We start from the raw sequence: 646,858 nt of genomic DNA, 5'->3' as shown, positions 1-646,858 counted from the left end.
CCGCCCAGCCCTTCGTGCTCAATACGCGCGTAATCGCCGCCGTCAGCGTGGTCTTCCCGTGGTCAACGTGACCAATGGTCCCCACGTTGACGTGCGGTTTTGTACGTACAAATTTTTCCTTCGCCATTGGTTCATCGCCTCCGCAGGTTTTTTCTCGTCCTTCTTCAACATAACACCCACTATGTGGATGCGAGAGCCGACGGTCGGACTCGAACCGACAACCTGCCGCTTACAAGGCGGCTGCTCTGCCAATTGAGCTACGCCGGCATATTGCGCGCCCGAGTATATCACAGGCGCAAGGCTTGTCAAAGCAAAAATGGGATTGCCAATTCAGCAGTATAGTGAAGGTCTGCTTGCTTGTCAAAATGTTTTGTGAAAAAGAACACAGAGGGGGAAGTCAAAGAAGCCCCCTCTGGTGTGCGTGATGGAGCCCAGAGGGGGCGTGGTTCATTCAGGCGCTTTTTTGGAGCAAGTGGTGGCGAAAGGGGACAAAACGGTCTTCTTGCAGAACGGGGGCGACGTCGAACACGTCCAGGCTTGCGCAGAAGTAAACATCTTCGCCATACCCCAGGTTGAACAGATGGGTGGCGCTGGGTGTGCGCAAGAAGATGGAGGTGGCGTGTTCTTGCGAAAGGTTTTCTTCCGGGACGGCAACGCCCAGTTGGTAGAGGTGACGGGCAATAGCGCGCGCGCCGACATAGTCTTCTTCGGCGTGCTCTTCATCTTCGCCGGCGGCGACAAGGTAGATGGGGCGCTGCGTTTGCTCGGCGGCTTTGAAGGCGGCACGGGCTACCGCTCCGGCGTTGAGTGTGGTGCCCATGAAGAGCATGGTGGCGCCTGTGCGCGCCGCTTGCACGATGCGCGTTCCGTTGGTAGTTGTGAGGACGAGTGTACGCCCGATGACATGTGCGCGTTGGCGGTAGAGCTCGCTGGGAGAGTTCCCAAAGTCAAAATCATCGGGCTTGACGGCATTGCGTTCGCCGGCCACAAGATACCCGTGGCGCTGGGCAAGGGCGCGCGCTTCTTCGAGTGACCCAACGGTGATGACGGCTTGCGCCCCAATGGCCAGTGCGGTTGCGGTGGTGGCACTGGCACGCAGTGCGTCAATGACAACAGTGATAGCTTGGTGGGCGGCGGCTTCGCGAGCGCCTTTTTCGCCGAAAACGATATATGCGTTTTGAGTCATTTTGACACCCATGGATTTGATTTGATGAACATGCGTTTCAATGCCAACCGGTCATGTTCGGCGGCATAGTCAATCCCAATGCGTGGCGTCCGGGCGACGTGGTCGTCGGGGATGGGAGCGCCTTCTTCAAACCAGAGATGCCGGCTTGTGATGCAATCATGCCCGGTGAATGAACGGTCAATGTTGAGGGCGATGCAGAGTTTGCCGGGACCGTTGGTGAGGTCGTAGCGCCGACGTACCGGGCGATGGCGTTCCAGGATTTCGACGCCTTCCAGCGGTTCAGCGGCGCGAATGAGCACTGCGGCGCCTTGTCCCACGCCCTCCGTGACAATGTTGAAACAATGGTACTTGCCATAAATCATGTACACGTAGGCGTGTCCCGGCGGCCCGAACATGGGCGCGGTGCGTGGCGTAGGGCCGCGGCTGGCGTGGTTGGCTGTATCGCCGTCGGGTGTGTAGGCTTCGGTTTCGACGATGCGCAAGCGGGCGACTGTGCCATCTGGAAAGCGTCGAACCAGGATGCGCCCCAGAAGGTCACGGGCAACGACAACGGTGTCTCGGTCGAAAAAATCACGTGTTAAGCGTGCTGTTTGCATATGCCTTTCAAACAAAAAAACCCCAGCAGGCCCCTTCATTGGGTGCTGAGGTGTGTCAGACGATGACGGTTTGGCTCTTACGCCTTCATTCTACTCAAAGGCGGCCATGGTGGCAAACGGTTCAAGTTTCTTCCGAAGGGGGGATGAGCCGCTCGGCGCGTTGGCGTACAAAACGGGCTGCCGCCAAGCTGATGGCAAGCATGAGAAAGGATGGAATTAGCAACCATGGATTGAACCGGGGGACAAATCCGCGAAATTCGCCTTCGATGGAAGCCCCAAGCCAGGCGATGCTGATGGTGCCGGGAATGGAGCCAAGGAAGGTTGCCAGTGCGTAAGCGGGGAACGAAAGATGTAGAAAACCGGCGAGATAATCAAGGAGGTCTTGGGGAAAGACCATAAAACGCATGATGAGAATCGTTTCAAAGGTGCGGCGTCGGAGTGCGTTGAGATAGAGCGAGATGCGTTCAAAGGCGTCTGATTCAAGGAATGCGCGCCCGAAAAAACGCCCCAGGAAGTAGCCAATCATCCCCGAGGCGTTGTTGCCGGCCAGCGCAATGAGTGTTCCCCAAAACGGCCCGAACAAGTACCCGGAAAGCGCGGTGAGGAAGATGGCGGGGAATGCAATCAGCGGGCGCAGGGTGTAGAACACCATGAAAGCGAGCAGCCCCACCTCGGTTTCGCGCACCCACTTGGCAAGTAGATGGGCTGTTTCAGCAGGATGCAGCCCGTTGCGTGCGGCAATGCCCCAGTAGGTGAAAATAGCCGCTCCCCAGAAGAAAAAGGCAATAATGCGCGAGCGGTGACGTTGCCAGAGTGATTTGCTGTTGTTGAGGGCTATTTTGGACTCGTTCACGCGTGTGAATGTAGCACGGAAGTGCCTGGCGCGTCAAAATGTGTCTCTGGATGGGGGCGATGATGTTAGCCGCGAATAAATTTCACCTGTGCCCATTCACCCTGTTTGACGTAGTACACACGGACTTCGCCACTTTGAAGGTGTTCTGCACGCTGTGCAATGAACGTTTCGCCCTCGAATTCGAGCGCAAATTCGGGCGAATTGGGGACAAAGCCGTCGGCAAAAATACGTTGTTGGAGAGCGGCGTTGGGGTTGAATTCAATCACCTGGCGGGCATTTGCTTCAGCCAGCAGGATATCGGCGAATGAAGATGCTGGGGGTGGGGGCGTTTCCCACGGCATGGTGCGCACAAAGAGGCGTTGTGCGGCTTCTTCACGGAGTGCATGAACGGCGGGCAAAATGTTTTCGGGGTAATCGCCGCCGGCTATTTTGTTGTACCACCATGCGGCATTGGCGAAGGAAAAACTGTTTTTCTCGTAAATTTCGATGAGCCACATACAAGCGCAGAAAAACGAGGGGTGCCATGTCTCACGAAATCCGCGAAAAATCTCCATGTTGTAGGTGGCGTGAAGGTCGCCGGTGATGCGTGGATAGCCGGGGATAGTGGCGTCACCGATTTCGTAACCGGCTTCGGTGCCCAGCAGGGGGAGAGAGTAGCCCAATGTGGTGCGGATTTGCTCGTCATACCATTCGTATTCTCGGAAGGTTACGCTGAGTGTTTCGGTGGCAGGTTCGTGGGGTGGGATGTTGTGCGGGCGATTATGGATGGCGACAGCACTTGTGGTGAAGTCAGATTGCAAGTTGCGTTCGCGGATGAGGTGCATCAGGCGGCTGAACATGATGCGGGCGTCGCGGTTGCCGCCCGGGCTGAGGCTGGGAATGAGGGGGATGCCCTGGACGCCCGCGCGCAGGGCGGCAGTGGTGATTGTTTCGAGATTGCGCTCTATTTGGTCGAGCAGTTGTTCTTCCAGGTTGCCGCGATGCCAGGCGGTTGATTCCCATTCGAGGAAAAGATTGGGCTCGTTTCCCCATTCGATGTAGTGGGCGCCGTGTTCCAGGAATTGTTGCACAACCTCCGTAGGCGCCACGTAGTGTGGATGCGGGCGGTCGGTCCACAGGCGGACAATCGTTTCGATGCCGGCTTCGACAAGAGCATCCAGGAAATCGAGTTGGGCGGTGCCCCCTGCCAGCAATTTGAACCAGCGAATGCCGTATTCATCGTGCAACATGCGGGCGTATTCGCGCATAATGTGGCGTTTGTCGGCGTCGGTGAGGCTTTGAATGGCGCTTTTCCCTGAGAAGCGCACGCGCCACGCTTCGGACATCCAGGGTTGTTCGTATGCGCCGCTTGAACTGTGGAATCCCCAGCCGTTGTCGTTAGGCGGTCGGGGGTATGCGGCAAGGCGGGTGTATGTGGTTGTCATGTGACACATCCTTATGGAGCGTGATGCCACGAGGCGACGGAGCAAGAGAAACGCCTGGGCAATCAGGCAGGCGCGTGCGATGAATAGGTTTTCAAGGCGATACCGTGTTCGCCAAGAATTGTGCGGAGTGATTGTTCCGCAGCGTCAAGGCGGGCTTCGGCTTCTTCGGCGGTGGGTGCCCGTGTCGCCAAGAGGAGGCGGAATGTTGTTTGGGCTTCAAAGGCCGCCGCTCTTGATTTGACATAAACGTCGCGATGTTGGCGCTGGACGATTTGCAAGAGAGGCGCAAGAACCGATTCATCGCGTACAGCGGCTTCGTAGTGGCGCTCACGGTAAGCGTGGAGTGGGACAATCTCACCAAGGCGGGGAATGAGTTCTTGTTCTACCATGGGGCGGTTCTCGCGTGGTGGGCCGGGCAAGGCACAGACCCACGTGCGATCGCCGATGTTGATGAGCATACCGGGGGCTGTACCAACCGTGTTGCGCAGAGGGATAGCGCCCCGTGGCAGACGCGCCATTTTGCGACGTTCGGGCGTCAAATCGGGATGAGGGACTTCCCCGGCTTCATAGAGCGCGCGATACCGTTCGGCAACCATGGCGAGCGCCTCGGGGTGTTCTTCGAGTGGGCGGTTCAGTGCCTCGGCAAGAATCGCCATGGTTTGGTCGTCTTCAGTGGGGCCAAGCCCGCCGCAGGTGATGACAAGGGCTGCCTGGCGCAAGATAGCGCCGCGTACCGCGGCTTCAATATCATCAGGCACGTCGCCCACGATAACCCCTTGTTCGACGACACCACCAGCTTGCGTGAGGCGCTTACAAAGCCAGGAGATGTTTTTTTCTTCGACGATACCGAGCAAGAGCTCGTTGCCGATGGCAATGCATTCGATGTGTTTCATGAGCGTACCGGTTCACACAGGACGTGGTAGTAGGCGAATTTGCTTTTTGGCAGAATCAGCGGCTCCACTTCGATAATGCGATATTGCTTGCCTTTCAGTGTGACGATTTCACCCACTTTGGGTTCGCTATCGCGGTACATCAGGTCAATTTTTTCATCGCTGTTGCGAATCATATAACTGATTTGATACGTGATGGCTGGCATAAAACCACCCCAAATAAAACCTGTTGATCAAAAAACTGTAATGTTGTTGTACCTTGTTCCGCCTGATATGTCAATCTTACGAGGAAAATAGGAAATTTGGGCTACATAGGAACAAAAGAGGGCTTGTCAAGCCATCTCTTTATCAGTAGTATGCCCCGTAGTTGATCCCTTTTTCGGAGGAAAACGATGCCCACTTCCATTCAAATTGGCGTGATTTCAGATACACATGGACGTCTGCATCCATCAATACCATACCTTTTTCGTGATGTGGCGTATATTTTGCATGCCGGCGATATCGGCAATGCCAACATTATTCACGCGCTCGAGCAAATTGCGCCGGTTTATGCGGTCACCGGCAATGTGGATTGGGGAACACGCCTTGAAGAAGAGTTCCCGCGGACGTTGAGTTTGTCTATCGGTGGTGTTGATATTTACATGACGCATATTGGTGGGCAGCCGCGCACATGGTTCTATGGGTTGCCGCTCCCGCATCCTCGGGTTGTTATCTTTGGGCATACACATGAACCTCTACTGGAGGAGCATCAGGGTATTTTGTTTCTCAACCCGGGGACGGCGGGGCAACCGCGATATGGGGGGGGATTGAGTGTTGCACGGCTGACAATAGAGAAGGGTCAGCCGTCAGCGGAAATTATTGTGCTGGATGAAGGCGGAATGGTGGATGCGTTGTGAAGTGTAAATTGGGGATAGATAAAACGCTTGGGAGGGGGTAGTGTGTTTATCGGGTGGGTATTTTACTTTTTCATTTTGATACTTTCAGGTGGAATGACGCTTGCGGCTGCCATCTTTGTGTGGCGGCGCCATATGACGGGGGGGATTCGGATCTTGGCGTTGGTGTTGGGGTTGCTGGCGTGGTGGTCGTTCACGTATCTTTTAGAGCTGAGTGTTCCCCAGCCCACCATGCAGCTCTTTTTTGCCAAAGCCAAATATCTGGCCATTGCTACTGTTCCCCCGCTTTATTTCTTCTTCGTTGCTGCGTATTTTTATCGCATTGAGTGGCACCCATTTCGCTTTTCTACGCTGGTTTTTTTGGGCATCCCCATTATCACAATACTTTTGATATGGACGAATGAATGGCACGCTCTTTTTTGGAGTACCATTGAAGAAGTGAATGTGTGGGGGCGCTTTGTACTTGAAAAACATGCAGGCCCCTGGTATTCAGTACATTCCGCTTATTCTTACTTCACCATTGTTGTGAGTTTAGTAGCGATTGTGTACCGTATGCGGTTTTTGCATGGGGTATATCGCCGCCAAGCCGTATGGGTGTTTGCGTCTTCCTTCTTTCCTCTGGTTGCAAATGTATGGTTCAACTTCACGTATAAAGCCACGGTTCTTGATCCCACGCCCGTTTTGTTTTCGGTGAGTGCTCTGTTGATTTTTGCGGGGATCTATAAAAGCCATTTCTTGGAAATCACTCCGTTGCCTCAAGAATTATTGGTCACTTCGATTGAAGATGCATGGATTGTCGTGGATACGCAAGGCCGCATTGTTGATTTTAACGAACCAGCACGCATGTTTCTGCGAGATGATGCTTTGGGGAACTTGCTTGAAGAAGGACTCATCTGGTCTTCTGCCGTATCAATTCCTTTGGCAGAAAGTGAGTGGAAAGAGGAACGCCAATGGCGTGATGGATGGTTTGAACTTCATCTCAAGCCCTTTACAACGAACAGTGGTGTATTGGCGGGCTACATTTTGACCATTCGCGACATCACCGAACGTAAAGCGCGCGAAGTCTCTCAGCAACGCGCTTTGGAATTGGAACGCGAGCATCACCATCTTGCTGAACTCTTGGTTGAATTCAACACCCGCTTGATGGCGGCAACATCGTTGCAAACGTTGGGGCAGGTGATTGTTGAAGAGGCAAGCCATCTTTTTCATGCCGACTGTGTATTGTTGTGGCTGTATGAAGACGAGACAGTAGTGCATTGGTTTACCTATCCTGAAAACACACTTGCTTTGTCGGCAGGAGATTTTTTGTTTCCCAAAGCCCAACTCACCGAACTTTGGGAAGGCCATCAGCAACCACGTTTACCGTTGGTTTCTTTTGTGTCCTACTTACCGCCACGTTTGCAAATGCACATTTCAGATATTGTGACACGGTTTGCACCGCTTCTGCTCATTCCCATACAGAGCCAACGCCATGATGGGTTTTTGTTGGTGACGCGACGCGCGTATGCCGAGCAAGCGTTCAGCGAAGCCGAACTCGAAGCCGCTGTGATTTTGACAACGATCTTGAACACAGGGCTTGAGAACATTGAACTTCTTGAACAACGCTCTCGTCACATTCAACGCATGCAACGCCTGATGGCGCTGACGAGCCAATTCCTTACGCCGGCTTCAGTCCAAGAGGTGTTTGCACGGATTGGCAATGGCGTACAGATGCTAACGGGGTTGTCTTGTGTAGGCGTGGCAACACGTGATGAAAACGGCGCTTTTCGTTTTACATGGGCGCAGAATATGCCTTTTTCACTTGTAGAACGTTTGGAGATGTGGCTACCACGCCTCCATAAAAACAATTTGCCGTATCGTGTGTTCTCCCGTGACGATATCCCCGATCTCATTGCACATTTTTCACAGCTGCATGGACTGATAGCGTGGCCATTGGTCTATCAAGAACAACTTGAAGCCATTGTTGTGGCGGCGGCTTTTCAGCCAGTGACGTGGCCGGATGAGTTGGATGAGGTTCTCTCAATTTTCATGCGCCAAGCCTCGATTGCCTTGCAAAACGCATACTTGTGGACAGAAACAAATCTGCACAGCATGCATTTAGCGGCCCTCAATGAAGCAGCGCGTGAGATGAGCCGCACATTAGATCGCCAACGTTTGCTTGATTACATTTTGGAACAAGCAGTCAATGTTCTGGCGTGTGAAGCCGGTACGCTTTTTTTGATTGATGAGCAGACGCAAGAAATTATTTTTGCTTCGACACTCGGACCTGTTGCCGAACACTTACGTGGACAGCGCTTACCACCGGGTACGGGGGTTGTCGGGCAAGCGATTGAGCAACGCCGCGTAATTATCCAGAATGACGTGCAGGCGACCAAGGCGTGGTTTCACCAGGCAGATCAGGCGACAGGTTTTGTGACGCGTGCCTTGCTTGTGGTGCCTTTGATTGCTCAAGAGAAGGTGATTGGTGCATTGGAGGTGATCAACAAACAACAGGGGCTTGGGTTTACGGAACAGGATGAACATTTAGCGGTTTCGTTTGCAGCACAGGCGGCGGTTGCCCTAGAGAATGCCCGTTTGTTTGAAGAGATTCAACGGCAAGTGCGCGAATTGCAGCTCTTGCACAAAGTGGCAGCCATTTGTGCCGCCGTCGGTTCCGAAGATGAGTTATATACCAAGGTGACACAAACATTGCGCGAGGTTTTTCCGCATATCAGCAACCTGGGGATTTTGGTGTTGGATGCTGTGCATGGCGTTTTGCGCTTGCATGATTCATACGTCTTCCAATCATCTCCCCCCAAGCAGGTGATTGTGCCGGTCGGAGAGGGTGTGACAGGCTGGGTTGCATTGACGGGACGTCCATATCGGAGCGATGATGTTTCACGGGAAGCCAGTTATCTCAAAGTGGAAGAGCGTGTGCGCTCTGAGTTGGCTGTTCCCATCATGGCGGGGAAGACCGTGCTCGGTGTGATCAATCTCGAAAGTGCGGAGCCAGGCGCATTTGATGAACGCCAGGAACATGTCATGCGCATCATCGCCGACCAGATGGCAACGGCTGTTCAACGCTTGCGAGCTGCGGCGCGCGAGCGTGAAAGCGCGGTGCAGCTCCAAATGATTTATGAACTGGGGCGACGTCTTATTACGATTCTCGACCCGGATGTCTTGTGTCGAGAAGTAACGGCGCAAATTGCATCAGCGCTTCAATTTGACCAGGTAGCGATTGGCACGCTTGATGAGGATAGCGAAACAATTCATATGCGAGCGGTCTATACAACTACCCCTGATGGGCCTGTGATTCCGAAGCGCGTGCCGGTGGGAGAAGGCACGCTGGGCGAGGTTATTCGGTTTCGGCGGCGCATCACGATCACTCGCCCACTTTCAAACCACCTGCATCCTATCCAAACTGAAATTGCACTACCGCTAGAATCGCATACGGGCATTTTGGGCGTTCTCTTTGTTGCTCGACGTGGCGCAAACTCTATTTCGCATGAGACGGCCAAATTGCTCTCCATTTTGGCAGACCAGGTGGCAACAGCCTTACATAACGCTATGCTCTATGAAGCTGAGCGGCGAGCGCGTCATGTGGCTGACACATTGCGTATGGCCAACCTGGCTTTGACGGAAAGCTTGAAGATAGATGTGATTGTGCAAACGTTTTTGGATTATCTTTCACGAATTGTGCCCTATGAAGAGTACCTTGTTGCCTTGCGTGATGTCGATCATCAAGTGGTTGTCCATGTTGTTTCGCAAGGATTGAAATTTCAACGCGGGCAAGTTCTCTATCGCGCGCTCAATCGCCAACACATGGCAGAACAGCCTACGCTTGTATCAACAGCGTGGGGTGAAGAACTCAGCGAAACACGATGTTGGCTGTATGTTCCATTACAGTTTGGGGCGTATCATATCGGAGCATGCTTGCTCGGTATGCCACAGTCATACACATTGGATGAAAACGATAGAGACGTGATTGCTGCGTTGGCTGCGCAAGCCGCTTCAGCATTGCAAAATGCCTTCATGGCAACAACGGACGAATTGACGGGGTTGATGAATCGGCGCGCCTTTTTCGAGCAGGCACGGCGTGAGTTCAAGCGCGCCAAACGGTATAACAAGCCGCTTGCGGCGATTATGATTGACCTTGATCACTTCAAGCAGGTGAATGATACGTATTCGCATGCGGTGGGTGACCAGGTGCTTTCAGAGGTCGCATTGCGCATTCGCGAAACAGTGCGGACACTCGATATTGTTGGGCGGTACGGTGGCGAAGAAATTGCCGTTGTAGCGCCCGAAACATCACTTGAAGGGGCGATCCAATTGGCGGAACGATTGCGCCAGAATATCGCGCTGGAGCCAATCGAGACATCGGCTGGCCCTATTCGGGTGACGGTGAGTGTGGGCGTTGCCGCTTTGACGCCTGAAATGATGTTGCTTGAGCAATTGTTGCACGCTGCTGATGAAAAATTGTACGTAGCGAAAGCGGAAGGGCGCAATCGTGTTTGCGCCTAATCAAGCGTGGTACTCTGTCGTGGAAGCCGCCGAACTACGTACGGTTATGGGTGGCTTTTTGCATGGCAAGCGTAAATGTACATAACACGTGAGGTGGATGCATGGTGCACGGTATGGAGCAGGCGGCATCTGGATTGGAAAAGCGAGGCGTTTTTCAAGGGGGCAAGAGTATCATCACGGATGGCAACATAATCGGGAGCATAGTGGGCGAACGCCCACAGCGCAAGTAAATCGTAATTGGTGTCATAGAACATTAGATTGGCGAGTTCGGGTTGCAGTAATCCGGCAAAATCAATCATGCGGCGTTGCGCATAGTAGCCAATGATACCTACTTCAAGTGTCCCGATCGTGGCTTCGGGGGCGGTGTGTGTAGCGAGCCATTGACCGGTCTGCGTGTAAAGACCGATGCGCCAATCGCGTGATGTGCGATCGTGCCACAAGTAGAGCATGTTCCAGCAGGCAAGGATGATGAAAAACGCAGTGTGCCATTGCCGGGGAACACGCCTGAGGACAAGCGCGAGACCGGCGCCAATGGCAACCGCCGCTCCCAGCATCAGTGGGACATAATACCAGAAGTAACGGCTCACATGCAGAATGGCATACCCCATACCATGCAGCGCACTCCATATGACGAAAACGCCCCACATTCGTGAAGCGGGTTTCCACCACATCGCCAGAGCCCCTATGAGAAGCAGGAGAAGCAAGAGCGCCCCGACAGGGGTTTGTGTCATCTTGGTCAGAAGATTGATTGCCCCCTCTGTGAAAGATTGGCTAATGGCCATGCGGGCTTGGGCTTGCTTGGTGGCGAGCGTGGCGGGAAAAGGACTGCCGTAGAAAAAAGCCGCCCAACCGTGCCAAAGTGCCAGGGGGGTGCTCAACAGGGCAATGGATGTAAATGTGAGTTTGCGATGTGCAAATGCGTGAACCCCAACAAGAAAAGCGAGCAAAACGGCATCGGTGCGTGTCAATACCGCCAGTGCAAGAAGCAGGCTGGCTGCATGCATCTGCCCACGCGTGTAGGTGCGAATAGCGGCTAGCGCAAACAGAATGAGCATGGGCATTTCGCAGCCAAGTGCCTGGCGCACATAAGGAAGGAGGGGGAAGAGAAACATAGCACTGAGCCCGATAAGGGGAGTGCGCCATTGCCGTCCAAGTTGTCCAAGCAGAGCGGTGCTCAATGCGAGCGCAAGCGCGCTGAGCAGTATCGCGCCTTTGGGCAGATCGAGCCCCATTTGCGCGAGTGGCGCAAGAATAATCGCCCACAATGGGCTTGTGGTGCTGAGCAGATGTTCGCCGGGCGTATAGACGAGACCATGCCCGTGTGCGAGGTTCTGGGCATAGCGGTAGGTCACAAATGGATCGTCAAACGACCAGTCGCCGTACCAGGTTGCCAGCATCAAGAAAAGAGCACCGCCCCAAATCAGCGGTAAGCGGTGCTCAATATGTTTTGTCCGCGTGGTCATCATGCTTGCTAATGGATGATATAGAGTGGCGCAAATGCGATGTCAATCGTGTTGCCTGTGTATGGAAGTGGTTCACCGAACATGTCAAGCACGTTGGTTGTATTCGGTGGCAGTACCCATGTAACTGGCGTCCCTTCTTCTGTGCGCCATACAATGTCCACCAAAGCGCCATTCGCCGCTTTGAAGCGATAGCCTTCAACGGGAGGCGATGAGATATCCGCGATGAATGTCCCGCCATAGAGTTGTTGGCTCATCTGCTGGATGGCTCTATATGCCAGCGTGGGGGTGTTTCCCGGCAAAAGCCCGCCGTAGCGCCAGCCAGCACCGTTGAGAGTGTACCAGTACACAGCATCAATATCGTGTGCCCATGCGCGTGTGTAAAGCCGAACAGCATAGACGGCTTGCGCTTGTTCGCGTTCTTCCGTGAGACAATTGGTTTGAGCTTCGTTGCATAGCAAGGCGCCTTCATTCATGATGATACGTTTACCGCTGATTCCATACGTGCTCATGATGTCCTGCAAAAAGGCCAATTTCCCCAATGTCGCGCCACCAAACGATTGCCATACTGCATGATTGAGGTCCCAATCGGTGGAAATTCCGTTCCAGGCTGTGTAGGAATGATAAGCAAGCGTATCGAAGTATTGACCACCCCCATATGCCAGAATCCCCTCGAAAAACGTACCGGCTTCTGGGCACCATGGGTCGTTAGGAGGTAAATTGTGTATGGGATTGCAGCCAAGCAGAAGCCCTCCGAGAACGACTTCGGCGTCTGGGTCGGCGGCTTTGATGGCGGTGTAGGCTGTTTTGAGGACTTTGACATACCGTTCAGCCCCGAAGTAGGGTTCTGTTTTGGTGAAATCCCCAAAACAGCCCCACTCAACGTATTGGCTTGATGGATCAACATTCGTCGGGGCATCGGGTTCGTTCCAAATTTCCCAACTGTTGATGAAATAAGGCGCGTTTTTATACCGATTGACCATATCAGTCACAAAGCTGGCAAATTCATCCAAAGACTCATCGCGAATAGGGCCACAGTAGGAATAGGGCTGGGCTTGTGCCCAGAGGGGGGTGCCGAAAAGCACAACGGTCGTTTGCATGCCCGGAACAGCAGCCAGGTTTGCCAAATCAGCGTCAATCTGCGCAAGATACGTTTCGTCATAGGTGCCCTGAGTGGGTTCGATACGGTCCCAGCGCATGTTGTTGTAGCGCATGCGTTGGATGTGGGCGTCTTGGGCATATGCCAGCACCTGCGGAGTGGCGCCATTACGAGTAATTTCGGCTCCCCAAATGCCGGCAGGCGGTGGCCACTTGTGCATAACGGCGGGCAAGAATTGTGTAGTTGGTATTGATGTGGCATGCGAGAAGCGCGAAAAGGTCCCCATGACAAGAATGGTCAATATGCTAAATAATAAAAAAAATATACGACGCATGATGTTTATTCTCCTTTAGAATGAGCGATAGAACCTTGTTCCTAATAATACGAAATGAGCGAATGAATACCAAGTATGAAAAAGGTCCCATAGAGCAAAAGTGGCACCAACCACCACCGATGAATGGGGCGTTGCGAATGGAGCCACCACGCCCAACTGCCTGTCAGAAGGAGTGTTGAGATTGTGATGGCTGGATAGACGTAGCGCGGTGCGGGCATTGAGAACACACCAAGGAATTGGTATTGCAGTGGCCATACAAGAGCGATCCCCCAAATGCCGGCGCCAACCAGCCCCGCATACAAAAGAACGGCTTTGCGCAGGGTATTGGGTTGACGAATCCACCACCATATCCCGCTGAGACTGCTCAGCCCAAACCAGGCGAAGATGAGCCAGCGCCACAGTGTGCCTTCAATGGTGATATGCCCCCACGCAAAACGCCCCATGTAAGCATGCAAGAGGAAGGGAAGAACCTGGGTGATGATCAGTGTGCTGCTCGTGCGCACATCGAACAGCATCCCCAATGCTGTTCCCGGATAGTACCGCCGTGCTGTCAGCCACTCTTCAATTGCCGGACGCAAGCGCGGCCATGCAGCTTCGGCGGAACCGTTGCGAATGAGGTTTTCAAAAGAGGCGTCGCCCCATACGCCACGCTGCGCCGTCTCATCCAGAAACTGTGGCGTGATTGTGCTCGGGAATTGCCCTTCTACCAGCACCATACCATCGAGCCAGAGCGTCAACGGTGGTGTATTGCGAGCGCCGGATTGCTGGATGACATAATGCAAACGCGCGGCTTCTTCGGGCACTGTGGTCGTCCAGGCGTAGAAACGGGGTTCTGTAGAAACATCTACAGCCTCGGCTGGGAGCGTATGCAATTGAATCGAACCGGCCGGGCTCCACGCCAGTGTTGGCATCTTCACACGTGCCGGCTCACTGGCCCACATGAAAGCGCCAATGGTGACGGTGCGTCCCCGAAGTGCCTGAATGCGCTCTTCGGAAACGATGGGGTTGAGCAGGGAAACCTGCGCGCCCGGCTTCAGGTCAATCCGCAAAGCCGCTGAGCCCAGCGGAGCGTTGACGGTGGTATCGCGCAGGCCTGGGGTACTCTGGTTCGGAATGGTGTAGCGCAAGCGGTGCCAGTGTGCCGCATCACCCGTGGTGAATACAAGGGCGGCGGTTGCTATACCTGCTATACCCACCAACAACGCCAACCATCGCCAGCGCCAGCCGCGCCGCCCCCACCATGCCATCACGCTTGCCAGCAGGAGAAATGGCAGCGCAACGAACGCGGTGCTTTTTGTGTAGAAAGCGGCAGCGGCAAACGCAATTGCTGCCACGATATGCCACACTTTCACTTGCTCAGTAAAGAAAGCTGATGTTGCCCATATGAAAAGCGTCAACACAAAAATCGCGCCCACATCATTGTTGACAGCCGTCATAATGTCGGGGAATGGCGGCGTCAGCAAAACACCCACCGGTACTAGCCAGCGTAGCGGATGATGCTCGGGCGTAAGCAAGCGGATAAAAGCGGCGCTCGCCAGTACCGTTCCCACGAACATCAACAATGACACAAGGCGCGCTACACGGAGTTGTGAAACAACATCCAAATGGCGCACCAAGCGCAATGGTAGCGCCACAATGCGGTAGTAAAGCGGCGGATGGTGCAATTCAAGAATGCCGATTGAGAGGGGGTTGGCGTCGCTGAGCAAATTTGGCGGTTGCAAAAGGGGTGTGTAAAAATCATGCACCACCATCGAAGCGGCTGTTTCGCGGCGCATGGTGCTATCAACCGCCTGGTCTGCCAGCTTATCCGGGCGATTGGCAATCAGCCACGCATATTCAAAATGAGTTGGCTCGTCGTAATGTTGCCAGGGGGGGATCAGAAACAAAAACAAAACACCCACGCAGAGCGTGAGCGGCGTCAGCCATACCAGCAAAGAGTGCTCAAAACGTTTCAGTAAAGTTGACATAACAACTTCCGTACTCGGGTTGGGGTGAAGCAGTACGCATTATACGAGATGCCCTTGCGAGCGACAAGCACTTGGGGAAGCATATCATGCAGAGCCGTTTGACAAGAAGGCGACGCTGATTATGGTGCCTTGCCTGACCCCTTTTCATAAAACGATGCGGATATTTTGATTTATGCGCCAAACGCTTCGCACACGCTGGAATCTGGTTGTTGGTTTGCTTGGAAGTTTGATTTTGCTTTTCGCCCTCTGGCGAGCGGGTGCGCCTGCCTGGCTCCTTTGGGCGTACAACATCGAACGCGCCGGCTACGCGCTGGATAGAGCGCTGGTGTGGCCTGAGCCCCGTCTTTCGGATTCACTCCCCATGCTCGCCGCCGATGCCGATGAAGCAACGCTTCGCACCGCCCTGGCGCACCTTGCTGCCGCCATGCGCTGGCGACCCGACCATTTTCATGCGTATCGGCTCGCTGGGCATCTCTACGCTGCGCAGCATGATTGGAGACACGCCGCCGAATCGTTGGCGCAAGCCGCCCAACGCGAACCGCGCAACCCGTTGCTCCCTTGGGAAGAGGGCCTGATGTATGAGCAGATGGCGTTGGCGGTGGAACGCGCCCCGCGCGAAGCCATGTTGGCGCACTTTGCAGCGGGAACAGTTGAAGCACCAGCCGCGCCGCTCGATACGCCTTTCTGCCAGGGGAACGATCTGCGCACATGCTACGTGGGGCGTACAGAATGGGCATTGCCGCCGGCACATGTGGCTGGTGCTTTGCCCGAAAGCGCTCCCGTCCTCTTCACGCATCCCCCTGTCAAGGTGCGCGCCGAATTGACCATCCCCACGCAAACGCCCGCCCTGCTGTTTCAGCATGGATTGGCGCCCGAAGCCAGAGACTACGGCACGGACGGCGCAACCTTCCAGGTGTGGGTGGAAACGCCTGATGGCGCGACGATGGTGTACGAACGCACCGTTGACGGGGAAACCGCCCGCCGCGGCTGGGTTTGGGGCGTTGCAGACCTTTCACCCTGGGTGGGACAGACGGTCACGGTGGTGCTCGTCAGTGGACCCGGACCAAGTGGGAATACGCAGGGCGATTGGTACGGGTGGGGCGATTTGGTGCTGACAACACCCCGTGCGGCACGCTATGCACAACAGGCGCCGCGTGCCCAGATGCGTGCGGTCTGGTTGGCGGCTGGGTTTACCCCCGATTACCTTGTTCAGCGGGCGTTGGAATCGTTGACCCGCCTGCAAGACCCCGCCGACGCCCGCCGGTGGGCGGCGCGTATCATCGCCCTTGACCCCACGCAGCCGCACGGCTACTCCATCATGGCGGACGCCTACGCTGCGGAGAAGATGTGGGCGGCGGCAGCCGCCTTCTACCGTGAAGCCGCCCAACGTGCGCCTGACGTGCGCGACCACATCTACAACGCCGCCCGTATGGAAATTGAGTTGGGCAACCTCGAAACGGCGGCCAACCTGCTTGAACAGACGCCCAACCTGCCGTTGGGCGCAATGCCGCGCAGCGTCATCCTCTACGAATTGGGGAACCTCTACCGCACGCGCTTGCGCGACCCCGAACGCGCGCTCCAAGCCTACGACCGCGCGCTTGAATGGCGTGAGTGGGGGGACCGCCCCAATCTTGAGGCTGAAACACACGTGCAACGCGGCAACGTCTTGCGGCAATTGCGCGACTACGAAGCCGCGCTGGCTGCTTATCGTGCGGCGTTGGCGCTCAACCCCGAACACTACTGGGCAATCGTGGGCGAAGCCCAAGCCCTGCATGCTTTGGGGCAAAGTGATGCCGCCCTTGCACGCCTCGATGCCGCCATTGCGCTCAACCCCAACCAGGCGTATGCCTTCAACGTCAAGGGGGATATTTTGCGAGCGTTGGCGCGTATTGACGAGGCGCGTGCCGCCTATCAGGCCGCGCTTGAACGCGACCCCGACAACCGCGCGCTCCAAGACAAACTCAACGCGCTTGAAAATCAATCCTCGCCCTAAGACGCACAGTTTCCTTGACACCCTGCCAATCGCGGCTACAACATACCTGACAAGACAATCGCATACCGGTGTTGTGAAGCCCACAGCACCGCACCTTCGGGGCAGGGTGAGCCTGCACACAGATGTGCATGGCAATTCCCGACCGGCGGTATGTTCGGCGGCGACCGAACGAGCCCGCGACCCGCGCAAGCGGTGGATCCGGTGAGAGGCCGGAGCCGACGGTATAGTCCGGATGGGAGAAGGTGGCGGCGCGGCAGGCGCATTATGCCTGCTGAATGGGCGTGCGTTCAGCCATTCCTGCATGAATGGTTGTTTGGCCTTTCCTTTCCAACCAAGGCCGAACGCATGCCGCGACGCACCTGTTTTTATGTTGACATAAAACCCGCACTCCGAAGGTGAGCGCGGGTTTTTGCATAAGGAGCAACTATGCATGCACAACAGCCGTCTGAACCATTCATGCGCCGTGCGCTGGCGCTTGCCGAGCAAGCCCGCGGGCGCACCAGCCCGAACCCCATGGTGGGGGCGGTGCTTGTGAAAGATGGGCGCATTGTGGGCGAGGGCTATCACCGCCGTGCCGGGGAACCGCACGCTGAAATCGAAGCGTTGCGGGCGGCTGGTGAAGAAGCCCGCGGGGCGACGCTCTACGTCACTTTGGAGCCGTGTTGCCATTATGGCCGGACGCCGCCCTGCACCAACGCGCTGATTGCAGCCGGCGTCGCCGAAGTCCACATGGCGATGCTGGACCCCAACCCACGTGTGGCGGGGAAAGGGCGTGCCGCGTTGGAAGCCGCCGGTATTCGCACAACTGTGGGGCTGTGCGAAGATGAAGCCCGCGCGCTCAACGCGGCGTTCATCAAATGGGTGACGACTGGCCGCCCCCTGGTGATTGCCAAATTCGCGATGAGCCTGGACGGCAAAATAGCCGCCCACACGGGGGATGCGCGTTGGATTTCGGGGGAAACTTCGCGAATCTACGCGCACCACCTGCGCAACGAAGTGGATGCGATTTTGGTGGGCGTGCAAACCGTCTTGGCGGACAACCCCCGTTTGACCACACGTTTGCCCAACGCGACGGATGTGCGCCACCCTGTGCGTATCGTGCTCGACAGCCGTGGACGCGCGCCGCTGGATGCGGAGGTGTTTCAGCCCACGTTGCCCGGCCGCACGCTTGTGGCAACCACTTCCGCCATGCCGGCGTCGCACCGCGCGGCGCTTGAAGCCCAGGGCGTAGATGTGCTGGTTTGTCCGTCGGTGCATGGGCGTGTGGCGTTGCCCGCTTTGCTGGATGAACTCGGCAAGTGTGAGATAACGTCATTGCTTGTGGAAGGCGGGGGGACGGTGCTGGGCAGTTTCTTTGACGCCGGTTTGGTGGATGAAGTCGTGGCGTTTATCGCGCCAATGGTGATTGGCGGCGAGCACGCCCCCCAACCGGTTGGCGGGCATGGCGTTGCGCGCGTAGCCGACGCCTGGCGTTTGGATGACCTGCGCGTAGAGCGCTTGGGAGACGATATTTTGGTGCGTGGACGTGTTCGGCACCCCCACGCCGAGAACGAATAACCAAGGAGGCGACATGTTTACTGGCATTGTTGAAGAAGTCGGGCGTGTTGTGGCTATTGAGCATCACGAAGGGCGCTCGGTGCTCACAGTTCAGGCGCAGACCGTGCTTGAAGGCACCCGAATTGGCGATAGCATCGCCATCAATGGCACGTGCCTTACTGTGACGGCGCTGACCCCGACTACTTTCACCGTCGAGATGGTGCCTGAAACATTGCGGCGCACCAACCTGGGCGATTTGGTCGTAGGAAGCGGCGTCAATTTGGAACGCAGCCTGACGCCGCACTCGCGCATGGGCGGGCATTTTGTGCAAGGGCATGTGGATGGAACAGGCGAGGTGCGCCATATCCGCACCGAAGGGGATTCGCGCGTGGTGCTGTTCAGCGCTCCCGAAAACGTGCTTCCGCACATCGTCCCCAAAGGGTTTATCGCGGTGGATGGCGTCAGCCTGACCGTTGTCGAACGTTTGGATGATGGGTTTAGTGTGGCGTTTATTCCCCACACCCTCGCCCATACCATTGCTGGCGAGTATCGCGAAGGGACGCGCGTCAATCTCGAAGCCGACATTCTGGGCAAGTATGTCGCCAACATTGTGAAACAGTACATGACACAACCCTAAACCAACCAGTTTCAGGAGGCATTCCTATGGCATTCGCATCAATCGAGCAAGCGCTTGACGCGCTGCGCAATGGCAAAATGATCATTGTGGTAGACGATGAAGACCGCGAAAACGAAGGCGACCTGGTGATGGCCGCCGAAAAAATCACCCCCGAAGCCGTCAATTTCATGGCAACGCATGCCCGCGGCTTGATTTGCGTGGCGTTGCCGCCTGAGCGTGTGGACGCCTTGCAACTCCCCCCCATGGTCAGCGGCGAAAACACATCGCCCATGGAAACATCGTTCACGGTAGCGGTGGACGCCCGCTATGGCATCACCACGGGCATTTCAGCCGCCGACCGTGCCCACACCATTCGCCTCTTGGTGGACCCCAACACCCGTCCGGGCGACCTGGCGCGTCCCGGCCACGTCTTCCCCTTGCGGGCGCGTCCCGGCGGCGTGTTTGAACGCCCAGGGCATACCGAAGCCGCCGTAGACCTGACGCGCCTGGCTGGGTTGACGCCGGGCGGGGTGATTTGCGAAATCATGAACCCCGACGGCACCATGGCGCGCCGCGACGACCTGGAACGCTTTGCCGCCGAACATGGTTTGCTCATCGTCACCATCCGCGACCTCATCGAATATCGTCGTCAGCATGAACCCCCCTTGCAGCGGGTGGCCGGCGCACGTTTGCCCACCCCCTACGCCACCTTCCGCATTTTTGCCTACCAACCGCGCGAAGGGGGACAACCCCATTTGGCGCTGGTGCTGGGCAATGTGACCGATGGCGCGCCCGTCCTCACGCGCTTGCACTCCGAATGTCTCACCGGCGACGTGTTTGGCTCGCTGCGGTGCGATTGTGGCGAGCAGTTAGACCGCGCCATGCGCGCCGTGGCCGCCGAGGGACGCGGCGTGATTCTCTACTTGCGGCAAGAAGGGCGCGGCATTGGCTTGTGCAACAAATTGCGCGCCTACGCCCTGCAAGACGAAGGGCTGGACACCGTGGAAGCCAACGAGCGGCTGGGGTTTCCACCAGACGCCCGCGAGTATTGGATGGCGGCTTACATGCTTGACGATTTGGGCGTGCGCCAGGTGCGCTTGCTCACCAACAACCCCCAAAAAGTGGCCGCCCTGGAACACTACGGCTTGACGGTCGCCGAACGGGTGCCCCTGGAGATTACCCCCAACGCGGAAAACGAGCGGTACTTGCGCACCAAACGGCAGAAGATGGGGCACTGGTTGCAGGCTTTCTCGCCCAAAACGCATCTCTCAAATTTTTGAAAACAGATTGGAGGCAACCGTGGCACGCATTGACGAAGGCACACTTTCCGGCACTGGGCTCAAAATTGGGGTTGTGGTGGCGCGTTTCAACGACTTCATTACACGCTCCTTGCTTGACGGGGCTTTGTCCGCTTTGCGGCGGCATGGCGTGGCTGAAGAGGATATTCACGTGGTGTGGGTGCCGGGGGCTTTTGAAATTCCCGTAGCGGCGTACCACATGGCGCGCACTGGTCGTTACCATGCGTTGGTCTGTTTGGGGGCGGTGATTCGCGGCGCAACGCCCCACTTTGACTACGTAGCCGGCGAAGCCGCAAAAGGCATTGCCGCCGTGGCGCGCGAGACAGGCGTCCCAACCATCTTTGGCGTCCTCACAACAGACACCATCGAGCAGGCTATCGAACGCGCGGGGACGAAAGCCGGCAACAAAGGCTATGAAGCCGCCGTCGCGGCTATCGAAATGGCAACGCTCATTCAACGCTTGCAAGCCTGAACATCTTGCCGCCACCCACCCCCGGCAGACCTGGCGCAGTTTGGAAACGCGCCAGGTCTGCGCGTTTCTGGGACAGGCGCATCCACCACACGCCCGACTGATTGACGGTTCTCATTTTTTGATTAGGCTAAATTTCACTCAAAGAGACACCTAGGCGGGGGCTGGTGCATGACCGTATTGACCGAAGCCATGCAAGATTACCTCAAAACGATTTGGCGGCTTGCGCATGAAGAGAACGTGCCCGTCACAACAACCGCGTTGGCGGATGCGTTGGGTGTACGGCCTGCCAGCACCACCAACATGCTCAAGCGGCTGGCGGCGCTGCATCTGGTCAAATACGAACCGTACCGGGGCGTGGAATTGACCGAGGCAGGCGAAAAAGTGGCGCTTGAAGTCGTGCGGCATCATCGCCTGCTCGAACTCTACCTGACCGAGGCGCTGGGTTTTCCCCCGGATGAAGTGCATGAAGAAGCCGAGCGCCTTGAACATCACATCTCCGAAGCCTTTGAGCAAGCCATCGCCGAGCAGTTGGGGCATCCCACCCACGACCCCCACGGCGACCCCATCCCCACCCCCGATTTGCGACTTGTTTCGCGGCCGGCCCGCCCACTCAGTGAACTGGACGTTGGGCAAGAAGGCTACATTCGGCGTGTGCGTATCAGCGCCCCCGAGCGTGTGGAAGCATTAGCGGCGGAAGGCGTTGCGCCCAACGTGCGGGTGCGCGTCCTCGATCACCGTGAACAGGCTTGCGTGGTGCAAATTGTGGTGAGTGGGCGTGAGGTGGTGATTGTTCCCGATGAAGCCTGTGATGTCCTCATCGAACCGCTTCCAGAGGTAGAGAATGAAGAGGGGTGAGGCTTGTCATTTGTGTGGTCTCCTCCTTCTGATAGAATACACAGGCACTGTTTGTACCCATTTGCTGCTCAGTGATTTCCGACACGAAGAAGTGTCTTTGTACGTTGTGGTACTGCAATCACACTGATGAAAGGAGTGACACATGACCAACCAAACCGTCCAGATTAACAAAGGGCTTGAAGGCATTGTTGTTGCCGAAACCGCGCTCAGCAAGGTTTTTGGCGAAGAAGGTCGCTTGATTTATCGCGGTATCCCCATCCAAGAGTTTGTCGAGAATGATGCGCTGTACGAAGAAGTGGTCTATCTCCTCTGGAATGGCAAGTTGCCCACCAAGGCTGAACTTGATGCATTCATGGCTGATTTGGCGAGCAAGCGGGCGCTGCCGGACACCGTTGTGAACCAGATTACCCAATTCCCCAAAACCGCTGACCCTATGGTCGTCTTGCGCACGGTCGTTTCCATGCTGCACATGTATGACGAAAACCCGGACGACCTTTCGCCGGAAAACCTGCGCCGCATCGGCTCGAACCTGCTCGCCAAATTCCCCACGATTTTGGCAACCTTCCACCGCTACCGCCAGGGGCTTGACCCTGTCGCGCCGCGCACCGACCTGACCCACGCGGCAAACTACCTCTACATGCTCAATGGCAAAGAACCCGGTCCCCGCTCGGTGGAAGGGGTGAATGCCTACCTGGTCTTGCTGGCCGACCATGGTTTCAACGCTTCGACATTCACCGCGCGTGTGGTGGCCGGCACGCAGGCCGACATGTACGGTGCGATTACCGGGGCGGTGGCGTCGTTGAAGGGACCGCTCCATGGTGGGGCGCCGACTGCGCTGGTGAAACAGATGGAAGAGGTGGGCGACCCTGCCAATGCCGAAAAGTATGTTGAAGAAGCGTTGGCCGCCAAGAAGCGCATCATGGGCATTGGGCACCGCGTCTACAAGACCTACGACCCGCGGGCGCGCATCCTCAAGCGAATGGCTGAAAATATCGCCAAGGAAACGGGCAACACCCGCTGGTATGAATTGGCCGCCGCGATTGAAGCCGCCGCTTTGCCGCGTCTTGAAGCCAAGCGGCTCTACACCAACGTGGACTTCTACTCGGTGCCGCTCTTGCTGAGCCTGGGCTTGCCGACCGACATGCTCACGCCGACCTTCGCGGTCAGCCGCGTGGCGGGCTGGGTGGCGCACCTGCTCGAACAGTACGCCGACAACCGTCTCATGCGCCCGCGCTCCTTCTACGTGGGACCGGAAGAAGCGCACTACGTGCCCATTGACCAGCGTGGCTAACAACACGAGTTTTCGCGTACCAAGCGGGGTGGACAACTTGTTCACCCCGCTTTTTGTTCATCACGATGTGCATGGCTTGTTCTCCTCTACGCGCCAGTGACACCTTACACCTTGCCAGCATGCCAAATGTCAGATATAGTGAGAGGCGGTTGTGCAGGATTTCACGGATACTTGCCAAATTTTCACAATGCGTATACTGTCGGCACGTTGAAAGCCCCACATTCCCAAATCACTGTTTGCCGGTCAAGTTGGCGTCCTGACAAATGCTTGTTTGTGCAAAATGGCACGTTCATGTATGATGGCCGCCGACTTTGTACCGGTTTTCACATACGGTAACGCGAGAGGAGGATGTTGATGGCGCACGAACAGGCACAGCCGTCGGACGGTATCAAGCCGCTGACGCGACGTGAGTTCCTCAATTACGTCTGGCTTGGTTCGTTGGGTGTCTTCTTTGCCGAAATTGGCGGCATGGGGTTGCTTTTTGCGTTCCCGCGCTTCCGCGAGGGTGAATTCGGTGGTGTGTTCAATTTGGGTCCTGCCAGCAACCTGCCGCCGGTCGGAAGCGCCCCCCAAGCCAACACCAAAGGGAAGTTCTGGTTGGTGCATCTCGAAGAAGGGGTGCTTGCGCTCTACGTTGTGTGTACACACCTCGGGTGTCTTTACCGCTGGCAAGAAGCGCAAAACCGCTTCATCTGCCCCTGCCACGGTTCGCAGTTCCAGAAAGATGGGACGTATATCCAGGGTCCGGCGCCGCGTAGCCTCGACCGCTTCGTGGTGCGCATGCTTGACGCGGCTGGGAATGTGCTGGCCGAGACCGACCGTGTGAAGAAAGGTCCCGTACCCGTTCCAAGCCCGGATGCGATTGTGACTGTTGATACCGGCGATTTGCTGCGTGGCGATCCGCACTAAGCCGGTGAGTCGTGAGCCCGTTTGCACTGACGCAACTCTCTGAACGCTGATGAGGAGTGAACACTATGCTTGGGTTGCAAGATTTGCGTAATCTGCCCAACGACTTGCAGCGCAAAATGCGCGAATTGCGCGAGCAAGATTGGGAACAGGTCGCTCGTGAAAAGATTGACGAGCGGGTCCGCATTATTACGGCGGGGATGGATATTGAAGAATTGCGCGCCGTTTTCCGCGGGGACCCGCCGACTGAGAAACCCAACCCGCGTTTCAAGGTGCATACCACGTCGTTCCTCATGCACATTCGCCCGCGCTACTACCCGCGCGCCGCGACGTGGTTCACGCACACGTTCCGCTTGGGCTTCCTCAGTGCGTACATGTTCTTCATTGAAATTGTCACCGGTCTTATCTTGATGGTCTACTATGCGCCGACGCCTGACACGGCGTATAGCAACATGATTAACATTCTGAGCAACGTCTGGTACGGCGAGTTGCTGCGCGATATGCACCGCTTGGGTGCGGAGTTGATGGTCGCCGTTGTGGCGTTGCACATGTTACGCGTATACATGACCGGTTCGTACAAAAAGCCGCGTGAATTCACCTGGCTGACGGGGGTTGTGTTGCTGGGGATTACGCTCTTCCTCTCGTTCTCCGGCTACCTGCTCCCGTGGGACCAGTTGGCGTTCTGGGCGGTGACCATCGGTACGTCGATGGCGGACAAGACGCCGCTGATCGGGAAGGAAGTCAACCTCTTGTTGCGTGGTGCGCCGGACATTGGCGCCGGTGGTCTCTTGCGCTTCTATCTGATGCACGTGCTCTTCTTGCCCTTGCTGGGGATTCTCTTCACCAGCATTCACTACTACAAGGTCTCGCGCGAACACAGTATTTCGTTGCCTGCTCGTGTGGAAGAAGGCGATTTGGACCCCGACGAAAAGCGTTGGGCGACGGAGCGCATCAACCTCATTCCTGACTTGCTGACGCATGAATTGTTCCTGGCAATCCTCGTCGTCGTGCTGATGATGGTCTCGGCGGCGACGTGGTACAGTGCGCCGCTGGAAAGCCGTGCGCAGCCCAACGTTACGCCGTTGGATACGAAAGCCCCCTGGTACTTCTGGTGGTTGCAGGGGATGCTCAAACTGGGCGACCCCACCTGGATGGGTGTGATTCTGCCCGGCCTGATTGTGCTCTTGTTGGCGGCTGTGCCCTACATTGATAACAACCCCTACCGTCTGGCGAAGCGCCGCCCCATTGCTGTGGCGCAAGGGGTGCTGGCAACAATTGCCATTCTCATTCTTTCGTACATGGGCTTGCCGCGGTGGGGCATTGAAACGCCGCCGGCAACGCGCATCATCCAGGATATCGCGCCGCAGGAAGGTGTTGGTCCGTTGCGCGAATTGGGCTATGCAGGTGTACCGCTTGGTACGTTTGACACCGACACGTACCAACTGCCGCCAAACCCAACTGAATTCGACCTGCTCTTTGCCGAGTTCCAGCGCCGTGTGAAAGAAGCACCGCTGGTGGCGCCGCACGGTGAATGGAAGATCGACTTGTGGCAGCCGACCTTGAAGCGTGTCCATATGGAAATCTCATGGACCAAAGTGGATGACGACGGCAACATTGTCTATGATGAAAACGGCAATCCGGTGCGCGATACGTACACCAAGACGGTCTTCCTGCACCAAAACACGAAGCACCACTAGGACAATGGAGTAGCACAATGTCAATGGTACGTGTCCAAATTACACTCGGGATTTTGCTCACAATTGTCGGATTGCTTGTGGTGGCTTGGGTCGGCGTGAACGAGCCCAAGCGCATGGAAGAAGCAACAGCCAGCTGGGAAGCCCGCCGTATTGAATACGGGGCGGAGCTCTTCGAGCGTAACTGCACCTCGTGCCACGGTGTTGATGCGCAAGGGACGCCTGGCTTGGCGCCGCCGCTCAACAGCCGTGAATTGCTTGAACAGCGCGCCGCTGAAATGGGCTGGCCCGGCGACGCCTTTGGGTACATTGTGAAGACGGTGGAAGGTGGTCGTCTCATCTCCAGCCGCCCCGATCAGTATGTGGGGAACATGCCCAAGGGCGATATGGCGATGCCGCCGTGGGGTGAACAGTTTGGCGGCCCGTTGACCCAGTTTGACATTGAAAACATCGCGCTCTTCTTGCTCAACTTTGAAGAGTTCACGCCAGAACAGCAGGCGATGATTGAAGCCGCTCAGCAAACCGAAGCAGGTGGTGAAGAAGCCGCCGGCGGCGAAGCAAGCCTCGAAGAACGCGCTGTGCAAATCATGGTGAATAACGGTTGTGGCGGCTGCCACACCATCCAGGGCGTTGCCGGTATGGTGGGGGCTGTCGGTCCGGAGTTGACCAAGATTGGCGCCGTGGCGGCCGAGCGCATTGCCGACCCCAACTACGCGGGTGAAGCCACCACGCCTGAAGAGTACATCCATGAATCTATCGTGAACCCCAACGCTTTCGTGGTGGAAGGGTTCCCGGCGAACGTGATGCCGCAAAACTTCGGCGAAACGCTGAGCGAAGAAGACATCAATACACTGGTTGAATACCTGTCCAGCCTGAAGTAATGACCGAAACCCTGCCTGGGCGCATGAACAGAGCTTGTTGATGCGCCCAGGCTTTCATCGCGATGGGAGTGGTGAGAGTGACGACCATGGAACGCAATCCCAAAGACGTGGTTCGAGACCTGATTCCTGATTACGCCGCGGATATTCTCGCCGAGGATGAACTCCTCGCGCAGACGGTGCTCGTCACGACGTGGGACAAACTCATCAAGAACCTGGATGCGCTCTACAACTGGGGGCGCAAATCGTCCATTTGGCCGATGACGTTCGGCTTGGCGTGCTGCGCCATTGAGATGATTTCAACCGCGGCCTCGCGCTACGACATTGACCGCTTTGGTGCCGGCTTGTTCCGCGCGACGCCGCGCCAGGCGGACTTGATGATTGTCTCGGGGACCGTCACGAAGAAGATGGTGCCCATCATCATCCGCCTGTACAACCAAATGCCTGAACCAAAGTACGTTATCGCCATGGGCGCGTGCGCCACGGGTGGCGGTCCGTTCAAAGAAGGCTACAACGTCGTCAGCGGGATTGACAAGTTTATTCCCGTTGATGTCTATGTGCCGGGGTGCCCGCCCACACCGCAGGCGCTTTTGCAAGGCTTGATGACCTTGCAAGCCAAACTTGATGGGCAGAGCATCAAACATGCTCCCTGGTACCGTAGCCCGCTGAGCGAACCCGTGCCGCCGCCCTTGCTGGGGCCCGATATTGTGGACCCGCGCCAGATTCCCGTGCTGGCGGAACGTATTGACCAGCAGGAAGAACCGCAGCGCAAGCCGCCCAAGAAACTGCACCGCGTCAAGGTCGCTGAAATTCCTCAGCGCGAACTTGAAGTGACGGAAAAGGCGGCGCACTTTTTGCGCGAGCGCTTTGGCGACCAAGCCTTCAAGCAGGAAGGCAACGCCCTCATCGTCGAGCCGAACTATTTGCAAGACGTTGCCAAAGCCCTGCGCGATGACATGGGCTACGACTACCTCGCCAACTTGACCGCCGTTGACTACATTGACGAGGGCAAAATTCAGGTGGTCTATCACCTGTATAGCATTCGCAATGGCGGCGGTCCGCACATCTACCTCAAAGTGGATACCGACCGCGACGACCCGCAAGTGCCGTCGCTGGTGCCTGTGTACGGGGGTGCCGACTTCCAGGAACGCGAAGTGTACGACATGTTTGGCGTGCGCTTCTTGGGGCACCCCAACCTGCGCCGCATCCTGCTCTGGGAAGGTTTCGATGGCTTCCCGCTGCGCAAAGACTGGCTGGAAGCCTACTACGAGCAAGACCACAAGCCCTATGATTCACGCTGGCCGGAAGGCCACCATCGTGCCGCTGAAGACCGCAACATCTGGGGGCGCAATGTGCGCTATCCGGGGGACTTTGACCCCGAAGCGTGGAACCCCATGCGCGAAGACGTGATGGTGGTGCAACCCGAAGAACTGGCGCGCCTGGATGAAGTGCGCTCCGAGAAAATCATCGTCAACATGGGGCCGCAACACCCCTCGACGCACGGGGTTTTCCAGATGCGCGTCTTGCTCGACGGTGAAACGGTGGTGGACCTGGAGCCGGTGATGGGCTTCATGCACCGCAACCACGAGAAAATCGGCGAACGCAATGCGTGGCTGATGAACATGCCCTACACCGACCGCCTGGACTACCTGGCGCAGATGGGCAACAACTTCGGCTACGCGATCACCGTCGAGAAATTGCTTGGCGTGGAAGTGCCCGAACGCGCCGAATACATCCGCGTCATTATGGCGGAGCTGAACCGTATTCAAAGCCACATGTGGTCAATCGGCTTCTTGCTGAACGACCTGGGCGCGTTCTTCACGCCGTCGCTTTACTGTATCGAAGAGCGCGAAATGATTCTCGACCTCTTCGAGATGGTTGCCGGTTCGCGCTTGATGGTCAACTACTTCCGCTTTGGCGGCGTGGCGCACGACCTGCCCGAAGAGTTCTTGCCGCTGGCGAAGAAACTGGTGTACGAACGCTTGCCGCGCGCCATTGAAGAACTCGACCGCTTCTTGACGACCAACGAAATCGTGCAGGTGCGCACCAAGGGCATCGGCGTGCTCTCTGCCGAGCAAGCCATCAACCTCAGCACGTCGGGGCACATGCTGCGCGCCAGCGGCGTGAAGTGGGACTTGCGCCGCAACGACCCGTACAGCATCTACGATCGCTTCGACTTTGAGATTCCGGTGCTCTACGGTGGCGACATCTACGATCGCTACTACATCCGTATCCTCGAAATGTGGCAGAGCCTGCGCATCTTGCAGCAAGCCCTCGAACAAATTCCCGAGGGCGAAGTGCTCGCCGGGCAGAAGAAGTGGAGCATCCGCGTGCCCAAGGGTGAAGCCTACGGCCACGTTGAAAACCCGCGTGGTGAGTTGGGCTTCTACGTGGTGAGTGATGGGGGCAGCAACCCCTACCGCTACCACGTGCGCAGCGGTGCGTTCATCAACCTGACCGCGCTCAGCCACATGGCGAAAGGCTACAAAGTTGCCGACTTGATTGGTATTCTGGGCTCGATTGACATCGTGCTCGGGGAGGTGGACCGCTAATGTTTGGCTTCGATTTCGGTTTCAACTTCTTGAAGGGGATGGCGATTACGGCGAAACACTTTTTCGCCACCTACGTGCAAGACATCAAGACGATGGGCAAGTGGGACCCGCCGAGCGCCAACCTGGAAACGGGTATTCCCGCTGAGATTACGGGCTACATCACCACGCAGTACCCGGAACAGCGCCTGCCCGTGCCTGAGCGGTTCCGCTACAACCCGATGCTCATCTACGAGCAGGAAACGGGCGATATTCGCTGCACGTCCTGCGGGATTTGCGCCAAGGTGTGCCCGCCGCAGTGTATCTGGATCGTGCAGGCCAAAGATACCGCCGGGAAGACCATCCCGCAGTGCCAGGAGTTCTACATTGACACATCCATTTGCATGCAGTGCGGGTTCTGCGCGGAGTATTGCCCGTTCGACGCCATCAAGATGAACCACGACTACGAAATTTCGTCCTACGAACGCCATGAGTCGTGGGTGCTGGATATGCAGGAGTTGCTCGTCAGCACGCGCTACTACGCGGCCACCCACCCCACAGCGTGGGAACGCGAAGAAGCCGAACGCGCCGCCAAAGAGGCTGAAAAGTCTTCGGTTGAACGCTAAACAGAACCACAAAGGGGTGGCAAACATGATGAGCCACCCCTTTTTTAAGCATGGATGTGAATGAGGAGAGCCGACAATGAACCCATATTTGGCAATAGGGTTGTTGTTGCTGGTCAGCACGGTGTTGGCTGTGCTGATTATTGTGTTGGGCGAAATCATTGGTCCCGACCACCCAACACGGCGCAAACTTAGTCCCTATGAATCGGGGATGGTGCCCATTGGGCGCGCGATGCAGCGCATGCCCATCAGTTTCTATCTCGTGGCAACGTTGTTTATCATTTTCGATATCGAAGCCATTTTCTTGTTCCCGTGGGCGCTGGTCTATCGGAAACTGGGTGTGTTTGGTGTCCTGGAAATGTTGCTCTTTATTGGATTGTTGGTTGTAGGGCTGGTGTACGTTTGGAAAAAAGGAGCGTTGGAATGGGAGAACTGAACCCGAATACCGAACCCATGTTGCTGGACCCCAACAAGAGTGGCGCGCCGGGGATTGTGCTGACAACGCTTGACCAGGCTGTGGCGTGGGCGCGAGCCAACTCTATTTGGCCTATGCTCTTTGGGTTGGCGTGCTGCGCCATCGAGATGATGTCGGCGCAGTCAAGCCGCTATGACATGTCCCGCTTTGGGATGGAGTTGATGCGCGCCTCGCCGCGCCAATCGGACTTGATGATTGTCGCCGGGCGTTTGAGCCGCAAAATGGCGCCCGTGTTGCGCCGCCTGTACGACCAGATGCCCGAGCCGAAGTACGTGATTGCGATGGGCGACTGCGCTTCGTGCGGCGGTATCTTCAACAACTACGCCATTGTGCAGGGTGTGGATGAAATTGTGCCGGTAGATGTCTATGTCGCCGGTTGTCCACCGCGCCCCGAAGCCCTCATTGACGGCGTGTTGCAATTGCAACGCAAGATTGCACGCCAACGCACGGGCGAAGTGCTGCATGTGGGTCCGATTGATATTCGCAGTGAGTGATACGACCGTTTGACAAGCCACATGCACAAAACGCCGTCGAAGAAGGGGCGATTCGACGCAGGTATGCGGCGACGCCCCTTTTTTATCGCCGAAAGGTGGTCATCACAAGTTGCGCTCTTTGCTGTTTTCTGACAGAATAGGTGGCCGCCTGCATGTGATAAAATGCACAAGCACCGCTGGTTTTGTTTTCAGGTGTGCCGAACTTCGCATTCAAGACAAGGAGTGTGCGAATGGATCGCACGGACATTGAGACGACAAAAGAGCCAACCACCGCAGACCTGGTGCGCGAAGCGTTCGGCGATGCCGTGCTGGACGTGACCGAGCGCCTGGGGGAAACAACCATCACGCTGACGGTGAAAGCCTTGCCGGACGTGGCGCGCTGGCTTCGTGATGAACGCGGTTTTGAGATGTGCGTTGACGTCACGGCGACCGATCATCCGCAAGAAAAAGAACGTTTCCGCGTGGTCTATCACTTGCTTTCACTCAGCCGCCGCGAACGCCTGCGCCTGGCTGTGCGCGTGGGGGGCAAAAAGCCGACTGTCCCCACGTTGACAACCGTTTGGCCTGGTGTGAATTTCTGCGAACGTGAAGTGTACGATATGTTTGGCGTGCACTTCGACGGGCATCCCAACCTCAAACGCATTCTCATGCCCGAAGATTGGGATGGTCATCCGTTGCGCAAGGATTACCCGCTGGGCTACGAACCGGTGCAGTTTACGCACAACTTTGAAGAGATTGACCAGAAGAAACCATACGCAAAATCCTGATAGGGTGAAAGAAGGGAGCCACCTATGGGCATGCTCCAAAATGCTGTCAATTGGTTGTTAGGGCGCGACCAGCGCGGTGCATGGGAACTGCACGAGGAAATGCGCGAGCGCCAATTGGAACAGATGCTCATTCCGACGTGGGAAGAGGGCGAACGTGGTCCCCGTATGTTGCTCAACATGGGGCCCCAACACCCTTCAACGCACGGTGTGTTGCGCCTCTTCCTGGAACTGGAAGGCGAGCGCGTTGTGCGTGTTGAGCCTGATATTGGCTTTTTGCACACGGGGATTGAAAAGACGTTCGAGTACAAGAAGTACGAGCAGGGCGTGACCCTGACGCCGCGCACCGACTATCTCTCAAACGTGTTCAACACGTGGGCGTACTGCATGGCGGTGGAAAAACTGCTGGAAGTGGAAATCCCCCCGCGTGCTGAATACGTGCGCGTCATCATGGGTGAGTTGCAGCGCATTAGCAGCCACCTGGTCTGGTTGGGGACGCACGCGCTCGATATTGGCGCGATGAGCGTCTTCCTCTACGCCTTCCGCGAGCGCGAAATGATTCTCGACATTTTCGAGATGGTCACCGGCGCTCGCATGATGATGTCCTACTTCCGCCCCGGCGGCTTGGCGTGGGACATTCCCGAAGGGTTCGAGGAAGTGGTGGCGTCGTTCATTGACCTGATGCCCTCGCGCATTGATGAGTATGAAGCCTTGCTCACCAACAACCCCATTTGGCGCGAACGCACCCAGGGCGTGGGCGTTGTTGACGCCGAAACGGCTATGGCGATGAGCGTCACAGGGCCAATTTTGCGTGCGACGGGGGTTGCGTGGGACCTGCGCAAGACGATGCCCTACTCGGTCTATTCAGAATTTGAATTTGATGTCCCGGTGGGCACGCATGGCGACGTGTTCGACCGCTATCAAGTGCGCCTGCAAGAAATGCGCGAAAGTATCAAGATTATTCGCCAGGCGCTGGACAAGTTGCCGGGTGGTCCTCATCGTGTGGATAACCACAAGGTTGCGCCACCCCCCAAAGAAGAAATTTACCTTTCGATGGAAGCCCTCATCCACCACTTCAAACTCTGGACAGAGGGCATGCTGGTGCCGCCGGGTGAAGCCTACGCCGCGATTGAAGGGCCGCGTGGCGAAATTGGCTTCTACGTGGTGAGTGATGGCAGTGCGCGCCCGTATCGCGTGCATATGCGCTCACCCAGTTTCAACAACTTGCAAATCATCTCGCACATGGCTGAAGGGGGATTGGTGGCGGACTTGATTGCCATTATCGCCAGCCTGGACCCCGTGTTGGGTGAAATCGATCGGTAGAAATTGGTGGATGCCATGAACAACTTGTACCAAAAACACCGCGAAGAAGTTGAAGATATTTTGAGCCGGTATCCCGAAAAGCGGGCGGCTGTGATGCCGTTGCTCTGGCTTGCCCAGGAGGAATACGGCTACGTTTCCAAAGAAGCCATGCGTGAAGTCGCCCAAATTTGTGAACTCGACCCCACCGATGTGTATGCAGTGGCGCACTTCTACTCGCTCTATTTCAAAGAGCCGGTAGGGAAGTACGTCATTCGCTTTTGCACCGATATGCCGTGTGCCTTGGTGGGTTCGGAGCAGGTGTACCAGTATTTGCTGGACAAACTGGGTATCAAAGATGGTGAAACGACGCCCGACGGCTTGTTTACCGCGCAACAGGCGGTCTGTTTGGCGGCGTGCGGGGCAGCCCCTGTGATGCAAATCAACTTCCAATACTTCGCGAACCTGACGCCGCAACGCATTGATGAGATTTTGGACTTGGTACGCGCCAACGGTCTGCCGCCCAATGGGCCGTTGCGCTTTGAGCCACGCGAAGAGTCGTCGGACGCCTGAGAGGGAGCGCCATGGAACAAGTTTACTTGTTGTTGCGACACCGCGAGATTCCGAACATTGACCAGTACGATGTGTACGTGGCGCATGGCGGCTATGAGGGATTGAAAGCCGCTTTGGAAAAAAGCCCGGATGAAGTGATTGACATTGTCAAACAGTCCGGCTTGCGTGGGCGTGGTGGTGCAGGGTTCCCCACCGGCGTCAAATGGGGCTTTGTGCCCAAAGATGTGTTCCCCAAATACCTGGTTTGCAACTTTGCCGAAGGGGAACCGGGGACGTTCAAGGACCGCGAGATTGTCGAAAACAACCCGCACCAGCTCATCGAAGGGATTATCATCGCCGCGTACGCTATTCAAGCCAGTACCGCATACATTTACCACCGCGGCGAGTTCACCTATGCCGCCGCGCAGTTGCAGAAAGCCATTGCGGATGCCGAAGCCCACGGCTGGCTGGGTGAAAACATTCAGGGGACTGGTTTCAGTCTGAAAATTCACCTGCACCGCGAAGCCGGCGCTTACATTTGTGGGGAAGAAACGGCGCAATTGAACAGTATCGAAGGCTATTTGGGACAACCTCGCTTGAAGCCGCCGTTTCCGGCTGTTGAAGGCTTGTGGCGCAAGCCGACCGTCATCAACAACGTGGAAACGCTCTCCAACTTGCCGGGTATTTTGCGCCATGGGGCCGATTGGTATCGCCAGTGGGGCACCGAAAAGAACCCCGGCACGCGTATTTACGGCGTCAGCGGGCATGTGGTGCGCCCCGGCTTGTACGAGCTGCCCACCAATGTGACCGCACGCGAACTCATTTTTGAGCATGCGGGCGGTATCTGGAAAGGGCGTGGCTTCAAAGCCTTCATTCCCGGCGGTGTTTCGGCGCCGATTTTGACCGAAGAACACCTCGATACCCCGCTGACGTTCGACGACTTGGCCGCTGTTGGCTCGATGGGGGGCTCTGGCGGCGTGATTGTGATTGACGACCACACGGATATGGCGTGGCTCACCTACAAGATGGTGGCCTTCTATCGCCATGAATCGTGTGGGAAGTGCAGCCCATGCCGCGAAGGGACCTACTGGCAAAAGATGTTGCTCACCCGTATTGTCAGCGGGCGTGGGACACGCACCGATATTGAATTGTTGAAGCAGGTGAGCGACCAGATGACGAACAAATGCTTCTGCCCGCTGGGTGAGTCTTCGCGTGGTGTGGTACAGGCGGTGTACAAGTACTTTGGCGATGAAATGTACGTGCACGCGAAAGATATTCCGGTTCTCCAAACCGAGCAACGGTCTTAGAACAAGACATGGTCAATGGAACAGAGAGTGCCATGAGCGAACAAAACCTTGTTACCATTTACATTGATGGACAACCCGTTCAAGCGCCCGCCGGTACCCCAATTGTCGAGGCGGCGAAGGCGGCTGGTATCGAAATCCCCGTCTTTTGCCACCATTCCAAGTTGACGCCGGTGGGGATGTGCCGCATGTGTCTGGTGCGCGTCGGCACGCCTGCGCGCACACGCACGGGCGAGCTGGAATTGGACGAAAACGGCAACCCCGTCATTCGTTGGTTCCCGCGCTTGATGACCGGGTGTACGACGCCGATTACCGAGGGCATGCACGTTGAGGTCAACATTCCCGAAGTGCAGGATGCATGGCGGGGGACGCTCGAATTCTTGCTGACAAGCCACCCGCTTGACTGCCCGGTCTGCGACAAAGGCGGCGAGTGCCCATTGCAAGACCTCACGTTCGCCTATGGGCCCGACCTGAGCCGCTTCTATAAACCCTACAAACTGCACTTTGAAAAGCCCATCCCGCTGAGCGAACTCATCTGGCTCGACCGGGAACGCTGTATCTACTGCTCGCGCTGTATTCGCTTCTGCGATGAGATTGCCAACGACCCCGTGCTCGATTTTGCCGACCGTGGGCGTGGGCAACACATTGTGAGCGTGAGCGATGTCCCGTTTGATTCGTATTTCAGCGGGAACACAACCGACATTTGCCCGGTTGGCGCGTTGACGACCGAAGATTTCCGCTTCAAGGCGCGTGTGTGGGAGCTCAACAATGTGCCGAGCGTCTGCCCGCACTGCCCCGTGGGGTGCAACATTGTCATTGGCGAACGCGCGGGCGATATCAAGCGCATTATGCCGCGCCAAAACGAGTGGGTGAACGAAATCTGGATGTGCGACAAGGGGCGCTTTGGGCACCACTTTGTGCGCGCCGAAGACCGGTTGACCACGCCGCTCATCAAGGGCGAAGATGGGCAATTCCGCGAAGCCACCTGGCCCGAAGCGTTGGACTACGTCGCCAATCGGCTTTCGGCGGTGATTGCGACCGAGGGACCGTTGGCGGTGGGTGGTATTGCCGGTGGGCGCGCCGCCAATGAAGATTTGTACCTCTTTGTAAAACTGTTCCGCGATGTGCTGGGGTCGCCGAACATTGACCACCGCATTGCCTGGCCGGTGGGCACGGGTATCGAACAGGCTGTTGCCGAAGTGGGGCTGACCAGCGAGTCGAACCTGAATGCGCTGGGCAAAGGCGCAACCATTCTCATGCTGGGGACGGATGTCAACGAAGCCCAGCCGGTCACCTACTTGCGTGTGCGCAAGGCGCGCCGCAGTGGCGCACATGTGGTGGTGGCGCAAGCACGCCGCGTCAAAGAACATGCCGAAGCCACACACACGCTCGACTATCGCGTCGGCGGCGAAGCCCACGCGGTGGTGGCGTTGCTGAAAGCGGTGCTTGCGCGCCTGGATGAACCTTTTGGCGCATACAAGAAACTCGACGGCAAAGATGACGTGCTCGCCGCGCTTGAAGCGCTTTCGCAAGAAGACTTGCTGGCGCAAGCCGGGCTCACCGCCGAAGCGGTTGAAGCCGCCGCCGAGGCGATTGCTTCCGCCGAGCACCTGGTGGTGATGGTGGGGCGCGAAGCCCTGGTGGGGGCTGGTGTGAACGCGACAACGCTGGTGGATGCTGTGGTTGCGTTGCTGACGGCAACCGGTAAAGCAGGGCAACCCAACAGCGGGTTGGTGGCGCTCTGGCCGCACAACAACACGCAGGGCGCGAACGATATGGGCGTGTTGCCGCACTTGTTGCCCGGCTATGAACCTGCTGAAGCCATTGGCGCTGACATTGACGCCATGTTGACCGGCGCCGCCGGGCTCAAAGCCATGTACATCATGGCCGCCGACCCCGTGCGCGACCGCCCGTCGAGCCGTGCCGTGCTTGAAAACCTCGACTTCCTGGTCGTGCAAGACCTCTTCCTGACGGAGACGGCGCAACTGGCGGATGTGGTGTTGCCGGCGGCGGCGTTTGCCGAACGCGATGGGACTTACACGTCCTATGAACGCCGTGTCCAGCGTTTCGATGAAGCGTTGGAACCGCCGGGCGACGCTATGCCCGACTGGTGGATTTTGGCGCAATTGGCGTCGCGTTTTGATGCGGCCTGGCCGCTTTATACGCTCGCCGATGATGTGATGCAGGAGATTGCCAAGCAGGTCAAACGCTACAAGAAGATGACCTATGACAATCTCGAAGGCGAGCCGGTTGTGTGGAGCACGACCGCCGACCGCCACCACATCTACACGGGCACGGCGACGCTCAACTCCTGGTTTGGGCGGCAGTGGGAAGTGGAAGCCGAAGCGCGGCGGCCAAAGTTTGCGTTGCGCTGGCATGATTTGCAAGCAGTGGAGGATGCCGAAGGCTTCCGCGTGGTGCCGCAAACGCGGCTCTATGATAACGGCACGCTCATTCGCCGCAGCACCTTGCTTGACCAGCGCCGTGCACGCCCCGAAGTGGTGTTGAGCGCGGCGGACGCCGAGCGCCTGGGTGTGCAGGATGGCGATGTCGTGCGTCTGGTACGCGATGGCGTGCAGGTTGAAGCCCCTGCGCGTATTGGAAAAGGCGTGCAGCCGGGTGTGGTCGTCGTGCCGGTGGACGTAGATGGTACTGAATGGAACGCTTTGACGGGGGGCGGTTTGGAAGCCCCTGTGGTTCGTCTTGAAAAGGGAGCGCAAGCATAACGCGCAGGTGAGACAACAAATCAGGTGAGGCACCATGCTGGCCGATTTCATCGAGACCATTGTGAAAATTATCGTCGTTGTGGTTGTGCTGCTCACGGGCTTTGCCTACATGACCTGGTTCGAGCGGCGTGTGATTGCGCGTTTACAGGTGCGCATTGGTCCTAACCGTGTGGGGCCTGAGGGCTTGTTGCAACCACTGGCGGATGGGGTGAAACTCTTCTTCAAGGAAGACATCATCCCCGCCGAAGCCGATAAAGTGCTCTACTTGCTGGCGCCCGTGCTGGCGGTTGTGCCGTCGTTGCTGGCGGCGGCGGTGCTGCCTTTTGGTCCCGACATCACGCTGTTTGGGCGCACCATTCACCTCTACATCGCCGACATCAACATTGCCTTGCTCTACTTCCTGGGGCTGGGATCGCTGGGTGTGTACAGCGTGGTGTTGGCCGGCTGGGCGTCGAACAACAAGTATGCCTTGCTGGGGGGCTTGCGTGCGTCAGCGCAGATGATTTCCTACGAATTGGCGATGGGACTGTCGGTGCTTTCGATTGTCATGCTGGCGGGCTCCTTCAGCCTGGTGGATATCGTCAACGCGCAAGCCGGTGGGCGCTGGTTCGTGCTGATGCAACCGCTGGCGTTCATCATCTTCATTATCACGATGCTGGCGGAAACGAAGCGCGCCCCGTTCGACTTGCCGGAAGCCGAACAGGAATTGGTGGCTGGTTTCCACACCGAATACAGCGGGATGAAGTTCGCCCTCTTCTACATGGGGGAATACATCGGCATGATTGTAATTAGCGGCGTTGCGGTTTCGCTCTTCCTGGGCGGCTGGCGCGGTCCGTTTGCCGAGCAGATTCCGCTGTTGGGCGTGCTCTACTTCTTCCTGAAAGTGGCTCTGTTCATGTTCTTCTTCGTCTGGATGCGCGCCACCTTGCCCCGTTTGCGCTACGACCGCTTGATGCAATTGGGATGGAAAGTGTTGTTGCCGCTTTCGCTGGCGAATGTGGTCATCACGGCGTTGGCGGTGGTGGCGCGTGATACGGGATTCTTTGGCCTGTTGGGATAGCAATACTCGTGGTCTTTTTCTCCGCCTTGCGAAAGGTGTGCAAGAGGCGTACACGAGTCATTCAAGAAGGGAGTTGGCACAACCATGATTGGAGCAATTTTTGAAGGGCTGCGGACAACGTTCAAACAGATGTTCCGCAAGCCGATTACAGTGGAATATCCCGATATCAAACGCCCGGTTTTTGAGCGTTTTCGTGGGCGGCATGAATTGAAACGCCACCCGAATGGGTTGGAGCGCTGCATTGGGTGTTCGCTCTGTGCAGCGGCGTGCCCCGCGGACGCCATTTTTGTGGAGCCGGCTGAAAACACGGATGAAGAACGCTATTCGCCGGGTGAACGCTACGCCAAGCGGTATGAAATCAACATGCTGCGCTGCATTTTCTGCGGTTTTTGCGAAGAAGCGTGCCCGGTGGATGCGATTGTGCTTGAGCACAATTACGAGATTTCGAGTTATACGCGCAAGGCGATGATTTACACGAAAGAGATGCTTTTGGTGCCGCCGCCGCCGGGGGTGCCTGGGACGCCGCAAAAAGGTCCCGCACCGCGTCCGCAAGATATGCCGCACCCGGTGCATAACCCGCAACGTGTGGACCGTGTGCCGCCTGGTGGGTTTGTGACAACCTACGTGCCCACCAGCCTGCTGGACGAATACGACCTGACGCCGGATGTGGTCTTGCACCCGGTGCCGGACCCTGAAGACGATGAGAACGCGGAGGGCTAACCGATGAGCGGCGCGGAACTCTTCTTCTACGTGCTCGCAGTGTTGGCGATTACATCGGCGTTGGCGATGGTCTTTACGCCGCGCCCTGTCTATGCGGTGCTCTTCATGGTGATGAACTTCATAGCGGTGGCATTGCTCTACCTGCAATTGGAAGCGCCCTTTTTGGCGGCGGTGCAAGTGCTGGTCTATGCCGGCGCGATTATGGTGCTCTTCTTGTTCGTGGTGATGTTGATGGGTCCTTCACCGGCGCCGTTGTGGGAGCATATTCCCGCCCAACGCCCGCTGGCGTTGTTGTTTTCGCTGGGGTTGTTGGGTGCGCTTGTGGCGGCTATCCGCAACGGAAGTTTCACCCAGTTGACGGGGACGATGACCGAAGCCATTGCCGCCGCCGGTGGGCAATCGCAAGCCCTGGCGGAACACCTGTACAGCCGCTACTTGCTGCCGTTTGAATTGACTTCGCTCATCTTGCTGGTTGGGATTTTGGGTGCGGTGGTGCTGGCACGGATGCCGCGCCGCAAGAAAACAACGACTGACTGAACTGCTGATTTCAGGCGATTTGTGTAGGGAGACCAGACCATGCCTGTACCGGTTGAAAACTACCTGCTCTTGGGAGCCGTCTTGTTCGTGATTGGCATGTTGGGCGTGTTGTTGCGCCGCAACGCCATTGTGATTTTCATGTCTATCGAATTGATGCTCAATGCCGTCAACCTGACTTTTGTGGCGTTGGCGCGCCACCTGAATTCGCTTGATGGGCAAGTGTTCGTCTTCTTTGTGATGACGGTGGCGGCTGCCGAAGTCGCCATTGGGTTGGCGCTGATTGTGGCGATTTTCCGCTCGCTGGGTACATCGGACGTGGACGACGCGCACATGTTGCGTGGCTAACAACGAAGATGACATAAAATTTCGACGAAACAGGTTGAGGGAACCATGGCAACACTTGTGTGGTTGATTTTGCTCATACCGCTGGCTGGCGTTGTCGCCAACCTGGCGTTGGCGAAGGTGCTGCCCAAGCGCACCGCGGGTTGGTTGGCGACGGCGGCTGTGGGCGTTTCGTTCGTCCTTGCGGTGGTGCTCTTCATGCAAGTTCGGGGTGTGCTGGAAGAGGAGCATGCCTTTTTGACCGAGCCGCTCTACACATGGGTGCTTGTGGATACGCTCTATGTACCCATTCAACTGCTTGTTGACCAACTTTCGCTTTTGATGGTGTTGGTCGTGACAGGGGTGGGCTTCCTCATCCATGTCTATTCAAATGGGTACATGGCGCACGATGATGGCATTCGGCGCTACTTCGTTTATTTGAACTTGTTTGTCTTTTCCATGTTGCTGCTGGTGTTGGGCGCCAACTATGTGTTGCTTTTCACCGGTTGGGAACTGGTCGGGTTGTGTTCCTACTTGCTGATTAGTTTTTGGTACACCGACCCCAAGAACGCCGCCGCCGGGCGCAAAGCCTTCATTGTCAACCGCATTGGCGACTTTGGCTTTGCACTTGGCGTTTTCCTGATTTGGACGACGTTCGGCTCGCTGGTGTATACCGATGTGTTTGAAGCCGCAGGTACGGCGGCGCCGGCAACCTTGACGCTGATCACCTTGTTGCTCTTTGTGGGAGCCACCGGGAAGAGCGCGCAACTTCCGCTCTATGTCTGGTTGCCTGACGCGATGGCTGGTCCCACGCCTGTTTCGGCGCTCATCCACGCGGCAACCATGGTGACGGCGGGCGTCTACATGATTGCCCGCTCACATGCGCTCTACGCTGCCGCGCCTACAACACCGTTGATTGTGGCAACGATTGGCGCACTGACGGCGATTTTTGCCGCCAGTATTGCCATCACGCAACTGGATATCAAAAAGGTGCTGGCGTATTCGACGGTCTCACAGTTGGGCTACATGTTCCTTGCCGTAGGCGTGGGGGCCTATGTGGCTGCGATTTTCCACCTGTTCACCCATGCCTTCTTCAAAGCGTTGCTCTTCCTCGGTTCGGGGAGTGTGATTCACTCGATGGAACATGCCGCGCATGAAACGGGTGAGCACATTGACCCGCAGGATATGCGCCACATGGGCGGCTTGCTGAAACGCATGCCCCAAACGGGGTGGACCTTCCTCATTGGTGCGGCGGCGCTGGCCGGCTTGCCGCTGACATCGGGGTTCTTCTCGAAGGATGAAATTTTGGCGCAGACTTTCTTCGGCGGGCATACGGTGCTCTACCTGATTGGCGCTATTACCGCCTTCCTGACCGCGTTCTACTCGTTTCGCCAGTTCTTCATGGTCTTTACGGGAGAGCCGCGCAGCAAAGCAGCCGAACACGCACACGAATCGCCCGCCGTGATGACCGTACCGCTGATGATTCTGGCGGTCTTTGCGCTGGGTGCTGGGCTTGTGTTCGGCTTACCGCTTGAAAACGGCGCGATTCATCACTGGTTGGAACCGGTCTTCCACGATGTGCTTGAGCACCACGAGGGCGGTAATCCCATGCTGTTGATTGCCATTTCGTCGGTGATTGCTCTGGCGGGGGCGGGCTTGGCGTATGCCATCTATGTGCGCCGCGCCGCCGACCCCGAGGCATTGGCGGCACGCTTCGCGCCCCTGTATCGCCTCTCGTACAACAAATTCTACGTGGATGAACTCTATGGCGCGTTGTTCGTGCGCCCCTTCTTTGCGCTGGCGTCGTTCCTGGCGTTTGTGGTTGACAAACTGGTCATTGACGGTGCTGTGAACGGGGTTGCAACCGTGTTGCGCTTGGCAAGCGAAATCTTGCGGCGGTTGCAAATGGGGTACGCTCGCGCCTATGCGTTGACGATGGCGCTGGGCGTGCTGATTCTGGTGGCCTACTTCTTGAGTGGTGGTTTCTAACGTGCTGAAGAATCCGTCGAATAGAGGAGACGATAGAGAACGATGAACCAGTTTGGATTGCTTTCGGCCATCATCTTCGTTCCGTTGCTTGGCGCATTGCTCATTGCCTTGCTGGTGCCACGCAACCGCATGGATTGGGTGCGTGGGTTGGCGTTGGGCACTGCGTTGGTCGAACTTGTTCTGACGCTATGGCTCGTGGCACGTTTCGACCCCACGTCGGCCGACTTTCAATTTGTCGAAACCCATTCGTGGATTTCGCTCTTTGGCGGCAACGTCACGTTTCTGTACCGTGTGGGGGTTGACGGGATTAGCCTCTGGCTGATTCCACTCACGGCGTTGCTGACAGTGGTGGCGATTTTGTTCTCGTGGGGGAGCATACAGACACGCGAGCGCGAGTACTATGCGCTCATGTTGCTGCTCACCACGGGAATGATGGGCGTTTTTACAGCGCTCGACATGTTCCTTTTCTACATCTTCTGGGAAGTTGTGCTCATCCCCATGTACTTCCTGATTGGGATTTGGGGGTCGAAGAACCGCATTTACGCGACTGTGAAATTCGTGCTCTACACTATGGCGGGGTCGGCGTTGATGCTGGCCGCCATCATCGCGTTTGCCTGGATTTTGGTGCCTTTCACCCAGCAACTCACCTTTGACCTGACCGTCTGGAAGCAGGCGGTACAATCAGGGTTGTGGGATGCCGGCATTGTCAGCGACCGCATGGAAACGCTCATGTTCCTGGCGTTTGTGCTGGCGTTTGCCATCAAAGTGCCGCTCTTCCCCTTCCACACCTGGTTGCCCAACGCCCACGTTGAAGCGCCGACCGCTGGTTCGGTCATTCTGGCGGGCGTCTTGCTGAAAATGGGGACCTATGGCTTCGTGCGGTTTGCGATGCCTTTGTTCCCGCAAGCCTCACAACAGTTCGCGCCCATTCTGGCGGGGCTTGCGATTGTGGGCATTCTCTATGGGGCGGCGGTGGCGTTCGCCCAACGTGATATCAAGAGCCTGATTGCCTATTCTTCGGTGAGCCACATGGGTTTTGTTGTCCTGGGTTTGGCCGCGATGAACCCGCAAGGCGTGAGCGGTAGCATTTTGCAAATGGTCAACCACGGTTTGAGCACGGGGGCGCTCTTCTTGCTCATCGGCATGATTTACGACCGCCGCCATACACGCGAAATGTCGGAATACGGCGGTTTGTGGAAAGTCGTGCCGGTGTACGCCATCTTCTTTTTGATTGTGGCGCTCTCAAGCCTGGGCTTGCCTGGGTTGAATGGGTTTGCCGGTGAGTTCATGATTCTCATTGGGGCTTTCCGCGCGAACCAGTGGTGGGCGGTGTTTGCCACCTTTGGTGTGGTGTTGGGGGCGGTGTACATGCTCTGGCTGTACGGCAACGTCTTCTTTGGCCCCATCACCAAGCCGGAAAACGAAACGTTGGCTGACTTGAACAAACGCGAAATCCTGGCGCTTGTGCCGCTGGTGGCGCTTATCATTCTCATTGGTGTTGCGCCGCACATTTTTGTCGAACCCATGCAGCCCAGTGTCGCACGTCTGTTGCAGGAAGTGGGCGGCACCGTTTTGACGATGCGGTAAGCCATGCGACCGACGACGTCTCGACAGGGCAAATTTGAAGGATACACGGTGAAGGAACTATGAACGACTTCTTCGCACTTGGCTGGGAAGCCTTGGGACCATTTTTGCTGGTCTGCGCTACGGCGCTCATTGTCATGTTGAGCGATTTGTGGCTGGAAGATGACGAGCGCGAATGGCTGGCATATTTTTCGCTGGCGGGGCTGGCCGGGGCGTTCATCATGGCCGTACGGCAGTTCCTGCTGGTCTCAAATGTGCAGCAGCCTTCTCTGGCGTTCAACGATATGATTATTTGGGATCGCATGTCCAGCGGTTTTCATGTGTTGCTGGTTGGCGTGGCGTTTGTAGCGATTTTGTTGTTGCCGCGCTACCTGGCCGACCATGACAATCTGAACCGCGGTGAATTGTATGCGTTGATGCTTTTCTCGGTTGCGGGGATGATGCTGTTGGCAAGCGCCCGCGACTTGATTGTTATTTTCCTGGGTATTGAATTGCTCAGTTTCCCGCTCTACATTCTGGCGGGCTTTGCGCGCCCCCGTGTGGATTCAGAAGAAGCCGCGCTCAAGTATTTCTTGCTGGGGGCGTTTGCGAGTGGGTTCTTGTTGTACGGGATTGCGCTCATCTATGGCGCGGTTGGCTCCACCAATCTGGGCGTCATCAGCACGACCTTCACCGTGCTGGGCGTTGGCGAAACGCTCACCAATACGCTGTTCCTGATTGGGCTTGCGCTGATGCTGGTGGGGTTTGGCTTCAAAATTTCGCTTGCGCCTTTCCACCAGTGGACGCCTGATGTGTATCAAGGTGCACCGACGCCCATTACGGCGTTCATGGTGGCGGCAACAAAAGCCGGTGGCATGGTGGCGCTGATGCGTGTGTTGTATACGGCGTTGGTGCCTGCCGCCGACTTGTGGGTGCCTATTCTGGCCATTCTCGCCGCTGTGACGATGACATGGGGGAACGTGGCCGCGCTTGTGCAAAGCAATATCAAGCGCATGCTCGCGTATTCCAGTATTGCGCACGCCGGCTACATGCTGATTGGCGTGTTGGCTGGCTCGGATATTTTTGTGCTGCTCTACCTCTTGGCATATGCCTTGATGAACCTGGGGGCGTTTGCCGTCATTCTCGGCTTGCGCAAGGGTGAAGACGACGAAGTCCTTGAATTGGACGATTTCAGGGGGTTGAGCAAGACCTATCCGGTGGCGGCGGTGCTCCTCAGCCTCTTTTTGCTCAGCCTGGCGGGGTTCCCCCCGACGGCGGGCTTTTTCACCAAATTCATGATTTTCAACGCTGGTATCGCCGGCAACTTGCAGTGGCTTGTGGTTGTGGCAGTGCTCAATAGCGTGGTGTCGGTATTCTACTACGCGCGTGTGATTATCAAGATGTTCATGCAGGAAGCCGAAGAAAACCTTGCCGTCTCGTGGTCGCCTGATTGGATGCTTTCGGTCGCGTTGGCGTTGACCACGACTGGCGTACTGGTGCTTGGCTTCTACCCCGCGCTGATTACGGATGTCTTGCTCGAAGGAAGCAACGAGAATTTGCTCGTGCGGGGAATTTCGCTGGCGGTTTCCGTGTTGTTGGTCTTGATTTTGATTGGCATTTTCAGCCTGCGTACCGCCACGCATGAGTTGGAAGAAGAAGGCGAGGAAGTCGCCTGAGGTGGGCTGTGTGCTTGTAAATCGTTGAGCCACACAGCCGCAAGGGAGACGAAAACGGGCGCTCATGTGAGCGCCCGTTTTTTTCTGCTTAGGCGAGGCGTTCGACGGCCAGCGCCGTGCCGCCGCCTGTTCCGTGGCAGATGGCGGCGAGCCCAAGTGTTTTTTCGTGATGGCGGAGTGCGTTCAGCAATGTCACGACAATGCGGGCGCCGGATGCACCGATGGGGTGACCAATCGCGACGGCGCCGCCGAGGACATTCAGGCGCTCGTACGGTACGCCCAACATGCGGTGGAAGAGGATGTTGTTGATGGCAAAGGCTTCGTTGTTTTCAAATAGGTCGAAATCGTCAATCTGCATGTTCAAGCGGTTGAGCAGGTTGCGCACAGCGGGGATGGGGGCTTCGGGGAAGCGCCATGTTTCACCAGCCGCCCATGCGCCGCCGAGAACCCGCGCAATGGGGGTGAGCCCATAGCGTTCGACGGCTTCTGCACTGGCAAGCACCAATGCCGCCGCCCCGTCCGAAATCTGGCTGGAATTGCCGGCGGTGAGCACGCCATCTTTGCGGAAGGCTGGGCGCAGTTTCGCCAGCGTTTCGGTAGTGGTTTCGGGACGGATGCCTTCATCCCGATCAACAAGGGTTGTGCCTTTGCGTGTGCTGATTTCGATGGGGGCGATTTCGTGGGCGAAAATGCCGTTTTCAGTAGCGGCGTGGGCACGTTGTTGTGAGAGGGCGGCGATTTCATCCAATTCTTCACGGGTGATGCCATGTTCCGCCGCCAGGCGTTCAGTTTGTTCGCCCATTGCTTCCCCCGTGGTCGGGTCGGTGAGCCCATCGTAAAGCAAGATGTCCACCAGGTTTTCGGGAGCACCTAACAAGAATTTGTATCCCCAACGGGCACGGTGGGAGAGAAAGAAGCCGGCTTGCGACATGGATTCCACGCCGCCGGCTAGAGCAAGGTCGGCTTCACCAGCGCGGATGAGCATGGCGGCGTTGTACAGCGCCATCATGCCCGACGAGCAGACCATATCCACAGCGTAGCCGTCCACTTCTTTGGGAATGCCCGCTTTGAGCGCGGCTTGACGGGGAATCAATTGCCCATGCCCGGCACGCAGGACATTCCCGAAGATGTAGATATCGAGATGTTCAGGGGCGACGTGCGCGCGTTGCAGCGCGGCTTGCATGGCATGCGCGGCGAGGTCGCTGGGGGAAAAGTCTTTCAGCAGACCGCCGAAACGCCCAATGGGGGTTCGTACGGCGCTGACGATGTAGATGTCTCGCATGCGTCTTCCTCCTCATCGAGAGATTGCTTCGGTGCGGGTTGATGATGCGCGAGGGGCGCGAAATTGGCAAATGCCGCGCTGGGGAAACTAATGCGATTCTAACGAGGGGCGGGTATGTTCGTGCAGGAAATACGCGAGAGGAGGCGGCGGTATGAGCACGTATCAGGAAGTAGCGCCGTTTTTGGAAGGTGTGGGGCTTTTGAAGGAGGTGGCGCAGCACGCGCCGCGCCTGGAAGGGGTCCCGACGGGGGTTGAAGGGCTGGATGCGCTCTTTTTCATCACCGAGTGGCAGGACGGGAAGCCGGTCAAGCGCTCGTTGGGCGGGATTCCGCGGTATAGCGTGATGCAGGTGACGGGGGTTTCTGATACGGGCAAGAGTTTGCTTGTTGAACAATTTGCTGTTGAGCAGGCGCGGCGCGGTACGTCGGTGGTGTTTGTCACACTGGAAAGCCCGGCGCCGTTTGTGGCGGTGGGCTTGAAACAACGTGCGCAGGCCATGGGGGTCTCCTTTGGGGATGTTGAATCGCATATCGTGCTGGTTGATGGAGCAACGTACTCCGTGTTGCGTACAGATGTGCCCACGTTGCTCAGCACATTGGCGCATGCTATTCGCACCTATCACGCCGAAGCCGTGGTGATTGACTCCATTACCGGTTTGTATGAGTCCCGCGAAATGATGGCGCGCGACATTGTGCGCTCGGTGTTCAACTTTTTGAAGAAATGGCGGCAAACGGGGTTGCTTGTTTCGCAAAAACGCAGTGGGCATGATGCGCTGACAGCCGAAGCCGCGGGGGGCTACGCGGTGGGGCATATTTTGGATGGCTCGCTTGTTCTCGCAAAGCAGACCGTGTTGACGGCGTCGCAGGCGCGCCAGTTTGGCGTGCCCATTGGCGAAACGGTGCGCTTGTTCCGCATTGATGGGTGTCGGCTGGCCGGGCACGATTCGCGCACGCATGTATTGGAGATTACTGAGGAGGGGTTGGTGCGCATTGGCCCACCGTTGCAGGAGATTGTGGGGTGAATGAGCGATATCTTGAACGAGGAGGGACGCTATGGTGGTCGTGCAACCGAATCAACCGGAACGTGATGTTGATGCGCGCGCGTGGGCGGTCTTTACCAAAGCGATTGAGTTGGTAGGTGGCCCGCGCGGATTGATTGAGCACCGACGTTTAACCTGGTTGCCGAGTTTGATGGAAGCGGCGTATGCTGTGGTGTTGCGCGAAGAAGCGCATAAGAGCGTTGATGAGATTGCGGCGTTTTTGGGGCTGAGCACGCAGGCTGTGCGGTTGATGCTCCAAGCCTCAACGGATGCGGTGTTGGAGCGTTTGCAAGGTGAAGGGGAAGAAGACTCTCATCGCACACACGTGGCGGGAGGATTGGCGAAACTTGCGTATCAGGCGTTGTTGCGCGAAGCACCTGAAACGCCATAAGCGAGATGTGCATACCACCGCCAGCGCACCCAAGTGGTGCGCTGTTTTTATTCCCCAGCCAGGTCACTTCTGAGACGTGAGAACGTCAAGCGGTCCCAAAAACGCTCGCGAAAGAAATTCGTATGGCGGTGGCGACCTTCACAGAGAAAGCCGCACTGCTGCAACACATGAACCGCGGCCTGATTTTCCGCCAACGTTGAGGCTTCAAGGCGTTCCAGCGTGGTTCGTGTGAATGCAAACGTGCAGAGTGCCCGTAAGGCTTCTGTGGCGTACCCTTTTCCCCAGACAAGCGGGTTGAGTTCGCACCCGACTTCGGCGCGCCAGGGAGCGTTGGGCGCAATACGCAAGCCGATTGTGCCAATAAGCCCCTGTGGATGGCGTGTTTCGATGGCGAGTTGATACGTTGTGCGTGGGTGTTGGGCGGCCGCGTTCATGCACCGCCGAACGAACTCTTGCGCGCTGGTGGGGGTGTGCTCGGTTTCCGGGTAGAAACGTTGATAGCGCGCGTCGCGCCGATATGCGAGCACGAGTTCCCAATCGTCGGGTTGAAAATCGCGCAGAATGAGGCGCGCTGTTTCAAGGTGCATAAGAATTCTCCATTTGGTGTTTTCGTCAGCATGGAGTAGGGTTGGGATTTACCAAATAAGGCGAAGGAGAGAAAGATGGGGACCCCACGTGATATCTTACACTATAACCGTGAGGCCTGGAATCGCGAAGTGGCGCAGGGCAACCCGTGGACGATACCCGTCTCGGCGGAAGAGGTGGCGCGGGCTCGCCGGGGGGATGTGCGCATTTTACTCACCCCTTCGCGTTTTGTGCCGCGCAGTTGGTTTCCGCCAGAGTGGGAAGGTGTGCATGTGCTTTGCCTCGCCTCTGGGGGTGGGCAACAAGCCCCGCTGTTGGCTGCGGCTGGCGCGCAGGTGACCGTGCTGGATAACTCACCGGCGCAACTGGCGCGTGATGAAGAGGTGGCGGCACGCGAGGGATTGACCATTCGCACCGTGTTGGGGGATATGGCGAATGTGCACATGTTCGCTGATAACACATTTGACCTGATTGTACACCCCGTTTCCAACACATTCGTTCCCGATGTTCGCCCCGTATGGCGTGAGGCGTACCGCGTCCTGCGCCCTGGCGGGGCGTTGCTGGCTGGATTTACAAACCCCATTTGCTATTTGTTTGACGAAGCGGACGAAGCCGAGGGGCGTCTTGTGGTGCGTTATGCTTTGCCGCGTCAGTACATGCCTCCTGAGTCGGAAGGTGGACCGCTGGAGTGGAGCCATACGTTGGACGACCAGATTGGCGGGCAATTGGAGGCGGGGTTTCTGTTGGCAGGCTTTTTTGAAGACCGGTACGACCCGGCTGAAGATTTGTTATCAGCATTTACGGCAACGTTTATCGCGACGCGCGCGATCAAACCCAACTGGTAGGGAGGCGGGAGCCAAAAGCCCCCGCGTTCCCTTAGAGAAAAGTCAGCACGCCATCCTGGACGACGATTGTCTCATCCAGCCAGACTGTGGGGCGATACAGGACCATGTCCATGTGAACAGCGCTTTGGGTTTGCCCCCCGTAGAAGATGTTATCGCCCAAAGCAATATGCACGTTCCCGCGCGCCTTCTTTTCTTCTTCAAAATCGCCGTTGTGTAAACTGTTCGGGTTGAGTCCAATCCCAAATTCGGCAATGTTATCGGCGTTCTCAACCTCTTCCACAATACGGCGCAACTCAGCGGCGGCTTTGCCGCCTTCTATTGTCACTACACGCCCTTGTTTTACGGTCAATCGCACAGGTTCATCGGGAATGCCGACATGGCAAATGGGACCATCTACCACGATGACGCCTTCTGCTGTGCCTTCATTGGGACCTTGCGAGACTTCTCCGTCGGGGAACGCGGCTTCTTGCCCGGGCTGGGTAGCAAATCCACATTCAATGATGGGCGCCGCGTTGCCGATGTTGGCGCGGATATCTGTGCCAAGGGGGGTTGTGACGCGGATGGTGCGCGCCTGTTGCCAGATAGCCGCGAGCCGCACACCTTCGGCGTGCAGTTGTCGGTAATCCGCAAGGGCACCCCCACGTGTAAAATGTTGCATGGTGCGCATAACCATCGAGATGGCGCGTAAGCGCCGCGCGTTGTAAAGCACTTTGACGGCTTGGGCGTAGGTGGGCGCACCGCTTGCGCGTGTCAGGCCAATCATGCAATCAACTTCTTCAAGGCTTTTGGCGATGGCGGCGGGGAGTTCGTTGGCTTGTTTGTATGAGCGGCTGGGCATGATGGAGATGACATATTCGCCGCCAAGGGCGTCAACCTCGTTCGCGAGCGCATGCGCCATCTCCATTTCGCTGTCGCGATCGCAGATAATCATCACACGTTCGCCGGGTTGAACAGCCAACAATTCCCGAATGATGCGTCGGGCGCTTTCTTCGGGTGAAAGAGAACGCATGCGGCACCTCCTTCAGCACACATTGCGCAGGTTGTTCTTTATCAAAGAAAACCCCGGCGCGCGGGAAAGATACGTTTTTCTTTGCCAAGTGAGAAGCAATGTGCCTCAGGAAGCAGTGAGTTCATCCAATATCGTTTTGATATAGTTCACAATGCGCTGGTTGTCGGCCGAGCCGTAAAGCATTTGCGCCGCGAGGTGTGGGTCTATTGGCGTGTTTGGCATGCTTTTCATCAACAAATCGAGCAGGCCTCGGTCGCATTTGCGAAGCAGGTCGGACGCATTGTTGATGCCCGGCGCGAACGAGACGCGCCGCGACCAGAGGGGTTGGTCTTCTTTTTCGGGGGGCGCGAATTCAAAACAAAACGTGTGGAACAATTGATGGACGATTTCATTGGCAATGGTCGGTGAGATTGGCGATTGTTGCTCTTTGGCAAAGGTTTTGAACGCCTGACTCAGTTCCAGCAGCGAGGTGTTGGGGTGTTGTTGAGCGAATTTGTAGAAGAGCAGAATTGCCTTGGGGCGGTCTGGGTGCGCTGACATGCGCACTTTGTGCGCGATGGCGTTGAGATACGTTTCGACGCCGTTTTTCTTTTCGCTTAGGGTTTCTGTCCCGTTGGCGGTGGGTTTCTTTTCCAGCAAATCATCGTAGTAGTGGAAGGTGTCGCACGCGCTGATGAGCAACAAAGCACTGGTGGCACGTACACCAATCCCCACAACCGTTTTGCCGCGCAGACGCAGATAGTGCGCCAGGTCGGTAAAGTCGCTATCTCCCGATGCGATGATGGCGTGGGTGAAGGGGGTTTCACCACGCGCCGCCAGGTCAACGGCGTCAATCACCAGGCGAATATCGGCGGCGTTTTTGCCGTGGTAGCTCGCCACATGCACGAGGTCAAACCCCAACGCCAGCAAATCTTGCTGGGCGTGGGTGTAGTTGCTCCAATCAGCATAGGCGCGGCGGACGATGATGCGTCCGTAGGTTTGTGCAGCGTCGTAGATAATGCGCCAGTTGATGGGGGCGCCAATATGCTCATTCACACTGCGAACGATGTTTTCATAGTCAATGAACAGGGCTACAAGCGGGTGAGCGGTTTCCTGAGATGTCATGAAATGCCTCGGCGGTCGTTTTTGGAAAAAATAGTCTTCGTCTTGTGTTGTTTGTCAATTTTATGCAAGCATACAGCGTTCAGGAAACCCGATGGGGGGCTGTTCGACGAAGGGCATGCGGCGTCTCATCCGAGGTGTGTTTCAAGCGTCATGGCTTGTTTCTTCTGCGGGGGATGGTTGGGGATAGACCGGGCGATTTTTCCACGTGGCGCGGCGTGTCATGGCTTGCCCGAGAGAGTGGAACGCAATTAGGGTTGATGTGATGTGAATCAAGGGGAAGAGCCAGACGACGCAGGGGTGCAATCGGAGCCGACGCGCCGTTATCAGCCAGAGCAAAGCCGCGATGAGAATGCTGGTGAGCGCTATTGTGGTTGAGAGGGGTGCGTGAAATATCCATGCCGCGGCGAGCATGCCCCAAGGACCAATGAAAACCAGCGTGAGCCACAACCAGATGAAGAGATACACGCTGAGCCGCCGACCAAATGCGGCGAACAGGTTTTTGCCAAAGCCTTCCCACACGTCGCGGGCTGAGCGATACATGCGGCATGAAGCGACGGCTGTACCGTCCCACAATGCCCAGCGCAAGCCCAGGCGGGCGACATGGCGCGCCAGTGCCATATCTTCGGCGACTTCTTGGCGCACCACCGCATGCCCGCCTACACGTTCATAGGCGGCGCGCGGCATGGTGAGCACTTGCCCAATTGCCGCCGCACCAATGGGGAAATGAAACCGCTGTGCCACCGCCAGCGGAAAATGCGTGAGCAGACTCCAGGGAATCAGAGGCACGCTCAATTTTTCGGCCAGTGTGCGCGTTTCCTGTCGCGGAAAGACCGAGAGCAGGTGTGCCTGGCTTTCGATGAGAGCGGCGACCAGATGGCTGAGCATGGTGGGCGCGTGCCATGTATCGGCGTCAATGAAAACCAGTACGTCCGCAGTGGTGGCGTGTGCGAGTTGCCAGCACGCCCATGGTTTTCCCAGCCAGCCGGGAGGCAAAGTCTGGCCGCGCAGCACGGTGAGGCGTTCTGTCCCGTGTGCCAGGTTCTGCAAAATCTCAGGCGTGGCGTCTGTGGAATTGTCATCAAGCACGTAGATGTGGGCGTCTGGATATGTTTGCGCCAGTAGGGAGCGCACACATCGCTCGATTGTGGCGGCTTCATTCCGTGCCGGAACAAGCACCGCAACCGATGGGAGGCTTTTCGGGGGAGACGCTGTTTCCAGCCGCCGCAGGGTCAGCGCGTTGGCAATGGTGTTTGCCAGAATGAGCAGCAAATAGGCGAGAATGCCCGCTTGTTGCCCATACCACGAGAGGAGAAAGGCGCCCCATTCATGCATGGCGTGGCTCTTTCCGCAATCCAGCGCGCATGTCGTGGCGATACATCCATGCCAGCCAGGCGGCGTGGATGCCGAGAAGCACCCATAACGCCGTCTCCCATTGTTGCCAAAGTCCAAACGCGGCTAGCGTGAGCAAGCCCATTTGAACAGCCCACCCGTCGCGCAAGCGCCAGCCGAGCAGTGCGATGGTGACACCCATGCCGAGCGCCAGCGCGCCAAGGGCGTAAGGCGTCAGCCCAGCCCAGACGCCGAAAATTGTCGCTAACCCTTTGCCGCCGTGCCCACGCAAGAAGGGCGAAAAGGCGTGCCCAAGTGTTGGCGCGAGGGCGATTGCCACCAGGGAAAGACCGCCCCAGCCGCCGTATGTGCGCGCCAACCAGACGGGCAGCCACGCTTTGGCAACATCCAACGCCAGCACAAGAACACCCAGCCGCCGACCGCCGGCTTTCCATGCATTGGTTGCGCCGGGGTTGCCGTCCCCCACAGTGCGCGGGTCAATTCCCGCCAGCCGCCCAAGCCAGACGGCGAAGGGAAGGCTGCCGAGCAGAAAGGCGAACGAGATGGCTAGCAGGCGCATAACGTGCATGTCTCTTGATACATTCAACTGTGTTGAAGAAGCCTGGCGCGTCTGGCTATTGCACGCAAGCGAACCTGAGAGGCGTCTGCAATGGCTAATACCAGACCGAACGTGATGAGAACGTTTGTCAGCAAGAAGAAGGTGGCTTCTTCCAGTGGCAAGCCGCCCCACAGGTGAATGCCAAAGGTTTGTTCAGGGCTGATTTCCCAGATGCCAATGGCGATGGCGAGGGCGTCGGCGGCGCAGAGAAAGAACGTCGGCAGGAGAATGCCGAGCGCAACCAGCCGAATGTGCGTGCGCAAAATATCGCCCCCGAACCAGACTTGGAGCATGATGGGAGGGAGCGCCCAAACGAGAATAAGCGCCATGTAGGTCGCTTCGCGCACGTTGAGGATGAGCCAAGCCGCGCTGAGTATCCACAACGCCCCCAACACACCAAGCGGGAGCAATCGCCAGAGTGGCGCTGTGCGCCATGCGCTGGGGTGTGGTATGCGCCGTGCAAGCCAGAGAACCCACAAGCCTGTCAGGACGGTTTGCAGAACGAAAAAGGTGTATTCTTCAATGGGCACATACCCAATGGTGATACCGGTCACCAGTGCGGGATCGTACCACCAGACACGTGTAGCGACCAGATAGTTGTCCCACGGTGTGGTGTAGGTGACGGCAATGAGAATCAGCGCAAGCAATGCTCGCCAGGGCGAGAAAGCGTTGAGCGATTGAGGGAGCGATACCCCTTTGCGCATGTCCCGCCAGTGCAGTGCGGACAGGATGAGAATGGGCAGAATCAGAAACCGAAGCAGAAAACCAAAGTACGTCATACGCGTCTCCGTATGGTGAGATAGAAATCGGGATGTGGTTCGAGTGTAGCGCCCATGCGTGGGCGTACATGCTGGTGTGTTGGCTCAATGTCGAAACGTTGCAGAATGCGCGCCAGGATGAGCCGTGTTTCAAGCATGGCGAACGCCCCGCCAATGCAATTGCGTGGGCCGCCGCCAAAGGGCAGGTATGTAAAAGGCTGTGGGCGGAAGTCAGATTGCCAGCGTGTTGGCTGGAAAACGTGTGGCGCTTCCCACATGGCGGGATGTCGGTGGACGAGGTAGATGCTTACCATGACGCGCGTTCCTGCTGGAATGCGATACGCTCCCAAAGTGATATCGGCGGCGGTGAAGCGATTGCCGACGTGAATGGGCGGATAGAGGCGAATGCTTTCTTTGCTCGTTTGGTCGAGGCGCACAAGCGCGTTTGCTTTTTCCGGCGTGGGTGGCTCTGTGCCCAGGACGGTGCGCACGTCTTCAACGACCTTGGCCAACCAGTCAGGATGGCGTGCCAGCAACCACAACGTCCATGCGAGATGGGCGGTGCTGGTATCGTGTCCGGCAATGAGCATTGTCATCATCTGGTCGCGCACCAGGTCGTCATCATCGAGATGCTGGATGAGATGCGTCAGCAGGTCGTCCGGTGGAGAGGGGGTGGCACGGCGGCGAGCAATCAGGGCGTAGAGATGCGCTTCAAGTGGTTGGATGGCGCGCGGCAGGTTCGGCGCTCGCCCACGCACAACCCACACACCGGGCCCGATGTACGCCAACGCCCGCAAGATGGGCGTCCAGAGGGTGTTGAGTTCTTCCCACGAGAGGGTGTGGCTGAAATAGATCTCCTCGAAGACCAGAAGCGCGATTTTGCGCATTTCTGTCAATGTGAGAATGCGCCCCTTCGACGGCCAACGGTCAAGCGCGCGGTCTGTGGCGGCGATGATGGCGTCAGCGCGCGGCAGGAAATGGTTGCGGCGACTGCTCGGCGCTATGACGGCGTGCAGGCAATCGTGTTCAGCGCCGTCTGTCACCAGAATGCCGCGACGCAGCAGGCGCATTACTGGGTCGTCTTCTGGGCGCCAGAGAAACTGATGGCGTTGTGTGGTCAGAATGTCGCGGATGAGTGCAGGCGATGCCACAACAACCGGACGAAAGTGCGGCAATGTCAATTGAAAGATATCGCCCAATTGGGCGTGTACGTGTTCCAGAATGGGCAAAATACCACTTAGCCCGTGGCGAAGGTGCGCCAACGCCCGCAAACCGTCGCGCGGACTGAGGTCGGCGACGGTGGGGATGGGGCGCGAAGTCGTGGATGTGGTCATGGTGAATGCCCTTGTGTGGTTGATTCGCCCTGTTTGGGTGTGAAGTGGTTGATGTTCAACAGAACGTTATGCCACATTTGCCTGCGTATGATTGACATGCTTTCTCACAAAAGTTCGGGTGGCAACGGCGCAGGAACGACACCTGGGTAAAGCATGTGCAGAAGATTGAGCACCTTGTACGTGATGTTATGGTCAAAGGCGTAGATCCCCTCATATCGGCGGCTTTGCCCAATTTCCTTGGCGAGGAGCGTCATCGAAAGGCCGGGGCCATAAGCGACCACGAACCAATACGCTTCCAAAAATGAGCCCCCCGTGTCAATGATGGTCGTGTGAGGCAGTGTGGGGGCTGGCGCGTCAAGTGCTGCATAGAGCCAAAGGTGATTGAGAACACGAACCAGGTTGTGGTAGCGAGGCGCCTGGTCGGAAAAGCGCGACATGTATTGAAACGAGACATGCAGGTCAGCACTAGGATGATCGGCGGCTGTATCTTCGATGATGTGACTGATAACAGTCATCTTGTTTACATCGAACGTGTAGCGAAAGGCTTGCGATAGTGATTCGCTCGTCAAATCCGTTGGCGCTGTATCTGGTAAGGCGCTTTGCAATTGTTCCAGGAAACGCCGAAACAAGCGTTCTTGTGGGTGTTGCATGATAGTCTCCTGCATGATCATCAGGCTGGTGTAGCGGCGCGGGTGTGGGTGGGCATGGGGGCGTGCGCCGTTTCGCCGATCAGCGTATCAACGATTTTGGCGGAAGAGACCACGCCGGGCAAGCCGGCGCCTGGGTGTGTGCCCGCCCCGACGAAATAGAGGTTGGGAATATCTTCCGAACGGTTATGGGGACGGAACCACGCTGATTGGGTCAGAATGGGCTGGATTGAGAAGCCTGTGCCCAGGTAGGTATTCAGCGCGTTTTGAAAATGGCGCGGGTCAATCATGCGCTCCGTCACGATGTGTTTGCTCAGGTCGGGCAAATAGTTTTCTTCCAAAAAGCGCATGATGGCGTCGCGATACGGGCGTGCGGTGGTTGCCCAGTCAATGTCAGCGCCAAGATGTGGCACAGGTGCAAGCACGTAGAAACTCTCATGCCCCTCAGGCGCAATGGATGGGTCGGTGAGTGTGGGCATGTGCAGGTAGAGCGAAAAATCTTCGGGGAGTGTTTTGGCGGCAAAAATGTCGCGCAACAAGCCTTTGTAGCGTTCGCTCAGGATGATGTTGTGGTGTTTGAGCGGCGTGTCGCGATAGAGGCGGTTGGTGCCGAAGTAAATCACCACCAGCGACATGCTGTATTTGGTGAGATGTTTGTAGCGAAAATCTGAATTGCGCAGGCCGCGATGTTCGGGTGCGATAAGGTTCATGTACGTAAAGGGGACATCTGCGTTTGAAACCACATGGTCGGCGTGGAAGGTGCGCCCGTCTTTGAGCCGCACGCCCACAGCGCGGCGGTTTTCCACCAGGATTTCATCCACTTCTGCGTTGTAGTAGATGCGCCCGCCCAATTCTTCAATCAACCTGACCAGCGCATTCACGAGCGCAACCGTGCCGCCTTTGGCATACCAGATACCCCACTCGCGCTCCAGATAATGAATCATGGCATAGATAGATGAGGATGTGAACGGATTGCCGCCAATCAGGAGTGGGTGGAATGTGAAACAGCGGCGCAAAAATTCATCCTGGATGAATTGTGAGACGTAACCATAGACAGAGCGGTACGATTGCAATTTGATGAGGTCTGGGGCGACGCGCAGCATGTCGCTGATGTGCAGGAAGGGTTTATCCGCTAGTTCCACAAAGCCTTTTTGGAAAATGGCTTTGGTGGTGGTGATGAAGCGACGATAACCCTCTTTATCGGCTGGATTCCATTGCTCAATCTGGGAGAGTATGAAATCCATATCACCGTTGTAGTCGAAATAACGCCCTTCGTGGTTGAAGATGCGATAGTAGGGCTCAACGGGAATAAAGGTCACGTAGTCTTCACGGCGACGCCCCGCCAGTTCAAAAATCTCATCAAACAGGAAAGGCGCCGTAATGACTGTGGGGCCACCGTCGAACATGAAGCCGTCTTGCTCTACAGCGTAGGCGCGTCCGCCGGGTTTGTCCAGCTTCTCGAAAATGACCACATCATGCCCGCGCGCGGCGAGGCGTGCGGCAGCCGCCAGCCCCCCAAAGCCTGTACCAATAACAATTGTGCGTGGTTTCGTTGACATCATCCTCTTCCTCTCAGGTGGTTGGTATCATTTTCGCATAGCGATTGGTGTAGGCGCGCCATGCAATACCCGGCAACATGCGTATTTTGCGCGTGTCCGAAATATGGGCGCGGCGTGTAAATACGTCGTAGTCGTGCGCTTCGATGTCGTCCAGAATGGCGCGATAGAGTTCCGCGGCGGCGGCGACGGCGAACCGCCCGTCGCGGTGCAAGAAAGCAATCCCGGGCAACGATTCCGCATAGAGGCGGTGGGCGCGTGCAATTTGGTAGCGCATGAAGGCGCGCCAACGCTCATCAACACGTCCCGCGGCGATATCATCTTCTTTCAGATTGAAAGCCGCGAGTTCTTCTTGCGGGAGATAGAGTCGCCCTTGCGCCCAATCCTCAGCGATATCGCGCAGGATGTTGGTAAGTTGCAGGGCTACCCCCAGTTTGATGGCATAGGGAATAGCGGCGGTACTTGTATAGCCGATGATGTGCATGGACATCAACCCCACAGTGGACGCCACGCCGTAGCAGTAGTGCGCCAGGTCTTCAAACGTGGCGTAGCGCGTGATACTGAGGTCTTGTTCGAGTGCTTCCAACAAATGCTCCGCATAGAGCGGGGGAATCATGTAGCGATGGCGAATATCGTACCATGCGACGAGGACGGGATGCTCTTGGGTGGGTGGCTCGCGCAAAGCGTTGCGCCAGGCGTCCAGGTGTTCGCGCCGATTCTCTTCGAGTGTATCCACAATGTCGTCACTGACACGGCAGAACGCGTAAAGTGCACGGATCGCGCGCCGTTTTTCGGCGGGCATGAGCGCTGTGGCCGTATAAAACGTGCGACTGTTGAGGCGTGTAATGGTTTCGCACGCGGTGTAGGCTCTGCCTGTATCGTACCGCAGCGCAGCGGTACGCCGAACAGGCAAATGCTCTTCGAGGGCTAACATGGCCTTGCGGAGCAGGGATTGCTCCCAGGAGTGGTCAACAGTTGACATAAAACGCTCCTTTCTCATCAGGCGCGGTTGGTTGAAGGCGTGATGGATGAAGCCAGCCGTTGCAGGCTTTTCCAGCCGCCATAGAGACCCAAAAACAGCACGTAGAAGAGGAAAACCAGCCCGTACTCGACGACAGGGATGCGCAGCACTTCATTCATGCGGGCGAGGTCGCCAATGGCGAGGTAGAAGCCAACCGTGATGAGAACAAACGCGAGCGCGAAGAGGCGGCGCAGGCGAGTGCTGAGCCCCAACCCGTGCATTTGCGTGAGGATAATGAGTGCCGTGAACCCGAAGAGGAACATAGGCCACAAGCCCTTGCCTTGTTCAATTGCGACCAGTGTCCCATGGAACAGCACCAGCACTTCAAGCAGGAAGGTCCAGTATCGGTTGAGGTGGGCGCGATGGAAAATAAGCACCGATTGTGAGAGCAAGACGAACATGTAGAAAAAGCCGATAAGATGCCCAAAAGTGTTTTCCATGGGGTGATACCAGAATGTGTAAATGAGCGCCCACGAGAACAGGTAGCCGTGGTAGCGCCGAATAACGTCTAAAAATGCTTTGTGGAAGCGCACTTTTTTGCCCCATACGAGCCCACGGCGCGGGGTTTCCAGAATGAGAATGAAAACGAGCATGAGAATGACGGAGCCTTGGGACGTTGCCTCGTGGACTGAAATGGCGAGACCGTCGTACCAGAGTTGTGTTTGCACCCAATGAAGCGCAAAACCGGCCAGATTGACAATAACCATAGCCCAGTTGAACCAGCGGAATCGCTTGCTGTATGTCGGGCGTTGTCGCTGGGCGATGAAAATCAGCCCCCACACGGCGATATTGTGCAGGGCGTACCCCACCCATGAGGTGATATACGCGGCGGTGGTGGGATTGCGTGTTTGCCAGGGGTAAAAGAATGAACTGTATTTGACGCCCACGATGTCAAACCGTGTGTGCAGAGCGCCCGCTGTGAGCCAAATAATGGCGGTGAGTGCCGTGGACGCCAGCAGAAGCGGCACAAAAGGGATGAATTGTTGCCGTGAAAGACGCATAAGCATTGCTCCTTTGAGCGGTTGATGTGGCAACTATAGCGTGTGTCCTTTTTTTGTCAAGAATTCTCTGGTCAATTCATGGTCGTAATAACCAAAATTGCGGAAACGCTTCTCTGAATCTTGGACAATCTATTGACAAGTGCGGGGCTTTTCTTACAATTTCCCAATCAGCCTGAACATTCAAGCGGGGTTTTCTATGTACGACACGACACCGACCTACAATTTGAAAGCCGTTGTGCAACGCACAGGCGTCAAGCCTGATACGTTGCGCGTATGGGAGCGGCGTTATGGGCTTCCCAAGCCGCACCGCAAGCCGAGCGGGCACCGTCTCTACTCGGAATATGATATTGCCGTGGTGGAGTGGTTGCGGGCGCGGTTGGAAGAAGGGATGCGCATTAGTGAAGCGGTCTCTTTGTGGCAGCAGATTGAACGTGAGGGAAACGACCCCCTGCATGTGATGCCTGTGCATCGGTTCGACGCCCAACCGCCCGTGCGACGACCTGCAGGGCATTCGCAACTGGATGCGTCGGTGCAAGCCTGGCTCGATGCCGTGCTCAACTTTGACGAACAAAACGCCGAGGCGGTGTTGACGGAAGCGTTTGCCCTCTATCCGCCGGAAACGGTCGTGCTGCAACTCATTCGCCCGGCATTGCATGAAATCGGCGAACGCTGGTATCGCGGCGAGGTGAGTGTGCAACAGGAACATTTTGCCTCGGCGTTGGTCAGTCGGCGGCTTTCGGCGATGATGGCAACCATGCCGCCGCCTTGGGAGCCGGGAAGCCTGTTGCTGGCGTGCGCCCCCGACGAACTGCACAGCCTTCCCCTCTTGATGCTGGCGTTTCTGTTGCGGCGCCATGGCGTGGCGACGGTCTATTTGGGCGCGAACGTCCCCGCCGACCGCTTGATGCAAACATATGAGCGTGTTCGCCCTCGTCTTGTGGTGTTGACGGCGCAACATCTGACGACGGCGGCGCGCCTTGCTGATGTGGCGGAACTTCTGGCATCTCGCAATGTGGTTGTGGCGTATGGCGGGCGCATCTTTGCCCAGGAGCCGCTGGCGCGGCGTTTTATTCGCGGGCTCTTTTTAGGTGAAAGTATGGAAAGCGCCTTGGCGCATCTGCTGGATTGGGTGCGCCATACGCCGGCATTGCCCAACGTGCCGGCGTTGCCGCCCACTTATCGCGAGGCATGGCATCATTTTCGGGCGCAACAGCCCTTCATTGCCGCTGATGTGATCCGGGCGCTGCAAGCCGACGAACATATGCGCGCATTGCCCATCTCGGCGCTCCAAAGCGCTGTGTATTTCTTGGGCGGCGATCTTGAGGCCGTTTTGCGCCTGGGAGATGTGCAAATACTGGGAAGCGAGTTGGAATGGGTAGAGACGTTGCTGGTGTACCACAACATTCCGCGAGATGCGTTGTACCATTTCTTGCGAATGTATCAGCAGGCGGCACAACACCACCTGGATGAGCGCGGGCAGATTGTGATTGAGTGGTTGCAAAAGGTTGTGCATGCCCTGGCGGCATGATTTGACACCCTCACTGAGACGTTTACAATGCGGCCATCAAGCAACCCAAGGTGCGAGGGCGCACGTTCCAGATGGAACGTGCGTTTTTTTATTGCCATGACCACATATGCAACACCGACAATTCAGACACATGCCGCCGCACACATGATGATGTGCATGTGTTGCATGCATGGCGTTTGCCATGCTTCCCCCTGTTGGTGTTGCCTCTCGCCACGTTCGTAAGCCCATCCCCTGAAGAGACCGACAAGACACCAGTCAGGAGGAAGCCACGATGCCGCTTGTGGCGCATTCGCGCTTGCCAACATTTGAAGACCTTCGCCGTTATGGACAGGACGTGCTCCCACTGGAACACGCCCTTCATCAGGATATTCGCGAGTTGCATATCGGCTTGCTCAATATGATGCCCGATGCCGCTTTGCAGGTGACCGAGCGGCAGTTCATGCGCTTGATTGGCGGGTGCAACAAGATTGTGCAGTTTTTTGTGCACCCGTTTACTGTGCCGGGGTTGCCCCGTTCGCCGGAGACGCAAGCCTACATTGATGCGTACTACGAAGATTTTGAGACGTTGAAAGAAGAAGGACTGGACGCGCTCATTATCACAGGCGCGAATGTCACCAATCCCTCGTTGGAGCAAGAAGCCTTTTGGGAGCCTCTGGTGGAGGTGATTTCGTGGGCGAGCGAAAACGTAACGTCCATTTTGTGCTCATGCCTGGCGACACATGCGCTCATCAAATATTTCTACGGCATTGACCGCCAGCGTTTGCCGCGTAAGCGGTGGGGCGTCTATTCGCATCGTATCACACGCCGCCACCCCTTGCTTGCCGACATCAACACCCGTTTTGACGTGCCCCATTCGCGCTGGAATGAAATTACACGCACGCAATTTGTGGGCGCGGGGTTGGTGGTTCTTGTTGAAAGCGCCGAAGCAGGCGTGCATATGGCGGTCAGCCCGGACCATTTGCGGTTCATTTACTTCCAGGGGCACCCCGAATACAACACCAACAGCCTGCTCAAAGAATACAAGCGCGAAGTCTTTCGCTACGTGCGCGGCGAGCGCGATGACTACCCGCCGCATCCTGAAAACTACTTCCCGCCTGAAGCCGCCGCCATCGCCGACACCTACCGCGCCGCCGTGGAACTTGCCAAACGACGCGGCACACAGCCGCCCCCCTTCCCCGAATCGGCGCTCTTGCCCTATCTCGACAACACATGGGGCGATACCGCCAAGGCGATTTTCAACAACTGGCTTGGGCTGGTCTATCGCGTGACGGATATTGACCGCCGCAAACCGTTCAAGCCCGGTATTGACCCCGAAGACCCGTTGGGCATTCGCCACCTGCAAGAGCAGGAGAACAACGGCTATTAGCGAGGGCATCCCATCCCGTTCAAACGGGGTGTATGTCGAAAAAACAATTTACACAAGGAGGCTTGCATGCGCGACGAAACCATTTCCATTCACGGCGGTTGGGACCACGACCCCGCCACCAAATCCATCGCCGTGCCCATCTACCAAACCGTGGCATACGCGTTTGATGACGCGGCGCATGGTGCGGCACTCTTCAACCTGGAAGTGCCCGGCAACATCTACACCCGCATCATGAACCCCACACAGGCGGTGCTGGAAGAGCGTGTGGCGCAACTGGAACACGGTATCGCCGCCCTCGCGACCAGTGCGGGCAGCGCCGCTATCAACTACGCCATCCTCACCATCGCCGAAGCCGGCAGCAATATCGTCAGTGTGCCGCTGCTGTATGGTGGGACGTACACGCTCTTTTCCGGCATGTTGCCCAAGCAGGGCATTGAAGTGCGCTTTGCCGAAGACGACCGCCCCGAAAGCCTGGAAAAGTTGATTGACGAAAAAACCGTTGCCGTCTATTGCGAAAGCATTGGCAACCCCGCCGGCAACATTGTGGATATTGAGGCGCTCGCCGAAATGGCGCACCGCCATGGCGTCCCCCTGATTGTGGACAACACCGTCGCCACACCCGTGCTCATCAAGCCGATTGATTACGGCGCAGACATCGTCGTGCACTCGCTCACCAAATACATGGGCGGGCATGGCACCTCGCTTGGCGGCATCATCGTGGACAGCGGCAAATTCCCCTGGGCGGAGTATCCTGAAAAGTACCCCATGCTCACCCAACCCGAACCCGCCTACCACGGCGTTGTGTACACCGAAGCATTCGGTCCCGCCGCGTACATCGCGCGCGCCCGCACCGTGCCGTTGCGCAACACCGGCTCCGCTATCAGCCCGTTCAACGCCTTCCTGATTTTGCAGGGCATCGAAACCTTGCCGTTGCGCATGGAGCGCCATACCGAAAACGCGCTTGCCGTGGCGCAATACCTTAAAGAACATCCCTACGTCGAATGGGTGCACTACGCCGGCTTGCCCGATTCCCCCTACTACGAACTGGCGCAGAAATACACCAACGGTCGCCCCTCGGCGTTGCTCTCATTCGGCGTGAAAGGCGGCTACGAGGCGGGCGTCAAATTCTACGACGCGCTCAAACTCTTCAAGCGGCTGGTCAACATCGGCGACGTGCGTTCGTTGGCTGCGCATCCCGCTTCCACCACGCACCGCCAGTTGAGCGAAGAAGAGCAACGCGCCGCCGGCGTCACCCCCGACATGATTCGTCTCTGCATCGGCATTGAGCACATTGACGACATCCTGGCGGACCTGGAACAGGCGCTGGAAGCCTCACAAAAATAGTTGGTCTGCTGCAGAAAAGAAACGCCGCGGCAGGCATTGCCTGTCGCGGCGTTTTGCGTTAGGCGTGGTGGGCTTAGGCCGGCGTGGGCGATTGCACCAGTTGCAGGAAATAGCGGTGGAACCGCGTATCGTCCGTCAATTCGGGGTGGAAAGCGGTGCCCAGCAAATGCCCCTGTTGCACCGCGACAATGCGCCCATCGTCAAGTGTTGCCAGCACATCCACGCCCTCGCCCACCTGTTCGATCACCGGCGCACGAATGAAGACGGCCGGGAAGGGACGCCCACGCTCTTCTTCCTCGGCAACCGCATCCAGCGCGGGCACAGCCAACTCGGTCTCGAAACTGTCCACCTGTCGCCCAAAGGCGTTGCGCTGTACGCGCACGTTCAACCCGCCGAAAATCGGCGGTTCTTCCCCAATGTCGTTGGCAAGCGCAATCAGCCCGGCGCAAGTGCCCCAGACGGGGTGGTGTTGGGCGAACGCGCGTATCGGTTCAATCAACCCGTGGGCGCTCGCCAGGCGGCGAATAGTGGTGCTTTCGCCGCCTGGAATGATGAGCGCGTCCAGCCCTTCCAGTTCTTCCGCGCGGCGCACCTTGCGCGGGGTGGCCCCCAGGCGCGTCAGCATCTCCTCATGCTCGCGAAAACCGCCTTGCAGTGCCAGAACGCCAATCGTTGCCATACCTACCACCCTCGCGTTGCCAGGCGTTCATCTTCCGCCAACTTGCTCACGTCAATTCCCGGCATGGCTTCACCCAGCCCGCGCGACAATTCGGCGAGCATAGCGGGGTCGTCGTAGTAGGTGACGGCTTGCACAATGGCTTTGGCGCGCTCGAACGGGTTGCTCGATTTGAAAATGCCGCTCCCCACAAAGACACCGTCCATGCCCAGGTGCATCATCAGCGCGGCGTCGGCGGGGGTGGCAATCCCCCCGGCGGCAAAGTTCACCACCGGCAGGCGTCCCGTTTCGGCGACTTCTTTGACGAGTTCGTAAGGCGCGCCCAGGCGCTTGGCTTCGGCATAGAGTTCGTCGGGGCGCATGGCTTGCAGGCGGCGAATTTCGCCCATGACCGTGCGGGCGTGGCGCACGGCTTCCACCACGTTGCCGGTGCCGGCTTCGCCCTTGGTGCGAATCATCGCCGCGCCTTCGGCAATGCGGCGCAAGGCTTCACCCAGGTTGCGCGCCCCACAGACAAAGGGCACTTTGAATTGGTGCTTGTCAATGTGGTTTTCTTCGTCGGCGGGGGTCAACACTTCGCTTTCGTCAATGTAGTCCACCCCCAGCGCTTCCAGGATTTGGGCTTCCACAAAGTGCCCAATGCGGCATTTCGCCATCACGGGAATGCTGACCGCTTCCATGATTTCGAGGATTTTTTCGGGGTCAGCCATACGCGCCACACCGCCTTCCTTGCGAATGTCGGCGGGGACACGTTCCAGCGCCATCACCGCGCAGGCGCCCGCTTCTTCCGCGATTTTGGCTTGCTCGGCGGTCGTCACGTCCATAATGACGCCGCCTTTCAGCATTTGCGCCAAACCGGCTTTGGCACGCCATGTTCCTGTTTGTGCAGACATTGGCTCCTCCTCAGGGTCTGTTTGGGCTGTCTTGTCAGCCGCGCGCAAGTATAGCGTTGCTATCAGGAGAGACAAGGGCGCGGTGGTCGTGGGCGTTTGAGAGGGTGGTATCTTACGGAGGCGCCCTCTGTGGGGTGTGGCTTGCTTGATATGTTCAGCGAGGCGAGGAAACGCCCAACGCGCGGCGCACGGCGGGCGCAACTTTGGTGCCCAACAGTTCGATGGCGTGCAACACTTTTTTGTGTGGAAGGGTGCCCACTGTCAGTTGGAGAAGAAAACGCTCATGGCCGAAGAGTTCATGCTGGTAGAGAATTTTCTCGATGACCTCTTCGGGCGTGCCTACAAAGTTCGCGCCGTGCAGGGTGCATGACGCATCGAATTGCGCGCGGGTCATGGGAGGCCAGCCACGTTCGCGCCCGATGCGGTCCATTTGCGCTTTGTACGCGGGGAATGCTGTGTCGCGGGCGTCGCGTGTAGTATCCGCCAGAAAACCATGCGAGGCGATACCAAAGATGGGGGTGTGCCCCGCGCGGCGCGCCGTTTGGCGATAGAGGGCTGCCAGTGGTGCAAAACGGGCGGGCATGCCGCCGATAATGGCGAGGATGACGGGAAGCCCCAATGTGCCGGCACGCACCACAGAGGGGGGTGAACCGCCAACCGCCACCCAGACGGGCAAGGGGTCTTGCACCGGGCGGGGGTAGATGCACCGGTCTTCAATTGGTGGGCGGAATCGTCCCGACCATGTGATGCATTCGGATTCGCGGATGCGCAAGAGCAAGCGCAATTTTTCATCAAAAAGGGCATCGTAATCGTTCAAGTCGTAGCCAAAGAGGGGAAACGATTCAATGAACGAACCGCGCCCCACCATGATTTCTGCGCGGCCATTGGAGATGAGGTCCAGCGTGGCGAACTGTTGGAAGACACGCACCGGGTCATCCGAACTGAGCACAGTGACGGCGCTGGTGAGACGAATACGGCGTGTGCGCGCCGCCGCCGCTGCCAGCACAACAGCCGGGGCGGAGATAATGTAGTCGGGGCGGTGGTGTTCGCCCAGCCCGAAAACATCCAGCCCAACTTCATCCGCCAACTTGATTTCTTCCAGCAAGCGGCGCATGCGCTCTTGCGGGCTGATGAGCCGCCCGGTTTCGGGGTCAATCGTGCGTTCGCCGAAACTGTACAAACCGATTTCCATGTGGGCGTCCTTTATTTGTCGTTTGGAATATCATTTTGGTAGCAAATACCGTTTTTGACAAATTGTTTTTTTCCTGCTGGCATAATAAGCAGCCGCTTGCTCTTACAGCGCCCGCCTCTACGATCCCTGGGCGGGGGTGTGGCTCACGCGGGAGCCCTTGCCCGGCGATGCGTGGCGACCGAGGACGTGGCACCGGTATGCTTTCGTCCACGCCAACCCTGTCAATTGGGTGGATGCGTATGGCTATTGGCCGGCCTGGCTGAACAGGCGGACGGTGGCTCTGGGGGCGGCGATGGCGGCGGCCGGTGGAGTGCTGGCGGGGTCGGCGGCTATGTGGGGTGGGATGTCGGTGGGGCTGAACCCCTATCTCTCGCCGCAAGCGCGGACGTGGGGGCAGCGGACGGCTGTGGCGGGGGCATCGTTGCTCACACTGAGCCTCTACGGCGGCGAGGCGGTGCGGGCTTGGGGCGCACAGGTCCAAGTCAGATGTGCGCAGGGCCTTGCCCGTAATCGTGTCTCGCCAGTGCAAATCGGGCGTGCAAGTGAAGAGTACGTCGAGGGGTTACTCCAGGAGATGGGGGAACCAATCTTACGACGACATGCGTATTTCACCACTCCCGAGGGGAAGCGCGCTTTTATTGACTTTGAGACAGAAAACTACCTCATCGAGGTCAAAAACCTGTCGCGCCCTACTCTCTCATCCAGATTCGTTGAACAAGCGGGGAAGTACCTCGAAATTTCTGAAGAAATCGGCAAACCGCTACGGTACTACTTCACCAACCAGCCACCCAACGAGTCGATGATCAAATTGTTCAAAAAATACGGCATTGAGTGGTACCATATCCCAATGCCGTAAATTGCCAGGATGGGAGGTTGTTATGAAGCGGGAACGTTTCGACTGGGACAACTTTGAGAATGTGGGGTTGACCTTTTGGGTGGTCAAGCCCTTTGACGCGCCGGAGGTGGCGGAGGCATTTTTGAAGATCTTAGAGCGATATGGCTACGCTCCGGACCGTATAAATACGGGCTGGACCGGGGAGCGGTGGCTCAAGCTGTCGCAGCACCTGGAGGAGTATTACCGGGCGTGGCGCGAAGTTCCTCCAAAGGAAGTTGTTAAAGTCTGCCTTCTCCGCCGCACCCTTTATCCCCGTGGTCGGATAATGGTGGATATCAATGCTACAGGTTCTCTTCCTTTTGACACTATTGATGTGTGTCTGGAGGCGGACTACTTTCGAGAAGAGGGAGCCCAGCGGAATTTCTTAGAGCTGGGGAAAGCGCTGTACCGACTTGTGAGCCCTGCCTATGGGATAGTTGAGTTCAGCTCTACACTACACGCAAAGACCGGACCGATGAACCTCAGGCGAGGGTTGCCGGGGATTTTTTGGGGGAACTTTCTGGGGCCTGAATATGTGGAGCTGATGGGGAGGAAGAAGTTGGAGGAGGTGGCGAAGAGGTTGCCTGTGGAGGTAGAATGGATGAAGGATGGAGGGGTTTTACTCACCTTGGGGGGGTGTGTGCTGGATAGTGGCACATCCGAGAAGCTTGCTTTGGCGGAGGAGGTAGAGCGGTTTTTAGGGGAGGAGTACTTTTCCAAGACTTCGCCGCCCAAGCCGTTGTCCTTCACCTGGCAGGATCTTCTGGAGGGGAAAGTATCACGAGAGGAAGCGCGAAATCACTTATTTCCTCCGAAGCCCAGGCAGGGGAAGGTGCCGGCATTTCGGTTTCAAGAGCTGCGACAGAAGCGGCGGGAGGAATGGAGGCGGTCGGGAGGGGTAACGGTGAGGGAGCTGATAGAGGAGTTAGGGTTGGAGTTGAAAGGACCTGGGGGGGTGATAGCGGTAGATGCTTCTACGGGGAAAGCCTATCACCTGTTGCCGGAGGAGATCTTGGGGGAAGATGAGAGTGATGAGGGAGAGAGTACAGATACATCTGAGTCTGATTAGTTGGGGTTATGTGGGTGAGTGATGGTGTGTCGAAACCGAAGAAGTGCGTGGGGTAATGGTTAAGTAAGAGGGTGTTTGTTCCTTCATTAACGGTACCCATGGTGGTTCCTGCCAGCCCGTGGCAACTGGACGGACCCGCACAACCACTACACCTTCCTGGGCAAAGAATGGGACGAGCACTTAGCGCTCTACGAATTCGGCGTGCGGTTGTATGACCCCTGGGCCGGCGTATGGCTCACGCGGGAGCCGCTGCCGGGGGATGCGTGGCGGCTACGTGTGGGGCCGTTGCTGTGTGGCACGGGAAAGCAACAGGGTGTTGAGCCGATGCAAACCTTGACAGCCCAGAAATTGGCCCACCGCATTTGTGCTCTAGCGAACCTCTAACCGATACGTTGCACAGAGATGCCGCCAGTTGTGCCACACATGTGCACGCACTTCATCCACCGAAAGACCACGCAGGGCGGCAAGGTGCGTCAGTACGCCGTGCAGATGGTGCGGCATGCCTGTTTCGCCTGTGAGCCAGGGAAGACCGCCGGAGTTGTCTGTTTCGGTGAGCAGTTGACCGAGGGGAATACGGCGTGCAATGGCTTGAATGTGTGGGGTGTATGGCAGTTCGACGCCGATAGTGAAAACATGCCCGTCGGCGATGAGGTCGTCGAGCACGTCAAGCGGACCTGAATACCAGTGGATGATGGCGGGAGTGATGCCGAACGCCCGCAAATTGTCGCGGATTTCGGCTTCCGCGCCTTTGGTGTGCAGGTTGATCAGGAGATGCCGCGCAGCGGCGGCTTCCAGAAAGAGATGGAAAATGCGCCGCTGAACGTCAAGCGTGTTCGGCGGTGCCCACACTGTGTCCAGTCCGATTTCGCCGAAAAGCGGCGCCTCGGCAAGGTGGTGAAGCCATGTGTGGCGTGTCTGCCAGGCGGTGGCGGCGTGCCACGGGTGCACGCCAAAAGCCGGCATGACCCAGGGAGAACGGGCGGCAATGGCACAGGTGCGGGCATATGATGCGGCGTCCATGCTGACGGCGATGGTGAAGATGCGCTGGGCGGCAAGCGCCGCTAGCACGGCGGGCAGGTGGGCGTCGTCGTACTGGTCGAGATGGGCGTGAGCGTCGAGGAGTGGTGGACGATTGCGCCGCATGGCTCACGGTTCCAGGTTGAGTCCGTACAGGTCGCCAAACTTGGCGTAGAGGTAGCGCAACAGCGGTTCAACGCTCAGTGGTTTGCCCGTGGCGCGTTCGACCAGTTCGAGCGGTAGGTATTTGCGCCCGTGGCGGTACACGTGTTCGGTCAACCAGCCGCGCAGGGTGTCAAATTCGCCCGCGGCGATGTGGTCTTCGATGTCGGGGTGCGTTGCCTGAATGGCTTCAAAGAGTTGGGCGCCGATGATGTTCCCCAACGCATACCCCTGAAAACGTCCACCAATGAGGGCGTTGTACCAATGCACGTCTTGCAAGACGCCCACTTTGTGATTGGGGGGACGCACACCCAGAAATTCTTCGTACATGGCGTTCCATGCTTCGGGCAATTCAGCAATGCTGAGGCTGCCTTCCAGCAGTTGTGCTTCCAGTTCAAAGCGAATCATGATGTGCAGATTGTAAGTGACTTCGTCGGCGGTGACGCGGATGAAAGAGGGTTCGACCACGTTGATGGCGGCGTAGAAATCATCGAGCGGTACGTGTGCCAGGTGGTCGGCAAACAGGCGCTGGAAACGGGGGTAGTAGTGCTCCCAAAACGGGCGGCTCCGCCCGACACGGTTTTCCCACAGGCGCGAACTGCTTTCATGCACACCCGACCACGCGCCGCGTGCGAGCGGTGTGCCTTCATAGCGGGGGGAGACGTTTTGCTCGTAGATGGCGTGCCCCGATTCGTGCATGGAGGGGAAGAGGGGGGCGTTCAGGTAGTCGGGGGTGAAGCGTGTGGTGATGCGCACATCGCCATGTGAGAGGCGGATGGCGAAGGGATGCGCCGTCAGGTCGTGGCGTCCACGTTGCCAGTCATAGCCGAACGCGGTAAGGACGTCGTGCAGAAATGCCATTTGCGTGTCGAAATCGTAGGTGTGTGCCAGAAAATCGGTGTTGGGGCGCGGGGCGTCGGCGATGGCGCGTACCAGAGGCACCAATCCGCGCTGCAACGTGTCGAACAAGGCGCGAATCGTCGCGGTGTCGAAACCCTCATCGCTTTGCTGGATGAGGGGGTCCATGGGGTGGTCGTAGGGTGCGAGGTAGTCCGCCATGCGGCGGCTGAAATCGAGCGTTTTTTCGAGGAAGGGTTGCACCGTGGCAAACTCGCCCGTTTGGCGGGCTTCCCCCCAAGCCTGGCGGCTGGCGCTGAGGTGGCGTGACATTTCGGCGACAAAGTCGGTTGGAATGCGGCGGCGGCGGTCATACTCGCGGGCGACATAGCGGATGAGCGCGGCGTCGTCGTCATCGTAGGGCAGGGTTTCGGCATAGGGCACGAGCACGTCGAGCCACTCCTGGATGTGCGGCGCGGTAAACTGTTCTTGCCAGAGACGGCTCAGCGTGGCGATGTGGCGACTGCGGGCGCTCGCACCGCCTTGGGGCATGTACGTCACCTGATCCCAGCGAAGCAAACCAACGGCCCCCCCCAAGTCGCTCAGAAATTGCAAGTGTGCTTTGAGTTCAGCCAATACAGCCTGCGGCGTTGGCATCCTCAACTCCTTGTGGTTGGTTGTGTGGTTTTGTGTGTACTCAACGCAAATGAAGGGGGGAATTAGGCCTGATTTTTGCTCAGTATGTGGTTTCGCGCCCTGCAATCATGAGCGTGAGGGCGAGTGTACGCCCTGCATGGCGCAATCGTTCGACGTCGAGCCGTTCGATGGTGTCGGCTGGTGTGCGGGCGGTGGCGTCCCACCCTTGCCAGGCAAGCGCCACGGTTGGGGCTTCTTGTCCGCCGACGCGGAAATCGCGTTCCTCGAAGACAATGCTCAAATCCACGTCCTCGCGGGCGCGTGCAGAAGGGGCGTTCATCAGGTCAGCCGCGCGTTCGACGAGGCGCGCCAGGCGCTCGCTCCCACCCGCCGAGATTTCGAGCGCATTGCCTGTCCCATCGCCAACGGGTCCGATGTGGAACACGGCTTCGGGCTGGAAAGTGCCATCGAAACCATATTTGGCTTTGAGGAATTGGCTCGGTTCGATAGGCGGCACTTGCCCACCTTCCAGCCCTTCGTTGCTGTACGCTACAAAGAGGATGGTTTTGTAGGGCTGATAGCCGCTCTCTTGCAACACGCGCGCCGCTTCGAGCATGACGGCGACGGCGCTGGCGTTGTCGTTGGCTCCGGGCACAATCTCGCCGTCGGGCGCCAGGGCGGGGCCATCGTATTTCGCCATGACGAGCAGCATCTGGTTGTCCAGGTCGTCGGATGTGCCGGGAATGTAGCCCACCACATGCGCAACGGGCACGTCCTCGCGGATTTCGCCTTCCACACGGATGTGGACGGTCGGTTGCAGGTCGCGCGCCACAATTTCGTCAAGCCCCAGCGTGGTTTCAGCGCGGCGGTACTCATCCACCGTGAAGCCTGTTTCCGCCAACAGGCGGTTCGCCAGCGCTTCGCTAATCCAGAGCACAGGCGCATCTTGCCCGACGCGGCGTCCCGTGCCGAAGAGTTCCACCACCGGGTCGCGCGGGGAGAGGGTGGCGCGGCGTTGGAGATCGGTTTCATCTTCGGCGACGACCAGCACACCCGCACGTGGAATGAAGCGGGCGTATTCGAGGTCGCGCTGGTTGACCACAAGCAGGATGTCGTCGGAGAAATCCAGATTTTCTAGCGCGGGAATACGCTGGCGGAAGAACGTGCCTTGCGCGGTCAACTCTCCCATAAGGAGCAGGCGCACGCGCCCGTGGGCTTCACCCAGGTTGCGGAACCGGTCGGGATATTCGGCGTAGTCGCGGCGATAGCGCGGCGGTGCGCCGCCGTCTTCAATGGTCAGCGTGGGAATAGCGGTCAATTGCTCGTAGGCGCGTTTGCGCGGCTGGAAGAACGTCAAATCTTCGCCTGCGGGTTGCACACCCACACGCGCAAACTGTTCAGCGATGTATGCCGCCGCGGCGTCCAGCCCTTCACTGCCCAGTGCGCGCCCTTGCCATTCAGGAGCGGCAAGGCGATCGGCGTGTGTAAAGGCGCGCGAAGCGTCAAAAGTGGCGGCCTGGCGTTTGTAGAAGGCGACCGCGCCTGTGTTGGCTTGCACCCAGTTGATGGTCAGCACAACTACAATCGCCAGCGCCAGTGTGTAGCGGTTCAACACGCGCGAAAACGAGACGCCGACCTCTTCGATGAGGCGGCGCACGCCTTCGCCCAGCAGATTGAAGGCGAGAATCGCTACGAAAATCGCCAGCGCCGGATAGAGCGCCATCCACGGGTAGGCGCGTGCGTAGAGGCGCACATTGGCGAGCAGCGCGCCCCATTCGGGCACGTCGGAGTAGTGGTAGAGTGGGGCGGCGATGTCCAGTTCGGCGAACGCCCCACCGCCGATGAAGATACCGATGAAGCCGAGTTCGCCCAGCAGCATGAGCACCGCCCCCATTTCGAGCGCGGCGATTGAGATGAGCATGGGCACAATGTTGGGCACAATGTGGTTCAGCACCAGACGCGGTACACGCAATCCCGCCGCCACCGCACTTTCGACGAAGGGTTGCGGTTTCAGGCGAATGACGTGCGCGCGCACCTGTTGCATGATTTCACCCCAGCCCACCAGGCTGAGCCCAACGATGAACGCGAGCATGCCTTGCCGAATCCCCACGGCGAGAATAGCGAGCATGGCGAGCAGGAGGCTCGGCATGGCGGCGAGCAGGTCGGCAAGCCCCACAATGAGCGCGTCGCTTCGACTACCGGCGCGCCAGCCGGCGAAAAGCCCCAGCACCACCCCCACAACCATGCGGATGAGCACCACAAGCAGCGCCAGCGTGAGCGTTTGACGCGCCCCCGCCACGACCAGGCTCATCATGTCGCGCCCCAGGGCGTCGGTTCCCCAGGGGAATTCGTCGTCGGGAGGGAAGGGGGGCACGCGCATTTCGCCGTTTTCAAACGTTAGCCCGCGGGTGGTGTAGGGGCTGTGTGGTGCGAGCGACGCGCCGAATAGCGCCACGTAGCCCAAGCCCAGCACGAGCACCACGCCCAACAGAAGCGGCACGTTGCGCAGCGTGCCGCGTATCCAGGCGCGGCGTCGCGCCGCCGCGTAGGTGTCTGTGGCGGGTTTGTGTCCACGGGCGGCGAGGATGGTGGAAATGCGGTGTGGGGTGGCGTCGCGGCTGCGGAGGCGGTCGAACAGAGTGTTGTTGAGTATGAGGTCGCGCAGGTCGGCAAGAAGGTCGCGCAGACCGTCGCCCCAGCCTGCGCCGCGCGTCGTTTTGCGTTGTTGGCGAGCCTGTTCACGTACACGGGGGTCAATCCAGCGGTAGAGCAGGTCGAGCGTGCCGTTGACCGCCAGGATGAGCAGGCTGAGCGCCAGCAGGAGTACAACCGTCAAGGTATCGTCGTAGCGAGCGATGGATTTGAGCAAGGTGAAGCCCACACCAGGCCAGCCGAAGAAAAACTCAACCACGGGCAGGCTTGCCAGCGCGTAGCGGAGTGAGACGCCCCACGTGGTGAGGATGGGAATAGCGGCGTTGCGCCAGACGTGACGCCAAAACACCTGGCGCTCCGAAAGCCCCTTGCTCCGCGCCACCTGAACGTAGTCCTGGCGCAGGGTGTCGAGCAACGCGAGGTAGGTAACGCGGCTGAGTTGGGCAATTGGGCGGGCGGCGAGCACAAGCGCAGGCAGCACGATATGGCGATCCCAGCCAAAACCGGCCACGGGGAAAAGCGGCGTGCCTTGCCATTGCGCCCAGCGAATCATCAGCAATTGCAGCAACATGGCGATGAAGAAACTCGGCGATGAGACGCCAATAAGCGCCCCCAGCATGACCATGAGCGACCAGCCGCGTTGGCGTCGCCAAACCGCCAGCCAACCGAGTGCAATCCCCACCACGCCGGCGGTGAGCAACGCCGCCGCCAACAATCCCACACTTTTCAGCAGGGCGTCACGGGCAACGTCGGCGACGGGGACAGGCGCCAGTGTGATGCTCCCCGCGCGTGTTTCGCCGAAATCGCCGCGCAAAATGTGCGTAGCGAGTTCCCACGTGTGCGGCGTCGCCTCGCGGATGGCTTCGATGGGGGGCGTGCCGCGTGCCATGGCAAGCCCCGTCACGGTGATGAAGATAATCGCCAGCAGGAGCAGCCCGACACGCGCAAGGCGAGCGAGGAGCAGGAAAAGGCGTTCAGCACGTGTATCGAGCAGCAAGCCGGTCTTGCTCAGTATCTTTTGGCGCATGGTGTTTGGTGGGGAATTTGATTGCCAGCCGCGGGCGAGTATAACCGGTTTGCCCAACAAGAGAAATCGGGGTGCACACTAGGAAATTGTTCCTCTTGCGCTTTGCTGTGCCAGGCATGTATCATCTTTGCGGAACGGTTTTTGTTTGCTCTTTTGATACGCTATTTTGGGCACATTTGCATACAATTGCATTGGCTAAATTGACGAAAAAACAAAAACTTATACCATTTTTCGCGTATCCAGGTGTGTACATCATAAACAAACGATGGAGCCGACGATGTATAAGATATTGCTTGTTTCACCCAACAGCGAGCCCTTTCTGACCTTGCGTCGTGCGCTGGAAGAAGAGTCTTTTCGTGTCGTTGCGGTTTCCTCGGCGGAGGAAGCCCTGGAAGTGTTCAACCGCGATTTTCTGGACGCCGTGCTGGTGGCGAAAGATGACCTTTCGCTCGAGGCGTGCCGCGAAATTTGCGAAGTTGTCAGCACGCATTCGCGGTTGCCGGTTCTGGTGCTTGTTGACCACGATGAAGAGGCAACCGTGGTCGAGATTTTGGCGGCGGGCGCTGATGATGTTGTCGAAAAAACGCGCACAGCCGAAATTGTGGCACGCTTGAAGAAGTGGCTGGTGCGGCTCAACGTCCCGCAACCCCGCGTGGTGCGCTTGCCCGAAAGCAACGTCGAGATTGATTTGACGCGCCGTCTCGTGTTGCGGGATGGGCGGCGCTTGCAGTTGTCTCCCACCGAAGAGCGCTTGCTCTTCTACCTGGCGGAAAATGTGAACGTGCCACTGGCGCATGACCAGTTGCTGGAGCACGTGTGGGGGCACCGCGACGCCCAACGCCAGAACTTGAAACTCTACGTGCTCTATCTGCGCCGTAAGTTGGAACCCGACCCTGACAACCCAATTTACTTGCGCAACATTCGCCGTGTGGGCTATGCGCTCATTGGCGAGGCGGAGGAGACGGAGGCGAGCGACGAGCCAGCCACTGAGCCACAAACGCCGTAATCGCCTCGCGCGGTTGTTGTTGCACGTCGAACCAGTGGATGCGTGGGTCGTCAAGCCGAAACCAGCCATACTGTTGCCGAATAAACCGCCGTGTGCTGCGCCCAATGAGGCGCAGCACTTCGTTTTCATCGGTTATCTCCCCCCGCACGTAGGCAACCACTTCTGGATACCCCAGACTTTTCATGGCGTCGGACGTTTCGGGCGTGTAGCCCGCCGCCACTAAACGCCGTACTTCGTCCACCCAGCCCGCTTCCCACATGGCGCGGATACGGGCGTCGGCGCGGGCGTAGAGGGCGTCGCGCGGCATGGTCAAGCCGATGCGCAAGATGTCGTAGGGGGGCGGCTCGCGCCCTTGTTGGGCGCTGAACGGTTCACCCGTGGCTTCGATGACTTCCAGCGCGCGGATGACGCGCCGCACATTGCGGGGGTCAATGTTGGCGGCGGCTTCGGGGTCGAGGGCTTGCAGGCGGGTGTAGAGCGCTTGCGCGCCTTCGCGCGCCGCCAGGGCTTCCATCGCGCGGCGAAACTCGGGGTTGGGCGGCACGCGCGGGATACGATAGCCTTCGAGCACGGCGCGCACGTACAGACCGGTGCCGCCAACCAGCAGCGGCAACTTGCCCCGTGCGGTGATGTCGGCAATCGCGGCGTAGGCGCGGTCTTGAAAATCCGCCAGCGTCATTTGCTGGTCGGGCGTGAGAATGTCAATGAGATGGTGGCGGGCGGCGGCTTGTTCTTCGGGCGTGGGTTTGGCTGTGCCGATATCCATGCCGATGTAGAGTTGGCGCGAATCGGCGGAGACGATTTCGCCGTCAAAGGCTTGCGCCAGCGCAATGGCGGTTGCCGTTTTGCCGACGGCGGTCGGTCCGACAACCGCAATCAGCGGCGGCAGGTGGGGCTGTTCGTCGCTCATTCCACCAGCACCTCGCGCGGCAGGAGTCTCTGCAAGGCTTCGATGAAGGCGGTATAGCGGGCTTCATCGTCAGGAGTGGGGTTGGGGTCGCACAGGGCGGGCGGGCTGACAACCAGCATGATGCGCCCGTCGGGTTGTGTGTTGAATTTGACGCGCCCCACGACACGGTAGCCGCGATCGCGTTCGCGGGCGTCGGCGGGTGTTGCGGCGAGCGGTGCGGCAAGGTTGTAGGTCGCGAAACGCCCGTTCCAGCGCCGCATGAGGAACACCAGGTTGAGATGGGCGCGCGCCGCGGCGGTTTCCAGATAGTCGCGCAGAGTTTCGGCGTCAATGTTGTGCAACAGATACGTTTGCTTGCTCATCGGTTCAGACTTCCACAAATCGGTAGAGTGTGATGCGTTTGAGAACGTTGCGCGCGTCCAATTCTACGGCAACCAGGTCAATGCGCCAATCAACGGGCTGGTCGCCCAGGTGTTCCGCCAACCAGGCATGCGCGGCGGCGCGCACACGGGCGGCTTTGCGGGGGGTGAAGGCCTCTTCGGGAGCGCCGAACGTGCGCCCGCGGCGGGTTTTCACTTCCACAAAAGCGTAGCCGTCGGCGTCGCGGGCGACGATGTCGAGTTCGCCCTGCCGACACCGCCAGTTGCGCGCCAGAATGTCGTAGCCGTGGGCGCGGAGATGGTCGCAGGCGAGTCGTTCGCCAATTTCAGCCAGGTGTGCGCGGCGCATGGGCTATGCCTCGCGTTCCACGAGATGTTGCGCGGCGGCGAAGGCGGCTTCGTACACGTCGCGCACGGGCACGTTGTGGGCTTCCGCCAGGCGGCGGCATTCCTCAAATTCGGGCATTGCGCCCACGGTGCGCCCGTTCAGGTGTTTGCGTTTCACGCGCACCGCCCCGTAGGGGGTTTGTACCGTCTGAAAGTCGCGCGCGGCTTCGTAACGGCGCACGTCGTGCACGCGCACGCCCAGCGTGGTGGTTTCGCGCAGCAGCAGGGTGGCGAGCCGGGCTTCGTCGGCGGCGCGCGCGAGCACCTGCACCACTACCCCAGGGCGCCCCTTTTTCATCTGCACAGGCGTGAACCAGACGTCGAGCGCGCCGGCGGCGAGCAACCGTTCGGGCAGTGTGCCAAAGAGTTCGGGGTTCATGTCGTCAATGTTGGTTTCGAGCAGGCGCAGGGGACCCTCGTCGTCGGATGCGCCCAGCCAGAGGCGCACCACGTTAGGCCAGGGGAAGGTTTTTTGCCCTGCGCCGTAGCCGACGCGCTGGATACGCATGGGGGGCTGTTCAAAGCGAGCGAGATGCGCCAGCAGCGCCGCGCCGGTGGGCGTCACGAGTTCGCCTTCGCCGGGCGCGGGACGTGTCGGGGCGTTGACCGCCGCAAGCAGTTCCAGCGTGGCGGGCGCGGGCAGGGGGATGCGCCCGTGGGCGGTGTTCGCCCAGCCATGCGCCAGGGGTACGGGAGAGGCGTACACTTGCGTGATGCCCAGCGCGTGGAAGCCCGCCACCACGCCCACGATGTCAATGATGGCGTCCAGTGCGCCGACTTCGTGAAAGTGCACCTTTTCAACCGCGATGCCGTGGACGTGGGCTTCGGCTTCCGCCAGGCGGGTGAAAACACCAATCGCGCCCTGCTTGACCGCTTCGGGCAGGTCGGCGGCTTCGATCATCGCGCGAATGTCGGGCAGGTGGCGGTGGTGGTGTTCTTCGTCGGTTTCCACATGCACCAGGGTGGCGCGCAACGCCCCCCGCTGGACGGATTCCGCCCACACCCGCCACTTCTCGCGCGGCAGGTGCAGGCGTTCCACCGTCGTGCGCAAAGCGTCGAGCGGCCAGCCCACGTCCACGAGCGCGCCGAGCAGCATATCACCCGAAACGCCCGCTTGGGCGTCAATGTAGGCTAGCATGGTTAGCGCATTGAGGCGATGAATTGGTTGAGGGCTTCTTCGTCCCACGCTGTGCTGGGGCTTATCACCAGAAGGAAGGCGGGACCATTGTTGCCTGTGAACGAAACGAACGCCATGCGCATGGCTTCTCCTGATTCGGCGTCTGTGCCCTCAAAGATGAGCATGGTGCGTTCCTCACCCCGAATGGTGACGGTGCGTTCCTCCGTCTGCTGAACGCCCTCCATGCGTCGCCCGACTTGCCCCTCGACGGTCGTGCGGGCGGTCTCGGGGTCAAATCCGGCGTCGTCAGGAGCTTGTGCCAGCACAAAAAGCATGCCGTCTTGTTCGTTCGTGGTGGGCGCAATCACAACATAGGTGAAGAGGTTGGCAACGCGGAAGCCGAATTGTTCGGAGTAGCCGGACGGCAAGGTGTAGTCGGTGATGCTGTGCGCCATGGTGCGCGCTTGGTCGGGGTCTGCCACCACATCAAATTGGCGTTTGAGGAAGAGATAGCCGCCAAAGAACGCCAGACAACAAATTGCGAGCGTGATTCCGACAATAATCAGAGCAATTTTGACGGTACGGTTCATGTGTTCCTCCTTCTGTGTGCGTCATGAGATGGGTTTACGCGTCCGAATGTCATCACGCGCCACGTGGATGGCGTTCATTGAACCGCGCTGGTAGCCCGCCAGGTCGAGCGTGACGAAGCGATACCCGGCGGCGCGGACGCCCGCCACAATGGCTTCACGTTGTTCGATGGCGCGGAGCAGTTCATCGGACGCAAGTTCAATACGCGCGATTTCGCCATGATGTCGCACACGGAATTGGCGGAAGCCCAGCGCCACCAGCGTATCTTCGGCGGCTTCGATTTGGCGCAGCAGGTCGGGCGTGATGGGCGTGCCATGGGGCACACGCGAGGAGAGGCACGCCATGGCGGGCTTGTCCCAAATGCGCAGACCGAGCGCGCGGGCGATGGCGCGCACTTCGGGCTTGGTGATGTTGGCTTCCAGGAGCGGGGAGCGCACGCCTTTTTCGCGGGCGGCTTGCATGCCGGGGCGGAAGTCGCCCACGTCGCTGGCGTTCGCGCCGTCGAGGATGGCGTTCCAACCTTCCTCGCGGGCAATAGCGACCAGGTGGCTGTGCAAGGTGGATTTGCAGAAGTAGCACCGATTGACGGGATTGGCGGCGTAGTTGGGGTTCAGGTGCTCGTTGGTTTCCACAAGGCGGTATGCCGCGCCGATTTCGCGGGCGATGGCGATGGCTTCTTCGAGTTCACGGCGCGGATAACTGGGCGAAACGCCAATGCAGGCGAGCGCCTTGTCGCCCAGTTGTTCATGCGCCACAGCCAGCACCAGCGTACTGTCAATGCCGCCTGAGTAGGCGACGAGCGCAGAACCGCACGCGCGGATGATGGCGCGCAGATGGTCGAGTTTGGCTTGCAGGTCAGGCGCAAGTGTCGTGCTTGTCATAAGAATGCTCCTCGTGGGTGTCGGGTGTGGGACAGCGGCGGTTGATGAGCGCCGCCATGTAGCCGGCGCCGAAGCCGTTGTCAATGTTGACTACGGCGATACCGCTGGCGCAACTGTTCAGCATGGTGAGCAGCGCCGAAAGCCCGCCAAAATTGGCGCCGTAGCCCACCGACGTGGGGACGGCAATCACCGGGCAATCCACCAGCCCCGCGACCACGCTCGGCAGGGCGCCTTCCATGCCCGCCACCACCACGATCACGTTGGCGCGGCGCAGGGTGGGGACGTGCGCCAGCAGGCGATGCAGTCCCGCCACGCCGACGTCGTAGATGCGGTGGGGGGCGTGCCCCATGAGTTCGAGCGTGCGGGCGGCTTCTTCGGCAACGGGCAAGTCGCTTGTGCCTGCGGCGACAACCAGCACGCCCGGACGGCGCGGGGCGTCCGGCTGGCGGTCAATCCAGACCAGGCGCGCGGTTTCATCATACTGGGCGTCGGGCAAGACGGCGCGCACGGCGTCGGCGTGTTCGGTGGTGGCGCGTGTGCCCAACACCCGCGGATTGCGGGCGGCGAGCCGCGCGAAAATTTCCGCCACCTGTGCGGGCGTTTTCCCCGCACAGTACACCACCTCTGGAAAACCGACGCGCAAGGCGCGGTGATGGTCGAGCGTGGCGAAGCCCAGCGTTTCAAAAGGAAGCGTGCGCAACGCTTCCACCGCCTCATCTACATTGATGGTGCGGTCAGCGACATGTTGGAGTAATTGGCGAAGTTCTTGTTCGTGCATAGCTGAGAGCATAGACGGAGTAGGCGCTTTGTCAAAGGGGCTTTTTCTTTTGACACGTTCCGCGCTTTTTGGTATCGTCTGCGTGCTGTTGTCAAATTGTGCCGTGGTAGCCTGAAAAGAGGAGCCCTTTCGCAGACGGTAATCCTATGGACGACAGTAGTCAGCAATTTCAGAACGAACACGCAACCCTGTGGGTGCGCGGTGAAGGCTACGAAGCAAGCCGACCGAGTGCAGACACCCCAGGGCAACTGTGTCAACCCCGTGAATAGCCTCTGACCGACGCACCGGGGTTGACCCGGTTGCCGTCGGTCTGTTTGCCTCGTCTCTGCCGACCTTCACCTCGCCGGTCGGTTTTTTGTTTTCCGCGCCGCACTGCGCCCCCGCACAACTTCATAGCGCAGGAGGTGTGCCATGGTGGATGCTCTCATCATTGACGATGCGCTGGCGTTTGTGCGCGCATTGTTGGAGCAGGATGACGTTGCCGCCGCGGCGGCGTACTTGCGCACGCTGCACCCTGGCGAGGCGGCTGAAGTGTTGGCGCGCTTGGATGACGAGGCGCAACAGCGTCTCATTCGCCATCTTGATGACGCCTGGCTGGCGGATTTGCTCGAACACATGGACGAAGACGAGCAGGCTGATGTCATCGAGCACATTCGCGCCGAGCGCCTGGCGCACGTGCTGGATGATGTCGAGCCGGACGTTGCCGCCGACGTGTTGGGGGAACTTTCGCCCGAACAAGCGGGCGTGGTACTGGCGCACATGGAATCGGCGGATGAGGTGGCGCCGTTGCTGGAATTTCCCCCCGATACGGCTGGGGGGTTGATGAACCGCCCCGGTCCCATGTTGCGCCGCCACATGACCGTTGCCGAGGCGTTCGAGTTTCTACGCACACACTACCGTGACGAGCGCGAGTTGTCGTATCTGTATGTGCTTGACCGCCACGGCAAATTGGTGGGCGTGGTGAGTTTGCGCGCGCTGATTCTCGCCGACCCCCATCAGACGATTGGCGAGATTATGAACCCCAACGTGATTACCGTGCGTGCGGACGCCGACCAAGAGGAGGTCGCCGATTTGTTCACGCGCTATGGCTTCTTGGCGTTGCCGGTGGTGGATGAAGAAGACCATTTGCTGGGTATCATCACGGTGGAGGATATTCTGGACGTGGTGCAAGATGAAGCCACCGAGGACATTTACCGCCTGGCGGGGATGGATGAAGACGCCGAACTGTTCAGCCCGATTCGCGAAGCCGCGCGCACACGGCTTTTCTGGTTGATGGTCAACCTGCTGACTGCGTTCCTGGCGTCGGCGGTGGTGTCGCTTTTTGAGAGCACGATTGCGCGGGTGGCCGTGTTGGCGACGTTCATGCCGATTATTGCCGGACAGGGGGGCAACGCCGGCATTCAAACGTCCACCATTGTCATTCGCTCGCTGGCGCTGGGGCGCTTGGAACTGGATGAAGTGTGGAAGGCACTGCGCTACGAGGTGATGCTGGGCTTCATCAATGGCGTGGTGATTGGCCTGGTTGTTGCCGTGGTGGCGGTGCTTTGGAAAGGCAACCCGATGTTGGGCGTGGTCATCGGCGTTGCGATGGTGGGCAACATGCTGGTGGCGGCGCTGGCGGGGGTGCTCATTCCCTTCACGCTGCAACGCCTTGGGCGCGACCCGGCGTTGGCGTCGGGCATTTTCCTGACGACGGCGACCGATGTGTGCGGGTTCTTCTTCTTCCTGGGGTTGGGAACGCTTTTGTTGCTCTAAGGGGCGTCAAGACTAACAACATTCCAATGTTTTGCTAACGTGTTTCTAACGGCGATGCGGTTTTGAAAAAAGCGAACAGGTTGGACGATGGCAGTGCGTACCACACTCTGAAAGAAAGGAGGTGATGGTATGCGTATCCTGGCGTTGGCCGACCTGCGCGGTGCGACGGAACGCATTCCGCAAGTGATTGACCTTGTGCAACGCGAAAAGATTGGAGCGGTGGTCTTCGCGGGCAACATTTTGGGCAAGCATGAACGCGTCGAAGCCTACGAAAAGGCGTTAGCCGAAGGCACACCAGTGCAGATGGATGAAGCGTATCTGCGCACGCTGGAAGATCAGGCGGTGAAAGAATTTGAAGCCTTCTTTGATGAAATGGGCAAACTGGATGTGCCGGTGCTGGTTGTGCCGGGCTATCTGGATGCGCCGCTGCGCCTCTACCTGCAAGCGTCGCTGAACCATGAAGTCGTCGAGCCCAATGTGGACATGATTCACCGCTCGTTCAAGCCGCTGACGTCGTGGGACCTGGTGTTTGCGGGCTTTGGCGGCGCGATTGCCGACGATACGCGCGAAGACCGCTACGCGCTGGTCTATCCGGCGTGGGAAGTGCTCTTCGGGCTGGACTTCTTGCGAAGCCTGTTGCCGAAGTACACGCCGGTGCTGATTTTTGCGACGCCGCCGCGCCGTGGAGACATTGACCTGGATGGCGGCAAGCACATTGGGCATGAAGTCATCAACGATCTCATCAAGACCTATGCGCCGGCGTATGCGTTCGTGGGTGGTGCGCCCGAAGGGCGTGGAACGGTTGAAATTGGCTCGACGCTGGTGGTGAACCCTGGCGCACTGCGCGACGGGTCCTACGCGATTGTGGACACGAAGACGGGTGATGTCATCTTCGGGCAACTGCCCGAACCCGCGATGCAAACCGCCTGATCTCCTTTCGTCATCGTCATCACCGCGTAGCCTCGCCGGGCTACGCGGTTTTTTTATGCTTCCTCGTCGCCTGTCTCGTGGCGCTCTTCCTCGCGCTCCAACTTCGCCCAGAGTTGATGCCCCGGTTTGCGGCGAATAGGCACGGGCGTGTGCAGGCGTTGGGCGTCGTCGAGCACCCAGGCGTAGAGCGGGCGACCACGGGCGTAGGCGTTCAACACGTCGGGTGTCGCGTGATGCTTTTCGATGTGGGCGTGCAACTCCTCAGGCGAGAAGGGACCGAGGGTGTCGCGCAGGGTGGCGGTGCCGATGACACGCCCTCCGCTGATGATGCCGATGCGTCCGCGGATATGCGTGGGGCGGGTGCGGATTTCCCACGTTTTCTTGCCGTCCACAACCAGGCTGGCGTAGGGTTCGCGGATGAAAAGCCCCAATTCGGGCAAGTCGTCGGCGCGGTAGAGCGTCCCGTAGCCGGCGAGGATGACGGCGTCGGGTTCGAGCACATGCAGGAGTTCCGGGCGGTGCGTGACCAGCACCAGCGTCATGCCCAGGCGGCGCGCCAGTTCGGCAACCTTGCGCCCTACGCGGCTCGCGGTGCGGGAGTCTAGGTGGGCGGCGAATTCGTCAATGATGAGCAGATTGGGGCGATGGGCGAGCGCCCACGCCACCTGCACGCGGGCTTTCTGACCGGTGGAAAGCGTAGCATAGGGCGCGCGGAAGAGCACGGCGTCGGCAAGCCCGGCGGCGTTGAGGATTTCAATGGCTTCGGTGGTGTCGCCTGTGAGCGTGTAGATGGCTTCGAGCACGGCTTGCGTGCCGAGCGCTGGTTCGGCTTCGTTCGGAATGAGCGCTTGCAGGCGCACATTGTCGGGCATGTGAATTTCGCCGCTGTCCGGCTGGTAGAGCGGCTCGGTGCGCCCGGTTGCCGCCCCAATGAGCAGGCGCAGAAACGTGGTTTTTCCACTTCCAGACGCCCCCACAACGGCGTTGATGGTTCCCGGTTCAAGCGTGAGTGTGGCGCGGCGGAAAATATGCGTCTCAATATCGCGTTCTTGGACGCCAAACGCGGCAAGCGCTTCGCGTACCGGTTCGGACACCCCCTCAAGGTTGAGCGTGTGGTGATAGGTTTTCGTCACCTCGCGCAGCACGATGGCGCTGCTGAGCGGTTCGACCGGGCGCAGGTGCGAATGGTAGAGTCGCCCGCCGTGCGTGCGCGCCACTTCATCCGTTTGCAAAAAGCGCTGGATAGCGTTTTGCGCGGTTTCATCGAGCGGGAGGTAGAGCGTCGGACGCCCCGACGCCGTTTCAAAGAGAAAGACAAACCCCGCTTTTTCCATGAACGGGTGAAACCGCGCCATTTGCGCCACCGTCTCAATGGCGCGTTTGCGTTCGCGCATGTCGGGGATGCGGCGTTCACGCACCCAATCCACCATGCACCGGATGGCTTGCACGCCCAGCCCGTCGGCGCGGTAGTCGGGGTGTATCACGACGCGCGCCAGCCGTGCCACGGGTGAACGGGCGTTGGCGAGCGCGCGCCCTTGTTCATCCCACCAGGCTTCGGGGGGCACATGCTGGTTGGGGTGAAACGGATGGTCGAACCATTCAGGCGGGAAAATGCGGCGTCGGATATCGCGGTCAAGCGTGCCGTCGGGACGCCGCCGATGCAGCAGCGGAAGCGGTGGGTCAACGCGCACATAGCCCACGATAGACGGTTCGTAGGGTTGGCGGTCAAGCAGTTCAAGCAGCAAAAAGCGCGAGGCGCGGGTGGCGTCGCGCAGGTCGAGGAAGCGCATGGGACCATGCCCGTGAGGACAGTCGGGGCGTGCGTTGGCGGCTTGCTCCGCCCCACAGCGTTCACAATGCCAGAGCGCCAGCAGGCGCTCCCGCGAGGCGTAGTGGTACTGTTCCAGTTCCACAATGGCGGCGTAGTCGCGCTCGTAGCGCGCTTCACGGGCGCGCAACCGATAGGTGTAGAGCAGGCGGTCGGAGAAAAGCGAGCGTCGTTCCAGCGTGTAGGTGCGTTCAAACAGCGGCCAGACACGCGCGCGGCTCGTGCGCAATGCATACTCATCAAATCCCGGCGTTGTTGTCTCCGCGCTCAGGCGCACACGTTGCCCTACACGCAGCCATTGCGCAACCGTCCCCGCCATGGGAAGCCGATACGATACGCCCTCATCCGTTTCGACAACGACGAAGCCCGCATACCGGTAGGTGGCGCGTTTCAGTTCAATCGCTTGAATGCGTCCACGGTGAGGTGTGGATTGGCTCGGCATGGTCTCTCTCCCCTCAGTTGTTCTGGTTCATGATGCGGAGAATGGAGAGAACAGGCAAATATCTCGCGTTCGCCGCTCACCCCATTGAGTGAGAGCGGGGCGCAACCCGGCGCGTGGTGATTGACAAACGCCCTCGAGATGTTTATACTGTACACCACTCATCAAAACAGAAGTGGTTGGTTTGTTCAACATGGTGTATCAAGTGCGTTCGCTCAACAACCGATACCCTCGTCGCCCTCGCATGGTCGCTCCAGACGATGTGTCTGGTTAGGCGTGCTTGGGCGAACGCAAGAGCGCGGTAACCAACCCCCCAGACACAGCGTCTGGGGGGTTTTTTCATACCCCGGTGTGCCGTTGCGATGGGGCTACGCTGCCGGGTGGCAACCATCAACCAATCAAGTGAGGGGGTTCCATGATTCGAGCAGGCGTGTTAGGCGCAACTGGATACACAGGGTTTGAATTACTCCAATGGCTGGCGTACCACCCCCATGTGGAGATTGCCTTCGCAACGGCGCGGAGCGATGCCGGCAAACCGTTGTCCGCACTCTACCCAACCGACCTTGACATTCAGTTGCAGGCGGTTGAAGACGTTTCGTTGAGCGACGCCGATGTGCTCTTCCTCTGTTTGCCGCACGGTGCGGCGCAAGAATGGGCGCAGCGCGGGCTGGATGCCGGCGCGGTGGTGATTGACCTTTCCGCCGACCACCGTTTGCATGATGCGGATGTCTACGCGCGCTGGTACAACCAACCGCACACCGCGCCCCATTTGCTTGCCGAAGCCGTGTACGGGTTGACCGAATGGCGGCGCGAAGCGTTGCGCCAGGCGCGGTTGATTGCCAACCCCGGTTGCTACCCCACCAGTATTTTGCTGGCGGTGGCGCCCTTGCTGAACGCCGGCTTACTCGACGGCGCCACCATCATCGCCGACAGCAAAAGCGGCGTCAGCGGCGCCGGGCGTTCGCCCAAACTCGGCTCACTCTTCGTCGAAGTCAATGAAAACCTGAAGCCGTACAACATTGGGCACGTCCATCGCCACGTCGCCGAAATCGAGCAGGAATTGCACGCCCTCGCAGGCGACCACGCGCCGCGCGGCATTGTCTTCTCGCCGCACTTGCTCCCCGTCTCGCGCGGCATTCTCAGCACCATCTACGTCCCCTGGCCGCAAGGGCTCAGCGCCGACGACCTGCGGGCGCTCTACGCCGAAACCTACGCCGATGAACCCTTCATCTGGCTTTTGCCCGAAGGCGCAACCGCCACGCTCGCGCACACCGTGCGCACCAATCGCTGCGCCATCAGTCTGCACCCCGTGCCCGAACGCGACCAACTCATCATTGTGAGCACGATTGACAACCTGGTGAAGGGGGCGGCCGGGCAAGCCATTCAGAACATGAACGTGCGTTTTGGCTTTGATGAGCGCGCCGGATTGATGCCCGTGGCGCGTGCGCGCGTGCAGGAGGTGTAGCATGCTCGTTCTCAAAATCAGCGGGCACCAACTGGACGATGGCGCGTTTTTGAACCGGCTGGCGCGCACCGTCGCGGCGATGCCGACGCCGCCCGTCATCGTGCATGGTGGGGGGCGCGGCACAACCGACCTCGCCGCCCGTTTGGGGATTGAAAGCCGCTTTGTGGAAGGTTTGCGCGTGACCGATGACGCCGTCCGCGATGTGGCAGTGATGGGCATGGTGGGCACCGCCAGCATGCAACTGGTGCAGGCGCTGGTCTGCGCCGGCGTCCCCGCGCTGGGGCTGAGCGGCGTGGACGCCGGTTTGGTGCGCGTGCGCAAATTGGAGCACCACGCCGGCGATTTGGGGTGGGTTGGTATCCCGACGGAGGTTGCCGCCGACCGATTGCAGGCGCTGCTTGGCGCGGGGTTTGTGCCCTGCCTCGCGCCCATCTCGTTAGGTGAAGATGGGCACATTTACAACGTCAACGCCGACCACGTGGCGCAAGCCGTCGCGTCCGCCCTGCATGCGGACGCCCTGGTCTTCTTGACCAATGTGCGCGGCGTCATGCAGGACGACCGCGTATTGACGCACCTCACGCCCTCGGTTGCCGAACGGCTCATCGCCGAGGGCGTTATTGTTGGCGGCATGATTCCCAAAGTGCGCGCCGCGCTTGCAGCGCTTCAAGCCGGCGTGCGCGCCGTCTTGATGAGCGACCTGGACGGCGTGGAAGCCTTCCTGCGGGGCGAGACCGCCGGCACACTTGTGCAAGCCGATGAGGAGCAACAATCAACAGAAGGAGCAGCCCAATGAACGCCCAGGACATTATCGCGCTGGAACAAACCTACCTTGCGCCCACCTACAAACGCGCGCCTTTTGTGTTGGAGCGCGGCGAAGGCGTCTATCTCTACGACACCGAGGGGCGGCGCTACCTTGATTTTGTGGCGGGGATTGCCGTCAACGCGCTGGGGCATGCCGACGCACGCATGGCGGACGTGCTGGCGGAGCAGGCGCGCCAACTGGTTCACGTGAGCAACCTCTACCACACCGCGCCGCATGCCTTGCTGGCGCGTGATTTGTGCGAAGCGAGTTTCGCCGACCGGGTCTTTTTCTGCAACAGCGGCACCGAAGCCACCGAAGGGGCGTTGAAATTTGCGCGCAAGTGGGCGCGCACCACTTCCGGGGATGATGAGAAGTACGAAATCGTGACCTTTTCGCACGCGTTCCACGGGCGCACCATGGGTGCGCTCAGCGTGACCGCCAACGAAAAATACCGCAAGCCCTTCGAGCCGCTGATTGGCGGTGTGCGCCGCGCTGAATTCAACAATCTGGAAAGCGCCCAAGCCGTGATTGGCGAGAAGACCGCCGCGGTGATTGTCGAGCCGGTGCAGGGCGAGGGGGGCATTCAGCCCGCCACGCGCGAGTTTTTGCAGGGCTTGCGCCGCTTGTGCGATGCCTACGGCGCGGCGCTCATCTTCGACGAGGTGCAGTGTGGGCTGGGGCGCACCGGTACGCTCTGGGCGTATGAGCAGTACGGCGTTGAGCCGGACCTCATGGCGCTGGCGAAACCCTTGGGCGGGGGCTTGCCCATCGGCGCGATTTTGATGCGCCAGACCATCGCCGACGCCCTCGCGCCGGGCGACCATGGCAGCACCTTCGCGGGAAGCCCGCTCATCACCGCCGTTGCGCGTGATGTGTTCAACCGCATTCGCGATGCCGCCTTTTTGGCGCATGTGCGCGATGTGGGGGCGTACCTGGGCGAGCAGTTGCGGGCGGTCGCGGCGTCCAGCCCGCTGGTGCGCGAAGTGCGCGGCCTGGGGTTGATGTGGGGCGTGGAATTGGTGGAGCGCGTCGCGGCGGCGGATGTGGTGGCGGCGTTGTGGTCGCATGGCTTGCTGACCGTGCCCGCCGGGCGCAACACAGTGCGCTTCTTGCCGCCGCTGATTGTGGAGCGCACCCATGTAGATGAAGCCGTTGCAGCCTTTGCCACCGTGTTGGCGCATGAAGTTACCGCGTGAAATGCATTTCAACTATTTGCCACGAGCGGGCGAACGCATACATTTTAGAAAGGACGGGGGGCGATGATTACCATTCGCAAAGCACGTATTGAAGACGCACCGGCCATTGCCGAACTCATCAACCATTACGCCATGCAAGGGCTCATGCTCCCGAAGTCGTTGTTGCAGGTGTACGAGCAACTGCGCGAATTCGTCGTCGCCGAGGATGAGGACGGCACGATTGTAGGGTGCGGTGCGCTTCGCCTGATGTGGCACGATTTGGCCGAAATCCGCTCGCTGGCGGTGGCCGAATCGGCGCAGGGGCAGGGCGTTGGGCGGCGTCTTGTCGAAGCCTTGCTCGATGAGGCGCGCGAATTGCAGTTGGCGCGTGTGTTTGCGCTGACGTACCAGGTTCAATTTTTTGAGCGCTTGGGGTTTCAAGTCGTGCCGATGCACATTTTCCCGCAAAAGGTCTGGCTGGATTGCAAAATGTGCCCCAAGCGCAACCGGTGCGACGAAGTCGCCATGCTCCTGGTGCTGGATGAAGAGCGTGCCACACGTGCGGCGGATGAAACCGCATCATCGCTACCTGTGTCGCCCTGGCAACCCAACCTGATATCGGTGGAGGTTCGCACGTGATGCCCGCACGTCCCACATTTGAAGATGAATTTGCCAAAGCGCGTCGCCTGTTCGCGTCCGACGAGTTGGACGACCCCGCCGCGGTGCGTGAAATCGCCCGCCAGGTGCGCCGTCTGGCGCGCACGCCCGAACAGGTGGTGCGCGTTGTTCTGCTGGAAGCGCGCTGGCTGGTAGAAGCGGGGCGCTTCGCCGAGGCGTTGCTGGTGCTGGATGAGGCGCAGGGGCGGGTGTATGAAGACGACGTGCTACGGGCGGATGTGCTGGCGTTGCGGGCGCGCATTTTGGTGCAACAGGGGCATTTGCTGGCGGCTACGCAAACCGCCCACACCGCGCTGGAATACAACCCGGCGCATGTGGAGGCGCGCCTGGCGTTGGCGGATGCCTTCTTGCAGTTGAATCAGGTTGGGCACGCCATCACCTTGTATCATGAAGTCATCCCGTTGCTGGATGATGAGGCGGCGCGGGCGCGCGTCCATCTGTTGCTGGCGCGCGCGTATCGTGCCGCTGGTCTGCCTGTGCTGGCACGCTTGCATGCGCAGCGGGCTGTGGAGATTGCCGACCTTGCCCCGCGTGAACAGGCGGCGGCGTTCTGGTATCGCGTCTCCAGCCTCGACCGACGGCTGTTCTGGTTGACGCTCGTGGCGGTGGTGCTTCTGCTGGCGACCGGTCTGCTGGGGCGCATTGACCTCTGGCTGGCTGGGTTGGCGGCGGTGCTGGTGCTCATCACCGTGGGGAGTATCACCTGGATCAGCACGCCCACCTTTGAAGACGCCCAACGCGCAGGGCGTTTGTCCGAACAGCGTGTCCAGCGCTGATTGTTGCTGTTGGTTCAACCGCTCCCATCGTCTGGTGAATGGGGGCTTTGAGAACAACCCGGAGTGCACATGCTCAATCCATTTGTCCCGCCGGAGGCTCTCTGGGAACGCTTGCTGAGCACTTTCCCATCCGCAACCGCACCAACGTTGGTGCACCGCGCCTATGATGTCGCTTCTCGCGCCCACACCAACCAGCGCCGCAAAGAAGGCACCCCCTATCTCGTGCACCCCTTGCGGGTGGCGCTCATTCTTGCCGAAGAACGCGGTCTGACCGACGCCGAAATGGTGGCGGCGGCGCTTCTGCATGATGTGGTTGAAGATTCGGCGTTCACGGTTGAGGATGTGGCGGCGCAGATTTCCCCGACGGTCGCCGACCTGGTGCGCTGGCTGACCAAGCCGCCGGCTGAAAACGGCGACACCGAAGCCCGCGACGCCGCCTACTTCACCGCCCTGCTCGACGCCCCGCTGGCGGCGCGCCTTGTCAAACTGGCTGACCGCCTCGACAACGTGCGCTATCTGCACACAGCGTGCAACCCGCGCTGGGCGCGCGCCTACCGCGCCGAAACGCGCCGCTGGGTGTTGCCGATTGCCGACCGCACAGACGCCTGGTTTGCGACGCATTTGCGCACGTATGCTGGCGATGAGACGCTCCAACCGTGGGAAACGCGCGCGACACGCATTCTCTACACCGCCGAACCGTGGTTGACGCTCGTGGCCGATACCATCGAGCGCGAACCCGACGACCCCGCACCGGTTGAGGACTTTTACCGCGTGAAATCGCCGGAGTACGTGTTGGTGGTGCCCCGTTTTGCCGATGGGCGGTATCTCACGTTGCGGCAGTATCGCCACGGCGTGGGGTGTATTTTCCGCCAGTTTCCCGCCGGTGTGGTGGATGCGGGTGAAACGCCGCGCCGCGCCGCCGAGCGCGAATTGCTGGAAGAGACCGGCTACATTGCGGAACGGTGGGTTTCGCTGGGCGCGTATGTCGTGGATGTCAACCGTGGGAGTGGTCGGGCGCATTTCTACCTTGCCGATGGCATTGTGCCCTATCAGGGTGAACGCCCGCCCTCGGATGATTTGGAAGCCCACGAAGTCGTCATCTTGTCGCGTGAAGCCATTGCCGCGCAGGTGACGCTAGGCACGTTCCACAGCCTGGCGTGTGTCGCGGCATTTGCGCTGGCAGAACAAACTCGATAGCACCATTTTTCAGCAAAAGAGGAGGAAGCATGGCCGGCAAAGAACAAACCGTCAATAAAGTCGTTCTCGCCTATTCGGGCGGGCTGGATACCAGTGTGATTGTGCCGTGGCTGAAAGAAAACTTTGATTGTGAAGTGATTTGCTTCTGCGCCGATTTGGGGCAGGGGGAGGAACTGGCGGGGTTGGAAGAAAAAGCCCTCGCCAGCGGCGCCGATAAAGTCTATATCGAAGACTTGCGCGATGAATTCCTGACCGACTTCATCTTCCCCATGATGCAAGCCGGCGCCATTTACGAGCGCAAGTATCTGCTGGGCACGGCGGCGGCGCGCCCGCTGATTGCCAAGCGCCAGGTGGAAATTGCCGAACTCGAAGGGGCGGATGCCGTGGCGCACGGGGCAACCGGCAAGGGCAACGACCAGGTGCGCTTTGAACTCACCTACAAGGCGCTCAACCCCAAATTGAAGGTCATTGCCCCCTGGCGGCACCCCAAATGGCACATTCGCAGCCGCGAAGATGCGCTCGCCTATGCGCGTGAGCATGGCGTGCCCGTGCCGCACACCGAAAAAAGCATTTACAGCCGCGACGCCAACTTGTGGCATATCAGCCACGAAGGCGGGTTGCTTGAAAACCCGTGGAATGAACCCGAAGAAAAAATGTATCAGTGGACGGTTTCGCCCGAAGCCGCGCCCGATGAACCGGAGTACATTGAAATTGACTTTGTGGAAGGAGTGCCCAAGAAACTGAACGGGCGCGCCCGCGGTCCCGTGGAGTTGATGAAGGAACTGAACGAAATTGCCGCCCGCCACGGTATCGGGCGCGTTGACCTGGTGGAGAACCGCCTGGTGGGGATGAAGTCGCGTGGGGTGTATGAAACGCCCGGCGGCACCATTCTGTACGCCGCGCACCGCGAACTGGAATCGCTGACGCTCGACCGCGAGACCATGCACTTCAAGGATATGATTGCCATCAAGTACGCTGACCTGGTGTACAACGGGCAGTGGTTCACGCCGTTGCGTGCCGCGCTGGATGCGTTCGTCGCCAAGACGCAAGAAAACGTCACGGGGACGGTGCGGCTCAAACTCTACAAGGGCAACATTATCATTGCCGGGCGCAAAGCGCCGCGCAGTCTCTATCGCGAAGATTATGCCTCGTTTGGCAAAATGGACGTGTACGACCAGAGCGACGCCGAAGGCTTCATCAACCTGTTCGGGTTGCCGCTCAAAGTCGAAGCGCTGGTGGATATGGAAGGCGGCGCGCCCAACAAGTGGCGTGCGCCCGATTACAGCAAATTCAAGCGCGACTAATCGCGTCTGTCCCTGCGGCGGTGGGGCTTGAGCACCCACCGCCGCTGCTTTGGTCAACTGTCAACCCCAACCCCAAAGGAGAGAGGCATGTTGAAGCGAAGTTTGGCCGGCCTGGGGGCTTTGGCGGTAGTGAGCGGCGTTGTGTGGCCCCGCCGACGCCGCCTGCTGGCGAACTGGCTTGACCTTCCCCCACCTCGCTACGATGTTGGCGTTGAGCGTGGGCTGGTGGTCCCCATGCCCGATGGCGTGCGGCTCTATGCCGACCGCTACTACCCCAAAGCGCAAGGCGCATTCCCCACCATTCTCATCCGCACACCCTACGGACGCCGTCCTGTGGGGATTTCGGGCTTGTTCATGGGGTTTGCGATTGAGCGCCTGGTGGAGCGGGGGTACAACGTGGTGGTGCAGGATGTGCGCGGGCGCTTCGATAGCGAGGGCGAATTTACGCCTTTCTTCCAGGAAGCCGCCGATGGCCGCGCCACCCTTGAATGGATTGCCCAACAACCCTGGTTCGAGGGCAATCTGGCGACATGGGGCGCGAGTTATCTGGGCTACACCCAATGGGCGCTGGCGCCTGATGCACCGCCATACTTCAAAGCCATGGTGCCGATGATTACCTCGGCGAGCGCCCGCATTTTTGTGGAGCGTGTGTTTGGGCTGGAAGTGTTGTTGCGCTGGCTTGTCTTGCTGGCGTTGCCCACACGTGGCCGCTTGCCGCTGTGGGAATCGCTGGCGCTGATGTTGCGCGCCGGGCGCATTGTCAAAGAAGCGGTGTGGCACTTGCCTGTGGGCGAAGCCGACCTGGTGGCTGTTGGCGAGCCGGTACCGTTCTTCCGTGAGTGGATGCAGCACGAAGATGAAAACGCCCCCTATTGGGAACCTGTCCAGTGGGGGCGGCGCATGGAGCGCGTGCAAGCCGCTGTGCATTGGATTGGCGGCTGGTACGATTTCTTCCTCTACACCATGCTGCGCGACTATCGCCAGATGCGGGCACTTGGAAAACGCCCCTACTTGACCATTGGTCCCTGGCACCACCTCTCGAACGATGGCATGGTCCTGCGTGTGCGTGAATCACTCGCCTGGTTCGATGCGCATTTGAAGAACGACCCGCACGCCTTGCGCGAAAAGCCGGTGCGCGTCTATCTCATGGGGGCGGAAGAATGGCGCGATTTCGACGATTGGCCCCCGCCGGAAGCCCAACCGCGCCGCTTCTACCTGCACCCCGACCGCACGTTGCGCCCCAACGCACCGGAGGAAGACGCCTTCCCAAGCACCTATCGCTACGACCCCGCCGACCCAACGCCGGCGATTGGTGGGGCGCTCTTCGACCCCTCGGAGGCTGGACCGCGGGATAACCGCGAATTGGAGGCGCGGCACGATGTTCTACTCTTCACGTCGCCGCCGCTGGACGCCGACCTGGATGTGATTGGCGATGTGCGCGTGGTGCTCTACGCGCGCTCCTCTGTCTCACACACCGACTTTGCGGCGCGTCTCAACGATGTTCACCCGGACGGCACGTCCTACAATGTGTGTGATGGCTTGTTCCGCGTGACGCCTGAAGTGGTCGAGCAGGTGGATGAAGGTTTGTGGCGGATTGAGATTGACTTGTGGGGCGTGGCGCACCGCTTCAAAAAAGGACACCGTTTGCGCCTGGTCATTGCCAGCGCATTCTTCCCGCGTTTCAATCGCAATCTGAATACCGGCGAACCGGTGGCGACGGGCACGCGCATGGTGGTCGCGGAGCAGTATGTCTACCATGACAAGGCGCACCCGTCATATCTGGAAGTGTCTGTGGTTGAATCCTGAACGATGAGAACAGGAGGCGCTATGCGCTACATAACCGATGTGCCGGGATTTCGTGCGTGTGGGGTGCATGCCGGCTTGAAGCCAGACGGCGCGCTTGACATGGCGTTGATTGTCAGCGACCGCCCTTGCGTGGCGTCCGCTGTGTTCACGCAGAACCTTGTCAAAGCCGCGCCGGTCCTCTTCGACATGGCGCTCCTGCAACGCACGCGCGATGTGCGCGCCGTCGTCGTCAACAGCAAGAACGCCAACGCTGTCACGGGCGAGCAAGGGCTGCGTGACGCCGCCGAAATGGCGCGCCTGACGGCGGAGGCGCTGGCGTTGCCTGAGGAGAGCGGCGTCTTTGTGATGAGCACCGGCGTGATTGGCGTGCCGCTGCCCATGAACAAAATCGCCTATGGCATTACGCTCGCCGCCCAAATGCTCGATGCAACGCCCGAAGCGGCGCAAGCGGCCGCCCGCGCGATTATGACCACCGACACGCGCCCCAAAATGGCTTCGGCAACATGCACGCTCGACGAGAAGACCATCACGCTGGCGGGAATCGCGAAGGGGGCGGGCATGATTCACCCCAACATGGCGACCATGCTGGCGTTCATCGTGACGGATGCGCTCATCACGGCTGAAGCCCTGGATGCTGCGCTGCACTACGCTGTTGAACGCTCGTTCAACGCCATTAGCGTGGACGGCGATACGAGCACCAATGACACTTGCCTGGTGCTGGCAAACGGGGCGGCGGCGAACGATATCATCACGCTGGAAAGCCCCGCGTTTCCCACGTTTCGTGATGCGTTGACCGAGGTATGCATTGCATTGGCCAAGCAAATCGCGTTTGACGGCGAAGGCGCCACCAAGCACGTCACCATTCACGTGCGCAATGCCGGTAGTTTCGAGGCGGCGCGCCAGATTGGGCGCACCATCGCCACCTCGCCGTTGGTGAAAACGGCGCTCTTTGGGCGCGACGCCAACTGGGGACGTGTGCTCGCTGCGGCTGGTCGGGCGGGCGTGCCGTTCGACCCCGACCGCGCCAGCCTCTGGTTCGGCCCGTTGCAGGTGCTTGCCAATGGCAAACCGCTGCCGTTTGATGAAGACGAAGCCTTGCGCATTTTGTCAGAAGTTGACATAACAATAGACCTGGATATTGGCGGCGAACCGGGCGACGCCACCGTCTGGACGTGTGATTTTTCGTACGATTACGTTTCCATCAACGCCGAATATCGCACATGAAGCGGCCAACACCGAACGCATAACACAAAGGAGTGAAGCATGGAATACCGCGCCTTGGGACGTACCGGCCTCAAAGTCTCCGAACTTTGCCTGGGCACAATGCAATTTGGCTGGACGGCGGACGAAGAAACGTCCTTTGCCATTCTGGACGCCTTCTACGAAGCCGGCGGCAACTTCATTGATACCGCCAATGTCTATTCACGGTGGGCGCCCGGCAATCCGGGAGGCGTTTCCGAAGAAATCATCGGGCGCTGGATGAAAGCCCGCGGCAATCGGCGGGAGATTGTCCTGGCGACCAAAGTGCGCGGACGCATGTGGGAAGGTCCTAATGGCGAAGGGTTGAGCCGCGCGCATATCATGCAGGCGGTGGAAGATAGCCTGCGCCGCCTGCAAACCGACTACATTGACCTCTATCAGGCGCATGCGTTCGATGCCACCACGCCCATCGAAGAGACCATGCGCGCCTTTGAAGACCTGGTGCGGCAAGGCAAAGTGCGCTACGTGGGCGCGTCCAACTACCCGGCGTGGCGGCTGGCGGACGCCGTCGCGGTGAGTGAGCGCCACGGGTGGGCGCGCTACGAGTCGCTTCAACCGCACTACAACCTGGTGCACCGCGCCGAATTTGAGCGCGAACTCAAACCATTTTGCGAAGCGCACGGGCTGGGCGTCATCCCGTACAGCCCTTTGGCGGCGGGCTTTCTGACCGGCAAGTACCAGCGCAACGCCCCCTTGCCGCCGAGCGCCCGCGCGGATAGCGTGCGCCGTCGCTACTTTGAGAGCGAGACCGCCTGGAATGCACTTGAAACGGCGCAAGCCATTGCCGCCGAACGGGGCGTGAGCGTCACCCAAATCGCGCTGGCGTGGCTGTTGACCCAACCGGTCATTACAGCGCCCATTATCGGCGCGAACAGTGTCGCGCAGTTGCAAGAAAGCCTGGGCGCGGCCGGCTTGCGGCTTTCCCCCGAAGAAATGGTGCGCCTCAACGCAGCCAGCGGCGGCGAATTTCATTGGAACGATGCGTAAGCCATGAGCCCGAACATCATGCACCCGAACCACATTCGCCTTTCCCGCCTGTTGTGGCAGACTTTGCGTGAAGCGCCCGCCGACGCCGAGACGCCGGGCTACACCTTCTTGCGGCGGGCGGGCTATGTGCGCCCGCTAGCCAACGGTGTGCTGGCGGAATGCCCGCCGGGGCGTCGCATGCGGTTGCGTCTGGAAGCCGCCTTGCGGGAGATGCTAGCCACCTGGGAAGCGGCGGAGGTGGCGGTTTCGTCCTTCGCCCCCTCGGTGACGGAGGAGTTGCTGGCTTTGGCGCGGCACGCGCTCCATTCGTATCGCGACATACCGCGGCTTTTCTTCCACTTTGCTGCCCGCCGCTACGCCGATGCCCGCCCCGGCTGGGGATGGTTGCGGGCGCGTGAGCGTGTGGGGCTTGAACTGCTGGCGCTGGAAGCCGACGAACCCGATGCGCGGGCGCGTGCGGAGACGTGGCGCGCCGCGTGGCTGGCGTGGTCGGCGCAGATGGGCGTCTCCGCGCTTCTCACTGTGCGCACCGCGGTGGCGGCTGGCGATGGCGAGGCGGATGCCTTCGTGGCGCTGTTCCCGGATGGCGATGAAACATTGCTCATGTGCCCTGCCTGCGGTGATGTGGCGACCCGTCAGGTGGCGACGTTTCGCAAGCCTGAACCGCCTGCTGAAAGCGCGCAACCGTTGCAAAAAGTCGCGACGCCCGGCACAAACACCATTGCCTCGCTGGCTGCGTTCCTCAATGTGCCCCCCTCGCGCACGGCAAAGGTGGTCTTTTTCACAGGCCAACCCACCCACGCCGACGAGGAGAAACTCGTCATGGCGCTGGTGCGCGGCGATATGGACGTCGAACCGCAGAAGGTAGCGCGCGCCGCTGGGATGAAAGCGTTGCGTGCGGCGACGGAAGACGAAATCCGCGCGGTGGGGGCTGAACCGGGGTTTGCCTCGCCCATTGGCATTCAGCGCGAGCAGGCGGTTGTGGTGGTGGACGACCTTGTCGCCCAATCTCCCAACCTTGTCTCCGGGGCGAATGAACCCGATGCGCACTTCCTCAACGTCAACGTTGGGCGCGATTACACGCCCGATGTGATTGCCGACATTGCCGCGGCGGGGGAAGGCGCGCCGTGCGCGGTTTGCGGCGCGCCGCTTCGGCTGGCGCATGGGCTGGAAATCGGGCGGGTTGAACTGCTGGGCGCGTCCTTGCCTGAGCGGGCGGGGGTGGCTTTTTTGACAAAGGAAGGCACGCCGCGCACACCGTTTCTGGTGCGCACCTGGCTGGACATTCACCGCATGATGGGCGTGCTCGCGGAGCAACACCACGATGCGCATGGGCTGTGTCTGCCGCCTGCCGTCGCGCCGTATGATGTCTACCTTGTGCGTTTGGGGCACAACGACCCCGATGTCGAGGCGGTTGCCGAACAGGTGGCGGCGACGCTGGTGCAGAGCGGCCTGTACGTGCTGGATGATGACCGCGATGTGCGCGCCGGCGTCAAATTCAACGACGCCGACCTGGTGGGGGCGCCGGTGCGGCTCACCGTGGGCGCGAAGGCGCTCAAACGGGGGGGCGTCGAGATGAAAGTGCGCACGCACGAGGATGTGCGTCTGGTTTCGCCCGAAGGTGTGGGGGAAGCCGTGCTGGATGCGCTGGCGACCTGGAAGCCAAGGGGGCAGGTTCATGACGGTTGAGGAAATCGCCGCCGACATTCTGGCGGCGCTGGAAGCGTTGACTGTGGAGGATGTTTGGGACGCCACCGGTGCGTCCTGTTTCTTTGCCACAGAACCGGCGCAAGCCGCCGACTTGCTGATTGAACGGGTCTTGCTACCCTACGAAACGCGTCTGCGGCAATTGGCGCGCGAGGGGCGCGAGGCGGAAGCCGATACGCTGCTGGAAGGCGTGTTGCGCGCCCTCTCTCTGTTTGAGCGTGAATCGCGCGCGCCGTTCAAGGCGTGGGTGTTGAATCTCGAAGCGACGTATGCGCCGCGTTTTCGGCGCGCCCGTGAAGGACGGTTCTAGCACGGTATTGCTGGGGGGAAGTGGGGGAGCATGGCAAACTGGCGGGAGCGAGCCCGCGCATGGGGGCTGTTGGGGCTGTTGCTGGGTGTGCACGTCTGGGCGCACCTGCACTGGATTTGGACGAACGTCACGCCGGTGGGCTACGATTTGGGAGGACACCTTGGGCGCACTCTTGAGGTGGCTGATGTTCTTTCCACGCTCACACCGCGCACGTTGTTGCAGGCGTTCACGCTGACGGATTACCGGCCGCCGCTGCTCTACGTGCTGGCGCAGCCGTTCTACTGGCTGTTTGGCGTTTCGATGGATTCGGCGCAGTACCTGAACGTGGTGCTCTTTGTGGTGATTGCGCTACTGACCTACGACCTGGGGCGGCGCGTGTTCGATGAGTGGACGGCGTGGCTGGCGGTGGCGCTGGTGGCGTTCTGGCCGCTGACGGCGGCGATGACGCGGCTGTTTTACATGGAGAACCTGCAAACGGCGGCGTTGCTGCTGATTGTGTGGAGCCTGTGGCGCACGCAGGGGTTTCGCTCGCGCAGGTGGAGTGTGATATGGGGCGTGGCGCTGGGGCTGGGGATGCTGGCGAAGTGGACGGTGCCGCCGTTGGCGGCGCTGCCGGTGCTCTGGGCGATGACGCGTGCGGGCGTCTGGTCGGCTGTGTGGCGCGGGGTGCGTCGGCCGCGGCTGGCGTGGCGCGCGCTGGCGGTGGGATGTGTAGGCGGCGCGGTGGTGACGCTGGCGCTCTATGCGCCCAACCGCGACCTGGTGGCGGGGTTGCCGCTGGGGGCGTGGCTGGCGGTGGCGTGGTTTGTGTTGTGGGCGTGCGCGTTCTATGCGTTTGCGTTGCCCCCGTCGCCGGCGGCGAACGCGGTTGGGGGGCTGTTTGTGGGGGCGGCGTTGGCCAGTATCTGGTATCTGGGGCGCATTGATTTCCTCAACGAACTGATGGACGCCGCGTTTGGCACGTATGGCGGCAACTACGATGCCTTCAACCCGCTGCGTCTGCGGAATTACACGCGCTATTTTGGCTACCTGGTGCGCGAACATTGGGGCGTGCTGGGGACGCTGGTGGTCGCGCCGGTGCTGGTGTGGCGTTGGTGGCGTGAACGCTGGCGGCTGAGCCGCGATGCCGAGGGAGCGCGCCTGCTCTGGCTGACCGTGCTGTCCGCCTATATCGCGCTCTCGCTTCCTTCGCAAGAAGGGGTGCGCAATTTGGTGCCGCTGTTGCCCGTGCTGGCGCTGTTGGCGGCGGGGGCGTTGCGGGGCGTACCGCGCCGTTGGGCGCAGGGCGTGGCGCTGGTCTGGCTGGCGGTCTTTGGCGTGCAGTGGGCGATGATCACCTTTGACGGGGCGGCTGCGTGGCGCACGGCTTTGCCCCCCGTCTGGGCGGAAAGTGGTGCGGCGCAACCACCCGCCAGCGGGTTGAGCGACCCCGGCTACTGGATTGCGCCGGACGTGCTCAGCACGATGACCACCACCACACCGGATGTAGACCCTTTGGTCTTTGGCATGCTCATCAGTATGCCCAATATGAACCGTGGGCATTATCGTTATCTCATCCACACCACCTATCCACAGGTGGAATTGCTCGCGCTGACCGATGACGGGCGGGGTGGATGGCCTGGGGCTGTGCGCAGTCTCTGGCTTTTGACGAAAGACGGCGACAACGACGATGTCGAATCTGAGGGACAACGCATTTTGCGCGAAGTCTACGCCAACCCGGACGGCCTGTTTCCATTGGTTTTTGAAGCGTTCAAAACGTATCCTTTGCCCAACGGCGAAACCGCGACGCTGTGGCGGCGCACACGTGGGCATGTGGTGATGCCGAAATTTGCGCCGACGCCGGAAACCGCGCCGGCGGCGTCACGCCTGGCGGCCTGGCTGGATGGTCATCCGCTGATGGTGGGCACGCTTGAACATGGCATTTGGCTGGCGGTGGCGCTCGACCTCGCGCCTGAGCGGGTTGTGTTGCCTGATGCGCCGCGCGAAGAAACGCGAACGCTCTTCAGCCTGCTCATGCCGGGGCAGGAGCAAGGCGTGGCATGGCTGAGGAGCGATTATGCGCCCGTACACACCGAGTGGCTTGACGTTGATGGCATGTGGAGTATCTGGCAGATTTGGGCGCGCCTCGATTTCGACCGTGAGCCCCAGCCGCTGGACGCCACGGTTGGCAATGTGCGCTTGCGCGGCTGGCGTGCGCCGAGCATGCGCCGCGCGGGGGAAGCCGTGCCGCTGGTGCTTGACTGGCAGGGCGAGGGCGCGGGCGTGCGCGCCTCGTTCCGCCTGCTGGGCGAGGATGGGCGTCTGCTGGCGCAGCACGACGCTGACATGACCTCATCGCCCCTGCGGAGCGGCTTGTTTGTGCCGCCGGAGACGCCGCCGGGGGCGTATCAACTGGGGGTTGTGCTTTACGACGCCCAAACAGGCCAGCCGCTGGACGCCGACCAGCCGCTGGTGGTGCTGGGAACGGTACACATTGAAGCCTTTGAAGGGGACAACTGACCTCATGCCGGAGCAGAAGCCAACAATGTGGAGTGAAAACCGGCTTGCGCGTTGGGGAAGCCTGCTGGTTCTGCTGGGTGTGCATGTCTGGGCGCACCTGCACTGGATTTGGACGAACGTCACCCCGCTGGGGCGCGACGCCGGCGGGCACCTCTGGCGCACGCTGGATATGGCCGACGTGCTGACCACGCTCACACCGCGCACGTTGTTGCAGGCGTTCACGCTGACGGATTACCGGCCGCCGCTGCTTTACGTGCTGGCGCAGCCGTTCTACTGGCTGTTTGGCGTTTCGATGGATTCGGCGCAGTACCTGAACGTGGTGCTCTTTGTGGTGATTGCGCTACTGACCTACGACCTGGGGCGGCGCGTGTTCGATGAGTGGACGGCGTGGCTGGCGGTGGCGCTGGTGGCGTTCTGGCCGCTGACGGCGGCGATGACGCGGCTGTTTTACATGGAGAACCTGCAAACGGCGGCGTTGCTGCTGATTGTGTGGAGCCTGTGGCGCACGCAGGGGTTTCGCTCGCGCAGGTGGAGTGTGATATGGGGCGTGGCGCTGGGGCTGGGGATGCTGGCGAAGTGGACGGTGCCGCCGTTGGCGGCGCTGCCGGTGCTCTGGGCGATGACGCGTGCGGGCGTCTGGTCGGCTGTGTGGCGCGGGGTGCGTCGGCCGCGGCTGGCGTGGCGCGCGCTGGCGGTGGGATGTGTAGGCGGCGCGGTGGTGACGCTGGCGCTCTATGCGCCCAACCGCGACCTGGTGGCGGGGTTGCCGCTGGGGGCGTGGCTGGCGGTGGCGTGGTTTGTGTTGTGGGCGTGCGCGTTCTATGCGTTTGCGTTGCCCCCGTCGCCGGCGGCGAACGCGGTTGGGGGGCTGTTTGTGGGGGCGGCGTTGGCCAGTATCTGGTATCTGGGGCGCATTGATTTCCTCAACGAACTGATGGACGCCGCGTTTGGCACGTATGGCGGCAACTACGATGCCTTCAACCCGCTGCGTCTGCGGAATTACACGCGCTATTTTGGCTACCTGGTGCGCGAACATTGGGGCGTGCTGGGGACGCTAGTGGTCGCGCCGGTGCTGGTGTGGCGCTGGTGGCGTGAACGCTGGCGGCTGAGCCGCGATGCCGAGGGGGCGCGCCTGCTCTGGCTGACCGTGCTGTCCACCTATATCGCGCTCTCGCTTCCCTCGCAGGATAGCGAGCGCAACCTGGTGCCGCTGTTGCCCGTGCTGGCGCTGTTGGCGGCGGGGGCGTTGCGGGGCGTACCGCGCCGTTGGGCGCAGGGCGTGGCGCTTGTCTGGCTGGTGGTCTTTGGCGTGCAGTGGGCGATGATCACTTTTGACGGGGCGGCTGCGTGGCGCACGGCTTTGCCCCCTGTCTGGGCGGAAAGCGAGTTTGCGCAACCGCCCGCCAGCGGATTGACCGACCCCGGCTACTGGATTGCGCCGGACGTGCTCAGCACGATGACCGCCACCACACCGGATGTAGACCCTTTGGTCTTTGGCATGCTCATCAATTCGCCGACCATTCACCGTGGCCCGTATCGCTATCTCATTCGCACCACCTATCCGCAGGTGAAATTGCTCGCGTTGACTGAGAATGAGGGCGAAGGATGGGCGGGAACGGTTCGCAGTTTGTGGGTGCTCACCAAAGACGGCGACAATCACGATGTCGAACCGGCTGGGTTGCGGGCGTTGCGCGAGGTGTATGCCAATCCGGATGGCTTGTTCCCGCTGCTCTTCACCGCCGTGAAAACCTATCCGCTTCCAAATGGTGAAACCGCCACGTTGTGGCGGCGCACCGTGGGCGATCCGGTCATTCCGCCGCTCAGCCCCTCGGAGGAAACGGCGTCCCATGCAGCCGCCTTTGCGGCCTGGCTGGATGGTCATCCGCTGATGGTGGGCACGCTTGAACAAGGTATCTGGCTGGCGGTGGCGCTCGACCTCGCGCCTGAGCGGGTTGTGTTGCCTGATGCGCCGCGCGAAGAGGCGCGAACGCTTTTCAGCCTGCTCGCACCGGGGCAGGAGCAAGGCGTGGCGTGGCTGATGAGCGACTATGCGCTCGTGCATACCGCCTGGCTTGATAGCGGCGTCTGGCAGATTTGGGCGCGCCTCGATTTCGACCGTGAGCCCCAACCGCTGGACGCCACGGTTGGCAATGTGCGCTTGCGCGGCTGGCGTGCGCCGAGCATGCGCCGCGCGGGGGAAGCCGTGCCGCTGGTGCTCGACTGGCAGGGCGAGGGCGCGGGCGTGCGCGCCTCGTTCCGCCTGCTGGGCGAGGATGGGCGTCTGCTGGCGCAACACGACGCCGACATGACCTCATCCCCCCTGCGGAGCGGCTTGTTTGTGCCGCCGGAGACGCCGCCGGGGGCGTATCAACTGGGGGTTGTGCTTTACGACGCCCAAACAGGCCAGCCGCTGGACGTCGACCAGCCGCTGGTGGTGCTGGGCGCACTACGTGTTGAACCACGCTGACAAAAGGAGGCGGGCATGGGGTTGAAGGTAGCCTTTCAAGGGGAGCGTGGCGCGTACAGCGAAGGCGCGTTGATGCAATACTTTGCGCCGACCGGTGAAGAGGTGGAGCCGGTGCCCTGCTCCTCGTTTGAAGCCGCGTTCGAGGCGCTGGCAAGCGGCGCCGTGGACCGTGCTGTGTTGCCCATTGAAAATTCGCTCGCGGGCAGTATTCACCGCAATTACGATTTGCTGTTGCGGCATACGGATGTCCACATTGTGGGGGAAATCAACTACCGCGTGCGGCACAACTTGCTGGCGCTTCCCGGTGTGCGGCTGGAAGATGTGCGGCGCGTGCTGAGCCACCCGCAAGCGCTGGCGCAGTGCGAGGGGTTTCTGACCCGCATGCACCTGGCGCGCGAAGCCACATACGATACGGCCGGCAGCGCCAAGCGCTTGCGCGAAGAAAACCTGCGCGACGCCGCCGCCATTGCCAGTTTGCGGGCGGCGGAAGTGTACGACCTTGTGGTCCTCGCCAGCGACATCGAAGACGACCCCGAGAACTACACACGCTTTTTGGTGCTGGCGCGCGAACCCGCGCCGCCGCCGCAAGGCGTACCGGCGAAAACCTCGATTGTCTTCTCGCTCAAAAATGCGCCCGGTATTCTTTTCAAGGCGCTTTCCGTCTTTGCCTTGCGCGATATTGACCTGACCAAAATTGAAAGCCGTCCGTTGCGTGGCCAGCGCTGGCAATACATTTTCTATCTCGATTTTGCCGCTAGCCTGGCTGATGAAAGCGCCCAAAACGCGCTGCGCCATTTGAGCGAGATTGCGCCGTTCTTGCGCGTGTTGGGCTCTTATCCACAAGATACAACCAACTGAGCGACTGAGCGGAGTGCGTCATGAAACTCTGGGGTGGACGTTACGATGTTGATACCGATGCCTTGATGCACAAACTCAACGCCTCGATTCGCTTCGACCAGCGTTTGTGGCGTGAGGATGTGCAGGGAAGCCGGGCGTGGGCGCAAGGGTTGCACCGCGCCGGCTTGCTGACCGATGAGGAACTGGCGGCGTTGTTAGAGGGGCTGGCGCAGATTGAAGCCGAGTGGGAAGCCGGCACGTTCGCCCTGCACCCCGATGATGAGGATATCCACACCGCCCACGAACGCCGTTTGCATGAATTGGTGGGAGCGGTTGCCGGTAAACTGCACACCGGACGGAGCCGCAACGACCAGGTCGCCACGGATGTGCGCCTCTACGTGCGCCGCCAACTCGACCAACTGGACGCGGAAATTCGCACCGTGCAGGCGGCTTTGTTGGCGCAAGCCGAGCAGCACATTGACCTTCTCATGCCTGGCTATACACATTTGCAGCAGGCGCAACCCATTCGGTACAGCCATTGGGTGCTCAGTTTCTTCTGGATGTTGCAACGCGACCGCGAACGCCTGCGTGATGCGCGCTCCCGCGTGAACGTGCTCCCGTTGGGCAGCGGGGCGCTGGCGGGGCATAGCCTGGGCGTTGACCGCACCTTCTTGGCGGAACAGTTGGGCTTTGAGGCGGTCTCCCCCAACAGCCTTGATGCGGTGAGCGACCGTGATTTTATCGTCGAAGTGCTGGCGGCGGCGGCGTTGCTGGGCGTCCACCTGAGCCGCCTGGCGGAAGACCTCATCATCTACGCCACACGCGAATTTGGCTTCGTGCGGCTGGACCCGCGCTACACCACGGGATCGAGCTTGATGCCCCAAAAAGCCAACCCCGACGCACTGGAATTGGCGCGTGGCAAAAGCGGGCGGCTCATTGGCAACCTCACCACGTTGTTGGTCGTGCTCAAGGGTTTGCCGTCCACCTACAACAAGGATTTGCAGGAAGACAAAGAACCGTTGTTCGACACACTGGACACGCTACACGACCTGCTGCCAGTCATGGCAGGCGTGATTGAGACCATGCAACCGCAGCCTGAGCGTATGCGCGCCGCCCTCGACGACGCCATGCTGGCGACCGACCTGGCTGACTACCTCGTGCGGCAGGGCGTGCCTTTCCGGCAGGCGCACCACCTGGTGGGGCGCGCCGTCGCCGAAGCCGAGGCGCGGGGTGTGCCTTTGCGGGCGTTGCCGCGTGAAGTCTATGCACGCATTCACCCGGCATTGGATGCCGACCTCTCGGTGGTTTTCGATGTGGAACGCGCCGTAGATGCCAAGCAAGCCATTGGCAGCACCGGGCGGGACGCCGTGCAAGTCCAAATCGAAAATGCGCGTCGCGCTTTGCAAGCCACATGAGGAATGTCATCTCATCTTTGTGATAAAATGCACGGGCTGAATTTGACGCCTTTGGCAACTGCTTGTAACATGGGGAACCGTCATCGGCTGTACACCCTATGAGTATCCCTGACAGAAGAAAGTGGGAGACTTGAACCATGCAAGGACATTTTGACTTCTTTGCCTTGCTCATCTTCTGGGCAATTTTTGGTCTGATTTTCACAATTGGCCTCACGCAGTTGGCAATTCGCCTCGAGTCACCTGATGGCGGCGAGGAACACTAAGAAGGAGGCAGAGGACAATGTCGCTCGAACGATTGCTTGATCCCTGGTACGCTAGTCTGATCGTTACGCTGACGTTGATGGCGTTGTTGGGCGTGTATGCGCTTTTCGATCGCTTTGTGCAGTGGCTGAAATCCTGAACTGTTTGATGTGTACGCCGTTCTCAAAAGCGGGCGAGCGTTGCCATATCGGAAAAGCCTCGCCTGCTTTTGTTTCCAAATGTAGGATGTCAAGGAAATCTTCTCAAGGGGAGAAGGAAGACATGTGGCAGACTGTACGACGGAGAATGCGCGTTGTGAGTGCGCTCTTGGGCGTACTGACCGCGCTGGTGTTGGTGCCTGCGCAAGCCCTCGCTGACGAGCCGCCCTGGTTCATTGCTCCGGCCTCGGAACAGGCGTCGCTGGTGGCGCGCTTGTTCAATATCGAACTGGCGGTGGCGACGGCGGTTGCTATCATCATCTGGTCGCTGATTTTGTTTGTGTTGGTGCGCTATCGCGCCCGTGAAGATGGGACGGATGAGACGCCGAAGCAGATTCACGGCAATAACGCGCTCGAAATCACCTGGACGGTGGGCACGGCGGTAGTGCTCCTGTTCGTGTTCGCCGTCTTCTGGCAGACGATGAATGCGCTTGCCGCAACGCCTGATGACGCTATGGAAATCAACGTCTATGGCAAGCAGTGGTGGTGGGAATTCGAGTACCCTGCTTACACCCGCGAAGGCAGTGATGAACCGGTACGTACCGGTAACGAGCTCTACATTCCGGCGGGCGTGCCGGTCAAGTTCAACCTCTACTCGGATAACGTCATCCACAGCTTCTGGGTGCCGCGTCTCAACGGCAAGACGGACGTCATCCCCGGGCAGGTGAACACGACCTGGTTCCAGGCGGATGAACCGGGTGAGTATCACGCGCAATGTGCGGAGTTGTGTGGGGTGCAGCATGCCGGTATGCGCTTCAAGGTCTATGCGTTGCCGCAGGATGAATGGGAAGCCTGGATTGAGGCGCAGCGCAAGCCGGCTGTGGAGCCGCAAAGCGAGTTGGCGCAGCGTGGGGCGCAGCTCTTCCTGGCGAAAGGGTGCGCCGGTTGCCACACGATTTACGGAACAAACGCCGCCGGGCGTGTCGGCCCCGATTTGACGCACTTTGCCAGCCGCCACACTGTGGCCGCTGTCTTGCCGCAAACGTCGGCCAATGTGGGGCTTTGGGTGCAGAACGCCGACCTTGTGAAGCCCGGCAATATCATGTGGCAGACCATGAAGAACGTTCCGCTGAGTGCGGATGAAGTTGAAGCGCTGACGGCCTACTTGTTGAGCCTGAAGTAACGGTAGGGGGAGAGTTATGGCAACACGTACGGAACCAATTGCCCGCCCAAGTACGTTGGCAACGTGGTGGGATACCATCGTCGAATGGGCGACGACGGTTGACCACAAGAAAATCGGTATTCTGTACATCCTGGCTTCGATGGGCTTTTTCCTCTTTGGTGGTATCGAAGCCTTGATGATTCGCACGCAGTTGGCTGGGCCGGAACTGCGCTTCATTCACCCGCAACTCTACAATGAAGTGCTGACCATGCACGGCACCACGATGGTCTTCCTCGTCGTGATGCCGATTTTGACCGGCTTCGGGAACTACTTTATCCCGCTCATGATTGGCGCGCGCGATATGGCGTTCCCCCGCTTGAACATGTTGGGCTTCTGGCTCTTCGTCTTTGGTGGGATTTTGCTTTACCTCAGTTTCCTCAGCGGCGGAGCGCCGGATGGTGGGTGGTTTGCATACGCCCCACTGACTGACGACACCTTTTCGCCCACGCATGGCATGGACTTCTGGATTCTGGGCTTGACGGTCACCGGCATCGCTTCGATTACTGGTTCGATTAACTTTGTCGTCACGATTCTGAACATGCGTGCGCCCGGCATGACGCTCAACCGCATGCCGCTCTTCGTCTGGACCACGCTGGTGACGGCGTTCTTGATTCTCTTTGCCTTCCCCAGCCTGACGGTTGCGACTATCTTCCTCTTCTTCGACCGCAACTTTGGCACGGGGTTCTACTCGCCGGAGATGGGCGGTACGCCGTTGCTCTGGCAACACCTGTTCTGGTTCTTTGGGCACCCTGAAGTGTACATCATGATTTTGCCTGCATTCGGGCTGATTTCGGAGATGATTCCGGTCTTCTCGCGCAAGCCCATCTTCGGGTATGCCGCGGTGGTCTATGCTTCGGTGGCGATCGGTTTCATTGGGTTCACGGTCTGGGCGCACCACATGTTTGCCGTGGGCATGCCGCCGGTCGTCACGGCGTCGTTTGGTGCGGCGAGTATGATTATCGCTGTGCCGACCGCCATCAAGATTTTCAACTGGGTAGGGACGATGTGGGGCGGTTCGCTGCGCTTGCGCACCCCCATGCTCTTCGCCATTAGTTTTGTGGCGATGTTCCTCATCGGTGGTCTGACGGGGATTTTCCTGGCGACCGTGCCGGTTGACTGGCAGTTGACCGACTCCTACTTCGTTGTGGCGCACTTCCACTACGTGCTCTTTGGTGGTGCGTTCATGTCCATCTTGGGCGCGGCTTACTACTGGTTCCCGAAGATGACCGGGCGCATGATGGATGAGCGCCTTGGCTTCTGGAACTGGTTGCTCATTTTCGTGGGCTTCAACCTGACCTTCTTCCCCATGCACATTCTGGGGTTGGATGGCATGCCGCGCCGCATTGCCACCTATGGCGCCGGTCTGGGGTGGGACTTCTGGAACTTTGTCTCGACGGTCGGCGCATTCATGATTGGCGTGGGCATGATTATCTTCTTCATCAACTTCTTCCATAGCCTGCGCAACGGCCCCGAAGCGGGGGATAACCCGTGGGAAGGCTGGACGCTGGAATGGGCGACCGCCTCGCCGCCGCCGGCGCACAATTTCGATGGCCTGCCGCCCATTACGAGCCGCCGCCCATTGTGGGATGTGAAACTCAACCGCGTGCTGACGCCGGAAGAAGTGAAGGCGCGCCTGGTGAAAGATGAGCACATCCACCTGCCGCCCCCCTCGGTCTGGCCGTTGGTCGTGGGCTTGGGCGTGGTGCTCATCGCCGCTGGCATGATTTACACCTACGTGATCACTGTGCTTGGCGTTGTGACGTGGGTGATTGGCGTGCTTGGCTGGATTCAGCAGAAAGGGTACTAAGAGACCGTATGCCCTGGCGGATGCAAACCGTCCGCCAGGGCGATGCCAACGTTTGTTGATTGAAAACGGGAAACGTGTGGGGTTTGACTATGAGTGCACACACACAAACAGAACATCACACCACACTCGGGCTTGACCACCGCAAATTAGGGTTCTGGGTGTTTTTGGCGTCTGAGTGTGTCTTCTTCATGTCGTTGATTATCACGTTCATCATCTACTCGGGGCGTCCACAAGAGGGGCCCACGCATGAAGTGCTGAACATTCCGCTGACGGCGTTCAACACGTTCGTGCTGTTGACGAGTAGTCTTTCGATGGTGTTGGCGGTAGATGCCACGCGCCGTGGCGACAAGCGCCAGATGCAACTCTGGTTGCTGGCAACGATTTTGATGGGCTCTTTCTTCATCGGCGTGCAAGTCTTTGAGTATCGCGAATTGATGCACGAAGGCTTGACGCTGACCAGCAATCTCTTTGGCATGAGTTTCTACTTGCTTACCGGTTTCCACGGGGCGCACGTGACCTTTGGCATTCTCTGGTTGATTGTGGTCTTCATCAAGTCTTTCGGCGACACATTTGGCCCCCACAACGATGTGCCCGTGGATATCATGGGGTTGTACTGGCACTTTGTGGACCTCGTGTGGGTCTTCTTGTTCCCGATTGTGTACCTGATCAAGTGGTAAGGAGCGGCACATGGCGAAGCATTCTGCGGCGAAAACCGAGAAACACGAAGCCCATCCGAACTACTGGCTCATCGGTATCGTGTTGGCGGTCTTGACGGTGCTGGAATTGACCGTCACTTCCAATTGGTTCATCACCACGTTCAGTTTGAGCCAGGTTCTCACGGATTTCTTGCTCCTGGCGTTTGCCGTCGCCAAGGCTCTGTTCGTGGTGGGGTATTACATGCACCTGAAATTTGATAGCCGTATCTTCACGGTGATGTTCTCGATTGGCATTTTGTTCGCGCTTTTGCTCTCGACGACCTTCATGTTGTTGTTCTGAAACAGGAGCCATGCAAGAAATTTCACTGCCCTGGACAATCTGGCTGACCGACTGGCGCTTTGAGCCGGTTCCGATCGCCGCGGCGATTTTCGCCGTGGCGTTCTACTACCTGGCGGCGCGCCGTTTGGGACAGCGCAATCCTCATCATCGGCTGACCGTGGGACAACAGGCGGCTTTTTGGGGCGCCGTTGGCTTGACGCTTTTCACGATTTTATCGCCGCTTGATACCATCGGGGAACTTTACTCCTTCACCGTACACATGGTGCAGCACTTGCTGATGATTATCCCCATTCCGATTCTCCTGCTTTTGGGGGTGCCGGAATGGTTGGCTGCGCCGCTCTTCCGTCTGCGTCCGGTGGATTGGGTGATGCGCGTCTTGACACAGCCCATCATCGCCACTGTGCTCTTCAACCTGGTGTTTATGGGCTGGCATATCCCACGTTTGTATGAACTATCGTTGACCAACTACACAGCACATGAACTTGAACACCTGATGTTTCTCACTACGGCGCTCTTCTCCTGGTGGCCTATCATGGGGCCGCGCTACCAGTTGCGCACGCCGTTTCTCAAAATTGCGTATGTGTTCGTGCAAAAATTGCCCCCCACCATTTTGGGCGCGATTTTGGTCTTTGCCGAAGCGCCTTTGTACGCCACCTACGCCAACCAGACGGCGCGCTTGTGGGGATGGACGCCACTCCTCGACCAGCAAATCGGCGGCGTGGTGATGTGGATTCCGGCGGGGATTGTCTATCTCATCATCTTGTCGGTGGTCTTTTTCCGCTGGATTGGCAATGAAGAAGCCGAAGGGATGGAACAGCAAGGGACGTTTGCCTGAACATTTGATTGGTGCAACGAAGCCCCTTCACGCTGATGAAGGGGCTTTTTGTTTCAAAAAGCATGAGGTGAGGCAATGATTCGCAAAATTGCGCTGTTTACTGGTGGTGGTGATGCGCCGGGATTGAATGCCGTGATTCGGGCGGTGACGCGCACCGCTGTGCTCAATTATGGATGGGAAGTTGTCGGTATTCGTGATGGCTTGGATGGCATTCTCTCGGACCGTGATGATGGATTGATGCCTCTGGACCCCCACGCCGTCAGCGATATTTTGCCGCTTGGCGGCACGATTTTGGGCACGGTCAACAAAGCCGACCCGCGGTTGTACGTGGTGAAAGATGGGCGTGTGGTGGTGACCGACTGGGCGAAGAACCGCATTCGCACGCAGATGGCGCGTTTTGGCATTGACGCCATTGTGGCCATCGGCGGCGATGGCACGATGACGATTGCCGCCCAGTTGTTTGAGGCGGGCATTCCCCTGGTGGGTGTGCCCAAAACAATTGACAACGACCTTGTCGGCACGGAGTTGACGTTCGGGTTTGATTCGGCGCTTGATGTAGCGACCGATGCGCTCGACCGCCTGCGCACAACGGCGCGCAGCCATCGGCGGGTGATGATTCTGGAAGTGATGGGGCGCAACGCTGGCTGGATTGCGTTGCATGCGGGTATTGCCGGCGGGGCGCACGTGATTCTCATCCCGGAAATTCCCTTCGCCGTGGAACCGATTTGCGCGGCGTTGCAAGCCCGTTGGGCGCGTGATGCAAAATATGCGCTTGTGGTGGTGGCTGAGGGGGCGCGGCTTGCGGATGGTGCGCCCATGTACCATGAAATTGGTGGGCAAAAGCGGCTGGGCGGCATTGCCGACTGGCTGGCGCACCAAATCATCGAGCGTTGCGGCTTTGAGGCGCGCGCCGTGGTGCTGGGGCACATTCAGCGTGGTGGGTCGCCCAGCGCCTTCGATCGCATTTTGGCGACCCAGTACGGTGCTGAGGCGGTGCATTGCCTGGCGCGCGGCGAGTTCGGGGTTGTGGTGGTGTTGCGCTGTAATGACATTCGCACGGTGCCCTTGCATGAGGTCATTGGGCGGCAAAAGTTAGTGCCGGTGGATGGGACACTGGTGCGCGTGGCGCGTGGCTTGGGTATTTCGTTTGGCGACCCCGCCGAGTTGTCATAACTTCTGGCATTGTGATACAAAAAACCGCCCCCATATGCGGGGGCGGTTTCTGTTGGCACGCTCTGTTAGCGAATGAGGAAGACTACCTCGACGCTGTAGAAGAACGAGAGTTGCCCGCTTTGGATGGGGACACTGCGCGTTTCGGCAAAGGCGGCTTGTTCAACAAAGATGGGACGCCCCACATTTTGCTCGCGGATGGTGAGCACCCCCACCAGTTCCACATTCGCCAGTGTGGCCAGGTCGCTGGCGCGTTGATAGGCGTCTTGCATGGCGGCGGCGCGCGCCTGGCGTTCCAGATCTTTGGCATTGCTCACTCCAAATGAGACACCTCCCACGCTGTTCGCGCCGGCTTCGAGGGCGGCGTCCAGGACTTCGCCCACGGCGTTAATGTCGCGCACGGTCACCATGACGCGGTTGACCACGCGGTAGCGAATTTGCGGAGTGGGGGCTTCACGTTCCACGTCAAGCGGTGTGCGCTCAATCGGTTCTTCTTCCGGATAGATGCTGAATTCGACCGTGCGAATGTCCTCTTCGGCAATGCCCGCATTCAGAAGCGCTTCCAGCACGTTCGCCATGGTTTCGTTGTTTTCGGCGACAGCGTCGGTGGCGCTGGCGTTGAGCGTGACCACCCCCAGCGTGATGGTGGCGAGGTCGGGGCTGGCTTCTACTTCGCCCACGCCTTGCACAGTCAACGTGCGTTCGCTGGTGGTGTCAACGGTTTGCGTCAGGGGAATGACGGGGCTGAGTGTGAAAACGGGCGTGACGGTAAGGCGCTCGCTTGCAGTGATGGCGCTTGTCGTCGTCAGCGGTGCGGTACTGGTGACGGTTTCTGTCGGGGAAACGGTCGGCGTGGTCTCGATGCGCTCAGTTGTCGTCAGCGGCGCCGTTTCTGTCAGCACGGCGGTGGGCGTCGTGGGGATGGGCGTGCGCGTTGGGCGGAAGGTGGGCGTGGCTGTGGCTTGGGCGACAGGCGCCGCCAGCGCGCGGTGTCCCGCCAGCAACAGCGCAACGACCAACAGGCTGCCCAGGATTGGAATGAGCAAAGGTGTACGTCGCATACATGCCTCCTTTTGTGAGTCGGTCGCCTAAACGCAATACTTCATCTTATCACGGCTCTGCCCGGGTGACGAGTTTAGCGCACTACGAAGGGCAGAAACACTTTGGGTCTTTCTGGCAGCGGTGTTTCGCACCAGGTCAACACGGCTTGCATGTTGGCAAGGCGGTCTTGTTGGGTGGAAAGCGCTTCAAACGAGAAGCCCCAATACATGGTGCGGTAGGTCGCCGTTTGGCGCTGAACCGCGGCGGGACCCTTTTCCGACATGTACACCACATTGGCGTCCAGTGTCGGTGTGATGGTGTCGCTCCAATTGTGCGAATTGATAGCCGTGTAGTCGAGTGTGTAGGTACCCAGTGGACCAAAGATGTTGCCTTGCCCAATGACTTCCGAATAGTTAACGTCGTCCACAATCCCGGCAACGCCGAGATAGTTCTTCATGAAGAGCGTCAACTGGCGCGCCCAATGGTAATCTTGACTGCTCATAAAGAGACAGCGATTGCCGCTTTCCAGCCAACTGCTCAGCGCCGCTTCGCTCGCCTCGCTGGGACCCGTGGGGCTTCCAAAGGCGTCGCCGCTGAACCAGATGACAACGGTGTACGGTGCTAGGTCTGCACTGGTGGGCTCATTGTCGGATTGCGCTGTGTCCCACACGTCAAAGGAAACTCCCAGCGTTTCCAGCGTGGACGTGTAGAAGGCGCGCATATCTGGGTCGTTGTCGTCATCATCCACCAGCAGGATGGGCGGCGTGGTTTCTGTGGTGAAGGTGAAAACGTCCGAGTACGCGCCCTCGCCGCATGGGTTGGTATTGCGCACGCGCCAGTAGTAGGTGGTGTCGTAGTCCAACGCCGTGGCGAGTGTGTGGCTTTGGACGCCTGGGGTGATAGTGGCGGTATAAACTGGTGTTGCAAAAGTCGCGTCAGTCGCGATTTCGATGAAAGCGCCGACGGCTTGCGAGCCGTCGTTCCAGGTGAGCGTGGGCTTGCGTGGGATGGATGTGGCGCCGTTGGCGGGAGCAAGCAGGGTAGGCGCTTCGGGTGGCGCGGTGAACAGGGCCAGTTGGACGGTGGTGGTGTGCGTGGATGTGGGCGCAACCCCCACGATGTCGAGCGTGTAAGCGCCGAACGCCGCCGCGGCGGTGTTGCTGATGGTCAGGGTGCTGCTGGCTGTCGGGGTGATGGGGTTGGCGGAGAAGAGCGGCAATGTGCCGGATGGCGCGCCGGAAACGCTCAGTGTCACGGGGTCGGCGTAGCCGAGGATGGAGAAGGCGGTGATGTCGTAGGTGGCGCTTTCTGGCGCGCAAACGGCTTGCTTGGGCGGTGTGGCTTGCAACACAAAATCGAACGTTTGGGCGCAATTGTAGCAGACCAGCGCAAAATCCTGGTCGGTGGCGTCGCCCTGGTTGGGAACGCCATCGCCGGCGATGTTGCTGGCGGTGATGGTAATGCTCAGTGCGCTGCTTGTGCCCGCCGGCAGGCGAATCACCTCGTAATTGTTGACGGTGTCGGGCGCACCACCGGGCGCGCTCCATTGCCCGTTGAACACGTTGCCGCGGTAGAGCGTCCCATCAACCAAGACTTCGAGGTCCAGGTCATTGACCTGCGGACTGGTGCCCAGAGCGCCGGGCGCGTCGGTGTAGTTCAGCACAATCACCACCGGCTTGGTGGGGTCGGCGACAGCGCCGTGCAGGGTCCATGTTTCACCCGTGGCGTTGAACAGCACGCTTTGGTTGACGAAGAGGCGCGGCGTCGCGTCGAAAGCCATTTCAAGATTGGGCATGCCATACCCCTGGGCGTTGCTCGGCAGCGTATCATTCGCCGCAACGCCGGTCAGATAGGTAGTGTGCGCCATGATGTAGGCTTTCAACAGGGCGGGGCTGGGTGTGGGAATAGCGTGCACATGTTGCAGCCAATAGTAGACCAACGACGCCACACCTGCGACGGCGGGCGTCGAGTGGCTGGTGCCGGATGAAGCAGCGAAGATGGTTTGCCCACTGGGGCGGTAGGCGTCGCAGACGCCGCTTCCCGTGTAGCCGGGGTGGGTGCTGGCGGTGCCTTGAACGTGTGTGCCGGGGGCGACCACTTCGGGCTTGGTGCGGTTGCCCGGCGCTGGACCGCGGCTGGAAAAATCGGCGATGTCCATGGCGTTGTCGGCGCTGGTCGCATCGGTAAAACAACCGTCAACCCATGTGCCGTCCTCATCGTCGGGGCGCACATTTTCGCTCGCGCCGACAGTGAGCACGTTCTTGGCGTTCCCTGGCGAGCCAATGCTCCCGCTCTCTGGACCACTGTTGCCGGCGGCAAAGATGAAGAGCATCTCTTGGTTGCCCGGTTCGGTCAAATCGGCGTCGCGTGTGCCGATGTCAAAGGCTTGCGCCGAAGCGTCGTAGGTCGTGGAACAAGTGGGACAGCCCCACGAATTACTGCTGATATGCGCGCCGCTATCCTGCAGGTGCTTGATGAGCCCTGTATCGCTGTTGCCGCAGGCGCTCAAATCAAAATAGGGCGAAAAAACGCGAGTAGCGGCAAAGCGCCCATAGGGGTTGACACCCAGCCCGCGTTGAAATCCAAGCGGGTCTCGGTAGGGGAAGCCGGCGCGCGTGTCGTAGCCGAACGCAATACTGGCGTTGATATGCCCGTGTCCGTCGAGACCGCCGCCGTTCGGCGCGGATGTACAGTTGGCAATGTAGACCGCGCGGCTGGGGTTCGCCGCTTGCCCGAATTCGTGCAGTGTTGGGTCGCCGGTGTCAAGTGTGCCGTCGCCCACGCCGTCATCCACAATGTCCACAATGGGGTAATCGGCGGGGTTCTGGCTGAAGCCCAGGCTATCCAGCCAAGCCAGGTAGCCTGGACCGGTGGGCGCGCTTTGGTCGGCGGTGAAGTGTCCCGCAATCAGTTGGGTTTGCACTTCGTCAAAACGCTCACGCGGCAAATATTCTTCCACCCACATCACATCGGGCATGGCGGCGATCGTCGCGACATCGTCCAGATGGACATCCAGCGTGGCGTTGGCATACTGCAAGACGGGCGTCCACTCGCTGAGGCGGCGCACCGCCAGCGCGTCAATCTGCTTTTGTGTCTGCGCCGCGCCGGCATGGCGATAGAGTTGCACCGTGATGGTGACGATCGTCTCCGCGGCGGGCGTTTGTTCCAGCCGCGTGAGCAATACAGGCGCTATTTTGAAGTAGGGTTGGTGCGGCATGGAGAATTGCAGAATCTCGCCTTCGCGTGCCAGCGCATCCAATCGGGCGCGCGCGGCTTCGTCCGCCCACACAATGTAGCCGTTTTGCGCCACGTAATGCACAGGGGTAGCGCCCACTTTTTCCAGCGTTGCCAGCCATTCATCCTTGATGGGTCCCACAAATTGCACCAGGTGAAGCGCAGCGCCTTGCGAAGCGGTGGGGGCGCGCCACGCTGTCGGCACAGCGGCGGTGGGCGCGCGGGGGTCGAGCGCGCCGTTGGCAAACAGCAGTGGGGGCGCTTCATTCAGAATGCGCACGCGCTGACGTTCCGCGGGCGGCAAGGTTGCCAGCACCTGCGGACGGACTTTGTAGAGCGCAAACGCGCCGTATTCATGCCAGAGAATGACGCCGTTTTGCGGAGTGGCGAAAATCTCTTTGGGCGCAAAAACGCGCACAAATGTTTCATCGGAGGCATGCGCGTGCTGATTGGGAAGATAGACCGTCAGCAGAATCCCCAGACACAGGACAAAAAGAGCAAGCGCAAGGGCTGGGCGCGAACGCATATCAAACTCCCGTTTGTTGGTTGTGCTTGTGTGGGGAGCAAGAGTGTAGCAAAAGCGCCTATTTCGGCAACGGTGGATGAAGAACCGCATCAGGAGGTGAAGCAATGAAGCAGGTGCTTGTTGGGTTGGATATCGGGGGAACAAAACTGATGGCGGCGGCGATGACGCCCGACGGCGAGGTGATTGCCCGCGCGCGCCGTCCCACGCCTCACGCGCTGGATGAAGGCATCGCAGCGTTGCATGACCTGATCGAGCAGGTGCGCGCCGGCGCGGCAGTGTTGGCGATTGGTGCGGCGATTGGCGGTCCCATTGATCCCGCGCGTGGGGTTGTCTCGCCGTTGCATCAGCCCGAATGGCGCAACGTTCCCCTCAAAGCCCTCATGGAAGCCCGTTGGGGGGCGCCTTTCCGCGTGGAAGTGGACACCGACGCGGCGGCGCTGGCTGAATACGAAGCCCGCCCTGTGCCGCGCCTGCTCTATCTCACAGTGAGCACGGGCATGGGCGGCGGGTTCGTCGTTGATGGGCGGCTCTATCGTGGGCGCAATGGCGCGCATCCCGAAGTGGCGCATCAGGCCGTTCCGGCGCGCTGCCGCTTTCCCGAACGGGTGATGTGCGAGTGCGGCGTACCCGATTGCCTGGAAGCGCTGGTTTCGGGCAATGGTATTCGACGCATCTACGGCAAACCTGCTGAACACCTCACCAACGAAGAGTGGGCGGAAGTCGCCTACCATTTGGGGCAAGGCTTGCGCAATGTGGCGACCATTCTCGCCCCCGATGAGATTGTGCTCGGCGGCGGTGTGGCGTTGGGTGGGGGGGAACGCCTGCTGGCGCAGGCGACGGCTGTCATGCGGGCGCACATGCGCCTGGTGCCGCCGCCTCTGGTGCGGTTCAGCGTGTGGGGCTACGAAACCGCGTTGCGCGGCGCGTTGGTGCTGGCGCGGCAGGCGTGGCGGGCTTAGGCGTCCTTCCAGCGCGGGTCGAACCAGTAGGCGAGATATTTCCACTCGCCCCATTCATCGTACACACGTTGCAGGTCGGCTTTGGAGGGGGGCGGCTCGCCTTTGAAGAAGGTGCGCACCACAAAATCGCGGTAAATGCTGTCAAACGGGACTTCGTCGTAGCGCCCAATGAGCATGAGCAGGGTTGCCGCCGCGTAGGGACCGATGCCGCGCAAACTGAGGAGGCGCTTGCGCAGTTCGGCGGTGGGCGCTTCGCTCGTTCGCCAGGCTTCGATGTCAAGGGCGCCTTCGGCGACGGCGCGGGCGATTTCACGCACGGCGGCGGCGCGGTAGCCCAGCCCGCACGCTTTCAGCGCCTCGTCGGATGCCTGCGCCAGTGCCTGCGGTGTTGGAAACGTGGGCGTGTGTGGGGCAAAGGTGGGGCGTTCGCCAAATGCCTCGACCAGACGTTGCACCATGCGTTTGGTCTGCGCCCAGCGGGTGTTGGTGGTGCAAATCGTCTTGACGATGTCCTCAAATAGGGTGGGAGAACGCAATAAGCGCCCCCCGCCCCGCGGAAACGAGCGCCACTCAGGATGTTCGGCGATGCGGGCATAGAAGGGGCGCAAATCTTCGTCCAGGCGCAGGCAGGTGCGCACCACCCGCTCGCACGCCGCGCGTTGGGACGGGGTGAGTGGTGTGGCGCTTTCAACCGTCACATGGACGCCGTGAGGGATGCCGCGCATGTGCAAGACAACGTGGGTGCCGTCGAGCAGGCGCTCCACGCGCACCAGCCTTTGCGTTGCGTCGTCCCAGGTGAAGGGCGAAAGCACCGCCCAGCCGTGCGCTGTGCAGGTGTGCACAAAATCAAAGGGCGTCGCGGCGTGCAGTCGGAATGTCTCCGTCGCCATGCTCATGGGGTTTGTCCTGTTTCAGTTGGTGGGCGGCGCAGGTGCACACGGAACCAGCGCAGGCGCTCCCATTCGGGATGCGGTGTGCGGAAATCCTCAAAGCGGACGATGCGCAAGCCGTGTTCGGTGAAGGCTTCGACTTCATCACGGGTGAGCGGCCAGGGCGGTCCTTCCACCACCGTTTCGGGCTGGCGTCCAAACGTGATGACGAGGAGCGAGCCGCCCGGCGCCACAAAATCGGCGATGCGGGCGCGCGCTTCGGCGCGTCTCTCGGCGGGCAGGGCTTGCAGGGTGAACGTTTCCAGCACGAAATCGAACGCCTGCGACCACTCGGCGGGCGGGGCGAACAGGTCGGCTTGGACGTACTGCACGGGGGAGTTGGCGAACGCCTCGCGGCACCAGGCGATGGCCGTCGGCGCACGGTCGAACGCCACCACCTTGAAGCCATACGCGGCTAACGCCTCGGCGTCGCGCCCCATGCCGCACCCCACCACCAGCGCCCGCTTGCCCGTACCGTCCACCTGCTCGCGGGCAAGCCATTCGAGCAGGCGGTCGTGTGCGCCCGTGCGGTTCCACGGCACGCGCGAAGGGTCGCCCGCGGCTTGGCGGTAAACGTGATCGAACCAATCTTGCTCTTGCGTCATAAGCGCTTCCTTTCAGTCAAGCGTGAGGGTGCCCAAAATCGCCATCTCCGCACCGCTCGTGGTGGACAGGCGTTCGAACGTGGTGGGGTCGTACCAGAGCACAACCAGTGTGTACTCGCCGGCGGGCGCGTCGGGCGGGGGCGTGAGCGTGTAGGTGTCCACCACGTGGGTCGCGTCGGGCGTCCACCGCGAGGTGGGATGAAAGCCGTAGAGCGGCGGGTGGTCGTCCTGCGCCACGAGACGCCCTTCGGCGTCCAGCAGTTGCACCGAGGCGGTCCAATCGCGCGTGGGGTGGGCGTCGGCGCCCCAGTAGAGTTGAATGGTGAACGGTGCGCCGCGCGCCGCCTGCGCGGGAAGCGGGTCGGCGCCTTTCAGCACCAGCCCATCATGCCAGCGGTGCGTCAGCCCCACAGGGGGCGTTGGCGGGGCTTGCCCAATCCAGAGCCACTCAAACGCCAGCCGTTCGCCCTGCGGCGTCAGGGTCAACGGGTCGTACACCACGGCGTCCAGGCGGTAGTAGTCGGGCGGCAACCCATCCAGCGCGATGGTTTTGGCGTCGAGCAAGGGCAGGCGGGGGCGTTCGTTGGTGGCAATCAGCCCGTTGGCGGGGGCGCTATCGGCATGCGCCACTTCTTGCCCGTCGCGGCGCACTAGTTTCAGCGACGTATGCCACGCGGTTGCGGTCTCACGCGGGAAATCCCAGAAGAGCAGAACGTGCAAAGGCGGCGGGGCGGGGCGCTCGGTCGCCGTGCGCTCGAAACGGCGCAGGGTGAAATCGCCGCTTTGCAGGTTGGGTTCGCGGGCGACGGTGTAGGTGGGCGGTTCACGCCAGCCCTCGGCAAGCGCCACACGCAGCCCATCGGGAAAAGTCTGCTGGAGCGTGAATTGTTCCATCAGCAGGCGTTGTGTGGGCAGGCGGTAGCGCGTGCCAATTTGGTGTCCATCGGCGACAAGCCAGAAGCGTCCCCCCGCGCGCAGGAGCGCTTCCAGCGCTTGGGGCGTCTGGATGAGCGGCGCGCCCACCCAGCGGTCAACAACCGCGCCATCGCGTTCGATGACATACGGCTCGAAACCATCTTCGCGAAAGTAGTAGTCGCACGTGCCGAACGTGTAGGCGCAGACTTGCACCAGCGGCGTCAAAATGCGGTCGCCCGGTTGGCGGTGCTCGGCGACGAAGTGGAACGGGCGTTGCCAATCGGTGCCGATGGTGTGGGCGGCGTTCCATGCGGGCGTCCAGAGCGGGGCGGCGATGAAGAGCACCCATGCCCCAAACACCGCCAGGCGCAGGCGCGGGCGCGGCATGGCGTTCAACAGCCACCACATGCCCAGCATGGCCGCCAACACCCAAAACGGATCAACAAAGAGCATGTAGCGCACTTCGCGCCACGAGGTGCCCGCCAGAAAGACCAGAAACGCCAGCGTCGTCAGCGGGAAGAGGGCGAGAAAGAGCACCAAACGGGCGTGCAAGGTGGGCATGCGGCGCACACGCAGCAGGGCGAGCAGGCTTGCCAGTGCAAAGGGCAGGCTCAGCCAGAGGTAGGGGGGGCTGGTGTAGAAGGGGCGATAGACGCCCCACTTGTCCGCGACGTCGGCGAACGGTTCCAGGTAGGGTTTGGCGGTGCCGCCCAGCCCAAGCGGGGCAACGGCTTGCAGGTTGGCGGCGAGTTCAACGCCCCCGCGTGCCAGCACGGCGGCAATCAGCGCCACTTGCACCCAAACGGCGGCGCGCGTGCGCCAGTAGGCTTTGCCACCCGCCAGCGTCAACCCCATAAGCAGGGGGGGATAGAGCAGGACGGCTTCTTCGTGGGCGAAAAGCGCCAGCCCAAAGGCGATAGCCAGCCCAATGTGAGCGCGTGGGCGATGCGGCGCGCGCGCGCTTTTCCAGGCAAACATGCCCACCAGAAACGTTGCCAAAATAAACAACCCGTAGAACCGCACGCGCGGCACATTGACAATCGCCGCCGGGTGTAGGGCAAGCACCAGCCCCGCCGAAAGCCCCACGAGCCGATGGGCGGCGCGTTCGCCCCAACGCATGACCAGCACCAACAGCAACAACGCCAGGACGATGCTCCCCGCACGCAACAGGGGGATGTGTTCGCCGAACGCATAGCGCAGGGGCGCAAGGGTGTACCAGGCGGCGAGCCCGCGCTGGTGGAACAAGCCGCTGGGGAATGTGGGCAACACGTGGTCGGTCAGCCCGCGCAGCGCCAGAAGTTCAAAGTATTCATCTTCAACAGGATGACTGCCAAACGCATAGGTAAGCCGCAACCAGGCGGCAAGCCCCAACACCAACGCTTCCGGCCAGCGGCGCAGCCATTGCGCCACATGCTTAGTTGCCAAACGCGACCTCCTGCCCAACGCCCTGCTCGCATGCCCGTTCGTACACCAGCGCCGCCAGCGCCACGTCCCATAGCGCAATCCCCTGCGACTCAAAGAGCGTGATGGCGTCGGGTGAAGGGCGACCATGCGTCAACCCGGCGACCACGTCCGCCAGTTGGCGCACTCGTTCCCACGCCAGCGCGTTGCGTTGGTAGGCTTGCACCAAATCCCCCGACTCGAAACGCGCCTGCTGAACGTCGTCCACGAAGATGGCGTCGGCGCGGCGGATGGCGTGATGGTCGAGTTCGGCGCGTATGGCGGCGTTCGAGCCGGCGGCGTTGATGTGCGCTCCGGCGGGAATGAGCCGACCGTCAAAGAGGGGGTCGCGGGCGTTGGTGATGGTGGTGATGATGTCCGCCCCATCCAGCGCGGCTTCGGGTGATGCGACGGCGTGCACCGCCACGCCCAGACGCTCGCGCATGCGTGCGGCAAAGGCTTCACGCCGTTCGGGTGTGCGGCTGAAGACGCGCACCTCGCGCAAGGGGCGTACCTGCGCAATCGCTTCCAATTGCGTTTCAGCCTGGTAGCCTGCGCCGAAGAGCGCCAGCACGGCGGCGTCGGGGCGAGCCAGGTATTTGGTAGCGACACCGCTTGCCGCGCCGGTGCGCAATTGCCCCAGGCGGTCCGCTTCGATGATGGCGAGCAACGCGCCGCTTCTCAAATCGTACAGGTTGACGGTGAAGCGTGCGCCTTCGCGGGTGGTGGTGTAGGCTTTGAAGCCCCAATAGCCACGTTCAACAAGCGCCGCCCCCATCAGGTGCAGAATGCCGTGCGGTTGGCGAACTCGTCGGCGGGGCTGATTGACGCCCGTGCCGCGTGCTTGTTCGATGAAACTCGCTTCGACGGCATGCAGGGCGTCGCGAATGGTCACCAATTGGTGCACGTCGCTTTCGCGGAGAAGGCGTGTCATGGCTCACCTACCTTGTTCAAAAAGGGCTTGCAACCGGATACGCCACGAGTATATGCGTCTCACTGAATTTGTCAGATAGGCCGACATGGCTTTCCCGCTTTGTTGGGAATATGGTAAGATGAAAGACGCGGGCTGTTGTCTGCGTGCGAGTATGCACCCACGAACGGAGTGAGCAGATGCGTGAGAACGAGTACACCCCCGAGGAAGTGCAGGCCATCTTGAAACGCGCCGTCGAGTTGGACGACCACCGCGAACGCTTTTCGCGCGATGAGTTGCTTGCCATGGCGCGCGAATTGGGGCTTAGCGAAGAAGCCGTGCTCGCCGCGGAGCAAGACGTGCGCCCCACAGGCAAAGCGGCTGAACTGGCGCAGGCGCGTCAGGAATTTATCGCCGAGCGCCGCCAGGAATTCAAGCAGCACCTGGTTGCCTATGTGTGCGTGAATGCGTTTTTGTTTGTTATCAACCTGCTTACTGCGCCTGATTTTTGGTGGTTCATCTTTCCGCTGTTGGGATGGGGAATGGGGCTGGCGATGCAAGCCTTCGAAGTCTCGCAGACAGAGGGTCCCAAATTCGAGGATGCTTTTGAACATTGGTACACCCGCCGCTATGTGAAAAAGCGCCTGAAACGCACAGCCGTTAGCCTGATTGAACGCGCCGTGGATTCGCTGGCGCTCCCTTCGGATTCGACTGACACCCACAAATGACGCACAGAGACAGAAATGCCTATGCCCATTCAGATTCTACCGCCTGATGTCGCCAACAAAATCGCCGCGGGTGAAGTCGTTGAACGCCCCGCGAGTGTGGTCAAAGAACTCATCGAGAACGCGCTGGACGCCGGCGCCACGGATATCCGCGTGGAGATTGCCAAAGGTGGGCAGAGCCTCATCCGCGTGGCGGATAACGGTTGCGGCATTCCCGCCGACGAGGTGGAATTGGCGTTCCAGCACCATGCCACCAGCAAAGTCGCCGACGCCGACGACCTCTTTGCCATTCAGACCCTGGGGTTTCGCGGGGAAGCGTTGCCCAGCATTGCCGCCGTCAGCCGCGTGACGATGCTGACGCGCCCGCGCGAGCAAGCCGCGGGCGTGGAACTGCGCCTCGAAGGGGGGCGGGTGGTGGCGCGGCGCACAGCGGCTGCGCCGGCGGGCACAATCCTCACCGTTGAAGACCTCTTCTTCAACGTGCCGGCGCGGCGCAAATTCTTGCGCACGGTCGCCACCGAAACCAGCCTCATCGCCGAAATCGTCTCGCATTATGCGCTGGCGTACCCCGACCGCCGCTTCACCCTCATCAGCGAGGGGCGGACTGTGTTGCAAACCGCCGGCAGCGGCGACCTCAAAGACGCATTGCTCGCGGTCTATGGGCTGGATGTGGCGCGGCACATGCTCATTCTCAACGAACCGCCCGACCCCCAAACGGGCATTGGCGTCTCCGGGGCGATTGGCGGACCCGCATTGCATCGCGCCAATCGCAAGTACATCATCTTTTTTGTGAATGGGCGCGTCGTGCGTAGCCCCATGTTGACCACCGCCATTGCCCAAGCCTATCAGGGCGTGGTGCCAACCGGGCGGCATCCCTTTGTGGTGCTCAACATTCACGTACCGCCCGACCAGATTGACGTCAATGTGCATCCCCAAAAACTCGAAATCAAATTCGCGCGGAGCGATGAAGTGTTCCGCGTGGTGCAGCGGGCGGTGCGTCGCCTTCTGGTGGAGGAAGCCCCTGTGCATCAGTTTTCACGCACCATCGAAGTGTTGGACGAACCCGAAACGCCGCCGGCTCCCACGCAACCCCCTCTCAGCACCGATGAGGACGATATGCGCGTCCAGTTGTTCACACCGCCCCCACCCACGGGGCGACCTACACGCACAGCATGGACGCCGCCCCCGCCCACGAACAGGCCGCACACCCCCACCCCAACCCCGCCGCCCGAAGCGGGGGGCACAAAGTTGCCGCCGCTGCGCGTGCTGGGGCAAACCATGCTCACCTACATCATCTGCGAAGGACCCGACGGGCTTTATCTGATTGACCAGCATACCGCGCATGAGCGCGTGTTGCTGGAACGTCTGCGCAAACAGCGCGCCCAGCAAGCCGTCCCATCACAACGCCTGTTGCAGCCGCTCACAATCGAATTGACGCCGCAACAAATGGCGGTGGTCGAAGAACAGCGTGAGGCGCTGCTCCACCTGGGGTTTGATGTCGAGCCTTTTGGCGGCTTGACCGTGCTTGTGCGCGCCATTCCCGACGTGCTCAAAAACCGTCCCGACCCAGCCGCGGCGCTGGCGGAAGTCATTGACGGCGCGATTCACGACCGCAGCGGTCTCAGTTGGGAGGACCGGCTGGTGATGTATGCCGCGTGTCGCGGCGCGGTCAAAGCCGGCGACCCGCTGACGCATGAGGAGATGGTGGACCTGATTCGCCAGTTGGAACAGACCGATTTGTCGCGTACCTGTGCGCATGGACGCCCCACCGTTGTGCGCTTGAGCGTTGAGCAACTGGAACGTGAATTTGGTCGCCGTTGAGCAAGGAGGGAATGTCATGGCGGTACATATCTTGCAACCCGACCAATGCTTCTTTCGCGACCGACGCCATGCCGGGCAGGTATTGGCGAACGCACTGGCGCGCCTGGTGGATGAGCCGCCCGTGGTGGTAGGCATTCCGCGCGGCGGCTTGGTGGTTGCCGCTGAAATTGCCCGCGCCCTGAACGGCGAGTTGGATTTTATCACCCCACGCAAATTGGGCGCGCCGGGCAATCCCGAACTGGCGATTGGGGCGATCACGGAGCGCGGGCATATCATCCTCAATGACGAAGCCCTGGCTTACCTGAGCGTCCCGCCCGAGTACATCGAGCAAGAAGCCAAACGCCAACTGGCGGAAATTCAGCGCCGCAACCAAACGTACCGTGCGGTCTTGCCGCACCGCCCGCTCACAGGGCGCACCGTCATCGTCACCGATGATGGCGTGGCGACCGGCAGCACCATGCGCGCGGCGCTCGAAAGCATTCGCCTGGAACGCCCCGCCCGCCTGCTGTTGGCGTTGCCCGTCGCCCCCTACGACACGTTTCTCGACCTGGCGCGGCATTGCGATGAGGCGGTTGCGGTCTGTGCCCCGCGGGCGTTTTTAGGTGGTGTTGGCGCTTACTACCAGGATTTTCACCAGACCAGCGACGCCGAGGTGCTGGCCATTTTGCGTGAATTTGCGCCGCCGACTTCCCAGGTGTAAGTCTGTGCGCAAGAGCAAAGGAGGAAAACATGTGGCGCACATGGTGCACGGCGTTCGGATGGTTCGCCGTGCTTTTGTGTGTGTGCGTGGGGGGCGTTGTCTGGTTGGCACAGCCGACGCCCGCACAACCGGCAAGCGCCGCCTTGCCTTTTTTCGACACAGGTGATTTTGCCGGCTCGGGGACGTGTGAGGCGTGCCACAACGGTTTGGTGGACGAAGCCGGGACGCCTGTCGGTATTCCCGACGATTGGCGGGCAACGATGATGGCCAACTCGGCACGCGACCCCCTCTGGCAAGCGCGTGTGAGCGTCGAAGTCAGCCGCACACTCGCTATCAGCCCCACTATCGAAGCGACATGCGCACGTTGCCACACCCCAATGGCTTCCGCCCAGGCTGCGGTTTCAGGTGAGACGGTCGCTCTGCTGGGGGATGGCTTTCTCAACCCCGATCATCCTTTGCACGCCGCCGCCCTCGACGGCGTTTCATGCACCCTTTGCCACCAAATTATCTCCGATACCTTCGCTGCGCCGGGAGATGGGAATTTTGTCATTGATACGGGCACATCGCCCCCCGACCGCCTGCTCTACGGCCCGTTTGATAACGTGCTTGCCGACCCCATGCGCCAGATGGTGGGGTTTACGCCCGTGTTGGGGGAACAGATGGAAGACGCCGCGCTCTGCGGAACATGCCACAACCTGACAACCACAACCGTGCGTGCTGATGGGACGCCAACCGGTCACCAGTTCCCCGAACAGCGCACCTACGACGAATGGGAAGCCAGCGCCTTTGGCGACGGTGTTGGGGATGATGACCAATCGTGCCAGGCGTGCCACATGCCCCCCGCCGAAGGCAGCGTGCCGCTCGCCTCTATCCCCAACGACCTGCCGCCGCGCGCCCCCTTCCACCGCCACACATTCACCGGCGCCAACGTCTTTATGCTGCGCATCTTGCGCGACCACGCCGACACGCTTGGTGTGCCCGCCAGTGTGGAGCAGATGAACCGCGCCATTACGGAGAGCCTTGGCTTTTTGCAAAGCGAAACCGCACACCTGCATGTGCAGACTGCGCTGGTGAGCGATACTCTTGTGCTGACCGTCACCGTGCAAAACCTGACGGGGCATAAGTTCCCCAGCGGCTACCCCAGCCGCCGCGCGTGGTTGCACGTGGTGGTGAGCGATACCACCGGCGCGCCGATATTCGAGTCGGGTGCGCCATTGCCGGATGGACGCATTGCCGGCAACGATGCCGACCAGAACGCCGCCCAATTCGAGCCGCATTACACGCTCATTACCGACACCACGCAGGTGCAGGTATACGAATCCATCATGCAGGACGCCGACGGCAACGTCACCTACACGCTTTTGCGCGCCGCGACATACGCGAAGGATAACCGCCTCTTGCCGAGGGGGTTTGATAAGGCGAACGCCCCTGCCGAGATTGGCGTCTATGGCGCGGCGCAAAGCGACACGGATTTTGTGGGGGGAAGCGATAGAGTGGTGTACCGTCTGCCGGGGAATGGTGATGCGCTCTATCAGGTGCGCGTCGCCTTGCTCTATCAGACGCTTGCCGCGCCCTTTGCCGATGACGTGCTGGCAACAGAAACGCCCCAGAGCGCGGCGTGGCGCGCATTGTACGAAACCGCCGACCGCCAGCCTGTTGTGATTGCTGAGGCGCGGGGCGTTGCCGCGCGCTATCAGACGTGGCTTCCTTTGGCGGTTTCACCGTAGGCAAAACGTAGGAGAAGCGTCAAGAATGGTCTATGCACTTTGGCGTACACTGAGAACGTACTTTCTCCTCCTTGCATATGCCCCGACAACGGCGTCGGGGCTTTTGTATTTTCCGCGAATTGACTCCTTTTTTACCAGCCCTTGCAACCAAAAACCGGGGATTGGCGTATTCATCACGCCCTTTTCAGTCAAGCAACTGCAAAAGGAGGTGTGCGATGCGCCGATGGGGATGGCTTCTCGTGGCTCTGAGCGCCTGGCTTTTGGTGGCGTGTGGTGGTGAAGCGTCCACCAATGAAGCCGCCGGCGAAACAGCCGCTGCACAGCCAACCGCCACAGCGCCAACGCCCACCCTGCCAGCACCTACCGCCACGCCCACGCCCGAACCAACCCCGCTCCCGACGCCGACGCCGACCACCGCGGAGGCGTCCGCTGAGCGTCCCATGTTCCACCTGCCCACCGACCTGGCGGATATTCAGGATGCGCGCTTGCACTACGTGGTGCGCGTGCGAGTGGAAGAAGGCAACCTGCCGCAAGTCGAGCAGAACGATGCCGCGCTGGTGGAGTGGACGATGGAATTGACGCGCGAGCCGCCCGCGCGCCATATCGTCATGGAGGGCATGTTGGCGGCGTTGGGCGCGGCAATGACGGGCAATGAAGCGCCGCAGGTGGAACTTATCCAGGTTGAAGACCAGATGTGGGTGCGCGTGGGCGACCAGTGGCTTCTCGCCGCCCAGCAAGAACCGCCCTCTGTTGACCAGGATTTGGAAAGCGTTTTGCAAATCACCGCGCTGGGCGACCTTGAACCCCAGGAACGCGTCACGGTCAATGGGTTTGAAACTGTGCGCTACCATACGGAGTGGAACGCTGCTGTGATTGACGAGCCGGCAACGTTCGGCTTCCTTGATTCGTTTTTAGCAGCGTTTGGTGCACGTGAGGATGTAGACATTCAGCCTGAGCAGGTGGTGCTGGATATTTTCGCCACGGATGACGATTTGATTGTCAAGGCGGTCTATCAAATTCAGCACCACGTGACGCAAAACGACCAGAGCGCCACGCTTGTTGAAGAGATTGTGTTTGAGGTGCAATCAATCAATACCGGCATTACCATTGAACCGCCGGCGGATGCCGCCGCAACCACGCTGGACATTCCCTTGCCCGAAGGGGCGACGTTGCAATCCATGTTTGCGGGCACGTATGTCTATGTTGTGCCGGGCGCGACGCTAGACGATGTTGTGGCGTTTTACGATGAAGCGTTGCCCCAAAATGGCTTCACGATTACCCAGCGTGTCGTGATGAGCGGACAGGGTGGGTTGCTTCAGGCGGAAAAAGAAGGGCGCGTGTACCAGATTGTCATCGGGGCTGATGCGGAGGGGCAAACGAGCATTACGCTGTTGCAGAGCGAATGAACGCATTGCGTCAAAAAAGGCGGCTCCAGAGCGCGAGCCGCCTTTTTGTGTGCTTGTCGAACGGGTTAGCCGCGCCCCCGCAAGGGGAGAATAGCGCCGTTGATGTCGGCGGCGGCTTCGGACGCCAAAAACAGCAAGACAGCCGCCAGACGCTCCGGCGCCACCCATGCGCTGGTATCGGCGTTGGGCATGGCGCGGCGATTGGCGGGGGTGTCAATGATGCCGGGGGCGACCGCGTTCGCTGTGATGCCGGTGCCGCGTGTGTCGGCGGCGATCGCACGCACCAACGTTTCCAGCCCCCCTTTGGCGGCGGCGTAGGCGGCGACATGCTTGCCGGGCGCGTGCCCGTGGAGACTGCTCACGAAGAGCAAGCGCCCAAAATCGTGTTCGTGCATGAGTGGGAGCGCGGCGCGGGCAATCAGAAACGCCGAGGTGAGATTGAGCCGCAACATGCGTTCCCATGTCTCGATCTCAATTTCGGGGAGCGCCTTGCCGCCGGCGTAGCCGCCCACCAGGTGAACCACTACGTCCAAACGCCCAAAATCCGCTTTGGTGGCTTGCACCACTTCGGCGGCTGCTTCGGGAAGCGTCACGTCGGCGGTCAGTGCCAGCGTGGGCACGGCGAGCGAATCCGCCAGCGCCTCGACGGCGTCGGCGTGGCGCGCCGCCAGCGCCAGGCGATAGCCGTGGGCGGCGAAGGTTTCCGCAACCACGCGCCCCACACCGCCGGTTGCGCCTGTCAGCAAGGCGACCCGGTTCGTCATGGCAAAAAGCCTCCATTCGCAAAAACGCGGTCCAGCACCATGGCGAGGAAGAGCAACGCCAGATAGTTGTTTGAAAAGCGATAGAGTTTGTTGGCGCGGCTTTTGCTTGGGGAGCGCCAGAGCACAATCGTCTGGCGCAAGAATTCGCCGCCCAGGATGAGGGCTGCCGCACCGTAGAACAGGCTCAAATCGCCTGTCGCCACCGGCAAGAGCGTGATGCCGACCAGTACGATGGTGTAGAGCACCATTTGGCGGCGCGTTTCATCTTCGCCGAAAACGACCGGAAACATGGGCACGCCGACACGTTCGTAATCTTTTTGCACCAGCAACGTGAGCGCCCATGTGTGCGGCGGCGTCCAGAAAAAGATGATGGCGAAGAGAATGAACGCCAAAAAGTCTAACTCGCCGTGGACCGCCGCCCAGCCGACCAGTGGGGGGATGGCTCCCGCGCCGCCACCAATGACGATATTGTGCGGCGTTGCGCGTTTGAGGTAGCCCGTGTAGATGCCGGCGTAGTAAATAGCGCCCAAAAGCGCCAACCCGGCGGAAAGCCAGTTCACAAACAGGCCGTACACCAGGACAGACGCGGCAACAGCACCCACGCCAAAGAGGAGCGCATGGCGTGGTGGCACACGGTTGCGCGGGAGTGGGCGCTGGCTGGTGCGGCTCATCAACGGGTCAATGTCACGGTCAACAAATGAGTTGATGGCGTTTGCCCCGCCGGCTGCCAGCGACCCGCCAATGAAGACCCAGAAAAGCAGGTCGAGCGGCGGGGCGCCTTCGGCGGCAATGAACATAGCGCCGATGGTTGTAATCAACAGCAAGACAACGATGGTGGGTTTGGTGAGCCGCCAATAATCGCCGATATGCGGACGCGCCGCAGGGGGCGCGTCACTGACGGGGGCGGCTTTCAGTTGTTGGGTCATGCGACAGGCTCTCCGCACTTGTTTCCGTCTATTTCAATCCAGCCAAAAATTCGACAAGGGCGTCCAGTTGCTCGGGGCTGAGCGAATCCTTGAACGTTTCAGGCATAACAGGGGCGAACCCTTCAACCACATAGGCTTTGGGGTTGATGATGGATTCGCGGATGTATTCTTCCGGCGTGGTCGCTTCGCCCGTGTAATTGGGGTCGGCGATGCGGTCAGCCGCTACGCTGCCGATGTGTGTCAGTTCGGGACCAATAGCGCCCGCCATACCGCTGACGCCTTGAATCGTGTGGCAACCACCGCACCCCTGGCTAATCATCAAGTCGGCGATGTCAGACGGCGCACTGACGCTCGCCGACGGGGCTTGTGTCGGTTGGGGCTGACTGGTGGTCTCTTCCGACGACGTTGGTGCTGTGGCTTCGCTCTCGCTGGGTGCAGGCGCCGCGGCGACAGTCGGAGCCGCTTCACCTGAGGGGTAGAACCAGAGCGCCCCTGCGATGACCAGCCAGAGTACAAGCCAGCCGCTGATGATCGAGACGACGGCTTTGTTGGCTTCCAGGATGTCTTGCAAACGAGGACCACGCGGCTCTTTGCGCGAAATGAGATTGAAGAGGTCGCTCAGGAGCGGCACGTACACGCCATTCAGCCAGAGCATGATGATGAGCAACAAGCCCACCAGCAGGGCAACGACCGTCAGCAACAAGAGCGCCAGGGCGATCATGCGCAGTGTGGGGTCGGGTTGGGCTGCGCCGCCAATGCCAGGCAAGCCGCCCGAAGCGTAGCCAAGCGCAAGCGCCAGAACCCACAGCGCGGCCCAGCCGCCCAGGATGGCTTTGACTTCCCGCTCACCGAGAATCTCGGTGATGGACGGGGCTTCGTGCTTTTTGCGCCCCAGCAGGTGGAACAGCGTGCTCAGCCCGGGCAATTCTGCGCCGAGCGCCCAAAACACAAGCCCAATCAGCAGAAACGTGGCGAGGCTGACAACGAGCAAAACCGCCGCCGCCACGGCAAGGAAACGTCCCAAAACGATGTTGCTGGCGAGAATGACCGCCAGCCCTTCACCAGACGAGGGCACAGCGTGAAGCGATGCGAGTGCCAAGGTTCCCATAGCGCAATCAACCCCCTCACAGGAAAAATTGAACAAGGACACGCACGAGTGTATCAAAGCCACACTCGCCTGCCAACTGGTCGGATGGGCAGTTTTTGGAATACGGGTGCATTGTACTGTGGCTTGCCAGAAGGTCAATTTTGTGAAGAAAAGGACAAATGTTTACGCCTCTTCGTCCACCACGATTTGCAGAAGGTCATGCAAGGTTAGAATGCCGGCAAGCCGACCGTTTTCATCCACAATGGGCAAGGGGTTGATGCGCGTATCCACCATGACGCCAATCGCGGTTTCCATATCGTCGTCCGGGGTGATGCGTGCCGGTAGTTTGGTCATCAATTGTTCGGCGGTGACCGCCAGCACACGCCGCAACTCTTCGTTGTAATGCCGCGGGTTCTCCAAATAGATGCGGGCGTCCATGATTTGGATGTAGCGCGGGTAGTGGGGGCGGGTGTGCCGTGTGATGATGTCGTACTCGGTGACCACCCCCAGCACCACGTTGTTGGCGTCCACCACGGGCACGCCGCTGAAATCGTGGTCGCGCAAGAGGCGGGCGACTGCACCGACGGGGGCTTCTGGTCCCACGGTCACCACGTTTGTCACCATCAGGTCGCGGACTTTCATGCAGAACCTCCTTGGTTGTGTTGTTGGCGTTGCCGGTCGCGTTCGGCTTCAATCTGTCGAATCTGTTCTTCATCAAAGCCGAAGTAGTGCGCCAGTTCATGCAGGAGCACGTCTTCAACGAGTTGCGCAATGGCGTCGGGGTCGCCGTGCGCTTCGCGTTCGATGGGTCCCTGAAAGAGGGTGATGATGTCGGGCGGGGCGAAGGTGTAGCCGTGCCCACGCTCGGGCAGCGGAATGCCCTCGTACAGCCCCAACAGCGTCTCATCGGGGCGCAACCCCATGCGGCGCAAAAGCGCCGGGTGCGGCTCGCGTTCGACGACGATTTCAACGTTGTCGAGTGCGGCGCGGAAGGTGTCGGGAAGCCGAGCGAGCGCGTGTGTGATGAGTTGCTCGAATAGCGTGCGGTTCATAAAAGCGTTGGGTGGTGGTTGGTTGATGCTGATGAAGTGTAGAAGGGGGTGTGAGGGGCGTCAAGTTTGGCGGGGAAAAGCGTGGGGCAATCCGCAAAAACCGCGTCGCTTTGCTCGGCTGGTGGGGTTATTCGTCGCGCTTGCTCTGTTTTTGTGCGTCGCGGATGCGCGGGGTGTGGCGGTCGAACGCTTCTTCAATGTGGCTGGTGAGATAGCGCGCGTAGATGGTGGTTGTGGTGGTGATTTGTTCGTGTCCGAGAAAGTCTTTCACCACTTCGGCGGGGACGCCTTCGTTGAGCATTTGGGTGGCGCGCCAATGGCGGAACGTGTGCGGGCTGATGTGGTCCAGCCCGTGGGCGCGGGCGGCTTTTTTCACGATGTTCCAGATGCTTTGCGGGGTGAGCGGCTTCCCCTGGTTGCGCCCATGCGAGATGAAGAGGTGGCGGCTTTGAACACCGAAGGCTTTGCGCTGTTCCAGATACGCGCGGATAGCGGCGCGCGCTTCGTCTGAAAGGAAGAGGATGCGCTGTTTGTCCCGTTTCCCGACGACGAGCACCCGCTTGGCGCGCCCGTCCTGCACGTCTTCGCGGGTGAGCGCCGCCACTTCGCTGAGCCGCCCCGCCGTGGAAAAGAGCGTGTAGAGCAGGGCGCGGTTGCGATACCGTGCCAGAATTTGCGCGCGGTGGCGTGGCGTGTCGGGGGGCGGCAGGTCGCTCATGTCATCGTAGTAGGTGACGATGAGCGGCAGTTCGGGGGTGTGTTCGATGGCGGGATAACGCAAGCGGTCGCCCATGGTCATGGCGTCGCGCAGGGCGGCGTTGGCGCGGTCGAGTGAGAAGGAGAGCGCGTCTTCGGCGCGCAGAAAGCGCAGGAAAGCGCGTGCCGCAGCGAGATAGGTGCGGATGGTGAGCGCGGCGTAGCGGTCGGCGATGTGGTGGTAGAAGTCCGCCAGCACGTCCGCCCAGAGGTCGCCAACGGTTTCAACAGGCGGCGTTTGGCTTTCCAGAAAGGCGCGAAAGGCGTTCAGCCCCGTGCTGTAGGTGTGGTGGGTGCGCTCACGGCGCGCCAGCCGCGCCAAAAAGGCGGCGATAGCCGTTTCCAGGCTGGTGGTGGGCTGGATGGTCATGGCGTTGCTCCCCTTGCGGTTTCGATGAGCAGGGCGATGAAGCGTTTGGGTCCATGCACGCCAATCGCCAGCGTTTGCTCAATGTCGGCGGTTTTGCTTGGTCCACTGATGAAGACCAGGTTGGCGGGCATGTGGGTGGGGCGGTGGTGTTCCGCCCAGGTGAAAAGGTCGGTGGTGAGTTGGTCGCTGGTGAGGACGGCAATATGCACAGGCGGCAACAACGAGACCAGGCGGCTTTTGCCGCGCCCGCTTTGCACGACCACGGTGCCGGTTTCGGCGAGCGCACACTCGGCGGCGGTGATACCGACGTCGGCGTGGGCGCAGAAGGTGCGCAGGGCGTTCTGGTCGTCGCCCACGATGTGCCACTCGATGGGGCGCTGAGCGTGTTCGGGCAACGCCAGGCGGCGCAACAGCGGTTCGTCGTTGAGGGCGACACGGTTGGCGTGGATCTCGTCCAGCAGGGCGAGCAGGCGGGTGCGCGCTTCATCGTACGTGGCGACGCGGATGACTTCGCCCCCCGCGGCGGTGAGCGCCTCGGTGAAACGGGTGCTCAGGTCGTCGAAATGGCGGCGAGATTGCCACGGTTCTGGATGTTGTGTCGCGCGCAGATGGCGGCGCAAACGGTTCAACATGCGGTTTCGGGCACTCATCACACCTTCCTTTTGAGTTGTGTTGGCTCAGCCGCGCCGAAAAAAGCCACGAGACGCCCCACACGGGTGGCGTTCATCCAGCCAGAAGCGCACCATGTCGGGAAAACGGCGCGCCCAGGCGCTTTCGTTGTGTTCAGCCCCCTTTTCTTCGATGTAGCAGAGCGTCTGACCGCGCGTGTAGCCTTTTTGTTCCAGCACATGCACCAGACGGCGCACGAGTTTGACGTACCGTCGCGAGTAGGGGCGCAGCAGTGGGATGTCGGTGCGGCGGAAAGCCAGTTCGCGCGTGCCCACGTCCACATAGAGCAGACCGGGGACTGTGCGGGCGTGGTGCACCCAGTCAATAAGCGCCCCGTCGGCGAATTGCAGGGCGGGGCTCATCACGCCCGCAAAACCGAAAATGTGCGGCGCGGAAAAGAACGCATAGAGGCTGATGAAGCCCCCCAGCGAAGAACCCGCCACGCCCGTGGCCTCCCGTTCGGGGCGTGTGTCAAAGTCGGCGTCAATCAGCGGTTTGACGGTTTCGGTGATGAAGCGCACATAGGCGTCGCCGCGCCCACCGGAGCGGTGGCGTTTGTCGTAGAAGGGACTGTATTCGTCACGGCGGGCGTCGCCGGCGTTGGGAATGCCGACCACAATGGCTTCCAGCCCGTCGGCGGCGAGGCGTTCCATGGTTTCGTCCACGTGCCACTCGCCGACAAACGATGTCGCGGCGTCGAAGAGGTTTTGCCCATCGTGCATGTAGAGCACGGGGTAGCGTTTGCCGCTCCCGTAAGAGGGCGGCAGATAGACGAGCAAATGGCGCTCGTTCTGCAACTGCGGGCTGTAAACTGCGGGGCGTACCAGCACGCGCCCGCTTACGGTGTGCGTCGTGCCGAAGATCTCTTCGTAGGGTCGCCATTCGTTCATGCGTCGGCTCCTTGGGTGGCGAGCGTGGGGGCGCTTTGCCAAAACGCGCGCCCAGCGCCGAATTGTTCGCGAATGTACGCCACGGCGCGCCCCACGCCGTCTTCCGCGCGAATCTGCTCGCCCAGATGGGCGGCGGCGTCGCGCATGGTTTGGTTGTGGACCACGTGCAGAAGCGCCGCCGTCAGGCGGTCGGTGGTCAGGTGTTGGCGCGGGATGGGACGGGGTCCCACGCCCAGCGCCTGGATGCGGCGCGCCCAAAAGGGTTGGTCGGCAAAGTGGGGAACGCCAATGGTGGGGACGCCGGCGCGCAAGCCTGCGGCGGTTGTGCCGGCGCCGCAATGGTGAACCAGCGCCGCCATGCGCGGGAAAAGCCAATCATGGGGCACTTCATCCACCAAAAAGACCGTGTCGGGGACGTCGTGGGGTTGCAACCCAGCCCACCCACGCGCCAGCACGGCACGCACACCCGCGCGCTGCACCGCGTCGAGCACCATGTTGGCGGTTTGTTCCGGGTTGGGGTCGGGCATGCTGCCAAAACCGATGTACACGGGCGGCGGTCCGTCCGCCAGAAAGGCGTCCAGGTCGGCGGGCGGCGTGTAGGTGTCGGCTTCCAGCAGGAACCAGTAGCCGCTGGTGCAGACGTGCGGCGGCCAATCGGGTGGTGGGGGCACCACCAGCGGGCTAAACCCATTCAGCACAGGACCACGTGCGATGTGGGCAAAGGGCGGCTTCCACGAGTAGGGCGGCAATCCCATGATGTCGCGGCGCGCGCGGTTGATGAGGCGGTGGAAAGGCAGCCAGAAGGCGTATTCCCACGCGATGTGTGTGAGCAGGTTGTAGCGCCGACAGATGAACGCGGCTTTGCGGCATTCAGGCGCAGCGACGGATGGGTAGAAGCGCGTGCGCAGCACCGGCTGGACGGGGGCGAAGATGGCGGGTAGGCGGCGCGCTTCGGCGGCGTTCAATCCCGCAAGCCCCAGGATTGCCGCGATGACGGCGTCGGCGTCCTGCGCGGCTTTCCACACGTCGCGCATCATTTGTTCGATGTAGGGCACGCTCAACTTGTAGAAGCGGTAGAAGAAGCGCACGGGGTTTTGCCCCGAACCAACCCATGCTTGCCCACGCTGGCTGAGCAGTTCCTCGCGGGGGTCGCTGGCAACGGGGGCAAAATCAAGACCATGACGGCGGACAAACGCCTCAAACGGGCGGTGTGTGGCAATTTTCACCGCGTAGCCCGCGGCTTGCAATCCTTTGCCCAACGCCACATAGGGCTGGATGTCGCCGCGTGAGCCGAGTGTCACAATCAAAATGCGCATAAGAAACCCTCGCGTGTTCGAGATGGGCTGTGATGATTGTATCGCAAGGTGGCAAAAATGGGTAGGCCTGGCCGACCAGTGCGACCGACCAGGCCTGATGGTTGCTTATGCGCCTAAATCACGGCGGTTGACGGCGGCAACCCCCAACACCAGGAAGATGGCGCTGAGCAGTGCAAAAACGCCCAAATCGGCGGCGTGGACGCCTGAGAAGAGCGGTTCGTGCCCGCGGTAGTAGTAGAAGAGCGAGAGCGGTTGCAGGCGTTCAGCGGTTTCGCTCAGAGCGGCGAACGAGTTGATGAAGTAGGAGACGACCGCGATGAACGCCGTCACCCCCGCAGCCACCAGCGTGTTGGCGGTCGCGTTGGCGATGAACATGGCAAGCGTCCCCAGCGTGATAATCAGCCCGTACAGGTGCAGGCTGACGGCGACCAGGCCGCTTGTATTCACCTCGAAGTTGTAAAGCACCGCCGCTAGCCATACCGCCAGCCCCACCACGCCGACGAGCAGCGCCGTGGCGACGAGCATGGCGGCGTATTTTTCGAGCACCACGCGCGTGCGGCTGACGGGGTTCGCCAGCAAGAGGTCAATCGTTTTGGCTTGCTCTTCGCCGGCGATGATAGACGTGCCAAAACGGATAGTGTAGACCATGAGCACGAAGGGCATGAAGAGCAGATAGAGTTTGGCGTCCAGATACCCTTCGGGCGAAGTAAAGCCCGCCATTTTCCCAAAAAGGGCTTCCATGTAGGGCGGAAGTTCGTTGACAAGGTTGTTGAGCGCTTCCTGATTGCCGGCGACCAGCGTGGGATAGAACGAAGCCGTGTAGAATGTCAACCCACCCAGAGCAAGCATCCAGTAGAGCAACGTGCGGCGACGCTGTACGAGCGTTTGGTAGAAAATCCACGGCACAAATGTCGTGCGTTGTTTTGGTTGAACTGTGGTTGTCATCATGCCACCCCCAAATCTCGCCGGTTGATACCGACAACACTCAATGCCACCAGCCCAATCGCCACCCCAACCAGGACGGCGGCGTCGCCCCAATTCAGCCCGTTGAGGATGGGATGGTTGTGCTGGTAGTAGTAGAAAACAGAAAGCCACTGCAAGCGTTCCAGCGTTGTGCTCACGTCGGCGTAAGCATAGATGAAATAACTGCCCAGCGTGAACAGAATGGTTGCGCCAAGCGCGCGGTGATAGTCGCCCAACCATGCACCCGCGGCGAGCGCCACATAGCCCAACACGGTTGCCAGCAGGGCCAGCGCCAGCGCGGCTTCGAGCGTGCGGCGCATGTCAATGGCAAGGTCGAACAAGGCGTTGGCGGTGGCAACACCCACGACGACGACCAGCGCCAGGAAGAAGGCTTCGGCGGCGATGGCGGCGGCGCCTTCCAACACGTGGCGCGTGCGGCTGATGGGGTTTGCCAGCAAGATGTCCAGCGTGCCGCTGCGTTCTTCCCCCACCACAACGGCAAGCCCTTGCCCGATGGTGACGATGGCGAAGAGGAAGGGCAGGAAGAAGTTGAAAAGTTCAATGTCGAAGAAGCCCGCGGCGCTGGAGAGGCTGGCGATATCGCCCACCAGGACACGGAGCGAGGCGGGCACGTTTTCAAACATTTGCAGCAAACCCTCATTTTCGGCGAGGATGGGATAGAAGCCGCCGATGTAGAGAATCAGCAGGAAGATGGCAAGCCCCCATGCCGGCAGACTGCGGCGGCGGTCGTAAAGCGCCTTGTTGAAGACGGTGGTGGGAAGCGTGCGGGCGCTAAGCATGTTGCACCTCCTTCTCCGGCGTGGTGCGGTAGTAGGCCATGAAGACTTCTTCCAGGCTGACCTCGTGGCTCACCACGTCTTCCACCGTGTAGGATGCGACGGCTTTGATGATGGGGTCTACTTGCCCCTGAACGGTGAAGCGCACCGTATGCGAGTTGTATTCCACATTCGTGACGTTGGGCAGATTGTCGAACGCGCCATGCGGCACAGGCTCGGCAAAGCGGAACTCGATGCGCCGCAGGGCGCGCTGTTTGAGCGTGGCGATATCCTGCACGTCCACCAGCTGCCCATCGCGGATGATGCCCACGCGCGTGCAGACCCGTTCGACTTCGGGCAGGATGTGCGATGAGAAAAAGATGGTGCGCCCTTCGGCGCGCACTTCGTCAATCAGGCGGTAAAATTCCTGTTGCATGAGGGGGTCTAGCCCGCTGGTGGGCTCGTCGAGAATCAGCAGTTTGGGTTTGTGCATGAAAGCCTGGATAATACCCAGTTTCTGCTTGTTCCCGCGCGAGAATTGCCCAATTTTGCGGCTCATGTCGAATTGGAAGCGTTCCGCCAATTCTTCCACATACGCCCAATCCACACCGCCGCGCAGGTTGGCGAAGAAGCGCAACAGCTGGTCGGCGCGCAGGTTTTCGTAGAGGGCGAGTTCGCCCGGCAGATAACCCACCTGGCGGCGAATTTCAATGCTGTGCTCGCGTGTATCCAGCCCGAACACCTTTGCCCAGCCCCGCGTTGGGCGAATAAAATCGAGCAAGAGGCGGATGGTGGTCGTTTTCCCCGCCCCGTTGGGACCGAGATACCCAAACACTTCGCCTTCTTCGATGGTGAGTGTCAGCCCTTCTACACCGCGATGTTTCCCGTAGTACTTCGTCAGGTCTTGCATTTGGATGATGGCGCTCATGGCTCAACTCCTTTGTGTTGATTGGTGCGTTTCCTCGTTTTCCGACAGGTGGTCGGGAAACCATGCTGATACAATCGTCTCCAGGTTAAGGTGGAGCGTGCCGACGGACATGCCCAACACGCGCTCCATGCTCCGCTCGTAGGCGCGGGCTTTACGGTGCAACCAGCGCACCGTTTCAGGTGTGTGGTCGTTGGCGAGCAGGGCACGGGCGAAGGCGTCGCTGAACTCGCGTGCCATGGTGAGCACGATGGGGGCGGTGGCTTCGGGGTCTTCTACGTCGAAGTGCCCTTCGTCAATGCCTTGGCGGATGATAGCCGACAGGAGCGGTGCTTCCATTTCCAGCGCGGTGCGGTAGATTTGTTCACGCCAGATGGCGTTTTCGGGGCGATACATGACTTTGGCGATAGAGAGAATGAAATCGCGATGCTCAATTTTCCACTGGTTGCCTTGCAAAAAGAGCAAGCGCAACTTGGAAGGGGCGTCAATGGTGGAATCGTTGATGAGTGGCTCGAATGTGGCGAGCACAGCGCGACTGCGCCGCTGGACGACCGCGTCCAGCAAGTCGAGTTTGGAAGCGAAGTGATGATAGAGCGTGCCTTTGGCAATACCGACCGCCTTGGCGATGTCGCGCATGGAGGTAGCGTCATACCCTTTTTCCATGAAAAGGGCTTCAGCGGTATCCAAAATGGCGTCGATACGTGTTGCGGCGCGTTTGGTTGTGGTTGATTCGCTCATCATTTCATCCTGCACAGCATTGAATTGGTAATTTCTCGACCGACCGCCGGTCGGTTTTCTGTACGCAGGGTACACTTGTTGGGTTGCCATGTCAAGGCGTGTCGTGGAAAATAGCCGCTGTTGGTTCGTTTGATGCCGGCATTGAGTGCATGGACAACAGGAGGAAGCCATGCCGTTCACACCGCTGCATTTTGGGCCGGGGTTGGCGTTGAACGCCGCCGCGCCGCGCGCCGTCAACTGGCCGGCGTTTTGCCTCGCCAATATCATCATTGACGTGGAACCGGCCTACTTCATCTTGACGCACAACCCGCCTTTGCACCGCACCATGCACACTTTGGGCGGCGCAACACTCGCGTTCGGCGCGACGGTGCTGGCTTGGACGCTCATTCGCCGTGGAGGGAAGCGCGCGCAGGTGCCCAATTGGGGCGACTGGCGGGGCGAGAATCAACGCGCGGTTTGGCTGGGCGCGTTGCTGGGGGCGTATTCGCATGTTGTGTTGGATGCGTTTCTGTACAGCGAGATGCGCTTGTTGTGGCCTTTGGGCGAGGGGAATCCGCTTCTGGGGGTGGTTTCATTTGCGACCGTTTACCTCTTTTGCGTGCTGATGTGGGGTGTGGGACTTGGATGGTGGTGCGTGCGTTGGGCGAAGCGTGCGTTGGCGTAGGCGTGGGTATGTTCGCCGGCGTTCAGCCTGCTTTTGCTTTTCTCAACCTCTGATACAATCGCCCTCAGCGGGGAGGGAAAATGATGACAACCGCCGACCCAATTTGGCATCTCGTCAACCAGCGTATTTTTGATGTCTCGCCCATTGGCATTCTGGTAGTGCGCGCCGATGGGACGATTGCCCATGCCAATCAAGCCGCTTGCCGCCTCTTTGGCTATGCGCCGCATGAATGGGCGCACCTGACGGTGGAAGACCTTTTGCCGCCCGAAGCGCGCGAGCAACATGTGCGGCATCGCGCCACCTACATGACAGCGCCGCGCACGCGCCCCATGGGAATCAACCTTGACCTGGAAGCGCTTCGGAAGGATGGCACACGGTTCCCCGTCGAAATTGCACTCAGCCATACCGAGTTGAATGGCGAGCGTGTTGTGCTAGCGTTCATCAGCGATATTCGCGCGCGCAAAGCCGCCGAAGAGGCGCGTGAGCGCTACGCCCAGCGACTACGCACACTCTATGAGATTGAGCATGCCGTCTTGGCGGCGCATTCACCAACCGAAGTGGCGACGCTGGCGCTCAAAGGAGCGGCGTCGTTGCTTCCCCACGCCGATTTTTTCGTCTTCCTGTTTGATGAAACCCGACAGGAAGCCGAGACACTGGCCACGTATGAAGGCAGCGGTACGCCTTTGCCTTTCCGCGCCGGCGAGCGCATTTCGCTGGCACACCCTGTGGAGGCGCACACGCCGATTGCCCCGCCTTTGCCCCAACAGGAGATGCGCCCCTATCTGGGGTTGCCGCTGCTGGTCAACGATACCCTGGTGGGCACACTGAATATCCTTGGCGCGCCCGGCACCGATTTTGGCGAAGCCGAGATTGAGACCTTGCGCGAAATTGCCGCTATGCTCGCCATTGCCATTCAGCAAGCCCAACTGCGCGAACAACTGCGCGCGTATGCCGCCACGCTGGAAAAACGTGTTGCCGAGCGCACTGCACAAATTGAGCGTCGCCGCCGCATCGCCGAAAGTTTGCGCGACCTGGTGGAGGCGCTCAACCGTGGGATTGCCCTGCATGCGTTGCTGGCGCGTGTTGTTGAACAGGCGAGCCGCTTGCTCCACAGCCAAGCCGCCGTCATTTTTGGCTACGACGCCGACCAGCGCTGTTTGAATGTCCTCGCGGTGCACAATTTGCCAGACGAAGTTGCCTGTTTACAGGTGCCTGCCGGCGCGGGCGTCTCCGGACGTGCCAGCCAGAGCGGCGAGGTGGTAGTCTTGCATGATATGCAGCAAGCCTTTGAAGCGTTTTTGAGCCATACCGCTTCCCTTTCGCCCGAAGCCCGGCGTGCGTTGCGCGAGGTGGTGGATTCTTTTCAAACGGCTGTCGCATTGCCGCTCATGGTCGAGGGTGAACTGTTTGGCACGCTGGCGTTGTATTTCACAACCCATCTGACGCTTGACGACGAAATGCTGGCGTTACTGCGCACCTTTGCCGACCAAACAACCCTCATTATCGAAAACGCCCACTTGCGCGAACGGGTTGAACGCGCTGCGGTGGAAGCCGAGCGCAACCGTATTGCGCGCGACTTGCACGATTCAGTCACGCAGACGCTCTTCTCGGCGAGTATCCTCGCCGATGTGATTCCACGCATTGCCGAGCGCAACCCCGACGAAGCATGGCGGCGGCTGGAAGAATTGCGCCAATTGACGCGCGGCGCGCTGGCGGAAATGCGCACGTTGTTGTTGGAACTGCGCCCGCAAGCCCTGATTGAAGCGCCTGTGGAGCGTATCTTCCAGCACCTTGCCGATGCCGCCGCCAGCCGTGGGCGGTTGCACATTGAAACGCACCTGGTCCCCGTGGAGATGCCCACCGATGTCAAGGTGGCGTTGTATCGTATTGCGCAAGAGGCGTTGAATAATGTCATCAAGCATGCCCACGCCACCCACGCCACACTTGCGCTCACCACGCAAGGCGATACCATCATCTTGCAAGTCGCCGACAATGGCCGCGGGTTCAATCCCGAGCATGTGCCGCCGACCAGTTTAGGGTTGGGGATTATGCGGGAACGCGCCGCGGCAATCGGAGCGTTGTTCCACGTGGAAAGCCAGCCGGGGGAAGGGACAACCGTGCGTGTGCATTGGTCGCCCTCAACGCCAACCGATGCATGAAGGGGAAGAAGTGGACGATGTCTGAGCCAATTCGTGTGTTGATCGCCGATGACCATACTGTGGTGCGAAGCGGGCTGAGCGCGTTGCTCAGTGTTTTTGACGATTTGGAACTGGTTGGCGAAGCGCGTAACGGGCGCGAGGCGATTGAACTCGTCGAACGCCTGCACCCCGATGTGGTGCTGATGGATATGATCATGCCCGAACTGGACGGCGCTCAAGCCACCGCTGTGATTCGCAAGCACTATCCAGACGTGCAGGTGGTCGTGCTCACCAGCTTTCGCGACGATGAATTGGTGCAGAAAGCCCTTTCCGCCGGCGCCATTGGCTACCTGTTGAAAGATGCCACTGCTGACGAACTCGCGGATGCCATTCGCAACGCGGTGGCGGGGCGTGCAACGCTCGCCCCCGAAGCGACCCAGTCGCTCATCCGCCAAACGTTGCAGGGGACGCGCCGGCTGGGCGACGACTTGACCGAACGCGAGCGCGAGGTCTTGGCGCTGATGGTCGAGGGGTTGAATAACAACGAAATCGCCCAGCGGCTGGTGGTGAGCCGCTCAACAGTGAAGTTTCACGTTAGCAACATCCTCTCCAAGCTGGGTGCTTCCACACGGACCGAAGCGGTTGCCATCGCCTTGCAAAACGGATTGGTTTCATAAACCGCGCTGCAACGGCTCTGTTGAAAACTTATTCAAATCTTCATTGTGCCACCTGTCCACCTGTCCAGGTGATAAACTGCACGCTTGCATGGTGACATTTGACGCCTCGCAGCCTACATTGTCCGTTGTCGAATCAACAAGGCGTCATAAGGTGTGTCCCGTGCTGCAAATCATCCTGGCTGATGACAACCCGAGAGTGCGTGCAGCGGTTCAACTGCTCTTTGAGCAAACGGGGCTTGCGCGCATTGTGGCAGAAGCTGAAACCTTTGATGAACTGCAAGCCCTGTTTGCAGACGCAGAACTCACATTCGATGCTATCCTGCTCGATTGGGAATTGCCCGGGATGATACAATACGATGGTACAGTCTCAGATGCGTTTTTGAAATTTCTGAAAGAACGATATGATGCGTATATCATCGTGTGGAGTAGCCATCCCGGTGCAGCGCAAGCGGCTTTGCAGACAGGTGCGGATGCGTTTGTCAGCAAGGGCGAACCTGTCGATAGCCTCGAACACATTTTGCGCATGCTGGCAAACGACACCAACGCTCATGAGGAGTCAGCATGACGGCGACAACAATTACCCCCTCACAAGTGGAATGGCACCAGCGGCCACTCGTGCGCTGGTTGTTGCTTGGTGGGGCGGTGTTGTTAGTGGCGGCGGTGGCGTTTGCCCTCTTTCAGCCCATCACCGTGGTGCCGCGCATTGCCCCCTCGCCGGCCTTTGTGTTGACCGACCAGAATGGCGAGACCCTGACCAGCGAAGACCTGCGCGGCGGCTTGACGCTCATCACGATTACATACGCGGATTGCCAGCCGCCATGCCCACAGACTGACACCCTGATGCGCTCGATTCAAGAGGCTTTGCCCACGATTGAGGAGCCTGTGGTGCCCATGCGCCTGCTTTCCATCTCGATTGACCCACGCGATACGCCTGAGCGGTTGCGTGCGTATGCGGAGCGGGTGGGGGCGGATGGCGAAACGTGGCACATCGCTACGGGCGACCCGGTGCAGCTGAAATATGCCCTTGGCGATGGGTTTCGCATCTACTACGAAGTGCGCGACAATGACGAGATTGTTTTTGAGCCGACCTACGTCTTGGTGGATAGCATTGGTTTGATTCGCGGCATCTACCAGTATGAAACCGCCCAAGCCGACATTATTCGCCGTGATATCCAGCTCATTCAGGATGAGATTCGTAACAGCAAGGGGGCGGCCAAGTTGGTGTATGAAACCGCTCACCTGTTTTTGTGTTATCCCACGTATTAGCGTATTCGCCAGCGCAGGTTTCCCCGTGCGCCGGCTGCAAGCAACGAATTGAAGGAGGAGGCTATGAGCGAAAAGGATTTGGAACAACAAAACAGTGCTCATGAAGAACATCCTGATACTCGTGGAACGCTCGCTTTGTTGTTGGGCTACATGGCGCTGATTGTCGCCCTGTGGAGTTATGCCTACATCTTGCTCTTGCAACGAGGAGGGTAAGCCATGCCTATTGAACGCAGTGAACGGTTGTTCATCAACTTGTCTATTCTCATGCTGGTGATTTTCTTCATTGCTGTTCTGGTGTCGGCGTTCATTGGTGGGTTGCAGGTTCCCGCGCCTGCCGGCACGATTGACCCGGCGGCGATCAACCAGACGGCGCCCTTTGACAATCCAGGCGTGCGCGAACTGGTGCCGGGCAAGCGCTATGAAGTCGTCATGATCGCGCAGACGTGGGCGTTCATTCCGGGTGAAATTCGTGTGCCGGCGGGGAGTGAAGTCACGTTCCGTATCACCTCGCGCGACGTGATTCACGGTTTTGAAATCACAGGTAAAAACGCCAATGTGATGCTCATTCCGGGGCAAATCTCGCTTGTCAAAGTGAAGTTCGACAAACCCGGTGAGCACTACATCATTTGCCACGAATACTGTGGCATTGGGCACCAGACCATGTATGCCAAAATTATCGTCGAACCTGCGCCGCAGGCGGCGAAGTAAAGGAGGAGGAGGAGTATGCACCAACGAGAATTTGCCCGCGATGATACGTACATCAAATGGCAACTCGGGCTGGGCTTTGCGGCGCTCTTTTTGGGCATCCTCATGGGGCTCTTCCAGGGGCTCGACCGCATGGGGATTGACCTGTACAAGTATGTGGGCTTGAAGAGCTACTATCAGGGGTTGACGATTCACGGTGTGCTGAACGTCTTGGTCTTCACCACGGCGTTCAACGGTGCGTTTCTGCCCTACGTGACAATGCGCTCGCTGAAACGCCCCATGGCAATCAAGGGCGGCTCTGCGATCGCCTTCTTCCTCATGTTGGTGGGGGTTTTGCTCGCCGCCTGGAAGATTCTGGACAACTCGTCCACGGTCTTGTTCACTTTCTACCCGCCCTTGCAAGGGCATCCGCTCTTCTACCTGGGGCTGGTGTTGGTGGTTGTGAGCTCGTGGGTGACCTTCTTGAACATTTTGCTGACCACCCGCGCCTGGAAGCAAGACCACCCCGGCGAACCGCTGCCGTTGCAGGCGTTCATCAGCCTCGTGACCTACATCATGTGGTTCATCGCTTCGCTGGGTGTGGCTATTGAAGTGTTGGTGCTTATCCTGCCGTGGTCGCTTGGCATTGTTGAAAAGACCGACCCGCAGTTGGCGCGTACCTTCTTCTGGTTGACCGGCCACCCGATTGTGTACTTCTGGCTGTTGCCGGCGTACCTCTCGTGGTACACCATGTTGCCCAAGCAGGTGGGGGGCAAAATTTTGAGCGACCCGCTGGTGCGCCTGGTTTTCATCCTCTTCTTGCTACTTTCGACGCCGGTCGGGTTCCACCACCAATACACCGACCCCGGCGTTCCGGCTGGGTGGAAGGCGATGCACGCGCTGCTGACGTTCTCGGTCTTCTTCCCCAGCATGATTACCGCCTACAGTGTGGTGGCTTCGCTGGAAATTGGCGGGCGTAAAGCCGGCGGCAAAGGCCTCTTCGGCTGGATTTGGAAGCTGCCCTGGGGCGACCCCGTGGTCACGACACAGCTGCTGGCGGGGTTGGGCTTCTTCCTCGGTGGCGTCTCCGGGCTGATCAACGCCTCGTACAACATCAACATGGTTGTGCATAATACCGCCTTCGTACCGGGGCACTTCCACCTTACGATTGGTACGGCGGTGACGTTGACCGCCATGGGGATTATGTACTGGCTGTTGCCCGCCCTGACCGGCAAGAAGCTGTGGGGGCGCGGCTTGGCGTTGGCCAATGCTTGGCTCTGGTTCCTTGGCGTGCTGATTTTCAGCCGCGGCCAGATGGCTGGTGGGTTGGAAGGCATGCCGCGCCGTACCTGGATGGCAACGGCCACCTACTTGCAGTTCATGGAAACGTGGGATATTCCCAATAAAATGACCGCTGTTGGCGGGGCGCTCATGTTCCTGGGTGGCATGGCGTTCTTCGCCGTGATGGTGGGGACGCTGTTCTTCTCGCGCGAACGCGCCAAAGTAGAAATGCCTACCGCCGAGGCGATTATCGGGCCTGAAAAGGGGAGCCCGCTCTTCACCAAGCGACTCGATGTCTGGACGGTGGTGGCGATTGTGTTGGTTTTGATTGCCTACGTGCCCTATCTGGTCAACTACCTGGGCGACGCCGCCTTCGTCGCCACCGGGCAGCGCGTCTGGTAAAGGAGGTTTCTGATGGAAGACCGCCGCATTCAACTTTCGACCGGTTCGTTCGCCATGTTGGCCTTTCTGACGGTGTTCCAAATAGGGCTTTCGGGCGCGTTCGTCGTCTATGTGTTCAGTGAAGCGCTGAATGGGCGCGCCGCATTGATGCCGTTGATTGGCGCTGTCTTGGTTGCCCTTGTGGATGCCTATCTGCTCTATTGGCTTATCCAACTGGCCGGCCATTGGCAACCAACCGAAGAAGAATAAACCCAACCACTTGGCAGAAGCGACCAAAACAAACAGGCGACAACACTGTCGCCTGTTTGTTCTTTTCTTTGCAGATTTCATCTTTTTGCTAAGGATAGGCGCTCTCTCGTTTATCTCTTTGCAGGTTTCTGGCTATACTTTTTTACGCGAGCCGTTTTCTTTTGAGGAATTACCTTTATGAATTTAGCCCAAGATGGGCTTACCGGAGCGTATCAGCGTGATGGGTTGCTCCCTGTATTGGAGCATCTTGTGTCCAATGCGCTGGCATATGCACCGTGTAGCCTCTTGTTCATTGATATAGATTACTTCAAGAGCATCAACGATGCGTTTGGGCACAAGCGCGGCGATGATGTCTTGCGCATCGTGGGGGCGACAATTCGCCGCCACATTCGTGAGGACGATTTTTTGTTTCGCTATGGCGGTGATGAATTGGTGCTGGTGTTGCCGCAAAGCACCCGGCAAGATGCGTTTCAATTGGCACAGCGTTTACTTGCTTACTTTCAGACAACCCCTATTCCAGGGACACCCCCTTTGCGTATCAGTTTGAGTATCGGTATTGCCACTGTTCCCGATGAAGCGACAACTGCGGAAGACCTTTTGACCGTTGCCAATCAGCGTTTGCACATGGCAAAAACAAACGGGCGTGCGCAAATCAGCAATGTTGATCATCAAACCCACCTGTTGCCCTCGCATACGCCACCGCCGCCGCTCCCTTCCGCCACCCAAGAAAACTTCCGCGCCTTTTGTCATGCGCTTGGCGTCAATGCACGTGCAACCTTGGGCGTGCAAACGAGCGAAGCCGAAGCGCGCTTTCTCTTTCGGGCACTGACGCCGATTGCCGCTGCGGAAAAAACGCTTTTGTTGATGATTGAAGGTGCACCCAGTCGAAGGATGCGCCTTTTTGGGGCGCTCGCACCGCTGACAGCGCCGCACCCGCCACCGCCTACCCCCGCCGATTTGGCTGCTTTCTTGCATGCCAGGGCTAAGCAGCACAACGCCGATGCGGTTGTCCTCTTCGTTCTCCATGCTGATGCGCTTGATACAGGCACAGCCGCCTTACTCGCCGATCTCGATCCATTTATGGCGGTCCCGCTGGGGGTGATGTGGCATACAACGGGCGATGCACACCGCCGCCCAGGCGCACAGCTGCAACTTGAACACCTCACGGCGAGAGAAGTCCAGCACTGGCTAGAAGGGCTCTTCCAGCAACCTGTTGATGCCGATGTGACCACCTTTTTGCTGGAAAAAAGCGCTGGGTGCCCTGTTCTCCTGGAACATTGGTTGCACCTTTGCCTGGACAAGCACCTGTTCGTCTTTGAGCAGTCCCGTTGGCGATTGATCCACACGCTCCCGGCGAATCTCGTACATCTCGCTCATCGTGTTGGCGAGCGTGGACCCTCTGCCGCATCTCAACGCACACCTGCCCTTCCCCCCTCGCCGCCGCTCTTTGTGGGGCGTGAAGCAGAACTTGCACACTTGCAAAGCCTTTTTCAACAACCAACCGTGATTGCCGTCAGCGGGGCGGTTGGCAGTGGCAAAACAACTCTTGTGGCACAGGCGGCGCGTGAAAATGCGCACATGTTTGACCAGGTGCTCTTTTTCTTGTGTGAACCAACCGAAACGCCGGAGACCCTGTTTGCGTCGCTCTGCGCGGCATTGGGCGCACCATCCATAGCCTTTTTTGATGATATTCAAACGCTTTTGCGCCACACTCGCCTCTTGCTCATTCTTGATACACCCCCCGCATCGCTTGAAGAACATGCGTTTTGGCGTCAGTTGCTTCATCGTCCACTGAACAGCGTGATCGTCGTGATTGGAGCAGACCTTCCGCACATTGCCTGGCGGGTTGATATCGAAATGCAAGGATTACCGCTTCCAGCGGTGCATACGTCATTTGAGCAGTGGAGACATGAACCCTGCCTGTGGCTGCTGCGCAGTCTCATTCAGCAGGTTGAGCCGACGTTTGAGATAACGCCTTCAAATATCGCATTGCTTGTGCAAATAGCGCGCTTGATGGACGGCATTCCCCTGGCATTCGAGGCTGCCGCTACATTGCTTGCGAAGCATGGCGTTCACTTTCTGGAAACGTGGGTGGAACAGTTGTTGGACCACCCGCAGGAAATGTCTCCGCTCACCTCAATCCAAATGCACATGCTCAACCGGCTTACCCTGCAGGAGCAAACCACTTTGCAGGGGCTTGCGCTCTTCAACGGCGTTTTTGACCATCGGGCTGCCCGGCATGTTGTGGGCGTTTCCCCCTTTTTGCTTGAAGCGTTTTACCGCGAGAGTTTTTTGCAACGCCCTTCCCCCGGCGTCTATGAACTCAAACCATTTTTGCGGCTTTTGCTGCGTCGGCGGTTTCACCAGACGCCTGAGAAATGGCTGCATTTTCAACAGGCGCTGGTGCAATTTTACATAAACAAAGCGCCGTTGCGTTTGCATGATATGCGTACCAGTGCATACCGCTCCGGGTTGGCGTGGGTGCAGCATCGGTTGACTGATATTGAGCAGATTTGGGCATTTGCGATTGAAACGGCGCAGTATGAAGCCTTGATTGCGCTGGGCGACCTCATGTACTTTTACTTCGACTACTTGAACCATTTTGCGAAGGGACGCGCTTTTTTTGCGAAAGCGTTGCTCCTTCCTGCTGAAACGCCCATAGCCAGGCAGGCACTCAGCGTTGTCCATGCACGATACGCTATTTTTTGCCGCCGTTTGGGGTTGTATGAAACCAGCGAACAGCATTTACACACCGCGCTTGAGTTTGCTCGTCAGACGCAGAGTGTGCGCGAACAGGTGTTTTGCCTCAACCACCTCGGCTATGTTTGCATGCGCCGCGGGACGTATGATGAGGCACTTGCCTATCTGGAAGAAGCCAAGCGCTTGCTCTCTCTCGAACCGGATAGGCACTTGCAAGGCGTTGTCTTCAACACGCTGGGCATGGTGTTTGAAAGCATGCAGCGCTATGAGCAAGCGCAATGGGCGTTTTTGCGAAGTTTGGCGCTCTTTTGTCGCCATGAAGATGTGCGCGGTGTGGCGTTTGCCCTGAACAACCTCGGCATTGTCAAGGAAATGGTGGGCGATTATGATCTCGCTGAACAGTGCTATCGGAACAGTGAAACCATTTTCGCACAGTTGGGCGACCACTGGGGGCGTCAATTGCCGTTGCTCAACCTGGGAGATTTGGCGATAGCACGCAACCAGTTGGAAGAAGCGCGCCGTGCTTATGGAGAAGCCGTCAGAAGCATACGCAAATTCGTCAACATGCCGCGTTTGTATTCGCTGATGAGTTGTGTCGCCGCATTGCTGGAAAAAGAAGGGTATATCGAAGACGCCATCACGTTGCACCTTTTCATTGCTTCACAACCCCCGACTGTTGTAGATGCCACCCATCATGCACGCTCCCGGCAGGCTTTGCGCGCCCTCTCCCAAAAGTGCCCCACTGTTCACATTGATACGAGCAAATCACCCGCCGTTCTGCGCCTTGAAGCGTTGTATGTGCTGACCAACCGTTTCCCACCGGAGCAAAAGTGATGCGCACGATAACCTTGCTTGATGGCGCCATGGGCACCATGTTGCAACAAGCCGGTTTGCCGCCCGGCACGCCTGCCGCGCTCTGGACGTGGACGCACCCGCTGGCGGTGCTGCGCGTGCATCGCGCCTATGTCGCCGCCGGCGCGCAGGTGCTCCTCACCAATACCCTGACAGCGCAACGCCCCTTCTTGGCGCCGTATGGATTGGCGCGCCAAGTGGACGCGCTCAATCGGCGTGCTGTGGCGCTCGCGCGGCGTGCCGCAGAGCAGGCGTCCCAGCCTGTGCGTGTGGCGGCTTCCCTGGGGCCACCGATAGACGAACAGGAAGAAGCGTTGCAAGCCCTTCTTGAACAAGCGCAGGCGCTGGTGGCGGCTGGTGCAGATTGGCTGTGGCTGGAAACACAGGTGGCGCTCGCCCCGCTTGTGCGTCTTGTTGACCGTTTGAGCATGTTCGCCCCATGCCCTATCGTCGTCACGTTCAGTTTTCATGCTAACGGGTGTACGGTTGATGGGGCGTCTCCCCGCGAAGTCGCGCAGACCTTGCACTCGCTGGGGGTGTTCGCGTTTGGCGCGAATTGCGGCGCAGGTCCCCGCGAAACGGAGCGCGTGATTGCCGAAATGGCCGACGCGACGCCCGATGCGCTGCTCGTCGCCAAAAGCAATGCCGGCTTGCCCCCCACCTATGCCACACCAGACGAGATGGCGGCGCACGCTCGCCGTGTTGCGCGGCTGGGCGCCCGCTTGATTGGCGGCTGCTGTGGCACAACACCGGCGCACCTGGCGGCTATGGCGCAGGCGCTGGATATGGGCATTGCGCAGCAACAGACATGACAAACATCAATTGACAAAAGACGTTGAACCTGCGAGCATAGCCGCGTGTGCAAAGGCTCTTTCACCGAACCATACTGAAAAAGGAGGCAACGATGCCCGTCGTCAAAACCAAACCCGTTCCAAGCGACCTTGAAATCGCGCAGTCTGCTGAACTCATCCCCATTCGCGACCTCGCCGCGACCTATGGCTTGGAAGAGGATGACCTTATCCTCTACGGCAAGTATAAAGCCAAGGTCCATCTCGACGTTCTTGAACGTTTGCAGAACCGCCCCGATGGCAAATACATCGTTGTGACGGCGATTACCCCCACACCGCTGGGTGAAGGCAAAACCACCACATCCATCGGCTTGGTGCAAGGCTTGGGGCAGTTGGGGCACAAAGCCGCTGTCTGTATCCGCCAACCCTCGATGGGTCCCACTTTCAGCATCAAGGGGGGCGCAGCCGGTGGCGGCTATTCCCAGGTTGTGCCCATGGAAGATTTCAACCTGCACCTCACGGGCGACCTGCACGCGGTCAGCGCCGCCCACAACCTGTGTGCCGCGGCGCTGGATGCGCGCATGATGCACGAACGCAACTACCCCGGCGACCGCTGGGCGAAGCGCACGCGTAGCGAAAAACATCCCAACGGCTTGCCGCGCCTGAACATCAACCCCTACACCATCACCTGGAATCGGGTGGTGGACGTCAACGACCGCGCTTTGCGCAACATTGTGGTGGGGTTGGGGGACAAATGGGACGGCTACCCGCGCGAGGCGGGGTATGACATTTCGGTGGCGTCCGAAGTCATGGCGATTCTCGCACTTGTCAATGGCAACAATTACCGCGAAGCCTTGCGCGATATGCGCACACGTATCGGGCGCATTGTGGTGGGCTACTCCTTCGAGGGCAAACCCGTCACCACCGAAGATTTGGGCGTCGCCGGCGCCATGACCGTGTTGATGAAGGACGCCATCCACCCCAACATCTTGCAAACGCTTGAAGGGCAACTTGCGTTCGTGCACGCAGGACCTTTTGCGAATATCGCCCACGGCAACAGTTCCATCGTTGCCGACAAAGTCGCCCTCAAACTCGCCGACTATGTCGTCACCGAAGCCGGCTTTGGCTCCGATATCGGCATGGAAAAGTTCTTCGACATCAAGTGTCGCGCATCCGGCCTGACGCCCAACGCTGTGGTGCTTGTGGCGACCATTCGTGCCTTGAAAATGCACGGCGGCGGTCCCAAAGTGGTGCCTGGCTACGAATTGCCGCGCGAGTACGTCGAAGAAAACCTCGAATTGGTGGAAAAAGGCGCCGCCAACCTCGTGCGCCACATCGAAATCGCCAAACTGTACGGCGTGCCGGTGGTGGTGGCTATCAACCGCTTCCCCACCGATACCGACGCCGAAGTCGCGTTGGTGCAAAAAATCGCGACCGACGCCGGGGCGCTGGCGGCAGTACCAACCACCCACTGGGCGGACGGCGGCGAAGGCGCGCGTGCCTTGGCGGAAGCCGTCGTCCAAGCGTGTGAGCAGCCGTCCAACTTCCGCTTTTTGTACGACCTCGACCTGCCGATCAAGGAGAAAATCCGCATCATTGCCACACAAGTCTATGGTGCGGCGGATGTGGAATTCAGCAGCGAAGCCGAACAGCAAATCAAAGCCTACGAGCAAAGCGGCTTCGGCAACCTGCCCATCTGTATCGCCAAAACGCACCTCTCGCTTTCACATGACCCCACGCTCAAAGGCGCGCCGCGTGGCTTCATCTTCCCCATCCGCGAAGTGCGCGCAAGCGTAGGGGCGGGGTTCATTTACCCGCTTGCCGGCGAAATGAAGACCATGCCCGGCTTGCCCGCAACACCCGCGTTCATGAATGTGGATATTGACGAGGATGGCAACGTGGTCGGCTTGTTCTAGTCTCGCCTCTTTTCAGAAGCCCTGACCGCTCCGTGATTGGTCAGGGCTTTTCTATTTGCAAGCGAAGGCATGACGCTTACACTTCGCAGCGCACACTTTTTTTCAAGGAGAAACGGCATGGCCTACTGGTGGCAAAAAGGCATCATCTACCAGATTTACCCGCGCAGTTTTCAGGATAGCAACGGGGATGGCATTGGCGACCTTCCCGGCATCATCCAGCGCCTGGATTATCTCGCCTGGTTGGGAGTGGACGCTATCTGGATTTCGCCCTTCTACCCCTCGCCCATGGCGGACTTCGGCTATGACGTGAGCAATTATACCGACGTGCATCCCATGTTCGGCACATTGGACGATTTCGACCGACTTGTCGAAGAAAGCCACCGTCGCGGTTTGCGTGTCATCATTGATTTTGTCCCCAACCATACATCCGACCAGCACCCATGGTTTCAGGAATCACGATCATCGCGCGACAACCCCAAGCGCGATTGGTACATCTGGCGCGACCCCGCCCCTGACGGCGGACCGCCAAACAACTGGTTGAGCCGCTTTGGGGGCGGTTCAGCCTGGGAATACGACGAACGCACCGGGCAGTACTACCTGCATTCCTTCCTCAAAGAACAACCCGACCTCAACTGGCGCAATCCAGAAGTGCGCGCAGCCATGCTCGATGTCTTGCGCTTCTGGTTGCGCCGGGGTGTGGACGGTTTCCGCGTGGATGTTTCTTTTCGCGTGATGAAAGACCCCTTGTTGCGCGATAACCCGCCCAACCCCAATTGGCGTGAAGGCATGGACCCCGCCGACCGCCTCATTGAGCGCTATTCCATGGATTTTGCGCCCGACATTCATCAATTCAACCGCTGGTTGCGCCAAACAGTTGAAGAATTTGGCAAAGATAAAGTGCTCATTGGCGAAATGGATTTGCCGTTTGAACGTATGGCGGCGCATTATGGGAAAGGGGATGAACTGCATTTGCCTTTCAATTTTCGCTTGCTCTTTTCACCCTGGAAGGCCGATGTTGTGCGACAACTGATTGACGAGTATGAACGTGTCTTGCCTGCACACGCCTGGCCGAATTGGGTGCTTGGCAATCATGACCAGCCGCGTATTGCCAGCCGTATTGGGCGCGAGCAAGCGCGTGTCGCCGCCATGTTCCTGCTCACAGTGCGCGGCACTCCGACCATGTACTACGGTGATGAAATCGGCATGGAGAATGTGCCCATTCCACCCGAACGAGTGCAAGACCCCTGGGAGCGCCTCGCGCCTGGCTTTGGGCGCGACCCTGCGCGCACGCCCATGCAGTGGGATGACAGCCCCAATGCGGGATTTTGCCCCCCAGGTGTCGAACCGTGGTTGCCGCTTGCCGAAAACTATCGCACCATCAACGTTGCCGCCCAACGCCACGACCCAACATCCATGTTGACCCTGACGCGGGCGCTGATTGGCTTGCGCCGCGCCGCACCGGCGCTCAACAGGGGGAGCATTCGCACACTTGACGCCCCCGACGGCTTGCTGGCCTACTTGCGCGAAGCGCCAAATGAGCGGTATCTCATCGTGCTCAACTTCACCGACCAACCCCAGGGTGCACTCCTGCCTGAAGCCTTTTCCTCGGCGAATATCGTGCTCTCCACCTATCTCGACCGCAACGAACTGGTGACCAACCGGGAATTGCGGTTGCGCCCGAACGAAGGCATAGTGGCTATGGTTTGAAAACGGGGGAGAAGGTGTGGCACAATCAAAAAAGCACCGACACGCAGTCGGTGCTTTTTGCTTCGTGGTGGGCTTACTTAGTGGACGCGAGTCACATTGACCGCGCGCGGCCCCTTGTCACTCGTTTCGATGCCAAACTCGACGGTTTCGCCTTCATCGAGATTGCGGAAGCCTTCACCTTCGATAGCGCTGTAATGCACGAAGATGTCGCGGCCACCGTTCTCAGGGGAAATAAAGCCGTAGCCCTTCTCACGGTTGAACCACTTGACGGTCCCACGTTGACGTTCGCTCATAAGACGTACTCCTTTTGTACTGAAAAGTTGGTGAAACGAGGACGCGTGCGGGGCCTCTAACAAAAAAGGCCAGCGCAGGCTGGCCGATGTAAGTCGAAACACCGCGGTACTGCGTCCAACGGGCACCACTATAGCATGAAGGGGTGAATCTGTCAAAAGCAATAAAAAAACGCCCCCGCAAAGCGAGGGCGTTTCTGAGCGTTCGGCATTACGCACGGCTAACGTTGACCGCGCGAGGCCCCTTGTCGCTCGTCCCAATGTCGAACTCGACGATTTCGCCTTCATCGAGATTGCGGAATCCGTCGCCATCAATGGCGCTGTAATGGACAAAGATGTCGCGGCCACCGTTGTCGGGGGTAATGAAACCATACCCTTTTTCACGGTTAAACCACTTGACGGTTCCACGCTGACGGTTACTCATAAGACTTGCTCCTTTGAAATGGAAACTTGATAAAACGTGGGACGAAGTACGTGGGGCCAGAAAACAAAACAACCGGCTGGCGCCGGTGCTGTACTGAAACTCCTGTACTGCATCCAACAAAAACAAGTATACACCCTTTTGTGTTTCTGTCAAATGCGCTCAAACACCTGGCTTGCTTGCTCGGCGCATGTACGTCATTGCCAGAATTGGATTGCGCGATACAATGGCAAACAGAGCGAAAGCCGAGCAACGACGAAAGGAGCATGAGATGCCATTTTATCGTCTTGCCGACCGGGCAACGCGCGATTTAGCCCCGGGTGTGGTTTTTCGCAGTTTTTGGGGCGACCAGATGACGGTGACCGTGGTGGAGTTTGAGCCGCATGCCGCCGTCCCCGAACATCGTCATCCTGCTGAACAGACGACGATTGTTATTGAAGGCAGCCTCATTTTCACGCTTGATGGTGAAACACGCACGTTGCGCCCCGGCGAGCTGGTTGTGGTGCCGGGCAATGTTCCTCATGCCGCAAAAGCGGGCCCCGAAGGTGCAAAAGTTGTAGATGCGTTTAGCCCTGCACGTCCAGAGTTGCATGGGGAATGAAAGGAGAGAGCCGTTTATGTTGAAAGCCTTGCAACGCTTGTTCAAGCAAGAACCGGAGGCCCCCACGGATGCGTTTGTAACTGTTGTGTCTGGTTTACCGCGTTCGGGGACTTCGATGATGATGAAAATGCTGGAAGCCGGCGGCTTGCCCTTGCTGGTGGACAATATCCGCCAGGCGGATGAGGACAACCCCAAGGGGTATTACGAGTTTGAGCGCGTCAAAGCCTTGCCCAAAGGTGATGTGGAATGGGTTTCACAGGCTCAGGGCAAAGCCGTCAAGATTATTTCGGTGCTGCTTCAACATTTGCCTGAAACGTACCACTACAAAATCATCTTCATGCGCCGCGACCTGGAAGAGGTGCTCCGTTCACAGCGCAAAATGCTCATCCGCCGCGGGCATGACCCCAACGAGCAGGATGACGATAAGTTGCGCGAACTCTACACACGCCACCTGGCGCAGATTGAAACGTGGTTGGCGCAACAGCCCCACATGGATGTTTTGTATGTCCCGTATGGCGAGATGGTTGCTCATCCACAGCCTTTTGCCGAAGAGGTGAACGCATTTTTGGGTGGGCATTTGGATGTCCAAGCCATGGTGGAGGTCGTTGACCCGACGTTGTATCGCAATCGAAAGCAGAATGCTTGAGACCAACGGTGGGTTGAGGTTTTGAAATCTTGCCCGCCGTCGAGTATGATACGCATTGAACAACCGACTGACACCGACGAGGAAGTACGGTGACGGATATCTTGCAAGCAGTTGCCGCAGGTCTGCCACTTTTTGCCGATTTGAATCGCGCTGATGTGATTTTGTATGAAGTGCAGCCTGGCGGCTCTTTTTTGGCAATTGAACATGCACGCCCACATTCGGTGCCGCCTGTGCATACCGTCTCTTTGGTTGGTCGGCAGGTGTCGCCTGGTGAGCAGGAGGCGCTGGATGAAGCATTCGCGCAGGAGCGCCCTGTTATTCGCCCGCGTGAACAACAGGGCTTCCGCTCGCATATCGTCCAGGAAGCCGTCCCTATTTTTGAGCAGGGGCGCATTGTGGGGGTGCTCTCTATTGAAAAAAGCCTCATTGAATTTGAACGCCACTTGACGCGCTCTTGGGTCTTTCGGCGCACGCTTTACGATTTGCGCGATATGCTTGTGCGGGGGCGGTTGAGTGGTTTGCAAGATATGTCGCCCTTTCGAGAGACCGACGGCTTGATGGTTGTCAATGAAAGCGGGCGCATTATCTACCTGAGCGGTTTGGGAACGCATTTGTATCGTCGGTTGCAGTACACCGAAGAACTGGTTGGACGCCATATTGAAGAACTGCAAACCGCCGACCCTGAATTGGTGATGCGCGCCTTTGAGCAGCGGTTGCCTTTTGAAGATGAGCGCCAGGAAGGGGACCGCATTTGGATTCGTAAAGTGATTCCGATTGTGGGGCCGCGCTGGCGCATGCGGTGGCCGGTGCGCCATTGGCAACCCACGCCCGTAGGACCCTGGAAGCGCCGCGTGGTGCTCATGGCGATTCACGATGCAACCAGCGCGCGCCGCAAAGCCGAACAGCAAGCGGTTCAGCGCGCCATGGTGCAGGAAATTCATCACCGCGTGAAGAACAATTTGCAGACGATAGCCTCGTTGTTGCGCATGCAATCGCGCCGCGTGCAGGACCCCCAGGCGCGCCAAATTTTGCAGGAAAGCACCAATCGTATCCTCAGTGTTGCCGTGGTGCATGAGTTTTTGTCTCAGCATGAGGGGATTTCTATCAATTTGCGTGATGTGGCGACGCGGATTACCCATCAAATGCAAGAAAGCGTCATCGCCCGCGAGCAACCTATCTCGTTCCGCGTTGAAGGGGCTTCCATTTTCTTGGCGCCGCAGCAGACGACGATTTGCGCGCTCGTCATCAACGAATTGTTGCTCAACGCACTGGAACATGGCTTTGAAGGGCGTGACCAGGGCGAGGTGGTTGTGGTTTTAGAAGATGAAGGGCATGATGTTGTGCTGCAAGTGCGCGACAATGGCGTAGGGCTTCCGCCGGACTTTGACTTGGAGCAGAGCAGTAGCCTGGGGTTGCAAATCGTTCGCACTGTGGTACAACAGGATTTGCGTGGGACGTTTCGGCTGGAAAACAATGCTGATGGGGAAGGCGCAACGGCGTTTGTGCGGTTCCCGAAAGCATTGCCGCAACATGACGATGAATTCTAAATCAAAATGCGTGGGGAGGATGAGCCTATGACTCGCAAACGTGTGGTGATTGCAGACGATGAGTCGATTATTCGCATGGACCTCAAAGAGATGCTCACGTCGCTGGGCTATCTCGTGGTGGGGGAGGCCAGCAACGGGCGTGATGCTGTGCGCCTGGCGCGTGAGTTGAAGCCTGATATCGTCATCATGGATATCAAAATGCCCGACATGGACGGCATTGAAGCGGCACGCATTTTGACGGAGGAACGCATTGCCCCGGTGGTGCTGTTGACGGCGTTCAGCCAGCGCGATTTGATTGAGCAGGCCAAAGAAGCCGGCGTGGTGGGCTATCTCATCAAACCGTTCCGCGAAAGTGATTTGACGCCCGTCATCGAAGTGGCGATGGAGCGTTTCCGCGAATTCCGCGAATTGGAAGAACAGGTGCAAGATTTGAAAGAGGCGCTGGAAACGCGCAAACTGGTGGACCGCGCCAAGGGGATTTTGATGGACCGCGACGGTTTGAAGGAAGCCGAGGCGTTCCGCCGTATTCAAAAGATGAGCATGAACACGCGCCGCCCCATGCGCGAGATTGCCGAAGCCATTATTTTGACATACGAAGCGGAGCAGGCGGAAAAGAAATCCTGACGGTTTGTCGGGTTGGGCGAGCTGAGTATACTCTCGCCCGCTTGGGGACGTGGCGGAATTGGCAGACGCGCATGACTTAGGATCATGTGCCGCAAGGCGTGGGAGTTCGAGTCTCCCCGTCCCCACTTGGCAACCTTCAAGCGTTTGAGAACCCCCGAAGGCGTCTTCGGGGGTTTTTGTTCATCAATCGAGCAGGTGCCGGTCAAACGCCGTCAACAGGGGGTATCATGCTTGGCAACAGATTGCGTATCGCCCGCCTTTTCGGCATACCGATTTACCTGGATGGGTCATGGCTCATCATTTTTGCGTTGGTTACCTACTCGCTTGCCGCCAGTTATTTCCCAAGCCTCTATCCGCGCTGGTCGTCGTTTACCTATTGGGGTGTGGCGCTTATCACCAGCGTGCTTTTTTTCCTCTCGGTGCTTGTTCATGAATTGGCGCATAGCCTTGTCTCGCTGGCGTTGGGGCAACGGGTGCGCGGAATTACGCTTTTCATCTTTGGCGGCATTGCCGAAATTGAAGAAGAGCCGCCGCGGGCGCTTTATGAGTTTTTGGTGGCGGTCGTGGGGCCCCTCACGAGTATGGCGATTGGCGTTGTGTCCCTCTTTGTGGGATGGGTGATTTTTTGGTGGCTGTGGCCTGTGCAGACCGTCCATGCGGTCTTGCGCTACATTGGCGTCCTCAATGTTTTGCTGGCGGTGTTCAACTTGTTGCCCGGCTTTCCGCTGGATGGCGGACGCATTTTCCGCAGTCTTGTCTGGGCGTTGACCGGTTCCTATCGGCGCGCGACGCAGATTGCCACAACAGTGGGCGAAGGGCTGGCGTGGCTCTTCATCATTGGCGGCGGTATTCTGGTGTTCAGCGGGCATGTGTTCGATGGAATATGGCTGGCGTTCATTGGCTGGTTCATTTTGAGCGCCGCGCGGGGTACGATGCAAGCCGTGGAGATGCGCCGCTTGTTGGAGCCGGTGCCTGTGGCGCAGTTGATGCGCACCACCTTGCCCGTCGTGGTCCCTTACCTGACGCTGGATGTGCTGGCAGATACAATTTTGAACACGGGACAGCGCGCTTTTTTGGTGCGCGACCCCCAAGAAGGACCACTTGGGATTGTGACGCTGAGCGATGTGCAGGGCGTGCCGGCTTCCCAACGGGCGGAGATGCGCGTTGCCGATGTGATGACGCCCTTCGATGCGCTGTTGACCGTCAAGCCGAGTGATTCGCTCTGGCAGGCGCTGGAACTCATGGCAAAGCATGATGTGCACCAGGTGCTGGTTGTGGATGAAACCGGCGAGATTGTCGGCGTGGTGCGCCGCAACGATATTTTGCGTTTCTTGCAATTGCAGGCTGAAACTCGTTTTGGAAGACCGGATGCCTCATGAATGTTGATGTCATAGACGTGAGCAAAACGTTCAATGATGAACCGTATGCCGCTGTGGGTCCCGTGACGTTGCACGTGCCTTCAGGGCAATTTGTCGCGTTGGTCGGACCGAGCGGCTGCGGTAAATCCACACTCCTGCGGCTCATTGCCGACCAGTTTCCGCCGACGACGGGCAAAATCTTGCTGGATGGACGCCCCCCGCGCGAAGCCCGCCGACGCAAGGCGATTGCCTGGATGGCACAGCAACCCGCCTTGTTCCCGTGGGCGACCGTTTTGGAGAATGTGCGGCTGCCATTGCGCGTCAATCCGACCGCGGAGCAGCATTCCCTTTCGCCTGAGGCGTTGCTGGAAATGGTGGGGTTGTCTGACTATGCCGAGGCGGCGCCGCAAACGCTCAGCGGCGGTCAGCAACAACGTGTCGCCCTGGCGCGCACGTTGGCAACCGGCGCGCGGCTCTGGCTCATGGATGAACCGTTTGCCGCCCTCGACGAGTTGACGCGCGAACAGTTGGCGGATGATGTCCTGCGGTTGTGGGAAGCGTTTCGCCCGACGGTGCTGTGGGTGACTCACCATGTGCCCGAAGCGGTGCGCTTGGCGGAGCGTGTGGTGGTGTTGAGCGACCGACCGGGACGCATTCGGGCGGATATCCCAATAGCCTTGCCGTATCCGCGTGATGAAACGACGCCCGAAGCGGCGGAGATGGTGCGGCGCATTCGGCAGGTCTTGCGTGAGGAGAAATCAGCAGGTGGGTGAGGCGATGTACCTGTTTGTGTACGGCACACTCCTGAGCGACCAACCCAATCACAGATTGTTGCGCCCTTTTATTGACCCGGAGCAGACGCTTACGGCTGTTTTGCCGGGCGCAGTTTTGCATGATGCCGGCGCATACCCGATGGCTGTGCGCGGCGTGGGGCGCGTGTTGGGCGAAGTCGTGTGGGTGCGCCCCGAATGTGCGGATGAGGCGCTCGCGCAATTGGATGCGTATGAGGATGTGGCCGGCGGGCTGTACACACGTGAAACGGCAACCGTCATCACGCCATGCTGCGGCCCGATTGTGGATGCTTGGGTCTATTGGGGCAACCCACACATTGCGGCGCGCTACCCGCGTATCCCTTCCGGCGATTGGCGCGCCCATGTGCGCCGCAAGCGGTTTTCCTGAAAGAACGAACACGCCCCCGTGAGTGGGGGCGTGTGGTTTATTCGCGCGATTTGGCGAGTTGTTGCAGCCGATAGAGCAGATTCAACGCTTCCAGCGGTGAGAGTTCATCCACGTTGATCTGTTTCAACTCTTCTTCCACGGGCGACGGCTCCGGTTCGGCAAAGAGCGGCAATTGCGTCGCCCCCGCCACGAGCGAGCGCACACGTTCGCGATGTCCACCCGGCGCGCGAGCTTCGGCTTCCAGGTCGGCGAGAATTTCTTGCGCCCGTTTGATGACGCTGCGCGGCAAGCCGGCAATCGCCGCCACGTGGATGCCATAACTGCGGTCGGCGGCGCCGGGCACAATTTTGTGCAGGAAAACCACGCGCCCTTCTTCTTCCACCACCGCGACATTGTAGTTGCGCACGTGCGGCAGGCGTTTTTCCAGCTCGGTGAGCTCATGGTAATGCGTCGCGAAGAGCGTGCGACTGCGCAGTTTGGGGTTGTTGTGGATGTACTCCACCACCGCCCACGCAATGCTGATACCGTCGTACGTGCTGGTGCCGCGCCCGATTTCGTCCAGCACCAACAGCGAGCGATTGGTGGCGTGGTTCAGAATGTTGGCTGTTTCCACCATTTCCACCATGAAGGTGCTTTGCCCACGGGCGATTTCATCGTGCGCCCCCACACGTGTGAAAATGCGGTCCACCAACCCGATGTCGGCTTCGTCGGCGGGAACGAATGAACCAATTTGCGCCATGAGAACGATAAGCGCAACTTGACGTAAATACGTGCTTTTTCCCGCCATGTTGGGACCGGTGATGATGTGGATAAACGCCTCGCCGGAGATTTCCGTATCGTTGGGGATGAAGGGTTCGTCCTTCATCATCACTTCGACGACAGGATGCCGCCCGTTGACAATGCGGATGGCGTCGCCGTCGTGCAGGCGCGGGCGCACATAGCGGCGGCGGACGGCGACTTCGGCAAGCGCGCTGAACACGTCCAGCCGTGCCAGCAGGCGGGCGGTGCGGAGCAGGCGCGGGGCTTGCGCCGCCACCTGTTGCATGACTTGCTCGAAGAGGCGGTTTTCAAGGTCCAACTGGCGCTCTTCGGCGTTCAGCACCAGTGTTTCGTACTCCTTCAACTCCGGCGTGATGTAGCGCTCTGCGTTGACCAGGGTTTGCTTGCGGATGTACTCGTCGGGCACGAGGTGCGTGTTGGCTTTGGTGACTTCGATGTAATAGCCAAACACCTTGTTGTAGCCCACCTTCAGCGATTTGATGCCGGTGCGCTCCCGTTCGACCTGTTCCAGGCCGGCAATCCACTCACGGGCGTGGCGTGATTTTTCGATGAGGTCTTGCAATTCGTTGGAGAACGAGGGGCGAATGAAGCCCGTTTTGGCGCGTGTGCTGGGTGGGTCGTCCACCAGCGCGGCGTCGAGCAGGGCGAGCACGTCTTCGGCAACGTCCAGCCGCTCGGCTTCCAGCGGCTTGGGCACAGGGCGTCCGAGGCTTTGCTGGCGTTCGGCAAGGTCGGCGACGATGGCGCGCACGTCGGGCAAACGGCGCAAGGTTTCGCGCATGGCGCCTAATTCGCGGGGGGTTGCCAGCCCGCTGACTACGCGGTTTGTCAGGCGTTCCAGGTCGCCAATGGTTTTGAGGGTCTCGCGGAGCGCCATGCGCTGTTCGGTCTGTGTGTAGAAGGCTTCGACCGCGTCGAGTCGTGCTTCAATAGCGTCGCGGTTGAGCAAGGGTTGGTTGAGCCAGCGGCGCAGCAGGCGGCCGCCCATGGGCGTGTGGGTGGCGTCGAGGACGTTGAGCAGGGTGGTGCGCTTTTTCTGGTCGCCGATGCTTTCGGTCAGTTCGAGGTTGCGGCGTGTGGCGGCGTCCAGGGTCATGAAGTGGTCGGTGCTGTAGGTGTAGAGTTGTCGCAGTTGCGCCAGCGCGTTGCGCTGGGTTTCTTGCAGATATTGCACAATCGCCCCCGCCGCCCGAATAGCCGCGGGCTTTTGCTCGCACCCGAAGCCGTCGAGCGTCCGCACTTCAAAATGATTGAGAAGCGCCTGGCGCGCCGTTGAGGTCTCCCAATGCCAGGCGTCGTACTCGGTTGTGCGGAAACCACCCTCGCGGCGTTCGGCGGGGCGTGCGCCCTTGATCATGCGTTCGCGCTCGGCGGGCACCAGCACTTCGGCGGGTTGCAGGCGTTCGAGTTCTTCTTGCACGCGGCGTTCCAGTTCGTCGAGCGTTTCACCCACAATTTGCGTGACGGCGAATTCGCCGGTGGTGATGTCCACATACGCCAGCCCTGCGCGTGTGTGCTCCGGTTCGCGGATGAGGGCGACGAGGTAGTTGTTGCGGCGGGCGTCGAGCATGTCGGGTTCAATCACCGTGCCCGCCGTCACCACGCGCGTGACTTCGCGCTTCATAAGGGTACGCCCATCGGCTTCGCCAACCTGCTCGGCAATCGCGACTTTGTAGCCTTTTTCAATCAACTGGGCGATGTATTGCTCGGCGGCGTGGTAGGGGACGCCTGCCATAGGCACGCGTTGCCCTTTGGCAACGTTGCGGCTGGTGAGCGTCAATCCCAGTTCACGGGCGACGATTTCGGCGTCGTCGTCAAAGGTTTCGTAGAAGTCGCCCAGCCGGAAGAAGACGATGGCGTCCGGATATTGGGCTTTGATTTGCAAGTATTGGCGTCGGACAGGTGTCACTTTGGATGTGCTCATGGGCTCGTTGAATGTGTGTGGTTGGTTGTTTGGCGATGCCTCATATCGTATTGGCTCTGGCGTTGCTGGCAAGCCAACACAAAAGCGGGAGCGCTGTGGCTCCCGCTTGGTGGGCATGTGGGCGCGGGCTCAGCCGCCCGCGGCTTGCACCAGCCAGGTTACCGTTTGTGGGAAGAGAATGGTGATGATGAGCGCCGCACCTTGCAGGAACATGAAGGGAATCGCGCCCTTGTGAATGTCAATCGTTTCAACTTCTTCCGGCGCCACGCTTTGCAGATAGAAGAGCGAGAAGCCCACCGGCGGCGAGATAAACGCCATGTTCAGGTTGATGGCCATCATCACACCAAACCAGACGAGGTCAACGCCCAGTTCCATCGCGGCGGGCACAAAGAGCGGCATCGCGATAAACGAAATTTCGATGAATTCCAGGTTGATGCCGAGCAAGAAGACGGCGATGTTCGCCACGATGATGAAGCCCCAATAGCCGCCCGGCAGGTTCGTCAGCAGTTGGGTGACGTAGCGTTGCCCGCCAAGCCCGTCAAAGACCAGCCCGAAGTAGGTTGACGCAAAGAGAATCATGATGACAAGTGCGGTAATGTTGGCGGTGGATCGTGCGGCCTCTTTGATGAGTTGCCAAGAGAGATTGCGGTTGAGTGCGGTCAGCAACACCGCCCCAGCCGCACCGACGGCGCCCGCTTCGGTGGGCGACGCAATACCGAAGAAGATACTCCCCAACACGGCAAAGATGAGCAGCAACGGCGGCATCATCACAAAGAGCACGCGGCGCACCAACGCCCAACCGCGCACCGTGCGGGCTTCTGGGGGCAGCGGCGGGGCTTTTTCGGGTTGCAGGAAAGCAATCACCAGCACATAGAGCGCGTACAAACCCGAAAGAATCAGGCCGGGGATGAGCGCCCCCAGGAAGAGATCCCCCACTGAGACGCCAATCTGGTCGGCGAGCACCACCAGCACCAAACTCGGCGGGAGCAACTGCGCCATCGTCCCCGACGCCACAATCACACCCGTGGCGAGTTTGTGGTCGTAGCCGTAGCGCACCATCACCGGCAGCGAAAGCAGCCCCATGACAATCACTGTCGCGGCAACCACCCCCGTCGCGGCGGCAAGCAACGTCCCCACAATGACCACCGCCAGCGCCAGCCCGCCGGGGAGTGGGCCCATGAGAATGCCAATCGTTTCCAGCAATTGCTCGGCCAGCCCCGACTTCTCGAAGACGGCGCCCATGAAGACGAAAAAGATGATCGCCAGCAACGTAAAGTCCGACATGGTGCCAAACCAGCGGTTTGGCAGCACACGGAGCAAGTTTGTATCCAGTGCTCCCACCAAAAAACCAATCACGCTGAACAGAATGGCGGTTCCTGCAAATGAAAAGGCCACCGGATAGCCAATCATCAACAGGAAGAAGAAGAACACGAACATGGAAAGGGCGATCCAACCAAAAACGGGATTGACAGGCATAGTTGGCACCTCGGGTTGTGATTGTTCAAAGCCGATTATTCAATGCGCAACGGTTCTTCGTGTTCTTCCGGTGCGCCGATAGCCAAAATCCGCTCGTTATCGGTGATGACGCCGTACAACTTGATGAGTTCGGAGATTGTTTGCAACAGCAACGTCACAAACGCCACGATGATCATCGTTTTCAGCGGCGCACGGGGCAGCCCGCCGGGGTCGGGTGAGGTTTCATTCAAACGCCACGAGAAGAGCACAGGGTCAATGGTAACGTAAATGCCAAGAATGGTGAACGGGATGAGGAAGAAAATGTGCCCCCAGAAGTCAATCAACGCCTGGCGCTTTTTCGGCCATTTGGCGTAGAGGAAGTCCACGCGCACGTTGATACCATGTTTCAGAATGTAGGCAAAGCCAAAGAAGAAGACCAGCGAGAACAAATACCACTGCAACTCGATGTAGAGGTTGGAGGAGAGTTGCGTTTCCATGAAGCGCCCGAGATAGCGTGCAACGACGTTGTAGAAGCCGATGATGACCGTCAGGATGACTAGCATTTGTGAAAGCCAGCCCAAGGCTTCGGAGAGCGCGTCCACGGCTTTGACATACCATTCAATGAAGCGCATCGCTGCACCTTCCTTAGCATGTTTGCTCGTTGACAGGTGTGCCCGTTCACCATCTGGGGAAACCGCGCCCATCATACAAAATCTTGTGTGCGATGGCAAGCGTGTGGCTTGTTTTTCGGAGCGTGAACATACAGGCGCATCGGCTTGCCTCTTCCGCTATCCTGGCTATGTTCATTCTGTTGGCGGAGCAGCAGACAAATCACCCATGATGAGGAGAAGAAGCCAATGCCATCATCGTTGCGACGTGGAAAAGGCAAGTTGGAGATTGATTGGGAAGAGATGGAAGCCATCGAAGCCGAGCACCGCGCTGGACGGGGCTTGTTCGGCGGCGACCCCTACTTGCGCCATGCCCGCAACCCGCACGTTCCCCCCGAACCGGCGCGCTGGTTTTGCCTGGCGCAGGCGTCGGATGAGCATCGGGCTCGTTTGCGCGATTTCCTCACCAGCGCCCCGTCGGAGTTGGAGATTGGCGCGGGGGATGGGCGTTTCATCGTCGAATGGGCATCCATGCATCCTGAGCGCCATTTTCTGGCGTTTGAAGTGCGCGGGCGGCTGGTGCACACCATGTACCGCGCCATTGAAGAGCGCGGCTTGACCAACGTGTGGGTGTGCGATGATGACGCCCGCGCCGCTATCCCCGAGATTGTGCCGCCGGGTAGTATCGAGGTCATCCACATTCTCATGCCCGACCCCTGGTGGAAACAGCGGCACGCGCGCTGCCGCCTCTTCAGCCTGCATATGCTCAGCATTCTGGCGCAGGCGCTCAAACCGGGCGGCATTCTGCGCTTCGAGAGCGACGTCGAAGGCTACCCGGAGTTTCTGGATATGCTCATCGAGCGCCATCCCGACTTTGAACCGCACGACCCGGCGTTGGCGGAACGGTTCGCCAATATCCCGCTCACCACACGCCAGCAATGGTGTGTGGAACATGGCGTGCCCATCTTTCGGCGTTTCTACCGCCGCCGTGCATCAGGCGCGCCGGCAGAAGCGCAACCGTGATACACGTTGCTCTTTCAGCCTACTCGTTGTATCTTTTGCCCGCTTTGCCTTGACAATCAACCAGCGAACCATCGCGAGGTGAAACCTATGACACAACCCAAAGATCCCTTTGGCTGGTCAAAACGTCCGTACCCCCGCTTGTTCATTCCGGGACCCACAGAAGTGCGCCCGGAGGTCTTGCAAGCCCAAGCCGAATTGATGATTGGGCACCGCACCAAAGACCTGGAAGACCTCTTCGCAGCCATTCAGGCGCAATTGCGCCGTCTCTATGAAACAAAGTACCGCGTCTTCGTCACCGCGTCGTCCGGTATGGGGCAACAAGAAGCCGCCATCCGCAACGGGGTGCGCGACCACGTGATTTGTTTCGTCAATGGGGCGTTCAGCAAGCGCTGGTCGGAGGTGGCGGCAGGCTGCGGCAAGCGAGTGACCCGCGTTGATGTGGAATGGGGGCAAGCCATTACCCCCGACCTGGTAGCCGACGCCCTGCGCACACATGGACCCGCCGACGCCATCACCGTGGTCCACAACGAAACCAGCACGGGCGTGCTCAGCCCCGTCGGCGAGATTGCCGCCGTCGTGCGGGAGATTGCTCCTGACACTTTCATTTTCGTGGACGCGGTCAGTTCCTTTGCCGGTACGCGCATTCCCTTCGACGAATGGGGGCTCGATGTCTGCCTCACGTCGTCGCAAAAAGCCCTTGCCTGCCCGCCGGGCTTGGCGTTGGCGGCGGTGAGCGACCGTGTGTTGGAACGCGCCAAGACCATTGAAGGGCGCGGCTGGTACTTCGACTACCTGTTGCTCGAAAAGTACCTGCAACGCAACACCACCCCCTCAACGCCGGCGATTTCCCTGTTGCGCGCCTTGCATGTTCAACTCACCTACATTCTCGATGAAGAAGGACCCGCCAACCGCTACGCCCGCCATGCCGAACTGGCCGAAATGACCCGCGAATGGGCGTTGTCGCGGGGGTTTGGCTTGTTCGCTGCGGAGGGCTATCGCTCGCCCACGGTGACAACCGTTGCCAACACGCGCGGCATTGACGTGGGCGCGCTCAACACATTCTTGAAATCGCGCGGTATGGTCATCTCCAACGGGTATGGCGATTTGAAAAACAAGACCTTCCGCATCGCCCACATGGGGGATACAACGCGCGAAGAAATGCAGTACCTGTTAGAAACGATTGACGAGTTCCTGGGTGGCTGAAACAACACCCATCCCTTCAATCGCATAACGCCAGAACAAGGAGGTTGCATGAGCGAGCAAAGACGCCCGCGTGTTTTGATAGCCGATCCAATCGCCGAAGAAGGCGTGGAACTGTTGCGCCAGTACTTTGACGTGGACGTGCGCGAAGGGCTGACGCCCGAAGAACTGGAAGCCATCATTCCCAACTACGAAGCCCTGATCGTGCGGAGCGCAACGCGCGTTACATCGCGCATTATCGAGGCCGGCCGTCGGCTGCGTGTGATTGGGCGTGCCGGCACCGGCCTCGACAACATTGACGTGAGCACCGCGCGCGCGCTGGGGGTGGAAGTGCTGAACTGCCCCGGCGCAAACAGCGTCGCCGTCGCCGAACACACCATCGGGCTTATGCTGGCGTTGGCGCGCCACATTCCCGCCGCCGACCACAGCATGAAAGAAGGGCGCTGGGAGAAAAAGCGCTTCAAGGGCACATCGCTGGATGGGAAGACGCTGGGCATCATCGGCTTTGGGCGGATTGGTCGCCAGGTGGCAAAGCGCGCCAAAGCGCTGGGAATGCGTGTCCTGGTCAACCAGCCGCGGCTGACGCCCGAACTGGCGCTTGAAGCCGGCGTGACGCCGGTTGATCTGCCCGACCTGTTGCGCGAAAGCGACTTCGTCAGCCTGCATGTGCCCTGGCGGCCTGAAAACGAAAACCTGATTGACCGTGAAGAACTCGCCTTGATGAAGCCCACCGCCTACCTGATCAACACAGCACGCGGCGGTATCGTCAACGAAGAGGCGTTGCTCGAAGCCCTGAATGAGGGGCGTATTGCCGGCGCGGGGATTGACGTCTTCAAGGAAGAGCCGGCGCTTGACCACCCGCTGGCAAAACATCCCAAAGTGGTGGCGACCCCCCACATTGGCGCCAGCACCGTCGAAGCCCAAAAGAACGCCGCCATCGAAATCGCCGAGAAAATCATCGAATTTTTGGGCGGTACGGGGAGCGTCGCCGAAACGCTTTCCCTGCAAATGGTCGAACTGAGCAAGGTCGTGCCGCATGAAGGCGTTGACCCCAAGCGCGTTGAACGTCTGGCGCGCGCTATCGAAGCCGACGGCCGCCTTGCCAACCCGCCCGTCGTGGCCGCCTGGCAAGACAAATACATCGTGCTTGACGGCGCGACCCGCACCACCGCGCTCAAAGAACTGGGCATTCCGCACATCGTCGTGCAAGTGGTGGACCCCAACCGCGCCGACGTGGCGTTGCACACCTGGTATCATGTGGTGAGCGGACCGTCTGCCGAAGCGTTCCTCGACACCATTCAGCGCGTTCCCGGCTTGGTGCTGGAACCGGTGGCGGACAAAGCCACCGCCGAAAGCGCCCTGCGTGAGCGCCAGGCGCTTGCCTACCTGGTGTTGCGTGATGGGCGCCACTTGCTGGCACGCCTGGCGGACGAAACCAGCGACGCGCTCGACGTGCTCAACGCCATGGTCGAAGCCTACACCGACTGGGGCGAAGTTGACCGCACGTTGACCACGGACATGAACACGCTCACGCGCACCTATCCCGAAGCGGTCGCCCTGGTTATCTTCCCGCAGTTTACACCTGATGAAGTGCTGGCGATTGCCGGGCGTGGGCGGCGCTTGCCGCAGGGCATTACGCGCTTTGTGATTCCGGGGCGCGTCTTGCGCCTCAACGTCCCGCTTGACGTATTGCGGAGCGATGAACCCTTGCCCGCCAAACGCCGCTGGCTCGACCAGTTCGTGCGCGAAAAATTGGAGCGCCGTCGTGTGCGCTACTACCAGGAACCGGTGATTTTGCTGGAAGATTGAACGCCCATGAAAGGATGAAGCATGGCGTTTTGGCGCGTCGAAACCTACACAGTCGCCTTTGCTCGTGAAACAACCGAGCAAATCGGCGCGGTTCGCGTGCGTCAACAAGCACCGTGGGAAGCCGAAGTGGCTGACGTTAGCGTCGTCTCGCCGCACGCTTCGGCTTCCCCCTTCGACCACTTTGAAGCGTTGACGGCGCAGTTGGCGGAGCACGGGTGGCGTCCGCTGGTGTGCGGGGCGTGTGTCCACTTCCGCCGCCCTTTCGATGACGCCCCCGACAACTGGAAAGGCGTCTGCACGTGGGGCGAACCGGAAGACCCCGTCTACATCCCCACGCCGCGCGCGCTCCTCGCCCCCGCCTGTCATCGCTTCATGTTTCGCGAGACGCCCATGGAGATTGTGCCCGCCGATGAGCCGATTGCCGCCTCGGCGTCTACACGCGCGGATACCGAAGCCACCATCGCCATTCAAGCCTCGGACGCGCCTCACGCCTCGCTTTGGCAACGGTTCTGGCAGTGGGTCAAGCGTCTCTGGCAGTCGCCCGCCCCCGCCGAAGAACCCTTTTCGCATGTAGGACCACGGTGCCCAACGTGTGGCGTGCACACCGTGGTGGACGCTCGTTTGACGTGCGGCGGTGGGCAAACGGCTGTCGTCTGCACGCTCTTCCACTGCACCCACTGCGAAACAACCTTTTTCGACACCTGGAATGAAGCGCTCGTCGAAACAGCGCCCCAAGAAGCCGCCCGTCTCTACGTCATCCCCCCTTCACTGGCGAACGTGGCGGTGCGAATGTGGCGCTCATGTGCGACGCCCCACAACCACACATGCGATTGTCAGGCGCACCGTTGGTTTGCCCACTTTGGGCAGTTCTTGTATCAAGAAGGCCGCCGTATCGAACCCCGAACACATGTGTCCACAATCTGAAACAGTGCGGAGGAGGCAACGATGCCCTACGGATATCACGGAACGATTTTGCACGTCAACCTGACGACCGGCGAATACCATATCGAACACCCCAATGAGGCGGTGTATCGCACCTACATGGGGGGCAGTGCGCTGGGGCTCTGGTACATCCTGCGCGAGGTCAAGCCCGGCACCGACCCGTTGGGTCCCGACAACGTGTTGACGTTCAGCAACAGCGTGCTGACTGGAACACCGGTACACGGACAGAGCCGCACCACCGCCAATGCCAAAAGCCCCCTCACCGGCGGCATTGGCGATTCACAGGCGGGCGGCTTCTGGCCGGCTGAACTCAAATTTGCCGGCTTCGACGCCATTGTCATTCGCGGGCGCGCCCCCAAGCCGGTCTATCTCTGGCTGCATGACGGCGCCGTTGAACTCCGTGACGCCACGCACTTGTGGGGGCTCGATACGGGCGAAACCATGCAGCGCATTCGCGAAGAACTGGGCGACCACCGTATCGAAGTGGCGGCGATTGGTCCCGCCGGCGAAAACCTGGTGCGCTATGCCGCCATCATGAACATGGCGAACCGCGCTTTTGGGCGCACAGGCATGGGCGCGGTCATGGGTTCCAAGAACCTCAAAGCCATTGCCGTGCGCGGCAAGCAGCGCCCCGCCCTGTTCGACAAAGACCGCGTGCTGGAACTTTCACGCTGGGGGCGCGACCACGTGGAAAACATCGGCGCGCTTGCCAAATACGGCACCTCGGTTGTGGTCAAGGCGCAAAATTACGTGGGCGGCTTGCCCACGCGCAACTATTCGCGCGGCGTTTTCGAGCATGCGAAAGAGATTTCAGGCCAAACCATGTACCACACCATCCTGGTTGACCGCGACACCTGCTATGCCTGCGCCACCAAATGCAAGCGCGTCGTCGAAGTCAAGGAGGGACCGTACACCGTTGACCGCTTGTACGGCGGTCCCGAATACGAAACGATTGCCACATTCGGCTCTTACTGTGAAGTGGGCGACCTGAAAGCCATTGCCAAAGCCAACGAACTCTGCAACCGCTATGGGTTGGATACCATCTCCGCCGGCGCGACCATCGCCTGGGCAATGGAAGCCTTTGAGAATGGCGCGCTCACGCTGGAAGAGACCGACGGCATCGAACTGCGCTTTGGCAACGCCGACGCCATGTTGCAGGCGCTGGAAGCATTGGCGCACCGCCGCGGCACGCTGGGCGATTTGCTTGCTGAAGGGTCGGCGCGCGCGGCGCAGCGCATTGGGCGGGGCAGTGACGCCTTTCTGATTACGGTGAAAGGGCAAGAAGCGCCCGCGCACATGCCCCAAATCAAGCGCAGTCTGGGGCTCATCTACGCCGTCAACCCCTTCGGCGCCGACCACCAATCCAGCGAGCACGATACCTCGTACATGCCCAAATCCAGCAAGCGCGACCTGGAACGCCTCGCCATGCTGGGCTTGACCAGCCCGCAAGACCTCGACGCGCTCAACCGCGAAAAAGTCGAATTTGCGCTCAAAACGCAATACTTCTACTCGGCGCTCGACACGTTGGGCTTGTGCCAGTTTGACTGGGGACCCGCCTGGCAACTCTACGGTCCCGAACACCTTGCCGACTACGTCAATGCCGTGACCGGTTGGGACGTGACGCTGGATGAACTGATGACCGTGGGGCGGCGGCGCTTGAACATGTTGCGGGCGTTCAACGCGCGTGAAGGCATTGGGCGCGACGCCGACAAACTGACGAAGCGCCTGCACCAAATGCTCACTGACGAACCCAACAACGGCTTGCAAATCACCCCCGAAGAACTTGAACAAGCCAAAGACCTTTACTACGAAATGGCGGGTTGGGATACGCGCACCGGCTACCCAACCGCCGAAACCCTGGCGGCGCTCGGTTTGGAGTGGATTCCAGGGTTGCCTTGACCAACCAACACCAGAAGGAGCCTTCTATGCCAACGTGGGGTGTTCACACAACCGCCATTCATGCCGGTGAAGAAGAAGGGGTGGCCGACGTTGCGCCACCCATTCATGTTTCCAGCTCGTTTCGGTTTTCATCGGCGGAAGAAGCCGCCCAAGCCTTTGAAGTCGAAGACCGCTACATCTACACACGGTGGAACAACCCCACCATCAACCAGCTCGAAGCCAAGGTCGCGGCGCTTGAAGGCGGCGAAGCCGCGCTCGCGGCGGCGTCCGGCATGGCGGCGGTCAGCACAGCCGTGCTCACTGCGGTGCAAGCCGGCGACCACGTGGTCGCCAGCACGGGGCTCTACGGCGGGACGCTGCACTTCCTGCGTGAAACGTTGCCGCGCTACGGCGTGGCGGTTTCATTCGCCACCGCCACCGACGTGAGCGCCTTTGAATCTGCCTTGCGTCCCGATACGCGCCTCATTTACCTTGAATCGCCCAACAACCCCGCGTTGGAACTCAACGACATTGCCGCCATCACAGCGCTGGCACGCGAGCGGGGCATTCTCACCATGATTGACAACACCTTTGCCACGCCCATCAACCAGAAGCCGCTGGCGCTGGGCGTGGACGTCGTGGTGCACTCCGCCACGAAGTACTTTTGCGGACATGGTGATGCGCTCGGCGGCGTGATTGTCGGCGCGCGCGACTTCATCGAGCGGGCGCGCAAGGAGACCCTGCGCCACTTTGGCGGCAACATTTCGCCTTTCAACGCCTGGCTGATTGCGCGCGGCATGCAGACCTTGCCGTTGCGCGTGGCACGCCACAACGAAAACGCCCTGCGCCTTGCCGAATGGCTCGCCGAAGACCCCCGCGTCGCCTGGGTGCGGTATCCGTGGCACCCCTCGCACCCCCAGCACGACCTCGCCCGCCGGCAGATGCCGGGCGGCGGCGGCGGTGTGGTGGTCTTTGAAGTCAAAGGGGGCTTGCAGGCGGGTATGCACCTGCTCGACCGGGTACGCCTGTGCACACAAGCCGCCAGCCTTGGTGATACGCATACGCTCATCTCGCACCCGGCGAGCACGATGCTGGCGCATGTCCCGCCCGAAGTGCGCCGTGCGGGCGGCGTCAGCGATGGGCTGATTCGGCTGGCGGTGGGCTTGGAGGACGTGGAAGACATCATCGCCGACCTGGACCAGGCGTTGGGAAAAACGCCTTGAACCGTTCCGCGAGAAGTGATTGGAGACCGACGATGGTCAAAGAGAACCTGTTTCGTCTGTTGGCAGAACTTGTCGCCATCAATTCCGTCAATCCGACGTTGGCGCGAGGACCGGGGGAACGCGCCATCGCCCAAAAAATCAGGGAGCACCTCACTTCTTTGGGCATATCGCCCGACGTGAACACCTTTGCCCCCAAGCGCGCCAATGTTGCGGCGGTGGTGCCGGGGCGTGGTGAAGCCCCGCCCTTGCTGTTGAACGCCCACATTGACACGGTGGGCGTGGGTGGCATGCCCAACCCGTTCACCTTGCGGCAAGAAGGCGACCGCTGGTACGGACGCGGCGCGTATGACATGAAGGGCAGCGTCGCGGTGATGCTGGCGCTGGCGGAAGCGTGGGTTGCGTCGCCGCCGCCCGGTGACATTTACCTGACCTTTGTCGCCGACGAGGAAGACCGCAGTTTGGGGATGGAAGTGCTCATTCGCGAATGGTTGCCGCGCTACGCCCCGCCGGCGGGGGCGATTGTGCTGGAACCGACCGAAGAGCAGTTGGGCGTTGCACACAAAGGGTTCGCCTGGCTGGAAATTGAGGTGCAGGGGGTTGCGGCGCATGGCAGCCGCCCCGATGAAGGCGTGGACGCCATTTTGCCGCTTGGGTTGGCGTTGAACGAGTTGCGCGCCATTCAGGAGGAGTTGGCGCACCGTGCGCCTCATCCGCTGTTGGGGCGCGCCTCGTTGCATGCGTCCATCATCGAAGGGGGCGAGGCGTGGTGTGTCTATCCCCCGCGGGCGCGCCTGGGGTGGGAGCGGCGCACCTTGCCGGATGAATCGCTGGATGAGATTCGCACCGAGTTGGAACGTGTGTTGGCGGCGGTGTTGCGTCCACCGAGCCGCCACACGGCGCTGGCGCGTGTGGTGTTTGCGCGTCCCCCCCATCAGGTGAACCGCACGGCGTGGCCTGTGCGCTTGCTCAAAGCCGCAGGGGTTGAAGAAGAAGCAGGCATGGCCTACTGGACCGATGCGGCGCTCCTGCGCGAAGCCGGTATCCCCACCGTGCTTTATGGTCCCGCCGGGCATGGTGCGCACGCCGACGATGAATGGGTGAGCGGCGAAAGCCTGGTGCGTGTGTATGAAACGCTGCAACGCGCGGCAGCACAGATGGCGGAGGTTTCAGCATGAGCCGCGCGACGCCGATTTTGGGCACGCTCATCTACTGCGTTCGCGATGGACGGGTGTTGATGCTCTACCGCCATAAAGAGCCTAACCTGGGGTTGTGGGTTGCGCCGGGGGGCAAAGTCGAGCATGGCGAAGCGCCGATGGAGTGTGCGCGGCGCGAACTGCTTGAAGAAACAGGGTTGGTGGCGCATTCGCTGACCTTTCGCGGTCTGGTCACCGAAGTGTCCCCGCGCCCCGATTGGCATTGGATGCTCTTCATCTACGTGACGCATGACTTTTCGGGCACAGTACAGGCGGATGAACGCGAAGGGCGCTTGCGGTGGGTGCCGATTGAGGACATCGCCGCGTTGCCGCTTCCCCAAGCCGACCGTGTTTTCACCCCCCACGTGCTCGATATGCAGGCGCCGTTCTACGAAGCCAAATACATCTACGACGACGAACTGGCATTGGTGGAGGTCATCGAATATGGCAAGTAGTTTGGCGGGGGCGGGCGTCGGCGCGCTGGATATCGTGCTGGCCGCCTTGCCTATCCTGGCTGTGCTCTTGCTGATGACGTTGGCGCGTTGGAACGCGTTGCGGGCGGGTTTGGCAGGTTGGGCGATTGCCAGCCTGGTGGGCGTGTTGCGCTTCGGTGCGACGCCGCTGCTCATTGTGGTTTCACAGGTACGCGCGGTTTTTCTCAGCGCTTATGTGCTCTACATCATTTGGGCGGCGTTGCTCTTGTACCACGTTGTGAATGAAGCCGGTGGTATTCGCGCGATTAGTGAGCATGTGAGCCATCTCACCAGCGATGAGGTGATGCAATTTTTGCTGTTGGCGTGGGCGTTTGCCAGTTTCTTGCAAGGGATTACCGGCTTTGGCGTTCCCACGGCGGTGGTGGCGCCCTTGCTCATCGGGTTGGGGTTCGACCCGATGGCGGCGGTGGTCGGTACAACGCTGGCGCATGGCTGGGCGGTCACGTTTGGCAGTGTGGCGTCAAGTTTCTACGCGATGCTTGCCGTGACCGAGGTAGACCCGCACGCCTTCGCGGCTTCATCGGCGTTTTTGCTGGGCATTGCCGCGTATGGCTGCGGTGCAGTGGCGGCGCATGTAGTGCGCGGCTGGCGCGGTATGGCGCGCGCGTTTGTACCGCTTGTGCTCATGGGAAGCGCCATGGCGCTTGTGCAGTATGCGCTGGCGGTGGCGGGTTTGTGGAACCTTGCCGCGTTTGGCGGCGGGGCGGCGGGCGTGATTGTGGGGGCGCTTTGGGCGTGGTGGCGTGCGCCGGCGCGTCCGCTGCACAGTGACGAGCGCCCCGCCATGCCGCTCTGGTTGGCGGTCAATGCGTATCTGTTCTTGCTGGTGCTCTTTTTGCTGGTGACATTCATCACGCCGTTGGGCGATTGGCTCGACCGCGTGCAACTCACCGTCAATCTGCCGACGGTGGAAACCGCGCGCGGCTGGGTTGTCGAAGGCGGGCGGGCGCGCCCCATCAGCGTGTTCGGGCATGCCGGGGCGATTATCACCTACGCGGCTGTGCTGGCGGCGCTCGTGTATGCGCGCCTGGGGTGCTACACGTCGGGCGTCACGCGACGCATTGCCCGCCAGGTCTGGCGCAGTGGCTTGCGAAGCACGGGCGGCATTCTCGCGATGGTGGGCATGGCGCTGGTGCTCGACCACACCGGCATGACGTACACCCTGGCGCGCGGAATTGCCGCGATTGTGGGGCGCGGGTTGCCGCTGGTAGCACCTTTCATTGGTGCGCTCGGCGCCTTCATGACCGGCAGTAATACCAACTCCAACGTGGTGTTTGGTCCATTGCAGGAAGAAATGGCGCGCGTGTTGGGATTTGCGCCGGCGCTGATTCTGGCGGCGCAAACGGCGGGCGGCGCTCTGGGCAGTGGGCTTGCCCCCGCCAAACTCATCGTCGGCGCGAGCACAGCCGGTTTGGCGGGGCAGGAGGGGCGTTTGTTGCGCGCCACATTGGGGTATGGTATGCTCCTTTTGTTGTTGGTGGCGGTTGGCGTGTTCTTTCTCGCATACTGACTTCACAAAGGAGGTGCGTATGGCGGACAAGGTGGTCTATCGCAGCCATGTGCGGATCGAGCGGGTGAAAGGACCATTACGCCGTGCCTATTTGCCCGTCGAACCGGACCCCGTCTTCTTTGGTGTGCATTCTGAAATTGCCGAGCACTACGGTGTTGACCAGAACGTGCACGAACCGCACGCCACCACGCTTGATTATCTGGTGGCGGCGACCGCTGGGTGACTGACCGGTACGTTTGGCGGCGCGCTGGAAGCGCGCGGAATCCCGGCGGGTGAAGGACGGTTGGTTTCCGAATGTGTGGGTGAGATTGAGAAAGATGGCAACGTGCTGGTGGTGCGGCGCATTCATGTTCGCTACACGCTGAAAGCGGCGCCCGAACATCACGCCACAGCCGAGCGTGTGCATGGTTTTCACGCCGATTATTGCCCGGTTGCGCGCACCATTCGCAATTGTGTGCAGATTACCACTGAGTTGCATATTGAGCCGCTGGAAGCATAGAAGCGGCGAACACAAAGCGCCTCTCACTCAGCGAGAGGCGCTTTTTTTTGTGTCAGGATGAATGCGCTAGCGGGACGTCGCGACGCGCCACGCCCATTCACGCGCCAGCGCAGCGTTGCCGCGGAGAGCGGTCTCCACATCGGCGATGCGAATGTGTTCCATGTTGGTGTGCGCCAGGCGGTCGTCCCCCGGCCCAAAGCCGATGACGGTAAGCCCCGCTTTGGCAAAATGCCCCCCGTCGGTGGCGAATTGCCACACATCCACGTGGGGGGTGTGCCCAAGAGCGTCGGTGAGCACGTGGGCGGCGGCGCGCAAAGCGGGATGGTCGGCGGGCAGGGCAAAGGCGGGGTTATCGGCGGGCAACAGCATGCGGAGCCCCGTATAACTCGCGACTTCGTGGGTGCGCACCAGAATGTCGGCTTGCGCGCCGGGTACGGCGCGGGCGGCTTCTTCCGCCAGGGGGCGCAGGCGGGCGCAAATCGTTTCGGCGGTTTCGGCGGGGATATTGCGCCAGTCAATCGTCAGCCACAGTTCGCCGGGAATAACGTTGCTGCTGGTCTGGTCAATGCGGATGAGGGTGGGCGTGGCGCTGCTTCTGCCCAGGTCGGGGTGGGTCTGCATGGGCAATGTTTCCAGCGCCAGCAGAAAACGCGCCGCCACAAAATGGGGGTTGACGCCTTCGGCGGGCATGCTGGCGTGGGCGCTGCGTCCGCGAATATGCAGAATCACCTCGGTGCGCCCACGATGACCGCGGCGCAATTCGTTGCGGCTGGGTTCGCCAACCACGATGAGCGGCGGTTGCAGGTGGGTGAGCAGGTGGCGCGCACCCAAACCGCCGATTTCTTCCTGCACCACGGCGCTCACGTACACATCGCCGGGGGGCGGGGTGGGGTCGTTTTTCAAGCGCGCCACACCGTACACCTGCGCTGCGAGGGGACCTTTGATGTCCACCGTGCCGCGCCCCCACACCGCTTCATCGTGAATCTCGCCGCCGTAGGGTGGAAACCGCCAGCCAGCGGGATCGCCGGGGTCCACATGGTCGAGGTGCGTGTTGAACATGACGGCGGGGGCGTCCCCCCGTCCACGAATACGCCCAATCACGTTGCCGGCGGCGTCCACAAACACTTCATCGTAGCCCAGGCGCTCCATTTCAGCCTTGACGAGCGCGGCGAGGTCGGCTTCATGCCCCGGCAAACTGGGGGTTTGCACCAGGCGTTGCAGAAAAGCGATGCAAGCGGCAAGATCGTGCATGGGTGGCTCCTAGCGGCGCGGCACAATGCCGTTGAGCGTGGTGATGTGCAAGCCGCGGCGTTCCAGTTCGTCCAGGTAGATGTTGATGCCGATGGCGTCGCTCGCAATGTGCCCGGTGACGATGAGGTTGCCGCGGGCTTCGTTTTGCAGTTTCACCAGTTCTTGCGGGGCGATGTGGATATAAATCACCGTGTCCACGCCGTGCTCAAAATAGGCGCGCGCGACAGCCGCCCCGCCGTTGGTGAGCGCCCCATGCGCGACCACCACACGCCCGGCGGGGGCGTCGGGGTCGCCCAGGCGAATGGCAACGCGGGTGCGGGCGGCTTGAAATTCTTTGAAGGTGGCGCTGAGGTGCGCGGCAACTTCCGCGACGGTGGCTTGCGGGTTCGTGCGGAGCAGTTCATCCACAGCGCGCTGCATGGCGGCGCGTCCCAATTCATCGAGTGGGCTGTGGATGTTGAGGAAGGGCATGCCCAGCAGGCGCGCCGCCCCACTGACGCGGTCATAATTGGCGGCGTGGGCGGCAACCCGCAACAGGTCGAGCCGTTCATACACCGCTTCTTCGGCGACCATGCGAGGAACACCGGCGGCGACCATAAGGTCAATATGGCGCTGATAGACTTGCCAGCCGGTCAATTCGGCTTCAGTACCGCGAAAGTGGTGCGCCAGCACGCAATCGTAGCCGAGTTGTTTGGCAAGCAGCAGGTCGCCTGTGTCAATATCCAGCCCGACGAGAATGCGTTGAATGCGTTCGCCGGGCACGAAAATACCACAATCACCGGGGATACTCTCCATGCCCGCCATGTCGAGAGCGATTTGCATGAGGGTGTCCGTCGTGATGGCGCTCATAGGCTTGCTCCTTCTCTGGATTGAGTTCGGTTGGCGTGGTTGTCTGTGGCGGCGGCGCGATTATGCGCCAAAGATGGGATGCGTCAAGGTGCGGAATGTATGCCCGAAAAAGACAAAAACGCCCGCCACTGTGGAGAGCGGCGGGCGGAAGAGCGCCGACATTTTTACAGACCGCGGTAGGTCCAGAGGCGATTGGCGCCAAAATTCCAGAAAAGCACCAGCCCAATGGCAATGGCTTTGGCAAGGTTGTAGTCCCACGGGTGGGGAATGTGAGTGCCCAAGAGATGCAGAACCATGGTGAAAATGGCCTGATTCAGCAACAACCCAATCAGGTTGACGGTGAAGAATTGCCCCAGTTGCGTCGTCACCGGGCGCGAACGGCTTTCGGGAAACGACCAGAGACGGTTCCAGGTGAAGTTGCTGATGACGGCGGCGGTGAATGAGAACGGATTGGCGACAAGCGGCGAAAGCCCCGCAACGAGCACGAGCAGGTTCAGCACACTAAAATCTACAACCGCCCCAATTGCGCCAACGATGGCGAATTTGATAAAGCGTTTGATTTCGCGCCGATTTTCCCAAGCCAATGCAACCAGTTTCTGCGTGCTGATGATGCTCGATGTGTTGTCCATCGGTTTCCGACCTCATTTGACATAAAATTTGGCGACATGCGCCGAGCCGCCGAGATTATACGATGTTTGTTCGGGGTGGCAATTCGCCAAACCGACGAGCCGCGGGTGGGCGGCGCCCAAAGAGTGCCCCTTTGCAGGTCTTGGTTTTGCGATACAATTCGGGCAAGGTCCACTGAGGTTGAGGGCAAGGAGGAGTCTCATGACGGATACCGTTCACCATTCGTTGACCGCCGAACAAGCCGCCGAGCCGTCCAATCGCCTGGCGAGTTTCAATCCGGCGACGGGTGAGGTGTTGGGCTACGTTTCACTGATGACGCCGGAAGAGTTGAACGCCACGATTGAAGCCGCCGCCGATGCGGCACGCATTTGGGGGCAAACGTCGCATGCCAGCCGTCGCGCGTACTTGCAGCGTTTGCGCCGTGTGTTGTTGCAAGAAAGCGATGCGTTGGCGCAGTTGATTGCGTCTGAACAGGGCAAGACCCCCGGCGAAGCCTACGTGACCGAAATCTTTCCCTCGCTGGCGTATCTCAAATGGCTGGAAAGCGACGGTTTGAATCTGTTGCGGAGCCGCCGTGTGTCGCCCAGCCATCCCGTTTTTGGGAGCAAACGCATGTACTACCGCTACGACCCGTTGGGCGTGATTGGCATTATTGCCCCCTGGAACTATCCCTTTGGCATTCCGTTCATGCAGTTGGTGGCGGCGTTGGCGGCGGGGAACACCGTTGTGGTGAAGCCATCGCCTTTTACGCCTTTGGTGGGGCAAAAAATCGCCACCATTTGCCGCGAAGCCGAGTTGCCCGCCGGTGTGGTCAACGTGGTGCATGTGCGCGATGAACATGCGCCGCTCATCGTTCAGCACCCCCTTGTGGATAAAATCGTCTTTACCGGGAGCGTCGCCACCGGGCGGAAAGTCATGGCGACCGCCGCGGCTGGCCCCAAAGATGTGGTGCTGGAATTGGGCGGAAAGGACGCCGCCATTGTCGCCTACGATGCCGATTTGGAGCGTGCTATTCCCGGCATTACGTGGATGGCGATGGAAAACGCCGGGCAAACGTGCGCTTCGGTTGAAATCGCGTTGGTGCACCGTGCCGTGTACGATGCGTTTGTGAATGGCGTGGTGGATATCGTGCGCGGCTTGCGTGTCGGCAACCCGCTGGACCCCAACACAGACGTTGGGCCGTTGAGTAATGCGCGGCAGTTGCAAATTGTGGAAGAGCAGGTGCAGGATGCGCTGGCCAAAGGGGCGCGGGCGTTGGTGGGTGGGCACCGTTTGGAAGGGCCGGGCTACTTTTTCGCCCCCACCGTGCTGGTGGATGTCACGCCTGATATGCGCATTGTGCAGGAGGAAACGTTCGGCCCTGTGCTGGTGGTTCTACCGGTGGCGAGCATTGAAGAGGCTATCGCCTTTGTAAATAGCATGCCCTTTGGCTTGACGGCAAGCGTCTGGACGCAAAGCCCAGTGCTGGCGCATGAAGTAGCGGCGCGCTTGAAGGTGGGGGCGGTCAACGTGAACGACCACGCTTGCCAGTGGGGCGAACCCAAAGCCACGTGGGGAGGCGTCAAATCAAGCGGTTTTGGCCGCGTGATTGGGCCGTATGGCTTGTACGAGTTGGTCAATATCAAGTTCGTGACGGAGGAGTACCGCGAAAAGGCGCTTGAAGCGTGGTGGTACCCCTACGACAAGAACGTGCCCGCGCTCATGTCCGATTTTGCGCAGGCGCTGTATGGTCCCGTCATCAAGCGCCCGCTGGCGCTGCTGAAACTCATGTTCAACCGTCGGGCGCGCGAGCGTGTCAATTTTGTGGAATATGTGCGCCATTTGCGCACGTGGTTCTGAAAAAAGCCAACATGTGTACAACCAGCCAGGTCATTGAGCGACCTGGCTGGTTTTTTTAGCCCTTCAGCACAATGCGGCGGAAGCGTTCGGCGTACCGGTAGATGGAACCGGCGGCATATTCGCGACTGCGGGCTTCGATGCGTTCGCGCAAAGTGGCGGGGTCGCCGATTTGGCTTTGGTGCGCGAGCAGCGCGCGGATTTTGCGGTCGAGCACAGGTTCGATATCCACCCAGAAGTTGGGCTCGTTCGTGGGCGTCATAAAAACATCCAGCACTTTGTGGGGGGCTAAGCCCTCGGCTTCATGCTCAGGAAAATTCAGGCGGTCACGCGCCAGCGGGAAAATAGCGTCGAGTGTGGTATCGCCGACGGCGCGGTGGTCGGGGTGGTTGATGCGCGTATTCCCGATGAAGCGGGCTGTGGGGTCGTGCGTGATGACCACGTCGGGGCGATACAGGCGAATGAGCCGCACCAGGTCGCGCCGCAGTTCGATGGTGTTATAGACTTCGCCGTCGGGATAGCCCAGGAAGACGCATTCTTTCACCCCCAGAATGCGCGCGGCTTCGCGTTGTTCTTGCTCGCGGAGACGCACAAGCCGCTCCCACGTCATCTCCGGGTCACCCGAACCTTTGCTCCCATCGGTGACGATGACGTAGGTGATGTCTGCGCCGGCGTCCGCCCAGCGGGCAATGGTGCCCCCCGCGCCAAATTCGGGGTCGTCGGGGTGCGCCATGATAACGAGCACACGTTCGGGTGATGGGAAAGGGCTCCACATGGTTGCTTGCCTCCTTTGCTTGTTGTTGACATAAAAACTCTCCGGCGCGATGTGAAAACGCCGGAGAGTGACATATCGCGGCATTGAATGGTTAGCGCGGCACGTTGTGCCCGTAGAGCGCGTTTTCCTTGGTAATGCGCTCGATGCCCTTCATGTAGGGGCGCAACACTTCGGGAATGAGAATGCTGCCGTCTTCTTGCTGGTAGGTTTCCATGAGCGCAATCATCGTGCGTGGGATTGCCAGCCCCGAGCCGTTGAGCGTATGCACATATTCGGGGCGCGCCCCCGGTTCGCGGCGGAAGCGAATATTCGCACGGCGCGCCTGGAAGTCCATAAAGTTCGAGCACGACGAGACTTCGAGCCATGATTGCATGCCGGGCGCCCACATTTCGATATCGTACTTGACAGCGGCTGTGAACGAGAGGTCGCCGGTGACGATTTGCACGCGGCGGTAGGGCAAGCCCAGCAACTCAGCCACTTCCTCGGCGTTGCGAATGAGGCTTTCCAACTCATCCATGGACGTTTCAGGCTTGACAAACTTCACCATTTCCACCTTGTCGAACTGGTAGAGGCGTTGGATACCGCGCACGTCGCGCCCGGCGCTCACTTTTTCGCGGCGGAAGCAGGGCGTGTACGCGACGTGGTAGATGGGCAGCATGTCGCCGTCCAGCACTTCATCGCGGTACAAGTTCGTCACAGGGACTTCGGCGGTAGGAATCCACCAATAATCTTCTTCGATATCGCGGAAGAGGTTCTCGCCAAACTTGGGCAAGTTCCCTGTGCCCACCAGGCAGTGCCCACGCACCATGAAGGGAGGATAGACTTCGAGATAGCCATGTTTTTCAATGTGCAGGTCGAGCATGAATTGAATGAGCGCGCGGTTCAGTAGCGCTCCCAACCCTTTCAACACAAAGAAGCGCGACCCACTGATTTTGACGCCGCGTTCAAAGTCAATAATGCCGAGTTCTTCCCCCAATTCCCAGTGCGGCTTGGGTTCAAAGTCAAATTCGGGAATGTCGCCCCAATACTTCACGGGTTTGTTGTCTTCCTCGCTGGGCGAAACAGGAACCGATTCATGCGGCAGGTTGGGCACACGCAGGAGCAGGTCGTTCAGTTTGGCTTCCACGGCTTCAAGTTCAGGTTCCAGCGCTTCAATGCGTGCGTTGATTTCGCGCACGCCTTCAATGCGTTTTTGGCGCTCTTCGGGGTCTTTCGTGCGCCCAATGGCTTTCGATTCGGCATTGCGCTGGGCGCGCAGCGCCTCAATTTCGGTGAGCAACTCACGGCGGCGCTGGTCAAGTTCCAAAATTTCGTCAATAATTTCCGTCGGTTCAAAGAGTTTGCGTAAACCTTCTTTGACGTATTCCGGGTTTTCGCGAATGAGTTTCAAGTCTAACATACATTCCTCCTCCTTGCGTGTTCGGTTGCGCAACAAAAAACGCCCGCCCTTTTGCAGGGCGAGCGCTGGCTCGCGGTGCCACCTGCCTTCGCTACGCCCTCGCGGGTCGTAGCCTCGGCGAGTCCATCGGGACTCTCGCGCGATAACGGGCGCACCCGGCACCACTTCGCCGACCAAAGGTCGTTTTCGTGGGCAACTCGGGAGGGGATTCCGGCGAATCTGCCACCGTCTCGCACCACCCGACGGCTCTCTGAAGGTCAGGGTTCGCCGTACTCGTCTCCGTCATCGTTTTTGCGTTGTCTGATTGTGGGTGCCATTATAGGCGGGGGAGGAAGGCTGTGTCAAATCGTGCTGGCGGGGTTGAGGTTCCTCTTTTTCTTGAACAAAAAAGGCTTTGACACCCCTTTGTGGGTATGATACCATGCGAGACAACCTCCTTATAAGCAAACAGCAAGTTGGAGCCTTATGAGTGATTTCCGTGTACGATTTTGGGGTGTGCGCGGTGCGTATGCGGCGCCGCACTCGATTGAATTTGGTGGTATGACGCCATGCGTTGAAGTCATTGCCGGTGAGCATCGTCTCATTTTTGACGCTGGTTTGGGCATTATCCCCCTCGGACGCACGATTCTCCCCAATGAGTTGGACGTGACCATTTTTTTAAGCCACCTGCACCGCGACCATATCGAAGGGTTTGCCTTTTTTGCGCCTTTGCGCTACCACAATACGACGGTGCGGGTCTATGGCCCGCGCGTGTTAGGGCGGGAACCGTTACAACCGTTTTTGGAAGCGCAATTCCAGCCGCCAACGTTTCCGCTCTTTTTAAACACCATGCCGGCACGGCGCGAAGTTTATCATTTGCGCCACGGGAATATCTATCGGTGGCGTCCCGGGTCTGGTGTTCCGGATGTGTTTGAAGCGCCTGCGCAACAGGCGTTTGATCCTGAGGATGTGGTGGTGCGCACAATTTACAGCACCGCTCACCCGCAAGGCGTTTTCCTTTTTCGTGTGGAGTGGCGGCATCACAGTGTGGTGTACGCCACGGATTTTGAAAGTTATGCCGGTGGCGCGCGTGCGCTCATCCGCTTTGCCGAAGGAGCGGATATTCTGATTCATGACGCCAATTACACCGAAGAAGAATACATGAATCCGTATTTTTCGCGTCAAGGGTGGGGGCATAGCACGCCGCGCATGGCGATTGAAACAGCGCAGGCGGCGGGGGCAAAGCGTGTGGTGCTGTTCCACCACGACCCCCAACATGATGATGAGTTTTTGTTGGAGATGGAACGCCAGGCGCAAGATATTTGGGATGGCGCTGTTATGGCGCGTGAAGGCATGGTGCTTGACGTTTGTCCCTGAGGGGCAACGGTGCCCCTCAATCAAAATCAACACAACGACGAAGGAGTGAATCACGATGGCTGAACAATACGACCTTTTAGTGTTAGGCGCTGGCCCTGGTGGCTATGTGGCTGCCATTCGTGCGGCGCAAAATGGTCTCAAAGTCGGGTGTATTGAGCGCGAAAATCTGGGGGGCGTTTGCCTCAACTGGGGATGTATCCCCTCCAAGGCGCTCATCAAGAACGCGGAGTTGGTCTCGCTGATCAACAACCGTGCCAAGGAATTTGGGTTCTCGTTTGATAATTTTGTTGCCGATTATACCAAGGCGATTGATCGCTCGCGCCGTGTGGTCAAACGCCTGACGGGCGGCATTGGCTTCCTCTTCAAAAAGTATGGTGTGGAACACATTCAGGGCACCGGCCGCCTGGTGGACGCCAACACGATTGAGGTGGATGGTACGCGCTATACCGCCAAGCATATCATCATTGCCACGGGTGCGCGCGCGCGTACATTGCCCGGCATTGAAGTTGATGGCGAATATGTGCAGACCTACCGCGAAGCCATTGTGGATAAACGCGTGCCGAAGTCCATGGTCATCATTGGCGCGGGCGCGATTGGTATGGAATTTGGCTATGTGATGAACGCCTATGGCGCCGATGTGACCATTGTGGAATTTTTGCCGCGCTTGTTGCCTCTGGAAGATGAGGAAATTTCCAAAGAGGTTGAAAAGGCCTACAAGAAACAGGGCATCAAGTACATGACGAGCAGCAAAGTCACGTCGGTGGTGCGTGAAGGGGATATGCTCAAAGTCACGGTGGAACCCGCCCAGGGTGGTGGGGATGCGACCGTGCTGGAAGTGGAGCGCGTGCTGGTGGCGGTTGGCATTCAGCCGAACACGGCGGGGATTGGGCTGGAAACCGTTGGTATTGCCACCGATGAGCGCGGCTTCATTCAGATTGATGACTACATGCGCACGAATATCCCGCACATTTTCGCCATTGGCGACGTCACGGGGAAATTGCCGCTGGCGCACGTCGCCTCGCACCAGGGGATTGTGGTGGCGGATTATCTCGCGGGCAAGCATGTTCACACGCTCGATTACACCATGATGCCGCGCGCGACCTACTGCAACCCGCAAGTGGCGAGCATGGGGTTGACCGAACAGCAAGCGCGCGAGCAGGGCTACGATATCAAGGTGGGCAAGTTCCCATTCAGCGCCAATGGCAAGGCGTTGGGGCTGGGCGAAGGCGAAGGGTTCGTCAAGATTATTGCCGATGCCCGTATTGGTGAAATCCTGGGCGCGCACATGGTGGGTCCCGAAGTGACTGAATTGATTGCCGAGTTCACCATTGCGCGCGAATTGGAAAGCACACCGCTGGAAATCGCCGACGCCGTTCACCCGCACCCGACGTTGAGCGAAGTCATTGCCGAGGCGGCGCTGGCAACCGAAGGCAATCCGATTCACTTCTAACGCAACGGAGAGAGGAGGATGACGATGATTCAACCAGGAGAGATGGCGCCAGACTTTGCATTGCCCGATCAGGATAAAAACGTGCACAAGTTGAGCGATTACCGCGGCAAACCGGTGGTCTTGCTCTTCTACCCGCTGGATTTTAGCCCCGTGTGTAGCAACGAGATGGCGTGTTTCCGTGATGCGCTGAGCGTGTTCAACGATTTGGATGCGCAGGTGTTCGGTATCAGCGTGGACAGTGTGTGGGCGCACAAAGCGTTTGCCGCCCAGCAGGGTATCGAATTCCCCTTGCTGGCGGATTTCCACCCCAAAGGCGACGTGTGCAAGAAGTATGGCGTCTATCTGGAAGACAAGGGGATTTGCGACCGCGTGGTGGTCGTGATTGACCCCGAAGGTCGCGTGAGTGAGGTTATCCACGTCGGCATTCCCAACGTGCCGGATGTGGAGCAGGTGGCAGAGGCGGTGAAAAAGGCTGCCGCCGCGACCGCCTGAGAGGCATATTGACGAAGCAAAACGCCCCGCATGTGCGGGGCGTTTTTGCGTTGGGTGTGCAGGCTAGCACGATTGGTTGAAGCCGCAATTGATGAGGTCGTACCAGACCGTGCTGAGCGTTGTACCCAGAAGCGAGAGCGCAATGATGACGACGATAGCAACCAGCACCAGAATGAGAAGGTATTCGACGAGTGCTTGCCCCCGCTCCTTTTGCTCTGCCTGCCACACCGCGAAAAGGGATGGAATGAAAGTAAACATAAATCCTCCTCGATAATCTTCCACCTTTTCGGCATGGACAGATGCCAGATGCGGCTCGCACGCTCAGTATACACCACAAAACGCCATTTGTGAATAGGCGGAAACGCTAACTGTCGCGTTTATTTGGAACATGCTCTGTGGTCAGCGTGCGAGCAGGGGCAACCAATGGCGATGCCAGCGCGCTTCGGTCATGATGCTGAAGGTGAAGGTGCTGGCTTCGCTTTCCACACCCAGACGAGTGGGCTGTGCTTCGCCGTCGGCGGCGGTGGCGGGCACCACCACGGTGAGCGGCACCGATACCGTTTCGGATGGGGCGAGCGTCACGGTGGGGCTGAGCACGCTTGCCGCCCATACTGTGCTGACGACGGTGATGGTGTACGTGTGCGAAGTGGTATCCTGGTTGGTGATGGCGAGTGTGTGATGTGCCGTTTCACCGGGAAAGACGGGTGTGTCCGCGGTAAAGGTGAAGCCTGCTGGCAAAACGCTATCCACAAATACCGCTGAAGGGACGCCCCAGTCGCCGTTGGCGTTTTGGGCTTCGATGAAGATGGTGTGGCGTCCCAACGTCCAGCCGTCGGTGTCAACGTGCGCCAGGGCGAGTTCGGTCGGCGAGTCGAACAGACCATCTACTGCAGTCATGGTGTAGGTTTGTGTACCTGTTATCCATGAGGGGGCGTCAATGCTGTATCGCACAGCGGCGATGGCGGGAGGTGTGGTCTGGTTGGCGGTGCGTGTGGTGTCGGCGGTGGCTTCAATGCGCAGAATATCGCCGGGGGTAAGCGTGATGGTGTTGGTCATGACACCGTTTAGCAGAATCGTATGCACTTCTGGGCCGGCCGGCGTTTGATAGGGGCGGCGTGCCGCTTTGAAGCCGTAGAACAGGGCGGGCAGGTTTTCGGCAAGGATGGTGTTTTCAAAGTAGGAACAGGCTTGGAAGAATGTGGTGCCAATTTCAAAGGTGTAGGCGGCAACGCCCAACTCACCATACGCCCAATCGTCGGTGGTGCCGTCGGCGATGTAGAGACATTCCGCCGGCTGGCAGACCTGATAGCCGGTGTAGTAGCCGAATTTGTCGCCCAGGCGGCGCAACCCTGCGGCGTTGGGGGCGGGCGCGCTGGTGTAGCCCCACGGGTAGAGTACCAGTTCGCTGTAACTGTGGACGGTGATGAACAGTCCCGTTGTGTCGGGTGGTGCGGCGTCGGTGTCGGCGGGACCGCGTTGGTCGGGCAGGACGGAGGCGACGTAGTTCTGGATGGCTTGCGTTTCCGGTTCCGAGGCGGGGGTTGGACCGCGGTATGTGGACGAGCAGGCATACCCGCTTGAGCCAGCGCCCCTCCATTTGAAACTACTGTTGCGGTTGAGGTCGGTGCCGTAGTACGGGAAGGCTGTGCACCCATTGGTGTTGTTGGTATTCTTGCGCCAGAGGTATCCCGCTTCTGCCTGTTTGCGCCCGTCCGGGTTGGCTTGGGGAATGATGTGGAGTTCTCCGTAGTCCAGCAACCAGGTCACGTCGGGGTCGGTGCCGTAGCGTTGTACGAGGTCTTCGACGAAGCGCATGACGAGTTCGGCGGTGGCATATTCGCGGGCGTGGATGGCGCTCATGAGCACAAATTTGAATTTGCCGCCCGGCGGGGTGACGTTCTGATTGGTGATGACGGCGGCGAGGATGTCGTACCCGTTCGCACCACCTGAGGTGGTCTTTTCCCACGAATCGCCGATGTCGAGCACGCGCACCAGTGAAGGATGCGCCGCGGCGAGGTCGAAAAGCGAGGCGTGTGTTTCTTCCACCGTGCGATAACAGGGATACCCCGGAATGCCACTGGTTTGCCCCGCGAGCGGGCGGTTTTCCATTTGGGCTTGGGCTGTGAGGTCGGGGAGAATGCGCACAGTGTAGCCTTCGGCGCGCAGGTCTGCCAGTTCCTCAGGCGAAAGCAGGGCGGGGACTTGTCGGCGCGCATGGTCAACTGTTTCAAATAGGTCGTAGCGCGCCGCCAGACGGTTCAGGTCGTCGCGGTCGTGGAAGGTGATGAGCGCCACAATGGGAGCGGCGGGGGCTTGGGCGGTTTCATTGGCGAGTGGGGGGCGCAGGGTGTGCAGTGCCCCCCACAGCAACATACCGACAAGGGCGGTGCCGAGCACAAGCGCGGCAGAAAAAAGACGGGGCGCACGGGACATGTGTTGCTCCTATGTTTCGCGTTGAACACGACTGCCTTCAGGTCCTTTGGTGACGATGAGGCGCACAGGGAACATATCTTTGAGTTCTTCGATGTGGGTGATGACGAAAATGCGTTCAAATTCATCTTTGATGGCGTTGATGGCTTCCACCAGGCGTTCGCGTCCGGCGGCGTCTTGCGAGCCAAAACCTTCATCAATGAAGAGCGTTTGCAAGCGCGCGCCCGAACGCTGCGCCAGCAAGCGACTGAGCGCAATGCGCAACGCAAAATTGACGCGGAAGGCTTCGCCGCCGCTGTACAGTTCGTAGGGGCGTTCACCGGCTTCATCGCCGATGATGATGTCGAGCGTTTCGATTTTGGCGTCTTTGGATACAAGCGCGCGCTGGCTTTCCAACCGCACCCACATGCGCCCATTCGTCATGATGTCGAGCAGGCGGTTGGCTTCTTCTTCGATTTCGGGCAGGATGGCTTCGATAATCAGGGCTTGCACGCCTTTTTTGCCGAATGCTTTTTGAAGTTCCTTGAACGCATGGAGGCGTTCTCGCCAGGTCGCGCGTTCCTTTTTCAGAGCTTCGAGCCGCTCGCGCTGTTTTTCCGCCGTTTCCAGTTTTTGGCGGGCGGCGCCCAATTTGCGTTCAGCGTCAATGTGTTGCTGGTGCAAACGTTCCAGGCGCTGGCGGGCTTCGTTTTTCTGCTTTTCGATATCGGGAAGCTGGCGTATTTCCTCGCGCAAGGCGGCGACTTCGGCGGCTTGGGTTTCGATTTGCTTGGTGAGGGTGGCCATGTTGTCGCGCAACGATGCCAGCAATTCACGGTTGCTCGCCAGGCGTTCTTGTGCCGAATGCAGGTCGCGCAATTGGGTTTCGGCGTCGGCAAGTGCGCGCACTTTTTGGCGCGCCTTCTGGTGTGCGGCTTCGTCATAGCCTAACTCGGCGATGCGTTCCAGCACCTGGGCAAGTTGGGCGCGCTGTTCCTGCGCGTATTCTTCGCGTTCGAGGCGCGCGCGGAGCTCATCGGCCTGGGCTTGCACCGTATCCAGCTCCGCCCGTTCCGCGCTGGCGATTGCCGCGGCGGGGTCGTCTTGGTTGAGTTGTGCCTGGCGTTCAGCGAGCTGGCGCTCCAATTCAGCGAGGCGTTTGCGCGCTTCGGCGACGCGCTGCAAGTTGGCTTCGGCTTGCGCGAATTGTTTTTGCCAGCGTGGGCGTTCGCTTTCAATCTGCTGGCGCAGTTGCTTGCCTTGTTGTGTGATGGCGTCCAGTTCGTGTTGCAGGTCGGTGATGCGCTGTTTGTTGGCGGCAATGGCTTGTTCCGCCCGTTCGATATCCAGGCGTGTCTCCGCTATCACACGTTCACGGTGTTCAGGGGCAAGCGGCTGCCGGCAGACGGGGCACGTCGCGCCCGCCTGGCTTTCGAGCAATTGCAAGCGTTCCTGCAAGTCGGCGATGTGTTTGCGCAAGTGCGCGTTTTCAGCTTCCAGCTTGCTGATAGCGGTTTGGCGGTCCTGGTAATGCTCGCGTAGCTGTTCGCGTTCCTCGTCGAGGGCTTGCAGCTCGGCGAGTTTGGCTTCGGCTTTGGCGCGTTGCGCTTCGTAGTCGGATTGGTGCGCCAGAATGGCGTTTTGCTGTTCGATTTCGCGCGCCAGCGAGGCGGCTTCGGCTTCCAGTTTGCTGATGGCTTCGGCGATGCGCCGGTTGAGCTCGTGGATGCGCCGCTCAGTCTGGCGGAGCTGGTCATCGAGGGCGCGGCGTTCTTGTTCGATGCGCCGTTCGAGGGTGCGTTGTTCCTGTTCCAGGCGGCGCAAGGCGTCCAAACGCTCGTTCCAGAGGGCTTCTTCTTTGCGCGCGGCTTGCAGGTCCTGGTAGCGTTTTTCAATCTCCTCGCGCTGGGCGAGCAAGGCTTCATCCGCCTGGATGCGCTTTTCGACGTTGCGGGCGCGTTCTTGCAGCGTGTTGTAGCGGGCTTGGGACTCTTTGAGTGTGCGCTCTTTTTCGGTGAGGGCTTCTTTTTTGTTGACTAATTCGTTCCACTGCGCGAGCAGGCGTTGGTGTTCGGCGTCGGCTTCGGCTTTTTGCGCTTTCAGGCGTTCCAGCTCACGCTCAATGCGTTGCACTTCCTCGCGCAAAGCGGGAATACCGGCGATTTCACTTTCGACCTGCTCAATCTCGCGTTCGCAACGGACGACTTGCAGCTCCGCATCGCGGGCTTTTTCTTTGGCGCGCGTTTCGAGCTCGTCGTACACGCTGAGCCCCAAAATATCAGCCAGAATCTCTTTGCGTTCGGCGGGCTTGCGTGTCGTAAATTCATCAGCCCGCCCTTGCAGAATAAAAGCGGAATTGATGAAGGTATCGTAGGAGACTTTGAGCAGTTTTTCGATTTCGTTTTGGGTCTCGCGCAGTTTCGAGCCGCCGATATTGACCCACGTGGTCCCATTGTGCAGCTGGAGTTCCAGTTGGCTTGTTCCGCGCCCTTCCATGTTCCGTATGCGGATGATGCGGTAGCGCTGCCCATCCAGTTCAAACGTGAACGCCACGCGCATATCGGTTTGCCCGCGCGTGATCAAATCGTTGTCTGACTTGGCGCGCGATTTGCCCCATATCGCCCATGTGATGGCGTCCAGAATGCTGGATTTGCCGTGTCCGTTGTCGCCGATGATGGCGGCGAGATGAATACCCTCGAAGTCAATCGTGGTAGTGCCGCGGTAGGACATGAAGTTTCGCAGTTCAAGCGCAATGGGAATCATACGGCTATCCTTCAGGTGGGTTGGTTGGTTGCTCGTGTGCGTGGGGCATGATAGCACGAAGGCGCGTCAGCGAAAAAGCAAAAAACGTGGAATGCCGTGCGTTGGCGTTCGTTTGCGGATCAGGTTTGGTCTGAGGAAGCGGCGCGCCGAAGCGCCGCGGCGACACGTCGCGCCTGGGGAGTGTTTGAGGTCATCCAGCGGCGCAAGATGGCGCGGCGTTCTTCCCGCGTGAGAAAGTAGGCGTCGCCCACTTCGCGGCGGGCGCGCTGGGTGGTGTGGAAGATGCTCACGGCGGCGGCGACAGAGATGTTGAGGCTCTGCACGAAGCCGTACATGGGAATGATGAATGTGCCATCCGCCAATGCCACGGCTTCATCGCTCACACCGTCGTGCTCGTTGCCGAAAAGAAGCGCCACGGGTTGGCGCAGGTCAATCTCCTGGATGGGGGTGGCGTGCTCATCAAGGCGGCTTGCCAGTACGCGGTAGCCGCGGTGCTGCATGGCGCGGATGGCTTCTTCGATGGTCGCGTAGTGATGCAGGGAGAGCCATTTGTCGGCGCCCTGCGTGACGCCCTGGCTGGGTTGCCAACCGCCGCGCCCGGCGACGATGCCGATGTTTTGCACGCCAAACGCCTCACACGAACGGAGCACCGCCGCCTGGTTGTGTCCATCGTCCACGGCTTCAAGCAGCACGGCGATATGGCGCGTGCGTTGACGCAGCACGGCGTCCATTTTGAGGGCGCGCTCAGGCGTCAGCAGTTCCCACAAAATGCGGTCGCTTTCGTCGAGAATGCCCTCGTTGACCAGTTGTTCAAACAGGGCGGCGCGTTGTTCTTCAGGCGTCATAAGGCTATCTCCGCGTGTTGATGAGTGGCTACCAGCATCCTATGGAAAGCCTGCTTTGCGTCAATTTTGGCAACCAAACAACTGTTTGTTTGAATTTGGCGAAATCGGCAAGTTGGCATAGACTAGGTGTATCTCCACTGGCAACCACTGCATGGCATTTGGGGAGGGGAAACATGCAAGAAAAACCCTGGCTAAAGTTCTACGATGAAGGTGTACCCGAAAGTTTGACGTATCCCGGCTACACATTGGACACCTTTCTTTCCGACAGCGCTCGTGATTTTCCCCACAACACCGCTATCATCTTCTACGGCACCAAAATAACGTACCGTGAATTGAATGAGGCCGTCAACCATTTTGCCGCCGCGTTGCAACATTATGGCTTGCAAAAGGGCGACCGTGTGGCGGTGATGATGCCCAACTGCCCGCAGTACGTCATCGCCTATTATGGCACACTCCGCGCGGGGGGTGTTGTTGTGCCGACAAACCCCATCTACACCGCCCACGAGGTTGAACACCAGTTGCAGGACAGCGGCGCCCGCTTCATTGCAACGCTGACCATGAGCCTCAAGACGGTACGCTCGGTGCTGCACAAGACGAACGTCGAGCATGTCATTGTCGGCAATATCAAGGATTATTTCCCGACGCATCTGCGAGTGCTTTTCACCTTGTTCAAGGAAAAGAAGGAAGGGCACTACGCCGACATTTCGGACATGCCCAACGCATCGTGGTTCACCGATTTCTTGAAAGTGGGGGCGTCGGCGGTCTTGCGCCCCGCCGGCGTGACCAAAGACGACCTGGCGGTGTTGGGGTACACGGGCGGGACAACGGGGGTTCCCAAAGGGGCAATGCTCTTGCACCGCAATTTGGTGGCGAATACGTTGCAGGTTTCTGCATGGATGCCAGGATTGGAAAAAGGGCAAGATTCGTGTTTGGGCGCGTTGCCGCTTTTCCACTCCTACGGCATGACCACCATCATGAACCTGAGTATTGCCAACGCGGGGACGATGATTCTTGTGCCGAACCCGCGCGATATCCCCTTCTTGCTGAAGATGATTGACAAGTACAAACCAACGCTCTTCCCCGGCGTGCCGACACTCTACACGGCGATCAATAACCATCCTGACACGCCCAAACATAACTTGAAGTCTATCAAGTATTGCATCAGTGGTGCCGCGGGCTTGCCGCCGGAAGTGCAGCGCAAGTTTGAAGAACTGACGGGCGCGAAATTGGTTGAAGGTTACGGCTTGACCGAAGCCAGCCCGGTTACGCATGCGAATCCGCTGAATGGCACGCGCAAGGGGGGGAGCATTGGCATTCCCTTCCCCGATACACTGGCGAAAATTGTGCATCCTGAAACGGCGGAGCCGTTGCCGGTGGGTGAGCCTGGCGAGTTGATTATTCACGGGCCGCAGGTCATGGCGGGGTACTACAACCGCCCGGATGAGACGCTGCAAACGTTGCGGAAGGATGAAGAAGGGCGGGTTTGGCTGCACACGGGCGACATTGCCCGGATGGATGAAGATGGGTACTTCTACATTGTAGACCGCAAGAAAGACCTGATTATCGCCGGTGGGTACAACATTTATCCGCGCGAAGTGGAGGATGTGCTCTATGAGCATCCCGCCGTCCTCGAAGCCGCTGTGGTGGGTGTGCCGCATGAATATCGCGGCGAGACGGTCAAGGCGTTCATTGTGTTGAAGCCGGGCATGCAGGCGACGGCTGAGGAGATTGAGCAATTCTGCCGCGAGCGCCTTGCGCCTTACAAAGTGCCCAAACTGATTGAGTTCCGCGATGAGTTGCCCAAAAGCACCGTGGGGAAAGTGTTGCGGCGGGTGCTTGCCGAGGAAGAACGCAAAAAGTTTGAGGCGCAGAAGAAAAATATGGCTTAGGCTCATACCCGTAGCCACCTTGTTTGTGCCTCATGCGGCGCGCTTTTCAGGCGCGCCGTATTTTTTTAAGAAATTCACGCCATACTTTTTTGCGTAGTGTTTCACATTTTTTTGGCGTCTCACTATAATTGGAGTTATGCCGCTTCTGCAACGGTGTGCGAGCGATTCAATGGTTGTCAGGTTGCATAGGAGGCGGTATATGCTGTTGAGGCGTGGTTTGTGAGAAAAAATTGAGAGAGGAGGATTCTGATGGCCCGTAGACTTGAACTTCATTTGACGCCGGAACAACGTCGCGAACTTGAAGATATTCGCGACAACCACCCGTTGCGCTACATGCGCGAACGCGCCGAAGCGTTGCTCAAAATCGCCGAAGGAAAATCCGGGCGTGAAGTCGCCTTGAAGCACTTGCCCAAGGAGCGCCAGCCGGATACGGTGTATCGCTGGGTGCATCGCTACCAAAAAGAAGGTGTGAAGGGCTTGTTCATTCGCCCCGGACGGGGTCGCAAGCCGAAGAAGCGCAAAGACGCCTGACGCATTTTATGGATCCAGCCTTTCTTGCCGAAGTGCGCCACATTCTGGACGATGCGCGCGTCTCTACCGGTGAGTCGGTGCGCGCTCTCCATGCACGCGACCAATCGTCCCATGCCGCGTGTTTGCCGGACCTCGTTGTCTGGCCGCAGACGACCGATGAAGTTAGCGCGCTTGTTGCATGTGCGGCGCGTTTTCGCGTGCCCGTGGTTGGGTGGGGTGCCGGAAGTAGCCTGGAAGGCAACCCCATTCCACTTGCAGGCGGTATGGTGATTGACTTCACTTACATGAACCGCATTCTTGCGCTCCATGCCGCCGATTTTCAGGTTGTTGTGCAACCTGGTCTGCTCTACAAAGACATGAACCGCACCCTGGCCCGCCACGGGCTTTTCTTTGCACCCGACCCCGGCGCCAATGCCAGCATCGGCGGCATGATTGCGAATAACGCCGCCGGCACGCGCACCGTCAAATATGGTGCAACGCGCGATAACGTGCTCGCCCTGGAGGTGGTGCTGGCGGACGGCTCGGTGGTGCATACGGGCTCGCGCTCGGTCAAACAATCGGCGGGGTACGACCTCACACACCTCTTCATCGGTTCAGAGGGAACCTTGGGGTTGATTACCGCCGCCACCTTGAAACTGGCGCCGCTCCCCGAACAGTTCAGCGCCGCCATTGCCTCGTTCCCCACAACGACCGACGCCGCCAATGCCGTGTATGCCATCATGGGCTCAGGCATTGTGCCCGCCGCGCTGGAATTGCTCGATGCGAGTGCGATGCGCTACTTTCTGCTGAATACGCCGCTTGATGTACCCATAGCGCCAACTTTGTTGATGGAATTCCACGGTGCGACCGAAGCCGCCATTGCCAGCGAATTGGCGCTTGTGCGTGAACTGTGTGCCGATATGGGAGCCACCACGTTTGTCTCCGGTGTGGGGCGCGATGAGCGTGATCGCATTTGGCAGGGGCGGCATCATCTGTTCCATGCCATGGTGCAAACGCATCCCAGCCAGCCTTATCTCATCACTGATGTGGCTGTGCCCATTTCACACTATCCTGAATTGGCGGCGTTCATTGCCGAATTGCTGGACACCATGGCGTTGGATGGTGCGCTGTTTGGGCATGCCGGCGATGGTAATGCGCATACGGTTGTCTTTGCTCCTTCGGATGATGCGGAGACCCTTGCGCGGTTGCAACACTTCAACGACCAGGTGGTTGAAAAAGCCCTCGCGCTCGAAGGCACATGCACGGGGGAGCATGGTGTCGGCATTGGCAAGCAAAAATACTTGCTTCGCGAATATGACGAAGCCACGTTGACGCTCATGGCGCTTCTCAAACGCACCCTTGACCCGCATAACATTCTCAATCCCGGCAAGGTTATCCCCTCTTCATTTCTCCTCTGAACAGGCTTGATTGGTTGTGCCCCTCGCGTCTTCATTTTAGAATACCGCGCGTTGCCAACCAACCGCTGAAAGGCGTCGGCTTGTATGCGTGTGCGGAAACCCTTGTTGCTGGGCATCTTCTTGCTCTGTGTGGGCGTGGCGTTGCTGGTGTGGAACGCCAGCATGCCCGCTGAGACCGTGCAAGGCTGCTTGGATTGCGTGAAAACGCCGCCCCCTTCGCACATGCGCGTGCTGGTGTTCAACATGCTGCATGGCTTTCCAGACGGCAAAGCGCGCATGGCGCGCGCCGACCTGCTCATCCAGACAGTGCAGGCGCTCAATGCCGATGTGCTTCTCCTGCAAGAAGTTTCCCATACACGTCGTGATGGGTTGCTTGCCGAATATCTTGCCGAACGGCTCAACATGAATTGGGTTTATGCGCGCGCTAATGGCAACCTGGCGTGGATTGGATTTGAAGAGGGCGAAGCCATTTTGAGCCGTTTTCCGCTGGAAAACGTGCGCATGGTTGAACTGCTTCCGCAAGATGATTTTTTTGAGCATCGCATTGCGCTGGAAGCCACTGTGCGCACACGTGGGGGGCTTTTGCGTTTCGTCAGCACACACCTCACCAATGGCGACCCCGCCGTCAACCAGGCACAAGCCGACGCCCTGCTTGCCTTCGTGGCATCCGTGCCTACGCCGGCTGTGATTGGCGGCGATTTCAACGCGCAACCTGCAAGCCCGACCATGCACCGCCTGCGGGCTATGTGGCGGATGATGCCGCCGCCGCCTTCGGTGCCCACGTGTTGCGTGGATGTGTTCGGCGCTCCCGATGTGGAGACGTTCACCCACCGCATTGATGTCGCTTTTCTCTTTCAGCCGCCGCCTCGTTGGCGTGTTTTGGGGGGAATGCGTACACTGGACACGCCTCATTGGACGGGGGAACGCTGGCTGTGGGCGTCTGACCACGCTGGTTTTTTCTTTGATCTTGCAACTGACAAAACGGAGTAAGGCTTATGCTAGTCCCTCAATTGTTTCTGGCGCGGGGCGGATTGAGCGTTTCGCGCATTGTGCAGGGCATGATGAATTTGGCGTCCTGGAATTGGACTGTGAAGGAACGCCGCGCTTTCATCGAATTTTGCCTGGAACATGGCATCAGCACGTTCGACCATGCCGATATTTATGGCGGGTACACCTGTGAAGCGTTGTTTGGCGAGGTGTTAGCCGAAGCGCCGCATTTGCGCCAACGTATGCAGATTGTGACGAAGTGCGGCATCAAACTAGTGGCGCCGGCACGCCCCGAACATACCATCAAGCATTACGACACCTCACGCGCGCATATCATCGCTTCGGTTGAAAACTCGCTCCGCGCGCTCCGCACTGATTACATTGATTTGTTGCTCATTCACCGCCCCGACCCACTCATGGACGCCGATTTGGTGGCTGAAGCCTTTGCCCAGTTGCATGCCCAGGGGAAAGTGCGCTTCTTTGGCGTCTCCAATTTCACGCCTTCGCAATTTTCGTTGTTGCAGTCGCGTGTACCGTTTCCATTGCAAACCAATCAGGTTGAATGGTCGCTCCTGCATCTCGACCCGATGTTTGACGGCACGTTCGACCAGGCGCAGGAATTGCGGCGTGCGCCCATGGTCTGGTCGCCTGTGGCGGGAGGGCGGCTCTTCCGTGGCGAAGATGAGCGCGCGCGCCGTGTTCGTCTCGCGTTGCATGGGCTGGCGGCTGAAATGGGCGTTCCACCCGATACGGTCGCCCTGGCGTGGCTGTTGCGTCATCCGGTGCAGGCGGTGCCTGTGTTGGGCACGGGCAACCGCGAACGCATTTTGAACGCGGTGCGCGCCTGCACGCTGAACCTGCCGCGCGAAGATTGGTTCGCTTTGCTGGTGGCGTCGCTGGGTGAAGATGTGCCGTGAAGGAGGGGGAGCGTGCCTGTTTGTCCCACTTGTGGGAATACGGTTGAAGCGCATACCACCGTCTGCCCCTTTTGTGAGCGGCGTATTCGCCAGCGTGGGGGGCGCAAGCGCCGCCCCGCGTCCCCTGTGCACGTTGTCAACCTTGAAGCAGGTATGCCATCGTCGCAGGAAGCCCTGGTACGGTTGCGCAATGCGTTGAACACGGCGCGCCAGCGTGGCAAGAAGGTGGTGAAAATCATCCACGGCTACGGTTCGCACGGCGTTGGGGGTACATTGCGCCATGTCGTGCGGCGTGAATTGAACGCCCAGGTGCGCCGCGGGGTGGTGCGTGTCGTCATTCGGGGTGAGGATTTTCACGCCGCCAACCCCTCGCTCGATATGGTGCTCGCCATGTATCCCGCACTCCGCAACGATCCTGATTTCAATCATCGCAATGAAGGCGTCACATTGGTTGTGTTGTAGTGAAGCGTCCAAGCAGACACCGTATGCGCATTCCAACACGCAAGGTCGGGCATGCCCACCATGCCCGACCTTGTATGAGGAGGATGGGGGAATTATGGAAGCCCTCGGTGTTTTAGGAAGTGGCTTCTTGGAGATCGTGAATCATGGGAGCGTAGTGCGTATTGGCGCCAGAGATGAGCCCCTTACGCAGACACCAGACATGAAATGTTTCGCCTGGAAAACGTGTTTGCATGTATTCACGCACAAGGCTTGCAATCAACAGCCCTGCTTCTGAACACGGAACTCCTTTTTGCCAGCGTTCATTGAAAGCCCCAAAAAGCCCCGGTTCACCGCCGATGTAAATATCCATGCCTTCGACAATCTCGCCATTGACACGTATTTTCTTCCCAATAAGTCCAATTTGCCCCGTGTGCGGTCGTCCGCAAGAGTTGGGGCACCCTGACGCGTGAATGTGAAATGTTCCTAGAATGTGTTTGACTTCCTCACCTAATTCAGCATCGAGGTATTCCACCAGCTCGCGCGTGCGATCTTTGGTTTCGATGAGGGCGAATGGGCAATACGTGTTTCCAGTGCATGCCACCAATCCGCGCCGAAATGGAAGCGGGTTGGGGGAGAGGGTTCGCATCAACGGGTCGGCAAACAGGAGGGGGAGATTGGCTTCTTCTACATGGGGAATCACGATGTTTTGTTCGGGTGTGAGACGGATCTCGCCTGTACCGTATTGCTCGGCAAGGTTGGCTACTGCATAGGCTTCATCCAAGGTCAAGCGGCCTGTGGTCACGTTCAACCCAACGTAGTAGCGCCCGTTTTTTTGGCGATGAAGCCCAATGTGGTCGTTTTGCGCATGGGCATGTGTCAATTCACAACCGGCAGTTTTTGGGGGAAAGGGCAGCCGAGCGATCACCGCTTCCCGGAAAGCGGCAATGCCCATTTCATCAATCACAAACTTAAGGCGGGCTTTTTTGCGCTGCTGACGATTGCCGCGTTCACGGAAGATGTCGAGGATGGCGAGGCAAACGGGCATAACTTGTTCAGCCGAGGGTTCAACAAAAATATCGAGCGGCCATGCGCGTTGGGTTCCCCACGAACCCATAGCACCACCAACCCACACGTTGAAGCCATAGGTGCGCCCTTGCAAAGCGGGGGTAAAGGCAATGTCATTAGTTTCAGCGTGCGTACAGTTATCGCGGCACCCAATGATGGTGATGTTGAATTTGCGAGGAATATCGGCATAGCGCCAGTTGCCGACAATAGCGTCTGTAATAGTTTGCACCAAAGGGCGCGTGTCAAAGACTTCATCATCGGTTAGCCCCGCAACAGGGCAAGTGGTGACATTGCGCACGTTGTCGTGGCCGGTTTGCATGGTCGTCAATCCGACAGATTGCAGTCGTGCCAAGACCTCTGGCACATGTTCCATGCGTATCCAGCGTAGTTGCACTTGTTGGCGAGTTGTGATGTCAATCACATCACGGCCGTAATCGCGGGTGATGTCGGCAAGGGTGCGCCATTGGGCCGCTGTGAAGCAATGTCCTTGCAAAACGCCACCTGGCACGCGTACACGAATCATGAAATAGCCAGGAGTAGGTGGACGATAGAAGACGCCGTACCATTTCAGCAAATCACGTTCATCTTCAGGTATGGCTTCCCATCCTTGTGCAGCCCATTGCATGACACGTGCCCAAATCGCTTCAAAGCCGCCAACATCAGCTTTGAGTTCTTCAATCGAACGTTTTTGTTTCTTGCTCATGGCAACCTCCCATTGGTTGGTACCGATTGACGGCAGCAGTCTACCAGCAAAAAGTGAGAGAATTCAATACCACAAGTAGACCAATTTTGATAAGTAAGAAATTGGAAGCAGTAAACCATTTGTTCCGTAGGAAGTACTTTTTTCGATTTTGTATTCCCCGCTTGTGTTATCCTTGTGCAGAATGCTAGGGATGATTTGTGCATGTTCTTTGTGTATTTGCCCACTTTGGTAAAACCATCATCATTTCATCCACTCTCAAACAGGAAGAAAAAACCATGACGCTCATCATTGGAGAACACCTGGCGCTCTCGTATGGTGCATTTGATATTTTCGACGATGTCAACGTGCAGGTTCCGCCTCGCGCGCGTATTGCGCTGGTTGGTCCCAACGGCTGCGGCAAGAGCAGTCTTGTACGCATCCTGGCGGGCGAGCAAACGCCGACACGTGGGCGGGTCAACCGTGCGCGCACGCTTCGCATAGGGTATTTGCCGCAATTGCCCGATTTGCCCCCCGATGAAACACCACTTGGGTATGTGCGGCGTGCATTCGCTCACCTGGATGAACAGGCGGCGCGTCTGCGCCTTCTGGAACAGGCGCTCGCCGAGCGCCCCGACGACGACGCGCTGCTGACCACCTATGCAGAAGCACAAGCCGCTTTTGAGGCGGCGGGTGGGTACACCTACGAGGCGCGTATTCGCCACATGTTGTTGGGGGTGGGGGTGCCCGAAACGCTGTTCGATACCCCGTTGGCGCATTTGAGTGGTGGGCAACAAACGCGCGTGGCGCTGGCGCATGTGCTTGCCGCCGCCCCCGATGTCCTCTTTCTCGACGAGCCAACCAACCATCTCGATGTCGATGGTGTGGAATGGCTGGAAACGTTTCTGACGGCGTATGAGGGGGCGTTGGTCTTTGTCGCACACGACCGCGCCTTTATTGACGCCGTGGCGACAACAGTATGGGAGTTGTCACATGGGCGTTTGCGCGAATACAAAGGCAATTACAGCGCCTATGTTCGCCAGCGCGCTGAAGCATTGGCGCGTGAACAAGCCGCCTACGAACGCCAGCAGGCGGAGATTGCGCGCACCGAAGCTTTTATCCGCCGCTATATCGCCGGTCAAAAGTCGAAGCAGGCGCGCGGTCGGCGCAAACAGTTGGAGCGCATGCAACGGCTCGACCGTCCGCCAACCTACCGACCGCCGCGCTTGCGGTTGCCGCCCGCCGAGCGCACGGGGGATATGGTGCTGGAACTCAATGACGTGGTAGCGGGCTATGCCCCTGATGCGCCCCTGGTGCGCACGGGCGTTCAGCGTATCACACGCGGCGAGCGCGTGGCGCTGGTGGGACCCAATGGAAGCGGCAAAACGACCCTTCTCCGCACAATTTTGGGGGAAGTGCCGCCGTTGAGTGGGCGCATACGTTTAGGGGCGAAGGTGCGTATCGGCTATTTTGCGCAAACACATGCCCACTTGCGCCCTGATGAGACCGTGTTGGCACACATTCTTCACGAAGGGCTGACATACGAAGCGGCGCGCGCTTTGCTGGCCCGGTATCTTTTTGTGGGGGATGCCATTGAGAAACGTGTCAGCGACCTGAGCGGGGGGGAACGGGCGCGCCTGGCGCTGGCGCTTTTGGCGGTGCAGAACATCACCCTTCTCCTGCTCGACGAACCCACAAACCACCTCGATATTCCCTCACAGGAAGCCTTCCAGGCCGCCCTTGAAGATTTTGAGGGGACGATTCTCTTTGTCTCTCACGACCGCTATCTCATCGAAGCGCTTGCCGACCAGGTGTGGGCGATTGCCGATGGGCAACTCTGGCAATTTGAAGATGGATGGCCAGCGTATCGTGCGTGGTTGCGCGAACAAGCGCGCACCGCTCCCACGGAGCGCGATGGTGCGGCTGAATACGAAGCCCGCAAAGCGGCGCGTCGTGCCGCCGAGCGCGAACGCAGGGCACGCCGGCGACTGGAAGAAGCACAAGCCGCCGTCGAGACGCGCATGGCGGCGCTGGAAGAGGAACTGGCGGCGCTCAGTGCCGCGCTGGCAGCGGCGAGCGAGCAGGGAGATGCGGAGGCGGTGGCGCGTTTGGGTGAAGAGTACGCGGTGGTGCAGGCGGCATTGCATGCCGCTGAGGAAGAGTGGCTGCGGCTTGCCGAGACGCTGGAAGAATAGGCGGGGGAGGGAGGCGTTTTTTGTCGCACCCTTGCCCTAAAATGAAGCAACGATTAAATTGGTGTGAGGAGTAAAGAATGCGGAGAGGCGTGCATGCAAATCAAACTCCATTTATCGGTTCAAACATCACCGCTTTTGCTCCCTGTACACTATAACCAAACCGTCCAGGGGTTCATCTACCATCACTTGAGTGCGAGCATTGCTGAATATCTCCACAATACTGGCTGGCGTGATCAAAAACGGCGCTTTCCTCTGTTCACATTTTCCCGACTGTTTGGAGCGTTTTCGCGGCGGAATGGTCAACTGGCTTTTGAAGAATCTGTTTTCTTCTATGTGGCTTCACCTGCGACAGACGTCTTGCAATCGTTGGCTTCACATCTTGTCAGGCGTGAGACTGTGCGCCTTGGGAAGAGTGAGCTTTTGCTGCATTCGGTGGAAGTCTTGCAGCCGCAACCGCTCTCACGGCCATTGTTGCTGAAAGCACTGTCGCCAATTACAGCGTACAGCACGCTGACCGCGCCCGATGGACGCCGCAAGACGTACTACTACACGCCCAAAGAAGATGAGTTTGGCGCACAAGTGCTTGAAAATTTGCGCAAAAAGCTGCGAGCATGGACGGGTGAGGATATTCCCCCCGACGGGGCAACGTTCCGGCCTGTGCGGGTGAGTAATCGCAACCTTGTGGTGGCGCGCTACAAAGGCACCATCATCAAAGGCTGGACGGGTATCTATGAGTTGGATGCCCCGGAGCCATATTTGCGGATGGCACTAGATGCTGGATTGGGGGCAAAGAATAGCCAGGGGTTTGGGTTTGTGCAGGTGTGGGAGCCGGGGCGGAAGCGGGTGCGTGAGAGTATGGAGTAAACAGTGAAGCGCTGAAAGAAACTCGTAGGAGGTCATGATGCTTCGTGCTTTGCGGGTTCTTGGTGTCATTTTGGGTGGACCACTGGTATACGATCCTGTGAAGGCAGATCAAGTGGTTGCCCTAGAGTTTGATGCACAAGGTCGATATCTGGAGGCCAAGATCTATCCCTTTAACGAGCAGGACTTGCCTCGTTACTTGTATAAAAATGCCAAAGGCAGCAATCCGCCCACGCTCACGCCCACTTTGCTTCTCAATCGCACTTCTATCCAGAAAAGCCTGAAGAATGCGCGCAATGCGTACCGAAAACTGCGCGACCTGAATCCCAGCCTGCCCGATTTGGAATTGACGAACGAGGCTCTCTGGCCTGTCATGGCCGATCATATCGCTCAGGTCATTGAGGGTCTTCGTAAGCGAGAGCGCGTGCTTCTCACCGTGCGCATTGACGGGCAATGGATGGGGGAGCGGGAGGATATCCGCCAAGCCCTGCTGGCCAAATTCCGAGAAGAAGGGCGCGAGAGTGTGGCATTGGGTACATGTGCGATATGTGGTGAAGAGAAGGAGGTCAGCGGCGACATTTCGCCCTTCAAATTCTACACCATTGATAAGCCTGGCTATGTGGTGGGGGGCTTCGACAAAACCTTGGCTTACAAGGCCTTTCCTCTCTGCTACGACTGTCGCGATCTCATTCAGCGGGGTCGCCAGCATGTAGAAGCGAATTTAACCTTCGCCTTTGCTCCGAGCATTCGCTATTTGCTCATTCCGGATTTCATCTTTGGCGCGGAGGCTGTACGTCGGGATGTAATGGACATCCTCATCGAAGACCGCGAGCAACGCCAGCAGCGTTTGCACACTCTGAGCCGTCAGGAGGTCAGGCGTATTACTGCGGACGAGGAAGACATCTTGGACCTGCTCAGCCAGGAACGGGATGTGATGACCTTCCACTTCCTCTTTATGAGTCGTCAGCAGAGCCGCGAAGCAATTGACCTATATGTTCAAGATGTGTATCCCTCACGACTGCGGGCTTTGTTACAGGCCAAGAGCACGGTGGACCGCATCCTGCGCCTTCCCAGAGAAGATGGCACGTGGCGGGAGTATGACTTTACCTATACTATCCTGTATCGTTTCTTCTCTAAAGCTGACCCTAATAAACGAAACCCCGACCTACTGCGCCATTTCTATGACCTGGTGGATCGTACCTTCCGCGTCGCGCCGGTGTCGACTCGCTACCTCATTCCCTTCCTTATGCTTCAAATTCGCCATGATGTGGTCACACCCGACCGCCGCGACCAGGGGCTGTATCGTTGGACTATCCTGGATGCCTTGGCTGCGCTGTTGTTCGTACAATTAACTACCCAAAAGGAGGTGCTTATGTCGGACCAAAATCCTACCACATTAGAAGACTTCCTGAATAGCCTGCCTGCGCTGGACAGCGACCTCAAGAAGGGCTTGTTCCTCTTGGGTGCGCTCACGGAGCGCTTGTTGCGGGTACAAAGCCAAGAGCGGGGCAACGCGCCTTTCTGGAAGTCTCTCAAAAGTCTCAAAATGACTGAGACGGACTTGAAGGGGCTCTTGCCCAAAGTGCGCAACAAGTTGCAGGAATACGACCGGTTCCGTGGGGGCGAGGATATGCTCTTTCAAAAGGCTTCGGCTTACTTTGCCCAGTCCCCATCCCCTTGGAGGATGAGTGTAGACGAACTGAACTTCTACTTTGCCCTGGGTATGGGACTGTTCCCTAAAGTTGCTCAATTTATTTACACCAAAAAGGAGGAGGTTGAAGCATGAATACACTCCAGAATCGACACGAAATCCTGTTCTTGTACGATGTCTCGTGGGCCAATCCCAACGGCGATCCCATGGACGAGAATAAGCCCCGCGTTGATGAAGAAACAGGCATCAACATTGTCACTGATGTGCGGCTCAAGCGTACCGTGCGAGATACCCTGATGGAGTTAGGCCACGAGGTTTTCTTGCGGGAGGAACGTACCGAGGATGGCAACCGCAAGACCAAAGAAGATATCATGGCGTATTACGACAACGACCCCAAGAAGGTGCTGGAGCGATGCGTTGATATTCGCCTGTTCGGTGGCACCTTTGCCATCAAGGGCGATGACCAAAACGCGTTCTCCTTGACCGGGCCGGTACAGTTCAAGTTCGGGACCTCTCTGCACCGGGTGAAGGTGGAACTTATCAAGGGGACCAGTATTATGCCCTCAGCCGCGGACAAGCGTCAGGGCACTTTCACCGAGGTCTATGTGGTACCTTATTCCCTTCTCGCTTTCTACGGTGTGGCCAATGAAAAAGCCGCCGAGGCGACACACCTCACCGAGGATGACCTTGACGCCATGTTCAAAGCGCTGTGGGTAGGGCATAAGGCCGGGACTGATGTCATTACCCGCTCCAAGTTTGGCCATGAGCCGCGGTTGCTGGTGGATATCGTCTACAAGCCCGACGCTCTGACGCATATAGGCGAATTGAATAAATTAGTAGCCTTCCGCAGTGAAAAGGCTGATGAAGCCATCCGCGATATCAGCGAAGGTGTGCTGGACTTGAGCGGACTGGCCGAGAAGGTGGCCAAGTACAAGGACAAGATTGAGAAAGTACGGGTGCTGGTAAGTGACCGGGTGCGCGTGGCGCCGGCTGTGGAGGCCGTGTTCGCCGAAATTCCGGTAGAACCCTTCCCGTGGAGTGATGAAACATGAAAGTAGTTGTCTTTGACCTCTGGGGCGATTACGGTCACTTTCGCCGCTTCTTCACCACCTCCTCGCCGCTGACCTACTCCTTTCCCCCACCCACTGCGGTGCGGGGGATTGTGGGGGCTATCTTGGGCTTGGACAAGGATGAGTATCTGGTGGCTACCGCAGACCTAGCCGTCGGCGTGCGGGTGCTCGCAGCGGTCAAGCGGGTGCGCTGGGGGCAGAACCTGATTTTCACTAAAGGAAGTGGAGACAAGTTCGATCCAACCCTTTTTCGAGATCGCAAGGGCGATCAGAACAAGACGTTGCGCACCCAGGTCAAGTACGAGTATCTGAAAGCGCCTCGTTTCCGCCTCTATGTGGGTGGTGACGCCGTACTCCTGGATGAATTGGCAGCCTTGCTTCAGGAGCACCGCACCCACTATACCGTTTCTCTGGGCCTTTCGGAGTTGCTGGCCGATTTTGCCTACGTGGGTACATATACCGCTCGACAACTTCCACCGGGAACCTACGACCTGAGTACGGTCTTTCCTGCAGAGGTCTTGGATGCTGAACATGGCTTGCAAGAAGCCCTGCACCCCGGCATCAAACTCGCCAAGGAACGGGTAGCCATCTACTTAGCCCCAGACCGCACGCCCTTGCTCTACCAGGATGTAGTGCTGGACATGGGTGGTCGGCCGGTTCGAGTCACGGTGAAAGAGCCCGTGTATCAATTGGACAGTGAGGAGGTGGTGTACCTATGGCCTCCGGCCTCTACTCGCATCCCGGCATCCCGTTAGAAGACCACAGCAACCGGGTGCTGGCTCTGGCCCGTGCCTTACTGAACGAAGCTGCGCCGGCGTGGTGGCAAGATGCGCGCCGGCGCAGCCTGCTGGAAATGGCCGTCGCCCTGCACGACTTTGGCAAGGCAACAATGTTTTTCCAGGAGGCTTTGCAGGGGGAGCGGCGCAAGGACGCCTTTACCCGACACGCGCGGCTTTCGGCCCTGTTCTTCCTGCACCGCGCCACCGCGTGGTTGGGCGAGGAAGCCGAGGGCCATTGGCTCCCGCTCCTTTTCGCCTACCTGGCCGTCCTGCGCCACCACACAAGTCTGAAGAACGTAGCTGACGAACTGCACCCTCCCGACGAAGCTGAGCGGGAAGTGCTGGAAGCCCAAATCCAGGCTATTCCTGCGGACAAGACCAATGCCTATCTGGCCGCGCTAGACCTGCCTGAGGAGATCCAGGCTGTCCTGACCTTTTCCCCCGAAGCATTCCAATCTTGGCTCGGGGATGAAGCCTCAACCCTTTTCCGCACCTGGCGAAGACGGTGGCGTGGTTGGAAGAGGGAAACCCAGGACGCGGAGGGCTATTGGGCTTTCCTGACCGGCTTCTCTGCATTGTTGGACGCAGATAAGTTAGAAGCCGGGGCTAAAGGGTACCTGCCCTCACGGGGGGATGTACCTTCGGATGCAGTAGATTGCTACAAGGCGCGGGTTTTCGGTCCGCCTTCGGTGGAGGGGCTCAACGCAATGCGGGAGCAGGCGTACCGTGAAGTGCTGGCCGGACTCCGTTCCCCAGACCATCATCTGTACACCATAACTTTGCCCACGGGGATGGGCAAGACACTGACTGGTATGGCTACGGCTTTGAAATTGCGCGACTTGGTGCGCGAAAAAACTGGACAGGCGCCTCGTATCATCTACGCGTTGCCTTTCCTTTCTATTATTGACCAAAACGCAGACATTCTGGAGCAGGTGCTGGCTGTGGCTTTGGGGCTCACAGAAGGGGAAGCACCTTCCGCGTCTTCTCCCGACCCCTGCGACCCGGAAGATCGCGGCAAAGGCCTGGTGGAAAATCGCCTGCTTATCAAGCATCACCACTTGGCCGATGTGCAGTATCGGGTGCAAAACAAGGATGCAGATAAAATCGAAGAAGCCGTGCGCGAATTGGACTATGCGGCCTCCCGGCTTCTTACTGAGGGCTGGCACTCTGAAATCGTGGTGACAACCTTTGTGCAGCTTTTCAACACTTTGTTGGCCTGGCGCAACGCTGCGGCGCGGCGGGTGAACAAATTGCACCATGCTATCCTGCTCCTGGACGAGGTGCAGGCTTTGCCCGCGGTGTATTGGCCTTTGGTGCGTAATCTGTTGACCGAGGCCGCAGAACGTCTCGGGGCGTATGTCATCCTCATGACCGCGACCCAACCCTATTTGTTGGAAGATGCTCACGAATTGGTGCCCAATCCTCACGCTTATTTTTCGGTTCTGGACCGACTGGATGTGCATATTCATCTGGAACGCCGGACTCTAGAAGATTTCGTGGCCGATTTCGTGCCCGAGCGAGGGAAGTCCTACCTCTTCATGGTCAACTCCATCGCCGCGGCTCAGGAATTACACAGCTTGTTGGAAGATGCTTTAGACGAGGATGTCGCTTTTCTTTCCACCGGCGTGACGCCTAAGGAACGCCTGGAGCGTATCCGCGCTCTCAAAGCCGGGCGCTACCGCTTTGCGGTCTCCACGCAACTTTTGGAAGCCGGAGTGGATGTGGACTTTGATGTCATCTATCGAGACTTGGCTCCCTTGGATTCGCTGGTGCAGGCCGCGGGGCGATGTAACCGTAACCTGCGTGCAGGCCGACGGGGGCAATTTCACATAGTGCACTGGATAGACGACAAAGATTGCTCCTACGCGCACCGGATTTACGACCCTGTACTGTTGGCCCGTACGCAAACTCATCTGGAGGGGCATACCCATCTGCGGGAGCCGGAGTTTCTTGACCTACTGCGGGATTACTTCCTGGATGTGTGGGAAACAGGTATTCCATGGGATGTAGCCGACGCCCTGTGGGAGGCCGTGTGCACGTTGCGCTTTGACGGCGAGAAAGACAAAGCCTGCGTGCTTAAGGCTAAAGAGGCACCGGGGGCGTATCTCAGCCAGTTCTGTCTGATTGAGCAACAACCCTACAAGTGGGATGTCTTCGTGCAGGTGGACGAGCGGGCGGTAGCCGTGTGGAACGAAGCCAAAGCCATCCTTCGTGCCCTGCGCCGCGACCATGATGTGTGGAAGGCGCGGGAGCGCTTCGCCCGTATCAAGCCTTGCTTTTACCAGTATGTTGTCAGCGTGGCCCTCAAGCCCGAAACCGCGCCCCACTGGGACGACGACTTACGCATTTACGTGGTTCAACAGGATGTGAGGGATGTCTACTACGATTCCGTAACTGGCTTCAAGCGGGAACAGGAAGCCGGCGGTGTGTTTCTGTAGATATGCTTGGAGGTGTCCTATATCCGACCAACAACCTTGGTACGATGAAGAAAAAGTGGCCGAAGTCGTGCTCGCGTTGCTTTACCTGAATTTGTGGTACGATGGCAGGCCGCCGCTGGCGTATTGCCGGGCATGGAAGAGCCTGCCTTGGGAGCCATGGACCGTCTGTATGAGCAGGGGTACATCAGTGACCCGCGCTCCCGGGCGAAAAGTGTCGCTTTCACACCGGAGGGATTGCACCAAGCTCGTGAGGCGTGCCGCCGTCTCTTTGCTCGGCCAGAAGCGGAGATGCCCGCCGCCGACTGTCTCCAAGCCCACTTATACGGTGTACCTGAAGAAGAACGATCCGCAAAAATAAAAGAACTTGAAGAATCTGCTCGCTCCAAAAAGAAAAAGCGCCGCTAACTGTTCCACGTTTTCTTGGATAGACGGCTGTTGAGGAGGGTATTTGATGTCCGACCGCATCACCGGCACCCTCATTTGGTATGCCATGATTTGTGAGCGCGAAGTCTGGCTTATGGCCCATGAAATTGAGCCGGATCGTGATGATGCGCGGCTAGAGTGGGGGCGTTTTTTGGGTGAAATGAGTTATCCGCGCAGTCGCAAGCGCGAAATCAGTCTCTCGGGAATGCGTTTGGATGTTGTTGAGCGTCGGGGTACTCGGCTTGTAGTGGGTGAAATCAAAGCCTCATCTCGCTTTGTGGAGGCTACACGTATGCAGATGCTCTTTTACCTTTGGCGGCTGCGCGAGATGGGCGTGGAGGCCGAAGGGGAATTGCGCTTTCCCGAAGAACGTCGCCGCGAGCGCGTGGTGCTGGATGTTGATGCTGAGGCACGTCTGGCGGAGGTCTTGGCGCGTGTGGAGACCATCTTGGAACAGCCTCTGCCACCTGCGGCGAAACGCATTCGCTACTGCCGTGCTTGTGCGTATCGTGAGTTTTGTTGGAGTGACGAGGAGGATTGACATGGGGCAGCGCTTGTATGTGCTTTCCAGTGGGCGCTTGCGACGCCAGCAGAACACATTGGTGCTGGAAACTGATGAAGGTAAACGATTCTTCCCCGTGGAACAGGTGGATGAAATCCATGTCTTCGGCGAAATAGACCTCAACAAGCGTTTACTCAGTTTTCTTACACAGCAACGTATTCCGGTCCATTTTTACAATTACCATGGGTATTATATCGGTACTTACTATCCGCGGGAACATTACAACTCTGGCTATATGATTCTGCGCCAGGCTGAGTATTATTTGGATGAGTGCAAGCGCCTCGATTTAGCGCGGCGATTTGTAGATGGGGCTTTGTTCAATCTTTACAAGGTTGTTCGTTACTATCGAAACCGAGGAAAGCCGCTGGAAAATGTAGAATCATCTATTGAAAGCCACCGTTCACGCCTTGATGACCTCCATGATATTGCTGCCTTGATGCAAGCAGAGGGGCAGGCACGCGAAGCCTACTATAGCGCGTTTGACATTATTTTGGACGATCCTGATTTTGCCTTTGAGCAACGTTCTCGCCGTCCTCCGCGCAATCGCATCAATGCATTGATTTCTTTTGGCAATTCTCTTCTCTACACAGCCGTACTTTCCGAGATTTATCATACGCATCTGGACCCACGTATTGGCTTTTTGCATGCAACAAACTTTCGCCGTTTTTCTTTAAACTTAGATGTGGCTGAAATTTTTAAACCTGCTCTTGTTGATCGTGTTATTTTTAGCCTTGTGGCAAAGAAGCAAATTCAAAGTCGGGATTTTAGTGAAGAGTTAGAGGGTTTGTATCTCAATGATCGGGGACGACGTGTTTTTTTAGAAGCGTGGGAAAAGCGATTGGCAAGCACATTTCGACATAGAGGGCTTAGACGGAATGTTTCTTATCGTCGCGCCATTCGATTGGAGTTGTATAAAATCGAGAAACATTTGATGGGTGAAAAGCCATACACCCCGTTTCATTTGCGTTGGTGAAAATGAGAGGATTACACAAAATTGGAAGGAGTGCCTTTGGCAATGCCGATCTCCTCTCGGCGAACATCTTTGGGAGAGCGTATTGTATAAAAGAGCACGCTATCTTCATCTTCCTCAATCACCTGTCGGATTTCAGATTTCAGGCGTTTGAATTGCGCATTGGTGAGCGAGCCTTCCATAACGGAGTTTTGCACCCACGTTAAATATCGTCGGCCAATGTGAAGCACTTTTGAGACACGTTGGACGTTGACATCATAAACCATGATCACATACATTTTTGGCTTTCCCCCTTATGGTCGAAGTCGCTAAAGGATAGATTGGAGACATTTTCACGGAGTTGGTTGGATACAGGGATGTCGTCGAAGTGAAATAGTGCTTGAAGCCTATGAGATAGACGACATGAAGAGTGTAGAAAAAAGGCTTTGGAATGCAAATTTATTTGACAAAAACATTTTTCTCAAGTATTTTGCCTCTCGAGCGGCATGTCAAATCTACGCAAATTTTGGTTTTTAGCCTACCTATGAGGGATTGAAACGGGCAAACAGGGCAATGGGATGGCGTGGAGTGGACGGCGTTTTTAGCCTACCTATGAGGGATTGAAACGACACCTCCACGACCACATCTGTTTGAAGATTGGAAAGTTTTTAGCCTACCTATGAGGGATTGAAACGCAACAGGAACAATGGAGCGGTTGGGGAGAGGTGTATGTTTTTAGCCTACCTATGAGGGATTGAAACAAGACATACTGGGACATCATCTTCCACCGGATCGGGTTTTTAGCCTACCTATGAGGGATTGAAACAAGACGGGATGCGCGTGCGCCGCGTCCAGGTGGCGCTGGTTTTTAGCCTACCTATGAGGGATTGAAACAAGGACAAACAATCGGCATTGCTGAGGCTGGGCGCAGTTTTTAGCCTACCTATGAGGGATTGAAACGGGCTGGTTTCGCTAGCAATCGGCGGGCTGCGAACGGGTTTTTAGCCTACCTATGAGGGATTGAAACTTGCTTCACTTTGGGCGCGCGAGGTGCGGCGTGTGCGTTTTTAGCCTACCTATGAGGGATTGAAACACCACAAGCAGCGCCGTTGAGGTGCGATACAAACGGTTTTTAGCCTACCTATGAGGGATTGAAACCTCCTGTCTCTTGGCTTAGTAAGTATCCTACTCATGTTTTTAGCCTACCTATGAGGGATTGAAACTGGCTTTGGTTTCCGGCTTTGCTCCTGGTAATTGTGTTTTTAGCCTACCTATGAGGGATTGAAACTCAAGAGCCAAAAAGGATTGCGAAGCCACAAAATCAACCGTTTTTAGCCTACCTATGAGGGATTGAAACGAAAAGGTAAAATGGGTGGTCAATCGAGAGGAAAAGTTTTTAGCCTACCTATGAGGGATTGAAACTCGAGAACCCCAACATGGTGTCAGCAAATGAGTTTGTTTTTAGCCTACCTATGAGGGATTGAAACGAGCAAAACATACACGATTACAGTAGTGGCGCGTGGTTTTTAGCCTACCTATGAGGGATTGAAACATAACCTGATGGTGGCGATACCGCAAGAACGTTGAGGAAAGTTTTTAGCCTACCTATGAGGGATTGAAACATGCGTTGCAACGCGCATTGTGGCCGTCAGCGTTGAAGTTTTTAGCCTACCTATGAGGGATTGAAACCCGATACGCCTCAGCAAGGGCGACAATAGCATCATGTTTTTAGCCTACCTATGAGGGATTGAAACCTCGACCAAAACATGTTCATTGACGCGCTTATGCATTGTTTTTAGCCTACCTATGAGGGATTGAAACGTCGGAATCAAATTCGTCGAGACCGTCTTCGAGCATGGTTTTTAGCCTACCTATGAGGGATTGAAACCGCTCATACGGCAGCGTCTCAACGACCTGTATGACCGTTTTTAGCCTACCTATGAGGGATTGAAACTACCACGCGGCAAAAGGTGGCACGTATTCGACCAACGTTTTTAGCCTACCTATGAGGGATTGAAACAAATCGGAACACTCGCGCCGTCCAACGGATAGTTTGAGTTTTTAGCCTACCTATGAGGGATTGAAACGTGTTGACGTGATGCCGTGGCTTCAAGGGATTGTGGGGGTTTTTAGCCTACCTATGAGGGATTGAAACAGGCGCGTAAAAGCCCTCTTTTGGCGCTTGCTTCCACGTTTTTAGCCTACCTATGAGGGATTGAAACGTCGCCCGCCGAATGGGCGCGCGAGTTGGAAAAGGGTGGCGTTTTTAGCCTACCTATGAGGGATTGAAACCCTGACAGCACAAAGACAAGCCATGCGCGTCGCGACGGTTTTTAGCCTACCTATGAGGGATTGAAACTATGAGGAATGGCGCTGGTTGGTCGCCGACGTATCGCGTTTTTAGCCTACCTATGAGGGATTGAAACCCGTGAAAATGAAGCCGAATTCACTACAATGGTTCACGTTTTTAGCCTACCTATGAGGGATTGAAACCAAATACGCCGTGGCACCAGCCACAATGGTGAATGGTTTTTAGCCTACCTATGAGGGATTGAAACGGGCTGAGCGAAGTGCTGACGGTGGACAAAATGGGCGTTTTTAGCCTACCTATGAGGGATTGAAACCCGCGCGTATCGCGCGCGCAGCAGGGAAGGTTTCCCTCGCGTTTTTAGCCTACCTATGAGGGATTGAAACTTTTCGTTCCGCGCTTTCTTCTCCTTGACATTTTCGTTTTTAGCCTACCTATGAGGGATTGAAACCGCGCCCAACACCACACGCACGCCGGCCGCGCGGCCGGGTTTTTAGCCTACCTATGAGGGATTGAAACACCACACACGCCGCGGTCGAGCATCGAGGTTGTAAAGTTTTTAGCCTACCTATGAGGGATTGAAACTCTGGCTCCGATGGTGAAAACTGAATGAGGAGGGACGTTTTTAGCCTACCTATGAGGGATTGAAACCCCAGCCGGCTCTGTTTCTTCGTGGCGAAAATTCTTGTTTTTAGCCTACCTATGAGGGATTGAAACTAACCAGTCGAAATGCTGGAGGGACGCTAGCGTGAGGAACGTTTTTAGCCTACCTATGAGGGATTGAAACGTCTCTCTCTACCACCAACACCTAGCACCGCCGGCGCAGGGGCGTGAGTATGGGTATGTTGACACGGAGACGCTCATGCGCGGGCGGATTTGTGTAAAATGGTGCAATGATACAATCTTCCATGTGTTTGTCCCGTTTATTACCAACCCATAACAAAGGAGGCTCTCTGTGAAACGTCGTATCTTGTTCGCAATTTTTGTATTGGGATGCGCCTTCGTCCTTACACGAGGCGCCTTGGCGGGCGGGGGTGCGGGGAAGACGTTGTATCTTCCGCTGATCGCAGCGCCTCAACCGTTGGAGTACATCATATCAGGGGATGATGCCATTGCAGGAAGTCACTATCAAGAGGGGCGTACAAAAGAAGAAGCAATAAATCCACCATTCCATAACTATAATATCCCTTGGGCAACGGACACTGGCTTTGCTGGCATTGAGATGTTCTACTTCCCAGATCCTCTTTATGAATTTTACCGCTCGTTTTTAGAGGTAAGTCTCCCCGACCTTTCTTGGCAACCTGACTCAATGGCAATCACTTGTAATTCCGTCTGGTTTGCCGCGATGTACCCTGAACAAGCAACGCTCTCTATCCACAAGGGGACATGGGCTGGCTCCCTTCGGGATGTGGAGGGGCAAGTAGATGCTGTCAAATACCACTGGGATAAATTTGAAAATACACCTCTTCAGCAATTCCAATTGGGTCCTGATGACTCAGTAACCTATCAGTACACTTACGAGATCAATAATCTGAAAAAAGATATTGTTGACAGCGACGGACGCATGCGGCTTGTCTTCCGGTTCCACAATGAACTGGATTGGGACGCGAGGGTTGATCAGGAGATACGATGGGGATGCGACATATCCACTATTACATTACGACGGTCTTCGCCCTAATCCTTGTTTTCCACAGTAATGTAGCGATGGCGCAAGGACCAGTATACACCCCTTACCAGTTTGAAACTTTCAATGGTGGGGCGTGTACCGCTGGTTGGGCGGTCGAGAGAATACAATCAGTAGATTGCACAGGCGATACAGTTTTAGTTGACAGTGACATCACAAAGCGCGAGAACACGCGCCTGTGGCGCAACGACCTGTTTCCAGCGCCGGGGCAACCCTGGGCGCTGGAAGTCCGGTACCGGTACCCGTCTCTCCGCGGGTACGGGACGGACGCCCTTGTCGTGTTCGAGGCCGCCTACAACGGTGAGCAGTCTTGCGTTTTTAGCCTACCTATGAGGGATTGAAACCCATCAAACACTCTTATGCCTCTTCTTGTTTACCCTCACCAGATACCCAGCCCAACCCACTTCACGCTTGCCCCTAGCACCAAGCGTTGTACCATGTGCCATCATGCAGTGAATGTAATGAATGTGTGGAGGGGGAGAGACAGCGTGAATACAGCCTATGTTTGGCTTCTCTTGGGGGCATTGGGGGCTGGGGGATTGGTCGCTGGCGGCATGGCGCTCCAAGCAGGTCTCTCTGCGCGATACCTCTCTCGCCTGTTCGCGGGAGTCCTTGTTGGCATGGCGGTGGGCGCGCGTTTGGGGGCTGTGCTGGGCGCCGGCGGTGAGTGGCGAGCATTTCTACGCCCCGATTGGATGATGGGAAGTGCGCATGGTGCACTCATAGGTGCGCTGGTGGCATGGTGGTTCGCAGCGCCAGGGCGTGATAGGTGGAAAATCGCCGATGCGCTGGCAAGCGGTGCGTCGGTGGCATTGGCGGTTGGCTGGTTGGGTATGTTGCTCCACCCGGTGGTGTATGGAAGCCTGTGGCGTGGCGGCATGCTACTGCCTGACGCAGCGGGTATCGAAAGTGCGCGGTTCCCCTTGGCGCTGGTGGCAAGTGCGTGGTACGCGATTGTGGCGCTTTTGCTCGTCGGTATTTGGCGTGTGCAGAGGCATTCAGGGTTTGCTGCCTGGGTATGGCTTGTGGCGTTCGGCGCTCAGCACGCCCTGCTGGGATTTGTGCGTGGCGATGCGGGTGTTTGGATTGGCATGTGGCGTGTGGAACAGGTGATAGGTGTGGTCGAAGCAGGCGCAGGCTTGCTTATGCTGGCTGTTTGGCGTTGGCGGCTTCAACGCCATTGATTGATCGCCTGCTCGCCTTTTGCACCGCCTGGCGCGTTTGCTTCCAGAACATACCCCCACCCCCTCAAACCACTTTCCCCGCTTTTGGTTGCTTCCTCTTCACTTGAAAACCATGCGCAATTGGCAGACACTTCACGTTTGGTATAATTCGCGCCGTTCTCGTGAGGAGGAGGGAGGTATGCGGACAGTGCAGGTGCACCTGGACGACCGTGTCGAAATGCGAAAACCGCATCCGTGTGGCGGGCGCACGTGGCGCATTGTGCGCGTGGGCGCCGATATCGGCATGGTCTGCGAAACCTGTGGTCGCCGTGTGCTCATTCCGCGCGATGTGTTCAACAAGCGCGTCAAGCGCGTGCTTCCCTCGCAGGATGAAACAGCGACTGGGGGCGTATCGTGACGCACGAGGAACAAGACGCCCCACAATCGTACCGCGATTTGCTGCGTTTGCGTACATTCCGCACACTGTGGATGAGCCAAACGCTCTCGCAAACAGCGAAGAACGGCATCCACTTTGTGCAGGTGGTCATGATTGACCGCCTGACGCATTCAAGTAGCCACGTCGGCATCATGATTCTGGCGTTTACCATCCCCGCCGTCATTTTCAGTGCGCTTTCCGGCATTGTGGTTGATCGTTTTTCGCGCAAGCGCATCATGATATGGAGCAACGCGCTGCGTATCCTGACGGCGTTGAGTTATGTCTTTGCGTTGACCTTTTTGCATGGGCGTTCACTTTTGCTCTGGATATACCTCATCACCTTCTGCTCCTCAGCATTGGGACAGTTTTTTGGTCCGGCATTGGCGGCGGTTATTCCGCAACATGTGCCCAAACGCGCGTTGTTGCTCGCCAATTCGCTCTTCAATATCACACTCATCGCCACCCAAATTTTTGGCTTGTTGGTCGTCTTCCCCCTTGTCATCAAAGTGGGGCAAGCATTATTCGGCGTTGATGGCGGGCTCAAACTGGCCTTTTTAGTCATTGCGCTGATGTACGCCATTGCAACCTGGCTTTTGACCACCATCCCACCCGACCAGCCGCCGCGCCTGGTGGGCGGAACCGCCTCTTGGCGCAAAACCGTGCGCGATTTCCGCGAGGGCTGGGCGTACATTCGGCGTCTCCCCGTTTTGTGGGTGCCGCTCATCAACCTTACGCTGACAGCGCTCACCATCATGATTATGGCGCTGCTCGCGCCGGGATTTGCTGCGCGTGTTCTCCATGTGAACCAGGAAGACGCGGTCTACATTTTTGCTCCCGCAGGCGCTGGGTTGTTCCTTGGTACAGTGCTGATTGGGCGCTACGGGGGGCGTTGGCGGCGCGAAACACTTTCCAACACGGGGTTGGTGCTGATTGGCGTGGCGCTGGGGGCGTTGGGGCTAGCCGGCTGGCAAGCGCAGGCAGCGCAGCGTCTGGTGATTTTGATGACGAGTGCGATTTCCTTTGTGTTGGGTGGCGGCTTTGCCATGGTGGGCATTCCGTCCCAAACCATGTTGCAAGAACGCACAACGCCTCACATGCGCGGGCGGGTGTTTGCAGCGCAGTTTATGGCGGCGAACATTGTGGGCATGCCGCCGATGTTGCTGGCTGGTTGGCTAGCAGACCACTTTGGTATTCCCACGGTTGCGGTTCTGGTGGGCATTCTCGTGCTCGTGGTAGCCACCATCACGGTGGCGCTGGCGCACCGCTACCACTTTGTGCCGACGGGCATAGCCGGTTTCGGGCGTGATGGTGCGCTTCCACCACACGCCACAGGCGCAACGAGCGCTGATGTAGGTTGGGAAACAGAAGTGAAGCAAGAGGCGAAGCGGGAGTTATAATGAAGCGAGTGTTATTTTTGATAGCCGATACCGGCGGCGGGCATCGTGCAGCCGCTGAGGCGCTGGTAGCCGCTTTGGAACAGGTGGCTGAGCCGGGTGCGGTGGCGTGCCGCATTGTTGATTTTATGAAAGAGACCGCGCGCGCACCGTTCAATCGCGCCGGCGACATGTATGGGCCTGTGGTGAATTATGCGCCCTGGCTGTGGGGGCTGTCATTTTATGCAACCTATCCGCGCCCGGTGCGGTGGATAGGGACAACGTATATCGAGAAAGTGTATGGGGCGGGGCTGGCGCGGATTTTCCGCGAAGAACGCCCCGATATTGTCGTCAGCGTACACGGCTTGGCGACAACGGCTGTGGCGCGCGTGTTGCGCCGTGTGGCGCCGCAGACGCCGTTTGTCGTCGTGGTGACTGATTTGTCGGTGGCGCACCCCTTTTGGTTTTGCCCGGACGCCACCGCCTACTACGTGCCCAGCCAGGATGTTGCTGCGCGTGCACGCCGATATGGCGTACCGGCGTCGCGGATTACGGTAGCCGGGCAGCCTATTCACCCCCGTTTTGGTGAACCGCAAGGCCATCCAGCAGACTTGAAACGGGCGTTTGGGCTTCCCCCCGACCGTCCGCTTGTGCTCATCATGGGTGGGGGTGAAGGCACAGGACCTCTGCGAGCGCAGGCGGAAGCGGTGGCGCAAAGTGGTTTGCCGCTCAGCCTGATGGTGGTGTGTGGGCGCAACAAACGGCTTTACCGTCGTTTGTCCGCGCAAGAATGGCCGCTTCCCACGGTCGTGTGTGGCTTTGTGCGGGATATTCCAACCCGCATGGCGGCGGCGGACGTGTTGATTACCAAAGCGGGGCCTGGCACGATTGCCGAGGCGCTGACGGCGGGGCGACCATTGCTCATTGGCGAGTACATACCCGGTCAAGAAGCGGGGAATGTCTCCTGGGTGGTGGATGGCGGCGCGGCGTTCTACACGCCCAAGCCATCTGATATCATCGCAGCGTTGCATCAGTTGTTTGATACGGCCGGGCGTCCAACGCCGCGCTATGAAGCCATGGCGGCACATGCACGCCGCATGGCGCAACCTGACGCGGCGCTGACGATTGCCCGTGGACTGCTTGATCTTCTGGGAGATAGACCTGCGCCTACGCCGTCGGCGGCGGCTGTATGAGGCGCACCAATTCTTCAATAATTGCCGCTTCATCTGGGGTGGGTGTGGCGTCCAGCGTGGCGAGAATGGCGTCCAACGCCTCGCCGCGCATGGCGCGTATCGTCATTTCCACGCTTTCGGCGAGCGCCGGCGGGTTGTATCCCCCTTCTAACAGTGCCACAACCGGCGCGCCCAATGCCTCCGCGTAGCGCATCGTTTCCTGTGCGAGCCAGGCAAACCCCGCTGTTGTAATGCGCATGCCGCCAAGCGGGTCGGTGATATGCGCATCGTAGCCGGCTGAAACCAGAATCAAATCGGGCTGGAATGTGTGGAGCGCTGGGGCAAGCAGGCGCTCCCATACCAGCATGTAGCCTGCATCCCCCATACCCGCCGGCAAGGGCACATTCAGCGTAAAGCCTTTCCCCGCGTCAGCGCCTTGCTCGCGCCAATGCCCGGTGCCGGGGTAGAAGGGGTATTGGTGCACCGAGAAGAAAAAGACAGTGGGGTCGGTGTAGAAAATCTCTTGCGTGCCGTTGCCATGATGCACGTCCCAATCGAGAATGAAAATGCGCGCCAGCCCATGACGCTGCGCATGGCGAGCGGCGATAGCAATGTTGTTGAAAAGGCAAAAGCCCATCGCTTGGTCGCGGGTGGCGTGATGACCAGGGGGGCGTACAAGCGCCATCGCGCGTTTTGTTTCGCCCGTTGCCACCGCTTCCACAGCGGCACACGCAGCGCCTGCCGCACGGCATGCGGCGTCGAATGAAGCAGCGTTGACATACGTGTCGGGGTCGAGATAGACCAGGCGTTGCATGGCTGCAGCGCGCAGGGCGGCTTGTTCCACCTGCATGATGTGGCGCTGGCTATGAACGGCGGCGATATGCTCGTGGGTCGCGTCGGGGGGCTTCCGCCAGTGAAGATGGGGCGCCAAGCCCACCTGTTCCAGGTGGCGGCGAATGGTTTGCAGGCGTTCCGGGCGTTCCGGGTGGTGCGGCGCGGCGTGCGCCAAAAAAAGGTCGTCATACCAGACAGAGACGGGGTACATGGCGCATCTCCTTTTCTTTGACATCCCCACACCATCGGACTAGGCTATTTCTACACCCCATTTGATTGTGGAGCAAAATCATGCATATCGAGCGGCTCTCTCCCAACGAGGCTGTTGGGCATATTTTGATGCATAGCGTGGTGGACGCCGAGGGGCGCAAAGCCATCAAGAAAGGCACGCGGCTGACGCCTGAGCATGCCGACCGCTTGCATGCGTTGGGTATCGAAACGGTGGAAGTCGCCGTGCTCGCTCCTGATGATGTTCACGAAGATGCAGCCGCTGAGCGTCTGGCGGCTGCGCTGGCAACGCCCACCATTACCATGACGCGCGGCGTGGGCGGGCGCATCAATCTGCAAACGCGGGTGCTCGGGGTGCTGCGTATCGAGCCCGCGCGATTGTTGGCGCTCAACGCCATCTATGGCATCACCCTGGCGACGCTCCCCAATTACGCCGTAGTCGCGCCCGAACGTGGCAGACAGCAGATTGCGACTTTGAAAATTATCCCCTACGCGATTCCGAACGATTTGCTGGAAGCGGCCGAACGGCTGGCGCGTGCCACGCCGCGTATTCTCGATGTACACCCCTTGCCTCACTGGCGCGTGGCATTGCTCATCAGCGGCGACCCCGCAGCGCATGCCCGCTTGCAGCGCCAATTTGAACCGCCGACCAGAACGCGCGTGCAACAGTTGGGAAGCGACCTGGCGACGGTCGTTTGTGTGCCGCACACCGAAGAGGCTATCGCTGAAGCGGCGGGGGCGTTGCTGGCGACGCACGATGCGCTTGTGCTTGCCGGGCAAACCAGCATCATGGATTGGGACGATGTGGCATTGCGTGCGTTGCGTGCTGTGGGGGCAGAGGTGGCGGTACACGGCGCGCCGGTCGAGCCTGGCAACTTGCTGGCGCTGGCGTACTGGCACAGCAAGCCGATTGTGTGTGCGCCGGGATGCGCCAAGAGCCTTTCGCGCAATGTGGTGGATTTGGTGCTACCACGCTTGTTCATCGGCGAACGGTTGGGACCGCGCGAGGCGGCTGCGCTGGCAATGGGCGGCCTGTTGCGTGAAGAGCGGCGCTCGGTGGCAAAAGCGGAGTCGAATTTGTCATAAATTCAAAAAGCGAAATACACACGCGGCGCATGTTCAGGTGCGCCGCGCTTTTTTTGGGTGTGGTTGTTCAGGTCAATACAAAAGCACCAACTTGGTAAAGGTCATACAGAATTCCAAAATCAGAAGTAGGCTGAAAAAGAGCATGACGCGCTCACTCCCCAGGCGTGTGTTGAGCCATGGTCCAAGACGCGCGCCCAACAGGACGCCGGGAAGAACCATCAACCAGAGGTTGAGCGGGAGTGTATCGAGGAAGAAAAGCGCAAAGATGAAGGGAAGCGCCGAAGTGACGCCCATCGTGACAATGCTGGTGACGGTGGCATGTTGAACATGTGTGCGGTAGAGCCAGGTCAGCGCTACGAAAATCAACACGTCAATCCCCACACCGATGTAGCCGGTGAGCATTCCGCCAATGATGCCCACGAGGAAGAGCGTGGGTATCATCCAGCCGCGCAGGCGAAACGGTATTTGGTTGACGTGCAGGTCTTTGCGGGCGCTCCAAACAATGTAGAGCGCCAAGCAAAGCCCGAATGTGCTGAAAAGCAACCGCACAGCACGCGCCGACGTGAGCGGGAAGACGAAGAGCGCCAGCAGAACCCCTACCCACCCGCCAAGCGTGACCAATACCACAGCAGGCTTCAGAATGGCTTCGGGGGCCTTGCGCGACCAGTTGAAGGTGCCAAAAATACCCATCCCAAATGTTTGGGTTGCGACTGAAAAGGCAACGGCGTTGACGGGCGCCACGCCAAGCAGGACAAGCGTTGGGAAGAAGACGATGCCGCCCCCCGCGGGGGTGGACATGGCGACTGTGGCGGCGACAATGCCCAGAAAGGGCATGAACCAGACGCTGGCCAGTTCGGCAGGGCTGACGCGCCCTTGCGCAAGAAACGCAATGATGAGCAAGGCAATGCCGCTCAAGGCGATGAGTTCAAAGCGGTATGTGGCTGCGCTTTGTGAAAGACGTGTACGAACAGGAATAGTTGTAGCGGTTGCAGACATAACGGATCATCCTTCGTTGAGGGTTGTGTGGGAAATGTGCGCACGTGTTCAAAGTATATGCGGCGAGGATGTTGAAAGTCAAGGGGTGCGAAAAAAAACAGTGTTTTGGATTGATTTTAAGCAAGTCACGAATAGGCGCTTTCGCCGATTCGTACATCGGTCAAAACGCTCATACTGGGAGCAAAACAAAAAAGCGCGGCAAAAACCGGGGTTCTTGCCGCGCATGTGAAGCGGATATGCGATTTATGCGCTTGCCGGGGCTTCTTCCGGCTGCTTGATGGCTTCCAACGCAATCTCGATTTCCACTGTTTCGCCGACCAGCCAACCGCCTGTTTCCAGCGCCACGTTCCAGTTCAACCCAAAGTCCTTGCGGTTGATTTTGGTTGTGGCGACAAAGCCCAGGCGTTCATTGCCCCACGGGTCTTTGTACGGACCAGCCACTTCCACATCGAGCGTCACTTCGCGCGTTGTATCTTTGATGGTGAGGTCGCCGATGACGCGGTAATGCGTGTCATCTACGCGCTCAATGCGCTTCGATTTGAAGACGATTTCAGGATACTTTTCGGCGTCGAAGAAGTCCGGCGAGCGCAAGTGATTGTCGCGATCTTCCACGCCGGTATCAATGCTGGCCACGCGGATGTGCGCCTCGGCATACGATTGTTCGGGGTTTTGCTCGTTCAGGTCCAGCCGCACATCGTAGTCTTTGAACGAACCGCGCACCTTGGCAATCATCATGTGGCGCACAGCAAATTCAATGTGCGAATGTGTCTTGTCAACGATCCAGCCCATAAGTCACCTCCGTGTAGAAAAAATTTGATGGTTGATGGATGGAAAATGAATGCGGCGGTTTCAGGCCGCCGCACCACCGGTTTGTTGCGTGTGTTGAACCGCTCCATTACGCTCAAGCCAGATGATGTAGGCCGCCGCGAGCAAGAGCACGATGTTAACGATAATGTTTGCATAAGCGCCGATCATCACGTTGGTAGCGGCTGCCCCAAGCATGATAAGACCAGTCAGCGCAGCGGCGTACACACGCGTGCGTGCAATCCACAGCCCAATCGCCGCCGCCAATTCAGCCACGCCAATCAGGTACATGAACCAGAGCGGATACCCGGCGGCTTCAAAAATTTGCACCTGCGATTCATGCCCAATCAGTTTGGTGATACCCGCCATCAGGAACATCAGTGTGATAAGACCCATCGCGCCATAGCGCAGATAACGTTGCCACTTCATACCGCCTCACCTCCTTTCGTACTTGGTTTGTTTTTCCATTTCACAGCATACACCTTCACGTCCTTGGGGGTGTCCTTTTTGATGTCCTGTTTGGTGTCCTCTATTTGCCGCATGCAAGGGACGGCATACCATATGTGCTGATTTTGAGTTGGGACAAGGACGCTTATGACGCCAACACTGCGCAATTGGCACACGCTTTCGGAACCTGCTTTGCGTGAACTGGTGGACAACGCGATTTATGGAGTGACGTACGGCATGGGGGCGGGCACAATGCTCGCCGACGCTATTCGCCCGTTTTTGGTGCTCGCCCTGACACCGGGCGTTTCGCGTGAGCAGGTGGCGCGGTTGTACCGTGTTTTGTTAGAAGAAGTGTTGCCGACGTATCAGCAACTCCGCATTTTCGACCCTTATCACCGTTTGCGGACGACCATCAATGAAATTGGGCGTTTGCTGGCTGAGGTGAGCCGCGAAAGTCTCAACGGTGAATATCCGTTGATTGTGGACGCACTGGCGGATTTGATCGTCAACGCATGGGTATTGCACGAGCCACATCTGGCTGAGGGGGTGCTCGAACGCCTTTCGCCCTACACGCGGCTGGCGGTACTTGAAGCGGCTGAGAGCGCCATGCAGAAGAAACCTTCGGAAGCGTATTGAGCACGCCAAACCAAAAACGGGACGCCTCGTGTGGCGTCCCGTTTTCACTTCCCGGCGCGTGGCTCAGGCGCTCAGCGGGGGGCGGAACTTGTAGCCGTACACAATCAGGCCGCGTTCACCGTCTTCCCGAATTTTGCGCACGACCATTTCAACCGGCATGCCAATGTACACTTCATCCGGATTGACGTCGGTCAACTGTGCGGTGATGCGCACACCTTCTTCCAAATCAATCAGCGCCACCACATAGGGCACGTAATCCTCAAACCCTTCGGGTGATTGATAGACCACCGAATAACTGTACACCGTACCGCGCCCCGAGAACGTGTAGGGTTCCATGTCGCGGCTGCGGCATGCGCGGCAAACGGGGCGCGGGGGGAATGCCAGCGTCCCACAGCGGGCGCAGCGGCTTCCTTCGAGTTTGTACCGTTGGTTGCGTAATCGCCAATGGCGCGGAATATCCATCTCCGTCCTCCTTTTACTTGCGTTCCAGGCGTTCCAAAATCGTTGTCACCACTGTGGCGCCACTGCCGCCGATGTTTTGCGCCATGGCATATTCGACGTCGTCTACTTGCAGCGCTTCGGGGGCTTCGCCGCGCAGTTGCAGGGCGGCTTCCACCACTTGATAGATACCGGTGGCGCCGACCGGATGCCCACGCCCTTTCAAACCGCCAAATGTGGCGATGGGAATACGCCCCTCGCGGGTGATTTCACCCTCGTTCGCCAGCCGCACAGCGGTGCCGGGTTCGGCAAAGCCGCTGGCTTCCAGCGAGAGCGCCGCCATGATGCTAAACGCGTCATGCACTTCAAAAACCCGCACTTGTTCGGGTGTGATGCCGGCTTTGCGGTAGGCTTTGCGCGCGCTGCATTCCACCCCACGCAGCCAGAGCGGATTGGCGCGGTTGTCGAGAGCAATCGTATCCGTTGCCACTTCACACGCCGCCACGCGGAGAGGCTTGTCGCTAAAATCAAACGCCATGTCAGCCGGCATGATGACCACGGCGGCCGCCCCGTCAGCAATCGGGCTGGAATCGAGCAGATTGATGGGGCTGGCAATCATCTTCGCGTTGGCGTACTGCTCACGGGTGATACGGTTGCGGAACATGGCGTTGGGGTTGTGTGCCGCATTGGCGTGGGCGTTGATGGTGAAGGCGGCAAAATCGTCTTTGTCCACGCCGTATTCATACATGTAGCGTTGCATGAGCAGCGCATTGATGGCCACGAACGAAAGCCCCATTTCAGCCTCGTAGTCGCCGTCGGAAGCCATAGCGAGTGCGTTGGTGGTGCAGCCGCTGGTCATTTCGGTCAGTTTTTCGACGCCGACGGCGATGGCGATGTTCACCGCCCCTGATTGCACCGCCAGCACCGCTTGGCGCAATGTGGCGGCGGCTGAACCGCACGCGGCTTCCACCTTGACGGCTTCGATCCCTTCCAAACCGGCGTAATCGGCGATGAGCGCCCCCAAATGTTCTTGCCCGCTCAACTTGCCGCTCAGCATGTTGCCTACGTAAAGCGCGTCGGCGCGTTCAATGTGCGCGTCCGCCATGGCGTCAAGCACGGCTTCAACGGCCAGGTCGCGCACGCCTTTGTCCCAATGCTCGCGCACGGGGGTTTGTCCAATACCGACAATCGCTACATCACGCATGATGCTCCTCCCTCCCTAGTACACCTTCACTTTTTTGCGCCAGCGCATGTAGGTTGCGTAGTCAACAGGCTGGCGGCGTTCGATATAGGTGCGTGTACGTGGCGCACGGTCGCGCACCTCTTCAATGCGCTCGGTGACGATGAAACTCATGGCGTCGCTTCCCGCACCGGAACCAAAACTGACAATGAGCAGGCGGTCGCCGGGCTTGGCTTCGTCCAGGGCGGCGGTGAAGCCCAGCGGCGAAGCGCCCGCGTAGGTGTTGCCGATGACGGGCGCCAACAAGCCGGCGCGAATTTGTTCACGAGTGAAGCCCAGTTTTTTGGCGGCGCGTTGGGGGAATTTGCTGTTGGGCTGGTGGAAGACAGCGGCTGCAAAGTCTTCCGGTTTGAGCCCCAGTTCATCCATCAGCGCCTGCGCGGCGTTCAACACGTGGTGGAAGTAGGCCGGTTCGCCTGTGAAGCGGTTGCCATGCTCAGGGTACTTCTGGTAGGCGCGGCGGAAGAAGTCCGGTGTGTCGGTGACATAACTGATAGAGCCTTCCAGCACCGCGATGGCTTCTTCGGCGGGGCCGAAAATGTACGCCGCGCCGCCGGCGGCCGCCGTGTATTCGAGTGCATCACCAGGGCGACCTTGCGCGGTGTCCATCCCGATAGCCATGGCATAGTCGGCCATACCGCTCCCGACAAAACCGATAGCGGCTTGCATGGCTTCGGTGCCGGCTTTACAAGCAAACTCAAAGTCGGCGGCGTTGGTGTACGGCGCAATGCCCAGTGCCTGCGCCACAATGGTACTGGTGGGCTTCACCGCATAGGGGTGCGATTCGGAGCCAACCCAGACCGCGCGAATCAACTCCGGCGCAATGCCCGCACGGCGTAAAGCATTTTGGGCGGCTTCGATTGCCATTGTCGCCGTGTCCTCATCAGGACCAGGCACGCTTTTGCTTTCAACGGGGAGCACTGCGTTTTGCCCTCCCCGCCAGACATCGGCGATGGCTTCGGCGGCGAGCCGATAGCGTGGCACATACGCGCCATAGCCGATAATGCCAACATCTCGGTTGGGCTTCAATTTGCGTGTCATCTCTTCTAACCTCCTTCTTGCCAGGGCATACAAAAGCCCGGCCTGGCCGGGCAACCTGCACTTGATACCAAGTATAGCCAACTTTGGCTTTCAAAAACTACCGCTTCGGCAAAATAGAGAGATTTTGGAAGTGATATATTTCACAAATAACCCACATGGATTATTGGATTTTTTGGGGTGGGCGAAGTGGAAAACAGCATGCGCGCTCTTTGCGCACTCTTTTCAATGAAAAAGTGGGTTGGCATCATCGCCAACCCACTTTTACCGAGTCTCTTGCACGCTTGAGCCGTGGTTTACTTCTCCCACGAGAACTTGCGCACAAACGCCGGCATGTTCTTGACCGCCTCGAATGTCATCAAACGATCGCCCGCGTAACTGTCAAACCAGGCGCTATCATCCATGGGGGCGCTCAGCAACCACGGGCAGAACGCAAACAGGTAGTCGGGGAGTGGTTCTCCATTGCTGAGAACACCGGTTTGGAACCAGCGAAACACCTCTACATGGTAATCGCGGTGCATGTTGGCATCAATCGGGGGATAGTGCGCGTCCTGGTCGTTGCCAATACGCCAGCCCCCTTCGCCGACGATAATCGGCGGCACAAACCCATAGCGATCTTGAAACTGTTGGGCAAAGAAACGCCACCCCAGAACACTGTGGATATCCAGGTCGTACTCGGGGGGATGGTTGTTGCCGTATGAATGGGCGACAAAGAAGAAGCGCCCCAGCACTTGTTGCCCGCCGCGGCGTTCCAGTTCGTCCAGCGCGCGGTCAAGCCATTCCTGGTTGATAAATTGCCACCCGACGAAGCCGCCGGCGTTGTACACTTCTTCGGTTGCATCCATCAGGTTGCCGATGAAGTCATCCCACTCCGGTTTGCCGCCGTGTTCATACCATTCCTGGTCGAGGCTTGGCTCGTTGTAGATCTGGAAGTAAGGCGGCAACCCGTATTGCTGAACAATCTGCACATCACGTGCCCAGCCGCCTTCATAGGCTTCATACGGGCGCAGCATCTTGCGCCAGACGGGGATAATGCCCGCCGCCGCAAACTTGGGCGCCGCCATGTGGAGAATGTTCTCGTCGGCATACAACACCAGCGCCCAGCGCATTTTCATGGCTTGCAAGCGTGCAATATCCCGATCCATTTCTTCTGGTGATGGATACGGGTTGCGCGAAAGATGGATACACATCCCGTTGTCGTTCACCGGGCGAGGCCATTCAGGCAAGGAAAGCGCCGGCAAGTCGGTGCGCAGCGTCAGCAGCTCAGGCGTCGGTGTTGGTTTGGGGCGGCGCGTGGGCGTCGGTTCCGGGGCTGGATACGCCTCCGAACCGGTTGCATCGCGCGTAGACTCCGTGTTGACCAGCGGCAGATAGACTTCTGTATCGCTTTCCGCCAACGGTGTTGGCGGGCTCATCGGTGATGGCGTTATTGTCGGGACAGGGGTAATCGTAGGGGGAATTGACGTTGCTTCTCCCGTGGTTTCCGCCAATTCCAGTGGTGTTTCGGTTGTTGGGGTTGCGGTTGCCTGGCATGCCAATGTACCCAATGCCAAAACAACAAGGAACGTCAAAGCCCAAACATGGCGCATAGAGTCAACCTCTGTTTTCGTTTGTTGGTTCACACATCAGGGGGAATTGTGGTGAAAAGCGCTTCTTTCTCCAAATGGTTCTTCTCTTGCGGGGCGTGCTGGGCAGGAATGGGCTTGGTGAAGGGCACAAGCGGCGTGAAGGCGTGAGAGGAATAGATGCGCCAATTGTTGACATTACTACTCAACTATGATAGGATTTTGACACCATTTTGTGGGCTTTTTCACAGAATCTGTCAGCTGAAGCAAGAGGCAAGCGCCCATGAGAAATCACATCGTTGAACTTGTCGAGGTCTCCAAATCTTTTGATACAGAAGGACCAGCCGCTGTGAACAATCTCACCTTGAATGTTTATGAAGGTGAGGTGTTGGCGTTGCTTGGTCCGAGCGGCTGTGGCAAAACAACCACCCTGCGCCTGATTGCGGGCTTTGAGCAACCGGACACTGGTATCATCCGTGTGGGCGACCGTATTGTGGCTGGGCCGGGGCGTTGGGTGCCGCCAGAACAACGCGGCATTGGGATTGTGTTTCAGGAATATGCGCTTTTCCCGCACATGAGCGTCGCGGACAACGTGGCGTTTGGGTTGCATCGGTTGCCCCGTGCTGAACGTGAGCAGCGCGTGCGCGAAGTGCTGGACTTGGTGGGGTTGGGCGAATATGCCTCGCGGTATCCTCACGAGTTGAGCGGTGGACAGCAGCAACGTGTAGCGTTGGCGCGCGCCCTGGCGCCTCAGCCGGTTGTGGTGCTTTTGGATGAACCGTTCAGCAATCTCGATGCCGATTTGCGCCAGTACATGCGCCACGAGGTCAAGCGCATTTTGCGCGAATGGGGAAGCACCGCCATCTTCGTCACGCATGACCAGGAAGAGGCGCTCTCTGTTGGGGACCGCGTGGCGGTGCTGAACGCCGGACGCCTGGAGCAAGTGGGCACGCCGGAGTACGTCTTCCATCATCCGGCGACGCGCTTTGTGGCTGATTTCCTTGGGCTGGCGGACTTTTTGCCGGCACGCTCTACCCAAGATGGCTTGGAAACCGAGATTGGGTTTGTGCGCCAACCTGTGCCGGGCGAGTTGGGGCGTGCGTTGGAAGTGATGATTCGCCCGCACGATGTGCGTTTGCGCTTTGCACCCGAAGGGCGCGGTTTGATTGTGGGACGTCAATTCCATGGCGATTGTTATGTGTACGCGGTGCAACTTCCGTCGGGGCGTATCGTGCATAGCGAGCAGGACCACACGGTGGATATGCCGGTGGGGACGCGCGTGGACGTGTTGCTGGATGCGGGACACACGCTGACTTGTTTTGAAGGCGAACGTGCTATCTTGTGCCCGCAAGAATGCGAGTTGCCGGCGCTGCGTGTGCAGCACCAGACAGAGCCCTTGGCGATGCCGCCTGTGGAGATGCACGCGCCGCGTTGAAAGACCTGAAAAGCGAAAAAGCGGAGCCGCAAAGGCTCCGCTTTTTTGATGCACCCGCAATGCGGGGTTTAGGCTTCGTCGCTTTCTTCTTCACCCGAACGTTGGGCGAGTTCACTGTCGAGCATGAGCAAGGCGGCGCGGTCGTCGCCCGCCATTTGCAAGCGGTCCACAATTCGCCCGACGGTGTCTTCTTCTTCGACTTGTTCTTCAATAAACCAGTCGAGATGTTTCATTGTGGGGTAGTCTTCATGCTCGGCGGCGAGTTTGTAAAGCGCGTGAATGGCTTGCGTCACGTGCTGTTCGTGCGCCAGGGCTTGCTTGAAGATGTCGAGCGGGCTGCCAAATTCTTCGGGCGGTGCGGCGATGGCTTTCAATTCCACTTGGGCGCCGCGTTCCAGCATGTATTTGAGGATGCGCATGGCGTGTCCGTATTCTTCTTCGCTTTGCGCATACATCCAGCCGGCGAACCCGTCAAGGCTCTGGGCTTCAAAATGCGCCGCCATTGCCAGGTAGAGATACGAGGCGTAGAACTCGCGGTTGATTTGCTCGTTCAAAGCGTCTTGGATGGCTTTTTGCATGGGAAACTCCTTTGGGGTTGGTTGACAGCGTCGTCATGTATGATAGTCGGGTTTCGGCAATGAAAAAACGCATGAAAAAAAGGCGAGAAGCGCCATTGCTCCCCGCCTGCTCAAAGAGCGCGCGGTCTGGTCAATTCAACGAAACCGCGCCTAAGGGAGTGTCAATCAGTTCAGGCATGGCGTTTTTGCGATAGCGTTCAGCCATTTCTTCCAGCAAGGCGATTTCATGCCGCAACATTTCAATTTCGGTGAGAAGAAGTTGCCGCAGGCTGGGAATGGCGAGCAAAAATTCCTTGATGTTGCCGGGAAGTTGGACGGCAATCGCCGTGAAAAACGCCACAGCCAGCGGCGCTTCGGGAATGTTTTGGCGTGTGAGCGGCTCGCCCTGGATGGCTTCGAGCAAGCCGAGATAGGTGAGCAGGCGGCGACGCACGTCAGCGGTCAGGGTGTGCAGCATATCGTGCTCGGTTTCTTCAAGCGGGAATGGCGCGATGTAGGCATGCGGGTACTCACCGTGGGCGCGCACACCTTCCACCCAGATGCGTTCTCCCCCAATGATGGCGCATTTGAGGACGTCGGTGTCAACCTCTTCCACCTGGGTCACATAGCCGGCTGTGCCGACCCGCGGCCAGCGTTGGGGGATGCGCCCGTGCCGGGCATACACAACCGCCATCGGCGATTCTTCCCGGTAGCATTGCTCCACGATGGCGCGCGCCGAAGGCGGCACTTCAGTCACGTGAACCATGCCCGGAAAGAGGACGGTCTCACTGGGGTGGAATGGAAGTGTGGGAACCTGTGCCATACGACAACCTCCTACTTGGACGACTTGTTTTCGGAAAGGGGCTGTGGCGCCCCACCGTGAGCATACACACACAGCATACGCGCCGGGCAATCGCTGCATTGCGGACGGCTGGCGCGGCAATAGTCACGGGCGAGCCGCAACATGTTGATGTGAAAGGCGCGCACGGTGTCAGTCTCCGCAGGGATGAAGGCTTGCAGGATGTCGTGCGCACGGGCGGCGTTGACACCTGGCGGCAATATGCCCACCCGTTGCGCCACGCGGTGGATAGCGGTGTTGATAGGAAGCGCCGGGCGTTGCAGAGCGAACAACAACACGAGCGATGCTGTGAGTGGTCCCACACCGGGCAAACGTGCTAGCCAGGCGCGCGCCTCTTCCAGCGGCATGGTGCGCAGATGTGACAAGTCGAGCGAGCCATGCTCTTCGAGCAAGGTGGCGATGAGCCGTTGCAGGCGGCGCGCTTTTTGATGCGCCAGCCCGGCGTGCCAGATCGCCCCGACAATCTCGGTTTCGGGGGCGTCGGCAAGCATTGCCCAGTCCGGGAAGCGGGCGCGGAGCGCCGCAAACGCCTGCTCTTTCTGTGGTGATGATGCGTGTTGGGCGAGGATGACCCGAATGAGATGTTCGAGCGGGTCGCTCGGTTCAGAAGGGGCTGGAATGCCGTATTCTTCTTCCAGGAGGCGGCGAAGCGCTTCGGTGCGTGCCGCGTAGTCAAAAGCCGAAATCATGTGTAACGTGAAACGTCTTTCCTGATTCTGTCCCCTGTATGGGTTGGATTGGCTCGCGTACCCAAAAGCGTAGTCAGAAATCGCGCGATTGCCAAATACGCCAGACCTGCCGAAGTTGACGCCTCGACAGGTCTGGCGGCTATGGTGCGCCGTTCAGAGCCCCAAGCGTTCGCGGAAATAGGGAATTGTGCGGCGCAAGCCTTCTTCCAAAGAAATTTTCGGTTCCCATCCCAGGATACGGCGCGCTTTGGTGATGTCCGGCTGGCGCACTTTGGGGTCGTCCACCGGCAAAGGCTCGAACCGAATGCCGGCGGTGTTGCCCGTCATTTCGTTGATGAGTTCAGCAAACTGCAAAATGGTCATTTCGTGCGGGTTGCCGATGTTCACCGGTTCGACTTCATCGCTCATCAGCAGGCGGTAAATGCCATCAATGAGGTCATCCACATAGCAGAAAGAGCGCGTTTGCGAGCCGTCGCCATAGACGGTGAGCGGTTCGCCGCGCAAGGCTTGCGAGATAAAGTTGGGAACGACGCGCCCATCGTTGATGCGCATGCGTGGACCGTAGGTGTTGAAAATGCGCACAATGCGCGTATCTAACCCATGCGAGCGGTGATACGCCATGGTCATGGCTTCGGCGAAGCGTTTGGCTTCATCGTACACCCCACGTGGCCCGATCGGATTGACGTTGCCCCAGTAGTCTTCACTCTGGGGGTGGACGAGCGGGTCGCCGTACACTTCACTGGTTGACGCGAGCAGATAACGCGCGCCTTTGGCTTTCGCCAGCCCCAACGTTTTGTGCGTGCCCAGGGCGCCGACTTTCAGCGTTTGAATGGGATAGCGCAGGTAATCCACCGGACTGGCGGGCGACGCAAAGTGCAAAATGGCGTCCAGGGGACCATCAATAAAGATGTAGTTGGTCACGTCATGTTTGATGAAGGTGAAGCGGTCATGGCCTGCGAGGTGGGCGATATTGGCGGTGTGCCCGGTAAGAAAATTGTCCATGCCAATCACTTCGTGCCCTTCGGCAAGAAACCGGTCGCAAAGATGTGACCCCAGAAAACCGGCGGCGCCGGTAATCAATACGCGCATGTGATTCGTCCTCCTTGGTTTGGTTCGGAGGAAGATTGTACGCCCTCATATCACGCTGACAAATTCGAGCGCAGGTGTCTGGTTCAGGAAACTTGCTTTTGGAAGGCGCTTTCAGTACGATGCATATCGCATCGTCCCCGTGCGTTTTGGTCTTTTCCTGCAAACTGAACAACTCAAATAACATGCAAAGGAGCGTGCGTATGGTGCAAACACAAACCCCCGAAACGCGCCCGATGACCGAAGAGGGCGATTTTCTCCAACTCAAAGGCGTTGACCACATCCATATTTGGGTGGGGAACGCCAAACATGCCATGTACTATTGGTGGAAAGGCTTTGGGTTCAAGCCGGTGGCCTATTCCGGGCTGGAAACCGGCAACCGCGAATTTTGTTCCTACGTCCTCGAATCGCGCAAAATCCGCATTGTAGTTTCATCTGCATACCATGCCACAAGTGAAATTGCCGCCCATCACCTGTTGCATGGCGACGGCGTGAAGGTGGTGGCGTTCGGCGTGGACGACGTGGAGCACGCCTTCCGCGTCACGACGGAGCGCGGCGCACGCCCGGCGTGGGGTCCCCGTGAAGAGCACGACGACTTTGGCGCCTACCGCACCGCCGCCATTCACACCTACGGCGACACCTTGCACGTCTTTGTTGACCGCTCCGATTACACAGGTCCCTTTGCCCCGACGTATCAGCCCATCGAATACGAAGCCGACCACGCCGGTTTGGCGGCGGTTGATCACATTGTGGGCAACGTGCAACTGGGCAAGATGAACTACTGGGTGGACTTCTACCATCGCGTGATGGGCTTCCGCCAGATTTTGCACTTCGACGATGAAGATATCAGCACCGAGTATTCGGCGCTGATGTCCAAAGTGATGAGCGATGGGAGCGGGCGTATCAAAATGCCCATCAACGAGCCCGCCGAAGGTCGCCGCAAGAGCCAGATTGAAGAATACCTTGATTACTACTACACCCCCGGCGTTCAGCACATTGCCATGCTGACGGACGACATTATCGAAACGGTGAGCAAACTGCGCCGCAACGGGATTGAATTCTTGCGCGTGCCCGATACGTACTACGATATTTTGCCTGAGCGCGTGGGTGAAATCCGCGAGCCGCTGGACGCCATCCGCGAATTGGGCATTCTGGTTGACCGTGACGATGAGGGCTACCTGTTGCAAATCTTCACCAAGCCTTTGCAAGAACGCCCCACGCTCTTCATCGAAGTCATTCAGCGGCGTGGCAGCCGTGGGTTTGGCAAGGGGAACTTCAAGGCGTTGTTTGAAGCCATCGAGTTGGAACAGGCGCGGCGCGGCAACCTCTGAACCGGGGCGCTCATGGGCATGTGAGGGCTTGCGTTTGACAGAATGCGCGGATTGCGTATCCCCAACGTGTGCAGGGCGCAATCCGCGCGCCCTCTTTTCGTGTCAACCACCACTACATGAGGGAGTGAGCCATGAAATTTGTGAGTTATCGCCGCCTTCCGCATGGCAAGCGCTCGCGTGCCGGCTTGTTGATGGGCGACCGTGTTGTGGATATTGCCGTTGCCTGGGATTGGGCGCGGGCGTTTGGGTATGATTTGCGCCCCCCGGCGCCCGTCACCATGCTTGATTTCATTCGCCGTGGGTATGAGCGGTGGCATGAACTGTTCGACGCCCTTGATGATGTGCTCGAACAGAGCGATAGCCGCCATATGTCCACGCAGGAAGGCGTCTTGGTGCAGTCTGTGAGCGATGTTGAATTGTTACCGCCCTTGCCGAATCCCACCAGCCTGCGCGATTTCTACGCCTTCGAGCAGCATGTCAAAACCGCCTACGCCAACCGCGGGCGCGACGTTCCCCCGGAGTGGTACGAAATTCCCGTGTTCTACTTTTCCAACCACCAAGCCATCATCGGACCAGATGCGCCGGTTGTGCGTCCCAAGCGGAGCCGTGCGCTGGACTACGAACTCGAAGTGGCGGCGATTATCGGCAAGCCGGGACGCGATATTGCGCCCGAAGACGCGATGGACTACGTGTTCGGCTTCACCATCATGAATGATTGGTCGGCGCGGGACTTGCAAATGCAGGAAATGCGCGTTTTGCTGGGACCCGCCAAAGGCAAGGATTTCGCCACCTCGCTGGGACCCTGGATTGTGACGCCCGATGAACTGGCTGATGTCGCCACAGACCGCCCCGGCGTGTATGACTTGACGATGGTGGCGCGGGTCAACGGGGAAGAACGCTCGCGCGGCAACTGGAAGGACATTTACTATTCGTTTGGCGAGATGATTGCGCGCGCGTCTGAAGATGTCTGGCTCTATCCCGGCGATGTCATCGGCTCTGGCACGGTGGGCACAGGGTGCTTGCTGGAAATCACCCGCGCGCAAGGCCCCTGGCTGGAACCGGGCGATGTCGTGGAACTGGAAGTGGAGCGGCTGGGCGTCTTGCGCAACCGTGTCGCCGCTCCTGATGAAACAACCGACTGAATGAAAGGAGGCAACGATGCCTTTCTATCACCGCTTGGGGGAAATCCCGCAGAAGCGGCATGTGCAATTCCGCAAGCCTGATGGCGGCTTGTATCGTGAAGAAGTCATGGGGCTGGAAGGCTTTTCGGGAATCCAATCCATCTTGTACCACTACTTTTTGCCGCCCCGCGTCAAACATATCGAAGATTTGGGGCCCGCGTTGCCCAACTACGTGGATTTTGGACCGCTTCGCCACCGTGCGTTTGCCACAGCGGACATTCCCGCCGGCGGGGATGCGCTTTCGTCGCGGCGCGTGCTCATGGGCAACGATGACGTGCAACTGGGGGTGAGCCGCCCAACGGAGAGCATGACCTACTTTTACCGCAATGCGCAATCATACGAAGTCTGGTTTGTGCATGAGGGCGAAGGGGTTTTGCGGTCGCAGTTTGGGCGGCTTGAATTTATGCCCGGCGATTACATTATCATTCCGTTCGGCGTGACCTGGATGATGGAACTGACCACGCCCGAAGCGCGTTTCTTCACCATCGAAGCCCCCTCGCAAATCGAACCGCCGAAACGCTATCGCAACAAGTATGGGCAATTGCTGGAACACGCCCCCTATTGCGAGCGCGACTTCCGCGTGCCGCAAGTGCTTGAAACGTTCACCGAGCGCGGCGAGTTTGAGGTGCGTGTCAAGGTGCGCAATCGTCTCACGCGCCACATTCTGGACCATCATCCCTTTGATGTGGTGGGCTGGGATGGGTATCTCTACCCCTGGATTTTCAACATTCACGATTTCATGCCCATCACTGGCAAAATTCACCAGCCGCCGCCTGTTCACCAGACCTTTGAAGCCTTCAACTTTGTGGTCTGCTCGTTTGTGCCGCGCCTGTACGACTACCACCCTGAGGCGATTCCAGCGCCCTACAACCACTCCAACGTCAATTCCGATGAAGTGATTTACTACTGCGAGGGCAACTTCATGTCGCGCAAGGGGATTGAGCGGTGCGATATTACACTGCACCCCTTTGGCTTGCCGCATGGTCCACAACCCGGCGCAACCGAAGCCAGTATCGGCAAAACCAGCACCGAAGAGTTGGCGGTCATGGTGGACACGTTCCGCCCCTTGCAGGTCACAGCGGACGCGCTCGAATTGGAAAAGGAAAACTACTGGGCATCCTGGCTGGAAGGAGACGGGACCTGATGGAGCGCAACGCACACGACATTCCCTGGCGTTCGATGTACAAACTCCTGACGGGCGCTATTGTTCCGCGACCCATCGGCTGGATTTCCACCGTTGATGTGGAAGGACGCCCCAACCTGGCGCCCTTTTCGTTCTTCAACGCCATTTGCTCCAACCCGCCGCATGTGCTGTTTTGCCCCGGCGTGCGGAGTACTGACGGCGCGCCCAAAGACACCTTGCGCAACGTGCGCGCAACGGGCGAATTTGTGGTGAACATTGTGACCGAGGACTTGCTCGACGCCATGAACCTCACTTCGACGGAGTTGCCCCCTGATGTGGACGAATTCGCCTATGCCGGGCTGACACCGATGCCGTCGGTGGTGGTGCGCCCGCCGCGCGTGGCGGAAAGCCCGATTCACTTTGAGTGCCGTGTGGTGCATATCTACGATGTCGGGCACGAACCGGGGGCGGGGAGTGTGGTGATTGGTGAAGTCGTGCATGTGCATGTCGCCGACGATCTCCTGCTCGACGGCGACAAAATTGACATTCGCGCCCTCAAACCAGTTGGGCGCTTGGCGGGGGGCGAGTACTGTCTCGTGCGCGAGATTGTGCACGTTCCGCGTCCCCCTTCACGCATTCGCCCTTCGCATACTTGAGCCGCGGTTTACTCGTTGGGCGCTCGCCGATACACAGGGTGCGAGCGCCCAAAATACCTATCGAAGATGTAGTGTGTTTCAACCCACGCCGTATAGGCTTCTAGTTTTTGCAGGCGCCCGCTCCAAAAGGCAATCAGTGCCGGCTTGAACGTGCTCCTATTCGCCTCTTGATGGCGGCATGCTATACTCCCCGCCGCCCATGTCAACCTGACAACACGGAGAAGGTGTATGGATCTTGTGCAAGCCATCATTTTAGGCATCGTGCAGGGGGCAACGGAATTTATCCCCATTTCAAGTAGCGGGCATTTGGTGCTTGTGCCCTGGTTGTTGGGCTGGGAAGACCCCGGCTTGACCTACGATGCGATTGTACACTGGGGCACATTGTTGGCGGTGCTTTCCTTTTTCTGGCGCGATTTTTGGGAGATTGCGCGCAATTTTTTGAGCGGTTTGGTACGCGGCCAGGTGTGGGGCGACCAAACGCGCCTGGGCTGGTTGCTCATCGTTGGCACACTCCCCGCAGCAGTGATTGGTCTGTTGCTGGAAAGCCAATTTGAAGCGCTGTTTGGGAAACCGCAATGGGTGGCGCTCTTCCTGATGGGAACGGGATGCTTGCTCTGGTTGAGCGAGCGCTGGCGACAATCGGGCAAAACTTTGTCCGACATGGGGGTGCCCGATGCGCTGGTGATTGGGTTCGCGCAAGCCCTGGCAATTACGCCCGGCATCTCTCGTAGCGGCAGTACCATCGCGGCGGGCTTGCTGCGTGGGCTGGACCGCGCAACGGCGGCGCGTTTCAGTTTCTTGCTGATGGCGCCCATCGTGTTTGGCGCTGGGGCGAAAAAAACGCTTGACTTGCTCAGCGCCGGTGTGGACAGTGCCACCCTGCTCCCTGTGGGGCTTGGGTTTCTTGCCGCAGCGTTCACCGGCTATGTGAGCATCGGGTTTCTGATGCGCTATCTGCAGCGCGCGACTTTGCACCTGTTTGCCTACTGGTGTTGGGGCTTTGGGCTTTTCTGCTTTGTGTTGGCGCTGTGGCGTGGCGGGTGAGCGCTCTGCCTGAAAAGAGGGGTGTGTATGCCGGTGGAGACACTGAACACGATAACTCGCAATGAATTTCTAGCGATTGTGCTGTTTTATGCGCTCGCCTGGTTTGTCGCGCGTTTCTCGCGGCGCATGGCTGGGCGTGTGGCGCGTATGCGGCGCTTGCATCCCTACGCGCGCCCGCAGCGGCTGGATACGCTGGAAGAACTGATTGCGAGCCTGATCTCACTTGTGGCGTTTGTCGCGGCGACCATTGCATCGCTGGCGCAGTTTGTCAGCGCCGATACGCTTGTGTGGGGGATTGGCTTGTTCAGCGCCGCGTTTGGGTTGAGCGCCCGCCCCATTATCAGCGATTTTATGGCTGGCATCAGTTTTTTGTTTGAAGACACGTTTGCCGTGGGCGAAAAAGTCGAAGTTGTCGGCATTGAAGGCGTCATCGAGCAGGTGAATGTGCGCACCACCTGGATTCGGGGGCGGCTCGGCGAGCAATACGTTGTGCCCAATGGCGAAATTCGTATCGTGCGCAATTTCAGCCGCGGGCAGTTTTCCAATGCCTCAGTGCGCGTGCGTATCCCCAGCGAGCATCTGGAAGAAGCCATCACCGTGCTTGAAACGGCGGCGGAAGAAGCGTTCCAGGCGCTTCCGGCGCTTCTGGAACCGTGGCGCGTCATTGCCGAGGAAACGACGCTGGGCGAAACCGCCGAACTGCTGGTGCTTGCCAAAGCCGAATATGGGCATGGCGCCGAAGTGCGCCCGCGCCTGATGGCGTTCATCCAGCGTAAATTGGCGGCGGCTGGCGTCCCGTTGAAAGGCTGACTTCAAAGAAGTGCAATCAGCACAATCGCCAAAATGGTGAGCAGCAACAGCACCACCAGACACCCAACGGGGTCGAGGAGTTGCATGCCCACTTGCGCACTTGTGGAAACGCCGCCGTGAAACGGCTCAGTCAGCAGGATGAGCATGAAAATGGCAATGGTGATAAGCCCGGCGGGGGTCAGCACAATTTCAAGCAGGCGGGGCATGAGCCGCGAGAGCAAGGGCGAAAACCACTCGTCCCATTGCAAGACCAAAATCGCCGTGCAATAAAACGGCACGGTCATCCCAATCGTCCAGTAAGCGCAACCGCGCATCCAGGCAAAGCGTTTGCGTCGTTGATACATCCTCATCGCCTCGGTCGTTTCTTCAAGTGTGCGCGTGTTTGTTATAGCAGAAGGGCGCGCGCTTGCCTATTCAGCACTCCATGCTTCCAGCAAGAGCACCAGCCCAAAGAACAACGTCACGCCGCCCAGGCATCCCAGCCCGACAACCGGGAACCAGAGCGTCAGCCACGAAGCCAGCATGGCCTCTTCGGGGGTGTCGGGATTGTACACCACATCCACCGTTTGCCCCACGTGCGGCGCGAATGCGCGAAAACCGAACCCGCTTGTCTCCTGAAATTGCACACGCTCCCCCGAGGCCGTCGTAAATTCCACCACGGGGTGCCACACAATGTTGCCATCCTCGTCATCCTTGACCTCCGCCACCAGCGCCACAACTTGCCCTTCTGTGCGGGCATAGGTCGCCAGCCGATTGTGTGTTTCATGGTACCAGCGCCACCCATGCCGGAGCAGTAGTGCTCCCAACACCAGCAAAATCAGCCCAATCCAGGTGACGGGTTTCGTCAGCGGGATGCGCCTCAACATCAAGAGAACTCCTTTGGATAGACGAGCAGCACGTATGCAAAGTAGCATTGCCCATACGCTTGTGCAAGTAGAGCGCAAAACACCTTCGTGCCCCCGCGGGGCAAGGTGTAGCACAACCGGCATGCCAAAAAGCACCCCCGCTTTGTTCACTTTTTCACATTCTTGAGTGAATTACTCAGCAACAAGGCATTCTGGCAAAGTGGCTTGTGGCACTTGTAGAATGGTCGTATAATGGCGGCTGCATTGCTCTATCCGCTCACAACAGACTCCAAAGGAGGAAGCGCATGGTACAAAGTGGCCTTCGTCTGTTAGTGAAGGAAGGCCTGCGGTACCGAGGGCGTGAAGGCCAGTGGGCTTGGCTCTTGCATCGCCTCACCGGTATCGGGGTGTTCCTTTTCCTCGCGTTGCACATTTTCGATATTTTCTTGATGAGTTTCGGCGAAGACGTTTTCAACGAACTCGTGTTCCTCTATCACCAACCGTGGGCGCGTATCGGGCACATTTTCCTCTTCTTCGGATTGCTCTTCCACGCGTTCAACGGCATTCGCATCACCATTATGGACTTTTGGCCGTCGTTGTGGCGCTATCAGCGCCAGGGCGTCTGGATTCAGACGGTCATTTTCCTGGCGGTGTTCATCCCGTCCACCATTGCCATCCTGATTGAAATTCTGAGCCACTAAGGAGGCTGTCCATGTTTGAAGCACTGACCTCCGTCCGTTCGGCCGAACAGCGCATGGAGCGGTCGAGCAACTTTGAGTTGTTCGCCTGGTTCTTCATGCGTGTGAGCGGTATCCTGCTGCTTCTGATTGCAGTGGGGCACCTCTTCTACATGCACTTTGTGGTGGGGGTAGCCAACATTGATTTTGCCCTGATTGCGGAACGCTGGGAAAACCCCCTCTGGCGCATTTACGATACGTTCTTGCTGGTGTTTGCGTTCACGCACGGCACAAACGGCATGCGCTACATCATTGATGATTACTTCCGCGGTGGTGTCCGCGTCACGCTGAAAATCTTGCTCTACTTGCTCTACTTCGCGCTTATGCTGATGGGCTCATATGTCATTTTTACGTTCCGGGCCTAACCGAGAACGCCTAGGAGGAGAATTCTATGTCGACATTCCAGTATGATGTGCTCGTGATTGGTGCCGGCGGTGCCGGTTTGATGGCGGCTTTGTACGCCTCCAAATCCGCCAACACCGCCGTGCTGAGCAAACTGTATCCGACTCGTTCGCACACAGGCGCTGCCCAAGGTGGTATCAGCGCCGCATTGGGCAACCATGAAGAAGACCATTGGGAATGGCACGCCTACGACACCGTCAAGGGGTCTGACTACCTGGGCGACCAGGATGCCATTGAAATTATGTGCCGCGAGGCGATTGATGTGGTCATCGAGTTGGAGCACATGGGCTTGCCCTTCGACCGCACACCCGAAGGGAAGATTGCCCAGCGCCCCTTTGGCGGCCACACGCGCAACTATGGTGAAGCCCCTGTGCGCCGTGCATGCCACGCCGCCGACCGCACCGGCCACATGATTCTGCAAACGCTCTACCAGCAGTGCATCAAGCACAATGTCAACTTCTTTGATGAATTCCAGGTGCTTGACCTCATCATCGAAGATGGCGTGTGCAAAGGTGCGATCGCCTATGAGATTGACACCGGCGAAATTCACACCTTCCACGCCAAAGCCGTTATCCTGGCGACTGGTGGATGGGGCAAGTGCTGGTCGGTGACGAGCAACGCTTTCACGCTCACGGGCGACGGGGCGGCGATTGTGCTGCGCCACGGCGTGCCGCTTGAAGACATGGAATTTTTCCAGTTCCACCCCACCGGCATCTGGAAGATGGGGATTCTCATCACCGAAGGGGTGCGCGGTGAAGGCGGTATCCTGCGCAACAACCTGGGCGAGCGCTTCATGGAACGCTATTCGCCCACGCTCAAAGACCTTGCCCCGCGTGACGTGGTTTCACGTGCGATTTACATGGAAATCCGCGAAGGGCGCGGCATTGACGGCAAGGACTACGTCTATCTGGACGCGACGCACCTGGGGCGCGAACGCATTGAGAAGAAACTGCCCGACATCGCCGACTTCTGCCGCACCTACTTGGGCATTGACCCAGCCGAACAACCCATGCCGGTGCAACCGACGGCGCACTATGCCATGGGTGGCATCCCCACGGATGTGGATGGGCGTGTGATTGTGGATGCCAACAACACGCCGCTCTATGGGCTCTACGCCGCTGGTGAGGTGGCGTGTGTCTCGGTGCATGGCGCGAACCGTTTGGGCACCAACTCGCTCCTCGACCTGGTGGTGTTCGGTCGCCGCGCTGGTATCCACGCCGCCGCCTTTGCCAACGAAATCGAATTCCAGCCCATTCCCGACAACGCTGATGAGCCGACGCGCGAATTGGTGGAGCGTGTGCGTACGCACGACGGGGATGAAAATGTGGCGACCATCCGCGCCGAAATGCAGAAGTTGATGATGAACAACGTGGGGGTTTTCCGCACGGAAGAACTGCTGACCGAAGCCGTCGAAAAATTGAAAGAACTGAAAGAACGCGCACGCAACATCTCCATCCAGGACAAGGGCAAGCGCTTCAACCAGGACTTGCTGGAAGCCATCGAACTCTACAACCTGCTCGACCTGGCGGAAGTGACGGCGCTCTCGGCGCTCAACCGCACCGAAAGCCGTGGGGCGCACTCGCGCGAAGATTATCCCGAGCGCGATGACGAAAACTGGTTGAAGCATACGCTTATCTACCGCGAAGAAGATGGTTCGTATCGCTTCGATTACAAGCCCGTCACGATTACGAAGTTTGAACCCAAACCGCGCGTGTACTAGCCTGCGAGGAGTGAACTATGGCTGAGACCATCAAGGTGAAACTGCGCATCAAGCGCTTCAACCCCGAAAAGGACAAAGAACCGTGGTGGGGGGAATACGACGTTGAAATGGACCCCACCGACCGTGTGCTCGACGCCTTGCACTACGTGAAATGGCACATTGACGGGACGCTCACATTGCGCCGCTCCTGCGGGCATGGTATTTGCGGCTCGGACGCCATGCGTATCAACGGCGTCAACCGCCTGGCGTGCAAGGTGCTGCTGCGCGACGTGGCGCCCGTGGTGACGGTCGAACCCATTTTGGGCTTGCCCGTCATCAAGGATTTGGTGGTGGACATGGAACCTTTCATGGCGCAATATCGTTCAGTCATGCCGTACTTTGTCAACGATGAGCCGCCGCCGCCGCGTGAGCGTCTCCAATCGCCTGAAGAGCGTGCCGTCTTTGACGATACGACCAAGTGCATTTTGTGCGCGTGCTGTACCACGTCGTGCCCCTCGTTCTGGGCGCGTGGCGAATATGTGGGGCCGGCGGCGATTGTGCAAGCGCACCGCTTTATCTTCGACAGCCGCGACCGCGCTGCGGCGCAGCGCCTGGAAATCCTCAACGAACCCGATGGCATTTGGCGCTGCCGCACGGTGTATAACTGCACGAACGCCTGTCCGCGTGAAATCAAGATCACCGAGGCAATTGCCGAAGTCAAGAAGGCGTTGCTGTTCAGCCGCCTCTAAACCTGTCGGCGAGGCACGCCAAACACCCCCAGCACATGTTGGGGGTGTTTTTTTGTGCGCAACCCCCGGAGAGCAGGACTTTTGTCTGGGTTGAATGATACAAATGTTTATTGAAAAAGCAGGAAGAAAGATTTATACTGAGACTGGTTCGTCTTCTTGTGCTTCTTTGTGATGCATATTCAAGCGCACCCCAAACAACCTGAAAGGAGTAAGGTATGCGTTCCCCCCACATTCAACGATTCGTTTTCCTCTTGGTAGGTGGTTTTTTGCTCACATGGCTGGTCACTCTGTGGGCGCCTTCCGACGCCAGCATTGCCGCCAATCCTGGTGACCTGGTGCTGGCAAGTTCGGGTGTCATTCAGCCCGGTCAGACGTTGACATTCCCTACGTATATCAGCACCCCGGCAAACTTGCGTTTGAAGGTGTGGGGTGGAAACCCCAACGATGCACTGGACCTTGTCGCAGGTGGTGATACTTGGTCGGTGCAGAGTGGTGAAACGGCTTGGCGGTCGTTGATACTCACCAATGGAGGAACAGTGCTCTTGCAAAACGCCACTGCCGGGGCGCTCAATTACTCGCTCACCGTATGGGTGGAGGATGTGCTGCCCTCGTTCGCGGATGGCGTCACGGTTTGGGAAGGCACCGCGCAGAATGACGGCGTGCAATCCACAATCCGCGTCAATGCGCCGCAAAGTGGGCTCTATGCTTTCACGCTGGAAGCGCCGCAAGGGGCGTATCGTTTTATTGTTGATGAAACCTATGTCCAGAAGCATGTGGTCAGCGGCGCCGAACCGTCGCCAAGTGATACGGTCTACTATCTGGAAGCGGGCGTGCATACGTTCCGTATCGAACAACAGCCCGCCCAACCCATGAGTACCTGGCGAGTATCCGTCTCGTTTGCAGGCGGTGCTGACACGCTTCCGTGGATGGAGAGCGGGCATGAGATTGGCGGGAGTGGCAATTTTGCCACGGAACGCATTCCGCTCTTTGTGCCTGAGGGGGCGGATGTGAACATCCGCTTTGAGGTGGAAGGTCATTCAGGCGACGCGCTACAATTTGTGTTGTTCAATGGCGCTACGCCTGTGTACACATCAACAGACGTGTATGGCGGGGAAACAAACTGGGCGACAACGCATCTTGACAGTGGGCTGAACACCTTGGTCGTCCAGGCGTTGGAGACAAACACCGCCGGGTTGACCTACACCGCTACAGTCGATGTGCTTCCCTCGACGGCATACACATGGAGCGGACGCACGTATGGGGCAACTGCCCGCCCTTACAACGGACATTCCATCATCCGCCTGACGTTCCCCGAAAGTGGTTTGTACGATTTTGATTTGACGTCCACGGCGGGACGGTATCAGTTCTTCTTGGATACAATGTACATTCAGAAGACCATTACCGACTCGCTCACGTCGTTCCGCGCCTATGTGCCGGCGGGGACGCACACGCTCGAACTCTGGCAAGACCCGAACGAACCGGTCAATGAATGGTCTGTGGCAGTTGCCGCCAGCGGCGCACAGCATGACACCTTGCCCTGGATGGCTGTCGGCGGTAGCCTGGGGGGCAGTGGAAATGTGTTCAGTGAAGAATGGATCCCCCTCTATGTCCCCAGTGGTGGAGCGATCAACGCACGCATGACGGTTGACGGTGCTATGGGCGATAAAGTGTACGTGCGTGTTTATGCCGCCGATGGAACCACCCTCCTTTATCAAAGCCAGGCGATTTATGGCGGGGAAACGGTTTGGCAAACATTCCCCATTACGGATGGCTTGCAACTGGTGAATGTACAAGCGGATGGGGCGAATACGCAACCCATCACCTATCAGATAGACGTGATGGATGTGCCTACCATTCCATCAATGTTTAGCGGCGTTGCCGATAGCAATGGCATGGCTTCGCATGTGCAGTTCCAGGCGCCGGTTGATGGGCTCTATGAATTTACGCTTGTCACCACAGAAGGTTCGGCGGCGTTGCAATTCCCCAGCGGATTGACACGTCGGCAGACCAATGCGCCCAACACGATCACGACCACGTTGCGCATTGAATTCACGGCGGGGTATTACACGTTCCAGGTGGTGCAAGACCCCATGTTCACGCGCACTGTCTGGGCAGTGAATGCCGACCTCGTGTCGAGCAGTCAAGCGCTCACAATTACGAGTGTATCGCCTGTTGCCGCCGAACCTGGGGTAACCACTACACTTACGGTGAGCGGGAGCGGCTTCTTGCCTGGTGCGCAGGTGGTCTTGCTGGATGCTGCCAACACGCCGATCACCGCGACAAACGTGGTCTATGTGAGCGCCAATCAACTCAAAGCCACCTTTGCGCCGTTGCCCAGTGGGCTCTACACAGTCAAAGTGGTCAATCCTTCCGGCGCAAGCGCCATGCTTGAACATGCATTCGCTGTGATGCGGCGGCTCTTCTTGCCGGTGGTGCTTCGCTAAAACGCCCTAAACCGCCAAACGAAAAGCCCGCGCCATGTGCGCGGGCTTCTGTTGTTGAGGGTCAAATCTCATTAGCGGCGGTATTGCTCAACGTTCTGCTGATGTTCTTCAAGCGTTTTGGCAAACACATGTGTGCCGTCGCCGCGTGCGACAAAGTAGTAGTAATCCGTCTGGGGGGCGGTAGCAACTGCACGCAGTGCCGCCAACCCCGGATTGCAAATGGGGGTTGGTGGAAGCCCCGGATACTTGTAGGTGTTGTAGGGAGAATCAATCTCCAGGTCATCCAGGTAAAGAGGCGTCTTCCACCATGTTTGGGTCTCTTCCTGATAGCCGAGCGCGTATTGCACCGTCGGGTCGGCGTTGAGCAGTGTCCCGTCGCGCCAGCGGTTCTCAAATACGCTGGCAATCAGCGGTCGTTCTTCGTCCACCACGGCTTCACGTTCGACAATGCTCGCCAGCGTCACCGCTTCGTAAATCGTCATCCCTTTTTCTGCAATGGCGGCGCGCAATTCGGGCGAAAGCCGTTGCCCAAATGTGCGCAACTGCATTTCCACGAACGATTGCGCAGTTGTTTCATCAGGAATAACACGGTAGGTGTCCGGAAAGAGGAAGCCTTCCAGTGGCGCGTCGGGCGGCGCATCGGCCAGAAAGTCAAACGTGGCGCGGTATGGTTCCACGCTTGCCGTCGCCGCCAGATACTCGCCCGCCGAGACAAGTCCTTTGGCTTCCAGCAGTTCCGCGATTTGTTCGCGCCGCCAGCCTTCTGGAATGGTGACTAACACCTCTTCCACACGCCCTTGCTGCAACGCCTGAATGAGTTCATCCATCGTCATATTGCGGCGCAACTGGTATGTGCCCGCCGCCAATTTTTGGTCAGCGCCCCGATAGACGAGCAGGCGGCGGAACAATGTCGCATCGGTGATCAGCCCTTCATCTTCAAGCCGTTGGGCGATAGTGAGCGCGGTTTCCCCCGGTTCAATGGTGAAGACCACGGTCGAATCATCGTTGCTGGCTGGTTGGGTGATTTTATCCCGATTGAGCGCCAGATAGAGCCCGGTGAGGCGTTGTTCCAGTGATTGGGGTTCATTTTCGGCAGCGGCGAGTTCTTCCTCGGTCAACACGCCTTCGACCGTGCTGGGGGGCGGCACAAGAATCTGGGTGAACACCAGCAGGACAACCATGCCAAGCGTGACAACAGTCGCCACCACAATTCCCATTCCCAAGAGGGCACGTGCGCGGCTTACTTTGCGCTTTTGGGGCGCAGGAGCGGTGGATGGTGGTGTCGCCGGCATGGGGGCGGTGGGCGGTGTGCGACGCCCACGTGCGGCACGCCGCAAGGCGAGTTCTTCATCTTGCAGGGCGGCGCGCTCACGGTGGAGATCGGCGATTTGGGATTCAATTTCGCGCAGGTGGGCGCGCTCCTGTTTGGATGAAGCATTGCGCAATTCGGCGGCGGCTTTCGCCAGGACGGCAAGTTGCTGTTGAATCTCGTGCAGGCGTTGCTGGATTTCGGTCAAGCGTTCCTGATGGCTCATCTGTTCATTGCTCCGACTCAATGGACTTGGGGATGACGCGCTCAGCGCCTACTCCCTGATGCTCGAAGTAGTGTTCGAGCATTACCGCAGCGGCAACAGCATCCAGTTTTTCGCGACGGGCTTTTTGCGTGGTGCCGGCGGCAATCATCTGCTGTTGGGCGTCTTTGCTGGTGTACCGTTCATCCCACAAATAGACGGGAATATCAGTTTGCGCCGCCAGGACTTCGGCGAAGGCGCGGCATTGGGCGGCTTGCTCGCCCTCGCTGCCGTCGGTGTTCAGCGGCAACCCCACGATGATTTTGGCGGCTTGTTCGGCGCGTGCGAGTTCCACCAGCCGCGCGATGAGCGATTCAAGCGAGCCGTGCGGCAGTACAGCCACGGGGCGGGGCGCCATGCCCACGCCCGCGGCAACGCCGACGCGCCGTTTGCCGTAATCCACCGCGAGGACGACCTCGTACGTCATTGCGAAGCCCCTTGCTGTTGTGGTGGAAGCGCCGCCACGCGCACGTAGATGCGCAGAGGCAGGTAGGGCATGCGCCCCCATCCCGCCGGGCTGATTTCGATGCCGGGGTCGGCGGCGAGGGGAAGACGGTTCTTCAAAACCACTTCGGCTTCCTCAATGGGCAGACCACGCACCAAATCGCGCACCATGTTGCCGTCAATGCGGGCGGCGGTAAAGCCTTCGACTTCGGCGGTGAAACGCGCCTGGTCGCTCGACAGGCGCTCGCCGTCCACGATGCGCACGGCGAACCCTTCCGCCAGCAATTCGCGGTCGGCGGGGACGTTTTCGCGCAGCACGGGGCGCGCCAAAAACTCCACGTCTTCCTGGCGCACAATCAAGCCCTCCACCCGCAGGCGGTAGAGCAACGTGAGGGTGTCGGCTTGCTCATCCACCAGATGGTCGAAGGATTCGGTCACGGCGTCGAACGTGAGCGTGTTGGGGATGAGTAGGTAGCCTTCGGGAATTTGCTTGGCGATTTCCGCCGTCCCCTCTTGTGTGAGGCGTTGCACCACTTGTTCGCGCAATTGGTCTTTGTCGGCGACCGTCACCGTTGCGACCTGTTTGACTGTGCCCCCGCTGGTGGGGTTCGTGTTGAAAACACGCAATGCCGAGGCAAGCGGACCTTCCACCTGGTTGATGAGCAGCGCCCCCACATTGCCGGTCAGGCCGGGGTTAAGCGCCTCGATGGGGACGGTGATTTGCCCATTGGCGGGCACAACCACATCTTCCAGCGTTTGGAAGCGCACAGGAACGGCGGCGCTGGTGCGCACAATCGTGCCGCGCGGAACCGTCACATCTTGCGGCAGAAGGTTCACGAGCGTGACTTCGCCGCGTGCTTTGGCGTCGGGAACGTCGCGGCGGCCGGTGGTTGCCATTTGCCCCGTGCCTTCCACGATGATGGAAAAGCGCTCGGCGGGGACGACCATTTGACTGCGCACCGGTCCTTCGGCGTCGGTGTCGGCGGTGGCTTCAAAAGGAATGGTGAGCAGGGATTGCTCCGGCACCAGCGTAATTTGGGCGCTTGGCACAAGCAACAGCGCCCCCGCCGCCAGAACAATCAGCAAGCCAAGCACCAGACCAATCAGAACAAAGCGGTCTGCCCAATTGGCGGGCGCGCCGATTTGCTCGCGTCGGGCTTCCAGGGCACGGTGTCCTGTGAGCCATTCGGTGCTCAGTGGCGTTTCATGCCCATTGGCGGGCGTCTCGAAAGTGGGGCGCGACCAGCGGTGCGCTTTTTGCGCGGCTTCCACCGAGCGGAACACCGCCAGATGAATCGCTTTGGCGCGGTCGCGAATATCGGGGTCGCGTGTGGCGATAGCAAGTTCAAAGCCGTTTTCATAGGCTTGGCGGGCGAGCACTTTCAGGCGGACTTCGTTGCGAAATGCCGGATGCTGGCGTGGGACATCCAGAATCACACGGTCAGCCTGAACGCGCGTGAGCAGACTGCGCACGCCGTGAAAATCTTCATCCCCTTGCAGGTGGATGACTTGCTCGCTTTTGGTGCTTTTGGCAACTGGTTGTGGTGGTCTCTGTTCGGTGCTCATATTCGTTCCTGAAAACCCAATGTTGTCTGAAGAATCAGCCTACATATTTTGATGACTCTTGGATTCTTGCCAAAACATCTCCAACACATCGGCTTCGACGGTCTCAGGTTCGCGCGCCATTTCAGCGGCAAGCGCGGCAATGTTCACCCATTCGGGACCCGTGAGCAAGCCGTACATGTCGTACAGGTGTTGCAATCGCGCCGGTTTGAGCACGTCGAACACGGGCGTTCCCGCAAAAAGCCTGTGCGGCCAGGCGTAGGCTTGCAGTGCGTGCAAGAGGGCGGGCAAGCGCGCCCCCCCGCCATAGACCCACACGCGCGACGGGAGCGGTTCTTTGCCGGCGAGGATGCGCAGGTTGCTCTGAAGCGTTTCCAGCCAGTGTTGGAGCGCCTGAGGCAAGGCGCTTTCGAGAAACGCACGCCCTTCTTGCGACCCCAAACCGCGCATGTAGCGCTCGAAAGCCGCCCAGGCGGCGCGGGGGGGTAAGGGGCGTGGCCAATCAAGTGCGGCGGCGATGTGCGCCAGCCCGTGTGGCATGGATGCGAATGCGGTAATGCGCCGTTGTTCCACCAGAGCGACGTCGGTATGCTGGACGCCTACGTCAATGAGCACAGCGTCCGAGTAGGGTTGTTGCGCGGCGACAACGTGCGGCGCGGCTTTGACCGCTTCCAGTTCCAGCCCCACGCGGGCAAAAATCTCTTCGAGGGCGTCCAGCCCGGTGGAAGGCCAACACCAGGCGTTGAGCGCGAGCACCAGTGTGGTGCCCCCGCGTGAACCCCAACGCTGTACCGGCAGCAAATCAAGCAAGAGCCCGACAAGTTCGGCGTCGAAGATGGTATGGCGCACCTGTGTTTTCATGCTTTCGGTGCGTGCATAGGCGTGAACCTTGGCGGAGAGCCGCGCGATGAGAGGGCGCAGTTCGTCTATGTCCAGCGATTCAGCCGGCTTGGCGCGTGTCTGTTTTTGCACAAAGAGCGACCCTTTCAGCCACGCGCCGCTGATGACGGCTTGCCCATAGTCGGCGACGACGGGTTGTTGTGTGAGGGTGTGCGCGTGGTGTTCGGCGTCGGTGAGCGCCTGGTCGCTCAGTGAGGAGAGATGGTTGGGCGAGAGGGTTGGGGTTTCGCCCAAAAGTGCGGCGTTTCCCGATGCCGTCCCGTTTCCCAAGACCAATGCGCCTTCGGGTGTGAGCGAGACCAACAGAGCACGCGCGCCGCTCGACCCAAAGTCGAGCAGCGCGCGGCGGTTGTGCGGTGTGCTTTGCAAAAGCGCGGCTTTGGGAAGCCGAAACAGGTGTTGGTCAGCCACGGTGTTTGCGGATTTCTTCTGGTACGTTGGCAAGGGCTTCGCTCAGTTTTTCGGTGAAGCGCCCACCGGCTTGCGCCATGGTGGGGCGACCGCCGCCGCCACCGCCGATGTAAGCGCCGAGTGCTTTCACCAGGTTGCCGGCGTGCAGGTTTTCACGTTCCACCAGGTCTTTGCTGATGGTGGTCAGAATCATCGGCTTTTCATTGACGATAGCCCCCAGCACGATGACAGCCGACGGCAGTTTTTCGCGCAGGCGGTCGGCGAGGTCGCGCATGTATTCGATTGTGGGGGCGTCCACTTCAGTGGCGAGCACCGGAATCCCGTCCACATCCACCACGCGCGCCGTCAGTTCGTTGACTTGGGCGGCGGCGAGTTTGCGGCGCAGGTCGGCGATGGTTTTTTCCTGCTCGCGCAGTTGGGCTTGCAGTTTTTCAACACGTTGCGGAAGTTGCTCGCTTGGCGTGTTGAGTGCGGCGGCGAGGTCATCCCACGCGTTGAGCCGCTCGCGGATGAAGGCGGCGGCTTTGCGCCCGGTCAGCGCCACAATGCGGCGCACGCCGGCGGAGATGCTGCTTTCGGACGTGATGACGAACGGGCCAATTTGCCCCGTGCGTTCCACATGCGTCCCGCCGCAGAGTTCGCGCGAATACCAGGCGCGGGTGTGCGGGTCTTCAATGCTGACCATGCGCACAGTCTCGCCGTACTTTTCGCCGAAGAGGGCGATAGCGCCCTGGTTGAGGGCTTCTTCCAGTGGCAGGTAATGCCAGTCCACCACTTCATCGGCGATGATGTTGGCGAGCACTTCCTGCTCGATGCGTTGCAGTTCCTCGCGCGTGACGGGTTGCAGGTGCACAAAGTCAAAGCGCAGGTAATCAGGCGCGACAAGCGAGCCGCGCTGTTCGGCGTGTTCACCCAGCACGTTGCGCAAAGCGCGGTGCAGCAAGTGGGTGGCGGTGTGGTTGCGCATGATGTCCCAGCGGCGATCCACGTCAATGCTTGCGTAGGCGGGGTCGCCCACGTTGATCGCGCCAGCGACCACAGTGCCCAGATGCACCCAGAGGTTGGGGCGGGCGCGGCGCACGTCGTGCACCAGCACGCGCCCGTAGTCGGTTTCGATGACGCCCGTGTCGGCGACTTGCCCACCCCCTTCGGCGTAGAAGGGCGTTTCGCTGAGCACCAGTTCCACTTCGTCGCCTTCAGCCGCCGATTGCACCGCTTCACCATCTTTGACGAGGTAGAGAATGGTGGTTTCGACGTTGGTCAGGCGCTGGTAATCGTAGCCGACAAATTGCGTGGCGGGCAGGTCTACCGTGCGGTAGCGTTCCACAAGTTCGTCCACGTTGAACGTTTCATGGGCGCGGGCACGGGCGCGCTGTTCCGCCATGGCGCGGTCAAACCCTTCGCGGTCAATGGTGAAGCCGCGTTCCTCGGCAATCTGGCGCGTCAGGTCGTAGGGGAAGCCGTAGGTGTCGTAGAGACGGAAGGCTTCCTCACCGGGGATGACGCGCGTGCCTTGCGCTTCCAGGTCGGCGAGCAGGGCTTCTAGGCGCGCCAGCCCGTTGTCGAGCGTTTGGCGGAAGCGGTCTTCTTCCTGCGCCACCACTTCCAGGATGAAATCGCGCTTTTCGGCGAGTTCGGTGTAGTGCCCGCCGTACTCCTGAATGACGGTCTCGGCAAGGTCAGCCATGAAGGGTTTTTCAAAGCCGATTTGCTTGCCGTAGCGCATGGCGCGCCGCATGATGAGCCGCAGCACATAGTTGCGCCCACTGTTGCCGGGCAACACACCGTCGCCAATGAGGAAGGTGGTGGCGCGGATGTGGTCGGCAATGGCGCGGTAGCCGACAATGTGCGCGTCACGTTCAGCGTCGCTATGCCCCAGCAGGGTTTGAATGCGGGTGATGATGGGCATGAAGAGGTCGGTTTCGTAGTTGTTGGTTTTGCCCTGCACCACCGAGGTAATGCGTTCCAGCCCCATGCCCGTGTCAATGGACGGTTTGGGAAGGGGCGTGAGCGTCCCGTCCAAAGCGCGGTCGTACTGCATGAAGACCAGGTTCCAGAGTTCCAGGTAGCGGTCGTCGCGGTTGACGCCTTCGGGCGTCATCTCTTCGATGGGACCCCAGTAGTAGTGAATTTCGGAACAGGGACCGCATGGACCGGTGTCGCCCATTTGCCAGAAGTTTTCTTCTTTGCCGAAGCGCAAAATGCGTTCCGGCGGCACATGGCGGGTCCAGTATTCAAAGGCTTCGTCGTCGTCCAGGTAAATCGTCACCCAGAGACGGTTTTTGTCGAGTTGCAGCACATTGGTGAGGAAATCCCAGGCGTATTCGATGGCTTCTTCTTTGAAGTAGTCGCCAAAACTAAAATTGCCCAGCATTTCAAAAAATGTGTGGTGGCGCGGCGAGGGTCCCACGTTTTCCAGGTCGTTATGCTTGCCGGAAACGCGCATGCACTTTTGCGCGGATGTGGCACGGGTGTAGGGGCGCTTTTCCAGCCCCAGGAAAACGTCCTTGAATTGGTTCATGCCTGCGTTTGTGAACAGCAACGTGGGGTCGTTTGCCGGCACCAAAGATGAACTGGGCACAACTTCATGCCCACGCTCCTTGAAATAATCGAGAAACAATTGTCGGATTTCGTGGCTGGATTTTGGAACGCTCATTGGCTCACCTGCGTTTTCTCTTCTTCTTATGCCGGAATTTTGGGAAAGCGGCACGATTGTAGAAGCAATGTGCCGAGAAGGCAAGTATTTTTGGGAAGTGCGGATGAATGGTGTCAGGGATGCGGTGAGTGGGGGTGTTTCACACATTGGTGTGCTATTGACGCCAGTCAAAAACGGGGTATCGTAAAGGCGACGCCCCACAACAAACGAGAGCAAGTGCCTATGGATGCGCAAACGATTGCTCACAACCTGCAAATGGTGCAAAACCGCATGGCGGAAGCGGCTGTGCGTGCCGGGCGTGCGCCAGAGGAGATTACGCTCGTGGCGGTCACCAAAACCCATCCGCCTGAGGTTGTTCGCCTGGTGTATGAACTTGGCGTGCGCAATGTGGGGGAAAACCGCGTTCATGAAGCGCTGGAAAAACAGGCGGCGCTTGCCGACCTTGACGACCTGCGCTGGCATATGATTGGGCATGTGCAAAGCCGCAAAGCGCGCGATGTGGTGGGGCGTTTCGTGCTCATCCATTCGCTCGATTCGCTCAAACTGGCGCGGCGCTATCAGCGCATGGCGGAGCAGTACGGGGTTGAGCGGGTGGATGTGTTGCTGGAAGTCAACGTGAGCGGCGAAGCCAGCAAGTACGGTTTTCCCGCCGTGCGCGAAAGTGATAGGCTCGCCCTCGAAGACGCCGTGGCGCAGATTCTGGCGTTGCCGGCGCTGCGTGTGCATGGGCTGATGACCATGGCGCCCTATGTTCCCGATGCCGAACGGGTGCGCCCTGTGTTTCGGGCGGCGCGCCAATTGCGCGACCGCCTGGCGCGCCGTTTTCCACATGCCAGATGGGATGTGCTTTCGATGGGCATGAGCAACGATTATGAAGTGGCTATTGAAGAAGGCGCAACCGTGGTGCGCATTGGCACCGCGATTTTTGGACCTCGCCTTGTCAACGAACCCAAACAGAAAGAGGCTGACGCATGATTGTCCAACTCATTGATACCATCTTCAACTTGATTTACTTGCTGATTTTGTTGCGAATTTTGCTTTCGTGGTTGCCCGCGTTGGGGGTACGGCTTGACCCATACAACCCGATTGTGCGCCTCATCTACCAGCTCACAGACCCCATTTTGGAGCCGTTTCGGCGCATTATTCCACCGCTGGGCATGATTGACATTAGCCCGATTGTGGCCATTTTGGTCTTGCAGTTGGTGCAAACCTTGCTCATCTCGCTCTTTGCGGGGTACTGATGATGGACCTGCCGTTTGCGCGTTCGGACGGTGACGGTGTGTTGTTGACGGTGCATGTTCAACCGCGCGCCGCGCGCACACAGGTCGCCGGCGTCCATGGCGATGCGCTCAAAATTCGTTTGAACGCGCCCCCCGTGGATGGGCGCGCGAATGATGCGCTGTGTGCGTTTCTGGCGGAGATGTTTGGTGTACCGCGGCGCGCCGTCGAAATTGTGCAAGGCGACACAGCACGCCGCAAAATTGTGCGTATTGAGGGCGTCACCCTGCAAGATGTGGGCAATTGTCTGGCGTGAGGGAACATTTGCCGCCGCGGGTGCGTTGTATGCGTGCCAATCAACCAACCGATATGGAGGGTGACGCATGTGGAAGCGACGTTTTCTTGTGGCGAGTTGTCTGGTATGGCTGATGGGGCTTGCAGCGTGTGGCGGGGCTGAACCATCCGAACCTGTTTCATCGCCCACGACGGAAGCGCCTGCGCCAATGCCGCCGGAGCGGGGGCTGGAAGAACAGCCGCCCGCCCTGGTGATTCAAGCCGCTTTGGAAGCCGTGGCGAGTGTGAGCGGCGTCAGTACGGCTGAATTGCAGGTTGTTGCGACCAAAGAAGTCGAGTGGCCGGATACCTCTTTGGGATGTCCGAAGCCCGGCGAAATGTATTTGCAGGTGATCACACCGGGCTATTTGGTGCGCGTTCAAGCGCCTGATGGAACCGAGTACGAAGTCCATACGGACGCTACGGGTGATACGGCTCTGCTTTGTTCACCCAACGCTGACGACGCCACGCGCGGCGGATTGGATACGACCACCGAGTTGTCCCACCTGACGACGACGGAATTTGCCTTGAACGTGGTCGCGCAGTGGTTGGGGCTTGAATCACGCGAGCAGTTGCAGGTGCTGGAACAGGAAGAGGTCGAATGGCCGAATACAGCATTGGGGTGCCCACGCCCGGACTACGCATACGCCGAGGTGATTGTGCCGGGTGAGCGTTTGCTGGTGCAAGCGCCTGATGGGACACGCTATGAGGTGCATTTGGGGCAAGATGGGCACATGGTTGTGTGTGATGAGGCACAGACCCCGCTCTATGAGACAACGTTGTTTGCAACAACAGATGTGGAGGGGAACATGAACCTTTCAGCAGAAGCGCGCCCCGCCTTTGAAACGGCGTTGAATGCTTTGCAAAGTGAGGGCTTCAACGTGGATGCGTTGACGCTTGAATCGTGGGAAGCCGTCACGTGGCGGGATAGCAGTTTGGGATGCCCACAGCCGGATATGATGTACGCGCAGGTGTTGACGCCGGGGTATCGCTTTGTGTTTAGCGACCGCGATGGCAATGTGGTGTACGTTCATACCGACAGCGGCGCGAGGGCGGTTGTGTGCGAAAAGCCTGCCGAAAACGGCGCGTTGCCGAACGAATAAAAAAGCGCTTCGGGAAGCAGGCAAAAGCCCTGTCAGGTTGTCCTGACAGGGCTTTTTGATGGCTGCATGGGCACTGCGCCGGTGTGAGCGTTCACCCAGCGCTGCACGTATCGAAAACCAGCGCCCCCGCGCCGTACAAGCCGGCGTCATCCCCCAGCGCCGCCGGCACGATATCGAATGTGTCGCGGTATGGCTTCATCACGTGGTCGCGGGCGCTTTGCCGGGCTGGTTCGAGCAGGAAATCGCCGGCGTTGCTGACGCCCCCGCCCACGATAATGCGTTGGGGGTTGAACACATGCACCAGCAGCGCAATGCCCACGCCCAGGTAGTGGCCGGCGCGTGCCAGCACATGGCGCGCGGTGGCGTCCCCTTGTTGCGCTGCCTGCACCACTTCAACAGCGGTCAGGGGACCATCGTGGTTGGCGAGTAGGCTTGGCCAGCCTCGTTTCAAGGCGGCTTCGGCTTCGCGGGCGATGTTCGGACCACTGGCAAGGGCTTCGAGGTGGCCGCGCTGACCACAGCCGCACAGTGGACCATCGGGGACGATGGGCATATGCCCGATTTCGGCGGCCATGCCATGCGCCCCTGTGAGCAGACGGCCGTTGCTGATGATGCCGCCGCCGATGCCGGTGCTCACCGTGATGTAAATGATGTCGTCCAGTCCTTTGCCGGCGCCGTAGCGGTATTCGCCCAACGCGGCAAGGTTGGCGTCATTCCCCAGAAAAACGGGCAAACCCAACAACGCCTGCAAACGTTCCGCCAGCGGAACGTCCGCCCAGCCGGGAAGATTGGGCGGGCTGGCGACGACGCCCCGCTTTTCATCCACGGGACCGGGTGCGGTGACGCCGACACCCATGATTGCTTGTCCGGGGGCTGTGCCCATCACTTCACGCACAACGTCGGCGATGCGTTCGATGACGGCGTCGGGTCCCCGTTCGGCTTCGGTACGGACACGTGTGCGCGAAAGCATTGCTCCTTCGGCGGTGAAGAGGGCGGCGCGCAAATGCGTTCCGCCAAGGTCTACGGCGACGGCGAGTGGGGAAGGTGTTGGTGCCATCGTGAGAACTCCTCTCATCCAGTTTGGTTGCGTTGTTGTACAAGCGTGTGTACGGCGTCCAGAATGAGATGCGCGAGGGCATCTTTGGGCATCGGTTCAAGTGGGCGCGGTTCGCCGTGGCGTGAAATGAGGGTCGCCTGTACGCGCCCATCTCCAAACGATTGTGGCACGGGATTGGCGATGATGAGGTCGAGCCCTTTGCGTTCCAGTTTCTGGCGGGCGTTTTCGATGAGGTGGTCTGTTTCAGCCGCCCAGCCGACTACAACGAGACGGGCGGGGCGTACCTGTTTCACGTCGGCGAGAATGTCGGGGTTGCGCACCAGGCGCAAGACCAGGTCGTCATCGCTCTTCTTGATTTTTTGCGCGGCAACGTCGGCGGGGCGGTAATCGGCGACGGCGGCGGCCATGAATAGGGCGTCGGCGTCTTGAATGGCGTTCAGGACAGCCTCGCGCATATCGCGCGCGCTTTCCACCGGAATCAGGGTTGCGCCTTCGGGGGTGGGGATGTGGCGCGCGGTGCTAATCAGGGTGACGTGTGCGCCGCGGTCGAGAGCGGCTTCGGCAACCGCATAGCCCATCGCCCCCGATGAGTGATTGCTAATGAAGCGCACGGGGTCAATGGCTTCGCGCGTGCCCCCTGCTGTGACCACGACGCGCCGCCCCGCCCAATCTTGCGGGGTGAGGGTGCGCCGCAGTGCGGTGAGAATGCGCTCAGGTGCGGCAAGGCGTCCGACGCCGCTAGCGCCTGAGGCGAGGTAGCCCGCTTCGGGTTCGACGATGCGCACGCCGCGTTCGCGCAAGGTGGCGATGTTGGCTTGTGTGGCGGGGTGTCGCCACATGTTGGTTTCCATGGCGGGCGCGACAATGATGGGGCACGTTGCCGCCAAGGCGGTGGTGGTCAGCAAATTGTCGGCAAGCCCCAGTGCGAGTTTGGCAATTGTATTGGCTGTGGCGGGGGCAATCAAGAGCGCGTCGGCGGTTTTGCCCAACGTCACATGCCCGATGTCGGTTTCCGCCATCAACGAGAACATGTCGGTCAGGACGGGGCGGTGCGTTATCGCCTGGAATGAAAGCGGTTGCACCATTTTGGTCGCCGATTCGGTCATGATGACGTCAACATGCGCCCCGCTTTGCACCAGTGCACTCGCCAGCGCGACGGCTTTGTAGGTTGCAATGGAACCCGTAACGCCCAGCACGATATGTTTGTCGGCAAAAACGTTCCTTGGCATGTGCTCACTCCAATTCTCCAACGCTGGATGGTCATCATTGTGGCAACAAAAGGGGGAAAAGACGTGCGCCGTTGCGTTGACGTCATAGCATTCTTCTGATACTCTCGCAGATACTACCACGTGTGTGTCAAGCGTCAATCAAAGAGGATGAATGTATGGCGACAATTTACATTTCACTTGGGAGCAACCAGGGAGATTTGTTGTACAACCTGCAACGCGCCAAAGAAGTGTTGCAACACCGGCAATGGGTGGTGCTGGATGTTTGCTCGCCCATTTATGTGAGCGAACCATGGGGGAAAATCAACCAGCCCTGGTTTCTCAACCAGGTCTGCCGCGCCCAAACAGAATTGAGCCCGCGTGCACTGATACGGTTCTTCCGCGCGATTGAATACGATATGGGGCGCCGCCACGATGAGGAAGAGCGCTGGGGACCACGCATCATTGACATTGATTTGCTGGATTACGATGGACGTGTTGAGAAAGACCACATTGTTGAAGTGCCTCATCCGCGCTTGCATGAACGCCGTTTCGTGCTTGTGCCGCTGAATGATATTGCGCCCGACTGGCGGCATCCTGTGCTGGGGAAAACAGCCGCCGAACTGTTGGCGGCGTGCCCTGATACGAGCAAGGTTCATCCGCTGTAAGTTGGAGGCATAGGGGAATTGGGCATGAAAGCAGCCTGGGATACATGGCTCTCGAATCTGCATTGGATTTCAGAACGGGTTCTGGCAAAGGAAGGTGAGGTAGAGGAACCGGAACTCCTTTCTCCAATCCCCCTCGCGCACGTTGAGGCGTTTCATTCCTTTACTGGCGTATCTCTTCCCGAAGACTTTGTAGAGATGGTGACACAATTTGCTGGTGGCTTTTGGTTTGCTTGGTCGCTGGATGAGACGCCTTGCTTTTTGAATCGGAAATTTCCTTGGAATGGAGGCAATTGGGAAGCGCCCTTCATTGGTGTTTCTCAAACAAAGTCTCTCATGGAAGTGTATAGCGAGTTTCAAGATGAATTTCTCACCGGTCCGGCCAATTGGATTTATCGCTCTGAATTTGATGACCACGAAGATATTCTGTTGACGAGAAGCGTGTTGCGATATTGCTTCCCTCTGTATTCATTCTATGGCGGGGGTGCTGATTTTCTGGTATTGCGGTTTGATACAAAACCATGCCAGATACTCTACTTAGACCACGAATGGGGCTACTCTGTGAGTGGACGAGCAATAGTGGGGTATGGCTTCTCAGATTTTATGACCACATGGTCAAATCTGGGCTATCCTGCAATTGACAGAGACTCAGTCTTTTTTGATGAGGAACAAGGAGCAATCAGCGATAAAACTGAAAGCGCCCAAGCGTGGGTCAGGTGGCTCAATGAGTAAATGAGTAGAGCCGTTCCAGTTCGCTGCTCCGTATCATATCGCTAAGCGGCCAATTGGGAGAAGAAAGAGAAGAGATCTAGAAGAAAAATTGGATGGCGAGGACGCATAATCTGTGAGATGGAGCACCTGGTTTAGTGCGGCTGGCGCTCAAAGGAGAGGTATTCCAGCGCCAGCCGAATCGTCTGCACGTGAATATCCACGGTCTCTTCAATCGGAACGGCGTAGCCCCCCGCCATGACGACGACAACGGGCAAGCCCGCGCGGCGACAAAACGAAAACACCATGCGGTCGCGCTGGGCAAGCCCCTGTTTGCTGAGCGCCAAGCGCCCCAAGCGGTCGCCCACAAAAGGGTCGGCGCCGCTCACGTAGAAGACGATTTCCGCGTTTGCTTCCTCAAAAGCGCGTGTCAAGCCACGTTCAAGGGCTTCAAGGTAGGCGTCATCTTCTGTGTTGTCGTCAAGTGCGATGTCCAAATCACCATTGATTTTGCGAAAGGGGAAGTTTTTGGCGCCGTGGATGGAGAACGTGTACACCGTGGGATCGTCGGCGAAAATGGCGGCGGTGCCATTCCCCTGATGCACGTCGCAATCCACCACCAGCACGCGCTGTACCACCCCTTCCGCCTGCAACGCGCGCGCGGCAACCGCTACGTCGTTGAAGACGCAGAACCCTTGCCCCTCATCCGCGGTGGCGTGATGCGTGCCCCCCGCCAGGTTGATGCCCACGCCATAGTGCAGTGCCACATGCGCCGCGGCGACAGTCGCGCCGACTGAGCGGCGCGAGCGTTCGACCATTTGCGGCGACCACGGAAAACCGATGCGGCGAATTTCTTGACGGCTGAGCGTGCCATGCTGCACACGGTGCACATAGTCGGCGGTGTGGGCGCGCATCAGCATCTCATCGGTCGCCGCCGGGGGGACGGCAAGTCTGTCGGGCGGGATGATGCCGTCGGCGATAACCCGTTCGCGCAAGAGGCGGTATTTTTGCATGGGGAAGCGGTGCCCTTCGGGCAAGGGCAAGACGAAGGTATCGCTGTAATAGGCGATGGGCGGGCGTCTCTGGTTCATTCGTCCAAACCGCGCAAATGCTCGATGCTGTTGTGGAAGTGAAGCCGCCAGCGTTCGCGATAGGGGTGGTCCACATGCTCGAATTTGCTGACGGCGGTATTGTGCACCCACACTTCGCAATGCCGCCAGGGACCAATGTTGAACACGTGGTCGAATACGGCGTCAAAAACGCCGCCATGCGCGACAATGACGATTGTTTCGCCGGCGTGCCGTTCGACGGCTTCTTCGATGAACATGCCCACGCGGGTGCGAAAATGCATGTACGATTCAGCGTCGGCGGTGGCTTTCATCGTGGGCGAAAAGGGGCGCGCACTCGACCAAAAGTCGGCATACTCGCGGGGCAAGGCGTGTTCCGGCCAAGGTGTGTGGTCGAGCCGGTTGTTGCCAATTTCGCGCAGGCGGTCGTCGAAGCGGATGGGCAGACCGTAGGCGCGTGCGAGTGGTTCGGCGGTTTCGCGGGCGCGTTTCATGGTGCTGGCGTAGAGCGCGTCAATATGGGGCGCTTGCGTGGGAAGCCAGCGGGCAAGCGCTTCGGCTTGCCGACGTCCCAACTCGGTCAACGGCTCATCGCTGTTGCCATGTTCCCATTCTTTCAGATTTACATAACTTTGACCGTGGCGTACAAGATACATGTACATTGAAAAAACTCCTCTCACGACTGAATGACAAGCGGCAAGTATGCCAAGAGTTGCGCGAGCGGCAAGTTCGCGTGCTAGTTGTCGTCGGCGATGCGCCAGGGGCGATACCAGGGCACCATTTGTTGCTGAATATCGCGCCGCAAATAGGCATCGAGGGCGTACAGTGCACGCCCCATCTCGGTGGTGTAGGTGACGTACACGGTTGAGGTGTTGTCGAGCGTCACGCGCCACGGGAGCGGGATGGGGAGTTGGGACAAGGCGCCGTAGCGCACGGTGCGGTCGGTGGTTTTGATTTCGACGCCGTAGAAGGGGTAGTTGTCGCTTGCAAGCAGGACGGCGCGATAGGGTTCGTCAAGCAAGGGAGCGTAGGCGGCGGCGTTGAGCAGGTTGTTCAGGGCGGGGGCGGGGATGGTGATGGGGACTGTTTGGGTCATGGCGTTTGCGCCTGTGCCAACGCTGTATGTGGCGGTGCCTGTTGCGCCTGTTTGGGTGATGCTGAGTGCAAAGACGCCCTGGATTGGTGATTCCTCGGCTTGCCCGCTCCATGTGTGGGTGATGATGACCGTCTCGGCGAGTGTTGGTTCAAAAAGTGGAAGCGGCACAACACTTTCATGCTGCCAGGGGAGCGGTGTGCCGTTTTCATCCACCTTTTGAAGCACAAAACCAAGCGTGTTCTCATCACCGAGCGGGGACGCAAAGAGAAGCAGGTTCCCCTTGCGTTCGACCGGTACAGGCGCGTTTGAGCCGTCGTCCAGGAAGAGCATGGCTTGCGTGTTGGCGCTCAACGTGCCGGTGAACACGCCCGCCTCGCCCCCAAAGGTGGCGTAGCCGTCCGGGTGGATGCGCATTTGCCAGACGGCGCGCGCGCCGGGCATTCCCCACGTCCCAATGAGGTCGTTGGGCAGGGGGGCGGGGTCGCCTTCTGGGGGCAGGATGCGTTGCTGGGCGTCGGTTTTTGCCAGCACAAAGGCGGGTTGGCGCTGGGTGTCGGGGGTGCGGTACACGTACATGCGGTTGTTCTCGAACGTGGCAAAGTAGGGGTCGCTGAACCCGTCGTCCAGCGCGAAAATGCCGGCGTCATCGTTCGAGACCAATTGCATGTCAATGGTGGTCTCGTCGGCGTGCATGGAGACGGTGCCGTCAGGGGCAATCTCCAAGGCAAACGTTTTTTCGCTTGGCGAGACCCACGTTCCCGGAATGTGGTCGGGAAGTTGGCTGGTGGCCGGTGTCTGGCTTGGTGCGGGGGTGGGGGTATTGAGCGTTTCTGGCGGCGTGCTGCACGCGGTTAGTGTGATGATGGCGAGCAGAAAAATGGTTGTCCAGAGACGGTACATAAACGTTCAACTCCTTCTTTCTGGGTGAATGCGGGTGGCAAGTGTAGTCAGAGCGCGTATGTGAGCAAGGGAACAACAACAAGCGACCTTCCATACTGGTGGAAGGCCGCTTTGAAGGAGGAGGGAAGCCGTTTTGTTAGTGGTCGTGGTTGTGCTCAGTTGTTTCGTCGGGAGCGGAGGCGCGGCGCAGGGTGTCGGCGTCTTTGGCGCGTAAGGCGTCAAAGGTCATCACCATGCCCCCGTGTTCGTTGGCAAAGGCTTCCGCGCGTTCACGTGTAGCGAACGCCGCCAGCCCATAGCCCATAGGCGTATGCAGGGAAGAAGCGTGGACGTAGAAGGCTTCTTCGGCACGCAGCCATTCTTCGGTGTCGTAGTCGTGTACCCACGCGCTGGCAATCTGCGGCGAATGTTTCTGCATGTGCAGAAGCATGTCGCCAATATCGTCGAAACGGTAGGATTGCCCGTCTTCGGTGATGTAGGCGGCGGCAAAACGTTTCTCTTGAATGAGCATGTGGCATTCATCGCACGGGTCTTCGCCGTAGCGGATATCGGGCGGTTGGTCGGCGGCAACCCCGCCGCCACACGCTGTGAGTGTCAGCAGAATGAGCCAAACGCTCCACAAGAAGCGCATAGTGCCTCCTAAATGATGTCGCGTTGTTTGAACATGGTGTACGAAAGCGTCAGCGGGATGATGGTCCAGGCGATGAGGATGCTTGCGAGCAGCCATGTCAGGCGGTCGCCGTAGGTGCGCATTGCATACAAGCCCGCGGGTCCCAGCACGTCGAGGTTGGTTTGTACAGCCATGATGGCGCTCAACTTGAAGACCTGCAACGGGTTGGCAATGATGAGCGTGAACAGCGTGCTCAGCGGAAGCGTGCGGATGAATGCTGTCCCCAGCACGCCCAAGTCGCCGACGAACACCAGCAAGAGCCAGATGAACATGGCAACCCCGACGGCGGTCGCGACGCGGCGGCTCAGGACTGAAATCAGCAAGCCGACGGCAGCCATGCCAATCGCCAGAAGCATCGCCAGGAAGACCATCACGGCATAGGCGCGCACATTGTGGCTATTGCCGCCCCAGACCAAAATCAGCGCACCGATGCCAAACCCAAGCGACAAGGTGGCGCAGAGCGCCAGGCTCAGCCCGACAAACTTCCCGAACAGGACTTCGCCATGCCCGATGGGGTACGCCATGAGGTAGGCGAGGGCGCCTTGTTCACGTTCGCTGGTCAGGCTCATCGCGCCCAGCGTCAGCGCCATGAGCGGGACAATCAGCAGCACCAGATTGATGAGGGTGGCGGTGGTGCGCCCGAAACCCGCCAGCCCTTGCCCGCGCGCGCCTACAACCCCAATCCAGGCGAACCCGACGGTGAGCAGGGTGAACATGGCGGCAAACAGAATGAACCAGCGGTTTTGCAGGGCGTCGCGAATCTCTTTTTGGGCGATCAACCCGAAACTTTCTCCGTCGAACATGGATGGTCTCCTTCAATCATGCTGCTCGTTGTGGAATGCCCATTCCAAAGAAAAGTCGCGCACGTCGATATTGGCATGGAGCAAGGTTTCGAGTACAGTGGCTTTTTGCAGAGCCGGCACAAAGATTTTGATGCCGTGGCTGTTCATGGACGCCGTAAAGCCTTTGGCGTGCAAAACCTGGATGGCCTGCTCAATATGATGCGGTGCGACGTACACGCGGAGCAACAGTTCATGCCCAATTTCGGCGGCTAGCCGATGCGGTGGTGCATCGGCGACCAGGCGGCCGCTTTCGAGCAGGAGCACCCGGTCGGCCAGCGTTGCCACTTCTTCAAGGCGGTGGGACGTGTAAACGAGTGTTTTGCCCGCCGCTTTCAGTTCGTGGAGCAGGTGCATGAAGTCGTCGCGTGCGCGGACGTCCAGGTTGGCAGTGGGTTCATCAAGCAAAAGCAACGGGGGGTCGCCGACGAGCGCCAGAGCAAGCGCCAGACGCTGCTTCAGCCCCCCGGACAACTCGCCCACGCGCTTTTCAAGGTGGGGACGTAGCGCAAGACGGTCGAGCAAGGTGTCGGGAATGACCGAGGCTTTTTTCAGGCGTGCGTAAAAGATGAGCGTGTCGGTAACGCTCATGTTGGCATGGAACGATAATTCTTGCGGAACAAACCCCAGCAGGCGGCGTGCCTGACGCCCGTGCGTGCGAATGTCATAGCCGCCGATGGCGATGAAGCCCTCAAAGTGATAAAGCCCGAGCAAACAGCGCAAAATGGTGGTTTTGCCTGCGCCGTTCGCGCCCCAGAGGGCAACGGACTCACCTTCGTGAACCTCGAAGGAAACGGCGTCAACGGCTGTGAGGGCGCCAAAGCGTTTGGTCAAATCCTGGACTTGAATCATGGTTGTCTTGCTCCTATACACCCACCTGTGCGATATGCAGGTGTGTTTGTTTTCGGCGTGGCATGGCTACCAGCATGATACCACCGGCGATACTCAGCAAACTGACCCCCAAAAGGAGCATGGGGATGGGCGAAGGCGGCGGCAATGCGGGGATACCTTGCGGGAAAGAGGGTTGCATACGTGGTTGGGTGTCCTCAAATTTCGGTTGTGGCTGGACAAGCGGAGCGACGCGCGCGGCAAACTCAACGGCTTGCATCACCGGGCTGTAAAGCAGAATGCGTGTTTCGGGCTTGCGCTCCGTTAGATTTTCAAAGAGCCGTTGCGCCCGGTACGGCACATCGCCAATGCCGTCGTTGTTCGCATCAAAGCCGGCGTAATCGCTCCAATAATTGCCTTGCCAGGTATTACCGCTCAAATCGCCGCCACTTCCCCCCTCAATTGCCACTTGCTGTACATTTTCGATAAAACTATTGGCATAGAACTCGTTGCGCTTGACCGAGGGGAGCATTGCCACGCCAATATCGTTGTACGCAAACACGTTGTGCGCAAAGCGCATTGTGCTATCCACTTCGCGCGGGGAATTGTCCAAGAACGCGCCAATGCGATTATCGGCAAAAATGTTTTCTTCAATGATGGCGTCATCCATATCTTTGAGCCCGACGCCATACCCGCTTGGTCCCCGGTTGCTTTCGATGCGGTTGTGATGCAGATGCAGGCGGCGACTGTACATCAGGAACGCGCCGACAGAGTTATGGCGCAAAATGTTGCGGCTGACGTCGGCGTCATCGCAGTACATAAAGTGCAAGCCGTATCGCCCATCTTCAACAATGTTTTCGCGTACCAGGAGATGCTCCGAATACCAGAGCACAACATCGCGCCCGCGGCTGACGCGGTTGCCTTCGATGGTGGTGTTGTGGCTGGACCAGACACGAATGGCGTCGCCGCGGCGTGGCAAATCAACCTCTTTTCCAACGAATGTGTTGGCGCGGATAACGCTGTTATGGGCTTCGCGCAAATAGACGCCGAACAGGATATTTTCAAAGCGGTTGTTTTCGATGACGGTGCGCGGGGCTTCCGATTCGATGCCGGCGTTCTCTTCATCGAGCGAGGAGCCGCTGTTGCGAATAACAAACCCGCTGATGGTGACATCGGGCGCGCTGATTGAGATGATGCTGCCCTGGTTGAGGCCGTCAATCACCGGCCAATTGACGCCGCGCAGTGTAAGCGGCTTGCTAATTTCAATGTGTCCTGTATAGGTGCCGCCATGCACTTCAACAAGCGCCCCCTCAGGAGCCGCATCGAGTGCGGCTTGGAGATCGTGCCATGCCCCGCCTTCGCCGCCTACAATGATGGTGGCGTCGTCAGCGAGGGTGGGGGGGAGTGAAAAGCGCCCACCCAGCACGATGAGAAAAATGGTGTAGAAGACGAGGCGCAAAGGCTTCATGTTCTTGACCTCATTCACGCATTGTTTTTTTGCGGCACCTGGTTGGCGCGTTGCATTTGTTCAACAAGCGGTTTGTAGGCTTCACGATGGAAATAAAGCCCCGCTAGAATCAGGATGGAAGCCAGGAGTGCCAGGTAAAAGCCGTTTTCAAAGGTGGCGATGGTTTTGAATTGCCCCACATAGCCTTCACCGTAAATGGGCGGCACAAAAGGTTTGATGGCGTTCCGCAGCGGGGCGTGTGGGTCCAGGTTCTGCCCAAAGTTGCGCATCCAATAGTACATGTCTGCTATAAAAATGAAGGGGAACAGCAGGGCAGGAAGTGAGAGCAACGCCGCATATTGATTGTGCACATAAATCGCCGCAATCACGAGGAGCGAGATGACGCCCACAATGAAAATGCTCAGAGATCGTTCAAGCGAGGCGGCTTCTTCGAGTGGGCGCATGCCAATGTAGTGGTTGAGTGTGTCAATTTCTTGCACGTCGCCTTCCAGCCGATTGACGTACACATATACCTGAAGCCCCTGCGGATATTGCGGCGCAAACAGTTTCAGCCGCCAGTATGGCTGAAAGATGGAAACAATCAGGACGAACGCCGCCAAGCCCAGCAGAACCGTGGGGAGCAAAAAGCGCAAACGCTCTTGTTCCAATACTTCACGTGGTGGGCGCGGTCCCAACAGTTTTTCGATTTCGGTCATTGTTGCCTCCTCAGCATCAAGGGGTATGGCTCACCCCTGAGATTTCGCGTGAAATGTTTTTCACACGAAACCTCAAGCGTGAGATGGGGGCGGCATGGCTTGCCGCCCCCGTTTGTGTGCGCTTATGGCTGCACCAACAGGTAGCCGGTCATTTCCAGGTGGAGCGCCGAGCAGAACTCGGTGCAGTAGTAACTGAACACGCCATCTTCGACGGCGTCGAATTCAAAGGTGACAGTTTCGCCCGGCTCGATACTCAGGTTGATGTTGTACCCCGGCAGCGCGAAGCCGTGCGTGGCGTCCTTGGCGCGTTCGATGTTGGTGATGTGCCAGATGACGTGGTCGCCTTTCTTGATTTCGATGTGCTCCGGTGTGAAGTGGCTGCGCACGGCGGTCATCCAGATTTCAACCGTGTTGCCATTGCGTTCCACGCGTTCTTCACCCGGCATGGTCGCATAGGGCGACTTCGATTGCGTGTGCGGATCCCACCCAACTTCGGGGTAGACTTCCCACGCATGCAGTTTGTCGGCTTTGATCATTTGCGCGTAGTGCGGTTCGCCAAGACCGATGGGCATGTCGTACAGCAGTTGCATTTGCGTGCCGGGTTGCGAGATGTCAATCAACTGGAAGTTTTGCGGCAGGAGCGGACCGACGTTTACAAAGCGGTCAATCGCCCACTTATTGAGCGCCACGAGGTATTTGCCGTCCGGGTCCACCGTGTCGCCTTCGGCGGCAACCAGGTGCCCGATGTTGTAGTTCACCGGAATCTTGCTGACAAGCGTCCACGGTTCATCGGGGTTCTTTTCGGCGTAGTCGCCGCCCAACGTCCAGCGGGCAACAGCGCTATCCAGGAAGAGGCTGGTGTAGGCGTAGCCCTGGTTGTCAAATTGCGTGTGCAGCGGACCCAAACCGACTTCCACTTGCGCTTCCACCACATCATCGAAGTTGAGAATCGGCACGCCGTACTCGTCTGTTTCCGTCGGGCCGGCTTCAATCGCCTGCATGATTTTCTCGAAGGAATAGACCGTCACATGCGGGTCAAGTTTCCCAGAGACGACGAGATAATCACCGTTGGGCGCCACATCAACGCCGTGCGGGCTCTTGGGTTCAGGCGCAAAGAAGAGCACCTTTTCGGCGGTCAACACATCCAGCGGCAAGACCTTGAAGCCGTTGACTTCTTCGTATTTGCCGGCTGCTACCAGTTCAGCGGCTTTGTTCAGGTTGATGATGTGCAGGTAGTCCATGTCGCGTTGCGATGCGCCGGCTTCAAACGGCGGGTTGCCTTCTTCCACACCACCGGTGGCCATTTCGGTGTTGAACGAGTTGCAGAAGACCCACCCATCGCTGACTTTCTTGCCGGCGTCGCACAGGTCTTGCCAGTAGGGCGGCAGTTCAAGCGCGAAGGATTCTTCTGGGAGGATGCGCCCGCTTTCGCGGTCGAACTTCCAGAAGGTCACCATGCCGCGGTATTCTTCAGCATACTGGTCGAGGCTGGCGTATTTCCACCCCAACGGTGCGGCGTATTGCCCACCTTCGATGACCCAATCCGTGTTGGGGGTTACCATGGTGCCGCCGTGGTCGTTCAGCGCGATGGGGTTCTTGACAATCTGCTTGGTTTCAAAGTCGCGCAGGTCAATCACAGCCACGCGCGCATTGGCTTTATCGTTGATGAACAGCCAATCGCCGTCGTAGTCACCATTGGTTTCGCTCAAAGCGGGGTGGTGGGTATCAGCCCACAGCACATCACGCCCATTGACGCGCCCCTCTTCGAGCACTTTCATTGTGGATTCGGCGCCATACCCCCACCCTTGCCACGGTTCGGGTGTGAAGACGCCAATCACTTTGAGGAGGCGCATGGAGGGCACGCCAATCACGAGCACCTGCCCGGAGTGCCCGCCCGAGGAGAAGATGACGTATTCGTCGGGTTGACCACTGGGGACGTAGGTTTTCAATGCGGCGACGACATCGTCAGGCGAAAGCCCTCTCGCTTCGGCAATCGCCTGGGCGTCACCACTGAGGGCGACTTGCCCCGTTTGCGCTTCGGTGGTCGGTTCAGCGGTTGTTTCTTCCGCCGGATTGCGGATGATAAGGAAGACAACCGCCAGCACCGCAACCACCACCAACGCAGCGACAAGGTACGGTGTGTACTTCTGGCGAGAATCTTGGACAGTCATACCTTCCACTCCTTGGTGTGTGTAAATTGGGTTGCTGAGGACATGCCTCACCTATCTACTGTATCCGCTTGACGGCACAAGCAGTTTGCGCTAGCGCAAATTGGGGGGCTGATGAATGTCATCAAACAGGTATGAAGAATGTCATGCGGAAAAAGAGAAGGCAGCCACCGATGTGATGGCTGCCCAGTACAAGGAGGAGAAGGATATGAAACAGCGCGGTTGCGCCTAACCGCCCACGTTGAGGCTTTCGAGTTCCACCCCGTTTGGTCGCACCGCGAGGGTGATGGTAGCGACGGGGGTGCCAATGGTAATGGTAAAATGCCCCAATGTGCGCATGTTCACGCGCACCGAGGTGATTGTTTGTCCCGAAAGTGTTTTCAACGCCCGATTGATGGATGCAAGTTGCGAACTTGTTTCACGCCCCTGCGGGGTTTGTCGAAAAATCTCGGTGAAGAGCCGCTCGCCCTCGGCTGTATAGAGCCGACGTGAGCGTCCGGACATGAGCGACGCCCCCAGAATTTCACCCAACAAGCCCTGGAGTTCAGGGGGCACATGCCCCGTTTCGACATGTTGCCCTAAGCGGTCGAGTACGCTGCGCCGTTCAGGCGGCACGCTTGGAAAGTACGCCGCCACTTCGCGCAAAACAAGATCGCGCGCGTCGGCTTCGATAAACAGGTCTGGTGTGGATGTCTCAGTGGTGGCCATTGCCGTTCGCTCCTAAAATCGCATGCACTTCATGTTCAAATCCGCCAGTCTCGATGGGGCAGTGGATACCGCACTCTTTGGGCGCGTTTGTTTCCCACCACCACCGCCCGGCGCGGTTGTCTTCGCCCGGCTGAATGGGGCGCGTGCAGGGGGCGCAGCCGATGCTTGTGTACCCTTGATCGTACAGCGGGTTGTAGGGCACGTTGTTGGCGCGCACATATTCCCACACTTCCTCTTCCGTCCAGTCGGCAAGCGGGTTGATTTTGACGATGGCGTTGTGGTCGTGGTCGAGTTCAACTTTGCGGATCGCCGCCCGCGACGCCCATTGATCGCGACGCAGCCCGGTAAACCACGCGTCCACGTCGGCGAGCGCTCGCAACAAGGGCTGCACTTTGCGGATATGGCAGCAGAGCAAGCGCAGTTCCACGCTTTTGTAAAACCCGTTGAAGCCAAACGCATTGACATACCGTTCAACTTCGGCGGCGTCCGGGAAGAAGGTTTCAAAGCGCGCTTCCGGGTAGCGTTCGCGTACTTCTTCGATGAAGGCGTATGTTTCTTGCGGCAGGCGCCCCGTATCCACGGTGATGACGCGCACATTGGGGCGAATGCGGTATGCCATGTCGAGTACCGCCATCCCATCAATCTGGAAAGAGGTGACGATGGCGACGCGGTCGCCAAACGTTTCCAGCCCCCAGCGGATAACGTCTTGCGGCTCCTGGTCGTCAAGTTCGATGGCGATTTCGCCCAATTCCAGGTCGTCGAAAGTGATTTGCGGCATCTGACTCCTCCTCACGGTTGGTTTTGTGGCTCAGCCACCTGCAAGCGCCGGCAAAATGACGATGTGGTCGCCCGGTTTCACAGGCGTATCCCATCCTTGCAGGTAGCCAATTTCTTCTTCGTTGACATAAATGTTGAGCAATGGTGATTCGCCTTGCCCGTTGGCTTCCACGTATTCGCGCAGGTCGGGGTAGGTTTTGCCCACATGAGCAAAGACCTCGCGAATGGTACGCCCTTCGGCGCGGATGATGTTGGCGCCGCCGCTCAGGTGCAGCAGCGGACCGGGCACGCGGACAAGAATGGCGCGTTCGTCGTCTTCGGTTGCGGGAGGGGCGCTCTCAATTTCGCCCAGCGCGATAGCCTTCAACTCTTCATCGGTGTGGGCTTGGGCGAATTCGTAGAAGGTGAAAGCAGCATCGCCCCCGCGCGCTTCGCGTTCGTGTAGCCAGGCGCGTACCAGCCGCACGACCGCCGGCGTGGTTTCCGCGTCGGGCAGGCGGCGGATGATGGGCTTCCCGATGGCGGTACGGATACCCAGCCCACCGCGCAGGGTGATGTCGTAGGCGTGAATCAGTGAGCCGTCGGGTTGGCGTGCCATGGTGCCTTGCAACCCGATGTCGCCCACCCAGTGGTGCGCGCAGGCGTGGGGGCATCCATCGAGGTGGATTTTCAGCCCGCGAATGGCATCGCCAAATTCCTGGTCCAACACTTCCAGGATTTCTTTCAGTTTTTCCTTGGTTTCCGAAACCGAGTAGTTGCAGAATTGATGGCTGGTGCAGGCAATCGAAGTGCCGTATGCCTGGTTGATCGTCACAGGCAATCCCACCTCGGCGAGTTGTTCAGCCAGCCATTGCGTGCGCTCTTCCGGCACATAGCCAATGATGAAGTTTTGCTGGCGGGTGAAACGAATGTCGCCGCCCACCTCTTCGACGATATCGGCGACGCGCTGCATTTGGTGGCTGTAGAACCATCCCATGGGGACGGGGACGCCCACGTAATTGTAGCCTTCTTGCTTTTGGGGGTGGATTCCCAGGTGATGCTCTTCACCTTCGGGAGATGGCGCTTCGGCGTCTTCCAGCCGATACCCGAGGCGCTCTTCCACCATCTGGCGCACTCCCTCGGGGCCGTAATCATCCATCATGAATTTGATGCGGGCTTTGGCGCGGCTACGGCGGTAGCGCAAGTTTTCCTGCCACACGTCGGTAATGGCGCGCAAAACGTCAATGGTCTTGTCCACGGGGACAAAAACCCCCAGGTCGCGGGCAATGCGCGGCAGGATGGAAAGCCCCCCGCCGACGCGCACCGTAAAACCGGGGCGCCCATCTTTGATGACGCCGATCAGGGCAATATCGTGAATTTCGGGCGCGTTGCACTGGAAGCGGCACGCCGAGATGGTGAATTTGTGTTTGCGGGGCAAGTTCGAGTAGTCGGGATTGCCGTAGAAATAGCGCGCCACCTCCTTGATGATGGGTTGCACGTCGAACAGTTCATCGCGGCTGATACCCGCCACCGGGCAGCCGGTTACGTTGCGCACGGTATCCCCTTCACCGCCGACGGTCGTCAAACCGGTTGCCTGAATGGCTTCCAGAACCGCCGGCAAATCATCCAACCGCACCCAGTGCAGTTGAATGCCCTGGCGTGTGGTCAATTCGGCATAGCCGCGCCCGTATTGCTCCGCGACCTTGGCAACGCCGCGGAGTTGCTGTGGGGTGAGATGCCCACCGGGGACCTTGATGCGCACCATGAACGTCCCGATTTTGGGTTTATCGTGCGTAAGCCCCCACCAGTTCAACAAGACGATATCCTCTTCGGGCACGGCTTCGTAGCCCTTGGCGATCATGTCGGGCAGTTCGTTGATAATGTCAAGCGGGAATTTTTCCTGCTTCAGGCGTTCAATGCTGTTGCGTTTGAGCACCTCTTCCCATGTGGGAATGGGCAGGGTTGAGGGTGTGGTTGTCATACAAAATCCTCCGCACGTGTTGGTTGGCTCGTGTCAACAAACAAAACGCCTCCGCATGGTGCGGAGGCATGGGCGCTGCCTGCCAAGGGTATGAAAAAAGCCCCCGCACCGGTTGGTATCGGGGGCCTTGAGCGCGTTTCAGGCCAATGCTCGTGGTGTACCGTGCATCAGCCGCGCGGGCGTCGAGGCCCCCGCTGCGGACAGATACACAGACACATGTTGTTGATGCTTTGCAAAACGAGCATGGCGTTTCCCACGGTTTGGCTTATCTGTTTGTTGACGGTGCATAAGATAGCAGAGTACCAGGCGCATGACAAGCCCCTTTTGGGCGTTTGGGATGGTCCATCTGGTCCATTTTGCGTTTTCATACTTCTAGAATGTATCAGTGTTCGTGCCTTTCAGTTGCCGAACAATTGGGGTATACGCTCAAAGTGCTTTGGCGCGCAGTGGCGGTTGCGCTGGTGGTTTTGAGGCTTATTCCTCTTTTTCATCGTTCAAGATGGTGGGCAGGAATGGTTCATTCAGCACCGGCAAGGGGTCTTCAATCTCGAAATGCAGGCAAGCGTGCGCCTGGTGCAACGCGGCTTCGACCTCTTCCGGCGTCTCGCCGCGCGCAAAAATAAAGCCGAGATAACTCTCCCCTTCGGGAAGGGGAACCAGCGGGTAGTGCAGCCGCGCGGTTATCACAACATCTTCAATCAGCGGGACGGCTTTGGCTTCTTCCACGCCGCGGTATCCGCGGAGAATGCCCGCGCGCGGGATGGGAATCATCATCACACCGGCAGCCCCCGGCGCTTGTTCGAGCGGGGGAAGGGGAAGCCCCGCCGCGTGGCACAGGACAACCTCTTCCAGACAGACGTCCACCCCGAATTGCAGAATGCTGGAACAGAGCCCCCCGATGGTGCGCCCCGCGGCTTCGATGAGCCAAACGCCCTCGTCGTTGATGCGTAATTCCGCATGCACGGGACCATGCCGCAAACCAAGCGCGCGGACGGCTTGTTGCGTCGTCGTGTGGATGGCGGCTTGTGTTTCAGCTGGCAACCGCGAAGGTGTGACATAAATGGTTTCTTCAAAGAAAGGACCTTCCAGTGGGTCGGGTTTGTCGAAGATAGCCAGAATGTGCAGCACGCCGTCAATCAGCAAGCCGTCTAGCGCGACTTCCACACCGGGCAGATACGTTTCAATCAGGATATTGCGCTCGCCGGGCAGCGTCTCCGTCGCGGGCAGCAAGCGCCGCAAGCGGTTGAACGCCGCCACAAACGCCTCCGGGTCGTCGGCGCGAATCACCCCCCGACTGCCCGACATCAGCAAGGGCTTGACCACCACCGGATACGCAACCTCTTGCGCTAGGCGCGTCGGGTCATCGTCGGCGTGAACCAGGCGAAACGCCGGCACAGGCACTCCCCCTTCCGCGAGCAGCGTGCGCATGACGTACTTGTTGCGCGCCGCCAGCGCGGCTTTGGGGTCGTTGCCGGGCAAGCCCAGGCGGGCGTTGGCATAAGCAGCGACCAGGGTCCCGCTATCATCGGTCGCCAGCACAGCGTCGAGCGGGGTGTGTTGGGCAAAGGCGGCGATCTCGTCAGCCGCCTTCTCAGGGTGGCGAAAATCAAGCGCGAGCGGCACATTCCACATCTCCGCCAGTTGGGGCGGCAAATCCACGCCATACACCAGGTCAATGCCGAGTTTGCGCGCCGCGGCGGCAAAACTTTGCGCGCGATACGTGTGTGGCGTCACCAAAAGCAAAATTCTGGGCACGATTCTTCCTCCGTCTGGTGGTCTTCTGTCTGCATTGTATTCGATGCGCCGACAGGCGCGAAACCCGCCCATCGCGTTGGGGCTTTGTCGAGAAGTGGGGCTTTGTGCTATACTCCAGCAGCGCCGATTGACGGCGTATTTTTGTGTGGAACGACGGAGGCGAAAGCGTGATTTTCAAGCGTGCCAAAAGCATTCGGGAAAGTCTGGCGAAAACGCGCCAGAGCGTCTTTGGGCAGGTTGCCGGCTTGTTTGGCGCCGGCGATATTGACGACATTTTTTGGGAAGAACTGGAAGAATTGCTGATTCAGGGCGACGTGGGCGTCAAAACCACGTTGCACCTTGTGGAATGGTTGCAGGAACAAGTCGAAGAACGCAATTTGTGGCGTACCGACCAGGTGCGCGAGTTGCTTCGCCAACGCATGGTGGAAATTTTGAAGGAAGCCGAGCAACCCTACTTGCCGGGCCAGCGCATGCTCAACGTTGTGCTGGTGGTAGGGGTCAACGGTTCGGGCAAAACCACCACGATTGGCAAATTGGCGAAGTGGCACAAAGACCGCGGCGACCGTGTGGTGTTGGCGGCGGCGGACACCTTCCGCGCGGCGGCGATTGACCAGTTGAAAATCTGGGGCGAGCGTGTAGGGGCGGACGTCATCGCCCACCAACCGGGAAGCGACCCCGGCGCCGTCGTTTTCGACGCCATCCGCACCTCATTCGGGCGGCGTGATGCCAGCGTAGTGATTATTGACACCGCCGGACGTTTGCAGACGCAGTACAACTTGATGCAGGAACTCGCCAAAATCAAGAACATTTGCGCCAAGCAAGTGCACAAAGCGCCGCACGAAACCTTGCTGGTGCTGGATGCGAACACCGGGCAAAATGCGCTCTCGCAGGCGCAGAAATTCAAGGAAATTGCCGACGTGAGCGGTGTTGTGCTCACCAAATTGGACAGCACCGCCAAAGGCGGCATGGCGCTTGCCATCGCCTATGAACACGGCTTGCCTATCAAGTGGATTGGGACAGGCGAAGCCGTGGAAGATTTGCAGCCGTTCAACGCCGAAGAGTTTGTGGATGCCCTCTTCGGCGAGAATGGGGCCTAAATACTCGCAAGGAGGAGAGACGATGAGTGAATTGAACACACTCCTTGAAGAGACGCAGGCCCGCATCTTTGGCATCCTGGAGCGTCTTTGACATTCCAGCCAAAGAAGCGGAGTTGACGCGTCTCGAACAGGAAGCCGCACAGCCTGAATTTTGGGACGATCCCCAGTCGGCGCAGGAAACCATGCGCCGCCTTTCGGCGCTGCGCGACCAGGTGACGTTTTGGCGCGAGATGGAGCGCCGCGCCCGCGACGCTGAGGAGTTGCTCGTCCTCGCAGAAGAGGATGAATCGCTTTTGGATGAAGTGCGTCAGGAAATCGAATCGCTGGCGCAGGAAGTGGATCGCCAGGAGTTCCAGTTGGCGCTGAGCGGTCCGCACGACCGCGGCGATGCCCTGCTTTCGATTCACGCGGGCGCAGGCGGCACCGAAAGCCAGGACTGGGCGGAAATGCTCTTGCGCATGTACACGCGCTGGGCGGAGTCGAAAGGGTATTCGGTTGAGATTGTGGATATGACCGAAGGGGAAGCCGCCGGCATCAAATCGGTGACGATCGAAGTGCGCGGCCCCTACGCCTATGGCTACCTCAAAGCCGAGCGCGGCGTACACCGCCTGGTACGCATCTCACCGTTCGACGCCCAGAAGCGCCGCCACACTAGTTTCGCGCTGGTGGAAGTGATGCCCGTGATTGATGACGACATCGAAATCGAAATCAAGCCTGACGATATCGAGATTCAGGTCTTCCGGGCGGGCGGTGCTGGTGGTCAACACGTGCAGAAGAACAGCACGGCTGTCCGCATTATCCACAAACCCACGGGCATTGTGGTGCAGTGCCAGAACGAGCGTTCGCAGACCCAAAACAAAGAGACGGCGCTGCGTGTTTTGCGTGGTCGGCTCTATGAGTTGGAACGCAAGAAGCGCGAAGAAGAACAAGCCAAACTCAAAGGGGAACATACCAGCGCCGAATGGGGCAACCAGATTCGCTCGTATGTCCTGCACCCCTACCAGATGGTCAAAGACCACCGCACAGGCGTTGAAGTGGGGAACGCCCAAGGCGTGCTGGACGGCGACCTTGACCCCTTCATTCAGGCGTGGTTGAAAGAACAAGTCAACGCGGCGTAATGGCTTGCGCGGTCGCCCCTGGTGCTGACTGAATAGGGGCGACCGCGTTTTTTTGAAAAATGGAGCGCGTGAGCCATGCGGTTCGATATTTTTACGCTCTTCCCGGAAATGTTTCGGGGACCACTGGACGAAAGCATTATCAAGCGGGCGCGTGAAGCGGGCCTTGTGGAGATTCATCTGCACAACATCCGCGACTACGCCACCGACAAGCACAAGATGACCGACGACACGCCCTATGGCGGCGGCGGCGGCATGGTGATGAAGGCGGAGCCCATTTTCCGCGCTGTGGAAGCCGTGTTGGGCTTGCCCGAAGTGCGCGCCGATGCACCGCTGGAAACGCCGCCTTGCCCCATCATCTTGCTGACGCCCCAGGGACGCCCTTTCACCCAGGCGGTGGCGCAAGAGTTGGCGCAGCATGAGCGTGTGGCGCTGATTTGTGGGCGCTACGAGGGGTTTGATGAGCGTGTGCGGCGCTATCTGGCAACGGACGAGTTGACGATTGGTCCTTACGTGCTCAGCGGGGGCGAATTGCCCGCCATGGTGGTAGTGGACGCCGTGACGCGCTTGCTCCCAGGGGCGTTGGGCGACCCCACGGGCGCGCAAACGGATTCTTACGCCATGGGCTTGCTCGAACATCCGCACTACACGCGCCCCGCAGAGTTTCGCGGATGGGGTATCCCCGACGTGCTGACGAGCGGGCACCATGCGCGGGTGGCCGAATGGCGACGCCAGGAGGCGTTGTTGCGCACGTTGGTGCGCCGCCCGGAGTTGCTGACGCCTGAGACACTGACCGACGACGACCGCCGTTTGTTGGCGTTGCTCAAAGAGCGCCTGGAAACGGTGCTTGCCGAACAATAACGCCCCACATGTCCCGTGGGGCGTTTGGGCTGTTCGCGCTCAGGTGGGCGTATTGCCGAGGATGGCGTCGCCCATGGTTTCCCAGAACCGTTCACGCAAGAAACCGCCACGCCCCCCACGCATGACAGCCACCACTTCCGCCATGATGGCGAGTGCAATTTCCTCCGGCGTTTCCGCGTTCAAATCCAGCCCGATGGGGGCGTACACTTCGCGCAGGTCGTCCACCGAAAGCCCATGTTGCGCCATGCGCTGAAAGCGTTCGGCGTGCGTTTTGCGGCTCCCAATCGCGCCGACGTAGCCCGCCCCTTTGCCCACTACGCTTTTGAGGGCTGGTTCGTCAATTTTGGGGTCGTGCGTCAGGATGACGAACGCTGTGCTTGGTGTGATATTCAGTTGCTCGACGGCTTTGTCAGGCCAGAGGGGGATGATGGCGTCGGCATGGGGGAAACGCTCGCGGTTGGCGAATTTGGTGCGTGGGTCAACAATCGTGACGCGATAGCCCAGCGTTTTGGCGAACGTCGTCAGCGGGATGGCAATGTGAACGCCGCCAAAGATGACCAGATGGGGCGGCGGCAAGAAGGGTTCGATGAAAACACGCGCGTCGGCTTCGGGGTAGTCGCGTGTTTCGCGGCGATTGGCGGCGAGCAGGGCGAGCGCATCACGCGCGACGGCTTCATCAAGTGTGGCGGAACCGAGCGTGCCCGTGCGTTCTCCGTTCGGCCAGACGAGCATTCGCGCACCGGGGCGCCCCTCATCCAGCCGCAAGGTGTGCACCACCGTGCGCCCTTCGGCGACGGCGTTTTCAAGCAGGCGTTGAATGCTCATGAGGCTTCTCCTTCGTCCGACAACGGTTCCACCCACACCTCAATCGCGCCGCCGCAGGCAAGCCCCACATCCCACACCATGTCGTCGGTGATGGCGTAGCGGAGCAGGCGGGGTTGCCCCGTTTTGATGACGTCGAGCGCGTTGGTGAGGACATCGCCTTCCACACAGCCGCCGCTGACACTGCCCACCAATTCGCCCGTTTCGGAGACAGCCAGCCGTGCGCCTTCGCGCCGCGGGGCTGAGCCTTCGGCTTTGACAACGGTGGCGACGGCGATTTTCTTCCCCTCGGCACGCCAGCGTTGAATCGCGTCCAGGATTTCACGCATGGGACCCCTCCTTTGTGCGCTTCACCTGTTGCCGCCTGACGGGGCGGGTCTCGCCGACCGAGGCGAGCAGGTCTGCCAGTTGTTCAAGGCTGGCGAGGTTGTGCACAGGCAAAAAGTCGTCCACGTAGGGCAACGCAGCCGCCATGCCGCGTTGGATGGGTTCGTAGTTTTCCATTCCCAACAGGGGGTTGAGCCAAATCACGCGGTGGGCGGTGCGCTGTAAACGCGCCATTTCGTGCGCCAGCATGCTCACGTCGCCCCGGTCCCACCCGTCGCTGATGATGAGCACCACAGCGCCGCGCCCCAGCACACGGCGCGCCCATTCGTAGTTGAACGTTTTGATAGCGTCGCCGATGCGTGTGCCGCCCGCCCAATCTTCCACCGCTTTGCCGACGGCGTCGAGCGATTCATCAACGTCGCGGTGGCGCAGGTGGTGGGTGATGCGCGTCAGTCGTGTACCGAAGACAAACACCTCGGTTTCAACCTCTTTCAAGCCGTGCGTGAGCGCATGGGCAAAGTGCAGCAACATGCGCGAATAGCGTTCCATCGAGCCGCTAATGTCGCAGAGGATGACCAGCGGGCGCGGTTCTTCGCGGCGTTGGCGATACGCCAGCCGCACGGGTTCGCCGCCAAAGGTGAGATTGTCGCGCAGCAGGCGGCGCAGTGATGGAACGCCTTTGCGGGCGGGCTGGTAGCGCCGTGTGCGCCGCATGCCCAATTTCCAGGACATGGCGGCAATGGCGCGCTTGGCTTCCTGAATTTCCTCCCACGTCATTTCTTCAAAATCTTTCTGCCGCAGGCGTTCGGTGGGGCTGTATGTGAAACGGCGTTCGATGCGAATCACCTCTTCGCCCTCATCGCTTTCTTGCTCATCGCCCGCAGGGGGTTCGGCGGGCAAGCGCAGGCGTTTGAGCCGCGTCGTTCCCGATGTGGTGGGTGTTTCGGAAGCCGCCATGCGCCAAAAGAGCGCAAAGGCTTCGTCGAAAATGGGCATATCCTCGCGGCGCGTGATGAGCAGGGCGCGCGCGGTGTAGTAAAAATCGCGGCGGTTGGTGATGGGCACATGTTTGAGCGCTTCCACAAGGTCGAGCACTTGGCTGAGACTGACGCCCACCCCCATGCGGCGCAGAAGGCGCGCAAAGCGCAAGAGATGACCGAGCAAATAGCCGCGCGGTGCGTTGGGGGTAGTGGGTGGGCGTTTCATGCTTCCTGCTCCGTGACGGTTTTGTTCGCGCCACTTTGCGCCTGAATGCGCTCCACCAGTTCCGCCAGCGGACCGCGTTTCACCAGTTCGATGTCGTCCTGGTATTTGAGCAGCAGCCCCAACGTTTCTTCCACCACCGGCAAATCGAGTTGCTGGGCGTCCAGTTCGACAAGCGCGCGCACCCAATCCAGCGTTTCGGCGACGCCCGGCAACTTGTAGAGGTCGAGTTGGCGCAGTTGCTGGGCGAATTGCACCACTTGCTGCGCCAGGACGATGGGGGCGTCGGGCACTTTCAGCCGCACGATGTCATACTCTTTTTGCGGTGATGGGTAATCAATCCAGTGGTAGATACAGCGCCGTTTGAGCGCGTCGTGAATTTCGCGCGTGCGGTTCGATGTGATGACCACGATGGGGGGCTCTTCGGCGCGAATCGTACCGATTTCGGGAATGGTGATTTGGAAGTCGCTCAGCAGTTCCAGCAAGAAGGCTTCAAATTCTTCGTCGGCGCGGTCGAGTTCGTCAATGAGGAGCACGGGCGCGCCGCCGTCGTGGCTCAGTTCCAGGGCTTGCAGGAGCGGGCGTTTGATCAGGTAGGCTTCGCTGAAAATGTCGTGTTCGATGGCGGCGGCGTCGGTTTGCCCCGTGGCTTCCAGCGCGCGAATGTGAAGCAGTTGGCGCGTGTAATTCCATTCGTAAATGGTGCTGTTGACGTCCAGCCCTTCGTAGCATTGCAGGCGGATGAGCGGGCGTTCGAGCAGGTCGGCGAGTGTTTTGGCAATCTGCGTCTTGCCGACGCCCGCCTCGCCTTCCAGCAGAAGCGGCTTGCGCAGACGCAGTGTCAGGAAGAGCACCGTGGCGAGGGCGCGGTCGGCAACGTAGCGGTGCTCCAACAGGGCGTTTTGCAATTCATCAATACTTTTGAAATCGCGTGCAGGCATAGGGCTCTCTCTCACATGTCGGCTTTCATGCTGAAAAGTATACCTGCGAGAATGGGTTTCTCCCAAAAATCAACTGCTTTTCTGGGGGGGGCGGTAGTGTTTGAGAATGGCGCGCGCCACTACACGTTTATGCACTTCGTCCGGTCCGTCGTAGATGCGTGCGGCGCGTTCATGGCGATACCAGAACGCCAGCGGGGTGTCGTCGGTCATCCCCAGCGCCCCATGCACTTGAATGGCGCGGTCGAGCACGCGTTGCAACACGCCCGCCACGTAGAATTTGATGGTTGAGATGGCGACACGCGCCCCGTGCGAGCCATGCGCTTCGACTTGCTCGGCGGCGTCCAGCACGAGCATGCGTGCGGCGTCAATCTCGGCGCGGCTTTCGGCAATCCATTCTTGCACGGTTTGCTTGTCGGCGAGCGTTGCGTCGTGTGAGATGCGGCGCTGAACGGCACGGCGGCACATGAGGTCGAAAGCGCGTTCGCAGATGCCAATCCAGCGCATGCAGTGGTGAATGCGCCCTGGACCAAGGCGTTCCTGTGCGAGGCGGAAGCCCTCGCCTTCGGGACCAAGCCGGTTCTGTACGGGGACGCGCACGTTTTCCAGGCGGATTTCGCCGTGGCTCATGTAGTCTTCGCCGGCTTCACCCATGACGGGGATGTTGCGCACCAGCGTAAAGCCTGGTGTGTCGGTGGGCACGATGATTTGGCTGGCGCGGCGGTAGGGGTTTTCTTCATCGGGGTTGGTGATAGCCATGACGATGGCGAATGCCGCGCCGTCGGCACTGCTGGCAAACCATTTGTGCCCGTTGATGACGTACTCGTCCCCGTCGCGCGTGGCGAGCGTTTCCAGCCAGACGGGGTTTGAACCGGGGCAATTGGGTTCGGTCATGGCGAAACAACTGCGGATTTCCCCCCGAATGAGCGGCCAAAGCCAGCGTTCTTTTTGTTCGTCGGTCCCGTGGAGCAAAAGCAGTTCCATGTTGCCGATGTCGGGCGCTTGGCAGTTGAAGACGTAATGCCCCAGCGGTGTGCGTCCCAATTCCTCGCTGATGCGTGCAAATTCAGGCAGTGAAAGCCCCAGCCCCCCATATTCGCGGGGGAGATGCGGCGCCCACAAGCCCATTTCCTGCACTTCGCGCCGTTTGGCTTGCAATTCCGGCAGGATGGCGCGAAACCCTTCGTGCAGGAAGCGGCTTTCCAGCGGAATCAACTCGCGTTCAACAAAATCGTGAATGGTGGCGAGCATTTCTTGCAGGTTCATGCGGTTGCCTCCTCTTGGGGGTCGTTTTCGTCTTTGTCGCTCTCGGGCGCGCCTTTGGGGGTGTCACTTTGCTCGTCGTCTTCTTCGGCGGGGTGAGCGCCCCATTCTTCTTTCTTCTCCTCTTCCTCTTCGTCCTCACGGTGGAAGCGCTTGTCATACGTGGCGCGTTTGCGGGCAAATTCGGTCAGTTTCTCGACCAACAGCGCGTTGAACGTGCCTTCGGGGTATGCGCCGTGTTCATCGGGTGTGCCGGCGGGCATGTCGAAGAGCAGTTCGATCACGTCTTCCAGCGTTTCGACCGCGTAGATGTGGAAGCGCCCTGCTTCAACTGCCTGCACAACCTCGTCGCTGAGCATGAGATGGCGCACATTGGCGCTGGGGATAATGACGCCTTGGTCGCCGGTCAATCCGAGCGCGTTGCAGATGGCGAAAAAGCCTTCGATTTTTTCATTGACAGCGCCAATCGGCTGGATGACGCCGAATTGGTCAATGGAGCCTGTGACGGCGAGCGACTGTTTGGCGGGAACATTGGTGATGGCGGAGAGCAGGGTGCAGAGTTCCGCCACAGACGCCGAATCGCCCTCGATGCCGTCATACGATTGCTCGAAGGTGAGGCTGGCGCTGAACGCAAGTGGAATTTCGTTGGCGTAGCGCCCGTTGAGCAAGCCCAGGATGGTGAGCAAGCCTTTGTTGTGGATAGGACCCGCCATGTTGGTTTCACGATCAATGTCCACCACATTGCCGTGCCCAATCCAGACGCGGGCGGTGATGCGCGAGGGGTGCCCGAAAGCGTAGCCCCCCACTTCGCGCACTGCCAAGCCGTTGAGTTGCCCCACCGCTTTGCCCTGCACCTGGACGCGGGTCAGCCCGTCCAGGATGTCGCGCCAGACGGCGTCGCGGTAGCGGGCGAGCCGTTCTTCACGTGCGGCAAGGGCGCGCTGAATGTGGCGTGTGTGAATGTGGCGCGCGTTTTCTTGCGCGGCGTGGTAGTCGGCTTCTTGCAACACGTCTTCGACGTCGCGCAGTTGGGCGGAGAGGCGTTGGGCGTCGCCCGCCCAGCGTGCGCTGGTTTCGATGAGCCGCAGCACGGCGGCGCGGGTGGCGGGGCGCAGGCCGTTTTTCTGCACCAGGGTGGCGATGAGTTTGGCGTACTGTTGTTCCATTTCCGGCGTGCGCGGCATATCGTTTTCAAAATCGGCGACGACTTTGAAGAGTTCGCCAAAATCATCGTCTATGTCGCGCAGGAAGTAGTACAACCCGCGTTCGCCCAGCAAGATGACTTTGGTGTTGAGCGGGATGGGGTCGGGTTCGAGCGTTTTGGCGGCGTTTCGGTCCAGCATGGCGTCGGGCGTTTCGATGTGGATATGCCCATGCCGCAAAGCGCGTTTGAGGGCGTCCCATGCGTAGGGTTCGTGGAAGAGGTCGTCGGCTTCGATGAGCAGGTAGCCCCCGTTGGCTTTGTGCAATGCGCCGGCGTGAATCATGGTGAAATCGCTGATGATGGAGCCGTTCTGCATGATTTGGTCAATGCGCCCAACCAGTTGGAAGTAGGATGGGAACATGAGCGTGACGATGGGGGCGCCCTGTTGTTGGCTGTTGTCCACCAGCACATTGACGGCATAGCGACGCAGGAAGAGTTGTGTTTGGAGCGCCTCAGCGCCTTCGGTGGTGAATGGGTCGCGTGCGCCGATGTTCAGCAGGGTGGGGATGTGCTCGAGCATATCGCGTTTGACGGTGTCCAGATAGTCGAGCACGTCGGGCAGGTCGGCGTATGCCTCGCGCAGGTCGTCGAACAAGGGGGTGAGGGTGACTTCGGCAACCTGGCGCATGAGGGCGCGTTCCTGTTGGCGGAATGTGCGTTGCCAGGCTGGAATTTGCACAAGCAGTTCTTCAAGTTGGGCTTCGATGTCGGCTTGCGCCTGGCGCAAGCGTTCTTGCTCCTGTGGCGGAAGTTGGCGGTACTGTTCGGGGCTCATCACGTCCCCTTCGTGGATGGGGACGATTTCCAGCGTTTCATCGCCTTCCACAATCGCCAATCCTTGCGCATTGGCGGCTTGTTGCAGGTCCTGAAAAGCGCGACGCCGTGGGGCGTCCACTTCGCGTTCCAGGCGTTTGCGCAGTTGGCGATATTCGGGGCTTTCAAAGGCGGCGACGAGGGCGGGCAAGGCTTCGTCGAGCAGGCGGCGCATGTCGTTGGCGAAGCGCGTGGCGCTTCCGGCGGGGAAGCGCAGGGCGCGCGGGTGGTCGGGAGCGTGGAAGTTGTGCACGTAGGCCCAATCGTCGGGCGTGGGGGCGTTCTGAGCACATTGGGCGAGGAATTGGCGCACCAGGCTTTCTTTGCCGCTCCCTTCAGGACCCATGACGTAGATGTTGAAGCCGGGGCGTTGAATACCCAGGCCAAATTCAACAGCGCGGATGGCGCGTTGTTGCCCGATGAATTCGCGGATGGGGGGGATGTCATCGGTTGTTGAGAAGGCAAAGTTTGCGGGCGTGCAGGGCGTGCGTAAACGGTCGGGTGAGAGCCGATATCGTGAGATGTTGGGCGTCTCCATGGCTGGCTCCATTTGATGTTGGTTGTTTGGGGCGTGTGAATGTGTTCATGATACTGTGGGTTGTAGGGTGTGGCAAAATGGGTTATGCGCGTGTGCGAATGGCGCTTTGTCGCATGAGCGGCGGGCGGAAATAGTCCAGAATGCCCATTGTGTTTTGCGATGGATGGGCTACAATAGAAGGCAGACCGTGTCATTCATGTTGCGCCTTTGTGCGGGAGAGGAGCATGCCATGAATATTCAGCAATGGCTGGAAAAACTGCGCAAGTTGATCGAGCAAGCGTTGACGCCTTCCCCAAAACCAACCCCCGTGCGTGTGCCAACCCCTGTGCGGCGTGTGCGCAAGCGGTAGGTGGGTTTGTGTATGTGGCATGAGCCCTTTGGCGATGTTTCCTCGGCTTTTGTACGGCACACCGAAGGAACGAGCAATTGGCACCTGATATGGAGAAGCGGAAGGAATCCACTCGCCAGATTTGGGCGGGGATGTTGTGCTGATGAGAACGTTGCTTGCTCTGTCATCTTTGCGTATTCTCTTCCTCGATACCAAGAAAAGGCTTGATGCACATGTCTATGATTCTCCTATTTCAGCCAATGAATGAAGAAAACGCACGTTTTGTGCTCAGTTGGCGCTACGAAGCCCCCTACGATATTTACAACCCAGACTCCGATGATGTGAGTGAAGATCTCAAAATTTTCCTCGATCCGAAGAATGCCTATTACAGCATGACTGATGAGCAAGGGAATGTTGTTGCGTACTGTTGCTTTGGACCAGAGGCGCGGGTAAAAGGTGGGGATTATCGCTCTGACGCTCTTGATGTTGGGATGGGCTTACGTCCAGATCTGACAGGGAAGGGGAATGGTCTCTCCTATGTAAAGGCAGTCATTGATTTTGGCAGGCGAACATTTTCGCCGAGTGCCATGCGTGTTACGGTAGCCGCGTTTAATACGCGAGCGTTGAGAGTATGTGAGAAAGCGGGGTTTGAAGTGAAGCACGTCTTTCGCAGAGAAGATGATGGCGAACGGTTTGTTGTCCTTGAGCGAATGATGTAGCTGAGTAGCACATGTTATTGCGTTTCTTATGGAGAAGACGTCGCTGTGCCGTGGACGCCTTCAATAGAAATTTTCCCCAGCTACTCACCCCGAAGGTCTCAGTAAAATTTTGCGTGCTCCCCGTGTGGCGGCGTGTTCGTAAGCCCGGACGCCTGCGTCCAGTGGGTAGGTGGCTTCGATGAGTGGGCGCACATTCACCAGGCCTTCCCCCAGCAGGCGCAACGCCGTGTCAAACGGTCCGCACCGTGACCCCACGATCGTGATTTCATCAACCACAATGTCGGCAAGCCAGAGGTCAAGCCGCTCTTTGAAGGTGCTTTTGAGCACAAAGACCCCGCGCGGACGTACCAGCGCCCTCGCTGTGGCGAACCCCGACGGGTTGCCTGTGACTTCGACCACCATGTCAGCCCAGTGGCGCGGCAGTGGCAGGTCTTCTCCCTCATGCACCAGGTGTGTCTGAACCCCTGTGCCCTCGAGGAGCGCGAGTTTGTGGGCGTGATGCCCCAGAAGGTGCACATTTGCCCCCGTGAGTCGCAACACCTGCGCAATCAGGAGCCCCAGTTTGCCGTCGCCGACGATGGCAATGTTCCACGTGGGCGCAACGTGCACCTGTTCAAGAATTTCGCAGGCGGCGGCAACGGGTTCGGTGAACACGGCCACGTCGTCGGGCATGCTGTCGGGCACGCGGTGCAGGTTTTCCACGGGCAAGGTCAGGTATTCGGCATGCGCCCCTGGATGGTTGACAATGCCCAGCACGGTGCGGTTGGGGCAGTGGCGTTGCATGCCGCGGCGGCACCAATCGCATGCGCCGCACCCTAGATTGATTTCGCCGACAACACGCGCCCCGATAAGCGCTTCATCGGGGGCTTCTACCACCTCGGCGACGAATTCATGCCCCGGCACGCCCTCAAAGCCATAGTAGCCGCGTTGCAATTGCAGGTCGGTATCGCAGATGCCGGCCAGGCGCATGCGCAAGAGCGCGTGATGGGGCGGGCGTTCGGGCATGGGCATGTCGCGCACGCTGACGGTGCCGTTTTCCAGAAAAATGGCTTTCATCGGGCTTGCTCCTTGGATTGATTGAGACGCAAAGCGCCTGGAAACTATCCAGGCGCTTGTGTGGGCTGTGCGATTGCGTTGATCGTCAAGCCGCGGCGGCTTTCCCGTTGGCGCGCCCAGGGATGAGTCGTTTCAATTCGCCTTTCTCCCAAGCGACCAGCAGAGGCGCGGCGATGCAAATCGAACTGTACGTCCCGCTGACAAAGCCAACAATGAGCCAGAAAATGAATTGGCGGATTGTGACGCCGCCGAACAGGAGAATGGCGGTCAGTGTGAAGAGCGCCGTCAACTGCGTGTTGATCGAGCGGTCAAGCGTCTGGATGACGCTGTGGTTGACGACCTCTTCAAACGGCGCGAGCCGGTATTTGAGGCGGTTTTCGCGCACGCGGTCGAACACGACGATGGTATCGTGCACCGAGAAACCAATCACCGTGAGCACCGCCGTCAAGAAGAGCGCGTCCACTTCCCAGCCGAAGAACTTGCCCATGATGGCGGCGGTCCCAATCACCACCAGCGCGTCGTGTACGAGCGCCACGATAGCCGTCGCGCCGTAGCGGAAGGGGTTGGGCACGTTGCGGAACGCAAACGCCAGATAGAGCAAGATCCCCACCGAAGCCATTGCGACGGCGAGGATGGCGCGTTGCGTCACCTCCGTCCCGACGGCGGGCCCCACCGATTCAAACCGCTGTTCAACAAGCGGCCCATACTTTTCTTGCAAGGCGTCCAGAATGGGGCGGCGCTCTTCGGGTTGCAGGGGCGGAAGGCGCAGCAGCAAACCGCTTTCGCCGACAGTTTGCACAATCGCGCCTTTGTAGCCCATCTCTTCAAGCATGCTCACCACGTCAGCGGGCTGGATTTCGGTTTGCAAGTTCGTGAACTCGACTTCCAGGAGTGTACCGCCGGTGAAGTCAATCGCCAGGCGCACCCCCCAGACGAGCATGGCGAGGATGCCCAGTCCCAACACGATGGCCGAAAATGTGAAGAAAAATTTGCGTTTACCGATAATGTCCCACACGGGTATCGCTCCTTTGCCGTTTTAGACAGTTTCGCCTTCTGCGGGCGAGTAAGTGTCGGTTTCGTCTTCGTCTTCTTCGTCGGTGTCGTTCGTTGCAGGGCGGTCGAGCAGAATCATTTGGTCGGCAACCAGTTCGATGCGATACTGGCGTTGCCCTTGTGAATCTTCCCAACTGCGTGTTTGCAGACTTCCTTCAATGTACACGCGCTTGCCCTTGCTGAGCAGACGGGCGCAGATTTCAGCCAGTTCGCGCCAGGCCACCACGTTGAACCATTCGGTCGCGTGATGGCGTTCCCCATCGGGCGTGGTCCACTGGCGGCCGACGGCCACACTGAAATTGACCACCGGGGTTCCGTTGGGGGTGTAGCGCAATTCAGGTTCACGCCCGACATTACCGATAATCATAACTTTGTTCAATCCGCGAGCCATACCTGAAAACTCCTTCCATTGCGTTCGTGTTCATCCGAATGTCTCTTATACACCGTACCACCACTCGCGGGTCACGCGCCCCAGCCCCATGACGGTTTCGAGGAAGATGCGCGTGACAAAGATGGCTGAGAAGAACGAGACGATCACACCGATAGCCAGTGTGACGGCAAAGCCTTTCACGATACTGGCGCCAAATGTTGCCCCAAACCAGAACAGAATGGCGCAGGTGATGAGCGTTGAGAAGTTGGAATCGCGAATGCTGGGCCACGCCCGCCGAAAACCAATGCGTGCGGCGGCGCCCAGCGATTTCCCGCTGCGGAGTTCTTCTTTCATACGCTCAAAGATGAGAATGTTGGCGTCCACCGCCATACCAATCGAAAGAATGAAGCCGGCGATACCAGCAAGCGTCAGCGTCACGGGAAGAAGTTTGAAAAGCGACAAAGAGACCGCGCCGTAGATGATGAGCGCCAGGTTGGCGAGCAAGCCGGGCAGGCGGTAGTAGAGCAGCATGAAGATGGCCACCGAAATGACGCCAATCAAGCCGGCCAGCACACTGCGCTGCACCGAGTCTTCACCCAGTGTTGCGCCAACAGTGCGCACCTGCACAATTTTGAGCGGCACAGGCAAGGCACCATAGCGCAACTGGATTTCGAGTGCACGGGCGCTTTCCAGCGTGAAGTTCCCTTCGATAATGCCCGACCCGTTTGGAATTTCATCACGGATGACGGGCGCACTGATTACGCGCTTGTCGAGCACAATTGCCATTACCCGCCCCACATTGTTGCGGGTAAACTCGCGCAGTTTTTGTGTTGGCTCGCCGTCTTTGAATTTGAAGGAGACCACGGGTTCGTTTGTTTCAGGGTGGAACCCAACCGACGCCGTTTCCAGGTCAGCCCCGGTGAGGATAGTGTGGTACACTTTGGTACCCTCAGGCACATCGGCGGGCGGTTCGGGGTAGTCGGTGACGACTTCTTGCCCCGGCACGAGCGTATCCGTACCGGCGTCAATGAATTCAAGCAAACCGGTTTGCCCAAAGGTGGCGATCACCTCGTCGGGGTTTTGGACACCGGGAATGTCCACCACAATGCGGTTGTTGCCGGCAACCTGAATAATCGGCTCGGTCGTCCCGAGGGCGTTGATACGGCGCTCGATGATTTCACGGGCGGCTTCCATGCGGTCGCTCGACACTTCGGTCCCTTCCGGGACATCGGCTTCAAGCACCACGTGAAGGCCGCCGGCGAGGTCGAGCCCGCGCCGATAACTCACATCACGTGAAAAAATAACTTCGCCAGTCAATGGGTTTGTAATAGTGAGCGTGGTTGTTGATGGGAGTGCCAGCCAGATGGCTGCAACACCAATGAGGGCAATCAACAGCAATTCAACCAAACGTTCGCGTGTCATACCGGGCTTCTCTCGCTCCTTCGATTGGGTAGTCTGTAGCGGGCGCCACAGCCGCACGCGATTATAGGAGGTGAAGGAACTCTGTCAAAGCCTGTTGTCGGTATGCCGAATGTGGTGAAATTCGTTCTAGCAGGACATTTGGGAGCGTTCCCACTATGACACATGGCATTTGACACTTGGTTATGGGAACGTGTACACTTTGCTTGCCCGCGTAGCCTGCTGTTCCCCATCCTACACATGGCGTTGTATGTTGATTGACCTGAAAAGGAGGAGTGTATATGCGTATCAAATCCCGGAAGTGGTCATTTTTGGCTGTTTTGCTGGTGGCGTTGATGGCTTTGGCGGCTTGTGGTGGTGGTGAAGAAACCACCCAAACCGAAGAGCCCGCCGAAACATCCCCCACAGCCACAACCGCCCCCGCCGAGAGTGGCGGTGAAAGTGGCGGTGAGATGGCCGGCGAAGGTTCGTATTACGAACGCGCGTTGGCCGGCGAGTTCAAAGGCACTGTCGTCACGATGACGGGGCCGTTCACCGATGAAGACGCCGTCAAGTTCAACGAGTCGGTGCGTGAATTTGAGGAAGCCACAGGGATTGACATCCAATACGAAGGCTCCAAAGAATTTGAAGCCACCATTTCAATCCGCGTGGAAGCCGGCGACGCCCCGGATATTGTGGACTTCCCGCAACCTGGCTTGTTGGGCACGTTCGTCAAGCAGGGCAAAGTGGTGGACGTGCGCGAATTCCTGAGCGAAGAGTACCTGCAACAGCAGTACAACCAATCGTGGCTGGACATGGCGACGCTTGAAGGTCCCGATGGGCCTGTGATGGCGGGTGTGTGGCACCGCTTCAACGCGAAGAGCCTGGTCTGGTATCCGAAGGATGATTTCGAGGCAGCGGGCTATCAAATTCCGACGACGTGGGATGAATTGATTGCGTTGTCGGACCAAATCAAGGCGGATGGGGATACGCCGTGGTGCATTGGGATTGAATCCGGTGCAGCGACGGGGTGGCCGGCGACGGACTGGATGGAAGACATCATGCTGCGCACAACGTCGTTGGAAAACTATGACAAGTGGGTGCGCGGCGAGTTGCCGTTCTCCTCGCCGGAAGTGAAGCGCGCCGCTGAATTGATGGCGCAAATCTGGTTCACGGATGGGTATGTGTACGGTGGCCGTGCGGCGATTGCCACGACATTCTTTGGTGATGCGCCCGCGCCCATGTTCGAGGAACCGCCCAAGTGCTGGCTCCACCGCCAGGGCAACTTCATTACCTCGTTCTTCCCCGAAGGCGTGCAGGCGGGCGTGGATTACGACTTCTTCTACTTCCCGCCCATTGATGAAGAGTACGGCAAACCGTGGTTGGTGGCCGGCGACATCATGGCGATGTTCAACGACCGCCCCGAAGTGCGCGCAGTGATGGAATACTTCACGCGTGGTGAAGCGCTGAAAGGGTGGCTGGCGGCTGGTGGCGCGCTGTCGCCGCACAAGGATGCACAGATTGACTGGTACGGCGACCCCGTGGAGCGCCGCATTGCCGAATTGGTGCAGGAAGCCACCGCGTTCCGCTTTGACGGTTCGGACTTGATGCCGGGCGAAGTCGGCGCTGGTTCGTTCTGGAAAGCGATGACCGACTGGGTCTCCGGCACGGTGGACCTGGATACGGCGCTGGCTGAAATTGATGCGTCTTGGCCGCGCTAAGCACACATGACCGGTGGGGCGACCTTGCGCGCAAGGCCGCCCCACCTGCAACATTGTGGGGGAGTTTATGAGCACACAAGGCGAAATACGCAAAACCCCGCTGGATTGGCTGGTAGCGACGTTTGGGCGTTTGGCGGTTTCTATTGTGATCCCCATTGTGGTGTTTGGGGTGATGATTTTGGGCTTCCAGTGGTTGCGGGCACAAACGCCGTCATCCAACACGCAAAAGGCGTTGTTGTCCCTGGTGGCGATTGTGTGGGGTGTGGGGGGAACCGCCCTGTTGTACGTCGTGATGAATTTTGTGGTGGAAAGTTTGCCGCCGAATTTGATGCGTTTGTTGCAGCCGTATGTTTTTGTCGGGCCGGCGATGGCGATTTTGGGATGGTATTTGGCGGTGCCGACCATTCGCACCTTTTGGTTGAGTTTGCACGACCGCACCGGCGAAAAATTTGTTGGCTTGTCCAACTACGTGGCGGTCTTTACCGAGCGCGCCATGTTTGAGGCGTTTCGCAACAATTTGTTGTGGATTCTGTTCGGCGCGACATTCACGGTGGTGTTTGGGTTGATTATCGCCGTGCTTGCCGACCGTAGCCGCTTTGAAAACATCGCCAAGTCGCTCATTTTCATGCCCATGGCCATTTCCATGGTTGGGGCGGGCGTCATCTGGAATTTTATCTATGAAGTGCGCGACATCAACAGCCCCCAAATTGGCCTGCTCAACGCGATTGTTGTAGCCCTGGGGGGCGAACCGCAAGCGTGGACGGCGCTCATTCAGCCCTGGAACAATCTCTTTTTGATTGTGGTGATGATTTGGATGCAAACCGGTTTTGCCATGGTCATTTTCTCGGCGGCTATCAAAGGCATTCCCGATGAGTTGCTCGAAGCGGCGCGTGTGGACGGGGCGAACGAATTACAGGTCTTCTTCCGTATCATGTTGCCGTACATCAGCGGCACCATCATCACAGTGCTGACAACGGTGGTCATCTTCGCGCTCAAAATCTTCGACATTGTGCAGGTGATGACCGGCGGGCAGTTTGGCACGCATGTGATTGCGACACAGTTTTATCGGCAGGCGTTTACCAATCAGAACAAAGGATATGCCTCGGCGATTGCCATTGTGTTGTTGATAACCGTCATTCCGGTGATGATTTACAACCTGCGGCATTTTAGCGAAGAGGAGGCGTTCTAATGGCGGCGCAACAACCGGTTTTGAAAGCACGCGCGCGGCGCCGCAATTGGCGAAAATTGTGGGGGCAACTTTTCGTCGAAGCGTCGCTGTTGTTCCTTGTCGTGTTGTGGACCATTCCCACACTGGGGGTGTTTATCTCCTCGTTCCGCACGCCGTGGGATATCCAAACCTCGGGCTGGTGGACGGTATTGCCGCACCGCGAATGGGTGGTGGTCGAGGAATTCCCCAAGCCTGAGACGGTTGACCCCGACGGTGTGATGGAGATTGCCGGCGCTGTCGGCACGTTCGATGAATTTCGACAGGGCATTGAAACACCGGACGGCCGCCGCGTGATTTGGATTGGCAACAAGCGCCTGGGCAAAATTCAAATTCAGGAATTGCGCTGGACGATGCGCACCGATTTTACGCTGGACAACTACCGCGCGGTGCTGCTGGGGAAAACCTTTGAATTCAAGGCGCCGGATGGCAGCACCATCACCGTGCAGGGCGACAATTTGATTGGCGCTTTTCTGAACAGCCTCACGGTGGCCATTCCATCCACCGTCATCCCGATTTTGATTGCAGCGTTTGCCGCCTACGGTTTCGCCTGGATGAATTTCCCCGGTCGGCGGGTGCTCTTCATTATTGTTGTGGCGCTTTTGGTGGTGCCCTTGCAAATTGCGCTGGTGCCGATTTTGCAAGACTACGTCAAACTCAACCTCAACGGGACCTTTTTGGCGGTCTGGCTGGCGCATACCGGTTTTGGGCTTCCCTTGGCGACGTATTTGCTCTTCAACTACATTCGCAGTTTGCCGCGCGACATTCTCGAATCGGCGTTCATTGACGGCGCGTCGCATTTCACCATCTTTACGCGCCTGGTGCTTCCGCTTTCTGTGCCGGCGCTGGCTTCTTTCGCCATTTTCCAATTTCTCTGGGTCTGGAACGATTACCTGGTCGCGCTGGTGTTTATTGGCGCAAAACCCGATGTCCAGGTGCTCACGATGCGCATTGCGGAGATGGTGGGGTCGCGCGGGAACGACTGGCACTTGCTGACAGCCGGCGCCTTTGTATCCATGATTTTGCCGCTGATTGTCTTCTTCTCGCTTCAACGCTATTTTGTGCGCGGCTTGCTGGCGGGCTCGGTGAAGGGGTGACGTTTCGGAGCAATAACAACGGGTGCCGACGGTTCGGCATGGAGAAAGTGTGCCGAACCGTTTTTTTTGGTATCAAAAGAAACCGCTTTCATATCTGTTGAATGACGTTTCCAATCAACCGAAAGGAGAAGAGGCATGCGCTTGACGTTTCCTGATGGATTTTTGTGGGGTGTTGCCGCATCGGCGTACCAGATTGAAGGTGCGGCGCGCGAGGATGGACGTGGTGAAAGCATTTGGGACCGCTTTTCCCACCAACCCTATCGTACCCTGAACGGGGACACTGGCGACGTGGCGTGTGATCACTACCATCGCATGCCCGAAGATGTCGCCATGATGGCGGAGTTGGGGATTCCCTGCTATGGCTTTACGGTGGCCTGGCCGCGTATTTTGCCGGAAGGGCGCGGGCAGGTGAACCAGAAGGGGCTGGACTTCTACAATCGCCTGGTGGACACCCTGTTGGAGCATGGCATTCGCCCCAAAGTGACGCTTTTCCACTGGGATTTGCCGCAAGTCTTGCAGGATGAAGGTGGTTGGCCCAACCGCGACTGTCCCGATTGGTTTGCCGACTATGCGCGTGTGGTGTTCGACGCGCTGGGCGACCGCGTTGACCTCTGGGCGACGATCAATGAGCCCTGGGTGGCGGCTTTCATCGGCTACGGCATGGGCATTCATGCGCCGGGCATTCAGGATGCGGCGCAGGCGTATCAGGCGGCGCATCATCTCAACCTGGCGCATGGCAAAGTTGTGCAACTCTTCCGCCAGGGGGGCTACAAGGGCGAAATTGGCTACGTGCTCAATCTCAACGGCTTGTTGCCGGGGAGCGACCGCCCGGAAGACATTGAAGCCACCCAACGGTTGTACGATGAAACCCACAGTTTCTTCCTCGACCCCGTTTTTCGGGGGACGTATCCCGAAGCGCTTTTCTCGTGGCTGGGGACCCAAGCGCCCGACGTGCGCGACGGCGACCTTGACATCATTCACACGCCGATTGATTTCCTGGGCATCAATCACTACAACACCGATCTTATTTTTTACGATGTGATGAGCACCCATTGGCTAAAAGTGCGTTCTGTTCCCTATTCCGCGCCGGGGTGGGGGCAAACTGAGATGGGGTGGGGGATCAACCCGCCGGGCATCAAACGTGAGATTATGAACGTGGTGGAACGGTACGACAATCCCAAAATCATCATCACCGAAAACGGGTGCGCCATGCCCGATGAGCCGGATGAAAATGGCTTTGTCGCCGACTGGAACCGTATTTTCTTCCTCAAAGCCCATTTGCAGCAAGTGCACGAGGCGATCCAGGACAGTGCGAACGTGCAGGGGTATTTTGTGTGGAGCATTCTGGATAATTTTGAATGGGAGCGGGGGTACAGTCGGCGCTTTGGGTTGGTGCGGGTGGAATATGAAACGCTGCGCCGTATTCCCAAACAGAGCGCGTATTGGTACCGTGATGTCATCCGCGAGAATGCGCTGACCATTTGACGCTTTTCTTGCCGTGCAAACATACACAACCGGTGGGGACCTCACCCCACCGGTTTTTTGGTGGCAAGAGTTTGAAAACAAAAAACGTATTGCTTTTTGGCAACAAAATTGTTATACTCTAAAAAGCATGAACTGGTGGCGTGTATGCACTTTGAAAGGGTGAGCCATGTCTGTGCGATTCCCGGAAACAGACCCCCTCGAACTTCGCGAGATTGTGTACCGACGCTACTGCGATGCGTGCCACCAACACGACCCCGCAGCGATTGACTTGTGGGACCCCGTCTGGCGCTTGACCGAGCAGGCGCATGGTGAACAGCGCTACGCTGATGGTTTGCCCTACATCCTTCATCCGCTTGGTGTGGCGCACATCCTGCTGGATTGGAATGTGGAGCCGAGCGTGGTCCTGGCCGGTTTGTTGCATGACATTCGCAAACATCCCGCTTTCAAAAAACCCGAAGAATGGAACATCCCTTCGCCGGAAGTTGCTGAACTGACCAAGAAAGCCAACGAAATTGCTTCCAAAGAGCCGCTGGCGCACTACGCCTCGCATGAGGAGCACCGCCAGGCGATTTACCACAATTTGTTGGAAGACATTCGTGTTATTCTGATCCGCATCGCAAGCCGTTTACATAACTTGCGATTTTATCGTTCATTGAGCGATGATGTGTGCGATTTTACCCAACGCAATACCGAAGAACTCTTCTTGCCCCTTTTGCGCCATTTGCGCATGTGGAACGTCTATTCCGAAATGGAAGAACGCGCGTTCCAGATTCGCGACCCCCAGGCGTTTGACCATCTGAGCGAATTGGTGGCGAGTGTGCGTTTTGAGTTGGAACCGCAGGTTGCTGAGGTTTGCGCGATACTTCACGAGCGCATCGCGGCAGTGTTGGCTGAGATTGTCGGTGAAGCGAGCATTGGCGAGCAGTTGACGGTTGCGCCACGTTGGGAAAACGCGCATTACATTTATCAACGCCATTTGCAAACCAGACGACGCGAAGTCCGCACACGCGAGGCGCTGGATACGCGCTGGCTTTACCATATTCGGGTGTTGGTGCCCCAACCGTGGATGGCGTATGTGGCACTCATGGAAATTCACCGCTGCTATCCGGCTTTGAGTGGTGATTTTCGCGACCATTTGGCGCGCTCACCATCGCTTTTGTATACACGTTTGCGCACGGCTGTGACGGTTGAAAACCTGCACACGTGCCGCATTTTCATCCAAACGCCGAACCTGTGCGCCCTCAATCAGTTTGGGATTACCGCGCCACCCGTCTATCGCGCGTATCAAACCGGCATTCTTCCCGAAGATTGGGCGCCTATTGAACAGGCGGCGCTCGCTGATTTTTTGAAGGCGCTCAAAGGCAGTGCTGTGCGGGCAAACGAGGTTGTGGTGTTTACACCGCAGGGCGAAGCGCACCGCTTCCCGGTGGGGGCAACCTTGTTGGACTTCGCGTATGCGGTGCATACTGAGCTGGGGCGGCAAACCAGCGGGGCGACCGTCAACGACGGCCGCAAAGTCGGGCTTGACTACGAGCTCCAGCATGGCGATATCATCCACATTCATCGCGATGAAAACCGCCAATATCCTGATGAAGAATGGTTGCAGTTAGTCAAAACCGAGCGTGCTCGACGGAAAATCCGCGCCCAACTGAACAAACGCCCCGAACGCATTGGTGAAAAACGCCTCGAAAATGCGCTCAGGCGCATGGGGCGCTCCTTCGACCGCCGTTTGCAAGCCCAAGCCGCAACGCTCGCCCGCACGTATGGCATGCAATCGCTTGACGATTTGTATCGCGCCATTGCCGCCAATCATCTCAACGCCCAGGAAGTCGCGCGGCGCATCTGCTATCCTGAGACAGCCCCCGCTGTTTACCGCTTCGACCTTGACCCAAGCGAAAAGGAGCATTACCGCGATTGGGGCGAGCCGGTGTACCGCTTTGCTGAATGTTGCCACCAGCGTTTGCAAGAAGATATCGGCAAGGCAGAGCGGAAAATATTGCCCTTTGTCGGCGAAATCCGCTCGTCGCGCCGTGTGATTGTGCATAGTATGCGCTGCGAACTTGCCGCGCATATTCCCCCCAATCGCCGTGTGCGCCTGGTCTATCACCGCGCCCATGACGCTTTGCAGGAAGTGACATTCACCGTCACGGCAAGCCTGCCGGCGGCGGCTTTGGTTCACCGCATTGCACACGAGGCTGAAAAACACGCGCTCGCGTTGACAAACTTGCGGTTGGAAACACAGACGCCGGGCATTACGCGGCTTGTGTTTACTTTGCAAAGCGACAGGGAGCACGCACTCTTCCATTTTTATGAGCTTGTACGCACGTTGGAATACGTGAACACCGTGGAAACCGATACCCCCTTGCTGGATGAGCGCATCGAGGAGCACAGGCGCTTTGCGAATACCGCGCCCACGTTGCTACGCATGCCGTTTAGCGCCAGTCGTCCTGTGGACAATCCGAACTATTTTGTTGGGCGCAAGCAAGAATCCAGGAAAATCGAGCGCTATCTGTGTTCAGAAAAAGCGCCCGGCAGCCTGCTCATTCACGGGCCGCAACGCATTGGCAAGACATCTTTGCTGAAGTATTTGGCGCATTTGCCTGGGTTGCGGCGCATGTACACGCACGTTTTCGTTGACCTGGCGCGCACAACCACCCATTCCCCCGCGGCGTTTTTGCGCTTGTTGTGCCGCGAAATCAAGCGCCAGGTGCCCCAAGTCAGCACCACGCCCGCTTTGGGGCACGGCGAAGAGGTGTTTGAACGTTTCTCGGAATGGCTGGAACGGGATGTGTTGCCGCGCGCCCAATACCCTTTGCTGGTCAAACTCGATGAGTTGGGCGTCTTTGTGGAATGGAGCCAGGACGAGGCGACCAGTGCGGCGTTTTTCAACTGGTTGCGTTCGTTCATCCAGCATGAAGAACGCATCGCATTCATTCTGGCGACTAGCGACCGCATTGTGGAACTCCTCAAGCATGTGGGCGTGTATAACCTGCTCAACGTAACCGACCACATCGCCCTGACCGTTCTCTCCCAGAAAGAGGCGCGCGCCCTGATTGCGGAACCGTTGCATGGCGAAGTCTTTTTCTTCACCGGCGCGCTGGAAATGTTGGCGCGTGAAACCGGCGGGCATCCCTTCTACCTGCAAATTTTGGGCGCAAAACTGGTAGACTATCTCAACCAGCAGAAGCGGCGCAAGGTCTCGGAAGCCGATGTCGAGCACATCATTGAGGCTTTTGTACGAACATCGAATGGGGCGCAGTTCTACCATCTCTGGAATCGGCAAGATGATGTACAAACGCTTGTGCTGGCTATCCTCGCCGCCGACCGTTTGCGCCAACCGTTGCCCTTGCACACCATCGTGGGGCGTTTGCGGCAACAAGCCCCCGATGTGAGCGAACAGCGCATTGCCGAAACGCTGAGCCTGCTTGTCGAACGCCAAACGTTGATCCGCATTCAATCCACCTCGAAGAGCGATGTGGTGTACATCTTCCAGGTGCCCCTCTTTGGACGGTGGTTTGCCCGCACCTATCCGCTAGACCTGCTCTTGCTCAAACGACGTCAAAAAAACAGGGCTTTCTGAGTGAAGGAGTTTTGTATGGCACGAACACCTGCGTTGTTCATTCGCAATCCATATGCTGAAAACCGACCGGCGTCGCCCGAAATGTTCTACGGGCGCGCCGCCGATGTGCGCTGGATGATTGAGCGCCTTGCCAAACCCTATCCCGATAGTTTGGCAATCGCCGGACCGCGCCGGATTGGCAAGACCTCGCTTTTGCATTATGTGCGGCACGCCTTTCAACATCCCGATATCATTGATGAAAAAGTCACCACTGAATGGGCGGCGTATCGCAACCTGCTTGCGCTTGGCTGGCCTCATCTGCACGTCTATGTTGACGCCAGCCGTCTGCTTCATTCGCAGGATGATGGCGACGAAACCACCGCCCCCCGTTTTTGGCGCATTTTGCTGCGGGCGTTGTTGCACACGTGCGAACAGCACCATGAGCATCTCGATATCGAATTGCCGGCGTGGGAAACAGTGGAAGAATCCGACTGGCTTGCCGAAATACTGGAAGACGCCCTGGACACATTGGCGTTGCGTGAGCGGCGGGTCATCTTTTACCTGGATGAGGTCGAAAAAAAGAGTTTCCCGGTTGAAGTGGGGCAGGTGTTGCGTTCGTTTGCCATGCAATATGGCGCGGCGTTTGTCATCGCCAGCCACCGCTCGCTGCTTGAATGGTTGGACGATCCGACAAATTACAATTCCCCCTTCTACAACATGCTTTCCTACCGCTACCTGCGCCCGTTGCCGTCTGATGAAGCCTACACCTTGCTCACCGACCCTGGGCGGCGCGAATTGTCGCCGACATGGATGGCTGACCATGAACCGCTTCTGGCGGCGCTGGTTGAAGCCACAGGGGGGCATCCTTCACTAGTGAAACTGGCGGGTGAGCGGTTGTGGGACCTCTCGGTGGTTCAACAACGCGCCACACTCTCACTTGAAGAAGTGCTCAACCATGTGCGTTTGCAAGGCGAACCAACTTTCATGAGCATTTGGAACGCGCTTGATGAATCGGAGCGCGAAGTCGTGCGGATGATTGCCCAGGGCGAGCGGGAAGCCTGCTCACCGGACCATGCCCGTGTGTGTGAAATCCTGCGCCGCGATGGCGTTTTGGTCGAGACGGAGCAAGGTTGGCGTGTTTTCAGCCCATTGTTCGCCGAATACGTGCGCGATATGTCCCCGGTTGAGCAGGAAAGCGCCTTGCGTTTGGAAGAAATGCAGGTGTATGTGGCGCATGCAGAAACCCCGATTGCGCTGACCAAGACGGAGCATCGTTTGCTGGCGTTTTTGCTCGCGCACCGTGGGCGCACCTGTTCCCGCGAAGCCATTTTGGCGCATGTGTGGAACAAGCACGAAGATAACAAGGTGCTGGATGTGACGATTCAGCGGCTTCGGCGTAAAATTGAGCCCGACCCGCGCGAACCGCGCTATTTGATAACAGTGCGTGGTGAAGGGTATCGGTTGGACGCCTGAAAGGGCAAACAGAAGTCAACAAGCATCGGAGCGTGACCATTGACCACAGCGTTTATTGTTGGTGTGTTGATTGCCTGGCTCGTCATTCGGTGGAGTGTCCAATGGTATTTTGAACAACGCGGTTGGGTGACGGTTGAACCCCTGACCCCGCCGCGTGTGGTGGTGCGAATGGTTGAACGCGCCCGCCTGCTTCCCGAACGCGCCGCCCAGCGTTGGCTGCGTCTCCCGGCGGCTTCACCCGTGCTCCCCCAGGAGCAGGTGCTGGATGCGGATGTGCTCGCCGAAGAAGTCGCGCCGCCGCCCACCGACGAAGAGGCGGCTTCCGCCGCGTCGGTGATTGAGATTGTGGAAGAGGCGAGCGAAGAGCCAGCCGCCCGCGTTGTGACGCCGCCCGCGCCCGAGCCTGCTGTGCATGCAGTGGACGAGGGCGAACCGGCTGAGGATGAGCCGCTTACGCTCACGCCGTCTGAATCACCCGCAGACGCCGCCGAGTCTGTTCCGGCGCCGCTCTTTCTCTACGTGGAAGCCTATTGCCCAACATGCCGCACCCAGCGCCCGCTGGTTGACCCCGAGGAGACAGCGCCCGATGATGAGCATAAGGGCGTGCGGGGGCTGTGCCCCATTTGCGGCGGGGAGCTGTTTGCCACGCTCTGAATGGAGCGCGTGAGAGTGGCGAAAAAAGGCGGTGCGCCCAGCAATCGCACCGCCTTTCTGTTTTGCGGTGTTTGCTTCTGTTTACGCCCGTCAAACCTCAATTCCGAAGAGTGTGCGGAGAAGGTAGCCCACAGCAAAACTGAACGCCGCCACGCTGAGACTCAGAACGCTCATTTCGAGGAAACTGCGCTTGAAATCGCCGCCTTGCGCCACGCTGACGTAAAAGTTGAAGAGCGCGATGATGCCAATAGCGAGTGTCAGCGTCAAGATCAGGCTGATGATGTAATGCAAATTGAACAAGTACGGCGAAATCAGCACAGCCACTGTGAAAAGATACGCCACGCCGGTGTAAAACGCGGCTTTGAGTGGGTTTTTCCCGCTCTCCGGTTCGGCTTTGGTGGAAAGGTATTCGGACGCCGCCATCGAGAGCGCGGCGGCGATGCCGGTAATCAACCCCGTCAGGGCGATGAGTGGCCCATTTTGCAACGCCAGGGTGAGCCCAGCCAGCGCCCCCGTCAATTCAACCAGGGCGTCATTCAAGCCGAGCACAACTGAGCCGACATAGTGCAAGATATCTTCATCGAGCATGGCAAGCAGTTCTTCTTCATGCGCCTGTTCTTCTTGCCAGATGCGCTCGGCTTCGGGAAAGATGCGCGCCAATTCCGCGTAGGCGGCTTGGGATTTTTCCTCGCCTTGTTCCATCAGCCGCAAGGTGAATGTGAGCCCCAGAATGCGCCCCAGCAGGACATAGAGCCAGACTTTGAAGCGGTGCGGTGGCACCTCAGTGCCGCTCAACGCCCGCCAGGTCTCGTAATGCGCGCGTTCCATCTCGGCGATGCGTTGCAACGTGGCGCGGTTTTCTGCGTCGCGTGTTTGTTGCGCCAGGCGCGTGTAGATGTGATACTCGGTGATTTCATCACGCTGCCGTTCGAGCAGTTTTTGACGCACGTCTGTGGGTATCTCGCGTGGCATGATGCGCCTCCTGTGTTGGGTTTGCGCGGGGATTGACTAGAAGTGCCGCCAGCCTTTGGGTTCAAGCGGTGTTTCGCACCCGTCGGGGGTGCGCACGAGACACCCCTCTTCGGCGGGGCGAATTTCACCAATAACCGTAATAGGCGTACCGGTGGTTGTGAAGACGCGATGCGCCACACTTTCAACCGCGTGCGGCGCAAGTGTGAAGCAGAGTTCGTAATCTTCGCCGCCGTGCAAGGCAAGATGCCAGGCCGGCGTGTCAATGTGCGCCGCCAATGGTCGCAGGGCGGGTGAAATGGGCAAGCGTGCCGCGTCAATGCGCACACCAACGCCGGATGCGCGGCAGAGGTGCATGATGTCGCTACTCAGTCCGTCGCTGATGTCGAGCATGGCGGTGGCGTGGCCGCTCGCAGCAATCAAGCGGCTTTCGGCCAGGCGTGGTGTGGGCGTGCGAAAGCGGTTCAGCAAGGGGCGGCGGCTCTCTTCATCCAGCGGCAGGGTGGGGTTGAGCAGGAGCTGCAGGCCGCCGGCAGCGTCGCCGAGCGTGCCCGTGACGCAGAGCAGATCGCCGGGGCGCGCACCACGGCGCAAGAGCAGATGCCGACGTGCGACACGTCCCAGCACGGCGATGTCAATGACAAGATGCGCACCTTTGCTCATGTTGCCGCCAACAATCGCCACGCCCGCCGAAGCCGCGAGGCGTTGCATGCCGGTGTAGAGGGCTTCGATGAAGGCCACGGGGGTTTCCGGCGGCGCCACCAGCGAGACAAGCGCCAGCCAGGGTGTTCCGCCCATGGCGGCGATGTCGCTCAGGTTGACGGCCAGCGCGCGGTGCCCCAACGCTTCAGGGGTGAGGAAGTCGCGCTGAAAGTGGATGGCTTCGACCTGAGCGTCAATGGTAGCGAGCAGGCAGGTCTCGGCGTCCCAACGCAAGACGGCGGTATCGTCGCCGATGCCGACGATGATGTCATCGGCGGTGGGCACACCGACAATGCGGGCAATGTGTTCGATCAGGTTGAATTCGCCAATGTCGCTGATACGGTGGTTCATGGTTCTTGCGTCTCGTTGCGTGGTGGGGGAGATGCTACAACAGTCGTGAGGAAAGGCAAGCGGGGAGATCAACACAGCAGAAAAAAGCCGGGGAAGGGTTCTTCCCCGGCCTCAAGAAGAGCGGGTGGCGGCATGCTTATCCTGCCTGATGGAAACGTTATGACTTGCGCCGCCGCAGCCACAAGCCGCCCAGTGCCAGCGATACCGCCCCCAACACCGCCGCCAGCCCGCCGCTGCTGCCGCGGCTGCTGGCTGTGAGGCTTTGCAGGGTAACGGCTGTCGGCGTGTTACCATCTCCCACCAATGTCCACGGGCTGAACGCAGTGACATTGTTCACATCCACGCAGTTATTCACCGGGTCTGGCGTTGTTGCTTGTGCCACCCAACTGCCGCTGGTCTCATCCCAGCGGTAGGCGGTGATGGTGTTTTCGTCAGTGACGCCGGAACTGGTGAGCTCTGCGGCCGTGTAGCAGAGACGCAGCTTGACATCAAAGGAACTGCCGGTCGCCGTCAGCACCCAGATGACGGGGAACTCGCCGCTGGTCTGGCTGCCGCCGGGATACACCCCCGCCCGCTTGAGCACATTCACCTGCCCTGGCGAGCCGCTGTTTACCTGTGTCACGCTCACATTTGTGCCGCCGATGTTGGTAGCCGGGAAACTGTTGGCGTAATAGCTGGTCTCATTGCTTTGCAGCTCAAAGGCGCCGATGTCGCAGTTGGTGTTGACTGGCCGGGTGAAGCCGCGCTGGTCCTGGGTGAGGCCGCCGCAGGAGCCGGCAGGGATAGCATCCAACGCCGGACTGCCGTCCACCAGGGAATGTGTTTTGGTCTGACCGCCGTTCAACGCCAGCACCGGATTGAGGATACTGGCCAGCGCCACATTTGTGCCGTCGCTGGTGGCGGTAATGTCGGTGCAACCGGCTCCAGAACAAGGCGTGAAACCATCGAACGCCTGGCCGCTGTTCTCCCCGCTGTGGCCAAACAGGTTGTAGTTGTTGGCATTGAAAGTGTCCGAGTTATAGATTTCATTTCCGCTGCTTGCAGCCGTGTTGCCGGAGATCAGGCTGCGGTTGAGCGTCAGTGTGCCTAAGTTCTTGATGCCGCCGCCGCCCCAAACGCCCCTATTACCACTGATGGTGCTGTTGCTCACCGTTGCCGTGCCAACCTCGCTGAAGATGCCGCCGCCGAAGGTGGCCGAATTGCCGCTGATGGTGCTGTTGGTCACCGTCAGCGTGTCACCGTTGCAGATGCCGCCCCCGTTGGTGGTGGCCGAATTGCGGCTGATGGTGCTGTTCGTCACCGTCAGCATGCTATCGTTGAAGATGCCGCCGCCGAAGAAAGCCCTATTACCACTGATGGTGCTGTTCGTCACCGTCATGTCACCGTAGTTGTGGATGCCGCCGCCGAAAGAATTGTTGGCCGAATTGCCGTTGATGGCGCTGTTACTCACCGTTGCCATGTAATTGCTGTAGATACCGCCGCCGGTGTTGGTGGCCGAATTGCCGCTGATGGTGCTGTTGGTCACCGTCAGCGTGTCACCGTTGTAGATGCCGCCGCCCAGATTGGCCGAATTGCCGCTGATGGTGCTGTTGTTCACCGTCAGCGTGTCTTCGTTGTCAATGCCACCGCCGTCGCCGCTGGCCGTATTGCTGCTGATGGTGCTGTTGCTCACCGTCACCGTGCCATTGTGGTTGTAGATGCCGCCGCCGTAGTAAGCCGAATTGCCGTTGATGGCGCTGTTACTCACCGTTGCCATGTAATTGTTGTAGATGCCGCCGCCCTTGTTGGTGGCCGAATTGCCGCTGATGGTGCTGTTGTTCATCGTCAGCGTGTCTTCGTTGTCAATGCCACCGCCGTCGCCGCTGGCCGTATTGCTGCTGATGGTGCTGTTGCTCACCGTCACCGTGCCATTGTGGTTGTAGATGCCGCCGCCGTGCTTGGCCGAATTGCCGCTGATGGTGCTGTTCGTCACCGTCAGCATGCCATCGTTGAAGATGCCGCCGCCGTTGCCATCGGACCCACTCCCATTGGCATTGCCGCCGGTAATGGTGGCGTTGTTCAGCGTCAGGTCGCCGGTGTTGGCCACATACAGCACGTGGTACACGCCGTTGTTGCCGTCAATGGTGTGGCCGTTCCCTTCTATGGTGATCTGGCTGGTGATGTTAGGAAGGGCACTCGTCAGCGTCACGTCCGTTTGCAGGGTAATGGTGTCCGCACCGCTGCCGTCCACGCACCCATTCCCGGCTGCATTGTCGTTGTTAGCCGAGGTGATGGCTTCCGCGAGGGTGCAGGTTGTGCCATCCACGGTGATGGTGGCGGCGTGGACGGGTGGGGCCAACGGCCCGGCCAGCGCCAGCAGCAGCGCCGCCCCCGCCAGCGTGGTCGCCAGCTTCTTTTGCCAGGCACGCCGGGCTTTGCGCGGCAGCGCCCGCAGCTGCCGGTAGTAGTAGACCACGCGGCGCAGGAAACGTTCCCACTGTTTGAGCAGGATGGCTGCCAGCCAGGGGTTTTGGGCTTGCGCCACCTGCGCCCGCCATGCCGCCAGGGCGGCTTGCAGGTCTTGCGGGGTGGGGTTGGGTGGTTTTCGAGACATGAGAAACCTCCTTGAATAGATCTTGTTTGTATCCCCTTCCCGACAATCCGGGGTGGGGATGGACACACATCATTGGGGCAGTGGGACAGGGTGTACCGTGCCCCTACCTACACCGATGACGATTTCAACGGCGGCGGCACATCGGCCAGCGCCGCATCGGGAACGACATAGGACGTCATCACCAGCGGGTCGTTCCATTCCAGCAGGTCTGGATAGCGGGCAGGCAGCACCTGCACGGCGAAAATCTCCTGCACCCCTTCCTCGAAGCGCAAAAAGGCCACCGTCTCGCCGGTCTGGATGTTGACCACCCAGACGCCGCAGACGCGCTCTTCCAGTCGTTCCACCAGGGGGATGCCGCTGAAAACCGCGCTCTCCCGCACCTGCGAGAGGCCGATGAAAGCCAACGGGCCGACGAAATCAATGCCGCGCGTAAAGCCGGGCAGTTTGGTGATGGTGTGCCAGGTGCGGTTGGGCAAATCCACCAGCGCCAGGCTCCCCTCGCCCGATTCCAGCAGCCAGAGTTGGTTGTTGTAGAGGCGGGGAGAATGGGGCATGGAGAGGCCGCGTAACAGCACCCGGTTTTGGGCCACATCCATGAGGATGCCGCCGTCTTTCTTGTTCTCGCGCCAGCCGCCGGGGGTGTCGGTTTCACCCAGGGCGGTGACGTAGGCGGGGCGGCCGTTGACCATGCACAGCCCGTTGAGATGGCAGCGGTCTTCCGGGGCCAGCGCCGTCACAAAGTGAGGCCGCCAAACAGGATTGAAACTGTGGTCGGGGTCGAGGGTGCAGAGGGTGCAGAAGCGGGTGTTGACCACCCAGAGCTGCCCGTCGGCGTCGTAGGCCATCTCGTGGATGTCAATGTCGCCGGTGATGTGAATTTGGCGGGGCAGGTAGGCGGCGTCGTGTCTGCCCTGGGGTTCCACTTTGGGCGCCACAGCGGGGACGTTGCGGTACGTCCAGACGGTGTTGGCGCCGCCGATGGACAGGCTGCCGTTGCGCGGGTTGTGGGCGATGCCCATCGGCTTGTGGAAGCTGCGGAAGTGGGTGTTGAGGCCGCCATCCGGCTCGGCGCGCACGAGGATGACGTGCCCCGCCTGGTAGGTGGAAACGGCCAGGCTGATGCCCAGTTGGGTGAGGATGGCGGGCAGGTTGCTGGTGAAAACGCTGCGCAAGGGGTGTTGAGGCGGCGTATCTGCAGAGTGCTGGGACATATACCCTCCTCTTTCATCATAACAATCGATACACAAACAAGGCGCCTCACGCCATTTTGTTGGTTGATGTGGAGCGCCTTGTGACAAGACGAGAACAATGCTCAGGGTGATGCTTCCAGTACCAACTCAACTGTGGTGAATTCCACCATATCCTCGGCGCCATTGCTATTCGTGCTGGATGTGGGGGAAAGCACGATCTGATAGGGTTGTCCACCAGCGGCATTTGCAAAGAACCGTTGCAAGGAATCGGTGATGTCGAGCGATGTTGGCGTGCAGTCCGTTATTGTTCCCAAACGTTCCAGAACCGGTATGTTGGCGGGGTCGGACAGTGTGTTAGGATCGAAAATGTTGTATGCCGAACTGTAAACATCAATGCCGCCCAGATGAGTAAACGGATCGCCATTGAGCACTGCGCACGCTACTTCAAGGTGGGCGTTGTGAATCGTCGGCGATTGGATATCGGCCATGCCAAAATCAAGCAGCGTGATCCATGTGCCGTCGAGTGCGTCGTCGCCGACCAGGTAGGATGCCGAGCTGTTGGGAGACGCGGGAGCAAGCAGCAGACTGCCGCTATTCGCCGCGTTCGCGTTCACAACCAGTGTTTGTGGTGCTGGCGCCGCGCTTTCCTCGCCGGCAGGAATTGCTGATGATGCCAGGTTGGGGACGCATTCAAATGTATTCAGCATGAGGCTGTACAGGTCTCGTTGAAGGTCTGCCAGCGGCTGGTTGGCCGGGATTTCTTCGCGGAACCCCAACTGCACGATGGAGTTGCCACATCGCACATAAAAGGCGCGGTACATGGCGTCGAACTGGAAGTACTGCACCCAGAAAGCCGGTTCATTGTCGAGCAGCATCACGCCCACGCGGCTTTCGTCAATGACACCATCCTCCGAAACGGGGAGCGATCCTGTGGGCCCGCCTTGCTGTTTCTCCTCCTCCCAGAGGCGGAGCAAATACTCGCGCGCCCACGTTTCCGCCACATACCCCGCTGACGTGTTGTCCATCTCGAACGTGGCCATATCCAGCGCGTAGGCGGGGCCGGTGTATGTCCAGTCTGCGTCTGCTGGGCGAACGGCGACGTCAGGGCCAAGAATCGTGACGCCGGAGCCGTCTTTGGAGGGCACGACCTGCGCGGTGGCGGGGTACGCAATGCCGAAGAGGCCGTTTTCACCGCTGTACACACGCAGCGTATAGCCCATTTCGCTTTGCGCGCTGTTTTGCGACAGTGTCGTCAGCAGCGAGGGGGCGTCTCCATCGTGACACCAGAACCCCTCTTTGAGGAAGGTGTAGAGGGCTTCCTGAATCGAAAACAAGGGGTTGGTCCCCGCGGCGGGCTCATCGCTGAACTGGAATTGCAGCTGCACAACCTGGTTGGGGCAGGCGACATAGAAGGCGAGATCCAGCATGCCGAAAGCGGCGTTTTCCACGAACATGGCCGGTTGCCCACGCACGACAGAGGGGTGCAGATTTTCTTCAATCAGACGACCGTCTTCGGTGACTGGGTAGATCTCGGGAGGCGTCAAGCCGCTGGTTTTGGCTTCTTGCCAGGATTGCAGCAAGAAGTTGCGCGTCCAGGTTTCCACATCCACGCCTTCGGGATTGGGGAAGGGGGTTACCGTCAGGGTATAGCCCGGCCCCTCGTACAACCAATCCACATCGGGGGCGCGGACGGCCAGCATGGGTCCCACAATGGCGATGCTATTTTCGACCATCGTCGAGCGGATTTCCGCGCCGGGTGGATAGACGATGGAGAATCCATTGCCTGTGTAAACGTTCACTTCGTAACCGGACGGTTCGGTGCCCAATGGTTGTTCAGCCTCAGCCGGCGTAGGGGAGGGGGAGGCTGGCGGTGGCGGTTCCGTTGGCGCCGGGGCGGATGTGGCGGCGGCGGTTGGCTCGCTGGCTTGCGTGGGGATGGCGGTTGAGGCCGGCTCCGCCGGTTCGCTTGTGGATGGCGTTGCGCCGCTACATGCGGCCAGCCAGAGAGTGAACAAAAGCAGCACGGCGAGAATGCGTTGTGTGGTCATTGTACCTCCTTTCAGTGTGGAAGGGGGCGGGGAACAATCCCCGCCCCCAGGTTTGATGTTTTCAGGAAGGCGCTGTTCAGGGCACCCAGATTGCGTGGACGTCCCACTCCTGTGCCCGAACCTTTCCGTTATCCTGGCTATCTCTTCGCTTCACTCACAACACGCTTGCAAGTGATGGATGGTTATTGTCGTCGCTTGCGTACAAGTGCCAGAGAGACGACGCCGAGCAGTACGGCGCTCATCCCCACCAGCGGCCAGGTATTGGAAGCTCCGGTGACATGCGCCTCAAAGTCATTCAAGGTGACGGCCGTCGGCGACGTCCCCGCATCCAGCGTGCCCAGGGTGAAGTTGCTGCCCAGCAGGGAGACATCCACGCCCAGGAACTGCACCTGATCGCCAACAATGGCGGTGGCAGTGGCGATGTCGCTGAACTGGCCGGTGGTACCGGTGCGCTTCAGCAAGCGGTAGTTGCTGGCTGGCCCTGCTGGGGACTTGCCGTTGCCCATGCCGCCTTCGCTGAAGTCGAAGATGATGTCCACCAGGCAGGTGCCGGGGGTGGCGCAGTCCACGCCGGCGGTGTTGTCGGTGACGTCGATGTAGAAGGAACGCGCCCAGCGCTGTGGGGTGGGGGCTGTCGCCCAGTCGCCGGTGGTGGGCAGGTCGGTGGTGACGTTGCTGTTGGCAGCCACGTTGTGGCCGAAGAGCAGCCAGTCGCCGTCGTCGTTGAGGAAGGTGCGGTCTACCACGATCATCCCGGCGGCGTGCGCCTGGGTGTGCTTGTTGCCGCCGTACTGCCCGATGCCGGCCACGTCCAGGTCGAAATCGCCGTTGGCGTTGTCATCGCCGTCATAGACATCGTTGGCGGAGAGGGCGACGTTGTACTTGGCGCTCAGGTAGTTTTCCACCAGGATACGTTCCGTATCGTTGAGGGCGGCGGAGAAGACGATGTAATCCCCGATGTAGGCGTTGAGGTAGGGGTCAACAGTGTAGATGGATTTGCCAATGTAATGCTGGCTGATGGTTCCCACATCTTGGGGAGTCAAGGTGTAACCTGACCCTGAAGCTTCCGATGCTCCGTTGCGCCAGCCCTCGCCGTTGGGGACACCCCACACGATATCTACTATCTGACCACTGTTTGCAGGCAGGGCGTTGTTGAAGGTCAGTCGTTCTTCGTTGGGTTGGCCACTCGTTGTAATGGCAAAGCGGGGAGTGTTTGTTGTATCGTTACGCGTGGTGACGAAGCCATTGTATGTGGTGTTCGACCCGAAATCCCACAACCGCTGCCAAGCGTTGCCGCCATTCCACTGAAAAGCAGTGAAGAAACTGAAGGCGGTCTTCCCCTCGATGACGCTGGCAGGGATGTTCAGGTAATCGTTGCTGCCATCGAACTGCACGGCGGGTTGATTGTTGAGGCTGGCAAGACTGGTGACGTGTGTTGGCTGAGAGGTGGCACTCCCTTGTGTCACATCAGCACCATGGCCGGACTGGTCGGCCCAGGTACTCACGCTGCTGCCGCTGGTGGTCACGCCCGCATCGGCCTTCAGCCACAGCTCCAGCGAACTGCTGCCGTTGGTGATGCCCACGCCGCCGGGACCGTCCCCGCCGCCTACGCCAGGGGTGACGAGTGCCGCGGCGTCTGTTTCGTAGGCGCCGATGTCGCAGGTGGCGGTGCCATCACCGTTCCCATCGGTGGGGCGGGCTGCGCTGCGCTGGTCGGTGGCTGGGCAGCCGGTGTTGGTCCCGGCGTCGATGGCCGGGGAGCCGGAGAGCAAGGGGAAGACCTGTTTGCCGGGGCTGCCAAAGTCGGTCAGCGCGCCCAGGTTGGGGTCCACGCCGATGATGTTGCCGTTTACGCCATTCGTCAGGTCGCAGGCATTGGTGCTGTCTTCGATGATGTTGTTGGCCGAGCTGGGGGCGATAGAACTGCCGTTGACGTTGACGCAATCCCCGCCGGCGGTGCTGTTGGCGATGATGACGTTGGTCAGCGTGGGGCTGCTGCCGTTGTCGTTTAACATCCCGCCGCCGGCGGTGGTGGCGCTATTGCCGGAGAAGGTGACGTTCGTCAGCGTGGAGCTGCTATTGTAGTTTAACATCCCGCCGCCATATTGGGCGCTGTTGGCGGAGAAGGTGACATTGGTAAGTGAAGGAGTACTATTCCATGCTGTGAGTCCACCGCCGCTACCGCTAGCTGTATTGCCAGAAAAAGTAACGTTTACCAAAGTTGGATTGCTATTATCGACGTTTTCCATTCCACCGCCGTTGGTGGCCGAATTACCAGCGAAGGTCACATTGGTAAGTATGGGGCTACTGTTGGGATTGTTGTTCATCCCACCGCCGAAGGTGGCGCTGTTGCCGGAGAAGGTGACGTCCGTAAGCGTGGGGCTGCTGTTGTTGTTGTACATCCCGCCGCCGAGAAAGTTGGCGCTGTTGGCGGAGAAGGTGACGTTGGTCAGCGTGGGGCTGCTGTTGTCGTTGAGCATGCCACCGCCGTTTTGGTTGGCGGTGTTGCCGCGGAAGGCGGTGTTGGAGATGGTAACGGTGCTGGTGTAGTTGGCCATGGCGCCGCCATCGTTGGTAGCGGTGTTGGTGAGGAAGGTGGTGTTGGTGATGGTGACGGTGCTGGTGTAGTTGGCCATGGCGCCGCCATCGTTGGTAGCGGTGTTGCTGAAAAAAGTGGTACCTGTGATGGTTGCGCTCCCCAGGATGTTTCTCAGCCCCCCTCCATAGGTGCTGGAATTAGCCACGAAAGAAACATCAACGAGCAGACTATTGCCGTCGGGCGCGTTTTCCATCCCCCCGCCGGCAATTGCCGCACTATTTCGGGTGAAAGTGACATTGATCAATGTAGCGTGGCTATTGGTGCCATTCCACATGCCGCCACCGAATGAGTTGGCGGTGTTGTCCCTGAAGACCACATTCGTAAGTGTGGCGTTGCTTCCCTGGTAATTGTACATTCCCCCACCGATGTCTGCGGTATTACTATCGAAAATGATATTATTTAGCGTGGGGTTGCTTCCCTGGAAATTGTACATTCCCCCACCGATGACGGCCAGATTGCCAGAAAAGGTGAGGTTCGCAAGGGTGGGGTTACTGCTGTTCGAGTTGAACATTCCTCCGCCAAGGTGATTTGGATTGCTCCCCTCCGCTTTTCCTCCGGTAACGACAAAACCATCCAGCACGGCGGTGTTGTCTACACCGTCACCAGTGACGACGTGATAGGCGTTGTTGCCCTGGATGTTGGCCGTGTCGGTCACCACGCCGTTGGCGTCGGTCGTGTCGTTCTTGTCAATGTCGCCGCTAAGAACGGTGATGTTAGCCGCCGGGTCGCGCTGGTTGCGGGCGGTCTCCGTCCCCGCAAAGCCACCGTAGAGCGCCACGCCACTTTTGAGTCGGAAGGTGCTGTTGCGGTCATCGTTGGTCTGCCCAGCGCCTTCGTCGGGGTAGTAGACGCCGGCCGCCACCCAGATTTCGCTGCAGGCGGTGTCGGCCAAGGCGTCTTGCACGGTGGTGTAGGCGTCGGTCCAACTGTTGCCGTTGGCCGCGCCAGTGGCATCGGCGTCTACGTAACAAAGGGGGCCGTCGGCGGCATGCACCGAGCCGGTGGAAAGGGAGATGAGTCCCGCGAGTGCCAGAAGGAATACGAGTGATATTGATAGGAAAAACAAGAAAGAGCGTTTCATGAAATGTGTCTCCTTTCTGATTGCTGATTGTGTCGCACGAAAACCTCCTTTGACGGCTGTTCTGCTTCACAAAAGATTTTCCATCGCCCACCTCCTTGCTTTTGCCACTTGGTGCATCCCGGCCTACTGCGTTCCCGTGCATCGCGCATACCCCTGTCGCCCAGACGGCATGGCATGGGCAACGAGTTGCTGGAATTGGGCTTGCGTGGCATCATTGTAGCAATTCAACCGTTACAAAAGCGTCACAAAACGCTGTGGTATTCCGCCTTTTTTCGATTTGGAGTGAATGAGAACCATGTTGCGTTGCACTTTGTTTGGCCATTTGCATGTATGGTGGAATGACGAGCCAATCGCCTTACCAACCAAAAGCGCGGCGGCTTTGCTGGCGTATCTCTTATTGGAACGCGAAACGCCCCAACCGCGCGAACAGATAGCCACCTTGCTTTGGCCTGATCTGCTTGAGGAGAAAGGGCGGCGCAATTTGCGGCAAACCCTCTTGCGCTTGCGCAAGGTGTTGCCCGAATCGTGGGATGGGTATGAAGCTATTTTGACGCAACGCAATACGCTACAGTGGAATCCCAACTATCCCATTGATGTTGATGTCTTCCGCTTCGACGCCCTCATGTGCGATCTGGAATCCGCATTGCCGACGTGGGATGCCCCAACAACATACCGCGCACTGGAACTGTTGAAACGCCTGAGCGACCTTTACACCGGCAACCTCTTGCAAGACCTCGACTTGTTGAATGACTTCTATGCAGCGTGGCTTCTCCCGTGGCGCCAGAAGTATCAGCGGCAAATAATGACGGTGTTGGCGCGTTTGGCGGAGTACGAGGCGCACGTGGGACGTCTGCACCGCATGGAGGCGTTGGCGCGCCGCCAGCTGCTGATAGACCCCGAAAGCGAGGTGGCGCATCGCCAATTGATGCGTGCTTGGTTGGCGCAACAAGAAAATGCGCGAGCAGTGCAGCATTACCAAACCAACTTTGGCGAGGATGGAGAGGTCTCTCTTCCACCTTCAGCCGCACTGCAACACCTTTACGAGCAAGGGGTGTCGGCGCTGACCAATGAAACGCACATCGTGCGCCCCATTCCGCACAATCTCCCCGCCGAGATGTCTCCCTTTTATGGACGTGAGGAAGAAAAAGAAGACTTACTGATGCGCCTTGCCGCATCTGACTATCGTCTCATGACGATTACCGGCTTGGGAGGGGTGGGGAAAACACGGCTGGCGCTCACCGTTGCGCGCCAATTTGTTTCAGCGTTCGCCGCTATTGAGCCGCGTTTCCCCGGTGGCGTCTGGTTCGTTTCGCTGGTGGATGCGACGACATCGGACCACGAAACGCTTGCCGACTTCCTCTTGCATGCCATAGGCAGACCCACTCGCGCGGATGAGTCGGCGTTTGATACACTGGTTGAATATCTGCAACACTCTCCAACATTGTTGGTACTTGACAACCTGGAACACTTGCCGGGAATACAGCATTTCGTTTCCAGGCTTCTGGAGGCTGTCCCCCACCTAAAAATTCTGGCGACATCGCGACGACCGTTGGGGGTATTCATCGAAACCGTTCATTTGCTCGAAGGGCTCCCTGTGCCGCGCACGCCGGATGAGCGGACGTCGAGCGTGGCGCTCTTCCTTGAACGTTTCCAGCGTGTCGGCGGGAAAGTGGATGATGCAGCCGAAACACGGACGCTTGTGGCGCACATTTGTAACGCACTCGAAGGGTGGCCGCTCGCCTTAGAACTGGCGGCTGGTTGGGGCAATCGCCTGGCGTTGCCTGTCATCGCCCATACCGTCGCAAATACGCTTGATGTATTGCGAACCACAATGCCCGATATACCTGCTCGCCAGCGCAGTATCGAAGCCGTGTTGCAGAGCACATATGCCCTGCTCACCCCCAATCAACAACACATTTTGCAGAGCTTTGCCATTTTTCAAGGCGGTGCAACAGCAGAGGCACTTGAAGCAATCGTAGGGGCGCGTTTCGAAGACCTTGCACTTCTTGTTGATCGCGCGTTATTGACTCATCGGGAAGAGCGCTACACCGTTCACGAACTGATTCGCCAGTTTGCCGCTCGCCATTTGGAACAAAGCGACGCTCGCCAGACGATTGAACGTGCGCATGCGACCTACTATCTTCAGTGGCTTGTGGCCCAGCAAAAGACGCTATTTGGGGCGCAGCCATCGTTGGTTGTCAAACGCATACGGCTTGAGCGGTACAACATCGAACGCGCATGGCGTTGGGCGGCGACACATGGCGAAGACGCCTTGCTGGCGAAAGCATTGCCTGTGCTGGTGCGTTTCTATCAGTTGAGCGGCTTGTTGCTGGAGGGCGAAGCCCTGTTGCAACAAACCGTTGCATCTGTTGCACACACATCTTTGGCGCGCGATATGTATTTGGCGTTGGCGCACTTCTACATACAACGTGGCAAACACCAAGAGGCGAACACCATTTTGGAAACCCTTCTGGCGGATGCACCGTTGACCAAACACCAGCGGGCACAGTGGGCATTCTTGAAAGGCAAAATGCTTTACTTCCAGGAGCCTGTGTTGGCCAAATGCCAACCATTTTACGAAGAGGCGGTGCAATTGGCGCAGGAGGTTGGCGATACCTATATCATTCTCAGAAGCTTGCTCTCTCTTGAAATGTTGCGGAACTACGATGGGCATTTTATGCCGCGCATTCTCGAACTTGTACGCAGTGTGGATGATATCTTGCTCAAAAGAGATGCCGCTGTGTTTTTGGGCGCTGTGGGCATTCAGAACCGGCGTTACGCAGAAGCCCTCATGCACTGGCGCGAGGCATTGCGCATTTCGATTGATTTGGCAGATGAATACATGATGGCCCTTTTATACAACAACATTGGCGACGCCTTGCGAGAACAGGGAGATTTTCCCGCCGCGGAAGCCTCTTTTCGCCAAGCACTGCAGAGCGCTGAAAAGCATCATTTTCTTGCGCTGCAAGGCAATGTCTTTGAAGGATGGGCGCGATTGTGTGTCTTGTGGAAGAAATATCATCGTGCGCTCCAATTGGCACAGCACGCGATTCGTCTGGCTGAGATGGTTGAGGAGGAGTGGGTCTATCTTACAGCATTAGCTACGCAGGGGCATGCCTATGCCGGCTTACGCGAATGGCAGCGGGCACGAGAGGTGTATCAACAAACCGTACAGTATCTGGAAACCTACCCGCAAGTGGCATTGGAAGGCCTGGCGGGCTTGGCGTATGTCAGTTGGAAGCAGAAGGACCGCGACGCCGCCACAGCGTTTGTGGACCGTTTCTTGCAGATAGCCGAACAGACGCCGATTGCCGGCTTTGCAAGCCCGGAACTCAGTTACAAACGTGTCGCCATGATCTTGCGCGCGCTGGGGCGTTTAGAAGAGAGCCGTCGCCTTCAGCACTCCATCCAGTGGGTCTCCTACTCCGAATCTGATATTGCCTAGCAATTTTTTGACAACACCGCCGACAATGCATATACTCGCCCACACAATCGCATTGGCGAAAGGCTGTGAACCGGAAGAGTAGCACGTGAGCGCGCGCCAGAGAGGTGGACCTGTCTCCTGAGGAGACTGTTCTGGAAGTCCACTCGCAAGCGGCACGTGTGAATGGGCCGGGGAGCCGCCAGCCTCAACGCTTGCGGGCAAGTAGGGCTGGCCGGGTGCGCCGCCGTTATCCGGCGAGGGTATCGTTCGCTGCGCCGTGTTGGCGCGCGAGCCGTACCTGAAACGAGTGGGGCTGGCTTTCACAAACGCGCTCACGAGCGCGTTTTTTCGTTTCCAGCCCAAGAGGGGTGGCACCGCGGGACTTTCAACGTCTCGTCCCCAGGAGGGGATGAGACGTTTTTTATTGGCATGAACCCAAAAGATGAGGAGGTGCTTGTGGACCACTTGACACGTGAGGCGTTTTACGCACTTGCCCAACAAGGCGTCCTAGTGCCGGTCTATCGCGAATTGCCGGCGGATTTGGAAACTCCTGTTTCGGTCTATCTCAAATTGCGCGGTGATGCGCCCAGTTTCTTGCTGGAAAGCGTCGAGAAGGCCGAGCAGGTCGGGCGCTATTCCATTTTAGGCGTCAATGCGCGCCGCCGCCTTGTGGCATACGCAGATGCCGTGGACGTGTTCGATAATGGGCACAGCCGCCGCATCCCGCTGGAAGAAGGACGCGATGCGCTGCACGTCGTGCGCGACGAACTGGCGCGCTACCAGCCTGTGGCTCCCTTGCACACGGTGCGCCACGACATCCCCCGTTTCTACGGTGGGGCGGTGGGCTACGTCGCCTATGACATGGTGCGCGCCTTTGAGCGTTTGCCCGCCACCGCCCGTGATGAACTGGGCACACCGCTGGCGTCCTTCCTCATCACCGACACCTTGCTCATCTTCGACCATGTGCGCCACCGCCTGCTGGCGTTCGCCAACGCGCATGTGCCCCCCGGCACCGACCTGGATGCCGCCTACGACGAAGCCGTGGCGCGGCTGGACGCGCTGGAAGCCCGTGTGCGCGCCCCCTTGCCGCCGCTCCCGGCGCCGCCCGGTCGCTCTGGCGAAGATTTCAGGCTTCATACCACGCAAGCGCACTTTGAAGCGGCGGTACGCCGGGCGAAAGAATACATCGCAGCCGGCGATATCTTCCAGGTGGTGCTCTCCCAACGGCTTTCGCGCCGTACCCTCGCCGACCCCTTCAGCATCTATCGCGCCCTGCGTCGCCTGAACCCGTCGCCCTACATGTTCTATCTCGACTTTGGCGGCGACCCGCGCCTGGCGCTGATTGGGTCATCGCCGGAGATGCTGGTGCGCTTGCAAGATGGCGTCGCTGAGACGCACCCCATTGCCGGCACCCGCCCGCGTGGGCGCACCGAGGAAGAGGACAAAGCCCTGGAAACGGAACTGCTGGGCGACCCCAAAGAGCGCGCCGAGCATGTGATGCTGGTGGACTTGGGGCGCAACGACTTGGGGCGCGTCTGTGTGCCTGGTACCGTGCGCGTGCCCGACTTCTTCACCATTGAACGCTACTCCCACGTGATGCACATTGTGAGCCGTGTGGTGGGCGTCCTGCGACCTGAAAAGGATGCGTTCGACCTCTTCCGCGCCACCTTCCCGGCGGGAACCGTGAGCGGTGCGCCCAAAGTGCGCGCCATGGAAATCATCGAAGAACTGGAAGGCGTGCGGCGTGGTCCTTATGCCGGGGCGGTGGGATACTTCGGCTTCAACGGCAACATGGATACTTGTATCACCATCCGCACCATCCTCATGTTGGGCGATACCGCCTACGTCCAGGCGGGCGCCGGCGTGGTCGCCGATAGCGACCCGACCCGCGAATGGGAAGAAACCTTGCACAAAGGGCGCGCCTTAGGCGTCGCCATCGAAATGGCGGAACAAGGCTTGTAAACACCCACAAGGAGGGCGGCATGATCCTGGTCATTGATAACTACGATTCGTTTACGTACAACCTGGTGCAGTACCTGGCTGAATTGGGGGCTGATGTGGTGGTGCGCCGCAACGACGAAATCACGCTGGATGACATTCGCGCGATGGCGCCCACGCATATTGTCATCTCCCCCGGACCGGGCGACCCCTACGATGGCGGCGTTTCCATGGATGTCATTCGCACTTTCCACCAAACAACCCCCATCCTCGGCGTCTGTCTGGGGCACCAATGTATCGTCGCGGCGTTTGGCGGCAAAGTTGACCGCGCGGAGCGGCTCATGCATGGCAAAACCAGCCAGATTTACCACGACCGCCGCGGCATTTTCGCAGGCATTCCCAGCCCCTTCCAGGCGACTCGCTACCACAGCCTGGTGGCATACGAACCCCTTCCTGAGTGCCTTGAAGTCACCGCTTTCACGGCGCGGGGGGAAGTGATGGCGGTGCAGCACAAAACATACCCGACGATTGGCGTACAATTCCACCCCGAAAGCATTCTCACCGAATACGGGCATGATTTGCTGCGCAACTTCATCACCCGCTATCGCCCGTTGGAATCGGCGGCAAACGCCGGCGCAACCCGCAAACCGTCAAATGAGTGAGGAGGGATGCCATGAGTGAAGTGGTGCGCACAGCCTTGCAAAAGGTGCTCGATGGTGAATCGTTGGGGGCGGTGGAAGCCGAGCAGGTCATGGACGCGATCATGCACGGCGAAGCCACGCCCGCACAAATTGCCGGCTTTCTGGTGGCGCTTCGCATGAAAGGCGAGACGGTGGACGAGATTACGGGGTTTGCGCGTGCCATGCGGCGCGCCGCTGTGCAGGTGCGCCCCTCGCGCGAGGATGTGATTGACACATGCGGAACGGGCGGCGACCGCGCCGGCACGTTCAACATCTCCACAACTACCGCGTTTGTTGTGGCGGGGGCGGGGCTGGCGGTAGCTAAACATGGCAATCGCAGCGTATCCAGCCGCTCCGGAAGCGCCGATGTGCTCGAAGCCCTGGGCGTCAACCTCGATTTGACGCCTGAGCGCGTGGCGCAAGCCATTGACGAAATCGGCATTGGCTTTCTCTTCGCGCCCAACTTGCACCCCGCCATGCGCCACGCCATTGGTCCGCGCCGCGAACTCGGTGTGCGTACCGTTTTCAACGTTCTGGGACCGTTGACCAACCCCGCCGGCGCGCGCGCCCAGTTGCTGGGCGTCTTCGATGCCGGGCTGACCGAGATGCTGGCGCGTGTCTTGCAGCAGTTGGGCAGCCGTGCGGCGTTTGTTGTGCATGGCGACGGGCTGGATGAATTGACCACCACCGCCCCCAATCGCGTCAGCCGCTTTGGCACGCCCGACGCCAACGGCTCGGTGGTGACGGAGACGCTCGACCCGCGCGACGTCGGGTTTACGCCCGCCCCGCTGGAAGCCCTGCGCGGCGGCGACCCGCAAGAGAACGCCCGCATTTTGCGTGCTATTCTGGCAGGTGAAGACCGCGGACCGCGCCGTGATGTCGTGCTTCTCAATGCGGCGGCGGCGCTGGTGGCGGGTGGTGTGGCGTCCGACGTGCGCGAAGGGGTGGAGCGAGCGGCGGAAAGCGTTGACAGTGGCGCCGCCTTGCGTACACTGGACGCGCTCATCGCCTTCAGCCAACGGGTTGGTGTGTAGCGACTGGCAAGAAGTGGAGAGAAGCGGAACGATGGCACCCAAAACCATTTTGGAAAAAATTGTGCGCTGGAAGGTGGATGAAGTTGAGCGGCACCGGCGGGAACGCCCGCTGGCGGAAGTGCGCGCCGAAATGATGCTCGCGCCGCCCCCGCGCGATTTTGCCGCCGCCCTGCGCGGCGACCATGTGGCGCTCATTGCCGAGGTCAAACGGGCGTCGCCCAGCAAGGGGTTGTTGCGCCACCAGTTCGACCCGGTGGCGCTCGCGCGCACCTATGACGCCGAAGGAGCGGCCGCCGTGAGCGTCCTCACCGACCAGCACTTTTTCCAGGGCAACATCGGGCATTTGCAGGCGGTACGCCAGGCGGTGCGGTTGCCGGTGTTGCGCAAAGACTTCGTCATAGACCCGTACCAGATTTACGAAGCGCGCGCCGCCGGCGCGGATGCGGTCTTGCTGATTGTCGGCATTCTGGGCGATAACGACCTGCGCGATTTCTACGCCCTCATTCGCGAATTGGGCATGGAAGCCCTGGTGGAAGTGCATAACGAAGCCGAACTCGAACGCGCCCTGGCGATTTCACCGCGCGTGATTGGCGTCAACAACCGCGATTTGCGCACCTTCGAGGTGGATTTGGCGACGACCGAACGCCTGCGCGCACACATTCCCGACGACGTGTTGCTCGTCGCTGAAAGCGGCATTCACACCCGCGCCGACGTGGAACGGGTCGCCGCCATGGGCGCTGACGCGATTCTGGTGGGAACATCGCTGATGCGCGCCAAAAACGTGGCGCAAAAAGTGCGCGAGTTTGTTGGTGTGCCCAAGCAGAAACATGAAAAGTTGACATAACGCTCAACGTCGAGAAGGAGGAACATCGGTATGAGCAACAAAGTCCGTGTCTTGTCGGGGATTCAGCCCTCTGGGCGTTTGCACCTGGGCAACTACCTGGGGGCGATTCGCCAATGGGTGCAGGGGCAAGATGAAAAAGAAAACTACTTCTGCATTGTTGACCTGCACGCCATCACCGTCTGGCAAGACCCTGACAAGTTGCGCGCCCAAACGCGCGAGTTAGCCGCATTGTTGCTTGCCTGTGGCATTGACCCGCAGAAAAGCACGCTGTTCATTCAGAGCCACGTGCGCGCCCATGCTGAAACGCAGTGGATTTTGGGCTGTGTCACACCGCTGGGCTGGCTCTACCGCATGACGCAGTTCAAAGCCAAATCCGAAAAAGAAAAGCAGGAAAGCGTCAGCACGGGGTTGTTGACTTACCCCGTTTTGCAGGCGGCTGATATTTTGCTCTACGATGCGGATGAAGTGCCCGTGGGCGAAGACCAGAAACAGCACATTGAATTGACGCGCGACATTGCCCAGCGCTTCAACCATCTCTACGGCGAGACCTTCAAGTTGCCCAAGGCGGTCATTCCCAAGAGCGGCGCGCGCGTCATGGGCTTTGACGACCCGACCAAGAAGATGAGCAAGAGCGAAGTTGGCGAGTATCACGCCGTCTATCTCACCGACTCGCCCGACCGCATTCGCAAAGTTTTGCGCCGCGCCGTCACCGACTCCGGGCGCGAAATCATTTTCAGCGATGCGCCCGAAAAAGCGGGCGTGAACAACCTCTTGCAAATCTACGAATCGCTGACCGGCAAGAGCCGCGAAGAAATCGAAGCGCACTTTGCCGGCAAGGGCTATGGCGATTTGAAGAAAGAAGTCGCCGAAGTCATCATCGAGGCGCTGCGCCCCATTCAGGAACGCTACCAAGTCTATGCACAAGATCCCGCCGAATTGGACCGCGTGCTGGCGATTGGCGCAGAGCGGGCGCGTGCCGTCGCTGAACCCAAAGCCGAAGAGGTCAAGCGCCGTGTGGGCTTTGTCTTGCCCAAGGCGTAAAAACAATCACAAGCAAGGAGGCTTTTCATGGAAGGACAAGGTGGATTGTTGAGCGGAATTATCGCCGGCGTGATTGCACTGGCTATCGTGTTGACGCTTTGCATTGTTGGCACACTGTTGCTGTACGGTTCGCAAGTTCTGGGGCAGTGAGCGATGCGCATACCAACGCAGCGTGCTGAACGCACCTTCATCAAAATATGCGGCTTGACCAACGAGGATGATGCGTTGGCGGCTGCCGAAGCGGGCGCAGACTTTTTGGGCTTTGTTTTCTACCCCAAAAGCCCGCGCTACGTCACGCCTGAAACGGTGGCGCGAATTGTCGAAACAGTTCGCGCCACCTACGGCGCAGACGCCCCCCGCTTTGTGGGCGTCTTTGTGGACGAAGCGCCTGAGCGCGTGCGTGCCATTCTCGATACCGCCGGGCTTGACCTGGCGCAGTTGCATGGGAGCGAACCCCCCGCCGAAGTGCGCATGCTCGCACCGCGCGCCTTCAAAGCCATTCGCCCGCAAACCCGCGGCGATGCCGAAGCCACCACCGCCGCGTATGCCCACGTCATGCCGCGCGAGGCGCATGTGCCCCAATTCCTCATGGACGCCTACCACCCCTGGGAAGTGGGCGGCACCGGCATTGTCGCCGATTGGGCGGTGGGGTTGGTGCTGGCGCGTTCCTACCGCCTTTTGCTGGCGGGTGGGTTGACGCCTGAAACCGTCGGCGCCGCCATCGCACGTGTGCAACCGTGGGGCGTGGACGTGTCGAGCGGTGTGGAGCGCGAGAAGGGGCGCAAGGACCACGCGCGCCTGCGCGCCTTTGTGGAAGCCGTGCGTACCGCCGACGCCGCGCTGGCTGAGCAGCAAACCGACCAGGAGTGAGGGAAGCCTATGCGCGATGCATCGTGCATTTTCTGCCGCATTTTGGCGGGCGAAGCCCCCGCCCATGTGGTGCACGAAGACGAGTTGGTCATGGTTTTCCTGGACATCAATCAGGCGTCGCCGGGGCATTTGCTGATTGTGCCGCGCGTTCATGTGCCCTACTGGTGGGAATTGGACGAAGCGCACGCGGCGCATATGGGCGTCATTGCGCGCCCACTCATGCAGGCACTGCGCGAGGCGTTGCAACCCGACGGCATCAACATTTTGCAGAACAACGGGCGTGCAGCGGGACAAGAAGTGTTCCACGTGCATATGCATCTCATCCCCCGCTGGCAGAACGATGGTCGTCTCGGTAAACCGCCCAAGTATGAACCCCAGGAAGTCATGGCGGAACGAGCCGCGCGCATTCGCGCCGCGTTGGCGAACATCCGCCAGGCGTAAGTGGCAAGGGCGCCGCTTCTTCCTCAGCCAGAACGCCATCCAACAGAAAGGAGTTTTCCATGACTGAATGGCCGCAAGGACCGCGCTTTGGCCCCTACGGCGGCGCGTACATCCCCGAAACACTGGTGCCGGCGGTGCGTGAACTCGAAGCCGCCTACGAAGAAGCCCAAGCCGACCCCGCCTTTCGCGAGGAATTTCAGACGTTGTTGCGCACCTATGCGGGGCGTCCAACCCCGCTGACGCCTGCGCGGCGGCTCAGTGAAGCCCTGGGCGGCGCCAAAATCTACCTCAAACGCGAAGACCTCGCGCACACCGGCGCACACAAAATCAACAACGCTTTGGGGCAAGCATTGCTCGCCAAGCGAATGGGCAAAACGCGCATCGTCGCCGAAACAGGCGCCGGACAGCATGGCGTTGCTACCGCCACCGTGTGCGCCTTGTTGGGCTTGGAATGCGTGGTGTACATGGGGGCTGTGGATATCGAGCGCCAGAAACTCAACGTCTTTCGCATGAAACTGCTGGGCGCGGAAGTGCGCAGTGTGGACGCCGGCAGTCGCACGCTCAAAGATGCCATCAACGAAGCCATTCGCGACTGGGTGACCAATGTGCGCACCACCCACTACCTGCTCGGCTCGGCGTTGGGACCGCACCCCTACCCGCGCATCGTGCGCGATTTTCAACGGGTGATTGGCGATGAAGCCCGCGAGCAAATTCTTGCCGCCGAGGGACGCCTGCCCGATATGCTCATCGCCTGTGTGGGCGGCGGTTCTAACGCGATTGGGCTTTTCTACCCCTTCATCCAGGACGAAGGGGTGCAGATGGTGGGGGTTGAAGCGGGCGGTGAAGGCATTGAAAGCGGAAAACACGCCGCACGCTTTGCCGACCCCAAGATGGGGCGTGTCGGCGTCTTGCACGGGACGCAAACATACGTGTTGCAAGACCCACACGGGCAAATTGCGCTTACGCATAGCATCTCGGCGGGGCTTGATTATGCCGCGGTGGGTCCCGAACATGCGTGGTTGCGCGAAACGGGGCGCGCCGAGTACACCTACGCCACGGACGACGAAGCCCTGGACGCCTTGCAGCGTCTGAGCGCGCTCGAAGGCATCATCCCCGCGCTGGAAAGCGCCCATGCCGTCGCCGAAGCCATCAAACGCGCGCCGACCATGCGCCCCGACCAGATCATGATTGTCAACATCAGCGGGCGGGGCGATAAAGACATGCACACTGTTGCCGCGGCTCTGGGGGTGGACGTATGAACCGTATCACTGCTACATTCGACCGTGTTCGCCGTGAAGGGCGTGCCGCGCTCATGCCCTTCATCACCATGGGCTACCCTGAGTTGGAAAGCGCTCTCGACCTTGTGCCCGCGCTGGTTGAAGCGGGCGCAGACCTCATCGAATTGGGCGTGCCGTTCAGCGACCCGCTGGCGGACGGCGCAACAATTCAGGCAACGTCGCAACAGGCGCTGGAAAACGGCATGACGTTGGCGCGCTGTCTGGAACAGGTGGCGGCGTTGCGTGCGCGGGGCGTGGAAGTGCCGTTGATTCTGATGGGCTATTACAACCCCATCTTGCAAATGGGGGTGGCGCGCTTTGCCGAAGAAGCCGCCCGCGCAGGGGCTGACGGCGTCATTGTTCCCGATTTGCCCCCCGAAGAAGCCGACGAATTACGCGCCGCCTTGCAGGCGCAGGGCGTGGCGCTCATCTTCTTGCTGGCGCCAACTTCGGATGATGCGCGTGTGTGCCTGGTTGCCGAGCGCGCCCAGGGGTTCATCTACCTGGTCTCGCTGACGGGCGTCACCGGTGCGCGCGACCAGTTGCCGCCCGACCTGGCGGATTTTGTGGCGCGGGTGCGCCGCGCGACCGATTTACCGCTGGCGGTGGGGTTTGGTATCTCGCGCCCGGAGCAAGCCGCCATGGTGGCGCAGATTGCCGATGGTGTGATTGTGGGGAGTGCGTTGTTGCGCACCATTGGCGCGGCTGACGATGCGATTGCCGCCGCGCAGGCGTTTGTGCGCCAATTGCGTGAAGCGGTCGGGACGCCTGCACGTTCGTAAGGCGCAAAAAAAGGGGGCGATGCTTCGCCCCCTTTTTCTGTGTGGCTGAGCGGTTTACGCGCTCTGTTCCCCCGATTCGTCCGACGGCTGTTCCTCAGTCTCGGCGGTCTCCTCTGCATTGAGCGGTCCCGTGAGCGCGTCGGCTTCGGCGCTCACGTCGGCGATCAGGTCGCCTGTGGGGGCAATCTCTTCCTCTGGAACTTCGTATGCTTCGATGCGCTTGGCTTCCGCCTCGCCGGGCCATTCACCTTCGGGGCGCAAGACCGTCGGCTCAGGCGCGGGCAACACCGGATGCCGGCGCGTCTCCTCAATGGCGTGGAAGCGTTCTTCGATGGTTGCGCCGCTCTGGTAATCAAAGTGCAGCAAATCGTGGAAAATGTGGCTGCGCATGGTGCGGCGTGGCTGGGCGCTGCCCGTTTCCCACAGATGGCGGAGTGCCGCAAAATCCCACGCCGCACTGACGACGCCTTCGGCTTTGGGCGAACCGACTTCGACGAGGATGCCGTCCGTGCGGGGCGTGAGTTCCACAGGCGCCACAATGCCGGATTTGCCTTCAAACGTATCGCCGATTTCGGGGGTAAATTCGTTGTCGCCGATGAGGAAGGCTTGCGCCGCAAAAATCTGATTTTCTTGCGCGCGCGCGTTCAGCACAATGCGCATGCGCTGCCATTCGGCGGGGGTTGTCGCCAGGGCGGGGTTTGCCAGCGCGACAACGCCACGGTAGGCGAGCGCGCGGGTGAGTTCGGGGTAGAGGATGTCGCCCCCCAGGAGCACGCCCAAGCGCCCGAACTCGGTTTCAAACGTGTTGAGTGTGTCGCCGGGCATGGCGTAGGCTTCATCCATGGGGTCCAGGTGGAATTTGGCTTGCCAGCCCAGCAAGTCGCCCGTGCGGTCGAACACGGGGCTCATGGCGCGCACCTGCCCATCTTCATCTTGCAGGTAGAGCGAGCCGCCGACGAGATAGACGGCGTGCTCGCGGGCGGCGGCGCTGAGCAGTTCCACATACGTATCGCGCATGACGTCGCTCTGTTCAGCGATAAGCCGCGGAAGGACCGCCGGCAAGCCGCCCAGTATTTCCGCTGCGCCACCGCTGAGCGCCCCCACCAGTTTCCCCCAAAAACCACGCCCGCCAATGGCTTTTTTCACCAAACTGCCGCGCAACCCGCTTGCCAATGGAATAGCCAACATGAGGCCGAATTGTTCGGGAAGGACGGCGAGGTCGGCGCCTTTGTTGCGCACCAGCCGCAAATAGCGTTTCAGTTCGCTGCGCACCTCGTCGGCGTCGGCGAGCCGCCGCCATGAAGCCTGGACAACCGCCGCGGTGATGTGGGTGTTCATGGGGGCCTCCTCTCGTCTGTTGCTCTTTCGATGTTATGCGTAGAATAGCATTGAACAAAATCAATGCCAACACTTTGGAGCGAGCCTGCATGAATGCTGAAATCATCACCATTGGAACGGAGTTGTTGTTGGGGCAGATTGTGGACACGAACGCCGCCTGGCTGGCGCAGCGTTTGGCGGCGTTGGGGGTCAACCTCTATTACAAAACCACGGTGGGGGATAATCGCGAACGCATTGCCAACGCCATTCGGCTGGCGATGCAGCGCGCCGATGTGGTGTTGACCACGGGCGGATTGGGTCCCACGGTGGACGATATGACGCGCGAAGCGATAGCCGATGCGACGGGACGCCTGCTTGTGCGCGACCCTGAGTTGGTGGCGCACATTACCGCCCTGTTTCGGCGCTGGGGGCGCGAGCCAAGCGCCAACAATTTGCGTCAGGCGGATGTGCCCGAAGGGGCGCAGGTGTTGCCGAACCCCATTGGGACGGCGCCGGGCTTGCTTGTGGAACACGACGGGCGTTATGTGATTGCCATGCCGGGCGTGCCGCGCGAGATGAAGCGCATGATGGATGAGCAGGTCGCGCCCTTTTTGCGCCGGTTGGTGGGTGAAGATGTGGTCATCAAAATTCGCGTGTTGCACACGGTGGGCGTGGGCGAAAGCCTGATTGATGAACAGATTGCCGATTTGGAAGAGGGCGCGAACCCCACGGTGGGACTGGCGGCGCATAGCGGGCAGGTTGATGTGCGCATTACCGCACGCGCCCCCAATGAGAAGCAAGCCGATGTGATGATTGCCCAGGTGGAGCGGGTGATTCGCAAGCGGCTGGGCGATGCGATTTATGGCGCGGACGATGAGACGCTGGAAGGTGTCGTGGCGCAGGCGCTGGCGCGTTTTGGGCGCGGCGTGGTGATTGAAAGCAACACGCGCGGCGAGATTGCGGCGCGGTTGCGGGCGGTCGCGCCCGAGGTGGTGCAAGCCGCCGAGGTGGTTCAGCCTGAGGCGGTCTCGTGTGCGGAAGCGGAGCGCTGGGCGCAGGATGCGCGCGAGGCGCACGGCGCGGCGTGGGCGCTGGTGGTGCTGGGCACAGCAGGCGCGAATGAAGGGTTGTACGGTGAGCAGCGTGGCGAAACGGTGGTCGCGCTGGCGCTGGGCGAGCAGGTGCATTGCAAGGCGTTGGGGCTGGGCGGCGCCGATGAGCACTCGCTCAGTTGGGTGCGCAACCGTGCGCTTGATGTTGTGCGCCGCACGCTGCTGATGGCTTCACCATGAGCGTGGCGGGGGGACGGCGGGCGTGGCGTAGGGACCGTTGGCGAGGTCGTCGAACCAGCCGCGGTACGCGAGCACGTCGTACGAAAAGATGGCGTGCCCCGGTGCGCCCGCCGCGCGTGCGGCTTCGATGCGTTGCGCCAGGTCGGCGAAGTCCGTCATGTTGTAGCCGCCGATGCCGGGATAGACGTGGCGACCAGCCGCGGCGTTGAGATGGTCGTGCATGAGCGCCACCCATGTGTCGTAGGTGTCTGAATAGCCGCCGTAGAGCATGGGCATGATGGCGTCAATCACGCCGCTTGCCAGCCAGCCGTGCGAATCCTGGAAGTAGTGATCGTAGCCAAACCAGGCGGCGCCGGGGAGCAATCCGCGGTCGGTGTAGTAGGGCCAGACGGCGGCGCTCACCCACGCATTGGGGCGGTAGGTGCGCGTGGCGGCGTAGGTTTGCGCGACCATCCAGGTGATGCGGTCGCGTTGCCATTGGTCGCGGGCGGCGGTATGGGTGTCGCCTGCGGCGGCGTTGCTGTACGGGTCGAACGAGTACGATGGACCGGGGTAGCGGATGAAATCGAGATGCACGCCGTCCACTGGATAGCGCGCCACGATGTCGGTGATGACGTTGAGGATGTGTTGTTGCACTTCATCCACGCCGGGGCTTGCCCAGAGATACTCACTCCATTGCAGGGGCATGGGGGTGCCGCTGGTGTCGTGTACGCGCCACTTGTACCCCATGCCATAGACGCCGGGATGGGCGTTGTAGTCGGGGCCGTAGGTGAAGGTGTCGAACATGTGCGCCGGTGTTGTGGCGGGCGGCGCAAGGTCGCCTTGCCCTTCAGGCGGTGGAAGCCACGCCGGATAGGTGTTGACATACGCATGGACTTCGATACCGCGGGCGTGCGCTTTTTCGATGAGGTACGCCAGCGGGTCCCAACCGGGGTTTTGCCCCAGTGTGGCGGCGTAACTCCCCGTCAGCCGCGCCGACCACGGCTCCAACCCTGGGGTGTAGAAGGCGTCGCCATTCCCGCGCACCTGGAACAAAATGGTGTTGAAGCCGGCGGTGGCGATGTTGTCGAGGGCGGTATCCAGGTCGGCGGGACCTACAACACGGGCGGCGCTGGTCCAGTCGAAGCGCGTCAACCAGATGGCGCGGCGTTCCACCATGGCGGCGGGGGCGTCTTTGCGGACCAACGGCAGATAGACGGCGGTGTCGGTAGCGCCGAGCGGCGCATGGTGCGCGTTGAGCGAGGGGGTGGGTGGAGCGGGGGCGCGGTAGGACGCGGCAAGCGGCTCGCTCAGCGCGTTGGCGAGCCGGAAAAAAGCCTCGTTGCGCCCCATGACGCCCGCCGCTTGCTCGAATTGCTCTTCGGGCGTCGTCGCCTGGGGGGCGGGCGATTCAGCGCGTGTGTGGATGTGCGGGGTGCTGATGATGAACAGCACGCCGCAGAGGAACAGGACGGCTTTCCAAAGGGCGTTAGGCTTCATCGCTGACGTCCACCAGTTTTTGACCACGTTCCACCACGTCCCCCGGCTGGCAATAGAGTTTGGTCACGATGCCGTCCGCGGGGGCGGTGATGCGCAGTTCCATTTTCATCGCTTCCAGAATGATCAGCGGCTGACCGGCTTGCACGGCTTGCCCCTCTTCTACCAGCACACTCACCACTTGCCCCGGCATTTGTGCTTCCAGGCTTCCCCCGCCTTGTTCGCCCACACGTCGTTTGCGTTTGCTGGCGAGTTGCCGCAGGTGGTACGTTTCACCGTCCAGGGCGACGTAGCGGTTGCGGTTCTGGCGCGCCGTCACGATGTCGAGGTGGCGCCCTTCAACGATGGCGCGCAGGCGTCCCGTTTCGACAAGCGCGGCTTCGACCGTGTATTGACGGTCGCCAATCGTGATGCGAAACGTTTCGCCCAGCGATTCGATGCGAACGGTGTAAATCTCGCCGTTGTATTCGTAATACCGTTCCATGATGGTATCCCCGTCTCTTGGCTCGTGTTTGGTTCTACATGTTCAGCATGAAAAGTTGATGTGTTGCGATGCCGGCGGCTGTCGAATTTTCTTCATCTGCCGAACCGGTCGGCAATGTTCCACGGGCTGTAGGGGTCGCCTGTTGGGTCGGCGGCGGTGGACGCCCCCGAGACCGGCGATGCTTGTTCCAGAAAATCGGCAAGCACGGCAGCGATCAGCACGTCGTCGTTGATGGGGGGGCATGTCTGTGTCCAGGGGAGCATGGTTTTTTCCACCCAATCGGTTGTGACGCGCCCATGCTGGAAATCCGGGTGGTGGAGCACGTCGAGCAGAAAGGGGATGTTGTGGGTGATGCCCAGCAGGGTGTAGTCGCGCAAGGCTTGTTCCATGCGCGCGATGGCGTCGGTGCGTGTTTCGCCCCACACGATGAGTTTGGCAATCATGGGGTCGTAGTAGTGGGTGATGGTGTCGCCCGTGCCCACGCCGGTATCCACACGCACCCAGGGCGTGGACGGTTCGACGGCTTTCAGAATGGTGCCGGTGGCGGGCAGAAAGCCGTTGGCGGGGTCTTCGGCGTAGATACGGCATTCGATAGCGTGCCCATGCTGACGGATGTCGCTTTGTGTGAAGGGCAGGCGTTCGCCGGCGGCAATACGCAATTGCCACTTCACGAGGTCCAGCCCAACGACCAGTTCGGTCACGGGGTGCTCGACTTGCAGGCGTGTGTTCATTTCCAGAAAGTAGAAGTTGCGGTCGGCGTCCACAAGGAATTCAACCGTGCCCGCGTTGACATACCCGACGGCGCGGGCGGCGGCGACAGCAGCCGCGCCCATGCGTTCACGCAGCGCCTCATCGAGCAGGGGGGATGGGCTTTCTTCGATGATTTTTTGGTGGCGGCGCTGGACGGAGCACTCGCGTTCGCAGAGGTGCAGTACCGTGCCGTGGGTATCCGCCAGCACTTGCACTTCGACGTGGTGCGGTTCGCGCACGTATTTTTCGAGATAGACGCGCCCGTCGCCAAAGGCTTTTTGGGCTTCGCGCTGGGCGGCTTCGATGGCGTCGCGCAGGGTGTTGGGGTGTTCAACGATGCGCATGCCTTTTCCACCACCACCGGCGGCGGCTTTCACCAGGATGGGGTAGCCGATGCGCTCGGCGGCGGCGGCGTAGTCTTCAAACGCGCCACCGCCTTGGTAGCCGGGGACGACGGGGACGCCGGCGCGCTGCATGGTTTCGCGCGCGGCGGTTTTGCTCCCCATGGCGCGGATAGCGTCGGGCGGTGGACCGATGAAGACCAATCCGGCGGCGTTGACGGCTTCGGCAAAGTCGGCGTTTTCGGAGAGGAAGCCGTAGCCGGGGTGGATGGCTTGGGCGCCGGTTTGCAGGGCGGCTTCGATGATGCGCTCGCCGCGCAGGTAGGAATCAGTAGCGGGGGCGGCGCCGATGTGGACGGCTTCGTCTGCCAGAAAGACGTGGCGCGCGTGTGCGTCCGCGTCGGAATAGACGGCGACGGTGCGCACGCCGAGTTCACGGCAGGCGCGAATGATGCGCACGGCAATTTCGCCGCGGTTGGCGATGAGAATTTTCTCAAAAGGTGGGTTCGTCATCGTTGACTACTCCTCTTTTGTCGTTCACGGGTGCGGTTCGTGTTGCAAGGTGGGTGTGCCGTGAATCATTTGCATGAAGCGCGGAACCTGGGCGGCGATGACGTCGCGCTTGCTGAACAGGCGAAAGAGCGAACCAACCCCGCCGTATTCAAACGTGATGGTACGCGGTGTGCCCCAGCGCCCCTGGCGGATGTTGTCCAGCGCCCAGGCGAGCAAGTCCCATTCGTTGTCGGTCATCGCCATGTGGTCAACCCATTGCTCGCCCGTCCAGTCCACGTGGACGTTGGTGTTTTTGAGCAGGCGCTCGTAGGTCTCTGTGTCCAGCCACATGATGCCGGTGATGTGCAATTCGCGCAGGCGTTCAACCGGCAGTTGCGAGATGTAATCGCGGGGGGGGATGCCCAGGGTTTGGGCGGTAATCCAGGCGTGCGAGAGGTCGAGCAGGAAGCCGCAATCGGCGTCTTCGACCACGCGCCGAATGGTGGCTGGTTCGACAACGGCGCGGCGCAGGGGGCTTTCGTGCGGCTTGTGCGGGATGTTTTCGGCGATGACGCGCTCGCGCCCCCAACGGGCGACCAGCGTATGCAGATGTGCGCGCAAGGCGGTTTCGGCGTCGGCTGGGCTGACGCCGCTCTCGTCGGGCAGGTGGAGATGGGTGTTGACAAAGTAGGTGTCGGTGGTGTTGAGCCAGTGCGCGATGTCATCGGCACGGGCGTTCAGGTCGTCTGCCGTCAGCCCGGCGTGCAGTGGAAAATGCACATAGGTCGGGGCGAGTTGTTGGGCTTGGGCAATCAAATCAGGCCAATCGGGGCATTTGAACATGTCGAAGGTGATTGCCCCTTCGGTGTAGAGTTCTGCGGCTTCGGGCGAGTAGTTGATGGCAAACTGCATAGTGTTATGCGTCCTCTTCGTTTTCTTCTGCTGAAAGTTCTGGTTCTGCTTTGGGCGGCAAAATGAGCCGCGCGCGACGCACAGCCCGCCCGTCCATTTCCACCACTTCAAAAGTGATGCCTTGCCATTCGACACGGTCGCCTTCCTGGGGCACGCGTTCCAGCAGCGCCATGATGAGCCCGCCAACCGTGTCCACGTCCTCATGTTCAATGTCAAGGTCAAAATGCTGGTTGAGTTCGTCCAGCAGAAGGTCGCCGCGCACAAGGATGACGCCTTCTTGCTCGATTTCGTAGGGGGCGGTTTCGCGCTCGCGCTCGAATTTGTCCACAATTTCGCCGACGACTTCTTCCATGAGGTCTTCCATGGTAATCAAGCCGGCGGTGCCGCCGTATTCGTCCAGGACGATGGCGATTTGGGTGCGGGCTTCGCGGAAGCGGATGAGCATATCTTCCAGAGAAAGCGACTCGAAGACGAAGAGCGGCTTGCGTTTCGTGGCGATGTCGCGCAGGTTGAAGGGCGGTTGCGGTTTGGTGGCTTCGTAGCGCGCCAGGTCTTTGACGTAGAGAATGCCAACGATGGTATCCAGCGTGCCTTCGTACACGGGATAACGGGAATAGCCGGCTTCGCAGATGAGCGAGACGACTTCGCCGTATGTGGCGTGCACGGGAATGCCGACGATGCGGGTGCGCGGCGTCATAATCATGCCGACAGTCCGCTCGGCGAAGTCGAAGATGTTTTCCAGGAAGAGTTGTTCGGCTTTTTCAAAGATGCCTTCGCTCTCTTCAACGATGTATTCAAGTTCTTCGATGGTCATCAGGCGTTCGTGGGCGCTGGCGGCGGGAATGCCCAGCGCGCGGGTGATAACGGTGCCCAGTGTGTTGAGCACAAGGATGAGCGGCTTGAAGAGCAGTTCCGTCAGGCGCATGGGCCAGACAAGTTGGAGCACGGTGCGCTCGGCGGTTTGCAGTGCTAGCGATTTGGGCACCATTTCGCCGATGACGACGTGCAGGTATGTCAGAAAGCCGACCGACACAACGGTGGCGATGGTGTGGGCAGCGGGTTCCGCGAGATGCCCCAGGTGTTCGAGGGGACCTACGAGCCAGGCGGCAAGTGTATGCTCGCCATACATGCCCAACCCCAAACTGACGATGGTGATGCCCACCTGGGCGGTGGTGATGTAGCGCGTCTGGCGTTCGGGGTCGCGCAGAACGCTGAGCACCCAGCGCGCCCGTGGGTCGCCGGCTTCGGCGCGTTGGGCAATGCGGGCGCGAGGCGCGGCGACGATGGCGAATTCCGCCGCGACAAACAAGCCGTTGAGCACGATGAGGATGGCGATAATGAGAATGGGCACAAGGTAGGTCATCATGGGATAATGTCCTCAACTTTTTGGAGTTCGTCGTCGTCAAGTGGGATGCTCAGTTGCAAGACTGTGTGCCCTTCCATTTTTTCAATGCGCGCTTGCTTCTCGCCCAATGGGATGAGTTCGCCTTCCTGGGGAAGACGCCCTAATTGCCACAGCACATAGCCGGCGATAGTGTCCACTTCTTCATCATCGAGATAGAGGTCAAGCCATTCGTTCAGGTCGCTGATGAGCACGTCGCCGCGCACGAAGAGCCGTTTGTGCTCCTTGTCCACAAAAACCGGCGGAATTTCGGTGTCGAATTCGTCCTGGATTTCGCCAAAGATTTCTTCGAGGATGTCTTCCAGCGTGACCATGCCGGCGGTGCCGCCATATTCGTCGAGGACGATGGCGACGGATTCGTTGCGGTTCTGCAAGCGCAGGAAGAGTTTTTCCACGTCCATGCTTTCGGGCACCATCAGAACGGGTTGCATGATGTCAACGCCGCGCGCGTTGGGGCGTTCGCGCTTGACGCAGTAGAGCGTTTTGAGGTGTACCAGCCCCACGATGTTGTCAATGGAGCCTTCGTAGAGCGGCATGCGTGAGTAGGGCGACGCCGCCAGTCGCTCAAACAGTTGCTCCACGGTCAACGAGGCGGGCGCGGCGAGAATGCGTGTGCGCGGAATCATCACCTGCCGCGCGTTGAGTTCGCGCAGACGCAGGGTGTTCAGCAGCAAATGGCGTTCAACTTTGTCGAGCACGCCGCCTTCGCTGCTTTCTTCCACCAGCATGAGCAGTTCGTCGGGCGAGTGTAGGTGGCTGGCGGATTCGCTGACGGGTTCTTGCCCTATAAGACGCAAGAGCAGGTTGCCGCTTCCGTTGAAGATGATGATGAGTGGGCGGAAGAGATGCAACGACCATTGCAAGGGCACAAAGGTGGCCAGGGCGAGGCGTTCCGGGTATTGCACGGCGATGTTCTTGGGCACCAGTTCGCCAAAAATGACCTGGGTGATGGTCAGCACAATCAAAATCGCCGTCGCCGAGATGGAGATGGCGGCGGCTTCGCTTTCAACGCCCACTTTGAGTAAGAGGTCGGCGACGATAGGCGAGAGTTGCGCTTGCCCGTAGTACCCCAGCACGAGGCTTGAGACGGTGATGCCCAACTGGCATGCGGCGACCACGTTGTCGAGGTTGCGCCGGTCTTCGAGAAAGCGGTGCAGGCTGGCGGCGAGGCGGTTGCCTTCTTCGGCCATTTGGGCAAGCCGTGAGTGGCGGGCGCTGACAAAAGAAAATTCGCCCGCCACGTACAGGGCGTTGATCGCTATCAAAATGGTGAGAATACTGAGTGTGATAAGGATGTTCATAGTGTCGTTGGCTACGTTCCTGCTTTGGTTTGAAAACAGATTTACATTCGGAAAACACCGTAGGTTGTTTCTTCGATGGGCGCATTCAGACAGGCTGAAAGCGCCAGCCCCAGCACGCGGCGCGTGTCGGCGGGATCAATGATGCCGTCATCCCAAAGGCGGGCGGTCGAGTAGTACGGGTTGCCTTCGCGTTCGTACTTCTCCAGGATGGGACGCTTGAAGGCTTCCTGTTCTTCGGGTGTCATGAGCGGCTGACCGCGCCGCGCCAGTTGGTCTTGCTTGACGGTGAGCAGGACGTTGGCGGCTTGTTCGCCCCCCATCACGCTGATGCGGGCGTTGGGCCACATCCAGAGAAAACGGGGGTCGTAGGCGCGGCCACACATGCCGTAGTTGCCCGCCCCAAATGAGCCACCGATGATGACGGTGAGTTTGGGGACGGCGGCGTTGGCGACAGCGTGCACCATTTTGGCGCCGTCTTTGGCGATTCCGCCATGCTCGTATTCTTTGCCTACCATAAAACCGGTGATGTTCTGCAAAAAGAGCAGCGGTATTTTACGAATGGTGCAGAGTTCGATGAAATGGGTGCCTTTGAGCGCCGACTCGCTGAACAGCACCCCGTTATTGGCGATGATGCCGACGGGATAGCCGTAGATACGGGCGAATCCACAGACCAGCGTTTCGCCGTAGCGTGGTTTGAATTCGCGAAAGCGGCTGCCGTCCACAATGCGCGCAATCACTTCGCGCACGTCGTACACTTCTTTGAGAGTGCGCGGCACGATGCCGTAAAGTTCTTCGGGGTCGTAGAGTGGGTCTTCTGGCGGCGCAATGTCCAGTTCAACCCGTTTGCGCCGATTCAGGTTTTCGACGATGCCGCGCGTGATTTCGAGCGCGTGTTCATCGTTTTCGGCCATATAGTCGGCGACGCCTGAGATGCGTGTATGCACGTCAGCGCCCCCCAATTCTTCGGCGCTCACTTCCACACCCGTAGCGGCTTTGACCAGCGGCGGACCGCCCAGGAAGATGGTGCCCGTCCCTTTGACGATGACGGTCTCGTCGCTCATGGCGGGCACGTATGCCCCCCCTGCGGTGCATGAGCCCATGACGACGGCAATTTGCGGGATGCCTTTGGCGCTCATGCGCGCCTGATTGTAGAAAATGCGCCCAAAGTGCTCGCGGTCGGGGAAGACTTCATCCTGCATGGGCAGATACGCCCCCCCTGAGTCCACGAGGTAGATGCAGGGCAAGCGGTTTTCTTCGGCGATTTGCTGGGCGCGCAGGTGTTTCTTGACCGTCATGGGGAAGTAGGTGCCCCCTTTGACGGTGGCGTCGTTGGCGACAATCATCACTTCTTGCCCTGAGACGCGCCCAATGCCGGTGACAATGCCGGCGGCGGGAGCCTGGTTGTCGTACATGTCCCACGCCGCGAGCGGCGACAGTTCCAGGAATGGCGAACCAGGGTCGAGCAGGCGCTCGATGCGTTCACGCACGAAGAGTTTGCCTTGTTCGCGGTGGCGTTCGTGGGCGCGGGGCGGTCCACCTTTGCGGACTTGCGCCAGCCGCGCGTTCAACTCGGCCACCAGGGCGCGGTTATGTTCGGCATTAGCTTTGAAACGCTCATCATTTGGGTTGATGTGTGATTCCAGGACTTCCATGAGACGATATCCTCCGGCGTCGTTGCCTTGGGTTCGGATGCGTGCCAAAGCATACCGTAAGATGGCGTTCTCTTCAAGCAGGGAGATTGGTGGTATTGCGTCAGGTGAGTGGCTGGATGAGCGTGGGGTCGTCGTAGCGTGGGTTGTTGACGCGGCGCGAAACGGGGTAGGCGGTCATGCGGTCGGCGGGGTAGATGGTGGTGAGAATCAGGCGGAGTTCATCTTCGGGCGTGGCGGGGTCGAGCCAGGCGGCTTCGTGTTCCGGGTGCAGGATGAGCGGCATGCGGTTGTGGAGTGTGGCGACGAGGTCGTTGGGTTGTGTGGTGAGAATGGTGAATGTGTCGAGCGGTTCGCCGGTTTGCGGGTCGTGCCAGCGTTCCCAGAGACCGGCAAAGGCAAACAAGCCGCCGTCTTTGAGTGCGATGCGATAGGGTTGTTTGCCTTCGGGGGTTTTCTTCCATTCGTAGAACCCATCAGCGGGCACGAGGCAACGTCGGCGACGTGCGGCGGCGCGAAAACTCGGTTTGCTGAAGATGGTTTCGGCGCGGGCGTTGATGAGACGGTTGCCAATACGCGGGTCGTCCGCCCATGAGGGAATCAGCCCCCAGCGGAGCAGGTCTATCAGACGCTCCTCCTGCCAGCGCACAACGGGCAAGTGCTGCGACGGCGCGGCGTTGTAGCGGGGTTGCCAGGCGTCGGCTTGGGGAAACCGCGCTTGAAAGCGTTCGGCAATTTGTGTCGCGTCGGCGGTGAGCGTGTAGCGTCCGCACATGATGATGGCTCCGCTGGTTGGTTAGGCGGCGAGTCTGTTCAGCAGAGCAGTATAGGCGGCTTCGTTCGCCCAGACAATTGCTTCGAGTTCATCACGTGTGAGCCAAGTGCGGATGCGCCCGTCGGGGAGTTCCTCCCACCGCACGCCCACGGGTCCGGTATAGTCCGCCGGAAACTCGACCACCAGCAGAGCGTCGGGGTGGTGCAGAAAGGCGGCGCGTTGCACAAGCGCATGATGCAGGTCGGCAAGGTGTTCCAGATAGGCGATGCCTTCATCGGTGGGGGTTTTTTCGAGTTGGCGATCGAGCAGGGTGATGTAGTGTTCGAGTGTCGCAATGCGTTCCGCCAATGTCTGGTTTTGGAGTTCGGCAACGAGTGCGTCCCATGTCGGTACCTGTGCCATACCTACCTCCTTTCACAATCGTGAATGTCCATGACAGAGGCATTGTACAGCACAGGTGCGACAGATTTTGCACGGCGTCAATCGCGTTCGTCTTCTTTTTCGATAGAGAGAGCAATCAGGAGCCCATTTTCCCGCCGGGCACGCACTTTGACTTCATCGCCAACGCCGGGGTTCTTCTTGATGTCGGTTTCGTTGGTCACGATGAGGGTGTAGCCGTCAACGATCCATGTGCTGCCGTTGATGCTTTGCACCGTACCCTCGAATTCAATTTCATCGGGCTCATCATCATCCTCGTCCGGCGGCTCAGGTGTTTCAGTTGGTTCGGGTTCTTCGGTTGGCTTGGGCGTCTTCGTCGGCTCAGGCTCTTCGGTTGGTTCAGGTGTCTTGGTAGGCGTTGTATCGTCGTCATCGTCCTGTTCTTCTTCAACTTCAATGCGAAGTGCAACCCACGCGCCATTTTGCAGGCGGGCGTGCACTTCCACGACGTCGCCCACACCGGGTGAACCGCGCAGGTCGGTGGTGTTGGTGACCAGAATCGTGCGACCGCCGACGACCCATGTTGCGCCGTTGATGCTTTCCACAACACCTTCAAACTCGATTTCCTCGGCGGCTTTGGGTGTTTCGGTGGGCTTAGGTGTGCGTGTTGGTTTCGGCGTCTCGGTGGGTTTGGGCGTGCGGGTTGGTTCCGGCGTCTTGGTTGGTTTGGGTGTGCGGGTTGGTTCGGGCGTTTCGGTTGGTTGTGGTGTCGGTGTGGCCGCCGGGCGTGTGGGCGTGGCGGTGGGCGCCGGCGCCGCGCCGCCGGGTTCGCCTTCATCGCCCAGTGTAGGGGTGGGTGAACGCACAATCGGCGGTTGGGGGAGCGTGGTTTCAATGTCCTTGATGGTTTCAGGCACGTTGGCGGGCGCAGTGGGCATTTCCGCGCTCAATTGTTCCAGTGTTGCCAGTTCATCTTGCCAGCGTTGCAAGAGTTGTTCGCGCTCGCTTTCGCTCAACGGCGTGGCGAGTTGCACGGTTTTTTCGACTTCGCGCCGCGCGGCGTCCAGCAGCGCGGGGTCGGGGGCTTGCCCACGTTGCAGCAGTTCAATGGTTTCTTGCAGGCGACGTTCGGCGCGCAAGGCGTGAGCGTTGGCGCGTTGTTCGGGGGTGATGGCGGTGATGAGGCGCACCCATTCGCTGAATTGCTTGACGGCGTAGAGTGGTTCGCCCGGCAGACTGTCGGCGGCGATGCGGTCGGCGGTGATGGTTGAGGCGATGAAGAGCGCCACGAAAACAGCCGCGGCGGCGAGCCAGCGCCAGCGTGGGAAGGGCAGGACGCGCGCCGCTTGTGATGGGGCGCTTGCCTCGCGCTTGGCGTGGGCGGTTTGCACCACGCGCTCATACCCGCCGTGAAACGCTTCCGGCGAGAGGCGGGGCTTGGGGGTTTGTTGCAGGTCGAGCGCCAGTTCAAGCAGCGGCCGCAACTCATCCGCATACTCCGGATAGCGGGCGAGGCAGGCTTCCAGCGAGTCGCCTGCTTCGATGGCTTGTAAGCATTCTTCAAAGATATCTTCAATCGGTTTCATGAGGCATTGCCACCCAGTAATGTGCGCAAATTTTTGATAGCGCGATATTGCAAAACTTTCACAGCCCCTTCGGTTTTGCCCATGATGCGCGCCGTTTCGGCGATGGAATATTGCTCAATAAATCGCAATAGAATGACCTGGCGTTGCTCCTCAGAGAGCGCATTCAGACGTTTGAGCAGATGCTCATTTTCCAGTTTGCGTTCAACCTCTGCGGCGATGGATGGTTGTGGTGTATCCAGGTGTTGCAGGTCGTTGGCGTTGATGTTTGCCTGGCGTTGTTGCTTGCGTATTTCATCAATCATCAAGTGATGTGCGATGCGATACAGCCACGCCGAAAAAATGGCGATGTTATCACGCGGCGCAATCGTGTATTGCCCGATGCGCTCGATAAGGCGCACGAATACTTGCGACGTCAGGTCTTCGGCGAGCGCAACATTGCCGGTTTTAGACAGCAAATAGCGATAGATACGGTTCGCATATCGGCGGTATAACTCGCCGAATGCTTCCGGGTCGCCTTCTTTTTGCGCGCGTTGCAAGAGCGCCACGAGTTGTTCTTCGTTGAGTCCTGCTTCGTGATCAGTCATGTGTTCTTCGGGACCAATGTCTGTGTGTAAAACGAAACGGTGAGGACAAAAGTTACGCCCAATGTTGAGCGTTTTTTGTGTTGTGTAGGCGGTGCAGGCAATTCTACCATTTTGTGCCTTGTGGTACAATCTCCCGTCGGAAGTCGTCAAACAAAAGGGGAATGTCCATGACCGCAGAACGAACCACGACTGACAAGCCGCGGTTGATTTTCCTGGGCACGCCGGTATTTGCCGTGCCCAGTTTGCAGCGTTTGGCTGAAACGGGCGCGTATGACATTGTGCAAGTCATCACGCAACCCGACCGCCCGGCAGGGCGTGGGCGCAAATTGCGACCGTCACCCGTCAAGGAAGCGGCGCAGGCGCTGGGGCTTCCCGTCTGGACGCCGGAAACCTTGAAGACGCCGGATGCGGTGGCTTATGTGCGCGACCTGGCGCCGGATGTGGCGGTTGTTGTGGCGTATGGCGAAATTTTGCGCCCCAACGTGCTGGCGATTCCGCCGAAAGGGTTTCTCAACGTGCACGCGAGTTTGTTGCCCAAGTACCGCGGCGCGGCGCCCATTCAGGCGGCGATTTTGAACGGCGACCGCGAAACGGGCGTCTCGATTATGTTGCTGGATGAAGGGATGGACACGGGACCGGTGTTGGCGCAACGTGTAGTGCCCATTGCGCCCGATGAGACCGCCGGCACGCTGAGCGAGAAACTGGCGCAGGTGGGGGCTGAGTTGCTGGTGGAGACGTTGCCGCGTTGGTTGGCGGGTGAGATTGAACCACGCCCCCAAGACCATTCGCAAGCGACGGTGACGCGGCTCATCAAGAAAGCGCATGGACGCATTGACTGGACAGCGCCCGCGGTGCAGATTGAGCGCCAGGTGCGGGCGTTCACGCCCTGGCCGAGCGCCTTCACCACATGGGACGGGCGTTTGCTGAAAGTCATGCGGGCGCGCGTGGTGAACGCCCCCGCGCATGACGCCGAACCAGGCACGGTGGTGGCGCTTGACGAGGGGCCGGCTGTGGTCACGGGCGAGGGGCTTTTGTTGCTGGAAGAAGTGCAGTTGGAAGGCAAGCGTCCCACAACGGGCAAGGCGTTTTTGCAGGGATACAGCCAGATTGTGGGCGCGCGGCTTGGAGCGGATGCCAACGAATAGGTGCGAGGCACTGGTATGACAAAACGCTACGAATCATGGGGAAAATATCCGAAGCACCAGCCGGCGTTGGTGCACCGTTTACGCTGGCATACAGAGACACCGCCGTTTGAGCGCTTCGGCCGACCAGTGCTCGCTTACGGTTTGGGGCGCAGTTATGGCGATGTCTGCTTGAATGACAACGGCGTCCTGCTTGATACGGCGCGTATGGCGCACTTCATCGCGTTTGACGCCGAGCGCGGCCTGTTGCGATGCGAGGCGGGGGTTTCGTTGAAGCAAATTTTGGATCTGGTGGTGCCGCGCGGTTGGTTCTTGCCGGTCACACCGGGCACGAAGTATGTGACGGTGGGCGGCGCGATTGCCAATGATGTGCATGGCAAAAACCACCACCGCGAAGGCACGTTCGGGTGCCATGTGACGCAGTTTGAATTGCTGCGTTCCACTGGGGAGCGGCTCATCTGTTCGCCCACGCAGAACAGCGACCTCTTTCGCGCCACAATTGGCGGCTTGGGGTTGACGGGGCTGATTACGTGGGCGGAAATCAAGTTGCGTCCTATCAGAAGCGTCTACATTGAGATGGAGCGCATTCGTTTCGGCTCTCTGGATGAATTTTTCGACATTTCGGCTCGCTCCGATGCGCGTTTTGAGCATACAGTGGCCTGGCTGGATTGCATTGCGCAGGGCACGTCTTTGGGGCGGGGTGTTTTCTTGCGCGGCAACCACAGCGAAGAACCGGGACCGCTGACGCCGTCCAAAGAGCCGAAGTTGTATGTGCCCTTTGACTTCCCTTCGTTTGTGCTCAACCCGCTTTCGATGCGCGCCTTCAACACCTTCTACTACTACATGCACACGCCGGCGCGCTCGCACAAACGGGTCCACTACGAACCGTTTTTCTACCCGCTGGATGCCGTGCGGCGCTGGAATCGCATTTATGGGCGGCGGGGCTTCATTCAGTACCAGTGTGTGGTGCCGCCAACCGACCGCGTCGAAGTGATGCGCGAACTGCTCACCGTCATTGCACGCAGTGGGCGCGCTTCGTTCCTGGCGGTTTTCAAGGAGTTTGGCGATGTTGCTTCGCCGGGCATGCTCTCCTTCCCCCGCAAAGGGGTGACGCTGGCGCTTGATTTCCCCTTTGAGGGCGAGGCGACTTTGCGGCTGTGCGAGCAGATGGACGCGATTGTGCGTGAAGCGGGCGGGGTGCTCTATCCGGCCAAAGATGCGCGGATGTCGGGTGAGGATTTTCGCCGCTTCTATCCGCAGTGGGAAACGTTTAGCCGCTATGTTGACCCGGCGTTTTCGTCCAGTTTTTGGCGGCGCGTGACACGGACGTAAAAGAAGCAGAACAAAGGAGAACAACCCTCATGGCGAATGTCTGCATTGTTGGAGCGACGTCGGCGATTGCGGAAGCCACCACACGCCATTTTGCGGCGCGGGGTGATCGGCTGTTTTTGGTGGGGCGCTCGCCCGACAAACTGGCGATGATTGCCGACGATATGCGTGTGCGCGGCGCGGCGCAGGTGGAAACCTTCCTGCTCGATGTGAACGAGATTGAGCGCCACACCGAGATGCTGGACGCCGCCGAAGCCGCCCTGGGTCCGCTGGATGTGGTGCTGATTGCGCACGGTACATTGCCCGACCAGCGCGAATGCGAGCGCAGTGTCGCCAAAACGCTGGAAGCGTTTCAGACGAATGCGGTGAGCACCATTGCGCTGCTGACCGAGATTGCCAACCGCTTTGAAGCACGCGGGCGCGGGGTGATCGCCGTCATCAGTTCCGTGGCGGGCGACCGTGGCCGCCAGAGCAATTATGTGTACGGGGCGGCGAAGGGCGCGGTCAACATTTTCACGCAAGGCTTGCGCAACCGCCTGGCGAAGAAAGGCGTGGCTGTTGTGACGATCAAGCCGGGGTTTGTGGATACCCCCATGACGGCGCATTTGCCCAAGAACGCCCTGTTTGCGTCGCCTGAGCAGGTTGGCGCGCGCATTTTCAAAGCCATTGAACGGCGCGAAGATGTCGTCTATGTGCCCTGGTTCTGGTTTGTCATCATGACAATCATTCGCCATATTCCCGAACGGCTTTTCAAGCGGCTGAATTTGTAAAGAAAGCGAGGTGCGTATGCGTGAGCCATTGTGGGTTGTGGATTTGGGGCGTATTCGCTATGGCGAGGCGCTCGACCTGCAACGCCGTTTGGTCGCCACCAAAATCGCCCAGCGCGAGACGCCCGATGTGCTCTTTGTGCTCGAACACCCGCCGGTCATCACGTTGGGGCGCAATGCGCGCGAAGAAAATATCGTCACACCGCGCGAGACGCTGGAAGCGATGGGGTTCGACATTTTCCATGTCGAACGGGGCGGCGATGTGACCTACCACGGACCGGGGCAATTGGTGGGGTATCCTATTCTGGATTTGCACCGTGTGCCCAAGCCTAAAGATGTGGGATGGTTTGTGTGGGCGATGCAAGAGGCGGTCATTCGCGCCCTGGCGCGCTACGGCATTACGGGCGAACGCATTGAGAAGGTGATTGGCGTGTGGGTGCGGGGGCGTGAATTGCCGCCGCTGGATGATTCATTCGACGAAGCCACCCGTGCGGCGTTGGCGGCGGCGGTGACGCAGTTCAGCGACCGCAAGATTGCCGCCATTGGGGCGCGTATCAAGGAATGGGTTTCGTACCACGGTTTTGCGCTCAACGTCAACACAGATTTGCGCCACTTTGACTTGATTGTGCCTTGTGGGTTGCGCGACCGTGGGGTCACGTCCATGCAGGCCGAATTGGGGCGTGAAATTCCCATGGGTGAAATCAAGCCTGTGGTGGCGCGCACGTTTGCCGAGGTGATGGAGCGCGAGATTGAGTGGCATACGCTTGATGACGTGGTGCCGTTTTTGGCGAGTGAACCCATTCATGGCTAGAATTTTGGGCGTGCTCGATGAGCATATGCGACGAAGAGGAGGGTGAACACAACGATGTTTTTCTTCAACCCGATGTATTTTCTGTTTGCATTGCCGGCGTTGTTGCTCGGGTTGTATGCGCAATACAAAGTGCAAAACGCCTTTGCGCGCTATTCACGTGTGCGCACCGTGCGCGGGTTGACCGGGGCGCAAGTCGCCCGTTATTTGCTGGATGCGCACGGTTTGCACCATGTGCGTGTGGAGCGCGTAGGGGGCATGTTGACCGACCACTATGACCCGACCAGCAAGGTGCTGCGGTTGAGCCCGCAGGTGTACGATGCGCCCACCATTGCCGCAGCCGGGGTTGCGGCGCACGAAATGGGGCACGCTTTGCAGGATGCCACCAACTACGCACCGCTGGCATTGCGCAGCGCGATGGTGCCGTCGGTGCAGATTGGGTCGTGGTTGGGTCCCATTCTTTTCGTGGTGGGGCTGTTGATGGCACGCCCAACGCTGGCGTGGTTGGGGGTGATTCTCTTTGCGGCGGTGGCGGTGTTTGCGCTGGTGACGTTGCCCGTCGAGTTCGACGCCAGCAACCGCGCCAAGAAGTTGTTGCAGCAAACCGGGTTGCTGCTGCCGCAGGAGATGGAAGGCGTGAACGCTGTGCTGAATGCGGCGGCGCTCACGTACGTCGCCGCGGCTGTGCAAGCCATCAGCAACTTGCTCTACTACGTCTTTTTGCTCCAATCCACCGACCGCGACTGAGTGGGGCTGAACAGCAAAACAGCCGCCCACAATGGGCGGCTGTTTTACGTTTGGGAGCATGCTAGTAGCGCGTTTTCAACGCCCGTTCGATTTGGCGTTGCGCTTCGCGTTTGGCGATGGCTTCGCGCTTGTCGTATTTCTTCTTGCCCTTCGCCACGGCAATTTCCAGTTTGGCGCGGTTGCGCTTGAGGTAGAGCCGCAGGGGGACAATGGTCACCCCTTCTTGCGCGACTTTGCCCGCCAACCGCCCGATTTCGCGTTTGTGGAGCAGCAGTTTGCGGGGGCGCTTGGGGTCGAGATGTTCATGGGTGCTGGCTTTGTCGTAGGGCGAGATGTGCATGTTTTCGACCCACGCTTCGCCGTCTTTGATGCGCACATAACTATCGCGCAAATTCACCCGCCCGGCGCGAATGGATTTGATTTCTGACCCTTTGAGCACCAACCCCGCTTCATAGGTTTCAAGGATGAAGTAGTCGTGATGGGCTTTGCGATTGACGGCGATGGTGCGTTCTCCCTTGCTCATCGTCATTGCTCCAATTGGTGATAGAGTTCTTCCAATGCGCGGTCCAATTGTGGGTCGCGCTGGTTGCTTTCGTCTTCCGGCGTGCGTTCGACAAAGATGTCCGGGGTGATGCCTTCCCCGTGGATGGCGCGCCCGTTGGGGGTAAACCAGCGGGCAATGGTCACACGCAGGCTCGACCCATCCGAGAGCGTGTAGGGCGCTTGCACACTGCCTTTGCCGAATGTTGTTTCGCCCACCAGTGGCGCGCGCTGGTGGTCTTGCAGGGCGCCGGCGACGATTTCGCTGGCGCTGGCGCTGCCATTGTTGACCAACACCACCAGCGGCCCTTCAACCCAGATACCGCCGGCTACGGCGCGGTGTTCTTCTTCGCCAAATTTGCCGCGTTCAATCAGCACCAGGCTGTCTTCCGGCAAGAATTGGCTGGAAACCCGAATAGCCTGGCTGAGCAAGCCACCGGGGTTGTTGCGCAAATCGAAGATGAAGCCTTGCGCCCCTTGGTCGCGCAGGTCTTGTATGGCGGCGCGCAGTTGGTCGGTGGCTTTGGCGTTGAACTCGTTCAGTTTGACATACCCCACCGGCGGGTGCGTCTCGCTTTCGATGAGGCGGGCTTCCACAGTGGGAATTTCGATACGGTCGCGTACGATGGTTACGTCAAAAGGTTCGCCGCCGTCGCGCTGGATGGTGAGCGTGACGCTACTGCCACGGGGTCCGCGAATAAGCGCCACGGCTTCCATGAGCGTCAGCCCGCGGATAGACTGCCCGTCCACCGCCAGCACCACGTCGCCGGGGCGCAAGCCGGCCGCTTCGGCGGGACTGTTGGGGATGGGCGCAACGATTTCGAGCAGGTTATCGGCATTCATGCGCACGGTCGCGCCGATGCCTTCAAATTCGCCCTGGATGTCTTCTTCGAGCATTTTGGCGTGCTCGGGATTGACGAACGTGGTGAATTGGTCGCCCGTGGTTTGCAGCACACCGCGAATGGCGGCATAGGTGATTTCTTCCTCAGGCGGCAATTCACCGTAAAAGTGCTCCCGAAGCAAGCCCAGCGCTTCCCAAAAGACTTTCAGGTCTTCGGGTTCAAATTCTCCGTCGTAAAAGCCGTGGGCTTCACCGTTTTCGATGACACGGTTGTCGGCGCGTTGGCGGTCGAGCAGGGCGTTGATGTTGCCATACGAAACCCAGCCGCCGATGAAGCCGCCGACGCTGAGAAAGAGCCCAAGAAAGCCAATTACCAGAATGTCAATGAGGCAACTGCGTTGCTGTTTCACGGTTTTTTGCTCCTACCGACCGGTTGTTTCGTTCAAAACGTCAATCGCACGCAGGAATTGCACGTCTTCTTGTGCGTTGGGGTCTTCATCCACCCAGATGTCGGGTGTCAGCCCGTCACCGCTCAGGTCGGTGCCGTTGGGCGTGAGCCAGTGTGCGATGGTCACGTGCAGACTGGCGCCGTCGCTCAATTCAAATGGAATTTGCACCGTGCCTTTGCCGAACGTTTGCGTGCCTACCAGTTTCCCACGCCCGTGGTCGCGGATGGCGCCTGCCACGATTTCGCTGGCGCTGGCACTGCCTTCATTGACCAGCACCACAAGCGGTATGTCGGTGGCAAGCCCCCCTTTGCGGGCTTCAAAGGGTGTGCGACTGCCGTCTTTGGCTTGTTGATAGACGATAACGCCTTCATCAATGAATTCGCTGGCAACGGCAATGGCGGAATCGAGCAAGCCGCCGGGATTGTTGCGCAAATCAATGATGAGGCGATCAGCCCCCTGGTCTTTCAATTCGCCAATGGCTTTGCGCAGTTCTTCGGGCGTGCGTGCGCTGAAAAAGGAAATGCGGATGTAGCCCATGCCGTCTTGCCCTTCGACCATTTGCCACGCGACTGTGGGATCGGGGATGCGGTCGCGCGTCAACGTGATGTCGAAAGGTTCATCGACGCCGGGGCGGAAAATCGTCAGCGTCACTTCTGTGCCCAGGGGACCGCGAATCATGTTGACGACTTCGTCCAGCGGCATGCCGGTTACTTCAACGCCATCTACCGCTATGATGATGTCGTCGGCGCGCAAGCCGGCGCGGGCGGCGGGGGTGTCGTCAATCGGCGCGACAATCACAATGCGCCCCTGTTCGTCCACGCTGACATACGCCCCAATGCCGCCAAACTCGCCTTGCAATTGCTCTTGCTCGCGTTCGGCGGCGCGCGGTTCAATCAGCACGGTGTTGGGGTCGCCCAAGGTTTGCAAAACGCCGCGAATGGCGCCATAAGTGGCGGTTTGGTCGTCCGGCAAGTCGCCAAAATACTCTCGTTTGAGGATTTCCCACGCTTCCCAGAAAATGTTGAAGTTGGGCGGCGCTTCGGCGGGCGTTTCCGCCGAAACGGTGATGCTTGGCGGGAGAATGCCGGCTGATTCTGCCACACCACGAGCGGCAAAACCCAATCCGAATGCAATCACAACGATGAATGCCGACAAGGTGGCAATGAGAATGATGCGCAATGCCTTTTCCATAAAGCGATTTGCTCCCTGCGTTGGTCTTGGTGGGGGTTCATTATAGCGAGGTGTCGCACTTCTGCCCAACGATACCGATGCAAAACTGGTCATTTGACCAGGGCATAAACGCTTCTTTTGGGTTGGTTCATGCGCTATGGTGTATGATATACTTGGCGTTGCGAAGGTAAACGCGCGTGGAAAGGAGGCGGAAATGTTTCGTCGCTTGCTGATACCGCTGGATGGTTCGCCAACGGCGGGGCGCATTTTGTACTATGTCGAGCATTGGTTTGCGCCCCAGGATGTTGTGCTGGAACTGGTGCGAGTAGTGCCGCCCTATCGCCATTCGCTGGCCAGCACCGACACGCTAACGCCGGTGGCTGTTGCGCACCAGTACGAGGAAGCGCAAAGTTATCTGCAACAGGTGGCGGGCGAACTGCGCGAAAAGGGGTACACGGTCAACGTGCATATTCTGGAAGGCGTGCCCGCGCTCGCCATCAAAAGCGCGGCTGACCGTTTGGAGGTGGATGCAATTGCGATGACGACGCACGGGCGCACGGGGTTGGCGCGTGTGCTGATGGGGAGTGTGGCGGAGGATTTGGTGCGCCATGCCCACGTGCCCATTTTCCTGGTGCGCATGCAACCTGAGATGGAGCGCCATGCCAACATTCGCCGTATCCTGGTGCCGCTGGACGGTTCAGACCTGGCGGAACGTGAACTGCCCTACGCGGTGGCGCTTGCCAAGCAATTTGGCGCGACGATCTTGTTGCTTGAAGTGGTCGAACATCACCCTGAGCGCGAATTGGACATTTTGCCCCACCATGAAGGCGAGGAGCACGAGGCTTCGTTGGGTGTCGCCAAAATGTATCTGGAACGCCATGTCGAAGCGTTGCGTGCGCAGGGCATGGCGGCGGATTTGCTCCTCAAAATGGGCAAGCCTGCGCCGGAAATTGTCAAAGTGGCGTATGAGCATGAGATTGACTTGATTGTGATGAGCACACACGGCTATACGGGCTTTTCACAATTGATATTGGGCAGTGTCACGCGCGAGGTGTTGCGTACCGCCCCCTGTCCGTTGCTGGTGCTGCCGCCCAAATTGAACGCAACACCATCCGACGCTGAGCAGGAGGAAACACCCGAACCTGAAGCCTAGTCGGCAAGCGGCGATTGATGCCCCCACGGAGCACCGGCGTCTCCGTGGGGGTTTTGTTTTGGGGAGAAAACACCCCCGCTCGCGTCGCGCGTTTCAGAACCAATCCGCTTTGTGCATGTACATGGGGGGCACATGCGCGGCTTCATCAAGGCGCGCGCAGAGTTCCGCCGATGCGTGCCATCGCCCAAGCAAGCGTGCGTGGCGTGCCGAGAGTGCCCCGCTGTACCAGCCCGCCAGTGTGCTGATGTCTGTGCGCACGGTGGGCGAGGCGTTGCTCTTTTCAACAGTGGCGCGCCCCTCGGCAATGTGCAGCCGCCAGGGACCGCGGTTCTCCGGCAGGATGGGGTCGTCAACTTCGAGAATGCACTCAACGGTGGTGTGGTCGCGGTATGGGCGGTGGGCGAGCGCCAGCGGCACGTGCACCAGCCGCACCATGAAACCGCTCAGCAAATCCGCCATGCGGCGGTAGATGAATTCCACATGGTCGTTTTGCATGGTGCCGGCTTCCGGCCAGAGATGGGGCAGGGGGCAGTCGAGGGGGGCGTTGTATTCGATGGTGAAGATAGCACCCCGTTGGGCGGCGAGGAAGCCGACCAGTCCACGCCACGCCCGTTCACTGTTCCACACCCATTCTTGAATGATGAGCCGACGGGGTTTTTCCAACGTGTAGATGAGATACCCTTCGACGGCGTCTTCCACCTGAAAGAGAACGAGAAAATCGCCCTCGTGGGGGGTGTACGCGCGTTCCCACTCCGCGGGCGTGCGTGAAAGCCACCCGTGGGCTGCTTTTTGGCGGCGTGCAGTGGCGTAGCACGCCTGAAGCGCGGGAAGGTCGTCTTGCGTGCCGGCGCGCACGTGGTCGCGTTCTGCATAGTGGGGGATGTCGGCGGGCGAAAAGCGCAGGAACAGTTGGCGGTTGGCGAGTTCGTAGCCCAATGCGCGGTAGAAGGCTTGCGAGAAGGGGGCGAGGAGCGAGAGCGGTGTGCCCTTGGCGCGCATTTCGGCAAGCATGCCGCGCATGAGCGCCGATGCGTAGCCGCGCCGCCGATGAATGGGGCGCACGCCCACACTGGCAATCAGCGCCGTGGGAATATCCGCCCCGCACAGGCTCAATGCCCGCTCGAAAACAGTGAGCACGGCGACAAATTCGCCGTGCTCTTCCCACACACGCACATGCCGCCAGTCGAATCGTCCACCTTGCAGGTAGCGCACGGCGTAGTCGGCAACCGTGCGCTCAAAGGCTTCCGCCTGAACGCGGGCGGCGGCGTTGATTTCAATCGGTTGAATGGTGCGGTACATATGCCTGACTCCCTTGTCAGATGGTTGGGCGTGTTTTACGACTGGCGAACCAACTTCGGGTCGGGTTGCGCCATGATGTCCGCGATGGGGCGCAACATGAGCCACCATTGCTCGCGCGGGCGTTCGTGTTCGCGGTCAATCATGCGCTCGAAGTCCGCCATGTCGTGGAATTGGACGTGGCCGCCGGTCAGCCCGATGAACGCCGCGGCGGGGATATGTTTTGCGGCTTGTTCGATGAGAAACTCAATACAGCGGGCGGCCAGGCGGGCGGCTTGCACACGGTCGAACGGCTTGGGGTCGCCGCCTTGCTGAATGTGCCCCAAAATCGCCTGACGCACGTCAAACAGGTCGCCCCCTTCTTCCTCAAACAGCGCACACATGAATTGGGTGGTGTAAATCGGGTTGGCAAACTCATTCCGAATGAGCAGGCCGATGCGCTTGCCGCTGAGGAAGCCGGTGCGCAGGTCTTCCAGGTCGCGTTGCAAGTCGGCCAGTTTGACGCCCTCTTCGGGCAGATAGACCCGCTCCGCTCCTGTCGCCAACCCACTCATGAGCGCCAGGTAGCCGCAGTGGCGTCCCATGACTTCCACCACAAACACGCGGTTTGTCGCCACGCCCGATTGCTTGATTTTGTCCACGTTTTCCACGATGTTGTTGAGCGCGGTATCCGCGCCGATGCTCAATTCGGAGCCGGGTAGGTCGTTGTCAATGGTGGCGGGCAGGCAGACGATGGGAATGTTGAGCGCCGGGTAGTTGGGGCGTGCCGAATAGAGTTTGTAGGCGGCTTGGTAGCCGGCGAAGCCCCCAATAACGAGAATGGCGTCAATGCGGTGGCGTTCGATGTTGCGGGCGATGGCGTAGAGTTCGCCGCCTTCGGGGATTTTGCGGCTTGTGCCCAGTTCAGCGCCGCCCATGGGCGCCCAGCCGTTGACGCTCATCCACTCCATTTCGCGGAAGTCGCCGTCAATCAGCCCTTGAAAGCCGTTGCGCACCCCAACAACTTGATGCCCCTTGTCCAGAGCGATGCGGACAGCCGCGCGCGCGGCGGTGTTCATGCCGGGGGCGGGCCCGCCGGCGTTGAGGATGGCGATGCGCAGCGGGGTTTGACCGGGCGGTGGCGGGTGGGGCAACGACCGCACGAGTGTGCGTACAATGCGGAAGGCTTCTTTGAAACTGGGACCGCGCAGTTCCATGGCGCGATCATACTCCTGGGCTTTGATGGCTTCATAGACGGCGCGCGTTTTTTCGAGGGCTTCGCTCAACGGGGTGAACGAGACACGGTTGCCACGCAAGCCGACGACAACCGGCTCTTCATCGCTAGTCAGGGTGCGCAGATGGTTGACGGCGTGGTAGCCGAGAATAGTGCCGAGGTTGCGGTCGAAAGCACTGGGCGACCCACCACGCTGGACGTGTCCCAAAATCGTGGTGCGCACTTCTTCTTGCAAGCGTTCTTCGATGACCTGGCGCACGTATTCGCTGGTGATGGGGTTGCCGTTGCGGTCGCGTGCGCCTTCGGCGACAACGACAATGCTGTCGCGGCGACCAATGGCGCGCCCACGCCGCAAGACGTCGCACATTTTGTCTTCCCAATTTTCGACGTTGGGCGGGCTTTCGGGAATGAGCACCCAGTCCGCCCCGCTGGCGAGCGCGCCCATGAGGGCGAGGTAGCCGCAGTTGCGCCCCATGACTTCCACCACAAACGAACGCTGGTGGCTGGCGGCGGTGCTGGTGATGGCGTCAATCGCGTCCACGATGCGGTGCAGGGCTGTGTCCGCACCGATGGTCATATCACTGCCAAACATGTCGTTGTCAATCGAGCCAATCAAGCCGGCGATGCGCAGGCGCGGGTAGCGTTCCGCGGGACCTTCAAGCGCGCCGGCTTCGACCAATTCGGCGACGAGTTCCGGCCATTCTTGCCACAAGACATGTGCGCCCGTCAGGCTGCCGTCCCCGCCAATCACCACCAGGTTGTAAATCTCATGCTGGATGAGGTTGAGAACGGCCTGGCGGCGTCCTTCACGGGTGCGAAACTCGGCGCTGCGGGCTGTGCCGATGATGGTGCCGCCCTTGTGCAGGATGCCGCCCACGTCGTACCAGGAGAATTGTTTGAAGAACCGTCCGCCTTCGACAAGCCCTTTGTACCCTTCATAAATCGCCCACGATTCGCCACCGCAGGCAATCGTGGTGCGAACAACGGCACGCACGGCGGCGTTCATGCCGGGGGCGTCGCCACCGCTGGTAAGGACACCAACACGGAAGGGAGTCGTCGAGTGAGTCATGTGTATAGGCCTCCTTCTTCGATGATTGGGTGTTGAATGGATGAAAACGACTCGAGGACCCCTTCGTCCTGAGGATTAGCGATCGTTTTGTTCCCAGTAGGCAAGGGCGTTGGCAAGCCCGACCGCGCTCCAATGCCCTCGCACGCGGATACGGTGTAAGGTCAACAATGTGTCTGTGGAATGGGTCATGCCACCTTCGGTGGTGACAGCCGCCCAATAGTGCGCCGACCGAACAAGGTCAATGATGTGTTGGTTGTAGCGCCCACTTGGGTAGGCAAAGGCTTCGGGCCTGAACCCAAGTTGGTTGGCAATAGCTTCGCTTGAACCGAGAATTTGCCAAATCAAGTAGTCATCATCTTTGCCGCGCAAATCCACGTGGTCGCGGGCGTGTGAGCCGATTTCCATGCCGGCGGCGTGCATTTCGCGCAGTTGGTCCCATGTCATGTAGCCGGGGCGTCCGGTGTCGGGGTTGTTGGTGACGATGAAAAATGTGCCCACGTAGCCAAATTCTTGCAGGATGGGGAAGGCGTTGGTGTAGTTGTCTTCGTAGCCGTCATCAAAAGTCAGGATGATGGGCTTGGGCGGCAGGGGGGTGCCGCGCGTAAGGGCGTAGACCAGGTCGTGCAGGGTGATGGTTTGGTAGCCCTGCGATTTCAGGTAGGCGAGGTGTTCGCGAAACCGCTCCGGTGGAACGCTCAAATCGCGGCGAATGGCGTTCGAGCCGGGCGGGGGTGTGCTGATGTAGTGGTACATGAGGATGGGCACGCGCACGGTGCGCGGTTGCCCATCCGGTGTTGGCCAGGGGGTGGGCGTTGGCGTCGGTGTAGCGGTGGCGGTGGGCGTCAGCGTGGGACCGGGGCGGCCGCCTTGCCCATTCACCAGCAGGAAGTCCACGTCAATCACTTGCCGCCCGCCGCTGTCCGGTTCGCATGGTTCGGCGTCGGTCTCGACGGTGAGCACGGGCGAGATGTGTTCCCCCGTTTGGGGATGCACAACGGCGACGAACCAGCGCCCCGCTTTCGCGTAGCCATCAAGTACAACGTCCCAATACCCGTCCGGCTTGGTGGGGTCTTCCCCTGAGGGGAGTGAAAGCACGCCGTCGCTCCCTTCCCACCAGACATGCACGCGAATGCCGTTGAGCAGGCGCGTCTGGTCGCGAATGACGCCCCGAATCATCGTCACGCCGCAGTTGGGGGCGGTGGTGATGCCGGCAACGTCGAACGCCAGCGGTGCGGGTGTCGGGGTGGCGGTTGTCGTCGGCGTTGGTGAGGGGGTGGGGGAACGGGTGGGCGTCGCCGACGGCGTTGGCGTTCCTGTTGGGGATGGGGACACGGTCAGCGTCGGCGACGGGGTGCGTGTCGCCGTGGGTGTTGAAATGTCGGCTAACGCATGACCGCACGCCGCCAACGTCAGGAGTATGCCAAGGAGCGCTATCCACCCAGCATGTTTTGCCATTTACCGCTCCGGGTCAATGGCGTAGAGCACCGCCAGCAGTTGGTCGTGGTCGCTTTTGAGCAGGGCGGCAATGGCGCGGGCGGCTTCTTCCAGCCAGGCGTCGTCGTTGCCGCGCAGGGTGTAGACGTGGCGAATGTGCGCGGCGAGCACCTGGTCGGCGGGGGTCTGGCTTTCGAGCCGAATGAGCAGGCGGAGATAGTCAAAGCGTTGGGTGAACGCGAGCACTTTCTCCGGTTCGCACGGATAGACGCTGTGATGCAGGGGGGGCGGCATGGGGGGGAGTGTTTGGCGAATGCTGCCGTTGTCGTTCCAGCCGACAAAAGCGGCGTGGAATTCGGTATGGAGCAGGCGCTTCAATTGCGGGTGCGACGCATAAACGGCCTCATCACGGGTTGTGGCGTCGGCGCGGCGGACGGGGCGGCGTGTGCTGTCAATCCCGTGGGTGGTGCCGAATGTCACAATGGCGTAGCAGTCGTCGCGCCCTTCGCGCAGGGTTTTGACAAGCGCCCCAAGCGGCGGCGATTGATGCAGTTCCTTGCTTTCCGCCACAAAGCCCAGGCTGTTGGTTTCGATGATTTCCCCCAAGTATTCCACCACTTATACCCCCCGCAAACGTTTGTGCATGGATTTGGCGCTCCATTGTATGGAAATCTGATAGCGCGCCAACTCTTCTTCAATCAGATTCAGAATGTTTTGGCGGTCCTGCGTGCTGAGGACGGCGCACTCATGCGCTTCGTGCAGGGCGGGCGGGTAGGGTGGTTGCGAGCCTGAACGGCGGCATTGGTCCCAGAGCGCGGCATGTGTCAGCGCGAGCAGGTCGGGGTCTTGCGCAACCCAGTCGGGAATTTCAACGCGGGCGATTTCTTCTCCCGTGTGCATGTAGAAGAAGCGCACTTCATGCTCCCGATAGTGCTTCAAAATTTGCGATTCGCTGGCGAAGAGGATCGAGCGTTCGCCGGGCGAGAGATGGCGGCGCATGAGCGCCGCGTCGCGGATGCGTTCCAGACTGCGGCAAAGGGCGAGGGGACCCTCGGTTGCGGGCGGTGTGGGCGGACGGCAACAGGTTGTCTGGCGGGCGCAAATGGCGATGCGGAGCAGGTTGGTCAGCTCATAACTGCCGGAGTCGCTGATGTAGCTGGCGACGGGGATGTGCTGCTCGGCGAACCAATCCAGCACCTGCAAGTACTCTTCCAGGAGCGGTTTGCGCACCTGGTCGGGCTCGGTTTGGATGGTCCACAAAATCAGCGTGCCGTCCAGCAGGGCGACGATGGGCGTATCGGGAATGCGGTGCCGCGCCTCTTCGACGGCGCGGCGCAAGGCGTGCAGTTCGGCGATCGCCATGCGGGCGCTCAGGCGACTGCCTTCCACGGGGTATTGGCGCGCCTCGCCGTCCAGATAGAGGTCTTCGGTCTGGTAGTAGAGCGTCGTCTCGGTTTCGAGTTCGCATTGCGCCGTGCCGCCGTATTCCAGCCAGACCATGCCCGTGTTGATGACATAAAATTGGATGGAAGTGTGGCGGTCGGGGGGCATGTTGGAGCCGTCGGCGGCGGCGACGATGAAGTGATGGGGCGGGGGTGGGGCGGCTGTTTTGGCGTCGAGTGGGTAGGTGAGCGGGCGCGCCACCAGCCAGGGCAAGCGCTGGGTGGTGGATTGGGCGTCGCGCGCGGCTTCAATGGTGTCTTCGTCCAGGCTGTTGAAGAGCGCGATGGCTTCATCCAGAATGGCGCGTCGGTCGGGTAGGTCTGTGCGCAATTCTTTTGCCAGGCTCTGAATGTGTTGCGAGAGACCTTGGAAATTGATGGGCATACCCTTCTCCTCTTGTTGTCAGGGGTTTGCCCATCAGTATACGAATGCCTGCGACAATGCGCGAGTGGAGCGCGCGCCTTACGCCTGTGCAGTGGGTTGGGCTTCATCGGCGACGGTCTCGTTGTCCGTTTCCGCCTGGTCGGCGGCGGGGGTGCTTTGCGCCCAGCGCCAGACGGGCAGCGTAAACGTGAATGTGGAACCGACGCCCACTGTGCTTTCAACTTCGATGCGCCCGCCGTGCATTTCCACCAGATGCTTGACAATGCTCAGCCCCAAACCACTGCCCCCGACCTTGCGCGTGTCGGAAGCGTCCACCATGTAGAACGCCTCGAACAATTTGGGGAGATGTTCTGCGGGGATACCAATCCCCGTATCTTCGACACGAATGCGCACAAAGGTGCGTTGGTTTTCTTCCACCAGGTCGGTGATGACGTGGATATGCCCTTCTTCGGTAAATTTGGCGGCGTTGGAAAGCAGGTTCAGCAGGATTTGGCGAATGCGCAGCGTATCCCCATAGACATGCGGCGGTTCGCCAAAGTAGATGGCGCGGCACGTCACGTTCTTGTGCGCCACGTGGGGCTTCACCATTTCAAGCGTGAACTCGATTTCTTTCTTGATATCCACTTCGCCCAGGTCGAGCTTGAATTTGCCCGCGCTGATGCGCGAGAGGTCAATAATGTCGTTGATGAGCGTCAGTAAGTGCTGCCCAGACCGGTAAATGAGCTCCACGTCTTCGCGCTGGCGGGGGGGGAGCGGTCCATCAATGCCGCGCAAAAGCACTTGCGCAAACCCGATAATCGAGTTGAGCGGGGTGCGCAGTTCGTGGCTCATGTTGGCGATAAATTGCGATTTCATCTGGTCGGCTTCGGCAAGGCGTTGTGCCAACAGGTGTTGCCGGTGGTAGAGGCTGGCATGTTCAAGCGAGATACTGAGGCGGTCGGCGAGTGATTTGAGCAGGCTGGCGTAGGCGGCGCGCATGGTTTCATCCAGCTGGTTGCTGCGGATTTCCAGTGCGCCCTGGATACCTTCTTGCGTCACGACCGGCAAAAAGAGAATGTGTTGCTGATTGACGTCAATCCAAAAGGCTTTGCGCTGGCTTATGGCGCGATGCACATGTAGAAACCGCCATGAGGCTTGGGTATGGGGGGCGTGGTGGGATGTGTCGGGCGGGGTGGTGCTTGCCATCAAGTCAACCTGCCCCGTGTCGAGCAGGCGGTAGAAGCCTACCCATTCGGCGTCGAGTTCGCGGTGAATGAGGGCGATGGCTTCACGCACGAGTTGGCTTTCGTCGAGCGTTTGCCCCAAATGCCCCGTCATGTCCAGGACTTTGCGGTTCAACATGACGAGCCGTTGCAGGCGTTCGGTCATTTGGTTGAAGGCGTGCGCCAGGGCGCTCAGTTCGTCTTGTCCGTATACGGGGACGCGCTTGCTCAAATCGTTGTCGTGGGCGATGGCAAGCGCAGTTTGCTGAATGGCGCGCACACGGGCGGCGACTTGCTGTGAAAGCCATACCCCGGCAGTGAGCGCGACCAGAAAGCCCAGGATGGAGGCAAGCGGCAAGGTGACAAATATCCGCCAGACGGGGGCGAGAGCGGCATTGCGTTCTTGCAGGAAAAAGACAACCCACCCTAACGAGGCAATCGCCTGGCGCGAACTTGGGTCGTAGGTGCCCACAGGCTCCGCGGCGACAAGGTAGGTGGTGCCCCCTATCTGGACGCCCGTTCCATCCCCGTTTTGGCGGAAGGCGCGCAGCAAAGTGTGCTCGGCGGTGGCGGGGATGTTCAGGGGCACGAAGCCTTGGGGCTCGGCGACGATGAAGCGCCCGGAAGGTTGCCACAGCCCCATTTTGCTGTGCGGTACGGGGGCAAATGCGCGGGTTTCCACCAGCACGCTCATGTCCACGTGGGCGGCAAGTGCACCGTTGACCAGTGCTTGCCGCCGCCCATAGATGGGGACGACGATGAGCAGTGTGGTGGGCGTATCGGTGTTGCGCATGAGGAGCGCACCGCGCCCGTTGTTGTACACAAGCGGCCACCACGTCTGGATGGGCTGGTTTTCCAGGAAAGCGGTTGTCCCGATGACGAAGCGCCCCTTGGCGTCGAGCAGGGCGATGTCGAGCATGTCGGGGAATTGGTTGCGGAAGGTGTAGAGTTCCTGCAACGCGGTTTCTTGCACCGCGGGCGCGTGGATAGGCTGGTTGGCGCGTTCGGCGGCGGCCTGGATAGTTGGGTTGGTGCTCAACGCCTGCAACAGGTCGGCTTGCTTGGCGAGCAAATCCCCCACGGTTTGCGCCCGAATTCGCGCCGACTCATCGAGATTGTCCACCGCCGTCGCCACCAGGTAGCGTTGCAAAGCCACGAAAATGATGCCTGTGGAAAGCAAGAGCGAGCAGAAAGCAACGCCCACAAAGCCGAGAACAAGTTTGCGGCGCACACTGCCGGCGAGCCAGAACGTGCGCAGATGACGAAACGGGTTCATACACGCCTCAGCGTTCCTCGATTGTTTCTGATGCAAGCAAATCAACAATGGAAACGCCCACCAGCGCCCCGCTCCCATCGAAAACCGTTCCTTCCACCTGGTTGGCAAAGCGCTCGCTGACCAGGGCATAGAGTTGGTCGGTGAGTGGGATGTAGCCGACTTGCAGGCTGGTGATGGGGGCGTGTTGCAGGTAGAAAGCGACGAACGCCGCCAGGGCGGGGTTGGCGTTCAAACGCTCTTTGTTGACATAAATGAAGATGGGGCGTGAAAGCGGCTGGTAGAGCCCGCGCGAAACGGTTTCGGTGTTGGGTTCGATACAGCCATGCCCGTTGTCAATCGAGAGCAGTTTGAGTTTGTCGCGGTTCTGGTCGTAGTAGGCGTATCCAAAGAAGCCCAGCGCGTTGGGGTCTTGCGCGACGCCTTGCACCAATTTGGTGTCGTCTTCGCTCCCAAAGTAGTCCAGGCGGCTTTCCCCTTCAACGCCCACGATGGCTTGCGTGAAGTAATCGTACGTTCCTGAGTCAAGTCCAGCCCCATATAGCGAGAGCGGGCGGTTGGGGAAGGTGTCGCGTATGTGCTTCCAGTTGGTAATGACGCCTTCCGCCTCGGGCGCCCAGATGCGCCGCAATTCTGCCACCGTGAGGCAGATAGCCCAATCGTTGCTGGGGTGTACCACCACCGAAAGCCCGTCGAACGCCACAGGCAACTCGATGAACGTCACCCCGTTTTCGCGGCACATTTGCCATTCGTGGGCGTCAATGGGGCGCGATGCGTCCGAAATGTCGGTGGCACCCGCGCAAAATTTTTTGAAGCCGCCCCCCGTTCCTGAAATGTGGACGTCCACCTTGACCGCGGGGTGGCGGGCTTTGAATTGGTCGGCAATCGCCTGGCTGATAGGGGCGACTGTGCTTGAACCGTCAATGAGGATACTGCCCTGCAAGGCACTGGTTGGAGAAGGCGAGGGGCGCGAGGTGTTGGGCGCTGTACACCCGATGACAAGCAACAACATGCAGATTGCAAGAAGGCGAAGACCGTATGGCATGGTGGCTGCTCCTCTGCTTGGTCTTACACGATACCAAACAGCACCATACAGCCACTTGGTTAAGGCAAGGTTAGCGTTGTTTTAAGGGTTTTTGATGGGGCGTTGCGTGGCGGTGTGATACTCATGACAAGTATCATGCGCGGGATGTGTTGCCTGGCACTGGTCTTTGCTTGTGAAGTATTGCACAATATGGTTGCAATACTTGAGTAGAGTATAACCGCAAGCAACGGAAGGAGTGAGCGACGATGAAACGCATTGTGATTTTGGGGGCGGGAACAGCGGGCACGATGCTGGCGAATCGGCTGGCGCGGATGCCCGAGATGGACGATTGGCGCATTACTGTGGTTGATGCCACACGCGAGCACTACTATCAGCCGGGCTTTCTGCTGTTGCCCTTTGGGGTGTACGGAAAGGACGATGTTGTGCGCCCCAAACGCTACTACCTGCCGGCGGGTGCGGAACTGATTTTTGCCGAGGTGGACCGCATTCGCCCCGATCAAAAGGTGGTGGAGTTGATGGATGGGCGCAAAGTGGCGTATGACGTGCTGGTGATTGCCACCGGTTCGCACATTCACCCCGAAGAGACGCCGGGGCTGATGGAGCATGAGTGGCACAAGACGATTCACACCTTTTACGATTTTGAAGGAGCGGTGGCGTTGGCGGACGCCCTGCGCCATTTCAAGGAAGGTCGCCTGGTGTTGAACGTGGCTGAAATGCCCATCAAGTGCCCGGTGGCGCCGCTCGAATTTGTCTTCCTGGCGGATTGGTACTTTACGCACCGCGGTTTGCGCGACCGTGTAGAGATTGTGTACACAACGCCGCTTCCGGGGGCGTTCACAAAGCCGAAGGCGACCGAGATGCTGGGGACGATGCTTGAGGAGCGCGGTATTCGTGTTGTGCCTGAGTTCAACGTGATGGAAGTTGACCCGGATGCGCGGATTTTGCGCTCGTATGACGAGCAAGAAGTGGAATACGACTTGTTGGTTTCCATTCCGGTGCACATGGGGGCGGACGCCATTGCGCGTTCGGAGATGGGCGATGAGTTGAATTTCGTGCCCACGGACCGCCATACGTTGTTGGCGAAGGGCTACGATGACATTTTCGTGCTCGGTGATGCGACCGATTTGCCGGCGTCCAAGGCGGGGTCGGTGGCGCATTTCGAGGTGGATGTCTTCATGGAGAACTTCCGCCGGTATCTGGATGGGCTGGAGCTGTTGCCTTTGTTCGATGGGCATTCCAACTGCTTCATCGAGACCGGCTATGGCAAGGGTGTGCTGATTGATTTCAACTATGACGTGGAGCCGTTGCCGGGCATGTTCCCGTTGCCGGGTGTGGGACCGATGCCGTTGCTCAAAGAATCGCGCGTCAACCATTGGGGCAAGCTGATGTTCCACTGGATGTACTGGAACATTTTGCTGAAAGGGCGTGAGTTGCCCATTCCGGCGCGCATGAGCATGGCCGGCAAGCGGTTGTGAAAGGAGGCAGACGATGACAGTGCAACCGCCGACAACGGTTGAGGAACGGTTGGAGCGCCTGGAAACCCGCCTGGAGCGCCTGAGTGAGCAGTTCGAGAGGGTTGCCGAGCGGTTGGATGTGGTGGTGGAGATGGCCGAGCGGCAACACGCCGCGGCGCTGGAGCGGCAGGATTTGGCGCGGGCGTTGCAGCCGGTGATGCACGATGCCTATGCGGTGCTGGTGGATGAGCTGAGCGATATGGAGCAGGTGCTCACACAGGAGGAACTCATCACACTGGTGCGGCGCCTGGCGTGGAATGTGCGCAATCTGAACCGCGCGTTGGATGCGCTGGAAAGCATGGCCGACCTGGCGGATGCGATGGGACCGATTGTGCATGATGCGTATGGCGAGATAGCGCGGTACGCTGAGGAGGCGGACAAGCGCGGCTATGTGCCGTTCCTGCTCGAAATGGGGTATGTGGTCGATCGGATTATCACCGGCTTTACGCCGGAAGATGTACGCCAGTTGGGCGACCATGTGGTGTTGATTTTGAACACCGTCAAGCAGTTGACGCAACCGCAGATGATGCGTTTGTTGTCGCAGTTGACGAGCAGTTTGCAGGAAGCTGAGCAACAAGTGTCGGAGATGCCAACCGATTTGCGTTCGCTGTTGCGCATGATGCGCGACCCGCAAGTGCGGCGCGGGTTGGCGGTGGCGCTGGCTGCATTGCGTGGCATGGCGCCGCAGGATGACAACGGCAGTACTGGCAAGTGAAACCGAATCAAACAGGAGGAAGAACCATGACAACCAAGACATTGGCCGACTTGAATGTGCAGTTGGATGCGGAAGGGTTCCTGGTGAACCCCAACGATTGGACGCCGGAAATTGCCGAGGTGCTGGCGCGCGAGGAAGGCATTGAATTGACCGACCGCCATTGGGAAGTGATCAACTTCGTGCGCAAGTATTACGAAGAGCATGGGGAACCGCCCACTCTGCGCGCCATTACGAAGCAATCGGGTGTCCCCACCAAGGAGCTCTATCAGCTGTTCCCGAAAGGTCCCGCCAAGAAAGTGGCGCGCATTGCGGGGCTGGGCAAACCGAAAGGCTGCATCTAGGCACTCGTTGAGACGCAGAACAGGAGGGATACCATGAGTGAAGACCGCAAGATGGCGATTATCGTCTCCAAAGGGACGTTGGACATGGCGTATCCGGGGTTGGTGTTGGCAAACGCCGCCCGCATGCTGGGGATTGAGGTCAAGTTGTTCTTCACCTTTTGGGGGATGGATGTCATTAACAAGAAGACCGTTGACCACTTGAAGGTGGCGCCGGTCGGCAACCCGGCGATGCACATGCCGCAGCTGGCGGGGGTGTTGCCTGGTGCGACAGACCTGGCCACAACGATGATGAAGAAGCAGATGGAGAAGCTCGACTTCCCGCCGGTGCGCGAGTTCCTGGAAATGGTGCATGATGCCGGGGCGGAAATTTACGCCTGCCGGATGGCGGCGGACATGATGGGCTTGACGAAGGAGGATTTGGTGCCGCAGGTGGATGACATTGTCGGGGCGATGGAGTTCCTGGAAATGGCGGAAGGGGCGCAAATCATTTTCATCTAAGCCATGACGCTCTGGCAGACAAGGCGAACGGGGCGCTTGTGTAGCGCCCCATTTTGCGTCTCAAGAGATGGTGTGGGATGACAAATCGTTTTGGATGTTGTCAAGCCGGTTGAGCAGGAATTGGGCGTCCAGTTTTTCGGCCAAGGGGCGCGCTTGGGAAAGATAGAGGTTGGTAAATTTGGTGTCGCCCATGTGATGCGCAATCTCTGCCGCCTCGGTGAGGAAGAGGGCTTTTTCGTAGTCGTCGGGTGCGAGGTCTATCGCCATTTGCAGCTCTGCCAGTGCGTGGTGGTATTTGCCTTGAGCGGCGGCGAGCAAGCCTTTCAGGCGATGATGGTACATGCGCGGGAGTTTGGAGCCGCCGACACTTGGTTCTGCCTGGAGTATTTTTTCAGCTTGCTCAAAAAGATGTTGGGCTTCATCGATCCATCCGTTTCGCAGGGCAATTTCGCTGAGCACATGATGTTTTCGGCATACCAATGTTGGGGTAATTTCGGGAATATCGGCTGATGCTTCAACCGCCTCTGGAATTTCATTGCAGTACAAGTGCAATTGAGTTTTGTTGAGTAAAGCAATGGCGAGAAAGTGTTGGTGGTTGATGCGTTGCGCAAGTTGAATGGCTTGCGCGAGGAGAGTTTGAGCTTTTTCAATCTCTCCCAAGCGATACCACATTTGCCCCAAATTGATTTTAACAGCCGTTACACCTTCCAAATCACCAAATTCAAGCAGGATTTGAAGCGCTTCTTCAGAGACGGTAAGCGCTTTTTGCCAATTTCCTAGAGCATTGTAGCACGCACCGAGGTTTACAAGTGTTCGTGCCACGGTGTATTTAGCGTTCAAATGTTGCTGTATTTGGAGGGCTTGTTCGAGATAATGTGCGGCTAAAGCGATATCGCCTTTGGAAAAGACAAGAGGTCCCAAACGACGCAATATTTCGGAAGAAAGCAAATCATCTTCTGCCGTCATAGCCAAAGCCAATGCCGATTGCAACCATTGTTCCGCTTCTTTGAAAAGCCCCTGGCGGTGGTACGTCAACCCCAAATCACTGCAAATGCGTGCTTTTTCGAGCCGTTCTGCATTGTCACGTTCGCGCTCTTCGAGAAGAGCGTAGGCTTGTTTGAACCATTCGATGGCTTCACTATATTTGCCGCGCACTTCTGCGATACGGCCTTGCAGACGAAGAACCTCAGCTTTGAGGCGCGGCGGTGCTTCCGGCATTTGCTCTGTAATGTGGAGAGCTTCTTCATACAGCGAGGCGGCTTGTTCATATTGTCCTGTGGCGAAGAAGGCGTCGCCCAGAGTGATTGCCAAATATCGCTGAGTAAGCAGGTCAATATCGGATGATTGTGCCAGTGTGTGGGCTTGCGAGAGAAGGGTAATGGCTTCTCGTTTGGCGTGTTGTTGTGTTGCTTCTGTCCCGGCTTTCAGTAAATACTGAACGGCCTGTTGAGCATGCGCACCTTGCTGGTAATGCGTTGCCAGATAGGCCAAACGCCAGGGATGTTCGATAGGCCAGAGATGTTCAATCGTTTGGGCGATGAGCAAGTGCCATTCACTGCGAATAGCGGGGGCGAGTGACGTATAAATAGCTTTTTCGATGGCGTGTGCGCGAAAGACCCATGTATTTTCAACAGGTTGCAGGAACCCCCATGCTTGCGCCGTTTCCAGCTCTTGGCGAAGATCATTGACGGCGAGTCCTTTGCGTTCGATGATTTTTTCCAGCACCGCGATATCTATGGGTGAACCAATAATGCTGGCGACCTCGACAAGGGTACGCACTGACGGGGGGAGATGGGGTAGTCGGTGAAGGAAAATCTCGCCAATAGTGGCCGGTAAAGGCGTCTCTATCTCACGGATACCGAGCTGAAAATCTTCAGCGATAGATTGAATGTAGAGAGGGTTGCCTTGCGATTGGGTAAGAAGTGCTGTGATGTACGCAGGTGAGATAGATGGGACGAGTGTCTGGATGAAGGCAAGCGCCTCTTGTTCTGAAAAAGGTGCCAGGACAATCTCTTGGATATTTGCTTTTGTATGATGTCCCTCTGCCAATGTCACAAGACGTTCCCAGCCTTCTGGCCATGTTGTGCCGAGGAAACGGACAGGCGCAAGAGGTTCAAGTGATAATGAAGCGCTTAGAAAATCCAATGAGACGTCATCGGCCCATTGCAAATTCTCTACAATAATGAGCAATGGCCCCTGTTGCGTAATAGCTTTGACAATCTGGCGAAGCGCCCAAAAGAGTTGATGTTTGAGTTGGTCTGATGGAAGTGTAAAAAGATGGGTGTACGTTTTTTGGTCGGGACTATGGAGGAGATAAAACAGCGCAGGACGTACAGATTCCCATTGATCACCCAGCAATGGAGCAAGACGTTTCTCAATACCCTCTGTAGAGTGCTGTGAGAGGGATGGAGTTGGAATTTTCAGGAATGAACGCAGTAAAGCTGAAATCAGCCCCAAAGGTATATTTTGGGTGATGGGAAATGCGCTCCCGCGAACGATGGTCGCAAAAGCCGCTGCATTTTCGGAGACGGCGACGTCAACCAGGGCCGATTTGCCAATTCCTTCTTCGCCAACAAGGAAAAGGCCGCGCACCTCATGAGCCTGATTGGTTGGCTGGAGAAAGGATTGAATGCGTGCCTTTTCGTTTGCGCGATACAAGGTTGCTTTTTGCTGGTTCATATTTGCTCAATCACAGGTGTTGGCCGTTTGCTCGCCCCGCAACTGGGCTCAGTAAAGGCTATCATATCTTTTACAATAAAAAGAGCAAGAAGAAAAGTCTATAAGCCATTAGTCCTATTGGGCCACAGGAAAAAAGAGAAGGCCACCTTACCAAAGGTGGCCTTCGTGCTTCTCGCTAAAATTAGGGCGATGGCAAGACGCCAATGGTGACGCCGAGGAATGCCCACTCACCTAAGAATGCCCATTCGCTCGGATTGATTTGATTGCCTAAGAACGCCCATTCGCCGAGAAATGCCCATTCTCCCAAGAATGCCCATTCGCTTAGAAGTGCTGCATCTCCTAGCAACGTGGTATCACCTAAAAATGCCCATTCACCGAGGAATGCCCACTCACTTAAGTCAACATAATCGCCTAAGAATGCCCACTCACTATTGTAAGCATATTGTCCAAGGAATGCCCATTCTCCCAAGAACGCCCATTCACCAAGGAATGCCCACTCACCTAAGAATGCCCATTCGCTCGGATTGATTTGATTGCCTAAGAACGCCCATTCGCCGAGGAATGCCCATTCTCCCAAGAATGCCCATTCATTCAGATTGACTTCATCGCCTAAGAACGCCCATTCACCGAGGAATGCCCATTCACTCAGAAGCGAGTAATCGTTCAAAAATGCTTCATCGTGGAGAAAATCGTAATCTCCCAAGAACGCCCATTCACCGAGAAATGCCCATTCACTCACGAAAGAGTAATCGCCAAGCCACGTATATTCACCATTATAGGTCGAGATGGTTCCATCCCAGGCCAGATACGGATATTCAGTTTTCCCAACGATGAAGTAGCCTTGTTCCGGCGTGTACGCTGTCGGGCCCAAGTAGTGTGTGCCGTCAATGACAGCGTCAGCAGCTGCATCCATGCCTTGGTTGGCTACGAAGGGAACGTCGGGTGCGAGGACGGCGAGCAACGCATTCACGCGGCCAGCGCCTTGTTCCCAAACACTGTACAGGTGTTGGCCATCAATGCGAATTGCACGTTCGGCGGTGCGCATCAAGCGCCCTTTCACCTGGTCGTTGGTCAGTTCGGGGTGCTGTTGCAAAATGAGCGCCACAACACCGCTGACCTCAGCCGTTGCCATTGAAGTCCCCGAAAGCGGGTAGTACTTCACATGCGGCACTTTTTTCCCGGCGAGGCGGAAATGCCCCTTGACAGCATATTGCCCGGATTCGGTCTCGGTGAGCGAGGCGTCAACAGGCATCGGCGCGTAAATTTTCACACCGGGCGCGATGACGTCGGGCTTCACAAAGCGCGATTCCGTCGGGCCGCGCCCTGAGTAGTCGGTCAATTCAGCGCGCCCACCAGCCGCGTGGATGCCTTCACGGTACGCCCCAACGGTAATGACGTAAGGCACGTTGCCGGGAGCGGTAACGCTCAGTGGCTCGGGGCCGTTGTTCCCCGCCGCGGCGACAACCACAATGCCAGCCGCCCAAGCACGCATGACGGCCTGGTTCAGCGGGTCAATCCAGTAAGGCCCTTTGACGTCACTGGTAATCGAAAGGTTGAGGACGTCAATGCCGTACACGTCCTTCATGGAGACGATCCAGTCAATGGCGGCGATGACGTCAGCATACGTGCCGGCGCCGTCCGCCCCAATGGCGCGTGCAATCACCAAGTTGGCTTCCGGCGCGATACCGGCAAACTTTTCATCCGCCACGTCATCGTCCAGCACGTCGGCGTTGGCAATGATGCCGGCGACATGCGTCCCGTGACCGACGGGGTCCTGGCTCTTTTTGGCGTCGGGGTCAACAAAGTCTTTGTAGAGGACGAATTGCCCGGTCTTCTTGTTTTGATAGAAGAGACTGCCATCGTTCGGCGCGCCTTCGGGGCGGCCTTTCATGGATGGTTTCAGTTTGGGGAATTCCGCCAACCCGGAGTCCACAATGGCGACAGTGACACCACGCCCCGTGATACCCGCCTGGTGCAAGGGATGCACCACCAACGTATCGGATGGCGTGTGCAACGTCTCGCCCTTTTCATCATCGTCGTCATCGTCATCCTTGTCGGCAGGGCGGGCGGCAATGCGCACAGTGGTGTTTTCCCAAACCGATGTGATGCCCGGCGTTTGACGCAAGGCCTCTACGCGGTCAGGCGCAATACGCACAACGACCGCATCAATAATGCCAAGTTCGCGGACAATATCACCCCCTGCCAGAGCGGCCAAGGTAGCGGCTTCATCCGCGCTTCCGGCCTGGACAATAACCTCGACGGGTTCGGTCGCAGTGACCGACGGTGCAGGAAAGCGCGTTGGTGCGAGGAAGAGCAACAACGCCAATGCAAAAAGTAGTGATAGCCTGAGACGCTTCATTGAAGACCTCCTATTTAGTTGTGTAAACGACGTGGAAAGAAACGACAAATGGGGGGGAACGACCAAAAACGGCTTGCAACACAACAGGTAGATTGTTATGATGCGTATGCGCTTGGAAAATGTGTTGTGTTATACGGCGTTTCATCCTTTGTCTCCCTTCGGCAGCCCGGCCGCCATAGCGCATGTTTGCGCCGTAGGCCCGAGACTTTGCGCCTCCACCTTTCGGCGGATTTGCCTTTTCGGGGATCAATTCACGGCACTTGCAGTATACAGGTTATTTGAAATATGCCAAATGGTACCCGAGTACTATTTGGGGAAACAAACGCGCCTCACGCTATGAAAAGGACGCCGTCGGCCAGAGGGATGGCGCGTGTATTGGCGGGCGAGCGACCAGAGGGGTGCTGAGACTGAGAGAGGCGGTAGCCTGTGGCGTCATGCGCGTGTACGGGACCGTGCGGTGTTTCAATGGTGAAGGGAACGCCCCATTCAGCGACGCCGCGCATGAAAAAGAAAGCGTGTGCGGCGCTCCATGTGTGCGGAATGTGAAAGTGGTCTGGCTGTGGCCATGCTTCGTATGTGGCAAGGCTTTCGTCTTGGGGTGTTGGCGTCAAGTGCGGCCATGTGCGTACAACATGCGCCAAAAGCCGCCCCCCGACGCGGGCGCATGTGCGTTCTATTATGGAAGCGCGCTGCCCTTCTACGATGGCAATGGCTTGTTGCGCGACAAGCGCGCCGGCGTCAAGATGTTCAGTCATCACATGAACACTGACGCCCGTCAAACGTTCGTTCGCCCGAAACGTCCAGAACAGCGGCGCTGGTCCTCGATGGCGGGGCAACAGGGAGGGGTGAACGTTGAGCGCCGCGCCGGCGGGAAGCGCCAGCAGGGCGCGTGGAAGTCGTTGGTCAAAGCAGGCGACGCAGAGAAAGTCGGGATGGAGGGCGGCAATCTGTTCGGCAACGGCGGGCGCGGTGCTTTGGTGCACTTGCCAAACGGGGATGCCATGTTCCCAAGCCAGCGTGATGATGCTGGGCGTAACGGGGCTGGTGAGGAGCGGAAGGTCGCCGACGGGGGGCGGAGGGGAGAGTGGGATAAACGGCGTCGCTTCAGGCGTGGCGTGCCCGACAAAAACGCCCACCACGTGAATGCCGGCGTGCAGTAACCCGCGCAGCACCTCGTATGAAAACGTTCCACGCAATCCCATGAACACGACACGCGGCGGTTGCCATCCCAATTTGGTTGCCCTCCTGTTCGCCTCTATAATGCCCCTACGCCCAAATGTTGATTTCAAGAAAGCGAGGATGTACTATGCCACCACTTGGAAAATTCTTCAATCGCGATGAAGACGAACAAAAGCCATCGCAAAGCAGCGAAACACCGCAGGCTGAGGAGCGCGAACCCGGCTTTGTGCGTGTTGATGAACAGGGTCGGCGCATTGTCTTTTGCGCCAAACTGCGCCGCGAATTGCCGGGCTTGGCGCGGCCACCGTTTCCTGGTGAATTGGGCCAGCGAATTTATGAACAGGTCTCCCAAGCCGCGTTTGATATGTGGCGCGAACATCAAACCATTCTCATCAACCATTATGGGTTGAACCTTGGCGACCCCATGGCGCGCGAATTTTTGCGCGAACAAATGGAATACTTTCTCTTCCACGATGTCCAAATCATGCCCGAAGAGTGGATTCCCGAAGACCAACGCGGTACGGCGGCGCCTCCTGTGAAGGGTGCGGCTCCACGCAAGAAGTAGCCATGTCCACCAATCCTGTTTCGTCCCCAGCCCGGCTCTCGCAAAACTGGCGTGCGCCGGGCGCCGTTTTGTTGCTTTCGTGCTACGAATTGGGACACCAGCCCTTTGCGCTGGCGTCGCCGTTGGCGTGGCTGCGTGCCGCAGGGTATGCCCCGCGTGCCGTGGATACAGCCGTGGAGCCGCTGCCAGATGCGTACATCGAAGAGGCGTTGTTCGTGGCGATTTCGGTGCCCATGCATACCGCCATGCGGCTGGGCGTCTCCCTGGCGCGGCGCGTTCGCGCGGTCAATCCGCAGGCGCATATTTGCTTCTTTGGGCACTACGCCCTGCTCAATGCCGAGCATTTGCTGGCAACTTGCGCGGATAGCGTGATTGGCGGTGAGTACGAGACGCCTCTGGTGGCGCTTGTCCAGGCGCTGGAAGCCGGCGAGACGCCGCCCGCTGCGGTGCGCACAACGCCTCAGGCGCACCTTGTCCGCCAGCCATTCCTGCGCCCCGAGCGCACCTCCCTGTCGCCGTTGACGCGCTACGCCCATTTGCGCGTTGGCGACCGCCTGGTGCCGGCGGGCTACACCGAAGCCACGCGGGGCTGCAAGCATACCTGCACGCACTGCCCCATTACGCCGGTGTATGGCGGGCGCTTTTTCGCTCTGCCGGTGGATGTGGTGCTCGCCGACATCGAGCAGCAAGTGGCGGCTGGTGCGCGCCATATCACCTTTGGCGACCCCGATTTCTTCAATGGTCCCACGCATGCCTTGCGCATTGTGCGCGCCTTGCATGCCGCCTTCCCTGATGTGACGTTCGATGCGACGATCAAGGTTGAGCATTTGCTCAAACATGCCGCGCTTCTCCCGGAATTGCGTGCCGCGGGGTGTGCGTTTATCGTCTCGGCGGTCGAATCATTGAGCGATGTGGTGCTGGCGCGTTTGCAGAAAGGACACACACGCGCCGATGTCTTCGCGGTTTTCGACCTTATGGAAGAAGTGGGTATCCCCTTGCGCCCCTCCTTCCTGCCCTTTACGCCCTGGGCTTCATTAGATGATTACATTGAATTGGTTGAATTCATTCATCGGCGCGGGCTGGTGCCCCATGTGGACCCTGTGCAGTTGAGCATTCGCCTGCTCATTCCGCCGGGGTCGCCGCTCATCCATGCACCGGACGCCTCTTTGTGGCTGGGCGAACTGGACGCCGACGCCTTCACCTACCGCTGGACACATCCCGACCCGCGTATGGACGCCCTGGCGGAGCGGGTGTCGGCGGTGGTGCAGCAAGCCGCGCAGGCAGGCGAACCGGCGGAAGCCACCTTTGCGCGTATTCGCGCCCTGGCATACGAAACCGCCGGGCGCCCGCTGGAAGAAGACGACCCCGAAACCCACCAGCGCTTTCCGGTCGTTCCCGGCTTGACCGAAGCCTGGTATTGCTGAGCGGAACCCCTCGCGGACCCGGAGGGTTCGCAAGAGCAGTAAAAAAGCCCCGCCAGGGGCTTTTTTTGTTGAGGCAGGGATACAAGTAGTGCTCTGTAAAGCCTCTTTTCGCCGATTGACACCCAAAGAGCGCCCACGTATAATCGCTATACCGTTGCGCCCGTGCATCTTTTCTTTTGTACCCGTTCCCTCTGTTTCCACAACCCAATGGCCGTCGAAAACAACCACATATCACAGCAATGGAGAGCGTTCTATGATTCGCATCAATGGAGAGCATATCGTTCCCGGTCCGCGCGAACGGGTGTACGCCCTTTTGCAAGACCCCGATTTTCTCGCGCAGGCGATTCCCGGCGTCAAGAACTTGCAGCGCGTGGATGATACCACCTACGAAGCCGAACTCACGTTGGGCGTCGGACCTATTCGCGGAACTTTTCAAGGGCGTGTGCGCCTTGCCGACCAAAACCCGCCTGAATCGTTTAGCCTGCATCTGGAAGGGCAAGGTTCGGTAGGGTTTGTCAAGGGCGTGGGGCGCATCACGCTGGAAGAAGTCCCCGAAGGCACGCGGCTGGTCTATGAAGGCGAAAGCGAAGCCGGCGGGCGTATTGCGCAGGTTGGGCAGCGTCTCATCCAGAGTGTTGCCCGCAAAATGATTAGTGACGGCTTGAAAAAACTGGATGAAGCTGTGCAAAGTGCCTGAACATGACAAAAGCAGGTGAAAGGGGGTGAGAGTCGGAAGAACTTTCCCATACCGCTGTCTTGTTCGTTGTGCCGTTTGTTCCCCAAATCAACCAAAGGAGGTTGCGGCCATGCAAATTACACTCACCGTCAATGGGCAGAGCCACACCGTAGATGTCCCCCCTCGCATGCTGCTTGTGCACTTGCTCCGCGACGTGCTCGGACTGACGGGTACCAACATTGGATGTGATACCAGCCAATGCGGCGCGTGTACCGTCTTGCTGAATGGCAACGCCGTCAAATCGTGTACGGTCTTGGCGGTGCAGGCTGACGGTGCAGAGGTGCTGACCATCGAAGGCTTGAGCCAGAATGGGGAATTGCACCCCTTGCAAAAAGCCTTTTGGGAAGAGCACGGGCTCCAATGCGGTTTCTGCACGCCCGGCATGATTATGACCGCCTACGATTTGCTCCAAAAGAACCCATCCCCCACAGAGGAGGACGTGCGCCACGGGTTGGAAGGCAACATTTGCCGTTGCACAGGCTATCACAACATTGTGAAAGCCGTGTTGCGCGCCGCCCAAGAGATGTGAGAAAGGAGGCCCCCTCATGACAACCACAACCCGTATTCTTGGTAAAGCCATCCGTCGCCGTGAAGACCCCGCGCTGGTGACCGGACGCGGCAAATACACCGACGACCTGCGCTTGCCCAACATGGTGTACGCCGCCATTTTGCGCAGCCCCTATGCTCACGCTCGCATCAAGTCCATTGATACCAGCAAAGCCAAAGCCCTTGACGGTGTTGTCGCCGTTTTCACTGGCGAAGATGTCGCCGCAAGCGGCATCCCCGGCGTTGTGCCGGTGGGGTGGCTCTTACCCAACCTGAAAACGCCCGCGCATCCCATTTTGGCGCAAGGCAAAGTGCGCCACGTGGGGGAAGCCGTTGCCGTCGTCATCGCCAACGACCGCTACACCGCCCACGACGCGCTCGAACTGATTGAAGTGGAGTATGAGCCGCTTCCCGCCGTAGCCGACCCCTACAAAGCCGTCCAGCCGGGCGCGCCCGCCGTGCACGACGAAGCCCCCGACAACGTTGCCTTTGACTGGGAGATTGGCGACAAAGCCGCAACCGACGCCGCTTTTGCCCAAGCCGCCCACGTGGTCTCGCTCGATTTGCGCAACAACCGCCTCGCGCCCAATGCGATGGAAACGCGCGGCGCACTCGCCGATTTCGACCCAGCGAACGAGAAACTCACGCTCTACATGACCAGCCAGAACCCCCACATTCACCGCTTGCTCATGTCGCTGGCTTCCCTGGGGTTGCCCGAACACAAAATCCGTGTCATCGCGCCCGAAGTGGGGGGCGGGTTTGGCAGCAAAATTCACCACTACCCGGAAGAAGCCATCATCTCGTGGGCTTCCATGCAGTTGGGGCGCCCCGTCAAATGGCAAGCCACCCGCTCCGAAGCCTTCATGACGGACGCCCACGGTCGCGACCATGTGACCCACGCCGAACTCGCTATTGACGCCGACGGCAAAGTCATCGGCTTGCGGGTCGAGACCTACGCCAACCTTGGCGCGTACCTTTCGACGTTTGCGCCTGCGGTGCCCACCTACCTCTACGGCACGCTTCTGTCGGGTGAATACGAAATCCCCAACATCTACGCGCATGTTGTGGGCGTCTTCACCCACACCACGCCGGTGGACGCCTACCGCGGCGCTGGTCGCCCCGAAGCCACCTTCGTTGTCGAGCGGTTGATGGCGCTGGGCGCGCGCAAAATCGGCATGGACCCCGCCGAATTCCGCCGCCGCAACTTCATCCCGCCTGACAAGTTCCCGTACCAGACGCCCGTTGCGTTGCAGTATGACAGCGGCAACTACGAAGGGGCGTTGAAGAAGGCGCTTGAACTGGTGGACTACGAGAACCTGCGCGCCGAACAAGCCAAAGCCCGCGAGCAAGGGCGCTACATTGGCATCGGTTTTTCCTGCTACATTGAAGCCTGCGGGCTAGCGCCGTCGGCTGTTGTCGGTTCGTTGGGCGCACAAGCCGGGCAGTGGGAAAGCGCCGTGGTGCGCGTCCACCCCACCGGGAAGGTGACGGTCTACAGCGGTTCTTCGGCGCATGGGCAGGGGCACAAAACCACGTTTGCCCAAATTGCCGCCGAAATTCTGGGCGTGAACTACGAGGATGTGGAAATCGTCGAAGGCGATACGGACACGGTGCAGTATGGTTGGGGCACGTATGGGAGCCGTAGCGCCGCTGTGGGTGGGAGCGCCATTGCCGTCAGCGCCCAAAAAGTGGTTGAAAAAGGTAAGAAGATTGCCGCCCACCTGCTGGAAGCCGCCGAAGATGACATTGAATTTGACGCGGGAGCCTACTTTGTGAAGGGCGCGCCCGACAAGTCGGTCACCATTCAGGATGTGGCGTTGCAAGCCTATCTGGCGCACAACTTGCCGCCCGGTATCGAGCCGGCGCTCGAAGCCACCACCTTCTATGACCCCGCCAACTTCGTGTATCCATTTGGTACACACATTGCCGTCGTCGAAGTGGATACCGATACCGGGCAGGTGAAACTCCTACGCTACGTCGCGGTGGACGATGTGGGCAACGTCATCAACCCGATGATTGTCGAGGGGCAAATCCACGGTGGCATCGCGCAAGGTGTGGGGCAAGCGCTGTTCGAGGGCGTTGTGTACGATGAAAACGCCAATCTGCTCACCGGCTCATTGATGGACTACGCCTTGCCCAAGGCGAGCCAACTGCCCTCCTACGAACTTGACCGCACTGTCACGCCCTGCCCGCACAACCCGTTGGGCGTGAAAGGCGTCGGCGAGGCAGGCACAATTGCTTCGACGGCGGCTGTGGTCAACGCCGTGATGGACGCACTGGCGCCCTTCGGTATCGAGCATATTGACCCACCGTTGACCGCCGAAAAAGTCTGGCGTGCTATTCAAGCCGCGCAGGGCAATGGGAACTAAGCAAGGAGGGGCACCATGTATCCACCAACCTTTGACTACGTCCGCGCGAACAGCGTGGAAGAAGCCGTCCAACTCTTGCAAGAACATGGCGACAACGCCAAACTCATCGCCGGAGGGCACAGCCTGATTCCCGCCATGAAATTGCGCCTGATGGCGCCGGCGGTCCTCATTGACATTAGCCGCCTGGGGCTGGATACCATCATGGTGGACCGCGGCTACGGTTTGCGTGTGGGGGCGCTGGCTACCCACCATGCGATTGCCAGCAGCGACGAGGTGCGCCAACTTGCCGCCGCCCTGGCGGAAGCCGCCTCGGTTGTGGGGGATGTGCAGGTGCGCAACCGCGGCACGATTGGCGGCAACCTGGCCCACGCTGACCCCGCTTCGGACTTGCCCGCGGCGGTGCTGGCGCTGGGGGGTGAAATCCACGTGACGGGACCCAACGGAAGCCGCACCATTCCGGCGGATGAGTTCTTCCTGGGGCTGTTCACCACCGCGCTGGAACCGAACGAAATCATCACCAACATTGGCTTTCCCAACATTGGGTTCAAGCAGGTGCGCAGCGCCTACGTGAAATTCCCGCACCCCGCTTCGGGGTATGCCGTGGTGGGGGTGGCCGCTTGCCTTGAAATGGACGGTGAGACGATTACCACCGCCCGCGTTGCCGCCAACGGCGCGTTTGACCACGCCACCCGCTTGACGGCGGTTGAAGACGCATTGACGGGGGCGACGCTGTCGGCTGAGACGCTCAGCGCCGCCGCCGAGAAAGCCGCCGACGGGTTCAGCACGGACGACTTCATGGCTGACCTTTTCGCTTCGTCGGAGTATCGCGCCCACTTGTTGAAGGTGTACACCAAGCGCGCATTGCTCCGTGCGGCGGGGTTGGCGTAAAGCATCCGCGCACGCAAAAGCGCCTCGGGGGTTATTTCCCGAGGCGCTTTTTGTTTGGCAGAAGAAGGGCATCACCTTAGTTCAGCGTTCGTCGGCTTCCAGATTCTGACAATGGGGAAAGGTTTCTCCTCGCCTGGGATGGCAACCATATCGTTCTCGGTACACCAGCCGTCGAGGGGCGTTTCCAGCGTGTCAAACAAGGCGTGCGGCAAGACGATTTCATTCCCACGGCTCTGGCGTTCCAATTTGGCGGCCAGGTTGACCGTGCTCCCAAAGTAGTCGAGTTGACCGTTGAGCGTCACCACCAGGGCGGGGCCGCTGTTCAATCCCAAGCGCAGGCGGAGCGGCCAGTCGGTATGGCTGGCGTTGTAGGCTTCAATGTCTTGCAGGATACCCAAGGCGGCTTGTAGCCCCATTTCGAGATTGGGGAAAGCGCCCATAATCGCATCGCCAATAGTTTTTACCACCGCGCCGCCAACGGCTTCAACGTTGCGCCGCAGAATGTCGAAGTGTGCCGCCACGCGGTCAAATGCGGGACCATCGCCCACCTGGCGATAATAGGCCGTTGAGCCGCGCAAGTCGGTAAAGAGGAGCGCGACTGATGAAACATGGATTTGCATGCCTTTGCGCAGCGATTCAAACGGAAAGAGGTCGCGGAAGGATTGCAAGGTGAGTGCGCGTGCGGCGGTGAGCGTGTAATCCGCCCAATGCAGGCGCTCAATGCCGATGAGGTGCGGTTGCGTGTCGCGGTTGGTGATAGTCAGTGTGACACGCCCTTCGTCCAGGTGAATATGCGCGGGGTTGAGCGCGGCGGCGAGGACAAAGTTTGCCTGCGTGCGTGGTGAGGGGGCGTGTTCGTCGGGCGGGCTGACAATCAGGCGGGATTGCCAGGGGCGCGGTGTTTGCCATTCTTCAAATGAATGGATGGCTTCGCGCCAGTCGGGGTGTGTGGGCCAACGCAAGCGGTATTCGCCCGCTTCAAGGTCAATCTCAATTGTGCGCGTTTCGCCGGGGGCAAGCCATTGTTGCGCCAGCAAGTGGGGCGTGTTGCGTGGTCCCCCTACGCAGTAGACGGGCACAACCACCTCACGCACGGTGGGGTGTGGGCGGAAGGTGACTTGCACAGCATGCTCAAAGTCGGCTTCGTACACAATGCGGCAGTAGGGGCAGTGGGCGTGTTCTTCCAACTGGCGCAGTTCATTGAGGCTCACAGGTGTGCCGTGGCAAGCCGGACAGGCGACGTCCCATTGCAGTTCGAGCAAGCCGACACGTGAAGCGTGGAAGAAGAGGTTGATGACGCTTTGCTCGTCTGCTTGCCAGCGGCGGGCGTACAGAATGGGATGCATGTGGGCAAGTTCGGCGTCGGTACCGGTGCGGATGAGTGTTTTCAGGCGTTCGACCAGCGCGGCGTCGAAGCCAAGTTCGACAAGGCGGGCGGCGAGTGTGTCGAGCAGGTCGGGGGCGCGCACTTTCGTGCGTGCTGGAAGTGGCGCGCGTTGGGGCGTCTCGGCGGCGCGTTGTGCCAGGTCGTCCAGCAGGCGAAAGGCGCGCTCAAAGCGCACGCGGCTGATCAGCCCGATTTGGATGGGAATAGCCAGGTAGCCCAGAGGGTTCGCCGGTTCGGCTTCAACAGTGTAGGTCAGCAGGCTCCCCCCTTCCTGGGTTGGCGCAAGCCGCAGGGTCACCACCATGCGCGCGACGGGTCCGCGCCGATAGGTTCGCACGATCCGAAACCAGTGCGGGCTTACCCACTCGAAGGGGGGTTCTTCCCATTCAATTGTTTGCCCAAAAATGCGCATGCGCAAAAGATGCGTGGGCGCTTCAACACTCTCATCATCTGCAATTTCAACCGCCGGCACCCCCGCCAGGGCGTTGAAGCGGTCGGTATCGCTCACCAGCGGCCAGAGCCGTTCAGGTGACGATTGCAGATGCCATTGCCAGGTGTAGGTGAAAGCCATGTGTTCCTCTTCCTTCATCAAAAACGCCACACGATGAGGTGTGGCGTTTGTGGCGTTTGGGGTGTGTGTGCTGTTTACTCGGATTCATCCAGAAAGCGCTGGGCGGCCGCCGCCATTGCCTTTTCGACGGGTGGTTGGGCAAAGACGGTTTTGAGTGGTTCGGCAAGCCAGGGATAGGTCTCGGTAATCTCTTTGCGTAATTGCTTGATCGTCGCGAGGTTAGCATCCGGCTTGCTCAATTCAACTTCCAGCGCGGCGAGCCGTTGAAGAATGGTGTTGCGTTCATCCTGCGGGATGGCGAGTTGCTGTTGAACAAGCATTTCAAGCGGTGTGAAGGCTTGTTCGACGGTTTGGGGACCCTGTTGGGCGGCGGGTTGTTGCTGTTGTTGCGCACCGCCCTGGAAGGATTGTCCGAGCAATTGCGCCATCATGGCGCCCAACCCCGCCCCAGCGCCCAAGCCGAAACCGGCACCCGCCAGCCCGGCGCCCAAGCCGCCTTCGCCGCCTTCACCGCCGCCGCCACCCAGCGCTGCGTCGCCGAGGGCGCGGGCGGCTTTGAATTGCAGGTAGGCTTGCATGTCGCCAATGGCGCCCATCGCGGCGCGTTCATCCATGGCTTTCTGGGTTTCTTCGGTCGGCGTGATGCTTTCGAGGAAGAAGCCGCGCAAATCAAGCCCCACGGCGCTGAAATCGTCGCGTAGTTTGGCGCGCATGGCGGCGTTGATTTCATCAAATTGGCGGGCAATCGAAAGGATGCTGTTGGTGATGCTGGCGATAAGGTCGGTAAAGCGTGAGACGATGACGCTGCGCAGATACTGCTCAATGTCGCGTGTGGTGTAAAGCCCCTGCGTGCCGACAATCGCGTTCACAAAGAGTTGCGGGTCGGCGACGCGCATGGCGTAGCGCCCGAAGGCGCGCAACTGCACCATGCCAAATTCGCTATCGCGCATGGGGATGGGTTGGGGCGTGCCCCATTTCATGTCGGTAAACTGCTTCAGGTTGACGAAGACGACTTCGGCGCGGAAGGGCGATGTGCCCCCAAAAGGCAGCCCGATGAGAGTGGTCAGCAGGGGCAGGTTGGCGGTGGTGAGCGTGTGCCGCCCCGGCCCAAAAACGTCGAGGGCTTTCCCATCGCGGAAGAAGACAGCCGCCTGGCTTTCACGCACAATCAACTGCGAGCCGAGGCGAAATTCGCCCGAACCATCTTCGGGAATGCGTTGGACGATGTCTTTCCCTGTGGGGTCAAACCATTCGATGACACTCAAAGCCATGTGAAACTCCTTTCAATTTGAGATGCACGGTGTTGTGCAGACCTCAGAGCGGCACAACATGTTCAACAGTTGGTTTTCTCCTTAGGCCTCGTCGGATGGTGTGGGGTGATGCGGTGGTGGCGTCTCGTTGGGTTCTTCTTCAGCGCCTTCGCCTTCGCCTAACGTCTCCACCAGGTGGCTCCGCCGGTCGAAGATGTGGTGCAACTCGTCAATCGTGTTCAGCAACGCATGGGCGCGTTCACGGGCTTGTGCGCCCAGCCCAAACTGCGCAATCAGGTCGCCCAATTTTTCAACCCCTTTCGCCAATTGCAGGTCGAATTCGTACAGACGCCGCAACTCGGCGTCGTCGAACTGCTTGACGCGGTCGAAAAAGCCCGTGTAGCCGTAGGTCGCTGTGCGCAGGCGGTCGCTCAGGTGTTGCAAGCGGGTGATGACCTTGTCGAGCACTTCCATGGTGGCAAAATCGCCCTGGCTGAGCAAGCGGTCTTGCACACGCGAAAGCCGTTCGACCTGGCTACTGAACGCTTCGGCAATCGCCTGGCGCAATTCACGGTCGGCGTCACGACGATACTCGCGTTGGGCGTAGCCTTTGTAGCCGGGTATTTTTTCCATCAGGTCTTCTAATTGCTGGCGAAAATCGCTCATTCAATTCCTCCTTTTATTGGCTCGTGAAAACGGTTGTCCCGCAGTATGGGCATTCCACAACGCCGCGTCCCGCCAGTTCCAGGCGTGCGCCGCAGTTGGGGCAAGTGCTGTTCGTCAGTAAATCGGCGGCTTCGCGGGCGTAAAGCACACCTTCGTCCCAATCAATATAGCCGCTGAAGAGCCGCTTGCCAACCAGGTCGCGCACGTCTTGGCGGATGGTGGCAAGCGGGGCGTTCAGTTCGAGCGCCGCCTCGCGCAAGGAGACTTTGCCCGCTGTTTCCACCATGTTGAGCAACGCGCGCTGGCGGGCAACGTTCGCCATCTCAGCGCCTTCCCGCCGTGCGCGCATGAGAATGAAACCACCGCCGCCGATGAAAATCAGCGCGACTGGGGTGATGAGGATGAGCATGAACAAAAGCCCCGAAAGGCGCAAATGGCCTTCTTGCATGTTGGCGATGCCCCACAGGAGCGCACAGCCAAAGAACAGAACGCCCAGAGCGATGAGCGTGGACCCCAAAATCAGGCCGGTTGTGTTTGATGAACGCATGGATGCTTGCTCCTTGTGTTCGTTGTGATGAGGATGGAGCGGCTTAGCCAAAGCCGCCGCCGCCACCACCGCCACCGCCGCCGCCACCACCGCCGCCCGAAAAGCCGCCGCTGCCGCTGCTGCTGGGCGACGACGTCAAGGCGCTGGTGCTGGATTGAATCATCGAAGCGATGCTCGTGCTCAGCGATTGCAGACCGCGCCCCATGCTCTCGCTTGTGCGCTGCGGCGAAAAGGACCCCGGCGAGCCGCCGAGAGAAGAATCTGCTGGCGAAAAATCGCTCTCGGTGCCCCAATCGTGACGGTGGTGATGGTGTCCATGCGCAACCCACCAGCGGGGCGGGGGCGCGTCGAGTGTAGCGATATGTCTGAGAAATTGCTTGTCAAGACCAAAGGCAATCGCATAGGGGAGAAAATCTTCCCACTTTTGGGCAAGTTGGGCTGTATCACTATACCGTTTGATGTTTGCGAGATAGCGTTGGAAGGCTCGCCAACGGGCGGCTGTTTCCGCACCTTTGGGCGTTTTCCGCACGATGTTGGAGGATGCGAACGCGCCGACAATCAATGTAAAAAAGAGGGCGGCTGGAATACAGAAAAGTGCGGGCATGCTCACAACCATCATCGTATTGCCTATGAGAGCCAGCAACGTGCTGATCATCATTGCGGGAAACGTAATAGCCAAGAAAAGGGTGCTTTTCCGTGAGCGAACTTTTTGGGGAGATTCTGGAAAAAGGCCTTGCTTGACGGTTTCCTTATACATGGCGTCGTAGATGGATGGTAAAGATTTGTAGAAGCGGTTGCGCAACGTGGAGAGATGGCTAATGGTTTTGCCCTTGAAGAGGCGGCGCACCAGTTGTTGCTCGAATGGGTACATTGGTTTGCTTCCATCAACGAGGTGGAATGTGACGTCTGTGGATGTGAGCAACCCACCCAAACGTGACGTTTGGTTTTCTTCGATGGAGATGATGCCGCGCCGCGCCAGGTCGAAAATGGTGGCAATGACGTCTTTGATGTCCGCCTTTTCATCCAGAAGTGTGCCCACGATACCAGGGGGAAGATCGTCGGGCGGCTCGGTGATGTATTCGGCGAATTCTCCCACTTCGGGGTCGCGCCCTTTGGTGTACCACCATACGATGGAAAGCACGGTGCCACCCGCCAGAATCAGCAACGCCAGCACAATCGAGCCGACGTTGATGATGGGCGCAAGGGTGCGCCAGCGGTCTTCATTGCGTTGCCATGCCGCCGCTTCGCCGGCGACAATGCCATGCGGAAACTGCACGCGCACTTCAACTTCTTGACCGCCAGGAATGTTGGAGGCTTCAAAGCGCACCGTGTTCCCTTCGACGGTGTAGGTGGCGGGGTGTCCATAACTGGCAATAGGGCCAGGGGTTGCGCCTGCGGGGAGGCGAACCGTGATGCGACTTTCCAGCATGGGCGCCTTGCGGTCGGAATAGACGGCTTTCCACCAGAGTTGGTCACCCTCTTCGTAGTAGCGCAAGCCGCCGATGACGCGATAGCGGAGCACGATGGTGTGTTTGCCAATGAGTGGCTCATCGAAGTGGTATTCAATGTGGAAATTGTTGCTGTCTGTGTAGAGTGCGTCAATATCAAAATCATCCAGGGGCTTTCCATCAACGCTGACGGCTACGTCTTCGATGCTTTCAAGGCGATTGGTCGGAATGTCGCGATAGCCGTATGTGAAAGTGCCGTTCTGGAACCACACAACGTTGGTTTCGGTGACGATGAAATCGCCGGAGGGGAGCACTTCAATGTCCACGTCGAACCGTTCCCAGATGACGCTTTTGCTTTGGGCGTGCGCCGGCGTGCCCATCAGGAGAAGCACCACGAGCGCAACAAACAACAAGACAAAGCGGCGTGCAATTGACATAAAAAGACCCCTGTTCTGCGAATGCTATGGCAAGATTGTATCGCTGAATGGAAGGATATGAAAACGGGCGCTGATATGGATACGCAACGAGCCGTGTCTGGTTGCAGCGTGCTGGAAAATCCGCTCAGGGCGACGGGTTCAGAGGGCTAGCCGGGGTGGCGGCTCAGCCAAAGCCGCCGCCACCACCGCCGCCGCCGCCCGAAAAGCCGCCACTCTTGCCGCCGGGCGACGAGGTCAAGGCGCTGGCGCTATCTTGTATCATCGAAGCCTTGTATCATCGAAGTGATGCTTCTGCTCAGCGATTGCAAGCCGCTTCCCATGCTGTCGCTCGCCTGTTGCATCGAAAAGGAGCCCGATGAACCGCTGCGGGAAGAACGTGTTGACCAAAAATCGCCCTCGGTGTCAAGACGATCTCGGTGTCGTCTCCGACGAGCCCACCAGCGGGGCGGGGGAGCCTCAATGGTGGAAATCTGCTTGAGAAATCGCCTGTCAATTCCGAAAGCAATTGCATAGGGCAAGAACGTTTCCCATTTGTCAGCAAGTTGGAATGTATCACCATACTGTTCGATATTTTGGAGGTAGCGCTGGAAGGCTCGCCAACGGGCGGCTGTTTCGGCGCCCTTGGTCGTTTTGCGAACAAGGTGAGGCAAGATGAAAAGACTGACAAACGCTGTGGGAAACAGAGCCATTGGAATACAGAAGAGCGTAGGCAACTGTGGGCTTCTGTCTCCAGCAGCCACAAGAATGGCGCTTGAGATACCACACATTGCCAGCATAATGAGCATGATGACCCAAAATGCTTTTATACGGGTTTTTTCAGGCGTCTGGGGAAAAAAGCCCAGGTTGACGACTTCCTCATAAAACGCCTTGTAAATTTGGGGCAACTCTTTGTAAAAGCGGTTGCGGAGCGATGAGAGTTGAACGCTCGTTTGGTCTTTGAACAGACGGCGCACCAGTTGTTGCTCGAATGGGTACATTGGTTTGCTTTCATCAACGAGGTGGAACGTGACGTCTGTGGATGTAAGCAACCCACCCAAATGTGACGTTTGGTTTTCTTCGATGGAGATGATGCCGCGCCGCGCCAGGTCGAAAATGGTGGCAATGACGTCTTTGATGTCCGCCTTTTCATCCAGAAGTGTGCCCACGATACCAGGGGGAAGATCGTCGGGCGGCTCGGTGATGTATTCGGCGAATTCTCCCACTTCGGGGTCGCGCCCTTTGGTGTACCACCATACGATGGAAAGCACGGTGCCACCCGCCAGAATCAGCAACGCCAGCACAATCGAGCCGACGTTGATGATGGGCGCAAGGGTGCGCCAGCGGTCTTCATTGCGTTGCCATGCCGCCGCTTCGCCGGCGACAATGCCATGCGGAAACTGCACGCGCACTTCAACTTCTTGACCGCCAGGAATGTTGGAGGCTTCAAAGCGCACCGTGTTCCCTTCGACGGTGTAGGTGGCGGGGTGTCCATAACTGGCAATAGGGCCAGGGGTTGCGCCTGCGGGGAGGCGAACCGTGATGCGACTTTCCAGCATGGGTGCACTGCGGTCGGAATAGACGGCTTTCCACCAGAGTTGGTCGCCCTCTTCGTAGTAGCGCAAGCCGCCGATGACGCGATAACGGAGCACGATGGTGTGTTTGCCAATGAGTGGCTCATCGAAGTGGTATTCAATGTGGAATGTGTTGTCTTTGAACTCCGTATCAACAGCGCTCTCATCCAGAGGCTTTCCATCAACGGTGACAGCCACGTCTTCGATGCTTTCAAGGCGATTGGTGGGGATGTCACGGTAGCCATATGAAAAAGTATCATTCTGGAACCACACAACGTTGGTTTCGGTGACGATGAAATCGCCGGAGGGGAGCACTTCGATGTCTACGTCGAACCGTTCCCAGATGAGGGTTTTGCTTTGGGCGTGCGTCGGCGTGCCCATCAGGAGAAGCGCCACGAGTGCAACAAACAACCAGATAAAGCGACGCAAAGTTGGCATAAACGCACCTCTGTTCCGCGAATATGTTGGCAAGATTGTATCGCTGAATGGAAGGATATGAAAGCAGGCATGGCATGGATACGCAACGAGCCGTGTTTGGTTGCGGGGGGCTGGAAAAGTCGTTCAGGGCGACGGGTTCAGGGGTTCCAGTCGGGGACCGTCCGGAGTATCAAGCACGCGCCAGCCGTGGGCGGCAATCTCATCACGCAGGCGGTCGGCTTGCGCCCAATCTTTGCGAGCACGCGCTGCCTGGCGTTCTTCCACAAGCGCCAGCACATGCGCAGGTGGTGTTGGCGGTGCGGCGGCGGGTGTTGGTGGAAGAATGCCTTGCGGCCAGGGAAGCGGCGCGGCGGGTGGATGCCAGCCCAAACGATGCAGAGCAATCGTGCTTCCCGAAGGGAGATAGGTGGCGCTGTGCGGTTCGATGAAGCAGGCAGACCCTTTTCCCAGCACGTGTGCCTGCCTGTCGCGGGGCGTGATGAACAGGGCGGTGTGTTCATCAAGTCCCAGAATGGTTGTTGGAGGCGAAAGCATGCGGCGGAGTCTGGCGAAGCGGGCGCGCCCCATGAAACAGTGGCTTGTGTCGAGCGTGTGGCCGCCTTCGCGGTTGTTCCAGTGCGGAACAACGACTGTTCGCCCGCCATAGAGCGCGAACAAGTCAAGCCCGATGTGCCAGTGGAGCGGATGCCCCGCCTTGAAAATTTCGTACACAGGAAGCGCGAACGTCCCCAGCGCGATGGCGGCGGCACTGGCGGCAACCAGCGCCGCCCCGCGTGTGTGTGCGGCAAGCACCGTCCGCCAGGCGAGCGAGCCAACCAGATGGCGCACCGCGTAGGTGGGGCTTCCGGCGCCGGCGTAGATGAGGTCGGCGTTGGCGATGCGTTGGGCATGGGCGGGGTCGTTGGTGCTGAAATCCCCTTCGCGTTGGCGGGCGGGGATGATGTCAATGTCGGCGATGAAATCGGCGAGCCGATGGTCGAGGTAGTCGGCGACGCGCTGCGCGACGTGGCGGCTGTTGGGTTCAAAGCCGGCGGGTGTTTCGAGAATCGCGACGCGCGCGCGCCGCCCCAAGTGCGCGAAAAGAGCCGCCCACGCGGCACGGTTTCCGGGGGCGGTTTCGCCAGAACCAAAAAGCAGAAGCGGCCCTGCTTGCGTTGTCATGGTGCGGTTTCTACCCCATGTTGTGCGGCAACAGCGTGCAGAAAGCGTGCCGTCGCTTCGAGGATGATGGCTTGCTGTTCTTCCCGCGAAATGCGCGCGACGCCGTCGCCCGGTTGCGGTCCATACCAGCCAAATTGAGCGTGATTGCCCCCCTCAATGACCACCCACTCGGTCTCCGGCGGAAGCAGTTGGGCAGAGGCTTCGATGCCTTCACGCCCCCCGTCTTCGGTGCCGTAAATCGAAAGCACCGGGAAGTCCGTCCAGTCGGCGATGGCGTCGCTTTCAGCGGGGTACGATGCCCACAAAACCAGGCCGGCCACTTGCTGTGGGTGGGTGCGCGCGAACCGCACCGCCATGGCGCCCCCCAGCGAATGCCCGCCAATCACCCACACTTCAATTTCGGGATGGGCGGCGATGATTTCCTCGGCTTTGTTGGGGGCGAAGAACGCCAGATTGAGCGGCATTGGCGGAATGACCACCAGCCAGCCTTCTTCGGCAAGTCGCCGCGCCGGCGGTGCATAGGCGCGCGGGTCAACGTGCCCGCCGGGGTAGAGAATGAAGCCCAGGCGGGGTTGCGACGTTTGAGGAATGAACGTGAACCATGGCGTGGTTTCCACGTGCACGTTCGTATCGCTTTGCAAAGCGGCTTCGGCTTCCGGCATAGCGGGCAGGGGATTGAGCGCCCAGTAGAAGAAGCCGGCAACGGCAATGAGAAGCCCAGCGATAAGCAGCAACAAAAGCCGTTTTCCCCATGTTCGCATATGATTCACCTCGTTGGTTGTGATGAGAGCAGCATGTGTGTGTGCACTGTGATACCGCATTCCGCCAGAATGGTTTCGGCGACGCGCCACCCACCAAGCGCCACAGCCGGAACGGATTGCCCCGGAAAGATGCTGTCGCCCACCAGCCAAAGCCCCGCCGCCAGTTTGGGACGCCAGCCGCGCCACAGATTCGTTTGCGGCCACCCGCCAACCCACCCGTGAAAGCGCCGCGTGAAGCGCTGGAACGTGATGGGCGTGCCGGGCAACAGAATCTCGATGGCGTCGCGTAGACCCGGGATGAGCCGATTGGCGGTGTTGAGCAAGCGTTCGGTGTACGCGGCTTTGCGCGCCTCATACGCGGTTTCGTCACGTTGGGCGAGTTGCCACCAGGGTTCAAGCGCCGTGTGGGTGCTGATGGTGATCGCCCGTTTGCCTGCGGGGGCGCGTGTCGTGTCCCACGCGGGGCTGATGGAAAGAAACATCGAGCGCCCTTCGCCCAACGGTTCGCCACTCACTATTTGATGGTGCAGGGTTTCCAGTGGGGGGATGACCGCTTCGTCCACCCCTACGTAGAGCATGAACGCCCCCCAGCCGTCGCGCGGTTGTGGCGGCAAGCGGCGCAACCGGTGCGGCATTTCTTCCTCTGCAAGCATGCGCCGCACGTTCCACGGTGGCACGTTGAACACAACATGCCTGGCGCGCACTACCATACCCCGATGTGTGCGAACATGCCAGCCGCGTGGCGTTCTGTGGACGTGTTCCACCGTGTGGCGCGTGGAGAGTTCGCCGCCGAATTGGCGCAAGGCGTTCGCCAATGTTTCGGCGACCGTGCCTACGCCGCGTGGCAGGTGCCCGGTTCCAATTCGCGCCAGGTCGAGGGCGGCGGCGCCAAAGAGCGCGTTGGCGTGCCTTGATGTGGTTTGTGCGCTAATCAGGAGTTGCGCATCCACCAGCAAGCGGTGCAAAGCGGGCGAACCATGCAGACGTGCGGCGACCGTGCCGAACGCATCTTGAAGCAGTGTGCGCCATCGTGCAGGCGGTATTGTCTGCACCCACTTGGGCGCTATCTGCGCCAAACGCGCCCATTCGTGCGGTGTTGCGGGCGGCCATGGTGGATGATACTGCGCCAGCGCCCAGACGGTATCGGCGGTGGCGGTTTGCCATTCCCAAAACGGGCGTACCGCATCGCCGAAGTGGTGCGTGAGTTCATCCAGCCAGGCGTCGGGGGCGTTCCAGCGTAGGAGCGGGGGGCGCTGTGGCAGATGAACCGCCATGGCGGCGGTATCCAGATGCACAGGCCACGTGATACCCAGGCGTTTGCCCAGCATATCGAGCGGAGCGCCCGGCGCAAACCCGCCCACGAGCGTTGCGCCCGCGTCGAAGCGGTAGCCGCGATGGTAGAACGTGCCCGCACACCCACCGACGTACACATGCGCTTCCAGCAGCGCCACACGCAGCCCGGCTTGCGCCAGCAGTGCGGCGGTCGTCAAGCCGCCAACGCCGCCGCCTACCACCACCACGTCGTACGTGTCATTCATGAGCGCACCTTCCTCAGGAGTATGCTCAGTATGGCGGCGCTGAGCAGGCTCACCCCAAAGAGCGTGGCGAAGATGGTGCGTGCGGGCAAGGGGTTCGCTGCGAGCGCCTGTTGCGTCGCCCAGGCGCGATACTGGAAGAGCAGCGGTTGCCCCCACCAGATGAGCCGCCCCACAAGCGCCCAAAAAGGATGGCTGTGGAACGCCGCCTCGATGGTGTCGCGGACGCGCGTGGTGTGGGCGTCAATCGGCTCGAAGGTGTGGCGGTGTATCCATTGCCGAAAAGGTCCACGCACTTGTTCGTCGGTGAATCCCCGCGGCCCAACATGGCGGTGGCGCGCGACCCAGCGCACTGGCAAGGGACCTAGCCAGAGCGTAAATTCCGTGGTGGAGCCGTCGGCAAGCGGTTCGGCGTGGTGAACTTGCACAGGCAACAGCGGCGGCGTCAGGCGGCGGAAGGCGTCGGGGGCGTAGTGGAACGCCGCCACCTGTTCGAGTGGCGCATGAACGATGAATGTGTGTTCAAAACGGTGTGTCATGCAGCCCCTCACGCCTGCTTGGAGAGCAAATCGCGCAAAGCCTGTTCCACCTCTTCAAATGTGAACGAAAAGCCGGCGTCGAGCAGGCGTTGCGGCACAGCGCGTTGCCCATCCAGCAAAACCGTCGCCATTTCGCCAAAGAGCAGTTTCAGCGCCAAAGTGGGAACAGGCATAAATGCAGGACGGCGCAGGACGCGCCCTAAGGCTTTGGTAAATTCGGCGTTGGTCACGGGGTTGGGGGCTGTCAGGTTATAGGGACCGTGGGCATCCTCGTGCTCGATGAGGAAGCGGATGGCGCGCACTTCATCGCGGATGTGAATCCACGGGAACCACTGACGCCCACTCCCAAGCGGTCCACCCAACCCGAATTTGAAAGGCGGCAACATGCGCGGCAGTGCCCCGCCTTCGGTGCTCAGCACAACCCCTGTGCGCAGAATGGGGCGACGCACGCCGTGCGCTTCTACCGCAGCGGTTGATTGCTCCCATGCGACGCAGACGTCGGCAAGAAAGTCATTGCCGGGCGGGTGGTCTTCGGTGATGATGTCATCGCCGCAGGGACCGTAGTAGCCCACAGCAGACGCCTGTACCACCACGCGTGGTTTGCGTGCGGCGGCTTCCACCGCTTGCACCACAGCGTGCCCCGCATCGAGACGGCTTTGGCGAATGCGCCGCTTGCGTTCCGCCGTCCAGCGTCCGCCGGCGATGTTTTCACCCGCCAGGTTGACAATGGCGTCTGCACCGTCGGCGAGCGCCCCCCATCCTTCGGCGGTGCGTCCATCCCACCGCTCGGCTCGCACCCCCTGGGGCAGGCGTCCGGTGTAGCGTTCCGGCGTGCGTGAGAGGATGATGACGTCGTGCCCATCGCGCGCCAGGTCGGCGGCGAGTGCGCGACCAATCAAACCTGTGCCACCCGTAATCAGGATACGCATGGATGGTACTCCTTTCGTTGGCTAATTTCAGAAACAAACGGCGAAAAACTCTCTCGCCTTGTTTTCAATTATGGGGGGCGTGCGCCGAAAAGCAAGACAAAAAAATGGCAGGCTTTCAAAGCCTGCCATGTGAAGAGACAAAAGAAGAAGTGATTATTCTTCGATGGAGCGAATGTAGGCGACGATATCGTACAAATCCTGGTCGGTGAGCGACGGGTTGCCGCCTTTGGGCGGCATGGCGACACCGGTCGTGTTGGCGGGGTCGCTCGTGTCACGCCCTTTCTTGATGAATTCGACCAGTTCGTCATCGCTCAGCCCTTTCACGAATTCGCTGGAGCGCAGGTTCTTACCCAATCCTTGAATCCCGCGCGCATCAGGGCCGTGGCATGCCGCGCACGATTGCGCAAACAATTCTTCACCCTTCTTGGGGTCGCCTTGCATGGCGCCGGCGCTTTCGTTTTGCGTTGTGCTTTCTTCGGATGTCGCTTCTTGGGAGGTTGTTTCTTCCGTCGTGGATTGGCTTTCACTTGTTGAAGATGTACTACTGCCACCGCCGCAAGCGGCCAGAGCGAGCATCAACAGAAGCAGCATGGTGAACAAAAGAGTCTGTCGAATACGCATGAGATTCTCCTCCTGAATCGAGTTTGTGTTGCGTTGTCAGTGTACGCGCACGGGCCTCGTGGTTCTTTGCGCTGGCGCAAAGATTGTGAGAATTGGCACAAGAAAACAGTGTAAAAGTGAACCACGTGTTTGGCAAGAGGGAGTGTCATCGATACAGTATGATTTCTGTCATATCAAAATAATCACAGAAAGAGAAGTATGGCTCGAATTCGATTTTTGGTTGTTCTTCTGGCGCTGCTGATGAGCGCATGCCGTAGCGAAGTGGCGTCATCCCCGCCCACCGTGCTCCCACCGACGGCGAGCCCATCCCCTACGCCATCCCCGCCTGCACCGTTTACGCTACTTTTTTCGTCCGACCGCGATGGCGCTGGTGGTGTTTATGCACTTGATGCCGCCAATGGAGAACCGCGCCTCATTTTTACGGATGCGGCGGGGGTATGGGATCCCACGCCGTCGCCTGATGGTCGCCGTCTCATTCTCACCGATTACAGCCGTGAGAACGGCGATTTGGTGCTCATGACGCGCGAGGGGCTTTTGATAAGCCGCTTGACGACGCACCCCGCTGATGAGTATTGGCCGGCGTGGTCGCCTGATGGGCGATGGGTGGCGTTTGTTTCCGAGCGTGACGATGGGCAAGACCTCTACCTGCTTGATGTGCCGGCTTGCCTGGGCGGGGCGTGCCGCCCGCAACGGTTGACCGCCGACAGCCCGTTGTGGCGGCACCGCTATCCCGCGTGGTCGCCCGATGGAACGCTCGTTTTTGCCGGCTTGGGGCACGACGGACTGGAAGAACTCTATCGCCTGGATGTCGCCACAGGAGCGATGACGCCGTTGACCGCATGGCCGTTCAAAGCCTCGCAACCGGCGGTGGCGTCCGATGGCACCATCGCCGCAATTGTCTGGCAAGAAGCGCCCACCTACTCGTTGGCGCTCATCCCACCTGAGGGGGGGACGCCGCGCCTGCTCTTCACGTCGGCGGCGTGGTTGGGCGCTCCCGCCTGGACGCCGGACGGTCGGGCGGTGCTCTTCACCATGTGGAACGGTGCGAGCCATGACATTTACCTGCTGCCGCGCGAGGGGGGCGTTCCCCAACAGTTGACAACCGCCTGGGCGTGGGATGATACGCCCGTGGCGGTTTCGGGGGGAATCGCCATCCCCGTTGAACGCTCTGCGGAACCGTTGCCGCCGCCCACGCGCCGCGTGATGTGGGGGGCAAACGTTGCCGACCTGAGCAACGCCTATCTCCTGCACGATTTGGGCTTTACGTGGGTCAAAGGGTTTGCCGACTGGAACCGCGCCGAGCCGGAGCAGGGCGTGTTTGTCTGGCGGGATATCGAAAACACGGTGCAGGCGGCTGAACGGGCGGGCTTGCGGTTGTTATTGCGTGTGCACAATACGCCAGAGTGGGCGCGCCCGGCGGAAACGCCGCCCAATACGCCCCCGACTGACATGGCGCACGTCGCCGACTTCATGACGACGCTGGCAACGCGCTATGGGGTGCGGGTGGCGGCATACGAAATCTGGAATGAGCCCAATTTGGCGTTTGAGTGGGGCAATCAATGGCCTGAACCGGCACGCTACGCCGACATGGTGCGGCAGGCGCAACAAGGCTTGCAGCGGGCGCAAAGCGATGCGCTGCTGGTCGCGGGGGCGGTTGCGGTGAGCGGCGATGGAAGCGACCTTGCGGTGGGCGATTTGGACTTTCTGCGGGCGTTTTACGCGGCTGGGGCGCGTGGCACATTCGACCGGCTGAGCACGCACCCCTACGGCTTTGGGCAGCCGCCACAGTTGCCGCCTGAGATGGGGTTGGGGCTTCGGCGGGCGGAAGAGGCGCGCGCCTTGATGGAAGCCATGGGAGATGCGGAAACCCCCATGTGGCTGACCGAGATGGGGTGGGTGCTGGATGCGCCCGCCTGGGATTTGGGCGAACATGAGCATGGGGTTGTGCCGCGTGATGTGCAAGCGCGCTACTGGTGCGATGCGATTGCTTTCATTGACCGCGCATGGCCTTGGGCTGAGGCGGCTTTCCTCTTCAACCTGGATTTTAGCGTTGTTCCCTGGTATCCCGCGGGGGAACAGATGCGTTGGTACGCCTTGCTCAACCCCGACCGTTCGCCGCGCCCGGCGTATAGCGCCATTCGGCGCTGCATGCGAGAATGACGCCCGGGTTGCACACGCCAAAAAGCCCCGCTCTGTTCAAGAGCGGGGCTTTTGAGGGGGAGAATGGCTTACGATGTGAGGCGGCGACGATAGGCCAGAAGCGTGCCGCTTGCCAGAAGCAGAACCAGCGCGATGGCTGTTGAGCGGCTGGGGGGCGCGGTGGTTGTCGCTTCTACGCTTGTGCTCTCGAACGAATCCAGTTGCACAGCGGTTGGGTTGCACGAGGCGTTATCCGGCGCGACAGGACCATCAATAGGACCACGTTCAAACGTGCGTCCGGCTTTCACCAGCGCCGAGGCTGTGCCGTTTTGCACTATACCGCCATCTGTGCGTTCCAGTGTGAAGATGAACAGGTGCGTTTGCCCTGTGCTGGGTCCACGTTGCAACACATCCCACTTGATGCCAATCGCCCCGGTGGAGCCGTCATAGCCTTCGCTGACTTCGTAGTCGCGTGCACGGCAAACAAAGGGCGACCCATCGCATTGGTCATCTGTCCCGATCATGTAGGTTGTGGGCGTCGTGATGGTGGCACCATCGGTAGGGGAAACAAGTTTGTAAGCCGCTGCACAATATTCCAGCACCCAATGGCTGATTTCGTTCTTTTCCACGGCTTCGATGCTGTCGGTGGGGGCGGATGGACGGGTAATGGCATAGACCCATGTCCCTTGTGAGCCGTTGGGGATAAATTCAACGAGTTGCACTTCGTACTCTTTCAGCGTGATGGGGGTGGCGTAGGCCGTCGCGCCGATGAAGAAAAGAATGGTGATCAAGAACAGGCTGATAAACGGAATGCGTTTCATGAGTCAGGCTCCTTGTCAGAGTATGATTTCCAAAATGAAGGATGCCCTTAGCCTATCAGACTGAGCCGCTTTTTTCATCGGCTAAGCCGACAAAGTGTCATAGAAAAAACGCCAGACATTTTGGGCGAAAAAGTGGGCTTATTTTGCAGGGAGTTGTTTCAATGACATCCAACAAAACACTATCGAACAAGGAGAGCAAAATAGGCGGAAAGTGCTATGGCAAATCAGGCGGTGTGGGTTTCGTGCAAGACCCCGCCGCGAAAACAAAAAACCTGCCAGGTCGCTCCTGGCAGGTTTTGAGAGTACGGCGCCGATTCTAGGCAGATGCGCGTGCTTGAATGGTATCGTAGAAAAGCGGCAATGGTTCCACCGGCGTATCTGACCAAGAGAGCGTCGCCAGCAGGCGCTCTTGAGTTGGAGCAATCTGCTCCTCTGTACGCGCCAGAATGGTGAAGAGCGGCTCACCACGCTCAACGAAATCGCCGACTTTGTGGTGGACCAACACGCCGACGGCGTGGTCAATGGGGTCGCCTTTCTTCTCGCGCCCCCCGCCCAGCAACACAACCGCCATGCCAACATCACGCGCCTTGATGCCGGCGATATAGCCCGCTTGGGGCGCTTGCACCACCGCCTTGATGGGGGCTTGTGGGAGAATGGTCGCGGGCGTTTCGACAACGCGCACATCACCGCCCTGCGCGGCAACCATCTGCTTGAACTTTTCCAGGGCTTTGCCTGTGCGCAAAAAGTCTTCCGCCAGCGCATAGGCGGCGTCAAACGTCTCCGCTTTCTCGCCCAGCAGGAGCATGTGAGCGGCAACGGTGAGACAGTGTTCGGTAAAATCGCGGGGTCCGTTGCCTTGCAGCGTTTCGATGGCTTCCTGCACTTCAACCGCGTTGCCGACGGCTGCGCCCAGCGGCTGGTTCATATCGCTGATGAGGGCGGTCATATCGCGCCCATTGCGTACCCCAATCTCCACCATCAGCGTTGCCAGTTCGCGCGCGGCTTCCAGCGTTTGCATGAACGCCCCATTGCCGACCTTCACATCCAGCACAATCGCGTCCGCCCCGCCGGCCAACTTTTTCGACATGATACTGCTGGCAATCAGAGGAATGCTGTCCACCGTGGCGGTTGCGTCGCGCAGAGCGTAGAGTTTGCCGTCGGCGGGAGCGAGGTCGGCGGTTTGCCCGGCAACAACCAGCCCAATCTCCGCCACCTGGCGCATGAATTCCTCATGTGTCAACCCCACGCGGAAACCGGGGATGCTTTCCAACTTGTCGAGCGTGCCGCCTGTGAAACTCAACCCGCGCCCGCTCATCTTGGCCACCGGCAACCCCGATGCCGCCACCAGCGGCCCAACCACGAGCGTGGTTTTATCGCCCACCCCGCCAGACGAATGCTTGTCCACCGTGCGCGGTGCGATATGGTGCAAATCGAGCACTGCCCCGCTGTGTGCCATGGCGCGCGTCAGCGTGGCTGTTTCGCGCGGCGTCATGCCACGGAAGAAAACCGCCATCGCCCATGCCGCAGCCTGATAGTCGGGGATAGTGTCGTCCGTGTAGTGCTGGATGAACCATTCAATTTCGGCGTCCGTCAATTCATGCCCATCACGTTTTTTGGCGATGATATCCACCGCTCGCATAGAGACCTCCTTGTCTTTTCGTTCACATCAAAACCGTCTTAGTCTAGTATGCAAAAAAGTCGTCAAAACCGAAATGCACCGCGCCAATTTGATATGCCGTTCGCTGCTGATATAATCCCCGCTGGTGCTTTTGAACGAACGCGCTCACCCCGTGCAATGGCGCACGATAGAAAGGAGACCCACATGGATATCAATGTGAAGTTCTTTGAGGAACTGCCTCCCATCGTCCCTGAACCCGGCAAACGAACGCGCAAGCCTCCCTGGTTGAAGGTGCGTGCGCCGGGCGGCACAAACTACCGTGATGTAGCGGCGCTCATGCGCCAGCACAAACTGCATACGGTGTGCGAAGAAGCACGTTGCCCCAACATCGGCGAATGTTGGGAGAATCGTACAGCCACGTTTATGCTCTTGGGTGATGTGTGTACGCGAGCGTGTCGTTTCTGCGCCGTCACCAAAGGGCGCCCGCAAACCCTCGATTGGGAAGAGCCGTTTCGTGTCGCCGAAGCCGTCAAGACGTTGGGGTTGCGCCACGCCGTGGTGACCAGCGTCAACCGGGATGATTTGCCCGATGGCGGCGCCATCATCTTCGCGCTCACCATTCGCGAAATTCGCAAGGCGCAACCCGGTTGTGGCATTGAAGTGCTCGTCCCGGATTTTGAGGGCAACCCTGAGGCTGTGCGTACCGTCGTTGAAGCCGCGCCCGACATCTACAACCACAACATCGAAACCGTGCCGCGTCTGTACCCGCGTGTGCGCCCCAAAGCCAAGTACCGCCAGAGCCTGCAAACGCTCGAATGGGCCAAGGCGTGGGGACCGTCGGGTATGCTTACCAAAAGCGGCCTCATGGTCGGGTTGGGCGAAACAATTGAAGAAGTCATCCAGGTCATGGCTGACCTGCGCGACAGCGGTGTTGACATTGTGACGATTGGGCAATACCTGCGCCCCAGCAATTGGCACTTGCCGATTAAGCGCTATGTGCGCCCTGAGGAGTTTGCCGAATTGAAGCGCATTGGCTTAGAAATGGGCTTCAAACATGTCGAAAGCGGCCCATTGGTGCGCAGCAGTTATCATGCCCATGAACAGAGTGCCGCCGCCGTCTGCCGCACGAGTGCATAACCTTCAGCCATCAGAAGAGGTGCCGGGAAAATTTTGAGAACAGGAAGGAGTGACCATGCCTCGAAAGACCAAAAAACAGGAAGTTGTTGTCCCCGCTTCGCTCGACGAAGCCCGTTTGCTGGCGATGTATCGCCAGATGGTGCTCATCCGCCGTATTGAAGAAGAAGCCGCCGAAGCCTATCAGCGTGGTTTGATTGGTGGGTTTTTGCACCTCTACATTGGCGAGGAAGCCACCGCCGTTGGTTCAATCAACGCCCTGCGTGATGACGACAACATCGTCGTGCACTACCGCGACCACGGACACGCGCTCGCGCGTGGCTGCACCGCCCGCGAAGTGATGGCGGAACTGATGGGGAAAGTCACCGGCCTTTCCAAGGGCAAAGGCGGCTCAATGCACATGGCCAAACGCGAACGCCGTTTGTGGGGGGGCTACGCCATTGTCGCCGCCCAATTGAGCCTCGCGGCAGGTATCGCTCTCGCCGACCAATACGCCGGCGAAGACCGCGTGACCATCTGCTATTTTGGCGACGGCGCGACGAACAACGGCTATTTCCACGAATCGCTCAACCTTTCGGCGGTCTGGAAATTGCCGGTGATTTGGGTTTGCGAAAACAACAATTACGGCATGGGCACGCGCGTTGACCGTGCGTCGGCCGTCACCGAAATGTACCGCAAAGCCTGCGCTTACGATATTCCCGCCGAACAGGTGGACGGGCAGAATGTGTTGGATGTGTTCGAGGTGACGCAACGCGCCGCCGAACATGTGCGCAGCGGCAACGGTCCCTACTTCATCGAAGCCCGCACCTACCGTTATCGTGGGCACTCCATGGGCGACCCCGAACGCTACCGCAGCAAGGAAGAAGTCGAAGAGTGGTTGAAGAACGACCCCATTCGGCGCTTTGCGAACATTCTGCTTTCGCTGGGTGTCGAACAGGAGCGCCTCGACGCTATTCATGCCGAAGTGGAAGAAGAAGTGCAAGACGCTGTGCGCTTCGCTGAAGAAAGTCCGGAGCCGCCGCTGGAAGTGCTTTATGAGGATGTCTATGCCAACCCACCGGCGGGCGACCCGTTCATCCTGTAAGTCCAGCCTGACAACCAAGACCACCTGTGGATTTGAGAGGGAGAGACAATGGCACAAATGACTTATCGTGACGCTGTGCGTCGCGCGTTGATCGAAGAAATGGAGCGCGATGAGCGCGTTTTCATCATGGGCGAAGAGGTTGGCGTGTGGGGCGGTACGTTCGCCGTCACACGTGGCATGTATGACATGTTTGGCGAAAAGCGCGTGCGCGACACGCCCATTAGCGAATTGGTGATTGCCGGTGCGGCTGTGGGCGCGGCGATGAACGGGTTGCGCCCCGTCGCCGAAATCATGACCTTCAACTTTGCCTTGTTGAGTCTGGACGCCATCATCAACCACGCGGCAAAAGTGCGCTACATGTTTGGCGGGCAATTCGATTGCCCCATGGTCTTGCGCACAACGTCCGGGTGGGGGCAACTCTCGGCGACCCACTCGCAAACGTTTGAAAACTACGTCGCGCATGTGCCCGGCCTCAAAGTCATCATGCCCGGCACCCCCGCCGACGCCTACGGGTTGCTCAAAGCCGCCATCCGCGACCCCGACCCGGTGATTTTCATCGAACACACCCACCTCTACCGCGTGCGTGGCGAAGTGCCTGATGAGGAAGTGGTGTTGCCGATTGGGCGTAGTGAAGTCAAACGCGAGGGGCGCGATGTGACCATCGTAGCCTACTCGCGCATGTTGCACGAAGCGCTCAAAGCCGCCGACGAATTGGCGAAAGAAGGTATCGAGTGCGAAGTGGTGGATATTCCCACGCTGCGCCCGCTGGATTTGCGTCCGGTTATCGAAAGTTTCAAGAAGACGTACCGCGCCGTCCTGGCAACCGAGCAATGGTTGGGGTATGGTGTGGATGCAGAAATTGCCGCCCAGATTTACGAACACGCTTTCGATTACCTGGACGCGCCCATCAAGCGCGTGACTGCGCCGCCTGTCCCGTTGCCCTACAACAAAAACCTTGAGTTGGCGGCGATGCCGGATAAAGAGGATATCAAGCGAGCGGTATTGGAGGTTTTGCGCTAATGGCCTATGTAATTTGCGAACCGTGCATAGGCGTCAAAGATGCCGCCTGTGTGGATGTCTGCCCGGTGGACTGCATTTACGAAGCCGAAGACCAGTACGTCATCCACCCGGACGAGTGTATTGACTGTGGCGCCTGCGAGCCGGTTTGCCCTGTGCAGGCCATTTTCTTCAAGGATGATGTGCCCGAAGAGTGGCACGATTTCATCGAGAAGAACCGACGCTTAGCCAGCGAGATAACGGGGCGGTAGGATTGCCATACCAAGCGCCGCACTTCACATAAGGAAGTGCGGCGCTGTTTTTTTTACCCTTTCATCTGACGAATAGGGGGATCTCAAAAAATTATGAAGTTGAAGTGGACGGAAGGTGCTTCTTGATAATCTCATCCATAAATCTTACAAATTCTTGATCAAATTGCTCTCCGCAGATTTGCCATGCACGTTGAAAGTTCTCTCTTTTTGCATAGTCTTCCATGTATTGGCGCCACCCCTCCCATTGACGTTGTTTTATCTCTGTGGATTGATCTGCATACAAAAGATAGGCACGTTCAAGAATAGAAATGAGAATCGAGAACGCGATTAGTTCTTTTTTTTGTGTTTCAAAATTAGGGGATGAGTTATTTGATGGAGACACATCTGTGAATTGGTGAATTTTTTCATCTGGAACGTCAAATATATCCAATTCAGGGTGTTGCAAACAAAGGTACAGAAATTCCAGATATTTGTTGTCTAATGCGTCATAGGTGCCGTACTCGCGGTCTCGTTGCTCTTTTTGAATCGCTCGTTTGTATTGCAAAATAGCGATTGGAAACCCCAAAAAGACTGTTGCGTTGGCTAAAAATTCTACAACACTTTTCCAAAATTCGAAGTTCATAAAAACCTCCTTGAAAATTCATTGTAAAGCATTGTTTGGGGAAATCGAGAGAGCAATCTCGCACATAATGTGTTTACGTTCGAAGTGTTTGTTGGTTGCTGGAGGACGTAAACAGTTTACTGCCACAGACGATGGCTCGCAAAATCGATATCGCATGGCTTGTCCTCCATCTTCAAGGCGATATAATGCTCGTCTGGATGCTGACGCAGCCCACTTTTGGAGCAATGGCGCTCCCCCTCTTGAAGTATCCAAAATCCAAAACAGGAAGGAGGAAAACCCTTGGCAGTCGAACTTACGTTGCCGAAATTGGGCTTTGATATGGAAGAAGGCGCCATTGCCGCGTGGCTGAAAAACGAAGGCGACCCCGTCAAAAAGGGCGAAGTGGTCGCCGAAGTTGAGACTGACAAAGCCACTGTGGAAATGGAAGCCCCTGCTGATGGTGTTCTTTTGAAGATTCTCGTTCCCGCTGGTCAGGTGGTGCCTGTCAATACGCCGGTGGCGCTGATTGGCGAACCGGGTGAAGCCGTTGAGACCGCGGCTGCCCCCACGCCTGCTGTTGCCGAAGAAACCGCGCCAACTCCTGAGCCGGCGCCCGCTTCTGCACCGGCGGTTGCACCTGCTGAAGAGGTCAAAGCCACCCCGGTCGCCCGCCGCCTTGCCGAAGAACACGGCGTGGATTTGAGCCGCGTGCAGGGCACCGGACCCGGCGGCCGTATCACCAAGGAAGACGTGCAGGCGCACCTGGAACAGGCTGATGAACCGCCACCGCCGGATGGCGTCAAAGCCAGCCCCGCCGCGCGTCGTCGCGCCCGCGAGTTGGGTGTGGATATTCGCCAGGTGCCGGGAAGCGGCCCTGACGGGCGTATCGTCATCCGCGATGTGGAAGCCTTTGCCGAACGCGCTGCGGCTGTGGTGGAAACACCCGCCCCAGCCCCGACGCCTGCGCCGACTGCGCCCACCGCACCGGTAGTGCCTGTTCAGCCCATTGGCGCGGCGGAAGAAATCCCCTTGACGCGCATGCGCCAGCGGATTGCCGAAGTTATGACGGCGAGCAAAGCACCCGTGCCGCACTTCTACGTCACGATGAGCATTGACATGGATGCGGCGATGGCGCTGCGTCAGCAAATCAATGCCACACTCGCCGACGAAGGTATCAAGGTCAGTGTCAACGATATGATTGTGAAAGCCGCTGCGCTGGCGTTGCGCAAATTCCCCAACATCAACGCCAGTTTTGCAGGCGACAAAATCATCCGGCATGGGGATGTCAACGTGGGGATTGCCGTCGCCGTCGAAAGCGGCTTGCTGACAGTGGTAGTGCGCAACGCCGACCAAAAATCGCTGAGCCAGATTGCCGCCGAAGCGCGCGCCAAGGTGCAACGCGCCCGCGAGGGCAAAGTCCAGCCTGACGATATCGGCGGGAGCACCTTCACCGTGAGCAATCTCGGCATGTACGGGGTGGATTCGTTCGTGGCGGTCATCACGCCGCCCGAAGCCGCAATCCTCGCCGTGGGCGGTGTGCAGAAAGTGCCTGTGGTGCGCAACGACGAAATCGTGGTGGGGCAGGTGCTCAAAGTTACTCTCTCCGCCGACCACCGCGTGACCGATGGCGCGGAAGCCGCCGAGTTTCTTGTGGAATTCAAGCGCTTGCTTGAAAACCCAATGCGCTTGATGCTCTAACCGTTGAAGCCAAGGCGGGGTCGTTCACAAGACCCCGCCTTTTTTATGCCGGCGTTGCTTTGAGCGCCTTTCGGCGTTTTGATAGGTGGGGCGATTGCGAGAATCCCCCGACTTCTGTACAATAAGCGCCGCACAAGCAACGGCGCTTGGTGTGAAATTCAGACAAGGAGGTTTGAATGACTGAATACGTGGCTCTTGATGCCCAAACCAAAAGCCTCGCGTTTGACCACCGCGAACTTGGCCTCTCTGATGATGATGTCCGCCGCATGTACGAACTGATGTTGCTCGGTCGCCGTTTTGATGAACGCTGTGAGATTCTGCAACGCCAGGGGAAAGCCCACTTCCACATTTCGGGGCAAGGGCAAGAAGCCGCCCAAATTGGCGCCGCGATGGCGTTCATCCCCGGCAAAGACTGGTTCCACCCCTACTACCGCGATCTGGCGCTGCTGCTTGCCATCGGCGTGCCGCCCCGCGAATTGATGCTGGGCTGGTTTGCCCGTGCAAACGACCCCGCCAGTGGCGGCCGCCAGATGCCGGCGCACTGGGGCTATCGCCCGCTCAACGTTGTGACGGCGTCTAGCCCTGTTTCGACGCAAATCCCACAAGCCGCTGGGATTGCCTACGCCCACAAACTGCGTGGCGAAGATGCCGTGACCTACGTCAGTTTTGGTGAAGGCGGTTCGAGCAAGGGTGATTTCCACGAAGGACTCAACTTCGCCGCCATCCACAAAGTGCCTGTGGTCTTTGTCTGCATGAACAACGGCTATGCCATCTCCGTTTCCGCGAACAAGCAGATGGCGATTGAAAACGTGGCGGATCGCGCCGCCGGCTATGGTATGCCCGGTGTGGTGGTGGACGGGCAGGATATGCTGGCGGTTTACAAAGTCATGAAAGAAGCGGTGGATCGTGCTCGCCGTGGAGAAGGTCCCACGCTCGTTGAATGCAAGACTGTCCGCCTCAAAGCCCACTCCTCGGATGACGACGACCGCCTCTACCGCTCCCGTGAAGAAATCGAACGCCTGCGCCAGGAAAAAGACCCCCTGGTGCGCGCCCGCGCCTATTTGCTGGAGCAAGGGCTGGCTGATGACGCCTGGTTCGAGGAAATCGAAAAGAAAGTCATGGATATCGTCAACGATGCCACCGATTGGGCTGAAGCCCAGCCACTCCCGCGTCCCGAAGATGCGATGAAACACGTCTACTGGGACCGCTAAGCCCACGATGATTTGGCAACCAAATGAAGGCGAGCAATGAGGCTCGCGGATGAGAGATTGGAGGAGTGAGAATGCCAGTGAAAAGTGTGCTTGAAGCGATTCACGACACGCTTTGGAACGCCATGGAAGCCGACGAGCGCGTGCTTGTCATGGGCGAAGACGTGGGCGCGAAAGGCGGGGTCTTTCGCGTCACCGCCGGTTTTCTGGAACACTTTGGTGAAGAGCGTGTCATTGATACGCCGCTCGCCGAGTTGGGGATTGTCGGTGTGGCGATTGGCATGGCGTTGAACGGGTTGTTGCCCGTTGCCGAAATCCAGTTTGCCGACTTCATTCACCCTGCCTTTGACCAGATTGTGAACGAAGCCGCCCGCATTCGCTACCGCTCCAACGGCAATTGGGAATGCCCCATGGTCATTCGTGCGCCCTACGGTGGAGGGATTCACGGGGCGCTCTATCACAGCCAATCAGTTGAAGGCTTTTTCACACACGTGCCGGGCTTGAAAGTTGTCGCGCCCAGCACTCCTTACGATGCCGCCGGCTTGCTCTGGTCGTCCATTCAGGACCGCGACCCGGTGCTCTTCCTCGAACACAAGAAGACCTACCGCCTCATCAAGGGCGAAGTGCCCGATGGTTTATTCAGCATTCCCATTGGCAAAGGCCAGATTGTGCGCGAAGGGGAAGATATCACCGTGATTTCCTACGGGATGATGCTCCACCACACGCTGGAAGCCGCCGAGCGCGTGGCAAAAGACGGTATCAGTGTCGAAGTGGTGGACCCGCGCACGTTGCGCCCGCTGGATGAAGACCTCATCCTCTCGTCGGTCAAGAAGACCAGCAAAGTGCTCATTGTTCACGAAGATAACGGCTTCATGGGCTTTGGCGCGGAAATCGCCGCCCTGATTGCCGACCAGGCGTTTGAGTGGCTGGATGGCCCGATCAAGCGGCTGTGTGGTCCCGAAGTGCCCGCCATGCCCTACAACGACCCACAAGAACACTGGTTCTTGCCCAACCCGGACAAAATTGAAGCCGCCATTCGCGATTTGGCAGCCTACTAATCCTGCAATGATGGGGGAAGAACGATGGCAACACCAATCAAAATGCCCCAATTGGGCGAAAGCGTAACCGAAGGAACGGTTGGCAAGTGGCTGAAAAAAGTCGGCGAGCATGTCGAAAAGTATGAGCCGCTGCTGGAAGTCATTTCCGACAAGGTGGATACCGAAGTGACGTCCACCGTGTCGGGTGTTGTGCTTTCGATTGAAGTGCCCGAAGGTGAAACCGTGCCGGTGGGCACAGTTTTGGCCTGGGTTGGCGAGCCGGGCGAAAAGCCGGGTGAGAATGGCAGCGCGCCTGCCGAAGCGCCCGCTGCACCCCAGCCCGCGGCGGCGTCAACTTCTGCGACGGCGCCCAAACCTGCGGCTGACAAGTCCGCCGCACAGCGCATTTCGCCAGTTGTGGCGCGCCTTGCCGCTGAACACAACATTGACCTTTCGCAAATTCAAGGCAGTGGGCGCGGTGGGCGCATTACCAAGAAGGACGTGTTGCGCTATCTCGAAGAACGCGAGAAAGCCGCCGCCCAGCCCGCACAACCTGCGGCGCCGCAACCCGCTGCACCACCGCCGCCAAAACCCGCGCCTGCACCTGAACCGCCCGCACCCTTGCCTATGACCACCGCCGCCGACGTGCCGTTGCCGTCCGGCGAGGGCGAATTGGTGCCGTTGACGCCGATGCGCAAGGCGATTGCCGAGCACATGGTGCGCAGCAAACATACATCCCCGCACGTGACGACCGTGCACGAAGTGGATTTGAGCCGCGTGGTGGCGCACCGCAACAAACACAAAGCCGCCTTTGCCGCCGAAGGCGTGCGCCTGACCTACACGGCGTACTTTGTCGAAGCGGTGGCGCAGACGTTGAAGAAGCACCCCATGGTCAACTCGACGTTTACCGACCAGGGGATTTTGCTCAAACGCGCCATCAACATTGGCGTGGCAACCGCCGTACAAGAGGGCAAAGGCTTGCTTGTGCCGGTGCTCAAACATGCCGACGAACTGAGCCTGAAAGGGATTGCCCGCGCCTTGGGCGACCTGACCGAGCGCGCCCGCTCCGGCAAACTCACGCCCGATGATGTGCAAGGCGGCACCTTTACCATCACCAACTACGGCACGAACGGCGCGATTATTGGCACGCCCATCATCAACCAGCCCCAAGCGGCTATTTTGGGCGTAGGGGCGATGCAGAAGCGCGTTGTGGTGGTGGAGCAAGACGGCATGGATGCCATCGCCATTCGCCCCATGGCCTACCTGACCTTGACCTTCGACCATCGCATTCTCGATGGCGCCGCCGCCGACGCCTTCATGCGCGATTTGGTCGCCTACTTGCAAAACTATCCGCTGTAATCGTGACATGCGACGCCCCCACTCGTGTTGGTGTGAGTGGGGGCGTCGGTTTTTGACGTTTGTTTGACGAATGCCCTACGCATACGATACAATGCACCCGTCTTCGTCCAGCAGCCCATTTGCAAGTCCTGCAACATGTACCCAGCCGTCCTTTCAAACTTTTGGGATGTCCCGCTTCGGCGGAAACAATCGAGGCTACCAAACAAACACGTGAAAGGAGAGGGAGGCTTATGAAACGGCGCGAATTCCTGGAACTGGCGGCGAAAGGCGCCCTTGGCGTTGGTGCGCTTGGATTGGTGGGGTGTAATGCCCAACAATCTGGAAGCACTGAAAACGCGCAGGAAATCCAGCAGGAAGCAGCCAACGACAACGCGTTGCCGGAATTGGAATGGCAAATGGCAACGTCGTGGCCCCCGTCGCTGGACACGATTTATGGCGGGGCGGTTATCTTCGCTGAACGTGTGACTGAATTGACGGGGGGGAAATTCCGCATTCAGGCGCGTGCGGCGGGTGAACTCGCGCCGGGGCTCCAGGTGCTTGACGTTGTCGCGCAGGGGGCTGTGCCGATTGGCCACACGGCATCGTACTACTATGTCGGCAAGACGCCGGCGGTCGCGTTTGGTACGTCGGTGCCGTTTGGGTTGACGGCTCAGCAACAAAACGCCTGGCTGTATGAAGGTGGTGGCCTCGATTTGCTGCAAGAACTCTATCGCGAACGCTTCAATGTCATTCAATTCCCGGCGGGGAACACCGGCGTGCAAATGGGGGGCTGGTTCCGCAAGGAAATTAGCACGCCTGATGACATGCGCGGTTTGAAGATGCGTATTCCCGGCTTGGGCGGGCAGGTGATGGACCGCCTGGGCGTGACGGTGCAGGTGTTGCCTGGTGGCGAAATTTTCCAGGCGTTGCAAACCGGGGCGATTGACGCCGCCGAGTGGGTGGGTCCTTACGACGACGAAAAACTGGGCTTGCACAAAGCCGCCAAGTTCTACTACTACCCCGGTTGGTGGGAACCCGGCCCAACGCTGGAAGTGCAAGTCAACCTGGATGAGTGGAACAAACTTCCCGATGTGTATAAAGCCGCCATCCGCACGGCCGCCTTTGAAGCCAATATGGTGATGCTGGCGCGCTACGATGCCCGCAACAATGAAGCGTTGCAGCGCTTGCTCAACGAAGGCGTCGAATTGCGCCCGTACAGCGATGAGATTTTGAAAGCGGCTGAAGAAGCGGCCTTCTCGTTGTATGATGAATTGTCGCAACAGGACGCCGACTTCAAGAGCATTTTCGAGCAGTGGAAGCAATTCCGCGAAGGGATTTACCGCTGGCACAGCACCAACGAAGTCTCGTTTGCGAAGTATTACAGCAAGCCGTTTACTGGCTAATCGGCTGGAGACGAGCAAAGGCGGCAACCATGCGTTGCCGCCTTTTTTGCTTTCTGGAGGTATTGTGAGAGGGTTTGGCGCACCTGAACACTTCTAGTATACTCCCACTGTGTATCAATCAAATGCAAGGAGGCATATCATGGCAATCAACGCACGCGTCTCTTTCAAAGGTGGGATGAAATTTGAAGGTACGGCGAATTCAGGCCACACCGTGCTGATGGACGCCGCCGAGGGGAAATTGGGTGGCGAAAACGCCGGTTTCCGTCCCATGGAGTTGATGGCGATTAGCATGGGGGGGTGTACCGGCATGGATGTGGTGTCGTTGTTGCGTAAAATGCGCCAGGACTTTACCGATGTGCAAATTGAAATCAACGCTGAGCAGCGCGAGGAGCACCCCCGCCACTTTGTCAAGGTCGAATTGGTGTATCATGTGTGGGGGCGCAATCTCGATCCGGCGAAGGTGGAAAAGGCTGTCTCACTCTCCTACGAACGCTATTGCCCGGCGATTGCCACAGTGCGCCATGTAGCTGAAATCGTGTACCGTGTTGAGATTCACGAAGTGGCTTGAAAGCCTTGAAGGGTGAGGGGCGCTATGCCGAACGAGATTTGCTACACGCCAATTGGCTTCGTTGAAAATGAATTTGAGACGTGGACGCCTGTGGATGTTTTGCGCAATACGACCATGCGCATTGTTCTCAACCCGGATGTTGTGGATGGGTTGCTCGGCATGGCGCCCGGCATGTATATCGTGGTGCTCTTTCATTTTCACCAGATTGATGAAGTTCGCTTGCAGCTGCATCCCCGCGACGACCCTGAACAACCGTTGCGCGGTGTTTTTGTGACGCGCACGCAGTATCGCCCCAACCCAATTGGGATGACGGTGGCGCAGGTCGTCGCCGTTGAAGGCAATGTGATAACGGTTCGCGGTTTGGATGCATTGAATAGAACGCCTGTGCTTGACATAAAACCATTTGTCAGCGATTTCGATACGGCAGTGGATTTCTTCTGAGAAGGGGCGCGCCGCGGTGAGGGGAAAAGCAAACCAGCCGGGTTTTGACGCCCGGCTGGTTTTTGCGTGGGAAGGAGGCCTGCTTTACAGGTCCAGGTTTTCAATCACCCCGGCGGCGCCCATACCGCCGCCAATGCACATGGTCACCAGCCCATAGCGGGCTTTGCGGCGGCGCAATTCGTTGATGATTTGCACCGTCAGTTTGGCGCCGGTGCAGCCCAACGGGTGCCCCAATGCAATCGCGCCACCGTTGACGTTGACCTTTTCGAGCGGCATTTCCAGCTGGCGAATGACCGCCAGCGATTGAGCGGCAAAGGCTTCGTTCAGCTCAATGAGGTCAATGTCGTCCATGGTCAGGCCGGCGCGTTTGAGCGCTTTGGGCACCGCCGCTACCGGACCAATCCCCATGATCTCAGGCGGCACACCGCCGACCGAGAAGCTCACCACGCGGGCAATCGGCTTCAGCCCCAGTTCTTCGGCTTTTTCGCGCGTCATCAGCAACACTGCCGCCGCGCCGTCGCTGGTTTGCGAGGAGTTCCCCGCGGTGACTGTGCCGTCGGCGCGGAAGACGGGGCGCAAGCGTGCCAGTGCTTCCAGGCTGGTATCGCGGCGTGGGCCTTCGTCGGTGTCAAAGACTTTTGTGCGCACCACGCGCTCGCCGTCGGGGGTCACGCTGACCTCTTCGACCTCGACGGGCACGATTTCATCTTTGAACTTGCCTTCGTCAATGGCTTTGATCGCCAACTGGTGGCTGCGATAGGCGAATTCGTCTTGCTCTTCGCGGCTGATGCCGTACTTTTCAGCGACTTTTTCCGCCGTCAACCCCATGCTGATGAAGGCTTCGGGGTAGTGCAGCGCCAGGTGCGGGTTGGGGGCGAAGTAATGCCCTGTCATGGGCACCATGCTCATGCTTTCCACCCCTCCCGCAATAACCACGTCGGCGCTCCCGAATTCGATGGCTTGCGCCGCCATGGCGATGGTTTGCAACCCGCTGGAGCAGAAGCGGTTGACGGTGATGCCGGCCACGCTGTGCGGCAACCCCGCCCGCATGACGGCAACGCGCCCGATGTTCAACCCTTGTTCGCCTTCGGGCATGGCGCACCCCATGATAACGTCTTCGATTTCGGCGGGGTCGAGCTGGGGCACGCGTTCCAGCAAGCCCTTCAGCACGTCGGCGGCGAGATCATCCGGCCGCTTGGTGCGCAACGAACCGCGGGGCGCTTTGCCCACTGCGGTGCGAACGCCAGCGACAATCACTGCTTCTCGTTTGCTCATAGGTTCACTCCCTTCGTTCACACCTGTTCGTTGTCAATGTTAGTTGCGCAGCGGTTTGCCCGTTTGCAGCAGGTGCATGATTCGTTCGAGCGTCTTTTGTTCGCCTGTCAGCGAGAGGAAGGCTTCGCGTTCAAGGTCGAGGATGTATTGCTCGGGCACCCACTGCGGACGGTCGAGGTCGCCGCCGCTGAGGACATACGCCAGTTTGCGCGCGATGTGCGCGTCGTATTCGCTGATGTAGTGGCCTTCCAGCATGCCGTAGATGGCGGTGTGCAGTGCCGCCAGGCCGCGCTTCCCAAGTGCATAGACGCGGGCGGTTTCGCGTGCCGGTGGTACGTAGCCACGCGCCACCAATTCGAGCACGGCTTTTTTCGCTTCGCCGATGCGGTAGCGGTCGTTCATCACCACGCGGTCGCAGGGCGAAAGGAAGCCGAGTTCGCGACCATGCACGGCGCTACGGGCAACGGTTGCCATGCCGATGGTTTCAAACACTTTGCGCAGGAAGGGGAAGGGGTCAACGTACTGGGTATCCTGCACGGCAGGGTTGACAACGCGGCGGAGCATTTCTTTGCACCCACCACCGGCGGGAATCAACCCCACACCCAGTTCAACAAGGCCAATGTACGTTTCCGCCGAGGCGACCATCAAATCGCCGTGCATGGCGACTTCGGCGCCGCCGCCCAGCGTCAAACCGTGTGGTGCGGTCACAACGGGTTTGGGCGCAAAACGGAAGCCCATGAGCAGGTCTTGCAGGTTCTTGACGGCTTGTTCAATCTGGTCGAATTGCTTGGACGCCGCCGCCATCCCAATCATGGCGACGTTGGCGCCTGCGGAGAAGTTTTCGCCCTGGTTGGCGACAACCAGCCCCACCCACTCGTCTTTTTCGAGCAGATCGAGCGCGCGGTAGCCCATTTCGGCGATGGCGTCATCGAGGGCGTTCATCTTGCTGTGGAATTCGAGCAAGAGCACGCCGTCGCCCAGGTCAATCAGGCTGGCGCTATCGTTGCGGGCGAGTTCCTTGCCGCTGTGCCGCAGCGCATTCAGGTTGACCACGCGGGCGTCGTTTTCGATGGGCTTGTAGGTCTTTTCGTAGAGGTCGTAGTAGGCGACATTGTCGCCTGCTTCCCACTGGTAGAAGGATTCGTAGCCGGCGGCGAGCATTTCCTTCACCCAGTCGGCGACCACATGCCCGCGCTGTTCGGCCAGTTCAGCCACGTAGCGCGTGCCGATGAGGTCCCACAACTCGAACGGACCACGCTCCACGCGGAAGCCCCAGCGCATGGCGCGGTCAACGTCAATGATGCGGTCGGCGATTTCGGGCACACGGCGGCTGGCGTAGGTGAGCATGGCCAGCGTGGTTTCGGTGATGAATGTTGCGCCACGGTCTTCATCGGCGGCGGCGAAAATCTGGCGGAAGCGTTCGCCGATGTCTTCGATTTTGCGCACCTTGCCGACGATGTCGAAGCGCGGGTTCTTGGGTTCTTCGTATTCGAGCGTTTGCAGGTTGATGGGCCAGAAGCGTTTCTTCTTGTCGGGGTTGTCGGTCTTCTTGTAGAAGCCTTGCCCGGTCTTGTTCCCCAGCCAGCCGCGGCGCACCATTTCAGCCAGCGGCTCAGGCACTTTGAAGTATTCGCGCATTTCGTCGTCGGGCACGGCTTTGTAGAGGTTTTCGGCAACGTAGTTCCAAACGTCAATCCCCACTAGGTCCGCCAGCCGGAAGGTTGCCGTTTTCGGGTTGCCGATGATGGGTCCGGTCAGCGTGTCCACTTCTTCGACGGTGTAGCCATGTTGCAGAGCGTAGTGGACGCGGTATTGCCCGGCGAATGTCCCAATGCGGTTGGCGATGAAGTTGGGCGTATCTTTGGCGATGACCACGCCTTTGCCGAGGATGTTTTCGGCAAACCAGGTGATGCGTTCGACCACCGCGGGATCAGTGTCGGGGGTGGGGATGACTTCAAGCAGGTACATGTAGCGCGGCGGGTTGAAGAAGTGCGTGCCCAGGAAGTGCGCGCGGAAGTCGTCGCTGCGCCCCGCGGCAATCTTGTGAATGGGAATGCCGCTGGTGTTGCTGCTCACGATGGCGTCGGGTTTGCGGGTCGCTTCGACACGCGCCATCAAATTCTGCTTGATTTCCAGATTCTCGATGACGGCTTCGACAATCCAATCCCCCTCGGCAACCCACTCCCAGTTGTCTTCAAAGTTCCCGACGGTAATGAGGTCGAGCACTTTTTCGCTGAAAAGGGCGGGTGGGTTGCTCTTCTTGATGCGCTCCAACCCCGCGTTGACGATGCGGTTGCGCACTTCGGGCGATTCGAGCGTCAGCCCTTTGGCTTCTTCTTCGGGTGTCAGCGAGGTGGGTGCAATGTCGAGCAGGTAAACGGGGATGCCTGCGTTGGCAACGTGAGCGGCAATACCGCCCCCCATCGTGCCAGAACCGAGAACGACCACGCGACGGATTGGTTTAGGCATAGGTCTTCTCCTCTGTGTCCCTGTGGTTGACGGTTGAACGACGAACGACGTTTGTTGTTCGGCGATGTGAGGGGAAACCAAACAATCGTTTGGTTGATAGTATGCCTGAGAATGGCGTTGGCGTCAAGTCGGTGTGTTGGGCGTGGTGAGCACGGGGTGCTTTTGGTGTTTCTAATGGTGTATATAAAATTTCGTGTAGCCAAAAATCTATCCCAACAACAATAAACAACCAAAGTTAACATAAAAAACCAACCGGTCGCGCCACGCGATCGCATCGCATTGCAGAGGCATTTTATGAAGACATTGCTATGCCTCTAAAACTTATTCTGTGCTATACTTTTCCAAGCCAACAAAACCAAGAAAGCGGTGAGCAGTATGAACATGAAAAAAGACCCTTACGGAAACATTGACGTGATTGTCGTCGGTGGGGGACTTGCTGGCTCAGAAGCAGCCTGGCAGCTCGCCCAGCGCGGCGTGCGCGTGGCACTCTACGAAATGCGCCCCGTCAAATCAACTCCCGCCCACGTAACAGACCGCCTGGCGGAACTCGTTTGCAGCAACTCCTTAGGCGCACAAATGATTGACCGCGCCTCAGGACTTTTGCAAGAAGAAATGCGCCGCATGGGCTCACTTATCCTCGCCGCCGCCAACAAAGCCGCTGTTCCTGCGGGCGGTGCATTAGCCGTTGACCGCGAAGTCTTCGCCGAAACCGTTACACGCTTGCTCAGCGAACATCCCCTCATTGAAATTCGACGCGAGGAAGTCACTCGCATCCCAACCGAACGCCCAACAATCATTGCAACGGGACCACTCACAAGCGAAGCTCTGGCTGAAGACATCAAGCGCATTACCGGCGAGGAATACCTTTACTTTTACGACGCTATGGCGCCCATCGTCGAAGCTGATTCAATTGACATGAGCATTGCCTTTCGTGCTTCCCGCTACGGGCGAGGCGAACAAGAAGAAGGCGACTACATCAACTGCCCCATGACAGAGGAAGAATACAAAGCCTTCGTCAAAGCCTTGCTTGAAGCCGAGACTATTCAGCTACGTGACTTTGAACGCGAAGACCCAAAATTCTTTGAGCGTTGCTTGCCCATTGAGGAAATGGCACGCCGCGGCGAGCAAACGCTTGCCTTTGGTCCCATGCGCCCCGTAGGGCTCATTGACCCACGCACAGGTGAACAACCCTACGCCGTCGTGCAACTCCGCCAAGACAACATCGCCGGCACGCTGTACAACATGGTTGGCTTCCAGACCAACCTCAAATGGGGCGAACAAGCGCGCGTTTTCCGCATGATTCCCGGCTTGCAAAACGCCGAATTTGTCCGCATGGGGCAAATGCACCGCAACACATTCATCAACTCGCCCGTGTTGCTGGAACCAACCATGCAGTTCCGCAAACGCCCCGACCTCTTCTTCGCCGGGCAAATCACAGGCGTGGAAGGATACGTCGGCAATGCAGGCACCGGTTTAGTTGCAGGTATCAATGCCGCGCGGCTTGTGCAAGGTAAAGAGCCCATCGTGCTCCCACGGGAAACAATGCTTGGGGCGCTCTGCTGGTACGTCACACACGCCGACCCCAAAGAGTTCCAACCAATGAAAGCCAATTTTGGCATTCTGCCGCCACTTCCCAAGCGCATCCGCAACAAACGCAAGCGCAACGAAGCCTACGCCAAGCGCGCTCTTGAAACATTGGAGACCATCCTGCCCGAAATCCAACCCGTACCGACAGACCACATCATCACCGGGAGCGAAGTCTCCAACCCGCAGGAGTAACTGCATGCAAGATTGGCGCACGCTCCTCGTCGCTCTGACACTGACCTTGAGCCTGGCAGTTGGCTGCCAGGCTCAACCATCTTCTCCACCTCGTCCCAAAACGTTCGATAGCGAGCGCGCGCTCGCATACGCCAACCAACAATGCGCATTTGGACCACGCCCAACCGGTTCACCCGCTATTCAAAAAACGCGCGCCTGGTTGCGTGAGACCCTTGAAGCGCAAGGCTGGAGCGTTCGCGAACAACGTGGTACATTCCGCGGCGTCGAAATCGTCAACCTTGTTGCCACACAAGGCGCAGGACGGCCTATCCTCATTGGTGCGCACTACGACACCCGCCCCCGCGCCGACCGCGACCCCGCCAACCCAGAAGGCTGGATTTTAGGAGGGAACGACGGCGCCAGCGGTGTCGCCGTTCTGCTCGAACTCGCAACAGTGCTCGATGTTCCTGACAACCTGCAAGTACAGCTCGCTTTTTTCGACGCTGAAGACCGCGGCGACATTGACGGCTGGCCTTTCTCCGTTGGCGCCGAACAATTTGCCGCAAACCCGCCCACACCACAGCCAGAAGCCGTCATCATCCTTGACATGATTGGCGACCGCGATTTGCAAATCTACCGCGAACGCAATTCCGACCCCACCCTCACCGATACACTCTTCAACATTGCCGACGAACTCGGGTATCTCGACAACGGCTTCTACAACGAACCCCGCTGGACCATCATTGACGACCACCTTCCCTTCATTCAACGTGGCATCCCCGCTGTTGACCTGATTGACTTCGATTACCCTGCATGGCACACGATGGACGATACCTGCGAACAGCTCAGCGCCGAAAGCCTTCACAAAGTCGGACGCGTTATTGAAACGTGGGTGGAACGCGGCGCACCATACGCGCTCGAACAATAAAAAAAGCCCCGCCGGTATCCCCAGCGGGACTTCCATGCATTGCAAAACCTGCTCTCACAGCGGTTCGACCGCCACAGCACAGACCTTGTAATCCGGAATTTTCGCTTGCGGGTCAAGAGCGTCAATCGTCAACTCGTTCGCCGCAGCCTCTGCAAAGTGGAACGGGATAAACACCACACCACGCGGCGAGCGCGCCGTCACCGCTACCCGCACAACAATCTCGCCACGCCGCGAGCGCACCCGCACACGCTCACCATGCTTGACCCCCAACATAGCGGCATCCTCAGGGTGAATTTCCACCGTCGCCTCAGGGTAAATGTCATCAAGCTTGGAGCGCCGTGTCAGCGTGCCGCCATGCCAGTGGTAGAGCACACGCCCTGTTGAAAGAATGAAGGGGTATTCGTCATCAGGCAACTCAGCTGAGGGGCGATACTGCAAAGGCACAAACTGCCCCCGTCCGCGTGGGAATGTTTCAGCGAACAAATAGGGTGAACCGGGATGGTCGGGCGTTGGGCATGGCCAGTGAACACCCCCCTCGCGAGCAATACGCGCATACGAAATCCCCTGGAAGGGCGGCGTCAGCCGAGCCATCTCATCCCAAATCTCCTCAGGCGACGCAAAAGCAAAACCGGCACTCCTGGCACGCCCCAATTTCTGCTCAACCCGACGCGCCAACTCACACAAAATCACCCAATCATCCCGCGCATCCCCCGGTGCAGGCACCGCCCGACGTACACGCTGCACTCGCCGGTCCGAATTCGTAAACGTCCCATCCTTTTCAGCAAAACTGGTCGCAGGCAACAAAATATCGGCGTAAGCTCCTGTTTCGTTCAGGAAAATATCCTGCACCAACAAAAACGGTAAATTCTCAATGATATGCCGCGCATGCCGCAAATTCGGCTCACTCATCATCGGGTTTTCACCCATGACATAAAACGCCACAATATCGCCCGCCTCAGCGGCAAACGCCATCTCCATCGTCGTCAAGCCGGGTTGGGGATTGAGCGACACCCCCCACGCCGCCTCAAACCGTTCTCGCACAGCATCATCGTCAACCCGTTGATAACCGGGGAACACATTGGGTAACCCACCCGAATCAGAGCACCCCTGCACGTTGTTCTGCCCACGCAACGGATTGAGCCCAGTGCCTGGACGTCCAACATGCCCCGTTAGCAACGCCAGATTGGCAAGCGCCAGCGCATTCTCAGTCCCGTGGACGCTTTGGCTAATCCCCATGCCCCAGTAAATCGCCCCTGCCTTGGCGGTTGCATAAAGCCGCGCCGCTTCCCGAATATGCTCAGCAGGCACGCCTGAAATACGCTCCGCCCACTCCGGCGTACATTCCATAATGGCTTCAGCGTATGCCTCAAAGCCTTCTGTACGCGCCTCAATGAACGCGCGGTTATACAACCCCTCCGATACAATCACCTGCGCCATCGCCTGAAAGACCGCCACATCCGTGCCGGGACGCTGACGCAGCCACAACGTAGCAAACTGCGTCATCTCAATGCCGCGTGGGTCCACGACAATCAACTTCGCGCCGTTGTGAACCACCGCCTCGCGCATGAACGTGCTGATGACGGGGTGAGTTTCGGTTGTGTTGGAACCTGTCACGATGAAAACATCGAGGTGCTTCATCTCGGCAATCGAATTCGACATAGCGGACGAACCGATTGCCGTTTGCAACGCCACCACCGACGCCGCATGGCAAAGCCGCGCACAATGGTCAATGTTGTTCGTCCCCAAGACAGCCCGCACAAACTTCTGGAAGACATACGTATCTTCGTTGGTTGCCTTTGCCGAGCAGAAGGTGCCAATCGCATCTCCCCCACGTGTGCGTACAATCTCCGCGAACTGTTCCGCCGCCAGGTCAAGGGCTTCATCCCACGTCGCTTCACGAAAACCGTCCAGCCCCATAGGATGCCGCGGCAGCACGCCAAACTCTTTGCGAATCAGCGGCGTGGTAAGCCGCGAGGGATGGTGAACAAAATCAGTGCCAAAACGCCCCTTGACACACAAACGCCCTTCATTGGGCGCGATATCAAACGGCGCACTCACACGAAAAATGCGCCCCTGACGCACATGCAAATCAACCTGACACCCCACACCGCAGTAGGGGCACGTTGTCCGAACCATCTGCTCGGCTGAGAGCATACCTCTTCCTCCTTTCGCGCCCAGACGCTACAAGGCACTCCCTACTTTGCCGCCACCTCATCATCCGGTGCAGATACCTGCACCTCGTCGAGCCATTCGACGACACCAGTCCCCAGATGATAGAGCGCCGGCAAAATGTGCAGGCGTCCATCCGCCACTGCCTGAGCAATCGCTTCACTACGGGCGGGAAGTTCCGCCACCACGCGGCGTGCATGCACCATCACCACTTCATCCACCGAATCCGTTTCAGCCGCCTCAACTGACGGCTGAATGGCATCCACCAGCGCCTCCAAAGCAGGAGTAAGCACATTGCCTTGCACGGCGGCTTGTACAGCACCACACTGTGTATGCCCCAGCACAATCACCAGCGGCGTTTGCAATGCCAGCACAGCATACTCGATACCCGCCAGCGCATACGTATCGGGAATGTTGCCGGCGCTACGCACCACAAACAGGTCGCCTACCCCCTGGTCGAACACAACCTCAGGCGGCACACGCGAGTCAGCGCATCCCAGCACCACCGCCTTGGGGGATTGCCCACGCGCCAACCTCATGCGAGTGGCTTCATCCTGGCGGGGGTGGCGCAATGCGCCTTCCATAAAACGCCGGTTGCCTTGCTTCAAGTCGCGCAAAATGGCGTGAATATCCATCTGGCTCACTCCTCTTTTCGGCGTTGTTTGCGTTTGCGTTTCTCTTGATGAAGCGCTTCAAATGAAACGCCTTGTTCCAGCAAATACTCATCCAGTCCCTTCAACGCCCCTGTGGGACAAACCCCCACGCAGTTCCCGCAAAACACACACGTCGTTTCAGGCATAGGCGCGTTGAAAAAGGTCGCAATATGCGTGTGAAAACCACGCCCACCAAGCGAAAGCGCATACGTGAATTGCATATCATCACCGCAGGCTTGCACACAGCGCCAGCAAAGAATGCACTTCTCGTAATCGCGCACGTAGAAGGGGTTGTCATCGTAGAAAGGTGCTTCACGCCGCGCGCCGTCTGCAAAGCGCTGTGCATCCACACCTAGTTGCGCATCATACCGCACAACCTCAGGCGTTTCACTCAGATCAACCGCCGAGTGAAGCAATTCCAGAATGGTACGCCGCGCCCGTTGCACACGCTCGCTTGCTGTATGAATCACCGCCCCTTCGCGCACCTGCGCCACACAGGCGGGCACAAGCGTGCGCGCCCCTTCCCACTCCACCACACACAAGCGGCAGACGGTAGGCGGCGTCATGTGTGGGTGGTAGCAGAGCCGTGGGATTTCAATGCCCAGTTGCTCCGCCGCCTGCAAAACAGTTGTGCCGGCGGGAACCTGCACGCTTTGACCGTCAATCGTCAAAGTGATTGTTGACATAAACACACCTCACACAATCTCATACCCACGCAACTGCACCCAACTCGCAATGGCCGACGCTGCCGTTTGTCCCAAACCGCAAATCGAGGCGTCGCGCATTGTCGCCGCAAGGTCGTTGAAGCGGGGAAGGTCTTCCATCAGAACACGCCCCGCTGCTTGCCAGCGCTGGACCATCTCCCATTGGCGCTGTGTTCCCAACTGGCAGGGGTAGCACTTCCCACACGATTCATGCGCGAAGAAGCGCCCAATACGTGCCAGCACATCCAGCATGGGGACGCGGTCATCAAAGACAATCACCGCGCCCGAGCCGAGTGTTGCCCCAATCGCGCGCAAGGCGGATGGCGTGAGTGGGGTATCCAGCGCGTCGGGCGATATAAACGTGCCCGCCGCTCCCCCCAGCAGAATCGCTTGCACATTGCGCCCGTCAGCAACGCCCCCCGCCATCGTGAGCAACTCGCGAAGCGTTGTTGTCATGGGGGCTTCATAGACACCCGGACGCGCCACATTGCCGCTCACGCAGAACAATTTTGGACCAGGGGCGTCCTCATTTCCAATCTGGCGAAACCACGCCGCCCCATGCTGGACAATATGCGGCACATTGGCAAGCGTTTCCACGTTGTTGATGACGGTCGGCTTGCCAAACAACCCCTTCTCAGTTGGGAACGGTGGCTTCTGGCGAGGCATGCCGCGTTTTCCTTCGATACTTTCAAAAAGCGCCGTCTCTTCCCCGCAAATATACGCCCCCGCACCACGACGCACCTCAATATCGAACGCAAACCCGCTTCCCAGCACGTTCTCGCCCAAATAACCGGCCGCACGCGCCTGTGCCACAGCGTTTTGCAGTCGCTCAAACGCTTCGCGGTATTCACCGCGCACGTAGATGAACCCTTTTTGCGCCCCAATCGCATACCCGGCTATGGTCAGCCCCTCAACAATTGCGAAAGGGTCGCCTTCCATCAGCACACGGTCTTTGAACGTACCCGGCTCACTCTCATCAGCGTTGCAGACCACGTAGCGCGTGCGTTCCGACTGACGTGCGGCGCTTTCCCACTTTACCCCGGTGGGGAACGCCGCACCGCCACGCCCAAACAACCCTGACGCTTTGACCTCGGCAATGACGGCTTCCGCCCCCACATCCAAGGCGCGGCGCAGTGCCGCATACCCGCCGTCCGCCTCATACGCGGCAAGGTCATCGGGGTCAACCCGTCCGACGCGGCGGAGCAACAGGCTTGCTGCATCACTAACCACGTCCGGCGGGGGAGCAGGCGTATCACCAAGCAACGCCGCTTGCACGTTTTCGGGCGTCAGCTCACCCACCGGCACGAATCCACGCAACGCAGCCGGCGCACGATCGCACTGTCCCAGGCAGGGGTGAACCTCAAGCGTAAAGCGTCCATCAGGGGTTGTTTCGCCCGGCTGAATGCCGAGCAAGCGGCTGCACGCCTCCACCACAGCGGCGCTCCCACGCGCAAAACACGCGACATCATCGCACACGCGGAGCACGAGTTTGCCAGTGGGCGTCGTGTACAGAAGCGCGTAAAACTCCACAACACCGTACACGTCCGCCAGCGGAACACGCAACGCCTGACCAATCGCAGCGCACGCATCGGGGGGCAACCAGCCTATACGCTCTTGTGTCTCAATGAGGCAGGGAAGCAAGCCGGCGCGCCCATACGGTTTCCAGCGGTCGAGGATATCGTCGAGTGCCACTCTCGCAGATTCGAGCATACATGCCTCCCAGCGGCTTTTGAACGGGGACGAGTGTGCCAAGTATACGAAAAGCCACTTTGAAAGACAAGCCTCGAACAAACCTTGTTGCCAGCGCCAGAGTGCGTATAATCGGACCGCCCAAGAGAGGAAATCAACACCCATACCAGGTGCAACGAAGGAGCAATACCATGACGACCAAACCCGCACGTGTTCGCTTCGCGCCCAGCCCAACCGGCTATTTGCATGTTGGCGGGGCGCGCACCGCTCTGTTTGACTGGTTGCTGGCACGCAAAACCGGCGGTCAGTTCATCCTGCGCATTGAAGACACCGACCGCAAGCGCTATGTCCCCGATTCTCTCGAAGACATCAAAGAAAATTTGCGCTGGTTAGGCTTGCAGTGGGATGAAGGCCCCGACGTTGGCGGCCCCTATGGTCCTTATTTCCAGAGCGAACGCCTGGAACACTACCGCCGCGCCGCAGAAGACCTCATCGCCAAAGGATGGGCGTACCGCTGCTACTGCACGCCTGAGCGACTTGCCGAAGTCCGCGAAGCACAACAAAAAGCGGGCAAAGCCCCCGGCTACGACCGTCATTGCCGCTTCCTGAGCGATGAAGAGCGCGCCCAACTGGAAGCCGAAGGGACGCCCTACGTGGTACGCCTCAAAGTGCCGCTGGAAGGCGAAACCGTTGTGAATGACCTCATCCGCGGCGAAATTCGCTTTGAGAACAAAACGCTTGAGGACGTGGTCTTGCTCAAAAGCGACGGCTACCCCACCTACCACCTCGCCGTGGTGGTGGACGACCATTTGATGAACATCACCCACGTGCTGCGCGGCGATGAGTGGATTCCCAGCGCCCCCATCCATGTCATGTTGTACGAAGCCTTTGGGTGGGAACAACCGCAGTGGGTGCATTTGCCGCTCATTCTCGACCCCAGCGGCAAAGGGAAATTGAGCAAGCGCAAAAAGAAGAATCCCGACGGTACCGAAAGCGAAAACATGACACTCGTCCGCGAGTTTCGCGAAGCGGGCTACCTGCCCGAAGCCATGTTCAACTTTATCGCTCTGCTTGGTTGGGCGTACAGCGGCGATGAAGAGATTTTCACGCCTGAACAAGCCATTGCGAAATTCGATTTGAAGGACATCAAAAAATCGCCGGCAGTGTTCTCCTACGAAAAACTTGAATGGATGAACGGCGTGTACATCCGCAAATTGTCGCCTGAAGAGTTGGCGGAACGCATTGTGCCCTTTATGCAAAAAGCCGGCTTGAACGTCACCGCTGAGCAGTTGGTGCCGCTGGTGCCGGATATCCAGGAACGCATCAAGACCCTCGCCGAAGCGCCCGATATGCTCGATTTCTTCTTCCGCGACATCGAAACACCGGCGCCCGAAGCGCTCATCCCCAAGAAGTTGGACGCCGAGGGGACACGCCGCGCGTTAGAAGCCGCGCGCGCTGTGCTCGCCGAAGTTGAATGGACGCATGACGCGATTGAAGCCGCCTTGCGGCAACTGGCGAAAGACCTTGGCTTGAAGGCGGGGCAACTGTTCCAGCCAATCCGCATCGCCATCACCGGCAAGCGCGTGGCACCGCCCTTGTTCACCACGATTGAACATCTGGGACGCGAGCGCGTTCTCGAACGCCTGGACCGAGCCATTGCTGTTTTGTAACTGTTTTGTAAGAACCAAAAGCGGGGGTTGATATACCAACCCCCGCTTGCTTTCTTCCCGGCACACCAACCCTTGAACAAGGAGCCTGCACAATGTCGGACAGAGACACATTGCTTTCCACCCTACTCAACCGCCGCCCTTCGCCGCTTGGCGAGATGATTCCCGAACCGTTCGTCGTACCCCAGTACGATGGATACAGCGTGGCGAACGCCACGGCAACCTTGGGCGCCATCCTCGGCGTACCACTCGGCACTATGCCCCCGCTTGACACAGCCTACTGGCACTCCTTGCTGGCTGACGGCGTGGACCGCATCATCTTCCTCATAGTGGACGCGCTCGGCTGGCAACGCATGGAGCAGGCGCTGGCGGAAGACACCCAAACCGCCGCCTGGTTGGATGAACAAGGCGCACTTGTCCGCCCCATGACGGCGCTCTTCCCCAGCACCACCACCGCTACGACACTCTCACTCTGGACAGGCGTCCCGCCGGCGCAGCATGGCATCCTGGGCTACTTGCAATGGTTGCGCGAGTTTGGCATTGTCGCCAACATGATTGGGCTCAAGCCCTGGCTGGGCGCGTTTGACGGCACACTCATTGACGCAGGTCTCGACCCCGCCAACGCTATTCCTGTGCGCAACATCGGGCATACGTTGCTCGCTTTTGGCGTCGAAACGCACATCCTCATCGGGGCGCACATTCTCAACAGCGGCCTCAGCCAGATTACGTTCAACGGCTTACCCAAAGAACGCATGCACGGTTATGCCAGTTTGGGCGATTGTGTGTCGCTCGTCCGCGAGATAGCCGAAAAGACGGCTGGGCATCGCGCTCTCATTGGCGTGTATTGGCCTGATTTTGACACATTGAGCCACATCCATGGTCCCGCCCCGCGCCATTGGGACGCCGAGTGGGCTATGTTCGCCTACATGCTGCGCACCCAACTGGTCGAAGCCCTCTCGCCATCAGCGCGGCGGCGCACATTGCTTATCATCACCGCCGACCATGGGCACAACACTGTCACGCCCGACAAGGTGATCAACGTCAACGATCACCCCGACCTGGCTGAATGCTTGCGCATTCCGCCGACAGGCGACTCACGTGCGCCTTACCTTTTTGTGCGCGAGGGGATGAAAGCAAAAGCGCGCGCCTACATTGAAAGCGCGATGGGGCATGCCTTCCACGTGTTGGACGCACAAGAAGCATTGCAAGCCGGATTGTGGGGACCAGGGACGCCCATGGTGGAAGTGCCACACCGCATGGGCGACCTTGTGTTGCTCGCGTATGACGGCTATGCGCTTGAATACCGCCAACGCGAGTTCTTCCTGGTGGGACGCCACGGGAGCCTCTGGCCGGATGAAGCCATCGTCCCGTGGATGGCGCTGCGGCTCGACGCCTAGCAACAAAAAGAGGGTATTGGATTGAAGGCTCAGCCGCTTTCAGTCCGATACCCTCTTACTTGGCGCTTTTGGCGTCTTTGTAGCGGTACACAATGCGACCACGTTCAAGGTCATAGGGCGAAAGTTCCAGGCGTACCCGGTCGCCAAGCAAGACGCGAATGTAGTTCTTGCGCATCTTGCCCGACAAGTACCCTAGAATGGTTTGCCCATTGTCCAGCTCAACGCGGAACATTGCATTGGGCAATGCTTCCACAATCGTGCCGTCCACATACAGTTTATCGTCAGCCATACTTCCTCCTCCTTGCAAATGCCTTGCAACTTTTAGTGCCACGGTGTCGGGCGAATATCAAACGTCTCTTCACTTTGCAACGGCGTTTCTTCCGTCACCTCCAACGTTTCAACAATCGCGTTGGGTGGTCCTCGACGAGCCCATGCAAGCAAGCGTTCCACCGCGTCAGCGTCACCTTCGGCAACAAACTCAACGCGACCATCAGGGAGATTGCGCACCCATCCTACAACACCAAGTTGGCGCGCCTGGCGTTGCATGGTTGAGCGAAAGAAGACACCTTGCACACGTCCGGAAATGTACCCATGGACACGCCGCCGCGTGGACATACTTGTCTCCCCTGGCTCGTCGGTTCACCAACCGACATTGTACCACAAAGTGACTGTTTGGGGCAATAATTGCCGCCGCATTCCATAGTGTAGCGCTTCACCCGAAGCGCCTTCGCAGGTCTGTGCATCTTATCACAATTGACGCGTCTCTGAACCTGTGATATGCTAACGCGGGTTTTATGGGGGGAGATGTGCGACCAACCTTGATTGTCGTAACAGCCCATCCCGATGACGAAGCGTTTGGCTTTGGTGGAACGCTTGCACGGTACGGCTGGCAACGTGTGCGAACAGTCCTGGTGACGTTGACAGACGGCGCAGCCGGGCAAACCGGCGGGCTTGTTCCACAAGCCAATCTGGCGGCGCGACGCCAAGCTGAACTTTACCATTCTGCACGGATTCTTGGGGTGAGCCACGTAGAGCAGTGGGGCGCCCCCGATGGTGCGTTGAATACGGTGCCGCCGGAGTCCCTGGTGGCGCGTTTGCTGGCGCTTTTTCGCGCCGAGCGTCCCGCCGTCATCGCGACTTTTGGGCCTGAAGGCGGGGGCAACCAGCACCCCGACCACCAGGCGGCATCGGCGCTGGTGACAGCCGCATGGCGACGTTGGCGAGAAGACGCCCCTCAAACGCGGCTGGCCTACATTACAGTAGCGCCTTCGGTGGCAGAGCAATCCGATATCCCGTATTCGCACGCACATGTGCGCGTGGACATAAGCGCCGCCCTTGCCGTCAAACGTGCAGCGTTTTACGCACATCGCACCCAAAAAGGCGACCGTGCCTACTACGAGGCGTACCAGCAGGCGCAAGGTCCATTTGAGTGGTTTCATCTCGTGGACGAAACGCCGCCTGCTCGTTGGAACGATTTGTTTACCAATCTACCTGTGCAACCCAAAGAAGCACCGATTACATTCCTGGCGGAGGAATCCGAATGAACACAGTCATTCGTGCCAACTTGCAACGTTGTTTGCGTAGCCCATACCTGCGCGAAGACCAGTTGAAGCGCCACGAAATTGGAACCGAATTGGCCGCTGCTCGCGAACTGTACGAACAAGCCAAAGCTTCGTTTGAAGCGGAGGACACAACCACCGGTATGAAGCAGGCGTGGGGCGCGATGTTCCGCGCTGGGCGCGCCCTTGTGTACGCTGCCGGCTACGACTTCGACGGTCTGCGCTGCATGGAAGTTGTCCTTGAAGCGCATTACCTGGGCAACGGTTTAGAAGCGGCTGATTTTGAAGCGTTCCGTGCGGCTCAAAAGTTGCATGGGTCTCCCGAAGAGGCGCTTGCACGTGCCAGCGCTTTTATTGACAAAGTCAAGCAGATTTTGCAAACGACTCAGACGGCCTGAGCGCCAACAGGCCGCAAGAGCGATTGGGACAACGAGGAGGAGAGACGGTGAGTCAGTACGCACGCTGGTTCTACGACATTGAGCCGAATAGCCGCTTCGTCGTGCAAGAACACCTGCGCCAGGCGTTTTGGTTTGCCGGTGCTGGTACGCTCTGGATAGAGGTCACCCGCGCCGAGGAGCCATACCAGGCGGTGGGGTATTGGAACAACACCAAGTTTTCGATGGAATGGGAGCGCGCCCGCCGCTTGACGTTGCGCGCGCCAAAGCGCTTGCCTGAAATCGAAAAGATTTTGACGCTGCTCATCACGTTCGAGCCACTGGCAACCTACCGCCGCGGCGAGGAATATGTGACTGAGTGGGTCATTCGCTCGCAAGATCGTATTGAACGCTTGAACGCATTGCGCGCCGACGAGGCTGTGCAAGACCTGGAAGAAATCGCACCAGTGCCTGCCTGAGCCAACCAATAACAAAATAACGCGCACACACGACGAGCCTGTTTCCGAGGACAAAGGCGCCTTCCCCACAGGGGCAAGGCGCTTTTTTTGTGTCAACAACCAAATGTAAAGGAGCTGAGCATGGGAACACTGAACCTGGGGAAAATTCGTGCGTTGTCGCAGTTGTCCACCCCGCAAGGTATTTTCACCATGACGGCGTATGACCACCGTGGTTCGCTGGTCAAATCGCTTGGGAAAGCCCTGGGGCGCGATGTTTCTTTTGAAGAGGTCGTCTTTTTCAAAAGTGAATTGACTCGTGTGCTGGCACCACTTTCCAGCGCTGTGTTGATTGACCCCGAATATGGCGCGGGGCAAGTTGTGGCCAACCGCACGTTGCCAGGGCAGTGCGGCTTGCTGGTAACCTACGAAGAAACCGGCTATACCGAGGGAGACAAGGGCGGGCGTGTGACGACGCTCTTGCCCGACTGGAATGTCTGCAAAATTCGCCTGATGGGCGCGCAAGGCGTCAAAGTGTTGCTTTACTATCACCCGGACGCGCCCAATGCCGCCCAACAAGAAGAATTGGTCGTGAAAGTGGCTGAGGAATGTACACGTTGGGAATTGCCGCTCTTCCTCGAACCGATCTGCTATCCGCTTGACCCCAACGTCAAGAAAAGCGACCCCGGCTTTGCCGCCGAGCGCCCCGATATTGTGATTGAAAGTGCGCGCCGCCTGGTGCCGTTGGGGGTGGATGTGCTCAAAGCGGAGTTCCCCACCGACGCCGCCCATGAACAGGATGAGAGCCGTATGGCTGCCTACTGCCGCCGCCTGACGGAAAGCATTGAAGCGCCTTGGGTGTTGTTGAGCGCCGGCGTGGACTTTGAGACCTTCGCTGAACAGGTGCGCATTGCATGCCAGAATGGCGCTTCGGGCTTTTTGGCGGGACGCGCCATTTGGAAGGAAGGCGTCGGGTTGGAAGGACAGGCGCGCCGCGAGTTTTTGGAAACGACCGCCGCCGACCGCCTGCGCCGCTTGGGGCAGATTGCTCTCGCGTATGGGCGTCCATGGCAAGCCGCCTATGCAACCCAACTGGCCGCTTTCGACTTGCCCGCCGACTGGTACAAGACCTACGGAACGCCACTTTGCGAATAACCCCATTGAACCGGCGGGACGGGGAACAATGAAATCCCCGCCCCGCCGGCATCCACCGTTTTACCCACGCAACGCTTCACGCTGATTTCACCCCGCTCCCCTTGCCAACGCAGCTAAAAGTCATGGTGGGAAAAGGCTTTCACTCGCGCTTTCCTATTGTTCGCCTATAATTCGGCCATGTGAAGCCGAATTGGAGGAGCTGCATGACTACACCCGACATGGAACAACAACACGAGACATCGGACACAATGGCAGACAAGCCCACACTTGACCCGCAACAGGAACAACTCTTGGCCGATTTTTTAGGCTACGAGCCGCGCGAGAGTGAGCAAGTTCCTGAGGGATACCGCAGCGGGTTTGTGGCTGTGGTGGGGCGTACCAACGTGGGGAAGAGTACGTTCATCAACACAGCACTACGCCAAAAGGTTTCGATTGTCTCGCCCAAGCCGCAAACCACGCGGCGGCGCATCCGTGCGATTGTCACCCGACCGGACGCGCAAATTGTCTTCGTAGACACACCGGGTATTCACAAACCGGTTACCAAACTGAGCGAGTTCATGCTCGAAGAAGCCTACGACTCTCTGAGCGACGTGGATGTGATTCTCTTCATGGTTGAAGCCACGACGCCGCCCCGCGAACAAGACCGCGAGCTGGCGGAGCGCATTCGCGCCGCAGGCAAGCCTACCATTCTCGTCATCAACAAAGCCGACCAAATTGATATCTCGATTGCTAAAGAGCGTGCCGAACAGTACCTTGCGCTGGGTGAGTTTCAGGAGTGGTTCCTCACCTCTGTGCTGGATCCCGAGAATGTGGACAAAATTTTGGATGCGATCGTAGCACATCTGCCGCCGGGCCCGCCGCTCTATCCGGCGGAGCAGGTGACCGACATCACCGAACGCGAATTGGCGGCCGAATTGGTACGCGAAGCCGCCTTGCACATCCTGCGCGAAGAAGTGCCGCATTCGATCGAAGTGCAGATAGAAGAGTTTCGTGAACGCCCCAATGGCGTGATTTATATCGCCGCCACCATATTTGTTGAACGCGACTCGCAAAAGAAAATCGTCATTGGACGTGGCGGAGAAATGCTCAAACGCATTGGCTCTCTCGCGCGCCAGGAAATCGAAGCTGCTTTGGGAACGCGTGTCTATCTGGAATTGTGGGTGAAAGTTCGCAAGAAATGGCGGCAGGATGAAGCCTGGCTCAATCGTTGGGGCTACAAAGTCAAGCGGAAGAAGCGACGGTAGAGGGCAATAACATGTTCACCCTCCATCTCGAAACAGATACGGGGCAACCGTGTCCATACCGGTTCACCAAAACGGACTCCAAGTTCTTCTGTGCCTATGTTTTCTTTGAGCATCTATGGGAAGTTGGAAACGATCCAGACGTTGTAGGGATGCTAAAAGAGCACTTTGATCTTGATATTGAACCCTTGTTGAAAGTGGCATCAGAAGACATGAGTCTTGAGGACTGGTTGGCTGAAGGCTATGGTGATGAAGCGGAATGGCGCAAGCAGATGGAAATGAATAGAGCTGCTTGGCAATCTCCTCAAGAATTGATTCAATGTCTTCAGGCATTCATTCAAGCCCTGGACAATTCACCCGACGTTTTCTCTAGACTTGGCGTTTCCGAGCCATACTTTGTAAAAGGATACTTCAAACAGGATTTGACTGATCTCCTGCGTATGGTTGAATGGGCGCGCGACTCTGGCGCCAGATACGTCCGTTTGTCTATGGGATAACTAAACCAGCGCATCCGGCTGACGCTACTCCGCTGCGCCTCGCGGCGCGGCTGATGCGTAGGCTGTGAAGTGGAGGAAGTCTAAAATGGCGCATATTTTTCAGCTGAATATCAGCAAGGGGGGCGTGCCCAAATTGCCCATGCGTGAGGCACAGGTCAATTGGCTGGGCGTGCTCGGCGACCTGCAACGTGATACCGAACACCACGGCGGTCCCGAACGGGCATTGTGCCTCTACGCGCTGGAACGAATTTTGGCGCTCCAATCCGAGGGGCATCCGGTTTTCCCCGGTGCGCTTGGTGAAAATATCACCACCGTCGGTCTCGAATGGGACCAGGTGACGCCGGGCAGACGCCTGCGCTTGGGTGATGAAGTCGTGATTGAAATCACACGCTATACCACACCGTGTGAAACCATCGCGGCCTCGTTCCACGATGGGCGCTTTGTGCGCGTCTCGCAAAAAGTGCACCCCGGCTGGTCGCGCGTCTATGCGCGGGTGCTGCGCCCGGGACGTGTGCAGGTGGGTATGCCGATTGAGTTTGTGTGAGGAACATATGGAGCCGCGCTACCACGCTGAGCTGATTCATGATGCCTTGGGGCCCTATCTCTCGCTTGACGACCGCCGCATCATCATCCGCGCGAACATTATGCAGGACTTTCTCGGTCCTGTTGGACATCCAGAATATCATTTTGATGCTTCACGCTTTGCGGATGGAGTGCTTTACATAAAATCACAGCGTGAGAAAGCGGTAGCAGCGCTGGTAGGGGAGGGGAACCGTAAAGCCGCGTTGCAGGCCTTTGGACGCTTGCTCCATGCGTGCCACGATTTCTACGCGCATTCCAACTGGGTGCGATTGTGGGTTGCCTCTTGCGGTGGCGTGGAACAATGCAACCCCGAAGATACGCCCATTTGTGAAGACCCCCTCAGTGTGCCTGAGCTGCAATCTGGCAAGGGGAGCGTCTTCTGGCATATCGCCTACCGTCTGCCGTTCGTTGGCAAGCATATCAAGCGCTTCTACTTGCCGCCCGATTCGCACGAAGCCATGAATCTGGACCATCCAGGGCAAGGGGTGTTGTTTGCTTATGCCATGGCGGCGGCGCGTAAACATACCGTTGCCGAGTTTGCGCATCTCCTGCGGGCGTTGCACGCGGCCGGCGGCGATGAAGCCGTGGCGCGGTTCACAGGAAGCGCACCCGAACGGTTCTACACACTCATGATGAAAGAAGTGGGAGGGTTTGCATGACGATTTACAACGACGCGTTGAGCACCTACATTAGCAACCTCTTCGCCGCCGAAGATGACGTCCTGCGTCAAATTCGCGCGAATATCGAAGCAGCAGGGCTGCCGATGATTACCATTCGCCCTGAAGAGGGGCGGTTCTTGCAATTGTTAGTGATGCTTACCGGCGGGCAACGCGTGCTTGAGATTGGCACGTTAGGTGGGTATAGCGGTACATGGCTGGCAAGAGGGTTAGCGCCTGATGGGCGGCTTTGGACGTTGGAAAAGTCGAGCAAACATGCAGAAGTGGCGCGCGCAAACTTCGCACTGGCGGGGGTGAGTGAACAGGTTGAAATTGTGGAGGGGGATGCACACCAGTTGCTGCCCAAAATGGCGGTGCATGCGCCGTTCGATCTGGTATTTATTGACGCCGAAAAAGAAGGCTACGCCGATTACTACGCCTGGGCGGTTGAGCATGTGCGGCCGGGGGGTGTGATTGCCGCCCACAATGCGTTTGCGCAAGGGCGCATCGCGAGCGAGCCGGAGAGTGAAGCCGCGCGGAACATGGATGCGTTCAACCGCATGGTCAGCGAGGATAGTCGTGTCGAGGCAACGATTTTTCCGGCAGGCGACGGCACGCTTATTGCGGTACGCCGCTGAGATTCAGAAGAAAAACGGTATTGGTGGAGAGGAGAGTGCGGCTTACTTCGCCGCACTCATTTTCCATCCAACTTATTTGAGATAATCTTTATTATCTAAAATAACAAAATATACTCAAAACGCCAGCTTGCATTGTCCAAAAACATACGCGAAACCGGTTTTGCAACCATAGCATACTTGCACCAAATACGTTGACACACCGCGTAACTTGTGGTATCTATCTGCCCCATTCGCGAACCTATTCTTGAAAAAGATGAGGAGCATATGCCAGAGCGAGCACACGAACGAGAACGCTTGCTGGAAGAACGCCGCACACTCCTACACGAAATCGAGCGCATAGAAGCCTTTTTGCGCTCCGAAGTCGAATTTGAGCCGGAGGAAGGCGACCCTGACCTTATCGAGCGCGATAAAGCGGCTTCGCTGTTGGCGAGTTTGCAAGAACGCTTGCAGGAGATCGAGGACGCATTGGAACACATCGAAGAAGGCACTTACGGCATTTGCGAACGTTGCAAGCAACCTATTCCGGCGGAGCGGCTTGAAATCATGCCCGAAGCGCGCTACTGCGTAGCCTGCCAGGAAATTATCGAGCGCCAACGGAGGCGTTCGAGTTTCTAAACTCCAAGCAGAGGGTTGGCCTGCAGGCGAACCCTCTTTTTATGGAAAGAAGCAAAAAGGAGCCCGAAAAATGCAAGGAGCCCGAAAAATGCAAAATGTACACGAATCGCAACATCCGCTTATCAAACACAAACTGACCCGCCTGCGAGACCCACAAACGCATCCGGTTGAATTCCGCGAACTTGTTGAAGAAATCGCGACATTACTCGCCTACGAGGCAACGCAAGATATTCGCACAACCCCCGTGCGCGTCCCCACACCGCTCAATGTCGAAGCGGAAGGCGTCGAAATCGCCGACCGCATCGGGCTGGTACCCATTCTGCGCGCCGGTCTCGGCATGGTGAGCGCCTTCCTGAACCTCATGCCGATTGCGCAAGTCTGGCATCTGGGGCTCTATCGAGACGAAGAGACGCTCGCCCCCGTCGCCTACTACAACAAACTGCCGCCCCGTGCCACTGTGGACGTGGCAATCATCCTGGACCCTATGCTGGCAACAGGTGGTTCGGCATCGGCGGCGGCGACGGTGCTCAAAGAGTGGGGCGTGCCGCGCATCAAGTTTGTGGGGCTGCTTGCCGCCCCGGAAGGTATCGCCCACCTGCATACCGAACATCCCGACGTCAGCATCTACGTCGCCCACATTGACGACCACCTGACGCCCGAGCCACAACGCCCGGACGACCCGCCACGCGGCTTCATCGTGCCTGGGCTGGGTGATGCCGGCGACCGTCTCTTTGGAACGGGGCAATGACCTTTTTCATGCTCGTGGTGGTTGTGGTGGGCATGCTCGGAAGCCTGCTCACCACGCCCCTTTTCATGCGCTTGGGCGAACAGTGGGGATTGGTGCAAGCCCCCATGCGTGACCGAGACATTCATACGCGCCCCGTACCGCGTATTGGGGGCTTGGGTATGCTTGTGGGCTTTCTCATCGCCGTCATCGTCGCCGTCTGGCTGCCCGTCCCTCGCACCGACCCCAACGAGTTTATTCGCCTGCGGGGTTTGATTCTCGGCGCGTTGCTGGCGGCGCTCATCGGCTTATACGATGACCGCTACGAACTGCCGCCCAAACCGCAACTTCTAGCGCAAATTGGGCTTGGGATGGTCGCCGCCTGGCATCTCATCTTCATTGAAGTCTTTCGCAACCCCTTCACAGGCGAACTTATCGGCCCCTTGCCCTGGTGGATTGTCTGGCCGCTGACCATTTTCTGGTTCACAGGCACCCTCAACACCATCAACTGGCTGGACGGGCTGGATGGGCTCGCCGCAGGCGTCGTTGCCATCGCCAGCGCGGTTTTTGCCGCACACATGATCCGCCTGGGACAATACAGCGTTGCGCTCTTGGCATTGGCGCTTCTGGGGGCGACACTGGGTTTTCTGCCTTACAACTTCAATCCGGCGCGCACGTTTATGGGGACCACAGGCGCGTACTTCCTGGGCTATACGCTGGCGGCATTGGGTATCATGGCGGGGGCAAAAGTTGCTACCTTTTTGCTCGTGCTCATCATCCCCATTCTCGACGTCGCCTGGCAAATCGTCGCACGTATTCGCCAGGGGCGTAGCCCCTTCCACGGCGACCGAGGACATCTTCACCACCGCCTCTACGATGCGGGGTTCTCACAGCGCCAGGTTGTTCTGACTTATTGGGGCATCTGCGCGCTCTTCGGCACACTCGCCCTGCTGCTGCCTACACCGGTCTTCAAACTTCTCGCGCTTAGCATCGTCAGCCTTGGCGCCCTGGCGTTCTTCTGGTATCTCGCACGTCGCCAAACAAACGAGGCGGGGCGCTAACCCCGCCTCGTTCTGCTCACACTCCCCTCCTTTGCACCGTGTCACGCACCATTCGGTTCAGGAGTTATGTCAATTTGCGTTTCATCCGGGACGTCAGGGAGTGGCGCATCAAAATAGACCATCTCCCCACTTGTCGCACTGCGATAAATTGCTTCAATAATTTGCACGCCCATCAATCCCTGTTCAGGTGTGACGACAGGGGCTTCGCGTCCCAGACAGACATCCACAAAATGCTGCAATTCCAGCAAGTGGGATGACGTTTGGCTCTCTGGAATTTCGGGTTCCAGCTCCATGCGCGTTCCAAACAATTCACCCCGCACACTGAGCACCTTCTGGTTGCGGCCACTGTCGGGGTTGTGCAGCTCAGCAGCGCCCCGCCGCCCTTCAAGCCGCATGTAGATATCATCCTGCTTGCCCAATTGCGAGACCCACGAGACTTCGAGCATCATTGCGGTCCCATTCTTGAAGCGCACGAGGGCTGTTGCCGCATCTTCCACCGGGTACGGGCTTTCCTGCATCGGGGCAACGAGCGCGCTGACATCCTCATCTTCCGGCTCGGCAATGCCTGTGAAAATCGCGCCCATCACAGACGCCGGTTGGGGGAAATCGAGCATCCACAGCCCCAAATCAAGCATCACCAGCCCAATATCCCAAAGCGGCCCGCCGCCCGCCTGGGCTTTGCTGGTGAACCAACTACTCAACTCCGTGGCGTTTGTGCCACGCAACCATCCCGTTTTGAGATAATAGACGTCCCCAAGCGCACCCTGCTCAACCATCAGTTTGAGCGCCCGCGTATCGTTGCGAAAACGGTTGTTCATCCCCACAAACAGGATAGCGTTGTTCGCGCGGGCGGCTTCGATCATCTTCTGCGCCCCTTGCGTTGTCAACGCCATCGGCTTTTCCACGAGCACATGCACGCCCGCTTCCAGGCAACCAATGGCAATCGCAGCGTGCAGGTAATTGGGCGTACAGATACTCACAGCGTCAAGGTCGGCATGCTTGAGCATATCGCGGAAGTGGGTGTACACCTGCGGGATGCCAAAACGATCGGCGACGTACCGCGCACGACGCCCGTTGACATCGCTCAGCGCCACCAACTCCACTTCGGGGATACGCAAATAATTGGGGATATGGCCATGCACTTCGTGAGTAGCAATGGCACCGACACCAATGACACCTACACGCAACTTTCGAGTTCCCATGTTTTCACCTCTCCATCCTGTTTTCTGCGAGAAAGTTGCGCGGTCGGTCGCCGTTGATCGGCCGCGTTGGACGTTGTTCCAGTGAATAAAACACTTCGCTTGTCTGAAAGATACGAACAGCCTATTTTGCAATTTTCTCTAATTTGGCAAAACTCGCCAGCAATTTTTTGATACCCTCGGCTTCAAACGCCACCGTGACCTCTTCATCGCCGCTGCGTGTGCGTGTGCTGGATATGACAACCCCTTCCCCAAACTTCGGATGCCGCACACGGTCGCCTGCGGCAAACGAAAGGCTGGCTTTCTCAGCACGGGCGGTTTCCTGGCGTTCCACCTTGCGTTGTTGCAGGCGTGCATCGTGGGGTGAACGTGTGCTACTTGGTCGCGGGCGCGATGCCGTTGTTCTCCCGATGCCCAATGTGCCCTGGCGTGGTGCGCTTTTTCGCGGGGTTGCCAGCAATTCAGCCGGAATATCCCGCAAAAAACGCGACGGCTGGCGCGTCTCGTAGCCGCCCCATGTCTGGCGGCGGAAGGCATAGAGCAGATAGAGTCGCTCTTTGGCGCGCGTTATGCCAACGTAAAAGAGCCTGCGCTCTTCATCAAGGGCGTCTATTTCATCCGTGCTGCGGCTATGTGGAAGCAGGTTTTCCTCGACGCCTGTAATGAACACAACTTTGTATTCAAGCCCCTTGGCGGTGTGCAACGTGAGCAACGTCACAACGTCGCGGTTTTCATCAATCGTATCGGCGTCCGAAACCAACGCGACTTCTTCCAGAAAGTTGGGAAGGCTTTGCGCGGGATCGGCATACGAAAACTGGTCGGCGACAGCCAGCAATTCTTGCACGTTTGCCCAACGCTCTTCAGCATCATCTTCGTTTTCGCTCAGGTTGCGATCCACATACTCGCGATAGTTGATGCGCCTAATGACCGCTTCCAACAAATCCACTGCGTTCATGGTGTGGCGGACGCGAATAAAGTCACGCAGCATGGTGTAAAAATCAACCAACACATTTGCGGCGCGCGTGCCAAACGGGGGTGGAATATCGGGCAAGAAGGGGGAGACCGCTTCGTCTTCTTCTGTGGCAACGCCCTCACGTGACGCCGCCAGCACTTGCAAGGCGGTATAAACGGGCACGCCTAACTGGTTCGCCCATGCCACCAGCGTTTCCCAGGTGCGCGCGCCAATACCACGCGGCGGCACATTGATGACGCGCTCCATGCTCACGGCATCAAACGGATTGTGAATAAGTCGCATGTACGCCAGCAAGTCCTTCACTTCACGCCGTTCGTAGAAGCGCGTTCCCCCGACCAGCACATAGGGCACGCCACTGCGCACAAAGGCTTCTTCCAGCGCACGCGATTGGGCATTCGTGCGATACATGACGGCTATGTCGGCGTAGCGTGCTGCACCCTGTCGCACCAAATTGCGGATTTCACGCACTACAAATTGCGCTTCTTCAACCTCATCATACGCCTCGTGCAGGACAATCGGCTGACCACGCCCTTTGTCTGTCCAAAGTTTCAGCGGCTTGCGGTGCCGATTGCGCCGAATAACGGCTTGGGCGGCGTCGAGAATGGTTTGCGTGGAGCGGTAGTTCTGTTCCAGCAGGATAGTGCGCCGTTCGGGGAAGTCCTGTTCAAAGCGCAACACGTTGCGGTAATCCGCTCCGCGCCAGGAGTAAATGGATTGGTCAATGTCCCCCACAACGAACACATTGCGGTGGGTTTCACCCAGCAGGCGCACCAGTTCGTATTGGGGCATGTTCGTATCCTGAAACTCATCAATGTGCAGAAAATGCCAGCGCCGCCGCAAGCGTTCCAACTCGGCGGGCACCTCGCGCAAGAGGCGCACCGTCAACAAGAGCAAATCGTCAAAGTCGAGCGCGTTGGCTTGTTGGAGCCGTTCCTGATAACGGGCATACACCCGCGCCGCTACTGTCTCCCAATAAGAGGCGGCGTTTTTTTCCATAGCCTCAGGCGTCAAAAGTTCATTTTTCGCCCGCGAAATCGCCGCCTGTACCGCCGCAGGGCGATACGTCTTCTCATTGAGATTGAGGTCCTGAATGATAATTTGCTTGACCAAACGCCGCTGGTCATCGGTATCGTAAATCACGAATGAATTTTCGTAGCCCAAATGGTGAATGGAACGACGCAGAATGCGGGCGCAAATGGCGTGAAACGTGCCCAGCGTCACCCCTTCAGCGCGATTGCCGAGCAACTGCTCCAATCGCGTGCGCATCTCGCGGGCGGCTTTGTTCGTGAACGTGACCGCCACAATCGAATACGGTTCAATCCCCGCCACCTTCACCAAGTATGCAATGCGGTGCGTGAGCACGCGCGTTTTCCCGGAACCGGGTCCCGCCAGCACGAGCACCGGCCCCTCGATGGCGGTTACCGCTTCGCGTTGCTGTGGATTCAACCCATCAAGCAAATCCGTCATTCTGTCAACCCTTTCGCTTGCTTCCTGACTTTCATATATGAACCAAAGACGCCACAGTGCGGCGGCATAAAAAAAGCGGGGGCTTTCAGGAGATGTGGCACCCCGCTTGGAAAACAGCCCAACTTAGATGATGGTTTCAACAAACACCACCGCAGGCGTCTCACGCATGTTGAGGCTCTCCCCTTCCAGCCGCTGCACCACAAGCCACGGAGCAACAACCCCCACAAGCCAGAAGAAGAGCAGCGCCACAATCACCAAACGAATTTTGGCGCCTGTTGAAAGATACGCAAACCATTCGATCGCTTGATCCCAGAGATGCGTTGAGAGCCCAGCAGACTCGCGGTCAAAGACCAAAGCGTTCGCGGCGCGCGCGCCAGGGCTTGCACGTTCACTGTCTTGCAGTAATGGCGCGGTCTCGTTCTTCTGCAACCGTTGCAGGCGTGCGCTCAACGTGCGGCTCAACGACAAGGCAATGTGTGGATGGCGCTCCAACATTGCCTCGAAATCAGGGCGCGGCATGGCATACACAATCACATCGGTGATGGTTTGCGCCGTTTCAGCGTGTTCGCTGCCCGTCAGGAGCGCTGTTTCGCCCAGAAAACCGCCAGGGCGCACAATCGTCACTTTGCCGCGCGAATTGGTCACGCGCACTTCGCCTTCGTACACCAGGTAGAAGGCTTCAGGCCATTCACCTTGATGATAAATGAGTGTGCCCGCCGGATAGACTTCACGGCGCAATGTGGCTTCGATCGCTGCGAGCGCCTCATCATCCAGCGCGAAAAAGAGAGGAAACATGCGCAGGAACGATTGTTGTTCAGGGGACGCCGCTTGCTCCTCACTGAGCAGACTACGCAACAAAAAGCTGACACGGCTTCCCAGTTCATTATGCCGCGCCATCAGGCGCTCGAACGTCTCTTTGGGCAAACACCAGAGCGTGCTCGCTTCAACAGCACGTATGGTTTGCGTCAAAGGACGCCCCGTCAGCAAAATGTTTTCGCCAAATGTTGAACCTTCCTCATACTCGGCGAGCACCTTCCCATCTTCAATCACTTGCAACCGGCCACGGTGCAAAATGCAGAGGGCGTTGAGCGGCTCTTGCGGAGACGCCAGGACTTCGTTGGGTTCCACGTGTTCGACAATGAGTGAACGAATGACGTCATCCAGCACGTCCAGCGGCAAATCTGCAAACAAATTGGTTTGTTGCAGCGCATCACGGGCGGCAATGCGGTCAATCGTTTCAGCTTCGGGTTGCTGGCGTCGGAAGATATCCCGCAAGAGCGGATACCGCTCTACAAGGTCGAGAAGCGCTTCACGCTCAATTTTCCAGAGCTGCACATCGCCGTCAGCACGCGCAACCGCGCCGTAGGTGCCGCCACGCAAGACCGCTTCGACGCCAATCCAATCCCCCTGTGCCGCATAGCGGAAAGGGTCGGTGTCATTCGGGTTGATGGAAACAAGGGCGACGCGCCCTTCGCCAATGGTGTAGGCGTAGCGGGCGGGGGCGTTGGCCTGGAACACCAGTTCGCCATGTTGCTTGGTTTCAAGTTGCATCTGCTCAGCCAGGGCTTCCAGCACATGCACGGGTACGTCTTCAAAAAGCGACGACTGTTGCAGAAGCGTCGTCAGGTAGGTCTTCGTATCGCCAATCGGCTGTCCCAGGAAACTCCCGACCTTGATGGCAATCAGGGGGTGCATTTCGATGATATCCAGCCAATCGTTGCGCGACAGCACCCAGACATCCAAATCGGTGGCGGCTTCGCCGCGCACTTCATACGGCAACCCCAAAATCATGTCAGTTTCGCCGGCCAGATTGGCGGGACCAAGGTTGGCGATGATACGCCCATCCTCAACGTTGATAAGTCGCAGCAATCCAGACCGCACGACGTACATCGCCGTCGCCGGTGCGCCCTGTTCAAACAGGATATCGCCCTGGTGAAAACGTTGCAGGTGCATATGCGCGGCGATGACTTGACGCTCTTCGTCAGTCAAGCGGGAAAACAAAGGCGCATTTTTCAAAAAACGCTTCAGCACGTGACCATCTCCTTTTCTGCTGGGGCGGATTTAGGGTGCAGGCGACACACGACGAAAACGCACAACCCACCCGCGTATGGCGGTTGCCGCTTCTTCTGTCGAGAGCTGACTGCATTTTGCGTTCTCTGATGGCATTGTCAAGTCCAGCGCCACTTCACTTTGCCCCTGGTCAACGCGCACAGTGTAGCGGCTGCCGGCAACTTCCAGGTCGGCATAGCCGGGGTTGTCGGGTTTCAAGCCGGTGAAGAAGCGTTGCGTATCGGTCTCGCTTTGCGCCAGCAAGGGAACGCCGCTGAGCGGCTTCCCGTCGGCGTCTTCCACATACACCACAAGCAAAGGCGCATCACCGGGTTGCTCGGCGCATGTTAGCGGCCGCCGTTCGACAACCACCCACTCGTAGCGTCCTTGTACGGCTTCCGCCGAGGGAGACGGCTGGGGCGTCGCGCCCACATCAGGCGATGGTGTGGGGGATGGCGTCGGCGTTGGTGTCGGGGTTGCGGTATGCGCTAACGCACGCAAAACGGGCGTATCGTATTCCAGCGCCACCGCCAATTGCGCCAGACGGCGGGCTTCTTCTTCGCGCCCTTCGCGCAGGGCTTCATCCACCAGGAGCGTGAAGATAGGCGTCGGGTTGGTCAGGTTGAGAGCGGCAAAGCGTTCGCGGGCTTTGCGCAAATCATGCTCATAGGCATACGTGTCCGCAATCAGAAAAAGCATATCGCGCCGCACATCAGGGCGCAATTCAGCGGGCGATTGGGTGCCGGGTTGGGGGGCAAGAGGACCCCACGCCAGCAGAACCCCTACGCCGAACCCGGCAAGAAGCAACCAGAGCCACCAAAGCGTTTTGAGCAACCTTACCATGTGCGTTGAAACTCCACTTCCCATGAGTAGAAGCCCGGGCACAACTGCCCGCGTTCTTCTTGCAAGCGGCAATCGTCTTCGCTCGTGCAGTAGCCTGCGGCAATCAAATCGGCATACGAGGGCGTCATGTTGTTGAGTTCGCGCGTTTCCTCACTGCGGTAGGTGCGTCCCTGCACGTCGCCAACCACACGCACCCAATACCCACCGGACATGACAAACTCGGCGTTCCCCGGTTGCCCCTCTTTCGAGCCGCTCACCAGCACAAAACGCCCATCTTTCCAGCGCACTTCAACGCGCACCCCATCCAAGGGGCGCCCCTGCGCATCACGCACGCGCACATAGAGAATGTTGCGCCCCGGACAACCGCCGTTTTCTTCTTTGGGAACCAGACGCGCCATGCGCACCACAAAATCAAGCGCGGGCGTTGGTGTGGCGGTGGGCGCAACGCGCGTTGCCGCTGGTGGGCGTGGGCGCGCTGTGGGTGTGGGCGGTGGTGTGGCGGTAGGAATGGGCGTCGGCGTTGCGGTGGGCGTAGCCGTTGGCGAGGGGGTCGGTGTCGGCGTAAACGTTGGCGTCGGTGTGGGCGTGATTGTTGGTGTGGGGGTGGGCGTCGGCGTAGCAGTCGGCAAATACATCGCCATCTCAGGCGGGAGTGCGCCAAAGGCGCGCGCCAGCGCCGCCAGTGCCGGCGCAGCGGGGTCGTTTTGGGCGGCGGCTTCCTGCACATGCAGACGCAACGCCGAAGGCGCCGTCTGGAGCCAAATCAACCGTTGCCGCGCTTTTTCAGTATCACCATTCAGCAAGAACGAAATAGCGGTCATGCGGAGATAGTCGGTACGATACTCGGCGGCAAGGTCGGCGGGATAGACATTTTCATACGTCACAGGGTTTTGGACTAACCCATAAAAAAGGCCGGCGCTCAGCCCAATAGCAAACAGAAGCAGCCCAAATGCAGCGCGCCGTATCAAGCCAGGCATAGATGTTCACACATGTTGTTGGTTTTGAGGTTCGCCATCTTTCCACTTTGCGATACAATGCAGATTCAAGAAGGTGCAGCACAGTATAAAATGAAGCCCTCGCGCGTCAAACGAGTTCTATGACCCAATTCTGGCTTTGGCTCCTGCTGGCGTACATCCTTGTCCGGCTGGGAGTGCGCACGACAACCCAACCCCACCCAACAACTGACGATCGCCCGCTCGTGGAAGCCGCACAAGCAGGCGACCTTGACGCGTTCAACCAACTGGTGGGGCGCTACCAGCGGTTGGCGTACAACGTCGCCTACCGCATCATGGGGGACGCCGACGCCGCCGCCGATGCAACGCAAGAAGCGTTTCTCGCCGCCTACCGCAAACTGGACACCTATCAGCCCGGCACATCGTTCAAGGCGTGGTTGTTGCGAATCGTCACCAACAAATGCTACGATGCGCTGCGTGCGCACAAACGCCGTCCCACGGCTTCGCTGGACGCCCTGCTGCTTGACCCTGACAAACCAGACCGCCCTTTTGAACAGGTGGCGCCTGAGCGTCCCGATGAAGCCGTAGAACAGCAAGAATTGCATGAATTGTTGCAAGCCCTTTTGCTTACCCTGCCACCCGACCAGCGGGCGGTGCTCGTCTTGGCCGACATCCAAGGCTACAAGTATCACGAAATCGCCGAGATTCTGGGCATTGAGATTGGCACGGTGAAAAGCCGCTTGTTCCGCGCACGCCGCAAAATGCGCGACGCATTACGAGAACATGAGGAACTTTTACCGCCTGCGTATCGTTTTCAAAACAGGCCCTAGAAGCAGAGTTGAAACAAGCCATGCACATCAATCCAGAAACATTGTCAGCCTATCTTGATAACGAAGTGAGCGCAGAAGAGCGCGAAGCGATTGAAGCCCATCTCAGCGCTTGCGCCGAGTGTCGGCGCGAACTCGACGAACTGCGCTGGACCGTCAGCCTCATGGCGCAGTTGCCCGAAGTGCGTGAGCCGCGCCCCTTCTACGTGCGCCGCGCCGACCTGGAACCGGCGCGCCCGCGTTGGCAAACCTGGCTGGCGGCCTGGCGTCCGCTCTTCCGCGTTGCCAGTTATGCAGGCACTGCCATTGTTCTGTTGTTGCTGGTGCTCAACGTGCTATCGCTCGCCACGCCGATGGCAGAAGCGCCCATGCCCACGGCAATGGAAATGCAAATGGACATGCAAGCAGAATCCGCGCCGGCTGAAAAAGCCGCCCCGCCGGCTGGGGAAGCCTTCATCACCGCAGAAGAAGAAAGCGCCGCTGAGGCGTCGGAAGAAAGCGGTATCGAAAGCATGCAGGCGGAAGAAGCGCCCTCGGCGTTGACACGCACCATAACCCAAACAGGAGCGGCTGGAAGCGCTGCAAGCGCCGACATCGCCGCTGCAAGTGCTACCCCCGAAGCCGCACCATCAGCCCCACCCCCAACGGTGGAGAAGCCCTTGCTCGCGCTGCCGCGCTTGACGCTTGCCGCACTCCTCTTTACCCTTCTCGCGGTCATCCTCTACCAAGGGAGCAGCCGATGGGCACCGCCAAACCGCTAACCAATCGCGACGTTGTGCGCATTCTGCGCGAAATTGCCGCCCTGCTTGAAATCAAGGGCGAAAACCGCTACCGCATTCTGGCCTACCAGCGCGCCGCTGACGCCATCGAACACCTGGGGCGCGACTTGCATGCGCTCTGGCAAGAAGGGCGGCTGGACGAGATTCCCGGCGTCGGTGAAGCCATCGCCGCCAAAATTGACGAACTCTTTCGCACTGGGCGGCTGGAATACCTCGAACGCCTGGAACGTGAGTACCCTCGCACACTTATCGAACTCCTCGACGTACCCGACCTGGGTCCCAAACGGGTGCGCACGCTTTACGAGCAACTGGGCATCACGACGTTAGACGAACTGGAACAAGCCGCCCGCGACGGTAAACTGCGCACACTGCCCGGCTTTGGCGCGAAAACCGAAGCCAAAATCCTCGAAGGCATTCAGCGCTTGCGTCGGCGGAGCGACCGCACCTTGCTGGGGGTTGCCCTGCCGCGCGCCCTCGACATCGTGCAGACCCTGCGCGAACAGGTCGGCTCGGCGCTGGTGGAGATTGAACTCGCAGGGAGTTTGCGGCGACGCAAAGCCACCATCGGCGACATGGACATCGTCGCCGCCGCCCACGACCCCGACGCTGTTATGGAAGCGTTTGCCGCCTTGCCGCAAGTGGCTGAGGTCTTGTGGCGCGGAAGCACCAAAACGCGCGTGCGCCTGCACACAGGCGATGAAGTGGACTTGCGCGTGGTGGCGCCTGAACGGTGGGGCACGGCGCTGCAATACTTCACGGGAAGCCAGGCGCACAATGTCCGCCTGCGTGAGATGGCGCTTGCCCAGGGATTGAGCCTGAGCGAGTACAGTTTCAAACGCGAAGATGGCAGCGAGATTCTCTGCGCACATGAAGAAGAGGTGTACGCCACGTTAGGGCTGGCATGGGTTCCCCCGGAATTGCGCGAGGATTGGGGCGAAATCGAAGCCGCCCGCATGGGGACGCTGCCCAGACTGGTGACGCTCAACGACATTCGCGGCGACTTGCACATGCACACCACCGCCAGCGATGGACGCCTCTCACTGCGCGAGATGGTTGAAGGGGCGCGGCGGCGCGGCTACGCCTACATCGCCATTACCGACCACTCGCAAAGTTTGGGCATGGTGAACGGGCTGGACGTTGAACGTCTGCGCGCCCAGCGTGCTGAAATTCGCGCCCTGCAAGTCGAATACGATGACATCCTCATCCTGCAAGGGGCTGAGGTCGAAATCAAAGCGGATGGCACCCTCGATTACCCGGATGATGTTCTCGCTGAACTCGACATTGTGATTGCTTCACTGCACACCGCCTTGCGCCAACCGCGCGAGCAGATTACCCAGCGCCTGCTCAACGCCATTCGCAACCCGCATGTGGACATCATCGGGCATCCAACCGGGCGGCTTTTGCTCAAACGAGATGGCGCCGACCTCGATATGGACGCTGTTTTGCAAGCCGCCGCGGAAACAGGCACCGTGCTGGAAATCAACGCCTCGCCTGAACGGCTCGACCTCGATCCCGTCTATGTACGCCAGGCGATTGCACGCGGCTGCCTGCTTGCCATTGACACCGACGCCCACCATACGGACGATTTCGCAAACATGCAGTACGGCGTCTGGCAGGCGCGGCGTGGCTGGGCGGAAGCACGCCACATCCTCAACACCCGTTCGCGCGAAGCGTTTGAAGCGTGGCTGGCAAGCAGGCGTGCATCGTGAAACAGCAGACGTCGCACGCAAAACCGACAGCCGACACGAGACCTATGCGCACATCGAAAACATCCACATTCAAGTGGCCGACGTTTCCTGTGCTCGCCGCGCTCTTTGTGGTGCTCCGCCTGCTCATGGCGGTCATGTACCGCCCCGGCGGCTATCTGCGCCCATTCCCGGCGATTGGACAGCTGGGGGGGAGTGCGTTCGACTGGCGCGGTTGGCTGCTGTACGGCGTTTCACCGCTGGAATGGTTGGTGCGCTCGCTGGGAAGTCATGCCTTCTCGTCCGAATTGGCGCGCCAACTTGCTTTCACCACGTTCACCTTGCCCTTCGAGCTGCTGACGCTGTGGTGCATTTACGCCCTCGTGCGCGACCACCTGACGGAACAACGCGCGCGCCGTGCCGCCTGGGTTTGGGGGGCGTTCTGGTTTCCAGTGTGGCTTTGGCTCACCAGCCTGAACGCTGTCGGCGCAGGGCTGGCGTTGTTGGCGCTCTGGCTAGCGCCCCGCCGCCGAGATGTGGCGGTGCTGGTGGGCGTGCTGGCGGCGCTCTGGATGCCGTTTGCGCTGGTCTTCTTTGCATTTCTCTGGGCGACGCGCCAGATGCGACATACCCAACGTTGGGCGCTGACCGCTGTTCTCCTGGCACCGTTCATTTTCCTGCCGCCACAGGAAGAACATCTGCTCATGCTCCTGGCGGCGGTTGCGGCGGGCGGCGCGGGCGCATGGGCGGTGATACTCGCGGCGCTGTTGAGCCTGCTCTTCGTTCTCCACCAGCCCATTGCACCATTCCTGCTCTCGGTTGAATCGCGCACGCTGCCACTGCTCACGGGCGGCATGGTGGCAGGCATGGTAGGGCTTCAAGCCGTGTTGCTGGGGCGCGCCTGGCGGCGTCATCGCGTGATGCAATGGAGCGCCACCGTTGCCTGCGCCGTGATGGTGGGGGTGTTGCTCCTCAGTGCGGGGATTGGGGCGGTTGAATGGCGTGCAACAGCGCGCGCTGAATCACCCTACAGCGATCTGCTTGACACCCTGGCGGTTGCGCCCGCGGGATACGTTTTGCTCGGCTCACATTCGCTCTACGAAGCGATTTACCCCTTCACGCCCTCGCGCCATGTCGTGCGTGTGGTGAGCGAACGCAACGCCGACACACTTATCGCCACCATTCGCGCCCGCCCTGGTCCGGTTTGGATGCTGGGGCACCCCCTTGAACACGAGGCGTGGCGGCGCGTCTTCGACCAGCTGGCGGCGGAAGGATACATCACACCGGGCGCATGGTACGACACACTGCGCCTCGAAATGCTGACGCTTGTCCCGCCGGATACACGCACCCAACCAGACGTCGCCTTTGCCGACGCCACCACCCTGCGCGAAGCCGCCTGGCGCAGCACCGTATCGCCGGGCGACATGTTGTCGGTTGAATTGGTCTGGGATGTCCCCGAACATGCCATCGAGAGCCTTGTTTTTGTGCATGTTCGCACGCTTGAGCATGAAACAATCGCGCAAATAGACCACCGTCCTGAGTGGACGGCGGGGCGTGTGATTCAGAAAGTCGCCGTCCCCCTTCCACCGGATGCGCAAGCAGGCACCTATCGCCTGGTGGTTGGGCGGTACATTCCCGCCACGGGCGAACGGGTTTTGCTGGCGGACGGTGCAAGCGAATATGAACTCGGCACCATCACGATAGAAGCCACTGGCAAATAAGGAGTGCGTGCGATGGATATTGAACACCTTTCATTGGAAGAAGCGCGCGAACGCGCTGAAAAACTCCGCAAGCTCATTGAATACCACAACTATCGCTACTATGTTCTCGATGCACCCGAAATCAGCGACGCCGAATATGACGCGCTGATGAACGAACTGCGCGCCATCGAGGAAAAATTCCCCGAATTGCGCACACCCGATTCTCCAACACAGCGCGTGGGGGCACCCCCGCGTGACGAGTTTCCCAAGGTGACGCACGCGATTCCCATGCTCAGCCTCGCAAGCGTGTTTCACGAGGAAGATGTGCGCAAGTGGTACGAGCGCGTCTTGCGGCTGAGTGGGCGCGAGCAGGTGGATGTAACCGTCGAACCCAAAATTGACGGTCTGGCTATCAGCCTGACCTACGAAAACGGAGTGTTGACGTTGGGGGCCACCCGTGGAGACGGGACGACCGGCGAGGATGTGACGCCCAACGTGCGCACGGTGAAGCAAATTCCGCTGCGCATTCCTGTGGAAGGCGAGCGCCGTCGCCTGCATGATGACATGCCCCCCTTCCCAGAAGTGCATGAAGCGCCACCGCTCATCGAAGTGCGCGGCGAGGTGTACATGCGCAAAGATGACTTCGAGGAACTCAACCGCCGCCAGCAAGAGAAAGGCGAACCCACTTTTGCCAACCCGCGCAACGCCGCCGCGGGCTCGCTGCGCCAGCTTGATAGCCGCGTGACGGCGCAACGCCCGCTCAGTTTCTTTGCTTATGGTGTGGGGCGCGTCGAAGGCGTGACGTTGCGCACGCAGTGGGACGTGTTGGGGTATCTGGGCGCGCTGGGTTTTCCCATCAACCCAGACGCACGCCACTTCGATGATTTTGAGGCGGCGCTGGCGTATGCCAAAGCCTGGATGCAACGCCGCGAGGAGCTTGACTACGAAGTGGACGGCGTTGTTTTCAAAGTGAACGATTTGGCGCTGTGGGAAACGTTGGGCGTTGCCGGGCGCGAACCACGCTACGCCGTCGCGTTGAAATTCCCGCCCAGCGAAGCCGTGACCATTCTGAAAGACATCGTAGTCACGGTGGGGCGCACAGGGCGGCTCGTGCCCAACGCCGTGCTCGAACCAGTTGAAATCGGCGGGGTGACTGTGAGCCATGCCACGCTCCACAACGAAGACTACGTACTCGAACGCGATTTGCGCATTGGCGACCACGTGGTGGTGCGCCGCGCCGGCGATGTTATTCCGCAGGTGGTGCGCCCCATTCCTGAATTGCGTACCGGCAAGGAAAAACCGTGGCGCATGCCCAAAACGTGCCCGGCGTGTGGAGAACCGGTCACGCGCCCCGAAGGCGAGGTGGATTATTACTGCACCAACGTTGCCTGTCCCGCGCAATTGGTGCGGCGCGTCGAACACTTTGTCAGTCGGGGGGCGATGGACATTGAGGGGTTTGGTTCAAAGCAAGCGCAAAAATTCGTCGAATTGGGGCTTTTGCACGACCCCGCCGACATTTACTACCTGACCAAAGAGCAGATTTTGCAAGTGGAAGGCTTTGCCGAAAAAAGCGCCGACAACCTGTTGCGCGCTATCGAAGCCAGCAAGACGCGCGGGCTGGCGCGCCTGCTCTTCGCCCTGGGTATTCGCTATGTCGGCAGCACGGTAGCGCACCTGCTGGCGCGCCACTACCGCACACTCGACGACATCATGCAAGCCCCGCAAGCCGAATTGGAGCAGATCGAGGGCATTGGTCCCCGCACAGCCGCCAGCATTGTGGAATGGTTCAGCCATGAGCCCAACCGCAACATGATTGAAAAATTGCGTCGGGCGGGCGTTTCATTCCAAAGCCTGGAATACGTCGCGCCTGAGGAAGCCCAACCGCGCCCGCTCGAAGGCTTGACGTTCGTCATCACTGGAACCCTGCACAGTATGACGCGCGAAGAAGCCAAAGCGCGGCTGGAAGCATTGGGCGCCAAGGTCGCCAGCAGTGTGAGCCGCAAAACGTCGTACCTCATCGTCGGCGAAGAGCCCGGTTCAAAATTGCAGAAAGCCCAGCAATTGGGCGTGCCCACAATTGATGAAGCCACCTTCCTGCGCCTGTTGGAAGAAGGGCGCGACGCACTCCCTTGACAGGACGAAACAGGGGCGGTCTCTCAGGAGCCGCCCCTCTGTTCAATCACCATGTGGCGACCAAAACGCCACATGCCCCGTACCGACCCATCGCGGCGGGGCGGATTCCCCTACCGGTTGCACCCAAATGCCGTTGCGCTCTCCTTCTACCTCACCCGCGAACACAAAAGCGCGCCCATCCGGCGACCAAAATTGCGTTGTGCGGGCGTACTGGTCGAAAAAGCGCACATACTCGCTCGCATAGACGCCGCCCGGTCGGAAGCGCGCCGCGGTGGGGTAAGTGCGTTCGCCATCCCAGATGTGCCAGCGAAACCAGACCGTCGCCGGTGTTTGCCACAACACACGCTGCAAACCGGTTTCGGGAGCCGTCGGCGGGGGTGGGTGTTCGTCAACCTCGTAGCGCAAGAAAGCCAGGGTGCGCCCATCCGGCGACCAGAAAAAAGCCAGCACGGGCGCGGCGCTTACCTCGCGCAAAACACCAGCCTGCCGATTCAACAACCACAAGGGGCCCAGCGTCGGCAGTGTGGACGAGGGCGCAGTGGGAATGTAGGCGATTTGCGTCCCGTCTGGCGAAAAGGCGAAGGTGATACGTCCGTCAAACTCGCTCACGCGCGACGTAGTGCGTTGATTGCGATCACGAATCACCAGGCGCGGCGATTCCGCCGATAAGACCGCATACGCCCACAGCTGGCCGTCGTCGCTCCAATCAGGGGCGGCAAAGCGCCCTTCTGTATGCGCGAGCATCGCTTCATGCCCCTGCATGTCCAGGAGTACAAGACGGCGGTCAATGTGCGCCAGGAGTTCGCGCCCATCCGGTGACCAATCGAAATAAAACGGTTGTCCGCGCGAGAGCACTCGCTTGTCGCCATTTTCTCGGTCAATCAACACCAGCGACAAGCCGCTGACATCGTCGGGAAGCAATACCGCGATGGCGTCGCTTGTCGGACGCCAGGCGAGGTACACCGGCACAGCGGGCAGAAGAACATCATGGCGATCACTCCCATCAGCGCGGGCAATGCTCAATGCGGGTGAATAGCCATCATGCTCCGGGTATTCGCTCACCCACGCCACCCAACGCCCGTCCGGCGACCACATCGGCTCCTGGCGGAACAGCCCATGCGGGTCGTCTTCTGTGAGCGTGCGCACATCGCTCCCGTCAGGTCGCATGGTGCGGATATGCCCATCGAAATCGAGCACAAGTAGCCGCCCTGGCGGCGTATCGGGTTGAAAACGTGCGCTGCGTTGCCACCACCACGCCCCAAGTGCCAGGCTCGCAAGGATGACCACACAGCTGGCTACAAGGGTAAACGCCATGAACACCGTTATGTAAAGTCGTCGCATAAACTTGCACGCATTCTTTGGTTTATGTCAATTGCATTCTTCGCTACGGCATTGTAGCACATGTTGCAAGGCGTGCCATAGCCGGGCTTCGCTTGCTTGTCCGTTTCTCGCTATAATGCCGGCGGAACAGAGCGCGAGGAGGGACCTATGCCATCCCAAACGGTCAACGTGATACGCTGGACGGAAAACGAGCCGCCAACAGAAGCAACACTCCGTGAGCGTATGACGCGCGAGGGGTTGCATCCCTACCGGTGGGGCAATGCACCGCATGACGTGTACGGTGTGCATAGCCACCCCTACCACAAGGTGATTTACGTGGTGCGTGGGAGTATCACCTTCCACCTTCCTGAGACGGGGGAAGACATCACACTCCGCGCCGGCGACCGCCTCGAATTGCCCGCGGGCGTTCGCCATGCCGCAACCGTTGGCCCCCAAGGCGTTGTCTGTTTGGAAGCGCACCGATGAGCATCATGCGCCGTCTTGCCTTCATTGTTGGCGCAGGTCTCATCGTCGGGCTGGGTGTGTGGGCGTGGAAAACAGCCGCCTGGCAGGGCGTGCGTCTTCTGTGGCAGTGGCAACGCGCCACATCGGACTTGAACCAATTTGCCGTCCACGCCGGCATGCGGTGCGGCGACGCACCCATGCGCATCCCCACCGACGGCCTGATTGTCTTCGGCTGGGGCGATAGTTTTCGCCCCGGACACCGGCACACCGGATTCGACATCTTTGGACCGGGAGATGAAGAGGGCGTTGTGCCCGTTGTTGCCGCGTATGACGGTTACCTGACACGTGAGAGCACATGGCGCAGCGCCGTGATTATTCGCCATGAAAATGTGCCCGGTGCTCCCACCCCCGTCATCTGGACGTACTATGCACACATGGCATCATCAGATGGCGAGACATCCTTCATCGCGCCGGCGTTTCCACCCGGTACACATGAGCGGTTTGTGGAAGCGGGAACGCTACTCGGCTATCAGGGGCGCTGGTCGGGGAATCCACGCCAGCCGACAGGCTTACATTTGCATTTTTCAGTTGTGAAGAGCACACCCAACGGCGGTTATGCCAACGAAACTATTTTGGAAAACACCTACGACCCCGCTCCCTTTTTGGGCGTAGAGAAGCAAAATGACCTGTGGGTTTGCCAGGCAGGTGAATCACGGCGGTGAACAGCGCCTCAGGAGGTATCTATGATTGTTCTTGAACGGCTGATGATCTTCATGATTGTGGGCGCGCTTTCCATTCTCTTCCTCATTTGGATTGTGAGCCAATTGCAACAGCAAGAAGCGAGCGATGGAACCCTCTCACCGGCGCAGTTGCGCAATCGTCTGCGCGAAGCCATCAACCGCCGTCGTGCCGATGACGTGCGCCAGATTCTCGAAACAGCACTCCCCGTCTGGCCATTGCGCGCCGCCCTGATCGAAGCCAGCAACGAATTGATAGCGCTCAGCAACGCCGCCCGCCTCGCCGCCGAAGCCGGCGTTCCAACCGACCTGGTGCAACGCGCTGAAGCCGAAGCGCACCGTGCCTTGGAGGGAGTTGTGGAGTTAGCGGTGCGCACACGCACCGTTGCCGCTCAGGGCGTCCACTATGCCGACATTCGCGAGACCGCCGAGCAAGAAGTACACGACCTGCGCGAGTTGGCGCGTGTTGCCGCAACCGCGCGCGCGGCGCTCGCCCGCCTGACATTGACCGAGGGGCGCAGCGACCAGGAAACGCTGCGCCAGGCGGAGCAAGAATTGCGTCTGTTGGAAACAACCGCCAAAGCATTGAGCGGCGATTTCTGAGCAGATGGCGCTTCTTGGGTTAGAAAACATACTCCCCGACACTATGCCGCTCGCTTGACAAAAGCCTGAACTCGCGCTATTGTCAAGACACCAACTGAATATGGCACCTTCGGGGCAGGGTGAGCCCGCACCGTGATGTGCGTGGCAATTCCCGACCGGCGGTATGTTCGGCGATGACCGAACGAGCCCGCGACCCGCGCAAGCGGTGGATCCGGTGAGAGGCCGGAGCCGACGGTATAGTCCGGATGGGAGAAGGTGGAGCCAGGCAGCAACCGCGTGCCTGTTGTGTTGGTTGCCTTTGCAACCAGCATAGCAGGATGGTTGGAGATACCTGCATACCCGAAGGCCTTTTGTGGACTTCGGGTGTTTTTTTGAGGAGCGGGTATCACATGCGCGGTTGTTGGTTCTTCGTCCCTGCCGCCCGAAGGTCAAGACTTCGGGCGTTTTTGTTTGCTCGGAAAAGGATGAGCGATATGGTGGAATGGCAACGCATTGCTTTCGTGGATAGCCGAAAACGACAAGCGCGAGAGAGCCAACGTCAAGCGATTGCTGCACCAGCGACAATCGGGGTGTTGGGCATTATCGTTGCCTGGCAACTGCTCGTCTGGATTGGCGATTATCCGACTTTTATTCTGCCGGAACCTGCGGCGGTTTTTCGCAAATTCGCAGAAACCATCACAAACGGGCTGTTGTGGCGTCATCTGCGATTGACACTCTTGGAAGTGCTTTTGGGCTTTGCCCTCGGCTTTTCGAGTGCGACGGCATTGGGGTATTACTTGGCCCACCACCGACGCGCTGAGCATATGATCACCCCCTATCTCGTTGCGATGCAAGCCGTTCCTGTGGTGGCTATTGCACCGTTGCTGGTCATCTGGTTCGGGTTTGGCTTGCTGAGCAAAGTGCTGATTTGTGCGCTCATCGTCTTCTTCCCTGTACTCATCAACACGATTGTGGGGGTGCGCTCTGTACGCCGCGAATGGCTTGACATGATGCACGTTTGGCACGCTTCACGCTGGGAAACGTTCCGACTGGTGGAAGTACCGGCGGCATTACCGGTCTTGTTTGGCGGGTTGAAGTTGGGCGTTACGTTGGCTGTAGTGGGCGCCGTGGTTGGTGAATTTGTAGGCGCGCGTGAAGGGCTGGGGGCGCTCATCAACATTGCGCGTGGCGGCTTGTACGATACAACGTTGCTATTCGTCGCCTTGTTCACGCTCGTTGCGATGGCGCTGGCACTCTACGGAAGCGTCGTCTGGCTGGAACAGCGCGTGCGCTGGTGGTAAATTCATCACATCGAAGGAGCAATGCATCATGCGCAGTCGGTTATTGGCGAGTTTAGCGATTTTGCTGTTTACCGCGTGGGTGGTTGCGTGCAATCAGCAAGCAACATCCAATGAAACAGAAGAACAATCGGCAGCCACGCCAGTCACGTTGGCGATGGGCTTTATCCCAAATGTCCAATTTGCTCCTTTTTACGTCGCGCATGCAAAGGGCTATTACGCCGAAGAAGGCATTGACTTGACATTTGACTACGGCATGGAAAATGACCTCGTCCAGTTGGTTGCGGCCGATGAATTGCAATTCGCCATTGCGAGTGGCGACCAGGTTATTTTGGGGCGCTCGCAAGGATTGCCTGTGGTGTACGTCATGGAGTGGTATCGTCGCTACCCTGTGGCGGTCACTTCAATTACGCTTGATTTGCAACATCCCAAGGATTTGGAAGGGCATACATTGGGGCTCCCTGGGCTTTTTGGGGCCAATTACATTGGCTGGCTGGCAATGGCTTACGCCGCTGACGTTGACCAGGACCGCGTGCACCTTGAAGCCATTGGGTTCAACCAGGTGCCCGCACTCATTGACGGTCAGGTGGACGCCGCCATGGTGTATGCGACAAACGAGCCGTTGCAGTTGAAGTTGCAAGGGTATGACCCGAAGACGCTCTACGTCAGTGATTACATTGACCTTGTGTCGAATGGGTTGATTACGAATGAAAAGAGTATCGAGACGCGCAGTGAACTGGTTGAAGGTATGGTGCGCGCCTCGCTGCGCGGGTTGGCTGATACACTCGCCAACCCCGATGAAGCCTTCGATATTGTTGTGAAAGAGTATGTGCCCGAAGCCGGCGGCGAAAATGCCGAGATTCAACGGGCTGTGTTAGAGGAAGCCCTCTCTTTCTGGCAGTCGGAAACGTTGGGGGCAAGTCGCCCCGAAGCGTGGCAGGCGAGTGTCGAATTCATGGCGGCCGCCGGCTTGATTGATACGACGCCGAATGTTGAGACGTTGTTCACGAATCAGTTTGTGGACACGGCGTCGGTTTCGCTACGGCGATAACTGCTCGCGACTGGGGGGACGTGAGCAGTTGTCGTACGGGGGCGCGGCTGGGGGGACGCGCCCCCGTCTTGCTATACGACCATTTCACATATGGGGGGGAACATGTTTGAGACGCTTTATCCGCGGCGGATTGTGAGCTTGGCGGCAGAAGTGCCTGCTATTTTGCAGGCGTTGGACGAGTTTCACCGCCTTGTGGGCGTGAGCGTCTTTGCGACGTACCCACCCGATGTTGAACATCTTCCGCACGTCGGCGGTTTTTCAACCCCAAACGTGCGCCGCATTCTTGATTTACGCCCGGACCTTGTCATTACTACCAGCGATATTCATGCCGAAGTGACGGCTGAGCTTGTACGCGTGGGTGTACAGGTCATAAGCCTCAACCCCCACCGCCTGGAAGATGTGTATCGCAACATTTTGCTGATTGGTGGACTGGTTGGGCGCATGGAACGGGCGCAATGGGTGGTGGCGCGTATGCAGGCTGACCTTGCCACGTTGGCGCGCTCGCTGGGGCTTGCTGCGCCGGTGCGCGTTTACTTTGAAGAGTGGCCGGGGCCTATGGTGAGCGGTATTGGCTGGGTGAGCGACTTGATTCACCTGCTGGGCGGCGAAGATATTTTCCGCGATCGAGCGGTGCACGCCAAAGCGGCGCAACGTGTTGTAACACCTGAATTGGTGCGTGAGCGCCAACCCGATGTCATTTTTCTTTCATGGTGTGGAAAGCCGGCGGATACCGCCATCCTGCACAGACGCCCCGGTTGGGAAGCCATCCCGGCTGTACGTGAGAACCGTATCTTTGAGATTCCTTCAGATGTGATTTTGCAGGCGGGCCCACAATTGATTGAGGGCGCCCGCATGTTAGCGGACGGCCTGCGTACAGTCTCGCAGGTTCTTCACGTCCATCGCCAGTCAATTCAGGAGTAGGGTGGGAAGGAAGGTATGAAACGGCCAAACTTCTTTATTATCGGAGCGCCGAAATGTGGTACAACATCGTTGGCGCGCTGGCTGGGAGAGCATCCGAACATTTACATGTCGCCCATCAAAGAGCCAAATTTCTTCAACGAAGAAGGTCCCAATGTTGTTTCTTCGCTTGAACAGTATGAAGCCTTGTTTGCCAAAGCCAATGAAAGCCATCTTGCCGTGGGGGAAGCTTCAACGCATTATCTCTTCTCACGCACAGCCGTGCCCAATATTCTGGCATACGCCCCTGAGGCGCGGTTCATTGTATGCGTGCGCAACCCTGTTGAGATGGCACCCGCACTCCATGCCGAGCGCGTTTGGCAACGGAAAGAGACAATTGGTGATTTTGAGCAAGCGTGGCGGTTGCAGGCAGCGCGGCGTGAAGGACGACATATTCCACCAACAGCAAAAGGACACCCGCATGTTTTACAATACGGCGAATATTGCCGCTTAGGAGCGCAATTAGAACGTCTCTACACACACGTTTCACCTGAGCGTGTGTGTGTCATTGTTTTGGACGATATGGCGCACAATCCGCGCCGTGTTTACCAGCACGTGCTCGCTTTTCTCAATCTCCCAGATGATGGCAGAACAGATTTTCCCGTGTACAATCGCCGCAAGCAAGTTCGTTCCGTATGGAGCAACATGGCCATCCACACACTGGGGCGTTTCAAGCGCAGGCTGGGAATCCGGCAAAGTCTGGGCATTGGGCGTGTATTGGTGCGTCTCAATCACTCGAAAACGCCACAAGCGCTTTCGCCCGTCTTGCGTGCTGAATTGTGCACCTACTTCCATGATGATATTTTGCTTTTACAGACGCTTCTGCAACGTGATTTGCGTGATTGGTTATGTGCTTCCTAGGAGAAGACGCGCCACCTCTTCACTCACGCGCTGCCAGTTCATTTGCTCTTCCACCCAACGCCGACCGGCTTGCCCCATGGCGCGACGTTTTTCCGGCGATTGGAGCAGGTCAATCGTGTGCCTTGCGACAGCCTGAACATCGTTGGGGGGTACAACCACCCCTGTGATGCCGTCACGTATGGCTTCCGGCATGCCGCCGCTCCGTGCGGCAATTGTGGGGAGCCCGCTCGCCGCGGCTTCCAGCAGGACAATTCCAAACCCTTCAATGTTGCCGCCTTCTTCACGCGAGAGCAGTGCAAAAATATCGGCTTCGTGGTAGATGCGGGGCAGTTCTTCATCGGGAACATACCCGCGAAACACAACCGCCTGCTCCACCCCATACTGGCGCGCCAGCGCTTCCAAACGGGGGCGGTCTGGACCAGTGCCGGCAATCAGATAGCGCACTTTAGGAACCGCTTGGCGAATATGCGGCAGGGCGGTGATGAGTGTATCAAGCCCTTTGTACGCATGGAGGCGTGAAACGGTGAGGATAGTTGGCGGGTGTGGGACTGGTTCCGCAGGGGGATGAAAGCGGTTGGGGTCGGTACCAAGGTGGACGACACGCAGTGGTGCATGCACCCCATGCTGGCGGTAGCGCGCCGCGAGAGCGTGTGAGTTGGCAATAATGCGTTGCGCTTTGTTGATAAGTGCGACGAAAAGCGGGAAGTGCCAACGCCCACGGGCGGCGAGAAAATCAGCGCCGTGGATGATGAGTGTGAACGGACGACGTGCGAGCCACGCCGCAAGAAGCAAGCGGGGATGCGCATGCCCTATGACGAGATATTCAGGTTGGACGGCTTGAAGCGCACGCCAGAATGTCCACGGGTGCGTGTTGGGAACGACGAACCGCTCCCATGGTTCGTGGGACGTGTTGGCGGCAACCGGTGTGATGACGGTAAGGCGCATACGCGATGACCAGCGCGCGGCCATTTCGCCCAGCCAGGTCTGAACGCCCCCCGTGGATGGGGGAAAATCAAACGTGAGGATGGCAACATGTGGTTTGGCTTTCATCCCAAGTACCCTAAATCGCGCAATTGCTTCTCGATGTACGCCTGATCCTCTTCACTGAATGCCTCTCCCGCGCCTTCATGGACGGCCGTGGCAGCATACGTCACTGGACGACGTCGAATCGCGCTTTCTTCTGTGAAAAGGTCTAGCAGGACACGCCCGTCCATCTCCTCGGGCACGGGGAAGCCCAGCATGTGCAAGACGGTAGGCGCAATGTCCATCAAGCCCCCTGCTGCGCTGCCGGCCGCAATGCCAGGTCCATGGGCGACAAGCACGCCTTCGGGTGTGTGGTTGGCGCTGCGCACCGGGTTGAGGTCCCACATGCCGGCTCCCACTTCGGCCATGACATCGGTGCGGTAGTGGTCAAGCGCCACAAGCATATCCGGAGCGTCGAGCATGTAGGGTCCTTCGTACACTGCTTCTTTGCGAATGATGTGCGCTTCGAGCGGTTGGGTTGTATCAGGCGGTTGGAGTGCTCGCAAGCCGGCCTCGATTTCGTCGAGCAAGCGTTCGGCTTCTTGCCCCGGCTCGACAATGCCTTGTGGGTCGCGCCCTTTGAGGTTGAGGTAGAGCGCGCCTTCATCGGGGCAATAGGCGCGCGTGCGCGACCAATCAACGGGCAGGTGGTTCAGACGCACCAATCCTTGCGTTTTGGTTCGCACGTAGGCGTGCCGCACGGCGTTGGAAAGAGCCCGTTTCTTGAAGGGGGCTGCCAGGCGCCGGAAAGTTTCCGAATGATGGTTCAGCCAGAACAAAGGCGCCGCCGCCCGCCCAAGCAACCGTGTACGCCACGTGAGCCGTCCCGCTTGGGGTTTTTCTTTCAGCACAAGATAGCCTTGCTGCATAAGCCATTCGTTGAGGTAGAACACGCGATGGGTGGGACCAAAGCCATGGTCGGAAACGATGAAAACCCAATCGTCGGGTGTGATGAGGTCGAGCAGTTGCCCGACGGCGTCATCGTGGGCGCGGTAAATATCGAGCAAGGCGTCGCCCAAGCGTGCGGCGTGCGCCGGGTTGTGCTGAGGGTGTGTGGGGTCCATGTGTTTCCAGAATTGATGGCTGGCGCGGTCGAGCGGGCTGAGCACAACAACCCCGACTTGCCACGGCGTAGTGCGCAAGACGTGCAAAGCGGTTTGCGTGTGCAGGCGCAGGATGCGCAAGCGTTCTTGCCGCATTAGTTCGTCATTGTCACGGGCGATGGGATGGGGGCTGAGAAACTCGAACGGTTGCCCCAGGATGGCGTCAATTTCGCGGCTGAGCGCCGGCGGATGGGTATAGACCAGCGAGCCGTGATTGGCAGGGGCTGGCCACCCTGAGACCATGACGCCATGCAGGGGGCGCGGGGGGAAGGTGCCGGGCAGGTGAATCACGGCGGTTGTGATACCGGCTTCGCCCAGGTAGTCCCAGAAGGGACGTGTGCGGCAGTAGGTGAAGTTGGCAAACGTGTAGTCGTACGTGCCGGGCAAGCGTTGGCTGAAGCCAAAAACGCCAAGTTTGGCGGGGTTGGTGCCGGTGGCAAAGCAGTACCATGCGGGAATGGAACGTGGCGGGGTGATGCTTTGCAACACGCCAAATTTCCCCCCCTCAATCAGCCGCGCGAGATTGGGGAGTTCGTTTTGCCATTGGCGAATGAGGTGGGGTGAAGCGCCATCAAGGCCAATGATGAGAATGCGACTCATAGGAACTTCCTTTCGTCGTCGTTTTGCCATGCGCGATATTGCCCCACGACGTCAGCCATGCTTTTCATGTACACAATGAAAGCAATGCGTGGATCGGTTTGCACAAGGTGCTTCCCCAGTCGCAAGGTGCGTTTGATGCTACGCAGGGCAATGCGCACGAGTGAAGGGGCTTTGCCGCGCTTCTTTCCAAAGTCGTACGCGCCAATACCCCGGTAAATATGCCTGCGCCATGCTGAACCGACTGTCTCAGTGTGGTAGTGGTCCACTTTCAATGGCAGATAAAGCAGTTGATACCCCTGCTCGCAAATACGCCATTTGAGGTCGGTATCTTCAGCCGCTGCACTGGTAAACGTCTCGTCGAAGCCGCCAACCGAGAGAAGCACTTCCCGACGATAGGCGGCGTTGTTGGTGCCAAAGCCAGGGACTTCAAACCCGCCTTTTTGGGGAGCAATATGTCGTCCTTGCCACCGTTGGGCACGCATGAACTGCTCCGCCTGTGCGAAAATATCTTTTTCAAGTATTTCGTCAGGTGCTTCCTGATACCCTCCAACGCCAACAACATCAGGATGTTCTGTAAACGCCTCTGCTAACGTTTCCAGCCAGTATGGGGGGACACGGCAATCATCATCTGTAAAGGCAACAATATCACCGCTAGCGGTCTGGATGCCGACATTCCGTGCAGTTGCAGGACCGCTTCTCTGCGGAAGTCGAATGTAACGCACGGTTGGGAATTCTTTCGGTAATGTGTGCGGTGTTTCGTCCGATGATGCGTCGTCAACAACAATGATTTCATAGGCCGGATATGTTTGCTCCTGTAAAGCCTGCAAGCACTGACGTAAAAGCGTATAACGGTTGTAGGTCGGGATGACAACAGAAAAACGAAGGTCTGGCATTTTTCACCTTCTCTGCAAATGTGCTTGAAAATGCGCCAACAGACGTTCCCCATGCGCTTCCCACGAGAATTCCAGAGCGCGTTGGCGTGCGGCACGCGCCATTGCCTGGCGTTCAGATGGGTGGGCGCGCATGTATTCTAGCGCGTTGGCCACTGCCATGCTGTCACGAATGGGGACGATCAGCCCTTCCTCACCATGACGCGCGACTGCACCAGCGTGTGGCGTCGTGATGACGGGAAGCCCGGATGCAAGGGCTTCGTATGTGACCAGTGCGCTTCCTTCCTCAATTGTTGGAAACACGAAGACATCCGCCTGTTGATACAAGGGACGTGGGTCGCGAACATGTCCAACCCAGCGGATTGTGGGGTGGTGGGCGTAACGTTGCAGCAAAGGTTTGATTCCAGCCACCGGCCTCCCGACGATAAGAAGTTCCGCGTCACGCCAGCCTAATCTGTCCCACGCCTCCAGCAAATAGTGAATACCTTTGCGCGTTCCCACCTGTCCAACAAAGAGTGCACGAAAAATACCATCATCCGGGCGCTGGTGCGCCGGCTGAAAGCGCTTGGTATCCACACCGTAGGGGTTGACGAAAAGCCGTTCGCTGGGAAATCCGTACTTCTGGAACGTGTCGGCGACAAACTGCGAGGGCACCATAACAGAATCAGCCGCTTCAAATTCCGCTAGCGCGCGTTTTTGCATGTGTTCGGGGGGCAGCGCGCCAATACCAGTACGTTCGTATTCTTCTACGAAAAGAGCGTGGCGAAACAGGGGATGAGAAGACGCCCAATGTACGATTGTTTTCATTCCCTTGCTTTTGGCCTGGTGCAACGCCTGAAGACCAAATCCTCCCCATACGAGAAAAACGTCAGCCGGGGCAAAATGGCGTGTTGACCAGCGGTCATACAACATGTTGTGCAGGTATGCGATACGGCGGGCAGGATCATAAAGAGCAAGGCGGCGCAACATGCGGGAAGGCCAGCCCATTGCTTTGATGATGTTGGCTGGTATGTCAGATGGACGGTATGCACCGCATAGCAAGCGGATGAGTGAATTGTGTTGATACAACGCACGTGCTTCGTGATATGCAGTCGTACCAATTCCTCCACCGGCAAAGGTCATGCCAATGGAATAGAGAACGTTCATTGTGTTTACTCCAAATAACCAAGATTGCGCAGGCGTTCCAAAATCGCCTCGTCAGCCTCCACAGCAATCGCCTGTGCCCCACTGGATGAAGACTCCGCCTCGGCATATTCAACCGCGGGGGGTTCCAGGAAAGCGGCTTGCAACACGTTGCCACTCAATCCCGTCGGCAGTGGTAGCCCCCAACCCGCCAGCAAGGTGGGAACAACGTCCACAATCTCCGCAGATGGAAGACGGCGCTGTTGCGCGATGCCGGGTCCCGCCAGCACGAAAATGCCATCGGGTGTGTGTGTGCCGTATTCGCGTGTATCGGGGATGGGGCGCACGGGTGGGTCGCTGGGGAAGCCGGTGATCATGTGGTCGGACCACCTGGCTGGGATGAGCACAAGGTCGGGTGGAAGGTCGTCCGGGTTGGCGTCGGGATAGGCGTCCTCGCCAAAGAGGACGTCGGCGAAGAGAGGTTCGCCATGCTCATCGCGCGTCTCCAGAAGCGCGGCGCGCACCTGGGCGCGAAGGCGGTTGAAGGCGTCGGGCGGGACAACGCCTCCGGGCTGGCGACCTTGCAGGTTGATGTAGAGCGGTCCCATGCCTGTCAGGGCATAGACCTGGGTGCGCGACCAGTCAATCGTCTCGTAACTCGTGCTGAGGCGCGGCTCATAGCACACAAGTGGCCACGACAGCAGACGCCGCAGGTGTGCAGGAAGGCGAGACCATGCACGGGCAAGATGACGCCCCACCAGCGGCAGACGCCGCCAAAAGCGGGGCGCGATTTCGGGGCGGAAGGCAAGCCACCCCCGTTCGGCAAGCAGGCGGTAGAGGGCAATGTAGCGCCAGGCGGGGGTGGAGCCGTGGTCGGAGACGAGGCAAATGAGCGTTTCATCATCGGTTTCGTGCAGAATGCGCCCCAACGCCCGGTCGGCGGCTTCGTAAATGCGCGCGATCATGGCGCGTTGTCGTGTGCGATGGTTGATTGAATCGGTGGCGGTGAAGACGGTGAAGAGCAAGTCGGGGGCTTCGTCGCGCCAGAAGCGTGCGACAAATTCGCCCTGTTCCTCGGTGAGCGCCACCCACTCTTGCGCGAAGGCTTCCAGGTCGCCCCGCGGTTGATGGGGGTTTTGCTGCGCCATAAGGTCAATTTCGCGTTTGAGGATGGTGTAAGGGCGGCCGGCTTGCGCCCATTCATTCAAAACGCCACGCGGCCAGGTCGCCTCTTCAGATTCAAGCGGGGTATCGAAACCGCCCACCAGCCAGCCGTTGAGCGGGCGCGCCGGGTAGGTCATGGGCACGTTGAAGACGGCGGCGCGTTTCCCAAAGCGGTTCACCCAGTGCCAAAGCGGTATGCCACGATAGGCGGCCAGGTTGGTGGGGCGGCGCGTGTAGGTGCCCGGCGCCAGTTTCGCGCCGTCGAAAATGCCTGTACGTGCGGGGCTCAGCCCGGTGACAAGAGAAGGCCAGGCAATGTTGGTGAAGGGCGGAATGGTGGAGCGCAGTGTGGCGTGCGCGCCACGTTCGAGCAGACTTGCCAGATGCGGCAAGCGCCCTTCCGCCAGCAAGGGTTCGATGTAGTCCCAGGTGGCTCCATCCCAGCCAATGATGAGCGCACGTTGCGGCTTCATGCGTTGCTTGTCCTTTCGTCAATCAATGTACCCAAGTTGGCGGAGTTGCTGTTCGATATCACGAATTTCATCAGGCGTAAAGTCGGGACCGCCCGCAATCTCGCCGAAGGTGGCGGGCGTTTCACCCCGCTTGATGGGGGTTTGTTCCAGCACGTCGGGTTGTAGCGCGTCGGTCAGGACGCGCCCGTCCATGTCGGGGGGGATGGGATGCCCCAGCAGGTAGAGCGCGGTGGGCGCGATGTCTGCCAGTGTGGCATGCGCCACAACGTCGCCCCGCCGAAAAGCGGGACCATACGCGATGAAGACGCCGTCGGGTGTGTGCCCGCCTTCGATACGCCCATTGTGCGCGCTTGGGCGGGTGGTTGGGTCGTAGAAGTTGGTCAGTTCGAGCACAATGTCGGGTCCTTGGGCGGCAAAAGCGCCGTGATACAGGTCGCGCCCCTCGTAGATGGCGCGCACGATGGGCTTGCCGGTGATGGGGTCGCGGTCGGCAAGCAGAAATTCGCGCAAGCGGGCGATGGTTTCGTGCGCCTGGTCTTCATCGAGCATGCCATGCCCGAAACGCCCCCGACGGTTCAACCAGAGTTGCAAGCCAAATTCAGAAGGGAGCACGAGACTACGGCGCGGGTCTATGGCGCTGTGCGTGGGCAACAGGCCGCCGGCGGCTAGCGTCTGCTTGACCAGTTTGGCTTGCCCCGGACGCAGGCGTTTCACCAGTTCTTTGAAGAAGGGCGTGGATGTGTAGAGCCGCATAGCCCAGCGCATGGCCCATTCGTTCACGCCGGCGAGCAGCGGCGCGCGTTTGTAGCGCACGAAACCGCCTTCCACAAGGCGGCGGAAGGTGTACTGGCGGGGGTAAACAGAGCCAAAGCCGTGGTCGGACATGATGAGCACGTTGGTCTCCGGTCCCACCCAGTCGAGCAGGTCCCCCAGCAAGGCGTCGCATTGTTCGTAGGCTTGGAAGAAGGCCTCGCGAAAACGCTTGCCTTCTTCGCTCGCATAGTTTGGGTGCAGCGGGTCGGCGAAGGTCCAAAAGATGTGCGCGAGGTTGTCGGTGATGCCAAAGACGACGAAGAAGAGCGCCCAGTCGCGTTCACGGACGAGGTGGCGCAGCAGACGCCGCCGCCCTTGCATGATGTCGCGCCACTCTTCGACAATCGCCATACTTCGGTCGAAACGGTGGCGGGGGAGCGCCAGGCGGATTTCTGCGCGCAGGTCGGCGGGCGTTTCTTCGGCGAGAGTGGGGGGCCAGGTGAACGGTGTGCCCGCCGTGCGCGGTGTGCCGTAGCCGGTCATCATGATGCCATTGAACGGGCGCGGTGGGTAGGTGAAGGGCACGTCCAGAATGATGGACGGCTGGTCGGCTTCGGTGAGCAGGTCCCAGAGCCGTTTTTCGCGGTGGCGGTCCGCCCGCACGGGAGACGTGGCGTAGGTTTGCGGGTCGAACGTCTGAAAGTCGAAAATGCCATGCTTGCCGGGGTTTTTCCCCGTGAAGACGGTTGTCCAGGCGGTGGGCGTAATGGGGGGCTGTACCGATTGCAAGACGCCATGCGTGCCCTGTTGCAGGAGGGTCGCCAGCACGGGCAAACGCCCGGCCTCGGCAAGCGGTTTGATGATGTCGAACGTGGCGCCATCCAGCCCCACGATGAGCAGGCGTTGTGTGTTCATGCTGTCCATCCTCGGCGTTTGATGATGCGCCAGGCTTCTATCAGTTCATGCCGTTCAGCGAGCCAGAGAATCAGACCGTAGAGCAGTGTCCCCAACACGGTTTTGCCCGCCAAACTGCCCCATGTCGGGAAGGTCTGCCACCAGGCGGCTGTCAGCCAGAGCGTCAGCGCCGCCAGTGCCACGGCAACAGCCGGCCAGAAAAAGAGCACACGGAGCGAGTAGGTAATGATACGGCGCGTGGCGATGAAGAGCAAGAGTGTGCCCACCAGTACCATGATGTCGGCGGCAAGGGCGACGCCTTCGATGCCGAAGCGACTGCCCAAGAGGGCGACGAGAGGGACAAAGCAGCCCAGTTGCACGAGGCGCACACGCGTCACCTCTTCGGGACGCCCAACCGCCAGGAGTAAGCGGTTCGCGCCAACGACGAGCGGGTCGAGTATGACATAGACGATCATCAGTTGGAAGGTGGGCACCATGGGCAACCAGCGCTCGCCGATGAAGAGTCGCACGAACTCATTGGCGTTGAAGATGAAGAGGATGCCGAACCAGAATCCAAAGCGCACGATGGCGCTGTTCATGCGAAAGAAGGCGCGCGCCAGGCGGATGGGGTCGTGTTGCAGACGCGCGAAGATGGGGTAGAAGACGCTCACGATGGGGTTGGCGACAAGGCGGCGCGGATAGCGGGCGAATTCGTAGGCTTTGCTGTAATAGCCGAGCGGGGTTTTCCCCAGGAAGGTGCCCGTCCAGAAATCATCGAAACGGTCGAGCAGGAAGTTGAGGTTGGTGGACAGCCAGACGGCGCGCGAGAAGCGCCAAAACCAGCGCGCTTTCTCCCCATCCCAGCGCAGGCGTGGTTGATACGTGCGAAACAGCCACCAGACGCCAACGGTGCGGACGGCGTGCCCGGCGGCGCGTTCAACAACAAGCGCCCAGATGCCCGCGCCCCACCAGGCTGCGAGCGGGGCGCAGATGGTCATGGCGATAGATGCGCTTATGTCAAGCAAGGCGAGCGCCCGAAAGGCGAGCGCCCGGTTGAGCAGGGTTTCCTGGGATGCGTTGATGGAGCGAATGGCTTCGATGGCGATGAATGCCCACAACACGGGGGCGAGCGCAGGCATGGCGGGATAAGCGCGGGCGATGAGCGGCGTCAGCAGGGCGAGCGCGCCCAACGGGATGAGGTTGGCGAGCAGGCGCAGGGTGAAGTAGGTGTCAAGCCAGGCGTCGTCGGCGTCCTGGCGGTGGATGATGGCGCTATCAAGCCCCAAGGCGGTGAGGGTTGTGCTCAGGTTGAGGAAAAAGAGCGCCAGTGTGGCGACGCCAAAGTGCTCGGGCAAGAGCAAGCGGGCGAGCAAAACGGCACGCGCGAAGCCCAGCAGGATGGTGACGGCGGATGCGGCGATGCTGTAGATGGAGCCGCGAATTGCCGTTTTGCCCATGCTCTGGTCGGGTGGATGAGATGCCATAGCGTGCCGTTCGTTGTGTGCCCAAGATTGTTGATGCGTGCGGCGCAGAGAATACGAAAAATTGCGGAGATGCCAAACGGTCAAGCAAGGGGCAAAAGAAAGAGCGAGGCGTCAATGGACACCTCGCTGTGAGCGTCAATCCCCTTGCGGGGATTAGGGCTTTTCAGACGGTGGAAACACACGAAGGTGAACTTCACGAGGTGATTTGGTTTCAATCCCCTTGCGGGGATTAGGGCTTTTCAGACCTATGAAGAAGCGGGTTGGAAGGTCTCTAATAAGTATTAGTTTCAATCCCCTTGCGGGGATTAGGGCTTTTCAGACGATGCTTCCATCCGCACGATACCAGCGCGGGCCAAAGTGTTTCAATCCCCTTGCGGGGATTAGGGCTTTTCAGACATGAAGAAGTCGCCACTAATTGGGAAAAGTTCCTTGACGTTTCAATCCCCTTGCGGGGATTAGGGCTTTTCAGACGACATCACAAGTGAAATGAATTCAGATTCAGAAAATATGTTTCAATCCCCTTGCGGGGATTAGGGCTTTTCAGACTTTATATAGTCTTAGTCGGGGGATTATAGAAAACAATAGAGTTTCAATCCCCTTGCGGGGATTAGGGCTTTTCAGACGTTGCGGCGTTGCCAGCCATAAGCATTATACATTGCCGTTTCAATCCCCTTGCGGGGATTAGGGCTTTTCAGACTCTATGTGTGCTGTGATTGGCGGAGTTATCCCGTGCTTTGTTTCAATCCCCTTGCGGGGATTAGGGCTTTTCAGACGTTCGGACGTTGTGAGTATGGTAAAAGAGATGCAAGAGTTTCAATCCCCTTGCGGGGATTAGGGCTTTTCAGACGTATCGCCCGCAAGCACACATTGCGTAATTGTGCTCTGTTTCAATCCCCTTGCGGGGATTAGGGCTTTTCAGACCATGAAAGCCGTCGAGGAGGGTGGAATCAAAGTTTACGTCCGTTTCAATCCCCTTGCGGGGATTAGGGCTTTTCAGACTGTACGGATGTGCTATGGGCGTCGCCCGCTCATCCGCTTCATCTGTGGCACAGCATACAAGAAAATGGCGCGTTTGTCAACCCCCAAAACCATGCCAAATACCGCTCCTTTTTCCAGGAAGTTGAACGTTTTCAGACCCCCTCAAAATCGCCCCAAAAATCGCCCCGTTTCAGGGGGGTCTGACAGAATTTGGTCGCGTTCAACTATTTGCCTGGCTAATTGCGTTGCTAAATAATCAAAAGCCCCGGTCCGTCTGTGGGGCGGGCGACGCCCAGGTAGAGAATTGTGCCCTGGCAAGCGCCGCACAGCCGATAGAACCGCACGCTATCCTCGCCGGGGTCAATGATGGCGGAGAGTTCGCGTTGCAGGCGCTCCAAATGGCGGGCGGTGATGTGCATTTCAAAGACCGAGTATTGCACGCGCTCGCCCCCATAATCCAACAAGGTTTGCGCAATTTTGAGCCGCCGCCGGTCGTCCGGGATGTCGTAACTGACAACAACAAACATGGTCTTGCTCCACTGCTAGACGCGAAACGGCTGAAACATGGCGTTTTCATCTTCATCCGTCAAGACACGCGCCAGTGCGTAGGCTTCGAGCAGAAAAAGCCGCCGATACGTCACCTGCTCGCCGGTTCCGGGATGCTTGAACGCTTGCGTCAAGCGGTGTTCCAGTTCCCGAATGTAGCGCCGCTTGCCCTCATCTCCCAGTACAACCGGACGGACGGGGTCGTCACTCGTGGTGAAGTCGTCCAGCCGTACCACCTCGTTGTTGATGCAACGCAGAACTACCGAATCCACAACCAGCGGGCGAAACGGCTCCATGAGATCGAGCGCCAGGCTGGGGCGGTTATACGCCATTTGATGCAAAAACCCGACGTAGGGGTCCAGCCCGGCGGTGAGCACCGCCCCCAGAACGTTCTGCTGGAGAATGGTGTAGCCAAAACTGAGCAACACATTCACGGGGTCGGTGGGCGGGCGTCGGCGTCGCCCTTCAAAAACCCACCCCTCGTTCAAGAGCAAGCGAAAGGCGCGAAAATAATGCCCGGTGGCGCTTCCTTCCACGCCCAGCAGGCTGTTGAGCGTGCGACAGCGCGCCGCCTGCTCGTGCGCTTGCCCCAACGCCTGTACGGCGTTCTGAATCTCCGCTTGAATCGCCGGGCGACGATAGCCGTGGCGTTGCAAGAGCCGCCGCATGTGGTGAATTTTGGCTTGCACCAGCCGCCGCGCCACTTCCAGCGCAAAGCGTTCATCGCGGCTCCGCGTGACCTGCGCTACGCGCAACAAACCGTTGCCGCTTTCCGCCCCCACCAGGCGACCATAGAAGCGCCCGCGCCGGCTCAGCAATACAACCTCGATCCCTTCATCCAGCAGCAATTTGAGCGCCGGTGTGGTGATATCCACATTGCCGAACACAATAACCTGGCTCACCTGCAAAACCGAGACGCGGGCGAGCACCTCATCATCGCGCACAACCAGCAGGCGGCGCCCCTCACGCTTCAAGCGTGTGCCTTGTTCGAGCAAGTAGAGCGGGTGTTTCATGGCGGTAGATGCTCAGCGCGTACGAACCTGCCCCATGCCGGTTGTCGTCTGTACACCAACGCCCCCGAAACGGGCGAAATCCGCCAGCAGATTGAAGACGCTCACCCAATACACGTCGTAACGCAGGGCAATGTAGGTCGCTTCTCCAATAGCGCCGATACGCAGCGCCTTGTTCTTCTGGTCCACCGGGCGGCTTTGCAAGCGGTAGCGACTCACGGCGATACATTCTTCGGCGAAGCGGCGCATGTCGGCGCTCAGCGCGATCGGCGCAAACGCATTCCACCGCTCCACCAGACTGCCGAACACCAGACCGGGCAGGGGCAAGGTAATCTGCTTTTCCTGCGAGCGAAACGCGGTCGGGCTGGCAAATTCTAGCGTGATGCGTTTGCGCAACGCCGAGCGCCCTTGCAGATACGTTTGCACCATTTCCGCGTATGACTGACGCCCCGCCCAGCCCGTCGGGTCTTCTTCGGGGGTGTCTGTGGTGCGCACAACGCGGAACGTGTGGCGGTCGAGTTCCCACGTTTTGGGCGGGTTGTGCAGCAGGGCAAGGTCGAGCGCTTCTTCAACCTCGGGTGTCAGCCCGGTGATGCGCACGAAATAGGTTTCGCCGGGGCGCACCGGCATTCCTTCGCGCGTGCGGCGTGCGCCCCACAAGAGCGAGCAGGTAATCGGCTTGGGACCGTCGCCGTCGTGAATCTGCGCCGCCAGATTCTCATCAATACGCGCAATGGCGCGCAGCGCCGGGCGTAATTGGCACGCCCCAGGTCGCGGGGGAGCACTGCTTCGGTTTCACTTTCCAGCATGAGCGTAATGGCAATCGGCATGCGCTTCCCCTCTTTAGATGTCGAGTTCGTTTTGCTCATTCAAGTGCGGGAATTGGGGCGCGTCAACATGCACTTTCATCGCCTCGCAGGTCTCTTCAATGAAACCCTGCAACACTTCGCGCACCTTACGCCATTTTCTTTCGGAAAGCGGTTCGGTGCCGTGCGCCAGAATAGAGGCATTGCGACGTTTGAGCGCGTTCAAAATTTCCTTCTTCTGCTGGGCGAACGCCCGCCCAAGCGGGTCGTCCAAATCGTGCAGAAGGTCATACGCCCGCATGAGCGCCAGGCGCACCTTGCCGTCCTCATCACGCAGCGCCTCGTATTTGGCGCGCAGAGTCTCAGGCAAGCGCGCCACGTCAATATCGCCCGTTTCCTGCCCATATTCGCGGCGCAGGCGAATTTGCGCCAGCATTTCCACCGCACGGTAGAGCCGCGCCACGGCGTCATCGTAGCGCCCACTCTCGGCGCGGCGTTCCGCGTTGCGCAGCAGGTCGAAGACCGGTTCATACTCCGAATGCTTGCCCTTGCCCTGCAACGCCAGCAAAAAGCGCCAGACAGGACCCAGCGTTTTGGCGTGGGGGCGCAACAGTTCTTCCGCGCGGGCATGGTCGAAGCGGTCCCACGCGTCGAAACCGCGGCACAAGGCAATCCAGTCGCGCAGGAGTTGTTGCAGAGGCACAGAGAGCGGGGCGCTTTGCAACAACGCCCGAATGAGATTTTCGGCGGCGCGGTACTCGTAGGTGTTGAAGAGCGCACGCACCTCTTGCAAGCGGCGGCGGGCGCGCACTTCGCCGATGTTCACCAGCCCGGCGATTTCGGTACCGTCAGCCACGCGCACCAGGTCGGTACGTGCGCCCTTGACAAGCGAAACCTTCCAATTGCCGTCGAGCGCCGCCAACACCAGCGAAACGGACATGGTTTTGGTGCCGCCGGTGTAATCCACAATATGCTCCGCGTCCGGGAAACGGGTCGCCACATCGGCGAGCGCCTGGCTCATTTCAGCATAGCATGTACTGAGCGAATCGGGGTCGGTGAGTTCAAGGATTGCGTACTGCTCCGGCGAGAGCCCTGCCTGCTTGACGATAGCGGGCAAATCCTCGCCGTTGTATTGCCTGCAAGGGCGCCCCTCGCCGTCCACGGTGGCACGGCTCTGCGCCGAGGCGATGAAATAGACAAAGTCGGGCATATAGTCGCGAATGGCGGCGACAATGGGCTGGCATGAGCCGCCAACCGTACAGACCAACACACGCGGCATAGGCTTCTCTCCTTGCATTGCATTGGTTCAGTCTTCTTTGGGCAAGAGTGTCACCACACACCACCCTAGCGGTGCGCGGGCTTCTTCGTGTACACGCCCCGAGGGGTCGCGGTCAATGTGCACCGCCACCCGGCGGCTTTTGGGGAAGGGGTCGCCATGCTGGCGCTTGCCACGGGCAAGCCTGTATTTGCTGATGATCTGCTCCATAAAGCGTTCATCGCGCGCCAGGCGCGAGCCGAACGTTTTGGTTTCCCAACCAGTGCCCCACCCCAGCGCCACGACAAAACGGTTGGAACCCTGCACTTTGGCGACCTGCTGCGCCAGGCGTTCATAAAACTGCGCGACATGGTCGCCGCCGCGAATGTTCTTGAACCATTGCACTTCGCGCTTGATATGGTCGAGGGCGTGCTGATTGACGATGTCCGGCAGGTTGGTGAGCCATTGGCGCGCGCTGGCGCGGAGTTTTGCACGGTGCGCCCAGTCGTCGAAAAGCGCCAGGTCAATCTTGATGGTGAGCCAGCATTCCGTGCGTGGGCGCAAGGCTTCCACAGCAATGGGGGCAGCCAGTCCGCCGCCGCGGTTCAGCACACGCACATTCGCCACCATGAGCGTGGACGCATCGAGCGGGTCGCTGTCGCTGATATGCAGGGCGCGCATCCAGTCATGGTTGGGGGACGCGCCGAAAATCTGTTTTTCAAAGGGTTGTCCCGCCCACTGCTTCTTGAAGCCCAACTCGCGGGCGTTGGCGCGCATGCCCATTTGCCCCCAGGCGTACCAGCCCAGGGCGGTGCGCAAGGCGCCTTTCACGGTGGTGCCGGGCAAATAGGGGCGATCGAAGGGGTCTTTCAACTGCTCGCGCAGTTCCGCACCACGCTGCTCCGAACGAGGGACGCCCCGCATCACGTAGCGAAAGAAGGGGCTATCGGGCGTGTAATCCTCGGGGCGCAACAATTGCGCGGGCGGCACACGCATCAACTTTTCGACGATGTCGGGGTCTTCGACGTCCTGCACGTCGAGAATGGCGTCGTGGTTGAGCCGCCACGAATGCCCTTTGTGGACGGCGTAGTCGTAATCACGCATGAGGGTCACGCCGCTGCCAATGTGAAGCGGTGAAATCAGGCGCACGTGTGCATCGTAGATGAGATACTCAGCCATGTGAACCCTCCTTGTGTGGTGGCACGCCCAACGCCACAGCCACGCCGTAGCGATAAACCGGGTGCGGAATTCCGGGCGTCCCCTCGTTTGCGCCGTAAGTCGGCTGAACGTTGGCGACCGCGCCCATCACCGCCCCCGTCGCGCGAACGAGGCTGCCTTCGCGAATCATCACCAGGCTTTTACGGCGCTGGTCGGGCGCGTCGAACGTGTGCACCCAGCCGCGGACGGTGGTGATGGCGTAGGCGGTCTGTCGGTCGGCAAGGACGTTGGCTTCGAGTTCGGATGTTTGCGGCAGGTAGCGGCTGAGCAGCCAGGCGCACATGCCTTCCTTGGCGTCCGGCAGGTTGACGGGTGGGGCTTCGCTGAGCGTGAATTGCCCATATCCGCTACTGCGTTCGCCACCCAGCCCGTTGGTTTGCAGAAGGTCAAGCGCCGAGCGCACCAGTTCACGGAAGGTTTGCCCATCCTCGGCTTCGGAAACGGGCATGTCGGCGTTTTGCCAGACGATACCGAACCAGAGCCCGCACCCTTCGGCAAACCGCACCGCCCCGACGTGGTAGATGTTCGAGGCTGAGCGAATGCGGTCAATCGTCACGCGCGGGATACGGTGGTGCGTCCAGACGGGGAGATAGCGCAAGGCTTCCAGTGGGCGCTTGCGCCGCTGTGCTTTATCCAGAAAGCGAAACGCAGGCGGCAGTTGTTCGACTTCTTCCTTGCTGAGCCAAAGCGTATCGTGTTGCAAGGAAACGCCTTGGGCGGCGTTCCCCTGCTCATCGAACAGCGCGTCATCCAGCGGCTGTTGCTCAATCAGCCAGCGGCGCACCAAGCCTTCGGAAAGGTAGCGCAAGCGTTTGATGGCTTTGCCGCGCTGGCGGATCGTCTGCCACCCGCTCTGCGTGAACAGCACCGCGGGGTCAACGGGCATCGGGTAAAAGCGCACGTTGCCCACGCGCGGAAAAGCAGAGGTGAGCAGAAAAGGCGGCGATTGTTGGGCGCGCGCCACAAGCGCGGGTGGGTCGTAGCCCATGAGCCGCCATGTCGCCACCAGCGCACTGAACAGCGTATCGGCGGGCACTGCGGCGCTGCTTTCTTCCAGGTTGATCCCCCGCGCGCCCAGGTGCAACCCGCCGGAAAAAGCGAGGTGGAAAGGGTGAATGGTCGGCATAGGAGTTGGCTCCTTTTTCGTTGGCGCTCAGGCGTTCAACTTCGCGGAAATCGTCTGTATCACCTTGTCCAGGTCTTGCACAAACGCTCCCAGGTCGCCGTATTCTCCGAGCATCTCTGCTTCGCCGATGTAAGAGGCGCCGCCGCGCCACGCGACTTTGATGTTTTGGATGGCGATTTTCCCTGCGCCGCGGCTTCCCTGCCCGCCCAGGTAGTCGTCCTCCAGGAGTTGCAATCCCTCGGCGAGCACCCGCAGGCGTTGCACGTCCTTTTGGGCGTCGCATCCTGCCCCGTCGTAGATGCTGTAAACCAGTTCAGCGGGGCTGAAGACCGTGCCGGCGGGGACGCGCTCCATCTGGCGCGGGTTGGCGGCTGATGTAACACGGTCAATCGAGACTTCGGTTTTGACTTCGGTGTAGGGAAGGTCGGTGTTGGCTTTTTCAAGCGCCTCAGCAGACTGATCGCTCATGTGCACGTCGCGGACGACCAGGCGGGTGGGGGTGCCAAAATTGCGTTCGCCGGGCACGCCGAACACCTGGCAGATGTCGCATGTCGCGTATTCTTTGTCGGTCTGGCACGAGTGAATGAAACCCTGCCCAATACGTTGGTTTTGGGGTTTGGCGTGGTATTTTTCCAGCAGACTGCGCATTTTGCCTTTCAGACTACTGCCGGGGACGTAAGGGCGATTGGTCAGCGGGTCGCGGATGACGGTTTTATCCACGCCGCCAATTTCGATCCCGCTATCGGAGCCGCCAATGTGCAACCCCGTTACGGCTTCCAGGTCGAATGTGATGAAGAGGCGACCGCGCAAGTGGATGATTTTGTCACTCATGGCATGCTCCTTTCGCGATTAGTTTCCACCGTAGGCTTTGTGATAGGCGAGAATGGCTTCAAAGAATTCGACAAAACGCTGAAAGCGGTTGTTTTTTTCATCTTCATCAGATGCCGCCAGCACCTGGTCAATAGCGGCGTCGAGCACTTCGCGGAGCCGTTCAACACCTTGTCCGCGTTCGCGGCGCGCGCGGTAAGCCATTTTGGGCTTGAGCAGAATCAGGCGGCGGAGGGCGCGCTCGCGTTGGGCGTTGCCGCTCTCCCACGTCGCCTGAATACTGCGCACCTCGCCAAAGATGGCGCGGATTTGGCTGGTGGAAAGCGCACGGCTCAGTTCCTTGCCCAGCGTCTCCGCCGCTTCAATCAGGGCTTTGGCGCCGGTTTGAGAGTGGTCGGTGATGATGGTCTTGATGGTTTCGATAGGGATACTTGGGCTTGGGGACTGCCGTTGGCGGTTCATGAGACCTCCTTTGCCTCGGCTTGGTTGTTTTGTTTTTCAACTCGCAATATATCAACCCAACGCGCCGCCAAACCAATGCGGCTTGTCAGGCTGTAATCGGCCTGGAATGTACGACGTAGTTGTTCTACATTTGCCCCTGAAACGTGTTTTTCCATGCGCTTGAGGGTGTACACCATGCGCCAGGTCCAGGGGCCCCAGAGCGTTTGCGGCAAGCCGTTGCGTGCAGTGGTGCTTTGCGAACGCTGCCACGCCTGGCGTGCTTCCATGTAGAGCATGTACGATTCGATGAGCCGCCGCACGAGCGACTTGGGCGCACCCTTTTGCAAAGCGTCTTCGAGAAAGTGCATGAGTTGATGCACCGTCTGGAAGCCCGGTTGGCATTGCGGGTCGGTGCCAAAGGTTGACCAGGGCAAGGCTTCACCCAGGAAACAGAAGGCGTTTTTCTGGCGCGGATGGGTGCCGTCCGTCCAGCGCAGCCGCTTGGCGGCTTCTTCGGCGGCGCCGGCTTCTTCCGCCGCCTGGTAGAGTGGGTATTTGCGGGGAACCAGCACCATGCCGCCGCTCGCGTGAATGCCGGGGTGGCCGCCCGTGTAGGCAGTCAGGTCGGCGCGCACGCGGATGGCGAGTTCCACAACCGCATCCCACGCCCCCACAAAGAAAAGGTCATCGCCGCCGGAGTAGATGGCGTAGAGGCGGTCGCCAAACTGCGCCTGCATACGCTCGGCAATCGTCCCGACCCAGCCTTCAAAGTAGAGGCTGACGGCGAAACTCAACCCCGCCACGCGTGAAAGCGTTGCCGCATTGCCAAGCCCCTCGCGGAAGAGCGTCCCCAGGTTGTCCACGTCCATCCGCAAGACCCCCAACCGCTTGATGCCGCGCGCCTGATGCGCCAACACGCTGAACGGCTTGACGCGGTCGGCGGGCGGCAGACCGCGCTTTTCGTCGTCCGGGAACGAGGCATCGGCTTCCAACGCCTGGCGCTCTGCGGCTGTGAGAATGGGTGTGGTGTTGACCAGCAAACGCCGCCCGACGGCTCGGCGCGGGTGGGGCGTGAGGTCGGTCAGGGTGGCGTCTTTGAGCGCAAGCGCGACCTGGTAGGTCTCGTTTGTGGGGGCGGGAAGGGAGAGCGCACCGTTCTGGCGCGCGAGCACGCTGGCTTGCAGACCAAACGCACCGAGTACGTCCTTCCACGTGCCCGCCGGCTCAGCCAGATTGAGGCTCGTGTCGGTTGCCGGCTGAACCGTCAGCAAGAGCACTTCGGCGCGCCGCAGGTTGTCCCCCAGGTCTTCAAACGCCAGGCACGCCGGGCACTTTGTGACGGCTGAATCACCGGAACCGTCTTTCTTGACGTTGGGATGTTCCTCGCCGCACACGGCGCAGACCGTTTCTTCATTGCCGCCATGCCCCAGTGGCTGGAAAAGGTCCGCCACTTCCGCTGTGCTGAGGTGGGCAAAGCGGCGTCGTTTGGCGCGTTGCAAGCGTTCGTGCAGATGCCCCCATGCGGCTGAGAGGTGAGGACCGGCGATGAAATCACGCACGCGAAGCGGATAGCCTTCCACAGCCACGTCAAGCGCGCCGCGGTGGTGTTGAAGAAGCGTGCGGGTGATTGCCTGACGGAGGCGGGGAATCTGTTCGGCGTCGGTGGGGCGTGCCAGCAAGTAGAAGTTGCCGCCGCCAACATAGATGATGTTGGTGATGGGCAAATCCAGTTCGCGCAGGATGAAGCGCGCCAGCGCTTCCCCCAGGAGTTGCAAGTAGAACGAACGCCCACGCAAGCCGGGCGTGGCGCCGCGGGCGGTGATGGTGTAGATGAAATCCTGCACGCCGCTGATGTCCCCCCCAATAAGCAAGGCGGCTTCATCATCCACCGTCTCCGGCGCGTTCAGCCATTCTCTGATGCGGGCGTCGTCCGCATGTGCCAGAACGGCGGCAAGCGCGCCGGTCATGCGGCTGTGGTCGTACAGGCTGATGTCGGGAATGCTCTTGTAGTAGGCTGACGGAACCGCCCACAAGTAGCGCATCAAGAGCGCTTGCAGGCTTTCGATGTAGGCGTCGAGCGAGCCCCCCTCGGCGAAAGTCTCGCGCAGGGTGGCGGCTTCGCGCTCAAATTCTTCCCACATGGTTTCGTAGCGCCGCTCTGCTTCGGATGTGGGGAGCGGTTCAGCGGGAAAGAATTCGCTGGTGAGGTCAAGCGGCTGAAGCGGCCAGTACGCGCCTTCGGGGTTGGGGTGCTCCTCTCCATCGAGACGCACGCGCGTGAAGATAGAGCGCAGTTGCATGGGATGCGTCTTGCGCGATTCATCGTCGCTGTTCGTCGCGCGTTCCCCCGCCGAGAGATGGTCGGCGAGTTGGACGATACGGTCTTCGCGTGTCTGGGGGCGGTGGTGATTGCCTACGGGACCGATGACGGCTTTGCGCCAGGGTTCGGGCACAAACGTTTCAGCGAACCAGGCGCTGAGCATGGCGTGTTTGTAGCCAAACTCACGGCGGGCTTCTGCATCCCACATGCGATTGCCGCTGACACCTGCACGCAGAGCAAACTTGCCAATGTCGTGCAGAAGACCGGCGAGGGCGAGGAGATGCTGCGAGGGCGTTGCAGACATGGTTTTTTCTCCTTGTACCGTCTTTTTGGGTGGCTGTTGGAGAAAGGTTGGTGCTGGTTTGTCGGTTGGTGTATTCAGAAGAGAGTGCCCGTAGTGTACAAGATTTGGGGGGTATTTGCAAGCGGTTTATTGCAAACAGGTAAGATTGGTTGAAAAAATGGGTCTCATAGTGTGGCGTGTTCAACAAAGTAAAAGGGGGCATGATGTCAAGCATTCGTGTGTATGGGGCGTTGTGGTGTCCGGATTGCCGTCGGAGCAAGGCGTTTTTGAACGAGCACCAAATTGCGTATGAGTGGATTGATATTGAAGAAGATGCAGACGCACGGCGGTACGTGGAGACCTTGAACGATGGCAAGCGCATTATCCCGACCATTGTTTTCCCGGACGGGAGTTATCTCGTTGAGCCGTCGAACGCTGAGTTGGCGCAAAAATTGGGGTTGAAAACGCAAGCGAGTCGGCAGTTTTATGACCTTATTGTCATTGGCGGGGGACCTGCAGGGTTGACGGCGGCGCTGTACACCGCCCGCGAGGGAATCCGCACGCTGGTGATTGAAAAAGGCAGTTTGGGAGGCCAGGCGGCGACCACGCAAGAGATTGAAAACATGCCGGGCTTTCCAGATGGCATTAGCGGGCAGGCTTTTGCGGAACGGTTAGCGCGCCAGGTGGACCGGTTTGGGGTTGAAGTGCTGCGGGCGCAGGAGGTTCGCACGATTTTGCAGGAGAGCGAGCGGCATCGTTCTGTGAAGACGAGCGACGGCAGTTTGTATGGCGCGCATCTGATTTTGATTGCAACGGGCGCGCGGTATCGCCGTCTGGATGTGCCCGGAGAACGTGATTTTATTGGCGCGGGTATTCACTTTTGCGCGACGTGTGATGGTCCGTTCTACCGAGGAAAACCGGTTGTCGTCGTTGGTGGGGGGAACAGTGCCGCAGAGGAAAGTGTCTTTCTCACCCAATTCGCTTCGGAGGTGACACTGCTGGTGCGTGGCGAGGCGCTCACAGCGAGCAAAGTGGCCGCCGACAAGGTGTTGGGGCACCCCAAGATTCGGACATATTTTCATCACGAGGTGCGGGCGTTTCATGGCAAAAGTGGGAAACTGGAAGCCGTTGATGTTGAAGATACGCAAACGGGTGAAAGAAAAACCCTGACGCCTGCGGCGGTCTTCGTTTTTATTGGGCAGCAACCCAACAGTGAGTTTGTGCGTGAGACGCTCGTGCTGGACGCCCGCGGCTTTATTCTCACCGGGCACGACCTGGAGCACGCCGTGGCGCATCTGCCGCATCGCCCGGAACCGCTCGAAACGAGTATGCCGGGCGTGTTTGCCGCGGGTGATGTGCGGGCGGGGAGCATCAAACAAATTGCGGCCGCCGTCGGTGAAGGGGCGGCCGCGGCGCTCTTCGTGCGTAATGCGCTCAAGACGATGTGAACGCAGCAAGGATGGCTTGCACCAGTCCCTCGATGGTGTGCTCTTCCGCTACGACGTCAACGCGGAGCCCCTCTTCGCGGGCGGTTTGGGCGGTGATAGGCCCAATGGCGGCTACCAGCGCGGTGCCGGCGATGGTGCGCGCGTCTTCGCGCCCCAATGCGGCGACAAAGTTGCGGGCGGTGCTGCTACTGGTGAAGGTAATCACGTCCACGCCGCGCTTCAATTCGGCTAACACGTCGGGCGCGGGAGTGGCGGGGATGGTGCGGTAGGCGGTCACCTCGACGACCTCAGCGCCCGCGGCTTGCAACCCTTCGCGGAGCGCGGCGCGTGCGATGTCGGCGCGTGGAAGCAGGAAGCGCAACCCCGCCGGGTTGGGGATGGCTTCCAGCAATGCCTCGGCGACGTACTGTTCGGGCACAACGTTCACCGGGACGCCGCGCGCTTCCAGGGTGGCGGCGGTCGCGGGACCAATGGCGGCGATGTGGCGCGCGGCGACGGCTTCGGCGGGGATACCGAGCACGCCAAGGCGCTGCCAGACGTGTTCGACGGCGTTCACGCTGGTGAAGACGAGCCAATCGTACGTTTCCAGGCGTTGCAATTCGGCGTCCAGGGCGGCGTAGTTGTCGGCCGGTGGGACAATGGCGATGGTCGGAAATTCAATCGGGATTGCGCCGAGTGCGCGCAAACGTTCGCTCAGGGCGCTTGCTTGTTTGCGTGAGCGTGTGACAACGATGCGTTTTCCTGTGAGCATGGTCTTCCTCTCAGGCGGTCGGCGTTTCTGCTGGTCTACCAAACCCCAGGGCAGCGAGCGCTTTTTCGGCGGCTTCGATGCCCTGGCGTGTGCAGTCTGGCAAGCCCGCGCCGCGCATACCACTGCCGACGACGGCAATCCCCGCCGGCAAGGTGCGTTCAATGGTGGCGACACGATCCAGATGTCCAACGTCGTATTGCGGGCGGGCTTTCTCCCACCGCTGGACGTCGGTCAGCACCGGTTGGGCTTGAATGCCGAGCAGGCGGCGGGTATCGTCGAGCACCTGTTGCACGAGTGCGGTATCGTCGAGCGAGAGTGCGGCTTCGCGACCGTCGCCGCCGACGAAGGCGCGGAGAAGGACGTAGCCATCCGGCGCGCGCCCTTCAAACTTGCTGGAAGCAAACGTGTAGCCCGTGACGGTCTGCTGTTCGATGCGCGGCACAAGCGCGCCGCTCGCGTCAAGCAGCGTGTGGGGCACATCTTCCCGGCGGAAGCCCAACACCACACTTGCGCTTGACGCCATGCGGATGCGGTGCAGGTGTTGGCTGGCGTCCGGCGCAATGGATTGCAAGAGACGCGCGGTCGCAGGCGGTGGTGTGGTGAACAGAACCTGTTTTGCGGTGATGGTTGCGCCTGTGCTGAGTGCGAGTGTGTAGCCAGCCTGATGAGACGCAACCGCACTCACGGCAACACCGATGTTGAGCGCCTGCGGGTCTAAAACGTCTTGCAGGGCGTCCACCAGCCGCCCCAAACCTGAGCGCAGCGTCAAAAACGGTGAGCGATGACCACGCCCAGCGCTCCGCCCGCTTCCACGTTGTCGGCGGGCACGCCACATTGCCCGGATGAGACTGCCATGCGTGCGTTCCATCGCCCGCAATTGCGGGAAGGTGGCTTCCAAACTCAGCCGGTCGGGGTCGGCGGAATGAATGCCCGCCATGAGCGGGCCGGCGAGCCGTTCCAGCGCTTCACGCCCCAGGCGGCGGCGCACAAAATCGCCTACGCTTTCATCCGCCTCATCGCGGCGGGGCGGAATGAAGAGGTCGAGCCCCATGCGCATTTTGCCGGGCCATGACAGGACCGGCGAGCGCAAAAAGGGCATGAAGCGCGTTGGCACGCCGAGGAAAATGCCTTCGGGTGCCGGCACCAGCCGCCCATGGCGCACCAGGTAGTAGCGCGTGGTGCGGGGCGCGATGAGTTCATCTTCCAAGCCCAAGGCGCGCACAAGAGTGAGCAGGTGAGGCTTGGTGGTCAGAAACGAATCAGGTCCATGTTCGATAAGAAAGCCATCCTGAGTGCGCGTCGTGATTTTGCCCCCCAGACGCGGCGCGGCTTCTACCAGCAGGTAGCGCACAGGCAGACCCGCCCGGCGCGCTTGTTCCAATCGCCAGGCGGCGGCAAGCCCCGTCATGCCGCCGCCGATGATGACAACGTCATACATTGGTTCGTTCATCGTCTGCTTTCTCAGCATCATTCACGGTTGCGCAATCGAAGATATTATGAAGCCTCATCGGCAAACGCCAAGGGCACGGTGAACGATTGCAAGGCGCGCCCCTCTGACGAGACGAGTTGAACACGCAACCAGGCCTTTGCAAGGTCTACATCGCCCACATGCTCCAAGGCGACAAAAACCGGAAAAGCATCCCCCGGCAAGACATCGCCCGGCGGGGTGATGAGAATCTCGGTTTCTGCATGCCTCACACCATCCGCTTCCAGGCGTACCACCATCCCTGTTCCAGCCTGCCACGGTTTCGCCGTCTCAACCAGCAAACGCACCCACAGCGTTTCATCCCCTTGAATCGCATAGCCGCGCAAGGTTATCGTGTCGCTGAGTGAAAGGGAGAGCGGTACATAGCCTTCAGCGCGCGTGTAAATGCGCCGTTTGCCGTGCGCATGCGTCGCTTGCAGTTCATAGCCCGCCGACTGCACCCATTCCAAAACACCCGGCATATCTCGCAAGCGGTCTGTCCAGAAGACAACGTAATCGGGGCGTTCCTGCGCGAGGAGCGCTATCAGTGGTTGGGTGTCTATTTCGCCGTTGCGCAGCCAGCGCCGCTTGGACAAGTTGACCAGCGAGGGCGGTGGAGAGTGTCCGCTCAAAAAGACGAACATGGGGTCATCGCTGACAATGGTTGTCCCCGGCGGCAACTCTGCGCGCCAACGCGCGGCATACTCCATCGCATCGCGACGCTTATCATCCAAATCCCCAACCTGATACGCCTGCCAAAAGAAAGGTGTGCCATCCAATAGCGCCACGCCAATCAGCAGACCCACCCACACAGGCGCCTGCCACGCCTGCCGAAGAGGAAGCCGCTCAAACAGATATGTGAGCCCCAGCGCAAAGAGCACTATTGCCGACGGCACCAGCACCAGTACCAGATGTGAAAACAGGTCGGGGTAGGGGGCGAACATCAGCACAAACGCCGCCAGCGTTGCGGTGAGCGCCAGCACAGCATGACGCTGTTTTGACGCGCCCAACGCGGCAACCCCCACGCCAACGGATGCAACCGGAATCAGAAGCATGCGCCACAGGTGCTCGCCTGTCACGATTGCCCAGATTTTGAGCAGATTCGCCGCGGGATTGGCATCCCCCCCTGCGCCGGCATTGAAAAGCAACACTTGTTCAAGAAAAGCCCGCAAGGGCACATTCACCAGCACAAGCCCCACAACACCCAATGCGCCCAATGCCAGCGTCATCAAGCGTTGCCAGCGGCCATTGCGCGTTCCCCACGCCAGCACAACCAGCCCCACGCCGAAGGGGAGCGCGGTTGGTTTGGTCATGAGCGCGGCGCCCAACAACGCGCCGGCTACCAGCGCGGCTTCGCGACGGTGCGGCCAACGCATCAAGACCCACAGCGCCCATAAGCCGCACGCAGCGACAGGCATATCAGCCAGGACGGCGCGGCTATCCCGAATGAAAATCGGTGTTCCCAACAGCAAGAACGCCGCCAATGCCGCTGTACGCCATCCGCGGAGACGTTCCGCCAGCAAGATGGTCGCCAGCAGCGTGAGCGTACTCCACGCGACAGCCAACGCCCGCGCGACCGTTACGTCTTCTCCAAACAGGCGGAACAGCGCACCGAGTTCCCAAAACAACAAAGGGGGGTAGTTCCACCACATCGGGTCGTAGAGTGAAACGCCACGCGCGACTTCCCGCCCAGTGAGAATAATGACCGTCTCATCCCATGACCAATCGTAGGCGGCATGGAAACGCCACGCCCACATCACAAAGAACAGCAAACTCCCGAATGCAAGCGCGGCAAACACCCACGCTGACCAACGTTTCACGCTCATGGTACACGCTCGACTGTTCCAAGTTGAATGGCGTCGCCCACTGTTGTGCCGTTTTGCTGTACCGGCAGACGTTGCAAGGTGGCTTCATCGTACATCCCGGCTAGCAAGGTGTACGTTCCCGTCGGGGCGGTGTCGGGGATGGTGAGTGTGTATGTGTCCACAATCACCTGCCCCGGTTGCCAGAGTGTGGTCGGCAAGAACCCTTCCAGCGGGACCTGGTCGTCTTGGGTGAGGAGCGAACCATCCGGTCCAAGGAGATGTACAAACCCCTTGAACGACGTTTCCGTGGACGCAAGCACCTTCCAATGCAAGCGCACCTGCACCGTTGCGCCAACCGGCAATGCTTCCAACGGTGCGCCCTCGGCGTCGGTAAGGTCCCACCCCTGCAACGCGGCAAGCGTCCCGACTTGCGGGGCGGGCGTCAACTCGTGGGTAGGGGGTGGCGGTGTGCCCACTTGCAGCGTATCCACCACCAGCGTATCGCCAATGGGCGCGCCTGTTTTGACATCCACCGCCGGCAAATGCTCGAATGTTTGCGGGTCGTAGAAGGTCAATTCGATACGGTACACCCCCGGCGGTGCATCGGCGGGAATGGTGAGTTCGTGCCCATCCGGCCAAACATCGCGCACAACCCACTGCGACGTAGGCGACCCCCAGGGCCATCCTTCGTCGCGCACAAGTTCGCGACCGTCCGCGCCCACAATGCGCACCAGCACATTCAGGTTGCGCTCAATCGGCGCAATGCTCTGCAAGTAGAACGTGGCAATGAAGGTCTCGCCGGGTTGTACCTGCGTGGGCGTTTTGTAGGCAATCAGGCGGATTTTGCCGCCCCAATCCGTGAAACGTGGACGCCCCACAGCGAGATAATCCGGCGGGGGCGCATCGCGCACATCGTAGATACGCGCATATTCCAGCCCGTCAATGACGACGACATGCTCCGGCGTCTGTTGCTCAAAATAGGTCAACATCTCTTCCGAGGGCAGACGGCGCTGCCACTGGTTGGCGTAGGTGACCACGTAGTCGGTACTGAGCCATTGCAGGATATTGGTCACGTTGGCGTTGAAACGGAGCGGCATCGGTTCACCGACGAAGTAATACGAAAAAGGTCCGTCCATGTACCACGCCGTGACGCGCATCTGCTCAGCGTTCGGTTTGGCGTTGAGGTAGCGTGCGGCGGCGTCCAGCCCTTCTCCCCAGCCAATCAGCATCACATCGGGCGCGCGGCGCGCCCCGCCCAAAAGCGGGTTGTAATAACTGAGATAGTACGGATATGTGGCGACGGTGCCCACGGATTGCGCCAGCACCAAAGCGCCCACAAGTGCTGCGGCGCGCTGTGGATGGCGCGTGAAAACCGGTTCAAGCAGAGACCACCACCCCAATGCCGCCAGCGCCGCCATGAGTGGGAAGACGGGAAGCAAGTAGCGGTCGAATTTCTTGGCGCCCAGGGTCATCAACAGCGCGAAAGCCAGCGCCGCCAGAAGGAGCCACGCCGCAGCCGCCCGTCGCTCAGCCCGTGCAAACACGCCTTGCCGACGCACCGCAAACAGGCTTGCCAGCAGCAGCCCCAGCAAGACCACCGGCGTCTCGCGCCAGAGGTAGTTGACGGGATAGAAGAGCCAACCGGGGTCGCCTTCATACACGCGCCCCATGAAGTAGGTGGGATTGAGGTGCCCTTCCTCGGCGTACGTGGTGGCTGTGCCAAGCACACGCGCCACACTCTCGAACGGCGCGACCCAGAGCGCAGGCCACAACGCCACGACGACCGCCAGCCCTACCAGCCCCCACACCACGCCGCGCCCCAGCGCACGGCGCAAGGCAGCCGGTGGCGAATCGGTTTCACGCCAGGCGTCCCACAAAACCACCAGCCCGGCAACTGGGATGAGGAACAAGCCGGGCGATTTGGTCAACCACGCCAGACCGGCAAAGACGCCCGCCCAGACGAGGTCGCGGCGGCGGTGTCCATCCAGCACGTAGGCGAGCAACGCCGCCAGCGCCGCCAGCACAAAAGAGGCCAGCAGCGCATCCAGGTGCAGCACCCGCGACAAGCCGACGTGGAAGGGTGAAAGCGCCACCAGCGCCACAGCGAGCGCCGCCGGTGCATCCCCCAGCACGCGGCGCAGGAAGAAGAACGCCCCCACGAGCGCCGCCGTGATAAAGAGCACCACGAACAAGCGCCCCGCCACCAGCATGTCCAGCGGCTGATAGCCCTGTTCGCGCAGGAAGGGCTCGATTTCCTCATACTTCCACCCAAAATAGCCCGGCGCGTCGTGCGCATACGCAGGGTAGCGTGTGAGAAAGCCCAAGGTCCCCGCCCACATCACCGTGACGCCGGGATGTTCGCGTTGGAAGGTTTGGGCAAAGTCGGCGTGCGTGATGGCGTAGTAAAAATTCGCCGAACGCGCCAGCCACTTGCGCTCATCGGGCGTCACAAACTGCCCAAGCCGCGGCAAGCGCGGCAACAGGATGAGCACGCAGAGCGCCAGAGTCATCCAAAGGGTGCGGCGTTGCAGGTTCATGGCGCTTCAACCGTAATCGTGGTCAGTTGGTAGTAATTCCCCAATGGCTGCCCATCTTCGGTGAAGAAGTCCAGGCGATAGCCTTGCTCGCGCTGGTACATGCCCGTGATGAGCGGATAGGTGCCCGGTTGCGCATCGGGGAAAATCGGAATGCGATAGCGGTCAACCACCATCTCATTGGGCTTCCATTTGCTGGTGGGGAATTTGTCGCATCCGGGCTCGCCGTCGCGCTGCCCAATCATCTTGCCGCCTTCAAAGTCAATCACCTGATTGAAGACCGTGAAGTGCTCAAATAGGTTTTCGGTCGTGACCCAGTAGAGCGTCAGGTTGAGAATGTCGCCCGGTTTGGCGGTTGTGCGGTCAATGCTAAACCCTTTCAGCCAAATGCTGTCGCCCAGCCGCAGGTTGAGCGGGTGGTCAATGACGGGCAAGATGGTGGGATCGTCCAGCGGAAAATCGGGCGCGGAGAGCGTGTTATCGAAAAAGGCTTCCACGTCTTCCACATAGAACGTTTGCGGCTCGATGGGCGTCTCGCTCTTGCGATAAATTTCCATGCGCGGCTGATCGTTGATGATGACCGTCCCGAACAACTGATATTCGGTTTGCAATTTTTCGTGCAACAGCCGCCGCTCTTCATCTCCCTCTGGTTCGAGGTTATCAATGAAGAAGAAAACCGTGTGGTCGCGCAAACAACGCTCTTGCCCGCGTGTGTACCAGTCGGGCACCCAGGCTTCCTTCTCGTTGGTTTCGTAAATATCGTTCAACACCCCTTGCGCATAGAGCGTCCCGACAACTTTCCAGCCATTGCGCAGGGGAAAACCAAACAGCGCCTTATCGTCCGGCTCATCGTACACAACCCAGAAGCCGGGGGGGCGGTTTTCGTGCCATGTGCGCAAAATTTCAACTTGGTTGTAGATGAAGTAGAAATAGGCATACGCGCCAAAGACCGCCACCGCCAGCGTTGCCAGCGCCACGCCCAAGCCTGCGGCGCGTTGCGTCCCCCAGCGGGCGCGCACGGCGTGAAACGCGCGTTCCAGCACAAAGCCGTTCAGCAGTGCCCAGGGCATGAAGAAAATGTAAACGTGCGAGCGCGGCTTTTCGGTCAGGAAAATGGCCAGAATCATCGCCGCGCCGAACCAAATCCACAAAATGCGTTCTTCGCACCGCATGCGCGGCATGAGCCACGCCAGCACAAACGCCCCGGCGAAGAAGAGCACGGTATAGTCGCGCCCGCCCACCGTCAGCCAGGTGGGGTTGACGCTGCTCACTGCCATGCCCGCCACGAGCAGCAGCGAGGGCAACAGCGCTTTGCGCCCCAAGCCCCGCCAATACGCCAGCACCAGCCCGATCACTGCCAGCCCAATCATGAGCACGACGTAGTAGGTGGTGCTGTACACGGTGGTGCGCAGGAAGAAATCCGCCAGATTGTTGTAGGGGAATTCGCCGCCGATACGTCGCTCGGTCAGGTAGGTGTAGGTGGCGGCAAAGTTGGGGTGCAGAACGAAAGGCACGTAGAAAAGCGCCAGCACTATCGCGCCCGCCAGCAGGGCGGGCACCAGTTGGCGCACAATGTTCAGCAGCGGCTCGCGTTGCCAGAGCAAGACACCCACAAAGAGCAGCGAAGGCAACGCCGCCATCACGGCTTCATAGTGCGAGAGCAAGCCGGTGGCGAGAATCAACGCCGCCAGCAGCCAATACCGCGCACGCTCGGCGGCGATGCGCGTGGTGCGGTACATGATGAGCACAGTGAGCACGGTTGTGAGGAAAACCACGCTCTGGTATTGCACAATGCGCGAGAACCCGATGAAGTAGCCATCCAGCGCGAGCAACATCGCCGCCGTCCAGCCGGTGATGGGACCGAACAGCCGCCATCCCAGCAGGAAGAGCGCAAACAAGCCGGCCAGGTTCGCCAGTGAGAAGGGCAAACGGGCGGCGGCTTCGTTCAAATGCCCGCTCAAAGCGTACACGTTCGTCGGGAGCACGATTTCGGTCGGTCCCTTCTTGTGGATGAGCAGGACTTCTTCGTACCCTTGCAAGACGCCGGCGGCGCGCAAAGCCGCCCGTGCTTCATCCCCCTGAAACTCGGAATAGCCCAGGTTGGGAATGCGGAAGAACGCCCCCACGAGGAAGAGCGTCGCCATGCCAGCCAGCACCCAGCGGCGGTCGGCTGCCTGCCAGAGCGGCGCCCAATTTGGGGACATATCCGGGGCGGCAAAGAGGCGTTCGCGCCGCCAGATGGCAGCCAGAAGAAGCAGGGTCAGCGTGGTGTAGGCGGCGATCATCTGCCAGGCTTGCAAGCCGCCGGGAAGATACGAAAGCAAAAGTGTGAGCACAACTGCGATACCGTAGCCCGCGGCGATGCTGTAGAGTGTGCGTTCCCACCAGTCGGGGCGATTGTCTCCCCCGCCAATCAGCCACTCCACCAGCAAAGCGCCGGGGACATACGCCGTCACGACCAGCACCGCCAACGATTTCAACGCCAGCGGGAGCGGCGCAAAGATGATGGCGTATGAGACAAGCAGAAGAGCGGCAACAATGCCCGCCAGAGTTCCGCGTTTCATTGGCTTCTTTCCCCCTTCATAGCAATGCGCCGTCTGACAAGAGCAGGCGGCGCAAAATCGCAGGCGATGATAGCATACAGCCCCAATGAGGCAAAGCATTGAGACACGACCACCAACTTGCCCTTCTCTCAATCTGTGATACATCTTTGTTGCAAGCCCAAATTTCCCCCCGACAACCATACGCAGAGACGGACGGTGTCATGGAGATACCAAACTTGCGCCATTTGCATGGCATGCTTTGTTCCGCACATCCAACGAATGGGGTGTGGAACCATCCTGACATATGGACGCATCCTTGTTTTGGCGCACCTCCACGTACAAGGAACGCGCCGAGGCACTTTCGAGCCGCGCCTTTACCCGCTCCTCCGAGTTGTCCTCCTTCCACCTATCGGCCTACTTTCATTACCCGCCCCTATCCCATCACTGTTGCCCCTCTTGATGCACTAATTCCCGCACATTCGCCCTCCCGGTTTTCCTCACCCCGACGTACTCCTTTCGCACTGACGCCTCCACACACCTTCTTTTCCAGCGGCGGCATAAGAGATGACGGCAAGACTCTGCGCAAACATCACAGCAAGGTGCGTCATGCGGTATCGCTTGCGCTTTTCGATCGTGAAGACATGCCCCCCGCACGGCAATGTATCACACACAAGAGAGGGTGAATGATGAAATCACTTCCTTTTTTCAAACAGATGCTGATATTGTTCAGCGTACTCTGGCTATTTTCTCTACTCACATTCTCCACACCTTTCACACAAGCCGCTTCCAGCACCATCGTCATCAGCGAAGTCCAGTATGACCCCTCGGGGGCCGAACCAGGCAGCGAGTGGATTGAACTCTACAATCTTGGGGGAACGACGCTTGATTTGAGCGCCTACAAACTGGGCGACGAAGAAACATTCGGTGGCGGCGAAGGTATGTACATTTTCCCATCTGGGTTCACCATGGCGCCGGGGCAAGTTGTTGTGATTGCCAACAAAGCCGCCGACTATTTCGCGCTCTTTGGCACCAAACCCGACCTCGAGTTTGTGGAGAGCGATGCCACCGTTCCCAACATGACAAAATACAGCGCATGGGCAAGCGGCAGTGTCGCCCTTTCCAACTCCGGTGATGAGGTGCTGTTGCTGGATGGCAACGATGCGCTGGTTGATGCGGTCTCGTGGGGCTCGTCCACATTTGCGTTCAACCCCGCTGCGCCTGATGTCCCCGATGGGCATTCGTTGGAACGCAACCCCGCCGATAACGACACCGACAGCGCCGCCGATTGGCTCGACCAGGCGACCCCCAACCCTGGCAGTGTTGTGACCACAGGCAACGCCACGCCAACACCGCTTCCCACGGCGACGCCAACCCCCACCGCCACTCCGCAAGCCACTCCCACACCCGCCCCAGGGTGCGGCAAAACATCAACCTACACCGCTATCTGGGAAATTCAAGGGAGTGGAAACACCTCGCCGCTGGTGGGACAAACGCTCAGCAATGTGCGCGGAATCGTCACAGCCGATTTTCAGAGTGGCACGGGTGGTCCCAGTGAGCCGCGCGGCTTTTTCATTCAGGCACATGAACCCGATTGCGACGCCAACACGTCTGATGGTATTTGGGTCTATACCAGCACATCTGTGAAGACCATCAGCGTGGGGGATTTGGTGGAACTGGACGGCGCAACCGTTGTCGAATACCAGGGACCGGCATCCTTCCGCTGGGATGAGACGCTGACAGAACTTGACTGTCGCACAGGTTGTACCGTCACCACCATTCAAGCCAATTATGGCTTGCCACCGGTGGAAGAATACGACCCGCCCGCGGATGATGCGCTTGCCGCCGCTTACAATGAAGCCCGTGAAGGCATGCTCGTCCAGGTGAGCACAGACGCAACGGTGATTGCGCCCGTCAACCAGTACAACGAGATGGTCATGGTACGCGGGACAGGTGCTGACCGCCTGCACCATGACGCGCCGCCTTTTGGGCATCGCATCATCGTGGATGGTGACGGGGTCAGTGCTGCGCGGTGTGGGGTTGATGGGCTGGGCTACATCAAAACGTTCGATACGATCGTGTACAACCCCGCCGCCGGGCAGAAGGTGTACGGTCCGCTCACGTACAATTTCAACACGTACAAAATCCAGCAAGATGACGATACCGCCTGCGTGGTTGCTACCGCCGGTAACGATACATCCTACGACCCCGCCGACAACCCCGCTCCCGCTGATGACGCCAACACGCTGACGATTGCCACGATGAATGCGTGGAACTTCTTTGACACCACAGACGACCCATACAAAAGCGATACGGTGCTCACCCAAGCCGACTACGACCGCAAATCCACCAAAATGGCGCAACTGATTTGCAACACCGCCGGGCTCAATCGTCCGCTCATCATCGGCTTGCAAGAAATCGAAAACAGCACCGTCCTTGCCAAACTCGCCAACGACATCGCCGCGACCTGTGGCGTCACGTATGAGTACTACACCATTCCCGGCCCCGACAACCGCAGCATTGATGTGGGGCTGTTGACACGCGCTGACCGCGTGACGGTGCTTTCAGTGCGCGAAGAACAAGGCTGCTCTGCGACCAATTGGGGCATTGATTACGAAACCGGCGACCAGTTGCCAGCCGTGACATGCTCCGGAAGCACGCCCTACTACCTCTTCAACCGCCCACCGCTGCACCTCGAAGCCCAAATCACGCTTGGTGGTGCGCCGCGTACGATCCATGTCATCGTCAACCACTTCAAATCGAAGTTGAGCAGCGCCTCATGCTCGACAGCCGACTGCACCGACCGCCGTGTGGAACAGGCGCAGCATGTGGACACGCTGGTTGATGCACTCCTCGCCGCCGACCCGAACGCGAACATCGTTGTCCTGGGCGACTTGAACGACTACTACAACTCCGCTCCGCTTGATGTTCTCGATAAAACCAGCGGCGTGCTGACGAATGTGTGGGACGACGCCCAAGGTCCTCCATCCACAGGACAAGGAAGCATTACACGGTATAGTTACATCCACGACGGCATTGCCCAGACGTTCGATCACATCCTGGTTTCGGATGCGCTCAATGCCTTGCCGCGCATTCTGTCGCCGCGTCATGTGAACGCCGACTGGCCTGGTTCGCACATCAGTGATACGAGCATGTACCGCTTCTCCGACCATGACCCCGTGCTGGTCGCCTTTGTTTTTGGGACGGCGACACCAACGCCAACGCCGCCCCCCACCTTCACACCCACGCCTACCCCAACACCCACGGCGACGCCAACGCCATCACCCGCCAGCACACTCCACGTTGGCGACCTGGACGGCAACAGCACCCGCAACAATCGGAAGTGGAGCGCCACCATTACCATTACTCTGCATGACAGCAACGAAACGCCGGTTGCGAATGCTCTGGTCAGTGGCGTATGGTCGGGGGCGACGAGCGGCACAGCCAGTTGTACAACCGATGCCGCCGGACAATGCACGGTGAGCGTCTCGAACCTGTCGCGCAAGCAGAAAAGTGTCACCTTCTCAGTGACGGACATCAGCCACGCGACGCTTTCCTACAATGCCCTCGACAATCACGACCCCGACGGCAGTAGCGACGGGACAAGTATCACCATCGCGAGCCCATAAACACGCCTTCCCCACACACAGAAGCGGGCGAAGATCTTCGCCCGCTTCTTGCTGTTGGCGAGGGGCTTCCCCTCACACCACGCCTTCCTCACGCAAGCGCGCCACCTCTTCGGCGGAAAGCCCCAGCCAATCATGCAACACCGCTTCGCTGTGCTCGCCCAACAGCGGCGGCGGAGCGCCAATCTCGGCGGGCGTTTCCGACAACTTCGCTACCGGTCCCAGCAGGTCCAGCAAGCCGGCGGTGGGGTGCTCCACTTGCTGCACCATCCCACGCGCACGCACCTGTGGGTCGTTCAGCGCCTCGGCGACGCTGTTGATAGGCGCGACCGGGATTTTGTGCGCCACAAGCAAATCAATCCATGCCTGGGTTGGGCGGCGGCGAAAGACCTCGCGCAAACGCGGCACCAGTTCATCCCGATACGTCACGCGGCCGGGGTTCGTCTGAAAGCGCGGGTCTTCCCACAGTTCCGGGCACCCCGCCACGTCACAAAAGCGTTGATACTGGCTGTCATTGCCTATGCCCACAGCCACGTACCCATCCGCCGTGGGAAAGACCTCATACGGCACAATGTTGGGGTGCGCGTTGCCGTACCGCCGCGGGACTTCCCCGCTCACCAGGTAGTTTTGGGCGACGTTGGCAAGCCAGGCGACTTGGGCGTCCAGCAGCGCCACGTCAATGTACTGTCCTTCACCCGTGCGGTCGCGGTGGCGCAACGCCGCGAGAATGGCTGTGGCGGCAAACAGGCCGGCGGTAATGTCCACAATCGCCACGCCCACTTTGTGCGGTTCCCCGTCGGCGGGACCCGTGATGGACATGATGCCCCCCTGCGCCTGGATAATGAAGTCGTAGCCGGGGCGGTCGCGGTAGGGTCCCGTCTGGCCGTAGCCGGTGATACTGCAATAGACAATCCCCGGATTGACGGCGCGCACATCTTCATACCCCAAGCCCAGCCGCGCCATCGTCCCAACCTTGAAGTTTTCGATGAGCACATCCGCGCGCGCGGCAAGATCCAGTGCTATCTGACGCCCCTTGGGGTGTTTCAGGTTGAGCGTGAGACTGCGCTTGTTGCGGTTCACAGAGAGAAAGTAGGCGCTCTCGCCGCCCGCCCAGGGCGGTCCCCAGTGGCGGGTGTCGTCGCCGCGATGGGGGACTTCAACCTTGACGATTTCAGCGCCGTAATCGCCCAGCAGCATGGTGCAAAACGGACCCGCCAACACGCGCGTGAAATCCAGCACGCGCAGACCATCCAGTGCGCCCATGTTCACGCTCCAAACGTTTCTGGAACTTCAACCGCCACCACTTCCCCCCGCGCCGTCAGCACGCCGTCGGCGTACAACTCGGCGAGGACAACCACCTTGCGCCCGCGAATCTCTTTCGCGCGCCCGCGCACTTCCAGCGGCACGCCCAGCGGTGTGGGTTTGAGAAAGTCCACCCGCAAAGAACCGGTGACGAAGCGGGGCGGCGGCTCGCGTGTCAGGTCAATGCCGCGCGCCTCGGCGGCGAAAATGGCGGCGCTCCCCGTGCCGTGGCAATCAATCAGCGAGGCGATAAGCCCCCCGTACACGTAGCCCTCAATGGCGGTGTGGTAGGGTTGCGGCGTGTAGCGTGTGATCGTCTCATCACCTTCGCGGTAGGTCTGGAAGTGCAAGCCGTGCGGGTTCAGGCGGCCGCACCCATAACAGACAGCGAACGGGTCGGGATAGAGGTCTTGAATGGCGGTGGGTTCAGACATTGGAACGCTCCTCGTTGTGCGTTGGTTGGTCAATAAAGCGAGCGCCTTGCTGGTCGAGCCAGCGCGGCAACTCGCGGATATCCTCCAATTCGGCGTAGCGCGGGCTGGTTGGGCGTTCGGCTTGCTCATGTTGCCAGGTAATGTGGTACGGAATGTGTACGGCGTAGCCGCCGATTTCAAGCACCGGCACAATGTCGGAACGCAGGGAATTGCCGACCATGAGGAAATGTTGCGGGGCAATGCCGTGTTCCTGCAAAATGGCGCGGTATGCCTCAGGCGTTTTTTCGCTCACCACTTCGATATGCTGAAAATAGCCCGCCAGCCCCGAACGGGCGATTTTGGTTTCCTGGTCGAACAGGTCTCCTTTGGTGATGACGAGCAGCGGGAAGCGGTTGGCGAGCGTGGCAATCACCCGCTCCACCCCCGGCAGAAGTTCCACCGGCGCGGCAAGCATCTCACGCCCAAAGTCAATCAGGCGTTGAATATCGCGCGCGGGAATGCGCCCGTTGGTCACTTCAATGGCGGTTTCAATCATCGCCAGCGTAAACCCTTTGACGCCGTAGCCAAAGATTTTGAGGTTGCGCACTTCGGTTTCGTAAAGCCGCCGCTCGACTTCTTCGCGGTCGCAGTAGGCGGCGAGCATGTCGAAAAATTTTTGCTGGGTCATCGAGAAGATGGTTTCGTTGTGCCAGAGCGTATCGTCGGCGTCGAAGGCAATGGCTTGCAACTGCATGGTTCCTCCCTGTCGAAACTGGATTTGCCGCGGAAGTATGCTATTGCGCATCGGCGGAATGGGCAATTTGAGAAAGCGCAGCAGAGGAGAACGCCGCGCCCCGCCAAAACAACAACAGACCGGCTTGGGGTCGCCGGTCTGTTGCGCGAAGGTGAGGCGGTTGGGTCAGGCGTGCCAGGGTGTGCCCCACGCGCCGGCAAACGCCACGTCGCCCAACGGGCGGCGCTGGCGCGGCGCGGTTTCATACGCGCGCAGAGGCTCCGGCAACTGCGCGGGGTCGCCCGGATACCCCAGCGCCACCACAACATGCGGGTGGTAGCCTTCGGGAATGTTGAACGCTTCGCGCAGACGGTCGCGGAAGAAGCCGCCCATCGGGCGCGCCGCCAGCCCCAGGGCTTCGGCTTGCAGCAACAGGTTCTGCACCGCCATGCCCAGGTCGAACAGCGCCGACCCGTTTTCGCGTTCCGCGCCTTCGGGTTTGATAGCCGCCACGCCCACGATGAAGAGCGGCGCATGTTGCGCCCACGCCTGGTTGCCTTCCATCAAGGTGTCGAAAATGCGTTGCCAGGCGTCGGGGTGCTGGTCTTTGGCGGCGACGATGAAGCGCCACGGTTGGGCGTTGAACGATGAAGGCGCAAGGTGCGCCGCCTGCAACAGCGTTTCGATCGTCTGGCGGTCAATCGGGCGCGTGGGGTCATACGCCCGCCGACTGCGTCGGTTGGCAATCACGTCCAGTACACGCACGGGTGTTGTGGTTTGTGTCGTCATGAATTTTTCCTCCCAACAGGTTTCTCTGTGCAGAGCAGAGCCTACACAAAACCAGAATAGGCGCACGTGTCCCCGCACCCGTCCTTGCGCGCGTCCTGCATGGTGTCGCCGAGCCCCCTTTTTTCTTGACAGACGCCCTTTTGCGCGTATCGTGCAGGCTGAGCGGCTTTCGCGCCGCCAATCTGTGCCAACAACGCTCAACCCGTGTGGAGGCTGACACCATGCATCTCGCGCCGCGCTTGAACCGCATGCCGCCGTACTTTTTCGCACGTGTGGCGGAACGCATCCGCGCCGTGGAAGCCCAGGGACACCGCGTCATCAACCTGGGCATCGGGAGCCCCGATTTGCCGCCGCCCGATTTCATCATCGAGGCGATGATTGCCGCCGCCCGTGAACCCGCCAGCCATCGCTACCCATCCTACACCGGTTCGCCCGAACTGCGCGAAGCCATCGCCGGCTACTACGCCCGCCGCTTTGGCGTTGCGCTCGACCCCAACCGCGAGGTGTTGCCGCTCATCGGCTCGAAAGAGGGGCTGGCGCATGTGCTCATGGCGCTGGTCGGCGACGGCGACCTGGTGTTGGTGCCCGACCCTGGTTATCCCACCTATCGCATGGGCACGTATCTCGCGGATGGGGTCTTTGAGACGGTGCCCCTGCGCCCCGAACTGGGCTTCTTGCCCGATTTGGACGCCATTCCCGAAGAGACGTACCGCCGCGCTGTGGCGTTCTGGGTGAATTACCCCAACAACCCCACCGGCGCCACCGCCCCGCGCGAGTTCTACGCGCGGCTGGTGGACCTAGCGCACCGCTACAATTTTGTGGTGCTCAGCGACAACCCCTACGCCGACATTACGTTTGACGGCTACCGCGCCCCCAGTTTTCTGGAAACGCCGGGCGCGAAAGAGGTGGGCGTGGAATTCAACTCGCTCAGCAAAACGTACAACATGGCGGGGTGGCGTGTGGGCATGGCGGTGGGCAACGCCGAGGTGATTGCCGCCCTGCTCCGCGTCAAAAGCAATGTGGACACCGGCATCTTCTACCCCCTGCAAGCCGGCGCGATTGCCGCCCTGACGGGACCGCAAGAGTGGCTCGCCGAGCGCAACGACATCTACCGCCGGCGGCGTGATGTGGTGGTGGAAGGCTTGCGCGCCGCCGGCTTTCAGGCAGACCCGCCCAAGGCAAGCCTCTACGTCTGGGCGCGCATCCCCGAAGGGTGGACCAGCGAGGCGCTGAGCACACACGTACTCGAAACGGCGCACATCTGGCTGACGCCCGGCATTGCGTTTGGTGAACACGGCGAAGGGTATGTGCGCGTCGCGCTGACCACCGACGCCGAAACGCTGGCGCGCGCCATGGAGCGCGTTGCGCAGGTGTTGTCGTAAGCCAACGAAGCCCCAATCAGAAGGAGGCAAGGTATGACGCAACCCGTTATCATCATCACAGGCGCTTCTCGCGGCATTGGTGAAGCCACCGCCTACTGGCTGGCGACCCAAGGCGCGCGTCTGGTGCTGGTCGCCCGCAGTGACGCACCCCTGCAAGCCGTTGCGGAGCGCGCCAAGCGTCTGGGCGGTGAGGTGCTGATTGAGAGCGCCGACGTGTCGGACCCGAACGCCTGCGCCAATGTGGTGGAACTGGCGGTGCAGACCTTCGGGCGTCTGGACGCTGTGGTGAACAACGCCGGCATCTTGCAGCCGGTCGCCCGTATCGCCGAAGCCGACCAGGTGCAGTGGAAGTACAACATCGAGGTCAATTTGCTGGGCGTGTTCTACATGTGCCAGTGGGCAATCCCCCATCTGCGCGAAACGCAGGGGCGTATCGTCAATGTGAGCACCGGCGCCGCCATTTCGCCCATCGAAGGGTGGAGCGCCTATTGTGCGTCCAAAGCCGCCGCACTGCACTTCACGCGCGTGCTGGCGCTGGAAGAACCGGCGATCACCAGCGTTGCCCTGCGCCCCGGTGTGGTGGATACGGAAATGCAGGCTGTCATCCGCCAGGAAGGGCAGAAAGCCATGCCGCCCGAACGCTACGCCTACTTCAAACAACTCAAAGAAAGCGGCCGCCTTGCGCCCCCCGAAGAACCTGCACGGGTGATTGCCTGGCTGGCGTTGCATGCGCCCGCCAGCGTGAGCGGCGAATTCATCGAATATACCGATCCGCGCTACGCCGAGCCGGCGCGTGCGCTATTTGGCGAAACGCTTCCCCAATCGCTACAATAAAGGAAGCGAACCGGTGAACAGGCAAGACATGGAGGGATATGGCTCAACAATACTACGTACCCAACCAACCCGAACGCGCTTTTCTCGTTGGGGTGGAACGCAAAGGTGAACAAGGCCTCTGGACGATTGAGGATTCGCTCGAAGAACTGGCGCAGTTGGCGCGCACGGCGGGCATGGAGGTGGTGGGGCGCACCTGGCAGCGGCTCGACCACCCCAACCCGGCAACCTACATCGGCAAGGGAAAGGTGGAGGAACTCAAACTGGCGGTTGCCGAAACCGGCGCGCGTACGGTGATTTTTGATGATGAACTCTCCCCCGCGCAACAGCGCAACCTTGAACGGGCGCTGGGGGAAGACATCAAGGTGATTGACCGCACGGTGCTCATTCTGGACATTTTCGCCCAACACGCCCGCACCCGTGAAGGGCAGTTGCAGGTGGAATTGGCGCAGTACCGCTACCGACTTCCCCGCTTGACCCGCATGTGGACGCACCTTGCCCGCCAGGCGGGTGGGCGCGCCGGCGGCGCAACCGGCGGCGTGGGGTTGCGTGGTCCCGGTGAAACGCAGTTGGAAGTGGACCGGCGCGAGATTCGCCGCCGCATCACCCACTTACAGCGCGAACTGGAAGCCGTTCGTGCGCACCGCGAGCAGTACCGCCGCCGGCGTCGCCGCGAGGGCGTGCCTGTGGTGGCGTTGGTGGGCTACACCAACGCGGGCAAAAGCACCTTGCTGAATGCGCTCACCAACGCCAATGTGCTCGCCGAAGACAAACTCTTCGCCACACTCGACCCCACCACGCGGCGCGTGCGCTTGCCCGAAGGGCGCGAGGTGCTTTTCACCGACACGGTCGGCTTCATCCAGAAACTCCCCCCCGATTTGGTCGCCGCCTTCCGCGCGACGCTGGAAGAAATTCACGACGCGCACATTCTCGTGCATGTGGTGGACATCAGCCACCCCATGGCGGCGGCGCAGATTGAAGCGGTGGAAAGCGTGCTTGACGATTTGGGCGTCGCCCACAAGCCCATCATTCAGGCGTGGAACAAGATTGACCGCGTCGCCGACCGGGACGCCATCGAGGAAGAAGCCGCCCGCGACCCCGATATCGTGGTGATGAGTGCGCGCACAGGCGAAGGGCTGGACCATCTGCTTGAACGGGTGCAGGGCGTCTTGCAGGATCTCTTTGTCGAAGTGGACGTCCTGCTGCCCTACGCCCACGGTGCACTTCTGCATGAAATCCATGAGCAGGGCACGATTGAGTCCGAGGAGCATACCGCCGACGGCACGCGCGTGCACGCCTACGTGCCGGCGTGGCTGGCGGCACGCCTGACCGAAGCCACCCGCAACGCCTGAGCACAACATTTTGCCAGGCAAATAGTTGAACGCGACAAAGTTCTGTCAGACCCCCCTGAAACGGGGCGATTTTGGGGGCGATTTTGAGGGGGTCTGAAAACGTTCAACTTCCTGGAAAAAGGAGCGGTATTTTGCATGGTTTTGGGGGTTGACAAACGCGCCATTTTCCTGTATGCTGTGCCACAGATGAAGCGGACAAGCGGGCGACACCCATAGCACATCCGTACAGTCTGAAAAGCCCTAATCCCCGCAAGGGGATTGAAACACACTTGGAATGTACCGAGGAACTTCTGTGTATCTTCGTCTGAAAAGCCCTAATCCCCGCAAGGGGATTGAAACCCACGCAAGGAGCGTCCACAACTGGCTGGGGCGTTGCGTCTGAAAAGCCCTAATCCCCGCAAGGGGATTGAAACTCTACCAGTGGCGGCGGCGTATCATCCACAACAGAAAAGTCTGAAAAGCCCTAATCCCCGCAAGGGGATTGAAACCCAGGATTACTAGCCAAACGTTCGATAACGGGTTTGTGTCTGAAAAGCCCTAATCCCCGCAAGGGGATTGAAACTACGAGGGGCGCGATTGGTCTTCGTGGACTTCTGGTCGGGTCTGAAAAGCCCTAATCCCCGCAAGGGGATTGAAACTTCGCCCGCGACGTGTACCTTATCCAACGCAAGGTGGGTCTGAAAAGCCCTAATCCCCGCAAGGGGATTGAAACCGTCGCGCATGACGACGGTGACGGTTTTGTCGCTAAGGTCTGAAAAGCCCTAATCCCCGCAAGGGGATTGAAACAAAAGTTGTAGTCTTCAGTGACGTTGCCGTACACGTAGTCTGAAAAGCCCTAATCCCCGCAAGGGGATTGAAACCTTCACGGGCGCCACGAGGTACAAATGCGACGAATAGGTCTGAAAAGCCCTAATCCCCGCAAGGGGATTGAAACTTTAGTCCTCCGACTCTTCTATTTTCTCTGAACCAACTTCGTCTGAAAAGCCCTAATCCCCGCAAGGGGATTGAAACTAAATAATGATAAATTTCTGATTGTCGGGGACCTTCTCAGTCTGAAAAGCCCTAATCCCCGCAAGGGGATTGAAACTTCGGCGATGTCAGAAGCTGAATTTTCAGCAAGGAAAGGTCTGAAAAGCCCTAATCCCCGCAAGGGGATTGAAACTCCATCCGGGGCTTTTCCCAACATACCGCTACCATCCGTCTGAAAAACCCTAATCCCCGCAAGGGGATTGAAACGGATGTTTCCTTGTTGCTTATTCTGTGCATAGTCTTCGTCTGAAAAACCCTAATCCCCGCAAGGGGATTGACGCACACCACTTCCCCACTCCTCACGGCGTATAACCCGCCAGCAGACCACATCGTCAACCTGCAACAGCAGTTTGCTCCTCTCACGATATTACCCAGCCACAGAACCGCGCCTGCCGGTGCGGGTTGCAGTGGGGTATAATGAAAGAGAGACAAACGCGACGCCGGACAAGCAGCCGGGGCGCTCGCGGTGCTGCTGCGGGTTGCGGGCGTGCAGACTGCTGAACGTCGAAGCCCTGCATGCGGCGAGGGGAAACGCGGCAACAACAACCGAAAGGAGGAAGGTGTATGGAATCGCAAGGGTTGAGCCGTGTGACCATGTACGTGCCAAACGGCACGCCGGAAGATTTGCTGTTGGCTAAAATCTTCGAGCATACCGAGGTGCTGGCTGCTTACGCCTCTGATTGGATGGCAGCGGCGTTATGGGGGTGGGTGCCGCCTGAGTGGGCTTACTTGCGTGTCGCCGCCGTCGGCGTGGCGTATCAGCCGGAAGTCTTCGAGGCGTTGCAAACGCTCTGGCAGCACATGGAGGCACGCTTCAAATCGTTGCTCCCCTCGCCGGAAGAATTGAAACAAAAAGATAGCGAATTCAGGCAAAAGCCGTAAAGCCCCGCACAAAAAGAAAAAGGCTCCTGCACGGAGCCTTTTTTGCGTCTCGGCGCTGGTGCTCAGGTGGAGGTGTGGGGCGTCTGCTTGCGTACCGCCGCCCGAATCGCTTCGGCGACCACCTCAACCACCGCGTTGCCCAGCGTGTTCACATCCATCACCGCCTCGCCCGCCGCCAGCACAAACGCCGTATCCCCATCGTGCGGACCATGCGCGTACCGCACGGCGAGCGCCATCCCATCATGGGCGCGTTGCGCCAGCCGGTAGCAGGTGAGTTTGTCAAGGGCGGCGTTGGTCGCCACGACAACCAGCGTGGTGTTGGTGCCGGGCAAAGGCGGCACGCGGAAACGCCGCAGGGGGTCTTCCTCAGCCAGCCAGCGCCCATCCGGCGCGCGCGCCCCCGCCAGAATACGCCCGTCGGCGTCCACCACATCGCCCACCGGGTTGACAACCGCCGCCGCTCCCACAACTACATCCCCCAGATGGAGCGACGCCATGCCAAACCCACCCGGCATCATCGCCTCGAACCCCGCCCATTTGCCCACGCTGACGCCCGCGCCCGCCCCCACACGTCCTTGCGGCACATCGTCCGCCCGCGCCGCGAGGCACGCCGCATACCCCATCGCCGCATCAGGGCGACGCGCACCGCCGTTTGCGAACAAGTCATACACCACCGCGGCGGGCACAATGGGCACACGCGCCAGAGGCGTTGGATAGCCAACGCCCCGCTCTTCGAGATAGCGCACCACGCCATCCGCCGCCGCCAGTCCGAACGCGCTTCCCCCCGTCAGCAGAACGGCGTGCACTTCCTGCATCCCCTTCTCCGGCGAAAGCAACGCCATCTCGCGCGTGCCGGGCGCCAAACCGCGCACCTCGGCGCTCCCCACCGTGTTGGGTGGGCAAAGCACCACCGTGCACCCCGTCGCATGCACCTCATCGGTGGCGTGCCCCACCCGAAAACCGGGGACGTCGGTCAACGAGCGCCCAAACTTAATCTTCATGGCGTGGTGCCTCCGAAACAACCGGCGACGGGCGTTGTGCAATCGCCAGCAACGCCGCCAGCGTCTCTTGCCACCCTTCCCGACGGTGCCAATCGAGCAACGCCTGCATGCGCTGCAAGCGCAACCGTTCAAAGCGTTCCCGGTCGGCGGGGTCGTCGCTTTCACGCAGGCGGGCGTATCCATGCGCCGCTTCCCACGCCTGCACAAAAGCGTGCGCCGCATCGGTGCGCTCCACCAAATGCCCCAGCGGGCGGAAATCCGCCGTCCAAATGGTGATGGTGGGAATGCGCGTAATGCCCTCGGCGGCATAGGCTGCACGCAAATCGCTATACTCGGAGCGCACGAAGATACGCCATTCCAGCCCCGGCACCGCTTCAACCAGCCGCGCCACCAGGGGCAACGTCGCCACCACATCAGGGCAGAAATCCTCGGCGAGCGCCGTCAGGTAGAGTGTGCCCCCGTGCGCTTGCACCGCCTCGGCGAACGCGGCGCGCACATCCTCAGGGATACGCGCTTCCTCATACAGGCGGCGAATGCGCTTCTGGTTCTGCTGCATCTGTTCGACAAAGGTCTCCCACGTATCGCCTTCGTGGAACCGTTCCAGTCTCATGAGGGTTTGCAACATCGCTCGCTCCTTTCATCGTCTGAATCGTCGCCGCAGATTCCATTCTAATCAAGACCACGCCGCGGCAACTTGGGGCATTTGTCATCCCCCAAAAACTGAGATAGCATCGCCGTAATCCAGTCAGAGCCAGGCAAAAAAGGAGGTCCCCCCATGAACCAGCCCACACTGCTTGTACTCGCCAGTTATTTCAAGGGTGAAGCGTTTCTCGAAGCCGCCAAAGAAGCGGGCGCATACGTCATTTTCATCACCAACGAAAAATTGGCGAACAAACCCTGGCCCCACCATGCCATTGACGAATTCCACCTTATGCCCGACATCCACAAACAGCCCGACATCACCTACGCCGTCGCCTATCTCATGCGCCATCACCAGATTGAGCGCATCGTGCCGCTGGACGATTTCGACGTGGAACTCGCCGCCGACCTGCGCGAACACTTCCGGCTCAACGGGTTGGGGTGCAGTCAGGCGCGCTACTTCCGCGATAAACTCGCTGAGCGTATCCTCGCCCGCGAGCATGGTTTCTTTGTGCCGCGCTTCACGCCCGTTTTCAACGACGCTGCCGTGCAAGCCTTCATTGAAGAAGTGCCGCCCCCCTGGATGCTGAAACCCCGCTCATCGGCGGCGGCAATTGGCATTCGCAAAATTGAGTCGCCCGAACAGTTGTGGTTCGCGCTGGAAGATTTGGGCGACGAGCGGTCGTTCTTCCTGCTGGAAGAATTTCTGCATGGCGACGTGCACCACGTGGACGCCCTCACCGCCGACGGCAACATCCTGTTTGCCAAAGCCAGCCGCTACGGACGCCCCCCCTTCGAGGTGGCGCATTTTGGCGGGGTCTCCACCACCACCACCCTGCCCGACGACCACCCGGACGCGCAAGCCCTGCTGGAATGGAACCGCCGCTGGATTGCCGCCACACAACTCCGCAACGGCGTCACGCATACGGAGTTTTTGAAGCGGCGCGACGATGGCAACTTCTACTTCATCGAAACCGCCGCACGAGTGGGCGGGGCGCACATCGTCGAACTGCTGGAAGCCGCCACCAACTTCAACCCCTGGCGTGAGTGGGCGCGGCTGGAAGTGGCGCTGGCGCGTGGCGAGCCGTACACACTCCCCGCGCTGCGCAACGACCACGCCGCCCTCGTCATCTGCCTGGCGCGCCAGCAACACCCCGACCTGAGCGCCTACAACGCCCCCGAAGTGGTGTGGCGCGCAAAGGAAGAATACCATGCGGGGGTTATCCTCGCCTCGTCCGATTATGAGCGCATCTGCCGCCTGCGTGACGAATACGCCGACGGCTTTGCGCGCGATTTTCTGGCGGTCGCTCCGCCGCCTGAAAAGCCAACCGCCTAACCAACCGACGGAGAAAGTCTTGCGCTATGAAGAACACATCAGCACTCCCACCGACATTCTGCCTTCCGGCGGCGCTGCGTCCCGCCGGTCCATTTGGGCAACTTCCTCGCCCAGTACGCATTCGCGACGTTCAGACCGAAAACTACCGCATTCGCACCTTCATCCTTGACACAGCATTGCCCCACGCTCAGCCGGGGCAATTCGTCATGGTCTGGTTGCCGGGGCATGAAGAAGCCCCTTTCAGCCTTGCCTACCATCACCCGCTCACGCTCACCATCGCCGCCGTGGGACCCTTCACCCACGCCCTGCACCGCCTGCAACCAGGCGACACCCTTTGGGTGCGGGGTCCCTACGGGCGCGGCTTCACGCTCGAAAACGGCGCGCGCCCGCTCCTGGTGGGGGGCGGCTATGGCGTTGCGCCGCTGGCGTTTCTGGCGGAAACCCTGCTTGCGCAGGGGCAACAGCCGCACGCTTTCATCGGCGCACGCACCGCGTACGACGTGATCGGCGTGGCGCGGTTCGAGGCGCTTGGCGTCCCCGTCACCATCACCACCGAAGACGGTTCGCGTGGGCGGCGCGGGCTGGTGACCGAAGCGGTCGCCGAAACGCTTGCCGCCGGCGAAGGCGACGCCATCTACGGCGTGGGTCCTCACGGCATGCTGCATGCGCTGGCGGCGCTGGCGCAGGCGGAGCATGTGCCCGCCCAACTCTCATGGGAAGCCTACATGGGCTGTGCCATTGGCTTGTGCGGCATGTGTGAACACGACGGCACACTGCTCTGCGTTGAAGGACCTGTGCGCCGCATTCCCCCCGCCTGAACCAACCAACCTTGCGAAGGAGCGCAACCATGCTTGGCATCGTTGCCGTCAATGGGTACATCCCGTACTATCGGCTCCCGCGCACCGCTGTGGGCGACGCCTGGCGGCTTGAACAGGCGCGCGACCTGCTCATCGGCGAGCGCGCCGTCGCCGCCTTCGATGAAGACACCATCACCCTGGCGGTTGAAGCCGCCCTGCACACCCTGGAAGACCGCCCCACCGACCAGATTGGGGCGCTTTTCTTCGCTTCAACCACGCCCGTTTTTCTGGAAAAAAGCAACGCCGCCGTGGTCGCCGCCGCGTGCGACATTCCCGCCACAACCACGTTCGATCTCACCGGCACGCTCCGCAGCGGCACCTCGGCGCTTGCACTCGCATTCGATGCTGTACTGGTGGAGCGCACACCGCAGGCGCTGGTTGTCGCCGCCGACATGCGCCCGGCCGAACCCGGCACACTCGCCGACGCCATCAACGGCGACGGCGCGGCTGCTCTGCTGGTGGGTGAGGGCGACAACGTCATCGCCGAACTGATTGCCGAAGCCCACCTGAGCGCCCCCGTGCTGGACACGTGGCGGCGCACACAAGACCGCTACCTGCAAAGCGACGATGAAGCGTTCGCCCTGCAAACCGGCTACATGCGGTACATGAACGAAGTGGGCGAACGCTTGCTGGCAAACGCCAACATCACCCCCGACCAACTAGCCGGCGTGGCGCTCTACGCGCCGGACGGGCGCGCGCTCATGCGGCTCGCCAAGCGTTCGCCCTTTGGGGTGGCATTGGCGCGCATGGGCATGGCGTCGCCTGCGGCGGTCCTGCTCATGCAAGCGGGCAATCTGGGCGCGGCGTTCGCCATCGCTCAACTGGCGCTCTTGCTGGAAAACGCCCACCCCGGCGACTTCATCGCGCTGGTGGGCTACGGCGACGGCGCAGACGCCTACCTCTTCCGCGTGACGGACGCCGTCGAGGCGTGGCGTCCACGCCGCACTCTGCGCCACTGGCTGGCACGCAAGGGCGAAATCACCTACACACTGGCGCACGCCTTCCGCGAAAATTGGCGCGACAAGCCCCTCTGGCCGCCCACTGCCGAACCGTGGACATCGCTCCCGCTGTTGCACCGCGAACAAGCCGAATTGCTGCGCTTCTACGCCCAACGTTGCACAACATGCGGCGCGGTCTGGTGGCCGCATCGCCCCAACTGCTACGACTGCGGCGCGCAAACAGGCTTTGAAATGGTGCGGCTCTCGCGGCGCGGCACGGTTGCCAGTTTCGTGGCGGAATGGGCGGTTCCCACCCCGCTGCCGCCGCTGGGCATGGTCACTGTGGATACGCCCGAAGGCGCGCGCATCACCACCCAATCCACCGACGGCGACCCGCGCGCGTTCGCCCTGGGCGACGACGTCGAGTTTGCTTTGCGGGTTTTCCACACCGCCAAGAATGTGCCACACTATTCCTGGAAAGTGCGCAAAGCGTGAGCGCGAGAGAAAGGAGCAGACCATGAGCGGACGAACGAGCGACGCCCTGCGCGACAAAGTGGCGATTATCGGCATGGGGTGCACACGTTTTGGCGTGTTGCAAGACAAAAGTTTTGCCGAGCAAGGATTGGAAGCGGTCAACGAAGCCCTGGCGGACGCCGGCATCGAAAAGGAGCGCATCGAAGCCGCCTGGCTGGGCACTTTCGAGCCCAACATCGGCGGCAGTTTTCCGGGCTACGCGGGTGATTTTGTCGCCGATATTCTGGGCATGCCCGGTCTGCCCGTCACCCGCGTGACGAACTACTGCGCCACGGGTATGGACGCTCTGCGCAACGCAGCGTTTGCCGTTGCCGCCGGCATGTACGACGTGGTGCTGGTGCTCGGCAACGAAAAAATGCGCGACGTCGCCTCGCGCGACAGCCTCATTCGCCAGGTGGTCACGACTGGGCATCCCATCGTGCAGAAGGGGTTGACCGCGCCGGGGTTGTTTGCGCTCATGGCGCGCCGCCACATGGAAACCTTTGGCACGACGCGCGAAGATTTGGCGCTGGTCGCCGTCAAGAATCACTACAACGGCAACCGCCACCCCAAAGCCATGTTCCACAAGGAAATTACCGTGGATGACGTGCTCAACGCGCCGATGATTAGCGAGCCGCTGGGGCTGTATGACTGCACGCCCACCAGCGACGGCGCCGCCGCCGCCATCCTTTGCCGCGCCGACCTCGCACCGCAGTTGACCGACGAATATATTCTCATCGAGGCGATTGAAATGGCGACCGTCACCGGGCATCGCTACGGTCGGCGCAGTGAGTCGCTCATCGGCTTCGAGGCAACGCAGATTGCCGCGCAACGCGCTTACGCGGTGGCGGGCATTGACGACCCGCTGGCGGCGATTGATGTGGCGGAAGTCCATGATTGCTTCACCATCACGGAGATTTTGAACTACGAGGATTTGGGGTTCGTGCCCAAAGGAGAGGGGGCGCATTTCATCCGCGAAGGGCGTTCATCGCTCGAAGGTGATTTGCCCGTCAATCCGAGTGGTGGGCTGAAATGCTTCGGGCATCCCATTGGCGCCAGTGGTGTGCGCATGACCTACGTGATTTACGAGCAACTGCTGGGGCGCGCCGGCGCAACACAAGTGCCGACCGAGCGCAACGGGCGCGGCCTGGTGCACAACCTGGGTGGTCCGGGCTCGGTTTGCGTTGTGGGGTTGTATCACCGTCCATAAAAGGAGAAAACGATGACACGTTTGCTCGAACAGCAGGTGGCTATCATTACCGGTTCCGGGCGCGGCATTGGCGCCGCCGCCGCGCGTTTGTTCGCTCAACATGGTGCGCGCGTTGTGGTCAACGACTTGGAAGCCGAACCCGCAGAGCAGGTTGTGGCGGATATTCGCGCCGCGGGGGGTGAGGCGATTGCAGTGCCGGGGGACGTAACCGCGCCGGATTTCCCCGAACGCATTGTTCGGGCGGCGGTGGAGACCTTCGGCAAACTCAACATTCTTGTCAACAACGCGGGCTACACATGGGACGGCGTGATTCACAAGATGAGCGATGAGCAGTGGCAAGCCATGCTGGACGTGCACGCGACTGCACCCTTTCGGCTCATTCGTGCCGCCGCCCCCTTCATGCGCGACGCCGCCAAGCGTGAACTTGCTGAAGGGCGCATGCCCGAACCGCGTTGCATCATCAACGTTTCGTCCACGTCGGGCTTGCATGGGAACGCCGGGCAAGCGAACTACGCTACCGCCAAAATGGGCATCGTTGGCTTGACGAAGACGGTTGCCAAAGAGTGGGGACCGTTTGGCATCCGCTGCAATGCTGTGGCGTTCGGCTTCATTGAAACTCGTCTCACACAGAGCAAGGAAAAAGGTGAGACTATCGAAGTGCACGGCAAGCATGTGCCGCTGGGCATTCCCGAACACCTGCGCCAGATGGCGACCATGCTCATCCCGCTGGGGCGTCCCGGCACCCCCGAAGAAGCCGCCGGGGGCATCTTGTTGCTGGCGTCTCCCTTTGCGGCGTACATTACCGGGCACGTGTTGGAAGTGACCGGCGGTTACGGCATTTGACGCGCATGCGCTGAACACCTGGCGGGGCTTGCGCAGCCTCGCCAGGTCTCTTTTTCCATGATGACGTTTCATCCGCTTTCAATGCCAATTCCCCTTTGTGAGCCCCTTGACAAGTACACACTACCCCAGTATTCTATATGACACCTGACACCCCTTGAATAGTGACAAATGACACAAGGAGAGCGCCTATGCCCTAGCCATCGCCTTCCTGCGACCTGTGCATCATCTCCTTGCTTCGCGCCCCAATGGTCGCCCGCTCATGTTGCGTTCTGCCAACGGTAATCAACTGTGCAAGGAGCGTTCACTGATGAACTACGCCTTTTTGATTGACCAGCGAAAGTGCATTGGGTGCCATGCGTGTAGTACCGCCTGCAAGTCTGAAAACGAGGTGCCGCTGGGCGTGTACCGCACGTGGGTGAAGTACGTTGAAAAAGGCGCGTTCCCCGACGTGCGCCGCTATTTTCAAGTGACCCGCTGCAACCACTGCGCCAATCCCCCCTGTGTGCGTATCTGTCCTGTGGAAGCCATGTATCAGCGCGATGACGGCATCGTTGAATTCGACCCGCGCGTTTGCATTGGGTGCAAAGCCTGTCTGCAAGCCTGTCCCTACGACGCCATCTACATTGACCCTGAAAGCGGTACCGCCGCCAAATGCCACTTCTGCGCGCATCGCATCGAAATCGGACTCGAACCGGCGTGTGTGATTGTGTGCCCTGAGCAAGCCATCATCGCCGGCGACCTGGACAACCCCAACAGTGAAATCAGCCAGATGTTGCGCCGCTATCCGGTGAGTGTGCGCAAGCCGGAACAGGGCACAGCGCCCAAACTTTTCTACATTGATGCTGATGAGGTGACGCTGACGCCTACGGCTTCGCACATTCCGGGTTCGTTCATGTGGGCTGAGGTGGTCAGCGACCAGGCGCGCGCTATTGACGCCACCGACGACCCGCACTTCGCGCCGCAGCCTGTGCATACGCATACCCCCAGCGGCTTCACGGTGCGCACCCCCGCCGAACAGGGTATCGGGGCGGGCGGTCCGATTGTGATTGGTGGGCGGCAGGCTGAACACATGGTGCAAACCGCTTACAACGCGCAACACAAAATCCCCTGGCACTGGCAAGTGCCCGCGTATCTGGTCACCAAGGGGATTGGGAGCGGTGTTTTCATGCTGTTGGCGCTCCTTTTTGGACTGGGCGCGGTTGACTTTCACCGCCCCATCGCCTTGCTGGGTGGGTTTACCTCGCTGGTCTTCATCGGGCTGACCACCTTGTTGCTCATTCTTGACCTCGAACGCCCTGAACGCTTCTACACCATTCTGACGCGCCCGCAATGGAAATCGTGGCTGACGCGCGGCGCGTTCATTCTCGTGGGCTTCACGCTCGTGGTGGGCGTCTGGTTTGTGTTGGAAGGAAGCGCCGCGCTGGGCATGGGCACCGACCGCGCGGCGGTGGCGCTGCGTCCGCTCTTCCTCTGGGGTGGCTTTGTGCTGGCGGTGCTCACGGCTATCTACACCGCCTTCCTCTTTGGGCAAGCCGAAGGGCGCGACTTGTGGCAAAGTACGCTTTTGCCGGTGCATCTCGTGGTGCAGGCGCTGATGGTTGGTAGCGGCACGCTGCTGCTACTTGGACTGTTCGTCACGCTTCCCGCCGCCATGCAGAGCGCGCTGGCGTGGACGTTTGTCCTTGCATTGGCCGCTGACCTCTTTGTCACGCTCTTTGGCGAGTTCGGTATGCCGCACGCTTCGGAAGTTGCCGCACGTGCTGCGCATGAGATTCGCGCGGGGGCGTATCGTCGCCACTTCTGGCTGGGGGCGATTGGATTGGGGCATGGCGTGGCGCTGCTGCTCGCCGTCGGCGCGATGCTGCTCGGTAGTCCCTCGTTGCCCTTGATGGCGCTCGCCGCACTCGCCGCTATTGCCGGCTTGTACGCCTTCGAGCATGTCTTTGTGATGGCACCGCAACAGATTCCAAACAGTTAGTGGAAGGGAGCCAAGCGCTTATGAAGCGACAACATCATTCTGAACCCGTTGTGCGTGCGACGATGGAAGGACTGACAAACTACCCGCCCACCGACCGCTGGGATGAGTGGGTGGAATACGACCCACGCGCCTGGCCTGAGCGCCACACGCGCCGCTACATGCTCATCCCGACGGTCTGTTTCAACTGTGAGAGTGGGTGCGGTTTGCTTGCCTATGTAGACAAAGAGACGCTGGAAGTGCGCAAATTCGAGGGCAACCCGGTGCATCCGGGGAGCCGTGGGCGCAATTGCGCCAAAGGACCCGCGACACACAACCAGGTGTACGACCCCGAACGCATCCTCTACCCACTGAAGCGCGTCGGCAAGCGGGGTGAAGGCAAGTGGGTGCGTGTGACGTGGGATGAAGTGCTGGACGACCTCGCCGAGCGTATCCGTACCGCTATGCTCGAAGATCGCCACAACGAAATCATGTATCACGTGGGGCGACCTGGACATGAGGGCTTGATGGAGTGGGTGCTCTTCGCCTGGGGGCTGGATGGGCACAACAGCCATACCAACGTCTGCTCGTCGGGCGCGCGCGCCGGGCTTGCCTTCTGGATGGGGTTCGACCGCCCCTCGCCTGACCATGCGAATGCGCGTGTCATTTTGCTCATCAGTTCGCATCTGGAAACGGGGCACTACTTCAACCCTCACGCGCAGCGTATCATGGAAGCCAAGATGAAGGGCGCGAAGCTGGTTGTGTTCGATACGCGCCTCTCGAACACAGCTAGCCTGGCTGATGAATGGCTCTCGCCCTGGCCCGGCACCGAAGCCGCCATTCTGCTGGCAATTGCCAACTATCTGATCCAGACCGGGCAGTACAACCGTGATTACGTGCGCACCTGGGTCAACTGGGAAGAGTACCTCAAGCACGAGCACCCCGACGCGCCGCGCACGTTTGAAACCTTCGAGCAGAAATTGAAGGAAATCTACGCCGAATACACCTTTGAGTATGCCGCCCGCGAGAGTGGTATCGAAGCCGAGTGCATTCGCCGCGTGGCTGAAATCGTGGCGGATTGCGGCGGTCGTCTGGCAACGCATATCTGGCGCAGTGCCTCGGCGGCTAACCTGGGCGGGTGGCAAGTGGCGCGTTGCCTCTGGTTCTTGAATGTGTTGACCGGTTCGGTGGGCGTCGAAGGGGGGACGTCGGCGAACGCGTGGGACAAGTGGGTGCCGCGCCCGCATAAACTTGCGCCACACCCCAACCGCTGGAACGAACTCACCTGGCCGAAGGAGTACCCGCTTTCGTTCTACGAGATGAGCATCCTTTTGCCGCACTTCCTGAAAGAAGGGCGCGGCAAACTCGATGTCTACTTCACACGTGTGTACAACCCCATCTGGACCAACCCGGACGGCATGTCGTGGCTGGAAGTGCTTACCGACGAAGAAAAAATCGGCCTGCACGTCTGCTTGACGCCCACATGGAGCGAAACCGCCTGGTTTGCTGATTACGTCTTGCCGATGGGGCATGCGTCAGAGCGGCATGACATTGTCAGCCTTGAAACCCACGGTGGGCAGTGGATTGCCTTCCGCCAACCGGTGCGCCGTGTTGCGATGGAAAAGATGGGGCAACAAGTCGAATACACCTACGAAGCCAACCCCGGCGAGGTCTGGGAGGAAACCGAGTTCTGGATTGAGTTGTCGTGGCGCATTGATCCCGATGGCGCGCTTGGGATTCGCCAATACTTTGAATCGCCCTATCGTCCCGGTGAGAAAATCACGGTTGAAGAGTATTTCCGCTGGATGTTCGAGAATACGGTTCCCGGCTTGCCCGAAGCCGCCGCCAAAGAGGGACTGACGCCGATGGAGTACATGCGCAAGTATGGCGCATTTGAAATTCGCAAAGGTGTGGACGCACCGCCCTACCGTGAAGTTGACCCGGCGTTGCTGGCTGACGCGACGGTGGACGAAGAAACGGGTATCGTGTATAGTCGCGCCGAAGCGCCTAAGCCGCTGCACATGACGCCGCATCCGGCTTTCCCTGGTGATGAGCGCGGCAAGCCCGTAGGTATCAAGATTGGCGACAAGGTTTTGCGTGGGTTTGATACGCCTTCGCGCAAGCTGGAATTTTATTCGCGCACGTTGGCTGAGTGGGGCTGGCCTGAGTACGCTATTCCTACCTACATCAAGAGCCATGTTGCGCCCGAAGTGGTCAGTCGCGAGCAAAATGAGTTTGTCTTGCTTTCCACGTTCCGCTTGCCTACGCTCATTCACACACGCTCTGGTAATGCGAAGTGGCTCTACGAAATCAGCCACAAGAACCCTGTTTGGATTCACCCCCAAGACGCCGAGCGGCTGGGTGTGGAGACGAACGACCTGGTGCGTATCACCACCGAAATCGGCTATTTTGTCGCCAAATGCTGGGTCACGGAGGGGATTCGTCCCGGGGTGGTTGCTTGTTCGCACCACTTGGGGCGCTGGCGCATTCATGAAACGGGGATGGAACGCTGGTCGTCTGCACTGGTTGAACTGACGCAGCCTGCTGGGGGACAATGGCAAATGCGCCAGAAAGAGGGCGTGCGCCCCTTCAAGAGTAGCGATCCTGATTCGGAGCGCATCTGGTGGAGTGATGTGGGAGTCAATCAGAACCTGACGTTTTCGGTTCACCCGGACCCGATTAGTGGTATGCACTGCTGGCATCAGAAGGTGCGTATTGAAAAAGCGCATCCGGGCGACCGCTACGGTGATATTTTCGTGGATACGAAACGCGCCCATGAGGTGTACCGTCAATGGCTGGCGATGACGCGCCCCGCCGACCAGGTATCGCCCGATGGGACGCGCCGTCCGTACTGGCTGTTGCGGCCTTTCCGCCCGACGCTCGAAGTATACAAACTGCCCGAAGATGAGGCCTAACCATGCGCGTACACTCGGATACGACTGCGCGGGCAACGGTGTTTGCGACGCTGGCTAGCGTCTGGCTTGCCGAAATTCGCCCTGATGACCTGCCGACGCTGGCGGCGCTTCCCCCACTGGTGGAGGCGTTGGGTGAACCAACTTCAGACCGCCTGACCGACCTGGCGGTGGAGTATCAGCGTCTTTTTGGCTTTGATGTGCCGCCTTACGAAAGTGTCTTCCTTGACCCGTCGGGGTTGCTGATGGCGCCTGCGACGGCACGGGTTGAGGCGACCTATGCTCGTTTGGGGTGGCAACCGCCTCGTGCGCGGGTGGGCGCTGCCGACCATGTGGGGCTGGAACTGGCGCTTGTGGCGGATCTGCTGGGCGCTGGGCGTGTTGAAGCGGCGGTGCAAGTTGTTCATGAGCATCTTGCGTTTTGGGCGCCCCTGCTGGTGTTGACGATACGGCGGCTTGCGCCTGATCGTTTCTATGCAACGCTTGCGGAAGAGACCCTAGGGGCTCTGTTTGAGTTGCTGGATGCCTACACGCCGCCGCAAACTGTGGCGTTGCCTCTGTTGCCGCCCCCGCCCCGCTACGAAGCGAATGGGCTTCCCGAACCTGATGTTGATGAAGTCGCTGGCCCGGGGTTGCGGGAACTGGTGCGCCGGTTGCTGACGCCACGGCGTGCTGGGCTTTTCATCATGCGCGATGATATCAGGCGGTTGGCGCGTCAACTTGAATTGCCCGTGGGGATGGGGACGCGTCAGATGATGTTGGCGACACTCTTTCGCCTGGCGGGGCAGTATGATGAAGTTGAGGCTTTGCTGGCGGGGCTGCGTGCTTTACTTGATGAAAGTGCGCAAAGTTATGTCGAGTTATCGTCTCGTACGCCCGTCTGGCGGTTGTATGCGGATTGTTGGCTTCAACGTGTTGAGGAGACGGTGCGACTTTTACGCTCTGCGTGAGGGTTGGCGTTGGTGTGGAAACAGGGGCGGTACATGCGGTGTCGCCCCTGTTTATTTTGGTGTGTCGGGTGGGGCGTCTGCAAGGTCGGGGATGTTGGGATTGAAGCGCCAGCGTCGCGGGCCCAAGCGTTCCAAACGCCCGCTTGCAAGCCAGCGGCGATAGCGTGCGACCATGAGCTGCGAGAGAATGCGTTCGCTAGTGGGGTTGCGTGGGCGTCTGCCTGGCTGGCGGCGGTCTTTGGCTCTGAGAAGACGGCGGCGGAATTCGGCGCGTCGTTTTAGGTGTTCTTTATAGCTCGTCATGGTTTGATTGTGCTTTGTGAGATTGGTGTTTTAAATGTTTGTCTTGGGTTTTATTGTATGTAAAAGCAAAGTAAAAGGCTAGTTCTTTCTGTGGAGCCATATTGGCTACACGAAAAAGGTGGCGCACACTGTGTGTGCCACCTTCGCATCCAAACGTACACAACGCCTATTCGTCGCCATTCTCCACAGGCAACCCCAACCGCTTCCACTCGTTGATGCCACCCATCAAGTTCATCACCTGCTCAAACCCATGCGCCTGCAAAATTGAAGCGGCAATCGCCGAACGACCGCCTGAACGACACTGCACCACGATAGGCTTTTCACGCGGCAACTCATTCACATAGCGCGGCAAATACCCCAGCATGATATGCTGAGCGCCCGGAATACGCCCATCTTCGTGCAATTCGGCTTCACCGCGCACATCCAGCAGCACCACCTCGCCGTTCAGAACAGCGTCCGCCACTTCTTGCGGCAACGCCACTGCATACTTTTGCAATGGCTTGCCCTGCGCAAGCCACTGCTCCACCACCTTGGGCGAGAAGAAGCCCGCCACGTGATCCAGACCGATGACAATCAGGTCGCGCACAATGGCTTCCACCGTCTCTTCATCGGCAATCAGGTAAAAATCGCGGTCGTAGGGCAAGAACCAACCCGCCCAGGTCGTGAAACTGTTGTCGTAGGGAATGTTGAGCGTACCAGGGACATGCGCGCCGGCATACGCCACCGCCGGACGTGTATCCACGACAGGCGCGCCGCTCGCCAGGACCGCTTCCAGCCGGTCAAAAGGCAAATGCTCCGGTTGGGGCAAGGTATGCAACACCGGCCGCTCTTCCTTATTCAGCTTTTTCATCATCGCGAAATAGGCCGGCGGTTCGGGCTGGTCGGTCAACAGCCAGCGCACAAATTCATCTTCATCCGTGAAGCGCAAACCAGGGTTGAAAAGTTTTTCATACCCCACCGTACTGGACGGAATCGCCCCCAGCCCTTTGCCGCAGGCACTTCCCGCGCCATGCGCCGGCCAGACTTGCAGGTAATCCGGCAGCTGCTTGAAACGCTGCAACGAGCGGAACATCTGACGCGCGCCCGCTTCAGACGTGCCCTGAATGCCGGCGGCTTTTTCCAGCAGGTCGGGGCGCCCCACCGCCCCCACAAACACAAAGTCGCCTGTGAAAATACCCATCGGCTCAGACGCCGCCGCGGTGTCGGTGAGGATGAAGGAAATATGCTCAGGGGTGTGCCCCGGCGTGTGCATCACCTCGAACTTGATATTCCCCACCATGAAAGTATCGCCATCCTTGACAAGCGTGTGGCTGTATTGGGGGGCGTAGGTGTACTTCCAGTTTTCATCGCCCTCATCAGAGAGATAAAGGTGCGCCCCCACACGCTCGGCCAATTCCCGCGCGCCCGACAAAAAGTCGGCGTGGATGTGCGTTTCGGCGGCCGCTACAATGCGCATACCTTCGGCTTCCGCGGCGTCAATGTACTTTTCAACGTCGCGCTCCGGGTCAATCACAATGGCTTCGCCCGTCGCTTGACATCCGACCATGTACGACGCAATCGCCAGTTTGGGATTGTAGAAGTATTTGAGCAACATCGCTCGCTTCCTTTCCTTATGCCAGCCCCTTCAACATGCCCGCCCAGTACATTTCCGGCAAAACGTACTTTTTCAGCACGTACATAGTGTACCGTTCCTGGCTCTGATCAAAGGGGAAAGATTCCTTCGGCTTCCCTTCGTAGTCAAATTCAGCCAACACCAACCGCCCGTAGCCTGTCACCAGCGGGCACGAGGTGTAGCCATCGTAGCGCGCCGACGGCGCTGCACCATCCATCACGGCTTGCGCCAGCAAATGCATCGTGCTTTCAAGGGCATCCAGCCGCGCCATGATCGCATCAAGACGGTGGGTCATACCGGGGTCATGCGTGGGTGGAGACATGCGCACCTCCTTTTCTTCCTCCTATTGATACTCTCCACAAGTACTGTATCAAGCCGCATGACGAATGTCAAGGGATACGAGTGACATTCGTCATACTACGCACCGTAAACTTGACACACTCACTCAAATACATATACTCCCTACCAGTAATCGAAAGGTGAAAGGAGGCAACTCTCATGAGTGTGCAATCATCTACCAAGGTCGTCGCTCGTGCAGTCGAAGACGTGTACGCCGATTTGCTGGCCGGCAATGTGCCCGTCATTCTCGACGTGCGCAATGCGGATGACTTTGCCCGCTGGCACATTGAAGGGCGCAAAGGTACACGGGTCATCAACATCCCCTATTTTGAATTCATTGAAGATGAAGAAGGCAGCATCGCCAAAGTGCCTACCGGTGCGCCTGTGTTGGTTGTGTGTGCCAAAGAAGGTTCATCGCAGTTTGTGGCGGAATTGCTCGCCGAGCGCGGTATCCCCGCTTCGTACCTGGCGGGCGGTATCAACGCATGGGGCAACTTCTACGATACGCGCCCCATCCTGGAAGCTGACTATGGGCGCATCATCCAGATTTCGCGCCCCGCGCGTGGCGACCTGGCCTGGTTGGTGGTGAGCGACGGCGAAGCCGCCGTGATTGACCCCCTGCGCCACATCGAACATGTAGACGCGCTGCTGGCGCAGGAAAACGCGACGCTGGCGCACATCTTTGACACGCACGTGCACGCCGACCACATCAGCGGCGGCCCTGCGCTGGCGGAAAAGTACCGCGCCCCGTACTACATTCACCCATACGACGCCATTCACCCGCTGGACATGTTGCCGGCGAAGTACGCCTACACGCCGCTCGCCGATAACGACACCTTCACCGTCGGGCGTTTCACCGTGCGCGTCATCTGGTATCCGGGGCACACGCTGGGGCAGGTGAACTACCTTTTCACAGCCCCCACAGGCGAAACGTTCCTCTTCACCGGCGACGGGATTTTCCTGCAATCCTTCGGTCGCCCCGACCTGGGCGGACGTGGTGAAGAGTGGGCGCCTATTCTCTACGAAAGTATGTTCGAGAAACTGCCGCGCTACATCAACGAGCAGACCTGGATTTTGCCCGCGCACTTCGCCTCGCTGGATGAGGACGACGGGCAAGGGCGCTTCTACGCGCCATACGGGCAGGTGCTGGAAACCAACACTACCCTGAAAGAAGCCGGCCAGATGTCGCGCGATGAATTTATCGCCTGGATTCTCAACAATCTGCCGGTCTTCCCCGAGCAATACGTTGAAATCAAGCGCGTCAACATCGGCATCTCGACGCCGGATGAAGAAACAGCCAGCGAATTGGAACTCGGCAAGAACATTTGCGCGCTTGCCGACGCCTACGCTGAAACGAACGCATAACTTGCACAGGAGGGAAGCATCATGACCCAAAACATTGAAATCACGCAAGAACTGGATGTCCGCGGGCTGAACTGCCCCATGCCACTGGTCAAAAGCCGCAAAGCCGTCAACGCTCTGCCGGTGGGTGGCGTCTTGAAGGTGGTGGCAACCGACCGCGGGAGCGTCAAAGACTTCCAGGCATGGGCGAAAACCGCCAAGAACATCGAACTCGTCGGGCAAGAAGAAGTCCAGCAGGATGGGCAAACGCTCTACATCCACTACTTGAAGCGCACGAGTTGAACGGGGGGACCTGATGACCGTTCAAAACCAAGCCACACAACTGAATACGGAAGACCTGTTGGCGCGCATCGCCGAACTGGAAACGCGTGTTGAAGCGCTGGAACAAGCGCCGGCGCAAGACATCGAAGATCGCCTCGCCATGGTGGTCTTCTCCGGCGACCTGGACAAAGCCCTGGCAGCCTTCATCATCGCTACCGGCGCCGCCGCCATGGGATTGGAAGTCTCCATGTTCTTCACTTTCTGGGGGCTGAGCGTTGTGCGCAAAGGGCGCTCGTTTGAGGGCAAAAACGCCATTCAGAAAGCCTTTGGCGCACTGCTGCCCGCCGGCGGCGACACCTTGCATCTCTCGAAGATGGACTTTTTCGGCGCCGGAGCCGCCCTCATGCGCAAAATCATGCGCGAAAACGACGTCACCTCACTGGACGAACTGGTCGCCCTTGCGCAAGACCTGGGCGTGCGCATGGTGGCGTGCGAAATGTCGCGCGAGTTGCTGGGCATTCGCGATGATGAATTGCTCGACGGGCTGGAACTGGGCGGCGTTGCCACCTTCATCGGCGACGCCAGCCGCTCGAAAATCACCTTGTTTATCTGACAACCACGAAACGCTTTCGCGGAGAGAGGCAAACATGTTCCGACGATTTTTTCAACCTGCCGTCACGATTCCACAAGTGCGCCCACAGGAGGTTGCCGAGGCGCTGAAAAACGGCAACGCACCTGTCATCATTGACGTGCGCACCGTGCAAGAATGGGCCGAAGACGGCCACATTCCCGAAGCCCGACATATTCCGCTCTCACAGTTGGGCGCACGGGTGAACGAAATTCCACGCGACCGGCCTGTCGTCATCGTCTGCCGTTCAGGCAACCGCAGCCAAATGGCGTGCGAAGCCCTGGCGCGTGGCGGCTTCGACAACGTGCAAAACCTGGCGGGGGGCATGATCGCATGGAAACGCGCCGGTCTGCCCACCGCTTACGGTGAGGAATAAGAGATGGCAGCATCACTGAGTTGCGTTGTCTATCGCGTCAACGATGAGATTGTGCTGGCGGGGCAACCACAACCGGAGGAAATGAGCCGCTTGCGTGAGCAAGGTTTTCGCAGTGTGCTCAACATCCGCACCGACGCCGAACGGGGTGCGGAAGAAGGGCGCAACGCCGAAGCCGCCGGGCTTGCCTACGCTTTCCTACCGCTGCCCGCCTACGAGTTGCGCCCTGAACATGTGCGCGCCTTCGGCGAGACGATTCGGCGCTTGCCCAAGCCGATTTTCTTCCATTGTCGCACCGCCTCGCGCACGGGGTTACTCTGGCTGTTGCACCGCCTGCTCAACGACGGCTGGCCGCGCGAAGCCGCCGAAGCCGAACTGCGCGCCGCCGGCTATGACGATGACGCGTTCGAGGTGTTCGAGTTTTGCGTCGAAGACTTTTTTGAGCGCCTGAACGAAGCGCAACAATCCACACGTTGACGTGTGGCGTCTCGCGCATCAAAAGGGCGGCCCTGCATTGGGTCGCCCTTTTGAATGCTGATTCTCGCATACAAGGAGTGTTGACTATGCTGTCCCAACCCATACGTTGGCTTCCCATCACGCAATGGATTCGCACCTACACCCGCGACGATTTTGTGAACGACCTCATCGCCGGCGTCATCGTCGCGATTATGCTGGTGCCGCAAAGCATGGCCTACGCCATGCTGGCGGGGTTGCCGCCCGAAGTCGGGTTGTATGCCAGCATTGCGCCGCTGGTGGTGTATGGTTTGCTGGGCACCAGCCGCGCCCTTGCCGTGGGGCCCGTCGCGATTATGTCGCTCCTCGTCGCCTCAGGGCTGACGCCGCTGGCCGAGCCAGGGAGCCCCGAATACGTGCAACTGGCGCTGGTGCTGGCGTTGCTCGCCGGGCTTCTGCAAATTGTGATGGGCTTGGCACGGCTGGGGTTCCTGGTGAATTTCCTGAGCCACCCTGTGCTTTCGGGCTTTACCAGCGCCGCCGCCATCGTCATCGGCTTTAGCCAGGTGAAACACCTGCTCGGCGTCTCTGTCCCCCGCTTGCCGCATTTCTACGAACAGGTGGCGGCGACACTACGCACTTTGCCAGAAACCAACCCCACGACATTGGCGATTGGGCTGGCAAGCATCGCGATACTCTTTACGTTCAAAACGTGGGGGGCAACGTTCTTTCGGCGTCTGGGCTTCTCAGAACAAGTCGCCCTCATGCTGAGCAAGACGGGTCCGCTGGTTGTGGTGGCGCTGAGTACGCTGCTTGTCTGGGGGCTGAGATTGCACGAGCGCGCCGGCGTGGCCATTGTCGGCACCATTCCCCAAGGCTTGCCGCCCTTTGGGCTTCCACCGCTGGACCTCACGCTCTGGCAAACGCTTCTGCCAACAGCACTCACGCTGGTCTTTGTCGGATACATGGAAAGCATCTCGGTTGCCAAAGCGCTCGCCAGCAAGCGGCGCGAAAAGGTGGACGCCAATCAGGAGTTGCTGGCGCTCGGTGCGGCTGACATTGCCGCAGCGCTCACTGGTGCTTACCCTGTGGCGGGCGGCTTCGGGCGCTCGGTGGTCAACTTCATGGCGGGGGCGCGCAGTGGCATCGCTTCCATTATCACCGCCGCGCTTATCCTGCTGACTGTGCTGGCGCTGACGCCGCTCTTCTACTTCCTACCGCGCGCCGTTCTGGCGGCTATCGTCATCGTGGCGGTCAGTACGCTCTTCGACGTTCACACGCTCAAACACACCTGGGCGTACAACAAAGCCGACGCCGTGGCGCTGATAGCAACCTTCCTCGCTGTGCTGATTGTCGGGGTGGAAACAGGTATCCTTGTGGGCGTCGCCGTGACGATTGCGCTCTACCTCTGGCGCACCAGCCGCCCCCACGTGGCCATTGTGGGGCGTTTGCCGGGAACGCAAATTTACCGCAACATTGCCCGCCACAAGGTGGAAACATGCCCGCATGTGCTGGCAGTGCGTGTGGACGAAAGTCTCTACTTTGCCAACACGCAGTTTTTGGAAGATTTGGTACTCTCGCTGGTGGCGGACAACCCCGACATCCGCGCCTTTGTGCTGATTGGCACGGCGATCAACTTCATTGACGCGAGCGCGCTGGAAACGCTGGAAGACCTTGCCCATCGTTTGCGCGATGCGGGTGTGGAAATGCACTTCGCCGCCATCAAGGGGCCCGTCATGGACCGTTTGCAGGCGGTCGGGTTTGTGGACGCCATCGGGCGCGACCACTTCCACCTGCACACGCACGACGCCATGCGGGCGTTGGGGTGTGTTGCAGATGAAGATGAAGACGAACAACCCTTGCAACCTGTGGAGGCAGCCGCATGAGCAAGCAGATTGTTGTCATCGGAGGAGGACCCGCAGCCATTGAAGCGGCGCGCACAGCCGCCCACCACGGCGCACACGTCACCCTGGTTGCCGATGCACCGCTTGGCGGACGCGCCGGCTGGCACAGTCTTCTGCCCAGCAAAGTCTGGTTGCATGCCGCGGAAACAGCACGCGCCGCGCAGGCGCTGGGCATGGCGACAAGCGCCCGCCCTGCAGAAGCGCATGTGCTGGCGCACATCCGCATGGTGGCGCAACGCTGGAACGAAGCACGCGCGGCGCGTCTGGCCGCGTTGGGCGTGCAAACCATCACCGGCGTCGCCGCCTTCACCAGCCCCAACGAGGTGGTTGTGCGCAACGCCGACGGGGAAGCCGTCGCCCGCTTGCAAGCCGATGCGTTCATCCTGGCGACGGGTTCGGTGCCCATCTTCCCCCCGGAGATGCGCCCGGATGGAAAACGCCTTATCGCGCCGCGCTTCATGTCCCACCTGGAACACCTGCCGCGCTCCATCATCGTCGTTGGCGGCGGCGCGACGGGGAGCGAGTTCGCCTATCTCTTCAACGCGCTGGGCGTCGAAACCACGTGGGTGGTGGACGAGCAAGGCGTTCTGCCCATGTTCGCACCGGACGCCGGCGCCACCCTGGCGCGCACACTGGAAGCACGCGGCGTGCGCCTGGTGGCGGGGCAACGCGCCGTGCGCGCCTCGAACGAAGGCGACCATGTGGTCGTCACACTCGCCGATGGGCGCACACTCACCGCCGAGATGGCGTTCATCGCCATCGGACGCCGCCCCGACACCGCCCGCCTGGGGCTGGATGCGGCGCAGATTACCCTGCGCGAAGATGGCGCGCCACACGTGGACGCCCATCTGCGCACCAGCCAGCCGCACATCTTCGCCGTGGGCGACGTGACGGGGCGCCCGATGATTGCCAATCGCGCCATGGCGCACGCCCGCCACGCCGCGCTGACCGCGCTGGGGCACGACCTGCCCCCCTTCCGCGAAGCGCTGGTTGTTTTCGCCATTTACAGCGAGCCGCAAGTCGCGCAAGTGGGTCGGGTTGAAGGAGACGGGCTGGCGCGGGTGCGTATCCCCTTCAACACAGCCCTCAAAGCCGCCTTGCTGAACACGGACGAGACGCCGGGATTTCTCGAAATCACCTTCACGCCGGACGACAAGCGCCTTGTCGGTGGGGTCGCCGTTGGGCCGCACGCCGCGGACGCACTGACGCCCATCATGCAGGCCATAGCGGCCAACGCCACCATCCACGATCTTGCCGCGCTCTTCCCCGCCCACCCCACCATCTCGGAATTGGCGTTTGAAGCGGCGCGGTGGGTCTAACGCGCACGCACGCAAGCCGAACCGACGCACTCACAAAAGTGCGTCGGTTTTTTGTTTGCAGAACAATCCCATTGACAAAAGCCGCCCGCTTGCTATGGTTCATTTTTGCGACAACAACTCGAAGGATTGACGCATGCGCATTTGGGACATTCACCCCGGCTATCTCGACCGTTCGCGTTTGTTGGGCGAACACCGCGAACTGCATGGTTTGGCGTCTATTCATCTGCACAACAAAAAAGGCTACGCAGCGCACCCCGAAACAAAGCGCTGGCGCGAGCATTTGGGGGCGCTGGCTGTGCGGCATGGCTGGCTGGTTGCAGAACTGGCCTTGCGAGGCTACCGCCACCATTCTCCCCTTCCAATTCCACCCAACCCAGCCCATTGGCCTCCCTACTTGGACGCCCCCAGCGCGCAAATCACGCTGTTGCGCGCCAAATACGCCGGGCAAAGCCAGGGGCGCATTCCTCTACCGGAGCACCCACAGCAAGCCTGGGCGCAACACAAGTATTCAATCCTCGCCCGCGATCCCAACGCCTACCGCGACATTGGCAAGCGGCTCGTCAATGCCCGCCACGAAGACCTCGCCCCCTTGCTGGATGAATTGACCGACCTCATGCGCCACCCCCCATCAGCGGGGGGCGTTCTCAACGCGGTTGAACACATGTGGGGGCACGTGCGCAAACACGCAACACCCGAAGAGAAGCAACACGCCCAAACCAGTCCCGCGGCGCGGCTCGCGTGCACCCAGCGGCTGGCTCAGGTGCAACACGAAACCTATCTCTGGCATTCGACGGCGCTCAGCGAAATGCGCTTCTGGCTCGATTTTTACGCCGAGACATCCGACACCTCGCACCGCACCCATTGACACGACGCGCTTTGCCTTTCTGCAACACATATGCCATAGTTGAAACATGCCCGCCTTTCAACGCCAAATCCCATCACGCCGACGTTTAGAGAAATGCGCCATGCGAGCCAAATCCAACTCACCCTTCATCACCCCATGCAGACGTTGCGAAAGGCACATCCATGTTGCACATCCGTTTGTTTGGGCAAATCGAATGCATGCTTGATGATACACCTGTGCCGCTCCCCCCATCGGCGCAAGCCTTGCTCGCCTATCTCGCCTTAGACCATCACCGCGCCCACCATCGCGAACACCTGGCAACCCTCTTCTGGCCGGACATCCAATCGCACTATGCACGCACCAACTTGCGCAAAACGCTCTGGAAACTGCAACAAGCCCTCGGCGACACCACCGCCCTTGACATCGAACACGCCACCATCGCCCTGAACTGCGCCCACGTGCGCATAGACAGCGACACCTTCGCGCAAGCGTTTGAAGCATGCCGCCGCCAAAACGGCTCCATACTCGACGCCCAGCAAAGCATACTCGCCCGCCACGCCATCACGCTCTACCGCGGCGATCTACTCGAAACCATCTACGCCGATTGGTCGCTCGTCCCGCGCGAACAGTACCGCCACATGTACCTTGTGCTTCTTGAAAAGATGCTGGCGCACTGCGAACAGATGCACGCCCTCAATGAGGGCATTCAATACGCCCATCAACTTCTGCAACAAGAACCCGCCCATGAACGCACACACCGCACCCTCATGCGGCTGTTCTACCTCTCGGGCAACCGTACCGCCGCCCTGCGCCAATTTCTCCTTTGCCGCCAGATACTCGATACAGAATTTCAAGCCGCCCCCGCCCAAGCCACACAAAACCTGGCTGACGCCATCCGCCAGGATGACGCCGAAACGGTTCGCCGCTACGCGCTGGAAGAACGAACCCGCTTTGAAGCACAGACCCACGCCACCGCCGAAGAGTTGCGCGCCCTTGAAACGCGCCTTCAAGCCTCGCTCAACGACGTGCGCCGACAACTCGCCCGCTTGCGCGACGTCGCTCCCCCCGCCAAAGACTAAGCCCAGCGCGCAAAAGCCGTTCGCGACCTGTCTGATGACAGGTCTTTTTTTCTGCCACCCCAACAGGAACGCTGAGGGAACGCAAAAAGAACTCTTTGGGAACCCCCGCCTGCTATACTTGCCCTACACATGACCCCACCCAGCCACAACACACGAAAGTTGTCCGTCATGAACCACGAAGAACAAGCCCACCATACATTTGTCATCCGCATGTGGCTGGAAGGGACGGACGAGCAGACCTGGCGGGGCACGATTCAACACATTCCCAGTGGGCTACGCCGCCCGGTACACACGCTTGAAGACATCACGCAGTTCATCAACACCCTGCTTCACCTGTCAGACAACAACTCGGCTTCGGAGCAATCCTAGTGGCTACCTATCGCGCACTCATCGGCATAAGCGAGGCAATTCTGGCGTTGTTGCGTATGCGCTACGACCCGGCGGACTTCGCCAACGACCTCGATTTCGCCATTTACACAGCCGAAAACTTCCGCTCACCCATGAACGCCGGCGTCTCCATCTTTCTCTATCGCATCCTGCACAACGGCACATACCGGGCGCCCGCCGGGCGCATTGGGAACAACGGCGAACGGTTCCGCACCGACGTGCCGGTGGATTGCCTCTACTTGCTCTGTGCGTGGGGGCGGCAAGCATCGCTCCAACAGGCAGTCGCCGGCTGGCTGCTTCGCATCATGGAAGACCATCCGATTCTGCCTGCTGGATTGCTGAACGCCGTCACGCCGGGCATTTTCGCCGCCGATGAAGCCGTGGAACTCACGCCGGGCGACCTGCCAACCGAAGACATGCTGCGCTTTTGGGAAATTCTGGACACTCACCGCCTGCCCATTCTGTTGCCCTATGTGGCGCGCGCCGTGCGCATTGAGTCGGAATTGCAACTCTCCACCGCCGAACTGGTGCAGGAACGACTGTTCAACCTTGGTATTGAAGCGGAGTAATCCCACATGCCGCCACTTGACCCCGACAATCCACGCCTTGTTGAAACCGTCCACCGTTTCACAACATTGGGCATCCGCTTTCGCGACGCCACCACCAGCGGCATCGTCGGCGATGGCCTCTCCGCCACCGCCTGGCCAGCGACCGCCACCACCGCCCGCCGCACCGCCTTTCGCACCTCAGGGCACGCCCTCGCATTCCGCGGTCTTCCCGGTCTGGCGTCGGTTGAGTATCCCGACGGCTCACCCGCACCGACCCCGCGCGATTACATCATCGAAGTACGCGACGCCCGCCGGCGCTTCCTGCCGGTTGCCATGCGCATCGCCCTGCCCCTGCCATACGGCGGTTTGTACCGCCCCGGCGGTGTCGGCACCCCCGCCGACTTCTACCTGTTTTCATCACCCGCCCGTGCCCCACTCCCGGCGGTGGCCATTGTGCACGCCACACTGGAAGACGCCGCACACAACACCCCCGCCGCATGGGCTATGCTGGAAATCGCCATCAACGGTGAAACGTTCTATGGGTTCAGCCACACCAACGGGCAGGTGCTCGCCATGTTTCCCTATCCCGCCTTCACCGCACCGCCTGAGCATGGTCCCCCCGTCGCCGGCACAATGCAGACGTGGGCGCTCACCGTGCGCGTGCGCGCCGCGAGCACATTGCCTACTCTACCGGGGACCCCCCTGCCCGACTTCGCCGCGATGAGCACCCAGCCCTTTGCAACCATCGAAGCCACTGACGGCGGAACGCCCCAAAACAGTTTGAACGCCACATTGACGTTCGGCGAACCATTGACGTTGCAGACCGCGGGGCGTTCGACGCTTCGCATTCATACGTAAACCATAAGCCGTAAATGACCAACCTTGAAGGAGGCCTCTCATGCCCGAGTATCTTGCCCCAGGTGTGTATGTCGAAGAAGTCAGTTTTCGCGCCAAAACCATCGAAGGCGTCAGCACCAGCACAGCCGGTTTTGTAGGACCCGCGCGCTTCGGTCCGACGCAAGGCGAACCGGAACTCCTTACCAGTTTCGCCGATTTTGAGCGCATTTACGGCGGGCTTGACCCGCTGACCTTTGGAAGCGCCACAGTGCCCAACTATCTCGCCCACGCCGTGCGCGCCTTTTTCGATGAAGGCGGCGCGCGCTTGTACGTCTCCCGCGTTGCCAACAGCGCCACATCAGCCGACACCACCATCTCCGACCCAGACAGCGGGGGGAATGACATCACATTGACAGCCCGCTACCCCGGAAGCGGCGGCAATGTGACGGTGACATTCACCGCCAAACTCGGCAACAACATCCTCACCAGCGACGGCACAAACAATCTCGCACCAGGCCTGCGGGCGCATGATACGGTCTATCTGGTAGATGCCAGCGACAACGACTCGACAGATAGCAGCCCCACCTTCGCCACCGGTGTCTATTACGTTGAAGAAGTCGTCAGCGCGGGCAGCACCACCATCCGCTTTCGGCAAGCCGGCGATGACCCAAACACCGCACCCACACTTGACGAACTGGCCGCCAACGATGAAATCCACATCATCACCGTCAACGTCGAAATCACCACCCCCGGCGCGTTCCCCCGCACCGAAGGCTGGAGCGGGCTCGCCCCCCACCCGGCACACGCCAACTCGCTCAGCAATGTGTTCGCCGGCACGCTCAGCAGCCGCCTGGCGCAACTCACCGTCCCCATCATTTTCGCTGGTCCCGCAAGCGGCGACCTGGTGGTACACACGCTGTTTGGGCAGGGCACATCTCCCAACACGATCGAAGACACCTTCGGCGATAGCACCGCCACCGACGCCGACCGCCGCTACATTGTGGACCTGAGCGGCGGCACGGATGGGAGCCGCCCCACAGCAGCCAATTACCAGGGCACCGGTGACGACGACCCCGCTCTCAAAAGCGGCTTGGTCGCGTTTGAGGATATCGAAGATATCTCGATTGTCGCCGCGCCGGGCGCAACATACGATTATGTCAATAGCGCCAGCGACATCGAGCAGACCGTGCGCCATCTCATCTCGCACTGCGAACGCATGCGCTACCGCGTGGCGGTTCTGGATTCACCACCCAACCAGGCTGTTTCCGAAATCCGCGCCTACCGCAACCGCTTTGATTCCAAGTATGCCGCGCTCTACTACCCGTGGGTGCGCATTGTGGACCCCGTGACAAACGCCGAAGCCAACATGCCCCCCAGCGGTTTTGTCGCCGGCATCTATGCTCGCAACGATATCGAGCACGGCGTGCACAAAGCCCCCGCCAATGAAGTCGTGCGCGGCGCCATTGGGTTCGAGTTCATGCTGAACAAAGCGCAGCAAGACGTGCTCAACCCCGAAGGCGTCAACTGTTTCCGCTATTTCCCTGGGCGCGGCTATCGCCTCTGGGGCGCACGCACCATCTCGTCCGACCCCGAATGGAAGTATGTGAACGTACGTCGCTACTTTGCGTACCTTGAACGCTCCATTGACGAAGGCACGCAGTGGGTTGTCTTCGAGAACAACCACGCACCGCTTTGGGCGAACGTGCGCCGCACCGTCAGCGATTTTCTCTTCAACGAGTGGAAATCGGGGCGCCTGATGGGTGAAAAACCCGAACACGCCTACTTTGTGCGGTGCGACCGCACCACCATGACCCAAAACGATATTGACAACGGACGGCTCATCTGTCTGGTAGGCGTCGCGCCAGTACGCCCGGCCGAATTTGTCATCTTCCGTATCGGACAATGGACCGCCGACGCCAACGCCTGATACCTCAATCGAATGAAGGAGCAACCTCATGGCTGAATTTCGTGAACGTCCGTATAACCAATTCAATTTTTTGGTGGATTTGGGCACGGGCGATACTTCAAGCGCACAAGCCGGCTTTCAGGAAGTGAGCGGGCTCGGCATGGAAATCACGGTTGCCGAATACCGCAACGGCAACGAGAAAGACAACGCCGCCCGCAAAATTACCGGCATGTACAAAGTGCCCGACGTGACACTCAAACGGGGCGTCATCGGCGCACTCGACCTCTACGAATGGCTTGACCAGGTGCGCAACGGTGATCAGGCGCAACTGCGCAACGTGACCATCCAACTGCTCAGCGAAGACCGCGCGACGGTCGCCATGGAATGGCGGCTCATCAACGCCCGCCCCATCAAGTACACCGGTCCTTCCCTCAATGGCAAAGGCACCGACGTTGCCATCGAAGAACTGGTGCTGGCGTGCGAACGCATTGAACTGGCATAATCGAGGCAATCTCATGGCGACACGTTTGCCGGGGCTTTACTTTCAATCAATCACCCCACCCAGTGCGGACATTCTCCCCCGCATGGACATCGCCGCTTTTGTCGGGCTAGCCGCCAGCGGTCCACTGCACATCCCTGTGCTTGTGGAAGACCCCGCGGAGTTTCGCGACATTTTCGGCGATGACCTCATGCTGGCGTTTGACACCACACGTGATGAACCCCTGCGCACCCACCTGGGCGCGGCGGTGGAAGCCTTTTTCTACAACGGTGGTCGTCGTTGCTGGGTGGTGCGTGTCGCCGAGACGCCCACCACCAACATCTACCCTGTGCCCGGTCTGGTGGCTGCCGATACCCACCTGCCCATACGCCTCGCGGCGCGCTCCGGCGGGGCATGGTCGGACGACCTGCGCACAGGGGCGGTGCTCTCTCCCTTCACCATGCCGCTCGCCGCCCTCACGCTCGCCGGCGGGCAGACAACCCTGGTGCTCACCACCGCTCCGCACACCATTCAACCATTCGACCTGCTGGAACTGCGCGCGCCGGCGTCCGACGGTTCCACCCTTGTTGGATTCTGCTTCGCCGAGCAGATTGATCGCAACGCCGCCACGCAAACAGTCGAAAGTGGCGCAGCAGCGTGGTTCCGCTACGGCACGTGGCCAACCGCACACAGCACCTTTGGCACGCCCACCAGCGCCACCTGGCACCACCCCGATGGGGAACGCACCATCTGGGACGGCACGGGCGCCGCGGTGCTTGACATCGCCGACGAGGAACTGCTGTTCACATGCCCGCTTCCCCCCGATTCGATTCCCGACCGCCTGCACCTCATCCGCCTGAACGGCACGGGCGCTACACTGCTGGCGGTTGTGGAAGACGTGAGCATTGACCGCGCAGCGCATACGCTCACGCTTGTCGCCACACATCTCTTTTGGCCGCTGGATGAAAACGACGCGCTCGCCCTCACCGCCAACTGGGGCGTCAGCGTTCAACCGCTTGTCAGCCGCCTGCGCTTTCACCTGCACGCCTGGCGGCACGACGGCATCATCGGCATGATTGAACAGTTAGGCTTTCACCCCAACCACCCCCGCTACTGGGGGCATCTCCCCACCGACGACGCGCTGTTTGCCTGGCCAACCGGTGAACCAACCAGCCGCACGGCCACCCCACTCGACGACGACGCCCGCATGCCCCGCTTCCCGTTCGCCGGTCTTGCGCCGCACACCCCCGCCCTGCCGCTGGGCATGGCTCGCGCACCCACCGCCGCCGACACCTTGCCGCGTCTCGTTTCGCCGTCTGAACCGGACAGCCTCACACGCAACGGGCTCGCCACACTGGACGCCACCCTCTTTTTCGACCCCGACATGGCAATACACACCACCACGCGCCTGCTCGCCGAAGCCGAACAACGCTTCTACTTGCAACCGCCGCCACCCTCACGCCCCTTTGCGCCTTTGTTGGGATTGCACAGCCTGCTCCCCATCAGCGAAGCCACGCTCATCGCCGTCCCCGACGCCGTGCAACCGGGGTGGGAGCATCACACCATCCCCGCCCCCACCGTGCCGCCGGCGCCGGAGCGCCCCACACTGACGCCGCTGGAAACCCCCGGCTTCTATCGCCTCGATTGGCCTGCAAGCGCTGAGGCAAGCGGCTACATCGTCGAAGAAAGCGACACACCCACCTTCGAGCGTATCACGCACCGCGCACACCTCGCCGGTGATAGCCCCACCATGGAACGCTATCTCGCGCCCGATTGCCCGGTGCGCCGCTTCTACCGTGTGCGTATGCTGAGCGAAAACGACACCAGCCCCTGGTCGCGCACGCTGGTCGCCGATGTGCCGTCCAAGCCCTTTGTCGCCTGCACACCCCCCACCATGCCCGAAACGACACCGCGCCTTGTCTGGCCGACGCCCGCCGACGGCACCTATCGCATCGAGTGGGATTCCATTCCCAACGCCGAAGCCTACGAATTGCAAGAAGCCGACGAACCGCTCTTCCTCACACCCAGCATCCTGCTTGACGCCGACGCCACGGAGATGACCCTGCCCCGCCGTCCGGCGCAAACCCTGTTCTACCGTGTGCGCGCCCGTCGCGGGACAACCGTGGGGCTTTGGTCGGCGACGCTTGTTGTGCCAGCCGACGACACGAGCCAGTGGCGCGCACGCCCCCCATCAAGTGAAGGCTTGCTCGCCGTGCAACGCGCGCTCTTGCGCTTCTGCGCCGCCCGCGGCGACCTCTTTGCCGCGCTGAGCCTGCCGCGCGGCACACGCGCCCAGGAAGCCCTGACATACACCGCCCGCCTGCAAAGCCCCACCGACACCGCCACCTTTGGCGTCGCGCCCATCGGCTTCGACGAAACCGCCACGCTCAGTTTTGGCACACTTGTTCACCCCTGGCTCTGGCAACAACGCGACACCGACACCCACCTGCACCCGCCCGACGGCGTGGCGCTCGGCGTCCTTGCGGAGACCGCCCTGCGCGATGGGGCGTGGCGTTCGCCCGCCAACCGTCCCTGGCGTACCGTTGTGGCGCTTGAACCGACCTTCTCCCGCGCCGAATGGGGCTTGCTCTATCCCGCCGCCGTCAATCTCGTACACCGCGACGCCCGCGGCTTTCTCACCCTGAGCAACGAAACCCTCTTTCCGGGCGACGACCTGCGCGCCATCCATGTGCGCCGCCTGCTCAGCCTCATCCGCAAGATTACCCTGCGCGAAGGCGAAGAATACGTTTTCGAGCCCAACACGCCGGGCTTTCGCCGCCGCGTGCAACACCGTTTCGAGCAATTGCTCTCGCACCTGCACCGGCGGGGGGCGTTTCGCGGCACCCAAGCCGCCGACGCTTACCGCGTCATCACCGACGGGCGCATCAACACGCGCCAAAGTGTCGAAGCCGGGCGCTTCATCATCGAACTGCGCGTTGCCCCCGCCGCCGCGACCGCCGTCATCATCGTGCGCCTGGTGCAACACGACCGGCGCACCACCATCACCGAGGAGGTTTGACTGTGGCGAATAAAGCAAACGAGACGGTCATGCCGCCTTTCACCACCTTCAATTTTCTGGTGGAACTGAACGTCGCCGGGCGCAGCAGCCCGCTGTGCAGTGCCGCTTTTGCCGAATGCAGCGGATTGGAAATGAGCATGGAACTCAAAACCATTCGCGAAGGCGGCAACAACACCCAGCCCATCCATCTGCAAGGCAAACTCTCGTATGGGCAACTGGCGCTCAAACGGGGCATGACCACCACCTTCGACCTCTGGACATGGTTTGAAGACGTGTTGCAACGCAAAGGCGACTGGTGGAACGTTTCCGCCCAGGTTGTCATGCTGGGCTCAAATCGGGAACCGGTGGCAACGTTTGTGCTGACCGGTTGCCGACCGGTGCAACTCCGCGCTCCCGCCCTGAACGCCAAAGAGGGGCAAATCGCCATCGAAGAGATGACGATTGCCTATGAAACCTTGCGATTAGAACAGTAGAGGCACGCCATGCCAGCCCCACCCAACATTACCAAAGCCGAGTTGCGCGAAATCGAATGGGATAGCGACCGCAATCCCAGCGAAATCAACAAAGAGAAGACCGTCAAGGTACAGTTCAACCCCGAAACCTTGCGCGTGACGTTTTCCGCCCAACGCTCCGGGGGCGACCAGAGCGGTGGGGCTTCATCGCAGTTCCTGGGCACCGGCACCACCAAACTTTCGCTCGACCTCTGGTTCGACGTGACAGTGCCCACGCCCGAAGGCACAAAAGACCCCGCCGCCCCCGCGGATGACGTGCGCCGCATCACCCAGCGCGTGGCGTACTTCATCACGCCGCAAAAAAACGGCGACCAGTGGGTGCCCCCCGGTGTGCGTTTTGTCTGGGGAACGTTCATTTTCGACGGCATCATGGAATCGCTCAACGAGGAACTCGATTTCTTCTCCGAAGAAGGCAAGCCGTTGCGCGCCAAGATGAGCATCACGATTGGGCGCCAGGACGTTTATTTTGAATTCGCCCCCGCCGATGAAAGCGCCCCCGGCACGACGCCCCAAACGCCCGCCAAGTCGGGGGATTCCATCCAGCAGATGGCGGCGAACGCCGGCAAACCCGGCGACTGGAAAAACATCGCCAGCGCCAATGGCATCGAAAACCCGCGCCAGGTGCAACCGGGGCAATTCGTAAATTTGAACGCCAAAACCAAAGGCAACCGCACATAACCCCCAAGCGAGGCGAACCATGCCAGTCATCATTGATGATTTTGAAGTCCTTGTCGCGCCCAGCAGCGCCACACCCGAACCAGCCGAAGAAAGCACAGCGCAACCGCCGCAGTCATTCACTCCGCGCGACATTCAAGATGTAATTGAGGCCATGCACGAGCGTGAAGCACGCTTGCGCGCCCACTAGAAACAGGCAACCATGACCACACGACCACCACCCACCAATTTGCTCTACGCGGCGCGCCCCACCATCTTCATTGACGAGCGCGAAAATCCGGCGCTGTCAGCCGGTTTGCTTACCATGCGCATCGAAGAAAACGAGGAAGGGCTGGCGCATTGCGAACTCACCTTTGGCAACTGGGGCACCACCGGCGGCGAGGTCGGGTTTCTCTACTTCGACCGCGCTCTGCTCGATTTTGGGCGCACCATCAGCATCACTGCCGGCGACGGCGACGCCCAAGCCGAGATTTTTCGGGGACGCATCAGCGCGCTGGAAGGGCGTTTCCCGCAACAGCGCCCCCCCGAACTGACCATCTTTGCCGAAGACGCCTTGCAAGCCTTGCGCATGACACGCCGCACACGTGTCTTTGAAGAGATGAGCGACGGCGAGATTGTGAAACGCATCGCCGGAGAGCACAGCCTGCAACACAACGTTTCGCTGAGCGGTCCCACCCACAGCGCCATCGCGCAACTCAACCAAAGCGATCTCGCCTTCCTGCGCGAACGTGTCCGCGCCGTAGGCGGCGTCCTCTGGGTTGAAGACCAGACGCTTTTTGCCGCCCCGCTCGCCGAACGGGACGCCGGCACCGTCGAACTCACGTATGGGCAACGCCTGCTCGAATTCACCGCCCTTGCCGACCTGGCGCACCAGCGCACCGCCGTTCACGTCCACGGCTGGGACGAACAAGCCAAAACCAGCATCAGCGCCACGGGGCGCACCACCGCCCTCTCGGCAGACCTCAGCGGCAAAACCGGCGGGTTCGACCTGCTGGAAGAAGCCTTCGGCGCACGCGAAGAGCATCTCGTCCACCACGCCGCCGCCACGCAAGCCGCTGTGGACGCGCTCGCCGACGCCGCCGCCGTGCGCACCGCACGCCGCTTTGTGCGCGGGCGCGGGGTGTGCGAGGGCGACGGGCGCATCCGTGTGGGGGCGCATCTGAAACTTAACGAAATCGGCGCCATGTTCGAGGGCGTGTACGACGTGGTGGAAGTCCGTCATACGTTTGACGGTGTGGAAGGCTACCGTACCGCTTTTGTGGTTGAACGTCCCGCGATTGGAGCATAAGCATGGGCACTTTCTGGACCCCCAACACCGATACCGACCCACGCCTGCCCGCCGGCTTGGGCGGGCGCTTCTACGGCATCTACCCCGCCGAGGTGGTAGACATCGCCGACCCCAACGGGCAAGGGCGCGTGCGCGTGCGCCTGCCCTGGGCAGGCACCCCCGGCGACACCGCCTACGAAGCATGGGCGCGGCTGGCAACACTCATGGGCGGCAACAACCGCGGCACCTGGTTCATCCCCGACGTGGGCGATGAAGTCGTGGTCTGTTTCGAGGCGGGCGACCCTGCACGCCCCTACGTTGTCGGCGCACTCTGGAACGGTCAAGACGCCCCACCCGAAAGCATGGATGGCGTCGGCGAAAACAACATCAAAACCATCCATTCGCGCAACGGCGTGCGCATCCGCATTGACGATAGCAGTGGGCAAGAATCCATCACCATTGACACGCCCGGCGGGCAAAAAATCGTTCTGCAAGACGGACCTGGCAGTATCACGATGAGCGACAGCAACGGCAACAGCATCACCATGGACGCGGGCGGTATCACCATCAGCGCCAGCGCCAAAATCACCCTGCAAGCCGCCACCATTGACATCAGCAGCAGCATGATCAATGCCAGCGTTCCTTTTTCCGATTTCAGCGGCGTGCTCAAATCGAGCACGCTCATCACCAACAGCGTTGTGAGCAGTAGTTATACGCCCGGCGCAGGCAACATCTGGTAGCGAGGCACTGTATGCAAACACCCGTCCGATGGATGACCGCACCGCCGCTCTGGCCGTCGCTGGTCGCCGACCACAACCGAGACGCGCTCGCGCGCCCTATGCTCCTGCGCTTTGCCAGCGACACCTTCATGCAAGACCTGCAACGCCTGCTTGCCGAAGCCCCGGAGACGCTGGCAACCTATGAAGCCGTCCCTGAAAGTTTCCAGGCGCGCCCTGCGGGCACCGCCCCCGATGCGTGGGTTTCGCCGCCGCCCCCCATGCTCAAACTCTACCAGCCGGCGCATGGGCATTTCTACCTGGTGGCGGTCAGCCTGGTGTGCGAGCGCCCCGGCTTGCCCGACCGCACGGTCGCCCCGCCGCAGGGCGAACGTATGGGCTTTGTCCTGCGCCGTGTGGTCAATGGGCAAGAACACGCCCGCCTTGGACAAGGCACAGACGCCGCCTGGTTCCCCATTGAAAGCGGCAGTGAAACAACGCTCCTCGATGGTGAAGAACTGCGCCCACTGGTCGCGATGCCCGTTCAACAAAACGGACGCACACGCCGCCTGTTGGTGGGTTTTCTCCCCACCGCCGAACAAGAAACCCTCGACGGTGCGCCCGCCCTTCCCGCCACGCCACCCCCAGACGAAGAAGACCCACGCATGACCGCCTTCAACACACGCATCATCTCGGCGCTGGAAACACTCGCCCAAGGCGGCAGTGCGCTTCCCGATGACGCCGCAGAAACCGCATCACTCTTTGCCCTGCTCGACCTGCTCGACTTCTTCATGCTCGAAATCCCCACCCTGCATGAAGCCATCGTCTATGGGCATCCGCCGGACGCGCACACCGCCGAACGCGCCCTGTACGACAAACTCGCCAACGCGGACACGAACGAAGACGGCGTCGGCGACGGCTGGCGCATTGGTGGAGCATCCTGGCTGGACGCCCTGCAAACCGTCTGGGAACACAAAGATGAACTCAACACGAGCGGCGCCATCACAGGCACCGCCTACGACCTGCGCAACAGCACGCCGCCGCTTGAGACCATCATCAACGAGTTGCCCGCACTGGTCGAAGCCGCGTTGCCCGTCCAACCCATCACCGCCCATCTCGCGCTCGGCACCGTCACAATCGCTCCCCCGCCGCACTACATCGTGCGGTGTGTGTACGAACGCCCAGGCTGCCAACCGCTCCCCTTCACCCCCACCGACCCCGCCCAGGCGGACGCCCTCGCGCAGCACACACGCGAAAGAACGGTCAGCGCGCCTAGCGTCCCATTCACCATTGCCGCCTTCTTCGACCCCGACGCCCCCATGCGCCCGGTGCGCATCACCATGCCCGATACCAGCCTGCAAAACCTGCGCAAATACCAGCAGAACGTTTCAATCGTCCTCTCCAAAAAATTACGTCAACAAATCTGCCAGTTGAGCGGCGTTTCGATGAGCGACATCGAAGACGGCGACCTCAACGACTGTGATACCGGCTTCAACATCGGCATGATTTGCAGCATGTCCATCCCCATCATCACCATCTGCGCGCTGGTGCTGCTGCTCATTGTCGTCAATCTGTTGAACATCGTCTTCTGGTGGCTGCCCTTCTTCAAAATCTGTATTCCCGTTCCCACCGCCGAAGACTAACGCCACACAAAGCGCATTGCGTTCGTCCAAAAGGAGCACCTATGAACACCGCCAAACTTTTCGGAAAAGGCATCAGTTTTCCCCCACGCATTGGGGAAGACGGGCGCATGGTCTGGTCCGAAGGTCCTCAAAACATCCGCGAAAACATTCAAGTCATCCTGCTCACCGACTTGCGCGAACGGCTTATGCGTCCCGGTTTTGGCGGCGGACTGCGCACATTCCTGTTTCAGCCCAACATTACCAGCACCCACCGCCTCATCGAAGAACGTGTGCGCCAGGCGCTGGCACGCTGGGAGCCGCGCATCCGCGTTGAGCAAGTGCTGGTACAAGAAGATGAAAACGACCCGCAAACCGCCATCGTCACGATCGAGTACAGCCTGGTGGCAACCCAGGCACGCGACCGCGCGACGGTTGGTCTGCATCTGGGATAAGAGGAGCGTTCTATGCCGCTGTCCATACCGAATTTAGACGACCGTTCATTTGAACAAATTGTGCAGGAAGCGATTGCCCGCATTCCTGTGCACACTCCGGAATGGACGAACCACAACGAAAGCGACCCCGGCATCACACTGCTGCAACTTTTCGCCTTCATGACGGAAAGTTTGCTCTACCGCAGCAATCAGATTCCTGAGCGCAATCGCAAGAAGTTTTTAGCGTTGCTTGGGTTGGGTGTGCAACCTGCCCAAGCCGCGCGTGGGTTTGTGCAATTCACCAACACACGCGGACCGCTCGCGCCGCTCACCCTTCCCGAAGGGCTGGAACTCTACGCCGGCAACGTCCCCTTCCGCACGCAGAACGCGCTCGCCGTCCAGCCGCTGGAAGCCCAGGTCTTCTACAAGAGCCGCCTGCCCGATACGCGCATCGCTGAAATTGAAGCCATCTATGCGCCGCTCTTTGAAAGTTTCCTCGAAGAAGGCGTCGAACTCGCCTACTACGAAACCAAACGCCTCGAACCGCCCAGCAGTCAAGCCGTCATCCCCGCCATTGACATCGCCGCCGACACCGTCGGCGAAGCCCTCTGGATTGCCCTGCTCGCCCGCGACGCCGACCAGGTGGAGACCACCCGCGCCGTCATCGCCAACAGCACGCTCACGCTGGCTGTTCTGCCGGCGCTTGACGCCACGGAACGCACACTGTACCCCGCCCGCACCGACGGGAGTGGACAATCCCACGCCGCCCTGCGTTTTGAAATTCCCAACGTGCCCGCCGATGGCATGTTGCCGACCGACCCCGCGTTGCGCGTCGCCGCCTATCGCGAACTCGACGCCCGCCCCAGCACCGACCTGCTGGCGGAAGCGGGCACTGTCCAACTGGTCTTGCCCGAAGCCAACGCTTTGCGGCTCTGGGCCAATCTGGAACCAAGCGAACAAGGCACGGGCGACTTTCCTCCCGCCATTGAAGATACTGACATCGCCGAGCGCATTGTGACATGGATACGTGTGCGCATCGCCGACGACGCGGTCCCCGCGGGGGGACAGGTACAAGCGCGCATCTCCTGGCTGGGCATCAACAGCGTGCCCGTGGTGCAGTACGCCCGTATCGTGGGCGAAGTGCTGGGCGTCGGCAATGGCGAACCTGACCAGCGTGTGCAACTGAGCCAAACGCCTGTTCTGCCCGATAGCCTGGTGTTGACGGTGGGGGGCGAACGCTGGGAGATGATTGATGACTTGCTCGCCGCCGGTCCCGAAGTCTCAACCGGACCGGTCAGCCTGCTGAGCAGTTATGCCGAAAGTGGCGCGACACCGCCACCCGTCAATGTCTTCACCCTCGACCCCGAAAGCGGGCTGATTCAATTCGGCACAGGCGTGAATGGGCGGCGTCCGCCTGTTGGGGCGCGCATTCAAGCGACATACGACTACGGCGGTGGGCGGCAAGGCGTTGTCGGGATTGGCGCCATCAACAAGGGGGCGCTTCTGCCCGCGGGGGTGAAGGTGAGCAACCCCATTCCCACATGGGGCGGCGACGACCCCGAAACGGTGGATGAAGCCGAGCGGCGTATCCCCGCTTTCTTGCGCCACCAGGACCGCCTGGTATCCGCCGCCGATTTCAGCGACATCACCGAACGCACGCCCGGCGTGGACATTGGGCGCGTGGACGTTCTGCCGCTCTTCCACCCCGACCGCCCCACCACCACATCCGCGGGCGTCGTCACGGTCATGGTCATTCCCAAATACGATCCGCTCTATCCCGACGCGCCACGCCCCAACAAACTCTTTCTCGATACCGTCTGCGCCCATCTGAACCCGCGCCGTCTCGTCACCACCGAAGTCCATGTGCGCGGTCCCATTTACAAGCGCCTTTGGGTTTCCGTCGGCGTCAACGTGATTGCCGGGCGAGACATCGCCCCCGTCCACGACGCAGTACGCCAGGCGGTGCGCACGTTCCTCTCGCCGCTGGTGGGCGGTTTCGATGAAACCGGCTGGCCGCGCGATACGCAAGTGGACACCAACACCTTGTTGGCGGTGGTCGCGCGGGTTGACGGCGTGCAATCAGTCAACGAAGTGCAATTGGGGCTGGAAACCGGCGGGGCGCTGGACAGCATCGCCATGCAGGGGCTGGAACTGCCGCACCTTGTCGGCATCAGTGTAGCGTCGGGGAGCGCCCGCCCGCTTGATACCGTGCGCGGCACCACACCCCCCGGCGACGGCGACTCGCCGCGCCTGTTCCCGGTGCCGGTTGTTCCCGAAAGTTGCTAACATCAGCAGGTGATTCATGGACGCAAACCAAACTCGTTTTCATCTCATATTCGGCGCCGATGATTGGCAACCTCTCATCGCCGATGATACGCTCTTGTGGGATTTCGCCCGCCAAAGCGTCACGCTGCATCCGCTCGTCTTCCGCTTTCCACAGCCGCCGGGCGACCCTGTGCTGCACGCCGCCGACCGCCGCGACGCCGCGCAAGACCGTTTCGGCAACCGCTACTGGATTGCCGACGACGGGCTGAGCATCCGCTATCAGGGGGCGCACGCAACCGGTGAAGAAATGTTCTGGCCGCGCGAGACGCCCACTGCCGAGCCGCTCCCCGGCGCGTTCAAACCGGCGACGCCGCCCCCTTCCCCACCACCGCAACCGCTCAGCGGCATGGCTATCACCCACAGCCACTACCTCGTTGTGGGAACGCTCGCCCCCGCGGGCTTGCTCATTTTCGACCTGCATGCGGGTGGTCCCCCCATGCCCACGCTTTGGCCGTCGGCAATTCCCTTCGCCCCCTTCGATATGGCTGCCGCCCCCGACGGCGGGCTCTGGATACTCGACCGCGAACACAAGCGGCTCTGGCATCTCGATTGCTTCCTGCGCGTCGTCCCCGCCGGCGGCGATTCCGAGCAACTTGCGCCCCCCCACAGCGACACTTTCCGCCCTAAAGACGCCCCGCCACGCGAACACCCCGCCGTACATTTTCCGGCGGGTATCAGCATTGCGCTTGCCGCCCCCGTTGAAGAAGGCGAACCCATCGCCGTGGACGTTTTGCCGGACGGCACCGTTCTGCTTCTGCTGGTAGACGACGCCGCGGGGCAAAGCGTGCTGCGCCGTCTGCGAAACGGCACGCCGGTTGGCGACGACATCTCGCTCACCGAGGTGCTTGCTTCCTTCCTGGATATCGAAGGCGCAACAACCTTCACCGCCTACGACATGGTGTTTGTTCCAGAGACAAGCGAGATTGCAGGCGTGAGCGTGGGCACGCTCTTTGTGGTGGACGCGGGCGGCAACCAGGCGTTTGCCTTTCGGCTGGAAGCCGCACACGACGAATGGGCGCTGGCTGTCGAACCATTCTACTACCCCATGCGGCTCTACAATGGGCGCGCCCTCATTGCGAACGAACAAGACGCCTTCTATCAAAACACCGCCTTGCGCTGGTTGCCGCTGGCGCACCAACCGCGCCCGCGCTATGAACGCGAAGGCGCACTGCTCACCCCTGTTTTCGACGGCAAAACGCCTGATTGCGTCTGGCATCGGCTCTATGTGGACGCCTGTCTTCCCACAGGCACACATCTGATGGTAGAAGCCCGCGCAGCCAATGATGAAACCAGCCTCGCCCAGCAACCTTGGCAATCCCAGCCGCGGCTTTACAAGCGCAATCGGCAACCCGGCACCGACATCCCCGGCTATCACCCCTACGCCCCCGACGCTGTGGATGAAGCCGGTACATGGGAACTGCTTTTCCAAAGCGTGGCCGGACGCTACATGCAAATGCGGCTCACCTGGCAAGGCGACGGACGCCACACGCCCGCCGTCAAGGCGGTGCGGGCGTATTACCCCCGTTTTTCGTACCTGCACGCCTACTTGCCCGCCGCCTACCGGCTGGACGACACCTCAGCCCACTTTCTCGACCGCTACCTCGCCAACGTCGAAGGCATGTTCACCGTGCTGGAAGACCACATCGCCGCCGTCCATCGCCTGATGGACACCCGCACCGTCGAAGCCGAGTATCTCGACTGGCTAGCGTCCTGGCTGGGCGTTGTGCTTGATCCTGCGTGGGATGACGCCCGCCGCCGCCTGTTCCTGCGCCATGCGGTGGCGCTCTTCAAACAGCGCGGCACCGTCCCCGGCTTGATTCGCATGTTGCGCCTGGCGCTGGACGCCTGCCCCGATGAGACGCTCTTCACCGAAGACGTGGCGGCTTGCTCCATTTCACCCTGCGCCCCCAACGCCTACGACCCCGAAGCCGTGCGCGTTGTCGAACAATTCATGACGCGCACCATCGCCGGCGTCCACTTTGGCGACCCCGACGACCCCGCCGAGGCGGAGACGCTCACCACCGACGCCATCGAAGCGGCGGCGCATCGCTTCACCGTGCTCATCCCGGTACCGTTCGACCTCGCAGACGACGAGCAAGCCCAGGCTGACCGTCTGGCGCTGGCACGCCGCATTGTCGAACAGGAAAAGCCGGCGCACACCGTTTTTGAAGCCAAACCCCATTGGGCACTGTTCCGCGTAGGCGAAGCACGCCTGGGGCTGGATACCCGTCTCGACCTGAGCAGTCGTGACGGGGCGATTTTGCTGGCGCAAACCTACCTGGGGCGTGGACGGCTGGGGGCATCCACCCCCTGGACCATATTCGACGAGATTGGCCGCTACCCTCTCTCATGAAATCGGCGGTGCGGGGTACGCCTTGCACCAACAAGAAAACTCGGAGGCTTGTATGAGTACGAACACAACCATCACCAGCCCGGCGCTTGACCCCTTCAAACGTGTGAAGTACAGCACGGGACTCATCCTTGGCGTGGATGAATTTGAACAAGAGCAGTACTACCTCATGCACCGCGACGATCTGCACACCCGCCTTCTGCACGGCTACGGCACCGTTTGCGGCTTGCAGGTGAGCATCACCCCCAGCGACGATGGCCCCCAAGTGCAGGTCAGCGCCGGCGCGGCGGTGGATACCCACGGGCGGCACATCTGCGTCTCGGAAACCCAATGCGCCTCGCTCAATGGGTGGCTCACCGCCAACCGTGACGCCGTCGCCGAAGAAGAGACGTTTTCGCCGCCCGGAACGTTGACGCTGCATGTTGTGCTCTGCCACCGCGAATGTGAAACCGACAGCGTGCCCGTGCCCGGCGGTCCTTGCCGCTCACAAGAAGAAAGTTTTATCGCCTCGCGTATCAGCGATGACTTTGAACTGCGCCTGCAAACGAACGCCCCCGCCCAATTGCACGAAGACGCCGCACGCCAGTTTGGGGCGCTCCTTGCCCACATGGAAATCGCCGACGAAGCGCCCGCCTACCTCACCGCCGACGCCATGACCGAATTGGTGCGCGGTCTGATTGAAGGCGCACACCCCGAAGAAACGCTCTACCTGCGCCCCGACGAAGCATGCGACCTGCTGGCGCTCGCTGCCCGCGTCTGGACGACCGACGTGCGCCCCCAGATGATGGGCGCGGCCTGTTGCGGCACGCCCGAAGAAGCCTGCATTTTGCTGGCGACACTGCACATCCCGCTGGATGAAGCATGGGGCATCGCAGGCGACATCACGGTGGATGAAAGCCAGCGTCCGCTCCTGCTCAGCACACGCCTCTTGCAAGAATGGCTGCTCTGCGGGCGTCAGGCGCACTATGAACGCCGCGACGTGCGCGAATTTGCGACGCTCCTCACACCCAAACCCACGCTTGTGCGGCTGTGGGTACATCAACCCACGCTGATTGACTTCGGAGAAGACGCCGTCGAACTGTTCGTTGACGAAGTCGCCGTGCCCATTGACAGTATCACACGTCATAATGGGGTGAATGTCTTTGACCTGGAATTGCGCGTTGAAGAAGAGCAAGTACTTGAAGAAGGGCAGCGCCTCACATTGCGGTTGGATAGCACCGCTGTGGACGTGCAAGGCGATTGGGAAGATCTGCTCGACATGTTGATTGACCAACGCATTGATTACCTCAACCGCTCGCCCGAAAACCATCTCTTTGTGTATGGTGTCGCCCATCTCGCCGCCAACGCCATTCAACATGGCGACGCCGCCGGCGGCGACCTGCGCGGCACGTACCCCAACCCTACCGTGCGCGCACTGCAAGGCAACCAGGTATCCACCCAATCCCCTAGCGAAGGCAATGTCCTCATGTGGGTGAAACACGCCAACGGCACAACCTCGTGGACGCCATCCCCTCTGCCCGAAGGTGAAGGTGGCGCGCAACGTCTCAACGACCTGGAAGACGTGGACGTCAGCAATGCCACCGACGGGCAAATTCTCGTCAAACGCGGCGACATGTGGCTTCCCGGTAATATTCCCCAGGGCAGCACAGTGGAAGGCGCATTCGTGCAAGTCCCCTCAGACGCCGGCGCCTATGCGATTGTGGCAGCGGGTATTTTCAACGACCAGGGGCAGGAGATACGTATCCCCTACAACGCGCTGATATCTAAGCCGCAGGGGAACGGCTTGCACTTGCTGACGTTCGAGCGGTACAAAGACCTTTTCGAGAAGGAAGTTGTTTTCATCGTCAAAGGCACGATTGTGGAACCGCTCGATCCCGCGGGAAGTCGCACCGCCATGACTCCTTCACCTGTTTTTATTGTGCGTGAGATGACGATTGAAGGCATCCTCATCGAAATTCGCGCCGCCGCTTTGACAGCCCAACGTTTGCAAGAAGCCATGCAAAGCGATTTTTCACTCGAAGGCAATCTCCTTGAAACCGAACATCCCACGGGACTTATGTTCATGGTAGAGATTAGCGCCTACGGTGATGGGGTGAAAGAGATTCTGGCCTAATCATTGGAACTTGAAGAACGGAGCCTGCCATGACCTATTTACTGACTCCTCTGCTCGACAACGGCATCGAGCATACCAATTTTTTCGACGGGCGCTTGCTAACCGCCTCAGCCTTGCAAATGGAGCAACACGCCACGCATCACCACCAGCGGGCGTTGGGCAACGCTATTGGCGATGGGGTGGCGAATGGGCTCTTTGTGGCGCTCCTCAACAATAGCGCTGCAATCCCGCAAGTGAAGGTGGCGGCGGGGTTGGCGGTGAACCGTGAGGGGCAAACCCTGCGCTTGCCAACAGAGGCGACACTCACGCTTCACCAACAACCGAAGACAAGCCCGCCGACCAGTGAAAGTGGACTTTTCCATGTCTGCCAACCACCTAGCACGGCGACGCCGACCGCCACAAGCAGTCTCTTTGTGCTGGCTATCAGCCCCGCCGAGGGGTTTCGCGGGCAGGTGGCGCTTGAAACACCTGTACCAGCCGGCGCACCCAACGGCTGTGGCGCGGATAAAGTGGTGGAAGGTGTAATGTTTCGTCTCGTCAATGTGCCGCTGAGCGCGCTCACCGATGATGTAGAAGAGCAACTGCAACTCGCCAGGCTCATGCAAAGCGACGCCGCGGCTGACCATTCTCTGTTGCGCAACTGGGTGGCGCATTTCCTGTTCGGCACACCCACCCTGCTGGCAATGCCGGAAGACCCCTGGAGTGTACTGGGGACTACCAGCCTCACACCCCACGGGGGCGCGTTCGAGCGCCTGTGGGGTGCAGGAAGGTTGCAAACGTGCGATGTCCCGCTCGCGCTCATCTTCTGGACGGCAAGCGGCGTGCAGTGGGTGGATAATTGGGCGGTACGTCGTCCTGTAATGCGCCTGTCAGGCGACCAACGCCGCTTGTTGGCGGAAGGAATGCCCGCCACGTTGGGAGACCTCATGGCACAGCAATTCCAGGAGCATGTTGCCTGGCTGTTGCGCCCCCCTGTTACGGTGCGCACAGACTTCATCAAAACACTCTTTCGCTACATGCCGGCTGCCGCCATGATTCCATTCATTGTCCCCCAAGAAGGAGAGCAGGCGCCTGTCGAAAATGAACTTCAACCGAATGACGACCTGGTATTTGAGAAAAAAGAAAAAGAGATTGCCGCACATGCCATTGCGGTAGAAGAAGCTCACGCCAAAGCACGCCTTGATACGGGCATGATTGGCCGCACGTCCACTCTCGGCGCATTCGACGTCGGACACCCGGTTGACTGGCAAGCGGAAATCGCTCAACTGCAACTGCGCCTTCGACAAGCCAAAACACTCAACCTCACCCTCAGTGGTCCCAAAAACCGCGGTTTCGAGCCATTCGCCTTTTTCGCCACCCTGCTCGACCCTGACCAGTATCAGGTTATCCCCGGTGCGGTATTGCATCGCTTGCTTCATGAAGGCTTTCAGCATCCCCCCATTGACGTGCACGCACTGGAAAAACCCGATGATTTCAATCTTTACCTTGTCAACGAAAACTGGCAGGCGGTGCAACGCCTGGAAAACGTGCAGTTCTACGCCATCGTTGGGCATCAACATCTGCCGCCTTTGCCCGATGCACTCATTCAACGTGCCGTGAGCGCCACCGTGCAAATCGTCAAGCCTGTCATGGAATCTGTGGCTGCCGATGCACCGGTCGAACATGTCGAAGACATTGGTCCCAAACGCGCCGAGGCGCTGAAAAAACACGGCGTTCAAACCGTACGCGACCTCGCCAACACCTCTGTGGAAGAAGTCGCACGTATTCTCAACGTAAAATCCAAAACAGCCACCAAGTTTGTGCGTGAAGCCCAACGCCTGCTGGAAGAAAACCGCCTGATTGGTGAAACGCCTTCCGTCGCATTCAAAGGCTTTCGGTTCGGTAAGCGATAAAAGCAGTAGCCTTGTGGCTACACGAAAGAAAAAGTGAGCACCATGCCATCACCCGCCGACAACCATATCCACCACCTGCACGTTCACAACGCCCCCAACGACACCCCTCACGTGCGGCTCATGCTGCGCCGTGTGCTCAACGAAGCCGTCGAAGCGCCCCCCACCCTGCCGCCGCGCGCCATCTTGCTCGTTCCGCGCCTTGCCCCCGATGAAGCCCTGCCCTTGCACGATACGCAACACGCGCACCGTTGGGCGGCACACGTGCGCACCTTGCTCGCCGACCTTGCCGCCCGCGCTCAATCCCCCACCGCCGGGCGTATCCCCACCAACGCGCCGGCGCTCATCCTGCGCGACCGCGCGGAATGGTTGGCGCTCACCTTGCTCATCGCCGCCGGGCTGGAACCGCCCCCCACGCGCTTCCCAACACTGGCGAACGCACGCCGCCGCTCACCCAGCGCGTGGCTTCAAAACGAACCGCGCCTCGCCCCAGCGGCGCTGGCACGCCTGCACGACTGGCGCAAACGCGAGGCGCTTCTCGCCACTCTCACCCCCACCGAAGCCGAAACCACGCTCCGCGCCATCGCCGCCGCCTGGGGCGTACCCCTGCCCGCCAAGCACCTTGCCGCCTATGCCGCGCCCATCGCCCTGCTTGAATGCGCCGCCCTGCTCGCGGCAACACCTCACCAGGCGCACCACGCCGCATGGCACAGCGCCTTGCACATATGGTGGCTCGCACATGCCGCTGAGAACGAACAAGAGCCGACGCCCAATCTCGCCGCCGCTCGCTCGACATTTCCACGTACCACCGCCGGGTCGCACGAAGAAGCGCACGAGACGCCTGCACAGCACACATCACCGCCTGGCACACCACCACCCACCCAGCCAGACACTGCGCCCACGCCCATGCCCGAACACCAACCCAAAGAAGCGCACGAGACGCCCGCACAGCACGCGCCATCGCCCGGCGCACCCACCACCACACTGCCCATCTGCGCCACCCACAGCGCCGGCGTGCTCTTTTTGCTGAACCTGTGCGCCTGGCTCGACCTGCCGCACAGCGCCCCCATCGACCTCACGCTCTGGGCGTGGGTGGACGTTTTCGCGCGCGCCCTGCTTGCCCCCCACACAGACGAGCACGACCCCATCTGGCTCTGGTTGGCGGAGATGGACGGGCGCGAACCAGGCACACTCCCCGGCGCGACCCTGCCGCCGCTCGACACATTCACCCTACCCCCCGCCTGGCTCGATACGCCCGCCGCACTGCACTGGCACGCTGACACCGATACACTCGCCCTCTTCACCGCCGACGGGCTTTGGCTCACTCACACCCCGCGCACACACGCGCCGCCCGCTCTCCAGGCGGCGCAACTCGCCCGCCCCTACGGCGAACGCCCCCGCGAGCACGCTACACCGCCGCCCCTCTTCGATACGCCCGCCGCCTGGTGGCAACGCCTCAACCCAACCCTGCGCGGGTGGCTGGGTCGCGCCATGCCCTTCATTCGCCGTCTTTGGGACACACGCACCGACCACACACCGCCGCCCGCCATTCTCCAAAGCCCGCACCTCGCGCACATCTACACCACCGCTACCCATGTGGACGTCATCTGGCCAATGGATGCCGTTTCGCTGCCGGCGCGTCTCGCTGGGCTGGATGCCTCGCCCGGCTGGTTGCCCACGGTGGGGCGTGTTGTGACGTTTGAGTTTCGATAAGGAAAAACAGATGCCAGCACAAACCGTTTTTCAGCACATACAGCGGACACCGCGCAACCATTTCGCGCTCTGGTACTTCGCCGCCGCGTACACCATGCTCGCCGACTTGCACATGCTCGCCGGTGAAGCCGGCTTGCGCGCCTGGTTCGAGCCCTACCCGTTTCTGCACCAATACCTGGACGAAATGGCCGCCTTCATGCCCGACGACCTGACATGGCAAGAAGGGCACCACTGGTGGCAACGCGAACTTGCGGCATGGGCGACCGACACCCCCGCCCCGCTTCCCCTGCAACGGCTCGCCACGCATCCGGCATGGAACGCAACGACCCTGCTCGCGCTCGCCTTTCTGGGCTTGTCCGAAGAAGATTCACGCTTTGGTACGCTCTTCGCCCAAGTGCAAGGCAGCCCCGCCTTGCGACGCCCAACCGTCGAAACGGTGGGGCGCGCGCTCTCCACTGCTTCCGCCGCGCCCGATGGTGGGTGGGCGCTCTGCCGCCCCATTGTCGAAGCCGGCCTCGCCGACATCACCAACCCCGACGACCCACGCGCCGAATGGATGCTGCGCCCTGTTCCCTGGTTGTGGGACGTAGTGCGCGGCGAACCGCCCGAAACCGAGCATGAATGGCTCGCCTGGCACGCCGCCGACACGTTTCCCGCCCCCAATGCGCTCATCCTGCCCGAACGCACCCAAACCGCCGTCGCCAACCTGCGCACCATGCTGCATGAAACGCCGCACCTGAGCATTGTCGTGCGCGGCATGCCCGGAAGCGAACGCCTGCCGCTTGTAGGGGCGCTCGCCCGCGAACAAGGATACGGCGTTGTTGTTGTCAACGCCGCCGACCTGGACAAAACCCGCCGCCGCCAACTGGCAACCTTCTGCCGCATGCAACACGCCTGGCCTGTCCTGCGCGCTGAACTGCCGCCGGGTGAACGTCTGCGGCTCGACGCCCTGCCCGGCTACGCCGGCACGGTCGGCATCATCGTGGGTGCTGTGGGCGGCATCGAAGGCGCTTTGCTCGCCCGCTCAGTCGGGCTTCACATCCCCCCGCTGCACGCCAACGAACGCCGACGCTACTGGCAACAGGTACTCGACGGCACACCAGTGGACGACCTCGAAACCATCGTGGAACGCTTCCATCTTCCCGGCGGCTATATCCGCCGCATTGCGCCGCTGGCACGCCACCAGGCCGCCCTCAATGGGCGCAACACCATCACCCCCGCCGATATTCAACACGCCAGCCGCACCCTCAACCGCGAAGTGCTGGACACCCAAGCCACACGCCTTGACGCAAGCGGCGGCTGGGCGCATCTTGTCGTGACCGAAAGCACCCGCGAACGCCTGTTTGAACTCGAACAACGGTGCCGCCACCGCGAACACCTGCTGGCGCACCTCGCCCCCGTGTACGCAGGCAGCAATCGGGGGGTGCGCGCCATGTTCAGCGGCGCCAGCGGCACCGGCAAAACATTCGCCGCCCGCATTCTCGCCGCCGAACTCGGCATGGACATCTACCGCGTGGACCTTTCCGCCATCGTCAACAAGTACATCGGCGAAACGGAGAAGAACCTGCATCGCATCTTCACCCACGCCGAAGCGCTCGACGTCATCCTGCTGTTGGATGAAGGCGACGCCCTGCTCGGCAAGCGCACCAACGTTGCCAACGCCAACGACCGCTACGCCAACCTGGAAACGAACTTTCTCTTGCAACGCATGGAGACGTTCGGCGGCATCGTCATTGTCACCACCAACGTCGCCGACCAGATTGACACCGCCTTTCAGCGCCGCATGGACGTTGTCGTCCACTTCATCCCCCCGGACGCTGTGGCGCGCTTGCGCATCTGGGCGCTCCATTTGCCAGAGACCCACCAGGTCAGCGACGCCTATCTCCACCGCATTGCCACCGCCTGCGCCCTCACCGGGGGGCAAATTCGCAACGTGGCGCTCAACGCCACCCTCGCCGCGCTGGATGAAGGCGCACCCGTGAGCGAACGCCATCTCGCCCACGCGCTCGCCGCTGAATACCGCAAAGCCGGCGGGATTTGCCCGCTGGATGAAACCGGCGAAGTGCGCGCCGCTGTGGGCGTGGAAACGTTCATGAATACGTTGGGACACAACGGCAATGGGCGCAGTTGACGCCCCGCCATTCACAGGAGGCATCTATGCCTGAACAAATCCGTACCCACAAACCCGCTTCACCCACCCGCCATACCGCACACACCCAAGCGCCGCGCTCGCGTGCGCGGCATACACCGCTCACCCTGTTCACCCAAGCCCCTTTGCAATTTCGGTTGCGCGTAAGCCAGCCCGGCGACCGCTTCGAGCGTGAGGCCGACGCCGCCGCCGACCGCGTGGTCAACGGGCAACCAGCCCCGCCCATCACTCCTTTGCATGGCGTCGTGCGTCAGCATCAGGCGGAAGAAGAGGAAGAAGCGCAAGCCAAATTGGTACAACGCCAACCGATGGAAGAAGAGGAAGAGACGATACAAGCCAAATGCACCTGTGGCGGTGGTCCCGGCTGTGCCTGTGGCGGCAACACGGAACGTGACGAAGCCGTCCAGCGCGCGCCCGCGCCCCCCATCGCGCAAGCCACGCAAGGCGGTCGCCCACTCGACACCCACACCCGCGCCCGTTTCGAGCCGCGCTTCGGCGCTGATTTTCGCCAGGTACGCATCCACACCAGCGAAACCGCCGACCAGAGCGCCCGCGCCTTGAACGCGCTGGCGTACACCCGCGGCAATGACATCGTCTTTCGCAAAGGCATGTATGCGCCCGAAAGCACCGCCGGGCAACGTCTGCTGGCGCATGAATTGACGCACGTGGTACAACAGCGAGGCGGTTCACGCGCAGTACAGCAACAAGCCATTCAGCGCAAAGTGGTTGACGCCCGCGTCAGTTGCCACGGCTACCCACGCACATACCCGATTTTCACCATCATTGGCACGACCGACCCCGTCGGCGTCATTCGTGCGGCTGACAGCCGCGCTATCACCCTGTTGACCAATGTCATTGATGAACTGACGCATATCCGCAACGCCATTATCGGCGGAGAAGAACCCAATTGGCCGCTTATCAGCGACGGCTTGGCGGACGCTATGCGCCGCTACCTGCGCCTGGACGCCAACAATGCCGCCGTCTGGCGCGGGACTGGTCCTCGAACCGTCTTCATGGCTATTCGCTGGTTGCGCAACATTCGCCGCACCCTGCAAGGCGGTTGGCTCCGCTACACGTGCATCGGAACTGATTGCGAGGCGGACGATTGGGCGTACACCTATGTAGGCGTTCATCGCCTCTACCTGTGCCGCCACTTCTGGACCGACACGCTGGACAATCAGGCGCTCACGCTCATTCACGAAGTTTCACACATCTACTATGGCACCGATGACGTTGGCGGTGGCATCGGCAACGCCCACTGCCTGGAACAATTCGTCACCGAAGCCAACGGGCTTGCCGTTTCACCCGGCTTTATCGGCAGTTGCCGCACATAAACATCCAACCGCAAAAACTGAACCATGCCAACACATGCCCGCACCACCCAATCCAAACGCCGCCGCCCACATCTCCCCAAACCCGCCGCCCAACGCGAAGCGGGGACACAACCGGCGCCACGCACGCCCGCAGCGACCCTGAACGCCCCCCCAAGTCTGGGCATTGTTCAGCGCATAGCCATCGTGCAACCGGCGCATGACGCCTACGAGCGCGAAGCCGACGAAGCCGCCGCCCGCGTCCTCGATGGGCGTTCCGCTGGGCGGCTCTCCGCCGTTACGCCTGCACCCCCCGCTGACCCCGCCGACGCCCCACCATGGCGACTTGCGCCCACATCCGCCCTCGCCGTGGACGAACGCGCACTCCGCCCCCCCGACGCCGGCGAAGCCCTGCCCGCCCCCCACCGCCGCCGCCTCGAACGCGGCTTTGGCGTCTCCTTGCGGCATGTGCGCCTTCACAACAGCCCCGCCGCCCGCCGGCAAGCCGCCGCCCTCGGCGCGCGCGCCTTTACACACGGCGAGCATATCTGGCTCGGTCCCAACGCATCCCCCCACGACGCCCATCTGCTCGCCCACGAAACGGCGCACGTGGTGCAACAGGGCGCCGCCCCCCGCGACCACGCGCCGCCCCCAACACGCCCCCCTGTCATTCAGCGTTTGTTTGGCATCAGTTGGGACGACGTGGCGGGCGTCGCCGGCGCGGTGTACGACAACACGCTGGGCGTGGTGGTGGACGCCGCCGGGCAGGTGCTCGAATGGACAGGCGACATGATTTGGACGCTCATTGAAAAAGTCGCCCCCGACGCGCTTGTTTCGCTTCTGCGCGAAATCATGGAGAAAGGCATCATCGGCTTTCTCACCGAGAAGGTGCGCGCCGTTTTCAACGCCTTGTTTGGCGGCATTGAAGACCAAAGCGGTACGCTCGCCTCGCTCTTTGCCTTTTTCGGCATGCTCTTCACCAGCATGCAAACCATTCTGGCCGGGCTGCTCAGCGGTGATTGCGAACCACTTTTCGGGGCTGTGCGCACCCTCATCGAAGTGGTCAAAAACCTGGCAAGCGACGCCTGGGACGCCATCAAAGATTTCTTTGCCCCCGTGGGGGATTTCTTCGCCGACCTGTGGAAGAAACTCGGCGCGCCCCTTGTGGAGTGGATTGGTGACGTCGCCGGCGATATTTGGGACGAGATCCAACAAATTGGGCGCGACTTGTGGGCGTGGACGGAACCCGTGCGCGACGCTGTCGGGCGCGCCTGGACCTGGATCAAGGAGCAACTTGGTTTTGGCGGCACCGGCGAAGGTGAAAGCGAGGGCGGGCTGGTGCAGTGGATCACGGAGAAAGCCGGCGAAGCATGGGACGCCATCAAAGAAACGCTCGCCCCCGTGCTGGAGCCCATCCAAGGCTTCATCGCCAAAGTGCAAGCCCTCCTGCCGCTGGACGCCATCCAGAACTTGCGCGACACCGCCGAATCCTTTGGCAACGACGCCGCCGACGCCGATGACGGGCTGGGCGGTCCCGAAGACATGACCCAAAAACAGGATATGTTGCGCGAGCGCTTGCTCCCCGCCATTCTCAACGGCATGAACGCCATTGTCGCCGCCATCGGACGGGCGGGGGCATGGGTGCAAAGCACAATTGGCGACATCGCCGGCACCGTGCTCGGCATGTTCCAATCCATGCGCGAAAGCGAGTGGCTGCGTCCGCTTGTCGGTCTGCTGGGCTGGGTTGAACAAGGCGTGCAATCCCTCGCCAACTGGGCTATCGAGACGGTTGGGGCGTTCTTCAACGGGCTGACCCAAGCCATTCAATACGCCAAAGGCTTCGTCAAGCCCGTCTTGAACATGCTGCGCAAACTTGTCGCCGTCGTCAGCGACGTCATTGGCGCCTTGCCCGACCTCATTTTGGGTCCCTTCTGGCGGCTCATTCCCGAATGCGTGCGCAACGTTGTCAAAGACTTCGTGGTCAACCACATTCTCAGCCACGTGCCCTTTTTCAGCGCCCTGGTCGAAATCAAGGACATCTGGGGGCGTCTGCTTGGGTTTGTCCAGCGTGTACTCATCAAAATTTTTGTGGACGGCGACATTCTCGGCGCCGCCTGGCTCATTTTCAAGGAACTGCTGAACCTTGTCGGCATTCCCGCCGACCTCGTGGTCAACATCGTGCGCAACGCCATCGTCGCCTGGGCGGACATCGTGCTCAATCCGGTCGGCTTCCTCATCAACCTGGTCAAAGCCATTGGGCGCGGCTTCCTCAACTTTTTTGAGAACATCACCACACACCTGCTCCAAGGCTTTACCACCTGGCTATTTGGCTCGCTCTCCGAAGCGGGCATCAGCCCACCGCAAGATTTGAGCCTGCGCTCCATTCTGACATTCGTGCTCGAAGTGTTGGGCATCACCCTCGACAACGTTCTTGAACGATTGGCGCTCAAAATTGGGCGCGAACGGGTTGAACGGCTGCGGCGCATGCTAGACGTCGCCACGGGGGTGTGGGCGTGGGTGCGGCGGCTGATTGAAGAAGGACCTGCAGCACTGTGGGAATTCGTGCAAGAGAAACTGAGCGACCTGTGGACCATGGTCATGAGCAGCGCCATCGGCTGGATTACCGACCGTATCATCAAACAAGCCTCGCTCTGGCTTGCCAGCCTGATTGACGTGAGCGGCATCATGCCCATCATCAACGCCATCATCGCCATCTACCGCGCCATTCAATCCTTCATGGCCTACCTGCGCGACCTGCTGGAAATCATCAACACGGTCTTCCAGGGCATTGCCAACATTGCGCGAGGGGTGATTGATGAAGGGGCGGCGTATGTTGAAAATGCGCTGGCGCGAGCGCTCCCCGTCGCGATTGGCTTTCTCGCCAACCAGTTTGGATTTGGCTCTCTGGGGCGGCGCATCGCCGAACTGATTGCCGCAGTGCGCGAAAAGGTAGAGGCGGCGATTGACTGGCTCATTGACAAAGCGATCGCCGGCGGGCGCGCCTTCCTGGACATGCTTTCACGCGGGGCAACCGCCGTGCGCGAAGGCGTGGCGGCGATTTTCGAGTGGTGGAAAACGCGCAAAAAATTCCGTCAGGGGGATGAAGAGCATACGCTCTACTTTGAGGGCGAAGACGAAAACGCCAAATTGATGGTGGCGAGTACACCACGCACATTGTCCGCCTATGCCGGCGTCCTTGGTGAGAAAGGCGTTGACGAAACACTCGTCAAACGTGTTCAAAAACTGGTCACCGAAATTGACACTCTCAAATTCAAACTGCTTGCCGATGACCGCAAGAAAGACAAGAGCATGGGCAAAAAGCGCGGTGAACAACTCTCCCAAAAACTGACTGAGCTTGCCCATACGCTCGCCGAAGTGAACCCTGATGATGAGACACGTCCACCATCAAAAATTCAGTATGAAACCGATAACTTAGGCATAAGCGGCAATGTTGTGGGCAAAAAGATGGTTGCCAAACCGCTCAGTATCAACCCCGGCGGACATGCAGGCAGTCAGCCACGCGAAAAAAGCGTTCTTTGGGAAGCCCTTGGTAAAAATAAAGAGCGCCGCAGACGTTTCTTTGTCCGTGGGCACTTGCTTAATCACCACGTCTTTGGACCGGGAACGAACGTCAACCTGACGCCAATTTCGGGACAGCTCAATACAACGATGGAAAAACAAGTTGAAGACAAAGTCAAACACCTTGTGCTAGACAAAAACAAAGTTGTTCATTACGAAGTCGAAGCCGATTATGGAACTCCTCCTGAGGGCACTGCTGTTGTTCCAGAAGAAGCGAAACTCGCCGGCAAACTCACATTTACACTTCGAGAAATGACAAAAAAGAAAAATGCAAAAGGCGACAAGCCCGAAGATTGGGAAGACGGCCCCAAAATTGCTGTACCAGCCGATCTTACCCACAAACTCCCAACCTGATGTTCTGCGTCGGCTACACGTCCTGTTGGCGCATGAACCAATACGCCGCCATCGCCATCGAAATCAAGTAAAATGCGGTCAGCGCCATGAACGGAATCGTCACAAACCCAAAGTAGTTCACATACTTTACCGTGCAGGGCACCCCCGCCTTGCACGTCCCCGTTTCCGTCAACACCCCAATTTGCAGCAAATAGTGGTACGTCGAAACAAACATCCCCAGCACCGAAAGCGGCAACACGTAGAGTGGAAGTCCCTCATCGCGGCGCAGAATCCCCACCAGGATAATCGCCACCAGTGGGTACATGAGAATGCGCTGATACCAGCAGAGCGTGCAAGGAATAAACCCGCGCACCTCGCTGTAATACAAACTGCCACTCATCGCCGTCAACGCCACAATCCAGGCAAACAGGGGAAGAAACGCGCGCACACGTGCACTGTTCATTGCTCTTTGCTCCTTTGTTGTCAGAGATGACGGCGGAAGTATATCGCGAAGCCACCGCCTGCAAAATCACCATCCTACACCCAAGCGCCACCTTGACTTTTCAGCATTCTGTTGTGAAATAGAGCCCACATCATCCAATGGCGAACACAAGGAGTACCTATGGTGGATCTCAACCAGCTCAACGAATATCAGCGCAACCGCCTGGAAAAAGCCGAACGCTTGCGCGAACAGGGCATTGACCCGTACCCACTGCGCACGCGGCGCACCCACACCAGCCGCGAAGCGATCCAGGCGCTGGAAAACGCCCCATCCGAAGACGAAGCGCCGCGCGTCATCGTCGCGGGGCGCATCGTTGCCTTGCGCGTCATGGGCAAAGTCACCTTCGCCCACATCGAAGACCGTGACGGGCGCGTGCAACTCTTCTTCCAGCTGAACACATTGGGCGAGGACGCCTACACGCGCGTGAAGAAGCTGCTCGATTTGGGCGACATCATCGAAGCCGAAGGCGTCATGTTCCGCACACGCACCGGCGAACCAACCGTGCGCGTTGAGGCGTGGCGCATGCTCGCCAAAGCGCTCAACCCGCCGCCCGAAAAGTGGCACGGGCTGAGCGACGTCGAACAACGTTATCGCTACCGCTACGTGGACTTGATGAGCAATCCCGACGTGCGGCGCATCTTTGAAACCCGCAGCCGCATGATTCGCGCGGTGCGCCGCTTCATGGATGAACAAGGCTTCCTCGAAGTGGAAACGCCCATCTTGCAACCGGTGTATGGCGGGGCGGAAGCTGAACCCTTCATCACCCACCACAACTGGGCCAAGCGCGACCTCTATTTGCGCATCGCTCCTGAATTGTACCTGAAGCGCTTGCTGGTGGGCGGTTTTGAGCGGGTGTACGAAATTGGCAAGAACTTCCGCAATGAGGGCGTCAGCACCAAGCACAACCCCGAACACACCGCCATGGAAGCCTACCAGGCGTATGCCGACTACAACGACATGATGAACCTCGCCGAACAGCTCTGGTATCGCGTCGCGCTTGATGTGCACGGCACCGCGCAACTCCCTTACGGTGAGCATGTGCTTGATTTCACCCCGCCCTGGCCGCGCATCACCCTGCGCGACGCCATTCTGGAACGCACCGGGGTGGACATCAACGCCGCGCGCACGCTCGACGCCCTGCGCGACGCCATCCGCCAGCGGGGCTTGCGTGTGGATGAAAAGCCCACCTGGGGCAAACTGGTGGATGAATTGTTCAGCGAGTTCGTGGAACCGCACTTGATTCAACCCACCTTCATTGTGGATTACCCGCGCGAGATTTCACCGCTCGCCAAGCAAAAACCCGACGACCCCGACACCGTGGAACGCTTTGAGCTCTTCATCGCGGGGATGGAAGTGGCCAATGCGTTCAGCGAATTGAACGACCCCGTGGAGCAGGAGCGCCGCTTTGAAGCGCAGCAAGCCAACCGCGCCGCCGGCGATACCGAAGCGCACCCCATGGATGAGGATTTTGTGAACGCGCTCATGTACGGCATGCCGCCCGCCGGGGGGATCGGTTTCGGTATTGACCGTTTCGCCATGATTTTCACCAACCAGAAGAGTATCCGCGAGGTGATTCTCTTCCCCACGTTGCGCGAGCGCCACGAAGAGTCGACGCACGAAGAAGAGGCGTAAGCCCCGAGCCGTGAACGCAAACGCCGCCCCGCATGGTGCGGGGCGGCGTTCTTCCGCCAGACGTGCTACCCTTCGCGCGAAAGGCGGCCTTCGCGTTTGGCGTAGCGCTCAGCCACGATGAAGAGACGCACCCCCAAAGGCACTGAAACCACGCCGGCAACCATCAAAGGCCAGATGGACGACCAGAGCGCGCTCAGCGGCGCACCTTCCAGAATGGCTTGACGCATGCCCTCCAGCACATACGTAGCCGGCGAAAGATACGAAAACGGTTGAATCCACTCCGGCAACACGCTCACCGGATAGTAAATCCCCGACACGAGCAAGAGCATCGCCTGCACCACGTTGGTCATCTGCGCTCCCCGTTCAGGGAAGAGCAGAGGCAGAATGGCCGCCATAATGCCCACGCCAATGAACGAGACGCTCCCCAACACCAGAATCACGGTCGCCGCGCTCATGTTCGCACGGCTCAAATCCAGGTCAAAGAAGACTACCACCGTGAAGAGGATGATGGCGGTGTGAAAAAGCCCATACACCAGCGAGAAGAGCGTGGTTCCCACCAGGTGGGTGAAGCGTGAAATGGGCGCCATCAGCGTGTATTCGATGGTGCCTTCCCACCGCTCCCAGGCAATCATGTCCGAGACAATGCTGAACACAACGCTCAGGAAATGCCAGACGAGCGTCCCAATCAGCAAGTACATGACCATGCGCTGGGTGTCAATGGGCTGCCCCGAAATCTCAGACGCCCCCGCCCCAATGAAGGTCACCGCCAGCGAGTTAGCGATACTGTACGCCAACCAGACGACTTCCCAGCCCCAATAGCGCTTCACCAGGTTGAAATTGCGTTCAACAAAGGCATATGAGGCGCCTAATTCGCGCCGCAATACGTGATTCATGCCACACCTCCCACCACGACCTCTTCTTGCTCTTCACTCAGGGCGCGCCCCGTCAACGCCATGAAGACATCTTCCAGCGTAGGCTCATGCCCATTCTGGCGTACCAGCGCCTTCAATTCGGCGGGGGTGCCCTCCGCGACGATACACCCGCGGTCAATGATGGCGATACGGTCGCACAGTCGCTCGGCTTCGTGCATGTCATGCGTCGTCAGGACAACGGTGGTCTCATACACATCGCGCAACTCGAAGACGAACGCCTGCACTTCGCGCTTGGAGCGCGGGTCCAGCCCGGTTGTCGGCTCGTCGAGCAAGAGCAAACGGGGGCGCGTGAGCAACGCGCGCGCCACCGCCACCTTCTGCTGCATCCCCCGCGACATCTTTTCCATGGGGCGGAAGATGGCTTCTTTTTCCAGCCCCAGGCGCGTCAGCGTCTCGATGATTTCACGCCGCGCCTCTTTGGCGTCCAGACCATACAGCCGCGCCCCAAACATCAGGTTTTCCATTGGTGAAAGCTTCTTGAAAAACGACGCTTCCACCGAAACGCGGTTGATCAGTTCCTTGACGATACGCTCTTCGCGCACCACATCATGCCCAAAGACGCGAATGGTGCCGGCATCGGGAATGAGCAGGGTGGAGATACACCGAATGAGCGTTGACTTGCCCGAACCGTTGGGTCCCAAAATGCCATAGATTTCACGCGGCGCGACGCGCAAAGAGACATCTTTGAGCGCCACAACCTGCTCCACTGCTTTTTTCGGCTGCCACGGCCAGCGGCGGCCACTCTCTTTCTCGAAAACTTTGCGCACATGTTGCACATCCAGCGCACACGTTGCTGTTGTCATAGCCCAAACTCCTCATCTTTGTATGACTGTTCAGCATGCCCGCGGCAAAGAAAAAACCGCGAGCGTCTGTTCTTCAAGGCTCGCGGCGGTCTGAGACGAAAAAGCCGCGGACCTTGCAGCGCCCGCGGCGGTTGACCTCACAGTGAACGGTCAGCCGGCAGGCGCACAACTCCCATCAAGAACAAAGGCATTGACGATGTTGTCCTGTTTCACCATTTTGCACCTGCCTTGAAAAAGCGACTTGAAACATTTCAGGTTGCCGTAGGTTAGCATGGCTTACTGTACTTCCAAACAGGGCGCTTGTCAAAACCCTGCATGCCGTCTCATCCCCATGCGCAACTAGCACATTCCTCCTATTTTTGGCGCCATTTTGAACCATTTGGCCTCGAAAACAGACTCATAAGTAGACGCAGGCAATAATTTCCCCACAACAAGGCCAACCTGCGTCAAAGAAACATCAAGCAAGTTGATTCAGAAAGGAGTGCAGTATGAAGCGGTTTGTGAAGGTCTTTTTTGCCCTGGGGTTGTTGCTGGCACTGGCAACAACGGTGTGGGCGGCAACAATCATCGTTGATGGTGACCGTGAAGCAACTTGGTCATCAATTCCTGTTGGGCAGCCTGATGCAAACGAGGGGACTATTAGCGATGACGTAGACATTAATTTAGTTAAGTGGACAAATGATACAACGAATATGTATTTTATGATTGATACGCAAGGCACACCTAGGTTGAGTAGTGGTTTTAATCCTACTCGTGTGTATATTTGCCTTAATACAGATAATAATACAACCACTGGAAGCACATATAACAATTGCAACAATCAAAGTGGTTTTGATAGATATATTCTTATAAATGGTGCTTCATCAGTAGAGGTATATGATGGAAGCTTTAATTTAATTTCAAATGGCACATTAGGCTATAACACTTCTGCCACCACTCCTGTTATTGAAGTCAGTGTTGCACTAAGCGACCTGGGCTTTGGCCCTGGCAACTGCCCGTCACAAGTTCCGACAGTTGTTTACTATGATAACGGTACAACCGACCCCGACGACAATACACCTGATAGCGGCACATTCAACACCAACTGCGGTTCTCCCACCGCCGTCACGCTGGAAACCTTTGGCGGCACCGCCACAGGCACGGATACCCGTCTCTTGCTGGCGGGCGCGCTGGCGGGGCTCTTCACCCTGGCCGGCGGTTGGCTCGTCTGGCGACGCCGCTAACCACTTGCAGCACACCCATTGGGGGGCAACCGCCCCCCTTTTTGTTTGTCACGCCGCCCCATGTTTGCTACCATCTGCCCCGCCACCACCAAACACCAGACCAGAGGAGCCAACCTGTGCCGCCTCACGAACGGTCAAACGACGAATGGCTTGCCGACTTGCGCGGTCCCAACCGTGACGCAGCGCTTGCCGACTTGCGCGCCGTTCTCCTGCGAGGGTTGCGCTTTGCATTGGACCAATCGGGCAACCTGCGCGACACCGACCTGGAAGATTTTGCGCAAGAAGCGCTTCTGCGCATCCTCGATAACCTGGATTCATTCCGCGGCGAAAGTCGTTTCACCACATGGGCGCACAAAATCGCCGTGCGTGTCGCCTTTTCAGAACTCCGGCGGCGGCGTTGGAAAGATGTTTCGCTCGATGAGTGGCTGGAACAGAGCGAAGGCGATTTCACGCCCCAATTGCTCGCCGATGAAAACGCCACCCCCGAAGAGGTTGCCGTCCAGCAATCGCTGTTGGACGCCATCGCGCGGCTTATGCGTGATGAGTTGACCGAGCGCCAGCGCAAGGCACTCGTTCTTGTCGCTATACGGGGTGTGCCGATGGAAGAAGTGGCGCGGCGCATGAACACCAACCGCAACGCGCTCTACAAACTTCTGCACGACGCCCGCAAGCGGCTCAAGCAGGCTATGGCGCGTGAAGGCATCAACCCGCAAGAAGTGATGCAGCTTTTTGAACGCACACCGTAAGAAAACCCCATGAACGCTCCCTCTAAGCAAAGAGAAGCAAGAGGAAAAAGCGAGGCTGTATGAACTGGTGGACGCAATTTTGGAACCGTATACGTGGGCGCCAACAAACCACCCGGCAGGCGCTTGTCTTGCATGCTGACACGTTACGCGGCATTGTGCGCAGCATTTTCACCACAGAAGAACGCGAGCTGACGTGCGATGAGTGTTTCGAGCAGCTGGACACCTTCGCCGAGCTGGTGCTGGTTGGGAAACCCATTCCCGAAGCGCTCAAACTGGTGGAAGCGCACCTGGAACGCTGTCACGATTGCCGCGAGGAATTTGAAGCCCTCATGGCGGCGCTCCGCGCAGCGTGAAGCCGGATGGTGCGCGCGGGAGAAGGCGTTTGCCGGCTTCCCCCACGCGCACGATGCGGTTCTCACACACCTGCGGCAACGATGCGTTCAAAAAGTGCATCGTATGCCTGAATCTGGGTGCGCCAATCGAAGCGCCGCATGGCACGGCGCAGAGGTTCATCCACACGCGGCACGCCTGTTTGCAAATAGGCGGCCAATTTTTCCACCAACGCCTCACGGTCGGAGTAGAAGACCGCTTCGCTGTACGCCGGCGGAATGTACTCCGGATACGCCAGCGCCTTCGGCAACACCGGGAAACACCCCGCCGCAATCGCCTCAATCACCGCCAGGCCAAAAAATTCGTGGATGGCTGTGCTCACCACCAGGTCGGCGCGGCGCAACAACGCCCGATAGCGCGCTGTTTCAGCGTAGCCAAAATGCACAATCCGGTCGCGGAACCGTTCACGCGCATCCAGAAACTCCTGCGGCTTCAAGCGGAAACTTTCCCCCGCCAACGCCAACCGAAACGGCACACCACGCTCCGCAAGGCGGTCCAGCGCCCAAAAGAACGTTTCGGGTCCCTTGTCGTATTCCCAACGTTGATTCCAGAGGATGAGCGGCGGCTGGCTCCCGCGCGGCGGAAGGTCGTCGGCGACGCCCGGCGGCTCCGGTTCGTCAATCCAGCCCAAATCAAGCCCGGGATGCAAAACGACGCTCCGCGCCCGCACGTCTTCGATGGTTTCCAGGTTGTTGTAGTCGGGAAAATGTTTCAGAAGACGAGGCAATTCAACGAAGAATTCATCACGATGATAGGCGGAATTGAACGCCACCGCGTTGGACGCCAGCGCCGAGACGTAATTGATCCAGCCATAGTGCAAATCGCGCTTGGTGCCGGGGGGAAACGGGTAGGTGAGCTGGTTCTCGTGGAAGTAGGTCAGCACGGGGGTCTGCGCCGTGCGTGCACGGGTAAGCGCCAGAAGCGTAGTGACATCGAGCATGTCCGTCGCCACAATGAGGTCGGGCATACGTTCACGCGCCAGAATGTTGGGCGCCAGCGTTACCGCCGCGCCATGCATGCGCCATTTCCAGAAGCGCCCCGGAAGCGTCAACAACTCCACGGTGTGGGCGCTGTACCGCTGGACGCCCCGCGCCCACACCGCATGCGACCCCATATCGTACGGCTCAATCAGCAGAACGTGCATGGGCTAGCGTGGAATGCGAATTTCTTGCCCCACAACGATGCGGCTGGGGTCTTCAATCTCGGGGTTGGCTTCCAGAATGGCTTCCACCGTCACGCCAAATTCCTGGGCAATCTTAGCCAGCGTATCCCCCGACTGCACCACATAAACCTCGAACTCAGGCTCTGGCGTGGGCGTGTGCGTCGGCGTGGGCGTGGCGGTCGGCTCAGGCGTGGCGGTTGGTTCGGGTGTAGCCGTGGATGTGGGCGTGAGCGTCGCCACTGTTTCCACGTCCGGCACGCCAAGCGGCGTTACCGTCATTTCAGGGCGCACTTTGGGCGCTCGCGCGGTGCGCCACCCAAGTTGAACAACCAGCCCAACCACAAAGCAAAAAAGCCCCACAACCAGAGCAAGCGCCAACACGGAAAGACACCCTCGCGGGGTGATGCGAGCCTCTGTGCGCATAGCCAATCCTCGATGTCATGGTTTTTCTACGGGGGGCTAGCATACAAGCAAAGCGATTTTTCGACAACATGCCGCTTACATGTGGGAAAAAACCGGCGGACTTTCGCCCCGAAAACAACACATTGTAGTAGTACCGTGGTACTATCGAATTGACACACTCTTGTTTTATAATCGTTTTGGGAACGTTCTCTATTGGCTCTCAAAATCGTTCCCTTTTGGTTGCGGCCGACACTTCCGCCGTCTGCTTCCCCCCATTCCATCAACTGCCGGACAACTGAATAGGTTCAAAGGAGAGAAGGCATGATACGTCCACGTTTTGCGTGTCTACGTGTTGTTTGGGTTGTCAGCGCCCTGGTTGTTGCTTTCTGGCTCTGGGCGTCGCCGCGCCCTGCGTTCGCCCAAGGGCCTACGCGGACGGTTGCCGTACACCTGTTTGAATGGCGTTGGGAAGACATCGCGCTCGAATGTGAGCAGTTTCTCGGACCGAAAGGGTTTGCCGCTGTGCAAGTTTCCCCACCGCAGGAACATGCCATCGTCACCTCATCCGACGGGGGACCTTACCCCTGGTGGCAACGGTATCAACCCGTCTCGTATCAACTCGTCAGTCGCAGCGGCGACCGGCAGGCGTTCATTGACATGGTTCAGCGGTGCCACGCCGCCGGTGTGGACGTGTACGTGGACGCTGTCATCAACCACATGACGGGGCAAGAAAGCGGCGTCGGCTCGGCGGGTTCCACCTACACCCACTACGATTACCCCAACTATGCGCCGTGGGATTTCCACTACTGCGGCACACCGGGCAACGAAATTCAGTCGTACAGTGACCGCTACCAGGTGCAAAACTGCGAACTGGTCAACCTGGCCGACCTCAACACCGGTTCGGAATACGTGCGCAACACGATTGCCGCGTACCTGAACGACCTGGTGAGCATTGGCGTGGATGGCTTTCGCATTGACGCCGCCAAGCACATGAACACGAACGATATTGCCGCCATTCTCGCGCGTGTGAACGGCTCGCCCTACATCTATCAGGAAGTTATCGAAGCCGCGGGTGAACCCATCACGGGCGACGAATACTTCCAAAACGGCGACGTGACCGAATTCGATTACAGCACCTCGCTGGGCAACGTTTTCTTGCATGGACAACTCTCGTGGCTCTCCTCGTTCGGCGAAGCATGGGGGTTCATGCCCAGCGATAAAGCCCTGGTTTTTGTGGATAACCACGATAACCAGCGGGGGCACGGCGGCGGCGGCGACGTCGTGACCTACAAGAACGGCACGCTGTACGATCTCGCCAACGTCTTCATGCTGGCATGGCCTTACGGCTACCCGCGCATTATGTCGAGTTATGAGTTCTCCCACCGCGACCAGGGACCGCCGTCGTACAGCGACGGGACCACCAAGCCCGTCCACAACCCGGACGGCTCGCTCAACTGCTTTGGCGCTGAGTGGAAGTGTGAACACCGCTGGCGTCCCATCGCCAACATGGTTGAATTTCGCAATGTGACAGCGCCGGCGTTCTACGTCAGCAATTGGTGGACCGACGGCTACAACCAGATTGCGTTCGGGCGTGGGGATTTGGGATTTGTGGTCATCAACCGCGACACGTCGAAGTGGCTTTCGCAAACGTTGCAGACAGGCATGCCCGCAGGGACGTACTGCGACGTGATCAGCGGCGAACGCAACGGCAGCAGTTGCACCGGCAACACCATCACGGTCAACGCAGACGGCACAGCGTCGTTCTCGGTGCCGCCGATGAGCGCCGTCGCCATTCACGCCAACAGCAAAGTGAGCAACAGCGTTGCGGTCACGTTCGACGTGTACGCGACCACGTATTGGGGGCAAAATGTCTATGTCGTGGGCAACATTCCCGCACTGGGGAGTTGGAACACCGCCCAGGCGGTGCCGCTTTCGGCAAGCGCCTACCCACGCTGGCGCGGCACCGTTCAACTACCTGCAAACACGTGGGTCGAATACAAGTACATCAAGAAGGATGGCGGCTCCGTCGTCTGGGAAAGCGGCGGCAATCGCACATTCACCACACCATCAGGCGGAAGCCTGACCCGTACCGACACCTGGCGCTAACGCGCCGCCTTCTTCCCCCCTGCTGAACGCAAAACGGGGCGGCTCACCACCGCCCCGTTTGCTTTGCGCCGCTGGCGCTGGCTGTTAGAGCACCTGCAACGGGCGCACATCCCATTTGGCTTCGCGCATGGCACGAATGCCATTGACGGCGGCTTGCGCCGCGCTGAGCGTGGTCAGCAGGGGGACGCCGTAGCGCACCGCCGCGACGCGAATGGAACGCCCATCGTCGTGGGCGGTCGCCCCAAGCGGGGTGTTGATGATGAGGTGAATCTCGCCACGGCGGATGAGGTCTACCACATGGGGGCTGCCTTCGCTGACTTTGTTGACCGGTTCCACCGGCAAGCCAGCGTTGGCAAAAAACGCCGCCGTGCCGCGCGTCGCCAGCAAGCGAAAGCCCAGGCGGTGCAGGTCGCGCGCGATTTTGAGCGCCGCCCCCTTGTCAAAATCGTTGACGCTGATGAAAACCGTCCCCTCGGTGGGCAAGCGGTCGCCTGCCGCCAACTGCGCCTTGCTGAACGCTTCACCAAACCGCCAACCAACGCCCATCACTTCACCCGTACTGCGCATCTCCGGCCCCAACAGGGCGTCCACCCCCAGGAACTTCTTGAAGGGCAAAACCGCTTCCTTCACGAAAAAGCCCGGCACATCCGGCTCGCGCGTCAGCCCCAATTCTTCCAGCGTATGCCCCACCATCACCAACGCCGCCAGCCGCGCCAGGGGCACACCGGTCGCCTTGCTCACAAACGGCACGGTACGGCTCGCGCGCGGGTTCACTTCCAGCACATACACCTCATCATCCTTGATGGCATACTGCACGTTCATCAGCCCACGCACCCCCAACGCCAGCCCCAGGCGCTCGGTGTAATCCCGAATGCGGCTCAGGTGGAAGTAGGAAATCTTGTAGGGGGGCAACACACAGGCGGAATCGCCGCTGTGGATACCGGCTTCCTCAATATGCTGCATCACACCGCCAATCACCACACGCTCGCCGTCGGCGACCGCGTCCACATCCACCTCATACGCATCTTCCAGGTACTGGTCAATCAGCACCGATTGCCCCGGTGCGGCTTCAAACGCCGCTTCGATGAACTGCGCCAGGTGCGCCTCGTCGTACACAATCGCCATGGCGCGCCCACCCAGCACATACGAAGGGCGCACCACCACGGGGTACCCAATCTCGGCGGCGACGCGCTGCGCTTCTTCCAGCGAACGCGCCACACCCCACGCCGGGCTGGGAATGCCCAACTCTTTCAACAGCGCCCCAAAGCGCCCACGGTCTTCCGCCAGATGAATGGCGTCCGGCGGCGTGCCGAGAATGGGGATACCCGCTTTGTCCAGCGCTTCCACCAGGTTGAGCGGCGTCTGTCCCCCAAACTGCACGATGACGCCTTTGAGCGGCTGTTCGCGTTCGCAAATGTTGCGCACGTGTTCGGGCGTCAGCGGCTCAAAGTAGAGGCGGTCGGACGTGTCGTAGTCCGTGCTTACGGTTTCAGGGTTGCAGTTGACCATGACGGCTTCATAGCCGTCGTCCTGCATAGCCCAGGCGGCATGGACACAGCAATAGTCGAACTCGATACCTTGCCCAATGCGGTTGGGACCACCGCCCAGAATGATGACTTTTTCGCGCGTGCTTGGCGGCGCTTCGGTTTCGACTTCGTAGGAACTGTACAGATAGGGCGTGTAGGATTCAAACTCGGCGGCGCAGGTATCCACAACGTGATAGGTAGGGGCGACGCCTTCCGCCAAACGGCGCTGGCGCACCGCTTCGCCGCCATCGGCGGGGCGGGGCGTGACGGCGTCCAGCGCGGGGGTTTCGAGCAGCCAGGCGATGTGTTCATCGCTGAAGCCGTAGCGCTTGGCGACACGCAACACCTCGGCGGGAACGTCATCCAGGCGCGAATACTGCACCAATTCGCGTTCCAGCGCCACCACCTGCGCTAACTGGTAGAGCCACCAGCGGTCAATGCTCGCCGCCTGCGCCACCTCATCGGGGGTGTGTCCGGCACGCAGGGCTTCCCACAGCGCCCACATGCGCTCGGCGCGCGGCACCGCCAGCGATTCCAGCCGACCATCCCAGACGCGATAGCGACCGGTTGGGTAGTAAGGGCGCGGCAAATCCAGCGACTGCAACCCTTTGAGCAGAGATTCCTTGAACGTGCGCCCTATCGCCATCACTTCGCCGACGCTCTTCATTTGCGGTCCCAGTGTTGGGTCAACGCCGGGGAACTTCTCGAACGCCCAGCGTGGGATTTTGGTCACCACGTAGTCAATACTCGGCTCGAACGCCGCCACCGTGGTGCGGGTAATGTCGTTGCGGATTTCGTCCAGCGTGTACCCCACCGCCAACAACGCCGCAATCTTGGCAATGGGGAAGCCCGTCGCTTTGCTAGCCAGCGCCGATGAGCGGCTCACGCGCGGGTTCATCTCAATCACGAGCGTGCGCCCATCCGCCGGATTGACGGCAAATTGCACATTCGAGCCGCCTGTTTCCACGCCCACCGTGTGCATGACGACGCGCGCCATATCGCGCAGGCGTTGATATTCGCGGTCGGTGAGCGTCATGGCCGGCGCAACGGTAATGCTATCGCCTGTGTGAACCCCCATGGGGTCAATGTTTTCAATGGAACAAATCACCACAAAGTTGTCGGCGCGGTCGCGCATCACTTCCAATTCGTACTCTTTCCAGCCGAGCACGCTCTCTTCCACCAGCACGGTATGCACGGGGCTTTCGCGCAACCCGAATTCGACTTTGTCCACAAACTCCTCTTCGTTGAAGGCGATACCACCGCCGCTGCCCCCCAGCGTAAACGAGGGGCGAATCAGCAAGGGGAAGCGCCGCCCCGTTGCGCGTTCAATCTCATCGGCCACCTCGAAGGCTTCTTCCAGCGAGCCCACCATGCGCCCCAGCGGGACTTCCAAACCGGCGTCAACCATGGCGCGGCGGAAGCGTTCGCGGTCTTCGGCGAGCCGCACGGCTTCCAAACTCGCGCCAATCAGTTCGACGCCGTAGCGTTCCAGCACACCTGATTCGGCGAGTTGCACGCCCAGATTCAAACCGGTTTGCCCCCCCACCGTGGGCAACACCGCATCCGGGCGTTCGCGTGCGATGATGGCTTCCAACACGTCGAGGCTGAGCGGTTCAACGTAGGTGGCATCCGCCAGTTGGGGGTCGGTCATGATGGTGGCGGGGTTGCTGTTCACCAGAATGACGCGATACCCCTCACGTTTGAGCACTTTCACGGCTTGCGCGCCGCTGTAATCAAACTCGGCAGCCTGCCCAATGACAATCGGTCCTGCGCCGATGACCAGAATGCTTTGAATGTCAGTCCGTTTTGGCATGGTTACTCCTCGCGCGTCTTTTGATATTCGCCTGGCACGTTTTCTTTGGTTTGCCGGTGAGCGGCCATCAGCCGCACAAATTCGGCGAACAGGTAATCGGCATCGTGAGGACCGGGGGCGGCTTCGGGGTGGTACTGGACGCTGAACGCAGGCAAGGTCGTATGGCGCAACCCTTCACAACAGCCATCGTTCAGGTTGACGTGGGTCACCTCAACATCAGGGGGAAGGCTCTCCGGGTCAACCGCGAAGTTGTGGTTGTGGGCGCTGATTTCAACGTGCCCGGTGCGCAGGTATTTCACCGGCTGATTGCCGCCGTGGTGCCCAAATTTGAGGCGATAGGTGCGCCCACCCAGCGCCTGCCCTAAAATCTGGTGCCCCAGGCAAATGCCGAAGATAGGCACACGCCCCAGCAGGGCGCGGGTCGCTTCGACCGCGTAGGGGAGCGCCGAGGGGTCGCCGGGACCGTTGCTGAGGAAAACGCCGTCCGGGTTGAGCGCCAACACCTCTTCAGCCGGCGTATGCGCCGGGACGACGGTGACGCGGCAACCGTGGCTTGTGAGGCGGCGCAAAATGTTGCGCTTGATACCAAAGTCATACGCAACGACGTAGAAGGGGCGCGCGGGCGCGGCATCGCCGTGCGCCTGCCACTGGCGAAACTCCCAGGCGTCGGCGGTTGGCTCGGTCCAGTGGTATGCCTCGGCGCAGGTGACGGTTTGCACCATATCCACGCCATCCAGCCCAGGCCAGGCGCGCACTTCTTCCAGCAAGTCGGCGTCAGAGCGGGTGGCGTCTGTGGTAATCAGCCCCCGCAAACTTCCTTTTTCGCGCAGGCGGCGCGTGATAGCGCGTGTGTCAACGCCCTGAATGGCAACAATTTCCTGTTCCGCCAGCCAAGCGGACAACGAAGCGCGGGCGCGCCAGTTCGAGACAACGGGGCTGTACTCACGTACAACAAAGCCGCGCAGGAATGCGCGGCTCGCCTCGTCATCTTCGGGCGTTACGCCCGTATTGCCAATGTGGGGCGCGGTCATCACCACAATTTGCCCGGCGTAACTGGGGTCGGTGATAATCTCCTGGTAGCCGGTCATGCTGGTGTTGAAAACGACTTCGCCCACCCGTGTGCCTTCAGCACCAAAGCCGTACCCATGCCAGACGCTACCGTCTTCGAGCACGAGGCGAGCCGGGGGACCCTGTTCCCAAACGTGTGGCATCTCACCCTCCTCTGTCAGTTTGCACAAAAAAAGGCCACTTCGCGTTGGGGACATTCCCACGAAGTGACCGCATCATCGCCGGATCGGGGGCGATTGTAATCAGGTTTGGGGTGGGGGCAAAATTGAAAGCCACACTCACCAGGTGCGCCGGGCGTTTTGCATCACTCCCGCTCGCTATCCACCAGCGGCTTGCTCATCACCAGGTACTCGGTTCGATAGCCCAGCGATTCATACAACCGCCGCGCGGCAATGTTGTTCACTTCCACACTGAACCCCATCTCATGGTCGCCCCGTTGACGGCAGAGGCGCTCGGCTTCAAGCATGAGCCGCCGCCCAAGACCGCGTCGGCGGTGCGCCGGTTCGACAAAAATATCGTAAATGTAGCCCCGTTTGATACCGGTGAAACTGTCGCGGGCTTCGCCCACCCACAGATGCCCCACATTCTCGCCCTGCTCATTCTCGGCAACGATGAGATAATGCCAGCCGCCGCTGTTCAAAATGGCGCGCGCCGTGGCGTCCGTTTCACGATAGACCTGTTGGGGGCTTGTGCGGCGGCGCAGGTGTTCGGGCAATGTGCCCCATGAGCGTTCCGCCAGGCGTCGAAGCGCTATCGTCCAATCCTGCTCGTTTCCTTCCCGCAGGCGGTAGGTCGTCATGCTGCACCTCCTCACCACTCTTCAATCGAACGACGCCCAGCGTAGCCCACATGCTCCTCATGCCAGTAGAGGATACGCGGCTCGCCATATTGCCAGCAAAGATAGACCCGCTGACCATGCCGCTCGGCGGGAAAATCAATCAAGCCGCTATTGACATCACGCACCACGACGCCGAAACGTTGAATGCTCTCCACCAGCATTTGCATACGGCGAAAGCGGTCTGCCATTTCGGTCGCCGAGCGGCTTCCCCCTTCGCCTTCCGCCCCTTCGACAATCGCCAGCACTTCACTTCGATGGTGCAGAATCTCGCCGCGCAGTTTCAGCAACGCCTCCACACGTGGACGCAACAGCGGCAATAAGGCATTGGCTTCTTCCACAGTAAACGTTTTCACGGCGCTCGCTCCTCGTTTAGCCAGGTTGTTTGTGTCCAAGCCAGGAATTCCGACGCCGGCGCGGGAAACGCACCGGCTTGCGTTGCCAACCACATTGTACCTTCCGCCGGGGCGGCGTACCACGCCAACCAGCCGTCGGGGTGCGCCCCCCCCATCTCCGTCAACGCCGAAGCGTAGGCGTCGCGCGTCAAAAAGCCGGCGTTGGCGCTCAGCCATGCCGCGCGACGGGCGGCGTCATCCAGGTACGCGGGTTGGTCGGAGACCGCCATTGTTGCGGGCAATGCCGTCGGCGCCACAAGCATCGCATCGGCCGTCTCGACGGCAAACATGCGCCCCGAAAAGAGCACGCGCAGCGCACCCTCGGCATCCACCGCCAGCAGGTCGCCGCCCACCAGTCGGGGCGTTCCCAAAACGATTTCGGGGACATCTTCGTGCGTGTGTGCAGCGGAGAGCGCCGCCTGCACGAGAACCTGCGGCGGTGCGCCCGCCACGGCACGGTCTTGCGTCGGCAAGGGCGCCCACCCAATGGTCAACCCGCCATCCTGCATGCCCACCTGCACCCCCACCCAGCCGGGCAACGCCACCCCCAGGCTGGCGCGCCCCGCCGGCGGACGACGGACGACGACAAGCCCATAGGGCGCAGACGGCGGTGCAGAGAGATACCCCCCCGCCAGCCATTCACGGGTCGCGTTCACCTCGCCCCCCGCCGCCCAGAGCACCCCCGCCAAAGGCGCTTGCACAGGGGAAACCAGTGGGCGCGTCGGCCAGGGAGCAGGCGGTTCGGGCAGAGGGCGCGCCGCCAAAGCCATCTCCGCATCCACGCGGAAAGGCGGCGACCAGCGCGCCAGGTCGGCGTGCAACGCGGGCGGGTCAATCAACATGAACGGCCACGCATTCAGCAGAACAACATCGTGCAAGGCAATACCCGCCCCAGCCGCTACGCCGCGGGCTTCTTCCTGCGCCCAAGCCGGCCATGCCGAAAAGGAAGCCCGCGCTACACGCAGAAGCGTTGCCCCGTCCCATCCGGCGTCCAGCAGAGCCGGATAGACCACATCTTGCAGCAGCCCGCGCAACCGCGCCCCCAGCAGCACGCCTTGCTGAACCCCCATCTCGTAGGGCGCGCCCTCCAGCACGAGCACCAGCCAGCCCTCACGTGTCAGCAAACGCCCCTGCTCGAACGCCAGTGCGCCGTCGGGGAGCGGTGTCGGCGGTGGGAACAAGGGCGTCGTCATAGGCGGCCAGACCAGCAACGCCAGCGCCGCCACAACCAGAATGCGCCCCAGCGCCCCTTTCACCATGCTCATGCGTCTTGCACCAGGTGGGTGTATTTCAAGCCGCTGCCCGTCAAAAAGAGCACCACGCGCTCATCGGGGGCAATCCAGGCGTCGCGCACAAGGTGTTGAACAGCCGCCCACGTTGCCGCGGCTTCGGGCGCGACAAAAACGCCTTCTTGTGCGCCAATCTCGCGTTGCGCAGCGCGAATCTCATCGTCCGAAACGGCCACCGCCGTGCCGCCGCTTTCGCGAATGGCGCGCAAAATGAGAAAATCCCCCACAGCCGCCGGTACGCGCAGCCCATCGGCAATCGTAGCCGCGTTCTCCCACGGCTCCGCCGTGTCAGCCCCCTGCTGAAAGGCGCGCACAATCGGCGCACAGCCGGCGCTCTGCACACTCACCATGCGCGGGCGCTTGTCGTCAATCCAGCCCAGGGCTTCCATTTCGGCAAAGGCTTTCCACATGCCCACCAACCCCGTGCCGCCGCCGGTCGGATAGACGATGACATCGGGCAAACGCCAGCCGAATTGTTCCGCCAGTTCGTAGCCCATCGTCTTTTTGCCTTCAACGCGGTAGGGTTCTTTGAGTGTGGAGACATCAAACCAGCGTCCTGCGGCAACGCCTTCGCGCACAAAACGCGCCGCATCCGTAATCAGCCCCTCAACCAGCGTAACTTCCGCGCCCAACGCCCGCATCTCCGCCACAAAGACGGGCGGCACGTCGGCGGGGGCGAACACATGCGCCGGAATGCCCGCACGCGCGGCATAGGCGGCAAGAGCGCTTCCAGCGTTGCCGGCGGTGGGAATGGCCAGCCGCGAGACGCCCAGTTCGGCGGCGCGTGAAACCGCCATGCACAAGCCGCGCGCCTTGAAAGAAGCCGTCGGGTTCAGCCCTTCATCTTTGGCGTAGAGGTGAGTCAGCCCAAGCCGCGCCCCCAACCGCTTGAAGGGGAGCAAGGGCGTAAACCCTTCGCCCAACGTCAAACGGTAAGCGGGATCGCGCACAGGCAACATCTCGGTGTAGCGCCACAAAGTGGGTTCACGCCCGCGCAACGCCTCGCGGGGGAACGCTTGGCGCGCCGCTTCGAGGTCGTAGCGTGCCAGCAAGGGGCGCTCACAGGCTGGGCAGAGGTTCCACAAGCGGTCGGCGTCATACGTCGCGCCACACCAACCGCATTCCAGGTGTGAAAGAAACGATGTTCGTTGCATAGCCCTTCTCCGAGGCAAACGCTACGCATCACTCTTGCTTGAAACGCTTGCGCAAAAACGCCAGCGCGGGGCGGTCAATGCGCCTCTCGTCGGGGTGCCAGCGCATTTCCAGGTTTTCGGTGCCCATGAGCGCATCCAGCGCCTCGCGCACTTCGCGCGTCAAAGTACCGACAACCTCGCCGGTGTAATGTCCGGCGCGTTGGGCAATGCGCACCAACTCGCGGATGAGGTCTTCGGTCAACGGCTCTTGTTCCGATTCGGGAGATTCGCCAAAGTAGAGCGTATGCAAGTCGTAGAGTTCGCGCAAGCGGTCAATCGGGCGCTCGTGGTCGTCCACGCGCAAATCAACCGCCACATCGTTGAAACCGCCGTAGCCCGCGCCGGCACGCACCACCAGCAGCCCCGCCGCCTGTTGCCCGCGGCGGTCGCCCCCCATGGCTTGCCCCGCCGCCAACGCTTCAATCAGCCGCAAGGGGAATTCGGAGCGTGAATCGCGGAACGTTTCAAACATGGCGTCCACCACCTGTGGACCGGCCAAAATGTTGCCTTGGCAGGCAAAATGGTCGCCCACGCGGTGCCCCGCCCATGGGTAGCATTCATCACCGGTGAAGGCCGCCGCGCGTCCTTCGCGGTCAACCACCCCCACCTGGCGTTTTGCCCGTCCGGGGTCGCCCGCCGTCAGCGCCGCAATCGTCTCCTCGGCGCTCATTCCCAGGCGCATCATGTGCAACCCCAGCGGACCATAGCGCAAATTCGCGTACGATTGCGTTGCCACGGCGCCGGCTCCCGCTTCGGCATAGGGCACCACCGCACCCGCCGCCAAAAACTTGGACTGCACAGCCACCCCCCAGGATTGAGTTTCGGGGTCGTAGGCGACAATCGAAAAAGTTGAGAGGATTGGCATGGCACACTCCCTTGTGTCGGTTGGTATGGCGGTATCAATACGATACCAGCAATGCAAACGCATGGCAATCACAAGAACAGCGTTCAGGTGCGACGCAACCAGACAGCGGCGTGTACGTATGGGGTTTGTGTATGCGCATTGAAAAAAGGGCGAAAATCCTGTATGATGAACATGGTTCCATCACATCACACCTTTCGCCCCATACCCAAGCCACACTAAACGTATCAAACCGAAGGAAAGGAGACGCATTATGGGTCTGTTGTCGCAGTTTATGACGATTATCCGCGCCAAAATCAGCCAACTTCTGGAAGGCGCCGAAGACCCCGCCGCTACGCTTGATTACTCGTATCAGCGGCAACTGCAATTGCTGCAAAACGTCAAGCGCGGCCTGGTGGAAGTGGTGACATCGCGCCGCCGCTTGGAACTGCAAGCCGAAAAACTGCGTGAAAAAATCACCAAACTGGAAGACCAGGCTCGCCAGGCGCTGGCGGCTGGCCGTGAAGACCTGGCACGCCTGGCATTGCAACGCAAACAAACCGCCGCCATGCAACTGGCCGACCTGGAACAGCAAATTCAGCAATTGGCCGCTGAGCAACAACGCCTGCAAGACGCCGAAGCCCGCCTGGAAGCGAAGATTGAAGCCTTCCGCACGCGCAAGGAAACCATCAAGGCGCAGTACAGCGCCGCCGAAGCCCAGGTGAAAATCAACGAAGCGGTGACCGGCTTGGGCGAAGAGATGGCCGACATCACCATGGCGATTGAGCGCATTGAGAGCAAGACCGAAGAGATGAAAGCGCGTGCTTCGGCGATTGACGAACTCGTTTCGATTGGCGCGCTGGAAGATTTCACCGGTGAGGACGCCATTTCGCGCGAACTGCGCCAGCTGAGCGCCGGGCAGAGTGTGGACGAAGAACTTGAAGCGTTGCGCCGCCAGCTGGAAGCCCCCGCTGAACCGCCCCAACTGACGGATGGAGAGGAGGCCTAACCATGATTGTGCGCATTTCGACTGTAGGGCAGTACCGCGTGAGCGATGAGACGCTTGCGCGACTGAACGAACTGGACAACGACCTGGTGGCGTCCATTCAAGCAAGCGATGAAGCAACGTTCCGGCAGAAGTATCAGGCAATGCTCGAACTGGTGCAACGCGAAGGGGAGCCTGTGAGTGCGGATGAAATTTTGCCCAGCGACATCATTCTTCCCCCGCCTGACCTCTCGCTGGAAGAAGCGCGCGCGCTCTTTACCGGTGAAGGGCTGGTGCCCGGCTGAGCCACAAGGGGACGGGCAGAAGCAAACGGCGGCTACAAAGCCGCCGTTTTTGTTTTGCGATGGCAATGTGGTTTGTTATGTCAAGTTGAGTGTCAGAGCAAAGAGGAGGGCGGCATTGGGCCAAGCGAACCAGTGACGTGAGGTTGGTTGCCCCGTTGCAGGATCGCGCGCTTCCGGTAGCCCCCCATCGGCAAAAGCAGTGGCTTGCACACGCGCCAACACCCGCCTGATACGCCCTGCATCACCCATCAAGCGTGCTAACAACAGTTCTTGCGCATCACCCAACGGCCACGCCCCCGGCGTATGGCGCGAGCCCAAGCCGCCAAACGGACCATCGGCAAAGCCTTCATTCGCCGGCGAAAACGCAAAGGCCATCGTTGCCTGCCACACAGGATCGTTTGGCGAGCAAAAGCCCCACACTGGCGCCAAGAGAGTGGGGAAGTCATTGGCATCGTGATAAATGTGCACACGTCCAACAGCATCGGCCGCATACGCGAACAGTGTTTGCCCACGCCATTCCGTGGTGAACGTATCCCGAATGGCACTCGCGAGGTCTTCCCACCAGAGCGGTGGTGACGGTAACGGGAATTGCTGTGCCAGCCCCGCCAGGCGAGAAAAGGTGTACCACAGCAAAACAAGGCTGGAAAAATGGTAGGGTAATGGCATGGGGTCATCAGCAGGCGTTTCATCTGTGGCCACAAACGGAGCACCAGGTGCACGGCGTCGCTCAATTGCCGCCAAGACCTCAGCCACCACTGGCGCATACCGGGCTGCCAAAGCAGTCTCACCAGTCTGCTCCACCAAGTCCACCAATTCGAGCAAGGGATAGCATTGTTGATCGAGTTGGAAGACGGGATCTTTGATTCGCCCATTGCTGAGATAGGAGCGTCCCCAATACCCTTGCGGACGCTCCGCACGTTCAAAAAGCCAACGCACGTGAGCGGAGAGTATCTCTTCGCGCTGGGGCGCATTGCTTTGCCAAAGGGCTTGCATCAAGTAGTACGCGTCCCTTGTCCATGAAAGTGGCAAGATCATGTGGTCGGTCAACAGACAACAGGTGTCGTCCAGTGGCACAGCACAACAGGCTAAGGGATACGCTACAGCACGGTGCAAGCAAGGCGGCGAGTCCACATCTTCCTTGGGCACTTGCACGCTCAACCAAAAACGTCGCCAATGCGTTCCTGTTTTCTCTAGTAGGGGGATCACTTCTGCTATCGCTTGGCTCGCCGTCGTAGTGACCTCACCTTGCCCCAGCGTAAACGCTACTGCAAGTATTCCTTGCCCATTCGTTATTGGGCATAGGCCTTCCGCTCTCACGTGCACGCGTGTCGATTCAGATTGCATCTCCAATGTAGGCGAATGGCTGAATGCTATTGCAGATTCCATCTGTAAAACGGGGGAGACCACATGCAACAAAGGCGCTTCCCATGAGGCAAAAAGCGTGGCGTCAACCTCAGGCAAGATTCCCCCTTCTGTTAGCTGAGTCATCGCAGCACGCGTCAAACCAAGTGTGCCTGTCCAACGATATGGCCATTGCTTCACGTCCGCTGCATATGCTTCAAGCACCCAAACTTGGAGACAGAGGGCTTGTTCAACTGGCGGAGCAAAGGTGTAGCCACGCACTCGCCCGTGTGGCGTCTCCATCTCCACAACTGGAATTACATCCGCCAATAACCCAACACGCAGATTTTGGGCGGCTCCCCATTCCAGGCCAAATGTGGGCGCCTCGGGAGACGCCAGCCACGCACGATACGCACGTACTCGCGTTTGGTCATACCGCCATGTATCGGGGAAGGCTGCTACAGCCCCCAAAGAGACCGTGCCATGCACGGCATGGGCTGTGTTGATAGCCAACAACCGCCCATCATACGCAACGCTGAGAGCAACGCGTCCATTCCCCGTATCAAGCGGCTTGTAGGGGCGAGATTGATCAAGCCATCGGACATCTGTCCAGCGCATGGCGTCAACATTCATGCAGTTTCAGGGGGAGGTGAAAGCAAAGCCTGACCACTTTCACTATCAAACCAGCGCACTTTTTCAGGAACAAAGCGCAGCCAAATCGTCATTCCGGGTGAAAGGGATAGGTCAGCCGGCACATTGACTTTGAGCAAGTGCCCGCCACACTCTACCGTCAACAAATTATGCGAACCCAATGGTTCAACAACAGCCACCTCGGCCGGCAACCAATGCTCTTTGCGCTCGGTAGTCACTTCGATATTTTCAGCCCGAATACCAATTTCCACACGGTCTCCATGTAAGGCACGCCGCACTTCATCCGGAATCGGGATTTGCACATCACCGATGGAGGCGGCGCGCTGGTCATCTGTCAGATGCACACGCAAAAAATTCATTGGCGGATTGCCAATAAACCCACCCACAAATTTGGTGGCAGGATAATCATATACACGCGTTGGCTTGTCCAGTTGAATCAAGCGCCCGGCATTCATCACAGTAATGCGATCCCCCATGCTCATAGCTTCGACCTGGTCATGGGTCACATAGACAACCGTTGTCTGCAAACGGTTAAACAAGCGTTTCAGCTCGGCACGCATTTCCAGGCGCAACAAGGCATCAAGATTGCTCAGCGGCTCATCCATCAACAGCACATCAGATTGTACAGCAATCGCACGCGCGACCGCCACCCGTTGCCGCTGTCCACCGCTCAACTGGGCCGGATACCGTTCCAACAACTCCTCAATATGCATCAAACGTGCCGCCTCGTGAACACGCTCGTCAACAACGTGTTGGGGGGCCTTCTGCATTCGCAACCCAAAGGCGATATTCTCAAACACGGTCATGTGTGGAAAGACGGCATACGATTGAAACACCATCGCTATACGACGCTGGCGTGGCGGCAAGTACGTCACATCCCGCTCGCCGATAAAAATACGGCCCGACGTCACATCCTCTAACCCGGCAATGCACCGCAAAAGCGTGGTCTTACCACACCCACTCGGGCCTAACAGTACCAAAAACTCCTGGTCCTGGATATGCAGATCCACATCGTTTACGGCAACAACCGTGTTGTTGAATACTTTACGAACCCGTTGAATGCGAATATCAGCCATGTTGTGAGCCTCCCCCCTTTATTTCACCACTCGTCCCCAAAGGTTGAAGAGATACCGGCGGATAAAGAGCATGAAAATCAACGCTGGCAACATCAAGAAGAAACCACCCGCGAACTGGAACGGCAATGGTGATTCAGTGAGAACCGCCAGCACATGCGCCGGTAGCGTGCGATTGCGCAATGTCAAAATCGAAGCCGCGAAAACCTCGTTCCATGAAAGGACAAAGGTAAAAATTGCGGCTGCCGCTAACCCAGGCAACGTGAGGGGGAGCGAGATACGCCGAAAAGCGCCAAAGCGGCTGCACCCCAATGTCATCGCAGCTTCTTCCAATTCCTTGGGGACCCCGGCAAAGACGCTTGCCGTCACCAAAATGGTGAATGGTAACGCCAGCGCGGTGTGCATCAACGCAACGCTGAGGACTGTATCATACAAACCGATGTTCAAAAACGTTACGGCGAGAGGGACTGATAAAATGACGATAGGGAATGCACGCGTCGAAACAATGAGAATACGAAACGTATCACGTCCACGAAAAACATACCGCGCCAAAGCGTAACCAGCCGGCGCGCCTACAGCCATAGAGAGAACCAAAGTCAACAACGCGACAACAACGCTGTTGCGCATGGCTTCAACCGTACCGGTGAACCCCAAAAAGAATTGCAGTGTGTCTGTTGAAATGGGATTTGGGAAGAATGGTTTTGGATACGCCCGCACCCCTTCCCGCGTACTGAATGCCATGACAGTAATCAGGTAAATCGGCACCATCACCCAAGCAGCCATGATGGTTGCCAAGGCATAGACAAACAATCGGCGAAGAGAACGCTGCCACTTCATAGCACCATCTCCTCAGGTGTGCGCAAAAAACGCAAATACAGCGCAGTCGTCGCGATTGAAAGAATCAAGATCAAGCCTGCATAGGCTGCCGCAACATGGGGATTACGTAAACTTACATACCAGTCAAAAGCCTCTTTGGCGAGTACAGTTGCCCCACTTCCAGCTAATGCCACCACAACAGCAAAGGCTTGAAAAGCGAGAATCGTGCGCAAAATAAGCGCGACCTGCAAACTCGGTTTCAACAAGGGCAAAATGATTTTCGTCACACGATCATAGAGACCGGCGCCAAAAACCTCGGCGGCTTCCATGTATTCATTGGGAATAGATTGCAAACCAGCAACCAGAATCACCATCACAATGGCTGTCGCTCGCCACACCTCAGCTAACACAATTGCAGTGATAAGCCAAAAACGCTGATTCGGGGCTAGAAAGATGAAAGGGCGATCCAGAATACCCAAGTATTGCAAAATGGTGTTGAGATAACCGCGCTGAGTGAAAATAGCGAACCAAATGATACCAGCTGCAAGGTCAGAAATCGCCAGTGGAACAGCGTAAAAGTAGAGGAAAACGCTCGATCCTTTCAATTTGGCATTGACCAAAAGCGCCATGACAACCGCGAAGAAAAATTGCAAAGGTAAAATCGCTACAATGAGGAGAAGCGTTGTGCGCAGCGCTTCACCAAAACGGGCATGCGTCACCATCGTGCGAACAAACTCCAACGTAAAGGCGCCACTTTCATCCACAAGCGCCAAACGCAATGCCTGAAGCATAGGCCACGCAAAAAAGAGTAGTAAATACACAAAAGAGGGAATGAGCAACAGATACGGTTCCCAACGGCGAATTTTGTACGACCAGTGTAAATCGCGAACAGGGGCATGTTCAGTCATGAATGATTGCCTCCATCTGGTCAAGTCAAAGACAAAAGGGCCGGCTTATCCTTAGAAAAACCGGCCCTTGTTGTCCACATGAACTTACTTCACCTGGCAAACACCATCGCTTGGCGGATCGGGTGGCCAGCAGGGCGCACCGGCTGTATTGAGAATCTCTTGCAATTTGTCGCCTTCTTCTTGCAGCACAGTTTGAATGTCTTCACCATTGATGATAATGCGCAAGAACGTATCCTTGTACACCTGGTTGAAGGCATTGTTCTGCTCACCCAACCCCACTGGCAACAACGCGGGTAAAGCATCCGGTGCGGCGGCCTGTTTCGCAACCGCCTCACCCTCGGCGCGAATGCCTACATCAATATCCTCAGGCAAGTCGCCCGCTACCACCGGGAAGAAGCCAATTTGACGCAACGTTTCGGCCTGAACCTCTGGCGTGGTCAGGTATTTGATGACCTCTTCCGCCCCAGCCTTGTTGGGGGCAGATTTCGGAATTGCCAATCCGGCCAGCACGGGCATGAAACCACGCCCCTTCGGTCCAGCAGGAGCAGGGAACGCCACAAAGTCATCCGGACGCTCACGGAACGCTTCGATGAGGCGCGCAGTATGGTCAAACGCCACCCAAACCTCACCACTCAGCAACGGCTCCTGCATGAAGGAGTAGGTAGTTGATTGCGGATTGGTGTACTTCCAAATTTCGCGGAACTGTTCCCACATTGCCACCGCTTCAGGTGAGCGGAAGCCGGTGACCATTGTCCCCGTGTATGAAGGATAGAGATACCCTTCCAGGAAGCGGTGGAGCAAGCCTTTATCACCCGCGGGGAAACCAAGCTTCGCTTCGCCCGTTGCCTCGTAAATGTTTTTGCCCCATTCGAGCAGTTGTTCCCACGTCAGCGCATTGATATCAGCACCTTCGGGCAAGTATTGCAATGCTTCTTTGTTCGCAGCAAAAATGTACGTTGCCTGCATCCACGGGATGTACTTCTGCTCGGTGGTCCCCAATTTCCCCAATTCGACAAATTGGTCAGGGAAACCGCGATCGGAAAGCTCGTTCAGAAGGGGTGTCAAATCGTCAAGCTCGTTCGTCAGTGCGGCAAAGTCGCCATGCAAAGCCCCCAACAGGCTGACTTCCCCTTTGCCGGTCTGCACCTCGGATTTCACACGGTCAATGAAAACACCAGTGTCTTCAGCAATGAATTCGACTTCAACGGGGGCATTCGCAAGAATGTTGTTGCGCATTTTCTCCTGTTCTTCAACAGGACGCGCCTGGGTTGAGAGGAAGATCACAGGACCGGTTGAGGTTTGCTCGGTTTGACTCGTTTCGCCTGTTTGCTCTTCCGACGGTTCTGATTGTCCGCCGCCACAGGCACCAAGCACGAGTGCGAGCAGGACAATAAGGAACAGCGGTAGCCAACGTTTCAGATGTTTCATAGGTTCTCCTCCTTAGTAGAACTCTCTGCTGGCTTCTGCTTCACCTCCTGTTTGTGTGGAATTGGAGTCGCATTGTGAAGAGCTAAAAAGATGGCTATTGCAGTCGTTTTTATTCTAACAAGCGCTTTCGGCGCTGTCAATCGTCATCTGCCCGGCCGTGAGCACCCCACGCAAGCGCCCAATCCCCCATACACTGGCGAGTGTCGCGATTGTCAACGCCACCTCGACCGCAAGCGTAGACTCCGTGAGCCGCAAAACCGCCAGCGCCAGCAGGTTGAACAGTCCATGCCAGCCCACCGCCAGCCAGACGAGGGCGCGGCGTTGCTGACGCACCGCATGCACAACCAGCAAGGTAAGCGCCACGTGGAGCGTCATGGCAAGAACACGCTCCCACAATCCCAGCAAGGGCGCCCAGGCGGGGAGTGTGCGCACTGCTTCGATTTGCTGGCGCACGGCGTCGGCGTCCTGGGGGGCGAGTGCGCTAAGTTGCGCCAGAATCGTATCGCCCATGAGCAGCAAAACGAGCGTCCCCAGCACATTCAAACCGACCAGCACAATGGCTTCGATGCCCCCATGCCCCAACCCGAACATAACGCCTTCACGAAAATCGCGCACACGCTTGGCCAAATACTTCAAGAAGAACCAGCGCCCCCACTCCTCGAACAGCCCCGCCGAGAAACTGAGCACCACCGCATTGAACGCCCACACAGCAGGCGATGATGGCGAGACATCCACATCGCGCAACGCCATCGTCAGCAGGGTGAGCAAGGGCAAGCGCAAGATGAGTTGCGAAACGGTGAAAGTCGCCACGCCAAAAAACCAGGCTTGCCACGTTGCGCCGCTTCGCCGCCGCCACCAAAACGCCACGGCGAGCGGTCCGAGCACCACGCCAACGAGTTCAACCAGAAAGAAGAGTAGCAGCATAGATATCTCCCATGAAGGCTAAGCCTGGTTTGCCAACAGGCTCATGCATCCGCGAGCGCTTCAAGCAAATCGCCCGTCTCAACGCGCGTGTCGGGCGTGACGAAGGCGGCCACGTTGACTCGCAGGAGCAGAACCGCAGCCAGCATAATCCCCAACGCCTCACACGCAAAGACCGTTGCGTATGCCGCGGGGAACGCTTCAAACAATGCTACCGCGCCATCACGTAGCAACCCGCCCGCTGTGATGCCTCCACCTCGCGCCAACAACTGAATGACCGTCCAGAGCGCCAGGTAGGTGCCCGCTTCTTCATCGCGGCTCATGGCCATCAGCAACGCCACGCCACCGACGGTGAAGACGCCAAACGCCAACCCGAAGATGAAGAGCACAACCGGAATGAGCGCGGCGTGCCGCGTGTAGGCGACAAACGCTAACGCGACCAACATCACCGCCATGCCAACCAGCCCCCACAGCGTCGTGCGTGTATGCTGGTGCGGCAACCAACGGCGGGTTGCCGCCAGCGTTGCCATCATCGCCAGCAAGACACCCGTGCCCCAGTAGGCGTTGAAGCGTGTGGTATCGCCCACACTCAACCCAAACACATCACCGCCAAACGGTTCGAGCACGCCATCTTGCATAAACGCGAAGAAGCCCGACACCCCCAGAAACAGCGCATAGCGGCGCGTCGTTTGGTCGCGCCAGAGACGCGCCAATTGGCGGCGCAGTGTGCCCAGCGTCGGCGGGGCGGCCTGCGCTGGTGTGGGCGCTTGTGCGCCGCGTCGTTCTTCGCGCCAGATGGCAACGAACCAGAGCACACCGGCGCCGATGACCGCCACCCAGATGAGGCGCGTGAAGGTATGCGGCTCATAGGAAGGGAGCAAACGCGCATAGGCAATCGGCACAAAGGCAAAACTCGCCACCAGCATGAATTGCACAATCCCCATGACCTTGCCGCGTGCATGGTACGGGGCGCTGTCATGCACGAGCGCCAGAAACGGCGCGCCCGAAATGAGCGTGCCGGCGCCGTAGAGCAAGAACGCCAAGAAAGCGGGCAGCCAACTCGCCCACGCACGGGGAGCGGCGGCAATGGTGAAGGTCGCCCACGGCAAAAGCAGAAGCGAAACGAGCATGAGTGCGCGCCCCAGCCAGATGTAGGCGGTGCGATAAAAGCCCAACAGCGGGCGTGTATCGGAGAGATACCCCGCAAGCAGGCTCAGCGGCGCGAGCAAATAGCGCAGGCTGGTGAGCAGGCTCACCGGCGTCGCCGGTACGCCCAACTCGACCACCAGCAAACGATTCCAGACCGCGGACGTGATGAGGTCGGTCAGTGAGGCGCCCGCGTAAAACAGACCGAGTTTGAACGCATGGGTGAGACGGAAACGTTGAGGTGTGCCCATACTTGCGCAAATCTCCTCATTGTTATCGAAAAGTGCGCGCAAGTATAGTCAAAATACGGGCAGAAGCAACGCCCTGTTTTCATTCGGAAAAACGCAACACTTCAAAACGGTACAGGTCAACCGGCGTTCCAGGGCGAATACCGGCTTTTTGCATGGCAATGGCAACTTGCGTTTCGACGTCGTCCACGCCGGGCAAGTCGGGCAAGAGCAAGCCGCGCAGAAGCCCCTGCTGAACAATCACGCCGTAGCGGCGCGGGTCCAGGTCGTCAAGCGAGGCCACACGTTCGGGGGGTGAAAGAACGTCCACTTTGATGCGCAAATTGGGCAATTCACTCGGATGCACAGGCACAAAACGGGGGTCGCGCAGGGCGGCGGCAAGTGCGTTCATGGCGATTTCTTCCGCCAATGTGGCTTGGGTTGGTTCAACCGTGCCCACACACCCACGCAGTTCGTCGGTATCGCGTTTATGCAAAGAGACGAAAGCCCCGGCGCGCGCCGGCAAATCGGGCGGCAAGGCAATGTCGGGCACATGAATGACACCGTCGTTGTAGAACCGTTCCAGTGTTTCGCGCGCAATTTGGACGGTCGGGTGTCCAGCGCTCATAGGCTATCCTCCTTCGATGGGTGCATATCGAGAATGCGCAAGGTAATGCCATCATACAAGAGATTGGCGCTGGTATCAATCGAATAGACAATATCCACAAACGGTGGCATGCCTGCGCGCCATTGTTCAGCCTGATTGAACGCAATAGCCGACCAGGTACGCCCTTGCTCGTCGCGCAGGCGCAGGCGAATGTGGCGTTCATCGTGCCCGACAAGAGTAGGCAGTTCCACCTGCAAACGTGTGGCAAGAAAAACGGGAGCGGGGTTGCCCTCGCCAAAGGGTTGCAAGCGCTCAAGCCAATCGAGAAGTTCCGGGGTAATGTGGTGCGGCGCGAGCGGCGCGTCAATGGTCAATACCGGTGTGATGTCAATTTTGGAGAGCGAAAGCGCCAGATGTTCGCGCAGGCAAGCCATGAACGCTTCGGCGTTCTCCGCGGCGACACTGACGCCAGCCGCGGCGCTATGCCCCCCATAGCGCCTGAGCAGGTGCGCGCATTCATCCAGCACGGCGGTGATGTTGAGATTGGGAAGGGGATTGCGCAACGAGCCACGCCATTCATCCCCCTCCGCATGCAAGACCAGCGCCGGGCGGTGGAAGCGTTCCGCCAAACGCGCGGCAACCAGCCCCATGAGCCCTGGATGATACGATGCGCCGGCAACCGCAATGAGCGGGCTGTCGTCGTCCCCCAGGTGCGCCAGGGCTTCGGCTTCGAGGGCGTCGGTGCGGCGGCGGCGTTCTGTGTTGATGGCTTCCAGACGGGCGGCGAGGTCGGCGGCTTTGGCGGGGTTGGTGGTGCGCAGAAGGTGGTAGGCGAGCATCGCGTGGTCGAGCCGTCCGGCGGCGTTGAGCCGCGGCACAACAACAAAAGCCAGGGCTTCGGCGTCGAGGGTGTGGGCGGCGCGGCGCGCCTGTTGCAACAACGCCAAAACGCCCGGTCGCGGGGCGGTGCGCAGGCGCTCCAAGCCTTCGGCCACCAGCGCGCGATTGAGCCCACGCAATGGCACGATGTCGCCCACCGTGCCAATCGCCACCAGGTCGAGCAAGGCATCGGCGGAAAGCGATGCGGACGGCGCTTGCGCCAACAGCGCGGAGGCCAGCATCCAGGCCACGCCCACGCCAGCCAGTGTGGGGTCGCCGGGGCACTCATGACGGCGCGGGTTGACAACCGCCACAGCAGGCGGCAGGGTTTCATCGGGAATGTGGTGGTCGGTGATGACGATGTCCACTCCCAGGCGTGCGGCTTCTGCGACGGCCTCATGCGCCCGAATGCCGCAATCCACACTCACCACCAGCCGCACGCCATGCTGGGCCATGCGCCGAATGGCGTCGAGGTTCAGCCCATAGCCTTCATCCACGCGGTGGGGAATGTACACATGCACCTTCGCCCCCAACGCATGCAAGGTTTGCCCCATGAGCAAGGTAGAAGTGATCCCATCCGCGTCGAAATCGCCATGCACCACAATATGCTCGCCAGTGGCGATAGCGTGCTGAATACGTTCCACCGCACGGGGCATGTCCGCCATGCTGAGCGGGTCGAACGGCGGGCGCTGGTGCGCCAAAAAACGCTGCACGGCGGCGGCGCTGCGCACGCCACGCCGATGGAGCAGGCGCGCTATCAGCGGCGGCAGGTCGCCCAGTGCGGCAAGGTCTTGTTCGGGCGGCGTGTACACCTGCCAGCGGGCGGGCGGCTTCATGCGTACACCTGCAAAATCTGGTAGAGGGTGGTGCGCTCGGCGGGCACGCGCCCCAAATCGCGGATGAGGCGCTGGAACGTTGCCGGGCTGGTGTACGTACCGGCGGTGGTGCCGGCGGCGCTGGAAATGCGTTCATCGTGCAGCGTACCGCCAAAATCGTTTGCGCCGGCGCAGAGGCACATTTGCGCCATTTTGTAGCCCAGTTTCACCCACGACACCTGGATGTTGGGAATATCGTTGTTGAGCATCAACCGCGCCACAGCGTGCATTTTCAAATCTTCCATGCCTGTGGGACCGGGGCGTGCGCCGTCTTCCAGATAGAGCAATGTTTTTTCGTGAATGAAGCCCAGCGGGACAAATTCGGTGAAGCCGCCGGTTTCACGCTGAATGCGGCGCAACAAATCCAGATGGCGCGCCCAATGCGCGGGTGTGTCAATGTGTCCGTACATGATGGTCGCCGTGCTCCGCAAGCCCACGCGGTGCGCTGTTTTGATGATGGAAACCCACGCTTCGGCGCTCAATTTGTTGCGCGTGAGGCGGCGGCGCACATCCGTATCCAAAATTTCGGCGGCGGTGCCCGGAATACTGCCCAAACCGGCATCTTTGAGGCGGCGCAAAAAATCTTCGTGCGATATCCCCAAGCGCGCGCTCCCGTACTGAATCTCGAACGGTGAAAAGGCGTGGATGTGAATCTCCGGCACGGCGGCTTTGATGGCTTCGACCAATTCAAAGTAGATGGTGGCGGGGAGTTTGGGGTTCAGCCCCCCCTGCATACAGACTTCGGTACAGCCCCAGGCGCGGGCTTGGCGGGCGCGCTCGACGACTTCCTCGATGGAAAAGGTGTAGGCTTCGGGGTCATGCAGCGGCTTGCCAAATTCGCAAAACCGGCACCCTGTGTAGCAAACGTTGGTGAAATTGATGTTGCGCGTCTGAACGTATGTAATCACGTCGCCCACGGTACGGCGGCGCAGTTCATCGGCAACCGCCACAAGCGCCCACAGGTCAGCCCCTTGCACGCCGAACAGATATTCACCTTCTTCGACTTCAATTTCGCGCCCTTCAAGCGCCTTCTCCAAAATATACGCCGTTTGCGGTTGAATGGTGCGGAACAACGCCTCGAATGAAGAGACTTCAAACATGGGTCGGCTCCTCTCTGCCAATTGTCAACGCCCTTTGCATGGCTAGTTCGTGCTGGTCTGGTGTTTACGCCATTGCATGCTGATAGCGTTCAATGTGCGCCCGCATCCGTGGGTCAACAAATTCATGTCGCGCGGCAAATTCGGGATAGATGGCGAGGCGTTCATGCAAAGAAAACCCAAACGCCGACGTCACTTGCGCCAATTCGGTCAATTTGGGCCAGGGCGCTTCAGGGTTGATGTGGTCGCGCGTCACGGGCGAGACGCCCCCCCAGTCGTTGATGCCCGCCAACAGGTACATGCCATAGGCGTCGGGTGTGAGGTTAGGCGGCGCTTGAATGTTCATCTCGCCGCCCAGGATGAGACGCGCCACGGCAATCGTGCGCATCATGTCAAACGCCGAAGGTTCAGGGTGGTTGGCAAAGCGAATGTCCGGCTTGGCGCGGAAGTTTTGGATGATGACTTCCTGGATATGCCCATAGGTGGCGTGAATGTCGGCAATCGCGAAGAGGGCGTCCACCCGTTCTTCGGGGGTTTCGCCAATGCCGATGAGAATGCCGGTAGTGAAGGGGATGCGCAGTTCACCGGCTTCACGCAGCATTTGCAAGCGCACAGCGGGCACCTTGTCGGGGCAGCCATAGTGCGCCTGCCCACGCTCCAACAGGCGCTCGCTCACTGATTCCAGCATGATGCCCATGCTCGCACTGATGGGGCGCAGCGCCGCCATTTGCTCGCGTGTGAGAATGCCGGCGTTGATGTGCGGCAACAGCCCCGTTTCTTCCAACACGAGTTCCGCCATGGCGCGCAGATACTCGAACGTGGATGCGTAGCCCAGGCGGGCAAGGTCTTCACGGGCGCGGGCGTGGCGCTCTTCGGGCTTGTCGCCCAGGCTGAACAAGGCTTCTTTGCACCCATGCGCCGCCCCCTGCCGCGCCACCGCCAGCACTTCATCGAGAGTCATGGTGTGGGCGCGGGGGTCGTTGGGGGCGCGGGCAAACGTGCAGTAGGCGCACTTGTCGCGGCACAAGTTTGTGAGCGGGATAAAGACTTTGCGCGAGTAGGTGATGCGCCGCCCCTTCATGCGCGTGCGCAACGTTGCCGCCGCCTGAAAGAGTGCCAGGGCTTCTTCGCCGGTTGCACGAATCAGGCGATAGGCGGTTTCACGGTCAATAGGGGCGCCGCTTTCCAGTTGTCCCAGAAGTCTGAATGGTGTGATGCTCATTTTTCATCCTGTGAAGGGAGATGATTGCGATGTTGCAAAACCGATTGGACAGCGGGGTGTGTTTCGGGCAAATCGCGCCGCAAAATAGCCAGGGCGCGATCGTAGTAGGCGCGGGCGTCGTCAATGCGGTTCTGCATGGCGGCGACGTGCCCCAACCCCACATAGACACCCACCAAGCCCTTTTCATGGCCGGCTTCTTCATACGCAAAGAGCGCACGCCGAAAATGGCGCGTCGCGATGTGGGGTTGCTGGCGCTGCAAGGCGATGTTCCCCAGCCGCACATGCATCGCGCCTACGCCGCGCACGTCTCCAATTTGGCTATAAGCGGCAAGCGCGCGCACAAAATGGTGGGTGGCTTGTTCTGGCTCGCGGCGCTGCAACGCCTCGTCGCCTGCGGTGTGGTGCAAACGGGCGATTTCGGCAAAGTCGCCCCGCGCCTGCGCTGCACGCAAGGCGTGCTGAAACGTGGCTTGGTCGGTCATAGGTTGCTCCTGCTGATTGGCTGATGTGATGCATGGTAGCACGTTTGGGCGCGTCGAAAAGTTGATTTGGCGCGCTGTTTGGCGGAGTTTGCAACTTTCTTCAAAATTGAAGCGTAGTCAAGTGAAGGGTGTATGAATGCCAACCGTGAAAAGAGGAGGTAGACGATGAGCGAGGAACGCCGGGACGAACAGCAAAACAAGATTGATGTGGTCGCCGAATTGCGTGAGTTGGGTCAGCAAATTGGTGAAGCGATGCAAGCCCTGGCGGATGAGTTGGAGGATTTGGTGGAGGATGTGGCGAAACGCGAGGAGGTGCAACGCTTGCGCGAACAAGCCGCAAAAGCCGCTGAGCGTGTACGCGACCCCGAAACGCAAGAAAAATGGCGGCGCGAATTGGTGGAAACCTTCCGCGACTTCTCCGAAAGCCTGACAGCGGCGCTGGAACGTGTCCGCGCCCAACGCGCTGCTTCCGGTGAACGCGCCGCCGATACCGCAGCATCCGAAGGGGAAGGCGCAGCCGTCGCCAGCGAGACCAAAGCCACGCTTGAAGAGGTTGCACGGGCGGCGGAGACGTTCGCGGCCGGCGTTGCACGAGCGATGAGCGCATTGCTTGGCAAAGCCGCCGAAACGCTGAGTGAATTCGCTGAACGGACCGGGCAACGCGAGGTCAAGCCATCGGCTGAGGAGACAACACCAGCACAGGATGAAGAACCACAAGGCTAAGCCGCTACGCCCTCCCATCAAACCCGAGGCGCTTCCGAGTGCCTCGGGTTTTTTGTGGCACTCTCACGTATCAGACGTGTTCTTTTCTGCGCCATTCAGGGCATCTGCAAACATCTGGCGCTCCACCAACACCGCCACCTCTCGCCAAATGTCTTTGGCTGATTGAGCGGGACGCTTCACGTCAGATTGAGGGATCCGCACATGTGCACGAAGCACATGTGCTGTTGCATCCATCATATCGGTGGGGATTTTCGCCAAAAGATGCACTATTTGCATTTGCTCATCTCTTGTCGCTTCATGCCACAGCACGACCAAGGCCACCAACACTGCCATCCAGCGCATGGCCTCATCCGTGATGAGACGGAAACCACCCTGCGAAACAAAAAGATAGAGGCTGAGCATGGCTTCCTGCCAACGTTGCTGCAAGGCGAGGGTGTGCGTATAGCGCAACAAAAGGCGCATACGGGTTGCATAACTGATTCGCTGGTAGGCGTCTTGTATAATCTGAGCGTAGAGCGCCGCGGCTTGTTCATACTCTTGCCAGATGAGAAGGAGACTGCCCATCTGTTCATACAACTGGACGCGCCCATACACATGCCCCAAGCCTTCCACATACTGAATGGCACGCAAAAACCATTCGCGCACGGATAAGATATAGCCATCTTCTTGATGCAATGCATGCAACAACGCCGCTGCCTCAACAACCTCATGCGGGGCGATACCCTGCAAAGCCGCCTGAAATGCCTGCTGTGCCAGAGAGGCCGCCGACTCTGTATGCTGGTTGTGCAATGCGGCGCGCGCCTTCAAAAGGAAAAACCGGGCGCGCATATGCAGCGGCATTTCTGGATGGGGCTTCAAGGTGGACAAAATGGTCTGCACCTGTCCATGCGCCCCCATCGCCCACAATGCTTCCGCGCGTGTCAGCAATGCATCTTCCAAAAGCGCCCCCCGCAGAAAAGGCGCGGCTTCTTCCAACAAGGGCAATGCGGCTTGTGGTTGGCGCATGTGCAGCAACATACGCGCACGCCAAACGTGCAAATGTGCCTGCTGAAAAGGTGAGGCGACTTGTGCAGCCGCGCGCATAAAAAGGTCGGCGCCTTCGGTGACATTCCCCGTTGTCAAAAACCAACGCGCAAGGCGCTCAATCACCTGCGCCGCTTCTTCATCATCAAGCCAGTCAACATGGAACAACAACCACTTCCAAAACGGCGCATCAAGCGCCATGGCTCGCAACCAAGCCTGGGTCTGCTCCGCGTGATAGTGTTGCGGCGGAACGGGAAGCGCCCTGGCGCCACGCTGGGCTATCAGGCGGCGGTATTCTTCCATCTGCTCAGGGGACGCATGTTGCGCCTGGATATAGTCGCGAAACATTTCGTGCATGACGGCGCGTTTTCCAACCACGTGCAAAAACGCTCGCTCGACCAAGGCGGAGAAAAAAAAGGGCGTCACGTGGATACACTCTTGAAGCAACTGCGATGACATAGGGACAGGCGCTGCCGCGAGAAGCCGCAAAAACGTATGTTCTTCGGCTGAAAATTGCTCCCAAAGAAAATTCAATACAGGTGTTGGCGAGGGGCGCGCACCTTGTTTGCAGGTCTGCAACATGGCATGCCACTCATCAGGGGTGTGAAAATCCACCCACATTGCCAAAAGCCGAATGAGGAAAGGGATACCACGTGTACACAAGACAAGGTCGCGCCAGAGTTGCCACTCTTTTCCAAATGCGAAACGCTCATATGCGTCGCGTGCTTCGTGGATGAACATCAAAACAGATTCAGCACGATCAATCTCGTGCAATACGGCGGTCTCAGGCGGCAAAGCAAAGGGGGGCAGGAAAAAGACAAACGCTCCGGGCACATCAAGCGGCTGGCGGGCAAGCGCCAGAATGCGCACCTGGCTCAGATGGGCCTGCAAACGGGCAAGCAGCGAGGGGACCTCTTCGTGAATATCAGCCCCATCAATGACAAGGAGAGACGTATGCTCCGACAAGAGCATATACACTTGCCGCCACACATCATCTGTATCAGGTTGAATGCCAAGCGCATGCAGAATGGCATACGGCAGTTGGTGGGCGTCTACACACTCGTGCATATCAACGAAGATGGCGCGCCAACCGGTTTGCACCACCAATTCGCGGGCGAATTGCTTTGCCAGGCGCGTTTTGCCAATACCGGGGGGACCAACCAGGGAAACAAACGCGTGGTTTTGCACCTGTTGCGTCAGGTGTTTGATTTCAGATGCGCGCCCAATGAACGTATTTGCTTCAACAGGTATGGAATTTTTTGTGGGTTCAGCAAACAAAAGCGACTTCAAAGAAGCATCTAAAGAGACTTTGGTAATATAGGGCGAAGCAACCCAATGTTCGCCATTGAAGGCTAAAAGCCCATAGGCGGAGAGTGTTTCCAAACATGCAGAGGCAGCGGCGGGTTTTCCCCCACTTTCCTGAAACAGCCACTCAACAAATGCGTGCTCTGGTTCGTGCAAGAGCGCATGTCGCAACCATACCGTCAGACCTGCCTTTGATAACGGTGCGAGGGTCACGCTCTCGCGCAAGTGAGCCTGTTGCCGGAGAAGCCGAAGCGTCATCGGCGCGGCTGGCGCGTAGGCGATAGCCACTTGCGGGATAGTGCTCTCGAACAAAGAGACGAGAGAGCGCACCGAGCCGGAATCCAGCATATGGGCGCCGTCAATCGTGATGAAGAGGCCTTGGGCGTGCTTATCACGCACAAATGCTTCAATTGTTTCGGCAACGTGATGCCGCCCCAAAAACGTATCCGCCAGTTTGGGGATGCGTTGCTGTGCCGAGAGAAACGCGCCGTAGATACGGTGTCGGCGTGGTTCATGCGCGTGAATATGAAGCGTTGTGTAGCCTTGCAAGCGTGCGAGTTTAGCGGTTTCTTGCAAAAAGCGGGTCTGCCCGCAGCCGGCTTCGCCGTGTACGGCAAAAAGCCCACGCCGTGCCTGGGGCATTGCCTGCAAAAAAGCGCGAAAAGCGCTCATCTGGGCATCACGTTCAATCAAGCGACTGCTGGCGTAAAAGCGCGCTGAAACAGTTTCCGCGTCCTGCTCTGGTCCCACCAATTGCGCCCGCCCACGCCGCTTGGCTTCATAATGCCGCGTATCAGCCACTTGCAACAACGTTTCGACCGTGTCAGCGTCATCTGGGAAGAGCGCCAAGCCGATACTGACCGAGAGCGACAGAGGGGGTGTCCCTGGAATCGGTGTTTCGGCAACACTGGTCAGCATCCGCTCTCCCAACACACTCGCTTCCGACGGGGAGAGCCCTTCAGCCACAACAACAAACTCATCGCCGCCATAGCGGCAGAGGATATCTCCGCGTCGCAACACGTGGCGAATGCGGCGAGCAAATTCGCGCAAGGCTTCATCGCCGCGTGCATGTCCAAAGGAATCGTTGATCACTTTGAAGTGGTCAAGGTCCATCAAAAACAAAGCCAACGTACTGCCGGCTGCTTTGCAAACATCAAGTTGCTGAGGCAATATCTCGCGCAAAAATACCCGCGTATATGCTCCTGTCAATGCATCAATCATGAAAAACCTTTCTCTTTCATATGCGCTAAACGCCACAAACGCAATAAGACTTCATCAAACAGTGCATCCACTGTTGGAGGTATCTCGTCAGATGGTTCAGATGCTGCCAGAATATGCGCAACACGCGAATGCACCAGATGAACAGAGCGCGTATCCATGGTCAGCGCGCGCGCCAATTGTCTGGCTTCATCGTGATGCCCTGCACCTTCAAATAAACACGCAATACCAGCCAAAACTTCGTTGCACATGACCCAAGCATGTATTTCACGCGCCAGTATGAGTGCGCGATACCACTCAAATGCCGCTTGGGCAAAATCCCCGCACAAACGATGAATATCAGCGATAGTATCCAGCACACTCACGATACCACTTCGATAATGAATCTGTTCCGCAAGCGCCAGCGACTCCTGCGCCATTTTCAATGCGTCTTGCAATTTTCCCTGGTGGTATAACGCACTTGCCAAGTTGTTCAATGTGGTTGCCCGAAATCGAACATCTGACTGCTCCTGCTCAAGCAGTGAGAGGACTTGCCGCAAATAATGCTCGGTTTTTTGAAAATCCTGACGCAAAAAATAAATACCACTGAGTGCAGTAATCAAACGCATGCGAATCTCAAGATGCCGAGCAACATAGTCAGACGCAAGCAATCTGTGCGCTAGCTGCTCACTTTCATCAAATCGCCCTTCTCCCATCAGGTAGAACACGCGATTGATGCCGAGCTCGATATGGAACCCCGTCCGCTTGTTGTTCTCCTCCAATGTTGCCGGCGTCCATCTTTGCAAGGCTTGTTCGGTAGCATCAAAAAGTCGAAGCGCTTCCTGAGCATTCCCAAGACGATATTCTAAAATCGCCTTAAAGTACAAAACCATTGCCTGCATTGAAACGGGAAATTTTTGCTTTTCCTGGAGAATATACTCAACACTTTGTAACATCTTCTGCATAAAATCCAAACGTTCATACCCCCCCAAATACCGCATAAGGGGCTCAAAAGCGGGATCCCACAACGCCACCTTTTGATGAGCATGCGACCATTCCCATGCAGCCACAATATCAGGCAAAACATACTCAATTTGTGGAAGTTTTAAATGCTCTTTTGTGGAAATATGTGTTTGCACGAAGGCCGCAAAGTATTCTGCATGGCGTAAGCGATACATTTGCATATCCCGTGCAAAGGCGGGGGTTTCCCGAATAATTTGGCGTAGAACATAATTCAATTTGAAATATCCTGGGGCTACACGATAGACCAGGCGATGCGCTTCTAACATTCGCAAACGAAAGGGGCTAATCCCTACAATACGTTGCGCCGCTTGCGCTGTAAACGCCCCTTCAAAAACAGCCAAGCCCTGCACGATATCGCGAGTCGGCTCATCTAAAATATGACGCCAATAATACAAGTGGGCATCAACCAAATGCGCGAGTATCGTTTGCTCAGCATCGGGAGTTCCCTCTCCCTCAAAAGCGATACGCTCTCCACTCAGCAATTCAATAAAAGCCGTCATACCTTTTTGTTCGATATACGCGCCCCATAGTTTCAACAAATCAGGTGTGATAGAGGCAACTTGCATGGCTGTTTTCAGCCATTCACTGGTACGTTCGGGAAATGGCGCACCTTGCAGCTGTTCCAAAAAGAAAACGCCTTCTTCTGGCGTCAACGTCTGAACGTTGAAAAGATACCAGTCGCCGGGCACACTCGAAAGCTGTCTTGTTTCCACGAAGATACGAGCGCGAGGCAAAAAATTGCCAAGCCACTCCAAGAAAGCGAACGTCTCTTCCTGTGTTCCAGAACCATTGAGGAGAGCAACAACACCATCAAAATGTTGTACCTCCATAGGCAACAAATATCCCAACGGTTCTTGTCGCAAGCGCATATACGCCGCGTGTATGACGTTCGCACGCATCTCAGGAGAAGCAGAAAAAGGCAAGGCGCATTCCAACAAAGCCTTCTGCTCACGCTCAGCAATCTCACGCGCAACTTGCGCAAGCAACATGCTCTTGCCAACCCCTTTTGCCCCACTGACAACAATACGTTTGTGCGTTTCTCCAAGTGCACTCAGAGCATGAAACGCGTTGAGCGCAATAAATTCCTGCTCTGAGGAACTGTTTGGCACAATCGGTTCAGAAATGCTGCGCGTCTCCCACTGCTTCAAAGCATATTGCACGCGGCGCGCGGTGATAGCCGGCAAGCCTTCTCGACGACGGCGCTCATCAAGTGGGTGCCCCGTGCGAAGAATCTGGGCAAACGCTGCGACGTTTTCCAAAGCGCCTTCTGTGAGTGTGTAAATAGGGGTACACCATTCTACTGCTATGTTCCCAAATTCGGCTACAAGCACCTCTTTGAGTACATCAGGAGCAAGCGGCTTGGTCTGAACCCGCACGTGTGCTGGAAATACAGGCCGTTCTGGGGAGAGGGTTCGTGTGGTCAGTATCCGCAACCGTGAAGGCGATACCAACTCCAAGAGTTCAAGTAAACGGTGAGCACTGGCGGCATCTATATGCTCAATCTGCTCAATCACAAAAAGCACAGGGGTTGTCTGTTTTTTCACCCAAGCGTATACGTCATCTATGCCGAAGAGTGGTTTCTCTCCAGCCTGTTCCATCAACTGAAAAAGGAGCGCATATTGCCTGGGCTGTGCCGCTCGGAGTGCACGCGCATGAAGCAGACGCCAACCAGATTGTACCGCCATGCGCGCCAGCATGGTCGCCAAGCGTGCATATCCACTTGCTTTTGCTCCTTCAATTTCAAAAATTGGGCTCCGTTCACTGAGCAACCACACACGAAAACGGTTGACGGCTTCCTCATGCGCTCGAAGCCACGCCGCTTCAAGCATCTGGCGAAAAGAATGGTAGCCGTCTCGCGAGACAACTTGTGCACGCCCCGCCTGCTTTGCGCAAAACGTGCGTTCATCCGCCAGGCGCAATATCTGCTCAAGCGTGTCGCCCTCTTCTGGAAAGAGGGCAAGCCCCATGCTCAATGTGAGGGAAATCGAGCGGCCATCCACTACAAAGGGGGTTGCCTGAATCTCCGCTAACACCCGCTCCGCCACCAGGTGCGCTTCTGACAAGCCAATTCCGGGCATCAGCAGCACAAATTCATCGCCCGCATAGCGCACAAGCACATCGTTTTGCCGCACGCTGGCACCCACAACAGATACAACGTGCCGCAACACCTCATCGCCCACGTGGTGCCCAAAAGCATCGTTGATACTTTTGAAGTAATCAATGTCGAAGAAGCAGAGCGCTATATACCCTTGCGACGCCAGGGTTTGCCAGAGTGCAGGCAACCCTTCACGCGCATATGCTCCGGTAAGAGTATCACGTGGGATAGGTTGGTTCAAACATGTACTGCTCAGCATAGTCGTTTCTCAAAAAATTCTGACCAATGCTCCGTGCGAATTTCGCGCCGCGTGCGGCTCACCCCCCGCAAAACCAGCGAATGCGTATGCCGCACATGGCGGCTATACACAACACCATCAAGCAGAGGACCGTCAGTAATGCCCGTTGCCGCAAAATAGACATCATCCGACTGGACGATATCGGCGCAAGTAAACACGCGTTTCAAATCCAAACCCGCCGCGGTCACGGCTTCATACTCGGCTTTCGTCTGCGGCGCCAGACGCCCCAGCATGCCTCCGCCCATGGCGCGCACCGCGCAAGCTGCCAACGTGCCTTCGACAACACCCCCAATCCCCATCAGCACATCCACGCGGTCATCAGCCAATGCCGCCAGAATCGCCCCAGCCACATCGCCATCGCTACGCAGCATGATATGCGCCCCGGCAGAGCGAATTTCGGCAATCAAATCGTGGTGGCGTGGACGGTCCAGCACGAAAACAACCAGGTCGCCCACTTGCTTCCCTTTCGCGCGCGCAATAAGCGCCAATGTCCAGGCGGCGGGTGCGTCCAGGCATTCCGGCACCAAAACAGAAGCGGCTTCGTGATTGACGATCAATTTTTCCATGTAAACCGCGGGGCGCGGACGCCACATCGTTCCATATGGTGCTATGGCGGCAAATGAAAGCGCTCCAGGCAAGCCCTGTGCCACCAATTTGCGACCATCAATGGGGTCAGCCACCACATCCATCTTGGGACCGTCTCCCGTTCCAACACGGCGGCCAGTCGCCAAGGGGGATTCTTCCCCCGTTTTGCGCTCTTCCCCCAGCAAAACGTACCCTTCCATCTCAACGCTGTTCAACACATCGTACATCGCATTGGCCGCCTCGGCATCCGGGGTGACGATATTTCCCTTCCCCATCCAGGCGCCGGCAGCCAAAGCGGCGGCTTCGGTCGCGCGTACCAGTTCCAGCCCAAAATTGCGTGCTTCAGGCTTCATACCTTTATCTCCTCTACATCGGCAATGTTGAAGGCTTCGAGCAAATTCGCGGCTTCCCACGCTAGCATACCGCCTTCTAGCATCAACAAATCCGTGTAGCCATATTGTTGCAACAACGCCGCGGCACGTGGGCTACGCCGCCCCATGCGACAGACAAGCACCAGCGTGCGATCGTGGGGCAGGTCAGGCACTTCGCCAGCCAGCAAATGCGAAAGCGGCACAAGCAACGCACCGGGAATATGCCCTCGGCGGAATTCGCGCGGCTCACGTACATCTACCACAAGCGGCGGTCTGTCTGTGTGCAATAAATCCCACAATGTGGCTGGGTCAACCGCAGGAATCTGGACCGGTTCTATCTCGCGAGCACGCTCAGCAATCTCCGTATCTACAATAACTGAACGTGGCAGGTTTTGGCATTCGCGAAAAACGCGCACCGGGCACTCATAAATGCACACATTGGGGTCAAGAGCATGGTAGAACAAGGTATGAATTGCGGTACGCTCCCACAAAATATGGTCTTCGCCAATCGTTTCCAAAAACTTGGTGGACTCCAACACACGCAATAAGGGGCGGCGCACGTAGGTCAAATAGACATCGCCCCCCTGGGCGCGCATTTTCTCGACAAGCCGCTCCAACATGTGAATACCGCTAAAATCGGCCACATTGACTGTGTGCATGCGCAACAACAAAAAGCGTTGCGAAGGGTGTTCCGCCAGATGGCGTTCAATGGCTTCTTCGATGTGATTGACCGCGCCAAAATAGAGGTCGCCATGAATATCCAGAATGCCCAACTGCGGGCATTGCGGTCGGGAATCATCTTGCACCAGGCGGCGAAATTCGGGGTCGGGAATGACGGCGTGGACCACCGGGGCGCTGGTTTTGATGATATAGTGGGCAAATGAAAGCAAAATCCCCAGCAAGACGGCAAACTCCAAACGCAAAAAAATCGTCCCCAGCAGGGTCGAAAACAAAATCACGGCATCTCCGCGCGCCCCGCGTGCGATACGCCGAATTTCAGCAAAGTCTATCAGGTTATACGCCGTCACCATCAACACACCGGCAAGCGCCGCCATCGGGACAAACGCCACAAATGGCGTAAGGACGAAAATGGCCACCAGCATGAACAAGCCGGCGAAAATCGAAGCGAACGGGCTTTTGGCGCCTGCTTCCAGGTTGACAGCCGAACGCGAAAAGGACGCCGCCACCGGATACCCCGAAAACAAGCCCGCCGCAATGTTGGCGAGCCCCTGTCCTACAAATTCCTGGTTGTTGTCAATCCGTTGCCCCGTTTGGTTGGAGAGCGCCTGACCAATGGCTGCGGCGCTCACCAAGCCAATAGCAGCAATCGCCAACGCACCGGTGGACAACTCCGAAATCAAATCGAGGCGCAAGGGGGGAATGGTGAGCGGGGGCAATGAGCGCGGTAAGTCGCCCACAACCTCAACACCGAGTGCTTCCAGATGAAACGCCAGCACCAATCCCGACGCAACAATCATGGCGATCAAAGGCGCCGGCAAACGGCGGTTGAGACGTCGCACCAGAAGAATGAGCACAATTGAGCCCAGACCAATGGCGGCGGTTGGTAGGTGTGTATCAGGCAAGTGAGTGAGGATATTCAGCAATGTTTGAACAATGTTCGCCGATTGAAAATGCAAACCCAGCAAAGGGCGCACTTGCTTGACGGCAATCAACACACCGGCGCCTGCTGTGAACCCTACAATCACCGAATACGAAACGAAATTGACCAGCATCCCCAGGCGCGCCAGCCCCAGCGCCACTTGCAACACGCCCGCCATAATCGCCACCAAACCAGCAGCCTGAATGTAGAGCGCAGAACCGGGGTCAGCCACAACGCTGAGCACCGAAGCCGTCAACAGCGCAATCGCGTTCGCCGGCCCGGTTTGAATTTGACGTGAAGAGCCCCACAATGCCCCAACGATAGAACCCACAACAGCAGCATACAGCCCCATTTGGGGCGGCAATTCGGCAATAAGCGTAAAGGCGATGGCTTGCGGGAGCATAATCACGCCGACCGTCAAGCCTGCGATGAAATCATCGCGCAAATGGCGGCGGTCATATGAACGAACAACATCAAGCGGATGCGCGAGATACTTCAAAGGCTGCGTCAAAGAGGGCATAAAAACAACTCCTTACATCTTTGGGCTCGCACCCGTATGATACGAAAAGCCTTCCCCATCCCCAAACAATACACGCTCTTTGTCATACTTCTGCGGCCACCGCCACACAATCAGCCCCAACAGCCCAAAAACCAGTTCGCACCAAAAGAAAGCGCTGCGCACATAGCCACGCAACCAATCGCGGCCATGGCAGTTGAACAGCCCCACACCGAGATGACGGCGGCTCAGCGGGTAAAATAGTTGCACACCATCACCAGTGCCAACCACATCTTGCACAATGTGGAGACACGCCGCGCCGCCCAGCACCAAAATACGTTCTTGCAAAGCCCGGTTTCGACGGAGCGTTGCCCACGTGTACCCCAACACGAGCCACGCAAGATGAAACAGCGGCGTATGCGTCGGCCATTGATGATGACGAATCTCTATGCGCCGTTCTCGCCACCAATACCAGAGAAGCCCCACAGGCAAGTCAATATCCGGCAAGACGCCCCCCAGCCCACCCAAGCGCCTCACTTCAGCGGCAGAAAGATGCCGCACCCGCGGCGCGATCCATCGCCCCCAGAGAAGACCAGCTCCAACATGTCCAAATGGCAACATCGTGCTTCTCCTCTTTTCGGCTTGTCTTTGTTCAAGAACTGGATATGCTCACAAGCAAGCATACACGACACGAAAACCTTGCGCCATGGTACCAAGTCACCTGCTCAAACAACAACCTCTTTTCCGGCAGATTGATGAACGTGCGTTAGAGGATATTCTCCAGCACGCGCATACGCGCACACTTGAAAAAGGCGCGTTTCTCTTTTATCAAGATGACCCAGCCACCGCGTTTTACATCGTCGAACGTGGTCGCATTCGCCTTTCCCAACTTTCCCCTGAAGGGCAACAAGTCATCGTCCGCTTCCTCACAGAAGGCGAAGCCTTTGGCATTGTGGCCGTATTGAGCAACATTCCCTATCCGGTCGCGGCAGATGCGGTGGAAGAGACGACCTTGCTTGGTTGGGAAGGCGAAACATTTCGCCACCTCATGCTCAAATACCCGCAACTTGCCCTCAACGGGATGCAGATTATGGCGCAGTATATGCGCGAAACCATCGCCCGCCTGCGTGAAATCACGACCGAGCGGGTTGAGCAACGCATTGCGCGCGCCTTGTTGCGCCTGGCGCGCCAAATGGGGAAGAAAACCCCCGACGGAATTCTCATTGACATGACACTCACCCGCAAGGACGTTGCTGAAATGAGCGGCACAACGTTGTACACCGTAAGCCGCACGCTCAGCAAATGGCAAGAAGCCGGTTTCATCCAGAGTAGCCGCGAGCAGATTTGCATTTGCAATCCCCACCAACTGGCGCAAATTGCGGAAGATTGGGAGGCCTGACGCTCACAAAAAAAGGGCTTTCCAGAAGTCAGAAAGCCCATGAAAAGCCGCTACTGCTGAATTGGTCAGGCGGCATCCGATTGTGAACGCCGCCACCAAACGATCGCCCCCGCTACCACCACCGCCGCCGAGCCGACGCCCCATTTGCGCCAGGCGCCGCCAGAAACGGTGGGCGCTTCTTCAACATCAAGCGCATGCAGGGCGTCATCATCGATACGCATCAATTCAGCACGCAACTGAGCGCGAAACGCCGGATTCGCTTTCGGTAAGCGCCCAAAGAACCATTCCAGCAACTCAATGAGCGCAATCCACTCGCGCAATTCGCCCGCTTCCGCGGGGAACAGACGCACCCACTGGCGTCGTGCAGTGCGGGATTGTGTGTGTAATTGGTCAGAAAGCCAATCCAGTACGTCGCTCATTTGTACCTCCCATCACCACTTCCAATTCTTCGGGCGCCGGTTCGGCCGGCGTCAGAAACGCGCCAATCACCCCTGGTCCGCCATGCACCGCGACCGCCGGCGTCAAGCCGCCAACCACGCAACGCACCGCATTGACCCGCGCCTCAATCTGTTCCTTGAGCCACGCGGCTTCTTCCGGCACGCCGGCATGCGCAATCCCCACCCAGACCGCACGGTCTTCCGGCGTTACCGCGCGCGCCACGCGTTCCACAATTTCGGCCAATGCCCGTTTGCGTGTGCGCGTGCGCCCATCGGCAATCAAGCGCCCATCCTTGAGCGAGATAATCGGTTTGACATTGAGCATAGCGCCTAAGGCATGCTGCAACATCGAAACCCGTCCACTCAAACGCAAATAGTCGAGCGTCTTGGGGGTCAAAGCCAGAAACGTATGCTCACGTCGCCACATCAAACGCGCCATAATCGCATCGAGCGCCGCGCCCTGTGCCGCCTGTTCCAGGGCATCCCACACCATAAACCCCAGCCCAAAGTGGAATGCGCGGCTATCGAACAGCAAAATATGCCGATCAGGGCATTCCGCCGCCGCCAATTCTGCTGAACGAAAAGTCCCGCTCAGAAATGAGGAAAGGTGGATGGAGAGAATCGGCACATCGGGCGGCAACGATTGATACACTTCAACAAATTGGGCGGGTGTGGGTTGCGAAGTTTTGGGAATCATGCGCGTTTGTTCGACGCGCGCAAAGAGGTCTTCCGTGCTGATATCCACAATCTCGCGAAACCCTTGTTCGCCAAAATGCACCCACGTAGGCACCCGCACAATCGGATACTGCTCGAAAAAAGCATCGGGGAGCACACACGTTGTATCAGTTACGATGTTGAGTCGTTGTTCCATGGGCGCTTCCTCACTCCACGCTGTTGCACTTGCTTGCGTAAAGCACGCAAGGTCCGATTGTACAAGGCTTTGACAGCCCCTTCTGTGCGTCCCAACACCTTCCCAATCTCGACGTTGCTCATCTCTGCATAAAACTTCAAAAATAACAACGTTTGTCGGTCTTCAGGCAGACTTTGCAGCAAATCATGAATCAACCGGAAGACTTCTTCCTGCTCCAACCCGCGTTCCAAATGCTCTTCCTGCTTTTCATCCCGCGCCCCCCACAGGGGCAAATCATCCAACGAAAGAAAGCGGCGCCGTTTCTGGTCGCGATGCCAGTTCGCCACCAAATTGTGCGCAATCCGAAAAACCCACGCACCAAAAGGGGCGTTTGTTGCTTCATAGCGTGGAAGCGCCTTGAGCATGCGATAAAAGACCCGCGCCGTCAGGTCTTCGGCGTCTTCATGGTTGCCAACGCGGTAGTACATGTATTGATACACGCGATCAAAGTAGAGATCGTACAACTCGCCAAACGCCTCGCGGTCGTGCTTCGCCCGCTCTACCAACGCACGTTCTTCCTCGAACGAAAGTTCCTTTTTCTGTGTCGAAGGGGTCTGCTTGTTCATAAAAACACGTCGCCACCTTTGCAGTTACGACTGTTTTACCAACCAAGATACAAGGCTAACGCATCCCGGCTCTCCCAGAAACCGAAAAGCCCTATCGCAATCAACAATACGCCCGAAATGTATTGAAATGGGCGCTCATAGCGGACCAAAAAGCCAATCATCTGGCGCTGACGAGCACGCCCCAAAGCGGCCAGCACCAACAAGGGTAAACCAAACCCCAGCCCAAAGATACCGAACAGCGCCAATTGGCGTACAAATTCCCCTACCGTGAGGCTGAGCGCAAAAATTGAAACCAGCAAAGGGCCACTACACGGCAACGCAATCGGACCATACAGCACGCCATACACAAACGCTGACGCGTAAGGATTGCGCAACACCGGCACTTGAATGGTTGCCACCCACGAAAAGACGTTTCGGCCGGTCAGTAATAACGCCCCCAGGACAATCAACACCACATACGCCAGCGGGGTAATGAAGACGAGCGCGCGCCCAACCGAAACCTGCAAAGCCGCAATCAGCGCCCCTAAGGCTATCATCATGGAAAGGACGCCCAGCAACACAAAAATACCAAGCACAAAGGTATTGGCTGGTTGGCGTCCTTCGCGCCCATGCCCGCCCAAATACGCCAGAAAGCCAGGATAGAGCGGCAACACACATGGGCTAATGGTTGCCAACAACCCGGTTGAAAACGCCGCCAGAAATTCAGCCATTGGAGTCTCCTTGTAACCATGCTACAATGCGCGGCAACTGTAGCATGAAGCCAACGCATTGCAAACATATGAACGAGCGCACCATGTCTTCGCACCACGCTATTCATCACATTTTGCTGATTTTCCTGGACGGTGTCGGGCTCGCGCCGCCGCATTCCGACAACCCTTTCGCTCACACCCCATTGCCCAACCTCCAACGACTTTTTGGGGAACATTTCACGCTCGCCCCTGCGCTCAAACCGGCGATGACAGGGCACGTGGCCACATATGACAACGTCCACCTTTTCGCACTTGACGCCCAACTCGGCGTACCGGGCATTCCACAAAGCGGCACCGGCACCACCACACTCCTGACGGGCGCAAACGCCGCTGCGTTGTTGGGCAAGCATGCAGGGCCATTCCCACCCGCCGCTTTGCGTCCACTTCTGGAAAACCAAAACATCTTCACGCGCCTGCGCCATGCAGGCTACGAGGTTGCCTTTGCCAACGCCTTTCCCCCCTTTTATCTTGAACGCGTCGCGCGGGGGCGCGCCCGACGGACAACGATGACCCAAGCCGCGCTTGCCGCCGGCCTTTCTTTGCGAAGCGCAGATGAAATGCTCCAAGGCGAAGCCCTTTCGGCATTCATCACCAACCATCACTGGCACGCCGCACATCCCGCCATTCCCCTGCTTTCACCCGAAGAAGCCGGCAAGCGGCTCGCCCACCTGGCGCAACAAACCACATTCACCGCGTTTGAACATTTTACCACCGACCATCTCGGACACCGCCGCGATATGGCCGCCGCACGCCAGCATGTCGCTCTTCTTGACGCCTTTTTGGCCGCCGTGCTCGCACACACCGACGATGAGACCCTCGTGATCATCGTGAGCGACCACGGGAACTTTGAAGACCTTTCCACGAAGCATCACACGCTCAATCCGGCGCTTTGTCTGCTGAAAGGCGCTGTTCCGTTTGAACCGCACAGCCTGATAGACGTAACGCCGCTCATTACGCACACGCTTGGCGTTGAATCTCCGCTGCACCCACCATACCAACCATAAAAAAAGCCCACCCGTTTCCAGGTGGGCTTTCGCATGATTCACCGATGAATCAATATTGGCGGCGCTGCTGCGCGCGCAACATCTTTCGGCGCATTTTGCGGAGCGCTTTCTTGCGCTCTTTGCGGCGCTGCTCGCTCTTGCTAATGTACCAGCGTTTTTTGCGGTACGTGCTGAGGATACGCGCCTGCGCGACTTCCTTGCGGAAACGCTTCAACAGGCTATCTGGGCTTTCGCCCGGGCGAAGACGCACAGTCACTGACGCAACACCCCCCTTCTGTCGTGAATTTTTTCCTCTTACTCGGCTGCTTCTTCTTCAGCCGAGGAATTGGCATCTTCGGTTTCTTCCGACGTTTCGGGCGTTTCAGGCGTTTCGACTTCCTCAGTGGCCGTTGCCGCTTCCGTGGTCGGTGTTTCTTCCGCCACAGGAGACGCCTCTTCACTCATTTCGGCGCTTGCTTCGCCTTCTTCTTCATTGGCGCGTTTCAGGCTTAGGCCAATGCGCTGGCGTTCCGTGTCAATGCTAATGATGCGCACCTGCACGCGCTGACCACGATGCACGATCTCGCGCGGATGCCCCACATTCTTGTCATCCAACTCTGAAATGTGGATAAGCCCTTCAACGCCATCTTCAATGCGAGCAAACGCACCAAATTCGGTCAGGTTTGTAATCTCGGCTTCGACGACATCACCCACCGAATACTTTTGCGTCACCTGCGACCAGGGGTCGGGTTGCAAGCGTTTCAAGCTCAACCCAATGCGGTCATTCTCACGGTCAACCTTGAGGATATACACCTCAACTTCCTGCCCGACTTCAAGCACATCGCGCGGGTGTTTCACACGGTGCCATGCCAGCTCGCTCACGTGAATGAGGCCATCCGCGCCCCCCAAATCCACGAATGCGCCAAACGGCTGCAGATTGGTCACAACCCCCTTGCGCACATCGCCAGGCTGAAGCGTTTCGAGCAGCTTTTCTTTCTCTTCCTGCTCCACTTCGCGCATGGCGGCACGCTCGGAGAAAATCAAGCGGCGGCGGCGGGCGTTCACTTCCACCACTTTCAGCTTGAGCCGTTTGCCAACCAGGCCTTGCAAACGATCCTGGAAGGACTGCCCCGCACCGCTCACCAATTGGGACGCAGGCACGAAACCGCGCAGCCGACCAAAGGGGACAATCACACCACCTTTGTTGTAGCTGATGACCTCGCCTTCAAAGATTTCGCCGCTTTCGGCCATCTCTTCAGCGCGCTGCCAATCCTCTTGCATCATCGCCAGATTGATGGAGACGATACGACGCCCCTCATCGTCCTCTTTGGCCGTGACAAAGACGCTGACCGTATCTCCGATCTGGATAGCGTCCAAATCTTCGCGCGGCATCTTGTCAATATCGCGCGAGGTGACCACGGCTTCTCGTTTGAGGCCGAGGTCAATCAAAATTTCCGAATTGGATTTGCGCACAACAACGCCTTCGACGATATCACCAGGTTCGGGCTCGCGATAGTCGTACTCCTCTTGTTCGAGGTACTGCCACATCGGAGATGACTGCTTGTCGTTTTGCTGCGCGTCTGTAAACTCACTCACGTGTACTCTACTCCTTCTTAGGATTTGCGCTCTACCGCCTGCGTGCCCTTTGGTTTGGCAAGCAAAACGCCCGCGAAATCCAAAACGGAGTGCGGGCGGTGAAAGAGCAATGCGCTGTCTCTCTGAACAAAAAACGCGTCTGGTCTTTGACGCGCATCAATGGTGCACCTGTGGTGCTATCGCAAATGGCGTCCGTGAGTACGCATTGTGAATGCTCCTTCACCAACCTGCAGCCTCAACCCAAGAGCAAACCACATCGGTAAAGCAAGAATGGTGTTCGCATTATACAAAATGAAAGGAAGACTGTCAAACACAAAATTTTTTCACTCCCCCTCTGCCTCGCGCCCACTTTCAACGTGTCCTAACAAACGTTTGTAATGCGGTGCAAAGTTGAATTTGACAGTTTCAAGGTTTGGTGTACAATGCGGTGCACGTTGCAGCCCACTTTGGCATATTTCCCCCCATTCGTATCCATAGACGAGATACAGACACATAGACGGTATGCAGGGTAGCATCTCAATTCTGTGAATCTGCGCACGCTGGCGTGTTCTGGCGTGCCTAGGTTTCCTTTTGGCTATCGGCACCGGTCAACGCCTCTTCCAACACCCCACCCCGGTGTGATAAGCAAGTTGTGCATAGCGTGCACATCCAGAAAGGGGGTGATAGCGAGCATAAAGGCATCAGTCGTCTCCACACTTTCTTTCGTCGTTTGTTGTGTCTGTCAACTGTCAAGTGTGAGGAAAGGAGCGTCTTTACGATGCGAGTTCCACTCCGTGCTTTTCTTCTTGCCGTGCTTACCCTGCTCACCGTTGCACTCTTCTCGAATGCGGCATTGGCCGAAGGACCAACATTGGGCAAAGGTGGCGTCTCCATCAGCCCGGTGGACGGAAGCGCTGTTGTCCGCAAGCCAACGCTGAACGCTCGTACCATCCCCAATGACGGTCTCGCGCCGGTTGTGGGATTAGACCAACCCAATGTGATTCCCGGACGCTACATTGTCGTCTTCAAGGACAATGTCAGCGTGCAGGCGGCTCGCACCGAGCGTGCCAATGTGGAACGCATGGGTGCGCGTATTGACGTGGAATACAGCACGGTGCTGCGCGGCTTCGCCGGGAATTTGCCTGCTCAGGCGCTGGAAGCGTTGCGCCGCAACCCGAATGTGGCCTACATTGAAGCCGACCGTGTTGTCTCCATCAACGATACGCAAACCAACGCCACCTGGGGGTTGGACCGTATTGACCAGACCAACCTGCCGCTGGACGGCACGTACACCTACAACTACACCGGTTCGGGCGTGAACGTGTACGTCATTGACACGGGCGTCCGCAAGTCCCATGTTGAGTTTGGCGGGCGCGCCTACCATGGCTACTCGGCTATCAATGACGGGCGCGGTTCGGACGACTGCAACGGGCACGGCACGCACGTTGCCGGCACCATCGGCGGTGCGACCTACGGTGTGGCCAAGAATGTGCGCATTTACGCCGTGCGTGTGCTCGACTGCAACGGTTCCGGCACGAACTCCGGTGTGATTGCCGGTGTGGACTGGGTGACGCAGAACCACATCAAGCCCGCGGTGGCGAACATGAGCCTGGGCGGTGGCGCTTCGACGGCGCTGGATAACGCGGTGCGCAACTCGATTGCCGCCGGTGTTGTCTATGCCGTGGCTGCCGGGAACGAGAACACGGACGCCTGCACGAAGTCGCCGGCGCGTGTGGATGAAGCCATCACGGTCGGTTCAACGACTTCGTCGGATGCGCGCTCGTCCTTCTCGAACTACGGTACCTGTGTGGACATTTTCGCCCCTGGCTCGAACATCACTTCGGCCTGGCACACCAGCGATACGGCAACCAACACCATCAGCGGTACGTCCATGGCGACGCCGCACGTGGCGGGTGTTGCCGCGCTCTACCTGGAAAGCAATCCTTCGGCCAGCCCGGCAACGGTCAAAGCAGCCATCTTGAACGGGGCGACCAGTGGCGTGTTGACCGGGATTGGTAGCGGTTCGCCCAACCTGCTGCTCAACTCGCTGCTCACCGGTGGTGGCGGTGGCGGCGGTGGCGGCGGTGGTGCGCCCTGCTCCGCGTGTGAATACTTCACCGGCACGCTGACCGGTAGCGGCGATTACGACTACCAGCCCAACGGCACGTACTACTACAGCGGTTCCGGCTACCACAATGCGTGGCTGGAAGGTCCTGCCGGTACGGACTTCGACCTCTACCTCTGGAAGTGGAACGGGTGGAGCTGGACAACCGTGGCGAGCTCGACCAGCTCGACCTCGTCGGAGAGCATTAGCTACTATGGCTCTTCGGGGTACTACGTCTGGCGCATCTACTCGTACAGCGGTTCCGGCACCTATGAATTCTGGCTGGATCGCCCCTAATCGGTCGTAAAGACGCGCAAACCGCCCCACGCTTGTGGGGCGGTTTTTTGTTCCGCCTGCTGTTTTAGTGTGCGCCTACCGGCTTGATGCGGCAAACGCCGCCGAGCGCCCGCGGTAAAGATAGCGCCCCGTGCCCGGTTCACCGCGAAAATCATCACCATCCACCAGCAAGCGCCCCCGCGAAAAGACTTTGACCGGCTTGCCTTGCACTTCCACCCCTTCCCACAAGTTGTAATCCACGTTCATGTGGTGGGTGCGCGCACTGCGCACATGGCGCACGGTGGGGTCCCACAGCACCACGTCGGCGTCGCTGCCGGGGGCAAGCGCGCCTTTGCGTGGATAGAGCCCGAAAAGTTTGGCGGGGTTTGTGGCGGTCAGGGCAACAAACTGCGACGGGGTCAGGCGCTCTTGCATGACGCCGTCGCTGAACAACAGCAACAACCGGTCTTCGATTGCAGGCACACCGTTGGGAATTTTGTCGAAACGTTCGCGCCCGAGCGTTTTTTGGGTGGCAAAATTGAAGGGGCAATGGTCGGTGGCGACGACGGCGAGCGTGCCGTCAGCCAGCCCACGCCACAGGGCGGCGCTATCATCGCGCGTGCGAAACGGCGGCGAGCAGACGAATTTCGCGCCTTCAAAGTCGGGACGCGCCAAATCATCAATGGTCCAGTAGAGATACTGGATGCACGTTTCGGCAAAGGCGCGTGTTCCGCGCTGTTGGGCGTGGGCAACGGCTTGCAAAGCTTCGCGCTGCGTGAGGTGGACGATGTAAATCGGCGCACCCGCCATTTCGGCCAGACGAATGGCGCGGTGGGTCGCTTCGGCTTCACATTCCGGGGGGCGCGTGCGCGCATGCCAGATTGGCTCGGTATGCCCCGCGGCGATGGCTTCGCGCACGAGGATGTCTATCACGTCGCCGGTTTCGGCATGCACGATGGGCAGCAAGCCCAGTTCGGCGGCGCGCCGACAGACGCGGAAAAAGTCGCCGTCGCTCAATTGATAGACGCCTTTGTAGGCAAGAAAGAGTTTGACGCTCGACACGCCCCAGGCGGGCAACTGCCCCATTTCGTGCAGGACCGCGTCGGTGGGGTCGGTGATGGAGACGTGGAAACCGTAGTCAATGATGGCTTTGCCTTCGGCGCGGGCGTGCCAGGCGTCCAACGCTTCGCGCAGGGTCTGCCCGCGCGCTTGGTTTGCAAAATCAATGTGCGCCGTGGTGCCGCCAAAGAGGGCGGCGACTTGCCCCGTGTAGAAATCGTCGGCGGAGACGGTATCCCACGAGTAGAGTTCCAGATGGGTGTGAACGTCAATGCCGCCCGGCATAGCCCACAAGCCGTCGGCGTCGAGAATCTCCGGGCGAAGTTGGGGCCCAATGCGTTCGGGCAAATTCCGCCCGACCGCGGCAATCTGTTCGCCTTCGATGAGCAGGTCGCCTGTGGCGTCATCGGCGGCGGTAATCAGGCGTGCGTTCCGAATGAGGTAAGCCATGGGTACACTCCGTGGGTTCTCTTTCAGGTGCGAAACCACAACGGCGGCTGGTCGTCGAACGACGCGGGCGTTTCACGGCTGAGCGCCGCCAGAACGCCCCAGAGCGCCGCCACGCCCGAGGACGCCCCCACAGCCGCCAATGCTTCAACCCGTGCAAAGGGAACCGTGGGCAACGTATCGAGCAGGGCGTTGAGCGGTTCATACCCCCAACCCGCTCCCGCTTCGCGCAGGAAATGCGCCGCCAGTGGTGTGGTGGCGCGCAAGTGGTGCGCCAGCGCCCGCCACACAACACGAAAGCGGGCGCGGTCGTGTTCGTCGCCACTGGCAAGGGTGACGAGCACCGCTTGCAAGAAATCATCGCCCGCGGGCGTCAAGCCGTTGCCGTAGCCCACCAGCGGCGAAAGCGTGGCTTCGGCAGTGTGGACGGGGTAGCGGTGAATGGCGGCGAGCACGTGCGACCACTCGGCTTCCAGGCGCTCGAAGAAGGGGTCGTCGGGCGTATCCAGGCGCGCAATGGCAAGCGCCAGGTCGGCGGCGGCGGATTCCCGCGCGTGGGGTGTCAACATGCGCGGTTTGGGGCGCGGGTTCCACCATTCGGTTGGCCAGGCGACTTTTACGCCTTCCCCCACCAGCCCCGTCGGCGTCACGGCAATGCTTGCGCCTTCACGCCACTGCGGCAAGCGGGCGACAACCAGGCGAAACGGACCAGCATAGGCGCGCGTGGTGACCGCCAGCAAGGGACGCCCGCGCTGCGCTTCGAGCAAAAGCGTTTGGTCAAAACGGGCGACAACGTGCACATAGGGGGGCGAGCACGCCCGCATCCAGCGACGCAAAGGCGCGCCCGCCCGTTCGGCTCGAATGATGGCTATTTGCTCAACGTCATCGGTCATGGCTACTCATCGGTGAGAAGAATGAAACGCCCCCACATGGAAGCGCATTCCATGCCCTTGGGCAACAAAGCGGCAACATAGTAGCGTCCGCTGGAAAGATGTGCAATCGCGTTGCCCAGGTTTTCGGCATGCACAATGCCTTTGGGGAACAAGTTGAGGTGGGTATCCTGGTAGTACTTGTCCTGCGGATACACCTCGTCCCAATCTTTCCCATACTTGCGGCGGGCGATTTCGCGTGCTTCTTCAAACACTTGCGGATGCCACAACCGCTGAATGGTGTTCATGGGGTGGTCCTGACTCACAGCGTCAATGCCAATCCACTTGATTTTTTTGCTCACCGCCCAGTCGGAAAAGTCGGGCGATGGACCGGGGTGGCGCGTCATGTAGCGAAACTCATCGGCGTCCGGGCTATTCCAGCCGTACTTGTGCCAGCCCGTTTTGATGAGCAGAATGTCGCCTTCGCGCACTTCGACCACGCTTTCAATCATTTCGGGCGTGTAGATTTCGAGGTCGCTCATGAGGTGCGAGATATCCGCGAGCGCCGCGGGACCAATCCAGTAGTCAATGGGGACTTCGCCGATAGTGCGCCCGTTCGCCCAGAAGTGTTTTTCACCGTCCATGTGGGTGGCAAGGTGGAAACTGGCTTTGCAAATGGCTTCGTTGCGCCCAAAGCCGAGTTTCTGCCCGCCCACGCGGCGATGGTAGCGCACGCTCAGCGGCTCGTAATTCGCCCATTGGGGCGTCTGGACGCTGAAGGGCAAGGTGAGGTCGTGTACGGTGGCGTTATCGAGCAGGTCGAAGAACGCTTCTTCGTCCATGTCGGCGGGTGGACGATACGCAATGACGCGCGTCCACGAGGAAGGCACTTCCATGAAAGGCAAGGGGAGCGCCAGAATGTAGGCGCGCTGGTTCAGCAATTCGTCAATCTGCCCAACAACGGCTTCGAGCAAGAGCACGTGGTTTTTGGGCAAATCCTGGTGCATAAGGCGATAGTACTCTTCGGGCGGGAAGAGTTCGTCCCACGATTTGCCATACTTTTCGCGGGCTTTGGCTTCGGCTTTCTCGAATTCGCTGGCGTGCATCCAGCGAATAGGCGTGTTCATGGGGTGTTCGGCGCTCCCGCAATCGAAGCCGACGATTTTCAACTGCATGTCAATCGCCCAGCGGTAAAATTCGATGGATGGGCCGGGGTGGCGCACCAAAAAGCCGAATTCCTTGTTTTCGACACCGCCCTGGGCGTTCGGGTTGGGAATGTCGGGCTGGTCCCATGAATAGCGATGGAAGCCGGTGTTGACAATGAGGATATCGCCTTTGCGCACGTCGGCGCGGCTGGTAATCATCTCAGGCGTGATGATGTCGTACTCGCCGACAAGGTCGGAGATGTCCACAATCACGCCGCGCCCCATCACGTCGCGCAAGGGAACGTCGGCGAGGGTGCGACCGGCGGAAAAGAAGGCGCGTTCACCCACCAGATGCGTGCCGACGGTGTTGCTCCACTGAATGAGTTGCCCGTTTGCGCCTTGCCCGCCCCCATACGCGCCAGTGATACGCTTGAAGAAGTGAATTTGCAAAGCATGGTCGCCGGGGAAAGGCGGTGTGAAGATGCTCAAGCCCTGCGTCAGGTCGTACACAGGTGCCCGTGCAAGCGTTTCGAGAAGAGATGATGCTGTCATGGGAAACCTCCTTTTGAATGATTGAAACACGTCTCTGGAAAACAGCCTCAACGGGCTTCGCTAAAACCCGTACCGTTCCGCAAACGCCACAAGCGCCGCCTCGAAAATCTCCATGGGGGGGCGCACCAGCCCCGCGCCAATCTGCCCAACGCCCGCTTCCTTGTGAGCAATGCCGGTATTGACGCGCGGCGCAATGCCCGTCTCAACCACCTTGCGGATGTCCGTGCCGGTTGGCGTACCGCGAAAATCAAGGTAGGGAATGGTGAAGTACTTATGCTCCGCCACGGTAATCTCGTACATTTCCAGCGTGGCGTTGAGCGCATCTTGCGGCGTACCGCTCACAAAGGTCACAATCGCGGGCGCGGCCGCCATGGCATAGCCGCCAATGCCCGCGGTTTCAGTAATGGTGCTGTCGCCAATGTCGGGATTGGCGTCTTCGGCGGTGAAACCGGGGAAGTAGAGCCCTTTGGGAATTTGCGCCGGCGCGGTAAACCACTGATCGCCCAACCCGCTGACGCGAATACCAAAGTCGGTTCCGTTGCGCGCCATCGTCGTCACCAGCGTGCTGCCTTCCACCCCATGCGCGGCGTCCGCCATGGCTTTGCACGCCGCCATCACCGGGTTGAGCACGCTCAGCGCATTCTCGCCGATGAAGCGCAACACCTCGGCGAGTTGGTCGCTATCGGTGGCAACCGCCGCCAAATGGGGCGCCAGCGCCTTCAAAAAGAGGATCGAGCCCGCTTTGTTGCGGTTATGCCCCTCGTCGCCCATGTGCAACGCTTCGGCAATCAGCGCCTTTATGTCAATTCCACCGCTGCGTTCAATCGCCGCGCGCAGCATGGGCGCCATCACGTCTTCCATCCAGCGCAAGCGCGCCAGCACGTCATCGCTGTATGCGCCATAGCGCAGCACCTTGCCATAGCCTTCGTTCATGTTTGAGTAGGCGATGTTGCCATGCGTCTGGTTTTCGACGATGTAGACCGTCATGGACGGCGATGTCACCCCCGCCATGGGACCAACGGCGTTGTGGTGGTGGCACGGTTCCAGGTCAATCTCGCCGCGCTCCATCATGGCGATGGCTTCTTCTTCGTTCTGCGCCAAGCCCTCGAAAAGCAACGCGCCGATAATCGCGCCACGCAGCGGACCACTGGCGCGCTCCCACGTAATCGGCGGTCCAGCATGCAAGAGCAGGTTGTCGCGCATGCCGGGGATGACGTCGCGGGCTTTGCCCATGCCCACCAACACGGGGCGCGCTTCCATCATCCGTTCGACGGCTTCCGCATTGGCTTTTTCAATGTCAATCATGGCTCACTCCTTTGTGTTGTTCGTTCGGTTCGTTCTACTTGCCATGAATCAACGCCCACACCTTCTGCGGCGAGAGCGGGATTTCGGTCACCTCGAAAGCGTTGTCGAACGCATCTTCCAGCGCCTGCGCAAACAAGGGCCCCACAGGAATGGCGCCGGCTTCGCCCACACCTTTCGCACCCAAGGGATTCCAAGGGGAAGGGGTCTCCACATGCGCCACGTCTATGGGCGGCACTTCCATGGCGGTTGGCACCAGGTAATCCATAAAGGAAGCGGTGAGCAACTGCCCGCTTTCATCGTACACAATCTGCTCGTAGAACGCGTTGCCGATCCCCTGCGCCACGCCGCCATGAATCTGTCCTTCAACGATGAGCGGGTTGATGACGGTGCCGCAATCGTGGACGACGACGTATTTCAGAATGTTGACGAAGCCCGTTTCGGGGTCGGCTTCCAGGAGCATGGCGTGCACACCGCTGGCGGTTGAACCACGCGGGGGACCAAAATAGCGCGTGGCTTCCAGCCCCGGCTCCGTGTTGGGCGCTACCGCGCCGCGCAAGGGGTTGGCTTTCACCGCCAGGTCGCCCAATGCCAAGGCGCGGTCGGGCGCCCCACGCACGAACACCTTGCCGTCAGCGAGTTCCAAATCCTCAGGCGCAACTTCCAGTTCCTCGGACGCCAGTTTGAGCACCTTTTCGCGCACGGCTTTGGCGGCTTCGTAAATGGCGCTGCCTGCCACCACCGCCCCACGGCTTGCGAACGTGCCCGTCCCCCAGTGAAACTCGGCGGTGTCGCCCGTGACAACGGTGATATCCTCCACGGGGACGCCCAATTGCTCCGCCACCACCTGCGCAAACGAGGTGAAGTGCCCTTGCCCCTGCGTACCGACGCCCGTCGCCACAATCACTTTCCCGTTCGGCTGCACCTGCACGCGCGCCCCTTCGTACGGTCCAATGCCCGTACCTTCCACATACGCCACAATGCCCAGCCCCACATGCCGCCCTTCGGCGCGGTAGCGGGCTTTTTCCTCTTCCAGAAAGCGCCGATAGCCAATCATCTCCATGGCTTTGTCGAGCGCGGGTTCGTAATTACCGCTGTCATAGACCAGCGGCGCAAAGTCCTGATAGATGATTTGGTTGTCCCAGGGGAACGCATCGGGCGGAATGAAGTTTTTGCGGCGAATCTCGGTGCGGTCCATTCCCAACTCGCGGGCGGCGATATCGAGCAGGCGCTCCATCACAAAGACGCCATGCTGCCGCCCCGCGCCGCGGTACGGCGTGACGATGGCTTTGGTGGTGAAGACGGCTTTGAATTCGGAGTAGTAGTGCGGCACCACATAGGGACCGAGCAAGGTGCATTGGGCGTTGAGCGGCACAGTCAGCCCATAGGGGATGTAGGCACCCGTATCGTGCAGAAAAGAATCCCAGACGCCCAGGATTTTGCCTTCGCGCGTGAGCGCAATTTTGGCTTCATGAATCTGGTAGCGCTCCTGCGTCATGGCGAGGAAGTTCTCGCGGCGGTCTTCAATCCACTTTACAGGACGCCCCAACTGCACAGACGCCCACGGGATGAGCACTTCTTCCTGGTAGAACATCATGATTTTGGGGCCAAATCCGCCGCCGATGAAGGGCGCAATCACCCGCACCTGATGTTCTGAAAGCCCCAGCATCCCCGCCAGCCCGTTGCGGATGGGAATGGGGGCTTGCGTTGTATCCCACACGGTGAGCGTCTGCATCCGTGTATCCCAATGCGCCACAATGCCGCGCGTTTCCATGGGGGCGGCGTGCCCGTGGTCGTAGAAAAAGCGCCGTTCGATTATCAGGTCAGCCGCGGCGGCGGCTTCTTCCCAATTGCCTTTTTCCTGAATGACATGCGCGGCGATATTGGTGCCTGCATCTTCGTGCACCAACGGGGCGTCGGGGGCAAGGGCGGCTTCGACGTCCACCACCGCGGGCAACGGCTCAAAGTCAACGTCAATCCGTTCGAGCGCGTCTTCGGCAATGTAGCGATTTTCGGCAATCACCAGCACGATGGGTTCGCCCACAAAGCGCACTTTGTCTTTGGCAAGCGGCACTTGCGTGCGCTTGTTGAAGACGGGCATTTTGTGCACGGGCGGCGGCGGCACCAACAGCGGACCAGGTTGCCAGTAGTCGCCGAGGTCTTCGGCGGTGTAGACCGCCACAACGCCGGGCATGGCTTTTGCCGCCGACACGTCAATGCTGCGAATGCGCGCATGGGCGTAAGGGCTGCGGTAGAAGGCGGCATGCAGCATGCCGGGCAAGTCCACATCATCCACAAAGAGCGCCCGCCCAGTGAGCAGTTTGGGGTCTTCGTTGCGGCGAACGGGTTTGCCAAAATAGCGTGTTTCACGTGCAGTCATCGAACGCCTCCTCATGCCTCTTGGGGGGCGTGCATCAGGCGGCACGCCAGTTTGACGGCTTCAACAATGTGCTGGTAGCCCGTACAGCGGCAAAGGTTGCCCGCCAGCGCTTCGCGAATTTCCTCATCGGTGGGGTTGGCGTGCGTTTCCACGAAGGGGAGCAGGCTCATCAAAAAGCCGGGCGTGCAGTAGCCGCATTGCAGGGCGTGCGCTTCGCGGAAGGCTTGTTGGAGCGGGTGCAGGTGTTTTTCATCCGGGGCGAGTGCTTCCACGGTGGTGATGGTGTGCCCATCGGCTTGCACCGCCAGCATGAGGCACGAACGCGCCGGTTCGCCATCAAACAAGATGGTACATGCGCCACACACCCCATGCTCGCAGCCGACATGCGTCCCAGTCAATCCCAGGTCGTGGCGCAAGAAGTCGCTGAGCAAGCGGCGCGGTTCCACTTCGCGCCGATAGGTTGTGCCGTTGACCGTCACTTCAATTGTGAGTTTTTGCATGGTTCACCTCATCACTCGGTCGTCTGTGCCAGGGCGTCGTGCAGGGCGCGCGCTGTGAGCACTTGCGCCAGGTGGGTGCGGTACTCGGCGCTGGCGTGCACATCGCTCGATGGTTCAATATCGTTGGCGACGGCGTGCGCGGCTTCACGCAGCAGTTCTTCGCTTGGCGTTGCACCGTCCAGCAAGCGCATAGCGCTTTCGGCTAACACGGCGGCGTCGTGCACGCCAAACAGCGCCACGCGCGGCGACTGAATGCGCCCCTCAGCGTCCAGCCGCAAGGTGAGCGCCACCCCCGCCAGTGCAAAATCGCCATGACGGCGCGCCACTTCGCGGAAGGCATAGCGTGTGTCGGGCGTCATCGGCGGAATGCGGATTTCGGTCAGGATTTCGTCGGGTTCCAGGGCGGTCATGAAAAGCCCAAAGAAGAAGTCGCGGGCGGGAATGGTGCGTTCGCCCCGATGACTCCGCGCCACCAGCGTCGCATCCAGCGCCAGGCAGACCGCGGGCAGTTCGGCGGCGGGGTCGCAATGCGCCAGGCTTCCGCCAATTGTGCCGCGCGTGCGGATTTGGGGGTGCGCGACAAAGGGCATGGCGGCGGTGATCAGCGGCGCATAGCGTGCAATGTGTTCGTGACGTTCGAGCGTGCGCTGGCGGGTCATCGCCCCAATGCGCAACACGCCGTTGGCTTCCACAAACGCCAGTTCGCGCACAGGGTTGAGGTCAATCAGCACCGCAGGCGAGGCAAGGCGAAAGTTCAACACGGGGATGAGGCTTTGCCCACCGGCAAGCAGTTTCGCGTCCCACCCGTGGGTTGCCAGCGCGTCGAGGGCTTCCTCTAACGAATGTGCGGCAACATACTCAAACGGCGGTGGTTTCATAAGGCAATCCTCCATGGACGATATACGTTTGCGCTTTTCTAACAGACTTTACACAATGAAGCGGCTCGCTGTGAGGTTGTGCGGACGAACTATCAACCCAACCGACTTCGGGAAGTGCTATGACCCAACAACAATCCTACGACCGCTATAATGAACCGTTTGCGTCGGTGTACGCCGTCGCCGACGTTTTCGACCACCTGGGGGTGGCGTATGCGCTGGGCGGTGCGTGCGCACGCCTGGCGTATGGCAGCCACCCGCGAGAGGTGGATGAAGCCGTTTTTTTCGCCGAGATGCGCCCTGAGCAGAGAGCGGCGTTCGAGGAAAAGGCGCAAACGCTTTTCCATGTTGAAGTTGAACGCTCTGAGCCAGCCCAGCCGCCCCGTTCCCTGCGTCTGAAACGGCTGGCGACACTTTTCGACGTGCGCATTTGGCTGGCGCGCCCCCCATTTGAGACCGAAATTCTCGCGCGGCGTCGCGAGCACGGTTTAGGGCGGCGGCGCTTGGTTTGGCTTGTCAGCCCCGAAGACGCCATTCTGAGCAGTCTCCACTGGTACAACCGCAGCGGCGGCGAGCAGATTGCCTGGTGGGACGATGCGGTGGACATGCTTCACACGCAGGGCAACACGCTCGACCGCGCCTATCTCGAAACGTGGGCGCAACGGTTGGGGCTTCGCACGCTTTTGCAAGCGGCGCAATAGTCCACGCCCCCTGTTCAAGATGGGCGTTTTTTCATGCGTTCCAGGATGGACATAAGCCGCTCGTTGCCCCCTGCGGGCGGTCGCCAGTCAACCCACACCACCGGCACATCCTGGGCTTCCATGCTCTGATAGAACGTTTCGATGCCGACATTGACGGCGGCAAACGGTTTTTCGATGCGCGCCAGGTCAACGGGACGGATACGATGGTGCAGTGTCAGCCGCTGTACCAGCGCCCCCGCCCAGCGCACCATATCGGCGTTGGTGGGGAAACAGCGCGCCCCTGCCTGTTCAAACATTGCCACCTGTTCCGCGTACTTTTGGGGGTCGTCGTCGGTGCCAACCACCACCACGCCCACATCCAAGCGCCGACCAGCCGATGCGGCGGCGGCGCGCACCCGTTCCACAGCCGGCGCCAGTTCTGCCGCGGGGTTGGGATGCGCCCCGTAGCCCAGCACCACATCCAGCAGGATGACGGCGACAGCGGGGTCAGCCGCTTCACGCTCCAGGAAGCGGATGCGCAGGTCGTTGTCAATCATGGGGTGCAAGCGCCCCACGGTAAACTCGTCCGCGCCCAGGTCAAGCACGGTATGTTCGCGCGTGGTGGTAGGGTCGTCGAGGGCGTAGGCTGGATCGAGCGGTGCGTTGGAATAGACGGCGGGCAGGTAGCCGCGCAGGAGCAAGAGCGCTTCGTAAGCCAGTGTGCCCCCCGAAAACAAGCCGCGCAAAAAGCGTTGTTCCGCGGCAAAGCCGGCGGTGTCGGGCGGTTCTACCGTGGCGGTGGTCTCTTCGGCAAGGCGCACAGCCTGCTCGGCGGTTTCAGCCAGGGTGCGCGTGAAGAACAGGTTGCCGTCCTGTGCGCGCGGCGCATTGTAGCCGATGAAGTTGATGACGGTCGGCTTGCCTGTGGCGCGCGCGGCACGCAGAACCTCTTCCACCACAACGGGGTCGGGGGGTTTGGAGACGAGCACAATCACACGTGTGTTGGGGTCGCGGGCAAGCAGGTCGAGCGCCTGCAAGGTGGTGATCGCCCCAACAGCGGCGCTCAGGTCGTGTGTGCCGGTGCCAAACGCGTGCGTCAAGCCGCCGCCCAGGCGGTGAATGCGCGTGCTCACTTCCTGCAAGCCCGTTCCCGCCGCTGCAACCATGCCAATCGGGCCACGGCGCACCTTGTTGGCAAAGCCCAGCCCCACACCGTTGACAATCGCCGTCCCGCAGTCGGGTCCCATAACGAGCAGCCCCTTGGCGGCGGCGTCGCGTTTCAGCGCAATCTCATCATCCAGCGGCACATTGTCGCTGTACAGGAAGACGTGACGGTTGAGCCGCAAGGCGTCGCGCGCCACACCCGCGGCGTAGCGCCCAGGCACAGAGACGAGCACCCATTCGGCTTCGGGCAACTGGCGAAGGGCGTTTTCCAGCGAGCGAGGGCGATAGAGCGATTGGGTTTGCGCCTGGCGGCGTTGGAGCAGGGCGTCCACGCGCGAGAGCGCCGCGCGCGCCGCCTCTTCACTTTCAGCACGGATGGCAATCACAAGGTCTTCGGGGTTTGCGGAGCGGGCTTCCTCGGTGAGCAGGTTGTTTTGCGCCAAAATCTCCTTGTTGGCGTCTGTCCCCATCACCACACCCGCGTCGAGGACACCCGGCTCATCGAGCAGGGCGCGCTGCAACTGCATGAGGACCACGGAGTCGTAGTACGCTCCTTTGCGAATTTCAATTTGTACGTGAGACACTGAATCGCTCCTATTCTTTCACATACGGCTCACCAAGGGCTTGGGGGCGAGCCGCGCCCCAGCGTGTGCGGAACCAATCGGTCGAAATGAGCACCAGCACGAGAATGGTCACGATAAACGGGACTGTGCGCCAGATGTAGCGCGAGAACAAGCCGGGGAGCACCAATTCGGGGTTGAGCGACAATTGCCAGAGCGTGCCAAAGAGCACAGCGCCCCCCAACAGCAGGATGGGGTTCCACATGGAGAAAAAGACCAGTGCCAGCGAGATGAAGCCCCACCCCATGAGGAAGTTGTAGTTCCAGACGGGGTTGTAGTAGAGCGCGTAGAGCGCCCCTGCGAACCCCGCCAGCGCCCCGCCAAAGACCGTGCAGGCGTAGCGGATGCGCGTCACGCTGACGCCGGAGACTTCGGCAACGTCGGGCGTTTCGCCCACCGAGCGGATTTCCAGCCCCCAACTGGTTTTGTTCAGCACAAACCAGACGACAACCACCAGCACAACGGCGACGAAGAAGAAGGGCGAAATGCCGAAGGTGGTGGGCAAACGGTCCAGCCCCAGCGGTCCCGTGTAGGCGCTGCCGATGTAGGTGGTGATGCCGAAGCCGAAAATCCAGATTCCCATGCCGCTCACCACCTGGTCTACCCGCAAGGTGACGGAGAAGAACGCATGCACCAGCCCCAACAACGCCCCCACCAGGACGCCCACAGCGAACCCCAACGCATAACTGCCGGTGGTTTTGGTGGCGATGAAGCCCAACGTCGCGCCAAACAGCATGATGCCTTCAACGCCGACATTGAGCACGCCACCGCGCTGGTCTACCAATTCGCCCACACCGGCGAAGGTGAAAATCATCGCGGCTTCAAGACTGCGCAAGAAAAAAGCGAGCATGTGCTTCCTCTCTCATGGACGGTCTATAATGAAGCGATAGCGGTAGAAAAACTGAAACGCCACGAGAATAATCATCAGCACCCCCATGAGGGCGTAATCCACGCCAAAGCCGAGGTGCAATTTTCCTTGGGCAAACCGCCCGCCAATGGAAAGCCCACCAAACAAAAGCGCCACGGGCAACGTCGCCAACGCATTGCCCTGGGCAATCAAGCCGCAAATAATGCCGAAGAACGCCAAATCGCCGATGGTGTTGTAATCGCGGGCAATTTTGTAAACGCCGGGCACAGCCGCAAAGTAGTGGTACGCCGCCAAGCCGGCAATCGCCCCGCCCAGCAGGAAGACCACCAGCGAAATGCGCGTGATGTTCACGCCGGCATAGCGTGCCGCTTTGGGACCCAACCCCACCGCGCGGATTTGGTAGCCCAGGCTGGTGCGCCGAAAGAGCACATCAATGCCGACCGCCAGCACCAGCACAAAAAAGATGGTAAAGGGCACACCCGCCACCATCGGCGCCCGCAAAGATGTGGGCAAGGTAAAGCCTTCTCCACGCCCACCGGGGTTCATGAAAATGCCCCCGTCCTTGATGGTGTGCGAAACAACCCAAAACGCGATGAAGTTGAGCATCATCGTGACCACAATCTCATTGACGCCCCAGCGCCCTTTCAGCCAGCCGGCAATGCCCCCCCACAACGCCCCGCCCAGCATGGACGCGCCAATCATCAGCGGCAACACCACCCAAGGAGAAAGGGGCGTGTCGGGCGAGGCTTTGCCGCCGAAAAGGTACACCACGCCGTAGCCTGCGAGAGCGCCGATGTAGAGTTGCCCCGTCATGCCAATGTTCCATTCACCCGCCCGCAAGGGCACGATGAAGGCATAAGTGCACAACGCCAGAAACACAAAACGGCTCAGCGAAAGGCGCAAACCGTTCGGGTTGAAGAAAGCATACCGGAAAATTTCGCCATACGCCTGCCGGGGGCTGACGTCGGCGAACAGGAAGACGAAGCCAAACAGGAAAAGCCCCACCACCAGCGCCAGCACCGAGAACAGGGCGGCTTCCCATGCGGGCAACGTCGTGCGTCGAACAATGCGGATACGATAGCCTGCCAGTGTCATGCGTTCGTCCTCGCTTGACCGCCGGCAATCATGGCGCCAACCGTTTCCTTGTCGGCGCGCTCGGCGGGAATGAGTTGCACAATGCGCCCCTCATACATCGGCGCGATGATGTCGCTGAGCATCAAAATCTCGTCCAGTTCCTCGGAGATGAGAATGACCGCCGCACCTGCGGCGCGGGCGTCCAGCAAGCGACGTTGGACGAATTCGGTGGCGCCAATATCCAGCCCCTGCGCGGGGAGATTGGCTATCACCAGTTTGGGGTTGCGCGACAGCACGCGCCCCATGATGACTTTCTGCAAGTTCCCCCCCGAAAGCGTTTTGGCTTTCACGTCCGGGCTTGGCGTCACCACCTGGTAGGTCTCAATGATGGATTCGGTCAGGGCGCGCAACTTCTTTTCGTTCAGAAACCCCCGCTGGACGTAGGCGTCATCCCAGTAGTAGTTCAGCGCGACGTTTTCCACCAGCGTAAATTCGCCAATCGAGCCTACTTCGGTACGTTCGGCGGGGGTATAGCCAATCCCCAACCGCCAGCGTTCCAGCACCGAGGCGTTGGTGATATCCCGCCCCAGAAAGCGCACGCGCCCCTGTTCCACCGGGCGCAAGCCTGCCAGCACTTCCGCCAGTTCATGCTGACCGTTGCCGGCGACGCCGGCGATTCCCAACACCTGCCCCGCGCGCAGGCTGAAAGAGACCCCATCCAGGGCAATCCCCCCCTTGTCATTGCGCGCCGTCACATTTTCGACTTCGATGACCACGTCGCCCGGCGTTGCGGGGGGCTTTTGCACGTCAAACAAGACTTCGCGCCCGACCAGCAATTGCGCCAGTTCGCGCTCGTTCGTTTCGCGCGTGGGGAGTGTCGCCACAACCCGCCCACGCCGCAGAATGGTCACGCGGTCGCTAATGCGGAAAATGATGGGCATTTTGTGGGTGATGAAGGGCACCACGCCCAGGTTGTTCTCCGTCATGCGTTCGATGGCTTCCAGCAAGCGGTCGGTTTCCACCGGCGTCAACGCCGAGGTAGGCTCATCCATGATGAGGATGTGCGCCCCACGGTAGAGCGCCTTCACGATTTCGACCGCCTGTTTCTCGCCTTCGGTGAGTTGCCACACCCGCGCGTACAGGTCGAGTTTGAAGCCGTAGGTTTCGGCAAGCGCGGCAATCTCCTCGGCGGCTTCACGCTCGTTCAAGAGACCGCGCGCCTTGGGGTGCCCCAGCAAGATGTTTTCCAGCACGGTATGCGCAGGCACCAGTTTGCGGTGCTGGTGCACCATGCCAATCCCATACCGGATGGCATCTTGCGGTGAATGGAAACGCACGGGTTGCCCACGCAGTTCAATTTCGCCCTCGTCGGGTTGGAGCAAGCCGAACAGAATGCTCATGAGCGTGGTTTTCCCCGCGCCGTTTTCCCCCAGCAAGGCATGCACCTCTTGGGCGCGAATCTCGAAATCCACATGGTCGTTCGCGACCACGCCGCCGGGGAAGCGTTTGGTAATGCCCCGTGCGCGGAGCAACACCTCGCCGGGCTGTACGTTTGCCCAAAACGTTTCAGCGAAATCTTCCACAGGTGTGCGACGTTTGAACATGGCTTCTCCTACTCGTTGGTCAAAACCAACGCCCCCATGCCAGGCAACAGCATGGGGGCGTCGCGCATGCTCATTCGAGGATGGTGATACCCGCCAGGTCGAAGTTGAATTTGGAGAGCAGCCAGGCGTCATCGGGCATCTCGTCCGCCGGCTTGACCACTTCACCCGCCGGCGGCACGCTCGCGCCTTCCAGTTCCAACCCCGTCCCATTGCTGACAAATTCATGCGCGAAGAAGGGGTCCCACACGCCTTTCATCATCTGGTCGCGGCGCGCCGCCACCAGGTCAATAATCTCTTGCGGAATCAGGTCGCGAGCGTTGGGGCTAATCGCGTCCACCCCGACTTTGCCATCATTCATGATGTCCACCGCGGCAATGCGTGTGCCGTCCGCCAGCACCATCTGGTCATCCATCCCCAGGTAGAGCACGTTGATGGGTTGCCGGTCACGCGCCAGCCAATCCTTGACCATGCGGTCGTAAATCACTTCCCAGCGCGTATCGAACGAAACCGCAACCGTCTCCAAGCCGCCCCAGCCGTATTCGCCGACAATGTCCATATCCTTGCCGACGTACCAAATGCCCTGTTCGACCGCAACGTCCAGCGGCGAGCCGGAATCGGTTTGTTGGGTGAGCACGTCCACGTTGTACTGTTCCACCAACGTTGTGGCAATGTCCCGCTCTTCTGTGGGGTTGTACCAATCGCCCACATACTTGACGTAGATGTTGACTTCTTTACCCAGCAACGCCGCCGCATCTTGCACACCCAGCGTAAACCCGGCCTGACGGCGAATCACCTGCACCGAGGGGAAGGCGGAGACAACGCCAATGTTGCCGGTTTGCGTGAGCGCGCCGGCAATCAAGCCTTCGAGATAGAGCGCCTGATACTGCCGCGGGAAGAAGCGGATGAAATTGGGGCGCGTCGTCAAATCGCTGGCAATCACCGAGCCAAAATAAACGTCCGGGTACTTATCGGCGAGTTCGACGAGCGGCAAGCCCATAAACTCGGCATTACCCACAACAATGTCAGCCCCTTCGCCTGTGATGAGTTCTTCGGCGAAAGGAACGGTGCTGTCGGGACCCACTTCTTCGCGGTACACATATTCCACAGTGGGATATTTTTCCGCCACGCGCTTGCCGGCGCGGTGGTGCGCCCCCGACCAGGTGGTGCCTTCGATAACGCTAAAATGCTCAATCGCGAGCGTCGCCACCGATTCCATGGAAGGCGCACTTTCCTGCGAAGAGGCTTCTCCCGACGATGAGGCTTCTTCCCCCCCACTGGAAGAACCGCCGCACATGGTGGTCGTCAATGCCACGAGCAACAAGAGGAACAACACGGAAAAACGGCGCAAAGTTGAAGCAGAAGAAATGGCACGCATAGCAGGCTCCTTTCATTTATGACAAGAGACAGGCACACCCGGAGGCAAAACGTACGGCCACGGCGAGAATGTAGTGTTTGGTATGCTAACAAAGATACAAACGGCTGTCAATCTCAAAACATTTCTTGCAAACAGATATAACCTTATCTTTTATGGCCCAAAAGGCATATGGACAGATCCCGCAAAGCGTTTTATACTTTTGCCAACCCGGTTCCAGAATGAAAACTCGCTCAAAGGAGAACGAAACGCGTATGAGCGACGCCAGATTGCTTTCATCACAAATGAACACCCCCGCGACATTCTACCGCATTTTGATTGTTGACGATGACCCTTTCATTTTGGAATTGGTGCGTCGCAAACTCGAACAATCGGGGTTTGATGTGTTGAGTGCCGTATCGGGCAAAGAAGCCCTTGCCCTGATTCAGCAAAAAGGGCTTCCGCACCTGGCGTTGCTCGATATCAACATGCCTGAAATGGATGGCTTTGAGTTGAGCCGGCGCTTGCAGGAATTCAGTGATGTGCCCGTCATTTTCCTGACAGCCGTTGACGAAGAGGATACGATTGTCGAAGGCATACGGCTTTTCGCCGAAGATTACGTGACCAAGCCTTTTAGCCCGCGCGAATTGGTAGCGCGCATTGACCGCGTGTTGCGCCGTATCGGCGATTTTCGCTATACGCTCAATCCCATCATCCAGGTGGATGAGCATCTGGCGATTGACTTTGGGCATCAACGCGCGTTCGTGAACGGTAAAGAAGTGCCGCTCACCCCAACCGAAACCAAGTTGCTGCACATTCTCATGCGGAACGCCGGGCGTCCTGTTTCGTACGATTTTCTGATTCGCCGCCTCTGGCCTATGGAAGACGTCTTTGAAGATTCACTCCGCGTTCATGTCCATCGCTTGCGGCACAAAATCGAACCCAACCCATCAAAGCCGCGCTACATCAAAACCGAACGTGGTATTGGCTATCGTTTCGCCGTCGAACCCGACTAATTTTCCCGCAGCGCCGGTTCTTCCTCAACTATCTTTGCTTCCCCCTGTTGTAATAGGTGTTGTAATACTCCCCACGCATACTCCATATATCTCAACATACAACCCAATTGAGGCGGATTATGCCGGTGCATGCCCTGCTTGAAACATTGGCGGAAACACTTTCATTTGCCTACATTCGCTTTACACCACAAGGGGCAAAAATTGAAGAAGGTGGTGAACCCCATTTGCTCCCCCCAGGTGAAACCCTGGCGGCATGCGCTCCATTTGTTGCTCAAAAACCCGATTTGCTGATGATGGCGCGCCGTGGTCGCCCTGTGCACATGGTCGTTCCATCGGGGGCGCCACCCGAACATCGCTGGCTCGAATACACAATCCGCTACGTTGAAGAGCCGCGATCCTGGCTGCTCGTGGTGCGCGATATCACCGAGCACGAACGCCTTCGTGAGCGCATGACCGCCCTGCGTGCCGAACACCAGCGCATCCAGGACGATATCGGCGAATACCGCATCGCGCTGGAACGTGCACGCCGCGGCCAGGAAGCCCAACACCGCCACAAAACTTTGTTTCTGGCGGCGCTGGCGCACCAACTGCGTTGGCCGCTCACCATCCTCAACGGCACCATCGAAATGCTCCTCGACGGCGATTTCGGGCCGCTCACCCCAGAACAGAGCCGCCCGCTCCACGCCGCCCAACAAGGGCTTGAGCAACTGAACACGCTTGCCGCCCGTTTGCTCGATCTCACCCGCCTTGAAGCCGAGCGCCTGCATTTGCTGATTGCGCCCGTGGCACTGAAAGACGTGCTCACAATACTTCACGACATCTGGCATCCCCGATACGCGCAAAAAGAGCAAACGTTTGAAATCATCCATCCGCCAACATTGCCGACGCTCTACGCCGACGCGCGCCGCCTGACGCAAATGCTGGATGAACTGCTTGACAACGCCTGGCGGCATACGCCAGCCGGCACACACATTACCCTTCACGTTGAACCAACCCCGGACGCCCAGATTCGCTTTGTTGTACGCGACACGGGTCCCGGTATCCCTGACACCATGCGAGCCCACATTTTCAACCCATTTGCGCAAGTCGCGCAGAAGCACTCTCTCCTGGCGCTCCATGAAGGCGTTCATCTTGGGCTGTATCTGACATACCGGCTAGCGCAATTGCATGGCGGCACGCTCGACGTGCAAAGCAGCCCCACGGGCACAACATGCACACTCCGGCTTCCACTTCGCAGCACGCGCCACGCGGCTGTTTCCACACGCCAAAGCGCATAAAAATCATCACTCTAAAAACGCAGGCGGGCGTCGCATGACGCCCGCCTTTTTCATGTGCCGCTTCAACGCTTTCAACGCTCAGGGACCGTTGTTCCCAATCAGCGGGAAGTAGTACACGTACCAATCCTGCAAATAGACCCAATCCATGCGGAATGTCCCCACGCTGTTTTGCGGCATGCGCAGCCCATAGCCCGAAACAGCCGAGAGCGTCAAACCGTCATTGGGCGCGCCAGCCGGCTGTGTGGCGCTCCGCGTAAATTGCGAGAACGGTATCACCACCCGGCGCCAGCCCGGTGTGTCATCCACAAAATGCGCCTCGAACCGTTCGGCGGTATCCGCGGCGCCATACACGCGAATGTAATCCACTTTCAACTCTTGCGGGAAGGGCATGGACGGGTCAATGTCGCCGCCAAAGTTGCCGCCAATCGCCATGTTCAGGATGAGGAAGAATGGGTGGTTGAAGACCCACTCGTTGGGCGCAACATCCGCCGGCGTCGCATTGTGGTAGTTGATACCGTCAACGTACCAATGAATTTCATCCGGTCCCCATTCGACCGCAAAGGTGTGGTAGTCGGACGCCACGGTGGTCGTAAAGGCGTAGGTGTTGCCAAAACCGGCGCCGCCCGAATACCCAGGACCGTGAATCGTGCCAAAGACTTCGTTCGGGAAGCGGCTCACGTACTCCATTATGTCAATTTCGCCGGACTGCGGCCATCCCACTTCGCCAATGTTGGTGCCCAGCATCCAGAAAGCCGGCCACAAGCCCGCGGGTCCATCGGGCACTTTGATACGCGCCTCGATACGCCCGTACTTGAAAGCCTGCTTCTGCGCTGTTACCAGACGCGCCGAGGTGTACTCGCACGGACCATACCAGCAAAGCGGCGCGTTATTGGGATCGGTCGGTTGCAGGGAAATCACCAGGTTGCCCTGCCCGTCGGTGCTCGCATTCGCGGGGTCGTCTGTGTAGAATTGGAACTCACCATTGCCCCACCCCGGAATACCGTACATGGTGCCATCCCCAATTTCATGCGTCCAGATATTGGGGTTGGGCGGCGTTCCCGCCGGGTCGTTGAATTCATCGCTCCACACCAGCCCCCAATCGCTCGGCGCCACATCGCCCGTCGTCACCGCCGGGTTGTCCAGCAATTCGACGGTATAGGTTTCACCGCTCCCCGTGCCATAGAACCAGAAACTCAACGCCTCGTATTCGCTCCAATCTTGCGGTTCAACAAAGCGGCGCGTCAGCACAGCGGGGCTGTTCGTTGTGTCATACGCCACTTCCAACAGCCGTTCGTAGGTATCCTGCTCGGGGCGCGCCTCAAGGCTCCCGCTCATCACCTCGGTGACAGTAAGTGTCAACGTGCCACTGATTTCAAACGGGTGCCAGCCTTCAAAGTCATCCACCAGCGCCGGGTCGGTCGGCTCATCATCCTCAATCGTCACCATCGCCCGCGCGGCAAAGCCCAAATCGGCGTTGATAGCGTCGCGCAAGTTGAGCATGAGTGCGCGTGAACCGTCATCCTTGGCGTTATCCAGCGTGGGCACAGTAAACGTCATAACGCTCTGCCCCGGCGCAAACGTCAATGTCCCACTCACCGGCACAAAATCGCGGTAGGGGCGTGCCGTGCTCTCCGCCGTCACATACGTCACGGTGACGGTCTCCGTGGTCGTCACGCTCAGCGCAACCGTCACCACCGCCGTCTCCCCTTCCGTGACCGTATAACTCGTGTCGGCAAACGCGACTTGCAGCGGAATTGCCGTAGCCACTTTGCCATACAGCGTTACATCATCAACGTAGTAGGTTTGCGTGCCCATGTCCACCGAGCCATAGCCGCCGACCGCATAGCCCCACACTTCGGTCAACGTCAGGCCGTCGTTGGGCGCGCCATTGCCGATTTCTTTGCGCGCAAAGTCGCTAAACGGCACCTGGAAGAACTTCCAGCCCGTGAAGTTGTCCACAATGCTGTATGACCAGCGTTCGGCATCGTCAGTCGTCGAACCGGGGTTGCGGTTGTCCAGAATGTCGAAGAAGAGCGTCCCGCCGGTATTGTTGCCGTAGAGCCAGAAGCAAATGCCCTCATACGACGACCAATCTTGCGAGACCCATGTGTCTGCCGCATCGTTGGTGAAGGCGTGCGTGTACCCAGCCCACTGCCCGGCGCCAATCGTCACATCCAATTGCAACACCGTATTGCTGATGACCGCGCCCGGCACCTGCGAAGGCGGGTTCTGCGTCAGCGTAATCGCCGCCGCCGCACCGGGAGCGTTCCACGTCACATACCCAACGCCAATCCCGTTGCTATCCTGTCCCGACGGCAACGCGCTCTGCTCAAAATCATCCACAACCTGCGTGCGCACTAACAATCCAACATCATCAACGTAGTAGGTTCGCGTGCCCATGTCCACCGAGCCGTAGCCGCCGACCGCGTAGCCCCACACCTCGGTCAGCGTCAGGCCGTCGTTGGGCGCGCCGTTGCCGATTTCTTTGCGCGCAAAGTCGCCAAACGGCACCTCAAAGAGTTTCCAGCCCGTGAAGTTGTCCACAATGCTGTATGACCAGCGTTCGGCATCGTCAGTCGTCGAACCGGGGTTGCGGTTGTCCAGAATGTCGAAGAAGAGCGTCCCGCCGGTATTGTTGCCGTAGAGCCAGAAGCAAATGCCCTCATACGACGACCAATCTTGCGAGACCCATGTGTCTGCCGCATCGTTGGTGAAGGCGTGCGTGTACCCAGCCCACTGCCCGGCGCCAATCGTCACATCCAATTGCAACACCGTGTTGCTGACCACCGCGCCCGGCACCTGCGAAGGCGGGCTCTGCGTCAGCGTAATCGCCGCCGCCGCACTGGGGGCGTTCCACGTCACATACCCAACGCCAATCCCGTTGCTATCCTGTCCCGACGGCAACGCGCTCTGCTCAAAATCATCCACCAGCGTGAATTTTGCGCCACCGGTTGCCGGCGCATCATTGTCCACAATCGTGACGGTCACCGCGGAGCGCACCCCAAGTTGCACACCTTGCGGATTGCTCAACAGCACCGCCAACGTCTCGTCGTCCTCTGTTTTGGTGTCATCCAGTGTGGTGAGAACCACCGTTTTCTCGGTCTCGCCCACACCAAACGTCACCGTGGTGGAAAGCGGCACATAATCCACGCCGGCGAGCGCCGTACCATCCTGGCTTTGCACCGTCACGGTGACGGTTGTCGTCGGCGGTGTGTTCAAACCGAGCGTCAACGTAATCGGAAATCCTTCACTGCCGCTATACGCATTTTGCACAAAATTGACCGTAGGCGTCACGTTGCCGTCGCCAAACAAGAGCACGTTATCAATGTAGGTTGTACGCGTACCGCCAGGCAACGCCAGCGCATAGGCTTGCACATCGGTCAGCGTCAGGCCGTCATTGGGGGCACCCGGCGGCTGATAGGCATAATCACGGAAGAACGCATCCCACGGAATGCTGATAAACCGCCATCCATCGAAAGCATCCACAAACTCATAGGCAAAGCGTTCAGCGGTATCACCGGGCAAATTCGGGTCGGGGTTGTCGCTCAAAATCACCCGATACGTTTGCCCGCTGTTGCTTCCCCAGAACCAGAACCCCATACCATTGTAGGCGCTCCAATCCTGGCCACCGAGGTTATTCCCCGTGCCGGCGCCCCACCCCGCCGAGTTGTACTCAATTTTGAGCACCGAATTGGGGTCCAGCCCTGGCACGGTGTTGGTGGTCACCACGGTTGTGTTGATGAACGTCCCGTTCTGGTAATCCCCGTACTGGAACCACGTCCCAGGCAAGCCGCTTTCAAAGTCGTCAACCCCCTGAATTTTCACCAGTCGCACATCGTCCACATAGACCGTCGCCGATGTGCCAACCGGCAACGCCAGCGCATAGGCTTGCACATCGGTCAACGTCAGGCCGTCATTGGGGGCACCCGGCGGCTGATAGGCGTAATCACGGAAGAATGCATGCCACGGGATGAGGATATGCCGCCAGCCCGCGCTCGTATCCACAAACTCGTAAGCAAAGCGTTCGGCGGTATCACCGGACGCATTCGGGTCGGGGTTGTCGCTCAAAATCACCCGGAACGTCGCGCCGGTTGCCGCGCCTTTGAACCAAAACGCCAATCCATCGTAGGCGCTCCAATCCTGGCCACCGAGGTTATTCCCCGTGCCGGCGCCCCACCCCGCCGAGTTGTACTCAATTTTGAGCACTGAATTGGGGTCCAGCCCTGGCACGGTGTTGGTGGTCACCACGGTTGTGTTGATGAACGTCCCGTTCTGGTAATCCCCGTACTGGAACCACGTCCCAGGCAAGCCGCTTTCAAAGTCGTCAATGAGGGGCAATGCTGTTGTTGGAGCGGCTTGGGCGCGCGGCGTGGCGTCCGGTTGCCAGAGCGCCAACACGCCAACAAGGGCAAACAAGACGGCAAAAACGAAGAAACTCGTCAAACGATACCTCTGCTGCATACGAAACTCCTTTTTCTGTCAGTTGCCATGCTTTCGGTTGCCGATGGCAACGTTGCGCCCCAGACAAATATGAAATCGATTTCACACGCGAATAAAAAATTTTCACCCACTCATCCTGAAAGCGTTTTCATAATATTGTGAAAAGAAATGTGAAACGGCTTTCATGGCTGTTCACAAGCGTATCACATCGTCAAAAAAACGTCAATCGGATAAAACGCCTATTTTGGGGCATCCTGAGACCATACACGCAAAAAAGCCGCCCCTGACTGAAGGGCGGCTTTTCCATGCACGACGCCATCGCCGTTATGGCGTGGTCGGTTGCGTTTCGTTCGCGCCCTCTTCTGGGGCGGGTGTTGGCGTCGGTTGGGGCGACGGTGTTATTTCTTGCGTGAGCACCGGTGTGAAAATCTCGCTCGGCAAGATAAACTGCCCCGACCCCACAATCAACGGGAACTCGCCGTTCCATGCCTGCACCGACTGCCAGGCAATCACAGCTTCGCTGAGGCTTTCCGCAATCAAGCGGTTGGCTTCCGCCTGGGCTTGCGCCTGAATGAGAATCGCCTGGGCTTCGGCTTCAGCTTGCAGACGGCGCGCTTCGGCTTCACCCTGGGCAATCCCGATACGTTCGAGGCGCTGGCGTTCGGCTTCCGCTTCGGCTTCGATAATCAAGCGTTCCTTGTCAAACTTGGCTTGCTCGGCAAGGTTTTTCTTCGTGATGATGTTTTCGGCTTCGATTTGCTTCCGCTCGACCGCGGCTTTGTACTCATCCGTAAATTGAATGGAGCGCAAGCCGAAGAAGGTCAATTCCAGCCCCGCACGTTCAAACTCGTTGCGCAACTTTTCGGCAATTTCTTCCTGGGCAAGTTCCACATTCCCCGAATAGAGATCGCTGGCGGGGTATTTTTTCAATGTGTTGCGCACCACCACGCGGCTCGCCGCCTTGACCACGCGCTCAACCACCTCTTGCTCGGTGCCCAAATTGCGCAAAATGTCAGGCGCTCGTTCGGGGCGAATACGGAAGCGCACGGTGTAGCGGGCGCGAATTTGCTGCCCGTCGGACGTAGCCGTATCCACTTCAAAGTCGCGATAGTCGGCGTTCGACGTTTGCGGGTTCTCCGACGTCTCGTAGATGATTTCTTGCGTGCGGTAAATCACAACTTCATCAATGAACGGTGTTTTGAAGTGCAAACCGGGGTTGAACACGCCCACAATATCCCCAAAGCGTTTGACAACCCCCACCGTTCCGGCTTCGATTTGAACAACACTGTCCGCAAACGCCGTCAATCCCAACACCAGCAAGACAACCCCCAAAAATGCGCTCATAATTAAGCGGATATTGATGGGTTTTTTCTGGCGCTGTTGGAGCGAGACCAAAACAACCGTAATAAAAACACCCAGAAACACCGCCATAAACAAAAAAGACATGGCTCTGGACATGGAAGCCTCCTTTTTTCGGTGATTGCAAATCAGTAGCGGCAAAGAAAAGTACGTGGACGAGATGAGCGGGTTGCACATACGCATGGTAGCAGAACGTGGCGCATTGGAGAAACAGTGGACGTGCGTCTGTTGAGTGCCATTGCATGCTCTTTGTTTTCGCGGTGTAAAGCGATATACTATACGCCGCTGTGTGCAGATGAATGAAAGGATGACGCCCCATGAGTATCGTGGATATCTGCCCAACGTGTGGAGCCGTCAACGAGCCCAATGTCACGTTTTGCGGCGCTTGCGCAGCGCCTTTGCACGCGCCGCTGGCGGAACGGAAATCGGCGCTGCCGACAAAATGGTCGCCGCCCACTTCGGCTGTGGCGCTTGGCGCAACAGTGCTCACGTTGCGGGTGGGGCAATGGCTCGTCAAACGAGCGTGGGATACCTGGTTGGCGCGCCGTGAGACGCGCACGTCAACCGCCATTCAGCCAAAATCCCAATCTGCAGAAGCGCCGCTCAAAACAACCTTGCATATCCGCCGACGGTGGGCGTGGGGCGACCAGAATGGGCTGCGCGAATGGGGCGAGGAAGATATCATCATCGAATAAGCATGCAGGAAGACGAATCTCAAACGGAGTTGTTCAATGAAGCGAAAACCATTGGTTGCCCTCGTTGGTCGCCCGAATGTCGGGAAATCAACGTTATTCAATCGCCTGATTGGCGAGAAAAAAGCGATTATTGAGGACGTGCCAGGCACAACGCGCGACCGTGTGTATGGTGAAAGCGAGTGGGTTGGGCGCACATTCAATGTGGTTGATACCGGCGGGCTTGTGCTTGCCCCCGAAGACGATGACGCCTTCACGCCGCATATCCGCGAACAGGCGTTGATGGCGATGGATGAAGCCGATGTGATTGTCTTCATGGTGGATGGGAGCGAAGGGTTGACCGCCGCCGATGAAGAGGTAGCGGAACTCCTGCGCCGCACCGACAAGCCCGTTGTGCTTGCCGTCAACAAAACCGAAAACGAAGAACGCCGCCTCAACGCCGCCGAATTTTATGCGTTGGGGCTTGGTGAACCAATCGAAATCTCGGCGTTGCATGGCATGGGCACCGGCGACCTGCTGGATGCCGTGGTCGCCTACTTCCCGCCCGGCCGCCTGGACGCCTTCGATGAAGAAGAGGACGACAGTGTGCGCATTGCGATCGTCGGGCGTCCCAATGTGGGGAAATCAAGCCTGCTCAACCGTATCCTGGGGCAAGAACGCTCCATTGTCAGCGAAGTGCCCGGCACGACACGCGACGCCATTGACACACGCATTACCTACTACGGCCGCCCGATGACGCTGATTGACACGGCGGGTATTCGCCGCCGTGGGCGTATTGAGCGCGGTATCGAAAAATACAGTGTCTTGCGCTCCATGCGCGCCATTGACCGCGCCCATGTGGCGTTGCTGGTGATTGACGCCACCGAAGGCGTCACCGCCCAAGATGCTCACGTGGCGGGCTACATTTTAGATGCCTACAAAAGCGTGATTGTGGTTGTCAATAAATGGGACCTGATTGAAAAAGATACCTACACCATGCTGGAATACGAGCAACGTATCCGCGCGGCGCTCAACTTCATGGATTATGTGCCGCTGATCTTTGTTTCCGCCAAAACGGGGCAACGGGTCACCAAAATTCTGGATCTCGCTCTGGCTGTGTACGAAGAACGCTTCAAGCGCATCCCGACGGGTGAATTCAACCGCTTACTCACTGAGGCGCAAGCCCGCCATGCCCCGCCCAGTGAAGGACGACGCAAACTGCGCATCAAATACGGTACCCAAGCCGAGGTTGACCCGCCCACATTCGTTCTGTTTATGAACCATCCCGACCTGATGCATTTCAGTTATGCGCGCTATCTCGAAAATCAGATTCGTGAACGCTACACCTTTTTAGGCACGCCCTTGCGTTTCCGTTATCGCGGTAGCGACGCCCAAGAAGACCAAAAGCCCAAGAAAAAAGCGCGCGCCAAAAAACGCTAACCAGACGTGGAGACGAGCACAGGCGAGCGCCACCGCTTTGCGCTCGCCTTCTTTTTTCATGACATGCCCACTACCAGGACAAGGAGGAAACAATGAGTGCCGTTGTTTCAGTTTTGCTCATTGTGGTGCTTTCTTACTTCATCATCCGCATCGCGGCGGTGGCTCTCACGCTGACGGGTGTGGCTGAAGATGTGGCCATCTTCCAAGCGACATCCGCCTTTACCGGCGTAGGCTTCACAACCAACGAATCCGAGATGATTGTGGACCATCCCGTCCGCCGCCGCATCGCGCTAACGCTCATGTGGATTGGGAACATCGGGATTGTCACGGGTGTTTCCTCGCTCATGCTGGCATTTCTCGGCGTAAGCGGACGCACACAGTTGGAACGGATGGGAATGCTGGGGGGTGGTCTGGCACTTCTCTGGTATCTGGCGCATAGTCGGCGGCTGGAGCGTTTCATTTCACACGCCATCGAGGTCGCACTTTCTCGCTGGACTGACCTGGATATACGCGATTACGCGGCGCTTCTGCGGCTCTCAGGCGAGTATGAAATTATCGAACTCTTTGTGGAAGAGGGCGATTGGGTCGCGCACAAGACCTTGGCGGAATTACAACTCAACGAGGAAGGCATTCAAGTTCTGGGGATTGTGCGACCGGATGGCACGTATGTCGGGGCGCCTACCGGACGCACGCGCATCCTGCCCGGCGATACGCTCATCCTCTACGGGCGCGCTTCCCTGCTGGCGGAGTTAGACGAACGCATCCAGGGCGCGATGGGTGATCGCGCGCACGAAGCGGCATGCTCCGAACAACAACTCATCCTGCAAGCGCAAGCCCAAGCCGACCACTATTCGGATTACTCGGAAGAAGCGGCCTGAGGTTCACGAGCGGCGCAACACCATTGCCAGCGCATGCTTCAAATCTTCCAGCGCCTGCTCGCGCTCGGTTTCGTCGGCACACGCCACAATGCACGATTCAATGTGCGCTTCAAGCACCTTGATGATGACTTGATTCATGGCCGCTTTCACGGCGGACATTTGGACCAGCAGGCTGTTGCAATCCTCATGGTCGGCAAGCATGCGCCGAATAGAGCGCACATGCCCCTCAATACGTGCAAGGCGTGCATCAATGTTTTTTTCCTGCTCGGGTGAAAGGTAAACAGCGCCCGGTTCAGGTGTCGGCATCGTTCCTCCTCAACACAACAATGAGCGACGGCTTTTCTCCGGCAACAGCCGGTCATCCCTCCACCCCGTTTGCTCGGCGAGGTGGGGGAAGAGCATCCAGCAAACTTTGCGAACCAAGTACCGCAAACTGTGCTTCAACCTGCGCCGGGTCATACCGCAGCCCGAGGCGCGTGAAGTTGTATTCGATGGTGGGGACATCATCCACCAGGCGCGCCAGGCGCAGGCTCAGCAGCGCCATATCACGTCCAGCCTCCAATTTACGGCGCACCGCCGGCGAACAATCGTCCAGATGGGCGTAGATAGCGTCCAGCGTGGGGAAGCGCTGCAACAAGCGGGCGGCTGTTTTCTCTCCAATGCCCCGCACGCCGGGAATGTTGTCGCTGGGGTCGCCCACCAGTGCTTTGAAGTGCGCCACTTGTTCGGGACGAATGCCCCAGCGCTCGTACAGGCGTTCAGGCGTGTAGCGTTCCGCCTGTTGCAGGGAACGGGTGGGATAGAGCAACTGCACACGCGGGTGCAACAAGGCGAACATATCCCGGTCGCCGCTGACAATGAGCACATGGGCGTCGCTGCGTTCGATTATCTGGCGCGTCAGTGTCGCCAACACATCATCGGCTTCGTAGCCTTGCGCGGTGTACAGTGGAACATCCAGGGCTTCCAGCAAAGGGCGCAGCCGTTCGACCTGCTCCGCCACGGCGGGGTCAATGGTCTGCCGCCCTTCCTTGTAAGCGGGGTACATCTCTTCACGAAACGAATGGTCCAGGTCGAAAACAACCGCCACGGCGTCAGGCGCTTCGCTTTCCAACAAGCGAAACAACATCATCAAGAAGCCATAGATGAGGTTGATGGGTCGCCCCTGGGTATCGCGGAAGGTTGGCGGAAGAGCGTAAAACGCCCGAAAGGCCAACGAGTGCCCATCAACAAGCAAGATGGTACGCGGTGGGCTGGTCATTGCATCTGCCGCCATTCGTCCAACAACTGCCGCGCCGTCAATGCCAGGTCGGCGCGGCGCGTGTTTTTGATACGGTGGGCACTCTCGCGCAGCCAAGCGGTTTGGGTTTCATTGCCGCCTTGGAGTTTGTGGAGCACGTGATACGCGCGCTCGGTACGCCAGGCGCTCGGTTTCGTCGTTGCCAGGTGCAGCAATAGCGGCTCGACAACCGCTGTGCCGATATGCACCAACGCTTCCGCCGCCAGCCAACGCACGCCTGAATGCGCATCGGCGAGCGTTTCCAGGAGCAAGGGAATGGCGCGCTCGTCAGCGGTATGGCTGAGGACGCGGGCGGCAAGCCGGCGCACCTGGGCGTTGGTTTGGGTGCGCAACAAGTCCAGCATGGCGGGGACGACCTGGCGCCCCAACGCGATGAGCGCCTCGGCGGCTTCGCCCGCCACAATGCTCTCCTCGGCAAGTAGCGCCGTCAAATCGGGGATGGCGCGCGGGTCGGGGTCGGCGATGAGGCGGCGCACGGCTTGCAAGCGCGTTTTGAAGTCGGGTGCATACAGATCTTCAACATGTGGGGATGGAGAAGAAAGATCGTCGGCGAGGGGCGCGTGTTCGGGCAACCCCTCGCCGGACAGTGTCAGCAGCACGGCTTCAAGCATGGTCTCTTCGTCTTCTTCGGCAAGCGCTTCAAGCAAGAGCACGCGGGTCGCGGCGCCTTCGTTTTCGACAAACGCCAGCAAGGCGTGCAAGGCGCTCTCGTCGCCTTCGGCAATGCGTTCGAGCAGGTCGAGCACGTCCTCACGGCTCAGGCGCTTGCGGCTCATGCGGGCACCAGTTCAACAAATTTGCGTTTGCCAACGCGCAGAACGTGGCTTGCTCCGTCAGGTTGAACGGTGTAGTCAATATCGGTAATGCGCTCGCCATCCAGGCGCACGCCCCCCTGTTGCACAAGACGGCGCGCCTCGCTTTTGGATGACGCCAGCCCCAATTCGACGATGAGGTCCACAATGTTTTTGGGTTCCGGCAATGTGTGGCGCGGCATTTCATCGGGCAATTCGCGCTGTTGGAAGACCGTCACAAAGTGCTCTTCGCCACGCCGTGCGCCTTCTTCGCCGTGGAAAATCGCCGTCACGTTGCGGGCAAGCAACATTTTGACATCGCGCGGGTGGCGGCGTCCGGCTTCCAAATCGGCAAAAATGGCGTCAATTTCGGACGGGCTGAAGGTGCTCAGCAGTTCAAAGTAGGTCCGCATCACGTGGTCGGGAATGCTCATCAGTTTGCCGTACATGTCTTCCGGCGTCGTATCCACCGGAATGGCGTTCCCCAGGCTCTTGGACATCTTCATGTGCCCGTCCGTGCCGGGCAAAATCGCCGTCGTGAGCATAATTTGCGGCTTCTGCCCAAAGACTTCTTGCAATTTACGCCCCGCCAGAATGTTGAAGGTCTGGTCGGTGCCACCCAATTGCACGTCGGCTTCGAGCATGACGGCGTCGTACCCCTGCATGAGCGCGTAAAAGAATTCATGCAGGTAGATGGGGTCGCCTTTGGCGTAGCGCTTGGCGAAATTATCGCGTTCGAGGAATTGCGCCACAGTGAAGTTGCTGGCGAGTTTGATCACATCGGCAAACGTCAGTGATTGGTGCCACTCGCTGTTGTAGCGAATGACCGTGCGCTCCGGGTCGAGAATTTTGAACGCCTGCGTGGTGTAGGTTTTGACGTTGGCTTGCACCTGTTCGGGCGTCAGCTGGGGGCGTGTTTTGTCCTTGTCGCTTGGGTCGCCAATCAAGGCGGTAAAATCGCCAATCAGGAAGATAGCGGTGTGCCCAAGTTGCTGGAATTGCGCCAGCTTGCGCATGGGCACAGTATGCCCCAAATGCAGGTCGGGAGCGGTGGGGTCAACCCCCAAATAGACGCGCAACGGCCGCCCTTCGGCAAGGCGTTCACGCAGTTCGGCTTCCATGCGTTCGCGGGTCTGTTCATCGCCAAATTGCGTCCCCTGCATCAGCAGGCGTACTTGCTCGTCAACAGAAAGGCTCATTGTGATTTCCTCATGCTCGGATTGGTTGGGTTGCTTTGACAGACCGACAACATCAAAACCTGCCAGGCTGGTCTCCGCCTGACAGGTGACATTGCGGTCAAATGAGCGCCCCGGGAGGGACTCGAACCCCCGACCAACGGCTTAGAAGGCCGCTGCTCTGTCCGCTGAGCTACCGGGGCACAGGCGGCGCGATTATAGCACACCTTTCAAATCGGTGGTAGTTGTCGGCGTTTGGCATGCACGGTTTTCGTCGCCCCGCCCCCGTTTTCGTCTGGGCGTCAAGCGGTGTGCGCCTGTGCCTGCACAAGCGGCAAAAGGCGGTCTTCCACAATGCGCCGCCACGTAAACTCGCGCAACATGCGCTTGCGCAAGCGAAGCGCGCGGTCGTTGCGTAAGGCTTCGGCAATTTCAGAGGCGACCTGTTCGGGCGGCGTTTCGGGAGCGAATAAGAAGGCATCAGGCGCGACACTTTCATGGAAGGGGGGCAAATCGGTGGCGAAAATCGGCAATCGCAACAATCCCGCTTCCAGCACTGGAATGCCAAACCCTTCCTGCTTGCTGGTGAACATGAGGGCATCGGCGACCTGGTAGAGCGCCGCGACTTCTTCATCGGTTGGTTCAACGCCCGCTTCGTAGGCAAAATGCGCCGCTTCGGTGATTCCCAGGCGTGCCCGCAATGCCAGCAATTCCTGAAAGTAGGCTTGATTGGCGGGATTGTGTGGACCAGGCGGTCCCGTCACAATCAGCCGCGCATCTTCGCCCGTGTGTGCGCGCAACGCCGCCAGCCATTCCAGCGCCCGCTCAATCTGTTTGCGCCGCGTGATACGCGCGGGAAGCAGGAAGACGACATCCGCCCGCCAAAGCCCCCACTGCTCAACCAGGGTGGCGATGCGTGGGGGCAAGCGCCACAACGTGGACGGTTCGACCCCCGGCGGCACAACCGCAATGCGCGCTTCATCCACGCCATACAGCCGCGCCAAATCGGTGCGCTGGGCGGCGCTGACGGTCACATGCCGCACGCCGGGCCAGGGGCGGCGCAACAACTCCCACGGCTCGCCCGGATGCAGTTCTGGCAGATACTGCGGGCGCAACCAGGCAAAATCATGATGCCAAGCAATCCACGGTGGTCCTTCGCCCGCCAACACCATGCGATAGACGGCGGTCGTCAGCGCCAGGTTTTTGTGCAAGGTGAAGAAGTTATGTCCAATTACCACATCGTACCCGTGCAATGTGGTGCGCAAGGCTTCGCGGATTTCGGCCACCAGCGGCTCAAAGTCGTCGGGAATGTCGCCGCGTGCCAGCGCCGCATTGAGCGCCTCGATACGCGCCCCCCGCGACCCCACTTGTGGGACGTGGTGGAAGACCATGCCGGGCAAGCAAGCCTCGCCGCGCCCCGCCACCACCACCACTTGATGCCCCAAAGCGAGCAATATGCGCGCGTGGTGAAAAATCGTCAGTTCGACGCCCCCCACAAACGGCGGTCCTGCGTAATGCACCATGCCAATCCGCATTGTCAATCTCTCCGCTCGTTCGTCATCTAAAACGATGCCAGCACCTGGCGCAGTTTTTCTTCCAGCACTTCCAGCGAAAAATGTTGCCGCGCAATCTCGAAGTTCTTTTCCGCCATCATGCGCACGACATCCGGCTTTGCCAGGAGTTCGCGCGTCATCTCGACCGATTCTTCACTCACAAACCCGTCCAACTCGATGAATTCAAACCCCAATGGGCGAATATCAGCGTTATAGACGGGATACCGGTTGACCACAATCAATTTTTTGAAGTAAATGGCTTCCAGCAAGGCGTTGCCAAACCCTTCGTAGATGCTCGGATAGGTGACCAGGTCGGCGTGCACGTAGGCGTCCCAGAGCGAATACCGCTTTTGCCCCTCTTCCATCGTCCGCTCAGGGCGAATGAGATGGTCAACCAGGCGCATATCCACGCCCATCATCTTCGCTTCACTTTGCAACCAGCGCCAATAGTCCAAGCCCTCATCCGTCGCCGAATGGGTGATCACCAATTTGGCGCGTGGATTGCGCAAACGATGCACCAACTCAATCGCCATCTCGATGCCCTTGCGCCGAATAATGCGCGTGGGTTGGAGCACAAACAAATCCTCATCCGCCAGCCCAATCGCCTGCCGAAAATCACGGTTGTACTCGTCAATGCCCGGCGGCGGCGTCGAGTAGTCGAACACATTGGGGATAACCACAGATTCAATGCCGCGCCGCGCCAGCAAGCGCTTTTGGGCAATGCTGTTGATGACCACATGGCGAATGGTGGGCAATCGCGCAGGGAAGTTTGTATCCAACAGGCGCAGAATACGCGCCGCCTGATAGCGGTCGCGCTCCCAATAGAAATCGTGATGGTGCGCAATGGTGTTGATGCCCAATTCCGCAATCAAGCCGGTGAGCGCCACGCCAAGCGGCAAGTTCATCGGAATGGTCAAGGCGTTCTGCACAATGATGAGATCGAGTTTGTTTTTGCGGATGAAATCACGCAACGGCGGTCGAATTTCATCCGCAATACGGTAAATGTCGTCAATGACTTGCTCAGGGGATTCATCGCCGTTGGGACCAAATGCACGCCGTCCTAATGACAAAATGGACTGATGGTTGAAGTGCAACAACGGGATGAGTGTACCGCCGGCGGCATAGCCCCCCAATTCCCCCGCGCAGTAAAACGTCTCGTGTCCCATGCGGCGCAGGACTTTGTCCCATTTTTCGACTTCCAGCGAAACGCCGTCAGTGCCGTTGAGGCGCGTTGAAATGAAGCCAATGCGCATAAAACATCTTCTCCCCGAAGTCGTTTTGGTTGGCGCGCTGAACAACATACCATGCGCTCACGATTGAGCAAATCCCGAAAACCGGCGAACACATCGCTTTGCCTCTTGTAGTCTTGCCCATTTGCGATACACTGCTGGCGCGATTCCATCCAGAGAGGAGGGACCAATGCCTGGCAAGTATTACGAAGACCTGGAAGTCGGTCAGCGTATCAAACATACGCTGGGGCGCACCATCACCGAAGCCGATAACACGCTCTTTTGCGCCCTGACGATGAACACGCAACCGCTCCATCTCAACGAAGATTTTGCCGCCACCACGCCCTTTGGACGCCGTATCGTCAACGGCATTTTCACCATGGGGCTGGTGGTTGGGTTGACGGTGCCCGAACTGACCGAAGGCACGATCATCGCCAACCTGGGCTACGAACGTGTGGTCCACCCCAAACCGGTCTTTCACGGTGACACAATTTATGTCGAGACAGAAGTGCTGGACAAACGTCCATCCAAGTCGCGCCCGGAATGCGGTATTGTGCGGCTCAAGCATATCGGGCGCAACCAGCACGGCGAGATCGTGGTGGAACTTGAACGCACGGTCATGTTCAAACGCCGCCCAACAGAACCAACCGAAACAGGAGCATAAACGATGATTCGCATTCGACGTTCTCTGCTCTTCATGCCCGGGAATGAAATGCGCAAAATTCTCAAAGGGGCGCAACTCGGTCCCGACGCCGTCATCATGGATATCGAGGACGGTGTCGCGCCAGACCGCAAAGAGGAAGCCCGCCGCACCATTCGCGAAGCACTGGAAACGGTGGACTTTGGGCAAACGGAGCGCCTGGTGCGTATCAACCCCATCGGGTCGGGGCTGGAAGTGGATGATTTGCGTGCCACCGTTGGCGGGAAACCCGACGGCTATGTCATCCCCAAAGTGGAAAGCGCCGAACAGGTGCGCTGGGTCAGCCGCTGGCTCGCCGCCGCCGAGCGACGCCACGGCTGGGAAGTCGGTTCCATCCGCCTGGTCTTGCTGATTGAGACGGCGCGCGGTGTGCTCAACGCGGCTTCCATCGCCGCCGCAGACGACCGTATTGACGCGCTCGCCTTCGGTTCGGAAGATTACGCGGGGGACGTCGGCGCGATACGCACGCGCGAGAGCCTGGAAATTCTCTACGCGCGGAGCCACGTTGTCACCGCCGCCGCCGCGTATGGACGCCAGGCGATTGGCACGGTCTTCATTGATTTGCACGACCTGGACGCTTTCCGCGCCGAAGCTGAGTTTGAACTGCAACTGGGCTACACCGGCAAGCTAGCCATTCACCCGCGCCAGGTGCCCGTTATTCACGACGTTTTCACCCCCTCGCCCGAAGAGGTGGAACGGGCGCGCAAACTGCTCGAAGCCTTTGAAGCCCACAAAGCCGAAGGGCGCGGCGCGTTCGCCTACGAAGGCAAAATGGTGGATATGCCCATCGTGCGCGCCGCGCAATGGGTGTTGGCACGCGCCCGCGAGCAATAACCCCATGCCGCTCGACTATTTGCGCCGCATTCGCTCGCGTGTGGGACACCGCAAAATCCCGCTGGTCTATGCCTCGGCCTGCGTCGAAGATGACGCAGGCCGCTTGCTCTGGCAACAACGCGGCGATTTCGGCTGGTGGGGGTTGCCGGGCGGCGTGCTTGAATATGAAGAAGACCTGGAAACCTGCGTGGTGCGCGAGGTGTACGAAGAAACAGGCTTGCACGTAACGCCGACGCGGCTGGTCGGCGTCTATTCATCGCCCGATTACGACGTGCGCTACCCCAACGGCGATGAAGTCCAGCAAATCACCTTCTGCTACGCCTGCCGCCTCATCGGCGGCACGTTGACCAGCGACGGCGACGAAACGCGCGCCCTCGCCTGGTTTGCGCCGGATGAGCGCCCCGCCACTGCGCCCTGGTACATCGCCATGGCGCGCGACTGGGCGGCGCGCCTGCCCACGCCCACATTCGACCGTGGAAGCCCCGGCCGCGCCGTTGGTGAAGCGGAGATGCACACGCTCCGCCGATTGCTGGGCCCCATCGGCCTCATTCAGCCCCGCGCCGTCGCCGCCGTGTGGGATACGCAGGGGCGGCTGCTGCTCTACCGCCGCCGCGAGAGCGGCTTGTGGGCGCTTCCCAGTGGGGAGATGCACCTGGGCGAACGCCTCGACATGACGGCGGTCCGCACAACCACCCAACAAACCGGCGTGCTCGCCGAACCCGCGCGCCTGTTGGCGGTCTATTCCAACCCGTCCGAGTGGACAGTTCGCCATGAAAACGGGTGCGAAACGCGCTTCATCACGCTGCTCTTTGCCTGCCGCGCCGTTCACATTCCTCCACCACCCCACGCGCCGGAGGTGGCGTTTTTCGCTCCCCACGCCCTTCCCCCTCTCGATACCCGTTTTGGCAACGCCCGCCTGGTCCAGGACGCCGTCGCACAGGGGTCAATCTAGCCGCTCAACCCACAATACCGAGACCACCGCCTGCCCCAACACGGCTTCGCGGTTGCCCGCATAGCGCAAACGCACGGGACCATCGAAGGGGGCGCGGGCTTCAAGGCGCATTTCCACCCCCGGACGCAACCCCAACGCGCCCAAATAGCGCAGAATCTCGCGGTCGTGCGTGCGCACGCGGCTCAAACGCAATCGCCGCCCAACGTCAACGCCCGCCAACGGTTCGTCATTCAGTGGCGGCATTTCGCCTTCTGGTGTGGGGATAGGCTCGCCGTGTGGGCAACGTGTGGGGTGGTTGGTCATCTCCGCCATACGCGCTTCCAGCACATCATCCACGCCCTGTACAAAACGGTCTGCAAGGTCGTGTACTTCATCCCATCCAAACCCCATCACGTCCACCAAAAAGACCTCTGTCAGCCGATGCCGCCGAATGCAGGGCAACGCCGCTGCGACACCTTTCGGCGTCAGGCGCACGCCTTTGTAGCGCACATGCTCCACCAATCCCGCCGCTTTCATGCGCCGCAACATCCGCGCCACCGCCTGGGCGGACACGTTGAGCGAGTACTCCAATTCCGACGGCGGCACAAAAGCGAACGTCTCCTGCAAGCGAAAAATCTCCGATGCGTACAAGCACATCCCTTCGGTAATGTCCGGATGGTTGCACATTGTAATCACCCTCGTTGAAACGCTGTTTTCAACCAGGTTGTGAAGAGAATCACAACTTGGGGCCTTGAACCCTGATGCCGCGCAGTATAAACTTTCCCGCGTAAGTTGACAAACTTACTCAACAATAGAGAGGAGGAGCGTTGTGTGAGCCATCATCACCGCCTTGCCTACGTGGATGAACATCGCTGGGTGGCACTCTGCCGACATGGCGTCCTACACATTCGCTGGAACTATTTTTCGTTTCACTTGCCGCTTTCGGGGTTTCGCCACTTGCTCACGGTTCTGGTGGAAGGCACCAGCAAGCCTTTTGACGGTCCCGTTGAGCAAGAAGCGTATCGCCTGCGTTTTCGGGATGACGGGCTGTTTCAACTCCACGTTGGCATGCTCGTCTGCTGGTTTTCCGTGATGGACATGATTTTGTTTCGCAACATGTTGTTGCTCGCCAATGGGGCGCTCGCCCAAACAGACCTGGTTGAAGATACAACCAAAGCGCCGCCCATTGATTCGCTGCTCAACATTCCATTTTCAACAAACTAACACCATTCACGCAAAGGGAGGACTGACATATGGCACTCAAAAAACATCTCGCACTGCTGACATTCATCATGCTGTTGATGGCGCTGACCGCGTGCGGTGGTCAATCGCAAGAGCAACCGCCTACCGAAGCGGAGCAGGCGCAGACGACGGAAGAAACAAGCGCAACGCACACCGAAGAAGGCGAAGCGCATGAGGAACACGAGCACGAAGAATTGAGCGAAGCCAAAACACCCGCTGAAACCGTTGTGCGCCTGATGCAGATGAAAGGGCACCTCACCAGTAGCCGCGAACTTTGGGAAATGAACGATCCCATGGCTGCCGCCCACGCCGCCCACCCCAAGAGCGAACTGTACCACGTCGTCGCCTCGGCGCTTGCCGAAGCGGGCGTTGACACTGACGCCTTCCTCGCCGCCCTCGACCCCCTGCCGCAACTTGTCGCCGAAAGCGACGACCGCGAAGCGGTTGCCGCCGCCTACGACCGCGCTTTCGCCGCGATTGACGACGCCGCGCGCACGGTAGCGGGCGACGCCTGGAACACCCCCGACTTCACCGCGGAAGTGATTGCCGGCTTGTTGGAGGGCGTCGCCGAAGAGTACGCCGAATCTGTGCAAAACGGCGAACTGACCAACACCGAAGAATACCAGGACGCTTACGGCTTCTTGCAGGTGGCGCGCAGGCTTTACGAGACCATCGCCGCCGACGCCCAAGCCCGCAATGCCGAAGAAGCCGAAGAAATCGCCCATGCGCTGGATGAATTAGCCGAGTGGCTGCCCGCCGTCCAACCGCCCGCCGCTGTTGTGGAAGGCGTTATGGTGGCAAATGCAAGCAAAGAAGCCATCGCCGAGTTGAGCGAACTCTACGGCTTCCAGGTTGTCGAAGCCAGCGATACGGAGTTGCTAGTCTTCATCCACGACCAGATCGAAGCCGCCATCGCCGCCTACGAAGCGGGCGACAGCGATAGAGCCTACGAACTGGCGGCGTCCGCCTACCTGGACGGTTTCGAGCACCTGGAAGGGAAGTTGCTGCAAAAAGACCCCGAACTGGTGGAAACGGTCGAAGTCCAATTCAAAGACCTGCGCGACAAGATCCAGGCGGGCGCTCCGGTGAGTGAACTGGAAGCCCTTGAAGACGCCATCGAAGAAAACCTGGCACGCGTTCGCGCTGTTCTGGCGGAAGAAAACGGTGTTGACACCAACTAACGACACACCCGTTCTCACCAACGGCTCACCTCTCCCCTCTCGCGTTGGGGCGGCACAATGGCGTGTCGCCCCCTCACCGTTGACAGAACAACCAGAGGAGGCATTGTCATGTTCAAACGGTTCATGCACATCGTGTTGCTGGTGTTGCTGATGGCACTCTCCGCCACGCCCGCCGCGGCGCAAGGCGGCACGCCCACCGTGGACGTTGCCGCCGAGTTGCAAGCCATTGACACGCTGTTGGTGCAAGCCATGCGCGCCTACCGTACAGGCGATTATGAAGAAGCGTATCGTCTGGCACGCGCCGCCTATCTGGACCACTTTGAGGCGGTTGAAATCCCCCTGCGTGCTGTGGACCCCGATATGACACTGGAACTCGAATACCAATTCGCGCAAATGCGCAACAAAATGAAAGTCGGTGCGCCGGCTGAGGAGGTTGAAACGCCGCTGGAAGCCATCCGCGACGGGCTAGACCGCATTGAAGCCATGTTTGCGGACAACGGCGCCATCACGCCAACGCTGATTTTCAGCGCGGCGTTCGTCATCATCTTGCGCGAAGGCATTGAAGCCGTGCTCGTGCTGGCAGCGTTGCTCGGGTATCTGCGCCAGGTGCCGGGCGGCGCGGCGCACCGCCGCACACTGCTCATGGGCGTAGGGCTGGCGCTGGGGGCGACGCTCGCCACATGGGCGCTCTTCCGCTTCATCTTCAACGTCGCCCCCGTCACGCGCGAACTGCTGGAAGCGGTGGTCTCTTTCCTCGCGGTCGGCCTGCTCTTCTGGACGACGTTCTGGCTCTCGCGGCGGCTCGATCATCGGCGCTGGCTCGAATTTTTGCAAGCCCGCGCCTGGGAAGCCCTTTCAGGTGGGCGCACCACGGCATTGCTTGCGCTGGGGTTCACCGCCGTGTATCGCGAAGGGCTGGAAACCGTGCTCTTCTATGAAGTGCTCTTCAGCCTGGGACCCCACACGCAACAACATGTGGCGTATGGGCTGGCGCTTGGGCTGGTGGTGCTCGCGGTTGTGGCGTGGTTCATTCTGCAATCCGGTCGCCGCCTGCCGCTCGGCACATTCTTGCGCGCCGCTGTGGTGATGATGGCGTTGCTCTCGGTCTTCGTGGTGGGCAAAGGCGTGCGTGAATTGCAAGAAGCCGGCTTCCTCGACGCCACCCTGCTCACGCAACTGCCGCGCCTGCCCCGCACGCTCGCCGAATTCACCGGCTACCACCCCACGCTGGAAACCATCAGCGCCCAACTCGCCATGCTCACCGTGTACGGCGTCGGCTGGCTGGTGGAACGCTGGCGGCGCGCCCGCACTGTCTCACTCGTACGCGAGGAGGTCGCGTCATGAACGGGGCTGAGGCACGCACGCCCGTGCGCCACCTGGTGCAAACCGAATGGGAAACGCTCGCCCTCGACGGCGCGCAAACCGAGCGGCTGGTACACCTCGTACCGCTGGCAACGGACATTGTCATGCATGTTCTGGAACGCTTGCTCAACGAAACCATGCCGGAGGAGGTGAAGCATGACGCGCGTCCGCATTGGTATTGACGTCGGCGGGACGTTCACCAAAGCCGTGGCGGTGGACGCGCATACCCTGCACCTGCTTGGGCAGGCGCTCGTCCCCACCACACACCACGCGCCCGAAGGGGTAGCGGCTGGCGTTGTGGCGGTTCTGCGCCGCCTGCTGGAACGCCACGCCATCGTGCCCGAAGACGTGGCGCTGGTGGCGCACAGCACCACGCAAGCCGTCAATGCGTTGCTGGAAGGCGACACCGCCACCGTGGGCATTCTGGGCATGGGGCGCGGGCGCGACGTGCTGGAAGCCGCCAAACGCACCCACATCGGCGACATCACGCTTGCGCCGGAACATACATTGCAAACCCGACACCTCTTTGTGGAAACCACCCACGGGCTGACACGTGAAACCGCCCGCCAGGCGATTCAACAGTTGCAAGCGCAAGGCGCCGAAGCGATTGTCGCCAGTGAAGCGTTCAGCGTGGAAGACCCCACCCACGAAAACCTGGTGCTCGACGTGGCGGCGGAAATGGGCGTTCCCGCGGTCGCCGCCCACCAGATGACAGGCGCCTATGGGCTGGAAGTGCGCACGGTCACGGCAGCCATCAACGCGGCGCTCTTGCCCAAAATGCTGGAAACCGCGCGCCATGTGGAACAGGGCTTGCGGCAGTACGGCATTCATGCGCCGCTCATGCTCATGCGCGGCGACGGGGGGCTAGCCGACCTTGCGACCATGCGCCAGCGCCCGATTCTCACGCTCTTTTCGGGTCCCGCTGCGAGTTTGGCGGGGGCGCTGCTTGCCGGGCGCGTGGTCTTCGGTGTTTTTCTGGAAATCGGCGGCACCAGCAGCAACATCAGCCTCATCCGCCACGGCATGCCCACCATGCACTACGTGAAGGTCATGTCACACCCCACCTGCGTGCAGGCGCTCGACGTGCGCGTGCAGGGTGTTGCGGGCGGTTCGATGATTCGCAGCGGCGCGCGCGGTTTGGTGGACGTTGGTCCCCGCTCCGCGCACATCGCCGGACTGCCCTACGCCTGCTTCGACCCTGCAGTGCTCGACGCCGCCCACCTGCGGCTGGAAACCTGCTCCCCCACCCCCGACGACCCCGACGACTACGTTGTGCTTGCCGATGAGCAAGGTCGCCGCTGGGCGCTGACGCTCACCTGCGCCGCCAACGCGCTGGGGTGGGTGCCGCGCGGGGCGTATGCCGA

At 59.3% G+C, this 646,858-nt stretch carries 551 protein-coding genes, 3 tRNA genes, 4 pseudogenes, 3 CRISPR repeat arrays, 3 riboswitches and 1 other annotated feature (1 of these 565 only partly in view); of the genes and pseudogenes, 294 read left to right on the top strand and 264 right to left on the bottom strand.

Going from position 1 to position 646,858, the window contains the following annotated elements:
* The 8 genes from SE16_RS15315 to SE16_RS04825 form a co-directional block, all read right to left on the bottom strand.
* Nucleotides 1-127, bottom strand: a 127-nt coding sequence (locus SE16_RS15315; RefSeq protein ID WP_236693746.1) for a GTP-binding protein, incomplete at its 3' end; no start/stop codon positions are given.
* Nucleotides 128-194: 67 nt separating this feature from the next.
* A tRNA-Thr gene (locus SE16_RS04855) sits at nucleotides 195-267 on the bottom strand.
* Nucleotides 268-451: 184 nt separating this feature from the next.
* Nucleotides 452-1,186, bottom strand: a complete 735-nt coding sequence (locus SE16_RS04850) for a 2-phosphosulfolactate phosphatase (protein WP_054491800.1) — start codon at nucleotides 1,184-1,186, stop codon at nucleotides 452-454.
* Complete coding sequence (locus SE16_RS04845) at nucleotides 1,183-1,782, bottom strand: DNA-3-methyladenine glycosylase (protein WP_054491801.1); 600 nt, start codon at nucleotides 1,780-1,782, stop codon at nucleotides 1,183-1,185. Before SE16_RS04845 ends, SE16_RS04850 begins: the two co-directional genes overlap by 4 nt.
* Nucleotides 1,783-1,903: 121 nt before the next feature.
* Complete coding sequence (locus tag SE16_RS04840) at nucleotides 1,904-2,635, bottom strand: TVP38/TMEM64 family protein (RefSeq protein WP_054491802.1); 732 nt, start codon at nucleotides 2,633-2,635, stop codon at nucleotides 1,904-1,906.
* Nucleotides 2,636-2,700: 65 nt separating this feature from the next.
* Entirely contained in the window at nucleotides 2,701-4,059 is a 1,359-nt protein-coding gene (locus SE16_RS04835; protein ID WP_054491803.1) for a hypothetical protein, read from the bottom strand.
* Nucleotides 4,060-4,121: 62 nt separating this feature from the next.
* Nucleotides 4,122-4,952, bottom strand: coding sequence for a competence/damage-inducible protein A (locus tag SE16_RS04830; RefSeq protein WP_054491804.1), 831 nt, complete (start codon nucleotides 4,950-4,952; stop codon nucleotides 4,122-4,124).
* Entirely contained in the window at nucleotides 4,949-5,155 is a 207-nt protein-coding gene (locus SE16_RS04825) for a hypothetical protein (RefSeq protein ID WP_054491805.1), read from the bottom strand. Before SE16_RS04825 ends, SE16_RS04830 begins: the two co-directional genes overlap by 4 nt.
* A gap of 186 nt (nucleotides 5,156-5,341) precedes the next feature.
* Between SE16_RS04825 and SE16_RS04820 the strand changes: the two genes are divergently transcribed.
* Both SE16_RS04820 and SE16_RS04815 read left to right on the top strand, forming a co-directional pair.
* The gene (locus SE16_RS04820) at nucleotides 5,342-5,845 is read left to right on the top strand and encodes a metallophosphoesterase family protein (protein ID WP_200907163.1); all 504 of its coding nucleotides are present in this window, start codon (nucleotides 5,342-5,344) and stop codon (nucleotides 5,843-5,845) included.
* A 42-nt stretch (nucleotides 5,846-5,887) separates the two neighbouring features.
* On the top strand, nucleotides 5,888-10,342 hold the full coding sequence (locus tag SE16_RS04815) for a GAF domain-containing protein (RefSeq protein WP_152918000.1): 4,455 nt from the start codon (nucleotides 5,888-5,890) through the stop codon (nucleotides 10,340-10,342).
* Nucleotides 10,343-10,386: 44 nt separating this feature from the next.
* On the opposite strand, the gene SE16_RS04810 is transcribed toward SE16_RS04815, so the two are convergent.
* The 3 genes from SE16_RS04810 to SE16_RS04800 form a co-directional block, all read right to left on the bottom strand.
* Nucleotides 10,387-11,805 (bottom strand): hypothetical protein, encoded by a 1,419-nt coding sequence (locus tag SE16_RS04810; protein WP_054491807.1) that lies wholly within the window; start codon nucleotides 11,803-11,805, stop codon nucleotides 10,387-10,389.
* A gap of 8 nt (nucleotides 11,806-11,813) precedes the next feature.
* Nucleotides 11,814-13,121 (bottom strand): glycoside hydrolase family 5 protein, encoded by a 1,308-nt coding sequence (locus tag SE16_RS04805; protein WP_161804508.1) that lies wholly within the window; start codon nucleotides 13,119-13,121, stop codon nucleotides 11,814-11,816.
* Nucleotides 13,122-13,276: 155 nt separating this feature from the next.
* Nucleotides 13,277-15,202, bottom strand: a complete 1,926-nt coding sequence (locus SE16_RS04800; RefSeq protein ID WP_054493051.1) for a glycosyltransferase family protein — start codon at nucleotides 15,200-15,202, stop codon at nucleotides 13,277-13,279.
* A gap of 172 nt (nucleotides 15,203-15,374) precedes the next feature.
* Here SE16_RS04800 and SE16_RS04795 point away from each other — a divergent pair, with 172 nt between their 5' ends.
* The 27 genes and pseudogenes from SE16_RS04795 to SE16_RS04670 all read left to right on the top strand — a co-directional run bounded on the left by SE16_RS04795 (nucleotide 15,375) and on the right by SE16_RS04670 (nucleotide 45,372).
* Nucleotides 15,375-17,195, top strand: coding sequence for a tetratricopeptide repeat protein (locus tag SE16_RS04795; protein ID WP_054493052.1), 1,821 nt, complete (start codon nucleotides 15,375-15,377; stop codon nucleotides 17,193-17,195).
* Between the two features lie 88 nt (nucleotides 17,196-17,283).
* Nucleotides 17,284-17,443, top strand: a riboswitch (FMN riboswitch).
* A 178-nt stretch (nucleotides 17,444-17,621) separates the two neighbouring features.
* The gene (gene ribD, locus SE16_RS04790; RefSeq protein WP_054493053.1) at nucleotides 17,622-18,752 is read left to right on the top strand and encodes a bifunctional diaminohydroxyphosphoribosylaminopyrimidine deaminase/5-amino-6-(5-phosphoribosylamino)uracil reductase RibD; all 1,131 of its coding nucleotides are present in this window, start codon (nucleotides 17,622-17,624) and stop codon (nucleotides 18,750-18,752) included.
* A 13-nt stretch (nucleotides 18,753-18,765) separates the two neighbouring features.
* The gene (locus SE16_RS04785; RefSeq protein WP_054493054.1) at nucleotides 18,766-19,368 is read left to right on the top strand and encodes a riboflavin synthase; all 603 of its coding nucleotides are present in this window, start codon (nucleotides 18,766-18,768) and stop codon (nucleotides 19,366-19,368) included.
* Between the two features lie 26 nt (nucleotides 19,369-19,394).
* Nucleotides 19,395-20,627: a bifunctional 3,4-dihydroxy-2-butanone-4-phosphate synthase/GTP cyclohydrolase II gene (locus SE16_RS04780; RefSeq protein WP_054493055.1), complete on the top strand. Its 1,233-nt coding sequence runs from the start codon at nucleotides 19,395-19,397 to the stop codon at nucleotides 20,625-20,627.
* Between the two features lie 19 nt (nucleotides 20,628-20,646).
* Nucleotides 20,647-21,117 carry a 6,7-dimethyl-8-ribityllumazine synthase gene (gene ribH, locus SE16_RS04775; RefSeq protein ID WP_054493056.1) on the top strand — a complete coding sequence of 157 codons (471 nt, stop codon included), beginning with the start codon at nucleotides 20,647-20,649 and terminating at the stop codon, nucleotides 21,115-21,117.
* A gap of 168 nt (nucleotides 21,118-21,285) precedes the next feature.
* Nucleotides 21,286-21,972 (top strand): metal-dependent transcriptional regulator, encoded by a 687-nt coding sequence (locus SE16_RS04770; RefSeq protein ID WP_060687274.1) that lies wholly within the window; start codon nucleotides 21,286-21,288, stop codon nucleotides 21,970-21,972.
* 142 nt (nucleotides 21,973-22,114) lie between these two features.
* Entirely contained in the window at nucleotides 22,115-23,263 is a 1,149-nt protein-coding gene (locus SE16_RS04765) for a citrate/2-methylcitrate synthase (RefSeq protein ID WP_054492146.1), read from the top strand.
* 354 nt (nucleotides 23,264-23,617) lie between these two features.
* On the top strand, nucleotides 23,618-24,172 hold the full coding sequence (locus tag SE16_RS04760) for a QcrA and Rieske domain-containing protein (protein WP_054492144.1): 555 nt from the start codon (nucleotides 23,618-23,620) through the stop codon (nucleotides 24,170-24,172).
* Nucleotides 24,173-24,237: 65 nt separating this feature from the next.
* Nucleotides 24,238-25,866 carry a cytochrome b gene (locus tag SE16_RS04755; protein ID WP_054492143.1) on the top strand — a complete coding sequence of 543 codons (1,629 nt, stop codon included), beginning with the start codon at nucleotides 24,238-24,240 and terminating at the stop codon, nucleotides 25,864-25,866.
* Between the two features lie 17 nt (nucleotides 25,867-25,883).
* Entirely contained in the window at nucleotides 25,884-26,744 is an 861-nt protein-coding gene (locus SE16_RS04750) for a c-type cytochrome (protein ID WP_054492141.1), read from the top strand.
* Between the two features lie 62 nt (nucleotides 26,745-26,806).
* Nucleotides 26,807-27,982 (top strand): annotated as a pseudogene (nuoB, locus tag SE16_RS16690) (NADH-quinone oxidoreductase subunit NuoB); the annotation flags it as partial.
* 168 nt (nucleotides 27,983-28,150) lie between these two features.
* Nucleotides 28,151-29,293, top strand: a complete 1,143-nt coding sequence (locus SE16_RS16685) for an NADH-quinone oxidoreductase subunit D (RefSeq protein WP_054492154.1) — start codon at nucleotides 28,151-28,153, stop codon at nucleotides 29,291-29,293.
* Entirely contained in the window at nucleotides 29,293-29,895 is a 603-nt protein-coding gene (locus tag SE16_RS04740; protein ID WP_054492140.1) for a 4Fe-4S binding protein, read from the top strand. The genes SE16_RS16685 and SE16_RS04740 overlap by 1 nt, the downstream gene beginning before the upstream one ends.
* Nucleotides 29,896-29,971: 76 nt before the next feature.
* Complete coding sequence (locus tag SE16_RS04735) at nucleotides 29,972-30,328, top strand: NADH-quinone oxidoreductase subunit A (RefSeq protein WP_054492139.1); 357 nt, start codon at nucleotides 29,972-29,974, stop codon at nucleotides 30,326-30,328.
* Nucleotides 30,329-30,345: 17 nt separating this feature from the next.
* A complete protein-coding gene (locus SE16_RS04730) occupies nucleotides 30,346-30,861 on the top strand; it encodes an NADH-quinone oxidoreductase subunit B (protein WP_054492152.1) in 516 nt (171 codons plus the stop codon).
* Nucleotides 30,862-31,091: 230 nt separating this feature from the next.
* Complete coding sequence (locus SE16_RS04725) at nucleotides 31,092-31,628, top strand: NADH-quinone oxidoreductase subunit C (protein WP_082374018.1); 537 nt, start codon at nucleotides 31,092-31,094, stop codon at nucleotides 31,626-31,628.
* A gap of 123 nt (nucleotides 31,629-31,751) precedes the next feature.
* On the top strand, nucleotides 31,752-32,948 hold the full coding sequence (nuoD, locus tag SE16_RS04720; RefSeq protein ID WP_369688596.1) for an NADH dehydrogenase (quinone) subunit D: 1,197 nt from the start codon (nucleotides 31,752-31,754) through the stop codon (nucleotides 32,946-32,948).
* 15 nt (nucleotides 32,949-32,963) lie between these two features.
* On the top strand, nucleotides 32,964-33,497 hold the full coding sequence (gene nuoE, locus SE16_RS04715; protein WP_054492138.1) for an NADH-quinone oxidoreductase subunit NuoE: 534 nt from the start codon (nucleotides 32,964-32,966) through the stop codon (nucleotides 33,495-33,497).
* Nucleotides 33,498-33,508: 11 nt separating this feature from the next.
* Nucleotides 33,509-34,783 (top strand): NADH-quinone oxidoreductase subunit NuoF, encoded by a 1,275-nt coding sequence (gene nuoF, locus SE16_RS04710; RefSeq protein ID WP_054492137.1) that lies wholly within the window; start codon nucleotides 33,509-33,511, stop codon nucleotides 34,781-34,783.
* A gap of 32 nt (nucleotides 34,784-34,815) precedes the next feature.
* Entirely contained in the window at nucleotides 34,816-37,506 is a 2,691-nt protein-coding gene (gene nuoG / locus SE16_RS04705) for an NADH-quinone oxidoreductase subunit NuoG (protein ID WP_054492136.1), read from the top strand.
* Nucleotides 37,507-37,540: 34 nt separating this feature from the next.
* A complete protein-coding gene (nuoH, locus tag SE16_RS04700; protein ID WP_054492135.1) occupies nucleotides 37,541-38,566 on the top strand; it encodes an NADH-quinone oxidoreductase subunit NuoH in 1,026 nt (341 codons plus the stop codon).
* A gap of 72 nt (nucleotides 38,567-38,638) precedes the next feature.
* Nucleotides 38,639-39,286: pseudogene (gene nuoI / locus SE16_RS04695) on the top strand (NADH-quinone oxidoreductase subunit NuoI); the annotation flags it as partial.
* A 3-nt stretch (nucleotides 39,287-39,289) separates the two neighbouring features.
* On the top strand, nucleotides 39,290-39,823 hold the full coding sequence (locus SE16_RS04690) for an NADH-quinone oxidoreductase subunit J (RefSeq protein ID WP_054492134.1): 534 nt from the start codon (nucleotides 39,290-39,292) through the stop codon (nucleotides 39,821-39,823).
* A gap of 39 nt (nucleotides 39,824-39,862) precedes the next feature.
* Nucleotides 39,863-40,168, top strand: coding sequence for an NADH-quinone oxidoreductase subunit NuoK (gene nuoK, locus SE16_RS04685; RefSeq protein WP_054492133.1), 306 nt, complete (start codon nucleotides 39,863-39,865; stop codon nucleotides 40,166-40,168).
* 45 nt (nucleotides 40,169-40,213) lie between these two features.
* Nucleotides 40,214-42,133, top strand: a complete 1,920-nt coding sequence (gene nuoL / locus SE16_RS04680) for an NADH-quinone oxidoreductase subunit L (protein ID WP_054492132.1) — start codon at nucleotides 40,214-40,216, stop codon at nucleotides 42,131-42,133.
* Between the two features lie 42 nt (nucleotides 42,134-42,175).
* Nucleotides 42,176-43,720, top strand: a complete 1,545-nt coding sequence (locus tag SE16_RS04675) for an NADH-quinone oxidoreductase subunit M (RefSeq protein ID WP_054492131.1) — start codon at nucleotides 42,176-42,178, stop codon at nucleotides 43,718-43,720.
* 59 nt (nucleotides 43,721-43,779) lie between these two features.
* The gene (locus tag SE16_RS04670; protein ID WP_054492130.1) at nucleotides 43,780-45,372 is read left to right on the top strand and encodes an NADH-quinone oxidoreductase subunit N; all 1,593 of its coding nucleotides are present in this window, start codon (nucleotides 43,780-43,782) and stop codon (nucleotides 45,370-45,372) included.
* 88 nt (nucleotides 45,373-45,460) lie between these two features.
* Here the strand turns inward: SE16_RS04670 and phaA are convergent, their stop codons facing one another.
* On the bottom strand, nucleotides 45,461-46,654 hold the full coding sequence (phaA, locus tag SE16_RS04665) for an acetyl-CoA acetyltransferase PhaA (protein ID WP_054492129.1): 1,194 nt from the start codon (nucleotides 46,652-46,654) through the stop codon (nucleotides 45,461-45,463).
* Between the two features lie 151 nt (nucleotides 46,655-46,805).
* Between phaA and SE16_RS04660 the strand changes: the two genes are divergently transcribed.
* The gene (locus tag SE16_RS04660; protein WP_054492128.1) at nucleotides 46,806-47,675 is read left to right on the top strand and encodes a KaiC domain-containing protein; all 870 of its coding nucleotides are present in this window, start codon (nucleotides 46,806-46,808) and stop codon (nucleotides 47,673-47,675) included.
* Nucleotides 47,676-47,706: 31 nt separating this feature from the next.
* Entirely contained in the window at nucleotides 47,707-48,084 is a 378-nt protein-coding gene (locus SE16_RS04655) for a hypothetical protein (RefSeq protein ID WP_054492127.1), read from the top strand.
* Between the two features lie 47 nt (nucleotides 48,085-48,131).
* On the opposite strand, the gene SE16_RS04650 is transcribed toward SE16_RS04655, so the two are convergent.
* Nucleotides 48,132-48,671, bottom strand: coding sequence for a GNAT family N-acetyltransferase (locus SE16_RS04650; protein ID WP_054492126.1), 540 nt, complete (start codon nucleotides 48,669-48,671; stop codon nucleotides 48,132-48,134).
* Between the two features lie 75 nt (nucleotides 48,672-48,746).
* On the opposite strand from SE16_RS04650, the gene SE16_RS04645 reads away from it, so the two are divergent.
* Complete coding sequence (locus SE16_RS04645) at nucleotides 48,747-49,514, top strand: class I SAM-dependent methyltransferase (RefSeq protein WP_054492125.1); 768 nt, start codon at nucleotides 48,747-48,749, stop codon at nucleotides 49,512-49,514.
* A gap of 31 nt (nucleotides 49,515-49,545) precedes the next feature.
* Here the strand turns inward: SE16_RS04645 and SE16_RS15305 are convergent, their stop codons facing one another.
* From SE16_RS15305 to SE16_RS04595, 10 genes are all read right to left on the bottom strand, one after another.
* Entirely contained in the window at nucleotides 49,546-50,523 is a 978-nt protein-coding gene (locus SE16_RS15305; protein WP_054492124.1) for an aminopeptidase, read from the bottom strand.
* A gap of 105 nt (nucleotides 50,524-50,628) precedes the next feature.
* A complete protein-coding gene (locus SE16_RS04635; RefSeq protein WP_054492123.1) occupies nucleotides 50,629-51,627 on the bottom strand; it encodes an NYN domain-containing protein in 999 nt (332 codons plus the stop codon).
* Nucleotides 51,628-51,768: 141 nt separating this feature from the next.
* Complete coding sequence (locus tag SE16_RS04630) at nucleotides 51,769-52,959, bottom strand: glycosyltransferase (protein ID WP_054492122.1); 1,191 nt, start codon at nucleotides 52,957-52,959, stop codon at nucleotides 51,769-51,771.
* Entirely contained in the window at nucleotides 52,952-53,545 is a 594-nt protein-coding gene (locus tag SE16_RS04625) for a glycerol-3-phosphate acyltransferase (protein WP_082374011.1), read from the bottom strand. The genes SE16_RS04630 and SE16_RS04625 overlap by 8 nt, the downstream gene beginning before the upstream one ends.
* 14 nt (nucleotides 53,546-53,559) lie before the next feature.
* The gene (locus SE16_RS04620) at nucleotides 53,560-54,354 is read right to left on the bottom strand and encodes a lycopene cyclase domain-containing protein (protein ID WP_054492120.1); all 795 of its coding nucleotides are present in this window, start codon (nucleotides 54,352-54,354) and stop codon (nucleotides 53,560-53,562) included.
* On the bottom strand, nucleotides 54,351-55,667 hold the full coding sequence (locus SE16_RS04615) for a cytochrome P450 (RefSeq protein ID WP_054492119.1): 1,317 nt from the start codon (nucleotides 55,665-55,667) through the stop codon (nucleotides 54,351-54,353). The genes SE16_RS04620 and SE16_RS04615 overlap by 4 nt, the downstream gene beginning before the upstream one ends.
* A 104-nt stretch (nucleotides 55,668-55,771) precedes the next feature.
* The gene (locus SE16_RS04610) at nucleotides 55,772-56,317 is read right to left on the bottom strand and encodes a DICT sensory domain-containing protein (RefSeq protein WP_054492118.1); all 546 of its coding nucleotides are present in this window, start codon (nucleotides 56,315-56,317) and stop codon (nucleotides 55,772-55,774) included.
* A 20-nt stretch (nucleotides 56,318-56,337) separates the two neighbouring features.
* Nucleotides 56,338-57,873 carry a phytoene desaturase family protein gene (gene crtI, locus SE16_RS04605; protein ID WP_054492117.1) on the bottom strand — a complete coding sequence of 512 codons (1,536 nt, stop codon included), beginning with the start codon at nucleotides 57,871-57,873 and terminating at the stop codon, nucleotides 56,338-56,340.
* A gap of 13 nt (nucleotides 57,874-57,886) precedes the next feature.
* Nucleotides 57,887-58,852: a phytoene/squalene synthase family protein gene (locus SE16_RS04600; RefSeq protein WP_054492116.1), complete on the bottom strand. Its 966-nt coding sequence runs from the start codon at nucleotides 58,850-58,852 to the stop codon at nucleotides 57,887-57,889.
* A 17-nt stretch (nucleotides 58,853-58,869) separates the two neighbouring features.
* Complete coding sequence (locus SE16_RS04595; RefSeq protein ID WP_054492115.1) at nucleotides 58,870-59,892, bottom strand: hypothetical protein; 1,023 nt, start codon at nucleotides 59,890-59,892, stop codon at nucleotides 58,870-58,872.
* 196 nt (nucleotides 59,893-60,088) lie between these two features.
* Between SE16_RS04595 and SE16_RS04590 the strand changes: the two genes are divergently transcribed.
* From SE16_RS04590 to SE16_RS04580, 3 genes are all read left to right on the top strand, one after another.
* Complete coding sequence (locus SE16_RS04590) at nucleotides 60,089-61,420, top strand: MerR family transcriptional regulator (protein WP_054492114.1); 1,332 nt, start codon at nucleotides 60,089-60,091, stop codon at nucleotides 61,418-61,420.
* Between the two features lie 271 nt (nucleotides 61,421-61,691).
* Complete coding sequence (metA, locus tag SE16_RS04585; protein ID WP_054492113.1) at nucleotides 61,692-62,786, top strand: homoserine O-succinyltransferase MetA; 1,095 nt, start codon at nucleotides 61,692-61,694, stop codon at nucleotides 62,784-62,786.
* A gap of 66 nt (nucleotides 62,787-62,852) precedes the next feature.
* Entirely contained in the window at nucleotides 62,853-64,130 is a 1,278-nt protein-coding gene (locus tag SE16_RS04580; RefSeq protein ID WP_054492112.1) for an O-acetylhomoserine aminocarboxypropyltransferase/cysteine synthase family protein, read from the top strand.
* Nucleotides 64,131-64,203: 73 nt separating this feature from the next.
* Here SE16_RS04580 and pdxT read toward each other — a convergent pair whose 3' ends face one another.
* The 3 genes from pdxT to SE16_RS04565 form a co-directional block, all read right to left on the bottom strand.
* A complete protein-coding gene (gene pdxT, locus SE16_RS04575) occupies nucleotides 64,204-64,809 on the bottom strand; it encodes a pyridoxal 5'-phosphate synthase glutaminase subunit PdxT (RefSeq protein ID WP_054492111.1) in 606 nt (201 codons plus the stop codon).
* Nucleotides 64,810-64,811: 2 nt separating this feature from the next.
* Nucleotides 64,812-65,699, bottom strand: a complete 888-nt coding sequence (gene pdxS / locus SE16_RS04570; RefSeq protein WP_054492110.1) for a pyridoxal 5'-phosphate synthase lyase subunit PdxS — start codon at nucleotides 65,697-65,699, stop codon at nucleotides 64,812-64,814.
* 154 nt (nucleotides 65,700-65,853) lie between these two features.
* Nucleotides 65,854-66,891: an LLM class flavin-dependent oxidoreductase gene (locus SE16_RS04565; protein WP_054492109.1), complete on the bottom strand. Its 1,038-nt coding sequence runs from the start codon at nucleotides 66,889-66,891 to the stop codon at nucleotides 65,854-65,856.
* A 112-nt stretch (nucleotides 66,892-67,003) separates the two neighbouring features.
* Here SE16_RS04565 and SE16_RS04560 point away from each other — a divergent pair.
* The 3 genes and pseudogenes from SE16_RS04560 to SE16_RS16680 form a co-directional block, all read left to right on the top strand.
* Nucleotides 67,004-67,747: pseudogene (locus tag SE16_RS04560) on the top strand (hypothetical protein); the annotation flags it as partial.
* 22 nt (nucleotides 67,748-67,769) lie between these two features.
* A complete protein-coding gene (locus SE16_RS04555) occupies nucleotides 67,770-68,834 on the top strand; it encodes a hypothetical protein (protein WP_054492257.1) in 1,065 nt (354 codons plus the stop codon).
* Between the two features lie 108 nt (nucleotides 68,835-68,942).
* Complete coding sequence (locus SE16_RS16680) at nucleotides 68,943-69,218, top strand: RHS repeat-associated core domain-containing protein (protein ID WP_152918038.1); 276 nt, start codon at nucleotides 68,943-68,945, stop codon at nucleotides 69,216-69,218.
* Here the strand turns inward: SE16_RS16680 and SE16_RS04550 are convergent.
* The 3 genes from SE16_RS04550 to SE16_RS04540 form a co-directional block, all read right to left on the bottom strand.
* Nucleotides 69,204-69,977: a TatD family hydrolase gene (locus SE16_RS04550; RefSeq protein ID WP_054492256.1), complete on the bottom strand. Its 774-nt coding sequence runs from the start codon at nucleotides 69,975-69,977 to the stop codon at nucleotides 69,204-69,206. The genes SE16_RS16680 and SE16_RS04550 overlap by 15 nt on opposite strands.
* Nucleotides 69,978-69,980: 3 nt before the next feature.
* Nucleotides 69,981-71,507, bottom strand: a complete 1,527-nt coding sequence (locus SE16_RS04545) for a carboxypeptidase M32 (protein WP_054492255.1) — start codon at nucleotides 71,505-71,507, stop codon at nucleotides 69,981-69,983.
* A gap of 79 nt (nucleotides 71,508-71,586) precedes the next feature.
* The gene (locus SE16_RS04540; protein WP_152918035.1) at nucleotides 71,587-75,165 is read right to left on the bottom strand and encodes an ABC transporter permease subunit; all 3,579 of its coding nucleotides are present in this window, start codon (nucleotides 75,163-75,165) and stop codon (nucleotides 71,587-71,589) included.
* A 277-nt stretch (nucleotides 75,166-75,442) separates the two neighbouring features.
* On the opposite strand from SE16_RS04540, the gene SE16_RS04535 reads away from it, so the two are divergent.
* Nucleotides 75,443-76,171, top strand: coding sequence for a response regulator transcription factor (locus SE16_RS04535; protein WP_054492253.1), 729 nt, complete (start codon nucleotides 75,443-75,445; stop codon nucleotides 76,169-76,171).
* On the opposite strand, the gene miaA is transcribed toward SE16_RS04535, so the two are convergent.
* From miaA to larB, 7 genes are read right to left on the bottom strand one after another with little or no spacing between them, the layout of a single operon-like run.
* Nucleotides 76,107-77,081 carry a tRNA (adenosine(37)-N6)-dimethylallyltransferase MiaA gene (gene miaA / locus SE16_RS04530; RefSeq protein ID WP_054492252.1) on the bottom strand — a complete coding sequence of 325 codons (975 nt, stop codon included), beginning with the start codon at nucleotides 77,079-77,081 and terminating at the stop codon, nucleotides 76,107-76,109. The two genes, SE16_RS04535 and miaA, sit on opposite strands and share 65 nt — an antisense overlap.
* Nucleotides 77,078-77,443: a hypothetical protein gene (locus SE16_RS04525; RefSeq protein ID WP_060687269.1), complete on the bottom strand. Its 366-nt coding sequence runs from the start codon at nucleotides 77,441-77,443 to the stop codon at nucleotides 77,078-77,080. The genes miaA and SE16_RS04525 overlap by 4 nt, the downstream gene beginning before the upstream one ends.
* A 4-nt stretch (nucleotides 77,444-77,447) precedes the next feature.
* Nucleotides 77,448-77,810: a YraN family protein gene (locus SE16_RS04520; RefSeq protein WP_054493989.1), complete on the bottom strand. Its 363-nt coding sequence runs from the start codon at nucleotides 77,808-77,810 to the stop codon at nucleotides 77,448-77,450.
* A gap of 3 nt (nucleotides 77,811-77,813) precedes the next feature.
* Nucleotides 77,814-78,986 (bottom strand): nickel pincer cofactor biosynthesis protein LarC, encoded by a 1,173-nt coding sequence (gene larC, locus SE16_RS04515; protein WP_054493988.1) that lies wholly within the window; start codon nucleotides 78,984-78,986, stop codon nucleotides 77,814-77,816.
* A gap of 2 nt (nucleotides 78,987-78,988) precedes the next feature.
* On the bottom strand, nucleotides 78,989-79,555 hold the full coding sequence (locus SE16_RS04510; protein WP_054493987.1) for a hypothetical protein: 567 nt from the start codon (nucleotides 79,553-79,555) through the stop codon (nucleotides 78,989-78,991).
* A 21-nt stretch (nucleotides 79,556-79,576) separates the two neighbouring features.
* Nucleotides 79,577-80,434 carry an ATP-dependent sacrificial sulfur transferase LarE gene (larE, locus tag SE16_RS04505; protein ID WP_054493986.1) on the bottom strand — a complete coding sequence of 286 codons (858 nt, stop codon included), beginning with the start codon at nucleotides 80,432-80,434 and terminating at the stop codon, nucleotides 79,577-79,579.
* The gene (larB, locus tag SE16_RS04500; protein WP_060687292.1) at nucleotides 80,409-81,212 is read right to left on the bottom strand and encodes a nickel pincer cofactor biosynthesis protein LarB; all 804 of its coding nucleotides are present in this window, start codon (nucleotides 81,210-81,212) and stop codon (nucleotides 80,409-80,411) included. The genes larE and larB overlap by 26 nt, the downstream gene beginning before the upstream one ends.
* 411 nt (nucleotides 81,213-81,623) lie before the next feature.
* Between larB and mgtE the strand changes: the two genes are divergently transcribed.
* Together mgtE and SE16_RS04490 are read left to right on the top strand one after the other, a co-directional pair.
* Nucleotides 81,624-82,967: a magnesium transporter gene (mgtE, locus tag SE16_RS04495; protein ID WP_054493985.1), complete on the top strand. Its 1,344-nt coding sequence runs from the start codon at nucleotides 81,624-81,626 to the stop codon at nucleotides 82,965-82,967.
* Nucleotides 82,968-83,096: 129 nt separating this feature from the next.
* Entirely contained in the window at nucleotides 83,097-83,897 is an 801-nt protein-coding gene (locus SE16_RS04490; protein WP_054493984.1) for a metallophosphoesterase family protein, read from the top strand.
* 53 nt (nucleotides 83,898-83,950) lie between these two features.
* Here SE16_RS04490 and SE16_RS04485 read toward each other — a convergent pair whose 3' ends face one another.
* Nucleotides 83,951-86,167, bottom strand: a complete 2,217-nt coding sequence (locus tag SE16_RS04485) for an ATP-binding cassette domain-containing protein (RefSeq protein ID WP_054493983.1) — start codon at nucleotides 86,165-86,167, stop codon at nucleotides 83,951-83,953.
* Between the two features lie 412 nt (nucleotides 86,168-86,579).
* On the opposite strand from SE16_RS04485, the gene argC reads away from it, so the two are divergent.
* From argC to SE16_RS04375, 23 genes are all read left to right on the top strand, one after another.
* Nucleotides 86,580-87,629 carry an N-acetyl-gamma-glutamyl-phosphate reductase gene (argC, locus tag SE16_RS04480; protein WP_054493982.1) on the top strand — a complete coding sequence of 350 codons (1,050 nt, stop codon included), beginning with the start codon at nucleotides 86,580-86,582 and terminating at the stop codon, nucleotides 87,627-87,629.
* A gap of 1 nt (nucleotide 87,630) precedes the next feature.
* The gene (gene argB, locus SE16_RS04475) at nucleotides 87,631-88,422 is read left to right on the top strand and encodes an acetylglutamate kinase (RefSeq protein WP_082374428.1); all 792 of its coding nucleotides are present in this window, start codon (nucleotides 87,631-87,633) and stop codon (nucleotides 88,420-88,422) included.
* Nucleotides 88,419-89,627: an aspartate aminotransferase family protein gene (locus SE16_RS04470; protein ID WP_054493981.1), complete on the top strand. Its 1,209-nt coding sequence runs from the start codon at nucleotides 88,419-88,421 to the stop codon at nucleotides 89,625-89,627. Before argB ends, SE16_RS04470 begins: the two co-directional genes overlap by 4 nt.
* A gap of 63 nt (nucleotides 89,628-89,690) precedes the next feature.
* Complete coding sequence (locus tag SE16_RS04465; protein WP_082374427.1) at nucleotides 89,691-90,245, top strand: N-acetyltransferase; 555 nt, start codon at nucleotides 89,691-89,693, stop codon at nucleotides 90,243-90,245.
* Nucleotides 90,245-91,060, top strand: a complete 816-nt coding sequence (locus tag SE16_RS16145; protein ID WP_054493980.1) for a tetratricopeptide repeat protein — start codon at nucleotides 90,245-90,247, stop codon at nucleotides 91,058-91,060. Before SE16_RS04465 ends, SE16_RS16145 begins: the two co-directional genes overlap by 1 nt.
* 69 nt (nucleotides 91,061-91,129) lie before the next feature.
* Complete coding sequence (locus tag SE16_RS04455; RefSeq protein WP_054493979.1) at nucleotides 91,130-92,257, top strand: NUDIX hydrolase; 1,128 nt, start codon at nucleotides 91,130-91,132, stop codon at nucleotides 92,255-92,257.
* 29 nt (nucleotides 92,258-92,286) lie between these two features.
* Nucleotides 92,287-93,561 carry an argininosuccinate synthase gene (locus SE16_RS04450; RefSeq protein ID WP_060687266.1) on the top strand — a complete coding sequence of 425 codons (1,275 nt, stop codon included), beginning with the start codon at nucleotides 92,287-92,289 and terminating at the stop codon, nucleotides 93,559-93,561.
* A gap of 87 nt (nucleotides 93,562-93,648) precedes the next feature.
* Entirely contained in the window at nucleotides 93,649-95,367 is a 1,719-nt protein-coding gene (locus tag SE16_RS04445) for a CocE/NonD family hydrolase (protein WP_082374429.1), read from the top strand.
* A gap of 21 nt (nucleotides 95,368-95,388) precedes the next feature.
* Entirely contained in the window at nucleotides 95,389-96,591 is a 1,203-nt protein-coding gene (gene argJ, locus SE16_RS04440) for a bifunctional glutamate N-acetyltransferase/amino-acid acetyltransferase ArgJ (RefSeq protein ID WP_200907449.1), read from the top strand.
* A gap of 39 nt (nucleotides 96,592-96,630) precedes the next feature.
* Nucleotides 96,631-97,614: an aldo/keto reductase gene (locus tag SE16_RS04435; RefSeq protein WP_054493977.1), complete on the top strand. Its 984-nt coding sequence runs from the start codon at nucleotides 96,631-96,633 to the stop codon at nucleotides 97,612-97,614.
* Nucleotides 97,615-97,617: 3 nt separating this feature from the next.
* Nucleotides 97,618-99,303, top strand: coding sequence for a proline--tRNA ligase (locus tag SE16_RS04430; protein WP_060687264.1), 1,686 nt, complete (start codon nucleotides 97,618-97,620; stop codon nucleotides 99,301-99,303).
* On the top strand, nucleotides 99,293-99,631 hold the full coding sequence (locus SE16_RS04425; RefSeq protein ID WP_054494089.1) for a hypothetical protein: 339 nt from the start codon (nucleotides 99,293-99,295) through the stop codon (nucleotides 99,629-99,631). Before SE16_RS04430 ends, SE16_RS04425 begins: the two co-directional genes overlap by 11 nt.
* 30 nt (nucleotides 99,632-99,661) lie before the next feature.
* The gene (locus SE16_RS04420) at nucleotides 99,662-102,130 is read left to right on the top strand and encodes a glycosyltransferase family 39 protein (protein ID WP_060687261.1); all 2,469 of its coding nucleotides are present in this window, start codon (nucleotides 99,662-99,664) and stop codon (nucleotides 102,128-102,130) included.
* Nucleotides 102,131-102,155: 25 nt separating this feature from the next.
* Entirely contained in the window at nucleotides 102,156-104,597 is a 2,442-nt protein-coding gene (locus SE16_RS04415) for an ArnT family glycosyltransferase (protein ID WP_060687259.1), read from the top strand.
* A gap of 15 nt (nucleotides 104,598-104,612) precedes the next feature.
* The gene (pheA, locus tag SE16_RS04410) at nucleotides 104,613-105,455 is read left to right on the top strand and encodes a prephenate dehydratase (RefSeq protein WP_054492933.1); all 843 of its coding nucleotides are present in this window, start codon (nucleotides 104,613-104,615) and stop codon (nucleotides 105,453-105,455) included.
* Nucleotides 105,456-105,475: 20 nt separating this feature from the next.
* The gene (gene argH / locus SE16_RS04405; protein ID WP_054492932.1) at nucleotides 105,476-106,849 is read left to right on the top strand and encodes an argininosuccinate lyase; all 1,374 of its coding nucleotides are present in this window, start codon (nucleotides 105,476-105,478) and stop codon (nucleotides 106,847-106,849) included.
* Nucleotides 106,850-106,986: 137 nt separating this feature from the next.
* Nucleotides 106,987-107,112, top strand: a complete 126-nt coding sequence (locus SE16_RS16560; protein WP_268753472.1) for a hypothetical protein — start codon at nucleotides 106,987-106,989, stop codon at nucleotides 107,110-107,112.
* A gap of 259 nt (nucleotides 107,113-107,371) precedes the next feature.
* On the top strand, nucleotides 107,372-108,430 hold the full coding sequence (gene coxB, locus SE16_RS04400; RefSeq protein WP_160316981.1) for a cytochrome c oxidase subunit II: 1,059 nt from the start codon (nucleotides 107,372-107,374) through the stop codon (nucleotides 108,428-108,430).
* A gap of 16 nt (nucleotides 108,431-108,446) precedes the next feature.
* On the top strand, nucleotides 108,447-110,276 hold the full coding sequence (gene ctaD, locus SE16_RS04395; protein ID WP_054492930.1) for a cytochrome c oxidase subunit I: 1,830 nt from the start codon (nucleotides 108,447-108,449) through the stop codon (nucleotides 110,274-110,276).
* 89 nt (nucleotides 110,277-110,365) lie between these two features.
* Nucleotides 110,366-110,953: a cytochrome c oxidase subunit 3 gene (locus SE16_RS04390; RefSeq protein WP_054492929.1), complete on the top strand. Its 588-nt coding sequence runs from the start codon at nucleotides 110,366-110,368 to the stop codon at nucleotides 110,951-110,953.
* Between the two features lie 10 nt (nucleotides 110,954-110,963).
* A complete protein-coding gene (locus SE16_RS04385; protein ID WP_054492928.1) occupies nucleotides 110,964-111,272 on the top strand; it encodes a cytochrome C oxidase subunit IV family protein in 309 nt (102 codons plus the stop codon).
* Between the two features lie 10 nt (nucleotides 111,273-111,282).
* Nucleotides 111,283-112,107: a cytochrome c oxidase assembly protein gene (locus SE16_RS04380; RefSeq protein ID WP_054492927.1), complete on the top strand. Its 825-nt coding sequence runs from the start codon at nucleotides 111,283-111,285 to the stop codon at nucleotides 112,105-112,107.
* Between the two features lie 75 nt (nucleotides 112,108-112,182).
* Nucleotides 112,183-113,280: a 6-phosphofructokinase gene (locus SE16_RS04375; protein WP_054492926.1), complete on the top strand. Its 1,098-nt coding sequence runs from the start codon at nucleotides 112,183-112,185 to the stop codon at nucleotides 113,278-113,280.
* 65 nt (nucleotides 113,281-113,345) lie between these two features.
* Here SE16_RS04375 and SE16_RS04370 read toward each other — a convergent pair whose 3' ends face one another.
* Nucleotides 113,346-114,338, bottom strand: a complete 993-nt coding sequence (locus tag SE16_RS04370; RefSeq protein WP_060687256.1) for an SIMPL domain-containing protein — start codon at nucleotides 114,336-114,338, stop codon at nucleotides 113,346-113,348.
* 74 nt (nucleotides 114,339-114,412) lie between these two features.
* Complete coding sequence (locus SE16_RS04365) at nucleotides 114,413-118,078, bottom strand: S8 family serine peptidase (RefSeq protein ID WP_054492923.1); 3,666 nt, start codon at nucleotides 118,076-118,078, stop codon at nucleotides 114,413-114,415.
* 104 nt (nucleotides 118,079-118,182) lie between these two features.
* Here SE16_RS04365 and SE16_RS04360 point away from each other — a divergent pair, with 104 nt between their 5' ends.
* Nucleotides 118,183-119,037 carry an ROK family protein gene (locus SE16_RS04360; protein WP_054492922.1) on the top strand — a complete coding sequence of 285 codons (855 nt, stop codon included), beginning with the start codon at nucleotides 118,183-118,185 and terminating at the stop codon, nucleotides 119,035-119,037.
* Here SE16_RS04360 and SE16_RS04355 read toward each other — a convergent pair.
* The 4 genes from SE16_RS04355 to SE16_RS04340 are packed head-to-tail and all read right to left on the bottom strand — an operon-like array spanning nucleotide 119,034 to nucleotide 123,860.
* Nucleotides 119,034-119,927 carry a DNA-3-methyladenine glycosylase family protein gene (locus tag SE16_RS04355; protein ID WP_060687255.1) on the bottom strand — a complete coding sequence of 298 codons (894 nt, stop codon included), beginning with the start codon at nucleotides 119,925-119,927 and terminating at the stop codon, nucleotides 119,034-119,036. The genes SE16_RS04360 and SE16_RS04355 overlap by 4 nt on opposite strands.
* A gap of 2 nt (nucleotides 119,928-119,929) precedes the next feature.
* Entirely contained in the window at nucleotides 119,930-120,571 is a 642-nt protein-coding gene (locus tag SE16_RS04350) for a class I SAM-dependent methyltransferase (protein ID WP_054492920.1), read from the bottom strand.
* Between the two features lie 12 nt (nucleotides 120,572-120,583).
* Entirely contained in the window at nucleotides 120,584-122,911 is a 2,328-nt protein-coding gene (locus SE16_RS04345) for a hypothetical protein (RefSeq protein WP_152918099.1), read from the bottom strand.
* The gene (locus SE16_RS04340) at nucleotides 122,901-123,860 is read right to left on the bottom strand and encodes an ornithine cyclodeaminase family protein (RefSeq protein ID WP_054492918.1); all 960 of its coding nucleotides are present in this window, start codon (nucleotides 123,858-123,860) and stop codon (nucleotides 122,901-122,903) included. Before SE16_RS04340 ends, SE16_RS04345 begins: the two co-directional genes overlap by 11 nt.
* A gap of 176 nt (nucleotides 123,861-124,036) precedes the next feature.
* On the opposite strand from SE16_RS04340, the gene SE16_RS04335 reads away from it, so the two are divergent.
* The 5 genes from SE16_RS04335 (at nucleotide 124,037) to SE16_RS04315 (ending at nucleotide 130,215) form a co-directional block, all read left to right on the top strand.
* Nucleotides 124,037-124,564, top strand: a complete 528-nt coding sequence (locus SE16_RS04335) for a 2TM domain-containing protein (protein WP_054492917.1) — start codon at nucleotides 124,037-124,039, stop codon at nucleotides 124,562-124,564.
* 21 nt (nucleotides 124,565-124,585) lie between these two features.
* Nucleotides 124,586-126,382 carry a DNA mismatch repair endonuclease MutL gene (gene mutL / locus SE16_RS04330; RefSeq protein ID WP_161804507.1) on the top strand — a complete coding sequence of 599 codons (1,797 nt, stop codon included), beginning with the start codon at nucleotides 124,586-124,588 and terminating at the stop codon, nucleotides 126,380-126,382.
* 16 nt (nucleotides 126,383-126,398) lie between these two features.
* The gene (locus SE16_RS04325; protein WP_054493620.1) at nucleotides 126,399-127,082 is read left to right on the top strand and encodes a phosphoribosyltransferase; all 684 of its coding nucleotides are present in this window, start codon (nucleotides 126,399-126,401) and stop codon (nucleotides 127,080-127,082) included.
* 29 nt (nucleotides 127,083-127,111) lie between these two features.
* The gene (locus SE16_RS04320; protein WP_054493621.1) at nucleotides 127,112-128,809 is read left to right on the top strand and encodes a multiheme c-type cytochrome; all 1,698 of its coding nucleotides are present in this window, start codon (nucleotides 127,112-127,114) and stop codon (nucleotides 128,807-128,809) included.
* 215 nt (nucleotides 128,810-129,024) lie between these two features.
* Nucleotides 129,025-130,215 carry a hypothetical protein gene (locus SE16_RS04315; protein ID WP_054493622.1) on the top strand — a complete coding sequence of 397 codons (1,191 nt, stop codon included), beginning with the start codon at nucleotides 129,025-129,027 and terminating at the stop codon, nucleotides 130,213-130,215.
* A gap of 65 nt (nucleotides 130,216-130,280) precedes the next feature.
* Here SE16_RS04315 and SE16_RS04310 read toward each other — a convergent pair whose 3' ends face one another.
* The 13 genes from SE16_RS04310 to SE16_RS04250 form a co-directional block, all read right to left on the bottom strand.
* Nucleotides 130,281-130,979, bottom strand: a complete 699-nt coding sequence (locus tag SE16_RS04310) for an SDR family NAD(P)-dependent oxidoreductase (protein WP_054493623.1) — start codon at nucleotides 130,977-130,979, stop codon at nucleotides 130,281-130,283.
* Nucleotides 130,976-131,905: a heme o synthase gene (locus tag SE16_RS04305; protein ID WP_060687252.1), complete on the bottom strand. Its 930-nt coding sequence runs from the start codon at nucleotides 131,903-131,905 to the stop codon at nucleotides 130,976-130,978. Before SE16_RS04305 ends, SE16_RS04310 begins: the two co-directional genes overlap by 4 nt.
* Nucleotides 131,906-131,933: 28 nt before the next feature.
* Nucleotides 131,934-133,013: a c-type cytochrome gene (locus tag SE16_RS04300; protein WP_054493624.1), complete on the bottom strand. Its 1,080-nt coding sequence runs from the start codon at nucleotides 133,011-133,013 to the stop codon at nucleotides 131,934-131,936.
* Nucleotides 133,014-133,175: 162 nt separating this feature from the next.
* Nucleotides 133,176-133,634, bottom strand: a complete 459-nt coding sequence (locus SE16_RS04295) for a CBS domain-containing protein (protein ID WP_054493625.1) — start codon at nucleotides 133,632-133,634, stop codon at nucleotides 133,176-133,178.
* Nucleotides 133,631-134,044 (bottom strand): metallopeptidase family protein, encoded by a 414-nt coding sequence (locus SE16_RS04290; RefSeq protein WP_054493626.1) that lies wholly within the window; start codon nucleotides 134,042-134,044, stop codon nucleotides 133,631-133,633. Before SE16_RS04290 ends, SE16_RS04295 begins: the two co-directional genes overlap by 4 nt.
* 127 nt (nucleotides 134,045-134,171) lie before the next feature.
* Nucleotides 134,172-135,170: a tyrosine-type recombinase/integrase gene (locus SE16_RS04285; RefSeq protein WP_054493627.1), complete on the bottom strand. Its 999-nt coding sequence runs from the start codon at nucleotides 135,168-135,170 to the stop codon at nucleotides 134,172-134,174.
* Nucleotides 135,167-135,820 (bottom strand): LutC/YkgG family protein, encoded by a 654-nt coding sequence (locus SE16_RS04280; RefSeq protein ID WP_054493628.1) that lies wholly within the window; start codon nucleotides 135,818-135,820, stop codon nucleotides 135,167-135,169. Before SE16_RS04280 ends, SE16_RS04285 begins: the two co-directional genes overlap by 4 nt.
* A 27-nt stretch (nucleotides 135,821-135,847) precedes the next feature.
* The gene (locus SE16_RS04275; RefSeq protein ID WP_054493629.1) at nucleotides 135,848-136,729 is read right to left on the bottom strand and encodes an alpha/beta hydrolase; all 882 of its coding nucleotides are present in this window, start codon (nucleotides 136,727-136,729) and stop codon (nucleotides 135,848-135,850) included.
* The gene (locus tag SE16_RS04270) at nucleotides 136,726-138,045 is read right to left on the bottom strand and encodes a glycosyltransferase (RefSeq protein WP_054493630.1); all 1,320 of its coding nucleotides are present in this window, start codon (nucleotides 138,043-138,045) and stop codon (nucleotides 136,726-136,728) included. Before SE16_RS04270 ends, SE16_RS04275 begins: the two co-directional genes overlap by 4 nt.
* Before the next feature lie 105 nt (nucleotides 138,046-138,150).
* Nucleotides 138,151-138,990: an ABC transporter permease subunit gene (locus SE16_RS04265; RefSeq protein WP_054493631.1), complete on the bottom strand. Its 840-nt coding sequence runs from the start codon at nucleotides 138,988-138,990 to the stop codon at nucleotides 138,151-138,153.
* Nucleotides 138,990-139,808, bottom strand: coding sequence for an ABC transporter permease subunit (locus tag SE16_RS04260; RefSeq protein ID WP_054493632.1), 819 nt, complete (start codon nucleotides 139,806-139,808; stop codon nucleotides 138,990-138,992). Before SE16_RS04260 ends, SE16_RS04265 begins: the two co-directional genes overlap by 1 nt.
* Nucleotides 139,801-140,712, bottom strand: a complete 912-nt coding sequence (locus SE16_RS04255) for an ABC transporter ATP-binding protein (RefSeq protein WP_054493633.1) — start codon at nucleotides 140,710-140,712, stop codon at nucleotides 139,801-139,803. The genes SE16_RS04260 and SE16_RS04255 overlap by 8 nt, the downstream gene beginning before the upstream one ends.
* Before the next feature lie 3 nt (nucleotides 140,713-140,715).
* Nucleotides 140,716-141,447, bottom strand: a complete 732-nt coding sequence (locus SE16_RS04250; RefSeq protein WP_054493634.1) for a TetR/AcrR family transcriptional regulator — start codon at nucleotides 141,445-141,447, stop codon at nucleotides 140,716-140,718.
* Between the two features lie 169 nt (nucleotides 141,448-141,616).
* Between SE16_RS04250 and SE16_RS04245 the strand changes: the two genes are divergently transcribed.
* From SE16_RS04245 to SE16_RS04190, 13 genes are all read left to right on the top strand, one after another.
* Entirely contained in the window at nucleotides 141,617-142,111 is a 495-nt protein-coding gene (locus tag SE16_RS04245) for a metal-dependent hydrolase (RefSeq protein WP_054493635.1), read from the top strand.
* A gap of 83 nt (nucleotides 142,112-142,194) precedes the next feature.
* Complete coding sequence (locus tag SE16_RS04240; protein ID WP_054493636.1) at nucleotides 142,195-144,270, top strand: GAF domain-containing protein; 2,076 nt, start codon at nucleotides 142,195-142,197, stop codon at nucleotides 144,268-144,270.
* Nucleotides 144,271-144,287: 17 nt separating this feature from the next.
* Complete coding sequence (locus SE16_RS04235; RefSeq protein ID WP_054493637.1) at nucleotides 144,288-144,926, top strand: response regulator; 639 nt, start codon at nucleotides 144,288-144,290, stop codon at nucleotides 144,924-144,926.
* Nucleotides 144,927-145,086: 160 nt separating this feature from the next.
* Nucleotides 145,087-145,491, top strand: coding sequence for a response regulator (locus tag SE16_RS04230; RefSeq protein ID WP_054493638.1), 405 nt, complete (start codon nucleotides 145,087-145,089; stop codon nucleotides 145,489-145,491).
* Entirely contained in the window at nucleotides 145,488-146,192 is a 705-nt protein-coding gene (locus tag SE16_RS04225; RefSeq protein ID WP_054493639.1) for an SCO family protein, read from the top strand. Before SE16_RS04230 ends, SE16_RS04225 begins: the two co-directional genes overlap by 4 nt.
* Nucleotides 146,193-146,255: 63 nt before the next feature.
* Nucleotides 146,256-146,405 carry a cytochrome c oxidase subunit 2A gene (locus SE16_RS15695; protein ID WP_152918169.1) on the top strand — a complete coding sequence of 50 codons (150 nt, stop codon included), beginning with the start codon at nucleotides 146,256-146,258 and terminating at the stop codon, nucleotides 146,403-146,405.
* A 3-nt stretch (nucleotides 146,406-146,408) separates the two neighbouring features.
* Nucleotides 146,409-146,900 (top strand): cytochrome c oxidase subunit II, encoded by a 492-nt coding sequence (locus tag SE16_RS04220; protein ID WP_054493640.1) that lies wholly within the window; start codon nucleotides 146,409-146,411, stop codon nucleotides 146,898-146,900.
* Between the two features lie 15 nt (nucleotides 146,901-146,915).
* A complete protein-coding gene (locus tag SE16_RS04215) occupies nucleotides 146,916-148,559 on the top strand; it encodes a cbb3-type cytochrome c oxidase subunit I (RefSeq protein ID WP_054493641.1) in 1,644 nt (547 codons plus the stop codon).
* A 12-nt stretch (nucleotides 148,560-148,571) separates the two neighbouring features.
* A complete protein-coding gene (locus SE16_RS04210) occupies nucleotides 148,572-148,808 on the top strand; it encodes a hypothetical protein (RefSeq protein WP_054493642.1) in 237 nt (78 codons plus the stop codon).
* A 177-nt stretch (nucleotides 148,809-148,985) separates the two neighbouring features.
* Nucleotides 148,986-152,342, top strand: a complete 3,357-nt coding sequence (locus SE16_RS04205) for a diguanylate cyclase (protein ID WP_060687250.1) — start codon at nucleotides 148,986-148,988, stop codon at nucleotides 152,340-152,342.
* The gene (locus tag SE16_RS04200; RefSeq protein WP_054493645.1) at nucleotides 152,342-153,172 is read left to right on the top strand and encodes a homocysteine S-methyltransferase family protein; all 831 of its coding nucleotides are present in this window, start codon (nucleotides 152,342-152,344) and stop codon (nucleotides 153,170-153,172) included. Before SE16_RS04205 ends, SE16_RS04200 begins: the two co-directional genes overlap by 1 nt.
* Nucleotides 153,173-153,264: 92 nt before the next feature.
* Nucleotides 153,265-155,064, top strand: coding sequence for a formate--tetrahydrofolate ligase (locus tag SE16_RS04195; RefSeq protein ID WP_054493646.1), 1,800 nt, complete (start codon nucleotides 153,265-153,267; stop codon nucleotides 155,062-155,064).
* A gap of 117 nt (nucleotides 155,065-155,181) precedes the next feature.
* The gene (locus tag SE16_RS04190) at nucleotides 155,182-156,771 is read left to right on the top strand and encodes an alpha-amylase family glycosyl hydrolase (RefSeq protein ID WP_060687248.1); all 1,590 of its coding nucleotides are present in this window, start codon (nucleotides 155,182-155,184) and stop codon (nucleotides 156,769-156,771) included.
* Nucleotides 156,772-156,848: 77 nt separating this feature from the next.
* Here SE16_RS04190 and SE16_RS04185 read toward each other — a convergent pair whose 3' ends face one another.
* The gene (locus tag SE16_RS04185) at nucleotides 156,849-157,064 is read right to left on the bottom strand and encodes a cold-shock protein (RefSeq protein ID WP_054493911.1); all 216 of its coding nucleotides are present in this window, start codon (nucleotides 157,062-157,064) and stop codon (nucleotides 156,849-156,851) included.
* A gap of 208 nt (nucleotides 157,065-157,272) precedes the next feature.
* Nucleotides 157,273-157,485 (bottom strand): cold-shock protein, encoded by a 213-nt coding sequence (locus tag SE16_RS04180; RefSeq protein WP_054493912.1) that lies wholly within the window; start codon nucleotides 157,483-157,485, stop codon nucleotides 157,273-157,275.
* 268 nt (nucleotides 157,486-157,753) lie between these two features.
* On the opposite strand from SE16_RS04180, the gene SE16_RS04175 reads away from it, so the two are divergent.
* The 8 genes from SE16_RS04175 (at nucleotide 157,754) to SE16_RS04140 (ending at nucleotide 163,437) form a co-directional block, all read left to right on the top strand.
* Nucleotides 157,754-158,083, top strand: a complete 330-nt coding sequence (locus SE16_RS04175; protein WP_054493913.1) for a cupin domain-containing protein — start codon at nucleotides 157,754-157,756, stop codon at nucleotides 158,081-158,083.
* Nucleotides 158,084-158,099: 16 nt separating this feature from the next.
* Complete coding sequence (locus SE16_RS04170) at nucleotides 158,100-158,729, top strand: sulfotransferase family protein (RefSeq protein WP_054493914.1); 630 nt, start codon at nucleotides 158,100-158,102, stop codon at nucleotides 158,727-158,729.
* An 89-nt stretch (nucleotides 158,730-158,818) separates the two neighbouring features.
* On the top strand, nucleotides 158,819-160,276 hold the full coding sequence (locus SE16_RS04165) for a sensor histidine kinase (protein WP_054493915.1): 1,458 nt from the start codon (nucleotides 158,819-158,821) through the stop codon (nucleotides 160,274-160,276).
* A 27-nt stretch (nucleotides 160,277-160,303) separates the two neighbouring features.
* Entirely contained in the window at nucleotides 160,304-160,900 is a 597-nt protein-coding gene (locus SE16_RS04160) for an ANTAR domain-containing response regulator (RefSeq protein WP_054493916.1), read from the top strand.
* A 43-nt stretch (nucleotides 160,901-160,943) separates the two neighbouring features.
* Nucleotides 160,944-161,025 (top strand) — tRNA-Leu (locus tag SE16_RS04155).
* 102 nt (nucleotides 161,026-161,127) lie between these two features.
* Entirely contained in the window at nucleotides 161,128-162,279 is a 1,152-nt protein-coding gene (locus tag SE16_RS04150; protein ID WP_054493917.1) for a site-2 protease family protein, read from the top strand.
* Nucleotides 162,276-163,031, top strand: coding sequence for an ABC transporter ATP-binding protein (locus tag SE16_RS04145; protein WP_054493918.1), 756 nt, complete (start codon nucleotides 162,276-162,278; stop codon nucleotides 163,029-163,031). The genes SE16_RS04150 and SE16_RS04145 overlap by 4 nt, the downstream gene beginning before the upstream one ends.
* A 4-nt stretch (nucleotides 163,032-163,035) precedes the next feature.
* The gene (locus SE16_RS04140) at nucleotides 163,036-163,437 is read left to right on the top strand and encodes a gamma-glutamylcyclotransferase family protein (RefSeq protein ID WP_054493919.1); all 402 of its coding nucleotides are present in this window, start codon (nucleotides 163,036-163,038) and stop codon (nucleotides 163,435-163,437) included.
* Between the two features lie 37 nt (nucleotides 163,438-163,474).
* Here SE16_RS04140 and mutS read toward each other — a convergent pair whose 3' ends face one another.
* From mutS to SE16_RS04125, 3 genes are all read right to left on the bottom strand, one after another.
* Nucleotides 163,475-166,141, bottom strand: coding sequence for a DNA mismatch repair protein MutS (gene mutS / locus SE16_RS04135; RefSeq protein WP_060687246.1), 2,667 nt, complete (start codon nucleotides 166,139-166,141; stop codon nucleotides 163,475-163,477).
* 129 nt (nucleotides 166,142-166,270) lie between these two features.
* Entirely contained in the window at nucleotides 166,271-167,617 is a 1,347-nt protein-coding gene (locus SE16_RS04130; RefSeq protein ID WP_054493920.1) for a TRAP transporter large permease, read from the bottom strand.
* Nucleotides 167,618-167,652: 35 nt separating this feature from the next.
* Nucleotides 167,653-168,228 carry a TRAP transporter small permease subunit gene (locus SE16_RS04125; RefSeq protein WP_054493921.1) on the bottom strand — a complete coding sequence of 192 codons (576 nt, stop codon included), beginning with the start codon at nucleotides 168,226-168,228 and terminating at the stop codon, nucleotides 167,653-167,655.
* A gap of 225 nt (nucleotides 168,229-168,453) precedes the next feature.
* Between SE16_RS04125 and trmB the strand changes: the two genes are divergently transcribed.
* From trmB to SE16_RS04070, 11 genes are all read left to right on the top strand, one after another.
* Nucleotides 168,454-169,227, top strand: coding sequence for a tRNA (guanine(46)-N(7))-methyltransferase TrmB (trmB, locus tag SE16_RS04120; RefSeq protein ID WP_054493922.1), 774 nt, complete (start codon nucleotides 168,454-168,456; stop codon nucleotides 169,225-169,227).
* Nucleotides 169,228-169,314: 87 nt separating this feature from the next.
* Nucleotides 169,315-170,430, top strand: a complete 1,116-nt coding sequence (locus SE16_RS04115) for a pyridoxal-phosphate-dependent aminotransferase family protein (protein ID WP_054493923.1) — start codon at nucleotides 169,315-169,317, stop codon at nucleotides 170,428-170,430.
* Nucleotides 170,431-170,478: 48 nt separating this feature from the next.
* On the top strand, nucleotides 170,479-172,236 hold the full coding sequence (locus tag SE16_RS04110; RefSeq protein ID WP_054493924.1) for an NAD(P)-dependent oxidoreductase: 1,758 nt from the start codon (nucleotides 170,479-170,481) through the stop codon (nucleotides 172,234-172,236).
* A gap of 21 nt (nucleotides 172,237-172,257) precedes the next feature.
* Nucleotides 172,258-173,160 (top strand): hypothetical protein, encoded by a 903-nt coding sequence (locus tag SE16_RS04105; RefSeq protein WP_054493925.1) that lies wholly within the window; start codon nucleotides 172,258-172,260, stop codon nucleotides 173,158-173,160.
* A gap of 21 nt (nucleotides 173,161-173,181) precedes the next feature.
* A complete protein-coding gene (locus tag SE16_RS04100; RefSeq protein ID WP_060687244.1) occupies nucleotides 173,182-175,077 on the top strand; it encodes an aldehyde ferredoxin oxidoreductase family protein in 1,896 nt (631 codons plus the stop codon).
* Between the two features lie 26 nt (nucleotides 175,078-175,103).
* Nucleotides 175,104-176,279 carry a trans-sulfuration enzyme family protein gene (locus tag SE16_RS04095; protein ID WP_054493926.1) on the top strand — a complete coding sequence of 392 codons (1,176 nt, stop codon included), beginning with the start codon at nucleotides 175,104-175,106 and terminating at the stop codon, nucleotides 176,277-176,279.
* A 32-nt stretch (nucleotides 176,280-176,311) separates the two neighbouring features.
* Complete coding sequence (locus tag SE16_RS04090; protein WP_054493927.1) at nucleotides 176,312-177,454, top strand: M20/M25/M40 family metallo-hydrolase; 1,143 nt, start codon at nucleotides 176,312-176,314, stop codon at nucleotides 177,452-177,454.
* On the top strand, nucleotides 177,451-177,927 hold the full coding sequence (locus tag SE16_RS04085; protein ID WP_054493928.1) for an NUDIX hydrolase: 477 nt from the start codon (nucleotides 177,451-177,453) through the stop codon (nucleotides 177,925-177,927). The genes SE16_RS04090 and SE16_RS04085 overlap by 4 nt, the downstream gene beginning before the upstream one ends.
* Nucleotides 177,917-179,476, top strand: a complete 1,560-nt coding sequence (locus SE16_RS04080) for an L-lactate permease (RefSeq protein ID WP_060687242.1) — start codon at nucleotides 177,917-177,919, stop codon at nucleotides 179,474-179,476. Before SE16_RS04085 ends, SE16_RS04080 begins: the two co-directional genes overlap by 11 nt.
* 19 nt (nucleotides 179,477-179,495) lie before the next feature.
* Entirely contained in the window at nucleotides 179,496-179,699 is a 204-nt protein-coding gene (locus tag SE16_RS04075) for a hypothetical protein (protein WP_054493318.1), read from the top strand.
* Nucleotides 179,700-179,975 (top strand): OsmC family protein, encoded by a 276-nt coding sequence (locus SE16_RS04070; protein WP_082374295.1) that lies wholly within the window; start codon nucleotides 179,700-179,702, stop codon nucleotides 179,973-179,975.
* Between the two features lie 66 nt (nucleotides 179,976-180,041).
* On the opposite strand, the gene SE16_RS04065 is transcribed toward SE16_RS04070, so the two are convergent.
* The 3 genes from SE16_RS04065 to SE16_RS04055 all read right to left on the bottom strand — a co-directional run bounded on the left by SE16_RS04065 (nucleotide 180,042) and on the right by SE16_RS04055 (nucleotide 182,704).
* Nucleotides 180,042-181,226: a M20/M25/M40 family metallo-hydrolase gene (locus tag SE16_RS04065; protein WP_060687240.1), complete on the bottom strand. Its 1,185-nt coding sequence runs from the start codon at nucleotides 181,224-181,226 to the stop codon at nucleotides 180,042-180,044.
* Between the two features lie 9 nt (nucleotides 181,227-181,235).
* Nucleotides 181,236-182,075, bottom strand: coding sequence for a hypothetical protein (locus SE16_RS04060; RefSeq protein WP_060687238.1), 840 nt, complete (start codon nucleotides 182,073-182,075; stop codon nucleotides 181,236-181,238).
* A gap of 164 nt (nucleotides 182,076-182,239) precedes the next feature.
* A complete protein-coding gene (locus SE16_RS04055) occupies nucleotides 182,240-182,704 on the bottom strand; it encodes a GtrA family protein (protein WP_054494232.1) in 465 nt (154 codons plus the stop codon).
* A 199-nt stretch (nucleotides 182,705-182,903) separates the two neighbouring features.
* On the opposite strand from SE16_RS04055, the gene SE16_RS04050 reads away from it, so the two are divergent.
* The gene (locus SE16_RS04050; protein WP_054494230.1) at nucleotides 182,904-184,541 is read left to right on the top strand and encodes an aldehyde dehydrogenase family protein; all 1,638 of its coding nucleotides are present in this window, start codon (nucleotides 182,904-182,906) and stop codon (nucleotides 184,539-184,541) included.
* Between the two features lie 55 nt (nucleotides 184,542-184,596).
* Here the strand turns inward: SE16_RS04050 and SE16_RS04045 are convergent, their stop codons facing one another.
* Together SE16_RS04045 and serS are read right to left on the bottom strand one after the other, a co-directional pair.
* Entirely contained in the window at nucleotides 184,597-185,313 is a 717-nt protein-coding gene (locus SE16_RS04045; RefSeq protein WP_054494228.1) for a PIG-L deacetylase family protein, read from the bottom strand.
* Between the two features lie 91 nt (nucleotides 185,314-185,404).
* Nucleotides 185,405-186,712, bottom strand: a complete 1,308-nt coding sequence (gene serS, locus SE16_RS04040) for a serine--tRNA ligase (protein ID WP_054494227.1) — start codon at nucleotides 186,710-186,712, stop codon at nucleotides 185,405-185,407.
* A 51-nt stretch (nucleotides 186,713-186,763) separates the two neighbouring features.
* Nucleotides 186,764-187,007 (bottom strand) — a binding site (T-box leader).
* Between the two features lie 170 nt (nucleotides 187,008-187,177).
* Here serS and SE16_RS04035 point away from each other — a divergent pair.
* From SE16_RS04035 to SE16_RS04025, 3 genes are read left to right on the top strand one after another with little or no spacing between them, the layout of a single operon-like run.
* Nucleotides 187,178-188,068, top strand: coding sequence for an MBL fold metallo-hydrolase (locus tag SE16_RS04035; protein WP_054494225.1), 891 nt, complete (start codon nucleotides 187,178-187,180; stop codon nucleotides 188,066-188,068).
* A 55-nt stretch (nucleotides 188,069-188,123) separates the two neighbouring features.
* A complete protein-coding gene (gene lpdA, locus SE16_RS04030; RefSeq protein ID WP_054494223.1) occupies nucleotides 188,124-189,518 on the top strand; it encodes a dihydrolipoyl dehydrogenase in 1,395 nt (464 codons plus the stop codon).
* Between the two features lie 24 nt (nucleotides 189,519-189,542).
* Nucleotides 189,543-190,010: a redoxin domain-containing protein gene (locus SE16_RS04025; protein WP_160317059.1), complete on the top strand. Its 468-nt coding sequence runs from the start codon at nucleotides 189,543-189,545 to the stop codon at nucleotides 190,008-190,010.
* 63 nt (nucleotides 190,011-190,073) lie between these two features.
* On the opposite strand, the gene SE16_RS04020 is transcribed toward SE16_RS04025, so the two are convergent.
* From SE16_RS04020 to SE16_RS04005, 4 genes are all read right to left on the bottom strand, one after another.
* Nucleotides 190,074-190,268, bottom strand: a complete 195-nt coding sequence (locus SE16_RS04020) for a Flp family type IVb pilin (protein WP_054494219.1) — start codon at nucleotides 190,266-190,268, stop codon at nucleotides 190,074-190,076.
* Nucleotides 190,269-190,409: 141 nt separating this feature from the next.
* Nucleotides 190,410-192,443: a M14 family zinc carboxypeptidase gene (locus SE16_RS04015; RefSeq protein ID WP_082381970.1), complete on the bottom strand. Its 2,034-nt coding sequence runs from the start codon at nucleotides 192,441-192,443 to the stop codon at nucleotides 190,410-190,412.
* Nucleotides 192,444-192,452: 9 nt separating this feature from the next.
* Nucleotides 192,453-195,182 (bottom strand): AAA family ATPase, encoded by a 2,730-nt coding sequence (locus SE16_RS04010; RefSeq protein ID WP_054494215.1) that lies wholly within the window; start codon nucleotides 195,180-195,182, stop codon nucleotides 192,453-192,455.
* Between the two features lie 119 nt (nucleotides 195,183-195,301).
* The gene (locus tag SE16_RS04005) at nucleotides 195,302-196,027 is read right to left on the bottom strand and encodes a TrmH family RNA methyltransferase (protein WP_054494213.1); all 726 of its coding nucleotides are present in this window, start codon (nucleotides 196,025-196,027) and stop codon (nucleotides 195,302-195,304) included.
* A 173-nt stretch (nucleotides 196,028-196,200) separates the two neighbouring features.
* Here SE16_RS04005 and SE16_RS04000 point away from each other — a divergent pair, with 173 nt between their 5' ends.
* The 6 genes from SE16_RS04000 (at nucleotide 196,201) to SE16_RS03975 (ending at nucleotide 202,210) form a co-directional block, all read left to right on the top strand.
* Complete coding sequence (locus SE16_RS04000; protein ID WP_054494211.1) at nucleotides 196,201-197,916, top strand: long-chain-fatty-acid--CoA ligase; 1,716 nt, start codon at nucleotides 196,201-196,203, stop codon at nucleotides 197,914-197,916.
* A gap of 249 nt (nucleotides 197,917-198,165) precedes the next feature.
* A complete protein-coding gene (locus tag SE16_RS03995; RefSeq protein WP_054494209.1) occupies nucleotides 198,166-198,447 on the top strand; it encodes a helix-turn-helix domain-containing protein in 282 nt (93 codons plus the stop codon).
* 8 nt (nucleotides 198,448-198,455) lie between these two features.
* Nucleotides 198,456-199,844 carry an FAD-binding oxidoreductase gene (locus SE16_RS03990; protein WP_054494208.1) on the top strand — a complete coding sequence of 463 codons (1,389 nt, stop codon included), beginning with the start codon at nucleotides 198,456-198,458 and terminating at the stop codon, nucleotides 199,842-199,844.
* A gap of 84 nt (nucleotides 199,845-199,928) precedes the next feature.
* Nucleotides 199,929-200,834: an endonuclease/exonuclease/phosphatase family protein gene (locus tag SE16_RS03985; RefSeq protein WP_054494207.1), complete on the top strand. Its 906-nt coding sequence runs from the start codon at nucleotides 199,929-199,931 to the stop codon at nucleotides 200,832-200,834.
* Nucleotides 200,835-200,839: 5 nt separating this feature from the next.
* The gene (locus SE16_RS03980; protein WP_054494206.1) at nucleotides 200,840-201,748 is read left to right on the top strand and encodes an aldo/keto reductase; all 909 of its coding nucleotides are present in this window, start codon (nucleotides 200,840-200,842) and stop codon (nucleotides 201,746-201,748) included.
* Between the two features lie 12 nt (nucleotides 201,749-201,760).
* The gene (locus SE16_RS03975) at nucleotides 201,761-202,210 is read left to right on the top strand and encodes a Smr/MutS family protein (protein ID WP_054494205.1); all 450 of its coding nucleotides are present in this window, start codon (nucleotides 201,761-201,763) and stop codon (nucleotides 202,208-202,210) included.
* 112 nt (nucleotides 202,211-202,322) lie between these two features.
* On the opposite strand, the gene nirA is transcribed toward SE16_RS03975, so the two are convergent.
* A complete protein-coding gene (gene nirA / locus SE16_RS03970) occupies nucleotides 202,323-203,957 on the bottom strand; it encodes a hypothetical protein (protein ID WP_054494204.1) in 1,635 nt (544 codons plus the stop codon).
* Nucleotides 203,958-204,232: 275 nt separating this feature from the next.
* Here nirA and SE16_RS03965 point away from each other — a divergent pair, with 275 nt between their 5' ends.
* From SE16_RS03965 to cas1b, 9 genes are all read left to right on the top strand, one after another.
* Nucleotides 204,233-206,128: an ABC-F family ATP-binding cassette domain-containing protein gene (locus tag SE16_RS03965; RefSeq protein WP_054494234.1), complete on the top strand. Its 1,896-nt coding sequence runs from the start codon at nucleotides 204,233-204,235 to the stop codon at nucleotides 206,126-206,128.
* A 93-nt stretch (nucleotides 206,129-206,221) separates the two neighbouring features.
* Nucleotides 206,222-206,992 carry a CRISPR-associated endoribonuclease Cas6 gene (gene cas6, locus SE16_RS03960; RefSeq protein ID WP_054494203.1) on the top strand — a complete coding sequence of 257 codons (771 nt, stop codon included), beginning with the start codon at nucleotides 206,222-206,224 and terminating at the stop codon, nucleotides 206,990-206,992.
* Between the two features lie 37 nt (nucleotides 206,993-207,029).
* Nucleotides 207,030-208,775, top strand: coding sequence for a TIGR02556 family CRISPR-associated protein (locus tag SE16_RS03955; protein WP_054494202.1), 1,746 nt, complete (start codon nucleotides 207,030-207,032; stop codon nucleotides 208,773-208,775).
* The gene (gene cas7b / locus SE16_RS03950; RefSeq protein WP_054494201.1) at nucleotides 208,772-209,692 is read left to right on the top strand and encodes a type I-B CRISPR-associated protein Cas7/Csh2; all 921 of its coding nucleotides are present in this window, start codon (nucleotides 208,772-208,774) and stop codon (nucleotides 209,690-209,692) included. Before SE16_RS03955 ends, cas7b begins: the two co-directional genes overlap by 4 nt.
* Nucleotides 209,689-210,465, top strand: coding sequence for a type I-B CRISPR-associated protein Cas5b (cas5b, locus tag SE16_RS03945; RefSeq protein ID WP_054494200.1), 777 nt, complete (start codon nucleotides 209,689-209,691; stop codon nucleotides 210,463-210,465). The genes cas7b and cas5b overlap by 4 nt, the downstream gene beginning before the upstream one ends.
* The gene (locus tag SE16_RS03940) at nucleotides 210,426-212,927 is read left to right on the top strand and encodes a CRISPR-associated helicase/endonuclease Cas3 (RefSeq protein WP_054494199.1); all 2,502 of its coding nucleotides are present in this window, start codon (nucleotides 210,426-210,428) and stop codon (nucleotides 212,925-212,927) included. The genes cas5b and SE16_RS03940 overlap by 40 nt, the downstream gene beginning before the upstream one ends.
* 156 nt (nucleotides 212,928-213,083) lie before the next feature.
* Nucleotides 213,084-213,332 (top strand): DUF6429 family protein, encoded by a 249-nt coding sequence (locus SE16_RS16330; protein WP_201782261.1) that lies wholly within the window; start codon nucleotides 213,084-213,086, stop codon nucleotides 213,330-213,332.
* 46 nt (nucleotides 213,333-213,378) lie between these two features.
* Complete coding sequence (gene cas4 / locus SE16_RS03935; RefSeq protein WP_054494198.1) at nucleotides 213,379-213,891, top strand: CRISPR-associated protein Cas4; 513 nt, start codon at nucleotides 213,379-213,381, stop codon at nucleotides 213,889-213,891.
* A gap of 1 nt (nucleotide 213,892) precedes the next feature.
* On the top strand, nucleotides 213,893-214,885 hold the full coding sequence (gene cas1b / locus SE16_RS03930) for a type I-B CRISPR-associated endonuclease Cas1b (protein ID WP_054494197.1): 993 nt from the start codon (nucleotides 213,893-213,895) through the stop codon (nucleotides 214,883-214,885).
* 11 nt (nucleotides 214,886-214,896) lie between these two features.
* Here the strand turns inward: cas1b and cas2 (SE16_RS03925) are convergent, their stop codons facing one another.
* On the bottom strand, nucleotides 214,897-215,160 hold the full coding sequence (gene cas2, locus SE16_RS03925) for a CRISPR-associated endonuclease Cas2 (RefSeq protein ID WP_054494196.1): 264 nt from the start codon (nucleotides 215,158-215,160) through the stop codon (nucleotides 214,897-214,899).
* 230 nt (nucleotides 215,161-215,390) lie between these two features.
* Nucleotides 215,391-217,956: a CRISPR direct-repeat array (repeat unit 30 nt; unit sequence GTTTTTAGCCTACCTATGAGGGATTGAAAC).
* A gap of 168 nt (nucleotides 217,957-218,124) precedes the next feature.
* On the opposite strand from cas2 (SE16_RS03925), the gene SE16_RS03920 reads away from it, so the two are divergent.
* The 5 genes from SE16_RS03920 to SE16_RS03895 all read left to right on the top strand — a co-directional run bounded on the left by SE16_RS03920 (nucleotide 218,125) and on the right by SE16_RS03895 (nucleotide 223,018).
* A complete protein-coding gene (locus SE16_RS03920) occupies nucleotides 218,125-218,847 on the top strand; it encodes a hypothetical protein (RefSeq protein WP_054494195.1) in 723 nt (240 codons plus the stop codon).
* Nucleotides 218,848-219,341: 494 nt separating this feature from the next.
* Nucleotides 219,342-220,037 carry a prolipoprotein diacylglyceryl transferase gene (locus tag SE16_RS03910; protein WP_152918129.1) on the top strand — a complete coding sequence of 232 codons (696 nt, stop codon included), beginning with the start codon at nucleotides 219,342-219,344 and terminating at the stop codon, nucleotides 220,035-220,037.
* 178 nt (nucleotides 220,038-220,215) lie between these two features.
* The gene (locus SE16_RS03905; RefSeq protein WP_054493197.1) at nucleotides 220,216-220,434 is read left to right on the top strand and encodes a DUF951 domain-containing protein; all 219 of its coding nucleotides are present in this window, start codon (nucleotides 220,216-220,218) and stop codon (nucleotides 220,432-220,434) included.
* Nucleotides 220,431-221,849, top strand: a complete 1,419-nt coding sequence (locus SE16_RS03900) for an MFS transporter (RefSeq protein WP_054493198.1) — start codon at nucleotides 220,431-220,433, stop codon at nucleotides 221,847-221,849. Before SE16_RS03905 ends, SE16_RS03900 begins: the two co-directional genes overlap by 4 nt.
* Nucleotides 221,849-223,018, top strand: coding sequence for an MGDG synthase family glycosyltransferase (locus SE16_RS03895; protein WP_054493199.1), 1,170 nt, complete (start codon nucleotides 221,849-221,851; stop codon nucleotides 223,016-223,018). The genes SE16_RS03900 and SE16_RS03895 overlap by 1 nt, the downstream gene beginning before the upstream one ends.
* On the opposite strand, the gene SE16_RS03890 is transcribed toward SE16_RS03895, so the two are convergent.
* Entirely contained in the window at nucleotides 222,993-224,042 is a 1,050-nt protein-coding gene (locus tag SE16_RS03890; RefSeq protein ID WP_082374277.1) for a histone deacetylase family protein, read from the bottom strand. The genes SE16_RS03895 and SE16_RS03890 overlap by 26 nt on opposite strands.
* 80 nt (nucleotides 224,043-224,122) lie before the next feature.
* Here SE16_RS03890 and SE16_RS03885 point away from each other — a divergent pair, with 80 nt between their 5' ends.
* Nucleotides 224,123-225,145 (top strand): molybdopterin-binding protein, encoded by a 1,023-nt coding sequence (locus tag SE16_RS03885; protein WP_054493200.1) that lies wholly within the window; start codon nucleotides 224,123-224,125, stop codon nucleotides 225,143-225,145.
* 72 nt (nucleotides 225,146-225,217) lie between these two features.
* Here SE16_RS03885 and SE16_RS03880 read toward each other — a convergent pair whose 3' ends face one another.
* From SE16_RS03880 to SE16_RS03870, 3 genes are all read right to left on the bottom strand, one after another.
* Nucleotides 225,218-226,141, bottom strand: a complete 924-nt coding sequence (locus SE16_RS03880; protein WP_054493201.1) for a sulfite exporter TauE/SafE family protein — start codon at nucleotides 226,139-226,141, stop codon at nucleotides 225,218-225,220.
* A 243-nt stretch (nucleotides 226,142-226,384) separates the two neighbouring features.
* Nucleotides 226,385-226,930 carry a YceI family protein gene (locus SE16_RS03875; protein ID WP_054493202.1) on the bottom strand — a complete coding sequence of 182 codons (546 nt, stop codon included), beginning with the start codon at nucleotides 226,928-226,930 and terminating at the stop codon, nucleotides 226,385-226,387.
* A 60-nt stretch (nucleotides 226,931-226,990) separates the two neighbouring features.
* Nucleotides 226,991-227,374, bottom strand: coding sequence for a DoxX family protein (locus tag SE16_RS03870; protein WP_054493203.1), 384 nt, complete (start codon nucleotides 227,372-227,374; stop codon nucleotides 226,991-226,993).
* Nucleotides 227,375-227,539: 165 nt separating this feature from the next.
* Between SE16_RS03870 and SE16_RS03865 the strand changes: the two genes are divergently transcribed.
* Nucleotides 227,540-228,028 (top strand): hypothetical protein, encoded by a 489-nt coding sequence (locus tag SE16_RS03865; protein ID WP_054493204.1) that lies wholly within the window; start codon nucleotides 227,540-227,542, stop codon nucleotides 228,026-228,028.
* 63 nt (nucleotides 228,029-228,091) lie between these two features.
* Here the strand turns inward: SE16_RS03865 and SE16_RS03860 are convergent, their stop codons facing one another.
* The 5 genes from SE16_RS03860 to SE16_RS15915 all read right to left on the bottom strand — a co-directional run bounded on the left by SE16_RS03860 (nucleotide 228,092) and on the right by SE16_RS15915 (nucleotide 232,518).
* Nucleotides 228,092-228,490 (bottom strand): Zn-ribbon domain-containing OB-fold protein, encoded by a 399-nt coding sequence (locus tag SE16_RS03860; protein WP_054493205.1) that lies wholly within the window; start codon nucleotides 228,488-228,490, stop codon nucleotides 228,092-228,094.
* Between the two features lie 13 nt (nucleotides 228,491-228,503).
* A complete protein-coding gene (locus SE16_RS03855) occupies nucleotides 228,504-229,670 on the bottom strand; it encodes a thiolase domain-containing protein (RefSeq protein ID WP_054493206.1) in 1,167 nt (388 codons plus the stop codon).
* A 15-nt stretch (nucleotides 229,671-229,685) separates the two neighbouring features.
* Complete coding sequence (locus SE16_RS03850) at nucleotides 229,686-230,747, bottom strand: hydroxymethylglutaryl-CoA synthase (protein WP_054493207.1); 1,062 nt, start codon at nucleotides 230,745-230,747, stop codon at nucleotides 229,686-229,688.
* Between the two features lie 293 nt (nucleotides 230,748-231,040).
* A complete protein-coding gene (locus tag SE16_RS03845; protein WP_054493208.1) occupies nucleotides 231,041-232,333 on the bottom strand; it encodes a hypothetical protein in 1,293 nt (430 codons plus the stop codon).
* Between the two features lie 29 nt (nucleotides 232,334-232,362).
* Nucleotides 232,363-232,518 carry a hypothetical protein gene (locus tag SE16_RS15915; RefSeq protein ID WP_161804506.1) on the bottom strand — a complete coding sequence of 52 codons (156 nt, stop codon included), beginning with the start codon at nucleotides 232,516-232,518 and terminating at the stop codon, nucleotides 232,363-232,365.
* 74 nt (nucleotides 232,519-232,592) lie between these two features.
* Here SE16_RS15915 and SE16_RS03840 point away from each other — a divergent pair, with 74 nt between their 5' ends.
* Nucleotides 232,593-233,744: an ABC transporter ATP-binding protein gene (locus SE16_RS03840; protein ID WP_082374278.1), complete on the top strand. Its 1,152-nt coding sequence runs from the start codon at nucleotides 232,593-232,595 to the stop codon at nucleotides 233,742-233,744.
* Between the two features lie 68 nt (nucleotides 233,745-233,812).
* On the opposite strand, the gene SE16_RS03835 is transcribed toward SE16_RS03840, so the two are convergent.
* From SE16_RS03835 to SE16_RS03820, 4 genes are all read right to left on the bottom strand, one after another.
* Nucleotides 233,813-234,322 (bottom strand): ferritin, encoded by a 510-nt coding sequence (locus SE16_RS03835; RefSeq protein ID WP_054493209.1) that lies wholly within the window; start codon nucleotides 234,320-234,322, stop codon nucleotides 233,813-233,815.
* 130 nt (nucleotides 234,323-234,452) lie between these two features.
* A complete protein-coding gene (locus SE16_RS03830; RefSeq protein WP_054493210.1) occupies nucleotides 234,453-235,124 on the bottom strand; it encodes an LON peptidase substrate-binding domain-containing protein in 672 nt (223 codons plus the stop codon).
* Between the two features lie 11 nt (nucleotides 235,125-235,135).
* Complete coding sequence (locus SE16_RS03825) at nucleotides 235,136-235,849, bottom strand: endonuclease III domain-containing protein (protein WP_054493211.1); 714 nt, start codon at nucleotides 235,847-235,849, stop codon at nucleotides 235,136-235,138.
* A 153-nt stretch (nucleotides 235,850-236,002) separates the two neighbouring features.
* The gene (locus SE16_RS03820; RefSeq protein ID WP_060687234.1) at nucleotides 236,003-236,938 is read right to left on the bottom strand and encodes a UDP-glucuronic acid decarboxylase family protein; all 936 of its coding nucleotides are present in this window, start codon (nucleotides 236,936-236,938) and stop codon (nucleotides 236,003-236,005) included.
* A 200-nt stretch (nucleotides 236,939-237,138) separates the two neighbouring features.
* Between SE16_RS03820 and hppD the strand changes: the two genes are divergently transcribed.
* The 6 genes from hppD (at nucleotide 237,139) to SE16_RS03790 (ending at nucleotide 243,080) form a co-directional block, all read left to right on the top strand.
* Nucleotides 237,139-238,266 carry a 4-hydroxyphenylpyruvate dioxygenase gene (gene hppD, locus SE16_RS03815; RefSeq protein ID WP_082374280.1) on the top strand — a complete coding sequence of 376 codons (1,128 nt, stop codon included), beginning with the start codon at nucleotides 237,139-237,141 and terminating at the stop codon, nucleotides 238,264-238,266.
* Nucleotides 238,267-238,397: 131 nt separating this feature from the next.
* Nucleotides 238,398-239,408: a fumarylacetoacetate hydrolase family protein gene (locus SE16_RS03810; protein WP_054493212.1), complete on the top strand. Its 1,011-nt coding sequence runs from the start codon at nucleotides 238,398-238,400 to the stop codon at nucleotides 239,406-239,408.
* Nucleotides 239,409-239,424: 16 nt separating this feature from the next.
* Complete coding sequence (locus SE16_RS03805; protein ID WP_054493213.1) at nucleotides 239,425-240,591, top strand: homogentisate 1,2-dioxygenase; 1,167 nt, start codon at nucleotides 239,425-239,427, stop codon at nucleotides 240,589-240,591.
* The gene (locus SE16_RS03800; RefSeq protein WP_054493214.1) at nucleotides 240,591-241,226 is read left to right on the top strand and encodes a flavin reductase family protein; all 636 of its coding nucleotides are present in this window, start codon (nucleotides 240,591-240,593) and stop codon (nucleotides 241,224-241,226) included. The genes SE16_RS03805 and SE16_RS03800 overlap by 1 nt, the downstream gene beginning before the upstream one ends.
* A gap of 228 nt (nucleotides 241,227-241,454) precedes the next feature.
* On the top strand, nucleotides 241,455-242,270 hold the full coding sequence (locus tag SE16_RS03795; protein WP_054493215.1) for an undecaprenyl-diphosphate phosphatase: 816 nt from the start codon (nucleotides 241,455-241,457) through the stop codon (nucleotides 242,268-242,270).
* A gap of 27 nt (nucleotides 242,271-242,297) precedes the next feature.
* Nucleotides 242,298-243,080, top strand: coding sequence for a mechanosensitive ion channel family protein (locus tag SE16_RS03790; RefSeq protein WP_054493216.1), 783 nt, complete (start codon nucleotides 242,298-242,300; stop codon nucleotides 243,078-243,080).
* Nucleotides 243,081-243,082: 2 nt separating this feature from the next.
* On the opposite strand, the gene SE16_RS03785 is transcribed toward SE16_RS03790, so the two are convergent.
* Both SE16_RS03785 and SE16_RS03780 read right to left on the bottom strand, forming a co-directional pair.
* Nucleotides 243,083-243,424 (bottom strand): hypothetical protein, encoded by a 342-nt coding sequence (locus SE16_RS03785; RefSeq protein ID WP_054493217.1) that lies wholly within the window; start codon nucleotides 243,422-243,424, stop codon nucleotides 243,083-243,085.
* Nucleotides 243,425-243,490: 66 nt separating this feature from the next.
* Nucleotides 243,491-243,946 carry a DUF3592 domain-containing protein gene (locus tag SE16_RS03780; RefSeq protein ID WP_054493218.1) on the bottom strand — a complete coding sequence of 152 codons (456 nt, stop codon included), beginning with the start codon at nucleotides 243,944-243,946 and terminating at the stop codon, nucleotides 243,491-243,493.
* Nucleotides 243,947-244,230: 284 nt separating this feature from the next.
* Here SE16_RS03780 and sdhC point away from each other — a divergent pair, with 284 nt between their 5' ends.
* The 5 genes from sdhC (at nucleotide 244,231) to SE16_RS03755 (ending at nucleotide 249,956) form a co-directional block, all read left to right on the top strand.
* Nucleotides 244,231-244,626, top strand: a complete 396-nt coding sequence (gene sdhC, locus SE16_RS03775) for a succinate dehydrogenase, cytochrome b556 subunit (protein WP_054493219.1) — start codon at nucleotides 244,231-244,233, stop codon at nucleotides 244,624-244,626.
* Nucleotides 244,627-244,637: 11 nt separating this feature from the next.
* Nucleotides 244,638-245,027, top strand: a complete 390-nt coding sequence (locus SE16_RS03770) for a succinate dehydrogenase hydrophobic membrane anchor subunit (protein ID WP_054493220.1) — start codon at nucleotides 244,638-244,640, stop codon at nucleotides 245,025-245,027.
* A gap of 26 nt (nucleotides 245,028-245,053) precedes the next feature.
* Nucleotides 245,054-246,784, top strand: coding sequence for a succinate dehydrogenase flavoprotein subunit (gene sdhA, locus SE16_RS03765; protein ID WP_054493221.1), 1,731 nt, complete (start codon nucleotides 245,054-245,056; stop codon nucleotides 246,782-246,784).
* 29 nt (nucleotides 246,785-246,813) lie between these two features.
* A complete protein-coding gene (locus SE16_RS03760; RefSeq protein ID WP_054493235.1) occupies nucleotides 246,814-247,512 on the top strand; it encodes a succinate dehydrogenase iron-sulfur subunit in 699 nt (232 codons plus the stop codon).
* A gap of 215 nt (nucleotides 247,513-247,727) precedes the next feature.
* On the top strand, nucleotides 247,728-249,956 hold the full coding sequence (locus SE16_RS03755) for an IPT/TIG domain-containing protein (protein WP_054493222.1): 2,229 nt from the start codon (nucleotides 247,728-247,730) through the stop codon (nucleotides 249,954-249,956).
* Between the two features lie 71 nt (nucleotides 249,957-250,027).
* Here SE16_RS03755 and mltG read toward each other — a convergent pair whose 3' ends face one another.
* From mltG to alaS, 5 genes are read right to left on the bottom strand one after another with little or no spacing between them, the layout of a single operon-like run.
* Nucleotides 250,028-251,491 carry an endolytic transglycosylase MltG gene (gene mltG, locus SE16_RS03750; protein WP_054493223.1) on the bottom strand — a complete coding sequence of 488 codons (1,464 nt, stop codon included), beginning with the start codon at nucleotides 251,489-251,491 and terminating at the stop codon, nucleotides 250,028-250,030.
* Nucleotides 251,492-251,495: 4 nt separating this feature from the next.
* A complete protein-coding gene (ruvX, locus tag SE16_RS03745; RefSeq protein ID WP_054493224.1) occupies nucleotides 251,496-251,954 on the bottom strand; it encodes a Holliday junction resolvase RuvX in 459 nt (152 codons plus the stop codon).
* On the bottom strand, nucleotides 251,951-253,537 hold the full coding sequence (locus SE16_RS03740; RefSeq protein ID WP_060687232.1) for a baseplate J/gp47 family protein: 1,587 nt from the start codon (nucleotides 253,535-253,537) through the stop codon (nucleotides 251,951-251,953). The genes ruvX and SE16_RS03740 overlap by 4 nt, the downstream gene beginning before the upstream one ends.
* Nucleotides 253,538-253,576: 39 nt before the next feature.
* Nucleotides 253,577-254,845 carry a hypothetical protein gene (locus tag SE16_RS03735; RefSeq protein WP_054493226.1) on the bottom strand — a complete coding sequence of 423 codons (1,269 nt, stop codon included), beginning with the start codon at nucleotides 254,843-254,845 and terminating at the stop codon, nucleotides 253,577-253,579.
* Entirely contained in the window at nucleotides 254,838-257,501 is a 2,664-nt protein-coding gene (gene alaS / locus SE16_RS03730) for an alanine--tRNA ligase (RefSeq protein ID WP_054493227.1), read from the bottom strand. Before alaS ends, SE16_RS03735 begins: the two co-directional genes overlap by 8 nt.
* Nucleotides 257,502-257,723: 222 nt before the next feature.
* Here alaS and SE16_RS03725 point away from each other — a divergent pair, with 222 nt between their 5' ends.
* From SE16_RS03725 to SE16_RS03710, 4 genes are all read left to right on the top strand, one after another.
* The gene (locus SE16_RS03725; RefSeq protein WP_054493228.1) at nucleotides 257,724-258,476 is read left to right on the top strand and encodes a YggS family pyridoxal phosphate-dependent enzyme; all 753 of its coding nucleotides are present in this window, start codon (nucleotides 257,724-257,726) and stop codon (nucleotides 258,474-258,476) included.
* Nucleotides 258,473-258,742: a YggT family protein gene (locus tag SE16_RS03720; protein ID WP_054493229.1), complete on the top strand. Its 270-nt coding sequence runs from the start codon at nucleotides 258,473-258,475 to the stop codon at nucleotides 258,740-258,742. Before SE16_RS03725 ends, SE16_RS03720 begins: the two co-directional genes overlap by 4 nt.
* Before the next feature lie 2 nt (nucleotides 258,743-258,744).
* Nucleotides 258,745-259,035, top strand: a complete 291-nt coding sequence (locus SE16_RS03715; RefSeq protein WP_200907304.1) for a DUF167 domain-containing protein — start codon at nucleotides 258,745-258,747, stop codon at nucleotides 259,033-259,035.
* Nucleotides 259,036-259,102: 67 nt separating this feature from the next.
* The gene (locus tag SE16_RS03710) at nucleotides 259,103-260,155 is read left to right on the top strand and encodes a hypothetical protein (RefSeq protein WP_054493231.1); all 1,053 of its coding nucleotides are present in this window, start codon (nucleotides 259,103-259,105) and stop codon (nucleotides 260,153-260,155) included.
* 91 nt (nucleotides 260,156-260,246) lie between these two features.
* Here SE16_RS03710 and SE16_RS03705 read toward each other — a convergent pair whose 3' ends face one another.
* The gene (locus SE16_RS03705) at nucleotides 260,247-261,212 is read right to left on the bottom strand and encodes an ROK family protein (protein WP_054493232.1); all 966 of its coding nucleotides are present in this window, start codon (nucleotides 261,210-261,212) and stop codon (nucleotides 260,247-260,249) included.
* Between the two features lie 14 nt (nucleotides 261,213-261,226).
* Nucleotides 261,227-262,441: a bifunctional phosphopantothenoylcysteine decarboxylase/phosphopantothenate--cysteine ligase CoaBC gene (coaBC, locus tag SE16_RS03700; RefSeq protein ID WP_060687230.1), complete on the bottom strand. Its 1,215-nt coding sequence runs from the start codon at nucleotides 262,439-262,441 to the stop codon at nucleotides 261,227-261,229.
* A gap of 155 nt (nucleotides 262,442-262,596) precedes the next feature.
* Here coaBC and folK point away from each other — a divergent pair, with 155 nt between their 5' ends.
* On the top strand, nucleotides 262,597-263,085 hold the full coding sequence (gene folK, locus SE16_RS03695; RefSeq protein WP_054493320.1) for a 2-amino-4-hydroxy-6-hydroxymethyldihydropteridine diphosphokinase: 489 nt from the start codon (nucleotides 262,597-262,599) through the stop codon (nucleotides 263,083-263,085).
* A gap of 24 nt (nucleotides 263,086-263,109) precedes the next feature.
* On the top strand, nucleotides 263,110-263,814 hold the full coding sequence (locus SE16_RS03690; protein ID WP_054493321.1) for a hypothetical protein: 705 nt from the start codon (nucleotides 263,110-263,112) through the stop codon (nucleotides 263,812-263,814).
* A 131-nt stretch (nucleotides 263,815-263,945) separates the two neighbouring features.
* On the opposite strand, the gene SE16_RS03685 is transcribed toward SE16_RS03690, so the two are convergent.
* The 13 genes from SE16_RS03685 to SE16_RS03625 form a co-directional block, all read right to left on the bottom strand.
* The gene (locus SE16_RS03685) at nucleotides 263,946-264,881 is read right to left on the bottom strand and encodes a histone deacetylase family protein (protein WP_054493322.1); all 936 of its coding nucleotides are present in this window, start codon (nucleotides 264,879-264,881) and stop codon (nucleotides 263,946-263,948) included.
* Nucleotides 264,878-265,519 (bottom strand): histidine phosphatase family protein, encoded by a 642-nt coding sequence (locus SE16_RS03680; RefSeq protein ID WP_054493323.1) that lies wholly within the window; start codon nucleotides 265,517-265,519, stop codon nucleotides 264,878-264,880. Before SE16_RS03680 ends, SE16_RS03685 begins: the two co-directional genes overlap by 4 nt.
* Nucleotides 265,520-265,593: 74 nt before the next feature.
* A complete protein-coding gene (locus SE16_RS03675; RefSeq protein WP_060687228.1) occupies nucleotides 265,594-266,853 on the bottom strand; it encodes a hypothetical protein in 1,260 nt (419 codons plus the stop codon).
* A gap of 136 nt (nucleotides 266,854-266,989) precedes the next feature.
* A complete protein-coding gene (locus SE16_RS03670; protein ID WP_054492467.1) occupies nucleotides 266,990-267,484 on the bottom strand; it encodes a nitrous oxide reductase accessory protein NosL in 495 nt (164 codons plus the stop codon).
* Between the two features lie 8 nt (nucleotides 267,485-267,492).
* Nucleotides 267,493-268,326, bottom strand: a complete 834-nt coding sequence (locus SE16_RS03665; RefSeq protein WP_054492468.1) for an ABC transporter permease — start codon at nucleotides 268,324-268,326, stop codon at nucleotides 267,493-267,495.
* A gap of 12 nt (nucleotides 268,327-268,338) precedes the next feature.
* On the bottom strand, nucleotides 268,339-269,214 hold the full coding sequence (locus SE16_RS03660; RefSeq protein ID WP_054492469.1) for an ABC transporter ATP-binding protein: 876 nt from the start codon (nucleotides 269,212-269,214) through the stop codon (nucleotides 268,339-268,341).
* A 13-nt stretch (nucleotides 269,215-269,227) separates the two neighbouring features.
* Nucleotides 269,228-270,658 carry a nitrous oxide reductase family maturation protein NosD gene (locus SE16_RS03655; protein WP_054492470.1) on the bottom strand — a complete coding sequence of 477 codons (1,431 nt, stop codon included), beginning with the start codon at nucleotides 270,656-270,658 and terminating at the stop codon, nucleotides 269,228-269,230.
* 14 nt (nucleotides 270,659-270,672) lie between these two features.
* A complete protein-coding gene (locus SE16_RS03650) occupies nucleotides 270,673-271,353 on the bottom strand; it encodes a hypothetical protein (RefSeq protein WP_054492471.1) in 681 nt (226 codons plus the stop codon).
* A gap of 122 nt (nucleotides 271,354-271,475) precedes the next feature.
* Nucleotides 271,476-273,524: a Sec-dependent nitrous-oxide reductase gene (gene nosZ / locus SE16_RS03645; protein ID WP_082374133.1), complete on the bottom strand. Its 2,049-nt coding sequence runs from the start codon at nucleotides 273,522-273,524 to the stop codon at nucleotides 271,476-271,478.
* Nucleotides 273,525-273,749: 225 nt separating this feature from the next.
* Complete coding sequence (locus tag SE16_RS03640; protein WP_054492472.1) at nucleotides 273,750-274,229, bottom strand: hypothetical protein; 480 nt, start codon at nucleotides 274,227-274,229, stop codon at nucleotides 273,750-273,752.
* Nucleotides 274,216-275,007, bottom strand: a complete 792-nt coding sequence (locus tag SE16_RS03635; protein WP_054492473.1) for a phosphoadenylyl-sulfate reductase — start codon at nucleotides 275,005-275,007, stop codon at nucleotides 274,216-274,218. The genes SE16_RS03640 and SE16_RS03635 overlap by 14 nt, the downstream gene beginning before the upstream one ends.
* Before the next feature lie 30 nt (nucleotides 275,008-275,037).
* The gene (locus SE16_RS03630) at nucleotides 275,038-276,966 is read right to left on the bottom strand and encodes a MoaD/ThiS family protein (RefSeq protein WP_054492474.1); all 1,929 of its coding nucleotides are present in this window, start codon (nucleotides 276,964-276,966) and stop codon (nucleotides 275,038-275,040) included.
* A gap of 474 nt (nucleotides 276,967-277,440) precedes the next feature.
* The gene (locus SE16_RS03625) at nucleotides 277,441-278,721 is read right to left on the bottom strand and encodes an ATP-grasp domain-containing protein (RefSeq protein ID WP_200907214.1); all 1,281 of its coding nucleotides are present in this window, start codon (nucleotides 278,719-278,721) and stop codon (nucleotides 277,441-277,443) included.
* Nucleotides 278,722-278,888: 167 nt separating this feature from the next.
* On the opposite strand from SE16_RS03625, the gene ftsY reads away from it, so the two are divergent.
* From ftsY to trmD, 3 genes are all read left to right on the top strand, one after another.
* Nucleotides 278,889-279,818, top strand: a complete 930-nt coding sequence (gene ftsY, locus SE16_RS03620) for a signal recognition particle-docking protein FtsY (protein ID WP_200907215.1) — start codon at nucleotides 278,889-278,891, stop codon at nucleotides 279,816-279,818.
* A gap of 22 nt (nucleotides 279,819-279,840) precedes the next feature.
* Nucleotides 279,841-280,936 (top strand): peptide chain release factor 2 gene (gene prfB / locus SE16_RS03615; protein WP_369688603.1). Its coding sequence is split into 2 segments (ribosomal slippage): nucleotides 279,841-279,897 and nucleotides 279,899-280,936, totalling 1,095 coding nucleotides; the frame shifts between segments, so codons are not numbered across the junction.
* Between the two features lie 75 nt (nucleotides 280,937-281,011).
* On the top strand, nucleotides 281,012-281,794 hold the full coding sequence (gene trmD, locus SE16_RS03610) for a tRNA (guanosine(37)-N1)-methyltransferase TrmD (protein ID WP_054492476.1): 783 nt from the start codon (nucleotides 281,012-281,014) through the stop codon (nucleotides 281,792-281,794).
* Between the two features lie 39 nt (nucleotides 281,795-281,833).
* Here the strand turns inward: trmD and SE16_RS03605 are convergent, their stop codons facing one another.
* The 6 genes from SE16_RS03605 to SE16_RS03580 all read right to left on the bottom strand — a co-directional run bounded on the left by SE16_RS03605 (nucleotide 281,834) and on the right by SE16_RS03580 (nucleotide 288,902).
* Nucleotides 281,834-282,619, bottom strand: coding sequence for an XdhC family protein (locus SE16_RS03605; protein ID WP_054492477.1), 786 nt, complete (start codon nucleotides 282,617-282,619; stop codon nucleotides 281,834-281,836).
* Nucleotides 282,616-282,945 (bottom strand): XdhC family protein, encoded by a 330-nt coding sequence (locus tag SE16_RS03600; protein ID WP_054492478.1) that lies wholly within the window; start codon nucleotides 282,943-282,945, stop codon nucleotides 282,616-282,618. Before SE16_RS03600 ends, SE16_RS03605 begins: the two co-directional genes overlap by 4 nt.
* A complete protein-coding gene (locus SE16_RS03595) occupies nucleotides 282,938-284,149 on the bottom strand; it encodes a vWA domain-containing protein (RefSeq protein ID WP_054492479.1) in 1,212 nt (403 codons plus the stop codon). The genes SE16_RS03600 and SE16_RS03595 overlap by 8 nt, the downstream gene beginning before the upstream one ends.
* Nucleotides 284,146-285,087 carry an AAA family ATPase gene (locus tag SE16_RS03590; protein WP_054492480.1) on the bottom strand — a complete coding sequence of 314 codons (942 nt, stop codon included), beginning with the start codon at nucleotides 285,085-285,087 and terminating at the stop codon, nucleotides 284,146-284,148. Before SE16_RS03590 ends, SE16_RS03595 begins: the two co-directional genes overlap by 4 nt.
* 69 nt (nucleotides 285,088-285,156) lie before the next feature.
* On the bottom strand, nucleotides 285,157-286,350 hold the full coding sequence (locus tag SE16_RS03585; RefSeq protein ID WP_054492481.1) for an acyl-CoA dehydrogenase family protein: 1,194 nt from the start codon (nucleotides 286,348-286,350) through the stop codon (nucleotides 285,157-285,159).
* Complete coding sequence (locus SE16_RS03580; protein WP_054492482.1) at nucleotides 286,347-288,902, bottom strand: Lon protease family protein; 2,556 nt, start codon at nucleotides 288,900-288,902, stop codon at nucleotides 286,347-286,349. Before SE16_RS03580 ends, SE16_RS03585 begins: the two co-directional genes overlap by 4 nt.
* A 561-nt stretch (nucleotides 288,903-289,463) precedes the next feature.
* On the opposite strand from SE16_RS03580, the gene SE16_RS03575 reads away from it, so the two are divergent.
* Nucleotides 289,464-289,949: a GNAT family N-acetyltransferase gene (locus SE16_RS03575; protein WP_200907216.1), complete on the top strand. Its 486-nt coding sequence runs from the start codon at nucleotides 289,464-289,466 to the stop codon at nucleotides 289,947-289,949.
* An 84-nt stretch (nucleotides 289,950-290,033) separates the two neighbouring features.
* On the opposite strand, the gene SE16_RS03570 is transcribed toward SE16_RS03575, so the two are convergent.
* From SE16_RS03570 to secD, 4 genes are all read right to left on the bottom strand, one after another.
* Nucleotides 290,034-291,005 carry an MDR/zinc-dependent alcohol dehydrogenase-like family protein gene (locus SE16_RS03570; protein WP_054492483.1) on the bottom strand — a complete coding sequence of 324 codons (972 nt, stop codon included), beginning with the start codon at nucleotides 291,003-291,005 and terminating at the stop codon, nucleotides 290,034-290,036.
* A gap of 85 nt (nucleotides 291,006-291,090) precedes the next feature.
* A complete protein-coding gene (gene secF / locus SE16_RS03565; RefSeq protein WP_054492484.1) occupies nucleotides 291,091-292,020 on the bottom strand; it encodes a protein translocase subunit SecF in 930 nt (309 codons plus the stop codon).
* A 21-nt stretch (nucleotides 292,021-292,041) separates the two neighbouring features.
* Complete coding sequence (locus tag SE16_RS03560; protein ID WP_054492485.1) at nucleotides 292,042-292,449, bottom strand: single-stranded DNA-binding protein; 408 nt, start codon at nucleotides 292,447-292,449, stop codon at nucleotides 292,042-292,044.
* A gap of 45 nt (nucleotides 292,450-292,494) precedes the next feature.
* Nucleotides 292,495-293,850: a protein translocase subunit SecD gene (gene secD / locus SE16_RS03555; protein ID WP_054492486.1), complete on the bottom strand. Its 1,356-nt coding sequence runs from the start codon at nucleotides 293,848-293,850 to the stop codon at nucleotides 292,495-292,497.
* 278 nt (nucleotides 293,851-294,128) lie between these two features.
* On the opposite strand from secD, the gene SE16_RS03550 reads away from it, so the two are divergent.
* The 7 genes from SE16_RS03550 to SE16_RS03520 all read left to right on the top strand — a co-directional run bounded on the left by SE16_RS03550 (nucleotide 294,129) and on the right by SE16_RS03520 (nucleotide 305,040).
* Nucleotides 294,129-295,547 (top strand): ABC transporter substrate-binding protein, encoded by a 1,419-nt coding sequence (locus SE16_RS03550; protein ID WP_060687226.1) that lies wholly within the window; start codon nucleotides 294,129-294,131, stop codon nucleotides 295,545-295,547.
* A 67-nt stretch (nucleotides 295,548-295,614) separates the two neighbouring features.
* Nucleotides 295,615-296,736: a carbohydrate ABC transporter permease gene (locus SE16_RS03545; RefSeq protein ID WP_054492487.1), complete on the top strand. Its 1,122-nt coding sequence runs from the start codon at nucleotides 295,615-295,617 to the stop codon at nucleotides 296,734-296,736.
* Nucleotides 296,736-297,869: a carbohydrate ABC transporter permease gene (locus tag SE16_RS03540; protein ID WP_054492488.1), complete on the top strand. Its 1,134-nt coding sequence runs from the start codon at nucleotides 296,736-296,738 to the stop codon at nucleotides 297,867-297,869. The genes SE16_RS03545 and SE16_RS03540 overlap by 1 nt, the downstream gene beginning before the upstream one ends.
* Before the next feature lie 135 nt (nucleotides 297,870-298,004).
* Entirely contained in the window at nucleotides 298,005-299,354 is a 1,350-nt protein-coding gene (locus SE16_RS03535) for a GH1 family beta-glucosidase (RefSeq protein ID WP_060687224.1), read from the top strand.
* 166 nt (nucleotides 299,355-299,520) lie between these two features.
* A complete protein-coding gene (locus SE16_RS03530) occupies nucleotides 299,521-302,934 on the top strand; it encodes an HD domain-containing protein (RefSeq protein ID WP_054493129.1) in 3,414 nt (1,137 codons plus the stop codon).
* Nucleotides 302,935-302,949: 15 nt separating this feature from the next.
* Nucleotides 302,950-304,386, top strand: coding sequence for a winged helix-turn-helix domain-containing protein (locus SE16_RS03525; RefSeq protein WP_054493130.1), 1,437 nt, complete (start codon nucleotides 302,950-302,952; stop codon nucleotides 304,384-304,386).
* 39 nt (nucleotides 304,387-304,425) lie between these two features.
* The gene (locus tag SE16_RS03520; protein WP_054493131.1) at nucleotides 304,426-305,040 is read left to right on the top strand and encodes a hypothetical protein; all 615 of its coding nucleotides are present in this window, start codon (nucleotides 304,426-304,428) and stop codon (nucleotides 305,038-305,040) included.
* A 90-nt stretch (nucleotides 305,041-305,130) separates the two neighbouring features.
* Here the strand turns inward: SE16_RS03520 and SE16_RS03515 are convergent, their stop codons facing one another.
* The 6 genes from SE16_RS03515 to SE16_RS03490 form a co-directional block, all read right to left on the bottom strand.
* Nucleotides 305,131-306,012 (bottom strand): VIT1/CCC1 transporter family protein, encoded by an 882-nt coding sequence (locus tag SE16_RS03515; RefSeq protein ID WP_054493132.1) that lies wholly within the window; start codon nucleotides 306,010-306,012, stop codon nucleotides 305,131-305,133.
* Between the two features lie 36 nt (nucleotides 306,013-306,048).
* On the bottom strand, nucleotides 306,049-307,062 hold the full coding sequence (gene thiL / locus SE16_RS03510; protein ID WP_054493133.1) for a thiamine-phosphate kinase: 1,014 nt from the start codon (nucleotides 307,060-307,062) through the stop codon (nucleotides 306,049-306,051).
* Between the two features lie 157 nt (nucleotides 307,063-307,219).
* A complete protein-coding gene (locus tag SE16_RS03505; protein ID WP_060687222.1) occupies nucleotides 307,220-309,655 on the bottom strand; it encodes a beta strand repeat-containing protein in 2,436 nt (811 codons plus the stop codon).
* 107 nt (nucleotides 309,656-309,762) lie between these two features.
* Nucleotides 309,763-310,866 (bottom strand): TIGR03032 family protein, encoded by a 1,104-nt coding sequence (locus tag SE16_RS03500; RefSeq protein ID WP_054493135.1) that lies wholly within the window; start codon nucleotides 310,864-310,866, stop codon nucleotides 309,763-309,765.
* A gap of 101 nt (nucleotides 310,867-310,967) precedes the next feature.
* On the bottom strand, nucleotides 310,968-312,893 hold the full coding sequence (locus SE16_RS03495) for a hypothetical protein (protein WP_060687220.1): 1,926 nt from the start codon (nucleotides 312,891-312,893) through the stop codon (nucleotides 310,968-310,970).
* 182 nt (nucleotides 312,894-313,075) lie between these two features.
* On the bottom strand, nucleotides 313,076-316,573 hold the full coding sequence (locus SE16_RS03490; RefSeq protein ID WP_054493287.1) for a choice-of-anchor Q domain-containing protein: 3,498 nt from the start codon (nucleotides 316,571-316,573) through the stop codon (nucleotides 313,076-313,078).
* 295 nt (nucleotides 316,574-316,868) lie between these two features.
* Here SE16_RS03490 and SE16_RS03485 point away from each other — a divergent pair, with 295 nt between their 5' ends.
* The 11 genes from SE16_RS03485 to trpA all read left to right on the top strand — a co-directional run bounded on the left by SE16_RS03485 (nucleotide 316,869) and on the right by trpA (nucleotide 328,904).
* Complete coding sequence (locus tag SE16_RS03485; protein ID WP_054493288.1) at nucleotides 316,869-320,018, top strand: AfsR/SARP family transcriptional regulator; 3,150 nt, start codon at nucleotides 316,869-316,871, stop codon at nucleotides 320,016-320,018.
* 444 nt (nucleotides 320,019-320,462) lie between these two features.
* Nucleotides 320,463-321,959, top strand: a complete 1,497-nt coding sequence (trpE, locus tag SE16_RS03480; protein ID WP_407922986.1) for an anthranilate synthase component I — start codon at nucleotides 320,463-320,465, stop codon at nucleotides 321,957-321,959.
* Between the two features lie 20 nt (nucleotides 321,960-321,979).
* Nucleotides 321,980-322,597: an anthranilate synthase component II gene (locus tag SE16_RS03475; RefSeq protein ID WP_054493290.1), complete on the top strand. Its 618-nt coding sequence runs from the start codon at nucleotides 321,980-321,982 to the stop codon at nucleotides 322,595-322,597.
* An 11-nt stretch (nucleotides 322,598-322,608) separates the two neighbouring features.
* Complete coding sequence (gene trpD, locus SE16_RS03470) at nucleotides 322,609-323,649, top strand: anthranilate phosphoribosyltransferase (RefSeq protein ID WP_060687218.1); 1,041 nt, start codon at nucleotides 322,609-322,611, stop codon at nucleotides 323,647-323,649.
* Between the two features lie 31 nt (nucleotides 323,650-323,680).
* Nucleotides 323,681-324,493: an indole-3-glycerol phosphate synthase TrpC gene (gene trpC / locus SE16_RS03465; RefSeq protein ID WP_060687216.1), complete on the top strand. Its 813-nt coding sequence runs from the start codon at nucleotides 323,681-323,683 to the stop codon at nucleotides 324,491-324,493.
* A gap of 30 nt (nucleotides 324,494-324,523) precedes the next feature.
* Nucleotides 324,524-325,534, top strand: a complete 1,011-nt coding sequence (gene trpS / locus SE16_RS03460) for a tryptophan--tRNA ligase (RefSeq protein ID WP_054493292.1) — start codon at nucleotides 324,524-324,526, stop codon at nucleotides 325,532-325,534.
* 27 nt (nucleotides 325,535-325,561) lie between these two features.
* Entirely contained in the window at nucleotides 325,562-325,684 is a 123-nt protein-coding gene (locus SE16_RS16555; RefSeq protein ID WP_268753476.1) for a hypothetical protein, read from the top strand.
* A gap of 3 nt (nucleotides 325,685-325,687) precedes the next feature.
* Nucleotides 325,688-326,404 (top strand): phosphoribosylanthranilate isomerase, encoded by a 717-nt coding sequence (locus SE16_RS03455; protein WP_054493293.1) that lies wholly within the window; start codon nucleotides 325,688-325,690, stop codon nucleotides 326,402-326,404.
* Nucleotides 326,405-326,413: 9 nt separating this feature from the next.
* On the top strand, nucleotides 326,414-326,845 hold the full coding sequence (locus SE16_RS03450; RefSeq protein WP_054493294.1) for an HIT family protein: 432 nt from the start codon (nucleotides 326,414-326,416) through the stop codon (nucleotides 326,843-326,845).
* 59 nt (nucleotides 326,846-326,904) lie between these two features.
* On the top strand, nucleotides 326,905-328,104 hold the full coding sequence (gene trpB / locus SE16_RS03445; RefSeq protein ID WP_054493295.1) for a tryptophan synthase subunit beta: 1,200 nt from the start codon (nucleotides 326,905-326,907) through the stop codon (nucleotides 328,102-328,104).
* The gene (gene trpA / locus SE16_RS03440) at nucleotides 328,101-328,904 is read left to right on the top strand and encodes a tryptophan synthase subunit alpha (RefSeq protein ID WP_054493296.1); all 804 of its coding nucleotides are present in this window, start codon (nucleotides 328,101-328,103) and stop codon (nucleotides 328,902-328,904) included. Before trpB ends, trpA begins: the two co-directional genes overlap by 4 nt.
* Before the next feature lie 54 nt (nucleotides 328,905-328,958).
* Here trpA and SE16_RS03435 read toward each other — a convergent pair whose 3' ends face one another.
* On the bottom strand, nucleotides 328,959-330,242 hold the full coding sequence (locus SE16_RS03435; protein ID WP_054493297.1) for a nitrilase-related carbon-nitrogen hydrolase: 1,284 nt from the start codon (nucleotides 330,240-330,242) through the stop codon (nucleotides 328,959-328,961).
* Between the two features lie 89 nt (nucleotides 330,243-330,331).
* Between SE16_RS03435 and SE16_RS03430 the strand changes: the two genes are divergently transcribed.
* Nucleotides 330,332-331,513: a CinA family nicotinamide mononucleotide deamidase-related protein gene (locus SE16_RS03430; protein WP_054493298.1), complete on the top strand. Its 1,182-nt coding sequence runs from the start codon at nucleotides 330,332-330,334 to the stop codon at nucleotides 331,511-331,513.
* On the opposite strand, the gene SE16_RS03425 is transcribed toward SE16_RS03430, so the two are convergent.
* The 11 genes from SE16_RS03425 to SE16_RS03375 form a co-directional block, all read right to left on the bottom strand.
* Nucleotides 331,505-332,992: a glycoside hydrolase family 10 protein gene (locus tag SE16_RS03425; RefSeq protein ID WP_060687215.1), complete on the bottom strand. Its 1,488-nt coding sequence runs from the start codon at nucleotides 332,990-332,992 to the stop codon at nucleotides 331,505-331,507. The two genes, SE16_RS03430 and SE16_RS03425, sit on opposite strands and share 9 nt — an antisense overlap.
* Nucleotides 332,982-333,473: a biotin/lipoyl-containing protein gene (locus tag SE16_RS03420; protein WP_054492340.1), complete on the bottom strand. Its 492-nt coding sequence runs from the start codon at nucleotides 333,471-333,473 to the stop codon at nucleotides 332,982-332,984. The genes SE16_RS03425 and SE16_RS03420 overlap by 11 nt, the downstream gene beginning before the upstream one ends.
* A gap of 92 nt (nucleotides 333,474-333,565) precedes the next feature.
* Complete coding sequence (gene accC / locus SE16_RS03415) at nucleotides 333,566-335,077, bottom strand: acetyl-CoA carboxylase biotin carboxylase subunit (RefSeq protein WP_054492339.1); 1,512 nt, start codon at nucleotides 335,075-335,077, stop codon at nucleotides 333,566-333,568.
* Between the two features lie 24 nt (nucleotides 335,078-335,101).
* Complete coding sequence (locus SE16_RS03410) at nucleotides 335,102-335,968, bottom strand: multinuclear nonheme iron-dependent oxidase (protein WP_054492338.1); 867 nt, start codon at nucleotides 335,966-335,968, stop codon at nucleotides 335,102-335,104.
* Nucleotides 335,969-335,972: 4 nt separating this feature from the next.
* Nucleotides 335,973-337,334: a hemolysin family protein gene (locus SE16_RS03405; protein WP_054492337.1), complete on the bottom strand. Its 1,362-nt coding sequence runs from the start codon at nucleotides 337,332-337,334 to the stop codon at nucleotides 335,973-335,975.
* Nucleotides 337,331-338,671 carry a hemolysin family protein gene (locus tag SE16_RS03400; RefSeq protein ID WP_054492336.1) on the bottom strand — a complete coding sequence of 447 codons (1,341 nt, stop codon included), beginning with the start codon at nucleotides 338,669-338,671 and terminating at the stop codon, nucleotides 337,331-337,333. Before SE16_RS03400 ends, SE16_RS03405 begins: the two co-directional genes overlap by 4 nt.
* 41 nt (nucleotides 338,672-338,712) lie before the next feature.
* Nucleotides 338,713-340,323: a carboxyl transferase domain-containing protein gene (locus SE16_RS03395; protein ID WP_054492335.1), complete on the bottom strand. Its 1,611-nt coding sequence runs from the start codon at nucleotides 340,321-340,323 to the stop codon at nucleotides 338,713-338,715.
* 100 nt (nucleotides 340,324-340,423) lie between these two features.
* Complete coding sequence (locus SE16_RS03390; RefSeq protein ID WP_054492334.1) at nucleotides 340,424-341,095, bottom strand: SOS response-associated peptidase; 672 nt, start codon at nucleotides 341,093-341,095, stop codon at nucleotides 340,424-340,426.
* A 21-nt stretch (nucleotides 341,096-341,116) separates the two neighbouring features.
* Entirely contained in the window at nucleotides 341,117-341,497 is a 381-nt protein-coding gene (locus tag SE16_RS03385; protein ID WP_054492333.1) for a hypothetical protein, read from the bottom strand.
* A gap of 77 nt (nucleotides 341,498-341,574) precedes the next feature.
* The gene (locus SE16_RS16325; protein WP_060687213.1) at nucleotides 341,575-343,059 is read right to left on the bottom strand and encodes a DUF5666 domain-containing protein; all 1,485 of its coding nucleotides are present in this window, start codon (nucleotides 343,057-343,059) and stop codon (nucleotides 341,575-341,577) included.
* Entirely contained in the window at nucleotides 343,056-343,643 is a 588-nt protein-coding gene (locus tag SE16_RS03375) for an RNA polymerase sigma factor (protein WP_054494091.1), read from the bottom strand. The genes SE16_RS16325 and SE16_RS03375 overlap by 4 nt, the downstream gene beginning before the upstream one ends.
* 167 nt (nucleotides 343,644-343,810) lie before the next feature.
* On the opposite strand from SE16_RS03375, the gene fmt reads away from it, so the two are divergent.
* The 5 genes from fmt (at nucleotide 343,811) to SE16_RS03350 (ending at nucleotide 348,436) form a co-directional block, all read left to right on the top strand.
* Entirely contained in the window at nucleotides 343,811-344,788 is a 978-nt protein-coding gene (fmt, locus tag SE16_RS03370; protein WP_054494092.1) for a methionyl-tRNA formyltransferase, read from the top strand.
* A gap of 15 nt (nucleotides 344,789-344,803) precedes the next feature.
* Nucleotides 344,804-346,117, top strand: a complete 1,314-nt coding sequence (locus tag SE16_RS03365) for an FAD-binding oxidoreductase (protein WP_054494093.1) — start codon at nucleotides 344,804-344,806, stop codon at nucleotides 346,115-346,117.
* A 29-nt stretch (nucleotides 346,118-346,146) separates the two neighbouring features.
* Nucleotides 346,147-346,884: an SDR family oxidoreductase gene (locus SE16_RS03360; RefSeq protein WP_054494094.1), complete on the top strand. Its 738-nt coding sequence runs from the start codon at nucleotides 346,147-346,149 to the stop codon at nucleotides 346,882-346,884.
* Between the two features lie 16 nt (nucleotides 346,885-346,900).
* Entirely contained in the window at nucleotides 346,901-347,692 is a 792-nt protein-coding gene (gene lipB / locus SE16_RS03355; protein ID WP_054494095.1) for a lipoyl(octanoyl) transferase LipB, read from the top strand.
* A 72-nt stretch (nucleotides 347,693-347,764) separates the two neighbouring features.
* Nucleotides 347,765-348,436: a zinc metallopeptidase gene (locus SE16_RS03350; RefSeq protein WP_201782260.1), complete on the top strand. Its 672-nt coding sequence runs from the start codon at nucleotides 347,765-347,767 to the stop codon at nucleotides 348,434-348,436.
* Between the two features lie 61 nt (nucleotides 348,437-348,497).
* Here SE16_RS03350 and smpB read toward each other — a convergent pair whose 3' ends face one another.
* The 3 genes from smpB to SE16_RS03335 are packed head-to-tail and all read right to left on the bottom strand — an operon-like array spanning nucleotide 348,498 to nucleotide 351,457.
* Complete coding sequence (smpB, locus tag SE16_RS03345) at nucleotides 348,498-348,959, bottom strand: SsrA-binding protein SmpB (protein ID WP_054494097.1); 462 nt, start codon at nucleotides 348,957-348,959, stop codon at nucleotides 348,498-348,500.
* A gap of 2 nt (nucleotides 348,960-348,961) precedes the next feature.
* Entirely contained in the window at nucleotides 348,962-350,227 is a 1,266-nt protein-coding gene (locus SE16_RS03340) for a S41 family peptidase (protein ID WP_054494098.1), read from the bottom strand.
* Between the two features lie 12 nt (nucleotides 350,228-350,239).
* Nucleotides 350,240-351,457 (bottom strand): S41 family peptidase, encoded by a 1,218-nt coding sequence (locus tag SE16_RS03335; RefSeq protein ID WP_054494099.1) that lies wholly within the window; start codon nucleotides 351,455-351,457, stop codon nucleotides 350,240-350,242.
* Nucleotides 351,458-351,650: 193 nt separating this feature from the next.
* Here SE16_RS03335 and SE16_RS15685 point away from each other — a divergent pair, with 193 nt between their 5' ends.
* Nucleotides 351,651-352,589 carry a universal stress protein gene (locus SE16_RS15685; protein ID WP_054494100.1) on the top strand — a complete coding sequence of 313 codons (939 nt, stop codon included), beginning with the start codon at nucleotides 351,651-351,653 and terminating at the stop codon, nucleotides 352,587-352,589.
* A 93-nt stretch (nucleotides 352,590-352,682) separates the two neighbouring features.
* Here SE16_RS15685 and SE16_RS03325 read toward each other — a convergent pair whose 3' ends face one another.
* The 7 genes from SE16_RS03325 to SE16_RS03290 all read right to left on the bottom strand — a co-directional run bounded on the left by SE16_RS03325 (nucleotide 352,683) and on the right by SE16_RS03290 (nucleotide 362,948).
* Nucleotides 352,683-353,888 (bottom strand): GNAT family N-acetyltransferase, encoded by a 1,206-nt coding sequence (locus SE16_RS03325; RefSeq protein WP_054494101.1) that lies wholly within the window; start codon nucleotides 353,886-353,888, stop codon nucleotides 352,683-352,685.
* 35 nt (nucleotides 353,889-353,923) lie between these two features.
* Complete coding sequence (locus SE16_RS03320; protein ID WP_054494102.1) at nucleotides 353,924-356,167, bottom strand: 6-phosphofructokinase; 2,244 nt, start codon at nucleotides 356,165-356,167, stop codon at nucleotides 353,924-353,926.
* Nucleotides 356,168-356,242: 75 nt separating this feature from the next.
* Complete coding sequence (locus SE16_RS03315) at nucleotides 356,243-357,622, bottom strand: polysaccharide deacetylase family protein (protein WP_161804505.1); 1,380 nt, start codon at nucleotides 357,620-357,622, stop codon at nucleotides 356,243-356,245.
* Nucleotides 357,623-358,219, bottom strand: a complete 597-nt coding sequence (locus tag SE16_RS03305; RefSeq protein ID WP_060687208.1) for a hypothetical protein — start codon at nucleotides 358,217-358,219, stop codon at nucleotides 357,623-357,625.
* On the bottom strand, nucleotides 358,220-359,428 hold the full coding sequence (locus SE16_RS03300; protein WP_060687206.1) for a DNA double-strand break repair nuclease NurA: 1,209 nt from the start codon (nucleotides 359,426-359,428) through the stop codon (nucleotides 358,220-358,222). It abuts the gene before it with no gap.
* A 78-nt stretch (nucleotides 359,429-359,506) separates the two neighbouring features.
* Nucleotides 359,507-361,906 carry a HAMP domain-containing sensor histidine kinase gene (locus SE16_RS03295; RefSeq protein ID WP_060687204.1) on the bottom strand — a complete coding sequence of 800 codons (2,400 nt, stop codon included), beginning with the start codon at nucleotides 361,904-361,906 and terminating at the stop codon, nucleotides 359,507-359,509.
* Nucleotides 361,907-361,913: 7 nt separating this feature from the next.
* Complete coding sequence (locus SE16_RS03290; protein ID WP_054492861.1) at nucleotides 361,914-362,948, bottom strand: PstS family phosphate ABC transporter substrate-binding protein; 1,035 nt, start codon at nucleotides 362,946-362,948, stop codon at nucleotides 361,914-361,916.
* A 245-nt stretch (nucleotides 362,949-363,193) separates the two neighbouring features.
* On the opposite strand from SE16_RS03290, the gene sqr reads away from it, so the two are divergent.
* The 4 genes from sqr to SE16_RS03270 are packed head-to-tail and all read left to right on the top strand — an operon-like array spanning nucleotide 363,194 to nucleotide 366,016.
* Nucleotides 363,194-364,423, top strand: coding sequence for a type III sulfide quinone reductase, selenoprotein subtype (gene sqr / locus SE16_RS03285; RefSeq protein WP_054492862.1), 1,230 nt, complete (start codon nucleotides 363,194-363,196; stop codon nucleotides 364,421-364,423).
* A gap of 13 nt (nucleotides 364,424-364,436) precedes the next feature.
* Nucleotides 364,437-365,177: a DUF1641 domain-containing protein gene (locus SE16_RS03280; RefSeq protein ID WP_054492863.1), complete on the top strand. Its 741-nt coding sequence runs from the start codon at nucleotides 364,437-364,439 to the stop codon at nucleotides 365,175-365,177.
* A gap of 26 nt (nucleotides 365,178-365,203) precedes the next feature.
* Nucleotides 365,204-365,518: a TusE/DsrC/DsvC family sulfur relay protein gene (locus tag SE16_RS03275; protein ID WP_054492864.1), complete on the top strand. Its 315-nt coding sequence runs from the start codon at nucleotides 365,204-365,206 to the stop codon at nucleotides 365,516-365,518.
* A gap of 33 nt (nucleotides 365,519-365,551) precedes the next feature.
* Nucleotides 365,552-366,016, top strand: coding sequence for a DsrE/DsrF/DrsH-like family protein (locus SE16_RS03270; protein ID WP_054492865.1), 465 nt, complete (start codon nucleotides 365,552-365,554; stop codon nucleotides 366,014-366,016).
* Nucleotides 366,017-366,076: 60 nt separating this feature from the next.
* Here SE16_RS03270 and SE16_RS03265 read toward each other — a convergent pair whose 3' ends face one another.
* The 3 genes from SE16_RS03265 to SE16_RS03255 form a co-directional block, all read right to left on the bottom strand.
* Nucleotides 366,077-368,695: a tetratricopeptide repeat protein gene (locus SE16_RS03265; RefSeq protein WP_054492866.1), complete on the bottom strand. Its 2,619-nt coding sequence runs from the start codon at nucleotides 368,693-368,695 to the stop codon at nucleotides 366,077-366,079.
* Between the two features lie 181 nt (nucleotides 368,696-368,876).
* Nucleotides 368,877-371,054: a S8 family peptidase gene (locus SE16_RS03260; RefSeq protein WP_082374209.1), complete on the bottom strand. Its 2,178-nt coding sequence runs from the start codon at nucleotides 371,052-371,054 to the stop codon at nucleotides 368,877-368,879.
* 157 nt (nucleotides 371,055-371,211) lie between these two features.
* A riboswitch (cyclic di-GMP riboswitch) is annotated at nucleotides 371,212-371,300 on the bottom strand.
* Between the two features lie 83 nt (nucleotides 371,301-371,383).
* A complete protein-coding gene (locus tag SE16_RS03255; protein WP_060687202.1) occupies nucleotides 371,384-372,286 on the bottom strand; it encodes a methionyl-tRNA formyltransferase in 903 nt (300 codons plus the stop codon).
* 74 nt (nucleotides 372,287-372,360) lie between these two features.
* Between SE16_RS03255 and SE16_RS03250 the strand changes: the two genes are divergently transcribed.
* The 6 genes from SE16_RS03250 to SE16_RS03225 all read left to right on the top strand — a co-directional run bounded on the left by SE16_RS03250 (nucleotide 372,361) and on the right by SE16_RS03225 (nucleotide 378,761).
* Nucleotides 372,361-372,798 (top strand): oxidative damage protection protein, encoded by a 438-nt coding sequence (locus SE16_RS03250; RefSeq protein ID WP_082374148.1) that lies wholly within the window; start codon nucleotides 372,361-372,363, stop codon nucleotides 372,796-372,798.
* Nucleotides 372,799-372,800: 2 nt separating this feature from the next.
* On the top strand, nucleotides 372,801-374,222 hold the full coding sequence (locus SE16_RS03245) for a CUAEP/CCAEP-tail radical SAM (seleno)protein (protein ID WP_054492557.1): 1,422 nt from the start codon (nucleotides 372,801-372,803) through the stop codon (nucleotides 374,220-374,222).
* Between the two features lie 253 nt (nucleotides 374,223-374,475).
* Complete coding sequence (locus SE16_RS03240) at nucleotides 374,476-374,919, top strand: SRPBCC family protein (protein WP_054492556.1); 444 nt, start codon at nucleotides 374,476-374,478, stop codon at nucleotides 374,917-374,919.
* A 109-nt stretch (nucleotides 374,920-375,028) separates the two neighbouring features.
* Nucleotides 375,029-375,487: a (2Fe-2S)-binding protein gene (locus SE16_RS03235; protein ID WP_054492555.1), complete on the top strand. Its 459-nt coding sequence runs from the start codon at nucleotides 375,029-375,031 to the stop codon at nucleotides 375,485-375,487.
* A gap of 16 nt (nucleotides 375,488-375,503) precedes the next feature.
* Nucleotides 375,504-377,873 carry a xanthine dehydrogenase family protein molybdopterin-binding subunit gene (locus tag SE16_RS03230; protein WP_054492554.1) on the top strand — a complete coding sequence of 790 codons (2,370 nt, stop codon included), beginning with the start codon at nucleotides 375,504-375,506 and terminating at the stop codon, nucleotides 377,871-377,873.
* A 15-nt stretch (nucleotides 377,874-377,888) separates the two neighbouring features.
* Nucleotides 377,889-378,761, top strand: a complete 873-nt coding sequence (locus SE16_RS03225) for an FAD binding domain-containing protein (RefSeq protein WP_054492553.1) — start codon at nucleotides 377,889-377,891, stop codon at nucleotides 378,759-378,761.
* 71 nt (nucleotides 378,762-378,832) lie between these two features.
* Here SE16_RS03225 and SE16_RS03220 read toward each other — a convergent pair whose 3' ends face one another.
* The 12 genes from SE16_RS03220 to SE16_RS03165 form a co-directional block, all read right to left on the bottom strand.
* Nucleotides 378,833-380,719: a DUF5939 domain-containing protein gene (locus SE16_RS03220; RefSeq protein ID WP_054492552.1), complete on the bottom strand. Its 1,887-nt coding sequence runs from the start codon at nucleotides 380,717-380,719 to the stop codon at nucleotides 378,833-378,835.
* 74 nt (nucleotides 380,720-380,793) lie between these two features.
* Complete coding sequence (locus tag SE16_RS03215) at nucleotides 380,794-381,990, bottom strand: SPFH domain-containing protein (protein WP_054492551.1); 1,197 nt, start codon at nucleotides 381,988-381,990, stop codon at nucleotides 380,794-380,796.
* A gap of 81 nt (nucleotides 381,991-382,071) precedes the next feature.
* Nucleotides 382,072-382,635 (bottom strand): hypothetical protein, encoded by a 564-nt coding sequence (locus SE16_RS03210; RefSeq protein WP_054492550.1) that lies wholly within the window; start codon nucleotides 382,633-382,635, stop codon nucleotides 382,072-382,074.
* A 13-nt stretch (nucleotides 382,636-382,648) separates the two neighbouring features.
* Nucleotides 382,649-383,182, bottom strand: a complete 534-nt coding sequence (locus tag SE16_RS15680; protein ID WP_054492549.1) for a hypothetical protein — start codon at nucleotides 383,180-383,182, stop codon at nucleotides 382,649-382,651.
* A 43-nt stretch (nucleotides 383,183-383,225) separates the two neighbouring features.
* Nucleotides 383,226-385,067 carry a DUF2207 domain-containing protein gene (locus SE16_RS15910; protein ID WP_060687199.1) on the bottom strand — a complete coding sequence of 614 codons (1,842 nt, stop codon included), beginning with the start codon at nucleotides 385,065-385,067 and terminating at the stop codon, nucleotides 383,226-383,228.
* Between the two features lie 248 nt (nucleotides 385,068-385,315).
* A complete protein-coding gene (locus SE16_RS03195) occupies nucleotides 385,316-387,055 on the bottom strand; it encodes a DUF2207 domain-containing protein (RefSeq protein WP_060687197.1) in 1,740 nt (579 codons plus the stop codon).
* 123 nt (nucleotides 387,056-387,178) lie between these two features.
* Nucleotides 387,179-388,216 carry a CysS/YqeB C-terminal domain-containing protein gene (locus SE16_RS03190; RefSeq protein ID WP_060687194.1) on the bottom strand — a complete coding sequence of 346 codons (1,038 nt, stop codon included), beginning with the start codon at nucleotides 388,214-388,216 and terminating at the stop codon, nucleotides 387,179-387,181.
* Nucleotides 388,213-388,977 (bottom strand): alpha/beta hydrolase, encoded by a 765-nt coding sequence (locus tag SE16_RS03185; RefSeq protein ID WP_054494106.1) that lies wholly within the window; start codon nucleotides 388,975-388,977, stop codon nucleotides 388,213-388,215. The genes SE16_RS03190 and SE16_RS03185 overlap by 4 nt, the downstream gene beginning before the upstream one ends.
* Before the next feature lie 5 nt (nucleotides 388,978-388,982).
* Nucleotides 388,983-390,515, bottom strand: coding sequence for a phytoene desaturase family protein (locus SE16_RS03180; RefSeq protein WP_054494105.1), 1,533 nt, complete (start codon nucleotides 390,513-390,515; stop codon nucleotides 388,983-388,985).
* The gene (locus tag SE16_RS03175) at nucleotides 390,512-391,051 is read right to left on the bottom strand and encodes an SRPBCC family protein (protein ID WP_060687192.1); all 540 of its coding nucleotides are present in this window, start codon (nucleotides 391,049-391,051) and stop codon (nucleotides 390,512-390,514) included. The genes SE16_RS03180 and SE16_RS03175 overlap by 4 nt, the downstream gene beginning before the upstream one ends.
* Before the next feature lie 8 nt (nucleotides 391,052-391,059).
* Nucleotides 391,060-391,980 (bottom strand): TIGR01777 family oxidoreductase, encoded by a 921-nt coding sequence (locus SE16_RS03170; protein WP_054492040.1) that lies wholly within the window; start codon nucleotides 391,978-391,980, stop codon nucleotides 391,060-391,062.
* A 153-nt stretch (nucleotides 391,981-392,133) separates the two neighbouring features.
* On the bottom strand, nucleotides 392,134-392,601 hold the full coding sequence (locus SE16_RS03165) for a c-type cytochrome (protein ID WP_054492039.1): 468 nt from the start codon (nucleotides 392,599-392,601) through the stop codon (nucleotides 392,134-392,136).
* A gap of 198 nt (nucleotides 392,602-392,799) precedes the next feature.
* Here SE16_RS03165 and SE16_RS03160 point away from each other — a divergent pair, with 198 nt between their 5' ends.
* A complete protein-coding gene (locus tag SE16_RS03160) occupies nucleotides 392,800-394,761 on the top strand; it encodes a cellulase family glycosylhydrolase (RefSeq protein WP_054492038.1) in 1,962 nt (653 codons plus the stop codon).
* Between the two features lie 68 nt (nucleotides 394,762-394,829).
* Here the strand turns inward: SE16_RS03160 and SE16_RS03155 are convergent, their stop codons facing one another.
* Nucleotides 394,830-395,561, bottom strand: coding sequence for a hypothetical protein (locus SE16_RS03155; protein WP_054492037.1), 732 nt, complete (start codon nucleotides 395,559-395,561; stop codon nucleotides 394,830-394,832).
* Nucleotides 395,562-395,877: 316 nt separating this feature from the next.
* The gene (locus SE16_RS03150; RefSeq protein WP_054492036.1) at nucleotides 395,878-397,200 is read right to left on the bottom strand and encodes a thymidine phosphorylase; all 1,323 of its coding nucleotides are present in this window, start codon (nucleotides 397,198-397,200) and stop codon (nucleotides 395,878-395,880) included.
* Nucleotides 397,201-397,383: 183 nt separating this feature from the next.
* Here SE16_RS03150 and lipA point away from each other — a divergent pair, with 183 nt between their 5' ends.
* Genes lipA through SE16_RS03130 form a run of 4 tightly spaced genes read left to right on the top strand, consistent with a single transcriptional unit; the run spans nucleotide 397,384 to nucleotide 400,665 of the window.
* On the top strand, nucleotides 397,384-398,316 hold the full coding sequence (gene lipA, locus SE16_RS03145; protein ID WP_054492035.1) for a lipoyl synthase: 933 nt from the start codon (nucleotides 397,384-397,386) through the stop codon (nucleotides 398,314-398,316).
* Nucleotides 398,317-398,371: 55 nt separating this feature from the next.
* Complete coding sequence (gene pdhA / locus SE16_RS03140) at nucleotides 398,372-399,397, top strand: pyruvate dehydrogenase (acetyl-transferring) E1 component subunit alpha (protein WP_054492034.1); 1,026 nt, start codon at nucleotides 398,372-398,374, stop codon at nucleotides 399,395-399,397.
* 48 nt (nucleotides 399,398-399,445) lie between these two features.
* Nucleotides 399,446-400,417, top strand: coding sequence for an alpha-ketoacid dehydrogenase subunit beta (locus tag SE16_RS03135; RefSeq protein ID WP_054492033.1), 972 nt, complete (start codon nucleotides 399,446-399,448; stop codon nucleotides 400,415-400,417).
* Nucleotides 400,417-400,665 (top strand): 4Fe-4S dicluster domain-containing protein, encoded by a 249-nt coding sequence (locus tag SE16_RS03130; RefSeq protein WP_054492032.1) that lies wholly within the window; start codon nucleotides 400,417-400,419, stop codon nucleotides 400,663-400,665. Before SE16_RS03135 ends, SE16_RS03130 begins: the two co-directional genes overlap by 1 nt.
* A gap of 91 nt (nucleotides 400,666-400,756) precedes the next feature.
* On the opposite strand, the gene SE16_RS03125 is transcribed toward SE16_RS03130, so the two are convergent.
* Nucleotides 400,757-401,287 (bottom strand): hypothetical protein, encoded by a 531-nt coding sequence (locus tag SE16_RS03125; protein WP_054492031.1) that lies wholly within the window; start codon nucleotides 401,285-401,287, stop codon nucleotides 400,757-400,759.
* 279 nt (nucleotides 401,288-401,566) lie between these two features.
* Here SE16_RS03125 and SE16_RS03120 point away from each other — a divergent pair, with 279 nt between their 5' ends.
* The 7 genes from SE16_RS03120 (at nucleotide 401,567) to tsaA (ending at nucleotide 408,959) form a co-directional block, all read left to right on the top strand.
* On the top strand, nucleotides 401,567-402,964 hold the full coding sequence (locus SE16_RS03120; RefSeq protein WP_054492030.1) for a 2-oxo acid dehydrogenase subunit E2: 1,398 nt from the start codon (nucleotides 401,567-401,569) through the stop codon (nucleotides 402,962-402,964).
* A 176-nt stretch (nucleotides 402,965-403,140) separates the two neighbouring features.
* The gene (locus SE16_RS03115; protein ID WP_054492029.1) at nucleotides 403,141-404,175 is read left to right on the top strand and encodes a thiamine pyrophosphate-dependent dehydrogenase E1 component subunit alpha; all 1,035 of its coding nucleotides are present in this window, start codon (nucleotides 403,141-403,143) and stop codon (nucleotides 404,173-404,175) included.
* 71 nt (nucleotides 404,176-404,246) lie between these two features.
* Nucleotides 404,247-405,230 (top strand): alpha-ketoacid dehydrogenase subunit beta, encoded by a 984-nt coding sequence (locus tag SE16_RS03110; RefSeq protein ID WP_054492028.1) that lies wholly within the window; start codon nucleotides 404,247-404,249, stop codon nucleotides 405,228-405,230.
* Between the two features lie 24 nt (nucleotides 405,231-405,254).
* Entirely contained in the window at nucleotides 405,255-406,568 is a 1,314-nt protein-coding gene (locus tag SE16_RS03105) for a dihydrolipoamide acetyltransferase family protein (RefSeq protein WP_054492027.1), read from the top strand.
* Nucleotides 406,569-406,798: 230 nt separating this feature from the next.
* The gene (locus SE16_RS03100) at nucleotides 406,799-407,950 is read left to right on the top strand and encodes a TRAP transporter substrate-binding protein (protein WP_060687190.1); all 1,152 of its coding nucleotides are present in this window, start codon (nucleotides 406,799-406,801) and stop codon (nucleotides 407,948-407,950) included.
* Nucleotides 407,951-408,089: 139 nt separating this feature from the next.
* Nucleotides 408,090-408,518: an OsmC family protein gene (locus tag SE16_RS03095; protein ID WP_200907512.1), complete on the top strand. Its 429-nt coding sequence runs from the start codon at nucleotides 408,090-408,092 to the stop codon at nucleotides 408,516-408,518.
* 24 nt (nucleotides 408,519-408,542) lie between these two features.
* Entirely contained in the window at nucleotides 408,543-408,959 is a 417-nt protein-coding gene (gene tsaA / locus SE16_RS03090; RefSeq protein WP_054494301.1) for a tRNA (N6-threonylcarbamoyladenosine(37)-N6)-methyltransferase TrmO, read from the top strand.
* An 84-nt stretch (nucleotides 408,960-409,043) separates the two neighbouring features.
* On the opposite strand, the gene SE16_RS03085 is transcribed toward tsaA, so the two are convergent.
* Both SE16_RS03085 and SE16_RS03080 read right to left on the bottom strand, forming a co-directional pair.
* Complete coding sequence (locus SE16_RS03085) at nucleotides 409,044-410,234, bottom strand: acetyl-CoA C-acyltransferase (protein ID WP_060687188.1); 1,191 nt, start codon at nucleotides 410,232-410,234, stop codon at nucleotides 409,044-409,046.
* Nucleotides 410,235-410,273: 39 nt separating this feature from the next.
* Nucleotides 410,274-412,703, bottom strand: a complete 2,430-nt coding sequence (locus SE16_RS03080) for a 3-hydroxyacyl-CoA dehydrogenase/enoyl-CoA hydratase family protein (protein ID WP_054494299.1) — start codon at nucleotides 412,701-412,703, stop codon at nucleotides 410,274-410,276.
* Nucleotides 412,704-413,078: 375 nt separating this feature from the next.
* Here SE16_RS03080 and trmFO point away from each other — a divergent pair, with 375 nt between their 5' ends.
* Together trmFO and SE16_RS03070 are read left to right on the top strand one after the other, a co-directional pair.
* Nucleotides 413,079-414,482 carry an FADH(2)-oxidizing methylenetetrahydrofolate--tRNA-(uracil(54)-C(5))-methyltransferase TrmFO gene (gene trmFO, locus SE16_RS03075; RefSeq protein WP_235472435.1) on the top strand — a complete coding sequence of 468 codons (1,404 nt, stop codon included), beginning with the start codon at nucleotides 413,079-413,081 and terminating at the stop codon, nucleotides 414,480-414,482.
* A gap of 4 nt (nucleotides 414,483-414,486) precedes the next feature.
* The gene (locus SE16_RS03070) at nucleotides 414,487-415,389 is read left to right on the top strand and encodes a M28 family peptidase (protein ID WP_054494297.1); all 903 of its coding nucleotides are present in this window, start codon (nucleotides 414,487-414,489) and stop codon (nucleotides 415,387-415,389) included.
* 54 nt (nucleotides 415,390-415,443) lie between these two features.
* On the opposite strand, the gene fdhF is transcribed toward SE16_RS03070, so the two are convergent.
* From fdhF to nuoF (SE16_RS03050), 4 genes are read right to left on the bottom strand one after another with little or no spacing between them, the layout of a single operon-like run.
* On the bottom strand, nucleotides 415,444-417,543 hold the full coding sequence (gene fdhF, locus SE16_RS03065) for a formate dehydrogenase subunit alpha (RefSeq protein WP_200907511.1): 2,100 nt from the start codon (nucleotides 417,541-417,543) through the stop codon (nucleotides 415,444-415,446).
* Between the two features lie 41 nt (nucleotides 417,544-417,584).
* Nucleotides 417,585-418,193, bottom strand: a complete 609-nt coding sequence (locus tag SE16_RS03060) for a carbonic anhydrase (RefSeq protein WP_054494295.1) — start codon at nucleotides 418,191-418,193, stop codon at nucleotides 417,585-417,587.
* A gap of 5 nt (nucleotides 418,194-418,198) precedes the next feature.
* Nucleotides 418,199-418,897, bottom strand: a complete 699-nt coding sequence (locus SE16_RS03055; RefSeq protein ID WP_054494293.1) for a 2Fe-2S iron-sulfur cluster-binding protein — start codon at nucleotides 418,895-418,897, stop codon at nucleotides 418,199-418,201.
* Nucleotides 418,898-418,906: 9 nt separating this feature from the next.
* A complete protein-coding gene (gene nuoF / locus SE16_RS03050; protein WP_054494291.1) occupies nucleotides 418,907-420,625 on the bottom strand; it encodes an NADH-quinone oxidoreductase subunit NuoF in 1,719 nt (572 codons plus the stop codon).
* A 170-nt stretch (nucleotides 420,626-420,795) separates the two neighbouring features.
* Here nuoF (SE16_RS03050) and gltX point away from each other — a divergent pair, with 170 nt between their 5' ends.
* Nucleotides 420,796-422,274 (top strand): glutamate--tRNA ligase, encoded by a 1,479-nt coding sequence (gene gltX / locus SE16_RS03045; protein WP_054494289.1) that lies wholly within the window; start codon nucleotides 420,796-420,798, stop codon nucleotides 422,272-422,274.
* A 92-nt stretch (nucleotides 422,275-422,366) separates the two neighbouring features.
* Entirely contained in the window at nucleotides 422,367-423,668 is a 1,302-nt protein-coding gene (locus tag SE16_RS03040) for an alkaline phosphatase family protein (RefSeq protein ID WP_054494287.1), read from the top strand.
* A 55-nt stretch (nucleotides 423,669-423,723) separates the two neighbouring features.
* Here SE16_RS03040 and infA read toward each other — a convergent pair whose 3' ends face one another.
* Nucleotides 423,724-423,957 (bottom strand): translation initiation factor IF-1, encoded by a 234-nt coding sequence (infA, locus tag SE16_RS03035; protein WP_054494285.1) that lies wholly within the window; start codon nucleotides 423,955-423,957, stop codon nucleotides 423,724-423,726.
* A 32-nt stretch (nucleotides 423,958-423,989) separates the two neighbouring features.
* Nucleotides 423,990-424,283 carry an acylphosphatase gene (locus SE16_RS03030; RefSeq protein ID WP_054494283.1) on the bottom strand — a complete coding sequence of 98 codons (294 nt, stop codon included), beginning with the start codon at nucleotides 424,281-424,283 and terminating at the stop codon, nucleotides 423,990-423,992.
* 191 nt (nucleotides 424,284-424,474) lie between these two features.
* On the opposite strand from SE16_RS03030, the gene SE16_RS03025 reads away from it, so the two are divergent.
* The 12 genes from SE16_RS03025 (at nucleotide 424,475) to SE16_RS02970 (ending at nucleotide 433,225) form a co-directional block, all read left to right on the top strand.
* Nucleotides 424,475-425,212: a PIG-L deacetylase family protein gene (locus SE16_RS03025; protein WP_160317065.1), complete on the top strand. Its 738-nt coding sequence runs from the start codon at nucleotides 424,475-424,477 to the stop codon at nucleotides 425,210-425,212.
* Nucleotides 425,209-425,625 carry a hypothetical protein gene (locus SE16_RS03020; protein ID WP_054494279.1) on the top strand — a complete coding sequence of 139 codons (417 nt, stop codon included), beginning with the start codon at nucleotides 425,209-425,211 and terminating at the stop codon, nucleotides 425,623-425,625. The genes SE16_RS03025 and SE16_RS03020 overlap by 4 nt, the downstream gene beginning before the upstream one ends.
* A gap of 47 nt (nucleotides 425,626-425,672) precedes the next feature.
* On the top strand, nucleotides 425,673-426,080 hold the full coding sequence (locus SE16_RS03015; protein ID WP_054494278.1) for a hypothetical protein: 408 nt from the start codon (nucleotides 425,673-425,675) through the stop codon (nucleotides 426,078-426,080).
* Nucleotides 426,081-426,200: 120 nt separating this feature from the next.
* Nucleotides 426,201-427,211: a tagatose 1,6-diphosphate aldolase gene (locus SE16_RS03010; protein ID WP_054494276.1), complete on the top strand. Its 1,011-nt coding sequence runs from the start codon at nucleotides 426,201-426,203 to the stop codon at nucleotides 427,209-427,211.
* A 203-nt stretch (nucleotides 427,212-427,414) separates the two neighbouring features.
* The gene (gene era / locus SE16_RS03005; RefSeq protein WP_200907510.1) at nucleotides 427,415-428,455 is read left to right on the top strand and encodes a GTPase Era; all 1,041 of its coding nucleotides are present in this window, start codon (nucleotides 427,415-427,417) and stop codon (nucleotides 428,453-428,455) included.
* 11 nt (nucleotides 428,456-428,466) lie between these two features.
* A complete protein-coding gene (locus SE16_RS03000; protein ID WP_054494274.1) occupies nucleotides 428,467-428,949 on the top strand; it encodes a hypothetical protein in 483 nt (160 codons plus the stop codon).
* 85 nt (nucleotides 428,950-429,034) lie between these two features.
* Nucleotides 429,035-429,493, top strand: a complete 459-nt coding sequence (locus tag SE16_RS02995; RefSeq protein WP_054494272.1) for an MOSC domain-containing protein — start codon at nucleotides 429,035-429,037, stop codon at nucleotides 429,491-429,493.
* A gap of 7 nt (nucleotides 429,494-429,500) precedes the next feature.
* Entirely contained in the window at nucleotides 429,501-430,190 is a 690-nt protein-coding gene (locus tag SE16_RS02990) for a hypothetical protein (RefSeq protein WP_054494270.1), read from the top strand.
* A complete protein-coding gene (locus SE16_RS02985) occupies nucleotides 430,187-430,825 on the top strand; it encodes an O-methyltransferase (protein ID WP_060687185.1) in 639 nt (212 codons plus the stop codon). The genes SE16_RS02990 and SE16_RS02985 overlap by 4 nt, the downstream gene beginning before the upstream one ends.
* Before the next feature lie 264 nt (nucleotides 430,826-431,089).
* On the top strand, nucleotides 431,090-431,440 hold the full coding sequence (locus tag SE16_RS02980) for a TraR/DksA family transcriptional regulator (RefSeq protein WP_054492377.1): 351 nt from the start codon (nucleotides 431,090-431,092) through the stop codon (nucleotides 431,438-431,440).
* 88 nt (nucleotides 431,441-431,528) lie between these two features.
* Nucleotides 431,529-432,188: a uracil phosphoribosyltransferase gene (upp, locus tag SE16_RS02975; RefSeq protein WP_054492378.1), complete on the top strand. Its 660-nt coding sequence runs from the start codon at nucleotides 431,529-431,531 to the stop codon at nucleotides 432,186-432,188.
* The gene (locus SE16_RS02970; protein ID WP_054492379.1) at nucleotides 432,185-433,225 is read left to right on the top strand and encodes an MraY family glycosyltransferase; all 1,041 of its coding nucleotides are present in this window, start codon (nucleotides 432,185-432,187) and stop codon (nucleotides 433,223-433,225) included. Before upp ends, SE16_RS02970 begins: the two co-directional genes overlap by 4 nt.
* A 41-nt stretch (nucleotides 433,226-433,266) precedes the next feature.
* Here SE16_RS02970 and SE16_RS02965 read toward each other — a convergent pair whose 3' ends face one another.
* The 5 genes from SE16_RS02965 to SE16_RS16130 all read right to left on the bottom strand — a co-directional run bounded on the left by SE16_RS02965 (nucleotide 433,267) and on the right by SE16_RS16130 (nucleotide 440,733).
* Nucleotides 433,267-434,427 carry a Gfo/Idh/MocA family protein gene (locus SE16_RS02965; RefSeq protein WP_054492380.1) on the bottom strand — a complete coding sequence of 387 codons (1,161 nt, stop codon included), beginning with the start codon at nucleotides 434,425-434,427 and terminating at the stop codon, nucleotides 433,267-433,269.
* A 121-nt stretch (nucleotides 434,428-434,548) separates the two neighbouring features.
* Nucleotides 434,549-436,864, bottom strand: a complete 2,316-nt coding sequence (locus SE16_RS02960) for an ATP-dependent helicase (RefSeq protein ID WP_054492381.1) — start codon at nucleotides 436,862-436,864, stop codon at nucleotides 434,549-434,551.
* A gap of 123 nt (nucleotides 436,865-436,987) precedes the next feature.
* Entirely contained in the window at nucleotides 436,988-438,895 is a 1,908-nt protein-coding gene (locus tag SE16_RS02955) for a cyclic nucleotide-binding domain-containing protein (RefSeq protein ID WP_054492382.1), read from the bottom strand.
* Nucleotides 438,896-438,925: 30 nt separating this feature from the next.
* Entirely contained in the window at nucleotides 438,926-439,756 is an 831-nt protein-coding gene (locus SE16_RS16135) for a hypothetical protein (protein WP_152918048.1), read from the bottom strand.
* Nucleotides 439,750-440,733, bottom strand: coding sequence for a hypothetical protein (locus tag SE16_RS16130; RefSeq protein ID WP_054492384.1), 984 nt, complete (start codon nucleotides 440,731-440,733; stop codon nucleotides 439,750-439,752). The genes SE16_RS16135 and SE16_RS16130 overlap by 7 nt, the downstream gene beginning before the upstream one ends.
* Before the next feature lie 119 nt (nucleotides 440,734-440,852).
* Here SE16_RS16130 and SE16_RS02940 point away from each other — a divergent pair, with 119 nt between their 5' ends.
* From SE16_RS02940 to ligA, 5 genes are read left to right on the top strand one after another with little or no spacing between them, the layout of a single operon-like run.
* Complete coding sequence (locus SE16_RS02940) at nucleotides 440,853-441,539, top strand: RNA polymerase sigma factor (RefSeq protein ID WP_082374115.1); 687 nt, start codon at nucleotides 440,853-440,855, stop codon at nucleotides 441,537-441,539.
* A gap of 20 nt (nucleotides 441,540-441,559) precedes the next feature.
* Nucleotides 441,560-442,297 (top strand): anti-sigma factor family protein, encoded by a 738-nt coding sequence (locus tag SE16_RS02935; RefSeq protein WP_054492385.1) that lies wholly within the window; start codon nucleotides 441,560-441,562, stop codon nucleotides 442,295-442,297.
* On the top strand, nucleotides 442,276-444,024 hold the full coding sequence (gene polX / locus SE16_RS02930) for a DNA polymerase/3'-5' exonuclease PolX (protein ID WP_054492386.1): 1,749 nt from the start codon (nucleotides 442,276-442,278) through the stop codon (nucleotides 444,022-444,024). Before SE16_RS02935 ends, polX begins: the two co-directional genes overlap by 22 nt.
* Nucleotides 444,025-444,068: 44 nt before the next feature.
* On the top strand, nucleotides 444,069-445,721 hold the full coding sequence (locus SE16_RS02925) for a hypothetical protein (RefSeq protein WP_054492387.1): 1,653 nt from the start codon (nucleotides 444,069-444,071) through the stop codon (nucleotides 445,719-445,721).
* Between the two features lie 12 nt (nucleotides 445,722-445,733).
* On the top strand, nucleotides 445,734-447,833 hold the full coding sequence (gene ligA, locus SE16_RS02920; RefSeq protein WP_054492388.1) for an NAD-dependent DNA ligase LigA: 2,100 nt from the start codon (nucleotides 445,734-445,736) through the stop codon (nucleotides 447,831-447,833).
* Nucleotides 447,834-447,875: 42 nt separating this feature from the next.
* On the opposite strand, the gene SE16_RS02915 is transcribed toward ligA, so the two are convergent.
* A complete protein-coding gene (locus SE16_RS02915; RefSeq protein ID WP_082374116.1) occupies nucleotides 447,876-449,174 on the bottom strand; it encodes a TolB-like translocation protein in 1,299 nt (432 codons plus the stop codon).
* Nucleotides 449,175-449,321: 147 nt separating this feature from the next.
* Here SE16_RS02915 and SE16_RS02910 point away from each other — a divergent pair, with 147 nt between their 5' ends.
* The 7 genes from SE16_RS02910 (at nucleotide 449,322) to SE16_RS02880 (ending at nucleotide 455,104) form a co-directional block, all read left to right on the top strand.
* On the top strand, nucleotides 449,322-449,639 hold the full coding sequence (locus SE16_RS02910) for a cupin domain-containing protein (RefSeq protein WP_054492390.1): 318 nt from the start codon (nucleotides 449,322-449,324) through the stop codon (nucleotides 449,637-449,639).
* Nucleotides 449,636-450,340 carry a M23 family metallopeptidase gene (locus SE16_RS02905; RefSeq protein WP_054492391.1) on the top strand — a complete coding sequence of 235 codons (705 nt, stop codon included), beginning with the start codon at nucleotides 449,636-449,638 and terminating at the stop codon, nucleotides 450,338-450,340. The genes SE16_RS02910 and SE16_RS02905 overlap by 4 nt, the downstream gene beginning before the upstream one ends.
* 21 nt (nucleotides 450,341-450,361) lie before the next feature.
* Nucleotides 450,362-450,958 (top strand): hypothetical protein, encoded by a 597-nt coding sequence (locus SE16_RS02900; RefSeq protein WP_054492392.1) that lies wholly within the window; start codon nucleotides 450,362-450,364, stop codon nucleotides 450,956-450,958.
* Nucleotides 450,959-451,059: 101 nt separating this feature from the next.
* Nucleotides 451,060-451,219: riboswitch (FMN riboswitch) on the top strand.
* 212 nt (nucleotides 451,220-451,431) lie between these two features.
* The gene (locus SE16_RS02895) at nucleotides 451,432-452,238 is read left to right on the top strand and encodes an ABC transporter permease (RefSeq protein ID WP_054492393.1); all 807 of its coding nucleotides are present in this window, start codon (nucleotides 451,432-451,434) and stop codon (nucleotides 452,236-452,238) included.
* Nucleotides 452,239-452,266: 28 nt separating this feature from the next.
* Nucleotides 452,267-453,286, top strand: a complete 1,020-nt coding sequence (locus SE16_RS02890; protein ID WP_054492394.1) for an ABC transporter substrate-binding protein — start codon at nucleotides 452,267-452,269, stop codon at nucleotides 453,284-453,286.
* A 102-nt stretch (nucleotides 453,287-453,388) separates the two neighbouring features.
* Entirely contained in the window at nucleotides 453,389-454,207 is an 819-nt protein-coding gene (locus SE16_RS02885; protein WP_054492395.1) for a cobalamin-binding protein, read from the top strand.
* Nucleotides 454,208-454,222: 15 nt separating this feature from the next.
* On the top strand, nucleotides 454,223-455,104 hold the full coding sequence (locus SE16_RS02880) for a sulfotransferase family protein (RefSeq protein WP_054492396.1): 882 nt from the start codon (nucleotides 454,223-454,225) through the stop codon (nucleotides 455,102-455,104).
* Here the strand turns inward: SE16_RS02880 and SE16_RS02875 are convergent.
* From SE16_RS02875 to cas10, 16 genes are all read right to left on the bottom strand, one after another.
* The gene (locus SE16_RS02875; protein WP_054492397.1) at nucleotides 455,090-456,154 is read right to left on the bottom strand and encodes a glycosyltransferase family 4 protein; all 1,065 of its coding nucleotides are present in this window, start codon (nucleotides 456,152-456,154) and stop codon (nucleotides 455,090-455,092) included. The two genes, SE16_RS02880 and SE16_RS02875, sit on opposite strands and share 15 nt — an antisense overlap.
* A complete protein-coding gene (locus tag SE16_RS02870; protein WP_054492398.1) occupies nucleotides 456,151-457,830 on the bottom strand; it encodes an alkaline phosphatase family protein in 1,680 nt (559 codons plus the stop codon). Before SE16_RS02870 ends, SE16_RS02875 begins: the two co-directional genes overlap by 4 nt.
* A complete protein-coding gene (locus SE16_RS02865) occupies nucleotides 457,827-458,723 on the bottom strand; it encodes a glycosyltransferase family 2 protein (RefSeq protein ID WP_054492399.1) in 897 nt (298 codons plus the stop codon). The genes SE16_RS02870 and SE16_RS02865 overlap by 4 nt, the downstream gene beginning before the upstream one ends.
* Before the next feature lie 3 nt (nucleotides 458,724-458,726).
* A complete protein-coding gene (locus SE16_RS02860) occupies nucleotides 458,727-459,842 on the bottom strand; it encodes a glycosyltransferase family 4 protein (RefSeq protein ID WP_235472325.1) in 1,116 nt (371 codons plus the stop codon).
* A gap of 29 nt (nucleotides 459,843-459,871) precedes the next feature.
* The gene (locus SE16_RS02855) at nucleotides 459,872-461,479 is read right to left on the bottom strand and encodes an alkaline phosphatase family protein (RefSeq protein ID WP_060687183.1); all 1,608 of its coding nucleotides are present in this window, start codon (nucleotides 461,477-461,479) and stop codon (nucleotides 459,872-459,874) included.
* Between the two features lie 18 nt (nucleotides 461,480-461,497).
* The gene (locus SE16_RS02850) at nucleotides 461,498-463,147 is read right to left on the bottom strand and encodes an alkaline phosphatase family protein (protein ID WP_054492736.1); all 1,650 of its coding nucleotides are present in this window, start codon (nucleotides 463,145-463,147) and stop codon (nucleotides 461,498-461,500) included.
* Entirely contained in the window at nucleotides 463,144-464,610 is a 1,467-nt protein-coding gene (locus SE16_RS02845) for an oligosaccharide flippase family protein (RefSeq protein WP_054492737.1), read from the bottom strand. The genes SE16_RS02850 and SE16_RS02845 overlap by 4 nt, the downstream gene beginning before the upstream one ends.
* A gap of 132 nt (nucleotides 464,611-464,742) precedes the next feature.
* A CRISPR array of direct repeats spans nucleotides 464,743-465,609; the repeat unit is 37 nt; unit sequence GTTTCAATCCCCTTGCGGGGATTAGGGCTTTTCAGAC.
* A 227-nt stretch (nucleotides 465,610-465,836) separates the two neighbouring features.
* On the bottom strand, nucleotides 465,837-466,115 hold the full coding sequence (gene cas2, locus SE16_RS02840; RefSeq protein WP_054492738.1) for a CRISPR-associated endonuclease Cas2: 279 nt from the start codon (nucleotides 466,113-466,115) through the stop codon (nucleotides 465,837-465,839).
* A 15-nt stretch (nucleotides 466,116-466,130) separates the two neighbouring features.
* Nucleotides 466,131-467,147, bottom strand: coding sequence for a CRISPR-associated endonuclease Cas1 (gene cas1, locus SE16_RS02835; RefSeq protein WP_054492739.1), 1,017 nt, complete (start codon nucleotides 467,145-467,147; stop codon nucleotides 466,131-466,133).
* A 12-nt stretch (nucleotides 467,148-467,159) separates the two neighbouring features.
* Nucleotides 467,160-467,846, bottom strand: a complete 687-nt coding sequence (cas6, locus tag SE16_RS02830) for a CRISPR-associated endoribonuclease Cas6 (RefSeq protein ID WP_269082725.1) — start codon at nucleotides 467,844-467,846, stop codon at nucleotides 467,160-467,162.
* Nucleotides 467,847-467,987: 141 nt separating this feature from the next.
* Nucleotides 467,988-469,229: a TIGR02710 family CRISPR-associated CARF protein gene (locus SE16_RS02825; RefSeq protein WP_054492741.1), complete on the bottom strand. Its 1,242-nt coding sequence runs from the start codon at nucleotides 469,227-469,229 to the stop codon at nucleotides 467,988-467,990.
* 27 nt (nucleotides 469,230-469,256) lie between these two features.
* Nucleotides 469,257-470,384, bottom strand: coding sequence for a type III-A CRISPR-associated RAMP protein Csm5 (gene csm5 / locus SE16_RS02820; protein ID WP_054492742.1), 1,128 nt, complete (start codon nucleotides 470,382-470,384; stop codon nucleotides 469,257-469,259).
* On the bottom strand, nucleotides 470,377-471,549 hold the full coding sequence (gene csm4, locus SE16_RS02815; RefSeq protein ID WP_054492743.1) for a type III-A CRISPR-associated RAMP protein Csm4: 1,173 nt from the start codon (nucleotides 471,547-471,549) through the stop codon (nucleotides 470,377-470,379). Before csm4 ends, csm5 begins: the two co-directional genes overlap by 8 nt.
* A gap of 27 nt (nucleotides 471,550-471,576) precedes the next feature.
* On the bottom strand, nucleotides 471,577-472,380 hold the full coding sequence (gene csm3 / locus SE16_RS02810) for a type III-A CRISPR-associated RAMP protein Csm3 (protein WP_054492744.1): 804 nt from the start codon (nucleotides 472,378-472,380) through the stop codon (nucleotides 471,577-471,579).
* Nucleotides 472,381-472,398: 18 nt separating this feature from the next.
* Nucleotides 472,399-472,839 (bottom strand): type III-A CRISPR-associated protein Csm2, encoded by a 441-nt coding sequence (csm2, locus tag SE16_RS02805; RefSeq protein ID WP_054492745.1) that lies wholly within the window; start codon nucleotides 472,837-472,839, stop codon nucleotides 472,399-472,401.
* On the bottom strand, nucleotides 472,836-475,442 hold the full coding sequence (gene cas10, locus SE16_RS02800; RefSeq protein WP_054492746.1) for a type III-A CRISPR-associated protein Cas10/Csm1: 2,607 nt from the start codon (nucleotides 475,440-475,442) through the stop codon (nucleotides 472,836-472,838). Before cas10 ends, csm2 begins: the two co-directional genes overlap by 4 nt.
* A gap of 203 nt (nucleotides 475,443-475,645) precedes the next feature.
* On the opposite strand from cas10, the gene SE16_RS02795 reads away from it, so the two are divergent.
* Nucleotides 475,646-476,869: an FAD-dependent oxidoreductase gene (locus tag SE16_RS02795; RefSeq protein ID WP_054492747.1), complete on the top strand. Its 1,224-nt coding sequence runs from the start codon at nucleotides 475,646-475,648 to the stop codon at nucleotides 476,867-476,869.
* Here SE16_RS02795 and SE16_RS02790 read toward each other — a convergent pair.
* Genes SE16_RS02790 through SE16_RS02770 form a run of 5 tightly spaced genes read right to left on the bottom strand, consistent with a single transcriptional unit; the run spans nucleotide 476,856 to nucleotide 485,988 of the window.
* Nucleotides 476,856-477,620: a uroporphyrinogen-III synthase gene (locus SE16_RS02790; RefSeq protein WP_054492748.1), complete on the bottom strand. Its 765-nt coding sequence runs from the start codon at nucleotides 477,618-477,620 to the stop codon at nucleotides 476,856-476,858. The genes SE16_RS02795 and SE16_RS02790 overlap by 14 nt on opposite strands.
* 10 nt (nucleotides 477,621-477,630) lie before the next feature.
* On the bottom strand, nucleotides 477,631-479,070 hold the full coding sequence (gene hemG / locus SE16_RS02785; protein ID WP_054492749.1) for a protoporphyrinogen oxidase: 1,440 nt from the start codon (nucleotides 479,068-479,070) through the stop codon (nucleotides 477,631-477,633).
* 44 nt (nucleotides 479,071-479,114) lie between these two features.
* On the bottom strand, nucleotides 479,115-480,911 hold the full coding sequence (locus SE16_RS02780; protein WP_054492750.1) for an ArnT family glycosyltransferase: 1,797 nt from the start codon (nucleotides 480,909-480,911) through the stop codon (nucleotides 479,115-479,117).
* Nucleotides 480,908-483,427: a glycosyltransferase family 39 protein gene (locus SE16_RS02775; RefSeq protein WP_054492751.1), complete on the bottom strand. Its 2,520-nt coding sequence runs from the start codon at nucleotides 483,425-483,427 to the stop codon at nucleotides 480,908-480,910. Before SE16_RS02775 ends, SE16_RS02780 begins: the two co-directional genes overlap by 4 nt.
* The gene (locus SE16_RS02770) at nucleotides 483,424-485,988 is read right to left on the bottom strand and encodes an ArnT family glycosyltransferase (protein WP_054492752.1); all 2,565 of its coding nucleotides are present in this window, start codon (nucleotides 485,986-485,988) and stop codon (nucleotides 483,424-483,426) included. Before SE16_RS02770 ends, SE16_RS02775 begins: the two co-directional genes overlap by 4 nt.
* A 665-nt stretch (nucleotides 485,989-486,653) precedes the next feature.
* On the opposite strand from SE16_RS02770, the gene SE16_RS02765 reads away from it, so the two are divergent.
* Nucleotides 486,654-489,593, top strand: coding sequence for an endonuclease/exonuclease/phosphatase family protein (locus tag SE16_RS02765; protein ID WP_161804504.1), 2,940 nt, complete (start codon nucleotides 486,654-486,656; stop codon nucleotides 489,591-489,593).
* A 72-nt stretch (nucleotides 489,594-489,665) separates the two neighbouring features.
* Here SE16_RS02765 and SE16_RS02760 read toward each other — a convergent pair whose 3' ends face one another.
* From SE16_RS02760 to SE16_RS02745, 4 genes are all read right to left on the bottom strand, one after another.
* The gene (locus tag SE16_RS02760; protein WP_054493425.1) at nucleotides 489,666-490,853 is read right to left on the bottom strand and encodes a CaiB/BaiF CoA transferase family protein; all 1,188 of its coding nucleotides are present in this window, start codon (nucleotides 490,851-490,853) and stop codon (nucleotides 489,666-489,668) included.
* A 2-nt stretch (nucleotides 490,854-490,855) separates the two neighbouring features.
* Nucleotides 490,856-491,326, bottom strand: coding sequence for a PaaI family thioesterase (locus SE16_RS02755; RefSeq protein ID WP_054493424.1), 471 nt, complete (start codon nucleotides 491,324-491,326; stop codon nucleotides 490,856-490,858).
* Nucleotides 491,319-492,059, bottom strand: a complete 741-nt coding sequence (locus SE16_RS02750; RefSeq protein WP_054493423.1) for an HAD family hydrolase — start codon at nucleotides 492,057-492,059, stop codon at nucleotides 491,319-491,321. The genes SE16_RS02755 and SE16_RS02750 overlap by 8 nt, the downstream gene beginning before the upstream one ends.
* A gap of 165 nt (nucleotides 492,060-492,224) precedes the next feature.
* Nucleotides 492,225-492,827: a nitroreductase family protein gene (locus SE16_RS02745; RefSeq protein WP_054493422.1), complete on the bottom strand. Its 603-nt coding sequence runs from the start codon at nucleotides 492,825-492,827 to the stop codon at nucleotides 492,225-492,227.
* Nucleotides 492,828-493,048: 221 nt separating this feature from the next.
* Between SE16_RS02745 and SE16_RS02740 the strand changes: the two genes are divergently transcribed.
* From SE16_RS02740 to SE16_RS02725, 4 genes are all read left to right on the top strand, one after another.
* On the top strand, nucleotides 493,049-494,209 hold the full coding sequence (locus SE16_RS02740) for an LL-diaminopimelate aminotransferase (RefSeq protein WP_060687176.1): 1,161 nt from the start codon (nucleotides 493,049-493,051) through the stop codon (nucleotides 494,207-494,209).
* A 33-nt stretch (nucleotides 494,210-494,242) separates the two neighbouring features.
* Nucleotides 494,243-495,043 (top strand): SDR family NAD(P)-dependent oxidoreductase, encoded by an 801-nt coding sequence (locus SE16_RS02735; protein WP_054493332.1) that lies wholly within the window; start codon nucleotides 494,243-494,245, stop codon nucleotides 495,041-495,043.
* 38 nt (nucleotides 495,044-495,081) lie between these two features.
* A complete protein-coding gene (hflX, locus tag SE16_RS02730) occupies nucleotides 495,082-496,392 on the top strand; it encodes a GTPase HflX (protein WP_054493333.1) in 1,311 nt (436 codons plus the stop codon).
* A 228-nt stretch (nucleotides 496,393-496,620) separates the two neighbouring features.
* Nucleotides 496,621-497,702: direct repeats of the CRISPR family, unit length 37 nt; unit sequence GTCTGAAAAGCCCTAATCCCCGCAAGGGGATTGAAAC.
* 283 nt (nucleotides 497,703-497,985) lie between these two features.
* Nucleotides 497,986-498,303 (top strand): hypothetical protein, encoded by a 318-nt coding sequence (locus SE16_RS02725; protein WP_054493334.1) that lies wholly within the window; start codon nucleotides 497,986-497,988, stop codon nucleotides 498,301-498,303.
* Between the two features lie 62 nt (nucleotides 498,304-498,365).
* On the opposite strand, the gene SE16_RS02720 is transcribed toward SE16_RS02725, so the two are convergent.
* Together SE16_RS02720 and SE16_RS02715 are read right to left on the bottom strand one after the other, a co-directional pair.
* The gene (locus SE16_RS02720) at nucleotides 498,366-499,304 is read right to left on the bottom strand and encodes a P1 family peptidase (protein ID WP_060687174.1); all 939 of its coding nucleotides are present in this window, start codon (nucleotides 499,302-499,304) and stop codon (nucleotides 498,366-498,368) included.
* Complete coding sequence (locus SE16_RS02715; RefSeq protein WP_161804503.1) at nucleotides 499,294-499,914, bottom strand: thioredoxin family protein; 621 nt, start codon at nucleotides 499,912-499,914, stop codon at nucleotides 499,294-499,296. Before SE16_RS02715 ends, SE16_RS02720 begins: the two co-directional genes overlap by 11 nt.
* A 165-nt stretch (nucleotides 499,915-500,079) precedes the next feature.
* Here SE16_RS02715 and SE16_RS02710 point away from each other — a divergent pair, with 165 nt between their 5' ends.
* The 8 genes from SE16_RS02710 (at nucleotide 500,080) to SE16_RS02675 (ending at nucleotide 511,456) form a co-directional block, all read left to right on the top strand.
* On the top strand, nucleotides 500,080-501,279 hold the full coding sequence (locus SE16_RS02710) for an ATP-grasp domain-containing protein (RefSeq protein WP_060687172.1): 1,200 nt from the start codon (nucleotides 500,080-500,082) through the stop codon (nucleotides 501,277-501,279).
* A gap of 26 nt (nucleotides 501,280-501,305) precedes the next feature.
* On the top strand, nucleotides 501,306-502,097 hold the full coding sequence (locus SE16_RS02705; RefSeq protein WP_054493673.1) for a ferredoxin reductase domain-containing protein: 792 nt from the start codon (nucleotides 501,306-501,308) through the stop codon (nucleotides 502,095-502,097).
* A gap of 29 nt (nucleotides 502,098-502,126) precedes the next feature.
* Nucleotides 502,127-503,569: a zinc ribbon domain-containing protein gene (locus SE16_RS02700; protein ID WP_054493672.1), complete on the top strand. Its 1,443-nt coding sequence runs from the start codon at nucleotides 502,127-502,129 to the stop codon at nucleotides 503,567-503,569.
* A gap of 22 nt (nucleotides 503,570-503,591) precedes the next feature.
* Nucleotides 503,592-504,797: an acetyl-CoA acetyltransferase gene (locus tag SE16_RS02695; RefSeq protein WP_054493671.1), complete on the top strand. Its 1,206-nt coding sequence runs from the start codon at nucleotides 503,592-503,594 to the stop codon at nucleotides 504,795-504,797.
* Nucleotides 504,798-504,809: 12 nt separating this feature from the next.
* Complete coding sequence (locus SE16_RS02690; RefSeq protein ID WP_054493670.1) at nucleotides 504,810-505,640, top strand: SDR family NAD(P)-dependent oxidoreductase; 831 nt, start codon at nucleotides 504,810-504,812, stop codon at nucleotides 505,638-505,640.
* Between the two features lie 307 nt (nucleotides 505,641-505,947).
* Nucleotides 505,948-507,618, top strand: a complete 1,671-nt coding sequence (locus SE16_RS02685; protein WP_200907379.1) for a 4Fe-4S dicluster domain-containing protein — start codon at nucleotides 505,948-505,950, stop codon at nucleotides 507,616-507,618.
* 20 nt (nucleotides 507,619-507,638) lie between these two features.
* Nucleotides 507,639-510,509 carry a molybdopterin-dependent oxidoreductase gene (locus SE16_RS02680; RefSeq protein ID WP_054493669.1) on the top strand — a complete coding sequence of 957 codons (2,871 nt, stop codon included), beginning with the start codon at nucleotides 507,639-507,641 and terminating at the stop codon, nucleotides 510,507-510,509.
* Between the two features lie 2 nt (nucleotides 510,510-510,511).
* A complete protein-coding gene (locus SE16_RS02675; RefSeq protein WP_060687170.1) occupies nucleotides 510,512-511,456 on the top strand; it encodes a TorD/DmsD family molecular chaperone in 945 nt (314 codons plus the stop codon).
* Between the two features lie 51 nt (nucleotides 511,457-511,507).
* Here the strand turns inward: SE16_RS02675 and SE16_RS15665 are convergent, their stop codons facing one another.
* The 3 genes and pseudogenes from SE16_RS15665 to SE16_RS16675 form a co-directional block, all read right to left on the bottom strand.
* Nucleotides 511,508-511,759: a hypothetical protein gene (locus SE16_RS15665; protein ID WP_152918171.1), complete on the bottom strand. Its 252-nt coding sequence runs from the start codon at nucleotides 511,757-511,759 to the stop codon at nucleotides 511,508-511,510.
* A 166-nt stretch (nucleotides 511,760-511,925) separates the two neighbouring features.
* A complete protein-coding gene (locus tag SE16_RS02665) occupies nucleotides 511,926-513,353 on the bottom strand; it encodes an MBL fold metallo-hydrolase (protein ID WP_054493667.1) in 1,428 nt (475 codons plus the stop codon).
* A gap of 16 nt (nucleotides 513,354-513,369) precedes the next feature.
* Nucleotides 513,370-513,567, bottom strand: a pseudogene (locus SE16_RS16675) (pyridine nucleotide-disulfide oxidoreductase); the annotation flags it as partial.
* Between the two features lie 302 nt (nucleotides 513,568-513,869).
* Here SE16_RS16675 and SE16_RS02655 point away from each other — a divergent pair.
* The 30 genes from SE16_RS02655 to SE16_RS02515 all read left to right on the top strand — a co-directional run bounded on the left by SE16_RS02655 (nucleotide 513,870) and on the right by SE16_RS02515 (nucleotide 552,113).
* Entirely contained in the window at nucleotides 513,870-515,075 is a 1,206-nt protein-coding gene (locus tag SE16_RS02655) for an MBL fold metallo-hydrolase (RefSeq protein ID WP_054493665.1), read from the top strand.
* 21 nt (nucleotides 515,076-515,096) lie between these two features.
* A complete protein-coding gene (locus tag SE16_RS02650; protein WP_054493664.1) occupies nucleotides 515,097-515,354 on the top strand; it encodes a sulfurtransferase TusA family protein in 258 nt (85 codons plus the stop codon).
* 13 nt (nucleotides 515,355-515,367) lie between these two features.
* Nucleotides 515,368-515,946 carry a DsrE/DsrF/DrsH-like family protein gene (locus SE16_RS02645; protein WP_054493663.1) on the top strand — a complete coding sequence of 193 codons (579 nt, stop codon included), beginning with the start codon at nucleotides 515,368-515,370 and terminating at the stop codon, nucleotides 515,944-515,946.
* Between the two features lie 34 nt (nucleotides 515,947-515,980).
* Nucleotides 515,981-516,337 (top strand): rhodanese-like domain-containing protein, encoded by a 357-nt coding sequence (locus SE16_RS02640; protein ID WP_054493662.1) that lies wholly within the window; start codon nucleotides 515,981-515,983, stop codon nucleotides 516,335-516,337.
* 3 nt (nucleotides 516,338-516,340) lie between these two features.
* Complete coding sequence (locus SE16_RS02635) at nucleotides 516,341-516,811, top strand: beta-lactamase hydrolase domain-containing protein (protein ID WP_054493661.1); 471 nt, start codon at nucleotides 516,341-516,343, stop codon at nucleotides 516,809-516,811.
* Nucleotides 516,812-516,897: 86 nt separating this feature from the next.
* A complete protein-coding gene (locus SE16_RS02630; protein WP_054493660.1) occupies nucleotides 516,898-518,673 on the top strand; it encodes a SulP family inorganic anion transporter in 1,776 nt (591 codons plus the stop codon).
* Nucleotides 518,670-520,010 (top strand): FAD-dependent oxidoreductase, encoded by a 1,341-nt coding sequence (locus SE16_RS02625; RefSeq protein WP_054493659.1) that lies wholly within the window; start codon nucleotides 518,670-518,672, stop codon nucleotides 520,008-520,010. The genes SE16_RS02630 and SE16_RS02625 overlap by 4 nt, the downstream gene beginning before the upstream one ends.
* Nucleotides 520,011-520,143: 133 nt before the next feature.
* Complete coding sequence (locus SE16_RS02620) at nucleotides 520,144-520,875, top strand: DUF1722 domain-containing protein (RefSeq protein WP_054493658.1); 732 nt, start codon at nucleotides 520,144-520,146, stop codon at nucleotides 520,873-520,875.
* A 161-nt stretch (nucleotides 520,876-521,036) separates the two neighbouring features.
* Entirely contained in the window at nucleotides 521,037-521,933 is an 897-nt protein-coding gene (locus tag SE16_RS02615) for an AfsR/SARP family transcriptional regulator (protein WP_054493657.1), read from the top strand.
* A gap of 168 nt (nucleotides 521,934-522,101) precedes the next feature.
* Nucleotides 522,102-522,302: a hypothetical protein gene (locus SE16_RS02610; protein WP_054493656.1), complete on the top strand. Its 201-nt coding sequence runs from the start codon at nucleotides 522,102-522,104 to the stop codon at nucleotides 522,300-522,302.
* Nucleotides 522,302-522,889, top strand: a complete 588-nt coding sequence (locus SE16_RS02605; RefSeq protein ID WP_054493655.1) for a DUF4255 domain-containing protein — start codon at nucleotides 522,302-522,304, stop codon at nucleotides 522,887-522,889. Before SE16_RS02610 ends, SE16_RS02605 begins: the two co-directional genes overlap by 1 nt.
* 6 nt (nucleotides 522,890-522,895) lie before the next feature.
* Nucleotides 522,896-523,726 carry a hypothetical protein gene (locus tag SE16_RS02600; protein WP_054493654.1) on the top strand — a complete coding sequence of 277 codons (831 nt, stop codon included), beginning with the start codon at nucleotides 522,896-522,898 and terminating at the stop codon, nucleotides 523,724-523,726.
* A gap of 40 nt (nucleotides 523,727-523,766) precedes the next feature.
* A complete protein-coding gene (locus SE16_RS02595) occupies nucleotides 523,767-525,632 on the top strand; it encodes a phage tail sheath subtilisin-like domain-containing protein (protein ID WP_054493653.1) in 1,866 nt (621 codons plus the stop codon).
* A gap of 28 nt (nucleotides 525,633-525,660) precedes the next feature.
* Nucleotides 525,661-526,113: a phage tail protein gene (locus tag SE16_RS02590; RefSeq protein WP_054493652.1), complete on the top strand. Its 453-nt coding sequence runs from the start codon at nucleotides 525,661-525,663 to the stop codon at nucleotides 526,111-526,113.
* Between the two features lie 13 nt (nucleotides 526,114-526,126).
* Nucleotides 526,127-529,108, top strand: coding sequence for a hypothetical protein (locus SE16_RS02585; RefSeq protein ID WP_060687166.1), 2,982 nt, complete (start codon nucleotides 526,127-526,129; stop codon nucleotides 529,106-529,108).
* Between the two features lie 2 nt (nucleotides 529,109-529,110).
* Nucleotides 529,111-529,581 (top strand): phage tail protein, encoded by a 471-nt coding sequence (locus SE16_RS02580; protein WP_060687164.1) that lies wholly within the window; start codon nucleotides 529,111-529,113, stop codon nucleotides 529,579-529,581.
* A 9-nt stretch (nucleotides 529,582-529,590) separates the two neighbouring features.
* On the top strand, nucleotides 529,591-530,298 hold the full coding sequence (locus SE16_RS02575) for a CIS tube protein (protein WP_060687161.1): 708 nt from the start codon (nucleotides 529,591-529,593) through the stop codon (nucleotides 530,296-530,298).
* Between the two features lie 19 nt (nucleotides 530,299-530,317).
* On the top strand, nucleotides 530,318-530,485 hold the full coding sequence (locus SE16_RS15905; RefSeq protein WP_160317062.1) for a hypothetical protein: 168 nt from the start codon (nucleotides 530,318-530,320) through the stop codon (nucleotides 530,483-530,485).
* 12 nt (nucleotides 530,486-530,497) lie between these two features.
* Nucleotides 530,498-531,583 carry a phage late control D family protein gene (locus SE16_RS02570; protein ID WP_054494237.1) on the top strand — a complete coding sequence of 362 codons (1,086 nt, stop codon included), beginning with the start codon at nucleotides 530,498-530,500 and terminating at the stop codon, nucleotides 531,581-531,583.
* A gap of 2 nt (nucleotides 531,584-531,585) precedes the next feature.
* Nucleotides 531,586-532,302, top strand: a complete 717-nt coding sequence (locus tag SE16_RS02565; protein WP_054494239.1) for a phage baseplate assembly protein V — start codon at nucleotides 531,586-531,588, stop codon at nucleotides 532,300-532,302.
* 11 nt (nucleotides 532,303-532,313) lie between these two features.
* Nucleotides 532,314-533,921: a hypothetical protein gene (locus tag SE16_RS02560; protein WP_060687159.1), complete on the top strand. Its 1,608-nt coding sequence runs from the start codon at nucleotides 532,314-532,316 to the stop codon at nucleotides 533,919-533,921.
* Between the two features lie 41 nt (nucleotides 533,922-533,962).
* Entirely contained in the window at nucleotides 533,963-534,352 is a 390-nt protein-coding gene (locus tag SE16_RS02555; protein WP_054494075.1) for a GPW/gp25 family protein, read from the top strand.
* Nucleotides 534,353-534,364: 12 nt separating this feature from the next.
* Nucleotides 534,365-536,617 (top strand): putative baseplate assembly protein, encoded by a 2,253-nt coding sequence (locus SE16_RS02550; RefSeq protein WP_060687157.1) that lies wholly within the window; start codon nucleotides 534,365-534,367, stop codon nucleotides 536,615-536,617.
* A 16-nt stretch (nucleotides 536,618-536,633) separates the two neighbouring features.
* On the top strand, nucleotides 536,634-539,009 hold the full coding sequence (locus SE16_RS02545; RefSeq protein ID WP_054494073.1) for a phage tail protein: 2,376 nt from the start codon (nucleotides 536,634-536,636) through the stop codon (nucleotides 539,007-539,009).
* A 52-nt stretch (nucleotides 539,010-539,061) separates the two neighbouring features.
* Nucleotides 539,062-541,119, top strand: coding sequence for a hypothetical protein (locus SE16_RS02540; protein WP_054494072.1), 2,058 nt, complete (start codon nucleotides 539,062-539,064; stop codon nucleotides 541,117-541,119).
* 29 nt (nucleotides 541,120-541,148) lie between these two features.
* Nucleotides 541,149-543,011 carry a helix-hairpin-helix domain-containing protein gene (locus tag SE16_RS02535; protein WP_054494071.1) on the top strand — a complete coding sequence of 621 codons (1,863 nt, stop codon included), beginning with the start codon at nucleotides 541,149-541,151 and terminating at the stop codon, nucleotides 543,009-543,011.
* 42 nt (nucleotides 543,012-543,053) lie between these two features.
* A complete protein-coding gene (locus tag SE16_RS02530; RefSeq protein ID WP_060687155.1) occupies nucleotides 543,054-544,721 on the top strand; it encodes a hypothetical protein in 1,668 nt (555 codons plus the stop codon).
* 10 nt (nucleotides 544,722-544,731) lie between these two features.
* On the top strand, nucleotides 544,732-546,852 hold the full coding sequence (locus SE16_RS02525) for an ATP-binding protein (RefSeq protein WP_054492934.1): 2,121 nt from the start codon (nucleotides 544,732-544,734) through the stop codon (nucleotides 546,850-546,852).
* A 26-nt stretch (nucleotides 546,853-546,878) separates the two neighbouring features.
* Nucleotides 546,879-548,204, top strand: a complete 1,326-nt coding sequence (locus SE16_RS02520; RefSeq protein WP_054492935.1) for an eCIS core domain-containing protein — start codon at nucleotides 546,879-546,881, stop codon at nucleotides 548,202-548,204.
* A 24-nt stretch (nucleotides 548,205-548,228) separates the two neighbouring features.
* Complete coding sequence (locus tag SE16_RS02515) at nucleotides 548,229-552,113, top strand: eCIS core domain-containing protein (protein WP_060687153.1); 3,885 nt, start codon at nucleotides 548,229-548,231, stop codon at nucleotides 552,111-552,113.
* Nucleotides 552,114-552,126: 13 nt separating this feature from the next.
* On the opposite strand, the gene SE16_RS02510 is transcribed toward SE16_RS02515, so the two are convergent.
* A complete protein-coding gene (locus SE16_RS02510) occupies nucleotides 552,127-552,555 on the bottom strand; it encodes a disulfide oxidoreductase (protein ID WP_054493964.1) in 429 nt (142 codons plus the stop codon).
* 159 nt (nucleotides 552,556-552,714) lie between these two features.
* On the opposite strand from SE16_RS02510, the gene lysS reads away from it, so the two are divergent.
* On the top strand, nucleotides 552,715-554,226 hold the full coding sequence (gene lysS, locus SE16_RS02505) for a lysine--tRNA ligase (RefSeq protein WP_054493965.1): 1,512 nt from the start codon (nucleotides 552,715-552,717) through the stop codon (nucleotides 554,224-554,226).
* 65 nt (nucleotides 554,227-554,291) lie between these two features.
* Here the strand turns inward: lysS and SE16_RS02500 are convergent, their stop codons facing one another.
* Both SE16_RS02500 and SE16_RS02495 read right to left on the bottom strand, forming a co-directional pair.
* Complete coding sequence (locus SE16_RS02500; RefSeq protein WP_054493966.1) at nucleotides 554,292-555,119, bottom strand: ABC transporter permease; 828 nt, start codon at nucleotides 555,117-555,119, stop codon at nucleotides 554,292-554,294.
* The gene (locus SE16_RS02495) at nucleotides 555,116-555,961 is read right to left on the bottom strand and encodes an ABC transporter ATP-binding protein (protein WP_054493967.1); all 846 of its coding nucleotides are present in this window, start codon (nucleotides 555,959-555,961) and stop codon (nucleotides 555,116-555,118) included. Before SE16_RS02495 ends, SE16_RS02500 begins: the two co-directional genes overlap by 4 nt.
* Nucleotides 555,962-556,449: 488 nt before the next feature.
* Between SE16_RS02495 and SE16_RS15900 the strand changes: the two genes are divergently transcribed.
* From SE16_RS15900 to SE16_RS02485, 3 genes are all read left to right on the top strand, one after another.
* On the top strand, nucleotides 556,450-557,184 hold the full coding sequence (locus SE16_RS15900) for a hypothetical protein (protein ID WP_161804502.1): 735 nt from the start codon (nucleotides 556,450-556,452) through the stop codon (nucleotides 557,182-557,184).
* A gap of 116 nt (nucleotides 557,185-557,300) precedes the next feature.
* Nucleotides 557,301-557,930 carry an RNA polymerase sigma factor gene (locus SE16_RS02490; RefSeq protein WP_054493968.1) on the top strand — a complete coding sequence of 210 codons (630 nt, stop codon included), beginning with the start codon at nucleotides 557,301-557,303 and terminating at the stop codon, nucleotides 557,928-557,930.
* A gap of 59 nt (nucleotides 557,931-557,989) precedes the next feature.
* Nucleotides 557,990-558,283 carry an anti-sigma factor gene (locus SE16_RS02485; RefSeq protein ID WP_054493969.1) on the top strand — a complete coding sequence of 98 codons (294 nt, stop codon included), beginning with the start codon at nucleotides 557,990-557,992 and terminating at the stop codon, nucleotides 558,281-558,283.
* Between the two features lie 62 nt (nucleotides 558,284-558,345).
* On the opposite strand, the gene SE16_RS02480 is transcribed toward SE16_RS02485, so the two are convergent.
* Together SE16_RS02480 and SE16_RS16315 are read right to left on the bottom strand one after the other, a co-directional pair.
* Nucleotides 558,346-559,464, bottom strand: coding sequence for a tRNA-queuosine alpha-mannosyltransferase domain-containing protein (locus tag SE16_RS02480; protein WP_054493970.1), 1,119 nt, complete (start codon nucleotides 559,462-559,464; stop codon nucleotides 558,346-558,348).
* 3 nt (nucleotides 559,465-559,467) lie between these two features.
* Nucleotides 559,468-559,905 (bottom strand): LysM peptidoglycan-binding domain-containing protein, encoded by a 438-nt coding sequence (locus SE16_RS16315; RefSeq protein ID WP_200907447.1) that lies wholly within the window; start codon nucleotides 559,903-559,905, stop codon nucleotides 559,468-559,470.
* A 300-nt stretch (nucleotides 559,906-560,205) separates the two neighbouring features.
* Between SE16_RS16315 and SE16_RS02470 the strand changes: the two genes are divergently transcribed.
* Nucleotides 560,206-561,990 carry a carbohydrate-binding module family 20 domain-containing protein gene (locus SE16_RS02470; protein WP_054493972.1) on the top strand — a complete coding sequence of 595 codons (1,785 nt, stop codon included), beginning with the start codon at nucleotides 560,206-560,208 and terminating at the stop codon, nucleotides 561,988-561,990.
* A gap of 84 nt (nucleotides 561,991-562,074) precedes the next feature.
* On the opposite strand, the gene carB is transcribed toward SE16_RS02470, so the two are convergent.
* The 7 genes from carB to SE16_RS02435 all read right to left on the bottom strand — a co-directional run bounded on the left by carB (nucleotide 562,075) and on the right by SE16_RS02435 (nucleotide 570,974).
* Nucleotides 562,075-565,329 carry a carbamoyl-phosphate synthase large subunit gene (gene carB / locus SE16_RS02465; RefSeq protein ID WP_060687151.1) on the bottom strand — a complete coding sequence of 1,085 codons (3,255 nt, stop codon included), beginning with the start codon at nucleotides 565,327-565,329 and terminating at the stop codon, nucleotides 562,075-562,077.
* A gap of 2 nt (nucleotides 565,330-565,331) precedes the next feature.
* Nucleotides 565,332-566,540, bottom strand: a complete 1,209-nt coding sequence (carA, locus tag SE16_RS02460) for a glutamine-hydrolyzing carbamoyl-phosphate synthase small subunit (protein WP_054493973.1) — start codon at nucleotides 566,538-566,540, stop codon at nucleotides 565,332-565,334.
* Nucleotides 566,541-566,701: 161 nt separating this feature from the next.
* Nucleotides 566,702-567,196, bottom strand: a complete 495-nt coding sequence (locus SE16_RS02455; protein WP_054493974.1) for a GNAT family N-acetyltransferase — start codon at nucleotides 567,194-567,196, stop codon at nucleotides 566,702-566,704.
* An 11-nt stretch (nucleotides 567,197-567,207) separates the two neighbouring features.
* Nucleotides 567,208-567,588, bottom strand: coding sequence for a DUF2203 domain-containing protein (locus SE16_RS15895; protein ID WP_054493975.1), 381 nt, complete (start codon nucleotides 567,586-567,588; stop codon nucleotides 567,208-567,210).
* Complete coding sequence (locus tag SE16_RS15890) at nucleotides 567,585-568,892, bottom strand: C45 family peptidase (protein ID WP_060687150.1); 1,308 nt, start codon at nucleotides 568,890-568,892, stop codon at nucleotides 567,585-567,587. Before SE16_RS15890 ends, SE16_RS15895 begins: the two co-directional genes overlap by 4 nt.
* Complete coding sequence (locus SE16_RS02440; protein WP_054493540.1) at nucleotides 568,889-570,070, bottom strand: threonine synthase; 1,182 nt, start codon at nucleotides 570,068-570,070, stop codon at nucleotides 568,889-568,891. Before SE16_RS02440 ends, SE16_RS15890 begins: the two co-directional genes overlap by 4 nt.
* 28 nt (nucleotides 570,071-570,098) lie before the next feature.
* Nucleotides 570,099-570,974 (bottom strand): DUF1028 domain-containing protein, encoded by an 876-nt coding sequence (locus SE16_RS02435; protein WP_054493541.1) that lies wholly within the window; start codon nucleotides 570,972-570,974, stop codon nucleotides 570,099-570,101.
* A gap of 250 nt (nucleotides 570,975-571,224) precedes the next feature.
* Here SE16_RS02435 and SE16_RS02430 point away from each other — a divergent pair, with 250 nt between their 5' ends.
* Together SE16_RS02430 and pspAA are read left to right on the top strand one after the other, a co-directional pair.
* Nucleotides 571,225-571,959, top strand: a complete 735-nt coding sequence (locus tag SE16_RS02430; RefSeq protein WP_054493542.1) for a PspA/IM30 family protein — start codon at nucleotides 571,225-571,227, stop codon at nucleotides 571,957-571,959.
* A 2-nt stretch (nucleotides 571,960-571,961) separates the two neighbouring features.
* A complete protein-coding gene (gene pspAA / locus SE16_RS02425; protein ID WP_054493543.1) occupies nucleotides 571,962-572,240 on the top strand; it encodes a PspA-associated protein PspAA in 279 nt (92 codons plus the stop codon).
* Nucleotides 572,241-572,315: 75 nt separating this feature from the next.
* On the opposite strand, the gene SE16_RS15885 is transcribed toward pspAA, so the two are convergent.
* The 12 genes from SE16_RS15885 to SE16_RS02365 form a co-directional block, all read right to left on the bottom strand.
* Nucleotides 572,316-573,233 carry a glycoside hydrolase family 125 protein gene (locus tag SE16_RS15885; RefSeq protein WP_054493544.1) on the bottom strand — a complete coding sequence of 306 codons (918 nt, stop codon included), beginning with the start codon at nucleotides 573,231-573,233 and terminating at the stop codon, nucleotides 572,316-572,318.
* 977 nt (nucleotides 573,234-574,210) lie between these two features.
* On the bottom strand, nucleotides 574,211-575,308 hold the full coding sequence (locus SE16_RS02415) for an ABC transporter ATP-binding protein (protein ID WP_054493545.1): 1,098 nt from the start codon (nucleotides 575,306-575,308) through the stop codon (nucleotides 574,211-574,213).
* A gap of 18 nt (nucleotides 575,309-575,326) precedes the next feature.
* Entirely contained in the window at nucleotides 575,327-576,142 is an 816-nt protein-coding gene (locus tag SE16_RS02410; protein WP_054493546.1) for a carbohydrate ABC transporter permease, read from the bottom strand.
* Entirely contained in the window at nucleotides 576,139-577,029 is an 891-nt protein-coding gene (locus SE16_RS02405) for a carbohydrate ABC transporter permease (protein ID WP_054493547.1), read from the bottom strand. Before SE16_RS02405 ends, SE16_RS02410 begins: the two co-directional genes overlap by 4 nt.
* Before the next feature lie 84 nt (nucleotides 577,030-577,113).
* On the bottom strand, nucleotides 577,114-578,457 hold the full coding sequence (locus tag SE16_RS02400) for an ABC transporter substrate-binding protein (protein WP_054493548.1): 1,344 nt from the start codon (nucleotides 578,455-578,457) through the stop codon (nucleotides 577,114-577,116).
* 114 nt (nucleotides 578,458-578,571) lie between these two features.
* Nucleotides 578,572-579,381, bottom strand: coding sequence for a YhfC family intramembrane metalloprotease (locus tag SE16_RS02395; protein WP_060687148.1), 810 nt, complete (start codon nucleotides 579,379-579,381; stop codon nucleotides 578,572-578,574).
* Nucleotides 579,382-579,422: 41 nt separating this feature from the next.
* A complete protein-coding gene (locus tag SE16_RS02390) occupies nucleotides 579,423-580,775 on the bottom strand; it encodes a BCD family MFS transporter (RefSeq protein WP_054491893.1) in 1,353 nt (450 codons plus the stop codon).
* Between the two features lie 79 nt (nucleotides 580,776-580,854).
* A complete protein-coding gene (gene amrA, locus SE16_RS02385) occupies nucleotides 580,855-581,379 on the bottom strand; it encodes an AmmeMemoRadiSam system protein A (protein ID WP_054491892.1) in 525 nt (174 codons plus the stop codon).
* Nucleotides 581,376-583,073 (bottom strand): single-stranded-DNA-specific exonuclease RecJ, encoded by a 1,698-nt coding sequence (recJ, locus tag SE16_RS02380; protein WP_054491891.1) that lies wholly within the window; start codon nucleotides 583,071-583,073, stop codon nucleotides 581,376-581,378. Before recJ ends, amrA begins: the two co-directional genes overlap by 4 nt.
* On the bottom strand, nucleotides 583,070-584,212 hold the full coding sequence (cofH, locus tag SE16_RS02375; RefSeq protein WP_054491890.1) for a 5-amino-6-(D-ribitylamino)uracil--L-tyrosine 4-hydroxyphenyl transferase CofH: 1,143 nt from the start codon (nucleotides 584,210-584,212) through the stop codon (nucleotides 583,070-583,072). The genes recJ and cofH overlap by 4 nt, the downstream gene beginning before the upstream one ends.
* A gap of 64 nt (nucleotides 584,213-584,276) precedes the next feature.
* Nucleotides 584,277-585,431, bottom strand: coding sequence for a 7,8-didemethyl-8-hydroxy-5-deazariboflavin synthase CofG (cofG, locus tag SE16_RS02370; protein ID WP_082373895.1), 1,155 nt, complete (start codon nucleotides 585,429-585,431; stop codon nucleotides 584,277-584,279).
* Nucleotides 585,428-585,913: a tetratricopeptide repeat protein gene (locus tag SE16_RS02365; RefSeq protein WP_054491889.1), complete on the bottom strand. Its 486-nt coding sequence runs from the start codon at nucleotides 585,911-585,913 to the stop codon at nucleotides 585,428-585,430. The genes cofG and SE16_RS02365 overlap by 4 nt, the downstream gene beginning before the upstream one ends.
* A gap of 165 nt (nucleotides 585,914-586,078) precedes the next feature.
* Between SE16_RS02365 and SE16_RS02360 the strand changes: the two genes are divergently transcribed.
* Entirely contained in the window at nucleotides 586,079-586,636 is a 558-nt protein-coding gene (locus SE16_RS02360) for a hypothetical protein (RefSeq protein ID WP_054491888.1), read from the top strand.
* Nucleotides 586,637-586,699: 63 nt separating this feature from the next.
* Here the strand turns inward: SE16_RS02360 and SE16_RS02355 are convergent, their stop codons facing one another.
* From SE16_RS02355 to SE16_RS02335, 5 genes are read right to left on the bottom strand one after another with little or no spacing between them, the layout of a single operon-like run.
* The gene (locus SE16_RS02355; RefSeq protein WP_054491887.1) at nucleotides 586,700-590,185 is read right to left on the bottom strand and encodes a diguanylate cyclase; all 3,486 of its coding nucleotides are present in this window, start codon (nucleotides 590,183-590,185) and stop codon (nucleotides 586,700-586,702) included.
* Nucleotides 590,182-593,520 (bottom strand): diguanylate cyclase, encoded by a 3,339-nt coding sequence (locus SE16_RS02350; RefSeq protein ID WP_160316929.1) that lies wholly within the window; start codon nucleotides 593,518-593,520, stop codon nucleotides 590,182-590,184. Before SE16_RS02350 ends, SE16_RS02355 begins: the two co-directional genes overlap by 4 nt.
* Nucleotides 593,521-593,531: 11 nt before the next feature.
* A complete protein-coding gene (gene glpX, locus SE16_RS02345; RefSeq protein WP_054491885.1) occupies nucleotides 593,532-594,515 on the bottom strand; it encodes a class II fructose-bisphosphatase in 984 nt (327 codons plus the stop codon).
* On the bottom strand, nucleotides 594,512-596,653 hold the full coding sequence (sulP, locus tag SE16_RS16455) for a sulfate permease (RefSeq protein ID WP_054491884.1): 2,142 nt from the start codon (nucleotides 596,651-596,653) through the stop codon (nucleotides 594,512-594,514). Before sulP ends, glpX begins: the two co-directional genes overlap by 4 nt.
* Before the next feature lie 12 nt (nucleotides 596,654-596,665).
* Nucleotides 596,666-597,250 (bottom strand): metal-dependent hydrolase, encoded by a 585-nt coding sequence (locus SE16_RS02335; protein WP_054491883.1) that lies wholly within the window; start codon nucleotides 597,248-597,250, stop codon nucleotides 596,666-596,668.
* An 85-nt stretch (nucleotides 597,251-597,335) separates the two neighbouring features.
* On the opposite strand from SE16_RS02335, the gene SE16_RS02330 reads away from it, so the two are divergent.
* Nucleotides 597,336-598,028 carry a Crp/Fnr family transcriptional regulator gene (locus tag SE16_RS02330; protein ID WP_054491882.1) on the top strand — a complete coding sequence of 231 codons (693 nt, stop codon included), beginning with the start codon at nucleotides 597,336-597,338 and terminating at the stop codon, nucleotides 598,026-598,028.
* A gap of 65 nt (nucleotides 598,029-598,093) precedes the next feature.
* Here SE16_RS02330 and SE16_RS02325 read toward each other — a convergent pair whose 3' ends face one another.
* The 4 genes from SE16_RS02325 to SE16_RS02310 are packed head-to-tail and all read right to left on the bottom strand — an operon-like array spanning nucleotide 598,094 to nucleotide 600,651.
* The gene (locus SE16_RS02325) at nucleotides 598,094-598,447 is read right to left on the bottom strand and encodes a hypothetical protein (protein ID WP_054491881.1); all 354 of its coding nucleotides are present in this window, start codon (nucleotides 598,445-598,447) and stop codon (nucleotides 598,094-598,096) included.
* Nucleotides 598,419-599,336 carry a DegV family protein gene (locus SE16_RS02320; protein WP_054491880.1) on the bottom strand — a complete coding sequence of 306 codons (918 nt, stop codon included), beginning with the start codon at nucleotides 599,334-599,336 and terminating at the stop codon, nucleotides 598,419-598,421. The genes SE16_RS02325 and SE16_RS02320 overlap by 29 nt, the downstream gene beginning before the upstream one ends.
* Nucleotides 599,312-599,941 (bottom strand): RNA polymerase sigma factor, encoded by a 630-nt coding sequence (locus SE16_RS02315; protein ID WP_054491879.1) that lies wholly within the window; start codon nucleotides 599,939-599,941, stop codon nucleotides 599,312-599,314. The genes SE16_RS02320 and SE16_RS02315 overlap by 25 nt, the downstream gene beginning before the upstream one ends.
* Nucleotides 599,942-599,976: 35 nt before the next feature.
* Nucleotides 599,977-600,651, bottom strand: a complete 675-nt coding sequence (locus tag SE16_RS02310; protein ID WP_054491878.1) for a cytochrome c biogenesis CcdA family protein — start codon at nucleotides 600,649-600,651, stop codon at nucleotides 599,977-599,979.
* A 68-nt stretch (nucleotides 600,652-600,719) separates the two neighbouring features.
* Here SE16_RS02310 and SE16_RS02305 point away from each other — a divergent pair, with 68 nt between their 5' ends.
* Nucleotides 600,720-601,694 carry an alkaline phosphatase family protein gene (locus SE16_RS02305; RefSeq protein WP_161804501.1) on the top strand — a complete coding sequence of 325 codons (975 nt, stop codon included), beginning with the start codon at nucleotides 600,720-600,722 and terminating at the stop codon, nucleotides 601,692-601,694.
* A gap of 49 nt (nucleotides 601,695-601,743) precedes the next feature.
* Here the strand turns inward: SE16_RS02305 and rpsU are convergent, their stop codons facing one another.
* Entirely contained in the window at nucleotides 601,744-601,950 is a 207-nt protein-coding gene (rpsU, locus tag SE16_RS02300) for a 30S ribosomal protein S21 (protein WP_054491876.1), read from the bottom strand.
* 38 nt (nucleotides 601,951-601,988) lie between these two features.
* The gene (locus tag SE16_RS02295) at nucleotides 601,989-603,269 is read right to left on the bottom strand and encodes a 30S ribosomal protein S1 (RefSeq protein ID WP_200907169.1); all 1,281 of its coding nucleotides are present in this window, start codon (nucleotides 603,267-603,269) and stop codon (nucleotides 601,989-601,991) included.
* A gap of 757 nt (nucleotides 603,270-604,026) precedes the next feature.
* Between SE16_RS02295 and SE16_RS02290 the strand changes: the two genes are divergently transcribed.
* Nucleotides 604,027-605,649, top strand: coding sequence for a S8 family peptidase (locus tag SE16_RS02290; protein ID WP_082381964.1), 1,623 nt, complete (start codon nucleotides 604,027-604,029; stop codon nucleotides 605,647-605,649).
* 75 nt (nucleotides 605,650-605,724) lie between these two features.
* Here SE16_RS02290 and hydA read toward each other — a convergent pair whose 3' ends face one another.
* Genes hydA through SE16_RS02255 form a run of 7 tightly spaced genes read right to left on the bottom strand, consistent with a single transcriptional unit; the run spans nucleotide 605,725 to nucleotide 614,760 of the window.
* Complete coding sequence (hydA, locus tag SE16_RS02285) at nucleotides 605,725-607,137, bottom strand: dihydropyrimidinase (protein ID WP_060687146.1); 1,413 nt, start codon at nucleotides 607,135-607,137, stop codon at nucleotides 605,725-605,727.
* Between the two features lie 23 nt (nucleotides 607,138-607,160).
* Nucleotides 607,161-608,027: a DUF2877 domain-containing protein gene (locus SE16_RS02280; protein WP_054493683.1), complete on the bottom strand. Its 867-nt coding sequence runs from the start codon at nucleotides 608,025-608,027 to the stop codon at nucleotides 607,161-607,163.
* Nucleotides 608,028-608,029: 2 nt separating this feature from the next.
* Nucleotides 608,030-609,700 carry a cyclase family protein gene (locus tag SE16_RS16305; RefSeq protein WP_054493684.1) on the bottom strand — a complete coding sequence of 557 codons (1,671 nt, stop codon included), beginning with the start codon at nucleotides 609,698-609,700 and terminating at the stop codon, nucleotides 608,030-608,032.
* Between the two features lie 60 nt (nucleotides 609,701-609,760).
* A complete protein-coding gene (locus SE16_RS02270; RefSeq protein ID WP_054493685.1) occupies nucleotides 609,761-611,005 on the bottom strand; it encodes a YlbE family protein in 1,245 nt (414 codons plus the stop codon).
* A 34-nt stretch (nucleotides 611,006-611,039) separates the two neighbouring features.
* A complete protein-coding gene (locus tag SE16_RS02265) occupies nucleotides 611,040-613,382 on the bottom strand; it encodes a xanthine dehydrogenase family protein molybdopterin-binding subunit (RefSeq protein WP_060687144.1) in 2,343 nt (780 codons plus the stop codon).
* Between the two features lie 11 nt (nucleotides 613,383-613,393).
* Entirely contained in the window at nucleotides 613,394-613,882 is a 489-nt protein-coding gene (locus tag SE16_RS02260; protein WP_054493687.1) for a (2Fe-2S)-binding protein, read from the bottom strand.
* A gap of 11 nt (nucleotides 613,883-613,893) precedes the next feature.
* The gene (locus SE16_RS02255; protein ID WP_054493688.1) at nucleotides 613,894-614,760 is read right to left on the bottom strand and encodes an FAD binding domain-containing protein; all 867 of its coding nucleotides are present in this window, start codon (nucleotides 614,758-614,760) and stop codon (nucleotides 613,894-613,896) included.
* 119 nt (nucleotides 614,761-614,879) lie between these two features.
* On the opposite strand from SE16_RS02255, the gene SE16_RS02250 reads away from it, so the two are divergent.
* Nucleotides 614,880-615,458 carry a hypothetical protein gene (locus tag SE16_RS02250; protein ID WP_054493689.1) on the top strand — a complete coding sequence of 193 codons (579 nt, stop codon included), beginning with the start codon at nucleotides 614,880-614,882 and terminating at the stop codon, nucleotides 615,456-615,458.
* A gap of 14 nt (nucleotides 615,459-615,472) precedes the next feature.
* Here SE16_RS02250 and fdrA read toward each other — a convergent pair whose 3' ends face one another.
* The 5 genes from fdrA to SE16_RS02225 form a co-directional block, all read right to left on the bottom strand.
* Nucleotides 615,473-617,185, bottom strand: coding sequence for an acyl-CoA synthetase FdrA (fdrA, locus tag SE16_RS02245; RefSeq protein WP_152918176.1), 1,713 nt, complete (start codon nucleotides 617,183-617,185; stop codon nucleotides 615,473-615,475).
* Between the two features lie 10 nt (nucleotides 617,186-617,195).
* Nucleotides 617,196-618,071 carry an ABC transporter permease gene (locus SE16_RS02240; RefSeq protein ID WP_054493691.1) on the bottom strand — a complete coding sequence of 292 codons (876 nt, stop codon included), beginning with the start codon at nucleotides 618,069-618,071 and terminating at the stop codon, nucleotides 617,196-617,198.
* A gap of 12 nt (nucleotides 618,072-618,083) precedes the next feature.
* Nucleotides 618,084-619,184: an ABC transporter permease gene (locus SE16_RS02235; RefSeq protein WP_054493692.1), complete on the bottom strand. Its 1,101-nt coding sequence runs from the start codon at nucleotides 619,182-619,184 to the stop codon at nucleotides 618,084-618,086.
* Nucleotides 619,181-620,767, bottom strand: a complete 1,587-nt coding sequence (locus SE16_RS02230) for an ABC transporter ATP-binding protein (RefSeq protein WP_082374359.1) — start codon at nucleotides 620,765-620,767, stop codon at nucleotides 619,181-619,183. Before SE16_RS02230 ends, SE16_RS02235 begins: the two co-directional genes overlap by 4 nt.
* A gap of 70 nt (nucleotides 620,768-620,837) precedes the next feature.
* On the bottom strand, nucleotides 620,838-622,142 hold the full coding sequence (locus tag SE16_RS02225; RefSeq protein ID WP_054493693.1) for a BMP family ABC transporter substrate-binding protein: 1,305 nt from the start codon (nucleotides 622,140-622,142) through the stop codon (nucleotides 620,838-620,840).
* A gap of 251 nt (nucleotides 622,143-622,393) precedes the next feature.
* On the opposite strand from SE16_RS02225, the gene SE16_RS02220 reads away from it, so the two are divergent.
* Both SE16_RS02220 and SE16_RS02215 read left to right on the top strand, forming a co-directional pair.
* Nucleotides 622,394-623,134, top strand: coding sequence for a response regulator transcription factor (locus SE16_RS02220; RefSeq protein WP_160317017.1), 741 nt, complete (start codon nucleotides 622,394-622,396; stop codon nucleotides 623,132-623,134).
* Nucleotides 623,135-623,253: 119 nt separating this feature from the next.
* Nucleotides 623,254-624,411 carry a sensor histidine kinase gene (locus tag SE16_RS02215; protein WP_060687142.1) on the top strand — a complete coding sequence of 386 codons (1,158 nt, stop codon included), beginning with the start codon at nucleotides 623,254-623,256 and terminating at the stop codon, nucleotides 624,409-624,411.
* Nucleotides 624,412-624,489: 78 nt separating this feature from the next.
* Here the strand turns inward: SE16_RS02215 and SE16_RS02210 are convergent, their stop codons facing one another.
* Nucleotides 624,490-628,872, bottom strand: a complete 4,383-nt coding sequence (locus SE16_RS02210) for a carbohydrate binding domain-containing protein (protein WP_060687140.1) — start codon at nucleotides 628,870-628,872, stop codon at nucleotides 624,490-624,492.
* A gap of 303 nt (nucleotides 628,873-629,175) precedes the next feature.
* On the bottom strand, nucleotides 629,176-630,309 hold the full coding sequence (locus SE16_RS02205) for an SPFH domain-containing protein (protein ID WP_160317018.1): 1,134 nt from the start codon (nucleotides 630,307-630,309) through the stop codon (nucleotides 629,176-629,178).
* 218 nt (nucleotides 630,310-630,527) lie between these two features.
* Between SE16_RS02205 and SE16_RS02200 the strand changes: the two genes are divergently transcribed.
* The 3 genes from SE16_RS02200 (at nucleotide 630,528) to SE16_RS02190 (ending at nucleotide 633,199) form a co-directional block, all read left to right on the top strand.
* Complete coding sequence (locus SE16_RS02200) at nucleotides 630,528-630,905, top strand: zinc ribbon domain-containing protein (RefSeq protein WP_054493695.1); 378 nt, start codon at nucleotides 630,528-630,530, stop codon at nucleotides 630,903-630,905.
* A 36-nt stretch (nucleotides 630,906-630,941) separates the two neighbouring features.
* A complete protein-coding gene (der, locus tag SE16_RS02195; RefSeq protein ID WP_054493696.1) occupies nucleotides 630,942-632,321 on the top strand; it encodes a ribosome biogenesis GTPase Der in 1,380 nt (459 codons plus the stop codon).
* A gap of 92 nt (nucleotides 632,322-632,413) precedes the next feature.
* Nucleotides 632,414-633,199, top strand: coding sequence for a TrkA C-terminal domain-containing protein (locus SE16_RS02190; protein ID WP_054493697.1), 786 nt, complete (start codon nucleotides 632,414-632,416; stop codon nucleotides 633,197-633,199).
* Nucleotides 633,200-633,202: 3 nt separating this feature from the next.
* Here SE16_RS02190 and SE16_RS02185 read toward each other — a convergent pair whose 3' ends face one another.
* The 7 genes from SE16_RS02185 to SE16_RS02155 form a co-directional block, all read right to left on the bottom strand.
* On the bottom strand, nucleotides 633,203-633,505 hold the full coding sequence (locus SE16_RS02185) for a metal-sensing transcriptional repressor (protein WP_054493698.1): 303 nt from the start codon (nucleotides 633,503-633,505) through the stop codon (nucleotides 633,203-633,205).
* A 52-nt stretch (nucleotides 633,506-633,557) separates the two neighbouring features.
* A complete protein-coding gene (locus SE16_RS02180) occupies nucleotides 633,558-634,457 on the bottom strand; it encodes a 5'-3' exonuclease (protein WP_054493699.1) in 900 nt (299 codons plus the stop codon).
* Nucleotides 634,454-635,272 (bottom strand): HEAT repeat domain-containing protein, encoded by an 819-nt coding sequence (locus SE16_RS02175; protein WP_054493700.1) that lies wholly within the window; start codon nucleotides 635,270-635,272, stop codon nucleotides 634,454-634,456. Before SE16_RS02175 ends, SE16_RS02180 begins: the two co-directional genes overlap by 4 nt.
* Nucleotides 635,269-636,450: a tyrosine--tRNA ligase gene (gene tyrS / locus SE16_RS02170; protein ID WP_407922985.1), complete on the bottom strand. Its 1,182-nt coding sequence runs from the start codon at nucleotides 636,448-636,450 to the stop codon at nucleotides 635,269-635,271. Before tyrS ends, SE16_RS02175 begins: the two co-directional genes overlap by 4 nt.
* Nucleotides 636,451-636,592: 142 nt before the next feature.
* Nucleotides 636,593-636,665, bottom strand: a tRNA-Arg gene (locus SE16_RS02165).
* A gap of 99 nt (nucleotides 636,666-636,764) precedes the next feature.
* Nucleotides 636,765-637,997 carry a glycosyltransferase family 4 protein gene (locus SE16_RS02160; RefSeq protein WP_054493701.1) on the bottom strand — a complete coding sequence of 411 codons (1,233 nt, stop codon included), beginning with the start codon at nucleotides 637,995-637,997 and terminating at the stop codon, nucleotides 636,765-636,767.
* 26 nt (nucleotides 637,998-638,023) lie between these two features.
* Nucleotides 638,024-639,268, bottom strand: a complete 1,245-nt coding sequence (locus SE16_RS02155; protein WP_054493702.1) for a glycosyltransferase family 4 protein — start codon at nucleotides 639,266-639,268, stop codon at nucleotides 638,024-638,026.
* A 121-nt stretch (nucleotides 639,269-639,389) separates the two neighbouring features.
* On the opposite strand from SE16_RS02155, the gene SE16_RS02150 reads away from it, so the two are divergent.
* Genes SE16_RS02150 through SE16_RS02140 form a run of 3 tightly spaced genes read left to right on the top strand, consistent with a single transcriptional unit; the run spans nucleotide 639,390 to nucleotide 641,730 of the window.
* On the top strand, nucleotides 639,390-639,908 hold the full coding sequence (locus SE16_RS02150) for a MaoC family dehydratase (protein WP_330218566.1): 519 nt from the start codon (nucleotides 639,390-639,392) through the stop codon (nucleotides 639,906-639,908).
* Nucleotides 639,909-639,911: 3 nt separating this feature from the next.
* Nucleotides 639,912-640,778, top strand: coding sequence for an HpcH/HpaI aldolase/citrate lyase family protein (locus tag SE16_RS02145; RefSeq protein ID WP_054493704.1), 867 nt, complete (start codon nucleotides 639,912-639,914; stop codon nucleotides 640,776-640,778).
* A 4-nt stretch (nucleotides 640,779-640,782) separates the two neighbouring features.
* On the top strand, nucleotides 640,783-641,730 hold the full coding sequence (locus SE16_RS02140) for an NUDIX domain-containing protein (protein ID WP_060687138.1): 948 nt from the start codon (nucleotides 640,783-640,785) through the stop codon (nucleotides 641,728-641,730).
* Here the strand turns inward: SE16_RS02140 and SE16_RS02135 are convergent.
* Nucleotides 641,722-642,396: a metal-dependent transcriptional regulator gene (locus SE16_RS02135; protein ID WP_054493706.1), complete on the bottom strand. Its 675-nt coding sequence runs from the start codon at nucleotides 642,394-642,396 to the stop codon at nucleotides 641,722-641,724. The genes SE16_RS02140 and SE16_RS02135 overlap by 9 nt on opposite strands.
* 144 nt (nucleotides 642,397-642,540) lie before the next feature.
* Between SE16_RS02135 and SE16_RS02130 the strand changes: the two genes are divergently transcribed.
* From SE16_RS02130 to SE16_RS02110, 5 genes are all read left to right on the top strand, one after another.
* The gene (locus tag SE16_RS02130; RefSeq protein WP_054493707.1) at nucleotides 642,541-642,933 is read left to right on the top strand and encodes a hypothetical protein; all 393 of its coding nucleotides are present in this window, start codon (nucleotides 642,541-642,543) and stop codon (nucleotides 642,931-642,933) included.
* 29 nt (nucleotides 642,934-642,962) lie between these two features.
* Nucleotides 642,963-644,132, top strand: a complete 1,170-nt coding sequence (locus SE16_RS02125) for a hypothetical protein (protein WP_054493708.1) — start codon at nucleotides 642,963-642,965, stop codon at nucleotides 644,130-644,132.
* Between the two features lie 108 nt (nucleotides 644,133-644,240).
* Nucleotides 644,241-645,476, top strand: coding sequence for an FTR1 family iron permease (locus SE16_RS02120; RefSeq protein WP_054493709.1), 1,236 nt, complete (start codon nucleotides 644,241-644,243; stop codon nucleotides 645,474-645,476).
* Entirely contained in the window at nucleotides 645,473-645,676 is a 204-nt protein-coding gene (locus SE16_RS02115) for a hypothetical protein (RefSeq protein ID WP_054493710.1), read from the top strand. Before SE16_RS02120 ends, SE16_RS02115 begins: the two co-directional genes overlap by 4 nt.
* On the top strand, nucleotides 645,651-646,858 hold the 5' portion of the coding sequence (locus SE16_RS02110) for a hydantoinase/oxoprolinase family protein (RefSeq protein ID WP_054493711.1). It continues 892 nt past the right edge of the window; the window shows 1,208 of its 2,100 coding nt (coding positions 1-1,208); the start codon lies at nucleotides 645,651-645,653; its stop codon lies beyond the right edge, outside the window. Before SE16_RS02115 ends, SE16_RS02110 begins: the two co-directional genes overlap by 26 nt.

Source organism: Ardenticatena maritima (assembly GCF_001306175.1).
Taxonomy (GTDB): domain Bacteria; phylum Chloroflexota; class Anaerolineae; order Ardenticatenales; family Ardenticatenaceae; genus Ardenticatena; species Ardenticatena maritima.
Note: the sequence above shows the minus strand (reverse complement) of the source record. Positions and strands in the feature narration are given on the sequence as shown.

Bases quoted from the DNA above. Each gene is read 5' to 3' on its own strand.
- SE16_RS04850 (WP_054491800.1), bottom strand. From the start codon at position 1,186: ATGACTCAAAACGCATATATCGTTTTCGGCGAAAAAGGCGCTCGCGAA.
- SE16_RS04845 (WP_054491801.1), bottom strand. From the start codon at position 1,782: ATGCAAACAGCACGCTTAACACGTGATTTTTTCGACCGAGACACCGTT.
- SE16_RS04835 (WP_054491803.1), bottom strand. From the start codon at position 4,059: ATGACAACCACATACACCCGCCTTGCCGCATACCCCCGACCGCCTAAC.
- SE16_RS04830 (WP_054491804.1), bottom strand. From the start codon at position 4,952: ATGAAACACATCGAATGCATTGCCATCGGCAACGAGCTCTTGCTCGGT.
- SE16_RS04825 (WP_054491805.1), bottom strand. From the start codon at position 5,155: ATGCCAGCCATCACGTATCAAATCAGTTATATGATTCGCAACAGCGAT.
- SE16_RS04820 (WP_200907163.1), top strand. From the start codon at position 5,342: ATGCCCACTTCCATTCAAATTGGCGTGATTTCAGATACACATGGACGT.
- SE16_RS04810 (WP_054491807.1), bottom strand. From the start codon at position 11,805: ATGACCACGCGGACAAAACATATTGAGCACCGCTTACCGCTGATTTGG.
- SE16_RS04805 (WP_161804508.1), bottom strand. From the start codon at position 13,121: ATGCACAAGTGGCCACCGCCTGCCGGCATTTGGGGAGCCGAAATTACT.
- SE16_RS04800 (WP_054493051.1), bottom strand. From the start codon at position 15,202: ATGTCAACTTTACTGAAACGTTTTGAGCACTCTTTGCTGGTATGGCTG.
- SE16_RS04795 (WP_054493052.1), top strand. From the start codon at position 15,375: ATGCGCCAAACGCTTCGCACACGCTGGAATCTGGTTGTTGGTTTGCTT.
- ribD (WP_054493053.1), top strand. From the start codon at position 17,622: ATGCATGCACAACAGCCGTCTGAACCATTCATGCGCCGTGCGCTGGCG.
- SE16_RS04785 (WP_054493054.1), top strand. From the start codon at position 18,766: ATGTTTACTGGCATTGTTGAAGAAGTCGGGCGTGTTGTGGCTATTGAG.
- SE16_RS04780 (WP_054493055.1), top strand. From the start codon at position 19,395: ATGGCATTCGCATCAATCGAGCAAGCGCTTGACGCGCTGCGCAATGGC.
- SE16_RS04770 (WP_060687274.1), top strand. From the start codon at position 21,286: ATGACCGTATTGACCGAAGCCATGCAAGATTACCTCAAAACGATTTGG.
- SE16_RS04765 (WP_054492146.1), top strand. From the start codon at position 22,115: ATGACCAACCAAACCGTCCAGATTAACAAAGGGCTTGAAGGCATTGTT.
- SE16_RS04760 (WP_054492144.1), top strand. From the start codon at position 23,618: ATGGCGCACGAACAGGCACAGCCGTCGGACGGTATCAAGCCGCTGACG.
- SE16_RS04755 (WP_054492143.1), top strand. From the start codon at position 24,238: ATGCTTGGGTTGCAAGATTTGCGTAATCTGCCCAACGACTTGCAGCGC.
- SE16_RS04750 (WP_054492141.1), top strand. From the start codon at position 25,884: ATGTCAATGGTACGTGTCCAAATTACACTCGGGATTTTGCTCACAATT.
- SE16_RS16685 (WP_054492154.1), top strand. From the start codon at position 28,151: ATGGTGGTGCAACCCGAAGAACTGGCGCGCCTGGATGAAGTGCGCTCC.
- SE16_RS04740 (WP_054492140.1), top strand. From the start codon at position 29,293: ATGTTTGGCTTCGATTTCGGTTTCAACTTCTTGAAGGGGATGGCGATT.
- SE16_RS04735 (WP_054492139.1), top strand. From the start codon at position 29,972: ATGAACCCATATTTGGCAATAGGGTTGTTGTTGCTGGTCAGCACGGTG.
- SE16_RS04730 (WP_054492152.1), top strand. From the start codon at position 30,346: ATGTTGCTGGACCCCAACAAGAGTGGCGCGCCGGGGATTGTGCTGACA.
- SE16_RS04725 (WP_082374018.1), top strand. From the start codon at position 31,092: ATGGATCGCACGGACATTGAGACGACAAAAGAGCCAACCACCGCAGAC.
- nuoD (WP_369688596.1), top strand. From the start codon at position 31,752: ATGCTCATTCCGACGTGGGAAGAGGGCGAACGTGGTCCCCGTATGTTG.
- nuoE (WP_054492138.1), top strand. From the start codon at position 32,964: ATGAACAACTTGTACCAAAAACACCGCGAAGAAGTTGAAGATATTTTG.
- nuoF (WP_054492137.1), top strand. From the start codon at position 33,509: ATGGAACAAGTTTACTTGTTGTTGCGACACCGCGAGATTCCGAACATT.
- nuoG (WP_054492136.1), top strand. From the start codon at position 34,816: ATGAGCGAACAAAACCTTGTTACCATTTACATTGATGGACAACCCGTT.
- nuoH (WP_054492135.1), top strand. From the start codon at position 37,541: ATGCTGGCCGATTTCATCGAGACCATTGTGAAAATTATCGTCGTTGTG.
- SE16_RS04690 (WP_054492134.1), top strand. From the start codon at position 39,290: ATGAGCGGCGCGGAACTCTTCTTCTACGTGCTCGCAGTGTTGGCGATT.
- nuoK (WP_054492133.1), top strand. From the start codon at position 39,863: ATGCCTGTACCGGTTGAAAACTACCTGCTCTTGGGAGCCGTCTTGTTC.
- nuoL (WP_054492132.1), top strand. From the start codon at position 40,214: ATGGCAACACTTGTGTGGTTGATTTTGCTCATACCGCTGGCTGGCGTT.
- SE16_RS04675 (WP_054492131.1), top strand. From the start codon at position 42,176: ATGAACCAGTTTGGATTGCTTTCGGCCATCATCTTCGTTCCGTTGCTT.
- SE16_RS04670 (WP_054492130.1), top strand. From the start codon at position 43,780: ATGAACGACTTCTTCGCACTTGGCTGGGAAGCCTTGGGACCATTTTTG.
- phaA (WP_054492129.1), bottom strand. From the start codon at position 46,654: ATGCGAGACATCTACATCGTCAGCGCCGTACGAACCCCCATTGGGCGT.
- SE16_RS04660 (WP_054492128.1), top strand. From the start codon at position 46,806: ATGAGCACGTATCAGGAAGTAGCGCCGTTTTTGGAAGGTGTGGGGCTT.
- SE16_RS04655 (WP_054492127.1), top strand. From the start codon at position 47,707: ATGGTGGTCGTGCAACCGAATCAACCGGAACGTGATGTTGATGCGCGC.
- SE16_RS04650 (WP_054492126.1), bottom strand. From the start codon at position 48,671: ATGCACCTTGAAACAGCGCGCCTCATTCTGCGCGATTTTCAACCCGAC.
- SE16_RS04645 (WP_054492125.1), top strand. From the start codon at position 48,747: ATGGGGACCCCACGTGATATCTTACACTATAACCGTGAGGCCTGGAAT.
- SE16_RS15305 (WP_054492124.1), bottom strand. From the start codon at position 50,523: ATGCGTTCTCTTTCACCCGAAGAAAGCGCCCGACGCATCATTCGGGAA.
- SE16_RS04635 (WP_054492123.1), bottom strand. From the start codon at position 51,627: ATGACATCTCAGGAAACCGCTCACCCGCTTGTAGCCCTGTTCATTGAC.
- SE16_RS04630 (WP_054492122.1), bottom strand. From the start codon at position 52,959: ATGCATGAATGGGGCGCCTTTCTCCTCTCGTGGTATGGGCAACAAGCG.
- SE16_RS04625 (WP_082374011.1), bottom strand. From the start codon at position 53,545: ATGCACGTTATGCGCCTGCTAGCCATCTCGTTCGCCTTTCTGCTCGGC.
- SE16_RS04620 (WP_054492120.1), bottom strand. From the start codon at position 54,354: ATGACGTACTTTGGTTTTCTGCTTCGGTTTCTGATTCTGCCCATTCTC.
- SE16_RS04615 (WP_054492119.1), bottom strand. From the start codon at position 55,667: ATGACCACATCCACGACTTCGCGCCCCATCCCCACCGTCGCCGACCTC.
- SE16_RS04610 (WP_054492118.1), bottom strand. From the start codon at position 56,317: ATGCAACACCCACAAGAACGCTTGTTTCGGCGTTTCCTGGAACAATTG.
- crtI (WP_054492117.1), bottom strand. From the start codon at position 57,873: ATGTCAACGAAACCACGCACAATTGTTATTGGTACAGGCTTTGGGGGG.
- SE16_RS04600 (WP_054492116.1), bottom strand. From the start codon at position 58,852: ATGTCAACTGTTGACCACTCCTGGGAGCAATCCCTGCTCCGCAAGGCC.
- SE16_RS04595 (WP_054492115.1), bottom strand. From the start codon at position 59,892: ATGCGTCTTTCACGGCAACAATTCATCCCTTTTGTGCCGCTTCTGCTG.
- SE16_RS04590 (WP_054492114.1), top strand. From the start codon at position 60,089: ATGTACGACACGACACCGACCTACAATTTGAAAGCCGTTGTGCAACGC.
- metA (WP_054492113.1), top strand. From the start codon at position 61,692: ATGCCGCTTGTGGCGCATTCGCGCTTGCCAACATTTGAAGACCTTCGC.
- SE16_RS04580 (WP_054492112.1), top strand. From the start codon at position 62,853: ATGCGCGACGAAACCATTTCCATTCACGGCGGTTGGGACCACGACCCC.
- pdxT (WP_054492111.1), bottom strand. From the start codon at position 64,809: ATGGCAACGATTGGCGTTCTGGCACTGCAAGGCGGTTTTCGCGAGCAT.
- pdxS (WP_054492110.1), bottom strand. From the start codon at position 65,699: ATGTCTGCACAAACAGGAACATGGCGTGCCAAAGCCGGTTTGGCGCAA.
- SE16_RS04565 (WP_054492109.1), bottom strand. From the start codon at position 66,891: ATGGAAATCGGTTTGTACAGTTTCGGCGAACGCACGATTGACCCCGAA.
- SE16_RS04555 (WP_054492257.1), top strand. From the start codon at position 67,770: ATGAAGCGGGAACGTTTCGACTGGGACAACTTTGAGAATGTGGGGTTG.
- SE16_RS04550 (WP_054492256.1), bottom strand. From the start codon at position 69,977: ATGCGGCGCAATCGTCCACCACTCCTCGACGCTCACGCCCATCTCGAC.
- SE16_RS04545 (WP_054492255.1), bottom strand. From the start codon at position 71,507: ATGCCAACGCCGCAGGCTGTATTGGCTGAACTCAAAGCACACTTGCAA.
- SE16_RS04540 (WP_152918035.1), bottom strand. From the start codon at position 75,165: ATGCGCCAAAAGATACTGAGCAAGACCGGCTTGCTGCTCGATACACGT.
- SE16_RS04535 (WP_054492253.1), top strand. From the start codon at position 75,443: ATGTATAAGATATTGCTTGTTTCACCCAACAGCGAGCCCTTTCTGACC.
- miaA (WP_054492252.1), bottom strand. From the start codon at position 77,081: ATGAGCGACGAACAGCCCCACCTGCCGCCGCTGATTGCGGTTGTCGGA.
- SE16_RS04525 (WP_060687269.1), bottom strand. From the start codon at position 77,443: ATGAGCAAGCAAACGTATCTGTTGCACAACATTGACGCCGAAACTCTG.
- SE16_RS04520 (WP_054493989.1), bottom strand. From the start codon at position 77,810: ATGCGCCGCGCACACCTGGCTGAAATTGGCGAACGACTCGCCTGCGAC.
- larC (WP_054493988.1), bottom strand. From the start codon at position 78,986: ATGCTAGCCTACATTGACGCCCAAGCGGGCGTTTCGGGTGATATGCTG.
- SE16_RS04510 (WP_054493987.1), bottom strand. From the start codon at position 79,555: ATGAACCGTACCGTCAAAATTGCTCTGATTATTGTCGGAATCACGCTC.
- larE (WP_054493986.1), bottom strand. From the start codon at position 80,434: ATGACAAGCACGACACTTGCGCCTGACCTGCAAGCCAAACTCGACCAT.
- larB (WP_060687292.1), bottom strand. From the start codon at position 81,212: ATGCACGAACAAGAACTTCGCCAATTACTCCAACATGTCGCTGACCGC.
- mgtE (WP_054493985.1), top strand. From the start codon at position 81,624: ATGGTGGATGCTCTCATCATTGACGATGCGCTGGCGTTTGTGCGCGCA.
- SE16_RS04490 (WP_054493984.1), top strand. From the start codon at position 83,097: ATGCGTATCCTGGCGTTGGCCGACCTGCGCGGTGCGACGGAACGCATT.
- SE16_RS04485 (WP_054493983.1), bottom strand. From the start codon at position 86,167: ATGCCGAGCCAATCCACACCTCACCGTGGACGCATTCAAGCGATTGAA.
- argC (WP_054493982.1), top strand. From the start codon at position 86,580: ATGATTCGAGCAGGCGTGTTAGGCGCAACTGGATACACAGGGTTTGAA.
- argB (WP_082374428.1), top strand. From the start codon at position 87,631: ATGCTCGTTCTCAAAATCAGCGGGCACCAACTGGACGATGGCGCGTTT.
- SE16_RS04470 (WP_054493981.1), top strand. From the start codon at position 88,419: ATGAACGCCCAGGACATTATCGCGCTGGAACAAACCTACCTTGCGCCC.
- SE16_RS04465 (WP_082374427.1), top strand. From the start codon at position 89,691: ATGATTACCATTCGCAAAGCACGTATTGAAGACGCACCGGCCATTGCC.
- SE16_RS16145 (WP_054493980.1), top strand. From the start codon at position 90,245: ATGCCCGCACGTCCCACATTTGAAGATGAATTTGCCAAAGCGCGTCGC.
- SE16_RS04455 (WP_054493979.1), top strand. From the start codon at position 91,130: ATGCTCAATCCATTTGTCCCGCCGGAGGCTCTCTGGGAACGCTTGCTG.
- SE16_RS04450 (WP_060687266.1), top strand. From the start codon at position 92,287: ATGGCCGGCAAAGAACAAACCGTCAATAAAGTCGTTCTCGCCTATTCG.
- SE16_RS04445 (WP_082374429.1), top strand. From the start codon at position 93,649: ATGTTGAAGCGAAGTTTGGCCGGCCTGGGGGCTTTGGCGGTAGTGAGC.
- argJ (WP_200907449.1), top strand. From the start codon at position 95,389: ATGCGCTACATAACCGATGTGCCGGGATTTCGTGCGTGTGGGGTGCAT.
- SE16_RS04435 (WP_054493977.1), top strand. From the start codon at position 96,631: ATGGAATACCGCGCCTTGGGACGTACCGGCCTCAAAGTCTCCGAACTT.
- SE16_RS04430 (WP_060687264.1), top strand. From the start codon at position 97,618: ATGAGCCCGAACATCATGCACCCGAACCACATTCGCCTTTCCCGCCTG.
- SE16_RS04425 (WP_054494089.1), top strand. From the start codon at position 99,293: ATGACGGTTGAGGAAATCGCCGCCGACATTCTGGCGGCGCTGGAAGCG.
- SE16_RS04420 (WP_060687261.1), top strand. From the start codon at position 99,662: ATGGCAAACTGGCGGGAGCGAGCCCGCGCATGGGGGCTGTTGGGGCTG.
- SE16_RS04415 (WP_060687259.1), top strand. From the start codon at position 102,156: ATGTGGAGTGAAAACCGGCTTGCGCGTTGGGGAAGCCTGCTGGTTCTG.
- pheA (WP_054492933.1), top strand. From the start codon at position 104,613: ATGGGGTTGAAGGTAGCCTTTCAAGGGGAGCGTGGCGCGTACAGCGAA.
- argH (WP_054492932.1), top strand. From the start codon at position 105,476: ATGAAACTCTGGGGTGGACGTTACGATGTTGATACCGATGCCTTGATG.
- SE16_RS16560 (WP_268753472.1), top strand. From the start codon at position 106,987: ATGCAAGGACATTTTGACTTCTTTGCCTTGCTCATCTTCTGGGCAATT.
- coxB (WP_160316981.1), top strand. From the start codon at position 107,372: ATGTGGCAGACTGTACGACGGAGAATGCGCGTTGTGAGTGCGCTCTTG.
- ctaD (WP_054492930.1), top strand. From the start codon at position 108,447: ATGGCAACACGTACGGAACCAATTGCCCGCCCAAGTACGTTGGCAACG.
- SE16_RS04390 (WP_054492929.1), top strand. From the start codon at position 110,366: ATGAGTGCACACACACAAACAGAACATCACACCACACTCGGGCTTGAC.
- SE16_RS04385 (WP_054492928.1), top strand. From the start codon at position 110,964: ATGGCGAAGCATTCTGCGGCGAAAACCGAGAAACACGAAGCCCATCCG.
- SE16_RS04380 (WP_054492927.1), top strand. From the start codon at position 111,283: ATGCAAGAAATTTCACTGCCCTGGACAATCTGGCTGACCGACTGGCGC.
- SE16_RS04375 (WP_054492926.1), top strand. From the start codon at position 112,183: ATGATTCGCAAAATTGCGCTGTTTACTGGTGGTGGTGATGCGCCGGGA.
- SE16_RS04370 (WP_060687256.1), bottom strand. From the start codon at position 114,338: ATGCGACGTACACCTTTGCTCATTCCAATCCTGGGCAGCCTGTTGGTC.
- SE16_RS04365 (WP_054492923.1), bottom strand. From the start codon at position 118,078: ATGCGTTCGCGCCCAGCCCTTGCGCTTGCTCTTTTTGTCCTGTGTCTG.
- SE16_RS04360 (WP_054492922.1), top strand. From the start codon at position 118,183: ATGAAGCAGGTGCTTGTTGGGTTGGATATCGGGGGAACAAAACTGATG.
- SE16_RS04355 (WP_060687255.1), bottom strand. From the start codon at position 119,927: ATGGCGACGGAGACATTCCGACTGCACGCCGCGACGCCCTTTGATTTT.
- SE16_RS04350 (WP_054492920.1), bottom strand. From the start codon at position 120,571: ATGACGCAAGAGCAAGATTGGTTCGATCACGTTTACCGCCAAGCCGCG.
- SE16_RS04340 (WP_054492918.1), bottom strand. From the start codon at position 123,860: ATGACACGCCTTCTCCGCGAAAGCGACGTGCACCAATTGGTGACCATT.
- SE16_RS04335 (WP_054492917.1), top strand. From the start codon at position 124,037: ATGCGTGAGAACGAGTACACCCCCGAGGAAGTGCAGGCCATCTTGAAA.
- mutL (WP_161804507.1), top strand. From the start codon at position 124,586: ATGCCCATTCAGATTCTACCGCCTGATGTCGCCAACAAAATCGCCGCG.
- SE16_RS04325 (WP_054493620.1), top strand. From the start codon at position 126,399: ATGGCGGTACATATCTTGCAACCCGACCAATGCTTCTTTCGCGACCGA.
- SE16_RS04320 (WP_054493621.1), top strand. From the start codon at position 127,112: ATGTGGCGCACATGGTGCACGGCGTTCGGATGGTTCGCCGTGCTTTTG.
- SE16_RS04315 (WP_054493622.1), top strand. From the start codon at position 129,025: ATGCGCCGATGGGGATGGCTTCTCGTGGCTCTGAGCGCCTGGCTTTTG.
- SE16_RS04310 (WP_054493623.1), bottom strand. From the start codon at position 130,979: ATGACGAACCGGGTCGCCTTGCTGACAGGCGCAACCGGCGGTGTGGGG.
- SE16_RS04305 (WP_060687252.1), bottom strand. From the start codon at position 131,905: ATGACCCAACAACTGAAAGCCGCCCCCGTCAGTGACGCGCCCCCTGCG.
- SE16_RS04300 (WP_054493624.1), bottom strand. From the start codon at position 133,013: ATGGGAACCTTGGCACTCGCATCGCTTCACGCTGTGCCCTCGTCTGGT.
- SE16_RS04295 (WP_054493625.1), bottom strand. From the start codon at position 133,634: ATGAAAGTCCGCGACCTGATGGTGACAAACGTGGTGACCGTGGGACCA.
- SE16_RS04290 (WP_054493626.1), bottom strand. From the start codon at position 134,044: ATGAACCGCACGCTATTCGAGCAACTCATCACACACGCGCTCGCTCGG.
- SE16_RS04285 (WP_054493627.1), bottom strand. From the start codon at position 135,170: ATGACCATCCAGCCCACCACCAGCCTGGAAACGGCTATCGCCGCCTTT.
- SE16_RS04280 (WP_054493628.1), bottom strand. From the start codon at position 135,820: ATGAGTGCCCGAAACCGCATGTTGAACCGTTTGCGCCGCCATCTGCGC.
- SE16_RS04275 (WP_054493629.1), bottom strand. From the start codon at position 136,729: ATGAACGAATGGCGACCCTACGAAGAGATCTTCGGCACGACGCACACC.
- SE16_RS04270 (WP_054493630.1), bottom strand. From the start codon at position 138,045: ATGCGCATTTTGATTGTGACACTCGGCTCACGCGGCGACATCCAGCCC.
- SE16_RS04265 (WP_054493631.1), bottom strand. From the start codon at position 138,990: ATGACAACCACAGTTCAACCAAAACAACGCACGACATTTGTGCCGTGG.
- SE16_RS04260 (WP_054493632.1), bottom strand. From the start codon at position 139,808: ATGCTTAGCGCCCGCACGCTTCCCACCACCGTCTTCAACAAGGCGCTT.
- SE16_RS04255 (WP_054493633.1), bottom strand. From the start codon at position 140,712: ATGAGCGCCATCATCCAAATGCAAGACCTGACGAAGTACTACGGGAAA.
- SE16_RS04250 (WP_054493634.1), bottom strand. From the start codon at position 141,447: ATGAGCGAATCAACCACAACCAAACGCGCCGCAACACGTATCGACGCC.
- SE16_RS04245 (WP_054493635.1), top strand. From the start codon at position 141,617: ATGCCGTTCACACCGCTGCATTTTGGGCCGGGGTTGGCGTTGAACGCC.
- SE16_RS04240 (WP_054493636.1), top strand. From the start codon at position 142,195: ATGACAACCGCCGACCCAATTTGGCATCTCGTCAACCAGCGTATTTTT.
- SE16_RS04235 (WP_054493637.1), top strand. From the start codon at position 144,288: ATGTCTGAGCCAATTCGTGTGTTGATCGCCGATGACCATACTGTGGTG.
- SE16_RS04225 (WP_054493639.1), top strand. From the start codon at position 145,488: ATGACGGCGACAACAATTACCCCCTCACAAGTGGAATGGCACCAGCGG.
- SE16_RS15695 (WP_152918169.1), top strand. From the start codon at position 146,256: ATGAGCGAAAAGGATTTGGAACAACAAAACAGTGCTCATGAAGAACAT.
- SE16_RS04220 (WP_054493640.1), top strand. From the start codon at position 146,409: ATGCCTATTGAACGCAGTGAACGGTTGTTCATCAACTTGTCTATTCTC.
- SE16_RS04215 (WP_054493641.1), top strand. From the start codon at position 146,916: ATGCACCAACGAGAATTTGCCCGCGATGATACGTACATCAAATGGCAA.
- SE16_RS04210 (WP_054493642.1), top strand. From the start codon at position 148,572: ATGGAAGACCGCCGCATTCAACTTTCGACCGGTTCGTTCGCCATGTTG.
- SE16_RS04205 (WP_060687250.1), top strand. From the start codon at position 148,986: ATGAATTTAGCCCAAGATGGGCTTACCGGAGCGTATCAGCGTGATGGG.
- SE16_RS04200 (WP_054493645.1), top strand. From the start codon at position 152,342: ATGCGCACGATAACCTTGCTTGATGGCGCCATGGGCACCATGTTGCAA.
- SE16_RS04195 (WP_054493646.1), top strand. From the start codon at position 153,265: ATGCCCGTCGTCAAAACCAAACCCGTTCCAAGCGACCTTGAAATCGCG.
- SE16_RS04190 (WP_060687248.1), top strand. From the start codon at position 155,182: ATGGCCTACTGGTGGCAAAAAGGCATCATCTACCAGATTTACCCGCGC.
- SE16_RS04185 (WP_054493911.1), bottom strand. From the start codon at position 157,064: ATGAGCGAACGTCAACGTGGGACCGTCAAGTGGTTCAACCGTGAGAAG.
- SE16_RS04180 (WP_054493912.1), bottom strand. From the start codon at position 157,485: ATGAGTAACCGTCAGCGTGGAACCGTCAAGTGGTTTAACCGTGAAAAA.
- SE16_RS04175 (WP_054493913.1), top strand. From the start codon at position 157,754: ATGCCATTTTATCGTCTTGCCGACCGGGCAACGCGCGATTTAGCCCCG.
- SE16_RS04170 (WP_054493914.1), top strand. From the start codon at position 158,100: ATGTTGAAAGCCTTGCAACGCTTGTTCAAGCAAGAACCGGAGGCCCCC.
- SE16_RS04160 (WP_054493916.1), top strand. From the start codon at position 160,304: ATGACTCGCAAACGTGTGGTGATTGCAGACGATGAGTCGATTATTCGC.
- SE16_RS04150 (WP_054493917.1), top strand. From the start codon at position 161,128: ATGCTTGGCAACAGATTGCGTATCGCCCGCCTTTTCGGCATACCGATT.
- SE16_RS04145 (WP_054493918.1), top strand. From the start codon at position 162,276: ATGAATGTTGATGTCATAGACGTGAGCAAAACGTTCAATGATGAACCG.
- SE16_RS04140 (WP_054493919.1), top strand. From the start codon at position 163,036: ATGTACCTGTTTGTGTACGGCACACTCCTGAGCGACCAACCCAATCAC.
- mutS (WP_060687246.1), bottom strand. From the start codon at position 166,141: ATGAGCACATCCAAAGTGACACCTGTCCGACGCCAATACTTGCAAATC.
- SE16_RS04130 (WP_054493920.1), bottom strand. From the start codon at position 167,617: ATGCCTGTCAATCCCGTTTTTGGTTGGATCGCCCTTTCCATGTTCGTG.
- SE16_RS04125 (WP_054493921.1), bottom strand. From the start codon at position 168,228: ATGCGCTTCATTGAATGGTATGTCAAAGCCGTGGACGCGCTCTCCGAA.
- trmB (WP_054493922.1), top strand. From the start codon at position 168,454: ATGCCATCATCGTTGCGACGTGGAAAAGGCAAGTTGGAGATTGATTGG.
- SE16_RS04115 (WP_054493923.1), top strand. From the start codon at position 169,315: ATGACACAACCCAAAGATCCCTTTGGCTGGTCAAAACGTCCGTACCCC.
- SE16_RS04110 (WP_054493924.1), top strand. From the start codon at position 170,479: ATGAGCGAGCAAAGACGCCCGCGTGTTTTGATAGCCGATCCAATCGCC.
- SE16_RS04105 (WP_054493925.1), top strand. From the start codon at position 172,258: ATGGCGTTTTGGCGCGTCGAAACCTACACAGTCGCCTTTGCTCGTGAA.
- SE16_RS04100 (WP_060687244.1), top strand. From the start codon at position 173,182: ATGCCCTACGGATATCACGGAACGATTTTGCACGTCAACCTGACGACC.
- SE16_RS04095 (WP_054493926.1), top strand. From the start codon at position 175,104: ATGCCAACGTGGGGTGTTCACACAACCGCCATTCATGCCGGTGAAGAA.
- SE16_RS04090 (WP_054493927.1), top strand. From the start codon at position 176,312: ATGGTCAAAGAGAACCTGTTTCGTCTGTTGGCAGAACTTGTCGCCATC.
- SE16_RS04085 (WP_054493928.1), top strand. From the start codon at position 177,451: ATGAGCCGCGCGACGCCGATTTTGGGCACGCTCATCTACTGCGTTCGC.
- SE16_RS04080 (WP_060687242.1), top strand. From the start codon at position 177,917: ATGGCAAGTAGTTTGGCGGGGGCGGGCGTCGGCGCGCTGGATATCGTG.
- SE16_RS04075 (WP_054493318.1), top strand. From the start codon at position 179,496: ATGGCGGACAAGGTGGTCTATCGCAGCCATGTGCGGATCGAGCGGGTG.
- SE16_RS04065 (WP_060687240.1), bottom strand. From the start codon at position 181,226: ATGCACGATCTTGCCGCTTGCATCGCTTTTCTGCAACGCCTGGTGCAA.
- SE16_RS04060 (WP_060687238.1), bottom strand. From the start codon at position 182,075: ATGAGCGCCATCACGACGGACACCCTCATGCAAATCGCTCTCGACATG.
- SE16_RS04055 (WP_054494232.1), bottom strand. From the start codon at position 182,704: ATGGACAACACATCGAGCATCATCAGCACGCAGAAACTGGTTGCATTG.
- SE16_RS04050 (WP_054494230.1), top strand. From the start codon at position 182,904: ATGACGGATACCGTTCACCATTCGTTGACCGCCGAACAAGCCGCCGAG.
- SE16_RS04045 (WP_054494228.1), bottom strand. From the start codon at position 185,313: ATGTGGAGCCCTTTCCCATCACCCGAACGTGTGCTCGTTATCATGGCG.
- serS (WP_054494227.1), bottom strand. From the start codon at position 186,712: ATGTTAGACTTGAAACTCATTCGCGAAAACCCGGAATACGTCAAAGAA.
- SE16_RS04035 (WP_054494225.1), top strand. From the start codon at position 187,178: ATGAGTGATTTCCGTGTACGATTTTGGGGTGTGCGCGGTGCGTATGCG.
- lpdA (WP_054494223.1), top strand. From the start codon at position 188,124: ATGGCTGAACAATACGACCTTTTAGTGTTAGGCGCTGGCCCTGGTGGC.
- SE16_RS04025 (WP_160317059.1), top strand. From the start codon at position 189,543: ATGATTCAACCAGGAGAGATGGCGCCAGACTTTGCATTGCCCGATCAG.
- SE16_RS04020 (WP_054494219.1), bottom strand. From the start codon at position 190,268: ATGTTTACTTTCATTCCATCCCTTTTCGCGGTGTGGCAGGCAGAGCAA.
- SE16_RS04015 (WP_082381970.1), bottom strand. From the start codon at position 192,443: ATGTCCCGTGCGCCCCGTCTTTTTTCTGCCGCGCTTGTGCTCGGCACC.
- SE16_RS04010 (WP_054494215.1), bottom strand. From the start codon at position 195,182: ATGATTCCCATTGCGCTTGAACTGCGAAACTTCATGTCCTACCGCGGC.
- SE16_RS04005 (WP_054494213.1), bottom strand. From the start codon at position 196,027: ATGACGCCTGAAGAACAACGCGCCGCCCTGTTTGAACAACTGGTCAAC.
- SE16_RS04000 (WP_054494211.1), top strand. From the start codon at position 196,201: ATGCAAGAAAAACCCTGGCTAAAGTTCTACGATGAAGGTGTACCCGAA.
- SE16_RS03995 (WP_054494209.1), top strand. From the start codon at position 198,166: ATGGCCCGTAGACTTGAACTTCATTTGACGCCGGAACAACGTCGCGAA.
- SE16_RS03990 (WP_054494208.1), top strand. From the start codon at position 198,456: ATGGATCCAGCCTTTCTTGCCGAAGTGCGCCACATTCTGGACGATGCG.
- SE16_RS03985 (WP_054494207.1), top strand. From the start codon at position 199,929: ATGCGTGTGCGGAAACCCTTGTTGCTGGGCATCTTCTTGCTCTGTGTG.
- SE16_RS03980 (WP_054494206.1), top strand. From the start codon at position 200,840: ATGCTAGTCCCTCAATTGTTTCTGGCGCGGGGCGGATTGAGCGTTTCG.
- nirA (WP_054494204.1), bottom strand. From the start codon at position 203,957: ATGAGCAAGAAACAAAAACGTTCGATTGAAGAACTCAAAGCTGATGTT.
- SE16_RS03965 (WP_054494234.1), top strand. From the start codon at position 204,233: ATGACGCTCATCATTGGAGAACACCTGGCGCTCTCGTATGGTGCATTT.
- cas6 (WP_054494203.1), top strand. From the start codon at position 206,222: ATGCAAATCAAACTCCATTTATCGGTTCAAACATCACCGCTTTTGCTC.
- SE16_RS03955 (WP_054494202.1), top strand. From the start codon at position 207,030: ATGCTTCGTGCTTTGCGGGTTCTTGGTGTCATTTTGGGTGGACCACTG.
- cas7b (WP_054494201.1), top strand. From the start codon at position 208,772: ATGAATACACTCCAGAATCGACACGAAATCCTGTTCTTGTACGATGTC.
- cas5b (WP_054494200.1), top strand. From the start codon at position 209,689: ATGAAAGTAGTTGTCTTTGACCTCTGGGGCGATTACGGTCACTTTCGC.
- SE16_RS03940 (WP_054494199.1), top strand. From the start codon at position 210,426: ATGGCCTCCGGCCTCTACTCGCATCCCGGCATCCCGTTAGAAGACCAC.
- SE16_RS16330 (WP_201782261.1), top strand. From the start codon at position 213,084: ATGGACCGTCTGTATGAGCAGGGGTACATCAGTGACCCGCGCTCCCGG.
- cas4 (WP_054494198.1), top strand. From the start codon at position 213,379: ATGTCCGACCGCATCACCGGCACCCTCATTTGGTATGCCATGATTTGT.
- cas1b (WP_054494197.1), top strand. From the start codon at position 213,893: ATGGGGCAGCGCTTGTATGTGCTTTCCAGTGGGCGCTTGCGACGCCAG.
- cas2 (WP_054494196.1), bottom strand. From the start codon at position 215,160: ATGTATGTGATCATGGTTTATGATGTCAACGTCCAACGTGTCTCAAAA.
- SE16_RS03905 (WP_054493197.1), top strand. From the start codon at position 220,216: ATGCGGACAGTGCAGGTGCACCTGGACGACCGTGTCGAAATGCGAAAA.
- SE16_RS03895 (WP_054493199.1), top strand. From the start codon at position 221,849: ATGAAGCGAGTGTTATTTTTGATAGCCGATACCGGCGGCGGGCATCGT.
- SE16_RS03890 (WP_082374277.1), bottom strand. From the start codon at position 224,042: ATGTACCCCGTCTCTGTCTGGTATGACGACCTTTTTTTGGCGCACGCC.
- SE16_RS03885 (WP_054493200.1), top strand. From the start codon at position 224,123: ATGCATATCGAGCGGCTCTCTCCCAACGAGGCTGTTGGGCATATTTTG.
- SE16_RS03880 (WP_054493201.1), bottom strand. From the start codon at position 226,141: ATGTCTGCAACCGCTACAACTATTCCTGTTCGTACACGTCTTTCACAA.
- SE16_RS03875 (WP_054493202.1), bottom strand. From the start codon at position 226,930: ATGGGCTGGATCGTTGACAAGACACATTCGCACATTGAATTTGCTGTG.
- SE16_RS03870 (WP_054493203.1), bottom strand. From the start codon at position 227,374: ATGAAGTGGCAACGTTATCTGCGCTATGGCGCGATGGGTCTTATCACA.
- SE16_RS03865 (WP_054493204.1), top strand. From the start codon at position 227,540: ATGACGCCAACACTGCGCAATTGGCACACGCTTTCGGAACCTGCTTTG.
- SE16_RS03860 (WP_054493205.1), bottom strand. From the start codon at position 228,490: ATGGATATTCCGCGCCATTGGCGATTACGCAACCAACGGTACAAACTC.
- SE16_RS03855 (WP_054493206.1), bottom strand. From the start codon at position 229,670: ATGCGTGATGTAGCGATTGTCGGTATTGGACAAACCCCCGTGCGCGAG.
- SE16_RS03850 (WP_054493207.1), bottom strand. From the start codon at position 230,747: ATGACACGCAAATTGAAGCCCAACCGAGATGTTGGCATTATCGGCTAT.
- SE16_RS03845 (WP_054493208.1), bottom strand. From the start codon at position 232,333: ATGCGCCATGTTTGGGCTTTGACGTTCCTTGTTGTTTTGGCATTGGGT.
- SE16_RS03840 (WP_082374278.1), top strand. From the start codon at position 232,593: ATGAGAAATCACATCGTTGAACTTGTCGAGGTCTCCAAATCTTTTGAT.
- SE16_RS03835 (WP_054493209.1), bottom strand. From the start codon at position 234,322: ATGCAAAAAGCCATCCAAGACGCTTTGAACGAGCAAATCAACCGCGAG.
- SE16_RS03830 (WP_054493210.1), bottom strand. From the start codon at position 235,124: ATGGCACAGGTTCCCACACTTCCATTCCACCCCAGTGAGACCGTCCTC.
- SE16_RS03825 (WP_054493211.1), bottom strand. From the start codon at position 235,849: ATGATTTCGGCTTTTGACTACGCGGCACGCACCGAAGCGCTTCGCCGC.
- SE16_RS03820 (WP_060687234.1), bottom strand. From the start codon at position 236,938: ATGCGCGTATTGATTACCGGCGCCGCCGGTTTTCTGGGGTCACATCTT.
- hppD (WP_082374280.1), top strand. From the start codon at position 237,139: ATGGTGCAAACACAAACCCCCGAAACGCGCCCGATGACCGAAGAGGGC.
- SE16_RS03810 (WP_054493212.1), top strand. From the start codon at position 238,398: ATGAAATTTGTGAGTTATCGCCGCCTTCCGCATGGCAAGCGCTCGCGT.
- SE16_RS03805 (WP_054493213.1), top strand. From the start codon at position 239,425: ATGCCTTTCTATCACCGCTTGGGGGAAATCCCGCAGAAGCGGCATGTG.
- SE16_RS03800 (WP_054493214.1), top strand. From the start codon at position 240,591: ATGGAGCGCAACGCACACGACATTCCCTGGCGTTCGATGTACAAACTC.
- SE16_RS03795 (WP_054493215.1), top strand. From the start codon at position 241,455: ATGGATCTTGTGCAAGCCATCATTTTAGGCATCGTGCAGGGGGCAACG.
- SE16_RS03790 (WP_054493216.1), top strand. From the start codon at position 242,298: ATGCCGGTGGAGACACTGAACACGATAACTCGCAATGAATTTCTAGCG.
- SE16_RS03785 (WP_054493217.1), bottom strand. From the start codon at position 243,424: ATGTATCAACGACGCAAACGCTTTGCCTGGATGCGCGGTTGCGCTTAC.
- SE16_RS03780 (WP_054493218.1), bottom strand. From the start codon at position 243,946: ATGTTGAGGCGCATCCCGCTGACGAAACCCGTCACCTGGATTGGGCTG.
- sdhC (WP_054493219.1), top strand. From the start codon at position 244,231: ATGGTACAAAGTGGCCTTCGTCTGTTAGTGAAGGAAGGCCTGCGGTAC.
- SE16_RS03770 (WP_054493220.1), top strand. From the start codon at position 244,638: ATGTTTGAAGCACTGACCTCCGTCCGTTCGGCCGAACAGCGCATGGAG.
- sdhA (WP_054493221.1), top strand. From the start codon at position 245,054: ATGTCGACATTCCAGTATGATGTGCTCGTGATTGGTGCCGGCGGTGCC.
- SE16_RS03755 (WP_054493222.1), top strand. From the start codon at position 247,728: ATGCGTTCCCCCCACATTCAACGATTCGTTTTCCTCTTGGTAGGTGGT.
- mltG (WP_054493223.1), bottom strand. From the start codon at position 251,491: ATGAGCCATCAGGAACGCTTGACCGAAATCCAGCAACGCCTGCACGAG.
- ruvX (WP_054493224.1), bottom strand. From the start codon at position 251,954: ATGACGTACGAGGTCGTCCTCGCGGTGGATTACGGCAAACGGCGCGTC.
- SE16_RS03740 (WP_060687232.1), bottom strand. From the start codon at position 253,537: ATGAGCACCGAACAGAGACCACCACAACCAGTTGCCAAAAGCACCAAA.
- alaS (WP_054493227.1), bottom strand. From the start codon at position 257,501: ATGAGCGTTCCAAAATCCAGCCACGAAATCCGACAATTGTTTCTCGAT.
- SE16_RS03725 (WP_054493228.1), top strand. From the start codon at position 257,724: ATGGATGCGCAAACGATTGCTCACAACCTGCAAATGGTGCAAAACCGC.
- SE16_RS03720 (WP_054493229.1), top strand. From the start codon at position 258,473: ATGATTGTCCAACTCATTGATACCATCTTCAACTTGATTTACTTGCTG.
- SE16_RS03715 (WP_200907304.1), top strand. From the start codon at position 258,745: ATGGACCTGCCGTTTGCGCGTTCGGACGGTGACGGTGTGTTGTTGACG.
- SE16_RS03710 (WP_054493231.1), top strand. From the start codon at position 259,103: ATGTGGAAGCGACGTTTTCTTGTGGCGAGTTGTCTGGTATGGCTGATG.
- SE16_RS03705 (WP_054493232.1), bottom strand. From the start codon at position 261,212: ATGGCACCAACACCTTCCCCACTCGCCGTCGCCGTAGACCTTGGCGGA.
- coaBC (WP_060687230.1), bottom strand. From the start codon at position 262,441: ATGCCAAGGAACGTTTTTGCCGACAAACATATCGTGCTGGGCGTTACG.
- folK (WP_054493320.1), top strand. From the start codon at position 262,597: ATGGCGACAATTTACATTTCACTTGGGAGCAACCAGGGAGATTTGTTG.
- SE16_RS03690 (WP_054493321.1), top strand. From the start codon at position 263,110: ATGAAAGCAGCCTGGGATACATGGCTCTCGAATCTGCATTGGATTTCA.
- SE16_RS03685 (WP_054493322.1), bottom strand. From the start codon at position 264,881: ATGAACCAGAGACGCCCGCCCATCGCCTATTACAGCGATACCTTCGTC.
- SE16_RS03680 (WP_054493323.1), bottom strand. From the start codon at position 265,519: ATGTACATGTATCTTGTACGCCACGGTCAAAGTTATGTAAATCTGAAA.
- SE16_RS03675 (WP_060687228.1), bottom strand. From the start codon at position 266,853: ATGTACCGTCTCTGGACAACCATTTTTCTGCTCGCCATCATCACACTA.
- SE16_RS03670 (WP_054492467.1), bottom strand. From the start codon at position 267,484: ATGCGCTTCTTGTGGAGCGTTTGGCTCATTCTGCTGACACTCACAGCG.
- SE16_RS03665 (WP_054492468.1), bottom strand. From the start codon at position 268,326: ATGTTCGACGGAGAAAGTTTCGGGTTGATCGCCCAAAAAGAGATTCGC.
- SE16_RS03660 (WP_054492469.1), bottom strand. From the start codon at position 269,214: ATGATTCAAGTCCAGGATTTGACCAAACGCTTTGGCGCCCTCACAGCC.
- SE16_RS03655 (WP_054492470.1), bottom strand. From the start codon at position 270,658: ATGAAGCCTTTGCGCCTCGTCTTCTACACCATTTTTCTCATCGTGCTG.
- SE16_RS03650 (WP_054492471.1), bottom strand. From the start codon at position 271,353: ATGACCGAAATCGAAAAACTGTTGGGACCGCGCCCACCACGTGAAGTA.
- nosZ (WP_082374133.1), bottom strand. From the start codon at position 273,524: ATGACTGTCCAAGATTCTCGCCAGAAGTACACACCGTACCTTGTCGCT.
- SE16_RS03640 (WP_054492472.1), bottom strand. From the start codon at position 274,229: ATGGCCACCACTGAGACATCCACACCAGACCTGTTTATCGAAGCCGAC.
- SE16_RS03635 (WP_054492473.1), bottom strand. From the start codon at position 275,007: ATGCCGCAAATCACTTTCGACGACCTGGAATTGGGCGAAATCGCCATC.
- SE16_RS03630 (WP_054492474.1), bottom strand. From the start codon at position 276,966: ATGACAACCACACCCTCAACCCTGCCCATTCCCACATGGGAAGAGGTG.
- trmD (WP_054492476.1), top strand. From the start codon at position 281,012: ATGCGGTTCGATATTTTTACGCTCTTCCCGGAAATGTTTCGGGGACCA.
- SE16_RS03605 (WP_054492477.1), bottom strand. From the start codon at position 282,619: ATGAGCATTCAACGCCTGCTTGAAAACGCCGTCGCCGAAGGGCGCACG.
- SE16_RS03600 (WP_054492478.1), bottom strand. From the start codon at position 282,945: ATGCGTGAAATCCTGGACGCGATTCAACGCTGGCGTGCCGAGGGGAAG.
- SE16_RS03595 (WP_054492479.1), bottom strand. From the start codon at position 284,149: ATGAAACGCCCACCCACTACCCCCAACGCACCGCGCGGCTATTTGCTC.
- SE16_RS03590 (WP_054492480.1), bottom strand. From the start codon at position 285,087: ATGCCTGCACGCGATTTCAAAAGTATTGATGAATTGCAAAACGCCCTG.
- SE16_RS03585 (WP_054492481.1), bottom strand. From the start codon at position 286,350: ATGAACCTGCAAGAAATGCTCGCCACCATTCACGATTTTGTTGAACGC.
- SE16_RS03580 (WP_054492482.1), bottom strand. From the start codon at position 288,902: ATGGAGACGCCCAACATCTCACGATATCGGCTCTCACCCGACCGTTTA.
- SE16_RS03575 (WP_200907216.1), top strand. From the start codon at position 289,464: ATGTCTATGATTCTCCTATTTCAGCCAATGAATGAAGAAAACGCACGT.
- SE16_RS03570 (WP_054492483.1), bottom strand. From the start codon at position 291,005: ATGAAAGCCATTTTTCTGGAAAACGGCACCGTCAGCGTGCGCGACATG.
- SE16_RS03560 (WP_054492485.1), bottom strand. From the start codon at position 292,449: ATGGCTCGCGGATTGAACAAAGTTATGATTATCGGTAATGTCGGGCGT.
- secD (WP_054492486.1), bottom strand. From the start codon at position 293,850: ATGACACGCGAACGTTTGGTTGAATTGCTGTTGATTGCCCTCATTGGT.
- SE16_RS03550 (WP_060687226.1), top strand. From the start codon at position 294,129: ATGCGTATCAAATCCCGGAAGTGGTCATTTTTGGCTGTTTTGCTGGTG.
- SE16_RS03545 (WP_054492487.1), top strand. From the start codon at position 295,615: ATGAGCACACAAGGCGAAATACGCAAAACCCCGCTGGATTGGCTGGTA.
- SE16_RS03540 (WP_054492488.1), top strand. From the start codon at position 296,736: ATGGCGGCGCAACAACCGGTTTTGAAAGCACGCGCGCGGCGCCGCAAT.
- SE16_RS03535 (WP_060687224.1), top strand. From the start codon at position 298,005: ATGCGCTTGACGTTTCCTGATGGATTTTTGTGGGGTGTTGCCGCATCG.
- SE16_RS03530 (WP_054493129.1), top strand. From the start codon at position 299,521: ATGTCTGTGCGATTCCCGGAAACAGACCCCCTCGAACTTCGCGAGATT.
- SE16_RS03525 (WP_054493130.1), top strand. From the start codon at position 302,950: ATGGCACGAACACCTGCGTTGTTCATTCGCAATCCATATGCTGAAAAC.
- SE16_RS03515 (WP_054493132.1), bottom strand. From the start codon at position 306,012: ATGCCACGCGAGATACCCACAGACGTGCGTCAAAAACTGCTCGAACGG.
- thiL (WP_054493133.1), bottom strand. From the start codon at position 307,062: ATGAACCACCGTATCAGCGACATTGGCGAATTCAACCTGATCGAACAC.
- SE16_RS03505 (WP_060687222.1), bottom strand. From the start codon at position 309,655: ATGTCTCGAAAACCACCCAACCCCACCCCGCAAGACCTGCAAGCCGCC.
- SE16_RS03500 (WP_054493135.1), bottom strand. From the start codon at position 310,866: ATGTCCCAGCACTCTGCAGATACGCCGCCTCAACACCCCTTGCGCAGC.
- SE16_RS03495 (WP_060687220.1), bottom strand. From the start codon at position 312,893: ATGACCACACAACGCATTCTCGCCGTGCTGCTTTTGTTCACTCTCTGG.
- SE16_RS03490 (WP_054493287.1), bottom strand. From the start codon at position 316,573: ATGAAACGCTCTTTCTTGTTTTTCCTATCAATATCACTCGTATTCCTT.
- SE16_RS03485 (WP_054493288.1), top strand. From the start codon at position 316,869: ATGTTGCGTTGCACTTTGTTTGGCCATTTGCATGTATGGTGGAATGAC.
- SE16_RS03475 (WP_054493290.1), top strand. From the start codon at position 321,980: ATGATCCTGGTCATTGATAACTACGATTCGTTTACGTACAACCTGGTG.
- trpD (WP_060687218.1), top strand. From the start codon at position 322,609: ATGAGTGAAGTGGTGCGCACAGCCTTGCAAAAGGTGCTCGATGGTGAA.
- trpC (WP_060687216.1), top strand. From the start codon at position 323,681: ATGGCACCCAAAACCATTTTGGAAAAAATTGTGCGCTGGAAGGTGGAT.
- trpS (WP_054493292.1), top strand. From the start codon at position 324,524: ATGAGCAACAAAGTCCGTGTCTTGTCGGGGATTCAGCCCTCTGGGCGT.
- SE16_RS16555 (WP_268753476.1), top strand. From the start codon at position 325,562: ATGGAAGGACAAGGTGGATTGTTGAGCGGAATTATCGCCGGCGTGATT.
- SE16_RS03455 (WP_054493293.1), top strand. From the start codon at position 325,688: ATGCGCATACCAACGCAGCGTGCTGAACGCACCTTCATCAAAATATGC.
- SE16_RS03450 (WP_054493294.1), top strand. From the start codon at position 326,414: ATGCGCGATGCATCGTGCATTTTCTGCCGCATTTTGGCGGGCGAAGCC.
- trpB (WP_054493295.1), top strand. From the start codon at position 326,905: ATGACTGAATGGCCGCAAGGACCGCGCTTTGGCCCCTACGGCGGCGCG.
- trpA (WP_054493296.1), top strand. From the start codon at position 328,101: ATGAACCGTATCACTGCTACATTCGACCGTGTTCGCCGTGAAGGGCGT.
- SE16_RS03435 (WP_054493297.1), bottom strand. From the start codon at position 330,242: ATGAACACCCACATCACCGCGGCGGTTGTCCAGGCTTCATGGCGGCGG.
- SE16_RS03430 (WP_054493298.1), top strand. From the start codon at position 330,332: ATGAATGCTGAAATCATCACCATTGGAACGGAGTTGTTGTTGGGGCAG.
- SE16_RS03425 (WP_060687215.1), bottom strand. From the start codon at position 332,992: ATGAAGCCTAACGCCCTTTGGAAAGCCGTCCTGTTCCTCTGCGGCGTG.
- SE16_RS03420 (WP_054492340.1), bottom strand. From the start codon at position 333,473: ATGGAACGGTATTACGAATACAACGGCGAGATTTACACCGTTCGCATC.
- accC (WP_054492339.1), bottom strand. From the start codon at position 335,077: ATGACGAACCCACCTTTTGAGAAAATTCTCATCGCCAACCGCGGCGAA.
- SE16_RS03410 (WP_054492338.1), bottom strand. From the start codon at position 335,968: ATGCAGTTTGCCATCAACTACTCGCCCGAAGCCGCAGAACTCTACACC.
- SE16_RS03405 (WP_054492337.1), bottom strand. From the start codon at position 337,334: ATGATGACCTACCTTGTGCCCATTCTCATTATCGCCATCCTCATCGTG.
- SE16_RS03400 (WP_054492336.1), bottom strand. From the start codon at position 338,671: ATGAACATCCTTATCACACTCAGTATTCTCACCATTTTGATAGCGATC.
- SE16_RS03395 (WP_054492335.1), bottom strand. From the start codon at position 340,323: ATGGAAGTCCTGGAATCACACATCAACCCAAATGATGAGCGTTTCAAA.
- SE16_RS03390 (WP_054492334.1), bottom strand. From the start codon at position 341,095: ATGTGCGGACGCTACACGCTCACCGCCGACGCGACACAAATTGCCGAA.
- SE16_RS03385 (WP_054492333.1), bottom strand. From the start codon at position 341,497: ATGGCACAGGTACCGACATGGGACGCACTCGTTGCCGAACTCCAAAAC.
- SE16_RS16325 (WP_060687213.1), bottom strand. From the start codon at position 343,059: ATGAAACCGATTGAAGATATCTTTGAAGAATGCTTACAAGCCATCGAA.
- SE16_RS03375 (WP_054494091.1), bottom strand. From the start codon at position 343,643: ATGACTGATCACGAAGCAGGACTCAACGAAGAACAACTCGTGGCGCTC.
- fmt (WP_054494092.1), top strand. From the start codon at position 343,811: ATGACCGCAGAACGAACCACGACTGACAAGCCGCGGTTGATTTTCCTG.
- SE16_RS03365 (WP_054494093.1), top strand. From the start codon at position 344,804: ATGACAAAACGCTACGAATCATGGGGAAAATATCCGAAGCACCAGCCG.
- SE16_RS03360 (WP_054494094.1), top strand. From the start codon at position 346,147: ATGGCGAATGTCTGCATTGTTGGAGCGACGTCGGCGATTGCGGAAGCC.
- lipB (WP_054494095.1), top strand. From the start codon at position 346,901: ATGCGTGAGCCATTGTGGGTTGTGGATTTGGGGCGTATTCGCTATGGC.
- SE16_RS03350 (WP_201782260.1), top strand. From the start codon at position 347,765: ATGTATTTTCTGTTTGCATTGCCGGCGTTGTTGCTCGGGTTGTATGCG.
- smpB (WP_054494097.1), bottom strand. From the start codon at position 348,959: ATGAGCAAGGGAGAACGCACCATCGCCGTCAATCGCAAAGCCCATCAC.
- SE16_RS03335 (WP_054494099.1), bottom strand. From the start codon at position 351,457: ATGGAAAAGGCATTGCGCATCATTCTCATTGCCACCTTGTCGGCATTC.
- SE16_RS15685 (WP_054494100.1), top strand. From the start codon at position 351,651: ATGTTTCGTCGCTTGCTGATACCGCTGGATGGTTCGCCAACGGCGGGG.
- SE16_RS03325 (WP_054494101.1), bottom strand. From the start codon at position 353,888: ATGTACCGCACCATTCAACCGATTGAAATCAACGCCGCCGCCCGCGTT.
- SE16_RS03320 (WP_054494102.1), bottom strand. From the start codon at position 356,167: ATGACTCACTCGACGACTCCCTTCCGTGTTGGTGTCCTTACCAGCGGT.
- SE16_RS03315 (WP_161804505.1), bottom strand. From the start codon at position 357,622: ATGGCAAAACATGCTGGGTGGATAGCGCTCCTTGGCATACTCCTGACG.
- SE16_RS03300 (WP_060687206.1), bottom strand. From the start codon at position 359,428: ATGCCCATCAATTTCCAAGGTCTCTCGCAACACATTCAGAGCCTGGCA.
- SE16_RS03295 (WP_060687204.1), bottom strand. From the start codon at position 361,906: ATGAACCCGTTTCGTCATCTGCGCACGTTCTGGCTCGCCGGCAGTGTG.
- SE16_RS03290 (WP_054492861.1), bottom strand. From the start codon at position 362,948: ATGCCATACGGTCTTCGCCTTCTTGCAATCTGCATGTTGTTGCTTGTC.
- sqr (WP_054492862.1), top strand. From the start codon at position 363,194: ATGAAACGCATTGTGATTTTGGGGGCGGGAACAGCGGGCACGATGCTG.
- SE16_RS03280 (WP_054492863.1), top strand. From the start codon at position 364,437: ATGACAGTGCAACCGCCGACAACGGTTGAGGAACGGTTGGAGCGCCTG.
- SE16_RS03275 (WP_054492864.1), top strand. From the start codon at position 365,204: ATGACAACCAAGACATTGGCCGACTTGAATGTGCAGTTGGATGCGGAA.
- SE16_RS03270 (WP_054492865.1), top strand. From the start codon at position 365,552: ATGAGTGAAGACCGCAAGATGGCGATTATCGTCTCCAAAGGGACGTTG.
- SE16_RS03265 (WP_054492866.1), bottom strand. From the start codon at position 368,695: ATGAACCAGCAAAAAGCAACCTTGTATCGCGCAAACGAAAAGGCACGC.
- SE16_RS03260 (WP_082374209.1), bottom strand. From the start codon at position 371,054: ATGAAGCGTCTCAGGCTATCACTACTTTTTGCATTGGCGTTGTTGCTC.
- SE16_RS03250 (WP_082374148.1), top strand. From the start codon at position 372,361: ATGCCACCACTTGGAAAATTCTTCAATCGCGATGAAGACGAACAAAAG.
- SE16_RS03245 (WP_054492557.1), top strand. From the start codon at position 372,801: ATGTCCACCAATCCTGTTTCGTCCCCAGCCCGGCTCTCGCAAAACTGG.
- SE16_RS03240 (WP_054492556.1), top strand. From the start codon at position 374,476: ATGATTCGCATCAATGGAGAGCATATCGTTCCCGGTCCGCGCGAACGG.
- SE16_RS03235 (WP_054492555.1), top strand. From the start codon at position 375,029: ATGCAAATTACACTCACCGTCAATGGGCAGAGCCACACCGTAGATGTC.
- SE16_RS03230 (WP_054492554.1), top strand. From the start codon at position 375,504: ATGACAACCACAACCCGTATTCTTGGTAAAGCCATCCGTCGCCGTGAA.
- SE16_RS03225 (WP_054492553.1), top strand. From the start codon at position 377,889: ATGTATCCACCAACCTTTGACTACGTCCGCGCGAACAGCGTGGAAGAA.
- SE16_RS03220 (WP_054492552.1), bottom strand. From the start codon at position 380,719: ATGGCTTTCACCTACACCTGGCAATGGCATCTGCAATCGTCACCTGAA.
- SE16_RS03215 (WP_054492551.1), bottom strand. From the start codon at position 381,990: ATGGCTTTGAGTGTCATCGAATGGTTTGACCCCACAGGGAAAGACATC.
- SE16_RS03210 (WP_054492550.1), bottom strand. From the start codon at position 382,635: ATGAGCGATTTTCGCCAGCAATTAGAAGACCTGATGGAAAAAATACCC.
- SE16_RS15680 (WP_054492549.1), bottom strand. From the start codon at position 383,182: ATGCGTTCATCAAACACAACCGGCCTGATTTTGGGGTCCACGCTCATC.
- SE16_RS15910 (WP_060687199.1), bottom strand. From the start codon at position 385,067: ATGTCAATTGCACGCCGCTTTGTCTTGTTGTTTGTTGCGCTCGTGGTG.
- SE16_RS03195 (WP_060687197.1), bottom strand. From the start codon at position 387,055: ATGCCAACTTTGCGTCGCTTTATCTGGTTGTTTGTTGCACTCGTGGCG.
- SE16_RS03190 (WP_060687194.1), bottom strand. From the start codon at position 388,216: ATGACAACGCAAGCAGGGCCGCTTCTGCTTTTTGGTTCTGGCGAAACC.
- SE16_RS03185 (WP_054494106.1), bottom strand. From the start codon at position 388,977: ATGCGAACATGGGGAAAACGGCTTTTGTTGCTGCTTATCGCTGGGCTT.
- SE16_RS03180 (WP_054494105.1), bottom strand. From the start codon at position 390,515: ATGAATGACACGTACGACGTGGTGGTGGTAGGCGGCGGCGTTGGCGGC.
- SE16_RS03175 (WP_060687192.1), bottom strand. From the start codon at position 391,051: ATGACACACCGTTTTGAACACACATTCATCGTTCATGCGCCACTCGAA.
- SE16_RS03170 (WP_054492040.1), bottom strand. From the start codon at position 391,980: ATGCGTATCCTGATTACGGGTGGCACAGGTTTGATTGGTCGCGCACTC.
- SE16_RS03165 (WP_054492039.1), bottom strand. From the start codon at position 392,601: ATGCGTATTCGACAGACTCTTTTGTTCACCATGCTGCTTCTGTTGATG.
- SE16_RS03160 (WP_054492038.1), top strand. From the start codon at position 392,800: ATGGCTCGAATTCGATTTTTGGTTGTTCTTCTGGCGCTGCTGATGAGC.
- SE16_RS03155 (WP_054492037.1), bottom strand. From the start codon at position 395,561: ATGAAACGCATTCCGTTTATCAGCCTGTTCTTGATCACCATTCTTTTC.
- SE16_RS03150 (WP_054492036.1), bottom strand. From the start codon at position 397,200: ATGCGAGCGGTGGATATCATCGCCAAAAAACGTGATGGGCATGAATTG.
- lipA (WP_054492035.1), top strand. From the start codon at position 397,384: ATGGATATCAATGTGAAGTTCTTTGAGGAACTGCCTCCCATCGTCCCT.
- pdhA (WP_054492034.1), top strand. From the start codon at position 398,372: ATGCCTCGAAAGACCAAAAAACAGGAAGTTGTTGTCCCCGCTTCGCTC.
- SE16_RS03135 (WP_054492033.1), top strand. From the start codon at position 399,446: ATGGCACAAATGACTTATCGTGACGCTGTGCGTCGCGCGTTGATCGAA.
- SE16_RS03130 (WP_054492032.1), top strand. From the start codon at position 400,417: ATGGCCTATGTAATTTGCGAACCGTGCATAGGCGTCAAAGATGCCGCC.
- SE16_RS03125 (WP_054492031.1), bottom strand. From the start codon at position 401,287: ATGAACTTCGAATTTTGGAAAAGTGTTGTAGAATTTTTAGCCAACGCA.
- SE16_RS03115 (WP_054492029.1), top strand. From the start codon at position 403,141: ATGACTGAATACGTGGCTCTTGATGCCCAAACCAAAAGCCTCGCGTTT.
- SE16_RS03110 (WP_054492028.1), top strand. From the start codon at position 404,247: ATGCCAGTGAAAAGTGTGCTTGAAGCGATTCACGACACGCTTTGGAAC.
- SE16_RS03105 (WP_054492027.1), top strand. From the start codon at position 405,255: ATGGCAACACCAATCAAAATGCCCCAATTGGGCGAAAGCGTAACCGAA.
- SE16_RS03100 (WP_060687190.1), top strand. From the start codon at position 406,799: ATGAAACGGCGCGAATTCCTGGAACTGGCGGCGAAAGGCGCCCTTGGC.
- SE16_RS03095 (WP_200907512.1), top strand. From the start codon at position 408,090: ATGGCAATCAACGCACGCGTCTCTTTCAAAGGTGGGATGAAATTTGAA.
- tsaA (WP_054494301.1), top strand. From the start codon at position 408,543: ATGCCGAACGAGATTTGCTACACGCCAATTGGCTTCGTTGAAAATGAA.
- SE16_RS03085 (WP_060687188.1), bottom strand. From the start codon at position 410,234: ATGAGCAAACGAGAAGCAGTGATTGTCGCTGGCGTTCGCACCGCAGTG.
- SE16_RS03080 (WP_054494299.1), bottom strand. From the start codon at position 412,703: ATGCCTAAACCAATCCGTCGCGTGGTCGTTCTCGGTTCTGGCACGATG.
- trmFO (WP_235472435.1), top strand. From the start codon at position 413,079: ATGAACATGAAAAAAGACCCTTACGGAAACATTGACGTGATTGTCGTC.
- SE16_RS03070 (WP_054494297.1), top strand. From the start codon at position 414,487: ATGCAAGATTGGCGCACGCTCCTCGTCGCTCTGACACTGACCTTGAGC.
- fdhF (WP_200907511.1), bottom strand. From the start codon at position 417,543: ATGCTCTCAGCCGAGCAGATGGTTCGGACAACGTGCCCCTACTGCGGT.
- SE16_RS03060 (WP_054494295.1), bottom strand. From the start codon at position 418,193: ATGGATATTCACGCCATTTTGCGCGACTTGAAGCAAGGCAACCGGCGT.
- SE16_RS03055 (WP_054494293.1), bottom strand. From the start codon at position 418,897: ATGTCAACAATCACTTTGACGATTGACGGTCAAAGCGTGCAGGTTCCC.
- nuoF (WP_054494291.1), bottom strand. From the start codon at position 420,625: ATGCTCGAATCTGCGAGAGTGGCACTCGACGATATCCTCGACCGCTGG.
- gltX (WP_054494289.1), top strand. From the start codon at position 420,796: ATGACGACCAAACCCGCACGTGTTCGCTTCGCGCCCAGCCCAACCGGC.
- SE16_RS03040 (WP_054494287.1), top strand. From the start codon at position 422,367: ATGTCGGACAGAGACACATTGCTTTCCACCCTACTCAACCGCCGCCCT.
- infA (WP_054494285.1), bottom strand. From the start codon at position 423,957: ATGGCTGACGATAAACTGTATGTGGACGGCACGATTGTGGAAGCATTG.
- SE16_RS03030 (WP_054494283.1), bottom strand. From the start codon at position 424,283: ATGTCCACGCGGCGGCGTGTCCATGGGTACATTTCCGGACGTGTGCAA.
- SE16_RS03020 (WP_054494279.1), top strand. From the start codon at position 425,209: ATGAACACAGTCATTCGTGCCAACTTGCAACGTTGTTTGCGTAGCCCA.
- SE16_RS03010 (WP_054494276.1), top strand. From the start codon at position 426,201: ATGGGAACACTGAACCTGGGGAAAATTCGTGCGTTGTCGCAGTTGTCC.
- era (WP_200907510.1), top strand. From the start codon at position 427,415: ATGACTACACCCGACATGGAACAACAACACGAGACATCGGACACAATG.
- SE16_RS03000 (WP_054494274.1), top strand. From the start codon at position 428,467: ATGTTCACCCTCCATCTCGAAACAGATACGGGGCAACCGTGTCCATAC.
- SE16_RS02995 (WP_054494272.1), top strand. From the start codon at position 429,035: ATGGCGCATATTTTTCAGCTGAATATCAGCAAGGGGGGCGTGCCCAAA.
- SE16_RS02990 (WP_054494270.1), top strand. From the start codon at position 429,501: ATGGAGCCGCGCTACCACGCTGAGCTGATTCATGATGCCTTGGGGCCC.
- SE16_RS02985 (WP_060687185.1), top strand. From the start codon at position 430,187: ATGACGATTTACAACGACGCGTTGAGCACCTACATTAGCAACCTCTTC.
- SE16_RS02980 (WP_054492377.1), top strand. From the start codon at position 431,090: ATGCCAGAGCGAGCACACGAACGAGAACGCTTGCTGGAAGAACGCCGC.
- upp (WP_054492378.1), top strand. From the start codon at position 431,529: ATGCAAAATGTACACGAATCGCAACATCCGCTTATCAAACACAAACTG.
- SE16_RS02970 (WP_054492379.1), top strand. From the start codon at position 432,185: ATGACCTTTTTCATGCTCGTGGTGGTTGTGGTGGGCATGCTCGGAAGC.
- SE16_RS02965 (WP_054492380.1), bottom strand. From the start codon at position 434,427: ATGGGAACTCGAAAGTTGCGTGTAGGTGTCATTGGTGTCGGTGCCATT.
- SE16_RS02960 (WP_054492381.1), bottom strand. From the start codon at position 436,864: ATGACGGATTTGCTTGATGGGTTGAATCCACAGCAACGCGAAGCGGTA.
- SE16_RS16135 (WP_152918048.1), bottom strand. From the start codon at position 439,756: ATGGTAAGGTTGCTCAAAACGCTTTGGTGGCTCTGGTTGCTTCTTGCC.
- SE16_RS16130 (WP_054492384.1), bottom strand. From the start codon at position 440,733: ATGCCTGGCTTGATACGGCGCGCTGCATTTGGGCTGCTTCTGTTTGCT.
- SE16_RS02940 (WP_082374115.1), top strand. From the start codon at position 440,853: ATGACCCAATTCTGGCTTTGGCTCCTGCTGGCGTACATCCTTGTCCGG.
- SE16_RS02935 (WP_054492385.1), top strand. From the start codon at position 441,560: ATGCACATCAATCCAGAAACATTGTCAGCCTATCTTGATAACGAAGTG.
- polX (WP_054492386.1), top strand. From the start codon at position 442,276: ATGGGCACCGCCAAACCGCTAACCAATCGCGACGTTGTGCGCATTCTG.
- SE16_RS02925 (WP_054492387.1), top strand. From the start codon at position 444,069: ATGCGCACATCGAAAACATCCACATTCAAGTGGCCGACGTTTCCTGTG.
- ligA (WP_054492388.1), top strand. From the start codon at position 445,734: ATGGATATTGAACACCTTTCATTGGAAGAAGCGCGCGAACGCGCTGAA.
- SE16_RS02915 (WP_082374116.1), bottom strand. From the start codon at position 449,174: ATGCGACGACTTTACATAACGGTGTTCATGGCGTTTACCCTTGTAGCC.
- SE16_RS02910 (WP_054492390.1), top strand. From the start codon at position 449,322: ATGCCATCCCAAACGGTCAACGTGATACGCTGGACGGAAAACGAGCCG.
- SE16_RS02905 (WP_054492391.1), top strand. From the start codon at position 449,636: ATGAGCATCATGCGCCGTCTTGCCTTCATTGTTGGCGCAGGTCTCATC.
- SE16_RS02900 (WP_054492392.1), top strand. From the start codon at position 450,362: ATGATTGTTCTTGAACGGCTGATGATCTTCATGATTGTGGGCGCGCTT.
- SE16_RS02895 (WP_054492393.1), top strand. From the start codon at position 451,432: ATGGTGGAATGGCAACGCATTGCTTTCGTGGATAGCCGAAAACGACAA.
- SE16_RS02890 (WP_054492394.1), top strand. From the start codon at position 452,267: ATGCGCAGTCGGTTATTGGCGAGTTTAGCGATTTTGCTGTTTACCGCG.
- SE16_RS02885 (WP_054492395.1), top strand. From the start codon at position 453,389: ATGTTTGAGACGCTTTATCCGCGGCGGATTGTGAGCTTGGCGGCAGAA.
- SE16_RS02880 (WP_054492396.1), top strand. From the start codon at position 454,223: ATGAAACGGCCAAACTTCTTTATTATCGGAGCGCCGAAATGTGGTACA.
- SE16_RS02875 (WP_054492397.1), bottom strand. From the start codon at position 456,154: ATGAAAGCCAAACCACATGTTGCCATCCTCACGTTTGATTTTCCCCCA.
- SE16_RS02870 (WP_054492398.1), bottom strand. From the start codon at position 457,830: ATGAGTCGCATTCTCATCATTGGCCTTGATGGCGCTTCACCCCACCTC.
- SE16_RS02865 (WP_054492399.1), bottom strand. From the start codon at position 458,723: ATGCCAGACCTTCGTTTTTCTGTTGTCATCCCGACCTACAACCGTTAT.
- SE16_RS02860 (WP_235472325.1), bottom strand. From the start codon at position 459,842: ATGACCTTTGCCGGTGGAGGAATTGGTACGACTGCATATCACGAAGCA.
- SE16_RS02855 (WP_060687183.1), bottom strand. From the start codon at position 461,479: ATGAAGCCGCAACGTGCGCTCATCATTGGCTGGGATGGAGCCACCTGG.
- SE16_RS02850 (WP_054492736.1), bottom strand. From the start codon at position 463,147: ATGAACACACAACGCCTGCTCATCGTGGGGCTGGATGGCGCCACGTTC.
- SE16_RS02845 (WP_054492737.1), bottom strand. From the start codon at position 464,610: ATGGCATCTCATCCACCCGACCAGAGCATGGGCAAAACGGCAATTCGC.
- cas2 (WP_054492738.1), bottom strand. From the start codon at position 466,115: ATGTTTGTTGTTGTCAGTTACGACATCCCGGACGACCGGCGGCGGCTC.
- cas1 (WP_054492739.1), bottom strand. From the start codon at position 467,147: ATGAAACACCCGCTCTACTTGCTCGAACAAGGCACACGCTTGAAGCGT.
- SE16_RS02825 (WP_054492741.1), bottom strand. From the start codon at position 469,229: ATGCCGCGTGTGTTGGTCTGTACGGTTGGCGGCTCATGCCAGCCCATT.
- csm5 (WP_054492742.1), bottom strand. From the start codon at position 470,384: ATGGCTGAGTATCTCATCTACGATGCACACGTGCGCCTGATTTCACCG.
- csm4 (WP_054492743.1), bottom strand. From the start codon at position 471,549: ATGCCGACCATTCACCCTTTCCACCTCGCTTTTTCCGGCGGGTTGCAC.
- csm3 (WP_054492744.1), bottom strand. From the start codon at position 472,380: ATGAGTGACAAAATCATCCACTTGCGCGGTCGCCTCTTCATCACATTC.
- csm2 (WP_054492745.1), bottom strand. From the start codon at position 472,839: ATGAACCGCCAACGGCAGTCCCCAAGCCCAAGTATCCCTATCGAAACC.
- cas10 (WP_054492746.1), bottom strand. From the start codon at position 475,442: ATGTCTGCAACGCCCTCGCAGCATCTCCTCGCCCTCGCCGGTCTTCTG.
- SE16_RS02795 (WP_054492747.1), top strand. From the start codon at position 475,646: ATGTCAAGCATTCGTGTGTATGGGGCGTTGTGGTGTCCGGATTGCCGT.
- SE16_RS02790 (WP_054492748.1), bottom strand. From the start codon at position 477,620: ATGCTCACAGGAAAACGCATCGTTGTCACACGCTCACGCAAACAAGCA.
- hemG (WP_054492749.1), bottom strand. From the start codon at position 479,070: ATGAACGAACCAATGTATGACGTTGTCATCATCGGCGGCGGCATGACG.
- SE16_RS02780 (WP_054492750.1), bottom strand. From the start codon at position 480,911: ATGAGCGTGAAACGTTGGTCAGCGTGGGTGTTTGCCGCGCTTGCATTC.
- SE16_RS02775 (WP_054492751.1), bottom strand. From the start codon at position 483,427: ATGAACCTGCAACGCCGCACCCTTTGGATGACTCTGGCGCTCTGCGTG.
- SE16_RS02770 (WP_054492752.1), bottom strand. From the start codon at position 485,988: ATGAAACGCGGAACTCTGGCGGGCATTGTTGCCGCTCTTCTGCTTGTC.
- SE16_RS02765 (WP_161804504.1), top strand. From the start codon at position 486,654: ATGAAATCACTTCCTTTTTTCAAACAGATGCTGATATTGTTCAGCGTA.
- SE16_RS02760 (WP_054493425.1), bottom strand. From the start codon at position 490,853: ATGGGCGCACTGGATGGTCTGCGCGTGCTGGATTTCACGCGCGTGTTG.
- SE16_RS02755 (WP_054493424.1), bottom strand. From the start codon at position 491,326: ATGTCTGAACCCACCGCCATTCAAGACCTCTATCCCGACCCGTTCGCT.
- SE16_RS02750 (WP_054493423.1), bottom strand. From the start codon at position 492,059: ATGCAGTTGCAAGCCATTGCCTTCGACGCCGACGATACGCTCTGGCAC.
- SE16_RS02745 (WP_054493422.1), bottom strand. From the start codon at position 492,827: ATGACGACACAAACCACAACACCCGTGCGTGTACTGGACGTGATTGCC.
- SE16_RS02740 (WP_060687176.1), top strand. From the start codon at position 493,049: ATGCATCTCGCGCCGCGCTTGAACCGCATGCCGCCGTACTTTTTCGCA.
- SE16_RS02735 (WP_054493332.1), top strand. From the start codon at position 494,243: ATGACGCAACCCGTTATCATCATCACAGGCGCTTCTCGCGGCATTGGT.
- hflX (WP_054493333.1), top strand. From the start codon at position 495,082: ATGGCTCAACAATACTACGTACCCAACCAACCCGAACGCGCTTTTCTC.
- SE16_RS02725 (WP_054493334.1), top strand. From the start codon at position 497,986: ATGGAATCGCAAGGGTTGAGCCGTGTGACCATGTACGTGCCAAACGGC.
- SE16_RS02720 (WP_060687174.1), bottom strand. From the start codon at position 499,304: ATGAAGATTAAGTTTGGGCGCTCGTTGACCGACGTCCCCGGTTTTCGG.
- SE16_RS02715 (WP_161804503.1), bottom strand. From the start codon at position 499,914: ATGAGACTGGAACGGTTCCACGAAGGCGATACGTGGGAGACCTTTGTC.
- SE16_RS02710 (WP_060687172.1), top strand. From the start codon at position 500,080: ATGAACCAGCCCACACTGCTTGTACTCGCCAGTTATTTCAAGGGTGAA.
- SE16_RS02705 (WP_054493673.1), top strand. From the start codon at position 501,306: ATGAAGAACACATCAGCACTCCCACCGACATTCTGCCTTCCGGCGGCG.
- SE16_RS02700 (WP_054493672.1), top strand. From the start codon at position 502,127: ATGCTTGGCATCGTTGCCGTCAATGGGTACATCCCGTACTATCGGCTC.
- SE16_RS02695 (WP_054493671.1), top strand. From the start codon at position 503,592: ATGAGCGGACGAACGAGCGACGCCCTGCGCGACAAAGTGGCGATTATC.
- SE16_RS02690 (WP_054493670.1), top strand. From the start codon at position 504,810: ATGACACGTTTGCTCGAACAGCAGGTGGCTATCATTACCGGTTCCGGG.
- SE16_RS02685 (WP_200907379.1), top strand. From the start codon at position 505,948: ATGAACTACGCCTTTTTGATTGACCAGCGAAAGTGCATTGGGTGCCAT.
- SE16_RS02680 (WP_054493669.1), top strand. From the start codon at position 507,639: ATGAAGCGACAACATCATTCTGAACCCGTTGTGCGTGCGACGATGGAA.
- SE16_RS02675 (WP_060687170.1), top strand. From the start codon at position 510,512: ATGCGCGTACACTCGGATACGACTGCGCGGGCAACGGTGTTTGCGACG.
- SE16_RS15665 (WP_152918171.1), bottom strand. From the start codon at position 511,759: ATGACGAGCTATAAAGAACACCTAAAACGACGCGCCGAATTCCGCCGC.
- SE16_RS02665 (WP_054493667.1), bottom strand. From the start codon at position 513,353: ATGTTGCTCAAATACTTCTACAATCCCAAACTGGCGATTGCGTCGTAC.
- SE16_RS02655 (WP_054493665.1), top strand. From the start codon at position 513,870: ATGAGTGTGCAATCATCTACCAAGGTCGTCGCTCGTGCAGTCGAAGAC.
- SE16_RS02650 (WP_054493664.1), top strand. From the start codon at position 515,097: ATGACCCAAAACATTGAAATCACGCAAGAACTGGATGTCCGCGGGCTG.
- SE16_RS02645 (WP_054493663.1), top strand. From the start codon at position 515,368: ATGACCGTTCAAAACCAAGCCACACAACTGAATACGGAAGACCTGTTG.
- SE16_RS02640 (WP_054493662.1), top strand. From the start codon at position 515,981: ATGTTCCGACGATTTTTTCAACCTGCCGTCACGATTCCACAAGTGCGC.
- SE16_RS02635 (WP_054493661.1), top strand. From the start codon at position 516,341: ATGGCAGCATCACTGAGTTGCGTTGTCTATCGCGTCAACGATGAGATT.
- SE16_RS02630 (WP_054493660.1), top strand. From the start codon at position 516,898: ATGCTGTCCCAACCCATACGTTGGCTTCCCATCACGCAATGGATTCGC.
- SE16_RS02625 (WP_054493659.1), top strand. From the start codon at position 518,670: ATGAGCAAGCAGATTGTTGTCATCGGAGGAGGACCCGCAGCCATTGAA.
- SE16_RS02620 (WP_054493658.1), top strand. From the start codon at position 520,144: ATGCGCATTTGGGACATTCACCCCGGCTATCTCGACCGTTCGCGTTTG.
- SE16_RS02615 (WP_054493657.1), top strand. From the start codon at position 521,037: ATGTTGCACATCCGTTTGTTTGGGCAAATCGAATGCATGCTTGATGAT.
- SE16_RS02610 (WP_054493656.1), top strand. From the start codon at position 522,102: ATGAACCACGAAGAACAAGCCCACCATACATTTGTCATCCGCATGTGG.
- SE16_RS02600 (WP_054493654.1), top strand. From the start codon at position 522,896: ATGCCGCCACTTGACCCCGACAATCCACGCCTTGTTGAAACCGTCCAC.
- SE16_RS02595 (WP_054493653.1), top strand. From the start codon at position 523,767: ATGCCCGAGTATCTTGCCCCAGGTGTGTATGTCGAAGAAGTCAGTTTT.
- SE16_RS02590 (WP_054493652.1), top strand. From the start codon at position 525,661: ATGGCTGAATTTCGTGAACGTCCGTATAACCAATTCAATTTTTTGGTG.
- SE16_RS02585 (WP_060687166.1), top strand. From the start codon at position 526,127: ATGGCGACACGTTTGCCGGGGCTTTACTTTCAATCAATCACCCCACCC.
- SE16_RS02575 (WP_060687161.1), top strand. From the start codon at position 529,591: ATGCCAGCCCCACCCAACATTACCAAAGCCGAGTTGCGCGAAATCGAA.
- SE16_RS15905 (WP_160317062.1), top strand. From the start codon at position 530,318: ATGCCAGTCATCATTGATGATTTTGAAGTCCTTGTCGCGCCCAGCAGC.
- SE16_RS02570 (WP_054494237.1), top strand. From the start codon at position 530,498: ATGACCACACGACCACCACCCACCAATTTGCTCTACGCGGCGCGCCCC.
- SE16_RS02565 (WP_054494239.1), top strand. From the start codon at position 531,586: ATGGGCACTTTCTGGACCCCCAACACCGATACCGACCCACGCCTGCCC.
- SE16_RS02560 (WP_060687159.1), top strand. From the start codon at position 532,314: ATGCAAACACCCGTCCGATGGATGACCGCACCGCCGCTCTGGCCGTCG.
- SE16_RS02555 (WP_054494075.1), top strand. From the start codon at position 533,963: ATGAACACCGCCAAACTTTTCGGAAAAGGCATCAGTTTTCCCCCACGC.
- SE16_RS02550 (WP_060687157.1), top strand. From the start codon at position 534,365: ATGCCGCTGTCCATACCGAATTTAGACGACCGTTCATTTGAACAAATT.
- SE16_RS02545 (WP_054494073.1), top strand. From the start codon at position 536,634: ATGGACGCAAACCAAACTCGTTTTCATCTCATATTCGGCGCCGATGAT.
- SE16_RS02540 (WP_054494072.1), top strand. From the start codon at position 539,062: ATGAGTACGAACACAACCATCACCAGCCCGGCGCTTGACCCCTTCAAA.
- SE16_RS02535 (WP_054494071.1), top strand. From the start codon at position 541,149: ATGACCTATTTACTGACTCCTCTGCTCGACAACGGCATCGAGCATACC.
- SE16_RS02530 (WP_060687155.1), top strand. From the start codon at position 543,054: ATGCCATCACCCGCCGACAACCATATCCACCACCTGCACGTTCACAAC.
- SE16_RS02525 (WP_054492934.1), top strand. From the start codon at position 544,732: ATGCCAGCACAAACCGTTTTTCAGCACATACAGCGGACACCGCGCAAC.
- SE16_RS02520 (WP_054492935.1), top strand. From the start codon at position 546,879: ATGCCTGAACAAATCCGTACCCACAAACCCGCTTCACCCACCCGCCAT.
- SE16_RS02515 (WP_060687153.1), top strand. From the start codon at position 548,229: ATGCCAACACATGCCCGCACCACCCAATCCAAACGCCGCCGCCCACAT.
- SE16_RS02510 (WP_054493964.1), bottom strand. From the start codon at position 552,555: ATGAACAGTGCACGTGTGCGCGCGTTTCTTCCCCTGTTTGCCTGGATT.
- lysS (WP_054493965.1), top strand. From the start codon at position 552,715: ATGGTGGATCTCAACCAGCTCAACGAATATCAGCGCAACCGCCTGGAA.
- SE16_RS02500 (WP_054493966.1), bottom strand. From the start codon at position 555,119: ATGAATCACGTATTGCGGCGCGAATTAGGCGCCTCATATGCCTTTGTT.
- SE16_RS02495 (WP_054493967.1), bottom strand. From the start codon at position 555,961: ATGACAACAGCAACGTGTGCGCTGGATGTGCAACATGTGCGCAAAGTT.
- SE16_RS15900 (WP_161804502.1), top strand. From the start codon at position 556,450: ATGAAGCGGTTTGTGAAGGTCTTTTTTGCCCTGGGGTTGTTGCTGGCA.
- SE16_RS02485 (WP_054493969.1), top strand. From the start codon at position 557,990: ATGAACTGGTGGACGCAATTTTGGAACCGTATACGTGGGCGCCAACAA.
- SE16_RS02480 (WP_054493970.1), bottom strand. From the start codon at position 559,464: ATGCACGTTCTGCTGATTGAGCCGTACGATATGGGGTCGCATGCGGTG.
- SE16_RS16315 (WP_200907447.1), bottom strand. From the start codon at position 559,905: ATGCGCACAGAGGCTCGCATCACCCCGCGAGGGTGTCTTTCCGTGTTG.
- SE16_RS02470 (WP_054493972.1), top strand. From the start codon at position 560,206: ATGATACGTCCACGTTTTGCGTGTCTACGTGTTGTTTGGGTTGTCAGC.
- carB (WP_060687151.1), bottom strand. From the start codon at position 565,329: ATGCCAAAACGGACTGACATTCAAAGCATTCTGGTCATCGGCGCAGGA.
- carA (WP_054493973.1), bottom strand. From the start codon at position 566,540: ATGCCACACGTTTGGGAACAGGGTCCCCCGGCTCGCCTCGTGCTCGAA.
- SE16_RS02455 (WP_054493974.1), bottom strand. From the start codon at position 567,196: ATGACGACCTACCGCCTGCGGGAAGGAAACGAGCAGGATTGGACGATA.
- SE16_RS15890 (WP_060687150.1), bottom strand. From the start codon at position 568,892: ATGAGCATGGTGAAAGGGGCGCTGGGGCGCATTCTGGTTGTGGCGGCG.
- SE16_RS02440 (WP_054493540.1), bottom strand. From the start codon at position 570,070: ATGCAACGAACATCGTTTCTTTCACACCTGGAATGCGGTTGGTGTGGC.
- SE16_RS02435 (WP_054493541.1), bottom strand. From the start codon at position 570,974: ATGCCAATCCTCTCAACTTTTTCGATTGTCGCCTACGACCCCGAAACT.
- SE16_RS02430 (WP_054493542.1), top strand. From the start codon at position 571,225: ATGGGTCTGTTGTCGCAGTTTATGACGATTATCCGCGCCAAAATCAGC.
- pspAA (WP_054493543.1), top strand. From the start codon at position 571,962: ATGATTGTGCGCATTTCGACTGTAGGGCAGTACCGCGTGAGCGATGAG.
- SE16_RS15885 (WP_054493544.1), bottom strand. From the start codon at position 573,233: ATGCAAGCCCTTTGGCAAAGCAATGCGCCCCAGCGCGAAGAGATACTC.
- SE16_RS02415 (WP_054493545.1), bottom strand. From the start codon at position 575,308: ATGGCTGATATTCGCATTCAACGGGTTCGTAAAGTATTCAACAACACG.
- SE16_RS02410 (WP_054493546.1), bottom strand. From the start codon at position 576,142: ATGAAGTGGCAGCGTTCTCTTCGCCGATTGTTTGTCTATGCCTTGGCA.
- SE16_RS02405 (WP_054493547.1), bottom strand. From the start codon at position 577,029: ATGACTGAACATGCCCCTGTTCGCGATTTACACTGGTCGTACAAAATT.
- SE16_RS02400 (WP_054493548.1), bottom strand. From the start codon at position 578,457: ATGAAACATCTGAAACGTTGGCTACCGCTGTTCCTTATTGTCCTGCTC.
- SE16_RS02395 (WP_060687148.1), bottom strand. From the start codon at position 579,381: ATGCTGCTACTCTTCTTTCTGGTTGAACTCGTTGGCGTGGTGCTCGGA.
- SE16_RS02390 (WP_054491893.1), bottom strand. From the start codon at position 580,775: ATGGGCACACCTCAACGTTTCCGTCTCACCCATGCGTTCAAACTCGGT.
- amrA (WP_054491892.1), bottom strand. From the start codon at position 581,379: ATGAGCGCTGGACACCCGACCGTCCAAATTGCGCGCGAAACACTGGAA.
- recJ (WP_054491891.1), bottom strand. From the start codon at position 583,073: ATGAAGCCGCCCGCCCGCTGGCAGGTGTACACGCCGCCCGAACAAGAC.
- cofH (WP_054491890.1), bottom strand. From the start codon at position 584,212: ATGTTTGAAGTCTCTTCATTCGAGGCGTTGTTCCGCACCATTCAACCG.
- cofG (WP_082373895.1), bottom strand. From the start codon at position 585,431: ATGAGCATCACACCATTCAGACTTCTGGGACAACTGGAAAGCGGCGCC.
- SE16_RS02365 (WP_054491889.1), bottom strand. From the start codon at position 585,913: ATGACCGACCAAGCCACGTTTCAGCACGCCTTGCGTGCAGCGCAGGCG.
- SE16_RS02360 (WP_054491888.1), top strand. From the start codon at position 586,079: ATGAGCGAGGAACGCCGGGACGAACAGCAAAACAAGATTGATGTGGTC.
- SE16_RS02355 (WP_054491887.1), bottom strand. From the start codon at position 590,185: ATGATTGATGCATTGACAGGAGCATATACGCGGGTATTTTTGCGCGAG.
- glpX (WP_054491885.1), bottom strand. From the start codon at position 594,515: ATGAAGCCTGAAGCACGCAATTTTGGGCTGGAACTGGTACGCGCGACC.
- sulP (WP_054491884.1), bottom strand. From the start codon at position 596,653: ATGCCCTCTTTGACGCAGCCTTTGAAGTATCTCGCGCATCCGCTTGAT.
- SE16_RS02335 (WP_054491883.1), bottom strand. From the start codon at position 597,250: ATGTTGCCATTTGGACATGTTGGAGCTGGTCTTCTCTGGGGGCGATGG.
- SE16_RS02330 (WP_054491882.1), top strand. From the start codon at position 597,336: ATGGTACCAAGTCACCTGCTCAAACAACAACCTCTTTTCCGGCAGATT.
- SE16_RS02325 (WP_054491881.1), bottom strand. From the start codon at position 598,447: ATGAGCGACGTACTGGATTGGCTTTCTGACCAATTACACACACAATCC.
- SE16_RS02320 (WP_054491880.1), bottom strand. From the start codon at position 599,336: ATGGAACAACGACTCAACATCGTAACTGATACAACGTGTGTGCTCCCC.
- SE16_RS02315 (WP_054491879.1), bottom strand. From the start codon at position 599,941: ATGAACAAGCAGACCCCTTCGACACAGAAAAAGGAACTTTCGTTCGAG.
- SE16_RS02310 (WP_054491878.1), bottom strand. From the start codon at position 600,651: ATGGCTGAATTTCTGGCGGCGTTTTCAACCGGGTTGTTGGCAACCATT.
- SE16_RS02305 (WP_161804501.1), top strand. From the start codon at position 600,720: ATGAACGAGCGCACCATGTCTTCGCACCACGCTATTCATCACATTTTG.
- SE16_RS02290 (WP_082381964.1), top strand. From the start codon at position 604,027: ATGCGAGTTCCACTCCGTGCTTTTCTTCTTGCCGTGCTTACCCTGCTC.
- hydA (WP_060687146.1), bottom strand. From the start codon at position 607,137: ATGGCTTACCTCATTCGGAACGCACGCCTGATTACCGCCGCCGATGAC.
- SE16_RS02280 (WP_054493683.1), bottom strand. From the start codon at position 608,027: ATGACCGATGACGTTGAGCAAATAGCCATCATTCGAGCCGAACGGGCG.
- SE16_RS16305 (WP_054493684.1), bottom strand. From the start codon at position 609,700: ATGACAGCATCATCTCTTCTCGAAACGCTTGCACGGGCACCTGTGTAC.
- SE16_RS02270 (WP_054493685.1), bottom strand. From the start codon at position 611,005: ATGATTGACATTGAAAAAGCCAATGCGGAAGCCGTCGAACGGATGATG.
- SE16_RS02265 (WP_060687144.1), bottom strand. From the start codon at position 613,382: ATGACTGCACGTGAAACACGCTATTTTGGCAAACCCGTTCGCCGCAAC.
- SE16_RS02260 (WP_054493687.1), bottom strand. From the start codon at position 613,882: ATGCAAAAACTCACAATTGAAGTGACGGTCAACGGCACAACCTATCGG.
- SE16_RS02255 (WP_054493688.1), bottom strand. From the start codon at position 614,760: ATGAAACCACCGCCGTTTGAGTATGTTGCCGCACATTCGTTAGAGGAA.
- SE16_RS02250 (WP_054493689.1), top strand. From the start codon at position 614,880: ATGACCCAACAACAATCCTACGACCGCTATAATGAACCGTTTGCGTCG.
- SE16_RS02240 (WP_054493691.1), bottom strand. From the start codon at position 618,071: ATGCTCGCTTTTTTCTTGCGCAGTCTTGAAGCCGCGATGATTTTCACC.
- SE16_RS02235 (WP_054493692.1), bottom strand. From the start codon at position 619,184: ATGACACTGGCAGGCTATCGTATCCGCATTGTTCGACGCACGACGTTG.
- SE16_RS02230 (WP_082374359.1), bottom strand. From the start codon at position 620,767: ATGTTCAAACGTCGCACACCTGTGGAAGATTTCGCTGAAACGTTTTGG.
- SE16_RS02225 (WP_054493693.1), bottom strand. From the start codon at position 622,142: ATGCGTGCCATTTCTTCTGCTTCAACTTTGCGCCGTTTTTCCGTGTTG.
- SE16_RS02220 (WP_160317017.1), top strand. From the start codon at position 622,394: ATGAGCGACGCCAGATTGCTTTCATCACAAATGAACACCCCCGCGACA.
- SE16_RS02215 (WP_060687142.1), top strand. From the start codon at position 623,254: ATGCCGGTGCATGCCCTGCTTGAAACATTGGCGGAAACACTTTCATTT.
- SE16_RS02210 (WP_060687140.1), bottom strand. From the start codon at position 628,872: ATGCAGCAGAGGTATCGTTTGACGAGTTTCTTCGTTTTTGCCGTCTTG.
- SE16_RS02205 (WP_160317018.1), bottom strand. From the start codon at position 630,309: ATGTCCAGAGCCATGTCTTTTTTGTTTATGGCGGTGTTTCTGGGTGTT.
- SE16_RS02200 (WP_054493695.1), top strand. From the start codon at position 630,528: ATGAGTATCGTGGATATCTGCCCAACGTGTGGAGCCGTCAACGAGCCC.
- der (WP_054493696.1), top strand. From the start codon at position 630,942: ATGAAGCGAAAACCATTGGTTGCCCTCGTTGGTCGCCCGAATGTCGGG.
- SE16_RS02190 (WP_054493697.1), top strand. From the start codon at position 632,414: ATGAGTGCCGTTGTTTCAGTTTTGCTCATTGTGGTGCTTTCTTACTTC.
- SE16_RS02185 (WP_054493698.1), bottom strand. From the start codon at position 633,505: ATGCCGACACCTGAACCGGGCGCTGTTTACCTTTCACCCGAGCAGGAA.
- SE16_RS02180 (WP_054493699.1), bottom strand. From the start codon at position 634,457: ATGACCAGCCCACCGCGTACCATCTTGCTTGTTGATGGGCACTCGTTG.
- SE16_RS02175 (WP_054493700.1), bottom strand. From the start codon at position 635,272: ATGAGCCGCAAGCGCCTGAGCCGTGAGGACGTGCTCGACCTGCTCGAA.
- tyrS (WP_407922985.1), bottom strand. From the start codon at position 636,450: ATGCAGGGGACGCAATTTGGCGATGAACAGACCCGCGAACGCATGGAA.
- SE16_RS02160 (WP_054493701.1), bottom strand. From the start codon at position 637,997: ATGCGGATTGGCATGGTGCATTACGCAGGACCGCCGTTTGTGGGGGGC.
- SE16_RS02155 (WP_054493702.1), bottom strand. From the start codon at position 639,268: ATGCGCATTGGCTTCATTTCAACGCGCCTCAACGGCACTGACGGCGTT.
- SE16_RS02145 (WP_054493704.1), top strand. From the start codon at position 639,912: ATGATTCGCATTCGACGTTCTCTGCTCTTCATGCCCGGGAATGAAATG.
- SE16_RS02140 (WP_060687138.1), top strand. From the start codon at position 640,783: ATGCCGCTCGACTATTTGCGCCGCATTCGCTCGCGTGTGGGACACCGC.
- SE16_RS02135 (WP_054493706.1), bottom strand. From the start codon at position 642,396: ATGTGCAACCATCCGGACATTACCGAAGGGATGTGCTTGTACGCATCG.
- SE16_RS02125 (WP_054493708.1), top strand. From the start codon at position 642,963: ATGGCACTCAAAAAACATCTCGCACTGCTGACATTCATCATGCTGTTG.
- SE16_RS02120 (WP_054493709.1), top strand. From the start codon at position 644,241: ATGTTCAAACGGTTCATGCACATCGTGTTGCTGGTGTTGCTGATGGCA.
- SE16_RS02115 (WP_054493710.1), top strand. From the start codon at position 645,473: ATGAACGGGGCTGAGGCACGCACGCCCGTGCGCCACCTGGTGCAAACC.